Origin of the sequence: Enterococcus casseliflavus (assembly GCF_029215545.1) — a bacterium.
Classification (GTDB): Bacteria; Bacillota; Bacilli; order Lactobacillales; family Enterococcaceae; genus Enterococcus_D; species Enterococcus_D casseliflavus.
In genome coordinates this window covers 1,613,038-2,535,783 of the sequence record NZ_CP119393.1, presented here as the reverse complement: position 1 = coordinate 2,535,783, position 922,746 = coordinate 1,613,038, and the positions used below count along the sequence as shown (strand labels likewise).

The 922,746-nt window shown below is 42.5% G+C and carries 861 protein-coding genes, 1 tRNA gene, 3 rRNA genes, 1 other RNA gene, 6 pseudogenes, 2 riboswitches and 4 other annotated features (2 of these 878 cut by a window edge); of the genes and pseudogenes, 565 read left to right on the top strand and 307 right to left on the bottom strand.

What is annotated here, in order from left to right; all coding sequences use genetic code 11:
* Positions 1 to 250: the beginning of an alcohol dehydrogenase catalytic domain-containing protein gene (locus tag P0G38_RS12195; protein WP_074534994.1), read on the bottom strand. 884 nt of this gene lie to the left of the window's left edge; 250 of the gene's 1,134 nt are visible here — the first part of the coding sequence; the start codon lies at positions 248 to 250; the stop codon falls past the left edge of the window.
* A gap of 286 nt (positions 251 to 536) precedes the next feature.
* On the opposite strand from P0G38_RS12195, the gene P0G38_RS12190 reads away from it, so the two are divergent.
* Positions 537 to 821, top strand: a complete 285-nt coding sequence (locus tag P0G38_RS12190) for a hypothetical protein (RefSeq protein ID WP_005225480.1) — start codon at positions 537 to 539, stop codon at positions 819 to 821.
* A 55-nt stretch (positions 822 to 876) separates the two neighbouring features.
* Here the strand turns inward: P0G38_RS12190 and P0G38_RS12185 are convergent, their stop codons facing one another.
* Positions 877 to 1,395 carry an isochorismatase family protein gene (locus P0G38_RS12185; protein WP_194193090.1) on the bottom strand — a complete coding sequence of 173 codons (519 nt, stop codon included), beginning with the start codon at positions 1,393 to 1,395 and terminating at the stop codon, positions 877 to 879.
* 242 nt (positions 1,396 to 1,637) lie between these two features.
* Here P0G38_RS12185 and P0G38_RS12180 point away from each other — a divergent pair, with 242 nt between their 5' ends.
* From P0G38_RS12180 to P0G38_RS12140, 9 genes are all read left to right on the top strand, one after another.
* Positions 1,638 to 2,954 carry an ABC transporter substrate-binding protein gene (locus P0G38_RS12180; RefSeq protein ID WP_008379010.1) on the top strand — a complete coding sequence of 439 codons (1,317 nt, stop codon included), beginning with the start codon at positions 1,638 to 1,640 and terminating at the stop codon, positions 2,952 to 2,954.
* Between the two features lie 132 nt (positions 2,955 to 3,086).
* Positions 3,087 to 3,998 (top strand): carbohydrate ABC transporter permease, encoded by a 912-nt coding sequence (locus P0G38_RS12175; protein WP_275851373.1) that lies wholly within the window; start codon positions 3,087 to 3,089, stop codon positions 3,996 to 3,998.
* A complete protein-coding gene (locus tag P0G38_RS12170) occupies positions 3,998 to 4,858 on the top strand; it encodes a carbohydrate ABC transporter permease (protein WP_005225484.1) in 861 nt (286 codons plus the stop codon). Before P0G38_RS12175 ends, P0G38_RS12170 begins: the two co-directional genes overlap by 1 nt.
* Positions 4,855 to 5,457, top strand: coding sequence for a hypothetical protein (locus P0G38_RS12165; protein ID WP_074534996.1), 603 nt, complete (start codon positions 4,855 to 4,857; stop codon positions 5,455 to 5,457). Before P0G38_RS12170 ends, P0G38_RS12165 begins: the two co-directional genes overlap by 4 nt.
* Before the next feature lie 141 nt (positions 5,458 to 5,598).
* The gene (locus P0G38_RS12160; protein WP_074534997.1) at positions 5,599 to 6,633 is read left to right on the top strand and encodes a LacI family DNA-binding transcriptional regulator; all 1,035 of its coding nucleotides are present in this window, start codon (positions 5,599 to 5,601) and stop codon (positions 6,631 to 6,633) included.
* 100 nt (positions 6,634 to 6,733) lie between these two features.
* Positions 6,734 to 8,068: a PTS sugar transporter subunit IIC gene (locus P0G38_RS12155; protein WP_008379001.1), complete on the top strand. Its 1,335-nt coding sequence runs from the start codon at positions 6,734 to 6,736 to the stop codon at positions 8,066 to 8,068.
* Positions 8,069 to 8,120: 52 nt separating this feature from the next.
* Positions 8,121 to 8,588 carry a hypothetical protein gene (locus P0G38_RS12150; protein ID WP_074534998.1) on the top strand — a complete coding sequence of 156 codons (468 nt, stop codon included), beginning with the start codon at positions 8,121 to 8,123 and terminating at the stop codon, positions 8,586 to 8,588.
* 8 nt (positions 8,589 to 8,596) lie between these two features.
* Positions 8,597 to 10,834 (top strand): alpha-galactosidase, encoded by a 2,238-nt coding sequence (locus P0G38_RS12145; RefSeq protein WP_074534999.1) that lies wholly within the window; start codon positions 8,597 to 8,599, stop codon positions 10,832 to 10,834.
* Entirely contained in the window at positions 10,831 to 12,885 is a 2,055-nt protein-coding gene (locus tag P0G38_RS12140; protein ID WP_081343843.1) for a beta-galactosidase, read from the top strand. Before P0G38_RS12145 ends, P0G38_RS12140 begins: the two co-directional genes overlap by 4 nt.
* A 74-nt stretch (positions 12,886 to 12,959) precedes the next feature.
* On the opposite strand, the gene P0G38_RS12135 is transcribed toward P0G38_RS12140, so the two are convergent.
* Positions 12,960 to 13,796, bottom strand: a complete 837-nt coding sequence (locus P0G38_RS12135; protein ID WP_074535001.1) for an NAD(P)H-hydrate dehydratase — start codon at positions 13,794 to 13,796, stop codon at positions 12,960 to 12,962.
* Between the two features lie 159 nt (positions 13,797 to 13,955).
* Between P0G38_RS12135 and pepV the strand changes: the two genes are divergently transcribed.
* A complete protein-coding gene (gene pepV / locus P0G38_RS12130; protein WP_005225493.1) occupies positions 13,956 to 15,380 on the top strand; it encodes a dipeptidase PepV in 1,425 nt (474 codons plus the stop codon).
* A gap of 162 nt (positions 15,381 to 15,542) precedes the next feature.
* On the opposite strand, the gene P0G38_RS12125 is transcribed toward pepV, so the two are convergent.
* Positions 15,543 to 15,998, bottom strand: a complete 456-nt coding sequence (locus P0G38_RS12125) for a type II toxin-antitoxin system HicB family antitoxin (RefSeq protein WP_074535002.1) — start codon at positions 15,996 to 15,998, stop codon at positions 15,543 to 15,545.
* 311 nt (positions 15,999 to 16,309) lie between these two features.
* On the opposite strand from P0G38_RS12125, the gene P0G38_RS12120 reads away from it, so the two are divergent.
* Positions 16,310 to 16,603, top strand: a complete 294-nt coding sequence (locus P0G38_RS12120; protein ID WP_005234725.1) for a hypothetical protein — start codon at positions 16,310 to 16,312, stop codon at positions 16,601 to 16,603.
* Between the two features lie 141 nt (positions 16,604 to 16,744).
* Here P0G38_RS12120 and P0G38_RS12115 read toward each other — a convergent pair whose 3' ends face one another.
* Entirely contained in the window at positions 16,745 to 16,951 is a 207-nt protein-coding gene (locus tag P0G38_RS12115; protein ID WP_034857684.1) for a glycine zipper domain-containing protein, read from the bottom strand.
* A 128-nt stretch (positions 16,952 to 17,079) separates the two neighbouring features.
* Entirely contained in the window at positions 17,080 to 17,388 is a 309-nt protein-coding gene (locus tag P0G38_RS12110; RefSeq protein ID WP_240934852.1) for a DUF5960 family protein, read from the bottom strand.
* Between the two features lie 159 nt (positions 17,389 to 17,547).
* Here P0G38_RS12110 and P0G38_RS12105 point away from each other — a divergent pair, with 159 nt between their 5' ends.
* The gene (locus tag P0G38_RS12105) at positions 17,548 to 17,898 is read left to right on the top strand and encodes a hypothetical protein (RefSeq protein WP_074535004.1); all 351 of its coding nucleotides are present in this window, start codon (positions 17,548 to 17,550) and stop codon (positions 17,896 to 17,898) included.
* Between the two features lie 119 nt (positions 17,899 to 18,017).
* Here P0G38_RS12105 and P0G38_RS12100 read toward each other — a convergent pair whose 3' ends face one another.
* On the bottom strand, positions 18,018 to 18,761 hold the full coding sequence (locus P0G38_RS12100; protein WP_074535005.1) for an NADPH-dependent oxidoreductase: 744 nt from the start codon (positions 18,759 to 18,761) through the stop codon (positions 18,018 to 18,020).
* A 349-nt stretch (positions 18,762 to 19,110) separates the two neighbouring features.
* On the opposite strand from P0G38_RS12100, the gene P0G38_RS12095 reads away from it, so the two are divergent.
* Positions 19,111 to 21,762: a cation-translocating P-type ATPase gene (locus tag P0G38_RS12095; RefSeq protein WP_074535117.1), complete on the top strand. Its 2,652-nt coding sequence runs from the start codon at positions 19,111 to 19,113 to the stop codon at positions 21,760 to 21,762.
* A 58-nt stretch (positions 21,763 to 21,820) separates the two neighbouring features.
* On the opposite strand, the gene P0G38_RS12090 is transcribed toward P0G38_RS12095, so the two are convergent.
* From P0G38_RS12090 to P0G38_RS12070, 5 genes are all read right to left on the bottom strand, one after another.
* Positions 21,821 to 23,959 (bottom strand): transglutaminase-like domain-containing protein, encoded by a 2,139-nt coding sequence (locus tag P0G38_RS12090; RefSeq protein ID WP_074535006.1) that lies wholly within the window; start codon positions 23,957 to 23,959, stop codon positions 21,821 to 21,823.
* Positions 23,956 to 24,999, bottom strand: coding sequence for a DUF58 domain-containing protein (locus P0G38_RS12085; protein WP_074535007.1), 1,044 nt, complete (start codon positions 24,997 to 24,999; stop codon positions 23,956 to 23,958). Before P0G38_RS12085 ends, P0G38_RS12090 begins: the two co-directional genes overlap by 4 nt.
* A gap of 2 nt (positions 25,000 to 25,001) precedes the next feature.
* Positions 25,002 to 25,940 carry an AAA family ATPase gene (locus P0G38_RS12080; RefSeq protein ID WP_005225502.1) on the bottom strand — a complete coding sequence of 313 codons (939 nt, stop codon included), beginning with the start codon at positions 25,938 to 25,940 and terminating at the stop codon, positions 25,002 to 25,004.
* A 191-nt stretch (positions 25,941 to 26,131) separates the two neighbouring features.
* Positions 26,132 to 27,973 carry an FAD/NAD(P)-binding protein gene (locus P0G38_RS12075; protein WP_074535008.1) on the bottom strand — a complete coding sequence of 614 codons (1,842 nt, stop codon included), beginning with the start codon at positions 27,971 to 27,973 and terminating at the stop codon, positions 26,132 to 26,134.
* Between the two features lie 37 nt (positions 27,974 to 28,010).
* The gene (locus tag P0G38_RS12070; RefSeq protein WP_005225505.1) at positions 28,011 to 29,006 is read right to left on the bottom strand and encodes an ROK family protein; all 996 of its coding nucleotides are present in this window, start codon (positions 29,004 to 29,006) and stop codon (positions 28,011 to 28,013) included.
* 172 nt (positions 29,007 to 29,178) lie between these two features.
* On the opposite strand from P0G38_RS12070, the gene P0G38_RS12065 reads away from it, so the two are divergent.
* Entirely contained in the window at positions 29,179 to 29,985 is an 807-nt protein-coding gene (locus P0G38_RS12065; protein ID WP_074535009.1) for a Cof-type HAD-IIB family hydrolase, read from the top strand.
* Positions 29,986 to 30,070: 85 nt separating this feature from the next.
* Here the strand turns inward: P0G38_RS12065 and P0G38_RS12060 are convergent, their stop codons facing one another.
* Entirely contained in the window at positions 30,071 to 32,221 is a 2,151-nt protein-coding gene (locus tag P0G38_RS12060) for a GH92 family glycosyl hydrolase (protein WP_074535010.1), read from the bottom strand.
* Positions 32,222 to 32,226: 5 nt separating this feature from the next.
* A complete protein-coding gene (locus tag P0G38_RS12055; RefSeq protein ID WP_074535011.1) occupies positions 32,227 to 33,279 on the bottom strand; it encodes a GntR family transcriptional regulator in 1,053 nt (350 codons plus the stop codon).
* A 155-nt stretch (positions 33,280 to 33,434) separates the two neighbouring features.
* Between P0G38_RS12055 and P0G38_RS12050 the strand changes: the two genes are divergently transcribed.
* From P0G38_RS12050 to P0G38_RS11970, 17 genes are all read left to right on the top strand, one after another.
* The gene (locus P0G38_RS12050) at positions 33,435 to 34,724 is read left to right on the top strand and encodes a glycoside hydrolase family 125 protein (RefSeq protein WP_074535012.1); all 1,290 of its coding nucleotides are present in this window, start codon (positions 33,435 to 33,437) and stop codon (positions 34,722 to 34,724) included.
* Between the two features lie 73 nt (positions 34,725 to 34,797).
* Positions 34,798 to 37,476 (top strand): alpha-mannosidase, encoded by a 2,679-nt coding sequence (locus P0G38_RS12045; protein ID WP_074535013.1) that lies wholly within the window; start codon positions 34,798 to 34,800, stop codon positions 37,474 to 37,476.
* Positions 37,477 to 37,479: 3 nt separating this feature from the next.
* The gene (locus P0G38_RS12040; protein WP_081091708.1) at positions 37,480 to 38,355 is read left to right on the top strand and encodes an ROK family protein; all 876 of its coding nucleotides are present in this window, start codon (positions 37,480 to 37,482) and stop codon (positions 38,353 to 38,355) included.
* A complete protein-coding gene (locus P0G38_RS12035; RefSeq protein ID WP_074535015.1) occupies positions 38,348 to 39,739 on the top strand; it encodes a glycoside hydrolase family 1 protein in 1,392 nt (463 codons plus the stop codon). The genes P0G38_RS12040 and P0G38_RS12035 overlap by 8 nt, the downstream gene beginning before the upstream one ends.
* A 240-nt stretch (positions 39,740 to 39,979) precedes the next feature.
* Positions 39,980 to 40,861, top strand: coding sequence for an ABC transporter permease (locus P0G38_RS12030; RefSeq protein WP_086294872.1), 882 nt, complete (start codon positions 39,980 to 39,982; stop codon positions 40,859 to 40,861).
* A gap of 13 nt (positions 40,862 to 40,874) precedes the next feature.
* Positions 40,875 to 41,795: a carbohydrate ABC transporter permease gene (locus tag P0G38_RS12025; protein WP_005225516.1), complete on the top strand. Its 921-nt coding sequence runs from the start codon at positions 40,875 to 40,877 to the stop codon at positions 41,793 to 41,795.
* A gap of 27 nt (positions 41,796 to 41,822) precedes the next feature.
* Positions 41,823 to 43,292, top strand: a complete 1,470-nt coding sequence (locus P0G38_RS12020; protein WP_005225517.1) for an ABC transporter substrate-binding protein — start codon at positions 41,823 to 41,825, stop codon at positions 43,290 to 43,292.
* Positions 43,293 to 43,571: 279 nt separating this feature from the next.
* Positions 43,572 to 44,192 (top strand): DUF624 domain-containing protein, encoded by a 621-nt coding sequence (locus tag P0G38_RS12015; protein WP_074535016.1) that lies wholly within the window; start codon positions 43,572 to 43,574, stop codon positions 44,190 to 44,192.
* Entirely contained in the window at positions 44,185 to 45,933 is a 1,749-nt protein-coding gene (locus tag P0G38_RS12010) for a sensor histidine kinase (RefSeq protein WP_074535017.1), read from the top strand. The genes P0G38_RS12015 and P0G38_RS12010 overlap by 8 nt, the downstream gene beginning before the upstream one ends.
* Positions 45,926 to 47,410: a response regulator transcription factor gene (locus tag P0G38_RS12005; protein WP_005225520.1), complete on the top strand. Its 1,485-nt coding sequence runs from the start codon at positions 45,926 to 45,928 to the stop codon at positions 47,408 to 47,410. The genes P0G38_RS12010 and P0G38_RS12005 overlap by 8 nt, the downstream gene beginning before the upstream one ends.
* Before the next feature lie 107 nt (positions 47,411 to 47,517).
* Positions 47,518 to 48,117, top strand: coding sequence for a YczE/YyaS/YitT family protein (locus tag P0G38_RS12000; RefSeq protein WP_005225521.1), 600 nt, complete (start codon positions 47,518 to 47,520; stop codon positions 48,115 to 48,117).
* Between the two features lie 188 nt (positions 48,118 to 48,305).
* Positions 48,306 to 49,526 (top strand): MFS transporter, encoded by a 1,221-nt coding sequence (locus P0G38_RS11995; protein ID WP_074535018.1) that lies wholly within the window; start codon positions 48,306 to 48,308, stop codon positions 49,524 to 49,526.
* A gap of 123 nt (positions 49,527 to 49,649) precedes the next feature.
* Positions 49,650 to 50,981, top strand: coding sequence for an APC family permease (locus P0G38_RS11990; protein WP_010747783.1), 1,332 nt, complete (start codon positions 49,650 to 49,652; stop codon positions 50,979 to 50,981).
* A complete protein-coding gene (locus P0G38_RS11985) occupies positions 50,978 to 51,937 on the top strand; it encodes a D-2-hydroxyacid dehydrogenase (RefSeq protein WP_074535019.1) in 960 nt (319 codons plus the stop codon). The genes P0G38_RS11990 and P0G38_RS11985 overlap by 4 nt, the downstream gene beginning before the upstream one ends.
* A 168-nt stretch (positions 51,938 to 52,105) precedes the next feature.
* Positions 52,106 to 53,137, top strand: coding sequence for a YibE/F family protein (locus tag P0G38_RS11980; RefSeq protein ID WP_074535020.1), 1,032 nt, complete (start codon positions 52,106 to 52,108; stop codon positions 53,135 to 53,137).
* Positions 53,134 to 53,895, top strand: coding sequence for a YibE/F family protein (locus tag P0G38_RS11975; RefSeq protein WP_074535021.1), 762 nt, complete (start codon positions 53,134 to 53,136; stop codon positions 53,893 to 53,895). The genes P0G38_RS11980 and P0G38_RS11975 overlap by 4 nt, the downstream gene beginning before the upstream one ends.
* Positions 53,896 to 53,912: 17 nt before the next feature.
* The gene (locus tag P0G38_RS11970) at positions 53,913 to 54,434 is read left to right on the top strand and encodes a GNAT family N-acetyltransferase (RefSeq protein ID WP_074535022.1); all 522 of its coding nucleotides are present in this window, start codon (positions 53,913 to 53,915) and stop codon (positions 54,432 to 54,434) included.
* Between the two features lie 82 nt (positions 54,435 to 54,516).
* Here P0G38_RS11970 and P0G38_RS11965 read toward each other — a convergent pair whose 3' ends face one another.
* On the bottom strand, positions 54,517 to 55,515 hold the full coding sequence (locus P0G38_RS11965) for a LacI family DNA-binding transcriptional regulator (protein WP_016621569.1): 999 nt from the start codon (positions 55,513 to 55,515) through the stop codon (positions 54,517 to 54,519).
* A gap of 255 nt (positions 55,516 to 55,770) precedes the next feature.
* Between P0G38_RS11965 and P0G38_RS11960 the strand changes: the two genes are divergently transcribed.
* From P0G38_RS11960 to P0G38_RS11945, 4 genes are all read left to right on the top strand, one after another.
* The gene (locus P0G38_RS11960; protein WP_081343845.1) at positions 55,771 to 57,042 is read left to right on the top strand and encodes a galactooligosaccharide ABC transporter substrate-binding protein GanS; all 1,272 of its coding nucleotides are present in this window, start codon (positions 55,771 to 55,773) and stop codon (positions 57,040 to 57,042) included.
* 139 nt (positions 57,043 to 57,181) lie between these two features.
* Positions 57,182 to 58,417: a galactooligosaccharide ABC transporter permease GanP gene (locus P0G38_RS11955; RefSeq protein WP_016613570.1), complete on the top strand. Its 1,236-nt coding sequence runs from the start codon at positions 57,182 to 57,184 to the stop codon at positions 58,415 to 58,417.
* 1 nt (position 58,418) lies between these two features.
* A complete protein-coding gene (locus tag P0G38_RS11950) occupies positions 58,419 to 59,273 on the top strand; it encodes a galactooligosaccharide ABC transporter permease GanQ (RefSeq protein ID WP_016621567.1) in 855 nt (284 codons plus the stop codon).
* Between the two features lie 9 nt (positions 59,274 to 59,282).
* On the top strand, positions 59,283 to 61,340 hold the full coding sequence (locus P0G38_RS11945) for a beta-galactosidase (protein WP_074535023.1): 2,058 nt from the start codon (positions 59,283 to 59,285) through the stop codon (positions 61,338 to 61,340).
* A gap of 91 nt (positions 61,341 to 61,431) precedes the next feature.
* On the opposite strand, the gene P0G38_RS11940 is transcribed toward P0G38_RS11945, so the two are convergent.
* Entirely contained in the window at positions 61,432 to 62,946 is a 1,515-nt protein-coding gene (locus P0G38_RS11940; protein WP_074535024.1) for a flavocytochrome c, read from the bottom strand.
* 572 nt (positions 62,947 to 63,518) lie between these two features.
* Between P0G38_RS11940 and P0G38_RS11935 the strand changes: the two genes are divergently transcribed.
* Positions 63,519 to 64,241 (top strand): metal ABC transporter ATP-binding protein, encoded by a 723-nt coding sequence (locus P0G38_RS11935; protein ID WP_010747795.1) that lies wholly within the window; start codon positions 63,519 to 63,521, stop codon positions 64,239 to 64,241.
* A 1-nt stretch (position 64,242) separates the two neighbouring features.
* Positions 64,243 to 66,000, top strand: a complete 1,758-nt coding sequence (locus P0G38_RS11930) for a metal ABC transporter permease subunit (RefSeq protein WP_005225531.1) — start codon at positions 64,243 to 64,245, stop codon at positions 65,998 to 66,000.
* Positions 66,001 to 66,028: 28 nt separating this feature from the next.
* Here the strand turns inward: P0G38_RS11930 and P0G38_RS11925 are convergent, their stop codons facing one another.
* The 3 genes from P0G38_RS11925 to P0G38_RS11915 form a co-directional block, all read right to left on the bottom strand.
* On the bottom strand, positions 66,029 to 66,202 hold the full coding sequence (locus P0G38_RS11925; protein WP_010747796.1) for a hypothetical protein: 174 nt from the start codon (positions 66,200 to 66,202) through the stop codon (positions 66,029 to 66,031).
* Between the two features lie 134 nt (positions 66,203 to 66,336).
* Positions 66,337 to 67,197: a metallophosphoesterase gene (locus tag P0G38_RS11920; RefSeq protein WP_015509322.1), complete on the bottom strand. Its 861-nt coding sequence runs from the start codon at positions 67,195 to 67,197 to the stop codon at positions 66,337 to 66,339.
* Positions 67,198 to 67,370: 173 nt separating this feature from the next.
* Positions 67,371 to 68,087 (bottom strand): hypothetical protein, encoded by a 717-nt coding sequence (locus P0G38_RS11915; protein ID WP_015509323.1) that lies wholly within the window; start codon positions 68,085 to 68,087, stop codon positions 67,371 to 67,373.
* Between the two features lie 185 nt (positions 68,088 to 68,272).
* On the opposite strand from P0G38_RS11915, the gene P0G38_RS11910 reads away from it, so the two are divergent.
* The 15 genes from P0G38_RS11910 to P0G38_RS11840 all read left to right on the top strand — a co-directional run bounded on the left by P0G38_RS11910 (position 68,273) and on the right by P0G38_RS11840 (position 82,509).
* Positions 68,273 to 69,043, top strand: a complete 771-nt coding sequence (locus P0G38_RS11910) for a TatD family hydrolase (protein WP_005225534.1) — start codon at positions 68,273 to 68,275, stop codon at positions 69,041 to 69,043.
* A complete protein-coding gene (rnmV, locus tag P0G38_RS11905; RefSeq protein WP_016608225.1) occupies positions 69,036 to 69,608 on the top strand; it encodes a ribonuclease M5 in 573 nt (190 codons plus the stop codon). Before P0G38_RS11910 ends, rnmV begins: the two co-directional genes overlap by 8 nt.
* A complete protein-coding gene (rsmA, locus tag P0G38_RS11900; protein WP_074535027.1) occupies positions 69,605 to 70,492 on the top strand; it encodes a 16S rRNA (adenine(1518)-N(6)/adenine(1519)-N(6))-dimethyltransferase RsmA in 888 nt (295 codons plus the stop codon). Before rnmV ends, rsmA begins: the two co-directional genes overlap by 4 nt.
* Before the next feature lie 117 nt (positions 70,493 to 70,609).
* Positions 70,610 to 71,221 carry a hypothetical protein gene (locus P0G38_RS11895; RefSeq protein ID WP_167826808.1) on the top strand — a complete coding sequence of 204 codons (612 nt, stop codon included), beginning with the start codon at positions 70,610 to 70,612 and terminating at the stop codon, positions 71,219 to 71,221.
* A gap of 136 nt (positions 71,222 to 71,357) precedes the next feature.
* Positions 71,358 to 72,128, top strand: a complete 771-nt coding sequence (locus P0G38_RS11890) for a C39 family peptidase (RefSeq protein ID WP_074535029.1) — start codon at positions 71,358 to 71,360, stop codon at positions 72,126 to 72,128.
* A 398-nt stretch (positions 72,129 to 72,526) separates the two neighbouring features.
* The gene (locus P0G38_RS11885; RefSeq protein ID WP_074535030.1) at positions 72,527 to 73,495 is read left to right on the top strand and encodes a homoserine O-succinyltransferase; all 969 of its coding nucleotides are present in this window, start codon (positions 72,527 to 72,529) and stop codon (positions 73,493 to 73,495) included.
* Positions 73,485 to 74,684 (top strand): MalY/PatB family protein, encoded by a 1,200-nt coding sequence (locus P0G38_RS11880; RefSeq protein ID WP_074535031.1) that lies wholly within the window; start codon positions 73,485 to 73,487, stop codon positions 74,682 to 74,684. Before P0G38_RS11885 ends, P0G38_RS11880 begins: the two co-directional genes overlap by 11 nt.
* Positions 74,674 to 75,768 (top strand): aminotransferase class I/II-fold pyridoxal phosphate-dependent enzyme, encoded by a 1,095-nt coding sequence (locus tag P0G38_RS11875; protein ID WP_074535032.1) that lies wholly within the window; start codon positions 74,674 to 74,676, stop codon positions 75,766 to 75,768. The genes P0G38_RS11880 and P0G38_RS11875 overlap by 11 nt, the downstream gene beginning before the upstream one ends.
* Before the next feature lie 256 nt (positions 75,769 to 76,024).
* Positions 76,025 to 76,855, top strand: coding sequence for a MetQ/NlpA family ABC transporter substrate-binding protein (locus P0G38_RS11870; protein ID WP_074535033.1), 831 nt, complete (start codon positions 76,025 to 76,027; stop codon positions 76,853 to 76,855).
* Between the two features lie 50 nt (positions 76,856 to 76,905).
* Positions 76,906 to 78,486 (top strand): ABC transporter substrate-binding protein, encoded by a 1,581-nt coding sequence (locus tag P0G38_RS11865; RefSeq protein ID WP_074535034.1) that lies wholly within the window; start codon positions 76,906 to 76,908, stop codon positions 78,484 to 78,486.
* A gap of 72 nt (positions 78,487 to 78,558) precedes the next feature.
* Positions 78,559 to 79,518: an ABC transporter permease gene (locus P0G38_RS11860; RefSeq protein WP_005234830.1), complete on the top strand. Its 960-nt coding sequence runs from the start codon at positions 78,559 to 78,561 to the stop codon at positions 79,516 to 79,518.
* A complete protein-coding gene (locus P0G38_RS11855) occupies positions 79,518 to 80,348 on the top strand; it encodes an ABC transporter permease (protein ID WP_005234832.1) in 831 nt (276 codons plus the stop codon). The genes P0G38_RS11860 and P0G38_RS11855 overlap by 1 nt, the downstream gene beginning before the upstream one ends.
* 3 nt (positions 80,349 to 80,351) lie before the next feature.
* Positions 80,352 to 81,230: an ABC transporter ATP-binding protein gene (locus tag P0G38_RS11850; RefSeq protein WP_074535035.1), complete on the top strand. Its 879-nt coding sequence runs from the start codon at positions 80,352 to 80,354 to the stop codon at positions 81,228 to 81,230.
* A complete protein-coding gene (locus tag P0G38_RS11845) occupies positions 81,230 to 82,120 on the top strand; it encodes an ATP-binding cassette domain-containing protein (protein WP_002316738.1) in 891 nt (296 codons plus the stop codon). Before P0G38_RS11850 ends, P0G38_RS11845 begins: the two co-directional genes overlap by 1 nt.
* Positions 82,117 to 82,509 (top strand): OsmC family protein, encoded by a 393-nt coding sequence (locus P0G38_RS11840; protein ID WP_010747810.1) that lies wholly within the window; start codon positions 82,117 to 82,119, stop codon positions 82,507 to 82,509. Before P0G38_RS11845 ends, P0G38_RS11840 begins: the two co-directional genes overlap by 4 nt.
* A gap of 54 nt (positions 82,510 to 82,563) precedes the next feature.
* Here P0G38_RS11840 and P0G38_RS11835 read toward each other — a convergent pair whose 3' ends face one another.
* Complete coding sequence (locus tag P0G38_RS11835) at positions 82,564 to 83,220, bottom strand: Crp/Fnr family transcriptional regulator (protein ID WP_008378905.1); 657 nt, start codon at positions 83,218 to 83,220, stop codon at positions 82,564 to 82,566.
* A 222-nt stretch (positions 83,221 to 83,442) separates the two neighbouring features.
* On the opposite strand from P0G38_RS11835, the gene P0G38_RS11830 reads away from it, so the two are divergent.
* From P0G38_RS11830 to P0G38_RS11815, 4 genes are all read left to right on the top strand, one after another.
* Entirely contained in the window at positions 83,443 to 84,708 is a 1,266-nt protein-coding gene (locus P0G38_RS11830; RefSeq protein WP_074535036.1) for an MFS transporter, read from the top strand.
* A gap of 31 nt (positions 84,709 to 84,739) precedes the next feature.
* Positions 84,740 to 84,922: a hypothetical protein gene (locus P0G38_RS11825; protein ID WP_005225550.1), complete on the top strand. Its 183-nt coding sequence runs from the start codon at positions 84,740 to 84,742 to the stop codon at positions 84,920 to 84,922.
* Between the two features lie 229 nt (positions 84,923 to 85,151).
* Positions 85,152 to 85,253: riboswitch (THF riboswitch) on the top strand.
* A gap of 26 nt (positions 85,254 to 85,279) precedes the next feature.
* Positions 85,280 to 85,810 (top strand): folate family ECF transporter S component, encoded by a 531-nt coding sequence (locus P0G38_RS11820; RefSeq protein ID WP_005225551.1) that lies wholly within the window; start codon positions 85,280 to 85,282, stop codon positions 85,808 to 85,810.
* 130 nt (positions 85,811 to 85,940) lie between these two features.
* Complete coding sequence (locus tag P0G38_RS11815; RefSeq protein ID WP_074535037.1) at positions 85,941 to 87,167, top strand: glycoside hydrolase family 3 protein; 1,227 nt, start codon at positions 85,941 to 85,943, stop codon at positions 87,165 to 87,167.
* A gap of 72 nt (positions 87,168 to 87,239) precedes the next feature.
* Here the strand turns inward: P0G38_RS11815 and P0G38_RS11810 are convergent, their stop codons facing one another.
* The 9 genes from P0G38_RS11810 to P0G38_RS11770 form a co-directional block, all read right to left on the bottom strand.
* Positions 87,240 to 88,091, bottom strand: a complete 852-nt coding sequence (locus P0G38_RS11810) for an Rgg/GadR/MutR family transcriptional regulator (protein ID WP_074535038.1) — start codon at positions 88,089 to 88,091, stop codon at positions 87,240 to 87,242.
* Between the two features lie 404 nt (positions 88,092 to 88,495).
* Entirely contained in the window at positions 88,496 to 88,684 is a 189-nt protein-coding gene (locus tag P0G38_RS11805) for a hypothetical protein (RefSeq protein WP_005225554.1), read from the bottom strand.
* Positions 88,685 to 88,907: 223 nt separating this feature from the next.
* Positions 88,908 to 89,330, bottom strand: a complete 423-nt coding sequence (locus P0G38_RS11800; protein WP_074535039.1) for a VOC family protein — start codon at positions 89,328 to 89,330, stop codon at positions 88,908 to 88,910.
* Positions 89,331 to 89,433: 103 nt separating this feature from the next.
* Positions 89,434 to 90,018, bottom strand: coding sequence for a P-loop nucleotide/nucleoside kinase family protein (locus tag P0G38_RS11795; RefSeq protein ID WP_074535040.1), 585 nt, complete (start codon positions 90,016 to 90,018; stop codon positions 89,434 to 89,436).
* Positions 90,019 to 90,102: 84 nt separating this feature from the next.
* Entirely contained in the window at positions 90,103 to 90,612 is a 510-nt protein-coding gene (locus P0G38_RS11790; protein WP_231434972.1) for a YybH family protein, read from the bottom strand.
* Entirely contained in the window at positions 90,555 to 90,926 is a 372-nt protein-coding gene (locus tag P0G38_RS11785; RefSeq protein WP_074535041.1) for a hypothetical protein, read from the bottom strand. The genes P0G38_RS11790 and P0G38_RS11785 overlap by 58 nt, the downstream gene beginning before the upstream one ends.
* A gap of 226 nt (positions 90,927 to 91,152) precedes the next feature.
* Positions 91,153 to 91,638 (bottom strand): tetratricopeptide repeat protein, encoded by a 486-nt coding sequence (locus P0G38_RS11780; RefSeq protein ID WP_275851267.1) that lies wholly within the window; start codon positions 91,636 to 91,638, stop codon positions 91,153 to 91,155.
* A 57-nt stretch (positions 91,639 to 91,695) separates the two neighbouring features.
* On the bottom strand, positions 91,696 to 92,223 hold the full coding sequence (locus P0G38_RS11775; protein WP_074535043.1) for a GNAT family N-acetyltransferase: 528 nt from the start codon (positions 92,221 to 92,223) through the stop codon (positions 91,696 to 91,698).
* Positions 92,224 to 92,247: 24 nt separating this feature from the next.
* Positions 92,248 to 92,460, bottom strand: a complete 213-nt coding sequence (locus P0G38_RS11770; RefSeq protein WP_275851261.1) for a hypothetical protein — start codon at positions 92,458 to 92,460, stop codon at positions 92,248 to 92,250.
* A gap of 675 nt (positions 92,461 to 93,135) precedes the next feature.
* Positions 93,136 to 93,189 (top strand) — a sequence feature (sodium ion sensor (DUF1646 type); this cis-regulatory element may regulate processes involved in with the transportation of sodium ions).
* Between the two features lie 109 nt (positions 93,190 to 93,298).
* On the opposite strand from P0G38_RS11770, the gene P0G38_RS11765 reads away from it, so the two are divergent.
* The 10 genes from P0G38_RS11765 (at position 93,299) to P0G38_RS11720 (ending at position 103,172) form a co-directional block, all read left to right on the top strand.
* A complete protein-coding gene (locus tag P0G38_RS11765; RefSeq protein ID WP_015509344.1) occupies positions 93,299 to 93,631 on the top strand; it encodes a hypothetical protein in 333 nt (110 codons plus the stop codon).
* Complete coding sequence (locus P0G38_RS11760) at positions 93,609 to 95,570, top strand: V-type ATP synthase subunit I (protein WP_074535044.1); 1,962 nt, start codon at positions 93,609 to 93,611, stop codon at positions 95,568 to 95,570. The genes P0G38_RS11765 and P0G38_RS11760 overlap by 23 nt, the downstream gene beginning before the upstream one ends.
* Positions 95,567 to 96,037, top strand: a complete 471-nt coding sequence (locus tag P0G38_RS11755; protein WP_005225567.1) for a V-type ATP synthase subunit K — start codon at positions 95,567 to 95,569, stop codon at positions 96,035 to 96,037. The genes P0G38_RS11760 and P0G38_RS11755 overlap by 4 nt, the downstream gene beginning before the upstream one ends.
* A gap of 13 nt (positions 96,038 to 96,050) precedes the next feature.
* Positions 96,051 to 96,635, top strand: coding sequence for a hypothetical protein (locus P0G38_RS11750; protein WP_005225568.1), 585 nt, complete (start codon positions 96,051 to 96,053; stop codon positions 96,633 to 96,635).
* A 3-nt stretch (positions 96,636 to 96,638) separates the two neighbouring features.
* Complete coding sequence (locus P0G38_RS11745) at positions 96,639 to 97,625, top strand: V-type ATPase subunit (protein ID WP_074535045.1); 987 nt, start codon at positions 96,639 to 96,641, stop codon at positions 97,623 to 97,625.
* Positions 97,615 to 97,923, top strand: a complete 309-nt coding sequence (locus P0G38_RS11740; protein ID WP_005225570.1) for a V-type ATP synthase subunit F — start codon at positions 97,615 to 97,617, stop codon at positions 97,921 to 97,923. Before P0G38_RS11745 ends, P0G38_RS11740 begins: the two co-directional genes overlap by 11 nt.
* A 15-nt stretch (positions 97,924 to 97,938) precedes the next feature.
* A complete protein-coding gene (locus P0G38_RS11735) occupies positions 97,939 to 99,726 on the top strand; it encodes a V-type ATP synthase subunit A (protein ID WP_074535046.1) in 1,788 nt (595 codons plus the stop codon).
* Complete coding sequence (locus tag P0G38_RS11730) at positions 99,710 to 101,107, top strand: V-type ATP synthase subunit B (RefSeq protein ID WP_010747828.1); 1,398 nt, start codon at positions 99,710 to 99,712, stop codon at positions 101,105 to 101,107. The genes P0G38_RS11735 and P0G38_RS11730 overlap by 17 nt, the downstream gene beginning before the upstream one ends.
* Positions 101,088 to 101,717 (top strand): V-type ATP synthase subunit D, encoded by a 630-nt coding sequence (locus P0G38_RS11725; RefSeq protein WP_010747829.1) that lies wholly within the window; start codon positions 101,088 to 101,090, stop codon positions 101,715 to 101,717. The genes P0G38_RS11730 and P0G38_RS11725 overlap by 20 nt, the downstream gene beginning before the upstream one ends.
* 78 nt (positions 101,718 to 101,795) lie before the next feature.
* Positions 101,796 to 103,172, top strand: a complete 1,377-nt coding sequence (locus P0G38_RS11720) for a TrkH family potassium uptake protein (RefSeq protein WP_034869953.1) — start codon at positions 101,796 to 101,798, stop codon at positions 103,170 to 103,172.
* A gap of 43 nt (positions 103,173 to 103,215) precedes the next feature.
* On the opposite strand, the gene P0G38_RS11715 is transcribed toward P0G38_RS11720, so the two are convergent.
* Complete coding sequence (locus P0G38_RS11715; RefSeq protein WP_074535047.1) at positions 103,216 to 103,872, bottom strand: hypothetical protein; 657 nt, start codon at positions 103,870 to 103,872, stop codon at positions 103,216 to 103,218.
* Positions 103,873 to 104,180: 308 nt separating this feature from the next.
* On the opposite strand from P0G38_RS11715, the gene P0G38_RS11710 reads away from it, so the two are divergent.
* The 9 genes from P0G38_RS11710 to P0G38_RS11670 all read left to right on the top strand — a co-directional run bounded on the left by P0G38_RS11710 (position 104,181) and on the right by P0G38_RS11670 (position 114,855).
* Entirely contained in the window at positions 104,181 to 104,552 is a 372-nt protein-coding gene (locus P0G38_RS11710; protein ID WP_010747832.1) for a MarR family winged helix-turn-helix transcriptional regulator, read from the top strand.
* A gap of 172 nt (positions 104,553 to 104,724) precedes the next feature.
* Positions 104,725 to 105,837 carry an NADH-dependent flavin oxidoreductase gene (locus P0G38_RS11705; RefSeq protein WP_275851233.1) on the top strand — a complete coding sequence of 371 codons (1,113 nt, stop codon included), beginning with the start codon at positions 104,725 to 104,727 and terminating at the stop codon, positions 105,835 to 105,837.
* 171 nt (positions 105,838 to 106,008) lie between these two features.
* The gene (locus tag P0G38_RS11700; RefSeq protein WP_275851230.1) at positions 106,009 to 107,319 is read left to right on the top strand and encodes an ABC transporter substrate-binding protein; all 1,311 of its coding nucleotides are present in this window, start codon (positions 106,009 to 106,011) and stop codon (positions 107,317 to 107,319) included.
* Between the two features lie 30 nt (positions 107,320 to 107,349).
* A complete protein-coding gene (locus P0G38_RS11695) occupies positions 107,350 to 108,234 on the top strand; it encodes a carbohydrate ABC transporter permease (protein ID WP_074535050.1) in 885 nt (294 codons plus the stop codon).
* A gap of 21 nt (positions 108,235 to 108,255) precedes the next feature.
* A complete protein-coding gene (locus P0G38_RS11690) occupies positions 108,256 to 109,071 on the top strand; it encodes a carbohydrate ABC transporter permease (RefSeq protein ID WP_015509354.1) in 816 nt (271 codons plus the stop codon).
* A gap of 241 nt (positions 109,072 to 109,312) precedes the next feature.
* A complete protein-coding gene (locus tag P0G38_RS11685) occupies positions 109,313 to 110,359 on the top strand; it encodes a DUF2189 domain-containing protein (protein WP_172462567.1) in 1,047 nt (348 codons plus the stop codon).
* Between the two features lie 227 nt (positions 110,360 to 110,586).
* Positions 110,587 to 111,423: a BglG family transcription antiterminator LicT gene (gene licT / locus P0G38_RS11680; protein ID WP_074535051.1), complete on the top strand. Its 837-nt coding sequence runs from the start codon at positions 110,587 to 110,589 to the stop codon at positions 111,421 to 111,423.
* Positions 111,424 to 111,539: 116 nt separating this feature from the next.
* Entirely contained in the window at positions 111,540 to 113,411 is a 1,872-nt protein-coding gene (locus P0G38_RS11675) for a beta-glucoside-specific PTS transporter subunit IIABC (protein ID WP_218212784.1), read from the top strand.
* Positions 113,412 to 113,427: 16 nt separating this feature from the next.
* Positions 113,428 to 114,855 carry a 6-phospho-beta-glucosidase gene (locus P0G38_RS11670; RefSeq protein WP_074535053.1) on the top strand — a complete coding sequence of 476 codons (1,428 nt, stop codon included), beginning with the start codon at positions 113,428 to 113,430 and terminating at the stop codon, positions 114,853 to 114,855.
* Positions 114,856 to 114,936: 81 nt separating this feature from the next.
* On the opposite strand, the gene P0G38_RS11665 is transcribed toward P0G38_RS11670, so the two are convergent.
* Positions 114,937 to 115,884, bottom strand: a complete 948-nt coding sequence (locus P0G38_RS11665; protein ID WP_074535054.1) for an AraC family transcriptional regulator — start codon at positions 115,882 to 115,884, stop codon at positions 114,937 to 114,939.
* A 117-nt stretch (positions 115,885 to 116,001) separates the two neighbouring features.
* Here P0G38_RS11665 and P0G38_RS11660 point away from each other — a divergent pair, with 117 nt between their 5' ends.
* The 4 genes from P0G38_RS11660 (at position 116,002) to yicI (ending at position 121,381) form a co-directional block, all read left to right on the top strand.
* Entirely contained in the window at positions 116,002 to 117,276 is a 1,275-nt protein-coding gene (locus P0G38_RS11660; protein ID WP_275851216.1) for an ABC transporter substrate-binding protein, read from the top strand.
* Between the two features lie 71 nt (positions 117,277 to 117,347).
* Positions 117,348 to 118,214, top strand: a complete 867-nt coding sequence (locus P0G38_RS11655) for a carbohydrate ABC transporter permease (RefSeq protein WP_008378847.1) — start codon at positions 117,348 to 117,350, stop codon at positions 118,212 to 118,214.
* Positions 118,211 to 119,086, top strand: a complete 876-nt coding sequence (locus tag P0G38_RS11650; protein WP_008378845.1) for a carbohydrate ABC transporter permease — start codon at positions 118,211 to 118,213, stop codon at positions 119,084 to 119,086. Before P0G38_RS11655 ends, P0G38_RS11650 begins: the two co-directional genes overlap by 4 nt.
* Positions 119,087 to 119,098: 12 nt before the next feature.
* Positions 119,099 to 121,381, top strand: a complete 2,283-nt coding sequence (gene yicI, locus P0G38_RS11645) for an alpha-xylosidase (RefSeq protein ID WP_074535056.1) — start codon at positions 119,099 to 119,101, stop codon at positions 121,379 to 121,381.
* Positions 121,382 to 121,490: 109 nt separating this feature from the next.
* Here the strand turns inward: yicI and P0G38_RS11640 are convergent, their stop codons facing one another.
* Positions 121,491 to 123,194, bottom strand: a complete 1,704-nt coding sequence (locus tag P0G38_RS11640) for a sensor histidine kinase (protein ID WP_074535057.1) — start codon at positions 123,192 to 123,194, stop codon at positions 121,491 to 121,493.
* Positions 123,191 to 124,714 carry a response regulator transcription factor gene (locus P0G38_RS11635; RefSeq protein ID WP_074535058.1) on the bottom strand — a complete coding sequence of 508 codons (1,524 nt, stop codon included), beginning with the start codon at positions 124,712 to 124,714 and terminating at the stop codon, positions 123,191 to 123,193. Before P0G38_RS11635 ends, P0G38_RS11640 begins: the two co-directional genes overlap by 4 nt.
* A 168-nt stretch (positions 124,715 to 124,882) precedes the next feature.
* Between P0G38_RS11635 and P0G38_RS11630 the strand changes: the two genes are divergently transcribed.
* The 6 genes and pseudogenes from P0G38_RS11630 to P0G38_RS11605 all read left to right on the top strand — a co-directional run bounded on the left by P0G38_RS11630 (position 124,883) and on the right by P0G38_RS11605 (position 130,890).
* Positions 124,883 to 126,172, top strand: coding sequence for an ABC transporter substrate-binding protein (locus tag P0G38_RS11630; protein WP_016608159.1), 1,290 nt, complete (start codon positions 124,883 to 124,885; stop codon positions 126,170 to 126,172).
* A 61-nt stretch (positions 126,173 to 126,233) separates the two neighbouring features.
* The gene (locus tag P0G38_RS11625; RefSeq protein WP_010747841.1) at positions 126,234 to 127,109 is read left to right on the top strand and encodes a carbohydrate ABC transporter permease; all 876 of its coding nucleotides are present in this window, start codon (positions 126,234 to 126,236) and stop codon (positions 127,107 to 127,109) included.
* Positions 127,110 to 127,111: 2 nt separating this feature from the next.
* Positions 127,112 to 127,927, top strand: a pseudogene (locus tag P0G38_RS11620) (carbohydrate ABC transporter permease); the annotation flags it as partial.
* Between the two features lie 40 nt (positions 127,928 to 127,967).
* Positions 127,968 to 130,160, top strand: coding sequence for an alpha-galactosidase (locus tag P0G38_RS11615; RefSeq protein WP_074535059.1), 2,193 nt, complete (start codon positions 127,968 to 127,970; stop codon positions 130,158 to 130,160).
* Positions 130,161 to 130,351: 191 nt separating this feature from the next.
* Positions 130,352 to 130,630, top strand: coding sequence for a (4Fe-4S)-binding protein (locus P0G38_RS11610; protein ID WP_015509363.1), 279 nt, complete (start codon positions 130,352 to 130,354; stop codon positions 130,628 to 130,630).
* Entirely contained in the window at positions 130,618 to 130,890 is a 273-nt protein-coding gene (locus tag P0G38_RS11605; RefSeq protein ID WP_010747845.1) for a GNAT family N-acetyltransferase, read from the top strand. Before P0G38_RS11610 ends, P0G38_RS11605 begins: the two co-directional genes overlap by 13 nt.
* Before the next feature lie 67 nt (positions 130,891 to 130,957).
* Here the strand turns inward: P0G38_RS11605 and P0G38_RS11600 are convergent, their stop codons facing one another.
* From P0G38_RS11600 to P0G38_RS11580, 5 genes are all read right to left on the bottom strand, one after another.
* Complete coding sequence (locus tag P0G38_RS11600) at positions 130,958 to 132,712, bottom strand: ABC transporter ATP-binding protein (RefSeq protein ID WP_074535060.1); 1,755 nt, start codon at positions 132,710 to 132,712, stop codon at positions 130,958 to 130,960.
* The gene (locus P0G38_RS11595) at positions 132,709 to 134,439 is read right to left on the bottom strand and encodes an ABC transporter ATP-binding protein (RefSeq protein WP_074535061.1); all 1,731 of its coding nucleotides are present in this window, start codon (positions 134,437 to 134,439) and stop codon (positions 132,709 to 132,711) included. Before P0G38_RS11595 ends, P0G38_RS11600 begins: the two co-directional genes overlap by 4 nt.
* 15 nt (positions 134,440 to 134,454) lie before the next feature.
* Entirely contained in the window at positions 134,455 to 134,994 is a 540-nt protein-coding gene (locus P0G38_RS11590; protein WP_074535062.1) for a GNAT family N-acetyltransferase, read from the bottom strand.
* 149 nt (positions 134,995 to 135,143) lie between these two features.
* A complete protein-coding gene (locus P0G38_RS11585) occupies positions 135,144 to 135,503 on the bottom strand; it encodes a hypothetical protein (RefSeq protein WP_074535063.1) in 360 nt (119 codons plus the stop codon).
* 74 nt (positions 135,504 to 135,577) lie between these two features.
* Entirely contained in the window at positions 135,578 to 136,510 is a 933-nt protein-coding gene (locus tag P0G38_RS11580) for a helix-turn-helix transcriptional regulator (protein WP_074535064.1), read from the bottom strand.
* A gap of 77 nt (positions 136,511 to 136,587) precedes the next feature.
* Here P0G38_RS11580 and P0G38_RS11575 point away from each other — a divergent pair, with 77 nt between their 5' ends.
* The 8 genes from P0G38_RS11575 (at position 136,588) to P0G38_RS11540 (ending at position 144,854) form a co-directional block, all read left to right on the top strand.
* Positions 136,588 to 137,052 carry a VOC family protein gene (locus tag P0G38_RS11575; protein WP_275851192.1) on the top strand — a complete coding sequence of 155 codons (465 nt, stop codon included), beginning with the start codon at positions 136,588 to 136,590 and terminating at the stop codon, positions 137,050 to 137,052.
* Between the two features lie 193 nt (positions 137,053 to 137,245).
* Positions 137,246 to 138,400, top strand: coding sequence for an LCP family protein (locus tag P0G38_RS11570; protein WP_034868433.1), 1,155 nt, complete (start codon positions 137,246 to 137,248; stop codon positions 138,398 to 138,400).
* Positions 138,401 to 138,575: 175 nt separating this feature from the next.
* Positions 138,576 to 139,490: a cation diffusion facilitator family transporter gene (locus tag P0G38_RS11565; protein WP_074535066.1), complete on the top strand. Its 915-nt coding sequence runs from the start codon at positions 138,576 to 138,578 to the stop codon at positions 139,488 to 139,490.
* Between the two features lie 766 nt (positions 139,491 to 140,256).
* Positions 140,257 to 142,923: a cation-translocating P-type ATPase gene (locus P0G38_RS11560; RefSeq protein WP_074535067.1), complete on the top strand. Its 2,667-nt coding sequence runs from the start codon at positions 140,257 to 140,259 to the stop codon at positions 142,921 to 142,923.
* Between the two features lie 209 nt (positions 142,924 to 143,132).
* On the top strand, positions 143,133 to 143,540 hold the full coding sequence (locus P0G38_RS11555; RefSeq protein ID WP_074535068.1) for a MarR family winged helix-turn-helix transcriptional regulator: 408 nt from the start codon (positions 143,133 to 143,135) through the stop codon (positions 143,538 to 143,540).
* A gap of 14 nt (positions 143,541 to 143,554) precedes the next feature.
* Positions 143,555 to 144,190 (top strand): nitroreductase family protein, encoded by a 636-nt coding sequence (locus P0G38_RS11550; RefSeq protein ID WP_008378805.1) that lies wholly within the window; start codon positions 143,555 to 143,557, stop codon positions 144,188 to 144,190.
* Between the two features lie 14 nt (positions 144,191 to 144,204).
* Entirely contained in the window at positions 144,205 to 144,492 is a 288-nt protein-coding gene (locus tag P0G38_RS11545) for a putative quinol monooxygenase (protein ID WP_005225610.1), read from the top strand.
* 2 nt (positions 144,493 to 144,494) lie between these two features.
* Complete coding sequence (locus P0G38_RS11540; protein WP_016613516.1) at positions 144,495 to 144,854, top strand: DUF1304 domain-containing protein; 360 nt, start codon at positions 144,495 to 144,497, stop codon at positions 144,852 to 144,854.
* Positions 144,855 to 144,986: 132 nt separating this feature from the next.
* Here P0G38_RS11540 and P0G38_RS11535 read toward each other — a convergent pair whose 3' ends face one another.
* Positions 144,987 to 145,589: an ECF transporter S component gene (locus tag P0G38_RS11535; RefSeq protein WP_005225613.1), complete on the bottom strand. Its 603-nt coding sequence runs from the start codon at positions 145,587 to 145,589 to the stop codon at positions 144,987 to 144,989.
* A gap of 110 nt (positions 145,590 to 145,699) precedes the next feature.
* Between P0G38_RS11535 and P0G38_RS11530 the strand changes: the two genes are divergently transcribed.
* The 3 genes from P0G38_RS11530 (at position 145,700) to P0G38_RS11520 (ending at position 150,090) form a co-directional block, all read left to right on the top strand.
* Positions 145,700 to 146,320 (top strand): TetR/AcrR family transcriptional regulator, encoded by a 621-nt coding sequence (locus P0G38_RS11530; RefSeq protein WP_074535069.1) that lies wholly within the window; start codon positions 145,700 to 145,702, stop codon positions 146,318 to 146,320.
* Between the two features lie 368 nt (positions 146,321 to 146,688).
* The gene (locus P0G38_RS11525; protein ID WP_074535070.1) at positions 146,689 to 148,179 is read left to right on the top strand and encodes an NlpC/P60 family protein; all 1,491 of its coding nucleotides are present in this window, start codon (positions 146,689 to 146,691) and stop codon (positions 148,177 to 148,179) included.
* Between the two features lie 33 nt (positions 148,180 to 148,212).
* Positions 148,213 to 150,090 carry a glucosaminidase domain-containing protein gene (locus tag P0G38_RS11520; RefSeq protein WP_074535071.1) on the top strand — a complete coding sequence of 626 codons (1,878 nt, stop codon included), beginning with the start codon at positions 148,213 to 148,215 and terminating at the stop codon, positions 150,088 to 150,090.
* A 61-nt stretch (positions 150,091 to 150,151) separates the two neighbouring features.
* Here the strand turns inward: P0G38_RS11520 and P0G38_RS11515 are convergent, their stop codons facing one another.
* Entirely contained in the window at positions 150,152 to 150,775 is a 624-nt protein-coding gene (locus P0G38_RS11515) for a hypothetical protein (RefSeq protein WP_074535072.1), read from the bottom strand.
* A gap of 487 nt (positions 150,776 to 151,262) precedes the next feature.
* Here P0G38_RS11515 and P0G38_RS11510 point away from each other — a divergent pair, with 487 nt between their 5' ends.
* The 3 genes from P0G38_RS11510 (at position 151,263) to P0G38_RS11500 (ending at position 153,951) form a co-directional block, all read left to right on the top strand.
* On the top strand, positions 151,263 to 151,640 hold the full coding sequence (locus P0G38_RS11510) for a DUF7006 family protein (protein WP_005234961.1): 378 nt from the start codon (positions 151,263 to 151,265) through the stop codon (positions 151,638 to 151,640).
* Positions 151,641 to 151,778: 138 nt separating this feature from the next.
* Positions 151,779 to 152,546 (top strand): putative ABC transporter permease, encoded by a 768-nt coding sequence (locus P0G38_RS11505; RefSeq protein ID WP_034868446.1) that lies wholly within the window; start codon positions 151,779 to 151,781, stop codon positions 152,544 to 152,546.
* Between the two features lie 205 nt (positions 152,547 to 152,751).
* Positions 152,752 to 153,951 (top strand): 3D domain-containing protein, encoded by a 1,200-nt coding sequence (locus tag P0G38_RS11500; protein WP_015509381.1) that lies wholly within the window; start codon positions 152,752 to 152,754, stop codon positions 153,949 to 153,951.
* Positions 153,952 to 154,173: 222 nt separating this feature from the next.
* Here the strand turns inward: P0G38_RS11500 and P0G38_RS11495 are convergent, their stop codons facing one another.
* Positions 154,174 to 155,643 carry an AcpB/EbpR/MafR family transcriptional regulator gene (locus P0G38_RS11495; RefSeq protein WP_074535073.1) on the bottom strand — a complete coding sequence of 490 codons (1,470 nt, stop codon included), beginning with the start codon at positions 155,641 to 155,643 and terminating at the stop codon, positions 154,174 to 154,176.
* A gap of 854 nt (positions 155,644 to 156,497) precedes the next feature.
* On the opposite strand from P0G38_RS11495, the gene P0G38_RS11490 reads away from it, so the two are divergent.
* The 21 genes from P0G38_RS11490 (at position 156,498) to P0G38_RS11390 (ending at position 177,052) form a co-directional block, all read left to right on the top strand.
* A complete protein-coding gene (locus tag P0G38_RS11490; protein ID WP_074535074.1) occupies positions 156,498 to 157,367 on the top strand; it encodes a hypothetical protein in 870 nt (289 codons plus the stop codon).
* Between the two features lie 49 nt (positions 157,368 to 157,416).
* Positions 157,417 to 158,349 carry an LCP family glycopolymer transferase gene (locus P0G38_RS11485; RefSeq protein WP_074535075.1) on the top strand — a complete coding sequence of 311 codons (933 nt, stop codon included), beginning with the start codon at positions 157,417 to 157,419 and terminating at the stop codon, positions 158,347 to 158,349.
* A 15-nt stretch (positions 158,350 to 158,364) separates the two neighbouring features.
* Complete coding sequence (locus P0G38_RS11480; RefSeq protein ID WP_008378786.1) at positions 158,365 to 159,144, top strand: YveK family protein; 780 nt, start codon at positions 158,365 to 158,367, stop codon at positions 159,142 to 159,144.
* Positions 159,145 to 159,153: 9 nt separating this feature from the next.
* Entirely contained in the window at positions 159,154 to 159,861 is a 708-nt protein-coding gene (locus P0G38_RS11475) for a CpsD/CapB family tyrosine-protein kinase (RefSeq protein WP_005234973.1), read from the top strand.
* A 23-nt stretch (positions 159,862 to 159,884) separates the two neighbouring features.
* Positions 159,885 to 160,649: a tyrosine-protein phosphatase gene (locus tag P0G38_RS11470; protein WP_074535076.1), complete on the top strand. Its 765-nt coding sequence runs from the start codon at positions 159,885 to 159,887 to the stop codon at positions 160,647 to 160,649.
* 12 nt (positions 160,650 to 160,661) lie between these two features.
* On the top strand, positions 160,662 to 162,479 hold the full coding sequence (locus P0G38_RS11465) for a polysaccharide biosynthesis protein (protein WP_074535077.1): 1,818 nt from the start codon (positions 160,662 to 160,664) through the stop codon (positions 162,477 to 162,479).
* Positions 162,463 to 163,137, top strand: coding sequence for an acetyltransferase (locus P0G38_RS11460; protein ID WP_074535078.1), 675 nt, complete (start codon positions 162,463 to 162,465; stop codon positions 163,135 to 163,137). The genes P0G38_RS11465 and P0G38_RS11460 overlap by 17 nt, the downstream gene beginning before the upstream one ends.
* A complete protein-coding gene (locus P0G38_RS11455; protein ID WP_074535079.1) occupies positions 163,124 to 163,615 on the top strand; it encodes an LbetaH domain-containing protein in 492 nt (163 codons plus the stop codon). Before P0G38_RS11460 ends, P0G38_RS11455 begins: the two co-directional genes overlap by 14 nt.
* A gap of 2 nt (positions 163,616 to 163,617) precedes the next feature.
* Complete coding sequence (locus tag P0G38_RS11450; RefSeq protein WP_074535080.1) at positions 163,618 to 164,736, top strand: DegT/DnrJ/EryC1/StrS family aminotransferase; 1,119 nt, start codon at positions 163,618 to 163,620, stop codon at positions 164,734 to 164,736.
* Positions 164,729 to 165,355, top strand: coding sequence for a sugar transferase (locus P0G38_RS11445; RefSeq protein WP_074535081.1), 627 nt, complete (start codon positions 164,729 to 164,731; stop codon positions 165,353 to 165,355). The genes P0G38_RS11450 and P0G38_RS11445 overlap by 8 nt, the downstream gene beginning before the upstream one ends.
* Positions 165,356 to 165,367: 12 nt before the next feature.
* Complete coding sequence (locus P0G38_RS11440) at positions 165,368 to 166,519, top strand: glycosyltransferase family 2 protein (protein ID WP_074535082.1); 1,152 nt, start codon at positions 165,368 to 165,370, stop codon at positions 166,517 to 166,519.
* A 10-nt stretch (positions 166,520 to 166,529) separates the two neighbouring features.
* Complete coding sequence (locus P0G38_RS11435; protein ID WP_081343846.1) at positions 166,530 to 167,312, top strand: glycosyltransferase family 2 protein; 783 nt, start codon at positions 166,530 to 166,532, stop codon at positions 167,310 to 167,312.
* A gap of 15 nt (positions 167,313 to 167,327) precedes the next feature.
* Entirely contained in the window at positions 167,328 to 168,527 is a 1,200-nt protein-coding gene (locus tag P0G38_RS11430) for a hypothetical protein (protein ID WP_275851145.1), read from the top strand.
* Between the two features lie 356 nt (positions 168,528 to 168,883).
* Complete coding sequence (locus tag P0G38_RS11425; protein ID WP_137231623.1) at positions 168,884 to 169,993, top strand: glycosyltransferase family 4 protein; 1,110 nt, start codon at positions 168,884 to 168,886, stop codon at positions 169,991 to 169,993.
* 115 nt (positions 169,994 to 170,108) lie between these two features.
* Complete coding sequence (locus tag P0G38_RS11420) at positions 170,109 to 170,969, top strand: glycosyltransferase (RefSeq protein ID WP_016628439.1); 861 nt, start codon at positions 170,109 to 170,111, stop codon at positions 170,967 to 170,969.
* Positions 170,970 to 171,016: 47 nt separating this feature from the next.
* Positions 171,017 to 172,183, top strand: coding sequence for a nucleotide sugar dehydrogenase (locus tag P0G38_RS11415; protein ID WP_074535084.1), 1,167 nt, complete (start codon positions 171,017 to 171,019; stop codon positions 172,181 to 172,183).
* A 36-nt stretch (positions 172,184 to 172,219) separates the two neighbouring features.
* Complete coding sequence (gene rfbA, locus P0G38_RS11410) at positions 172,220 to 173,089, top strand: glucose-1-phosphate thymidylyltransferase RfbA (protein ID WP_275851136.1); 870 nt, start codon at positions 172,220 to 172,222, stop codon at positions 173,087 to 173,089.
* A gap of 11 nt (positions 173,090 to 173,100) precedes the next feature.
* Entirely contained in the window at positions 173,101 to 173,673 is a 573-nt protein-coding gene (gene rfbC, locus P0G38_RS11405) for a dTDP-4-dehydrorhamnose 3,5-epimerase (RefSeq protein WP_308169238.1), read from the top strand.
* 18 nt (positions 173,674 to 173,691) lie between these two features.
* Positions 173,692 to 174,720, top strand: coding sequence for a dTDP-glucose 4,6-dehydratase (rfbB, locus tag P0G38_RS11400; RefSeq protein WP_074535087.1), 1,029 nt, complete (start codon positions 173,692 to 173,694; stop codon positions 174,718 to 174,720).
* Between the two features lie 55 nt (positions 174,721 to 174,775).
* Complete coding sequence (rfbD, locus tag P0G38_RS11395) at positions 174,776 to 175,618, top strand: dTDP-4-dehydrorhamnose reductase (protein ID WP_074535088.1); 843 nt, start codon at positions 174,776 to 174,778, stop codon at positions 175,616 to 175,618.
* Between the two features lie 15 nt (positions 175,619 to 175,633).
* Complete coding sequence (locus P0G38_RS11390) at positions 175,634 to 177,052, top strand: lipopolysaccharide biosynthesis protein (RefSeq protein ID WP_074535089.1); 1,419 nt, start codon at positions 175,634 to 175,636, stop codon at positions 177,050 to 177,052.
* A 320-nt stretch (positions 177,053 to 177,372) separates the two neighbouring features.
* Here the strand turns inward: P0G38_RS11390 and P0G38_RS11385 are convergent.
* Positions 177,373 to 178,535, bottom strand: a protein-coding gene (locus tag P0G38_RS11385; protein WP_139152374.1) for an IS3 family transposase whose coding sequence is annotated in 2 segments (ribosomal slippage) — positions 177,373 to 178,259 and positions 178,259 to 178,535 — 1,164 coding nt in all. Because the reading frame shifts where the segments join, the coding sequence is not laid out codon by codon here.
* Between the two features lie 70 nt (positions 178,536 to 178,605).
* Between P0G38_RS11385 and P0G38_RS17230 the strand changes: the two are divergent.
* Positions 178,606 to 178,890 (top strand): annotated as a pseudogene (locus tag P0G38_RS17230) (MucBP domain-containing protein); the annotation flags it as partial.
* A complete protein-coding gene (locus P0G38_RS17225) occupies positions 178,885 to 179,094 on the top strand; it encodes an LPXTG cell wall anchor domain-containing protein (RefSeq protein ID WP_438844763.1) in 210 nt (69 codons plus the stop codon). The pseudogene P0G38_RS17230 and the gene P0G38_RS17225, both read left to right, overlap by 6 nt.
* 78 nt (positions 179,095 to 179,172) lie before the next feature.
* On the opposite strand, the gene P0G38_RS11370 is transcribed toward P0G38_RS17225, so the two are convergent.
* Positions 179,173 to 179,847, bottom strand: coding sequence for a CPBP family intramembrane glutamic endopeptidase (locus P0G38_RS11370; RefSeq protein WP_074535092.1), 675 nt, complete (start codon positions 179,845 to 179,847; stop codon positions 179,173 to 179,175).
* Between the two features lie 234 nt (positions 179,848 to 180,081).
* Between P0G38_RS11370 and P0G38_RS11365 the strand changes: the two genes are divergently transcribed.
* Positions 180,082 to 181,644, top strand: coding sequence for a polysaccharide deacetylase family protein (locus P0G38_RS11365; protein ID WP_175445270.1), 1,563 nt, complete (start codon positions 180,082 to 180,084; stop codon positions 181,642 to 181,644).
* 69 nt (positions 181,645 to 181,713) lie between these two features.
* Here the strand turns inward: P0G38_RS11365 and P0G38_RS11360 are convergent, their stop codons facing one another.
* Together P0G38_RS11360 and P0G38_RS11355 are read right to left on the bottom strand one after the other, a co-directional pair.
* Positions 181,714 to 182,598: a helix-turn-helix domain-containing protein gene (locus P0G38_RS11360; protein ID WP_074535094.1), complete on the bottom strand. Its 885-nt coding sequence runs from the start codon at positions 182,596 to 182,598 to the stop codon at positions 181,714 to 181,716.
* Between the two features lie 216 nt (positions 182,599 to 182,814).
* Positions 182,815 to 184,833, bottom strand: a complete 2,019-nt coding sequence (locus P0G38_RS11355) for a hypothetical protein (RefSeq protein WP_275851111.1) — start codon at positions 184,831 to 184,833, stop codon at positions 182,815 to 182,817.
* A 986-nt stretch (positions 184,834 to 185,819) separates the two neighbouring features.
* On the opposite strand from P0G38_RS11355, the gene P0G38_RS11350 reads away from it, so the two are divergent.
* From P0G38_RS11350 to melA, 15 genes and pseudogenes are all read left to right on the top strand, one after another.
* Positions 185,820 to 195,221: an Ig-like domain-containing protein gene (locus P0G38_RS11350; RefSeq protein WP_275851108.1), complete on the top strand. Its 9,402-nt coding sequence runs from the start codon at positions 185,820 to 185,822 to the stop codon at positions 195,219 to 195,221.
* Between the two features lie 102 nt (positions 195,222 to 195,323).
* On the top strand, positions 195,324 to 196,793 hold the full coding sequence (locus P0G38_RS11345) for an adhesive domain-containing protein (RefSeq protein ID WP_275851104.1): 1,470 nt from the start codon (positions 195,324 to 195,326) through the stop codon (positions 196,791 to 196,793).
* A 14-nt stretch (positions 196,794 to 196,807) separates the two neighbouring features.
* On the top strand, positions 196,808 to 197,116 hold the full coding sequence (locus tag P0G38_RS11340; RefSeq protein WP_086294950.1) for a hypothetical protein: 309 nt from the start codon (positions 196,808 to 196,810) through the stop codon (positions 197,114 to 197,116).
* Positions 197,113 to 197,760 carry a WxL domain-containing protein gene (locus tag P0G38_RS11335; RefSeq protein ID WP_151196020.1) on the top strand — a complete coding sequence of 216 codons (648 nt, stop codon included), beginning with the start codon at positions 197,113 to 197,115 and terminating at the stop codon, positions 197,758 to 197,760. The genes P0G38_RS11340 and P0G38_RS11335 overlap by 4 nt, the downstream gene beginning before the upstream one ends.
* 111 nt (positions 197,761 to 197,871) lie before the next feature.
* On the top strand, positions 197,872 to 198,906 hold the full coding sequence (locus P0G38_RS11330; protein ID WP_151196019.1) for a WxLIP family cell surface protein: 1,035 nt from the start codon (positions 197,872 to 197,874) through the stop codon (positions 198,904 to 198,906).
* Positions 198,907 to 199,519: 613 nt separating this feature from the next.
* Complete coding sequence (locus P0G38_RS11325; RefSeq protein ID WP_151196018.1) at positions 199,520 to 200,248, top strand: LytTR family transcriptional regulator DNA-binding domain-containing protein; 729 nt, start codon at positions 199,520 to 199,522, stop codon at positions 200,246 to 200,248.
* A 27-nt stretch (positions 200,249 to 200,275) separates the two neighbouring features.
* Positions 200,276 to 206,203, top strand: coding sequence for a bacterial Ig-like domain-containing protein (locus P0G38_RS11320; protein WP_275851091.1), 5,928 nt, complete (start codon positions 200,276 to 200,278; stop codon positions 206,201 to 206,203).
* A gap of 265 nt (positions 206,204 to 206,468) precedes the next feature.
* Positions 206,469 to 208,145 carry a potassium-transporting ATPase subunit KdpA gene (kdpA, locus tag P0G38_RS11315; protein ID WP_275851087.1) on the top strand — a complete coding sequence of 559 codons (1,677 nt, stop codon included), beginning with the start codon at positions 206,469 to 206,471 and terminating at the stop codon, positions 208,143 to 208,145.
* 12 nt (positions 208,146 to 208,157) lie between these two features.
* Positions 208,158 to 210,188, top strand: a complete 2,031-nt coding sequence (kdpB, locus tag P0G38_RS11310) for a potassium-transporting ATPase subunit KdpB (RefSeq protein ID WP_275851084.1) — start codon at positions 208,158 to 208,160, stop codon at positions 210,186 to 210,188.
* A 41-nt stretch (positions 210,189 to 210,229) separates the two neighbouring features.
* Positions 210,230 to 210,766, top strand: a complete 537-nt coding sequence (locus P0G38_RS11305) for a potassium-transporting ATPase subunit C (protein WP_275851081.1) — start codon at positions 210,230 to 210,232, stop codon at positions 210,764 to 210,766.
* A 12-nt stretch (positions 210,767 to 210,778) separates the two neighbouring features.
* The gene (locus P0G38_RS11300; RefSeq protein WP_275851078.1) at positions 210,779 to 213,379 is read left to right on the top strand and encodes a sensor histidine kinase; all 2,601 of its coding nucleotides are present in this window, start codon (positions 210,779 to 210,781) and stop codon (positions 213,377 to 213,379) included.
* Positions 213,380 to 213,390: 11 nt separating this feature from the next.
* The gene (locus P0G38_RS11295) at positions 213,391 to 214,083 is read left to right on the top strand and encodes a response regulator transcription factor (protein ID WP_074535106.1); all 693 of its coding nucleotides are present in this window, start codon (positions 213,391 to 213,393) and stop codon (positions 214,081 to 214,083) included.
* A 219-nt stretch (positions 214,084 to 214,302) separates the two neighbouring features.
* The gene (locus P0G38_RS11290; protein ID WP_194192993.1) at positions 214,303 to 215,325 is read left to right on the top strand and encodes a LacI family DNA-binding transcriptional regulator; all 1,023 of its coding nucleotides are present in this window, start codon (positions 214,303 to 214,305) and stop codon (positions 215,323 to 215,325) included.
* 149 nt (positions 215,326 to 215,474) lie between these two features.
* Positions 215,475 to 215,576 (top strand): annotated as a pseudogene (locus P0G38_RS11285) (carbohydrate ABC transporter permease); the annotation flags it as partial.
* Between the two features lie 19 nt (positions 215,577 to 215,595).
* A complete protein-coding gene (gene melA / locus P0G38_RS11280; RefSeq protein ID WP_275851071.1) occupies positions 215,596 to 216,906 on the top strand; it encodes an alpha-glucosidase/alpha-galactosidase in 1,311 nt (436 codons plus the stop codon).
* Positions 216,907 to 217,159: 253 nt separating this feature from the next.
* Here melA and P0G38_RS11275 read toward each other — a convergent pair whose 3' ends face one another.
* A complete protein-coding gene (locus P0G38_RS11275; RefSeq protein WP_275851068.1) occupies positions 217,160 to 217,591 on the bottom strand; it encodes a GNAT family N-acetyltransferase in 432 nt (143 codons plus the stop codon).
* Between the two features lie 282 nt (positions 217,592 to 217,873).
* Here P0G38_RS11275 and P0G38_RS11270 point away from each other — a divergent pair, with 282 nt between their 5' ends.
* Positions 217,874 to 219,214 carry a peptidoglycan DD-metalloendopeptidase family protein gene (locus P0G38_RS11270; protein WP_275851065.1) on the top strand — a complete coding sequence of 447 codons (1,341 nt, stop codon included), beginning with the start codon at positions 217,874 to 217,876 and terminating at the stop codon, positions 219,212 to 219,214.
* A gap of 77 nt (positions 219,215 to 219,291) precedes the next feature.
* Here P0G38_RS11270 and P0G38_RS11265 read toward each other — a convergent pair whose 3' ends face one another.
* The gene (locus P0G38_RS11265; protein WP_275851062.1) at positions 219,292 to 219,660 is read right to left on the bottom strand and encodes an iron chaperone; all 369 of its coding nucleotides are present in this window, start codon (positions 219,658 to 219,660) and stop codon (positions 219,292 to 219,294) included.
* A 418-nt stretch (positions 219,661 to 220,078) separates the two neighbouring features.
* Between P0G38_RS11265 and P0G38_RS11260 the strand changes: the two genes are divergently transcribed.
* From P0G38_RS11260 to P0G38_RS11150, 23 genes are all read left to right on the top strand, one after another.
* Positions 220,079 to 220,591 carry a hypothetical protein gene (locus tag P0G38_RS11260; RefSeq protein ID WP_275851060.1) on the top strand — a complete coding sequence of 171 codons (513 nt, stop codon included), beginning with the start codon at positions 220,079 to 220,081 and terminating at the stop codon, positions 220,589 to 220,591.
* Positions 220,575 to 221,930 carry a PTS cellobiose transporter subunit IIC gene (gene celB, locus P0G38_RS11255; RefSeq protein WP_275851057.1) on the top strand — a complete coding sequence of 452 codons (1,356 nt, stop codon included), beginning with the start codon at positions 220,575 to 220,577 and terminating at the stop codon, positions 221,928 to 221,930. Before P0G38_RS11260 ends, celB begins: the two co-directional genes overlap by 17 nt.
* A 101-nt stretch (positions 221,931 to 222,031) precedes the next feature.
* The gene (locus P0G38_RS11250; protein WP_074536894.1) at positions 222,032 to 222,760 is read left to right on the top strand and encodes a GntR family transcriptional regulator; all 729 of its coding nucleotides are present in this window, start codon (positions 222,032 to 222,034) and stop codon (positions 222,758 to 222,760) included.
* Positions 222,761 to 223,551: 791 nt separating this feature from the next.
* A complete protein-coding gene (locus tag P0G38_RS11245; protein ID WP_275851053.1) occupies positions 223,552 to 224,637 on the top strand; it encodes a DivIVA domain-containing protein in 1,086 nt (361 codons plus the stop codon).
* 137 nt (positions 224,638 to 224,774) lie between these two features.
* A complete protein-coding gene (locus P0G38_RS11240) occupies positions 224,775 to 226,082 on the top strand; it encodes a hypothetical protein (RefSeq protein ID WP_275851049.1) in 1,308 nt (435 codons plus the stop codon).
* A complete protein-coding gene (locus P0G38_RS11235) occupies positions 226,079 to 226,453 on the top strand; it encodes a hypothetical protein (RefSeq protein ID WP_005235091.1) in 375 nt (124 codons plus the stop codon). The genes P0G38_RS11240 and P0G38_RS11235 overlap by 4 nt, the downstream gene beginning before the upstream one ends.
* Positions 226,386 to 227,765, top strand: coding sequence for a glucosaminidase domain-containing protein (locus P0G38_RS11230; protein ID WP_275851044.1), 1,380 nt, complete (start codon positions 226,386 to 226,388; stop codon positions 227,763 to 227,765). Before P0G38_RS11235 ends, P0G38_RS11230 begins: the two co-directional genes overlap by 68 nt.
* Positions 227,758 to 228,801: a hypothetical protein gene (locus P0G38_RS11225; protein ID WP_275851042.1), complete on the top strand. Its 1,044-nt coding sequence runs from the start codon at positions 227,758 to 227,760 to the stop codon at positions 228,799 to 228,801. Before P0G38_RS11230 ends, P0G38_RS11225 begins: the two co-directional genes overlap by 8 nt.
* Before the next feature lie 13 nt (positions 228,802 to 228,814).
* Positions 228,815 to 230,269: a hypothetical protein gene (locus P0G38_RS11220; RefSeq protein WP_338070803.1), complete on the top strand. Its 1,455-nt coding sequence runs from the start codon at positions 228,815 to 228,817 to the stop codon at positions 230,267 to 230,269.
* A 38-nt stretch (positions 230,270 to 230,307) separates the two neighbouring features.
* Positions 230,308 to 230,631 (top strand): hypothetical protein, encoded by a 324-nt coding sequence (locus P0G38_RS11215; protein ID WP_016610400.1) that lies wholly within the window; start codon positions 230,308 to 230,310, stop codon positions 230,629 to 230,631.
* Between the two features lie 25 nt (positions 230,632 to 230,656).
* The gene (locus P0G38_RS11210) at positions 230,657 to 231,352 is read left to right on the top strand and encodes a type IV pilus modification PilV family protein (protein ID WP_151196023.1); all 696 of its coding nucleotides are present in this window, start codon (positions 230,657 to 230,659) and stop codon (positions 231,350 to 231,352) included.
* 43 nt (positions 231,353 to 231,395) lie between these two features.
* Complete coding sequence (locus tag P0G38_RS11205; protein WP_275851034.1) at positions 231,396 to 232,082, top strand: type II secretion system protein; 687 nt, start codon at positions 231,396 to 231,398, stop codon at positions 232,080 to 232,082.
* On the top strand, positions 232,069 to 234,117 hold the full coding sequence (locus P0G38_RS11200; protein ID WP_275851031.1) for a type II secretion system protein: 2,049 nt from the start codon (positions 232,069 to 232,071) through the stop codon (positions 234,115 to 234,117). Before P0G38_RS11205 ends, P0G38_RS11200 begins: the two co-directional genes overlap by 14 nt.
* A 14-nt stretch (positions 234,118 to 234,131) precedes the next feature.
* Positions 234,132 to 235,706 (top strand): GspE/PulE family protein, encoded by a 1,575-nt coding sequence (locus tag P0G38_RS11195; protein WP_008378687.1) that lies wholly within the window; start codon positions 234,132 to 234,134, stop codon positions 235,704 to 235,706.
* 91 nt (positions 235,707 to 235,797) lie between these two features.
* Positions 235,798 to 237,108, top strand: a complete 1,311-nt coding sequence (locus P0G38_RS11190; RefSeq protein WP_275851026.1) for a type IV pilus twitching motility protein PilT — start codon at positions 235,798 to 235,800, stop codon at positions 237,106 to 237,108.
* Between the two features lie 3 nt (positions 237,109 to 237,111).
* Positions 237,112 to 238,323, top strand: a complete 1,212-nt coding sequence (locus P0G38_RS11185) for a type II secretion system F family protein (protein WP_074536890.1) — start codon at positions 237,112 to 237,114, stop codon at positions 238,321 to 238,323.
* An 80-nt stretch (positions 238,324 to 238,403) separates the two neighbouring features.
* Positions 238,404 to 238,922, top strand: coding sequence for a prepilin-type N-terminal cleavage/methylation domain-containing protein (locus tag P0G38_RS11180; protein ID WP_074536889.1), 519 nt, complete (start codon positions 238,404 to 238,406; stop codon positions 238,920 to 238,922).
* A 71-nt stretch (positions 238,923 to 238,993) separates the two neighbouring features.
* Positions 238,994 to 239,746 (top strand): prepilin peptidase, encoded by a 753-nt coding sequence (locus tag P0G38_RS11175; protein ID WP_275851019.1) that lies wholly within the window; start codon positions 238,994 to 238,996, stop codon positions 239,744 to 239,746.
* 107 nt (positions 239,747 to 239,853) lie between these two features.
* A complete protein-coding gene (gene pilM / locus P0G38_RS11170; protein WP_275851016.1) occupies positions 239,854 to 240,900 on the top strand; it encodes a type IV pilus biogenesis protein PilM in 1,047 nt (348 codons plus the stop codon).
* Between the two features lie 2 nt (positions 240,901 to 240,902).
* On the top strand, positions 240,903 to 241,526 hold the full coding sequence (locus P0G38_RS11165; RefSeq protein WP_275851013.1) for a hypothetical protein: 624 nt from the start codon (positions 240,903 to 240,905) through the stop codon (positions 241,524 to 241,526).
* Positions 241,519 to 242,145 (top strand): hypothetical protein, encoded by a 627-nt coding sequence (locus P0G38_RS11160; RefSeq protein WP_275851010.1) that lies wholly within the window; start codon positions 241,519 to 241,521, stop codon positions 242,143 to 242,145. Before P0G38_RS11165 ends, P0G38_RS11160 begins: the two co-directional genes overlap by 8 nt.
* A 21-nt stretch (positions 242,146 to 242,166) precedes the next feature.
* Positions 242,167 to 246,210 (top strand): pectate lyase-like adhesive domain-containing protein, encoded by a 4,044-nt coding sequence (locus tag P0G38_RS11155; RefSeq protein WP_275851008.1) that lies wholly within the window; start codon positions 242,167 to 242,169, stop codon positions 246,208 to 246,210.
* 248 nt (positions 246,211 to 246,458) lie between these two features.
* Positions 246,459 to 247,166: a demethylmenaquinone methyltransferase gene (locus P0G38_RS11150; RefSeq protein ID WP_194192980.1), complete on the top strand. Its 708-nt coding sequence runs from the start codon at positions 246,459 to 246,461 to the stop codon at positions 247,164 to 247,166.
* A 105-nt stretch (positions 247,167 to 247,271) separates the two neighbouring features.
* On the opposite strand, the gene P0G38_RS11145 is transcribed toward P0G38_RS11150, so the two are convergent.
* The 5 genes from P0G38_RS11145 to P0G38_RS11125 all read right to left on the bottom strand — a co-directional run bounded on the left by P0G38_RS11145 (position 247,272) and on the right by P0G38_RS11125 (position 252,029).
* Positions 247,272 to 249,077: an ABC transporter permease gene (locus P0G38_RS11145; protein WP_275851004.1), complete on the bottom strand. Its 1,806-nt coding sequence runs from the start codon at positions 249,075 to 249,077 to the stop codon at positions 247,272 to 247,274.
* Between the two features lie 13 nt (positions 249,078 to 249,090).
* Positions 249,091 to 249,843, bottom strand: a complete 753-nt coding sequence (locus P0G38_RS11140; protein ID WP_005225671.1) for an ABC transporter ATP-binding protein — start codon at positions 249,841 to 249,843, stop codon at positions 249,091 to 249,093.
* Between the two features lie 7 nt (positions 249,844 to 249,850).
* The gene (locus P0G38_RS11135) at positions 249,851 to 250,213 is read right to left on the bottom strand and encodes a YxeA family protein (protein ID WP_275851001.1); all 363 of its coding nucleotides are present in this window, start codon (positions 250,211 to 250,213) and stop codon (positions 249,851 to 249,853) included.
* A 167-nt stretch (positions 250,214 to 250,380) separates the two neighbouring features.
* The gene (locus P0G38_RS11130; protein ID WP_010747917.1) at positions 250,381 to 250,731 is read right to left on the bottom strand and encodes a hypothetical protein; all 351 of its coding nucleotides are present in this window, start codon (positions 250,729 to 250,731) and stop codon (positions 250,381 to 250,383) included.
* Positions 250,728 to 252,029: a DUF1576 domain-containing protein gene (locus P0G38_RS11125; RefSeq protein ID WP_142967748.1), complete on the bottom strand. Its 1,302-nt coding sequence runs from the start codon at positions 252,027 to 252,029 to the stop codon at positions 250,728 to 250,730. The genes P0G38_RS11130 and P0G38_RS11125 overlap by 4 nt, the downstream gene beginning before the upstream one ends.
* 377 nt (positions 252,030 to 252,406) lie before the next feature.
* Here P0G38_RS11125 and P0G38_RS11120 point away from each other — a divergent pair, with 377 nt between their 5' ends.
* On the top strand, positions 252,407 to 254,200 hold the full coding sequence (locus P0G38_RS11120) for an oligopeptide ABC transporter substrate-binding protein (protein ID WP_115232182.1): 1,794 nt from the start codon (positions 252,407 to 252,409) through the stop codon (positions 254,198 to 254,200).
* Here P0G38_RS11120 and P0G38_RS11115 read toward each other — a convergent pair.
* Both P0G38_RS11115 and P0G38_RS11110 read right to left on the bottom strand, forming a co-directional pair.
* A complete protein-coding gene (locus P0G38_RS11115; protein WP_142967746.1) occupies positions 254,197 to 254,379 on the bottom strand; it encodes a hypothetical protein in 183 nt (60 codons plus the stop codon). The genes P0G38_RS11120 and P0G38_RS11115 overlap by 4 nt on opposite strands.
* 79 nt (positions 254,380 to 254,458) lie before the next feature.
* On the bottom strand, positions 254,459 to 255,322 hold the full coding sequence (locus P0G38_RS11110; RefSeq protein WP_123833838.1) for a helix-turn-helix domain-containing protein: 864 nt from the start codon (positions 255,320 to 255,322) through the stop codon (positions 254,459 to 254,461).
* 1,055 nt (positions 255,323 to 256,377) lie between these two features.
* Here P0G38_RS11110 and P0G38_RS11105 point away from each other — a divergent pair.
* From P0G38_RS11105 to P0G38_RS11095, 3 genes are all read left to right on the top strand, one after another.
* The gene (locus P0G38_RS11105; protein ID WP_005225677.1) at positions 256,378 to 257,220 is read left to right on the top strand and encodes a PRD domain-containing protein; all 843 of its coding nucleotides are present in this window, start codon (positions 256,378 to 256,380) and stop codon (positions 257,218 to 257,220) included.
* 170 nt (positions 257,221 to 257,390) lie between these two features.
* On the top strand, positions 257,391 to 259,292 hold the full coding sequence (locus P0G38_RS11100) for a beta-glucoside-specific PTS transporter subunit IIABC (RefSeq protein ID WP_010747921.1): 1,902 nt from the start codon (positions 257,391 to 257,393) through the stop codon (positions 259,290 to 259,292).
* Positions 259,293 to 259,383: 91 nt separating this feature from the next.
* A complete protein-coding gene (locus P0G38_RS11095; protein WP_015509445.1) occupies positions 259,384 to 260,853 on the top strand; it encodes a glycoside hydrolase family 1 protein in 1,470 nt (489 codons plus the stop codon).
* A 50-nt stretch (positions 260,854 to 260,903) separates the two neighbouring features.
* On the opposite strand, the gene P0G38_RS11090 is transcribed toward P0G38_RS11095, so the two are convergent.
* On the bottom strand, positions 260,904 to 261,089 hold the full coding sequence (locus tag P0G38_RS11090) for a hypothetical protein (RefSeq protein ID WP_010747923.1): 186 nt from the start codon (positions 261,087 to 261,089) through the stop codon (positions 260,904 to 260,906).
* 1,060 nt (positions 261,090 to 262,149) lie between these two features.
* Between P0G38_RS11090 and P0G38_RS11085 the strand changes: the two genes are divergently transcribed.
* Positions 262,150 to 263,037, top strand: a complete 888-nt coding sequence (locus P0G38_RS11085; RefSeq protein ID WP_016610366.1) for an SDR family oxidoreductase — start codon at positions 262,150 to 262,152, stop codon at positions 263,035 to 263,037.
* A gap of 82 nt (positions 263,038 to 263,119) precedes the next feature.
* Here the strand turns inward: P0G38_RS11085 and P0G38_RS11080 are convergent, their stop codons facing one another.
* Positions 263,120 to 264,625, bottom strand: a complete 1,506-nt coding sequence (locus tag P0G38_RS11080; protein ID WP_275850985.1) for a helix-turn-helix domain-containing protein — start codon at positions 264,623 to 264,625, stop codon at positions 263,120 to 263,122.
* A gap of 92 nt (positions 264,626 to 264,717) precedes the next feature.
* On the opposite strand from P0G38_RS11080, the gene P0G38_RS11075 reads away from it, so the two are divergent.
* The 5 genes from P0G38_RS11075 (at position 264,718) to P0G38_RS11055 (ending at position 270,332) form a co-directional block, all read left to right on the top strand.
* Complete coding sequence (locus P0G38_RS11075) at positions 264,718 to 265,386, top strand: WxL domain-containing protein (protein WP_275850981.1); 669 nt, start codon at positions 264,718 to 264,720, stop codon at positions 265,384 to 265,386.
* A gap of 16 nt (positions 265,387 to 265,402) precedes the next feature.
* Positions 265,403 to 266,434, top strand: a complete 1,032-nt coding sequence (locus tag P0G38_RS11070) for a WxLIP family cell surface protein (protein WP_151195991.1) — start codon at positions 265,403 to 265,405, stop codon at positions 266,432 to 266,434.
* Positions 266,435 to 266,479: 45 nt separating this feature from the next.
* A complete protein-coding gene (locus P0G38_RS11065; RefSeq protein WP_275850976.1) occupies positions 266,480 to 268,639 on the top strand; it encodes an L-type lectin-domain containing protein in 2,160 nt (719 codons plus the stop codon).
* Positions 268,640 to 269,323: 684 nt separating this feature from the next.
* Positions 269,324 to 269,692: a DUF7006 family protein gene (locus tag P0G38_RS11060; protein WP_015509452.1), complete on the top strand. Its 369-nt coding sequence runs from the start codon at positions 269,324 to 269,326 to the stop codon at positions 269,690 to 269,692.
* Between the two features lie 277 nt (positions 269,693 to 269,969).
* A complete protein-coding gene (locus tag P0G38_RS11055; RefSeq protein ID WP_005225688.1) occupies positions 269,970 to 270,332 on the top strand; it encodes a hypothetical protein in 363 nt (120 codons plus the stop codon).
* Positions 270,333 to 270,407: 75 nt separating this feature from the next.
* Here P0G38_RS11055 and P0G38_RS11050 read toward each other — a convergent pair whose 3' ends face one another.
* Positions 270,408 to 270,842, bottom strand: coding sequence for a MarR family winged helix-turn-helix transcriptional regulator (locus tag P0G38_RS11050; protein ID WP_015509453.1), 435 nt, complete (start codon positions 270,840 to 270,842; stop codon positions 270,408 to 270,410).
* A 58-nt stretch (positions 270,843 to 270,900) separates the two neighbouring features.
* Entirely contained in the window at positions 270,901 to 271,311 is a 411-nt protein-coding gene (locus P0G38_RS11045; RefSeq protein WP_218213113.1) for an organic hydroperoxide resistance protein, read from the bottom strand.
* 247 nt (positions 271,312 to 271,558) lie between these two features.
* On the opposite strand from P0G38_RS11045, the gene P0G38_RS11040 reads away from it, so the two are divergent.
* A complete protein-coding gene (locus tag P0G38_RS11040) occupies positions 271,559 to 271,771 on the top strand; it encodes a hypothetical protein (RefSeq protein ID WP_005225691.1) in 213 nt (70 codons plus the stop codon).
* Positions 271,768 to 272,727: an SPFH domain-containing protein gene (locus tag P0G38_RS11035; RefSeq protein ID WP_275850968.1), complete on the top strand. Its 960-nt coding sequence runs from the start codon at positions 271,768 to 271,770 to the stop codon at positions 272,725 to 272,727. The genes P0G38_RS11040 and P0G38_RS11035 overlap by 4 nt, the downstream gene beginning before the upstream one ends.
* 66 nt (positions 272,728 to 272,793) lie before the next feature.
* On the opposite strand, the gene mprF is transcribed toward P0G38_RS11035, so the two are convergent.
* Complete coding sequence (gene mprF, locus P0G38_RS11030; RefSeq protein WP_128432313.1) at positions 272,794 to 275,340, bottom strand: bifunctional lysylphosphatidylglycerol flippase/synthetase MprF; 2,547 nt, start codon at positions 275,338 to 275,340, stop codon at positions 272,794 to 272,796.
* 2 nt (positions 275,341 to 275,342) lie between these two features.
* The gene (locus P0G38_RS11025; RefSeq protein ID WP_005225694.1) at positions 275,343 to 276,068 is read right to left on the bottom strand and encodes an alpha/beta fold hydrolase; all 726 of its coding nucleotides are present in this window, start codon (positions 276,066 to 276,068) and stop codon (positions 275,343 to 275,345) included.
* A 266-nt stretch (positions 276,069 to 276,334) separates the two neighbouring features.
* Here P0G38_RS11025 and P0G38_RS11020 point away from each other — a divergent pair, with 266 nt between their 5' ends.
* The 3 genes from P0G38_RS11020 to P0G38_RS11010 all read left to right on the top strand — a co-directional run bounded on the left by P0G38_RS11020 (position 276,335) and on the right by P0G38_RS11010 (position 278,738).
* Positions 276,335 to 277,360, top strand: a complete 1,026-nt coding sequence (locus P0G38_RS11020; RefSeq protein WP_275850960.1) for an NAD(P)/FAD-dependent oxidoreductase — start codon at positions 276,335 to 276,337, stop codon at positions 277,358 to 277,360.
* A gap of 200 nt (positions 277,361 to 277,560) precedes the next feature.
* Positions 277,561 to 278,436: a cation diffusion facilitator family transporter gene (locus tag P0G38_RS11015; RefSeq protein WP_005225697.1), complete on the top strand. Its 876-nt coding sequence runs from the start codon at positions 277,561 to 277,563 to the stop codon at positions 278,434 to 278,436.
* A gap of 131 nt (positions 278,437 to 278,567) precedes the next feature.
* Positions 278,568 to 278,738, top strand: coding sequence for a hypothetical protein (locus tag P0G38_RS11010; protein ID WP_005225698.1), 171 nt, complete (start codon positions 278,568 to 278,570; stop codon positions 278,736 to 278,738).
* 116 nt (positions 278,739 to 278,854) lie between these two features.
* Here P0G38_RS11010 and P0G38_RS11005 read toward each other — a convergent pair whose 3' ends face one another.
* The gene (locus tag P0G38_RS11005; protein WP_123833853.1) at positions 278,855 to 279,118 is read right to left on the bottom strand and encodes a hypothetical protein; all 264 of its coding nucleotides are present in this window, start codon (positions 279,116 to 279,118) and stop codon (positions 278,855 to 278,857) included.
* Between the two features lie 168 nt (positions 279,119 to 279,286).
* Here P0G38_RS11005 and P0G38_RS11000 point away from each other — a divergent pair, with 168 nt between their 5' ends.
* Both P0G38_RS11000 and P0G38_RS10995 read left to right on the top strand, forming a co-directional pair.
* Complete coding sequence (locus P0G38_RS11000) at positions 279,287 to 279,775, top strand: GNAT family N-acetyltransferase (protein ID WP_151195360.1); 489 nt, start codon at positions 279,287 to 279,289, stop codon at positions 279,773 to 279,775.
* A 30-nt stretch (positions 279,776 to 279,805) separates the two neighbouring features.
* Positions 279,806 to 280,543 (top strand): MurR/RpiR family transcriptional regulator, encoded by a 738-nt coding sequence (locus P0G38_RS10995; protein ID WP_151195359.1) that lies wholly within the window; start codon positions 279,806 to 279,808, stop codon positions 280,541 to 280,543.
* A 23-nt stretch (positions 280,544 to 280,566) separates the two neighbouring features.
* Here the strand turns inward: P0G38_RS10995 and P0G38_RS10990 are convergent, their stop codons facing one another.
* A complete protein-coding gene (locus P0G38_RS10990) occupies positions 280,567 to 281,337 on the bottom strand; it encodes a MurR/RpiR family transcriptional regulator (protein WP_015509458.1) in 771 nt (256 codons plus the stop codon).
* 171 nt (positions 281,338 to 281,508) lie between these two features.
* Here P0G38_RS10990 and P0G38_RS10985 point away from each other — a divergent pair, with 171 nt between their 5' ends.
* From P0G38_RS10985 to P0G38_RS10940, 10 genes are all read left to right on the top strand, one after another.
* A complete protein-coding gene (locus P0G38_RS10985; RefSeq protein ID WP_275850952.1) occupies positions 281,509 to 282,900 on the top strand; it encodes a glycoside hydrolase family 1 protein in 1,392 nt (463 codons plus the stop codon).
* Positions 282,901 to 282,912: 12 nt separating this feature from the next.
* Entirely contained in the window at positions 282,913 to 284,217 is a 1,305-nt protein-coding gene (locus P0G38_RS10980) for a PTS sugar transporter subunit IIC (protein WP_275850949.1), read from the top strand.
* Between the two features lies 1 nt (position 284,218).
* On the top strand, positions 284,219 to 284,464 hold the full coding sequence (locus P0G38_RS10975; RefSeq protein ID WP_010747943.1) for a hypothetical protein: 246 nt from the start codon (positions 284,219 to 284,221) through the stop codon (positions 284,462 to 284,464).
* A gap of 140 nt (positions 284,465 to 284,604) precedes the next feature.
* Entirely contained in the window at positions 284,605 to 285,903 is a 1,299-nt protein-coding gene (locus tag P0G38_RS10970) for a PTS sugar transporter subunit IIC (RefSeq protein WP_005225702.1), read from the top strand.
* A gap of 27 nt (positions 285,904 to 285,930) precedes the next feature.
* Positions 285,931 to 286,182 carry a hypothetical protein gene (locus P0G38_RS10965; RefSeq protein WP_005225703.1) on the top strand — a complete coding sequence of 84 codons (252 nt, stop codon included), beginning with the start codon at positions 285,931 to 285,933 and terminating at the stop codon, positions 286,180 to 286,182.
* Between the two features lies 1 nt (position 286,183).
* Entirely contained in the window at positions 286,184 to 287,278 is a 1,095-nt protein-coding gene (locus tag P0G38_RS10960) for a DUF871 domain-containing protein (protein WP_034695473.1), read from the top strand.
* A 4-nt stretch (positions 287,279 to 287,282) separates the two neighbouring features.
* Positions 287,283 to 288,395, top strand: coding sequence for an amidohydrolase/deacetylase family metallohydrolase (locus P0G38_RS10955; protein WP_275850939.1), 1,113 nt, complete (start codon positions 287,283 to 287,285; stop codon positions 288,393 to 288,395).
* On the top strand, positions 288,379 to 289,485 hold the full coding sequence (locus P0G38_RS10950) for a DgaE family pyridoxal phosphate-dependent ammonia lyase (RefSeq protein WP_275850936.1): 1,107 nt from the start codon (positions 288,379 to 288,381) through the stop codon (positions 289,483 to 289,485). Before P0G38_RS10955 ends, P0G38_RS10950 begins: the two co-directional genes overlap by 17 nt.
* A complete protein-coding gene (gene dagF / locus P0G38_RS10945) occupies positions 289,482 to 290,231 on the top strand; it encodes a 2-dehydro-3-deoxy-phosphogluconate aldolase (protein ID WP_275850933.1) in 750 nt (249 codons plus the stop codon). Before P0G38_RS10950 ends, dagF begins: the two co-directional genes overlap by 4 nt.
* A gap of 9 nt (positions 290,232 to 290,240) precedes the next feature.
* Positions 290,241 to 291,245, top strand: coding sequence for a sugar kinase (locus P0G38_RS10940; RefSeq protein WP_275850930.1), 1,005 nt, complete (start codon positions 290,241 to 290,243; stop codon positions 291,243 to 291,245).
* 106 nt (positions 291,246 to 291,351) lie between these two features.
* Here the strand turns inward: P0G38_RS10940 and P0G38_RS10935 are convergent, their stop codons facing one another.
* The 8 genes from P0G38_RS10935 to P0G38_RS10900 form a co-directional block, all read right to left on the bottom strand.
* Positions 291,352 to 291,930 carry a TMEM175 family protein gene (locus P0G38_RS10935; RefSeq protein ID WP_010747949.1) on the bottom strand — a complete coding sequence of 193 codons (579 nt, stop codon included), beginning with the start codon at positions 291,928 to 291,930 and terminating at the stop codon, positions 291,352 to 291,354.
* Positions 291,931 to 292,029: 99 nt separating this feature from the next.
* Entirely contained in the window at positions 292,030 to 292,545 is a 516-nt protein-coding gene (locus P0G38_RS10930) for a TetR/AcrR family transcriptional regulator (protein WP_016610348.1), read from the bottom strand.
* Positions 292,546 to 292,592: 47 nt separating this feature from the next.
* On the bottom strand, positions 292,593 to 293,516 hold the full coding sequence (locus P0G38_RS10925; RefSeq protein WP_275850926.1) for a phytoene/squalene synthase family protein: 924 nt from the start codon (positions 293,514 to 293,516) through the stop codon (positions 292,593 to 292,595).
* Positions 293,506 to 294,993, bottom strand: a complete 1,488-nt coding sequence (locus tag P0G38_RS10920) for a phytoene desaturase family protein (RefSeq protein ID WP_151195355.1) — start codon at positions 294,991 to 294,993, stop codon at positions 293,506 to 293,508. The genes P0G38_RS10925 and P0G38_RS10920 overlap by 11 nt, the downstream gene beginning before the upstream one ends.
* Positions 294,990 to 295,706: an ABC transporter ATP-binding protein gene (locus tag P0G38_RS10915; protein WP_005225713.1), complete on the bottom strand. Its 717-nt coding sequence runs from the start codon at positions 295,704 to 295,706 to the stop codon at positions 294,990 to 294,992. The genes P0G38_RS10920 and P0G38_RS10915 overlap by 4 nt, the downstream gene beginning before the upstream one ends.
* A gap of 11 nt (positions 295,707 to 295,717) precedes the next feature.
* Complete coding sequence (locus P0G38_RS10910; protein WP_275850919.1) at positions 295,718 to 296,782, bottom strand: ABC transporter permease; 1,065 nt, start codon at positions 296,780 to 296,782, stop codon at positions 295,718 to 295,720.
* Between the two features lie 314 nt (positions 296,783 to 297,096).
* Positions 297,097 to 297,756, bottom strand: coding sequence for an HD domain-containing protein (locus tag P0G38_RS10905; RefSeq protein ID WP_194185273.1), 660 nt, complete (start codon positions 297,754 to 297,756; stop codon positions 297,097 to 297,099).
* Positions 297,746 to 298,669, bottom strand: a complete 924-nt coding sequence (locus tag P0G38_RS10900; RefSeq protein ID WP_275850912.1) for a dihydrodipicolinate synthase family protein — start codon at positions 298,667 to 298,669, stop codon at positions 297,746 to 297,748. The genes P0G38_RS10905 and P0G38_RS10900 overlap by 11 nt, the downstream gene beginning before the upstream one ends.
* Before the next feature lie 336 nt (positions 298,670 to 299,005).
* Here P0G38_RS10900 and P0G38_RS10895 point away from each other — a divergent pair, with 336 nt between their 5' ends.
* Genes P0G38_RS10895 through P0G38_RS10885 form a run of 3 tightly spaced genes read left to right on the top strand, consistent with a single transcriptional unit; the run spans position 299,006 to position 303,218 of the window.
* Complete coding sequence (locus P0G38_RS10895; protein WP_275850909.1) at positions 299,006 to 300,838, top strand: beta-glucoside-specific PTS transporter subunit IIABC; 1,833 nt, start codon at positions 299,006 to 299,008, stop codon at positions 300,836 to 300,838.
* A gap of 47 nt (positions 300,839 to 300,885) precedes the next feature.
* Complete coding sequence (locus tag P0G38_RS10890; protein ID WP_275850906.1) at positions 300,886 to 302,349, top strand: glycoside hydrolase family 1 protein; 1,464 nt, start codon at positions 300,886 to 300,888, stop codon at positions 302,347 to 302,349.
* Positions 302,350 to 302,369: 20 nt separating this feature from the next.
* Complete coding sequence (locus P0G38_RS10885; RefSeq protein WP_015509473.1) at positions 302,370 to 303,218, top strand: PRD domain-containing protein; 849 nt, start codon at positions 302,370 to 302,372, stop codon at positions 303,216 to 303,218.
* Positions 303,219 to 303,283: 65 nt separating this feature from the next.
* On the opposite strand, the gene P0G38_RS10880 is transcribed toward P0G38_RS10885, so the two are convergent.
* A complete protein-coding gene (locus P0G38_RS10880) occupies positions 303,284 to 303,649 on the bottom strand; it encodes an HIT family protein (protein ID WP_086292139.1) in 366 nt (121 codons plus the stop codon).
* A 210-nt stretch (positions 303,650 to 303,859) separates the two neighbouring features.
* Between P0G38_RS10880 and P0G38_RS10875 the strand changes: the two genes are divergently transcribed.
* The 4 genes from P0G38_RS10875 to P0G38_RS10860 all read left to right on the top strand — a co-directional run bounded on the left by P0G38_RS10875 (position 303,860) and on the right by P0G38_RS10860 (position 306,732).
* Positions 303,860 to 304,840, top strand: a complete 981-nt coding sequence (locus tag P0G38_RS10875; protein ID WP_086295029.1) for an aldo/keto reductase — start codon at positions 303,860 to 303,862, stop codon at positions 304,838 to 304,840.
* A 75-nt stretch (positions 304,841 to 304,915) separates the two neighbouring features.
* Entirely contained in the window at positions 304,916 to 305,323 is a 408-nt protein-coding gene (locus P0G38_RS10870; protein WP_086295031.1) for a MerR family transcriptional regulator, read from the top strand.
* 60 nt (positions 305,324 to 305,383) lie between these two features.
* Positions 305,384 to 305,944, top strand: a complete 561-nt coding sequence (locus P0G38_RS10865; RefSeq protein WP_275850895.1) for an NAD(P)H-binding protein — start codon at positions 305,384 to 305,386, stop codon at positions 305,942 to 305,944.
* A gap of 164 nt (positions 305,945 to 306,108) precedes the next feature.
* Positions 306,109 to 306,732 (top strand): YitT family protein, encoded by a 624-nt coding sequence (locus P0G38_RS10860; RefSeq protein WP_016610336.1) that lies wholly within the window; start codon positions 306,109 to 306,111, stop codon positions 306,730 to 306,732.
* 102 nt (positions 306,733 to 306,834) lie between these two features.
* Here the strand turns inward: P0G38_RS10860 and P0G38_RS10855 are convergent, their stop codons facing one another.
* The 4 genes from P0G38_RS10855 to P0G38_RS10840 are packed head-to-tail and all read right to left on the bottom strand — an operon-like array spanning position 306,835 to position 309,914.
* The gene (locus P0G38_RS10855; RefSeq protein WP_086295037.1) at positions 306,835 to 307,599 is read right to left on the bottom strand and encodes an ABC transporter permease subunit; all 765 of its coding nucleotides are present in this window, start codon (positions 307,597 to 307,599) and stop codon (positions 306,835 to 306,837) included.
* The gene (locus P0G38_RS10850) at positions 307,596 to 308,507 is read right to left on the bottom strand and encodes an ABC transporter ATP-binding protein (protein ID WP_275850888.1); all 912 of its coding nucleotides are present in this window, start codon (positions 308,505 to 308,507) and stop codon (positions 307,596 to 307,598) included. The genes P0G38_RS10855 and P0G38_RS10850 overlap by 4 nt, the downstream gene beginning before the upstream one ends.
* Complete coding sequence (locus P0G38_RS10845; RefSeq protein ID WP_118214950.1) at positions 308,504 to 308,731, bottom strand: PLDc N-terminal domain-containing protein; 228 nt, start codon at positions 308,729 to 308,731, stop codon at positions 308,504 to 308,506. Before P0G38_RS10845 ends, P0G38_RS10850 begins: the two co-directional genes overlap by 4 nt.
* Positions 308,724 to 309,914, bottom strand: coding sequence for a helix-turn-helix domain-containing protein (locus tag P0G38_RS10840; RefSeq protein WP_275850883.1), 1,191 nt, complete (start codon positions 309,912 to 309,914; stop codon positions 308,724 to 308,726). Before P0G38_RS10840 ends, P0G38_RS10845 begins: the two co-directional genes overlap by 8 nt.
* A 170-nt stretch (positions 309,915 to 310,084) precedes the next feature.
* Here P0G38_RS10840 and P0G38_RS10835 point away from each other — a divergent pair, with 170 nt between their 5' ends.
* Positions 310,085 to 311,236 carry a glycerate kinase family protein gene (locus tag P0G38_RS10835; protein WP_275850880.1) on the top strand — a complete coding sequence of 384 codons (1,152 nt, stop codon included), beginning with the start codon at positions 310,085 to 310,087 and terminating at the stop codon, positions 311,234 to 311,236.
* 75 nt (positions 311,237 to 311,311) lie between these two features.
* Here P0G38_RS10835 and P0G38_RS10830 read toward each other — a convergent pair whose 3' ends face one another.
* Entirely contained in the window at positions 311,312 to 311,650 is a 339-nt protein-coding gene (locus tag P0G38_RS10830; RefSeq protein WP_010747965.1) for a RidA family protein, read from the bottom strand.
* Positions 311,651 to 311,918: 268 nt separating this feature from the next.
* On the opposite strand from P0G38_RS10830, the gene P0G38_RS10825 reads away from it, so the two are divergent.
* Complete coding sequence (locus P0G38_RS10825) at positions 311,919 to 314,483, top strand: HAD-IC family P-type ATPase (protein WP_275850876.1); 2,565 nt, start codon at positions 311,919 to 311,921, stop codon at positions 314,481 to 314,483.
* A gap of 16 nt (positions 314,484 to 314,499) precedes the next feature.
* On the opposite strand, the pseudogene P0G38_RS17205 reads toward P0G38_RS10825, so the two are convergent.
* Positions 314,500 to 315,948 (bottom strand): annotated as a pseudogene (locus P0G38_RS17205) (helix-turn-helix domain-containing protein).
* An 862-nt stretch (positions 315,949 to 316,810) separates the two neighbouring features.
* Positions 316,811 to 317,023 (top strand) — a binding site (T-box leader).
* A 66-nt stretch (positions 317,024 to 317,089) separates the two neighbouring features.
* Positions 317,090 to 317,337 (top strand) — a binding site (T-box leader).
* Positions 317,338 to 317,395: 58 nt separating this feature from the next.
* Here P0G38_RS17205 and trpE point away from each other — a divergent pair.
* Genes trpE through trpA form a run of 7 tightly spaced genes read left to right on the top strand, consistent with a single transcriptional unit; the run spans position 317,396 to position 323,805 of the window.
* Positions 317,396 to 318,802 carry an anthranilate synthase component I gene (gene trpE, locus P0G38_RS10810; protein ID WP_275850867.1) on the top strand — a complete coding sequence of 469 codons (1,407 nt, stop codon included), beginning with the start codon at positions 317,396 to 317,398 and terminating at the stop codon, positions 318,800 to 318,802.
* Complete coding sequence (locus P0G38_RS10805; protein ID WP_275850864.1) at positions 318,783 to 319,361, top strand: aminodeoxychorismate/anthranilate synthase component II; 579 nt, start codon at positions 318,783 to 318,785, stop codon at positions 319,359 to 319,361. The genes trpE and P0G38_RS10805 overlap by 20 nt, the downstream gene beginning before the upstream one ends.
* 17 nt (positions 319,362 to 319,378) lie before the next feature.
* Positions 319,379 to 320,413 carry an anthranilate phosphoribosyltransferase gene (gene trpD, locus P0G38_RS10800; protein WP_275850861.1) on the top strand — a complete coding sequence of 345 codons (1,035 nt, stop codon included), beginning with the start codon at positions 319,379 to 319,381 and terminating at the stop codon, positions 320,411 to 320,413.
* A 26-nt stretch (positions 320,414 to 320,439) separates the two neighbouring features.
* The gene (gene trpC, locus P0G38_RS10795) at positions 320,440 to 321,198 is read left to right on the top strand and encodes an indole-3-glycerol phosphate synthase TrpC (RefSeq protein WP_275850858.1); all 759 of its coding nucleotides are present in this window, start codon (positions 320,440 to 320,442) and stop codon (positions 321,196 to 321,198) included.
* On the top strand, positions 321,195 to 321,842 hold the full coding sequence (locus P0G38_RS10790; protein WP_275850856.1) for a phosphoribosylanthranilate isomerase: 648 nt from the start codon (positions 321,195 to 321,197) through the stop codon (positions 321,840 to 321,842). Before trpC ends, P0G38_RS10790 begins: the two co-directional genes overlap by 4 nt.
* Positions 321,839 to 323,032 carry a tryptophan synthase subunit beta gene (gene trpB, locus P0G38_RS10785; protein ID WP_275850851.1) on the top strand — a complete coding sequence of 398 codons (1,194 nt, stop codon included), beginning with the start codon at positions 321,839 to 321,841 and terminating at the stop codon, positions 323,030 to 323,032. The genes P0G38_RS10790 and trpB overlap by 4 nt, the downstream gene beginning before the upstream one ends.
* A complete protein-coding gene (gene trpA, locus P0G38_RS10780; protein ID WP_275850848.1) occupies positions 323,029 to 323,805 on the top strand; it encodes a tryptophan synthase subunit alpha in 777 nt (258 codons plus the stop codon). Before trpB ends, trpA begins: the two co-directional genes overlap by 4 nt.
* A 148-nt stretch (positions 323,806 to 323,953) precedes the next feature.
* Here trpA and P0G38_RS10775 read toward each other — a convergent pair.
* From P0G38_RS10775 to P0G38_RS10765, 3 genes and pseudogenes are all read right to left on the bottom strand, one after another.
* Positions 323,954 to 324,199, bottom strand: a pseudogene (locus P0G38_RS10775) (PhzF family phenazine biosynthesis protein); the annotation flags it as partial.
* A gap of 212 nt (positions 324,200 to 324,411) precedes the next feature.
* Positions 324,412 to 324,485 (bottom strand) — tRNA-Arg (locus tag P0G38_RS10770).
* Positions 324,486 to 324,630: 145 nt separating this feature from the next.
* Positions 324,631 to 325,329, bottom strand: a complete 699-nt coding sequence (locus tag P0G38_RS10765; protein WP_275850842.1) for an O-methyltransferase — start codon at positions 325,327 to 325,329, stop codon at positions 324,631 to 324,633.
* 574 nt (positions 325,330 to 325,903) lie between these two features.
* Between P0G38_RS10765 and P0G38_RS10760 the strand changes: the two genes are divergently transcribed.
* From P0G38_RS10760 to leuD, 4 genes are read left to right on the top strand one after another with little or no spacing between them, the layout of a single operon-like run.
* Positions 325,904 to 327,424, top strand: coding sequence for a 2-isopropylmalate synthase (locus P0G38_RS10760; protein WP_086338358.1), 1,521 nt, complete (start codon positions 325,904 to 325,906; stop codon positions 327,422 to 327,424).
* Entirely contained in the window at positions 327,421 to 328,485 is a 1,065-nt protein-coding gene (leuB, locus tag P0G38_RS10755; protein ID WP_115232218.1) for a 3-isopropylmalate dehydrogenase, read from the top strand. The genes P0G38_RS10760 and leuB overlap by 4 nt, the downstream gene beginning before the upstream one ends.
* The gene (gene leuC, locus P0G38_RS10750; RefSeq protein ID WP_275850835.1) at positions 328,466 to 329,848 is read left to right on the top strand and encodes a 3-isopropylmalate dehydratase large subunit; all 1,383 of its coding nucleotides are present in this window, start codon (positions 328,466 to 328,468) and stop codon (positions 329,846 to 329,848) included. Before leuB ends, leuC begins: the two co-directional genes overlap by 20 nt.
* On the top strand, positions 329,848 to 330,435 hold the full coding sequence (leuD, locus tag P0G38_RS10745; RefSeq protein ID WP_016610311.1) for a 3-isopropylmalate dehydratase small subunit: 588 nt from the start codon (positions 329,848 to 329,850) through the stop codon (positions 330,433 to 330,435). The genes leuC and leuD overlap by 1 nt, the downstream gene beginning before the upstream one ends.
* A gap of 17 nt (positions 330,436 to 330,452) precedes the next feature.
* Here leuD and P0G38_RS10740 read toward each other — a convergent pair whose 3' ends face one another.
* Entirely contained in the window at positions 330,453 to 331,106 is a 654-nt protein-coding gene (locus tag P0G38_RS10740; protein ID WP_010747984.1) for a uracil-DNA glycosylase, read from the bottom strand.
* A gap of 169 nt (positions 331,107 to 331,275) precedes the next feature.
* Positions 331,276 to 331,346: a sequence feature (ribosomal protein L21 leader region), on the top strand.
* 19 nt (positions 331,347 to 331,365) lie between these two features.
* Between P0G38_RS10740 and rplU the strand changes: the two genes are divergently transcribed.
* From rplU to P0G38_RS10555, 37 genes are all read left to right on the top strand, one after another.
* Positions 331,366 to 331,674, top strand: coding sequence for a 50S ribosomal protein L21 (gene rplU / locus P0G38_RS10735; RefSeq protein ID WP_005225751.1), 309 nt, complete (start codon positions 331,366 to 331,368; stop codon positions 331,672 to 331,674).
* Positions 331,675 to 331,700: 26 nt separating this feature from the next.
* Positions 331,701 to 332,045, top strand: a complete 345-nt coding sequence (locus P0G38_RS10730) for a ribosomal-processing cysteine protease Prp (protein WP_005225752.1) — start codon at positions 331,701 to 331,703, stop codon at positions 332,043 to 332,045.
* Between the two features lie 12 nt (positions 332,046 to 332,057).
* On the top strand, positions 332,058 to 332,351 hold the full coding sequence (gene rpmA / locus P0G38_RS10725) for a 50S ribosomal protein L27 (protein ID WP_003126181.1): 294 nt from the start codon (positions 332,058 to 332,060) through the stop codon (positions 332,349 to 332,351).
* 109 nt (positions 332,352 to 332,460) lie between these two features.
* Positions 332,461 to 332,925 (top strand): GNAT family N-acetyltransferase, encoded by a 465-nt coding sequence (locus P0G38_RS10720; protein WP_016610308.1) that lies wholly within the window; start codon positions 332,461 to 332,463, stop codon positions 332,923 to 332,925.
* Between the two features lie 460 nt (positions 332,926 to 333,385).
* Entirely contained in the window at positions 333,386 to 334,321 is a 936-nt protein-coding gene (locus P0G38_RS10715; protein ID WP_005235326.1) for a phosphate/phosphite/phosphonate ABC transporter substrate-binding protein, read from the top strand.
* A 95-nt stretch (positions 334,322 to 334,416) separates the two neighbouring features.
* Positions 334,417 to 335,205: a phosphonate ABC transporter ATP-binding protein gene (phnC, locus tag P0G38_RS10710; RefSeq protein WP_005225755.1), complete on the top strand. Its 789-nt coding sequence runs from the start codon at positions 334,417 to 334,419 to the stop codon at positions 335,203 to 335,205.
* Complete coding sequence (gene phnE / locus P0G38_RS10705; protein ID WP_005235330.1) at positions 335,202 to 335,984, top strand: phosphonate ABC transporter, permease protein PhnE; 783 nt, start codon at positions 335,202 to 335,204, stop codon at positions 335,982 to 335,984. Before phnC ends, phnE (P0G38_RS10705) begins: the two co-directional genes overlap by 4 nt.
* Positions 335,981 to 336,772, top strand: coding sequence for a phosphonate ABC transporter, permease protein PhnE (phnE, locus tag P0G38_RS10700; RefSeq protein ID WP_275850812.1), 792 nt, complete (start codon positions 335,981 to 335,983; stop codon positions 336,770 to 336,772). The genes phnE (P0G38_RS10705) and phnE (P0G38_RS10700) overlap by 4 nt, the downstream gene beginning before the upstream one ends.
* 147 nt (positions 336,773 to 336,919) lie before the next feature.
* Entirely contained in the window at positions 336,920 to 337,828 is a 909-nt protein-coding gene (locus tag P0G38_RS10695) for a diacylglycerol/lipid kinase family protein (RefSeq protein ID WP_275850808.1), read from the top strand.
* Between the two features lie 96 nt (positions 337,829 to 337,924).
* Positions 337,925 to 338,458, top strand: a complete 534-nt coding sequence (locus tag P0G38_RS10690; protein ID WP_275850805.1) for a GNAT family N-acetyltransferase — start codon at positions 337,925 to 337,927, stop codon at positions 338,456 to 338,458.
* Positions 338,459 to 338,640: 182 nt separating this feature from the next.
* Entirely contained in the window at positions 338,641 to 341,463 is a 2,823-nt protein-coding gene (locus P0G38_RS10685; RefSeq protein WP_476728973.1) for a sigma-54-dependent transcriptional regulator, read from the top strand.
* A gap of 229 nt (positions 341,464 to 341,692) precedes the next feature.
* On the top strand, positions 341,693 to 342,187 hold the full coding sequence (locus tag P0G38_RS10680) for a PTS sugar transporter subunit IIB (protein ID WP_026008065.1): 495 nt from the start codon (positions 341,693 to 341,695) through the stop codon (positions 342,185 to 342,187).
* Between the two features lie 69 nt (positions 342,188 to 342,256).
* A complete protein-coding gene (locus tag P0G38_RS10675) occupies positions 342,257 to 343,249 on the top strand; it encodes a mannose/fructose/sorbose PTS transporter subunit IIA (protein ID WP_275850802.1) in 993 nt (330 codons plus the stop codon).
* A 30-nt stretch (positions 343,250 to 343,279) separates the two neighbouring features.
* Positions 343,280 to 344,083, top strand: coding sequence for a PTS mannose/fructose/sorbose transporter subunit IIC (locus tag P0G38_RS10670; RefSeq protein ID WP_005225764.1), 804 nt, complete (start codon positions 343,280 to 343,282; stop codon positions 344,081 to 344,083).
* A gap of 20 nt (positions 344,084 to 344,103) precedes the next feature.
* The gene (locus P0G38_RS10665; protein WP_128488982.1) at positions 344,104 to 345,015 is read left to right on the top strand and encodes a PTS system mannose/fructose/sorbose family transporter subunit IID; all 912 of its coding nucleotides are present in this window, start codon (positions 344,104 to 344,106) and stop codon (positions 345,013 to 345,015) included.
* A 114-nt stretch (positions 345,016 to 345,129) separates the two neighbouring features.
* Positions 345,130 to 345,495 carry a DUF956 family protein gene (locus P0G38_RS10660; protein ID WP_275850795.1) on the top strand — a complete coding sequence of 122 codons (366 nt, stop codon included), beginning with the start codon at positions 345,130 to 345,132 and terminating at the stop codon, positions 345,493 to 345,495.
* Positions 345,496 to 345,568: 73 nt separating this feature from the next.
* Positions 345,569 to 345,808, top strand: a complete 240-nt coding sequence (locus tag P0G38_RS10655; RefSeq protein ID WP_005225767.1) for a GlsB/YeaQ/YmgE family stress response membrane protein — start codon at positions 345,569 to 345,571, stop codon at positions 345,806 to 345,808.
* A gap of 218 nt (positions 345,809 to 346,026) precedes the next feature.
* Positions 346,027 to 347,091 carry a M24 family metallopeptidase gene (locus P0G38_RS10650; protein WP_275850792.1) on the top strand — a complete coding sequence of 355 codons (1,065 nt, stop codon included), beginning with the start codon at positions 346,027 to 346,029 and terminating at the stop codon, positions 347,089 to 347,091.
* Positions 347,092 to 347,299: 208 nt separating this feature from the next.
* The gene (locus P0G38_RS10645) at positions 347,300 to 347,725 is read left to right on the top strand and encodes an Asp23/Gls24 family envelope stress response protein (RefSeq protein WP_005225770.1); all 426 of its coding nucleotides are present in this window, start codon (positions 347,300 to 347,302) and stop codon (positions 347,723 to 347,725) included.
* Positions 347,718 to 348,182 (top strand): transcription antitermination factor NusB, encoded by a 465-nt coding sequence (gene nusB / locus P0G38_RS10640; RefSeq protein ID WP_034858046.1) that lies wholly within the window; start codon positions 347,718 to 347,720, stop codon positions 348,180 to 348,182. The genes P0G38_RS10645 and nusB overlap by 8 nt, the downstream gene beginning before the upstream one ends.
* A 293-nt stretch (positions 348,183 to 348,475) precedes the next feature.
* Entirely contained in the window at positions 348,476 to 349,327 is an 852-nt protein-coding gene (locus P0G38_RS10635) for a bifunctional methylenetetrahydrofolate dehydrogenase/methenyltetrahydrofolate cyclohydrolase (protein ID WP_005235351.1), read from the top strand.
* Positions 349,328 to 350,680: an exodeoxyribonuclease VII large subunit gene (gene xseA / locus P0G38_RS10630; RefSeq protein WP_010747995.1), complete on the top strand. Its 1,353-nt coding sequence runs from the start codon at positions 349,328 to 349,330 to the stop codon at positions 350,678 to 350,680.
* The gene (locus tag P0G38_RS10625; RefSeq protein ID WP_005235356.1) at positions 350,661 to 350,882 is read left to right on the top strand and encodes an exodeoxyribonuclease VII small subunit; all 222 of its coding nucleotides are present in this window, start codon (positions 350,661 to 350,663) and stop codon (positions 350,880 to 350,882) included. Before xseA ends, P0G38_RS10625 begins: the two co-directional genes overlap by 20 nt.
* Positions 350,879 to 351,775 (top strand): polyprenyl synthetase family protein, encoded by an 897-nt coding sequence (locus tag P0G38_RS10620; RefSeq protein ID WP_275850777.1) that lies wholly within the window; start codon positions 350,879 to 350,881, stop codon positions 351,773 to 351,775. The genes P0G38_RS10625 and P0G38_RS10620 overlap by 4 nt, the downstream gene beginning before the upstream one ends.
* On the top strand, positions 351,772 to 352,593 hold the full coding sequence (locus tag P0G38_RS10615) for a TlyA family RNA methyltransferase (protein WP_005225776.1): 822 nt from the start codon (positions 351,772 to 351,774) through the stop codon (positions 352,591 to 352,593). Before P0G38_RS10620 ends, P0G38_RS10615 begins: the two co-directional genes overlap by 4 nt.
* Before the next feature lie 97 nt (positions 352,594 to 352,690).
* Positions 352,691 to 353,140: an arginine repressor gene (gene argR / locus P0G38_RS10610; RefSeq protein WP_005225777.1), complete on the top strand. Its 450-nt coding sequence runs from the start codon at positions 352,691 to 352,693 to the stop codon at positions 353,138 to 353,140.
* Between the two features lie 15 nt (positions 353,141 to 353,155).
* A complete protein-coding gene (gene recN / locus P0G38_RS10605) occupies positions 353,156 to 354,829 on the top strand; it encodes a DNA repair protein RecN (protein ID WP_016610293.1) in 1,674 nt (557 codons plus the stop codon).
* Positions 354,830 to 354,925: 96 nt separating this feature from the next.
* On the top strand, positions 354,926 to 355,657 hold the full coding sequence (locus P0G38_RS10600) for an alpha/beta family hydrolase (protein ID WP_275850769.1): 732 nt from the start codon (positions 354,926 to 354,928) through the stop codon (positions 355,655 to 355,657).
* Positions 355,658 to 356,058: 401 nt separating this feature from the next.
* Positions 356,059 to 356,913 carry a phosphate ABC transporter substrate-binding protein PstS gene (locus P0G38_RS10595; RefSeq protein WP_010748000.1) on the top strand — a complete coding sequence of 285 codons (855 nt, stop codon included), beginning with the start codon at positions 356,059 to 356,061 and terminating at the stop codon, positions 356,911 to 356,913.
* Positions 356,914 to 357,010: 97 nt separating this feature from the next.
* Complete coding sequence (pstC, locus tag P0G38_RS10590; protein ID WP_005225781.1) at positions 357,011 to 357,931, top strand: phosphate ABC transporter permease subunit PstC; 921 nt, start codon at positions 357,011 to 357,013, stop codon at positions 357,929 to 357,931.
* Positions 357,931 to 358,815 carry a phosphate ABC transporter permease PstA gene (gene pstA, locus P0G38_RS10585; protein WP_005225782.1) on the top strand — a complete coding sequence of 295 codons (885 nt, stop codon included), beginning with the start codon at positions 357,931 to 357,933 and terminating at the stop codon, positions 358,813 to 358,815. The genes pstC and pstA overlap by 1 nt, the downstream gene beginning before the upstream one ends.
* A 13-nt stretch (positions 358,816 to 358,828) precedes the next feature.
* On the top strand, positions 358,829 to 359,635 hold the full coding sequence (pstB, locus tag P0G38_RS10580; RefSeq protein WP_005225783.1) for a phosphate ABC transporter ATP-binding protein PstB: 807 nt from the start codon (positions 358,829 to 358,831) through the stop codon (positions 359,633 to 359,635).
* Positions 359,636 to 359,666: 31 nt separating this feature from the next.
* Positions 359,667 to 360,425, top strand: a complete 759-nt coding sequence (gene pstB / locus P0G38_RS10575) for a phosphate ABC transporter ATP-binding protein PstB (protein ID WP_005225784.1) — start codon at positions 359,667 to 359,669, stop codon at positions 360,423 to 360,425.
* Positions 360,426 to 360,436: 11 nt separating this feature from the next.
* A complete protein-coding gene (gene phoU, locus P0G38_RS10570; RefSeq protein WP_010748004.1) occupies positions 360,437 to 361,114 on the top strand; it encodes a phosphate signaling complex protein PhoU in 678 nt (225 codons plus the stop codon).
* Between the two features lie 528 nt (positions 361,115 to 361,642).
* A complete protein-coding gene (gene liaX, locus P0G38_RS10565) occupies positions 361,643 to 363,205 on the top strand; it encodes a daptomycin-sensing surface protein LiaX (protein WP_074931614.1) in 1,563 nt (520 codons plus the stop codon).
* Between the two features lie 49 nt (positions 363,206 to 363,254).
* Positions 363,255 to 363,563 (top strand): PspC domain-containing protein, encoded by a 309-nt coding sequence (locus P0G38_RS10560; protein WP_005225787.1) that lies wholly within the window; start codon positions 363,255 to 363,257, stop codon positions 363,561 to 363,563.
* Entirely contained in the window at positions 363,563 to 363,922 is a 360-nt protein-coding gene (locus P0G38_RS10555; protein WP_005225788.1) for a phage holin family protein, read from the top strand. Before P0G38_RS10560 ends, P0G38_RS10555 begins: the two co-directional genes overlap by 1 nt.
* 62 nt (positions 363,923 to 363,984) lie before the next feature.
* Here the strand turns inward: P0G38_RS10555 and P0G38_RS10550 are convergent, their stop codons facing one another.
* A complete protein-coding gene (locus tag P0G38_RS10550) occupies positions 363,985 to 365,685 on the bottom strand; it encodes a M3 family oligoendopeptidase (protein ID WP_086295090.1) in 1,701 nt (566 codons plus the stop codon).
* A gap of 157 nt (positions 365,686 to 365,842) precedes the next feature.
* Between P0G38_RS10550 and hprK the strand changes: the two genes are divergently transcribed.
* From hprK to P0G38_RS10520, 6 genes are all read left to right on the top strand, one after another.
* Positions 365,843 to 366,778, top strand: a complete 936-nt coding sequence (gene hprK, locus P0G38_RS10545) for an HPr(Ser) kinase/phosphatase (RefSeq protein WP_005235388.1) — start codon at positions 365,843 to 365,845, stop codon at positions 366,776 to 366,778.
* 14 nt (positions 366,779 to 366,792) lie between these two features.
* A complete protein-coding gene (gene lgt / locus P0G38_RS10540) occupies positions 366,793 to 367,623 on the top strand; it encodes a prolipoprotein diacylglyceryl transferase (RefSeq protein WP_010748008.1) in 831 nt (276 codons plus the stop codon).
* 75 nt (positions 367,624 to 367,698) lie between these two features.
* Entirely contained in the window at positions 367,699 to 368,727 is a 1,029-nt protein-coding gene (locus P0G38_RS10535; protein WP_086295092.1) for an NAD(P)H-dependent glycerol-3-phosphate dehydrogenase, read from the top strand.
* Positions 368,728 to 368,744: 17 nt separating this feature from the next.
* The gene (gene galU, locus P0G38_RS10530) at positions 368,745 to 369,662 is read left to right on the top strand and encodes a UTP--glucose-1-phosphate uridylyltransferase GalU (protein WP_005225793.1); all 918 of its coding nucleotides are present in this window, start codon (positions 368,745 to 368,747) and stop codon (positions 369,660 to 369,662) included.
* A gap of 160 nt (positions 369,663 to 369,822) precedes the next feature.
* Complete coding sequence (locus P0G38_RS10525; RefSeq protein WP_005235398.1) at positions 369,823 to 370,248, top strand: DUF948 domain-containing protein; 426 nt, start codon at positions 369,823 to 369,825, stop codon at positions 370,246 to 370,248.
* Between the two features lie 14 nt (positions 370,249 to 370,262).
* On the top strand, positions 370,263 to 370,943 hold the full coding sequence (locus tag P0G38_RS10520) for a YtxH domain-containing protein (RefSeq protein ID WP_086295094.1): 681 nt from the start codon (positions 370,263 to 370,265) through the stop codon (positions 370,941 to 370,943).
* A gap of 83 nt (positions 370,944 to 371,026) precedes the next feature.
* On the opposite strand, the gene P0G38_RS10515 is transcribed toward P0G38_RS10520, so the two are convergent.
* Entirely contained in the window at positions 371,027 to 371,905 is an 879-nt protein-coding gene (locus tag P0G38_RS10515; RefSeq protein ID WP_086295096.1) for an NAD-dependent epimerase/dehydratase family protein, read from the bottom strand.
* A gap of 54 nt (positions 371,906 to 371,959) precedes the next feature.
* Positions 371,960 to 373,060, bottom strand: coding sequence for a M24 family metallopeptidase (locus tag P0G38_RS10510; RefSeq protein ID WP_005225797.1), 1,101 nt, complete (start codon positions 373,058 to 373,060; stop codon positions 371,960 to 371,962).
* 194 nt (positions 373,061 to 373,254) lie between these two features.
* Between P0G38_RS10510 and ccpA the strand changes: the two genes are divergently transcribed.
* Positions 373,255 to 374,253, top strand: a complete 999-nt coding sequence (gene ccpA, locus P0G38_RS10505) for a catabolite control protein A (RefSeq protein ID WP_008378470.1) — start codon at positions 373,255 to 373,257, stop codon at positions 374,251 to 374,253.
* Positions 374,254 to 374,397: 144 nt separating this feature from the next.
* Here the strand turns inward: ccpA and P0G38_RS10500 are convergent, their stop codons facing one another.
* Positions 374,398 to 376,842, bottom strand: coding sequence for a transglycosylase domain-containing protein (locus tag P0G38_RS10500; protein WP_086295100.1), 2,445 nt, complete (start codon positions 376,840 to 376,842; stop codon positions 374,398 to 374,400).
* A gap of 262 nt (positions 376,843 to 377,104) precedes the next feature.
* Here P0G38_RS10500 and tyrS point away from each other — a divergent pair, with 262 nt between their 5' ends.
* The 4 genes from tyrS (at position 377,105) to P0G38_RS10480 (ending at position 380,762) form a co-directional block, all read left to right on the top strand.
* Complete coding sequence (tyrS, locus tag P0G38_RS10495; protein WP_010748012.1) at positions 377,105 to 378,367, top strand: tyrosine--tRNA ligase; 1,263 nt, start codon at positions 377,105 to 377,107, stop codon at positions 378,365 to 378,367.
* A gap of 69 nt (positions 378,368 to 378,436) precedes the next feature.
* Positions 378,437 to 379,348 (top strand): AEC family transporter, encoded by a 912-nt coding sequence (locus P0G38_RS10490; protein WP_005225801.1) that lies wholly within the window; start codon positions 378,437 to 378,439, stop codon positions 379,346 to 379,348.
* Between the two features lie 88 nt (positions 379,349 to 379,436).
* On the top strand, positions 379,437 to 380,330 hold the full coding sequence (locus P0G38_RS10485; RefSeq protein ID WP_005225802.1) for a deoxyribonuclease IV: 894 nt from the start codon (positions 379,437 to 379,439) through the stop codon (positions 380,328 to 380,330).
* Between the two features lie 45 nt (positions 380,331 to 380,375).
* Entirely contained in the window at positions 380,376 to 380,762 is a 387-nt protein-coding gene (locus P0G38_RS10480) for a cytidine deaminase family protein (protein WP_275850727.1), read from the top strand.
* Between the two features lie 134 nt (positions 380,763 to 380,896).
* Here the strand turns inward: P0G38_RS10480 and P0G38_RS10475 are convergent, their stop codons facing one another.
* The gene (locus P0G38_RS10475; protein WP_275850724.1) at positions 380,897 to 381,514 is read right to left on the bottom strand and encodes an FMN-dependent NADH-azoreductase; all 618 of its coding nucleotides are present in this window, start codon (positions 381,512 to 381,514) and stop codon (positions 380,897 to 380,899) included.
* Positions 381,515 to 381,676: 162 nt separating this feature from the next.
* Here P0G38_RS10475 and P0G38_RS10470 point away from each other — a divergent pair, with 162 nt between their 5' ends.
* From P0G38_RS10470 to P0G38_RS10385, 18 genes are all read left to right on the top strand, one after another.
* Positions 381,677 to 382,372, top strand: a complete 696-nt coding sequence (locus P0G38_RS10470) for a response regulator transcription factor (protein ID WP_081116544.1) — start codon at positions 381,677 to 381,679, stop codon at positions 382,370 to 382,372.
* A complete protein-coding gene (locus tag P0G38_RS10465; protein ID WP_275850721.1) occupies positions 382,369 to 383,316 on the top strand; it encodes a sensor histidine kinase in 948 nt (315 codons plus the stop codon). Before P0G38_RS10470 ends, P0G38_RS10465 begins: the two co-directional genes overlap by 4 nt.
* 89 nt (positions 383,317 to 383,405) lie before the next feature.
* Positions 383,406 to 384,182 (top strand): ABC transporter ATP-binding protein, encoded by a 777-nt coding sequence (locus tag P0G38_RS10460; protein WP_008378452.1) that lies wholly within the window; start codon positions 383,406 to 383,408, stop codon positions 384,180 to 384,182.
* The gene (locus P0G38_RS10455) at positions 384,154 to 386,244 is read left to right on the top strand and encodes an ABC transporter permease (protein ID WP_275850717.1); all 2,091 of its coding nucleotides are present in this window, start codon (positions 384,154 to 384,156) and stop codon (positions 386,242 to 386,244) included. The genes P0G38_RS10460 and P0G38_RS10455 overlap by 29 nt, the downstream gene beginning before the upstream one ends.
* 304 nt (positions 386,245 to 386,548) lie before the next feature.
* Entirely contained in the window at positions 386,549 to 388,063 is a 1,515-nt protein-coding gene (locus tag P0G38_RS10450; RefSeq protein ID WP_275850714.1) for an Ig-like domain-containing protein, read from the top strand.
* A 182-nt stretch (positions 388,064 to 388,245) separates the two neighbouring features.
* Positions 388,246 to 389,298, top strand: coding sequence for an adhesin (locus tag P0G38_RS10445; RefSeq protein WP_275850711.1), 1,053 nt, complete (start codon positions 388,246 to 388,248; stop codon positions 389,296 to 389,298).
* 297 nt (positions 389,299 to 389,595) lie between these two features.
* Positions 389,596 to 391,119, top strand: a complete 1,524-nt coding sequence (locus P0G38_RS10440; protein WP_275850707.1) for a helix-turn-helix domain-containing protein — start codon at positions 389,596 to 389,598, stop codon at positions 391,117 to 391,119.
* Between the two features lie 240 nt (positions 391,120 to 391,359).
* Positions 391,360 to 392,268, top strand: coding sequence for an ABC transporter ATP-binding protein (locus P0G38_RS10435; protein WP_275850704.1), 909 nt, complete (start codon positions 391,360 to 391,362; stop codon positions 392,266 to 392,268).
* Between the two features lie 2 nt (positions 392,269 to 392,270).
* Positions 392,271 to 393,074 carry an ABC transporter permease gene (locus P0G38_RS10430; RefSeq protein ID WP_275850700.1) on the top strand — a complete coding sequence of 268 codons (804 nt, stop codon included), beginning with the start codon at positions 392,271 to 392,273 and terminating at the stop codon, positions 393,072 to 393,074.
* 107 nt (positions 393,075 to 393,181) lie between these two features.
* A complete protein-coding gene (locus P0G38_RS10425; RefSeq protein ID WP_005235432.1) occupies positions 393,182 to 393,400 on the top strand; it encodes a YneF family protein in 219 nt (72 codons plus the stop codon).
* 201 nt (positions 393,401 to 393,601) lie between these two features.
* On the top strand, positions 393,602 to 395,350 hold the full coding sequence (locus P0G38_RS10420; protein ID WP_060792801.1) for an ABC transporter ATP-binding protein: 1,749 nt from the start codon (positions 393,602 to 393,604) through the stop codon (positions 395,348 to 395,350).
* On the top strand, positions 395,350 to 397,125 hold the full coding sequence (locus tag P0G38_RS10415) for an ABC transporter ATP-binding protein (protein WP_010748035.1): 1,776 nt from the start codon (positions 395,350 to 395,352) through the stop codon (positions 397,123 to 397,125). The genes P0G38_RS10420 and P0G38_RS10415 overlap by 1 nt, the downstream gene beginning before the upstream one ends.
* Before the next feature lie 674 nt (positions 397,126 to 397,799).
* A complete protein-coding gene (locus P0G38_RS10410; RefSeq protein WP_167822444.1) occupies positions 397,800 to 399,152 on the top strand; it encodes an SLC13 family permease in 1,353 nt (450 codons plus the stop codon).
* A gap of 62 nt (positions 399,153 to 399,214) precedes the next feature.
* On the top strand, positions 399,215 to 401,344 hold the full coding sequence (locus P0G38_RS10405; protein WP_275850687.1) for a hydantoinase/oxoprolinase family protein: 2,130 nt from the start codon (positions 399,215 to 399,217) through the stop codon (positions 401,342 to 401,344).
* Positions 401,345 to 401,361: 17 nt separating this feature from the next.
* Entirely contained in the window at positions 401,362 to 402,075 is a 714-nt protein-coding gene (locus P0G38_RS10400; RefSeq protein ID WP_275850682.1) for a hypothetical protein, read from the top strand.
* A gap of 148 nt (positions 402,076 to 402,223) precedes the next feature.
* Positions 402,224 to 403,333, top strand: coding sequence for a LacI family DNA-binding transcriptional regulator (locus tag P0G38_RS10395; protein ID WP_060792797.1), 1,110 nt, complete (start codon positions 402,224 to 402,226; stop codon positions 403,331 to 403,333).
* Positions 403,334 to 403,746: 413 nt separating this feature from the next.
* Positions 403,747 to 404,589, top strand: coding sequence for a BglG family transcription antiterminator LicT (licT, locus tag P0G38_RS10390; protein ID WP_005225819.1), 843 nt, complete (start codon positions 403,747 to 403,749; stop codon positions 404,587 to 404,589).
* Positions 404,590 to 404,790: 201 nt separating this feature from the next.
* Complete coding sequence (locus tag P0G38_RS10385) at positions 404,791 to 406,710, top strand: beta-glucoside-specific PTS transporter subunit IIABC (protein ID WP_074535726.1); 1,920 nt, start codon at positions 404,791 to 404,793, stop codon at positions 406,708 to 406,710.
* A gap of 78 nt (positions 406,711 to 406,788) precedes the next feature.
* Here P0G38_RS10385 and P0G38_RS10380 read toward each other — a convergent pair whose 3' ends face one another.
* A complete protein-coding gene (locus P0G38_RS10380; RefSeq protein WP_010748037.1) occupies positions 406,789 to 407,709 on the bottom strand; it encodes a MurR/RpiR family transcriptional regulator in 921 nt (306 codons plus the stop codon).
* A gap of 260 nt (positions 407,710 to 407,969) precedes the next feature.
* Here P0G38_RS10380 and P0G38_RS10375 point away from each other — a divergent pair, with 260 nt between their 5' ends.
* Both P0G38_RS10375 and P0G38_RS10370 read left to right on the top strand, forming a co-directional pair.
* Entirely contained in the window at positions 407,970 to 409,361 is a 1,392-nt protein-coding gene (locus P0G38_RS10375) for a 6-phospho-beta-glucosidase (protein WP_005225822.1), read from the top strand.
* A 20-nt stretch (positions 409,362 to 409,381) separates the two neighbouring features.
* Entirely contained in the window at positions 409,382 to 410,815 is a 1,434-nt protein-coding gene (locus tag P0G38_RS10370; RefSeq protein ID WP_008378424.1) for a 6-phospho-beta-glucosidase, read from the top strand.
* A gap of 235 nt (positions 410,816 to 411,050) precedes the next feature.
* On the opposite strand, the gene P0G38_RS10365 is transcribed toward P0G38_RS10370, so the two are convergent.
* Entirely contained in the window at positions 411,051 to 411,521 is a 471-nt protein-coding gene (locus P0G38_RS10365; protein ID WP_005225824.1) for a glutathione peroxidase, read from the bottom strand.
* Between the two features lie 153 nt (positions 411,522 to 411,674).
* On the bottom strand, positions 411,675 to 413,060 hold the full coding sequence (locus P0G38_RS10360; protein WP_010748039.1) for an MATE family efflux transporter: 1,386 nt from the start codon (positions 413,058 to 413,060) through the stop codon (positions 411,675 to 411,677).
* A gap of 185 nt (positions 413,061 to 413,245) precedes the next feature.
* Between P0G38_RS10360 and trxB the strand changes: the two genes are divergently transcribed.
* The 6 genes from trxB to thrB all read left to right on the top strand — a co-directional run bounded on the left by trxB (position 413,246) and on the right by thrB (position 419,888).
* Positions 413,246 to 414,178 (top strand): thioredoxin-disulfide reductase, encoded by a 933-nt coding sequence (gene trxB, locus P0G38_RS10355; RefSeq protein ID WP_015509534.1) that lies wholly within the window; start codon positions 413,246 to 413,248, stop codon positions 414,176 to 414,178.
* Positions 414,179 to 414,325: 147 nt separating this feature from the next.
* Entirely contained in the window at positions 414,326 to 416,053 is a 1,728-nt protein-coding gene (locus P0G38_RS10350) for a phospho-sugar mutase (RefSeq protein WP_275850661.1), read from the top strand.
* 247 nt (positions 416,054 to 416,300) lie between these two features.
* On the top strand, positions 416,301 to 416,594 hold the full coding sequence (locus P0G38_RS10345; protein ID WP_005225828.1) for an ArsR/SmtB family transcription factor: 294 nt from the start codon (positions 416,301 to 416,303) through the stop codon (positions 416,592 to 416,594).
* Between the two features lie 116 nt (positions 416,595 to 416,710).
* Positions 416,711 to 417,961 carry a homoserine dehydrogenase gene (locus tag P0G38_RS10340; protein ID WP_081116560.1) on the top strand — a complete coding sequence of 417 codons (1,251 nt, stop codon included), beginning with the start codon at positions 416,711 to 416,713 and terminating at the stop codon, positions 417,959 to 417,961.
* A 2-nt stretch (positions 417,962 to 417,963) separates the two neighbouring features.
* Positions 417,964 to 419,022: a threonine synthase gene (gene thrC / locus P0G38_RS10335; protein WP_275850653.1), complete on the top strand. Its 1,059-nt coding sequence runs from the start codon at positions 417,964 to 417,966 to the stop codon at positions 419,020 to 419,022.
* A complete protein-coding gene (thrB, locus tag P0G38_RS10330; protein ID WP_005225831.1) occupies positions 419,019 to 419,888 on the top strand; it encodes a homoserine kinase in 870 nt (289 codons plus the stop codon). The genes thrC and thrB overlap by 4 nt, the downstream gene beginning before the upstream one ends.
* An 81-nt stretch (positions 419,889 to 419,969) precedes the next feature.
* On the opposite strand, the gene P0G38_RS10325 is transcribed toward thrB, so the two are convergent.
* Positions 419,970 to 420,857: a pyruvate, water dikinase regulatory protein gene (locus P0G38_RS10325; RefSeq protein ID WP_010748043.1), complete on the bottom strand. Its 888-nt coding sequence runs from the start codon at positions 420,855 to 420,857 to the stop codon at positions 419,970 to 419,972.
* A gap of 95 nt (positions 420,858 to 420,952) precedes the next feature.
* Between P0G38_RS10325 and P0G38_RS10320 the strand changes: the two genes are divergently transcribed.
* From P0G38_RS10320 to recO, 9 genes are all read left to right on the top strand, one after another.
* Entirely contained in the window at positions 420,953 to 421,384 is a 432-nt protein-coding gene (locus tag P0G38_RS10320; protein ID WP_005225833.1) for a Fur family transcriptional regulator, read from the top strand.
* Positions 421,385 to 421,544: 160 nt separating this feature from the next.
* Positions 421,545 to 421,721 carry a 30S ribosomal protein S21 gene (gene rpsU, locus P0G38_RS10315; RefSeq protein ID WP_002356740.1) on the top strand — a complete coding sequence of 59 codons (177 nt, stop codon included), beginning with the start codon at positions 421,545 to 421,547 and terminating at the stop codon, positions 421,719 to 421,721.
* A 33-nt stretch (positions 421,722 to 421,754) separates the two neighbouring features.
* Positions 421,755 to 422,204: a GatB/YqeY domain-containing protein gene (locus P0G38_RS10310; protein WP_005225841.1), complete on the top strand. Its 450-nt coding sequence runs from the start codon at positions 421,755 to 421,757 to the stop codon at positions 422,202 to 422,204.
* Positions 422,205 to 422,374: 170 nt separating this feature from the next.
* Complete coding sequence (locus P0G38_RS10305; protein ID WP_005225842.1) at positions 422,375 to 423,349, top strand: PhoH family protein; 975 nt, start codon at positions 422,375 to 422,377, stop codon at positions 423,347 to 423,349.
* 21 nt (positions 423,350 to 423,370) lie between these two features.
* Positions 423,371 to 425,572 (top strand): HD family phosphohydrolase, encoded by a 2,202-nt coding sequence (locus P0G38_RS10300; protein WP_005225843.1) that lies wholly within the window; start codon positions 423,371 to 423,373, stop codon positions 425,570 to 425,572.
* A complete protein-coding gene (gene ybeY / locus P0G38_RS10295; protein ID WP_005225844.1) occupies positions 425,572 to 426,048 on the top strand; it encodes an rRNA maturation RNase YbeY in 477 nt (158 codons plus the stop codon). The genes P0G38_RS10300 and ybeY overlap by 1 nt, the downstream gene beginning before the upstream one ends.
* Positions 426,032 to 426,421 (top strand): diacylglycerol kinase family protein, encoded by a 390-nt coding sequence (locus P0G38_RS10290; RefSeq protein WP_016610244.1) that lies wholly within the window; start codon positions 426,032 to 426,034, stop codon positions 426,419 to 426,421. The genes ybeY and P0G38_RS10290 overlap by 17 nt, the downstream gene beginning before the upstream one ends.
* Positions 426,422 to 426,455: 34 nt before the next feature.
* Entirely contained in the window at positions 426,456 to 427,355 is a 900-nt protein-coding gene (era, locus tag P0G38_RS10285; protein WP_005225846.1) for a GTPase Era, read from the top strand.
* Between the two features lie 93 nt (positions 427,356 to 427,448).
* Positions 427,449 to 428,222 (top strand): DNA repair protein RecO, encoded by a 774-nt coding sequence (gene recO / locus P0G38_RS10280; protein WP_074535734.1) that lies wholly within the window; start codon positions 427,449 to 427,451, stop codon positions 428,220 to 428,222.
* Here recO and P0G38_RS10275 read toward each other — a convergent pair.
* Positions 428,216 to 429,022 carry an AraC family transcriptional regulator gene (locus tag P0G38_RS10275; protein ID WP_005225848.1) on the bottom strand — a complete coding sequence of 269 codons (807 nt, stop codon included), beginning with the start codon at positions 429,020 to 429,022 and terminating at the stop codon, positions 428,216 to 428,218. The genes recO and P0G38_RS10275 overlap by 7 nt on opposite strands.
* Positions 429,023 to 429,143: 121 nt before the next feature.
* On the opposite strand from P0G38_RS10275, the gene P0G38_RS10270 reads away from it, so the two are divergent.
* From P0G38_RS10270 to glyS, 5 genes are all read left to right on the top strand, one after another.
* Entirely contained in the window at positions 429,144 to 431,156 is a 2,013-nt protein-coding gene (locus tag P0G38_RS10270) for a beta-galactosidase (protein ID WP_275850633.1), read from the top strand.
* Positions 431,156 to 432,913 carry a glycoside hydrolase family 35 protein gene (locus tag P0G38_RS10265; RefSeq protein WP_275850630.1) on the top strand — a complete coding sequence of 586 codons (1,758 nt, stop codon included), beginning with the start codon at positions 431,156 to 431,158 and terminating at the stop codon, positions 432,911 to 432,913. Before P0G38_RS10270 ends, P0G38_RS10265 begins: the two co-directional genes overlap by 1 nt.
* Before the next feature lie 298 nt (positions 432,914 to 433,211).
* Positions 433,212 to 433,451 (top strand): hypothetical protein, encoded by a 240-nt coding sequence (locus tag P0G38_RS10260; RefSeq protein WP_015509542.1) that lies wholly within the window; start codon positions 433,212 to 433,214, stop codon positions 433,449 to 433,451.
* Between the two features lie 15 nt (positions 433,452 to 433,466).
* Positions 433,467 to 434,378 (top strand): glycine--tRNA ligase subunit alpha, encoded by a 912-nt coding sequence (gene glyQ / locus P0G38_RS10255; protein ID WP_005225852.1) that lies wholly within the window; start codon positions 433,467 to 433,469, stop codon positions 434,376 to 434,378.
* A gap of 1 nt (position 434,379) precedes the next feature.
* Positions 434,380 to 436,452 carry a glycine--tRNA ligase subunit beta gene (gene glyS, locus P0G38_RS10250; RefSeq protein WP_275850625.1) on the top strand — a complete coding sequence of 691 codons (2,073 nt, stop codon included), beginning with the start codon at positions 434,380 to 434,382 and terminating at the stop codon, positions 436,450 to 436,452.
* Between the two features lie 145 nt (positions 436,453 to 436,597).
* Here the strand turns inward: glyS and P0G38_RS10245 are convergent, their stop codons facing one another.
* The gene (locus P0G38_RS10245; RefSeq protein ID WP_275850622.1) at positions 436,598 to 437,275 is read right to left on the bottom strand and encodes a response regulator transcription factor; all 678 of its coding nucleotides are present in this window, start codon (positions 437,273 to 437,275) and stop codon (positions 436,598 to 436,600) included.
* A gap of 18 nt (positions 437,276 to 437,293) precedes the next feature.
* Complete coding sequence (locus P0G38_RS10240; protein WP_123834839.1) at positions 437,294 to 438,439, bottom strand: sensor histidine kinase; 1,146 nt, start codon at positions 438,437 to 438,439, stop codon at positions 437,294 to 437,296.
* 244 nt (positions 438,440 to 438,683) lie between these two features.
* Between P0G38_RS10240 and P0G38_RS10235 the strand changes: the two genes are divergently transcribed.
* The 4 genes from P0G38_RS10235 to P0G38_RS10220 are packed head-to-tail and all read left to right on the top strand — an operon-like array spanning position 438,684 to position 442,344.
* On the top strand, positions 438,684 to 439,913 hold the full coding sequence (locus P0G38_RS10235) for an efflux RND transporter periplasmic adaptor subunit (RefSeq protein ID WP_275850615.1): 1,230 nt from the start codon (positions 438,684 to 438,686) through the stop codon (positions 439,911 to 439,913).
* Positions 439,897 to 440,571: an ABC transporter ATP-binding protein gene (locus P0G38_RS10230; protein WP_118214905.1), complete on the top strand. Its 675-nt coding sequence runs from the start codon at positions 439,897 to 439,899 to the stop codon at positions 440,569 to 440,571. Before P0G38_RS10235 ends, P0G38_RS10230 begins: the two co-directional genes overlap by 17 nt.
* Positions 440,568 to 441,773 (top strand): ABC transporter permease, encoded by a 1,206-nt coding sequence (locus tag P0G38_RS10225; protein ID WP_275850606.1) that lies wholly within the window; start codon positions 440,568 to 440,570, stop codon positions 441,771 to 441,773. The genes P0G38_RS10230 and P0G38_RS10225 overlap by 4 nt, the downstream gene beginning before the upstream one ends.
* A 16-nt stretch (positions 441,774 to 441,789) precedes the next feature.
* Positions 441,790 to 442,344, top strand: a complete 555-nt coding sequence (locus P0G38_RS10220; RefSeq protein ID WP_275850603.1) for a hypothetical protein — start codon at positions 441,790 to 441,792, stop codon at positions 442,342 to 442,344.
* 71 nt (positions 442,345 to 442,415) lie between these two features.
* Here P0G38_RS10220 and rlmD read toward each other — a convergent pair whose 3' ends face one another.
* Entirely contained in the window at positions 442,416 to 443,792 is a 1,377-nt protein-coding gene (gene rlmD / locus P0G38_RS10215) for a 23S rRNA (uracil(1939)-C(5))-methyltransferase RlmD (protein WP_275850599.1), read from the bottom strand.
* A gap of 114 nt (positions 443,793 to 443,906) precedes the next feature.
* Here rlmD and recX point away from each other — a divergent pair, with 114 nt between their 5' ends.
* The 4 genes from recX to P0G38_RS10195 all read left to right on the top strand — a co-directional run bounded on the left by recX (position 443,907) and on the right by P0G38_RS10195 (position 447,595).
* Positions 443,907 to 444,701: a recombination regulator RecX gene (recX, locus tag P0G38_RS10210; RefSeq protein WP_275850596.1), complete on the top strand. Its 795-nt coding sequence runs from the start codon at positions 443,907 to 443,909 to the stop codon at positions 444,699 to 444,701.
* Entirely contained in the window at positions 444,694 to 445,845 is a 1,152-nt protein-coding gene (mutY, locus tag P0G38_RS10205; RefSeq protein ID WP_275850593.1) for an A/G-specific adenine glycosylase, read from the top strand. The genes recX and mutY overlap by 8 nt, the downstream gene beginning before the upstream one ends.
* Before the next feature lie 93 nt (positions 445,846 to 445,938).
* Positions 445,939 to 446,472 (top strand): nucleoside tri-diphosphate phosphatase, encoded by a 534-nt coding sequence (gene ntdP / locus P0G38_RS10200; protein ID WP_005225863.1) that lies wholly within the window; start codon positions 445,939 to 445,941, stop codon positions 446,470 to 446,472.
* A 160-nt stretch (positions 446,473 to 446,632) separates the two neighbouring features.
* Positions 446,633 to 447,595 (top strand): N-acetylmuramoyl-L-alanine amidase, encoded by a 963-nt coding sequence (locus P0G38_RS10195; RefSeq protein ID WP_275850588.1) that lies wholly within the window; start codon positions 446,633 to 446,635, stop codon positions 447,593 to 447,595.
* Positions 447,596 to 447,662: 67 nt separating this feature from the next.
* On the opposite strand, the gene P0G38_RS10190 is transcribed toward P0G38_RS10195, so the two are convergent.
* A complete protein-coding gene (locus P0G38_RS10190) occupies positions 447,663 to 448,097 on the bottom strand; it encodes a GNAT family N-acetyltransferase (RefSeq protein WP_275850585.1) in 435 nt (144 codons plus the stop codon).
* A 145-nt stretch (positions 448,098 to 448,242) separates the two neighbouring features.
* On the opposite strand from P0G38_RS10190, the gene P0G38_RS10185 reads away from it, so the two are divergent.
* The 8 genes from P0G38_RS10185 (at position 448,243) to P0G38_RS10150 (ending at position 457,255) form a co-directional block, all read left to right on the top strand.
* On the top strand, positions 448,243 to 449,358 hold the full coding sequence (locus tag P0G38_RS10185) for an AI-2E family transporter (protein WP_005225866.1): 1,116 nt from the start codon (positions 448,243 to 448,245) through the stop codon (positions 449,356 to 449,358).
* A 112-nt stretch (positions 449,359 to 449,470) separates the two neighbouring features.
* Positions 449,471 to 450,847, top strand: a complete 1,377-nt coding sequence (locus P0G38_RS10180) for a hemolysin family protein (protein WP_005225867.1) — start codon at positions 449,471 to 449,473, stop codon at positions 450,845 to 450,847.
* Between the two features lie 239 nt (positions 450,848 to 451,086).
* Positions 451,087 to 452,103: a lipoate--protein ligase gene (locus tag P0G38_RS10175; protein ID WP_275850581.1), complete on the top strand. Its 1,017-nt coding sequence runs from the start codon at positions 451,087 to 451,089 to the stop codon at positions 452,101 to 452,103.
* A gap of 11 nt (positions 452,104 to 452,114) precedes the next feature.
* Positions 452,115 to 452,840, top strand: a complete 726-nt coding sequence (locus P0G38_RS10170) for a methionine ABC transporter ATP-binding protein (RefSeq protein ID WP_275850579.1) — start codon at positions 452,115 to 452,117, stop codon at positions 452,838 to 452,840.
* The gene (emtB, locus tag P0G38_RS10165) at positions 452,827 to 453,495 is read left to right on the top strand and encodes a metal ABC transporter permease EmtB (protein WP_010748069.1); all 669 of its coding nucleotides are present in this window, start codon (positions 452,827 to 452,829) and stop codon (positions 453,493 to 453,495) included. The genes P0G38_RS10170 and emtB overlap by 14 nt, the downstream gene beginning before the upstream one ends.
* A gap of 5 nt (positions 453,496 to 453,500) precedes the next feature.
* A complete protein-coding gene (locus P0G38_RS10160) occupies positions 453,501 to 454,316 on the top strand; it encodes a MetQ/NlpA family ABC transporter substrate-binding protein (protein WP_275850577.1) in 816 nt (271 codons plus the stop codon).
* Between the two features lie 191 nt (positions 454,317 to 454,507).
* Positions 454,508 to 456,088 (top strand): peptide chain release factor 3, encoded by a 1,581-nt coding sequence (locus tag P0G38_RS10155; RefSeq protein WP_005225872.1) that lies wholly within the window; start codon positions 454,508 to 454,510, stop codon positions 456,086 to 456,088.
* 726 nt (positions 456,089 to 456,814) lie between these two features.
* Complete coding sequence (locus P0G38_RS10150) at positions 456,815 to 457,255, top strand: hypothetical protein (RefSeq protein WP_275850575.1); 441 nt, start codon at positions 456,815 to 456,817, stop codon at positions 457,253 to 457,255.
* A gap of 382 nt (positions 457,256 to 457,637) precedes the next feature.
* Here the strand turns inward: P0G38_RS10150 and P0G38_RS10145 are convergent, their stop codons facing one another.
* Together P0G38_RS10145 and P0G38_RS10140 are read right to left on the bottom strand one after the other, a co-directional pair.
* On the bottom strand, positions 457,638 to 458,651 hold the full coding sequence (locus P0G38_RS10145) for a hypothetical protein (RefSeq protein WP_275855245.1): 1,014 nt from the start codon (positions 458,649 to 458,651) through the stop codon (positions 457,638 to 457,640).
* Between the two features lie 65 nt (positions 458,652 to 458,716).
* Positions 458,717 to 459,226 (bottom strand): hypothetical protein, encoded by a 510-nt coding sequence (locus P0G38_RS10140; RefSeq protein WP_016610200.1) that lies wholly within the window; start codon positions 459,224 to 459,226, stop codon positions 458,717 to 458,719.
* Between the two features lie 1,030 nt (positions 459,227 to 460,256).
* Between P0G38_RS10140 and P0G38_RS10135 the strand changes: the two genes are divergently transcribed.
* Complete coding sequence (locus P0G38_RS10135) at positions 460,257 to 460,724, top strand: hypothetical protein (RefSeq protein ID WP_010748074.1); 468 nt, start codon at positions 460,257 to 460,259, stop codon at positions 460,722 to 460,724.
* A gap of 473 nt (positions 460,725 to 461,197) precedes the next feature.
* Positions 461,198 to 462,517 (top strand): helix-turn-helix domain-containing protein, encoded by a 1,320-nt coding sequence (locus P0G38_RS10130; RefSeq protein ID WP_275855243.1) that lies wholly within the window; start codon positions 461,198 to 461,200, stop codon positions 462,515 to 462,517.
* Between the two features lie 162 nt (positions 462,518 to 462,679).
* Here P0G38_RS10130 and P0G38_RS10125 read toward each other — a convergent pair whose 3' ends face one another.
* Complete coding sequence (locus P0G38_RS10125) at positions 462,680 to 462,991, bottom strand: DUF1827 family protein (protein ID WP_005225878.1); 312 nt, start codon at positions 462,989 to 462,991, stop codon at positions 462,680 to 462,682.
* 148 nt (positions 462,992 to 463,139) lie between these two features.
* Positions 463,140 to 465,404: an ATP-dependent Clp protease ATP-binding subunit gene (locus P0G38_RS10120; RefSeq protein WP_275850571.1), complete on the bottom strand. Its 2,265-nt coding sequence runs from the start codon at positions 465,402 to 465,404 to the stop codon at positions 463,140 to 463,142.
* Positions 465,405 to 465,674: 270 nt separating this feature from the next.
* Here P0G38_RS10120 and P0G38_RS10115 point away from each other — a divergent pair, with 270 nt between their 5' ends.
* The 7 genes from P0G38_RS10115 to P0G38_RS10085 all read left to right on the top strand — a co-directional run bounded on the left by P0G38_RS10115 (position 465,675) and on the right by P0G38_RS10085 (position 471,824).
* A complete protein-coding gene (locus P0G38_RS10115) occupies positions 465,675 to 465,866 on the top strand; it encodes a hypothetical protein (protein WP_005225880.1) in 192 nt (63 codons plus the stop codon).
* Between the two features lie 160 nt (positions 465,867 to 466,026).
* Positions 466,027 to 466,293: a phosphocarrier protein HPr gene (locus P0G38_RS10110; RefSeq protein WP_003126335.1), complete on the top strand. Its 267-nt coding sequence runs from the start codon at positions 466,027 to 466,029 to the stop codon at positions 466,291 to 466,293.
* Complete coding sequence (gene ptsP, locus P0G38_RS10105; protein WP_005225882.1) at positions 466,293 to 468,020, top strand: phosphoenolpyruvate--protein phosphotransferase; 1,728 nt, start codon at positions 466,293 to 466,295, stop codon at positions 468,018 to 468,020. The genes P0G38_RS10110 and ptsP overlap by 1 nt, the downstream gene beginning before the upstream one ends.
* A gap of 265 nt (positions 468,021 to 468,285) precedes the next feature.
* Entirely contained in the window at positions 468,286 to 469,296 is a 1,011-nt protein-coding gene (locus P0G38_RS10100) for an LTA glycolipid anchor biosynthesis glycosyltransferase, IagA/BgsA family (protein WP_275850564.1), read from the top strand.
* 31 nt (positions 469,297 to 469,327) lie between these two features.
* Positions 469,328 to 470,560, top strand: a complete 1,233-nt coding sequence (locus tag P0G38_RS10095; protein ID WP_005225884.1) for a glycosyltransferase family 4 protein — start codon at positions 469,328 to 469,330, stop codon at positions 470,558 to 470,560.
* A gap of 74 nt (positions 470,561 to 470,634) precedes the next feature.
* Positions 470,635 to 471,510 (top strand): NAD(P)-dependent oxidoreductase, encoded by an 876-nt coding sequence (locus P0G38_RS10090; RefSeq protein ID WP_010748078.1) that lies wholly within the window; start codon positions 470,635 to 470,637, stop codon positions 471,508 to 471,510.
* An 83-nt stretch (positions 471,511 to 471,593) separates the two neighbouring features.
* Complete coding sequence (locus P0G38_RS10085; RefSeq protein ID WP_005225886.1) at positions 471,594 to 471,824, top strand: YkuJ family protein; 231 nt, start codon at positions 471,594 to 471,596, stop codon at positions 471,822 to 471,824.
* A gap of 68 nt (positions 471,825 to 471,892) precedes the next feature.
* Here P0G38_RS10085 and P0G38_RS10080 read toward each other — a convergent pair whose 3' ends face one another.
* The gene (locus tag P0G38_RS10080; RefSeq protein ID WP_154694428.1) at positions 471,893 to 472,834 is read right to left on the bottom strand and encodes a GIY-YIG nuclease family protein; all 942 of its coding nucleotides are present in this window, start codon (positions 472,832 to 472,834) and stop codon (positions 471,893 to 471,895) included.
* A 320-nt stretch (positions 472,835 to 473,154) separates the two neighbouring features.
* Here P0G38_RS10080 and fabT point away from each other — a divergent pair, with 320 nt between their 5' ends.
* From fabT to P0G38_RS09960, 24 genes are all read left to right on the top strand, one after another.
* Entirely contained in the window at positions 473,155 to 473,595 is a 441-nt protein-coding gene (fabT, locus tag P0G38_RS10075; protein WP_008378199.1) for a fatty acid biosynthesis transcriptional regulator FabT, read from the top strand.
* Positions 473,596 to 473,604: 9 nt separating this feature from the next.
* A complete protein-coding gene (locus P0G38_RS10070) occupies positions 473,605 to 474,567 on the top strand; it encodes a beta-ketoacyl-ACP synthase III (RefSeq protein WP_005225889.1) in 963 nt (320 codons plus the stop codon).
* Positions 474,568 to 474,619: 52 nt separating this feature from the next.
* Positions 474,620 to 474,844 carry an acyl carrier protein gene (locus tag P0G38_RS10065; protein WP_005225890.1) on the top strand — a complete coding sequence of 75 codons (225 nt, stop codon included), beginning with the start codon at positions 474,620 to 474,622 and terminating at the stop codon, positions 474,842 to 474,844.
* A 123-nt stretch (positions 474,845 to 474,967) separates the two neighbouring features.
* Complete coding sequence (fabD, locus tag P0G38_RS10060) at positions 474,968 to 475,891, top strand: ACP S-malonyltransferase (protein WP_074536437.1); 924 nt, start codon at positions 474,968 to 474,970, stop codon at positions 475,889 to 475,891.
* Between the two features lie 9 nt (positions 475,892 to 475,900).
* Positions 475,901 to 476,638 (top strand): 3-oxoacyl-[acyl-carrier-protein] reductase, encoded by a 738-nt coding sequence (gene fabG / locus P0G38_RS10055; RefSeq protein ID WP_275850558.1) that lies wholly within the window; start codon positions 475,901 to 475,903, stop codon positions 476,636 to 476,638.
* 12 nt (positions 476,639 to 476,650) lie between these two features.
* On the top strand, positions 476,651 to 477,889 hold the full coding sequence (gene fabF, locus P0G38_RS10050; protein WP_016610185.1) for a beta-ketoacyl-ACP synthase II: 1,239 nt from the start codon (positions 476,651 to 476,653) through the stop codon (positions 477,887 to 477,889).
* Complete coding sequence (accB, locus tag P0G38_RS10045) at positions 477,890 to 478,372, top strand: acetyl-CoA carboxylase biotin carboxyl carrier protein (protein ID WP_016610184.1); 483 nt, start codon at positions 477,890 to 477,892, stop codon at positions 478,370 to 478,372.
* A gap of 4 nt (positions 478,373 to 478,376) precedes the next feature.
* Complete coding sequence (gene fabZ / locus P0G38_RS10040; protein ID WP_005225895.1) at positions 478,377 to 478,805, top strand: 3-hydroxyacyl-ACP dehydratase FabZ; 429 nt, start codon at positions 478,377 to 478,379, stop codon at positions 478,803 to 478,805.
* 7 nt (positions 478,806 to 478,812) lie between these two features.
* Complete coding sequence (locus P0G38_RS10035) at positions 478,813 to 480,177, top strand: acetyl-CoA carboxylase biotin carboxylase subunit (protein ID WP_005225896.1); 1,365 nt, start codon at positions 478,813 to 478,815, stop codon at positions 480,175 to 480,177.
* A gap of 12 nt (positions 480,178 to 480,189) precedes the next feature.
* Positions 480,190 to 481,059 carry an acetyl-CoA carboxylase, carboxyltransferase subunit beta gene (accD, locus tag P0G38_RS10030; RefSeq protein ID WP_005225897.1) on the top strand — a complete coding sequence of 290 codons (870 nt, stop codon included), beginning with the start codon at positions 480,190 to 480,192 and terminating at the stop codon, positions 481,057 to 481,059.
* Entirely contained in the window at positions 481,052 to 481,837 is a 786-nt protein-coding gene (locus tag P0G38_RS10025; protein WP_010748087.1) for an acetyl-CoA carboxylase carboxyl transferase subunit alpha, read from the top strand. Before accD ends, P0G38_RS10025 begins: the two co-directional genes overlap by 8 nt.
* A 190-nt stretch (positions 481,838 to 482,027) precedes the next feature.
* Positions 482,028 to 482,873, top strand: coding sequence for a transporter substrate-binding domain-containing protein (locus P0G38_RS10020; RefSeq protein WP_005225899.1), 846 nt, complete (start codon positions 482,028 to 482,030; stop codon positions 482,871 to 482,873).
* A 22-nt stretch (positions 482,874 to 482,895) separates the two neighbouring features.
* Entirely contained in the window at positions 482,896 to 483,585 is a 690-nt protein-coding gene (locus tag P0G38_RS10015; protein WP_005225900.1) for an amino acid ABC transporter permease, read from the top strand.
* Positions 483,586 to 483,601: 16 nt separating this feature from the next.
* On the top strand, positions 483,602 to 484,327 hold the full coding sequence (locus tag P0G38_RS10010) for an amino acid ABC transporter ATP-binding protein (protein WP_142968375.1): 726 nt from the start codon (positions 483,602 to 483,604) through the stop codon (positions 484,325 to 484,327).
* A gap of 359 nt (positions 484,328 to 484,686) precedes the next feature.
* Positions 484,687 to 485,211 carry a YqeG family HAD IIIA-type phosphatase gene (locus P0G38_RS10005; RefSeq protein ID WP_005225903.1) on the top strand — a complete coding sequence of 175 codons (525 nt, stop codon included), beginning with the start codon at positions 484,687 to 484,689 and terminating at the stop codon, positions 485,209 to 485,211.
* A gap of 1 nt (position 485,212) precedes the next feature.
* Positions 485,213 to 486,331, top strand: a complete 1,119-nt coding sequence (gene yqeH, locus P0G38_RS10000; protein WP_010748089.1) for a ribosome biogenesis GTPase YqeH — start codon at positions 485,213 to 485,215, stop codon at positions 486,329 to 486,331.
* Positions 486,332 to 486,346: 15 nt separating this feature from the next.
* On the top strand, positions 486,347 to 486,658 hold the full coding sequence (yhbY, locus tag P0G38_RS09995) for a ribosome assembly RNA-binding protein YhbY (RefSeq protein WP_005225905.1): 312 nt from the start codon (positions 486,347 to 486,349) through the stop codon (positions 486,656 to 486,658).
* A 12-nt stretch (positions 486,659 to 486,670) separates the two neighbouring features.
* Positions 486,671 to 487,312, top strand: a complete 642-nt coding sequence (locus P0G38_RS09990) for a nicotinate-nucleotide adenylyltransferase (RefSeq protein WP_275850531.1) — start codon at positions 486,671 to 486,673, stop codon at positions 487,310 to 487,312.
* Positions 487,302 to 487,901: a bis(5'-nucleosyl)-tetraphosphatase (symmetrical) YqeK gene (gene yqeK, locus P0G38_RS09985; protein WP_142968377.1), complete on the top strand. Its 600-nt coding sequence runs from the start codon at positions 487,302 to 487,304 to the stop codon at positions 487,899 to 487,901. Before P0G38_RS09990 ends, yqeK begins: the two co-directional genes overlap by 11 nt.
* 62 nt (positions 487,902 to 487,963) lie before the next feature.
* Positions 487,964 to 488,254: a ribosome silencing factor gene (gene rsfS, locus P0G38_RS09980; RefSeq protein ID WP_005225908.1), complete on the top strand. Its 291-nt coding sequence runs from the start codon at positions 487,964 to 487,966 to the stop codon at positions 488,252 to 488,254.
* Positions 488,254 to 488,982, top strand: a complete 729-nt coding sequence (locus tag P0G38_RS09975) for a class I SAM-dependent DNA methyltransferase (RefSeq protein ID WP_034695540.1) — start codon at positions 488,254 to 488,256, stop codon at positions 488,980 to 488,982. The genes rsfS and P0G38_RS09975 overlap by 1 nt, the downstream gene beginning before the upstream one ends.
* Before the next feature lie 27 nt (positions 488,983 to 489,009).
* Positions 489,010 to 490,176 carry a nucleotidyltransferase gene (locus P0G38_RS09970; protein ID WP_086295196.1) on the top strand — a complete coding sequence of 389 codons (1,167 nt, stop codon included), beginning with the start codon at positions 489,010 to 489,012 and terminating at the stop codon, positions 490,174 to 490,176.
* Between the two features lie 79 nt (positions 490,177 to 490,255).
* Positions 490,256 to 490,978, top strand: a complete 723-nt coding sequence (locus P0G38_RS09965; RefSeq protein ID WP_005225911.1) for a YebC/PmpR family DNA-binding transcriptional regulator — start codon at positions 490,256 to 490,258, stop codon at positions 490,976 to 490,978.
* Positions 490,979 to 491,193: 215 nt separating this feature from the next.
* Positions 491,194 to 491,853, top strand: coding sequence for a hypothetical protein (locus P0G38_RS09960; protein WP_005225912.1), 660 nt, complete (start codon positions 491,194 to 491,196; stop codon positions 491,851 to 491,853).
* A 57-nt stretch (positions 491,854 to 491,910) separates the two neighbouring features.
* Here the strand turns inward: P0G38_RS09960 and helD are convergent, their stop codons facing one another.
* Positions 491,911 to 494,190, bottom strand: a complete 2,280-nt coding sequence (helD, locus tag P0G38_RS09955) for an RNA polymerase recycling motor HelD (protein WP_086295198.1) — start codon at positions 494,188 to 494,190, stop codon at positions 491,911 to 491,913.
* Positions 494,191 to 494,330: 140 nt separating this feature from the next.
* Between helD and P0G38_RS09950 the strand changes: the two genes are divergently transcribed.
* The 12 genes from P0G38_RS09950 (at position 494,331) to rbfA (ending at position 504,787) form a co-directional block, all read left to right on the top strand.
* Positions 494,331 to 495,203: an aminoglycoside 6-adenylyltransferase gene (locus P0G38_RS09950; RefSeq protein WP_275850526.1), complete on the top strand. Its 873-nt coding sequence runs from the start codon at positions 494,331 to 494,333 to the stop codon at positions 495,201 to 495,203.
* Entirely contained in the window at positions 495,173 to 495,670 is a 498-nt protein-coding gene (locus P0G38_RS09945; protein WP_081116852.1) for an ASCH domain-containing protein, read from the top strand. The genes P0G38_RS09950 and P0G38_RS09945 overlap by 31 nt, the downstream gene beginning before the upstream one ends.
* Before the next feature lie 88 nt (positions 495,671 to 495,758).
* Positions 495,759 to 495,935 carry a 2-hydroxymuconate tautomerase gene (locus P0G38_RS09940; RefSeq protein ID WP_005225916.1) on the top strand — a complete coding sequence of 59 codons (177 nt, stop codon included), beginning with the start codon at positions 495,759 to 495,761 and terminating at the stop codon, positions 495,933 to 495,935.
* A gap of 311 nt (positions 495,936 to 496,246) precedes the next feature.
* Complete coding sequence (gene thrS, locus P0G38_RS09935) at positions 496,247 to 498,187, top strand: threonine--tRNA ligase (protein ID WP_275850522.1); 1,941 nt, start codon at positions 496,247 to 496,249, stop codon at positions 498,185 to 498,187.
* 174 nt (positions 498,188 to 498,361) lie between these two features.
* Positions 498,362 to 498,796: a DUF4234 domain-containing protein gene (locus P0G38_RS09930; RefSeq protein WP_034857985.1), complete on the top strand. Its 435-nt coding sequence runs from the start codon at positions 498,362 to 498,364 to the stop codon at positions 498,794 to 498,796.
* Positions 498,781 to 499,134 carry a DUF2752 domain-containing protein gene (locus P0G38_RS09925; protein ID WP_228094998.1) on the top strand — a complete coding sequence of 118 codons (354 nt, stop codon included), beginning with the start codon at positions 498,781 to 498,783 and terminating at the stop codon, positions 499,132 to 499,134. Before P0G38_RS09930 ends, P0G38_RS09925 begins: the two co-directional genes overlap by 16 nt.
* A gap of 207 nt (positions 499,135 to 499,341) precedes the next feature.
* Entirely contained in the window at positions 499,342 to 499,815 is a 474-nt protein-coding gene (rimP, locus tag P0G38_RS09920) for a ribosome maturation factor RimP (RefSeq protein ID WP_005225920.1), read from the top strand.
* 21 nt (positions 499,816 to 499,836) lie between these two features.
* On the top strand, positions 499,837 to 501,051 hold the full coding sequence (nusA, locus tag P0G38_RS09915; RefSeq protein WP_060792086.1) for a transcription termination factor NusA: 1,215 nt from the start codon (positions 499,837 to 499,839) through the stop codon (positions 501,049 to 501,051).
* A gap of 16 nt (positions 501,052 to 501,067) precedes the next feature.
* A complete protein-coding gene (rnpM, locus tag P0G38_RS09910; protein ID WP_005225922.1) occupies positions 501,068 to 501,364 on the top strand; it encodes an RNase P modulator RnpM in 297 nt (98 codons plus the stop codon).
* A complete protein-coding gene (locus P0G38_RS09905) occupies positions 501,357 to 501,659 on the top strand; it encodes a YlxQ-related RNA-binding protein (protein WP_015509584.1) in 303 nt (100 codons plus the stop codon). The genes rnpM and P0G38_RS09905 overlap by 8 nt, the downstream gene beginning before the upstream one ends.
* Before the next feature lie 12 nt (positions 501,660 to 501,671).
* Complete coding sequence (gene infB, locus P0G38_RS09900) at positions 501,672 to 504,404, top strand: translation initiation factor IF-2 (RefSeq protein WP_086295206.1); 2,733 nt, start codon at positions 501,672 to 501,674, stop codon at positions 504,402 to 504,404.
* 32 nt (positions 504,405 to 504,436) lie between these two features.
* Positions 504,437 to 504,787, top strand: coding sequence for a 30S ribosome-binding factor RbfA (rbfA, locus tag P0G38_RS09895; RefSeq protein ID WP_005225925.1), 351 nt, complete (start codon positions 504,437 to 504,439; stop codon positions 504,785 to 504,787).
* 51 nt (positions 504,788 to 504,838) lie between these two features.
* On the opposite strand, the gene P0G38_RS09890 is transcribed toward rbfA, so the two are convergent.
* Positions 504,839 to 505,417: a phosphatase PAP2 family protein gene (locus P0G38_RS09890; protein ID WP_218212986.1), complete on the bottom strand. Its 579-nt coding sequence runs from the start codon at positions 505,415 to 505,417 to the stop codon at positions 504,839 to 504,841.
* 122 nt (positions 505,418 to 505,539) lie between these two features.
* Here P0G38_RS09890 and truB point away from each other — a divergent pair, with 122 nt between their 5' ends.
* From truB to iadA, 4 genes are all read left to right on the top strand, one after another.
* Positions 505,540 to 506,466 (top strand): tRNA pseudouridine(55) synthase TruB, encoded by a 927-nt coding sequence (gene truB / locus P0G38_RS09885; RefSeq protein ID WP_275850511.1) that lies wholly within the window; start codon positions 505,540 to 505,542, stop codon positions 506,464 to 506,466.
* Between the two features lie 2 nt (positions 506,467 to 506,468).
* Positions 506,469 to 507,422, top strand: coding sequence for a riboflavin biosynthesis protein RibF (ribF, locus tag P0G38_RS09880; protein WP_275850509.1), 954 nt, complete (start codon positions 506,469 to 506,471; stop codon positions 507,420 to 507,422).
* A gap of 239 nt (positions 507,423 to 507,661) precedes the next feature.
* The gene (yfcC, locus tag P0G38_RS09875) at positions 507,662 to 509,353 is read left to right on the top strand and encodes a putative basic amino acid antiporter YfcC (RefSeq protein WP_170927566.1); all 1,692 of its coding nucleotides are present in this window, start codon (positions 507,662 to 507,664) and stop codon (positions 509,351 to 509,353) included.
* A 30-nt stretch (positions 509,354 to 509,383) separates the two neighbouring features.
* Entirely contained in the window at positions 509,384 to 510,568 is a 1,185-nt protein-coding gene (gene iadA, locus P0G38_RS09870) for a beta-aspartyl-peptidase (protein WP_275850507.1), read from the top strand.
* 136 nt (positions 510,569 to 510,704) lie between these two features.
* Here the strand turns inward: iadA and P0G38_RS09865 are convergent, their stop codons facing one another.
* Positions 510,705 to 511,571 (bottom strand): aldo/keto reductase, encoded by an 867-nt coding sequence (locus P0G38_RS09865; protein ID WP_050759602.1) that lies wholly within the window; start codon positions 511,569 to 511,571, stop codon positions 510,705 to 510,707.
* A gap of 117 nt (positions 511,572 to 511,688) precedes the next feature.
* Between P0G38_RS09865 and P0G38_RS09860 the strand changes: the two genes are divergently transcribed.
* The 11 genes from P0G38_RS09860 (at position 511,689) to P0G38_RS09810 (ending at position 523,911) form a co-directional block, all read left to right on the top strand.
* On the top strand, positions 511,689 to 512,336 hold the full coding sequence (locus P0G38_RS09860) for a hypothetical protein (protein WP_087627395.1): 648 nt from the start codon (positions 511,689 to 511,691) through the stop codon (positions 512,334 to 512,336).
* Between the two features lie 441 nt (positions 512,337 to 512,777).
* Complete coding sequence (gene hemW, locus P0G38_RS09855; RefSeq protein ID WP_275850502.1) at positions 512,778 to 513,968, top strand: radical SAM family heme chaperone HemW; 1,191 nt, start codon at positions 512,778 to 512,780, stop codon at positions 513,966 to 513,968.
* A 182-nt stretch (positions 513,969 to 514,150) separates the two neighbouring features.
* Positions 514,151 to 515,194, top strand: coding sequence for a heat-inducible transcriptional repressor HrcA (hrcA, locus tag P0G38_RS09850; protein WP_087627396.1), 1,044 nt, complete (start codon positions 514,151 to 514,153; stop codon positions 515,192 to 515,194).
* 38 nt (positions 515,195 to 515,232) lie between these two features.
* Positions 515,233 to 515,820, top strand: a complete 588-nt coding sequence (gene grpE, locus P0G38_RS09845; RefSeq protein WP_005225935.1) for a nucleotide exchange factor GrpE — start codon at positions 515,233 to 515,235, stop codon at positions 515,818 to 515,820.
* 52 nt (positions 515,821 to 515,872) lie between these two features.
* Positions 515,873 to 517,702 carry a molecular chaperone DnaK gene (gene dnaK, locus P0G38_RS09840; protein ID WP_005235649.1) on the top strand — a complete coding sequence of 610 codons (1,830 nt, stop codon included), beginning with the start codon at positions 515,873 to 515,875 and terminating at the stop codon, positions 517,700 to 517,702.
* Between the two features lie 126 nt (positions 517,703 to 517,828).
* The gene (gene dnaJ / locus P0G38_RS09835) at positions 517,829 to 518,998 is read left to right on the top strand and encodes a molecular chaperone DnaJ (protein ID WP_275850496.1); all 1,170 of its coding nucleotides are present in this window, start codon (positions 517,829 to 517,831) and stop codon (positions 518,996 to 518,998) included.
* Between the two features lie 187 nt (positions 518,999 to 519,185).
* Positions 519,186 to 520,286 (top strand): glycerol dehydrogenase, encoded by a 1,101-nt coding sequence (locus P0G38_RS09830; protein ID WP_275850494.1) that lies wholly within the window; start codon positions 519,186 to 519,188, stop codon positions 520,284 to 520,286.
* Positions 520,287 to 520,695: 409 nt separating this feature from the next.
* A complete protein-coding gene (locus P0G38_RS09825) occupies positions 520,696 to 521,661 on the top strand; it encodes a PLP-dependent cysteine synthase family protein (protein ID WP_275850492.1) in 966 nt (321 codons plus the stop codon).
* Positions 521,651 to 522,796: a cystathionine gamma-synthase gene (locus P0G38_RS09820; RefSeq protein WP_275850490.1), complete on the top strand. Its 1,146-nt coding sequence runs from the start codon at positions 521,651 to 521,653 to the stop codon at positions 522,794 to 522,796. The genes P0G38_RS09825 and P0G38_RS09820 overlap by 11 nt, the downstream gene beginning before the upstream one ends.
* Positions 522,797 to 522,798: 2 nt before the next feature.
* Positions 522,799 to 523,443: a class I SAM-dependent methyltransferase gene (locus tag P0G38_RS09815; RefSeq protein WP_060792075.1), complete on the top strand. Its 645-nt coding sequence runs from the start codon at positions 522,799 to 522,801 to the stop codon at positions 523,441 to 523,443.
* A gap of 12 nt (positions 523,444 to 523,455) precedes the next feature.
* A complete protein-coding gene (locus P0G38_RS09810) occupies positions 523,456 to 523,911 on the top strand; it encodes an S-ribosylhomocysteine lyase (RefSeq protein WP_008382180.1) in 456 nt (151 codons plus the stop codon).
* Positions 523,912 to 524,006: 95 nt separating this feature from the next.
* On the opposite strand, the gene P0G38_RS09805 is transcribed toward P0G38_RS09810, so the two are convergent.
* Both P0G38_RS09805 and P0G38_RS09800 read right to left on the bottom strand, forming a co-directional pair.
* Entirely contained in the window at positions 524,007 to 524,762 is a 756-nt protein-coding gene (locus P0G38_RS09805) for a Tat pathway signal sequence domain protein (RefSeq protein WP_086295230.1), read from the bottom strand.
* Positions 524,763 to 524,867: 105 nt separating this feature from the next.
* On the bottom strand, positions 524,868 to 525,410 hold the full coding sequence (locus tag P0G38_RS09800; protein ID WP_275850487.1) for a hypothetical protein: 543 nt from the start codon (positions 525,408 to 525,410) through the stop codon (positions 524,868 to 524,870).
* Positions 525,411 to 525,808: 398 nt separating this feature from the next.
* Here P0G38_RS09800 and P0G38_RS09795 point away from each other — a divergent pair, with 398 nt between their 5' ends.
* Positions 525,809 to 526,048, top strand: coding sequence for a hypothetical protein (locus P0G38_RS09795; RefSeq protein ID WP_275850485.1), 240 nt, complete (start codon positions 525,809 to 525,811; stop codon positions 526,046 to 526,048).
* A gap of 47 nt (positions 526,049 to 526,095) precedes the next feature.
* Here P0G38_RS09795 and P0G38_RS09790 read toward each other — a convergent pair whose 3' ends face one another.
* Positions 526,096 to 526,833 (bottom strand): amino acid ABC transporter ATP-binding protein, encoded by a 738-nt coding sequence (locus P0G38_RS09790; RefSeq protein ID WP_005225946.1) that lies wholly within the window; start codon positions 526,831 to 526,833, stop codon positions 526,096 to 526,098.
* 1 nt (position 526,834) lies between these two features.
* Positions 526,835 to 528,988 (bottom strand): amino acid ABC transporter substrate-binding protein/permease, encoded by a 2,154-nt coding sequence (locus P0G38_RS09785; protein WP_275850483.1) that lies wholly within the window; start codon positions 528,986 to 528,988, stop codon positions 526,835 to 526,837.
* A 270-nt stretch (positions 528,989 to 529,258) separates the two neighbouring features.
* On the opposite strand from P0G38_RS09785, the gene uvrB reads away from it, so the two are divergent.
* From uvrB to whiA, 7 genes are all read left to right on the top strand, one after another.
* Complete coding sequence (uvrB, locus tag P0G38_RS09780) at positions 529,259 to 531,250, top strand: excinuclease ABC subunit UvrB (protein WP_008382187.1); 1,992 nt, start codon at positions 529,259 to 529,261, stop codon at positions 531,248 to 531,250.
* A gap of 13 nt (positions 531,251 to 531,263) precedes the next feature.
* On the top strand, positions 531,264 to 534,080 hold the full coding sequence (gene uvrA / locus P0G38_RS09775; RefSeq protein WP_275850480.1) for an excinuclease ABC subunit UvrA: 2,817 nt from the start codon (positions 531,264 to 531,266) through the stop codon (positions 534,078 to 534,080).
* Between the two features lie 308 nt (positions 534,081 to 534,388).
* Positions 534,389 to 535,642 (top strand): carboxylate--amine ligase, encoded by a 1,254-nt coding sequence (locus tag P0G38_RS09770; RefSeq protein WP_275850478.1) that lies wholly within the window; start codon positions 534,389 to 534,391, stop codon positions 535,640 to 535,642.
* 3 nt (positions 535,643 to 535,645) lie between these two features.
* Entirely contained in the window at positions 535,646 to 536,356 is a 711-nt protein-coding gene (locus tag P0G38_RS09765; RefSeq protein ID WP_194186086.1) for an amino acid racemase, read from the top strand.
* Positions 536,357 to 536,469: 113 nt separating this feature from the next.
* Entirely contained in the window at positions 536,470 to 537,360 is an 891-nt protein-coding gene (gene rapZ, locus P0G38_RS09760; protein WP_005225952.1) for an RNase adapter RapZ, read from the top strand.
* On the top strand, positions 537,357 to 538,358 hold the full coding sequence (locus P0G38_RS09755; RefSeq protein WP_275850473.1) for a gluconeogenesis factor YvcK family protein: 1,002 nt from the start codon (positions 537,357 to 537,359) through the stop codon (positions 538,356 to 538,358). Before rapZ ends, P0G38_RS09755 begins: the two co-directional genes overlap by 4 nt.
* 18 nt (positions 538,359 to 538,376) lie before the next feature.
* Positions 538,377 to 539,312: a DNA-binding protein WhiA gene (gene whiA / locus P0G38_RS09750; RefSeq protein ID WP_005225954.1), complete on the top strand. Its 936-nt coding sequence runs from the start codon at positions 538,377 to 538,379 to the stop codon at positions 539,310 to 539,312.
* A gap of 86 nt (positions 539,313 to 539,398) precedes the next feature.
* On the opposite strand, the gene P0G38_RS09745 is transcribed toward whiA, so the two are convergent.
* Entirely contained in the window at positions 539,399 to 539,914 is a 516-nt protein-coding gene (locus tag P0G38_RS09745) for a DsbA family protein (RefSeq protein WP_275850470.1), read from the bottom strand.
* Between the two features lie 227 nt (positions 539,915 to 540,141).
* Here P0G38_RS09745 and nifJ point away from each other — a divergent pair, with 227 nt between their 5' ends.
* The 4 genes from nifJ to glmM all read left to right on the top strand — a co-directional run bounded on the left by nifJ (position 540,142) and on the right by glmM (position 547,458).
* Entirely contained in the window at positions 540,142 to 543,825 is a 3,684-nt protein-coding gene (nifJ, locus tag P0G38_RS09740; protein WP_275850468.1) for a pyruvate:ferredoxin (flavodoxin) oxidoreductase, read from the top strand.
* A gap of 268 nt (positions 543,826 to 544,093) precedes the next feature.
* Complete coding sequence (gene cdaA / locus P0G38_RS09735; protein ID WP_005235688.1) at positions 544,094 to 544,975, top strand: diadenylate cyclase CdaA; 882 nt, start codon at positions 544,094 to 544,096, stop codon at positions 544,973 to 544,975.
* On the top strand, positions 544,972 to 546,063 hold the full coding sequence (locus P0G38_RS09730) for a CdaR family protein (RefSeq protein ID WP_016610141.1): 1,092 nt from the start codon (positions 544,972 to 544,974) through the stop codon (positions 546,061 to 546,063). The genes cdaA and P0G38_RS09730 overlap by 4 nt, the downstream gene beginning before the upstream one ends.
* Positions 546,064 to 546,102: 39 nt before the next feature.
* Entirely contained in the window at positions 546,103 to 547,458 is a 1,356-nt protein-coding gene (glmM, locus tag P0G38_RS09725; protein WP_275850464.1) for a phosphoglucosamine mutase, read from the top strand.
* Between the two features lie 291 nt (positions 547,459 to 547,749).
* On the opposite strand, the gene glmS is transcribed toward glmM, so the two are convergent.
* The gene (gene glmS, locus P0G38_RS09720) at positions 547,750 to 549,561 is read right to left on the bottom strand and encodes a glutamine--fructose-6-phosphate transaminase (isomerizing) (RefSeq protein ID WP_159160578.1); all 1,812 of its coding nucleotides are present in this window, start codon (positions 549,559 to 549,561) and stop codon (positions 547,750 to 547,752) included.
* Between the two features lie 445 nt (positions 549,562 to 550,006).
* Between glmS and P0G38_RS09715 the strand changes: the two genes are divergently transcribed.
* From P0G38_RS09715 to P0G38_RS09680, 8 genes are all read left to right on the top strand, one after another.
* Positions 550,007 to 550,297 (top strand): hypothetical protein, encoded by a 291-nt coding sequence (locus P0G38_RS09715; protein WP_005225961.1) that lies wholly within the window; start codon positions 550,007 to 550,009, stop codon positions 550,295 to 550,297.
* Between the two features lie 31 nt (positions 550,298 to 550,328).
* Positions 550,329 to 551,360, top strand: coding sequence for a signal peptide peptidase SppA (gene sppA / locus P0G38_RS09710; protein WP_275850458.1), 1,032 nt, complete (start codon positions 550,329 to 550,331; stop codon positions 551,358 to 551,360).
* 2 nt (positions 551,361 to 551,362) lie between these two features.
* A complete protein-coding gene (locus tag P0G38_RS09705) occupies positions 551,363 to 552,193 on the top strand; it encodes an RDD family protein (RefSeq protein ID WP_275850456.1) in 831 nt (276 codons plus the stop codon).
* Between the two features lie 37 nt (positions 552,194 to 552,230).
* Entirely contained in the window at positions 552,231 to 553,178 is a 948-nt protein-coding gene (locus tag P0G38_RS09700; RefSeq protein WP_015509612.1) for a tetratricopeptide repeat protein, read from the top strand.
* Between the two features lie 119 nt (positions 553,179 to 553,297).
* On the top strand, positions 553,298 to 554,581 hold the full coding sequence (gene tig, locus P0G38_RS09695; protein ID WP_005225965.1) for a trigger factor: 1,284 nt from the start codon (positions 553,298 to 553,300) through the stop codon (positions 554,579 to 554,581).
* A gap of 226 nt (positions 554,582 to 554,807) precedes the next feature.
* The gene (gene clpX, locus P0G38_RS09690; RefSeq protein WP_010748174.1) at positions 554,808 to 556,052 is read left to right on the top strand and encodes an ATP-dependent Clp protease ATP-binding subunit ClpX; all 1,245 of its coding nucleotides are present in this window, start codon (positions 554,808 to 554,810) and stop codon (positions 556,050 to 556,052) included.
* 69 nt (positions 556,053 to 556,121) lie between these two features.
* Positions 556,122 to 556,706: a ribosome biogenesis GTP-binding protein YihA/YsxC gene (gene yihA / locus P0G38_RS09685; protein ID WP_118215737.1), complete on the top strand. Its 585-nt coding sequence runs from the start codon at positions 556,122 to 556,124 to the stop codon at positions 556,704 to 556,706.
* Between the two features lie 171 nt (positions 556,707 to 556,877).
* Entirely contained in the window at positions 556,878 to 557,759 is an 882-nt protein-coding gene (locus P0G38_RS09680; RefSeq protein WP_275850448.1) for a helix-turn-helix transcriptional regulator, read from the top strand.
* A 113-nt stretch (positions 557,760 to 557,872) separates the two neighbouring features.
* Here P0G38_RS09680 and P0G38_RS09675 read toward each other — a convergent pair whose 3' ends face one another.
* On the bottom strand, positions 557,873 to 558,049 hold the full coding sequence (locus tag P0G38_RS09675) for an SPJ_0845 family protein (RefSeq protein WP_275850446.1): 177 nt from the start codon (positions 558,047 to 558,049) through the stop codon (positions 557,873 to 557,875).
* 130 nt (positions 558,050 to 558,179) lie between these two features.
* On the opposite strand from P0G38_RS09675, the gene P0G38_RS09670 reads away from it, so the two are divergent.
* Positions 558,180 to 559,511, top strand: coding sequence for a hypothetical protein (locus tag P0G38_RS09670; RefSeq protein WP_167827373.1), 1,332 nt, complete (start codon positions 558,180 to 558,182; stop codon positions 559,509 to 559,511).
* Positions 559,512 to 559,553: 42 nt separating this feature from the next.
* On the opposite strand, the gene P0G38_RS09665 is transcribed toward P0G38_RS09670, so the two are convergent.
* The 3 genes from P0G38_RS09665 to P0G38_RS09655 are packed head-to-tail and all read right to left on the bottom strand — an operon-like array spanning position 559,554 to position 563,162.
* Complete coding sequence (locus P0G38_RS09665) at positions 559,554 to 561,479, bottom strand: PTS fructose transporter subunit IIABC (RefSeq protein ID WP_275850442.1); 1,926 nt, start codon at positions 561,477 to 561,479, stop codon at positions 559,554 to 559,556.
* Between the two features lie 13 nt (positions 561,480 to 561,492).
* Positions 561,493 to 562,410 (bottom strand): 1-phosphofructokinase, encoded by a 918-nt coding sequence (gene pfkB / locus P0G38_RS09660; protein ID WP_275850440.1) that lies wholly within the window; start codon positions 562,408 to 562,410, stop codon positions 561,493 to 561,495.
* Positions 562,407 to 563,162, bottom strand: a complete 756-nt coding sequence (locus P0G38_RS09655; protein ID WP_275855237.1) for a DeoR/GlpR family DNA-binding transcription regulator — start codon at positions 563,160 to 563,162, stop codon at positions 562,407 to 562,409. Before P0G38_RS09655 ends, pfkB begins: the two co-directional genes overlap by 4 nt.
* Before the next feature lie 205 nt (positions 563,163 to 563,367).
* Here P0G38_RS09655 and P0G38_RS09650 point away from each other — a divergent pair, with 205 nt between their 5' ends.
* The 27 genes from P0G38_RS09650 to coaE all read left to right on the top strand — a co-directional run bounded on the left by P0G38_RS09650 (position 563,368) and on the right by coaE (position 594,724).
* Complete coding sequence (locus P0G38_RS09650) at positions 563,368 to 564,834, top strand: alpha-amylase (RefSeq protein ID WP_015509620.1); 1,467 nt, start codon at positions 563,368 to 563,370, stop codon at positions 564,832 to 564,834.
* A gap of 212 nt (positions 564,835 to 565,046) precedes the next feature.
* Positions 565,047 to 567,290 (top strand): DNA helicase PcrA, encoded by a 2,244-nt coding sequence (gene pcrA, locus P0G38_RS09645; protein ID WP_275850437.1) that lies wholly within the window; start codon positions 565,047 to 565,049, stop codon positions 567,288 to 567,290.
* 13 nt (positions 567,291 to 567,303) lie between these two features.
* On the top strand, positions 567,304 to 569,334 hold the full coding sequence (gene ligA / locus P0G38_RS09640) for an NAD-dependent DNA ligase LigA (RefSeq protein ID WP_074535979.1): 2,031 nt from the start codon (positions 567,304 to 567,306) through the stop codon (positions 569,332 to 569,334).
* Positions 569,335 to 569,549: 215 nt separating this feature from the next.
* Entirely contained in the window at positions 569,550 to 569,855 is a 306-nt protein-coding gene (gene gatC / locus P0G38_RS09635) for an Asp-tRNA(Asn)/Glu-tRNA(Gln) amidotransferase subunit GatC (RefSeq protein WP_005225977.1), read from the top strand.
* Entirely contained in the window at positions 569,855 to 571,327 is a 1,473-nt protein-coding gene (gatA, locus tag P0G38_RS09630; protein ID WP_010748184.1) for an Asp-tRNA(Asn)/Glu-tRNA(Gln) amidotransferase subunit GatA, read from the top strand. The genes gatC and gatA overlap by 1 nt, the downstream gene beginning before the upstream one ends.
* Complete coding sequence (gatB, locus tag P0G38_RS09625) at positions 571,324 to 572,754, top strand: Asp-tRNA(Asn)/Glu-tRNA(Gln) amidotransferase subunit GatB (protein WP_005225979.1); 1,431 nt, start codon at positions 571,324 to 571,326, stop codon at positions 572,752 to 572,754. The genes gatA and gatB overlap by 4 nt, the downstream gene beginning before the upstream one ends.
* 10 nt (positions 572,755 to 572,764) lie before the next feature.
* Complete coding sequence (locus tag P0G38_RS09620) at positions 572,765 to 573,799, top strand: diacylglycerol kinase (protein WP_005225980.1); 1,035 nt, start codon at positions 572,765 to 572,767, stop codon at positions 573,797 to 573,799.
* 370 nt (positions 573,800 to 574,169) lie between these two features.
* Positions 574,170 to 574,469: an Fpa/YlaN family protein gene (locus P0G38_RS09615; RefSeq protein ID WP_010748186.1), complete on the top strand. Its 300-nt coding sequence runs from the start codon at positions 574,170 to 574,172 to the stop codon at positions 574,467 to 574,469.
* A 2-nt stretch (positions 574,470 to 574,471) separates the two neighbouring features.
* The gene (locus tag P0G38_RS09610; protein WP_194192831.1) at positions 574,472 to 575,635 is read left to right on the top strand and encodes an FtsW/RodA/SpoVE family cell cycle protein; all 1,164 of its coding nucleotides are present in this window, start codon (positions 574,472 to 574,474) and stop codon (positions 575,633 to 575,635) included.
* Between the two features lie 22 nt (positions 575,636 to 575,657).
* Entirely contained in the window at positions 575,658 to 579,086 is a 3,429-nt protein-coding gene (locus P0G38_RS09605; RefSeq protein ID WP_275850429.1) for a pyruvate carboxylase, read from the top strand.
* A 15-nt stretch (positions 579,087 to 579,101) separates the two neighbouring features.
* A complete protein-coding gene (locus tag P0G38_RS09600; protein ID WP_275850427.1) occupies positions 579,102 to 580,232 on the top strand; it encodes a CAP-associated domain-containing protein in 1,131 nt (376 codons plus the stop codon).
* The gene (locus P0G38_RS09595; RefSeq protein WP_275850425.1) at positions 580,219 to 580,647 is read left to right on the top strand and encodes a YlbF/YmcA family competence regulator; all 429 of its coding nucleotides are present in this window, start codon (positions 580,219 to 580,221) and stop codon (positions 580,645 to 580,647) included. Before P0G38_RS09600 ends, P0G38_RS09595 begins: the two co-directional genes overlap by 14 nt.
* A complete protein-coding gene (locus tag P0G38_RS09590) occupies positions 580,634 to 580,978 on the top strand; it encodes a YlbG family protein (protein ID WP_005225986.1) in 345 nt (114 codons plus the stop codon). The genes P0G38_RS09595 and P0G38_RS09590 overlap by 14 nt, the downstream gene beginning before the upstream one ends.
* 100 nt (positions 580,979 to 581,078) lie before the next feature.
* Positions 581,079 to 581,633 (top strand): 16S rRNA (guanine(966)-N(2))-methyltransferase RsmD, encoded by a 555-nt coding sequence (gene rsmD / locus P0G38_RS09585; protein ID WP_142968387.1) that lies wholly within the window; start codon positions 581,079 to 581,081, stop codon positions 581,631 to 581,633.
* A 1-nt stretch (position 581,634) separates the two neighbouring features.
* Positions 581,635 to 582,129 (top strand): pantetheine-phosphate adenylyltransferase, encoded by a 495-nt coding sequence (gene coaD, locus P0G38_RS09580; protein ID WP_005231326.1) that lies wholly within the window; start codon positions 581,635 to 581,637, stop codon positions 582,127 to 582,129.
* Positions 582,119 to 583,171 (top strand): SepM family pheromone-processing serine protease, encoded by a 1,053-nt coding sequence (locus P0G38_RS09575; RefSeq protein WP_275850421.1) that lies wholly within the window; start codon positions 582,119 to 582,121, stop codon positions 583,169 to 583,171. The genes coaD and P0G38_RS09575 overlap by 11 nt, the downstream gene beginning before the upstream one ends.
* Positions 583,172 to 583,263: 92 nt before the next feature.
* Positions 583,264 to 583,677 carry a DUF1149 family protein gene (locus P0G38_RS09570; RefSeq protein WP_005225990.1) on the top strand — a complete coding sequence of 138 codons (414 nt, stop codon included), beginning with the start codon at positions 583,264 to 583,266 and terminating at the stop codon, positions 583,675 to 583,677.
* A gap of 22 nt (positions 583,678 to 583,699) precedes the next feature.
* On the top strand, positions 583,700 to 584,071 hold the full coding sequence (locus tag P0G38_RS09565; RefSeq protein WP_015509625.1) for a VOC family protein: 372 nt from the start codon (positions 583,700 to 583,702) through the stop codon (positions 584,069 to 584,071).
* A gap of 165 nt (positions 584,072 to 584,236) precedes the next feature.
* Positions 584,237 to 584,971, top strand: a complete 735-nt coding sequence (locus P0G38_RS09560; protein ID WP_275850417.1) for a metallophosphoesterase family protein — start codon at positions 584,237 to 584,239, stop codon at positions 584,969 to 584,971.
* 137 nt (positions 584,972 to 585,108) lie between these two features.
* Positions 585,109 to 587,295, top strand: a complete 2,187-nt coding sequence (locus P0G38_RS09555; protein WP_275850415.1) for a Tex family protein — start codon at positions 585,109 to 585,111, stop codon at positions 587,293 to 587,295.
* On the top strand, positions 587,292 to 587,756 hold the full coding sequence (locus P0G38_RS09550; protein WP_005225994.1) for a SprT family protein: 465 nt from the start codon (positions 587,292 to 587,294) through the stop codon (positions 587,754 to 587,756). Before P0G38_RS09555 ends, P0G38_RS09550 begins: the two co-directional genes overlap by 4 nt.
* Positions 587,757 to 587,870: 114 nt before the next feature.
* Entirely contained in the window at positions 587,871 to 589,205 is a 1,335-nt protein-coding gene (gene murC, locus P0G38_RS09545) for a UDP-N-acetylmuramate--L-alanine ligase (protein ID WP_005225995.1), read from the top strand.
* A 141-nt stretch (positions 589,206 to 589,346) separates the two neighbouring features.
* Positions 589,347 to 589,820 carry a MaoC family dehydratase gene (locus tag P0G38_RS09540; protein ID WP_005225996.1) on the top strand — a complete coding sequence of 158 codons (474 nt, stop codon included), beginning with the start codon at positions 589,347 to 589,349 and terminating at the stop codon, positions 589,818 to 589,820.
* A complete protein-coding gene (locus P0G38_RS09535) occupies positions 589,813 to 590,505 on the top strand; it encodes a Bax inhibitor-1/YccA family protein (protein WP_016609519.1) in 693 nt (230 codons plus the stop codon). Before P0G38_RS09540 ends, P0G38_RS09535 begins: the two co-directional genes overlap by 8 nt.
* A 125-nt stretch (positions 590,506 to 590,630) precedes the next feature.
* A complete protein-coding gene (gene polA, locus P0G38_RS09530; RefSeq protein ID WP_275850410.1) occupies positions 590,631 to 593,276 on the top strand; it encodes a DNA polymerase I in 2,646 nt (881 codons plus the stop codon).
* Positions 593,277 to 593,291: 15 nt separating this feature from the next.
* Positions 593,292 to 594,134 (top strand): DNA-formamidopyrimidine glycosylase, encoded by an 843-nt coding sequence (gene mutM, locus P0G38_RS09525; protein ID WP_275850407.1) that lies wholly within the window; start codon positions 593,292 to 593,294, stop codon positions 594,132 to 594,134.
* Positions 594,131 to 594,724 carry a dephospho-CoA kinase gene (gene coaE, locus P0G38_RS09520; RefSeq protein ID WP_275850405.1) on the top strand — a complete coding sequence of 198 codons (594 nt, stop codon included), beginning with the start codon at positions 594,131 to 594,133 and terminating at the stop codon, positions 594,722 to 594,724. The genes mutM and coaE overlap by 4 nt, the downstream gene beginning before the upstream one ends.
* A 174-nt stretch (positions 594,725 to 594,898) precedes the next feature.
* Here coaE and P0G38_RS09515 read toward each other — a convergent pair whose 3' ends face one another.
* Positions 594,899 to 595,678 (bottom strand): ABC transporter ATP-binding protein, encoded by a 780-nt coding sequence (locus tag P0G38_RS09515; protein WP_275850403.1) that lies wholly within the window; start codon positions 595,676 to 595,678, stop codon positions 594,899 to 594,901.
* A gap of 168 nt (positions 595,679 to 595,846) precedes the next feature.
* Here P0G38_RS09515 and P0G38_RS09510 point away from each other — a divergent pair, with 168 nt between their 5' ends.
* The 12 genes from P0G38_RS09510 to P0G38_RS09455 all read left to right on the top strand — a co-directional run bounded on the left by P0G38_RS09510 (position 595,847) and on the right by P0G38_RS09455 (position 606,076).
* The gene (locus tag P0G38_RS09510; protein ID WP_016609515.1) at positions 595,847 to 596,185 is read left to right on the top strand and encodes a hypothetical protein; all 339 of its coding nucleotides are present in this window, start codon (positions 595,847 to 595,849) and stop codon (positions 596,183 to 596,185) included.
* Positions 596,186 to 596,432: 247 nt separating this feature from the next.
* A complete protein-coding gene (locus P0G38_RS09505; protein WP_010748200.1) occupies positions 596,433 to 597,074 on the top strand; it encodes a FusB/FusC family EF-G-binding protein in 642 nt (213 codons plus the stop codon).
* 203 nt (positions 597,075 to 597,277) lie between these two features.
* Positions 597,278 to 597,748: a transcriptional regulator NrdR gene (gene nrdR, locus P0G38_RS09500; protein ID WP_005226004.1), complete on the top strand. Its 471-nt coding sequence runs from the start codon at positions 597,278 to 597,280 to the stop codon at positions 597,746 to 597,748.
* A gap of 13 nt (positions 597,749 to 597,761) precedes the next feature.
* Positions 597,762 to 599,138, top strand: a complete 1,377-nt coding sequence (locus P0G38_RS09495) for a replication initiation and membrane attachment family protein (protein ID WP_275850399.1) — start codon at positions 597,762 to 597,764, stop codon at positions 599,136 to 599,138.
* The gene (gene dnaI / locus P0G38_RS09490) at positions 599,138 to 600,067 is read left to right on the top strand and encodes a primosomal protein DnaI (RefSeq protein WP_005226006.1); all 930 of its coding nucleotides are present in this window, start codon (positions 599,138 to 599,140) and stop codon (positions 600,065 to 600,067) included. The genes P0G38_RS09495 and dnaI overlap by 1 nt, the downstream gene beginning before the upstream one ends.
* 24 nt (positions 600,068 to 600,091) lie before the next feature.
* The gene (locus P0G38_RS09485; RefSeq protein WP_275850397.1) at positions 600,092 to 600,553 is read left to right on the top strand and encodes a hypothetical protein; all 462 of its coding nucleotides are present in this window, start codon (positions 600,092 to 600,094) and stop codon (positions 600,551 to 600,553) included.
* A 95-nt stretch (positions 600,554 to 600,648) separates the two neighbouring features.
* Entirely contained in the window at positions 600,649 to 601,344 is a 696-nt protein-coding gene (locus P0G38_RS09480) for a tRNA (adenine(22)-N(1))-methyltransferase (protein WP_275850396.1), read from the top strand.
* Positions 601,341 to 602,459 carry a Nif3-like dinuclear metal center hexameric protein gene (locus tag P0G38_RS09475; RefSeq protein WP_280115273.1) on the top strand — a complete coding sequence of 373 codons (1,119 nt, stop codon included), beginning with the start codon at positions 601,341 to 601,343 and terminating at the stop codon, positions 602,457 to 602,459. Before P0G38_RS09480 ends, P0G38_RS09475 begins: the two co-directional genes overlap by 4 nt.
* A gap of 11 nt (positions 602,460 to 602,470) precedes the next feature.
* Positions 602,471 to 603,703: a peptidase T gene (gene pepT, locus P0G38_RS09470; protein ID WP_005226010.1), complete on the top strand. Its 1,233-nt coding sequence runs from the start codon at positions 602,471 to 602,473 to the stop codon at positions 603,701 to 603,703.
* A gap of 99 nt (positions 603,704 to 603,802) precedes the next feature.
* Entirely contained in the window at positions 603,803 to 604,711 is a 909-nt protein-coding gene (locus tag P0G38_RS09465; RefSeq protein WP_275850392.1) for a diacylglycerol/lipid kinase family protein, read from the top strand.
* Positions 604,712 to 604,744: 33 nt separating this feature from the next.
* The gene (locus P0G38_RS09460; RefSeq protein WP_010748207.1) at positions 604,745 to 605,017 is read left to right on the top strand and encodes a DUF1294 domain-containing protein; all 273 of its coding nucleotides are present in this window, start codon (positions 604,745 to 604,747) and stop codon (positions 605,015 to 605,017) included.
* A 27-nt stretch (positions 605,018 to 605,044) separates the two neighbouring features.
* Positions 605,045 to 606,076, top strand: coding sequence for a lysylphosphatidylglycerol synthase transmembrane domain-containing protein (locus P0G38_RS09455; protein ID WP_275850388.1), 1,032 nt, complete (start codon positions 605,045 to 605,047; stop codon positions 606,074 to 606,076).
* 38 nt (positions 606,077 to 606,114) lie between these two features.
* On the opposite strand, the gene P0G38_RS09450 is transcribed toward P0G38_RS09455, so the two are convergent.
* The gene (locus tag P0G38_RS09450; RefSeq protein WP_081117045.1) at positions 606,115 to 607,641 is read right to left on the bottom strand and encodes an ABC-F family ATP-binding cassette domain-containing protein; all 1,527 of its coding nucleotides are present in this window, start codon (positions 607,639 to 607,641) and stop codon (positions 606,115 to 606,117) included.
* A 309-nt stretch (positions 607,642 to 607,950) separates the two neighbouring features.
* Between P0G38_RS09450 and clpB the strand changes: the two genes are divergently transcribed.
* The 4 genes from clpB (at position 607,951) to lepB (P0G38_RS09430) (ending at position 613,949) form a co-directional block, all read left to right on the top strand.
* A complete protein-coding gene (gene clpB, locus P0G38_RS09445) occupies positions 607,951 to 610,554 on the top strand; it encodes an ATP-dependent chaperone ClpB (RefSeq protein ID WP_086295306.1) in 2,604 nt (867 codons plus the stop codon).
* A gap of 167 nt (positions 610,555 to 610,721) precedes the next feature.
* Positions 610,722 to 612,263, top strand: a complete 1,542-nt coding sequence (locus P0G38_RS09440) for an ABC transporter permease/substrate-binding protein (protein WP_221693052.1) — start codon at positions 610,722 to 610,724, stop codon at positions 612,261 to 612,263.
* The gene (locus P0G38_RS09435) at positions 612,260 to 613,213 is read left to right on the top strand and encodes an ABC transporter ATP-binding protein (RefSeq protein ID WP_086295310.1); all 954 of its coding nucleotides are present in this window, start codon (positions 612,260 to 612,262) and stop codon (positions 613,211 to 613,213) included. The genes P0G38_RS09440 and P0G38_RS09435 overlap by 4 nt, the downstream gene beginning before the upstream one ends.
* Before the next feature lie 166 nt (positions 613,214 to 613,379).
* Positions 613,380 to 613,949 (top strand): signal peptidase I, encoded by a 570-nt coding sequence (lepB, locus tag P0G38_RS09430; protein ID WP_060792036.1) that lies wholly within the window; start codon positions 613,380 to 613,382, stop codon positions 613,947 to 613,949.
* A gap of 61 nt (positions 613,950 to 614,010) precedes the next feature.
* Here lepB (P0G38_RS09430) and P0G38_RS09425 read toward each other — a convergent pair whose 3' ends face one another.
* The 4 genes from P0G38_RS09425 to P0G38_RS09410 form a co-directional block, all read right to left on the bottom strand.
* The gene (locus P0G38_RS09425) at positions 614,011 to 614,196 is read right to left on the bottom strand and encodes a hypothetical protein (protein ID WP_005226019.1); all 186 of its coding nucleotides are present in this window, start codon (positions 614,194 to 614,196) and stop codon (positions 614,011 to 614,013) included.
* 276 nt (positions 614,197 to 614,472) lie between these two features.
* Positions 614,473 to 615,138, bottom strand: coding sequence for a DUF2238 domain-containing protein (locus P0G38_RS09420; protein ID WP_005226020.1), 666 nt, complete (start codon positions 615,136 to 615,138; stop codon positions 614,473 to 614,475).
* Positions 615,139 to 615,624 (bottom strand): nucleoside 2-deoxyribosyltransferase, encoded by a 486-nt coding sequence (locus P0G38_RS09415; RefSeq protein ID WP_010748216.1) that lies wholly within the window; start codon positions 615,622 to 615,624, stop codon positions 615,139 to 615,141.
* Positions 615,625 to 615,675: 51 nt separating this feature from the next.
* A complete protein-coding gene (locus P0G38_RS09410; protein WP_005226022.1) occupies positions 615,676 to 616,890 on the bottom strand; it encodes a GNAT family N-acetyltransferase in 1,215 nt (404 codons plus the stop codon).
* Between the two features lie 145 nt (positions 616,891 to 617,035).
* On the opposite strand from P0G38_RS09410, the gene lepA reads away from it, so the two are divergent.
* On the top strand, positions 617,036 to 618,871 hold the full coding sequence (gene lepA, locus P0G38_RS09405) for a translation elongation factor 4 (RefSeq protein WP_005226023.1): 1,836 nt from the start codon (positions 617,036 to 617,038) through the stop codon (positions 618,869 to 618,871).
* Between the two features lie 109 nt (positions 618,872 to 618,980).
* Here lepA and P0G38_RS09400 read toward each other — a convergent pair whose 3' ends face one another.
* From P0G38_RS09400 to P0G38_RS09380, 5 genes are all read right to left on the bottom strand, one after another.
* Positions 618,981 to 620,132 carry a site-specific integrase gene (locus P0G38_RS09400; protein WP_275850372.1) on the bottom strand — a complete coding sequence of 384 codons (1,152 nt, stop codon included), beginning with the start codon at positions 620,130 to 620,132 and terminating at the stop codon, positions 618,981 to 618,983.
* A 96-nt stretch (positions 620,133 to 620,228) separates the two neighbouring features.
* Entirely contained in the window at positions 620,229 to 620,570 is a 342-nt protein-coding gene (locus P0G38_RS09395) for a hypothetical protein (RefSeq protein WP_010748218.1), read from the bottom strand.
* Positions 620,571 to 620,579: 9 nt separating this feature from the next.
* On the bottom strand, positions 620,580 to 621,647 hold the full coding sequence (locus P0G38_RS09390; protein ID WP_010748219.1) for a type I restriction endonuclease: 1,068 nt from the start codon (positions 621,645 to 621,647) through the stop codon (positions 620,580 to 620,582).
* An 11-nt stretch (positions 621,648 to 621,658) separates the two neighbouring features.
* Complete coding sequence (locus P0G38_RS09385; protein ID WP_010748220.1) at positions 621,659 to 622,132, bottom strand: ImmA/IrrE family metallo-endopeptidase; 474 nt, start codon at positions 622,130 to 622,132, stop codon at positions 621,659 to 621,661.
* Positions 622,133 to 622,140: 8 nt separating this feature from the next.
* Complete coding sequence (locus P0G38_RS09380) at positions 622,141 to 622,470, bottom strand: helix-turn-helix transcriptional regulator (protein ID WP_176333336.1); 330 nt, start codon at positions 622,468 to 622,470, stop codon at positions 622,141 to 622,143.
* A gap of 148 nt (positions 622,471 to 622,618) precedes the next feature.
* On the opposite strand from P0G38_RS09380, the gene P0G38_RS09375 reads away from it, so the two are divergent.
* The 13 genes from P0G38_RS09375 to P0G38_RS09315 all read left to right on the top strand — a co-directional run bounded on the left by P0G38_RS09375 (position 622,619) and on the right by P0G38_RS09315 (position 630,000).
* Positions 622,619 to 622,846: a helix-turn-helix transcriptional regulator gene (locus P0G38_RS09375; RefSeq protein ID WP_010748222.1), complete on the top strand. Its 228-nt coding sequence runs from the start codon at positions 622,619 to 622,621 to the stop codon at positions 622,844 to 622,846.
* On the top strand, positions 622,843 to 623,097 hold the full coding sequence (locus P0G38_RS09370; protein ID WP_275850364.1) for a hypothetical protein: 255 nt from the start codon (positions 622,843 to 622,845) through the stop codon (positions 623,095 to 623,097). Before P0G38_RS09375 ends, P0G38_RS09370 begins: the two co-directional genes overlap by 4 nt.
* A 63-nt stretch (positions 623,098 to 623,160) precedes the next feature.
* Positions 623,161 to 623,688, top strand: a complete 528-nt coding sequence (locus P0G38_RS09365; protein ID WP_142967516.1) for a helix-turn-helix domain-containing protein — start codon at positions 623,161 to 623,163, stop codon at positions 623,686 to 623,688.
* A gap of 2 nt (positions 623,689 to 623,690) precedes the next feature.
* Entirely contained in the window at positions 623,691 to 623,939 is a 249-nt protein-coding gene (locus P0G38_RS09360; RefSeq protein WP_060792029.1) for a hypothetical protein, read from the top strand.
* Positions 623,940 to 623,941: 2 nt separating this feature from the next.
* Positions 623,942 to 624,133 (top strand): hypothetical protein, encoded by a 192-nt coding sequence (locus tag P0G38_RS09355; RefSeq protein ID WP_060792028.1) that lies wholly within the window; start codon positions 623,942 to 623,944, stop codon positions 624,131 to 624,133.
* A gap of 151 nt (positions 624,134 to 624,284) precedes the next feature.
* The gene (locus P0G38_RS09350; RefSeq protein ID WP_275850359.1) at positions 624,285 to 625,226 is read left to right on the top strand and encodes a YqaJ viral recombinase family nuclease; all 942 of its coding nucleotides are present in this window, start codon (positions 624,285 to 624,287) and stop codon (positions 625,224 to 625,226) included.
* 1 nt (position 625,227) lies between these two features.
* On the top strand, positions 625,228 to 626,127 hold the full coding sequence (locus P0G38_RS09345) for a recombinase RecT (RefSeq protein WP_275850358.1): 900 nt from the start codon (positions 625,228 to 625,230) through the stop codon (positions 626,125 to 626,127).
* Between the two features lie 38 nt (positions 626,128 to 626,165).
* A complete protein-coding gene (locus P0G38_RS09340; RefSeq protein WP_275850356.1) occupies positions 626,166 to 627,071 on the top strand; it encodes a Lin1244/Lin1753 domain-containing protein in 906 nt (301 codons plus the stop codon).
* A 14-nt stretch (positions 627,072 to 627,085) separates the two neighbouring features.
* Positions 627,086 to 627,493 (top strand): RusA family crossover junction endodeoxyribonuclease, encoded by a 408-nt coding sequence (locus P0G38_RS09335; protein ID WP_275850355.1) that lies wholly within the window; start codon positions 627,086 to 627,088, stop codon positions 627,491 to 627,493.
* Between the two features lie 12 nt (positions 627,494 to 627,505).
* Positions 627,506 to 627,781: a hypothetical protein gene (locus P0G38_RS09330; RefSeq protein WP_275850353.1), complete on the top strand. Its 276-nt coding sequence runs from the start codon at positions 627,506 to 627,508 to the stop codon at positions 627,779 to 627,781.
* Between the two features lie 17 nt (positions 627,782 to 627,798).
* Complete coding sequence (locus tag P0G38_RS09325) at positions 627,799 to 628,791, top strand: tyrosine-type recombinase/integrase (RefSeq protein ID WP_275850351.1); 993 nt, start codon at positions 627,799 to 627,801, stop codon at positions 628,789 to 628,791.
* 34 nt (positions 628,792 to 628,825) lie between these two features.
* On the top strand, positions 628,826 to 629,344 hold the full coding sequence (locus P0G38_RS09320; protein WP_275850349.1) for a hypothetical protein: 519 nt from the start codon (positions 628,826 to 628,828) through the stop codon (positions 629,342 to 629,344).
* An 83-nt stretch (positions 629,345 to 629,427) separates the two neighbouring features.
* Positions 629,428 to 630,000 carry a 3'-5' exoribonuclease domain-containing protein gene (locus tag P0G38_RS09315; RefSeq protein WP_275850347.1) on the top strand — a complete coding sequence of 191 codons (573 nt, stop codon included), beginning with the start codon at positions 629,428 to 629,430 and terminating at the stop codon, positions 629,998 to 630,000.
* 56 nt (positions 630,001 to 630,056) lie between these two features.
* Here the strand turns inward: P0G38_RS09315 and P0G38_RS09310 are convergent, their stop codons facing one another.
* Positions 630,057 to 630,365 (bottom strand): hypothetical protein, encoded by a 309-nt coding sequence (locus P0G38_RS09310; RefSeq protein WP_275850345.1) that lies wholly within the window; start codon positions 630,363 to 630,365, stop codon positions 630,057 to 630,059.
* 165 nt (positions 630,366 to 630,530) lie between these two features.
* Between P0G38_RS09310 and P0G38_RS09305 the strand changes: the two genes are divergently transcribed.
* The 29 genes from P0G38_RS09305 to P0G38_RS09165 all read left to right on the top strand — a co-directional run bounded on the left by P0G38_RS09305 (position 630,531) and on the right by P0G38_RS09165 (position 654,567).
* Positions 630,531 to 630,746 (top strand): hypothetical protein, encoded by a 216-nt coding sequence (locus P0G38_RS09305; RefSeq protein WP_275850343.1) that lies wholly within the window; start codon positions 630,531 to 630,533, stop codon positions 630,744 to 630,746.
* Between the two features lie 16 nt (positions 630,747 to 630,762).
* Positions 630,763 to 631,320 (top strand): YopX family protein, encoded by a 558-nt coding sequence (locus P0G38_RS09300; protein WP_275850341.1) that lies wholly within the window; start codon positions 630,763 to 630,765, stop codon positions 631,318 to 631,320.
* Positions 631,310 to 631,498: a hypothetical protein gene (locus tag P0G38_RS09295; RefSeq protein WP_275850339.1), complete on the top strand. Its 189-nt coding sequence runs from the start codon at positions 631,310 to 631,312 to the stop codon at positions 631,496 to 631,498. The genes P0G38_RS09300 and P0G38_RS09295 overlap by 11 nt, the downstream gene beginning before the upstream one ends.
* A 2-nt stretch (positions 631,499 to 631,500) precedes the next feature.
* The gene (locus P0G38_RS09290) at positions 631,501 to 631,824 is read left to right on the top strand and encodes a hypothetical protein (RefSeq protein ID WP_275850337.1); all 324 of its coding nucleotides are present in this window, start codon (positions 631,501 to 631,503) and stop codon (positions 631,822 to 631,824) included.
* Positions 631,821 to 632,048 (top strand): hypothetical protein, encoded by a 228-nt coding sequence (locus P0G38_RS09285; protein ID WP_275850335.1) that lies wholly within the window; start codon positions 631,821 to 631,823, stop codon positions 632,046 to 632,048. Before P0G38_RS09290 ends, P0G38_RS09285 begins: the two co-directional genes overlap by 4 nt.
* 108 nt (positions 632,049 to 632,156) lie before the next feature.
* Complete coding sequence (locus tag P0G38_RS09280) at positions 632,157 to 632,573, top strand: ArpU family phage packaging/lysis transcriptional regulator (protein WP_016608639.1); 417 nt, start codon at positions 632,157 to 632,159, stop codon at positions 632,571 to 632,573.
* Positions 632,574 to 633,016: 443 nt separating this feature from the next.
* Complete coding sequence (locus P0G38_RS09275) at positions 633,017 to 633,616, top strand: DUF4145 domain-containing protein (protein WP_275850331.1); 600 nt, start codon at positions 633,017 to 633,019, stop codon at positions 633,614 to 633,616.
* Between the two features lie 65 nt (positions 633,617 to 633,681).
* The gene (locus P0G38_RS09270) at positions 633,682 to 634,269 is read left to right on the top strand and encodes a helix-turn-helix domain-containing protein (RefSeq protein ID WP_275850329.1); all 588 of its coding nucleotides are present in this window, start codon (positions 633,682 to 633,684) and stop codon (positions 634,267 to 634,269) included.
* Positions 634,250 to 635,701, top strand: a complete 1,452-nt coding sequence (terL, locus tag P0G38_RS09265) for a phage terminase large subunit (protein WP_201689995.1) — start codon at positions 634,250 to 634,252, stop codon at positions 635,699 to 635,701. The genes P0G38_RS09270 and terL overlap by 20 nt, the downstream gene beginning before the upstream one ends.
* An 11-nt stretch (positions 635,702 to 635,712) precedes the next feature.
* Positions 635,713 to 637,245, top strand: a complete 1,533-nt coding sequence (locus P0G38_RS09260; RefSeq protein ID WP_275850324.1) for a phage portal protein — start codon at positions 635,713 to 635,715, stop codon at positions 637,243 to 637,245.
* Entirely contained in the window at positions 637,238 to 638,056 is an 819-nt protein-coding gene (locus P0G38_RS09255; RefSeq protein WP_275850322.1) for a phage minor head protein, read from the top strand. The genes P0G38_RS09260 and P0G38_RS09255 overlap by 8 nt, the downstream gene beginning before the upstream one ends.
* Before the next feature lie 19 nt (positions 638,057 to 638,075).
* Positions 638,076 to 639,125, top strand: coding sequence for an XkdF-like putative serine protease domain-containing protein (locus tag P0G38_RS09250; RefSeq protein ID WP_275850320.1), 1,050 nt, complete (start codon positions 638,076 to 638,078; stop codon positions 639,123 to 639,125).
* Between the two features lie 14 nt (positions 639,126 to 639,139).
* Positions 639,140 to 640,078, top strand: coding sequence for a phage capsid protein (locus tag P0G38_RS09245; protein WP_275850318.1), 939 nt, complete (start codon positions 639,140 to 639,142; stop codon positions 640,076 to 640,078).
* Between the two features lie 20 nt (positions 640,079 to 640,098).
* A complete protein-coding gene (locus P0G38_RS09240; RefSeq protein WP_086332162.1) occupies positions 640,099 to 640,305 on the top strand; it encodes a hypothetical protein in 207 nt (68 codons plus the stop codon).
* 9 nt (positions 640,306 to 640,314) lie between these two features.
* A complete protein-coding gene (locus P0G38_RS09235) occupies positions 640,315 to 640,722 on the top strand; it encodes a head-tail connector protein (RefSeq protein WP_275850314.1) in 408 nt (135 codons plus the stop codon).
* Positions 640,712 to 641,056 (top strand): putative minor capsid protein, encoded by a 345-nt coding sequence (locus P0G38_RS09230; RefSeq protein ID WP_010748250.1) that lies wholly within the window; start codon positions 640,712 to 640,714, stop codon positions 641,054 to 641,056. Before P0G38_RS09235 ends, P0G38_RS09230 begins: the two co-directional genes overlap by 11 nt.
* Positions 641,053 to 641,382 (top strand): hypothetical protein, encoded by a 330-nt coding sequence (locus P0G38_RS09225; protein WP_142425074.1) that lies wholly within the window; start codon positions 641,053 to 641,055, stop codon positions 641,380 to 641,382. The genes P0G38_RS09230 and P0G38_RS09225 overlap by 4 nt, the downstream gene beginning before the upstream one ends.
* Entirely contained in the window at positions 641,382 to 641,816 is a 435-nt protein-coding gene (locus P0G38_RS09220) for a phage tail terminator protein (RefSeq protein ID WP_195960926.1), read from the top strand. The genes P0G38_RS09225 and P0G38_RS09220 overlap by 1 nt, the downstream gene beginning before the upstream one ends.
* A gap of 11 nt (positions 641,817 to 641,827) precedes the next feature.
* Positions 641,828 to 642,334: a phage tail tube protein gene (locus tag P0G38_RS09215; protein ID WP_275850307.1), complete on the top strand. Its 507-nt coding sequence runs from the start codon at positions 641,828 to 641,830 to the stop codon at positions 642,332 to 642,334.
* Positions 642,335 to 642,384: 50 nt separating this feature from the next.
* The gene (locus P0G38_RS09210) at positions 642,385 to 642,789 is read left to right on the top strand and encodes a hypothetical protein (protein ID WP_118215310.1); all 405 of its coding nucleotides are present in this window, start codon (positions 642,385 to 642,387) and stop codon (positions 642,787 to 642,789) included.
* Positions 642,790 to 642,801: 12 nt separating this feature from the next.
* Positions 642,802 to 643,497 carry a Gp15 family bacteriophage protein gene (locus P0G38_RS09205; RefSeq protein WP_275850304.1) on the top strand — a complete coding sequence of 232 codons (696 nt, stop codon included), beginning with the start codon at positions 642,802 to 642,804 and terminating at the stop codon, positions 643,495 to 643,497.
* Positions 643,490 to 646,654, top strand: coding sequence for a phage tail protein (locus P0G38_RS09200; protein WP_275850303.1), 3,165 nt, complete (start codon positions 643,490 to 643,492; stop codon positions 646,652 to 646,654). The genes P0G38_RS09205 and P0G38_RS09200 overlap by 8 nt, the downstream gene beginning before the upstream one ends.
* Before the next feature lie 2 nt (positions 646,655 to 646,656).
* Positions 646,657 to 648,123 (top strand): distal tail protein Dit, encoded by a 1,467-nt coding sequence (locus tag P0G38_RS09195; RefSeq protein WP_275850301.1) that lies wholly within the window; start codon positions 646,657 to 646,659, stop codon positions 648,121 to 648,123.
* Entirely contained in the window at positions 648,120 to 652,346 is a 4,227-nt protein-coding gene (locus tag P0G38_RS09190) for a hypothetical protein (protein ID WP_275850299.1), read from the top strand. The genes P0G38_RS09195 and P0G38_RS09190 overlap by 4 nt, the downstream gene beginning before the upstream one ends.
* Before the next feature lie 15 nt (positions 652,347 to 652,361).
* Positions 652,362 to 652,562: a hypothetical protein gene (locus P0G38_RS09185; protein ID WP_142967726.1), complete on the top strand. Its 201-nt coding sequence runs from the start codon at positions 652,362 to 652,364 to the stop codon at positions 652,560 to 652,562.
* Positions 652,563 to 652,598: 36 nt separating this feature from the next.
* Entirely contained in the window at positions 652,599 to 652,892 is a 294-nt protein-coding gene (locus P0G38_RS09180) for a hypothetical protein (RefSeq protein ID WP_010749285.1), read from the top strand.
* A gap of 1 nt (position 652,893) precedes the next feature.
* The gene (locus P0G38_RS09175) at positions 652,894 to 653,139 is read left to right on the top strand and encodes a phage holin (RefSeq protein ID WP_010749286.1); all 246 of its coding nucleotides are present in this window, start codon (positions 652,894 to 652,896) and stop codon (positions 653,137 to 653,139) included.
* A 38-nt stretch (positions 653,140 to 653,177) separates the two neighbouring features.
* A complete protein-coding gene (locus P0G38_RS09170; RefSeq protein ID WP_275850296.1) occupies positions 653,178 to 653,957 on the top strand; it encodes a peptidoglycan recognition protein family protein in 780 nt (259 codons plus the stop codon).
* Positions 653,958 to 654,288: 331 nt separating this feature from the next.
* On the top strand, positions 654,289 to 654,567 hold the full coding sequence (locus P0G38_RS09165) for a hypothetical protein (RefSeq protein ID WP_142967367.1): 279 nt from the start codon (positions 654,289 to 654,291) through the stop codon (positions 654,565 to 654,567).
* 119 nt (positions 654,568 to 654,686) lie between these two features.
* On the opposite strand, the gene P0G38_RS09160 is transcribed toward P0G38_RS09165, so the two are convergent.
* The 4 genes from P0G38_RS09160 to P0G38_RS09145 all read right to left on the bottom strand — a co-directional run bounded on the left by P0G38_RS09160 (position 654,687) and on the right by P0G38_RS09145 (position 656,396).
* Positions 654,687 to 655,100, bottom strand: coding sequence for a hypothetical protein (locus P0G38_RS09160; RefSeq protein ID WP_074536836.1), 414 nt, complete (start codon positions 655,098 to 655,100; stop codon positions 654,687 to 654,689).
* Positions 655,101 to 655,577: 477 nt separating this feature from the next.
* Positions 655,578 to 655,856, bottom strand: a complete 279-nt coding sequence (locus tag P0G38_RS09155; protein ID WP_275850295.1) for a hypothetical protein — start codon at positions 655,854 to 655,856, stop codon at positions 655,578 to 655,580.
* Complete coding sequence (locus P0G38_RS09150) at positions 655,777 to 656,043, bottom strand: hypothetical protein (protein ID WP_121261409.1); 267 nt, start codon at positions 656,041 to 656,043, stop codon at positions 655,777 to 655,779. The genes P0G38_RS09155 and P0G38_RS09150 overlap by 80 nt, the downstream gene beginning before the upstream one ends.
* Complete coding sequence (locus P0G38_RS09145) at positions 656,043 to 656,396, bottom strand: hypothetical protein (protein WP_275850294.1); 354 nt, start codon at positions 656,394 to 656,396, stop codon at positions 656,043 to 656,045. Before P0G38_RS09145 ends, P0G38_RS09150 begins: the two co-directional genes overlap by 1 nt.
* A 487-nt stretch (positions 656,397 to 656,883) precedes the next feature.
* On the opposite strand from P0G38_RS09145, the gene P0G38_RS09140 reads away from it, so the two are divergent.
* Both P0G38_RS09140 and P0G38_RS09135 read left to right on the top strand, forming a co-directional pair.
* The gene (locus tag P0G38_RS09140; protein WP_087627482.1) at positions 656,884 to 657,834 is read left to right on the top strand and encodes a zinc-binding dehydrogenase; all 951 of its coding nucleotides are present in this window, start codon (positions 656,884 to 656,886) and stop codon (positions 657,832 to 657,834) included.
* A gap of 271 nt (positions 657,835 to 658,105) precedes the next feature.
* Positions 658,106 to 658,357, top strand: coding sequence for a hypothetical protein (locus P0G38_RS09135; protein ID WP_015509648.1), 252 nt, complete (start codon positions 658,106 to 658,108; stop codon positions 658,355 to 658,357).
* A 213-nt stretch (positions 658,358 to 658,570) separates the two neighbouring features.
* Here the strand turns inward: P0G38_RS09135 and P0G38_RS09130 are convergent, their stop codons facing one another.
* The 3 genes from P0G38_RS09130 to P0G38_RS09120 form a co-directional block, all read right to left on the bottom strand.
* Positions 658,571 to 658,828 (bottom strand): hypothetical protein, encoded by a 258-nt coding sequence (locus tag P0G38_RS09130; protein ID WP_139152382.1) that lies wholly within the window; start codon positions 658,826 to 658,828, stop codon positions 658,571 to 658,573.
* Positions 658,829 to 658,936: 108 nt separating this feature from the next.
* Complete coding sequence (locus P0G38_RS09125; RefSeq protein ID WP_275850293.1) at positions 658,937 to 659,080, bottom strand: DEAD/DEAH box helicase family protein; 144 nt, start codon at positions 659,078 to 659,080, stop codon at positions 658,937 to 658,939.
* Between the two features lie 39 nt (positions 659,081 to 659,119).
* Positions 659,120 to 659,524, bottom strand: a complete 405-nt coding sequence (locus tag P0G38_RS09120; RefSeq protein WP_275850292.1) for a hypothetical protein — start codon at positions 659,522 to 659,524, stop codon at positions 659,120 to 659,122.
* 436 nt (positions 659,525 to 659,960) lie between these two features.
* Between P0G38_RS09120 and P0G38_RS09115 the strand changes: the two genes are divergently transcribed.
* The 13 genes from P0G38_RS09115 to P0G38_RS09055 all read left to right on the top strand — a co-directional run bounded on the left by P0G38_RS09115 (position 659,961) and on the right by P0G38_RS09055 (position 674,224).
* Positions 659,961 to 661,994, top strand: a complete 2,034-nt coding sequence (locus P0G38_RS09115; RefSeq protein WP_420842490.1) for a glycosyl hydrolase 115 family protein — start codon at positions 659,961 to 659,963, stop codon at positions 661,992 to 661,994.
* Between the two features lie 380 nt (positions 661,995 to 662,374).
* On the top strand, positions 662,375 to 662,737 hold the full coding sequence (locus tag P0G38_RS09110) for a DUF2620 domain-containing protein (RefSeq protein WP_074535920.1): 363 nt from the start codon (positions 662,375 to 662,377) through the stop codon (positions 662,735 to 662,737).
* 24 nt (positions 662,738 to 662,761) lie between these two features.
* Positions 662,762 to 664,078, top strand: coding sequence for a YhfT family protein (locus P0G38_RS09105; protein WP_086292346.1), 1,317 nt, complete (start codon positions 662,762 to 662,764; stop codon positions 664,076 to 664,078).
* 13 nt (positions 664,079 to 664,091) lie between these two features.
* Positions 664,092 to 664,964 carry a phosphotriesterase family protein gene (locus P0G38_RS09100; RefSeq protein ID WP_086295315.1) on the top strand — a complete coding sequence of 291 codons (873 nt, stop codon included), beginning with the start codon at positions 664,092 to 664,094 and terminating at the stop codon, positions 664,962 to 664,964.
* 10 nt (positions 664,965 to 664,974) lie between these two features.
* Complete coding sequence (locus P0G38_RS09095) at positions 664,975 to 666,078, top strand: aminotransferase class V-fold PLP-dependent enzyme (protein ID WP_086295316.1); 1,104 nt, start codon at positions 664,975 to 664,977, stop codon at positions 666,076 to 666,078.
* A 4-nt stretch (positions 666,079 to 666,082) separates the two neighbouring features.
* Positions 666,083 to 667,006 (top strand): GntR family transcriptional regulator YhfZ, encoded by a 924-nt coding sequence (yhfZ, locus tag P0G38_RS09090; protein WP_086295318.1) that lies wholly within the window; start codon positions 666,083 to 666,085, stop codon positions 667,004 to 667,006.
* 105 nt (positions 667,007 to 667,111) lie between these two features.
* A complete protein-coding gene (locus P0G38_RS09085) occupies positions 667,112 to 667,465 on the top strand; it encodes a PRD domain-containing protein (protein ID WP_086295320.1) in 354 nt (117 codons plus the stop codon).
* Between the two features lies 1 nt (position 667,466).
* Positions 667,467 to 668,621: a YhfX family PLP-dependent enzyme gene (locus P0G38_RS09080; RefSeq protein WP_275850290.1), complete on the top strand. Its 1,155-nt coding sequence runs from the start codon at positions 667,467 to 667,469 to the stop codon at positions 668,619 to 668,621.
* 4 nt (positions 668,622 to 668,625) lie between these two features.
* Complete coding sequence (locus P0G38_RS09075; protein WP_074535911.1) at positions 668,626 to 669,840, top strand: phosphopentomutase; 1,215 nt, start codon at positions 668,626 to 668,628, stop codon at positions 669,838 to 669,840.
* 60 nt (positions 669,841 to 669,900) lie between these two features.
* Positions 669,901 to 670,935, top strand: a complete 1,035-nt coding sequence (locus tag P0G38_RS09070; RefSeq protein WP_270276301.1) for an amidase family protein — start codon at positions 669,901 to 669,903, stop codon at positions 670,933 to 670,935.
* Positions 670,936 to 671,229: 294 nt separating this feature from the next.
* Positions 671,230 to 672,333, top strand: a complete 1,104-nt coding sequence (locus tag P0G38_RS09065) for a hypothetical protein (protein WP_275850289.1) — start codon at positions 671,230 to 671,232, stop codon at positions 672,331 to 672,333.
* Positions 672,330 to 673,529, top strand: coding sequence for a Tat pathway signal sequence domain protein (locus tag P0G38_RS09060; RefSeq protein WP_275850288.1), 1,200 nt, complete (start codon positions 672,330 to 672,332; stop codon positions 673,527 to 673,529). Before P0G38_RS09065 ends, P0G38_RS09060 begins: the two co-directional genes overlap by 4 nt.
* Positions 673,523 to 674,224 (top strand): ABC transporter ATP-binding protein, encoded by a 702-nt coding sequence (locus P0G38_RS09055; RefSeq protein WP_015509658.1) that lies wholly within the window; start codon positions 673,523 to 673,525, stop codon positions 674,222 to 674,224. The genes P0G38_RS09060 and P0G38_RS09055 overlap by 7 nt, the downstream gene beginning before the upstream one ends.
* Positions 674,225 to 674,363: 139 nt before the next feature.
* Here P0G38_RS09055 and P0G38_RS09050 read toward each other — a convergent pair whose 3' ends face one another.
* Entirely contained in the window at positions 674,364 to 674,861 is a 498-nt protein-coding gene (locus tag P0G38_RS09050; protein ID WP_015509659.1) for a GNAT family N-acetyltransferase, read from the bottom strand.
* A 137-nt stretch (positions 674,862 to 674,998) separates the two neighbouring features.
* Entirely contained in the window at positions 674,999 to 675,652 is a 654-nt protein-coding gene (locus tag P0G38_RS09045; RefSeq protein WP_086338240.1) for a GntR family transcriptional regulator, read from the bottom strand.
* Between the two features lie 336 nt (positions 675,653 to 675,988).
* Here P0G38_RS09045 and P0G38_RS09040 point away from each other — a divergent pair, with 336 nt between their 5' ends.
* The 11 genes from P0G38_RS09040 (at position 675,989) to P0G38_RS08990 (ending at position 687,122) form a co-directional block, all read left to right on the top strand.
* A complete protein-coding gene (locus P0G38_RS09040) occupies positions 675,989 to 676,942 on the top strand; it encodes a catechol 2,3-dioxygenase (protein WP_275850287.1) in 954 nt (317 codons plus the stop codon).
* 54 nt (positions 676,943 to 676,996) lie between these two features.
* Positions 676,997 to 677,740, top strand: a complete 744-nt coding sequence (locus tag P0G38_RS09035; protein WP_081343875.1) for a PIG-L deacetylase family protein — start codon at positions 676,997 to 676,999, stop codon at positions 677,738 to 677,740.
* Entirely contained in the window at positions 677,740 to 678,441 is a 702-nt protein-coding gene (locus P0G38_RS09030) for a 4-carboxy-4-hydroxy-2-oxoadipate aldolase/oxaloacetate decarboxylase (protein WP_086295335.1), read from the top strand. Before P0G38_RS09035 ends, P0G38_RS09030 begins: the two co-directional genes overlap by 1 nt.
* A 9-nt stretch (positions 678,442 to 678,450) precedes the next feature.
* Positions 678,451 to 678,831 carry a RidA family protein gene (locus P0G38_RS09025; protein WP_015509664.1) on the top strand — a complete coding sequence of 127 codons (381 nt, stop codon included), beginning with the start codon at positions 678,451 to 678,453 and terminating at the stop codon, positions 678,829 to 678,831.
* Positions 678,832 to 678,859: 28 nt separating this feature from the next.
* Positions 678,860 to 679,588 carry a DUF554 domain-containing protein gene (locus P0G38_RS09020; RefSeq protein WP_015509665.1) on the top strand — a complete coding sequence of 243 codons (729 nt, stop codon included), beginning with the start codon at positions 678,860 to 678,862 and terminating at the stop codon, positions 679,586 to 679,588.
* Between the two features lie 679 nt (positions 679,589 to 680,267).
* Positions 680,268 to 681,845: an ABC transporter substrate-binding protein gene (locus tag P0G38_RS09015; RefSeq protein WP_275850284.1), complete on the top strand. Its 1,578-nt coding sequence runs from the start codon at positions 680,268 to 680,270 to the stop codon at positions 681,843 to 681,845.
* Positions 681,846 to 681,906: 61 nt separating this feature from the next.
* On the top strand, positions 681,907 to 682,836 hold the full coding sequence (locus P0G38_RS09010; protein ID WP_275850282.1) for an ABC transporter permease: 930 nt from the start codon (positions 681,907 to 681,909) through the stop codon (positions 682,834 to 682,836).
* A gap of 11 nt (positions 682,837 to 682,847) precedes the next feature.
* Entirely contained in the window at positions 682,848 to 683,744 is an 897-nt protein-coding gene (locus P0G38_RS09005; RefSeq protein ID WP_060791898.1) for an ABC transporter permease, read from the top strand.
* Between the two features lie 90 nt (positions 683,745 to 683,834).
* Entirely contained in the window at positions 683,835 to 685,181 is a 1,347-nt protein-coding gene (locus P0G38_RS09000; protein ID WP_275850279.1) for an ATP-binding cassette domain-containing protein, read from the top strand.
* A gap of 102 nt (positions 685,182 to 685,283) precedes the next feature.
* Positions 685,284 to 686,225 (top strand): ABC transporter ATP-binding protein, encoded by a 942-nt coding sequence (locus P0G38_RS08995; protein WP_275850278.1) that lies wholly within the window; start codon positions 685,284 to 685,286, stop codon positions 686,223 to 686,225.
* Positions 686,226 to 686,417: 192 nt separating this feature from the next.
* Positions 686,418 to 687,122: a flavodoxin gene (locus tag P0G38_RS08990; protein ID WP_275850277.1), complete on the top strand. Its 705-nt coding sequence runs from the start codon at positions 686,418 to 686,420 to the stop codon at positions 687,120 to 687,122.
* Between the two features lie 213 nt (positions 687,123 to 687,335).
* Here P0G38_RS08990 and P0G38_RS08985 read toward each other — a convergent pair whose 3' ends face one another.
* Complete coding sequence (locus tag P0G38_RS08985; RefSeq protein WP_034868570.1) at positions 687,336 to 687,524, bottom strand: hypothetical protein; 189 nt, start codon at positions 687,522 to 687,524, stop codon at positions 687,336 to 687,338.
* A gap of 288 nt (positions 687,525 to 687,812) precedes the next feature.
* Between P0G38_RS08985 and P0G38_RS08980 the strand changes: the two genes are divergently transcribed.
* The 4 genes and pseudogenes from P0G38_RS08980 to P0G38_RS08965 all read left to right on the top strand — a co-directional run bounded on the left by P0G38_RS08980 (position 687,813) and on the right by P0G38_RS08965 (position 690,160).
* Positions 687,813 to 688,694, top strand: a complete 882-nt coding sequence (locus P0G38_RS08980; RefSeq protein WP_213357145.1) for a LysR family transcriptional regulator — start codon at positions 687,813 to 687,815, stop codon at positions 688,692 to 688,694.
* A 166-nt stretch (positions 688,695 to 688,860) separates the two neighbouring features.
* A complete protein-coding gene (locus tag P0G38_RS08975; protein ID WP_275850272.1) occupies positions 688,861 to 689,427 on the top strand; it encodes a flavodoxin in 567 nt (188 codons plus the stop codon).
* Positions 689,396 to 689,740 (top strand): annotated as a pseudogene (locus P0G38_RS08970) (carboxymuconolactone decarboxylase family protein). Before P0G38_RS08975 ends, P0G38_RS08970 begins: the two are co-directional and overlap by 32 nt.
* Complete coding sequence (locus P0G38_RS08965) at positions 689,741 to 690,160, top strand: cupin domain-containing protein (protein WP_015509674.1); 420 nt, start codon at positions 689,741 to 689,743, stop codon at positions 690,158 to 690,160.
* Between the two features lie 213 nt (positions 690,161 to 690,373).
* On the opposite strand, the gene P0G38_RS08960 is transcribed toward P0G38_RS08965, so the two are convergent.
* Positions 690,374 to 691,228: a LysR family transcriptional regulator gene (locus P0G38_RS08960; protein ID WP_275850269.1), complete on the bottom strand. Its 855-nt coding sequence runs from the start codon at positions 691,226 to 691,228 to the stop codon at positions 690,374 to 690,376.
* A 117-nt stretch (positions 691,229 to 691,345) separates the two neighbouring features.
* Between P0G38_RS08960 and P0G38_RS08955 the strand changes: the two genes are divergently transcribed.
* The 8 genes from P0G38_RS08955 (at position 691,346) to P0G38_RS08920 (ending at position 699,702) form a co-directional block, all read left to right on the top strand.
* Positions 691,346 to 692,260 carry an ACP S-malonyltransferase gene (locus P0G38_RS08955; protein ID WP_275850267.1) on the top strand — a complete coding sequence of 305 codons (915 nt, stop codon included), beginning with the start codon at positions 691,346 to 691,348 and terminating at the stop codon, positions 692,258 to 692,260.
* A gap of 5 nt (positions 692,261 to 692,265) precedes the next feature.
* Positions 692,266 to 693,912, top strand: coding sequence for a malonate decarboxylase subunit alpha (gene mdcA, locus P0G38_RS08950; RefSeq protein ID WP_015509676.1), 1,647 nt, complete (start codon positions 692,266 to 692,268; stop codon positions 693,910 to 693,912).
* Positions 693,913 to 693,937: 25 nt separating this feature from the next.
* Complete coding sequence (locus tag P0G38_RS08945) at positions 693,938 to 694,237, top strand: malonate decarboxylase subunit delta (protein WP_275850263.1); 300 nt, start codon at positions 693,938 to 693,940, stop codon at positions 694,235 to 694,237.
* On the top strand, positions 694,227 to 695,909 hold the full coding sequence (gene mdcD / locus P0G38_RS08940) for a biotin-independent malonate decarboxylase subunit beta (RefSeq protein ID WP_275850262.1): 1,683 nt from the start codon (positions 694,227 to 694,229) through the stop codon (positions 695,907 to 695,909). Before P0G38_RS08945 ends, mdcD begins: the two co-directional genes overlap by 11 nt.
* A gap of 3 nt (positions 695,910 to 695,912) precedes the next feature.
* A complete protein-coding gene (locus tag P0G38_RS08935; RefSeq protein WP_275850261.1) occupies positions 695,913 to 696,506 on the top strand; it encodes a malonate decarboxylase holo-ACP synthase in 594 nt (197 codons plus the stop codon).
* A gap of 24 nt (positions 696,507 to 696,530) precedes the next feature.
* Positions 696,531 to 697,616 carry an acyltransferase family protein gene (locus tag P0G38_RS08930; RefSeq protein ID WP_275850259.1) on the top strand — a complete coding sequence of 362 codons (1,086 nt, stop codon included), beginning with the start codon at positions 696,531 to 696,533 and terminating at the stop codon, positions 697,614 to 697,616.
* A gap of 12 nt (positions 697,617 to 697,628) precedes the next feature.
* The gene (locus P0G38_RS08925; RefSeq protein ID WP_275850258.1) at positions 697,629 to 698,486 is read left to right on the top strand and encodes a triphosphoribosyl-dephospho-CoA synthase; all 858 of its coding nucleotides are present in this window, start codon (positions 697,629 to 697,631) and stop codon (positions 698,484 to 698,486) included.
* A 172-nt stretch (positions 698,487 to 698,658) separates the two neighbouring features.
* The gene (locus P0G38_RS08920; RefSeq protein ID WP_275850257.1) at positions 698,659 to 699,702 is read left to right on the top strand and encodes an AI-2E family transporter; all 1,044 of its coding nucleotides are present in this window, start codon (positions 698,659 to 698,661) and stop codon (positions 699,700 to 699,702) included.
* A 71-nt stretch (positions 699,703 to 699,773) separates the two neighbouring features.
* On the opposite strand, the gene P0G38_RS08915 is transcribed toward P0G38_RS08920, so the two are convergent.
* From P0G38_RS08915 to P0G38_RS08900, 4 genes are all read right to left on the bottom strand, one after another.
* Positions 699,774 to 700,250 carry a GNAT family N-acetyltransferase gene (locus tag P0G38_RS08915; RefSeq protein ID WP_275850255.1) on the bottom strand — a complete coding sequence of 159 codons (477 nt, stop codon included), beginning with the start codon at positions 700,248 to 700,250 and terminating at the stop codon, positions 699,774 to 699,776.
* A 177-nt stretch (positions 700,251 to 700,427) separates the two neighbouring features.
* Positions 700,428 to 700,652 carry a hypothetical protein gene (locus P0G38_RS08910; protein ID WP_005226057.1) on the bottom strand — a complete coding sequence of 75 codons (225 nt, stop codon included), beginning with the start codon at positions 700,650 to 700,652 and terminating at the stop codon, positions 700,428 to 700,430.
* Positions 700,653 to 700,810: 158 nt separating this feature from the next.
* Positions 700,811 to 701,776 (bottom strand): Gfo/Idh/MocA family protein, encoded by a 966-nt coding sequence (locus P0G38_RS08905; protein WP_275850250.1) that lies wholly within the window; start codon positions 701,774 to 701,776, stop codon positions 700,811 to 700,813.
* Between the two features lies 1 nt (position 701,777).
* Entirely contained in the window at positions 701,778 to 702,665 is an 888-nt protein-coding gene (locus P0G38_RS08900) for a MurR/RpiR family transcriptional regulator (RefSeq protein WP_275850248.1), read from the bottom strand.
* Positions 702,666 to 702,869: 204 nt separating this feature from the next.
* On the opposite strand from P0G38_RS08900, the gene P0G38_RS08895 reads away from it, so the two are divergent.
* From P0G38_RS08895 to P0G38_RS08885, 3 genes are all read left to right on the top strand, one after another.
* The gene (locus tag P0G38_RS08895) at positions 702,870 to 703,895 is read left to right on the top strand and encodes a Gfo/Idh/MocA family oxidoreductase (protein WP_005226060.1); all 1,026 of its coding nucleotides are present in this window, start codon (positions 702,870 to 702,872) and stop codon (positions 703,893 to 703,895) included.
* 147 nt (positions 703,896 to 704,042) lie between these two features.
* Positions 704,043 to 704,408 carry a heme-binding protein gene (locus P0G38_RS08890; RefSeq protein WP_228766525.1) on the top strand — a complete coding sequence of 122 codons (366 nt, stop codon included), beginning with the start codon at positions 704,043 to 704,045 and terminating at the stop codon, positions 704,406 to 704,408.
* Between the two features lie 23 nt (positions 704,409 to 704,431).
* A complete protein-coding gene (locus P0G38_RS08885) occupies positions 704,432 to 705,409 on the top strand; it encodes a Gfo/Idh/MocA family protein (protein ID WP_275855195.1) in 978 nt (325 codons plus the stop codon).
* Positions 705,410 to 705,471: 62 nt separating this feature from the next.
* Here P0G38_RS08885 and P0G38_RS08880 read toward each other — a convergent pair whose 3' ends face one another.
* Positions 705,472 to 705,660: a hypothetical protein gene (locus P0G38_RS08880; protein WP_005226063.1), complete on the bottom strand. Its 189-nt coding sequence runs from the start codon at positions 705,658 to 705,660 to the stop codon at positions 705,472 to 705,474.
* Positions 705,661 to 705,843: 183 nt separating this feature from the next.
* Here P0G38_RS08880 and P0G38_RS08875 point away from each other — a divergent pair, with 183 nt between their 5' ends.
* A complete protein-coding gene (locus P0G38_RS08875) occupies positions 705,844 to 707,169 on the top strand; it encodes a dihydrolipoyl dehydrogenase family protein (protein WP_275855193.1) in 1,326 nt (441 codons plus the stop codon).
* 243 nt (positions 707,170 to 707,412) lie between these two features.
* Here P0G38_RS08875 and P0G38_RS08870 read toward each other — a convergent pair whose 3' ends face one another.
* From P0G38_RS08870 to P0G38_RS08855, 4 genes are all read right to left on the bottom strand, one after another.
* Positions 707,413 to 707,580: a hypothetical protein gene (locus P0G38_RS08870; protein WP_005235914.1), complete on the bottom strand. Its 168-nt coding sequence runs from the start codon at positions 707,578 to 707,580 to the stop codon at positions 707,413 to 707,415.
* Positions 707,581 to 707,887: 307 nt separating this feature from the next.
* The gene (locus P0G38_RS08865; RefSeq protein WP_275855191.1) at positions 707,888 to 708,682 is read right to left on the bottom strand and encodes a hypothetical protein; all 795 of its coding nucleotides are present in this window, start codon (positions 708,680 to 708,682) and stop codon (positions 707,888 to 707,890) included.
* The gene (locus P0G38_RS08860; protein ID WP_338070819.1) at positions 708,672 to 709,211 is read right to left on the bottom strand and encodes a sigma-70 family RNA polymerase sigma factor; all 540 of its coding nucleotides are present in this window, start codon (positions 709,209 to 709,211) and stop codon (positions 708,672 to 708,674) included. The genes P0G38_RS08865 and P0G38_RS08860 overlap by 11 nt, the downstream gene beginning before the upstream one ends.
* A gap of 61 nt (positions 709,212 to 709,272) precedes the next feature.
* The gene (locus tag P0G38_RS08855) at positions 709,273 to 709,665 is read right to left on the bottom strand and encodes a hypothetical protein (RefSeq protein WP_016609349.1); all 393 of its coding nucleotides are present in this window, start codon (positions 709,663 to 709,665) and stop codon (positions 709,273 to 709,275) included.
* Positions 709,666 to 709,827: 162 nt separating this feature from the next.
* On the opposite strand from P0G38_RS08855, the gene P0G38_RS08850 reads away from it, so the two are divergent.
* On the top strand, positions 709,828 to 711,090 hold the full coding sequence (locus P0G38_RS08850; RefSeq protein WP_275855186.1) for a glycosyltransferase: 1,263 nt from the start codon (positions 709,828 to 709,830) through the stop codon (positions 711,088 to 711,090).
* Positions 711,091 to 711,106: 16 nt separating this feature from the next.
* On the opposite strand, the gene P0G38_RS08845 is transcribed toward P0G38_RS08850, so the two are convergent.
* On the bottom strand, positions 711,107 to 711,592 hold the full coding sequence (locus P0G38_RS08845; RefSeq protein ID WP_275855184.1) for an AmiS/UreI family transporter: 486 nt from the start codon (positions 711,590 to 711,592) through the stop codon (positions 711,107 to 711,109).
* 340 nt (positions 711,593 to 711,932) lie between these two features.
* Here P0G38_RS08845 and P0G38_RS08840 point away from each other — a divergent pair, with 340 nt between their 5' ends.
* Positions 711,933 to 712,211: a LexA family protein gene (locus tag P0G38_RS08840; RefSeq protein ID WP_275855181.1), complete on the top strand. Its 279-nt coding sequence runs from the start codon at positions 711,933 to 711,935 to the stop codon at positions 712,209 to 712,211.
* 34 nt (positions 712,212 to 712,245) lie between these two features.
* Here P0G38_RS08840 and P0G38_RS08835 read toward each other — a convergent pair whose 3' ends face one another.
* Positions 712,246 to 713,232, bottom strand: coding sequence for a DNA/RNA non-specific endonuclease (locus tag P0G38_RS08835; protein WP_275855179.1), 987 nt, complete (start codon positions 713,230 to 713,232; stop codon positions 712,246 to 712,248).
* 409 nt (positions 713,233 to 713,641) lie between these two features.
* Here P0G38_RS08835 and mgtE point away from each other — a divergent pair, with 409 nt between their 5' ends.
* From mgtE to P0G38_RS08820, 3 genes are all read left to right on the top strand, one after another.
* Positions 713,642 to 715,006, top strand: a complete 1,365-nt coding sequence (mgtE, locus tag P0G38_RS08830; protein WP_015509692.1) for a magnesium transporter — start codon at positions 713,642 to 713,644, stop codon at positions 715,004 to 715,006.
* Between the two features lie 152 nt (positions 715,007 to 715,158).
* Entirely contained in the window at positions 715,159 to 716,100 is a 942-nt protein-coding gene (gene rsgA / locus P0G38_RS08825) for a ribosome small subunit-dependent GTPase A (RefSeq protein ID WP_128489699.1), read from the top strand.
* 116 nt (positions 716,101 to 716,216) lie between these two features.
* Positions 716,217 to 717,653, top strand: a complete 1,437-nt coding sequence (locus P0G38_RS08820) for an IS1182 family transposase (protein ID WP_275854126.1) — start codon at positions 716,217 to 716,219, stop codon at positions 717,651 to 717,653.
* A gap of 328 nt (positions 717,654 to 717,981) precedes the next feature.
* Here P0G38_RS08820 and P0G38_RS08815 read toward each other — a convergent pair whose 3' ends face one another.
* From P0G38_RS08815 to P0G38_RS08800, 4 genes are all read right to left on the bottom strand, one after another.
* Positions 717,982 to 718,335, bottom strand: a complete 354-nt coding sequence (locus P0G38_RS08815; protein WP_016609342.1) for a DUF2200 domain-containing protein — start codon at positions 718,333 to 718,335, stop codon at positions 717,982 to 717,984.
* A 95-nt stretch (positions 718,336 to 718,430) separates the two neighbouring features.
* Positions 718,431 to 718,718 (bottom strand): hypothetical protein, encoded by a 288-nt coding sequence (locus P0G38_RS08810; RefSeq protein WP_005226077.1) that lies wholly within the window; start codon positions 718,716 to 718,718, stop codon positions 718,431 to 718,433.
* Positions 718,715 to 718,993 carry a hypothetical protein gene (locus P0G38_RS08805; protein ID WP_275855174.1) on the bottom strand — a complete coding sequence of 93 codons (279 nt, stop codon included), beginning with the start codon at positions 718,991 to 718,993 and terminating at the stop codon, positions 718,715 to 718,717. Before P0G38_RS08805 ends, P0G38_RS08810 begins: the two co-directional genes overlap by 4 nt.
* 36 nt (positions 718,994 to 719,029) lie before the next feature.
* Positions 719,030 to 719,398: a hypothetical protein gene (locus P0G38_RS08800; RefSeq protein ID WP_196044282.1), complete on the bottom strand. Its 369-nt coding sequence runs from the start codon at positions 719,396 to 719,398 to the stop codon at positions 719,030 to 719,032.
* Between the two features lie 213 nt (positions 719,399 to 719,611).
* Here P0G38_RS08800 and P0G38_RS08795 point away from each other — a divergent pair, with 213 nt between their 5' ends.
* Positions 719,612 to 719,998 (top strand): hypothetical protein, encoded by a 387-nt coding sequence (locus tag P0G38_RS08795; RefSeq protein WP_275855171.1) that lies wholly within the window; start codon positions 719,612 to 719,614, stop codon positions 719,996 to 719,998.
* A 158-nt stretch (positions 719,999 to 720,156) separates the two neighbouring features.
* Here the strand turns inward: P0G38_RS08795 and P0G38_RS08790 are convergent, their stop codons facing one another.
* The 24 genes from P0G38_RS08790 to P0G38_RS08675 form a co-directional block, all read right to left on the bottom strand.
* Entirely contained in the window at positions 720,157 to 720,567 is a 411-nt protein-coding gene (locus P0G38_RS08790; protein ID WP_015509699.1) for a hypothetical protein, read from the bottom strand.
* 1,455 nt (positions 720,568 to 722,022) lie between these two features.
* The gene (locus P0G38_RS08785; protein WP_010748347.1) at positions 722,023 to 722,175 is read right to left on the bottom strand and encodes a hypothetical protein; all 153 of its coding nucleotides are present in this window, start codon (positions 722,173 to 722,175) and stop codon (positions 722,023 to 722,025) included.
* A gap of 120 nt (positions 722,176 to 722,295) precedes the next feature.
* Entirely contained in the window at positions 722,296 to 723,144 is an 849-nt protein-coding gene (locus P0G38_RS08780; protein ID WP_275855168.1) for a sce7725 family protein, read from the bottom strand.
* Positions 723,145 to 723,159: 15 nt separating this feature from the next.
* A complete protein-coding gene (locus P0G38_RS08775; RefSeq protein WP_086338209.1) occupies positions 723,160 to 723,828 on the bottom strand; it encodes a hypothetical protein in 669 nt (222 codons plus the stop codon).
* Between the two features lie 87 nt (positions 723,829 to 723,915).
* Positions 723,916 to 724,554 carry a hypothetical protein gene (locus P0G38_RS08770; protein WP_275855166.1) on the bottom strand — a complete coding sequence of 213 codons (639 nt, stop codon included), beginning with the start codon at positions 724,552 to 724,554 and terminating at the stop codon, positions 723,916 to 723,918.
* Positions 724,555 to 724,692: 138 nt separating this feature from the next.
* A complete protein-coding gene (locus tag P0G38_RS08765) occupies positions 724,693 to 726,960 on the bottom strand; it encodes an AAA family ATPase (RefSeq protein WP_275855164.1) in 2,268 nt (755 codons plus the stop codon).
* Positions 726,961 to 726,978: 18 nt separating this feature from the next.
* A complete protein-coding gene (locus P0G38_RS08760; protein ID WP_005235941.1) occupies positions 726,979 to 727,458 on the bottom strand; it encodes a DUF6530 family protein in 480 nt (159 codons plus the stop codon).
* Positions 727,459 to 727,647: 189 nt separating this feature from the next.
* Positions 727,648 to 727,905, bottom strand: coding sequence for a TfoX/Sxy family DNA transformation protein (locus tag P0G38_RS08755; RefSeq protein ID WP_086295395.1), 258 nt, complete (start codon positions 727,903 to 727,905; stop codon positions 727,648 to 727,650).
* Complete coding sequence (locus P0G38_RS08750; protein WP_275855161.1) at positions 727,898 to 728,440, bottom strand: GNAT family N-acetyltransferase; 543 nt, start codon at positions 728,438 to 728,440, stop codon at positions 727,898 to 727,900. The genes P0G38_RS08755 and P0G38_RS08750 overlap by 8 nt, the downstream gene beginning before the upstream one ends.
* Positions 728,441 to 728,617: 177 nt before the next feature.
* Complete coding sequence (locus P0G38_RS08745; protein WP_275855159.1) at positions 728,618 to 729,466, bottom strand: DegV family protein; 849 nt, start codon at positions 729,464 to 729,466, stop codon at positions 728,618 to 728,620.
* Positions 729,467 to 729,559: 93 nt separating this feature from the next.
* On the bottom strand, positions 729,560 to 730,834 hold the full coding sequence (locus tag P0G38_RS08740) for an LCP family protein (RefSeq protein ID WP_275855157.1): 1,275 nt from the start codon (positions 730,832 to 730,834) through the stop codon (positions 729,560 to 729,562).
* 117 nt (positions 730,835 to 730,951) lie between these two features.
* Complete coding sequence (locus P0G38_RS08735; protein ID WP_005226093.1) at positions 730,952 to 731,422, bottom strand: GNAT family N-acetyltransferase; 471 nt, start codon at positions 731,420 to 731,422, stop codon at positions 730,952 to 730,954.
* Positions 731,397 to 732,278: a prephenate dehydratase gene (gene pheA / locus P0G38_RS08730; RefSeq protein WP_275855155.1), complete on the bottom strand. Its 882-nt coding sequence runs from the start codon at positions 732,276 to 732,278 to the stop codon at positions 731,397 to 731,399. The genes P0G38_RS08735 and pheA overlap by 26 nt, the downstream gene beginning before the upstream one ends.
* Position 732,279: 1 nt before the next feature.
* Positions 732,280 to 732,786 carry a shikimate kinase gene (locus P0G38_RS08725; protein ID WP_005226095.1) on the bottom strand — a complete coding sequence of 169 codons (507 nt, stop codon included), beginning with the start codon at positions 732,784 to 732,786 and terminating at the stop codon, positions 732,280 to 732,282.
* Entirely contained in the window at positions 732,783 to 734,072 is a 1,290-nt protein-coding gene (gene aroA / locus P0G38_RS08720; RefSeq protein WP_275855152.1) for a 3-phosphoshikimate 1-carboxyvinyltransferase, read from the bottom strand. The genes P0G38_RS08725 and aroA overlap by 4 nt, the downstream gene beginning before the upstream one ends.
* A 9-nt stretch (positions 734,073 to 734,081) precedes the next feature.
* Complete coding sequence (locus P0G38_RS08715; RefSeq protein WP_275855149.1) at positions 734,082 to 735,164, bottom strand: prephenate dehydrogenase; 1,083 nt, start codon at positions 735,162 to 735,164, stop codon at positions 734,082 to 734,084.
* Positions 735,165 to 735,208: 44 nt separating this feature from the next.
* The gene (aroC, locus tag P0G38_RS08710) at positions 735,209 to 736,375 is read right to left on the bottom strand and encodes a chorismate synthase (RefSeq protein ID WP_005226098.1); all 1,167 of its coding nucleotides are present in this window, start codon (positions 736,373 to 736,375) and stop codon (positions 735,209 to 735,211) included.
* Between the two features lie 19 nt (positions 736,376 to 736,394).
* Positions 736,395 to 737,450, bottom strand: coding sequence for a 3-dehydroquinate synthase (gene aroB / locus P0G38_RS08705; RefSeq protein WP_015509713.1), 1,056 nt, complete (start codon positions 737,448 to 737,450; stop codon positions 736,395 to 736,397).
* A 36-nt stretch (positions 737,451 to 737,486) separates the two neighbouring features.
* The gene (gene aroF / locus P0G38_RS08700) at positions 737,487 to 738,512 is read right to left on the bottom strand and encodes a 3-deoxy-7-phosphoheptulonate synthase (RefSeq protein ID WP_275855146.1); all 1,026 of its coding nucleotides are present in this window, start codon (positions 738,510 to 738,512) and stop codon (positions 737,487 to 737,489) included.
* A gap of 39 nt (positions 738,513 to 738,551) precedes the next feature.
* Positions 738,552 to 739,421 carry a shikimate dehydrogenase gene (locus tag P0G38_RS08695; protein WP_015509715.1) on the bottom strand — a complete coding sequence of 290 codons (870 nt, stop codon included), beginning with the start codon at positions 739,419 to 739,421 and terminating at the stop codon, positions 738,552 to 738,554.
* 413 nt (positions 739,422 to 739,834) lie between these two features.
* The gene (locus tag P0G38_RS08690; protein ID WP_005226102.1) at positions 739,835 to 740,593 is read right to left on the bottom strand and encodes an ABC transporter ATP-binding protein; all 759 of its coding nucleotides are present in this window, start codon (positions 740,591 to 740,593) and stop codon (positions 739,835 to 739,837) included.
* Positions 740,593 to 741,477, bottom strand: coding sequence for an ABC transporter permease (locus tag P0G38_RS08685; protein WP_010748362.1), 885 nt, complete (start codon positions 741,475 to 741,477; stop codon positions 740,593 to 740,595). The genes P0G38_RS08690 and P0G38_RS08685 overlap by 1 nt, the downstream gene beginning before the upstream one ends.
* 78 nt (positions 741,478 to 741,555) lie before the next feature.
* Positions 741,556 to 742,608, bottom strand: a complete 1,053-nt coding sequence (trpX, locus tag P0G38_RS08680; protein ID WP_010748363.1) for a tryptophan ABC transporter substrate-binding protein — start codon at positions 742,606 to 742,608, stop codon at positions 741,556 to 741,558.
* A gap of 374 nt (positions 742,609 to 742,982) precedes the next feature.
* On the bottom strand, positions 742,983 to 743,561 hold the full coding sequence (locus P0G38_RS08675) for a hypothetical protein (RefSeq protein ID WP_010748364.1): 579 nt from the start codon (positions 743,559 to 743,561) through the stop codon (positions 742,983 to 742,985).
* 126 nt (positions 743,562 to 743,687) lie between these two features.
* Here P0G38_RS08675 and P0G38_RS08670 point away from each other — a divergent pair, with 126 nt between their 5' ends.
* Positions 743,688 to 744,086, top strand: coding sequence for a DUF1622 domain-containing protein (locus P0G38_RS08670; RefSeq protein WP_016609320.1), 399 nt, complete (start codon positions 743,688 to 743,690; stop codon positions 744,084 to 744,086).
* A 108-nt stretch (positions 744,087 to 744,194) separates the two neighbouring features.
* Positions 744,195 to 745,895, top strand: coding sequence for a fibronectin-binding protein EfbA (gene efbA / locus P0G38_RS08665; protein ID WP_128488570.1), 1,701 nt, complete (start codon positions 744,195 to 744,197; stop codon positions 745,893 to 745,895).
* 251 nt (positions 745,896 to 746,146) lie between these two features.
* Here efbA and P0G38_RS08660 read toward each other — a convergent pair whose 3' ends face one another.
* The 19 genes from P0G38_RS08660 to P0G38_RS08570 form a co-directional block, all read right to left on the bottom strand.
* Complete coding sequence (locus P0G38_RS08660; protein ID WP_060791939.1) at positions 746,147 to 746,635, bottom strand: pyridoxamine 5'-phosphate oxidase family protein; 489 nt, start codon at positions 746,633 to 746,635, stop codon at positions 746,147 to 746,149.
* 14 nt (positions 746,636 to 746,649) lie between these two features.
* A complete protein-coding gene (locus P0G38_RS08655) occupies positions 746,650 to 747,552 on the bottom strand; it encodes an AraC family transcriptional regulator (protein ID WP_275855139.1) in 903 nt (300 codons plus the stop codon).
* A gap of 307 nt (positions 747,553 to 747,859) precedes the next feature.
* Positions 747,860 to 748,537: a carbonic anhydrase family protein gene (locus tag P0G38_RS08650; RefSeq protein ID WP_074535795.1), complete on the bottom strand. Its 678-nt coding sequence runs from the start codon at positions 748,535 to 748,537 to the stop codon at positions 747,860 to 747,862.
* 157 nt (positions 748,538 to 748,694) lie between these two features.
* Complete coding sequence (gene pyrE, locus P0G38_RS08645) at positions 748,695 to 749,330, bottom strand: orotate phosphoribosyltransferase (RefSeq protein WP_074535794.1); 636 nt, start codon at positions 749,328 to 749,330, stop codon at positions 748,695 to 748,697.
* Entirely contained in the window at positions 749,327 to 750,046 is a 720-nt protein-coding gene (gene pyrF, locus P0G38_RS08640; protein ID WP_275855136.1) for an orotidine-5'-phosphate decarboxylase, read from the bottom strand. The genes pyrE and pyrF overlap by 4 nt, the downstream gene beginning before the upstream one ends.
* Complete coding sequence (locus P0G38_RS08635; RefSeq protein WP_275855134.1) at positions 750,046 to 750,969, bottom strand: dihydroorotate dehydrogenase; 924 nt, start codon at positions 750,967 to 750,969, stop codon at positions 750,046 to 750,048. The genes pyrF and P0G38_RS08635 overlap by 1 nt, the downstream gene beginning before the upstream one ends.
* Positions 750,969 to 751,745, bottom strand: coding sequence for a dihydroorotate dehydrogenase electron transfer subunit (locus P0G38_RS08630; RefSeq protein WP_005226114.1), 777 nt, complete (start codon positions 751,743 to 751,745; stop codon positions 750,969 to 750,971). Before P0G38_RS08630 ends, P0G38_RS08635 begins: the two co-directional genes overlap by 1 nt.
* Before the next feature lie 21 nt (positions 751,746 to 751,766).
* Complete coding sequence (gene carB, locus P0G38_RS08625; protein ID WP_275855132.1) at positions 751,767 to 754,952, bottom strand: carbamoyl-phosphate synthase large subunit; 3,186 nt, start codon at positions 754,950 to 754,952, stop codon at positions 751,767 to 751,769.
* Position 754,953: 1 nt separating this feature from the next.
* A complete protein-coding gene (locus P0G38_RS08620; RefSeq protein WP_010748372.1) occupies positions 754,954 to 756,033 on the bottom strand; it encodes a carbamoyl phosphate synthase small subunit in 1,080 nt (359 codons plus the stop codon).
* A gap of 1 nt (position 756,034) precedes the next feature.
* Complete coding sequence (locus tag P0G38_RS08615) at positions 756,035 to 757,318, bottom strand: dihydroorotase (RefSeq protein WP_275855129.1); 1,284 nt, start codon at positions 757,316 to 757,318, stop codon at positions 756,035 to 756,037.
* Positions 757,319 to 757,354: 36 nt separating this feature from the next.
* On the bottom strand, positions 757,355 to 758,281 hold the full coding sequence (locus P0G38_RS08610; protein ID WP_015509726.1) for an aspartate carbamoyltransferase catalytic subunit: 927 nt from the start codon (positions 758,279 to 758,281) through the stop codon (positions 757,355 to 757,357).
* Positions 758,282 to 758,328: 47 nt separating this feature from the next.
* A complete protein-coding gene (locus P0G38_RS08605) occupies positions 758,329 to 759,609 on the bottom strand; it encodes a solute carrier family 23 protein (RefSeq protein ID WP_005226119.1) in 1,281 nt (426 codons plus the stop codon).
* A 19-nt stretch (positions 759,610 to 759,628) separates the two neighbouring features.
* The gene (gene pyrR / locus P0G38_RS08600; RefSeq protein WP_005231374.1) at positions 759,629 to 760,165 is read right to left on the bottom strand and encodes a bifunctional pyr operon transcriptional regulator/uracil phosphoribosyltransferase PyrR; all 537 of its coding nucleotides are present in this window, start codon (positions 760,163 to 760,165) and stop codon (positions 759,629 to 759,631) included.
* Positions 760,166 to 760,408: 243 nt separating this feature from the next.
* On the bottom strand, positions 760,409 to 761,317 hold the full coding sequence (locus P0G38_RS08595; protein ID WP_005226121.1) for an RluA family pseudouridine synthase: 909 nt from the start codon (positions 761,315 to 761,317) through the stop codon (positions 760,409 to 760,411).
* Positions 761,301 to 761,786: a signal peptidase II gene (gene lspA / locus P0G38_RS08590; RefSeq protein ID WP_005226122.1), complete on the bottom strand. Its 486-nt coding sequence runs from the start codon at positions 761,784 to 761,786 to the stop codon at positions 761,301 to 761,303. The genes P0G38_RS08595 and lspA overlap by 17 nt, the downstream gene beginning before the upstream one ends.
* On the bottom strand, positions 761,783 to 762,490 hold the full coding sequence (locus tag P0G38_RS08585) for a CBS domain-containing protein (RefSeq protein ID WP_005226123.1): 708 nt from the start codon (positions 762,488 to 762,490) through the stop codon (positions 761,783 to 761,785). Before P0G38_RS08585 ends, lspA begins: the two co-directional genes overlap by 4 nt.
* The gene (locus tag P0G38_RS08580; protein WP_074933801.1) at positions 762,483 to 762,890 is read right to left on the bottom strand and encodes a hypothetical protein; all 408 of its coding nucleotides are present in this window, start codon (positions 762,888 to 762,890) and stop codon (positions 762,483 to 762,485) included. The genes P0G38_RS08585 and P0G38_RS08580 overlap by 8 nt, the downstream gene beginning before the upstream one ends.
* Before the next feature lie 228 nt (positions 762,891 to 763,118).
* The gene (locus tag P0G38_RS08575) at positions 763,119 to 764,789 is read right to left on the bottom strand and encodes a formate--tetrahydrofolate ligase (protein ID WP_275855123.1); all 1,671 of its coding nucleotides are present in this window, start codon (positions 764,787 to 764,789) and stop codon (positions 763,119 to 763,121) included.
* A gap of 209 nt (positions 764,790 to 764,998) precedes the next feature.
* Positions 764,999 to 765,409 (bottom strand): EbsA family protein, encoded by a 411-nt coding sequence (locus tag P0G38_RS08570; RefSeq protein WP_275855121.1) that lies wholly within the window; start codon positions 765,407 to 765,409, stop codon positions 764,999 to 765,001.
* A 65-nt stretch (positions 765,410 to 765,474) separates the two neighbouring features.
* On the opposite strand from P0G38_RS08570, the gene P0G38_RS08565 reads away from it, so the two are divergent.
* A complete protein-coding gene (locus tag P0G38_RS08565) occupies positions 765,475 to 765,891 on the top strand; it encodes a ribonuclease HI family protein (RefSeq protein ID WP_005226128.1) in 417 nt (138 codons plus the stop codon).
* On the opposite strand, the gene cls is transcribed toward P0G38_RS08565, so the two are convergent.
* The 4 genes from cls to P0G38_RS08545 all read right to left on the bottom strand — a co-directional run bounded on the left by cls (position 765,871) and on the right by P0G38_RS08545 (position 772,828).
* Entirely contained in the window at positions 765,871 to 767,337 is a 1,467-nt protein-coding gene (gene cls / locus P0G38_RS08560; protein ID WP_015509734.1) for a cardiolipin synthase, read from the bottom strand. The two genes, P0G38_RS08565 and cls, sit on opposite strands and share 21 nt — an antisense overlap.
* Positions 767,338 to 767,361: 24 nt before the next feature.
* Positions 767,362 to 768,504: a cation diffusion facilitator family transporter gene (locus tag P0G38_RS08555; protein WP_060791946.1), complete on the bottom strand. Its 1,143-nt coding sequence runs from the start codon at positions 768,502 to 768,504 to the stop codon at positions 767,362 to 767,364.
* Between the two features lie 277 nt (positions 768,505 to 768,781).
* Complete coding sequence (alaS, locus tag P0G38_RS08550) at positions 768,782 to 771,424, bottom strand: alanine--tRNA ligase (RefSeq protein ID WP_015509736.1); 2,643 nt, start codon at positions 771,422 to 771,424, stop codon at positions 768,782 to 768,784.
* A gap of 351 nt (positions 771,425 to 771,775) precedes the next feature.
* Positions 771,776 to 772,828, bottom strand: a complete 1,053-nt coding sequence (locus P0G38_RS08545; RefSeq protein WP_005226132.1) for a DUF7278 family profilin-like fold-containing protein — start codon at positions 772,826 to 772,828, stop codon at positions 771,776 to 771,778.
* Positions 772,829 to 772,898: 70 nt separating this feature from the next.
* Between P0G38_RS08545 and P0G38_RS08540 the strand changes: the two genes are divergently transcribed.
* Positions 772,899 to 773,342, top strand: a complete 444-nt coding sequence (locus P0G38_RS08540) for a GNAT family N-acetyltransferase (RefSeq protein ID WP_121261304.1) — start codon at positions 772,899 to 772,901, stop codon at positions 773,340 to 773,342.
* Positions 773,343 to 773,373: 31 nt separating this feature from the next.
* Here the strand turns inward: P0G38_RS08540 and P0G38_RS08535 are convergent, their stop codons facing one another.
* Positions 773,374 to 774,720: a DEAD/DEAH box helicase gene (locus P0G38_RS08535; RefSeq protein ID WP_005226134.1), complete on the bottom strand. Its 1,347-nt coding sequence runs from the start codon at positions 774,718 to 774,720 to the stop codon at positions 773,374 to 773,376.
* A 58-nt stretch (positions 774,721 to 774,778) separates the two neighbouring features.
* Complete coding sequence (locus P0G38_RS08530; protein ID WP_275855115.1) at positions 774,779 to 775,942, bottom strand: VanZ family protein; 1,164 nt, start codon at positions 775,940 to 775,942, stop codon at positions 774,779 to 774,781.
* A gap of 93 nt (positions 775,943 to 776,035) precedes the next feature.
* On the opposite strand from P0G38_RS08530, the gene P0G38_RS08525 reads away from it, so the two are divergent.
* Positions 776,036 to 776,362: a hypothetical protein gene (locus P0G38_RS08525; RefSeq protein ID WP_010748384.1), complete on the top strand. Its 327-nt coding sequence runs from the start codon at positions 776,036 to 776,038 to the stop codon at positions 776,360 to 776,362.
* Positions 776,363 to 776,518: 156 nt separating this feature from the next.
* On the opposite strand, the gene P0G38_RS08520 is transcribed toward P0G38_RS08525, so the two are convergent.
* The 8 genes from P0G38_RS08520 to P0G38_RS08485 all read right to left on the bottom strand — a co-directional run bounded on the left by P0G38_RS08520 (position 776,519) and on the right by P0G38_RS08485 (position 782,177).
* Positions 776,519 to 776,752 (bottom strand): hypothetical protein, encoded by a 234-nt coding sequence (locus tag P0G38_RS08520; RefSeq protein WP_275855113.1) that lies wholly within the window; start codon positions 776,750 to 776,752, stop codon positions 776,519 to 776,521.
* Positions 776,749 to 777,129, bottom strand: coding sequence for a hypothetical protein (locus P0G38_RS08515; RefSeq protein WP_005226138.1), 381 nt, complete (start codon positions 777,127 to 777,129; stop codon positions 776,749 to 776,751). Before P0G38_RS08515 ends, P0G38_RS08520 begins: the two co-directional genes overlap by 4 nt.
* Before the next feature lie 83 nt (positions 777,130 to 777,212).
* Complete coding sequence (locus P0G38_RS08510; protein WP_010748387.1) at positions 777,213 to 777,872, bottom strand: HD domain-containing protein; 660 nt, start codon at positions 777,870 to 777,872, stop codon at positions 777,213 to 777,215.
* Positions 777,873 to 778,018: 146 nt separating this feature from the next.
* Positions 778,019 to 779,533, bottom strand: a complete 1,515-nt coding sequence (locus P0G38_RS08505) for a carboxypeptidase M32 (protein ID WP_275855110.1) — start codon at positions 779,531 to 779,533, stop codon at positions 778,019 to 778,021.
* Positions 779,530 to 780,693: a THUMP domain-containing class I SAM-dependent RNA methyltransferase gene (locus tag P0G38_RS08500; RefSeq protein ID WP_275855108.1), complete on the bottom strand. Its 1,164-nt coding sequence runs from the start codon at positions 780,691 to 780,693 to the stop codon at positions 779,530 to 779,532. The genes P0G38_RS08505 and P0G38_RS08500 overlap by 4 nt, the downstream gene beginning before the upstream one ends.
* Positions 780,694 to 780,759: 66 nt before the next feature.
* An RNA gene (gene rnpB / locus P0G38_RS08495) (RNase P RNA component class B) lies at positions 780,760 to 781,125 on the bottom strand.
* A 24-nt stretch (positions 781,126 to 781,149) separates the two neighbouring features.
* Entirely contained in the window at positions 781,150 to 781,560 is a 411-nt protein-coding gene (gpsB, locus tag P0G38_RS08490) for a cell division regulator GpsB (RefSeq protein ID WP_005226142.1), read from the bottom strand.
* Positions 781,561 to 781,631: 71 nt separating this feature from the next.
* A complete protein-coding gene (locus P0G38_RS08485) occupies positions 781,632 to 782,177 on the bottom strand; it encodes an SLOG family protein (protein WP_005226143.1) in 546 nt (181 codons plus the stop codon).
* Between the two features lie 70 nt (positions 782,178 to 782,247).
* Here P0G38_RS08485 and recU point away from each other — a divergent pair, with 70 nt between their 5' ends.
* Complete coding sequence (gene recU, locus P0G38_RS08480) at positions 782,248 to 782,874, top strand: Holliday junction resolvase RecU (RefSeq protein WP_010748391.1); 627 nt, start codon at positions 782,248 to 782,250, stop codon at positions 782,872 to 782,874.
* 1 nt (position 782,875) lies between these two features.
* A complete protein-coding gene (locus P0G38_RS08475; RefSeq protein ID WP_034857413.1) occupies positions 782,876 to 785,197 on the top strand; it encodes a PBP1A family penicillin-binding protein in 2,322 nt (773 codons plus the stop codon).
* Between the two features lie 77 nt (positions 785,198 to 785,274).
* Here P0G38_RS08475 and P0G38_RS08470 read toward each other — a convergent pair whose 3' ends face one another.
* The 17 genes from P0G38_RS08470 to P0G38_RS08390 all read right to left on the bottom strand — a co-directional run bounded on the left by P0G38_RS08470 (position 785,275) and on the right by P0G38_RS08390 (position 804,338).
* Positions 785,275 to 786,474: a hypothetical protein gene (locus P0G38_RS08470; RefSeq protein WP_275855105.1), complete on the bottom strand. Its 1,200-nt coding sequence runs from the start codon at positions 786,472 to 786,474 to the stop codon at positions 785,275 to 785,277.
* Positions 786,474 to 787,325 carry a hypothetical protein gene (locus P0G38_RS08465; RefSeq protein WP_275855103.1) on the bottom strand — a complete coding sequence of 284 codons (852 nt, stop codon included), beginning with the start codon at positions 787,323 to 787,325 and terminating at the stop codon, positions 786,474 to 786,476. Before P0G38_RS08465 ends, P0G38_RS08470 begins: the two co-directional genes overlap by 1 nt.
* 121 nt (positions 787,326 to 787,446) lie before the next feature.
* Positions 787,447 to 787,926 (bottom strand): signal peptidase I, encoded by a 480-nt coding sequence (lepB, locus tag P0G38_RS08460; protein WP_015509748.1) that lies wholly within the window; start codon positions 787,924 to 787,926, stop codon positions 787,447 to 787,449.
* A gap of 18 nt (positions 787,927 to 787,944) precedes the next feature.
* Positions 787,945 to 789,996 (bottom strand): glucosaminidase domain-containing protein, encoded by a 2,052-nt coding sequence (locus tag P0G38_RS08455; protein WP_275855100.1) that lies wholly within the window; start codon positions 789,994 to 789,996, stop codon positions 787,945 to 787,947.
* Between the two features lie 297 nt (positions 789,997 to 790,293).
* Positions 790,294 to 793,347 carry a WxL domain-containing protein gene (locus P0G38_RS08450; protein WP_275855098.1) on the bottom strand — a complete coding sequence of 1,018 codons (3,054 nt, stop codon included), beginning with the start codon at positions 793,345 to 793,347 and terminating at the stop codon, positions 790,294 to 790,296.
* A 1-nt stretch (position 793,348) separates the two neighbouring features.
* On the bottom strand, positions 793,349 to 794,476 hold the full coding sequence (locus P0G38_RS08445) for a WxLIP family cell surface protein (protein ID WP_275855096.1): 1,128 nt from the start codon (positions 794,474 to 794,476) through the stop codon (positions 793,349 to 793,351).
* A 13-nt stretch (positions 794,477 to 794,489) separates the two neighbouring features.
* The gene (locus tag P0G38_RS08440) at positions 794,490 to 795,302 is read right to left on the bottom strand and encodes a WxL domain-containing protein (protein ID WP_074535768.1); all 813 of its coding nucleotides are present in this window, start codon (positions 795,300 to 795,302) and stop codon (positions 794,490 to 794,492) included.
* Between the two features lie 41 nt (positions 795,303 to 795,343).
* On the bottom strand, positions 795,344 to 796,147 hold the full coding sequence (locus P0G38_RS08435) for a WxL domain-containing protein (protein ID WP_008379814.1): 804 nt from the start codon (positions 796,145 to 796,147) through the stop codon (positions 795,344 to 795,346).
* Positions 796,148 to 796,161: 14 nt separating this feature from the next.
* The gene (locus tag P0G38_RS08430) at positions 796,162 to 796,536 is read right to left on the bottom strand and encodes an LPXTG cell wall anchor domain-containing protein (protein ID WP_121261285.1); all 375 of its coding nucleotides are present in this window, start codon (positions 796,534 to 796,536) and stop codon (positions 796,162 to 796,164) included.
* A gap of 595 nt (positions 796,537 to 797,131) precedes the next feature.
* Positions 797,132 to 797,788, bottom strand: a complete 657-nt coding sequence (gene nth / locus P0G38_RS08425; RefSeq protein WP_005226155.1) for an endonuclease III — start codon at positions 797,786 to 797,788, stop codon at positions 797,132 to 797,134.
* A 24-nt stretch (positions 797,789 to 797,812) separates the two neighbouring features.
* Positions 797,813 to 798,514 carry a DnaD domain protein gene (locus P0G38_RS08420; RefSeq protein WP_275855089.1) on the bottom strand — a complete coding sequence of 234 codons (702 nt, stop codon included), beginning with the start codon at positions 798,512 to 798,514 and terminating at the stop codon, positions 797,813 to 797,815.
* 111 nt (positions 798,515 to 798,625) lie between these two features.
* Positions 798,626 to 799,012 carry a RidA family protein gene (locus P0G38_RS08415; protein WP_275855087.1) on the bottom strand — a complete coding sequence of 129 codons (387 nt, stop codon included), beginning with the start codon at positions 799,010 to 799,012 and terminating at the stop codon, positions 798,626 to 798,628.
* Positions 799,009 to 799,449: a Fur family transcriptional regulator gene (locus tag P0G38_RS08410; protein WP_005226158.1), complete on the bottom strand. Its 441-nt coding sequence runs from the start codon at positions 799,447 to 799,449 to the stop codon at positions 799,009 to 799,011. Before P0G38_RS08410 ends, P0G38_RS08415 begins: the two co-directional genes overlap by 4 nt.
* Before the next feature lie 169 nt (positions 799,450 to 799,618).
* Positions 799,619 to 800,548: a cysteine synthase A gene (cysK, locus tag P0G38_RS08405; RefSeq protein ID WP_005226159.1), complete on the bottom strand. Its 930-nt coding sequence runs from the start codon at positions 800,546 to 800,548 to the stop codon at positions 799,619 to 799,621.
* A 198-nt stretch (positions 800,549 to 800,746) separates the two neighbouring features.
* On the bottom strand, positions 800,747 to 801,625 hold the full coding sequence (locus P0G38_RS08400) for a glucosaminidase domain-containing protein (RefSeq protein WP_016609285.1): 879 nt from the start codon (positions 801,623 to 801,625) through the stop codon (positions 800,747 to 800,749).
* 375 nt (positions 801,626 to 802,000) lie between these two features.
* The gene (tkt, locus tag P0G38_RS08395; RefSeq protein WP_275855083.1) at positions 802,001 to 803,998 is read right to left on the bottom strand and encodes a transketolase; all 1,998 of its coding nucleotides are present in this window, start codon (positions 803,996 to 803,998) and stop codon (positions 802,001 to 802,003) included.
* A 100-nt stretch (positions 803,999 to 804,098) separates the two neighbouring features.
* Positions 804,099 to 804,338 carry a DUF896 family protein gene (locus P0G38_RS08390; RefSeq protein ID WP_005226164.1) on the bottom strand — a complete coding sequence of 80 codons (240 nt, stop codon included), beginning with the start codon at positions 804,336 to 804,338 and terminating at the stop codon, positions 804,099 to 804,101.
* Between the two features lie 136 nt (positions 804,339 to 804,474).
* Here P0G38_RS08390 and lexA point away from each other — a divergent pair, with 136 nt between their 5' ends.
* The 3 genes from lexA (at position 804,475) to P0G38_RS08375 (ending at position 807,019) form a co-directional block, all read left to right on the top strand.
* Positions 804,475 to 805,095, top strand: a complete 621-nt coding sequence (lexA, locus tag P0G38_RS08385) for a transcriptional repressor LexA (protein ID WP_005226165.1) — start codon at positions 804,475 to 804,477, stop codon at positions 805,093 to 805,095.
* A gap of 129 nt (positions 805,096 to 805,224) precedes the next feature.
* Entirely contained in the window at positions 805,225 to 805,437 is a 213-nt protein-coding gene (locus P0G38_RS08380) for a hypothetical protein (RefSeq protein WP_005236082.1), read from the top strand.
* A gap of 145 nt (positions 805,438 to 805,582) precedes the next feature.
* Positions 805,583 to 807,019, top strand: coding sequence for an IS1182 family transposase (locus P0G38_RS08375; protein WP_275854126.1), 1,437 nt, complete (start codon positions 805,583 to 805,585; stop codon positions 807,017 to 807,019).
* A gap of 54 nt (positions 807,020 to 807,073) precedes the next feature.
* Here the strand turns inward: P0G38_RS08375 and P0G38_RS08370 are convergent, their stop codons facing one another.
* The 7 genes from P0G38_RS08370 to obgE all read right to left on the bottom strand — a co-directional run bounded on the left by P0G38_RS08370 (position 807,074) and on the right by obgE (position 814,366).
* On the bottom strand, positions 807,074 to 807,586 hold the full coding sequence (locus P0G38_RS08370; RefSeq protein ID WP_005226167.1) for an adenine phosphoribosyltransferase: 513 nt from the start codon (positions 807,584 to 807,586) through the stop codon (positions 807,074 to 807,076).
* Between the two features lie 11 nt (positions 807,587 to 807,597).
* Positions 807,598 to 809,898 carry a single-stranded-DNA-specific exonuclease RecJ gene (gene recJ, locus P0G38_RS08365; protein ID WP_275855078.1) on the bottom strand — a complete coding sequence of 767 codons (2,301 nt, stop codon included), beginning with the start codon at positions 809,896 to 809,898 and terminating at the stop codon, positions 807,598 to 807,600.
* Between the two features lie 147 nt (positions 809,899 to 810,045).
* Positions 810,046 to 810,483: a lipopolysaccharide assembly protein LapA domain-containing protein gene (locus tag P0G38_RS08360; RefSeq protein WP_005226169.1), complete on the bottom strand. Its 438-nt coding sequence runs from the start codon at positions 810,481 to 810,483 to the stop codon at positions 810,046 to 810,048.
* A 12-nt stretch (positions 810,484 to 810,495) separates the two neighbouring features.
* Positions 810,496 to 811,284, bottom strand: coding sequence for an SDR family NAD(P)-dependent oxidoreductase (locus P0G38_RS08355; RefSeq protein WP_015509761.1), 789 nt, complete (start codon positions 811,282 to 811,284; stop codon positions 810,496 to 810,498).
* Complete coding sequence (gene rnz, locus P0G38_RS08350; RefSeq protein ID WP_034857404.1) at positions 811,268 to 812,224, bottom strand: ribonuclease Z; 957 nt, start codon at positions 812,222 to 812,224, stop codon at positions 811,268 to 811,270. The genes P0G38_RS08355 and rnz overlap by 17 nt, the downstream gene beginning before the upstream one ends.
* 72 nt (positions 812,225 to 812,296) lie before the next feature.
* Complete coding sequence (locus tag P0G38_RS08345) at positions 812,297 to 812,872, bottom strand: DUF456 domain-containing protein (RefSeq protein ID WP_010748409.1); 576 nt, start codon at positions 812,870 to 812,872, stop codon at positions 812,297 to 812,299.
* Positions 812,873 to 813,052: 180 nt separating this feature from the next.
* The gene (obgE, locus tag P0G38_RS08340; protein ID WP_005226173.1) at positions 813,053 to 814,366 is read right to left on the bottom strand and encodes a GTPase ObgE; all 1,314 of its coding nucleotides are present in this window, start codon (positions 814,364 to 814,366) and stop codon (positions 813,053 to 813,055) included.
* 248 nt (positions 814,367 to 814,614) lie between these two features.
* Here obgE and gap point away from each other — a divergent pair, with 248 nt between their 5' ends.
* Positions 814,615 to 815,625, top strand: coding sequence for a type I glyceraldehyde-3-phosphate dehydrogenase (gene gap, locus P0G38_RS08335; RefSeq protein WP_005226174.1), 1,011 nt, complete (start codon positions 814,615 to 814,617; stop codon positions 815,623 to 815,625).
* 50 nt (positions 815,626 to 815,675) lie between these two features.
* On the opposite strand, the gene P0G38_RS08330 is transcribed toward gap, so the two are convergent.
* Positions 815,676 to 816,626 (bottom strand): alpha/beta hydrolase, encoded by a 951-nt coding sequence (locus P0G38_RS08330; protein ID WP_034868634.1) that lies wholly within the window; start codon positions 816,624 to 816,626, stop codon positions 815,676 to 815,678.
* Positions 816,627 to 816,804: 178 nt separating this feature from the next.
* Positions 816,805 to 817,896 carry a DUF871 domain-containing protein gene (locus tag P0G38_RS08325; protein WP_060791964.1) on the bottom strand — a complete coding sequence of 364 codons (1,092 nt, stop codon included), beginning with the start codon at positions 817,894 to 817,896 and terminating at the stop codon, positions 816,805 to 816,807.
* Positions 817,897 to 818,078: 182 nt separating this feature from the next.
* Between P0G38_RS08325 and P0G38_RS08320 the strand changes: the two genes are divergently transcribed.
* On the top strand, positions 818,079 to 818,828 hold the full coding sequence (locus P0G38_RS08320; RefSeq protein WP_275855071.1) for a peptidylprolyl isomerase: 750 nt from the start codon (positions 818,079 to 818,081) through the stop codon (positions 818,826 to 818,828).
* A 50-nt stretch (positions 818,829 to 818,878) separates the two neighbouring features.
* On the opposite strand, the gene fabZ (P0G38_RS08315) is transcribed toward P0G38_RS08320, so the two are convergent.
* Entirely contained in the window at positions 818,879 to 819,319 is a 441-nt protein-coding gene (gene fabZ, locus P0G38_RS08315; protein WP_005226178.1) for a 3-hydroxyacyl-ACP dehydratase FabZ, read from the bottom strand.
* Positions 819,320 to 819,525: 206 nt separating this feature from the next.
* Here fabZ (P0G38_RS08315) and fabI point away from each other — a divergent pair, with 206 nt between their 5' ends.
* Positions 819,526 to 820,281, top strand: a complete 756-nt coding sequence (fabI, locus tag P0G38_RS08310; protein WP_005226179.1) for an enoyl-ACP reductase FabI — start codon at positions 819,526 to 819,528, stop codon at positions 820,279 to 820,281.
* A gap of 147 nt (positions 820,282 to 820,428) precedes the next feature.
* On the top strand, positions 820,429 to 821,346 hold the full coding sequence (locus tag P0G38_RS08305) for a mechanosensitive ion channel family protein (protein ID WP_015509767.1): 918 nt from the start codon (positions 820,429 to 820,431) through the stop codon (positions 821,344 to 821,346).
* A 35-nt stretch (positions 821,347 to 821,381) separates the two neighbouring features.
* Here P0G38_RS08305 and cbpB read toward each other — a convergent pair whose 3' ends face one another.
* The 8 genes from cbpB to P0G38_RS08265 all read right to left on the bottom strand — a co-directional run bounded on the left by cbpB (position 821,382) and on the right by P0G38_RS08265 (position 827,801).
* Complete coding sequence (cbpB, locus tag P0G38_RS08300) at positions 821,382 to 821,885, bottom strand: cyclic-di-AMP-binding protein CbpB (RefSeq protein ID WP_005226181.1); 504 nt, start codon at positions 821,883 to 821,885, stop codon at positions 821,382 to 821,384.
* A gap of 109 nt (positions 821,886 to 821,994) precedes the next feature.
* Positions 821,995 to 822,507 carry a metallophosphoesterase gene (locus P0G38_RS08295; RefSeq protein WP_275855066.1) on the bottom strand — a complete coding sequence of 171 codons (513 nt, stop codon included), beginning with the start codon at positions 822,505 to 822,507 and terminating at the stop codon, positions 821,995 to 821,997.
* Positions 822,504 to 823,856 carry a ribonuclease PH gene (gene rph / locus P0G38_RS08290; RefSeq protein ID WP_275855064.1) on the bottom strand — a complete coding sequence of 451 codons (1,353 nt, stop codon included), beginning with the start codon at positions 823,854 to 823,856 and terminating at the stop codon, positions 822,504 to 822,506. Before rph ends, P0G38_RS08295 begins: the two co-directional genes overlap by 4 nt.
* Positions 823,857 to 824,672 (bottom strand): glutamate racemase, encoded by an 816-nt coding sequence (gene racE, locus P0G38_RS08285; RefSeq protein ID WP_015509769.1) that lies wholly within the window; start codon positions 824,670 to 824,672, stop codon positions 823,857 to 823,859.
* Between the two features lie 230 nt (positions 824,673 to 824,902).
* The gene (locus P0G38_RS08280) at positions 824,903 to 825,559 is read right to left on the bottom strand and encodes an amino acid ABC transporter permease (protein ID WP_275855061.1); all 657 of its coding nucleotides are present in this window, start codon (positions 825,557 to 825,559) and stop codon (positions 824,903 to 824,905) included.
* A gap of 17 nt (positions 825,560 to 825,576) precedes the next feature.
* A complete protein-coding gene (locus tag P0G38_RS08275) occupies positions 825,577 to 826,224 on the bottom strand; it encodes an amino acid ABC transporter permease (protein WP_005226186.1) in 648 nt (215 codons plus the stop codon).
* 11 nt (positions 826,225 to 826,235) lie between these two features.
* Complete coding sequence (locus P0G38_RS08270; RefSeq protein ID WP_008381907.1) at positions 826,236 to 827,045, bottom strand: transporter substrate-binding domain-containing protein; 810 nt, start codon at positions 827,043 to 827,045, stop codon at positions 826,236 to 826,238.
* 18 nt (positions 827,046 to 827,063) lie between these two features.
* Positions 827,064 to 827,801 carry an amino acid ABC transporter ATP-binding protein gene (locus tag P0G38_RS08265; RefSeq protein WP_008381909.1) on the bottom strand — a complete coding sequence of 246 codons (738 nt, stop codon included), beginning with the start codon at positions 827,799 to 827,801 and terminating at the stop codon, positions 827,064 to 827,066.
* Positions 827,802 to 828,068: 267 nt separating this feature from the next.
* Between P0G38_RS08265 and trpS the strand changes: the two genes are divergently transcribed.
* Entirely contained in the window at positions 828,069 to 829,076 is a 1,008-nt protein-coding gene (trpS, locus tag P0G38_RS08260; RefSeq protein WP_005236112.1) for a tryptophan--tRNA ligase, read from the top strand.
* Positions 829,077 to 829,477: 401 nt separating this feature from the next.
* Here the strand turns inward: trpS and pheT are convergent, their stop codons facing one another.
* The 6 genes from pheT to lepB (P0G38_RS08230) form a co-directional block, all read right to left on the bottom strand.
* Positions 829,478 to 831,898, bottom strand: coding sequence for a phenylalanine--tRNA ligase subunit beta (pheT, locus tag P0G38_RS08255; protein WP_086317394.1), 2,421 nt, complete (start codon positions 831,896 to 831,898; stop codon positions 829,478 to 829,480).
* On the bottom strand, positions 831,899 to 832,945 hold the full coding sequence (pheS, locus tag P0G38_RS08250; protein ID WP_008381915.1) for a phenylalanine--tRNA ligase subunit alpha: 1,047 nt from the start codon (positions 832,943 to 832,945) through the stop codon (positions 831,899 to 831,901).
* A gap of 358 nt (positions 832,946 to 833,303) precedes the next feature.
* Complete coding sequence (locus P0G38_RS08245; protein ID WP_005226192.1) at positions 833,304 to 833,624, bottom strand: winged helix-turn-helix transcriptional regulator; 321 nt, start codon at positions 833,622 to 833,624, stop codon at positions 833,304 to 833,306.
* A 67-nt stretch (positions 833,625 to 833,691) separates the two neighbouring features.
* Positions 833,692 to 837,369, bottom strand: coding sequence for a helicase-exonuclease AddAB subunit AddA (gene addA, locus P0G38_RS08240; protein WP_142974286.1), 3,678 nt, complete (start codon positions 837,367 to 837,369; stop codon positions 833,692 to 833,694).
* Complete coding sequence (locus P0G38_RS08235) at positions 837,362 to 840,979, bottom strand: PD-(D/E)XK nuclease family protein (RefSeq protein WP_275855053.1); 3,618 nt, start codon at positions 840,977 to 840,979, stop codon at positions 837,362 to 837,364. The genes addA and P0G38_RS08235 overlap by 8 nt, the downstream gene beginning before the upstream one ends.
* A 121-nt stretch (positions 840,980 to 841,100) precedes the next feature.
* Complete coding sequence (gene lepB, locus P0G38_RS08230) at positions 841,101 to 841,649, bottom strand: signal peptidase I (protein WP_005226195.1); 549 nt, start codon at positions 841,647 to 841,649, stop codon at positions 841,101 to 841,103.
* A gap of 214 nt (positions 841,650 to 841,863) precedes the next feature.
* Between lepB (P0G38_RS08230) and P0G38_RS08225 the strand changes: the two genes are divergently transcribed.
* Both P0G38_RS08225 and P0G38_RS08220 read left to right on the top strand, forming a co-directional pair.
* On the top strand, positions 841,864 to 843,315 hold the full coding sequence (locus P0G38_RS08225; protein ID WP_142968473.1) for an NAD-dependent succinate-semialdehyde dehydrogenase: 1,452 nt from the start codon (positions 841,864 to 841,866) through the stop codon (positions 843,313 to 843,315).
* Between the two features lie 112 nt (positions 843,316 to 843,427).
* The gene (locus P0G38_RS08220; protein ID WP_275855048.1) at positions 843,428 to 844,024 is read left to right on the top strand and encodes a nitroreductase family protein; all 597 of its coding nucleotides are present in this window, start codon (positions 843,428 to 843,430) and stop codon (positions 844,022 to 844,024) included.
* 63 nt (positions 844,025 to 844,087) lie between these two features.
* Here P0G38_RS08220 and P0G38_RS08215 read toward each other — a convergent pair whose 3' ends face one another.
* Entirely contained in the window at positions 844,088 to 844,582 is a 495-nt protein-coding gene (locus tag P0G38_RS08215) for a hypothetical protein (protein WP_005226198.1), read from the bottom strand.
* A 137-nt stretch (positions 844,583 to 844,719) separates the two neighbouring features.
* On the opposite strand from P0G38_RS08215, the gene P0G38_RS08210 reads away from it, so the two are divergent.
* Together P0G38_RS08210 and P0G38_RS08205 are read left to right on the top strand one after the other, a co-directional pair.
* Positions 844,720 to 845,247: an HdeD family acid-resistance protein gene (locus P0G38_RS08210; RefSeq protein WP_275855047.1), complete on the top strand. Its 528-nt coding sequence runs from the start codon at positions 844,720 to 844,722 to the stop codon at positions 845,245 to 845,247.
* 120 nt (positions 845,248 to 845,367) lie between these two features.
* A complete protein-coding gene (locus P0G38_RS08205) occupies positions 845,368 to 845,811 on the top strand; it encodes a hypothetical protein (protein WP_005226200.1) in 444 nt (147 codons plus the stop codon).
* A gap of 32 nt (positions 845,812 to 845,843) precedes the next feature.
* Here the strand turns inward: P0G38_RS08205 and P0G38_RS08200 are convergent, their stop codons facing one another.
* A complete protein-coding gene (locus P0G38_RS08200; protein ID WP_420842484.1) occupies positions 845,844 to 847,778 on the bottom strand; it encodes a heavy metal translocating P-type ATPase in 1,935 nt (644 codons plus the stop codon).
* Positions 847,779 to 847,963: 185 nt separating this feature from the next.
* On the opposite strand from P0G38_RS08200, the gene rsxC reads away from it, so the two are divergent.
* Genes rsxC through P0G38_RS08185 form a run of 3 tightly spaced genes read left to right on the top strand, consistent with a single transcriptional unit; the run spans position 847,964 to position 850,961 of the window.
* Positions 847,964 to 849,301 (top strand): electron transport complex subunit RsxC, encoded by a 1,338-nt coding sequence (gene rsxC, locus P0G38_RS08195; protein WP_275855042.1) that lies wholly within the window; start codon positions 847,964 to 847,966, stop codon positions 849,299 to 849,301.
* Positions 849,294 to 850,364 carry an RnfABCDGE type electron transport complex subunit D gene (locus tag P0G38_RS08190; RefSeq protein WP_015509781.1) on the top strand — a complete coding sequence of 357 codons (1,071 nt, stop codon included), beginning with the start codon at positions 849,294 to 849,296 and terminating at the stop codon, positions 850,362 to 850,364. Before rsxC ends, P0G38_RS08190 begins: the two co-directional genes overlap by 8 nt.
* Positions 850,365 to 850,388: 24 nt before the next feature.
* The gene (locus tag P0G38_RS08185; protein WP_275855040.1) at positions 850,389 to 850,961 is read left to right on the top strand and encodes a hypothetical protein; all 573 of its coding nucleotides are present in this window, start codon (positions 850,389 to 850,391) and stop codon (positions 850,959 to 850,961) included.
* A 36-nt stretch (positions 850,962 to 850,997) separates the two neighbouring features.
* On the opposite strand, the gene P0G38_RS08180 is transcribed toward P0G38_RS08185, so the two are convergent.
* The gene (locus tag P0G38_RS08180; RefSeq protein WP_185939950.1) at positions 850,998 to 851,195 is read right to left on the bottom strand and encodes a hypothetical protein; all 198 of its coding nucleotides are present in this window, start codon (positions 851,193 to 851,195) and stop codon (positions 850,998 to 851,000) included.
* 135 nt (positions 851,196 to 851,330) lie between these two features.
* Between P0G38_RS08180 and P0G38_RS08175 the strand changes: the two genes are divergently transcribed.
* Positions 851,331 to 851,603: a hypothetical protein gene (locus P0G38_RS08175; protein ID WP_005226206.1), complete on the top strand. Its 273-nt coding sequence runs from the start codon at positions 851,331 to 851,333 to the stop codon at positions 851,601 to 851,603.
* Positions 851,604 to 851,706: 103 nt separating this feature from the next.
* Here the strand turns inward: P0G38_RS08175 and P0G38_RS08170 are convergent, their stop codons facing one another.
* From P0G38_RS08170 to P0G38_RS08160, 3 genes are all read right to left on the bottom strand, one after another.
* Positions 851,707 to 852,078 carry a hypothetical protein gene (locus tag P0G38_RS08170; RefSeq protein WP_194192741.1) on the bottom strand — a complete coding sequence of 124 codons (372 nt, stop codon included), beginning with the start codon at positions 852,076 to 852,078 and terminating at the stop codon, positions 851,707 to 851,709.
* A gap of 168 nt (positions 852,079 to 852,246) precedes the next feature.
* Entirely contained in the window at positions 852,247 to 852,792 is a 546-nt protein-coding gene (locus P0G38_RS08165; protein WP_275855033.1) for an ECF transporter S component, read from the bottom strand.
* On the bottom strand, positions 852,776 to 853,195 hold the full coding sequence (locus P0G38_RS08160) for a DUF4430 domain-containing protein (RefSeq protein ID WP_005226209.1): 420 nt from the start codon (positions 853,193 to 853,195) through the stop codon (positions 852,776 to 852,778). The genes P0G38_RS08165 and P0G38_RS08160 overlap by 17 nt, the downstream gene beginning before the upstream one ends.
* 165 nt (positions 853,196 to 853,360) lie before the next feature.
* On the opposite strand from P0G38_RS08160, the gene P0G38_RS08155 reads away from it, so the two are divergent.
* Positions 853,361 to 854,761 carry a C69 family dipeptidase gene (locus P0G38_RS08155; RefSeq protein ID WP_275855031.1) on the top strand — a complete coding sequence of 467 codons (1,401 nt, stop codon included), beginning with the start codon at positions 853,361 to 853,363 and terminating at the stop codon, positions 854,759 to 854,761.
* A 185-nt stretch (positions 854,762 to 854,946) separates the two neighbouring features.
* The gene (locus P0G38_RS08150; protein ID WP_275855029.1) at positions 854,947 to 855,117 is read left to right on the top strand and encodes an aldo/keto reductase; all 171 of its coding nucleotides are present in this window, start codon (positions 854,947 to 854,949) and stop codon (positions 855,115 to 855,117) included.
* 59 nt (positions 855,118 to 855,176) lie between these two features.
* Here P0G38_RS08150 and P0G38_RS08145 read toward each other — a convergent pair whose 3' ends face one another.
* The 4 genes from P0G38_RS08145 to P0G38_RS08130 all read right to left on the bottom strand — a co-directional run bounded on the left by P0G38_RS08145 (position 855,177) and on the right by P0G38_RS08130 (position 859,172).
* Positions 855,177 to 856,337 carry a MalY/PatB family protein gene (locus P0G38_RS08145; protein WP_142964963.1) on the bottom strand — a complete coding sequence of 387 codons (1,161 nt, stop codon included), beginning with the start codon at positions 856,335 to 856,337 and terminating at the stop codon, positions 855,177 to 855,179.
* 30 nt (positions 856,338 to 856,367) lie between these two features.
* On the bottom strand, positions 856,368 to 857,930 hold the full coding sequence (gene malX / locus P0G38_RS08140) for a maltose/glucose-specific PTS transporter subunit IIBC (RefSeq protein WP_275855026.1): 1,563 nt from the start codon (positions 857,928 to 857,930) through the stop codon (positions 856,368 to 856,370).
* A 103-nt stretch (positions 857,931 to 858,033) separates the two neighbouring features.
* Positions 858,034 to 858,819, bottom strand: a complete 786-nt coding sequence (locus P0G38_RS08135) for a MurR/RpiR family transcriptional regulator (RefSeq protein WP_151195286.1) — start codon at positions 858,817 to 858,819, stop codon at positions 858,034 to 858,036.
* Between the two features lie 170 nt (positions 858,820 to 858,989).
* On the bottom strand, positions 858,990 to 859,172 hold the full coding sequence (locus tag P0G38_RS08130; RefSeq protein WP_221693109.1) for a hypothetical protein: 183 nt from the start codon (positions 859,170 to 859,172) through the stop codon (positions 858,990 to 858,992).
* Positions 859,173 to 859,337: 165 nt separating this feature from the next.
* Here P0G38_RS08130 and P0G38_RS08125 point away from each other — a divergent pair, with 165 nt between their 5' ends.
* Together P0G38_RS08125 and P0G38_RS08120 are read left to right on the top strand one after the other, a co-directional pair.
* Positions 859,338 to 860,003, top strand: coding sequence for an NAD(P)H-dependent oxidoreductase (locus P0G38_RS08125; RefSeq protein ID WP_201689210.1), 666 nt, complete (start codon positions 859,338 to 859,340; stop codon positions 860,001 to 860,003).
* Complete coding sequence (locus P0G38_RS08120) at positions 860,003 to 860,176, top strand: hypothetical protein (RefSeq protein WP_275855020.1); 174 nt, start codon at positions 860,003 to 860,005, stop codon at positions 860,174 to 860,176. Before P0G38_RS08125 ends, P0G38_RS08120 begins: the two co-directional genes overlap by 1 nt.
* A 96-nt stretch (positions 860,177 to 860,272) precedes the next feature.
* Here the strand turns inward: P0G38_RS08120 and dat are convergent, their stop codons facing one another.
* The 21 genes from dat to P0G38_RS08015 form a co-directional block, all read right to left on the bottom strand.
* A complete protein-coding gene (dat, locus tag P0G38_RS08115) occupies positions 860,273 to 861,130 on the bottom strand; it encodes a D-amino-acid transaminase (RefSeq protein ID WP_074536732.1) in 858 nt (285 codons plus the stop codon).
* A 121-nt stretch (positions 861,131 to 861,251) separates the two neighbouring features.
* Positions 861,252 to 862,352, bottom strand: a complete 1,101-nt coding sequence (locus P0G38_RS08110; RefSeq protein WP_010748435.1) for an AI-2E family transporter — start codon at positions 862,350 to 862,352, stop codon at positions 861,252 to 861,254.
* A gap of 162 nt (positions 862,353 to 862,514) precedes the next feature.
* A complete protein-coding gene (locus P0G38_RS08105) occupies positions 862,515 to 862,943 on the bottom strand; it encodes a hypothetical protein (RefSeq protein ID WP_275855017.1) in 429 nt (142 codons plus the stop codon).
* A 77-nt stretch (positions 862,944 to 863,020) separates the two neighbouring features.
* Positions 863,021 to 863,437: a GNAT family N-acetyltransferase gene (locus P0G38_RS08100; RefSeq protein ID WP_275855015.1), complete on the bottom strand. Its 417-nt coding sequence runs from the start codon at positions 863,435 to 863,437 to the stop codon at positions 863,021 to 863,023.
* Between the two features lie 212 nt (positions 863,438 to 863,649).
* A complete protein-coding gene (locus P0G38_RS08095; RefSeq protein ID WP_005226221.1) occupies positions 863,650 to 864,573 on the bottom strand; it encodes an LCP family glycopolymer transferase in 924 nt (307 codons plus the stop codon).
* A 1-nt stretch (position 864,574) separates the two neighbouring features.
* Positions 864,575 to 865,228 carry a phosphatase PAP2 family protein gene (locus tag P0G38_RS08090; RefSeq protein ID WP_275855012.1) on the bottom strand — a complete coding sequence of 218 codons (654 nt, stop codon included), beginning with the start codon at positions 865,226 to 865,228 and terminating at the stop codon, positions 864,575 to 864,577.
* Entirely contained in the window at positions 865,225 to 866,418 is a 1,194-nt protein-coding gene (locus P0G38_RS08085) for an FtsW/RodA/SpoVE family cell cycle protein (protein ID WP_005226223.1), read from the bottom strand. Before P0G38_RS08085 ends, P0G38_RS08090 begins: the two co-directional genes overlap by 4 nt.
* Positions 866,396 to 867,550: an FtsW/RodA/SpoVE family cell cycle protein gene (locus P0G38_RS08080; RefSeq protein ID WP_074933644.1), complete on the bottom strand. Its 1,155-nt coding sequence runs from the start codon at positions 867,548 to 867,550 to the stop codon at positions 866,396 to 866,398. The genes P0G38_RS08085 and P0G38_RS08080 overlap by 23 nt, the downstream gene beginning before the upstream one ends.
* A gap of 126 nt (positions 867,551 to 867,676) precedes the next feature.
* Positions 867,677 to 867,852: riboswitch (M-box (ykoK) riboswitch) on the bottom strand.
* A 287-nt stretch (positions 867,853 to 868,139) separates the two neighbouring features.
* A complete protein-coding gene (locus P0G38_RS08075) occupies positions 868,140 to 870,035 on the bottom strand; it encodes an endonuclease MutS2 (protein ID WP_275855008.1) in 1,896 nt (631 codons plus the stop codon).
* Between the two features lie 401 nt (positions 870,036 to 870,436).
* A complete protein-coding gene (tnpA, locus tag P0G38_RS08070) occupies positions 870,437 to 870,889 on the bottom strand; it encodes an IS200/IS605 family transposase (protein ID WP_008382269.1) in 453 nt (150 codons plus the stop codon).
* A 222-nt stretch (positions 870,890 to 871,111) separates the two neighbouring features.
* Positions 871,112 to 872,641, bottom strand: coding sequence for an alkyl hydroperoxide reductase subunit F (ahpF, locus tag P0G38_RS08065; protein WP_275855004.1), 1,530 nt, complete (start codon positions 872,639 to 872,641; stop codon positions 871,112 to 871,114).
* A 9-nt stretch (positions 872,642 to 872,650) separates the two neighbouring features.
* Positions 872,651 to 873,214, bottom strand: coding sequence for an alkyl hydroperoxide reductase subunit C (gene ahpC, locus P0G38_RS08060; RefSeq protein ID WP_005226227.1), 564 nt, complete (start codon positions 873,212 to 873,214; stop codon positions 872,651 to 872,653).
* A gap of 306 nt (positions 873,215 to 873,520) precedes the next feature.
* Complete coding sequence (locus P0G38_RS08055) at positions 873,521 to 873,724, bottom strand: hypothetical protein (protein WP_010748444.1); 204 nt, start codon at positions 873,722 to 873,724, stop codon at positions 873,521 to 873,523.
* A 152-nt stretch (positions 873,725 to 873,876) separates the two neighbouring features.
* Entirely contained in the window at positions 873,877 to 874,836 is a 960-nt protein-coding gene (locus P0G38_RS08050) for a permease prefix domain 1-containing protein (RefSeq protein WP_074536724.1), read from the bottom strand.
* A complete protein-coding gene (locus tag P0G38_RS08045) occupies positions 874,833 to 875,165 on the bottom strand; it encodes a PadR family transcriptional regulator (protein ID WP_005226229.1) in 333 nt (110 codons plus the stop codon). Before P0G38_RS08045 ends, P0G38_RS08050 begins: the two co-directional genes overlap by 4 nt.
* Positions 875,166 to 875,354: 189 nt before the next feature.
* Complete coding sequence (locus P0G38_RS08040) at positions 875,355 to 876,326, bottom strand: siderophore ABC transporter substrate-binding protein (RefSeq protein ID WP_005236194.1); 972 nt, start codon at positions 876,324 to 876,326, stop codon at positions 875,355 to 875,357.
* A 24-nt stretch (positions 876,327 to 876,350) separates the two neighbouring features.
* Positions 876,351 to 877,109 (bottom strand): iron ABC transporter ATP-binding protein, encoded by a 759-nt coding sequence (locus P0G38_RS08035; RefSeq protein WP_005226231.1) that lies wholly within the window; start codon positions 877,107 to 877,109, stop codon positions 876,351 to 876,353.
* Complete coding sequence (locus P0G38_RS08030) at positions 877,106 to 878,050, bottom strand: iron chelate uptake ABC transporter family permease subunit (RefSeq protein ID WP_005236195.1); 945 nt, start codon at positions 878,048 to 878,050, stop codon at positions 877,106 to 877,108. The genes P0G38_RS08035 and P0G38_RS08030 overlap by 4 nt, the downstream gene beginning before the upstream one ends.
* Positions 878,047 to 878,997 carry an ABC transporter permease gene (locus tag P0G38_RS08025; RefSeq protein WP_275854994.1) on the bottom strand — a complete coding sequence of 317 codons (951 nt, stop codon included), beginning with the start codon at positions 878,995 to 878,997 and terminating at the stop codon, positions 878,047 to 878,049. The genes P0G38_RS08030 and P0G38_RS08025 overlap by 4 nt, the downstream gene beginning before the upstream one ends.
* Positions 878,998 to 879,637: 640 nt before the next feature.
* A complete protein-coding gene (locus P0G38_RS08020) occupies positions 879,638 to 881,002 on the bottom strand; it encodes an FAD-dependent oxidoreductase (RefSeq protein WP_005226235.1) in 1,365 nt (454 codons plus the stop codon).
* Positions 880,999 to 882,468 carry a helix-turn-helix domain-containing protein gene (locus P0G38_RS08015; protein ID WP_275854991.1) on the bottom strand — a complete coding sequence of 490 codons (1,470 nt, stop codon included), beginning with the start codon at positions 882,466 to 882,468 and terminating at the stop codon, positions 880,999 to 881,001. Before P0G38_RS08015 ends, P0G38_RS08020 begins: the two co-directional genes overlap by 4 nt.
* Positions 882,469 to 882,630: 162 nt before the next feature.
* On the opposite strand from P0G38_RS08015, the gene P0G38_RS08010 reads away from it, so the two are divergent.
* The gene (locus P0G38_RS08010) at positions 882,631 to 883,734 is read left to right on the top strand and encodes an SLC13 family permease (protein WP_275854990.1); all 1,104 of its coding nucleotides are present in this window, start codon (positions 882,631 to 882,633) and stop codon (positions 883,732 to 883,734) included.
* A 132-nt stretch (positions 883,735 to 883,866) separates the two neighbouring features.
* On the opposite strand, the gene P0G38_RS08005 is transcribed toward P0G38_RS08010, so the two are convergent.
* The 13 genes from P0G38_RS08005 to P0G38_RS07945 all read right to left on the bottom strand — a co-directional run bounded on the left by P0G38_RS08005 (position 883,867) and on the right by P0G38_RS07945 (position 897,824).
* A complete protein-coding gene (locus tag P0G38_RS08005) occupies positions 883,867 to 884,580 on the bottom strand; it encodes a class I SAM-dependent methyltransferase (RefSeq protein WP_275854988.1) in 714 nt (237 codons plus the stop codon).
* Complete coding sequence (locus P0G38_RS08000) at positions 884,581 to 885,588, bottom strand: zinc-binding alcohol dehydrogenase family protein (protein WP_275854986.1); 1,008 nt, start codon at positions 885,586 to 885,588, stop codon at positions 884,581 to 884,583.
* A 72-nt stretch (positions 885,589 to 885,660) separates the two neighbouring features.
* Positions 885,661 to 886,722, bottom strand: coding sequence for a hypothetical protein (locus P0G38_RS07995; protein WP_142964972.1), 1,062 nt, complete (start codon positions 886,720 to 886,722; stop codon positions 885,661 to 885,663).
* Complete coding sequence (locus tag P0G38_RS07990; RefSeq protein ID WP_275854983.1) at positions 886,694 to 887,605, bottom strand: hypothetical protein; 912 nt, start codon at positions 887,603 to 887,605, stop codon at positions 886,694 to 886,696. The genes P0G38_RS07995 and P0G38_RS07990 overlap by 29 nt, the downstream gene beginning before the upstream one ends.
* A gap of 139 nt (positions 887,606 to 887,744) precedes the next feature.
* Positions 887,745 to 887,860, bottom strand: a 5S ribosomal RNA gene (gene rrf / locus P0G38_RS07985).
* A gap of 81 nt (positions 887,861 to 887,941) precedes the next feature.
* Positions 887,942 to 890,856 (bottom strand): 23S ribosomal RNA (locus P0G38_RS07980).
* 229 nt (positions 890,857 to 891,085) lie between these two features.
* Positions 891,086 to 892,644, bottom strand: a 16S ribosomal RNA gene (locus P0G38_RS07975).
* The 16S, 23S and 5S rRNA genes sit together here, the layout of an rRNA operon.
* A gap of 539 nt (positions 892,645 to 893,183) precedes the next feature.
* Positions 893,184 to 893,369, bottom strand: a complete 186-nt coding sequence (locus P0G38_RS07970; RefSeq protein ID WP_005230211.1) for a hypothetical protein — start codon at positions 893,367 to 893,369, stop codon at positions 893,184 to 893,186.
* Between the two features lie 139 nt (positions 893,370 to 893,508).
* Positions 893,509 to 894,030 (bottom strand): GNAT family N-acetyltransferase, encoded by a 522-nt coding sequence (locus P0G38_RS07965; RefSeq protein ID WP_016611135.1) that lies wholly within the window; start codon positions 894,028 to 894,030, stop codon positions 893,509 to 893,511.
* 75 nt (positions 894,031 to 894,105) lie between these two features.
* Positions 894,106 to 895,044 (bottom strand): dihydroorotate oxidase, encoded by a 939-nt coding sequence (locus P0G38_RS07960; protein WP_201689250.1) that lies wholly within the window; start codon positions 895,042 to 895,044, stop codon positions 894,106 to 894,108.
* A gap of 182 nt (positions 895,045 to 895,226) precedes the next feature.
* Entirely contained in the window at positions 895,227 to 896,177 is a 951-nt protein-coding gene (locus P0G38_RS07955) for an alpha/beta fold hydrolase (protein ID WP_275854976.1), read from the bottom strand.
* A 307-nt stretch (positions 896,178 to 896,484) separates the two neighbouring features.
* Positions 896,485 to 896,814 carry a metal-sulfur cluster assembly factor gene (locus tag P0G38_RS07950; protein ID WP_005231940.1) on the bottom strand — a complete coding sequence of 110 codons (330 nt, stop codon included), beginning with the start codon at positions 896,812 to 896,814 and terminating at the stop codon, positions 896,485 to 896,487.
* 74 nt (positions 896,815 to 896,888) lie between these two features.
* Positions 896,889 to 897,824, bottom strand: a complete 936-nt coding sequence (locus P0G38_RS07945) for a YitT family protein (protein ID WP_086299485.1) — start codon at positions 897,822 to 897,824, stop codon at positions 896,889 to 896,891.
* 153 nt (positions 897,825 to 897,977) lie between these two features.
* Here P0G38_RS07945 and P0G38_RS07940 point away from each other — a divergent pair, with 153 nt between their 5' ends.
* Positions 897,978 to 898,469, top strand: a complete 492-nt coding sequence (locus tag P0G38_RS07940; protein ID WP_005230187.1) for a YajQ family cyclic di-GMP-binding protein — start codon at positions 897,978 to 897,980, stop codon at positions 898,467 to 898,469.
* 91 nt (positions 898,470 to 898,560) lie between these two features.
* On the opposite strand, the gene P0G38_RS07935 is transcribed toward P0G38_RS07940, so the two are convergent.
* From P0G38_RS07935 to P0G38_RS07925, 3 genes are all read right to left on the bottom strand, one after another.
* The gene (locus P0G38_RS07935) at positions 898,561 to 901,059 is read right to left on the bottom strand and encodes an ATP-dependent DNA helicase (RefSeq protein WP_275854971.1); all 2,499 of its coding nucleotides are present in this window, start codon (positions 901,057 to 901,059) and stop codon (positions 898,561 to 898,563) included.
* A gap of 257 nt (positions 901,060 to 901,316) precedes the next feature.
* The gene (locus P0G38_RS07930) at positions 901,317 to 901,853 is read right to left on the bottom strand and encodes a hypothetical protein (RefSeq protein ID WP_275854969.1); all 537 of its coding nucleotides are present in this window, start codon (positions 901,851 to 901,853) and stop codon (positions 901,317 to 901,319) included.
* Positions 901,854 to 902,133: 280 nt separating this feature from the next.
* Entirely contained in the window at positions 902,134 to 902,547 is a 414-nt protein-coding gene (locus tag P0G38_RS07925) for a GNAT family N-acetyltransferase (RefSeq protein WP_275854967.1), read from the bottom strand.
* A gap of 98 nt (positions 902,548 to 902,645) precedes the next feature.
* On the opposite strand from P0G38_RS07925, the gene P0G38_RS07920 reads away from it, so the two are divergent.
* The 3 genes from P0G38_RS07920 to P0G38_RS07910 all read left to right on the top strand — a co-directional run bounded on the left by P0G38_RS07920 (position 902,646) and on the right by P0G38_RS07910 (position 904,986).
* A complete protein-coding gene (locus tag P0G38_RS07920; protein WP_275854965.1) occupies positions 902,646 to 903,266 on the top strand; it encodes an MBL fold metallo-hydrolase in 621 nt (206 codons plus the stop codon).
* A gap of 33 nt (positions 903,267 to 903,299) precedes the next feature.
* Complete coding sequence (locus P0G38_RS07915) at positions 903,300 to 904,004, top strand: histidine phosphatase family protein (protein ID WP_275854964.1); 705 nt, start codon at positions 903,300 to 903,302, stop codon at positions 904,002 to 904,004.
* Positions 904,005 to 904,152: 148 nt separating this feature from the next.
* Positions 904,153 to 904,986 carry an undecaprenyl-diphosphate phosphatase gene (locus tag P0G38_RS07910; RefSeq protein WP_005230172.1) on the top strand — a complete coding sequence of 278 codons (834 nt, stop codon included), beginning with the start codon at positions 904,153 to 904,155 and terminating at the stop codon, positions 904,984 to 904,986.
* 76 nt (positions 904,987 to 905,062) lie between these two features.
* Here the strand turns inward: P0G38_RS07910 and P0G38_RS07905 are convergent, their stop codons facing one another.
* The gene (locus P0G38_RS07905; RefSeq protein ID WP_005230171.1) at positions 905,063 to 905,686 is read right to left on the bottom strand and encodes a DUF47 domain-containing protein; all 624 of its coding nucleotides are present in this window, start codon (positions 905,684 to 905,686) and stop codon (positions 905,063 to 905,065) included.
* Positions 905,687 to 905,698: 12 nt separating this feature from the next.
* On the bottom strand, positions 905,699 to 906,754 hold the full coding sequence (locus P0G38_RS07900; RefSeq protein WP_275854961.1) for an inorganic phosphate transporter: 1,056 nt from the start codon (positions 906,752 to 906,754) through the stop codon (positions 905,699 to 905,701).
* Positions 906,755 to 906,990: 236 nt separating this feature from the next.
* Here P0G38_RS07900 and rpsT point away from each other — a divergent pair, with 236 nt between their 5' ends.
* Positions 906,991 to 907,245, top strand: a complete 255-nt coding sequence (gene rpsT, locus P0G38_RS07895; protein ID WP_005230162.1) for a 30S ribosomal protein S20 — start codon at positions 906,991 to 906,993, stop codon at positions 907,243 to 907,245.
* Positions 907,246 to 907,297: 52 nt separating this feature from the next.
* Here rpsT and holA read toward each other — a convergent pair whose 3' ends face one another.
* From holA to P0G38_RS07865, 6 genes are all read right to left on the bottom strand, one after another.
* Positions 907,298 to 908,317: a DNA polymerase III subunit delta gene (holA, locus tag P0G38_RS07890; RefSeq protein WP_034869424.1), complete on the bottom strand. Its 1,020-nt coding sequence runs from the start codon at positions 908,315 to 908,317 to the stop codon at positions 907,298 to 907,300.
* A gap of 31 nt (positions 908,318 to 908,348) precedes the next feature.
* Positions 908,349 to 910,592: a DNA internalization-related competence protein ComEC/Rec2 gene (locus tag P0G38_RS07885; RefSeq protein WP_275854958.1), complete on the bottom strand. Its 2,244-nt coding sequence runs from the start codon at positions 910,590 to 910,592 to the stop codon at positions 908,349 to 908,351.
* On the bottom strand, positions 910,564 to 911,061 hold the full coding sequence (locus P0G38_RS07880; RefSeq protein ID WP_275854956.1) for a ComE operon protein 2: 498 nt from the start codon (positions 911,059 to 911,061) through the stop codon (positions 910,564 to 910,566). The genes P0G38_RS07885 and P0G38_RS07880 overlap by 29 nt, the downstream gene beginning before the upstream one ends.
* 93 nt (positions 911,062 to 911,154) lie before the next feature.
* On the bottom strand, positions 911,155 to 911,796 hold the full coding sequence (locus P0G38_RS07875; protein ID WP_275854954.1) for a helix-hairpin-helix domain-containing protein: 642 nt from the start codon (positions 911,794 to 911,796) through the stop codon (positions 911,155 to 911,157).
* 87 nt (positions 911,797 to 911,883) lie between these two features.
* Positions 911,884 to 914,478 (bottom strand): family 78 glycoside hydrolase catalytic domain, encoded by a 2,595-nt coding sequence (locus tag P0G38_RS07870; protein ID WP_275854952.1) that lies wholly within the window; start codon positions 914,476 to 914,478, stop codon positions 911,884 to 911,886.
* 19 nt (positions 914,479 to 914,497) lie between these two features.
* A complete protein-coding gene (locus P0G38_RS07865) occupies positions 914,498 to 915,787 on the bottom strand; it encodes a PTS sugar transporter subunit IIC (RefSeq protein WP_275854949.1) in 1,290 nt (429 codons plus the stop codon).
* Positions 915,788 to 915,954: 167 nt separating this feature from the next.
* Between P0G38_RS07865 and P0G38_RS07860 the strand changes: the two genes are divergently transcribed.
* Entirely contained in the window at positions 915,955 to 916,980 is a 1,026-nt protein-coding gene (locus P0G38_RS07860) for an AraC family transcriptional regulator (RefSeq protein ID WP_275854947.1), read from the top strand.
* 118 nt (positions 916,981 to 917,098) lie between these two features.
* On the opposite strand, the gene P0G38_RS07855 is transcribed toward P0G38_RS07860, so the two are convergent.
* Entirely contained in the window at positions 917,099 to 918,139 is a 1,041-nt protein-coding gene (locus P0G38_RS07855) for a CAP domain-containing protein (RefSeq protein ID WP_275854945.1), read from the bottom strand.
* 196 nt (positions 918,140 to 918,335) lie between these two features.
* Positions 918,336 to 920,135: a penicillin-binding transpeptidase domain-containing protein gene (locus P0G38_RS07850; protein WP_275854943.1), complete on the bottom strand. Its 1,800-nt coding sequence runs from the start codon at positions 920,133 to 920,135 to the stop codon at positions 918,336 to 918,338.
* 170 nt (positions 920,136 to 920,305) lie between these two features.
* Here P0G38_RS07850 and P0G38_RS07845 point away from each other — a divergent pair, with 170 nt between their 5' ends.
* Together P0G38_RS07845 and P0G38_RS07840 are read left to right on the top strand one after the other, a co-directional pair.
* Positions 920,306 to 920,974: a response regulator transcription factor gene (locus tag P0G38_RS07845; protein ID WP_201705005.1), complete on the top strand. Its 669-nt coding sequence runs from the start codon at positions 920,306 to 920,308 to the stop codon at positions 920,972 to 920,974.
* Positions 920,964 to 922,406, top strand: a complete 1,443-nt coding sequence (locus P0G38_RS07840; RefSeq protein WP_275854941.1) for a sensor histidine kinase — start codon at positions 920,964 to 920,966, stop codon at positions 922,404 to 922,406. Before P0G38_RS07845 ends, P0G38_RS07840 begins: the two co-directional genes overlap by 11 nt.
* A gap of 72 nt (positions 922,407 to 922,478) precedes the next feature.
* On the opposite strand, the gene P0G38_RS07835 is transcribed toward P0G38_RS07840, so the two are convergent.
* Positions 922,479 to 922,746, bottom strand: the 3' portion of a protein-coding gene (locus tag P0G38_RS07835) for an HAD-IA family hydrolase (RefSeq protein WP_151195096.1). It continues 350 nt past the right edge of the window; the window shows 268 of its 618 coding nt (coding positions 351-618); the start codon falls outside the window, past its right edge — the gene reads right to left on this strand; its stop codon occupies positions 922,479 to 922,481.

The following is a 922,746-nucleotide window of genomic DNA, read 5'->3' as shown; positions in this document are numbered from 1 at the left end:
TGACGACACGGTCGCCTTTTTTTAGTTTCTGTACTTGACTGCCAACTTCTTCGACAATACCCATTGGTTCGTGACCAACGACATAGCCTTCTTCCAAGACCGAGCCGCCATGGTGGTAAAGGTGGAGATCAGAGCCGCAGATTGCGGTTGCGGTGATTCGGATGATCGCATCCGTCGGTTCTAAAATCGTTGGATCTTCTACACGTCGAACGTCCATTTTTTGATTTCCTTGCCAGGTTACTGCTTGCATCATTTTTCCTCCTTGTTTGTTCAGATAAGTTCGGACAATCACTAATTTTTTCAACAACACGTTTTTACTTTTTAGTAACAGATAATTTAATTCTGCAAGGATTTTAAGGATTTGACAACGAAAACGCTCAAAACGGTTGATTTGTTTTTTCTTCATCAATGGTTTAAAAAAAGAAAAACAGATGATTTGCTAAAAAAGTGAAAGCGTGACACTATTAAAGTGAAGCATGCATGCGTTACGAGTATCTAACGGAACCTGCATCACCAGTGACAAGAAATGAGGAGGGATGATCATGGATCTAACGATTCGAGGAAAAGCTTCCTGCACCAATTGCAATGAAAACTTTGATGGGAAGCTGGTCGTTCATTTACAAGAAGACAGCGAGGGGCAATTAACCATGGTACCACCGTTGGAAACGAATGAATTGGCAGAAGATGAAATCGCTATTCATTATGCTTACGGGGAAGTGAAGGAAGCCATCGAAGGAACCTTCATATGTCCAAACTGTCAGACTGAAAATGAGGTTCGGATTGAAATTCCGACCGAGCTATTAGATGGCTCAATGAATTAAATGAATAATCAAATTGAAAAAGCTCTCTGTTCCTTGAACAGGGAGCTTTCGTTACCTATTGGTCATTGGTTTGTTTTGTGCCATCAATGATTTCGACATTGAAGTCTCGTAAGATGTCGAGTCCTTGTGACTCGTGGTTTTTACCAGCGACTAATGTTTTATTGATAGTAAAATCAGCGTCAGGAAAGGCGCTTTGGATCTCGATGGTATTGGAAAGGACACAGATGTTGGTTTCAACACCAGTGATTTCGATTTTCTTTTCTTCTTCAGGTTCAAATAGATTTTTCTTTATATCGATCAAGACTTCAGGTGGAATACTGTAATAGTATTTTTTAACGACTTTTTCATTTTCGAGAGGCTTAAGTTCTGGGATCAGCTGCAGGGCATCGGCTTCTTCATCAGGCGTTCCTTTGACTTCGATTGGAATGTCGCGGGTGTGTAAAATGTACTCCCCATCCGCCCGCGCTTGTTCTAGGCGCTTGGCGATTCGTTTGACGAGAGCGGCGCCATCTGGCACATACGCTTCGTTCTCTTCATCGAGAATTTGGTTTTGCATATCGACAATGACTAGCATGTGGTTACTCCCTTTCTATAAACATCGTTTTTCAAATGGTCTGACGTGAGGTTGAAAAATAGGTGCTAGTTCTATGATGCCCCACTTTTTTTATATTTTCAAAGAAAACGCTCTTCTTGTCGAGAAACGGTAAAAACGTTATTTTTTTATTCGAATCACGATGCTTTTTGTTTGCTGAAAAGAAGAAGTAGTGATAGCTTTTAAATAGTACATTAAAAATAAATGAAAGTAGGTTAGGTTAAATGAGAAAGTTATTTTATATGGGGACTTTGCTTTTTTCAGTTGGTGTACTGGCGGCAGGATGCGGCAACAGTGAAACCGCTGATTCCTCGGGGAATGAGTCAGCAGATGGCAAAACGACGTTGGACTTTTGGTCCTTCTGGGGGTCTGGTGCAAGACAAGAAGTAATTGAAGAAATTATTGATGATTTTAATGCGTCACAAGATAAAATCGAGGTCAAATACAGCTACCAGCCTTGGGGCGATATTTGGACAAAATCACTGTCGTCGATCACTGCTGGCAATCCGCCTGATGTTATTGTACAAGATATCAATTCTGTTGCTCAGCGGGCAGAAGCGCAGCAAGCAACGAATTTAAGTGAGTATATCGAAGAGGGCTTTTCTGATGAATTTTATCCGCAATTATGGGATACAGTGGAATACGAAGGGGATGCCTATGCCGTTCCTTTCAATACAGATACGCAAGTGATTTTCTACAATAAGACACTCTTTAAAGAGGCTGGTATCAGTGAAGAGCAACTGCCACAAACGTGGGAGGAGTTAGAAACAGTTGCTCGTAAATTAGATGTCAAAAACGGTGATGACTTTGAGCGGATCGGCTTTTACCCATTGTGGAATCTAGGCGCTGACGTGTGGGCGTTGAATGCCGACGATGGCGTCAGCTGGTTTGACAAGGATGAGAACGTCAAAATCGATACAGACAACAAAGTGGAAGCGTTGGAATGGATCTTAGACTGGCAAGAGTATTATGGTCAAGATACCATCAATCGCTTAGAAGCTGAATTTGGTTCAGGGGTTGCCGATCCATTCATTTCTGGATTAGTGGCGATGCGTGCGCAAAACATCAACTACTACTCAAGTTTGGCGGAAAATGCACCAGATGACTTTGAATTTGGGGTCATTCAAATTCCTGAAAAAGAAAGCGGCTCTGGTCACTGGTCATGGGGCGGCGGGTTCGTCCTAGAAGTGCCATACGGTGCCAAAGATCCTGAAGCGTCCTATGAGTTTATCAAATACTTGTCGACACCAGAAGTTCAAGAGAAATTTGGTGAGAAGAGCTTTGATATCATGGCGAATCGGACAGCCAACGAAAACTTGGTCAACAACGACAATCTAGATGAAAACGGCCAAATGATCTACCAAATGGCGGATGAAAACTTTGCCAATACGGTGATCACGCCTGTGCCATTGACAGCGCCTGACTTCAGTAGTCTTGTCAATGAACAGATCGACCAAATCATGCTAGGCAGCAAAACACCGGCTGAAGGGTTGGCAGATGCGCAAAAAGCGGTGGAAGATCTTGTTGAGCAAAACAAATAAACCTCAAAACGAGCGTTTTTAAAAAAGAAGGAAAGTCCAGTCGGTTAGCGGACTGGGCTTTGCTTTCTGCTTTGCGAAGCGGACATGTTTTCTTGAACAAACAATGAGTAAAAATAGAATGGAGTGGAAGGAATGCCAAAGAAGCGTTCAAAAAGTAAACGGCAAGAAGCTCTTTGGGGCTACTTCTTCGTAGCACCATTTTTGCTTGGGTTCGTGGTGTTTATGTTAGGGCCCATGCTGTTTTCCTTCGTAGGAAGCTTTACCGATTACAATCTGACGTCGAAAATGAATTTTATCGGCTTTAAGAACTTTACCCGCATGTTCACGCAAGATACCCTGTTTTGGAAATCTCTCTATAACACGGCGTATTTTGTAGTCTTCAATGTTCCCTTAACCACGTTGTTCAGTGTCTTTCTAGCCACTTTATTGAATCAAAAAATCCGCGGAATCAGTTTTTTCCGAACCACCTTTTACTTGCCAGCGATCCTTTCAGGGGTTGCCGTCTACGTCTTATGGATGCAATTATTATCTCCTTCCGCAGGATTGATCAATACCTTCTTGAGCTGGTTCAATATCAAAGGCCCAGCATGGCTGTTTGATCCCGAATGGACGAAACCAGCGTTGATTTTGATGAAGATTTGGAGTTCGGGGGGCGCGATGCTCTTGTATCTAGCTACCTTGCAAAATATTTCACCGACGCTGTATGAATCGGCTGAGATCGATGGGGCGGGAGTTTGGGCGAAATTCAAAAATATTACGATCCCTTTGATCACGCCAATCATCTTCTATGATGTGATTACTTCAACGATCGGTTCTTTTCAAATTTTCCAAGAAGCATACGTGATGACCAAAAATGGTACCGGCGGTCCTGCAAATTCGCTGCTCTTCTATAATTTGCATATGTGGAACAAAGCCTTCGTCGCCTTTGATATGGGCTATGCGATGGCCATGTCGATGATCTTGTTCTTGATCGTCTTAGTCTTGACCTTTATCAATCTCAAGCTGGCACCACGCTGGGTTCACTATACCGGAGGTGGCAGCTAATGGAAATGACGACAAAAACACGAAGCAAATCAAGCCAACAGCGAGTCAAAAAAATCATCAGCTATGTGGTGATGTCGATCATCGGGATCGTGCTGCTGATTCCGTTGCTGTGGATGGTCTTTACGTCATTGAAACCGATGGAGGAGATCGTGCGCTACCCGCCGACCTTTTTCCCAGAAGAAATCAATCTTGGCAATTATTTGGAGACTATCAACGCCTTTCCATTTTGGCAGTATGCAAAAAATACGTTATTCATTACCGTCTTAGTGGTCTTCGGGAATGTCTTATCAAATTCCTTCATTGCTTATGGGTTTGCAAAATTGGCCTTTCCAGGAAAAAATCTGATCTTTGCCCTCGTCTTGTCTACGATGATGATTCCTGGCTTTGTGACGATGATCCCGCAATATGTTTTGTTTTCCAAAATCGGCTGGGTCGGCACCTATCTGCCGCTGATCGTTCCAGCGTTTTTCGGCAACGCCTTTAACATTTTCTTGATGCGGCAGTTTTACTTGTCCGTCAACAATGAATTGATCGAAGCCGCTAAGATCGATGGCGCCAATCATCTTTATATTTGGAGCCATCTAATGATCCCATTGACGAAACCCGCGCTGATCACGATTGCCATCAACTCCTTCAATGGGGCATGGAATGATTTCTTAGGCCCATTACTGTATATTCAAAACCAAGAAAAGTACACGCTGCAGATTGGCCTGCAAGTTTTCCAAAATCAATCAACCACCCAGTGGAACTACTTGATGGCAGGAGCAACGCTTGTGCTATTGCCGACGATCTTGCTGTTCTTCCTCGCTCAACGCTACTTTATTGAGGGAATGGATCTGACGGGAGGTTCCAAAGGATGAGAACAAAAGTTACCCCGCAACGCTTAAACCAAGCGCTGTTGACTGGCATCAACTGGCTTCCGCATTTACTGGTTTTACAAGGCATGTGGCTGTTGTATTCCTTGCCTTTGATCACGAGTACCACTGCTAGTCGAGCATTGATCGAGACGTTGACGGAACTGCGTAACGATGGCTTGGAGGCAAGCAGCAAAGCTCGTTTTCAGCAGGCATTTCATCAACAGTGGACAACAAGAAAAGGGCAAGACCGTTTGCTCAGTCTATTCTTCCTGCTGCTTTTGGCCGACAGCTTTATCCTTAGCCGTTTGCAGCACCCGCTGTTTCAGATCGCTAGTTACGCGTTAGCGTTCACCTTTGGCTTGTTTTGCTTGGTCTTACTTTATCAAACGAGGCTGCTTCACACCTATCCGCAGCAGCCCAGCTCATTGTTTTATAGTTTTTATCAGTTTGCTCGTTCACCCAAACGAGTACAGGCACATCTTTTAGCAACAGTGACGCTTGTCTTGACCTTTTTCCTGTTTGGTCCTGTCTACTTATTGGTCTTAGGGATCAGCACCTTGTATCTGGTCAATGTCGTGCTCTGTGACCGAGCGCTCAAATAGAAAACAAATGGGTATCCCGAAACTTCCTTAGTGAAAAGCCAAGGAGTTTCGGTTTTTTTGTGAAAAGAAGGTTGACAGGGTCAAAAATTATGCCTATGCTGAATGTAAATTTAGTAAACAGTAAACAGATGAGGTGCAATTATGGCAAGTATGAGAGATATCGCGAAATTAGCCGGGGTGTCGGTAGCAAGTGTTTCTAGAATCCTTAACAATGATGAAACCTTCAGTATCAATGAACACACGCGTCAGCGAGTCATTGAGATCGCCAACCAAATGAACTACTCAAAAGAAAAAAATCAATCCCATTCCCGTGACGTCGGCGACCAAAACACGATTGCCATCATTACCCGCCACGATCGAGAGTCGGAAAGAAACGATCCGTATTTTATGATGATCCGCAATGGGATCGAAAAGGAAGCGGCGAAGTGGCGCTTAAAAACGATTCGGGCCTTTTCCATGCGGGAGCCTCAAAAAGATTTGGCACAATTGGCGAAGTATGGCGCAGTCATTATTATTGGAGAGATGACCAGCGATGCTTTGGCAGAGATCAGTCAGCAAAATGCCAATATTATCCTGGTGGATAATTATAGTGAAGCACCCAGCTACGATTGCATCCAAACCGATTTTGCCCAAAAGACTCACCAGATCCTCACGTTGTTAAAAGAGAAGGGCCATGAGAATATTGCCTTTGTGGGCGGTGTTGCCAGCCGAGTGACGATTTCTGGCGAAGTCGTTTACGATGAACAAGAGATTCGAGCAGAAAATTATCGCCAATGGATGCTGCTCAATAAATTGGAAAAGTTCACAACCGTGCTGCAGGGGAAATGGTCACCAGAGACTGGTTTGCATTTTGGTCAGCAGATCGCGCAAATGAATCCTCGCCCCACAGCGATCGTCGTTGCCAGCGATCCTATGGCTGTCGGGGTTTACAAGGCACTCGCTGAAGCGGGGCTATCAATTCCTAAAGATGTGTCAGTCGTTAGTTTTGATGATATCGAAATGGCGCAATTTATGACGCCCGCACTGTCTTCCGTCAAGATGAAAGCTGAAGAGATGGGGCAGATGAGTGTCGAATTAGCGAAAAATAAAATCCTTGGGGTGCGGACGATGCCTGTTCGCGTCGTTTGTGGCAGTGAATTGATCATTAGAGAATCGATTGCCGAAAAAGATCAGTGACGTCTGATCTTTTTTTATTTTAGGGGTTGTGTAAACATTAACTAAACAACTATACTGATTGTAGTAAACGTTTACAGTTAAAAATAAAGGAGAAAACGAAATGAAGTTTATTGATAAATTAGCCGAAAAGATGGTGCCTTTTGCTCAGATCATTGCCAACAACAAATACTTGTTAAGTCTTCGTGATGGGTTTATGGTCGCTTTTCCTGCAACAATGTTTGCGTCAATTATGATTATTATTCAAAATCTGCCTGCTACTTTCGGACTCTCGGAAAAACTTCCAGAGGGATTCATCACGTTTCTAAACGACTTTTTTGGTCCTATCGGAAATGCGACCATGAGTATCACCGCTATTTTCGTTGTTTTTGGGATCGGCTATCAGTTGGCTGGCAAGTATGGACAAGCCAAATTATTTGCGGGTGCCATCTCACTGTCTTCGTTTTTGATGCTGCTGCCTTTTGGCTCATCCGAAGAGTTAGGTACAGTGATCCCCTTGTCGAAATTAGGGGCTGAGGGAATGTTTGTCGGAATCATCACGGCCATTATCGCTACGCAGATCTATTGCAAAATCAGTGCGGCTGGGCTGACGATCAAAATGCCAGATTCGGTTCCGCCAATGATCGCAGAATCCTTTGTCGCCATCATTCCTGGTGCGGCACCGTTGTTCCTTTTCAATTTGATCCGCTACTTGTTCACCTTTACTTCATGGGGCAATGCCGTTGATTTCGTTTATGAGATTTTGCAAAAACCATTGATGGGCTTAGGCGGTACGTTGCCAGCAGTACTGATCGCCGTCTTGTTCACCCAATTCTTCTGGTGGTTTGGGATTCACGGGACACTAGTGGTCAATGCGGTGATCGATCCAATCATGAATGCGTTAGCGATTGAAAACTATGAAGCTTACAAAGCAGGGGCTGAACAATTGCCCCATATCATTAACACTACGTTTATGGGCGTGTTCGTCAATCAAGGAATGCAGCTGGGGATCTCGATTACAATGGCCTTCTTTATCGCTCGTTCGATTCGGATGAAAAAATTAATGAAGACGGTGATCGCTCCATCTGTTTTCAACGTATCTGAACCGATGACCTTTGGTTTGCCGATCGTCTTGAACCCGATCGCTTTTGTCCCATGGATCTTAGCGCCATTAGCCAGTACGACGATCTCTTACTTTGCGATTGCCGCAGGCTTGGTGCCAAGACCAATTGGAGCAACGGTTGTTTGGACGACCCCGGTCTTCTTATCTGGTTGGTTAGGCACGGGTTCTGTTGCCGGCGCAATCTTACAGTTAGTGACGGTTGCCGTAATGACCTTGATCTGGGTGCCATTCTTGATCGTAATGGATCGCGGGTACTTGAAAGAAGAAAAAGCGGAAGCGGCATTAAATGAACAAGCGGCATCTGAAACGATCAATCAAAGGGTAGAAGAAAGATAAGCCCAGAAACGGAAAGGAATGCAATAGCGCACCCTTTAGAAAGGAATTTGTGATGAGAACCGATACATTGTCTTGCAGTTATCAAATGAATACCACACCTACGGACTTTTCCCGTGTGTTATTGGCGGAACAAGAGAAATTCTTTCTAGCCAAACAAGCCCAAGAACCGTTCGGGGAAGGCTGCCGTATTGAAACGATGATCCAAACCAAAACCGCCCCGCGGTTGGTACCTGCCGTCATGACGGTCAAAAAAATTGCCGTGGATGAGCTGTGGCTTCGTACGATCCATGAAGAAGGAGTGATCGATCAACGGTACAGTTTTGCACCAGGCCGAAAAGGGAAGCTGCAAGTCACGTATTCGGAACAAAGCCGTTTTGCGCAGCAGAAAACAACCTACAGTTTTATGCTGGCGGCGCTGTTTTACAAATTCTTTTTCAATCGCGGCGTCAAAAAACGCTTGCGTTATCTTGAAGCAGCTTGTCAACGAGTAGGGACAAATGAAAAAAATGGGGAAAATTGAGGATAGCAATGATAGAAATTAGGAATGAACAACTCTTTCACTTATACAATGAAAAAATCAGTTATATCATAAATGTGTTACCAAATCAGCAACTGGGTCATGTCTATTTTGGGCCATCTCTAGGCACACTGGCGCCGTTTGATCAAGCGTACCTTGAGAAAAAAGAGAATAAATCGGCAGGAACCGTCAAATTTTTTGAAGCAGACAATCTTTTTACCTTGGCGGACCGTTTTCAAGAATTGCCAACGTATGGGACTTCTGATTTTCGAGAAGGGGCAGTGTCGGTTTTTGAGGAAGAAACCCCTCTTTATGTTGATTTTAAACTTGTGGCTTTTCACTGTTTTGAGGGCAAAGAACGAAAGCTGGCGCAACCAGCCAGCTTTGCTTCTGCTGATGAAAGCCAAAGCATCGTCTTTGAATTAGTAGATCAAGAGCGGCAGCTGGAAATGGCGATCACCTATACGATCTTCAAAGGATCAGGAACCATCACGCGGCAGCAAACACTGACCAATACGGGGAGCAAGCCGAGAACCATCCAGCGCTTTTTAAGTGGTGTCTTGGAGCTGAAAAATCGCGATTTTGAACTGCTGCATCTTTCAGGCGCATGGCTGAAAGAACGGCATATCAAGACGGTCCCTTTGACCCAAGGGACGATCAGTGTCGGCTCGTTAAAAGGAGCGTCTGGTCATCAGCACAATCCTTTTGTCGCCTTAAAAGAACAGCAAGCCACCAATGACACTGGTCACGTCTATTGTGCCAACCTGATTTATTCGGGCAACTTTTTGGCGCAAGCGGAAATGGATGAATGGGACAACGTTCGATTGATGTTGGGGATACATCCTGAGCATTTCAGCTGGCAGCTTTCACAAGGAGAAACTTTTGAAGCCCCAGAATGTCTCTTCACCTTCACCGCTGCTGGTCTGAATGGCTTGAGTCAAGAATCCGCCCAATTTATCGAAAAGCATGTGATTGCCCCTTATTGGCAAAAGCGGCAGCGGCCGATCGTCTTTAATAATTGGGAAGCGACTTATTTTGATTTTAATGAAGAAAAGCTGTTGACCTTAGCCCAAGAAAGCAAGGCGTTAGGGATGGAGTGCTTTGTGCTGGATGATGGTTGGTTTGGAAAACGTAACAACGACCGCAGTTCATTAGGCGATTGGGTGGCGGACTCTGCCAAATTTCCAAATGGAATCGGGTCTTTTGCTGAGAAAATTCATGCCATGCAGCTGCAACTGGGGATTTGGTTTGAACCAGAAATGGTTTCGCCGGATAGTCAGTTGTACCAAGAGCATCCTGAGTGGGTAGTCAAGCATCCTTATGAGCGGATCTCTGTGGGGCGCGGACAATACGTGTTGGATTTTGCCAATCCAGCAGTGGTCGAGGCGATTTTCGAAGCGATGCAAAAAGTGATCCTTGAAACCAAGCTAGATTACATCAAATGGGATATGAACCGCAATATCACTGAAGCTTACTCTCACTATTTAGCAGAACAGGGGATTTCTCAGACGGAGTTTTATCATCGCTACATTTTAGGTCTTTATCGCTTATATGAAAAAATCTTAGCGGCGTTTCCGACCCTTTTGATCGAAGGCTGTGCTGGCGGCGGGGGCAGATACGATTTAGGGATCTTATTTTACAGTCCGCAGATTTGGCCTAGTGATGATAGTGATGCAGTGGAACGTTTAGCCATCCAAAGCGGAACGTTGTTAGGGTATCCTTTGTCCTCCTTCAGCAATCACGTGTCGGCGGCACCAAACCACCAAGTCGGCCGGGCAACGTCTTTAGACTTTCGGCAAACCGTCGCAATGTTTGGGCCTTTGGGGTATGAACTCGATCTCTTTCATTTGTCTGAAACTGAAAAGCAGGCAATCAAATCCCAAATCGTCTTTTATAAAAAACAGCGGCAATTGCTGACCTTTGGCACTTTTTACCAGCTGCAGCAGTTGGACCATGCCAATGAAACGACTTGGGCGGTGTATGATCCGCAAAACGAAGAAGCCTTGATTGCTTTCTTTCGCGTGTTGGCACAAGCCAATCCGACGGCGGAAGACTTTTTGCCCGCAGCCTTTCTTAATGCCCAACAGGTGTACCAGGTCAATGGCGAAACTGTCTCTGGTCAGCTGTTAAAGCAATTAGGGTTGCGTAAACCCTATCAGTTTAATGCCGTCAACCATGGAACAGCGCAAGTCACTGGCGATTTTCAATCATTTGTCTACCAGTTACAAGCCAAAAAAGGAGTAGAATGATGAGCAATCAATTGTTTGATCAGCAGTTTATGCATGGCGGGGATTACAACCCCGATCAATGGCTGGCTTATCCAGAAATCTTGCAAAAGGATCTTGCCTACATGCAGCAAGCCCATGTCAACACCGTCACATTAGGGGTGTTTGCTTGGAGTGCCTTAGAGCCGCAAGAAGGCGTTTATCAGTTTGACTGGTTGGATCGAGTGTTTGATCAGATCCATGGCATCGGCGGCAAAGTCATTTTGGCCACTCCTAGCGGTGGGCGGCCTCAATGGCTAAGCCAAAAGTATCCTGAAGTCAATCGGACCAACGCCCAAGGGCAAAAACATACCCATGGGTTTCGCCACAATCACTGTTACTCTTCACCGATCTATCGGGAAAAGGTGACGCAAATCAATCAGCAGTTGGCAAAACGTTACGGCAAGCATCCGGCATTAGCTATGTGGCATATCTCCAATGAGTACTCTGGGGAATGCTTTTGCTCCTATTGTCAGGAAAACTGGCGCAGCTGGCTGCAAAAAAAATATGGTGATTTAGCCACGTTGAATCATGCCTGGTGGACTTCTTTTTGGGGCGGTACTTACTCCGATTGGTCGCAGGTTTTACCGCCTTCACCTTTAGGGGAACACAAAGTGCATGGCATGGATCTTGATTGGAAACGATTTGTCACAGATAGGACGATCGATTTTTATTTGCATGAATGTGCGCCGATCCGTCAGCTGACACCGGACATTCCTGTGACGACGAATTTTATGGCGGAAGGACATGCTACCCAAGATTTTATTCCTTTAGAAGGCATTGACTACAGCAAGTTCGCTCGTCATGTGGACATCGTTAGCTGGGATAGTTACCCTGATTGGAACAACAACTTTGAATCCTTGGCAGCGACAGCGATGAAATCCGCCTATGTGCATGACCAGTACTGGTCATTGAAGAAACAGCCCTTTTTAGTGATGGAATGCACGCCGAGTTTTGTTAACTGGCATTCCTTTAATAAAGCGAAAAAGCCTGGTGTCCATCAGTTGAGTGCCATGCAGCAGATCGCTCACGGCTCAGATAGTACCTTGTATTTTCAATGGCGCCAATCCCGCGGCAATTCAGAAAAATTCCATGGGGCAGTCGTGGGACATGATGATTCCACGGAGAATCGGGTCTTCAAAGAAGTTGCGGCTTACGGCAAGCGCTTGGAAAAAATCAAAGAGATTCAAGGAACCACAAGAAAAAAAGCAGTGGCGATCCTTTTTGATTGGGAAAGCAACTGGGCATTGAAGCGAGGCGGCGGGTTTGGTCGACCTACCAGACGGTATCCGCAAACGTTGCAGGAGCATTATCGTTATTTCTGGGAACAAGACATCGCTGTCGATATTTTGACGCCAGAGCAAGATTTTTCTGACTATCAGTTGGTGATCGCTCCGATGCTTTACTTGATGACATCGGAGACGATGGCAAAACTTTGCCAGTATACACAAGCCGGTGGTACCTTGATTTCCAGTTACTTTAGCGGCATGGTCAATGAAACCGACTTGTTGTATCTGGGGGGCTTGCCACAGCCGTTGCGAGGGTTATTAGGCATCAACGTGTTGGAGCTGGAAACTCTTTTTGACACTGAACACAATCAAGTGGTTTTTCAAGGACAGTCCTTTGAAACACGGGACTATTCTGCAATCATCGAAGCCGAAACAGCGGAGGTACTAGGGGAGTATCAAGCGGATTTTTACCAAGGAACACCTGCGATCACCAAAAATACCTTTGGTGCCGGCACCGCCTACTATCTGGCGGCTCGCACCAACTATGACTTTTTCGAACAGTTTTATGCCTCTTTGGTCCGTGAGCTGTCCTTGGCAGAGGAAAGGATCGCGCATGCCAATCCTGCAGTCTCGATCCAAGGCAGGTTCAGTCCAGAACGAACGTACTTTTTCATCATGAATTTTTCTGAGAAAGAGCAGACACTACACTTGATCAAAGAAGTCGTTGATTTAGAGACCAATCAAGCAGTCCCTCAAACAGCAACCTTGGCGCCGTATGAAGTGCGAGTGGTTTATTTTAACAATTAGCTGACCATTGGAAAAAACGTCCCTTTCGACAAATGCAGAAAGGGACGTTTTTTTGATGAAAGGTTTATCAGAAATCATTCTGAATCGGCTGCTTGGTGCTTTTTCATCCATTGAGGCAATGCGGCACTGATTTGTGTCGGCAAAACGACATAGTGCTCTTTTGCCAATGCTTCGCCAATCAGGCTATGGAGATAGACAGCCGCTTGGATCGTTTCCTCTGTTTTTTCAAACTGTGCCAAAAAGCTGGTGATCATGCCTGCCAGCGTATCACCCATCCCACCAGTCGCCATAGCGGGTGTTCCGAGGGGATTTTGGGCGATGTTGCTACCGTAAATTTGTGTGCGATGGCTTTTTAAGACTACCAGACTTCCGAGTTTTTGTTGGGCTTGCTGGTTGTTTTCTTCTGTCTGGTCGGCAATTGCCAGTCCGCTGAGCCGTTGCCATTCCATCTGATGCGGCGTGAAGACGACTTGTTCAGGAAAGGGGATGATCAGCGGATATTTGGCAGCCAAATTGATCGCCGAACCATCGATCACCAACCATTGGTGTTCTTTTTGGGCAGAAACGATCCGCTGCAGCAGATCAAAATTGCTTTTTCCTTCGCCTAATCCAGGACCAATCAGTAGGACGTCTGCCGATTCGGTGACCGTATCGATCAGTTCTGTTTGCTGCCAATCGACAAACATCGCTTCAGGCAAGCGGGCGTGCAGGGCGGTTCGGTTGACGCCATCGGAGATCACGGTGGTCAAACCAGTTCCCCCATACACACAGGCTTGCGCAGCCATTAAGATCGCCCCACCGAATTGGCGGTTGCCCCCTACTAAAACGGCTCGGCCAAAAGTGCCTTTGTGGCTTTTTGTCGGGCGCTGTTGGATCACTTTGGATAAAATTGCAGAATCAAGTTGCTCCATGCAATGACTCCTTTCGTTAATCAAAATCGAGTTATATTTATTATACCTGTTTCCTAGAAATTTCATAGAAAAGACCCATGGAAAAAGGCGCAATTTTTTTTCCTTTTTTGGTTTAAGAGTGTTATCATAAATAGCGAGAACAGAAATGGAGGGAACACTATGACAATCGATTGGAAAAAAGAGGTCGAAGCCCGCAAAGACGATTTGCTGAACGACTTGATTGATCTATTGAAAGTGAAAAGTGAAAGAGAAGATGATAAAGCGACTGCGGATGCGCCATTTGGTCCTGGACCTCGTGATGCGTTGCTACACATGCTAGCTTATGGCGAACGTGATGGCTTCACAGTCAAAAACGTCGATAACTACGCTGGTCACATCGAATTTGGTGAAGGAGACGAAACATTAGGGATCTTCGGCCACATGGATGTTGTTCCTGCAGGTGACGGCTGGTCAACCGATCCTTATGATCCAGTCATCAATGACAACAAAATCTATGCTCGTGGTTCTTCTGATGATAAAGGTCCTTCAATGGCTGCCTATTATGGGATGAAGATCATCAAAGAATTGGGCTTGCCATTATCGAAAAAAATCCGTTTTGTCGTTGGTTCTGATGAAGAAAGCGGCTGGGCAGATATGGATTACTACTTTGAGCATGAAGAAAAGCCTGATTTTGGCTTCTCACCAGATGCCAATTTCCCAATCATCAATGGAGAAAAAGGGAATGTGACATTAGGGATCCATTTCCAAGGCAACAATGAAGGAGACTTCACGCTGCAAAGCTTTACTGCTGGCTTGCGAGAAAATATGGTACCAGGAACGGCAACAGCAAGCTTCATTGCTCCATCAACAGAAGAAGCATTAGCGATCGAAAAAGCCTTTTTCGATTACGTTGAAGCCAATCCAGTGACGGGGACGATTGAAACAGAAAATGAACAAGTGACGATCGAATTAGTCGGTAAAGGTGCTCATGGTGCCAGCCCACAATCAGGAATCAATGCGGGGACTTTCTTAGCAGTCTTCTTAGATAACTATGCCTTTGGCGGCGGCGCAAAACAATTCATCCATGCAGCAGCAGCCTATGTCCATGAAGATTTCTACGGTGAAAAATTAGGTGTGGCGTACGAAGACGAAAAAATGGGTAAATTGACAATGAATGCTGGCTTGTTTGCTTTCAAAGCGAACCAAGCAGGAACGCAAGCAGACAACTTTATCGCATTGAACTTCCGTTATCCTAAAGGCGTAACTGCGGAAGGACTTGAAATCGGTGTGGAACGCACCGTCGGTATGGAAGGGGCAACCGTTACCCGCAATGACCGCAACATGGAACCTCACTACGTGCCAGCAGATGATCCATTGGTAGAAACTTTATTGGCGGTTTATGAAGAACATACCGGCGAAAAAGGCTTCGAACAAATCATCGGCGGCGGCACATACGGCCGTCTATTGAAACGCGGCGTTGCTTATGGCGCAATGTTCCCTGGCTATGTCGACACCATGCACCAAGCCAATGAATTCATGAGCTTGGATGACCTATTCAACGCAGCGGTGATCTATGCAGATGCTATCTACCGTTTGGCGAAATAAAGAGAGATTGATTGGGTCTGTTCACTCGCTAAATAAATACAATTGAACGTTTCGTGCGGCATTCTCGTATCTTTTTCATGTGAGAGAATGCCGCACTTTTTTAGTATGGAACAGGGGGATGAGTAGTAAAAAACACCTCATAGTGATGAGGTGTAGAAGCAATCAGTCTTTACATTTTTTCTTTAGGATTGCGTCAGTGAGGATTTCTGAAAAATCTAAATGCATAGTTCGTCCTAGTTTATCCGCCCATTGAGGAATCGCCAGTTTTTTCTCGACGAAGGTTTGATTCTCTAAATATTCTGAAACATCAACAAGGACCATCGATAGAAATGATTTTTCTTTGTCGTAATCGAATTCAAAATCTAAATCGTCTATAAATGGATTGTTCGCTTCCAGTGATAAACAATTAATGGGGGTAGAGAGCGGAATCTCCCGATTATTTTCAATACAATCTGCCAAAACGATTCCGAGCCAATCGGATGCCATGAATAAAGCATCGGCGATGTCTAAGCCTTGAGTGTCGACTTGCTCAGGAAAATCAGGAAAAGAAATAAAATACTTCACTTCGCTTTCGTCTGTATCGGTGTAATAAAACAATGCAGGGTAACTTGTTAACATAGTGTACAACTCCTTTTTCGCGATTCTCTACAGATCTGATTGCAATGGTAGCGCTCTTATTTTTCACTAGTACCTAGTAGTCTTAAGCAAGAGTTGTTGCTTTTTTTATTGTACCAGTGTCATAAATACTGAACAATAGGCAATATTTTTTTAAGAGGAGAGTATCAATTCAGAAATTCTGATGATTGAAAGAACATCATCTTTTGTGGTAATTTAAAAATCTTTGTGTCTATTATTACTGAAAATGTCCCAATTTATTATTGACATCAAATCATCTGAATGATTTACTTTTTGTAAGGAGTTGAAAAGTGATGCCTGATTTGGTGAAATTTATTTTGGTTATTCTGGCGATTTGGGTGGTTTATCAAGTATTTACGACGATTTTATTTACCCTTTCCCAAAAAGCAGTTGCCAAACGAATCAAAAGCGGGAAGATGTCTGATCAGCAGTTGGCGAATTTGTACCACGCTGTAGCACGAGCAAATCAAGGAAGCAATTTCCAAGCGATTTTCTCTTATGGGCTCTTTTACCGCAGCCATGCAAAGCAAAGTGATGCGGTCTATGAACTGTATCGCGCAGAAATGGCGAAAAGAAATCTGCTGTAACCAACTGTGAAGCAGCTGCTTTCGAGAATATTGCTCGAAGTAAAAAAGCCTAGGTCCTGCACAACAAGTGCAGAACCTAGGCTTTTTTTGGTATTTACTGGGCAGCAAGCTATAACAGATAAACACAGATCCTTGCTACAGCTATTTCTTGTCTTTACTGCTTTTTTGATCCATGCCCGCACCGATCGCTACACCTAGTGCGATGCCTAAACCCATGCCTAATGCTAGATTGTCAAAAAACAGCAGTCCAAATGCAGCACCTAATGCCATTCCGACACCGATCCCCAGTCCCATATTGTTAGAAGCGGCTTCCTTTTCTTCAGACGTTTGCGGCGGTTTTTTCGTCATTGTGAAAAACCCCTTTCTTTTTAGTATAGAGGGGTTTCGTTTTGATGACAAATATTCGAACTGCTGCTCGGTGATATGCATCAGGAGAGTGCAACCGCTAAGTATGGCAAACGGGTTGAACCATTGGTCTATCTTCCGCCGGGCAAATAGTTACGCTCGGGGTTGTAGCGGCGAATGATCTTATTTTCAGCGAGTACGTGCTCATAATAATAAACAGGCGCATCCTTAGTCTCTAGTCGAAAAACAAAGACGAGCGGAACCTTTAAGACGGAATAGCGTGCGGGGATCGCAATATACGATTTTTGATTGCGCTCCATCGTCAGTGAGAATTCATCAAACAAAAGCGCCACTGGTGTGGGAAAGTTTACCAATTCATAATAGTGTTTTTCAAATGCATAGGTTTCTTGTTTTGCATAAGCGATTTTTGCAGCTGGCATACGCATTCACCTCACTTGAATTATACGAACGTTTGTTCTGTTTGTAAAGTGGAAAATCACCAAACGAGGAAAAGGAGGCGTTCTCTATGAAAAAGATGTTATGCTAACAAGAAATTTGCTACACTAGAGAAAAGAAGGAATCAAAAAGGAGCAGATACCATGGATTACGAACGTTTCGCACGATTACAGGCACGCTTTGCCGATGAAAAACTGCTGACCAAAGAAGGGGTCTATCGGTTGCGTTTGTCAGGGAAGGCGCAGTTCGAACTAGCCTTTATCAAAACCGGACCCTGTGGCGAGTCTGTCTACCAGCCGCTGATCAAGGGCACTTTTGCTGAAAAAGAAGCAATCCCTACCTATTTGCTGGATCTTGCGGCGCAGCCTATGATGCAAATCAGTCAGCGAACCTCCGAAAATGAAGCAGTGTTAGATAAAGCGTTAGTAGCATTAATAGAAAAATGTGAGCAGGCAGTTGCCGTCAACGAAACCGCACAAGAAGCCGCACGTTAATTAGCGCGACAAAGATACAAGAGCAGCCTGAACCTGATTTTTTACACTAAGCAAAAAACGATCCTGACAAGATTCCTTGCCAAAGATCGTTTTTTATTTTCCCGTGGTAATTAGTGTCCTCATTCACCGAAGTAGTCTGAGAAGCCTTGTTGCTTCATAAAGGCAGCGACATCTGGACGTCGCGGTTCACGGAAAAATTCCGTCATTTTCGTTTGCCAATTGGTTTGCTGTTGATTGCTGCTGCGCTGTGCATAATAGGCTTCTGTCGTTTGGTTGTACTGGGCTGTTTGCTCCTGCGTCAGCGGTTGATACTGATCGACACTTACGATCGCTTCTTGGGGCAAGCGGACTTTCGGCTCATTTCTGTGTTGCGGATAGCCGATCGTTAAACCGAATAACGGAAACGTCAATTTTGGTAAGCCGACGAGTTCTGCGATACGAGGCAAATCATTGCGGATGCCGCCGATGTAGCAAATTCCTAAGTCTTGTGCTTCAGCATATGCTACCATATTTTGGGCAGCGATGGTCGTATCAACGACAGACACAATAAATGGTTCCATCGTGGTTAAGTGGGTATCAGGCACCCCTACTTGGGTCAGCAGCTGCTGGTGTTTATGTAAGTCGGCGACAAAAAGATAGAAGACGCCCGTTCGAGTGATGTAATTTGGGGCACCGGCAATTTCTTCGATGGCAGCCAGTTTTTCAGGATCACTGACCTCAATGATCGAATAGGCTTGAACAAAGTTCGAACTGGAACCGCTCTGGGCAACCGTTACTAATTTTTGCTTGAGTTCCTTTGATAGTGGGCGGGGTTGAAAATCTCGGACAGAGCTATGGCGGGTAAAAGTATCAAAAAGATCCATCGTTTTTCCTCCTGTAACGTACAAATTTCTTTCTTCCTTAGTGTAACAGAAAAAAAGGAATGGGAACAAAAAGAATGTTTTCAAAAAATTTTCAAATTGATGTTTTATAGTTGCCAAGCACAAAAGTTTCCGTTATGATAATGATACATTCTTATTATTATTCCTTAGGGGAGTAACCGGTGGCGCAAGCTGCGATAATATCAACAGTAAGTAAGCTGGCGACAGCTTTCTGGTATTATTTGAAATGGTGAGACCTAAGACAAGCGTATACTTGTCTTAGGTCTCTTTTTTTCTAGCAGAGTGCCTAAGGAAAATAAAATTAAAAGGGGCAAAAAAATTGGCGAAAGAAATGTATCAAAAAGAAATCTCGGAAATTATGGCAGAGGTCCAGAGCAGTCCAGAGGGGTTGACGCAGCAAGAGGCAGCCAAGCGGTTAGAAAATGGCTTGAACCAGCTGAAGGAAGCACCTAAGAAATCTAGCTTTGCCTTATTCTTAGATACCTTCAAAGATGCGATGGTGATCGTCTTGCTGATCGTGGCAATCATCCAAATGGTTATGGGTGCCCACGTTGAGTCGATCGTTATCTTCGCAGTACTCTTGTTGAATTCCGTCGTCAGTGTGATTCAAACGAAAAAAGCCGAAGGGTCGTTAGACGCTTTGAAAAGCCTGTCGGCTCCAGATGCTAACGTCATTCGGGATGGCAAAGAACAAAGTGTGCTGGCGAAAGAATTGGTTGTCGGCGATATCGTTATTTTAGAAGCTGGGGATTATGTACCAGCAGATGGTCGATTGATCGAAGAGGGTTCTTTGAAGGTCGATGAAGGAATGCTGACTGGGGAATCAACGCCAGCGGAAAAAGAATTAGGTGTGATCGATCGTACCGCACCGATCGGCGACCGTGACAACATGGTCTTCAGTGGAACGATCGTCACTTATGGGCGTGGTCGGTTTATCGTAACTGCGACTGGTAATGTGACGGAAATCGGTCAAGTGGCTGGCTTATTGGAAAGTACAGTTGAACACAAAACACCATTGCAAAGAGGATTAGACAGCTTCAGTAAAAAACTGAGCTTGGCGATCTTAGTCCTTTCATTGATTATTTTAGGGGTTCAAGTCGCACGGTTGTTCTTAGGTGACGGAACAGGTGATATGACTGAAGACTTAGTCAACGCCTTTATGTTTGCGGTAGCCGTAGCCGTTGCAGCGATTCCAGAAGCCTTGCAATCGATCGTGACGATCGTTCTTTCGATCGGAACAAAACAAATGGCGAAGCGTCATGCCATCATTCGAAAACTACCAGCGGTTGAAACATTGGGTTCAACGAGTATCGTTTGTACCGATAAGACCGGGACTTTGACTCAAAACAAAATGACCGTTGTTGACTACTATTTACCAAATGGGCAAACGGGCACGTTCTCCGATGAACCAACTACCTGGACATTGCCTGAAAAACGCTTAGTAGAGATCAGTGTCTTGGCCAATGATGCTGCCATCAGTGAAGATGGGGCGAAGCTAGGAGACCCTACTGAAATTGCTTTTCTGGATTACAGTGAGAAACTAAATCAGCCTTATCGGGCAATTCGTCAACAGTTTCCTCGTTTGCAAGAATTGCCTTTCGATTCTGATCGTAAATTGATGTCTACCTTACATGAGATCGATGGCGAACATTTATTGTTGACCAAAGGTGGGCCAGACATCGTCTTTGGCCGCAGTACCAAAGTCTTGATCGATGATCAAGTCGTGCCTTTAACAGATGAAATCAGAAATAAATTGCAGCATCAAAACGAAGAATTCTCAAAACGGGCATTACGGGTCTTGGCGTTTGCTTACCGTCCATTGACCGATGCCCAATCACGAGAATTGACACTTGAAGATGAAAACGAGCTGATTTTGGTTGGTTTGATGGCAATGATCGATCCTCCTCGTAAAGAAGTCAAACAAGCCGTAGCAGATGCCAAATCTGCCGGTATCAAAACAGTGATGATCACAGGGGACCACAAAACGACAGCCGTGGCGATCGCACAAGAGATCGGTATTTCAGCTGAGGGCGACTTAGCCTTGACTGGTACGGAATTGGATGCTCTTTCTGAAACCGAACTAGCGGATCAATTAGACAAAATCACGGTTTATGCTCGTGTTTCGCCGGAAAACAAAATCCGTATCGTGCGGGCTTGGCAAGACAAAGGCAAGATCTCTGCCATGACCGGAGATGGGGTCAATGATGCACCCGCCTTGAAACAAGCGGATATCGGGATCGCAATGGGAACCGGAACGGACGTTGCCAAAGATGCAGCGGCGATGGTCTTGACGGATGATAACTTTGCCTCGATCATTCGTGCCGTAGAAGTTGGCCGAAACGTCTTTGACAACATCAAAAAAGCCATTTCGTATTTGTTTGCTGGAAACTTAGGTGCGATCATTGCGATCGTCTTTGCCTTAGTGATGGGTTGGGACAATCCATTTACTGCCTTGCAGCTACTCTTTATCAACCTAGTCAACGACTCATTACCAGCAATTGCTCTGGGAATGGAAAAAGCCGAACCAACCATCATGCAACGTCAGCCTAGAGATCCAAATGCAGGTATCTTCACTGGAAAAACTTTGATCTCAGTAACGTATCGCGGTATTTTGATTGCCGCTGTCGTGATTTTGGCACAATGGTTAGGGATGAGCCAATCACCTGAGTTAGGTGTAGCGATGGCCTTCTCAACACTTATCTGGAGCCGGACATTGCAAACATTGCCAGCACGCTCAAATACCGAGACTGCTTGGCAAGCTGGCCTTTTTGCCAATAAAATGGTGTGGTTGGCGATCGTCGTTTGTGGTGGACTATACAGCATTACCTTGATTCCTGGCATCCGTGAAGTCTTTGCGATTCCAGCAACCTTCACTTTAGGACATGTCGGTCTATGTATCGCAATGGCTGCTGTGGCAGTTGTTTTGATGGAAATCACAAAACTGATTATTATTGCCGTTCAAAAACGTCAAGGAAACGCCTAAAGCAAAAAACGTATCGATCCTTTGATCGATACGTTTTTTTGTCGTTTCTCCTCACTGCTTAGTTGATTTTTTTCAGCTGACTGATTTGGGCAGCGACTTGCTTCAAAAAGGCTTCTTGACCAGCCGGCTGTTCTTGGCTGTAAAGGTAGGCTTCGTATTGCTGCGTCAAGCGGATAAAATCACCATGAAACAGTGGATAGAATGCTTCGAGTCGTTGGGCATAATCAATCAACGGCTCCGCCTCGTTACGGTACAAAACTTTCGTCGTTTGCCTTAAAAACAAAGGATAGGCAGCAACTAGCGGCTGTTTGTTAAAGCGGCAGATCAACCATAAATGAATACGGAAAAACGAATGGCGGAAATAGAAAAGCAGGCCAAGTCCTAGGAGAGCTAAGCCTCCAAAGAAGCCATTACGCAGCGTTTGTTTCAGCTCCTCAGTCAACCAAACATCATCGGTAACCGCGGCTGTTGCAGAACTGCTGGTCGTGGTTTCACTACTTTCTGTTTCCCTGCTGCTCGTTGGTGTTGTCTCGCTGCTAGCGGTCGGTGTTTCTTCGGAGCTAGTAGATTCTTGAGTCAACACGGGACGATCAGGATTTTGGAAACTAGGTGTCGGTTCAAAAGGCACCCAACCGTATCCGTCAAAGTAGACTTCCACCCACGAGTGGGCATTCAAGTTGCGAACGGTATAGGTAGTGATTCCGTTTTCTGTCACGGGGGATCCAGGAGAAAAGCCTTTTGCCCAGCGAGCAGGGATCTCTAAACTCCGTAGTAGAACGACCATTGCCGTGGAAAAATTGTCGCAGTAGCCGACTTGTGATTCAAATAAAAATTGATCAACGTAATCTTGCTCTTCTGCAGGCACGACGGCATCGGTTTTGGAATAGCGGAATACGAGCGGATCTTTCAAATAGCTTTCAATTGCGGTGACTCGGTCAAACAGACTGTTGCTGTCAGTGGTGATCTCAGCGGCGAGATCTCGTACCCGCTGCGGCAAAGAATCGGGTAATTGGATATAATCGATCGGAGAATCCGGATAGATCAAAGGCAGATTTTGAAGATTTTCTGCGGAAAAATCTGGATGGTCCCAATCGAGGGTCAAGGCCGTGTCTGGTAGCGAATCAATCAAATCGACCCGTTGAATAGCGTCGCTGATTTGAAAGCCACGCGCGCCGCTTTCAAGGGATAACCTACTGCGGCCATAGGGCAATGGCACATAGTCTCCATGGTTTTGGAATTGGATCCGCACTTGTTCATTCTCAGGATAGGTTTGTTGATAGCTCTGGTCAGCGATGGTGACATCGTCTGCTTCCAAGCGAACGTCTTCGCGGCTCGTACTGATCCAGCCTTTACCAGAATAAAAGTCTTTGCTTTCCACCCGCCAGTAATGCGGGGTTTCTTGTTGCGCTTCAAATAAAATCGTCGCATCATCAAGTAGTGGTCCGCCTAATTGACGATCATTTTCACTGAAACCCGTGCGAGAACCAGTGGGGGTGCCATGTTCTTCAATAAATTGATAAAAACCCAGCTGATTCAGATTTGTCCGTATAGGCGTGGAACGGGCTGCCAACTGATCCCGCACGCTCGTCTGCGGCAAGTAGACAGCAGTGACGGCTAAGCCACCAATCAATAGCATCACGCCAAACCAAGGGGCGATCGTTTGACTGGATTGAAAGGCGCTGCGCTGGATCATGGAAGAAGCCAGCGCGCAAAGAAAAATACCGATCAAATGCCACGTCAAATCAAATTGATTAAAAATCACGACTGTCAGCAAGTAGCCGATCATGGTACCGTAAATCAAGAAAAAGCGTTGATAAGCAATCGGTAAGATCGCTAAAAACAAGACCCAACTAACGATCAATGTCACCGCCGCCAGTTCGGTGATATAGCCGACCTCACCACTGAGGATCTCTTGAAAGGCACGGTGCAGGTCTAGCCAAAAACGCAGTAGCCAATCAAAAGAAAAGGCAGTCCCATAAGGAAAGATCCGATACAAGACGATCAGCCAAGCGGCTGCCAGCAAAGGCAAACTGTAACGGACTTTCGGCACGATGGTCAAAATCAAACAGACACTAAAGGCATAAGTTAAAAGGGTGAACTGATTGCCAAGGTCATAAACTGCGATAAACGGCAAGATCACCAGTGATAGACTGAGAAAGGTCAAAAGACCAATCAGTGTTTTCTTAATAAATCTCATCCTACCACCTCCTCAAGTTCATTCAACTGCCTCATTAAATCAGCGTAGGTAAACACTTGGCAGCTGTTTTTTGCTTCCAACTGACTGAGGTAGTTTTCCAGTTGTGGGGTGAAAACCGGGGTAATGAAGATAAGATGGCTGCCAGTCAAGAGCGGTACCCCTTCAGGAACTTTCTCGAAGGGAAGGATCTGGGCATAGGCAGCGGCATCCGTTTGGTAAGGAGAAGTCAATCCGTCACCAATCAAGAGCGGCTGAAAAAGTCGTTGATTTTGTGAGAAATGGTGGATCGAATAAAACAGTGTCAAGGTCTCTTCAAAAGCAGGATGATCTTCTCCCCAAAAGAGCAGAAAGATGTCTTGTTCTTCTTCGTATTCTCGTTCGCGATAGATCAATTCCTGTTGTTTGCTGGATAATTTCCAATCGATATTTTTTAATGAATCCCCTAACTGGTATTGACGGAACTGTCGAATAGAAAAATTGGGTTCCCCATGGGTTTGGCTGCGGACTTGCTGTTTAAAAAATGGCAATAGGGCAACGGCTTCTAGCTTCAATTTCGGCAGGATCAAAATCGATTGTTTCGCAACTGCAGCGTAGCTTTTTTCAAAAAAGCCAAAGAGATCATGGCTGTACAATTGAACGGGCAATTCTTCATAGATGCCTCGCTCCTTTGGGGTCCAAGGCAGCTGCAGCCGAATCAGATTGCCTCGATAAAAGGCGCTGTGATGACTTTCCTTGAAACGATCGTCAAACTGTAAGGTGAAATCGACCAGCGGCAGCAGCGTCGGGCGATACTTGAAGACTTGCAGCGGTAAGGTGATCGCTGTGTGTGTTTCAGCTTGGATCGATTCTTCTAAAATGATTTGAACCTTCTTGAGGGAGGGGAGCAAGAATACTGCATCAAGCAACAATAACAAAGTCAGTAAAAACCAAAGGCTCCAGCCAGCATTATTATTGAAGATCACACAGTAAGCCAGCAGCAGAAAATAGGCAGCGCTAAACAACAGGAGGCGCAGCAGGCGTTCAAGCTTCTTTTTCTTCATCGCTATCTCCTCGTTGGGACAGGCACTCGTTGGATCATCTGTTTCATCAAGTCTGAAAGGGTCTCCGTGCTGGCATGAACGCCACCTTTCAGTAATAAACGATGACCGAAGACTGCTGGTAAAATTCGCTGCAAGTCTTGCGGCGTGACAAAGGTCCGACCTTCCGTCAACGCTAACGCTTTTGCCCCTTTTAAGAAGGCGATCCCACCACGAGGACTGATACCAAGGTCAATGGCATTATGCTGACGGCTCGCTTGAACCAGCTGCAATGCGTAACGGGCGACCCGCTCATCGACATACACGTCATCGACCATCGCTTTTAAAGCGGTCACTTCATCAGCATGTAAAATGGTTTGGATCTGATCCAAGCTTTGCTGTCGTTTTCCAGTCAAGAGGGCGAGCTCATCTTGAAAATCTGGGTAACCGATATGCAGGCGGAACAAAAAACGATCCAATTGGGCTTCAGGCAAAGGATACGTTCCTTCATACTCGATTGGATTTTGCGTGGCTAAAACAAAAAAGTGGGGACTCAATGGGTACGTTTGATTGTCGATGGTGACATGATTTTCTGACATGGCTTCTAAGAGTGAGGCTTGCGTCCTTGGTGTGGTTCGGTTGATCTCATCTGCCAAGAGGACGGAGGTGAAGATCGGGCCAGGACGAAACTCGAACTGGTGGCTTTGGGAATTAAAAATCGACACACCTAACACATCGTTAGGTAAAAGGTCTGGGGTAAACTGTACCCGTTTGTAGTCACTTTGAATGGCTTTGGCTAACGATTTGACCAACATCGTTTTCCCAACACCAGGGATATCTTCGAATAAAACGTGTCCGCCAGCAAGCAGCGCAGCCACGGTAAATTGGATCACATCTCGTTTGCCTAAAATCACTTTTTCCACTTCTGCGATCAAGGCATCTATTTTTTGTAATTCAGCGGTCATCTGATAACCTCCCTACGTTCGTTTCTTCCATTGTAACGGTTTTCTAGGACAGTCGCAATTTTCGTGTAACAATTAAAGAAAATTTCAAGAATATTCAAAAAAGAGAAATCCTTTCTGCGGATTTGCGAAAGAAAAACAAAAAACTTCCGAAGCGTTTCCTCGGAAGTTTGCGTTTGATAGAACAGAAGCGACTAGAAGGTGTGGTGCAAGAGGTCAGCGGCGATCTGGTCTGCCTGCCGTAAATTCCAAGCATCGGTTCCTGGCTGAGCAGTGGCAGCCGTCAGCCAGTGGATGCCTTCTGTGGGAATCCCAAAACAATAGAGGGTAGGGTAAGGGCGGTCATCTGGCCCAAGGATCTGATTGGTCTCAGGATCGATGGCGATCGCACCCGTCTCAAAAGGCACCTCATTGGGGATCGCCAACTGGTGCGGGTGAATAATCCGATCGTTTAGCAGTTGCCGCAACAAGGAATTGTTGGTTCGACGAATCGCTGTCGATGGAATGCGAGCCTCAATTAGTTGCGTCGCGTGATAGCGTGTGTCGTCAAATCGCTTTGAATACGTACAGTAAGCCTCCTCGATCTCAACAGTCATGTCAGGACCTAGTAAGGTCACCACTCCCGCTTCCATCAATGCCACCAGTTCCTGCAGTCGCTGAACCGGCGGACCGATCGATAAAAAGCTGTTCAAGGGAACGAAAGACTGCCAAAAGAGTGTTTTCAAGTCTTGTACTGGCATTAGCTGATGATCGAGAACAAACCGAATCGGGTCCCGCAGGTCTTTGAAGACTTCCAAGGCACTGCTGATAGGTCCTGTTAGATTGCCTTTTTCGGCATCTTGGATTTGGGTACGTAATAGTGCAATGAAAAAGTCTTGCAACGACTGTTGCTTTTTCTGAGCAAAGGGGTCGGCTAGTTGTTGCCATGACCACCACTCCGTCGTAGGAAGCTGCCATTTTTTCAGCAAGTCTTCAGATCCTTCAGAGGCAACAAAGGCGGCGGTAAAAGCGGCAAGCTGATCTTTGTCCAGCAGCTGTGTTTCTAAAAGCAGCGTCTGATAATAGACGAGTTCTGCCTCTTTTTTTAAATAGAAGAGCAGGGTCTTGCCAGCAACCGTTTTGGCTGCTTGCCAAGCAGCGAGGCGTTCAGGGGTCAAAAAAACGGGCTTTCGCTGCTGCGTCGGTGTTTTTTGATTGCGGCCACGAGGATGATACGGGACACCCCGACGAGAACCTGCGATGATTTGTGGTTCTTCACCAGAAGGTTGATAGACGAGGGATCCATTGACTTTGACGAAGGTGCCGCCCCGACCGCTGGTCAAGCGGGTGACGTAATCGTAAAGGGCAAGTCCTAGTCCCCGTAAAATCACAGGTTCGCCAGCTTTCACCGCCGTTAGATCCGTATCTGCCGCATTGGCTGGCGGTGCATAAAACCAGCCATTATTTTCTGCGGCAGCCGCCAATCGTTGTTCTGCTGCTGACAGTTGGGCTTGTGAATGGCCTGTAGCTAAGACGACGGCATCAACAAGAAATGTTTGGTGAGCCGTCGTCAACTGGTAGCGATTTTTGGAAAGAGGGGTCAAGGAGCTGACACTGTCTGACAGATGGTTGACGGTAATGGATTCAGGCAGCTCTTTTAATAGCTGCTGATAAAACCACTGCTGATAGAGGCCATATAACGCCCGCGAGCAATGCCCGTTAGGATCAAGTGAATCAAGTGCTGTGCATTCCGCAACGAGCTCAGGAGCATGCGTGGCTGCGAAATGTTTCCCTTCTGTCACTGCCCATTCGTATAAGGTAGGTCCTTTGACCACGGGACCGCCGGTGCTTAATGTGTCATCCGTGAAAAGGGTGACTTGACTGGTTACAGAATTCAATAGCAGATCCGCCGATTGGTCCGTGCGCCAAACTGCCCCAGGAAGAAAGGGATCAAACAGCAGCAAGTCGATGGCTTGTTTGTTTTGTTTGCTATGAGCGATCAGTCGTTCTGAAAGTGAAAGTCCACGAGGACCAGCACCAATGATAGCTATTTTCATATCACACCGCCTCAATTATTCTATGGTCTTTGTGTCATCAACGGGCTAAGTCAAAAGGTGTCTTGCGGAAAATCAGCCAGTGCATGCCTAGCACCATGGCTTCCTCGATAGCATCGATATAATGGAAAGCAGGCTGATTGGGTTGTTGCTGCAGCAATGGATTTTTTTGGATCGCGTCTAAGAGATCGGTTTTTACTGCATCACTGCTGGCTAAAATAATACAGTGGGGGGCAAAAGCTGCATTGTAAAATGGCAGTAAGCTTGTCAGACGCTGAACCAAAGCCGTGCGGTCTTGCGGTGCCCCTTGATCCAAGTAGCCGGGCAAAAATTTTGCTTCTCCTGCTAGGGCATCTTTTCCTTCTAAAAGTGCACCATTGACCAGGAGCGTGATACCAGGCATGCTTTTTTCGGGATTGTACATGCCGACGATGGTTTGCTGCAAAGAGATCTGTTGGGCGATGCAATAGCCGATCGTTAAAATATGGGCATCGTTTTGACAGTAGAAGGGCAGTGCAGTGACCTCTGCCACGAGAGCTGCCAGCTGCCAGCCATTGAATTTTTCATACCAGCTGGAAGTCACGGTTCCTCCACTGATTTTTCCTGGTAAAAAGAGGGCGATCTGTTCCACAGAGGGAAATAATGCTAGCTCGTTCGTTACACATTCTTGAAAGCGATGAGGGGCAACATCAGGAAACGGCTGGTCGTGTTTTGCCAAAACCTTCCCCTTGCGGTCGATCAGCATGGACCAAAGAGCCAAGGAACCATCGTGATCAATAAAGCTAAGCAAAAGAGAATGGCCTCGGTCTTGGTTGAGCTGATAGGTCACAGCAGGCCGCCCTAGCTCTTTTTGCTCCAGCGGACCTTTAGTGATTTCTTCCTCTGCCAACAATTCTTTTAATAATGAGTTAGTGGTGACCATGCTGATGCCGGTTTTCTTTACTAAATCGGAGGCGAATAATGCCCCGTTTTGAAATAAGGTTTTTAAAACCAGCTGTTTGTTTTGCTGGCGAATGGAATGGGTGGTAGAAGCCATAGGTGTTCTCCTTAATGAAGTGATTTAATTAAGTATACCGACGGGATGAAACGATGTAAAGTTTTTAAAAGACTGACTTGACGGAAAACTTGAAAATAAGTATACTTAATTAACAATGTTAATTAAGTGATTCGCCATAAAGAGGACACGAGGTAGAGGGGAAGAGAAACGTATGATCAAATTAGTCATCACAGATTTAGACGGCACATTTTTGAACAGCCAAGGCAGTTTTGATCGGCCTTATTATGAACAAGTCAGCCAACAAATGAAAGAAGCGGGTGTTGCTTTTGCTGCGTGTACCGGCAAACAGTGTGAACGAGTGGAAGAACTGTTTGGTGAAGCAGCAGCGGATGTTTGGATTCTTGGGGATAGCGCGACCCGCATCAAACATCAAGGCGAATACATCTTTGAATCACTGCTGCCAAACGAATTAGGGCGGCGGATCATTGCGAGGCTCGCTGCGATTGCGCAAGATCATGTGATCATCGCCTGTACACCGACTGCGGCGTACATTGCGGAAACGACCAATGAAGCAGATGCCCAGAAAGTTCGGGGCTCTTATCGGGTGGTCAAAACGGTGGCGGATTATCAAACCATCACAGAAGATTTTGTGAAGCTCACTATTTTTGATCCCAAACTACGTTGCTTTGAGCATGTCCAACAGTTAGGCGAGTTTACAAACGACGCCTACATCGTGGCTTCGGAAGCCGCTTGGATCGATATCACCAATCAAGGCGTCCACAAAGGAACGACTGTGGCACACTTGCAAGAATTGCTGCACGTCACACCAGAAGAGACTATGGTCTTCGGCGATGGCTTGAACGATTTGGAGTTGATGGCAGCTGGCACGTTTAGTTTCGCCATGAGCAATGCCTTTGAGGAAGTCAAGGCAGCGGCAGCGTTTGTGACCAAGTCAAACGATGAAAATGGCGTGCTGAAAACCATCGAACGTCTGTTACCGCTACAAATGAACCAATAAAAAAACCGCTCCCTAGCAGGGATAGCACGTACTTTCATTTGACTGAAAGTAGAGTGCTGCCTGTTGCTAAGGAGCGGTTTTTTCGTTATGCATGTGGTTGACTGACGCTATAAGGATAGGCATCGGCTGACCACTCTTTGCTGCGAGGGACGATACCTAGCTGGAAGTTCAATGTACCACCGGCAGTCAATTCTTGGTGGGTGAAAAACAATCGCTCGAAGGGGTCTTCGTTCAATGTGATTTTATCCACGAAGAGCTGTTGCGGCGCATTGGGCGTGCTCTTGATCACTAAGTCTTTGCCTGAAGCAAGATGTAGTGTTGCTTGATCAAATAATGGCATGCCGATGACATATTCCCCCGTCCCTGGTGTGACTGGATAAAAGCCCAAGGAGTTGAAGATGTACCAACCAGCCATGCTACCGTTGTCTTCATCGCCAGGAAAGCCTTTGGGCGAGTCATTGAAGCATTGTGTCAATAGCTGCTTAATCAAGGGCTGTGCCATTTCTGGTTTGCCCAAATAGCTGAATAGATACGGATAGTGGAAGCTTGGTTGATTGGAGATCGCCAGCTGACCAAAATCGAGTGCGGCCATCTCGCTCATTTCATGGATCTCAAAGCCGTAGCCTTCTGTTGTATAGCGAGGTTCTTGATTGCACAAGTCGATCAGTTTTGCTTCAAAAGCCGCTTTGCCGCCGTGTTCGGCGATCAAACCAGCGAAATCATGGTAAACAGCAAAACTGCTTTGCCACGCACTGCCTTCTGCATAATCCAAGCCCCAGCGTGTGTCACTGAATTCTGGACGAAAGGCACCATCGGGATCTTTTGCCCGCATAAAGCCAGTTTCCTGATCGAAAATGTTGCGGTAGTTTTGCGATTGCTGCTGATAATAGTCTGCTTGCTCGTCACCCAGCTGTTGCGCGACTTGTGAAATACAAAAATCACTGTAACAATAATCAAGGGTGTGATTGACCGATTCATGATGCGTCAATGGCACATACCCGTAAGTCAAATAGTCCGTCGTGCCGCGCCGACCATAATTGGGATTTTCACTTTGGACGGTGGCGCCTTTTTTCATCGCTGCTAAAAATTCGGGCATCAAATCGGGACGAATGCCTTTTACTGCGGCATCAGCGATCACGGCATCGATCAGCGTCCCTGGCATCAATCCACGCTCATCTGGCGATAGCCATTTTGGTAAAAAGCCGCTTTCACGATAACTGTTCAAAAAGCCTTCCAGCATGTCTTCCAATTGTTCGACAGCCAAGAGTGAAAAGAGCGGGTAGACAGTTTTATACGTATCCCAAAAGCCGTTGTTTGTATACAGTGGTCCTGGTTTGATCGCTTTTGCCAAGGTATCCCAATGCATTTTGCGGCCCTCTTGATCGATTTCGAAGAAGGTTTGAGGAAACAAGAATAAGCGATAAAAATTATGATAAAAAGTAGAAACTTGTGTTTGATCGTGATGCTCAATCTCGATTTTTTGCAAAAAATGATTCCATTGCTGTTGGACAGAAGCCAGATAATCGGCAGGAGCCCATTGCTGTTCCCGTTGCAAGTTCAAACAAGCTTGTTCGCGGCTGAGAAACGAGGTCGCAAAACGGATCGTCTGTGTTTGGCAATCATCAAAGCGGAGAACGACGAAGGCTTCTTTGCCTGTCAAGGCACCTTCGATCGCCATGATGGGTGTTTCAAAACGATAGACGAAATGGAAGGTGAAGCGTTCATCTTCGCACCCTGAAAATACGATCAGTTGACCAGCCACTGTCTGTTCATCCAACTGCTCTAAGACATAGTCACCCGGCAGTGACAAGCCAAGACCCGGCTGATCCCCGCAGTTTTCAATAGTCAGCACACCGCCATACATGCTGGGGATCAAAGTCGTTGTTGTTAAATACCGCTGCGTCTTGATTTTAAGAAAGGCTGGATTAAAGGTGCTTTCTTCGGGACGATACGAGCTTTGCGCATGGAAAAGGGTATTTTCAGAAAGCGTGCCGTTTATCGGCAGCATCGTCAGATGGCTGAAATCTCCCATCCATGGGCTAGGCTGATGGGTGATGCGAAAGCCCTGAAAGGTTCGATCTTCTGGATGAAACCACCAACTGCCGCGTTGATCGCTGGTTTGCGGGGCAAAGTAGTTCATGCCAAAAGGAACCCCTGTATAAGGCAGGCAGTTGCCGTGGGAAAAACTATATTGGTTGTCTGTTCCGTGTCGTGTGTCGATCATTGATACGTTCACTTGGTTCACTCCTTTAATTGGGTTGATTCTCTTTTGATCAAAGAAACCGCCACTAGATGGGTGGTCGTCTCCGTTGGTACTGGGGTTGCTGCCTTCGCAGCGTTGATTTTCTCAATCACTTGGTTTCCTGCCAAGCGCCCCATCTCGGCAAAATTCTGCCCGATAGTCGTTAGTGCTGGATCAACGAGGCCAGCGGCTTGGATATTATCGAAACCAACCAGGGAAATGTTGGCAGGGACGTGCAAATCTGCTTGGCGCAAAGCACGCATCAATTCGATGGCGATCAAGTCATTTTCACAGACGGCTGCCGTGACCTGATGTTCTTCCAAGTAGGCAAGCGCATTTGCGATGCTGGCAGCCGTGTCGTCGAGCTTGGTGCGAAAGGTTCTTTGGGCTTTTTTCAGCGCATCGATGTAACCTAGATAACGCTGACGGACGGATTGCGGATGATGGGTATCACCAAAAATATAAGCGATCCGTTGATGCCCCAACGCAAGTAAATGCTCCGTGGCTAGCTGTCCACCTTGAAAGTTATCTGGCATCACCGCTGGAAAATCAAACTCATGCAGCTTTTTATCTAAGGTCACGATAGGAAAGTGCTTTTCAGCACATTCGAACAGCAAGTCATAGTAAGAAAACGTATTGCTGGCGTAATAGATCAGGCCGTCGAATTCTTGCATCAGCTCAGCTGCCGTCGTTTTTTCCAAATAATCCACTGGTGTCATCAAAAGTTCAAAGCCGTGTTCTTGCATCACGGGGTAAATGCCTTCGGTAAAGTTTCCTAAAGAGAGATCATTGGCAAAGGGCAAGACAAACAAAATTCGTCCAGTCGCTTTTTTTTCCTTCAATTCTCGGACAAAGCTACCGCTGCCTTGCACGCGATAGATCAGCTGATTTTGTTCCAGTTCCGTCAAGGCTCTTTTAGAGGTGATCCGACTGACTTGGTATTGTTCAGATAGTTCTTTTTCAGTAGGGACACGACTGCCCGGCGCTAATCGCCCTTCAACGATGGCTTCGTGAAGCTCCGCGTAAATTTTTTTATATAATGGTTGTTTCATAAGAAAACCCCTTTTGATATATCATATTTGTTAGCATACCATAAACCAATAAAAATGAAAACCCTTTAATTATTTTGAAAAAGCTCTAGACATTCAATTAATTCATGATATACTAGGTTCGTAAATTGATATATCAAATCAGGGAAGGTGATGGAATGGTTTATAAAGAAATACCAACTTCAGTAGCAACATTTATGGAAACGATTACGGATCTATGCGGAGAAACGCATGCCGATTGGGCGAAAAATTTTAACGCAGCTTTCGCCAATACACTATTAACGACGGTCAAGCGTCATGAGGATGGCACGACCTTTTTACTGACGGGGGATATTCCAGCGATGTGGCTGCGAGATTCCACTGCACAAGTTCGTCCGTATTTGGTGATCGCCAAAGAAGATGAAGACTTAGCAAGCATGATCAGCGGGTTAGTCAAGAAGCAATTCTACTATATTACGATCGATCCTTACGCAAATGCCTTTAACGAATCAGCCAATGGCGCTGGCCACCAAACAGACGATACAGAAATGAACGATTGGATCTGGGAACGCAAATATGAGATCGACTCTTTGTGTTATCCGATCCAACTGGCCTATCTGCTATATAAAAACACAGGCAGAACCGATCAGTTCAATGATGATTTTGTAACAGGCATCAAAAAAGCCTTAGAGGTGTTTGTGACAGAACAAAACCATGAGGAATCTCCATATCGCTTTGAACGGGATACCTGGCGAAAAGAAGATACCTTGACTCATGACGGCAAAGGCGCACCAGTGAAACCCGTCGGCTTGACTTGGTCAGGCTTTCGACCAAGTGATGATGCCTGCAAATACGGCTATTTGATTCCCTCCAATATGTTTGCGGTGGTGGTCTTAGGCTATATCCAAGAAATCTTTACGACAGTTTTAGAAGACACAGCGGTCGTGGCACAAGCGAAAAAACTACAAGCAGACATCGAAGCAGGGATTAAAGCATATGGGTTGACCACGAACCAAGCTGGCGAAGAAGTCTACGCCTATGAAGTGGATGGATTCGGCAATGGCACCCTGATGGATGACAGCAATGTGCCGAATTTGATCGCCGCCCCTTACTTGGGGTATGGTAGCATGGAAGATCCCCTTTATCTTCAAACCCGTAAAACGTTGTTGAGCAGTGAAAATCCGTATTTCTATGAAGGCAAATACGCCAAAGGCATTGGTAGCTCTCATACGCCAGAAAATTATGTGTGGCCGATCGCCATGGCAATGGAAGGCATGACCACCACTGACAAAGAAGAAAAGAAACGAATTTTGGATCAGTTAGTGGCGACAGATGCGGGTACAAATTTGATGCATGAAGGGTTCGATGTCGATGATCCTTCGCAATACACGAGAGAATGGTTCTCGTGGGCGAATATGATGTTTTGTGAATTGGTCATGGATTATTTCGATATCCGAGTGGAAAAATAAGCAGCACGACCCACCACCATTCGAGTGACACAAAAAGCAGTCCAACGACGCAAACAGCGAGGAGTAAAAATCAATGAAGAAACAAGTTTATATCATCTCACACAGCCACTGGGATCGGGAATGGTACATGCCTTACGAACAGCATCACATGCGGCTAGTTGAATTGATGGATGATCTTTTAGAGTTAATTGAAAATGACCCTGAGTTCCACAGCTTCCATCTAGATGGGCAGACGATCATCTTGGATGACTATTTAGAAGTGCGACCTGAAAAACGCGAAGCGGTCAAAGCGGCCATCAAACAAGGAAAATTACAGATCGGTCCGTTTTATATTTTGCAAGATGACTTTTTGATCAGTGCTGAATCAAACACCCGTAATATGCTGATTGGAATGGCAGAAAGCAAAAAGTGGGGCACCCCTGTTATGTTGGGGTATTTCCCAGATACTTTCGGCAATATGGGGCAAACCCCGCAAATGATGCTGCAAGCCAATCTTGAAAGTGCTGCATTTGGACGTGGCGTCAAACCGATCGGCTTTGACAACGAAGTTTTACCCGATGATCAATTTACTTCCCAATATTCTGAAATGCATTGGGAAGGTCCAGATGGCAGTCAAATCTTTGGTCTACTCTTTGCCAACTGGTACTCCAATGGCAATGAGATTCCAGTGGATAAAGCAGAAGCCAAAGCTTTTTGGACACAAAAACTGCAAGATGTAGAAAAATTTGGTGCCACCAATCATTACTTAATGATGAATGGGGTCGATCATCAACCTGTCCAAAAAGACATTTCGGCAGCGATTCGTACAGCCAACGAGCTTTTCCCAGAGTATGAATTCAAACACGCCAGCTTTACCGAATACCTTGAAGCGGTGCAAGCAGATCTGCCAGATGACCTAGGAACTGTCACAGGTGAATTGACCAGTCAAGAAACCGATGGTTGGTATACTCTAGCCAATACCGCCTCTTCCCGAGTCTATCTGAAACAATGGAATACAAAGGTTTCCCGCCAATTAGAAAATGTCGCTGAACCATTAGCAACTATGGCTTATGAAGCAAGCGGCAGCTATCCTCACGATATGTTGGATCATGCGTGGAAAACCCTGATGCAAAATCATCCTCACGACAGTATCTGCGGCTGTTCAGTGGACGAGGTACACCGAGAAATGATGCCGCGGTTTGAAAAAGCCAATGAAATTGGTAAGTTCGTGGCAGATGAAGCGTTACGCAATTTAGTAGCCGCCATCGACACGAGCCAGTTTCCTGAGGAGAGTCGTCCCTTTGTGGTCTTCAACACCACTGGCAGCACCCGTTCTGGTTTAGTGGAAGTCGTGATCGAACTTGAGCGTAAAACATTCCGTGAAGGATTGCCAAGCAAGCTTTACCACGAATTATTGGCGAAGCCAAAAGGTTCTTATTCGGTGATCGATGAACAGGGGAACCCTGTTGCTGCGATCATCAGTGAAGAAGAGGTCCTTTTTGACTATGAATTGCCTAAAGATGCCTTTCGGATTCCTTTCATGAAACGCTTTGTCACGGTTCAAGTAGAAGCAAACCAGTTGCCAGAATTTTCATGGCAGACCTTTGCCCTAGTGGAAAAAGCCGCTACGCCAGTAGAGAGCGCACCGATCGTTTCAGAAGGAGGGCGTAAACTTGCCAACGCACATTTGGAAGCCGTCATTACTGAAAACGGCAGCTTGGCGATTACAGACAAAGCAACCCAAAAAACGTATCGCAATTTACTGGTTTTCGAGGATGTGGGGGATATCGCCAATGAGTACATCTTCAAACAACCAGAAGGGGATCAAGCAATCTTATCGACGCAATTTCCGCATCACGTGACGATCGAACAAAACGATCCATTGGTTGGAATCGTGCGACTGACGCAAGAATTGCAGATTCCCGTTTCAGCAGACGACCGTTTGTTAGAAGAACAAAAAGCTGTTGTCGATTTCCGTTTCCGTAAGGCACAGCGGAGTCAAGAATTGGTTGCTTTCAAGATCGAGACGGAGATTCGCTTAGAACGAACCAGCAACCACCTGGCATTTAAAACCACCGTCAACAACCAAAGCAAAGATCACCGACTGCGGGTGTTATTCCCAACAGGGATCATCACGGATTTCCATGAAGCGGACAGCATTTATGAAGTCGTAAAACGGCCGAATCAGGTTTCCAGTCATTGGGAAAACCCAACAAATCCGCAGCATCAGCACGCCTTTGTCAACTTGCATGATGAAACTAGCGGCATGACGGTTTCTAATTTTGGTTTGAACGAATATGAAATCGTGAAGGATCAGATCTGCTTGACCTTGTTGCGCTGTACGGGAGAGCTAGGCGATTGGGGCTACTTCCCAACACCAGAAGCGCAATGCTTAGGCAGCCACACCTTTGAATACGGCGTAGCCTGTCATGGGGCTCCTGAAGAACGTTATGAAACGTATCGCCAAGCACAAGCTGCCCAAGTTCCTTGGACGGCAAGTCAGACCGACAAGCATCAAGGCAAGCTAGCTAGCAGCAACCAATACATGGAAGCTCATGGATCGACGGTAGCTATCACCGCCTTAAAACGCAATCGCCAAGACCAGCAGATCGTTTTGCGGGGCTATAATTTGGCGAATCAAGCCACTGCCTTTCACGTGCAAAAAGAGCAGGCGACGCTCTGTCTGTTGAACCTTTTAGAGGAAGAACAAGCATCGACCGTCAATGAGCAATTACACCCATATGAAATTCGTACCATTGGAGTAAAGGAGTGAGTAATGATGGTTTATGGAGGAATTGAAGCCGGCGGCACCAAAATGATTTGTGCCGTTGCCGATGACCAGTTGACGATTATCGCCCAAGAGTCGATCCCAACGACAACACCAGAGGAAACGTTAGCGGCGATCTTTGCCTTTTTCGATCCCTACGATCTCGTGTCATTAGGGGTCGGTTCCTTTGGTCCGATCGGGATCGATCCAACCCAAGCGACCTATGGCCACATATTAGCGACGCCGAAACAGGGCTGGCAGCAGTTCGATTTTCTCGGTGCATTGAAGAAGCGCTACCCAGAGACAGCATTTGCTTGGACAACAGATGTCAATGCTGCCGCTTATGGGGAATTACGCCAAGGAGCGGCGCAAGGCAAAGACAGCTGTGTCTATTTGACAGTAGGAACCGGCATTGGCGCAGGAGTCGTTCGTGAAGGAAAGATTTTCGAGGGGATCGGTCATCCAGAAATCGGTCATACCTATGTCAAACGCCACAGTGAAGATACGTATGCTGGCACCTGCCCGTATCACGGCGACTGTCTGGAAGGATTAGCCGCAGGGCCTTCTTTAGAAGGACGTACGGGGATCAAAGGACAAGACTTGCCGCAAGCGCACGAGATTTGGGGGTTGCAGGCCTTTTATCTAGGGCAAGCGCTGGTCAATATCACGTTGACCTTAGCACCTGAGAAAATCATTTTAGGCGGCGGGGTCATGAATCAGCCGCATCTACTCGCTCAAATCCAACAAGCCTTCCAAAAACAAATGGCAGGCTATATGGAGACACCACCAGTGGAAGACTACATCGTCACTTGGGGCTTGCCGAACAAAAGCGGGATTATCGGCTGTCTCTTGTTAGGCAAAGAGCAGGTGACTGCCCATGACTAACTTGCATTTTCCTAAAGATTTTTGGTGGGGAGCCGCCGCCAGCGGTCCGCAAACTGAAGGACGAACGGCCGATGATGGCAAAGGCGATTCGATTTGGGACTATTGGTACGCAACGGAGCCAGAACGTTTTTATCAAAAACGGGGACCAAAAGATACCGTCCAGCTGCTGCAGCGTTACCCAGAAGATGTGGCGTTGATGAAAGAGATCGGCTTTAATTCTTTTCGAACCTCGATCCAGTGGAGTCGCTTGCTGCCAGAAGGAAGAGGGGCGGTCAATCAACAAGCGGTGACGTTTTATCGCGAGTACTTCGCCACTTTGATCGATCATGGCATCGAGCCCTTCATCAATTTGTATCATTTTGATATGCCGATGGCACTGCAAAAAGAAGGCGGCTGGCTCAATCGCGAGACAGTCACAGCATTTGCAGATTATGCCGCTTTGTGTTTTGAATTGTTCGGTGATCAAGTCCGTCATTGGTTCACGCAAAATGAACCGATCGTGCCAGTGGAGATGGGGTATTTGTATCAACAGCATTACCCAGCAGAAATCAACATGGCACATGCGGTGCAAGTCGGCTACCATGAAGCACTCGCCAGCGCCTTAGCGATCCAACGCTTCCGTCAATCTCAGCAATCAGGCGAAATCGGCATCATCTTGAATTTGACACCGACTTATCCGAAAGATCCGAACGATGAAAAAGATGTCCAAGCGGCGCAACTGGCAGATGCCTTTTTTAACCGATCCTTCTTAGATCCAGCGGTCAAAGGCACCTTTCCTGTAGAATTGATCGCTGTCTTAAACGAGTTGGCGATCATGCCAGAAACCAGGGCAGAAGATTTGCAGATCATTAAAGAAAACACGGTCGATCTCTTGGGGGTCAACTATTATCAGCCACGGCGGGTGCAGCAAAAGCGTTCTGCCAAAACAGCGGACACACCAATGCCAGAAGATTACTTCGATGTGTATGATTGGCCAGAAAAGAAAATCAATCCCCATCGAGGCTGGGAGATCTATGAACGAGGCATCTATGATACCTTGATCAACCTACGAGACAACTACGGCAATATCCCCTGTTATATTTCAGAAAACGGCATGGGGGTCGAAGATGAAACACGCTTTATCGATGCCAGCGGTCAGATCCAAGATGAGTACCGCATCACCTTTATCAAAGATCATTTGCGGTATGTTCACCAAGCGATCCAAGAAGGCAGCCAGTGCCGCGGGTATCACATGTGGACCTGCATGGACAATTGGTCTTGGCTGAATGAATTCAAAAATCGTTACGGGTTTATTGCTGTCGATTTGGCTACCCAAAAACGGACCATCAAAAAGTCTGGTGAGTGGTTCCACGAAGTGATTCAGCAAAACGGCTTTGTCGACTGATCATTCATAAAAAACAAATCAATGAAGCGTCCTATCTTGCAAAAGGTAGGACGTTTTTCAGGTTTTTAGAGAATAAAAACAAAATATAAACAAAGACCTTTAATTTGTTTCATTTTATCTTTAGTTTGTTCCTTATTTTTTAGGGATGAAAGCGTTATTCTAGTAGCATGAAGGAGATGATGAGATGTGAAGAAAAAGGGGTTTTGGAGGAATGTCTGGCAATACAAAGCATTGATATTGATGGCTTTGCCAGGTGTTGTCTGGTTTATCTTTTTTTTCTATATACCTGTATTCGCAAATGTGGTGGCGTTCAAAGATTTCCACATTTCACCAGACGGCTTTTTTGCCAGTTTGAAACAAAGCCCATGGGTCGGCTTTGATAACTTTAAATTTTTATTTGCATCTAATGATGCTTGGCTGATCACTAGAAATACCCTACTCTACAATATCGTATTTTTAGCATTCAACCTATTCTTTGCGATTGCCTTTGCCATTATTATGAGTGAGCTGCGCAATAAGCGCTTGGTAAAAGTGTATCACACGATGTCCCTGTTGCCGTACTTCCTTTCTTGGGTGGTTATTTCGTACTTTGTCTATGCCTTTTTGAGTCCAGACAAAGGGATCATTAACCAATGGATCACGGGTATGGGCGGTGAAGGAATCAACTGGTATGCTGATCCGAAATGGTGGCCGTTTATTTTCGTCTTTATGAATGTCTGGAAGAGCTTAGGCTACAACAGCATCATCTATTATGCGTCAGTGGTCGGGATCGATCAGACGTATTACGAAGCTGCGATGGTCGATGGCGCCAGCAAATGGCAGCAGATCAAAAATGTGACGTTGCCACAACTGATTCCAATGATTTCCGTCTTGTTGATTTTGAACATCGGTGGGATCTTCCGTGCCGACTTCGGACTTTTCTATCAAGTCCCACGAAACTCTGGGGCATTGTACCAAGTCACCTCCGTTTTAGATACGTACATTTATAATGGACTGACTGCCACAGGCGACTTCGGGATGACCGCAGCTGCCGGCCTTTATCAATCAGTGGTTGGGGCATTATTATTACTAACAGCGAATTTGGTTGTTCGTAAACTAGAACCAGATTCAGCATTATTCTAAGGAGGATGGATAAATGAAGAAAAAAGTAACGAAAGTCGAGATCCGCTCCTTTAACCCAACGGTCAACCTGATTTTTAATATCGTGATCGGTCTGTTCGCGATTTCCTGTGTCTTGCCGTTTCTCTTTGTGATCGCGATCTCATTGACCAGTGAAACCTCTTTGGCAGAAAACGGCTATCGCTTTTGGCCACAAGAATTTTCCTTCGCAGCATATACCTACCTGTTTAGCGGACAAATGAGCAGCAAAATTTTCCAAGCATTTGGCGTATCTATTTTTATCACTGTTTTTGGTACCTTCGTCAATGCAACGATGACTTCGCTATATGCCTATGTCATCTCTCGCTCAAATTTTCCATTCCGTCGGTTCTTTACGATCTTCGCTTTGATCACCATGTTGTTTGCGCCAGGGATGGTTGCCAATTACTTAGTGATGGTCAACTTGATCCAATTGAAAGACACGATTTGGGCATTGATTTTACCCCTTGCCTTAGGGCCTTTTAATATCCTTGTTATGCGGACCTTCTTTAAAAAGACGGTACCAGATAGTATTATAGAATCTGCACGCATCGACGGTGCCAGCGAAATGAAGATTTTTCTGTCCATCGTGTTGCCGTTAGCCGTTCCAGGGATCGCAACGATCAGTCTATTTGCCGCTCTTGGCTATTGGAACGACTGGTTCAATGCATTGTTGTATATTCAAAAAGACTCTTTAGTGCCGTTACAAGCACTTTTGATGCGGATTCAAAGCAACTTGGACTATCTAGCCAAAAGCTCCGGCATGGCTGCCCAGATCCAAGGCGGTTTGGCCGCTTTGCCAAGCGAAACTGCTCGCATGGCAATCGTTGTTGTTGCAACTTTACCGATTGCGATCACCTATCCATTCTTCCAACGGTATTTTGTCGGTGGTCTGACAATTGGTGGCGTCAAAGAATAATCAAATAAGTATAGGGAGGAAACAAAAATGAATTTGTGGAAAAAAACAGCTTTTGCTGGGATGGCCGCAGCGGCAACTTTGGGAATGGCTGCCTGTGGGTCGAACGGCGCAACATCTGATTCAGAAAACAATGCAGACGGCGTAACGACTTTATTGATGTATCAAGTCGGGGACAAGCCAGAAAACTTTGATCAATTGATGGAGATCGCCAATAAACGCATTGAAGAAAAAACCAACGCTCGCATCGATCTGCAGTACATCGGCTGGGGAGACTGGGATCAAAAAATGAGCACCATCATTTCATCGGGTGAAAACTACGATATTTCCTTTGCCTCAAATTACGTTGCGAATGCGCAAAAAGGCGCGTATGCAGATTTGACGGAGTTAGCACCAAAATATGCCAAAGAAGCGTATGATCAATTAGACGAATCTTATATCAAAGGCAATACGATCGACGGAAAATTATATGCCTTTCCAGTCAACGGCAATATTTATGCCCAACAAGTCTTGACCTTCAATAAAGAGTATTTAGATAAATATGATTTGGATATTAGCGGGATCGAATCTTATGCAGATGCCGAAGACGTGTTGAAGAAGTTTAAAGAAGAAGAACCAAACATCGCACCGTTTGCGATCGGACAAACCTTTAATGTTTCTGGAAACTATGATTATGTGATCGGGAAAGATTACCCATTTGCTGTTAAATTGGACGGCGATACAACGAAGATCATCAATCAATACGAAGATGATGAACAAATGGAAAACTTGAAATTGATGCACAAATGGTACAACGAAGGCTTGATCCCAACTGATGCAGCCACTAATACGACTGGTTACCCATTAGAAGGCAACACATGGTTCATGCGTGAAGAAACCCAAGGACCAATGGATTACGGCGATACGATCTTAAGCAATGCCGCAGGTCATGAATTGGTTTCACGTCCAATCACGAAACAATTAAAATCAACCGGACAAGCGCAAATGGCAAACTTTGTCGTAGCGAATGTTTCGAAAAACAAAGAAAAAGCAGTAGAAGTGTTGGGCTTGTTGAACAGCGATCCTGAATTGTTGAATGGATTAGTTTGGGGTGTCGAAGGCGAAGCATGGGAAAAAATCGAGGGCGAAGACAACAAAATCCGTCTCCTTGATGGCTACTTGCCAAATACCCGGATGGCTGCTTGGAACACTGGGAACAACATGATCCTTTATACACAAGAATCCATCACAGACGATATGATCAAAGAGCGTGATGAAAATATTGCTAACGCTGAAGCATCACCAATCTTAGGGTTCAACTTCAAGACTGATAATGTGAAAACAGAAATCACGAATATCGCCAATGTCATGAACCGTTACAAAGCAAGTTTAGCAACGGGAACGATCGATCCAGAAGAAAATGTTCCGAAACTAAACGAAGAATTAAAAACCGCTGGCTGGGAGAAGGTCCGCGATGAAATGCAAAAACAATTTGATGAGTATCGTGCAAGCCAAGAATAAGCAACAGGCGCCGCTCACCAATCAATAGATCAAGTAAGCCGGAGGCTAAACGCATCAGGACCAATGGTTCCCACGTCTAGCTTCTGGCTGCTTTTTCTTTAAAGTAAATAGCGAAATTTTTTGATGGAAAAATAACGTTACTTTTGTTTTTTAACCTTCAAGCAGCAAGCATGGAGCATCTAAAACGTACATAGCATTAAAAGATTCTCAGGTAGCTTGAGTAGGAAGCTAAAATCATGCTACATTTTCGATAGGGAACAAATAAGGGAGGAATTTTAAATGGAAGAAACAGCAAATAGTGGGTTGGTCAAGGGCTTTCGCTTGATTTGGGCGATCGTGAAGTTGAATTTGTTTTTCGTTGTATTGACATTGGCAGGTGGCGGAATCTTAGGGATCGGTCCAGCGTTTCATACCATTAGTACCTTGATCCACGAAGACGGTTTAAATTATGAGCATCAAAGCTTTCGCAGCGCATGGCGCATTTGGCGCAGCGTCTTTGTCAAAGCCAATAAACAGTTTTATCTTTTCTTCCTATTGACAGGTTTCTTAGTGTATAACTTGTATTTAGCTACCCAGATCCAAGGCTTGATTTGGCTGATGATCTCTTTTGTTTTAGTTGTCGTCAGCGGATTGAGTATCTTATTGTACTTACTAAGTGTGGTTTTTGACACATCCTATGAGATTTCCTTGTGGAATAACCTGAAATTGTCCTTCGTGTGTCTGTTTCTTCATATGGCGACCTTTCTAAAATTGTTAGTGGGGATTGCCAGTATTTTCGCTTTTACTTGGATGATGAAAGGGCTCTTGCTCTTTGGAACCTTCAGTCTATTGATTTTGTGGTGCCACGTGGCGATCAGTCAGGAAAAAACCGTCATTGATCGGGACTTGGCACATGACTAAGCAGCGCTTTCGTTTGTTTAAACATGACTTTTTGATCAATCAGTTGATGCAGTTGTATAGCGTCCTTTTGGTGATCATCTCGATTATTATCATGCTGGTTCTGACGGCATATACTGGGGCAGACCGCTTCAATAGCAGCGAACGCCTCGTGGAAGCTACCAGTATGCAGCTGGATGCATACGTGCAGGATCAAAACGCGGTCGTTTCAACGGTATTAGGCGAATTTACTAGTTCGGATACTGCTTTTGAATCGCTGCGCAATTATTTACAGCTTTCATTGCCAGACTATTTTTCCTATAGTAATGATATTTTTCGCCAGACGGGACAAAGTGTGTATTTGCCAAACATCCTCTATCGCTTGATCCGTAATCATCCTAGTATCGAAGAGATCATTATTCAACTAGATGAAAGCAATGAGACACTAGTGGCAACCCCAGATACCCCTTATGGAGAAAAACGCAGCGGCAAGCAGATCGATTTGAAAAATCGTCTGTTTTTTGTTCGTTCGATCGCCCAACCAAGTAATTATGCGCAACCGTTAGGGCAAGTCTACGTGATTTTTCACTCAGACGATGTCTTAGCCAATCGACAAGAAGACAACCAAGCGCATGGTATTAACAGTTTTTTGTATACCTCCAATGGTCAGCGGCTATACAAGGATGCCGCGAACCTTAGCAAGCAGACCTTAGCGAAAATTGATCAGGCGGTGGCTCATGGAACGATTCACGACACTCTGTCGAAAGACTTTTATATCAAAAAACAAACGACCGTCAGCGGAGAGTTGTCACTGATCTTGTTGTCAAAAGGCGTGATCTGGCGGGATATTTTTTCCAGCGCCATTTGGATTTTTAGCTTTGGGATTGGGATTCTCTTATTGGTCCTATGGGTGCTCCATCGGACCTTCAAGCGCTATACCTCGCAAGTACAGCAGATCGTCTATGCGACGAAAGAAGTCAGTCAAGGAAATTTTGATAAGCGGATCGATACCGCCAATGTCCAACAAGAGCTGAAAGAAATCGCAGAAGCCATCAATCAAATGACTTACAGTATCAACGAGTATATCAAAGACATCTACACGTTAGAGATCAAGCAGCGAGACGCCGATATGCGGGCGCTGCAAGCACAGATCAATCCGCATTTTCTGTATAACACGTTAGAATACATTCGAATGTATGCCTTGAGTCGCAACCAAGAAGAGCTGGCGGATGTCGTCTATGCCTTTTCGGCACTGCTACGGAACAATACGACGCAAGAAAAGACGAAGACCTTAAAAGAAGAAATCGATTTTTGTGAAAAATATGTCTACTTGTTTCAGATGCGCTACCCAGATAAGATCGCCTATCATGTAACCATCGATTCGGCATTAGAACAGTTGGAATTGCCGAAGTTCACGCTGCAGCCGCTTGTCGAAAACTATTTTGTTCACGGCATCGATTATCAGCGCAATGATAATGCCATCAGTATCAAGGCTTATAAAGAAGTCGATCAGATCGTGATTGAGGTCAAAGACAACGGCAAAGGCGCAGATGCACAGCAGTTGGCGATGATCCAAGAAGAACTGCAAAATCAGGAGATCGGAGCCCAAACCTCGATCGGGATCAAAAATGTTCACGAACGGTTGCGGGGCATGTTCAACAGCGCCTATCAAATGGACGTTACGTCTCAGGCAGGTGCTGGGTTTACGGTCAAGATCCGCTTAGATGAGAAACGTTTGCAAAGGGGGCATGAGACAGATGTATAAAGCAATGTTCGTTGATGATGAATACATGATCTTGCAGGGGCTGCAAATGATCTTGCCTTGGCAAGAACTGGGCTTTGAAGTGGTGCATACAGCGAAAAGTGCTAGTGAAGCCCTCGAGTACTTGCAAGAGCATTCCGTTGATTTGCTGATCACGGATATTCGGATGCCAGAAATGAATGGCATCGATATGATCCGCCAAGCACAAGCGTTTGGGAATCGATTTTTCTCGATCATTCTATCAGGCTATCAGGAGTTTGCCTTTGTCAAACAAGGCATGGCGTTAGGTGTGCGTAATTATCTCGTCAAACCTGTTAACAAAGAAGAACTACGCAGCAGTGTACAAGCAATTGCAGCTGAGTTAGAGGAGCAGCAAAAACTGTTGGCAGAAAAAGAACTGTATCAAGAATCAAGCCTGCTGCTTTGGTTGAATGATGAATTGAACGAAAGCGAGTACCTCCATTTGCTGGCGCAACAGCGGGTGCCACTAGCAGCACCCTTTACCGTTTTGCAGTTCAATGGGACTGCTGAGATCTTACAAAAAATCACGACGTTTTTTCAGCAACACGATCAGCCATTGATCTTACCAGGGCGATTAGATGAAAACCAAGTGATCATTACTGCTGCTGGACCAAGGCAGCAAATCAACGCTGATCTAAAAGCACTGGCACAGCAGCTCAATAGTACTGACTGGCAGTTGATTATGAGCGAGACCATCAACGAGTGGGAGAATTTGTATAAAGCCTATGAAAAAATCAAGCAGGTTCAGTCACTGCAAGCCTTCTACCCAGATCTGTTCTTACAAGAACAGACGATCCACGTGGATATTTTAGAGCGAAACGAAGAACTCCCGTTTCTGTCTTTTAACAAAGCACTGACCATTGGGGATGTCAAAACGATCCAACATGAGCTGGATAAAATGTTCGCTATTTTGGAACAAACCCAAGCAGACCCTGAGCATGTTCGCTATGTTTCGTTCTTGTTGTTCAACGATATTTATCGGCAGCTACCAGTACTTTCCCATGAAAACCATGAACAGATTTTGGCACGGATTCGGGAGTCTAATACACTGGCAGATTTGCGGCAGCTCTTTGATGATGTGCTGGAGCTGGCGAAATCGCAGCCACCGCAAAAACGCTATTCGGAGATCGTTCAAAAGACGATCCAACTGATCGAAGAAGGCTATACCCATGATTTGACGGTCAAATCAGCGGCAGAAGAACTGCATGTCAGCGTCGTTTATTTGGGCCAGCTATTTAAGAAAGAAACGGAAATGAGTTTTAATCAGTACGTCAATCTGGTGCGGATCAAGCAAGCCCAGCAGCTGCTGCTTCATTCGAAAGCCACGATCAGTGAGATAGGCGATCGTATTGGTTACAACAATACCAACTATTTTTCCAAAATGTTTAAGAAATTGAATGGTCTGACCCCCAAAGAGTTTCGCGATACCTATGAACAGCATTATGAATCCCTTGATTGAATTTAGATTTCTTCAAAAAAAATCTGGTTTTTGTGATTAAATGATAGTAATTGTGACGCTTTCACGGTAAACTAAGAGAGGAAAAATAAAGAAGAGAGCGTGATGTTGTGAAAGAAACCAAAAAATTTGCACAAGTTTTGATAGGTACCGGGCTGATTGCGTTGGCCATTTCCTTATTGATCACCGCCCATCAAGGTTATGATACGATCAGTACGTTTTTACTAGGAATTTTGAATTTCGTCGATGTCCCTTTTTGGATTGCCAGTTTGTGTTTTAATATTATTGTTTTGTTGATCGTTGCAGTCTTTGATCGTGCCGAATTAGGCATTGGCAGTTTTATCAATGGGATTGGCTTAGGCCTGTTGATTGGGATCTTTGAACCAGTGATGGACAAAGTATCGATTCATTTGCCTTTTTATCCTTGGATCGCTATTTTCGCAGCACCGATCTTATTTGGGATCGGCGCTGGTATCTACGTTTCTTCCAACAAGGGATCAGCGGCGTTAGAAGCCTTGACTGCCTTGATCTACAAACGAAGCAAATTGACGCAAAAAACGATCCGTATCGGCTTGGATGCAGCCATGGTCTTGATCGGTTTTGCGCTAGGCGCCAGTGTTGGGTTAGGTACTCTCTTGTGTATCGTCTTTATTGGCCCAATCTTTGAAGCGACCATGAAAACCATCGCTGCTCGGAAGAAAAACGCCTAGCCTTGAGAATAAGTCGGAAAAAGCTGTCTGTGAGGACAGCTTTTTTGCTGCTTCCATTTAAGGGAATTATCTGAAGGAAGAAAAATCCTGATTTCCTTAAGATTCTCTGGGTAAAAAAAGTGTTTTCTCCATGGTTACTGTCTTATTGGACTTGGTATACTGATAAGACGAGTAAAGGAGAAGTGAAAATGAAAAGTTATCGTTCGACGATTGCGGCTTGCTTTGTAGGGTACATCGTTCAAGCTGTCATCAATAATTTTGCCCCCTTATTATTTTTGACCTTTCAAAGCCAATACCAGCTACCGATCAGCCAGATTACTTTGCTGGTTAGTTTTAACTTTTTGACCCAGTTAGCCGTCGATTTTGCAGCAATCTTTTTTGTAGACCGCATCGGCTATCGAGTGTCGATCGTAGCCGCGCATTTTTTTGCAGCGATCGGCTTGATTGGTCTAGCCGTTTTTCCCTTATGGTTTTCGACCCCGTTTAGCGGATTGTTAGCAGCGGTTTTGTTGTATGCCATTGGCGGTGGCTTGCTGGAAGTCTTAGTCAGTCCCATCGTTGAAGCCTGTCCAACGGAACATAAGGAAAAAACGATGAGCATGCTGCACTCGTTTTATTGCTGGGGGTACGTGGGGGTCGTTTTGTTCTCAACGGCGTTCTTCATGGTGTTCGGTATTCAACAGTGGCCGATTTTGGCGATCATCTGGGCACTGATCCCGTTGGTCAATTTGTTTTTCTTTACCAAAGTCCCGTTGGCGCCAATCGTTGCCGAAGGAGAACGAGGGTTGACCACTCGGCAGCTCTTTTCCTTGAAAAGCTTTTGGCTGTTTCTGGTGATGATGGTCTGTGCTGGAGCCAGCGAACAAGCAGTCAGCCAATGGGCATCGACCTTTGCCGAACAGGGCTTAGGCGTTAGTAAGACGCTAGGCGATTTAGCAGGGCCAATGGTTTTTGCCTTGATGATGGGGATCTCCCGCTTGCTTTACGGCAAGTTTGGGGAACGCATCGATTTGAAACGCTTTATGTTTTTGAGTGTTTTGCTTTGCCTACTGGCGTATATGATGATCGGCTTTGCTTCATTGCCATTGATCGGGTTCCTTGGCTGCGGCTTAAGCGGTTTTGCCGTAGGGATCATGTGGCCAGGGGTCTTTAGTCTTTCTGCGCAATACATTCGCAACGGCGGAACGGCGCTATTTGCTTATTTGGCATTAGCAGGAGATTTAGGGTGTTCAATCGGACCCGCTGTCGTCGGCAGTATCGTCGAATGGACGGGACAACAGTTGCAGGTTGGGATTCTAGGGGCGATCGTTTTCCCGATCATCTTGCTGGCAGGAATTTATTTGGTTCAACAAATGCACAAAAAACGACAGCTTCCGTTGCTGGTTTTTCAAGAATCCACAAAAGAATAAAAAAATTTTGGAGCAAATGCCGTCTTTTCATGGTATTTGCTTTTTGTTTTCTGAAATTCCTCTAGTCAAGATAGTTTCTATCCGCTATACTTTGACTTATTCATTTAAAAAGGAAGTGATGTTGTGAAAAGTCAATTGAAAAAAGAAATCAGTTTTTTTGGGGCATTATCGACAGTAATGGGAACGGTGATCGGCGCCGGCGTGTTTTTCAAAGCAGCGGCTGTGGTCCAGCAGACCCAATCCACCGGTTTGACCTTGTTGGTCTGGCTGCTTGCCGGCTTTCTAACGATTTGCGGCGGTTTGACGGTGGCGGAGTTAGCGACGGCGATTCCTGAGACTGGCGGACCCATTCGATATATTGAAAGAATTTATGGGAAATTACCCTCCTTTTTATTAGGCTGGGCACAAAGTATCATTTACTTTCCAGCAAACGTGGCGGCTTTAAGTATTATTTTTGCGACCCAGTGTTTGAACTTATTTCATCTACCCAGCAATTATTTGCTTCCTTTATCGATTTTGACCGGAACGAGTGTGACCTTGATCAATCTTTTGGGAACAAAAGCCGCTGCTCAAGTCCAGTCCGTCACGTTAGCAGTCAAGCTGATTCCGATTGCGGTGATCATCGTGGCGGGCCTGTTGACACCAGGGCAAGTATCGGTCTCATTGGTGGATTTTTCTTCCAATACTCAAGGATCGCTTGCAGCTGGCATCAGTAGTGCCCTCTTAGCAACCCTTTTTGCTTATGACGGCTGGATGGGAGTCGGTAATGTCGCTGGGGAAATGAAGCGACCCGAAAAAGATTTACCAAAAGCCATCATCTTTGGGTTGAGTTTTGTTACCTTGGTGTATGTGTTGATCAATGTTGCCTTTTTAAAAACATTGCCGATCGATCAAATCGCTGGTAATTTGAACAGTGCTTCAGAAACTGCGATGGCCTTGTTTGGCAGCTTTGGCGGAAAACTGGTCACGATCGGTATCCTGATCTCTGTGTATGGCGCATTGAACGGCTATACAATGACTGGCTTGCGGGTCCCATATGCCATGGCGTTGGAAGATGAGATTCCTTTCAGCAAGACCTTTGCCACTTTAAGTAAAACCACCAATGCACCCTATGCGGCGGCTTTTTTACAATTAGGGATCGCGTGTATCATGATGCTTTTAGGCACCTTTGATCTCTTGACCGATATGCTGGTTTTTGTTATGTGGTTCTTTAGTGTATTATTATTTGTAGGAGTTTTTCGTTTGCGAAAAACAGAACCGCAGATGAAGCGTCCGTATAAAGTTCCCTTCTATCCAATCATTCCCTTGATTGCGATCTTAGGTGGCTGTTTTATCTTGATTATGACCTTGATCACTGATACGTGGTTAGCAGTCGTGGGAATTGGCGTGACGCTACTAGGAATTCCCGTTTTTTATGGAAAAGCAAAAGGAAAAGCGAGAGGAGCGAAAGAATGAAGATCGTTGTACTTGATGGCTATGCGTTGAATCCAGGAGATTTGTCTTGGCAAGGGTTTGAAGAATTAGGAGAGGTGACGGTGTATGATCGTACCTCGTATACAGATAAACAAGAAATTATTGAGCGAATCGGCGATGCCGAAGCAATTTTGACAAATAAAACGCCGATCACCGCAGATGTGCTCAAAGCATGTCCGCAATTGACCTACATTGGGGTCTTGGCAACTGGATACAATGTCGTTGATTTGGCAGCAGCGAAGGAACAGGGAATCACCGTGACCAATATTCCTAGCTACAGTACCAATGCAGTGGCACAAGCGACCTTTGCTTTGCTGCTGGAAGTGACGAATCAAGTGGGACACCATAATCGTTCCGTGCATCAGGGCGACTGGCAAATCAGCAAAGATTTTTCTTATTGGCAGACACCATTGATGGAATTGGCAGGCAAAACGATTGGGCTGATTGGATATGGTGCGATTGCTCAAGCCGTTGCCACGATCGCTCATGCGTTTCAGTTGAAGGTGATCTACTTTAATCATCGACCAAAACCAGCACAAGCGGATTGGGCAAAACAAGTTTCGCTGGCGGAATTGTATCAAGAAGCAGATATCATCAGCCTTCATGTTCCGCAGTTTCCTGAGACAGAAAAAATGATCGATCGCACCGCATTGGCACAAATGAAATCTTCTGCGATCCTGATCAATACCGCCCGTGGCGGCTTGATCGATGAAGCGGCAGTTGCTGAAGCGCTGAAAACCGGGCAGATCGCAGCCTTGGCGGCAGATGTCGTCTCGAAAGAACCGATTGCAGCGGACAATCCCTTGTTGCAAGCACCAAATTGCTATTTGACGCCGCATATCGCTTGGGCGCCAGTCGAAACCCGACGTCGTTTGATGGGGATCGCTGTGGCGAACTTAAGCGGCTTTAAAGCAGGTACAGCGCAAAATGTCGTGTAAGCAAAACGAGCAATTAAAAGGACTTTGACAAAGCAGGCGACTAGCAAAGCAGTTAGTATCGCCAACACAGTAACCATTTCGACCAGTCAGCCAGCCTCACAAGGTGATTGGTCGTAGGACTGGTGGTTTGTCTAAGTCTTTTTTTGCTGAAAAAGAAAGGAGACGGTCTTGAAAAAGTATTATTATCTAGCGGCCTTTGTTAGCTTGCTGGTCTTGAGCTGGCTGATCCAAACCCAAAGCAGTCGCTTTTATACACAGCCGATCATAGAAGTACAAACGGTTCAAGTCACCGCCGACCAGCAGCAGATTCAAGGGATCCTTCGCAACGGAGAAGAAGCTGGGGCACTGCGGACAGTCACTACGCAATACACCCCCAACGGTGCGATTCATCCGTTGTATCAGAACGGACAACAGCTGCTTTTGCAAAAAGAAGGGGATGGCTGGCAGGTACAAGCACAAAAACGGGATGGGTATCTCTTTTTCTTCCTTGCCTTATTCCTGATGGCAGTAGTCGCAATTGGTGGCAAAAAGGGCTTACGGGCTTTGCTTAGTATCTTTGTGAATACTGGCTTGCTGCTCCTTTTTCTTTGGTTTCACAAAGGCAACAGCTCCTTTTCATTGGTCTTTTTGATGATCGTTTTTACGATCGTCTCGTTGGTTTTGACGATGGGGATTTCCTATGGCTTTCGTACGATCGACAGCCGCAAAATCATTGCCTCCTTAGCCAGCGTTCTCTTGGCGTTTTTTCTCTGTCGGTTCGCCATGGATCTTTTGCAAGATCATGGGTTGCGCTATGAAGAAATGTCGTTTCTGACCCGTCCGTATCGCAGTGTCTATCTAGGGAGTCTGCTGATTGGCGCGATTGGTGCCAGCATGGACAATATCGTCATGCTGATTGCCAGTTTAGATGAGATCCAACGCATCAATCCCCAGACGAGCCGCAAGGAACGATTAGCGATCGGTCGGTCCATCGCGCAAGATACGACTTCTTCGATGATCAATGTCTTGTTGTTTGCCTATTTAAGTGGGAGTATGCCAGCGCTATTGTTTTACCTAGCCAATGGCTGGCTGCTTTCGCAAGCATTGCCGATGCATCTTTCTTTAGAAATAGTGCGTACAGTATGCGGCGGCTTTGCGTTGGTTTTATCGGTACCGTTGACGCTTCTATGTTTTGAAGTGCATAGGAGGAAAGCAAAATGACTGTTTTGTTTGTGTTGATCTTGCTTTTTCTCTTGCTGACTTTCGCTGTTTTTCGGATCGAAGGGCTGTTTCAAGTCACTGGTCTGTTTATGAATGTGGCTGTCTTTCTAGCGCTTCTGGTCCTGATTGACCGAGGGGCACCGATCATACCAGCGGCTTGTGTTGCCTTTTTAGCCGTGGCGGCGATCACCTTGTTTTTCGTGAATGGCGTCAATCAGAAAACCAAAATTGCCTTTGTCTGTGTGTTGGTCTTTCTAGGGCTTTTTCTACTATTATTTCCGCTTGTGCTCGCTGCAATGAATCTGCATGGGTTTTCGGCAGAGGAACTGGATGAGTTGGCGATGTATTCCTTTGATGTAGCCATCGATTTTAAGACATTGATGACTGCGATCATTTTGATGAGTTTTTCGGGGGCGGTGGCAGATGGGAGTATGGCAATCAGCACTGCGACCTATGAACTTTTTCAAGCAAACCCGCAAGTCTCGATCAAGGCATTAAGTAAAAGTAGTATGACAGTAGTATCAGACGTATTGTCCTCGACGATCAATACCTTATTGTTTGCCTTTATGGGAAGTAATCTGGCCTTGATTGCGTGGTTTCAAGATTTGTCGATCTCCTTTGGTGAAATGATCAATTCGAAGGCGTTCGTCTCAGAATTGGTCGTTTGTTTGATCACGGGTCTGGCAGCGGTGATTATTTTACCCATCACCGCATGGGCAGCAAGTTGGTATTTTTTGAAAAGAAACCGAATGGAATAGGAAGGAGCGCAACCACCATGGAACCACTAATTGAAACTAAGCGATTAGTGCTGCGAGAAATGAGTCATGACGATCGACCAGCGATTGAAAAGATTTTGCAAGATCCAGAAGTTATGATTGCCTATGAAGGACCCTTCAGTGAGCAAGAAGTCACTGGTTGGATCGACAAACAGCTGCAACACTATCAAAACGATCACATTGGCTTGTGGCTAGTGATTGAGAAAGCATCCGGGCAAGCGATCGGTCAATGCGGGTTGACATGGCAAGACGTCAAGGGAGAAGCCGTTTTAGAAATTGGGTACTTGTTTCAAAAGAACTTCTGGCATCATGGGTTCGCCACAGAAGCCGCCCAGGCCTGTAAAGACTATGCGTTTGCAACGCTGAATGCCGCCATTGTTTATTCGATCATTCGTGAGACCAATCAAGCCTCCATAAATGTGGCATTGCGCAATGGAATGAAGCTGGTGGATCGCTTTGTTAAACACTATCGACAAGTGGACATGCCGCATCTTGTGTATGCTGTAGCGAAAGAGATGTGAAAAACGAAAGAATGCTTTTTTCGATTTAGACAATGAAATGCCCCTAGGAAGTTAGCTTTTTCTAACTTTCTAGGGGCGTTTTTTAAGCTTGCGTAAAGCTTTTTCGCTCGATGAGTTCAGCCCCTAAAAGGACTGTTTTGGTGATCGCTCGAGGATGAACGATCTGATCCACCAGCAAATCGATCGCGGTTTTGGCGATTTCCTCCACATCGATGTTAAACGTTGTTAGTGGGGGAGCCACAAATTTTGCGATCTCATTGTCATTGATACTGATTAATTCCAAGCGATCAGGAATGATGATAGATCGTTCATTTAACGCTTGGAGCACACCAACTGCGACGGTGTCAGAAGCCACAAAGAGCGCCTCTGGCAAATTGTCACCAAGGGATTCCACCATTTTTTTCGCCAAACGATAGCCGGTTTCAACGGAAAAATTGCCACCACTAAATAAGAACGCCTCATCGAACGCATCTCGACGAGCCAGCGTTTGACGGAAGATGATCTCGCGACTATCCATTTCTGCACGTTGAGTATCAGGATTTAGATAAGCGCCACCAATAAAGCCGATCTTTCGGTATCCTTTTGTTAAAAACAGATCGATCGCCAGTTGCGTCATTCGATCAGTATCGGGTTTGACCGTATCGAACAGCTCTGGACAGGGGTTGATTTCCAAAAGGACACCATAGGGGCAAACGGATTTGAACTGCTGCGTTTCTTTCTCAGTGAAAGAGCCAATCCCAATAAACCCCGCGACCTCTTGCAATGTTTCTAAAACATCATCTTCATGGGTGATCAGTTGAATTTCCAAATTGTTGATTTTCGCATATTTTTCTAAAGAGATTCGCAATTGTCGAAAATAGACATCTTGAAGCTCTTCTTGTTCTGTCAGCCAGAAAAGGACGGCGATTTTTTCTAGTGTTGTTTTTATTTTTGAGCGATCATAACCTAGTGATAAAGCGGTATGAATAATTTTTTGACGCGTATCGGCTGCGATCGACAACGATTCGTCGCCTTTCAATAATCGGGAAACAGTCGCTTGTGAAAAGCCTGATTGCTCGGCAATTTTTTTTATTGTAACCAATCTTCTTCACCTCTTTCTTCTAGTATACGCTAACAACTTTACTAAGTAAATGAATTTACTAAATATATTTACTGAATAGTGGAAGTTTGTAACATAGAGGTATTTCGAAAAAAATATTTGTGTGATAAACCTTGATTTTATCCGTTTATTTACTCCATTGAAGAAATTAATTTAGTAAAACTATTTACATATTAAGTAAAATAATTTATTATAAACGAGAAGATAGCGTTTGCAAAATAAAGAAAAGGTGGAGAAATGATGATGAAAAAAATGTCTCGAGTTCTTTTTTTAAGTGTAGCAGCTTTAGGATTAGGTGCTTGCGGTCCACAAAGCGAAGGGACAGATAGTACTGCAGCAAATAGTGGCAGCGGTAAGGACTATGATCTATTGGTCTGGGAAGACCAAGCAAAATCAACTGGGATTGAAGAGGCAGTCAAACAATTTGAAGAAGAACACGATGTGACGATCAAAGTGGTCGAAAAAGCCTATGGTGGACAGATCGAAGATTTACGATTGGATGGCCCCGCTGGTACAGGTGCGGATGTCATCACGATTCCTGGCGATCAAATCGGTACAGCCGTTACCGAAGGGTTGTTGAAAGAATTAACAGTCGATCAAACGCTACAAGATCTGTATACAGAATCAGCAATGCAATCGCAAATCGTTGACGGCAAAGTTTACGGCTTACCAAAAGCGGTTGAAACACAAATTTTGTATTATAACAAAGAACTAATTTCCGAAGAAGACTTGCCACAGACAACGGATGAGTGGCTGGAGTATTCCAAGTCTGTCTTAGGTGCTGACAGTTATGGGTTACTGGCATTATGGGATCAAATTTATTACGCACAAGGTGTATTGAGCGGTTATGGCGGTTATGTTTTTGGCGAGAATGCCGATGGATCCTATGACCCTGAAGATATTGGATTAGCTAATGAAGGTGCGATCGAAGGAGCGGACTATATCCAACAGTTTTATGATGCAGGTGTTTTTCCATCCGGATTGGTCGGTGAACAAGGAATCAATGTGTTGGACTCTTTATTTACGGAAGGAAAAGCTGCAGCTGTCGTCTCGGGACCATGGAACTTGTCTCCTTATAAAGAAGCGGGCATCGACTATGGTGTGAAAGAATTGCCATTATTAGGGAATGGTGAACATATGGGCTCCTTTATCGGTGTCAAAAGCTACAACGTAAGTAGCTATTCCCAAAACCCTGAATTAGCTGAAGCGTTCGTGAAATTTATCAGCAATGAGGAGAATTCAAAAGTCCGTTATGAAAAAACACAAGAAGTACCAGCGGTTGCTTCTTTGGCAGATGATCCATCAGTTCAAGAAAGTGAAAGTGCTGCAGCCATCGCCGCTCAGTCCCAACACGCAGAACTAACACCAGGGATCACTGAAATGAATTCAGTATGGGAACCAATGGATGCCGCATTGCAAACCATTGCTACTGGAAAGGCTGAACCGAAAACAGCTCTACCACAGGCAGTCGATCAGATCAAATCAGCCATTGCAGCAATTCAAAACTAAAAAGTCGTTACGAGGACAAACGTTTCGGATGGTGATTCAGCACTAGGAATCAAGTAATGCCGAACGAAACGTTTGTCAGCGGCTTTTTCTTACAGGGGGCGAAAATGTGAAAAACACGCAGTCGTATGCAAAACGAGCAATGCTATTCTCGATAATACCAGGATTCGGTCAATTTTATAATCGGCAAAAAATCAAAGGCGCTTTATTTTTCTTCTTTTTTGCTATGTATCTTGTCGTCTTTAAAGATTTATTTAATATGGGACTTTGGGGCATCGTGACATTAGGCGTGGAAGTGCCGAGAGACAATTCCATCTTTTTATTAGCAGAAGGATTAGTTGCCTTGATCGTCATCGGTTTTGGTCTGTTGTTCTATTATTTAAACATCCGTGATGCCTATAAAAACGGCGAATTAAGAGACAATGAGCTACCAGTCAACTCTATCCGTGAAAGCTACCAGGCACTATTAAGAGAAGGCTATCCTTATTTAATGAGTAGCCCAGCATTTTTCTTACTCGTGTTTTCTGTTATTTTTCCGATTCTCTTTAGTATCGCGTTAGCTTTTACGAACTATGATCTGTATCATTCTGCACCTGCCAATTTAGCAGATTGGGTGGGATTAGAGACCTTTAAGAAGATTTTTACTGTCGATATTTGGCGTAGTACCTTCTTCAATGTTCTAGGCTGGACAGTTATCTGGACCTTGATCGCCTCAACGTTACAAGTTTCTATCGGAATATTTTTAGCGGTGCTGGTGCATCAAAAAGAACTACGATTCAAAAAGTTCTTTCGAACGATTTTGATCCTCCCATGGGCAGTTCCGGGATTTGTTACGATCTTGGTATTTTCAGGAATGTTCAATGATTCCTTTGGTGCGATCAATAATACGATTTTGAATTTCTTCCAGATTTCACCGATTCCTTGGCTAACGAGTGCGAATTGGACCCGTTTAGCTTTGTTACTGATTCAAGGCTGGCTAGGCTTTCCGTATATTTTTATCGTGACTACAGGGACGCTGCAATCCATTCCTGATGATTTGTATGAGGCGGCGACCATCGATGGTGCTTCAGCTATGCAAAAATTCCGACGAATCACATTGCCATTACTGCTTTATGCAATGGCACCAATTTTGATTACGCAATATACGTTTAACTTCAACAATTTCAATATCATTTATCTGTTTAATTCTGGTGGGCCGGCAGTTCCTGGTTCGACCGCTGGTGGTACCGATATTTTGGTTTCATGGATCTATAAGCTCACGATGCAAAATAGTCAATATGCACTAGCAGCAGCATTGACGATTCTCTTATCGATCGTCGTAATCGCGATTGCTTTATGGCAATTCCGTCGAACAAATTCATTCAAGGAGGTTGGATAACATGAAGGCAGCAAGTATGAAAAAACAAAAATTTGTCCGCCTATCCTTGACATATCTCGTACTGATTTTTACGGTAGTGGTGATCGTCTACCCTTTACTATGGACGATCGGTGCTAGTTTTAATCCTGGGAACAGTTTAATAAGTACGAGTCTGATTCCGACGAGTCCGACATTAAGTCACTACACGAAATTGTTTGCTGGCGACAACTCGCTATATTATAGTCAATGGTATTTGAATTCATTGAAAATCAGTGTATGCACTATGTTCCTGTCACTGATCTTTGTCTCCATGACGGCTTATTCCTTTTCACGGTTTCGTTTTACAGGCCGTAAAAATGGATTGATGCTGTTCTTACTACTACAAATGATCCCGCAGTTCTCTGCCTTGATCGCAATTTTTGTACTGGCGCAAATGCTCGGCTTGATCAATAGTCATTGGTTGCTGATCTTGATTTACGTTGGGGGTCAGATTCCCATGAACACGTACTTATTGAAAGGATATTTTGACTCGATCCCGTTAGATTTAGACGAGAGTGCCAAGATAGATGGCGCAAGCAATACGCGAATATTCTGGCAAATTTTGATTCCATTATCTCGACCAATGCTGGCAGTGGTTGCCATGAATGGTTTCACCGGACCACTGGGAGACTTTGCCCTGTCTTCAGTGATTTTACGTAATCCTGAGTACTATACATTACCCATCGGGTTATACAAATTAGTCACGGATAAAATGGGTGCCAGCTATACGACTTTTGCGGCAGGGGCCATTTTGATCAGTATTCCGATCGCGCTCGTCTTTATTGCATTACAAAAACATTTTGTCTCCGGTTTGACCGCTGGCGGCACAAAAGGATAGGAAGAGAAGATGACAAGATATAACTTAGAAGAACGCTTTTTACATGGTGGGGATTATAATCCTGACCAGTGGCTAAATTATCCCGAGATCTTAGCCAAAGATTTAGAACTAATGGAAAAAGCTCATGCTAATACATTTTCCCTTGGTATTTTTGCTTGGAGTGCCTTAGAGCCAGCAGAAGGGGTGTTTCAATTTGAATGGTTAGACAAAATCATGGATGAGCTTGCCGAACGAAACAGTAACGTCATTTTAGCGACGCCAAGCGGCGCGCGTCCTGCCTGGTTGTCTAAAGCATACCCTGAAGTTCTCCGGACCAATGAAAAACGGGAAAAAATGTTACACGGTGGGCGACACAATCACTGCTTTTCTTCGCCAATCTATCGTGAGAAAGTGGCGATCATCAATCGGAAATTAGCTGAACGCTACCACGATCACCCAGCACTATTGATGTGGCATATTTCCAATGAGTATTCTGGAGATTGTCATTGTCCTATTTGCCAAGAAAACTTTCGTCAGTGGGTCAAGCAGAAGTACCAAACGCTAGCAGCCTTGAATGAGGCCTGGTGGGGACCGTTCTGGAGCCATACCATCACCGATTGGTCGCAAATCGAATCTCCTTCACCGATCGGCGAAATGCAAGTTCATGGACTAAATCTAGACTGGCATCGTTTTGTAACCGATCAGACTATTGATTTCTATGAACATGAGATCAAAGACATTCGTCGTTTGTCTCCAGATGTGCCGATCACAACGAATTTCATGGCAGATACCCGTGATTTGATTCCCTTTTATAGTCTTGATTATGGAAAATTTGCCCAGCATGTGGATGTCATTAGTTGGGACTGTTATCCTGCTTGGCATAATGATTGGGGAACGACAGCTGATTTGGCAAGTAAGGTTGGGTTTATCAATGATCAATATCGTAGCTTGAAAAAGCAACCATTTTTGATCATGGAATCAACCCCTAGTGGTGTGAATTGGCATCCAGTCAATCGCACGAAACGTCCCGGGATGCATCTTTTGTCTTCTATGCAATTTATTGCTCACGGTTCAGACAGTAATCTTTATTTCCAATGGCGGAAATCTCGAGGCTCGTCTGAGAAGTTCCATGGGGCCGTCGTGGACCATGACAACGACGAGCAAAATCGTGTTTTTCAAGATGTAGCAGAAGTGGGGAAAGCCTTAGAAGAAATCAAAGAAATCAAAGGATTGCACAAAAAAGCCAAAGTGGCGATCATCTATGATTGGGATAACAATTGGGCGCTCAATGATGCGCAAGGTTTTGGTTTGGAGAGCAAACGCTACCCACAAACGTTGCAAGAGCATTATCGCTATTTTTGGGATCATGACATCGCGGTTGATGTCATCACGAAAGACCATGACTTTGATGCTTACCAATTGATCATCGCTCCGATGCTTTACCTCTTACCAAAAGAAACTATGAAAAAATTTCAACAGTATACGAAAAATGGCGGGACACTGGTTTCCACTTATTTGACGGGGATCGTGAATGAAACGGACTTGACCTATTTAGGGGGCTGGCCCCAAGAGTTAGAAGAACTGTTTGGTGTGTCTGTGAAAGAAATCGATACGTTATATCCGAAACAAAAAAATCTGCTTTTAATGAAGGAGCAGCAGTACCAAATTCATGATTATTGTAGTATTGTCCAAACAAACACCGCCCAAACGTTAGGGGTGTACGGTGCAGATTTTTATCAAGGTCAAGCTGCAGTGACCGTAAATGATTATGGTGAAGGAAGTGCCTACTATCTCGGGGGACGGACGGATCAAGCCTTTTTGGAAGACTTCTATCAAGAAGTAACACAACAGCTTCGCTTACAAAATGAGTGGGTCAGCCAAGGTTCAACGAACGTGTCGATTCAAAGTAGAGAAAGTCAGCAAGAGCAGCTCGCTCCGACTACCTATTATTTTGTGATGAATTTTTCCGAAGAAAATCAAGAAGTAGAGGTAGCAACTTCAGGAATCGACTTGCTTACAGGAAAAACGACAAACCAACTTCTTCAGTTGGCGCCTTATGAGGTGCAGATCATCAAAGTGACAGCATAAGATCAATAAAACTATTGTGTCAATTATATGAGAAAAAAGAAGTACTAACGCTGATGAAAAGCGTAAGTACTTCTTTTTTATAGAGAGTGTTTTAATTTTCTTGCGCAAATTCGGCAGCTTTTGTTCCTGCTTGGCGTCCGAAGATGATGATATCGGCAACGGCATTACCGCCAATTCGGTTTTCACCATGCAACCCACCAGTTACTTCACCGGCTGCAAAAAGACCTGGAATGATCTCGTTATCCGTAGCGATCACTTCTGTGTTGGTGTTGATCTTCACGCCGCCCATCGTGTGGTGGATACCAGGAGCGATGGCAATGGCATAGTAAGGTCCTGTTGACAAATCGTTGTCCATTGCTGTGCTGCGTCCAAAGGCTTCGTCTTCACCAGCAGCTACACTGCTGTTCCAGGTAGCGATCGTTTCAGCAAGCGCTGCTTCTGGCATGTCCAATTCTTTTGCCAATTCTTCAATCGTGTCAGCGGATTTGACTAACCCTTGTTGCTCGTAAAAATCAATGGCTGTTACGCGTTCTTTGACACCTGCATCAAAAACTAACGTTGCCGATTTTTCAGGTAGGGCAATAATCGCTTCAGAGACTTTGTCTCGTGTTTCCATTTCATTGAAGAACCGTTCGCCTTCTTGATTGACCAAGATCGCGCCTTCTCCACGGACAGCTTCAGTGATCAACAGTGATTTAGACTGATCCACTGTTGGGTGGATTTGGATTTGCTCTAAATCAACCGTTTGTCCGCCTAACGCTTCGATCATTTTGATTCCATCACCAGTCGAACCCTCTTGGTTCGTTGTCACGTAGTCTGCCAATTCTGGTTTGTACTCGGTGATCATGTCGAAATTGGCACCGAAACCGCCTGTTGTAACGACAACTGCTTTGGCATCAACGGTTTGTTCGTTTCCTTCTACTTCAACGGTCACCCCGTTGACTTGACCATCTTCTTCATTGATTTCTTTGACATCGGCATTTACAAAAATTGGGATTTCCAATTCATGGATGTTGCGCATCAAGCCATCAACTAAGTATTCCCCAACCGCGGAACCATCAGATGGACGGTGCGTTCTTTTTTCACTCATCCCGCCAGTCGTTGTTAAGTTGTCTAAAGTGATACCCATGGAATCTAACCAATCGATCGCTTCTGCTGAATGATCCACAAAGTAGCGCAACAATTCTTCATCATTGGTGTTGTGACCGCCAGCTAATGTTTCTTCATAGAATAGATCGTTTGAATCTTCAATGCCTTCTGCTTCTTGGAATTTGGTTTCTGAAGCGTTCATTCCTGCAGAAGATTTCAATGTATTCCCACCAGAAATTGGCATTTTTTCTAAAATAACTGGGTTTGCGCCAGCTTCCTTTGCTTGGATCGCAGCGGCCATTCCAGCGCCACCCGCACCGACAATCACGACATCGTAGCTGTCTGCAAGTTCGCTAGGGTCTGTGTATTCTTGACCAGATGCAGCTGAAGTTGCATCTGTTTCTTCATTAGCAGATGAACCAGTACTTGTGCTGCTGCTTGTTTGTGAATCAGCGCCACAAGCACTCAAAGTTGCTAACGACGTTAGGACTAATAGTGTTTGGAAAATTTTCTTCATTGTTTTTATTCCTCCTAAAACTTTTTCCAAATCAAAGACTAACATAGTTGTCATGTTATTTTTAGCTTTTGTTCGAAAAATCACATAATAATTAGAAAAGTTTAATTTATAAAGCGTTTTAGTCGAGATGAAAGGGTTTCTTGGTCATCATAAAAGAGAGTGAGTTCGTGAATTTATGGAAATAGAAGAATTGTTGATTCTTTGATTTGTTTGGTATTAATCATAAAGGGAGAAAGCGAAGAGGCTTTGATTCGCCTCTCTTCTGTTATTGAAAAACGTACGTCACTGAGGTGCCGAGGAATGATCTCTTTTATTAAGAATAAATCCAATGCTTTGCGCTCAAAGGATAGAAAGAAATTGATGGCATCCGTGTTTGTGGGCACCAACTTTTACTCAATAAATAAAGATAGAATCTTAGTTTTCAAGAGTCATTGCCAAGAAACTGCGGTGTTTCTTAAAAAAATCAAGAGAACTGTCTTGCAAAACCAATCCTTTCTTGTATAATAAAAATAAGTTAGGTCTACCTAAAAAATAAATAAACTATCCTTAACTATGGAAATGGAGTGAAAATAATGATTACTTTTTCAGAAATATCCGCAGCCTATGATGGCGATCATCAAGTGATCTCGGATTTGTCGTTTCAAGTAGAAAAACCGTCGATCGTAGGGATCATTGGTCCAAATGGGGCAGGGAAGTCGACGCTGATCAAAGCGGCGTTGAAATTGATCCCTTCCAGTGGGAACATGAGTGTCGACAAAAAAGCGTTAAAAGACTTTCAAAAGGAAATTGCCTATGTCGAACAAAAGACCGCGGTTGATTACACGTTTCCGATCACAGTCAAAGAAGTCGTATCTTTAGGCTTGTATCCTAAGATGGGCATGTTCCAAAGGATGTCGGCAAACGATTGGCAGAAAGTGACAGCCGCTCTGGCAGCGGTAGAAATGGAATCCTTTGCGGAACGTCAGATTGGGGAATTGTCCGGCGGGCAGTTTCAGCGGGTCTTGATTGCTCGAACGTTGGTGCAAGATGCCAACTATATTTTCCTCGATGAGCCCTTTGTAGGGATCGATGCCACCAGTGAAGCGATCATCGTCGGCCTGTTGCGTAACTTGCGAGATGCTGGCAAGACGATTTTTATCGTTCACCATGATCTGGGGAAAATCACCGAATACTTTGATTACTTGGTTCTGCTCAATCAAACCCTGATCGCTGCGGGACCAGTCAGTGAAGTCTTTACCGAGAGCAATTTGAAGCAAACATTTGGCGATGCGATTATCGTGAAAGGAGGCGTTTAACATGTTGACAAGCTTTTTTACGAGTTTAAGTAACTATCATTTCTTGCAAAATGCCTTGATCACGGCAGTCGCGATCGGGATCGTGGCAGGGGTGATCGGTTGTTTTATTATCTTACGAGGGATGTCCTTGATGGGGGATGCAATCTCTCATGCGGTCTTACCAGGGGTAGCCTTGTCTTATATCTTCGGCGTTCATTTTTTTGTCGGGGCGATCTTCTTTGGGATCTTGGCTTCCATGATCATTACCTATATCGCCAATAACAGCCTGATCAAAAGCGATACGGCGATCGGTATCACCTTTAGTTCGTTTCTAGCTTTAGGGGTTATCTTGATTGGAGTAGCAAATAGTTCGACTGATTTGTTTCACATTTTGTTTGGGAATGTGCTAGCGGTGCAAGACAGCGACAAATGGCTGACGATCGCTATCGCTATCCTTGTGCTGGCAGTGATCATCCTCTTCTTCCGTCCACTGTTGATCACGTCTTTTGATCCGATGATGGCAAAGGCCTTTGGGATGAAAGTGCAAGCCTATCACTATTTATTGATGTTCTTGTTGACTTTGGTTTCAGTGACAGCGATGCAAAGCGTCGGAACGATCTTGATCGTGGCTCTGTTAGTCACTCCAGCAGCAACGGCTTATCTTTATACAAAACAATTGAAGCATATGATGGTCATCGCAGGGGTTTTAGGTGGTTTCGCCTCATTTATCGGCTTGTTTATCGGGTACAGCTTTAATATTGCCGCAGGATCAAGTATCGTTTTGACCGCAGGAGCCTTTTTCGTGATCGGTTTCTTGTTCTCACCAAAACAAAAGACCAGTCCAGTCAAACGCTGGTCAGCGACGGCGGTTTTAGCAACGGCAGCTGTAGCTGGTGGCTTCTTTTTGGCACAGCAAAACGGACAGATGGCCCAAACAGAAGGGAAACTTTCAGTAGTAGCGACCAATTCGATCATTGCTGATATTACGGAAAACATTGCCGGTGATCGAATCGATCTTCACAGTATCGTACCAGTGGGGCGTGATCCCCATGAATATGAACCTTTAGTGGAAGATGTTCGAAAAGCGACCGATGCCGATCTTATCCTTTACAACGGCTTGAATCTAGAAACTGGCGGCAATGGCTGGTTTACCAAATTGATGAACAATGCCAATAAGGTAGAAAATGAAGATTATTTTGCCGTCAGTGATGGCGTGGATGTGCTTTATCTTTCTGATGATGAAGACCACAGCAAAGCCGATCCTCATGCATGGTTAAATCTAGAAAACGGTATGATCTATGCCCGCAACATTGCTCAACGCTTGAGCGAAAAGGATCCTGACAATCGCTCTTTCTATGAAGAAAACCTTGAACGCTACTTGGCTTCATTAGAAGAACTGGATCAGCAAGCGAAGGAAAACTTCCAATCGATTCCCGAAGAGAAGAAATTGATCGTCACCAGTGAGGGAGCCTTCAAATACTTCTCCAAAGCCTACGGTGTACCGTCTGCCTATATCTGGGAAATCAATACCGAAGAAGAAGGAACCCCTGCGCAAATCAAGAACTTAGTGGATCAGCTGCAAAATTCAGCCGTCGCTTCCTTATTTGTCGAAAGCAGCGTCAATACTCGTCCGATGCAAAGTGTTTCTCGTGATGCAGGTATTCCGATATTCGGAACCGTCTTTACCGATTCGATTGCAGAGCCGGGAGAAGAAGGCGACAGCTACTATAACATGATGAAATGGAATCTCGATACGATTTATCAAGGCTTGAATCAATAATGCAAAAAACATCCTTAGCTCGTTCTGGCTAAGGATGTTTTTTCGTCGTATTTTTGTGCTGGAGAAAAGCAAAGAGATAAAATCCGCAGCCCATCAAAGCAGCAAGAAAAGCGATGACAGGAAAGTACAACCCCTGACCGTATACATAGGCTGTATAAGCGAAGAAGGCGATCAAAAACCAAAGCGTTCCCGAGATGAGCATTTTTTGGTTCCTCCTAATTGTTAAAAAGTGTTTATTTAGTATATTTTAACACGGTAGGCGCAAAAAGAAAATCAGCGAATCGAACGTTTGCTGAAACGAGTCGCTGATTTTTTCCCAATTGCACCGATGAACAGTTAAGAAACGTTCAATTGCTGTTGCGGTTCTAAATGGTAATAAAGGATCTCAGGTGGGACACCGAGTCGGGCGGGAATCTTGGTCATACCAACCCCGCTGGAAACACTTAATAAGGTCTCATTGCCTAAAAGGTAGAGCCCATCGGTATATTTCAACGCGCCCTTTGTTTTCGCGTAATAAAAAGGCAAGCGAATCTGCCCGCCATGGCTATGGCCAGAAAGAATCAAGTCGTAGTTTGGCAGATTGGTGATCCGAGAAACATAATCGGGTTCATGGAGCAAAAGCAGCTGCCACTCTGCTAAGGTTGCTTCATAGGTAAAACTGACTTTCGGACTTTCTATATCGATACCGACAATATTCATCGACGTCTTGTCATCAGAACCAAAAACCGACTCATTATCAAGTAAGGTAAACCCTGCATGCTGGTATATTTCCTTAACAAAGTAATGCCCGTCATTCAAATGGTCATGGTTCCCCATAACTGCGATCTTACCCAGAGGCGCTTGCAATTTTTTCAGCTTTTCGATCAGTCGCTTGGTTGAACGATGCGGCCATTTTTTATAATTATCGATCAGATCCCCCGTAATGATGATCAGATCCGGCTTGTTTTGGATCGTTGATCGAATGATGCGATTCATTCGCCGTGGTTTGTACCAACGAGAAAAATGAAGGTCGCTGATATGGGCGATCACGAGATTGCTTTCTGCTTGATAAAGATCGTAAGCCTTTGAAATATCTAAGACGGTGCGCTTGTCTTTTTTTATGAGGTAGTGCCGTTGTTTGAGAAGATGCGGTTCAATAATAAAGGAGTAAACTAGCAAGCCCGTAAGGAGGAATGCAATAAGAATGAGGGTGTACATGGCGTGGCTCCTTTTTTGATTTGCTAGTTTCTAGCATAGTAGATTCTTACAAAAAAAGCAATCATGCGAAAGCAAAAATAACAAAAAATATCCATCGTATTTCGTTTGTTTCTTCCATGAAAAAAAGATACAAAAGGGGCGGCAATAGCCGACTTTTGTATCCTAGATCGTAATTATTTGATTTTCACCAAACGTTTAAAGCGTGCTTTGTGTTTGACGGGGATCAAAGCCATGACACAATCATAAGGGACGGAGATGATCGCCCATGCGAGACTTTTACTTGAAGCAAAGGGATAGTTTTGCTTTAAGACAAAATGGCCACTGATCAAGGCAAAACCGATACTGCCGACCCACAGCCATTGCGGGTCCCAATTCGTAAAATGTTGGAGGGCAGTGATGACAAAGGGATAGCCGTAAAAGTACAATGCAGTCAAAACGAAAGTGACGTTTTTGGTTAATTGACGCAGGGTCAGTAAGAAAAATAAGCCAGAAAGAACGATACCCAATGGCGGGAACAGACTAACTAAGAAGGAATATACGATGCCCCATACGATCATGCCAGGTCCTTTGACGAGAGCGGCTAAGACAAAGACAAAAAGTAGGAATAAGAGCTGTTGCGAAAAACTTGCTGCTGTCAAAAGTCCGAAGAAACCAACCAATAACCAGTGAGAAAAAGTCGCTGTTTGATTCTTTTGTGGTGTCTGTTGCTGCAATTTTAGCCAGGTAGCAAAATTCGGGAAATCATGCTGGAAATTTCTCTGAAAATCGCTGTTGAATGCTTGATGGGCATTTTGCTGCCGATAGTAATGATATTGATGTTTTAACGTGCCTTTCGTGGCTGCTTTTTGGCCAGAAAAAAAGCGGCCGGGATCAATTTTTGATCGTTCCATATTTCCACCTCCATACGATTTCGTTACCCTCAGTATAGAGAAAATCAACTTCGGCGTCCTCCAACTTTGGGCGGATTTTTTTTGCTTGCTGAAAGTTTTCTTAAACTGATGAAAAAAGCGAAGAGGATTCGTTTCTTAAACCGTCAAAATATGCTAGAGTATAGAAGGACTAAGGAGGAGATTTCATGATTTTTGATTCTCATACACATTTGAATGCAGAACAGTTTAACGAAGACATTCCCGAAACGGTCGCCCGTGCGCAAGAACTAGGAGTAACGGAGATGGCGGTCGTCGGTTTCGATCAGCCAACGATTGAAAAATCGTTAGCATTAAGCAAAGAATATCCTGGCATTTACAGTATTATCGGTTGGCATCCCACCGAAGCTGGTTCTTATACCCCACAAGTGGAAACCTATTTGCAAGAGCGCTTGGAACAACCAAAAGTCGTTGCCCTAGGTGAAATCGGTTTAGACTATCACTGGATGGAAGATCCGAAGGAAGTTCAAGAAAAGGTCTTTCGTCGGCAAATGGCGATCGCCCGTGAACATCAGCTGCCCATCAGTATTCATACCCGTGAAGCCTTAGAAGATACCTATGCGATTTTAAAGGATGAAAAAGTCCAAACGATCGGCGGCATCATGCACAGCTTTAGCGGGGACGGCGAATGGGCGAAAAAGTTCTTGGACCTAGGAATGTATATTTCCTTTAGTGGTGTCGTGACCTTCAAAAAGGCGACGGAGGTACAAGAAGCTGCGCAAGTCGTGCCACAAGATCGGCTGCTCGTTGAGACTGACGCGCCGTATTTAGCCCCTGTTCCTTATCGCGGCAAGCGCAATGAACCGGGCTATACTCATTATGTAGTGGATAAAATCGCGGAGCTGCGGCAAGAAGCGGTGGCTGATGTTGCGGCCTACACGACAAAAAATGCCCATCGCTTGTTTAGGATCAATGACTAATAAACCGAAAATCGAAGAAATCATTGTCGTCGAAGGCAAAGACGACACCCGTCGGCTGCAAGAAGTGTTCGATGTAGATACCATCGAGACGATCGGTTCGGCGATCGATGACACGATCCTTGATCAAATCGAGCACGCCCAAGAGACACGAGGGGTCATCGTGTTTACCGATCCCGATTTTTCGGGAGAAAAGATCCGCAAAATCATTATGGAAGTCGTTCCTGATGCCAAGCATGCCTTTTTACCGCGCAGCCAGGCAGCACCGAAAAGCAAGGGCAGTTTAGGCGTGGAACACGCCAGCCATGAAGCGTTGAAAGAAGCCTTGCGAAAAGTCGTAACCCCGATTGCTTCAAATGAAGTCAGTGAGGGAACCATTGATCGGCAACAGTTGTTAGCGTATGGCTTGATCGCAGGGGCTGGAGCGAAAGAGAAACGAGAGCGGTTGGGGGATCTTTTACGCATCGGCTATACGAACGGCAAACAATTAGAGAAGCGGCTGACAATGTTTCGTATCACCGATGCAGAGTTGGCAGAAGCAATGAAAATAGTGGAGGAAGAATTGTGAAGGAAGAACGGGATATAGCAACCCCCTCAAGAACCAAAGAGATTTTAGCGAAACATGGCTTTACCTTTAAAAAAAGTTTAGGGCAAAACTTCTTAACAGAACCGAATATTTTACGGAAAATCGTAGAGACTGCAGGCATCGACGAGACGACAAACGTCATTGAGGTTGGTCCTGGAATCGGTGCGCTGACCGAACAGTTGGCAAAACATGCCAAGCAAGTGTTGGCGTTTGAAATTGATGATCGGTTGATCCCAGTGTTAGCCGACACAATGCAGCCATATCAAAATGTGAAAATCATTCATCAAGATGTCTTGCAAGCAGATCTGGCAACGACCATTCAGTCAGCATTCAGCGATACGGCTGCTTCATTAAAAGTTGTCGCAAATTTGCCCTACTACATCACTACGCCAATTATGATGCACTTTTTAGAGTCTCAGGTAAAAGTAGATGAAATGGTCGTGATGATGCAAAAAGAAGTGGCAGATCGAATCTCAGCAGTTCCCGGGACTAAAGCCTATGGCTCGTTGTCGATCGCTGTGCAATACTACATGGAAGCAAAACTGGCATTCATCGTCCCGAAAACCGTTTTTGTGCCCCAACCGAATGTTGATTCGGCTATTTTGAAATTGACGCGTCGATCACAACCAGCAGTCGCAGTCACCGATGAAAAAGAGTTTTTCAAATTAACGAAAGCAGCCTTTCAGCTGCGTCGCAAAACCCTTTGGAACAATTTGCAAAATAGCTATGGAAAAGATGAAACAACCAAACAGTGGTTGGCAGACAGTTTAGAAGCAAGTGGGATCGATCCAAAACGTCGTGGAGAAACGCTGTCGTTAGCGGAATTTGCCAAATTAAGCAATGAAATGCAAGCGCGCAAAGAATAACTTCTATCAAAACGGATGTTGAATAAACATTCGTTTTTTGTGTCTTGACACCTCGTGGAAATACCAGTAGAATAAGCAAGACAGAACTGTCATGACACATTGAAGGAGAGAGTATAAATGAAAAATCATTCCATCCGCCATTTAACGATCGCTGCATTGTTGATCGGCATGGGGATCGTCATTCCCATGGTAATGCCCAAAATCGTCATTGGACCAGCATCCTTTACTTTAGCTAGCCACGTTCCCGTATTTGTGGCGATGTTCTTTTCACCAGCGATGGCGATCGCGGTAGCTTTAGGAACAACCTTTGGCTTTTTCTTAACACTGCCACCAATCATTGCTTTACGGGCATTGTCCCATGTTGTTTTTGCAGTCATCGGTGCCTTCTATTTACAGAAGCACCCAGATATTTTACTGAAAAATGGCAAACCCTCTTTATTGAATATCAAATTTCAGAGCTTTAACTTGATTATTGGACTGATTCATTCTGCCGTTGAAATGGCAGTCGTTGCCGCCTTTTACTTCACAGGAAATGTACCAGGAACCTCATTCGACGGCAATTTCTACTATTTTTTGTTCGTTTTGATGGGGATCGGTGGCTTGATCCATAGCTTGATCGATTTCAATTTGGCTTATTTTGTTGCAGGTGCCTTAAGCAAACAATTTGATATTCGTTCTTTTTCAAAAGCAAAAGGACGCTTTATTCAGAAACAGAAGAAAGCGGCATAAGCGCCAGTTTGAATAGACCCGCTGCCTAGACGGGTCTATTTTTTGTGTTTAGATTAAGAAAATACTCCTTCTTAAAAGTTTATTATAGTGAAATAATAAACAGAAATAAGTTATAATATACAAGAGGAGGAAGTAGATGAAGAAGATAAAGTTAAAACGGTTACTTTTAAGTATGTTCGTCTTGATGCTCTTCTTTCTGCTGATATTTTATGACAGTAAGAACGGGCAGTCCCCCTTTAAAGTGATAGAGGATGAATTGACACTAGCACTTTCGGATGAGGAACAAACACCAGAGCCGGAATACAGTGAGGTTATTCAATTAGATGTTCCGTTAGAAAATCAATTCGATGAAGTTGCGTTAGGGAATGGCTGTGAAGTAACAGCTTTATCGATGCTCTTGAATTTTTACGGATTTGATACCAATAAAAATCAATTGGCAGAAGAATTAGCCTATGTCCCGCTTTATGAAGATTACGATCACCATGGAGATCCACGAGAAGGTTTTGTTGGAAACATTTATGGCGGCGATAGCGCGATGGGTGTTGACGTTGAGCCGATCACCGATGTTGCCGAAAGAATTGTGAAAGAGCAATATGAAGTCGTTAGTGGACGAGACAAAAGCTTTGATGAGATCGTCAAAGTATTGCAATCTGGGAAACCAGTTTGGATGATTGCTACGTTAGAATTACAAGTACCTGCTGATACGGATTTCTTTGAATGGGAGACCAAAAGTGGGCAAATCCTTGTGACGGCATTGATCCATTCGGTGGTGATCACCGGCATTGATGGTGATATGATGTATGTCAACGACCCTTATGGATATAAGGATCGTGAAGTCAGCAAAGAAGACTTAGCAACGATTTATGAAAAAATGGGGCAACAATATTTATATTTAGAAGAACTATAAGAAAAAAATAAACTTGCCGTTGACAGTAAATGAAAAAACAATTATAATTTTTTAAAATTAAACAAAGATTTCGATAACGTTGAAGAGAAGAGTAGCAGATCAACAAAGGTACAGAGACTCCGGTTGGTGAAAAAGGAGACATGCGGTGATCAGTGAAGATGAGCTCTGAGTTTTTTTGTTGGTTCACGCCAGCAAAACGGCATGCGCCCGTTACAGCGCCAAGTATCATAGTGTACTGTTGAGGTGTTATTTGTGAGAATAGCACGAATTAGGGTGGTAACGCGCATCAAGTCGTCCCTTTTATCCGTAAGGATAAAAGGGCGGCTTTTTTTGTTTTTCTCAGCCGAAACTGTTCGCCTTCTTTTCAACAAGAAATTTATCTGTAAGGAGTTGAAGCAATGCCCATCATTATTCCCAAAGAACTACCCGCTGCAGCGGTTCTCCAAAAAGAAAATGTCTTTGCCTTACTGCAGCATAAAGCGGCGAAACAAGAGATTCGTCCCTTGAAGATCGCAATCGTCAATTTAATGCCGAAAAAGATCGCCACAGAAAATCAATTGCTGCGCCTGCTTTCTCAAAGTCCGCTGCAAATTGAAGTAACTTTACTGAAAATGAAGTACCACGAAAGTAAAAACACGTCTGTCGATCACATGGAAAAGTTCTATCAAGAATTCTCAGTGATCCAGTCCCAACGATTCGACGGCTTGATCATCACTGGTGCCCCTGTTGAAAAAATGGCCTTTGAAGCCATTGATTATTGGCAAGAACTGCAAGAGATCATGGATTGGAGCCAGACGAATTGTACTTCAGTCCTGCATATTTGTTGGGGGGCACAAGCAGGTCTTTATTACCATTATGGTATCGACAAAGTGTTGTACCCAAGCAAGTTGTTTGGCGTCTTCGAACAAGCAGTCACGCATTTTCATCCGCTCGTTCGCGGTTTTGACGACGTCTTTTATACGCCGCATTCACGCTATACTGGCATCGATGAAGGCCAGCTCGCCCAAGCGCCTTTAGAAATATTGGCAGCGGGTGTTGAAACAGGGCCTTCCATCTTCGTATCAGAAGATCATAAAAATGCCTTCTTGCTAGGGCATTTTGAATACCACACAACGACCTTGAATGAAGAGTACTTGCGAGACATGGAACGGGGCTTAGCTACCGCATTGCCCAAAAATTACTTTGCGTATGACCGTTTAGGCGGAAAGATTACCAACCGTTGGCGGGGACATGCCTCTTTGTTTTTCAGCAATTGGATCAATGAAACCTATTTGCGAACGCCGTATGACCTGTCCGTCAAGCCGACGAAAGAAGGTTACCGAATTGGCAGTGAGCCAGAAGGTCGGGTGAGTATCAATGACGATTGAGCATTTTCTCTCCCACTATGCTAGACAGCGAAAAGGCACTGATTCTTTAAAATGGGATCTTGTGGATCAACGGTTCCAAGGAGAAAAGCTTTTGCCTTTATGGGTAGCTGATATGGATTTTGCTGCGCCAAAGGCAGTGGAAGAAGCCTTGCAGCAACTGGTTGCTCAAGGAACCTTTGGCTATGCGATTCCCCCCTCAGGCTATTTTTTAGCCTATCAGGGCTGGCAAGATCGCCACTGGGGGACGAAATTCGAAGAAAAATGGCTCTCGTTTTCCACAGGGGTCGTCCAATCTTTGTTTGATTTGCTTCATTGTTTCACAGAACCAGACGATGGCATCTTGATCCAGCCGCCCGTCTATTATCCCTTTTTTGACAGCATCAAAGAGACGAAAAGGCGCTTGATAGAAGCACCCTTGCAAAAGGTGGGGAATTCCTATCAAATCGATTTTGCTGCTTTTGAAGCCAAAATCATTGAAGAAAAAGTGAAACTATTTATTCTCTGCTCCCCCCACAATCCAGTAGGGCGGGTCTGGCAAGAGAAAGAATTGTATCAGTTATTAGCCATTTGCCAAAAACATGAGGTTATCGTGATCGCCGACGAGATCCATCGTGAGCTGATACTTGGTGAGCAGCAATTTGTTTCAGCCGTGACAGTGGCACAGGAGTTCGGCTTTGAGAAGCTGATCGTTCTGGATTCGCCCTCAAAAACCTTTAACTTAGCAGGGTTATTGCTGTCTCACGTTTGGATTCCAGATTTAGAGATGCGCACAGCCTATCAGGCGTGGTGCCGACAATACAAGCAGACGGAAGTCAATCGTTTGGGATTGGTGGCTGCGAAAGCCGCGTATGAATCGGGGGATCAATGGCTAGCGAACCTGCTTTTGGTGATTGCTGCCAATGAACAAATGGTCCGCCAGCAACTGCAAGAAGCATTTCCCAAAATTGAGCTCCTGCCATTAGAAGGAACCTATCTTCTCTGGGTGGATCTGCGGCAAGTCATTGCCAAAGAACGAACCAAGCACGTGATCCAAGTTACTGCCGGTCTGGCAGTCGATTATGGGGAATGGTTCGCCAAAGATGGTCAGGGCTTGATTCGTCTGAATCTTGCGACAACACCGACGATCATTCAAGAAGCCCTTGATCGCATGATCGAGGCAATCAAAAAGGAGGAACGACATGACGATTGATACAGCAACTTTTCTGGCACAATTAGGCAATCATTCGGATCAGCAAACTGGGGCGATCAGCCCACCGATCTATCTTTCCACGACCTTTGCTCATCCCGAGTTAGGGCAAAGTACCGGCTATGATTATACCCGTACCAAAAACCCGACCCGTGATATTTTAGAAGCGGGTCTTGCCGAATTAGAAAAAGGAGCTCGGGCAGTAGTGACCAGCTCTGGCATGAGTGCGATCGCTTTGATTTTTGACTTGTTTACCAGCGGCAGCCGCTTTTTGGTTTCTCGTGATTTGTACGGCGGCAGCTTTCGCTATTTTGCGGAATTGGAAAAAAGCCAGCGGGCCTTTTTCGATACCTTCAGTACTGTAACAGAATTAAGTGAAAAATTAACTGACGAGGTAACGGCTGTCTTTTTAGAGACCCCAACGAATCCTTTGATGACCGTGACGGATATTGCTGAAACCGCCAAGCTTGCTCACGAACATGGGGCACTATTGATCGTAGATAATACCTTTTTGACCCCATTACGGCAGTTGCCATTAGAAGAAGGCGCGGATCTGGTGATCCACTCAGGTACCAAATTCTTATCTGGCCACAATGATATTTTGGCAGGCGTCGTGATCGCCAAAGATGCGCCGCTGGGGGAGCGCTTGAACTATTTAGCCAATACTTCTGGCCCTACCTTGAGCAGCTTTGATACGTGGTTATTTATTCGAAGTTTAAAGACGCTGCCGTTGCGCTTTGAACGGCAGGAAGCCAACGCTAAGGAAGTCGGCCGTTTTTTACGAGCCCATCCGGCAATCAAAGAGGTGCTGTACCCGAATGCCGGCGCGATGATCAGTATTCGGGTGCTTGATGAAACCAAAATCAGCGGCTTCTTAGCGACATTAAAGGTTTTTACCTTTGCAGAAAGCCTAGGTGGTGTGGAAAGTCTTATCACGTATCCAACGACACAGACTCACGCCGATATTCCTCAAGAGGTACGAGAATCTTATGGATTGACGCCGGATCTTTTACGGATCTCCATTGGGATCGAAAGTAGTAAAGATTTGATCGATGATTTAGAAAATGCACTGAAGATATTCAAATAACCCAACCACAGATCAGCTAGTGAAAAACTTACTTTTGTAGAGTAATTTTATTGACAGTTTTAGTTGTATAGGATAAAGTTACACTACATATGAATAGTGAGTCCGATGTTTTCGGTTGATGGCAACAGGGATTAACCATTTCTCCTTTGAAAAAGTAGGTTGTTTTGAGAAACTGAGGGGAAATTGGTCTAGTTGGGCCATTCTACAAGGAAATAGGATGATTGATCTGAGGAGGGAACAAAAGGGGAAAAAAGGGATGAAAAGAAATGTAGTAAATGTGTTGACGACAGGAGTGATTGGGCTGCTTGCCTTGTTTAGCTTGGCTGCCTGTGGCAACAACCAAGCGGATGAAGAAACGACCGTCGTCAAATTAGGTGTCGTTGGCGAACAAAATGAAGCCTGGGAACATGTGCAGGAAGAATTGAAGGAAAACGAAAATATCGACTTGCAACTGGTGAAGTTCACCGATTATCGCCAACCAATCGTCGCACTAGAGGATGGGTCAATCGATCTTCACGCAGCATTGACGGAAATTTTTATGGATAATGTCAACGAAGAAAGTGGTTATTCCAACACGACGATTGCGTATACGACATTAAACCCACTTGGTATTTATTCCGATAAAATCAATGATGTCAGCGAATTGGCAGATGGTGCTACGGTGGCTTTACCCAATGATGTGTCAAATGAAAGCCGTGCACTATTACTCTTACAGACCGCCGGTTTGATCACTTTGGATGAATCCAAGGGTCTACTGCCGACAACTAGTGATGTGACTGACAATCCCAAAGCTTTGAAATTTGAGCTGCTTGATTCCAATCAAACGGCTCGGGCAATGACCGATGTCGACATCTCTTTGATCAACAACGGCATGGCAGTTGATGCTGGCTTGGTTCCTACAGAAGATGCGATTTTCTTAGAACCTGTGGCTGATTCCTCCAAGCCTTATTATAATGTGATCGCTGCGCGAGCAGACGAAGCAGACAATGACGTTTACCAAACGGTCGTTCGATATTATCAGACCGATGAAGTAAAAGCAATCATCGAGGAAGTAACAAAGAAATCTAGTATACCTGTATGGGAATAGAAAGGTAAAAACGACTATTACTATATAGGAACAGGAAGTAGGATGGAAAAATGATAAATTGGAAAAAAGGTTTAGCAAGTGTTGCCGTCGTCGGACTAGGATTTGTTCTAGCAGCCTGCGGTGGATCAAATACAGAAGAAACATCAACCAGTAGTGCAGCTGGAGCTGGGGATGATTCAACATTCACTTATGCCATCAGCGGGGACCCATCGTCCACTAACCCGATCAACACCAGTGATCGTTGGGGCTTGACAGTGACAAACATGATCTATTCTCCACTCGTTACAGTGGAAGCAGACGGAACAACACAAAATGCGTTGGCAGAATCAGTGGAACCGGCGGAAGACGGCCTTTCATTGACCGTGCATTTGAAACAAGATGTGAAATGGTCAGATGGCGAAGACTTTACCGCCGATGACGTTGTTTTCACGTATGAACAAAAAGTCAAAAAAGAAAACGGCAATGCCGATTCGCTTTGGGTCGACGACCAGCCGATCGCGATCGAAAAAGTGGATGAATACACCGTGAAATTTGTGTTGCCAACACCGAGTGCAGCAGCGATCAGCAACATCGCAACCGAAACGTACATCATTCCCGAGCACATCTTTAAAGATGTTACCGACTTCTCGGTCAGTGAATTGCCTGAAAAACCAGTCGGCACTGGTCCGTATCAACTGAAAGAATACAAACGTGGTGAGTACTTTACTTTTGAAGCCAACGAAAACTATTATGGCGGCAAGCCTTCGATTCAAAATGTGACGTTGCGGATCATCGAAAGTACCGATACGGCGAAAGTCGCTTTGCAAAAAGGGGAAGTGGATGCAGCCGTTGTCTTGCCTTCAGATATTGAAGACTTAGATGATGAGCAGATTTCTGTTTATCCTTATACTGAAAACCGTGTTGGTTATCTAGGCTTGAACACTCACTCAGATGCTTTGCAAGATGTGAAAGTTCGACAAGCAGTTCTCTATGCGTTGAACAAAGATGAATTAAATCAAGCAGCATATTTAGATGAAGAGTATTATGCAACACCATATTCATTCTTGCCACCGAACAACCCATACGTCACTGATGATGTTGAAAAATACGAGACAAATGTCGAAAAGGCTCAAGAACTTTTACAAGAAGCTGGCGTGACTGATTTGTCATTGAATTTGGCTTTCAACTCAACTGATCCAGCTCAAACGATCCAAGCTACGTTGATCCAACAACAATTGCAACAAGCAGGCATTACAGTTACCCTTGAAGGTGGCGATGGTACAGCGATCTTTACCGAGTTGAAGAAACCAGATTCAACGAAGTACAACTTATTCCTTGGCGGGTATATCATGGGGAATGACCCTGACTTATATGGCAGTTTATTCGAAACTGGCGGTAGTGCCAACTACTTCCAAAGCAATAGCGAAACCATTGACAATTTGTTCGCCCAAGCAGCGGTTGAATTAGACACGGACAAACGTGAAGCATTGTATGATGATTTGCAAAAAGCCATTGCTGACGAAGCGATCATTTACCCAATCGTTGACAACAAGAAAATCCTAGCGGTCAATAACCGAATTGGTAATGTAGAAGATGCAGGTTTGATCCCAATCTATACATTCGAAGATATGTCTAAATTGACAATCAAGTAAATCCATTGGCTGTGATAAAGAGGAATCTTTTTTATCACAGCTTTTTTCTATGAAAAAGAAAGTAGGTCAGTTATGTTTCGATACATTGCAAAACGAGTATTGCAAGCAATTCCTTTGCTGTTTGTGATCTCTTTTATCGTTTTTTCACTTATACATATCGCACCGTATGATGTGATCGACTCCATCACGACACCCAATATGTCGCAAGAGCAAATCGATCTTTTGCGGCAGCGCTATGGCTTGGATCAACCCTTTTTGGTTCAATATTTTCTTTGGATCAGAAATATTCTTACCGGTAATCTTGGCTTTTCTTTGGTGTCTCAAAGTAGTATTTCACAAGAACTTGCGACTCGGATCCCGAATACGATGCGTCTAGTGATCCCTGCATATTTGACAGCTTTATTGCTGGCGATCATTTTGGGTCTGTTAGCTGCTGCCAACAAAGGAAAGATTTGGGATCGGATCATTGACGCTGTGGCATCTCTAGGGATCGCTGTGCCGACCTTCTGGTTTGCGATGATCTTGATTTATGTGTTTGGTTACTTATTAAATATGTTTCCAATCATTGGCATGTATACGGTCGGTAAAGAAGGGGATTTTGGCGATTTTCTGCAGCATTTTATTTTGCCTTATACCACATTGACAGTCGCCTTCTTTCCAGATTTGACGCGGTATATCCGCGCATCAGCGACACAACAAGTTTCAGAAGACTACGTGATGGTGCAACGGGCATTTCATGCCAGCAAATGGCAGATTTTCAGCCGTCATATCAGTCGAAATATTTTGATTCCCGTTGTCACCCAAATCGGCTTGGCGTTGCCGATGTTAGTTACCGGTGCGATCATTACAGAAACGATCTACGGCTGGCCGGGCGTCGGACCTTACTTGATGAGTGCGACGAAAAGCCTCGATTATCCTGTGATCATGGCCATCATGCTGCTGTCAGCAACACTGGTCATCTTAGGGAATTTGTTAGCGGATGTATTATACTCCGTGGTTGATCCACGTATCCGTAAAGGAGGGAGCAAGTAATGAAACGTTTCAAAAAAATCAGTGAAGTCATGCTTGCTTCGCCCATCTATACCTTTTCTGTCGTTTTCCTGACGTTATTGATTATTTTGTCGCTTGTTGCGCCTTTGATCCCCATCGATCCCAATGCAACGGATGTCAGCAACATGTCACAGCCGCCGAGTTGGTCTCATTTATTTGGAACCGATGAAGTGGGGCGAGATTACTTTATTCGGGTCGTCTACGGCGGTCGGGTGTCCTTGTTTGTAGGTGTCTTGGCAATGATCACTGCGACGTTTATTGGGACTCTTGTCGGTCTTGTTTCTGGCTACTTTGGCGGATGGATCGATAACTTGCTGATGCGGCTCGTCGATGTGTTGTCATCGATTCCTTGGCTGGTGTTAGTGATCGTTTTGAGCGTCTTTTTACGTCCCGGACTAACCACGATTATTATTGTGATCGGCGGCTTCTCCTGGATGAACATCGCTCGTTTGATTCGTGGTGAAACGTTAGCAGCGAAAGAACGGGAGTATGTTGCTTACGGGAAATTTATCGGCCGTTCTTCATTCAGTATTATCGTGAAGCATGTTTTCCCAGCAGTACTGCCAACCTTGATCGTTGCGGCATCCGCAAGTATTTCTGGAGCGATCATGACCGAATCAGCGTTGAGCTTCCTCGGATTAGGCATTCAGCAGCCGATGGCTTCGTGGGGCAGTCTGTTGCAAAACGCGCAAAACAGCTTGCAGCGGGCACCATACATGGCGATCCTTCCCGGGCTTTTTGTTATTTTCACCATCTATTCCTTCAACAACATCGGCGACATGATCAAACATGTCTTGCAAAGGGAGGTGTGACCGATGAAGACAGAATTATTAGCGATCGAAGCGTTGAATGTGACGTTTCACAGCAAAACCGGTCCGAAACCGTTAGTCAAAAAGCTGGATCTAGTGATTCCAAAAGGCAAAGTGGTTGGGATCGTCGGCGAATCTGGTAGTGGCAAAAGTATGACCATGAAAAGTGTCATGGATCTTTTGCCTGATAAGGTGACCGATCACTATGCCAGTTATACATTTGAAGGAGCAGCAGTGACCGATCGTCGAACCTTACCGATCGCCATGATTTTTCAAGACCCGATGACTTCGTTGAATCCTTTGCGTACGATTGGCTATCATTTGATCGAAGTGATTCGCCGCACACAAAAAGTATCGAAAAAAGCAGCACAAGAAATCGCCGTCAAAGAGTTAGAAAAAGTCGGCATACCTTTTCCAGCACAACGTATGAAACAATATCCCCACGAGTTATCAGGAGGGATGCGTCAGCGGGTGATGATCGCCATGGCTTTATTGGCGCAACCGAAATTACTGATCGCAGATGAACCGACGACGGCTTTAGATGTGACGATCCAAGCACAGATTTTGGCATTGATCAAAAACCTGCAAAGAGAGAACCAGCTTTCCGTCGTCCTTGTGACCCATGACTTTGGGGTCGTTGCAGGAATGTGCGACTTTATTAAAGTGATGTATCAAGGTCGAGTCGTGGAAGAAGGCACCACAGAAGAAATCTTTTATCAACCTGCGCATCCTTATACGAAACAATTATTGCAGGCGGCCCATTTAGGCGACAAGCATGCCGAATTAAAAGTCTTTGACTATCATGAGACATTGGCAGATGAGTTGCAAGAAACGCAGTTATCTAAGACCCATCGCGTTTGGCGCAATCAGGAGGTGACAGAATAATGGAAGAACTGATTCGCGTAGAACATGCGACGAAAACCTTTCGCAGCAAAAACTGGCGCGGCACTGTCAGTGAAGTCCGAGCGGTCGAAGATGTCAGCCTAACGATCCATCGGGGCGAGACATTGGGGCTAGTAGGGGAATCTGGGAGTGGGAAAACCACTTTAGGACGCAGTATTTTAAATTTAGAGACCTTAACAAGCGGGGAGATTTTCTTTGAAGGCAAAGAGCTAACAGCATTGACGGCAGAAGATCGCAAAGCAGCGTATCAGCAAATGCAGATCATTTTCCAAGATCCGTATTCATCATTGAATCCCCGCATGACGGCACTTGAACTGGTGATGGAGCCGTTGTATCATGAAACGAAAGATGCTGCCCGAGCGAAAGCCAAAGAAATCTTAGCGATCGTCGGGATCACGGGTGATGATGTCCATAAACTGCCCCGCAGTTTCAGCGGCGGACAACGACAACGGATCGGCATCGCTCGTGCGGTGGTCAATCGCCCGGCGTTCGTCTTGTGTGATGAACCGACTTCGGCATTAGATGTCTCCATTCAGGCTCAGATCATCCAATTGCTGCTGCGTCTGCAAAAAGAGTTTTCGTTGTCTTATTTGTTCATTTCCCATGACTTGTCCGTGATTCGTCATATCAGTGACCGAACAGCCGTCATGTATCAAGGGAAATTAGTTGAATTGGCACCCACCGACCGTTTGTTTGACAATCCGCTGCATCCTTACACGAAGAAATTATTAGCAGCAGCGCCGATCGCTGATCCTGTGTTAGCAAGAGGTGCGATGGAACAAACGGAAATTCAAAGCACGATTACTTTGACACCATTGTATGAATGGGTCGAAGTTGAACCAGATCATTTTGTGAGGAGAGAAAAACGATGACAGTAGAAACATTGACGATCCATCAAGGAAGCGACAAATTTGAAATGACGACCCCAACTGGCAATTGGGTGTTAGCACGGGAAAAAGGCTATTCGCCAGTCCAAATGCTGGTGAGTGCGGTCGCTGCTTGCGGCGGCTATGTATACGCATCCGTCCTAGAGAATTCAAAAATCACAGCAGAAATCGAAAAGATCGAAGTCAGCTATGACCGGGACGACAACAAAAAAGCCCAACCAGTCAGTGCCATCCACATTCAGTTTTATGCGAAAATCGCTGAAGCCGACCATGACAAAGCGACCCGTTGCCTAAAACTCGTTTCACCAAATTGCCCCGTGATCCAATCATTAGATCCAGCGATCGAAGTGACGGAAACGGTGACGTTTATTTAATCGAAAAAGACTTTGTGTGCCTGAAACCAATAGGCGTACAAAGTCTTTTTTTGATCAATAAATAATATTCTCCCGAATAAAGTCGATATCTGTCACTAATAGTTTGCGATCGACACTTTTTAGGGCGCCAGATTCTCGTAATTTTTGCATCATTCGATTGACACTGCTGGCAGAGGTAATGCCGCAAAAGCGAGCGATCTCCTCATTGGTGACTTCAAAGTCAATCAAGACACCATCTGTTGTCTGGATTCCGAACGTTTCATACAGCTCATTGATTTGGGTACAGACAGCACCAAATTTGCCGTTCATCAGCATTTGCTGCATCTTTTTCATCGTGTCCATCAAGTTTCTTCGATAATACTCTTTGACATAATCCTGCAGCAGGCGATCACGATTGACATCTGCCCAAAATTGATCCCGCACGATTTTGTATAATTCGGCTTCTTCTGATTCAACCCGCACATTAAAAGGGGCTTCGACTTCTTGAGAGGATTCGTCTTTAAACAAAGAGACGATCTCAAAATCCGTCAAATAGCGCAAGTTGAATTCGCGCCCTTCATGGGTCACTACGCTAGTTTTGATGATACCTTTTTTTAAAATATAGACGTACCGATCCGGGATGCCTTCATATGTCAAGTAACTCTTTTTCTTACGGATAACGACCGGTATTGCTTGTTTTTCTAAATAATCACGTAATATCTGTTTCTCCACCCACGTTACTCCTTCACTTCATGCCAACCCAACATTTTCTGAAAAAAATCTGAAATTTCCTCTATTCATGCTTCATTAAAAGACATTTCTGGTGAAAAAGCAATAACAAATGTTAATGTTTCTTGTTAATGCTCTTTTTTAACAGCAAAAGCGCATTTCAAGCAGAGGAAGTTTCGGTATAGTAAAACGCATCACAGCACAAACAGGAGGAATGGAAGAAACATGTCAGATAGGGAAACCAATCAAGAAGGAGTCGTCAGCTCGTTGCCGTCAACTAAAAATGAAAAACTATGGAACAAAGGGTTTATCACGATTACCTTGATCAATTTTATCGTCTTTCTCGTGTATTATTGTTTTGTCGTCATCACCGCGAAATTTGCCACGCAGGAGTTAGGGGCATCCACTGCACAAGCTGGCTTGGCAGCGGGGATCTACATTATCGGGACCTTGATCGCTCGCTTGTATGTTGGGAAAATTTTAGAATTAGTTGGTCGTAAAGCCGTTTTGCGCTGGGGGATATTGTTTTATGTCATTACCACCGCTGCTTATTTGGTCTCAGTCAACATTTATATTTTAAATGCAGTGCGCTTTTTCAATGGCTTTGCTTATGGTGCCGTCTCGACTGCGGCTAATGCGATCGTCACCGCTTATATCCCAGCTTCCAAACATGGCGAAGGGATCAATTACTATGGATTAAGTACTAGTTTAGCAGCGGCGGTCGGACCTTTTATTGGTATGCTTTTACTACCGACAGTCGGCTTTGATTTCATTATTTGGTTAGCAACTATTTTATCGATCGCAACAGCCATCGCTTGTTTCTGGTTCCCAGTCAAAAACATCCCATTGACGGAAGAACACAAAGCACAACTAAAAAAATGGTCCGTCAAAAGTTTTGTCGAACCAAAAGTCTTTTTCATTTCTGGGATTGCCTTTTTGATCGGGTTGGCTTATTCCAGCGTTCTCGGCTTCTTGTCGATCTACGCCAGTGACCTTGGGTTAGAAACGGCCGGTGCCTTTTTCTTCATCGTCTATGCACTTTCTGTGACCTTCACACGGCCAATGACTGGCAAACTATTTGACCGCCATGGCGCAGATGCGGTCATGTATCCTAGCTTTCTATTCTTGACCCTTGGTCTTTTCTTATTGAGTATTACTGGCAACAGCTGGATGTTGTTGCTTGCGGGTTGCTTTGTCGGCTTGGGCTATGGCACCTTCATGTCTAATGGCCAAGCCGTCTGTCTGAAAGAGGTCGATCCTCACCGTGTCGGCGTAGCGCTCTCCACTTATTTCATCGGGCTGGATCTCGGCTTAGGCGTAGGTCCCTATGCATTAGGAAGCTTGCACGGTTTGTTTGATTACTCGCAGATCTACATCTTATGCGGACTGATCCCAGTCGTCGTTCTTGTTTTATACAAATTGTTTTATAAAACGAAACGCGCAGTTGCCGCCGTTGGTACGATGAAGCAGCCAATCAACGAAGAAGACTAACCTCAACCATTACAAAAAGGAGTGTTTCACCATGGATAACAATCAATTGATTATTGAAGCATTGAACAAATTAGTAACGAATATCAACGAATTGAATGAAGAAATGCATGCCATGAAAGAGGTTACCGCAACGATGACCCATGAACAACTTGCTATCGATCATCAATTACGCGACATCAAATCGGTATTGATCAATGACAATCTGATTGGGTAAATTGTCATAAGGCTTGAAATGAAACAAGAAACAAGCATGAACGCTTTTTTTGAGAATGTTTGCTGCTCACTTACTGGTGGTAGAAAGATTCACATGAGAAAAGCGTTTTTTTGATGCACAAAAACGAAAAGCGAACATTGACAGATTTTGTACAAGAAAATAAGCAAGAAAAATTGTAGCAGTCCGCGCTTGTATGCTATAGTGTGTCTGGGTAGCAATACCTAAAAAAATCAGAGTAGGAAATAAAGCGTCAAGTGCTGAAAGGATGGGATGTTGCCTTTCGGACGAAGAACGATCATTCGTTCGCGGTTTTATTTTCGCATTCGCTGCATGAATTTGTAGCAACTCTAAAAGGAGATGCTCGCTATGAAAAGAAAAGTCGATGCACACATGATTGCGGTCATGGGACTTTTGATTGCCTTAATGGTCGTCTTGTCGCAAATCTTGGGGTTTGAAACCTCCTATATCAAAATCACATTTTCCTTTGTACCCCAGCTGATCATGGGTATGCTGTTTGGTCCATTTTGGACAGCAGTTGGCTCGTCATTAGCTGATATCGCAGGAATGGTGATTTTTCCAAAATCAGCCTACTTTTTTGGCTTTACCATCAATGCCTTCGTTGGTGGACTGATTTATGGCTACTTCTTTTATCGGAAAGAAGTCACATTAAAACGAGCGGCGATGGTCGTCTTGTTAAATACACTTTTAATAACCTTGATCTTAACACCGATCTGGTTAGCTATGATGCTGAATATTCCTTTGACAAGCTGGGCGATTTGGTCGGTCCGCTTGCTAAAAGCAGTCATCATGTTCCCGATACAAACTGCGTTGATTTACATCGTAGGGCGTGCGGTACCATACAAACGGCTGATCCGACGGTTCGTTTAACGAGTAAAAAAGAACGATAACATCCATTGAAGTGAATCATCTGCGAATATTTCGTCAGTGGTTCACTTTTTTCTTTCTAAGGATTGGCTTAATCATTCTCAATAACTTGTTTAGAGGGGAAGGGGAATCTATGAATAAAAAAGGACTCGCTATGGGACTGTTTCTTTTCTTGGTCTTAGCAGCAATGGGAGGGATGAAGTGGATGATAGAACAGCAAAAACAGCAAACCGAAGAGCCAGCCATGATCCAGCAAAGCAGCTTGAGGGACGAAACACAGGAAGAAAGCAGGGAAAGCCAGGAAACTACCTCAGTTTCCACGTCAACTTCTGTTTCAACTTCCACGCAAGAACAGCCAGAAGAGGCAATAGCAGAAAAAATCGCCACGATGAGTTTGGAGGAAAAGGTCGGGCAATTGTTTTTTGTGCGTGTGCCAGAAAGCAATCAAATCGAAGAGCTTCAAAAGTATCATTTCGGTGGCTATCTGTTATTCGGCCGTGATACCGAAAATGAGACGGCGGAGAGCTTGAAACAGAAAATTTCAGATTACCAAGCAGCCAGCGCCATTCCGCTGTTGATCGGTATGGATGAAGAAGGGGGCACAGTGACTCGCATCAGCCGCAATCCGAACCTTACGGATCAGCGTTTTCTCTCACCACAACAGCTGTATGCCCAAGGTGGATGGTCGGCGATCGAAGAAGATACAGCAAAGAAAGCGGAAATTTTAAAAGCTTACGGCATCAATGCTGGGCTGTTTCCCGTTGCCGATGTTTCCACTGATCCGCAGTCCTTTATCTACGACCGAACCATTGGCATGGATGCGCAGGGCACGAGTACGTTTGTAGAACGTGTGGTTCATGTTTTACAGAAACACCACGTTGGGTCTACCTTGAAGCATTTTCCTGGCTATGGCAACAATCGTGACTCGCATGTCGAAATCGTCACCGATGACCGCCCGCTATCTGCACTGCGGGAAACGGATTTTCTGCCTTTTGCCGCAGGGATCAAAGCTGGTGCCGATAGTATTTTGGTGGCGCATACGATCGTCAATAGTATCGATAAGACCGTACCCGCCTCTATTTCAAAACCCGTGCATGAGCTGCTGCGAAATGAATTGCATTTTGAAGGGGTCATCATGACGGATGACTTGGATATGGCAGGACTTTCTGAGTTCATTCCGCAAAAAGAAGCCGCATTACAGGCGTTGCAGGCGGGAAATGATCTAGTGATCTCCTCTACCTATCAAGAACAGATCCCTTTTGTGGTACAAGCGGTTGAAGATGGCCGCTATTTAGAAGCTGATTTGAATGCTTCCGTGAAACGAGTCTTGCTCTGGAAAGAAGCATTGCATTTACTTTAAGAAAAAAATAAACCTGCTGTTTCCTCCGTGTAAGAGAGTTGTTCTCTTACTGAGAGGAAGCAGCAGGTTTTTTTAGATACTCTGAGCCAGTGCCTCTAATTCTTTGGCAAAGGCTTCTTGACCAATAAATCGCAAATAGTCCAATGCTTTTTCAATCGTGGCCATTCCCAACGTACGATCGCCTTGGAACAAGGCGTAAATGCCTTCGAAATAACGAATCATCAAGCGGATACGATCATTGTCCGGCGGCAGGTGATCGGCTAGATACGTCAGCACATGCGCCAACTCGGCAGGTTTTTTGCGATCGATAAACAAGAAAGCCGCATTTGTCAGCAATTTTGTGTAGATTTGATAATTGATACTTAATGCATTGCTGTAAAAAATTTTTTTATTCAGGTGTTTCATTTGATACAAGATGTACTCGTCAGAAAAAAGGAAAAGCAGATTGGTAAATAAGGAGATTTCAAACTTTCCCCACGTGTCGATTCGTTCCAAGTATTTCTTGATGGTCGCTTCGATGATGCAACGTTCTTCCTCGTCGGTAACCACGCCTTTTTTCTCTAAAATCAAAAAGAATTGACTATACAGGACATAATAGAAGAAATCCTTCGTGGTTTTATACAGCGCTTGGGCTTTGTTAATCAAAGAGAGGACTTCAGAATACTTGCTTTCATAGTAAGCGGTGGTCAACTGTTTGGATAGCTGCTTTTTCTCGCTGACTTGATTGTCATCCAAGCGATACTCAAATTCCTCCAAAGTGACATTTAAGCGGTCCAAATACTGGTGCAAAATATCAAAGGCGATGCGGTGCCCTTTTTGTTCAAAGGTTGCCAGTGTACTGCGTTCTGAAATGTTCTCAACCAATTTTCGCTGTGAGATATTTCGTTCCGTTCGTAACTCTTTTAACAAGTCATTGGCCTTCAAAAAATCCCTCCTAAAAAAAGTGGACGGAAAAATAGTCCAAATATGTTACAGCTTTATTTTGCGGGTAAACTTGAAGAAAGTCAATTAAAGGAGGAGAAATGGATGTTTGATTTTTTTAGTTTTCCCTGGGAAGTTGTAGAACTAATGGCTAACGTTTTTTCTTTCTTCAAATAATCGATCCTTTGTGATTGGTTAGCAATTGATTTTTTAACAGGAAAAAAGTATAAGTGGTTTCACGTAATAAGTTACTGTTCATTCGCGCATTCAAACGCCCTCTCCCCAAACAGCTTACCCTGTCCAGGTGCGTAGGTCTGCCGAATCCCTTTTAAAAAAGGAGCAAACACAACAGCGAGTGATTGCTCTTTTTTTGTTGGTCAAAAAACCTGCATACGGCATCCCAACAGTCAGTTTTGTTTTTTCTTGAACATTGGTTCATTCGGATCAGAATAGTAATCAGGATTGAATTCATCATCGATCGAGACCCCGAAAAGAGAGACGAGACTGGGAAGAACCCCAATCACGCCGAGGACGACGGCAACTGGAAGGTAGAACTTTTTGCGCTTGTACCACGGAAGCTGCGATTTTTTTTCCATAGGAACTCCTCCTTTTTAAATAGTGTAGCATGTTCTGAGTTAAGTGTGTTAATAATTACCTTCAATATTTAAAAATATACTAAAAAGGTATATTGGTATATCTGATGGGGAAAAGGCTTCCTAGTAAAATTTAGGGAGCGTTCGTTTTTGTCATTGTTGCCAGAATCAAGTTTTATAAAAAAGGAACCGAGTAAGAAAGCCATCCTTCTTACTCGGTTCCTTTTTATTGTAAGTAATCCTTGGTTTGGTCCATCAAGGTTTGAAAGTCTGATTCGTTTTTTCTTATCGCCTCTGTTAGGGTAAACAAATAACCGTTGGGGTCTTTGATGGTCATTTCAAGGGCATTCCAAGGCTTTTCCATCAAAGGTTCCACTATCCACTTTTCGGGAATTTTTTGAGCGATATTCTTAAGATCAATCATCGCTACATTCAAAATTGCCCCATCGCCAACAGTGAACGAGTCTGCGGCAATCAGCATCAAATCTTGGTAGTCAGCAAGACGCAGATGGTCCATCGTCACTTGATTTTCTTGATTGCGAAACTGATACAATGACTGGAAACCCAAGATTTCTGCAAACCATTTTGATGATTGTTCAATATCTTTTGTCTTCAATTGATAAAACATTGGCATAACATATACTTTCATTTTGACACCTCCTCTTAATTAGAGGATACCGCTTGACGCAGCGTCAAAGTCAATAGACAATTTCGTATTGAAGCAAAGCTTGAGAATGGCGTTTCTTTGGCACTTAAGTCAAGGAAAAATGGGCAATAATTGTTTGACTCACTTCATCAGGTGATAAGTGGGTATTGTTGATTTTCAGCGAAGGAATCGTTGGAAAAAGGGTAGTTAATTCCTGTGGCAGGCTTTCTAAGCGATAGTTTTCAAACGAAGACAAAAGCTCGTTTCTAGAAAAATCCAGCGCTCTTTTTGACGGCTTTGCGGCTAAACGGTCCTCATGGCAATTGCGCTTTAAGCGTTCCTCAATATCAGCCACTAGTTCGATAAAATAGACCTTTTGCTGGGCATCGGTAAATAGTTGGGCGATCTCTTGTAAAAAAGCTAAATCTCCCGCTTGATCGAAATCAATCAAGACCGTAAAAATGATTGATTTTGTCGTATTATTGGCTTCATTTTGAACAAAGGCTTTGAAGAGTTCGATCCGTGTTTGATTAGACAAAGCGAATGCTGCGGGACTATAGCTAAGAAAGTTCGCAAAAAGATCAATGGTCTGGTGATTGAATAAAAGCTTTGCATCCAATCGTTTTTCCAGTTCTTTGCCCACAGTCATTTTCCCTGCGGCTTGTGCGCCAATCAAGACGATCAATGACATCACAACACATCCTTTTTATCAATCGTAACAAAGGTGGTTTGCAATGTAAATCAGTTCTTGTGATCATTTAAATCATGACGTAGGCTAGGGGGTAACTGAGGAGCTTAAGTGTTCGTGGACCAAAACCCAGTTTCCTTCGATCTTTTCAAAAATATTCGTGGCTCTACCCGAGCCTTCAATAAATTCTTCATTCAGAAAACCTTCATAGTGATACGTATAAAGACAGACTGCGGATTGAGCAGATTTGTGGAGCCATTGTACATCTGAAATATGATAATGTTCGTCTTTGATTAAGTCCCAAGCATTCTCAAAATATTGGCAAATTTCCATAGGTGTTCGACAGGTTGCATCAGAAAAGTAATAGATCGCCTGTTTTCCAAGGAATGGCTGAACTTGACGAAAATCGTGGGTATTGGTTGCTTGAATATAACCTTCAAGAGCTTGTTCCGGTGTGTGGATACGCGCACTTCCTTTCGCAAATAGATAAGGATAGTGTATCAAGGAAACCGAAAACTGTGAACCCTTCTTCTCACTGACTATGTAAATAAGAAACGTCGGAACTTCTCCGACAAAGGGAAGAAAACCATGCAGCACAAAAGCACAGTCTGGAACAACAAAATGACTAGTAGATTGATCGTTTCAAATCGTGAATAAAGATAGAAGTGGATCAGCCACTCGAAGACATTGACAAAGACTAAATAAAGGTAGTGCGCTTTTTTGACCTTGCAGTTTTTTAACCAATAATAGCTTAAGTAATAATCTAGCAAGATCATCAATAATAGAAAAAGTTTACTGAAAGCCGTCAGATTGTCATGCTGCGAGGCGAGTTTTTGAAAAAACAACAAAAGGGTTGGTGTCGGAATATAAATGATCAATAAGGATAGGAAAAAATAGACAATAAAGGGCATAGTCATTCCTCCAATCTGTTATTAAAAAAACATAGATAAACTAACAGATTTATTGAGAGCCGTCAACTGGTTTTTCATCGAAAAATTCGATAATGATGGGTAGCGTTGCTTGGAGGAAAAGGTTCAAAGGACAGTCGGTGGTAGCAAAGGATGATCGCGAGATATCCAAAAGAAAGACTCCCTTTTACGAGAAAAGGGAGCGGAGGAGTTGCTTCATGGGGTATATTTATGCCCATGTCTCATTGAGTTTATCCGCATAAAACAAAAGTGCCTGTCGGTAAGACTGGATGTCTGGATCGCTAGAGGTTTCGGCAAGCAGGGTCAATAATCGTTTAGTGGCTTGCTCATACTCGGCGAGATTAAACAGTGTCATGGCATAGAAGGTTTGCAAAGCATGATTTTTTGGAAACTGCTTCATCGCTTGTAAAAGCACGTCTTCGGCTTTTTGATAATTGCCGAGGGCACGATAGGTGCTGCCTAGACCTAGGTAGGCATCTGGCAAGTCGTTTTCTGATAACCCTAACGCGATTGCTTGTTCATAATAAGGAATTGCCTGTTGTTCTTCCCCTAAAAGATCATAGCTCCAAGCCGTTTGGTACTGCACAAAGGCATCTTGGGGATTTTCGGCAGCTAATTGAATCAATTGTTCATTTGATTGTTGGAGTTTTTTTTCAGTCCGCAGTTGGATCGCAGCAGCTAGTCGTTCATTCATTGGTTGGAAGCTCCTTTTCAAATAGTAGAAAATGACTTAGATAACTTGCAAGCTTAGCTAAGGAGAAAGATCAGCCCAGCTTTCACCTGCAAAAGAAAAACCGCATGCTTCATACAGCTTGTAGGCTGGCTGGTTTTCAACTGTCACTACCAAGTAAAGGTGAATGAGTCCCATGCCTTTTGCTCGTTGGATCACTTCCTTCATCAGCAGCTTGGATAAGCCGTTGCCTTTAAAGGCTGCGTCCATAACGACAAATAATAGCAGGGGAAGCTCTTGAAACGTGCTGGTTACTACGGCACCGATAGGATGATCATCCTTTTGTAACTGAAAAGAAAGCTCTGGAATCAAGGGACCGTATTTTCCGTCAGCGGTCTCTCTCAGCTCTCTTTGCCAGTCAGCAAGCGATTCCCCTTCGTCATCTGACGTTTCATGATAGGCGGAATAAAAAAGCTCTGCGACACTTCGAGAATTCGGGAGAAAAGGCTCAAAAGAAAGGGCGGATTCTTGTAAAGCTTTGGGGGCATGTTGTAAGTCACAAGCCATAATGATTCGTTTCATAGAAGCACTCCTCTCTGCTCGTTTCATTTATTATAGCAGAGCCAAGCTTTTTCACGTTCGTTTTTTTCTAATAAAAGCCCAGATCCAACGAATTCCTTCGTAGATTGCAGTGAAGACAGCTACCAGAAACAAAAACGACATGTAGTGGATCAAAAAAGCGAGCTGAAACCATAAGCCATAGACCATCGGCAGGACGACAAGCAAACAAAGAACCAATTCGATGTTTCGCTTTCTTCTAATTTGAAACCAACGTTCATCTGACATCCTTTTTTCCTCCTGTTCATTCTTTACACACACATTTCGTTAAATATCCATCTTTATATAAAACAATCGATATAGTTGCGATATTTTGATTAAAAAACTAGGAAATTGATTTAATTTTTGGTAATCTTGAAGATAAGATTAGAAATAGCTGTTGTTTTTTATTTTGACTGATTTTCCCACGAAAGACAAGGTGAGCACAATGGAAAGAAAACCGATGTATTTAAAAAATGGGCTTCCTTTAACAATGGAACTAGGTAAAATTTACACATGCCTTTATCGAGGCGGTTATTTCATTTGTGAAGAAAAGGGCCAACCGCTGCCACCGATAAAAAGAGAAGCGAAATAAGCGAACTTCTCACTTAAGATTTGTCAGGGATCGAATGGGTTGTTGGAACTGTTATCTCCTTTTGGGTACCAATTAAATGATGTCTAGCATTTTCAAAAAATCTCAACGTTCTTCATTCATACCATTCTAAGTCTTAAATTGATTTTGACCGATTTCAATTTAGTAAGAACAATCCGATCACTGGCAAATGTTAGGTGGAAAGTTGGGCAGGTAGCAAGTGAATCAGTAATAGGTGAAAAACACTTTTTTCTCACAAAAGATGATTTCACTTGAATAGAACGCCGTTTTTTGCTATAATAGTTCAGGAATTGAAAAATAAAATAGACAAAGGTTGAGCATTTTTTATGCTTCAAGGATCAGGTTTGCCAAGGGGTGAGGCAAACATTCTTGGAGGAATGCTGGCCTTTTTTCATATCAGCATACTTCTTCGTGAGGTATGCTTTTTTGTTTATTTTTCAGTTGAGAATACAAATCATTATAGGAGGGGAATCGATGAGAGAAGCTTTGACTCGTTTACGAGAAGCAGAAGAAGCCAATGAACAGCAATTGCGCGCTTTGAAAAAAGAATTGCAGTCGGAAGAAGCGCAGCAGCAACAAGCATTGCAAGAGCGATCAGCCGCTTTAGAAGAGGCGCTTGCTCAAGAACAAGCAACAATCGAAGAGCAGTTGCAACAGTCACTAGCAGCACAAAAGCAGCAGCTGGCAAAAGAGAATCAGCAAGTGTTAGATCGTTACCAAAAAAATATGCAAAGCTTCCAAGAGCAAGCGGTTCAACAGATCGTTGAAGGAGTGATCGGGACTTATGGCAGTAACCAAACTAAATAAACTAACGTTGATCACCCCGAAGCACTACCAAGAAAGGTTATTGACGAAGCTGCAAACGATGCAGTTTGTTGAAATCGAGAACGTATTTGAGCAGGAAGCGAACGAAACTTGGCTGCGGGAATTTTTTGCAGGAGCCACCCCAGAAGGTGCTTCTCATCAACCAATGATTCGTCGATTGCAAGAAGCGATCCGCTTTATTCGCCAAAATGGTGATGCGAAAAAAGGCACGGAATGGCAACGAGATGCCTTGCGGCTGTCGGACTTTGAAACAAGCTTCGATGAAGCAGCAGCATTAACGGAGCTGGTTGAAGTCGAGAATTTGCAGGAGCGCTGGGTAGAGACGATCGAAGCGATCGAAGCAGCGACGCAGTCGGAAGAATGGGCGACACAATGGCAAAATCTTGACGTACCCTTGGAGATCGAAGCGCCTGCACATACAAGTTTTTTTGCTGGGAGTGTCGAAGGTCCACGCTGGGAAGATCTAGCTGAAGCCTTGCGTCAATTGGAAGAGGTTCATATCGAAGTGATCTATTCTGAACCCAAAAAAGTCAATTTCAGCTGCCTGTTTTTAACAGCGATCGAAGAGCAAGTGTTCCAATTGTTTCACCGATATGGGGTGAAGAAAGAAACTGGCCTGACATCCGAATCACCAAAAGTGGTTTTACAAAATACGAAACAAGCCTTGTCTTCCTTGACGCAGCAGCGCAAAGAACTGATTACAGAAATGAGTCAGCACAAACAACGGCTGATCCTGCTGCAGCAAGCGGAAGAACTGTTTTTGACTCGTGAGAATCGGGCAATGATGCAACAGCGCTTAGCAGCTGGTCAGACCTTTGCCCTCTTGCGCGGCTGGATCGAAGAAAAGGATCAGCCGTTAGTGGCGGAAATGGTCCAAGAATCCTTTGCCAACGAGATTTACTATTCATTTGAAGAACCCACTGCAGAGGAGATCGCTGCCAATCAAGTGCCAACGAAACTAAAAAACGCCTCGTTTATTCAACCCTTTGAAATGTTGACGGAAATGTACAGCTTGCCAAAATACGATGAGATCGATCCAACCCCATGGATGACGCCTTTTTACTATGTTTTCTTTGGTATGATGGTGGCTGACTTAGGTTATGGTGCATTAATGGCTGTCGCGACCACGATTGGGCTACACGCCTTGCGTTTGCCCAAAGGGACCAAACGGTTTCTGAAATTGTTCCAGATTTTGTCTGTGCCAACTATGATTTGGGGCGCAATCTACGGCTCCTTCTTTGGTGCTACATTGCCCTTCCAACTTTTATCGCCCTCCGAAGATTTTATGGCGATCTTTGGTCTATCCATGATTTTTGGTGGGATCCAACTGTTTACAGGCCTTTATTTAGCAGCCAAAGAAAATATCCGCAAAAAGGATCTTTTAAGTGCAGTCAACGAAGGCTTTGCGTGGCTAGGACTTTTGAGTGGTCTTTTAGTGGCAGCCGCAGGCAATCTTTTGATCGATGTCCCAGCACTAACAACCGTCGGCTTGATTTTAGCAGGCTTTAGTGCCTTATTGATCATCGTGGTACCGATTCTGAAAGGGAAAACCAAAGTGGGCGGCTTCTTTTTAGGCTTGTATGACTTATACGGTGTGACCAGTTACATCGGCGACTTTGTCAGCTATAGCCGCTTGATGGCATTAGGGATCTCTGGTGGGAGTATCGCAGCAGCCTTCAACTTATTGGTGGGCTATTTGCCGCCAGCCGCTCGTTTTTCTGTAGGCATTCTCTTATTGGTTGTCCTACAAGCTTTAAACATCTTTTTATCGTTACTGAGTGCGTATGTGCATGCCGCTCGTTTACAATATGTAGAGTTTTTCGGAAAATTTTTCACTGGTGGGGGGCGCCAATTTGAAACCTTTAAGCCAAGTGAGAAATACGTTGATTTTGATAAAGAAAATGGAGGAGACAATAAATGATTGATTACTTAATTAATAATAATGGTGGTATGGTGTTTGCAATTATCGGAATGGGGATCGCTACGATCTTTTCTGGGATCGGTTCAGCCAAAGGGGTGGGCCAAACTGGTGAAGCAGCGGCAGCCTTAACGACGAATCAGCCGGAGAAGTTTGGACAAGCCTTGATTTTACAATTGCTTCCCGGAACGCAAGGACTATACGGATTCGTTATTGCGTTTATGATCTATGGTAGCTTAAGTGGTGAAATGTCGACAGTGACTGGTATGGCGTACTTGATGGCATCACTGCCAGTTGCCTTTACTGGCTTATTCTCAGGAATGGCCCAAGGGAAGGTCGCTGCAGCTGGGATTCAAATTTTAGCGAAGAAACCAGAGCATTTCTTTAAAGGGGTTATGTTCTCAGTAATGGTTGAGATGTATGCCATCTTAGGCTTTGTTATTTCTTTCTTACTTTTAGGAACGATTTAAAGGGGGCGAAGGTATGGATGCAATCGACAAAATGATTGCTGAACTAGACCAAGAAGCGCAGACAAAACGGGAACGTTTGGCTGCCGCTGAACGTGCTAGGATCAGTGAAACGATGGCACGTGACTGGGCGAAAAAAGAGTCGGACTTGCAGCTTCGTGCCCAGCAAGCAAAAAAGCAAGCCGAAAAAAATTATCAGCAAGCGCTGAATCGCCAAGCAAGTGCCGCTAAGCAGCAGCAAATGGTGAAACAAAACGAATACCTGACACAACTTTTTGAGCAAGCGTATCAACAAATGGTTGCCTGGACGCCAGAAGAGCTGCAGTCATTTGCTGAAAATGTGCTGCAACAGCTGCCGATCAGCGGGACGGTGACCTTCCACGCTGGTCCTGAGCAAGCAGCCCATCTAGATGCCGCTTGGCTTACGTCTTGTCAATCAAAACTACCGTATCAAATCAAAGCAGGCGCACCATTGACAGAAGCAGGCTTTTTGGTGGATGACAACGGCATTCAATACAATTTTACCTATCAGGTACTGCTTGATGAATACAAGAAAGAAACCCGAGAACGGTGGTTGCAGATCATACAACAAGGAGGTTGATCCATGAGGAACTATCATCAATTGAATCCAATCATTCGGCTGAAAGAGATGACGTTGCTAAAGCCGCAAGAAGTCGAACAAATGATTGCGGCAGAAGGGTTTGCTGAAGTCGAGGCTGTCTTGCAGCAGACCCATTATCAACGCTATTTGAAGCCAGATTTTCATGAACGATTCGAAACCTATCTCGATGAAGAATTGTTAAAGACGATCAAAGAATTGGCCGAGCTGGTTCCTGATCAAGAGATCCTCCGACTGTATATGATGCCTTTTACTTTCCATAATCTAAAAGTCTTGACCAAAGAGTCAGTCACTGGAAAAGATTATGATCATCTACTGATCGAAGATGGTTTTTACACGATCGATGAGTGTCGGACCGCCATCAAAACGGGAACCTCAGAGGTATTGCCTGAGAAAATCGTGACTACGATCCAAGAAGTGCGGGAGTACTTAGAAGGCGGCGCCGTGCTGCAAGGCATCGATATCATTTACGATCGCCGGTATTTACATGAACAACGGCGACTGGCAGATGAAATCAAGATCCCTGAGCTACAAGAAGCTGTCATCAAGATGATCGATTTGACCAATATAACGATTGCCGCACGTTGTGTACTTCAAAAACGATCGCGCAGTTTTATGGAGGCAGTCTTAGTGAGTGTCGGCAGTATCCCGAAAGAAGAATTTTTAGCGTTTGCGGATGCGTCCTATAGTGACTTTTTAGCCTTCTTATTAGAAAGTGATTATCAGGAAGTGTTGCGGCCTTTGATTCATGAACAGGTGATCGACTTTGCTGGCTTGGCACTTTTGCAAGACAATTTGATCACAGAAAGCTATGGCCAAGCCCAAACGGATGCTTTAGGACCACTGCCTTTACTCGCATTTTTGAATGCTAAGGTTTTGGAACTACAAAATCTGCGTATCTTGCTAGTAGGCAAACGCAGTGGCTTTACGGAAGAACAACTCAGAGAAAGGATGCGGCACTATGACTCATAAAATCGGCGTAATCGGCGAGAAAGAATCCGTCATTCCTTTTCAACTATTTGGCTTTCAGGTCTGCTATGCCTCGGAAGAAAAAGAAGTGAAGCAGGCGCTGGCAAAATTAATGAAGAACAGTACGATCATCTACCTGACTGAAAAATGTGCCGAGCTGATTCCCGATGAATTAGCAAAAGTCCAACAAAAAATGACACCTGCAGTCATCTTGATTCCTGATTATGATGGTTCCCGAGGAATCGGCAAGCGAATGATTCAAGAAAATGTCGAAAAAGCAGTTGGACAAAACATACTATAGAGAGGAGCCGATGTTGTGGAAAAAGGAACAATTATTAAAGTATCTGGTCCATTGGTGTTAGCCAAAAATATGGGCCATGCAAGTTTAGAAGATATCTGTTATGTAGGAGATTTAGGCGTGGTCGGTGAGATCATCGAAATGCGCGGCGACGTCGCTTCGATCCAAGTCTATGAAGAAACGTCTGGGATCGGACCTGGTGAACCAGTCGAAACCACCGGTGAACCGCTATCCGTCGAATTGGCGCCTGGGATCATGTCACAAATGTTTGATGGCATCCAACGTCCCTTAGAAACCTTCATGTCTATCACCCAAAGCAACTTCTTGACGCGTGGGGTGCAATTGCCTGCGTTGGATCATGAGAAAAAGTGGCCCTTTGTACCGACAGTCGAAGTCGGTGCAGTAGTCAGTACCGGGATGGTCATCGGCACCGTGCAAGAAACACCGTTGATCAATCACAAGATCATGGTTCCTCATGGCGTTTCAGGAACAGTCAAGGCTGTTTATGCGGGGGAATTTACCATCGATGAAACGATTTATGTTTTAGATACACCCAAAGGAGAACGGTCTTTCACGATGCTGCAAAAATGGCCCGTGCGTCATAGCCGTCCAGTAAAGCAAAAACTGAATCCAGTCGAACCAATGATTACTGGCCAGCGAGTGATCGACACCTTCTTTCCAATCGCTAAAGGCGGGGCGTCAGCCGTTCCAGGACCATTTGGTGCAGGGAAGACTGTCGTTCAGCACCAAATCGCCAAATGGGCGGATGTCGATCTGGTCGTCTATGTCGGCTGCGGCGAACGCGGCAATGAAATGACCGATGTAATGAACGAGTTTCCAGAGTTGATCGACCCTCGTAGTGGTGAATCTTTAATGGCGAGAACCGTGTTGATCGCTAACACCTCCAATATGCCGGTAGCCGCTCGGGAAGCGTCGATTTATACTGGGATCACGATTGCGGAATACTTCCGAGACATGGGGTATTCAGTGGCGATCATGGCGGATTCCACCTCACGTTGGGCAGAAGCACTGCGAGAAATGTCTGGTCGTCTGGAAGAAATGCCTGGTGATGAAGGGTATCCAGCTTACTTAGGCAGCCGCTTGGCAGAGTATTATGAGCGTTCTGGAAAAGCGATTTGCTTAGGTTCTGATCAAGAAGGCAGTATCACTGCCATCAGCGCCGTTTCACCATCAGGCGGCGATATTTCAGAACCAGTTACCCAAAATACGTTGCGGGTCGTAAAAGTCTTTTGGGGCTTAGATGCCACCTTAGCGCAAAAGCGTCATTTTCCATCGATCGATTGGTTGAAGAGCTATTCTTTATACGAAAACGAATTGGGTGCCTTTTTGGACCAACAAATGCAAGTGGATTGGTCCAAACAAGTAACAGAAGCCATGCGGATGCTGCAAAAAGAATCTGAGTTGTCAGAGATCGTTCGACTTGTCGGTATCGACGCTTTATCCGAAAAAGATCAGTTATTGCTGGAAACCACCAAATCATTGCGAGAAGATTTCTTGCAGCAAAACGCTTTTGACGACGTCGATACGTTTACCTCTCGTGAAAAGCAGTTCAAAATGCTGGAAACGATCTTGCTGCTCCACAAAGAAGCGGAAGATGCGTTGACGCTAGGTGCGTATCTTTCAGAAATCTATGCAGGAACCGAAGAATTGCGAGACAAAGTGGCACGTATGAAGTACCTGCCTGAAACGGAATTAGCAAAAATTCCTGCTTTGCATCAAGAGATCAAAGCAACGATGAAAGAAATTTTACAGAAAGGAGACCGCACCGATGATCAAGGAATATAAAACGATTGGAGAAGTAGTCGGACCATTGATGGCCGTCGATCGCGTCTCCGGTGTCAAATACGAAGAGTTGATCGAAGTCCGCATGCAAAACGGCGAAACGCGGCAAGGACAAGTACTGGAGATCCAAGAAGACAAAGCGTTGGTCCAAATTTTTGAAGGAACCGGCGGGATCAATTTGCGGGAATCTGCGGTGCGTTTCTTAGGACATCCTTTGGAATTAGGCGTTTCCGAGCAAATGATCGGGCGAGTCTTTGACGGTTTAGGTCGGGTCAAAGATGGCGGAGTAGAGATCGTCCCAGAAAAATTTATGGACATCAACGGCGAAGTAATCAATCCAGCAGCGCGGGATTATCCTGATGAGTTTATTCAAACGGGGATCTCATCGATCGACCACTTGAATACGCTTGTTCGGGGACAAAAGCTGCCGATTTTTTCTGGTTCTGGTCTGCCTCATAAAGAATTGGCTTCGCAAATTGCGCGTCAAGCACAAGTGTTGAACTCGGAAGACGATTTCGCTGTTGTGTTTGCTGGCATCGGGATCACCTTTGAAGAAGCAGAATATTTCATGGAAGATTTTCGTCAAACTGGCGCCATCGACCATTCTGTCGTCTTTATGAATCTAGCCAATGACCCAGCGATCGAGCGGATCGCTACTCCCCGAATGGCACTGACGGCAGCCGAATACTTGGCTTATGAAAAGGGCATGCATGTCTTGGTGATCATGACTGATATGACCAACTACTGTGAAGCTTTGCGGGAGATCTCCTCTGCTCGTCGTGAAGTGCCAGGACGTCGGGGTTATCCTGGGTATCTTTATACCAATTTATCCACGTTATATGAACGTGCGGGACGGATTCGCGGCTTGAAAGGTTCAGTGACCCAGCTACCGATTTTGACCATGCCAGAAGATGACAAAACCCATCCGATTCCCGATTTGACCGGCTATATCACCGAAGGACAAATCATCTTGTCTCGTGATTTGTATAAAAACGGCATCCAGCCACCCATCGATGTCTTGCCGTCATTGTCACGGTTAAAAGATAAAGGGACCGGTGAAGGAAAAACCCGTAAAGACCATGCCGCAACGATGAACCAGTTGTTTTCTGCCTATGCTCAAGGAAAGCAAGCCAAGGAATTGGCAGTCGTTTTAGGAGAATCGGCATTGTCGGAAGTAGATAAAACCTATGCCAAATTTGCGGAACGCTTCGAAAATGAATACTTGAACCAAGGGTATCGCACCAACCGTTCGATTATCGAAACCTTGGAATTAGGCTGGGAATTATTGGCGATGCTGCCAAAAGTCGAGCTGAAGCGGATCAGCGATGCCCTACTGGCGGAATACTTACCGGGAGAGGAGAACAATGGCGCAAAAAACCGTTAATCCAACCCGCATGGAGCTGTCGCGCCTCAGCAAACAATTGGCGACAGCCAAACGCGGACACAAATTATTAAAAGACAAACAAGACGAACTCATGCGTCAATTTATTGAATTGATCAAAAAGAATGACCGCTTGCGTAAAGAAGTCGAAGAACAATTGCAGCGTGCCATGAAGGCATTTCGCTTAGCCAATGCCACAATCAATGAAAAATACATTGAAGAAATGTTTATTTTACCAGCAACTGAAGTCTCCCTTGAATTGTCCACGAAAAACATCATGAGTGTGGAAGTGCCAGTGATGCATTTTGATTACGACGATACGGTGATGCAAGCGCCGATCGAGTACGGCTTTTTGAATTCCAATGTTCCGTTAGATAATGCTGTCGCCCGTTTTACTGACGTCATGCCGAAGCTGTTGGAGCTAACGGAAATCGAAAAGACCTGTCAATTGATGGCAGGGGAAATCGAACGGACGCGCCGACGCGTCAATGCCCTAGAATATTTGACGATTCCCGAGCTGGAAGAAGCCATTTATGGAATCAAAATGCGGCTGGAAGAAAATGAACGAGCAAACGTAACAAGAATGATCAAAGTGAAGAATAAATCAAAATAAAATGGTATGATAATAGAAAAAACAAATGCAATAAACTTGGATTACTAAGACATTGGTTTTTGCAAAAGGTCAAAGGAAATGAAAATGAAAAAAAGAAATCGTTTGAAAAAAAAGCTGGCATCGCAACGCTTTTTGATTCCGCAGATCGTCACACTGGTCTTCGTTTTGCTGATATTGGCAGGAACTGGCTTGCTGATGCTGCCGGCTGTCACCCAAAGTGGTGAAGGCACCAACTTTTTAGATGCGCTGTTTACTGCCACATCGGCTGTTTGCGTGACGGGTCTTTCGACCTTGACCGTAGCCGATCATTACAACCTGTGGGGCCAAGGGATCTTGCTGATGCTGATTGAGATCGGTGGGATCGGCTTCATGTCGATTCCCGTCTTCTTTTACATCTTGGCGAGAAAAAGAGTCCATCTTAGTACTCGGATGATTTTGCGGGAATCATTGAATCTGGACCGAATGTCTGGAGAAATCCATTTGGCATGGTACCTGATTCGGATCGCCTTTTTGATCCAAGTCAGTGGGATCATCTTGCTGGCTTTTGCATTCGTGCCCCGTTTTGGTTGGGAGCAAGGCCTTTGGTACAGTGTTTTTCATGCGATCTCGGCCTTTTGTAATGCTGGGTTTGATTTGTTCGGCAACAGCATGGTAGGGTTTCAAAACGACCCATTTGTGCTGGGGGTCATCAGTTTCTTGATCATCGCCGGTGGTCTGGGGTTTCTCGTTTGGTTCGATCTCCTGCATACGGCGTCCAAAAAAAGGTCTCTGCATAGCCGCTTGGCATGGATCGCTATGATCGTTTTGGTGGTTTTTGGAACGGCAGGGTTCTTTTTGACCGAAGCCAATTCACAGTTGATCACGGGTGACTCGGTCATCGAACGTTTTTTCCAATACCTCTTCTTAGCGGTCACCCCAAGAACCGCTGGATTTTTCAGTATTGATTACGGACAAATGAGTCAAGCAGGCCTGATGCTGACGATGATTTTAATGTATATCGGCGGCACCTCTGGATCAACTGCTGGGGGATTGAAGACAACGACATTTGCGGTCTTGATCATCAAGATCCGCAGCTTATTGAAAGGGCGCAGTCGAGCGGAAGTTTTTGGTCGCACGATCAAAGAATCTGCTGTATCGCGTGCCTTTACGTTGTTCTTCCTTACCTTGACGTTATGCTTCGTAGCGATTTTCTTGTTGTCGATCACTGAGAGTATGCCGCAAACCCCAAACTTTGGGTTGCCAACCATTGCCTTTGAAGTTTTTTCCGCTTTTGGAACGGTGGGGTTGACCATGGGGTTGACGCCTTACTTGTCGGTTTTTGGCAAACTTTTGATCATTTTTTTGATGTTCATTGGTCGAGTCGGCATCATGACCGTTGCTTTTTCATTGATGAAAAAAGCCAACAAACAAGAAGCTGGCTACAAATATCCTGATGAAACCGTGATGATCGGGTAACGAAACAGGGAAACGAAGCACGCTTCGTTTCCCTGTTTTTCGTTTATTGAAGTACTTCTAACATCACATCTCGTTGGTCATCGCTGACATTTCCCGCATAGTTCGGCGTGATCAAAGATAGACCACCCTCCTTATTTGTAAATAGGTACAGGTTTTGGTTAAAATCAGGATTGCTATTGGGTGTGATCTCTTTTGCAAAGGTCAACTGGGTATTCACTTTTACTGTACGAATCCCATTGTCATTTGCTGAAAAGATGCGAATCTCCTTTGTCGCGATCGTATCGACTTGTGCTTCATAACTAATTCTGTCGGGAATCGAAATGATCATTGGAGTCGTATTTTGAATCGTGACAGTATCTGGTACATTGAAACCGTTGAAGTGAAAAGTCAGTGTAGGGCCATATTGGGAAAGATCAACGGCATATGGAAACTCGTTGGAAGCTGAGCTTGCTGTCGTTTGCATTGTGTCAGAGTGGCCCGTCGATTGCTGGCTTGTGGTCGAAGTTTTTGAAGTAGAGGTTGACGCTAAGGAGCTGCTTTCAGTCGTTTGCGTCGACGTACTTTGTTTGCTTTCAGTAGACACACGACTCTGGCTTAGCTCGCTGGTTGACTGAGCAGTATCTTTTTCGTTGTTACAACCTGTCAAAAGCCCCAAACTGACGAGTGTTAGTGCCCCAATCAAAGAAAATGTTTTTTTCATCGTTTGCTTCATCCTTTCCTTAGAATATTAGAACATCTAAAACAAGCAAATTATTGTGTCGGAATGCACAATTTTGCTGATATAGTGCTTAAATATTCTTTGGTGTTAAAGCTATTGTAGTATAGAATATTGAGAAAGAACAGGAAGTTTTTGCTGAATTTTTCGTCAATTCTATCATAAAACATTCATGAACGCCCGCAGTAGCTGGCTAATTTTGTATAATAAAGTGTTAGCCTTTTCTGGCGACTTGCGTAACGCAGGGATCTAGATTAAAATACCTTGGTATAGAAGAATGGGTGGTGAAGAGGATGGAAAAAGAACGGATGGGGCAATGGTTAGCCTTTACGAATCAGCATCAAGCGATCGAGGCTCGTTTGGAGCAAGCCCTCAAAGCAGAAAGCAATCTGTCTTTGAATGAGTATTACGTGCTTTATTACTTAGAAAAGACCCCCAATCATAGCATGCGCCTCAATGATTTGATCGCCCATTTTGATCTTAGTCAAAGTGCGATGTCACGTATGATCATGCGCATGGAAGACAAGCTGTGCGGTGTGATCGAACGGCATTCTTGTCAAGATGATAAGCGGGGAATCTATATTGATTTGACCCAATCAGGTGAAAAGAAACTGCAGCGTTCAAAAGTCGTTTTTGAAAAAGTCTTGGAGGAAATGCTGGACTAATGATGTTTTTCACTTGTTTTCTCCTTGATTCTTTTGTAATATAGATGCATGTGCATGTATATTTTGATAAAAAGAAAAAAGATACACCGATTTGTTTTAAGGATCTCCTTGGGCAACTAAGCCAGTCAGATCTACAAAGCGAAATGAATCCAATGGAAAAGGTGGGAAACCCATGCGAAATGTAACAGACAAAGCAACATTTAAGCGCGGATTGCAGTTGAAAAATCGAATCATTATGGCACCAATGACGACCAAGATGTCCTTCTTTGATGGGGTGATTACGAAAGATGAGTTGGCTTACTATGGCTTACGCTCTGGGGAAGTCGGAGCAGTCATCACAGCGGCAGCCAATGTCCAAGAAGATGGCAAGGGCTGGGAAGGGGAATTAGGCGCTTACGACGATGCCTTTTTACCTGGATTAAGTAAATTAGCCAGCACCATCAAAACCAATGGGACCAAAGCTATTTTACAGATTTTTCATGCCGGTCGGATGACGGATGACTCGGTCCTACGAGGAACACAACCGATTTCTGCCAGCGCAGTTGCTGCCGAACGATCAAATGCCCAGGTTCCCCGAGAAGTCACAGTAGATGAGATTTTAACGATTATTGAAAACTTTAAAAAAGCTACCGAACGGGCGATCAAGGCGGGGTTTGATGGCGTAGAACTCCACGGAGCCAATACGTATTTGATCCAACAATTCTTTTCTCCTCACTCAAATCGTCGGTCCGATGAATGGGGTGGCTCACTAGAGAACCGTTATCGTTTTATTGAGAAGCTCGTCGATGAAGTATTGGAAACAGTGGACCAATCAGGTGTGAAGGAGTTTATCGTCGGTTATCGTTTTTCACCGGAAGAATTCGAAGAACCAGGGATTCGCTTTGAAGATACGTTGTTCTTAGTGGACCAACTGGCAGAAAAAGGATTAGACTATCTGCACATCTCCCTTGCGGATTATACCCGCAAATCGATTTCAAAAGCGTACCAAGAAAAATCGATGTTGGCGTATGTCTATGAAAAAATCGCTCAGCGGGTTCCTTTGATTGGTGTAGGGGATGTCCGAACATCGAAAGATGCCGCGGGCTTGCTAAAACATGCAGACTTTGTAGCAGTGGGCCGGGCATTGTTGATCGATCCTCATTGGGGACAAAAAGTCTTAGACGGTCAAGATGAATTGATCCGCACCACGGTTTCTACTTACGAACGTGAGGAACTCGTATTACAAAACGGCGTTTGGGGTTTTATGGAAAACATGATGCCAGATCGCCTAAATGAAGAAAAATAAGCAGATAACCACCTTTGCCTTGGGCGAAGGTGGTTTTTTGGTAAAACGAGAGGAACGATCCAATTATTTTCAATTATGAACATCATTCTTTATAATTGGTGTAATGGTAAGCGCTTACTTTATTTTTATGCTATCGGGGGATGAGGAGAGAATCATATTGGAGGGAGAAAAATGAAAAAAAGTAGCTTGTTCTTGCTAGTAATTGTCACAGGGTTGTTGTTCGCTGGTTGTGGAGGAAATCAAGAAACAGCAGATTCACAAGATTTTGCCAGTACAGATGAGAATACGCTAACTGTTTGGGCTTGGGACACAAATTTTAATATTCCAATTATGGAAAAAGCCGGGGAATATTACAATGCGGACAATGACGCAATCGACCTTAATGTCGTCGAGATGTCCAACGAGGATACCAAGCAAAAAATGGTTTCATCCTTTACTTCAGGGGTCTCCGAAGGTTTGCCTGACATCGTTTTGATGGATGACTATGACGTGCAGAACTATTTGCTGAACTACGAAGGAAAATTTGCAGAATTATCGGAAGACATTGACTTTGACCAATTTGCTCCTTACAAAGTAACGAATGCGACCTATCAAGACGGCGTTTATGCGGTTCCCTTTGATTCAGGTTCTGCTGGACTCTACTACCGCAAAGAGTATTTAAGTGAAGCGGGGATCGATGAAAGTGAACTCACCAATCTAACCTGGTCCAAATTTGTGGAGATTGGTGAGACAGTCAAAGAAAAAACGGGGAAATGGTTCGTCGCGTTTATTCCAAATCGCGGCACTCATTATATCCAGATGGCGATGCAGTCAGCCGGATTATGGTATTTTGATGAAGACGGAAACATATTCTTGAAAGACAATCCTGCTATTCGTGAAATGCTGCCGATCCTGAAGACGATCGAAGAAAAAGAGTTGGCAAAACCAGTAGATTATTTTGCGCCAGAAGGGATCGGTGCAGTGACGAGTGGAGAAGTGGCAGCAGTCAATTCAGCCATCTGGTTTTCTGCGACAATCCGATCCGCAGAAGATCAAAAAGGAAAATGGGGCTATACGAATCTTCCCCAATTAGAGACAGTGTCTGGAGCGACACCTTACTCGAACTTGGGTGGTTCTAGCTGGTTGGTGCTCAATGACTCACCAAATAAAGCGTTGGCCATTGATTTTCTCAAACAAGAATTTGCTGGGAATGATGAATTCTATCAAGAGATTTTAGTAGAAAATGGGGCAGTGGGGACTTACCTACCCTCACAAGAAGGAGAAGCTTATCAATATGAAGATCCTTTCTTTAATGACGCCCCAATCTATAAAGATTTCTCTAGTTGGATGGCGGACATCCCCGCCGTTGATTACGGGGTAAATACCCAAGCGGCAGTGGATGCCTTGCGTGGGGGAATGCAAAGCTATTTTGATGGTGCCATGTCCTTAGATGATATGTTGACAGAAGCAGAAAACACCTACAAGATGCAAGTCGGCGAATAGCCGACTTGTGTTGCTTAAGGAGTGATGAATATGCAAAATACGATCAGAAAAAAGCGCCCCAAAAACCAACAAGTCTGGGGATTTATTGGCCTTTCTTTAGTATTCAGTAGTGTCTTTTTGCTGTATCCCATCGTCTATTCCTTATATCTTTCCCTGCATCGTATGCAGGGACTGCAATCGGTTTTTGTCGGCTTCGGCAATTACCTGCGTATGCTGCAGGATACGATTTTTCAAAAAGCTTTACTCAATAATTTTATCTTTCTGATCTTTCAAGTACCGATCATGGTGTTGTTGGGTCTTCTGCTGGCGTTTGTTTTGAACACGCCGAAGCTTGTAGGACGCTCCTTCTTTAAATTGGCGTTGTTTCTACCCTGTGTCACCTCGCTGGTTTCCTATGCAGTTTTATTTAAAATGATGTTTCAAATTGGCGGGATCGTTAATCAAGGGCTGCTGAACATTGGCTTGATCACGCAACCGCTAGATTGGCTAAATAATCCGTTTTTAGCAAAACTGACCGTTATTATTGCCCTGTGCTGGCGTTGGACAGGCTATAACATGATTTTTTATTTGGCAGGATTGCAAAATATCTCGGATGACACTTTAGAAGCTGCTGCGATCGATGGGGCGAATGGGTTTCAAAAGTTCTTTTTCGTAGTGATCCCGCAGCTGAAGCCGGTGATCGTTTTTACAACCATCACCTCCACCATTGGGACGATCCAACTCTTTGATGAAGTGGTTAATCTAACAGGTGGTGGCCCATCCAATGAGACGTTGACTGTCGCCCAACTGATCTATAATCACTCCTTTGTCTATACGTCAAATTTTGGGTATTCGGCTACGCTGTCGTGGGTCTTAGTGATCATCATCGCTCTTTTATCTGTGATCCAGTTGAAACTCTCGAAAACGAATCAATAAAAGCGATAGAAAGGAGCAGCTATGAAAGTTACTTTAAGTGGATGCATAAAATATGGTTTTTTACTGATCGTCTCGTTTTTTTCGATTTTTCCGTTTTACTGGATGATGGTGGGCTCTACCAATACCGCCAATCAAGTTGCCGAAGGGAAGCTGACTTTTGGGAATCAGCTAGCAAGCAATTTTCAGGTGCTGTTCAGCAATTACGACATCCCATTGATCATGTGGAATTCCATCAAGATTTCATTGATCACCGTCCTTGTCAGTCTACTGGTCACTTCTTTGGCTGCCTTTGGATTTGAGAAGTTTCGAACGCGGGCGAGTGAAGGGATTTATGCGGTTTTTCTGCTATGTATGATGGTGCCACTGGCAACTTTGGTGATCCCATTGTTTAAAATGATGGCAGGAATGCAGCTAGTCAATCAGCACGTGGCGGTCATTTTGCCATTGGTCAATAACCTGTTTCTGATTTTCTTTTTTCGCCAGAACTTCAAGTCTTTTCCTGACGGTATTTTAGATGCGAGTCGCATCGAGGGGGCAACAGAGTACACGATATTTTTCCGGATCGTTTTCCCTATGATGCGCTCGACCTATGCTGCCGCTGCCATCTATGCCTTTATGAACGCATGGAACAGCTATTTGCTACCACTGGTCTTTTTGCAAACGGAAAGTCGTCAAACCATGACATTGCTGATTTCCAATTTATCGTCAGCCAGTTACGTACCAAATTATGGCGTTCAAATGCTGGCAATCGTGATTGCAACGATCCCAACGTTGGTATTGTTTTTGTTTATGCAAAAAGGCTTTGTGAAAGGCATGACAGGTTCTTTGAAACTATAAGTAGCAATAACCAGCTTGGCTACTTTTCCATAAGGTTGGGGAAGGCTTGACGCAGGGGGTGAAATAGCTTTCCTCAGATAAAAAACAATTGCCTTGAGAGGCATTATTTTAATAAATAGTCAAACAATTCAGATTCATTCATTTTTCTTACAAAAAGATAGCGCAAGTCGAGTTGATTGATAAAAAAACAATCAATTGTTAGACTTAATTCAGGTTAAAAAAACAAAAAGGGGATGTAATGATGAAAAGAGGATTTAGAAATTATTTAGGTTCAGATGAGCGGGAGGCAGGCTATAATTTGTCTTGGGGGTCTATCTTTGCAGGGGTCGTAACATTTATCGCATTGTTCATGACACTGTCAATGATTGGCTCAGCAATCGGTTTTGGTATGGTGGAACCAACCTCTAATAACCCATTAGATGGTGTTGGGACAGGATTATTGATTTGGACAGTGATTACCTTCGTCTTGGCATTATTCGGTGCTGGTTTTGTTTCTGGTGTTGCTGCTCGACGTGTCGGATTGGTTCATGGTTTCTTAACATGGGCAACAAGTATGATCGTGATGATGGTTATGCTTTCTTACTTAACGATCGGTGCTTTTTCTGTAGTCGGGTCACTTTTAGGAAACGTTGCTTCTGCTGTCGGTAGTGGTGTTGAAACAGTGGCCTCTGGTGCTGGCGATGTCGCTTCAAAAGCCTTCGATGAAATAACAGGAAACATGGAAGACGTCAATACAGATGAATTACAAGCGAACGTCAATGATGTTTTACAAGATACCGATGTTCCTGAATTGCAACCAGACTACTTGCAAAACCAATTGTCTGACGCGACAAATGATATCAAAGATGCTGGCAAAGACATTGCAACCAATCCAAATGATGCTGATAAAATCATTGATGATTTAGCAAGCAAATTACAAGATCGTGCTACAACGATCGGTGATTCAGTCGATAAAGAAGCAATCTCAAATGCAGTGGCTCAAAACACAGATCTAAGCCAACAAGAAGCAGAAGAAGCAACGAACAATATCGTGAACGGCTTACAAGATGCTTCTGATGAAGCGCAAAAACAAATCGAAAATGCGCAACAAAATCTTGAACAAGCCAAACAAGACATTGACCAAGCAGTGGAAGACGCTCGTCAAAAAGCGGAAGAAGCAAGTGATGCAACAGCCAAAGCATCCATTTGGGGCTTTGTGGCAATGGTCTTAGGACTCGTTCTTACGTCAATCGGTGGGTTGGTGGGTGCAAACTTAGTCAAAACTGCTGACCACGAAAATCGTATCTAATTCATCTCTCACAAAGAGAGTTAGTGAGCCATAAACCAGTGAACAGCGTTCTGCCAAAGACTCAAATGGCAGCAGCGCTGTTTTCTGCTTTTAAACAAGCGGTTAAAAATCCCCATTGACGAGTGATTTTTCTCATGCTACACTGGCTCTGAGGATTGTTACCGCTTTAGGCGGGCTATACCTATTTTTTTGTGTGAAGAAATCTAAAGAAGAATAGGGTCGTTAAAATGAACGTAACAAAAGTGATCAATAACAACATTGTGATTTCTGAGAATGAGGAAAAACAAGAATTGGTCGTCATGGGCAAAGGCTTAGGCTTTAAGAAAAAGCCAGGCGATGTGATCGACGATACCAAGATTGAAAAAGTCTATCTCAGTACACAAGAGTGGAATGTCACAAAACTAACCCAATTACTTTCTTCTATCCCTATCGAACATATTCAAGTAGCGAATGAGATCATCAGTTTTGCAAAAGTTTCCCTTGGGAAAAAATTGAGCGAAAAATTATTTCTGACGCTGACCGATCATATCAATTATGCTATCGAGCGCTATCAAAATGGCATGGAAATCAAAAATGCCTTGCTATGGGAAATCAAGCGGTTTTATAACCATGAATACCTCATTGGCAAAGAAGCGTTATCGATCATCAAAAATCGCTTGGCGATCGAGCTGCCAGAAGATGAAGCCGGCTTCATAGCATTGCACATCGTCAATGCGGAGTTGGATATGGCGCAGGTCAGTCAAGTATCGGAAATGGCGAAGATCATTCAGCATATCCTAAACATCGTTAAATATCATTTTTCAATGGAGCTTGATGAGTATTCATTGAACTACGAACGCTTTGTGACCCATTTGAAATTTTTTGTCCAGCGCTTATTCAGCGGAACAAAGCTCGATGATGCAGGAACCGGCAGTTTTATTTTTATGTTGAAAGACCGCTATATGAAGGAATATGCGTGTGCGCTGAAAATCAGCGACTACATCAACAAAGAATTCGGTAGACCGTTAGAAGAAGACGAATTGATCTATTTAACTATACACATCAAACGAATAACAAGTGCTTAGGATTGTTACTGGATTGGCAGGCTATACCTAAATGAACTCCCAAGGGGTTCGTTTAGGTATTTTTTTATGTTTTGACACACGAAAAGCAAACGAAGGACCAAAATAGGAGGAACGACATGAATTACAAAGAGTTAGCAAAAACGATCATCACCAATGTTGGTGGGGAAGAAAATATCCAAAGCTTGACCCATTGTGCGACCCGCTTGCGCTTCAACTTGAAAGATGACAGCAAACCACAAGAAAGCACTTTAAAACACACACCAGGCATCATGGGTGTGGTCAACAAGGGCGGACAGTACCAAGTGATCATCGGCAGTGATGTTGGCAATGTCTACAACGAAATCACTGCCCAAACCAATTTGACTAGTGATCAAGAAACAGAAGAAGACGATCGGGGACGTGTAGCGAAAATTATCGATACGATCACAGGGATCTTCACCCCGATCTTGCCAGCCATCACGGCAGCTGGGATGTTAAAAGCGGTCCTTTCGTTGTTGGTGGTCTTCAATGTCTTGACGGCAGAAAGTCAAAGTTACCAAATCCTAAACTTTATGGCAGATGCTGCGTTCTACTTCTTACCGATTCTACTGGCTGCTTCTTCTGCGCAAAAGTTCAAAGCCAACATGTATCTGGCGATGATGGTGGGTGGAATTTTACTGCATCCCAACTTCATCGGTATGGTGACAGCAGTCAATGAGTCAGGTGGCGGCATCCATTTGTTCGGTTTGCCGATTTCACCAGTGACCTATTCATCATCGGTGATCCCCATCATCTTAAGTGTCTGGTTCATGTCTTACGTTGAACCGATTGCTGATAAGGTCTCACCAAAAGCAATCAAATTCTTTAGCAAACCGTTGCTGACGATCTTCGTCGTAGGGACGGTAGCATTAGTTGCTTTAGGTCCTCTAGGCTATATGATCAGTGAAGCGATTTCCGCAGGGATCCAAGCCTTAGAAACGGTCAGCCCATGGATCGTTCCGTTATTGATCGGTGCCTTCACCCCATTGTTCGTGGCAACGGGTACCCACTATGGATTGGTTCCTATCGGTATCAACAACCGAATGACCACAGGTTATGATACAGTGATCTATCCTGGCATGCTGGCTTCAAACGTCAGTCAGGGAGCTGCAGCTATCGGCGTTGGTTTCAAATCAAAAGATTCTACGATCAAACAATTGGCATTTTCTGCAGGTCTGACAGGTCTATTCGGCATCACTGAACCAGCGTTGTATGGGGTCAACTTACGATTTAAAACACCTTTGTATGCAGCAATGATCGGTGGCGGATTTGGGGGTCTGTTTATGGGAATCATGCGTGTCCGTAATTTCTCAGGCGGCTCACCAGGCCTATTGACTTTGCCAAGCTATATCGGCGATGACACCTTACGTCATTTGACCAATGCCTGTATCGGTGCGGCAATCAGTATCGTGGTCACATTTATTGCGACATTATTCTTATACAAAGACCCTGTTACAGAAGAAGCACCTGAAGCAACACCAGCTGACAAAGAACAAGAACCAACCCATCAAATCAGCGGCGCGGAGATCAAAGCACCTTTAAAAGGGGAACTAAAAAGCCTACAAGCAGTCAATGACGGCATGTTTTCAGAAGAAATTCTTGGACAAGGGGTAGCGATCGAGCCAACCGTTGGAGAAGTGCTAGCACCAGTCAACGGGATTGTCACAGCAGTCTTTGATTCCAAGCATGCCATTGGCTTGACCAGTGAGGAAGGCATTGAGCTGTTGATTCATGTCGGGATCGATACAGTGCAATTGAATGGCGAAGGCTATGCCTATCAAGCAGAAAAAGGGCAAAAAGTATCAGTTGGTGATCCATTGATTACATTTGATATCGAGTTTATCAAAGAAAAAGGCTATCCAGTGATCACGCCAATCGTTATCACTAACAGTGCAGAAGTGGGCGACATTTTGACGGCAAACAGTGGTCCGATTACGTTTGGCGATCAAATCATCAAAGTGATCGGCTAAAAAAGGAGAATAAGACATGGGATTTCCAGAAAATTTTTTATGGGGCGGCGCAACAGCCGCCAATCAATGTGAAGGCGGTTTTGATCAAGGGGGGCGTGGACTTGCCAATGTCGATGTGATTCCGACTGGCAAGGACCGACGAGCAGTCATTACCGGCAATCGTGAGATGCTTGCCTTTGAAGAAGGGTATTTCTATCCAGCAAAAGAAGCGATTGATATGTACCATCATTTCAAAGAAGATATCGCCTTATTTGCGGAGATGGGCTTTAAAACCTATCGTTTATCGATTGCTTGGTCAAGAATTTTTCCGAAGGGCGACGAAGAAACCCCTAATGAAGAAGGCTTGCGCTTTTATGAAGAACTGTTTTTGGAGTGCCGTAAATACCAAATCGAACCCTTGGTGACGATCACGCATTTTGACTGTCCGATCCATTTGATCAAAGAATATGGCGGTTGGCGCAACCGTAAGATGATCACCTTTTATGAAAATCTTTGTCGGGCGATCTTCACTCGCTACAAAGGATTGGTGAAGTACTGGCTGACCTTTAATGAAATCAATATGATCTTGCATGCCCCGTTTCTCGGTGCAGGGCTGACCTTTGCTGAAGGCGAAAATGAAGAACAAATCAAATACCAAGCTGCTCATCATGAATTAGTCGCTAGTGCGTTGGCAACGAAAATCGCCCACGAGATCGATCCAGAAAACAAAGTAGGCTGTATGCTGGCAGCGGCTAGTTATTATCCTTACAGCTGCAATCCGAAAGATGTCTGGGAAAGCAAAAAAAGCGATCGCGGCAACTATTTCTTTATCGATGTGCAATCGCGAGGAGAATATCCAAATTATGGTTTGAAGATGCTAGCGGAAAAAGGAATCACTTTGGAACAAACCGCCGAAGATGCGGCTTTATTAAAAGCCCATACCGTCGATTTTATTTCCTTTTCTTACTATGCCTCTCGGGTCGCAGCTTCAGAAGATTCTGGTGTTGAGAAAACGGAAGGCAACTTGTTCCCGACCATTAAAAACCCGTATTTAGAAGCGTCGGAATGGGGCTGGCAGATTGATCCGCTTGGCTTACGGATCACAATGAATGATCTTTATGATCGTTACCAAAAACCGCTTTTCATCGTCGAAAATGGTCTAGGAGCGGTGGATACACCAAACGAAGATGGAAAAATTAATGATGTGTATCGCATCGACTATTTACGTGCGCATATCGCTGCGATGAAAGAAGCCATTGACCAAGACGGTGTGGAACTGTTGGGCTATACTTCATGGGGCTGTATCGATTTGGTTTCTGCAGGAACCGGAGAAATGAAGAAACGCTATGGCTATATCTATGTCGATCGCGACAATGAAGGCAATGGCACATTAGCCCGCAGCAAAAAGCAATCCTTTTATTGGTACAAAAAAGTGATTGCCTCAAATGGGGAAGATTTGGCTTAAGCCAGTTCATTTATAAAAAGTAAACAAGGGTGTTCCGCTTTTTCAACTAGCGGGATACCCTTGTTTTATTGATTTTCAGAATTATAAACTCGTGGTGTTGCTCGGTCGTTTGCGATAGTTGGAAGGGGTCAAAGTGGTCTCCCTTTTGAAAAGTGTCGTAAAGTAATTCGGATCATCAAACCCAGTTTCCAATGCGATTTCGATGATTTTTAAATCCGTATGGAGTAAGAGATACTCCGCTTTTTTGATGCGGAACTTATTTAGATAGGTAAAAAAGCTCATCTGGAAATTTCTTTTAAAAAAACGGCAGAAATGTTCTTTGCTATAGCCAATATATTGACTGATTTCCTCAAGTGCCACTGGACGTTGATAATTTTCTTCAATAAAAAGTAGGATTTTCTTGCATTTGTACGTATTGAGTTTGCTTTTACTGTCGATAGGTTTCTTATTGCGGTTAATGTATTGGGTATTTTGACAAAGATATTTAATAAATAAAAAGAGTTCCGCTTTGATCGCCAGCTCATACAATGGTTCCTTTAATGCAAATAAATCTATAATATGAGTCAATGCCTGTTGAATGTTCATATGAGAAACGAAATCACTTGTGATATGAATCGCTTGCTGATCCGCGGAATGAAGCAACGGGTCCAGATAGGACTGCTGGATCAAATCAGAGACGCGGCTCTCAATAAAGGTCGAGTCAAAGACGATAGCAAAGAAGGTACAAGCTGTTTGCTGATAATTTAATGCCTCATGTAGCTGATTGGCAGGGATAAATACAAGCTCGCCTTCTTTAGCGATATAAGAAACACCTTCGACCTTTATTTCCATCTTTCCTCGAAAAATATACAGGATTTCGAGCTCGCGATGCCAATGGGTGTGAATCATATTTGCTTGATCAGCAGGATGATTTGTCAAATAAACACTGACTGGAAACAAGCTGTCACCATGTTCCGTGATCTCTTTTAAAGAAGTATCAATATCATATTCACTAGGGTTTGGCGTAAAAATATAGGGTTGGGTTACCATCTGTCTCCTCCATTTTCATCAATATTACAAGGTATTTCGGTTAAGATAACGATTACAGAAGGGCCGAAATATCAATATAATCAATTTGTGATCGAATTGATTGAGGAGGGAACAATGATGAAAAAGAGAATTTTGTTGACGGCTGCTACTATGTTAAGTGTGATCGGAATTGCTGGTTGCGGAAATTCTGGAAGCGGTACCTCAGATGATGGTAGTGTAACACTAGAAGTTTTTAACATCAAGACAGAGACTGCAGAACAGATGGATCGATTGGTTGCGGCTTTTGAAGAAAGCCATGAGGATATAAAAATCAATATGACTACTGTAGGTGGAGGAACGGACGCCACAGCGGCTCTCCAATCAAAATTTTCATCTGGTGATGAACCGGACATTTTTATGCTGGGGGAACTAGCAGATACGCAAACATGGGAACACAAGTTATATGACCTTGGGGAAACAGAATTAGCCCAAAAAGCAATTGAGGGAACGTTGGAAGGGGCAACACTGAATGAGACAGTCTATGGCTTGCCGATGAATATCGAAGGCTACGGTTGGCTGATCAATAAAGAGCTGTTTCAGCAAGCGGGAATCGATAGTGAAGCGATTGAAACATTTGCCGATTTTAAGGAGGCAGTAGAAACGTTAGATAGCAAGAAAGAAGAGTTAGGATTAGACGGTGTATTCGGCTTCAGCGGCGGTGAAACATGGGTTTCCAGTCAATTCAGTTCGAACTTTTTTGCACCTGAATTTAATGATAGCTTGAAAGAAACACTGGAAGCCAAAGAGCTTCATTTAACTTATGAGGCACAACTGAAAGATTACGCTGATCTGGCGATCCAATACAATGCTCAACCGTTGGAATCAATGGATTACAGCACTTCAGTCGAAGAATTATTTGCCAGTGAGAAGGTTGCCATCATTCATCAAGGCAATTGGATCGTTCCTACATTAAACAGCTTGGATGATACATTTGCAAAAGAAAAATTAGCGATCGTCCCAATGCAAGTGGGAGACGGCAGCAAAATCGTAGCCGGACCAGCTTGGTATTGGGGTGTCAACAAAGATAAGGAACAAGAAGTGATCAATGCCTCCATACAATTTTTGACATGGATGTATACCGATGAAGAGGCGATGACCGCGATCATCGATGATTTTGAGTTTATTCCAGCTTATACGAACTTCTCCAGTGACGATATTTCTGATCCGTTGTCCAATGACATTTATACGTATTTAACGAATGGCCAAACGGTTCCTTGGGTCCATAACTCTTATCCAGATGGATACGGACAAAATATTTTTGGGGTTCAGTTCCAGGCTTATGCAGCCGATCAAATCTCATGGAATGAGTTTACTGATCAGCTGAAAAGCAGCTGGGCGCAAGAACGTCAATAACCAAAGTGATGCCTATCCTGCAGTGATGCGCGCAGGATAGGCAAAATCAAGGAAATCATAGGAGGAGCTGTATGTTAACAAATCGTTCAAAATCATTTTGGCTGCTGCTAGCACCGGCATTCGTCGCATTATTGGTCGTTCTGTTTATTCCTTTATTTACAGGGGGATATTACTCACTGACCAACTGGAACGGCAATACGATCAGCGACTTTATCGGATTGGAAAACTACTTGCGCGCTTTTAAAGATCAGGCGTTCATTAACAGCTTGTTGTTCACGGCGAAATTTTCTGTTTACAGTGTGATCTTGATCAATGTCATCGCGCTGTTGTTAGCAACTTTAGTCACGCAAAAACTGGGACGCTGGACCACTCTATTTCGGACCGTCTTTTTCATGCCGAACTTAATTGGTGGGATCATACTAGGATTTATATGGCAATTTATTTTTAACAAAGCATTCGAGAGTATCGCCGATTTGACTGGGATCAATTTTTTTAATGGCTGGTTGAATACACCAGAAACAGGTTTTTGGGGTTTGGTTATCTTGTTCGTCTGGCAGATGAGCGGGTATATGATGTTGATCTATATTTCGTTTCTAAATAATATTCCAGAAGAAATTTTAGAAGCAGCAGATATGGACGGCGCCAATCCGCTACAAGTCTTTTTCCGAATCAAACTACCCATGCTGATGCCCGCGTTTACCGTAACATTGTTTTTGACGCTGTCAAATGCCTTTAAAATCTATGATCAAAACTTGGCGTTGACACAGGGCGGACCGTTCAATTCGACTCAGATGGCAGCCATGAATATTTACAATGAAGCTTTTTCAATGAGAAAAATGGGCTTTGCTCAGTCAAAAGCGATGATATTTCTGGTGATCATTGTCATTATTTCTATTATTCAAATCTCAATTACCCGCAGAAAGGAGATCAGCGCATGATCGAGACTCGTCACTCCTCTACTAAAAAGGGGAATACAAAAAGTAGACGGCAGAAGAAAAAAAAGCTGCAGCACAGTCTGCTGATCGTAAGTGGTCTTTTACTTGCGTGCTTATGGTTTTATCCGTTTTTCTTGATCGTGATCAATTCATTTAAAACAAAAGCAGAGATCTTTCAGAGTACGTTGTCGCTGCCTGGCGGATTGTCCTTTGAGAATTATCAAGAGGCGTTAGAAAAACTGGATTTCATCAGAAGTTTAATGAATTCATTGTTGATTACTGTCGGTTCTTTGATCTTGGTGGTCTTTGTTTCTTCAATGGCAGCATACGCTTTATCGAGAAATACCAGCCGCTTAAGTTCAGTCCTCTATTTTGTTGTTGCCATCGGCTTGCTGATCCCTTTTCAAGGGATCATGATTCCACTGATTTCTCTTTTTGGACGAATGAATTTGTTAAATCAGCCGGGTCTAATGATAATGTACTTGGGATTGGCTGTCAGTATGTCGACTTTTTTGTATTATGGTGCGTTAAGAGGCATTCCACGTTCGCTGGATGAAGCAGCGATCATTGATGGGGCGAATACCTTTCAGATTTATTGGAAAGTAATATTGCCTTTGTTGAAACCAACGACGGTAACGGTGATTGTTTTGAATACATTGTGGTTTTGGAATGACTATTTATTGCCTTCATTAAGTATTAATAAAGCCGGAATGTATACGATTCCCTTGCGGATGTTTTATTTCTTCGGCGAATTTAACAAGCAATGGCATTTAGCGCTAGCCGCTCTGGTGATCGTTGTTCTGCCAATCATTCTCTTGTTTATTGCCTTGCAAAAACATGTAGTGAAAGGCATCTCAGATGGTGCAGTAAAGTAGGAGGAAAAGAAGATGAAATTTACAAATGGCTATTGGCTGGCAAAAGAAGGCGTCCAACTCGAACATCCCCGAATTGCTTATGATCATAAGGTAGAAAAGGAGCAATTGACCCTTTATCTGCCCTATCAAGAGATTCAGCGGCGTGGCGATACCTTGAACCTTGGTTTAACCACACTCACGTTTTCGACTCCGCAAAACGATGTGATCAAAGTCAGCTTGGTGCATCATGACCAGACGATGCAGGCCCCGTCGTTTGCACTAGATACTCAACCGGCAGACGTGAAGATCGATACCGATAACGAAGACATGTATATCTTCAAATCTGGATCATTGGAAGCGAAAGTCCCTAAACAAGCGGCTTTTAAAATCGACTTTTTCGGAGAAGGTAGCTTGTTGACTTCTTCCATGCCTAAAGCACAGGCTAAAATTTCGGGAAATGATGGCAAGCAGTATATGCGAGAACAGCTTTCGCTAGATCCTTATGAACTTGTTTACGGATTAGGGGAACGGTTCACTCCTTTTATCAAGAACGGTCAAACCGTTGATATTTGGAATCAAGACGGTGGTACGGGTAGCGAGCAGGCATACAAAAATATTCCGTTTTATTTAACGAATAAAGGCTACGGTATTTTTGTTGATCATCCCGAAGCGGTTTCCTTTGAAGTGGCTTCTGAGAACGTTTCCCGCACGCAATTCAGTGTCGAGGGGCAGCGTCTGGACTATTACATCATCTATGGACCAGATATGAAAGCCATTCTAGAAAAGTACACCGACATGACAGGAAAACCCGCCTTACCGCCAGCATGGTCTTTTGGCTTATGGCTATCCACTTCATTTACGACTGATTATAGTGAAGAAACAGTGATGCACTTTATCGATGAAATGCAAGCTCGTGATATTCCTTTTGATGTCTTTCATTTTGATTGTTTCTGGATGAAGGAATTTGAATGGTGTGGGTTTGAATGGAATGACGAATTGTTTCCTGATCCGAAAGGATTACTAAAGAAAATCCATGAGAAAGGATTAAAAGTCAGTTTATGGATCAACCCTTACATTGGGCAAAAAGCCTCTGTATATCAAGAATGCAAAGAGAAAGGGTACTTTATTAAGAACCAAGCAGGTGAAGTCTGGCAGTGGGATCTTTGGCAAGCTGGACAAGGGATCATTGATTTTACCAACCCAGAGGCTCGTCAATGGTATAAAGATCGCTTAAAGAAATTGATTGAATTAGGTGTTGATTCCTTTAAGACGGATTTCGGTGAGCGGATCCCTGAAGATGCCGTCTATTATGACGGATCAGATCCGAAAAAAATGCACAATTATTACGCCTATCTATACAATGAAACCGTCTTTGAACTGCTGGCGGAAATGCGGGAAAATCAAGCCGTTCTTTTTGCCCGTTCTGCTTCTGTCGGTTCCCAAAAATTTCCTGTCCATTGGGGAGGCGACAATTTATCTGAATATTCTTCGATGGCAGAGTCTCTGCGTGGGGGCTTATCCTTTGTCTTATCTGGTTTTGGATTTTGGAGCCATGATATCGGCGGGTTTGAAGAACAAGCGACCCCCGACTTGTATAAACGTTGGACGCAATTTGGTTTATTGTCGACCCACAGTCGTTACCATGGCAATGTTGAATATCGGGTACCATGGAATTTTGGCGAAGAAGCAGCAAAAGTCAGTCAATCTTTTTCAAAATTGAAAAACCGCCTAATGCCTTATATTTATCGTCAAGCAGCAGCCACTGCAAAAACGGGCATTCCCCTGATGCGTCCATTGATGCTAGAGTTTCCAGAGGATCCGACAGTTTATGCCATTGATAAGCAGTATATGCTGGGGGATCGCTTACTAGTTGCGCCGATTTTTAATGAGCAAGGAAAGGTTCCGTTCTATCTGCCAGCTGGAACTTGGACAAATTATTTAGACAACAAACGCTATGAAGGCCAAAAATGGTGGGAAGAACGCTATGACTATTTCAATCTACCGTTGATGGTACGACCGAATTCACTGATCATTGAAGGAAGCGTTGAACAGACCGCCGCCTATGACTACACCAAAAACCTGATCGTTCATGCCTTTGAAATAACGGAAGCAGTTTCTGCTGAAGTCTGTGATCAGCAGGGCGTGCCAGCTGGAACAATTTCTATTGAACCAGAAGGAAGCGGTTATCGAATTTGTATGGAAGGGTTGGAAAAGGTTCAGGTGCTGTTTCGCAATCGAAGCTTTGCAAATGCGCAACGATATCCTTTTGGCAGCTTGATCACTATTGACGGACAAGAAATGACCGTCTTTGAATAAGGAAACAAAACCTACCGTTCTTGATGGGTATCTATCAAGGACGGTAGGTTTTTTGTAGTGAACGAAGCATTGAAGAACTAACGGCAAAGTGCAGAACCAGTTCTTTGGCTCAGTTTTGTTCCTCCCGCTGGATCGGCAGCAGCAAGCGAACGGTGGTTCCTTCGTTGATGCGTGATTCTACAGTCAATCCGTATTTTTCCCCATAGAGCAGCTTGATACGCTGATCAATATTGTCCAAGCCAATACCCGAATAGTGTTCAAAATGGTTGGCGGTGCTGGTTGGGTGCTCTTCATTGAACCCGATGCCCGTATCGATGATCTCAATTTTCAGACCTTCCTTACTGACGCGAGAAAAAATCTGGATCAAACCTGAATCCTCTTCGGGAAAGGCATGCAGGTAGGCATTTTCGATAATCGGTTGCAAAATCATCTTCGGTACGAGAATATCTTCGCAGCCATCTTCTGAAAAAATCGTTGATTGGATGCGATTGCCGTAACGTACGTTCATTAACACGAGGTATTCTTCTACGATCGCTAGCTCATCCTTTAAGGGGACGATCTCTTTGCGGTTAAAGGTGTGCCGCAACAATTGGACAAAGCTTTCAATCGCTTGTGTGGCGGCTTCTTGTTCGTTTTGCCAGATCAAAAACTTGATGGCAGTCAATGTGTTGTAGACAAAATGCGGTTGGATCTGCATTTGCAACGAGCGGATCTCGAACTTGCGTTTTTCGGCTTCTGTAACCATTAAATGGTCGACATAAGATTCCAAGTCCTCTAGCATCAAGTTATACGCACGCCCTAATTCTCGCGTTTCGTACGTCCCGTTGATGGTAACCTTGTCGCTGAAATCGCCTTGTGTGACCGCAGGCAGCTTGGCGATCAGCTGATAAATCGGTTGGGTGATGTTGCGGATGATCCAAAATGCCAGCAGACTAAAGAGTAAAATACTGACGACAGAAATCAAAAGAGCTGGCTTGATCAGATTCATATTGCGTACTAGATGCGATTCATCCAAAACATCGTAAAAAGTAAAATGATACGAATAAAGGGGCAGCTGATTGATGCTAGTATCTCTTTTGACCGTGACGAGGCGATCTTCAAACGGCTTGCCTAAAAGGCTCGGATCAGAAGTGGAAAGAATTTGATTTTGTTCATTGACGATATAGATCGAGTGGAGACTGGTATCTAAGAGTTGACGATAGATCGAAGAAAAATCGGATTCTTTTAAGAAAATCAGGGCATAGCCGAAAATCGTTTCTTCTTTCATTAATTTGCGCACGTACATCAAGCCAGGGGAGTCGCTGGTGGAGGTACTTAATCCTTGGTCCAAGAAATAATATTGACTGATGGCGTCATTGTTATTGATCTGCTGGATAAAGGCACTGGCGAGAAAATCATCTACTGATTGATTGCGAACCGCATCGTTTTGAAAGAAAGTGCCCCCGTTGACCCCAATCAACACTAAATTCGAGGGGATGTCTTGAAACAAAGAGCGAGTGTCTTTTAATTGCTCGTTTAATTCTAAAATCGTACGGCCTTGATTCATGTCGCCTTCTAAGTAAGTTTCAACGGCTTTGCTTTCATCGACGATATCAAAAATTCGATGGATATTCTCGTTCAGACGCTCATAATCTTCTTGGATTTTTTCCAGTAGCAGCTGATTGGAACTCTGGTACGAAGCAACATAGGCATCTTTCGAGCGACCATAGATCACGACGACAGTTAGCAGACAAACACTAATGACCCCGACGACAACAAAGAGGAAGATCCGACTGAATAATTCATTTTTCTGAATCCATTGGTTGATTTTCATAATTGATTCAACCGCCGATACTTCGATGGGGTGACCTGACATTCTTTCTTAAAGATGCGAGAGAAATAGCTGATATCCGAATACCCGACCGCTTCACTGATTTCAGATAGATTCAGATCAGATTGTGTCAGTAGTTCTTTGGCTTTATCCAAGCGGGTTTTCTTTACATACTCAGAAAAGCTCATTTTCAGTTTCGCAGAAAGAAAAGCCGAAAGATAGGTGTAACTAAAATGAAAGGTTTCAGCTAGTTCAGACAAAGACAGACTTTTGGTGTAGTTGTCTTGAATAAAGCGCTGAATCGCAACGAGTAGATCATCTTCATCCAGCGGTGATAAGGTCGTCAACTGTTGACGAATATCATCAATGGTCGCCAACAACAAATCAGAAAAATCTTCCAAATACTGCACGTGACCGATGGCATGCAAAAATTCGGCTTTTAAGCGGCTAAAGCGTGGAGCAGTGGGAAATTCTTCTTCCAAGCGGGACAGTAACGTGTAAAAAATACTGCTGGCCTGTTGTTTTAAGAATGTCGGATCGACATTGGATAAAATCATGTCATTAAAATATTCCTCGATTCTGGTGATTCCTAACAAAAAGTTGTTGTCTAACAAAGCCCGCAAGAACTTCTTCGTATCAAAGCGATCACTTTCGATGTACAAAAAGAGTTCTTGTTCTGGCACCAACCGTTGTCGTTTATAAAAAAACGATTGTCCTTGGCTTTTGGCTTTAAGGGTCACAAAATGGTCCCGCAACTGTTCAATCTTTTGAAAGGGCACACTGAGAGTAAAGAAGGCGTCTGGCTCGGTAAAACGCAATTGTTCCAACGTTTCTTTCAAAGAAGAATAAAAATTCGTTCCTTCTGGATAACTGATCACTAAGCCGGCATCTTTGTTACTGGTTTGAAAAAAGAGCGTCTTTACCTGCGGTTGTGATTGAGTAAATTCCGTCAATGCATGTAGCAGCTGATCATTGGCACGAAAGCCGCTAAAATTGGTGGTCAAAATTTGGGCTTGCTGTTGCGACTGATCTAATGCAAGGTAGTCCGCCAAAGGAGCCAACGGTTCTTCATACCCTGCTAAATAGCGATTCAACGATTCTTGCAGCTGCGTCTCCTCAGTCACGGAGCCTTTCGTATGTGACAGCTTTTGTGAGATGTTGTGCAGCGTCTTCAACAAGAGTGTCGGTGTCAGTGTCGGTTTTAAAAGATAATCTACGGCACCATTTCTAAAAGACTGACTGACGTATTGGAAATCATCGTAGCTGCTCAAGACCAAAAAATGGACTTCAGGATATTGTTGTTGAATGATCGTTGTGAGTTGAAGACCATCCATTTGTGGCATTTTCAAATCTGTGATCACGATGTCGGGATTCAGTTCATGGATCAGCGCCAATGCTTCTTGCCCGTTCGCTGCATCGCCTAAGAGACGGAACCCTTCTTGCTCCCAACGTATCATATGTTTCAACCCATCTCGGATCGTTGCCTCATCATCAACGACTAAGACCGTGCGTAAAATCGTCATGGTATCCCCCCTATATCTCTTCTTTATTATAAACGCTTTCAAAAAAGAAAGGTATTGTAACTTTTTTCTATTTTTGGACAAATTTAGTAAGCTCTTTCATAATCATTGAATACGGTTACAAAATCAGTGTATAGTTAGCCATGTAAATAAAAGGAAAGAGGGATAAAAATGAAAAAACTACTTGCATCGATGGTAACGGCGGCTGCAGTGCTGACTTTGGCGGCTTGCGGAAACAGCAACACAAGCTCAGGGGATTCTGGCGAGTCCTCAAACAAAGTCACGGTCTGGGCATGGGATGAGACCTTCAACATCAAGGCAGTCAATGAAGCCAAAAAAGTATATGAAAATCAAGATGTCGATGTGGAAGTCGTGACGATGTCACAAGATGACATCGTTCAAAAATTAAATACGAGTCTGGCATCTGGAAATACGGACGGACTACCAAATATCGTTTTGATCGAAGACTACCGCATCCAAGGATACCTTTCTTCTTATCCAGATGCGTTTAGTGATCTAACGGATATCGTGAATGAGGAGGATTTCTCCAGCTATAAATTTGCGGTCAATAAAGTCGACGATGTCATTTATGGGGTGCCATTTGACAGTGGCGTCGCAGGACTATTTTACCGCACAGATTATTTGACCGATGCAGGCTATGAGCAGGCTGATCTCCAAGATATTACTTGGGATGATTTTATCAGCATCGCCAAAGACGTCAAAGAAAAAACGGGTCACGCTATGATGTCGTTAGACCCAAGCGATCTTGGCTTGGCACGAATCATTATGCAATCGGCAGGCGAATGGTATACCGGTGAAGATGGCTCCACCGTAACCATCAAAGACAATGAATCCTTCAAAGCTGGTCTAACTGTCTTAGCAACATTGTTGAATGAAGGCTTAGTTGAACAAGTTTCTGATTGGGATGGCGGAGTCAATGCCGTTCAATCGGGGAATGTCGCTTCTGCGCCAACTGGTGCGTGGTATTCCAGCACGATTCAAGGCGCGGAAGACCAAAGCGGCAAATGGGCGATCGCTCCAATCCCATCTATCGCTGGCAACAGCAATTCAGTCAATGCTTCCAGCATCGGCGGAGCAGGCTGGTACGTGATCAAAGGGGTTGACGGCGAAGAAAATGCCAAAGACTTTTTAGCCAATACCTTTGCTTCAAATAAAGAATTGATGGGTACATTAGCTACCGAGATCGGTTTGGTTTCAACCATGAATGCTGCAGAAGAAACGGAAGAATATACGTCGGGGCTTGATTTCTATGGCGGTCAAAAAGTCTTCCAAGATTTCTCTCAATGGTCACAAGAAATTCCAGCCGTGAACTACGGCAATCACACCTATGCCATTGAATCTGTCTTGACTGAAAGCTTGCAACGAGTGATCAACGGCGAAGACATCGATAAAGTATTAGAAGAAGCACAATCACAAGTGGAAGCACAAATTGCAAACTAATCGAACAACTTTGCAGAAACTCGTGAGCGATCGCGAGTTTCTGTGTTAAGGGGGAATTACAATGAAAAACAAAACAAAAAATTGGTTTGCAAACGGCAATGCCTTTATTACCTTACCCGTCATTTTGATCACGATGCTGGTCTTTATTCCGATGGTCTCGGCATTGTTCACGTCATTCCAATCAGGACCACCGACAGCGATGACCTTTAACGGTCTTGGCAACTATCAGCGGATGTTGAGCGACTCAACCTTTAAAAAAGCCTTTGGCAATACGTTTTTATACTTATTAGTCCAAGTTCCGATCATGCTCTTTTTGGCGCTGATCGTATCGAACATATTGAATGACAAAAAATTGAAATTTAAAGGGCTGTTCCGCACCGCCTTGTTTTTACCCTGTATCACATCCTTGGTTTCTTATTCCTTGATTATGAAAAGTCTCTTTTCGGCAAATGGGTTAGTCAATAACTTTTTGACACAGCTACACCTGATCGATGCACCGATCCAATGGTTGACGGACCCCTTCTGGGCAAAAGTACTGATCATTTTTGCCATCACGTGGCGTTGGACTGGCTACAATATGATCTTTTTCATCTCAGGCATGCAAAATATCGATCCAAGTATTTACGAAGCGGCAGAGATCGATGGTGCCACGAAATGGGATCAATTCTTCAAAATCACGATTCCCAACTTGCGTCCCATCATCTTATTTACCACGATCACCTCAACGATCGGTACGCTGCAATTATTCGATGAAGTTCAAAATATCACTGGCGGTGGACCAGCCAATGCCACGACGACCTTGTCACAATACATCTACAATTTAAGTTACAAATTCACGCCAAACTTTGGGTATGCCGCTGCGGTTTCCTTTGTCATTGTGATCGCGATCGTGATCCTATCGATCATCCAAACGAAAATAGGAGGAAAAGAAAATTGAAAACAATCTCACTCACTTTAAAATACGTCTTTCTGGCGATTTTGGCTTTCATCTCTATTTTTCCATTTGTTTGGATGATCCTAGGGATGACCAATCAAACCTTTGATATCGTTGCCGGGAAAATCATGATTGGGGATCAGTTGGTCATCAACTTCCAAAATCTTTTTTCTTCCGATTTGAATTTTACTCGAGCATTAGGCAATTCCGCAGTGATTGCCGTGATTACGACCGTCTTTGCGCTGTTGTTCTCCTCCATGGCAGGGTATGGCTTTGAGATTTATCGGACGAAAACCAAAGACCGCATCTTTAATATTCTCCTGCTGTCGATGATGGTGCCTTTTGCCGCGCTAATGATCCCGCTCTATCGGATGTTTAGCAAACTTAGCGGCACACCGATCGGGATCAATACCTTCGCTGTCGTGATTTTGCCCTCAGTCTGTACCGCCTTTTTGATTTTCTTTTTCCGCCAAAACATCAAGGCATTCCCTAGAGAATTAGTCGAAGCTGCTCGGATCGATGGCTTGAATGAACTGAGTATTTTCTTTAGAGTCTACATGCCTACGGCTAAAAATACTTATGCAGCTGCTGCGATCATTACGTTTATGGGCAGCTGGAACAATTATTTGTGGCCATTAGTTGCCCTACAATCACCAGACAAACGGACCGTTCCACTGGTTCTTTCGGCTATGGGTGCTTCTTATACCCCTGATTATGGCATGATGATGTGCGGCATCGTGATCGCCACACTGCCAACGGCCATCATTTTCTTCGTTTTACAAAAACAATTCGTCCAAGGGATGCTGGGCTCCGTGAAATAAGCGGGACATCAGCAAGCAAATACAAAGTAGAGGGTACGATATGATTCTTTTTGACAAACAACTAAACGTCTTTCATTTAAGCAACGATCAAATCAGCTATCTCTTACAGATAGAGGAAGGGGGCAATGTGGCGCACCTTTATTTTGGGAAGAAAATCGCCCATTATTCTGGTGGCTATCGCTACCCACGCCTTGATCGGTCCTTTTCACCTAATCCCCCAGACAGTAGCGATCGGCTTTTCTCATTAGACACCTTGATGCTAGAGTTTCCTGGTAATGGCTTCGGGGACTTTCGAGAAGCTGCCTATACGATTCGCCAGTCTGACGGCAGCCGAGTCAGCCATTTTGTCTTTAGTGATTACCAGATTCAACAAGGCAAACCAGCCTTAGCAGGATTGCCTCAGACCCATGGGGCTGACGACGGCATCGAAACACTGATTCTGTCCTTAAAAGATGATGTGGCGGGACTCGAACTGCAGCTGTTTTACACGATTTTTGAGGATGCGGCAGTGATCGTCCGCTCAAGCAAAGTGATCAACCACGGTAACCAGCCTGTTACGATCGAGCAGCTGGCGAGTCAAGCGCTGGATTTTCCTAACCGGCCCTTTGATTTGATCCACTTGCCGGGGGCGTGGGCGAAGGAACGCCAAATTACCCGAGAACCCATCCATCGCGGCATCAAGCGTTTAGACAGCAAGCGGGGTTCCAGCAGCCATCAGCAAAATCCCTTTGCCGTCTTGCTGGAACCTAATGCTACGGAGTTTGCTGGGGAGTGTTTTGGTTTTAGCTTGCTATATAGCGGCAATCATGAAACCATCATCGAAAAAGATCCTTACCAACAAACCCGTGTGATCATGGGGATCAACAGCCATCAATTTGCCTGGCAATTGGCGCCAACTGAAAGCTTTCAAGCCCCAGAAGCCGTGATCGCTTATAGTGAGGCTGGCTTGAATCAGCTGTCAGCCACCTATCATGATTTTTATGACGAGCATTTGATTCGGGGTAAATACAAAAAGCAAGAACGGCCGATCTTGATCAATAACTGGGAAGCAACGTACTTTGATTTCAATGAAGAAAAACTGGATGCCCTTGTTGATGAAGCTAAGGAGCTGGGAATCGAACTGTTTGTTTTGGATGACGGCTGGTTTGGTCAGCGAGAAGATGACCAAACCTCATTAGGCGATTGGTTTGAAAACGAAGGCAAGCTAGCTTCTGGCTTGGCAGGATTTGCCCAAAAAGTCCATGACAAAGGGCTGCAATTCGGGCTTTGGCTGGAACCAGAAATGATTTCTGGTGACAGTGAACTAAACCGACAGCACCCCGATTGGCTGTTACAAGTACCCAATCGCAAGCCAGCGCTTAGCCGCAGTCAGTATGTGTTGGACTTTTCTCGACAAGATGTCAGAGACCATCTCTATCACCAGTTAACCCAACTGTTTGATACGGTTGCCATCGACTATATCAAATGGGACATGAACCGCAGTCTGTCGGATGTCTATTCCTTGCTCCTCGATCCTGCCCAGCAAGGGGAGGTCGCGCACCGCTATCTGCTGGGCTTGTATGAGTTCCTAGAGAAACTGACCACTGCCTATCCGACGATCCTGTTTGAAGGTTGTTCTGGTGGCGGTGGGCGCTTTGATGCTGGCTTCTTGTATTATATGCCGCAGATTTGGACCAGCGACAACACCGATGCCATCGCCCGCCTGAAGATCCAATACGGAACCAGTCTGGTCTATCCGCCATCCACCATGGGTGCCCATGTCTCAGCGATCCCGAACCATCAGACCCAACGGGCAACGGACCTAGCGATTCGCGGCAATGCTGCGATGTCTGGCTTGCTGGGCTATGAGCTTGACTTGACACAGCTGACACAAAAGGAAAAAGTGCAGATCAAAGAACAAATCGCTTTTTATAAAAAACATCGGCGCCTGCTGCAGTTGGGTCGCTTTGTTCGATTGCTCAGCCCTTATGAAGGCAATGACACCGCCTGGCTGTATGTTTCCCCAGATAAAAAAGAAGCGATCGTCTTTTACTTCCGAGTCTTAGCCGAAGCCTCTGCACCATTGGTTACTTTAAAACTGGCTGGCTTAGATCCTGACCTTACCTATCAAAGTGGGGGAGAGACCTTCGGTGGCGATGAATTGATGCAGCTCGGGTTGTATATCGATCCTCATTTAGCAGGGGATTACGCCACGCAGCGGTTTCATTTTTTTGCAAAAGCGCCTCACGAATGAAAATCAGCGTCCCGTCAAAGCAACATGTTTTGACGGGACGCTTTATTGTGCTGCCGTAAACGTTTGGCTAATGATCGGCAACTGAGAGGTTATTTTTGAACAAATGATTTATTTTTTTCTCGAGAAGTCGTATGATGAAGGAGGAGGCAGGCAGTTTGCTTCTGACAATCAATAAGAGGAGGGTGTTCAACATGGACGAACAGCCACTAGGCAAGGAAACAGAAGCAGGGTTGATTGCTGCAGGATATCGGAAGTATCGTGGCGAAGCGATCGATATTTATTACAATAAAGAAATTTGCACTCACAGCGGCAATTGTGTGCGGGGCAATCCCGCTATTTTTGAAGTTGGACGGCGCCCATGGGTGATTCCTGATAACGGGGAAGCAGCGCAAGCGGCACAAGTGATCCACACTTGCCCCAGCGGTGCATTAAAGTACATATTAAAGGAGGAAGAACCATGGAAATCTTAGAAGAAAACACTCGATTTGTGTTAAAAGACGGCGACAAAGAAATCGGTGAAATGACCTGGTCGGAAGCGGGCGAAACACGCTTGATCATTGACCATACCTTTGTCGATCCCGCATATCGGGGCCAAGGTCTGGCCGAAAAACTAGTGGCAAAAGGGGTGGAAAAAGCCCGCAAAGAACAAAAGAAAATCATTCCTTTGTGTCCCTTTGCCAAAAAAGAATTTGAACGCAAACCAGAATATGCCGATGTTTGGAACCAATAAATAAAAGAAGACCCCCGTCAGCTCAAGCAGGTACCTTTGAGCTGATGGGGGTTTGTGGTATGGCTGATCAATGTTGGAATTGAGCATGGTACAGGCGATAGTAATAGCCTTGTTCTGCCAGTAATTCTTCATGGGTTCCTTGCTCCACGATTTGACCGGCATCCATCACCAGGATCTTGTCTGCTGCTCGAATCGTTGATAAGCGATGGGCGATCACAAAGCTGGTTTTGCCTTCCATCATTTTCAAGAAAGCATCTTGGATTTTTTTCTCAGTCAGAGTATCAACCGAACTGGTTGCTTCATCCAAAATCAGCATTGGTGGGTTGCTGATCATCGTGCGGGCGATCGTCAAGAGCTGCCGTTGCCCGTCAGAGATCTTGATCCCTTGATGACCGATCGGTGTATCTAGTGTTTCTGGTAGGCGCATCACATACTCAAACATATAGGCATGCTTTAAGGCATCATAGATTTCTTCATCTGTGGCAGTGTCATTGCCGTATTGCAGGTTTTCTCGTAAAGAGGCATCAAAGAGCCACGTATCCTGCAAGACCATTCCGAAGCTTTGCCGTAATTCTTCTCGTTTCAACTGACGAATATCGGTGCCATCGATCTTGATTGCCCCTTTATCGACATCATAGAAACGCATCAGTAAATTGACCAACGTCGATTTACCAGCACCAGTTTTTCCGACGATCGCGACGGTTTCTCCAGGTTTTGCGGTAAAAGTGAAATCTTCAATCAATTTTTGACCAGGATCATAAGCAAAAGAAACCTCCTCAAAGGCAATCTCGCCTTTGATCTCACCCAGTGATTGAGATTCTTGGTCATCGGCTGTTTCTGGCTCTTGATCCAATAGCTCAAAGGTTCTTGAAAGTCCAGCTAATGCCGTTTGGATCTGGGTGGTAATTCCCGACAATTCAATGAATGGCTTCGAAAACTGACTGGAGTAGATCGTAAAGCTGGAGATCACCCCAACCGTGACGGCACCTGAACCAGAAAAGTAAAGCAGACCGCCGACAAAGCCGACTGACAGATACGCCAAGTGATCGACGAATCGTGAAAGGGGATTGGTCAAAGAAGAAGAAAACTGTGCTTTTTGCCCCCGGACATTCAATTCTTGGTTGATCGTTTCAAAACGGTTTTGGTTGATGGTTTCTCGATCAAAGGCTTTGACGATTTTTTGATTGCCGATCATTTCCGTAACAAAGCCAGAAATTTCGCCGACGATTTCTTGTTGGCGAGCAAAATGCGATTGAGACGTTCGTGCCACGATCCAGTTGACCAAAAAGATGATCGGGGTCGAAACCAATACGACCAACGTTAAGGGCACACTCATTTGCAGCATGACGACTAAGGCGATCAAGACGACCGAAATACCAGAGAACAACTGGTTAAAGACTGCAGCGACGGCAATGGAAATATTGTCCATGTCGTTGGTAAAGCGACTGACGATGTTGCCGTGGGAGTTTTGGTCATAATAGCGCAACGGCAATGTATTGAGATGGGCAAAGCCTTTTTTACGTAAGTCGGCGACGGATAAATACGCCACGCGGTTGCCTAGTCGCTGGATCAGCCATTGACTGACCACAGTCACTAAAACCACTCCGGCAAACAAAAGCAAAATGCGATAGAGGGCGCTGAACTGCACTTGATCGGCACCTATCAGCTGATCGACGGCTTGACCGATCTGATACGTCATATAAACCGAGGAAACACCAGCTGCGATCCCGAGGACAACTGCCGCCCAAGTTTCCTTCGCGTAGGCGGTCAAATAAGGGAGGTAGCGACGAAAGGCCGACCAATCGAATGATTTCTTTTTCATGCTTCTTCCTCCTCTGCCTGTGATGCCACGATTTCTTGGTATTCTTTTGACGTTGCCAGTAGCTCTTCATGGGTCCCTTTGCCTACCAAATTCCCTTGGTCTAAGACTAAGATCTGCTGCGCATCTTGGATGGAGCGAACCCGTTGGGAGATGATGATGACCGTACCACGAATGCTTTCTTTTAAAGCTATCCGCAAATCAAGATCGGTTTGATAGTCAAGGGCACTTAAAGAATCATCCAAAATCAAGATATCTGGTTTAGCGATCAATGCTCTGGCAATCGTTAACCGTTGTTTTTGTCCTCCAGAAAAGTTCTTGCCCCCTTCAAAAATCGGGGTATCCAATTGCTGCGGCAAGGCTTCAACGAAGTCGCGGCTTTGAGCGATTTCGAGTGCTCGCCAACACTCTTCATCGGTGGCATCTTTTTTGCCCCATTGCAAGTTTTCTCGAATCGTTCCCGTAAACAGCACAGCGGTTTGAGGCACCATGGCGATTTTTTGGCGTAATTGCTGTAAAGGCCATTTCCGCACATCGTGCCCGTCAACGATCACTTTGCCATCAGCCACATCGTAGAAGCGGGGGATCAATTGGGTCAAGGCAGATTTCCCACTCCCGGTTGGTCCAGTGATACCTAAAATAGACCCCGGTGCGACTTGGAAATCAATGTTTTTCAAGGCTAATCCGTATTCTTTTGAAAAGCGGAAATCAACGTGCTCAAAGCGAATCGCTCCCACATTGTTTTTCGGCTGATCCATAAAGACTTCTGAAAGCTCATCGCCGATCGACGGCTCAGTGGCTAACACTTCAGTGATCCGTGAACCAGATGCTGCGGCACGGGTAAAGATGATCACTAAGTTGGAAACCACGATCAATGCTAAGAGCATTTGATTCATGTAATTGACCAGTGCCAACACTTGTCCTTGCTGCAAATTGCCAATATTGACCTTGAATCCACCGATATAAAACAACGCGATAATGCCGACATTCATGATCAAGGTGGTGGCAGGCGTTAATAAGGCGGAGAGATTTGTGACCCGTAAATAGACATCACTTAAATCATCAGTTGCTTTATCAAAACGTTTCGTTTCCGTCTTTGTGCGGGCAAAGGCACGAATCACCCGAATCCCGCTTAAATTTTGACTCACTAGTTCGTTCAATTCGTCGAGATGAATTTGAACTTTCTTATATAATGGTACGGTTTTGGCGATGATCCAGAATAAGACGATACAAAAGAGCGGTAAGACGAGTAGGAAAATCAAGCCAGCTTGCCAATCAATGACAAAGGCCATAATCACCGAACCGATACTTAAGAAGGGCGCACGGACCACCAGCCGAATCAGCATCGCCAAAGCAATCTGCATCTGATTGATGTCGTTGGTCATTCGGGTGATCAAGGTATCCGTCCCGAATAAGTTCAGTTCGCTATGGGAAAGGGTGTTGATTTTTTTCATCAAGCGATTGCGTAATTCCGTCCCGAAGCCTTGAGAAGCGACGGAAGCATAATATTGACAGATGACGGCACAGATCATGCCTACCACGGACATCACGATCATCCAGATCGTCATTTCAACGACCTTCGACCAATTGTTTTGCCGCAGCCCCTCATCGACTAAAGCGGCCATCTGCAAAGGCAGGACCAATTCAAACACCGCTTCTAAAAATTTGAAAAACGGACCAAGAATAATCTGTTTGCGATAATCCTTGGCATAGCGTAACAAGCTAATCATAAAAAACCTCCTAAATTATTTCGGATGAGCAGGATGTTCACTGGCCAAACAGGCAAAAACCAAACTATCGGTCCATTCCCCCTTGTTCCACCAGTCTTGGATAAAATGTGCTTCTTGGCGTAATCCAATGCGTTGGCAAAGCTTAGCTGAGGCCTGATTGCGGGCGTCTAGCGTCGCTTGGACCCGATGGATCTTCTGACTGGCAAACAACCAGTCCAACAATTCTTTCAATGCTTCTTGAGCAAACCCTTGTCCGCCAAATGACGGATGGAAGGCATAGCCGATTTCAACGGAAGACGGCTGACCAGTAAACCACACCGACAAATCGCCGATGACCGTTTGATCGTGTAGTACCGCCAAAGAAAGGCCTGCTTGGTCCGTCAAGGCGTGCTGTTGGCATTTTTTGGCAAAAGCCGCAGCTGCCGTTTCTGTCTGCCAAGGCTCATGAAGTAAGAATCGGCAGACTTCCGCTTGCCGATAAATAGCAAAGGTATCGGCAAAATCACTTTCTTGAAACGGACGGAGCAGTAAACGTTCACTTTCAATAAAACCCATAACAGCCTCCATTTCTTTAGGGACATCTTACCATAGAACGAAATAGCCGAAAACATCCCCTGAAAAATCTATTCATTTTCTTGCAAAAAAAATGTAAATCACTTGAAAAGTCTTTTTCTAGGAAACGAACCTTGCCAGTTGCTGCTCATTTACCACGACTGCCAGCGGGCAAGAAAGTTTTTTTGCCAATCTCCCAAGGGCAAGATCACTCGCTGCATTTGAAAACGGTAGGTTTCCCCTTTATAAGTAAAGCGAATCGGGACGAGCATCCCTACAACAGGATCTTTGTGCTGTTTTTTCAGCTCAGCAAGCGGTATGCTTTTGTGCTGCACGACCTTTGTCGAGAAAAGATTCAATGCCAAAATCGTCAATTGCTGATTATCCAAGACGAGCAGGCTACGGCTGGTGATGGCGTTGAAGGACTGCCATTTGGCATAGCCGATGGCAGCCCCTTCTGTCCTATAGGGGGCAGCCAATGCTTGGAAGGTTTTTTTATTTAAAAGAAACATAGGTAGAAAACTCCTTATCAATTAGTATCAGTTTCGGCGCAAGCAAGCAATCAGTAATCAATGCAGGAAAGCGGTCAGTCCGTTGCAAATGGCTGCAGCATTTGCCGAACTTTTTCAGTATACGCTTGTTTGAGGACTAACGGGTGGATTTCTTTAATAGTTGGACCAAATTGTAAGAGAAAATCAGCCAGAAAACCCAGCTCATTGTCGGCAATGTGCCCCTCTAAGCAAAGCTCGCTAGGACGTTCCACCACTGCCATGTCAGGATATTTTTCTTGCCACAAGCGTTCCTTTGCCGATAGATCAAAGCGGATGTGATAGCCCAGTGTTTGTGTCAACACTTGTTGCTGCAGCTGTTTTTCAGCTAACTGCTGCAAGGTATAGCCTGTTTTTTCAGTCGGAGCAAGTCCCTGCATTGCATCACAGCGATAGCGGCGAAAAGCCTGCTTTTGACAGTCATAGGCCAAACAGTACCAGTAGCCAGCACGAAAATCCAGCTGATAGGGTTGTACGATCTTGTTCGTTTTTTGATAACGCTGATAGGTAAATTGGATGACCTGTTCTTGTACGATTGCTGAAAAAAGTGCTGAGAGGATCGGCGCACTCGTCAATTGAGGAACCCCTTGAAACGAAACCGCCGTCTCCATTTTTTCTAACCACACGGTGTCTCCTTGATAAAAAGACTGCAACAGTTTTCGCCGTAGCCCTTGGTAGCTCCGATCAAAAGGAGAATCGGTTAATTTTTGTAAGAGCTGCAAAGCAAAGAAAAGGGTATACCGTTCATTTTTGTCAAAGTACAAGGGGGTCAGTTGATTTTTCAAAATCTGATAGCCGCCATAACGACCGGTTTCTACCACGAGAGGCAAGCCCAGCTCTTCCAAAGATTGGACATCACGGACGGCTGTACGTTTTGAGATTGCGAAGGTTTCCATCAAATCGGCTAGATGAAAAGTGGTTTTTCCTTGTAAATACAATAGTTCCTGTGTTAAGCGTTCTGATTTTTTCATTTCTTTCTCCAATGGTGCCAAGTTTTGGCAATATTCACAGTTACACTTATGGTAACAAGAAAAGGAGGAACCAACAAATGATCGAACCAAAAATCGCTTTGTTTTTAACGTTAGACGGCAAAGCCCAAGAAGCCATTCAATTTTATCAAGAAACACTAGACGCAACCCTCTTATTTGCGATCACCAACCAGGAGTATCGTGAGAGACTTGATCCAACGCTGGAGATTCTTGCGGGACAAGAACAGTATCTTTCTCACTCCATCCTACGGATCGGAGATTTCCAGTTGCAGCTGGCAGACAATCCACTAGTTGAAGGAGAGACGATTCAGCGAGGCAATCACTTGTCACTGAGTTTGACGCTAGCGGAGAGCCAAATAGCTCAGAAGCTTTATCAACGATTGATGCAAAAAGGCAGTCAGACGATCCAAGCACCAAGTGAGAATGCTTTTGCGTTTTTTTATGCAAGTGTTCGCGATCCATTTGGTGTAATTATTCAGCTGACTGTCGAAAAAGAAGTTGATCCATCCAAAAAGGGTGAATGAAAAAACTCGTTTTTTAATAAAATATCCATAGAAGTTGACTAATTATCCAAGTTTCTTTCAATTCCAGAATTATTTTTAAGGAATGTTTAAAGGACTTCACAGAAAAAGAATAAAACTTCTTAAAAAAATAGGCGGATCGTAAAAATTCTGGTACAATCGGGGAGAGCAATTCAGGAGAAATGAAGGAGGCACTATGGATAGAAAGACGAGATATAAACAGCAAAGAGCCCACAAAGCGCGCAACAAACGCGTGATTATTGGAGGAATCTTTCTTTTCGCCATTGCAGGCATCGTTTTATTTGCCGGCTATACGTATTATGCAGCAAAAAATTCAGTGGATAAAATGTTTAAAGAATCCGCTGTGATAACCTCTAACAAAGAAAAAGAGGATGGATCACTCAAAACATCCGATGTAAGTTCCAAATTCGGTGTTTTATTGATGGGTGTCGATAATGATGAGGAACGTGAACAAACAGATCATTTAGACAGTGCACGTACAGACAGCTTGATTTACATGGTTTATGATGGCGAAAACAAAAAAATCGATATGGTGAGCATCCCGCGGGATATTTGGACGAATATCTATGATGGAACTGGAACGGGTACAATTTATACGACAGCAAAAATCAATAGTGCCTATACAGTCGGTGAAGAGGATGCAACAATCGAAACCGTTCAAAATTATTTGCAGCTCCCAATCGATTACTACGTAAACGTGAATTTTATTAGTTTTAAAAAAATTATTGATGCAATTGGTGGTGTAACTGTAAATGTCCCTTACGACATAAATCAAGATTATGCCGCAGATAACTCTGGGGAAACATTGATTCCGGAAGGTCGTCAGTTGTTGAACGGTGAGCAAGCTTTGATTTTTGCGCGTATTCGAAAAATGGATACCGATGTTGATCGGGGAAATCGTCAGCAAGAAGTCATTGAAGCAGCAATTCATCAGGCTTTAAAAATTAATAACGTGACGAAATATCAAGAAATTTTAGATTCTGTAAGTAATGACGTAAATACAAACTTTAAATTTGAAGATTTAGTTTCCCTTGCTGGAAATATGATTTCGGGATTTGAAATCAATAGTCATACCTTTGAATGGTATGATGGGGAGTCTTACGATGGTCAGTCCATTGTGTACATCCAAGACTACTCTTACAATGAAATCCGAAACGACATGCTTAAGGCATTAGGCAAGCAGACAGAAGAACAGAGTACCCAAAATCAAAATACAGATGCTCAGACAGGATACGACGATGGGTCTCAAGGCACAGGCTATGGCAGCGAGTACGGTACTGACAACGGAACGGGCTATGGCACGGAGTATGGATCAGATTCAAATTATTAATGAAGTATTATTGTCAGAAGCAAGCCAGGAGAAATCCTGGTTTTTTTGCGTTCAAGAGGGGAGTAAATGGTAAATCTATATCACGAGCCACTTTCGTTTTCATCTAGGAAGTGCAGTGCTATGCTTAAGAAAAGAGACAGCTTGTTACAGCGAGTCCGACACCGAAGGAGGAAGTATGATGGAAAAACAGCAAGAGCAAAAAGCCCGTAGAATCGTTTTGCTGACCCATGTCTTAGGGTTGATCATGAAAGCCATCGGCTACTTCTTTAGCGGCAGTGCAGTCTTGATGAATGAAAGTATCCATAGTCTGATCGATTGCATCAATCAAGGACTTCTAGCCATCGGTGAAAACCGAGCACAGCGAGGACGCAGCGAACTGCATCAGTTTGGTGAAGGACGAGCGACCTATTTTTTTAGTACTGTAGTTGCCATGACAGTTTTTTTAGGTGGTGGAATTTTAGCGGTGGTTGAAGCCAGCCGTGACCTGCTAGACCCCACCCACGAAGTGGAACAGCTCCAGCTGGTGGCAGCGATCTTATTTGTCAGTTTGTTCATTGAAGTGACCGCTGTTCAAGAGGGGTGGCAAGAAGTCAAAGAACAAAACAAGCAAAACCAGCCCCTCGTTCGTTTCTTAAAAGAAAGCCGCGATTCCGATCTGCTTTTAGGCTTCACGGAAAATTTGTTTGCCTTAGGTAGTGTGACGATCGCCATCGCAGGAATCTTATTGACCGCATTGACGGATAATCCGATATTTGATTCCCTCGGCGGCATTTTAGGTGGATTGTTGCTGATTGCTGCTGCTGTCTTTTTAGCCAAAGAATTTTATAGCCTCTTGATTGGAGAAGGCGCCTCTGCTTCTGATTTAATGGCGATCAAACAAATTTTAGCCGATCCTGCCATCATTCAAATCAAAGATTTGCGAACCCTCCATCTAAGTCCAGAAGAACTTTTGATCGTCGCCGACCTTACCTTGAAGCTAGGACCCGAAGAACCAAGCGTATTTATCGATACCATCGAACAGCGGATCAAACAGGCTTTGCCTAATCTGCGAGTCTATTGCTACATCGAGAGTGAGGAAGTTCCCTCTTAAATTAGAATAGATACGAAGTATTCCTCGGTTGGTGATTTATCATTCAAACGAGGAATGCTTTTTTGGGGTATTGGCGTGCTTGTTTTATATGAACACAATGGATCAATGGCTTGTTTTGCTTCAATCTTTTCTGGCGATCAGGAAGGAGAATGTCAGCGAGAGGTCGCAATTTAATTGTTTTTTTAGCAATAAACGTTTTTTTTGTTCAAAAGTTTGTTGTTTTTTGTTAAAATAAAGTAAAGACAGCAAGCGTTCTCTTTTTAAAGTTATTTTTTTGCTAGAGTTGTAACATTGTAAATCACAACATAGCAAAAGTTTAGTTTATTAAGAAAACACCGAAACGAGTACCTGTTTGGCATTACTGACATGCTGCCCAATCGTCACCAAAAGCGGTGGTGCTAATTTTGTTACGACTGTTTTTTTACACCACTTGTGAAGCAAAATCCTTTGCGAACATCTTCATCCATGATAGGTTAGAAGTAGGCCGGATGGTTTTTTCACAAAGTACGTACATAGAAAGATCACTTGCGACGATTAAAAGAAGCGACTTCATTGCTCGCAAAATGATCGATGCTCAACACACATACCTTTTCCCTCAGCCAGTCAACCTGCGCTTGCTTTTCTTATTGGTTATATTCCCTTCACTCAGCAATTGCCTGAACCGATTCAAATCAAAAAATGACTGTGCAAGGTATCTGTACCGATTTATCCCTTCAGAAACGTGGAAACCCTCGGCAAGAAGTTTATAATTTAAAGGAGGAATTTGATGGAAAAATTTTACCAGCAAAAGACTGAAGAGACCTTGAAACATTTTGAAAGTGACCGCAAGCAAGGCCTAAGTGGCAAAGAAGCCGACAAACGCTTAGAAAAATACGGAGAAAACACGATCCAGCAACAAGAATCCCTTTCTGTATGGGAATTGCTGTGGCATAACTTGAACAACTTGATTGTTTATTTATTGCTAGCAGCTGCGTTACTCTCTTTTGCGATGGGGGAAACGATTGAAGGAATTGCAGTATTGATTGCCGTGGTGATTGCTGTAATGACAGGTTTTATCACAGAATTACGAGCACAAAAATCAATTGATTCTCTTCAAAGCATGATTTACACTACCGCAAAAGTGATTCGTGATGGAGAAGTAATGGAGATCGAGTCGGCAAAAATCGTTCCAGGCGATATTCTCGTTCTGGAAGAAGGGGATGCCATTGCGGCAGATGCTCGCTTACTTGAAACGAGCAACTTTGCCTGCATCGAATCAGCGCTGACCGGTGAGTCAGAAGCTGTTGAAAAAGATGCACGAGAAACCTATGAAGAAGATGTTCCACTAGGCGATCGCCGCAATGTCGTTTTCGCAGGAACTGCCGCAACTCGGGGAAATGCCTATGCGGTAGTGACAGAAACCGGTATGAAGACCGAGGTCGGAAAAATCAGTGACATGCTGACGGGTGACAAAAAGCGTCAAACGCCGTTAGATATCGAATTGGACAAGCTAGGAAAAGCAATCATTATTGCCGCGCTTTTTGCTGCGGTGGCAGTTTTGATCGCTGGGGTCTTGACGAATCAACCATTTGTCGAAATGATCCATATCTCGATTATTTTGGCGGTCGCAGCGATACCTGAGGCAATGCCAGCCGTTTCGACGATCACATTGTCCCGAGGCATGCGGACGATGGCCGAGCACAAAGCACTGGTCAAATCGTTATCAGCTGTTGAGACCCTGGGCGCCACCAGTATCATTGCCAGTGACAAAACGGGGACGCTGACAGAAAACCAAATGACGGTTGCTGAGATCATTTTAGGTTCAGGAGAAATGTTCAAAGTGACAGGAAATGGGTATGAACCCAACGGAAAATTTTACAAGGCCGACTCGGAGGATGAAACCGAGATCGATGCAGCCAATCATGAGGCGCTGCAAGGGATGATCGAAAACGGTGCTTTATGTACCACCGCCACTTTACGTGAAAACGAAGGGCAATACGAGATCCTCGGTGATCCAACAGATGGGGCGTTCGTCGTTTTAGGTCAAAAAATCGGCATCGATCGCCAAAAAGAGCAGGACAGCGGGCTGAAGAAAATCGCAGAAATGCCCTTTGATTCCGACAACAAATACATGGTGACCGTGTATGAAGGAAAGCAACGGACATTGATCATCAAAGGGGCACCAGATGTCTTGATTGATTTAGCCGATGCGGATGCCCAAGAAAAAGAACAGCTTCATGAATACAATGACACGTTAGCCAGTCATGGGCAGCGGGTGATCGCTGTCGGTTGCATCAAGGATTATCAAGGTGGAACGGACGAAGCAGAGCTGAAAGCAGCACTGCAGGAAATCAAGATTCAAGGCTTTGCGGGCATCGTCGACCCGCCGCGAACAGATGTCAAAGAAGCAGTGAAGGTCGCACAAGAAGCGGGGATCCGAGTGAAAATGATCACCGGGGACCATCCGAAGACGGCATCCATGATCGCCAAAGAAATTGGCTTAAAAGACCATGAAAAAACCATGACGGGTCGTGAGATCGATGAATTGGCAGGGCAAGAAGGCTTTAACGAAAAAATCGAAGAAGTCGCTGTCTTTGCTCGAGTTTCACCAAAAAATAAATTACAGCTTGTGGAAGCGTTGCGTGAAGAAGGCGATATCGTTTCAATGACTGGCGATGGGGTCAACGATGCGCCAGCACTCAACGGCGCCGATATCGGGATCGCCATGGGGATTCGTGGGACAGAAGTAGCCAAAGAATCTTCCGATATGATTTTGACGGATGACCGTTTTGGAACGATCGTCGATGCCATCAAAGAAGGACGCATCATTTTTGACAACATAAAAAAATATGTTTCCTTCCTGTTCTCTTGTAATATGGTTGAGATCGTGACGATCTTTTTAAGTGTCATCTTCTTGATGCCCATGCCGATCCAACCGCTGCATATCCTTTTCTTGAATCTAGTCATCGATATTGCTCCAGCCATGGCGTTAGCCTTTGAACCAGCTGAAGACGACATTATGAAGCGCCAGCCACGGTCGAAAGCTGATGGCCTCGTTAACAAGCGCTTCTTAGGACGCATTATTTTAAGTGGGGTCGTGATTGGTTTGGTGGCGTTTGGCTTCTTCAACTTCCTGATGCTGACGGATCACGAGTTGCTTTATGCACAAACAGCAACCTTTACCTTTATGGCAGTGGCGCAATTGATGCATATTTTCAACGTTCGTAAGAGCAGCGGTTTTGGTTTAGACAAAACCCTCTTGAAAAACAAACCGTTGATGGGGGCATTGCTCCTTTCCGTCGGCTTACAGCTTTCAGCGGTCTATGTACCGTTTATGAATGAGCTATTGGATACGATGCCGATTCAAGCTGGCACGTGGGGCATTATCTTCGCTGCTGCTGCGATCTCTACACTGATCGTGATGGGCTTGAAGAAACTCTTCCAATTAAAATAAAATAAATTCTACCGTATTTTCTCAATACTGGAGTAACGAAGACCCGCAGCCTGATGGTGTACCTTCATCAAAGAATTTCTGATTCGATTCTTGAGGAGGTTCGCCTAGCTGCGGGTCTTTTTTGCTTACTCTTTACAAGCAAAAGAAAATGGTTTATACTTGACTAGTCAACAATTGATAAGTCAATTATGAAAGGAGCGGTTGATGCAATGAATTTACGTGAGCTAAGCGGATTGCTGTATCGGATGAAAATCGTGAATCAAGAATTAACGGCGATCTTTGAAAAAGAGACTGGCTTTAGTCTGACGCGTTATCAGTTGCTGCAGTTTTTGAATGAACAAGGACGCTGTACCCAAAATCAAGTACAGAATGAATTGAAGATCGATAGTGCAGCGGTCACTCGGCATTTGAAGATTCTCGAAGAAAAACAATTTGTGACACGGGAACGAAACAAAGACAATAACCGCGAGATTTTTGTTTCTTTGACACCGAAAGCACAAGCCGATTTGGCTAGTTGTGCTTCAAAGCATGCCAGCTCTGAGGAGTCGTTAGGCATCAATTTGACCGAAGAAGAAGAAGCACAGCTTCTAACATTACTTATGAAATTAGTTCTATGAAAGAAGGCAAACCCATGACAGAATACAGCAATAACAATTTTTCAGAGATCACCTTTGGCCGAAAATCGGTTCGTGTCTATGATGAAACCTACAAAATCCCCCATGAAGAAATGTTGACCATGATCCAAGAGTCAACGACAGCACCTTCCTCAGTCAATATGCAGCCTTGGCGCTTTGTCGTTGTGGAAAGCGATGAGCAAAAAGCAAAATTGAAACCATTGATTCGTTTCAACGTCCGTCAAAATGATACCTCTTCTGCAATGGTCTTGATTTTTGGCGATATGCTTTGTCATGAACTAGGAGAAGAAATTTATAACAAAGCAGTAGCAGAAGGCAAAATGCCAGCGGAAGTACGTGACCAACAATTAGCAGCGATCATTCCGCATTACGAAAATCTTACAAAAGAACAAATGAATGATGTGGTGAAGATCGACGCTAGTTTAGCAGCGATGCAATTTATGTTAGTTGCGCGGGCGCATGGCTATGAAACCAACCCAATCGGCGGCTTTGAAGCAGATCAATTAGCCGAAGCTTTTGGCTTAGACAAAGAACGTTATGTTCCTGTCATGATCCTTTCAGTCGGAAAAGCCAAAGAATTAGGCTATGAATCCGTTCGTTTAGACGCAGAACAAATTACGACATTTCTATAAGAGGAGGGAAAACGATGGAAATCATCAATGCAACGTTTTACATCAAAGAAGAAAAGCGGGCAGATTTTTTAGCCGCTGTTACGCCATTATTAGCATCGGCGAGAGCTGAGGAAGGCTGCCACGGCTATCATCTCTATGAATCATTGGAAGAGAACAATCGGTTTGTCATGGTCGAAAAATGGGCGAACCAAGAAGCGATCAGCGCGCACAATCAAAACCCGCTGCTGCAACAATTATTCCAACAAATGCCTGACTTTGCAGCCAAACCGAGCGAGATCGTTGTCGCTCATCAAGGAGAATAAGGATGACGATTTTATCGACGATTTTGATTGTACTGGTTGCCTTAGAGTTTTTCTATATTCTCTATTTAGAAACATTTGCCACTACGTCCAAAGCAACAGCGCGGGTCTTCAACGTGACGAAAGCTGAACTTGAACGGCCGATCGTCGTGACCTTGTTCAAAAACCAAGGGGTTTACAATGGGCTGATCGGTTTGGGGTTACTGTATAGTATTACCTTTGCTTCAGCGCCATTGGAAATCAGTCGCTTGCTGTTGATCTACATTATCTTAGTGGCTGCATATGGCAGTGTAACTAGCGACAAGAAAATTATTTTGACCCAAGGCGGTCTAGCGATCCTTGCCTTGCTGTCCACCTTTTTTTAACCAATAAAAGAAGAAGCCCCCTAATCTAAGAAAGCCTTTCTATACAATAGAAGCTTTCTTCGATCGGGGGCTTTTAATGTTTGGGCAAAGAGTACTCAGAACGTGAAAAAAATGATAGGATAAGAGAAGGGACTAACGATTTTCTGGACGTAAGCTAGTTGCTGCAAATAAGGCTTTTACTAGAATGGGTGTTAAGATCGCAGCTGTGATCACCTCAGAAATTCCATTCGTTACAGCAATTCCACCGAGGGTCACGAATAAAGCCGAAGCATCGACACCATAGGTAGTGGCAACTAAGCCAGTATACAAGGTTCCCATTAGGGTTAAGACCAAAACTGTATTGGTGATGGTCCCAAAGATTGCTGCAACAATCGAAGCAGCGACGACTTTTTTGGTCTTTTTGTAAATGATCGTAAATAAGAGACCAGCCACTAAGCCAACCAACACACGGGGGACCACCGAGATGATTGGGTTGGTGAAAACGGCAATGTCCAAGGGCGTTGTCGGGGAGGTAAACGCACGGATCATGGTAAAAATGCCCCAGACTAAGCCAATGAACATCCCGTCTTTTGTCCCTAAAACGATGGCAGCGACGATTACCGTGATATGGATGATCGTCAAACTAGTGATACCGATCGGAATAAATCCAAGAAAAGGCACCATCGTCTGTAAAATAATAATAGCAGTCAAAATGGCACGAATGACAAGGCGATAGGTTTTGCTTTTTGTATTCATTGTAAAAACTCCTTTTTTTATAATGACACACGTGTCATTTTTAAGTTAGGTTGATTATACAACAAAATGACACGAGTGTCATTAATAATGTGATGAAAGGAGCCAAAAAAATGGCGAAGAAGCAGCAGAGCGAATTGACTACAGCGGAAAAGAAAAAACAACAAAAGCGTGATTTGATTCTTGAAAGTGCCAAAGTCGTCTTTAGTAAGAAAGGTTTGATTGATGCGACAATGAAGGACATTATCGAAGAGTGCGGCATTAGTCGCGGCGGCATTTATTTGTATTTTCGTTCGGTGGATGAGATTTTTTTGGCAGTGTTAGAGCAGCGCTCCAAACGAAAATTTGATGATGTACGAGAGATGATCATGGAGCAAGTGCCCTTTGAAACGATTTTAAACAAATATTTTTCCGACCATCGCAAGCGTCTACTCCACAGCATTTCTGACGGTATGCTGCGAGCCGTCTACGAGTATTACTATACGCATAAAACCGAAGCCTCCAGTTCACTGCAGCAAGCACAACTTTCTGAGACGAAACGGACGATCCATGAGATCTTTCAAGTCGGCGTTCAGCAAGGTGTGTTAAAAGATGAAAACTTGGCAGTGATTGCAGAAAACTATATGTTCGTGATTGAAGGATTAGGGATTTTGGCTCTGACCGGTCACATCACAGAACAGACCATTGATGACCAAATCGCCGTAATGAGACAACTACTCCCCTATCGCGCATAATACAGACAAAAAAAGCACGCTCTTTTCTAGAAAACACTAGGAAGGAGCTTTTTTCGTCTGTTTAAAATTTTGTGAATCAAGCATATTTTGCAGAAAATTAATGTAATAAAAGTGAAATCTACAACATTATTTATTTTTTCTTAAGAAAAAGGACTTTTTCTATGAAATTTTCTTGAACACTTGATACATAGGGATTCACTCTGCGTGTTGGTGGGATAGTAGTGGGGAACATGTAATAAAAAAACAGATCTTATTTATGTAACTAAAATGTAAATCGCTTACGGATTGGGTTTGCTGCTGAACTATGGTAAAATGAAAATGGTCAAATAAATGAAAAAAAAGTTTTAAAATTGAATTTGGAGGATCAGATGAAGAAGAAAATCTTTGCAACAGTGTGTATGTGCGGCATTGTATTGTCATCATTCGGCGGACCTGTGACCGTTTTTGCTACGAATCACGATCAATTGATCGAACAAAAAAATAACGAAATTGATCAGTTGAGACAGCAACGTCAAAGCGTACAAGGGGAAATTGATGGATTGTCTGCAGAAATTGATTCATTAAATCAAGAAGCAGCAATCATTTTAGCGCAGCAAAGTGATTTGTTGCAAGCGATCGAAGGATTGGATCAGGAAATCAGTCAGTTAGAAGAGCGCATCGCCAAACGCTCAGAAAACATTGAAAAACAAGCCAGAGAAACACAAGTCAATGGGAAAGGCGACAATTTTTTAACAGCCGTACTAGAAGCTGATTCTGTCAGTGATCTAGTGGGTCGGGTACATGCCATGACGACGATCATTCGAGCAAATAATGAAGTGATCGAACAGCAAAAAGCCGACCAACAAGCAGTTGAACAAAAGCGTGCGGAATCACAAGAAAAAGTGGCAGAATTGCAAGCAGCACAGAGCCATCTGGAAGCACAAAAAGGTGTCTTGGAAGCAAGCCAAGCAGAATTAAATGTCTTAGTTAGTAATTTAGCCTACGAAGAAGCAACGAAAGAAGAAGAAAAAGAACAGCTGCGTGCAGAAAAAGAAGCCTATGAAGCGGAGCAAGCAAGAATTCGTGAAGAAGCTGCCCGTGTTGCTGCTTTACAAGCCCAAGCGGAACAAGCGGCGCAACAGCAGGCAGAACAAGCTGCAGCAGAAGCAGCAGCCTTGAATGAAGCGGCTGTTCAAGCAGAGGGCACCGAATCTGACGCAGAAGCAGAGAGCCCAACGCCAGTGGAAGAGCCAGAAGCACCAGCAGAAACGCAGCCAGAGGAAACGCAAGAATCTGAACCAGTTGAAACACCAGAGGCTCCAGAAGAAGCACCAGTAGATACACCAGAAATTCAAGAGCCAGAAACACCAGTGACACCTGCAGCACCAGAGACGCCAGCAGACAGTGCACCTGCAGTTCCTGCACCAACGCCAGCACCGACGCCAGTTACACCCACACCGGCGCCAACGCCTGCTCCGTCACCTGCACCGATCGTGACGCCGCCAGCACCTTCTGCACCAGCATCAACAAATGGAGCTGCAATCGTGGCAGAAGCTTATAAGCATATCGGAAAACCCTATGTTTGGGGTGCCAAAGGACCGGACAGCTTTGACTGTTCTGGTTTTACTCGCTATGTCTTTTTACAAGTAACAGGGAGAGATATTGGTGGATGGACGGTACCACAAGAAACAGCAGGTACAGTGATTTCCGTGAGCCAAGCACAACCAGGAGATCTATTATTCTGGGGTTCATCAGGCAGCACCTATCATGTAGCCATTGCTTTAGGTGGCGGACAATACATTCATGCACCACGCCCAGGACAAAATGTTTCTGTTGGCAGTACCGCTCATTTTACACCTAGCTTTGCAGTAAGAATGTAAGAAATAGCTAGCTGTAGTTTTAAGGAGAGACAAATGGAAGAAAGAAAACAGCTTCGTTATCGTGCGAAGAAACAAAAAAGAGGGCTTCTTTACCGTAAAAGTGCGGCGGCAACCGCTGCACTTGTTAGTACGGTGAATATTTTGCCGATGAATGTCTTAGCAGATACACTTGAGTCAGCAGAAACCCAAAATGGTGTTCAAGTAGTTGAAACAGCAGAGTCAACCCAAGACACATCGACGCAAGATTCCGTGAGCATTGTAGAAGATCAAGAAGTGAACGAGGGATCACCAGCAACGCAAGATAGTACCGAACCATCAGAAGCTGAAAGTTCGGATGTAGTAGAAATTCAAGACGTACCCGAAAATGAACCAGCAGATGATGCTTCTGAACAGAATGAAGCAGAAATCGATCGTGACATTCCTGTTCTGTCAGAAGAAGAGCGGATCGCCATTGAAACGAAGGTCATGCCCAACTACAACAATCCAATGGCACGTTCTAATAATCAGCAAGCATTTATTCAGCAAGTAGGACCAATGGCACAAGAAGTGGCGGGGGCAAATGACCTCTACGCTTCAGTCATGATTGCGCAAGCGATCTTAGAATCAGGTTGGGGGCAATCCACGCTGACTACTCTTGCCAATAATATGTTTGGTATCAAGGGATCTTACAATGGACAATTTGTAGAGATGCAAACCTTGGAAGATGACGGGAATGGCAACCTCTATCCGATTATTGCGAAGTTTCGTAAATACCCTTCATTAAAAGAATCTTTTCAAGACAATGCGCACGTTTTGAGAACCACCTCATTTTCGCCGGGTGTTTTCTTCTACCATGGGGCATGGAAGTCTAATACGAATTCTTATCGTGACGCGACACAATGGCTGCAAGGACGCTATGCCACCGACACGGCTTATGCAAGTAAGCTAAACAACTTGATTGAAACGTACAATTTGACCCAATACGATACATCAAGTGGTGGCGGTTCAAATGATAACAATGATAACAACAATAACAATTCTGAACAGGCGATCAATAAGCAATTCAGAACAAATGCAGCACTCAATATCCGTTCAGATGCTTCCACCAGCGCCTCGATCGTGGGTTCATTGGCTGCCAACGCAACATTTGAAGCAGTAGCGCAAAAAAGCGGCACCAGTGTGAACGGCAATACGACGTGGTATCGAATTCAAGGACGTGGTTGGGTAAGTGCCGCTCACGTGACGGAGATCTCATCGAATACGGGTGGGAATGATAACAACAATAATAATGATAATAACAACGATAATAATAACAATAACAACAATGCCGAACAAAGCATCAACAAAGAGTTTCGCACCACCACCGCCTTGAACATCCGTTCCGACGCATCGACTAGCGCTTCTGTTGTCGGCTCCTTGGCAAGCAATGCAACATTTCGAGCAGTCGCTCAAAAGACGGGAACGAGTGTCAACGGCAACAATGTGTGGTATCGAATCCAAGGACGCGGCTGGGTGAGCGCTGCGTACGTGACAGAAGTGACCGCTGGAAGTAATAGCTCTGAACAAAGCATCAATAAAGAGTTTCGCACCACCGCAACATTGAATATTCGCTCTGATGCGTCTACCAGTGCTAGAATTGTTGGTTCTTTGTTAAACAACTCCTCTTTTCGCGCAGTTGCGCAAAAGACCGGAACTAGCGTCAATGGTAACAATGTCTGGTATCGAATTGAAGGGCGTGGCTGGGTAAGTGCAGCGTATGTTCAAGAAACGAACGCTTCCTCATCAAACAGCACCACCTATACCGTGCGTTCGGGAGACACTCTATGGGGGATTTCGCAACGCTATGGTGTGACTGTCAATCAGTTGATGCAGTGGAATAATCTTTCTGGCCCATTGATTCTTGTAGGGCAACGACTTGTAGTCCGTAGATAAAAAGAAAAAACATCTGCAACCATTTTTGCGGCTATTTGCCAAAATGGTTACAGATGTTTGTTTATTCTTCTTTGAAGCTGTTCATGATCGCTGTTAGTTCCTCTTTTGAAGAGTCGTACAAGCTTTCTAACGTCCAACCATACAACTGAACGTAATTATTTTCGGTTTCAAGTACATAATAAATATAGTGGATATTTAGCCCTTCAACTGTCGCTGGGAAATCAACGAAATAGGCCTTCGTGTCAGGAATTGGTAAAAAGGTGGCAGTCGTATCGAAGCTCGTTGCCAAATTTTCTTGAACCAATCCGAGATAAGTTTCTAAATCGGCAAAATCTTGTTTCGATTCAACGACTGCAGCTAAGTATTTCGTTTCTAACGCATCGGACAACATGAAATCATTGTCAGGATTCAATGAAGTGAAATCAGGTACCTCTTGCCAATTGCTAGGTAAATCGATGGTATAGTTTGTTCCGCTCACGCCTGTGATAGTTTGTTCCGAACTCGGTAAAGCCGCTTCGCTGGAAGAGACCGTTGATTCTTGGGCGACTTCTGTTGACGAAGTCATAGATAAGCTTGTAGCGCTTGCATTTTCCGTACTTTCTGAAGCTGGTTTCTCCTCTTTTGGCGTGCAGCCAGCAAAAAGAAGTGTGAACCCCAATAAACTAAAAACAACACTTTTTCTCATTATTCTCACGTTCCCCTTTGTTTTTTATTTTCAAATAACCAACATTATTTAGTTAATCGTATAATAGGAAAGGAAATAACGCAATAAAATATTCTCAGTTATTGCATGAATCGAAAAAAATAAAGGAATGTTAAATAGTAAATTTAAAAAAATGAAGCGGAAATAACTGACTATTACCGCTTATTTTCACTTTTTTCTTAGATTGATGCAAAAGTTGATTATAAATACGGGGCGACTTTTGCTATGCTTTAGAAAAGAAAGGAAGCATTAAAAGAATAGTGAAGTTAAAAATTGTGTCGGTTATATCTATAAAATAATAGTGTGTTTTTTATGTATCTATTTGTTTTGAATAATTGTCAGAATTTTGTTGCGAAATACTATGGCTTCTTTCGATACAAAAAAGGCGACATCAGCAACAGTCGGATAGAGAAAGATAGCTCAAAGCGGCGAGGAAATAGAAGAAACATAGGATCAACGTTTAAAAATAATGGAACTAGGGGGAAGGAAATTGTTTTATCAATCAGTAAATGAGTATCTAGTAAAAATGAGAGAAGGATTATCTGCTGAAACCATTAAAGGTGAAATGCCATCAGTCTATGCATACTGGTTAGCACAGGAAGCAGAATTGAAAAAAATATTGAAAAACAAAGACATGGCTTTTTGGATGGACATCCAACGAGTTCTCTTGATTGATGCAAAATTAGTATTACTTCGCAGTTACATCAATGACTACGATTTTCACGGATTTTCCGAAGATGAGATCATTGCCAATGTGGAACAAGATCATTTTACCTTTAACAAAGAACTGTGTGGCTATAGTTTGAAAGAACAAGTGCACCCATCAATTATCTTTGGTGATCAGTAAGCAACGAAAAAAGAACGTTCAAACGAGGAATAAGCTCCTACACTGATTCAAAATAAGAGCGATTGATTTGTGGTATGATTGTGATGACAAGTACGATTGCACAGATCATTGCAAAAGTTTGAAAAGGAGCGGATAGGTATGGTTCAATTTGAACGGATCATTTTATTGTTTTTCTTGTATTCATTTATCGGTTGGCTTTGGGAAACTATTTATTGCTCACTAAAAGCTAAGCACTTTGTGTATCGGGGCTTCCTTATTGGTCCAATCACACCCATCTACGGCTTTGGGATTCTTGGCGTTGTCTATTTTTTACGGCCATTGCATGAGCAAGTGATTCCACTGTTCTTTGCGGCAGCGTTGTTGGTTACCGTGCTTGAATATGTGACAAGTTATTTACTTGAGCGTTTTTTTCATGCCTCATGGTGGGATTATAAAGAAGTCCCATTGAATATCAATGGACGGGTGGCATTGCCGATTTCTCTTTTTTGGGGCGTGTGCTGTGTGCTGATTGTTCGATTTGTTCATCCGCAAATGCTGGAGATTGTTCAAACATTGAGTGCTCGAGTAGGATTCTTATTGCCAGTTTTCTTATTAATGGTTCTCTCTTTTGATATGGGCTATACCCTAGCTAACTTGGTTGCCTTTCAGAAAGCGGTGCAACAAGTCAATCAAGCCTTTGAACAGCACAAAAAAGAATTGGCTGAAAATATTGAGCAATATAAAAACGATTGGCAAGGGCGCTTCGCAGCGTTTCCAGAAGAATGGCGCGTTTTAAAACAAAATCTACCGAGATTGAATTTCCATCAAAGAAGACTCTTAAAAAACTTTCAAAAGTTAGAAATCAATCAGATAAAAAGCAGTCAGGAATTGTCTCGATTTATTGAAGCCATTCGTAGGAAAAAATAGGTTTGTTACGGTTAGATTACAAATAATAAACCCTTATCAATGCTGATTCTTCCCGCTTCTGACTAATTTCAGTCGGAAAAGACGATGAAAACACCCACTTTTACGATAATTTGTAATAAATTGTAAAGGTCCTGCAATAAAATTCTTCTTAAGAATTTGTATAATAGGATATGTTGGAAACCATAGTGAGAAGTGAGGGAATTTTTTGAAGGCAAAGAAACTACGAACAATCGTTGTCGCTGTCTTTGCGGCAGGAATCGTTTCTCCAATCTTTGCGCAGGCTGAGTCACTTGAATCATTGCAAGAGCAAGAAAGTGCCGTCATGCAGCAAAGTCAGGAAATCAGTACGGAAGTACAGATTGCATTGACTGATGTGAATGCGAAATACAGTGAGGTAGAAGAGCTAAAAGCTCAAATCGCTGAAAATGAAGAATCATTAGCAACAACCAAAGCAGAAATCAAAACTGCACAAGAAACAATTGAAAAGCGTGAAGCAGTCGTTGCGGAACGTATGAAAGACATCCAAGTCAATGGCGGGGCAACCAGAGACTGGACGGTACTGTTAGAATCATCCAACATCCAAGATTTTATCAATCGTGCCTATGCAATGACGATGTTACAAAACTTGGAAAAAGAAAAGATCGATTCATTGACAGCAGAAAAAGAAAAGCTGGAAGCTTTAGAAGAAAAAGCACAGTCAACACAGCAATCATTGAAAGAAAATCAAACCGCATTAGAATCAGAAGCCAAAACACTGGATTCAAAAATTGCGAATCTACAAGCCCAATTGAAAGAAAACGAAGCAACTTTGGCACAAATTGCTTCCAGCAAAGAAGCTGAAACAGCTCGCTTAGCTGCTGAAAAAGCAGCAGAAGAACGAGCAGCCAAAGAAGCGGCGGAACAAGCAGCGAAAGAAAAAGCTGAAAAAGAAGCAGCCCAGGCTGCCGAACGTTCAAGCGCTTCTGAATCACAAGCGTCTGCTTCATCGAGCAGCAATACGACTGAAAGCAGCAGCTCATCATCGAGCAGTTCTTCAAGCAACAACAATAGCTCGAACAGCAGCTCAAGCAATACAACTAACAACAGTAATAACAATAGCAACAACAGCAATACTAGTAGTGGTCGAACATTGATGATGGAATCAACTGCTTACTCGTATAAAGAAGCTGGCTCTAGTTTCTTTACAGCAAGTGGTACAGACTTACGTAAAAATCCAATGGCAGTTGCCGTTGATCCAAGCGTGATTCCATTAGGCACCTTAGTCAATGTTGAAGGCTATGGCGTAGCACTAGCGCTTGATACTGGTGGCGCGATCAAAGGAAACATCATTGATGTTCACTTTGATAATGTCGCACAATGTATCCAATGGGGCCGTCGTCAAGTAAAAGTAACGATCCTCGATTAATCAATCAACTAGCAAGAAGCAGCTCACTGAATGAAGTGGCTGCTTCTTTTTTTACTTATAATGTAGGAAGGCATAAGAAGAGAGCCTATCGCTGCGTCAGTGACGACATAAGCGATAGGCTCTGGATTTATTGTTAAACTGCTCACAAGCTCTTACACTCATTCTCAGGAGCATTTTTTGAATAGCTTGGTCAGATCGAGGGAAACGGCGGGTGTTCGCTAATCAAGGATTGAAATTAGCGTTTAGCGTTTCCTCTAAAGCTTCCCAGTCGTGCTCATCGGGAAAGGTTTTGAATAGCAAATAATCAATGTCTTGGGCATATTCGGTAATGTATTCCGTATAGTTGGTAACGATCAAATCAATCTGATTTTTTTCCAAATAGCCTGCCGACAATTCATTGGAGTCTGGGAAATAAAAGGTCCGAGAACTGCGCAAATAACGAACAGATTTGCATTTTAATAATTGGCATAAATAAAAGGGGCCTTCGAACAAAAAAGCGATATTCTTCTTGGCTTGCCAGTACAACGATTTAATAGAAGTAACGTACATCGTAAGACTCGTTCCTAAGTGCTCCAGTGTGTTACTGTCCCAAATTTCTCTAGCTAATGGTTGCGTCAACAGATAGTTTTTAAATAGATGGTAATCGTCCGTATACGCCTCTTCGACAAATTGAACGGTATCAGAAATCATATGATTTAATAAGGGGGATAATAATTGCTTGATTTTTGCTACCGTAAAAAAGGACTCCACTAAGAGTCGATCGCGAGCGCTATCTTGTGTATCCGGCAAACAATCTTTGACAAAGGCTGCCGCAAGCTGCTTAATTTCAGGCCAATGATTATACTCTCTGCAAAAGGTTTGTTCGATCGCCAAGTTGCTGATTGAGCGACGGGTTTTCACTAGTAAGAACAAATAAAGGACTTCCTCATAGGGAAGTTCTTTTTGGTATTGTTCACTCATTGCCTCGTTGATTTCAGAAAATAGCCGAAAATCATTATACTGCTCGAATATTTTTTTTATTTGCTTAGGCAACTCGATACGTTGACCTGCACAATGGCGCTCAAAGGTGATATACAAGTAATAATTGAATTCACCAAATGAACAAGCATGTTGGTCGAGTTGATAACATCTTGAAAAAGCACTAGCAGTGATATTTTGGATGGCGATCGGCGGAAAGATCGTATGGGCAGTAATTTCTGATTCATAATAGAAATCATGGAAAAACTTGCGAATATTGATCTCCTCACCGAGGAAGCAAATAGGATTGGTTTGAATCTCTAAACGATAGAAAGAAAAAATCGGTTGCACTTTCCGTAAATAGCGAAGAACAGTGCTTTCTGATATATGGTATTTCTCTGCCCATTCCGATGAGCTATAAAGATCATTGTGGAAAATACTTTCGATGATATGGAACAGAATCTCATTGGCAATCAGCGCACGTTTTTTCGTTAAATACACAGCGGAGTGTTTGATTGAAAAAATATACCCCTTGTGAGAAGAGTCGATCGATAAACAGTCGCCAAAATACTCTTTTAGATCCGTTACATCCGTCACGATCGTTCGCGTGGTACTTCCTGAAATCTTTGCCAAACCTTGAGTCGAACATTGATAATTTTTCTCGAATGCCATCAAAATTTTCAGCCATCGAATCGTTGCAGTGTTGGTAATAAAATTTATTTGAAAATTTCTCAAGACGTGGCTCCTTTCATGAACAAAATCGTAAATCTTACTTATTCATCTTAAAGAAGATAGGGAAGAAAAAACAAATCACGTATTTCATCGATTGGTGAAATCTATACCTGAGTATGCGCAAGATTTTTTGCATTTTCTATAAATCAACTGAAAATCGGCATATATATAGGTAGAAACACGTTTTTACAGTGCAAAGAAGGAAATTAATTGGCATTGAATAGTAAGATAGGAGGGATAATTTTATTACGATAAAATAAAAATTAATTGATTAACTATATTTGAAATAAACCGATAGAAGTTGGTGAGGTGAAATTGAGGGGGAAAGTCAGTTTTCTGAAGATAACTTATAATTTTAACAGGAACGATTGGCGTAAAGAAATAGTAACCGCGAAAGAAACCCTTAGTGCACCAAGAAAAATATTCAGTTTTGCCAAACCGATTTATAATAACAAGAAAAGTATTTAACTTTTCTTTCTGAAAATCTTATCTTTTCTATTTATAATGAAAAGATGTTGAGAAAATGAACGAATGTAATCGCTCGAGGTTATTTTTCTATGATATAACAACTCTCAAAGACGATGAGAACAACGATTATCACTGAATTATTTATTATTTAAAATGAGGGTTTAAAAAAACTGTCAAGTATGCTTCACGTTATTTATGTATATTTAAAATAACTGATGTTTGCCACTGTATAAGTCTTTTATTGACGAAAAATATACCTTTAAAAAGAAAAAACAGGAATTTCCTTTATTTAATGATACATTTCTCTTATAATAAACTAGAATTGCCTTTATTATGTGAGACGAAGGCAGCATGCTTAAACAAGCACAATTGAATTAGGGAGTGTGTTCATGGGAAAGCCGTTAATAAAGACTTTGACTGTGTTAGCTGTGGGAATCGGAGCCATCTTAATATGTTTGATAGGTTACCGACAAAATAACCAAAGACAATATCAGCAACGAGTCGAATACGCACAGACAGCGATTGCAAGCGAGCGAGAGCGCTTAAATGAACTGTCCGGAGAAATTGCTGGTATGTACAGCAACGAAGAGCAAACGTTTTTACGAAGTGATCTTAGCGAAGAAGAGGTTTTGAAAACTGTCGCGAAACTATCAGCAGTAAAAGTATCTGCAGATGATTACGGAATCGAAGAGAGCGCATTGCCGGGCGAATCTGTTGAGATTCAAGAAAAGAAACAAGCGCTGGATGATCAACTAAAAGTGATTGAGGCAAAAGTGAAAGTACAAGCTAAGACAGCAGCGTTGTTTACTGAAGGTATTTCGAATTGGCAAGCTGCTGAGAACAATGTCACTATTAAAGAGGATTTAAAAGAAGCGGACTTAGGGAATGTCCGTGAGGATTTAAATTTTCTTGAAGATGGTCCATGGAAAGACCTTGTTTCTGCTTATTTAGAGTTTGCGACCGCTCAATTGGATCGCATTACTCAAATTCAAGCCAGCTTGAATGCTATGCTGCAAGAAAATGTTGTAACTAGCGAAGTGACTTTGGATGGCTATTTAGCTCTGATTGATAGCATCAATCAAGTGCGAAATCAAGTACTCAAAGATTCTTTTACAGAGTCCGCTAATTCAATTGCGGCACAAATGGGGTATACAGGCTATACCAGTTATATTCCCTCAGCTTCAACTGAAAGTTATTCTGACGAGACATCAACAGGAGACGGTACTGGAACAGACATGAGTTCAGCGTCTTACTATTAAATAAGTTGAATTGTGCTGAAGGAAATTTAAGATAACTGGAGGAAAGCAAATGTCAAAAGGAAAAAAAATCTTTTTAATTATCTTTTCAATCGTTGCAGTGTTAGTCATCGGATTGATCGGTGTCGCTGCCAAACTATATTTTGATGTGTCAAACTCAATTAACGAAACTTATCAATCAGTCGAGCGTGATCGAGAAGTTCGCCTACGTGAAAATGATGTCGATCTATCCCAACAAGAGTCCTTCTCGGTTTTACTGATGGGGATCGATACTGGTGATTTAGGCAGAGTGGAACAAGGCCGTTCTGATACCATGATGGTTGCGACCATCAGCCCACAAGACAATCAGACGACGGTGGTGAGTATTGGACGAGATTCCTATGTTGATATCGTTGGACATGGGACGACAGATAAAATTAATCATGCCTATGCTTTTGGTGGACCAGCGATGGCAATGAATACCGTAGAAAAATTCTTGGATATTCCGATCGATCATTATGTATCAATCAATATGGCTGGTTTGAAAGAATTGGTCGATGCGGTTGGCGGCATTGAAGTTGACAATGAAATCACCTTTTCGCAAGATGGCTTTGATTTTGCCATCGGACGTACGTCACTAAATGGCGAACAAGCCCTTGCCTATTCAAGAATGCGTTATGAAGATCCAAACGGCGATTATGGACGTCAAGAACGCCAACGGAAAATCGTTGAAGGGATCGTTAAGAAAGTCTTGAGTCTTGATGGAATCACCCAATATCAAACGATCTTAAATGCTGTTGAGCAAAACATGAAAACAGATATGAGTTTCGATGACATGCGAACCTTAGCATTTAATTATCGCAGTGCCTTTCAAACGATCAAACAAGATCAGTTGCAAGGGGAAGGATTCATGCAAGATGGCATCTCATATCAGCGTGTGAGTGACGAAGAACTAGCAAGAGTTCAAAAAGAGTTGAAAGCTCAATTAAATCTAGAGAATGAATAGGAAAGTGGAGAAAAGATGGAAGAAACAATTAGCTTAAAAGAAATATTCGCAATTCTACGGAAACACTTAGCTGCTATTTTTATTTCAATGTTTGCTGGCTTAGCTTTAGCAGGGATATTCACCTTCTTTGTCATTACACCCAAATACAGTTCCCAAGCTCAGTTGATTGTGACATTGCCTCAATCCGAAACTACCAATGCCAACGATGTGAATACAAACTTGCAAATGATCAATACGTATAAAGATATGATCGTCAGTGACTTAGTTATGACACAAGTAAAGGATCGTTTGGAATCTGAAAATAACCTTGACTTGACTGTCGGACAATTGAAAGAATCCATTTCAATCAACCAGTCACAGAACTCACAAATGTTTTCCATTCAGGCAACTAGTACCAATGCAGTGTCAGCGCAAAATATTGCCAACACGACTGCATTAGTCTTTCAAGAAAATGCCCAAGATGTTATGAATGTTGATAAAATCTCAATCATTTCAAGTGCGGTAGCTAGTACCACTCCAGTTTCACCTAACAACAAACTAAACTTAGCCATTGGTCTAGTACTAGGCATCATGGTCGGTGTTGGCTTAGCCTTCTTATTGGAGCTGCTAGATCGAACTGTCAAAGATGATAAATTTGTAACTGAAACATTAGGCTTTACCGTATTAGGTACTGTACCCCAAATGTCACCAAAAGAATTGGCTGCGACCATTCAGAAAAAGCCAAGCGCACCATTTATTAAGAAACCGCAAGGCGACAAAACGGCAGAATCACGCCGTAGTCGTAGCCGGGTCTAGGAGGGAACAATGATGGCAAAAAAACAAGAACGTACTGGGACACAGACACATGCAGTAAGTTTGATCACGCTAATTGATCCTTCTTCACCAATCTCAGAGCAATATCGTACGATCCGTACAAATATTCAATTTGCGTCTTCAGCAGATAAACAAATCAAGACCATTGTTGTTACTTCTTCTGGTCCAGGTGAAGGGAAATCGACAACTTCAGCCAATTTAGCGGTTGTTTTTGCAAAATCAGGACAACGAGTATTGTTAGTTGATGCCGATATGCGAAAGCCTACTGTATACAAAACATTCAGCTTAAACAATGCGAGTGGATTGAGTACCGTATTAAGTACCTCAACGAGCGTCCTTGAAGCAGCTCAAAAAACGGTGATTGATAATTTATCTGTCTTAACTAGCGGACCAAAACCACCAAATCCATCTGAGCTACTTGGGTCAGCACGAATGAACCAAGTGATGGAAGAAGCGAAAAACCTTTACGATGTGGTTATCTTTGATATGCCACCAGTTGTAGCAGTCACCGATGCACAAATCATGGCATCTAAAGCAGATGGGACGATCTTAGTGGTTCGAGAAAATGTTGCACGTAAAGAATCCTTAACAAAAGCGAGAGATCTTTTGAATATGGTTCAAGCAAGAATCATTGGGGTGGTCTATAACGGTGCCGAACACTCGAAAGATTCAGGTTACTACTATTATTATGGAAATTAATTAATTTGAAGGAGACGAGAGAAATGATTGATTTACATTGCCACATTTTACCAGGAATTGATGATGGTGCAGAAGACATCAATGCGAGCATTGCTATGGCTGAAAAAGCGATTAGCCAAGGAATTACGCATATCCTTTGTACCCCACATCATAACAATGGAAAATACCGCAATCCGAAGTCAGAGGTCATTTCTCTCGTTACCTCTTTACAAGAAGAATTAGACGCACGGAACCTGCCCTTGACAGTTCTTGAGGGGCAAGAGGTGAGGATAACAGGAGATTTAATTGAGGATATACAGAAAAATGACATCCTTTTTACAGATCTTGATGATACGTATATCTTGATAGAATTTCCTACGATTGAAGTGCCTACGTATACAGAACAAATATTCTTCGATTTACTACAGCTGGGAAAGATTCCAGTCATTGTCCACCCCGAGCGGAATGCTCATTTTAGAAAAGACCCTAACAATCTCATCCCTTTTTTAGATATGGGCTGTTTGGCACAGTTAACTGCGCCAAGTTATGTCGGCGTATTTGGAAAAGAAATCCAAAAAACAGCAAAAACAATGGTTGAACATAATCTTGTTCAGATGGTCGCTTCGGATGCGCATGGCGTTACAAAACGCACCTTTAATTTAAAAGAAGCTTATGAGGAAATTGAGCAAGATTTTGGCATGCTCAAAGTAACATTGATGAAACAAGTAGCAAAAGATTTGATTAACGGGGATCAGATCAATTTTCCAGCTTTTACAGAAGTGAAAAAAAAGAAATTCGGGTTATTTTAGGGGGCAACTGGGTTGTTTGAATTAACGAGAAGAAGAAAAATTGTAACTTTGATAGTTTTAGATAGTTTATTGATCATAGCAGCGAATATTGCAGCAGTTTATTTTATGAGACCCTTTGTGGAGATTCCAAGGGAATTTACAATGATCTCTGTGAGTCTGTCTGTCGGCTTCTACCTGTTTTATGGTTCCGTGTTCCGTGTTTTTTCTCGGATCAATCGTTACACGAACTTGAAAGAAATGATTGCTATCTTCCTGGCTATATCATGCAGCGCTTTTACATGTAATGTGATCTTATTTTTCGGTGATGAAACCTATAGCGTGCGGTTAGTGATCTTTACGTACTTTCTTTCGCTCTTTTTGATCATAGCTAGTCGATTGATTTGGCGGATCTTTATTGAAAGAAAAAACATGAGGGGGACGTCCAATGAGGTTGTCAAGAATACCCTGATCGTCGGCGCAGGGGAAGGCGGTCGTATTCTTTACAATAGCTTTGTAGGTTCGAAAACGGCAAGTGACATTAATATCATTGGCTTTGTCGATGATGATCCGAATAAACGAAACACGTATCTTTCTGGAAAAAAAGTCTTGGGTTGTATTAGTGATTTACCAGAATTGATTCAAAAATATGAGATCAATATGGTTACGATCGCTATTCCATCCTTGTCACGGAAAAAATTGCGGAGCATTTTTAGCTTAATTGAACCTTTGCATGTCAAAGTCAACACGATGCCATCAATGGAAGAAATCGCCTCTGGAAAAATCAGTACATCACGTTTGAAGAAAATCGATGTCGTTGATTTGCTAGGCAGAGATGAAGTCAAATTGGATATCGACTCCATCAAAGATCAAATTACTGGAAAGACGATATTAGTGACTGGCGCTGGCGGATCGATCGGTTCCGAAATTTGTCGCCAAGTGATTCAATTCAATCCTAAAAAACTAGTTTTATTAGGACATGGCGAAAACTCGATTTACTTAATTGACCGTGAGTTGAAAATCAATTTTAAAGACAATATTACCGAAATCGTTCCCGTTATAGCCGATATACAAGATCGAGAAAAGATGTTTGAAATCATGAACGAAGTCAAACCGGATATCGTTTATCATGCGGCAGCCCATAAACACGTACCGTTGATGGAATACAATCCAAAAGAGGCAGTCAAAAATAATATTTACGGAACCAAGAATACTGCTGAAGCTGCCAAAGCCGCGAAAGTTAAGAACTTCGTAATGGTCTCTACAGATAAAGCCAACAATCCACCAAACGTCATGGGAGCGACAAAACGGATCTCTGAGATGATTGTTACCGGCTTAAATGAAAAAGGTTGCACGAAATTTTCTGCTGTTCGTTTTGGCAATGTCTTAGGTTCAAGAGGCAGTGTAATTCCAGTATTCCGTGAGCAAATAGCAAAAGGCGGACCAATCACATTGACTGATTTTCGCATGACCCGCTATTTCATGACGATTCCAGAAGCTAGCCGCTTGGTTATTCAATCAGGGGCACTTGCTAAAGGTGGCGAAATCTTTATTTTAGATATGGGCGAACCGGTGAAAATCGTCGATCTTGCGAAGAATATGATTCGTCTAAGTGGTTATAGCGAAGAAGAGATTGAGATTATTGAGACTGGGATTCGACCTGGTGAAAAATTATACGAAGAACTATTATTGGATAAAGAACGGAATGATGAAGCAGTCTTTGAGAAAATTTTTGTTGGAAATATCAAAGGATATTCATTGGAAGAGGTACTTTATTTTGTAGAAGCACTTCCTAAAGAGAGTGCTACATTGGCTAATGAAATCGTGAAATTTGCAAATGAATCAAATAAATGAGGTGATTCAAACGGAATTGATTATAGTTGGTGCTGGTGGATTTGCAAAAGAAATCTTATTTTTGTTAGATAGAGTTGGAACTTTTACAGTTTTGGGTTTTGTTGATGATAATTATCAATCTCTCCCAAAAAAAATGCTTGGCTATCCCATTCTTGGAAATTTAAATTATTTAAACAGGATAAGTAAAGGTACTGCAATTGCTATTGGAATTGCAAATCCTAGAATCAAAGAAAACATTTATAATCAACATAAAAGCAATGAAAATTTGTTTTTTCCGAATATCATCGATTCTACAGCATTAATTGGGAAAGATGTTAAGTTTGGAATTGGAAATATAATTTCACCTTATACCACATTTACTGCAGGAATTCGTATTGGGGATTTTAATATGATCAATATTCATTCTACAATAGGACATGATTGTGAGATCCAAAACTATAATTCTATTTATCCAAATGTTAATATATCAGGCAATGTTAAAATAGGATCATATAACGAAATTGGTGTTGGAACAAAGGTCATTCAAAACATTAAAATAGGAGATGAAAATATTTTAGGGGCAGGTAGTGTAGTAATAAAAAAAGTAAATGATAAAAAAAAATTAGTGGGAGTGCCTGCGAGAGTTATAGAAAGTTGGGATTATAATGGGCGCAATTGATAAATTAGTAAATTGGAAAGAACCCATTGGTGTAGCTATTGGAGTCGCCTCACCTAAAATTAAAGGGATAATTCTAGAGAAATTAAAGAAAAACAAAAATTTAAAGTTTCCAAATTTAATCGATCCTACAGCATTAATAGGATTCAATATCAAGTTTGGTGAAGGTAATGTAGTAATGGCTAATACAACTTTTGTTGCTGATATTAATATTGGAAATTTTAATATGATTAATATCGGTTCTACTATTGGACATGATTCAACAATTGGTGATTTTAATTCTATATATCCAACAGTAAGTATTTCCGGACACACACTTATTCAAAATAATATAGAAATTGGAGTCGGAGCAAAACTTATTCAAAATATTTCTATTGGTGACAGTTCTATTGTTGGTGCGGGTAGTGTTGTTATTAGAAATATTGATAAAAATACAAAAAATGTAGGAAATCCTACACGTGTAATAGAAAGTTGGGAGTAAGAATGGAAAAAGAAAGAATTTTATTAGCATCACCTCATATGAGTGATAAAGGATATGAACAAGAATTTGTAAAGGAAGCATTTGACACTAACTGGATTGCTCCACTAGGCGCAAATGTAAATGGGTTCGAGCAGGAATTAGCTTCGTTTGTAAAAATTGGACATGCAGCTGCATTAGCTTCAGGTACTTCTGCTATCCACATGGCTCTGAAAGCGGCGGGGGTTGGACAAGGTGATATTGTTGTTTGTCAATCATTGACTTTTTCTGCGACTGCAAATCCAATTATTTATCAAGGTGCTACTCCTGTCTTTGTAGATAGTGATTTAGAAACTTGGAATATGGATCCTGTAGCGTTGAGAAAAGCATTAGAAAAGTATCCAGAAACAAAAGCTGTCATTGTTGTGCATTTATATGGATTAGCTGCACAGTTGGATGAGATTCTTTCTATCTGTCAAGAATTTGATGTGACATTGATTGAAGATGCGGCAGAATCTTTGGGAACCACTTATAAAGGGAAATATACAGGTACTTTTGGTAAATATGGTATCTATTCATTTAATGGAAATAAAATTATCACTACCTCTGGTGGTGGGATGCTTGTTTCTGAGGATGCGGAACGAATTGAGAAAGTTAGATTTTGGTCAACTCAAGCAAGAGATAAAGCACGTCATTATCAACATAGTGAAATAGGCTATAATTATCGGATGAGTAATATCGTGGCTGGAATTGGAAGAGGACAGTTAAAGGTTCTTAATGACCGTGTTGCTAAGAAAAGATACATTCATGACTTTTATAAAGAAGAATTAAAAAATCTGACACAAATAAACTTTATGCCGGAAAATGATTATAGTGTTTCTAACTTTTGGCTATCCGCAATCACTCTTGATGGAATAGATCCAAACTATTTAATGGATGAATTAGAGAAAGAGAATATTGAGTCTCGTCCTATTTGGAAACCAATGCATCTACAACCTGTATTTGAAAAATATGACTATATTGGAAATAATGTAGGACAAAAATTATTTGAGACAGGTGTTTGCCTGCCTTCAGATACAAAGATGACAGATGAAGATTTACAACGAGTAATTACAACAATTAAGCGAGCGATTAAAAATGCATAATTCTTTAGGAGTATATGAAAAATATTTTAAAAGAGGTTTGGATGTACTTTTATCGGGGATAGGGTTAATAGTATTGAGTCCTGTTATGCTGATAGTTGCTATATTAGTTCGAATAAAGTTAGGATCACCGGTTATCTTTAAACAGCAGCGTCCAGGATTAAATGAAAAAATATTTTCAATGTATAAATTTCGAACAATGACTGATGAAAGAGATTCTGCGGGAAATTTATTATCAGATGAAATCCGCCTAACTAAATTTGGAAAACTTCTGCGGGCAACTAGTTTGGATGAACTTCCAGAATTGATAAACATTTTAAAAGGTGATATGAGCATTATTGGACCGCGTCCGTTGCTTGTGGAGTATTTAGAGCTTTATAATGCAGAACAAAAAAGAAGACATCTAGTACGTCCGGGGTTAACTGGGCTTGCACAAATTAATGGCAGAAATGCAATTAGCTGGACAGAAAAGTTTCAGTTAGACTGTGAGTATGTCGATAGCGTGACTTTCAAACAAGATATTATTATTTTCTTTTTAACTATTAAAAAGGTGCTAGTTAAAGAAGGTATTTCTTCGACAACCAGTTCTACCAAAGAAAGGTTTACTGGTAACGAAGAGTAAAGTGGGAGAATTATGAAAAGCTTATTTTATCTATTTCTAATATTAATTGTATATACCATGATAGGTTATCCTATATTGCTTGAACTTTTGAATAAATTTATCCATAAAAAGCAAGTCAAATTTGATGATAGTTATCGTCCAAGTGTATCTATAATAGTTCCAGCCCACAATGAAGAATCTGTCATTGAAAAAAAAATATTAAATTTGTTGAGCTTGGATTATGAAGCTAATAAACTAGAAATAATCGTTGCTTCTGATAATAGCACAGATACAACGAATGAAATAGTTAACCAATATGTAGCAAGATTTCCAGAAATAGTTAAGTTACATGTTGTGAAAGAACGAAAAGGAAAAACAAATGCACAGGATGAAGCAGTAGAAGTAGCTCAGGGGGAAATTATAGTTTTTACTGATGCTAATTCTATGTTAGAAAAAAATTCAGTTACCGAGCTTGTGTTATCATTATCAAATTCAGAGATAGGATATGTAGCAGGTAAACTAGTTTACACTAATAATAGTGTAAATTCAACAAGTGAATCAGAATCCACCTATTGGGATCTGGATCTTAGGATGAGAAAAATCGAATCAGATTTAGCCTCTATAACAGCTGGTAATGGAAGTATATATGCTGTTAGAAAAAAAGAATATATGAAAATCAATCCAATTTATAGTCATGATAGTATATTTCCACCTAAATTTGTTAATTTAGGAAAAAAAGCTTTTTACAATGAAAAAGCAATAGCATTTGAAAAAGCAGGAGAAACAGATAATGATGAGTTTAATCGGAAAATTAGAATGTCACGTAAAATAATAATGATTAATTTTATTGATCTCAATAAATATAATTTCTTTGACCATGGATTATTTACTCTTTTTTATATCTCACATAGAACACTTAGAAATAATCTATATCTAATGCATGTAATTGTTTTTATAACAAATCTGTTTTTAGCAATTGACAGTTTTAACTCAATATATGTTTTTTTGTTTATTCTACAGCTCATGGCATATTTACTAGCATTAGTTGGTCGAAATTCAAGTAATAAATATTTAAAATTTCTTTCTTACTATGTAATGACAATATTGGCTCAGCTAATTGGTGGCTACAGAGAGATTACTGGAAAATCCAAACCATTTTGGGAAAAAGCAGAAAGTACAAGGTAGAGTAATTATTATGGAAGTTTTAGTATCAAGTATGAATAAAGATATGTCTTTATTAGAAAAAATGAATATTCAAACAAATGCAGTTGTCATTAATCAAACCCCAAATATATCAGAAAATTTTTCATATAAACAACAAGTTATAAATGACAGGACTTGGAAATTCTATTCTATGTCTGAAAAAGGAGTAGGTCGTAGTCGAAATAATGCCTTGATGAGGGCTTCTGATGATATCATTGTAATGGCTGATGAGGATGAAGTTTTTGTGGATGGATATGAAAAAATAATTAACGAAGCCTATTCAAAATATCCAGATGCAGATATGATTATATTTAATGTTAGAGTTCATCAAGGAAATAAAATCCGAGAAACTACAAAAAAAGAAGGAAAAGTAAAGTTTTATAATTCACTGAAATATGGAACTGTCACTTTTACATTTAAAAGAAATAGCATACTAAAAAAGAACCTATCTTTCTCACTATTATTTGGTGGAGGAACACGATACGGTTCTGGAGAAGACACACTATTTTTATGGAGTGCTCTAAAAACTAAATTAAAAATTTATTCAATCCCTATAACAATTTCTGATGTTTATAATGACACGTCTTCGTGGTTTGAGGGATTCAATAAAAAATATTATGTAGATAAAGGAGCATTATACCAAGCTCTTGGTGGAAAGTTATCTTTTTTCCTTATTTTACAATTTTGGCTGAGAAGATACGATAGTAGTAATAACGTAAAGAGAATAGAAGCATTAAAATATATGTTGCAAGGAGCGAAAAACTTTAAAGAGTAAAGGAGGTAAGAGCTAGTGAATTATCCTAATGTGACCATAGATAAATCCATAAAAAGGGATATACCCGTGCTGAATAAATTTTCTGAAACTATGGCCCATCTTTCTATACATTTATTATGTCTTTCATTTTTTCTAAATGATTTGATGCTTTCTCCTACATTTGGAGGAACTTTCTCAGATATTTTTTTGATCTCGGGATTGATTTGCTCAAGCGTATTTTTCCATAAAATTAAAATTTCTCAAATATTTATTTTTATTTTATGTATTTCAATTGTTATTACTAACATATTTTATGGAATAAATATATCTACTACTAATTATGATTTAAATAGTTCTTTGATTTATTTGATAAAAATACCTGTCTTTTTACTTTTTACATTTAATGTATATAATTTTGTAACCGAATTTAATTTACAAAAAAAAGTAATTGAGATATTTATTAACTATACATTGCTAATGTGTATTCTCTCTCTCTATATATACGTAGCTCAATTAATTGGGTTGCCTTATAGGGCTCTCTGGTATTTTTCTAGACAGGATGCTGAAAGTTATACTTATCGTGGAAGTTCAATTATAAGATTGCGTGGATTATCAAATGAGCCGCAAGGTTTAGGGATGATGTTGACGGTTTCATTAGCTCTTTCATATTTTAATCAGGTAGGCTTTAGAATTAGTAATAAAAAAAATTGGTTTATAATTTTTTGTTCATTACTTACGTTTTCGTTCTCTACGATACTAACTGTAGCAATTCTTCCCATAATACAAATGATAAAATCAAAATCATTTAAGAAATTATTCAATAGAAAAATTATTTTATTTTTTATTGGTATTGTTGTGTTAATTTTAATATTCAGAGAAGAGTTAACTCAAACGATAATTATTAGATTTAATGAAATTATAAATGGTAACGATGGTTCTGGAACGGCTAGGATAGTGGGTAGTTGGCAATATGTTTCTGATTATATTGGAGGGATTGGTATTGGCAATTCCCCACCTATTTTTAATATATTTGCATATTTATTAACAGAATTAGGACTGATTCCACTTATTCTTTTTTGTTTGTTGATTTTTTATATGGGGAAGACAAACTTTTGGTTAGCCTGTATGCTTACAATCTTTTCATTTCAAAGAGGTGGCTATCTTTCAGCAGGGTATTGGTGTACTATCTTACTGCTCTTTATTGCTAGGAAAAATGTAAATAATCAATTAAAATAGGTGGTTATATAAATTTTTCATGTATAAGAATTTAATAACGTTGTTGTATAATAATTAATCTAAAAAATCGTTACTATTAAAAATTCAAAAATAGCTATCTTGAAGATAAGCCACTCAAAATAAATGTAAGGTAAGTATTTTCATCAAACGAAAGAATGATAAAAATTTAAGTAAGTTCATTTTTGAACAGTGCTTTTTGTAATAGTTGAATTATTTCTTAGGATTCTTAGAAGAATTAAAATTAAGAAAGTACAAATATTTTTTTGAATGCTAAAAAATAAATAAAGTCTTTTCAAAACATAAAGCAAAGTATTGTAATAATTCTGTATTAAAAATAAAAGGAATGATTATTAACTATGATATTTGTAGCAAATTGGGATAAAAACAAAAAAAAAACTTGGTCAGGGACGACATATTCTTTAAAGGAATCGTTAGAAAAAACTAACCAAATTAAAAATATCGAAGTACATCAAAGTTCAAAGTTAAATAAAATTATATTTGGAGCTTATTCTTTTATTAAATATGGAGAATTTGAGAAAAATATGAATTTTAACTGGCCTTTTTTAAATAAGGTCTCCAAAAATATAAATAGAGAAATAAAAGATAATAAAGCAGAGGAATTTATTTTACAAATTGGTGATCTAGCAGAAATTGAAGATTCTTACATTTATCAAGACTTATCTGTAGGATTTTTACTTCATGTTAGAAAAAATGATCCTGAAGCTTTTAAATATAGTAATTTTCAAGATATCCCAATTGCTAAATTAGAAAAAAGAGATCAAATACAAAAAAAAAGGTATGAAAAAGCTAAAGGAATCTTAACAATGTCTAAAACACTTGAAGATTTTTTGGTTAACGTTGAACAAATTCCTGCTGAAAAAGTTTTTCATGTTGGAGGGGGAATTAATTTACCTTTGCCTCTAACTGTCAGAAAAAAGAATAGACGTAGAATTTTATTCGTTGGTCGTGATTTTGAGAGAAAAGGCGGACCCGTCTTAGTCCAAGCCTTTAAAAAATTAAAAAATGATATATTTGATGAACTAGAACTTTATATAGCAGGACCTAAACATTTAAATGGTTATGAATTGGATTCAAATATCATTTTTTTGGGAGATTTAAGTCAAGAAGATTTAAAATACTATTTTGAAATATGCGATATATTTTGTATGCCTTCAAAGTTTGAAGCGTATGGTTTAGTTTTTATAGAAGCATTAAGCTTTGGCTTGCCTTGTATCGGTACGAATAAATTTGAAATGAGACATTTTATTCAAAATGGAGAAAATGGATATTTACTGGAAGAACCTGACTCAGCTGAAGAATTGTCAAATAAAATTCAACAATTGCTAACAAATGAAGAAATTTTTTCTAAGGTTAGACAAGAAGCCGTAAAATATCATGAAGAATATTCATGGGAAAATGTTTCAAAAAAAATTAATCAAATTAGTATGTTTAATAATAAACCATAATTTTTATTTTTAAGCTCATATTTCTGAAATTTTATGAGATTAACGGTTCATAGGGATTCCAATAGAAATAAAAAACCCTAAATATAAAATATAAGGTGGATTTCCCTTGAATATAATGATTATTTTGAACTACAATGATTGGTTGATGACCAAAGAATATGTAAAGAATATAGAGAAGTACAAAATTTTAGATAAGATTATTATCGTCGATAATAAGTCTACTGATAATTCGTATGAATTTTTGACTAGCATGTCTAATGATAGAATAGAGGTTCTTTCAACTCAAGAAAATAGAGGGTATGCAGCAGGAAATAATTTTGGATTGAATTATGCTTTAAAAAATTACGAGGTTAATAATTTTATTATAAGTAATCCAGATATAGAAGTTGATGAGAATACAATTAGGAAAATTTGTGAGTGTTTAGATACTAACAAATTTGTTGCTGTAAGTGGATTGATAAAGAATAAAAGTGGGGAAATTGCTAAAAATTTTGCATGGAGGCTTCCAAAATACTACCATATATTATCTGAAACTTTCGCTTTTTCAACATTTCTTATGAATAAATTGAATCTCTCAAGATTTTACGATTCAGATTTTAATTCAGATATCAAAGAAGTTGACGTAATCTCAGGGTGTTTTTTTGGGATTAAGGCTTCTGTTTTTCAAAGTATCGGATTGTTTGATGAAAGAACTTTTTTATATGGTGAGGAGAATAATCTTTTTTTTAAACTTAAAAAAAAGGACTATAAAGCTGCTATTATAGTTAAACAGCAAGTAACACACTTTGGTGGGAATACTGTTAAAAAAAATATAAAAAGCTTTTTTAAACGACAAAAAATTATTAAATATTCTGAAATAGTCTATTTAAAAGAATATCTGGGAATAAGTGTTTGGAAACTAAGCGTTTATAAAGTTCTTTTTTCAATGGGTACTTTAGAAAAGTATATTATATTCAAACTAACTAATAGAATTTAGATGATAATAGTAGATAACTAAACTACTATTAATAGGAGTGAACATTTATGAAAATTTCGGTTTTTGGACTAGGTTATGTTGGTTTAGCAAATGCACTTTTAATGAGTCAAAAAGAAGAAGTAAAGGCATACGATATCGTTGAAACAAAAATCGATATGCTGCAAAAAAGACAATCACCTCTGGAAGATAAAGAAGTTCATGAATTTCTTGAACGAGATGATTTGAACGTAGAATTCACTAAAGATTTTGAAGAGGCTGTTTTATTTGGAGATTACTTAATTGTCGCAACACCAACGGATTACGACGAAAAGAAAAACTATTTTAATACATCTACAGTAGAAGATGTCATTGAAAAAGCTTTATTGATTCGTCCAGATGCAACATTTATCATAAAATCTACTGTACCGGTAGGATATACATTGGAATTGAAAGCAAAATTCCAAACTGAAAATATTATTTTTTCTCCGGAATTCTTACGGGAAGGTAAAGCATTGTATGACAATTTGCATCCTTCACGGATTGTTGTTGGAGAGTATTCTGATCGTGGACAAGAAGTTGCGAATATGTTTAAAGAGAATGCATTAGACGAGGATATTTCTGTTTTGTTGACACATTCAACAGAAGCAGAAGCCATCAAACTATTTTCAAATACGTATTTAGCTTTGCGTGTAGCTTATTTTAACGAATTAGATACCTATGCAGAGTCTCGTGGTTTAGACAGCCGACAAATCATTGAAGGAGTGGGATTAGATCCACGTATTGGATCACATTACAATAATCCTTCATTTGGTTACGGCGGTTATTGCCTACCTAAAGATACGAAACAGCTTCGAGCAAATTATGAAGATGTACCAAGCAACATTATCGGAGCCATTGTGGAAGCAAATACAACTCGTAAAGATTTCATAGCAGAACAAATTATTGCTAAAAATCCTAAAGTGGTCGGAATTTATCGATTAACAATGAAGGCCAATTCTGATAATTTCCGTTACTCATCAATTCAAGGTGTTATGAAACGGATCAAAGCAAAAGGAATCGAAGTGGTTGTTTATGAACCAACACTAGATGCGGAAGATTTCTTTAATTCTAAAGTGGTTAAAGACTTTGAAGAATTTAAAGCTATTTCAGATGTGATTGTATCAAACCGTGTTGAACCTTTTCTTAAAGACGTAGAGGACAAAGTTTATACGAGAGATATTTTTAGAAGAGACTAATCATAATAGCTTGATTTTTAGGAAGAGGAAATAATAATGAAAGGTATAATCCTAGCAGGTGGTTCAGGCACTCGTCTGTACCCATTAACTAAAGCGACATCGAAACAACTAATGCCCATCTACGACAAACCAATGATCTATTATCCGATGTCCGTCTTGATGTTGGCAGGGATCCATGAGATCTTGATCATTTCAACACCGCAAGATACACCAAGATTTCAAGAATTATTTGGTGATGGGAATGAATTAGGAATCCATATTGAATACGCAGTACAACCAAGTCCGGATGGTCTAGCCCAAGCTTTTATCATTGGAGAAGAATTTATCGGCAACGACAGTGTTTGTCGGGTATTAGGTGATAATATTTATTATGGTGGTGGCTTGTCACAAATGCTGCAACGTGCAGCGCAAAAAGAAACGGGTGCCACAGTGTTTGGCTACCATGTAAATGATCCGGAACGGTTTGGAGTTGTTGAATTTGATGACCAAAGGCAAGCCATCTCGATCGAAGAAAAACCGGAAGAGCCCAAATCAAATTATGCGGTGACAGGTCTTTACTTCTATGATAACGACGTGGTAGAGATCGCGAAAAAAATCAAACCATCGCCTCGTGGAGAATTAGAAATTACAGATATCAACCAAGCTTATTTGGAAAAAGGTAAACTGTCTGTTGAAGTAATGGGACGCGGCTTTGCTTGGCTAGATACCGGAACCCACGAATCATTGTTGGAGGCTTCGACGTTTATTGAAACGATTGAGAAACGACAAAATCTAAAAGTCGCTTGTTTAGAAGAAATCGCGTATCGGATGGGCTATATCACTAAAGAAAAACTGGTAGAATTAGCACAGCCATTGAAAAAAAATCAATACGGACGCTACCTGCTCCGTTTAGCAAATGAGGCGTAATCATGGGGAAAATCAAAGTAACCACTACCAAACTAACCGATGTGAAAATCATCGAACCTGCTGTTTTTGGCGATCACCGCGGCTTTTTTACAGAAAGTTATTCAGCGGTCGATTTTGAAGAAGCAGGTATTGCCTATGACTTTATTCAAGATAACCATTCTTTATCGACACAACCAGGCGTTTTACGTGGGCTTCATTTTCAAAAGGGTGAAGCGGCTCAAACAAAATTGATTCGTGTAGTGACTGGTGTGGTCTGGGATGTGATCGTTGATATCCGCAAAGGCAGTCCTACCTATGGGCAATGGGAAGGGTATCTTCTTTCGGAATACAATCACCGTCAATTACTGGTACCAAAGGGCTATGCGCATGGTTTTGTGACACTGACTCCAGATGTGAACTTCCTTTACAAATGCGATAATTATTACAATGCTGAAGCGGATGGTGGAATTGCCTTTGATGATCCAGATCTAGACATTAATTGGCCGATTGGTCGTGAACAAGCGATTATGTCGGAAAAAGATCATCATCACCCAACATTAAAAGTGTTCGAAGCAGAAAATCCATTTGTATATGGTGAGATCTAGAGTGAGGAGCAAGCTGAAATGAAAAAAATTATTGTTACTGGAGGAGCTGGGTTTATCGGTTCTAACTTTGTTCATTATGTCGTTAACAATCATCCGGACGTTCATGTGACGGTTTTGGATAAGTTGACCTATGCCGGCAATAAAGAAAATCTAGCCGGATTACCAGAAGACCGGGTAGAATTGGTGGTTGGTGATATCACTGATGCACCATTGGTAGATAAACTTGTTCAAGATACAGATGCTGTAGTGCATTATGCGGCAGAATCTCACAATGATAACTCATTGAAAGATCCGTTTCCATTTGTACAAACAAATCTGATCGGTACGTATACTTTGTTGGAAGCTTGTCGTAAGTATAATGTGCGTTACCATCATGTATCGACGGATGAAGTTTATGGCGATCTCCCACTGCGAGAAGATCTTCCAGGTCATGGAGAAGGAGCAGGAGAAAAATTCACCGCGGAAACAGCGTATAATCCTTCAAGTCCTTATTCTTCTACGAAGGCAGGTTCAGATCTTTTGGTTCGTGCGTGGGTTCGTTCATTTGGCTTACAGGCGACGATCTCTAATTGTTCCAATAATTATGGTCCATATCAGCATATTGAAAAATTTATCCCTCGTCAGATTACGAATATCTTAAGCGGTATTCGCCCTAAATTGTATGGTGAAGGAAAGAATGTCCGAGATTGGATTCATACAAACGATCATTCTTCCGCTGTTTGGTTAATCCTAACAAAAGGAAAAATCGGGGAAACTTATTTGATCGGTGCTGATGGTGAACAAGACAACAAGACTGTCTTAGAAATGATTTTAGAGGCTATGGGACAGCCGAAAGATGCTTATGATCAAGTCAAGGATCGCGCAGGACACGATCTCCGTTATGCCATTGATTCCACAAGACTCCGTGAAGAGTTAGGCTGGCAGCCAGAGTTTACTGATTTCCGAGAAGGCTTGGATGCTACCATCCAATGGTATACTGAAAATCAAGCATGGTGGCATGCGGGAAAAGCAGCTGTAGAAGCGGCTTATGCCAAGAACGATCAATAAAGAGCAACAGCAAATAAAGCAGGAGTGATCCTGCTTTTTTGAAAGGATGGGAAAAATGTTTTTAATCACTGGCAGTAATGGACAACTAGGGACAGAATTACGTCATCTGTTAAATGAACAGATGCCTCAACAAGAAGTAGTGGCGACGGATCGAGATGAATTGGATATCACCGATGCCCAACAGACAAAGACATTTATTAAAGAATTGAAGCCTTCAGTCATTTTTCACTGTGCCGCTTACACCGCAGTAGACAAAGCTGAGGACGAAGGCAAAGAGATAGATGAACGAATCAATGTCGAAGGAACGAAAAATGTTGCTTTGGCCGCAAAAGAAGTCGGAGCAACATTGGTGTACATCAGTACCGATTATGTGTTTGACGGCACGAAAAAAGACGGCGAGTATCAGGTCGATGATCCGACACATCCATTGAATGAATATGGCCGTACCAAGTTGTTAGGAGAACAAGCTGTTCAAGAAACCTTGGAGGATTATTATATCATTCGAACATCATGGGTATTTGGTCAGTACGGACATAATTTTGTATTTACCATGCAAAAACTAGCGGAGTCACGGGATACATTAACTGTGGTCAATGACCAATTTGGGCGACCAACATGGACCAGAACTTTAGCGGAATTCATGCTTTTTGTCATTGAAAAGAAAGCGCCATATGGTGTGTATCATTTGTCAAACGACGGGGTGTGTTCATGGTACGAATTTGCTAAAGAAATCCTCAAAGACAATCAGAAAGTTACTGTTTTGCCTGTCACCTCTGAAGAATTCCCACAAAAAGCAGAACGTCCACAATATTCAGTGATGGATCTGAGCAAAGCAAAGAACATAGGTTTTGAGATACCTAGTTGGCAAGAAGCTTTGGCGAAGATGCTTCACCATTGAGGATGATAAATATAAATGAATAATAAAGCAAAAAATTTATTTAGAAATCTTAGATATACAATATCGGCTAATTTATCGATATTAATAATATCAGTAGTTTTAAATTTATTTGTTCCTCGGATTTTGGGAATCAAGGAATATAGCTACTGGCAATTGTATGTATTTTATTCAAGCTATGTAGGTTTTTTGCATTTTGGTTGGCTTGATGGAATATACCTAAAAATAGGTGGGGAAGAGTATGACAATTTAGATAAGGTTAGTTTAAATGTCCAGTTTTGGTATTTATTTGTATCGCAAATATTTATTGCTTTCGGAATCGTCCTATATGTATTATTAAGACATGACTCTGGAGAAAAGAGTCTAATCTTACTCTGTACAGCTGTAGTTACCATCATTACGAATTTAAGAATGTTCATCTTATATATTTTTCAATCAACGAATAGAATTAAAGAGTATGCTAACCTTTCTCGCTTCGATAGATATATATATATAGTCTTTATTTTTATATACTTGTTTCTAGGGGGAAGAAGTTTTGTTGTTTTAGCAGTAAGTGACATATTTTCAAGATTAATAGTAACCTTATGGGGAATATATCAGATTAATGATATTGTTTTTAATAAGGTGAAAAGGGGGAAAAAATATTTTTCTGAAATACTTGAAAATATAAAAATTGGTAGTAACCTAATGATTAGTAATATTGCAAGTATGCTGATTATTGGGATTACAAGGTTACTTGTGGAAAATAAATGGGATATAGAAACTTTTGGTAAACTGTCATTTACTTTAAGTATTTCGAATATGTTTATGACTTTTATAAACGCTGTTGGTATTGTGATTTTTCCTTTATTACGACGTACGAATCGTAGTAATTTAAAAATTCTTTATGAGCAAATCAGAACAGTATTTGTTCCACTTACTTTTTCGTTGTTACTCTTTTTTAATCCTATACGAATAATTTTAGAAAACTGGCTCCCAGCATATAAAGACAGTCTAAGATTTATGGGCGTTTTATTTCCAATGGTTATTTATGAAGGAAGAATGTCTCTGTTAATAAATACCTATTTAAAAACAATCCGAAAAGAGAAATATATATTGCTGGCCAATATGGCTTCTTTATTGTTAACTATAGTTCTTTCAGTGATTACTATTTTTTATTTTAACAATATTGATTTAGTAGTTTTAGGAATAATGATCTGCTTAGCTTTCCGATGTATTTTAGCTGAATTATTGTTAAGCAAAGTACTAGAGATAAATATTGTGGGTAATCTTATTCAGGAAATAATTATAACAATTATTTTTATAGTATCAAATATGTTACTTTCTAATTTAGTAAGTTTTATTTTATTTTTGATTTGCTTCTCTATTTATATTGCCATTAATACTAATAAAATCAAAGTTAGTTTCAAGCAGTTAGTATCGGCAATACGTGGATAATATAAGGAATTTATTGATGTAACGCTACATTTTTATGTGAGAGATATGTTTTAAACTAGTTGAAAAAAGACCACGTTGAATACTCGATGATATGCTCCCCCTATATAGGACACTGAAATATAAAAGTCCTGTATAGGGGGTATTTTGTATGCCAAAAAGAAAGATGAAACTCACTCCAGAAAAACGAGTAGATGGAATGGCAACAGTTTTTTTGACAAATTTTATAAGGTGCAGAACTTCTTTCCGTATGCTATTCCGATTGTCCTTGACAATGAGCCTCCTCGGATGTGACGATCTTCGGCAGGAGCTAACAGTTAAAGTTAGACTGCCTCGCTAGCGTTAGCACATCCGAGCTCATTATCAAGGATTCGCTGCGCCAATCTCTGGTTACGGTAACCAACCGGTGTCTCGTAGCCAAGTGTACCGTGCAACCGAAGGTGGTTCCACCAATTGACATAGTCAAATAACTCCAAATCCAATTGTTGTAAGGTTTCAAATGTGTATTGATAGACAAATTCTACTTTCAACGACTTATAAGTTGGTTCAGCTACGGCATTATCAAAAGGACAGCCTTTATGACTTAATGATCGATTGATATCAAAAGTTGTTAATAATTCATCAATAGCTTGGTTATCAAACTCTTTTCCACGATCAGTATGAAAAATCTCAACCTCTGTCAGAGGTTGTTTGATACGGCTAAATGCTTTTTTTACTAGAACGGCATCTTTATGTTCTCCACAAGAATAGCCGAGAATTTCTCGATTGAACAGATCCAAAATGAAACAGACATAATTCCATTTTTTCCCGACTCGTACATAAGTCAAGTCTGTTACGATCGCTTCTAATGGGTTGTCTCTTAAGAATTTACGATTCAATACGTTTGTCGTTTTGGCTTCATTGCAAGTAGAATGATGTACTTTAAAATAAGCAACAGTATAGCTCGATTTTAATCCTCTATTTTTCATGATTCTACTAATTTTTCGTCGGCTGATCTGAATGCCTCGTTTTGATAAGGCTTTTTTTATTTTTCTTGAGCCGTAGGCCTTTCGGCTGCGGATAAATTCTTCAGCGACTACTTCTTCAAGTTCTGATTCATCTTTCTTTGGTTTTGATTGATAATAATAGGACTGACGTGATAGACCTAATATTCTGCACATCGCTGATATAGGGTAAAGATGCTTATTCGCATCGATTACTTGTCTCTTCGTCCGAATATCAGCGCTGCTTGCTTTAAAATATCATTTTCCATTTCTAATTGCTGGTTTCTTTTACGTAGTTCTAACAATTCTTTTTGTTCAGGCGTAAGATTATCTTTTTCTTTGAATGAACCACTCGTTTTAGATTGCTTTACCCATTTGTCAAATGCTGAAGCCGTTAGTTCATATTCTCGAATGATTTCTACACGTGGCTTTCCAGCTAAGTAAAGATTGACGATTTGTTGCTTGAATTCTTGTGAAAAAGTTCTTCGTGTTCTCTTAGACATAAAAATTCCTCCTGGTATGTTTTCTTCTAGTCTACACACCTTAATTTTTCTGTCTAGTTAATTGTAGCCTATCCAATTACCAAAAAACAGTAAAGGTGTGTTTAGCGAAACAGCGCAAACAGTCACCTACATCTACACAAAAAGTCCGGTACCAGCAGCGGATGTAACGGTGGAGTATGTAGACACAGAAGGTAACGAAATTCATGCTTCCCAAATCCTATCAGGAAATGTAGGCGAACCTTACGATGCTAGCACAGAAAAATACTAAATATCAATCAACGACTACGTCTTAGATCGAAGTCGTTTGCCACAAAATGCGAAAGGAACATTCGGCAAGCTGGGGGCAACTGTGACGTACGTTTATACAAAAGAACAAGCTGCAACAGTTGATAGTTCTGATAATAGAGAAAAAGCTCCTGTGCAAACTGTTGTTTCGAAAAAAAGCGCTTCTGCACAAAGATTGCCGCAAACCGATGAGCAGGGGACGTTGTTCCCGTTTGTAGTTGGTTTGTTCTTTATCGCCACGGCAAGCTGGCTTTATTTCAGAAAGCGAAAATAGTGATTAAGTAAGCCATTGGGGAAAGTCGTTACCAACTATCAAAAAGGACAGCTAGGCTTCAGCTGTCCTTTTTGATGCTTATTTACCTAAAAATGAAATGAATCCCAGAGAGTCATAGAGAAAATGGCAGATCCCGCTGACCCATACGCTATTGGATTTTTTCCAAACGTAGTTGAGTGCCAATCTGGCAGGCATCAAGGTGATCAATAATTGAGCTGGATGAAAGCCGTACGCTGGGATGTGCCATAAAGCGAATAGCACACTGCAAATGATGGATGACCAGGCAAAAGAAAAGCCTCTTTTCTGCAACGCCAACAAGAGGTTGGTGCTAAGCAATTCTTCTCCCATCAGCATAAAGGGGACTTGCAAAAAGACCATTTGGACAGTGATGGTTTCGCTGATCGAGTTGGTTGTTGGTTGTCCAAAAATAGCGGCATAAATAAAGGAAAAGAACACGCCAGTCAAAATGACGAAAGGGACACCCCACAATAAAACGGTGAAACGAAAATGTTTGAACTGCTCCAAAAAGGTCGTTCGTAAGAGAAAATACCCTGCACTAAATGCGAAGACCAGATTCCAGATGGTACCGACGATCGATAACACGGAATCGTTTAGTGGGGTATAAGGAAGTAATTGATAGGTTAATCCTATGATTAAGGTAAGAAAGAATAAATAAACTGCTGATTTGTGTTTCATTTTGAACACCTCCTTCATAGTAATTGCCACATGCTGAATTATAAACAGAAAAAACATCAAAGTACAAAAAGATATCTCTCATTATTTTTAAACAAAAAGAAAAAGCAGTGAACACGATATCATACTTGGCAGAATTGGTTTTCTTAAAAGCAGAATAAAGGATTTCTAAGAACAATTCTCAAAATTTGTGAACAAAAAGAGAAGTTTATAAGAATCTCTGTAACACTGTTGAAATATTATTACGCTTATGTTACATTTTGTTTACGTTATTATGTTTGAGGGAGAATGTTTATGAAGAAATCAAGCAATGATTCAAATAATTCACAACATAGAGAAGCGACTTCTGAAAAACAAGCACCTATTTCGAGGGTCGAATCACATCAAAAGCAAACAACGGGAACGACAAGACGCACGCCAACTGCCAATCGTCAAGTTTCTAAAAAGAAGCCAACCCATCGCAAATATCTCTTTTCATTGATGACGCTGCTGACAATTGTCATTATCGCCACTGGGGGCTATATCGCTTTTACTTTGAAGCAGCAAGAAGCATTGGCACGCGAAAAATATGAAGCTGCCGCGCAAAAGCTATTAGCATCGATCCAAGAAGAACAAGCCAAAGAGGGAATTCCCGCAAAACTTGAAACATTGTCTGATGGCGACAAAAAAGAATTGATTTTCCGACCAAAAGAAGAAAATGCCATCCCTGTAAAGGATGCAAGTAAGAAATTATCGACCATGGCGAACAAGCTATGCAAAAAACACGCCGACAAAGAGACCGTTACGATCGCTCGGATTCAAGCACAAGCAGTTGCATCAAAAGTATCAACCTATTCCTTAAAAGCGGACAGCTATGTTTGGAATCGGGAGACTGGGCGGTTTGAAGATGCGGATAGCGTGGTTGCCGATCCAATTTTTATTTCCGAGAAAACCGGCAATGAATTATCCTTGGAAGACTTGGTTCCAGATGAAGGCAGCTTGCTAGGGATCCAGCAAGTGATTCAACAAAAGCTTTTGGATCAAGCCAAAGAACCGGCTAAAATCATTGATGCGGTCTTGGGGATGGACCGAATCACCTATGATTCAAAGTTTACTTATGATCCTGAAAAAATAACGCTCCAGTTGCCGCAAAATCAAACAGGCGTATCCGAGATCACTTTGGCTTACAAAGAGATTGCGCCCTTTATTGATCCAGAGCTGGTCAATGCGGATCAATTGAAAGAGCAACAAGCGATGTTAGACGAAAACAAAAAATATGTTGCGTTGACTTTCGATGATGGACCAAATGATACCTCGACACTGGATCTCTTAAAAATCTTGAAAGACAATGATGTGAAGGCAACGTTCTTTGAATTAGGCCAAATGGTGGATCGATATCCTGAAGTCGCGAAAAAAGTCCATGAGGAAGGGCATGAAATTGCCAGTCACTCCTATTCACATCCCCAATTAAATACGTTGTCGCCAGAGGAGGTCAAAGCGGAAATAACCAAAACGGACAAAGCCATCTATCAGGCGACAGGGGTCTTGCCTAAAAATTTGCGCCCGCCATATGGAGCGATCGATCAACAAAGCGCCCAAGCGGCAGGAAAATCGATCATTCAATGGAGTGTCGATACCGAGGATTGGAAGCTAAAAGAACCAAACAAAATTTTGAAGGTCGTCCAAAATAATGTCTACGATGGTTCAATAATTCTGCTCCATGATATTCATCCGAAATCCGTTCAAGCCGTACCTGGTATTATTCAAACGCTGAAAGCGCAAGGCTATGAATTTGTGACGGTGGATCAATTGCTCAATGGCAACCAAAAACCAATGTATCAATACTTTGGAGCGACAGACGAACGTAGTGTTAGCTAATAGCTGAAAAAGGAAGTGATGGCAATCATCACTTCCTTTTTATTAACGAACGCTGCAGTTGCCGCTTTATCACTCGGAGGAGGCAAATGCTCGGAGATAATCTTCATCCAATAGCAAAGCAAAATCATCGGCAAGGGCACCTTGATCCAATTCTCGCATGATAGCCAACATCTTTTGCGTGATCGTTTCACCAGCTTTTTGATCGCCGGTTCTTATGAGCAACACGCCTTGGAAAAACTTGCAGACGGTTTGGTGGAAAAATTCTTTGTAGTCTGTCGCCAAAAGTTTCAATTGGACGACGAGAACTTCCGTCGCATCGTATTGCTGGTGTTTTAGTGTATATTCGATCAAATTGATCAATAGCGCGCAATAAATTTCCCGACCTTTTTCCATATCGATGTAGTACTCGAGCATCTTGGATACTTTTTTGAAAAAGAGGAAATTATGGTCGTTGTCCAAAAGATCGATGGTGTTGCCAAATAGTTGGATTTCTTGTAACGTCCAGCTCTCAACATCAACGAGATAGGAAATAATCGTTTGACGATCACATTCCAAAACCGCACGTTTCCGATAGACCCCATGCTCTGCCAAGCATTGCAGCATGCGGATCCGTGAGCGAACCTCTGCGATGCGGACATTGTTAAGTCGGCTAGAGGTTTGCTGCAGTTCCTGTAACAGAATTTGTAACTGGTTGATATCGTGCTTGTTTGAATATTGCGTGTACCGATGGTTGTAGCTGTTTTGCTCATCCAGCCGATAGCCATTCGCGATATAGAGAAATTCATCGATATCCATTGATAGATTTTCTAAGATTTGCAACAGCAGGTTGGCAGCAATCTGATGCTTGCCTTTTTCAAATTCGATGGCATAAGACTTTGAAATAATCGTGCCATAGACTTCTTTTTGGGTGAAGCCTTTTTTCAATCGGATTTGTCTGATCGTTTCGCCATACATAAGAAAGCCTCCGCTCTCGTTGAATTAATGAAATCATGTATCCCTATTATAGTAAAACAAGCCCGGTGTAGGAATTAAAAAGGTCTTATATTTCAGACCTCTTCTGATTTCATGAGAAAACAGTTGGCAATTTTTGTGATGATGGTTGGTTAGACAGATACAAAAATAAACTAAGCCAATTTAAAAACGTGAGAACGCTGGGTTCTCACGTTTTTTTTATTTCTCATGGCGACCTTTCTTTCGAAAGAAAAGTAGACCAGCAATTCCAATGACCATTATCCCGACAGCTTGCATCAAAAAGGATAAAAGTCTATTTTCGCCTGTTTTGGGTAAATAGCGATTGTCAGCTGCAGTGTATGAATTGATCTGTTGCTTATGATTTAGTCGGGTTTTTTCGCGCTCTTCATTATTGTCAAAGCTTTTCTTAGATGGTTCTTTAGGTTTTTGTTGAACAAGTTTTTTTCTGATCGATTTGACTCTAGAAGGAGTGTTGCTTTTCTGTTGTCTATGAATGCCGTTATCCAAATTTTTCGTTTTCATTGCTTCAGATGACGGAAGGGCTGCAATCTGTTCTTTTCCGTTAGGGTGAACAATCGTCAATGCTTTAGGTTCAGCATTGACAGGAATTCCAGGTTGCGGGAATTCCGTTTGGCTTAAAGGTGTCGGTATCTTACTAGGTCCAGCCATCGGAATTTTCGTCGGAACCAGAAATTCCTGCTTCTGGTTGATCGCAGTTGGTGTAGCGCCAGGTTCTGCATAAGGTATTTGATTCGGCACTAAAGAATCAAAGGTTACTAAAGGAGCGGGAATTTTCTCAGGTACAGCCATCGGAATTTTCGTCGGAACCAGAAATTCCTGCTTCTGGTCAATCACAGTTGGCGTAGCGCTAGGTACAGCATAAGGCACTTTATTCGGCACCAAAGAATCAGTGATTACTAAAGGAACGGGAATTTTCTCAGGTACAGCAATTGGAGCTTTTGTCGGTACAAGAAATTCCTGCTTCTGGTCAATCAAAGTTGGCGTAGCGCTAGGTACTGCATAAGGTATTTTATTTGGCACCAAGGAATCAAAGGTTACTAAAGGAGCAGGAATTTTCTCAGGTACAGCCATCGGAATTTTCGTCGGAACCAGAAATTCCTGCTTTTGGTTAATCACAGTTGGCGTAGCGCCAGGTACTGCATAAGGTATTTTATTCGGCACCAAGGAATCAAAGGTTACTAAAGGAGTCGGACTTTTCTCTGGTACGGTCATAGGAGCTTTTGTCGGTACAAGAAATTCCTGCTTCTGGTTAATCAAAGTTGGCGTAGCGCTAGGTACAGCATAAGGCACTTTATTCGGCACCAAAGGATCAGGGATTACTAAAGGAACGGGAATTTTCTCAGGTACAGCAATTGGAGTTTTCGTCGGTACAAGAAATTCCTGCTTCTGGTTAATCACAGTTGGCGTAGCGCTAGGTACAGCATAAGGCACTTTATTCGGCACTAAAGAATCAAAGGTTACTAAAGGAGCAGGAATTTTCTCAGGTACAGCCATCGGAATTTTCGTCGGAACCAGAAATTCCTGATTCTGGTTGATCGCAGTTGGTGTAGCACCAGGTACAGCATAAGGCACTTTATTCGACACTAAGGAATCAAAGGTTACTAAAGGAACAGGAATTTTCTCAGGTACGGCTATCGGAGCTTTTGTCGGGACAGAATCGTCTTTCTTTTTTATTGAAGATACCGCTGGTTCATCAGGTACAGCATAGGGAGCGCTCGTAGGTACTACCTCTTGCTCTACTTTTCCTGAGGGTTTTGGAACAGCAGGAGGTACGGCTTGTGGTGTTCTTCTGGGTTCTTCAGTCGATCCTTGTTGCTCTGGTTTGTCAGGTTTCATTTCTGGAACGGCGAATGGTTCTTTTGAAAGGGGAACTGTTTGCTCGTTTTGTTTTTTCAGCGCTGGTATCTGTTGCGGTTCACATGCTGGTTGTCTTTGCGAAGGAACTTGCAAAGTCGGATGAGGATCGGGCGCCTGTGCAGGTTTGCTTAATTGCTCGTTTGCAATCAATTGCTCCGCGTATTCCTTAGGAACGGCTTTGCCTTCGTCATACCAATAGTCACCATCTTTTAATAAGACGTGATGGGTGGTTGGATCGGTCAAATAGGATGGATCTTTTTCCTGTGCGAAGCAGGTTTCAACAGTGAAGGTTCCTAAAATTGCAGTGGTCATTAAACTTGTTACTATTTCTTTTTTCATAATCTTCTCCCTTACATTTCTTTCTCAGACAAAGCTAAGACATATCAATACAAGAATCATTACTAGCCAATCCATCTTCTTATGCTCCTTATGTGGTATTAGAAGAAGACGATTGGGCAGCTGCGTTTCCTTCTTACCAGCAAGTATAATCAAAAAGAATCTAATAAATGCTTAGGTCCAAAATGTAAGACCAAATAGCTACTGAAAAATTTAGCACAGATAAACAAGAAGCAAATGATATCTGAAGAAATTCTATTTCATGATGGCGCATGCTCAATTTTAATTGGGGATTTTCATTCCTTTTTTCACAGAACTTTTTACGAGCGTTTCGATTCCTTTTTATCATTAGTATGAGTTATTTTAGGGGATATCGTGAAAAATGGCTTAAATATTTTTGTTTTTTTATTTGCAGAGGTAAAAAACGAGGTTGAAGACAAGAAAAAACAACATCATCGTTTTTCTCGTTTTTAATGCATAAGTATACAAATGTAATCGTATTCATTATGTTGATTAAATATAAAAAATGAAATGATTTTATGATAAAAAATGATAGTTTTTTATCGTTATGCACTTATTTATCAGAGAAATATAAATAATTTTTGCTCGTTTATAAAATAAATGTTTTATGTTATGTAAGGTTAATTCCAGTGTTTTTTTAATTATTTATCGTGTTTATAATTTGTTGGAAAGAAATAAATTTGCTAGAATTTTGGTACACAGTGTGTTCGACTAGTTATTTTATTTCTCGGTTTTCACAAGTGCATTTTAATGTGCTTCGAAACTATTTGAACAAAAATCACTGGGTTTTTCAGAAAGCATGCGAAAAAATCTTCGCTTTGCGATCGGTAACTTTTGTTTTCTCTCTATGCCTTTGGGTGTTGGGTTGAAATAGATTTTCATCTGGTTTTAAAGGGGGCAGGAAACATTCCAGAGATCATCAGTTTTATCTTTTGTCGGTTAAATTATTTCGAACAGGAGGAGAATGAATGAAAGGCATAAATTACAAAAAGCTCATGGATTCAAAGAAAAACACACGCGTTCGAACAAAGAAAAATATTATTGCGAATTTAACTGTCAGTGGGATGTTGTTGACGAGTACGGTGGTCGTGCCAGCAAGTTTGTTATGGGCACCAACGACGGTTGAAGCTGCTTTGGTTTCAGCTGAACTTTTCTCAGATATCACAGCGTCTAATAACTCAGGCACGAGTGCGTCTGCACCTTACGCAACTCCTGGTGCAACGAACCAAGTCAATTTCTCGATTTCTGGATCAAATGCAGTAACGTTTGATGTCTTGAATGGGGATAAAGTCGCAGTTGTTGGGGTTCCTCAAGGGCTTACTGGTTTGGTTCAACCGGCAGGAAATGCCTCGATTTCCACCAATGTGACACTACAATTGGGAAATTTCCCAGCCTTGCAAACATTGATCGGGACAGTCACACCAGCAGTCAATACCTTGATCAGCACGGTGGATGGGATCGTCAATCAAAACTTAGCTGACGCATTGGATATTCCGCCAACAATCCTACCCGGCGTACCAAATCCGTTGTATACGGCGGCTTCAATCGTGGATGTTAGCCAAGTGATTTCCGTCAACTTAGCTGAAATTACGACCCAGTTAGACTTATTAAATCAACTTGGACAATTTGGCCAAGCGAATTTTGAAGTTCCAGCTGGACTAACCGAAAATGAACGTGCCCTGATTGCCAATGTGGATGATGGTTTATTTATCGTTGTCAATCAGCGCATCAATCAAATTCTTGATAATTTACAAGCGGCACAGATCCAAGTCAGTATTCTAGATGGTGCCAGCGGCATCCCAGGAATTGGTACCTTGATCAGCGGGATCAATACACTGGTTCAAACCACGGTCAATACCGCCAAAGCAACGCTAAATGGTACTGTTGAAACTGCTCAAAATGTCTTAAATGCTACGACCAATCTAGCAGATCAGGTTGCTTCTGCTTCTGTTTTAGGTCAAACCAACGTGGTGATTCCAACGAATGTTACCAGTCCGACCTATGCGCAATTGGTTGAAAATGGTGTGGCGAATCCTTCCACTCCTTACGAAGCTCGCTTCGAAGCAACGATGTCTCAGCTTGACCTCATCACCATTGATTTATTTACGGATGCTGACGGCAATAACTCGATTTGGTTTGCACCAGACACACCAGAAGATCAAACCGATACACCAACGATCAATCCATTGACAGCAGGGGAAACGACGATCAGCGGAACAGCTGAGCCAGGCGCAGCCATAACATTGGCGATCAACGGCGGTGCACCTATTACCACAACCGCAGATGGTGACGGCAATTGGACGACCGATGTCCCTGAATTGGTAGAAGGTGATACAGTCACAGCAGTAGCGGAAGCGGATGGGGAATCAGCGAGTGAACCTGCGACGGCAACGGTAGCAGCACCAGTGGTCAATGCCCCAACGGCTTCGATTACAGGAAACAGCACCGATGGGTATCCTGTGACGGGGACAGCCGCAGCAAATGCAGCCATTGAAATCACCAATGCCGAGGGTGAAGTCGTTGGCACTGGGACGGCAAATGAGAACGGCAACTACAGTATCACGTTGAACCCAGCAGATGTAGCAGAAAATGAAAACTTGAATGTTGCTGCAATCGTTACTGCTGGCGGTCAAACTTACCGCAGTGGCAATACGCCAATCGTCGTTCCAGCAGACGATGCCGAGCAACAAACGGGAACACCAACGATCCAACCAGTGACTGCTGGGGATACAAGCGTTAGCGGAACGGCTGAGCCTGGTGCCTCGATTACTGTGACCGTCAACGGGGCAGATCCGATCGTGACAGAAGCCGATGAAGAGGGCAATTGGCGTGTTGATGTGGACGAGGTGTCAGAAGGCGATACGGTTTCAGCTGTCGCCGAACTAGAAGGACAAACACCGAGTCAGCCAGCAAGCACCACCGTGTCCGCCTTAACGGTCAATGCCCCGACGGCTTCAATCACAGGAAATAGTCAAGAAGGCTATCCAGTGACTGGAACAGCTGCACCAAATGCGGCCATTGAGATCACCAATGCGGATGGCGAAATTGTCGGAACAGGTACTGCCAATGAGAATGGCGTTTATACGGTGACGTTAGATCCAGCAGATGTTGCCGCGGAAGAAACCTTGAATGTGACGGCAGTTGTGACCGCTGGCGGCGAAACCTATCGAAGCAACCCGACACCTGTTGTGGTGCCTGCAGATATCCTGCAGACGGAAACACCAACGATCGATCCAGTCAGTGCTGGAGATACGACCGTTAGTGGGACAGCCGAACCGGGGGCAACGGTAACGATCACGCTTCCTGAAGGCGATCCAATCACGGCGGAAGCCGATGATGAAGGCAACTGGGAAGCAACGGTTCCTGAATTGTCAGAAGGCGATTCCGTGACGGTCGTAGCTGAGTCTGAAGGCAAAGATCCGAGTGCCCCAATCACCGTGAGTGTAAACGGTTTAACCGTGGCGGCGCCAACAGCTACGATCACTGGAAATAGCACAGATGGGTATCCAGTAACGGGAATAGCGACTGCCAATGCAGCGATTGAAATTTTGAATGAAGCAGGCGATGTCGTTGGTAGTGGAACAGCCGATGATGAAGGCAACTTCACGATCACCCTTGATCCTCAAGAGGTGGCAGCTGGCGACAACTTGCGGGTGGAAGCGATCGTGACGGCTGGTGGTGAAGACTATCGCAGTACAGGCACACCGCTTGTAGTTCCTGCAGATGATGTAGAAAACTTGACGGAAACACCAACGATCAACCCAGTAACAGCTGGGGATACGACTGTCAGCGGAACGGCTGAACCAGGGGCAACAGTGACGATCACGCTGCCTGAAGGCGATCCGATCACGGCTGAAGCCGATGACGAAGGCAACTGGGAAGCGACGGTTCCTGAATTATCAGAAGGCGATACGGTAACAGTCGTTGCCGAGGCCGAAGGCAAAGATCCAAGTGCACCGATTACCGTGACCGTTGATGGTGTTACGGTCAGTGCACCGAGCGCTTCCATCACAGGCAATAGCACGGATGGCTATCCAGTCAGCGGAACAACGACACCGAATGCGGCAATTGAGATTTTGAATGAAGCAGGCGATGTTGTTGGTAGCACGACGGCGGATGACACGGGTGCTTATACCGTGACCTTAGATCCAGCCGATGTGGCGCCAGAAGAAGCCTTGCAGGTGGTGGCAGTTGTGACAGCAGGCGGTCAAGACTACCGCAGTAATGCCACACCAATCACCGTACCAGCAGACATTGAACAAACAGGGACACCAACGATCGATCCGGTCACAGCAGGTGATACCACGATTAGCGGAACGGCAGAACCAGGGTCGACGGTTACTGTGACGATCACCGATCAAGAACCAGTAACGGCTGAAACGGATGACGAAGGAAACTGGCTTGCAGAAGTGCCAGCAGTCTCTGGTGGCGATACAGTCACGGTCGTTGCGGAAGCCGAAGGCAAAGAGCCAAGCGCGCCAATCAGCGTTGGAGTCAATGGAGTGACGGTGGCAGCACCGACAGCGATCATCAGCGGCAATAGTACCGATGGTTATCCAATCACGGGGACTGCACCAGCGAATGCAGCGATCGAAGTACTGAATGAAGCAGGCGATGTGATTGGTACTGGCACAGCCGAGGGGGATGGAAACTATACGGTAACCATCGCACCAGCCGATGCAGCACCAGAAGAAACCTTGTCTGTCGTTGCGATCGTAACAGCTGGCGGGGATGAGTACCGCAGTCCTGCCACACCAGTGACGGTCCCAGCAGATGAGCTTGAACAAACAGCATTACCAACCATCGACCCAATCAATGCAGGGGACACGACGATCAGTGGGACTGCCGAACCAGGCGCTACGGTGACGGTAACGATCCCAGGTGAAGAACCTGTGACTGGTGAAGCCGATGACGAGGGCAACTGGACGGTTGAAGTTCCTGAAGTTTCTGAAGGAGAAACCGTCACAGTGGTCGCACAAGCACCAGACAAAGATCCAAGTGCACCAATCAGTGTTGGGGTCAATGGATTGACGATTGCTACGCCAACCGCGACGATCAGTGGCAATAGTACCGATGGGTACCCAGTAACGGGAACGGCACCAGCCAATGCAGCCATCGAAATCTTGAATGCCGATGACGAAGTAGTAGGTACTGGCACTGCCAATGACGAAGGCCAATATACGATCACGTTGACGAGTGATGATGCGTCTCCAGCTGAAACCTTACGGGTGGTGGCGGTAGTCACAGCCGGTGGTCAAGATTACCGCAGTGCGGCTGCACCAATCACAGTACCTTTGGATCAAACTGCAGTGCCAACCATTGAAGCGGTGACAGCCGGCGACACTACGATCAGTGGAACCGCTGAACCTGGGGCGACAGTTTCGGTAACGATTGGTGACGCAGAGCCAGTCACTGCCGAAGCAGATGACGAAGGCAATTGGACGGCAACGGTGCCCGAGGTTTCTCAAGGTGAAACAGTTTCCGTGGTAGCGACCCTTGATGGGGAAACTCCAAGTGACGCAGCAACGGTCATCGTAAATCCACTTAGTGTGGCAACACCGACAGCAGCGATCAGCGGCAATAGTACAGAGGGGTATCCAGTTACAGGAACGGCAACGCCGAATGCAGCGATTGAGATCTTAAATGCAGCCGGTGAGGTTGTCGGCAGTGGCGAAGCAAATGAGGAAGGTGCCTACAACATCACATTGAGCAGCGACGATGTTGATCCTTCAGAAACGCTTCAGGTGGTGGCAGTGGTAACCGCTGGGGGCGATGAATACCGCAGTGCACCGCTTTCCATCGTGGTACCAGCAGACCAGACGACCACACCAACGATCGAGCCAGTGCAAGCAGGGGATACATCCGTCGGAGGAACGGCCGAACCTGGTTCAACGGTGACGGTGGAGATTCCTGGAGAAGATCCAGTGACTGCCGAAACGGATGAGGAAGGCAATTGGACGGTCACCGTACCAGAGCTTTCAGAAGGCGACACGGTCACAGTGGTTGCTGAAGCTGAAGGCAAAGACCCAAGTGAACCAATCAGTGTCGGTGTCGGTGCCTTGAACGTGGCAGCACCAACGGCAACGATCACTGGCAACAGTACTGACGGCTATCCAGTCACAGGGACAGCACCAGCCAACGCAGCCATTGAAATCTTAAATGATGACAATGAAGTGGTGGGCAGTGGGACTGCCAATGGAGACGGTGAGTATACGATCACCTTGACAGAAGGTGTTTCTCCAGCAGAAAACTTGCGAGTGGTAGCAGTGGTAACTGCTGGCGGTCAAGAATACCGCAGTCCAGCAACTACTATCGTGGTGCCAGAAGATAACGCAGAAGACCAAACAGCAGCACCGACTGTCGCACCCGTGGTTGCTGGGGCTACAACCGTTAGCGGAACGGCTGAACCAGGAGCAGAGGTAACCGTTGAACTGCCAAGCGGTGATACTGTTACAGTGGCAGCGAATGACGAAGGTGAGTGGACGGCAACTGTGCCGACGGTTTCTCTGGATGATGTCTTGACAGTTACTGCCTTGGCAGACGGCAAAACAGAAAGTTTACCAGTAACAGTGACGGTGCAAGGGCTGATCGTGGCAGCACCAACGGCAACGATTTCTGGCAATAGTGCAGATGGCTATCCAGTAACTGGTACAGCACCAGCCAATGCGGCAATCGAAATCTTAAATGCTGATGATCAAGTGATTGGCACAGGGACGGCCAATGAGAATGGTGTTTACACCGTTACCTTGACCAGTGAAGAGGCATCAGCAGGAGAAACGGTCCGTGTCATTGCCATCGTTTCAGCAGGTGGGGATGACTTCCGTAGTCAACCAACGGCTGTCGTGGTACCTGCGGATCAAACGGCGACACCAACGATCAATCCAGCAGTGGCTGGCGCAACAGAAATCAGCGGGACAGCCGAACCAGGAGCAACAGTCAGCGTGACGGTCGGTGAGCAAGACCCAATCACCGCTGAAGTTGACGATGAGGGCAATTGGCAAGCTGAGGTACCAGCGCTTTCTGAAGGAACGACTGTTACGGCAGTGGCAGAAATAGAAAATGAAACACCAAGTACACCAGCAACGATCACGGTCGGGGCATTAACGGTGGCGGCTCCTAGTGCGTCTATCAGCGGCAATGCAGCCGATGGCTATCCAGTGACCGGAACAGGACCAGCGAATGCGACCATCGAAATCTTGAATGAAGCTGGCGAGACAGTTGGAACGGGTACAACCGATGATGCAGGGCTTTACACGATCAATTTGACCAGTGAAGATGTCTCTCCTGAAGAAAACTTGACGGTGGTTGCGGTGGTCACAGCTGGTGGCAAGGATTATCGCAGTCCAGCGACACCGATCATGGTGCCAGCTGAACCGGGTGAAAATCAAACAACGGCACCAACGGTTGATCCAATCAAAGCAGGCGATGAAACCGTTAGCGGAACGGCCGAACCAGGCTCAACTGTGACTGTAACACTACCGGATGGCACAGAAGAAACCGCCGAAACAGATGACGAAGGCAACTGGAGTGTCGATGTGCCAGAATTGTCTGAAGGGGATACCATCACAGTCGTCGCAGACAGTGACGGCAAAGACCCAAGTGATCCAATCACTGTCATCGTTGAAGGAGTGACTGTCGCAGCACCAACAGCTTCCATCAGCGGCAACAGCACGGATGGCTACCCAGTGACTGGTACAGCACCAGCCAATGCAGCGATCGAGATCTTGAACGCAGCCAATGAAGTCGTTGGAAGAGGCACTGCCGATGGAGACGGCAACTATACAGTGGCCTTAACTGCTGAAACTGTCGATCCAGAAGAAACCTTAAACGTCGTTGCCATCGTTACAGCTGGTGGGAAAGAGTATCGCAGTAATCCAACAGCGGTCATCGTACCAGCAGATACGGTAGTGGATCAGACAGCTGCACCAACGATCGATCCAATCACGGCGGGGGATACCAGCATCAGCGGAACGGCTGAACCAGGTTCAACCGTGACGATTACCGTACCAGATGCGGAACCAATCACGGCTGAAACGGATGACGAAGGCAATTGGACGGCAGAAGTACCAGAAGTTTCTGAAGGCGATGCAGTCACTGTTGTGGCACAATCACCTGACAAAGAGCCAAGCGCTCCAGTCACAGTTGGCGTGGGTGCGTTGACGGTCACTGCTCCTAGTGCAACTATCACAGGCAATAGCACGGACGGCTATCCAGTAACTGGAACGGCACCAGCCAATGCCACGGTACAAATCTTGAATAGCGATGGACAAATCGTCGGTTCAGGAACTGCAGACGCAGAAGGAAACTACAGTATCACTCTTGAACCAACAGCTGTTGCACCAGCGGAAAGCTTAACCGTCGTTGCAGTTCTGACAGCTGGCGGCAAAGAATACCGCAGTAATGCGACACCGATCGTGGTACCTTTGGATCAAGAAGAGCAACAAACTGCAACACCAACGATCGATCCAGTCAAAGCTGGCGATACGACGATCAGCGGGACTGCCGAACCAGGTTCAACGGTGACGGTAACGATTGGTGAAAATGAACCAATCACGACCGAAACGGACGAAGAGGGCAATTGGACAGTCGAGGTACCTGAAGTTGCGGAGGGTGATACCGTCACTGTTGTGGCACAATCACCTGAAAAAGATCCTAGTGCACCAATCACAGTGAGTGTGGATGGCATCACGGTTTCAGCACCGACCGCGTCCATCACTGGCAATCCAGAGGATGGTTACCCAGTGACAGGGATGGCAGCACCAAATGCGGCGATTGAAATCTTGAATGAAGCGGGAGACGTCGTTGGATCAGGCACTACCGATGAAAATGGCAACTACACGATCACGCTCTCTGGTGAAGCAGTGTCTCCTGAAGAATCACTGAACGTCGTTGCGATCATCACCGCTGGTGGCAAAGACTATCGGAGTAATGCGACACCAATCGTAGTGCCCGTTGAGAATACGATCGATCAAACCGCTACACCAATCATCGAACCAGTCACAGCTGGTGACACGACTATCACTGGTACTGCTGTACCGGGAGCGATGGTCACCGTGACGGTAACGGGCGAAGAAGCGGTTGAAACCGAAGCAGATGAAGCAGGAAATTGGTCAGTGGACGTTGCCGAAGTTTCTCGAGATGAAATCGTAACAGCAGTGGCGCAAAGCGAAGGAGAAACCGCCAGTGAACCAGCAACGACCGTTGTTAATGGCATCACAGTCAACGCACCTTCAGCATCCATTACTGGGAATTCCCAAGAAGGCTATCCAGTAACCGGGAACGGTCCTGCCAATGCAGCGATTGAAATTTTGAATGAAGCGGGTGATGTCGTAGGAACAGGCACTACCGATGAAAATGGTGACTATACGATCACATTGAGTAGTGAGGATGTCGCACCAGAAGAAAACTTATCGGTTGTGGCGATCGTCACTGCTGGCGGGGATGACTACCGCAGTAATGCGACACCAATCGTCGTACCTGTCGATGATGAAATCATCAAGACAGATACTCCAACTATTGACCCAGTCACGGCAGGTGATACAACGATCAGCGGAACGAGTGAGCCAGGTGCTACGATCACCGTTACCATCAGCGATCCGTTAACAAGTAGATTCCTGACCATCTTCGCGGCTGAAGGACCAATCACAACGATCGCCGATCAAAATGGCGACTGGCGTGTTGAGCTATCCGCGGAAGCAACGGAAGGTGAAACTGTTACGGTTCTTGCTTTAGCAGATGGCGAAACCCTGAGTGATCCGACGACGACCGTAGTCGATGCTTTGACGGTTGATGCACCGGTTGCTACAATCACTGGCAATCCTACCGATGGCTATCCAGTTTTCGGGAATGGACCAGCCAATGCGGCGATCGAAATCTTGAATGAAGCAGGTGATGTTGTCGGAACTGGAACGACCAATGGAAATGGTGCGTTTAGCATCACATTAGATCCAGAGGATGTTTCACCAGAAGAAACCCTTAACGTTGTGGCGATCGTTACAGCAGGTGGCAGAGAATACCGCAGTGCTACAACACCAATCGTGGTACCAACGGGTGACAATGGCACGGATGGTTCAGATGGTACTGACGGCACGGACGGTACCGATGGAACTGATGGCACAAATGGCACCAATGGTTCTGATGGTACGAATGGTACCGACGGAAGCAACGGCGCTTGGGGCAACTGGGGCAATTGGGGAAACAATAACTGGAACAGCAACAATAACAACCAAAGCTGGTGGGGAAGTAAATTCTTACCGAAAACGGGATCAGAAGGAACCTGGTACGCTTCAGTAATCGGAGCAGCAGTCTTCGTTGTCGGAGGAATCGGCTTGTTCTTCAAAGCAAGAAAGAAAAAAGATCAGCAAAAATAGCATGACTTTACCAGCGGAGTGGACATCCTCCGCTGGTATATCTAGTGAATCAAAACTTTGAAGCATTGATCATCGTTTCGTAAAGAAAGGGTTAGAAATGGTATGGAAAGCAGAAGGAGGGAAAAACGTTTTTACAAATGGACGATTGCTCAGGTGATTTTCTTGTTGACCAGCATCAGTTTCGTCAATTTGTATTTTTTAACAACGACCAAAGAAGCCGAGGCGGCAGTGAACGTATTAGATGTGGAAATTTTAAGCAATTTAACGAGTGCCAATACAAGTGGTACTTCAGCAAGTGCACCGTGGCCAGGCAGTGTGACAAATCGACCAGTGACTTTTTCGATCAAAGGGAACGGTGGCTTGAACGCTTCTGTGAATGTCAACGGTGAGGATAAATTTGCTTTGTTGGCGATCCCCACAGAGTTGAGAACTAGCATCAGTGCCAATGGGCCAGCAGCTATCAAAACGTCGACCACAGTCAATATTGCCAATGTCCCGCTTTTGAATGCGATTTTAACAGCGCTTGATTCCTTGACCAGCTCCTTAAATCTCAATCTCGGGATCGTGCAAATCGATTTAACGGCTGTCAATCAGCAAATTTCCTTGCTAAAAACCGTTGGTAATTTAGGAAATGTAGAAATGACTAGCCCGTTGCAGTTCACCACCCAAAGAGAAGCGTTGTATGCCAATATGAGTTCGAACCTCGGTGTCGTTTTAGGAACCAATGTCCCGCAAATTTTACGGAATTTAAGCACGGCGATTCAAAATACCCAGATCCGAGTGATCGGCATCGATATTGGCGGCGTCGTTCGCGCATTGCTGCAAGGATTGCTGAATACCCTGCTTAGCACCGTAACGTCAGCGTTGAACAATTTGGCAACCGTCCAAGAACAAATGGCGGATGCAGCCGTTTTAGGAGCAACGGATGTTCAAATTCCTACGCTACTTTCGGGTCCAGGACAGTTGTCCGCAAATTGGACCGCCAATTTTTCGGCTTCTGTGTTGAAGGCAAAGCCGACGGACATCAATCTCTTGAACTTTAGTGCGCTAAATATCAGCAGTCGCCAAACCATGATTTATTTCATGGTCGAAGCACTGACGATGGATCGGACGAATCTGCCGACTCAGCTGAATTTTGGCCGACATGCCATTCAAACGAAAAAGAGTGAGACATGGCGGGCAACCGCCAACGGCGACCAAAGCGCAGCAGCTACAACTGGGATTTTACGGATCAATGATACCCGCAATCGTCAGAAAAAATGGCAAGTCAAGGTCAGACAATCCACCAATTGGGTCAATGGCACGCGAACATTGCCAGCTGCCGAATTAAGGGTTCAGCTTGGAACTGTCAATTCGACATTTACAGACGGTCGAGTGGTTTTACCTGATAATGCAACGATTGCTCTGCAGCAAAATGTCGAAAAAAATGTGGTGACGTTGGAAAATGCGGCATCGACTGGTGGACTGACTGTTAATTTTTCCCAGTTCAATTTATTTGTACCTGAGAAAACACCGAAATTTCAAGGTCAGTATCGCGCCACAGTCGTGTGGACCGTTTCCGATACACCTTGAAAAGGAAGAGCCGAATGAAAAAAAATTCCCTTGTGCTACTTCTGGTTTTGATGATCGGCAGTTTCTACAGTATCGTTCCATCAGCAGTAGCCAATACGACGACCGGCAACATTGAGTTTTATGAAGGACCATCGGAAACAGCTAGCAGTGATTCCATTGATGAAGAAATTGAACCACCGACCAGTCAAGAAACGGTCACTAACTCAGAAGAACCGCTGCCACAGCTTGCAGAAACCAATCACTTTTGGCTGCCCGTAATAGGCGGATTCTTCACTAGTCTGACATTGATCATTTGCATCAAAAAAAGGAGGATGGCAAAATGATTTCAAAGAAATTGATAATAGGCGCATTGGGCGTATTGACTGCACTTAGCATTGGTGCGACAGTGCAAGCAGATGACACGACCGGTGTCGTAGAATATACCTCTGGGGGCATCGTGTTTGACCCGGATAAAGGCGGGAGTGATCCCAATACGCAGCTACCAACGAATTTAGATTTTGGTGCCCATGAAATCCAAACAGAAAATGCCGAAACATGGGTGGCTACTACGGATGGAACTGGACTACCTGGGGATGGGTCAACGCTGCAAAGAGGGGCAGTTGCGGTCAGCGATAACCGAGGACAGGCGAACTCTTCTTGGGCGATCAAAGTACGGCAAGCAACCCAATTTACGGCAGGAGACAGCACGTTGGACGGTGCGGTATTAACGGTAGATACGGGGACGTTGACCAATAACTTGAGTTCACCGCCAACAGGAACCAGTGATATTGCCAATGGCGAGCTTGATTTTGCGGCGATCAACAATGAGTATGCGTTCTTGACCGCCAATGCTGGCGAAGGGATTGGTGAAACGTCGATGCCTTTAGAACAATTTACCCTTTCGATCCCAGCCAATACGGAAAAACAATCAGCAACCTACCAAACGACCCTCGTTTGGACGATCAGCAGTGCGCCGACGACCCCATAGGGCAGTAGTCATTGCGTAACAGTTAGCAGAAAAAAAGCAGCTTGCCTGAGCGGCTGCTTTTTATGCTAGCTGATTTTTCTTTCCTATTTTGTGTAGAAAGGATCTGACAGGATGCATCAGAAGAAAGTTCGAGGCAAAGGATTTCAGTATTGGGTAGTAAGTATTCTAACGGTCTTATTTTTCATTGGTACGAGCAGTACGGGGGCAGCAGATTCACTTGATACCTTCGATGTTCAAATCAAATTGCCAGAGTCACAGCAAGACAAAGAGCTGATGTACTATGATTTGTTGCTGGAGCCCAAGGCAGAAGAAAAACTAGCGGTCATGGTTTCCAATAAAAGCGAGCAACCAATCAATCTACAGCTATCCTTTAATCGAGCGGTCACGAATATGACGGGCGTCGTTGAGTATTCAGGGGCAAATGAGGAAACAACGCCTTCTGCTCCATACGCGATCGAAGAACTCGTCACTTTAAGTGATGAAACCCTTTCGTTAGCCCCTAATGAGCAAAAAGAAATCACCTTGACAGTCCAGATGCCATCTAAATCCTTTGATGGGATTTTGGCAGGGGGACTATACGTCCAGCAAACTGGCAGTGAAGAATTTCAAGGAAATGTCCAAAACCTACTAGCCAGAGAAGTGGCGGTGTTGCTCCGTAACAAAGAGACCGACATCCCACCAGCGGTTCGAATTGAGAAAGCCCATCTGGAAGAAATCAATCGCCGCAATGTCATCATCGTAGCGGTGGAAAATACAGCGGCAAATTATCTTAGTAAGGCTACGCTTGCTTATGAAGTGTTTCATGATGGACAAGCAACAGCGATCAAAGGAGAAAAAGAGGTCCAATTAGCGCCCAATGCGTTAATGAATTACGCACTGCCATTAGATGGAAACGAACTGCAATCAGGAGAGTATGAAATAAAAACGACCCTCAAAGCAGCTGATCAACAATGGCAAGGAGAGCCTACCTTCCAAGTTGCAAGGCAAGAAGCGCAAGAAAGAAACGAGCAAGATGTCAGTATTGAAGAAACCTCTTCGCCGATCCTTCTCTATTTATTGATCGGAGGTGTTTTATGTCTGATCATCGCCTATTTGATTTGGCATAATCGTAAGCTGAAGCGAGCATTGAATAAAAGTGATGATTAGCAGGTAGTGGAAATCAACGGTGGTTGCAGGAAAAGTCTACTATTATAGTAAAAAATGTTTTCAAATAGCTAAAAGCAGCACCACTCATAAAAAGAATCAGGAAAGAAAACCATTTATCATTGAGAATAAATGGTTTTTTCGTGTTCCGCACATTTTGTTGAGAACAGTGAAGGGGAAATTTTGACATTCACCAATAGGAGGTCATGTCATCACTGATGAATAATTGTTCTTCAATCGTTGAAAGGAAAGAAGCATCCAGTGGAAAATAAATAACGTTTGTGATGTTGGGTTCTGATCGTTTTTATCACATGGAATTATCATAAAACTTTACATAAAAGTGTTTCCGCTTCCCTTAAAGTCTTTCGTAGATATTGTTAAAAAACATAATATTTTTCTGTTGGCTACGCTTACTCCCTTATAAAAGCTTTAAGAAAACTCTTTAGCGTGTCTTTTTATCTATAATAGGTTTAGACCAATTACAGCGTCTTTTCTTACTTTGTTTTTAATTTAAACTACCTTTTTTGCATGAATGTTTCTTTAATTCGTTTGAAAGTGCAAGCAGGCATTTTTGATTAAGAATACAATTAGAAATGATGCAAAAAGGAGAATTAAGATGTCTGCAAATTTGAGCAATTTCGCTGTTTATATAGTAGATGACAACTTTTTTAATGGGAATTTGATGAAGAAAATGATTACGGAAAGTCGTGTTCCGCATTCTTTAGTGCAGATTCTTTCGCCTGAAGAACTAGCCCCTTTTCTTGACGGATACCTAACAGATGTGAACGATCTCTTCTTATTTTCCATTGAAATGAAAGGATTTGATCGAAGTTTTCACTTAGCAGGAAGCTTGAGGGAACAATGCAAAAAGTGTCAAATCGCTTTTTATGGTGCCTATGCCTCCAAAATCGAAATCAAGAAGCTGAATCTTATCTGTCCTTTAGGGATCATCGATACAAAAGAAAAGGAGGTGGCAATGCAGCTAAAAAATTTATTAACGGAAGCGATCGAAGTCAAACGATCCTTACTGGGAAAAAAGCACTTATTAAAAATCGTCAGTAAAAGAGAGTTGATGGTGGTTGATGCAGAAGCAATCAACTATATTACAACGATCAAAGGAGAGCGAAACCGAATCGCTTTTCACCAAAAAAAGTCGATCGAATTCCTCGAAACTTCCTTGAAGGTGATCAAACAATTAGAGCTGCCAGAGTATTATAACGTCTTCAAATCCTACATTATCAATGCGCGACAAATCAAAATGATCGATCGAACAAACAATGTTTTGTGCTTTTTTAATGGAGAAGAGTTAGAAGTCGGGAAAAAAATCCGTAAGGCAATCAGTTAAAACTACATACATTTACTGGAGGAGAAAATGAATAAGAGAAGCAAAAGAATTCGTCATGGGATCGTTGTTACCGCACTAGGAATCACTCAAGTGATCACTCCGATCATGGCGATAGCGGAAACAACCGAACAAGAACAGACCGTCAACATGCTAGACAAATCCGATCAACTACTAGAAACGATGACTGAATCGACAAATGAAACTAACGGAAACGAAGCACAAGCAGCTGAGGATGCTCAAACTGATTATTCTTCCGAAGCGAGCAAAGAGGAATCATCAGCTGGTTCAGAAAACACGGAACCAAGTGAAACGAGCACATCCGCTTCCTCAAATAGAACGGAAGATTCTAGCCATGCGAGACAAGAAAGTTCTTCAACATCCGATTCAAAAGAAACCAAAGAAGAGCAACACACACCTCGTGTCAGCACACGCATCAATGACCAAGAACTTTTGGAAAAAGGCACCCTGCTGACCATTGCTGGCGAAGAATTCAGCCGAACGGAAGAAACACGAATCTTAAACAATAGTCCAGTGAAACTGAAATTGGATTTTGAAATCAATAACAAAGATTATTTCGCTGGCACCACTGCTGTTTTTGACTTGCCGCAAGGCCTTGGCTTTAGTGATGTGCAAGGAACCAATGAAGCGATCAATGCATCGTGGGCTGTAGATAGTGCAGCTCATCAACTGATGATCACGTTTAATCAATCGGTTCATGATGCCTCTTTTTCGATCGAGTTGACTAGTTATCTATATTCAGAAGATAAGCCTCAGCTAACGATTGAGATCGGCGATCAAAACCAGACAAGCTACGCCATTGATTTGTATGAAGAAGTTGACCCGATTCAATATGTGTCAGAAAAAAATGTCTTTGGGATGCAAGGAATGGTTTACTACAATACTGATCGGACATTATCTGGAACGGAAACTCTTTCACTGCATTTGGTTGATACGCCGGGTGCGTCCTTCAAAAAGATTGAGACCCAACCGTTAAAAGTCTTCAGCTATGAAGTGGATATCAAAGGAAAGATCAAGCCAGAAACACAGACAGCATTAGTCGAAGGGACAGACTATACGATCACTTCAAATAGTCTTTACAATACTGCTGTTGAAATCAAACAGATGGACAAACAAAAGGCTTATGGGGTTTCTTATCAATTCACCATGAGTTTGACCGAGCTGACGGATTATACGCCTTCTTTTTCAAAAGGGTATCCAACGACCGGATTTGGTTCGGTACAGCTAAAACAAACAACTGCCCAAAACAGAGGGTTTTCCTTTACCGCAAAAACCAGCAAAGATGAAAAAGAAGTCGATTCTAGGTATTATATGGGGGTTGCTTCTGCCAGTTTTATGAATGGCCTTTCTAAAGGAAACTACTATGTATCAATTCATCAAATGCCGACGGAGATGAAAGCAGGTCAACAAATCATCCTTTCGAGTCAAAACGGACAGCCGATCACGGCGAAACAGTTAACAGCAAGAGATGCCTTCTATCAAAATGTGACTTTTTCGGATTATTTTTCTGTCGAAAATAACGGGGACAAACTGATTGTGACCGCTACAAAAGACAGCAATCTCACTCTTGGTTCCACGAACGTAACCGTACCCTTTGATCAGAAAGATATCATTCTCAATGTCTCGACACCGTTGATCGCCAATAGAGAATTCAAAATCGTTGAAGACAACTATGTCGAACCAATCAGTGTCCTTAATCCCAACAATGCTGAAACAGCTTGGGGAAATTATGACCAAAATGGAGCTTACATGAGTGATACCTCCATCAACATCGAAGGCAGTAACTCACAACCAATCGAAAATTTACAAATGTTTATAGAACATCCAGAGTATCTTTCTTTGAGAAAGGTACCAAAAGTCAGTTTTTACTACACATTAGGAAAAGATTATACGATTGAAGAAGTAGCAGGAGGAACGATGGTCACTTTTACGTCGCCCATTACCTATTCCGTTCAATTTGATATCGGCTTCAATTATGTGCCAGACAGTTTAGCACCGACAAAATCGATTCCTAACGATACAATTCCAATCACGATTTCCGCAACGGGACTTGACACGGTTCATACCTCCGTCTATACCGGAAGAAAACTGTATTCTGAACGCACGCTCCAAAGTAGTAAAAATCAGTTTTTAGTCAACGCGCGTCAAGATACCATCAGTGATTTGACTGTTGAAACTCATGTACCGAAAAATACCGATGTCGTGTTTTCGATCATCGATGTTTCCAATGAACAAGTCAGTGGCATTTATCCACAGTATTGGGATCGCGGTTATTATGATAACCAAGCCATGAAGGAAAGCGATCCGAATTATCCAACGATCACCCATGATGAAGAAACCAACTATTATACCTTTGATTTTGGGACGACCAATCGGCGCTACATTATTTCCTATCAATACGCCAATGGATGGCAGGAAATGAGTACGATTTATGTACCTGGTTATGCAAAAGAACCGTTATCAAATAATCAGCAAGGCACAGCCACAGTTTCAGTATCCAATACGGCGACAGATATTATTGGCATTACGCAAAATACCGTCAATAATACGAAAAACATGACGCAGGTCAAGGTCACGACAAAAAATATTGATGATGGCTCGAAAAAAGTAGCAAATCCAACGATCCTTCTAAAATCGTTAGGGAACACCAATGGCGAAATCGATTTAGGATCGATCACTGTTTCGAATGTGCCAGATGACAGCTATGAAGTCAAAGAAGTTGATGGGAACATACAGCTTGTCTTTTCAAACTATGTTCTAACGAAAAATATCGAAATCAGTTACAACGTCCTTTCACAAAATGCCGGCCAAATCTCAGCCTCAGCAACGATCGTTTCTGATACGATCGATACCTTGTCGGAAGCCAAACGGACGGCTACCTCGACGGTGACCAATCTGCAATTTTCGGCAGGCGATTCCAGCGGGATCATATACAAAACCAATGCGACGCTTGATGTTTATAATACCGAAGAGCCGACTGAGAAGATTGCGGGGGTTACTTTGACGCTTTGGAATCAATTGACAGGAGATATCGTTTCTGTCGTAACGGATGAAAATGGAGAATACCAATTAACTGATATTTATACGGGGAACTATACGCTTTATGTTTCCTACGTCCCAGAAGGTTACGTCATACCACAGGAACTTCAGCTTGGTAAAGAGGTGCAAGTGAATCGGACGGGCAATCATCTTTCTGTCGGTATCACACCAGAAGAAGACTTGTCGACGATCGACGCCAAAGATAGCACGATCTACGTGGGAGATGAATGGCATGCTGAAGACAACTTTGTTTCAGCGACAGACAAACACGGCAATGCGTTGACTTTCTCGGAAATCACAGTCAATGGCGAGGTCGACACGACAAACGTTGGCACCTATGAAGTCAAATACATCAATGGCAGTGTTAGTCAAACAGCGACGATCACCGTGGTTGCCAACCAAGAAACGGTAGCAACCAAAGACAGCACGTTATATGTAGGCGATGCATGGACAGCAGCTGATAATTTTCTATCGGCAACGGATAAAGACGGCAACGCAGTGACAATCGCAGAAGTGACCATCAACGGTGAAGTTGATACGGACACACCAGGAGAATACCAAGTCATTTATCACAATGGCAAAGCCGAAGCGACAGCAACGATCACCGTGTTAGCTGATCAAACATCGGTCAAAGTAAAAGATAGCACCTTATACGTCGGGGACGACTGGCATGCGGTTGATAACTTTGTTTCGGCAACGGACAAAACAGGAGTGAATGTACCATTTTCAGGAGTGACAGTTAGTGGAGCCGTGGATACTTCCAAAGAAGGTCAATATCCAGTGGTTTATCAAAACGGCAATCAAAAAGCAGTCGCCACGATCACCGTGGTTGCCAATCAAGAAACAGTCGTTGCCAAGGATAGTACACTTTATGTTGGAGATGCATGGGAGCTTGCGGACAACTTTGTTTCAGCAACGGATAAGAAGGGGCAACCGTTAAGCTTGGCAGAAGTCACCACCAGTGGTGAAGTGGATACGAAAGTACCAGGAGAATACCAAGTAACCTATCGCAATGGCAAAGCCGAAGCAACTGCCACGATTACCGTGTTAGCGGATCAAACGAGCGTTCAAGCTAAAGACAGTACTTTATATGTCGGTGATGAATGGGAAGCCGCCGACAACTTTGTTTCCGCAACGGACAAAACCGGATCAAACCTACCATTTTCAGGAGTGACGGTTAGTGGGTCAGTCGATACCTCCAAAGCAGGCGAATATCCAGTGGTTTACCAGAATGGCCATGTTAAAGCAACGGCGACGATTACGGTCGTTGCCAACCAAGAAACGGTAGTCGCCAAAGATAGTACGATTTATGAAGGCGATGACTGGCAAGTCGCCGATAACTTTGTGTCGGCAACAGATAAAGACGGCAACGAAGTAAAACTGGCTGATATCACAACGATAGGTACAGTCGACAGCGCCATACCAGGGAAATATGAAGTAATTTATCGCAATGGCAAAGCTGAGGCGAAAGCGACGATCACCGTGTTAGCTGAGCAAACATCAGTTAAAGCCAAAGATAGCACCTTATATGTCGGGGATGACTGGCAAGCAATCGACAACTTTGTCTCAGCCACAGACAAAACCGGAGCAAACCTACCATTTTCAGGAGTGATTGTTAGCGGATCAGTTGATACGAGCAAAGAAGGTCAGTATAAAGTTACTTATAGCAATGAGAAAATGGAAGCTATTGCTACGATTACGGTCGTTGCCAACCAAGAAACGGTAGTCGCCAAAGATAGTATGATTTATGAAGGTGATGACTGGCAAGCTGCTGATAACTTTGTGTCGGCAACAGACAAAGACGGCAACGCAGTAAAACTGACTGATATCACAACAGTAGGTACAGTCGACAGCGCCACACCAGGGAAATATGAAGTGATTTATCGCAATGGCAAAGCCGAAGCAAAAGCGACGATCACCGTGTTAGCTGATCAAACAAGCATTAAAGCTAAAGACAGTACCCTATACGTCGGCGACGATTGGGAAGCTGCCGACAACTTTGTCTCAGCCACAGACAAAACGGGAGCAAGTCTACCGTTTTCAGGAGTGACGGTTAGTGGCACAGTCGATACCTCCAAAGCAGACGAGTACCCAGTGGTTTATCAAAATGGCAATGTAAAAGCAACTGCGATGATTACCGTGGTGGCTGACCAAGAAACGGTAGTTGCCAAAGACAGTACGATTTATGAGGGTGAAGACTGGCAAGCTGCCGATAACTTTGTGTCTGCAACAGATAAAGACGGCAAAGAAGTGCAACTGACTGATATCACAACAGTAGGTACAGTTGACAGCACCACACCAGGCAGATACCAAGTAACCTATCGCAATGGCAAAGCCGAAGCCACTGCCACAATTACCGTTTTGGCAGACCAAACCTCTGTGACTGTGAAAGATAGCGTGATTTATGTTGGTGACAACTGGACAGCTGCCGACAATTTTGTCTCCGCTACAGATCGTGACGGTAAGTCACTCGCATTGGAGCAACTGCTGGTGGACGGTTCGGTGGATACGAAGAAAACGGGCACCTATCAAGTCACTTATTCAATCGTCACTGATGAAGCAGCAACTCCTAACTTTTTCGCACGTTTATTTGGTACTCGCTCACAAGAAGCAGTCACCGCCACAGCGACGATCAAAGTCGTTGAAAAAGCAGAAGAACCAGAGGAGGACGATCAGCAGCCTACGAAAGATGATTCTAACAAAGGGCAAGAAAAACCAACGAATGAAGGGCAGACTGACAAACAAACCAAAGCGACCGCAAAGGACAAACGGGTGCTACCAAAGACTGGTACAGCCATCACTCAAGGCTATTCGATTGCAGGAGTGAGCCTTGTTGCACTAGCGGGGATCGTCTTCTTTCGTAAGAAACACACGAACAAAAGCAGAAAAACGAAATAAGTCTCAATGACTCTAACAGCGGATATCGTGAAGGATATCCGCTATTTTTGTTTTTTAAAATACCTGCTGTATTGCGGTTTTCTTGTCCGATAAGCAGCCGTATAAAGAAGATATAAAGATGCTAGCAGAAGATTTACACTATTTTTATTTCTTTTTGCGTATGCTTACGTCATGAAGGAGTGAAGAATATGAATCTTGTTTTAGGAATAATCGGAGTGATCGTAATGATCTATCTCTTTTGGTACTTGTTTGAGGGGGGAGAACGATGAGTAGCTATTTTGTGCAAGGCTTTTTATTTTTACTGATCTTACTAGCAGCAGCGGTTCCTTTGGGCTGGTATATCAAAGAAATCATGCAAGGAAAAACACCGCGGTTTGTCCGCTTTATTCAACCCATTGAACGGTTGACCTATCGAGTGATTGGTTCGGTCAGCAAAAAAGAAATGACCGCCAAAACCTATCTCTTTTCCGTCTTGGCCGTCAGTGTCTTTTCCATCATCGGCTTGACCGGATTATTGATGGTTCAGCACTGGTTACCGCAAGAGGCAGCCGTTGAGAATATGTCCTTTGACTTAGCATTGAACACAGCCGTCAGTTTTGTGACGAACACGAACTGGCAAGCTTACGCTGGGGAAGAAGCACTGACCAATCTTTCCCAAGCATTAGGATTAACAGTGCAAAATTTCTTATCTGCGGCAGTAGGATTAGCTGTACTGTGTGCCTTGATTCGTGGGCTGCAGCAAAAACAAAAACGTACGGTAGGGAATTTTTGGCAAGACATCACCCGTTCCTTGCTCTATATCCTTTTGCCACTTTCATTGATTTTAGCGATCTTGCTCCTGTCTCAAGGCGTTGTCCAAACGTTGAGCAGCGGCGTGGAAGTCAATGGATTTGAGGGGGGATCCTTTTGGATGGCGCTCGGACCAGTAGCGAGTCAAATCGCCATCAAGCAATTAGGGACCAACGGCGGCGGTTTCTTTGGCGCCAACTCTGCCCATCCATTTGAAAACCCAACGATGTTCAGTAACTTTTTAGAAAACTTAGCGATCTTGTTGCTACCAGCTGCTTTGATTTTTGCCTTTGGCTTTTGGATCAAAGAGTGGAAACAAGGACGTACGATCTTGATCACCGCAACCGTCTTTTTGATCCTAGCTTTTATTGGCGTAGTGATCAGTGAAGCTTATGGACCGCAATTCAGTCAAGTGCTTGGGAATGCCAATCTAGAAGGCAAAGAAGTACGTTTCGGTGTCGGTTGGTCGAGTCTCTGGGCAGTGAGTACCACCGCTGCTTCCAGTGGATCAGTCAATGCCATGCTGGATAGTTTCACACCACTTGGGGGTGCGATCCCGATGTTCTTGATGCAGCTGGGGGAAATCATCTTTGGTGGTGTCGGCAGTGGGCTTTATGGCATGATCGCTTTTCTATTATTGACGGTCTTTATCGCTGGTTTATTAGTCGGACGAACACCTGAATATATCGGCAAAAAAATCGAAGCTTTTGACATTAAAATGACGAGTATCGTTATTTTGACGCCATTGCTACTGACGCTTTTCGGGGCTATGTTGATGACCTTGCATCCTGATATCATGAGCTGGCTAACCAACCAAGGCGCCCATGGCTTTAGCGAACTGCTGTATGCAGCAACTTCCTTTAGCAACAACAATGGGAGTGCCTTTGGCGGCTTGACCGCAGATACTGTTTTCCTAAATAGTTTGGGGAGTATCTTGATGTTCGTTTCACGTTTCGTTCCCATCGCAGCCATCTTGTATCTGGCAGAAAACATGGGGGCCAAAAAGAAAACCGTTCGTAATGAAGGAACCTTGTCAACCACGAGTCCAGTCTTTGTCACGATGCTGATCATTGTGATCATCGTGATCGGTGCACTGAGCTTTTTACCAGCGATGGCTTTAGGCCCAATCGCAGACTTCTTTACAACGAAATAGGAGAGAGAAAAAATGAAAAAAATCTATCAATGGGCGATCGGCGAATCCTTTAAGAAATTGGACCCTCGCCAACAAATCAAAAACCCCGTGATGTTTGTGGTTTATTTAGGGGCGATCTTGACAACCGTTTTATGTTTTCAAGAACAAACAGTCCCGTTGTGGTTTAGCATCAGTGTGACCGTCTTCTTATGGTTGACCTTGTTGTTTGCCAATTTTGCCGAAGCAGTGGCAGAAGGGCGCGGCAAAGCACAAGCGGATAGTTTGAAGCAAGCTAAAAAAGAAATCATGACTTACAAAGTCATGTCCTTGGAAGATGTTGCCAAAGAGGCTTTTATCGAAGTCCGTTCCTCCGATTTGAAAAAAGGCGACTTGGTGTACGTTCCTTCTGGCGAACAAATTCCTGCCGATGGGGATGTCGTGGAAGGTGCTGCTTCGGTGGACGAAAGTGCCATCACAGGAGAATCAGCACCTGTCATTCGTGAATCTGGTGGCGACCGCAGTGCAGTCACGGGAGGAACCTTAGTCGTTTCGGATTACTTGGTCATCAAAGTGACCGCTGAAAATGGTCATTCTTTTTTGGATAAAATGATTGCGATGGTGGAAGGGACGCAGCGGAAAAAAACACCCAATGAGATTGGCTTGCAGCTGTTCTTAGTGACACTGACCATCATCTTCTTGGCAGTTTCCATCACATTGATTCCTTTTACCGATTTTAGCAGTCAGTTATCTGGTAGAGGAACGGCGATTTCCAGTGTGATCGTGATCGCGTTATTGATTTGTCTCGCACCAACTACGATCGGTGCCTTGATTTCCTCGATTGGGATCGCTGGAATGAGTCGTTTGACCAAAGAAAACGTCATCGCCATGAGTGGGCGTGCGATTGAAGCTGCAGGAGATGTGGATGTTTTGCTGCTGGATAAAACAGGAACCATTACTCTGGGAAACCGCCGTGCCAGCGAGTTCTTGCCGGTACCGGGGGTCACCGCTAAAGAGTTAGCAGATGCAGCGCAGTTGGCATCTTTTGCCGATGAAACGGCAGAAGGACGCAGTATCGTGATTTTAGCCAAAGAAGCCTTCAATATTCGTGAGCGGGAGTTTCAGCAAGCCGATGTCCATTGGATCGATTTTAGTGCCAAAACACGAATGTCTGGGATCGACTATCGTGGTGATGAGATCCGTAAAGGAGCTGCGGATACGATCAAGCAATATGTGACGGTAAAAGGGCGGACCTATCCCACTGCGTGTGACGAGATCGTAGAAAAAGTCGCTAAAGCTGGTGGAACCCCATTGGTCGTAGTGAAAAATGGTCAGGTACTCGGAGTCGTTTATTTAAAAGACATCGTGAAAAACGGCGTCAAAGAAAAATTTGCCGACATGCGCAAGATGGGTATCAAAACGATCATGATCACTGGGGACAACCCTTTGACGGCAGCTGCTATTGCCGCCGAAGCGGGCGTCGATGATTTCTTAGCCGAAGCAACACCAGAAAACAAAATGAACCTGATTCGCGAATATCAGGAAAAAGGGCATTTGGTGGCGATGACGGGGGATGGAACCAACGATGCACCCGCACTCGCCCAAGCCGATGTGGCAATGGCGATGAACACTGGTACGCAAGCAGCCAAAGAAGCGGGCAATATGATCGATCTTGATTCCAGCCCTACCAAATTACTGCAAGTAGTCCAAATTGGTAAACAGCTGCTGATGACCCGTGGGGCTTTGACGACCTTTAGTATCGCAAATGATATCGCCAAATATTTCGCAGTGATCCCTGTTCTGTTTTATGCGATTTATCCAGAACTCGCAGCGCTGAATATCATGAATCTTGGTAGTCCCTTAACTGCGATTTTGTCTGCAGTCATTTACAATGCAGTCGTGATCATCGCCTTGATCCCTTTGGCGTTAAAAGGGGTCAAATACCAAGAAAAACCAGCCAGCCAAATGCTGCGACACAATCTTGTCGTCTACGGCCTAGGCGGCATCATCGCACCATTCATTTGCATCAAGCTAGTAGATTTGCTTTTGTCAGCTGTTCTGCTATAAGAAAAATCCATCAGAGTCAAGGAGTCATTTAGGAGGAAAACATGATGAAGAACACCCTCTTTGCTAGTATCAAATTTTTACTAGTTAGTACCGTGTTATTTGGCGGTCTCTATACATTGTTGGTCACTGGTGTCGGACAAGTCTTTTTTGCCCATCAAGCCAACGGCAGTCAAATCGTGGAAGATGGAGCGGTCAAAGGATCTGAGCTGCTTGCGCAACCCTTTGACCAAGCAGGTTACTTCCAAGGGCGTGATCAAACCGTTTCACAATTATCGCCCTATGATACGACCCAAAAAAAGACTGTAGCTGAGCGGACAGCGACGTTGCTGGTAGAAAACCCAACCCAAACCAGTGTGCCGATCGATCTCGTGACCGCTTCTGGTAGTGGCGTCGATCCTGATATCAGTGTCGAAGCGGCACTTTTTCAACTGCCACGAATCGCTGACACAAGAGGCATCGATGAACAAATAATTCATGATATAATAAACAGGAATAAAGTAGCTGATTTGTTCTCCACGAGAGAATACGTCAATATCATGACCTTGAATCAGCAGCTCGATCAATTACCCGAGGAATAGGGGGAAGCATCTATGAGTGAAAACAACCAGCAGACAATCCCAGAAGAGATGCTGCTGCAAGCAGGGTTTGGACCTAAACGTGGCAAACTACGGGTGTTTTTCGGTTTTGCTGCCGGCGTCGGAAAAACCTATACGATGTTAACCGAAGCCCATGAGTGTTTGCTCATGGGCAAAAATGTGGTGATCGGCTATATCGAACCCCACAAACGTCCCGATACCAATCGATTGCTTGAAGGGTTACCACAAGTACCATTAAAGCAATACCAGCACAAGCAATTGACCCTTTATGAGCCAGATATCGATCGACTGATCCAACTAAAACCAGATATCGTCTTGATCGATGAGTTGGCACATACCAATCCCATTGGTGCGCGAAACAAAAAACGTTACCAAGATGTCGATGAACTATTGAATGCAGGAATCACCGTCTACACGACCATCAATGTCCAGCATATCGAAAGTCTGAATGACATCGTGGAAAAGGTCACGGAAGTGGAAGTCAGAGAAACGGTGCCTGACACCTTTTTCCAACACGCCAGTTTGCGGGTAGTGGATGTTGAACCAGACGAACTGATCGATCGATTGGAACAAGGAAAAATCTATGCTGATGAAAATGCCAAACGAGCGCTAAAAAATTTTTTTACGCCAGAAAAACTTGATCATCTGCGGGGATTAGCGATCCAAAAAGCTTCCAATCATATCAATCAAATGAACGGCGGTCGAAAACGAGTTCAAAGCAAGCTTTTGACGATTATTGATGATCGCTTGCCGAAAATGGCAGAAAAATGCATTCGTTGGACCGCTCGCTTAGCCCAAGGAGTCGGTGCCGAATGGACGGTCATCCAAGTTCGATCGTTAGATGATACACCTACCGAAGTGCCGTTGGCAGAGCGTTTGGGTGCAGAAGTCATCAACATTGAAGCGGATGACAGTTTTGAAACCATCGTAGAGTATGCCAAAATGACGGGTGCCAGTGACATTATCATGGGGAAACAGGTTTCTCAAAAGTGGTTCCAAAAATTGTTTGTCGAGGATTTAGAAGACCGCTTGATTCGGCGCCTTGATGACATTGAGATCCATTTGATTCCTTTTAAAGAAAAAATGCAGCGACCACGGCTGACGTTTTCGCAATTATTTGAAGGCGGCGGTCGAGATTTCACCTTGACCTTTGGGCTGATCATGCTCGCCACCTTAGTGACAGAAGGCATGCAGTATCTGCATTTCGGCGAGCAGAACTTGATGCTGGTCTACATCTTTTTTGTTCTCTTAGTGGCCCGTTACACGAGTGGCTATCTATGGAGTGCCATGGCATCAATTATTAGTGTCCTTTCTTATAACTGGTTCTTTGTCGAACCCTTGTATTCCTTGACGGTCTATAAAGCAGGCTATCCAATCACATTAGTGATCATGCTGATCGTTGCCTTGATGATCAGTAACTTGATGGTTCGATTGAAGACCCAAGCAGAAAATGCCAAGGAAAAAGAGCACCAAATGGAGATATTGTATGAACTGAACAAACAATACATGGAAACGCGGAATGAGCAAGAAATCTATGAAAGTACGACCATCTATTTGGCACGCTTACTCCAGCGAGAAGTGGCGTTATATGACAGAGAGGGCCACTTGAGAAGTCTGCATTCTTCAAGAGAAACACTGTCTCAACTGACTGGCAAGGATGAGAAAGCCGTCGCTTTTTGGGTCGTGAAAAATCAAAAAGAAGCTGGTCGCGGCACAGATACTCTGATTGGTGCCAATGGATTTTACTTGCCGATCGTTTTAAACGGCAAACCACTAGGCGCCCTTGGGGTAGAACGCAACGAGGAGCATCAGTTGGCCAATAGTCAATTGAATTACTTGCGCCTTGTGATCACCCAAATCGCGACCGTGTTGGAGCAAGTCTCATTGGCGAGTGAGAAAGAACAGATCCAATTAGAAAACGAACGGGAAAAAGTCCGCAGCAATCTACTGCGTGCGGTCTCCCATGACTTGCGGACTCCCTTGACGACAATTTCTGGCATTGCCGAAACATTGAGTGAAACCGAAGGCGTGATTAAAAAGGAAACGAAACAAAAGCTGCTAGGAGACATCCAAAGTGAATCCCAGTGGTTGATCCGCATGGTCGAAAACTTACTGTCGGTGACCCGCATCAACTTGACTAATATGGCGGTCAAGCGCAGTGAAGAGCCGATCGAAGAAATTATCGAAGCGGTTTTGACGCACCTGAAAAAAGTCTATCCGCAACAAAAAATCATCGTGAAGATGCCCAATCAGCTGATTTTTGTCCAAGTCGATCCAATCTTGGTCGAACAAGCCTTGTTTAATCTGATTGAAAATGGGGTTCGCCATGGAACCGCCGATACACCGATTTTCTTGCGAGTTTCTCAAGAGCAGGATGTGGTCATTGAAATCGAAAACCAAGGGGAGATCCCCTTAGGACAATACCAAAAAATCCAAGCAAATTTGACCAATGACACCGAAGTGCCGGTGGATTCAAAAAATGGATTAGGTATCGGACTGAGTATCGTTAAAACCATCATCCATGCCCATGAAGGCAAATTAGCGATCGAAACGAAAGCAGGCAGTACGATCTTTCGTATTTATTTAAAGCAGTAAGGAGGGAAAACATGCAGCGACATTTTTTATTGATTGAAGATGATTCGAATATCGTTGATTTTATGGAGGTCGTCTTGCAAAGAGAGCATTACAACTTTACGTCAGTTGGCACGGGCATGGAGGCATTGATGCTCTTGCAGGAAGAAACCATCGACTTCATCTTGCTGGATCTGGGCTTACCGGACATTGACGGCATGGAGCTGTTGAAAATCATTCGTAAGCGCATGAACACACCGATCATCGTGATCTCTGCCCGCAAAGATGAACAAGACAAAGTGCAAGCGTTAGACCTCGGTGCCGATGATTATGTAACAAAGCCCTTCAGTACCAATGAATTATTTGCCCGTATCCGCACGGCATTGCGGCACAAGGAGTCAGCTGCCTTTAGCAGCAGCCCGATTCTCGTAAACAAGGAGTTAACGATCAATTTTGAGAAGAAAATCCTGTACAAGAATCAAAATGAGATCCATTTGACCAAAAACGAATACCGTATTATGGCAGTAATGTTCAAGAATTTAGGCAAAGTCGTCACTTACGATACGCTGACCAGTGAAGTCTGGGGACCTTTTGCAGCGGATGCACAAACCTTACGAGTCAATATCTCAAACATTCGCAAAAAAATCGAAACCAATACGCTGCAACCAGAATATTTGATCACTGAAATCGGCGTCGGGTATCGCTTGCGGGAGTATCCAGCAGAATAGCGGTCGTCAAAGGAAATAAGGAGGAAAAACGTGCAGCGGCTCTTTGGTCGCTGCACGTTTCTATTTTTTGTTAATTGCGAAGAGACGTTGAACTGATTGCTTCTCCATAGATGATTTGAAACTGTAGGTAAACAAGTAGGTAGGTTGTTAACTAAAATTTCTTTTCATTCTGATCATTTTGTGTTTATATCATAGTATAAAGTAAAAAAGGAGAGTATTATGGCAGGAATTAGAGACGTCGCAAAACGAGCGGGTGTATCGATCGCAACTGTATCGAGGGTGCTCAATGAAGATCCTACGTTATCTGTCACGCAAGAAACAAAAAATAAGATCAATGAAGCCGTGGAATTTTTTCACTATAGTAAGAAGAAAGTACCTGTGAAAAAGGCAATGAATATTGCAGTGGTATCCACTGTTTCGGAAGAAGCTGAACTAGAAGATCCCTATTTTCGGGCGATTCGTCGTGGCATTCAAGCACAAGCAGAGCAAAATAAGTTTCGCATAAAAAAAACGTATTATATGTCTGAACGCCCAGTTGCCATTGAGGAGCTAAGAGAGTATCAGGGAGTCCTTGTTATTGGTCAAGTCTTGCCAACTTTTTTAGCAAAGATCGCAGCAGTCAATCCTCATATCGTCGTGATCGATGATCCTTCTTTGTCTTCAGAATGGGATGCGGTATATACGGATTTCTCTATAGCAGCAACCGAGCACTTAGAGCGTTTGTATAAAAAAGGGCATCGAAATATCGCTTTTATTGGGGGATATCGGGTACGTCTGGATGCATCCAGTGAGAAACATCAATCGCCAGATGATATGCGGATGAACACTTATGTGTATTGGATGAAAGAAAAAGGATTGGAAGAATACATCAATGTCTACCTAGAAGGATGGAACACATTAGACGGTATCAAAGCCACTGAGCAATTGCTTGAACAATGCAAAGAGAGCCTTCCTTCAGCTATTATGGTCGCCAATGATTCGATTGCAGTTGGTACATATCGCTCCTTGCAAAAACGTGGGTATCGGATACCAGAAGATATCTCAGTAGTCAGTTTCAACAATATCGAAGTTGCAGAATTTTTGACCCCATCTTTAAGTACCGTTGCCATCGATATGGAAGAACTGGGAAAAATTGCTTTACGGATGGTAGAAGAGCGGATCAAAGGCATTCGTCAAGTACCTGTTAAAATCATGGTGGCCAGTAAGATGATCGTCAGAGAAAGTGAAAAAGAAAGAGATTAATGCTAAGAGTAAACACTGTAAAGTGTTTACTCTTTTTATTTTAGTTAAAAGTAATTGACAATCTGATTAGTAAACAGTATATTTGTTTTGTAAAAAGAAAACGGATACATAAAAACAGTGGATGAATTGTTTCAAGAAAGTGGCTCTAAATGGCAGGCTCGCTACTAGCGATTTGGCCCATGGTTGCTGTCTTTATCATTTTTCAACGTAAATTTATTGAAGGAATTGCCACTACTGGCGGTAAATTATAAAAGAATGGAGCAATAGAAAATGACAAAAATCACCTTTATCGGAGCAGGAAGCACTATTTTCGCTAAAAATGTTCTAGGAGATGCAATGTTGACCCCGAGCTTAGCAGATTCCCACATCGCCCTTTACGACATCGATGAGAAACGACTTCGTGAATCCGAGGCAATGTTAAAGACGATCAATAAAAATGCCAATCAAAACCGAGCAGAAATACAGGTCTATCATGATCGCAAAGAAGCACTAAGAGATGCCGACTTTGTAGTAAACGCCATTCAAGTTGGTGGCTACAAACCTTCCACCGTCATTGACTTTGAGATACCGAAGAAATATGGCTTACGCCAAACAATAGGTGACACGATGGGCATTGGCGGAATATTTCGGACGTTGCGTACGTTACCAGTCATGTTGGAATTTGCTCGAGAAATGGAGGAAGTTTGTCCAAATGCATGGTTGCTGAATTATACGAACCCGATGGCGATGCTGACGATGGGGGTATTGAAAGCAACATCCATCAAAACGGTTGGGCTTTGTCATAGTGTGCAAGTATGTGTTCCAGAATTATTCGAGCATTTAGGGATCAAAGAACAATATGATCTGGCTGACTTCCAGTGGAAAATTGCTGGGATCAATCATATGGCATTTTTATTGGAAATTACCAAAGATGGGGAAGATTTCTATCCAACGATCCGTCAGTTGGCTGAAGAGAAAGAAAATCCCCACCGTGATTCAGTCCGCTTTGAATTGATGAAACGTTTTGGCTATTATATTACCGAATCTAGTGAGCACAATGCCGAGTATCACCCTTATTTCATTAAATCAAAATACCCAGAATTGATCGACGATTTGGGGATTCCGTTGGATGAATATTTAACCCGTTGCGAAAATCAGATTCGCGATTGGGAAACGATGCGGGAGGATATCGTCGATAATGGCGATTTGACCCATAAGAGAAGTCGAGAATACGCCTCTTATATCATGGATGCCATCAAGACCGGCAATTCAACCGTTATTGCTGGAAATGTTTTGAATAAAGGCTTGATCACCAATTTACCAGAGGATGTCTGTGTGGAAGTTCCATGTTTGGTGGATAAGAACGGCATCCAACCAACCTACGTCGGCGCTTTACCAACGCAGCTTGCTGCATTGAACCGAACCAACATCAATGTGCAAGAATTGACTGTCGAAGCAGCGTTGACCCTTGAGAAAGACAAGATTTATCAAGCAGCTTACCTCGATCCTCATTTATCATCAGAACTATCATTGGCAGACATTACCCAATTAGTCGACGATTTGATCGAAGCCCATGGGGATTATTTACCAGATTATCACTGATAAAGAAGGAAACTGGTTCACTTAAACGGTATCGAAAAAAATCCTTTAATTGCTATCGCGAAGTGATTGTCACCAATGGTGGAACCATTGGTTGAAATACCGCTAGTAAATAAAGAAAGCATTGCCGATCCAGCAAATGGAAGGCAATGCTTTTTGTCGTTTATTGTATCCCTTGATTCGACGGGTAAGCCGATCAGCGGTTATGGTCGTACGATTGATCAAAAGGGGAAAAAGAAGGTGAAAAAAAGCAGCATCAACGATGCCACTCCATGGTGTTTTCGATTTCATTGGTATCAGAGTCCAGTTGTTCAGAAACGATGGTAAAGCCATGTTTGAGATAAAACGCAATAGCAGCTGTATTTTTTTGGTAGACATTCAGAGTCAACTTCTCGTGTTCTGCTTGTACTTTTTGTAATAGCTGCTTGCCAATGCCGTGGGCACGATAGTCTTTCAAAACGAAAATACCAGCGATATAATCACCCAACATCCCGATGAAGCCGACGGGCTGATCATCCACCGAATAGGTGTAAATAAGGGCATCAGAAAAGGCTTTTTTCACAAAATCATAGTTATCTTGCCAATGGGCAGCCGAAATAAAGTCATGGGCATCCAAATTACTTTGCAGCCAAATCTGGGCGATGGTTTCTAATTCAGAATCAGTAAATTGGGTCACTTGTTGTATCATGAGAACCTCCGTTTTTATTCAGTATAGCATAGGTTCACTGCTGATTACTCCAAATCGCGGCATTTTCATAGGCAATCGGACAGGAGATGAACCGATTGATAAGTAACGAAGGTTAAATGGCGAAGAAAAGCAATCTTTTTCGTTGAAATATTCTAACAACTTTGTTTCAGCTAGATGTCAATTTCTTGCAGCCAGATGTTATTTGTGTGAAAACAGCCCCAAGAGTGAAATCTTTCGGTATGCTAGAGAAAGCGATATGACACATCTAGTTAAGGAGAAAAAATGAAAAAGACACTTTTGGTTGCAAGTTCACTTGTTTTGCTGACGCTGCCTATCGTGACGGTATCCGCAGACAGCTTTGATCAGAAGATCCAGCAGCAAAATGAAAAAATCAATGACATAAAAAATGAATCCACCTCATTAGAATCACTGAAACGATCTACAGAGGCAGAGATTCAATCGATTGAAGGAGAAATCCAAGCAATCCTACAAAAGAAAACGACGACGGAAGAAGAAGTCAATGCCTTGGCACAAGAAATCCAAGTCCTTGAAGAGAAAATCATCAAGCGCACAGAAGTACTGGCGAATCAAGCGCGTGACATTCAAACGTCGGAACCTTCCAATCGTTTGTTCCAAAAAATCGTTGATGCGGAGTCCATCGGAGAAGCTATTCAACGGGCGATAGCTTCAGTAACGATCATGAATGCCAGCAATAGCATTGTCGAACAACAGCAAGAAGATATTGCAACAAGCCAGAAATTGGAAAAAGAGTTGCAGGAACAATTGGTTGCAATCGAAGAGCAGTCAAACGCATTGCAAGGAAAACAAGCGGAATTAGCTGATGTCAAGTTGAATCAAGAAGTTGCACTAGCCGACCTTGCCTTGGCGTTGAACACCGAAGAAGAGAAAAAAGACCAATTGGAAGCAGACAAAGCAGAAGCACAACGGCAAAAAGAAGCAGCGTTGAAGCAACTGGCTGAGCAAGAAGCACAAGAAGCAAAAGCGCGCAAAGAAGCAGAAGAAGCAGCAAAACGTCAGCAAGCAGCAGAAGCCAAGTCAGCTGAAACCGCCGAAAGTCCTGCCGTTCAACAAGCAGCAGTGGCAGCAGCCCAGCCGAAGACGGAAGCCGCAGTGGCGCCAGAAACATCGGTGTCGTCAGAAAAAACTGCAGCTACGCCTGCACCTGTGCAGCAAGCAGCTGAGCCAAAGGAACAAGCAAGCAGAGGTGGATGGCAAATGCCAGTCGATTCGGTTCATATTTCGAGTCGTTTTGGGTATCGAACAGATCCAACAGGTGCATCAGGAAATCAACATAATGGCATCGACTTTACTGGGGGGACAGGAACGCCGATCTATGCGATCCAAGCAGGCGAAGTCGTTGAAGCGGGCTATGGTCCGTCAACTGGTAACTATGTGATCATCAAACATGCCAATGGCGTTTACAGCTACTACATGCACTTTAGTACGCTGCCAGCTGTCTCGGTCGGACAAAGCGTCTCAGCTAGACAATATGTTGGCGGTATGGGAACGACTGGGAATTCAACTGGCGTCCATCTACATTTAGGGATGTCAACAAGCTTATGGTCAGGATTCTTTGACCCAGCACCAGAATTAGGCTTATAACAGTCAGAAAAACCGCAGAAGCGAACAGGCTTCTGCGGTTTTTTGGGTTGCTCTTCTTTTACGAAGTCTCGATTGGCTCAGCGCCAAAAGCGGGTCATCTCCGCTTTGTCTTTCAGGTTGAAAGCGATCATGTCCTCAATCAATCCTCGATCGATCGGCTCAGTCCACTTGATGCGAAAAATGTTATCCGTATGGCTGTAACCAGCTTTTTCGATGGCATCGGCAAACTGTTCAAGACACTTGGTTTCAGGGGAGACAGAAAAATGCGGTTTTGAAACGCTGAAACCGATAATAAAGGTCTCATGGGCGGTGAACATCGGCTGATTCCACTTGATGACTGGAACGAGGTCAGGAAATTTCTTGGTAATAGCGGCAAATAAGGCACGCAGTTTTTCTTGCTTTACTGGATCTTCAATGCTGGTTAAGTAAGTTTCTAATACATCCATTGGGAGGATCTCCTTTCGTTTTAAGGAACGAGTACAGGGAATGTCGATCACTAAAAATAACGCGTGTTCGAAATCAAATATTTTGTTACTTAGAGTGTACTGTAAAGTTAGCAAGTTTACAAACCTGTTGCCTTGTTTGGGGGATAAAGCCTTCAGGAACAAACACTGTTTGCAAAAACGAATGCTAAAAATAACTTTTTTCTACTCGAACAAAAGCCAAGAGTCAGGAACATTCCCTCGTTATCCTGCAAGGTTCCTTGAGATTCGCTTAACTTTTCAGAAATAACGAATGAAAAAGCAGATTATTTTCAGAGAACACTTTCAAAAAGAAATCGGTTGCATTCAACAAGAATTCTGCTAGAATATAACTTGTTCGAACAAGTTGTTGAGCGAAAGCAAAACGAAAGGAGGAGGACTTGTGACCAAAAGGAAACCGGTAACCCAAGCAACCAAGAAAGAATATGCAAACAAAAGTATGCGGTTTAATCGTTTTTTACTTTTTCGTTATATGACTGCGATCTTTTTCTTTGTCAATCTTTATTGGACCCTATTGAGTCTGTCTCAATGGACATGGGCTGGTTTGATTCCCATTGCCTTATTGATCGTTGATGGACTTATACTTATTGAACAAACTCAAAAATATTGGCAGCAATCGAATCGTTTACTGGTGACAAAGATCGGTTATTGGCTCCAATTCGGCGTCAATCTCATTGCAATTTTTGGTATTTTGATCGGGCAGCAAGCAACGTTGATTCCTTTTATGAATCAATCGGGTAGAGGGATCTTACTTGCCTTGTTTACTGTCGGCATGATGGCGTGTTTGTTCATTCAGCGTAAAGCGTGGTTGATCGAGCATGACCGCGACAAATATTTCACGTATTTGACTACATTTGAAACTCAAGGAGGAACAGTCAATGGATTCAGAAAATAACAAAATGTTTACCTTCTTGGACCGCTACTTAATGGGTCCAATGGGGAAAATCTCACAATTACGGATCGTTCGTGGGGTCATGGCAGCCGGGATGGCGTCGATTCCTTTCACTATCGTAGGATCAATGTTCTTGATCATCAGCGTTTTACCACAAAGTTTTCCTGTATTAGAGGGCATTTGGAGTACATCATTTGATAAAGTAGTTAATCTCTATATGCTGGGTAATACTGCAACAATGGGAATTTTAGCACTATATTTTTGTATTGTTTTTGGATATGAGTATACCAAGATTCAAGCACAAGAAGAAAAACTTGTTTTAAGCCCAGTCAATGGAGCATTACTTTCTATGATGGCGTTCTTTATGTGCTTACCGCAACTAGTCTTTGAAGGCGGAGTAGCCACGCTAGTTGAAGTGATTTCTGACGATCAGAAAATTATTAATGGTTGGGAAATCGGTGGAGGCGTTACTCGTTTAGGAACAACTGGGATCTTTACAGCGATCATCATGGCGATCATTGCCGTAAAAATCTACGCATTCTGTGTGAAACGCAATATTGTCATCAAAATGCCTGATACAGTACCTACAGGTGTTTCTTCCTCATTTACTGCTTTGATTCCTACAGCCCTAATCGCACTCACTGTAATCGTCATCAATGGTGCATTAGTCGCAATGGGCACAGATATTTTCAAAGTCATTGCGATTCCGTTTAGTTTCGTGACGCAATTGACCAGTACTTGGATCGGACTACTTGTTATCTACTTCTTCATGCATGCGCTCTGGATCGTGGGTATTCATGGGGCAACGATCGTGACCTCATTCTTGACGCCAATCGTATTGTCGAATATGGTGGAAAACCAAAATGGTGCCAACATTGCCTTTGCGGGTGAGTTTAACAATAGTTTCGTAACGATCGGTGGTTCAGGAGCGACGTTAGGAATGGTGATTTTCATCGCCTTCTTTGCAAAATCAGCGCAGTTAAGTGCTTTAGGAAAAGCAGCGATCGTGCCATCCTTCTTCAATATCAATGAACCGATTTTGTTCGGGATGCCAGTGGTATACAACCCATACACAGCGATCCCATTCTTCTTAGCACCGATGGTTTCAATGTCCGTTGCTTATTTTGGCATCAACTTAGGCTTTGTTAACCCACCGATTGCCCAAGTAGCGTGGCCGACCCCAATTGGTTTATCCGGCTTTATTGGTTCAGGTGGTGACTGGCGTGCCTTTGTCTTAGCAATCATCTGTGCAGTCGTTGCTTTCTTGATTTGGTTCCCATTCATCAAAATGTATGATGGCAAACTATACAAGGACGAACAAGCAAACGCAACGAAGGCATAATCAATCCGTTTTTTTGATAAGCCGGCTATGAAAAATAGCTGGCTTTTTTTACGCCAAAGATGATAATAGTAGTAGAGAATCCGAAGGAAAGGAGTAGGCAAATGACGAAACTCAGTATTGAAGACTTAGCAGCAGAATTGATCAGAAAGATCGAAGCGGGTGACATTGGAAATGAGCAGGGGAAGATGCCTAGTGAACGAGAGCTTTTGGCGATTTATCCAGTTTCTCGTTATACGTTACGTCAAGCCCTCAATAAATTGAGCAAGATGGGCTGGATCTACCAGATGCAAGGCCGCGGCTCGTATATTCGCTTTCAAAACAACCAAAAACCGACCATTGAACAAGGAGATCTTGGCTTCAATGAAGACTTGACACGGGGCGAGAAAAACATTCGAACGGTCAAAGCCTCAAAGCGGCTGGTCAAAGTATCAGAGGCGCTGTTTCTTCCAAGTCAAAAACAATTTGCGAAAGATCAACACTTTATCGAAGTCCAACGGTTTCGCACGCTAGATGACAAACCCTATTTGATTGAACGCTCCTATTATATACCTGAAATCGTAGGGGAGATCTCCGAAACGATGATGGAGGGGTCAATGTTCCAAGCTTTGGCAGAAGAAAAACAACTGTCAGTCGCCTTCATCGACAAGTTCATCCAAAGCAAACCGCTAACACAGGAACAAGCTGCGTTCTTTCATCTAGAAGAAGGCATGCCCGCACTGATCGTACGAGACGACAGCTATCTGAGAAATGGGGAGCTATTAGCCTTTTCGATGATCCATTATGATTATCGGATGGCGACATTATACATGCATAAAAAGTTGTTCGTTTAAAGAAAACGGATTTTCAAGAAACGGTTCTTTCTTTTTTTGAAGGCAAGAGAAAAGCAGCCCATTAGGGAGAAAAAAACTTACAGTTGCGGAGCAGCGGACTGGAACTTGCTTTCAAACTGAGAAAAAAGGGATCGCTTCCAATGGATGAAAGATGACTGAGCAAGAAAACTATATAATAGGTAAAGAATCGATCAGCGACCTTGGCTTATAAGGACGCTGATTTTTTTTTGTGGGGATTGATCAGCGGTTAAGAAGGCGTGATTGTTGATTCAAGATAAAGATCGTTTAAAGAAGACCATTCGTTTCCTTAATACGAGGATATTTTGCTCATTTTTTAACAATATCATGTGGATAATCGGCTTGCTCTGACAAATATTTCATCAAGTGAAGAAATATCTGATTTTTCAATCTGTTTTTGCTTTGATACTATCAAATAGACAACAGATGTTCTGCGAACGGAAGCCGTCTTTTCGTTTAATGGCTATTTTATTGAGAAACAGGCCGATTCACTTACTTGATTTCTATCTTCCAAAATAATTGGAGATCGTGGAAATGATGGGATGTGGTGGTTTTTGCTTTCTTTTTTGAGCGAATGACGGCAAGAAGGAAACGGACATCACTGCTCAAAAGGTCACAGCAGAAACGTCAGCTCGTTTGAAAGAACGACCGCGGATAGAACAGCCAAAGTGCAAACTTTCACGAAAGTAGACGTTCAAGCAGACCCATTTGTAGACACACTAAATTGTTCAACGAATCAAATCATCGATGAGTGAGGAATCAGGAGGGGTAACATGGCATTATTTCGCAAAAAGAAAGATGAAGAAACTTACGAAGGCGTTCATGTCTACGACGAGGAATATGATGAAGAAGAGTACGACGAAGACGAGTACGATGATGAAGAATATGATGACGATGAGTACGACGATGAAGAATATGATGACGACGAGTACGAGGATGATGAGTACGAGGAAGAGGAATATGAGGAAGATGAGTATGAAGATGATGCCCAAGAAGAGCTACTGGCATTAGAAAATACCGTTTCACAACTGACCAAAACCGTCGAACATTTGACCAAGCAATTGGAAAACAAACAAGAATCCATCAATCGGATGGCTTCACAAGCGACGCAACAAGAAAGTATCATTTATGAAAACAAGCAACTGCAAATGCGTTACAACGAGTTACAGCAGCAGTTAAAAGAAGCAGAACGTCAACAAGAAGCCCTCAAAACCAATTATGAGCAGGAAATTGAGCAGTTGACAAGTCAAGAAGACGAATTGATCGAAGTAGAAGAAGAACTCGAACAATTGCGTCAAAGAGAAGATGAACTGCTAAAAGAATTAGAAGCGAAAAGCAAGCAAGTTCAAGCGTTTGAAGAAAAAGCGATTCATTTAGAAGAAAAAGCAGCGATTATCGAAAACTACAAATTAAAAGAAGTCGAAAGCATGCGGCGGATCACTTCGCTTGAAAATGAAAATCAACAGTTGAACTTGCGCTTGCAAGAAGCGGAAGCGAAATATCGGGATCTTGAACGTTCAAGAGTCGAACAACTGGCAGATAAGAATGTTTTACAGCGTGACTTGGAACGTGAACTGGCTAAGGTCGAACAAATGAAGGACGAGCTGGCGACGATTTTGATCGAAGCAAAAGAAAAAGCACGGGAAACCGCTGCTGAAGCAGAACTGGAAGCTGACAGAAGACGTCAAATGGCGGAAAATGAAGCCCACAAGATCATTTCAGAAGCATCGATGGAAGTGATGAAGATCCGTCAAGAGATCAAGCAATACCAAGAACGACTTACGGCATTTCATCATGAGTCGAAAGGGCTGTTTGAGCAGTTGATCCAGCATAGCAAAGTATTGAATCTGCCAGACTAAAACGAAGGTTATAAGTCGGAATAGACGAAAAGGTCTGCTGAATAATTTCTGAGAGCGACACGACAAAGGAGGGAAACCCACTAGGACCATATGTGCTGTTTAAGAAATCACGGGCAACAACTACGAGTTGATTTCTTATGAGAATGTTGGTTATTGGGACGAATGTGACGAATGATATTTTAAAAATTGCCATCTATCCAACCTTGAGTCCAAATCTTGAGGAATTATTTTATAAACAAGAGGCACTTCCATCAGTAATCACTGCCTGCGACAACCTCTATCAAAAAAAGTGGCCGCTCAAATCCTCGATCCGCAAACAAGTGACGCATTACTTTGAGCAATTTTATTCCATCGAAGCCTTCACCCATCATATCGAGATGGAGATCTTACGGGAAAAAATCGATTACTCAAAATTACGCATTCCTTTGGAACAGCAATTCCCACAGTTTGTGTGGACGCAAATCGGCATCAATCATGTGTCCGATGAAAAAAGCAATCTGTTTTTGGAGTTTGTACCAATCGCTTACACAGAAGAAGAGTTTCCCTTTACGATTCAGTTGGCTGCCAGCTTGCAGCAGCAAGCCTCGGCTGGTGTAAGTGATGCGAACGACTTTAAAGAGCAACTGGCAAAAATCGTTCAAAGCGTGATCGATGAACAAAATGTCACGTTTGTGAGTCGCCCGAAAGCGCAAGTCCATGAAGAAAAACGGCAAGGCAAAACCGATGCAGTGAAAAAAGAGCTGGAAGACACAGTCGAGTTCCAAAAGGTCAGTGCGGATGAGCCACCAAAGTTCAAAAAGAAAGTTCGCAAAAAAAGCAGCAAAAAAAAACAGTCAAAAAAAGCCAAGCAATTACCCAAAGTCAACGCCAATGAATTAGCGTTGGAGGAAGAAGCGAAACGAGAACGAGCAAGCAAAGAGCGTTTGCGCTTGGCCAATCAAAAGCTTGAGATCTACATCGAAAACTTAGAAGCCTCTTTGATCAAAAATAGTATCCACTATTTAAACAGCTTGACCGATGAAGAAGACGAGAACTGGCATACGCAATTGAAGATCAGCTTACGAGAATATACCTATCTTTTTCAAAAAGCCAAATACCTGGAACAGGTTTGGCGCATCAATGACAATCTCGTACAAAAGATCGAAAAGATGACCTTGAACGAAAAAGAGTTGACCTATGAGAGAGGGCAAGTGCAGCAAGTGGTCGACAACAACCTTTCTGCTAAAGATATCAGCTTGGTTTTTTATGAATGCAGCGTGATTGAATCACGGGTCAAATTGTATGAGCGACCATGGTTTAGAAAACCTTACGCACGCATTATGAAGATGGACTATGACAATCTTTTACGAAAAGCCGCGTACTTTGATCTTCTCCAAAGCGAAAGTTATCTGTTAGAAAAAAAAGCATTGATCGAAGGCAATACAGACGTTAGGAGCAGCCTATGAGAACCCAAAAGCAAAAACAACGATTCTTATTCTTATACCGCATCTACTTTATTGCTTCTTTGATCCCATTAGCGGTATTTTTGCAGCTGACCGCCTATTTTTATCTCTCTGCCTTTCGAGAATATGTCACTATCAGTCACTTGTTTTTACTCGCTCTTTTGCTAGGTTTTACGATGTATTTGCGGAACAATGCCTTTCATTATCAATTGCTACTTGTGCAGCTCGAGAAAAATGAAAGCAAAGACCATGAACGACCAAAAAAAGGCACCAGCAAGAACAGCCCCAAGGAGGAGGATCAAGAAGATGAAAAAGCCCAGAAGAAACGTAAAAAGTCTGTTAGCGATCGGAGCATTTATCGGAATCATCAATAATCAAACGATTTCTGAAGCCATGGTTCGATCGATCTTAGGTGTAGAACCATCTACTTATATGGAAACCATCGATGCACAACGAGAAAGTCGTGGACAATCGATAACGGATGCCCTCCGACCGGTCTCTTACGAAGGAGCTGACAGGATAACGGAGCCACTTGATACTCCTCCAGAACAAACAAATGAAAGCCTCCCAGAAGAATCGGAGCAGGCCGAAAAAGGAACGGAAGTCCAAGTCGTAAATGATGTTGAACGACCGGCAGATGATGGGCAGACAGACGAGGAAGAAACAGAGAGCGGCACCGATGAAACAGAAGATCAAGAGGCCGAAGACGTTCCGTCGACGCCAGAGCCTTCAGAAGGCGATCAACAGCCGAATCAGCCTGCTGGACCAGAAACGAATGAGGAAGAAACCAACGATACCAACAGCAACAACAATAGCGGAAACAACCAATCAAATGGGAATCAAACCAATCAGGACAAAGAAAAAGATCCCGATCCAATCACTGAAGAACCCGAATCGCCGATTGATGAAGAAGAGCGGGAAAGCAACTTTCAGTTTTCGGTTTCTCGTAATCTAACGACACAGCAATTCATCAATGAGATTGGTTCTGACGCGCAAGATGTTGCCTATAACAATGATCTTTATGCCTCAGTGATGATCGCACAAGCTATCTTGGAGACCGGCTCAGGAAACAGCGCCTTATCCAGTCCGCCAAACCATAATCTTTTCGGCATCAAGGGCAGCTTTCGTGGGCAAAAAGTGACCTTCAATACGCAAGAAGATGATGGAAGTGGTGCGTGGTATACGATTTCTTCCAATTTCCGTAAATACCCAAGTTACCGTGAATCCATCGAAGATTACGCTCGCTTACTAAGAGGAGGCATCACAGGCAATACGCGCTTTTATGCCCCGGTTTGGAAAGAAAATGCCCCAACCTATCGGGAAGCAACTGCGTGGTTGACCGGGCGCTATGCTACGGACATCCATTATGACCAAAAGCTGAATGCGTTGATCGAAGCCTATGATCTAACCATCTATGACAACGAGCCGACCGAAGAGGTCTTGGAAGAGATTGAACGCACACGTGCACAAGCAATTGAAGCAGCCCGCAAGGAAGAAGCGGAGACGACCCGTTCGTTGTTTGAAGACTTGCAAAGAAGCTCGGCAAATCGTCGAGGCTCAGGGAATTTGCCAGCGTCCATTCGTACCGTCAAGGATCGCTTGCAGGAAAATGCCAATGCCAATACTTATGCAAACCAATTAAGAGGGATGGAACGAGCGGGCAGCGAGGTAGATGCCGATGAGTAATCAGTCGCAAGTACCTAGAAGGAAAAAACGCCCGTCACAGCCTGCCAATCGGGAAAAAAAACGAGAACAATCAGAGGAGGCACCAAGAAAACCCAGAATCGAAAAGTTTCAGGCGGAAGGAAAAAAAGCCAGCCCTTCAAGTGGCAAGAAACGACCAAAAAAGCCGACCCAAAAAGAACCGACAGGACAGGCGCCTGCGAAAAAGAAACGAAAAAAAGCGGCTAGCACAGCGAATCGCCCCAAATTACCGACCGAAAAGCAGCATCCTAGCAAGCAAAAAGAAAGAGCAGCTGCCAGTACAACCAGTGAAGCACCACGCAAAAAGAAAAAGCGTTCACCGCAGCAAGCACGTCCAAGCCAGCGCAACGAGCAGGGGAAAACTAAGAAATCAAGTAATCCGAATGCCAAATCAAAAGGCACCCACAAGCAAGGCAAAAAACCAGCGGAGGTTTCCCAGAAACGACCAACCCCGCAAAAAGGCAAAGCTGCGACGAAGAAACCAACAGCTAAAAAGAAATCTGGTGATCTTGTACTGAAAATCATTTATCTGATTTTCTTGGTTTGTAGCATGACTGTCCTATTTACGTTTATCGGCTTATATGTAGCTGATCAAAACGAGATGACGGTTTTCAATCATCGGGTGGTGCGTTTATCAGATAATGGCATGGCGAATCTTGACAGCTCCGCATTACGCACACAAGATTTGATCATTTTAAGAGAACAAGCCTTCACTCAAGTACAGCCAAACGGGATCGGAGTCTTTACAAATAGCTCAGGAACAGGCTATATTGCCCGCCGAGTGCTATCGATCGAGGCTGACGAAGAGCAAGGCTATCATTTATCCGTCATTGGTGATGGACAGGCATTTGGGGAAGAAGCCATCGAAGCAGACCGTTTCGTTGGGGAAGTCTCAATGAGTATCAACCATGTAGCAGATGTGTTTCGTTTTATTGATCAAAACTTGATATTATCTATCATCTTCTGTGTATCATTGATCGCCTTATTCATTCTATTAGGCATTTATCTCTTTACTTGAGAGCCGTCATTACTTGAGAAAAGAGGAAACAAGGTTGCAAAAAAAAATAGTGTTAAGAAATAGTATCGCGGGTCTGCTTTTCTTTCTTTTGTTGCTTAGCATCTTGATTTGGCAGAATAATCAGTCTATTCATATTCGTCGTTTAGCGGATGAAAATGAAGTGTTCGAAAAAATCGAGATTTTGGAAGAATGGCAGGAACGAATGACCCTTACAGGGACGACGATCCAACGATCCGTTCGGGTAATGAACGCCAGTGAAGTGCCAGTCTTTGTTCGAGCAAGCTTTGAAGAAGTGCTGCGCTATATCGCGCCAGACAGTGAGGAAGCAGCCTTTGAGCAGGCGGCTGATGCGAGTGATGCGCCAGACTTATTACCAGTACTGTCTCGCTTTGATGAAAACGAAATTTTAGCAAGAGGGTATCAGAACGTGACCCAGCAGATCCCAGAACTCATTGGAAATGCTCTTGATGGTCAAGTGATGGTTTGGATCAGCGATGAGACGATCGAAGAGTTGGCACCCACGCCTGCCTTGGATGCCTTCGATAGCGAAGAGATGCAGGAGTTATTGGGGGGATTAGACGCTGAAGGACAGGATAATCCTGAGAGCTTCTACGATCACACCGAAGGCAATGAAGAAATGGAGGAGCAACCGGCATCAGACTTGATCGATGGTCCGCCAGATCTCTGGCAAGAACCGGTCCTTGTCGAAGCGCACTTCAGCTATTCCTTTCGACGAAACCAACAACCGGTCATGCAGAAAATGAGTGGGGAACTGCTGCTGCTCAATCCTGCTGATCCGGTTGCTGAGTGGACCTTTGAAGCAGCCAACTTGACCTATAGTTATTATCTTGAAGGGTATCGTTATTTTGTTCGAAACTGGGCGGAGTCGCAGCTAGCCAGCCCCTTTTCCACCAATGAAGAACCTACGGGATTCACGTATCTCGGAGAACAAGGAATGATTGACCAGTCGTCATTTGATTACACGACGACAGAATCTGGGTTAGGCAGTGCCTTTCAATTGCCAGAGATGATCAGTGCGTTTCCCGATGCTGCTGGGTTGTATCCGACCCAAACGGTGAAAACGCTAAGCAGCTTTGTCTCTGAAAGTTCCGCCCAGATCGACTCAGAAGCCATCATGATCGAATTCGGCTCTTTGAGCGATTACCGTCAGATCGATCGAAATACTTGGATCTATAATCCCGATGATGGCTGGTTTTATTATAGTTTCCCTTTGGACCGATCCTATCAAAGTGAAGACGGTTATGGCGTCACCCGTTCACTGATCGAACAAGTGATGATCGATACAAGTGTCGCAGACGATAGCCATCTTGCCTACGAACTTTTACCGAAAGTCGAAGTCATTCAGGCTTCTGATCGACAATCATTAAAGGAGGTCTTTCAGTTAGACAATGATCGGCCAGAGAGTGCCACTGCGATCATCTATCGGCATTTGCACTCACTTCAATAAGTTGCTAGAAAATAAGTCAAGGAGAGATTCACGTGAAAATGGTCATTGAAGAAATTGAATACCGTTATTTTCTTCAATACGGGAAGTATTTGGATTATTTCTACCAACAATACATGCAAGCGAATGTCGAAGATCCTGATGTTGAAAAAGGGATCGCCGAGATTCAGCGACTGGTTGAAGAAGAAAGGTATCATTATATCAGGGAACGAATCCGCATCACACGCAAAGCCAAAAAAAGTATTCCATTAGCTGACTACCCTGATTTCAATAAACTGATTCACTGGGGATTCACCCTTAGCAAATTATCTTTTCTTGACCCAGATACAAGTATCAACCAGCTAGAAGAAAAGGATTCTCCTTGATCGGGGGCTAGGCAAAAAGCAGGTGATGAAACTGAAAAACGGCAGACAAGCACATAGAGTACTTGATGAATCAGGGTTCAGCCTTGTTGAGATCCTTGGAGCGATCGTCATTCTCGGGATCGCGATGGTCATGATCGCCATGCTGATCATCCAAAACAACCTGATCCTTAGCTACAATACCCGAATGGAAGAGGCCATCGCAGCACGAGATGACGTCAAGGAATGGCTAATCTACCGAGCGCAGACCCAAGATTTGGCGGATTTGAATATCGGGATCTTTACTGCTCGACCATCTTGGATGATGGTCGATCCAGATGACCCCTCAGAAATTCGCCGACACCATTTGGTCCTCGATAATTCAGGAATTCAATACAATGCGCAAGGGCAACCGATGTATGAAGAAATCCCGATTGCTGTAGATGATCTCAATCGGGGAAAATTTATTCGCAAAGTGGTATACGATCATTCTGGCGCTCATTTGCCGCAGCCCTTGGCAAATTCGGAAGAAAATCGCCTCTATATGGGAACGTACTTGTCGGAGAATGAAGAAACCACCAACTATTTGGTCAAGGTCTCCATTCGCGAAGACCCCAGACATGGACTGCGAGAAGACAGTTACGACCGCCGTCAGCTCGGGCTCGGACTTATTATTCAGGTCTTCGATAAACAAACAGGCGCATTTTTGACAGAAACGTATCTGCATTGGGTAGTTGACTATTGAAAGGGCTGGCTGTTCTTGCGGAAGTTGCAAAGGAGGGGCGCAGATGAAGCATCGGTTACAGGATGAGCAAGGAGTCACGCTTGTCGAATTGTTAGGGGCGATCGTGATATTCGGCATCATCATTGCTCTCTTTTCTGGGACACTCTTTCTGATCGTCCAAGCCTCTGTCCGTCAAGGTCGAATTGCTGCCTTTCAAGGGATCGCGAATGAAATCATGGCGCAAGCAGACCAAATCGCCAAAATTGACGGCATCTATGAACATGCGGGGTATTTAGGAAAATATGATAGTCTTCTTTTCCACGAGGAACATATTGTCAAATCAATGCCCGAAGGAACCTTAGGGGCAGCAATTACGGAAGAGGGCAGTCCGCGAATGGTTGTGACGGATATCACAGATACCAACAATATCCGTGCCAGAGTCTATGATACGAAAGACCCTACCATTAAGTTAAAGATCATTCAACAAAAAAATGAGAATGAAGCGACGCTGACTCATCACTATACGCCAAATTATCGCGATACGTTCAGTATCCAGACCAAATTTTTCGTTTTATTTTACACGGAAACGATCAATTTTGTGGATTATTATGATGATTTGACTGGCTGGTGGCAGATGGAGGATCTGGTCACTGATTACCACGAGCAGATTATCTATAGACGAGAATTTACGATCAATTATCGGGACAATGAGAAAGCAAGAGGGGGGGTACCGGGGAATGGACGATGGTAGACAAAATGAAGCGGGTTTTGCACTGATTTATGCCCTCGCGGCGATCATTCTTTCCTCTTTGATGATTGGCTTGGTTTTCCTAGTTGCTCGAAATGTCAATTCACAAATTCGAACGGTAGATAGCTTCCGTCGCGTGGAAGATGTACACGAATATTCCTTTCAACTCGCTTCTCAAGACCTAAAACTGAGAATAGATGATTTCATCACTCGAACCATGCAGAATGGCGGCTTCTATTCTAATAATAATGACTGGCAAGACAATTTGGATAACGAATTGAGATCTGTGCTGGACGAAGTCGATGTGAATGAGACCATCGATAATAAATTTTCTTTTACCTCCTCTATCGTTGACTATGAATATAATGAGATCGCCCCTTATGTAATGACGAAATCTGGTGGGGAGCAAGGATGGATCCAAGCAGCCTCGATGCTGCCAGATAAAACCAATCTTCAAATCATTATTCAAATTCAATCGCAAGTCACGGATCAGACGCAACTGGCTGAGGGACAGCCGCGAGTACATACAGCTTCTGCCGAATATATCTATGAAATGCAGCTTGAAGAAGAAGACCTCGAACAAAGACAAACACAGCTGGATATTTGGCGAAACATTTTTTATCCCTATTACTTACCCTCTACAGTAGGACAAGCGGTATCCGCCGATACTTGGGTTCGAAAATTATTCGAAGTCGCCGATTTCCAGCGCGTACGCCCATCATTTGATTATCTCGCCTTTGAATCGGATGACTTCTTGCAATTCGGGTTTGCTAACAATGTCCTGCAAGATTTTCAAGACGGCAGATTTTTAGATTTTCGAACAAAGCCGATTCTTAACTGGCTGCATTTCGATGGTTCCTTTTTCTTTAATCATGGGATCCAGATGGAAGGACAGGGAAGCGGGCAGTTTTCGGCAAAAAGTCTGCTTGCGATCCAGAATGACGGCGGGCAGCCTAGCAACGGGTTGAACTTGATCAAAGACATCTTCTTGCAAGCGGGTCTAGGAATGTATATCGATTTGGGCAGTCGAGCTGGTAGCCGCTTGGTCTTGTCACAAGCCTATACGGATATTTTTGCTGGAAACGTATGGATCAACAATACCAATAGTTCGGCTTCGAGAGTTGAGCAAGAGGGGGTTCTCTTTGCTGAAGGGCATCTGAATGTTTCTGCAAATTCACCAGATGCGGGCTCTGGATTAGGCGAATTAAATAGCAATTATTTTAATTTCTATCATCGAGAAGCCACGAAACAAAACCCTGCAGCAGATGGTAGTTTGACGTTTATGAAGCCGTCGATGGTTCTGACGAGCAGCAATTTTTATGCGGGACCTGTCACGGAAGGCTCGATCGTGCATAGTACCGAAGATACGGAACGAAGGATTACTGTTTATGGTGATTTTATGCTGACGAATACGATGATGCCTAGTGGTGGAACGATCGATGATTTCTCGTATTTTCAGAATCAAAATCAATTCACAGTGCCTCATGACCCGTCAAGAATCACATTGGATGGCAGCAATACCATGATGGAGGTTCACGGACTTTCATTTATCGATGCGCCGAAGACTGCTCGAAGACTGGCATTAGCAGAAGCAGGCAGCACAGCGGTTTTTGATTCTTACTATGAAGATCCAGCGTATTGGAATCAAATCACCTTAAAAAATGGTGCCCAGCTGATCTTGGGTCATACAGGCGTTGAACCCTTTCATTTAGCTGTGGATAGAGAGTCGACCTTTGTCATGGAAATCCTGCCAGATTTGGCATTATTTGACCCGACTTTTTTAGCAACAGGGGCTCATAACCGTCGTCTTGAAGGAACGGTCGTTCTCGTACCTTACTATATGGATGACCAAGTGGAACTGGAAAATCAACTGCAACAATTAGGCGTCAATTATCGCGTCCGCGACTTTGAAAGTCAGGCGCAACCGGGGGAGGTAACGATCCTCAGAAGTTTTTTGGATCGAAACATGTGGTCTGATGATGAAGCATATTTAACCGTTACACGAATGTTTGACTATATCAACAAACTCGATTATTGAAAGGAGGGCGCCAGTTGCCGCAATCAAGTGAAAGAACGCCACGTAGAAAACCTAGAAGGCCTCTCAAAAAGTCAGAGAGTAGTCCAAGTTCAACCACCGCTGAGAAAACACAAACAGGCAACCTGTTTGACTTAGAGATCAGCTCAGAGGTTTTGTCCCTGATCCCCCGCTCGTTTGCCAAACAGCACAGCGTCTTTCCGTTAGAGAAAAAAGGCAATCGTTTGACCGTTGCGATGGCAAACCCTGGAGATTATGCGGCGATCAATGAAATGCGTTTGATCACTGGGTTATTGATTCGTCCGCAAAAAGCCCACAATGCCGATATCCAACAACTGATCGTTCGCGATTACCCTTCTGAGATCAGTTTGGATGGCTTGAGCGACTCTCTCGTTGAAACCATCGACCCAGAAGGCGACTCAAAATTAGATGATTCGCCGATCGTCAAATTGGTCAATACCCTGCTGCAAGATGCAGTGGATCGGGGCGCCAGTGATATCCATTTCGATCCCCAAGAAAAAGGATTAGTTGTCCGTTTACGGGTTGATGGGGAGCTTCGCACCCATGAAAACTTGCCTAAGAGTATTCAGACTGGGGTTACTTCACGACTGAAAATAATTTCCTCCTTGGATATCACCGAAACACGTGTGCCACAAGATGGTCGGGCAATGATTCGTAACGGGGGCAACGTGGTTGATTTGCGGGTCTCGGTTTTGCCTGTCATTCATGGGGAGAAAGTCGTGATTCGGGTGTTGGATCGCTCCAGTGGCATTCGGCGCCTAGATGAGTTTCGCTTTGAACCGAAGGTATTGGCAACCTTTAAAGCGATTTTGCATAAACCCCACGGGATCATTCTGGTCACTGGACCGACAGGATCAGGGAAATCATCTTCCTTGTATGCGGCGTTGCAAGAGTTGAACACGCCTGAGATCAATATTATCACCGTCGAAGACCCTGTGGAGTTTCAGCTGCAAGGTATCAACCAAGTGGCAGTCAACAGCAACGTCGGTTTGACTTTTTCCGCTGGGTTACGGTCGATCTTGCGGCAAGACCCCAATGTCGTGATGGTGGGAGAGATTCGAGATGGCGAAACGGCGGAGATTGCGATTCGGGCTTCCATGACTGGGCACTTGGTATTATCCACCCTTCATACCAACGATTCCGTCAGTACCATCAATCGCTTAGTCGATATGGGGGTAGAACCGTTTCTGGTCGCCAATGCGTTAGAAGGCATCTTAGCTCAACGGCTCGTCCGAACCCTTTGTTCTTCTTGTAAGACAGTAGGACCAGCCAGCGACAAGGACAAGCAGTTATTTGAATCCTATGGCATCACGGTTACGGAACTGGCACAACCTGTGGGCTGTCCAAAGTGTGGCAATACGGGATTCAAAGGGCGAATGGCCGTCCAAGAGCTGTTGACGATCGATGCCAAGCTGCGCCGTATGATCACGAACAAAGCGACCAACGACCAGCTGATGGATTATGTTCAGGAACGAAAGATGCGCTTTTTGTTGGATGATGGGTTAGACAAAGTGCAACAAGGCTTTTCCACCATCGAAGAAGTCTTGAAGGTGGTCGCCGCAGAAGAGTGAGGCACGGATTGATTTATCGGTGATCTAGGGATCACCGAAGAACTACATACATTGTTTTAAAAGGAAATGCACATAGAAAGGGGCTGGTTTAATGGATCAAACGAGAGTGGCAACACAAGAGCGAGCAACCAAAAGGGCGACGAGAGAAAAAACAGCTCCGACCCGTACCCGCATCCGTGAAAATCGTGAACTGAGAGAAAAAAAACGTGCCCGTAATCGCCAGAGCGATCAAGACCGATCTGTCTCGACGCGGGAGATCATTCAAAAAGCAGAACGGCAAGCAGCGACAAAAACGACGACTGCCAGCAGTGCACAAGGCGTCAATCGCAACGAAGCGGCGCAGTTTGATGCCATGTCACCTAAAGAGCGGATCGATCATTGGCTGATGATCGCTGTGGAACAAAAAGCATCGGATATCCATTTAGTCGAAGGCGTCCCACCGATTTTTCGTCGCCACGGCGACTTGCTACCGATTGAAGGGGTGCCGACCATCGACACCAAGGACATCGAAGCCATTGCCGAAATCCTTTGCAACCAACGGCAATGGGAGGAATTCAAGGAAAAAGGCGAAACCGATTTGGCCTACGAATTAGGCGACATCTGCCGCTTTCGGGTCAATATTTTCCGTCAAAAAGATACCGTTTCGATCGCCTTGCGGCAGATCCCCATCGAGATCCCGAAATTAAGCAAACTCGGTATGCCGACCGTCCTGCGGACCCTGATCCATAAAAGCCAGGGCTTGTTCTTAGTTACAGGGCCGACCGGTTCAGGGAAATCAACGACACTGGCTGCGATGCTGGACTATTTGAATGACACCAAAAAGACGCATATTTTGACGTTGGAAGATCCGATCGAGTACATCCATAACCACAAGAAAAGCATCGTTGCCCAGCGGGAAGTCGGCAGCGACACCATGTCCTTTGGCAATGGCTTACGAGCTGCCCTGCGGCAAGATCCAGATGTCATTTTAGTAGGGGAGCTGCGGGATTTTGAAACGATCTCGATTGCCTTGACGGCAGCGGAAACGGGACACTTGGTATTAGGAACCTTGCATACGTCAAGTGCCCCAGCGACCATTGAACGGATCGTCGATGTCTTTCCTGCCGATCAGCAGACTCAGATTCGTACACAGCTTGCTGGCGCATTACTAGGGATCTTGTCCCAGCGCTTGCTGCCAACGATCGATGGCAATGGACGGGTAGCAGCAACCGAAATGATGCTCAATACCCGAGGGATCGCCAGTTTGATCCGTCAAGGGAAAACCCACCAGATCCATAATATGCTGCAGATGGGGAAAAACGAAGGCATGCATACCATGAGCGCCTCTTTAGAAGAACTGGTTGCTGCGGAACGGGTCGATGCTGATGTGGCAGATAACTTAATGGAGGAAGGGGGCGAATAGCCGATGGCACTCTTTGCCTATCAAGGCACCAATGTCCGAGGCGAAACGTTTTCTGGCAGCTTGCGTGCCAATTCCTCCGTCGAAGCCCGCCAAAAACTGCGCCAAAAGCACATCAAAGTCAGCAGCTTGATCGAACAGCCAGAAACCTTGGCGAATAAAGAGATTCAATTATTCAACAAAGTATCTCTAAAATTATTAGTTGCATACTTACGCCAGTTTTCGACATTGATCGCTTCGGGGATTACGATTGTTGATGCTTCACGAATGCTGGAAGAACAGCAAAAAAATCCGAATTTCAAGAAAATTCTTGGTGAAGTTCGGGATGAGATTGATGGCGGACGACCACTTTCAGAAGCCTATAAAGCCCATCCTAATGCTTTTCCAGTTTTGTTGACAAGTGTTATTGCCGTATCGGAAATGTCAGGGTCTTTGGAAAAAAACTTAAAGGATATGGCGGATTATTATGAAAAAAGTGCTGAGAATCGAAGTGGTCTTATCACAGCGATGGTCTACCCAATCATTTTGATCTTGATGACGTTTGTCGTAGGTATCATTTTACTAGTCATGATCGTCCCGATGTTTGTCGAAGTATTTGAAAGTTTTGATACAGATTTGCCAGCTATTACCGTGGCTACCATGGCAATCAGCGACTTTCTTCAAACTAAAGGATGGGTTTTAGCAGTCTTTATTGTAGGCATTATGATCGGCTTTTGGCTCATTCGTCGAAATGAAAAAATCGATTTTGCTGTTCATCGTTTCATTTTAAAAATACCGTTGTTCGGTGAATTAGCGATAAAAAATAATTATTCACTGTTTATGACAACTTTGTCGACTTTACTTGGTAGTTCGGTTGGTATGGTCACGGCATTGAATATGAGTCGGGATGTTGTGTCCAATAAATCAATCAAGCGAGTCATTGACGATTGCGCCTTTCAAATAGAAGAAGGGGGCAAAATGAGTGATGTTTTTCGTGGGAACCTAACCGTTCCTTTATTAGTCACTCAGATGGTAGAAATCGGTGAAAGTACTGGATCCCTTGAAGATATGCTAAAAAGACTAAGCATTATCTTTCAAAAAGAAGTGGACGAATCCAGTAAACGAATCAAAACAGTCCTTGAACCGACAGTGATATTAGTTATTTGTGTCATTGTTGGATTGATCGTCGCTGCGATCATGGTACCAATGTTTGATCTTTTTGGTGCCGTACAGGGGTAATCATTTGTGATATTAACAGAATTCCTAGACGTTCTGTTTGATATATATTTTTTAGGAAAAGTAGGAGGAGTAAATAACATATGCTTGATGCAATTTTAGTAGAAGAAAAAACAGAAAATCGTTTTAACAAATTAATGAAAGATGAGACAGGTTTGTCGCTGGTTGAGTTACTTGCTGTTGTTGTTATCATTGCAATCATTGCAGGTATCGGGGTAATTGCTATTGGAAATATCATCCAAAATGCGCGTGAAGATGCGGCTATTTCAGATGTTCAAACAGCATACTCTGCAGCGGTACTGTATCAGTCGACGGAAGTAACACCTAACAGCGGTTCTGGAGCTAACCCGAATCCGAATGAATTCACACTGCAGGATGTTATAGGTGCTAATCTTTATAGTGGTGGAGGTTTTGCTGATGTAGACGAAGTTGAGTTTGAAATTCAGGATGATGGAACTCTGCTCATTACATTAGAAGACGGTGCTTTGACTGCCGGAACAAAACGCTCCGTAGGAATGACGTTAACACAAACACAAGTTAGTGATCTAGGTCGTAAAACATTATTCCCAGATCCGCCAGCTGGCGGTGGCGGCGGAAACTAAAAACACCTTAAGTCACTAACCTGACCTAAGGTGTACGGCAACTCAACCCCCCAGGAAAAAAGGAGTTTTTTATGAACGAAATTTTGCAACAGATCCCAATGGGCCTAATCATTGGTTATCTTTTCATCATAGGAATGTGTCTAGGTTCTTTTTTCCTAGTGGTTGGTTGGCGGGTTCCCAAAAAGGAATCCCTGCTGACTCGCTCGCACTGTGATGACTGCCAACAGACATTGGGTGCAAGGGACCTCATTCCAGTTTTATCATACCTTATTTTAAAAGGCAAGTGCCGCAAGTGTCAAAAAAAGATCCCGCTGATTGCTTTTCTTTATGAAGTGTTGATCGGCATGTTATTTACGGGTACGACCTTGCTGTTTTGGGGCACTGCTGAAGTGATTGCCGCTTGGTGTTTATTAGCCTTATTAGCCATTATTTCTGCCAGCGACATCTTTTATCAGCTGATTCCCAATAAAGTGTTAGCCCCTTTTTTCGTCGGAGGGATCGGTTTACGGTTGATCCAACCGCAAAATGAATTTTGGTGGTATTGGCTCGTTGGCTTTTTTGCTGGTTTCTTGCCATTGTATCTCTTAGCGGAGCTCAGTAAAAAAGGCATGGGTGGCGGCGATATCAAATTATTTGCCGTCTTAGGCGTGTATATCGGCCCAGTGCAAGTCTTGACCGTTTTATTTGTCGCTTCTTGCTTGGCAGTGATCTTTTACGTGATCCAAATGCTACGGGGCAAAGTCAAAAGCCGCTACATTGCTTTTGGTCCCTTTATCGCTATTGCTACTGGCATGGTTTATCTTGGCAGCGGCTGGTTCCTTTGAATCGGGTTGCTGACCTTGGCGTTTGCTTGATTTGCTAAGCAAGCGTTGTACATAGAAATAACGTTGGTTCCTTCATAAAAACCAACAAGAAGAAAGCAGGTCCTCGTATGTTTGGCAAAAAAACAATTCCCCGCTTAGTTGGGATCGACATCCAAAAAAACTGCATCCGTTACTGTACCAAAAAAGGTGACCGTCTCAAATACGGCGAGCTGGTCGTGAATGGTACGATTTTTAAAGATGATAAGCTGCGCAATCCTGATAGTCTTGAAGCCGCCTTCAATGAGATTGCCAAACGTTTGGGATTACGCACGATGAGTGTGGTGATCACGGCGCTGAATTCTCGTCTGCTGATCAAACAGATCCCTATCGGCAAGATGAACTCGGAAAAAGAGATTCGCGAGTACTTGTATTTTGAATTGGGGGAGTCCATCTCCTTGCCTTTTGAAAACCCGATTTTTGATTTGCTGATCCTAGGCAAAGGCAACAAGCAAAAAGCACCAAAAGCACAAAAGAGAAAAGCCAGCAAGAAGGAAGAAAAAGCAGAGCCGCAAGCTGTGGTCATCCAGCGGAATCGGTTTACCATCAATGGCAATGTGCCAGTCGTGGTCACATCAGAGCCGATTTTGATTCAACTCGGCGACACATTGAAAAAAGGCGGCCATCAGCTGATGGGCGTCGATTGCAGTTTTCTGGCGTATAGTCGCATGTTTCAGCGACAGATCAACTGGAGTGAAAATTTCGTGCTGGTCGAGTTAGATGCCGGCATCGCCAATATCACCTTTTTTGAAGAATTGGTGCCGACCTACTTGCAGTATGAAGATTATAATCAAGCCAACTGGAAATATATTGAAAAAGCCCAATCTGTGCAAGTGAACTTTAGGGAAAGTGCGGAGATCCAAGCACTGGAAGGGTTGGCAGAAACCCTGAATTCGGTGATTGATTACTATTATCAGGAAATCTCGCCTGATTGTGAATTGAAAAAAATCTACTTAGTCGGCGGTCATCCAATGCTGCGCAAAGAAGTCCAAGAAATTTTTCACGACGTATCTTCTTTGCCAGTCAAAACGATTTCTGCAAAAGTAAGTGAAACCAGCAAGAAAAAAATTCCCGACCGCTATGTCTTGGCTGCGGGATTAGCGACGAAAGAGGTGTAACCATGAACATCAATCTATTGCCTAATAAATTTATTCGTAATCGGGCGTTTGAAGTCATTCTTTCGGTTTCGCTTCTCCTTTCGTTAGTTATCGTTGGGGTTTGCGGGTTAGGCTTTTGGTATTATCAGCGTTTGGTGACCAATAATCAAAGCAATATCATGTCTAGTCAAGCAGAGCGTATCGTCTTTCAGCGCCAGTTAGAAGAGATGCTAGCTTCAAAATCTCAAGACCTACAAGAATTCATCGCCCTGCAAAAGCAAGAGAAATATTTCACAGCGCCTATTATGGAAACCTTTGAGGAAGTGGCATCAGGGATCGATGTGACCATCAATTCGTATAATTTGCTGCTAAATGGCGAGGGGACAATGTCCGAAACAGCCCAAGACGGCACACCATTGTTTCCTTCGGTGAACTTGGCGGTCCAAGGGGATGTTTATGAAAGTCTGATTCGACTTAAATCAGCTTTTGAAGCAATCGATTGGGTACATCATGTGACCTATCAATCCTTTTCCCATAGTTCCATCCCGCAAGATGGGCGCATCACTGTCTATCTCTCACGAATCGATGCACCACAAGTGATCAGTGAAGACAGCGAAGAAGAAAGCGAGGTGGAAGCGGATGACTAGAGTCTTTTTCTCCAAAAAACACATCATCATCTCCGCGGTGATTGCACTAGTTCTCGCTACCTCCGTATTCATTTTCTGGCTATTTTTGCTGAATCCCAAACGTGCCGAAGGGATCGAATTGGCTCAGGAATTAGCTGGGATCGAAGCTGAGATCCGCGACATTCAAGAACAGCTGGTCTACCTGCAAGGGGAACCAGACCTTCTTTCATCAGAGACGGTCAATGAGGTGCCGATCATTCCCAATGGCATGGCGATCGAGTCTTATTTTACTGATCTCGCTGCTCTTGAAACGGAATTGCCGATCACGATTTTGCAATCGACCTTTAATGAGGAGATGCTTTACCCTACACCAGAACAAATGGCAGATCAGACTGGTGACAATCCTTTGGCGACGCAATTTCGGGTCACAAGGATCGGCTTTGACCTCTTGAGTGAGACGAATGAAGGAATCGTGCGTTTTATTGATCGGATGGAAAACCTGAATCGCTTTTTAAAAGTGGAATCAGTCGAATATCGGCAAGGAAGCAATACGTCAGGAGCAGATGCGTTTTCGGCAAGTGTCGTTATCAAGCTGTATTATCTATCAAGATTTGAAACGGGACAAGAACTGTTGGAGTAATCAAAGGAAAGGGGTGCCTAGATGAAATCATTTACTGTTCTAGCGACTGTCTCGAAAATCAAACTGGCTGCCGCTGCATTAGGGGGCTTTATCATTATTTCTATCTTGTATGCGGTCTTTGCTATCAATGGTGGTAATTCTTATGAAGTGTCCGGTCACTTTGACCCAGAAACGGGACAATATGTAGTGACGATCGAATCGGAACAAGCCGCGGGCGAGACGCTTTTCTTGATGGCGAATCATGAAGCGCTGGTGTCATTAGAAATGTTTGAAATGCTTGAGCTTGAGGAAGCGACCTTGCATCCAGCTGAACAAGAGGGTGTTTATGGTGTGGAAATCGAAGTGGCGCCTACGGAAGAAACGTTGTCCTTGGCATTACCAGTCTCTTTAGGAGAAGAAGACGCCATCGAATTTGTTCTTAAGCGGGGAAACCGGACGCTGCAAAAAATCGCTCCGCCTTCTCTCGAGGAACGACAAGCCTTGCGAGTTGAAGCCGACAAGGCTGCAGAAGCAGCAGCCTTGCTTGACATTCAGCAGCAGGAAACCAATGAGTCAGCGGCAGTCGAACTGCTTTCAGAACGGGCGACGCAAGGAGAGCGTGCCGAAGTTTCGGACTATCAAGAGCTGCGGGCTGCTTTTAGTGATTCATCGATCTCTGAAATCGTGTTTCTCGCTGACATTACCGCTGATTATACGAATGAGGCCAACAATCGTTTAACGGCGTTGAATCGGTCAGTGTCCATCGATGGGAATGGTTTTACCTTAACCACACCGAAGCGTTTCAACACGAACGGGACACCAAACTATAGCACGAATCCTACTGGACGTTTCTTTGAACTGACGACTACCCATGATCGTCAGCCAGCGGTCTTTGAGTTAAAAAATATGACGATCGATTTTCAGGGGAACAATCTAGGATCAAACGCGTTGATCTATCAACAATCGTTGGCAGCTTCAGCTTTTTGGACGGTCAAAATAGAAAATATCGAGGCAAAAAGTGGTGTGCTAGAGGGAAGTACGGGCAATAATTTCCTTTATTTGCAGCAAGGAAATCTCGAGATTCGCGGAACGTTCCATTGGGTGGCTCACAGGAACGCAGCCGCGGGCAACAGTTCAGATACTGGCAGCTTTAATGTCAAAAGTGTCTTGATTACGGATGAGGCGGATGTCAAGATCTCAAATACTCGGCCAATTTTTCGACTTCATCCAAATAACAACAATATTTCAACCTCGTTTCGAGTCAATAAGGGTTCCAAGGTAGACCTCTACAGCGTTCAGCGACAAGTAATTTGGGCGAATATGGAAAATCGCACAAATGAGGTGATTTTTGAAGTCGATGGTGAAGGCACGGTTTTAAATGCCTCATCACAAATGGACTTAGCGGGAGCTGACGGTGCAATCATTTCCTTGATTGGACAACGGGATGAGGGGAATAACAAGTTTTCTCGTACGATTATATCTGGTGGTGCGGTCGTAAACTCGTATTCTAGAGCGCCTGCTCCCACGAATGGTGTACCGAGAGGAACCGCTGCTTTTGTCAATCAAATTTCCAAAGCGTCAAGAGACACCGAGCTCGGTGGCAATGTGACGGTAACTGGGGAAGGGTCGCAGTTTAATCTATTTGGCGATGGTCAAAATCATGACTATGCTTCTGTCATGCGGTTTCGCTTAGTCGGGGAACAGACCTTTGTGCTTGCCGACCAAGGGAGGATGAATATCGTCAAATACCATGGGAATTCGGCTGCTGTGCGGATGTATGGTCGAGATAACGAGTTCTATGTGGAGTCAGCCGGTCAGTTGAATATCTTTAACCATGCAGGCACCAGGACTGCGGCAGATGATGGCATCTATATTGATGAAACAGGTTTTGCCGTATTTGATCAGTACAATGATGAAGATCGAGAATTTGACCCATCTGCTGATTCCACCATTACTGCCAGTAATGGTGAAGATAGGTCTGGTCGACAAGGGATTCAATTTCCCCTTGATGGCAGTGGAACCTCGGTCTTTAGTGCACAAGGTGAAAACAGTCGAATCCACATCTATGCACATCGTGGACCTGCTGTTTGGATGCAAGGCGGAGAAGCCGAGTTCTTAGCTGGAAAAGACGCGACCTTTCGAATGGAAGGTCGGACCCTAGGTGCAAATAATGGAATAATCAGTTCGGTTGCAAGAAGCAATTTTGTGATTGATGAACCACTGTTTTATGACTTCCGAAATAACCGTCCGAATGGCGGACAAGCGTTCTCAAACACAAATCGCAACAGTACCTTTACGTCTAATCGTGTCGGACTAGCGGTATGGGAAAAGCGCAACGACGTGAATCTAGATGGTGATCCGGACAATTTCTGGAATCCATTGAGCTATCAACTAGGCAATGTCAATTTTGCACAAATCGTTAGTCCGCAGCCGGGAGAGCCTTTTTCAAATGAATTCAACAGTACGACTTTTAGGGGCGGGAATGCCTACACGCGATTTTCTGCCAATAATTATCCGCCAATGATCCAGCACTTAGTGACCCCGACCAATGCCGACAAAACCTTTTATGCCAAAGCGGTCGTTCCGTATGAATACACGGGGGCGATTCGCGATGCCTGGGATGATGAGGTCTGGGTGGAAGTTGCTTTGAAGGACGAAGCAGGCAACCAGCTTGAAACACAATGGCTTTCCTCCAAATCAACTGTCGATGTTTTTGGTGAGGTGCATAATGGTGTGATCGCATGGACGCGGGACGACTTTTTCAAGACAGGTCAACGTTTTGAAGTGCTGCGTGCCCATCGGGGATTAGACCCCACGATGGAGGGTGTTGACGATTCGATTTTTATTCATGCAACAGAAGAGAGTATTGCCGCTTTGCCTGATGCGGTCGTCGTGGATGTACGACCACCGACTGGTCTGCAAGTGGCAGAGGATCAGGTCTTTAATGAACGGACGACAACAGTATCGGGGATCATGGATTTTCATTCTCCGCAAGACGATCAGCCAAAAGAGCGGGTCGCCATTTATGCGAGTACCGCGCAAGGATTGATCCGTGATGCTTCAGGTGACCCATATGTCATTACGCTTGATGCCGAACAAGGCAATTCCGTACCATGGCAGTATCAATTACCTCGTCGCCTTGTTCCTGAAGAGGATGTGTATATCGAATTTTACGCAAAAGATTTTGCCAATGATCGTTACGACGATTTCGTAGGAACCTTACCAGATACGACCACGACGGAACCCAATGGTCAGTTGGGGAGCACGAATCCGTCCGCCAGCGATTACGAGGACTATTTAGGGTATCGTGATGCCATTGGCGATGATCGTTTCCCACCAGCACTATCCTTTGAAGTCACCAGTATTCGACCTTCTGACCCATCGATTACGTTGCGAGTACCGCAAAGCTTTGATCGTGATGAAGAAGGCAATCCGATTATCACAGTGGGTAATCAATTGATCTTGCGGACGATCGTAGAAAGCAACGATGCGCGAAATTCTGGGAAAGACGATATTGAGAATGCTGTCGTGACGTTAGATATCTCGCCGAATTTATTGACGTTCTTAAATGTCGATGCGCTCGTGTACCAAGACAATATAGCCTCGGCTAGTCTTTCTGGCGATCGTATCACGATCCACTTAGAACGACCAATCGCACCGGGGGATCGCATGGAATGGAACTTGACTGCTCGAGTGGATGAACAGGCAGCTGCTGGTAATGTTCTGACCCCGGTAACGATCAACGGAAGAGTTTCGGGGAATCAACCAGAGACGGAAAACATCCTGATAGGGGAAGACAGTCTCACGCTTCAGACCGGTACACGCGCTGTCACTGGTGAGTTGATCAACCTTGCTGTTCATAACAATCAGCTGCAGATTTTTTACTCCAATCTTAGTACCTTTGACGTCTATATGGATGGAACCTTTTATCGAACATACAACGTGCAGCAAAGACCTGTCACGGATTCTGTCACCCTTGATATTCCTGTCCATGACATCCGTAATTTGATTTCTGTGCGCTACAAAGATGAAAATGGCGCAGACCGTGTTTCTTATTGGAACAATATCTGGGACTTCATCGATTAAACCTGAATAACCTGCTTTAAAAGCTAGAAGAACAGTCTTTCACTGCTGGATCCGCTTGTTGCTGACCGAATTGCCTCGGTCAACAACGCGGGGATCTATGTAGGAACGGCTGTTTTTTGGTGGGAAAATGACTGGAGGAAAAGGAGAAAGCAGAGTTTTTGTTCCGCAGGTTTTTTCGTGCTAGACTAAAAAGCAGAAGCACGTGAAGCAACAGCAAATCGAAGGGAACAAAGAAAGGACGTGCCGCAATGGCAACAACAGCCAAAGAAACCAAAGTACATGATGTATTTGAATCGATCGCTTCCCGTTATGATCGAATGAACGGTATTATCTCTTTTCAGCTGCACAAACGGTGGCGCAAGGACACCATGAAACGAATGGCAGTACCAATGGGTGCTGAGATATTAGATTTATGCTGCGGGACCGGGGATTGGGCGTTTGCGTTGAATGAAGCGGTCGGTCCGACGGGGCAAGTGACCGGCGTTGATTTTAGCGAAGAAATGTTAACGGTTGCCAAAGAAAAGGCACAGAAAAAGCAACAAACGCAGATCCAGTGGCAGACGGGCAATGCGATGGCATTAAGCTTTCCAGACGAGCACTTTGATTATGTGACGATCGGGTTCGGGTTGAGAAATGTCGCAGATCGCCAACAAGTCTTGGCGGAGATCCATCGGGTGTTGCGCCCAGGCGGGAAAATCGTTTGTCTCGAAACATCACAGCCCACACTGATCGGCTGGCGGCAGCTGTTTACTTTTTATTTTCACCATGTCATGCCGTTATTTGGCAAACTGTTCGCCAAAAGCTATCAAGAATATTCCTGGCTGCAGGAGTCGGCACGGGATTTTCCTGACAAAGAGGCATTGAAACGTGAGTTTCAGGCAGCTGGCTTTGATGTGTTGCAAGTCAAAAGCTATGCAGGAGGTGCGGCGGCGATGCATCTAGGGTTCAAACCCTAAGATTGCCTTCCCTTTGTCCGAGAAAAAACAAGAAAAATGAAAGAGACCATCATGCCCTTCATGGCTTGATGGTCTCTTTGCGTTGAGCAATTCAGAGAGTGATTGTTATTTTTTCTTTGGGTTTAAAACAATGTTGGTGTATAACCAGATGGTCACCACGTAATAAATGGCGTAGAGGGCGATAAAGATGCCAAAAGGTAGCCATAGGTCATGGTACGGATCGATCATCAAGGTGGTGAACATTTTTAGACCGAACAAGACATGGATCATTCCTAAGATGCCAGGAACTAGGAAGAGCACGCCAATCTCTTTACGGATCGAGCTTTTCAGTAAACGCGTGCGGGTACCGATTTTTTTCAGCATCGTGTAACGTTGAATGTCGCTGTTTGCCCCTGAAAGAATTTTGAACATCAGGCAGCTAGCTAACATCGTCAAGAAGGCGATACCCAGGAAGAAGCCCATAAATTCAAAACCAGAGAAAATCCCGTTATAGCTGTCGTAAGCGAAGACCCGTTGGGAAAAATTCATATCGGCGGTTTCTGAAGAATTTGCGTCTTGATTTGCTTGCGCCAAATCACGCAGCCCATCGTAGCTTGCTTGGAAGTCTTTGACTTGTACCATTCGCAAGCTGGTTTCCGATGCATTGACCGCACCAAAAGCGGTTTGATCGACGACTTGGATCTCCTTACCTCGTTGTTCTGGTAAGAGGTAGCTACGCAATTGGTCTTGGGCGGTCACATCAGAAGCTAATTGATCGCCAGTCAGCTTGTTGTAAGTGACATCGACACTCAACTGATCCATACTGGAGCTGAGCAAGTTGTTTTCGTTGAATTGTTCCTTCACGTAATAAATGGTGTCATCCGTTTCTTTCATGCTGTAGGTCACATCAAGGGTCGGGTTTAACGCATTGACTTTTTCGTCAGAGGCGTTTTGGGCATTGTTCAAATACAAGTCATAAGGGGCAACAGTTTTTGCCAAGATAGGGATCTCGTTTTTAAAGCCAAGACCAACCGTCAAGGCACCTAATGCTAGAGCAAAAAGCATCGCCACCATCGAAAGCATCTGGGTATACTCACGAATCCGAAAGCTTAATTGCGACAAGGTGAAATTGTTTAACTTTTTCAACGCGATCGTATCGTTCTTCTTTAATAGGGATAAAAGAGCGATGATCACCGAACGAAAGACTAGGTATGTGCCAAGAACGATCGTGACAAGGGCGATGCCGATGCCGATCAATTGGAAGGTCATCAAATCGCTCATCATATAATAGCCGATGGCTAAGGAACAAAGACCTAAAATGGTTTGCAAGAAGAGCAAGAATGGCCGTTGTTTGACTTGTGCGGGCGTGCTTGTTTCCCGTAATAATGCTAAAATCGATTTTTTGGCAATTGCCCGTGCATTGAAGATGGCAGCAATCAAAAAGAGAACCGAGAAGAAGACGACGGTTACGATCAATGCTTCTGGACTAAATGCTGCATAATGGGTGATCTGCAAGTTTAATTGATTGACTAGCAAAGTATTGACACCACTTGCTAAGCCGATCCCTAAGATAGAGCCGACAGCGGTGGCAACGATACCTACCATAAAGGTTTCGATAAAAATCATTTGGGCGATCTTTCGTCCTTTGGCTCCTAACATCATAAACATGGCATAGTCCTTTTGGCGCATCGCCATCAAGAAAGAATTGGCGTATAAGATGTAGGCAAAGGTAATGATCCCTAAGAGGACCGAGCCAAAACGAAAGACGAAGACCACCATACTGATGATCGAGTTGCTTTTTAAAAAGGCTTCATTGCTCGCCATTGATTCGAACATATAAAAGATGGCTGAAGCCATGACTAAACCAGAAAAGAGGACGATATAATCCTTCAACCGAGCTTTGATCCCGGTAAGTGATAGTTTCCAAAGCATGTGTTCTTCCTCCTTATTGTTCCAAGTTTCCTAGAATGACAAGGATCTGGCGGTAAAACGCTTCGCGGCTTTGATCCTCACGTTTGACTTCTTGATGGATCTTTCCGTCCTTGATAAATAAAATACGTTGGCAATAGCTGGCAGAAAGGGGATCATGAGTGACCAATAAAATCGATACCTGGTCATTGGTATTCAAGTCGTCCATCATATTCAATAAATCTTTCGCACTTTTTGAATCCAAGGCACCTGTCGGTTCATCCGCAAAAAGGATCGTTGGTTCTGTGATCAATGCTCGAGCGGCTGCCACCCGTTGCTTTTGTCCACCAGAGATCGCTGCTGGATATTTGTCGAGAATATGTGTGATGGACAAGCGTTCTGCGACTCGTTTGATCCGTTGTTGGATGATCTTTGGTTTGACTCCTTGTAAAGACAACGGCACAGCGATGTTTTCTGAAGCTGTTAAGTTTTCTAATAGATTGAAGTCTTGGAAAATAAAGCCGATTTCACGGCTGCGGAAATCTGCCAAGGCATCGCCTTTTAGTTTGGTGATATCGCTATTGTTGATGCGAATGGCACCTTTTGTCGGATGATCCAAAGTTGAAAGAATGTTTAGTAGGGTGGATTTTCCTGAACCAGAAGCCCCCATGATCCCAATGAATTCGCCTTTTTCAATATCAAAGCTGATACCTTTTAAGGCTTCGGTTTGTTTTTCGTTAGCTTTTCCATACACTTTGGTCAGTTCATTTGCTTGAATAATTTTTTCCATCGTTGCGTTACGCTCCTTTTAATTGGGTTAATGCTTTGGTTGGGATGTCTTTTTCTTTGACTTCTTCATAGCCAGTCACCCCTTTTTTTTCGTTCCAAGTAAGCTTTAAATAGGCTTCTTTGCGCAATGGTCGTTCTTGGAAACCGTTGAAATCAAGGGTTTTGCTTTTGCCGTTCTCATCATACCCTGGCAATTCGTAATGGTATTGCGTATAGACATTCCCATTGTCATCCTTAGAAGTCGTCTTTTCACCATCTGTGGTGATTTGGACATAGTAGCTGTCGCCGCCCATGATGACGGTTTGTGCGACCTGCAATGCGCCGAACCCTATGAGGAGGAGCGCTGCAAGTCCAATCAGAAGTTTTTTCATCTATCGGTCACCTCGTTTTTTATTATGATGAAAGTATAACGCTGGTTTTCTGAAAAGTAGTGTGAAAAATCTATCAATAAACTTTCATTTTTGTCACGACAAACGAACAAAAAACGTTTCTAAAGGGTGAAGGTCACCGCTTAGAAACGTTTTTTGCGTAGGGCTTTTCAGTTGTATTTTTTGCGATACAATTCAACGATCAATTGCTCATCCTCGTACATGATGGATGCTTCGTCGATCATTAATCCTAATAGATAGTAATCTTTTTCTTCATGGATCGTTTGATGACCGCCTAACAGCTCCACATAATAATTTTCTAACGTGCTATCTCTTGGTGTGTTGAGCATGTCGATAAAATGTTCTAAATCAGAGGGCTGCTCTGGAAATTGACCTTGCACAACTGCTTTAAACCCCTCTGCTTCAAAGGCCATCTCACTTATTATCTTTTGACAGTCATGGGACAAAAAGTAGGTGACCACTTCATCGACGATTCGCCGTGCCCGTTCTTTTTCAATCATTTTCTTCTCCGCCTTCTGATTTGCTGGTATTCATCTAACAATGGTACCATTGCTGCCGCGACAAATCCACTGGAAAAGCCATTATTGTATAAGTTCAATCCTCCATGTAAATAGGTGATATTTGTGACCAAGGCTGCATGGACCACCCCAGCGATTACGCCAGCAACTGGACCATAATACCCACTGATGGGGGCTAGACTGGTGCCGAAGATCGCTGTCAGCAATAAGCTGAAGGTCGAGACATCAGAGGTCAAACCGACCTTGGTTGCTAAAACCACCCCAATCATGACAGGCAAACTATTTCTCCAGTGATTCCCGAATGCACTGAAGCCAATCACGGTCAGTATTGCGCCTAAAAGGGGACCAGATAGTTCCCCTTGTAAGAAGAAGACAAAGAACAGCATCAACATCCCCATCATCGCCATGTTCATCATCGTGACCCCAAGGGAAAAAATCGTGACATAGTCCGTCATTAGTTTCCCTGATGTTTGAAAAAGCTCAGGCAAGCCTTTGAGGGATCGCTGGTTTAGAAGATACCCAATAAGAAACATAGCAAGACAAAGAAGAAGCAAGAACGCTGTCAGGTAATAGTGATACTCCGTTGTCAACTGTTTGTTTGAATAGACTTCTAAGTCGAACAGGCGTAAAAAACTCGTGAAAAACATAGTGATGATGCCAGCAGCAAACCCGATATTATACAAAGAAAAACCTTGGTGGAATTGTAAAAATTGAGCTGCTAGAGGAGGAAGCGCCAAACCGATCAATAGACCGATGCCATAACCAAAAGCGATCCCGACGGGTAAAGGCAACCCTAAACCGAATGCTAAGTAACTGATAACCGGCGAGGCGGCACTGCCAAATAAGGCAACCAGTGAATATTGTGTAGCGGGGCGTTGCTGTATGTAAGAGTATAAATAGACACCAAGTGGAATGGGAATCGAGTTAAAGATGTTTTTTCCAAAAAAAGAAAAGCCAGATATGGTAAAAAAAGCAGCGATCATTGGTCCACTAATAATCGTTCCTTGCTTTTTCGCAAGGAGGATACTGATCAATGTCAATAAGCCACTGTTTAAAAAGGCGCTTCCAAGATTGCCGATCGCAAAATAATCAGAAATCAAATTGCTGGGGGCATTTAAGATTGCCAGCGAGCCTTGCCACAAAGCTTGAGGAGGGGAAGCAACCAAGCCAATGAGGATCAAGACGATGCTATACGCCAAAAGCAAGCGCTGGGTTAAGAGCTGTGAGATAGGTGCAAAGGGTTTCGATTTTGTTTGTAAGAAAACTCGTTTATCTGCCATAGTTTCATTGAACGCTCCTTTTTTTCATAGTATCACACCTTTTAGCGACAAAAAAGTATTTTTTGACAGTTTTAAGTAGCGGGAGAACAAGGTAAATGAGAACCAAAAAAGGGAGAAAAAGAAAAATTTAAGAAAATGCGAATAATAATAACGGCGATGTATCAAGGAGAATCGCCGTTTTTTCAATAATTTCATCAATCGGTGAAATTATTGACAGAAAGAATTTTACGAAAATTGTTATAATTTAGTTAATCTCGTTCAGATTTTCTAATAAAAAAGCCATTTTAAGATAAAAAAAACTGTTTGCTTGGTTTTTTTATTCGAAGATCGAGTGATCACTGAATCACGAGGAAGGGATTTAAATAAGGAGGAAGAGTATGAAGAAAACGAAGTTTGGCATGATTACTTTATTGGCAGCGCTTGTTTTAGGGGCTTGCGGACAAAGTAACGGAGGTGGAACAGGTTCGACAGATACACAAGAATCATCAACTGAGGCAGCTGGATTTGATATCAATGATTTGCAGCTTGCAGTTGAAAATAACGATGAAGTGATCGATGGGGGCGTCTTAGATGTTGCGGTAGTAACAGATACGCAATTCCAAGGGTTGTTTCAATGGGAGTTTTATCAAGATGCTTATGACCGTGACTTCATGTTACCAAGCCATGAATATTTGTTCCTACAAGATGAAGATTTCCGAATTGTGAATGGTGGACCAGCTGATTTAGAATTAGATGTCGATAACAACAAAGCAACGATCACTTTGCGTGAAGATTTGAAATGGTCTGACGGGGTCGATGTAACGGCTGAAGACGTGATCTTCTCTTATGAAGTCATCGGACATCAAGACTATGATGGCGTTCGTTACAACAATGATTTTACGAATATTGTTGGTATGGAAGAATACCACAGCGGCGATGCCGATACGATTTCAGGGATCACAGCAGTCAGCGATAAAGTCGTTGAAATCGAGTTTAAAGAAATGCATCCAGGTATGCAGCAATCCGGTGGAGCGATCTGGCATTCTGCATTAGCGAAACATGCCTTTGAAGGCATTGAAGTGGCAGATATGCCTTCAAGTGATCCCGTTCGAACCAATCCAATCGGTTTTGGTCCATACAAAATGAGTAATATCGTACCAGGTGAAACGGTGGAATATGTACCGAATGAACATTACTATGGCGATACACCAAACTTAGAAAAAATCGTGATGCGTAACGTCCCTTCGGCTTCAATCAATGAAGCGTTAAACGCCAAGCAATACGATTTAGTCTTAAAAATGCCAACAGATACCTTTGATACGTATCAAAACATGGATGGCTACCAAATGTTAGGTCGTCCAGAACAATCTTACACGTATCTTGGCTTTAATTTAGGTTCATGGAATGATGAAACAAACAGTGTTGATTTTGATCCAAATGCAAAAATGGCGAACAAAGCATTGCGTCAAGCAATGGGCTATGCCATCGACAATGATGCGATCGGTGAGCGTTTCTACCACGGCTTGCGTTCAAATGCTTCAACATTGATCCCACCTGTTTATGGTACGTTGCACAATAGCGATGCCGAAGGATACCACTTAGATATGGAGAAAGCAAACCAACTTCTAGATGACGCTGGCTTTATCGATGTGGATGGCGATGGCTTCCGAGAAGATCCAGATGGCAACAAATTGACCATCAACTTTGCGTCAATGTCTGGTGGGGAAGTTGCCCAACCATTGGCGGATTACTATGTTCAACAATGGCAAGAAATCGGTTTAGATGTTCAATATTCAACAGGTCGTTTGATCGATTTCCAAGCCTTCTACGACAAGCTGAAAAACGATGATCCAGATATCGATGTCTTTCAAGCTGCTTGGTCTACTGGTTCAGATCCATCACCAACCAGCTTATGGGGACCAAATTCAGCATTTAACTACACTCGTTTTGAGTCAGATGAAAATACTGAATTGTTAGCTGCGATCGATTCAATCGATTCCTTTGATGAAGCAACACGGAAGGCTGCTTTTGATGCATGGCAAGAATATGCGATTGAAGAAGCTTTTGCGATCCCAACGTTGTATCGAAATCAAATCTTACCGATCTCTGATCGTGTCGCAAACTTTACCTGGGCATTTGATGCCGATCATAACCCATGGGCAACCATCGGTGTGACTTCAGAATCTCGTTAATCGGTTAGTAAATTGCACAAATGAATCGGCAGCAGCATGCTCGTTGCTTTTGCCAAACAAAACCAGTTAGGTCTAAAACCTAACTGGTTTTTTTCTTGGTCCATGCAGACGGAAGAAGCAAGTCGAATGTTGAACCCTTCATTTTGAGCGGCTGTTTCGTGGGCGGGTTGGAGTGACATTGACGAAAAAGCTGAGCTCCGTTGGAAGATCAGCTTTTTTTGTTAGATAACATTACATAAATGTCCATTTAATAAGCGGCTAAATCGCACGATTGGTAACAGCAGCAAGCAACTGTTGGAGATCGTTTTTATGGTTCTGGTAACCGGCTTGTTCAATAACGACTAAGGTGTTTTTTAGAATCTCTTTGTTCAACTGAGCGGATTGCAAATACGAGTATATTTCCTGATACAGCACTTGATGGATTTTTAAATAAAAATAGAGAGGAGTATTGGGTAGCGGTTCAGACAAAAGCAGAAACTTGTTAAGTAGATAGGCATCTTTATTTTCGCTGGCAAAGGCACAGCCGTTTAAGATCACGACACTTAACAGATTTGCATAAAATGGATCATTGGCGTAGTGAAGGATTTTTTTGATCCCATGATCTAAGTAATAACTGATCGTTTCTTGGTCAAAAATAAATAACAAATTTGAGAATAAATTTAACTCAAAGCGCCCCCAGGTTTCGATATCAAACAAGTATTGCTTTACCAGTTCGACTTCTTGGGTGTAAGCTCCTTGATTCATCAGAAATGATTCACGGTTGAGCAGCAGCAATCCTTGGACATACAAAGAATAATAGAAAAAATTTTGTGTCTCAAAGTAGCGTTTTTCCAGGCTAGTCAAGTAGTCGAGAGTCAGTGTTCGCTCATAGTAACGGGTATAGAAATCTTGCACCAGCTGACGTTTCTGATCCGTGGCTTCGCTGTCGATCAACAGACTGAACTCATGAACCGTAATATTCATTTTGTCTAAGTAGTCAAACAGGGTTTGTGAAGAGAGGTTTGTTTTACGATTTTCGAATGAAGAAAGGGTGGTACGTGAGGAAATACCTTCGGCAAGCTTGGCTTGCGAGATTTTGCGATCTGTGCGCAGTTTTTTGATTAAAGAGCCTTGCTGTTTCATGGGGGACCTCCTTAATTGTGACGCATTTCTGAACAATGTGATTTTAATAACATGTTATCAAATATAATAAGGTATAGCAAATAATAAAGGAGGTAGTTTTTCATGGAATTTGAACCATTCGGCCCTTGGGAAATCAACCCATTTAAAAACTAGTACTGCCTTTTCTGCGAAACCTTATCGTTGACCTTTCAATGATAAGTCTTGTGACTGTTTCCTTTATGATAGGAACAGCATTTTCCTCGCTCTCTGCGGTTTTTATCGCAGGATCGAGCAACATCTTGAAGAATCGAAAGGTTATTTGATTGCTTCCCCCTCTCAAAGACACCTTTTCGTTTGTGGAAGTCATGAAGCGCATGAATCGCTAAAAGCGGTCAGTCACATTGAATGTCTGTCATGCACCAGACCTTCCCCAATTCTTTGTGATTGATCGTTTTTTGTAAAGCATCATCCTTCTAGCTATGACCGTAATGTACGAAGATTACGGTTTTTTGTGTTGTGTGCTGTTGGATAAAAAATGCCCAAGCTGTTACAGAGGATTTATACAGAAAAACCCCTCACTATCAGTAAAAAATCCACTTCAAATAAGAGTGAAACAAAGCCGAAAAGGAAAAAAGAAAAACGTTTGCAAAAAAAGTGTTGACATTTTTTCTCAGAATGAGTACTATTATCTCAACGGAACATGAGAGTGTTCTCATTACTGGATTCGTTACTGTTCGGCAGGCAAGACCAGAGGAAAAAAGTGCGTTGATTACCCAAAGTTTCTTGGGTTGTACACTTTTTTGCTTTGGTCTTCTTTTTTTGCTCCATTATTTCTAATAGCTAAAAAAAGAACCGGTTCCAAGGTAAGGTCCAGTCATTGATCAGCAAAGGAGGGGAGAAGTAAAACACAACGAACTGCCAGTTAGGTTTGACGATAGCCTGCAGCACTGTCTGGAGCAGTCAATCACCTCGTCACTTAACGGCACGTCAGAGAAAGAAAAAAATACAAGACCTTCTGCATAGACGTCAAAGGATGCAACGTTTTTACGGGCTATGCTGATCAAGGAGGATCGTTCGTGAAGATTATCAAGAGGATCAACAACAATGTTGTACTTTCAAAAGAAGATGAAGTTGAAGTGATCCTAATGGGAAAAGGGATCGGCTTTCAAACGAAACCGGGTGACCCGATTCCAGCTGAGCGAATCGAAAAAAAATACTATCCAGAAGATGATTTGACAGTGGAACATATGTCGAAAGTCATGACGAAGGCTGACGAAAAACAAATGGCCGTCATTTATGAAATCGTGCGTCTTTTTCGGGATAGTGTTGGAACCGATTTCAATCCAAATGTTTATTTCACACTGATGGATCATATCTTGTTTGCCATCAGTCGTCAAAAGCAAGAAATTGTTTTGACCAATCCCATGCATTGGGAAATCAAGAAAATCTATGCCAAGGAATATGCGGTCAGTGTCCAAGCGGTCGAGTTGATCCGCAAAGAGCTGTATCCCGATTTTTCACAAGAAGAAGCTGCGTTTATCACTTTGCATTTCGTCAATGCGCAAATTGAAAAAAGCGCCAATCAAAGTGCTTATGAGCACACCGAGTTGACGAACAATATTTTACGGATCGTTAAGTACAGCATGAACATCGAGTTTGATGAGAATTCTTCCTACTTCCAACGGTTCGTGACCCACATTCGCTATTATTTAATTCGACAAAGTCAAGAAAAAGAAGAGCCAGTATTGGCAAATCCAATGATTGCCTTGGCCTTCAGCAGCTATCCAAAAGAAAAAGAAACCGCAGATTCGATCAAAGAATACTTATTTGAACAAAAGGGCTGGCATGTCAACGATATGGAATTGATGTATTTGATTCTGCATATCGGTAACTTAGCCGCTCACTCAAAATTAACCTAAGAATGGAAATGGATTCGTTACAGTTCGGCTGGCAAGACCTGCACTTTCTTACAATACTCGATGAGGAAACCCGTCGCTCTTTTTTTAGGGGATCTCTCATGCTTGTTTATTGTAGAAATGGCTGGTCTTTTTATTTTTATTAAATGACCAATAAAAAAGGAGCAATCAAAATGGCAAAATATACTGAATTAGCGCAAGACATTTTGGCCCACGTTGGTGGCAAAGAAAATGTCTCATCTGTAAAACACTGTGTGACTCGCTTACGGTTCCACTTAAAAGACGAAAGCAAAGCGGACACTGATTATTTGCAAAAACGTGACGGTGTCGTGACCGTCGTCAAAGCAGGCGGACAATACCAAGTCGTTATCGGCAATCATGTGCCAGATGTTTATGATGAAGTGTTGAAAGTCGGCGGATTAGCCGATGGTGGCAGTCTTGATATCGATGAAGGCGACGGGCAAAAAGGCAGCTTGTTTGACCGCTTTATCGATGTTATCTCAAGCCTGTTCCAACCGTTCTTAGGTCCATTAGCGGCAGCCGGTATCTTAAAAGGGATCACGGCGTTGCTGGCAGCAACTGGGATGGAAGCGACCAATGGTATCTATGTAGTAATGAATACTTTAGGCGATGGTTTGTTCCAATACTTACCAATGATCTTAGCCGTCACTGCTGCGAAGAAATTCAAGATGAATACCTATACGGCATTAGCGATCGCAGGGGCGATGGTTTATCCGGGCTTAGCAGAAAGTGTGGCTGAAGCGAGCAAAGTCTTTGGTCTAACCTTGACCTTACCAGCAGGTGGCTACTTTAACAGCGTACTGCCAATCATTTTAGCGATTTTTGTCGCTTCGAAAATTGAACAGTTTATGCGCAAAGTTACACCTGATGTAGTCAAAATGTTTGTGGTTCCTTTTGTAACGATTTTGATCACTGTGCCGTTGACCTTCTTTGTGGTAGGTCCAGTCGCAAATACAGCCTCTAGCTGGATCGGTGTTGCTTTCCAAGCGGTGTACGATTTCAGCCCAATTATTTACGGATTTGCTTTAGGGGCATTATGGCAAGTATTAGTTATGTTTGGTCTTCACTGGGGTCTTGTGCCATTGGCGATCATGGATATGGCGCAAAACGGCTCTTCGATTATTTTGACCGCAGCAGTGCTACCATGTTTCACGCAAACGGGTGTGTTAGCAGCAATTTGGTTGAAAACGAAAGAACCAAAAGTCAAACAAGGCGCAATGCCAGCATTGATCTCATCGATCTTCGGTGTGACTGAACCTGCGATCTACGGGTACACGTTGCCAATGAAAACACCATTTATCGTTTCTTGTTTAGTTTCAGGTTTCGTCGGTATCTACTTGTCAATCTTTAACGTCACTGGTTATGCAATGGGTGGTATGGGGATCTTCTTGTATCCTGCATATATCGATCCAGCAACAGGCAGCTTCCATAGCGTGATCCACTTGGCGATCGGTACAGTGATTGCGATCGTGGCGTCATTTATCATCATGATGTTGTTGAAAGTACCAACATTGTATACAACTGTTGATTCACCAGTCGACGGTCAAGCAACACCAGCAGCGCCAGCGCCAGAAGCAAAAACTGTTTCTGCCAGCGTCAAAGATGAAACAGTCAAAAGCCCAGTAACTGGTCAAGTGGTTGCTTTAGCAGATGTGGAAGACAAAGTCTTTTCTTCAGGTGCTATGGGAAAAGGGATCGCCGTTGAACCAGCGATCGGTGAAATCACTGCGCCAGCAGATGCAGAAGTCAAAATCTTGTTTCCAACAAAACATGCCATCGGTTTAGTGACAGAAGATGGAACAGAACTATTGATCCACATCGGCATGAATACGGTAGAACTTGAAGGCAATCACTTTACTGCCTACATCAACCAAGGAGACAAAGTCAAAGCCGGTCAAAAACTGATCTCTTTTGATACAGAGGCGATTCGTGCGGAAGGCTATTCTTTACTGACACCAGTCATCGTCACGAACTCTAACGACTACAGTGACATCCAAACGACACAGTCAAAAGAAGTAACAGCGCAGGACGATTTGATCGAAGTCGTAAAATAAATGCATTTAACGGCACGTCGTCGGATCAGTAAGAATGCTTTCTTGCTGATCTGCTGTGTCGATTATTAAAGAAAAAGAAAGTAGGCTAATCATGACAGAAAAACAATTTCCAAAAGGCTTTTTATGGGGCGGCGCCACTGCAGCCAACCAATTTGAAGGAGCATGGAACGAAGGCGGACGTGGTCCAGCCACATCTGATACAGCGATCGCTGTCAAACCAGAAGACCGCAAAAACATGGCAGAATTTGCTGCACCAATGACACGGGAAAAAGTTTTGTTTGCCTTAAATGACAAAGAAGGCTTGTATCCAAAACGTTGGGGGTCAGACTTCTACCATCGCTACAAAGAAGATATCGCCTTGTACGCAGAGATGGGCTTCAAAACCTTCCGTCTGTCCATCGCTTGGTCAAGAATTTTTCCAAATGGTGACGATGCTCAGCCAAATGAAGAAGGCTTGCAATTTTATGACAACGTGTTTGATGAGTGTGCGAAATACGGGATCGAACCCTTAGTGACCCTCTCTCACTACGAAACACCTATCGGGATCGCGTTGAACTATGGCGGCTGGAAAAATCGCCAAGTGATCGATTTGTTCGTCAAATACGCAGAAACTGTGTTGACCCGCTACAAAGACAAAGTCAAATACTGGTTGACCTTCAATGAAATCAATATCATGGGGATCTCTGGCTATGTTGGCGGTGCCTTATTATCCGAAGACGGCACACAAAACCTTTCTGACATGTATCAAGCTGTGCATCATCAATTTGTGGCTTCTAGTTTAGCAACAAAATTTGCCCACGAAATCAATCCTGACATCAAAGTAGGGATGATGTTGGCACGAATGCAAGCTTACCCAGCTACACCAAATCCAGCAGATGTGATGGAAGAAATCAAGCGTGACCACGAGAATCTCTTCTTCTCTGATGTCCAAGTTCGTGGGAAGTATCCCGCATATACGAAGCGCTTCTTTAAAGAAAACGGCATCGAAGTGACCTTCGAAGACGGCGATTTAGACATTCTTGCGCAATACCCTGTCGACTTCATGTCCTTTTCTTACTACATGAGTTCTATTGCTCGCCACAATCCTGAAGAAGGCGGCGAAGCAACTGCTGGCAACTTTTCTTTAGGCGAATCAAACCCTTACTTGGAAGCCTCTGACTGGGGGTGGCAAATCGATCCAATCGGCTTGCGTGTGACTTTGAATAACTTGTACGACCGCTACCAAGTACCGTTGTTTATCGTTGAAAACGGCTTAGGTGCCTTGGATACGGTGGAAGAGGATGGTTCGATCCATGACAGCTATCGCATCGATTATTTGAAGGCGCATATCGAACAAATGTATGAAGCGATCGAAGATGGTGTGGAATTGATGGGCTATACGCCTTGGGGTTGTACCGACTTAGTATCGGCTTCCACGTCAGAAATGTCGAAACGCTACGGCTTTGTCTATGTAGACGCGGATGATGAAGGAAACGGCAGCTTTGACCGTTCCCGCAAAGATAGTTTCTACTGGTACAAAGAAGTCATTGCCACCAATGGCGGTAGTTTGTTACAGGATTAAAAATAAACCAAAGCGGCTCTCTTTTATGAGAGCCGCTTTTTTTGCTGTGTTTAGAGAACAAAGAAGAAAAAGGGAATCAGCAGCTGCCATGCCAGATAAATCAAAGAAACAGTCAACGCCCACTTCTTCATTTTTGGCTTAGGCACAACGGATTCAGGCATCAAATACACAAGGGAAAAAACCGTGAGAAAAAATAGCAGGGTCAGTGGTTGGACGACAAAGGTCAGCCAGCTCATAGGAAACGCTCCTTTCAAGAGGTTTGATGATTCTTTGTTACGATGTGGTAATTTACCATTTCATTATATATTTAATTATTTAGGAAGGCAATGTGTTCTTGGGGATCGCAAGTGTCACAACGAAAGGAATCAGAGAGCAAGGCTTGGCACGCATTGATCGGCGAAAAGTGATTTTTTCATCAAAGCAGACTGAATAAGAATGAGTGAGGATGAAGAATAAAAAATCCCCTCGAAAGGGGATGAAAGGAGCTACTTCATAGGTATAGATCGTCTTTGTTGTAGTCAAAAGGCATTAAGAGGGCGTTTTGGCGCGAGTCAGGCGCAGCTGCAGTCAACGTTTTCTACTACGCAAATAAAAAATATACCCAAGCAGACTAGCAGAAATCAAGAAACCCATGTGAAACGCGGCAGTCGTTTGGTTAGGAAGACCAAACCTAACGAAAAAAAGATGACTGGTACCCAAAAGATCAAGCGAGCAAGTTGGATCATTTTATCTCTCCTCATTCTTTCTTATTTGAGTAAAAGGATAACGTAAATATTCATTTTTTTAAAATAATATCCATTGGTTGTGAAAAAAATAGTTAATAATCAGAAGGATATGTGAAGGCATGCTAATGTTTTTAGTACCGCGAATAAACAGCGTATTTTTTAGAAAACGAGCATGCATTTTACTACTTTAGAAAGTTTCAGCACATATTACAGACACCAAACCCTGGATGATCGACAGCCACCACAGTCATCCCGATGTTTTTCTACAGACCGCAAAGGAGATGGAGGCCTTTCGTCGGGCACTGCTCGAACTGCTAGAAAAGTAGCAAAATCAACCACTGCACACAGAAACTTCACTACGATTTCCCAGCAGAATGATGAGATGCCTGGGGGCGTTCTCACTACTGAGTCATGCAGCATTTTCGTTTTACTAAGCATCTGTTTTCTTACGGATGCTTTTTTTCTGGTGAGCGTTTCGTTTCTCATTCACTCCATCTTCCTTTACACTTTTAAGTAAGGTCATAACAAACGATGACAAATAGAAGTAGAAATAATCAAGGAGGAAACGAGCATGTCAGAAAAAATCAACAATCCGTTAACGAAGTATTATGATGGCAAATTTGAAAAACAGGTGCAAGAAGCACCGGCGATTCAAGGAAAGATGCAGCCAGTACCTGATTGTGGGGAAGAAAGCTACGCAGGTTCAGACAAATTAGCTGGACGCAAAGCATTAGTGACCGGTGGTGATTCTGGTATTGGTCGAGCAGCAGCGATCGCTTTTGCCAAAGAAGGCGCCGATGTTGCAATCAACTATCTTCCTTTTGAAGAAGAAGACGCGCAAGAAGTCAAAGCAGTCATTGAAAAAGCTGGACGCAAAGCAGTCTTGATTCCAGGAGACTTGAAAGATGAAACCTTCGCTCGTCAATTGGTTCATGAAGCAGCCAAAGAATTAGGCGGGTTAGATACATTGGTTCTAAATGCTGGGATGCAACAAGCGGTGAAGGACATCAAAGAGTTGACTACGCAACAAATTCAAGACACCTTTACAACGAATATCATCTCGATGTATTGGACAGTCCAAGAAGCATTGGATTACTTACCAGCTGGTGGAAGCATCATCACGACCACATCGATTCAAAGTGCGGAACCAAGCGCCCATCTTTTAGACTATGCAGCCACGAAAGGTGCCATTACTTCCTTTAGTAAAGGGCTAGCTGCGCAATTAAGTGAAAAAGGCATTCGGGTCAATACCGTTGCGCCCGGTCCAATTTGGACGCCACTTCAAATTTCTGGTGGACAACCACAATCTGCGATCCCAGAATTTGGTCAAAAAGAATTGATGAAACGTGCTGGACAACCAGTCGAATTAGCGCCAGTCTATGTTTTCCTAGCCTCTGATGAAGCAAGCTATGTAACTGGACAAGTGTACAGTGTAACGGGTGGTAGCTTCTTCGCTTAACAATCCCTGGATAAATTTGTAGGAAAAAAGCTCGAGCAAAGATGCTCGGGCTTTTTTTTGGGATGAAAATGGAATCGGTAGCTTACTTTCCTTGTTTGGCAAACATCTTGGACATCATCAGTTGATTGATCTTTGCAAAAACGGCTGCCCACTCTTGTTCGGCTTGCAGGTTAGACAGTAAGACTAATTTTTCGGAAAAAATCACTTCTTCATAACTATCGGTGATCAATAGATCGGCTGCTTCCATCTGGTTAATAAAAGTCACTGAAGCTTTGGAATAAATCGAATGGATCCTTGTCTCGATCATTTGCTTCGTGCGGTATTGGATCGTCGTTTGAATATAGACCGACACGGTCGGGGGCGTATTCATCTGTGTTTCCAAATACAAGAGATGCGCAAGATAAGGCAACTGTGTCTGTTCAAAATACTCTTTATCCAAGTCAGCAAATGGATACCTTTCAACATGGGTCAGTAAAAGCTTGCAGATTGCTTCATAGGTTTTGTCTTTCGAAGGAGTGTTTTCGGTCAACAGTTGGTGTTCGAGCTGCCACACTTCCAGAAGATCGATACCGATAATGATCGATAGGTTGAAGACCAGCAGACAGCTGCTTAATAATTTTTCAAATTCGGCGACTTCCTGACTTGGAGCAAAGGTATCGTGCCAATCTTTGATCATTGCAGTGAAAAAGCGCACAAGATCGGTATCAGAATGTTTGATCTCTTGGATGATCGCTTGATTCTTCGCTTGGGGAATCTCTCCTGGCAAAAACACATGCAAAAAGAAATTTAAGTAAAGATATTCTGACTGAAGCGTCTTTTCTGAGGCATAATCGGCACTCAAAAAAAGCGATTCGAGGATTTCCTCTGGTAAAAAACAATAGAAATTCATCAATCCCATGTATTTTTCAGGGATCGCTGGCAAATATTTTTTCTGGATCGTTCGGCTGACCACTGCTTGCCAAAAAGCAGCGAGTTTATTTTTCGTCAACGGATCAAAGTGAGAAACAGCAAAGAACGCTGTAAACTCTTCGACATTTTTATGGGAAACGCTCGGCAATAGCCACAAATCAGCAGGCGCACTTTGGGTCAAGAAACTGTAGGTGAAAATACGGATATCAAGCTCTTTTCCAGCAAGAACGATGCGGTTATTCAGGTCTGTTCGAATTTGGATTTGAAATTTTTCCAATAGTTGGTTGATTTTCTTGATCAACCGATACATATGCGATTGGCTGACATGCAAATCCAAACATAATTGCGTCAAGGTCATTTGCGGGCGCCCAATCAAGTAGTGAATCAAGGTATATTGTGTGGAGTTGAGCAAATAATGATACATCAATTTTGCATAGAAAGGTTCATCATCCTCTGCTCGATCAACAAAATACTGATTGTAATGATTTTTTGATAGAAGCAGGTGAGGGGAAAGCAGCTGCAAATCTTCATTTAAAAAATAAATATATTTTTGCAGACTTTTTTGTGGGATGTTCAAAACTTCTGACAGTTGGACCAATGTCACGCCATTGGAATTACAGACAACTTTGAAAATCTCTAATTTCTTTTCTTCTGCGGGAGAAATGAATTCTCGATACATAAGGGATTCTCCTTTTTGGCGTTTTTTTTACGCTAAATCTGTGAACCGTATGATAACCATGATGGATTATACTTATGATAGATGAGAATAGAATGAAAAAACGCCAATTAATTTATTATTTTTCAAGGCTGTTTTTTTCGATTAACCTCGGTTTCTCATTAAAAAAAGTGAAGGAAGAGATGAAAATGAACAAAAAGGCAGTAATGTTAGGTTTGGTCGGAATGGGTTTAGGAATGGCGCCGACTGCGGCAGCTGCAGCAGAAGCGAATCCAACGGCTTCAATGACGAGTCAAGCAACACTAACGATCGAACAAGGAATCTTGTCACTGGATCAGGTGAGCAATTTTAACTTCGGTACAAGCAGTATCCAAGAGATCGCTACTGATGAACAAGTGATTCAAACAACGTCGAATGAAGTGACTTCGATCACGGATTACCGGGGGCCGAATCAAGCTGGCTGGCAGTTGACGGCGCAATTATCGAAAATGACGAATGCTAGCGATAACGAGCTGGCAAATGCCAAAGTCACTTTAAATGGTACAACGGCTTCTGGCGATGCAGCGCTAGTCTCGGGCACCGAATTGATAGTAGAGGCAACAGACCCAACGCTGATTGCTTCTGCTAATGGCACAACTGGCTTAGCAACCAATGACTTTAACTTTTCCAATGCTTCATTAACCGTACCGAAGCAAAATGTGAACAGCGGCACTTATAGCGGCACGATCACTTGGACATTAGCGAACACGTATCAAGCAGAGTAGGAAAGAAAGGGCGACAATGAAAAAACAAATCAAGTGCTTCGTACTCATTAGTTTCTTTATCAGTTTGTGTTGCGTTACGAAAGTCACCGGTCATGCACAGACCACACGGTTCACTGTAACACCTGAACTTCCCCAAAATCAAGTCAGTGACGTCACTTATTTCGACTTACTGGTAAATCATGAGACCGAACAGAATTTGACCGTTGCCCTTCATAACACGAGTTCGGAAACCCTTACGATACAAGCATCCGCACTGAATAGTTACACAGCTGCTACTGGAATCATCGCTTATCAGGCAGCCGAAACAGCAGAGGATTTTGGCGGTGTGTCTTTCACGACCTTGATAAAGAAACCAAATCAAATGATTCAGCTTGCACCAGGGGAAACACGCCAAGTGGTATTTCCTCTTTCAATGAATGACAAGCGTTTTACAGGTGAAATCTTAGGTGCCTTTTCTTTTGAAGAAGAACAAAAGGAGGGGCAAGAGGCGGAGGAAACAAGTCTTACGTCAACCTATAAAATCGTCCAAGGTGTCCGCCTTCGCCAGCAGTTAGATGCGCTACCTGATCCTGAACTTTCCTTGATCAAAAGTGAGGCGGTAGAAAAAGACGGCATCGCATCCCTAAAAAGCCGCATTAAAAATGATCAGCCAGTGGCTTTTGGGAAGATTGCTGTTAAGACAGTGATTCGTGAGCAAGACAGTGACAGCGTTGTGGGGGGATTTACAGCAGAAAGTTTTCAATTTGGCCCAAACTCTACACTGGATCTTTATAGCGCGTTTGATGAAGAAATCGTAGAGCCAGGAACCTATCACATTCAAATAGAGCTGAGCGCCCCACGTGGAACGTGGGTTTTTGAGGATAGCGTCACTGTTTCTCGCCCAGAAGCTGAAACGATCAATCGAAAAACGATCGTGGGATCAGGCTCTCTTCACAGCAACCGTTGGGTATATATTGTTGCAGTGGTCATTCTCCTGCTTATTTCCAGTCTATTGTTCCTGATGTATTTGCGACGAAAAAAATCAAAGGAAACAACAGAGCAGGAATGAGAAGGCTTCATTTAAGCACTTGATCAAACAAAGCGGAGGATGACGATGAAAAAATTTCTTACGACACGTTTTTTACTTTTCTTCTTGTTGGGTATCGGCTTATTTCATACAGGAAACGCATCTGTTGCAGCGACCGTCGTTGAGCCAGATTTTGCGACGTTGCCGATCGATGAGACCTTGATCACCACGGTAGGTCAAGCCGGTTCTCCGCAAGGGTCTGATGGTTATAACTATGTTCAGATCAATGATGGGGTGACATCAAATGTCAGTGGGGGTGTTTGGTTCAACAAAGCGGTTTCTTTTACCCGATCTTTTCGATTAGAAATGGCTTTTTGCATCGAAAATACAGCAACTGATAGCGATGGCTTAGCTTTTGTTATGCAAAGCAGTGGTGTAGATGCACTCGCTCAACAAGCAGGTCCAACGATTGGTGTTTGGTCGAATGTAGGGGGAACCGACCCACTGAATACCGGAGCGATTCCGCAAAGCTTTGCCATCGAATTCGATACTTACTACAATTCTGGTAGTCTGGGTGTCCATGGTGCCATGGATCGCGATGCACCGAATAGCCATCATATCGCATGGAATTTTCCAGGTTCAAACGACGCCTATACGACAGAAGGCTGGCTGCCGTCGTACAAGGTCGTCAACCATAAGGACCTTGTTGCGGTCACCGATATTTCTGATAGCCAATGGCATACATTTTCTGTTGAATTCAATCAGACGAATCAAACATTACACTATTCTGTCCCTGATTTTGGGGTCGATGTTACTGTACCGGTGGACGATACTTTTAGAACCAATTTGAATTTGACAAACAATGCGCCCGTATACTTTGGCTTTACCGGTGCAAATGGTGGAAACGTCCAAGAAAAAGCAGTTGCTTTTATTGACGTAGAAGGACTAGTCGCTATTGATATGCGAACCGGTGTCTTCGAACGCGACCCCAACAAGTTGTTACTGGATACCGAGACAGCTCTTAGTCAGACAGCAATAGTTGATGCAGAAAAAACAATTACCTATGCAACGTATCTCTCGTACAAAGACTCCAGTGATTTATCAGATTTAGAAGCAGGTATCAAGCTGAGTTCGATATTTCCAGAAGGGTTTTCTTTAGTCGATGAGACAGTGTATTTTGGTGGTCCTGATTTGATGGTAAATGGTATGCCAGAAGGCGGCACGCCGATTGATTTTAGCGTTGAAGCTGGTGAGTTGGTCGCGACCCTACCTGCATTAGCCAAAGGGAATGACTATCTGATCCACTATTCGATTACCTATACGGGGGCGCCGCTCAATGAGAACTTGAATCAAACGGTGCCTGTGCAAACGACCTTCCAAGGGAATGCCTTTGTATCGAGTCTCGTATCTGGCAGCCCCGAGACGCATTCCTACACAATGACCGGTGTGTTTCCGCCCACGCTGACAACGGGTGTACCTACCTTAGCAGAAGCGAAAGAAACCCAGCAGCTCGTGCGGGAAAACCGTTTGTGCTTTACCCCGATTACCATCGATGACCGCAATTCAACGCAAGCACGCTTGTATGTTACGGATTTTTTTACGGAAGAAGAGACGGTGACGGAGGCAGATTTCTTAGAAACAGCTCAGATAGAGCGTGCCACATTGGCAGATCCCTTTACATACACGTTGGAACGAGATACCGCGAATCTGGAGCCGGGAACCACTTATTATCTTGCTGCTTTTGTGATCGATGCAGAGGGAAATCAATCAGAAACCCATTATTATGGCATTGATTTTCGAGGCAGTGTACAATTTCTCAGTGCGCCGGAGTCGATCAACGGACCGACAATCAATGTAAATGAGCTCGCACGATCGCTCCGAAGTGATGGCTTTGCCTATCTTCCCGTTTCTTTTGATCAAACCTCGGCACTACTGTCTATCAGCAACAGCAGTGAAGGGACTTGGCAGCTTAGTGGGCAAATGACTGATTTCTTGCAAGACCAGCAGCAGTTGGCAGAAGACGTCCAATTCGTAATCTATGATCCTGTCGACGATCCCTTGGTGGCAACAGTTACGAAAGATGAAACGATCCTTTTTCAGCAGCTTCCCGACGGCGAGGCTGATTTAACCCTTGCTTTAAATGAATACAACTGCTATTTACGATTTGTTCCTGATTTTGATTTGATTCAACCGGGGACGTATATTGGTACGGTCAATTGGCAGTTGGAGAGTACGATTGTAGACTAATAAAAAAAACGCCATTACGGCGTTTTTTTTATTAAAGTTCTCAGTCGATCACTGCTAACTTTGTCGACTTTTCGCAATTTTTAAAACTAATGATAGGCCTGCTAAAGCAAAACTGCCGTATTTAACGAATTTTTCCAAGGAATCTAAAGTTTGCTGTTTTTTGCGTTTGCAGTCCGGACAGCTTTTTTCATTGCCAGTTAACTTCTTGCCACATTTACAATGGTTCTTCATCTTTGCTCCACTCCTCGTCTCGTTTATTTTGATGATTTTCTCTACTTTAATTATACATGTTGCTGAAGGTTCTGTCTGAAATTATGCTGTCTCCGTTTTTTGTGAAGGGCAATAAGGGCTGCTGGTTGTTTGTTTCAAATCGATCGCTGATAAGGGATGCGATCCTTGGCGGTTGATTTTTCGTATAGAAGAGAGGCAATCTATCTAAAAAAGGAGGGAAATCTGACAAATTTCTCATTTTCAGATGTTGCTGATTCGCTTTGCTTATCAGTTCAGCAAAATTTTGCTATTGTGGAGTAAGATTGAGGAATCAAAAAACGACTTCTCCTTTTTTTCTTGATTCTATCCTTAATCTGAGAACGAAAATCACCGATAGTATGCTATATATAGGAACAGGGAGCCATCCTTGACGATGTCGAATATGGCATTTGAATGAAAGGATTGATGAAATAAGTGATTTCTTCAATAATCTATACGGACACAAAGGCTTATTTGGATAAGGTGGTCGATCAAGCACTGTTGGATTTGTTAAAATCTGATTATCCCAAAGTCTATGATCATGTACAACAATTGATTGCTAACTTTGAAGAAACGATCCAACAAATTGATCACTCAAATTTTTGGCAATTGATGCCAGAGATTTTAGGCTATGATTCACGCTTTGTCTTGTTGAACTCGTTGCAATTGTCAGAAGACAAATTTTTGACGGAAATCGAGGTTATTCAGATGATCGAACGCGATTATCCGAATTTGAATAAAGAGTTTTGTGGCTATTCCTTAAAAGAAAAAGAGCACGAAAGCCTGATCTTCAACATCCAATAAGCGGTTCTTCTTAGGATCACTTGATAGAAAAGAAAGCGACTAGCGCATCTAGTCGCTTTTTTTTTATGGAGAAGAAGGAGAATTAAACGTGTTATTTATCATTAAAATAAAAATTATTTTGAAATTATGAATAAAATAGATTATTATTGGTATATAATCCTTTTAGTGAAAGAAAAAACAATCGTAAAATGAAGAGGATAGATAGCTTATGTCAATAGCTGCGATTGTTTTGATTAGAAAATAAGAACCAGCCTGATTGGCATGGAAAGGAGCAGTTATGGATTACTTGAGTTTTTCAAAAAAAGAGTGGGAAGTCTTAGTTTGTTTTTGGGCTGTGGATGAGCCGCTATGCTGTACCGAATTTAGTGAACGCTTCGGCTTGAATCGCAACACGTCATTGTCAGTGATTCGTAAGTTAGTCAATAAAGGGATACTTGAGATCGCAAGTATCAAGATGAGTGGGTCAGTTTTGGCTCGTCGTTTCCAACCAGCTGTCACCGAATTGGAGATTTTGCAAAGTGGTTTGACGGAGGAACAAATTTTTGAATTGGTAAAAATTGCGATCAAAAAAATTGAAGACCCAGAACAATTAACTCAGTTGCGAAATGTTATTGGCGAATTGAAAACCAAAGCTTCGTAGGTCATCCCGTTTTCTTCGCTGTTTGTTAGTGAAGGTTTAAAAGATAAAAAAATGATCCGCTGTGAAAACAGCGGATCATTTTTCTTGTTCTTGAAATTTTTGGACCATTTTGGTCGTCAATTCGTGGAGGACTGACAGTTCTTCCGGTTCAAGAGGCAAGAATTCAGTTACTTTGTAGGGGATCTCTAGTGCTTGTTCATGGAGTCTTTTGCCTGAATCAGTCAATGTGACCCGCAAGGAACGTTCATCGTCTTGATTTCGATTTCTTACTAGGTATCCTTTTGCTTCAAGCTTTTTTAAAACCGGTGTCAGTGTGCCAGAATCTAGACATAATTGCTTCCCCAATTCTTTGACACTGATCGCTTCATCTTCCCATAACACCAACATCACTAAATATTGGGTATAGGTCAAATTCAACGGGTCCAGTAAGTCTTTGTACTGTTTGATAATTTCTTTTGAAGCGGCGTATAGAGGAAAACACAATTGGTTTTCTAACGCTAAGACATTCATGTTTTCACCCCTTTTTCTAACATCCGCCTCTTATCATAGCTGTTTTTTCAACGAAAGTCTACTCGTTAACGGCTTTGACAGTCACTTCAATGTTGCCAGCTGTAGCTTTTGAGTAAGGACATACGGTATGAGCGATTTCAAGCAATTCTTGTGTTTCTTCTGTTGATAAACCTTCGATTTGACCTTCGATCTCAACGCCTAAAACAAAGCTTGATTCACTTTCTGCGTATAAAGTCACTTGTGCACTGACAGTTGAAGCACCGTCGATTCCTTTGTTGCTTTTCACTAATTCAAGGGCACTATTGAAACAAGCACTAAACCCAGCCGCAAAAAGTTGTTCTGGATTGGTGGCATTTTCAACACGTTTGCCAGGTGCAGTAATATTTAGTTCAAATGAATGATCGGGACTATGAACTTCTCCTGAACGGCCACCAGTGTTAATCATTTTAGTAGAATACATTTTTTTCATCATTTCTTCACTCCTGTTTTTTATATTTTGTACAATTAGATTGTATGCAATTTAATTGGTAAATGCAAGGGATTTGTTTTCAGCTCGTCTTTTTTTCTAAAAAGGAGGGAATTATGAAATGTATACTGTCCTCTTGGGTGAAACGTGCTATTATAGTTAGTAACACTTGTCATAGAATGAACGAATCAATTGAAACGAAAAATAACCTGCACGAAGGCAAAGAGGGTGGAAAATCATCGTAGACTACATGGAACAACGAGCGGTTGGACGTTATTTTCGATCGCTGACGGATCATTATTCAGGCTATATCCGTCTTTATGGCACCTACACAGAATATCGAGTGATTGCAGGGATTCCTGCTGAAAATGTCATGTTAGAGATTATCGGGGTTGAAAACGGTGTCTTATTGACCCGTGTTAACAATACATTATTTGAAAATGGAAGAGGGTTTTTACAATGATCATTATCCAAATTATTTTAGTTATCTTCGTATTAGTGGTTCTGATTTGGCTGATCGCAAGCACTGCTGTGATCGTTCGTCAAGGGGAAGTCAAAGTTGTGGAAAGTTTTGGGAAATATGTTCGAACGTTGGAACCAGGTCTTCATTTTCTTGTTCCGATTTTATATACCGTAAGAGAAAGAGTGTCCTTGAAACAGATTCCTCTGGAGATCGAACCGCAAAGTGCAATTACAAAAGACAACGTAATCGTGCAGATCGATGAAGCAATCAAATACCACGTCACAGATGTTCGTGCCTTTGTTTACGAAAATGAAAACTCCGTTATCTCAATGATTCAAGATGCCCAATCAAACTTACGGGGGATCATCGGGAAAATGGATCTGAATGAGGTTCTAAATGGAACTGAAGAAATCAACGTGGCTCTATTTACTTCAATCAAAGACATCACTGCTGGCTATGGGTTAGCGATCGACCGGATCAATATCGGGGAAATCAAAGTTTCCCAAGAAATCATTGAATCAATGAATAAATTGATCACAGCTTCAAGAGACAAAGAATCCATGATCACAAGAGCCCAAGGGGAGAAATCTTCTTCAGTCTTAAGTGCCGAAGCCAAAGCTTCTCAAATGACGATCGACGCCGAAGCTCGGGCAGAACAAACCCAAATCGATGCAGAGGCGCGGGCAAAACGTGTACGGATCGATGCTGAGGCAGAAGCGGAACGAATCGCGAAAATCACTGAAGCTGAACGCAAACGGATTTTAGCTATCAATGAAGCAATCAAAGAAAGCCAGCTAGACGAGCGCTCCTTATCTTATCTAGGGATCGAAGCCTTTAAAGACGTGGTCAACAGCAATACCAACACGGTCATTCTGCCATCCAATATGACGGAACTAGGAAATATTCCAGTCGTCAAACAACTTTGGGAAAACGCACCATCTAAATCAGCAGAATAACTTCGAAGCGCAACAAATGAAAAAAGCTCAAATGCACCGAGAACAAACCGGCGCATTTGAGCTTTTTTACTTCGTTTTGTCCGCCGCTTGATTATCGACGATCAACAGAGCAATCATGACATAACCGATCCAACTGTCTCGAGAATACAAAATGTAGCGAGGGGACCAAGAAGCGGCATATTTCTGTTTGTACTCCCGCAATCCTTCAAAAGAATAGAAGCGAGACCCGAAGGTGTAAACGAGATAGGCGATCCGCTCTTGTAAGAAACTACTGCGGAAAGTACCAACATTGGCTAATGGTGCCATACCTAAATCGAATTGTTGGTAGCCTTGTTCTTTAAAATAGTCAAACAGCTGAATAAACAAGAAATCCATCGTTCCGTTCGGGGCTTTTTCAGGATCGTGACGCATCAGATCAATGGAAGCTAAGCCTGTCTGATAGGTTGGCATAAAGGAGGCAAACGCGACGATTTCTTGTTGCTGATTACGGACGACTGCAATTGGTGCGGTACTCAGATAGGATTCTGAAAAGAATCCAAGGGAGAACCCTTTTTCTTTCCGTCCATCTAGCCAGTTGTCAGAAATTTCCTTAAGTGTTGCAAAGGTTTCGGCTGAAAAGGGTGGGGTGAGCACATCAAAGGTAAAGCCTTCTTTGGTGATCTTGTTGTTCAAAGCCCGCTGTCCCTTCATTTTCTTTCCTGAGAGGGTGAAACTAGGCAGATCCACATAGGCTTTCTCACCGAATTTGATAAAGTCATACCCGAATTCATGCAGCAGCATCACCATTTCTTCACTACTTTCATAAAAGACTGGCAAGTAATTCCACTGATCCATCTCTGTTAGGAAGGTTTCCAGTGCCTGGGGAAAGTCTGCTTGCTTCCCAGAAGGATCACCCATGACTAAGCATTTATTATTAAAGGTCGTAAATTGAAAAAAGACCGTCGGCTCGCCGATTTCTGGATAAACGTACACTTGCTTGTCTTTTAAATAGACAAGATGGCTGTCGCTATTGCCGCCATAAGTGTTCAAAACATGCTTCACTTTATCGGTGGCGGCACTGACGCCGAGTTGGTGCTTTGGTCCCATCAAGTAGCGTGCAAACAACAGCATCGCAACGGCGACGAATAAAATCGCAACGAAGCCTTGGAGCCATAATTTTTCAGAAGGGAAAAGCAAAAAATCCATCGAATGGTGATGTGTCGGATGCCGATTGATATGGGGCATATTGTAGACCCCGATAATGACATAGAGGATCGTCAACGAACCAATCAGCAAACCATCGATCGTCAGCCATTCCCAAGCGAAAACCAGTTGCTTTCGGAATAACTCGCTTTTTGAAAAAATCATGATCGCCAGTAATAATAGAAGAAACAGCATGGTCGAAAAGCGGAAACCCGCAAAAATAGCATAGCCGATCGTTGCTGCAATCAACAAAAGCGTCGGCACGTACGCACGACTGACACGGGCAGAGATGCCGCGACCGGCAATCAAAAAGAGATAGCCGAGAAAGATACTCGGGTACTGCATCACAAAATTCAAGCGAATCGGATTGAGGTGGGCTAACCATTTGATTTGATCAAAGGCTTCTGGGATCGTGGCGGAAAGCACCAACATCGTTCCAGTCAGATAAAGCAACAACACTTCGATCTTGTGGAATACTTCCAACAACAAGCTTTTTGGAATACCAGAAAAGCGCTGGTTGAGGGAGACACCGACATTTTTTGAGAAAAAAAGCAAACCGATCAAAAAGGGAATGATGTAATAAAACAGACGGAACAGCAAGAGCCAGGCAATGACACTTTCACGGGGAATCTGTAGTGAACCCATTCCCATAATCATCATGACATCAAAGGTTCCCAGTTCCCCGGGAATCATCGAGACGATCCCAATCACGGAAGCAGCGATGAAAAGCGGCAACAGTTGAAACACATCGACCGAGAGACCCATCAACAGACCCGTCGTAAAGAAGGCGGCAAAAACACCTAGCCATTCCAATAAGGAAGCGGCGATCAGCTGCAGACGATCGCGTCGTTGCAGCCCACCTAAGTAGGCATTTTTTTTGGAAAAACTAAGCGCATAGACGATTGGAAAATAAAGACTGCCGCCTAAAAGCCAGATCCAATACTGTTGGAGATAATCGGTCGTGGGACCGAAGAGGACGAATGCCAGCGCAGCAAGCGATAAAATCGAAAGACCAGACATCAAATAGATAAAAATCTTCGAAATGGCTTGGGCAACGTCTTTGCCTTTTTTTCCTTTGCCATAAAATTCCGACCGTAACCCGATACTGATGAAACCGCCAAAGCCGATCAAATTGTTCATGGTATTGATGATCCAGCTGGTTTCTAGTAAATAACGGCGATCAGGTTTGTCCCCTAGCAAGCGATTCAAGACGATATCATATAAGACCATGGGAAAGACACACAGTAAGCCAATGACAGCCATTAAAGCCACTCGCCAAAGGGATAGCTGCGCAAACAATTGTTTTAGTTGATCAATCGAGATCGTCTTGCTTAACGAAAGCAGCTCGCCGAACACGATCACGGCGACTGCAATTAAGAAGAGGGTTTTAAACAGTGAGCGGTGGTCGCGGAGCCAAGTAAAGATTCTCATAGTTATTCACCGACCTTTTCTAAAAAAGATAAAACTTTCGTATTAAATACTTCTGGATTTTTTCGTGCAAAACTATGTCCTTGTCCTTTGACGACGATAAAATTGGACTGAGGAATACTGTTTGCAATATAAAAAGAATGGGAAAGCTTGATCGAATCACGTTTGCCGACCAAAATCAATGTCGGCACACTGAGGTGATTCAAATCGGCTGTAGATAAACCGATTGGACGAAACAACAATCCCAAAATAGGCAGAAAGCCCCGCATGCCTTTGGAGAATGGGGAACAAAGCCAAACGATCAGATATTGCAAGACACTGCCGATTCGAGAAAAGAGCCTCACACCTCGCGGTTCCGTGTTGCCAGAGTTTAAAATCATGCAGCTGACATGCTCTGGGTAGAGATGGCAAAAGACCATCGCCAGATTGGCACCATCGCTAAATCCTAGTAAGGCGATTTTCGTTAGCTTTTCTTGCTGAATAATTGCTAAGAGATCTGTTGCCATTTTAAAAAAATCGATTTTCTTCTGCGTATTGGTGGATTTGCCATGTCCTCGACTATCGATTAAATACAGTTGATGTTTTTGACGCAAAGCGTCGACCTGCTTTGAGAAATAGGCACTGCTGCCGCCATTTCCGTGCAATAAAAAAAGAGGGCGTCCTGAACCGGTTTTCTCGTAATAGAGGACAGACCCGTCCGGTAAGGGCGCGTAACATTTTTCAACTTCCATTTTTTCACCTACTTTCTAAGAGTATACCTTGAAGTCAGGGACGATCACAAATATATCACTAGATAAAATGAGAAAAAATAACAATCTGCTCATCTTTTTTTTACCAGAAGTTCAGGAAAAGGCTTTTTTCTTTACAATGTAAAGAAAAATAATTGGAAAACATAATTAATTTGTTTTCAGAAAATTCTTTACAAATGGACGATCGTTGTCTATAATCGAACTAACTAATTGAGAATGATTTTCATTTACGAAAGAGAGGCTAGCCAATGACCACTATAGCAGATGTTCTGATTATCGGCGGAGGACCCACTGGACTCTATGCGAGTTTTTATGCTGGATTACGTGATCTATCGGTCGTATTGTTTGAAGCACAAGCCGAATTAGGCGGGAAGATCAATTTCTATCCTGAAAAAATGGTCTGGGATGTGGGTGCATTGCCGCCCACCAAGGGAAAGAAAGTCAAAGAACACTTGATTGAACAGGCCAAGTTGTTTGATCCAACGATCTATCTGAAAACGAAAATCATTTCATTGACCAAGGAAGACGACCTTTTTTATGCAGTGGATGACCAAGGGAGGACCCATGTTGGACGCACCGTTTTAGTCTGTATCGGCGGCGGTGTCGTTTCTCCGCAAAAATTGCCATGTTTCATCCATAATAATGTCGACAACTATATCCACTATCAGTTTCCTGACCAGCAAGCGATCCAAGGCAAGCATCTAGTGATCTCTGGCGGCGGTGATGCGGCAGTGGATTATGCGATCGAAGCAGTGTCTTATGGTGCCAAAGTCACCCTGTGTTACCGAGGAGAAAAATTGAAAGCTCATGAAGCACAAGTAAAGAAGATGAAAGCAGAAGGGATTCAAGTGCTGATGAATCACACCATCGATGGGGTGAATCAAGCAGAAACATTCAATATGGTTCTACGACTAAAAAACAGTGCCAACCATGAAACGATCGATTTTTTATGCGATCATCTACTGATCCAACACGGGTATGACCGTGACAGTGGCTTGTTAGATAAAGTCTCCTTTGATCTTGCACGCCATGAAGACTTTTACCTCAATTGCGAGATTCCTACAAAAACTAGCCATCCTGGTGTTTTTGCGGCGGGCGACATTCATTATTTCAAAGGCAAAGTGAATCTTTTGGCAGGCGCCTTTCAAGATGCTGCGCAAGCAGTTAACCAGATCAAACAGTATTTAGAGCCCGCTAGTGTCCCACAAGCGATGGTTTCCTCCCACAATGAGAAATTCAGTGAAAGAAATCGCCAGTTGTTGGTGAATGAGTAGCCATGCTTCTTTGTGAAAGAAAAAGTAGAAAAAGCAGGAGTCCCTTATGGGTCCTGCTTTTTTGGTGTCCTCAGAACAGAAATTCGTTTCACTAGAAGTGAATGTTTGCCGCTCCTAAAAAATAAAATCTCTCAAATAAATGATGCAAACTGTGAAAATTTCAGCTATTATTTTCAAGTTGACTATTTGGAGGGGATGACATGAATCAAACAAGATACGCAGAATTAAAACAAGCAGAAAGAGGCGCCATCTTAAGTATCGTTGCTTATATTTTGGTTTCGATCGCCAAACTTGCCATCGGTCGTTTGGCAAACTCTGAAGGACTATGGGCAGATGGGTTGAACAATGCGACGGATATCGTAGCGTCGATCGCTGTCTTGATTGGTTTGCGTCTGGCTCAAAAGCCAGCAGATGAAGACCATAAATATGGTCATTGGAAAGCAGAAAATGTGGCGAGTCTCGTAACGTCCTTGATTATGCTGGCAGTCGGTCTGCAGGTTTTATGGTCCTCCATTCAAACGATTCTACTCGGTGAAACGCAAAGTCCCGATATGATTGCGGCAGTCGTCGGTATCATTTCAGCTATTTTGATGTATGGTATGTATTACTACAATAAGCGATTATCCGCTCGCGTAAAAAGCTCCGCTCTGCTAGCAGCTGCTAAAGACAACCGCAGCGATGCGTGGACGAGTATTGGAACGGCGATCGCTATTTTTGCCGCCTCATTTGGTATCGGTTGGCTGGACAGTTTGACTGCGATCGTGGTAGCTCTTTTGATTATCAAAACCGCCGTCGATATTTTTCGTGAGAGTGCCTTTTCACTTTCTGATGGGTTTGATGAATCGCTAGTCGTGGAGTATGAAGCGGCAATCGCTGGTTTTTCTGAAGTGAAATCTGTCAAATCGATTCGAGGAAGAATGTATGGCGCCAATGTTTTTCTCGATGTCGTCGTGACGATGGACAAATCTTTGACGGTTGAAAAGAGTCATAACGTAGCAGATGCTATTGAAGATCTCTTAGCTGATCGTTTTCAGGTGTTTGATACTGACATCCACATCGAGCCTGCTACCGAATAAATTTTCTGGAAAAACCTTGATAGGACAAGGATGTAAACCACCCGTTTCCTGTTTGTAAACTGAAAAGTTCTTACGGAACCTGCTCATTCATGGCAAACTAGAGGTAACAAAGGAAGAAAGTAGGGAGCCCTATGAATAATAAGCAGGTAGTAGAAAATGAGTTAGTTATTTCTTTAGATAAAATGGATGAAACAGAAATGATGGCACTTTGCCAACAATATATTGCGGCTATTGATGATAGCCAAGTCCTCTTCGCTTTACTGAAAAAAGTTCAAGCCTCTAAAGCAGCAGTAAGCAAATAAAAAACAAACCGGCATCTTATGCATTGATGTTCCCCTCAGCGAAAGCGAAAGGCGCATTGATCAACAGGAAAAGATGCCGGTTGTTTTTTGATTTGTTTGAGTCTTTTTAAAAACTTTTAAAGGACGTTTAATAGTGCGATTAACCCATAGACGAACAAAGAGGCTATTCCTAGAGGAACAATGCGTCGAAATATAATCTCTTTCAAGCGCTTGCCTGCTTGTCGTTCTTTTTCATAGTTAGGATCATGGGCATGCGCTTTAAATTGCTGAGGAGAACGAGAGAAGATCAAGCCATTGGTCATCGATAAAACCCAGCCAATCAACGCCATGAAGAACGAAACAAAAATGATTGCCAGTAAAAGTAGTTGCAAGAGCTGCATCGTGTTGCTACCTCCTTTTCGTCACCATTTTTTCACTTCTAGTTTACCATCTTTTGAGACATTTTGGGGTCTTTGTTCCACGTGCCCTTTCTTTTTTTTCCTTATCCCTTATAATAGAGATATTTATAAACGAGTTTTTGTTTCGTGCAGCAGAAAGAAGGGGTTCTTATGGCAATCACAAAAAAAATCGTTCAATCACCTGAAGATTTCCAAACGTTGGATCGTTTGATCAAAGAAATCTGGCCAGAAGTGTTTACACCAATCATTGGTTCGGATCAAGTCGCGTATATGCTGGCTCATTATCAATCACCAGCAGCGATTCAAAACGAAGTCCAGCAAGGAGCCGTCTATCTTTTACTAATGGAAGGTGACCAAGCAGTGGGGTATACAGCGTATGAAGAAACGCCGCAGCAGATTTATTTAAGTAAATTGTATCTCCACCAATCCACTAGAGGCAAAGGCTATGCCAGCCAAGTCTTTGATTGGTATGAGGAAATCGCCTCAGGCAAAACGTTGCATTTAAACGTCAACAAACAAAATCAGCAAGCGATCGCTGTTTATGAACATCGCGGCTTTGAACGCGTTTCTGAACGCACCGTTACGATTGGTTCGGGATTTGTTATGGATGATTTTATTTATGAGAAGAAGATGGTTTGAAGGCGAAGGTGCGCAGCAAGGAGAAAACTGATGGAACTCACTGCCGAGAATAAGTCATTTAGTAAGAAAGAATGGCAACTATTTCAGTACGTATTAAATCAGCAAGCAGAAGTCTGTTCGATGTCTATTCGTGAGTTGGCGGATGCAACAAAAACTAGCTCAACGACTGTTCTGCGGTTTTGTCGAAAATTTGATTGCGAAGGTTTTTCAGAATTTAAAATCAAATTGAAAAGGACGTTACAGAAACAAGGAAAGACTGATCGATTATTCAAACAAGATAAAAAAGCCCTGCACTATTTTTTTGAACGTATGGATGAATCCTTCTATCGAGAAACATTATTAACGATTGCTAAACGAATAAGCAAAACAAAACTTTTGATCTTAGCCAGTGACAGGGAATCGACACTTGCTTTGACCTATGCCCAACAAAAGTTTGCACGTTTAGATAAGATCGTGTGCGTAGAGGAAGAAACAACATCGATTAAATCCGTTTGGAGAACCTTAAGTAGCGAAGCCACGTTGCTGGTTTTTTCTAATAAAGGCGCCGATCCATTCCTTGAATCCTTGATTACTGAATGTACCACCGCTGGAATTTCGACCATTTCACTAACAAATCGTTCAACAACGTCAATTGCCAGACTTTCTGAGCGAAACTTTGCTTACTATTTTTCCGATAATCAAGCAGCTGATTCATTGTCCTCACAAATTCCAGCCATTTATTTGGTGGAACTTTTATTTGATTTAGTTACAGATTGTGAAGATCGCTGAATAAATGAAACTACCTGCGCCTATCAGAGAAGTTCTTCTGATAGGCGTATTCTTTTGGCAATTTTTTCAATTAAATAAATTGCTGGTAGTTGAGAAGTCAGTTCAATGGTTTTCTCTTTTTTTTGACTGGCTTTAAAAATGGTCTCTCTTTCGATGTAATAGGGCACCGTTAAGTCGGATAACTGGCTGATAGTTGAATCTTCGGTATTCGTGATGGCAATAATCTGACAATCTTTTTGATTTAACTTTTGTAAGTATCGAATCATTTCTTGTGTTTCCCCAGAAATCGACAAAACAATGATACCGGTTTTGCACAATATGTCTTCAGGAAACCAGTCGATAGGATAATTTGAGGGATCGTCAACTTTTAATGCCGTTTTTCCCAAGTCAGTAAAATAGAGTGCGCCATATTCCGCAATCGTTTCAGATAAGCCTGATCCAATAAATAGCACGAAGCTTTTGTTCTTAAGAATCTCTGTTGCTCGATCGATTCTTTCAGATAAAAAGGGCTGGTTTACTCGCTTCAAGAAATCAATTGTTTGGGACTCATCACTATCGGATATTTTAGATTTTACGAGAGAATCTAAGTAAAAGCGCAAATTGATCTTAAATTCGGTAAACGTATCACATTCAAATTTCTTGCAAAAACGGCTAATACTAGCAGTACTGGTATGGGTCTCTTTGGCAAGTTCTTTCATCTTCATTTTAGACACTGAAGCCAAGTTTTTTGATACAAATCGGTAAACCTCGTATTCTAGTGCAGTAAGTTCAGGATTGTAGTCAAGAAAAAGCATGATGCACCTCCGTAACAAAGTGTTTTTTTTGTGGAACAAATGACAAGGGATGAAAACGTTCTCTATTTGGGATTATAACATTATATTGATTTTACTTCATGCTATACTTTCGTTGTTCAATAATGTAAGCGGATGCTTCGCTTAGTAAAAAAGGAATTGTAGGAGGGCGACATGGAGTATAATTTTTCGAAGGACTTTTTCTGGGGTGCAGCAACAAGTGCGACACAATCAGAAGGAACGATTGCTGGAGACAATAAAGGAGAAAACATTTGGGATTATGCCTCAAAAAACTATAACCATCGGTTTTTTGAAGGAGTTACAACAGAACGTACATCAAGGTTTTATCAGGAAATGGAAGCGGATTTGGATCGAATGGCGGCACTTTCTTTTAATTCTTTTCGGACTTCGATCTCTTGGTCACGTCTTATTCCCGAAGGTACAGGGGAAGTTAATTCAGAAGCTGTTGACTTTTATACCAGAATGCTTGATGGGTTAAATCAAAGAGGCATCAAACCGTTTATCAATCTTTATCACTTTGACATGCCAATGAAATTACAAGAAATCGGCGGATTTGAAAATCGTGAGGTCATCGAAGCGTATCGGGCGTATGCAAAAATTTGTTTTGATCTATTTCATGAGAAAGTTGCGTACTGGTTTACCTTTAATGAGCCGATGATTCCAGCAGAAGCCGGCTATTTGCATGACCGACACTATCCTTATGTAGTTGATTTTAAACGAGCGGCGCAAGTACTTCACCATATCATCCTTGCTCACTGTGAGGCAGTTAAGGTCTTTCGACAAGGAACATATCAAGGGAAAATTGGTATCATTATGGATGTGATTCCAGTTTACCCAAGAAGCCAGCATCCTGCCGACTTAAAAGCAGCGGAAATGGCAGATCTCTTCTATACTCGCTCGCTTAATGAAGCGATTTTAAAGGGTCGTTACCCCCAGGAGTTAAAGGCTATTTTAACGCGCTACGACCAAATGCCACGAGTGGAAGAACAAGATCTTGCTTTGATTGCTGAAACAACGATTGATCTGTTAGGAATCAATTATTACCGTCCACGGCGAGTGAAAGCCAAAGAATCTTTGCCTAATCCCGAGGGAGTTTTCTCGCCAGAATGGTTTTACGATGATTACGAGATGCCCGGCAGAAGGATGAATACTTCAAGGGGGATTGAGATTTATCCTCATGGCTTGTATGATATCGCTAAAAAAATCCAGTTAGAATATGGGAATATTGATTGGTTTGTTTCAGAAAATGGCATCGGGATTCAGGGAGAAGAAACATTTATCGAAGGGGAGCAAGTGCAGGACAACTACCGAATTGCTTTTTTAAAAGAGCATTTAATTGAGCTTCATCAAGCAATGATGGAGGGGAGTAACTGTCTGGGGTATCACATGTGGACATTTGTGGACTGTTGGAGTTGGCAGAATGCGTTCAAAAATCGCTATGGCTTTTATCGTCTGGATTTAGAAACGGGAGAAAAAACGATGAAAAAGTCTGGTCTATGGTTTAAAGAAGTGATTCAAAGAAATGGTTTTTCAAACGAATTTTAGGAGGATTTTATAATGAAAGTTTTAGACTCGGTTGCAATGAAGTTATTACCGATTGCCAATGCTATTGGACAGCAGCGGCACTTGCAGGCAATTCGAAATGGGTTGATTTCTATTTTGCCGCTCACGATCGTTGGCTCTTTTTTCACCATTATTTTAAATTTGCCGATTCCTGGTTATACCGAATGGGTCGCTCCTTATTTACCGGCACTTGACATTCCTTTTCGATTTACGGTGGGGTTAATGTCTCTCTATGCCTCATTTACGATCGGCTCCAATTTAGGTGCTAGTTACAAACTCGATCGGATAACAAGTGGGTTTTTATCCATGTTAGCGACGATTTTAATGGTCGTTCCGATCAATTTGGCGGAAGGCATCAGCACGACAGGAGATGCCGTACTTGCAGGAAGGTATTTACCCATCGCTTCACTTGGATCACAAGGATTATTCGGTGCGATCATTGCGGCGCTAGTTTCAGTAGAGATTTATCATTTTACGAAAGCAAAAAACTTGGAAATCAAGATGCCAGAAGGTGTACCACCTGTGGTAGGCGAATCCTTTGCGGCACTCCTACCAACCTTGCTGGTTATCTTAGTCTTTTGGATTCCGCGCCACTTTTTCGGCTTTGATTTAAATGGATTACTGACGATCGCCATCTCTCCTTTAAAAGGTTTCTTAACAGGCAATAATTTGGTTGGAGGAATCATCACACAATTTGTTATCTGCGTTTTCTGGGTATTGGGTATTCATGGCCATGCCGTTTTAGGACCCATCATTCGTCCATTTTGGGATCAAGCAATTTTAGAAAATGCGGAATTATTCCAAAACGGTATGTCTGCCTTTGATCTACCAAATCTTTTTACCGAACAATTTTATCAATGGTATGCGCAAATGGGTGGTACTGGATCAACGCTTGCATTGGTTGTTTTGTTTATGTTCTCTCGTTCAAACTATTTAAAACAATTGGGTCGTCTTTCCATTTTACCAGGGATTTTTAATATTAATGAACCGATGATCTTTGGGACGCCAATTGTGATGAATCCACTGTTGGCAATTCCGTTTATTCTTGTGCCAATCGCTAATACTATCTTAGTCTATATCGTTACCGCTTTAGATTGGATGCCTAAGATGATGGTCAAACCACCATTTTCGATTCCCGCACCTCTTGGCGCATTGATTACCTCAAATTGGAATTGGGTTGCTTGTTTGATGGTCTTCGTCTGTTTCTTCGTTTCATTAGCGATTTACTATCCATTCTTTAAAGCATTTGAGAAACTTCAAGTGGCGCAAGAGCTAGAAACAGCTAAAGAAGATGAGTAGAATGGTTCTAGTAGTGAGTTGTTTGCTCTTGATTTTTCTGACCCATCTTCTTTTAGAAAAAAATAATGCCAAAATCACGCTGGCTTTTTGGAAACTATTACTTGTTTCCTTACTTTTCTTACTCAGTTTGTTTTTCTTGTTGATCCGCACTCCTTTGGCACCAGTTTTCATTTTGTTACTTATTATCAATTGTACCGTCATCCAAAATCGTTTTATGTATCAGTATCGACCGAAAGGACAACGATAGGACGCTTGATGGTTACTGTAGGAAATGTTATTGCGAAAAGATTATTCTATCTACTGTTTAAAAAACTATTTACGAACCCAGATCCTCTGTGCTATTATCCTTGTATAAACATTATAATGTTATAAACTAAGGAGGCAATTATGAAAGGGTTTGTAGAATTTATTGAACAGAAGTTGATGCCGATTGCAAATAAAGTGGGGATGCAACGGCACATGGTAGCGATTCGTAAGGGGATCATCGCTACGTTACCGTTAACGATCGTTGGGTCTTTCTTCACGATCTTGCTGAATTTTCCCATCGAATCAGTCGCTGCGGTGATCGAACCGTATCGGGAAGTTTTGGATATTCCCTTTCGTTATACAGTCGGATTATTGGCATTGTATGCAACGTATGGGATTGCTTCATCGCTAGCCAAAAGCTACAAGCTAGATTCATTGACTGCGGGTATCTTAGCAACGATGTCCTTTCTTGTAACCGCTGCACCACCGTTGCGCGTCTTTGATTCTGTGGAAGGCATCATTGATGCGGGACGCTATATCAATGTGGCAAACTTAGGCTCAGGCTCTTTGTTTGGCGCGATCGTCACGGCGATCTTGTCCGTTGAAATCTATCGTTTCTTTATCGTAAAAAACATTACCATCAAAATGCCAGATGGTGTGCCACCAGAAGTAACGAATTCATTTATGGCGTTGATTCCTGGAGGAGCGATCCTGATTTTGTTCTGGGTGATCCGTCATATGTTAGGCTTTGATATCAATGGCTTTTTAAGTAACTTGTTGATGCCGTTAAAAGACGTGCTAGCTGGTAACAGCTTGTTTGGTGGTTTGCTGACTGTCTTCTTGATCTGTTTCTTCTGGGTACTGGGGATTCATGGACCAGCCATCATGGGTCCTGTCATTCGTCCATTCTGGGATATTTCCATTGCCGAAAACATGGAAGCGTTCCAAGCATCTGGCAATGCGCATGAATTGCCTAATATTTTTACGGAACAATTTTTACAATGGTTCGTCTGGATCGGTGGAGCCGGTACGACCTTAGCGTTGGTCGTTTTGTTCTTCTTCTCCAAATCAAAATACTTGAAACAATTGGGCCGTTTATCCATCTTGCCAGGCTTATTCAATATCAATGAACCAGTGATTTTCGGTGCACCGATCGTAATGAACCCAATCTTAGGCATTCCGTTCTTGGTGGCACCATTGATTACGACAACGATTTCTTACTTCGCGACCATTACGGGTGTCGTACCGATGATGGCTGCCAGACTTGGTTTTGCCATTCCAGCACCAATCGCCGCCTGGATGAGTACGGACTGGAGTATCGCAGCAGCGATTTTAGTGATCGTCAACTTCTTTATTACACTCGCAATCTACTACCCATTCTTTAAAGTCTTTGAGAAACAGCAGATTGCCCGCGAACAAGAAGAAGAAACAGCCGCTTAATCAAGAAAAAAAGAGTGAGGTGCAAACATGGGGATTTATGCCATTTGTTTATTTTTTGGTTGTCAAATTTGGTTAACAAAATCAGCACAAGGGAAAAAAATTCAAGAAGTGCCGTTTTGGCGAATGCTTTTGTTTGGGATTCTTGGCGTTGCTGCAGCGATCCTACTGAGCCGTCAGTTTCCGTGGGGACCATTTTTGACGATAACGGCGACGATTGTTTGCAGTTCGCTTTTACTGACACGTTTTACTGCTTTTTATGAAGAAATGAGGATGAGATAAGTTGAAAAGACAACTAGGAGTATCGGTGTATCCCGATCACAGTGATTTTGAAACAGACAAAGCCTATCTGCAATTAGCCCATGATTATGGCTTTAGCCGCATTTTTATGAGTATGCTGGAAGTGAGTGACGGCAAAGAAAACGTGCAGAAAAAATTTAAAGCGTTGATTGATTTTGCCAAAGGATTAGGCTATGAAACGATTTTAGACGTGGCACCAGCCATCTTTTCTGAACTAGGCATCTCCTATGATGATTTGACCTTTTTCCATGAACTAGGTGCCGATGGAATTCGTTTAGATTTAGGCTTTGACGGCAATAAAGAAGCGATGTTGACCTACAATCCCTTTGGCTTAGCTGTTGAATTGAATATGAGCAATGATGTGGCGTATTTAGACAATATATTGACCTATCAAGCCAACATTCCTTACTTATACGGCTGCCACAATTTCTATCCGCAAGAAGGGACTGCCTTGCCCTATGATTTCTTTGAAAAATGCAGTCGTCGTTTCAAGGAAAAAGGCATTCGAACCGCCGCATTTATCTCTTCTCAAACGGGAACGATCGGACCTTGGGATATCAATGATGGCTTACCGACCTTAGAAATGCACCGGAAAATGCCTGTAGAAACTGCCGCAAAACATTTGTTTGCCACAGGGTTGATCGATGATGTCATTATCGGCAATGCTTATGCTTCGGAAGCAGAATTGGCGGCACTAGGAGCGATTGATCGCTACCAGACGGCATTTGCTATTGAATTTGTGCCTGAAATCAATGAAGTTGAACGCCAAATCGCCCTGGACGAGCAGCATTACCGTCGAGGCGACATCACCGATCGGATGATCCGTTCCACAGAAGTTCGTAAAAAGTATAAGAACCATGACAATCCTGTCCATGACCACGAAGGCGTCTTTCAACGAGGGGACGTTGTGATCGGCAACGATCGTTTTGGCAAGTACAAAAACGAGCTGCAAGTCGTGCTAGAGCCTCACTCAGACCCACGAAAAAATAAAATCGGTTCGATCGTCGAACAAGAGTTAGTTCTGCTGCCCTTTATCCATCCTTGGTCGAAATTCACTTTCACAGAGAGGAAGGTGTAACGAAATGTTTGATTTGATTATTCGTCAAGCCCGCACGATCGATGAAGAAGTATTTGATATTGGGATTCAAGACGGCAAAATCACTGCTCTGGCACCAACGTTGCAGGAGCAGGCGAAACAAGAGCTGACCTTAGCAGAAGGGGAGTTCTTGTCAGCTGGTTGGATCGATGACCATGTCCATTGTTTCGAGGAAATGACGCTCTATTATGATTATCCAGACGAGATCGGTGTCAAACAAGGCGTCACGACCGTTATCGATGCGGGGACGACGGGCGCTGAAAATATCCATCGGTTTTATGATTTAGCCAAAGAAGCCAAAACCAATGTCTTTGCTTTAGTCAACATTTCCAAATGGGGGATCGTAGAGCAGGATGAACTTGCGGATCTGTCAAAAGTCAAAAAAGAATTGGTCAAAGAAGCACTGCAGAAGTTTCCTGACTTTATCGTCGGGATCAAAGCCCGAATGAGCAAAACGGTGATCGGCGAAAATGGCATCACGCCGTTGAAATTAGCGAAAACGATCCAAGCTGAAAATCAACCGCTGCCTTTGATGGTCCATATTGGTTCAGCACCACCGAATTTAGCAGAGATTCTCGCTGAATTGGAAACAGGCGATGTGGTAACCCATTGCTTTAACGGCAAAGCCAATGGGATTTTGGATCAGACAAACCAAACCATCAAGCCTTTCGTCTTTGCTGCCTATGAAAAAGGCTTGGTCTTCGATATTGGTCATGGGACAGACAGTTTCAATTTTGATGTAGCGGAGACGGCCTTTGCCAATCAGCTAAAGGCTTCTTCCATTAGTACGGATATCTACATCCGCAATCGTACCAATGGACCAGTCTTTGATTTAGCGACGACTATGGAAAAATTAGCGGCCGTAGGGTATGATTGGCGTGAGATCATCGAGAAGGTGACCAGTGCCCCTGCGAAGCAATTTCATTTACAGAATAAAGGCGAGATCGCATTGGGATATGATGCTGATTTTACGATTTTCCGCTTTGAAGCGGGCGAAAAGGAATTGACGGATTCTAACGGCAATCGCCGAATCACGACACAACAGATCGTGCCGCAAAAAGCGGTGATAGGAGGGGAACTTTTTGACACTGAATATTGACGAACTAGGCTTGAAAGAAGTCATCAATGCTTCTGGCAAAATGACGATTCTAGGTGTCTCGAAAGTCAGCGAAAGCGTGCTTGCAGCCCAGCGCTATGGCGGGGAGCATTTCTTTGAAATGGCAGATCTAGCAGAAAAAACCGGTGCCTATTTAGCAAAATTGTTGAAAACGGAAGATGCGCAAATCGTTTCTTCCGCTTCGGCGGGAATCGCCCAATCAGTGGCGGCACTCATCGGTCAAGGAGACAGCTATCATTTGTACCACCCATACAGTGAGAAAATCAGCAAGCGGGAGATCATTTTGCCCAAAGGCCACAACGTAGATTATGGCACACCAGTGGAAGTGATGGTGACACAAGGTGGTGGGAAGGTAGTGGAAGCAGGCTATGCCAATATGTGTACACCCGAGCACATTGAACAGATGATCACACCCGAAACGGCGGCGATCCTCTACATAAAGAGTCATCACACCGTTCAAAAAAGTATGCTGACGGTAGCAGAAACGGCCCAAGTTGCCAAGGCACACGATCTTCCATTGATCGTTGATGCGGCTGCTGAGGAAGATTTGTTTGCCTATACCCAAGCCGGTGCTGATTTAGTGATCTATTCAGGTGCGAAAGCACTGTCAGGACCAAGTGCTGGCTTAGTGATCGGCAAGCAGCCCTATGTCTCTTGGGTACGCCTGCAATCCAAAGGGATAGGTCGAGCAATGAAAATCGGTAAAGACAATATTCTCGGATTTACCCAAGCCGTGACGGATTATCTAGCGGAGGGAACAGAATCTGGGGCTTCGATGCAAGAGCGTCTGCAACCATTTATTGCGGCAATCAATGAAATCACTGGTTTCGAAGCAAAAATCGTTCAGGACAGCGCTGGCAGAGACATTTATCGGGCGAGTGTTAAAGTGAAAGAACCAAGTGCCAAAGCAGTGATCGACGCGCTAAAAGCAGGAGAACCAGCGATTTATACCCGTGAGTACCAAGCCAATAACGGCATTATTGAATTTGATATCCGAGCAGTCAATGAACAAGAAATGGCAGTGATCACTGATCGCTTACAAGAAATTATGTTAGGAGCAACCCAAAAATGAAAACTTCACCCAATTATTTCGCTGACCGTGTCTGTCTAAATGTGTTAGCAAACTCCATCGAAAATGCGAAAGCTTGTTACGAAGCAGCAGAGGGAAACATCGTCCTAGGTGTTTTATCAAAAAACTATGATAGTGACGAGGCGGCTATCGCTGACATGAAGAACTATCAAGCGGCAACAAATAATGCCCTTTCTGTAGGGCTTGGTGCTGGCGACCCCAATCAAAGTGAAATGGTCTCCCGAATTTCCGCTGTTCTTCAACCACAGCATGTTAACCAAGTGTTCACGGGAGCGGGGACCTCACGAGCTTTGCTAGGACAATCTGAAACGATCGTCAATGCCCTGGTTTCACCAACGGGAAAAGTCGGCTATGTCAATATTGCGACTGGTCCATTGAGTTCACAAACTCCAGCTGCAGAAGTCCCAGTCGAAACAGCGATCGCTTTATTAAAAGACATGGGCGCTAGTTCTATCAAGTATTTTCCAATGAAAGGGTTGGCTCATAAAGCAGAATATCAAGCGGTAGCCGAGGCTTGTGCTGCGAATGATTTTTATTTGGAACCGACCGGCGGTATCGATTTAGAAAACTTTGAAGAAATCTTGCAGATCGCTGTTGATGCAGGCGTGAAAAAAATCATTCCCCATATTTACAGCTCGATCATCGATGGAGAAACAGGGGACACACGCCCTGAAGATGTACAGACATTAGCAGAAATGACGAAAAAGGTGTTGGCAGCAGCCAAATAGGGGGGATCAATGATGCGGATCGGTGCTTACGGTGAGGTGATGATGCGGTTGACGCCACCAGAATATCGAACATTGGAACAGACCCACTCTTTGCGGATGGATTTTACGGGAACAGGGGTCAATCTGTTAGGCAATTTGGCGCATTTTGGCTTGACAACGTCGATGCTGACACAGGTGCCAGCCAACCGATTAGGAGATACGGCAAAAGCCAGCTTGCGTTCCTATGGGATTCAAACGGCATTTGTTGGCAAAAAATATAGTCATATCGGCAGTTATTTCGCCGAGATCGGCTACGGCGCTCGTCCGACCTATGTGACGTATCAAAATCGCCATCATAGTTCCTTTGGCGTTTCAGGCCCAGAAGAATATGCTATCGATGGATTTTTAGAAACGGTCGATCTCATTCATATTTGCGGGATCTCTCTTAGTTTGACTGAGAAAACCTGGCAAACAGCTTTGACTTTGGCGAAACAGGCCCATGCCAAGCAGATTCGCGTCTGCTTTGATTTCAACTTCCGTCCAAGCTTGAATGAAGAATTAAATCGGGAGGTACTGAAACAACGGTATGAAACGATCCTACCCTATTGTGACCTAGTTTTCGGCTCTGTCCGTGACTTGGAGGAGCTATTGGCTTATCCCTTAGAGGAAACAGAAGGCGCAGAGCTTGCGTTGATCCAATCCTTTATTGACCAGTATCAACTCGAATGGTTCTGCGGGACACGGCGTCTAGCCGTGGAAGACAAGCAGTTTATCAGCGGAAGGATCATTACGGCACAAGATGCCTATGAAACGGCACCGCAGCTGCTGCAAGTATTGGATCGGATCGGGGCAGGGGATGCCTATGCTGCTGGCGTATTATTAGGCTACGCCGAAAAATGGTCACTCCAACGCACCGCTGATTTTGCTATCACGAATGCAGTATTGGCTCATACGATGCTGGGAGATGTCCCCTTAACCACCAAAGAACAAGTGGAACAAGTCTTACAGGCACCTGGGAAAGACTTGATTCGCTAGAAAAAACACTTGCGTCCTTCTCTTGATGGATGACTGCGCAAAAGTAGACCAATCGGCTGCTTTTGCGCAATCATTCACCGCTTTTAGGAGAAGGACGCAAGTGTTTTTATTGTTTTAAAAAGGTTTCTACTTTTTTCTCAGGGATCACCCACAATAATAGCACGAGACTATCCAGTGTGATGATAAATAGGGGATGGATCAGCCAGCCCAGGAGCAATGCCAGCACGTTGATAAACAACGTAAAGTAGAGTTTCTTGTATCCGCGAAACAGTTCTACGATGGCTTGATTGTCAGGATTGGCACGAACCAAGGATTTTCCAACTAGGAAATAGCTGAAATCCGTCAATAAAATGACAGCCCCATATAACAGCTGTGGGGCAAGAGCGACTGGATAACGACTGACCCATGACGTTACAAAAGGAAAGAGGGTCAGTGCCAGGATCAATAAATGATTCGCCCACAAGGTCCAACCGTCGATTTTAGACACTACTTGAAATAGATGATGGTGATTGTTCCAGTAGATCGCTAACATCACAAAGCTGATCAAATAAATAATAAATTGCTGTTCCACTCCTAAAAAAGAAGCAAAGGTATCGCCTTCGGGCTGGTGCAATTCCAATACTAATAAGGTCATTACGATCGCAATGACCGCATCGGTAAAGGCTTCGATTCGATTTTTTGACATGTACATCCATCCTTTTAATTTTCTGTTTACTGGATCAGTGTACGCGATTGTCAGAAATTCGTCGAATGATTATTCTCGGGACAAAAGCCAACGTTCCAGCTATTTCGCAATTGGCCCATTGCCTAGTGCACCGAATAAAAACAAATCGATCGCTTCTGGCATCTTGTCTTCTTTTTCTGGTGAGTCCAAATGAGCCGCCATCAGTACTAACAATTGACTGGTGACAAATTCTGGGTCGACATCCGAACGGAGATTGGAATCACTGCGACGAAACAAGTCAAGAAACGGTTCTTTATAATTTTTCCGCCAAAGCAAGTACAGTTTTTTAGAAGTGTCCTCGGAAACGGTATGCTGAATGTCGTGCATCATCATATAAAAATTGATGCGATGCCGACTTCTTAAAAAAAGAAACATGTTTAAGATTTTTTCAGAGATCGTCAAGGAAGTATCTTCAACAGTCTGATTTAATTTTCCAGAAACCTCTTGTGCCAAAGAGACCATCACTTCATAATATATGGCTTCTTTGCCTTTGAAGTGATAATAAAGATTGGGTTGGGTGATGCCGACGGCTTCTGCGATCTGTCTAGTTGAAGTTGCTTGATACCCCTGCTGCATAAACAGGTTTTCTGCGACTCGTAATATTTTTTCTCGCAAGTTCAAAGTCAGCCCTCCCAACGTTCCTGACGAAGCATTTTTTTCGCGGTAAACAAAAGTTGGATTTTCCGTTGTTTCGGTACCGCTGTTTTTTCAGCAAATACTTGATAGTTGTTTTTGCGAATCACAGTCAAGATTTCCCGATAGATCAAAGCAGCTGCTAATAGAGCTTCACGGCAATCTTCATCGATTTGCGGCATCATGACAAAAGATTCCTGATAAAGCGTCTCAGCAAGTTGCGCCTCGTGTTCCCACATCTCGATAAACTGTGGGTTTTGATTGCCAGCTGCTAAAGCCTCTCGCGAAAGGTTGTATCGCGCCAAGACCGTTTGCGGCAAATAGATGCGGCCCATCCGCAGATCCTCGCCAATATCACGTAAAATATTGGTGCGCTGCATTGCTTCACCCAATTTGATGGCGGGCTCTTGAATCGCAGCGGCTGCTTGCGAGAGAATCGGCAAGAGCATCAGACCTACACTGCCAGCTACGTAGTAACTATAGTCAGAAAGCTCTTTTTCAGAGGTGGGCTGCTGGAAGTCAAGGTCTTGTTTTTGCCCCACCAATAGGTCGAAAAAGGGTTGAAATTGCAGATCAAACTGTTGGAAAGAAAGGGTCAATGCCCGCCAAATGGCTTCATCAGGATCTTCTTCCTGGATGGCTTGCGGCAAGTCGATCGCATCGTCTGATACTTGTTTTTGCATTTCTTCCAAGCGTTTTTTCATGGCTTCGATCAACAATGGGTCTTGCTTTTCATCGACGGCATCATCGGCACGTCGACAAAAGGCGTAGACGGCATAGACGGCGCGGGCTTTGTCTTTTGGCAATTGAGAAAAGGCGGTATGAAAATTTTTCGAATGCTTTTTTATGATGGCCTCACAGTATAAAAAATCGTTGTCGTATTCATCAAAGACGCTTAATGATTTAACGGTCATCTTTTAACAACTCCTCCACAGCTAACTTGGCACTTTGCATCACGATTGGCACACCCGCTCCCGGATGCGTACTGCTGCCGCAAAAGTATAAACCTTCTGCATAATCAAATTTATTATGGGGACGATAGTAATTGCTTTGTGCCAAGGTCGGTTTCAAGCCAAACGTCGCACCGTTGTAAGCATTGAACCGATCATTGAACGTATTTGGCGTATACATTTTTTCATACACGATGTGTTCATCAATATCCGTAAAGATCGTTTTTTCTTTTAATAATCCAATGATCTGCTGGCGGTAGCTTTGGATCGTTTCATCCGTCCATTGATCAAATTTAGATAATTCAGGCACTGGGACTAAAACATAAAGACCTTCTTGACCATCAGGTGCTAAGGAAGCATCTTTCAGGGTTGGACGATACAAGTAGAAGGAAGGATCTTCTGGCAGTTTGCCAGCCTCGAAAAGATCGTCTACATTGCGTTTGAAATCATTGGCAAAATAAATGCTGTGGAGTGCGCTATCCTCATATTTTTTGTCCAGACCTAAATAAAGCAAGAAACAAGAACAAGAATAATCCATCGAAGCGATTTTTTGATTGGTGTATTTGCCGCGTTTTGATTCATCAGGAATCAAGCTTTCCATGGCATAAGGAAAATCAGCCGCACAAATCACGGCATCTGCGGTGATCGTTTCTCCATTGACACGAACGCCTTTGGTTTGCTTGTTTTCGATCAATAATTCATCGATCGGCGTATTGTAATGGATCGTACCGCCTAATTCTTGGAACAAACGTGCCATACCAGTGGCTAACGTATACATGCCGCCTTTGATGAAATAGACCCCATACATCAACTCGATCATAGGGATGATCGTATAAAGGGACGGCCCTTGGTAAGGGGAGACACCGATATACAAGGTTTGAAACGCCAATGATTTACGCAGGCGATCATCTTTGACAAATTTAGAAATGGAAGAGTAGGCGTCACTAAACGTTCGCAGCTTTAACCCTGCCCATAATGATTTGGGATTGTAAAAATCTCGCCATGTCCGAAACGACTTGGTGATGAAGGACTCTTTGGCGATCACATAGCGTTTGTAAATATCTGCTAAAAAGGCAAAATAGCCTTGAGCATCTTCTTCTGAGATCGCTTCTAGCGTTTTGGTCAATTCTACTAAGTCATTTGAGAAGGTCAGCGGTTCGTCTTGGGCAAAATACAGCTGCAGCATCGGATCGACTTTCTCCATAGGAATATAGTCATTCGGATCAACGCCAGCAAATTCAAACACTTCACGATAAATTTCAGGCATCATCACGATGGTGGGACCCACATCAAAGGTAAAGCCGTTTTCCTTGATCTGATTCATTTTGCCCCCAGGTTGCCCTTCTTTTTCGTAGAGCGTGACGTCATAGCCAAGTTTTTGCAAACGGACAGCAGCAGCTAATCCTGACACGCCCGCACCGACAACAATAATTTTTTTCATGCTTGCTCCTTCTGCGAATCATCTGATTCGGCTTCTTTTTTCGTGTGTTCTTTTTCTTCTAAAACGCCATCTTTCATGACGAGAACCCGATCACAATAATCTGTTAAACGGGTATCGTGGGTCACCATAATGGTGGCTTTTTGTTTTTCTTTGGTTTCTTTTGCTAAGATTTTGACGACTTCGACGGCTTTTTTTGAATCAAGACTCGCCGTTGGTTCATCTGCCAATATGATGGTGGGATCATGATAGAGTGCTCGGGCAATAGCCACACGCTGTCTTTCACCACCAGAAAGTTCATCGGGGTATTTGTTCTGCAGCTTTTCGATCCCAAGTTGTTCAAACAATTCAGTTGCTGATTGCTCTTGGGTTTCTTTGCTGACCTTATCCACTAATTGGAGTTGCTTTTTGACCGTCAAAAAAGGGACAAGGTTGGAAGCTTGTAAAATAAAGCCGATCTTTTTGAAACGAGTTTTTGCCCGTTGCTTTTCTTTTTGTTTACTGAAGGGTTCGTCATTGATAAACACTTCGCCTTCAGAGGGGGCTTGCAGACCACCGGCGATCGTTAGAAAGGTACTTTTCCCAGAGCCAGAAGGACCGATGATGGCGACAAATTCGCCTTTTTCTACCGAAAAGTTGGTTTCTTTCAAGGCTTCGATTGTCGCGTCCCCATCTTTAAATGATTTTTTGACTTGTTTGAATTCAATGGCACTCATGTTTTTTCCTCCTATCCGATTGCTTTCAATGGGTCGATTTTTACAATCGTTCGCACCGAGAAGAAAGCACCTAGCATCGCAATCAGAATCATCATGACACTAATACTAGCAAAGAATAATAGATTGATTTGGAATGGCACTGCCGCAGGTAACACGAGGGCGGTACCGATCGTTGCCAAACCACCGATCAAAACACCCGAGGTTGCCAATAAGAACGTTTGGGCGATCACCGAAAAAGCAATGTAGCGGCTAGAAATCCCTTGAGCTTTCATGACACCAAAAATTTCTGATTTTTGCATCGTTAGCACATAGATGAAAATTCCGATAACGATGGCAGCGATCACGATCAAGAACCCGATCATAAAGCCAAAAGTCAGCACTTGCGCGTTGTAACCAGGCAATTCATTAATAAATTTGCTGATATCCGTAGCGACCAGATCATCTGGCACTTCTTTGATTTTGCCGCGAGTCACGATCGCGTTGATACGGGCATTTTTAGAATCATCTTCTTTTTCAAAACGAATTTCTTGATAAGCACCGATCGAGGTGTAGAGGACCGGAGCGACACTGAAGCGGGCGTTATCTGTAAAACCGACGATTTTCAATTTTTTGTCACTGCCTGCTAATTTGATGGTGTCACCAATGGAAATCCCGTATTCTTCCTCAATACTGCTGTCGGCGACCGCTTCATCATCTGAAGCAAACATCTCGCCATCGGTAATATTGGGTGCTAAAAATTGATCTGGATCAATGCCGAAAAAGGTGACATCGACTTTTTCACCGTTGTCTTCTTTGGTCACAACTCCAGCGGTTTGCGCCAAAACTGCTTTTTCTGGTGCATCGACTTCATCATAAAGACTGCGAGGAAGCATCGACATGTTTAAATTATCATTTGCTTCTTCGGTCAACAAAATTTGATCTGCCTCCCATTTGTCGACCGCCATCCGATTATCTTGAGCCAACCCATAAGCTAACCCAGTTAAAAAAAAGACCAAATAGGCGATTAAAAACATGACCCCTGTGACTAGGGCGTAACGCAATTTGGAATGGCGTATTTCATTGATTGCCAAAAACATAACGATTCCTCCTAATATTTTATCACTTGATAAAATAAAAATACCATTTTTTTTATTTTCAGCAAACTATCTTGCTTACAAAGAGTAAATTCGGTGAAAAAAGGAAGGTTATTTAGAAGGGGCGTCTGTTGATTGAAGAAAACCACTTGCTGCCCTTTGATTTGAATAGACGCGTAGGAGCAGCGAAGGGGCGGGGGATTTTAGTGGAGAAAGAACGTTTAGAATAACAGTAAAAGCCCTCTGATTCAGTGCAGACACAACTGCGGCGCTGAATCAGAGGGTTCCTATTTGAAGTCTGGTGCTGGATCAAAGTGTCAATCGTCAGTTTCTTTGCTTGTAGCGATAACTAACGGCACGATTTTTTCAAAGGAGTGACGGAAGCTTTCAGGTTGTGCTAATTTTTGATAGATGATCGCCAAACCGTCTTGGTTTTTGCGATAATCCAACCAAACCTTCAGCTCACTTTGAGGACCGTATTTCTTTGAAATGTACTGATACGCTTCATGATGCAATTGTTCTAAATCTGTCAGCTGCTTTTTCTCATAAGCAAAAAGCAAGGTACGCTTGAGGATTCGCTCAAAATTTAAGTCGCGATCGGCTTCGGAAATAATTTTGCCATAAAGCGAGCGAGGCTCATAGGGCAGCGAGGCGCGATGATCTTCTACAGCTTCGCCGATCATTGAAATGACTGGAGGAGAGAAAAAGCGTGGCAACACAGCATCTTGTTCAACGATCTTGCGGGAATTGCTTTCGTGGTTTTTGCGGCCATAGAGCAAGCCGATATCATGGTAGGCAGCTACCGTATAGACGATATTCAGGTCAACGGGCAATGTTTCAGCAATTTCAAAACTATTTTGGATCACTTGGTGGACGTGCGCTGGGGAGTGACTGCTATCCAATTGGTTGTATTGCGGGATGATGGAGCTTTCAATATAGTGCTTTAGTTGTGGATCAATCGGTGCATCAATCTTCATTTGTCTGGTTCTCCTGCCTTTCATGTGCTAAATGAGGGGGAATTGAGCCAGTGCCAAACCGATCAATTGTTTCTAGACCTAGCGGCTGACGACAAAAGCCAAAGGGCTGTCCATCAATGGTGATTTGCTGCTTGAGCCACGGAAGGTAACTGATGGTATTGGTTGGATCGCCAGCAGCTGCTTGTTCCATTTTCTGCCATTCATTCGACGTAGAAATCGTTGCATCACCTTTCAATAAGCCCTGCCAAATCACCTGGATCTCCTTGGGACAAAGGTTTCCTGCCATTGATGACAGCCCGTTAAACCCTAGTGCGACCTTTTCCGCCAAGTCCGCTTCACCACCAGCATAAAAGCGAAAATCGGCAGCCGTCTTTGTTTTTAGTTGAGGCACTCGCTCCTTCCTGCCAGCTTCTTTTAAGCCGATCACCCGAGGGTTAGCGATCAGGGTCAAGAGACTTTCTGCAGATAAATCAAAGCCCGTGCGGCGGGGATTGTTGTATAAAATAACTGGTTTTTCGCAAGTATGGATCAATCCCTGAGCATAGAGGACGGCTTCCTTTTGCGTCAGGCAAAGATAAGGGGGAAAGCCTAAAACCACACCATCGATTCGGGGATTTTTGCTGATTGCTTCTGCCAACGCGAGCGTTTCATGAAATACGATGCCAGCTAAACCGAAGAGGACTTCGAAATCGGCTGCCCAGCTGGTTTCTTGCGCTAAGTCATGTAGAAGCTGTTTTTTTTCTGTTAAGGTCAATGAGTGCTGTTCACCGGTGGAGCCGCACATCAAAACCGATTTGATCCCTTGCTTTTGCAGTTGCAAGATATGAGCGATCGTCCTTTTCGTGTCAAGTCTTTCTGCATGATCAAATGCTGTTGGGACGGCAACATGCAGTGAGTGATTCAATGGAGTCATCCGATTCATCCTTTCTTGTGATACGTTTAGCCAGCGATGTTCTTCTTGCTTCTGGTGCAAGCCAAGGAAGACGAAACAACTGATTATCCACTAAGTGTAGCAAAATTCTCGTTTCAGCAAAAGGCTTAGCAAAATATTTTTAAAACGGTGGTTGCGTTTTCAAATAAAGCATGGTATTATGCAAGTAATAAAACAGGCATGTGACTGGTAATGCAGGCAGGACCTATAAAAAACATGGAAGGGATCGTTGGATTCCGTTCAATGTTTTTGTAGGTGCTGCCTGCTTTTTTCTTTGTTTGGCCAACAAAGGAAAACTAATTAAAGGAGAAGAAAATTATGAATGTAAAAGAAACGGCAACTGCCATCGTTGAGTTGATTGGCGGAAAAGAAAATATCGCACATTTGGAACATTGCTCCACACGCTTGCGCTTTACCTTAAAAGACAATAGCCTCGTACAAAAAGATGCCCTGGAAAAAGTCGATGGCGTGATTGGGGTGCGACAAAATGTTCAATGCCAAGTCATCATCGGCAATGATGTCGTTGAAGTGTATGATGAGGTTATGAACGTGTTAGGTCATGAGCTAACAGCGGATGGAGGAAGTGAAGCGAAACAAAAACAATCGTGGGGTGCGGTCCTGCTTGATTTTATTATCTCGATTTTTCAACCGTTGATTCCAGCGGTCGCCGGTGGGGGCGTCTTGAAATCCTTACTGTTACTTGCTTCTGTCACTGGATTGATGGACAATACGAGCCAGACGTATCAAATTTTGAATCTGATCGGTGGCGCACCATTGTATTTCTTACCGATTTTAGTGGCGATCACCACGGCAAATAAATTAAAGGTCAACCAATTGGTGGCGGTTTCCGCTGTCGGTGCCTTGATTTTGCCTGAACTAACGACACTATTGACAGATGGCGCAGCGTTCATGGGCTTCGGTTTACAAAATATCGCCTATGCGTCACAAGTATTTCCAGCAATTTTAACGGTTTTATTTTACGCTCAAATTGAAAAGCTGTTTACCCGAATTTCACCAAAACCGATCCGTATCTTCTTTGTTCCGATGATGAGCTTAGTTATTACGGTTCCAGTTGCTTTATTGATTTTAGGCCCATTAGGCTTTGAAGTCGGGACGATTTTTTCAGCAGCGATCATTTGGCTGTATGCCCATTTAGGTTGGGTGGCAACAGGGATCTTAGCCGCTGTTTTACCATTGATGGTGGTTACTGGTATGCACAAAGCCATGATTCCCTATGCTGTTTCGTCCATGAGTGAGATGGGGGCAGAGCTGTTATACTTGCCTGCCTCATTGGCACATAACATTGCAGAAGCTGGTGCTTGTTTTGCGGTGAGTGTTCGGACCAAAGACCAAAAACTTCGTTCAACCGCTGTTTCTGCAGGCATCTCCGCCCTTTTTGGCATCACCGAGCCTGCTTTGTATGGGGTGACGATCCTGCATAAACGAGTGCTTTACGGCGTGATGGCTTCCAGCCTAGTTGGTGGAGCGGTGGCTGGTTTGTTTGCCATCAAGGCCTTCGCATTAGTTGGCCCTGGTCTAGCAAGTATCACTATGTTCGTGGATGAAGCCAACCCGATGAATCTTGTGTGGGCATTGGTCACGTTAGGGGTATCCTTTGCTGTTTCTTTTGTCCTTGTCCTTTTCTTATTCAAAGACAAAGTGGTAGAAAACAAGACGACGGTTGCCGATCCCAAAGCCGAAGTATTGAGCAAACCAGTAGATGGGCAAGTGGTAGCTTTATCTGAAGTCAACGATGAAGTCTTTTCAAGCGGCATGATCGGAGAAGGGTTCGGGATCATTCCGACGTCTGGCGAATTGATCGCACCTGAAGATGGCGAGATCACGATGTTGTTTGAAACCAACCATGCGATCGGGTTAAAAACCCGTAATGGCGCAGAACTGCTCTTTCATATCGGCTTGGATACCGTCCAATTAGAAGGCAAACACTTTACCCCTTACGTAAAAGCGGGGGATCAAGTGAAACAAGGGCAACCGCTGATCCAATTCGATCTAGATGCCATCAAAGCAGCTGGTTTTGATCCAATCGTGATCTGTGTGGTCACCAATCAAGAAAGCTTTACGGTCAAAACGATCGAATCAACCGATGAGCAAAGCGGCCAAGGTGTCCTATCGATCGCACCGCTCGTCTAAACAAATGAGTAATGCAACAAAAACAATGTAAAAAGGGGATTGAAAAAATGACTGAAACAACTTTTCCAAAGGACTTCTTATGGGGTGGCGCTATCGCCGCAAATCAAGTAGAAGGAGGTTGGAATCTTGGCGGCAAAGGCTTGTCGGTGGCGGATGTGGCGACCTACAAACCTCATGTCGATAACAAAGATTATGCGGCGCACATGAGCGTGACCGTAGAAGCCGTCAAAGAAGCGATGGCAGATCCAACAGATACCATCTATCCAAAACGGCGAGGAATCGATTTCTATCACCGCTATCCAGAAGATTTGGCTTTGTTTGCGGAGATGGGCTTTAAAGTGTTGCGATTGTCGATTGCGTGGACCCGTTTGTTCCCAACCGGGGAAGAAACGACACCCAATCAAGAAGGGATCGCTTTTTACCGCAATGTCTTTCAAGAAATGCAGCGCTTGGGGATTAAACCGATCGTAACGTTGTCTCACTATGAAATGCCGCTAGCGCTTAGCTTGAAGTACAATGGCTGGGTGGAACGCAAAGTGATCGATGACTTTGTCCGCTTTGCAACCGTCTGTTTCGAAGAATTTGGGGAGTATGTGGAGTATTGGCTGACCTTTAACGAAATCGACAGTATCCATCGTCATCCCTTTACAACAGCAGGCATCATTCCAGAACAATCAGAAGCAGGCAAAGAAGAGCAAGACGTATATCAAGCGCTCCATCACCAATTTGTTGCCAGCTCATTAGTGACCAAAATCGCTCATGAGAAAAACCAAAACAATAAAGTTGGCTGTATGTTAACGAAACTAATGACGTATCCATTGACTTGTGACCCATTGGATGTTGAATTGACCTTAAAGAAAAACTTGGAAAATGATTTTTATGCGGACGTTCAAGTCAAAGGGGCTTATCCGCGAATGATTGAAAAAGATCTGGAAAAACGCGGCATCAAGATTGAAATGGCACCAGAAGACCGCCAAATCTTAAAAGATCACACCGTTGATTTTCTTTCCTTTAGTTATTATATGTCTATGGCCGAATCAGGTGATCCAAATGCCGAACGGACACCGGGCAATACGGTTTTAGGAGTAAAAAATCCCAAGCTGCCATCAACTGAATGGGGCTGGCAGATCGATCCTAAAGGCTTGAAAATCTCCTTGCTTTCATTGTATGATCGGTATCAAGTGCCATTAATGATCGTTGAAAATGGTATGGGCGCCGTGGATGTCCTTGAAGACGGCCAAGTGCATGATCCGTATCGGGTCGATTATTTCAAGGCACACTTCAAACAAATGAAGGAAGCCATCGATGAAGGGGTCGATTTGATTGGTTATACTTCTTGGGCACCGATCGATCTGGTCAGTGCTGGGACGTCACAAGTGACGAAACGCTATGGCTTCATTTATGTGGATGCCGATGATGAAGGAAACGGCAGTTATGACCGTTTGAAAAAAGATTCCTTCGACTGGTACAAAGAAGTGATCGCCACCAATGGCGCAAGTTTGGCAGAATAAACAGTGAGGAGCGAGAGTGCATGATTTACATCAAGAAAGTCTTAAATTCAAGTGTCGTACTTGTTGATAAGGAAGGCCAAGAAATGATTGCACTTGGGAAAGGCATCGGCTATGGAAAGAAAGTCGGCGACAGCATAGCCGATACCCAGATCGATCAAGTTTTTCTGCCAATCGATGAAAAAAAATCAGGTCAGTTTGCCGATTTAGTGGATGAGATTCCGTTGTACTATTTTGAAATGACCAAAGAAATCGTCCAGCTGGCGCAAAAAATGCTGCCATATCCGCTAAATTCAACGATTTACCTCACCTTATCGGATCACTTGCACTTTGCTGTAGAACGTCAGCAAAAAGGCTTGAGTGTGACGAATCGGCTCTATTGGGAAATCAAAAATTACTATACAGATGAATTTCGAGCCGCCGAACAGGCACTACGCTTGTTGAAAGAGAAGTATCAAATTGAGCTGCCAGAAGAAGAAGCCTCCAATATCGCGTTTCATTTGATCAATGCCCAGTCGAACACCGAGGAAAATCAAGATGGGTTGAAAAAGGCCAAATTGATCGGGTTGATCGTCAATATGGTGCGCTACTCGATCCAGCAAGACGTCAACACCAATTCGATCCATTACAATCGCTTTATCACCCACGTGCGTTTCTTCGTTGACCGATTCTTTTTGGATGGGCTGCTGCAAGAAGAAGATGAAGGACTATACCGTCAAATGTGGGCTCTTTATCCGAATGCTATGGAGATTGCGACAAAAGTCAAAGCCTATATCGATAAAGAATACCAAACGAAGATCCCTGTCAATGAAATCGTCTATCTAGGCGTTCATATCAATCGATTGATGAATCATTCAGCAATCAATTCCTAAGCGTCCTCATTTTAACAAACATAAACAAGCCGTTTCCCTTTGCTGGAGAAACGGCTTGTTTGTGTTTAGTAGGCTTGCTTGTTAGGAATCACGCCTCGAACGCCGCCGTTTGGCTGCTCCACGTCGCCTTGGTAGCGTGGGATCAAATGACAATGGCAATGAAAGATCGTCTGTCCAGCAGCCTCCCCGCAATTGAAGCCGATGTTGAAGCCGTCTGGTCGATAGGTTTCCAATAAATAAGCTTTGCCTTCCTGCAACAAAGCCTGCAAGTCTTGTAATTCCTCTTGGGTGAGAGCAAAATAATCCCTGCGATGCGCTTTGGGGATCAATAGCAAGTGTCCAGGGGTGACGGGGTACTTATCAGCGATCGCATAAAAGCGTTCGTTTTCAATGATCGCATGTTTTGAGGCAGTACAAAAAATACAAGTCAAAATCTTTCGCTCCTTTTTCTCGGCTAGATAGCGTATCAATACTTATCTTTAGTGTACCAAAAGCTGATTTGAAATGAAACGCACGACAAAAAGCATGTCCTTTTGAGTCAATTGACAGTAAAATAAAAAAAAGTTTATAGATTCGCTTGACTTAGAGTGCACTTCAACCTGTATGCTTAGTGTAACTTAAAAAAACAGGAGGACGTACAAATGGACTATGTAAAATTTGGCAATACAGGACTTGATGTGTCACCTTTGTGTTTAGGGACAATGGGATTTGGCGATCCCAACAGCGGGTTTCATGAGTGGGTGTTAGAAGAAGACGACAGTCGTGAAGTCATCAAAAAAGCCTTGGATCTGGGCATCAACTTTTTTGATACGGCAAATGTCTATTCTTATGGAGCGAGCGAAGAAATCGTCGGTCGAGCATTGAATGATTTTGCACCCCGGGATGAGATCGTGGTTGCCACAAAACTATATTCTAAAATGAAACAGCGACCTAACAGTGGAGGCTTATCCCGAAAAGCGATTTTTTATCAAGTCGAACAAAGCTTAAAACGCCTGCAAATGGACTACATTGATCTGTATATCATCCATCGTTGGGATTACCACACGCCAATTGAAGAAACCATGAAGGCATTACATGATTTGGTAGTTTCTGGAAAAGTACGCTATATCGGCGCATCTGCGATGTACGCTTGGCAATTTGCCAAAGCACAAGCAGTCGCCGAAAAAAATGGCTGGACCAAATTTGTTTCGATGCAAAATCACTTGAACTTGCTTTATCGAGAAGAAGAGCGGGAAATGATGCCCTTGTGTGCCGATCAAAAAATTGCCGTGACGCCATATAGCCCATTGGCTGCTGGACGGTTAACAAGAGATTGGGGTGCAGAGACCAAACGGTACTTAACGGATAAAACCGCCAATCAAAAGTACGACAAAACGATGGAACAAGACCGAGAGATCGTGGCGCGGGTCGCACAGATCGCTGACAAACACCAAAGCAAACGGGCGCAAATCGCCTTGGCATGGTTATTACAAAAAGAACAAGTGGTCGCACCAATTATCGGCGCAACAAAAGAAAGCTATTTATTAGATGCATTACCTGCCCTTGATCTAAAGCTGACTGCCGAAGAGATTGCGTATTTGGAAGAGCCATACTTGCCTCATGCAGTGGTAGGAGCGGAATAACGAGTAACAAAAGGGCTTCTGGCTCGTAGCATACAAAACGATCTAGGAAAAAATGCAAAACAAGGAAGTGAAGCCATGAATATCAAAAAAGTCAGTGAACTGAGCGGTGTCTCAGCTGATACCATCCGTTACTATGAAAAAATTGGGCTGATCCCGGCGGTCAAACGCAATAAAAACGGCGTTCGTGAATTTGATGATGACGACTTAAAATGGATCACCTTTACTAGGCAAATGCGCAACGCTGGACTATCGATTGATGGCCTGAGTCATTACCTAGCTTTATTTGAAGAAGGGCGTGGGACGGTTCCTGAGCGCAAGCAGCTGTTAGCCGAACAAATTGCAGTTTTGCGGGAGAAAATCTCAGATATGACGGAAGCTGTTGAACGTTTAGAATACAAATTGGAACATTACGACGAGCATGTTCTGCCGACTGAAGAACGACTGCGTCAACGCAAAGCCAATCTCATCAACCAGACTTTATGACAAGCCATTTTTTCTACTCAAAGAACGAGGCTTGAATTTTTCAAAAATGAAAGGGAGCTTATGAAACGACTTGCGATTTTAGGTGCTGCTGGCACGATCGGTCAGCGATCACGGCAAAAACTTTTGGAAAGAACCAATCGACCACTCGTACTCTATGCCCGCCGTGCAACGGAGCGTTTGCATGAGATCGATGCTGCGCGTGAGACGATCATTGATGGTGACTTTCTCGATTTAGGACGACTCGTTCGGGCATTGCAAGGCTGCCAGTCGGTTTTTTTGACGGATATCCATGATCCTCGAGCAACGCTGCGGGTGATCGAGGCAATGAAATTAGCAGAGGTCAACCAATTGATCAGTGTCGCACCCGAAAAAAGACTTTGTACATCGGAGGCATTGAAGCAATTGGCAAACTTAACAGCGCCTTTTCTTGCCCCTGAAAAGCATCAGCTGCTCTTGCAGCAAAAAAATCGCTTGATGTCCTACCAATTGATTGTAGGCTCAGAGTTGGCTGTTCGCTTTGTTCATTTGCCATCAATGGAAGAATGTATGTTACAGCCAGGGGGATGGCAAGAAGCAGTCGCAGAAGAAATGCTTGCGATGTATCACTGCTATACAGCCTAAAGCCTGTGCATTTGTGATGAAAACCAACATGCTTTCTTGAAGTTCAGAATCATTTTTTTCATGTTTTCATGAAAAAAATGGTTCTTTCTTTTGAGCTTTTTTTGATAGAATAGACAGAAGCTTTTATCCATAAAATTAGTTGCCAGATTGAAAGGAGAACGTTGATGGAATCACTTATCAAAAAAAATCTTGCTTTATTGCTTGGGGTGCTGTGGATCTGCATCGCATTAAACTTTTTCCTTTTGCCTCACAGTATTGCTTCTGCTGGTGTCGGGTCGATCGGCTACCTGATCGAAACCGGCTGGTCGATCAATCGTCATATCGTTGTCTGGGGGATTAATTTATTGATGCTGGCGTTGGCATTTTTGCTTTTAAAGCGAGAGGTCTTTGTCAATACGGTTATCGGCAGTCTGGCATTTCCCGTTCTTCTGGCGCTTTTACCAGAGATCATGCTCTTGCGTTTTTATTCTGTTTCCTTGATTTTAGGTAGTTTCTTCTTTAGCTTCGGTATTTTTTCACTTTATAAAATCGGTGCTTCCAATGGTGGGGTCACGATTCCGCCGCTGATTTTGGAAAAATACTATGGCATTCGAAAGTCTAGTGGTGTCTTCTTAACCAATCTGATCATCATCTTGTTGAATCTCCTGATTTTTTCTTGGCAAGAAGCCCTCATTTCCGCTTTCTCTATCTATTTGATTGCCTTTTTCATGCGCTTCTTTATGCGGATCGAGCAAAAAACACAGGCAAAAAAAGCAGTGAACGTTCAAGAAACAGCAGAACTAGAATAAACTAGCAGAAGCAAACCATCGGTGCAACAGGTAGTGACCCCCAAGAGTTAGACGAAACGTCTACCTATAGGAGGTCAGTACAACATTTGCACCGATGGTTTTTTAATAGTTTCTTTTTCTCAAAACAGCAATAGCCCCCGCTAGGCAGCTGATGATCAATAAGCAACTCAGCAGCAGCGCTGGCAGCAGTTCCCCTAGTTTGATTTGGTCGGTTAAGTAGTTAGGAAATTGGCTGGAAAGGGAATAAGGATTCCAGTTTGTTACTTGACTCCATAGGTTGCCTAACATGCCCATCAGATAACAGACGCCAATAAACAACAAACCTTGATAGATACTTTTAGCAAAGCTGGAACCTAGCAGCAGGATGCTGATTGCTAGTAAACCAAACAGCCAATAGCTGAACAATGCGCTAGGGACTTGAGCAGCGCTGGAATCATCGAAATAAATCATCGTATAAAAAGCACTGACACTGGCACTTAGGAGGTAACTCAAAGACCACAGAATCGTTAAATAGCCAGCTTTGGCACAGACGATCGTCGTTTTCGGTAATCCTTTCGTAATCAGCTGAATAAAGGTACCCTGATTTATTTCGGCTGACAGCGTATCGGTAAAAAGAATCACAAATACTAGCAGACCAATCGTGCCGATGTTGCTGTAAAACTGAAGCCACGCATCGATCGATGTCGGATCAGCAATCGTGATTTCAATCGATTCTGGCATCATGCTGGCCATCAAATCGGGCATGATTTTCGCGGTAAAGGGAGAGAGCATACCAATCAGCGCAAACAGAATCAAACAAATCAGCAGTTTTTTGCTGCGAAGACCACCGAGAAATTCTTTCTTTAAGAAAACAAGAAACACCTTCATTTGATCATCTCCAAATAAATCGCCTCTAAAGTCGGTTCGATCCGTTGAAAGGATTCAGGTACTATCTGTTGTTCATTGAGCAATCGCAGCAACTGCTTTCCAACATCTGTGTCGGCAGTTTCGTCGATCAGTAATTGATTGTTCTTTCTTTCTGCCGCAATGCCGTGGGATGCTAACAGATTGGCAAATATCGAATGGTCACCTTCGTTGGTAAAGACAATCCCAAAGGCGGTTTTTCGATAACGTTTTTTTAAGGAATCCATCGGTTCAAACGCCTGGATCTGGCCTTTGTGCAAAATCGCAATGTAATCTGACAGCTGTTCGACATCTGCGAGAATATGGGATGAAAAAAGAACTGTCGTTTCTTCTTTGATTTTAGCCAATACATCAAGAAAGGCCTTGCGACCTAAAGGATCGAGTGCAGAGGTCGGCTCATCACAAATCAAGATAGCTGGTCGGTTGATCAATGCTTGAGCTAATCCAAGACGCTGCTTCATGCCTCGAGAAAAGCCAGCGATTTTTTGTTTCGAAGCTTCCAGGCCTACCAACGCTAAAACTTCCATCACCCGCTGAGGCTGAAAAGGTTCTTGATTGGGCTGGATCTTTCCGCAAAAAGTCAAATATTCTACAGCTGTCATAAACGAGTAAAACTGCGGTACATCTGGTAAATAGCCGATCCAGCGATTGGTCTTGGCTGAGCCGAATTGCACCACTTCGCCGCAAACGGTGATTTCGCCTTCATCAATGGGGAGCAATCCTAAAATCGCCTTCATGGTCGTTGTTTTGCCAGCGCCGTTTTCCCCGACAAACCCCACGACGCTGCCCTTTGGAACCGAAAAGGTTAGGTCTTGCAGCACTTGTTTGCGCCCAAAACGCTTGGATAAATGGTTGATCTCGATCATCTTCATTGTTGGCCCTCTTTTCCGAAAGCAAAATAAAGGATAGGACCGATCAGGCTAACAAAACAGGCAATGAAAAGCCAAAGAATGCGGGAGCCGAATTTAAACTGTTCTTGTTTTAAAATATCGCGAACCGCCAAGACGATCAAGACCAATTGCAAAACAATCAAGGGGATCAGTACGGGCAAATAATCAGACATATTTTCTGGTATATTTAGTGAAACACTATTCATGTGAAGCCCTCCTTTGTGGCTCATTTTCTTGTTCGGACAGTTTTTGCAGCTGCTGAAATAATTCTTTAAATGGCGGTTTTTCTTGATACGGTTCGAAAAATGGTGTCAACTGTGCTAACTCAAGAAATTGTTTTTTGACACTGCTGGAGTCTCGAGGGAGCTGACTGCCTAATTCTAATTCGCTGATCCACTCATCGATATCGTGAAAATAATCATCCCCTTTTAAAACGATTTCTTCAGGTGTTGTTGCTATTGTTTTGACGTACTTTGCTAATGCATCTGCTAGTAAGTCCTCTTTTCCTAAAGCTGCAAACGAAACCATTCCAGCGGCTAAAAAGTTCAGTAAAGAAATAGGATGCAGCTGGGCCAGTTGGAAGCTCTCGCTGAGTGCCAGTCCACGTGCAAAGGTTTTTTCCAGTTGCTCCTCGTCTTGTGTGAGCATTGCCAAATAATTTGTCAGTAAGCTCATAAAAAGAATCAAGTATTGGTAAATCGCACTTTGCGTCACGATCTCAGCTTGTTGCAACTGATTTTTTTGCTGAAATGCGGCAGCAATCAGTGGTTCGCTAGGTAATAAAGTCGGCGTTTTCGTGCCAAGGATCGCCAAGACCTCATCGGGCTTGTTTCTCATCAACAGACAATAAGCTTCGATTTGTTGCGCTTGTTGTGCCAACGCATTGTCACCATGCGCAATGATCCGTTGATAAAGGATTTCTGCTTCTTTCAAATAGGTAGTTTTCTTCGCTTCCATCAAGGCTTCTTCAGTGGGGTGCCCTTCTGTGCTATCTGCTACGGGGACATCCGGCAGCAGATCCCAATGATTCAAGTAAAAGGCCCCCATTTGTAATAAGAACGGGTAACAAGAGTAATAGCGTTTGATAAAACTTTGTGCCAGCGCGAGGACTTCGCTTGGTGTTTTTGTTTGAAAGGCGTCTTTTAGTAATTGGTAGATTCGCTGGATCTCTTTAGGGGATAGCTGCGAGTCCAAAATCAATAATTCATCGACGCTGCAATCAAAATACGCTGCTAATAAGGGTAGCGAGGTGATATCTGGATAAGACTGTCCCGTTTCCCATTTCGAAACGGATGCTTTGGACACATTCATAAACACTGCTAATTCTTGCTGGGTAATACCTCGTTGTTTTCTTCTCCGAGCGATTTCCTCGCCAATTGGTAAGTCCATAGTGCACCTCCGATAGGTTTGTTTGGTATACTTCTATCATAAGAGGAGAAGAGATGACTTACAATGGATTGCTAGTTAATTTTTGGTTGATTTAATTAACTACAAGTTGATTATAAGGCGAAGTATTCCAACTTTTGGGAAAGAGATGATCGTAAATGAGAGGTAGAAAAATGAAAGTTGTAGCAGCGATCGATTCCTTCAAAGGAAGTGCCACTTCCGCAGAACTAAATCAAGCGGTCTTAAGCGGGTTTTCAGACCAGTGGGAAACACGCAGTATCCCAATCGCTGATGGGGGAGAAGGGTCAATGGCAGCAGTCATTGCTGCGCTGGGAGGCAATTACGAAACGGTTTCAGTGACCGCTCCATTAGGCGGTAAGTTGCAAGCCCGTATGTTGGTCACAAAAATCAAGGAAGAAAAAATTGCCCTGATTGAATCTGCAGAAGTGATTGGGTTGCAACTCGTGGAACCTAGTGACGAGACCACCCGCAATAGCTCTTCTTTTGGTTTAGGCCAAATGGTCTTAGCAGCTTGCAGGCAAGGTGTGAAAAAAATTTACCTGACCCTTGGCGGTAGCGGCACTTCTGATGGGGGCGTAGGCTTTTTACTTGCGCTAGGAGCAACCATTCAAAGAAACGAGCGAATGGAAAACAATCCTTTGCTGCAGGCAGAATCTCTGGCGCTCAGCCAGTTGAACCCTCTGCTGGCACAAATTGACCTGTTTGCTTTAGCCGATGTAACAAATCCCTATTTTGGCAATCAGGGATTTGCGCCAGTTTTTGGTCCGCAAAAAGGGGCATCAAAAGAAACGATCCAGCAGTTGGATCAGCAGGCAAAGCGCTTGGCTGAGCACATCAAGCGGACCACGGGGATCGATCTGGAAGTCCCTGGTGCTGGTGCGGCAGGTGGGCTTGGTGGTGCTGTTCGTTTGGCAGGTGGTCAATTGGTTCCTGGCTTTGCGACGATCGCTTCATTGGTTGGATTTGAGGAAAAAATCAAAGAAGCAGATTTGTTGATCACGGGTGAAGGACGCATCGATGGGCAAACCGCTGGGGGAAAAGTACCCTATGGCGTCGCGTTGCTCGCCCACAAACATCAGGTCCCGGTTGTTGCCATCTGCGGCTCCCGAAGCGACAATCTAGGAAAACTGCCGCAACTACTATCTGCCGTCTTTTGTATCCAGCAAGGTCCGATTTCGTTGACAGAAGCGATGGAGAAAAAGCGAACCTTAGTGAATGCTCAACAGACTGCTCAAGCCATCGCTAGTTTTGTGGAGCAGTGGCAAAAAAAGACTGAATCAGACACTTCAGATAGGACTGAATAAGAAGATAACACCAAAAAAACTTCGTATTGGCTACTGCCTTTTGTACGAAGTTTTTTTGGGTGTTTTTCTCTGTGCTTAAGCCATGGTAGCTTGTGCTTCAATCTCTACTTTAAATTCAGGGGCAACCAAGCCGGCAACGATGACGAGACTCATGGCTGGTTTGTTTTCTGCCAAAATAGTTGTAAACGCCGTACGGACAGCAGCTAAGTAGGCAGCATCTGTTAAAAAGACGGTCATTTTGACCACTGATGACCAGGACAGTTGATTGGCTGATAGAAGCTGTTCGATCTTTTTCAAAACGATGGTTGTTTGCTCTTGCGGGTCCTCAGGTGTGGCTCCGTCTTGCGACGGCGTTTGACCAGAAATGAAAAGAAAAGGTCCTTGAGCGATTTTTGTATCGGTATAGATTGCCATTTGTTTGGCTCCTTTCGTCTATCTTGCCTTTGGATGATGGGACAGATAGCAATTGATTGGGTGTGTCCTAGTTTACTTGATTCCACCTGCAAAAACAATCAACGGACGTTTTCAGTTGGTTGTGTGAACCCACGCGAGCAAGCCGCTCTTCCCCTTTAATCAAAGCACTCATTTTTTTCAGGCTCCGCTGAAATTATCGCCAGAATTTTATGGTTTCAATGTCTTATACTATGTTCAGATCAAATAAATAAACAAGGAGGAAAAAAATATGAATTGGTACAAAAACACAACAGAAGAACTATTACACACGTTGCAAACAACACGGCAGGGCCTTTCCTCCGAAGAACGCAACCAGCGTTTAGCAAAGCAAGGTGAAAATAAAATTACTGAGGCAGCGCAGATCCCCACATGGAAGAAAGTCGGCAAGCACTTTACCGACTTACTGATGTTGGTCTTGATCGTCGCAGCCGTCTTAAAAGGGATTTCTGGTGATTATATCGAAAGCGGCATTATTATGGCGGTCGTCGTCATCAATGGATTCGTCGGCTACTGGCAAGAGCGCAAAGCCCAAGAATCACTGGATGGATTGAAGCAGTTCATGGGGCAAGAAGCAACGATTTATGTTCACGGCCGCAAGAAGAAAATTGCTGTTTCTTCCTTAGTAAATGGAGATTTAGTCGTTTTAGGACCAGGAGATGTTGTACCAGCAGATATGCGCTTGATCGAAACCCATGATCTTGTGATTGAAGAGTCGATTTTAACTGGCGAATCTGAGCCTGTTCAAAAAATGACCGAGCCTATTACTCAAGAAAGTACGATTGGTGACCAGCGGAACATGGCTTTTTCTGGTACCCATGTAGAAAGCGGAACTGCCAGCGGGATCGTCGTTGAAACAGGCGACGATACACAAATCGGCCAGATCAATCAAGCAATTCAGTCTGTGAAAGCGCAAGAAACCCCGTTGATCAAAAAAATGAAGCAATTGAATCACCAAATCTTTAAAGGCATTATCGGATTAGTGATTTTCTTGATCTTCTTTACTACCTTCCGCTACGGCTTTGATCTTGATCTCTTGTTCTCATCAGGTATCGCCTTAGTGGTAGCGATGATTCCTGAGGGTTTGCCAGCCGTGCTGACCATGATTTTATCGATGGGTGTCAAGGAAATGTCTGAGGAGCAAGCAATCATCAAAACGATGCCATCAGTGGAGACACTAGGTGCCATGACGGTGATTTGTTCAGACAAAACAGGAACCTTGACCAAAAATGAAATGACGGTCGTCGATGTTTTAGTTGAGTCAAACGTGGATAAAGCAACGGTGCTTGATATCATGGCAAATTGTCAAGACTTGAAGCAAGATGAAGGACAAAAGGCTGCGGATCTCGTTGGGAACCCAACCGAAAAAGCCTTGTTACAATACGCAGAATCAGCGCAGCAACCATTGCGTAAAACAGTCGATAAGATTCCTTTTAGTTCCTCTTACAAGTACATGGCAACACGCCATCAAAATCAAGAAGAGCCGAATGCCTCGGTAGTGTTTGTCAAAGGTGCGCCCGAAGTGTTGCTTGAGAAAAGCCAACTGACTTCAGATCAAAAGCAATGGTGGTTAGATGAAAGTGCAAAATTAGCAGCGAAAGGGCAGCGGCTGATCGGCTTTGCGCATCTGACGCTGTCGGCACAGGAGTCCTTGTCCCACGAAGGGCTAACCAATTTAACCTTTGTCGGGATCGCTGGTATCATTGATCCTCCGAAAGACAGTGCCATCAAAGCGGTAAAAGAGTGCTTGCAAGCGGGCATCCAAGTCAAAATGATCACAGGAGACCATGGCAAGACTGCTCAAGCCATCGGCAAGCAAATTGGCTTGAAGCACACGAATCACGTGTTGGAAGGGTTAGAAATCGATCTGCTGTCGGAGGAAGAATTGCAGCAAGCAGTCCAAAAGACAGACATCTTTGCTCGAACGACCCCTGAGCATAAATTACGGATCGTTAGTGCTTTGCAGGCGAATGAAGAGATCGTCGGAATGACCGGTGATGGCGTAAACGATGCACCAGCGCTGAAAAAAGCCGATATTGGGATCGCTATGGGGATCAAAGGCAGTGAAGTAACCAAGCAAGCAGCCGATATGGTTTTGGCAGACGATAATTTTCATACGATCGCCAATGCCGTCCGAGTGGGTCGTCGAATCTACGATAATTTGAAGAAAACAATCAACTTCTTCTTACCAACTGCGGTTGCCCAAGGATTGATCGTTATTGCGGCACTCTTGTTGAACCGACCACTGCCACTGACACCTGTCCAAATTTTATGGGTAAATATGGTGACAACCATCACGCTTTCTTACGCACTCGGTTTTGAAAAGGCAAGTGCGGATGTCATGAATCGACCACCACGGCCAATCAAAGAAGGCATCTTATCTTGGTACAGCTTGTTCCGCATCTTCTACGTCTCGCTGTTGATCATGATTCCTTCTTACGTCTTAGCGGTTCAATTTGAGGGAACTGTCCTTCAGCAAAGTATGCTGCTGCAAAGTATCGTCTTTGCCCAAGCGGTCTACTTGTTGAACTGTCGGGAGCTGGTCAAGCCAGCCTTGAATCGCCAACTGTTTGCCAACCGAGCGCTATTAGTTTCTCTTTCACTGCTGATCGTATTACAGGCAGCGATTTTCCTAACCCCTCTAGGACACCATCTTTTAGGGATCGGTTCTTTGACCTTGATGCAGCAGTTGAGTATCGCTGCTAACGGCGCACTCCTTTTCGCAGTCGTTGAGGGTGAGAAATTTATTACGAATAAGCTGCAAGGACGGCAAAAAGCCGCTCCAGTGAAGCAGTAGCGGCAGCTTGATGATTCTAGCGATAGCTTAAATAATAGGTTTGGATGAGCTCAGTCACTTGATTGAGCTCATTTTTCGTTGGTACCATCGATAAGTAAAAAACTGGAACAGATACTTCCTCTAAAGGGAAATTTGAGAGAATAAAATCAACCTCGATTTCCGCCAACGCTTCTAGTTGACCAGGCTCGATCGCCGATAAAAGGATGCGGGCACCGAGGAAGTCATTCAATTCTTGCAGGAGATAAGCTTTCCAGGCAGGCTCACCTTGGAAAACAAAATACCCTTTTGCGCGAATGGGATTGATCTGTAAAATCGCTTGTTGGATCAGTAAGGTGGTGGTTGACCATAATGGAAAACTCATTTCCGATTGACTGGCTGTTTGCTCTTCTAAAAAGTCATGGATCGTCGCTTCGATCGATAGCGAATAGGGTTGATTTAACCGTTGGATCTCGTGAAATTCGAGCCCGAACAGTTCTGAGAGCTTGGCTGACTCTTGCGATTTGATCAAAAGCAACAGTAGATTCTCAATCAGTTGTGTATCACTAGCTAAAGACAACTGCAACAAGCGGTCTAGTTTTCCAACAAAATGGGTCGTTTTCTGATAAATGGTTTGGTAGGATTCAAGGGTTGCTTGGATCGTTGCGGACCAGTCGTTATTGTAGTTCCAACTTTCTAAGAAGCAGTAGAAGCTAAAGAAGTGTTCGCTGCGTTCTAAATAAACGCCTTCTTTTTGATACAGCTGTTAATGGCTGTTGGAAAAGGCTATAAAGGGGATCGTTCCCCTGAAACTCAAAGGAATCGATACGGCAATTGGCTTTGATGCGAATCGTATTGATAAAAAACCAGCAGGTACCGTAGATTTGTTCCACTTCGATCTGCAACTTGGCTTTTGCTAAGCGATCCAAGAAATGATAATAGTGGGACTCATGAATCGTATATTCCTCAAAAAGTAATTGTTATGGGTGTATGGCAGTAACAGGCGATGAAAAAAAACACGGATGTTGATCTCACTTCCTTCAAAGCGGATCATGCGATTGGTGATCCGAATCCGCAACGAAAAATCAGTGAGACTTTTGTTTAATTTTGTCACATGTCGTCGCAAGGTCTCATAGGATGTCCCTGTTTGGCTAAGAATATCTTGCGTACGGAGTTCGCTGGAAAAAAGCAATGCTTTCATCAAAGAAACACCGATCGATTGAGGGAAAAACGTTTCCCAGAGCTGACTCATCAACAATGGCCCATCATGGGTCAGAGCAAAGCCACTACTGGCAGCTTCGATCTGCCAACCATCAGGCAATTGTTGGCGAATATAGGTTAGATCGGAAAAAACGGTTCGCTCCGTCGTATCGATCAATTTTGCTAGTTGCTTGGCAGTGATCATTTTGTGATTCGCCAGTTGTTCCAAGAGAAGGATCTGACGTAATAAATCCTTCTCCGTAATGATTTTTTTCATCATCCCATCCATGACAAAAACTTCCTTTCCGAGTCTTGAAGGTCAAAAGAGTCACATTGACTGTTTTGATGAAAGACAACTCTTTCGTGTTCTTTTTGATTTTATACGAAAAAGGCAAGTTTTGCTATTTCCAATTCACTGGATGATGTTTTTTTTATTAAAAAAGATGGGATCGACAACCTTCTGAGTAACTGTCTAAAGGAATGCGTTTGTTCTATGTGTTTTAACGGTTAGAGGTCTATCATATGTTCGTATTTCTTCATTCGCAAATACATAGAATAACTTTCTTTCGACAATTTTATTTTTGAGGAAAAAAGACTCTTTTTGCGAGAGGCGTAGAGTTTTCGATGGAGCGCAGAATTGATGATCCATTCAATTTCTGCTTGTTCTTCCTCGGATAATTCGACTTTTTTCTCATTGGATTGAATGAGAGAGTAAGTAAATTCTAAGCAGCTCATTTTATAAATAAAGGTGGAAAAATATAATTTGTCTATGTGCATTTAATCACCCTTTCTTACATTCGGTTCAATCATATAGAAGAATATTTCAAATAACAATTTTGTTTTTTCATGATGTTATGAAAATTTTGGATAAATGTCGTTTTTTTGGCAAAATTATAGCAAAGTTTTCACTCTTTGATCTTCACGCAAGGGTTATAAAAAAACAAATATTATTTAAATAGAGTGGCAGCTATAATAAAGTACGCTGAAAGAAGTGAAGGAGATTTTTGTCCTAAAGAATGTCTTTTTATTTTGGTTAAGGCAACCCATTGTAGGTTGTTTTCTTGTATTGTCAAAAGGAGACAAAAAAATAAAATTCGCTTTTTTCTGTTGACAGATCAGCAAAAGCCACGTAATATAGCTACCAATAACTAGTAAAGACCAAACAAAAGAGAAGTATGAGGACGTTCGTCTTGCAGAGAGCTGATGGTGGTGTAAATCAGTAGATTGACGCTTCAGAAATGGACTTTTGTGTCGAAAGGCTGAAATCAGTAGGCTTTTTTCGGGATCTCCCGTTACAGAGAACGATCGTTGATAGACGATCTAGAGAACCAATTGAGGTGGCACCGTGAGTAATCGCCCTCATGCAGACGAGTTTGTTTGCATGAGGGCTTTTTTGTTTTTCTTGCCCTTCAACCAATAAAAAAATAAACGTAAAATCAAACTAAGAGAAGTACTTGAGTCTTTTTTTGTTACAGAAAGTCGGCGGTGATGAGAGTCCGATACCAAGAAATCAAGGAAATGGCCTTAGCCGATCATTTTTTGAACCCTTTTTTTGGCAGTAGGAAAATGCGGGAACTCCCGTTATAGAGGAAGACCGTTGTTAGACGGTTGATAGAGAAGAAGTTGTTTTTTTAGGCAACTTTCAATTGAGGTGGTACCGCGGTCATTCGCCCTCAAGCAGACGTTTTTATGATGTTTGCTTGAGGGCTTTTTGTTTACAAAGAAAGGAGCAGCTTATGTATCGAATGGAACGAATCAACAGCGATTGTTTGACACCTGTCTCAGTGTTTTTACGGATTCAAGGGGCGCATAAATGTTTACTGGAAAGTATTCCCAGAGAAGAAGATACGGGACGCTATTCGATCCTCACCTTTGATCCTGTTCAGAAACTGACCTTTAAGGATGGTGTTTTTCAAGTGGAGGATCTTTTGGAAAAAACGGTCAACAAGTATCCCTGTCAGGACCCTTTAAAAGAAATGGAACGGTATGTAGTCAAAAAAGAAACCACCGCTTTACCGAATCTGCCGTTGCAAAGTGGGGCGATCGGGTATGCGGGCTATGATATCGCAGCTTGCTATGAAGATATTGGACAACTGCCCGCAGATGAATTGCAAGTGCCTGATATGGCCTTTTGGCTTTTCGAAACTTTTCTCGTTTTGGACCATCAGACAGAAACTTTAACGATCATTCTTGAAAATTGCTATAGCCAAAGAGGAACCGTCGAGATGGAGCAGGTAATGCAAGCAGTGAAGCAGCAGTTAAGGACACCAGTCGCCGCTGAGACCCGTGGGTTATCGAATGAAAAGCTGCATTTTACAAGTAATGTTACCCAACATGCCTATGAAACGATCGTTCGTGAGGCAAAAGCCCGAATTACGGCAGGGGATATGTTTCAAGTGGTTCCTTCCCAACGTCTGCAAGCAGCATTTACACAAGATCCTTTTGACTATTACCGAAAACTGCGAGTGACGAATCCGTCTGCCTACCTCTATTATCTTGATTTCGATCACGGATTCAAAGTGATCGGCAGTTCACCTGAAAGCTTGATCCGGGTTCAAGGAACAACGATCACCACAAATCCAATCGCTGGTACCCGCAAACGAGGGGCAACCAAAGCAGAAGACGAAGCTTTGGCGGCGGAACTATTAGCAGATGAAAAAGAACGTGCAGAGCACCAAATGCTGATCGATCTGGGGCGCAATGATTTGGGACGAATCGCTGAACATGGCACGGTTCATGTTCCTTTATACATGGTGATCGAGAAATACCGCTATGTCATGCATATCGTTTCGGTGGTGGCTGCCAAGCGCAGAGCAGGTGTGACGGCAATGGATGCCTTGAAAGCAACCCTGCCAGCAGGCACGGTCAGCGGGGCACCAAAGATTCGTGCCATGACTCGCATCTATCAATGGGAAGCTGTTCGAAGAGGGGTCTATGCGGGAGCCGTTGGGTATTTTTCTCGAAACGATCAAGCGGATTTTGCCATCGGGATTCGGACAATGGTTTTGAAAGACGCGATCGCTTATGTCCAGGCAGGGGCGGGTGTCGTTTATGATTCTGATCCCTCATCTGAATACCACGAAACCTTACACAAAGCCAAAGCACTATTGGAGGTGTCAGCCAATGATCTTACTCGTCGATAACTATGATTCGTTTACTTACAATCTTCTCCAGCTCTGTCCAGAAGAAACAGTCGTCTTGCGAAATGACGATCCAGAGCTTTTTATTGTTGCTAAAGAAGCAGATGCCATCATTTTTTCCCCGGGACCAGGCCGTCCCGAAGAGGCAGGATTTATGATTTCTTTGATCAAAACATACCATGATAGCAAGCCGCTTTTAGGGATCTGCTTAGGTCATCAAGCCATTGGGGAAGCGTTTGGTGCCAAAGTGGTCCAAGCACCAGCCATTATGCACGGCAAGCAATCGAGCCTTACGTATCAGAAAAAAGGCGTATTCAAAACCTACCTAGGAGACATGACTGTCATGCGCTATCACTCGCTGGTCATTAAGCCAGCGACCCTGCCTGCACAATTTGAGGTGTTTGCTGAAACAAAAGGGATCATCATGGCGATCCAGCATCGACAAAAGCCGATCGTAGGACTCCAATTCCACCCTGAATCAATGGGGACAAACGAAGGGGCATTTTTTATCCAACGGTTTCTTGAACTCATTCCAGAAAACTCAGCAAAAAGCAGCAAATGAAAAAGGAGGAACTTTTTATGGAAGCAGTCAAAATACAGCAGCCGCAGCAAATCACCCAGCAGCTTTTTAATGGCAGTCATTTAAGTTATCAGGAGATGCGCCACTTTGCTCAAGGAATTTTAAGCGGGATGTTTTCAGAAAGTCAATTGGGGGCAGCGTTAGTTGCGATGAAGATCAACGGCATCACAGCCACCGAATTGACCGCTTTAGCGGAAATCATGTTAGAGCATGCCGTGACCATTCCTTATGAAGGAGGAGACGCCATGGACAATTGCGGTACTGGCGGCGACCACTCCAATAGTTTTAATGTCTCCACTACGGCTGCCTTCGTGTTAGCAGCCGGGGGAATCACGATGGCAAAACACGGCAATCGCAGTATTTCTAGTCGTTCAGGCAGTGCCGATGTCTTAGCCTGCTTGGGGGTATCGATCCAAGCATCACCAGAAAAAATCGCTGAGTTATTAGCGACTGTCGGCATCGCGTTTCTCTTCGCTCCCTCGTTGCATCCCGGCATGAAAGCAGTGATGAAGATACGGCAAGAATTAGCAACACCAACGATTTTTAACCTATTAGGCCCCTTGATCAATCCTGTTCCGTTGACTACGCAACTGATCGGTACTTACGCTGGCGAGAGCTTGGTAGACACCGCTCAGGCGTTAGGCAGTCTTGGTCGGGAACGAGCAATGGTGATCCATGGATGTAATGGGATGGATGAAGCCAATTTGGCTGGTGAAACGGCGATCAGTTTTTATCACGAAGGAAAGGTGACGAATTTTTCTTTGGATCCGCAAGCGTATGGCTTTACGCCAGCACCGATCGAGGCGATCGTCGGCGGAGATGCGGCTCAAAACGCCGCGATCTTAACTGCGGTGATGAAAAATCACCCTTCCGTTTATCTAGAGACAGTGGTCTTAAATGCAGGGTTAGGCTTTTACGCTAACGGCAAAGCCGCCACCCTAGCGGAAGGCTTTGCGATGGCACGGGCGTGTATCGCTTCGGGCGCCGCCTATGACAAACTGCAGGAGTTGATCCGCCAGTCAAATAGCCAATAACTACGAAAGCTGTAAGGAGGAGAATCATGGATTTTTTAGAAACGATCATCCAGAAAAAAGTTGAAGAAGTTGCCGCGATGCCACAAGAAATCGAAAAGGTCGTAGCGAAACGTCCATCATTTTATCAGCAAGTCAAGGAACGACCACAAAAGATGCACCTCATTGCTGAAATCAAGCGAGCTTCACCTTCAAAAGGAGACATTAATCAAGCGATCGACCCAGTCACGCAAGCGCAAGCTTATGAAGCCGCGGGTGTCAGCGGGATTTCCGTTTTGACCGACCAACAATTTTTCAAAGGCTCGCTGGCAGATCTTGAAGCAGTCAGTAAGGCTGTTTCGGTGCCTATACTATGCAAAGACTTCATTATCGACAAAAAACAATTGATTCGCGCCAAGAATGCAGGTGCCAGTATCGTTTTATTGATCGTGGCTGCGTTAGAGCCAGCCCGTTTCGTCGCGCTGTATCAAGAAGCCGAAGCACTAGGGTTGGAAGTACTCGTTGAGACTCATAATGCGGCTGAATTTCAACAAGCCCAAGCATTAGGTGCCAAAATCATCGGCGTCAACAATCGTGACCTAAAAACTTTTGACGTTTCCTTGGATGTCAGTATTGCTTTAGCACCTCAGCCATCAGAGGCGGTTTATATCAGTGAATCTGGTATTCGAACTGCCGCAGATGTGCTGCAGCTTGCACCGTTTTATCATGGAGTCCTCGTTGGAGAAACGTTGATGAGAAGCAATCGAATTGCTGAAACAGCGGCAGATTTGCAGGTGAGCCGCCGATGACCAAAGTGAAAATTTGCGGACTCACCGAACGCCTGCATGTCGAAACTGCCGTCAATGCAGGAGCAGATTACCTTGGCTTTGTTTTTGCCGAAAGCCGTCGGAGAATCGATCCGACCCAAGTCCGCAAGATAACGGAGCAAGTACCCGAAAATGTAGGGAAAGTCGGGGTTTTCGTTTCTCCAAGTGTTGAAGAAGTGCAAGCGGCAATTCAAGCCGCCCAACTGACAGCGATTCAGCTCCATGGAAAGGTTCTGCCATCTTTGCAAACAGCCATTCAGAAGGGCGTTTTTGCTCATCAAAAGATCGCAGTGATCCAAGCCTTTGATGGAGAAGCAGAAACTTTAAAGCAAGATTTCCTGAGCTGCGATGCAGATTTTGGTTTATTGGACGCTCCAGTAAGAGATCACCCTTATGCTGGCGGCAACGGCCAGTCCTTTGATTGGCAAAAAGCGGCGAGAGAACCGTTGCCGTTGTCTGAGCGATTTTTTATTGCTGGCGGGTTGCACGCGGAAAATGTAGAAGAGGCGATCCAACTTTTTGGGCCTTATGCTGTCGATGTTTCTTCAGGCGTTGAAACCCAGGGCAAGAAAGACAGTCGGAAAATCGAACAATTTATTCATTTAGTAAAGGAGAAAAAAAGATGACTCAGTATCCCACAAAAGCAGGATTTTATGGTTCTTTTGGCGGACAGTTTGTGCCAGAGACATTGATGTATGCAGTCAAGCAATTGGAAACTGTCTATCGTGAAGCACAAACGGACGCAAGTTTTCAAGCTGAATTACAGGAATATTTGCAAGAGTATGTAGGAAGAGAGACCCCCCTTTATCATGCACAGCGCTTGTCACAACACTTAGGCGGTGCCAAAATTTATCTGAAGCGAGAAGATTTGAATCATACGGGTGCCCATAAAATCAATAATGCACTTGGCCAAGTCTTATTAGCAAAACGGATGGGGAAAAAGAAAGTGGTAGCAGAGACCGGTGCTGGGCAGCATGGCGTCGCCACAGCAACTGCGGCCGCGTTGTTCGGTATGGAATGCACGATTTTTATGGGCGCGGTAGATGTTCAGCGGCAAGCACTAAACGTCTTTCGAATGGAATTGTTGGGAGCAAAAGTGGTTTCAGTCACATCAGGCAATCAGACATTGAAAGATGCTGTCAATGAAGCGCTGCGCTACTGGGTCGCAACCGTCGAGGACACTCATTACGTGATGGGTTCGGTACTCGGTCCGCATCCTTTTCCAGAGATCGTTCGAGATTTTCAAAGTGTGATTGGGAGTGAGACACGGCGGCAACTTTTAGAAAAAGAAGGACAACTACCAACGACAGTCGTTGCTTGTGTTGGCGGCGGCAGCAATGCGATGGGAATGTTTTATCCTTTCATCAACGATCAAACCGTTCGTTTGATTGGCGTTGAAGCAGCTGGAAAAGGCGTGGATACTACCGAGCATGCGGCGACTTTAACGAAAGGCAGTATCGGTATTTTACATGGTACCAAAATGCATTTGCTGCAAGACGATGATGGGCAAGTGATCGAACCTTATTCGATTTCAGCCGGCTTGGATTATCCTGGTGTCGGTCCCGAGCATTCATATTTGAAGGAAATTGCGCGAGCGGAGTATTTCGCGGTCACTGATGAAGAAGCCGTTGACGCCTTTTATCTCTTGTCTCAAATCGAAGGCATTATTCCTGCTTTGGAAAGTGCTCATGCCGTTGCCTATGCTTTAAAGTTAGCGCCAACGATGACAGCAGAAGAACGCTTAGTGATCTGTTTGTCTGGGCGAGGGGACAAAGATGTTCAACAAATCAAAGATCGGAAAGGAGCAGCGAAATGACCAGCAAAACATTGACGATGAAACTAAAAGAGCGCCAAAAACAAGGCAAGCCTTTGTTTGTACCTTATATTATGGCGGGTGCCAACGGACTGGAACGCCTGCCGGCAGAAATCGAGCTATTGACGACACATGGCGCAGCCGCCATTGAAATCGGCGTGCCCTTTTCAGACCCAGTCGCAGATGGAGCGGTCATCCAAGCAGCTGGAATGCAGGCATTAGCCAATGGGACCACTTTAAAAAAGATCATTGCTTTGCTGCAAACGATCCATTCTGAGGTTCCACTGGTATTGATGGGGTATGCCAATTCATTCTTTCATTATGGGATTGAACAGTTAGCAAATGAGTTAAAAACGACAAATGTGAAAGGGTTGATTATTCCAGATTTGCCTTTTGAACATCGATCGCTAGTAACGCCTACGTTTGATGCGGCGGATCTCGCGCTGATCACACTGGTCTCTTTGACCAGTCCGCCAGACAGAATTCAGACACTGATCGAAGAAGCGGAAGGATTCGTTTATGCTGTGACAGTGAACGGTGTCACTGGAGAAGATCGTCAATACAACGAACAGCTGGATCAGCATTTGCAAGCCATTTCGGAAAAAAGTCCGATTCCAGTACTAGCTGGTTTCGGGGTCTCGACCCACGCAGACGTGCAGCGCTTTGCCCGAGTGTGCGATGGGGTAGTGATCGGTTCAAAAATCGTAGCAGCCTTACAGAACGAGCCACTGCCTAAAGTCAGTGAGCTGTTAGCAGAACTTGTCGGTATTTCATAGAAAATCAAGGTGAAGGAAAGAACCCGAGTTGGGTTCTTTTTTTTATGAGAAAACTAGTATTCGAGATACTGATGGGCTGCTATGGAAAAAGAACACGATGTGTGAAGAGGAAAAAAGGCTGATGGAAGATCAGCCTAAATTGTTGTGATTATGCCAGTGTATCGGTGTCGATGGTGACTGTCTCGCAAAAATGCCCTCTGCCCCCAACATAAACACGTTGGATTTCCTTTCGCGAGGACGTAGCTAGTTTGACAAAGATTTCAGAAGGTTCACCTAAATTGCTGCCTTGTTCAAAGCGATACACTTCTTTTTCAAGGGAACATTTTTGATGCAAGAAGCAAGCCAAAGCGGCATTGGAAGTACCTGTGGCAGATTCTTCATTGATGTCAAACAGCTGACAATTAGAATAAACACGGAAACGATGATGCCAATGAAAGAAATTTGCTGAAGATTGAAGCGGATGGGAATCGATCGTTTGATTGCTTTTGATGAGGAAGGAAACAGGCTGTTGATTATTCACCAAATTGCTATGGCAAAAATCTAAATCAATTTGGCACAAGAACAAACAAAAACCGCCAAGAACAAGGGTTCTCGACGGTTAAATAACGTTCCAGGAGGGATTCGAACCCCCGACCGTTCGCTTAGAAGGCGAATGCTCTATCCGGCTGAGCTACTGGAACAAATAAATTTCAGCGAATGCTCACTTCGCCTAAGCTGTTGAAATCAATCAGCAACAAATAACATTATAGAAAAAGGGCGCAGCAATGTCAATCTCTTTTCGCCCTTTTCTTATTTTTTCTTTGAAAAAAGGAAGCGCAGCTGCCCTCAACCTTTCTCAGGTTCCTCAAGGATCACGCTATCTGCTTCTTTCGTAATGAGAATCACGCCATCTCCTAAAGGGACGAGGGTGGAGGTCAGCTGAGGATGGTTCATCACGGTATCCAAGAAAAGATTCAACTTGCGATAGATCGCTCGCTGGTTGCGAGGGATGTCTTCGATGGGTTGTAAAATCGTTCCAGCTTGGAACACGTCATCCACCATCAACACGCCACCTTTGCGTAACAGGCGTAGACATTCTGGCAAAAATTCAATGTATTTCGATTTGGCACTGTCCATGAAGATAAAATCATAAGGCCCACTCAATGTAGGCAGGACATCTGCCGCTTGTCCTTCTAAAAGCGTGATTTTGTCTTCATTTCCTAAGCGAGCATAGGTTTCTTTGGCTTTGCGGATCATGACGTCAAAGCGATCGATCGTTGTGACATGCCCCTCTTTCACACATTGCGCCATCAAGCTTGAAGAAAAACCGATCGCTGTGCCGATCTCAAGGATTTCTTTTGGCTGAAGCTGTCCCAATAAAAACTGCAAAAAGACCACAGTTTCATGTGGGATGATTGGCACTTCTTTTTCATGAGCGGCTTGCTCGATTTCACCAAGTTCGCCGGGTAATTGTTTTTGTTTTTCACGCATAAACGCCACTAGTTCTGGTTTGACTACTGGACGATGCATCATTTCGTTGCGCATCTTCATCCTCCTCATTTATCGCTGCCCCTTATTATACGAATAACTCACCTTAAGTTCAATCTTTTCGAGTCTTTGGAACAACAAAAAAACCAGTCATACGACTGGCAGGATAAAGGGGTGAAAAATATTTTTGGGATATTTCTATCATAACGGTGTTATGTGGAGGTTTGGTTAAAATCCTGTGAAGATCTCGTCAGGTTCTGCTTAAATTTTCATCAAGGAAGAAAAGCAACCCATCATCAGGGTGAAAACGAACTTTTTATCGAAATATTCAGAAAATTCAGGGGAAAGTGTTGACAGAGGAACCTGCTGTTTGGTATCTTCATAACAAGATAAAAAAAGTGATAGGTGACGACGATGGATAAACGATTGAAACAAACAGCTGCATTTTTATTATTATTATCGTAAGGACTCTTTTTCTATGACCCGCCTTTTTAAGGCATCATTTGAAGAGTCCTATTCGCATTGCATGAAGGAAACCCTTTATGGAGTGCTTTTTTTATACCATTTTTTCAATTTGTTTGAATGAGGTCGCGCCAAGCGTGCCCCTACCACTGCCAAGGAGGAAATAGTGATGAGAAAAATCCAGTTTTTTGACACCACATTGAGAGACGGTGAACAGACACCGGGAGTCAACTTCAATACAAAAGAGAAGGTTCAACTGGCGCTGCAATTAGAAAAATGGGGGATCGATACGATCGAAGCAGGCTTTCCGATTGCATCAGAAGGAGACTTTCAAGCAGTCCAAGCGATTGCTGGGGCGGTGACGAAAATGACCGTTGCAGGACTTGCCCGTTGTCAGAAAAAAGACATTGATCGTGCCTATGAAGCTCTTCATCAAGCCATCGATCCCCAGATCCATGTCTTTTTAGCAACGAGTGAGGTGCATCGCCAGTACAAGCTGAATATGACGAAAGCAGAAGTACTCGCTTCCATCAAAGAACATGTGGCTTATGCCCGTGAACGCTTTGAAAAAGTTCAATTTTCGCCAGAAGATGCCACCCGCACCGATAAGGCCTTCTTGCTTGAGGCGGTTCAAACAGCGATTGATGCCGGCGCGACGATCATCAATGTGCCCGATACAGTAGGGTTTACCAATCCTACGGAATATGGTGCGCTTTTTGCTTATTTGATCGCCAATATCAAGAGTGAGCAGCCGATCATTTTTTCTTCCCATTGTCATGATGACTTGGGAATGGCGACAGCCAATGCGCTGGCAGCTATCGAAAATGGTGCTGATCGGGTGGAAGGAACGATCAACGGGATCGGCGAACGAGCGGGCAATACCGCATTAGAAGAAGTGGCGCTGGCGTTGCATATTCGCAATGATTTCTATCAGGCTACCTCCAACATCAAGTTAAACGAAACAAAACGCACCAGCGATCTGGTGGCACGTTTGTCTGGGATCACGGTACCGAAAAACAAAGCGATCGTCGGCGGCAATGCCTATGCTCATGAATCTGGGATTCATCAAGATGGCGTCTTGAAAAATCCTGAAACTTACGAAATCATTACCCCGCAATTGGTAGGCGTACAAACCAACTCACTGCCTCTTGGCAAACTTTCTGGCCGCCATGCGTTTGTCGATAAAATGCAGCAGCTGGGCTACCAGTTTGACCAAGAAGAAACCAATGAATTGTTTAAACGCTTCAAAGAGTTGGCAGATAAGAAAAAGCAAGTGACCGAACAAGATTTGTTAGCGTTGGTGGCTGACCAGGGCCGCAGCCAAGAAGATGGCTGCGAGTTGGAGTCAGTTCAGCTGCAATACGTGTCCAATGGCCATCAAGGAGCGGTGGTTTCTATCATCAAAGACGAGGAAAAACAAGTGGCATCAGCTATCGGTGCCGGCAGTATTCAAGCTATCTACAACTCGATCGATCAGATTTTCCAGCAACAGCCGAAGTTGTTGAACTATGAGATCACTGCCTTGACCAGTGGGGAAGATGCGCAAGCGGAAGTGCACGTGGTTATTGAATGCCAGGAAACCAATGAAAAAATCAGCGGGATCGGCTTAGACTTTGATGTCTTGCAGGCGTCAGCCAAAGCCTATGTACAGGCTAGCGCAGCTCTAAAGAATCGAGGTGTCCTTGTTTGAAAAAGATCGTGGTTTTAGCAGGAGATGGCATCGGACCAGAAATTATGGCCAGTGCGCTTGCGGTATTGAAAGCGGCTTGTCCAGACCATCTCCAACGCTTTCATTTTGACCAGCGGCCATTTGGTGGTGCGGCGCTGGCACTTACTGGAGAGCCATTGCCGCAAGAAACACTACAAGCTTGCCAGCAGGCGGATGCGATCCTTTTAGGAGCCATTGGTGATCCAGTTTGGGAAAACGCACCGATAACACCCGAGAAAGGACTTTTGGATTTGCGTCAAGCGTTAGGGCTATACGCCAATATTCGGCCCATCAAAGTAGTTGATGCGGTGATTGCTTTGTCTCCCATTAAAGAAGCGATCCTTCGGGGGACAGATTTTGTCATCGTTCGTGAGTTGACTGGCGGTATCTATTTTGGCGAAAAAGCAGAAAAATCTGAAGAAGCCTACGACATCAATCATTATCATCAAGCAGAGATTCGACGGATTTTGCGTAAAGCTTTTGAGATCGCCCGCACGCGGAAGAAGCGGGTTCTCTCTGTCGATAAAGCAAATGTGTTGGCGACTAGCCGACTTTGGCGCCGATTAGCGGAAGAAACGGCACAGGAATTCCCAGATTGTCAGTTGACTCATCAATATGTTGATTCCGCCGCTATGAAAATCATCCAAAATCCCAAAGACTTTGATGTAATCGTGACAGAAAATCTCTTTGGCGACATTTTAAGTGATGAAGCCTCGGTTTTGCCAGGGTCATTAGGGGTGCTGCCCAGCGCAAGTCATGGCGCAGAAGGGGTTTCTTTATATGAACCGATTCATGGCTCTGCACCTGATATCGCTGGGCAAAATTGCGCCAATCCGGTTTCCATGATTTTATCTGTCGTCATGATGCTAAGAGAGTCCTTTCAAGAGGAAGAGCTGGCGGATACCATCGAAAGTGCTTGTTACGAGGTAATGAATGCGGGGATCTTGACCCGTGATCTAGGTGGTACAGCAACAACAACTGCCTTTACAGAAGCGGTTATTGCACAGTTAGGAGTGAGCAATTATGGGGAAAACGCTGTTTGATAAACTATGGGATCGGCATGTCATCACAGGAGAAGAAGGGCAAGCGCAGCTGCTTTATGTCGATCTGCATATGATCCATGAAGTGACGACACCGCAAGCCTTCGAAGGATTACGGCAAGCGGGACGGACAGTCCGTTGTCCCGAAAAAACCTTCGCAACGATGGATCACAACGTGCCTACCAAAGATATTTTTACCATCACTGATCTGGTTGCAAAAAAGCAAATGGACACGTTACGTAAAAACTGTCGTGATTTTGGGATCGAATTGTGTGACAATGGCTCTGCCAACCAAGGAATCGTCCACATGGTTGGCCCAGAAGTTGGCTTGACCCAACCAGGGAAAACGATCGTTTGCGGTGATTCCCACACTGCCACCCATGGTGCTTTCGGTGCGATCGCGTTTGGGATCGGTACGAGTGAAGTGGAGCATGTCTTTGCGACACAGACGATTTGGCAGACAAAACCGAAACGCATGGGAGTTGAGATCACCGGTCAGCTGCAGCCGGGAGTGTACGCCAAAGATATTATTTTGGCATTGATCGCGACCCATGGCACTGATTTTGGTGGTGGCTATGCCGTAGAATTCTTTGGCGAAACAATCCGTAGTCTGACGATGGAAGAACGCATGACCATTTGCAATATGTCGATCGAAGGTGGGGCGAAAATGGGCTTGATCGCACCTGATGAAACGACCTTTGCTTATGTGAAGGATCGACGCTTTGCGCCACAAGCGTTTGCCAGTGCGGTGGCTGATTGGCAAATCCTTTATACCGATGAAGATGCCAACTATGATGCCCTGATCACCCTAGACGCAACAACCTTAGAACCCTATATCACTTGGGGAACCAATCCAGAAATGGGGGTACCAGTCAGCGAAGCGTTTCCTGAAGTGCGGGATCACAATGATCAGCAAGCCTATGAATATATGGCGCTGCAACCTGGACAGACAGCTGCTGATATCCCCATTGAATACATTTTTATTGGATCGTGTACCAATGGTCGTTTGTCTGATTTGCAAGAGGCAGCGGCGATTTTGAAAGGGCAAACTATCAAAGCAGGGGTCACTGGTATTATCGTTCCTGGTTCACGCCCTGTTCGTAAAGCAGCGGAAGCGATCGGTTTAGACAAAGTCTTTATTGACGCTGGTTTTGAATGGCGGGAGCCTGGCTGTTCCATGTGCTTAGGAATGAATCCTGATAAAGTACCAGAAGGCGTCCACTGTGCCTCCACATCAAACCGCAATTTTGTTGGACGGCAAGGGAAAAACGCGCGGACGCACCTCTGTAGCCCAGCGATGGCGGCAGCAGCTGCGATTCATGGGCGCTTTGTCGATGTACGAGAAGTGGTTGGAGGTGTTGGTTAATGGAAGCTTTTACGCAATTTGAAGGTACGACGCTGCCTTTGATGAATGACAATATCGATACCGATCAAATCCTACCGAAAAATTATTTGAAGCGCGTTGAAAAAACGGGCTTTGGCGAATTTTTATTTGATGATTGGCGCTATTTGCCGCAACGCAAGCCTAATCCAGCATTTATCTTGAATGATCCAGCATATCAGACCGCTCAAGTCCTCGTCACTGGTGATAATTTTGGTTCTGGCTCTTCTCGAGAGCACGCGGCATGGGCGCTGTTGGATTACGGCTTTAAAGCCGTGATTGCTGGCAGCTTCGGTGATATTTTCTATATGAATGCCACCAAAAACGGGCTGCTGCCCATCGAGCTGCCATTGGATGTTCGCCAAAGGATCGCCTCGCTGCCTGCTTCTGAAAAAATCAGCATCGACTTGCCGAGGCAATGTGTGATCGTTGCTGGGGAGGAGCATTTCTTTGCAATCGATGCTACCTGGAAACATAAATTGATCCACGGTCTCGATGAGATCAGTATCACGTTGCAGGAAGAGGCGAAAATCACCGCCTATGAGCAGACGATTCCAGCGTATTGGCAGTAGGGCTAGGGGACTGGTCGTTATTCGTCGGCTGGTATTTGTGAGAGGATGTTTCTTAACCCTCGCCAATCGGCTTCGATTTGCGGAGTCAACGTTCGATTGTAAAAGATCGCAGCGGGATGATACATCGGCACGATCAAATATTCTTTTTCCGACCATTGATAGCCATCTTTTGTTGGATTGCTTTCTTGTATTTTGGAACGGATCACTTCGCCATGGTGATCTTTGATATAATAGGCGTTGCCTAATAATCGCTGCAGTCCGATATTGCCAACAGTTGCAATGACAGGCGGATCTACAACGGACAACTCGTAGTCAAGCAGCGGTGCGTGTAGCAAGACTTCTTTTTTGGTAGGTGTCCGATTGGGATGGACGATCTCATGGGCACCGCTGCGCTTGTTGATCCGTTCTTTGACGGAGTATGGGCGGCTGCGAACAGCGCTGGTGATGTAGACATCCTCACGGGTCAAACCGGCTAAAGCCAACGATTTCATCAATTCTTTTCCTGCTTGTCCGCTAAAAGGAATAAAATTCTCGATTTCGGTTCGACCAGGGGCTTCCCCAACGATCATCAATTTGGGCTGCAGCGGTCCTTGACCGGGAACAAATCCTTCCAACGGATAACTGCGGGACGCCTGTTGAACGGCAGTGGCTAATTCTTTGGGGTATTGCATGAAAACTCCTCCAATTCTGTTTCACTTGTGCTCTGTCTTCTATAGTAATAGAAAACAAAAAATGCACAAAAGGAAATGACTAGTAGCAAAAGAATTCTGTCTTTTCCTTAATTAGTGATTGACTTTAGGAAAACATTTTGATAAAGTTAATCTGTTGTAATTGTGGACTCCACAGCTACAACCGCACAGAACAAGTAGTAAGTACGAAAGTCACTTGGGATGGCGAGTCTAAGTATATTATAAGGAGGTGCTGTAGAGCATGTACGCAATTATCAAAACTGGTGGGAAACAAGTAAAAGTTGAAGTGGGTCAAGCAATCTACGTTGAAAAATTAGACGTTGAAGCTGGACAAAAGGTTACTTTTGATGAAGTTATCTTAGTAGGTGGCGAATCAACAAAAGTGGGTGCCCCAATCGTTGCAGGAGCAACTGTTGAAGGGACTGTTGAAAAACACGGCAAACAAAAGAAAGTCGTAACTTTCAAATACAAACCTAAAAAACATTCACACCGTAAACAAGGTCACCGTCAACCTTACACAAAAGTTGTTATTGACGCGATCAACGCTTAATTCTTACGAAAAGCAGGGTAACGAATATGATCAAAGGGACATTCAAACGAAATGACTCTGGTCGGATTGTTTCTTTTGAACTAGCTGGACACGCACAAGCAGGAGAATACGGCAAAGACATCGTCTGTGCTGCAGCATCCGCTTTAGCGATCAGTGCAGTCAATGGGATCGATGCTTTGGCTGGCGTTGCGCCAAAAGTTGAAGCAGATAACGAAAATGGTGGGTACTTATTAGTCACACTGCCTTCTCGTTTAACCCAAGAGCAGTCGAATATCGCACAAATTCTTTTAGAAAATTTGTTGATCGGCTTGCAATCAGTTCAAGAAGAGTACAACGATTATATCCAAATCAAAACTACTAAAGAAAACTAGGAGGTGCATCTCATGTTGATGAAAATGAATTTGCAATTCTTCGCTCACAAAAAAGGTGGGGGTTCTACTTCTAACGGACGTGACTCTCAATCAAAACGTTTAGGTGCGAAACGTGCTGACGGTCAAACCGTTTCAGGCGGATCAATCCTTTATCGCCAACGCGGTACTAAAATTTACCCAGGGGTAAACGTAGGTATCGGTGGAGATGATACATTGTTTGCAAAAGTTGATGGCGTTGTTCGTTTCGAACGTAAAGGCCGCGACAAAAAACAAGTATCTGTTTATCCAGTAGCGCAAGAAGCATAAGAAAATGACATCCAGATTACGTAAAAGTAACCTGGGTGTTTTTTTATACACCGATGAAACCGTTTTAACGAAATAGTTATTTATAATGGCTTAGATAAGGAGCGAAGCAATGATTCAATTAAAAGAAATCACGAAAGAAAACTATCGTGCGTGCATGAATTTGAAGACAACGAAGGAGCAAGAAGACTTTGTTGCGCCCAATTGGTACTCAATGTTAGAGGCGATCTATGAGGAACCTCGTCAGGCATTTGCCCTATACAATGGTGAGGAAATGGTTGGCTTTATCCTATTTAGTTTTTACGAGGCAGATGAGGATTATCCAAAAGCTTCGTGGTGGATCGAGCGGTTTATGATCGCAGAAAATTTCCAAAATCAAGGGTTAGGCACTCAGGCGTTTCTTGCTGGGTTAGATTGGTTCAAAACCCATATCCAAGCGCAAGAATTAAGGATCTCCGCTGTGGATGGCAACGAGATCGCAACGAAGCTTTACGAACGCAATGGCTTTGTTTTGACGGGTGAAATGATTGAGAACGAGCATGTACTCTTGTTGCAGCTGCCAACGGATCAAGGGTAAATGACTCTTTTTACAGTAAGAGAATGAGGTCAAAAGCAGAGGTTCTTAAGGGAATCCTCTGCTTTTTTTGTATTGTTTCGTAAAAAAAAGTGTGCGGTCATCTTCTGGTTAGACGTTTCAAGAAAATTTGTGCACTCGGGGTAAGAATGACGAGTATGTCCATGCTTTGTTGTTCACAAAGTTCCTTTTGCTGTTAACAGAATCTTTACACGTTGACAACACAAACCTTATATTCATTTGATACTCTGAGGAAGTAGAACAAATGGAAAGAAACTTTCGAAAAACGTTGATTATTGAGAATGTACTCACGAATGATTTCGGTCAAAACACGAACATTGTCAAAAAAGAAAACGTTCGTAATTCGAAAAAGATTGTTTTTAATTCGGTGGTTTTTTATAATCAAAAAGGAAAGTTCGGAATTCCATGAGTTCGATTTTTTATATGAAAAGGAGAAAAAGTGATGAAAGTTTGGAAGAAAACGGCAATGTTTGGTTTAGGTTTGGTGGCAGCAGTTACGCTGGCGGCATGTGGCTCAGGTGGAGCAAGTACTGACTCGGCGGCTGAGGAAGCAGGATATGTACCAGAAAAGTTGACCGTTCAATTTGTCCCATCACAAGCAGCAGAAACATTAGAAGCAAAAGCAAAACCACTTGAGCAATTGTTAAGTGATGAATTGGGGATTCCAGTTACAGTGAGTGTTTCCACTGACTACAATACAATCGTCGAAGCAATGGCTTCGAAACAAGTAGATGTCGGCTTTTTACCGCCGAATGCCTATGTTTTAGCAAATGAGCAAAGCAATGTAAAGGTGTTATTGCAAGCACAGCGTTATGGCATCAAGCAGCCTGGTGGCGAATCAACGGATGAATTGGTTGATAGCTATCGTTCAATGATCGTCGTAAAAAGCGGCAGCGACATCAAAGAGTTGGAAGATTTAAAAGGCAAAACGATTGCCACGCAAGATGTTACTTCTTCTGCCGGTTATGTTTGGCCAGTAGCAGAAATGAAAAAAGCAGGCATCGATATCAATACGGATGTGACGACTGTTCAAGTCAAAGGCCATGACCAAGCGGTCTTATCAGTCTTGAATGGCGACGTTGATGCGGCGTTCGTTTTTGAAGATGCCCGTAACACGGTCAAAAATGATTACCCAGAAATCATGGATGAGGTAGAACCAATGTACTTTACCGAACCGATTCCGAACGATACGATCAGTGTTCGCAGCGATATGAGTGAAGAGTGGGACAAAAAAATCCAAGATGCCTTTATCGCGATCGGAAAAGATGAAGAAGGGAAACAAATCATCTCTGATATTTACTCTCATGAAGGATACGTTGTTTCACAAGACAGCAATTTCGACATCGTAAGAGAGTATGCGGAACAAGTCGGACAATAATTAATAGATGAATAGATCGGGAGGGTACCGGTAGTTGAGGTACCCTTTTCGAATGGACAGCAATTTTTACCTAATGGAAAGAAAGTAGGAGAATCATGGCTCTAGAGAACGAAACGATTATTTCATTTCAGAATGTGACCAAGCAATACCCAAATGGGGTGTTGGGGTTGAAGGACTTGAACATCGATATCAAAAAAGGGGAATTTGTCATCGTAGTGGGCTTATCCGGTGCAGGTAAATCGACGATGCTGCGCTCCATCAATCGACTGCACGAGATTACAAGCGGCGAGATTTTAATCGATAACAAGTCGATCACAAAAGCAAAAGGAAGAGAGCTGCGCTTGATTCGTCGAGACATTGGCATGATTTTCCAAAGCTTCAATTTGGTGAAACGTTCGAGTGTCTTGCGAAACGTCTTAACGGGGCGAGTGGCTTATCATCCCACGCTCAAAATGCTGCTGGGTCTGTTTCCGCAAGCGGACAAAGAGTTGGCGTATCAATCACTGCAGCGGGTCAATTTAGCAGAAAAAGTCTATACCCGAGCCGATGAATTGTCTGGCGGTCAGCAGCAGCGGGTTTCGATTGCCCGGGCGTTGACGCAAGAGCCGAAGATTATTTTAGCGGATGAACCAGTTGCTTCATTGGATCCGTTAACCACTGAAAAAGTCATGAATGACTTAAAACGGATCAATCAAGATCTGGGGATCACCATCGTAGTCAATTTACATTCTGTCCAATTGGCAAGAGAATACGGCACGCGGATCATCGGGTTGCGAGACGGAGGCTTGGTTTTTGATGGCCCTGTCAGTGAAGCGACCGATCAGCGATTGAAACAGATTTATGGCAGCGAGATCATGGAAGAGCAGGAAGGGGCGGGACAATGACGACAAATACGTTGCCGAAACGCAGCGGACTATGGAAAAATGTTCTTTGGCTCGTCATTTTTTTAGTGGTATTGTTCGTTAGCGGCTCTATTTCAGGTGTTGATTTGGCACGGTTCTTTAGCAATAGCAGTCAAATGAATGTCATCTTACAAAAGATGGCTCATCCTGATTGGGCGTATGCCAAAATCATTGTTGAGCCGATTTTGCAAACCATACAAATGGCGATCATCGGCACAACCTTTGGTGCACTGGCGGCCTTTCCGTTTTCACTTTTAGCAGCACGAAATATCATGACCAATCATTGGATCAGTGGTTGTTTCCGTTTTGTTTTGAATATCATTCGGACGGTACCTGATTTGATGCTGGCGGCTTTATTTGTCGCCATTGTCGGAATTGGTCCGGTTGCAGGGGTGATCTCCATCTCTGTGTTTTCTTTTGGGATGATCACCAAATTGTTTTATGAATCGATTGAAACGATTGATGAAGGTCCGATCGAAGCGATCACGGCTTCTGGAGGATCGAAGTTTGATATCATCCGCTATGCAGTCGTACCGCAAGTCATGAGTCATTTTCTTAGTTACTTGCTTTATGCCTTTGAGATCAATGTGCGGGCATCGACGATTCTTGGGTATATCGGCGCAGGCGGAATCGGTGTTTTCTTACAACGATCTTTAAGCCAATTTCGATATGACCAGACGTCGATCATCGTCTTAGTGATTTTTGCAGTTGTTTTGGTGATTGATACCATTAGTAATAGATTAAGGGAGCGATTATTATGATGTTGCCAGCAGAACCGAAAAAGAAAAAAATACGGAATTGGCTGATCGCTGTAGTCGTTATCCTCCTTTATATCTGGGCTTTTGCTGGCGTGCCTTTTGCTGCTGTTAAAGAAAATGTCGGTCAAATTGTCGGCTCGATCTTTTATGGCCTGATCCATCCTGATTGGGGCTATGTTTATACCGGTGATGGCGAAGATTTGATCAGTCTGATGATCGAAACCGTCGCGATTGCCTTTGTTGGAACCTTTTTGTCATCGATTTTAAGTATTCCTTTTGCCTTTTGGGCGGCGCGCAGCAAAAACAGCCCTCGCTGGTTATCGGGATTTGGGAAAATCGTGCTGACGGCGATTCGAACGTTTCCAGAAATCGTCTTAGCCATCATGTTTATCAAAACGGTAGGTCCGGGCTCCTTTGCTGGAGTCTTGGCGGTCAGTGTCCATTCCATTGGGATGCTAGCAAAGCTTTACAGCGAAGCGATCGAAAACATGGACCATGGTCCCTCGGAATCCGTCATTAGTGCGGGAGGAAGCCGCTGGGATGTATTAGGCTTTGCGACATTGCCGCAACTGATCCCAGAATTTCTTTCTTTTACCTTGTATCGATTTGAACTGGCTGTCCGTTCAGCTTCGATCTTAGGGATCGTAGGGGCAGGTGGGATCGGTACACCGATGATCTTTGCCATCAATGCGCGTTCATGGAGCCGTGTAGGGATCATTTTATTAGGGATCGTGGTGACGGTCACGATCATTGATTTTATTTCTGGGCGTTTGCGTAAACGATTGGTTTAATAAAATGAAGTGAGTACTCGAAAAAACACAGTCTGATTAGGCTGTGTTTTTTTTGTAGGGGGATAGGCGGAGGTCGTTTAAGACAGGTTTCGTGAAACTTGTTATACTGGATTCATAGAAAATGAACCCAAACAAGGAGGCTGTTTTATGAAAGCATTATTGATCGTCAATCCAAGCTCTGGTGGGGAACAGGCCCAAGAATATGAGCAGCTGGCAGAAGAAAAGTTGCGGGAAGCTTTTTCAGAAGTCGTGGTCAAACATACCGAAAAAGAAGGAGATGCCACACGTTTTGCCTCTGAAGCGGCAGCAGATTTTGACAGTATCTTTGCAATGGGCGGTGATGGTACCGTCAATGAAGCGGTCAATGGCTTAGCCCCTCATGACAAACGACCAAATTTTGGTTTCTTCCCGCTGGGAACAGTAAATGATTTAGCCAGAGCATTAGCGATTCCACTAGATCCTAAGGAAGCCATCGAATCATTTGCAGTGGATCACACCCGAAAAATCGATATTGGTCAGGTCAATCAAGACTATTTTACCAATGTGGTGGCGATCGGTATGATTCCAGCAGCGATCAACAACGTAGAGGTCGAAGAAAAAACCAAGCTGGGAAAAATGGCCTATTTTGTTTCTGGTCTGCGGGAAGTGCGGAAAAATGAAAGTCATCCGTTTGAAGTGACCGCCGAAAATAATGGCGAAAAAACGACGATCGCTGTGGAAAGCAGTACGATGATCGTTGGGTCATCCAATACGATCGGCGGTTTCGAATCTCTTTTGCCTAAAGCGAGTACCGATGACGGCAAATTACATCTGATCTACTTGAAGGATACGAATCTTTGGGAGACCGTCAAAAGTGTCCCAGAGCTTCTCAAAGGGGTGACAGAATCAAATGATGTTCTTGGCTATCAAACCTTTGATAAAGCTGCGATTCGTTTGGCGGATGGGGCAACGATCGAAACAAATGTCGATGGTGATCCAGGACCTGAATTGCCAATCACAGTAGCGGTACTGCCACAGCATCTTACCGTGTATTGCGGAGCTGAAAAAGCCCGCTAAATCATTTATCACTAGGAAACGATCCGTCAAAAGCGGATTGTTTTTTTTGTTCAGAAAGAGTATACTGGGAAAAAATTTACTGAAAGAAGGGATTCTATGACGATACGTTCTGCCACGATTGCAGATGCCCAAGCCTTGACAGCGATCTATGCTTATTATGTAGAAAATACGCCGATTACCTTTGAAACGGAGGTGCCATCGGTTCAAGAATTCGCGGAACGCATCGCCAAGACCTTGAAACGTTACCCGTATCTCGTTGCAGAAGAGGCTGGTGAAATCGTCGGTTATGCCTATGCGTCAGCCTATAAAGAACGGGCTGCGTACGATTGGACCGTTGAAGTAACCGTTTATTTAGCACCGGATGCCAAAGCAAAAGGGCTCGGCACCGCTCTTTATCAAGCGCTTGAAGAAAAATTAAAAGCGCAAAACGTGGTCAATCTGACTGCATGCATTACAGGAGGCAATCAACAAAGCGAGGCTTTTCATGAGAAGTTTGGGTATCGGAAAGTTGCTGATTTTGCGCAGGTCGGCTATAAGTTCAATCGATGGCACGATGTGATTTGGATGCAAAAAGAACTGCAATGGTTTCCTGAGAAGGTACCAGCGTTCATTCCCAATGAAAAAGCCTAACGCATCCTGACTTTTGAATATCTTTTTTTGGCAAAATGCTTTATGCTGAGAGTAGCATGTGATAGGACGTTCTATTGCTCTTTCGAACAAAGTATTTTGCTTTTTCTGTGCGGAAAAAAAGTTGCTTTTTTATAGAAAAATGAGTAAAGTATTCAAGTGGAAAAAACAAGGAGGCGAAGCTGTTGGGCAAGCGAATCGAACGGATTTATCAATATATCGTCGAAAATACGATGAGCGGCTTAGGGGAAAAGAAAGGGTTGTCTACTTCAGAAGTTGCCGATCATTTAGCCATTCAGCGCAGTAATGCCAGTAAGGATTTAAATAAGCTTGTCAAAGAAGGGCGCGTCGAAAAAAGCGACTCGCGGCCTGTTCGCTACTGGGCGGCAGGGGTCGATCCCAGCAGTAGGGAAAAGTATGTGCCAAGCTACAAAGAAAGTCGCCCGCAAAGAGAAAAAGCCTTCCCTCAACGGGTACAAGGAAAACCCTCTGACCGAGATATTTTTGCGACGATCATCGGTGCCAACGGAAGTATGAAAAATGCCGTTGAGCAGGCGAAAGCAGCCATCTTGTATCCGCCAAAAGGGCTAAACTGCTTGATCACAGGGCCTACTGGTTCTGGGAAAACCTACTTTGCCCATGCAATGTTCCAGTTTGCCAAAAGCAATCAAGTAATTGCCGATGACAAAGAATTGATCGTCTTTAACTGTGCCGACTATGCAAATAACCCAGAGCTTTTGATGAGCCATTTGTTTGGTTATGTACGGGGGGCCTTTACGGGTGCCGATCAAGAGAAGATCGGTATTATTGATCAAGCGGATGAGAGTATGTTGTTTCTCGATGAGATCCATCGATTACCGCCAGAAGGGCAAGAAATGATTTTTTACTTTATGGACCATGGAACGTTTAGTCGTTTAGGGGAAACGGGCAAAAATCATCAAGCGAATGTCCGAATCGTTGGAGCCACTACCGAAGACCCCAACTCAACGCTATTAGATACCTTTACCCGACGCATTCCTATCAATATTCAACTGCCCTTCTTTGAGAAACGACCCGCATCAGAAAAAGTCGATCTCGTTCGGGTGTTAGTCGGGCAAGAGGCGTCCCGTATTCAGCGGACGATCACCTTGACAGAAGATGTAGTCAAAGCGTTGATCGGCAGTGTCAGTTTTGGGAATATCGGTCAATTGAAATCCAATGTCCAGCTCGTCTGTGCACGGGGCTTTTTGAATCATATGCAACAAGATGAGATTGAGATCGATTTGATCGATTTGCCAGAAGGGATTCGTTCAGGATTGATCGTTTTGGGGAATCGCCGCAATGAGCTGGCGGAGCTTTCTAAAATCCTTGAACCGAAGATCAGCATTCAACCGAATCAAAACTTAAACAATATTCAATCAGATTCCTATGAATTGCCTTACAATCTCTACGACATCATCGGGGATAAAGCAGCCTTATTAAAAGCAGATGGTTTGGATCAAGAAGCAATCAATCATTTTATTTCAACTGATATCAATGTTCATTTGAAATCTTTTTATAAAGATCACGGCTTCTCTTTTAATTCTGTCAATAAACTAAGTGAATTTGTCGATCAGAAAGTGATCAGTGTAACAAATCAAATTTATGAGATGGTTCGGAAACGGTTAAATTACGATTTCCAGCAAAACTTTATTTACGCGATGAGTTTGCATATCAGTTCTTTTTTGAAAAAGATCCATTTGGGAGAAGAACGGCAAACCAACGACAACATTCGTCAAATGGTGGCGGATTACCCCCAAGAGTTCGAAGTTGCCAAAGAAGTCCGCGACTTCATCGGCGACAGCTTTCACGTGGCGATTCCTGAAAGTGAATCCTATTACTTGGCAGTTCTATTGGTTTCACTGCGTACGACACATTCCTCTGGGAAAATTGGTGTCGTTGTGGCAGCTCACGGCAACAGTACGGCTAGTAGTATGGTACAAGTAGTCAAGCAGCTGTTGGAAGTCGATCAAGTGACAGCGGTGGACATGCCATTAGATATGCCACCGGCTGTGGCGTTGAAAAAAATCGTGGATAGTGTACGAGCAGTCAATGACGGCAGTGGGGTGATCCTCTTAGTCGATATGGGGTCCTTAGCGACCTTTAATAATGAAATCCAGCGAGAAACGGGTGTGGCTGTTCGAACAGTCGATATGGTGACTACCTCCATCGTCCTTGAGACGGTCCGTAAAGCATCAGTGATCGGCACGGACCTCGATCAGCTCTATGATTCATTACGGAAGTTCCGCGGATACGGAGCGGTCACTGTGGAAGAACCAGTGACACAAAACCACCAGCCTAAAGCGATTCTAGCGGTCTGCGCTTCGGGAAAAGGGACAGCGCAGCGCATCAAAGAATTGATCCAAAGCTCATTGTCAAAACGCCAAAATCAAAATGTTGACGTAGTGACCTTATCGGTGGCGGATCTGAGAACGGACTTGGATCAGATTCAACAGCGCTACCGGCTGATTGCCGCAACGGGGATCATTGATCCGCATATCGATGCACCGTTTATTTCATTAGAACGTTTTATCGACCAAGATGTTGATCTTTTGTTGGATGATATCTTATTGGAAAACGATTTGAGTTTTGAAGATGAAGTGCAGCTAGATGATCGGCAGGCAAAGGAAATCTGTGTTCGGTATTTAGAGGAAAATTTTACCTATATCAATGCGAAAAAAGTGGTAGAGCCGTTGTGGAAATTTGGCGAAGAGATCATTCACGATTTGGATTTGGTAGGGGCGCAGCAAGGCTTTCAGATCAATTTTGTGATGCATGGCGCAGGTATGCTGGAGCGGATCTTATTGCGTCAACCATTGACTGTTTCTGAAATTGATTTAGCAGCGATGGAGGAGAATCCTCTTTACGGCCAATTGCATGTGCATGTCCAATCATTTTCGCGCTTGATGAATATCGAAGTGCCGAAGACAGAAGAGTATTACCTGCTGGAGTTGATCAAAAACCATCACGAAAAAGAAATGTATTTTTAAATCCTGCAAATAATACAGATACACTAAAAAAGATACAGTATTTTTTAGTGTATCTTTTTTAGTGTATTGTCCGAATGCTGATTCTTAAGGTTTTTTCAAGAATAGTGTATCGAAAAAACTTGGCACGCTTCTTGCTTCTATATAAGTGGATACAGGAGGTGATTGAAAAAAGAACAGATCCTCAATATGAAAAGCGGATCGATGGATGTAGGAGGCTTGCACAATGGGAATGGATATACGTCTTGCCCGAATCGACGATCGGTTGATTCATGGTCAGGTCGCCACAGCTTGGTCGAAAATGACTGGTATCAATCGAATCATCGTGGTCAGTGATGAGGTCGCAAATGACCAATTACGGAAGTTTCTCTTGAAAGAAGCTGCTCCACCAGGAATCAAATCCAATGTGGTGACAGTAGCAAAAATGCTTGAGGTGGCGCATAACACATTATTTAATACGCAAAAAGTCATGTTATTATTTACCAACCCTCAAGATGTCGTGACTCTGGTCAAAGGAGGCATTGACATTCGTTCCGTCAATATCGGCGGCATGAGCTTTTCAATGGGAAAACGGATGATCACTAATTTCGTGTCAGTCAATGATCAAGATCTTGCTTCGCTGCTTTATTTGCAAAATCAAGGCATAGAAGTAGAGATACGCAAAGTTCCAGCTGATCGTAAAATCTTTTTGAAGGATATTTTGGAAAAAGAAGGTAGTCACCCTTAATTTTTTCGATGTTGTTTTTTCTTTCGTATTCGTGTCACATTTTTCAATTTTGATATAGGAGGTAAAAAGATGGTAGGAATTATCCTAGCAAGTCATGGAGAATTTGCTAACGGCATTTTGCAATCTGGTTCAATGATCTTCGGCGAACAAGAAAATGTTAAAGCTGTTACATTGATGCCAAGTGAAGGTCCAGATGACATCAAGGCAAAAATGCAAGAAGCAATTGCTACATTTGACGATCAAGAAGAAGTATTATTCTTAGTTGATCTTTGGGGTGGTACTCCTTTCAACCAAGCAAACAGCTTGTTTGAAGATCACAAAGACAAATGGGCAATCGTTGCTGGTATGAATTTACCAATGGTGATCGAAGCCTATGCTTCACGTTTTTCAATGAACACTGCGCATGAAATCGCTGCGCACATCGTTGAAACAGCTAAAGAAGGGGTTAAGGTCAAACCAGAAGAGCTTGAACCAGAAGAAGCGACAGCACCAAAAGCTGTGCAAGACGATCAACCTAAAGGATCACTTCCTCCGGGAACTGTTCTAGGCGATGGCAAAATCAAAATCGTGCTTGCGCGTGTGGATTCTCGTTTGCTACATGGTCAAGTCGCTACAGCTTGGACAAAATCAGTTAATCCATCTCGGATCATCGTTGTTTCTGATGCAGTGGCAAAAGATGATTTGCGTAAAAAACTGATCGAACAAGCAGCTCCTCCAGGAGTAAAAGCGAACGTCATTCCAGTGGATAAAATGATCGAAGTTTCTAAAGACCCTCGTTTCGGGAATACGAAAGCTTTACTATTATTTGAAAACCCACAAGATGTGTTGCGTGCAGTTGAAGGTGGCGTTGACATCACTGAGGTGAACGTTGGTTCAATGGCTCACTCTGTTGGGAAAGTTGTTGTAAGTAAAGTATTGTCGATGGGTACGGACGATGTGAATACATTTGAAGATCTAAAAGGACGCGGCATCAAATTCGATGTGCGTAAAGTGCCAAATGACTCTCGAGACAACATGGACGAAATCTTACGCAAAGCCAAAAATGAATTGGCGAATAAATAGAAACGTATTCAACTAAATAGGAGGTCTATCATGACTATTATATCTATGGTATTAGTAGTACTCGTTGCCTTTTTAGCTGGTATGGAAGGAATCTTGGATGAATTCCAATTCCATCAACCGCTAGTCGCGTGTACTTTGATCGGTTTAGTGACCGGTAATTTGGAAGCATGTATCATTTTGGGCGGATCATTACAAATGATCGCACTTGGATGGGCAAATATCGGTGCCGCTGTTGCACCTGATGCTGCATTGGCGTCTGTTGCATCTGCAATTATTTTAGTTTTAGGTGGACAAGGAACTGCTGGTGTTGATACAGCGATTGCCGTTGCGATCCCTCTAGCTGTTGCTGGTTTGTTCTTGACAATGATCGTTCGTACATTGGCTGTGCCAATCGTTCACTTTATGGATGCTGCTGCTGAAGAAGGCAACATTCGTAAAATCGAAATGTGGCATGTGATCGCTGTATGTATGCAAGGGGTTCGTATTGCGATTCCTGCAGCTGCATTGTTGGCAATTCCTGCTGCAACTGTTCAAAACTTCTTAGAATCAATGCCTGCATGGTTAACTGATGGTATGGCTATCGGTGGTGGTATGGTCGTTGCCGTTGGTTATGCAATGGTTATCAACATGATGGCAACTCGTGAAGTATGGCCATTCTTCATTATCGGTTTCGTTATCGCAGCTATTTCTCAATTGACATTGATCGCTATCGGTGCTTTGGCAGTAGCAATCGCATTGATCTACTTGAACCTAACTAAAATGGGCGGATCATCAAATGGAGGCGGCGGCAGCAACACTGGCGACCCTCTAGGCGATATCTTGAATGACTATTAGAATCGAAGGAGGAGAAAAAAATGGCAGAAAAAATTGAATTAAATAAAAAAGATCGTTTAGCCGTAGCATGGCGCTCTACCTTCATTCAAGGTTCATGGAACTATGAACGTATGCAAAATGGTGGTTGGGCATTCTCAATGATTCCAGCAATCAAAAAATTATACAAAACAAAAGAAGACCGTGCCGCTGCATTGAAGCGTCACTTAGAATTCTTTAACACTCACCCATATATCGCATCGCCAATCTTAGGGGTAACATTAGCCTTAGAAGAAGAACGTGCCAATGGCGCGCCTGTTGATGACGTAGCGATCCAAGGGGTAAAAGTTGGGATGATGGGTCCTTTAGCCGGTGTCGGTGACCCTGTGTTCTGGTTTACTGTACGTCCGATGTTAGGTGCTCTAGGTGCTTCTCTTGCTTTAGCTGGAAACATCTTAGGTCCAATCATCTTCTTCGTTGCATGGAACATCATCCGTTGGGCATTTATGTGGTACACACAAGAATTCGGCTATCGTGCTGGTTCAAAAATCACTGATGACCTTTCAGGCGGATTGTTGCAAGATGTAACAAAAGGTGCTTCAATTTTAGGGATGTTCGTATTAGGGTCACTCGTTCAGCGTTGGGTATCGATCTCATTTGCGCCAGTTGTCTCAAGCGTACCGCTTGATGAAGGTGCTTATGTCGATTGGGCGAACTTGCCTTCTGGCTCTGCTGGTTTGCAACAAGCCTTCCAACAAGTTGCTGAAGGCCGTGCGTTGACTGATACAAAAGTAACAACATTGCAAAACAACTTGGATCAATTGATTCCTGGTCTAGCTGCACTATTGCTTACTTTATTATGTATGTGGTTATTGAAGAAAAAAGTTTCTCCAATCATCATTATTATCGGTCTATTCTTAGTCGGTATCGGTGGACACTTGATCGGATTGTTATAATCTTTTCAATGAAAGGTGCTTGGGGCAACCCAAGTACCTTTTTATTTATTCGCCAAACCTGCTGCAAACACGTATAATAAGATAATAAGACGATATAGAATGGAGTAAGCGCAAATGGTACAATCTCTTAATACAAAAGTGGATTTGACGATCGATGCTACGTCTTTTTTAGGGATCAATGAGTACGGCAAAATCATGATCGGCGATAAAGCCTTTGAGTTTTACAATGACCGTGACAAACGCAAGTTTATTCAGATCCCATGGGAAGATGTCGACTATGTGATCGCTTCGGTCATGTTCAAAGGCCATTGGATACCACGCTATGCGATCCGCACCAAAAAGAATGGCACGTATACCTTCTCCTCAAAAGAACCAAAAAAAGTCTTGCGAGCGATTCGTGAATACGTCGATCCAGACCATATGGTGCACTCATTAGGCTTTTTTGATGTATTGAAACGAGCCTTCACTCGCAGAAAATAACAAGAGAGCATATATTTTTCCAATTGATTCTCAATATGGTACCCTTTTTTAAGAAAGTTTAGGAGGGGTTAGTATGCACTTTTTATGGACATTGATCGTAGGAGCGGTCATCGGTTCAATCGGTGGTGCCATTGCAGGCGAAAAACGCGGTTGTATTTTTGATATCGTTGCGGGACTTGTAGGCGCATCGATTGGTCAAGGCCTTTTTGGCACTTGGGGACCGCAAGTAGCAGGAATGGCTATCGTGCCTGCGATTATCGGCGCGGTCATTTTCGTGGCAGTCGTATCGTTCTTTTTGGGACGTAAAAGATAATTATCAAAAAAGCAATTCATTGATTGAATTGCTTTTTTTTGTGCACGGAAGCCATCATTTAGAAGAGAACAACGAAAGATCACACGGCAATCTTTTTAAAGTACTCTATCGTTTATTCATATTGCTTGATTTTTTAGAAAACTTTTCGCTTGCTTTCCGCTTTTTCTGGAAGTTTGTTATAATACTATCGTATAGAACAAGAAAGTAGGGAACGATACATGTTAAGAGTTGAAAAATTACGTGAAGCAATGAGAAAAGATTCGATTGATGGGTTCTTGATCACCAGCCCATACAATTTGCGTTACTTGACAAACTTTACTGGGACAACTGGTTTAGCAGTCATTACGTTGGACAAAGCTTTTTTTGTAACAGATTTCCGCTATACAGAGCAAGCAGCTGCCCAAGCCCAAGGATTTGAGATCGTAAAAAATAGCGGACCGATTTTTGAAGAAGTTGCAACCATCTGCCAAAGTGAAGAAATCAATGTCTTAGCATTTGAAGAAAGTTTCGTCAGCTTTGCTGAATACTCCGTCTTAGAAGACTTGATCGAGGAATCATCACTAGCCCCTGTATCGGGGATGATCGAGGCTTTGCGGGAAGTCAAAGATGAGGAAGAGATCGCATTGATCCAACAAGCCTGCCATATCGCCGATCAAGGATTTGAACATATTTTGAAAATGATCCGCCCAGGAATGACCGAAATCGAAGTGGCGAATCAGTTGGATTTCTTTATGCGTTCATTAGGTGCCACAAGCGTATCTTTTGAAACGATCGTGGCTAGTGGTCTGCGTTCAGCAATGCCCCATGGAGTTGCCAGTGAAAAAGTGATCGAACAAGGTGATCTGATCACGTTAGACTTTGGCTGTTATTATCAAGGCTATGTGTCTGATATGACTAGAACCTTTGCAGTAGGCGATCCTGGCGATAAATTGAAGGAAATCTATCAAATTGTACTTGAAGCACAAGAAAAAGTCTTGGCAGCAGCAAAACCTGGAATGACCGGAATTGAACTAGATGCGATCGCTCGGGATCACATTGCTTCCTTTGGCTACGGAGATGCCTTTGGACATTCAACAGGTCATGGGATTGGTTTAGAGATCCACGAAGGACCAAATGTATCTTTCCGCGCTGATAAAGCATTTGTTGTCGGAAACGTCATTACAGATGAACCAGGAATCTATCTTCCAGGAATTGGCGGCGTTCGAATCGAAGATGATCTTTTGATCACCGAAACTGGTAATAAAGTGTTGACACATTCACCGAAAGAATTGATCATTCTCTGATTCATCGACCTTGTTTTTCAGAAAATTCATTGAGAATAGTGGGTTATTATAGATTCTCAGTGCAGAAAATGATAAACTTAGAGCGAGAAGAAACACTGTGCCATGGATGTTATTGATTGAATCAAGCGTTGGTTTGCTTCAAACGGAAAAAACGAGCGGTTTTTTACAAACAATACGGTACAGCTGTTTAGAATGGAGGCAAAAACGTATGAATGAAGATAAAAACCTTGTATTAAATGCAAGTCCTGAATTAGGCGAGATCGTCATCGCGCCAGAAGTGATCGAGATCATTATTGGGATCGCTGCTTCTAAAGTGGAAGGTGTCTATGGGATGCGAGGAACACTGGCAAACAGTGTCACTGAATTATTAGGTCGCGCAGCTCATGGCAAAGGGGTCTACTTAACGATCGATGAAACAGGGATCAAAGTGGACATCTATTGCTATATCACTTATGGGATGTCAGTGCCTAAAGTGGCAATGGAGATCCAAGAACGGGTCAAACAGCAAGTCTTATTTATGACAGATGTACAACTGGCTGAAGTAAATGTTCATGTTGTGGCAGTCGTGCCAGAAAAAGTAGATTTACCAGACATCGAAGAATTATTTGGAAACGATGAGGAAGAAAATGAGTAAAGAATTATCACGGCATGAAATACGGAAAATGGCGTTACAAGCTTTATTTCCACTAGACTTTAATAAAGATTTAACGAAACAAGATGCCATCATGCATGCCATCGAGTTGGAACACCATGAATTGATCGATGAAGAACAAGAGCATTTTGTGCCTGTTTATTTAGATCAATTAGTGGCAGGTGTCTGTCATTACAAAGAAGCCTTGGATGAAGTCATTCAAAATCATTTAAAAGCTGGTTGGAAAATCCAGCGTTTATCAAAAATGGACGTGACGATTTTACGAATTGCTTTGTATGAAATGATCTATGTGGATAATGTGCCGAATCGTGTGGCTTTGAATGAAGCGATCGAGTTAGCGAAAACTTTTAGTGATGATCAGTCCAGAAAGTTTGTCAACGGTATTTTATCGACAGTCAATCAAGAGCTAGAAACAAAAACCAACCAAGTAAGTGAGTAATTTTCAGCCCTAACACGATCGATCAAAAGAGATCAGCTTTTTTTCGATCGAGTCAGAAACCGAACGATTTATGAGCAGCCGCCTTGTTTTGACGGTCCTGCTTGATCGTTCGGTTTTTTTGCACGCACTTTGTCGGTTTACCCTCGTTTTTTCCGAAAAAAGGGAGCCTTAGACGGTGTTTTTCTTTTCAGAAAATGCTATGATAGAAAACATGAAGAAGCATATCGACAAACGATTGGTGCGTTTCTTTTTACAAACTAAGTCAGTATAATCAGGTTGGAGGAGTTGTCAGAATGGGTACATTGATCAATGGAAAAGAATTGGCTGAAAAAATGCAAGCAGCGTTTCTTTCAGAGACAGCAACACTAAAAGAGCAGGGTGTGACACCGGGATTAGTTGTTTTGCTTGTTGGGGAAGACAAAGCGAGTCAGACTTATGTAAAAAATAAAGAACTAGCTGCGGCGAAAATCGGTATCAATTCCCGTGTTGCCCGCTACCCTGAATCCATTACTGAGGCAGAATTATTAGCAGAAATCGAACAGTTCAATAACGATGATGCCTTTCATGGCATTTTGGTTCAACTTCCTTTGCCAAAACATATCAATGAAGAAAAAGTACTGTTAGCCATCAAACCAGAAAAAGATGTCGACGGCTTTCATCCAATCAATTTAGGAAAATTATTCGCAGGTGTACCTGACCGAATTCCTTGTACCCCTTATGGCATCATGAAAATGTTTGCTGCGTATGGGATTGAATTGGAAGGGAAAAATGCCTTAGTGATCGGGCGCAGCAACATTGTCGGAAAACCAATGGCGCACTTGCTCTTGGGGGCAAATGCCACCGTGACTATTGCTCATTCAAAAACCAAAAATCTGCCCGAGTTGGCAAAACAAGCGGACATTTTAGTCGTGGCGATCGGCCGCGGTCATTTTGTCACAAAAGACTTCGTAAAAGAAGGGGCTGTGGTGATAGATGTCGGAATGAATCGTGATGCCAACGGCAAGTTGATCGGCGATGTGAAATTTGATGAAGTCGAACCGATCGCTAGCTATATCACACCGGTACCTAGAGGTGTAGGTCCAATGACGATCACGATGTTGATGGCCCAAACGATCGAGGCAGCAAAGGAGACAATGAAAAACTAAATGGCGCAAGAATATTTAACGGTGACCGCATTAACAAAATATATCAAGCGTAAGTTTGACGTCGATCCATATCTAGAGCGGGTTTATTTGACAGGGGAGATCTCCAATTTTCGTCGGCGCCCCAATCACCAATACTTTAGTTTGAAGGATGATGGTGCAAAAATTTCGACCGTCATGTTCAAAGGCGCTTTTGACAAGCTGCGCTTTCAACCAGAAGAGGGCATGAAAGTCATGGCGGTTGGGCGTATCACTCTGTATGAGGCAAGCGGAAATTACCAGATGGTGATCGATCACATGGAACCAGACGGTGTCGGCGCTCTTTATCAAGCCTATGAACAATTAAAGCAGAAATTGGCAGCGGAAGGATTATTTTCTGCACCGAAGCAGTCCTTGCCGAAATACCCGAAACGCATCGCAGTTTTGACCAGTCCTAGTGGGGCGGTGATCAGAGATATCATCACGACGACACAGCGGCGTTACCCCATTGCTCAGATCGTTTTGTATCCAACCGTGGTACAAGGTAATAAAGCTGCGGATGATGTGGTGAAAAATATCCAACGAGTCGAAGCCGATGGGACCTTTGATACTATGATCATCGGACGTGGGGGTGGATCGATCGAGGACCTCTGGCCTTTCAATGAAGAACGAGTGGCAAGAGCCATTTTTGATGCAAAAACCCCCATTATTTCTTCAGTGGGGCATGAAACCGATACGACGATTGCCGATTTAGTGGCGGATGTGCGGGCGGCAACTCCGACCGCCGCTGCCGAATTAGCGGTGCCAGTGCTGTCGGAGGAGATTTTGCGGATCGAAGAAAGACAAGCCCGATTAGAGCAAGCATTTATGCACCAGATCCAGTACAAACAAGAACGCTATCAGCGAGTGATTGGATCGTATGTTTTTCGACAACCAGAGCGCTTGTATGAGGCACAGTCCATCAAACTCGATCAGTTGCAGCAGCGGATGCAGCAAGGCTTGCAAACCTTGCTTTATGACAAGGATCGCCAGGCACAGCAATTGATTTCACGGTTGGCACAACAACAACCAAAAGCGCGATTACAAGCCAGCAATCAAGAGGTCAGCTATCTTTCTCAACGCTTAACGAAAGCCATGAAAGATATCTATGCAGCAAAAGAAAATCAATTTGCAAATGCAGTCCAATCCCTTGATTTGCTAAGCCCACTAAAAATCATGGGACGCGGCTACAGCTATACCACGAAAAATGAGCAGGTGATCAAATCGATTGATGCGATCGAGCCAGAAGATCAGCTGACGATCCATTACCAAGATGGCCAAGCACTTGTCGAAGTTATTAGTACAGAAGGAGTTAATCATGGCAAATCCAACATTTGAAGAATCATTACAAGAATTAGAACAAATCGTAACCCGTTTGGAACAAGGCGATGTTCCATTGGAAGAAGCGTTAGATGCTTTTCAAAAAGGCATGGTTTTGAGCAAGCAATGCAAGGACACTTTGAGTAAAGCGGAAAAGTCCTTAACAAAAATGATGACAGAATCTAACGAAGAAGTGCCTTTTGAAGAGGAAAACCAATGAGTGCTTTAACAGAATTCACAAAAGAACACGCCCCATTGATCGAAGAAGTCATGGAACGCTTTGTCAAAGAACACACTTCTGATCAACGATTATTTGAAAGCATGCAGTATTCGATCCAAGCCGGCGGCAAACGTATTCGCCCGCTTTTATTGGCAGCAACAGTCGCCGCTTTTCACAAACCCATCAATACCGCGGTGTACCAGTGTGCAGCAGCCCTAGAAATGGTGCATACGTATTCGCTGATCCATGATGATCTGCCAGCAATGGACAACGATGATCTGCGTCGAGGCAAACCCACCAACCATAAGGTTTTTGGTGAAGCTTTAGCGATTTTAGCTGGAGATGGTCTTTTGACGGCTGCGTTTCAATTAGTCGCTATGGCGGAAATCGAAGCCAATCAAAAAGTCTTGCTGCTGCAGCAGTTGAGTAAAGCAGCGGGCACGCAAGGGATGGTTGCCGGCCAAGCAGCCGATATTCAAGGGGAGAACCAAGCGCTTCGTCTTGAGGAATTGATGTCTGTTCATGAACGGAAAACCGGCGAATTGATTCGCTTTGCGGTGATTGCCGGAGGTGTTTTAGCCGACCAGACGGAAGAGGTTCTGCATGAATTGGATCGCTTTGCCCAGCATATTGGGTTAGCCTTTCAAATTCGCGACGATCTGTTAGATGCCACTAGTACGACCGAAGAGCTAGGCAAAGTTGTCCGCCGAGATGACGAGTTGGCGAAAAGTACCTATCCTGCTTTACTTGGCTTAGCAGGCGCGCAGCAAGCCTTGACTGAAGAATTGGGCAAAGCCAAAGAAATTCTGGCACAATTAAGCCAATACGGTCAATTTACGCCGGATGTTTTATTGGCATTTGTGGAACGATTTGAGATTCGAGGGAACGCATGAAGAAAGAACGAGTAGATGTTTTAGCTGTCCAGCAAGGCCTCTTTGAGACCCGCGAGCAAGCCAAACGAGGAGTGATGGCTGGATTGGTGTACAAAGAAAAAAACAATGAGCGCCTAGATAAGCCTGGAGAAAAAATTGCCGCAGATACACTGCTGCAGATCAAAGGGAAGAAGCTGCCTTATGTTTCTCGTGGTGGTCTCAAGTTAGAAAAAGCACTCAAAGTTTTTGATTTTGACGTAACCGATAAAATCATGTTAGATATCGGCGCTTCCACCGGTGGCTTTACTGATGCGGCGCTGCAAAATGGCGCCAAAAAAAGCTATGCACTGGATGTCGGTTACAATCAGTTAGCATGGAAGCTGCGGCAAGATGAGCGAGTGATTGTAATGGAACGGGTCAACTTCCGTTATGCAAAACCAACAGACTTCCTGGATGGTCTTCCTGAAGCCGCTACGATCGATGTTTCTTTTATTTCACTTAAACTGATCTTACCTCCCCTTTACGATATTTTGGTAGCGGATGGCGAAGTGATGGCGCTGATCAAACCACAATTTGAAGCGGGCAAAGAAGCGGTCGGAAAAAATGGGATCGTTCGTGACCCCAAAACCCATGAACGAGTGTTGGAGGAAGTACTGGCATTCGCTAAGAAAACAAAATTCGATGTATTAAACCTAAGTTTTTCACCAATCACTGGTGGCGAAGGGAATATCGAGTTTATCGTACATTTAAAGAAAAGCCTGCAAGAAGGCACCGCAGCAGGGATCGACATCCCGAAAGTTGTTGCATCAGCACATGAGACCTTTCATCAACCAAAATAAAGAATGGAAGAGAGTGGACATTTTACTTGTCGGCTCTCTTTCTTTCTTGCGCAAAATAGGATAAAATTAGTAGGAATTCATTCAGGAGGAACAAGAGATGAGAAAAAAAGAACGGCATCGCTTGATTACACGATTGTTAAGTGAACAAGATATTCAGAAACAAGAAGATTTTGTCGAGTTGTTAAAAGATCGCGGCGTCTCAGTCACACAAGCAACCATATCAAGGGATATCAAGGAATTGAAGTTAGTGAAAGTTCCTTCCCAAAAAGGCGGCTATCGCTATAGTATTCCACAAGAGACAACGGAAGACGTGAGTGGTAAACTAGATAAAATCCTAAAAACGGCGTTTGTTTCTGTCGATCGAATGGACAAATTTGTGATCCTGCGCACACTGCCTGGCAATGCTTCGGCTTTGGCGAATTTGATCGATAAGCGTTATGCCAAAGAATTATTTGGCACGCTAAACGATGATGACAACGTCTTGATGATCACCAGAACAGAAGCAGATACCGAGAACCTATTCAAGGATTTCCAACGTTACGTATAAAAGAGGAGGCAAGGGATGCTTTTAGAATTGTCGATCCAAAATTTTGCGATTATCTCCAACTTGCACCTGTCTTTTCATGAGGGGATGACGGCTCTAACAGGTGAAACAGGTGCTGGAAAATCAATCATTATCGATGCGATGGGCTTACTAGCAGGTGGCAGAGGATCCAGTGACTATTTGCGTCAAGGCGCAGAAAAATGCCGTTTGGAAGGGATTTTTGAATGGCCGAATCAGCAGGAGTTCAAAGAATTGACTGCCGATCTGGGTATTGATGAAGAAGAAGTTCTGATCGTACAACGGGATATCTCTCAATCGGGTAAAACTATTTGTCGTGTGAATGGTCGAACCGTTACCTTGTCGGTTTTGCGCCAAATCGGCTTGTTTTTAGTTGATATCCAAGGACAAAATGAGCATCAAGAGCTACTGCAGCCAGAAAAACATTTGGCGTTGATGGATGGTTTTGGAGATGATGCCTTTAAAGCGGAACTTGCAAGTTACCGTCAAGCCTATCAAGCCTATCGCTCCTTAGAAAAACATGTGCGGACCATTCAAGAAAATGAGCAGCTCTATGTGCAGCGAATGGACATGCTGCGTTTTCAACAAGAAGAGATTGCCCAAGCGGAATTGATGGAAAATGAAGAAGAGCAGCTGATCGATGAACGAGAAAAACTGACCAATTATCAAAAAATCGTGGATGCTCTAGGGCAAAGCTATGGCGCTCTATCCGCCGAAGAAGTTAATAGCCTAGATGGGGTCAGTGTAGCTCTATCAGAAATCCAGTCGATCGCCCATCTTGATCCCGCGTATGAAAAAATCAGTGAAGCGATTCAAAGTGCGTATTACTTGTTGCAAGATGCAGCCACTGATATTTCGCGGCAAGTCGACAACCTTGAATTAGATGAAGGCCGACTGGAAGAAGTCATTTCACGGCTGGAAACGATTCGTCAATTGAAGCGCAAATACGGGGAGTCGATTCCTGTGATCCTTGCTTATTATGATGAGATCAGTAAAGAAATCAGCGAATCAGCCTATACGGAAGGTCAGTTGGAGCAATTAGAAGAAGAGCTTGCTCAAAAAGCTGAAGCAGTTTGGCAGCTGGCGGAAGCCTTGCACGTCAAACGACGTGAATTGGCTCATCGTTTAGAAAAAGAAATCGTTCAAGAGTTAAAAGAGCTGTATATGGAGCACGCGCAATTTGAAGTACGGTTTGCATCTGGCTCAAAACAATTAAGCAGCAGCGGCTTTGATACCGTGGAGTTTTATTTGACCACCAACCCCGGTGAAGGCATGAAACCGTTAGTGCGAGTTGCTTCTGGAGGAGAGCTTTCCCGGATCTTATTAGCGCTTAAATCGATTTTCTCCCGCAAGCAAGGAATCACTAGTATTGTCTTTGATGAGGTGGATACTGGGGTCAGTGGCCGAGTAGCTCAGGCGATCGCCGAAAAAATCGCCAAGATCGCTGCGAATTCGCAAGTCTTGTGTATCACCCACTTGCCGCAAGTAGCGGCTGTGGCGGACAATCAATATTTTATCGAAAAAGCAATTCAAGAAGGTCGGACAGAAACCCATGTCCGTAAATTATCAGAAGAAGAACGAGTGGCTGAGATCGCCCGTATGCTCTCAGGTGCAGAAATCACCGATTTAACGATCGAACATGCACGAGAACTATTGGCGCTGGCTCACCGATAAAAATTGGAAACACTTATAGAAAGATTCAGGAGATGATGGACCCGCAACTTTCGTCTGCCATCCTTTCCTGATCTTCTTTTTTTGCAGGAGGATATGATGAGAAAAAGAACAAAAGTTTTGATCGGTGTATTGATCACCGTTGTTATTTTAACTATTGCCGGTTGGGTCGGTTGGCAACAACTGCATTACCCAGCAGTGGATGCTGCAGTTACAGCAGCGAAAGAGGCAGATGATGAGAGAAATGTCCTCTATTTTGCTGGAGATGAAGAAAAGCCTTTGGTTATTTTCTATCCTGGTGCTCTTGTCGATGCCGAAAGCTATAGTGTATGGGCAGCAGGTTTAGCGGAAAAAGGCTATCCTGTCGCGATCGTTAAAATGCCCTTTAACATGGCTGTTTTAGCAGGCAATCGAGCAGAAGAGGTCTTGAAAGAAATTCCTCATAGCTCTTATGTCATTGGCGGTCATTCATTAGGTGGCGTCATGGCAAGCCGTTTTGCAGCGAATCAGTTGGCTGAAAACGACAACGAGTTAAAAGGCGTCTTTTTCTTTGCTAGTTACCCAGATGAAAAAGGATCCTTAGCTGATCAATCGATTGCTGTGTTGTCACTCTCAGGCAGTCAAGACCAAGTAGTGAATCAAGAAAATTGGCAGGCTGCCCGCAGCCTCCTTCCAGAAACTACGACGTTCCAAACGATCGAAGGCGGCAATCATGCTGGCTTTGGTACCTATGGGTTACAAAAAGGAGAAGCAGCAGCGGATCTACCAAATGAAGCACAGCAAGAAGCCATTATTGAGCAGATGGCAGCATGGTTAAGTGAATTAGAATAAAAAAAAGACGGCAGAAGATGCATAGGAATGCTTCTTTCTGCCGTTTCGATTCAACAGACATTTTGGGGAAATGTTGATGAAATCGTGAAAACGCTGAACATAACAACATATTGTACTTGATTGGGGAAGCAAGATTAATAATTATGTTCTTTTTAAAATACGTTTCCTCTCACAGTATAGCACAGCATACCTTCTGGATGCACGTAATTTAATTAAGAAATCTTGTCATTTTATTTACAAAATAGTTATTTTGTAAAAGAAAAAAAGCGTTTTAAATAAAGGGACAGACTCAGCTTAAGAAAAAAAAGCAAATAATAATTTTCATTGATTTCAACTAATGGTAAAATGAAAATAATTGATTTTTATAATCAATGACTTTCGAAAGTACAAGGAGCGTTATGATGAAAAAATTAAAACTTCTAAGTCCTATCATCGGATTGGTTATTTTACTCTCAGGATGTGCAAGCTGGGCAGATCGAGGAGAATCGATCACAGCAGTCGGGTCTTCTGCCTTGCAGCCACTCGTAGAAACCGTTGCAGAAGAATTTCAAAACTCAAATCCTGGGCGATTTATCAATGTCCAAGGAGGCGGGAGCGGCACTGGGTTAAGTCAAGTCCAAGCAGGTGCAGTCGATATTGGGAATTCTGATTTGTTTGCAGAAGAAAAGCCAGGGATCGATGCGGATGCACTCGTTGACCACCGAGTGGCAACGGTGGGTATCACACCGATCGTCAACAAAGGCGTTGGGATCACGGATATTTCAACAGAGGACTTAAAAAATATCTTCTTAGGAAATATTACAAATTGGCGTGAAGTTGGCGGAAATGATCTGCCCATCGTTTTGTTGAATCGAGCGACAGGTAGTGGTACGAGAAGCACGTTTGAAAAATGGATCATGGATGGTGAAACAGCGATTCCTTCCCAAGAGCAAGATTCTAGTGGGATGGTCCGTTCGATCGTTTCAGATACACCAGGTGCCATCAGTTATGTTGCATTTTCTTATGTAACGGATGAAGTCAACGTCCTTTCGATCGATGGGGTTCAACCAACGATTGAAAATGTAACGACCAATGATTGGAAAGTTTGGGCTTACGAGCATATGTATACAAAAGGAGAACCAACGGGATTAACCGCTGAATTTCTCGAATATATGCTTTCTGATGAAGTACAAGAGCATATCGTCGGGGATCTGGGTTATATTCCAATTTCCATCATGCAGGTGGAAAGAGATTGGGAAGGCAACATCGTCGAGTAATCTTTACACAAAATTTACACAAGCTTTAACAGAAATTGATGTTGAACCGATAAACTAATGGTTATGAGTTTAGTTTGATTTTTGAGGAGGAACCCTCGTGGAAAATGTAAAAGAAGTGTTAACAAAAAAATCCAAGCGCGCAAGAATGGAACAAAGAGGAAAGCTGGTTAGCTTTCTATGTATTGCGTTGATTGTATTGGTTGTGATCTCCATTTTTTATTTCGTTGCTAGCCGTGGATTAGCGACATTCTTTGTAGACAAAGTCAATGTTTTCGACTTTTTGTTTGGTACGCAATGGAATCCAAGTGCTGTTGGTCCTGATGGCCAACCATTAGTAGGTGCTTTACCGATGATCCTTGGTTCGTTCTTCGTAACCTTCCTATCAGCGATCGTCGCAACACCATTTGCGATCGGTGCAGCAGTCTTTATGGTGGAGATCTCCCCTCGTAACGGAGAGAAGATTTTGCAGCCCGTTATCGAACTATTAGTCGGTATTCCTTCTGTAGTTTATGGTTTTATCGGTTTGTCTGTCATTGTACCTGCAGTCCGTTCGGTTTTTGGCGGTACAGGGTTTGGGATCTTGGCGGGGACCTTTGTCCTATTTATCATGATTTTGCCGACAGTGACTACGATGACTGTCGATGCGTTACGGGCAGTCCCTCGGCACTACCGTGAGGCATCCTTAGCTTTAGGTGCAACACGCTGGCAAACGATCTATAAAGTTGTTTTACGAGCAGCTGTCCCTGGGATTTTAACGGCAGTTGTTTTCGGAATGGCTCGCGCATTTGGGGAAGCATTGGCGATCCAAATGGTTATCGGTAATGCGGCATTGATGCCGACGAGCTTAGTGACACCTGCATCAACATTGACATCGATCTTAACCATGGGTATTGGGAATACGATCATGGGAACAGTCCAAAACAACGTTCTATGGTCATTAGCCTTGATTCTCTTATTGATGTCCTTACTATTTAACATTGTCATTCGCTTTATTGGGAAGAAAGGAGCATTGAAATAATGAATGCAAAACGTTCAGATAAAATTGCTACCGGCGTCTTGTATGCTGTTGCTGGAGTCATTGTTTTGATTTTGGCTTCCTTACTATTGTACATTTTGGTACGTGGTATTCCCCATATCAATTGGGAGTTTCTGACTTCTTCTTCAAAAGCATATCAAGAAGGTGGCGGGATCGGCATCCAATTGTTCAATTCCCTATACTTGCTTTTAGTGACAATGATCATTAGTTTTCCGATTTCTTTAGGAGCGGGGATCTACTTATCAGAATATGCGAAGAAAAACTGGTTGACGGATATCATTCGGACATCGATCGAAATCTTGAGTTCACTGCCTTCTGTGGTTGTCGGTCTTTTTGGTTTCTTGGTCTTTGTTATCCAGTTTGGTTATGGCTTTTCGATCATTTCAGGTGCCTTGGCATTGACTTTCTTCAATTTGCCACTATTGACTAGAAATGTGGAAGAATCTCTACAAGCGATTCATTATACGCAGCGTGAAGCGGGCTTGTCGTTAGGCTTATCCCGTTGGGAAACTGTCACACGCATCATTGTTCCAGAAGCAACACCAGGGATTTTGACTGGGGTCATTCTAAGTTCTGGTCGGATTTTTGGTGAAGCGGCAGCGCTGATCTACACTGCAGGACAAAGTGCACCGGCCCTTGATTTTACAAACTGGAATCCATTGAGTGTTTCCAGCCCGATCGGTCTTTTCCGACAAGCGGAGACGCTGGCAGTCCATATTTGGAAAATCAATACAGAAGGTACGATGCCTGATGGCGCTCAAGTTTCAGCCGGGGCTTCCGCGGTATTGATCATTGCCGTCTTGCTATTTAACTTTGGCGCCCGTGCAGCTGGCAAACGGTTGTACAAGAAAATGACGTCAGCATAAGGAGAATGACAGTATGAACGATTACAATTGGGACGATCGAAATATCATTACCTTCGATAAACCAGAAGATGTGGCGCTTTATACCACTGACTTGCATGTATGGTATGGATCAAATGAAGCCATCAAAGGCATTGATCTACAATTTGAAAAAAATAAAATCACCGCATTGATCGGACCTTCCGGTTGCGGTAAATCAACGTATCTGCGTTCTTTGAATCGAATGAATGATGGGATCGCAAACACGAGAGTCACAGGAAACATCATGTATAAAGGAGTCGACGTCAATACAAAAGAAGTCGATGTCTTCGAAATGCGCAAGCGTATCGGCATGGTTTTCCAACGACCAAACCCTTTCAGTAAATCGATCTATGACAATATCGCCTTTGCTTTGCGACGTCATGGAGAAAGAAACAAAAAGAAATTGGATGAAGCAGTCGAAACCAGCTTGAAACAAGCCGCACTTTGGGATCAAGTAAAGGACAGCTTAGACAAAAGTGCTTTGGCATTGTCCGGTGGACAGCAGCAACGTCTGTGTATCGCTCGAGCAATTGCGATGAAACCAGATATTTTGCTTCTAGATGAACCAGCTAGTGCCCTTGATCCAATCTCAACAGGGACAGTGGAAGAAACTCTTATCAACTTGAAAAACGACTATTCAATCATCATCGTGACCCATAATATGCAGCAAGCTGCTCGGATCAGCGATTATACTGCCTTTTTCTACTTAGGAAATGCGATCGAGTACGATGAGACCCGTAAGATATTTACTCGTCCAAAAATTAAAGCAACAGAAGATTACGTATCCGGTCATTTTGGCTGAGCCGATTCGATCAGTAAACGGAGGCAAAACAATGGCAGAAGAAATTATTACATCGAAAGATCTGCATTTATACTATGGAAAAAAAGAAGCATTGAAAGGAATCGACCTTTCCATCAAAAAAGGCGAGATCACGGCAATGATCGGACCTTCAGGTTGTGGGAAATCGACCTACTTGCGTTCTCTTAATCGAATGAATGATTTGATCCCTGGTGTGACAATTACAGGAAGTGTTGTCTATAAAGGGAAAGACATTTATAGTCCAAAGCAAGACATCGTTGATTTGCGCAAAGAAATCGGGATGGTTTTTCAACAACCGAATCCTTTTCCCTTTTCAATTTACGAAAATGTGATTTATGGGTTAAAATTAAAAGGAGTCACGGACAAGGAGATTCTTGATAAGACGGTAGAAGAAAGCCTGAAAGCAGCTTCTGTCTGGGAAGATGTCAAAGACAAACTTCACCAAAGTGCGCTTTCTTTATCAGGTGGACAACAGCAGCGGGTTTGTATCGCTCGGGTATTGGCTGTCGATCCAGAAATCATTTTGCTGGATGAACCAACCAGTGCGTTAGACCCCATTTCATCAGGGAAAATCGAGAATACCCTTCTAGCGCTGAAAGAACGCTACACCATGATCATCGTGACTCACAACATGTCACAAGCTTCAAGAATCTCAGATAAAACCGCGTTCTTTTTGGACGGCAACTTGATCGAGTTCAATGACACGAAAAAAGTGTTCCTAAGTCCAAGCAAAAAAGAAACAGAAGATTATATCTCAGGAAGATTTGGTTAGGAGGAAAAGGGATGTTGCGTACACAATTTGAAGAAGAGTTATTAAATTTACACAATCAATTTTATGAAATGGGGATGCTAGTCAGCAGTGCCATTCATAAATCTGTGCGAGCATATGTCAGACATGACAAAGAAATTGCGCAGGAAGTAATTGAAAATGATTTGGCGATCAACAATATGGAGGTTCGTTTAGAAAAAAAGAGCTTTGAGATGATTGCTTTGCAACAACCAGTAACGACCGATCTACGAATGATCATTACCGTTATGAAAGCCAGCTCTGACTTGGAGCGGATGGGGGACCATGCGGTATCCATCGCGAAGTCAACGATACGGGTCAAAGGCGAAACGCGGATCGCCGAAATCGAAAAAGAAATCTCAGATATGTCGGATTACGTCAAAAAAATGGTTGATAATGTTTTAGTGGCGTATGTAAAGACCGACCAAGAAGATGCCCGTATGATCGCTCAAATGGACGATCGGGTCAATGAATATTACAAAGACATTTATTACAAAACGATCGAGAGTATGAAAGAAAATCCAGAAACAGTTGTCAGTGGGACCGATTATTTATCCGTTGCTCAATACTTGGAACGAATCGGTGACTACGTAACGAATATTTGTGAATGGATCGTGTATCTTGCTACTGGGAAAATCAGTGAATTGAATACAAACCGTACGGAAATGATTTAAGAAACCAGCTTGGGTTCTTGATCACATATCTCTTTTAAAAGAGATGGGACGGACCGTCGAAAGAAGTTGTCCTTTAAGGAGTAACTTCTCTCGGCGGTCTTTTTGATTTGGAAGAATCGCTTCAATCGATGACGTGAACAGGATAGGCAAATTAGAAAATGGCTCCACCATAAAGATGGCCAATGGAAATCGATTCTATCGTCCCTGAAATTTACTAGTTGAGCCGTCTATGCTTTTCGTCGCCGACCTGCAGTGAAAGGAGCAATCGCTCATTTGCTCTAGCAGGCCTATTCCTCAAGGCTGCTACTAGCTGAAACTTTTGTTTCTATTGGTTTTTCGTGGTACTGTTAATAATAGGAAGATCGTTTTGAGCCTAGTGTAATGAAGAAAAAGTGTCGGTTTTGCTTGCCAATCTGCAGATTGAGAAAAACTTGGTACTTAAGACCTATGACACTTTTGCAAAAACAAGGCATAATAGGTTCGTAAGCTAAACTTGCAATCACACATTTGCTGAAGGAGGCAATTTCCATGAACGAAAGAGAACGTATATTGGATCTAGTAAAAAAAGGTGTGCTTTCTACAGAAGAAGCCTTAGATTTACTAGAAGGTATGGCAAAAGCCAAAGACGAAAAACAAATTAACAAAGCTGCTGCTGAGGTAACCGCGGATAAGAATGCGACAAGCCCTTTTGATGATACTGAAAACGACGATGAGATGTTCACGTTTGACGGCGAAGAAAAACTTCGTCAAAACGAAGCGCAAGACAAAGAAAATCTTGAAAAGATTCTCGATGGTTTAGCAACGGAAGCCAACCAAGCATCTGCTGAGTTGGACGAAATCAATGCTGAAATTCTTGGCGTCAAAGAAGAATTAAAAGAAGCACAAGAAACACTGATGCAATTGAACACCAAAGAAGAGTTGGATCAATTGTCAGAAGATGAATTGGCTACGCGTCACGAAACAGAAGCGACCATTACTGCCTTGGAAGAAACCTTAGATGGTTTATCTGAAGAAAAAGCAGAATTGGAAGCAAAATTAAAAAATATTCGCAAAGACCAATGGTCTCAAACAAAAGAAAAAATTTCTCAAAAATTAGATATTCCAGAGGATTGGAAAGAGCAAGCGACTGACACCTTCAACCAAGTAAGTGAAAAAATGGTCGATGCCAGCACACACTTCGGACACTTCTTGAAGAAAACGGTTCGGGCAGTGACAGAGTCAGTCAATGACAACATGGAATGGAAAGACATCAACTTGAAAGTTCCTGGTGTTGCAGCGACAAAATTTGAGCACACATTCAGCTATGATGAAACGGCAGCGACATTAATCGATGTGAAATTGGCAAACGGCAATGTTTCCTTCCAATTATGGGATGAACCAGGTGTCAAAGTAGATGCCAAAATCAAACTATATGGTAAAATGGATGCGGCGGAGCCTTTCGATGCTTTTGAAGCAAGAAGCCAAATCAATGTCGATGATGAACGCATCTCTTTCCAAATTCCCAACAAACGCATTCGTGCCGATCTCGTTTTCTACTTGCCAAAACGGACCTATGATCATGTGGCAGTGAAATTGTTGAACGGCAATGTTACATTCAATGAATTGGATGCGAAAGATGTCTATACAAAATCAACAAACGGCAATATCGATTTCCGCAAAGTAAACGCATCGATGTTAGAGATTGAAGGCGTGAATGGAACGATCACTGTTCAAGAGGGTGAGATTTTAGATGCCATTATCGAAACGGTGAACGGCGACGTTACGTTGACAGCAACGCCACAAAATACCGGCATTTCTTTAGTTAACGGCAATATCCGTGTGACCTACAAAGAAGAAACGGTCCAAAAATTAAACGCCAGCTCTGTAAATGGGAATGTCAAAGTAGCATTACCGACAGGAATCGGTTTTGAAGGGATCGCAAAAACAAGTTTAGGTAGCATCAACAATCGTTTAAGCGAGATGGAAGTTGTGCGTGAGAAAAAAGAACGCCTAAACCAACTATTGCAATTCCGTCGGGTTGCCGATAAAGTCGCTCAAATCGATCTATCCACAACAACAGGAAATGTCTTTATCAAAGATACAGACAAATAAGAATCGCTGGGTTTACACTCATTAAAGAAAAGAAGGAAGGTGTAGATAAATGAACAAAAAATTAACAAAATCAGCCAATAACGTTGTCATTACAGGTACTCTAGGGGGTCTGGCAGAATACTTGCGAATCGATCCAACCATCGTTCGCGTGATCTATGTCTTTCTATCTTTAGTGACTGCTGGGTTCCCTGGAATCACTTTATATATCATCATGGCGGTCTTGATTCCTTCAGGACGCAAGAGCACCTCAGGATATGGTCACGACAATCACTACTACAAACAAAACAAATACAATGAAGCAAATCGTCCCCGTAAAGAAGCGGAAAAGGTGGAGGATGAGGACTGGAGTGACTTCTAGTGTCTTATTTTCAACGGCTTATCATGAATACACTGACGTTTGTCACATTGGCGGTTCTATTACCAAATATGATCCACGTTCAAAGCATTATGACTGCAGTGATCGCCAGTTTCGTACTGTCGATCCTGAATGCTTTGATTAAACCAATTTTGATCGTCATTTCATTTCCATTGACTTTACTGACGCTTGGGTTTTTCACCTTTGTGATCAATGCGCTCATGCTGAATTTGACTTCATATTTTGTTGGGTCAGCCAACTTCGGCTTTTCCTCGTTTGGGGCTGCTTTATTAGTGGCACTGATCATGTCAGTGATCAATATGATCGTGACCGAACACCATATCGAAAAATATTCACGTTAAAAAGACGTTTCACGTTTTCTCCCACTAGCTATCAAGCTAGTGGAGAAACGGAAACGTCTTTTTTAGTTTAACTGTTCTTCTTTGATAGCAGCAAGGTACGTATCTACTGCCTGTAACGTCTCATCAAGCGCCCCTTTTTCAAAAGGTGAACGCAAATGAGCAAGAGACAGGATCTCAAGGAATGTTTTCGTGCCGCCGACTTCGCAGATGGCCAAATAATCTTGCCAAGCGGTTTCGTCTTTTGCCACGATGAATCGATACCAAAATTGGAACGCACACACTTGCGCCAATGTATAATCGATATAATAGAAAGGTGATTCAAAAATATGCCCTTGTCTAAACCAATACAAGCCACGATCAAGGTCTGGATATTCTGAATAATCCCGTTCTGGGCAATATTGGCGCTCTAATTCCCGCCAACGGGCTTTGCGCTGTGCTGGTGACCATTCGGGATGCTCATAAACATCTTGTTGGAAGTGATCCACTAAAACGCCATAAGGCAGAAATTGCAGGCTACTAGCAAGATGCGCAAATTTGTATTTTTCTGTTTCTTCTTCAAAAAAAGCATCCATCCATGGCCAGGCGATAAACTCCATCGACATTGAATGGATCTCGCAAGACTCATAATTGGGAAAGAGAATTTCCGGTTCTTTGATCCAACGAGAGCGAAAGGCTTGAAACGCGTGGCCAGCTTCGTGGGTCAAAACATCGACATCGCCAGAAGTGCCGTTAAAGTTGGCAAAGATAAATGGCGATTGATAGTCTTGGATAAACGTACAATAGCCGCCAGATTGTTTGCCTTTTTTGCTTAGTAGATCAAGTAGGTCATGCTCGACCATAAAATCAAAAAATTCGCCAGTTTCAGGGGATAGTTCCTGATACATCACACGGGCTTTTTCTACTAGTTCTTCAGGAGTTCCTTTAGGCTCTGCGTTACCACTAGGATAAACAAGCGGCAGGTCGGTAAAGGTTGCCTGAGTTAATTGATTACGCTGCGCCTGTCTTTGGTACAGTTTTTGGGTAATTGGGACGACTTTTTCTAAAATTTCCCGACGATAGGTCTCGATCATTGAACGATCATAGTCCCAACGATTCATTTGGGTATCCGCAAAGGCAACATAATTTTCAAAGCCGAGCTTGTGGGCGATCTCGGTACGAACCTTGACCATCTCGTCATAAATTTGATCAAAACGGTCTTCATTTTCCGTGAAGAAAGCCGTTTGTTTTTCAAACGCTTCTTTTCGAACACCGCGATCTTTGTTTTCGGTAAATGGTCGCAGTTGTGCGAGGGTATAGGTTTCTCCTTGGAAGTCGATTTGGGCAGAAGCGACCAATTTGCTGTAATCGGAAGCCAATTGGTTTTCTTTTTGAAATAATTCGATCAAGGCCTTATCAAAAAGCTTCACACGGCTTTCGGCAAATAAAAAAAGTGTTTCTGGATATTCGGCTTTTAATTCATCTAAGACAGGTGAAGCCAGGAGCGCTTGATAGAATTGAAAATCCAGAGCTTCAAAATGAGGCTGGTATTCATTCCAAAAGGTGTCTTCTGCTTCATAAAAGGCATCGTTGGTATCGATCGAATAGCGGATCGAAGCCAAGTTCATTGCGGTATCGATCGTTCCTCTTAGTTCGTTCAAAGCATCAAGGGCTTGCTTCGCCTCCGAGAAGGTATTGGCTGACTGAAGGTTTGCTAATGCTTTTTTGAATGTTTCTTGATAAACTGGAAAATCAGGGCGTTGATACTTGTATGCTGAAAATTTCATTAAAAATCCCTCCTTAGTAAAATAATAACACAAACGAAAAAGAATGAGGACTTCTATTGGCGAAGGTAGTAACTTTACTGATAGAATGATAAAATAGAACCAGAGTGTCGTTTACAAGAAGCAACGGCAAGAATCATTGAGAAAAGAGGGAAAACCTATGGCAGAAACCGTCAAAGTCAGCGAGCTGGCGGAGGCTTTAAATTTAGAGATAGTGGAAGGAACTGAAAACAGTTTAGAAAGAGAAATCATTACCGGCGATATTTCCCGACCTGGTTTGGAATTGACGGGTTATTTTAATTACTATTCCCATGATCGTCTGCAATTATTCGGCAGCAAAGAGATCACCTTTGCGGAACGAATGATGCCAGAAGAACGCTTGATGGTGATGCGCAAAATGTGTGCCGATGATACACCGGGATTTATTGTTTCTCGCGGCTTGGAAGTACCAGCAGAAATGATTCAAGCCTGCAAAGAACACGAGATTACGATTCTACGTTCGCCCATCTCAACGTCACGTCTGCAAGGAGAGCTTTCTAGTTTTCTCGATGGGCGTTTAGCAACAAGAACCAGTGTCCATGGAGTATTAGTGGATGTCTATGGTTTGGGCGTTTTGATCCAAGGCGATAGTGGAATTGGTAAAAGCGAAACAGCCTTAGAGTTGATCAAACGTGGGCATCGGTTGATCGCTGACGACCGTGTGGATGTGTATAAGCAAGATGAATTGACTTTGGTAGGGGAACCGCCGAAAATCTTGCAGCACTTGATCGAGATCCGCGGGATCGGGATCATCGATGTCATGAATCTTTTTGGTGCCAGTGCCGTACGCGGATATATGCAGGTTCAAGTAGCAGTGTATTTAGAAGCTTGGGCGAAAGACAAAAAGTATGACCGACTAGGAACCGATGATACGACGGTTGAAATTGGTGGCGTCGATGTACCACAAATCAAGATCCCCGTAAAAACTGGACGAAATGTTGCGATCATTATCGAAGTCGCTGCCATGAATTTCCGAGCGAAAACGATGGGCTACGATGCAACGAAGACCTTTGAAAATCGATTGACGCAATTGATCGAAGAAAATTCTGGAAACTAGAGAGGATAAGATAGATGTTAGGTTTAGTAAATCGAGTCGCATTTGAACTATTTGGTTTGCCGATTTATTGGTATGCGATCATTATCGTATCAGGCGTGATCATTGCTATGTGGTTAAGCACGAGAGAGGCGGTTCGTGTCGGGCTCAAGCCAGATGATGTGACTGATTTTATGTTGATTGGATTGCCAGTAGCGATCATTGGTGCGCGGCTTTATTATATTCTGTTTGACTTGCAATACTACATTGATGACCCAAGTCAAATTTTCAATATTCGCTCTGGTGGGATCGCGATCTACGGCGCACTGATCGCCGGGGGGATCTGGCTATACTTTTTCTGCCAACGAAATTTTATTTCTCCCTGGACCTTCTTAGACATCGCCGCACCAAGTGTCTTATTGGCACAAGGCATCGGGCGTTGGGGCAACTTTATGAACCATGAAGCATTTGGCGCTGAAGTCAGCCGCTCCTTCTTAGAAAGTTTGTATATACCGAAATTTATTATCGATAATATGTATATTGATGAAGCGTATCGGCAGCCGACCTTTCTTTATGAATCGGTTTGGAACGTGATTGGATTTATCGTTTTGATCTTCTTGCGTAAGAAAACTGGGTTATTAAAAGAAGGCGAAGTCTTCTTGAGCTACTTGATTTGGTATGGATTCGGGCGCTTCTTTATTGAAGGAATGCGTACCGATAGTTTATACTTATTTGGTGGAATCCGTGTGTCACAGGCACTTTCCGCTTTATTGTTCTTCGGAGCGATCGCTTTAATGATCTGGCGCAGGAAAAAACAAGCGTTAAAGGATTACAACCGCAGCTTTGGTAAGAACCAAGCGATTATCTAAACAGTTATTTTATCGAAATTATGGTAAAATGATGAAGTGCATGAATTTGCGAAAAGGATAGAGGAGGTTTCCATAGTGAAACAGAAAATCGCCGTCTTAGGTCCCGGATCATGGGGGACTGCTTTGGCACAAGTCTTGTCTGAAAATGGACATGAAGTGACTATTTGGGGGAACAATCCCGCCCAAATCGATGAAATCAATACGTATCATACGAATCGGCATTATTTGCCAGATTTAAAATTACCTGAAAATATCTTAGGCTGTAAAGATTTAGAAGAGGCGATCCAAGATGCCGATGCCGTTTTGTTTGTCGTACCAACCAAAGCGATTCGTGCCGTGGCACAAGAATTCACTAAGAAAACAACTGGCAAGCCAGTCATTATCCATGCCTCAAAAGGGTTAGAACAAGGCAGTCATAAACGAATCTCAGAAGTACTTGCCGAAGAGATCCCAGCTGATAAACGGCAAGAAATCGTTGTCTTGTCAGGACCATCTCATGCGGAAGAAGTCGCTGTCCATGATATCACCACGATTACGGCAGCTTCAGAAAATGAAGCGGCTGCTAAGTATGTACAAGAGCTATTTATGAATGATTACTTTAGAATCTACACGAATAACGATGTGATCGGTGTCGAAACTGGCGCCGCTTTGAAAAACATCATCGCCATTGGTGCCGGTGCTATCGCAGGACTTGGCTTTGGGGATGATGCGAAGGCAGCGATCATGACCCGTGGGTTAGCAGAAATCAGTCGTCTTGGTGTGGCAATGGGTGCCAATCCTTTAACCTTTATCGGATTGAGTGGGGTTGGCGATTTGATCGTCACTTGTACCAGTGTCCATTCACGGAATTGGCGTGCAGGAAACCTATTAGGAAAAGGCCATAGCTTAGATGAAGTATTAGACAATATGGGGATGATCGTTGAAGGAGTTTCAACCACAAAAGCTGCCCGCGAATTAGCAGAAGCTTTGTCGGTGGAAATGCCAATCACAGAAACGATTTATTCGGTCTTGTATGAAGGCAAAGACATCAAGCAAGCAGCGAAAGATATTATGCTGCGAGACGGCAAAGAAGAAAACGAATTTTCGGTAGATCAATCATTATGATTAAAGGAGCGAGTCACATGAATGTTAAAAAAGCAGTTATCCCAGCAGCTGGTCTAGGTACCCGATTTTTACCAGCTACAAAGGCAATGGCAAAAGAAATGTTGCCGATCGTTGACAAACCAACGATCCAGTTTATCGTGGAAGAAGCTTTACAATCAGGGATCGAAGATATTTTGATCGTCACAGGGAAAGCAAAGCGTCCGATCGAAGACCATTTCGATGCCAATTTAGAATTAGAGATGAATCTAAAAGAAAAAGGCAAAACGGAGCTTTTGAAATTAGTGGAAGAAACAACTGACGTAAATCTTCACTTCATTCGCCAATCTCATCCGAAAGGATTAGGCCATGCCGTATTACAGGCTCGGGCATTTGTCGGAAATGAACCGTTCGTAGTTATGCTAGGTGATGACTTGATGGAAGATCAAGTACCGTTGACCAAACAGCTGATCGATAATTATGAAAAAACGCATGCATCAACGATCGCTGTCATGGATGTTCCTCATGAAGATACATCAAAATACGGGATCATTGATCCTGGTATGGAAGTTGAAAAAGGCTTGTTCAATGTCAAAAACTTTGTTGAAAAACCAGCGCCAGAAAATGCGCCAAGTGATTTAGCAATTATTGGCCGCTACTTGCTGACCCCTGAAATTTTTGATATTTTAGCCAATCAAGAACCAGGTGCTGGTGGCGAGATCCAATTGACGGATGCCATCGACACATTAAATAAAACCCAACGCGTGTTTGCTCATCAATTTACCGGCAAGCGTTACGATGTTGGAGACAAATTCGGTTTCTTAAAAACAAGTATCGAGTATGGTCTAGTGCACCCTGAAGTCAAAGACAGCTTGAAAGAGTATTTGATCGAGTTAGGAAAAGAACTAGCTCCGGCTCAAAAAGAAGTCAAAGAAGCACCGAAAGCGTCAAAAAAATAACAAAAACTCCTAAACAAGGCGATTTCTGATGAAATTGCTTTGTTTTTTTATTATTTCTCGTTGAAAGCGGATAATTTTCTTAAAAATGCAGTCTTTTATTTGTAGAAAGTGCAGTGAAATGCTATTCTTAATATAAGTAAATGGGGAAAGGAGCCATTCTATGTCAGGAGGAGAACTAGCTGCATTGATTGCTGCGATTGCATTTGTCGTATTGGTCATTTTCGTCGTTCGTTTGTTGATGCAAGTCAGCAAGACAATGACCAAAGTAGACAAAACGGTCGAAGAAGCAAACACAACCATCCGTGTCATTACCAAAGACGTTGATATTCTCTCAAAAGAGGTTGAAGGTCTATTGGTAAAAACGAATGAGCTTTTACAAGATGTGAACGGAAAAGTCGCAACCATCGATCCTTTGTTCACAGCAGTTGCAGATCTAAGTACCAGTGTTTCAGAACTAAATGTTTCTGGAAAAAATTTAATTACGCGCGTGGGTAGTCTTGGCCGGACCACTGCCAAAGCAACGGTAGCTGGAAAAGTCGGTCAAACAGCCATGAAATTTTTCAAAGACAAAAATAACCAAAAATAAAAGGAGGACTTTCAATGAGTAAAAAAGGCGGATTTTTATTAGGAGCAATCATCGGAGGAACAGCGGCAGCAGCAGCAGCACTTTTGTTGGCGCCAGAATCTGGTAAAACATTAAGAAATAAATTAGCAAAACAAGCAGACGATTTATTAGATAAAGCATCTGATTATGGTGATTTAGCCAAAGAAAGAAGTACGGATCTTGTCGATATCGCTAAAGATAAAGCGGCAAAACTAAGCGAGCAAGCATCTGACTTCACCGGTTCTTTAACAGCGAAAGTCGATGACTTAAAAGAAACAGCAGCTGGTTCATCAGAAGAAACCGTTGAAGAGTTAAAGAAACAAGCAGGTGATCTATCAGAACGCTTCAAAAAATCAGCGAACGAGGTCAAAGAATCAGCGAAAGATGCCAAAGTAGACGCTGATGACACGATGCAAGATATCATCATTGATGCAAAATCTTCTGCAGCGGATATGAAACAAACCGTCAAAGAAGGAGCACAAGAAGCAAAACCTGTAGTTGAAGAAGCCAAAAAAGACGGTCAAGCAGCCGCAGCTGATTTGAAAAAAGAAGCTGGAAAAGCAGCAGATGATGCCAAAAAAACAGCGAAAGCAGAAACAAAAGATGCCAAAGCTGACTTAGAAGATGCGAAAGAAGAATTAAAAGATACATTAGAAAAAAACAATCCTGAAGCATAAGTAAGGATACCAAAATTTGATTACTTCAAAAGATAAAAACGTTCGCCAGTTAAATCGGCGAACGTTTTTTGTGATTTTGGTAGTTATTCGTTTGATGCTTGGGTGATTTCCCAATCGCAAAGTTGATAGAGCCAATCCTGCAGGTGACTGAATGGAAAGCCAATTTCCTCAGCGAGACCAACATTGATCGAATAAGCAGGTGTACCATTATAAGGGCCTTGATCGCCTGTTTCTGAAAAGAGCGGGGAAAGACCGGTTTTTTTCGTTACGTATTGCAGCACTTCTTCTAAGGAAACTGTACCTTTTGACGCACCATTGATGGGGCCTGTGAACGAGCTAGTGCCTAGAAACGCTAAAAATTTACCAGCTTCTTGGGCATCCACAAAGCCCATTTGATGCGTTAGATTATCGACAGCCATTGGCTTTTGCTTTATCAGATGGTCAATGTAAAAGGTAAAACGTTTTGTGTAATCATCTGCACCGATCACATAAGGAAAGCGGACAAAAACGGACGGGATCTGACTGTATTTTTGGGTCAGGATCTCTTCCACGGTTCGCTTGCCTTGTGCATAATCGACCTCCTCAGAGCTGACCAGTCTGAAGGGTTCTTTAGCAGGGTCAAAATCCGCTTCAATCAAATCGAAGTGTAATTCATGATACGCAGACATTGAGCTAGTAACGATGTAGCGCTTGGGTGTGACATGACGCAGTAGAATCTCAATGTCGTTAGAAGTATAAGCAATATTGTCGTAAATGACCTCATAGGTTTCTTTTGTCAATGCCGTTTTGATACTTTCTTCGTCCGTACGATCGAAGATGATTCTGTTGACTTGATCGCCAAAGGAATCTTTCGTGTTCCCTCGGGTAGCGATCGTCACGTCCAATCCTTGATCAATTAGTGATTGGACCAAATATTTACCGAAAAAACGTGTGCCGCCTAAAACCAACACTTTTTTACTCATAAGAACACTCCTTTTCATGTAATGCCAACATGTTGCGCCGTTTCATTAGGAAAATCAAGATAAGATCAATAATTCTTTTGCTGTTTTGGTAAAAGGTACACAGCCATCTGCTGTGACATACACACAGTCTTCAATGCGGACACCGACCTGATCTGGTAAATAAATGCCCGGTTCGATAGAGAAGCACATGCCTTCTTCGATCACTAAATCATTGCCAGTGATCAAAGAGGGGAACTCATGAACCGTGGTCCCGATGCCGTGACCTAGACGATGGTTAAAGTAATCGCCGTAGCCATAGCCAGTAATCACATCACGAGCGATCTTGTCTAATTCTCCAGCAGTGATCCCAGGTTTGACCGCAGCTTGCGCTGCTAATTCTGCTTCAAGAACGATGTCATAAATTTTTCTTTGTAATGCAGTCGGTTCTTTATAGGCGACCGTTCTGGTTGCATCACTGCAATATCCCTTCCAAACGACCCCTAGGTCAAACAAGACAAGTTCATTGGCAGTAACTTTGCGGTCACCAGGTACGCCATGAGGACTTGCTGCATTGGCACCAGCTAACACCGTCGTATCGAAGGACATATGGGAAACCCCACGCTTTTTCAACTCGTACTCAATTTCCGCCACGATTGCCATTTCGCTGACGCCTTCTTTGATGGCAGCAAACCCAATCTCAAAAGCAACATCTGCCCAGTTGCCAGCTTCTAGCAAGGTGTCAATTTCAGCAGCCGTTTTGGTTAACTGCATTTTTTGAATGACCGGAGTCACATCTAAAGAAAAATCGGTCTGTGGCAAAAACCGTTTCAATGCTTCATAGCGCTCGACGGAAAGGTCATTTTTTTCTAGTGCCAAGGAAGAAACTTGGTAACGAGAGGTCAGTTCCTGACAGATTTTCGCCCAAGGGTCTTCGCTATCGAGATAACCGATAATGTCAAAGGGCCAGCCACTATTTTTTGCTTCTTCTACTTCCAGAGCTGGTGTGAAAAGAAAGGGATCTTTTCCAGGTGCGACAAACAAAGCAAGGACCCGTTCATGAGGTTCACTTTTAAAACCTGAAAAATAAGCGATTGTTGCTGGATTAGAAATATAGGCAACATCTGCGCCATTGGTTTTCAACCAGCCATTTAACTCATTGATTTTTTTATCATTCATTTGAAAAAACCTTCTTTCAAGTATTCTTTTTCTATTTTATCATGCTTTAGAAGAGAATAGGGGCGGGGAAAGTAGGAAATTGCTAAGTTTTCATGAAAACAAAATTAAAACGGTTGCAAATACGGAAAAAATTTGCTATCCTAACAAAGAAATGTAAATAAGATTTTCTGAAAATAGAATAAGGGAGATATATCATGGAAAAACAAACAATTACGATTTATGATGTTGCACGGGAAGCGAATGTATCGATGGCAACTGTTTCACGGGTAGTCAACGGAAATCCAAATGTAAAACCAGCAACTCGTAAGAAAGTGCTGGAAGTGATCGACCGCTTGGATTATCGTCCAAACGCAGTTGCTCGAGGGTTGGCAAGTAAAAAGACCACGACTGTTGGTGTCATCATTCCTGATGTCAGCAATATGTTCTTCTCATCACTTGCTCGTGGGATCGATGATGTAGCGACCATGTATAAATACAATATCATCTTAGCCAACTCTGATGGCGATACAATGAAAGAAGTCAACGTTTTGAACAACTTGTTAGCAAAACAAGTGGACGGCGTTATCTTCATGGGTCATCGCATCACGGATGAAATTCGCGGAGAATTCTCTCGCTCAAAAACACCAGTCGTTTTAGCTGGTTCGATCGATCCTGATGAACAAGTAGGAAGCGTCAATATCGATTACACAGCAGCTGCCAAAGATGCTGTTTCATTATTGGCGAAAAACAATCAAAAAATCGCTTTTGTCAGCGGTGCTTTGATCGATCCAATCAATGGCCAAAACCGCTTGAAAGGCTATAAAGAAGCCTTGAAAGAAAACAACCTTGACTATTCTGAAGGGTTGATCTTCGAATCACCATACAGCTTTAAAGAAGGCTTAGCCTTAGTTGATCGCATCATCAACAGTGGTGCAACAGCAGCTTATGTCACAGACGATGAGTTAGCCATCGGCGTCTTAGATGGTTTGTTAGACAAAGGTGTTAAAGTTCCTGAAGATTTCGAGATCATCACCAGCAACAATTCATTATTGGCTGAAGCAGCTCGTCCACGCTTATCAAGTGTGACGCAACCATTGTATGATATGGGTGCCGTTGCGATGCGTCTATTGACAAAAATGATGAACAAAGAAGATGTAGAACAAAAAACGATCGTCTTGCCTTACGGTATTTCAGAAAAAAGCTCTACGAAATAAGCAACGATTTGATCAAACGATAAGTGGAACAACGCCTTGTTGTTCCACTTTTTGCTTCAACGATCGTTCGTGTGAGGAGAAAATCTATGGATTTTCTCCTCACACTTTTTTTTTGCATAAAAAAACTGATCAGCACAAGGCTGATCAGTCATCATCATTGTTAGTATTTTGTTGATTATTGTCTTGCTGTTCCTCATCGTCATCCTCATCATTTGCCGTAGGTGTAACATTGTTGGATCCGTTATTCGATGATGTATTCGACGAACGATTGGTTGAACGGCTAGAAGATGCTTTTTTCCAATAGTCAGCATAGTTTGCATCTGAACCACCGAGCCCAAATTTGAAATCGACCGTATCAGGTCCACCAGTGGCCCAATACGAAGTAACGGTACTGCTTGGATTGGTATAGGTTCGATTATCGACTCGCACGGTTCCTCCTGGTTGGGTACCAGTAAACTTGGAAACTTGAGCTTTTTTGACATCACTAGAAAGTTCAAACTTCTGATTCACACCAAAGACTTCTTGGTTTGTTTGATAAATACGATTGATCAAGTAAGCCATATAGTTGGCTGTCCGAGTTCCTGCAGCGCTATCGGTCCCTTTATTGTCATCTCGACCTGACCAGCTGCTGATGGTGATCGATGGGGTGGAGACGACTAGCCAAGAGTCCGACCAGTTGTTGGTGGAACCAGTTTTTCCGACCCAATCGGCATTTCCGAGGTTCCAATCCAATCCGCTGATAACCGATTTAAAGGAACTGGTTTTTTGCTCATCGATGACACTACGCATCATGTCGGTCATGATGGAAGCCGTCGCTTCTGAAAAGACTTGGACAGGTTTGGCTTCATGCTGGTAAAGCACTTCGCCTTCATTGTCTTTGATTGATTCGATGATGTAGCCTTGCTGATAAACACCATTATTGGCAAATGTTTGGAAGCCATTCGTTTGATTCAAGACTGTGACATCGGTAACCCCTAATGGCGCTGATTCATACGCCCAGCTATTATCTTCGGGATAGCCCATTTTGCTTAAATAATTTGTGTAGGCATAAAAATGATCGCCTTCTTTTTCCCAAAGATCTTGGAAAATATTTGTCGCTGCGATATTACTGGAAACCTCCAATGATTCACGAATCGACATGAAGGTATTGGTTCCACGGTTTGTGGCATTGACGATCGGCTCACCGGCGTTTTCTCCTGTCCGCCATTTTGCGGCATAGTCAGAAACCATCGATTCAGAGCCCATTAAGCCACTTTCGATCGCCGGTCCGTAAACCAGCATGGGTTTGATACTTGAACCTGCTTGGCGTTTGGCATCAAAGGCATGGTTGAATTGATTGTCAGCATAGTTACGACCGCCAATAAAGCCTAGTACTTTCCCAGTGGCGTTGTCCATCATGACATTGCCGACTTCGATGGTGGAGTCACCCCAGTTGTCTAGCATATAGCCGTATTTGTCGACGGCATCTTGCATCGCATTATAAATATCTTTATCGATCGTTGATGTGACGGTATAGCCGCCATTAACAAGTTTTTGCTGCGCCAATTCGAAGTATTTTTGATAGGTTTCATCTTTGGCATATTCTTCGTCACTGACATCATCTTCATCTGCCAGCTGTTTGGCAATAATGTCTTTTGCTTCATTTAACACAGTGTAATAAAGGAAACTTTGATCCGTTTGTTCAATGGCTTCTTGTTTTTTGAAGTCTTGCTTCAAGTCATAATTAAGCGCCTCTTCGTATTCCTCTTTCGTAATATCGTGGTTACGATACATACTGAAGAGCACGAAGTCTTTCCGTTCTAAGCCAGCGGTCAAGTTTTCCTTGATCTCACCCGTATTTGTATATGGGCTGTAGACGATCGGGCTTTGTGGCAGACCCGCAATAAAGGCTGCTTGTGGTAAAGATAGGTCAGCTGCGTTGACGCCAAAAATTCCTTGCGCCGCTTCTTGCACACCTGCGATATTTTGCCCTTTATTGTTCCGACCGAAAGGGGAGATGTTTAGATACATGGTGACGATCTCATCTTTATCGAAAAATTTCTCCACTTCCATGGCTAATAAAATCTCATTGGCTTTGCGTTTGAAGGTCGTTTCACTGGAAAGGATTTGTTGTTTTACCAGCTGCTGGGTCAAAGTGGAACCCCCGCTGCCGCCAAAGCCTGTCGCTTCTGATAATAATGCCCGCACGACTGCTTTTGGTACGACCCCATTATGAATATTAAAATATTCGTCCTCTGTTGCGATGATCGCTTTTTTCAAATAATCTGAAATTTGATCGGAATTAACCGACGTTCGCATTAGATCCGAGCGAATCGTTGCGATTTTGCTGCCATCAGCGTATGCGAGTTGAGAAGTCTCTGTGATGTCGGTCAATTCTTTTTGTAACTCATCTTTAGAAGGAGCTGCGGTATCTTCCACAAGAAAAGCAAAGTAGCCGGCACCGATCCCTAAGGCTAAAGAACCGCCTAGAACCAGCAAAGAAATAGCAACTAAGAACAAGGCATGTAAAACCCTAAGACTGATGTTGAAATAGAACCAGCCTCTATTTTTGTTTTCTGTATTCTTTTGATTTTTCGTTTTCTGGGACAAAAAGAGTCACCTCAATAAATTAGAATAGATTCCGTGTAATTATAGCAAAAAACAAGGCGCTTGGGTAGCACCCTATCTGTTATCGAAAGAAGTGTGCGAGAAAATGCCAGTTGGTGTTTGTATTGAACCAGCGATAATAAAGGAAAATGAACGGATTTACCTAAAAGTTTCTTTTTTGGTAAAGGACTTTGAGAGAAAGACTTTTCATTGACCTCTTTTTCAGTTAAGATGAACAATGAAGCAATTATTAGGAGGAGAAAGAATGAGTACAGACTTTTTTGAAGAGCTAAAGCAACGCGGATTAGTTCATCAGACCACAGACGAAGCAGCCTTGACCAAACAATTAAATGAAGAGTCTGTGAAACTATATATCGGCTTTGATCCTACCGCAGATAGCCTGCATATTGGTCATTTATTGCCTATTTTGATGTTGCGTCGTTTCCAACAAAACGGACATGTGCCGATCGCATTAGTAGGCGGTGGTACCGGAATGATCGGTGACCCATCCTTTAAAGATCAAGAACGTCAATTAAACACACTAGATACCGTTCTAGAATGGTCACAAAGTATCAAGAGCCAATTATCTCGCTTCATTGATTTTGATGACCAAGAAAATCCTGCCATCATTGCCAATAACTATGAGTGGCTAGGGGAATTGAAACTGATTGATTTCTTGCGCGACACTGGGAAAAACTTTACCATCAATTACATGATGAGCAAAGAAAGTGTCAAACGTCGGATCGAAACTGGGATCTCCTACACGGAATTTGCATACCAGCTATTACAAGCCTATGACTTTTTGAATCTTTACGACAACCACGGTTGCTTGTTGCAATTAGGCGGTAGCGATCAATGGGGGAATATCACCTCTGGGATCGAATTATTACGTCGTGAGCGTGAAGTCCAAGGGTTCGGTTTGACTATGCCATTGATCACAAAAGCAGATGGAACGAAATTTGGGAAAACAGAAGGCAATGCGGTTTGGCTAGATGCCAAGAAAACGACGCCTTACGAGTTCTACCAATTCTGGATCAATACGGATGATCGTGATGCAGTCAAATTCTTGAAATATTTCACCTTCTTATCATTAGAAGAAATCGCTGCGATCGAAGCAGAATTTAACGCTGCACCAGAATCTCGAGCAGCACAAAAAGCTTTGGCAAAAGAAGTCACTACTTTGGTTCATGGGGCAGAGGCTTATGAACAAGCCGTACGCATCTCAGCAAGTTTATTCAGTGGCAATATCAAAGAATTGAACGCTGAAGAGATCGAACAAGGCTTCAAAGGGGTGCCAAGCCATCAGGTAACAGCAGATGATTCTTTGAACATCGTTGAAGTGTTGACGACTGCTAAAATCGAACCATCAAAACGTCAAGCAAGAGAAGACGTTCAAAATGGTGCCATCTACATCAATGGGGAACGCGTCCAAGACCTAACGTACGAGCTCCAAGCAAGTGATCGGATCGGTGGAAAATACGTCGTGATTCGTCGTGGCAAGAAAAAATATTTCTTATTAACATTTTAATCGCAAAAAGCGAACCGCCTTGTTGGTTCGCTTTTTTCAAATTTTTGTAGAGGAAGGGTTTTTGTTGGAATGGGAAATATAGTGTTGAATGCCGCCGGTTTATTTGCCATGATCTTCTTAGGGTATTTTCTTAAGCGGCTAAATGTCCTTTCAAAAGCGGATGGCTCGATCTTATCCAAAATTATTTTGAATGTGACGTTACCGGCAGCAATCATTTTGAATTTAGCTTCAATGCAAGTACAAGTCAGTGCGCTTAGTTTGATTGTGATCGCGTTGATCATTACGATCGTTCAGATCCTCTTCGCATTTTTCTTGACCAAAAAAGAATCGAACACGCTGCAGCAGTTTGCTATGTACTGCGGGTCAGGCTTTAATATCGGCAATTTTGCGATTCCTTTTGCCCAAAGCTTTTATCCTTTAGGGATTCCGCTGATTTCGCTGTTTGATATGGGGAACAGTATCATGTTGGCAGGGGGAACGACGATTTTCATCGAATTCTTGATTGGAAAGCGGACGACGTTTGAACCAGGGAAAATCTTTTTGAATCTCCTGCGTTCGCCAACGTTTACTATTTATCTAGTGATGCTGATTATCCGCAGTGCGGATTGGAGGATTCCCGAAGCGGCATTGGCGCTTGTCCAACCAATCGGGATCGCAAATACGTTTTTGTCCATGTTTATGATTGGCTTATTTTTGGATTTCCGCTTACCGAAGCACACCACCCAAACCGTGATCAAAATTTTAAGCTTGCGGTACGGACTGGCATTCGTGCTGTTCGCAGCTTTCTATGTTTTACCAATCCCAGTTTTATTAAAGCCAGTTCTTTGTTTGTTAGTGTTTGCTCCAATTCCTTTATTCGGTGTCATTAATTCCGTGATTGCTGGAATGGAGGAAGAAGCGGTGGGGTTCGTTTCTTCCATTAGCTTTTTGATAAGTATGCCGCTAATGACGGGTGTTCTGATGTTATTTGGACTCGCTTGATAAAAAAATACGGCAATGAGCAAAATAATCGCTTTACAAGGCGCTTTTATCGATAATAGAGAAGACTAGATTTAGGAGGAAAAGAAAAATGTTGATTGGTTCACACGTTTCAATGAGCGGCAAAAAAATGCTTTTAGGAGCAGCAGAAGAGGCAGCTAGCTATCAAGCTACTACGTTTATGATCTATACCGGAGCTCCGCAAAACACGCGGCGCAAACCGATCGAAGAAATGCAGATCGCAGCTGGACAAGATTTTATGACGGAAAAAGGAATTTCGAATATCGTCGTCCATGCCCCTTACATCATTAATTTAGGCAATACCATCAAACCAGAAAACTTTGGCTTTGCTGTTTCGTTCTTACAAGAAGAAATCCAACGAGCCCAAGCTTTAGGTGCAACTCAAATCACATTGCACCCCGGTGCCCATGTTGGTGCAGGACCAGAAGCTGGGATCAAGCAGATCATTAAAGGTTTAAACGAGGTCCTTGAAAAAAATCAAACTGCTCAGATCGCATTAGAAACAATGGCAGGTAAAGGCACCGAGATTGGTCGCAGCTTTGAAGAATTGGCAGCAATTATCGATGGTGTCACCTTAAATGAAAAATTATCCGTTACACTAGATACTTGTCACACGAATGATGCTGGCTACAATGTCAAAGAAGACTTTGACGGCGTGTTAAACGAGTTTGACAAAATCATCGGGTTGGATCGCTTGAAGGTCATCCATGTCAATGATTCAAAAAATCCACAGGGCAGCCACAAAGACCGACATGCGAATATTGGTTTTGGCACGATCGGCTTTGAAGCCTTGAATAAGATCGTTCATCATGAGCAATTATCAGCGTTACCGAAAATTTTGGAAACACCCTATGTTGGCGAAGACAAAAAGAATAAAAAAGCCCCTTATGGCTATGAAATCGCGATGCTGCGGGAAAAGACCTTTGATCCTGAGCTATTGACGAAAATTATGGCGGGTGCTTAAACGGTTCATTTAACCATGAGCCAGCTTATTATTGGAGGAAGAAAAATGGACTTTCAGTTGCTGATCGATGCCGCGAAACAAAAACTGGGATTCAGACAGCTCTCTCAATTTGCAGAAGCAGGGAGTGTTGCGGCAGCTCTGGCTACTGCAGATGGACAGATTTATACAGGGATTTGTATCGATACCAGCTGTTCTATGGGTTTTTGCGCCGAACAGGCTGCGGCTGCGCAAATGATCACCGATGGTCAGCAGCGGGTGTTACAGATGGTTGCAATCAATTCGTCAGGTGAGCCGATCCCACCTTGTGGTCGTTGCCGTGAATTTATCAGCCAGCTGGATCCTGCCAACCATAACACGCAGGTCATGATCGCAGCAGGAAAAATCATGACGCTAGAAGAGCTGTTGCCTGTTGATTGGAAAGCATCAAAATAAAAAGAGTCCCCTTAGACCGCTGTGTTCTAAGGGGCTTCTTTATTTTATCGATCCATGGACGAGCTACGTTTTTGGATAAAAAAACTCCTCAACAAGCAATAGCGCTTTGTTGAGGAGTTGATCAATAGCAATGATTAGAATTTTTTCGCAGCAGCTGCTACGCGTTCTAAACCTTCAGCAATGATTTCTGCTGTTTTAGAAGGATCTGCATTGTGGCCTTCAATGATTACTTCTTCTGTGATGTTCATGCCGAACATACCACCGAAAACTTTTTCCATAAAGGTTACAGCGTTTTCCATTGCGCTCATTTCGCCTGAGTAAACACCACCACGGGCATTCAATAGAACGATTTCTTTGTCTTTCAATAATTGGTTCATTGAACCATCTTCGTTATAAGAGAAAGTAAAGCCAGCTTGGAAGATGTAGTCGATGAATGTGTGCAAGGCAGCAGGAATCGTTAAGTTCCACATTGGGAAAGCGAAAACGATGGTATCCGCTGCTGCGAATTTGTTCATCACGTCTTGACGGACAGTCATCAATTCTTGTTCTTCTTGGTTTAATTCTTGTTCTTGTGAAAGTTTGCCAAATGCTTCAAATAACGTTTGACCGATATAAGGCATTGGTTGTGCGTACACATCAAAGGTTACAACGTCCACATTGTTGGTATCAAGATTTGCAACGAAGGTATCAAACATTTTTGCAGATACTCCATCAGGACGATTATTGGCTTTAACAACTAAAATATTTTTCATTTTTTTCCACCTTTACTTTAAGTAAGTTTTAATCACAAAACGTAGTATACTATAAAATAATTTTGCTTACAATAAATAAGTACACTTTTTTTAAAAAAGCTGGAATTTTGCAGTTTTTTTCACACAGTTTTGGTAAACTTTAGAGAAAACAGGAGGGTTCCTATGAAAATATTCGTGGTCGAAGATGACAAATCGTTAGTCAAAATGATGGAAAATCAATTATCCCGCTATGCTTATCAAACCTTTGTTCCAGAAAATTTCGCTGCGGTTTTAGATGAATTCTTGATGATCCAACCTGATTTGGTTTTGTTGGATGTCAATCTACCTTATTATGATGGGTTTTATTGGTGCCAAAAAATCAGGGAACGTTCGTTGGTTCCAATTCTCTTCATCTCCGCCCGTGACGGCAATATGGACCAAGTGATGGCTCTAGAATATGGTGCGGATGATTATCTAGTCAAACCTTTTTCTTATGACTTGCTGCTGGCAAAAGTAAAAAGCCACATTCGCAGAGTCTACGGGGATTATTCACAGTCTGATCGGGCGAGAAGTTTGAAAGCCGGCGAATTGATCTACTATCCCGAAGCATTGAAGATGGTCTATCGTGAAGCCAGTGAATGGCTGACTGTTCGAGAAGGAGAATTATTGACCCTGTTAATGTCGGCACACCCAGAGATGGTCAAACGGGAACGGATTTTAAATCTATTATGGGATGATGAGCGCTTCGTTGATGACAATACGCTTTCTGTCAATGTCGGCCGTTTGCGAAAAAAATTGGCGGCAATGGGCATCAATGATCCGATCCAAACGATTCGCGGCAAGGGTTACGCCTTATCGGTAGTAGGTACAGAAGAATGAGAGCATATGTAAGTGTTCATTTACCTAAACTACTCGTTACCTTCCTAGCCATTTCATTTTTCGTTTTAGTGATTTGGTTGGATGGCTATCGAAATAACCTCGTGATTGGTTATGGTCTGCTTCTATTCGGGCTATTCATTGTTCTTGTTTATTTGGCAGATTACCTTTCCAATACTGCGTTTTATCAGTATATCAAGCATGGAAGAGCGACACACCGAAGCAATGGCTACCTTTCCAGGCAATGGCGCAAGCAGTTCGATGCACAAGAGCAGCATGAGCAAGAGCGGCTGACAGAATTAGATCAGCACCATCAAAATCATATTCGTTTCATGAATATCTGGGTTCATCAAATGAAAACACCTGTCTCAGTGTTGGCGCTAATGGCTGAAAGTGAAGAAGTCGATAGCTATGATCTTTTGGCTGAAACAGATCGCTTAAAAAGTGGCTTGGCGACTGCGCTGAATTTTGTGCGCTTGGAAGATTTCACGGAGGACTTCGTTATCGAGTCAGCCTCACTGTTGGAATTGTTAAAACACAGTATCGGTGACCAGAAGCGGAATTTCATTCGCAGTGAAGTCTATCCGAAGCTGATGAGTGAAGCAGATATCACGGTGACAACAGACAAAAAATGGCTAGGTATTCTGCTCTTTCAACTCATTAGCAACGCCATTAAGTACTCAACAGCAGAGAGCAAAGTCTATTTTGAAATTGATCCGTTTTCTAGAAGCTTGACGATCGCAGATGAAGGATGCGGGATTGCAGCAGCGGATCTCCCGCGGGTTTTTCGCCCCTTTTATACAGGGCAGAATGGGCGGCAAACAGGAGAGGCAACTGGGATCGGTCTTTATTTAGTTGAAACGATCAGTACGCAATTAGATATCGATGTGTCGCTTGCCTCTATGGAGAATCAAGGCACGACGGTTACCCTAACATTTCGGAGGTGAAGGCTTTCTTACAATTTTGTAAGCTTTCTATCATGAAATCGATAACTGATTGCGGTGCCGCCTGCTAAACTGGTAGCAAAGGAGTGAAGATGATGGCTTTACTAGAATTGAAAAATGTATCGAAAACCTATACAGGGGAAGTGTCTGTTGAGGTTTTACAGCAAATCGATCTCAAAGTGCCAGAAGGAGAATTTATCAGCATTATGGGTCCATCTGGCAGTGGCAAGACCACCATGCTGAATTTGGTGGCAACATTGGATAAACCGACTTCAGGTTCGGTGATCATCAAGGGCGAGCAGCCCCTAGAATTATCTAAGCAAAAACTCGCGGAGTTTCGTCGTCGGCAACTAGGTTTTGTTTTTCAAAACTACAATTTACTTTCGCCATTGAGCGTGCTTGAGAATGTGATTTTACCACTGACATTGGATCGGGTGCCGGTTCTTGAGATGAAAGAACGTTCGGAACAGCTATTACGTGAGCTTGGGATCTATGAGAAAAAAGACAAACGCATCTATCAGCTTTCCGGTGGAGAGCAGCAGAGAGTTGCGATTGCTAGAGCTTTGATCCATCAACCGGAATTGCTTTTAGCAGATGAACCGACGGGCAATCTTGATTCAAAGGCAGCACGAGATGTCATGGAAATACTAAGTCAGATGAACAAGCAACTTAAGGTCACCACCATGATGGTCACCCATGATCCTTATTCTGCCAGCTTTTCTGATCGGGTCGTTTTCATCAAAGATGGAAAGCTGTATAACGAAGTCTATCGCGGGGCTGATCAACAGCAATTTTATCAAAAAATTCTTGAAGTCCTAGCACATTTAGGAGGTCGCCGTCATGAATTTCAGACAGTTGATCATTCGTAATCTGCGGGGGAATTTTCGAACCTATGCGGCCTACTTCGTCAGTAGCGCCTTTGCGGCGATGGTGTTTTATATCTTTAGTCTTTTGCTCTTTCATCCGCAATTGGAAGAAAATTTGTCCAATAGCGGTACACTTTCAGAATTGGCGAAGGTCGGTCTATCCGTCGCACTTGTGGTGATCGCTTTACTGTCGCTGTTGTTTTTATGGTATACATTTGTGGTCTTTTTAAAACGACGCAAACGTGATCTGGCAATCTACTTGATTTTGGGGATCGAAGAAAAAGATCTGCGAAAGATTTTGTTTGTCGAAAATGCCCTTTTAGGAACCTGTGCCACAGTGACCGGTATTGGGTTAGGGATTTTATTGACGAAATTATTGCTGCTGATTGCGCAAAATGTCATGTATCTAACAGAAGGACTGAAATTTATGGTTCCTATGGAAGGTTTAGGATTGACCTTTGGGATTTATGTTTTTATTTTTCTCTTGATCTCCTTTTTCAGTACTCGGGCTTTGCAAGGAGAGCAGATCATCTCCTTGATCAAGGAAAATGAAAAACCGCGTCCTGAGCCAAAAAGTCATTGGGCATTGGCATTTTCAGGAATTGTGCTGTTGCTAGTTGGCTATGGATTGGTCTTTTATTTTAGCTACCAAACCTACTCAATGCTGCCACTTATGCTAGGAGTCTTGTTGACTGTTGCAGGCACGATTTTGTCATTCCATCAGTTCAGCGTATTTCTGTTGAAACGATTAAAAAAACGCCCGACCTTCTTACGAGGGACTCGGATGCTGACTATCAGCGAATGGATCTTTCGCATGCGAGACAATGCGGCGATGTATAGTCTGATCGCTATTAGTACCTCCGTGGCATTCGTTGGGATTTCCGTGATGCTGGCGATCGGCAGTTCTTCTTTTTCTTCGATCCAAGGAATCAGTGTAGCCTATGTGTTTCCGTGGTCTGGGCCAGAAGACCTCGATCATTCTGAGGGGAAAATGAATGAAATTAAAACTGCCATAGAAGAAAAAGGGTACTCACCTGTAACGGATAGTGTTTCCTTACTATGGGCCTATGCGAATCTTGATGAATCTGCAGTTATGAATGATTCATTTTATACGACGAATGGCTTTTCAATTATGCGAGAAAGCGACTATCAGAAAATGATGAAACAAATCGGTGAGGAAGCTGATTCCGTTGCAGATAATCAAATAATGACACTTAGTGCTAATTATTCACGTCGAAAACAGCTTCTAGAAGTCCCTGAGAACGAACGCACAAGTATCTATCCACTTGAATTGGGTTCAGAAACCGGTATAAAAAAGGATATTACGATTGTCCACAGCCCCTCAATGCTTTCTCTGGATTACTTTGGATTGTCAGTTGTGACAGATAAGACCTTTGAGGAATGGCAAGCTCTCTTACAAGAATCTAACGATGATATAGAATCTGGTTTTATTTGGTTTGACTATCCAGAATGGGCTGAAACACCTGAATTGGTATCTGATTTCAATGGAAAGTTAGATAAAGAAAATGCCTTGATCGATCAGCAATATGAAGAAATTAGTCAGGAGCTGGAGGCCAAAGGTGAGTATACAGATGAAGAGTGGACCGAAGCAACAAAAGACATACCCGTCCGCATATTTTATACCTCAAAATACCAAGTTTTCCAAGAAAATCGTCAAGGAAATGGCATCATTTTAATGATCACGGTATTACTAGGTTCGGTTTTCTTTATTTTCTCCGCTTCGATTATCTATTTCCGTTTATTTGCAGATTTAGATAAAGATGGAGCGTATCATCGTTCCTTGCATATTTTAGGTGTGTCGCCCAAGGAGCGTCACAACGTTCTGAGACGCCAGCTGCAAGTGATGTACTTCTTGCCAACAGTCGTGGCAATGATCCATTTTGCGGTGGCAATGACCGCTTTGCGTATTTTAGTAGAATTGCCTGTTTGGCAATACTATGGCGTGATCGTTAGTCTCTTTTTGATTTTCCAAATCGTTTTTTACTTTGTTTGTCAGTACCGGTACTTCCAGCAAATTGATCGAATCGCCGATCCGACAGAGTGATTTATTTTTTGGCCAAATCCCTTTCAATCAACACAGATTGGGATTTGGTTTTTTGCTTGCTGCATTGTTATTTTCTTTCACCAATGAAGCGTTTTAATTGTGTAAATCACCGAAAAGCAGATAAAATTAGTTAACACTGATTCTATTAGGCAGTCGCGGATACGCGGCAAGAATGTGGCAACTGGAAGTCTATTTTTCTTACCGTGAAACGAAAAGACAACTGTTAATGAAAATATTCATGTCGAGTACAGTAATTGCTGTGACCGATGGGTTTAGCTAAGCGATCACTTAAGGGAGGAAACCAATGATCAAACGTTTAGGAAAAGCATTTGCTGTCTTGCTGCTGTTGATTCCTGTTTTTGCTGGTATGCGGGTTGTTTATGGGGAAACCGATGTGGGTGCCAAGCTGATCACCAATGTATCGATCGTTAATAGCCACAACGAGGTCATCACAAGTATTGAAAAGGATGATTCCTTTAAAATAGATATGACCTGGAGTTTGGAGGACTTAGGTGATTTAAAAGCAGGTGACAAAGCGACCGTCACCTTGCCAGCTGAGATTGAAGGCGTCAATAATACGTATGCTTTATACGATGAAAATAACAACTTAGTGGTCAATGTTACCCAAGTTGGCAATCAGCTGACCTTTGTTTTCACGGAATTTGTCGAACAAAATACCAATGTACATGGGGACTTTTATTTTTGGACAAAGTTCAGTGATGACGTGATAGAAAACCAGATCAACAACATCAACTTTGAAACGGCAAATGGGACGCAATCGGTGCCTATTTTTATTCAAGCAGTGGATGATTCAGGGGAGGGTGCCTTACTCACCAAACAAGGACTGTATTTAGGTACGCAAGAACCCAAACGGATCATTGATTGGCGAGTGTATATCAACTCGTTTGACACGGACCAAGTGACGATCAAAGATGGAACGTTTATTGACATTTTAGGTCCTCATCAGACACTAGTCAGTACGAGTGCTCGAGTGGTCTATGGACCCAGCGTTTCCAACCCAACGTATGTCGAGCAAGTACCGATCGTTTTAAATAGTGACGGCTCCTTTGAAATTCCTTTGCGGGATACAGAGAAACGGATCTACATTACCTACAAAACAGAAACGGATGGTTCATTGGAACAATATACCAATCGGGGCATCCTTGATGCTTTGGTCAATGATGTGCCAAGAACAAGCAGTATTACTGGCTATACGCCACGCTATGGTGGCGGTGGTGGCGGAACCGGTGAACCAGGAGAGTCCAGCAGCACGGAACCAAGTAGCGAAAGTAGTACAAGTAGCAGCACGGAACCAAATAGTGAAAGTAGTACAAGTAGCAGCACGGAACCAAGTAGCGAAAGCAGCACAAGTAGCAGCACGGAACCAAGTAGTGAAAGCAGCACCAGCAGTAGCACGGAACCAAGTAGCGAAAGCAGCACTAGTAGTACTACGGAACCAAGTAGTGAAAGCAGCACTAGTAGCAGCACGGAACCAAGTAGTGAGAGCAGCACAAGTAGCAGCACGGAACCAAGTAGCGAAAGCAGCACAAGTAGCAGCACGGAACCAAGTAGCGAAAGCAGTATGATTAGTAGTTCAGAATCAAATAACGGGAGTAGTTCTAGTAATAATGGAGCGATTACACATCAAAGTTCAACCCCTGGGAACATGCAGGTATCCCAATCAAATAATTTGCATAATCAATCAGAAAAACAGCAGTTCCCTCAAACGAATGAATCGTCTAATCATTTATGGATTGCAATAGGAATGGTTTTAGCAGGATGCGCATTGAAGTTAAGTTGGAGTAAATTTATCAGGTAGATAGAAACTGAAATTTTGGAGGCAGTTTTTTTACTTGGAAGAATAATTAATAAAGACTTATTTAAAGGGAAGATGCCATTTTATTGGGTCTTTCCTTTTTTTTTCGGCGCATGTTTTCTCTGAGAATTTATTATAATTTCCTTATCAAGTTATCTTGAAATATTCATTTAGGAAGTGAGGAAATGAGAAAACTGGTTGGAATTGTGTTGATTTTGCTGTTAGCGGGCTTATTGCTGCTGGTGTTTGGTTTCGATCATACTTCAGCAAAAGAACGAGCCGGAGGGAATTTATCGTTTTCTGTTCAAACGAATCGAGTGATCTATGATGAAGCCTTGAAAGTCATTACGATCCCGGTACGTCCGAACAAAACGCTGACTTCACAAAACGTTTGTATCCGTTTAACTTATGGTTGGGATGGCAATGGACACAGTGAAAAGGTGATTGGTGAAACGTATCTAACAAATGTCGATTGGTTTTCAGGTGTTGAAAACTACTTAAGGATCTATGCTGAGATGGCCATCGATGAGATCAAAAGTGTGGATAAAGTAGATTTAGTTGTGATTTATGACGGTGAAACAACGATTACTGAAAACTTGAAGCCTAGTCAATGGCAGGTAATAACACCCCCGAGCTCTAGTGAGCGCACGAACTCTGAGATAAGCGCAAGCTCTAAGGTGTCTGAAGAGACAGGCTCTTCCTTTAGTAGTATCGAACCGAAATTTAGCGACTCTCAATCGACGGATCCAAGGACTTCTACTACGGAAAACACAAGTCAGGATTCTCAAAGTATCGAAAGTAGTCACAATGCAAGTGAGTCAGAAAACTTCAACACCCAACCAGTTAGTGAGAGTGAATCGAGTCAGACAATTAGGAGTCAAGAAACCACCGCAACAACAGGAACAATGACCGTTAGTGAAACGGCATCTGAGGATCTTTCAGATTCAGAAACGAAACCAAACAAATTAGCGCCTAACCAAAGTCAGTCAAGCAAGCGAAGTGTTTCCTCCGATGATCCCGTGGGCAAACAACTCGCTAAAGCATCGTCTTCAGTGAAAATGGAACAGGAACAACGTACGGAGACAAGCAGTGCTAAGGAGGTCAATGGAGCCTTACTACCGAAAACCGGCAGCAAAATTACGAGTATTCGCTATTTACTCTTTGGTCTAGGCGTAGTTATCCTTACTGTCTTCCTTTTCTGGCTGAATCGAAAGTTATTTTCTGATGAGAGACAGTAAAGAAAAAAGCTGAGGATAATGAGAGAATTTATAACCCACGATTGGAATTTTCTTCCCCAGAAAGCACAATCACGTTTTGTTTTACCGTTTTTAACAAAAAGTCTGACGATCCTTTTGAGGCGTCAGACTTTTTTTATGAAAATATACAGATAACGAAAGGAAAATTTGTTAAAAGTGATTTGACAGAAAAGAGCGCACGGTGGTACGATCACCAAACACTGCCAGCTTACAATTTTGTAAGATGGCAAATTTAGGATAAAAACAGCGTTTGCTGATTATACGAGCGAGGGAAATTTCATGTTACAGGCACTTTTGGATACGACAGAAAAACAAATTTATGCGTTTCTAAGTTATTGTTACGAAACGAACAAGAAAGACTATACAATTAAAGAGCTCTCAGGTGTTTTCGATAGGAAAACCAACAAAATGCAGTCGATCGTTCAGCAAGTAGAGGTGTTTCGTGCACGCTATCCTCAGTTTACTTTGACCTATGCTCGGTTGGAAAAAGAAGTGTCGATTGCTTTTTCTCCACGATTTCTATTGAGCCAAGCCTATAGTGTATTGTTGCAGGGTACCGTTGGGTTTATCTTGCTGGATGCACTCTTTCAGGGGGATTATCATTCCCTTGAACAACTCAGCCACAAAACCTTTAGCAGTCCCCGCACGATTCAACGAAAATTGCAGGAGTTAAATCATGTTTTGGCGAATTATCATTTGTCCTATAGTTTAAAAAAAGGTGATCCTTTAGCAGGTGCTGAATATGCGATCCGCTATTTTTATCATCTTACCTATTGGCAAATTTTTGATGAGAAGGACTCACAAGTCTTGGCATCGATCAAGGAGAAAGAGCAGGCTGAAGCGTTGTTTGAAACCCATGCTTCTTATATGAGAAAAATCGATATCGATAAATTTCTTCATCTATTCGCTATCTCCGTGCAAAGAATCAATCAAAAGCATCCACTTTCGTTTTTACCAAACGAAGTACTGACGTTTGAGCACCCATTAATTGAAAAAAATCAGTTTGATCAGGTCTTTTTGAACCCATTGTTTAACAGGAATCATCTGCCGTTTTCTGAAATTTCGGAGGTTGAACGCAGCTTCTTGTATTATATGTTTGGCGTAATGAACACCTATCTTGAGGAGGATCTCGATGCTGCTAACATCTCGTGGCTGACTCAGCCAAAGTACCAGCAAGAAGCACAGCTCGTTGAAAAACTAGCCGTGTATTTTCAGTTGACGTTTACAGAAGCCGAAAAAAACTATTTACTGGTTAATCTGGTCATGATCCATTCCGCCTCTGGCTGTTTTGGTACGCGACAAAAAAGCGATAGTTTTGGCAAAACAACCGACGAGCAAGAGCTGCAAGCCGCTTTTCCAGTACTCTATCCAACCATGAAACGGTTTTTTTTGGAAGCGACTGTTTCTTTACCAGAGTTGCGTAGATTACTGCAAATGAATGATCGCTTGATTTTCCAATACTGTATGTTACTGAGAGTTATTTTTATCAAATATGAACAGCCGGTCACGTTCTCGATCCATTCGAAATACGGAAAAACGCAAGAGCTTTGGATCAAGAACCGCTTGATGAATGCCACGCATCGAGCGATGGCCCATTATTCGCTGTCTCAAAAACCAGATTTGGTGATCAGCGATTATCCAATCCATCAGGAATTTTCTGAGGAAGAACAGCCTTACCTCTTTTATTGGAATGGTCACCCAAGCGCAAAGGAGTGGAAACAGCTCAAGCAAGTGATCAAACAGATCAGAAGTGCCAAGAACAAGGCAGCGTTCGCCCAACTGGCGTTCACCCAAACGGAGTGACCCCGCTATAAGATCGAGCAAATAGAACTTATAATTTTGCCAAGCTTTTGACCAGCAGCAATAGGGCAAACGTGAAAAGCATCAGTGATAAACGAAGTTGTCAAGAAGCAAAAACAGGAGCATCGATGTTCCTTTTTCGCTTCTTGACTTTTTTTTACAGAGATGGCATGGTATACATATTATCACAACGTTTTTTATTTAAAATCGTTGCAGAAATGGTGTTAGGAAGAAGAGGTAACTTTGACAGAAGTATTAGCACTGCAAAATGTTTCCAAATTGATTGGGACCAAACGAATCATTGATGATGTTTCCTTTGTGGTGGACCAAGGACAAGTCGTTGGTTTATTAGGGCCCAATGGGGCTGGGAAGACGACGATCATCCGAATGATCGTTGGCTTGATGAAGCACAACACAGGATCGATTGCCATTATGGGAAATTTATTGGATTCTTCTTTTAAAACAGCGATTGCCTCAGTCGGAGCGATCGTTGAGAATCCTGAGTTTTATAATTATATGACCGGTTATGAGAATTTGATGCAGTATCAGCCTATGGCGAAGAAAAAAGGCACAGCCTCTGAGCTAGAAGCCCTGATCCGTCAGGTGCATTTAGAAGGACATATCCATCAAAAAGTCAAAACCTATTCATTAGGGATGCGTCAGCGTTTAGGTGTTGCCCAGGCATTGGTCCATCAACCAGACTTATTAGTTTTAGATGAACCGATGAATGGCCTGGATCCTAAAGGCATGCGGGAGTTTCGAGAAATGATTCTTTCTTTGAGAGAAAAAGGAGTTTCTGTCTTAGTTTCCAGTCATCAATTAAGCGATATCGAACAAATTGCCGATCATTTGATCGTGGTGCAAAAAGGAAAAGTCACTCATCAAGTAGCAATGGCAGAGTTGAAAGCAGAGAAAAATGTGTTGATCATCAAAACCGATGATCACTTGCAAACAGAAGCACTGTTAAAAGCTTCCTTTGACGTCGAGGTCTTGCACGTAGAAGACGAATTGCAAGTCACGTTGCAAACAGATCAGCGTTCTGAAATCGCTGCAGCGATCGTGACGGCGGGTATCGGCTTAAAAGAACTACGGGCAAAGCAATCTTCTTTAGAAGATACATTCTTGGCTTGGACCGAAGAAGGAGGTTTGTAAGCATGCTGACATTGATTAAAAATGAATGGATCAAATTAACCAAAAAGCGTTCTACTTGGATCATGCTGCTTTTATTGGTTTTAATGACGTTTGGCTTGACATATGTTGTACGCTTAGGTAGTCCAGAAATTGGTGCCAATGATTTATTTGCTTCTTTAAGCGATATGACGTCGTTCTTAAACTTATTTGTAGTGATTGTGGCAGCTTCTTCAGTGGCGGAAGAGTTTAGTCGAGGAACGATCAAGTTCTTATTGATTCGGCCTTTTTCCAGAAGCCAAATCTTAGCAGCAAAAGCGATCAACACGTTTTTATTTGCGCTGTTAGGGACCGCTGTTTTACTAATCAGTAGTTTAGCAGCCGCCAATTTATTTTTAGCAGCTGAATCACCTTTTGCTGCTACTGGCTACAACGGGCTAGCGGCGATTCTCGTTGCCCTTGTTTTTGCGGGAACCAACTTACTATTGATTGTCTTTTATACTGCATTGACCATCTTTATCTCAGCCGTCATTCGCTCCCAAAGCTTGGCGGTAGGCTTAGGCTTGGGTATGTTGTTTGGAAGCAGCATCATCAACTCGATCATGCTTTTTGCGCAAGAAAAATACCCATGGCTGAAGTGGAATCCATTTAATTTTATGAATATTAAAGAGCAAATACCGAGTTTATTAAATAGTCCTGACATGCAGATGACTGCCCTTGATCCGGGATTGGGCTATTGGGAAATGGCGATCGGGATCCTTGTTTACAGTGTTTTAATCTACCTTTTAACAAATTGGTTATTCAACAAAAGAGATGTCGCATTAAGTTGAGGAAACGAGTGAAAGTTTTTGGATAAATCCAGCTTTCACTCTTTCTTTTTGTGTTTTTTTCTAGTAAAATGATTCATTGAGAGTACAAGAGAAAGGAGAGTTTTCGAATGGTTAGTGTAGGAATCGTAATCGTGATCGCTGTTGTTGCAGCATTACTAGGCGCTGTCGGCGGCTTCTTTTTGGCGCGTAAATATATGCAAGATTATCTAAAGAAAAATCCTCCCGTTAATGAGGATATGCTTCGCTCGATGATGATGTCAATGGGTCAAAAACCTTCTGAGAAAAAAATTCGTCAGATGATGCAGCAAATGAAAAACCAAAAGTAGGGTTTTTTCTAAAAAGCGGGCTGATTTTATCAGCTCGCTTTTTATTGCGGCAAAACGCAGGAGCCAATAAAAAAATGTCCCCAGGGTACTTTTTCTATTTATGTTCTGTAAATAGCGGGGAAGCAATCGAATCTGAATCCAATGAATATTCGGAAAAATCGCAAAATTTAGGCAACAGGTCATAAAGAAATGGAGAGTGTTATGTCAATATTTAGGAAGTTAGGTTGGTTTTTTAAACAAGAAAAGAAACATTATTTGTTAGGCGTAGGCTCTTTAGTCTTGGTCGCCTTGGTACAGTTGGCCCCTCCCAAAGTTATCGGGATCATCATCGATGAGATTGCGGAAAAAGAGATCTCGATGCAGACGATCTTTTTTTGGGTCATGATCTTGATTGCTTCAGCCATCGCTCAATACGTGTTTCGTTTTGTCTGGCGAACGCATATCTGGGGCAGTGCCGCTCGGCTAGAAAAAACGTTACGCAGACAGCTATTTGCACATTTTACAAGGATGGATCAGTTGTTTTATCAAAAGCATCGGACAGGTGATTTGATGGCCCATGCCACCAATGACTTGAATGCCATCCAAAATGTGGCAGGGGCAGGGATCTTGACCTTTGCCGATTCCTTCATCTCGGGAGGGGCAACCATCATTGCGATGGTTCTCTTTATCGACTGGCGGTTAACGATCATTGCTCTATTGCCGCTGCCTTTCTTAGCAGTCATGGCACGGGTTCTTGGTAGCAAACTGCATGATGCGTTTCGTGACTCGCAAGAAGCATTTTCTTCCATCAACGACAAAGCCCAAGAAAGTATTACTGGGATGAAAGTCATCAAAACCTTTGGACAGGAAAAAGAGGACATCGCTGATTTTCAAACCAAAATCGACCATGCCATCATCAAAAACCGCAAAGTCAATTTTCTGGATGCCTTGTTTGATCCGTTTATTACGATCATCATCGGAATCTCCTATGTGCTAACGATCATCGTCGGCGGCAATTATGTTATGGACGGTACCATCTCGATCGGTCAATTGGTATCCTTCATCAGTTATATCGGTATGTTAGTTTGGCCGATGTTTGCCATCGGACGTCTGTTTAATGTGCTGGAACGAGGCAATGCTAGTTATGATCGGGTTGCCGAATTGTTGGCGGCCAAGACCCATATCATTGAAGCCAAAGATGCGGTCGATGCCCCAGCCCAAGGAACGGTTGACGTTCAAATCAATGATTTTCACTATCAAGGAGATGATTTTGCCCTGCAAGACATCCACTTTACTTTGCCTGCCGGGCAAACACTTGGTGTCGTCGGGAAAACTGGTGCTGGAAAAACCTCTTTGATGAAGCTTTTGTTGCGAGAGTATGATTCATTTGATGGAGCGATCACCTTCGGGGGCATCGACAGCAAGCAATACTCCTTGAATGCTCTTTTGGGTTCGATCGGTTATGTTCCGCAAGATCATTTCTTATTTTCTATGACGATTCGAGACAATATCCGCTTTGCGCAACCACGGGCTTCTCAAGCAGAAGTGGAAGCAGCTGCTGGATTGGCAGTGATCCACGAGGATATCAGTCAGTTTCCTGAAGGGTACGAAACGATGGTGGGGGAACGTGGTGTTTCTCTTTCTGGTGGACAAAAACAGCGTTTATCCATTGCCCGTGCTTTGATCACTGATCCAGAATTATTGATTTTAGATGACGCCCTTTCAGCAGTAGATGCCAAAACAGAAGAAGCTATTTTACAACAGTTGCGGACGTTCCGTCAGAATAAAACAACGATCATTGCTGCCCACCGCCTAAGCAGTGTCAAGCACGCAGAAGAAATTCTCGTGATCGACAATGGGAAAATCAGTGAACGCGGGACCCATGAACAATTATTGGCTGCAAATGGCTGGTATAAAAAAATGTGGGACAAACAGCAACTAGAAGCCAAAATCGAAGGGAGTGAAGCCTAATGCAAGAATCAGAATGGAGCAAATCGATTCCCTTTAAAGAGCAAAAAAACATCATCAAACGAATGTTTCTTTTTGCCAAGCCATTTCGAAAAACCTTCTATGCAGCGATCTTTTTTGCTTTTGTGCTATCGATCGTCAATATCCTGTTGCCTTTGATCATTCAAACCTTTATGGATAATTATTTGACCAATCAAACGGCGACCCAGCAAGTCATTTATTTCTTTGCTGCATTGTATTTCTTTGGGGTGTTGGTAAAAGCTGTGATTTGGTTTTTCCAATGGTTCCTTTATTCGATGGGTTCTTTAAAAACCTATCAGTATATTCGAGCAAAATTATTTGAAAAATTGCATAGTCTTGGGATGCGCTATTTCGATCAGACGCCAGCGGGTTCGATCGTTTCACGGGTCAGCAACGACACAGAAACGTTGTATGAATTTTGGTATGTCTTCTTGATGGTATTGACAGGAATTTTTGCGGTGGTTTCTTCTTTTGCCGCCATGTTCCGCATCAACGTCAAAATTGCCTTACTGAACTTGATTTTTCTGCCGATCCTAATGGTAGTCATCTGGTATTATCAAAAATTCAGCTCTCGTATCTATCGTCAAATGCGGGAAAAACTGAGTCAGCTGAATACGAAATTGAATGAATCGATTTCTGGTATGCAGATCATTCAGCAATTCCGTCAAGAGGCGCGGCTGAATGAAGAATTCGAAGCGACTAACGATGATTATTTGAAAACCAGATACGCTATGATCCGCACGAATGCGCTGCTATTATCACCAATCATTAGTTTGTTGTATGCCTTAGCGATCGCCTTGTCATTGACGGTCTTTGGGTTTGATGCCTTAGAATCGCCCATTGAAGTCGGGTTGATTTTCGCCTTTACGACCTATATTCAAGGATTTTTTAATCCCATGACACAGATGATGGATTTTCTCAGCGTCTTTACTGATGGGATGGTCGCCGGCAGCCGTATTCTAAAGATTATGGATAACGAAGAATACACGCCGCAGCAAAACCCCGATGCTAGTCAAACCATTACCAAAGGAAAAATCGAATTTCGCGATGTCAGTTTTTCCTATGATGGGAAAAACAACGTATTGAATCATATTTCTTTCATCGCCTATCCAGGTGAGACCGTGGCTTTAGTCGGTCACACAGGAAGTGGCAAGAGCTCGATCATCAATGTGTTGATGCGTTTTTATGAATTCGGGGAAGGGCAAATTTTGATCGATGATCAAGATATCCGCGACTTCACGATGGAAGAGCTTCGGAAAAAAGTTGGACTCGTATTGCAAGATGCTTTCATGTTTTATGGGGACATCGCTGACAATATCCGCTTATTGAATCAGGACATTCGTGAAGAACAGATCGAAGCAGCAGCAAAATTTGTTCAAGCAGATGCCTTTATTCAAAAACTACCTGGTAAATACCACGCCAAAGTGATTGAACGGGGCGCCAGCTATTCAAGTGGGCAGCGGCAATTGATTTCCTTTGCCCGCACCATGGTGACCGATCCGAAAGTACTGGTCTTGGATGAGGCGACTGCCAATATCGATACTGAAACAGAAGGACTGATCCAAGAAGGGTTGGCAAATATGCGTCAAGGGCGAACCACGATCGCGATCGCCCATCGATTGTCTACCATCCGCGATGCCGAGTTGATTTTGGTGCTTGATAAAGGCTCGATCGTCGAACGAGGCACCCATGATGAACTTTTGGCTCAAAAAGGGTTGTATGCCGATATGTACCGTTTGCAGGCAAGTGAAGTTTAAACGACCAATAGACCTTAAAATACCACCTAGGTATTTTAAGGTCTATTTTGTATAAATTGAACAAATGGAGGAAAAAATTTCTATTTGTGATTGACAGCGTTTTCACCCTTTGCTATCATGTAGACATTAAAGCAACTAGCTCCTAGACATACAAACGGATCAAACGGTCGCGAGACCTTTCGGTTAAGATTAGGAATCACGCGCAGTCAAGCGAGTGGCAGAGGAGCTCTATGTGAAAAGTTGCGCAAATAGGAGGATCAAATTATAGATTAGATATATGAGGGAAGCTGCTCTAAGCAAAAGGCAAGTATCCTGAGCCTATTTTTTACGAAGTACCCAACCAACGAGAGAGGATTGTGGAGGGTGATTGGAATAAAGGCAGTCCCATCGAGAAGGGGGCGAAAAGGAATGTATTGAGAGCTCAAAGATAGTCGAGTGGATAAACACGAGAAATCATTCGTTGTTTTATTTTTTTAAATTCTTTGTTAACCGGTTAACTAAAACGGTTAACAAAAAAGAGGAGGAAAGCAAACGTGGGGAATGGTCACAAGTTTAGCCGTTTTTTTCATGACAAAGGTCGCATTCAGCGAGAATAGGGAAAGTAGCAAACGTAGAAACTTGCAGCACGATCTATGAACAAAAAATAGTTCAAATGGAAAGATGAGGGAAAATTTATGGTAGAAATTATAATTGGTATTTTAATGATCGTTTCTTTCTTAGGAATGGTTTGGTACTGCGTCAAAGGGTTCAACCTGATGGTAGGTTTCTTCGTTATGGCAACACTTTGGACCGTTTTAGCTTTTATTGGCAATGCGTTGAGTCCGGATTTAACAGCTTTGAATTTTGTCGATACGATCACGAACATTTATCAAACAGGACCCGCCGGTTTTGCTAGTTCGATTCTGGTCAATATTTTCTTCGGTTCCTTCTTTGGTCGGATTTTGATGGATACAGGGATTGCAGCAACGCTGATTCGGAAGGTTGTTGAGCTTGGTGGAGATAAACCACGGATCACCATGACCCTTTTATGTACTGTCACTGCCTTATGTTTCACTTCCATGACAGGCATTGGTCCTGTAATCTCTATCGCAGTGATCGTTATGCCGATTTTGCAAGCGTTGGGTATTCCAACAGCGATTGCTTTATTCGCTTTTATGGGTTCCATCATGGCGGGAATTTTTGCCAATGTAACAAATTTTGTGCAATACCAAGGTATTTTAGCAGCATTACAACCTGAAGGAAGTCAATCCATGATGGAATATGGGTTTTCCGACTATTTCACATTCGGCATGATCGCACTAGTCGTTTCCTTACTTGTGACATTGATTTTTGCCAATATTGCTTTAAGTCGTGCGAAATCATCAAAAGTCAAAGCGTGGGCTTCCACACCTGGTGCAACTTCAGGCGATGCTCCTTGGTATTCTTGGGTGGCTGTGATCGCACCAGTCTTACTCGTTGTGTTTGCTGAGTTTCCTATTATTCCTGCTTTTATTCTGGCAGCTTTGTACGCCTTACTGACTTGCGGAAAATTAAAAGGTGGCTTCGTAAATATTTGCCGCATGTTAGCTAAACAATTTGCAGATGGTGCTGTCGATGTTGCGCCCCTGGTAGGTTTCTTATTAGTACTGGCTATGTTTAATTCAGCTGCAAGTCTCGCGGTTCCTTTCTTTGAACCAATCGTTGGCGGTCTAGTTCCTCATAGTACCGTGGCTCTTGCGATCTTATTTGCCATCTTAGCACCCCTTGGTTTCTTCCGTGGTCCTTTGAACTTAGTCGGATCAGGAGGCGCAGTAGCGGCAGTGATCTTAGCTGCCACAAATTGGGATCTGGCATTCATTTTTCCACTTTTCGCTGTGGTCACGATCGCTCCTCAGCATTTGGATATTACTCAGTCATGGGTAGCATGGGGGCTAGGACATCATAAAGTTGGTTCGAAAGATTTCATGAAGTTTTCGATACCAGCTGGGTGGCTTTCTAGTGCGATCCTGTGTATCATTGCGCTCATTTTGTTCGGTTTGAATAACTAGTCGATGAAAGAACGTAGCTAATCAATAAATCATGCAACTATGGATGTAGGAGGAAAGTGGAAATGAGTGAACTAAGAAAAGTTAGAATGGGGATCGATGTAGGCGGTACCCATACAAAAGCTGTCGCTATCGATAATCTGACTCACGAGATCATAGGAAAATCTAGCGTGAAGACTACCCATGATCATGAACGGGGGGTAGCTGCTGGCGTTGTCGAGAGTTTTCAAAATTGTATGAAAGAAAATGATATTGACCCAAAAAGTGTGATTTTTGTTGCTCATTCAACCACCCAAGCCACGAACGCTTTGATTGAAGGGGATGTGGCTGACATTGGTGTTTTCGGTATGGCTCGGGGTGGTTTCGAAGGGTTTCTGGCAAAGCGTCAATTAAAAATTGCCGATATCGTCCTAGGGAATCAGCGATCCATTAAGATCATCAATGCCTTCTCAAAACTCAAAGGAATGAATAAAGCGAGTGTGGAAGAGATGATCGATGATCTAGTGAGGCAAGGATCAGAAGTGATCGTCGCTAGTATGGCTTTTGGAGTAGATAATAATGATGCTGAGAATCTAGTGATGGAAGTTTGTACAGAAAAAGGAATTCCCTGTACCGTTGCTTCGGATATTACGAAACTTTACGGATTGACCAGAAGAACACGAACGGCCACTATCAATGCAAGTATTTTACCTAAAATGTTATCTGTCGCAAATTCAACAGAAGTCTCTGTGAAGGAGTCGGGAGTAGATGTACCCTTAATGATCATGCGCGGCGATGGTGGGGTTATGGAAATTGCTGAGATGAAAAAGCGACCAGTTCTGACTATGCTCTCGGGTCCAGCAGCTTCAGTAATGGGTTCACTGATGTATTTACGAGCATCAAATGGTGTGTATTTTGAAGTAGGCGGCACAACCACCAATATCGGTGTCATTAAAAACGGACGGCCAGCGATCGACTATTCTGTCGTTGGCGGACATGAAACATACATTTCCAGTTTGGATGTTCGGATCACGGGCTGTGCAGGGGGTTCCATGATTCGTGCAACTGCTAATGGAGTGGTAGATGTAGGACCTCGTTCTGCTCATATTGCCGGTCTGGACTACGCAGTCTACTCTGATCCAACCAATTGGACAGGAGGAAAGGTGGAATTCTTTAGTCCGAAAGAAGGAGATCCTGCGGATTATGTTGCAATCAAATTTGATAATGGTGAGCGGGTAACTATCACCAATTCGTGTGCAGCGAATGTGTTGGGCTTAATCAAACCGGAACATTTTTCTTATGGGAATATCGAAGCGGCTCGAAAAGCGATGGGCGTATTAGCGGATTATTGTGGCACGACGATCGAAGATATCGCGACACAAATCATGGAGCGTTCTTATGCAAAATTAGAGCCAGTCATTTTGGCTTTAGCAGAAAAATACAAATTAGAAAAAAGCCAAATTTCATTAGTAGGAGTTGGTGGCGGCGCTTCGTCATTAATTATCTACTTGTCAGAAAAAATGGGCGTAAAATATTCGATTCCGGAGAACGCTGAGGTGATTTCCTCAATTGGCGTCGCCCTAGCGATGGTGCGAGATGTCGTTGAACGGATCATTCCTTCCCCTTCGAAAGAAGACTTGCGATCAATCAAAACAGAGGCTATCAATAAAGCCATTGAGAGTGGGGCTACCCCAGAAAGTGTGGAAGTCTTTATCGAAATCGATCCTCAAACGTCTAAAGTCACAGCCATTGCGACTGGTTCCACCGAAGTCAAGACGACGGATCTTTTAGCAGAGGCAACCGTCGAGGAAGCCCAAGAATTAGCTGCAGGCGATTTGGGGCTAGCTACCAACGAAATTGATCTTTTAGAGAAAAGCTCGCATTTTTATGTGTTTGGAACCCGTGTTTCTTCAGGAGACAATCCGGCAATTCGAATCCTTGATAAAAAAGGCTTTATTAAAGTACAACGAGCTTCAGGGAAGGTCATCAAAACCACCGCGGAGAATTATGTGCAAGCAGTCGAGCAACTGTGGGATGACTTGGCGATCTATCAGACAGAAGTGATTTTGCGTCCAGATTTCTATATTTGTGCCGGACCACGGGTGATGGATTTTTCAGTAAACGATTTGGAGGCATTGATGTTGTTGATCGATATCGAAATGTCGACTTTAGATCCAAATGAAGAAGTGATGGTTCTGGCGGCGAATTCCCTATGATCAAGCAGAGGTTTTTCTTGAAACAGCAACATACGGTTGATCTGGCATTATTAGAAACGTGGTATGAACAGCTCATGCCCATCAACGAATTCAGTTGGGGAGTATTTGAGTTTACCCGCGAGATGCTGCGTAATAAAGTGAGTGAAGAGGAAAAAAACGAAATCATTGAAGAAGCCATTCTATGTGGTAGAACATGGGCGCAAAAAATGCTCGACCAGTTTGATTTAAAAAAACAGGAAAAGGCAGATCGTGCCTGGTACTTGGCGAATAAGCTTGGTTTATCGATTACGGAAAGATCTGGAAAACCGACGAAGTTTCGTATGGTCTTTGCGCAGTTTATCATGGAGCGCTCCATTGAATTGATCACTGAACCCATTGCTGCTTACACCGAGCTGACTCGATCTTCGGAAATATTGCCTAAACCAGAAGTTATCCGAGGAGTCTTGATCGCTCATGAAATTTTTCACTATTTAGAAGAGCAACATGGGGCAACGATGTACCATATCACCAAAACGATTCCACTGTGGCGCTTTTTTTCCTACGAGCATCGTTCAACGGTTGTTTGTGCTTCGGAAATTGCGGCGATGGCCTTTGCAAAAGAACTGTGTGAGACAGACTTTGTGCCTCAAATGTTAGATATTTTGCTTTCTTATCCGTTGGAAGTCGACTTTTCAAAAAGTATATATGAAGTCGTGCAGCAAGAAATGCGCCACATTGAAGCAATGGGCTAGTTCTTTGAAAATCGCTCACTTAGCGGCTTCTTTACGATCCGTCACTATTGAGATAGGACAGTCCATGTCGAACGAAATCGGTCCTTGTTCATTTTTCAAGGGTTCCATGATATAATTGACCAACAGCAAAAAGCAAGGCGTGGATTGAATGGCAAATGAGAAAATCACCATTAAGATGGTGTCAGAAAAAGCAAATGTTTCAAAAACCACCGTTTCTAGATATTTGAATGGCAAATATGAATTTATGTCAGCAGAGACAAAAAAGCGCATCGAAGAAGTGATCGAAGAGCTTGAATACCGTCCAAATGCGCTAGCACAGGGGTTGAAAAACAATAAAACGGGATTGATCGGCATCGTTGTCAGCAATATCATGATCCCGGAAGTAGCAGCTTTAGTTCGAGGCGTCAATGATTATTGTATACGAAAATCTTTTCAGGTGATTCTTGTTGAAACCGATCACAAAAATATTTCTCAGCAGGATCAAATTCAAGCGTTGATCGACCGTCAAGTGGAAGGGCTGATTCTGTCGTCGAATCAGGACGAAGCATTCGTGAAAAGCTTGACTGAGCAAAAGGTCAAGATCGTGCTGGCTGATTGCACGATCGAAGAAGTGATGATTGATACAGTCATCGTTGATAATGAAAAAGCGACGGCCGAGATGATTCAACGTATTTATTCAGAAGGCTTTGATCGAGTCGCTTACTTTACACCACCGCTCACAACGCCTAGTCGGAAGAAAAAGCTCGCTCTTTTTCTGGAAAGTTCTAAAATCGCAGTTAGAAATCCTGAACAACTAGCATTTGAGATCGAAGAAACACAAGCGGCATTTGACGCGTGTAAGGAATCACTAAACGAATTGTTGAAAAAAAATCAAGGCTATCGTTTAGCAATACTAGCTGAAAACAGTGAGTTGATGTTTGCGTTGATCCATGTGATCTATAGCTTGGGCTTACGGATTCCAGAAGATGTTGCGATCGGGGGCTATGATGATTTAGGCTGGAACAAACTTTATCATCATGAAATGTCTGTAATTGAAAAACCGTCGTATGAGATTGGTTCGCAAGCTGCTGAACTCTTAGTCAAGCGGATCTCAAAAGGGAAAATGCAGTATAAACCAAAGGTGATCGAAGTACAGCCAAAAATCAAAATGAATGGTTCGACACAAGTGAGTGACAATAGTTTTGATAAGATCGTTATCCGTATGAACCAAGAAAACCAGCCCTACATCAAAAAAAATTATCGTAAACAAGATGATTAGGTTTTTTTGAAAAACAAGAAACAAATGACACCATAGCCGGCTCCCCAAAGATTAGACTGATCAGTCAAGTCTTTGGGGAGCGTTTTTTTCGTTCGCTAAGGGTTTTGTCTTTATCTAAGATAAGAACGAATAAAAATTGATCGCTCGTGTATTTAAGAAACGATCAATAGATTCGTATTAGGTGTCAGTAAAAATAACGAACAACGATTGACAGCGCTTTCTACCTTTGCTATGATAAAGATAATAAAACTGGTTCTAATGGATAGTGATTGTTGATTTTTAACAAGCTAAACCTGATGAAGCTGCGGTATTTGCGCTGCTTTCATGAGGTTTTTTCTGTGTTGACTGTTGGCTCAGCAATAAAGACAAGCAATGAACCATATCCGCAATGATAAAGTAAGTGGGGGTAGGACATGAAAATCAGTAAAGTGTTAAACAATAATGTTGTGATCACTACCGATCAAAGTCAAAACGAGATTATTGTTATGGGGCGGGGGATTGCATTTAAGAAAAAAGTGGGAGATGAAATTTCTTCAGAAACGGTCGATAAAGTGTATCGCTTAGAAAATCAGACGATCTTATCTCAATTTCAAGAGCTGCTTGCTGACTTACCACTGGAATATCTTGAATTATCCAATGAGATCATTGAGTATGCTCGGCGAGAATTGTCATCCCCAATCAATGATTCCATTTACATCTCGTTGACGGATCACATGCACTGTGCCATTGAACGATCGAAAAAAGGAATGACGGTCAAAAATGTCTTATTGTGGGATATCAAGCGTTTTTTCCCCGATGAGTACCAAATAGGCTGCAAAACAGTAGAAAAAATCAAAGAACATTACGGGATTCAGCTGCCAGATGACGAAGCTGGCTTTATTGCTCTGCATCTCGTCAATGCGCAAACTGAGAATGGTGACCAAGGCAATATTGCTGAACTAACCCAAACGATGCAAGACATCATAAACATTGTTAAATATTTTTTCAAAACAACCTTTGATGAAGAGTCCGTTTATTTTTATCGCTTCACTACGCATTTGAAATTTTTTGTTTCAAGAATGCAAAACCATACTACTCATGTGGATGAAACCGATGAAGATCTTTTGGCTATGGTCAAAGTGAAGTACCGAAATGCGTATCAATGCGTACAAAAAATCGCTGAGCTATTAGAAAATCAGTATCAGTATCAAATGTCCAGTGACGAAAGTTTGTATTTAACGATTCATATTGCCAGACTTGTGCAAAAAAATCGTTGATTGAAAAAAAACAAGAAAGGAGAAGGATTTCTTGATTCATGAGAAGGTGTCGAAAAAGAAGAATTTCTTCGCAATGATTCTTATCAAACGTCAGCTTCAAGGCATCTGACCATGTAGCAAGAAATCAAAAAAAGAAAACATTTTGGATAGTGACATTCAGTTGGCTAAACCTTCAATACAAAAAAATTGGAGGAATCAAAAATGGGAAAATATCGTGAATTAGCAGAAAAAATCGTAGCAAATGTCGGTGGAAAAGAGAACATCAATAGCTTGACGCATTGTATCACACGCCTGCGTTTTAAATTAAAGGATGAAGGCGTCGCAAATGATGAAGTCTTAAAGAACATGGATGGGGTCGTGACGGTCATGAAGAGTGGCGGTCAATACCAGGTGGTTATCGGAAACCATGTGCCAGATGTCTATGCAGAAGTGATCGATGTTGCAGGAATCAGTGGTGATGCTGAAGAAACAGCTTCAGGTGGCAACTTGTTTGATCGTTTGATCGATATTTTGAGCGGCTGCTTCCAACCCTTCTTAGGGGCTTTGTGTGCGGCGGGGATGATCAAAGGACTAAATGCACTGTTGCTTTTTATTGGTACAACAGGCTTGATCGATTATACAACAACGACTGGTACCTATGTGATGTTCAATGCGATCGGCGATTCGATCTTCATGTTTATGCCAGTGATTTTAGGGTATACGTCAGCGAAAAAGTTTCGCTTAAATCCAATGGTGGGAATCGTGATCGGGTCAGCGCTTTGTTACCCAACGATTCAAGGATCTGCTTTGCAAGCCGCATTTCTTGCAGGCGCAGGCGAGGGAGCTGCTGCACCGTATAGCTTGTTAGGCTTGCCTGCGTACGAAACGTTTTTAGGAATTCCGTGGGTTGGCGCAACGTATACTAGCAGTGTGGTGCCGGTCATCTTTATCATTGCCTTTGCTGCGCAAGTTCAAAAATTTGCGAAAAAAATCATTCCTTCTGTTGTCCAAACGTTCTTAGTGCCGTTCTTGGTTCTCTTGATTGCATTGCCAATTGGGTTTTTGGTGATTGGACCTGTAATCAGTATGTTGACGGACCTTTTGAGCTCAGGATTTGAAGCGTTGATGGACTTCTCACCAGTTGCCTATGGCTTGTTGCTAGGTTTTTTCTGGCAAGTATTGGTTATTTTCGGTCTTCACTGGTCAGTTGTTCCGCTACACATCATGCAAATCACGCAACTTGGTTATAGTCAGATTTTGGTAGCTACGTTTGGTGCCAGCTTTGCTCAAACAGCCGTAGTGATGGCGATGTACTTTAAACTGAAAGATAAAAAACTGAAAGCACTATGTCCACCAGCTATTATCTCAGGGCTTTTCGGTGTAACGGAGCCAGCGATTTATGGGATCACGTTACCGAAAAAAATGCCGTTCTTCTACTCAATGATCGGTGGTGCGGTCGCAGGTGCCTTCTTGATGATCAATGGAACAACGAGCTACACCTCTGGTGGGTTAGGGGTCTTTGGCATTTTCAACTACATCACTCCAGAAGGCGACGCTAGTGGCATGTGGTTCTCTGTCTTCGGAATCTTGATCGCTGCAGCGATTGGCTTTGGTTTGACCATGGCTTTCTGGAAAGATGATGCAGTGGAAGAAGAAATCGCAGAAGGACAACCAGCGATGACTGTTCGAAAAGAAGTGATCACTTCTCCAGTGGAAGGAACGATCGCGCCACTAAGCAGTGCCAAAGATGAAGCTTTTGCTCAAGGAGTGCTAGGAAAAGGCATCCTGATCCATCCATCAAAAGGCGAAGTCGTGGCTCCTTTTGATGGTACAGTGATGACATTGTTCCCAACCAAACATGCCATCGGGTTGATTTCTGAGAATGGTTTAGAACTTTTGATCCATATTGGTTTGGATACTGTTCAATTGAATGGTGAGTTCTTTGAAGCGCATGTGAAGCAAGGCGATAAAGTCACTCGTGGGCAAAAATTGATCAGCTTTGATAAAGATGCATTGATCAAAGCAGGATTCAATATTGAGACCCCAGTGCTAGTGACCAACTCAGCGGATTATTTGGATATCATCGAGTCTGACAAACGAGAAGTTGGTTGTTCCGATGATTTGATCACGGCTTTAGTTTAGGAAACATTTTCCTGCAAAACAGCTATATAAGGACAAAAGCGATCGGTCGTGAAGGCGCGATCGCTTTTTGACAGTCATTTAATTGGGAAACAGTGAGTCCTTATAATGAAGGTTTTTATCATAGGTTGGTTCAGCGATTATCGTTGATGAAGTGGGGCGCTTATCATACGCCATCCCAATATCGATCAAATGCTGCAGATTTTTCTCATAGTGCTCCGAAAAGACGACTGCATACAACAAATCTAGCAAGTAGCAAACTGAGGTATTGATCGTAAAATTCGCGATCTTTGAATAAAGCCTTTCTCTTGTTGTGATATTTAAGACACAATCGCTTAATTTCGCTAACGCATTCTCGCCAATACTAGTCATCCCAATGATGGAGACCTGCCGTTCGGCGAGGATCTTACCGATTTCTTTAACCATTTTGTTTTCACCTGTGTAAGAAATCAAAATCGCGGTCGTATCGGAGGTACAGTTGGATGCCTCATAGGCACTTTCGCCGAAGGTATCGCAGACGTGGATACTTTTTCCTAAACGCCGCATCTTCAAAACAAAGTCTTGAGAAATCAAGGTGTTGGCATTGCTGGCGAAAATCCTGATATGATTGGCATTGAGCAACGATTGTTTCGCTTTTTGTAATTCATCATGATGGATCAAGGAAAGCGTATCTTCGATCGTTGTTTGTTCAAGCTTTGCCAACTTTTTGGCGATGGTCATAATACCGTCATGGGAAGAGAAGGGAAAGTTCGCATCCACATCGGTAAAATGGCTGCTCATATATGTTTGCTCTTCCACAAAAGCCGTTTTTAAGTCGAGCCAACCATTGAAGCCTAATTTTTTTGCGATCCGAATAAAAGTAGAAGGATGAACATAGGTTTTTTCAGATAATTCCTTGATGGTTTGATCCGCCATCGCGGTCGGATTGGCTAATAAATAATCAATCAACGATCGTTCGGCGGGTGCTAGTTTGATTTGGCGCATTTTTTCTTGTAACAACATGGTATATATGCTCCTTTTTACATTTTTTTATGATTATTTGTAAATGGTTTTTACAGAAATTCGTTTTTATTCAGTACCTAGCGAATCGTTTACATCCTAATTATTCCTTATTTGATGCTCTTTGTAAATCTTTTTTACAAAACATCTGCAAGAAGAAGCGAGATTTGCAAACGCTTTTTCTAAATATGCTATTTACATTGAATCAAATGTTTTTATGAATGATAATAAGAATGTAAATAAAATAGCAAAGGAGCAATACAATGACAAAAGGAATTAAAATTGCAACCATTGGTGGCGGCAGCAGCTATACCCCGGAGTTAATGGAAGGCTTTATCAAACGCTATGAAGAATTGCCGATTCGTGAGATTTGGCTAGTAGATATCGAAGCAGGAAAAGAAAAATTAGCAATCGTTGGTGCGATGGCACAACGGATGTGGGATGCGTCACCCTACGATGTAAAAATCCACATGACATTGGATCGAGAAGAAGCGTTAAAAGATGCTGATTTCGTTACGACTCAATTCCGAGTAGGATTGCTGAATGCCCGTATCAAAGATGAACGAATTCCTGCCTATTACGGCATGATTGGTCAAGAAACCAACGGCCCTGGTGGTATGTTCAAAGCGTTTCGTACGGTTCCAATCATTCTTGAAATCGTTGAAGACATGAAACGCTTGTGTCCCGATGCCTGGTTGATCAACTTTGCGAATCCAAGCGGTATGGTGACTGAAGCAATCGTGCGTTACGGAAAATGGGACAAAGTCATCGGGTTGTGTAACGTGCCTGTCATGGCAACGATGGTTGAACCTGCGTTGCTTGGCAAAGAACCTGACGAATTGATTTACAAATTTGCAGGATTGAACCACTTCCACTGGCACAAAGTTACCGACTCACACGGCAATGACGTTACGATGGACATTATTGATAAAATGTATGAAGAAGACAATGGCTTACCGAAGAATATCTTTGATGTACCATTTTACAAAGAACAGCTGGAACAAATGAAGATGATTCCTTGCGGGTATCACCGTTATTACTATCGTCAAGAAGAAATGTTGAATCATGCGATCGAAGAGTACAAGACTGTCGGTACACGCGCACAGCAAGTGAAACAAACCGAAGCCGAATTGTTTGAGTTGTACAAAGATCCTGAATTGGATCATAAACCAGAACAGCTGCAAAAACGTGGTGGTGCTTACTACTCAGATGCAGCGTGTGAAACGATTGCTTCCATTTATGCTAATAAAAATACCCAAATCGTCGTTTCAACCAAAAATGAAGGCGCCGTTCCAGATCTTCCTGCCGATTGCGTAGTCGAAGTAACAGCTTACGTTGGCGGACAAGGGGCTAGAAATGTTGCCTTTGGTGAGTTACCGACAGCTGAAAAAGGTTGGTTACAGGTAATGAAAGCAATGGAATTATTAACGATCGAAGCAGCTGTGACGGGGGATTACAATATCGCATTACAAGCCTTCACCATCAACCCATTGGTTCCATCAGGTGATACGGCAAAACGTGTCATGGACGAACTGTTTATTGCCCACAAAGATCACTTGCCTAAATTTAAGGAAACGATCGCACGTCTTGAAAAAGAAGGCGTAGAAGTACAAGATGAAGTAGCCCGCGAACTTGATCGCGAACTAGTTAAATAAAGAGAAAGTAGGAAAGAAACATGGCATTTAGAAAAGACTTTTTATGGGGCGGCGCAACAGCTGCCAATCAATGTGAAGGAGGCTACCAAGAAGGCGGACGCGGCTTGGCAAACGTTGACGTGGTACCGATCGGCAAAGATCGTTTTCCAGTCATTACTGGTCAAATGAAAATGTTCGATTTTGATGACGAACATTTCTACCCAGCAAAAGAAGCGATCGATATGTATCATCGCTACAAAGAAGACATCGCGCTATTTGGCGAAATGGGCTTTAAAACCTACCGTTTGTCGATCGCTTGGAGTCGGATTTTCCCTAAAGGGGATGAAACAGAACCAAATGAAGACGGCTTGAAGTTCTATGAAGATCTTTTCAAAGAATGCCACAAATATGGGATCGAACCATTAGTAACGATCACTCACTTTGATTGCCCAATGCATTTAGTTGAAAAATACGGGGCATGGCGTTCTCGTGAATTAGTCGGATTCTATGAAAACTTGTGTAACGTGATTTTCAACCGTTACAAAGGATTAGTAAAATACTGGTTGACCTTCAACGAAATCAACATGATTCTCCATGCGCCATTTATGGGAGCAGGTCTTTACTTTGAAGAAGGCGATAACGTTGAGCAAGTGAAATACCAAGCGGCTCACCATGAGCTATTGGCCTCTGCGATCGCAACGAAAATCGCTCATGAAGTCGATCCTGAGAACAAAGTAGGCTGTATGTTAGCTGCTGGCGCATACTATCCATATACAAGCAAACCAGAAGATGTCTGGGAATCACGCAAAGCAGATCGCGAAAACTATTTCTTTATTGATGTTCAATCACGTGGGGAATATCCACAATATGCGCTGAAAGAAATGGAACGCAATGGGATCGAAATCAAAATGGAAGAAGGCGACCTTGAGCTGTTGAAAGCTCACACCGTAGACTTTATTTCCTTCTCTTACTATTCTTCACGCGTATCGACCACGGACGCTGAGTTATTAGAACAAACGGCTGGCAATATTTTTGCCTCTGTGAAAAACCCATACTTGGAAGCAAGTGAGTGGGGGTGGCAGATTGATCCACTTGGTTTGCGGATCACGATGAATGACATTTATGATCGCTACCAAAAACCATTGTTCATCGTTGAAAATGGCTTAGGAGCTGTGGATACACCAGATGCAGATGGCTATGTGGAAGATGACTACCGGATTCAATACTTGGCAGAGCATATTCAAGCAATGAAAGATGCGGTTGAACAAGATGGTGTCGACTTATTGGGTTACACTACTTGGGGTTGTATCGATTTAGTTTCAGCTGGAACAGGTGAAATGAAAAAACGCTATGGTTTCATTTATGTGGACCGTGACAATGAAGGAAACGGCACCTTGAAACGAACAAAGAAAAAATCATTTGATTGGTACAAACAAGTGATTGCTTCAAACGGTGAAGATTTATCGAATAACTAATTATAAGAAGCTGCAGTTGATCCCTTAGAGAAATCTAAGCAGATCGACTGCAGTTTTTTTAAAGTCTTTTTAAAAACTATTGAAACGAATGATTTGTATAAGTAGAAATGGCTGTTCAGAGATTATTGATAACCGACAATGAGAGTGCTGTAAAAGGCTTGCGTTGCAGCAATTACAAAAAAAGGCGACCTTAAGCATGACATGTTTTGTCCTTAAGGTCGCCTTTATCCATTTTTTAAAGAACTTTTTCAATTTCTGGAATCATTTTTTGAGGATTGGTTTGTGGAGCAAAACGCTCCACGACTTTACCTTGGCGGTCCACCAAGAATTTCGTGAAATTCCATTTAATGGCTTTGCCTAATGTACCCGGTGCTTCTGCTTCCAAATAGCGAAACAAGGGATCTGCGTCTTTGCCATTGATCACCGTTAACTTGTGCATCGGAAAATCAACACCATAGGTGGTTCGGCAAGCGGCTGCGGCTTCTTCGGCTGAGCCGACTTCTTGTTTGAACTGGTCAGAAGGAAACCCTAGAACGACCAACCCTTGGTCTTTATAGGTTTCATAAAGACTTTGTAATTCTTTGAACTGCGGGCTCAACCCGCACTTTGTAGCTGTATTGACGATCACCAGCGGTTGACCTTCGTAGTTTGCTAGCGAATAAGTTTCGCCGTTTTCTAATGTTGCTTGGTAGTCATAGATTGACATAGCAAACGCTCCTTTTAATGTAAATCGTAGTCGATAGCTTCTGAGACAAGTATAGAGCAAAGTCTTCAAAAAAACCAAGCAAACTTCTTGGCGCATTTTATTTTTTATGGAAAACAAAAAAGTCCAGCAGTCACCGAGACCGCTGGACTCTTATTATGCTTCTGGTAAGACTTCTGGTTCTGCTTCTTGTGGATGAACGACAGATTTAGTTTTCCATACCCCAGAATGCCAGCGATAGATCATTAAGACGCTGCGCAATGCTTCGTCAATGGCATAAGCGATCCAAACGCCGATCAAGCCAAATTTAAAGACGATAGCCAGTGAGTAGGAAAACGGTAAGCTGATGACCCATAGAACAATTAGGCTGCAGATCAATGGGAACTTCACGTCACCACTTGCATTTAATGAACCAACTAGGATCATATTGACTGCACGCGCTGTTTCTAAGACGATCTCTACTAAAAAGACACCTTTAGCAATCTCGATTACTTCGGTATTGGAAGTAAAGATCCCCATGATCGGTTCAATAAATAGATAGGTCAATAAGCAGATCGTTACCGAGGCGATGATCCCGATCACCATCGTGCGCATGCCTCGCTGATGCGCACGATCGAATTCACCCGCACCGACATTGCGGCCAATCATGATTTGGTTTCCTTGACTTAATGCGGAGGCGATCAAATAAACAAATTGGGTGATAGCTGTTACGTAAGATTTTGCAATCAAGACACTTGCGCCAAGTTGAGCCACGATCATCGTCACCACGACTTGCGCTCCTTGATAGGAAAGAGACTCGCCAGAAGAAGGCAATCCGTAAGTCAAAATGTTTTTCATCACGCCCCAAGAGACATTCGAGAAACGGGCAGATAAAACAGAAAAATTCACATGTTTCTTCAGCAACATGGCGGCAATTAGTAAACCGATCGAATTACCAAAGACGCTAGAAAATGCCAATCCAGTCACACCGAAATTCGGTAAACCAAAGGGGCTGTATAAGACAAAGTAATTGCCAATGACGGCTAGGATGCTAGCAAACATCGGTACCAATAACGCTGGTTTTGTGAAACTGTGGCTACGCATGACAGCAATTATGACCGCCGTGATCGATGAAAGGAACAGACTTCCGCCATACACTTGTAAGTATCCATGACCTAAAGCAACTAATTCAGCATCTAAGCCCATGAATCGCAAAAGGTAGGTTGAGCCGAAAAGAAACATCAAGCTGATCAAAATCCCGATGAACAATGACCCAAAAAGAGCGGTATTGATGACTTTCGGTATCTGGTCGCGTTTTTTCGCACCAATCAATTGTGCGATAATGATCTGAGTACCCACGGTGATGAAACCGTAAATAAAGACCGTTAAATTCAATAGTTGATTGGCAGCACTGACGGCCGCTACTGCTGGCTCGGAATAATGAGAAATCATCCAAACGTTGACATTCCCAATAACGACCCGCAAAAATAGCTCAACAAAAATCGGCCAGCTGAGAAAAATCAGTTCACGGTCTGATTTTCCTAAAAGTTTTTTCTTATTCAATTGTAAGGACTCCTTATTTTCTATATAATAGACGTATCGTGAAAATTTTACAAAAATTGAAAAGAAAGTCAATGTAATTTTCAAAAGTAAAAGCAGGAATATCTTATTATTTTTTGTAAGCAGATGAGTTGAAAGAATTTGCTTTTGAAAGTAAAGTATGGGTAGTCCAAATTGGAGGGAAATATATGTATGATGTAATTATCATCGGCGCAGGCCCTGCGGGGATGACAGCAGCGCTTTATGCGTCAAGATCGAATTTATCAGTACTAATGATTGAACGAGGAGCACCTGGCGGACAAATGAACAATACGGCTGAGGTTGAAAACTATCCTGGCTTCGAATCAATCTTAGGCCCTGAATTAGCATTTAAAATGTATGAAGGTGCCATTAAATTTGGTGTTGAAAATGCCTATGGGATCGTTCAAAGCATCACGGATCAAGGTGAGTTCAAAGAAGTTGCCACCGAAGACAAAACCTATCAAGGGAAAACAGTCATCATTGCCACAGGATGTGTACATAGAAAGTTAGGCGTCAAAGGCGAAGAAGAATTCGCAGGACGCGGTGTTTCATACTGTGCGGTTTGTGACGGTGCCTTTTTCCGTAACAAACGCTTGATCGTTGTTGGTGGAGGCGACTCAGCAGTCGAAGAAGCGATCTACTTAACGCAATTTGCTTCTGAAGTAACGATCGTTCACCGTCGTGACGAATTACGAGCACAAAAAATCATCCAAGACCGCGCATTTGCTAACGAGAAAATCTCTTTTATTTGGGATTCTGTTGTAGAAGAAATTAAAGGCAATGAGATGGTCGTAACTGGCGTGCAAATCAGAAACGTAAAAACGGATGAAGTGACAGAAGAAGCTGCTGGCGGTGTCTTTATCTATGTTGGTTTAGATCCGTTGACAGAACCATTCAAAGCTAGCGGTATCACGAATGATGCTGGCTGGATCTTAACAAATGATCAGATGGAAACTTCAATTCCTGGTGTTTACGCGATTGGCGATGTTCGTGAAAAAGGCTTGCGTCAAATCACAACGGCAGTCGGCGATGGCAGTATTGCTGGTCAACAAGTGTTTGATTTTATTGAAACACAAAAGGATGCTCAATTAACAAAATAATTTAATGGAATAAGCTGTTATTTTTAAAGTGTCAATCACTTTTGATAGCAGCTTTTTTTATTTTTCGTTTGGTTATTCTTTGAGAAATCTGTAAGTAGTGTTATACTAATTTTAGAGCATTTTAACGGAAAAAGGAGAGGTTATTTTATGGCATGGGAACAAACATTTAATCAATGGAAAAACAGTGAACACTTAGATCCACAATTAAAAGAACAATTGACCGCATTAGAAGCAGATCCTGCGATGTTAGAAGACGCTTTTTATATGCCTTTGGAATTTGGGACTGCTGGCATGCGAGGGATTTTAGGACCTGGTATCAATCGGATGAACATTTATACGATTCGTCAAGCAACCGAAGGCTTGGCTCGCTTTATGGATACACAAGATCCCGAAACAAGACGTCGTGGCGTAGCGATTGCCTATGATTCCCGTCATTTTTCACCTGAGTTCGCGATGGAAGCAGCAAAAACATTGGCAAAACATGATATTCCAGCCTTTGTCTTTGAAAGCTTACGTCCGACGCCAGAATTATCTTTTGCTGTGCGTTACTTAAAAACCTTTACTGGAATCATGATCACTGCTTCTCACAATCCAGCCGAATACAATGGCTACAAAGTATATGGGGAAGATGGTGGGCAAATGCCACCAGCAGATGCGGATGCATTGACAAAATTTGTTCGGGAAATTGAAAATCCGTTGGAGATCCCTGTATTAAGTGAAGAAGAAGCCAAAAACAGCGGCTTGATCTCTATTATTGGCGAAGCAATCGATACTGCCTATCTGAAAGAAATCAAAGAAGTCACGATCGATCAAGAATTGATCAATACGGTGGGCAAAGATTTGAAACTTGTCTATACACCACTTCACGGAACAGGGCGGATGCTTGGCGAGAAAGCGTTGAAACAAGCTGGTTTCCAACAATTCATTATTGAACCCTCTCAAGCGGTTGCTGATCCAAACTTCAGCACAGTAAAATCACCGAATCCAGAAGAGCACTCTGCCTTTGAATATGCGATTGCTTTAGGAGAAAAAGAAGGTGCTGACCTATTGATCGCAACAGATCCAGATGCCGATCGCTTAGGGGCTGCAGTAAGAATGCCAGATGGCAACTACCAAGTCTTGACAGGTAACCAGTTAGGTGCATTGATGATCCGTTACATTTTAGAAGCCCATAAAACAGCTGGAACATTGCCAGAAAATGCAGCAGTCTTAAAATCGATCGTTTCTAGTGAATTGCCAACAGCGATCGCTAAATCCTACGATGTTGATATGATCAATGTTTTAACTGGCTTTAAATTTATTGCCGAAAAAATCCAACAATTTGAAAAAGACCATTCTCAAACTTTCATGTTTGGCTTTGAAGAAAGCTATGGCTACTTAGTTAAACCATTCGTACGGGACAAGGACGCGATCCAAGCGCTCGTTTTATTAGCAGAAGTGGCTGCTTTTTACAAACAATCAGACAAAACATTGTATGATGGTCTGCAAGATATTTTTGAAGAGTACGGCTACTATGCAGAAAAAACGATTTCTGTAACGATGAGCGGTATGGAAGGGGCAACTAAGATTGCTGCCTTGATGAAGACTTTCCGTGAAAAAGCACCTTCTGTCTTCGCAGGAACCCCTGTCGTGCAAACAGAAGACTTTAAATTGTTGACTCGTGTGGGCTTAGATGGTCACCAACAAAAAATGACCACACCGCCTTCTGATGTTTTGAAATACACCTTGGAAGATGAAAGCTGGATTGCTGTTCGTCCTTCTGGGACCGAACCAAAAATCAAGTTTTATATTGGTGTAAAAGGCGAAACGGCAGAAGCAGCAGAACAAAAAATTGCTGATCTGCAAGCAGCGATCGAAGAAATCACAGGTGAATAAAGTCATCTGATGTCTTCATAATCAAAAAAATTGCAATTGACTGAATGATCCGAGTGGTAGAAAAAGAAGCGTTCGCTTCCCTCAGCAAACAGGTGTTGAGGGACCGAAGCTTCTAAAGGGAATTTTCTGACGCTTGGATCTATTCTTGTCTTTTAGCTCGTTTCTTCTCCTTGATCGTCGAGCATTGATTGACAAGCTGTCTATCAAGGGCTAAAATGCAAAAGGAAATAAGAGAGGATGTGGCGCGATGACTACGCCGAAACTAGAAGAAATTCAGCAAGTAACACAGATTTTTAAAATGCTTAGTGATCCCACTAGACTAAAAATTTTGTTGTCTCTTCAAGAAGGAGAGCGCAATGTCACTTCGATTGCAGAACAAGTACATATGGAACAATCAGCAGTTTCTCATCAGCTGAAACTTTTGAAAGATAATCGGATCGTTAAGTCGGAAAGACAAGGAAAAACCATCCTTTATAGTCTTGATGACAAACATGTTGTGGATATTTTGCAAAAAACATTCGAACATATCCATCACCGTTAAAACTAGGGCGAGAATTTCTCAAAAGTCCTAGTTTTTTCTTATTGTTTTTGGTATGCTAGTGGAAATATTAAAATTAGATGAACGGTTTTTAATAACGTTTTCAGTTAGGGGGCATTATGGGTAAGCAATTGAACATTGGATTATTAGGAATGGGTGTTGTCGGCAGCGGGGTATGCCAAGTGTTGGCAGAGCAAAAAGAAGCCATTCTGGCACGCACAGGAGTCAGTGTGCAAATCACGAAAGCATTAGCTTCGCCTTACGAGGATAAGTCTGCGTTAGCGGCTAAGTACGGGTTTGCGTTGACGAATGAGGCAAATGAGTTGTTTGAAGATGAGACCATCGACGTAATTGTGGAATTGATCGGGAAGATCGATCCGGCAAAAGCGTTTATTTCAGCTGCTTTAGAAAATAAGAAGCACGTTGTGACGGCAAATAAAGACTTGATTGCCACCCATGGACCTGAACTGCTGGCAATCGCTGAAAAAGCCGGGGTGTCTCTTTATTATGAAGCCAGCGTGGGTGGTGGCATTCCGATCTTGCGTACATTGAGCACCCACTATCTGCCTGATACCATCACAGGGATTTTTGGTATCGTCAATGGGACGACCAATTATATGCTGACAAAAATGACGGAAGATGGCATGACCTATGAAGATGCTTTGTCACAAGCCCAAGCAAAAGGTTTTGCCGAATCAGATCCTACTAATGATGTTGACGGTATCGATGCGGCCTATAAAATGGTGATCCTGACCAAATTTGCTTTTGGGAAAACGATCCATGTTGCTGATGTGGCAACAAAAGGCATCCGCGGCTTAGCTGTGGCAGATATTAAGCAGGCACAAGCCTTTGGTTATGAAGTGAAGTTGATCGGTGCAGCACAAAAGACAGTTGACGGTTCCCTTACTGTGTCAGTTGGACCTGTATTAGTGCCGAAAAACCATGCGTTAGCGACGATCCAAAACGAGTTTAATGGCATTTTTATCGAGAGTGAAGGCATCGATCAATCAATGGTTTATGGACCAGGAGCAGGATCACGACCGACGGCCACCAGCGTGGTAGCGGATTTGACCGTTTTAGCAAAAAATAAAAGCTTTGGGATCGTTGAACCTTTTCTAACTTTTGAAAAAGAAACAGCATTAGCATCTGTAGAAGAAGTCCCTAGCCAGCATTATGTGTCTTTTTCAAGTCAAGAGATCAAAGGGAACGCTCTTCCAGAATGGTTTGCGTTTGAGCAAACGGTGTTCAACGAAGCAGACCAACGAATAGCTGGAATCACCAATCCAATGAGCGAAAAAGAGCTAACAGAAAAACTCGCAACTTATACCGATGCACAAGACATACAAATAATGAAAGTGATGGAGGAATAAACATGTATCAAGGATTATTGCATCAATACAAGGAATATCTGCCAGTCAACGAAAATACACCAGCATTGTCGCTGGCTGAAGGCAACACGCCGTTGATTCCCTTACCAAGCCTTTCCAAGGAATTAGGGATTAAATTGTATGGAAAATACGAAGGGCTGAATCCGACAGGCTCTTTTAAAGACCGAGGGATGGTCATGGCGGTGGCAAAAGCGGTGGAAGAAGGTGCGAAAGCAATCGTCTGTGCATCGACAGGAAATACCAGTGCGGCAGCAGCAGCTTATGCGACCAGAGCGGGGATCAAAGCTTACGTTGTTATTCCAGATGGCAAGATCGCTATGGGGAAATTGGCGCAAGCGATCGTTTATGGAGCCGACATCATTTCGATCCCAGGAAACTTTGATGAAGCGTTAAAAGCAGTACGAGATATTGCAGAAACCGAAGCCGTGGCACTAGTAAACTCAGTCAATCCTTATCGTTTAGAAGGACAAAAAACAGCTGCCTTTGAAGTATGCGAACAATTAGGACAAGCGCCAGATGTTCTTGCGATTCCTGTCGGTAATGCAGGAAATATCTCGGCATATTGGAAAGGGTTCAAAGAATGGCATGAGAAAAAAGGCACCGCGTTGCCAAGAATGCATGGGTTTGAAGCTGAAGGTGCTGCTGCGATCGTCCGTGGTGAAGTCATCGAACAGCCAGAAACGATCGCTACAGCGATTCGGATCGGCAATCCAGCCAGCTGGCAGTTGGCAGAAGCCGCTCGTGATGAATCAAATGGACACATCGATGCAGTAACCGATGAGGAAATTTTGAATGCTTACCGTAAAATTGCTGCGCAAGATGGTGTGTTTATTGAACCAGGCTCAGCTGCCTCGCTGGCTGGTGTCATCCAGCACGTGAAAGCAGGGAAAATCAAACCAGGTGAGACTGTCGTTGCCGTCTTTACTGGAAATGGTCTGAAGGATCCTGATACAGCTATCAAAGCGACAGAAGTAACCATCAATAAGATGAGTGATTTAGAAGAAATGCGTCAGCATCTTCGTGAAGGAGTTGCCAATCTATGAAGATCCGCGTTCCTGCAACCAGTGCGAACTTAGGGCCTGGTTTTGATTCCTGCGGGATTGCCCTGTCAAAGTATTTGTTCATTGAAGTTTTAAAAGAAAACGATACGTGGGAAATCATCCATGAGCTAGGTTCAGAGATCCCAACGGATGAAACCAACTTGCTTTTGCGTGTGGCATTGAAATTAGCACCAAACATGAAGCCTTTGAAAATCCGAATGAGTTCGGACATTCCTTTGGCACGAGGCTTAGGCAGCAGTTCCTCAGTGATCGTCGCCGGGATTGAACTAGCCAACCGCATGGCCCACATGAATCTGAGTGCAGCACAAAAGCTTGAGATCGCAACTGCCATCGAAGGGCATCCTGACAACGTTGGACCAGCAATTTATGGAGATTTTGCGGTTGCTGCTTACGACCATCAGCACAAGCATACGTATTTAGTCAAGCATCATTTTCCAGAGTGCGAGATCATTGCCTATATTCCTCATGAAGAACTGTTGACTGAAGCAAGTCGTCAAGTCTTGCCGCAGACCCTTTCTCACGAGCAAGCTGTCGAAGCCAGTGCGATCGCCAACGTGATGATCGCAGCGGTCATCAATGGCAATCTGCCTCTTGCAGGAAAATTGATGCAGCAGGATCGTTTTCATGAAGCCTATCGGGAAAAGCTTGTACCGCACTTGTCGACCATTCGCCAAATCTGCGAAGAAGAAGGCGGCTATGGCTGTTTCTTAAGCGGCGCAGGTCCTACGGTCTTAGCGATCGTCCCAGAGGAACGGGCAGAACGAATCTCAAAACTTTTGCACGCCTTGGAGAGCAATGCGTATATTGAACAATTGCAAATCGATCGTGAAGGGCTGCAAGTGTTCTAAAAGAGAATAATAAATGAGCCACAGACCAAAAACGGTGAGCAGAAGATTTTCTGCTCACCGTTTTTCATTGCTTCATCGAGGTTAGTCTTTCGTTTCTGACGTGTAATAACTATGATCTTCTAAGTTTAATGCATTTAAAATCATAGAGGCGGTTTCTTCGATGGAAAGAGAAGCGACATTGATCACGACACAGCCTAGTTTCTCGTAAAGATCATTGGCAAACGTCAGCTCCGCTTTGATTTTTTCTATATCGGAATACGCAGAATCTGGGTTCAAGCCGTAGGAGCGCATCCGTTCTTTGCGAATACTGTTTAACACATTCGGATCGTTTGTTAGCCCGACGATTTTTTTCGGATCGATTTCCCAGAGCTGTTTTGGGATGTGGGCTTGCGGTACTAAAGGCAGGTTAGCCACTTTTAAATTTTTGTTTGCTAGAAATAGACTCAAAGGCGTTTTTGACGTCCGAGAAACCCCTAGTAACACGACATCTGCTTCCAAGAAGCCACGAGGGTCTTTCCCATCATCGTACATAACCGCAAATTCCATGGCTTTGATGCGTTTGAAATAATTTTCGTTTAAGTGGTGCAAAGCCCCTGGCTCTCGTGAAGGTGCTACGCCAGTTCGTCGTTCTACTTCACTTACTGGAGGGGTCAATACGTCGAAATGGTAAAGGTCAGCTTCTTCACAAAAATGATTCGTCAAATCCACAAGTTCTTCTTTGATCAAGGTATGAAGAATAATGGCGTTGTGTTTTTTTGCATCAGACAAAGCTTTGATCAAATGCTCTTTTGTGTGGATAAACGTGCGTCTAAAAAGGTTAAATTCGACGCTGGGGTATTGGGCCATTGTCGCTTGTGCAAGCTTCGATGCCGTTTCGCCGGCAGAGTCCGACAACACGAACATCGTCACTGCGGCACTGGTTTGCAATTTTTCTTGCAAGTCTGGTTGTTCAGGTTCAGTTGGCTTCATAAGAAAAATCCTCTCTTGCTTTTTTATTGATTTCATTATACCATACTTAAGATCGATAGAATCGGAATGATTTTGATTTATCAGGAGGGCCTACGATGAAAAATCAAACACTTATTGAGCATGCCATGACTACATTGAAAGAAAATGGCTTTAAATACACCAAAAAAAGAGAAGCGATCATCACCTATTTAGTGAAACGCAATCGCTATTTGCCAGCCAAGGAAATTCATGAATACATGTCAGAAAAGTATCCTGGCTTGAGTTATGATACGATCTACCGTAATCTGCATGATTTTTCTGAGATCGGTATTTTAGAAGAAACAGAGCTGAACGGGGAGATGAAGTTTCGCTATAACTGCTGTGCAGAATTGGAGGACCATCATCACCATCACTTTATTTGCACGGTTTGTGGCAAAACAAAAGAACTGCATATTTGCCCGATGGACTTCTTCCAAGAACAGCTTCCTGGCTGCTTGATCGAGGGACATCGCTTCGAGATTTTGGGCCGTTGTGAAGAATGTCAATGAAAACCCAAACAAACTTGATGGGATCGAAGACTTTTTTAACAGAATGCCTTGACACTTTTTCAGGGGTTAGCTATAATTTTTAAAGGACAGTCGTGTTTTTTGGGATTTTATTTCAATAACAACTACGGTTACTTTTTAAGCTCGGAGGGAGGGAATTTACATGTCAAAAACAGTCGTTCGCAAAAACGAATCACTTGACGATGCTCTTCGTCGCTTCAAACGTTCCGTGTCAAAAGCGGGTACTTTACAGGAATCTCGTAAACGTGAATTTTACGAAAAACCTAGCGTAAAGCGTAAGAAAAAATCTGAAGCAGCTAGAAAACGCAAAAAATTCTAATTTTCTACTGTTTTGAGAATTGGAGCTGGTAGTGTGACACTACTAAGTACACTGAATGATGACATGAAGACAGCGATGAAAGCCAAAGACAAGGAAACCTTGCAGGTGATCCGCATGTTGAAAGCATCAATTCAAAATGAGCAGATCAAAAAAGGTTCTGACTTGAATGAAGAAGAAGAGTTGACCGTTTTGTCTCGTGAGATGAAACAGCGTCGTGATTCTTTAAATGAGTTTGAGAAAGCTGACCGAAATGATCTAGCAGAGAAAGTCAAAGTTGAAATTGCAGTTGTTGAAAAATATTTGCCAGCACAACTCGATGAAGCGGAAATCCGCCAAATCGTCGCTGGAGCGATTGAAAAGACTGGTGCTTCTTCTTCCAAAGAATTTGGAAAAGTGATGGGTGCTGTAATGCCACAAGTTAAAGGCAAAGCAGACGGCAATCAAGTCAATGCGATCGTTAAAGAATTATTGGATCAAATGTAAGCTCACGCCGCAAGTATGGATGACATGCTTGCGGCTTTTTTTCTGATTTCGAAAACTTAAAAAAAGCATAAGGACAAGGGGAAACGACTGTTGTGCTTGATAAGTAATTTTTCTTTTTTCCATCTTATGTTATTATTAATAAGAACGCCAAAAAAGGAGCTGTAACATATTTGACAGACAAAACAATAACGATCGAGATAACACTTAGTGAAAACGATGACGTTCGTTTATTATTAGGTGCCCACGATAAGAACATCAAAATTATTGAAGACTCCACAGGAACGGTCATTCACACTCGTGGTGAGCTGATCCAAATCGTAGGAGAAACCGAAGCCGCTGAAAAGGCACAATCCGTGATTCGGGCTTTGCAAGAGTTGATCAAACGAGGCATCAATATCAGTACCCCCGATGTGATCACCGCGTTGAATATGGTGAATAAGGGCAGTCTTGATTATTTCAAAGATATGTATGAAGAAGAGATCATCAAAGACCGTAACGGCAAACCGATCCGAGCGAAAAATGCTGGGCAAAAAAAATATATCGAAGCCGTCCGTAAACATGATGTAGTCTTTGGTGTCGGCCCCGCTGGAACCGGAAAGACCTTCTTAGCAGTCGTAATGGCAATTGCAGCTTTAAAGAAAGGCCAAGTGCAAAAAATCATTTTGACACGGCCCGCGGTTGAAGCAGGAGAAAATCTTGGTTTCCTACCAGGAGACTTGAAAGAAAAAGTCGATCCTTACTTACGCCCCGTTTATGATGCGTTGTATCAAATTTTTGGGATGGATCATACGAACCGTCTCATGGAACGAGGCGTCATTGAGATCGCACCATTGGCATATATGCGTGGACGTACGCTAGAAGATGCCTTTGTCATTTTAGATGAAGCGCAAAATACGACGATCGCTCAAATGAAAATGTTTTTGACCCGTTTAGGATTCAACTCTAAAATGATCGTCAATGGCGATACCAGCCAGATCGATTTGCCAAAAGGGACTTTAAGCGGCCTGATCCACGCCGAACGGACGTTACAAGAGATCCCTAAAATTGCTTTTGCTAATTTTGAAGCAGGTGATGTCGTGCGGCATCCAGTTGTTGCCGAGATCATTCGCGCATATGAAGAAGCAGATCTTAAAGACAAGCGCTGATCGTCTTTTAGGAGGAGAACTATGATCATTCAACCACTACGGAAATTTAGAGAAAGACTTGGGAAATTCTATCTACCAGTTTTGATGTTCCTTTTCTTTCTTTTTTCGATTGGTATCATGTACACCAGCGTCAAACAAAACAATGTCGATTATAGCGAAGGTCAAGTGGCGGAAGAAAATATCCGTGCCAATAAAACGATCGAAAATACCGCTGCGACGGAACAAAAACGTAAACTGGCTGCCGAAGCTGTACCACCAGAGTACACGTATCAGGATACACTGGCGCAAACGCAGCATGATCGTATCGATCATTTATTTGACTTAGTTGCTTCAGTCAAAAAATCAGTGGATGAAGCTCATGAAAAAAAAGTGGCTGAAGCCGATGAGGATGAAAATATCCCTAAACCTAGTACAGATGAATATATCGCAGCCTTAAAACAAGAATTTGAAAAAATGAGTGATGATGAACTAGATTTTTATCAGTCATTTACCAATAATTTTTTGACGACGATGTTCTCATTAAGTGATGATGAATTAAATACAGTGCGTACCTATGCGCTACAATTAATAGATGAACAAATGGCGAAACAGATCCGCCAAACGGAATTAAGTACGTTCCGTTCTGAGGCGGAAGATAAGATCCAGTTCTTAGATGTTAGCTCAGATATGGCTTCTGTCTTACGTTTCTTAGTCAATCAAGGAATCGTCGTGAACGATATCCCAAATGAAAAACGGACAGAAGAAGCACGGCAAACCGCCATGGATGCTGTTCCTCCAGTGATGATTTATCAAGGAGAGATCATTGTCCGTGAGGGCTCGCAGATCGATGCCAATGCCCTAGAGAAGCTGCAGCTTTTAGGAATGACTAATCAGACCTTTTCTGTTTTTCCATTGATCGCTTTAGTGTTAGCAACAGTCTTACAGATGCTTATGGTGTTTTATTACACGAAACAGACGAAAGACGTGGAAAAACGGATGAATGCGGTCACGTTTTATATTTTGGCAATGGCATTCAGTATTTTGATCATGAAGTTTTTCCAACTTTTCCAATCTGAATTAGTGACCTTTATCCCGCTGTTTTTCCCAGCTGCGTTTACACCGTTGATCCTGAGTATTTTCTCCAGCCGTCGTTTGGGGATTTTGTCTGCGATTTTCCAAGTAATCAGTGCACTCTTTATTTACTTTGATTCTAGCGGAACCAACTTGTTGACGACCGTCTTAGTCACCTATTTGTTCTCTGGCTTGATGGGAACGATGATCAAGCGCGCCCGCATCGCTAGTCAAGGGAAAACGGCAGTAGCGTGGGTGATCGTCTTTCCGCTCTTACTGAGTTTTGTGCTGGTGATTTTCCAAGGAATGGATTTTGCTCGCGGGAACACTTGGACCACGATCATTTGTGGTTTAGCAGGCTCTCTCTTAAGCTATTTGCTAACGATGGGACTACATCCTTACATCGAATTGTTGGTGACGGATGAGAGTATGATCGTGTTAAATGAATTGAGTAACCCGAATCATCCATTGTTAAAACAGTTGCTGGAAGAAGCGCCAGGAACGTATCATCACAGTATGATGGTTGCCAATCTTAGTGCCAATGCCGTTGCCGAAATCGGCGGGCAAAGCTTACTGACTCGTGTGGCTTGTTATTACCATGATATCGGCAAGGTCAAACATGCCAATTTCTTCGTAGAAAATTTACCTGCTGGTGCCGAAAACCCGCATAATTTCTTGTTGCCTGAAGACAGCAAACAAATTATCTTCGGTCACGTGATCGATGGGGCGGAAATTCTCGAAGAAGCCAAAATGCCCCGCATGGTGATCGACATTTGTCGTCAACACCATGGCACGACCTTGATGCGGTATTTCTACGTGAAAGCCAAAGAGCGTAATCCCGAGGTAACGGAAGAAGATTTCCGTTATCCTGGTCCAAAACCGCAAACACGAGAAGCTGGCGTTGTGAGTATCGCGGATAGTTGTGAAGCAGCTGTTCGAGCGATGGAAAATCCAACAAATCAAAAGATTCAAGAATTTGTTGCAAATCTCATCAATGATCGGATCTTAGACGGTCAACTGGATGAAACAGGCCTGACTTTGAAAGAAATCCGAATGATTGAAAAATCACTGGTCAACGGACTTTGCAGTACCTTCCATTCACGGATCAAATATCCAAAAATGAAGTCGGAAGCAGAGAAAATGAAAGAAGAACAAGAAAGAAGAGAGCGCTAATGGAGATTACCTTTTTAGATGAGACAAATTCAGTGGGGGAAACCAAGATCAAAGAGATCGAAGGACTGTTGCAATTTGCTGCAGGACATTTAGAACTTCCAGAGGATACAGAAATGTCCGTCACATTTATGGACAATGCGGCGATCCAAGAAATCAATCGGGAGTACCGCGGCAAAGATATGCCAACAGATGTCATTAGTTTTGCCTTTGAAGAAGAAACAGACGAAGAGCTGTCGATCATTTTTGACGAAGCCCTTGAAGAGCTGCCGCGTGATCTTGGAGATATTATGATCTCCATTGAACGAGCGAAAGAACAAGCTGCTGAATACGGGCACACCTATGATCGGGAGCTGGGTTTCTTGGCGTTACATGGTTTCTTGCATATCAATGGCTATGATCATATGACACCTGAAGATGAAAAGGAAATGTTTGGATTGCAAAAGGAAATACTGGATGCCTATGGACTCAAAAGATAAGAATATTGGGAAAAACAAACAATTTATTTCGTCGATCGAATTTGCTTTCACTGGTATAAAAACCGTCTTTAAAGAGGAACGCAATATGCGTAAACATGTTGCACTAGGAATCGTTGCGATCATTGCAGGCTTTATTTTCCGTTTGAGTCAAATGGAATGGCTCTGGTTGCTGCTAGCTGTTTTCTTAGTCTGGATCGTTGAGATCATCAACACCGTCTTTGAAAACGTCGTAGATATGTTTACAGATTTCCATTTCCATCCTATCGGAAAAAAAATCAAAGATATGGCTGCTGGTGCCGTGCTGATGACTGCAGTTTTTGCGTTAGTCGTCGCAGCGATCATCTTCTTGCCAAAATTGCTGCAGCTCTTCTGATGCGCACCAAAACACAAGATAAAGGGGAACAACAATGACAACACACAAATCAGGCTTCGTTGCGATCGTCGGGCGGCCAAATGTTGGGAAATCAACACTACTAAATCGAGTCGTAGGACAAAAAATCGCGATCATGAGTGACAAAGCGCAAACGACCCGTAACAAAATCCAAGGGGTCTACACGACGGATGACGCACAGCTGATCTTTATCGATACACCAGGGATCCACAAACCCAAACACCGTTTAGGCGATTTTATGGTTGAAACCGCCTATAGTGCACTGCGAGAAGTTGACGTGACGCTATTTATGATCAGTGCGGACCAAAAGCGTGGGAAGGGCGATGATTTTATTATCGAACGATTGCGCCAAAGTCAGACACCGGTTTTCCTCGTGATCAATAAAATTGATAAAGTCCATCCAGATGCCTTATTGGCAATTATTGAAGACTACTCCTCACAAATGGACTTTGCTGAGATCGTACCGATTTCCGCAACAGAAGGCAATAATTTCGAAACGTTAATGAAGCTACTGATCGATGAAATGCCAGAAGGGCCTCAGTACTTCCCAGAGGATCAAATCACGGATCATCCAGAATACTTTATCGTTTCTGAATTGGTGCGGGAAAAAGTCTTGCTACTGACCAGAGATGAAGTACCTCACTCAGTAGCGGTCGTGGTTGACTCCATGAAACGAGACCACAATGACAAGGTGCATATTCAAGCGACGATCATTGTCGAACGTGACAGTCAAAAAGGCATTATCATCGGCAAAGGCGGAAAAATGCTGAAACAGATCGGTACGAAAGCTCGTTTAGACATTGAACACTTGTTAGATGACAAAGTCTTCTTGGAATTATGGGTAAAAGTTCAAAAAGATTGGCGCGACAAGCAAACATTCTTAACAGATTATGGCTATCGCAAAGATGAGTATTGATGACATGCAGATCAAACATGATCTGTTTTAATGAAGAAAAACTGATGCAGTTAGCGAACTGGATCAGTTTTTTTAAAGAAATGGGGTGCGACGATGAATCTTGTTGAAACAAAAGGAATCTTGCTTTTTTCAAAAGATCATAAAGAAAAAGACAAGCTAGTCAAAATCTTTACGGAATCTGCTGGGAAGCAAATGTTTTATGTCAAGGGTGCCCATAGGAAAAATAACCCCTTGGCACCAGCGCTGCTCTCCTATACTGAAGCCACCTACATGGGAACCATCAAAACGGAAGGCTTGTCCTTTTTAAACAATGCCAAAGACATCCATCCTTTTCGTACGATCCAAAGTGATATTTTTATTGCTGGTTATGCAACCTACTTATTGAATTTGGCTGATTCTGCTATTGATGATCGAGTCTATGACCCACATCTATACCAATTTTTACATGAGGCCTTGCAATTAATGGATCAAGAAAACGACGCAGAGATCATCACCAATATCTTTGAGATCCAGATTTTGCACCGTTTCGGGATCACCCCGAATTGGACCCATTGTGCGATCTGCGGAAAAACCGACGGTCGGTTTGACTATTCCTCAAAATATAGCGGTATTTTATGTGAACAGCACTGGGGGATGGACGAACGTCGTTATCATGCTGATTCTCGGGCGATCCATTTTATTCGCTTATTTTCGCAAATATCCTATGAGCAGATTGCTTCAATCAAATTAAAGCCAGAAACGAAAGCCGCGATCCGACGAGTGATTGATTTATTATATGATGAATATGTGGGCATTTATTTAAAAAGTAAGAAGTTTATCGATCAGATGGGGCAATGGCAAGACGTCTTAAAACCGAAAAATCAATGATAGAGTTGGCGAAACTTCAATGGAGTTAAGCCGACTCTTTTTTTGAATAATGCTGTAAAGTGACTTGCATCTTGAAACCCCACTGCGAAGGCAGCTTGTTGAATGGGCAGATCTGGCTGTGCCACCAAAAGCTCTTTGGCTCGGGTCATGCGGTAGTTCAATAAATATTGTGCAGTAGATTGCCCCAAAAAACGTTGGAACAAACGTGAGAGATACTGTGGTGACACATAGACGAGCCCTGCTAGTTCTTTGATCGTGATCGCCTGATCGTAATTCGTTTCGATTTCTTGTATAACGGGAACCAGATATTGTTGGAACAGCGGGTGTTTTTCTGTTGGATTCCCTGAGCGTTCTTGCATGATCGCCAATAAAAAGCGGTAACATTCGCTAGAAGCCCGTAGCGGGTCCCAACTGATTTGTTGGTCTTCTTTGATCCGTTGATTGATCCAGGTGACATAAGAAAAGGTTTCTGACTCTTCAGCTAATATATAGGGCTGATTCGTGTACTGCTTTAACACCTCAGCTGCCAAAGGGCCTTGGAATGTGGCGAAGGATGTTTTCCAGTTAGTCAATGGATAATAGCGATGGGGCGTAAAAGGAAAAATCAAAATGCCTTCATTCGGACGTAAGATAAACGATTCCTGACCAAATGTGATTCGGCCTTCCCCTTGCTCGGTTTGCAGCCAATGGAAGTAGGGATAACCATCAGGACGAGCGACATCATCTTGCGCCCAATCGTTGCCGATGCTTTCCAGAGATAAAGGCAGCTGCTGATTGGTTTGATAAAAGTAGATAGGCATAGTGTACCTCCGTGTTTCGAAAAGTTATAAAATAGTGTTTCATGTATTATACTACAACAGAATGAAAAGCCTTACAATAAGAGAGTAGAAATCATTTTATTTTAAAGGAGCGTTCACTTACATGACAAAATTTTTTGATAGAATTCTATTTGGCGGCGATTATAATCCAAATCAGTGGCCGAAAGAGATTTGGGAAGAAGACATTCGGATCTTTAAAAAAGCAAGTATCAATAGCGCGACCGTCAATGTTTTTTCATGGGCAAAGATCCAACCCTCTGAAAATTGTTATGATTTTGAGGAATTGGATCAAATCATCGAAAAATTAAGTACGGAAGGTTTCGACATCGTCTTAGCCACTTCCACAGCTGCTTTGCCAGCTTGGATGTTTAAGAAGTATCCAGAAGTCGCTCGCACCGATTATGATGGACGCCATCATAAGTTTGGGCAACGGCACAATGCCTGTCCCAACAGTTTGGTTTATCAAAAATACGCAGAACGCTTGGCAACGAAATTAGCCGAACGTTACGGCGAAAATCCACAAGTGACTTGTTGGCACATCAATAATGAATACGGCGGCGAATGTTATTGCGACAACTGTGAAAAAGCGTTTCGTGTCTGGTTAAAGGATAAATATCATACGATCGAAGCACTGAATAAAGCCTGGAATATGGAATTTTGGGGTCATACCGTGTATGAATGGGATGAAATCGTGCTGCCAAATGCGCTGTCAGAAGGAATCGGCTATGACAAGACGGCATTTGCAGGAATTTCTATTGACTACCGGCGGTTCAACTCGGATAGTCTTTTAAAAAACTACATGATGGAGCGGGACGCTATTCGGAAAATCGATCCCACAACACCGATTACAACGAATTTGATGGGAACCTTTAAAGGACTGGATTATTTCAAGTGGGCAAAGGAAATGGACCTTGTTTCGTGGGATAATTATCCATCGTACAATACGCCATGGAGCTTAGTAGCCATGACCCATGATTTGATGCGCGGGTTAAAACAGCAACCCTTTATGCTGATGGAACAAACACCTTCCCAACAAAACTGGCAGCCTTATAATTCATTAAAAAAACCAGGACAGATGCGGGCGCAAAGCTATCAAACGATTGCTCATGGGGCAGATACGATCCAATACTTCCAATTGCGACGTTCCATTGGTGCTTGTGAGAAATTCCATGGTGCGGTCATCGAACATGTCGGTCATGAAGACACGCGGGTTTTCCGAGAAACAGCAGCTCTTGGGGCTGAATTAGCGCAGCTCTCAGACATCATTGGCACGCAAACCCAAGCACAGGTTGCTGTGATTTTCGATTGGGACAATTATTGGGCTTTAGAATATACGAGTGGTCCGACCGTTGACCTGAAATATGTGGAACAGATCCATCGCTACTATCGCTATTTTTACGAACAAAATATTGCGGTCGATTTGGTTCCCGTGGATGCTGACTTATCAAAATACAAGCTAGTCGCAGCTCCGGTTCTGTACATGATCAAAGAAGGGATGCAAGAGCGGCTAACTGATTTCGTTATGCAAGGCGGTGCTTTACTTACAACGTATATGAGCGGCATCGTTGATCAATCAGACAATGTTCACTTAGGCGGTTACCCTGGCCCCTTGCGGGAGTTAGCTGGCATCTGGGTGGAAGAAATCGATGCATTAGCGCCAGAACAATCAAACGGGGTTTCGTTAGTCAATGAAGACCTTACAGGAACAAGTAATTTAGTCAGCGATTTGATCCATTTAGAAAACGCCGAAGCGCTAGCGCATTACACGAGCAATTTCTATGCAGGAATGCCGGCAGTGACCAAAAATACATTTGGCGATGGAACCGTCTATTACTTTGGTGGACAGTTGGAAGATCAGCTGCAAGATCAGCTTTTTAAAACGATCGTCGAAGAGTCCGATATTACCCCAGTGATCGAGGAGGCAACAAAACTAGAAATTGCCTGTCGTGAAAATGCAGAGGCGAAATTTTTCGTCATCATCAATTTCCACGAAGAAGCACAACCGCTGCCAGAAATGTTTGTTGGAAAAACGGATCTTCTGACGGGCGAGGTTCTTTCTTCAGAAATGATGCTGACGCAATACACCACCTATATCGTCAAAGAGGAGCGTAACTGATGCGAACTTTTGCTATTGAAGATGACTTTTATTTAGACAACAAGCCTTTGAAAGTGATCTCTGGAGCGATCCATTATTTTCGTGTTGTTCCTGAATATTGGCAAGATCGTTTAGAGAAACTACGCTTGATGGGCTGTAATACGGTTGAAACCTATGTTCCTTGGAATCTTCATGAAGCACAGGAAGGTGTCTATCAATTTGATGGGATCCTTGATTTGCGGCGATTTATCCAAACGGCACAAGAAGTAGGGCTTTATGTCATTTTGCGACCAGCACCTTATATTTGTGCGGAGTGGGAATTTGGGGGACTGCCTTATTGGCTATTGCAAGATCCTATGATGAAGCTTCGGTTTGATTATCCCCCATTTATGGAAAAAATCACTCGTTATTTCGCCCATTTGTTTCCACAAGTGCGGGATCTGCAGATCACCCAAGGCGGTCCGATTATAATGATGCAAGTAGAAAATGAATACGGCAGCTATGCCAATGATAAAGAGTATTTGCGGAAAATGGTGGCTGCGATGCGGCAGCATGGTGTAGAAACGCCGTTAGTGACCTCCGACGGACCTTGGCACGATATGCTAGAAAACGGCAGTATCAAAGACTTGGCATTGCCTACGATCAACTGCGGCTCCAACATCAAGGAAAACTTTGAAAAACTTCGAAGATTTCACGGAGAAAAACGGCCACTGATGGTCATGGAATTTTGGATCGGCTGGTTTGATGCCTGGGGTGACGATCAGCACCATACGACCTCAACACAAGATGCAGTAAAGGAATTGCAGGATTGTTTAGCATTAGGTTCTGTCAATATCTATATGTTTCATGGCGGGACCAACTTTGGCTTTATGAACGGGTCAAACTATTATGAACGCTTAGCGCCGGATGTCACTAGCTATGATTACGATGCCTTGTTGACAGAATGGGGAGAACCTACTGCCAAATACCAAGCCTTCAAAAAGGTGATCGCTGACTATGCGGAAATTCCTGAGTTTCCCTTGAGTATGAAAATTGAGCGAAAAGCTTATGGAACATTCTCAGTGAAAGAACGAGTCTCCTTGTTTTCGACGATCGACACAATCAGTCAACCGATCATAAGTAATTACCCGTTATCGATGGAAGCCTGCAATCAAGCGACAGGCTATATCTATTATCGCTCACTGATTGGGCCTGCTCGGAAGATTGCCGACTACCGTCTGATCAATACGATGGATCGTGCCCATACGTTTATCAACCAGGAACTTTTGCGCATCGATTACGATCAAGAAATCGGTCAAACCTACAGTTTCGATTTATCAGAATCAGAAAACGAGTTGGGGATCTTGGTGGAGAATATGGGGCGGGTCAATTATTCTGTAAAAATGAACCATCAGCACAAAGGCATCAAAGACGGTGTGATCATCAATGGCGCCTTCCAAAGCAACTGGGAAATCTATCCCTTACCGATGGATAATTTGCATGCCATTGATTTCCAAGGAAAATGGCAAAAAGGACAACCAAGTTTCTCACGCTTTGAATGTGTGTTTGATGAATGTGCAGATACCTTTATCGAATTGCCAGGCTGGGGTAAAGGATTTGTCCAAGTCAATGGTCATACGATCGGCCGTTTTTGGGAAAAAGGACCGCAGCAGCGCTTGTACGTCCCAGCACCGTTTTTAAAAATCGGAATGAATGAGATCATTGTTTTTGAAAGTGATGGGAAAATCGCTGATGAGATCGTCTTTCATGATCAGGCGGATTTAGGCCCAGAAGCATAAAAGTTCAAATTAATCATTGACAAACCCTAGCTTCAACTACTATCATAAGGGTAATCGAATCCGTGCTATGATCGGAAGAAAGAAAGAAGACCATTCCATGAAGCGAACTTGGGAGAGTGAAAGCCAAGTTGGAACCTTATTTCGCAGGCGTCCGTGAGCATGATCAATGAAGCTGCCGACTTGTCGGAAGTAGGGTGGAACCGCGAATTTATCGTCCCTATATCTATACAAAGTGTATAGATATAGGGACTTTTTTATGTTTCACACCAAGAATAGTCAAAAACAAAGGAGGGGTTTTATGTTATTTGATATGACGATTCCAGCAAGTGCGTTTACCGAAAAAAAGCTCAAAGTATTAGCAAGTATTCCACTGCAAGTTCGCCTTTTAAAGGATGAACAGCTTTTACATGAATTTACAACGAGTCCAGACCAAATGCTTTACGACTTATCGGATGTTTTAGAAGCAGATGTCGTGGTCGAAGTGAAATTGATCCCTGGATCAGTTGTCGAATTTTATCCTGTCGTCAATGCGTTATAAGAAAGGAAGAAAAAGATGAGTAAACTAACTGTGCAAGAGATGATTTTGACCCTGCAAAAATTCTGGTCCGAAAACGGCTGTATGCTGATGCAGGCCTATGATACAGAAAAAGGGGCTGGAACCATGAGCCCATACACATTTTTACGTGCAATCGGTCCAGAACCATGGAACGCCGCTTACGTAGAACCTTCTCGCCGTCCAGCTGATGGCCGCTACGGGGAAAACCCAAATCGTTTGTATCAGCACCACCAGTTCCAAGTCGTGATGAAGCCTTCTCCTGAAAATATCCAAGAGCTTTATTTAGAAAGTCTGCGTCTTTTAGGGATCGATCCATTAGAACATGATATTCGTTTTGTCGAAGATAACTGGGAAAATCCTTCAATGGGTTGTGCAGGTCTTGGTTGGGAAGTTTGGTTAGACGGGATGGAGATCACTCAGTTTACTTACTTCCAACAAGTCGGCGGCTTAGCATGTAAGCCAGTGACATCAGAGATCACTTACGGCTTAGAACGTCTAGCATCTTATATTCAAGAAGTTGAAAGTGTCTACGATCTTGAATGGTCTGCAGGTGTCAAATATGGTGAGATTTTCCGCCAACCTGAGTATGAACATTCAAAATATTCCTTTGAAGTCAGTGACCAAGACTTGCTTTTAGGGAACTTCGATCGTTTTGAAAAAGAAGCAAAACGCTGTATCGATGAACGCTTAGTTCATCCAGCTTACGACTATATCTTAAAATGCAGCCATACCTTCAATTTGTTGGATGCACGTGGCGCAGTCTCCGTCACTGAACGTGCTGGGTACCTCGCACGTATCCGTAACATGGCACGTCAAGTAGCAAAACTATTTGTAGCAGAACGGGAAAACCTCGGTTATCCATTGCTTGATCCAGAAGTGGCGCAAAAACTGATTGAGGAGGGAAAATAAGATGGCACAAAACCTATTATTAGAAATCGGCTTAGAGGAATTACCTGCGCATGTCGTAACCCCAAGTATGAAACAATTACAAGAAAAAACGGCAGCTTTCTTAGATGCTCATGCGTTGCCTTATACAACGATCGAAGCCTATTCCACACCTCGCCGTTTGGCTGTCTATGTCACCGGTATTCCTGAAAAACAAGCGGATACGCAAGAAGAGGTCAAAGGACCAGCGAAAAAAATCGCATTAGATGATGCAGGCAATTGGTCGAAAGCAGCTCAAGGGTTTGTTCGTGGACAAGGATTGACGACTGATGACATCACCTTCCGTGAATTAAAAGGGGTTGAGTATGTCTATGTAACGAAACATACCCAAGGTCAACCAACCGTTGAGGTATTGAAAGGATTGCAGGAAGTAATCACGAGTTTGACGTTCCCAGTAACGATGCACTGGGCAGACTACGATTTTGAATATATCCGACCAATTCATTGGATCGTCGCACTCTTTGGTGAGCAAGTCATTCCTTTCCAAATCCTTGATATTGTTACCGGACGCGAGTCAAAAGGTCATCGTTTCTTAGGTGAGGCAGTCACGTTTGATCATGCGGACGACTATTTGGAAAAAATGAAGCATCAGTTTGTCATCGCTGATCCAAGCGAACGTCAACAAATGATCACCGCACAAATCAATGCGATCGCTCAAGAAAACAACTGGCGGATCGATTTAGATGAAGACTTGCTAGAAGAAGTGACAAATCTGGTTGAATACCCAACAGCCTTTGTAGGGGACTTTGAAGAAAAATACCTTTCTGTCCCTGAAGAAGTGTTAGTTACTTCTATGAAAGAACATCAACGCTACTTCGATGTCCGCACCCTTGACGGAGAATTGCTACCGCACTTCATCTCTGCCCGCAACGGAGATGCTGTGAAAATCGATAATGTCATCAAAGGAAACCAAAAAGTCCTGACCGCCCGTCTAGAAGATGCTGAGTTTTTCTACAATGAAGACAAAAAACTGACCATTGACCATTGCGTGGAAAAACTTAAGCAAGTCACCTTCCACGAAAAAATCGGCAGCTTATATGAAAAAATGCAACGTGTCGGACTAGCAGCGCAAATCATCGGGAAGACCGTTGGTTTAACACAAGAAGAACTGACCGACCTTCAACGGGCAGCTCAAATCTATAAATTTGATTTAGTGACCAATATGGTAGGGGAATTCCCTGAATTGCAAGGAATCATGGGGGAAAAATATGCCCTGATCCAAGGAGAAAAACCAACAGTTGCCCAAGCGATTCGTGAACACTACATGCCGATCTCAGCCGAAGGAGAATTGCCACAATCAAAAATCGGGGCTGTTTTAGCGATTGCGGATAAATTAGACAGCTTACTTGCTTTCTTCGCTGTTGATATGGTTCCAAGCGGTTCAAACGATCCTTATGCTTTACGCCGCCAAACGTACGGGATTATCCGCATCTTAGCTGAAAAGCGCTGGTACTTCCCATTTGCTCAGTTGCAAGAAGAAATTCGTGAAGCCATTAATGCCCAACCAGAAGTTTTTGGGATTCAACTTGCCGCTGGTCAAGAACAAGTGACCGATTTTGTGAAAGGTCGTCTGCGTCAATTCTTACTAAGCAAAAATACGCGTCATGATGTCATCGAAGCTGTCTTAGGCGCACGTCAAGCAGACATCAGTACGTTGTTTGAAACGGCTCAAATGTTAAGGGAGCATCTGCAAGACACCGACTTCAAACCTTCGATGGAAGCTTTGACACGGGTGATCAATTTAGCGAAGAAAGCTGAATTGGATCAAGCAGCAATTGATCCTGCCTTGTTTGAAAACGACTCTGAAACTGCCTTGTATGAAGCGGTCTTAACAGTAGAGGACAAGTTCCCACATCAAACGATGGAAGAAAACTACCAAAGCTTAGTGGCATTGCGCCCATTGATCGAAGCTTATTTTGATCAAACCATGGTCATGGTGGAAGATGAACAGATTCGCCGCAACCGTTTTGCCTTGTTGGATAAAATCGCGAAGATGAGTCTGGCAGTGGCTAGTTTAGATGCTTTGATTACGAAATAAAAGAAGCTTGCAGTTGCAGGTTTCTAAATAAAAAAAGCTGGAACTGAAAGAATCAGTTCCAGCTTTTTTCTATGTTTCTCGATTTACTTGTGTTCAGTCCCAAGAAAACCGTCCTTTTCGTACAATGAAAGGACGGTTTTTGGTGTTAAATTTTATAGCCGATCCCCCAAACGGTTTTGATATAAGAGGACTTCTTGTGGGTATCGTGCATTTTTTCCCGAAGGTTTCGAACGTGGACCATGATGGTATTATTGGAAGACGTGTAATATTTTTCGTCCCAAACCTCTTGAAACATTTCCTCAGAGCTTACCACTTGGCCTTTTCGCTCCATCAATAATTTTAAAATGGAAAATTCGATGGGCGTCAGGGAAAGTTCTTCTTCTTGCAAGAAACATTTTCGCTTATTGACATCTAATTCCAACTCCCTCACGATCAATTTGTTTTGATCTGAGCCGTTGTATTGGGTCGAGCGGCGTATCTGAGCTTTCACCCGAGCGATCACTTCCAACGGACGAAAGGGCTTGGTGATGTAATCATCGGCACCAATTGTCAAACCAGTGATCTTATCGATTTCCTCAGATTTAGCTGTCAACATAATAATTGGGTAATGATGCTTTTTGCGGATGATTTTACACAGGTCAAAGCCTGTGATATCTGGCAGCATGACATCAAGAATCGCCAAAGAAAAGCTGTTTTGCTCGATCTGTACCTGAGCTTCATTCCCATCTGCACAAGTGATGACAGAAAAATTTTCGTTTCGTAAATAAAAGGCAATCAAATCTGAAATTTCTTTTTCATCTTCAACTAAAAGTATCTTTTCCACTCGTATTGACCTTCCTTTTCAGTTAACTGACTTTCTCGTTTTTTCGTGTTGGTTTGTCGCTAAAGGCAATGTGACGATCATTTGAATCTCATTGTTCTTGCTAGCAGCTCGGATCGTTCCCTGATGCGCCAAAATAATTTCTTTGGCGATCGCCAATCCGAGACCTGCTCCACCTGTCTTGGTTGAACGAGCTTGATCCAGACGATAAAATTTTTCAAATAATGCCTCCAATTGTTCTTGTTCGATCGGCTCACTTTGATTCGCTAGGATAAAAGTTGCTGCTTGTTCGTCCACGGTTAGCTGCATTATGATCGTGGTTTGATCAGGCGCATAGGCAATGGCATTTTTTAACAGATTGTTTAACACTCGCGCCAACTGTTCACTATCGGCTTTTAATTTCAAGCTCTCTGGTCCAGAGTAGCAGATGGTTTGTTCTTTTTCTTTTAGCAGCGGATAGAATTCTTCTTGGATTTGCTTCAGTAAGAAGACGAAATCAAGTTCCCGTTGATACAATTGGATGTCTTGCAGATTAAAACGGGTGATGTCGAAAAATTCATTCATCAGCGTTTCCAAACGCTCAGACTTTTCTAAAGCAATCGTCAAGGATTGCGTCATTTGTTCATTGGTCAAGTTTTTCGTATCCAACAATAGGTTGAGATAGCCGATCACTGAAGCTAAGGGAGTCTTTAAGTCATGCGCCAAATAGGTGATCAAGTCCTTGGTGCGCTGTGTTTCTTCCTTTAAAAGAGCCTCATTGCGGTTCATCGTATCTTTTATTTTTAATAATTCATGATCGATCGCTAGGCTGCCCGTGGAACTTGCTTCCGATTGAGAGAAAAAGAGCTGAATTCCTTCGGCGATCCTTGCAATTTTTTTTCTTGAAACATAACGATAACTAAAATAGCAAATCAAGGTAACGGCAAAAACGAGAAAGAAGGAGAATGCCAAGAACAATTGTTTAATAGGGCGCCAGTCGACAAAGGTACCAACGATCATCCCGCCTTCGCCATCACTTGTTTCCACAACGCCATCTGTAACAAGGTTTGACAAAAAATTATCTAGCACCATTTGAATGAGTCTCGTTTCCTTTAATAGCCATAAGGCACCTACCAATAAACAAAGACCAAACAATGAAAAAATTAATAAAGAGGTTTTCGTACGCATGAAACAGTCCTTTCTAACTCGTTCTTGATTCTTTCTTGATTATAGCAAAGAGGAGTAAGAGCGAATAGCTAATTCTTCTTAAGAATTCTTCATATTAATAAAAAAAGAATGGAAAAATTCTATTTTCTTAAGAAATCTTCAGCAGATATTAAGAGAAACGTTTAAAACAGAAATTGATTCAATGGTTAAATAAAGGTGGTCATTCGATTAACCAATCAGGAAGGTGAGATGTTTGAGAAAGCATATGAACAAATCAAAAAAGAGTTTCATGATCATCAGTAGTTTACTGATCATCGGCAGTTTAGGCTGGACGAGTGCCTGGGGGATTGCTCGTCGTGAAGAACCTTCCATCACTCAAATAACTTTGCAAGATCTGCAACCGAGAGCAGATTTTTACTTAGTAGGAGTCGTTGAACCAGCAAGAACGGTTAAAGTCAAGGTGGATAGCTCAAGAGGATCAGTTGTTGAGAAAAAAGTAGAGGCAGGGGATCAAGTCAAAGCAGGGCAAGCTCTTTTTGTTTACTCTAACCCTGAGGGGGCTTTGGCCATTAAAGAAGCAGAACAGGCGACGGCAAATCGCTCGAGAGCTGTGGAACAAGCAAGACGGCAAACGAATCAAAAATGGGAACAATACAATAAGGTCACGAATCAGCTGGAGGAGACGAAACAAAAAATTGCCAGTGCGGAAGAAGAGGACAAAGAAGGGCTGGAAGATCGTAAAACCGATTTGGAAATGCAGCAAAGTCAATTACTGCTAGAAGCGCAAAACTTGGAAAGCAGCATTGGCGATGCCGAATTAGAGCTGGAACGGGCAGAATTAGAACTACGTTCAGTCAAAGAGCAACATGGCTCAGACGTCGTGGAAGCCGAAATTGATGGAATCGTTAAAGACGTGGACGAGCGACAAATGAATCGAAGCGCAAGTGAAGCGGCTCCAGAGAATCCTTTTATGACGATCGTTGATACCAGTCGGCTCTTTTTAAAAGGGACTGTGGATGAATTTCGCCGCAATCAACTTGAGCCTGGTCAAAAAGTTGAACTTAGAGACCGTAATGGCGGCAGTCAGCGATGGACTGGAAAGATCACCCGAGTTGGGGATATGAAAGAGCCTTCGGTAGTGGTTGAAGAACAAGGCGCAAACCCTAATTTGTCGCAATTTAGTTTTGAGGTCGTTTTAGATGAAAGTGAAGAGCCACCTAGTATTGGCATCCATTGTTTTGTAGAACGCATTGAGGAAGAGCAAACCGCGATCAAGCTGCCCAAATCTTTCGTGTTTTATGAAGAAGATAGGCCCTTCATCTACGTCGTTGAGGACTATAAAATCAGTAAACTATCCGTGGAAATCATGGAAGATGAAACGGATGAAGCCATGTATCTGTTAGAAAGTGAACTGGATATGCAAGTGGTGCTCGTCTTCCCAACAGTTCGGATCCAAGAAGGAATGGATGTGAAACCAAATGATCCAACTGATTGATGTCTGCAAAACGTTCCCACAGGGCACTAGCGAAATTCACGTTTTGAAAAAAATCAACTTAACAATCAATGCTGGCGAGTTTGTTTCCATCATGGGCCGATCAGGATCAGGCAAGTCGACCTTGATGAATATTATTGGCTGTTTAGACACGCCAACAATGGGCAGCTATCTACTCGATGATAAAAATACCAGTCAATTGAGTGAAGATGAACTGTCCGAGATCCGCAATCAAAAAATCGGCTTCGTGTTTCAAAATTTTGAACTGTTGCCCAAACTATCCGTTTTACAAAATGCTGCCTTACCGCTCTTGTATGCTGGTGTCAATCAGGAAGAACGAACGACTCGAGCAATTCACGCCTTAGAAAGTGTCGGATTAAGGGATCGGATCGATTTTAGGATCAATCAGTTGTCAGGGGGGCAAAAACAACGAGTAGCGATCGCTCGGGCATTAGCAGGAGAAGCAAATGTGATTTTAGCAGATGAGCCGACGGGTTCTTTAGATACCGCTAATAGTCATGAGATCATGGCGCTATTTACTAAGCTGAACCATCTAGGAAAAACAGTGGTTTTGATTACCCACGAACAAGAAGTCGCGGACTATGCAAAGCGGCAAATCGTCATTAAAGATGGTGAAGTTGTTGAGGAGGGCGCAAGATGACCGAAAATATTCGCTTGGCCATTCACGCAATCTACCAGAATCGTTTGCGTTCCTTGTTGACGATGCTAGGAATCATTGTCGGGATTGCCTCTATCATTTCCATTGTGAGTATCATCAACGGAAATACTGAGAACATGAAAAAGCAGCTGATTGGTGGTGATACTAACTCGATGCGGATTGAATATGACGCCAGAAGTGCTTTTTTAGCGGGCGAAAGCGGCAGAAATGATCGTTTGCCTGATTACTCCCCGCAACTATCAGAAGGAGAGCTGCAAAAGTTGCTGACCATTGATCACGCCAAGAACGTTAGCTTGTTCTATGAAGCCAATCTGACAGTTTTCCAAAGAGACCAGCAAACCGATACGACAGTGCTAGGCATGGATCGCGGATTCTTTGAAATTTTGCCCCATACGATCCTTGCTGGCAGAGCAATGACTGAAACCGAATTGCAGACACAAAAGCAAGTTGCGGTGATTACGAAAGATTTGGCGGAAATTTTTTTCTCGTATCGTGATCCTATCAATCAACTGATCGAAATCAATGGGACGCCCTTTCGCATCGTTGGCGTAGCTGTTTCTGACACGGAGCAACTGTCAGGGAAATATGTCTTCATCCCTCGAGGCAGCCAAAGTTTCGTCGAAGGAAAGCTCAACCAAAGGCCAACAGTGCTGTTTCAGGCAACGAATGCGGACGTCTTAGAATCAGCAGTCGTTCAAGCCAGCCATGAATTGACCAAGAGTATTCCGCCTTCAGATTTTGTTTTTTCCATCCGCAACTATGATGAAGTGCAGAAAATGACCGATGATATCAATAGATCGAATATGATTTTACTGGGGGGAATTGCTAGCATTTCCTTACTCGTTGGTGGGATCGGAGTAATGAATACGATGCTGGTCAGTGTGACAGAGCGTACCAGAGAGATCGGTTTGAAGAAAGCATTGGGTGCCAAACGTAAAGTGATTTTGCAGCAATTTTTGACAGAAGCAATCGTTTTATCGGTGATCGGCGGGCTGATTGGCATCATCGTCGGTCTGTTGATCAGTCTGATCGCTTTGCGTCTGTTAGAGTATCCGATGACGATCTCATTGTTATCCATTTTGATCAGTGTGTCATTTTCAATGCTGATCGGTACTATTTTTGGTTACTTACCCGCTTATAAAGCGTCGAAATTAAAACCGATCGAAGCATTACGCTATGAATAAAAGGAAGGTGTTTTTTATGATAAAAAAACAAACAGTAATTATCTTGTTTGTGGCATTACTTAGTGGTTGTGGTGTTGCTGCGAATGATCCACAGACAAACAACGACAACGTACCCATCAACAACCAAGTCAATACGCCGCAAACGCAAACAAGTCAAAGTGGAGACGAGACCCAAAATAATCACGATCAAACCGATCAGACAAAAGTGCAACAAGTGACTCAGACTGATGCAGAGCGAGCGAATGAGGAATTGGCACAAGCAGATGAAACGGGCACACTCATTCTTATTGATGGTGATCGTTTTGAGATGGAATTGACGAACATTTCTCAAGGAACAGGGGAAGACGGCGAAGTCTTTGATATGGCGATCGCATCTGAGGAAAGATTATCTTTTACGATTACTAGCGAGACTGAGATAAAAGTAATTCTATATGATGCACAATCGCATAATTCTCGAATCGTGGAGGGGTCACGTGCGGATCTGCAGCTTGAACGATCGGTAAGTCTTTATGGGCAGCGAGTAGGGGACACCTTTATTGCCACGAAAGTCCTCGTCTTACAAATCAATTAATCGTTATGCTTAAAAGACAACGAAAACAATATTCGCCTGACAAATCACAAGATGATTTGTCAGGCAAATGATTATTTGCGAGTCAATTTTACCACTACTTCGCAGCGGGCGGTTTGTGGAAACATATCTACTGATTGCAGATATTCTACGTGAAACACTTTGGCTAATTGGACCAAGTCTCTTGCTAAAGTAGAAACATTACAAGATATATAGACCATCTTCTTCGGTGGTTGTTTCAGCAAAGCTTGCAATAATCGTTCATCCAAGCCTGTCCTTGGCGGATCAACAATGATGCTATCAGGTTTGAAGCCTTCATTAAACCATTTTGGTAAGAGCTCCTCAGCAGTTCCCGTTTCATAATGGGTATTTTGGGCACCAATGCGGCGTGCATTTTCTTGGGCATTTTCAATTGCTTGAGGAATAATGTCCATGCCGCGGACTTCTTTGGCATATGGAGCCACGCTCAACCCAATCGTTCCCACACCGCAATAGGCATCAACGACTGTTTCATTTTTGCTCAAGCCAAGGGCTTTTAACCCTTCTTGATACAAGATGCTGGTTTGCTGTGGATTCAGCTGGAAGAATGCGCGGGCGGACAAGTCGAAGGTCAGTTCATTCAACCGTTCTTCGATCGCTTCTTTGCCCCAAAGATGAATCGTTTCCTCTCCCATGACGACGGACGTTTTTTTGTTTTGCACATTTTGCATGATGGAAACGACTTGCGGCAAGCGCTGATTGATCTCGCGAATCAGCGCATTTTTTTGCGGCAGTTTGACAGAGTTGGTAATAAACACGACTTGAACTTCGCCAGTCGCGATCCCGATACGAACCATCAATGTCCGTAGAATCCCGCTGTTTTTGCGTTCATCGTAAATCGGGATCTGGTATTTATTCAACAATTGGACGATGCCGTTGATCACTTTTTGCGTATCTTGTTCTTGTACGAGGCAATCATCAATGGCGACTAAGCGATGAGACTCCATTTCGTATAAACCCGCTTCGATTCGTTTGGTTTGACTGTTGTAACGCAATTGAAATTGTGCTTTGTTGCGGTAATGCCAAGGAACATCCATGCCTAAAGTATCCCTTAGTTCAAACTGTTGGTAGCCTTTTGGCTTAAATTTTTCAAGTGCTTGTTTCAATAGGTCTTTTTTGAAGTCTAATTGTTTGTCGTAGACTAAGTGCTGCAATTGGCAGCCGCCGCACCGGTCGTAAAACTTGCAGGGTGGTTGGATGCGATCGCTGCTTGGCTTGATGATTTTGGTCATCTTAGCTTCAGCAAAGCGGGGAGATGCTTTGGTGACTTCGGCAATGACCTGTTCCCCCGGTAGAACACGGGGAACAAAGATGATCAGCTTTTTGTAATACCCGATGCCTTCTCCGTTGATCCCCAAGCGTTTGATCGTTAGTTGTAGTTTTTGTCCAAGCTGGACTTGTGTATTTGCCATGTGAACTCCTTAAATAAAATAGTCAGTTCATTTTACCACATTTTTTCAGCTTGATTAGAAGGAATTTCATCGTAGTTGTGGTAAAATAGAATGTACGTTCGCGAGGTGAAGAAGATGAATACAATTATTCGTATCAATAAAGGAAAAGGACCATTTTATGAAGTGGCGACATCAGAAGGTGAATCACTGCGGGTCTCAGAAGATCTTTTGGTCCGTTTTCGGCTATTAAAAGGCAAGGAACTGAGTGAAGAAGAATTAAAAGAAATCAAAAAAAGTGCGGGGTTTGATTTAGGATTGCAGCAAGCAATGAACTATATCAGCTATCAGCTGCGTTCTGAAATGGAAGTCCGTACCTATTTGAAAGACAAAGAAATCGAAAAACAAGACCGAGACTTAGTCGTTGAACGTCTGAAAGAGTTGAATTTGATTGATGACAAAAACTACGGAGAAAGCTACATTCGCACCCAAGTCCGCATGAGTGATAAAGGACCCGTGGTCATCAGTCAGCAATTGAGAAAAAAAGGATTAAAAGATTCCGTGATTCAGGAAGTATTGCCTTTGTATACCGAGGAAATGCAGTTTGAAGTCGGTTATCATACGGCTGAAAAAGCGATGCGTCGTTTTCACAACAAAAGCCATAAAGAAATGATCCAAAAGATAAAAATGCATTTGATGCAAAAAGGTTTTCATCAGGAAGTCATTCAGATGATTTTGGATGAATTACCGATGGAAAAAGATGAGGACCAAGAAAATGAAGCGCTCCAAAGAGAAGGGGCCCGACTTATGCGGCGGCATCAGCGGTTACCGTTGATGAAACGAAAAATGAAAATCAAGCAAGGCCTTTATCAAAAAGGGTTTGCCATCGATGATATACAACGATTCTTAGATGAGGAAGTAATGGATGAGTAAGCAATGGGAAACTTGGGATGAAGAAAAAATCAAGACGTTCCAAGAAATATTTTTAACTTGGTATCATAAAGAAAAACGCAATCTGCCTTGGCGGGCGACCAACGATCCGTATGCAATCTGGATCTCAGAGATCATGCTTCAACAAACACGAGTGGAGACAGTGATTGGCTATTTCTATCGTTTTATGGAACAATTCCCGACGATCCAAGACTTGGCGGCAGCCGAAGAACAAAAGCTTTTAAAGGTTTGGGAAGGTTTAGGTTATTACTCTCGTGCCCGTAACCTTAAGGCTGCCGCCCAGCAAATCGTTGCCGAATTCGACGGAGAAATGCCCCAATCAATTGAAGAGATTCGCTCATTAAAAGGAATTGGTCCCTACACAGCTGGAGCGATTGGCAGTATTGCTTTTGGCTTGCCAGAACCGGCAATCGATGGAAATGTGATGCGGGTCGTCAGTCGGTTATTTTGTATCGAAGCAGATATTGCGAAAGCCAGCAGCCGAAGACCATTCGACGAGGCGATGAGAACGATCATTTCCCCCGATGAACCTGGTGAGTTTAATCAAGCCTTGATGGATCTTGGCTCACGAATCTGTACACCCACCACACCGAAATGTGAAGAGTGTCCCATCAGTCAGTATTGTCTTGCTTATGCGGAGAATCGACAAACAGACTTTCCAGTGAAATCGAAAAAAGCAAAGCCAAAAGATGTCTATTACATCGCAGGCGCCATCGAAGATCAAGGCTCGTTTCTACTCGTACAGCGACCTGAAACAGGCTTATTGGCCTCTATGTGGCATTTTCCGTTGGTAGAAGTGACGAAAGAACAGTACGAGGCTCTGCAGCGAACATGGGCAAAAGAGGAGCAGCTACAGTTGGATTTGATTGCCGAAGATGATGCGCTCGAGATTTTTCCTGATCTGCCTGTTGTTTGGCAAAAACGACATTTTGGTGAGATCACTCATATCTTTAGTCATTTGAAATGGCACGTCCTTTTATTTTACGGCAGAAAACGGGGAGAAATCCCGTTACAAGACAGCGAATGGGCTACCAAAGAATCCTTTGAAAACTATGTTTTCCCAAAACCCCAGCAGAAATTGGTGGATCAATTAAAGAAATATCAGAAACTCGATAAAGATTTCTAGGCAAAGCTTTCTTTTATTGCTATAATATTAACGATGTCGGTGTAATGAACACCCAAACAAAACGCAAGTTTTCTTGCTGAGGGAAGGGTTGCTATGCGAGTTCCAAAAGAAGGAGAGTTTGTCAGCATTCAAAGCTACAAACATGACGGCAATTTGCATCGAACGTGGCGGGATACGATGGTCTTAAAGACCAGTGAATTCTCAGTGATAGGGGTCAACGATCATACATTAGTGACCGAATCAGATGGAAGACGCTGGGTTACCCGTGAACCAGCAATTGTATATTTTCATAAAAAATACTGGTTTAATGTTATTGCAATGATTCGAGAAAAGGGGGTTTCCTATTATTGTAATCTTGCTTCACCGTATTTACTTGATGAAGAGGCATTGAAATATATCGATTATGACCTTGATATCAAAGTATTTCCTGATGGCGAGAAACGTTTACTAGATGTGGATGAGTATGAATTGCACAGTAAGATTATGCAATATCCGCAAGACATTGATTTTATCCTGAAAGAAAATGTCAAAATTTTAGTAGATTGGATCAATAATGGCAAAGGACCCTTTTCGCAAGGGTATGTGGACATTTGGTATGATCGCTACAAGCAGTTGTCTCAAAAATAAGTGAAATGGGTCGGATCGCTCATTTTTCCCAAAAAACTTCAACCATTTCGGTTGAAGTTTTTTTGTGCTGTGAGAGGGTTGCTTCTAGCAGTTGCCTTTAAGTTCTGTTTAAGCTGCTAGTCCCATGATAGAAAGACCAAGAAAAAAGTGGGGGAAGCAAATGAAGAAAAAAGGGAAGCTTGTTATCGGTACTACCATGATTCTACTTTTTGCGGCAGGTTTTGCTGTGTTGAGAAATGATCATTTTGTTCAAGAAGAGACCCAAAAAAGCACGGCTCAAACCGAGTCGGACGCTCAAGCAGAAGAGGTCGCACAAACGGCAAGCATGGTCCAAATTTACGTGGATCCCTCAGAATACGATGCAGCGATTGAAAGTGAGAACGATTATGTATCGATTTATCAGACAACAAGTCAAGAAACCGTCATCGGGAAGATCCACCGTGGAAGTTGGGCAACCGTACTTAGTCAAACAGAAGAGATGGTTGAAATCCAAACTGACGATGGAATAACGGGTTACATTGAAAAGCATTCTGCATCCATCCAAGAAGTTCCACTTTCGGAGACTCCAAAAAAATTGTCAGACTTTAAAGTCGTTCTTGATGCGGGGCACGGCGGCGAAGATTCTGGGGCACTGTCAACGGATCAAACGATCATGGAAAAAGATTTGACGTTAGCCACCGTCCAAACCATCGGCGAAGTACTGACCCAAGCGGGCATTCAAGTCAGATATACACGCACCGAAGATCGCTATTTAGCGCTGTCTGAAATTACTGCAGCTTCACTCTCGGAGGAACCAGATCTATTTATCAGCATTCATTTCGACAATTCAGAGCTACCAAACAGCAATCAAGGACTGACAACTTACTATTACTATACTGGGGCAAAAGAGATGGCAGAAACGATCACTTCCAGTTTGAGTAGTTCAGTGGCATTGAGTTCCAACGGCACTCGTTTTGGTAACTATTATGTTTTACGAGAGCAATATATTCCAGCAGTTTTGTTGGAGTTAGGCTATTTGAACAGTGACACTGATTTAGCGGTGATTACAAGTGAAGGCTATGATCAAAGGGTGGCGCAAGCGTTGCTGACAGCGATTGAAGAGATCGTTGAAGCAGAGGAATAAAAAGCAGCGACCCCAAAACAGAGGAAGAATCTGTTTTGGGGTCGCTGCTTTAAGTAATCACTGCTCGTTAAAAGGTTTTGCTCATTTTGATATGGGGCATATCCGCGTCTAAAAAGACATCGCCTTCAGGCTGATAGCCTAACTTCAAGTAAAATTCTTTGGCAGTTAACTGTGCCCCTAACGTGACTTTTTTGATTCCTTGTTTTTGAATGAAAGCTTCCGCTCCCTTGATCAACTGTCTGCCGTAGCCTGAACCTCGATGAGCAGCTGGCACCGCCATTCGCTGTAATTTCACCTCATGATCAGAGATCGGTAAAAAACGTAAGGTTGCGACTGCTTCATTGTCATCGTCATATAAGACGAAATGAACAGCCAATGCCTCATTTTCATCTACTTCTAATGCTAATGGAACCCCTTGCTCTTTTACGAACACTTGATTTCGTATTTTCAATGACGCCAAATAGATCTCACTTAGCGTATCTTTTGTTTGTGCGATATGCATAAAAAAAACTCACCTCAGCTATGATTTCTCCGTTATTTTTATTAGTATACCACTTTTTTTACAAATTTCTTTTTTTTTGCGGCTAAAGTCGCAAGCTTTTTTTTACAAAATCAACTATAATGTTATAAAAAAGGGAGGGAATCTTTTGTTCGACAAATTCAAACAATCAAAACTGTTCTTTTGGTCATTGGAAGCATTGGTTTTAGTGACACTCGTGTTTGTGTTAAGTAAAGTCAATTTTCTATTTGCACCGATCGGCACGTTTTTTTCTACTTTATTTGCACCAGTATTGATTGCTGGCTTTCTGTATTATCTGCTAAATCCAATCGTCCTATTTTTGATGAAAACCACAAAAATAAAACGACTGTTTGCTGTCATATTGGTTCTATTGTTATTAGTAGCAGCAATCATCTTGATTTTCGTCAGCGTTATTCCTAATCTGGTGAGTCAGATTACTTCATTGGCGGAAAATATTCCAACATTTGCCAAAAATATGGAAAGCTGGATCTCAAGAATCGCAGATGATCCATTTTTCAAACAAATCGATATCGCGCAGCAGTTAGAAAACCTAAATCTTTCTTATGGTTCTTTGCTGCAGCAGTTTCTTAGTGGGTTATCCACTAGCTTAGGATCGATCGTCAGTACGATTGCTTCCGCGACGATGATCATCGTTACAGTCCCATTCATCCTTTTCTACATGTTGAAGGATGGAGAAAAGCTAGTTCCTAATCTGAAAACAGTCTTTCCAGAAAGAAGACGCGAGCAGATTGTTGGGTTGCTAGGTGATTTAAACAAGACACTATCCAATTACATCAGTGGGCAAGCGATCGAATGTATTTTTGTCGCTACCTTCACGTTTATTGGGTACTGGATGATCGGCGTCAACTATGCCTTTCTTTTTGGGGTGATCGCAGGGGTCACAAACTTGATTCCTTATTTAGGTCCGTATCTTGGCTTGATTCCAGCAGTCTTAGTAACGGTCTTTGATGAACCGTTCCGCGCATTGCTGTGCTGTGTCGTGGTACTAGTCGTCCAACAATTAGATGGAAATGTTATCTACCCGAATGTGATCGGAAAATCATTAGCGATCCATCCATTAACGATCATCTTGGTTTTATTGGTCGCTGGAAATCTGGCAGGTTTGCTGGGAATTTTCTTAGGAGTACCGTTTTACGCAATTTGTCGGACGATCGTGGTCTTTATTGTTCGTCTGATCAAAGATGACAAAATCAAGAAAAATCAAGAACGGTTGATCGAGTAATCAATGACTGGTGTTTTTTATTGCAAAGAAAAAAACTTTGTGATAGGATTTTATCGTGGGCTAAGCCCACGATTTTTTTTAGAATATGAAAAAATAAGGAGAGAATGCTATTATGAATGCTGACCCCGAGAGTCAGTCGCTTCTAGCGCAAATTTTATTATTGATCGTTTTGACATTGATCAACGCTTTTCTAGCGGCCTCTGAGATCGCAGTCGTCTCAGTCAACAAAAACCGTGTGGAGCAAAAAGCGGAAGAAGGAAATGTCAAATCACAAAAATTATTGAAAATCATTGATAATCCAACAAATTTCTTGTCAACGATCCAAGTTGGGATTACCTTGGTGAATATCTTATCTGGGGCATCTCTGGCAGATACCTTGTCGACCCGTCTGGCACCTTTATTAGGTGGAGGAACGGCGGCTAAAAGCTTAGCGAACATTATCGTTTTAGCGATCTTGACCTATGTGTCGATCGTTTTCGGTGAGTTGTATCCAAAACGTATCGCCATGAACAAATCAGAAGAAGTTGCCCAGTTCACTTCTGGTGTGATTCGAACGATCGGGATTATTGCAAAGCCCTTCGTCTGGTTCTTATCTGCTTCAACAAGCTTATTGGCGCGGATCACTCCAATGGAATTTGACGATGAAGACACAAAGATGACCCGTGATGAAATGCGGTATATGTTGGAAACAGAAGGGGTCTTTGAAGAAGATGAATTAGAGATGCTGCAAGGGATCTTTTCATTAGATACGAAAGTCGCCCGTGAAGTCATGGTTCCTCGAACTTCTGCCTTTATGGTGGATATCAATGACTCAGTAGAAGAAATTTTGACTGAAATTTTAGCAGAAAATTATTCTCGTATTCCTGTATATAATGAAGATAAAGACAAAGTCGTTGGGATTTTGCATACCAAAAATCTTTTGAAATGTGCCTACAAATACGGCTTTGAAACAATGGACATCAAGCAGATCTTGCAAGAACCACTGTTTGTTCCAGAAACAGTCTTTATCGATGATTTGCTTTATGAATTAAAGAAAACCCAAAACCAAATGGCGATCTTGCTTGATGAATACGGCGGAGTCGTTGGGTTAGTTACATTAGAAGACTTGCTTGAAGAAATCGTCGGTGAGATCGATGATGAATCCGATGAGGTCGAAGAGCTTTATGAAAAAATCTCTGATAAAGAATACGTGATTCAAGGTCGGATGCTGATCGATGATTTCAATGAAGCTTTCAATATGAGCTTGCATATGAGCGACGTCGATACGATGGCAGGCTACTTGATCACTGCTTTAGGAATGATTCCAGATGAAGGAGAAAAACTTTCCTTTGAAGTCGATAACGTGAAATTGATCTCTGAAGAAATGGAAGGATCACGTGTCTTGAAGATCCGTGTAATCTTCCATGATCCAGAAGAAGGCGAAGTGGAACCAGAAGAAGAACGCCGCTATTTCCGCAAAGATTTTGAGGAAGATGAGCCTCGCCGTTAAAGTTCCGCATGAATGAAATGAGAAAGACCAAGGCAACTGCTTTGGTCTTTTTTGTTCCTTTTTTTTACTTATTCCCCTTGATTTGTTTGTAAGAAACGGTTACGATAAATCTAATCAATAATACAGTTTAAAAACAGATAAAAAAACACGTGTATCTTATCGTTAAGCACTTTGATTGCAATTTTCCGTAAGAAAAGCGAGAATATCCATAGAAATCTAATAAGAACGAGGGGCTTGAAATGAAATTTTACCGTATGCTTAGTGATGATATCCGTTACAATTTGGCAACTGAAGAGTATTTAATGAATAACGTAGATGTTTCAGAACCTTGTCTTCTGTTATACATACAAAAACCATGTGTTATAATCGGCAGAAATCAAAATGCGTATCAAGAGATTGATTTTGACTATTTAAGGAGTCGCAATATCGTGTTGACTCGCAGGACATCTGGCGGTGGAGCAGTTTATGACGATCTAGGCAACATGAGCTTTAGTTTTGTCACCAAAAAAGATGCCACGAGTTTTGGTGACTACCAAAGTGCAACACAACCGATCATGAAAGGCTTAGCGGCAATGGGAGCCAAGGAGGTAGAAGTGCATGGCCGCAATGATCTGTTCATTGATGGGAAAAAGTTTTCTGGCAATGCGATGTATACAAAAAAAGGTCGAACGTATTCTCATGGCACATTGATGTATGATGTGGATCTAGAAGAATTAACAAAAGTCCTACACGTTGCCCAAGAAAAAATTGCCTCTAAAGCAACGAAATCCGTACGGAAAAGTGTGACGAATATTAAACCGTATTTGGAAGAGCAATACCAATCAATGGATACCAAGGCATTTCGAGATACACTCCTTTGCCGAATCTATGAAGTAGAATCGATTGATGAAATCAGTGAGCAAGAGATCGTCTTAACGGAAACCGATCGACAAGCGATCCAAACACTGTTTGAAGAACGATATGCCAATAATGAGTGGATTTTTAATGAAGCGCCTGCTTTTGAATGGCAAAAAAGAAATCGGTTTGCGCAGGTTGGGATCGTTGAAGTCGATTTTACTGTCAACAAAGGCAAGATTGCAGCGATTCAAATTACCGGTGATTTTTTTGGACAAAAAGAGATCAGTGAACTTGAAGCGATGCTGCAAGGTATTGATTTTGAACAAAACACCATCAGCCGCTTGCTAAAGGATATTGCCATCGAGCAATTTATCCATCAGATGACTAACGCTGAATTTCTTGCGTTGCTGTTTGATTAGGAGGAAAAAAGATGTTACAAGCGATCAACATCACAAAGCGTTACGATCGAAGCGTCCTAGATGGTCTTTCTTTTGCTGTTCAGCCGGGGGAAATTGTTGGGGTCGTCGGCAAAAGCGGCTCGGGGAAATCAACTTTGCTTCGGCTTTTGAACTTAATTGAGACACCTGACAGTGGGGAGCTGCTCTTTGATGGGAAACGAATCGATCCCTTAAACAAAAAGCAACTGCTACATGCGCAGCAGGAAATCGGCATGATTTTTCAAAATTACAATCTGTTACACAATCGAACCGTTTTTGAAAATGTCTATTTGCCCTTGAAGTTAATGGGGAAATCATCGAAGAAGGTGTTGGAGATGCTTTCATTTGTTGGGATGGAAGACAAAGTCGACATTTATCCAGCCAAGTTGAGCGGTGGGGAGAAACAACGAGTAGCTATCGCACGGGCGTTGATCCGTGAGCCGAAAATCTTGCTGTGTGACGAACCCACTAGTGCGCTGGATGAAGATACGAAAGCCGATGTACTTGCTTTACTGCAAAAAGTTCAACAGACGTTTCAGCCAGCAGTCATTTTCGTTAGTCATGAGCTAACCGCAGTCAGACAAATTTGTCAACGTGTGTTTGTATTGGAAGATGCCGTCTTTGCAGCGGAATTTGTCAATCATCCGCAGCCAATTGTCCGCAAAGAAAGCTCTTATGTGGACAAAGTGGAGAGGAGTTTGCTGCATGACGATCAGTGAGAGTATTTTGTATTATCTGCCTGAATTACTTCAGTCTTTGAAAGAAACAGCGATCATGATGGGGATTTCGATGCTCGCAGCCATTGTCTTAGGACTACCGCTAGGTGTCTGGCTCTTTCTTAGCCGCAGTCGTGGAAAAAAAATCTCATTTCTTTATGAGGGTTTGAATCTCGTTGTGACGATCATCCGCTCGTTTCCGTTTCTATTATTTGTTGTAGCGTTGATCCCACTGACGCGAATGCTTTTAGGTAGCTCATTTGGACCGATTCCCGCCAGTTTCCCTTTGAGCATCGTTGCTATGAGTATTTTTGCTCGCTTGACGGAGCAAGTGCTGCTGGATGTCCCCGAAGAAGTTTCTTATTTGGCGAAATCCCTTGGTGTCAGTCAATGGCAATACGTTTGGTCGTTTTTACTGGTGGAAGCTAGAAGCGGCTTGATTTTATCTTTAACGACGACAGCAGTCAGCATGGTTTCTTATTCAACAGTGATGGGGATCGTCGGCGGTGGTGGTATCGGCGATTTTGCGATCCGCTATGGCTATCAACGCTATGAATATGGCGTCATGTATTTTGCAATTATCATCATGATTCTTTTGGTCTTTATCCTGCAAGGGATTGGCAATCAAGCAGCAAGAAAACTTGATAAACGAAAATAGGAGGAATGAAAGTGAAAAAAGGATTTGTTTTAGGATTGAGTGTATTGGCATTAGGTATATTGGGGGCTTGCGGTTCCAGCTCTGATGAGGCGAGCGAAGAGAAAATCATCAAGGTCGCTTCGCAAACGACACCAATGACCGATGTCGTAAAAGTTGCAGCGGAAGCAGTGGAAGATGGCTGGGAAATCCAGTTGGTCCAAGTCAATGACAATATCCAGTACAATGAGCTGCTGAATAATGACGAGGTCGATGCCAACTTTGCGCAACATGAACCATATATGCAAATGTATAATGAAGAAAAAGATGCAAACCTAGTGGCATTAGATAAAATCTACAACGCAAAAGTCGGTTTTTATTCCAAAGAGTATACGGATATCAATGATATTCCAGAAGGAACAAAAGTTGCATTGCCGAATGATGTGTCTAACGAAGGTCGAGCGTTAGCGATTTTAGCAGAAGAAGGATTGATCACCCTTAAAGATGGCGTTGGTGTTAATGGAACACTTAAAGACGTTACCGAAAATCCCAAAAACTTTGAATGGTTATCTGTTGATTTACTGAATCTTGCGGAAGCCTATGATGAGCCGAATGTATCCTTGGTATACAACTACCCAACCTATATCGCGAAAATCGGTTTGAAACCAGCCGATGCCCTTTTCTTAGAAAAAACGATCGATGATCGCTTTGCTATCTCATTGGTTGCTCGAGAAGACAATCAAGATTCTGAAAAAATCGCCGTTTTGCGCCGTGCCATGACTAGCGATAAAGTTCGCGAATTTTTAGAAAACGACCATAGCGATACCTTACTGCCAGCATTTTAATTTATTTCTATCAAATGGAAAGAACGCCCTTTGCCTAACTCTGTAAAAGAGAGTAGTCGAAGGGGGTTCTTGTCTTTTTTTGCTTTTTTATCACCCTTATCCATGATATACTGATTTGGTCAGAAAACTAGCGACAGTCTAAAATGGACACTGTTCGCATTGTAAATACAAGAAATGGAGCAATAAAATCAATGGATAATCCAAAATTAAAACAACAAGTAGATAGTCGCCGTACCTTTGCGATTATTTCCCACCCGGATGCGGGGAAAACAACCATTACAGAACAATTATTATTATTCGGTGGCGCGATTCGCCAAGCTGGTACGGTCAAAGGGAAAAAGACTGGGAATTTCGCAAAGTCCGACTGGATGGAAATTGAAAAACAACGGGGGATCTCCGTTACCAGTTCTGTTATGCAGTTTGATTACCAAGGCAAACGGGTCAATATTTTAGATACCCCTGGGCATGAGGACTTTTCTGAAGATACCTACCGTACCTTGATGGCGGTGGATAGTGCGGTCATGGTGATCGATAGCGCAAAAGGGATCGAAGCGCAAACGAAAAAACTCTTCCAGGTCGTTAAAAAACGCGGTATTCCGATTTTTACCTTTATCAATAAACTCGACCGTGATGGCCGCGAACCATTAGAATTATTAGAAGAACTAGAAGATCTTTTAGAGATCGAATCATTTCCAATGAATTGGCCGATCGGCATGGGGAAAGGCTTGGAAGGACTGTATGATATCCATAACCAACGGGTCGAATTTTACCGTCCAGACAATCACGGTGGGGAACGTTTAGTTGCCCTAGATGAAAATGGACAATTTCCTGCAGATCATCCATTTGCCGAAGATGGGCTGTTCCAACAAGTTTTAGAAGAAGTAGAATTACTGCAAGAAGCTGGTGATGCCTTTGATACAGAAAAAATCGCACGAGGCGATCAAACACCCGTGTTCTTTGGTTCCGCCCTTACGAATTTCGGCGTGCAGACCTTTTTGGAAACCTTCTTGTCCTTTGCACCAGCGCCTTACGGTCACAAAACTTTGGCTGGTGATGAAGTCAGTCCTTATGAACCAGAAATGTCTGGGTTTGTGTTCAAGATCCAAGCAAATATGAACCCTGCCCATCGTGACCGGATCGCCTTTGTCCGTATTTGTTCAGGAACCTTTGAACGAGGCATGGACGTGACACTTGAGCGTACTGGCAAAAAAATGAAACTCAGCAATGTGACACAATTTATGGCAGATACCCGAGAAAATATTGAAGAAGCAGTCGCTGGGGATATTATCGGGGTTTATGACACGGGAAATTATCAAATTGGCGATACGATCTATGAAGGAAAACTAAAAGTTGCATACGAAGAGCTACCATCGTTTACTCCGGAACTCTTTATGAAAGTCACTGCAAAAAATGTGATGAAACAAAAATCTTTCCACAAAGGAATCTATCAGTTGGTCCAAGAAGGAGCCATCCAGTTGTACAAGACGTATCTTAGTGATGAGTATATCATTGGTGCTGTCGGGCAGCTGCAATTTGAAGTTTTCCAATACCGCATGATGAATGAGTACAATGCAGAAGTCATTATGACCCCAATGGGCCACAAGATCGCCCGTTGGATCGATCCGAAAGACTTGGATGAGCGTATGAGCTCAAGCCGTAACATTTTAGCGAAAGACCGTTTCGACCAGCCATTGTTCTTGTTTGAGAACCAATTTGCGATGCGCTGGTTCGCAGATAAGTACCCAGACGTCGAATTGAAGAGTTTGATGTAAGAGTCGTTTCCCGCCAGACTATCTACGTAGGTGCAAGTTTGTACGTTAGGCTAATCATTTTTAATTGAACGATCGTAGAAAGTTCTTTCTTATCCAAATGGATAAGAAGGGGCTTTTTTTGCTGAAAACGTGCTTTTGATACAGAAGGAAGGTTGCATGATTGGGGGCAATCGTCCAATGATTAGACAATTATCCTAATTTATAACCATTCTTTTAAAAGAAGATAAAATGAGTCGGAAAAAGAGCGTAGTATTAAAGGTGACCACAAGGAAATACACTTGAAATGAATAGAAAAATATCATAGGCACATTTGATGGTTCAGGAAATTTTCTCCTTGTTTGAAAGTAGGGGGAAAGCACAGAATAGATTGCCAGTGATAGAGGTCGTTTATTCATTTGATCGAGGGACATGTTCTTTTTGTCAGATGCTACTAGTGAAGCCTAAGCTTTCTTTATCTGAGCATGAATCGGTGATTGCCCTTGAAACTTCATTTGAAGCACTTCTAACAGATGGTTTAAGTTTTCAGTTGGTGTACCATGGCTTCGCGACTCAAAAAATGAATTAGTCTTATTGCTAGTTTACAGTTATCTATCTATCGCTTTTGCTAAAGCAAATGATTATTTATTAAATAAAAGTGATTTCTGAAACCAGAAAGGGGACCATGTAGTGCTAAAAAGTTTGTTATTCATATTTTCGGCGATATTTTTCTTTCCAACAGTAGAGGCTATGGCTGATGACGTTTCCGAAACGTTGATTTTTGAATTGAACACGATTGATTTTAAGGACGAACACTATTATTTATTGAAAACCACACAAGATCTTCAGCTGACCGTCAATAGCAACGGCAGTGAAGGTGCTTTTGGCGTAACAATCACGGCTGTCGGGGAAGCATTTTCAGCAGAACTAAACAGCGTGAACGGTTCGGAAGAGATGATCATTCAGATTGAGGATACTGATGAAGCATCAATGATTCTTAATGTAGCTGCAACATTGAACATAAAGGAATACCTTGATGCCAACTCTGAGTACTACCTATCAGTCACGTTTACAGCAATTAATGATTCAGAGACCTTTACGAAAGATATAAAAATGAATCAGACGGATGAGGAAAAAGAAGAGATTCCAGATGAAAACTTGACAAATGAAGACCAAGAGGATGAAAAGTAAGAAGACGATGGCCTCGAGGAAGAATCCGAGAGCCAAAAGGAAGAAGCAGAATCTATTTACGACGAACAAGCAAACTTGGAAGAAGACTCACTTGATAATGATTCTACCAAACTAGAAGATTCAATCAGTGATGTCGAGGATGAGGCTAGTACTGAGTTTTTTTTAGGGAAGAAAAGCCAGTGCGAGACAGCAACCTTTTTTTCAAAAGAAATGATCATTGAAGAAAAAATATTTAGGCATATATCAGGAAAAACCGCTTATTTGATATGAGCGGTTTTTCTTGTCCCACTTCGGAGAGGAGATACGCAACATTATTTTAAAAAGAAAACTATCAATAATTGATGACCAGTGGAATAAGCAGAAACAGCACAAAAGAGAGGAACTAGCCCTCTCTTTTTCTTTTCGATTTTAAGATGTAAATGATTGCAGCTGCCAACGCTGCAACGAGAACAAAGATGATCCAGATAAGGATTTGATTATTTGTCTGAACATCGGCAGTGTTCGTTGGAGGGTTCTCTTTTTTGAAGTTATCCATGTCTTCTTTCTCATAAGAAAAAGTAGTCGTGATCGCTTTTCTAGTTGTTTCTATTGTCAAACGGTATTCGCCTTCAATAAGTTCACTATTGTCTAGTAAAGGGATCTGCATTCTTGATTTGGTTAACGGCGTTAAAAGAACGGAATCTGCTAACTCCCCAGAGGCAATTGTTTCTCCATTTGGATTTATTAGTTCGTAAAGAGCATTGTTCAAGTTGCCTAAAATAGGATTATAGTTGAGTGCGTAAAATTGTAGGTTTACCGTGTCCTGAAGAGCAACAAAGGAGAAGTCTTCATAAACGACGTCTTTGAGCTCTTCTACATCACTAAAAAGTAAGTTGATAAAAATAAGTGACTCATACACAGATTTGATACCAACTGAATCTTCTGCTGTTTCAAGACCCATGATCTGACTAAAATTGATTGCTCCCATCACGGTTCCTTCACGTGCAGGCTCCTCTGGAAGAGTAATCGTTACAGTCACAAGAACGGATTCATTTGGGAGAATCTCGATTTGATCATCGTCATCTAATGCTTCTGATTCGATCAATGCATAATTGGAAAAGTTATACTTGTCATCTAGCAGTAAGTTTAGGTCATCGCTATAGATGATAGCTGATTCTCGTGAGAGAGCAGTAGAGGTGTAAGGCGTGACAACAATGGATGAATCACCGGATCCAACATTTTCTAGTGTAATTTCAACAATATACGTCGTCTCCATCTCAGGAGAAATACTCAAGGTATTATCAGAAGTTTTGTATTCTGTTTCTCTCAGAGTAAGTTTCAGTGAGTTCGTCGTCTCATCGGCATTTGCATTACGGATGTTTGTATTGCTGATCAGTGTTAGTAAGAGAAGCAACACAGAAATCCTTAGAAAAGAATTTCTGTGTTTGAATGTATGATTCATGAAATTATTCCTTTTAAAATTTATAGTGATAGATTGTCACCGTTATCAGGATTATCTTCTTGTGCTCTTATTGTAATTATAGGTTTCTCATCACCTTCTTCTAATGCAGCAAAAGCTTGTGCAAATTCTTGTTTGATTGTAAAAGTTATTTCTGTTCCTTCAGGAATGGAAGCAGTATCAACGGGGGCAGCAGTTAAAGGGTTAAGATTAGTAGCGTCGACAACGATTCCATCAACGATTCCATCAAAGTCATCAGGCGCGTTAACATCAAAATTAACTCTTACTTGAGAAGCAGTTAAATTGGTCAAAGTACCACCTACATTTATAGTCCCTTCAACAGGTCCTTCAAATATACTTTCACTAATAACTGGTGCTGTCAAAGAGATCTCATTAAACTCGAATGTTGCATCTCCATAAACAATGTCAATCTGAATCTCTTCTGAGGCGGGTATGGTATTGGCAAACGCGTTGACTCCTCCGGCTAACAACAAAGATGCAATGAATGTAGTACCCAAAATAACTTTTTTCATAATAAAACCTCACTTTAATTTTTGCAGATGATTTACTGCTTAAATAAAGTATACAATGATGGTGTATTATGTTATTATCCGTTTTTTCGCTATTTTTAATGAAAAAGTAGAAAGTATTTAATTAATCTGATTTTTTTATAAAATAATTTAATAAAATATTCTAGTGGTCAAATGATGTTGATTATCAAGTCGACCGATCTTTCTGTCTATGAATTATCAATTCGGTAATAATCACTATGAAAGTAAATTTGTTGCAGGGTTATATTTTGGCTTTTATTTTATGTCAAAGTCTTCTCAGAGTTGAAAGAATTGTCGTTCCAACTAGGATTGGACCTAAAAAACGAAAAAAATGTTATTCGTAGTCCCTGAGAATTTGCTCTGAATCAGTCGCTGTCAGAGAAACCAGTTCTGAAAATTCATGTTTAATATTTCTTTATTGAACCCCTGCAATTCAATAGAAATCAACTTTCTATCATTTTTAAGAAACTATTTTGGCAGTAGCTTTACGCGTATGAACAGTTGCGTAGGGTGGGGATTGAAAAGTATGATTCTATTTATGCGTTCCTATTGGATAGGTATATCAAAGTTACTTATGAAAAAATATCAATTAACGTTTTCATTCAATTAGTAATCTGCACCTACAATTCTTCTAGCTTCACGCGACAGAGACATCAAGGTTACTCCTTTGTTAATAAACGTTCATGTTTGTTTCATTATAAAGATATCTCAAAAAACTAACTGTGTGGGATGGCTATCTCATGAACCCTAGATTTTAATAGAAAGCATCATTTTTTAGGAATATACAATCAGACTCTTTGAAGAAAGCTTTGAAAGAGTTTTTTTGTCTTTCTCAATTTTATGAAGTTGCCACTTGTTTCTAATCGTCAGGTCTTTTAGTCAGTAGAAAGAAAAAGAGTGACAATGATTATTTTATTTGTAGTTTTTTTGAAAAAAAGACGATAAAAATCAGCTGGTTCTTACTATATCCTTAATAGCAGAGGATCAAAGTTCTTTTAAGGAGTGAATCAAAATGCTGCAAACCAGAATAAATTTCAGTGGACAAAAGAATGCTACCATGTTGACTGTGCGCTTTTTCAGCAACAAGACGAACACGATTTTAGAGAGAAATTTAATTGTGGATCAAGAGGATGATCGTCAATCGGTTCTTGACTACTTAGCAGAATCACTAGGGGAAATCAACATCTTGCAATACTCTTCGAAAAACGTTTTGTGTATCGCTGAACGTTCAAGGCTAGAAAAAGCAGGAGGCACGCATCGATTGGAACATTTTTGGGGAGATGTCATCAGTTATATCGTTGAGTGCGTGGATAAATCTGGTATTCATTATGATTTGCATGTGATTGGCAATGTTGATTCGGATGATGAAGAAATTATGCGGTCAATTAATGAGATCAGTGATGAATTGTCGATCATCAACATTTATGAATACAAAGATTGCTGGCTAAAAAGAGAAGATATTTTATTACAAGCTCTTTGAAATGAACTTGATTCCTCAAAGAAGTTTGTCCAGCTAGAAAATGATTTTACTCTCCAAGTCACTTACCAATCAATGAAAGAATACGAATTTTTTCTTAGTCTATGGAAACAGCTAATTCACAGGATCTTTTTAATGGTTTCCAACGCTTTTTTGTTACAAAAGGTAAGAATCGTTTCACAAGTTTTTCTCACCCGTTCTGTTTTAAAGAAGCGGGGATTTTTCTGAAGTTTTTATTAAAATTGTCCGTTTAATGAAAAAAGAGGCTCAAATTTAAGTTTATTTTACTATAATTGGAAACTAGGATACTTTTTAAATAAGGCGGGTAAAAAATTTTGGAGTATATAGAAAAGTTGTATAGGTTTTATTTAACCAAAAAACAGGTAGATAAATTAACTATTATTAGAAATATCATTTTGGAGAAGCAGCTGTCTCTTGATAAAATATGTGAAACGATAAACAAATCTTTGTATCAGGTGAAAATATTGATCAATGAAATCGCCGAAGATATGAGAGAGTTTACGACCTTTGACGAGTCTATTTTTTTGTTGAAAAAGAGAACCGTTTATTTGTCACGAGAATTAAACGAAGAACAAAGCCTGCATATTTTTGTGAATCTAAAGAAGAAGTATTTCTTAGAATCTCCTTATTATCGTCTATTATCCTATTTGTTAAGAAAAAGAAAGACCCGTATGGTGGACATCTCAGAAGAATTGATTTTTAGTATTTCTTATTGTTATAAATTGATCAGCTATCTGAAAAAAATGCTGGTTATCCAAAATGTCCCGATTACTATCAATAACAACACAGATTCCATTGATCTGACAGGGGCCGAGCCTTGTGTGCGGATGTACCATTATTTAGTTGAGATCATGGCTTGCAATGTTTACATCAATCAGCGCACCCGTGCAAGCGTTGAATTAGCTGCGAAAGAATATGAGCCGTTGAAAACTACAAAAGTGAAGCACGACATTATGTTTTCAATCATTGAGAATGCGGTGTTGAGGGGCTATATCGTCAATGAATTAGACGAAGCTTCCATCGCTATTTATGAGCAAATCAAGCAACTCAATGGGGAAAAGCAAGTGATCAAGCTGCTGCCGATCAGAAGTCAGCAAGATATCGAGAAAGAACAGATTTTTTATCATTTCTGGGTTTTTCTCTTCATACCTGAAACGATCTCGGATCAAGAGAAACTTCTTTTGGGGAAACAGCTGCGAAACCTCTCGGGGAATCCATTGGTCGAATTTTCTGCCGATGTTGTGGCTGTTTTGTCGCAAAAGTATCATCTTTCCAAAGCGATCGAAGCGTTTCTTACCTATGAATTAGTGATGAATACATGGGGCTGTCTTCATCTCTTTTTGGATAGTTTTGTGTCTACTGAAGATTTGTCCTCTACGAACGAACGCGTATTAGAGGTGGAGGAGCTGATTGCGACCGTCTTGCAGCGCCATTCGTTTGTAATAGAAAAAGAAGCCCTTTTCTTAAGGAAAATCGCTCAGATTACAGCATCTTATTTACCTATCCAAAAAGAGGAACCGATTCGCATTGGTATTTCTCTTTTGAACCACCCTGAATATATTCCGGTCATTAAGAACAAACTATTGAAAATTTACAATGAAAATGTGATTCACTTTAGTTCGAACTTAGGAGACTCAGACATACTGGTTTCTGATGGCGTGCTGATCCATAATGAGTCGCAGAAATTTACATTTTTTGGCAATGTTCATAGTACCAAGGATTGGCACAATCTACATGTGATGATCCAGTCGATGATTTCTAATAAATATACTTGAAAAAGAGAGCGTAACGCTCTCTTTTTTTGCTTGACTATCAGGTAGCGTTGGTCGAAGTACTAGGCGAAAGAAGGAGGAGAGAAGACAAAAAAAGATATCTATAAAAGAGGGCTGCGACAGTCACCTTTTATAGATATTTTTTAAACACGTGATTAGGCAAAGCTAACGTGAGGAAGACAACGTTTTTTTGATGGAGATTTCTACCACTTCGGGCATTTGGATCACAGAGATCGTAGCAGGATCATAGGAGCCATCAGGTAATTTTTTCAAGAAGTAATTTTTGATTTCTTCTACTTCCGTCGGGCGAATATTCCGTTTTTTATTGATCAGCAAAATTTCATTGTGGTTCGGCGCTGAGGTAAAGATCACGGTCGTGTCTCCGGCAGTGTAAACCTTTACAAGTTCTGCGTCGGTATTTTCAAGTTGATTCAATACTAGTCGAGAATGGCTGTTTGTAACGTTGATTAATTTCACCAGACTCACCTCACATTCTATGTATTTATTAATAACATTATAGGTCGTTTTTTTTCAAAAGAAAAGCCAGACAACTCGGAATTACCCAATTTTTTGGCAAAACATGGTTGTCTGGCAAAACGAACGGTTTGGTCACCGTTTTGACACGTTATTGCTCATCTGTTTCCGATGGTTTTTCGTCTTCAGCAGAAGGTGTTTCTTCAGGAAGTGCAGAGGATTCAGCTGAAGTTACAACGATTTTATCGGAATCCTCCAATTGTGCTTTTAACTGACGGACTTGAGGATGCTCAAGATAATATTCAGCAATCCCGTCTTCGATTTGATCTTGGATGGTCCTGCGCAATGGGCGAGCACCCATCGTTGCGCTGTAACCTAGATCGACCAGTTTTTCTTGCACGTCTTGTGGAACATCGATATGCAATTTTTGATGACTAAGTGTTTGATTGACATCATGCAGCATAAGGGACACGATCGATAACAAGTTGTCCTTGCTAAGTGCCTTGAATTCAATGATCCCGTCAAAGCGATTGAGAAATTCTGGCGTAAAGTAATTGTTTAATTGATTTAACACGGAACGAGTGATGCCTTCACGCGCTGCGCCAAAGCCGACGTTGGCTTCAACTTTGCCAGTTCCAGCATTACTTGTCATGATGATCAAGGTATCTTTAAAGCTGACTGTACGTCCTTGGGCATCCGTCAAACGACCATCATCGAGAATTTGCAAGAACATATGCAATACATCAGGATGGGCTTTTTCCACTTCGTCTAATAAAATCAGGCTATATGGATTCCGACGAACTTTTTCAGTCAATTGACCCGCTTCTTCATAGCCAACGTAACCAGGAGGAGAGCCAATCAGTTTGGATACACTGTGTTTTTCCATGTATTCTGACATATCGAAACGAATCATCGATTCTTCAGAACCAAACATCTCATAGGCTAATTGTTTTGCTAATTCGGTTTTCCCGACACCGGTTGGACCGACGAATAAGAAAGAGCCGATCGGACGATTTTGTTTGCCTAAACCGACCCGATTTCTGCGGATCGCTTTGGCTACTTTATCGATCGCTTCATCTTGTCCGATAACTTTAGCTTTCAAGTCATCCGCAAGATTTTTCAATTGCGTTTGTTCTTTTTCTTTCAATTCACCAACTGGAATATTTGTCCGTTCTTCAACGATTTGTTCCATGTCTTTTTCGGTAATGACTGGCGTTTCTTCTTCGCTGATTTGGCGTTCCTTCATTTTTTGCAATTTATTGATTTGATCGCGATAGTAAGCAGCTTTTTCGAAATCTTCTTCTCGAGAGGCAGCTTGTTTTTGTTCTTCTGCTTCTTGTAATTTCTTTTCGATCGTTTTTGGATCAACGATTTGGATCGTCAAGTTTTTCTTAGAACCTGTTTCATCTAGTAGATCGATTGCTTTATCAGGCAAGAATCGGTCTTGGATGTATCGGTTAGAAAGGGTAGCGGCAGCTGCGATCGCTTCATCAGTATATTTCACATGATGATAATCTTCATAACGTGGTTGCAAACCTTTTAAGATGCGGATCGTTTCTTCCACAGAAGGTTCATCCACACGTACTGGTTGCAAACGGCGTTCTAAAGCAGCGTCTTTTTCGATGATGCGGTATTCATTTAACGTCGTTGCTCCGACCATTTGTAGTTCTCCACGAGCAAGAGCTGGTTTTAAGATGTTTCCAGCATCCATATTTCCGTCGCCAGCTGCACCAGCGCCAACGATTTCATGGACTTCATCAATGAACAAAATCACGTTTTCTGCTTGCTTGATTTCTTCAATCAATTTTTGGATGCGTTCTTCAAATTGTCCACGAATACCTGTGCCTTGAACAAGAGACGCAACGTCCAAACGAATGACTTCTTTGTCCATCAGTTTTTGTGGCACATCGCCATCGACGATTTTTTGGGCTAACCCTTCAACGACGGCAGTTTTCCCAACCCCAGGTTCACCAATAAGCACAGGGTTGTTTTTTGTTCGACGATTAAGGATCTCAATCACTCGTTTGATCTCTGAATCACGACCAACGACTGGATCGACTTCGCCATCACGAGCCATTTGGGTAATATTGATACCGTATTCTCCTAACAGACCTGCAGGTGCTTGGTTATTGCGTGGAGGCTGTCCACCGACAAAACCGTTACCGCCGGTTTGCGTCGATGGGGTTTGTTCATAAGGGGTATTTCCTTGCTGCATCTGGCGAGACATTTGACGAAATAGATCATCAATATTGCCGAATCCAAAAGGATCTTGCGCCATTGCAGCTGCAGCATTCCCAGATTGAGCTTTTAATTTTTGGTAACAACTTTGACAATAATCGAGTTGTTTTCTTTGACCATTGACACTGGCATATAAATGAATAGACGCTTCATTTTTGCCGCAATTTTGACAAAGCATAGATTCACGACCTTTCATATTTGTTCCAACACCCTTATTTTACGGCGCTTTTTTACACTTGTAAAAGAAAAGGGGCTGTGTGCATAGAAACGGTCATCTTCGAGGTAATGTGTTATTGACCTTTACTGACCATAATTCTATTATACTAACTTTTTGTCAGACTGCAAGAATTTTACTCGTAAAAATTTTTGCCGCTCTTTCATTAGCAGAAGCGTCTTTTAAATAAAAAGTAATTCCATTATAATAGAAAGAAAGAGGTGAGAATTTAGGATGGAGAACAGAGATTTTGCTTCAGAAATAACGCGTTTGCGCAATGGAGAGATCCAAGAATTGATTGTCCAACAGCCAGAATTCCTGGCGTTTAGAGATGTCTGGCTCCAGTTGGAAGATCGGTCTTCTTTTGTCGGAGAAGCGGGCTTAAATGGGAAGATCATCTACCGTTATGTGCAAGAAAATAAATAGGACATTTATTTCAATCGTTTATTTAAGAGAAAACGGTTGTCTATCGAGGAAAAAAATGGTAATCTTAACAGTTGAAAGGGCGATTTTTTTCGGGTGTCATTGCATGCATGGAAATTTTGCCTTCACACAAAAAAACGTATCATAAAGGAGATTGATCAATATGGAAAAGAAAGATTTTCACGTAGTTGCTGAGACAGGGATTCACGCACGTCCAGCTACATTATTGGTTCAAACAGCAAGCAAATTCAACTCTGATATCAACTTAGAGTACAAAGGTAAATCAGTAAACCTTAAATCAATCATGGGCGTAATGTCATTAGGCGTTGGCCAAGGTTCTGATGTAACTATCACTGCTGAAGGTGCTGACGAAGCAGATGCAATCGCTGCAATCGTAGAAACAATGAAAAAAGAAGGTTTGTCTGAATAATGGTTGAGATGCTAAAAGGAATTGCTGCTAGTGATGGTGTAGCCGTTGCGAAAGCCTACCTGTTAGTACAACCTGATTTATCTTTTTCAAAAGTATCAGTTGAAGATACTGCAGCAGAGGAAGCACGCTTAGATGATGCGTTAGCGAAGTCAACAGCGGAATTACAACAAATCCGTGACAAAGCAGCGCAAACTTTAGGTGAAGCAGAAGCACAAGTATTTGATGCTCATTTAATGGTTCTTTCAGATCCTGAGATGATTGGTCAAATCAAACAAAACGTGACAGATAACAAAGTCAATGCAGAAGCTGCGTTGAAAGAAGTTACTGACATGTATATTGGTATGTTTGAAGCAATGGATGACAATGCTTACATGCAAGAACGGGCAGCTGACATTAAAGATGTCGCAAAACGTATCTTGGCGCATTTGCTGAATGTGACTTTGCCTAATCCTTCAATGATCAACGAAGAAGTAGTCGTTGTTGCGCATGACTTGACACCAAGTGATACTGCACAATTAGACCGCAACTTTGTAAAAGCTTTTGTAACAGATATCGGTGGACGTACTTCTCATTCCGCTATCATGGCACGTTCTCTTGAAATCCCAGCAATCGTTGGAACAATGGAGATCACTGCAAAAGTGAAAGCGGGCGACATCTTAGCTGTTAACGGTATTATCGGTGACGTTATCGTCAACCCGACAGATGACCAAGCAGCTGAATTTGTTGAAGCTGGGAAAGCCTACGCAGAACAAAAAGCAGAATGGGAAAAATTGAAAGATGCTGAAACAGTTACCGCTGATGGTAAGCACTTTGAATTAGCTGCGAACATTGGAACGCCTAAAGATTTAGAAGGTGTCCACAACAATGGTGCAGAAGCAGTCGGTTTATACCGTACTGAATTCTTGTACATGGATTCTCCTGATTTCCCAACAGAAGAAGACCAATACAAAGCATACAAAGCAGTTTTAGAAGGAATGGCTGGCAAACCAGTGGTTGTCCGTACAATGGATATCGGTGGCGATAAAGAACTTCCTTACCTAAAATTGCCTCATGAAATGAATCCTTTCTTAGGCTATCGTGCATTGCGTATCAGCTTATCTGAACTTGGGGATGACATGTTCCGTACCCAACTTCGTGCGTTGTTACGTGCTTCTGCTCACGGCAACTTACGTATCATGTTCCCAATGGTGGCAACATTGAAAGAGTTCCGTACTGCGAAGAAAATGTATGAAGAAGAGCGTCAAAAATTGATTGACGAAGGCGTTGAGGTTTCTAACGAGATCCAAGTCGGAATCATGATCGAAATTCCAGCAGCTGCTGTCTTAGCAGACAAGTTTGCGAAGGAAGTTGACTTCTTCAGTATTGGTACCAATGACTTGATCCAATACACAATGGCTGCAGACCGCATGAACGAGCGCGTGTCTTACTTGTACCAACCATACAACCCATCAATTTTACGTTTGATCAAAAACGTGATCGATTCAGCGCATGCTGAAGGCAAATGGGCTGGTATGTGTGGAGAAATGGCGGGCGATCAAACTGCTGTGCCACTTCTTGTAGGTATGGGCTTAGATGAGTTCTCAATGAGTGCAACATCTGTTCTGAAAACACGTAGCTTAATGAAACGCTTGTCAACGACTGACATGCAAGAATTAGCAAAACGTGCTTTAGAAGATTGCGATACAATGGAAGAAGTTGTTGAGCTAATCGAACAGTATGTAAACTAATCATTTCTAGGCAACAAGCAATTTTGCTTGTTGCCTTTTTTTTGTTATAAGAAGCCTTCTTGTTCGATTTGACTTGCAATAGCCTGCTCGTTTTTTCAGAAAACGAACAATTTTGTCATATCTTTGTATAAAGCTATGATTCCGTAAGTTTTTCACGTATCATGATTAAATGGGGAACAAAATCTAGGACCATGGTAGGAGTATGTCTCCGATTGCCTATGGTATACTAATATCAGATATAAGCATTTCCAAGGAGGAATCATCTTTGAAAGTACTTCTTTATTTTGAAGGAGAAAAATTATTAGCTAAATCAGGTATCGGTCGAGCGTTGGCCCATCAGCAACGAGCACTGACATCTGTCGGGATTCCTTTTACTCTTGATAAAAATGATGAGTACTATGATATCCTTCATATCAACACGTATGGGATCAATAGTATGCACATGGTCAACAAAGCCAAAAGACAAGGGAAAAAAGTGATTTACCATGCCCATTCTACAGAAGAGGATTTTCGGAATTCATTTATCGGCTCAAACCAGCTTTCGCCATTATATAAAAAATATTTGATCAATCTTTATTCTAGAGCCGATCAGTTGATCACCCCGACTCCTTATTCGAAAGAACTTTTGGAAGGGTATGGTATCCAAGTACCGATCGAAGCGATCTCAAACGGCATCGATCTTGACAAATATCAGCCGGATCAAGAGAAAGAAAAAGCCTTTCGCGAGTATTTCAATCTCTTACCAGATCAAAAAGTCATTATATCCGTCGGTTTATTTTTTGAACGAAAAGGCATTCTTGATTTTGTAGAGATAGCTAGACAGTTGCCTGAGTATACGTTTATCTGGTTTGGTCATACACCAATGATGACGATTCCTAAACAGATCCGCGACCTCGTCAATGAAGACCATCCAGAAAATGTGTTGTTTCCAGGTTATATCAAAGGAGACATTATCGAAGGCGCATATTCCGCTGCCGATTTATTCTTCTTTCCTTCTTATGAAGAAACAGAAGGGATCGTAGTCCTTGAGGCGTTAGCCAGCCGCCAAAATGTGCTCGTTCGGGATATTCCTGTTTATAAAGGGTGGCTAAGTAATGGGCACAATGCATACATGGAAAAAACCAATGAAGGATTTATTGAGAAAATCAAAGGAATCGTGGAGGGCACGTTGCCACCGTTGAGTGAAGCGGGTTATGAAACAGCAAAGCAAAAGAGTATTGATGAAATTGGGTTTAAATTACAAGAGGTTTATACAAAAGTGATGAATACGGAATGAAGAAACTAATGTAAAGTTTGGAGGTACCGTTTTGAAAATCGGATTTTTTACAGACACCTACTTCCCCCAGGTAAGTGGTGTGGCGACATCGATCAAGACATTGAAAGAAGAGCTTGAGAAAAAAGGCCATAAAGTGTATATCTTTACAACGACCGATCCAAATGCTGATCTGGATGAAGAAGATATCATTCGCATGCCAAGTGTCCCGTTTGTGTCCTTCAAAGATCGGCGAATCGTGGTTCGCGGCATGTTGTATGCCTATTTGATCGCCAAAGAATTAGAATTGGAATTGATCCATACCCATACAGAGTTTGGTTCTGGGATGTTGGGGAAAATGGTGGGGCGTAAATTGCAGATTCCTGTGATCCATACCTACCATACAATGTATGAAGATTACTTGCACTACATCGCAAACGGGAAAGTCTTACGACCATCTCACGTGAAATATCTTTCACGGCTATTTGCCAACCACTCGACAGGTGTTGTTTGTCCAAGTGAACGGGTCATCGATACGCTGAGAGGGTATGGTGTGGTTTCACCAATGCGGATCATCCCCACAGGGATCGAAGTTGAGAAGTTTCGCCGACCGGATATTACAACTGACATGAAAAAAGAATTGCGGGAGAAATTGGGCATCACTGAGAATCAACCCATGCTGCTTTCCCTCAGTCGTATTTCTTATGAAAAGAATATCCAAGCAATCATCGACGGCATGCCAGAAATTTTAACGAAGATTCCTGATGCGCAATTAGTGATCGTTGGGAAAGGTCCGCATAAAGAAAAATTAGAAGAAAAAGTGGTGGATATGGCTTTATCTGACCATGTTCAATTTGTCGGTGAAGTGGCAAATGATAAAGTGGCGATCTATTACCATGCTGCCGATTACTTCGTCAGTGCCTCCACATCAGAAACACAAGGACTGACTTACACGGAAGCAATGGCTGCTGGAACACCGTTAGTCGTTGAAGGCAATGACTACTTAAACACCTTGATCGATGATCCGTCTTTAGGCGTCACCTATGAGAGTGATCGGGATTTCGCAAAAGCATTTATTGATTATTATGAACGAAAGATTCCTGCTGATCCCGAAGTTCTTGCTAGAAAAATGTACGAGATCTCGGCATTGCGCTTCGGTGAGTCGATGCTATCTTTCTACCATGACATGGTCGCTTATTATGAAACAGAACGCATCGAAAAAGAAACCGAGCAGACGCTAGAAAAATTCAAAGTAAAATTAAAGGCCTTTCGCCGAACGATCGATTAAACAGAAAATTTTCGCAAGTTCATGTTTTTAGCGTATACTAAAGACATGAACTTTTTTATTTTGGAGGGATCTGCATGGAATTAGGATTTATCGGTACTGGGGTCATGGGTCAAGCGATGGTTGGTCATCTCTTAGCTGCAGGACATACAGTGAATGTTTACAATCGGACGAAAGAAAAAACTGATGAACTCGTTGCGAATGGAGCAATTTGGTGTGACACCCCAACAGAAGTTGCATCAGAAAGTGAAATCATCTTTACAATGGTTGGTTATCCATCCGACGTTGAAGAGGTTTACTATGGGCCTCAAGGGATTTTTCAAACGGCTGTGACGGGCAAAACATTGGTGGATTTTACCACCAGTACGCCTGATTTGGCAGAACGAATCTACCAGACAGCGAAGGAAAAAGGAGCAGCGAGTATCGATGCGCCAGTTTCTGGTGGGGATCTTGGTGCGAGAAACGCCACGCTAACGATTATGGTTGGTGGCGATGAAGAAGCTTACCAACAAGTAAAACCACTTTTTGAAGTATTAGGAAAGACGTTTCAACTTCAAGGAGGGGCAGGGAAGGGTCAGCATACGAAAATGGCCAATCAGATCATGATTGCCGGAACCATGACGGGGATGACAGAAATGCTGGTCTATGCGAACCAAGCGGGTCTTGATTTACCACGAGTGATTGACACGCTTTCTGGCGGTGGGGCAGCCAATTGGTCCATGACGAATTACAGTCCTCGTATCCTAAAAGAGGATTATTCACCAGGCTTTTTTGTCAAACATTTCATCAAAGATTTGGGGATCGCTTTGGATGAGGCCAAGAAGATGGGATTGGATTTGCCAAGCACCGCTTTAGCTAAAAAATTGTATGATCAGTTGGCTGAAAAAGGCTTCGAAAATGACGGAACGCAGGCGCTGATTAAACTTTGGTGGCAAGATGGAAAAAAATCTTAAAATGACAAAAAAAATACGAAAAATCAATGCAAGATAGAGGATGTTTTGATACAATATAACGGACAGAAAAAGGAGGCTTACGAATGAAAAGTTCGCAATTAGTCGCTATCATCAAACGTTTAGAAGCGATGGTCGAAGCGCAAGACAATGAAGTTCAAGTACGTCGTTTTGAAAAAGAAGGCGTCGAAAAATGTACCGTTACTTATGACAATTCGACAGAAACGTTTGAATTAACGGAAGCAGAATCAAGTCAATCTTATCAATTTGATAATGTTGATATTGTAGCCATGGAAATCTATGATTTGATCCAATAAGAATGAGTGGGACGTTCGTCGTCGCTTTCTCATTTCTAAACAGCAAGCCTACTTGGGCTTGCTGTTTTTTATTTATCTGCTGCTTTTTCTTGGCGATACAAGTGATTAAGGATGATCCCTAATGGATCGAGATCTTCCGGGGCTAAAGGAAGCGCAGCGCTTGCTGGCGGGAGTGGCTGGAATGTTTCCTCGGGAGAAAGAACTTTTGTTTGGATCAACTTGCCAAAGCTAACTTGATAGTATTTGATTTGAGTCGTCTGTGATCCTGGCTCCTCTAAGTCAAGGGGAATAGAAAAAATCACTTCTGGTTCTTGAATAAACTGATTGACCCTCACGATTTCTTGGTAAAAGCTTTTTGCTAAATGGATCTCGCGCTGCAGTACACTAGCTTGCTCAAACAATAAGTGATCAATCAGGTATGCCAAGCGTTTTTTAAGGAGTGAAAAACAGTCGGTCTTCTTTCCTGCAAAAAAACAGCCGATCTCCCGCCACTTCTCTTCCAAGGGATACGCATCCATTTGAGGGAGCTGCTTACGTAAGGTTAATAGCGTCAGTTCGTTGACAGTCGGCAATTGAAAGGTTTCTGACAATAATTGAAACAATGCTGGCAATTTTTTTGTTTGCCGAAAGGGGCCATAACTGCCAATTTGTGGTGTTTGAGTGATCGTGAAGGTATGATTCGTCAAGTCAACAAAGCAATAGTTGGCTGAATGGTTCATTTGTCGGTTGTAGATAGGATGAAAAGCTTGGATCAAACGACATTCAAGTAATAGTGCATCCAATTCTGTATCTGTTTCGATCGTTTCAAAATCAACGACATTATAAACAAGTCGAAGCACCTTATTGGCATGCTGCTGATTTTTTCGGAAGTAAGAAACGACACGCTGTTTCAATGATTTGGCTTTTCCTACATACAAGACTTCGTTGTGCTGATCTTTCATTAAATAAACACCAGGCTTTTCAGGCAGTGCATTTGCTTTGTTTTTTAGAAACTCTTTGTTCGGATTCATCGATCGTTCCTCTCCTTCCATCAAAGAGTAGCAGATGAAGCGTAAGAGAGCAACGTTTGTTGGCTATCGACAAGAAAAAATTAGAAATAGAGTGGAGGCAACAAAATGATAAGCTTTGACATTCAAAGGAAATTTCTCTATAACGGAAACGGATTATTTTGTCAACTCGCAGCTTTTAAAATCTTAGAAAATCAATTCTTAAATAAAAATGCGCTTAAAAATAAAAAAAGTTCGAAAAAATTCTTGCATTTCTCAATAACTTCCGATATAGTTTGACTATCAAATGATTTGATTATCAAAGTATTCGGATGGTGAAGGTTATGGAACCCAATTTAGAAACAGTTAATGACTACTTAGTCAGCGTCTTTAATGACATCTTAGTGATTGAAGAATCTGAATTGAAAAAATCTCAATTCAAAGACCTTTCAATTACCGAAATGCATACCATCGAAGCCATCGGGATGTACAAAAAAAAGACCACGACTGAAGTTGCCAAAGAGCTTTCGATCACTGTTGGGACTTTGACCATCGCGATCAATCGTTTGGTGAAAAAAGAATATGTAGAACGGATTCGCAGTGAAGATGATCGGCGAGTCGTCAAACTAGGTTTGACGAAAAAAGGAAAACTCCTTTATCGTGTTCATCAGCATTTTCATCGTGAGATGGTGAAGGGTGTCTTGAGTCAGATGTCTCCTGAAGAGGAACAGGCACTGTTGAAAGCACTGAAAAATCTGCATGACTTTTTACAAGATTATAAGTGAGAATAATGGATGAATATGTTTGGAAAAATTACCGCGACTGCAAGTTATGTTCCAGAAAAAATCGTAACAAATGATGATCTATCAAATTTGATGGATACTTCAGATGAATGGATCCATTCTCGCACGGGAATCAAACGAAGAAGAGTCGCTGTTGGCGAAAACACTTCAGACCTTTGTATTCGCGTCGCTCAAACGCTCTTGCAAGATGCTCAGCTTTCAGCAGAAAGTCTAGATTTCATCTTGGTAGCGACGATCACACCGGATTTCAATACACCGGCGGTTGCTTGCCAAGTCCAAGGGGCGATTGGGGCAGTCAATGCCTTTGCTTTTGATATCAGTGCAGCATGTGCTGGTTTCGTGTATGCATTGTCTATGGCTGAAAAACTGATTCGAACGGGCGCTAAAAAAGGATTGGTCATCGGTGGAGAAGTACTTTCAAAAGTCTTGGATTGGAACGACCGTTCGACGGCTGTTTTATTCGGAGATGGTGCCGGCGGTCTATTGCTGGAAGCATCTTCAGAGCAGCATTTGCTCAAAGAGTCTTTAAAAGCAGATGGGACGCGAGGCATGTCCTTAACATCTGGTTTTCGCACGAATGAGAATCCTTTTTCACAAAACGCTCCGGCGTATAGTGCTTGTATGCAAATGATTGGACGAGAAATCTTTGATTTTGCGACGCGTGATGTGGTCGCCTCGATCAATGATCTGACACAAGATGAAGCAATCGATTATTTTTTGCTTCACCAAGCAAATTCACGTATTTTAGACAAAGTTGCTCGCAAGCTGAAGCAGCCCCGTGAGAAATTTTTGCAAAATATGCAAGATTATGGCAATACTTCGGCAGCCTCGATTCCGTTATTGCTAGATGAAGAAATCAAACGAGGTACACTGTCACTTGGCAGTGGTCAAAAAGTGGTGTTCTCAGGTTTTGGCGGCGGATTGACATGGGGAACTATGTTAGCCACCTTATAACTTGTTCACGAAACAAAATTACTATTGAAAAACACATTGGAGGAATATACACATGGTATTCGAAAAAATTCAAGAAATCGTAGCAGAAGAATTAGGAAAAGAAAAAGAAGAAATCAAATTGAACACAAACATCCAAGAAGATTTAGAAGCAGACAGCTTGGATCTTTTCCAAATCATTAACGAGATCGAAGATGAATTCGATGTGAAGATCGAAACAGAAGATGGTATCACAACCGTTGAAGATCTAGTTAAATATGTAGAAAAACAACAAGCATAAAACAAAGGCTAGGCAGACAGCCTAGCCTTTCCTTTTTAAGAACGTGTTTTTGCTGATTCATAGACGAACTGCAAGAAGCCATGTTCTCCAACGACAACGATCAAAGTAATGAAGGAGTGCAAGATGAAGACAGCCTTTTTATTTAGCGGTCAAGGCGCACAGTACCCCCAAATGGGAGAAGAGCTCTATCACCAAGAAGCAATCGTTCGTGAGACGTTTGAACAAGCCAGCACCATTCTAGGATATGATATGGCCGAGCTATGCTTTACTGAAAACGAACGTTTAAACCAGACGGAATATACGCAGCCTGCCATCTTAACGGTAAGTACGGCTTTTTGGCGACTTTTGGATGCGCAAGGAATCAAAGCAGATGCTGTTGCTGGCTTGAGTTTAGGCGAATATACAGCCTTAGTCGCTAGTGGTGCGCTTGATTTCCAGACAGCAGTCGCATTGGTGCAAAAGCGCGGTCGGTATATGGCAAGTGCGGCGCCAGCAGGTATTGGGAAAATGGTCGCTGTGATGAACACACCCGCTGAAACGATTGAAGAAATCTGTAAAGAAGCAAGTCAAGTGGGGATCGTGACACCAGCGAATTACAATACGCCACAGCAGATCGTCATTGGCGGTGAAGCGCCGGCAGTGGATAAAGCGGTGGAATTGTTACAAGCTGCTGGAACCAAACGGGTGATTCCTTTAAATGTCAGCGGTCCTTTCCATACTGCTTTGTTGGAACCCGCATCGCAGCAATTAGCACAGGAATTAGCTCAAATCACCTTTGATGAGTTACAAGTACCTGTCATCAGCAATACGACCGCGCAGCCAATGCAGCAAGACCAAATCAAGGAACTGTTGACGCTGCAAGTGAAATCGCCAGTGCGTTTTTACGAAAGCATTGCGACACTGAAGCAGCTTGGCATCCAACAAGTCATCGAGATCGGACCAGGAAAAGTATTGAGCGGTTTTATGAAGAAAATAGACAAAGAAATACAGACTGCGCGTGTAGAAGATAGCCAAACGTTGGCAGATACACTAGCCCGATTCAACTAGGAGGAATTTATGGATCTGCAAAATAGAAACGTCTTTGTAACTGGTAGCTCGCGAGGGATCGGTTTTACCATCGCGGAAGCCTTTGCCAAAGAAGGAGCGAATATCGTTTTAAATGGACGAAAAGAAATTCCCCAGTCACTGATCGCTCGCATCACCAGCTACGGCGTGAAATGTGTAGCGATCAATGGGGACATTTCTGATTTTGATCAAGCGGCAGCCATGCTTTTAGAAGCAGAAGCGGCAGTCGGACCGATCCACATTTTAGTCAATAATGCCGGGATCACGAATGACAAATTATTGTTGAGAATGAAACCCGAAGATTTTGATTCAGTGATCAAAATCAATTTGACTGGTACCTTCAATATGACGCAGCACGCGTTGAAAAAAATGATGAAGCTGCGAGAAGGCCGCATCATCAATTTGACGAGTGTGGTCGGCTTGACGGGAAATATCGGGCAAGCCAACTATGCAGCAAGTAAAGCTGGCGTGATCGGTTTTACGAAATCTGCCGCTCGTGAAGGTGCCGCTCGGGGGATCACCTGCAATGCGATCGCCCCAGGATTTATCGAAACAGAGATGACTGAAGTGCTGTCGGATAAAGTCAAAGAACAATCATTGGCAAATATTCCATTACAGCGTTTTGGTTCCACACAGGATGTTGCGCAAACAGCAGTCTTTTTAGCAAAAAGCCCCTACATCACTGGTCAGGTGATCAGTGTAGACGGCGGGATGGCAATGCAAGGGTAGGAGGAAGAATAGATGAATCGAGTAGTAGTTACAGGATACGGCGTCACTTCTCCAATCGGAAATGACCCAGAAACATTTTTAGCAAGTTTACAAAACGGGACCAACGGCATCGGCCCGATTACAAAATTTGACGCAGAAGCAACAGGGATCTCAGTTGCCGCTGAGGTCAAAGATTTTCCGTTAGAAAAGTACTTCGTTAAAAAAGATACGAAGCGGATGGATCTTTTTTCCATTTATGGAATTTATGCGGCGTTAGAAGCGATGGAAATGGCGAAGTTAGATACAGAAACCATTGATGTGGATCGTTTTGGCGTGATGGTTGGTTCAGGGATCGGCGGCTTGCCAACGATTCAAGACCAAGTAATTCGGATGCATGACAAAGGAGCAAATCGGGTATCACCAATGTTCGTACCGATGTCGATCGTAAATATGGTTGCCGGCAACATTGCATTACGGGTAGGTGCGAAAGGCATTTGTACGACGACTGTTTCCGCCTGTGCTTCTGGTACCCATTCAATCGGTGAAGCTTTTCGGAACATCAAGCATGGCTACGCAGATGTCATGATCGCTGGTGGTTCAGAAGCGACGATCTGTGAAATCGGTATCGCTGGTTTTGCGTCTCTGACGGCGTTAACCACTGAATCAGACCCTGACAAAGCTTCCGTTCCGTTTGATAAAAATCGTAGTGGGTTTGTCATGGGTGAAGGCGCTGGTGTCTTCATTTTAGAATCATTGGCGCATGCGCAAAAACGTGGGGCAACGATTTTAGGTGAAGTCGTAGGGTATGGTGCGAACTGTGATGCCTACCATATGACTGCGCCAAATCCTGATGGATCAGGTGCCGGAAAAGCAATGAAATTGGCGATGCAAGAAGCAGCGATCACCCCGGCTGAAGTTGGCTACATCAATGCCCACGGTACAAGCACGCCTGCCAATGACAGTGCAGAAGCGACATCGATCCAATACGGATTGGGCGAAGACTATAAAAAACCATATGTCAGCAGTACAAAGTCAATGACTGGTCATTTGCTTGGAGCGGCTGGTGGAATCGAAGCCATTGCTTCACTATTAGCATTACAACATCAATTTATTCCACCAACCATCAACGTGACAGAACAAGATCCTGAGATCGACTTGAACGTTGTTATCAATCAAAGCCAACCAGCAGAATTGACCTATGCCATGAGTAATTCACTTGGGTTTGGCGGTCATAATGCAGTGATCTTGCTGAAACGTTGGGAGGAAGCGTAATTGGAAACACATGAGGTAAAAGAGCTGCTCAGCCAATTCGATCAATCGACGTTAACTGAGCTTCAATTAAAAAAAGAGACATTTGAACTTTATTTTAATAAAAATACGACAAGTGGGCTACAAAGTGCATCCTCTGCACCTGCATCTGCTCCTGCAGCGAATGCTGCGCCAACTCCTGTTGCACCAACGCCTGCTGTCTCAGCAACACCGGACACAGTAGAAACGGCAAAACCTGTTTTAGAGGGCAAAGAAGTTGTCTCTCCATTAGTGGGTGTCGTTTATTTGAAACCAAGTCCTGATAAAGACAACTTCAAACAAATCGGCGATCACGTGAAAAAAGGTGATATTCTCTGTATCGTTGAAGCGATGAAAGTCATGAATGAAATCGTCAGCGACGTCGATGGCGAATTAGTTGAAGTCTTGGTTGAAAGCGAACAAATCGTTGAATACAATCAACCATTATTCCGTGTGAAAGAAGGGTAAAGCAATGAGCGCATTAACGATTCAAGAAATCAAAGAAATCATCCCTCATCGTTATCCGATGCTTTTAGTGGATCGGGTAGAGGAGTTAGAAGAAGGCAAACGGGTCGTTGCGAAGAAAAACGTTACTATCAATGAGCCGTTTTTCCAAGGTCATTTTCCCCATGAACCAGTGATGCCCGGAGTATTGATCGTGGAAGCAATGGCACAAGCAGGTGCTGTGGCATTGCTATCATTGGAAGATTTTCGTGGGAAAACTGCCTACTTTGGCGGTTTAGACAAAGCAAAATTCAGAAAAAAAGTAACACCAGGCGATACCTTGATCTTAGAAGTAGAAATAATCAAAGTGAAATCTGCAGCTGGCATCGGCAAAGGAATTGCCTATGTTGATGGGAAAAAAGTGGCGGAAGCAGAATTGACTTTCATGATTGGATAGGTGAGACATGTTTTCTAAAGTATTGATCGCAAACCGTGGCGAAATCGCCGTACGTATCATTCGCGCTTGTCGCGAATTAGGTATTCAAACGGTCGCCGTTTATTCAGAAGCAGATAAAGAGGCGTTGCATACAGAGCTTGCCGATGAAGCGATTTGTATCGGACCTGCCAAAGCAGCCGACTCTTATTTGAATGTACAGCAGATCCTAAGCGCTGCGATCGTCACAAAGGCTGAGGCGATCCATCCTGGATTTGGCTTTCTTTCAGAGAATAGCCGCTTTGCTGCGATGTGCGAGGAATGCAATATCGTCTTTATTGGGCCAAAGAGTGAGACTATCGATGCAATGGGAAACAAAATCAATGCAAGACGCTTGATGATCGAAGCAGAAGTACCGGTCATTCCCGGAAGCAAAGGCGCGATTTCTGATGTGGAAGAAGCTTTAACGATCGCTGAAGAGATTGGTTACCCAGTCATGCTCAAAGCTGCGGCCGGCGGTGGCGGTAAAGGGATACGGAAAGTCGCAGATAAAGAAGCATTGCCTCATCATTTTGCTTCGGCGCAACAAGAAGCGAAAGCGGCATTTGGCAACGATGAAATGTACATTGAAAAAATCATTTATCCTGCTCGACACATAGAAGTGCAAGTGTTAGGTGATTCTTTTGGTAATATTATCCACCTTGGTGAACGCGATTGCTCGCTACAACGCAACAACCAAAAAGTGTTGGAAGAATCCCCTTCTGTGGTGATTTCTGAAAGCAAGCGAGCAGAACTAGGAGAAGCAGCGGTGCGTGCCGCACAAGCGGTAGGGTATCGTAATGCTGGCACGATCGAGTTTTTAATGGCGGACACTGGGGAGTTTTATTTCATGGAAATGAACACTCGAATCCAAGTGGAACACCCGATCACCGAAATGGTGACAAACATTGATTTAGTCAAAAAACAACTTGAAGTCGCTAGTGGTGAACCGCTAGGTTTGACGCAAGCAGACATCAAGATGACGGGCGCGGCGATCGAATGTCGGATCAATGCAGAAAATCCAGCCTTCAATTTTGCACCGTCACCAGGCAAGATCAACAATTTGTTTTTACCAAGTGGCGGCCTAGGCGTTCGTGTAGACAGTGCCATGTATTCTGGCTACACGATTCCACCTTATTATGATTCTATGATCGCTAAAGTGATCGTTCACGGCGAGAACCGTTTCGAAGCGTTGATGAAGATGCAGCGGGCGTTAGCCGAATTAGTGACCGATGGTGTCATTACGAATGCAGAATTCCAAATGGACTTGATCAGTCACCCGAAAGTGATTGCGGGAGACTATACAACCGCCTTTTTACAAGAGGAATTTCTGCCAAATTGGACACCTGAACAATAGGAGGGAAGATGAGTGGCTTTATTTAAGAAGAAAAACTACATTCGCATCAATCCTAATCGAGGTCAGCTGCCAACGAACGAACCAGTCGTACCAGATAATCTTTGGGCGAAATGTCCTAGTTGCAAACGAACGCTTTATACGAAGGAGATGGGGGCAGAGAAAGTCTGTCCTCACTGCGGGTATAATTTCCGAATCAGTGCCTGGGAACGGATCGCTATCACGATTGATGAGAAAAGTTTTGAAGAATGGGACACAGATGTAACCACAAAAGATCCTCTTGATTTTCCTGGATATTTGGATAAAGTCGCACAAATGCAAGAAAAAACTGGGTTGCATGAGGCTGTCCTCACAGGAGAAGCAAAAGTTCAAGGATTGCCGTTAGCGATCGGGATCATGGATGCGAATTTCATCATGGGCAGTATGGGAACGGTCGTGGGGGAGAAGATCACCCGTTTGTTTGAACGTGCGATCGAAAAACAGCTACCAGTTGTTCTTTTTACCGCTTCAGGTGGTGCGCGGATGCAAGAAGGAATTTTGTCGCTGATGCAAATGGCAAAAATCTCTGCCGCGGTAAAACGCCACAGTAAAGCTGGCTTGTTTTATCTAACGGTTTTAACGGACCCGACAACCGGTGGCGTCACCGCTAGTTTTGCGATGGAAGGGGATATCATCCTGGCAGAACCGCAAGCCTTGATCGGTTTTGCTGGACGACGTGTGATTGAACAAACCATTCGTCAGGAACTACCTGAAGACTTTCAAAAGGCAGAGTTTCTGTTAGATCATGGCTTTGTCGATCAAATCGTTCCACGGACGAACTTGCGGGAGAAAATCCACCATTTGATTTCTTTGCATACGCGGAAAGGATGGGATCGCAATGACTAGAGCAGCCCACGAGATCGTTGAACTCGCTCGCAGCAAAGACCGTTTGACGGCACTGGATTACTTTGACGGCATTTTTTCTGAGTTTGAAGAGTTTCATGGAGACCGTCTGTTTGGCGAAGATGAAGCCGTTGTTGGCGGCATTGCTTGTTTAGATGGCAAGCCAGTGACCGTGATCGGTATTCAAAAAGGCCGTAATCTGCCTGAAAATTTACGCAGAAACTTTGGCTCACCACATCCTGAAGGTTATCGCAAAGCGTTACGCTTAATGAAGCAAGCAGAAAAATTTCAGCGACCTGTGGTCACATTGATCAATACAGCAGGGGCGTTTTGCGGTATTGGCGCGGAAGAGCGCGGAGAAGGCGAAGCGATTGCCCGTAACTTGATGGAAATGTCCGATTTAACGGTGCCGATCTTGGCAATCATCATTGGTGAAGGCGGCAGCGGCGGTGCCTTAGCACTAGCATTAGGCGATGAGGTTTGGATGATGGAACATTCGATCTATGCCATTTTATCTCCCGAAGGCTTTGCTTCGATCCTATGGAAAGATGGCAGCCGTGCCAAAGAAGCTGCTGGCTTGATGAAGATCACAGCTCAAGAACTATATGAACTCGGTGTTATTGAAAAAGTGATTGCTGAAACCCATGAAGAGGCCTTTTTACCGAAAGAGCAATTGATGGAACAGATGAAAGCGGCAATTTCAACGAAACTTGCCGAACTTTCTACCTTGCAAACAGATGAATTGCTTGAGGCAAGGTATCAACGTTTTCGCCGATTTTAAAAACTAGGATATCCACTCTGATTAGAGGATGGGTATCCTAGTATTTTTTTATTAAAAGTGTTATTGAATAAATCGTACAAATGGCGAAGTTTTTAGTTTAAAATTTAATTATTCTGTGCTATTATGTATATATTCTGAATATAAGAAGATTATATTGCATAAATATTTGTTTTGAAGAGGAGCGTTTTTAATGAAAAAATTATTTGGAGCACTTGTTGTATTGACGGGGATTTTGGTTTTAGGAGCTTGTGGGAATGGCGGCTCATCGAGTACTGGAAGTTCTAGTGCCAGCGGTTCGGCGGATAATCAATTGGAAGCCATCAAAGCAGCTGGTGTGTTAAATGTGGCAACTTCTGCTGACTTTGCCCCGTTTGAATTTCATGCCTTGATCGATGGCAAAGATACGATCGTGGGCGCAGATATCGATATGGTCAATGAGATCGCTGATCGTCTTGGTGTCGAAGTGAATATTTTGGACCTTGATTTCAATGCTGTTTTGACTGCTTTGCAACAAGGGAAAGCCGATATCGCTGTTTCAGGCATCTCAGCAACTGACGAACGTAAACAGACTTTTGATTTCACCGATAACTATTTTACACCAGAACAAAAATTAGTTGTTAATAAAAACAATGAATCGGCATTTGATTCAATCGAAAGCTTGTCTGGCAAAAAAGTAGGCGCTCAAAAAGGCTCGATCCAAGAAATGATCGTTCAAGATCAATTAGCTGATTCGCAATTGGTTTCCATCGCCAAAGTTCCGAATCTAGTCAATGAATTGAAGCAAGGCTCGATCGACGGTTTGGTCCTTGAAAGTGCGGTTGCTGAATCGTATGTTGCACAAAATGATGACCTCGTGATCACTGATGTAGCATTAGAAGCATCTGAAGGCGATTCTTATGCAATTGCTTTACCTAAAGGGAGTACCGAATTACAAGAAGAACTAAACAGTATTTTGAAAGAATTGATTGAAGATGGTACAATCGATGAGTATGTACAAAAGAACACAGATCTAGCCAACGAAAATGCGGCGCAATAGATAGAACGGAGTAGACACAATTATGGATTTATCCTTTTTAGCGATATATTACCCTTATTTTCTTTCTGGTGTGGTGATCACCATCGTGATCTCTATCATCACCGTGATCTTTGGAACGATTCTAGGGGTGATTTTTGCCCTAATGAAATTATCAAAAGTGACGCCTTTGCGCTGGTTTGCTAATGCGTATATTGAAGTCATCCGCGGCACACCGATGCTGGTGCAGATATTGATCGCTTTTGGTCTTTTGCAAGGAATGTTTGCCTTGCCGACGGTCTCGATCGGCGTGTTGAGTCTTGATTTTGGGCGGCTATTTCCTGGGATCATTGCGCTCTCGCTTAATTCTGGGGCATATGTTGCTGAGATCGTCCGAGGGGGAATCAATGCCGTTGATTACGGTCAAACAGAAGCGGCTGGTTCTTTAGGGTTGCGGCCTTTTCAAACGATGCGTTATGTCGTATTGCCACAAGCACTACGCAACATTTTGCCGCCACTAGGCAATGAATTTATCGTTTTGATTAAGGATTCCTCTTTGCTTTCAACGATCGGCATCTACGAGCTGATGAACAGTGCGCAGATCGTTGTCACCAGTTCTTTCCAACCATTAACGCCTTTCTATGTGGCGGCGGTCATTTACTTCATCTTGACGTTTACGACTTCGCGACTATTGAGTTTATGGGAAAAGAAACTAGGCAAAGGCTATCGTCGTTAAAAGGAGAAGACAAGCTATGATGTTAGATATTCAAGATTTACACAAAACCTTTGGCAGCAATCAAGTGCTAAAAGGGATCACAACGACGATCGATCAAGGAGAAGTCGTAGTGGTGATTGGGCCATCTGGGTCAGGAAAAAGCACGTTTTTACGCTGTTTGAACCTATTAGAAGTACCGACAAGCGGAAAAATCTTTTTTGAAGGAACCGATATTATCGATCCAAAGAATGATTTGTATAAGATGCGTGAAAAAATGGGTATGGTATTTCAAAATTTTAATCTTTTTCCGAATATGACGGTTTTAGAAAACATTACTTTGTCCCCGACGAAAGTCAAGAAGGTAGCAAAATCGGCGGCTGATCAGTTGGCAAAACAACTACTAAATGATGTTGGCTTACCAGACAAAGCAAAAGCCTATCCTCAAAGTCTTTCTGGTGGACAAATGCAACGAATCGCTATCGCACGTGCCTTGGCGATGGAACCAGACGTGATGCTCTTTGATGAACCGACTTCAGCGTTAGACCCAGAAATGGTTGGCGAAGTATTGTCCGTCATGCAGCGTTTGGCTCAGCAAGGAATGACGATGGTCATCGTCACTCATGAAATGGGCTTTGCGAAAGAAGTCGCGGATCGGATTTTATTTATGGATCAGGGAATCATTATGGAGGAAGGAACGCCAGAACAGATCTTTGATCATCCGAAAAATCCACGAACCATTGATTTTTTGAGTAAAGTATTGTAAACTGCGAGAAGTTCGCAGTTGTTAGTGATAAATTTGGACCTTTCCTAAGCATCCTTTCAGTAAAAGGATGCTTTTTTGACGGAAAAAAGACTACTTTAAAGAAGTGATAGGACAAACGGTTGTCTTGGCAGGTTCCTTTTTCAGTTCTTTTACAAGAAACCTGCAGAAACTGGCGCACTTGCTAGTATTCAAAAAGATTCTATTGTATAATTACAGGTTGAAGAGGTCTGATCTTGATAGAAACCATCTGCGTGATTGTAGGCAGATCGGACTGTTTCTTTTTAAGGATCGACAATTTGGATCGATGACTAGTCGCCGATTTTTAATACGTAAAGAAATCATGCAGCAAAGGAGATTTTATGTTTTCAAATTATAAACCGACTTGGATGGTCGATGCGATTTATAAAATCACCCCTAGCCAACTAAAGGCACAGGGGATCAAAGGGATTTTGACCGATCTTGATAATACCTTGATTGCTTGGAACAATCCTGACGGAACCGAAGAACTAAAAAACTGGCTACTGGAAATGAAAAATGCTGGGATACCGGTAGTTGTCGTTTCCAACAACAATAGTGAACGAGTGGCACGGGCAGTTGCGCCCTTTGGCTTAAAGTACGTACACCGCGCATTAAAACCTTTTTCAAGAGGGATCAAACAAGGCTATCAGCAATTAGGCTTGAAAAAAGAAGAGGTCGTGATGATCGGCGATCAAATCATGACGGATGTACGAGGTGCCAATCGTGCCGGTGTTCGCAGTATTTTAGTGAAACCAGTGATCCCAACGGATTCTTGGAAAACCCAATTTAATCGAGCCGCAGAAAGAAAAATCATGAACTATTTATTGAAGCACAACCCAGAGTTAAAATGGCGTGGAGGAATTTAATATGACAGAAGGAATCGAAGAAATTCACTGTATCGGCTGCGGGGCAGTGATTCAGACAACGAACCCCAATGAATTGGGCTACACCCCGCAATCCGCATTAGAAAAAGGACTTGAATCAGGAGAAGTCTATTGTCAACGCTGCTTCCGTTTGCGCCATTACAATGAGATCCAAGATGTTTCCCTTACCGACGATGATTTTCTGCGTCTACTGAATGAAATCGGGGAAAAAGAAGCCTTGATCGTTAATGTCGTTGATATTTTCGATTTTAATGGTTCATTGATCCCAGGACTGCACCGCTTTGTCGGCAATAATCCTGTTTTATTAGTGGGCAACAAGGTGGATATTTTGCCAAAATCTTTGAAAAAATCGAAGATGACCCAATGGATGAAGGAACGTGCTCATGAAGCTGGTTTAAGACCAGTGGATGTATTATTGACGAGTGCCAAGAAGCCAGGTGAAACGGAAGCTTTACTGCAAGCGATCGAAACGTATCGTGAAGGACGCGATGTCTATGTGGTGGGTGTGACGAATGTTGGAAAATCAACATTGATCAATCAAATCATCAAACAAACAGCGGGGATCAACGAATTGATCACGACTTCGCGTTTCCCAGGCACCACATTGGATAAAATCGAGATTCCATTGGATGACGGACACTTCTTGATCGACACACCAGGAATCATTCATCGTCATCAAATGGCGCATTATTTAGGTAAAAAAGATCTAAAAATCGTGGCACCAGCCAAAGAGATCAAACCAAAGGTGTATCAGTTGAATCCAGAACAAACTTTGTTCTTAGGAGGACTTGCCCGATTTGATTTCATTCAAGGAGAACGCAGTTCATTTATTGCTTATGTAGCAAATGATGTGGCGATCCATCGGACCAAATTAACGAAAGCCGATGAGTTTTATGAGAAACATGTTGGTGGGCTGCTGCAGCCGCCGCGAGCAGATGAAGTGGCGGATTTTCCTGAACTCGTCCGTTTCGAATTTTCAATCAAAGAAAAAACCGATATCGTTTTTGCTGGACTTGGCTGGATCACGATCACCAAACCGTGTGTCATCGCTGGGTGGGCGCCAAAGGGTGTCGATGTGCTTAGACGTAAAGCATTAGTATAAGGAAGAAGGAAGAATATGGACTTAAGAGGAAAACAAAAAAGATTTTTACGAAGTGAAGCGCACCATTTAAACCCGATTTTTCAAATCGGCAAAGGCGGCTTGAATGACGCGATGATGGCGCAAATTGAAGAAGCGCTAGAAAAACGAGAATTGATCAAAGTCTCATTGCTCCAAAATACCGATGAGGTTGCTGACGAAGCAGCTGAAACGATCCGTGAGAAAGTCGGCTGTGAAGTGGTACAGATCATCGGACGAGTGATCGTTTTATTCAAACCGTCAAGCAAAGAAAAATACCAAACGATTTCAAGCAAAGTTCGTTCAATTTAGGAGGGAGAAGGCATGCAAGGACAAACATTTGGAAAGGTACAAACGGTTTTAGAGACACAAACACAAGAACATGTACCGAAAAAGCAAGTGGGCATTCTTGGTGGGAATTTTAATCCAGTACACTACGCACATCTGGTCATGGGTGAGCAAGTAGGGCAAGCATTAGGGCTGGATAAAGTTTATTTCATGCCTGAGTATTTACCGCCTCATGTTGATGAGAAAAAGACGATCCCAGCTGAGCACCGCTTGGCGATGTTGGAGTTGGCGATCGCCGATAATCCGCGATTTGCTGTAGAGACCATTGAGTTGGAACGAAAAGGTAAGAGTTATACGGTTGATACGATGCGGGAATTGACAGCTAAGAATCCAGATACCAATTATTATTTTATCATTGGCGGGGATATGGTGAACTATTTACCAAAATGGCATCAAATCGATGAGCTGATGGAATTGGTGACTTTTGTGGGGGTTCGTCGTCCAGAAGTGCCGATCGATAGCCCATACCCGATTATTTGGATCGATATCCCGCTAATGGATGTCAGCTCAACAACAATTCGTAAAAAAGTGCAACAAGGTTGTTCGGTTCGCTACTTATTGCCAGATAATGTGTTACACTATATTCAAGAAAAGGGGTTGTACTTGGATGAAGAGTGAACACTACACACAAGCAGAACGGGAACTTTTGATGCAAAAGGTCCAAATGCAGATGAGTCAAAAGCGCTTTGAGCATGTGTTAGGTGTCGAAAAAACGGCCGTTGCCCTTGCGGAAAAATATGGTGCTTCACCGGTCAAAGCCAGCATCGCCGCCTTGACGCATGATTATGCGAAAGAACGCAGCGATGAAGAATTTCAATTAGTCATTCGTAGAGACGGATTCGACTTGGATCTCTTGAACTGGAACAATGCTATCTGGCATGGACTTGTCGGTGCTGATTTCGTTCAACGAGAACTAGAAATCGATGATGAAGAAATCTTACAAGCGATCCGTTTGCACACAACCGGAGCAGCCAAGATGAGCCTGCTAGATAAAATCGTCTATGTGGCAGATTATATCGAACCCGGACGTACGTTTCCTGGAGTCGTTGAAGCCAGAGAGATCGCAATGATCGACTTAGATGCCGCTGTTGCTTACGAAACGAAACATACCTTGCTTCATTTGATCGAAACAGAAGCAGTTATCTACCCAAAAACGATCGAAACCTACAATTTTTGGGTAGCCAAATATAGGAGGGAATTACCATAGATAGTCAGAAAATATTAGAAATTGCTGTAAAAGCCGCGGATTCAAAACATGCCGAAGATATTATGGCATTAGATGTGCGGGAAATCTCTTTGCTAGCAGATTACTTTGTGATCTGTTCAGGAAATAGCGAACGTCAAATCAATGCGATCATTGATGAAGTCATCGATAAAGAAGAAGAAAATCAAGTATCTGTTCGCCGTGTCGAAGGAAAAGATGGTGGAAAATGGGTCTTGATCGACTTAGGTGACGTGATCGTTCACGTATTCAGTGCCTCAGAACGTGCTTTTTACAACCTAGAAAAATTATGGTCTGATGCGCCGCTTGTGGATCTTAATGAATGGGTCGTGGCGTAATGGCTTACGAAACCTTCGCATTTGTCTATGACGAAGTAATGGATTCCAGTCTCTATAAAAAGTGGCTGGATTTTTCTTGTCGTCATTTAGGAAAAAGAAAACAGCTGTTAGAATTGGCTTGTGGAACTGGTGCGTTAGCCGTTGAGTTTGCCAAGGCTGGTTTTGACGTGACTGGGTTAGATCTTTCAGAAGAGATGCTGATGATCGCTAGTCAACGGGCTGAAAAAGAAGAGGCGGCTGTGCAATTTGTTGCGGGTGACATGCTGGATCTCGTAGATGTTGGCACCTATCAAGCAATTACCTGCTATTCTGACTCCCTTTGCTACATGGAAGACGAGCAGAGTGTGCAGCAAGTGTTTGATGGTGTTTACAGTTGTTTAGAAGAAGATGGCGTCTTTTTATTTGATGTGCATTCCGTATATCAAATCGATGAAGTCTTTCCTGATTATAGCTATCATTACCAAACCGATGAATTTGCCTTTCTTTGGGAAAGCTATCAAGGCGAAAAAGACCATAGCATTGAACACTTCTTGACCTTTTTTGTTGCACAAGAGAATGGGTTGTTTGAACGCTTAGATGAGCTTCATCAAGAAAGAACCTATCCTCTTGAAAGCTATTTAAGAATGTTAGAAAATGCTGGTTTTGCTAATGTTGAATGCTACGCTGATTTTATCGATACAAAACCAAATGAAAAAAGCCGTCGCTGGTTTTTTGTCTGCCATAAGTAACCGTTATGTAAAACAGGAGGGATGTCGATGAAGGCTTGCGGACTAGTCGTAGAATATAACCCTTTTCACCATGGCCACCAATACCATGTGGACAAAGCCAGGCAAGAAACCAACGCTGATGTCATTGTAGCTGTGATGAGTGGGAATTTTTTACAGCGTGGCGAACCAGCAATCATCGATAAATGGCAACGAGCCCAAGCGGCATTGCAAAATGGCGTCGATTTGGTCGTTGAACTGCCATCCGCTTGGGCCGTCCAGTCTGCTGATTTTTTTGCAGCGGGAGCGATTAGGATCTTACAAAATCTGCAATGTGATTCTTTGTGTTTTGGAACAGATGCGAAACAACCCTTTGACTATGCAAAGTTCGCTCAGTTTGAAAAAGAAAATCAGCGGATGATCGATGACGCATTTCAACGCATAGCTAGGCAAAATGCTACCTATAGTAAAAAAATGAGTATGGTCCTCAGTGAGCTTTATCCTGAGTACCATGCAGAAAAAGACCAGCCGAATCATCTGTTGGGTATGGCGTATGCACGGGAAGTGCTGCATTATGAAAAACCAATGCGTTTGGTCCCCATCCAACGCGTTGCGGCGTCTTATCATTCAGAACAATTCGATCATCCAACAATCGCCAGTGCAACAGCCATTCGCCAAGCAATCAAACAAGGTGCAGCTGTTGTGGATTTTGTTCCTGAAGCCACACAAAACTTTCTTTCACAAGCAACAGTCGACTGGGAAGCCTTTTGGCCGTATCTTCAATACCAGATCATTTCTGCCCCAATCGAAAAATTAGCTGCTATTTACCAGATGGAAGAAGGACTAGAATATCGACTAAAACAATATGTGACGGCGGCGGATTCTTTTGCAGATTTTATCAAGTTGTTAAAGACAAAACGCTATACCCAAACGAGACTGCAGCGTCTTGCTTGTTATGTATTGTTCCAAGTGACAAAAGCTGAAATGAAGGAAGCTCAAGAACATTCCTTTATTCGAGTCTTAGGGTATACGAAGCAAGGGCAGCACTATTTAAAAGAGGTCAAAAAAGAGCTGACCCTGCCGCTGATCGCTAAATTTGGTAAGCAAGAAGCACAGCGCTATGGCTTGTCATTGCGGATCGACCAGATTTATCAGCAAGGGAATCCTCAAATCACAGAACAAAATTTTCGAAGAATTCCGCTTTTTATTGATAAATAAGTGAAAATTACTTCACAGAACGCCATTTGACAAGTATAATGAATAAGGATTTTTAAAAACAAGAAAGCGAAGTGAAATCATGGGTCGTAAATGGGCAAATATCGTAGCGAAAAAAACTGCTAAAGATGCAAACAATAGCCGAGTTTATGCAAAATTTGGAATCGAAATCTACGCAGCAGCAAAATCGGGTGATCCTGATCCTCACGCGAACCAAAAATTACGCTTTGTTATCGAACGTGCGAAAACCTACAATGTGCCAAAACACATTATTGACCGTGCGATTGAAAAAGCCAAAGGTTCTGGCGATGAACAATACTCAGAACTTCGATACGAAGGATTTGGACCAAATGGATCAATGGTGATCGTCGATACGTTGACAAATAACGTCAACCGTACCGCAGCCGATGTTCGGGCCGCTTTTGGTAAAAACGGCGGGAATATGGGTGTTTCAGGGGCCGTTGCTTATATGTTTGATAACACGGCACTCTTTGGCTTTGCCGGTGACGATGCGGATGAAATCTTAGAATACTTGATGGACAAAGAGATCGATGTTCGTGATGTCGTTGAAGAAGATGGACAAATCATCGTTCACGGTGAACCAAGTGACTTCCATGCCATTCAAGAAGCCTTGAAAGAAAAAGGAATCACTGAATTCTCAATTGCAGAAATGCAAATGATTCCTCAAAATGAAGTAACCTTGACGGGTGACGATCTAGAAAAATTCGAAAAAATGATCGATGTGTTAGAAGATCTTGAAGACGTACAAAACGTCTATCACAATGTGGCAGATGCGGAAGAATAAGTGTCACTTGGCAGCCTAGAGACAATCTGGCTGCCATTTTTTTAGTATGTTTTTTTATGTAGAGGCTTTGTCGCTTATGCAAGAGAAATAATGAAGCGGTAGCGTTGCTCATTTACTGAAAATTCTTCTGTGTTGATCATCTTTTCAGTTGGTTTCTATACATTTTATGTGTTATGATTTACTACATAAGCAAACAAATCGTTAGGGGGGCAGACATGGAAGAAAAAATCGTTTTAGAGCCATTTAATCGAATCTTAAGTGGTTTTGAAAAGCTAGCAGAAGTGTCTGTATCGATTTCTGACTGCTCGGCTCTTTGTCGGAAATATCAAAAGTATGGGGTAGAAGGGTATCGTCTAGGTGATTATCGTGGTTCTTCTTATTTGAATCGTTATTTAAATGTCGTCGTTGATCGCGCACCCTTATTAATTTATAAAGAGCGATTCTTGATTCCATTAGTCTTTCGCATGTCGGAATACTCTGAACGGCTCTTTATCGATGAGTATCGAATGGAAGGGTTCTTCTTGCTGTTGGATTGGCTTTTAGAGCACCGACCAGAAAAAGCAATTATTGATTATAAACGAACGCGTGCTTTGCCTCATAGAAAAGAATTTGTCATCGACAGTTCCTATGTACTTTTTCGATTGACAGAAATTCTGGATGGCGCTGGCTTTCCTCTTAGTCGCTTTACGACGATTGAAGAATTTAGTGAGTGGAATCGTACCCATCGCTTGATCGATAACGGCAGCATTGGACGACATACAAAATTATTCGTTCCAGAAGATCCCGAACACGTTTCTGAGCTGCAAATGATTTTAACCATCGTAGGGATGCGCTATCCAGAAACCCGTTTATTTATTGGCGAGTTAAAAGGCTAAAAAAACATCACGATCGGCTTGTTTCCTTTGGGAACTCGCCGATCGTGATGTTTTTTGTTATCCGATCGTTGATGCTTCTTGGAACTGATAAGTGGTAGGATCAGCTTTTGCTAGCAGCGGCAATTCCTCTTGGGTGAGGACGGTCAACTGATGCATCGCCCGTGTCGCCATTGTATAAAAAATCAATTGGTCTTGTTCAGTCACGAAAGTGGCACCTGGTGTCCAGACAAATACTTGGTCAAACTCTAGCCCTTTTGCTAAAAAGGCCGGGAAGATCATCACATTGCGTTTCATGAAGTCTTCTTCAGAGGTGATCAGCTGCACTTGTTCCTGCATTGTTTCTGCCAGCTGGGCATATAACTGCTGGCAATCCTTTGCGGTTTTACAAATGATCGCGGTGCGCCAACGCTGATTCTCAGCGGCGTCACGAATACTGGTTTCTAGGAAAGCCAGATTTTCAGTTGCAGTTCCTTTAACAATTGTTGGTACCGCCCCTTTACGAGCCGTCAATTCCACTTGATCACTGCCAACTAAAAATTGATTGGCGAAATCTGTGATTTCCTTAGTCGAACGATAGCTGGTTTTCAATTGATAACGTTTCACACTTTCGCGGGGGAATAATTCTGCTAATGCCCCGACGATCGTTTCATTGCCATACACTTTTTGATTCAAATCGCCGCACAGGGTGATGCCAGCCTTTGGATAAAGCTGACGCAGTAGGGCCACTTGTGCTGGTGGAAAATCCTGCATTTCATCGATAAAGATAAACCGAGCTTTTTCTTCGACATGAACAGGATAAAGCTGTTTGATCAGTAAGAAAAACAAAACGGCGTCTTCTTGTTTGATCTGTCTTTGGCGCATGCCTTGTCGAATATCGGCAATACTTTGCTGCCAAGTCGCAGCCTCGATGCCAGTTTCTTTGACTGCAGCAGACTCAACCGATTGTAAAAAGTGTAAGTATTGCTTGGCTTGGTTGATAAACTGAAAGTTTTTCACTCCTCGCGTCAAGGAACGGAACTTCTTGCGGACGATCTGCTGTCTAAGTTTCTTCCGCAAACGGCGTTCGTTTTCTTCGCTGTATTCCTGATGAGGATCATTGGCAAATACTTGTTGCAATTGTTCTTCGGTCGCTTCTTTGACCCAGTCTTTTTTGGCTTCATCTTTTTCCAAGCCGCCGATTTTTTTTAATAATTTCGTTTGAAGCAGTTGGGTTCTTTGGTAAATCGGCAGTTCGTTATTGGTTTCTTGATACCAGCGGCGAATCTGTTCTTTTGTCAAATAGGTTTGCCCTTGGATTTTTAGATCACGGAACAAGGGACCGATCGGTGCAATCGAACGGACATAACGGTTGATTTTTTCCACCAAGAAAAGACTACTTTTGATTTTTTCAATGGCATCATCATCGCCACTTAAAAAGGTTTCTTCTTGTTGGGTTTCTTTCGTCACTTCATAGCCAGTCAGAATCAATTGGATAAAGTGGTGGAAGGTTCTTGTGGGCACTTCACTTTCACCTAAAGAAGGCAGGACCATGGAAATATAGTCAGAAAACAAATGATTGGGTGAAAACAGCAAGACTTGTTTTTCGTCCAACCATTTGCGATTCCGATAAAGTAAAAAGGCGACCCGCTGCAACAAAGCAGAGGTTTTCCCACTTCCAGCAATTCCTTCGATCAGTAAGAATTTATTGGTGGTATCACGAATGATTTGATTCTGTGCTTTTTGGATCGTCGAAACGATGTTACGCATTTGAGAAGAAGAGGCTTCATCCAATATTTCCAACAAAAATTCGTCATTGATGATCTCCGAAGTATCGACCATCGACAAGATTTCACCATTTTGAATTTTAAATTGGCGTTTCAAAAGCAATTCTACCGTAAACCGATCAGTGTCTGTTTCGTAGAAGGTCTCACCAAGCTCTCCTTCATAATAAAGATTGGCGATCGGTGCGCGCCAGTCGATGACGATCGTTTCTTCATCTTTGTCTCGCAATGAAGCGATCCCCAAATAGAGGGTCTCGGTTTCTTGTTCTTCTTTGAAATCGATTCGAGCAAAATACGGATTGCCCGCCATCGTTGTTAAGGTTTTGACGCGTTTTTCTTGTGATTCTGCGGTTTGGTATTTTATCAGCAATTCTTGTTCATGCTGCTGGTACTCGATAACTGATTCATAAAAGGCTTCACTGTCGCCCCCGCGAATTTTCTTATCGGCGATTTCTTTTAATTGATCATCCATTTTAGCGGCTAACTCTTGTTTTTGCTGCGAAAGGATCGCTTGTTCTCTGTGGATCAGAGCAATGGTTTCATTGACATGTTGTTGTTCTTTTTGACGTTCGTTCACGAAGGATCCTCCTTAAAAAAATTGCGACATAAAATTATAGCATATTTTCCCTGCGAATGTCGTGGAAAAAAAGAAACTATGCTAATATTTATAAAAAGAGCTTAGGTGTTCAAAAACGAAACGAAAAAGAGGTGGAGACGGTGAGGGAAGAAGCAGAATTGCACCAATTGATCCTGTCTGTGGGGCAACGTGTTGGGGCACGTGCCATCGGTTTATCTGGTTCACGGACCGATCCACAGGCGCCAAAAGATTTTTTACAAGACTTTGATGTGGTTTACGTAATGAATGATATTCAGCCCTTGGTCGATGATCCTTCATGGTTAGAAGCCTTTGGACCGATCATGATCAGGCAAACACCGGAAGCTAGCACCATCTATCCGCCAAGTTTGGGCGGGTGTTTTACGTACTTGATGCATTTTTTAGACGGAGTAAGAATCGATCTCATGCTATGTCCTCTTGCACTGGTCGATCGTCTGGCTAACGAACCAGGCTTGCATCCGCTGCTTGATCCAGACCAAATACTAAGTTTTGCTAATCAAGCAAATCATTCGCATTACTGGATCAAGCGCCCGACCCAAGCCGCTTTTCAGGAACACTGCAACGAATTTTGGTGGGTAAGCACGTATGTCGTGAAAGGGCTGCTTCGAAAGCAGCTGATTTATGCTGCGGATCATTTATACACTATTTGTTGGCAAGAATTGTTATGGATTGAAGATTTGTTCGTTGCCCAAGCTCAGCAATTTCAGGTGAGTACAGGGAAAAATCATAAATACCTACAGTCGTTTCTAACGGAAAAGGAGTGGCGGGAATTGACCTCATTGCTTGATTTTTCCACGATCACTGCCTGCGGTCAGTCCCTCTTGAAGATGCAAAAACGTTTTGATGGCCAAGCAAAGAACATCAGCGAGAAATTAGGGCTGGCCTATGATTGGCAAGAAGCTGAGAATGTCCAAACATATACGAAGTATTGGAGTGAAAAAAATTGGCAGATGAAACCAGAGAATCAAAAATAAAAGACTGTCAGATTCAGGCGTTTTGGCAGCGGTTTTTAAAAGCAAATCCAAGAAATCAATCTCCTTTGACCTATGAAGATGCTTGGTCCTTTGGTGATACACCACAAATGGCCGATGAACTGGCAGCACTGGTTTTAGCTGGCAAAAAGACGGCAACGACATCTGCCGCTGCGCTCTATGAAATCGAGCAAGAAGCATTGCCGCAATCAGGAACCTATAGTGTCCTTTTAAATGGGTCGGATGTACCAAAAGCTGTTCTTTACTTAGAGTCAGTGTCGATCGTGCCTTTTGATGAGGTGACAGCAGACTTTGCCTTTTTAGAAGGGGAAGGAGATCGCACTTTGGCTTATTGGCGCCGTGTTCATGAAGCTTTTTTTCGACGAGCTTATGCCTCAGCGGGGTTGTCTTTTCACGATCAAATGCTGTGTGTTTGCGAAAAGTTTTGTGTCGTTTATCAGGAAGAATAAAGTCATGGTTTTCCTTGGAAACCAAGGTAATAGTTTTTGTCTTTTTGAAAAAGGTGTATAATCAAAAGCAAACAAAGGAGGAAATCGTATGCCATTTATCCATGTCGAACTAGTTGAAGGACGTTCGCAAGAGCAACTGACGAATATGATGAAAGAAATCACTGAGGCGGTCCATAAAAATACAGGCGCCCCTAAAGAGCATATCCATGTTATCATCAATGAAATGAAGCAAGGAACCTATGCTGTGAATGGCGATTGGAAATAATTCTCTTGCTTTTTTATCAAGAGAGTGGTTTAATTGAGCCATAATCGATCAATAAAAAAGACACCTGAATTTGAGAGTCTTCGATAAGAGAGGGAAATCTTGGCTGAAAATTTCCTAGAAGAAAACCAAAGGATGACCACTTTTTTAAGACCTCTGTTGAAACGGAGGCGGTTGAACCGTTATCTCATGAAGAGGAAAACAGACTTTTTCTGTTTTTGAAGAATAGGTGGAACCACGAGTGATCGTCCTAGTATCGTAACCGATACTAGGACTTTTTTTATTGATTGAAATCATCAAAGGAGGACATTCATATGTCATTATTTATTACATTTCCTGATGGCGCAAAAAAAGAATTTGCTGTTGGGGTAACAACCAAAGAGATTGCTGAAAGTATCTCGAAAAGTCTTGCAAAGAAAGCCTTAGCTGGAAAAGTCAATGGACAACTGATCGATCTTTCACGTCCGATCGAAGAAGATGCAACGATTGAGATCGTGACACCCGATCATGAAGACGCCTTAGGCTTACTTCGTCATTCGACAGCTCATTTAATGGCTCAAGCTATGCGCAGACTCTATCCATCGATCCATTTTGGGGTAGGACCTGCAATTGATTCTGGTTTTTACTATGACACAGACAATGGGGAAAACCCAGTAACTGCAGAAGATCTACCAGCAATCGAAGCAGAGATGATGAAGATCATCAAAGAAAATCTGCCAATCGAACGCCGCGTGTTAACAAAAGAAGAAGCGTTGACCCTTTTTGCCGAAGATCCATACAAAGTAGAGTTGATCACTGAATTACCAGATGATGAAACGATTACTGCCTATCAGCAAGGTGAATTTGTCGATCTTTGCCGCGGTCCTCACGTCCCATCAACTGGTCGTATCCAAGTGTACAAATTGTTATCAGTGGCAGGTGCTTACTGGCGTGGAAGCTCTGACAACCAGATGATGCAACGGGTATACGGAACAGCCTTTTTCGATAAAAAAGACTTGAAGGAATTTATCCGTTTACGAGAAGAAGCAAAAGAACGCGATCATCGCAAATTAGGAAAAGAATTAGAATTGTTCATGTTATCACCTGAAGTCGGCGCTGGTTTGCCTTTCTGGCTGCCAAAAGGAGCTACGATCCGTCGTACGATCGAACGGTATATCGTGGACAAAGAAATCAGCTTAGGGTACCAACATGTGTATACACCAATCATGGCAAACGTGGATCTATACAAAACCTCAGGGCACTGGGATCATTACCATGAAGACATGTTCCCGCCAATGGATATGGGGGATGGGGAAATGTTAGTATTGCGACCAATGAACTGTCCGCATCATATGATGGTTTATAAAAATGACATTCATTCGTATCGTGAGCTACCGATTCGGATCGCTGAATTAGGGATGATGCACCGCTATGAAAAATCAGGGGCATTATCTGGATTGCAACGGGTTCGGGAAATGACTTTAAACGATGGGCATACATTCGTCCGTCCGGATCAAATCAAAGAAGAATTCAAACGGACACTTGATTTAATGATCGGTGTTTATGAAGACTTTAATATCACCGATTATCGTTTCCGTCTAAGTTATCGTGATCCACAAAACAAAGACAAATATTTTGATGACGATGCAATGTGGGAAAATGCGCAAACGATGCTAAAAGCCGCTATGGATGAATTAGAATTGGATTATTTTGAAGCAGAAGGCGAAGCAGCTTTCTATGGACCAAAACTAGATGTCCAAGTGAAAACAGCTTTAGGCATGGAGGAAACCTTGTCAACGATCCAATTAGATTTCTTGTTGCCTGAACGGTTTGACCTAACGTATGTTGGTGAAGATGGTGAAAACAACCACCGTCCAGTGGTGATCCACCGCGGCATCGTTTCAACGATGGAACGCTTTGTGGCTTATCTAACGGAAGTCTATAAAGGCGCATTCCCAACTTGGTTGGCGCCGATCCAGGCATCGATCATTCCAGTTTCAGTCGAAGCTCACAGTGACTATGCTTACGAAATCAAAGAACGCTTGCAGGCACAAGGACTGCGGGTAGAAGTGGATGACCGCAACGAAAAAATGGGGTATAAGATCCGCGCATCACAAACCCAAAAAATTCCTTACCAAATCGTTGTTGGGGATCAAGAAGTCAATGACGCGACAGTCAATATCCGTCGCTACGGCAGCAAGGAGACCCAAGTCGAAGAATTGAGTTTGTTTGTTGATGCAATGGCTGCTGAAGTGAAAAATTATAGTCGAGCATAGCTTTTGGTTCAAAGAAAACGAATGATTTTATAGTATAGGCACCTGCTTTCAGTAGGTGCTATTTACCTTTTTTAATCTATATAAAATAAAATAATTAGATTTTTTTTGTTTTTGTGAATAAAATCGTGTATAATTAGTAAGTGATAAAAAGGAATAAACTAGAAGGAGTTTGTGATGAATTATAATTACGGAGTTAGAAAGAAATCGGTTGTATCGGTCATTTTATTAACATTTATTACTTGTGGCATTTATACATTCTTTTGGATGTACCAAACAACCAAAGAGCTAGCAGAGTACAGCGGGGATAATCGTCTTTCGCCAGAAACGTCGATTTTACTCACGATCCTTACTTGCGGATTGTACCAAATTTATTGGTGGTACCGAATTGCGGATATCTTTATGAGTGCACAACAACGAGCGAATATGCCTCGTCTGAGTGACAACAAAATCCTTTTTGTCGTCTTGAGCCTTTTTGCTTTTGATTTCATCAACATGGCGATTTTACAAGGTGATATGAATCAAATGTGGGAAGCAGCTGATCAAAATGCCATGATGTCATCTGCTACATCAAACGATTCGTCTGATTCAGATGATTGGGTCGATTATTGATTTGTCCGTTTAAATGGTTAACGGGGTTTCCTTGTCCAGGTTGTGGCATGACGCGCGCCTACTTGCACTTATTTCAGGGTGATCTTGAAGGTGCGCTGCATTTTCATCCCTTGTTTTGGTTAGTGCCGATCGTATTCGGAATCGTTTTGTTCAAAAAAAATCCGAAAATCAGCAAACTTTACCACAGTCACAACCTGTGGCTGACCTTGATACTTTTGGTACTAGTGGTTTATGGTGGTCGGCTCTGGCTTCATTTCCCACATGACGCGCCAATGGACTTTGATCCAGAGAGCATTTTCCCACAACTACTACGTCGGATTGGTCAAGTGATTCACTAACAGCCATTCACCCAGGCATTAAAAATCTTTAAGAAAATGCTTTGTTTTTTTCTGAAAGCGAAGGGAACATGCGACAGTAGTTGAATCTTTATGAAAATTGTGTTATATTTACAATGTAATGATACTTAGAGTGAGTGAGCGGTTTTTTCGCTCACTCTTTTTAATGGAATGAAGTTCGTTTCGTTGAGAAATAAAGGAGGCGATGTTGTGAGTACGGTAGTGGAAACTGTTACAGATATAGTGACCCCTATTCTGGATGCGCAAAAATTTGAATTAGTTGAAGTAGAATTCGTGAAGGAAGGGAAAAATTGGTTTCTTCGTGTGTTCATCGATAAAGAAGGCGGAATCGATATCGAGGAATGTGCCTTTGTCAGTGAACAACTTAGTGAACAATTAGACCAATGCGAACCTGATCCTATTCCACAGGCCTATTTCTTGGAAGTTTCTTCCCCTGGCGCCGAGCGTCCATTGAAGAAAGAAGCAGATTATCAACGGGCAGTCGGCGAGTACATTCATGTTTCTTTATATCAACCGATTGATGGAGAAAAACAGTTCGAAGGCTTTTTACAGTCATTCGACGAAAATCAGCTAGTTATTAAGACCCGAATCAAAACCAGAGAAAAAGAACGAACGATCGACCGGAAAAATATTGCCAAAGCTCGTTTAGCCATTCAATTTTAAACACGGAGGAATGAAAGAATCATGAGTAAAGAAATGTTGAATGCATTGGATGCATTAGAAGCAGAGAAAGGCATTTCAAAAGAGATTGTCATCGATGCCTTGGAAGCGGCATTGGTTTCAGCGTACAAACGTCATTACGGGCAAGCGCAAAATGTGGAAGTTGAATTTGATCAGAAAAAAGGCAACATCCACGTCTATGCAGTCAAAGAAGTGACAGAAGAAGTCATGGACTCGCAACTAGAGGTTTCATTAAAAGAAGCGATGACAATCAATCCCGCTTATGAAATCGGCGACAAAATCCGTTTTGAAGTAACGCCTAAAGACTTTGGTCGTATTGCGGCGCAAACGGCAAAACAAGTCATTTTGCAACGGGTCCGTGAAGCAGAAAGAAACATTATCTATAACGAATTTAGTGCGTACGAAAAAGACATTCTGCAAGGAATCGTTGAACGCCAAGACAATCGTTATATCTATGTAAACTTAGGCAAAATTGAAGCCGTGCTTTCAAAACAAGACCAAATGCCAAATGAGTTTTATCAACCCCATGATCGGATCAAAGTATTCGTTTCTCGTGTTGAAAATACTTCGAAAGGCCCTCAAGTATTCGTTAGCCGTAGCCATCCAGATTTGCTACGCCGATTATTTGAACAAGAAGTGCCAGAAGTATATGATGGTACTGTAGAGATCGTAAGTATTGCTCGTGAAGCAGGGGATCGTGCCAAAGTTGCTGTTCGTTCCTTTGATGCCAACGTCGATCCAGTCGGCACTTGTGTTGGTCCTAAAGGTCAACGGGTTCAAGCGATCGTCAATGAACTAAAAGGCGAAAACATGGACATCGTGGAATGGAATGAAGATCCAGCGATCTTCATCGCCAATGCGTTGAATCCAGCAGAAGTCAGCGACGTTATTTTCGACGTTGATAATCCGAAGGCATGTACTGTTGTCGTGCCTGATTACCAATTATCATTGGCGATCGGTAAACGCGGACAAAATGCTCGTCTAGCAGCCAAATTGACTGGCTTCAAAATCGATATCAAATCAGAAACAGATATGGAAGAGTTTTATGCGAAGCTGGATGAAGGCGACTATATCGATGAGTATGATGCAACTGCTTCAGAAGCTGCTGAAGAAAGCAGCACAGAAGCAACAGAATCTGCAGAAACAGTTGATGAAGCGATCCTTTCATCAGACATGACTGCAGATGATTATGAAAATGTTGAGTTTGACGAAAAATAGTTGAGGTGAGATCGTGATGAAAAAACGAAAAATTCCTTTACGAAAATCAGTGATTTCAGGCGAAATGCTGCCTAAGAAAGAAATGCTTCGTATCACTCGTTCAAAAGAAGGCGTTGTTTCCATCGATCCAACAGGAAAAATGCCAGGTCGAGGAGCTTATATAGCGATCGAACCGGCTGAAGCCCAGAAAGCATGGGATAAGCGGATCTTGGATCGGGTGCTGGAAACGAAATTAACAGATGAATTTTACCAAGAACTATTGGACTATGTAACGCACCAAAAAGCGCGAAAAGAGTTATTTGCAAATGAATAAAACCAAAGCATTAAATATGTTAGGACTAGCCATGCGTGCTGGGAAATTAGTGACTGGTGAAGAAATGACCTTAAAAGAGATTCGCAATGAGAAAGCTGCTTTGGTCATTGTCGCCAGTGATGCTGGTAAAAATACACAAAAGAAAATTAAGGACAAAAGTTCTTATTACGAAATTCCGCTCCTAGATGCATTTTCTGCTGATGAAATCAGTGCGGCCATTGGGAAACCAAGAATGGTCATTGGCATCTTAGATCAAGGATTTGCAAGGAAGGTGCAGGAATTAATATTAGGTTAGGAAGGTGATTGCATGGGGAAAAAAAGAATTTATGAACTTGCAAAAGAATGGAACAAATCGAGCAAAGAGGTTGTTGAAAAAGCACAATCTTTAGGCTTTGATGTCAAAAATCATATGGGCGCGATCTCAGATGGAGAGGCGCAGAAATTGCAGCAGTCATTAGGCGGCAATCCAAATGGTAAAACATCTGCAAACTCAAATCCCGCAAATCAGAAACCAGCCAACCAGCCGGAAAAACAAGAACAAAAGAAATTTAAAACGCAAAGAAATAATCCTAACTTCCAAAACCGTCATAACAATCAAAGTCAACAGCGAACTACGCAAAGCAATAACCGTCCTGCTGGTCAAGGACAAGTAGAGCGCACGAACAGTCAAGGAAGTAACAGACCAAATAACCAAGGAAGTCATAATCGAGTGAATAACCAAGAGAATCGTAACAATCAAGGGCAACAAAACCGCCCAACAAACCAAGGACAACAAAACCGTCCGAATAATCAAGGGCAACAAAACCGCCCAAACAACCAAGGACAACAAAATCGTCCGAACAATCAAGGACAGCAAAACCGTCCGAATAACCAAGGGCAACAAAATCGCCCAAACAACCAAGGGCAACAAAACCGTCCAAACAATCAAGGACAGCAAAACCGTCCAAACAACCAAGGGCAACAAAATCGTCCGAATAACCAAGGACAGCAAAACCGTCCAAACAACCAAGGACAACAAAATCGTCCGAACAATCAAGGGCAACAAAACCGTCCAGCCGCTCAATCTTCTGGAAATACGCAAGGGGCAGACCGTAACAACAACCGTACGCAAGGCTCGAATGATTCCCGTGGAGGAAATCAAAACCGCGGCAAGTCAAATTACGGTGGACGCAATAACAATTTCAACAACAACAATCGCAATAAATTTAACAAAAAAGGGAAAAAAGGCCGTCAGCAGACGGAAAAGAAACCGCCAGTTCCAGCACGTAAATTCCGTGAACTGCCAGAAGTATTGGAATATACAGAAGGCATGAACGTAGCGGATATCGCGAAAAAAATCTACCGTGAACCAGCAGAGATCATCAAGAAGCTCTTTATGATGGGGGTTATGGTCAATCAAAACCAACCTTTAGATAAAGATACGATTGAACTGCTTGCTACCGATTACGGAATCGAACCACAAGAAAAAGTTCAAGTGGATATCGCAGACATCGATAAATTCTTCGAAGCAGAAGAACAAATTGAAGAGAATTTAGTATCACGACCACCTGTTGTTACCATCATGGGTCACGTTGACCACGGGAAAACAACATTGCTTGATACGTTACGTCATTCACGCGTAACAAGTGGTGAAGCTGGAGGAATCACCCAGCATATCGGGGCTTACCAAATCGACATCAATGGCAAACCAATCACTTTCTTAGATACTCCTGGACACGCGGCGTTCACCAGTATGCGTGCACGGGGAGCAAGTATCACTGATATTACGATTTTAGTTGTCGCAGCTGATGATGGTGTCATGCCGCAAACGGTGGAAGCGATCAACCATGCGAAAGCAGCAAAAGTGCCAATCATCGTTGCAGTTAACAAAATCGATAAACCAGGTGCTAACCCTCAACATGTGATGCAAGAATTAAGTGAACATGAGTTGATCCCAGAAGCTTGGGGTGGGGATACGATCTTCGTTGAAATCTCAGCGAAATTTGGGCAAAACATTGAAGAATTGCTTGAAATGATCCTCTTAGTAGCAGAAGTCGAAGATTTGAAAGCTGATCCTACCCAACGAGCGATCGGTACCGTTATTGAAGCGCGCCTTGATAAAGGCAAAGGTCCTGTAGCAACACTATTGGTACAACAAGGAACTCTTCATGTTGGTGATCCAATCGTTGTAGGGAACACTTTCGGTCGTGTCCGCGTGATGACGAATGATTTAGGTCGTCGTGATAAAGCAGCTGGACCTGCAACGCCAGTCGAAATCACAGGATTGAACGATGTCCCTCAAGCAGGTGACCGTTTCGTTACCTTTGAAGATGAAAAAACGGCTCGGGCAGCAGGTGAAGAACGTGCAAAACGTGCCTTGATGGAGCAACGCGCATCAAGCAGTCGTGTGACATTGGATAACTTGTTTGAAAGTCTAAAAGAAGGCGAACTGAAAGAAGTAAATGTCATCATCAAAGCAGACGTACAAGGTTCAGCTGAAGCATTAGCTGCTTCATTGAAGAAAATCGATGTTGAAGGTGTGCGAGTGAACATCGTCCATTCAGCCGTTGGTGCAATCAATGAAAGTGATGTAACGCTAGCAGCAGCAAGTAATGCCATCATCATCGGATTTAACGTCCGTCCAACACCGCAAGCCAAACAGCAAGCGGAAGCGGAAAAAGTCGATATTCGTTTGCATCGCATCATCTACAAAGCGATCGAAGAAATCGAAACCGCGATGAAAGGGATGCTTGATCCTGAATTCGAAGAAAAAATCACTGGTCAAATGATCGTTCGTGAAACATACAAAGTATCTAAAGTGGGCACGATCGCAGGTTGCTACGTAACGGAAGGCAGTATTCGCCGTGACAGTGGCGTCCGCGTGATCCGTGACGGCATCGTTATCTATGAAGGAAAACTTGCCAGCTTGAAACGCTTCAAAGATGATGTCAAAGAAGTGAAGCTAGGGTTTGAATGTGGCGCGATGATCGAGAAATTCAACGATCTTAAAGTTGATGACGTGATCGAAGGCTATGTCATGGAAGAAGTACCGACAAAATAACGGAATGACAACTATACAAGGAGGCTTTTTGAATGGCTAACTATCGAGATCGCCGAGTGGCGCAAGAAATCTTAAAAGAAGTCAATCAAATTCTTCGTAAAAAAGTTCGTGATCCTCGCGTGCAAGATGTGACGATCACAGATGTACGAGTAACTGGAGATTTACAGCAAGCAACGATCTTTTACAGCACCCTAACGGACTTAGCTTCAGATAAGCAAAAAGCCCAAGCAGGACTGGAAAAAGCAACTGGCTTGGTTCGTCGTGAATTAGGTCAAGCGTTAACGCTCTATAAAGTTCCAGAAATCCAATTCGAATTGGATGAATCAGTACAATACGGGAATAAAATTGATGAAATGATTCGCGCATTGCACTCAGAAGAATAAAAAAAAGAGCAGCTTCCAATCGAAGCTGTTCTTTTTTATTTGAAAAGAGCATCAGGTATTCATCAGTAAAGTAACCAGTCCAGCAACACCTGCCCCTAAGAGCCAACCACCGATCACATCTGTTAAAAAATGGATTCCTAAGTAGACTCTGCTAAAGCCAATCATAAAGCTAAGCAAAATTGCCAGTAAGGTCATCGGGATGACAGCTGAGGGAACCAATTGTCCAAGATTCAAGGCGATCGTTCCATACATGGCAGCGGATGTGGCAGCATGAGCACTAGGAAAGCTGTGATCTTTTTCTTCAACTAAACGATGATCAATAGGACGATCTCGTCGGACGATTCGTTTGATCAAGTAAGCAGCTGCTGATACTATGAAGATACTGACTGCTGTTTTTGGTGCAAGATCCGCCCGCGATGATGGAAAGGCAAACAACAGTAAAGCAATCGCAACTGTCGGAAAGGCTTTTCCTAAATTGGTAAAAAAGTGCATCATGCGCGTCAAAGAGGGCGTACGGCTTTGGATGATCTGCAAAGCAAACGCTTCTTCCCAACGCTGCATCGTGCCGAGCTGAATCATGATCAAAAAAATGGCAAATCCAATAAATGACCCTATCGTTAAAACAACCATTTTAGGACCTCCTTATATGCTTAGTTTATCATGTAATGAGAAAGAGCGAAAAGGATTTTGTCGTGCAATGAATTTTTTTTATATGTTATAATAAGCAAGTTGAAGTGAAATGGAGGAATACGATGGACGGGATTTTACCATTATGGAAAGAGCGTGGACAAACAAGTCACGACTGCGTGTTTAAATTACGAAAAATATTAAAGACAAAAAAAATCGGACACAGCGGCACACTAGATCCTGACGTGGATGGTGTCTTGCCCATTTGTATCGGAAAAGGAACGAAGATCGTCGAATACTTGGTTGATTCTGGAAAAGTCTATACCGGGGAAATCACTTTGGGCTTCAGTACCACTACAGAAGATCGGTCGGGGGATATCGTTGAACAACAAGCACTAACTCGTCCGTTTACGAAGGAAGAGATCGATCAGGCAATGAAACAGTTGACGGGGACGATTACCCAGATCCCGCCGATGTATTCGGCGGTCAAAGTCAGTGGCAAACGACTTTACGAATATGCTCGTAACAATGAAACTGTCGAGCGGCCACAGCGCAAAGCAGAAATTTATTCCTTTGAACGAATTTCAGAGCCGATTATTCATGAGGACAATACGCAAAGCTGGCGTTTTGAAGTTGCTTGTGGAAAAGGGACCTATGTTCGCACATTAGCGGTCGACACAGGGAAATTGCTGGGTGTACCCGCGCATATGTCTGATTTGACTCGCCTAAAAAGCGGTGGTTTTTCAAAAGAACAATCCTACACGATTGCAGAGGTGCAAAAGGCAGTCGATGAACAACGTGTTTCGGAACTACTACTACCTTTAGAATACGGGGTATCAGAATTTCTTCAAGTGACGATCGATGCAGACCTCTGGCAGAAAGTAAAAAATGGCATGTGTTTGCCCTTCAGCGCGTTTGGATTACCAAAGCGCCCAGAGGAATTAGTGGCGATTTTTTATCGAGAACAATTGATCAGTATCTATAAAGCTCATGACAAATACCATGATATGATGAAACCGGTAAAAGTCATCCGTACAGAAATAGGAGAATGAATATGGAAATCATTGAAATAAGACACCCTTATGATCACGCAGCGATTCCTGATGAGGAGATCGTCTTAGTTTTAGGCTTTTTCGATGGCGTGCATTTAGGTCATCAAAAAGTCATTGAAACAGGACGAAAGATTGCAGAGGAGAAAGGGTTAAAATTGGCGTTGATGACCTTTAATCAGCATCCCTCGATCGTTTTTCAAAAGGTTGATCCTGAAAAAATGCATTACCTGACCAGTTTGCCGCAAAAAGAAGCGCACATGGAACAACTTGGGGTAGATATTCTTTATATCATTGAATTTACTTCTGCTTTTGCAAATTTGGCACCGCAAGTATTTGTAGATGAATACATGATCGGACTGCATGCAAAAGTTGTTGTTGCAGGTTTTGACTATACCTATGGCAAGAAAGAGATAGCCAACATGGCGCTTTTGCCAACCTATGCAGAAGGACGTTTTGAAGTCGTGACTGTCGCGCAAGAATCGTTTCATGAGGAAAAGGTCAGCTCCACACGCATTCGCTCTGCACTACAAAATGGTGATATGGTGCAAGTCAATCGCTTGTTAGGGTATATTTATGAATTTGAAGGAACCGTCGTTCACGGTGATGCTAGAGGACGAGAACTTGGGTTTCCAACCGCAAATATCAAAGTGAAGAGCACCGTTCGGTTGCCAAAAGAAGGCGTCTATGTGACGGAAATCAAAGTTGGTGACAAGTGGTATCCATCGATGGGATCGATTGGTCACAATGATACGTTTGGTCAAGGTCGCCAGTTAACAGTAGAGATTTATATTCTCGATTTTCACCAAGATATCTATGGTGAAACCGTGACGATCCGTTGGCATCATTTCTTACGTGATCAAGTCGCTTTCAATGGCGCACAAGCGTTGATCGAGCAATTAAAGCAAGATGAACGAGACACTGAAGCTTATTTTGATGGGCTTTCTGAAGAAAACTAGTCGTTCGTAGTGAAAAGAAGCGTTTCTGGCTTCTTTTCACTTTTTCTTTTTCTCTCTTTTTATAACGTAGTTTATTTGAATTCTAATGCTTTCCCCATGAGGAAAAAACGTTTTTTCGATATACTAAAAAATAGGCTAAAATGATAATTTATGCAGTACGCTGCAAAGGGAAAGGGAGAGAAAAAGTGACAATTGGAAAAAAAGCGAAAAAGGGGAAAGAAAAGAAAGATTTAACCAAAATGAAAACGCCGCATACGTATGTCATCATTTTTGGGGTCGTGCTGTTGGCATGGTTGCTGACTTTCTTAGTTCCTGCTGGGAAATTTAGTACACAAGAAATCGAGTATACCGATGCAAATGGGGACATAAGTACCAGAACGGTCTTGATGCAAGATTCGTTTCGTTATGCCTACCCGTTAGATAACGAATACGTCTATCAACAGTTGAATCAATTGGAAGACGATCCACAAGAGCTGGAAGAATTAGATGTCGATCCTGAGGCTTTAGCAGCTGTTCTAGCTGAAGGGCCTAAAGAGTTGTCCCAGAGTCAATTAGATGAGGTCGGGCTAACGGATGACACCCTTTACAGCCTTTATGGCGAAAAGATTTATGATACTTCAGAAAAACTGCATAAAACAGCCAAGGTTTGGGGAACCGATGACTTTGGCGGTTTCGGCTTTTTAAATTTTGTTTTTGAAGGGTTGGTTTCTGGCGACAAATACGGCTCAGCAGTAGGGATTGCAGCACTGATTTTAGTGGTCGGTGGTGCATTTGGTATTATCATGCAAACGGGAGCGATCGATGCGGGGATCTTTGCATTTATCAGCAAAACCCGTGGATTAGAACGTTTGGCATTGCCACTGTTGTTCTTTGCTTTTTCATTTGGTGGTGCTACTTTTGGGATGGCAGAAGAAGTCATTCCGTTTTCGATGGTCATGGTGCCTTTCGTGATCGCATTAGGGTATGACTCGATCGTGGCGGTCACTGTCACCTATGTCGCCTCCCAGATTGGGAATGCCACCTCGTGGATGAGTCCATTTAGTGTGGCAGTGGCTCAAGGGATCGCAGGTATTCCCGTTCTTTCAGGCGCAACGTTCCGAATCATCATGTGGGTCGTGGTTACCGCATTATCCGCAGGATACCTCATGATCTATGCCGAAAGAATTCGCAAGAATCCTGAGAAATCGCTCACGTATCAATCAGATGCGTATTTTCGAAATCATCTTGAAAAAACCTCCAGTGAGCAAAAACCATTTTTATTAGGTCATAAATTGATCTTGGTTGAAATGCTGGCGGTCTTGATCTGGATCGTATGGGGTGTGACACAAAAAGGCTATTATATTCCCGAGATCGCTTCTCAATTCTTTGTTATGGGCTTAGGGGCAGGAATCATAGCGGTTCTTTTCAAATTAGAAAATATGGGCTTGAATGATGTGGCGAGTGCCTTTCAATCAGGGGCCTCAGAATTAGCGGGAACTGCAATCGTTGTAGGGATGGCCAAAGGGATTCTTCTGGTTCTCGGCGGTTCTGATGCCAACGTGCCGTCAGCCTTGAATACGATTTTGCACAGCATCGGTGGTTTGTTAAGCAATGTTCCAGCATTTATTGGGGCATGGTTCATGTACATTTTCCAAAGCTTCTTCAATTTGATCGTGACCTCCAATTCAGGTCAGGCTGCATTGACCATGCCGATCATGGCGCCATTAGCTGATCTTTTAGGTGTTTCAAGACAGATCGCTGTATTGGCTTATCAATTAGGCTCAGGCTTCATGGATGCCTTCACTCCAGTATCGGCAAGTCTGATCGGTGTGCTAGGTGTCGCAAGAATCGAATGGGTGAAATGGGCGAAATTCCAGATCAAAATGCAAGGGTTCTTATTTGTATTAGGAACGATCTTCATCTTTATTGCAGTCGCGATCGGCTTGCAATAAGAAGCAATCAGACACGAGGAGGAAGCACTCATGAAGGTGATACGACAAGCGGAGGTTTATGCGCCTGACTATTTAGGAAAAAAAGATATTCTTTTAAGCGAAGACAAGATCATTGCTATTGAAGATTCGATCGAAGGAGGATTCTCAGGGGTTCCTCTTGAAGAAATCGATGGCACAGGGTTACTTGCTGTTCCCGGCTTTATTGACTGCCACTTTCATATCTTAGGAGGTGGCGGGGAAGGCGGCTTTCAGAACCGGACACCAGAAGTGAAATTGTCTCAGCTGACCTCAGCGGGGGTAACGACAGTGGTTGGGTGTTTGGGTACTGACGGAGTAGGCAGAGATATGACTGCCTTGATCAGTAAGGCCCGTGGACTAGAGGCAGAAGGCATCACGACGTACTTGTATGACGGTTCTTATCGATTGCCATTGACTCCGGTCACCGATTCTATCATTCAAGATTTTTTGACTATTGACAAAATCATTGGTATCGGTGAAATTGCCGTTTCTGACCATCGTTCTTCACAACCGAGTTTCGAAGAATTTACCCGCGCGGTGGCGGATGCCCGTGTTGGTGGGATGCTTTCTGGAAAAGCAGGCATCGTAAACGTCCACTTAGGTGGAGGAAAGAGAAAATATGAGCTACTTTTACGAACCATCGAAGAAACAGAGATTCCAATCAGCCAATTTTTACCGACACATGCCAATCGGACCAGCGAGCTTTTCGAAGCAAGTATTGCTTTTGCAAAAATGGGTGGAACGATTGATTTTACGGCGAGTGAGGATCCTGATTTCTGGGAAAAAGAAGACGATGAGGTTCGCTTCAGTAAAGGATTGAAGCGTTTGTTAGCAGAAGGGATCGGGCTGGATCAATTTACCATGACCTCTGATGGGCAAGGTAGCCTCCCGTACTTTGATGAAAACAATCAATTCATAGGTCTGGGTGTCGGTAGTTCGCGAGCCTTGATGGTAGGCATTAAAGAAGCAGTCCAAAAAGAGCAGATTCCATTGGAGATCGCCATTCGAGCAATCACTTCTAATCCAGCGAAAGTATTGAAGCTTGATCAAAAGGGACGTCTTGCAGCAGGGATGGATGCTGATATTTGTTTGCTGAACAAAGAAACATTAATAGTAGAAACGGTTCTAGCGAAAGGCAGAACGATGGTAGAAAAACAAGAAGTAAAAGTGTGGGGTACCTTTGAGCAACTAACATAAGAAGATTCCAGCTTTGACAAACTAAGAAACGGTTGTTTTTCTAAACAGAGTTTTAGAACAAAATAAGCAGCCCGATCCATGACCAGCATTTACTGGACTTGATCGGACTGCTTTTTTCAATTAAACGCAAGCATTCTTAAGCTTGCAACGCATCCAATTTCTTCATATCTTCTTCAGAAATTTCAAAGTCAACTTTGGCATTGTCAGAAATGTATTCTTCATGAACGGATTTTGGCAATGGCAGAATGTCTTTTTGTAGCAAGTAACGAATTGAAAGTTGTGGAATAGATTTTCCATAAGCTTCCGCAATCGTCTTCACTGCATCGTTATCGAGTAAACGACCGGTGGCGATTGGAGAATAGCCTTCCACTAAAATTTCGTGGTCTTTACAAAATGCCAATAACTCTTCATTTGTACGTCCAATATGGTAAACAAACTGGTTGACCATCGGTTTCACATCGCAATGATCAAAAATATTCTGTAAATCTTTTTGATCGAAGTTGGAAACACCAATTGATTTTACTTTCCCACTTAAGTAGGCTTCTTCTAGTGCTTTCCAAACATCGATGTTTTCAAGATAAAAATCTTTGTTTTCTGGATTGTTTCCCATGATTTTCCAAGGACGAGGAGCGTGGATCAAAATCAAATCGATATACCCTAAGTCAAGTTTTTTTAGAGAAGCATCAATGCTATCAACCGCTTCTTGATAGGTCTTCAACTCAGCAGGTACTTTCGTGGTAACAAAAATTTCTTCGCGGGCAACGCCTGAATCGCGCACAGCTTTCCCAACCGCTTCTTCGTTTTTGTAAGCTGCCGCTGTATCGACATGTCGATAACCGTTTTGAATGGCAAATTTTGTGGCGTTGTAAGCATCTTCTGGAGAAGATTGCCAGGTTCCAAGGCCAATCTTAGGAATTGTCAGTTTGTTCTGCAAGGTAAATGTTTCTTGTAATATCACGTATCTCAACCTACTTTCATCGCTTTTTTTTGTTACATCTTCCATTATAAAACGTTTTCTTGTTTGAAACAAATCAGACGCTGAAACTTTTTCGGTAAATTGACTTTCAAAAGGATCTTTGATACATTATCAGCAACCTAAACGCAGAAAGATGTGGAAAAAATGGATTTTGTAAAAGAAGATTTTGCCTATTATCGGCGCTCTTTTGAGTTGATGTATCGCAGTTATTTCCGTAGAAGAATGATTGCCCTTGGTGTGGCGATTTTGATTATCTTAGGTTATTTATTTTTGTTACAAGAAAGTTTGCTTTTAAATATCATCTTGTTAGGTATTTTGCTAGGGATGATGGCGTGGCTAGTTTCACTTTATCAGAAGGCGAGTGAGGTCGTACGTGCTTTTGAAGAAGAAAATCAGGTGCCGCAAATTCATCAACTGACAGAATTCGAGGATCATTATGCGTTCCCAATGAACGATGGAACAACGATGCGCGTGAAGAAAAACGGCAATCGCAACTTCCCTTCCAATAATAAGCAGTACACGTTGATGGCAGGCTATAAAAAAGTTTTCTTTGTGCAACAACCCTTGATGATTTTTTACTATGACCTCTTGGAAATGAAGTATGATGAAGCGTATCGTTTGAAACGAAATCGCCAAAACGGGTTCAATCGTTGGTCGCGTTATTTCAGCTTTCGCTCCTTTAAAGGATCGATCGGCAATGTTTTTCAATTCTTGCTGGGAAATATTTTCTTCTTATTTATTGCGTATCGGTTGATCCGCTATCTGATCGATATTTTGCTACACATTCTATAACGGTCGCCAAGGGGATGATTCTCATCGTTTTCATAGACTGGTGAAAAAGATGATAGGACTTAATTTTTTAAAAAAGGTATACTTAAGTCAGATAAGACAAGCAATTGTCTTTCAAGAATAAGAGTCCTGCTCTTGTTAAGTAAGCCGTCAGCAACAGCTTATCTATTGTGGCGCTAACAGTTTGGGGGAAGTGTTAGTTCTTGTAACAAACAGATTTTTTTCTGGGTGGGATAAGAACAAAAGCGGTATTTTACCGTACTTAATAAGAGTAGTGCTCTTAATTTTTGCTATGACTATTTGAAGACATCACTTCTTGGAAGTGGTGTTTTTTCTTGCCCAAAATAGTCCAAGTGATAGGAGAATTCTAAGAACTATGCTACAATGAGTGCCGATGCTCTCAGCGATGGGAGTAAAAAGAAGGTAGAGGAGAATCACTTAGGAATGCCTGAAGGTCAAACAATAAACGATCCATCTACAAAAAGCGCGCAAAATATTTCTGCGTATATACATATACCATTCTGTGAACATATCTGCTATTACTGTGACTTCAACAAAGTGTTTTTAGAAGGGCAGCCAGTGGATGAGTACATCGAAGCGTTACTAAAAGAAATTGAGCTGACCCTCTTGCGTCAGCCTATCAATGAGGCGGAAACAATTTATATCGGCGGCGGGACGCCAACGTCGCTTTCGGCGAACCAGCTGGATCGATTGCTTTCAGGTGTGCATGAATTGCTGCCGACCCACACAACCAAAGAGTTTACCGTGGAAGCAAATCCTGGTGATTTGAGTGAAGAAAAAATGCTGGTTTTGAAAAACCATCAAGTCACTCGCTTGTCGATGGGGGTCCAAACCTTTGATAATCGCTTGCTTAAAAAAATTGGCCGCAAGCATACCGCTGAAGATGTTTATTCAACCATTCAGCTGCTGGAAAAACATGATTTTCAGAATGTGACGATCGATTTGATTTATGCACTTCCGGGACAAAGCATAGAAAGCTTCCGTGATACACTGACGCGAGCGATTAATCTCGGGTTGCCTCACTATGCGATGTATTCCTTGATTTTAGAAAACAAAACCATGTTTATGAACTGGGTTCGCCAAGGGAGAATGGCGCTGCCTTCTCAAGAAGCTGAAACGCAGATGTTTGATGAGGCGATCGCCGCGATGACAAAAGCTGGCTTGAATCAATATGAAATCAGTAATTTTGCACGACCAGGGTATGAGTCCTTGCATAATCTAGTGTATTGGAACAATGAACATTATTTTGGATTTGGGGCAGGCGCCAGCGGGTATCTTGGACAGACCCGCTACAAGAATAAAGGTCCAATCCAGCATTATTTGAAACCATTACAGGAAAATCAATTGCCAATCCATGAAACCGAAGAATTGACAACCAGTAATCAAATGGAAGAGGAACTGTTTTTAGGCCTTCGTAAAAAGGCTGGCATTTCAAAAATACGCTTTGCAGAAAAATTCGGGAAGTCTTTTCAGGAAATCTATGGTTCAACTAGCGAACAGTTGATTCAAAAAGGCTGGTTGGCTAGTCAAGGTGATCGTGTCTTTTTAACGAAAGCTGGGATGTTCATTGGCAACGAAGTGTTTGAAGCATTTCTCTTGGATGGAGAAAAATAAGAAAGAACAAGGAAGAGAAGTAGCCATTTCGCGCTGCTTCTTTTTTTGATTTCTTTTTTAGCACTCTCTTAGAAAGAGTGCTAAAAAAGTGATGCAAATACTTGACATTCCTAGCAAATATGGTATATTTATAATCGTGTTAGCACTTAATAGGAATGAGTGCTAACGGAGGAGTGGATAAAATGTTGACACCTAGACAACAAATGATTTTACACCTCATCATCCAAAACTATACGAATACTGGTCAGCCCACGGGCTCGAAACGATTGATGGAAGATGGGGTTGAAGCTAGCTCTGCCACCATTCGTAATGAGATGAAGGCGCTGGAAGAAGCTGGACTTCTGCTAAAAACACATTCATCTTCAGGGCGTGTGCCATCAATAAAAGGGTATCGCTATTACGTTGATCACTTATTGAAGCCATCTGAAGTTGACCAAAACGAAATTCAAACCATTCGTCATTCTTTTGGAAAAGATTTTCATGAAATCAATGAAATCATCCAGCAGTCTGCCACGATCTTGTCCAACTTGACTAGCTATACAGCGTTGTCTCTCGGACCAGATATGAAGGAAAGGAAATTGACGGGCTTTCGAATCGTCCCTTTGAATGCACGACAGATCATCGCGATCATCGTGACGGATAAAGGAAATGTCGAAAATCAAGTCTTTGCTCTTCCTGAATCGATGAGCAGCGAAGATTTGGAAAAAATGGTAAGGATCATCAACGACAAATTGATCGGTGAACCTCTAATGACGGTCTACCATCGATTAAGAACCGAGATTCCTATGATTCTGCATAAGTATTTTCAAACGACTGACGGAATCGTTGATCTCTTTGATACGATGCTGAGCCATATTTTTGAAGAAAAAATCTTCGTCGGCGGGCGAATGAATCTTCTGGATTTTGAACCGACGCAAGATGTTAGTCAGTTCAAATCGATGTATTCATTTATGAAAAACGCAGATCAGCTGACACAGCTGCTGGCGCCAAGAGATTCTGCGATTCAAATCAGAATCGGCTCTGAGCTTGGCAACGACTTGTTACAAAATATGAGTTTGATCCAAGCCAGCTATGAAATCGAAGGTCATGGACAAGGAACGATCGCTTTATTAGGTCCATCAAGTATGCCGTATTCACGGATGTTTGGATTGATGGAAGTTTTTCGAGGCGAGTTAGCAAAAAAATTGGCCGATTATTATCGCGCATTAGACGCTGCCAATGAATAAGCGGCAATGAAACAAATCGTAGAAGGGATGGTTGAAACGTGACGGAAAAAGAAGAGCGTTTAGATGAAGAATTAGATAAAACTGCTGAAGAAACCGCAGAAACAACTGAATCTTCAAATGAATCAACTGAAACTGAAGCACAGACTCCTCAACCAGAGGAAGAAGCAGTGGAAAAAAGCGAATTGGAACTTTTGCAAGAAAAGAATAACGAATTGGAAGATCAATTCCTGCGTGCTCGTGCAGAGATCGCAAATATCACTTCACGTAACCGCAACGAGCGGGAACTTTTACAAAAATACCGCTCGCAAGATCTTGGCAAAAAACTGTTGCCAGCAATCGACAATTTGGAACGAGCGATGGCAGCAGATGTCGATCAAGACCAAGCTGCGAATTTGAAAAAAGGCGTTGAAATGGTTCTTGAAAGTCTGCGTCAAGCCTTAAAAGAAGAGGGAATCGAAGAGATTCCTGCTGAAGGTGCAATGTTCGATCCGAACTTGCATCAAGCGGTGCAGACTGTACCTGCCTCTGATGAAACACCGGCAGACACAATCGTTACTGTCTTGCAAAAAGGGTATAAATTGCATGATCGTGTCTTGCGTGCAAGCATGGTCATCGTTGCACAATAGTTCTTTCTATCTATAAGTAGATGTTTAAATTAAAAAAGGGAGTGTATTACTTATGAGTAAAATTATCGGTATCGACTTAGGAACAACAAACTCAGCTGTTGCTGTCCTTGAAGGTGGCGAAGCAAAAATCATTACGAATCCAGAAGGGAACCGTACCACACCTTCTGTTGTCTCATTCAAAAACGGTGAGATCCAAGTAGGGGAAGTTGCAAAACGCCAAGCAGTAACAAACCCGAATACGATTTCTTCTATTAAACGCCATATGGGTGAAGCTGGATACAAAGTAGAAGTTGAAGGCAAATCTTACACACCACAAGAAGTTTCCGCAATGGTTCTTCAATACATCAAAGGATTTGCCGAAGACTATTTAGGTGAAAAAGTTGAAAAAGCAGTCATTACTGTTCCTGCATACTTCAACGATGCGCAACGTCAAGCAACCAAAGATGCTGGTAAAATTGCCGGTCTTGAAGTAGAACGGATCGTCAACGAACCAACTGCTGCAGCTTTAGCTTATGGATTAGATAAAACAGATAAAGATGAAAAAATCCTAGTCTTTGACTTAGGTGGCGGTACTTTCGACGTATCGATCCTTGAATTAGGGGATGGCGTCTTTGACGTATTATCAACTGCTGGGGACAACAACCTAGGTGGGGATGACTTTGATAACAAAATCATCGATCACATGGTAGCAGAATTCAAAAAAGAAAACGGCATTGATCTTGGAAAAGATAAAATGGCCTTGCAACGTTTGAAAGATGCTGCTGAAAAAGCGAAAAAAGACTTGTCAGGTGTAACAAGTACTCAAATCAGCTTGCCATTTATCACAGCTGGTGATGCTGGTCCATTGCACTTGGAAATGACCTTGACTCGTGCGAAATTCGATGAATTGACCGCAGACCTAGTCGAACGGACAAAAATTCCAGTACGTCAAGCTTTGAAAGATGCTGGCTTATCACAATCAGAAATCGATGAAGTCATCTTAGTTGGTGGTTCAACACGTATTCCAGCAGTAGTTGATGCTGTTCGTAAAGAAACCAATAAAGAACCAAACAAATCAGTAAACCCAGATGAAGTGGTAGCGATGGGTGCTGCGATCCAAGGTGGCGTGATCACAGGTGATGTGAAAGATGTCGTCTTACTAGACGTTACACCATTATCATTAGGTATCGAAACAATGGGTGCCGTCTTCACAAAACTGATCGATCGTAACACAACGATCCCTACAAGTAAATCACAAGTCTTCTCAACTGCAGCAGACAATCAACCAGCCGTTGATATCCATGTCTTGCAAGGAGAACGCCCAATGGCAGCTGACAACAAAACATTAGGTAGATTCCAATTGACGGATATTCCACCAGCACCTCGTGGCATCCCTCAAATCGAAGTAACATTTGATATTGATAAAAATGGGATCGTCAATGTTTCTGCAAAAGATTTAGGTACACAAAAAGAACAAAAAATCACGATCAAATCATCTTCAGGTTTATCAGATGAAGAAATCGAACGCATGGTAAAAGATGCTGAAGCAAACGCTGAAGCCGACAAACAACGCAAAGAAGAAGTTGATCTACGCAATGACGTCGATGCTTTGTTGTTCACTGTTGATAAAACATTGAAAGAGCTTGAAGGCAAAGTGGATGCAGACGAAGTCAAAAAAGCGGAAGAAGCTCGTGATGAGTTGAAAGCTGCGGTTGAAGCAAACAACTTAGAAGAAATGAAAACGAAACGTGATGCTTTGAATGAAATCGTACAAAACTTAACCGTTAAATTATACGAACAAGCAGCACAACAACAAGCACAAGAAAATCCAGAAGCTGCACAAGGCGGCGCAGACGATGTGGTTGACGCCGACTTTGAAGAAGTAGACGGTGACGATAAATAATCGCTGTTTGTGAAAAAGCCAAAGTCACCGCTTTGGCTTTTTCTTATGAATTTGCGAAACGTATTTTTCTAGAGCGAATTATATGCTAAAATACGAGAGACGCAAGAATAGAGTGGAGGGAAGCCAATGGCAGACAAAAGAGATTATTATGAGGTCTTAGGTCTACAAAAAGGGGCTTCGGATGACGAAATCAAAAAAGCTTATCGTAAGCTTTCAAAACAATATCATCCAGACATCAATAAAGAACCTGATGCAGAAGCAAAGTTTAAAGAGATTTCTGAGGCCTATGAAATATTAAGTGATTCCCAAAAAAGAGCTGCTTATGACCAGTATGGTCATGCTGGTACCGATCCGAACTACGGAGGCGGTTATGGCGGTGGATTCGGCGGCTTTAACAGTGGCGGTTTCTCCGGTGGCGGTTTTGGTGGATTTGAAGACATTTTCGAATCGTTTTTTGGTGGTGGAGGCGGCAGAGCAGCCAATCCTAATGCACCTCGACAAGGAGCAGACTTGCAATATGCGGTTGATCTTTCCTTTGAAGAAGCGATTTTCGGAGTGGAAAAAACTGTTCAATACAATCGTGAAGAAACCTGTCATACCTGCGGCGGGAACGGGGCAAAACCAGGTACTTCACCAGAAGCCTGTCATAAATGTCATGGTGCAGGTACTATCAATGTTGAACGTCAAACACCGCTTGGTCGTGTAATGAGCCGTCAAACCTGTGATGTTTGTCATGGAACTGGGAAAGAAATCAAAGAACCATGTACAACCTGTCATGGTACTGGCCATGAAAAGAAAAAACATAATGTAAAAGTCAACGTGCCTGCAGGTGTCGAAGATGGACAACAAATGCGTTTATCTGGCCAAGGGGAAGCTGGAACCAATGGTGGTCCTTATGGGGACCTATACGTTGTTTTCCGTGTGGAAGAAAGTGATATTTTTGATCGTGACGGTTCAGAGATTTATTACGAGTTGCCGTTGAACTTTGTCCAAGCAGCTTTAGGAGATGAGGTCAATGTGCCAACCGTTCACGGGAATGTGAAGTTAAAAATCCCAGCTGGGACCCAAACAGGTACGAACTTCCGCTTACGCGGTAAAGGAGCACCTCGCTTACGGGGAGGCGGCAATGGCGATCAACAAGTCAAAGTGAAGCTGATCACACCTAAGAACTTAAATGAGGAACAAAAAGAAGCATTGCGGGCTTATGCAAAAGCTAGTGGTCATGAAACCACCGAACAACAACCAGAAGGATTTTTTGATAAAATGAAAGATGCTTTTGGTGGGAAAAAGAAATAACAAGTAAATAATCCAATTCATGCCCTTATAAAACCATCAGTTTTATAAGGGCATGAGTGTTTGTATGGCTATAAATGTGCAGTATGGGCGAGAATCGAATCTTCTTGGCCATCTTTTTTTCTTTTCCTTTGAAATCGCTTGCTTAGTGTGTCACAATAAAAGTAGACCAATTGAAGGAGGAGATACAATGGAAAGAATATTTGCGAGTCCGTCACGATACGTTCAAGGAAAAGGAGTATTGAAGGATGGTTTATCTCACATTAAAGATCTAGGAAAGAAAGTGCTGCTTTTGACCGATGAAACAGTTTGGAAAATTGCCGGGGAAGATTTATTTGAAAATCTCAAAGCGGCTGATTTAGGTCCGGTAAAAGAAATTTTTGGTGGAGAAGCTTCTGCAAATGAAATCGATCGTATCGTCTCTAAAGCCAAAAGCGAATCCATTGAAGTAATTGCTGCATTAGGTGGCGGGAAAGCCATCGATACTGGGAAAGCTGTTGCGGATGAATTAAACATACCGATTGCTGTTTTGCCAACGATCGCTTCTACTGATGCACCAACTTCGGCACTTTCTGTTATTTATACAGATGAAGGTCGCTTTGAAAAATATCGTTTTTACAACAAAAACCCTGAACTTGTCTTAGTGGATACAGCCGTTATTGCGAAAGCGCCTGCCAAATTACTTGCAGCGGGTATTGCGGATGCACTAGCAACCTATGTCGAAGCACGCGCCGTTGCCCGAAGCCATAGTAAGAATATGGTGGGTGGTATTCAACCAATTGCCAGCATGGCAATCGCTGAAAAATGCGAAGAGATTCTTTTTGAGAATGCACTGAAAGCCTATCAAGCAAATAAAAAACAAGTCGTTACCGAAGCTTTTGAACAAATCGTGGAAGCCAACACTCTGTTAAGTGGTTTAGGCTTTGAAAGTGCTGGATTGGCAGCAGCTCATGCGATTCATAATGGCTTGACAGCCCTTGAAGGAGACGTTCATGATCTGACCCATGGTGAGAAGGTTGCTTACGGAACACTCACTCAATTAATGCTGGAAAATGCAGATCCTGAAGAGCTCGACCAATATATAGAATTGTATCAGGCATTAGAATTACCGACGACATTATCCGACATGCATCTTGCGGAAGCCAGCGATGCAGACCTATTAAAAATTGGCGAGCAAGCAACCATCGAAGGGGAAACGATCCACAATATGCCATTCCCAGTTTCTGCAGAAGATGTTGCAGCAGCGATCAAAGCCGTGGATGCCTATGTGAGTGCTTACTATCCTCTATGATGTTATTTTATTAAAGATCATCAATGTGTGCTCGGTGATTTCAAAAAACGTTTGACAATAAAAAAGAGTCGTGCTATTTTGATAACAAGCAAATTAAAGGAGGGAACAAGACATGACAAACGTCAACACACAAACTACCTGTTGTTGTTGTATGGTGCAAAAAGCAGCATACCGATTTGTCATGCCTATTATTAGTTCCTTTGTCGCAGAAGATCGCTGAAGTTTCTTTAGTGATTCACTTCTATCCGGATAAGACGACATTTTTTTGGGGTACTGATGTAATAGTCAGTACCCCTTTTTGTTTGCTGTTTTTTACCGCTTTCATTGGCGACGGCTGATGATTGCAAATGAAAATGAGTACATGAAGCATACGAGTTGTGACAAACAAAGTTGAGCGAGGAGTCGAGCGATGATCGTTAATAATATAAAAGCATTGATTGGGCACACCCCATTCTTTGAATTTGATGCCGCAGCATTTGGCGGCAAAAAGGGAAGTACCATCTATGCGAAACTTGAGTATTTAAATCCTGGTGGAAGTATCAAGGACCGCTTAGGAAAGTATTTGATCGATGAAGCGTTTCGCGAGCATGTGATCGATTATGAGACAACCGTTATCGAACCGACAGCGGGAAATACTGGAATTGGTTTAGCTTTAGCTGGAATCGAGTATGGCTTAAAAATGATTTTTGTCATTCCTGAAAAATTTAGCCTTGAAAAGCAGCAACTGATTGAAGCGTTGGGCGGGACCATCGTTCATACGCCCACTGAAGCAGGCATTCAAGGGGCGATTGAAAAAGCAAAGGAAATAGCAAAACAGCTACCAAATAGTTATATGCCAATGCAATTTCACAATCAAAACAATCCTGCAGCCTACCAAGCAACCTTAGGCCCAGAGATCTTTCAGGAGTTATCTGGAAAAATTGACAGCTTTGTTGCTGGAGCTGGCAGCGGGGGGACCTTCGCGGGTGTCGCAACATACTTAAAAAAGCAAAAATCAAGCACTCGACTTGCTGTCGTTGAACCAGAAGGATCGATCTTAAATGGCGGGCCTGCCCATGGACATGAGATTGAAGGGATCGGTGTTGAGTTCATTCCACAATTTTTTGACGATTTGCTTATTGATCAAATTTATACGATCAGTGATGCGGAAGGCTTTGCTTTTACTCGTTACTTGGCAAGAAACTATGGTTTGCTTGTTGGAAGTTCAAGTGGAGCGGCGATGGCAGCAGCAGTAAAAGAAAGCCTCGAATTACCAACTGGAAGCTCGATCGTTACCGTCTTTCCAGATGGAGGCGATCGCTATCTATCAAAACAGATTTATGCGGGTGAATCAGCAATCACCCCATTCATAGGAGGAGTAAACCATGCATTTTAATACAAAAGTAATCCACGGCGGTATCAGCGAAGACGAAATGACTGGTGCTGTTAGTGTGCCAATTTACCAAACATCAACCTATCGGCAAAATGCTCTTGGTCAGCCAAAGCAATATGAATACAGTCGTTCAGGCAATCCAACTCGATTTGCCTTAGAAGAATTGATTGCGGATCTGGAAGAAGGCGCCCATGGGTTTGCTTTTGCCTCTGGATTAGCAGCCACCCATGCGGTCTTCTCGCTGTTTCAGACTGGAGACCATATCATTTTAGGGGATGATGTATATGGCGGGACGTTTCGTTTGCTCCATCAAGTATTAGAAAAAAGCGGATTGTCTTATACACTTGTCAAAACAAATGAGCTAGCTGCCATTGAAGCAGCCATCCTTCCAGAAACCAAAGCGATCTTTCTGGAAACGCCGACTAATCCATTATTGAAGATCACGGACATCGCAATCGTTGCCCAACTAGCTAAAAAACAGGACATTTTGACGATCGTGGATAATACCTTTGCGACCCCTTACTTTCAAAAGCCGCTACAATTAGGCGCAGATATTGTGATTCACAGTGCTACCAAGTATCTCGGTGGACACAGTGATGTAGTAGCTGGGTTAGCGGTTGCCAAAGAGCCGCAAATCGCCAAAAGAATTGCTTTTTTACAAAACGCCATTGGTGGTGTATTGGGGCCTCATGATAGCTGGTTGATCCAACGAAGCATCAAAACACTTGCTTTGCGGATGGAAGCACATCAAAACAACGCGATGAGAATTGCCCACTACTTACAAGCACATCCAGCTGTCGCAAAGGTTTATTATCCAGGATTGATTGCCCATGAAGGACATGAGATCGCCAAATCACAGATGTCTGGGTATAGCGGTATGATATCTTTTGAACTAAACGATGAATCGAAAACAGCAGAATTTGTTGAATCATTAAAGATTTTTACTTTAGCAGAAAGCTTAGGTGGCGTGGAAAGCTTGGTAGAAGTGCCAGCCGTGATGACCCATGCCTCGATCCCTAAAGAAATTCGTGAGCAATCTGGGATCAAAGATGGCTTGATTCGGTTGTCGGTGGGCATCGAAGACGGTGAGGATCTGCAGGCAGATTTAGAGCAAGCGTTTGAAAAGGCAGGTAGCTAGTGATGGGGAGAGAGTTTATTCCAATTTTTTCTGACTGGGCAGCTGAGTACGATGAAACAGTTGCAGGTAAGGATGAAGAGTATCGAGCGGTTTTTTTCAAATATGAACAGTTACTCGCTGAAATTGCTGAAAAAGCAGGGCAGTCTGTGGTAGAATTTGGTAGTGGAACTGGAAATCTAACACAAGCTCTGCTTGATCAAGGAAAAAACGTGCTGGCAATCGAGCCATCGCCAGAGATGCGGCGAATCGCCAAGTCAAAACCCAGTCTTTCTAAAGTGACTTTTGTAGATGGTGATATGGAGGTTTTTCCTGAGATCACGGATGTGATTGATACGATCGTTTCTACCTATGTTTTTCATCATCTTACGGAGGACGAAAAACAACGGGCAATCGGCAAATATGCTGCGATGCTGCCCAAAGGCGGGAAAGTGCTTTTCGGGGATACGATGTTTCTTTCTCTAGCCCACAAAATGGAACGAATCGATGAAGCACGGCAAGCTGGTCACCAGCGACTAGCCGCTGATCTGCAAAGAGAGTACTATCCAGTTATAGCGGATATCGAACGATACTTTCGTCAGCATGGGTTTACCAGTCGTTTTAAGCAGATCAATGAGTATGTTTGGCTTGTGGAAGCACAAAAAGAGTAGGAGAGAAGTACAATGAAAATGAATGTTGAAAGTTTTAATTTGGATCATACGAAAGTCAAAGCACCTTATGTACGGGTTGCCGATAAAAAACAAGGAACGAATGATACCATCATCAAATATGATGTCCGTTTGAAGCAGCCGAACCAAGCGCATATGGATATGGCAAGTCTGCACTCGCTAGAACATTTGACGGCAGAATTGATTCGTAATCATGCGGACTATATCGTGGACTGGTCACCAATGGGCTGCCAAACCGGCTTTTATTTGACTGTCTTGAATCATGACGATTATGAAGAGATTTTGACCGTCCTAGAAAAAACCATGAAGGACGTTTTGCAAGCAACTGAAGTACCTGCCAGCAATGAAGTGCAATGCGGTTGGGCGGCGAACCATACCTTAGAGGGTGCGCAAAAATTAGCGCAAGAATTTCTTGATGAACGTGACAATTGGTCGACCGTTTTTGCCTAAATAAAAATAGAAGTAGAAAAAAGGTGCCTGCGTTTGGATTCGCAGACGCCTTTTTTGTTAAACCCGCAAAGAGATGGGGGTTCGATAGTTTTTGTTTATGGTTCTACTGCTTGGACAGTGATGCCGACTCCGTTTGGATTATAGGTTTGACTAATGTAAAACTCAAATCCTTCATGAAAAAAGAAAAGTCTCCGAATGGCGCTAACGTCTCTGATGTGAGCATCTAAACCATACTTTTCGATCAATGTCTCTTTGATCTCCTCAATATCATCCTCTTTCCCGAATTGTGAGAAATCAATACCGAAAAATTCTGGGACATCAACCAATGTGATTCTAGATAAATGTTCATTTCCCGCGTTATCGGAGTCAAAATCAAAGCTGATTTTGGACAGTTTGTCCCTTGAACCTAAAGGAACTCTTTTTGTCTCGAGAGCGCTGCTGTCAGCCATCGTTGATAACAAATCAATGGCTGAATCAGGCAAACGAGTGGTTACTTTTCTTACTTCATCAACCATTGCTCCTTGATCGGGAGAAAAAACTTTTCTAGTCTCTTCCGTGACGATCACATTTTCGCGGCGCCGCTTTCGGTTAATGGCACTGCGCTCTTGATTTACCCGATCACTACGTTTGATGAGAGCGAGGCCGAGATCGCTGATGGATTCAGGGGAAGGTCTTTCTTCCAGTAAAGCAGTTAAGTAATCGATCTCTAAAAACTGCTCGTAGGCAGCTGCTGGCTGATTTTCGCTGTAGAAGAGGACAGCTCCGAGTAAAAAACAACTAATGCCCAAACAAAGAAAAAGACTTCTTCTGCGATGCTCCCGGATTTTTTTCATAGGACGATTCAGTTTCATTTTATCCTTCAACTCCTAAGTTTTTTAGGCGACTCATGATAATAGAGGTGTTTGAATTTCATGACGCATTTTGCCAATCTTAGTTACGAGAAATCGCTTAATGGATTACTCAATTTCTGATTCAGAAAACTGATCATGCCAGGCCACATCAGAAACGGTTCGGTTAATAAGAGTGACAATGATTGCCTCACCATCGGAATTGATCCATGCATTAGATTCCACACCTACAACCGCTAGTCGCCAAGAAGGCAGTCCACCCATGATCTCAAGAACTTGATCGCAGGACATTCCTTCTTGCAATTGGTGGAGTAAGTCTTTGTTGACTGTTCGATTCCACCGTCGCGGCAGCCCGATCTGCAATTGTTCACAATACGAAAATTGAGGGGCAGCTGTTTCGGTACTGCTCTGAGCTTGTGCAAAGTCATCAGAAGAACGAGCTGTTTCAGATGCGGGTTCTGATGTGTGGTTCTCAGTTCTGGAAGAAGAAGCTATGGTTTCTGAATCAGCTGACAAAGATTGAGAAGACGACGTTGCTTCTGGTGAAAAACTGCTCTTGGGGGTGTCATCCATGATTTCGTCAATTAAGGTACAGCCAGTGAGAAAGAGGGAGAGTAACATTAATAAGGGAAATAAAAAGATGGTTTTCATAAGATAGGTTCCTCCAAAATGATTTCGTTAATTTTCTTTGTTATTTTAATGTTGGTTTTTTATTAGAAAAATCCCGTCAGTTGCTATAAAATAAAAAAAGAAAAATGTTTGTATACCTATTTAGATTTGGAGGGAGTGTTGTTTAATAAGTGTAACATGTTGCTTCCGATCTGGCTACTTGATTTCCAATATCCTTTCGTGGTTTTAGTAAAACTGGTATCTGCAGCTTACGATGTTGAAAAGTAAATGTTATAATAGATTTAACTACTCAATAAAAATTTGCTATTTTAAAGGTGAATCCTGTTTACTCTTACCAGATCAACAGGAACCAGCATACCTTTTGCTAAGAATTTATGTAAGGAATGATTTTTTTCATAAAACGGAGAGGAGGAAAGAATATGAGCATCTTAAAGCAATGGCAAGCAAAACATCAAGCGAAAAAAGAAACAAAAAAGCAGGCATTACGGTTAAAAAATGCCAAGCTTCGTGCAGCAGGGAAAGAGCCATTGAAGGGCTGGGGGAAAATGGTTGATACTGGCATCGGCGGGGCGAACAAAGCAAACCCCATCGATACAAAAGTGTTTCTGGGGGAAAATCAAAAGCGGATCGCAGATGAAACGAAACGGAACAAGCCATAAAGAAAACCTCTGCAACAGTTCATTAGTCAAACTGTTGCAGAGGTTTTTTAAATATTCAATACTTTGTCTAAGAAGTCTTTGGTACGCTCATGCTTAGGATTGGTAAAGATTTGCTCAGGTGTACCGTCTTCCAAGAAGTTCCCGCCGTCAATAAACATCACACGGTTTGCTACTTCTTTGGCAAACCCCATCTCGTGAGTTACGATCACCATGGTCATTCCTTGTTTTGCCAAATCCTTCATAACATTCAGTACATCGCCAACCATTTCTGGATCGAGTGCGGAGGTTGGTTCATCGAACAACATAACATCGGGATTCATTGCTAAAGCTCTAGCGATCGCCACCCGTTGTTTTTGTCCTCCAGACAGATTGTCAGGGTACATGTCTTTTTTATCTGCCAAACCGACCGTTTCTAATAAACGAATTGCGTTCTTTTCCGCTTCTTGCCGAGAAGCATTTTTTAGATCCATCGGGGCTAAAATGATATTTTCTAAAACCGACAAGTGAGGGAAGAGATTGAAATGCTGAAACACCATGCCGATATGTTGACGAACAGCATTGATATTGGTGTTTTTATCCATCAGATGTGCGCCGTCAACGATAATATCGCCGCTGGTTGGTTCTTCTAAGCGGTTCAAACAGCGTAAGAACGTCGATTTACCAGATCCTGAAGGACCGATCACACAAACGACTTCTCCTTCAGCGATTGAAACATTGATATTGTTCAATACGGTATTGTCGCCGTATTTTTTCACAAGATTTTCAACTAAGATTTTTTCTTTCATGCTATTTCACCTTCTTTTCTAAAACTTTTGCAAGTTTCGTTAAAGCTGTGATCACGACTAAGTAAATAATCGCGATGATCAAGTAAACATAGGTACTTTGCGTAGTCCGTGCAACGATGATTTTCCCAGTTTGCAATAATTCTACGACTCCGATAACCGAGATGATCGTTGTATCTTTCAATGAGATAACGAATTGGTTAACGAAAGATGGAATCATGATTTTGATCGCTTGCGGTAAAATGATTTTCTGCATTGTCCGAGTGTAGGTCATCCCCAAACTTCGAGAGGCTTCCATCTGACCTTTTGGCACCGCATTGATCCCGCCACGGACGATCTCAGCGATATAGGCACTGGCATTTAAAGTCAATGTAATGACCCCGGCTGCAAAGTCGGGAATCGTGATACCAATGGCATCGGAAAGGCCGAAGAAGATGAAGAAAGCCAATACCATCATAGGAATACCACGAATGATATCAACATAGATCCCTGCAAAAACCCGCAATGCTTTGATTGGAGCAACACTAAATAGTCCAAAAATGATGCCGATCACTAATGCTAAGGCAAAAGAAATCAATGCTAGTAAAAGGGTATTCCATAAACCTTTTAATAAGACGTTATAGTTGTTGCTGATCAAACCAGTGATCGTTGATTCATCCACTCGTTTTTCTGTGGCAGAGCCATCTTCAATGTATTTATTGATGATTTGATCGTACTCGCCAGTCCGTTTCATTTCTTTCAATGCTTCATTGAACATTTGGATCAGTTCAGGATTTTGGCCTTTTTTCACCGCAAAACCGTACTGACCGCCAGATTCTTTTTCAATCGGTGTCACTAGTTTTTGACCTTGGCTGATGGCATAACCGATCACTGGATAATCATCCATCATGGCATCGATTTGTCCGCCGTTAACAGCTGCATATAATTGATCGGCTGCATCATAATATTTGATCGAATAGCCATATTTTTCTTCGTTGGCGATCAAGAAGTCTGCACTTTCTGTTCCCACTTTCGCACCAACGGTTTTTCCATCTAGATCTTCATAGGAATTGATGGAATCATTGCCTTCTTTTACAGCGATCTGAATGCCGCTTTCAAAGTAAGAGTCTGAGAAGTCGTAGGATTGGCGACGCTCATCAGTGATCGTCATCCCAGCGATCATCCCATCTGCTTGGTTACCATCCAAGGCTTGCAAAGCTCCTGAAAAACCGATGAAATTGAATTCAATGTTGAACCCTTGCAATTCTGCCGCCCGATTCATTAAATCAACATCGATCCCTACATACTCATTGTCTTCATTTTGGAATTCAAATGGAGCGAAGGCGGAGTCACTGGCAATTCGGTAAACATCTTTCTTTGGTTCGACTTTCACCATTTCACTGGTGTCTGCATCTGAATCAGACGTTGTGATGTAAGTATTGACGATTTCGTCGTATTTGCCAGAAGCTTTCATGTTGGCTAAACCAGCATTGAATTTTTCAAGTAGTTCTTGATTTTGGTCTTTTCTGACAGCGAATCCGTAAGAAGCACCTTTTTCAGGTTCGCCGACAAGTTTCATGGGTTCGCCGTTGTTAATGGCATAGCCAAGCACTGGATAATCATCAAAAGCGGCTGCCACAGTACCATTGCGTACAGCGCCATACAACCCAGTAGCGTCATCATAAAGTTTGATGTCGTAGCCATACTGATCTTTGTTTTCTTCTAAAAAGCGGGCACTTTCGGTACCAACCTTTGCACCGACCGTTTCGCCCTCAAGATCTTCGTAGCTAGTAATGCTGTCATTGTCAGCAGCTACCGCCATTTGAATCCCACTATCAAAATAAGGATCTGAGAAATCAAACGTTTCTTTGCGTTCATCAGTGATGCTCATTCCAGCAATCATGCCATCTAACTGATTTGATTGCACGCCTTGAATGGAAGCGTCAAAGCCTAAAGGACGTAAATCAACTGCAAAACCTTGATCTTCAGCGATCGCGTTTAATAAATCTATATCGATCCCAACGTATTCATTATTTTCATTTTGGAATTCGAAAGGAGCAAATGTTAAATCTGTTCCTATCTTATACGTAGTTTCCTCCGCACTTGCTGACTTTACTGATAGCGTAAAAATGCTGATAATCAGCGCGATTAAAGCGAAGGACATGTGTTTTCTTTTCAAGAAAATTCCCCCTTTAGATATAACGTATTTATAGATTATATGGATTTTTTCTTCAACACACAAGTCTTTCTCTTTAAAAATATGACAAAATTGCTTAAACCTCACATCAGATGTTAGAAAATCAAACATGTTAAGTTATGCTTAATCGCATGAAACTTTCATAGCAAATGATGGCGAAAGTATGTTCGCTATGATATACTTATTTATGGAAAAGCGGCAGCGAGTTTTTCTTTTTTTGTTGTCGTTTAGAATAATCGAGGGGGAATGAAGATGATCGAAAGAACAACTTCCCATGAATTTGACTTAGTATCAAAATATCAACCAGCTGGGGATCAACCAGAAGCGATCCATCAATTGGTTGACGGGGTGGTCGGTGGAAAAAAAGCACAGATTTTGTTGGGAGCCACTGGGACCGGTAAGACTTATACGATTTCTAATCTAATCAAGGAAGTCAATAAACCGACATTGATCATTGCCCATAATAAAACATTGGCTGGACAATTATATGGCGAGTTTAAGGACTTCTTTCCAAATAATGCAGTCGAGTATTTTGTCAGTTACTATGATTACTATCAACCAGAAGCGTATGTTCCTTCCAGTGATACATACATCGAAAAAGACTCCAGTGTCAACGATGAAATCGATAAGCTGCGTCACTCGGCGACAAGTTCTTTATTAGAGAGAAACGATGTGATCGTTGTAGCTTCTGTCTCCTGTATTTTCGGTTTAGGTTCGCCGATCGAGTATGCCAGACAGGTTGTTTCTTTACGAGTAGGGATGGAAAAGTCTCGGGATCAACTATTAAAAGAATTGATCGAGATCCAATTTGAACGAAACGACATCGATTTTCAACGGGGACGTTTTCGCGTGCGCGGCGATGTTGTGGAGATTTTCCCAGCTTCTCGTGATGAGCGAGCGTTACGCATTGAGTTTTTTGGCGATGAAATCGATCGGATTCGTGAAGTCGATGCCTTGACGGGCGAGATCATGAGTGACACCGAACATGTGTCGATCTTTCCGGCAACGCACTTTGTGACCAATGAAGACCATATGGAACATGCGATCGCTTCGATCCAAAGTGAACTCGATGAACGACTGAAAGTTTTGCGAGCAGAAAATAAGCTGCTGGAAGCACAGCGTTTAGAGCAGCGAACCAACTATGATATTGAAATGATGCGAGAAATGGGGTATACCTCAGGAATCGAAAACTACTCTCGCCATATGGATGGACGAAAAGAAGGCGAACCGCCTTATACGTTATTGGATTTCTTCCCAGATGATTTTCTATTAGTAATCGACGAATCACACGTAACGATGCCCCAAGTTCGTGGGATGTATAATGGTGACCGTGCTAGAAAACAAATGTTAGTGGATTATGGCTTCCGTTTGCCTTCTGCACTGGACAACCGTCCGTTACGCTTGGAAGAATTTGAGAAGCATGTCAATCAAATCGTCTATGTGTCAGCAACACCTGGCCCCTATGAATACGATCAAACCGATACCGTCGTTCAACAAATCATTCGTCCGACTGGTCTGTTAGATCCGGTGATCGAAGTACGACCGATCATGGGTCAAATTGACGACCTCGTAGGAGAAATCAATGAGCGAGTCGAGCGAAATGAACGGGTCTTTGTCACGACCTTGACGAAAAAAATGTCTGAAGATTTGACGGATTACTTTAAAGAATTAGGGATCAAAGTCAAATACTTGCACAGTGACATCAAAACATTGGAACGAACAGAGATCATTCGCGACCTGCGTCTCGGTGAATTTGATGTACTGGTCGGAATCAACTTACTGCGAGAAGGGTTAGACGTCCCAGAAGTTTCCCTGGTTGCGATCCTTGATGCCGATAAGGAAGGATTCTTGCGCAGTGAGCGTTCATTAGTCCAAACCATCGGACGAGCAGCTCGAAACTCAGAAGGAAAAGTAATCATGTACGCCGATAAAATGACCGATTCGATGCAGCGAGCGATCGACGAAACAGCGCGACGCCGAAGTATTCAAGAAGCCTATAACGAAGAACATGGAATCGTACCGAAAACCATCATCAAAGAGATTCGCGATCTGATCGCGATCACGAAAGTGGCGGAAGAAACTGGCGAATACACCACGACTTCTTATGAAGAACTGAGTCGTGAAGAGAAAGCAACCTTGTTGTTGAAATTAGAAAAAGAAATGAAAGATGCTGCGAAAGCACTGGATTTTGAAACGGCTGCTACCTTGAGAGATACTATTCTTGAGCTAAAAGCTGCTGATTAGAAGGAGAAACAATATGGCAAATGATAAAATCGTGATCCATGGGGCACGGGCCCATAATTTAAAAAATATCGATGTGACGATTCCCAGAGACCAGCTCGTTGTTGTAACTGGTCTTTCGGGTTCAGGGAAAAGCTCCTTAGCATTTGATACGTTGTATGCCGAAGGACAGCGCCGATATGTCGAAAGTCTATCGGCATATGCCCGTCAGTTTTTAGGGCAAATGGATAAACCCGACGTAGATAGCATTGATGGACTTAGTCCAGCGATTTCTATCGATCAAAAAACCACCAGTAAGAACCCGCGATCAACAGTGGGGACGGTTACTGAAATCAATGATTATCTGCGGCTTCTTTACGCCAGAATCGGTCACCCAATCTGTCCCAATGATCATATCGAGATTACTAGTCAGTCGGTTGAGCAGATGGTGGATGAAGTTTTGGCATTACCAGAACGCACCAAGATCCAATTGTTGGCACCTATCGTTTATCAAAAGAAAGGGCAGCACAAAAAAGTCTTCGAACGTATCCAAAGAGAAGGTTATGTTCGGATGCGGGTGGATGGCGAAGTCTATGATGTCTCTGAAGCGCCTGAATTAGAAAAAAATAAAAAGCATGATATTGCCATCATCATTGACCGAATCGTTGTAAAGGAAGGCATCCGTTCTCGTCTGTTTGATTCCTTTGAAGCGGCATTACGTTTAGCTGATGGCTATGCGGTAGTCGATGTGATTGGTCAAGAAGAGATGCTTTTCAGTGAACATTATTCTTGTCCGTATTGTGGCTTTACAGTTGGTGAATTAGAACCACGGCTCTTTTCATTCAATGCGCCTTTTGGTGCTTGTCCAGACTGTGATGGTCTTGGTGTGAAGCTAGAAGTCGATGTCGACCTAGTGATTCCCGATCAAAGCAAAACGTTGCGTGAAGGTGCACTATTACCTTGGAACCCAATCAGTTCACAGTATTATCCGCAAATGCTGGAACAAGCCTGCCAAGAGTTCAATATCGATATGGATACACCCTTTGAAGAACTGCCAGAAGAACACAAAGACATTATTTTGAATGGTTCGAATGGAGAAATTTTCCATTTCCATTATGAGAATGATTTCGGTGGCGTGCGTGATGTTGAGGTAGCTTTTGAAGGGATATTATCAAATATCAAACGCCGTTATCATGAAACCAACTCTGATTTCACCCGTGATCAAATGCGTTTGTATATGACGGAATTGACTTGTAAAACTTGTCATGGCTATCGTTTGAACCCTCAAGCGCTGTGCGTGCAAGTCAACGGAAAACACATTGGTGAAATGAGCGAGATGGCAATCAACAATGCGTTGAACTTTGTCGAAGAATTGAAACTATCGGAACAAGAGCAAATGATCGCACGTCCGATCGTGAAAGAAGTCGATGATCGTCTAAGCTTCTTGAAAAATGTCGGATTGGACTATTTGACCTTGAGTCGTGCATCAGGCACACTCTCTGGTGGGGAAGCGCAACGGATTCGTTTGGCAACACAAATCGGCTCCAATTTGTCTGGGGTGCTTTACATTCTTGATGAGCCATCGATCGGTCTTCACCAACGGGATAACGATCGCTTGCTAGATTCATTGCGGAAAATGCGCGATCTTGGGAATACGCTGATCGTCGTTGAGCATGACGAAGACACGATGCGGGCAGCGGACTACTTGATCGATGTCGGTCCAGGTGCAGGACACGCAGGTGGCGAGATCGTCGCTGCAGGCACTCCTGATGAAGTCGCAGCCAATGCGTCTTCCTTAACAGGTCAGTACTTATCAGGAAAACGACAAATCCCGACACCAACGGAACGCCGCAAAGGCAATGGTGAAAAGATTCGTGTGACCGGTGCTTCTGAGAATAACTTGAAAAACATTTCGGTCGATTTTCCATTAGGAAAGTTCGTCGCCGTTACTGGGGTCTCTGGCTCTGGTAAATCGACATTAGTCAATGAAATTTTGAAAAAAGCCTTGGCGCAAAAAATCAATCGGAATTCGAACAAACCTGGTCGCTTTAAAACCATTACTGGTTATGAAGCGATTGAGAAATTGATAGATATCGATCAAAGCCCTATCGGTCGGACGCCTCGAAGCAATCCAGCAACGTATACCAGTGTCTTTGATGACATTCGCGATTTATTTGCTAAAACCAATGAGGCGAAAGTCCGTGGTTACAAAAAAGGCCGCTTTAGTTTTAATGTAAAAGGTGGACGTTGTGAAGCATGTAAAGGGGACGGAATCATCAAGATCGAGATGCACTTCTTACCTGATGTCTACGTACCTTGTGAGGTTTGTCATGGCAAACGTTATAACTCAGAAACGTTAGAAGTTCATTACAAAGGAAAAAATATTTCGGAAATCTTAGATATGACCGTGGAAGATGCAGTGGAATTTTTCCAACATATTCCTAAAATCCATCGAAAATTGCAAACGATCGTCGATGTCGGTCTAGGTTATGTCACGATGGGACAACCAGCGACTACTTTGTCTGGTGGGGAAGCGCAACGGATGAAGCTTGCCAGTGAACTGCACAAAAATTCCAATGGCAAGAGTTTTTATATCTTAGATGAACCGACGACTGGTCTGCATACGGATGATATTGCCCGTTTGTTGAAAGTTTTGGAACGATTTGTCGACGCTGGCAATACCGTTTTAGTGATCGAACACAACTTGGATGTCATCAAATCAGCGGACCATGTGATTGATCTAGGTCCAGAAGGTGGCGAAGGCGGTGGAACGATCATTGCAACTGGTACACCAGAAGAGATTGCTGCGGTTTCTGAAAGCTACACCGGTCATTATTTGAAAAAAGTCCTTTAAGCAAGGAAAAGAGCACTCACTTTTTTACTTGTCTGTCAATAGGTTTCGCTAAAGTTTAAGGAAGCGTGAAATATCTGCAAATTTCATGATAAGGGCTTGAAATCAAAATTTTATTTGATAGAATAGCAATAGGTATACGTATATTCGCATTGAATAAACTGCCTATAAGTTCTATCCGTTCAAAGTGGGAGAAAGCAATCAAAGATAGATACTTTGATTGCTTTTTTCTTTGTGGTATTATAATTCTATTGTAATTAAACGAAACGAGAGAGGTCGTTTTTCGTATTCAAAAGAGAGAGTGATTTTTGATGAGTCAGGAAAATTTTCTTCCCATATTATTAGGAAGCGATATGAATGTTTATGGTATGGCCAGAGCATTCCACGAAGCATATGGCATTCAATCAGTTGCTTATGCTGGTGCGGAACTTGCGCCAACCCGCTTTAGTAAAATTGTTACAATCAATCAAGTGGAAGGTTTTGACCATGATCCAGGATTCACTGAGACGTTGATCAAGTTAGGTAAAAATACTTACAACGATCCTGCCATGAAATATTTATTGATTCCCTGCGGCGATGGCTATGCAGAACTGTTAGCGAAGCATAAAGAAGAATTGAAGCCTTATTATACCTTTATTGCCAATGACTATTCCTTATTAAAACGGTTGATCAATAAAGTCAGTTTTTACGAAGTTTGCGAGGAATATGGCTTGCCTTATCCTAAGACCTTCATTTTAACACCTGAACTGTTGACGGAAGGAACATTCAAAGGAGAGCTGCCTTTTGATTTTCCTGTGGCTTTGAAACCAGCAAATAGTGTCGCGTGGCTGTCAGTTGATTTTGAAGGACGCAAAAAAGCCTTCATTATTGACAATCGAACAGAATTTGAAGAAATTGTTTCTCGCATTTATCAAGCGGGCTATCAATATGAAATGATCGTCCAAGATTTTATTCCTGGGGATGACAGCAACATGCGGGTCTTAAATGCCTATGTTGATGAGAATCACGAAGTTCGCGTGATGGGCTTAGGTCATCCTTTATTAGAGGATCCAACGCCTGGAGCTGTTGGGAATTATGTCGTGATCATTCCAGATGAAAATGATCAAATCTATCAAATGATCCGTAAGTTTTTAAAAGAGATCGAATATGTTGGATTTGCCAATTTTGATTTGAAATATGATGCGCGAGACGGTCAATATAAATTATTTGAAATCAACTTGCGTCAAGGAAGAAGCAGTTTCTTTATTACCTTAAGCGGATTGAATCTGGCGAAGTTCATCACAGAGGATTTAGTTTTCGAAAAACCTTACACAGAAACGGTTTATGGCAAAGCTGACGCGCCTGAAGCGAAATTATGGCTAGGGGTACCAAAAAACATTTTCTTGACTTATGCAAAAGAAAATCCTGCGAAAGAACGCGCAAAAAAATTATTAGCAGAAAATCGCTGGGGAACGACTGTCTTTTACAAAAAAGACTTATCTCTAAAGCGTTGGATTCTATTAAAGAGAATGTTCCATCTGTACAACAAACGATTCAAAACGTATTTCCATACGAAAGAAGGCTAGAAGATGGAGAATTTTTTTAGTATTTTAGGCGGCATGGGAACGTTAGCGACGGAAAGTTTTGTCCGCATTTTAAACCGACGGACACAGACCCATAAAGACCAAGATTACTTGAACTATGTTTTATTCAATCATGCGACAGTCCCAGATCGGACGGCATATATTTTAGACAACACGTTAGAAAACCCTGTTCCATATTTAATGGACGACATCGAAAAACAAAATTTGTTAAAGCCAAATTTTATTGTGTTGACTTGTAATACTGCCCATTATTTTTTTGATGAGCTGCAAGCTGCCACTGAGATCGAGATTTTGCATATGCCTCGTGAGGCGGCGAAAGTCGTTTTTGAAAAAGGCGTCACTGGAAAAGTGGCCTTTCTTGGGACAGAAGGCAGTGTCAAAGCTGGCATCTATGAAAAAGAATTGCGGAAGTTCGGACTTGACGTCTATCTTCCAGAGCCGACGATCCAAAAAAAGGTCAATACATTGATCTATGATCGAATCAAAGAAAATGATCATTTGGATCAAGAACTTTACTTTGAGATACTGGAAGAAGTCACCGAACGTATCGGCTGTGAAAGCGTAGTGCTCGGATGTACCGAGTTGTCCTTGATGGATGAATTTGTGACTGATAATCCGTATCCAGTCGTCGATGCCCAATCGATTTTAGTTGATCGGACGATCGAAAAAGCATTGGCAAATCGCCAATCAATCTAAAGCTGATAGCGACGTTAGCGGCATTTTTTGAGCTAACGTCTTTTTTTATGCCGGTGTTCCAATGATACGCCCGGCATGATATAATAGAGTTGTTTCAGAAAGGAGTTTTACCTATGACTGAAGTGGATCATTTAGAATTGGTCATTATTACTGGGATGAGCGGAGCCGGCAAAACGGTCGCGATCCAGAGTTTTGAAGATATGGGGTACTTTTGTATCGATAATATGCCCCCAAGCTTGATCCCTAAATTTTGGGAACTGATCAAAGAATCAGGAAAAGTGACGAAAATTGCCTTAGTTGTCGATCTGCGTTCAAGATCGTTTTTTGAAGAAATCCAAAGTATGCTGATCGATATTGAAAACACGAATTTTATCGACACACGGATGCTCTTTTTAGATGCATCGGACAATGAATTGGTGTCAAGATACAAAGAAACGAGAAGAGCACATCCATTAGCGATGGATGGCTTAGTTACGGAAGGGATTCGGAAAGAGCGAGCGATCTTAAACGATTTGAAGACGCGTGCCAGTATTGTTATCGACACAACGACGCTGACCCCACGGCAATTGAGAGAAAAAATCAATCAAGAATTTCGTGCTTCTCATGAGACAGGGTTTCGTATTGAAATACTTTCGTTTGGCTTCAAGTATGGCTTGCCGATCGATGCTGATATTGTGATGGATGTTCGTTTCTTACCGAATCCCCATTACATTCCAGAGTTGCGTCCTTTAACGGGTAAAGATGAACCCGTGTATGAGTACGTCATGTCTTTTCCAGAAACGGAAGAATTCTATCAGCAATTTAGTACACTGTTGCAAACGATCATGCCAGGCTATGTCAAGGAAGGCAAAAGCAGCTTGACGGTGGCTATCGGCTGTACTGGGGGCCAACACCGTTCAGTTGCATTATCTGAGCGCATCGGTGCGGTTTTGGCAGAAGACTATCGCGTCAATATTACTCATCGCGACAAAGATAAGCGTAAAGAGACGGTGAATCGTTCATGAAAATGAAAACGTACCGGATCAGAAAGCCGAAGATCGTTGTGGTAGGTGGCGGAACTGGGTTACCAGTCATCCTGAAGAGCTTGCGGAATCAGGGTGTCGACATCACAGCGATCGTTACGGTCGCTGATGATGGCGGTAGCAGCGGCGAGATTCGCAATTTGGTTTCCTCTATCTCGCCACCGGGGGATCTGCGCAATGTTTTGGCGGCTCTATCTGATATGCCGCAACTGTATAATGATATTTTTCAATACCGTTTTAAAGCCGAAGACAAATTTTTAGCCAATCATGCCCTGGGGAACTTGATTATTGCGGCGATTGCTGAAATGCGCAGCAGTACCTATGAAGCCATTCAAATTTTGTCAAAAATCATGCATATCGATGGACGAGTTTATCCTTCGTCAGATCTGCCATTGGTGTTGCACGCTGTTTTTAAAGACGGCACCGAAGCGGTAGGAGAGTCCAAGATTGCGGTTGATCGCAAAACGATCGATCGGGTCTTTGTTCGTAATCAAGAAAATAATGATGAGCCGAAAGCAGCTCGTAAAGTTGTTTCTTCAATTATGGAGGCAGATATGATCGTCTTGGGTCCTGGTAGTCTCTTTACTAGTATTTTGCCCAATCTCATGATTAGCGAGATCGGCCAAGCAATGTTGGAAACACAAGCTGAAACGGTTTATATTTGTAATATCATGACCCAAAAAGGTGAAACTGAACACTTTAGTGATGCCGACCATGTGCGGGTCCTGCATAAGCATTTAGGCAAACCCTTTATTGATACGGTGTTAGTCAACACCGAGAAAGTTCCAGCAGGGTATATGGACCCAGAGATTTATGATGAATATCTTGTACAAGTGAAACACGATTTCCAAGGACTGCGAGAAGAAGCCAGCCGTGTCATTTCAGCTGACTTTCTGGAGCTTAGAGATGGCGGAGTTTTTCATGACGGAGATAAAGTGATTGAAGAACTTCTACGTATCGTTTACGGGGCCAAAATCTAAGAAAGGAGGGATTTTTTTATGTCCTTTGCAGCAGAAGTAAAAAAAGAATTGACCGCATTAGAAGTTCATCGCGAACATGCCAAGGCAGAATTGGCCGCTTTGATTCGGATGAATGGGTCATTAAGTATCAACAACCAACAATTTGTTTTAAACGTTCAAACAGAAAACGCGGCGATCGCCAGACGCATCTATTCGTTACTAAAAGATCATTACGACGTGCGCAGCGAATTGCTGGTCCGTCGTAAAATGAAATTAAAAAAGAACAACGTTTACATCGTTCGTTTGAAGCAAGATACACAGCGCGTGCTTTTGGACTTAGATATCATGGACGGGCTGATGTTTCAAAGCCATGTTTCTGATGAGATCATGGGCAATACTCAAAAAATGCGTTCCTATTTACGCGGCGCTTTCATGGCATCTGGGTCCATCAACAATCCAGAAACCAGCCGCTATCATTTAGAGATCTATTCCATCTACGAGGAGCATAACCAAGATATTTGCGATATGCTAAACGCATATGGATTGAATGCCCGTGCATTAGAACGCAGAAATGGGTATATCTCTTACTTGAAAGGCGCTGAGAAAATCGCTGATTTTTTGACACTGATCGGTGCCACCAATTCCATGCTGAAATTCGAGGACGTGCGGATCGTGCGTGATATGCGTAACTCAGTCAACCGTTTGGTGAATTGCGAAACCGCCAATATGAACAAAACGATCGACGCTGCTTCGAAGCAGATCGACAATATCGAATTTATTCAAGATCGAGTTGGCTTGCAAGCTTTACCTGAAAAGCTGCAAGAAATCGCCGAATTACGTTTGGAACATCCCGAGGTCAGCTTGAAAGAGCTAGGAGAAATGATTCCATCAGGAGCGATCTCGAAATCAGGAATTAATCATCGCATTCGAAAAATCAACGAATTTGCCGATCATCTTCGGGAACAAGTCAGCTAGTCGAATGGAATAAAAATGAATCAAAAAACAGGAGCCGATTTGACGTGGAAGTTCGCGTCAAATCGGCTCCTGTTTTTTGTTAGTGGTTATTCATTGATCAATGCAGTTAATTCCTCAGCAGAGATCGATTCATCAAAAATGTGCCCATCTAAGACAATCGTTGGCACAAATTGAATGTTGGCGTTTTTCGCTTCTTCCACAATTTCTCCTGCGATCGCAGGATGGTCTTGTTCAGATAGCCCTAAGGTATTTTTCGCATATTCTGCCACTTCAGGTAAAGATAAATGACCCCATTCGTCTTGTGTTTGATAAATTTTTGTGATCTCAGCGATCGTTGCCTGAGGATCTGTACTGGAAACAAAGCGGTGCATCACATTGCCTCGTTGCAATGATTCTTTTTCTTTGTCGAATAGTTTGATGACACGGCGTAGTTTCCCCGCTGCGACAGCTTCACTTAAGATCGGTAACGACTCCTCAAACCATTGCCGACAATAAGGACAGCGCAAATTCATAAATTCGACGATCGGTTTAGCGGAAGGGTCTCCGATATGTATCCCTGTTACTGCATTTGTTTCTTGTGCTTTGATGATTGAAATATCCATTTAGATTCCTCCTTTTTCTCTTAGTTTACCGAAGTTTCTATTGAAAGAAAAGCCTTAGGTCTTTTGATTTAAGTCTGTGAAAAGAGGAGGAGAATGAGCTAAATACTATGTATTTCGTTTCACGAAATTATGAAAAATCCCCTGACTGTGCTTTTATATTCCTTGATTTTCAGCTATAATGAATTGTGTTTTATTGTGCAAAATGATGATTAAAGGAAGTTATATAGATGAGAAAAAGAAAAACAATGGATGGCAATACGGCAGCAGCCTATATTTCCTATGCCTTTACGGAACTTGCGGCGATCTATCCGATAACCCCTAGTTCAACCATGGCTGAATTAGTGGATCAGTGGTCCGCTCAAGGAAAGCATAATCTTTTTGGGCAGCCGGTGAAAGTGGTTGAAATGCAATCTGAAGCAGGGGCGGCCGGTGTGGTTCACGGCTCATTAAAAACGGGCGCCTTAACGACGACCTATACGGCATCCCAGGGACTTTTATTAATGGTACCAAATATGTACAAGATTGCTGGGGAAATGCTGCCAGGCGTCTTTCATGTCGCCAGCCGAGCAGTGACCACCAATGCTTTGAATATTTTTGGAGATCATACCGATGTAATGGCCACCCGACAAACAGGCTTTGCTATGTTAGCGGAAAGCAGTGTCCAAGAAGTAATGGATTTAGCGCCAGTCGCTCATTTAGCAGCTATCGAAGCCAATATCCCATTTTTAAATTTTTTTGATGGGTTTCGAACCAGTCATGAGATTCAAAAAATAGAGGTCTTAGATTATGAGGAATTGGCACAGTTGGTCAATCATGAAAAATTGACTGCCTTTCGACAAAAAGCCATGAACCCGAATCACCCGACGACGAGTGGAACGAATCAAAATCCTGATATCCATTTTCAACAGCGGGAAACGATCAATCAGCATTATCAAACATTGCCTGAGATCGTTCGTTTTTACATGAAAAAAATCAATGCTTTAAGAGGAACCAACTATGATTTAGTGGATTATTATGGTGCTGCGGACGCCGAAGAAGTGATCGTTTCGATGGGGTCCTCGACGCAAACGATCCAGCAAACGGTGGATCATTTGTGCGCTTCAGGACGCAAGGTGGGGGTCTTGTCGATCCATTTGTATCGACCATTCCCATTAGAAGTCTTCTTAGAAAAACTGCCTGCTACCGTTAAAAGTATCGCTGTATTGGATCGCAGCAAAGAACCTGGTGCCAATGGCGAGTCTTTGCTTTTGGATGTGCAAAGTGCCATGTATGATGCAGCGATTCGGCCGACGATCATTGGTGGACGCTATGGTCTTGGGTCAAAAGATGTGACGCCTGATCAAATCGTTGCCGTTTATGACGAATTGATTAAGCCAAAAGCGAGCCAAAAGAAACGCTTCACCATTGGGATCACGGATGATGTGACGCAATTGTCGTTGCCCTCAAAAGGCACGCTAGATCTAACTGATCCATCCACCTTCCAAGCGAAATTCTGGGGATTCGGCTCTGATGGGACCGTTGGGGCGAATAAGTCAGCAATCAAAATCATCGGTGACCATACCGAAAAATATGTGCAAGGCTATTTCCACTATGATTCGAAAAAATCTGGTGGTCTAACGGTTTCCCATCTGCGATTTGGGGATACCCCCATTCGTTCTACCTATTTGATCGAACACGCGGATTTCGTTGCGTGTCATACGCCTGCGTATTTGCATACGTATGATTTGCTGAAAGGTCTCAAAAAAGGCGGAACCTTTTTATTAAATACGACCTGGTCACAAGAGCAAATCTTAAAAAATCTACCGAAGAAAATGAAACGTTATCTTGCTGAAAACGAGATTCGCTTTTATACCATCAATGCCATGCAGTTGGCAATGGAAGTCGGCTTAGGTGGGCGGATCAATACCGCGATGGAAACAGCCTTCTTTTACTTGGCAAACATCATTCCGACCGGGGAAATCTTGCCGATTTTAAAAGAAGAGGCGCTGAAAAGTTATCGGCACAAATCGATGGCGATCGTTGAAAAGAACCAAGCAGCCATCGATCGCACCATCGAATTATTACAAGAAATCCCTGTTCCAAGCAAGTGGGCAACGATCGAAGTACCGAAGAGGACATCCACTGCTACAACACAATTTGTGCGAGAAATCGTGGAACCCATCAACCGTCAAGAAGGCAACCAACTAAGCGTGGGTACCCTCGTACGAAATCAAATGACCGAAGGGGTGATCCCTGTCGGGACAACAGCGGTTGAGAAGCGGGGCATCGCTGTTGAAGTGCCTGAGTGGCTATCAGATCGCTGTACCATGTGCAATGAGTGTGCCTTTGTCTGTCCTCATGCGGCGATCCGTCCGTTTTTGACAGATGAAGATGAATTAACCGAAGCACCGGAAGGCTTTATCGTCAGAGAGATGCGAGGCGCGAATGGGCAAAAATATCGAATTCAAGTTTCCGTTGAAGATTGTACAGGTTGCGGCCTTTGTGTGGAAGCATGTCCCGCCAAAGGGAAAGCTTTGACGATGCGTCCTTACGAAGAACAAAAAGAACAAGCTTTAAATTGGGCTTTTGCGATGACTTTACGTCAAAAAGAAAATCCAGCAAAACCAGGAACTGTTTTGGGCTCCCAATTCAATAAACCTTTGTTAGAGTTCTCTGGTGCTTGTGCGGGCTGTGGGGAAACCCCCTATGTGAAACTATTGACCCAAATGTTTGGTGATCGCATGATGATCGCCAATGCGACCGGCTGCTCTTCGATTTGGGGTGGAACCTCACCTGTATCCCCTTATACAACCAATCACTTAGGACAGGGGCCAGCTTGGTCAAACTCGTTGTTTGAAGACAATGCCGAATATGGCTATGGCATGTTCTTAGCCAACCAAACCCGACGGGAGAAATTAGCGGCCCAGCTGCAGTCGTTGAAAGCCAATGTATCAGAAGAATTGCAGGCTTTGATTGATGATTGGGACCTTCATCGAGAAGAAAGTGCTGGGACGCAACAGCGAGCAGCAAAATTGATCGCCGCCTTAGAAGCTGAAGCTGCCACAACACCTCAGCTGAACAAAATCTTGCAGGAGAAAGATTTGTTTGTTAAGCCAAGCCAATGGATGATAGGCGGTGACGGCTGGGCATATGATATTGGGTTTGGCGGTATCGATCATGTCCTCGCTTCTGGTGCAGACGTCAATATTCTCGTGTTAGATAATGAAGTCTATTCTAATACAGGGGGGCAAGTCTCTAAAGCGACACCGACTTCGGCCATTGCTAAATTCGCTGCGAGTGGCAAGTTTGTTTCCAAAAAAGATTTAGGAATGATGGCGATGACCTACGGACATGTCTATGTCGCACAAATCGCATCTGGTGCCAATCAAATGCAAACGATCAAAGCCTTTGAAGAAGCCGAGCGGTTCCCAGGACCGTCAATCATCATTGCCTATACGCCATGTATCACCCACGGTCTTGCAGGCGGAATGCGTCAATCCTTGAAAGAAGCACAAGAAGCAGTTGCATCGGGGTATTGGAGTCTCTACCGCTATAACCCGCTGTTGGCAGAAAAAGGGAAACAGCCAATGACACTCGATTTCAAAAAGCCAGCATTTGATCAAATGCCTGCCTTTATGCAGACACAAGTTCGATTTGCATCCTTGCAGTCTGCCAATCCGAATGCGGCGCAAGCATTGTTTGAAAAAACCGTTTCAGATGCGAAAACTCGTTTCTACAACTATGCCCGCTTAGCAGGTCAAGAAGAAAAAATACGAGCAAAGCTTGAAAAAAAGGTAAGTACTGATGCAGAACAACCAACGGCAGTAAAAACGGAGCGTGTACGAAGAGAAAAACAGCCGTTAAGCGAAGAACAGCTCGCTGAAAGAGCAGCACGGCGTGCAGCGCGCGCAAAGCGCCGTCAGCAAGAGTAATCGCTCGCTGAGGAATGACCCTGAAAAACGGTTTGACCCGTTTTTTAGGGTCATTTGTTGTTTTTCCTAAGAAATGAGTGCAAGAAGCTCGTTTAGATGAAATCTTCTAAGACCTTTGACAAACAATGATTTCAGGATAATGGTAAACTAAGTAAAAGAGCTGTTTATTTTTTCAAAACTTTTTCATAAATTTGTTTTTTTTCAAATCTTTGAAGAGGTCCTATGTTATACTATTATCTGAAGTCTTAAGAATAAAGGAAGGCTGTTTATGTTGATAAATTTCAGGGATTTTTTTAATTTAGATTATTGGAGAGAATTGCTCTCATTTGATATATTTTCTTGGTCATTTTTAGTAAATGTTTTAGATGTGATTGTTGTTTGGTACTTGGTTTATAAGCTGATCCAGCTTGTGCGAGGAACAAAAGCGATCCAGTTGTTTAAAGGCGTCGGCCTATTCATTGTTCTAAGGTTTTTGGCAGGTATCGTAGGATTAAAGACGCTATCTTGGTTGATGGATCAAGTCATCACGTATGGGGTGATCGCCGCGATTGTTATTTTCCAACCAGAAATTCGACGAGGGCTGGAGCATCTTGGCCGTAGCTCTTTCTTCAAGACTTCTAAGAATGAAAAACGACGGGATGAAGTGTTGGTCCAAGCGTTGGACAAAGCTGTTCAATATATGGCAAAACGAAAAATTGGTGCATTGATCACGATCGAACGGACGACGGGGTTAGAAGAATATATTGAAACGGGGATTCCTTTAGATGCGGACGTGACGGGCGAATTACTGATCAATATTTTTATTCCCAATACACCGCTACACGATGGTGCAGTCATCTTAAGAGATGATAAGATCGCTGTTGCTAGTGCCTACTTACCACTGTCAGAAAGTCCGTTGATTCCCAAAGAATTTGGGACGCGCCATCGAGCGGCTGTCGGGATTTCAGAAGTTAGTGATGCGTTGACCATTATCGTCTCAGAGGAGACGGGAGACGTCAGTATTACCCTGAATAATCGGATGCTTACTGAGCTTTCGCGACAAGAGTATCTCGACGTGTTGAATCGCGAATTAGTGCCAGAAGAAAAGCCTGGTAAACGCAACTTGCTGCAATCTTTCTTTGAAGGGGTCAACAAAGGAGGAAGAAAATGATCAAGAAAGAACGTCGTCAAAACGTATTTTATGGTATACTAGCGCTGTTCTTTAGTCTGGTTCTGTTTTTCATCGCCAGCGGATCAAGCCTGCAAGTCAACCTTGCAGGAACTTCAAATCCTTATGAGGAAGAGATCGATAATGTACCGATTCAGACCACCTATGACACAGATGAATACTTTATCCAAGGATTTGAAACAACAGTAGACGTGACTTTGTCTAGTCGAAATCGGGTGCAATTGAATGCTGAACGTAGCGAGGAAACGCGGAGCTTTCGAGTAGTTGCTGATTTGACTGGACTTGATGAAGGAACCCATGAGGTCCCTTTAGAAGTGAAAAATCTTAGCTCAAGTGTGACAGCCGAAATCGAACCCAAAACCGTCACTGTGACGATCGAGAAAAAAGTCACCCAAACGTTTACCGTTGAGCCAGTCATCTCGACTGATGGAGCAACGGGTGGTTACGGCGTTGATTCAATGAGTGTTGAACCGCAAGAAGTAGAGATCACTACTGGCGACAAGACACTGGCAGAAATCGACCGAGTGGTAGCGATCGTGAATCCAGATGATATTACTGGCGATTCGATCACGGTGGATGGAACGATCGAGGCTTGGGATAGTGAAAACAATCCTTTAGCGATCATTCCTGAGCCAGATTCGGTCGATGTGGCATTGATGATGGAAGCACCAAGCAAAGAAATTGAATTGTTTGTCACTCAACAGGGGACAACACCAGATGGGATCTCTCATTACATCTACCGGATGAGTAGTATCAGTGCGGTGCTAACAGGACCACAAAGTATTTTGGATGAGACCCAACAGATCGGTGTCCCAGTGGATGTTAGTGAGATCACAACCACGACCGAACGGACAGTAACGATTCCAGTACCAGAGGGAACAACGATCAATCCAACAGTAGTGACGATCCAAATCACTCCGGTTGCAGAAACAACTACTGAGAATCAATCAAACAATGATGGCGATGAAGCAACGAACAGTGCGAATTCTCAAGCCAATTCTTCGACAGTCGACACGACGCAAGAACAAACAGAGAATTCCGCAAGCAGCACGACGACAAGCAGTTCTTAGTCGTTTGACTGTAGAGAATGAATAAGAGAGGTTATTAAAATGGGAAAATATTTTGGTACTGATGGTGTTAGAGGAGAAGCAAACAAGGAGTTGACACCTGAATTAGCATTTAAATTAGGTCGTTACGGCGGCTATGTATTAAGTCAGCATGAAACTGGTGACCGCCGTCCCCGCGTTTTGGTGGGACGGGACACACGGATTTCTGGACAGATGCTAGAAAATGCATTGATCGCTGGACTATTATCTGTCGGGATCGAGGTATTCCAATTGGGTGTTATTTCTACACCGGGTGTTGCGTACTTGACGAAAGTGCAAAAAGCGAGTGCAGGTGTAATGATCTCTGCCTCTCACAATCCTGCACAAGACAATGGCATCAAGTTTTTCGGGAATGATGGCTTTAAATTAGTCGATGAACAAGAAGCTGAAATTGAAGCATTACTTGATGCGCCGGAAGATACACTTCCACGTCCTTCTGCCGATGGCTTAGGAACGGTGGATGAGTTTCCAGAAGGGTTGTTGAAGTACTCTCAATTTCTACGTCAAACGATTCCTGATGATTTGGAAGGGATCACGGTGTGTGTTGATGCAGCAAATGGCGCAACAGCTACAAGTGTCAATCGTTTGTTTGCCGATCTGGAAACAGAATTCTTCACAATGGGGACGTCTCCAGACGGGTTGAACATTAATGATGGTTTGGGATCGACTCACCCTGAAGCGTTAGCCGAATTTGTCGTTGAAAAAGGGGCGGATGCTGGTCTTGCGTTTGATGGAGATGGTGATCGGGTCATCGCAGTTGATGAACTAGGAAACATCGTTGATGGCGATAAAATCATGTATATCTGTGCGAAATATTTAGCGGAGCAAAAGCGCTTGAACCAAGGAACGATCGTGACAACAGTCATGAGCAATTTAGGGTTCCATAAAGCAGTGGAAGCAATTGGACTGAAAGATGTCATCACACAAGTCGGTGACCGTTATGTCGTCGAAGAAATGCGTAAAAACGATTATAATTTTGGTGGCGAGCAATCAGGTCACATGATTTTCTTGGATTTCAATACGACAGGTGACGGTTTGCTATCAGGAATTCAACTATTGAATATCATGAAACAAACGGGCAAGAAACTGTCGGAATTAGCAGGAGAGGTAACGATCTATCCACAAAAACTTGTCAACATTCGAGTGACAGATAAAAATGGCGCGATGGATGTTCCAGCTATCCGTAAAATCGTGGAAGAGACAGAAGCAGAAATGAACGGCGAAGGCCGTATCTTGGTTCGCCCTTCAGGAACAGAACCATTGCTTCGGGTGATGGCAGAAGCGCCGACCATTGAAAAAGTCGATTACTATGTTGAAAAAATCGCAGCGGTCGTTCGAGAGGAAATCGGTGCGGAATAAACGAAGAAGTAAGACGATCAAAGATATCCTTTGGTCGTCTTTTTTGTCTACTTACCAGCAAGAAGCCAACTTGCGAATTAGAGAAACTTGTCAACGATTTTGTCGGCAACGCTTAACAGAGGAGACGCAGTGGGCAAGCCTTGCGAAGGATAGTTGCTTTTAAAAGTCTTTTCGGATTTGTTGTGCAGTAGACAAGAAAAAAAGAACCCCTATGAACGATCGAGTCATCGAACGAGGAGTTCTTTTTATTATACAGAAGATAACCAATTCGGTTTCAATCTTTTAAAAAACTTATTCAACGGTAACGGATTTTGCTAAGTTTCTTGGTTTATCAACGTCGAATCCGCGCTGTAAAGTGGCAAAGTAAGCCAGCAGCTGTGTTGGAACGACTGCCACTAAGCTGGTTACCAATGGATGAACATTTGGTAAAATGATTTGATCAGTCGCTTTTGCTAATTCTTGGCTAACGATCACAAGGGTATGAGCCCCACGAGATTCGACTTCTTTCAAATTGCCTCGCGTATGAGAGCCGGTCACTTCTTCCGTGATCACACCGATCACTGGTGTACCTTCTTCGATCAACGCGATGGTGCCGTGTTTTAATTCACCAGCCGCAAAGCCTTCCGCTTGGATATAAGAAATTTCTTTTAATTTCAATGCCGCTTCCATCGATACATAGTAATCATTTCCACGTCCAATGTAAAACGCATTACGGGTTTCGGAAAGGAAATCCTCAGCAAATTGACTGATAACAGCTTTTTCATCCACTAAAGCCTCCATTGCAGAAGCAACGATGCTTAGTTCATGGAAAACATCAAAGTCCAATGCTTCAGGAACAGCTTTTTCATCACCAATGGCTTTTGCTAATAACGTCATCACTGCGATCTGTGCAGTATACGCCTTTGTAGAGGCAACAGCGATTTCTGGACCAGCATGAAGCAATAAGGTATGGTTCGCTTCTCGAGAAAGAGTAGAACCAGCAACGTTGGTAATCGTCAGACTAGGAAGACCTAACTGGTTGATCGTCACTAATACTTGACGGCTATCTGCCGTTTCACCACTTTGTGATAAGAACAAGAAGAAGGGGTTTGCTGACAACAATGGCATGTTGTAGCCAAACTCACTAGATAAATGAACCTCAACTGGGATCTGTGTTAGTTTTTCTAAAATGGCTTTTGCTGCCCAGCCCGCATGATTGCTAGTACCACAAGCAATGATGTAGATCCGATCGCTAGCTAAAAGTTCGCTTTTTAACGCTGGATCGATCACTACTTCACCAGATTCTCCTTGATATTCTTGGATCAAGCGGCGCATCACAGTTGGTTGATCATCGATTTCTTTTAACATGTAGTAAGGGTATGTTCCTTTTTCGATGTCAGTCAGATCTAGTTGTGCTTCATAAGACTCACGGTACACAAGGTTTCCTTTTGGATCTTCGATTTCGATCGCATCGGCTGTTACGGTCACCATTTCGCCATCTTCGATCTCAACAAAGTGAGTCGTTTGATCGAGCATTGCTAAGGCATCGCTGCAGATGACATTGAACCCATCTCCCAAACCGATCAATAAAGGACTTTTGTTTTTGGCAACATAAATGGTTTCTGGATCATTTTTTTCTACTAAGGCAAAGGCATAAGAGCCGCGAATCAAGGACAAAGCTTTTTTAAAGGCTGCTTTGGTCGTGCTGTTGTCTTGCTCCTTCAATGCTTCAATCAAATGAACAACGATTTCCGTATCTGTTTGACCTTCAAATTGGTGGTTGCTTAAATATTCTTGATGAAGCTCTTCAAAGTTTTCGATCACACCGTTATGAACCAACACGAGTGCTTGGTTTGCTGAAGTGTGAGGATGAGCGTTCATTTCTGATGGCTTGCCGTGGGTCGCCCAACGGGTATGTCCGATACCGATCGTTCCTGTTACTTCAGAAGTCACTTTTTCTTCCAAGTTTTTGATTCTTCCTTGGGCTTTAATTAAGTGATCCGAAGTCCGATCAGCGACATAAAGACCTGCTGAGTCATAGCCGCGATACTCTAAGCGTTCCAATCCGTTCAAAATAATTCGTTCTGCATTTGATTTTCCTACGATTCCTACAATTCCACACATAATGATAATCCTACTTTCAAAAAATTTAGTTTGGCATTATGTATTTCTATCTGCGTAGCAAGTCTTTGTCATCACCTTACGATGAGATTTGTTCTTGCCTGTAGAGTGCAGTCCCTAGAGTCATCCGCCGAATGTTTCGATAAACTCTTTCCTCGTCATCTGTTTCCAGATCAGGCGCTATCCTTATTGGTCTATCTATCCTCCTTGTGAGATATTTTATAGAAATACAAGCAATATCATAATATTTATTCCTGTTTCTGTCAACTCAAAGTTATATAAAAATAATTGGTATAGTTATTGGTAAGGTTGGTTTGAACCTGTTTAAAGGAAATCAAAACAGCTGACATAGCTTTGTCGAATAAGATTCCCAAGAAATTTCCTCATAAAGCTATGCTTTTTTTTTTAAGTTCGCTACAATAAAAAAGTAAGAAAGTGAGGGAATGAAATGCCAGAATTTGTAAATTGTATGACTTTTTCAGAGCTAAAGAAAATGGTAGCTGCGATAGAAAAAGATCCTAATGTCACAGATGAAACAAAGGTCATGTTGGATACGGGCTGGGACAGCTTGCAAGAAATTTTGCCTGGATCAGTCACCGTGGAAACCGCGCAAACATTCGAAGTCCAGGATGAACTGACAAAGGAATTTTTTGGCGGCTACGTCTTAGCTGAAAAAAGTGAGAAATTTGATGCGGTTGGAGACGAAGAAGCAGTGATCGTCATCAAAAATCTATACTAAAAATGGGAAAGGTGAAAAGTTAGGTGGGAAAATGAATAAAAGAAGATGGATCGCAGCGGCGATCGCAGCAGGGTTATTTATCTGCTCGGGGGTTTTTTCAGTAATCACAAATCGTCCAGAGCAAGAGGAAACTCAGACGCTACAAGGGTTAAATGCTTTGTTCTATGGAAGTAATGCGATCGAAGAGACAACGTTAGTTGCCGGAGATCAAGACAATCGCATCGTTCGCTTATCTTTAGAAGGAACCATCGCCAGCAGCTCCAGTGGTAGCTTATTCACAACAGAATCTTATGATCATCAGCGATTTTTAGAAGAACTACGGATGATCCAAGAAGATCCAACTATTGGGGGCATCTTGATGGAAGTCAATACCCCAGGAGGCGGCGTCTATGAAAGTGCGGAGATCGCTCGTGAGTTAGCAAAAATCAAAGAGTTAGGGATTCCGATGTATGTCAGTATGAAAAACATGGCAGCCAGTGGCGGTTATTATATCTCGGCAGGTGCTGATAAAATTTTTGCAACGGATGAAACCATTACTGGTTCAATCGGGGTGATCATGTCAGGGTTAAACTATGCTGGCTTATTCGAAAAGCTAGGGATCGAAGACAATACGTATAAAAGCGGCGCACTAAAAGATGTAGGTTCAGCAACGAGAAAACCCACAGAAGCCGACAAAGAAGTCTTGCAGACCTATGTCGACAATGCCTATGGTCGGTTCGTAAAAATCGTAGCAGAAGGACGCGGCATGACAGAAGAAGCCGTTAGAAAGATCGCTGATGGCCGCATCTATGATGGGCAGCAAGCAGTGTCTGTTGGTTTAGTGGATGAAATCGGTTTTCCTGAAGATACATTAGCAGCAATGCAAGCAGATCTAGGCTTGGAAGATGCCGAGATTTTCAGCTATGATGTTTCCTCTACTGGATTTGCTTCTACTTGGTTAGGTTCAAGTTTAGCCGAACTGCAAGGGTTAAAAGAATCAAACACAGAGCGAGTGATCCAATTGATGGAAAGCCTTGGAACCAGCGATGCTCCAAAACCTCTTTATTATTATGGAGGTGAATGATTATGACAGAGAAAAACAAGTATTCCGCTGGCACATCGTCAACGGATGACAATCACACGAGTACGTCAATCGATCAAAGGGAACAGCGGGAAACCTCGACACCGTCAACCGGTCATACGGATGTGCCAACTGAGGCACAGGTTTCAGAAACAACCGAACCAGTAAGTGCCAACAAAGCGATGAGGAACGCACAAGTAAATCATCCCGATGATTTTTACCAACAAGTCTTAACGTCTTTTAAAGAAGAAGAGTATACCCAAAGCGAGATCGAGGAAAAACAACAAGCCTGGCAACGGTATGAAGAACCTGAAAAACAGGCAGAAGACAAACGGTTCTTCAATGATTTTCCTAGCTACTTTTTTGCTGGGTTTTGGATTCGTTTCTTTGCTTATCTCGTTGATGTGTTGGTGATCCGAGCGATTACCCAAATAACGATCGGTAGTATCTACAATCTAGCGAATTTAACGGCAACCAATCAGCGGTTTGGCCTTTACAACATCTGTGCCTTAGCAATCTATCTAGGCTATTTTGTTCTAATGACAAAGCTAAATCATGGTCAAACGATTGGAAAAATGCTTTTTGGCATTCGAGTGGTTTCTTTTGTAGAGGAAGAACTCAGCTGGCAAACCGTGTTGATTCGCGAGCTATGCGGACGCTACGTATTACAATTCAATCTTTTCTTTTATCTCGGTTATTTACCAATCGTCTTTAATAAAAATAAGCAGCAGGCTGCGGATTATTTTGCAGAAACCAGTGTGGTGACCATTAATCTGATCAAAGCTTTCAATAAACAGGTGGATGCCAATCACGTAATGATTGGCGCACAAAACTAACTAGCAGATCAAGCAAGTAGTAAAGGAGGGATCGAGAATGGGTGAGACGATTGATTTCCCAGGACCAAATGAACGGCTTCGGCTGGCGGCAGAAAAAGCCTACCAGTCAAAGGAGTTTTTGCAAGCTTTTCGCCTGTACAATGAACTCTATCAAAAAAATGCCAGTTTTGAGATCAATCAATGGCTGGTTGAATGTCTGCAGCAGTTGAATGATTTTGCCAAAGCGTTAGATCTGGCGGAAGACTATTTGGATGATTATCTAAAAGAAACCGACGGGTATTTACAAATTGGTCATCTGCTGATCTTGGATGGTCAGTATTTAAAAGCTCGGCGCTGGCTTACATTAGGTAAAAAAACAAAAATTGCAAGCCGCTATCAGGAACAGTTAGCAAGTGAATTAGCAAAGGTAGAAGAAGTGCAGCAAATTTTAGGACTGGAAGATTTTCATGGGAAACGCAAGCATTTACGTGCATTAGATGAAGCCAATCAACCGGTGAGTGCAACAGAATGGCACGTTTTTACCCAAGCCATTACCAAACCACAATTTGTCACGCTGATGCATGAAACGTTAGCTTCCATCAAAAATCCATATTTGCTGCCCAAATTAGTGGATGAGCTCGTGCGTCTTGAAGTGGACGAACCTTTTGAACTGATCGATTACCTTGGGAATATGCAGCAAATCGTTCCGAAAGAGTTAAAACTTTTGCAAGAAGATGCCGCTGTTAAAGCGATCCAGAAAGAGATTGACGAAACGATCGCCCAAGAAGATCCGATTTTAGCAGAAAGCGTCTCAGCAGAGATCAATGATCATTTAGCCATCAGCTACCCATTTTTACCTGCAAAAGAGGAGGCAAAAGCATGGGTGGCAAGCTACATTGAAGATTATCGTGGGTTATTTGAAGAAAAAGAACAGCCAAAAGCAGTGAATGAAATAGAAGAACGCAAACGACACCTACGCAATATCCTACGATTGAGCATTCGCTGAAAGAAAAATTCGCAACTTTCATGGTAAAATGTTTACAATTAAACAACGTTAGTGTACTATTTAAAGGTATGCATGAAGCTATTTCATATGTAAATCAATTAATATTCGGAGGGAAATAAATGACTGCAAAATGGGAAAAAACAGGCACCAATGATGGTGTTTTGACATTTACGATCGCTCAAGCAGAAATCCAAAAAGGCTTGACGACTGCATTCAATAAAGTGAAAGGCAATCTTAACGTACCTGGCTTCCGTAAAGGAAAAGTTTCACGCCAAGTATTTAACCGTATGTACGGCGAAGAAGCATTGTATGAAGATGCATTGAACGCTGTTCTTCCAGAAGCTTATGAAGCTGCTGTAAAAGAAGCAGGGATCGATCCTGTTGCGCAACCAAAAATCGACGTTGACAGCATGGAAAAAGGCCAAGATTGGGTTATCAAAGCAGAAGTTACTGTAAAACCTGAAGTAAAACTTGGTGATTACAAAGAATTAACAGTTGAAAAACAAGACCGTGAAGTAACAGAAGAAGACGTGGATGCACGCATCAAACGTGAACAAGAAGCACAAGCTGAATTAGTTATCAAAGAAGACGAAGCAGCTGAAAATGGCGACACAGTCGTTATCGACTTTGAAGGCTTCTTAGGGGAAGAAACATTTGAAGGCGGCAAAGGTGAAAACTACTCACTTGAACTTGGCTCAAACTCATTCATCCCTGGTTTTGAAGAACAGTTAGTAGGAACAAAAGCTGGTGATAGCAAAGACGTTACCGTTACTTTCCCAGAAGATTATCAAGCAGAAGATTTAGCTGGTAAAGAAGCAGTCTTCAAAGTAACTGTTCACGAAGTAAAAGCAAAAGAACTTCCTGAATTAGATGATGAATTCGCAAAAGACGTTGATGACAGCGTTGAATCATTAGCTGAATTAAAAGAAAAATACCGTGCTGAATTGACTGAAACAAAAGAAAAAGCAGCTGAAGATGCAAAAGATGAAGCTGCGATCCGTCAAGCAGTTGAAAACGCAGAAATCGTTGAATTACCACATTCAATGGTTCATGATGAAGTACACCGTTCAATGGATGAATTCTTGAACAACATGCAACGTCAAGGAATCTCACCAGAAATGTATTATCAATTAACTGGTTCAACTGAAGCAGATCTGCACACACAATTTGAAGGTGAAGCAGAAACCCGCGTGAAAACAAACCTTGTTATTGAAGCAATCGCTAAAGCAGAAGGTTTGGAAGCAACAGAAGAAGATATCGAAAACGAAATCAAAGAACTTTCTGAAGCTTACAACATGCCAGTGGATCAAATCAAACGCGTCTTAACAGAAGACATGTTGAAACATGATATCACGATGAAGAAAGCAGTTGAACTTGTCACAGGTACTGCAAAAGAAGCGTAAGCAAAATGCTTAAAAACGGCGAACATCTAGCGGTGTTTGCCGTTTTTTCTTGGGAGTAAGAGGGGCTAGTTTAACAATTACTAACAAATGATAAGAAAACGTTAGGCAACGTAAAAAGAACTTTTTCTTTCAAAAAAGTTATGATATGATTGTTTAAGACTGCAAAGTTAGTAAACAAAATTCCACTCCTTTAAATAGGTTGGAAAATTTTCAAGGGGTGAACAGTATGTACGATAATACAAACGGTAATGAAGCTGTTCGTTGTTCTTTTTGTGGCAAAACGCAAGAAGAGGTGAAAAAGATCGTTGCAGGTCCTGGGGTCTATATCTGTAATGAATGCATCGATTTGTGCAAAGAAATCATTGATGAAGAGTTTTACGAAGAAGCAATTCGTGAATTTACCGAAGTGCCGAAACCGCAAGAACTACTGAATGTTCTCAATGAATATGTGATTGGACAAGATCGTGCGAAACGGACATTGGCTGTAGCGGTTTACAATCACTACAAACGGGTCAATGTAGAAACGACAGCAGAAGATGTAGAATTACAAAAAAGCAATATTTGCTTGATCGGACCAACAGGTTCTGGGAAAACATTTTTGGCACAAACGTTAGCACGTTCACTAAACGTGCCTTTTGCAATCGCTGATGCAACCAGTTTGACAGAAGCCGGCTATGTCGGTGAAGATGTGGAAAACATTCTTTTGAAACTGTTACAAGCTGCTGATTATAACGTAGAAATGGCAGAAAAAGGAATCATCTATATTGATGAGATCGATAAAATCGCCCGTAAGAGTGAAAATGTATCGATTACTCGTGACGTATCCGGTGAAGGCGTACAGCAAGCATTGCTGAAGATCCTAGAAGGAACGACTGCTAGTGTACCGCCACAAGGTGGACGGAAACATCCACATCAAGAGATGATCCAAATTGATACCACCAATATTCTCTTTATCGTTGGCGGGGCGTTTGACGGAATCGAAACCATCGTTAAAAACCGTTTAGGTGAAAAAACAATTGGTTTTGGCACGAACAATAAGCGTCTTGAAGAAGGCGAAAGTGTGATGCAGCAAATCATTCCTGAAGACTTGCTTAAATTCGGTTTGATTCCTGAATTTATTGGCCGCTTGCCAGTGATGGCTGCCCTAGAGAAATTAACAGTAGATGATTTAGTGCATATTTTGACTGAACCAAAAAATGCGCTGGTCAAACAATACCAAAAGTTAATGGCATTAGATGACACCGAGCTTGAATTTGAGCCAGAGGCTTTGCGTGCCATTGCTGCGCAAGCCATTGAGCGAAATACCGGTGCTCGTGGGTTGCGTTCGATCATCGAGAATATCATGATGGATGTCATGTTCAATGTCCCTTCTGATGAGTCGATCCAAAAAGTCACCATCACGGAAGAAGCGGCAAAAGGACTTGGTGAACCAAAAATCATTTACAATGAAGAGACCAAAAAAGCAGTCTAATCGAGACCAAGTCGGATAGTTTCATTGCTATCCGGCTTTCTTTTTGAAAAAATAGAAAGGAGCGATTCAATGAAAGTACATGATGCTGAAATCGTCATCAGTGCCGTTTCTCCAGCACAATATCCAGCTACACCTTTACCGGAGATTGCCTTAGCAGGACGCTCAAATGTCGGAAAGTCATCCTTCATCAATACATTGATCAATCGTAAAAATTTAGCCCGTACCTCATCAAAACCTGGGAAGACGCAAACGCTGAACTTTTATTTGATTGAAAATACGCTGCATTTTGTCGATGTCCCCGGCTACGGCTATGCAAAAGTATCGAAAACAGAGCGAGCGAAATGGGGGAAAATGATTGAGACATATCTTGAACAAAGAGAGCAGCTGCGTGCAGTCGTATCTCTTGTCGATTTACGTCATGCCCCCTCACAAGAAGATATTCAAATGTATGAGTTTTTGAAATACTACGAGATTCCAGTGATCGTGGTCGCCACCAAAGCAGACAAAATCCCTCGCGGGAAATGGAACAAGCATGAAAGCATGATCAAAAAAGCATTATCCTTTGATCCAGCAGATACGTTTATCCTCTTTTCTTCCGTTACCAAACAAGGAAAAGAAGAAGCGTGGAAAGCGATTGAAGCAGCAATAAAATAATTATCATTTAGGAAACCGAAGCAAGAAAGTCCTTTGCTTCGGTTTTTCTCATTTTACAGTGGAAATTAGCTGATTTAAGCTATTCTACGCAGCGTAGAGTGCTGAATTTGCTCAATTTTAGCGAAAATCTCCTTGTTATTTGTTAAACTTGTAACAAGGAGGTGTGGTCGAATGCATGAATCATTAAGTAAAAAATTAAAAGAGTATCGATCAAGACATAATTTAACACAGAAGGAATTAGCTGCGAGGTTATTTGTTTCTGATAAAGCCATTTCAAAATGGGAACGAGGAAATGGGTTGCCAGACATCGAGACATTGGTCCGTCTAGCCGATTTATTAGGCACACCAGTGGAAGAGCTATTAAAAGAAAAAAAAGAAACCTACTATTATGAATACAAAAGTGAACGGACGGTTCTGCGGCTTCCGTTGATGCACATTTTGATTCCCAATTTATTCTTATTACTGAATCAAGTGACGAGCGTTCGAGAGTTTTTTGTTCTAATGAAAGAGCTACCAACTGCCAGCGGCTGGTTTAGCCTTGGTGTCAAAGCCAAAGGGATTATTGCTTTGGGGGTTGTCAGTTTAGGCTTTTTATCGATTGGCTTATTGTCCTTCGGAATGTTGGTAATTGGGACAGTCAGTATCGGTGTCATTGCAATAGGGAATCTCTGCTTTGGCTTATTAGTTGGGATTGGCAATCTTGCGATCGGTTCGATCGTTGTCGGTAATCTTGGCGTTGGCTGGCTCGCTCTAGCAAACGTCGCAATTGCTTGGATTGGGGTCGCAAATTATGGTGTAGGGAGTTTTATGGCTGTTTTGCCCGCAAATTCATCAACGGAAGATTTTAACCAAGCGATTCAACAACTCTTAGTCTCAGAGATCCCTGACTTGATTAAAACCACTATCTTTGAACCAATGATTCGTTTTACAAGCTCACCGATTTTTGTGGTGATCTTCGTGGTGACGATCTTAGCAACCATCTTTTTTATTCTTTGCTTGTTGATCATTGGCTTGGTGCGATTACGTCAAAGCATGTTGTATGAAGAGCTATAAGAAAACCTCTAGATGATGATTCTGATCGTTGAACTTATGTAGCTTCAGTGGCTCATTTTCTATTTTGGCAAGTAAAAAAAGGCAAGGGACTGACGCGTCCTTTGCCTTTTTTATTAGTCTGCTTTCTTACTATCTTTAGGTTGTGTTTTTTTCTCTTCATCAGATTCGTTTTTCAAGAAACGCTCAATATCCTTTTCCTGCTTTTTATTGTCTTTGTCGTTATCGGGAAGAAAGGCAAAATCATCAAACATTTTATCTAGCGAGTCTTCTCGTTGGAATTTTAAGCCCATAAGGTTCACCTCCAAGCGCCTTTAGTTTACCACGAACGGTCGTAGATTTCACCAAAAAAAAGCGAAATAGTGTTCAATCGTTTCTCCCTTTACTATAATTAAAGAAAGGGGATAGAAAAGAGGGATAGCGATGATCAAAACTGAAAAAATTTATGGATTTCTACAATCGACACAAATGGAAGCAGCACAGTTGCGTTTGTTGATTGAAAATTGGTTCGCTTTGGTTCGTCTTAGCTATCAGCCGACGGAATACTACTACAATCAGCAAGCAAAGAAACCTTACGATTTTGATGAAATCAGTCGGTTGTTGCATAACGCCCCTGAAGAAATCAATACAGAAATTATTGTGACGGACGGCCAAAATGAGTCCAGTATCCATATCATTCAAGAGGCTGTTTTACAACGGCACCTGTTTACGAAAGACGTATTTTCCACGCAAAAACCCGTGATTTTAAGTTACTTCGATGAAACGATGCAAAGAGATGGCTTGTTCGGCTATTTGCGTTCATATGATGAGTACTTGATGCATAACGTCGAGGGAATCGAGAAAAGGCAAAATTTTCAATCGATTGCTGAAATCAACGCGTTACCGAAGCGGAAAAACTTTGAACAAGAAATCGTCATCGACTGCAATCAGTTTTCTGGTTACGACGTCTTTTACAATGGCTATACACTGACTTCTTGCTGGCGCATGTACTTTTCGGCATTCTACGCGCATATCATTCCTCAGGTGATCATTACTGATGCGCAGCAGGTGGAGCAAGTGCAGGTAAGAGACCAAGGGGTTGTGATGGTGGAATTGTATCGAGATCCTTTCCAGTGGGATCACGAATTGAATCTATCCTACCAGCGATTGTTTCGCGATCAAACTGGAATCGATCAATTGACTTGGGATAACGGGGTCGGTATTTTGAGAGAACCATATATTGAATATGCCTTTGGCGATCACTTGATCCAAACCATCCAATACCAAAATGATCGACTGCAGCCAACAACAAAACGAAGCGCGACACATTTTGTCACCAGAAGCTTCGACCTCGTGAACGAAGAGTATCAAGAGCGGAGAGTGAAAGGGTATTTGAATGCCCAAGCGTATTTTCCTTGGGTGGATCAAGAGCGGTTGCGCATGATGGATTATATCGTATTAAAGCCAGAACTAACGATAGACGATGGAGTAGAGGCTTATTCATTCTATATTCGTAGCCATCTTGAGATTGAATATTCAGAGGATCGTTTTAAAGACTATACTGCTTGCCTGCAATTTTATTTGCCGGAGACTGCTTTGAAGCACTTACCGCTAGATGCTTTGAAAGCGGCCATGCCTGATGTTCATTTTGGCTATCTGCACCGCACGCGCAAATATACATGGGTCAATCTAAAGAAGGATGGGAAAAAACTACGAGTGTATTTTATGAACACCCAAAAGCTAGTCGAGCAGCAGCTTTTTACCAATCAAGAATGAAAAAGACCCGCAAGATCACGAGGATCTTGTGGGTCTTTTCAATTAAGCTGTTTGCTCAGGCGCTTTTTTCAACAAACCGAATACGACGCCAGAAACGATCGCACCGATCAAGATGAATAGCAAGAACAAAATTGGTTTAGATAATAATAGGACAACGAAGATCCCACCATGTGGCGCCATCAATTGGATATCAAAGGCACCGACAAGTGCACCAGTCAGGGCAGAACCGACGATAAAGCTTGGGATCGCTCGCAGTGGATCTGCTGCTGCAAATGGAATCGCACCTTCTGTGACGAAGGACAGCCCCATGACGATATTTGTCAAACCTGCTTCTTTTTGGTCTTTTGTAAATTTATTTTTGAACAATAACGTTGCGACAAAGATTGCTAATGGAGGAACCATTCCGCCCGCCATTACAGATGCCATCACGACGCTACCACCTTCAGCAACGGTCGTTGCCAATGTTGCAGTACCAAAAACATAAGCGGCTTTGTTGATTGGGCCGCCTAGATCGGCTGCCATCATCGCTGCTAACAAAGCGCCAAGTAAAGCTGCGTTGGTACCACTTAAGCCAGTCAAGAAGCTGTTCAAGCCGTCATTGATAGCTTTCATTGGCACGTTAATCAGTAACATCAAGAAGCCAGTGATCAATAGGCCGAAAACAGGGTAGAAGAGGATCGTTTTGATTCCTTCTAATGATTTTGGTAAGCCTTTGAATAATGAACGTAAGAACTTGATGACGTAACCAGCTAAGAAACCGCCGATCAAGGCACCTAAGAAACCAGCACCACCTGTATTTGCTAACGCACCTGCTGCAAAACCGACGATCAATCCAGGTCGGTCACTGATACTTGAAGCGATAAATCCAGCTAAGACAGGTAGCATAAAACCAAATGCCGCGCTACCGATTTGATTGAACCAAGAAGCTGCTTGGTTGTAGTTCCCTAATTGACTCAAGGCATCTTGAGGGACACCCATGAACTGGTCCACCATGAAGGAAATAGCGATCATGATTCCACCGGCAATAACAAATGGCAGCATATGAGAAACACCATTCATCAAATCTTTATAGATTCGTTGACCGACTGAACCATCAGCAGAAGCGTCCTCTTTATCAGAAGCTTGGCCGCTGCCATGAAAAACAGGAGCAGTTCCGCTCATTGCTTCATTGATTAATTGCTCGGTTTTACGGATACCATCACTGACAGGACGGTTTACTAAATGTTTGCCGTCAAAGCGATCCATTTCTACTTTTTTATCAGCAGCTACGATTACACCAGTAGCACGGGCGATATCAGCTTCTGTTAGACGATTTTTGATTCCTTCTGAACCGTTTGTTTCGACTTTGATGTCTACACCAAGCTCTTTGGCTTTCTTTTTCAAAGCATCTTCTGCCATGTAGGTGTGAGCAATCCCTGTCGGGCAAGCTGTAACTGCGACGATATAGGGACGTTCGCTAGCAGGTGCTGCTTCTTGGTTTGCCGCTTCTTCTGCTAAAGCATCGGCTTCTTGCTGTGCCTCAGCTTCTGAGAAAAGTTGCTGTACTTGATCAGCAGTCGTCGCTGTTTTTAATTTAGCAACGAAATCTGGATCGATCAACAAGCGAGATAGCGCTGCTAATGCTTGTAAATGAGTATCATTTGCTCCTTCTGGTGCTGCGATCATAAAGAAGAGGTACGTTGGTTGTCCATCTAACGCCTCATAGTCAACACCCGCATTACTTTTTGCGAATAAGACCGTCGCTTCTTTGACCGCACTGTTTTTGGCATGAGGCATTGCGATGCCGTCACCTAGCCCTGTTGATGTTTGAGCTTCTCGCGCAAGAATTCCTTCTTTGTAGACTTCGATATCTGAAATTCGTCCGACAGCATATAATTTTGCGACCATTTCATCAATGGCACCTTTTTTGTCTGTTGCTTTTAAGTCCATGATCATGGCATCTTTCAGCATCAACTCATTGATTTTCATTTTTTCCATCCTCCTATACATTCACTTGTTCAATTATGACTTCCGGTAGTAATTCTTCGATAAATGACGCCTCAGCTAAATCATCTGAAAACGCGGTGGCACTGCCACAAGCGACTCCCCATTTGAATGCTTCAACCACATCTTTGGTCTTTGCATAACGCCCAATGAATCCAGCAATCATGGAATCTCCAGCGCCAACTGAATTTTTCAATGGCCGTTTCAACACATTGGATCGATAGATCTCATTGCCAGTAAAGAGCAGGGCGCCATCGCCGCCTAGAGAGACAATGACATTTTTAGCGCCATCCTTTAGCATTCTTTGACCATAAGGCAAAATATCTTCGATTGTTGAAAAAGAAATTTCATAAAGTTCGGCTAATTCATGATTATTTGGTTTGATCAGCAAAGGCTGATCGGATAAAGCATCAAAAAGTTCCGCGCCGGTCGTATCAATGACAAATTCCGCACCCGCTTCTTTAACGATTTTGATCAATTCTTTATAAAAGTCGGTTGGAAGACCAGCTGGTTTACTTCCTGATAGGATGACGATGTCTTCGGCAGAAAGAGTGGCTAACTGGTGTTTTAATTCAGCAATTTCTTGCTGGCGAATGACTGGACCAAGACCGTTGATTTCTGTTTCTTCGCCGGATTTTAGTTTGATATTGATTCGTGTGTCCGCAGCGACTTGGGTAAAGTTGCTGTTGATTTCCTCTTTGGTCAGCCACTCTTCAATAAAACGACCAGTAAATCCGCCAACGAAACCAAGGGCAGTCGAGGCGATGCCGATGCGTTTCAAAATCCGTGAGACATTGATTCCTTTGCCGCCAGGTAGTTTAAAGTCTTGTTTCATTCGATTAAGGGCGCCGATTTCCAAATGATCGACATGGACGATAAAGTCGATCGATGGATTGAGTGTTACTGTGTAAATCATTGTATTACCTCCATAATGGTTGTTTTTGCTCTGAATTTCGCTAAATAGTTTTTTGGGCAATAATCGGTGATGATCGTCGCACCTTCGATAAAGGCAACTTGAGCAAAAGTCGTTTGCTGAAATTTGGAATGGTCTAGCAAGACATAGGCTTGTTGACTGTGCTCTAAAGCGATCTGCTTGATCAGGGCTTCTTCAGGATCTGGTGTTGTGAATCCAGCCTCAGAATGAGCCCCGTTCATGCCCATAAAGCAACGATTAAAGCGTAGTTTTCGCAGTTGTTCACCAGCATTGATCCCTAACACAGCGTTCGTCGATATCTTTATGGTTCCCCCTAAAATCATGGTGTCGATCCCGTGATCGATCAACAGGGAAGCGTGTTTGACGGAGTTTGTGACCACCTTAAGGCCTGTGATAGCCGATAGGAAAGGAATCATTTCGAGGGTCGTTGTTCCAGCATCTAAGTAAATGACTTCACCATTTTTGATCGTCTGGGCAGCTGCTCTTGCTATCTTTTGCTTTTCCGTTTGAAACTTCGCCGTTTTTTCTGACATGTTTGGTTCGAAGCCTAATTGCTGACTTTTCTTGGCTCCACCGTGAATTCTGACTAAAAATCCTTTGTCTTCCAACTCTTGCAGGTCTCGACGGATCGTTGATTCTGAAGCATCCAACAGTTGAATCAGTTCACTGACCTTGACGATCTCTTCTTGTTCCAATCGTGCCAAAATCGCTTGATAACGCTCCTCTGTAAGCATTTTCATCACCTCTTCACCTGCCATGATACCATATGATTCGTTCAAAATCAATCATAAACAGTAAAAAACATTCAAAATGAAAGCGTGAATAAATGGAATCGGTCATAAACGGTCATGATAACCGTCATTTTGATTTAATAGCTATCCTTATATTTGACAATTTTTACTATTATTTGGCTTAATTGAAGTAAGGGGGGATAAATAAATGAATAACAAAGTCATTTTACAAGGGTTCGAATGGGACCTGCCGGCAGATAGCCAGCACTGGAACAAATTGAAAGAAATGAGTAAAGAAATCAAAGAGTATGGATTTACCGCAATTTGGCTGCCGCCTGCCTATAAAGGGACAGCTGGGTCCGAAGACGTTGGGTATGGTGTCTATGATTATTATGATCTAGGCGAATTCGATCAAAAGGGGTCGGTGCCAACAAAATATGGGACAAAGGATGAATACCTAGAAGCCATCAAAGCACTGCAAGAACAAGGAATAGAGGTTTATGCCGACATCGTTTTCAATCACTTGATTGGTGCCGATGAAAAAGAAGTCGTTCCAGCGGTTAAATACAATACCGAAAACCGTAATGAACCGATCAGTGATGAGGAAGAAATCGAAGCTTGGACCAAGTTCACTTTCCCAGGACGTCAGGGGACGTACAATGACTACGTTTGGACGTGGCATAATTTTTCTGGTGTCGATTATGATGACCGCAACAAAGACCACGGGATTTTTAACTTCGCTGATAAGGGCTGGGAAAACCAAGTGGATGATGAGATGGGTAATTACGACTATTTAATGGGCTGTGATTTGGACATGGAAAATCCCGAAACAGTGGAACAACTCAATAAATGGGGCCAGTGGTACCAAGAACTGACTGGCGTTGACGGGTATCGACTAGATGCGGTCAAACACATTGAGTTCAACTATTACGCGGATTGGATCTTAAACCGACGTGAGGAAAAAGGCAAACCACTATTTGTTGTCGGAGAATATTGGTCAGGGGATCTGCCAAAATTAGAAGAGTATTTAGATTCTTCAGGAAATTTGATTTATTTATTTGATGTGCCATTGCACTACAATTTATATGAAGCATCTCACTCAAATGGCGAATACGATATGAGCCAAATTTTTGCAGGGACGTTGACCGCCGCTCGCGAAGATTACGCAGTGACTTTTGTGGATAATCATGACACGCAGGTTGGGCAAAGTTTACAATCTTGGATAGACGGATGGTTCAAAGTCCATGCCTATTCATTGATCCTTTTACGTAAAGCTGGCGTACCAGTAGTTTTCTGGGGGGATTTATTTGGGATTCCCGCGCAAGAAATCGCCCCTGTCGGGGATGCGCTGGTCCATATGCTGAAACTTCGGGAGAAGCTTGCATTCGGGAATCAAGTCGATTATTTCGATGATCCTAATTGCATTGGCTGGGTATTAACTGGCGATTATGAACATGAGCTTTCTGGATTAGCGGTCGTGATGACCAATGCTCAAGGAGCGGAGAAAGAAATGACTATCAGTGCGATCCATGGTGGAGAGACATTCGTGGATATATTGAGAAACAATGAAGCGAAAGTTGTTTTAGATGATACCGGAAAAGGTGTTTTCCCGGTCAATGATGGGCAAGTCTCGATTTATGTAAATGAAAAACTAGTGGAGAAGTACTTTAGTTAACCAAAATCTTCAAACGAATAAAAAGGCTGGTAGGTTTACAGCCTTTTTATTATGTAAACAAATCAAGCCTACTTTCTCTTGAAAAAATTGCATGAATCGTAAGGGAAAAAATCAAAGCGCTTTTAATTAAAAGTTTTCAAAGCGTTCGGTTTTCCCCTTTCCCGGATAATGCTATAATTGAGAAGATTGAGAAAGAAAGGATGTTTAAAATCATGTCATCCAAAAGTGAATTACTTGAACGCATGAACCCACGGCAAAAAGAAGCCGTTATGCATACGGAAGGACCGTTGCTGCTGATGGCAGGTGCAGGAAGCGGGAAGACCCGTGTCCTAACCCACCGAATCGCCTATTTAATAGAAGAAAAAAATGTGAATCCATGGAATATTTTAGCCATCACATTTACCAATAAAGCGGCACGTGAAATGAAGGAACGGGTCAGTCAACTATTAGGATCGGGTGGAGAAGACGTTTGGGTTTCAACCTTCCACTCGATGTGTGTCAGAATCTTGCGCAGGGACGTTGATCGTATTGGCTATTCGAAGAATTTTACCATCATTGACTCTTCTGAGCAAAATACACTGATGAAACGGGTATTAAAAGAATTGAATATCGATCCCAAAAAATATGATCCTCGTTCTATTTTGGGAACGATCTCTCATGCAAAGAACGAGCTGTTGACACCTGAAGCTTACCAAGCCATGGAAGGTAGTCTATTTGAGCAGATCGTAGGTCGTTGCTATGAAAAATATCAAAAAGAGCTGCGAAACAATCAATGCATGGACTTCGATGATTTAATCATGAATACGATCCGCCTCTTCCAAGACAATGAAGATGCGCTGCAATTTTATCAACGGAAATTCCACTATATCCATGTCGATGAATACCAAGATACCAACCACGCCCAATACACGCTGGTCAATTTATTGGCCGCTCGTTTTCGAAATCTTTGTGTTGTTGGGGATGCGGACCAAAGTATTTACGGTTGGCGTGGTGCCAACATGCAAAATATTTTAGACTTTGAAAAGGACTATCCAGATGCCGCAACGATTTTGTTAGAGCAAAACTATCGTTCAACGCAAACGATTTTAAATGCGGCAAACCAAGTAATCAAAAATAACCGCAACCGTCCAGATAAAAATCTATGGACAGAAAATCATGATGGGGAAAAGATCACTTATTATCGCGGGGATAGTGAACGAGATGAAGCGCGATTTATCGTCAGTGAAATGCAAAAACAAATTGCAGAAAAGAACCGTAAATTCGGTGATTTTGCGATATTGTATCGGACCAATGCCCAGTCACGGATCATTGAAGAAATGCTTTTAAAAGCCAACGTTCCTTATACGATGGTCGGCGGCAGAAAATTCTATGACCGCAAAGAAATCCGTGATATTTTGGCCTATTTATCGGCGATCGCCAATCCGCGAGATTCCATCAGCTTAGAGCGTATCATCAATGTACCAAAACGTGGGATCGGTGCGACATCCGTCGAGAAACTACGAGCGTTTGCGAATCTTCATGAATGGTCATTGTTAGAAGCAGCCATGAACGTCGAGTTAGCGAATATTTCTGGAAAGGCTGGCAAAGAATTAGGGAGCTTTGGGATGATGATGGATGGCTTCGCCCAGATGGTTCCTTACCTATCAGTAACCGAACTGACGAAAGAAATATTAGAAAAAACGGGTTATCGTCAAGAGTTAGTCAACCAGAATAATTTAGAAGCACAAGCTAGACTTGAAAACTTGGAAGAATTTTTATCGGTTACCCAAGAATTCGACAAACGATTTGAGGCGCAAAACGAAGACGATGCAGATGCACCAGATGAGAAGTTGAGTGTTTTCTTAAATGACTTAGCTTTATTGTCTGACGTCGATAGTTATGAAGAAGAAAGTAGTCAAGTGACTTTGATGACCTTGCATGCTGCAAAAGGACTAGAGTTTCCAGTGGTATTTTTGATTGGGTTGGAAGAAAATATCTTCCCGCTTTCTCGTGCCTTAATGGAAGAAAGCGAGCTCGAAGAAGAACGGCGCCTTGCTTACGTGGGAATCACTCGTGCCGAGGAAGAGCTCTTTATGACCAACGCTTTTTCCAGAACATTATACGGTCGGACCCAATACAATCGTCCGTCTCGGTTTATCGAAGAGATCGAACAAGATCTGCTGCAATCATTAGGCGAGCGTTCACAGCCGAAAGCTGCTGCACCGTTTCAACCAAAAGTGTTCAAACCGAGCTATACACAACCGCGTCAAACGACCGTCGCTTCTAAACAACAGACTTCTGCAGTTGGTAATACTTGGCAAGTAGGCGAGAAAGTTCAACATAAAAAATGGGGAATCGGTACGGTCGTTCGGACGACTGGCAGCGCGCAAGATGTTGAATTAGATGTGGCGTTCCCACAACAAGGCGTCAAACGATTGTTGGCGGCCTTTGCGCCGATTGAAAAAGTTGAAAAATAAGGAGGATATTAGGATGGATGTCCCTTCAAAAGAAATCCAATCACGAGCAGAAGAGCTGCGCACACAATTAAATCAGTATGCTTACGAATACTATGTAAAAGATCAGCCTTCCGTGGAAGATTATCTCTATGATCAGCTATATGCAGAACTGGTTGAAATTGAAACCAATTATCCGCAGCTAGTAACCGAAGACTCACCCACCCAACGAGTAGGCGGTATCATTTTACCTGGCTTTGAAAAGGTCACGCATGATATTCCGCTGTATAGCCTGAACGATGTCTTTGACAAAGAAGGAATCGTGGCTTTTGATGCCCGTGTTCAAAAAGCACTGGGGAAAGCGGTAGATTATGTCTGCGAGTTAAAGATCGATGGATTGTCAATTTCCTTGAAATATGAAGAAGGGCGCTTTGTTCGTGGAGCAACTCGAGGAGATGGTACGGTAGGTGAAAACATTACAGAAAACCTAAAGACCGTCAAATCGATTCCACTGAAATTAAAAGAACCGATCTCGTTGGAAGTTCGTGGCGAATGCTATATGCCAAAGGCTTCGTTTTTGAAATTGAATCAACAGCGAGAAGAAGAAGGGGCGGAAGTTTTTGCCAATCCTAGAAACGCAGCGGCTGGAAGCTTGCGACAATTAGACACACGGATCGCAGCCCAAAGAAACTTAAGCACCTTCTTGTACACACTAGCTGACTTTGGACCAATTGAAGCCAATGATCAATTTTCAGCATTGAATGAACTGGATCAATTAGGCTTTCGTACAAATCACGAACGCAGAGTGTGTCACACCATCGATGAGGTTTGGGCATATATCGAAAAGTTTCATGACAAGCGCAGTGAGCTTCCCTATGAGATTGACGGCGTAGTCATCAAAGTCAATAATTTCAAAGATCAAGATGCGCTAGGCTTTACCGTAAAAGCACCCCGATGGGCGGCAGCATATAAGTTTCCACCGGAAGAAGCGGAAACAGTGATCGAAACGATCGAATGGACCGTGGGACGGACGGGTGTTGTGACACCGACCGCTGTTATGACCCCTGTTCGTGTTGCTGGAACGACGGTCAGCCGTGCCAGTCTCCATAATGTAGATTTCATTAAAATGAAAGACATACGCATTGGCGATTCGGTCATCATCTATAAGGCGGGGGACATTATTCCAGAGGTTGCGAAAGTCTTGGAAGAAAAACGAACAGAAGCAAGTCAACCCTTTGAATCGCCTACACATTGTCCCGAATGTGGGAGTGAGCTGATCCATTTAGATGAAGAAGTTGCCTTGCGTTGTATCAATCCAAAGTGTCCAGCACAGATCAAAGAAGGACTCAGCCATTTCGTTTCACGGAATGCTATGAACATTGACGGTTTAGGGCCCCGTGTTTTAGAGCAAATGTTCGATAAATCCTTAGTTAAAGATGTGGCCGACTTGTACTTTTTAACAGAAGAACAATTGTTGACCCTTGATAAAATCAAAGAGAAATCAGCCAATAACCTGTTGCGGGCGATTCATCAAAGTAAAGGAAATTCGGTTGAACGTTTGATTTTTGGGCTAGGCATCCGTCATGTCGGTGCGAAAGCGGCTCGGATTTTAGCAGAACATTTCGGTGATCTGCGGGCGCTCAGCAAAGCCAAGGAAGAAGAAATCATTTCGCTAGAAGCTATCGGCGCAACGATTGCTGAAAGTGTCGTCACGTATTTTGACAATCAAGAAGTTCACGACCTGTTAGATGAACTTGAAAGAGCGGGTGTCAACTTTGCTTATTTGGGGCTTAGAAATGAACAGTTGGAAGACGTCGAATCACCATTTAAAGAGAAAACCGTCGTTTTAACAGGAAAATTAAGTCACTTCACTCGTGAAGAAGCCAAGGAACGAATTGAAAATCTCGGTGGGAAGGTAACAGGGAGTGTATCGAAAAAGACCGATATCGTTGTTGCTGGGGAAGAGGCAGGCAGCAAACTGACCAAAGCACAATCCCTAGGTGTCACCGTTTGGGATGAAGCTCAAATGGTGGCTGCGATCGAAGGCAGTCATTCGGCAGATCAATAACCTTTAAGCATTGTCACAGACGAGAAGCAGTTGTTTTTTCTTGTCTAATTGAAATCATTTCTTCCCTGCACTACGAGGAAAGAAATGATTTCTGCTTTTATTTGCAATTATATTTGATAATTTTCAAATTCTATTTCATGATTTGTTAAAAAAATGATACAATACATTGGAAAAACGTAAACGTAAATTACGGATACGAGAAAGAGGAGGATTTTATGGCGATCAGCGAAGAACAAGTCAAACACGTTGCCAAACTAGCAAAACTTTCATTCTCAGACGATGAATTACATGAGTTTACCTCTCAGCTAGGGAAAATTATTGATATGGTTGAAACACTTGAAGAAGTGGACACCACAGGAGTACCATTCACATCGAATGTCGCAGAAACGATTAACGTGATGCGTGAAGATGTAACGACCGGCGGCTGGGACCGTGATGAATTAATGAAAAATGTTCCAGAATCCGAAGAAGGCTTTATCAAAGTGCCTGCAATCATTGATAATGGGGAGGCGGGTGCCTAATGACTGAATTATATAAAAAAAGCTTAGAAGAATTACACAGCTTATTAGTGTCAAAGGAAATTACTGCAACAGACTTAACGAGCGAAACCTTTGCTCGCATTAAAGAAACAGAGCCGAAAGTCGATGCGTTTCTAGCGTTGAATGAAGAAAAAGCGCAGGAATTGGCACAAGCCATCGATCAAAAAGGCATCACTGAAAGCAATGTGTTGGCGGGAATTCCAATCGGAATCAAAGACAACATCGTTACCAAAGATTTGCGGACAACAGCTGCTTCAAAAATCTTAGGTAATTTTGATCCAATTTACGATGCGACCGTTATGGACAAAGTTTATCAAGCAGACATGATTCCAGTTGGTAAGTTAAATATGGATGAATTTGCCATGGGCGCAAGTACCGAAACATCGTTCTTTAAGAAAACGAAAAACGCTTGGGACGAAACAAAAGTACCTGGTGGTTCATCAGGTGGCTCGGCGGCTGCCGTTGCAGCTGGACAAGTCCCCCTATCATTAGGTAGCGATACGGGTGGTTCGATTCGTCAACCAGCAGCTTTCAATGGAATCGTCGGGATGAAGCCAACCTACGGACGGGTTTCTCGTTTTGGTCTGATCGCGTTTGCATCATCTTTAGATCAAATTGGTCCGATGACGCGTGGTGTGAAAGACAATGCCTTTGCATTAAATGCCATCAGTGGGTTTGATGCGAAAGATAGTACGTCAGCAGGCGCTGCTGTTCCTGATTTTACAGCAGGTTTGACGGGTGATATCAAAGGAATGAAAGTCGCTTTGCCTAAAGAATACTTAGGTGAAGGGATCCAAGCAGGCGTTCGAGAAGCAATCTTAAAAGCAGCGGACACTTTCCGTGCGCTAGGAGCGACTGTGGAAGAAGTCAGCTTGCCACACTCAAAATACGGGGTAGCCGTTTACTATATCATCGCTTCTTCTGAAGCAAGTTCTAATTTGCAACGTTTTGACGGTATTCGTTATGGTTTCCGTTCAGAAAATGTCAGCAATCTAGAAGATGTCTATGTCAATTCTCGCAGTGAAGGATTCGGGGAAGAAGTAAAACGCCGGATCATGTTAGGTACGTTTTCACTAAGTGCTGGCTACTACGATGCCTACTTCAAAAAAGCCGGTCAAGTACGGACGTTGATCAAACAAGATTTCGATAAGGTCTTCAGCCAATACGACTTGATCATTGGCCCAGCTTCCCCAACGGTAGCATTTGGTATTGGAGAAAACATCAATGATCCGATCACCATGTACTTGAATGATATTTTAACCATTCCTGTGAACTTAGCAGGACTGCCAGGGATGTCGATCCCAGCAGGTTTTTCTGAAGGACTGCCAGTCGGCTTGCAGATCATTGGGAAACATTTTGATGAAGCAACCATGTATAAAGCGGCTTATGCCTTTGAACAAGCAACTGATTTCCACACGAAAAAACCAGTGATTTTAGGAGGGGATAAGGCATGAACTTCGAAACAGTCATTGGGCTTGAAGTCCACGTAGAATTAAAAACAGAATCAAAGATTTTTTCTCCAGCACCTGCTCACTTTGGCGCTGAACCAAATAGCAACACGAATGTGATCGACTGGGGCTATCCAGGTGTTTTACCAGTAATGAACAAAGCGGCTATCGAATTTGGGATGAAAGCTGCGCTTGCGCTGAATTGTGAAATCTCAAAAGAAACGCATTTCGACCGCAAAAACTATTTCTATCCCGACAATCCAAAAGCGTATCAAATTTCGCAATTCGATCAACCGATCGGTCATGATGGATGGATCGAGATCGAAGTGGAAGGCAAAAAGAAAAAGATTCGCATCGAGCGAGTTCATTTGGAAGAAGATGCTGGGAAAAACATGCACGGCAAAGGCGGTTATTCTTATGTTGATCTAAATCGTCAAGGAACCCCTTTGATCGAGATCGTTTCCGAAGCGGATATGCGTTCACCAGAAGAAGCATATGCGTATCTAGAAGCGTTGCGTTCAATCATCTTGTTTACAGAAGTATCCGATGTGAAGATGGAAGAAGGTTCCATGCGTTGTGATGCGAATATTTCGTTGCGACCTTACGGCCAAGAACAATTCGGAACAAAAACAGAACTGAAAAACTTAAACTCTATGTCCTTCGTGAAAAAAGGGTTGGCATTTGAAGAAAAACGCCAAGCCAAAGTATTGCTTTCTGGAGGCGAGATCCAACAAGAAACTCGACGTTTTGATGAAGCAACCAGCAAAACCTTATTGATGCGTGTCAAAGAAGGTTCTTCTGATTATCGTTACTTCCCAGAACCAGATATCCCACGGTTTGTGATCGATGATGAATGGATCGAACGTGTACGTCAAAGCTTGCCAGAAATGCCGCAAAAACGTCGTGCCCGTTACATCTCTGAATTGGGCTTACCAGAATATGATGCAATGGTCTTGACTTTATCAAAAGAAATGTCCGATTTCTTTGAAAAAACCATCGATGCTGGTGCTGATCCTAAACAAGCTTCTAACTGGTTGATGGGTGAAGTTTCAGCGTATCTGAACAGCGAGAAATTGGAACTGCCAGAAACGAAATTAACCCCAGACAATTTAGCGGGAATGATTCGTTTGATCGCCGATGGCACGATCAGTTCGAAGATTGCGAAAAAAGTCTTCAAAGAGTTGATCACAAACGGCGGCGACGCTGAAGAAGTCGTAAAAGCCAAAGGATTGATCCAATTATCAGATCCTGCGCAATTACTACCAATGATCAATGAAGTATTAGATAATAACCAACAATCCGTCGATGACTTCAAAAACGGAAAAGACCGCGCAGTCGGTTTCTTAGTTGGTCAGATCATGAAAGCAACCAAAGGACAAGCGAATCCAGGCGTTGTGAACAAGCTGTTGCAAGAAGAACTAGCAAAGCGATAAGAGGCAAGCGATGAAAAGAGCAAGAGTAATCTACAACCCGACATCTGGGAAAGAATTGATTCGAAAAAACTTAGCAGATATTTTAGATGTTTTGGAAACTGGCGGTTATGAGGCGAGTGCATTTGCCACGACCGCTGCGCCATTTTCCGCTCGTGATGAAGCAAGAAGAGCCGGCGAAGCTGGTTTTGATTTGGTGGTAGCTGCCGGTGGGGATGGCACGATCAATGAAGTCGTCAATGGGATCGCTCCTTTAGAAAAGCGACCAAAAATGGCGATCATTCCTGGAGGCACGACCAATGACTACGCACGAGCACTAAAGATTCCCCGTACGGATATCAAAGCAGCTGCGGAAGTTATTTTGAAGCAGCAGACAGTGAAAATGGATGTCGGAAAAACACCCAACATGTATTTTATCAACATTGCTGCTGGTGGGCACTTAACGGAATTGACCTACGATGTTCCTTCTGAACTGAAAAGTGTTTTTGGCTACTTAGCTTATCTAGCAAAAGGAGCGGAATTACTCCCTCGTGTCAAACCAATCAAAATGCATCTAAAGTATGAAGACGGAGAATACATTGGCGGAGCGTCGATGTTCTTTTTAGGGCTGACGAATTCAGTGGGGGGCTTTGAACAGATTGCGCCTGATGCAAAGCTTGACGATGGGAAATTTTCGTTGATCATTGTCAAAACGGCCAATATTTTTGAGATCGTCCACTTAGTTGCTTTAATGATGAATGGTGGAAAACACATCAACGATCGTCGCCTGATTTATACGAAAACATCTTTTCTTGAAGTAGACGCACCAGAACAGGTCAATCGTTTAATGATCAACCTTGATGGCGAATACGGCGGAGATGCTCCTATGCGCTTTGAAAACCTACACAATCATATTGAGTTTTTTGCAAATGTCGATCAAATCCCTGACGATGCGGTCGTTGGTGAGCAAAATTATCAAGAGATGAGCGAAGGTTTTATTAAAGAAGTCGAACGTCTTTCCGATGAGGACATCAATGGGGATGGCAAGATCGGCGACGAAACAAAGTAAACGATTTTTCTTTTCATGCGAGTTGAAAGAACAGGGACTTTTGGACCTGTTCTTTTTTTAAAACGTAATTGTGGAAAAGCAGGCACCGATTTTTTTTCGAATACTTGATAGAATAGCTTTTCTTAAATTTTAGTAAAGGACGTTTTTTATAAAGTGTTTCACGATTTACCTTTGTTTCACAAGATCGGGCGCGGATCATATAAATAAAACGAATAAAATTTCCAAAACACGAATGATAATCATCAAAAAGCGAACTTTTCGAATATATGCTCATTAAAGTTCGTTATTTCCGTATTTCTATCCAATCTATGGATGCAAAAGCGAATAAGAATATGCTATAATGGTGAAACGAAGAAATGGGGGGACCGGAATGGAGCAAATCGATTCTACAAAAGCGCTTGATCTGCTGAGAGATGACGCAGAACGAATCAAAAAGCTGATCCGAAACCAAGAAAATAGTTTATGTATCGCACAATGCAAAGCATTTGAAGAAGTGGTTGATACCCAGATGTATGGTCTATCACGGCAAGTGGCATTTGCGATCCGCTTGGGGATCGTTGATAATCAAACAGGACAGCAATTGATGGCGGATCTTGAAAAAGATTTGAACCAATTGTATAGCGAGGTCTACGAGGACCAGCGGACACCTGACATCGGCAAGGAGGCATAAACTTGCCAGAGAAAGTAAAGAAAAGACATTTATTAGATTATAGTATTTTATTACCATATATTGTTATGTGTGTCACGGGCTTGATGATGGTTTATAGTTCCACATCTTACGTTGCGATGACCGCCACACAACCGACCACAGCTGCTTCTTACGTCATCAATCAAACAATATTTTGGTTGGTGAGCCTAATAGCGATCACTGTCATGTATAAAATGAAAACGGATGTTTTTCGGAACAAAAAATTTGTCCAGATCGCCATGATCGTCATCTTGTTTTTATTGATCGCTGCCTTCTTTTTCCCAAGAAGAAATGGGGCACTCGGTTGGTTATCGATTGCTGGCTTTTCCATTCAACCAGCAGAATATTTAAAGTTTATTGTGATTTGGTTTTTATCGGTGACGCTATCTTATCGTCAAAAAGGTATCCAACAAGAATTTTGGAAAACGGTTTGGCGTCCAATCGGAATCGTTTTTGTCTACACCGGGATCATGGCACTTTATCCCGACTTAGGGAATGCTGTAATCGTTATGTTGCTGGCATTTGTCGTGTTATTGTCTAGCGGATTGAATTACCTGTATACCTTAATATTAGGTGTGGCAGGTATTATCGGTAGTATGTTGATCGTCTTGTTTGTGAATCTAACCGGTGGTAAGCTTTTACCCGACTATGTCTATAGTCGTTTTTCATCTTTTTTGAACCCGTTTGCTGATGAATACAATACAGGTCATCAAATGGTTAATGGGTATTACGCAATGTTCAACGGTGGGCTGTTCGGGCGCGGGCTTGGAAATAGTATCCAAAAACGTGGTTTCTTAAACGAAGCGCACACCGATTATATATTTTCGATCGTTATGGAAGAATTAGGGCTGATTCCATCGATCATCATTTTAGGTGTTTTATTCTATATGGTGGGACGGATCTTTCTTGTCGGTATTCGTTCAAGAGATCCCTTTAATTCCATGATGTGTATAGGTATAGGGACATTATTTATGTCTCAGATTTTTATCAATTTAGGTGGAATCACTGGTTTGATCCCATTGACGGGAATCACGTTCCCATTTCTAAGTCAAGGTGGATCAAGCTTGCTGATGCTATCGATTTGTATCGGTTTTGTGTTAAATATCAGTGCCGAAGAAAAGAGGAAACAGGTTTATTTGAATTATTGATCAATTGAATGGAGTGGATTAGATGAAGAAAATTCTTGTTGCCAATCGTGGAGAAATCGCGATCCGTGTCTTCCGCGCATGTGCGGAACTTGGGATCAAAACTGTCGGAATTTATGCTGCGGAGGATGAATACTCCGTCCATCGCTTTAAAGCAGACGAAGCGTATTTAGTGGGGAAAGGCAAACGTCCGATCGATGCGTATTTAGACATTGAAGATATCATTCGCACGGCGAAAAAGGCCGGTGCCGAAGGAATCCATCCTGGATACGGCTTTTTATCAGAAAATCTGGGATTTGCTCAACGCTGTGAAGAAGAAGGTTTGATTTTCATCGGACCATCCACCCATCATTTAGATATTTTTGGCGACAAGATCAAAGCAAAAGCAGCAGCGATCGAGGCCGGGATTCAATCGATTCCTGGCTCTGACGGTCCAGTTGCATCGATCGATGACGTTTTAGCTTTTGCAAACGAACATGATTATCCAATCATGATCAAAGCAGCCCTTGGGGGCGGTGGGCGAGGCATGCGTGTCGCTCATGATGAAAAAGAAGCAAGAGACGGCTACGAACGTGCCAAAAGTGAAGCCAAAGCGGCATTTGGTAGCGATGAAGTCTACGTTGAAAAATACATTAGTAATCCAAAACATATTGAAGTCCAAATTTTAGGAGATACGCACGGAAACGTCGTTCACTTATTTGAACGTGATTGCTCGGTTCAGCGTCGCCACCAAAAAGTAGTCGAGGTGGCACCTTGTGTGTCAATGACTGATGAACAACGGGAAAAAATATGCCAAGCAGCCGTTCAACTAATGAAGCATGTCGGCTATATCAATGCTGGAACCGTGGAATTTTTAGTAGAGGGCGACAAATTCTACTTTATCGAAGTAAACCCACGGGTCCAAGTGGAACATACGATCACTGAAATGATCACCAATTTAGACATCGTGACGACACAAATTTTGATTGCACAAGGCAAAGACTTGCATAAAGAAATCGGAATTCCTGAACAAAAAGACATTCGCTTTGAGGGTGTAGCGATCCAATGTCGCGTGACGACAGAAGATCCAGCGAATAATTTTATGCCAGATACTGGTAAGATCGATACCTACCGCTCTCCGGGTGGATTTGGGGTTCGTTTAGATGTCGGAAATGCTTATGCCGGTGCAGTGGTAACCCCTTATTTCGACTCGCTACTTGTAAAAGTCTGTACGCATGCTGCTTCGTTCGACCAAGCAATTCAAAAAATGATGCGCTGTCTGAAAGAATTCCGAGTACGTGGTGTGAAAACAAACATTCTCTTTATGCGTAATGTTGTTTCTCATCCAGCCTTTCGTTCAGGGGAAGCCAAAACCACCTTTATCGACAATACGCCAGAACTATTCAATTTCCCTCGGATTCGTGACCGTGGAAATAAAACCATGAAGTATATCGGTGAAATCACGATTAATGGATTCCCGGGAATCGAAAAACAAAAGAAACCTTTCTACAATGAACCACGGATGCCACAACACATCCAAGCAACGCCTGATTTTGTCAGCGCCAAAAATATTTTAGATACGAAAGGTGCCGAGGGTGTCGTTGAATGGATCGGTCAACAAAAGAATGTCTTACTGACGGATACAACCTTCCGAGATGCCCATCAAAGTTTGTTGGCAACTCGTGTAAGAACTCATGACTTTAAGAAAATTGCCGCGATGACGGAAGCTGGCCTACCACAATTGTTCTCAAGTGAAATGTGGGGTGGGGCAACCTTTGACGTTGCGTACCGTTTCTTAACAGAAGATCCATGGGAAAGATTGCGGATGTTCAGGAAAAAAATGCCGAATACACTCTTACAAATGTTGTTTAGAGGCTCCAACGCTGTCGGGTATTCCAATTATCCTGACAATGTTTTGGAAGAATTCATCAAAGAATCTGCGGCACAAGGAATCGATGTATTCCGAATCTTTGATAGTTTGAACTGGGTCCCACAAATGGAGAAAAGTATCCAAGCCGTTCGCGATACGGGGAAAATTGCAGAAGCGACGATTTGTTATACAGGGGATATCAATGATCCATCCCGCCAAAAATATTCGGTACAATATTACAAAGACATGGCAAAAGAACTGCAAAATCTTGGTGCCCATATTATTGCGATCAAGGATATGGCTGGATTATTAAAACCGCAAGCGGCTTATCGTTTGATCAGTGAGTTAAAAGATACGATCGATGTACCGATCCATCTGCACACGCATGATACCAGCGGGAATGGGATTATCACTTACTCAGCAGCTACCAAAGCTGGCGTTGATATCGTGGATGTCGCTATGTCAGCTATCAGTGGCGCAACGAGTCAGCCAAGTATGAGTAGTTTGTATTATGCTCTTTTAAACGGCGAGCGTTGCCCAGAGATCAATGTGGATAATATCCAACAATTGAATCACTATTGGGAAGATGTCCGCATGTACTATCATTCTTTTGAAAATGGCTTGAACGCCCCTCAAACGGAAGTGTACAAGCATGAGATGCCAGGAGGACAATATACCAATCTCCAGCAACAAGCCAAAGCCGTTGGTTTAGGCGAAAAATGGGATGAAATCAAAGAAATGTATCATGAAGTCAATATGATGTTTGGAGACATCGTGAAAGTGACACCTTCTTCGAAAGTCGTGGGCGATATGGCGCTCTTCATGGTACAAAATAGCTTATCAGAAAAAGATATTTTTGAAAAAGGCGATACATTGAGTTTCCCAGAATCAGTGATCACCTTCTTCCAAGGCGAGTTAGGTCAGCCAGTCGGTGGTTTCCCGAAAGAATTGCAACGCATTATCTTAAAAGGACGCCCAGCCTTTACGGAACGTCCAGGAGCCTTTGCCAAACCAGTTGATTTTGCCGAAGTGAAACAAGAACTAGCTGAAAAAATCGGCTATGAACCAAAACACGAAGAAGTATTGAGCTACTTGATGTATCCGCAAGTCTTCCTTGATTATCGAAAAGCGTATGAGCAGTTTGCCGATGTAAAAGTCCTTGATACACCAACCTTCTTTAATGGTATGCGCTTAGGCGAAACGATCAATGTCGAATTAGAAAAAGGCAAAATTTTGATCATTCGTCTCGATGAAATCGGTGAACCAGATATCGAAGGCAATCGGACCCTCTTCTTTAACTTGAACGGTCAACGACGAGAAATCGTTGTGAAAGATAGTTCGATCATCAGTTCTGTTCAAACAAAACGCAAAGCAGAGCCAACGAACAAAGAACAAATCGGTGCCTCCATGAGTGGTTCAGTTTTAGAAGTATTAGTCAAAAAAGGTGATCGAGTGGCACGTGGACAGACGTTGATGGTCACTGAAGCGATGAAGATGGAAACTTCCGTCGAAGCTCGCTTCTCTGGTGTAGTTGAGCATGTTTACGTAACCGATGGGGAACCAATCCAGTCAGGAGACCTTCTGATTGAAGTCAAAGAAAAATAAGGAGTCGATCAGCAGATGAAGCGAAGGGGATTATTATTTTGCGGCTTATTTGTCCTAGCCCTGATAATCGTGTATTTGCAGCCAGTATTCATGCAAAACGCTTCAGATTCAAGAATGACGATCGAGAACCCAATCAAAGCACCAACGACCATGAATTATGAACCAATCGCAGCCCAAGGATTAGCTGAATTGATTGGGGAGCCTGTTTCTGATTTTGAAGAAATCTACGGGCTTCCAGTTCAAACGTATCGCTCGGGCTACGAGTTTGAAATTCGGGTCTACAATCAATTAGACGATCAGCAATATGTTGAGATCAATACGGATGGTGAGAGTGTGCAGGCAATCAAAGTGATCGGCGCCGGGGGATCTTCCCTAGCGCCCTTTGCAATGGGCATGACCTTGACTGACTTGACTGAGCTGACCATGATTTATCCAAATTTTACCTTGACACAAAATGATCGCACCATCAGTTTTGAGTTGATGGAAGAAGATATGAACTACCGACCCTTAGTAGCGTTTGATAATGGGACATTTGCTGTTTTATTCTTTGATCAAGAGACGGCTCAACTGCAGGCGATCACTTATTTGGATCAGACGACCCTGCTTAAGTTAGCGCCCTATCCCTTGACAGAAGGAGAACGACCGCTGTTTCAAGTTTCGCAAACGATTGACCAAACACAAGCTGATCTTGAAAAAGAGACGTTAGCCTTTGTCATTATTGATAAGCTTCGTAATCAAATCGGTTTGGAAAGCTTTGTACAAGATACCCAGACGCATCAAGATGCGGTCGGACTTTTAGCGGATTTGACGAATAATCTATCGGATCATTTGACCTCTCAACGCATCCATTCCTATCAACGTGCTCTTTCTTCGGAAAAAACGAGTAATTTTGTTTTGACGAACGATGAGTGGCAGGAGTTATTAGCAGCGAAGGAGTTAGAGGCTTCTGCTTCGATTTTTGAAGCGCCTGTCTATGATCCAACCTTTACTATTTTATCTTGGTTCAGTAACCCAAGATTTACTGAACGTTTGACCCATGAACAATCACAAAAGATAGGAATTGCTTTTTCTGAAGCAAATATGGTAGTCTTAGTGCAAGAAGATGTAGAAGGGACCGAGGATAGTACATCAGATGATTTACGATGAAGCCTTTTTCGAGATTGAAGATCAAATCGATACACTTGTAACGGCAATCAAAGCGAGTGAAACGTGTAGAAACTATCAAATAGCGAAACAAACTATGCATCAAGATCCTGTTGCTCAGGAATTGATGCGAACGTTTTTAGAAAAAAAGCTGGATTTTGAAAGAATTGAAGCGTACGGCGCATATGCCCCTGATTTCAAAGAGAAAAAGCGTGCGATGCGCACAGCTAAGCGACAGCTGGATCTCAATGAGCAAGTGAGCGAGTACCGCTGGAGTGAAACGCAGCTGCAGCGTTTGCTGGATGAACTGACCGTAGCGATTTCTACGTGTTTTTCACCAACTGTCAAAGTGGATGCTGGAAGTCCTTTTTTTCAATCAAAATCAAGTTGTGGAGGAAATTGTCATGCACGAGGATAAAACGCCTTTTACGATGCAGAAGCGTCGAGGATTGATCGTATGGGTCTACAGCCTACGTCAACTAAAAAATTTGCGTCGTTTTGGCTTCGTTCATTATGTGTCACGCAAAATGAAATACGTGGTCATGTATTTGAACGAAGAAGAATACGAAAGCAAAAAAACAAAAATCGAGCAGTTTCACTTTGTTCGACAAGTTGAAGCTTCCTATCGACCAGATGTCGAAATGGATTTTGCTGAAAAAATTGGTACATCAGCAGCCTATCCAGTGAAAGATGAAGGGTTTGATATCGAAGAAAAAAATACGATGATTCGATTGGCAGAAAACGTGTAATAGAAAAGTGGGGGTGCCTTGAGTCACCGCCATTTTTTTATTGCTATTTATAGAAACAGTGCTATATTTGTATTTACGAAGATCTTGGAGGGAAAAACGCATGCGTGTAGTAGCCGGAGAATATGGTGGCCGCAGATTAAAAAGTCTTGCTGGAGATAACACTCGCCCCACGACAGACAAAGTAAAAGGGGCGATCTTTAACATGTTAGGGCAATATTTAGATGGAGGAGTTGTACTGGATCTGTTTAGTGGGAGCGGGGGCTTAGCGATCGAAGCGGTCTCTCGTGGTGCGGAGCATGCCGTTTGTGTCGACCGTAGTTTTCCAGCTATCAAAGTGATCCGTGAAAATATTGCAATAACCAAAGAACCAGAAAAGTTCACGGTACTAAAAATGGATGCCAATCAAGCTTTACGCCAGTTTGCAGCTGAGGGACAAAGCTTTGACTATCTATTTTTAGATCCACCTTACGCAAAGCAAGAGATCCTGCAACAGCTAGAAGCTATGCTGAAGGATGAATTGATTCGTCCGTTTGCTTATGTAGTTTGCGAAACAGATAAGTCCATCGCCTTGCCAGAAAAGATTGGTTCTTTGCATTTGATGCGCGCCCAAACCTATGGCATATCTGCGGTGACGATCTATAGAAATGAGGGATAACATGAAAAAGATTGCTTTATTTCCAGGAAGTTTTGATCCGCTGACGTCAGGTCATGTGGATCTGATTGAGCGAGGCGCAACGCTTTTTGATGAACTGATCGTGGGTGTTTTTACAAATACCAATAAAAAAAGTTTTTTTACAAGTGAAGAAAAAGTTCATCTAATTGAAGAAGCCCTCGCTCATATTCCAAACGTCAAGATTCTGGCGCAAGAAACGGAGCTGACGGTCACGATCGCGAAAAAACTAGGCGCCCAGTTTCTGCTTAGAGGCATTCGCAGTGTGAAAGATTATGAGTATGAGCGGGACATCATGGAAATGAATCATCACTTAGAACCTTCCCTGGAGACCGTCTTTCTTTTAGCAGATGCAAAGCATAGTTTCATCAGCTCCAGTTTGTTGAAAGAAATCTTAACCTTTAACGGCGATGTTGCGGAATATTTACCACAAAATATCTACGATGCTATAGTAAAGAAGCGTGATACCAATGAATCTTAAATCAACGATCAAATATGTTCTCCTGTTTGTTTTAGCGCTGATCATCGCAGCCTGTGCCTTTTTGCCGATTCCTTATTATATCGAGCAACCCGGTGCAACGATCGATTTAAAAGAATTGATTACCGTCAATCAAAAAGAAGACACCTCAGCTGGCTCCTTTTCTTTAACCAGTGTCGGGATTCGACAGGCTACCGTGTTTACGGCGATTGGAACAAAATTCAATGAATTTCAAGACTTGATCAGTGAGGAAGAACTTTTAGGCGGTGCGACAGATGAGGAGTACAATCGCATCCAGCACTATTATATGGAATCCTCGCAAAATAGTGCGATTGAGCAAGCATTAAAGCTGGCAGACTTGCCTTATGAAATGACCTATAAAGGGGTCTATGTCATGGGGATTGATCCAAATTCCAGCTTTGCGGGGAAAATATCCGTTGGAGATACCGTCACCGCTGTCAATGGCAAAGAATTTAAAAGTAGCCAAGACTTTATCGACTATGTACAAAGTCAAACCATTGGTGATGAGATCACCGTAACTTACTTGCAAGATGGTGAAGAAAAAGAAGCAACAGGCAAATTAATTGAACTGGAAAGCAATCAAAAAGCTGGGATCGGTATCTCACTCGTCGATCATACAGAGATCACTTCTGATGAAGAGATCGTGATCGATTCTGGCAATATCGGTGGGCCTTCAGCTGGGTTGATGTTCACCCTTGAAATCTATGAACAGCTAACTGGAGATAACTTGCGTAAAGGCCATAATATTGCTGGAACCGGAACGATCTCAGCTGATGGGACGGTTGGTCGAATCGGTGGGATTGACAAAAAAGTAGCGAGTGCCAGCGAAAGTGGTGCAGAAATCTTTTTTGCTCCGGACGATGAAATCACTGATGAAGAGCGTGAAATAGATCCTTCCATTAAAACGAATTACGAAGAGGCAGTGGCAGCAGCGAAGAAGTTAGACACAGACATGAAAATCGTTCCGATCGCCAATGTCCAAGATGCATTGGACTACCTAGCAACACTAAAAGAAGCAAATTAAAACGGCACTTGCCGTTTTTTTTATTGTCTAAAGAATACAGTAGGCTCAAAGAAAAGGTTATGCTATACTTTTAGATAAGGAGTGTGAATCTAGTGGAATTAAAAAGACAACAACCGATCGTTGAAGCATATCATTTCGATATGAAACCGAAAGACAAAGAAATGGAAACAAAATTGAATGTCGGCTTTGCGCCGTTAAAAGTCAAAGATGAAGAATATATGGAAAAAAACAGTATTATTGGTGCCCGCTTAGAATTCCAATTGGTGTTCCCTGATTACGTTTTGTCAGGACGTGTCGGACAAGTCAATCATATTTTGAATCGCAAAGTCAATTCTGGAGAGGATTTGACGAAAGCCGAAACTGATCGCTTGGTTGAGCCCTTGTTTGATATCGTCAAACGCTTGACTTATGAAGTGACAGAGATCGTGACCGACAAACCAGGTTTACAATTGAACTTTAATACCAATTCGAACGCTGCGCAAGAAGCGAAGGAAGCAGACGAATAACGAGAAATAGGAGGGATGCCCATTGTTTTCCAATCAAATGCAAGTGATGCTATACGTTGACGATGTGACGAAAGCAGTTGAGTTTTGGCAAGAACTAGGGTTTGTGATCATTGAACAACAAACCGTTGATGGAACATCCGTCGTTGAAATCGCGCCATCAAAAGAGGCGGAGGCACATTTTGTCTTATATGACCGTGAGTTTATCGAAACACATTCACCTGAAGTCGCTTTGAATTCCCCATCGATCATGTTTTTTGCAGAAGATATTACGATACTTTATAAGAAGCTTTTAGAGATGGAAGCAGAAGTGGGTGAATTGATTCAGATGGAAGAACAACTGGTTTTCAATTTTGCCGATCCGGATGGCAATTATTTTGCTGTATCAGGAAAATAGCTTTTGTCGATCGTAACCAATCATTCGTCCTTTTGAACCCGACTTTATGTTGTCGTACTGTTCAGGACAAATGGTTGGTTTTTTCGTTTTATTGCAAGACATTTTACAGGCAAAGGTCTAAAATTGATAACAAGAGAATCAATTGCCTTTAAGGAGGAAATGACTATGCAAAACTATCTATATGCAATCAGTGATATTCATGGAATGGCCGATCTGTTTAAAAAACTTCTTACCGATTATGACCCTAAGCTCCATCAGCTGCTTTTGATTGGAGACTTAAATGATCGGGGGCCGAAGTCAAAAGAGTGTTTTTTTCTGGGAAAAAAGTTAGTCGAAGAATACCAAGCGATTTATTTACGCGGCAATCACGAGGAGTATTTTCTGCAATTTCTAAATGCCCCTGAGGATTGGTTTGCCGCTTACGTACGCAATGGCGGCAAAGAAACGATTGAAAGTCTTTTGCATACAGGCGCTACTGAGGAGTATTCGCCGACGGAAATCGCCTTAATGATCCGCAGTAGCTATCGAGACTTAATAGAGTTTTTGATGGAGCGACCGCTTTATTATGAATGGGGAAAGTATCTCTTTGTTCATGCGGGCGTGGATTTAAGTAAAAAAGAATGGCGTAAGACCGCAGACCATGATTTTATCTGGATTCGCGAGCCGTTTCATAAAGGAAAAAACCGTACAGGAAAAACGATCGTTTTTGGCCATACCATCACGCCCATGCTGCATGGAGATATGCAGACGACGGATCTATGGCAACAAGACGACAAAATCGGCATTGATGGCGGGGCAGTATTTGGTGGATCGGTGCATGGCGTGATTTTTGATGACAAAGGGATCGTTCAGGACATCGAATACCAAAATTTAGCAGGTCCTTGGCAACCAGACTTTTAAAAGTCTTTTTGAGAAAAGACAAAAGCAGCCATAACAAGAGTCGCGAAAGCAACATTGTTTTCGTGCAATCTTGTTCGCTCAATGGCTGTCTTTTTTATGTTAAAATAGCAAAAGCAACAAAGGAAAGGTGAGAACAAATGGCAGAAATGAATCAAGAGGTACTTGATTTAGTAAAACAAGAATTAACCGCTTTTACCCAAAAACAAATCAGTACGGTGTTGCAGTTATTGCAAGAAGGAAATACCGTCCCCTTTATTGCCCGCTACCGTAAAGAAATGACGAATGGACTTGACGAAGTTCAGATTCGAGAAATTGAAGAGCGATACCAGTACTTAGAAAACTTAGAGAAACGCAAGCAAGAGGTTTTGCGTTTGATAGAAGAACAAGAAAAGCTAACGCCTGAACTATCACAGGCGATTTTAGCTGCGACAAAAATGCAGGTCGTCGAAGACCTGTATCGTCCTTATAAACAAAAACGACGCACCAAAGCGACGATCGCCAAAGAGAACGGCTTGGAACCATTTGCTCAGTGGCTGTTAAGCTTCCCAAAAGCAGGTGACGTTCAAGAAAAAGCGGCCGAATTTATCAGTGATGCTGTTCCTACTGTAGAAGATGCCTTAGCAGGCGCGCACGAGATCATTGCAGAAAGCGTTGGTGATACTGCAGAGTTTCGTAGTTGGATCCGCAGCTATTACACAAACAAAGGACTGTATCAAAGCACGGTCAAAAATGCTGAAAAAGATGAAAAAGGCGTTTATGAAATGTATTACGATTTCCAGCATCCTATCAATAAGATGGTATCCCACCGAATTTTAGCCACTAATCGTGGGGAACAAGAAGACATCTTGAAGGTCGCCCTTGTGGCAGATGAAGAAAAAATCATGGATTACCTACGTCGCAAATTGATCACGAATAGGGATTCACCCGCAGCCGGTTTTGTTGAAGCTGCAGCTGCTGATGCGCTGAAACGGTTTATTTCACCAGCCATCGAACGAGAGATCCGCAATGAATTGACAGAAAAAGCTGACGAACAAGCAATTGCGATTTTTGGAGAAAATCTTCGCAATCTGTTGCTGCAGCCGCCATTGAAGGGCAAAGTCGTTTTAGGTTTTGATCCAGCGTATCGTACAGGCTGTAAACTAGCCGTCATTGATGAGACTGGAAAAGTACTAGCGATCGAAGTGATCTATCCTCATAAACCAGCGCCTATGAATAAGCGAGAAGCTGCCGGACCAGCGTTTCGTCGCTTATTACAAACCTATAAAGTCGAGATGGTCGCAATCGGTAATGGGACTGCGAGTCGGGAATCAGAGCAATTCGTCGCTGAACAATTAAAATTGATCGATCAAGAAGTATATTATGTGATCGTGAATGAGGCAGGTGCTTCTGTTTATTCTGCCAGTCCGATCGCTCGTCAAGAATTCCCTGATCTGCAAGTGGAAGAACGCAGCGCCATCAGTATTGGTCGCCGTCTGCAAGATCCCTTGGCAGAATTAGTCAAAATTGATCCACAATCCGTGGGCGTCGGACAATACCAGCATGACGTTTCGCAAAAACGCCTCGCTGAACAATTGGATTTTGTTGTTGAGACTGTTGTCAACCAAGTTGGCGTTGACGTCAATACCGCAAGTGCGGCACTCTTGCAGCATGTAGCTGGTTTAAATAAAACCACTGCTCAAAATATCGTGACTTATCGAGAAGAAAATGGTGTATTTACGCAGCGGAATCAACTGAAAAAAGTCCCTCGCTTAGGACCAAAAGCTTATGAACAGGCGATCGGCTTTATGCGGATACCTGGCGGAAAAGTCATTTTGGACAATACCGGGATCCATCCAGAAAGTTATGACACTGCCAAAGAAATTTTGGCGATCGCGGGTATTTCTTTAGCGGAGCTAGGGAAAGAGCAAATGGAAGAAAATAAAGCGAAACTTGCCCAACTACGCCCAGCGGAGCTTTCCGCAAAATTGTCAGTCGGCAAAGAAACCATCACGGATATCCTAAAGGCGTTAATGCAGCCTGGACGCGATATGCGTGATGAAATGCCAGCCCCATTATTGCGCAAAGATGTGCTGAGTATGGAGGACCTAAAACCGGGAATGGAACTGAAGGGAACGGTTCGAAATGTGATCGACTTTGGTGCTTTCGTCGATATCGGTGTCAAACAAGATGGACTGGTGCATTTGTCGAAGCTGAGCCGTTCGTTTGTAAAGCATCCGAAAGACGTTGTTTCCGTCGGTGATGTCGTAACCGTTTGGATCGAGCAAGTAGATGTCAAAAAAGGCCGTATCAGTTTAACCATGGTCGATCCGGGAAATGCAAAATGACCCAACAAGAATTGCAGCATTTGGTGGAAGAGCTGTCGCTGTCTGTTTTCAACAAACCATTCACGCATCGAGCGGTGTTTAATTCCCGCTTAAAAACAACCGGTGGCCGCTACCATCTAAGTGATCACCACTTGGATTTCAATCCAACCATGCTCACAGAACACGGGATGGAGGTTTTTATCGGCATTATCAAGCATGAATTGTGTCATTATCATTTGCACTTAGCAGGTCTTGGTCACCGTCACCAAGATCCTGCCTTTAAAGCATTGCTGGCAAGAACGGGAGGCTTGCGTTATGCACCTCCTGCCAAAAGGACAGCCAAACATCGCTATCGATGCCAAAATTGCGGCTGCGAGATTCGGCGGCAGCGACGTGTGGATATCAAAAAATATGTTTGTGGAAAATGTCGTGGACGTTTGCTAGAAATAGGAAATGATGAGAAAAGTCAAGTCGAAAAATAAAACTCGTTGCTATTTTTTTCATTTTGTATGATAATGTAGGTCGTGTGACAACCTGATATTTGTCAATACACGCGTTTTTTTACGACGCGGATTTGAGAAAAGAGGATTATAATAATGGAAAATCAAAACAAAATACATCATTTTGTTGGAATCAAAGGTTCCGGTATGAGTTCATTGGCTTTGATTCTGCACGAAAAAGGCTACCAAGTACAAGGCTCTGATGTGGAAGAATATTTCTTCACTCAACGTGATCTAGAAAAAGCAGCGATCAAATTGTTGCCTTTCGATAAAGCAAACATTCAACCAGAAATGGTCATTATCCAAGGGAATGCTTTCCCTGACACCCACGAAGAAATCGTACGGGCAAAAGAACTTGGTTTAGAAGTTACTCGTTATCATGACTTTATTGGCCAATTCATTCAGCCCTATACGAGTATTGCGGTGACCGGTTCTCACGGGAAAACCAGTACGACAGGATTGCTTTCTCATGTCTTAAGCGGCATCCGTCCAACAAGTTTCTTGATTGGCGATGGGACTGGTCATGGGGAACCTGATGCGGAATTCTTTTCATTTGAAGCCTGTGAATACCGTCGTCATTTCTTAGCGTATTCACCGGATTATGCAATCATGACCAACATCGATTTTGATCACCCAGACTACTTCCACTCGATCGAGGATGTCTTCTCAGCCTTTCAATCGATGGCAAGTCAAGTGAAAAAAGGCATCTTTGCTTTTGGTGATGATGAATACTTGCGTAAACTTGAAGCCGATGTCCCAATCTACTATTACGGCGTCAACGATAACGACGATGTCCAAGCAAAAAATATTGAACGCACCACCCAAGGTTCAGAGTTCGACGTCTTTATCCATGGTGAAAATATTGGCCATTTTGTCTTGCCAGCGTTTGGTCAGCACAACATCAACAACGCATTAAGTGTGATCGCTGTGGCTTACAAAGAAGGATTGGATATGAAAGAAGTTGCTGCTGAGATGATTTCATTTCCTGGAGTGAAACGCCGCTTTAGCGAAAAAATCGTGGCGGATATGACGATCGTGGACGACTACGCCCACCATCCTGCAGAAATCAAAGCAACGATCGATGGCGCTCGTCAAAAATATCCAGAGAAAGAAATTATTGCTGTCTTCCAGCCACATACCTTTACCCGCACGATCGCTTTGATGGATGAATTTGCGGAAGCATTGGATCTTGCAGACCATGTCTATCTATGTGACATTTTTGGATCTGCTCGTGAATCACGAGGAGATGTTAAAATTGAAGATCTAGGCAAGAAAATTCAAAAAGGCGGAACTGTGATCAAAGAAGAGAACGTATCTCCGCTATTGGATCATCAAAATGCTGTCGTGATTTTCATGGGAGCAGGCGATGTGCAAAAATTTGAGACAGCCTATGAAAAACTATTAAGCAATACAACTCGTAACGTATTGTAATCAAAGACTCTTGTGGCGTGTTTGCTGCAAGAGTTTTTTACATCTGAAGTTTTTGCAAAAGCAGCACCGCGAACTTGCACTTTTGTCGGCATCTGATAGAATATACTCAGATGAAACTATTCTTTTTGGAGGAATTAAATTTTGAATATAGGGAAACCGCGAAAAATAGGAAAAAGTATTGAAGATATCGAGGAAGGCGATTCGTTATCCTTAACAGAATCGATCGAAGACAATCAACTGTTGTTATATTTAGGGCTGACTAATGATGCCAATCCTTTGTATATACAACATGACTACACGCAAAAAACTGAGTACCAGCGTCCCATCGTACCATCCATTATGTTGATGGGGATCATCACCAGTGCCGTATCGAAACATTTGCCTGGTCCTGGCTCTCATGTAGTCAATTTTTCGGTAAACTTTATTGAACCTGTATATCATTATGAAACGTTGACCTTTGAATTCGAAGTGATCAAAGTGGATAAAATGAAAGACGTGGTAACTATTTCGGTTGAAGCGATCAACACAGAAGATCATCGTATTTTAGATGCTGTGGTCATGGTCCAGCCGCCAAAAGCAGTAGCAGAAAATGAGGAGGAACAACAAGATGAATAATTTAAATAATGAAACCGTCCAAGCCCAAGGCTTAAATCGCTTTTATTCAAAAGTGTATTTATTCTTCGGCGTTGGGCTTGCGATCAGTGCGATCTCAGCCTATATATTTGGGGAAGTCTTTCAAGCGCAAACCCTGCAATTTATTGACAACTTTCCGCTAGGATTTACCGGTCTTTGGATCTTACAGATCATTCTAGTTATTGTATTAGGGGTGAAGGCGCAGAAAAATCCGTCCTTGACCGTTGCTGGCTTTTTAGTCTATTCGCTCTTGAATGGATTGACCTTGTCTGTGACACTGATGATCTATGACTTTGGATCGATCGTGGGAGCATTTGTTTCAGCAGCTGTCACTTTTGGTGTCATGTCAGCATTTGGGATCATGACCAAACGGGATCTAAGTGTAGTTGGTCGTATCGGCTATGGTCTGTTGCTCGGGATCATCATCTCGACGCTCTTGAATGTATTTATTTTACGCAGTCAACCGGTTGACTTTTTCTTATCGATCGTGACCGTCTTTGTCTTTATGGGGATCACCGCCTATGACAATCAGCAAATCCGCAATGTATACTTCGCAACGAATGGTGGCGCAAATACAGGAGTGGCCGTTTTCATGGCATTACAACTGTATTTGGACTTTATCAACTTATTCCTTGCGTTATTGCGAATCTTTGGAAAAAACAACTAAAAAAAGTGCGAGGAAACTCGCCTTTTTTTTTGTATAAAATGAGAGAGAAAACAAAGCAATTCATCGCTTTTGTGCCCGTTCTTTGATAGAATAAAGAGGAACTTTTTGAGAAAAGGAGTAATCAAATGCCAAAAAATAAATTACTACTCGTTGATGGAAATAGTGTAGCTTTTCGCGCGTTTTTTGCGTTGCATAATTCATTAGAACGGTTTAAAAATGCCAATGGGCTGCACACAAATGCCATCTATGCGTTTCATACTATGTTTGAAAATGTGATGGCAAAAGAACAGCCAACACATGTTTTAGTGGCTTTTGATGCTGGAAAAACCACCTTCAGGACAGCGATGTATGAAGACTATAAAGGCGGACGTTCAAAAACCCCTGGGGAATTTAAAGAACAAATGCCTTACATTCGCGAATTGATCAACGCGTTAGGTGTTCAATATTACGAATTAGATAATTACGAAGCCGATGATATCATTGGCACATTGGCAAATAAAGTCGACAAAGAGCTGTTTGATGTCGTCGTTTTATCTGGCGATCGCGATTTGACCCAGCTGGCAACGGAGCACGTGAAAGTTGACATTACGGTCAAAGGAGTTAGCGAAATTGAAAGTTATACGCCCGCTCATGTGGCTGAAAAATATGACGGCCTAACGCCCTTACAAATCATCGACATGAAAGGACTAGCCGGCGATGCTTCCGATAATATTCCTGGTGTCACCAAAATTGGTGAGAAGACAGCCATCAAGCTATTGAAGGAATATGGCTCCGTTGAGGGGATCTATGAACACATCGATGAAATGAAAAAAAGCAAGATGAAAGAAAACCTGATCAATGACCGTGAGATCGCCTTTCTTTCAAAACAATTAGCAACCATCGATGTGGATGCGCCCATTGAGGTCGATGTCGACAAACTGAAATATGAAGGCAAAGATTTAGAGAAGTTGGTGCCATTCTACCAAGAAATGAACTTTAATAGCTTCTTAGAGAAGTTGCAGATTACAGCCGAACCAGTTGAGATGGAAGACATTTTATTTTCGGTCGTTGAAGAAGTAACAGAAGATATGTTCCAAGGAGACACAGCATTGTATGTCGAGATGATGGGGGATAACTATCATTTGGAAGACATCGTCGGTGTTGCTTGGGGCAATCAAGAAAAAATTTATGTCAGCCATCGTGAAGAATTGTTTGAAAGTCCAGTCTTTACCAATTGGTTAAAAGACGAGGAACGTAAAAAATTCGTCTATGATGCCAAACGCACGTACGTGGCATTAAACCGATACACGACAGCACCAAAAGGAATCGCTTTTGATGTTTTATTGGCAGCTTATCTTTTAGACACGAATGATACGAATAATGACATCGCAGGTGTTGCCGCTCACTATGGCTATGATGCGATCCAATCGGATGAAGCGATTTATGGAAAAGGTGCGAAAAAAGGTTTGCCAGCGGATGAGGAAGATTTCTTTGCTCATTTAGCCCGTAAAGTAGCAGCGATTACGAACCTAACACCAAAGCTTACGGAAGAATTGGCAGCGAAGAATCAAACAGCGCTATTTGAAGAAATGGAATTGCCTTTATCAATGATTTTAGCTGATATGGAGATTACTGGAATCAAAGTTGATGCGTCTCGCTTGCATCAGATGAAGGGCGAATTTGCGCAACGGTTGCATGAAATTGAAGAAAAAATCTATGCCGAAGCTGGTGAAACCTTCAATTTAAACTCACCGAAACAATTGGGTGTGATCTTATTTGAAAAAATGGGCTTACCAGTCATCAAAAAAACCAAAACTGGCTATTCGACAGCAGTCGATGTGTTAGAACAACTAAAAGAGCAAGCACCGATCGTTGAAGACATTTTGACTTATCGTCAAATCGCTAAGATCCAATCAACCTATGTAGAAGGTTTATTAAAAGTGATCCAAGGGGATGGCAAAGTCCATACACGATATGTACAAACCTTGACCCAAACTGGTCGATTAAGTTCTGTCGATCCGAACCTGCAAAACATTCCGATTCGTTTAGAAGAAGGTCGAAAGATCCGTGAAGCCTTTGTGCCACGAGAAGCTGATTGGGTGATCTATTCTTCTGACTACTCTCAAATCGAATTACGAGTGTTGGCACATATTTCAGATGATACCCATTTGAAAGAAGCCTTTATCGAAGGTCAAGATATCCACTCAAGCACAGCGATGCGAGTCTTTGGTATCGAAAAAGCAGAAGATGTGACACCAAATATGCGTCGTCAAGCCAAAGCGGTCAACTTCGGTATCGTTTATGGTATTTCCGATTATGGCTTATCCCAGAATCTAGGAATCACCAGAAAAGCCGCCCAACAATACATTGATACGTATTTTGAAAAATATCCTGGTGTGAAAACGTATATGGAGGATGTGGTTCGTGAGGCGAAGGACAAAGGGTACGTTGAAACCTTGTATCATCGCCGTCGTTACCTACCTGATATCAATTCGCGCAATTTCAATATTCGGACTTTTGCGGAAAGAACCGCCATCAATACACCGATCCAAGGCAGTGCGGCGGATATCTTAAAGATTGCCATGATCGATTTGGCGAAACGTTTGAAAGAAGAAAAATTAGCAGCAACGATGCTGCTGCAAGTACACGATGAACTAGTCTTTGAAGTACCTGAATCTGAATTGCCTCGTCTTGACGCTTTAGTGAAAGAAGTGATGGAGCAAGCCGTTGCATTACATGTCCCTTTACTGACAGATAGCAATTGGGGCAAAACATGGTACGATGCAAAATAAATGAGGTGAACAGAGGTGCCTGAATTACCAGAAGTTGAAACGGTCCGCAAAGGACTTGAAAAACTTGTTTTAAATAAAACGATCGAATCGGTCGAGATCCTTTGGCCGCGAATCATCGAAAGTCCTGAAGTGCCGATCTTTTCGGCACTGTTGAAAGGGCAACGTTTTGAAAGATTTGAACGACGTGGAAAATTTTTGATTTTTAAATTGACAGATTATGATCTGATCTCTCATCTACGAATGGAAGGTAAGTACGAGTATTTTGAGTCAGACCCGATTGTCGATAAACATACACATGTCATTTTCCATTTTACGGATGGCAGTCAGTTAAATTACCATGATGTAAGAAAATTTGGTCGTATGACTTTAGTGGATAAAGACCAAAGCGCAGCCTATAAAGGCATCATGCAATTAGGTCCTGAGCCTAAGCCTGAATTGTTTTTATTAGAAGCATTTGAGCAAGGATTGAAGCGGTCTAAAAAAGCCATCAAACCCCTTTTGTTAGATCAAAAACTTGTGACTGGTTTGGGCAATATTTATGTAGATGAGGCGCTATGGCAAGCGAAGATCCATCCTGAACAACCAGCAGATTCGCTCACCCCAGCAGAAGCCAACGTGTTGCATCAAGCGATCATCGATGTCTTGGAACGCGCCGTTGAAGCAGGGGGGACAACCATTCGGACCTATCTCAATGCATTGGGCGAAGCAGGAAAATTCCAAATGTCATTAAATGTCTATGGCCAAACGGGCAATCCTTGCGGGCGATGCGGGACACCAATCGTCAAGACCAAGGTTGCCCAACGGGGGACGCACTTTTGTCCTCAGTGCCAAAAATTGCATGTGAGGTCCAGCAAATGAGTTTTGTCTTAGGGGTCACTGGCGGGATCGCCACTGGGAAAAGTACCGCAGTCGCGCATTTTCGCTCACTGGGCTTACCGATTATTGATGCCGATATCATCGCCAGAGAAGTCGTTGAACCGAATACGGAGGGCTTGCAGGCGGTGACACAAGCCTTTGGTCCGCAGATTTTGAGCGATGACGGACACCTGGATCGGCAAACCCTCGGTGCCCTGATATTTAATGATCCAGAAAAACGTCGCTTGCTGAATCAGACGTTGTCGCCATTTATTCGACAAGAGATTTTGTCTCAGATCGAAGAAAAAAAGCAGCAGGTGCCCTTGTTGATCGTTGACATTCCTTTGCTTTATGAAGCCGACTACAACCAATACATGGATCAAACCGCAGTCGTTTATGTGCCAGAAGCGATTCAAAAAGAGCGGTTGATGGCACGTAATCAATTGAGTGAGCAAGACGCGCAACAACGAATCGACAGTCAGCTTTCCATTGAGAAAAAGAAACAACGGGCCGATATTGTCTTTGATAATCAAGGAACGATCGCCCAACTCAATCAGCAGATCGATGATTGGTTAACATCCTTAAACAAATAGATAAGACAGCAGGTTCCCTTCAGTAAAAGGGAACCTGCTATTTTATCTTTCAATAGCAAACCTAGCCCTATCATTTCCAAAAACAACTGGCGCTGAAACATGTCGGAAACTGTTTGTTTTGGAAAGTAAGACGATCGTTTATGAATGGTTAAATATCAAAGTACCAGCCCTGATTTATTTTGGGGTCACGATCACGCGATTGCTGGAAAAGGGGTGAAGAACGATCGGCTGATCATAAAAAGAGGTGAGAACCTCCTCAGTAAAAATCGTCTCTCGTTGACCAGCGGCGTGGACTTCGCCGTTTTTTAACATCAGCAAATGAGTGAAAATCGGTAGTAGCTCTTCTGTATGATGGGTAACGTAAAGAAGAGTCGGCGTATTCGGCAGCTGTGAAAAAGTCTCCAGACGGGTTAGCAGTTCTTCTCGCGCAAATAAATCAAGGCCCGTACAAGGTTCGTCCAAAATGAGGATCTCTGGTTGTGCCATCATGGCACGTGCGATCATGACAAATTGCTTTTCCCCTTGAGAAAGGACGTGATAGGAACGATGGATCAGATGCGATAAACCTAAGTCAGCCAAAAGCTCTTTTGCTTGGATCAGCTGCTCTTCTTCGTAGGACTCATAAAGACCAATACTGGAATAAAGCCCGGAAAGAACGATCTCTTCGGCAAGATCGCGACCATAAAACTTGCTTTGCAGCGCTGAACTGACCCAACCAATGCGCCGTTGAAGATCGGGCACAGACGTTTTTCCGTAACGCTCCCCTAAGACTGTTCGTTGACCAGAAGAAGGCCATAAACTTCCCGTGATCATTTGGAGTAATAAACTTTTGCCAGCACCATTCAGACCTAAAATCGCCCAATGCTCATTTTTTTTCACTTGCCAATTGATCGCTTTTAATAAATAGTTCTTGTCGCGAACGAAAGAAACCTGTTGGAAATCGAGGATTGTCATCTATTGTCGAACCTTAAACAGGTTCTTCACCTCCAGTTGTATGAATATTCAGAAAATAATCGCTCATATTATAGCATAAAGAAAAACATTTTGCTGACTGTTTGGTATCGCATTCATATCTTTTGTCAGAAATCAGAATGCTTGTTATGATGAAACTATACAGGAGGGATGATAACTATGGGTACTTTTAAAGATGAAAAAGATGTGATCGTTGGCAAAGCCAAAGAAAAAATCGGTGAGTGGACCAACAATGAAGAACTTGCCCACTCTGGAAAAGAACAAGCACAAGAAGGTCAAATCAAGAAAGAGCACGATCAAAAACGAGTCAATGAACTAGATGATCAAAATGATGAGCGTGATGCCCGCAATGATCGAACCACCCCTGAAAATGTCAGCAGCGAAGAACTATTGCGAGCTGAAAATCCCGATGCAAATAAAATTTCTTCGAATGATCGACGGGATGCAGACCAGCTGAAGCATTACACAGGAATTGAAGATAAATTATAAACAAACATGGATGCCTTCGTCTTCTAGACGAGGCATTTTTGGGTTAATGAGACAAGAGAGGTTGAAAGACAACCACCTGCACAGTTGACAATTGCTCAACCTCTCATTATAATCCATTAAGATCGCATGGAAAGCAGCGAAGAAATTGGGAGGTGGTCATCAAATGCTTATTTATGCATTGTGTACGACTGTCAAGAAAGTAGAACAGCCGCAATAGGAAACGGAAAATTAGAAAGAAGGCTTTTTTATGATCGAACCTTACCAATTTCATTCAATTAAACATCAAGTATACCAATTAGTACGAACGTATCAATCGGTCAATGATCCTCGAACGATCAAAACGGTTGAAACGATGACAAAAGATGCCATAGAACAATTTTTTCCTGAAGAAGAAACAGCGCCACGTGAAATTTTAGCTGCTTTCTTTCAACCTGGGATGACAATCAGTCGCAGCAATGAGCTGTTAACAGAACTCAAAGAGTACGTCCGACCCTTTCAGGTACCGACAACAAAACAAATTGAAAAAATGTTTCGGAAAGTAAAAAAACTGAAAATACCTGATTTTGCTTCCGTTGATTTAAAAGAGACCACCTATCTTTCTTGGGATGATATCGGTAGTCAAAGTAAGTTTATGATCATTGCCACTGAGCAGGGCTTTACAGGACTTCACGGTCATGTCTCAACCGAGGTCAAGAAAGGAATCTGTCCCTTGTGCCAGCATGAAGGGAATGTCTCGATGTTTCTTTCTCTGACGAAAAGCAATGGCGATGGAACGTATACCAAACGGGGGAACTATATTTGTCGTGATAGCCAACGGTGCAATCAGCAGATGGAAAAGCCAGCAAATTTGCATGACTTTGTTTCTTTGCTGCAAATGAAAGATAAATAACGAAATGAAACGGCAGAAAGATTTCTGCCGTTTTTTCAAATTCAAAAAAACAGTAGTTATAACATTATTTAAATTTTGTAATAAATGAACAGAATAAACCACTTTGGCTATTGTACCAACGGATTTCATGTTATAATTAATCATAGAAACCGATGACTTTACGTAAATACGTAAGCGCATAAGAGAGAAAATGAGGTGGAACTATGCAATGTCCAAAATGTCATCATAACAATTCTAGGGTAGTTGATAGTCGACAAGCCGATGATGGACGTGTGATTCGCCGCCGTCGTGAATGCGAAAATTGCGGCTATCGCTTTACAACATTTGAACGTATCGAAGAGGCACCCCTACTTGTGATTAAGAAGAATGGTGCCCGTGAAGAATTCAATCGAGAAAAAATCCTAAGGGGTTTGATTCGTTCTGCTGAAAAACGACCAGTGACAATGGATCAGATGGAAACGATCGTCGATCATGTGGAAAGTCGTGTTCGTGCTCTTGGTGAAAATGAAATTTCTACAACACAGATTGGTGAGTATGTGATGGAAGATTTAGTTGATTTAGACGAGATCGCTTATATCCGTTTTGCCAGTGTCTATCGCCAGTTTAAAGACATGTCAGTTTTCTTGAAAGAACTACAAGACATCGTCGAAAAAGCGAAAGAACCACAAGAATAGAGGGGGACAACAAGTGGGCAATAGTTTACCGAATCAATCGTACAAAGTGTTCAAAAGCCGTCCACTTACAACGGAAGGGAAAGACGCCCTCATTTATTTGTATCAACCAATTATTGAAAGTGATGCTTTAGCGTTGTATTTGACACTCGCAAGCGATGTCCAAGCCCAAAGCTTTTCTGGCGAGGAGTCGGTGACGACCGTGCATCTCGATATCTTGAATGCCATGAATGCGGGAATGCCTCGCTTCATAAAAGCCAAGCAAAACTTAGAGGGCATCGGCTTGCTAAAGTCTTATGAGAAAGCAGATGCTCAAAACGGGAGCTCGTATCTGTATTGGTTGCAAGAACCGGTCCATCCAGCAGCGTTTTTTCAAGATGAATTGTATGCTTATCTGTTGTTGGAAAGAGTCGGAGAGCGTAAATTTGATCAGCTGGTCAAGCTGTATCAACCAAAGCAGTGTTCCTTGACCGATTATCAGGAAGTGACTCAATCCTTCTCAGCCGCCTATGGGTTAAATACCGCACGTTTTGCTTCACATGAAGAAACGTTACAGGCAGTCAGTGATTCTTTTCAAGAAACCAAAGCGAACTTGGTGCTTGACGAAAAGCAGTTGGATTGGGACTTTCTTTTATATGAAGCGCAGCGTCGGTATATCCGTGCCGCTAATTTCACGCCAAGTTTTCGACAAAAGTTAGTTCTATACCATTCTTTATATGGCTATGATGTGTTGGAATTGTTGGATTTGATGGCGGACAATGTTTCTTTGACAACAGGCGAGGTCGACCAGAAGAAGCTGGAACAAGCTATCATGAAGAAATCACGACAAACATTCACGAAAACATCAAAAAGAGAAGATCCCCAAGCGGAAAGTCAGTTGCGCCGCTTCAATACATTAAAACAGAATGGTTTTTCAGAAAATGATGTCTTATTGATTCAAGAAAGTGAGAACAATGCACCGATCGCTTTTCTCAAGGCGATCAAAGCGGAGAAGAACAGTTTCATGACGGATTCAGAACAATGGCTGATCAAGAGCCTTGTCGAACGGTCACCATTGCCAAATAGTGTGATCAATGTTCTGGTTCATTATGTCTTGGTGGTCCAAAACAATGCCGCTTTGTCAGGAAATTATGTGAACAATATCGCCGCCCAGTGGTCAGAATTAAAAATTGGTACGGCAGAAGATGCCATCAAACATGTTCGGAGCCTTGTTCGAAGTGCCAAGGAAAAACGCAGCCGACCACAAACCAGCGGCAAAAAAATCATTCGCGAAGAAAAGCTGCCTTCTTGGGCTGAAAAACCAGTGGAAGAGACAGCCTTAACGCCAGAGCGACAAGCAGAATTAGATAAAAAACTGCAAAACTACTTGCATAAGAAAGCTGGTGACAAGTAATGGAAGATGTAGGGAAAAACTTAGGAAAACTATTGGATAAACGCAATTACCGTGATCAGTTTTCAGCAATGATGGCAGAGGTTTTACAAGATCCTGATGTCAAAGCGTTTATTGCCGAAAATGAAGAGGTATTGACCGAAGCAGATATTCAAAAAAGCTATGCGAAACTGTATGAGTTCGTCCAAGAAAAGCGGAAATTCCGCATCAATGATCCATCCATGATCGCACCGGGCTATGAGCCGCGCTTAGCGTTAAATTTTCATTTTATTGACGTCACCTATGTACCAACGAAAGAACTACTGGCATATCAGAAACAAGAAGAGATCCGCAGTCGCATCAAAGCGATGGATATGCCTAAAGATATACAAGAAGCAAGTTTTGCAGATTATCAGCAAACGCCTGGCCGAATGGAGGCCATCGCAGCTGCCGTTGATTTTATTAGTGAGTTGACAGCCAATCCACAGGAATTTCATAAAGGACTTTACTTTGTGGGGAGTTTTGGGATCGGAAAAACCTATCTGCTTGGCGCGATCGCCAGAGATTTAGCGGAGGCAGGCTACACGACGACATTGGTTCACTTCCCGACATTTGCAGTAGAGATGAAACAAGCAATCGGTAAAGATCAGGTGGGGGATAAGCTGAACGCAGTGAAAAAAGCCCCAATCTTAATGATGGACGATATCGGTGCGGATGCGATGAGCAGTTGGATTCGTGATGAAGTCTTCGGTGTGATTCTACAATACCGAATGCAAGAGCAACTCCCGACGTTCTTTACCTCGAATTTTACTATGCATGAGTTGGAGCAGCATCTTTCAGTAACGCAACGCGGCGAATCCGAACCATTGAAAGCCAAACGTATTATGGAGCGTATTCGTTACTTGACACAAGAGATCCAAATGACGGGCAAAAATCGACGAAATGATGCCTAAAAAAACCATTACTGGAGGAAGAAGATGATGAAAAAACAAGTGATTCTAGGCTTGTCCTTAGTAGCAGTGTTGCTGTTAACGGCTTGTGGCAGTCCCGAAAACAACAATGCATCAAGTGGCGATAACACGCCTTCTGAATCAAGTGAGAATGCTAGTTCCGTTGCCAATAGTTCTTCAGAGAGCGAAACAGCGACGGTTTTTACTGGTATTATCCAAGAAGATGCCCGAGCAGGTTCTGATGATACCTTTCAATTATTTTTGAAAGACGTAGCGGCAGTTGAAGATGAGGATCAAGTCGTCCAAAGTTTTCAAAATGATGGGGTCATTCTCCATGTCCCTATCGAGGCCTATTCAGGAGAGATCGAGGAGTTAGTTGAAGGAGACAAAGTCCAAGTGTCGCTGCAAGGCGTCCCGATCATGACGATGTCGATCCCACCGCAAATTCCCGGTAACTCGATTCAAAAGGTTGAATTAGTGAACGATTAATGCAATGTGCGCCTTGGCAATGGCACCACAGTCAAGACGCACATTTTTTTCTATTTATGGAAAGCGTGTTATACTACGAAAGAAGGAGTGACAATATGAACGAACATGCATTATCGGATCGTTTGGCTTGCGTGGGCGAACAAATTCCCGACCAAGCACGTATCGCCGACATCGGCTCCGACCATGCTTATTTACCTGTGGCATTGATGCTGCAGGACAAAATCACTTATGCTGTAGCTGGAGAAGTCGTTCAAGGACCTTATGATTCTGCCAGTAAACAAGTACGTAAAAACGGGCTAACAGAGAAGATCGTGGTGCGCTTAGCAGACGGATTGGACGCTATTCAGCCAGCAGATAAGATCGACACGGTTGTTGTTGCTGGAATGGGGGGGACTTTGATTCGCTCTATTTTAGAAGAAGGCAGCAGAAAAAATCGCTTAGCGGGGGTCAAACGTTTGATCTTACAACCGAATGTTGGCGAAAGAACCTTGCGGGAATGGCTCGTTGATCACAATTTTACGATCATTCATGAAGTGCTGTTAGAAGAAAATGACAAAAATTACGAAATCATCGTTGCGGAAACTGGAAAAGCGACGTACACGCCCCAGCAATTATTTTTTGGTCCCTTTTTATTAAAAGAAAAAAATCCAGTTTTTTATAAAAAATGGCAGCATGAATTGAAGCAGCGTCAACGAGTGGTCAAAGAGTTAGAGAAAGCCAAAGAACCACCTGCTGAGAAAATGAATGAATTGAAAGAACAAATCGAATGGATCAAGGAGGTACTGGCATGATTTCTGGTCAAGAATTTATCAAACGCTTTGAAGCATACTGCCCGTTATGGTTGGCAGAAGAAGGCGATCCTGTTGGTCTGCATGTTGGTACATTAAACAAACCCCTCGAGCGAGTCATGATGACCCTTGATGTACGTCCAGAAGTGGTAACCGAAGCCATCGAGAAAAAGATCGACTTGATCATCGCGAAACATCCACCGATCTTTCGCCCTTTGAACCGCTTGCTGACCGATGATCCGCAACAAAAGATGTTGATGGATCTCGTCAAGCATGATATCGCCGTTTACGCCGCCCACACCAATATGGATATTATTGAAGACGGTTTGAACGATTGGTTTTGTGAACTGCTAGAAGTTGAACCAGATACGTACTTGAAGCAAACCCATCAAGTAAAAATGAAGAAACTAGCTGTATTTACACCTGTTGAATCGGCACCAGCATTGCGAAAGGCATTAGGAAAAGCTGGTGCTGGTCAGCAAGGCAATTACCAAAACACCAGCTATTCATTGATTGGCACCGGTCGCTTTACACCACAGCAAGCGGCACATCCTGCCATCGGTGAGATCGGAAAAGAAGAACAGGTGCAAGAAGCGAAAATCGAAGTCATTTTTCCAGAAACGATCGAGAAAAAGGTCCTTTCGGCAATGATCGCTGCTCATCCTTACGAAGAGCCAGCTTATGATCTGTATGCCTTAGACAATTTGCCGAAGACCTATGGAATCGGACGGGTTGGCAACCTCGCTGAGCCTCTTTCCATTGATCAGTTTGTCGCACGTGTCAAAGAGCGGTTTGGTTTGACTGCTTTACGGGTTGTCAGTTTTCCTAATGCACCTGAAAAAATTCAGCGAATCGCCATTTGTGGCGGCAGTGGTCAATCGTTTTATTCGGATGCCTTACGCCATCAAGCGGATGTGTACATCACTGGCGATATCAGTTACCATTTCGCCCATGACATGCAAGCCAATGGGTTGATCGGGATCGATCCAGGGCACAACATCGAAAAGGAATGTATTCCTCGGTTTATTGAGAAATTCAATCAGTGGAAAGCAGAAGAGAACTGGGCTGTGACCTTTGTTCCTTCCACCACTTCAACAAATCCATTTGACTATAGATAGGAGAATCTTTTATGTACGAAAATTTATTGCCTCGCTTTTTAAAATATGTCAAAACAGAAACTCGCTCAGATGCGACAAGCACCACAACACCTTCCACCCAAACACAAGTCGCGTTTGCTAAAGAACTGCAAAAAGAACTTGAAGAACTAGGGTTAAGCGATGTTCATTACAATGAATCAAATGGTTTCGTGATCGCAACATTACCAAGTAACGTCGATCATGACGTGCGCTCCATCGGTTTTATCGCCCATATGGATACCGCCGATTTTAATGCAGAAAATGTTGATCCGCAGATCATCGAAAATTACGATGGCGAATCGACCATTAAATTAGATAAAGAAGGAAAATACACATTAAACACAAAAGATTTTCCGAATTTAAAAAATTATGCTGGCGAAACCTTGATCACTACTGATGGTACCACTTTATTAGGTTCTGATGATAAGTCAGGTATTGCAGAAATCATGACAGCCATGGAAATTTTACTGAAAAACCCAACGATCAAGCATGGGGAAATCAAAGTCGCATTTGGACCTGATGAAGAAATTGGTGTTGGTGCCGATAAATTCGATGTGGAAGATTTCAATGTTGATTTTGCCTATACAATGGATGGCGGTCCAGTAGGAGAATTGCAATACGAAACCTTCAATGCGGCGCAAGCTGAAATTACGATCCAAGGAAAGAATGTCCACCCTGGAACAGCTAAAGACACCATGATCAACGCCTTGCAACTAGCAGTCGATTTTCAAAATGCGCTACCTGCTGATGAAGTTCCTGAGAAAACCGAAGGGACAGAAGGGTTCTTCCATTTGATGAGCCTTAGTGGTTCAGTAGAAGAAGCGAAAATGGCATACATTATTCGAGATCATGATCGGAGTCGTTTTGAAGAAAGAAAAGCACAATTATTAGCGGTTCAAGAAAGTTTGAATGCCCGCTTTGATGAACCACGAGTGCACGTACATCTATATGATCAATACTACAACATGAAAGAAATCATCGAAAAAGATATGAGCATCATTGATTTAGCGAAAGATGCGATGAAAGCAGTTGGAATCACACCGATGACAGAACCTGTCCGTGGTGGTACGGATGGCTCGAAAATCTCCTATCTAGGGATTCCAACCCCGAATATCTTTGCTGGTGGAGAAAATATGCATGGACGTTATGAGTTCGTCTCACTACAATCAATGATGAAAGCGACCGATGTGATCGTGAAAATCGCCGAACTGAATGCGCAAGCATAGCAGCAGCTTCTTCATTGAAAGAAAAGAATAACTTTAGGGCTGGGAACTCTTCACGCAGGTCTTGCGTAAGGCCCGGCCTTTTATTAGGATGTGAATAGGATGAAAATTCTCGTATTATACAACGATACAGCGGGGAAAAGTGAAGCAAAAGAAACAGCAGAAAAATTCCAAGCCTATGTGAACGAACAAGGCGATGAGCATCAAGTGTTTTTACAAGCGTCAAATCCCGATGTTGACCCTGAGGATGTTAAAGAGGCAGCCAAGAAACATGCGGTCGATACGATTGTTATTATTGGTGGGGATGGAACGATCCATCATGGGCTGCAAACATTCAAAGAAAAGCTGGATGAGCTGAAGATCGGGATCATTCCTGGAGGAACGGTAAATAACTTCGCTCGAATGTTAGGTATTCCAGTCAAGCCAGAAGAAGCGTTTGAGAATATTTTAACAGGGGTTGAACGTCCGATCGATTATGGGATGGTCAATGATCAAGTAATGATCTCGACGATGACCATTGGTCTTTTAGCAGATACTGCAGCATCAACTTCCCAAGAAGAAAAACAACAGTACGGTCCGTTGGCGTTTATGAAACGGTTCATTCATCTGTTGATCAAAAAGAAACAATACAAATTGGAAGTCATCGCTGACGAACGGAAATGGCAGGGGAAAAGTCAATTACTGACGATCGTCATGTCGAATTCAGCAGGTGGGTTTAAGAACTTTGATGAAGAAGCAAAACCTGACGATGGCTTGTTCCATGTTATTCTTTTGCCAAAATTGAACATTTTACGGTTTATTTTGTATTTGCCAAGAATTATTCGTGGTAGAATTGCCAAAGTACCAAGTGTTGAATATTTTACTGCCGCAAAGGTCTCGATCAAGGCGAAAGAAAAAACGGTTCATACTCGGACCGACGGCGATCCAACGGATGATCTGCCAATCGAGATGAAAGTCATTAAGCACGGGTTGACGATGTTGGTACCTGAGGAAGCACAAGAATCAAAATAATGGTCCCTACGATCAATCATATGGAGGAAATGGATGGATGCACTGATTTACAATCCATTGTGGTTTTATTTAATTGCAGTCAATCTTTATCTTTTCTGTCTGATGGGTTATGATAAATATCAGGCAGTAAAACAAGGTTGGCGGGTTCCCGAAGCAAATCTCCTTTTTATGGGGGCGATTGGCGGCGGATTAGGCGGTTTGATCGCGCAACGCGTGTTTCGCCATAAAACAAGAAAGAAGAAGTTTTATTTCTTTTTTGCTTTCGGCACCGTTTTTGCTATCCTGCTGATGGTCTTTTTTGCATAAATTCGGTTTAACAAGCAAGGAGTTAATATGAAAACTAAAGTGAAGTTCGCCCTTAATTTACTTTTACTAGTAGGCATTCTGGGTGTGATGTATTTTTTTGTCCGTAACTCGATGATGGAAATTTTAGCGGGGCTAAGAGAGACCAGCTTTCTCGTCGTCTTACTGGTTATGGGGCTTGGCACATTGTACCTAGTGATTGAAGGACGAACAGTTAAAGAGATCGCAGTGACTTTTCAACCGGAATTCACCACCAAGGCGGGGTTTCTAACCGTCTGTTACAGTGGGTTTTATCGGATCGTGACGTTTGGCGCGGGCACCTTGATCTCAGAGGTGAATTTTTATCGTAAAAATGGCTTGCAGTTGTCACAAGGGGTTGGGGTCACCACCTTACACATGGTGATGTATAAGTTTGCCATATTGACTTATGCGATTGCTGGGTTGATCATTCAATTCTCGCTATTTTATGACAATGCGCCGAATATGATTTGGGTGATATTGGTGGGGATCGTACTCGTTTTTTTGATCATTGCCGCTTTATTGGCACTTTCTGTCAGTATCAACATACAAGTCTTTTTTGTGATCGTCAGCAATAAGCTGTTCAAAAGTGCAACGTTAAGAGGGATCGTTGACAAATGCAACACCCAGATCTATTCTTTGCGAGAAACGGTCAATGCGATTATTACCGATCGGACCGCTTTCTTGCGCATTTATCTTTGGAATCTTTTGAAGATGCTGCCTTGGTACGTGATCCCTTATGTGATTCTTGTCGTGCAGCACCCAGAGATCGATTTCTTGTTGACGTTATCCTTCATCAGCTTTGCTGTCGTCTTGTCCGGGGTGATTCCAACACCGGCGGGGATCGGTTCCTTTGAATTTATTTATATGCTGCTTTTTGGTCCATTAGTCGGCACAGTCGATGCAGCATCTTCTATGCTGCTGTATCGCTTAGCGACATTCATTTGGCCCTTCATTATTGGCTTTGCATATGTAATGAAAGAAAAGCGCAAAGACATTAGCCAAGAGCTGACAGAGCTCAGAAAAGAAAAAGTGGAAAGTTAAAAAAACGCTTATCTTCGAGTAGAGGATAAGCGTTTTTTTTAGTCTTTCAAATCAATGATCCGATCAACAAAGGATTCATAGAATTCAGCTTCATGGGAAACGATCAGAACGGTTCCGGGAAAAGTTGCCAGGGTTTCTTCCAAATTGTTTTTCGTGTCTTGATCTATATGGTTGGTCGGTTCATCAAGAATCAAAAAGTTGCTTTTGATCAGCATCATTTCAGCTAACTTCACTTTTGTCTGCTCGCCACCACTTAATAATTTCAATTCCTCTTGAGCAAGCTGGCTAGGTAATCCCGCACGAGAAAGTTGTCGTCGCAATTCTTTGTTGGTTGCCTTTGGGAAAAGATCCTCGAGGTATTGCAGAGGCGTCTGTAATGGATACTCCCAGTCAAGATCTTGAGAAAAGTAATTAAACTTTGTATGCTGTGGGTAAGAAACGGTTCCTTCAATTGCAGGGATCACACCAAGTATTGTTTTGATCAACGTCGATTTACCGATCCCATTAAATCCCCGAATCGCAATTTTTTCGCCATAGCGGATCGTTAGGTTGATTGGCGATAGTAAAGGCTTTTGGTCATAACCGATCACTAGATTGGTCGTCTCTAATGCCAAGGTCGTAACGATCGGTGCCAAATCAAATCCTAGATGCGGTTTAGGGACATCTTGGGGTGGGGTCAAACGTTCGATTTTTGCCAATTGTTTTTCACGACTCTTTGCCATTGTTGAACGAGAACCAGCTTTGTATTTACGGATATAGCTTTCGGTTTTCTTGATATGCTCTTGTTGTGCTTCGTATTGCTTCATATAACTTTCATTTTGCAGCGTTTTTAGCTTTAATGCTTTGTCTAAATTCCCCGTATACTTAGAAAGCTTGCCAAATTCGATATCAATGATATGGGTCGTGATTTCATTCAAAAATTGACGATCATGAGAAACGACTAAGTAGGTACCAGTAAAGTCCTGTAAAAACTCAACCAGCCATTTGATATGCTCATCATCTAAGTGGTTGGTCGGTTCATCTAAAATCAGCATGTCGGGTTTTTCTAGCAACATTTTTGCTAAGATCAATTTTGAGCGTTGACCACCACTTAAGGAAGCAAGGGGGGTATCCATGCCGAGAACCGAAATACCTAATCCTTCTGCTAAATCATCGATCAATGTATCCATTTGGTAGAAATTTCCTTGATCCAATTGATTTTGCAATTCGCCGGCTTTTTCTAAAAGCTTATCGTCAAGACTTTCGCCATAAGCAGTATAAAGATCTGCGATCTGTTGTTCTTTTTCGAAGTCTTCTGCAAAGGCAGAGCGCAAAAAATCACGGATCGATTGCGTTTCATCAACATTGACATATTGATCCAAATAGCCCATTTTCAAATTTTTCGGAAATTGAACAAAGCCATCGTCTGGGAGAATTTCTCCTGTAATGATTTTGATTAAAGTACTTTTGCCGGCGCCATTCCGTCCAATCAACCCGACTTTTTCCCCACGGTTGATTTGAACGGAAACATCTTCGTAAAGCAATTTGTCGCCAAATTGTTGGCTAATATTCGTTAATGTTAACATCGTTTCCTCCATATAAAAAAGCTGTAAACAGTAGACGTTACAGCTAAGTAGATAATCTTACTGAATAACTATCGCCAAAGAGCGATCAAAAGGATCAGGAAAATCGATTGTTCCTGACCAATCAGGACCTAGCATACCATTGCGGCTTCCTATCTGTCAATTTTCATGAAAGAATACTGAAAAAAATCTTGATCTTCGAGGGAAATCTTTTGACCATTACTGACCAATATTGTATAATAGAAGAGTAGAAAAAAGGATGCTGCTTGCAGTGTACTAATTTTTCTGACTACCATTTTGGGAGGGAAAAGTATGAACCCAGAAAAAATGACGACTACATTACAGAGTGCCATCGCGGAAGCACAGCAGATTGCCATGACGCGTCACCACCAAGAAATCGATATTCCGCATTTATGGAAGATTTTATTGCAAGCCAATCAATTCGGCCGCAATTTTTATACGGATACAGGCCTTGATGTCGATGCATTTGAAAAGGAAGTCGACCAGCTACTAGATGAACTGCCTTCGGTTGAAGGAGGAAATGTTCGTTATGGTCAATCCATGAGTCAAAATCTGTTTCATCTTTTGTCTGAGGCAGATCAATTAAAAAATGAATTTCAAGACGAGTATCTTTCCACAGAAATCGTCCTTTATGCGTTGATGAAATTGAAAAATCATCCATTGACGGTGTATTTAAAGAAACAAGGAATCACCGCAAAAGAAATCAAGCAAACGATCGAAACATTAAGAGGAGGGGATCGTGTGACCTCACAAAATCAAGAAGAACAATACAAAGCATTAGAAAAATACGGCGTTGACTTGGTCCAACAAGTCCGCAGCGGAAAAATGGACCCCATTATCGGACGAGACGAAGAAATTCGCGACGTGATTCGCATCCTTTCTCGGAAAACAAAAAACAATCCCGTTTTGATTGGTGAACCGGGGGTTGGTAAAACAGCCATTGTTGAAGGATTGGCTCAACGGATCGTGCGAAAAGACGTCCCAGAAAACCTAAAAGACAAAACGATCTTTTCTCTGGATATGGGTGCCTTGATCGCAGGTGCCAAGTTCCGAGGTGAATTTGAAGAGCGTTTGAAAGCCGTCTTACAAGAAGTGAAAAAAGCCGATGGACGGATCATTCTCTTTATTGATGAGATCCACAATATTGTAGGTGCTGGTAAGACGGAAGGCAGCATGGATGCTGGAAACTTACTAAAACCAATGCTGGCACGGGGAGAATTGCATACGATTGGCGCAACGACCCTTGATGAATACCGTCAATACATGGAAAAGGACAAAGCCTTGGAACGTCGTTTCCAAAAAGTGCTGGTACAGGAACCAACCGTTCAAGATACGATTTCGATTTTACGTGGCTTGAAAGAACGGTTCGAGATCCATCATGGCGTCAATATCCATGACAATGCGCTTGTTGCTGCTGCGACCTTATCTGATCGGTATATCACGGACCGCTTTTTACCAGACAAAGCCATCGATTTGATCGACGAAGCAAGTGCCACGATTCGGGTAGAAATGAATTCGATGCCTACCGAGCTCGATCAGGTCACTCGACGTTTGATGCAATTGGAGATCGAAGAAGCCGCACTGAAAAAAGAATCTGATGATGCATCGAAAAAACGTTTAGGCATTTTACAAGAAGAATTGGCGGAATTGCGTGAAGAAGTCAATACCATGAAAATGCAGTGGGAAACGGAAAAAGAAGAAGTCAATGCAGTTTCCAATAAACGGGCAGAGATCGATAAAGCCAAGCATGAGTTGGAAGATGCTGAAAATAACTATGATTTGGAACGGGCAGCTGTTCTTCGTCATGGGACGATTCCCCAACTGGAAAAAGAACTCGCTGAATTGGAAGAAAAAAACCAAGACGAAGGCATTCGAATGGTTCAAGAGTCAGTGACAGAAAATGAGATCGCCTTAGTCGTGGGCCGCTTGACAGGAATCCCTGTTGCGAAATTAGTGGAGGGCGAACGAGAAAAACTGTTGAAATTAAACGAGACCTTGCATCAACGAGTGATCGGACAAGATGAGGCAGTCGATGCCGTCAGTGACGCAGTCATTCGTTCCCGAGCTGGTCTGCAAGATCCAAATCGACCATTAGGTTCCTTCTTGTTCTTAGGACCGACCGGCGTCGGTAAGACCGAATTAGCGAAAGCGTTAGCGGTCAACCTCTTTGACTCTGAAGAGCATATGGTTCGGATCGATATGAGCGAATACATGGAAAAACATTCGGTGTCTCGTTTGGTCGGTGCCCCTCCAGGCTATGTTGGATTTGAAGAAGGTGGACAATTGACTGAAGCCGTTCGACGCAATCCATACACGATCGTCTTATTGGATGAGATCGAAAAAGCCCATCCAGATGTCTTCAATATCTTATTGCAAGTGCTTGATGATGGCCGTTTGACAGACTCAAAAGGACGCGTCGTTGATTTCAAAAATACCGTCTTGATCATGACTAGCAATATCGGCTCTCAAGTCTTGCTAGATGGTGTAACGGCAGAAGGAACGATCCCAGAAACTGTCGCAGAAACTGTCCGTAATCTCTTGAGAGGGCATTTCAAACCAGAATTCTTAAATCGGATCGACGATACGATTTTATTCACACCGCTTAGTCTAAACGATGTGACAGGCATCGTCGACAAGATCATCGCACAGCTTTCACAACGACTGGAAGTCCAAGATATACTGTTGACGATCACTGAAGAAGCCAAACGCTGGATCGCTGAAAATGCTTATGAGCCAGCGTATGGTGCGCGTCCTCTCCGTCGGTTTATCACGAGAGAAGTCGAAACCCCATTGGCAAAAGAAATCGTTGCTGGCAGAGTCTTACCAAAGACCCAAGTCACCATCGAATTATTGAACGATCAGCTGGTTTTTGAAAATACGCCAATGACCGAATAATAAAAAGAGAACAAATGAATAAATACAAAACGATGGTTGCCATTTCATTGGCAGCCATCGTTTTTTTGTCGCTCAACATAAGACAAAAAAGTTCTCCTTGCTTGTTGTTTGGAGGAAATTCGCACTTCGATTATACTGTTCTTATGGAGTAGGAGAGGAATGAAAAGATGAATACTTTTTTTGAAACGTTGAATGAGCGAAAAGGGGAATTGCTGACAGCTGTCTTTGAACATTTATCATTGTCGATCATTGCGCTGCTCGTGGCGATCGTTATTGCTGTTCCTTTAGCTATTTGGCTGGTTAATCATAAACGGGCAGCGGAAGTCGGCCTACAAATAACGAGTGTGTTGCAGACGATTCCATCACTGGCACTGTTAGGTTTATTGATTCCATTCGTGGGGATCGGAACGCCACCTGCATTGATCGCATTAGTTATTTATGCATTATTGCCGATCTTTCAAAATACCTATATTGGCCTTTCGGAGATCGATCCATCAATCGAAGAAGCTGCTGCGGCATTTGGTATGTCTCGGATGCGCCGATTGATCAAAGTCGAGTTGCCGATTGCTTTGCCTGTCATAATTTCTGGGATTCGCACGGCGCTGGTCTTGATCATCGGAACAGCGACCTTGGCCGCTTTGATTGGCGCTGGCGGGTTAGGTTCCTTTATTTTGTTAGGGATCGATCGAAATGCGCCTGAGTTAACGTTAATTGGTGCGATCGGGTCTGCCTTGTTGGCGATTGTTTTCAGTACCCTGATCCGTTACCTGCAACATTTAAAACCGCGCTATACCTTGATCACGTTGGCAGCAATCATCTTGCTGATTGGTGGGGTTTCCTTCTCACAAAGCGGATTTTTTGCTCCCAAAACCATTACGATCGCAGGGAAACTAGGGTCTGAACCTGATATCTTGATCAACATGTACAAAGAATTGATTGAACAAGAAGACCCTGATGCCCAAGTTGAACTAGAGCCAAATTTTGGAAAAACCTCTTTCTTATTCAGCGCATTGGACAATGGTCAAGTTGATATATATCCAGAGTTTACTGGTACCGTGTTGGAGAGCTTAGTTGAGGTACCAGAAAAGCTTGCGAGTCAAAACCTTGACTCCGACGAAACCTATACCGAAGCAGTCAATCTATTGAAGGATCAGTTTGAGATGACCTTGCTTCAGCCGATGGCGTATCAAAATACCTATGCGTTGGCTGTCAAAAAAGAATTTGCTGAGGAAAATGGACTAACCACGATCTCTGATTTGAAGAAAATCGAAAATCAAATCAAAGCTGGCTTCACTCTCGAATTCATTGATCGGACGGACGGATATGCGGGGATCCAAGAACTTTATGGGCTAGATTTTCCAAGTGTCCAAAGTATGGAACCAGCATTGCGTTACCAAGCCATCAATAATGGTGATATCAATCTACTGGATGCCTATTCCACGGACAGTGAATTGCGTCAATATGGCTTAGTTATTCTAGAAGACGATCAGGAACTATTTCCACCTTATCAAGGAGCGCCTTTGATGAAAGAAGCCTTTGCCAAGGAACATCCAGAAGTCGTCCGTGCATTGGAAAAGTTGGCAGGGAAAATCACCGAAGAACAAATGAGTGAAATGAATTATCAGGTCAATGTCGAAGGAAAAAATCCAGCAGAAGTCGCACGTACCTTCCTGATAGACGAAGGATTAATTAAGGAGGGACAAGAATGACACCAATTATTGAATTTAAAAACGTCAGTAAAAAGTTTGATCAAAAACTAGTGATCGATCAATTAGATCTGAGTATCAATAAAGGAGAAATCTTTGTTTTGGTCGGTCCTTCTGGGAGTGGGAAAACGACGACTTTGAAGATGATCAACGCCTTGTCAGAACCGACAGATGGTGATATTTACTTCAAAGAAAAACGCATCAAAGAATACAATATTCAAAAGATGCGTTGGCAAATGGGGTATGTTCTCCAACAAATCGCTCTGTTTCCGACGATGGATGTCAAACAAAATATTGAAGTGATCCCAGAGATGTTAGGGTGGTCAAAAAAAGATCGCTCAGAAGCCGTGGATCGTTTGCTGACACAGGTCAAACTTGACCCAGAGCAGTACCGTCATCGAATGCCGAAAGAATTGTCTGGTGGAGAACAGCAACGGATCGGGATCTTGCGCGCGTTAGCTGCCAATCCCGAAATCATTCTGATGGACGAACCCTTTAGTGCCCTTGATCCAATTTCTCGTAATTCTTTACAGGAGCTAGTCCTCGATCTGCACAAAGAGCTTGGGACGACGATTATTTTTGTCACGCATAACATGAAAGAAGCGGTAAAACTAGGGACGCGCATCGCTGTGATGAATCAAGGGAAGATCGTTCAATGCGATACACCAGAAGTCATCGTTTCACAACCGAAGACCGCTTTTGTGAAAAGCTTCTTTGAAGAAACCGGGGAAGATGAAGCAAAACTGGTCACAGCAGGAGATTTGATACGGATGAACTTTTTCAGCAATGATATCAATCAAGCTGACCCGAAAATTGCAGCATCTGCGCCATTAAATGAGTTGTATACTTTATTTGCGAGTCATGAGACGGTGGTGATCGAAGAAAATCACCAACTGATAGGGAGTCTACGTCGAAAAGATGTGTTTGCTTTCTTGAGTCGTGATCGAACGTAAACGATTCTTTTCGCAACGAGAAATATCATAAATTTTTTAAAATCGATGATTTCTCTTGCTCAAAGCAAATATTCCACGTAAGATTGAGGAAGATATCTTTTGTCAAAATGGCAGAACAAGCTTTCGCTGATGACAAAAGATGCAGTAAAGGAGCGAAAGAGCAGCTATGGTAAAAATTCTCAAAGAAAATTGGTTACTGCTTTTCTTTATCGTCGCCGTGGTTCTCATCCGTCTGTTTGTCCTGACCCCTGTTCAAGTCAGTGGCCATTCTATGGACCCGACGTTGGCAGATAAACAGCGTTTGATTGCATCAAAAATCTCCTCCTATGACCGACAAGACATCGTGATATGTGTTGAACCAGATGATCCAAGTAAAATCGCTGTCAAGCGGTTGATTGGTTTACCCGGTGATACCATCGAGATGAAAGATGATGTCCTAACGATCAATGGAGAAGTATACGAAGAACCCTATTTAGATGAGTTTAAAGAGAAATTTGCAGACGATCAATTACAAGACGAATATTCTTATCGCGAAATGTTTCAGCAAATCGCGGCTGGTGCCGAACACTTTACCGATGATTTTACGGTAACGGTTCCTGAAGGCAGCTATTTTGTGATGGGAGACAATCGTTTGATCTCTAGAGACAGTCGCAGTTTCGGGGTTGTAACGGAAGATCAAATGGAAGGGAAAGTGCTGCTGCGCTTTTGGCCATTGAATCAAATCAAACTATTTTAATCAAAAGAAAAAACATTCTTGCCAGTGCAGCGAAAACGATCGCAACTGACAAGAATGTTTTTTAGATGACCCAAGCGACAAATGCAACCATTGAAAAGAACATTGTCCAAACCGCAATAATAGCTGATGCAATAAAAATAATTTTGATTGATAAAGGTTGGACAAATTTTCGAGCATCTTTAGAGAACGCATAGGTGATCGATGAAAAAATCAAGCAGCATAAAATAAAAAACACTGTTAGAACCATAAGCCTCTCCTTTACTGACGCAACGTCAAATGAATAATGTAATTATAACAGACCATGGTTTTTTGGGGAAATAAAAATGATTAAACGAGGGAATTTTTTTGTGGTTGTAATCGTTTTATAGGGAAGTGTAAGAAAGGTCAAACCTTGATAGACAGCGAATCTATAAAAATAAGATGTGTTATTTAAGTATTTTTATAAATTTTTCTTTATGAATAAAAGAACAAAAGAAAAAAGCTTGTTGAAAAACGATGGTTTCAACAAGCTTTTTATGGTCGTTTATGATAATTTTTTAATTCGATAACTTTCAAAGTAATCAGGTTTGCCTCGTCCTTGAACATATGCGATCACGCCCATCAAGGCAGCACCAATCGTGTTGGTTAGTAAATCGCCCATCGTATCCATCAATGCTTCACGACCGATAAACGGGGTGCCATCCAGTGTGGCATAACGTTGGAGATTCATCCCACCAACGGAATCGCAGATAAACTCCCAAAACTCCCAGAAGATACCACACAAGCCAGCAAAAGCAAAGCCCATCAGTAAGAATAACCAGGGAGAGACGTTTGAAACTTTGACTTCTTTCAGTAGCAGACAGATCAATCCATAGCCGACAGCCGTCAAGACCATTGGGCTTACCGCATGTAGAATTTTATCCCAGAAAGCAATGGTTTCGATCAAATGTAAGATCGTCCCCATAAATACAGAGATCAGCAAGAAAAACCAATAAAAGTAGACGGTGGCGTTTGGTAGCTGGATTTTCAAGAACTTTTTACTCATTTCTGGGACGAAGATCAATAAAATCCCAAGCAAGGCTTGGGCGAGGAAAATCAATCCTTGTGTTTGCGGATAGACACCACGGAAAAATTCCCACAAAGAAAAACAAAACACGAGAATACCAAAAATAGTGAATACCTTTTGCAGTCGCTGATAATTTTGCCCCATTTAGTTGTCCTCCGAAAGATAGTCGGCTAAGCCAGCTAAAAGGGCTGCTTCAGAGGAGTAAATCTCCCCGTTTAGCTTGATCAAACCCACCGTATAAAGATTGACATAGTGGAATTGGTTTTCCGCAACGGTTTGTAATGCTGCCAGCTTTTGCTGATTGTCGGCACCTTGTTGGCGACTATCCGTATAAAGCCCTAAAACAGGAATGCCTTTAGCATAAGCGACACCGATCTCAGAGGCAACCCCAGCATCGATGGTCAAACCATCCAGCAATGCGATCATCAAATCACTTTCCAGCACTTTTTCGGTATCTGCCAAAGCGATCATTTTGCTATCCGCATAGGCGGATTTATCATTGATCGCGGCATTTTCTTGAGGTAAATAAATCTCCAGCTGCGGATACTGCTGACGAATCGACGCAACAAGTTCGGCGTTGTAGCGCAGGTCACTAGCAGCAAACAGGGGAGCAGCAAAATATAGTTTCATTCAAAAACACTCCTTAATCATTCATAGTTGTACATTTTGTTGATTCGTTGTTTAGAAATAATCGCTGAAATAGGCTTCCATATCAGGGATGATCGATTCCAGTAATGCCAGTGTTTCTGAATCGGTATTTAGCCGTTCCACACGCTCTAAGTAAGCTGGGCGGCGGTAATTCATCAACAGACAAGACAATGTCTGAATATCCAGCTGGACCGCTTTTCCGATGGCTTCTCTTGAAACCACGATCTCCCCGTGATTGTATTGGACACCGAAGATCCCGTTGTTCCAATCGGCAACTGGGTCGGAAACAACAAAGTGAAAGGGTGTTTGGAAGGCTTCAAATGGGAAGTTTTTCAAAAACTGTTCAACATCGACGATCCGCGCCATGTAATAAGGCTCGATGGTTTCTTTGATTTGGCTGTCATCCAAGTAGAAGGACAGGGGTTCATTTGAATAAATGTCTCCTTTGACCCAATAAACCATTGAGAAATGAGCAGAGATAAAATTCCAAAGACCATTGCGGGCTTCTTGATTCAAGTAGAACATTTCCTTTACATGGAAGACTTCTTCGGCTACCCAATAAAAAAGTACACCAGTCGGATGACCACTGGCATTGTAATAAACAGCCGCGGTGCGCTCTTCTTCATTTTCATAGCGCCAATACTCTTCCCAGTGAAAAGAGGTCCGCTGCAAGGCACCATGATTGTCGCGGGAGAATTGGTTGTAGACAGTAAAGACATCAGGGTCATCCACTTCTTTGCGCTCTACGATCCCAGGGACTTCTTTGGTTTTCGGAAGCTGGGTATCACGAATTTTGAAGGTCAGCTTGTCGGACATGATCTCCCAGCCCTTGCGACGATAGTAGGGCACATTATAAGGGTAAAGGTAGGAGATCCATTGCTGATCTTCCCGCATCGTTTCTAAGGCAAGCTTGATCAAGTCTTTCATCAGGCCATGTCCGGCATATTCTGGGTAGGTCCCAACACCGGTCACTCCGCCCATTTTGATCAATTTGCCGTGTATATTGACTTCACAAGGATAAACGGCGATTTGCGAGATCAACTTGTCTTCATTGAACCAGCCAAAGACCTTGGAAAGCTCTAAGATCGGGCGCTTAGATTTGATCATTTCCCGTTTGCTCTCATAGCCGCTTTCTTCAATATCCGATTCAGTGATCTGAAAAACATAGCTTAACAGTTCATTGAACTGATCAACGTCTTTTTCTTCCACCGCTCGAATATGTAGATTTTGATGAAAATTATTGTCCATTCTTTCAACTCCAATTTATTTGCTAGCTCTAGTATAGCAAAACCTGAATGAATATGTCTAAATAACGGTTAAGAAAAATACTTTATCTATTGGCGTTTCGTTGGTATAATAGAAAAGCTGACTAAAAGAAATGAGGAACGTATCCATGAACATAGAAGAAATGAAAAAACGACAGGAGAAGATTCGTAATTTCTCCATTATCGCCCATATCGACCATGGGAAATCAACACTGGCGGACCGTATTTTGGAACAAACCCATACGGTGACGTCACGGGAAATGCAAAACCAATTATTAGACTCCATGGATCTTGAACGTGAACGAGGAATCACGATCAAATTAAATGCCGTGGAACTTAACTATACCGCCAAAGACGGCGAAACCTACATTTTCCATTTGATCGACACCCCAGGGCACGTCGATTTCACCTATGAAGTTTCCCGCAGTTTGGCTGCTTGTGAAGGCGCCGTGCTCGTCGTTGATGCAGCTCAAGGGATCGAAGCACAGACATTGGCAAACGTCTACTTGGCGTTAGACAATGATTTAGAGATCCTACCAGTCATTAATAAAATAGACTTGCCAGCTGCCGATCCTGAGCGAGTACGAACAGAGATCGAAGATGTGATCGGTATCGATGCCAGTGAAGCTGTTTTAGCAAGTGCCAAAGCAGGTATTGGGATCGAAGACATTTTGGAACAAATCGTTGAGTATGTCCCAGCTCCCGCAGGTGATATTGAAGCACCGCTAAAAGCGTTGATCTTTGACTCCGTGTACGATTCCTATCGTGGGGTGGTCTTAAACGTCCGTATCATGGACGGGATGGTCAAACCTGGAGATAAAATCAAAATGATGAGCAATGGCAAGACCTTTGATGTTACGGAAGTTGGTGTCTTTTCACCAAAAGCCATTCAACGAGATGCGTTGATGGTCGGCGATGTTGGGTATATCACTGCTGCCATCAAGACCGTTAAAGATACCCAAGTCGGGGATACGGTGACATTAGCCAACAATCCAGCAGAAGAAGCCTTAGCTGGTTATCGTCAAATGAATCCGATGGTTTATTGCGGATTGTACCCAATCGATACTTCACGCTACAACGACCTTCGAGAAGCATTGGAAAAATTACAATTGAATGATGCAGCATTGCAATTTGAACCAGAAACCTCTCAAGCATTAGGATTTGGGTTCCGTTGCGGCTTCTTAGGCCTATTACACATGGATGTCGTGCAAGAACGGCTAGAACGTGAATTTAACCTTGAGTTGATTACGACTGCACCATCCGTAATCTATCATGTCAACAAGACAGATGGCTCAATGGTCGTCGTTGATAACCCAGCAGAATTTCCTGAACCAGTCACGATCGAAAACGTACAAGAACCTTACGTCAAAGCACAAATCATGGTGCCTAATGATTACGTCGGTGCTGTAATGGAATTGTCCCAACGCAAACGGGGAGACTTTGTCACGATGGATTACTTGGATGATTATCGAGTGAACGTCGTTTATGAGATCCCATTATCGGAAATCGTCTTTGATTTCTTTGATAAATTGAAATCCAGCACCAAAGGCTACGCATCACTCGATTACGAAATGTCTGGTTACCGAACTAGCAAGCTAGTGAAGATGGACATCTTGCTGAATACTGAAAAAGTCGATGCGTTAAGCTTTATCGTTCACCGTGACTTTGCTTATGAACGCGGTAAAGCCATCGTTGAAAAACTGAAAAAACTGATCCCACGACAACAATTTGAAGTACCGATCCAAGCAGCCATCGGACAAAAAATCGTTGCGCGTTCCGACATCAAAGCCTTGCGTAAAAACGTATTGGCGAAATGTTACGGCGGTGACGTTTCTCGAAAACGCAAACTCCTAGAGAAACAAAAAGAAGGGAAGAAGCGGATGAAACAAATCGGCTCCGTCGAAGTACCGCAAGAAGCCTTCATGGCTGTTCTGAAAATGGATGAGGATGAACCGAAGAAATAGCAAGGGTTTGTTTGAAAATATTTGATAATAAAATCTAATTTTCATTTTTTATTCGCCCATTTGTCGCCCTAATTTATTTTAGGGCGACATTTTTTATGAAAACTAAATTCTAATTTGATGATCTTCTTAGTCTTTGGGCGAATATATCAACAGCTTCTGTTCTCATTTTTTTCGTTACATGGACGTACTTATCCATGGTAGTTGAAATTCTGGAATGGCCAAGTCTTTCTTGTACTATTTTAGGCTTTACACCATCCTCCAAAAGCATAGTGGCATGTGTGTGTCTAAGGGAATGAAAGTTGAAATCGAATCCTAATTCTTTTTTTACTTTTCCACTATGCCATTTGATTGAATTCGGTGTGACAGGTTCACCGTTTTCCTTAGTGCAAACAAATTGACTATCAAAATAGTATTTTCCATGACGAAGTTTATTCTCAGACTGGCGCTTGCGGACTCTCTTTAATTCTTGGAGCAAAATATCATCTATTGCTATTGTTCGAAAACTAGATTGCGTTTTTGGTGTTCCTAACTGTATGCCATGTTTATCTTGAAGCATGATGCGATCCACAGTCAATGTTTGATCCTCAAATGAAATATCGGACCATTGGAGACCGCAAACCTCACCGCGGCGTAATCCAGTATGAAACCCGATCATTAATGGTAGATGAAAGGGGCTAGAAGGTGGATTGCTATCTAAAATAGCCTGATACTGCTCCATAGTGATTATTTTCATATCGTCACGTGTTTGCTTAGGCTTGTTTTCAAAAGATGGCATCTCAACGTAGATCATTGGATTGTTATTGATTGCTTGCCAAGGATAGACTGCTCTTTTGAATGCACCTTTTAAAACAGTAAAGATAATTTCAACTGAATGTTTAGATAGTGGGGTACTAAACCCATCAGGTAATTTATTTACCAACTCTTGCAATCTTGCTGGCCCAATAGAGCTGAGATAGTATTTGCCAATTTCTGGTTTTATGTATTTGTTAACCGCATTTTGATAATTTTTCTGAGTGTTGTATTTTAACTTCTTTTCAACATAGTTTTCCATCCAGTATTCAAAGTAATCAGAAACACTCATTTCCTTAATATCAACTTTTCCTCCATCTTTATAAAGACTTAAGGCCTCTCTTAGTTTTTCTTGTGCCTCTGTTTTTGTATTCCAACCGCCTTTTTGTATACGTTGGCGTTTGCCCCCAACTTTTGCCATTTCGATTACGTAATGCCATTTACCGCCAATTTTCCGCACATGTCCATTCATGACAATCCCTCCTTAAAACCTGTTTTGTATATAAATACGCCAGAAACATACAAACGTATGTTCTTTTGTATTGAAAAAGAAAAGCCCGAAGGCTAATCAAAAAGCGGGTATGAATGTTTTCAAGAACATTCCTGCGTCCTTTGAAACTTGAAACCCGATAACGATTTTTTGACCATTATCTTTATCAGTTAGGTAAAGCAATCCGCTTGAATGTTTTGAATTAGGAATGATGTCTAGATCAACCTTATTTAAAGTATAAATCTTGCCTTTTTCTTCAATGAATTGAACTTCTCCAGGATTCATTTGTATAAGCCTTTTCGAGCTTTGAGTCAGTTTAACCTTACCTCTACTATCAGATTGAATGCTTAGCATTACAGATTGCGTAGCTTTTTGCATTGCAGTAGGAGCGTTTTTATTTTTTTTACTAAAGAGTCTCATATTATCCTCCTACAAGAATTTTTTCGTTACATTGATAATATCATCTGAATAGTTGTAAATATCTATAGGTGAGTCAATTTCAAATACTGTTTTTTCTTCATTGTTGAGTTCAATTTTACTAGTTGCACTTCCAATTCTCACACGTAATATCCATTTTCTAATGTTGTCATCTAGCAAAATGTTAAAGTAACTTTTGTTATCTCTATAAAACAGACGGTCTAGAGAAATCAAATCTTTTAGAACGATTTTAACTATAGTATATGATTCCAATTCTTCTGGTGTGGTAACAATTTCTCCACCATCTTTAATTATGATTTCTTCATCATTGTCTTCGATAATAACTTCATCTGGTGTTGTAGAAGTCTTTAACGCAGCATTAAGTTTGTCGTTAACTTTCTCTTGGATATATTGATTTAAACCTTTCTTGATAATAGGTTGAAATCTATCTACGGTTTGTTTTGTTTTCATTCCATCGTATATTTCACCTAATAAATATTTAACGAAGTCATCACTAGGGTTTTCCCATTCTTTATCAAGATAAGTCTTTAGATTGCTTAAGTATTTAAGTTCTGATGCACTACTTATAATTTTATCTATGTCGAAGTTATCTTTATGGAATTTAACTAATTCAGGTATTTGAGAATCTTTAATTTTCGTTATATCAATGGAAAGAAAAGGGGTTAGATCCATTTTATTTGGTTCGTCTAGATCAGTAAAAAATTTATATTCTTTTCCGTTTGTTAGAATTCCAAATTTTGATTCGGTTGTACCAAAATAGCGGAACAGCTGAGAATCATGTTTTGTTAATACTTCATTAATAGATTTTGCTTCGACAAGTATCATAGGTTTTCCATCTAATACTACTGCGTAATCAACTTTTTCACCTTTTTTTATACCTACATCAGCTGTAAACTCAGGTACAAACTCTGTAGGATTAAATATGTCATATCCTAAACTAGCAAAGAAAGGCATAATTAGAGATGTTTTTGTGGCTTCTTCAGTAGCAATATTATCTTTTAGCGTCGTAACTCTTTTACCCAAATTTTTCAAATCATCTTTAAACTTTTCTAATTCCAACGAAACCCCTCCTAAAAATTATTAAATGATTTTAAAACTGCTACGGTCCCATCCGGTTGGAATAGGAGAGTGTAGTTGTTTTCTGTTTTAATCCCTGTGAACCTACGAGCGTAATACTTAACAGCGTCTTTAAAAGTTTCTTCGCTGACTTCAAGATGAACCGCACAATCTAAAACGGTTCTGCAACCGTCTTCAAAACAGTTTATTATATCGTATGGTGTAACTACCAAAGTAGCGCCAATATCTCTGGCCCGGCGTTCTTGTTTACGTTTCTCATTCGTATCCTGTAATACAATATTCCCGTAAGAGGTGAGGTAATGACCTAGTTCCTCTGCCAAGGTGCTATTCATTTCATATCGTTCTTGGTTGGGATTGAGATAGATCACATCATTAATTAGTAACCCTTTCTGAGAATCAGGCATAGATGGTTCTATATTATAAGTAAGGTCAGGAAACATTGACATTAATTCTTCGGACAATTGCAATCGATCACCTACTTTTTATGGTCCCGATTTTTAACAAATTCAATGAAGTTTAAAATTTCATCCATTTGTTGATCGGTAACATTGTCATCTATATGAGCTGCTATGGTGTCCACTTTGGATGAAATCTTAATGGCAGCTTTCTTATCTTCTATTCCAAGTAAGTAATCCACTGTAGTATCGAAGAGGGTCGCTATCTTTGTTAAAGCTTCAGAACTGGGTTCGGCCCTGCCAACTTCCCAACTACCTACTGTTTGCTGTGACACATTGAGCTTTTTTGCTAATTCAACTTGTGTCATTTTTTTAGATGCTCGTAACTCTTTAAGCCTATCTTTTAACATGGGATCCCTCCTTCATCAAAAATTATATACTACATATTGTGGTAGAGAAAGAAAAATTGAGGTTTTACAAAAAAATGTAGTAAAAGAGTTGACTTACTACTTTTTGTGGTATATTATTACTACATAAGGTAGTAACGGAGGTGATTACATGAAAAACAAGCTAGCTGAAATCAGAGCAAATAAGTCAATGTCACAAGATAAATTAGCCGAGTTACTTCAAGTTTCTCAAAAAACAGTCAGTTCTTGGGAAATCGGACGTACTTCACCAAAACCCTCTCAAATGCAGCACATTGAAGATATTTTCAATGAACCTAAAGAGGAAATTTTTTTTACAGCATTCAACTACAAAAATGAGTTAAAAGAGGTAGAAGTATGAAAGACAAACCACAAATGATTAAAGCAAACATCGATTCTGGGTTTCTTAAACGATATATCGAAATGATCGTTCCAGCGATTAAGCGTAAATTTAATATTTCTATTGGTATTGAAGGCGAACTGTTCATAAACCCTGGCGGTGTCGAAGAAATCATCATTCGTTTTTTAGCTACCGATGAAGTAGCACAGGACATTTATTCCTATATTGACGAAAAATGGCAGTTCGCCTCAACACCAGAACTTGTTGCTTAAGTACATTTTATGGCAGTTCAACTGCTACGAAAATAAATAACTAAATACAAAGGAGATGAAGATATGAGCGTAAATGCCATTGAACAGAACATTGCGGCTATCTATCGAAAGGAGGTAGACAAGCAAGCTCTTAATCAAAGGATGATGGCTCAGGATATAAATATTTCACCACAATTACTGAGTCATGTTTTGAATGGACGTAGATCCATGGGGATTGAGAAGGTTGTAGATATTGCTGAATACTTACAAGATCCAAATGTTGACTTTGAGGTTGCAGCAACGCTATTCCACACACCAAAACCATTAAACAGAAAAAGAAGAGATAATCACCCTTTATCCAAAATGGTTGGGCAAGACAAGGAAGAAATGGAACGAATTGAAGTTGAGAAAAAATATGAAGTTTGGGATTTGCTTACTATCGAACCGGATGAACTTTCAGATATTGAGATCGATCATCTGAAACTATATTGGTTTGAGCTTAGTGATGAAGTTAGATTGGAATTATCTGTTTTATCATCAATGTGCAATAGATTTGGTTGGGATATGCGAGATATGACTAGGCAGTCAGAAACAAGAGAAAGGAATGATTAGAAATGTTGGTTTACACATTGCCAGAACTAGCCGCTGAGTTTAAGACTAGCAAAGATAATATATACGCTTTAGTAAATCTCGGTGCAATTCAAAGTATTCAATTTAGTACAAATAAAGTGGTCAGCATATATGAAGCTGAAAGGTTCTTAAGGGAAAGTGCTGGAAAGCAGTTTGATCAAGTTATTAAGGAAGCCAAGAGACGAAAAAACTTGGAAAAAATTAGCAATGTAGTAAATCTTAAGGAGGCTTAAACATGAAAAGATCAATCAAAAATACATTCATCGTAACAACTTTATTACTATTTGTAGTAGCATTCTCAGCTATTCACATTGCTGCAGGTTTGACATTAGTTTTCTTATGGGGCTTCGCTAATGTTGTTTACGATTTAGCTGCTAAAGATTACCAAGACAAAGAAAAAAGACTTGCTAGCCGACCAAAGCAATAGCAAGTCCATCAAATATTTGGATAAATATCTTTGTCTCCATTTTAAAACAGAAAAGGAGAAATGACAATGAATTCTTTTGAACAAGCGTTAGACGAGTATTTGACAACTCCCGGATGGGGTCAACCAATTTCAATTGAGGAGATGACAGATGATGAGTAAATCAACTCTTGAAATGACTCATGACGAGTGGTTATTAGATCGGCGAAAGGGTATAGGTGGCTCAGATGTCGCTACAATCCTAGGGTTAAACAAATGGAAGTCGCCTTATCAATTATGGCTAGAAAAGACTGGTCAAATCGATTTAGAACACACTGAGAGCGAACCAGCGTATTGGGGAAATGTGTTAGAGGAAGTTGTCGCTAAAGAGTTTCAAGAACGAACAGGAAAAAAAGTTCGTCGACGTAATCAGGTTTTCGAGCATCCGTTACATCCATTTCTACGAGCGAACATCGATCGGGATGTTGTTGGGGAAAATGCTATTTTGGAATGTAAAACAGCAAATGCTTTCCTAGGTAAAGAATGGGAGGGCGAAGAAGTTCCACTGAGTTATTTGTGTCAGGTTCAGCATTACATGAACGTTTTAAATAAAAAATATTGTTACATTGCCGTTTTGGTTGGTGGACAAAAGTTCATTTGGAAACGAGTTGATCGTGATCAAGAACTGATTGACATGATCACCGAACGATTAGTTAGTTTCTGGGAGGAAAATGTTTTAGCTGGCAAAGAACCAGAAATAGATGGTAGCGAAGCAACGTCAGACTTTTTAAAAGATCGGTATTCGGAACTTGATGAAACAGAAACCACATTGCCATCATCATTTGATAATTTAGTTGACCAAAAAAGGGAACTTAAGAAAGCAAAAAAGGAGATCGAAACAGCCATTCGCCAGGTGGATAACGAAATCATAAGCGAACTCGGCAAAAGAAATGCGAGTATCGGTATCGCACAAAAGAACATCGTTTCTTGGAAGATAGTATCCACTAGAAGAATGAACAGCAAGAAACTTGCTGAAAAATATCCAGAAGTAGCTAAAGACGAAGAAATCTATAACGTTACTGAATCACGAAGACTTACAGAAAAGGAGATAAAATAATATGGCCACAAATGATGTATTAAAGAACCAATTAGCTGAAAAGAGTACCCAGGTTGTTGATCCATCTAAATTAGGATTCAAGGCTTTAATGAACACACCAGCAATGAAAAAGAAATTTACAGATATTCTTCACGAGAAGTCGGATTCCTTTATGGGATCCCTTATGACTCTAGTTGGTGGTGATAATTACTTATCTCAAGCCGAGCCAATGACGATCATTGCATCAGCTTTAAAAGCAGCGACAATGGATCTGCCGATTGATAAGAACCTTGGTTATGCTTATGTGGTCCCCTTTAATCGATCAGAAAAGGTTGGGAACAAATGGGTCAAGCATAACGAAGCTCAATTCATTCTAGGATACAAGGGTTATATTCAACTTGCTCAACGAAGTGGTCAATACAAAGCTCTTAACGCTTTGGCAATCTACGATGGGCAATTGATCGATTGGAATCCATTGACCGAAGAATTTACGTTTGACTACAAAGCTAAAGTATCAGATGAAGTGATTGGTTATGTCGGATTCTTCGAACTATTGAACGGCTTTAAGAAAACAGTTTACTGGACCAAACAAGAAATCGAAAGTCACCGCATCAAGAATGCTAAGGGATATGACAAAGGAAAATTAAGTGGCGCTTGGGTCGATAATTACGACTCAATGGCCATTAAAACAGTTCTTAGGAATATGTTATCCAAATGGGGCCTTTTATCTGTAGAAATGCAATCAGCAATTACTTCGGATGAGAAAGTCTTTCGAGTAGACGAAAACAACGATTTGATTGAAGAAACTGATTTATCAGATATGGAGCCATTGAATCAAGATCTTAAAGAAGCTGAACGAGTTGAAGAATCTGAAAACATTGAAACATTGTTCGATACATCAAATCCACCGATAGAAAAATAATGAGGGAGTTAAACTCCCTCTGATTAGGAGGAATAAGCGTGGCAAGACCAACAAAGAAAGGTCTTGATTATTTTCCTCTGGATGTCGATTTTTTATCAGATTTAAAAGTTCGAAGAATTATTAAAGCATGCGGTAAAGAAGCCGTTCATATACTGGTCGCCCTGCTGGCTAATATTTATCGTGATGAGGGGTATTACGTTTTGTGGGATGACGACCTTGCGTTCTTAGTGGCTGACGAAGTTGGTACGAAGGAGGGCACAGTTGAAGAACTGGTTAGAAAAGCCGTGCAAGTAAAATTCTTTGATAAAGATATTTTTGATAAATACTCCGTATTAACTTCTAAAGGAATTCAAAACAGATACATTCTAGCCACTAAGGAACGCAAAAAAGTTGAGCTTGAATTTAAGTATTTGCTGACAAATGAAGTTAATCGGTCGAATATCTCGATTAATGGGCGGAATAATTCAGTTAATCAGGGGAATAATCAACAAAGTAAAGTAAAGGAAAGTAAAGTAAAGGAAATAAAAGAAGATGCTACAGCGGGCGAGAGTGCGTCCCTTAAAACTTTCCAAAAATTATGGCTTTTTCCAAATGTTGTACAGGTTGAAGATCTGCTTAATCTGGTGAATATCTATGGCGATGAACTTGTAGAGGCTGCTATTAAACTTGCTGGTAGTAAAGACGTCCCTAAGAATAGAGCTATTAGCTTTTTAACGGCATCTTTGCAGGAATGGGCAGATGCTAACGTTAAAACAATCGATCAAGCAAGAGATTATCAGCGAAATAGAGGCGCTAAGAAACAAGGCTATAATCAAAAACCACTACGTGAGGAAAAACTACCTGATTGGGCTGTAAACGAACAGGGGGAAGAACAGTTATCACCTGAGCGCCAAGCAGAGCTTGATGCGAAACTAGCAGCATATCTAAACAAAACGAAGCATTGAAAGGAGCAGATGGCTTGAAAATCGTCATACCAATCACACCAAAACCGCAATCAAGGCCGAGGTTCACCAAGCATCGTAAGACCCCCTATGAGGAATCAGTGATGAAAGCATACAAAAATGCAGTCAAATACCATGCTATGTCAACAAGGCCGCGGATGATTGAGAAAGGCCCTGTGATGATCGATATTTGTTTCTACGTATATCCACCAGCCTATATCTTGAAAGTGAAGAAAAACAGGACTTTGCTAGAAGAAGAGACTATGTATTGCGATAAGAAACCAGATATCGATAATTATTTCAAAGCAGTGACGGATGCGGTCAACGGTATTTTGTATAAAGACGATGGCCAAATCGCTGTCAATATCTGCCGGAAAGTATATAGCTTAAATCCAAGAACAGAACTCGAAATTAATCCACTTTAGGAGGGACCATCAATGAGAAGCAGAAGCATTAAAGCGCCATTCGAAGATTTTGGAGAATATGAATCAGCAAATGTTCAAGAAAAAGGATCTGTAAAAGTTGGTGAAAGCTACATCTGCACTCCGGGAAGACCTTTTTCAGGTCAGATAAGAGCGCAAGTAAGTCGAATCTACAAGAATTCAGCACGAGTAAGAATCCTCAGCTGTATTGAAGAAAAAGATGATGAAATACAACAAAATCTTAACGATGTGACTGTAGTAAGTCTTAAGAAAATCCACGAGGTCTGCTAGAAGCGAGGTGGACTTACTTGCAAGAAAAATTGATCAATAGGACATTACTCGAACTTCAGGACCATCTAAGCGGGGATCAACTGAGACGGCTAAAAGATGTTTTAACAATTGAGTGTTCAAAATATCTAATTACTGAACAGAAAAATGAGGTTGCGATATACGATGAAACATCTGATATTGCAGCATACAAGCAATTCTTTGTTTCCAAGAAGATACAGGGGCTTTCGAGCGGTACTTTGAATCTTTATATGCAGACAATCAATCTCTTCATGAGGACGCTTAGAAAACCGTATAAGGATATCACCACAAACGACATTAGATTTTTTATTGCGAACCGGGAAATTCAGGATCGAATATCTAAAGGTACGCTTGCTCGTGAACGCGGCTGCATAGTTAGGTTCTTTCACTGGCTTTATATCGAAGAGTTTATCGATCGAGATCCTAGCGCAAGAGTGGAGAATATCAAAGTGCCAAAACGAAGGAAACAGGAATTCAGCGAGTTAGAAGTTGAAAAGTTGCGGTCAGCAACAGCAAATTCTAAAGAATCACTTGTTATTGAACTGCTGCTGAGTACAGGATGTCGTGTCTCAGAATTAGTATCACTCAATTTTCGGGATTACGATCAGGAAAATGACTCAATCACAGTGATCGGTAAAGGCAATAAGCAGCGAACGCTATATCTAAATGCAAAAGCAAAGATGGCTTTGAATCACTATCTGAAAGACGTGCCACATATCACTGGACCATTATTCTTCGGACAAACAGTAGGCAAGGAAATGACGTCAGCAGGAGTTCAGAAGCTAGTTAAGCGTTTGGGTGATCGAGCAAGTGTGGCAAATGTCCATCCGCATAGATTCAGACGTACTGCAGCCACCATGGCAAGAAGACACGGGATGCCGATCGAGCTGGTGATGAACTTCTTAGGCCATGAAAGCATAGATACAACCTTTAAATATTCGATGATTGGCGACGAGGAACTCAAGTTGTCACATCAAAAATTTGATAGTTAAGAATCGACAGAGATAGCGGAATCGGAGGGAAAAGATGAACAGAAATGATGTCACTAGAAGTCTGAGTGATCTAGTGAGGAAGAAATTGACTAACAAATGTACCTTCTGGGCAGAAGAAGTTGAAATAGATTTCGGTAAAGCAAGAATAGATTTCGTTGGTTTCAAGCCGTTTAACATCATGCAAAATGGAATGAGCCCAGCAGCGATCGATAAAGGAACCTTTAGTTTTTTTGAAGTTAAGTCTTACATGTCTGATTTTAATTCCGGTCACGGAAAAACATTTTTAGGTGATGAAAACTATCTAGTATGCGAAAGAGAGCTAGCCGAAGATTTATTCCGAAAAGAACTGTTGCCCAATGGTGTAAAAGTGTTGGTTCCGAATAAGCCTAGAACAGGATTGATTGTGGCTTTTGACACTTCTAGTAGTTTCGGAACATGGTCGAGGAGAACGAAATCATCGAGTGAATTATTGTGGAATATGATCAACGCTAGGGTTAGCAACAAAGTAGAATTGGTTGCTAGTGAACAACTGGATACAGCCAATGAAATATGAAACCATCCTTGCTTTATTACTAGCAGCGATCATAGCTACAAGTTTGCTATCCACCAAAATAGAAAACTGAAGGAGCAAGAAAGATGAAAGTATTTTTAGATACAGAATTCACAGGGTTACGTCAGAATACAACATTAGTGAGTATCGGTTTAGTTGCCGAAAACGGGGATACATTCTATGCAGAATTGACGGATTACGATAAGTCGCAGGTAGATCATTGGCTACAAAAAAACGTGATCAATAATCTTTACTTAGCAGATATTATTCAAGGTATTGGAAGTAATTGGAATCCGACAACAAAAGAAAACATTGTACGAGGAGATCGACAATTCGTGGCACAAGGACTGAGAGAATGGTTTAAAGAGTTAGATGGTTGGGCAAACCCAAATCCTCCTGTTGAAATATGGTCAGACTGTTTAGCTTATGATTGGGTATTGTTTAACGAGTTGTTTGGTGGTGCCTTTGGTATTCCAGAAAATGTTTATTATATCCCATTTGATATTTGCACATTGTTTAAAATGAAGAACATTGATCCAGATGTCTCACGAGAAGAGTTTATCGGTGAAGAAGTAGCTGGTGTAAAACATAATGCGCTTTATGATGCAAAACTCATTAAAGCGTGTTACGAAAAGTTAGTCAGCTATCCGACGAAATAAAAAACTGATTGATAATGGCATCAATCAGTAAGGGATATAAACGATCGAGGATAATATTACTTATCACCGTTTTCTTTAAAGTAGTCATCAATATACTCTTTAATTTTTTCAAAATCTTTAGTCAGAAAAAATTTAGAAGGAACTTTTATGATAGGAAGGTTATTTTCATTATCAAAAGGAGCGAATGGCTCAGGAAGAACCAAGTAGTCAACATTATCTTTGTCCCGGAGATAATTTACTGAAACATCGTAAAATTGAGAGAAATAATCTTTAAGGCTTGTATCTTTTTTAGAAAGAAGTCCTGGAGATAATGGCGTATACGACAACACATTATTGAGCACTAAGACAAAACAAATTTTTTTCATAGATAAACCACCTTTCAATTAGATTATATACCAGTTAATTGAATTAGTGTAAATGAATTGAAAATATTGGTATTTGATTATTTGATAATTAAAAATCTTTAAATTATAAAAAAGCAAATAAATCCGCAATCGTCAGCGATAAAGGAATGGAGGGATAAGGTAACTATGGAAAAATGTAAAGCATGTTCCGACTATTTCAAATGGGATGATGAAGTAATAGAAGTGGATGATGAGTATTATCACAAAGACTGTGTGACTCTCTATCCAACAGGATATGTTGCTTTTTTAGATTATGACTGCCTCGGAGAAACTGAAAATGCCGATGGAACTACGGCGTATAGTATTTTTGAAGAAGGTCAATATATAGATGATATTGATTAGGAACAGGAGGGATAAGATGGTACCAAAATTTAGAGGTAAAAGAAAAGACAATGGAGAGTGGGTTGTAGGAGTTCCGATTCCAAATAGCTTTTGCAACGTGGTCCACATGATTCCTATTCTTTTGACAGACAAAGTAGCCTATCCGCCAGAAAGACTACATGAATATTTAATTGAAATAGTGCCTGAAACGCTTGGGCAATCCACTGGTTTGAAAGGTTATATGTCAGATTCACACGAAGACGATGAAGAAAAGGACGTTTATAGAGGTGACATCATTGATATCTTTTGGGAAGAGTGGCCCATGGGCTATTACCAAGAAAATCATATGATCGGTGTGGTTGATAAAGACGAAACAGGAACAGCATGGATAATCAAAGATGCCAAGTATGATTTCGACACTCCCAAACCTATACCTAGTGAAATTGATGGTATTTCTGTTTCCATGAGTTTACCTGATGCGGAAGATTTAGAAGAAATATTCTTGCACAATTTTAACTTAACATCAAGCGATATAACTATTTTAGGCAACATCTGCGAGAACCCAGAACTGTTGGAGCAAGCTAATGAAAACTAGCCACTCAATCATCATAATACTGTTAACGATCGCTGGATTGAGTTGGCTATCCTATACAATAATTGACCAGCAGAAGCAGATTGAGCAGTTAGAACAGCAGTTACAAGAAGTGCATAGGAAGTACAAGATTATTATCAATGATCCGCTAGTGCGAGATACGATGGAAGCAGGAGGATGAAAATGAAAAATCAAAAACCAATGTGGCAAGTAATGAGGGAAGCCGCCTTAGAACGTGAAGAAAACAAAATTCTAAAAATGGAAGAGGAAAAACGAACTGTACAGCGTAATGCAAAACAAATTGTAGCGAATGCAAAGAATGGGCATAAATACTATTTCCATGCTGATAATGGTTCAAAACTACTTATCCGTGGAGTTGAAGAAAGCCCAGTAAAATCAAATGAAGTGATGGGCAGGTTTATAGTTGAAAATCAAATATTCATTCTCACGCTGCCAGTAGATAAAATCGAAAGATGGGAACTGATCTGTAAGGATGATTGCTTATGACGGTTGCATTGTCAATTTTTCTGGCAGTTGTATGTACAATTTTTGCAAGTGTGATTTTCGGTAAAGAATTAGATGAAAAGGAGAAGCAAGCCATTGCCAAAGAAAAAGTTAGATTGAACAAAACGTCTGAAGTAAAGGAGCGAAACTATGAAGGAGGCTATTTTATGGAACAAGATGGCTTTGATAGTGGAAATTATACTGATGGAACAAATAAAAGAAATTGAAAAAGAAACAAAATAAAAAGCATTAAGCAATCGCCCAATGCCCCCAAAATAATGATTTTGTCCCCGCCAAGGTAACTTCATTATACCAAATAAAGGGGCGATTGAGCAATGATGCTATTACTAAGAGAAGTTGATTTCTCTCAAACGAGAAAGAATGCACGATATGTCTTGAAGAACTACCGTCGGTTGGAGCGGATTGCAGGTCGTTCAAAGATCGATGTCCGCTCACCGATTATTACTGATATGCCTAGAACACCTAGTAATGGAAACAAGTCCGAGGATGCTTTTATTCAAAGATTGGATGCAGAAACAGAAAGAGATGCAATAATCGTTGCGCTTATGGCTTTGAAGCTAACAAGCAGACAGATACTTCATTATAGCTTCTGTTTACAAGATCAGTATTCTAATTTAAGGATCGCAGATGAGATGGGCTATTCAGTTCGGCAAATTGAGCGAATGAAATCAGATGCATTGGTTGAATTTGCTGAAAGTTATCGTCGTGGCAAGCTTGTTGCTTATCGCTGAAAAATGGCGGTTTTTTGGCGGTATAATGGCGGTTTAGTGTCAATAATCCATAGTAAGATAGTATTATCAATTATTGTAAATAACAGGGCGCACTCCTTTAAGATACGTTGGCAGACCTCCTTTCTGAAAATTATTCCCAGCGCCCTGTATTTAATTAAGACGGCGACAAAAAATCTATTATGAATGGAGTTGAACACACTCCTTATCTTCATTCGCTAGCCGTCTTTATATTATGTCACTGTGGCAGAGTGGTATTACCTATCTCAGAATGAGGTACGACTTGTGAGGTTCAAATCCTCACCAGTGACGTTGGGAGTTGTCAATTAGATTACTCACATGATCTTTGATACTTCCTACTAAACAGTCCTTCGGGGGCTGTTTTTTAAATTTAAATAGTAGTTCCTTTTCATTCTTGGTATTATTAAAAGAAAAGGAGTGATTTTATGGAACACCCAATTATTGATCCCAGAAGTTGGGAAACACATGGGATGGGTATAAGAGATGCGGGACTTTCTCAAACTATTGATTATCAATGTGGATATTGTGAAACCTTGGTAGGATCACAAAGAGGTATGGTAGCAACGGGCCATGGCGTATTTGCTGTGATTTGTCCTTCGTGTGGTTGTATTTCCATGGTTGGGATGAACGGATATCAGAGTCCTGGTGAAGCATACGGAAATCACGTAGAAAACCTTCCGGATGATGTCAAATATTTATATGATGAAACTAGAGATTGTTATAAAACTGAGGCATATACTGGAGCTATTTTGATTGCGCGTAAATGCTTAGCCAATGTTGCTGTAGACCTCGGTGCAGAAGATGGTAAGAGTTTCGTTAGCTACGTTGATTATTTGTCCGAAAATGGGTACATTGCACCAAAAAGCCGAAATTGGGTAGATGAAATTAGAAAAGAAGGCAATTCGGCGACACACAACAGGGCATCAAAGAATAAAGATGATGCAACTAAAATACTTAGGTTTCTTGAAATGCTTCTTTTGATTAATTATGAATTTAACGATTTGAAAACCCCAAAAAAAGATTAGACCTCAACTGAGGTCTTTTTTTATACATAGAATTACAAAACAAACACAGATTGTGAGGTGAGATCATGGCAAAAGGAAAATACTTGGAATGGCTGACTAAAGAAGGCCTTCTGAAAATTGAAGGATGGGCCAGAGATGGTCTTACCGATGAACAAATTGCGGAAAATATTGGTATCCAACGTCCGACGCTTTACGATTGGAAAAAGAAGTATTCTGACATTTCTGACGCCCTAAAAAAGGGAAAAGAGGTTATTGATAGGCAAGTTGAAAATGCACTGCTTAAAAGGGCCCTAGGTTATGCGTATACAGAAGATGAATACGCTGTTTATGAGATGGATGAAGATGAATATTTTAATGCGCTTCAAAACTATCTCGTATTTTTCAAACAATCTAATCCAGAAGCTACTGACGAAGACATCGATATAGCGCGTGAGAACTTTCCACGTACAAAAAGAGTTTTAGTTAAGCAAAAAACAAAGGAAGTTATTCCTGATACTACTGCACAAATTTTCTGGTTGAAAAATAGAAAACCTGATGAATGGCGTGACAAGCAAGTTGTGCAGCATGATGGAGAATTTAAAGTTTCCAATCCTTATGCAGGGCTAACCACCGAGGAATTGAGGCGATTAGCTCATGGCAAAGACACAACTTGATTCTGAGACAGTAAGAAAAGAAGCGCAAAAGGAACTCGCAAGGAGAGATTACGGCGAGTTTTTTTATTATTCTCACGGATCTACATTCAGGCCATTGCCACATCAAAATTACGTAGCTCCTTATTTACAACGAATTGCCGAGGGAGAACGACTATTTATTATTGTTGAATTACCACCACAACATGGTAAATCAACTTTTATTACAGAAACATTTCCAGCTTATTATTTGATGAAAAATCCTGATAAGTTAGCAATGGTTGTTTCTTATTCGGAAGAGTTGTTTAAAAAGTTTGGTAGAAAGAATCGAGAAAAATTCCGTTTGTACAGTGATGAATTGTTTAATCTTAATATCAGTTCGGAGACTGCCAGTGTTTCAGAATGGGGGATACAAGATCATTTAGGTCAACTATATAGCACATCAATTCTTGGTGGTGCTACAGGTCGTGGTGCTAATTTAATCATAATAGATGACCCAATCAAAAACAGAGCAGAAGCGGAATCGAAAACTATAAGAGATAAAATTTACGCTGAATGGCAAGATACTTTCTATTCTCGTTTATCTGCTGATGGATCAGTTATTGTAATAATGACTAGGTGGCATGAAGACGACCTTGCGGGTAGATTACTTAAAGAAATGAAGCTTCCTTGGATTGAAATAAAAATTCCTGCTATTGCTGAAGAAAATGATCTTTTAGGAAGAAAGCCAGGACAGGCATTGGCACCTGAAATTGGTAAAGATGAAGAGTGGGCTGAGCAAACAAAAGCTGTAACCGGTTCTCGTGGTTGGGCTGCACTATATCAACAAAGACCAACACCTGCGGGAGGGGACATTTTTAAAAGGTCATGGGCTAAATTTTATGTACCTACAATAGACATGAAAGTTAAGCTTGGATTGGGTGATGATGTTGCAATATTGCCTAGTTCATTCGACATTCAATTGCAATCATGGGACTGTACTTTTAAAGATAAAGACACATCAGATTACGTTTCTGGACAAGTTTGGGGGCGGTCAGGTGTGGATAACTATTTGCTAGATCGTCATCACGAGAGAATGGGGATTGTTGACACAATGAAAGCCATTCAGGTTATGACATCTAAATGGCCAAATGCTATTGCGAAACTGATTGAAGACAAGGCAAATGGATCGGCGGTTATTGAGATGCTGCAAAAGAAAATAAAAGGCATCGTTGCAATTAATCCGCAAGGTGGTAAAGAAGTAAGAGCTCAAGCTGTAGCGCCTTTGTGGGAAGCAGGGAATGTGTATCTTCCACATCCTCTTTGGAAGTCGTATACAGATGAAATACTTGATGAACTTACGGCGTTCCCTAACGCAGACCATGATGATGATGTCGACAGCATGTCCCAAGCGTTAGTACGGATGGACCATAAACCAATACGAACAAGAAGAACAGAAAGAAAAACAGCATTTTAGGAGGTGGTTTCTTGACATCGAAAATTATTAGTGGCGGATCGTCAGGATCTGTTCCTAAAGAATATATCAAAAAGAACGTGAGCATTGAGAAGAAAAGAACTCTAAAGTTTAAGTCTGCAGGTGGTTTTGATCAAAGAAGAGATTTGACCCAATTATCTCCACCATATGATATTGCTACTTTACGATCAATCACCGATATATCTGACATTCTGAATCAATCAATTGAAGCTTATGTAACGAACGTGGCTGGATTTGGTTTTGGTATACGTTACAAGGTTGACGACACCGAAGAAACGGCAGAAATGAAGGCAGAGTGGAATCAATTGGATATCCTTCTGAAAGAATTATCCTTTGAACGTCCGCCAAAAGAAGTGATTGAAGAAGTCATTCGACATGTTGAAGAATGCGGGAATGGCTATATTGAGGTTATTCGTAATCTTAAAGGTGATGTTGTAGGAATTGATTCTGTAAAGCCTGAGTACATGACTGTTACCAAACTAAATAGAGTTATAAATGCGGACGGATCAGAGATTAAGGTCCGCTATTTTGTTTTTCGTGATTCTATGGACGATTCTGTTAAAGAATCTGGAACGTGGTATAAAACCTATGGTGACCCTACTCCGTTGAATTCAAATGGAAGCGTGGGTTCTGAGGGGCAAGGAACAGCTACTGAAATCATTCACCTTAAAAATGGTGATTTTCAAGATCCTTATGGCAAGCCTCGCTGGGTAGGTCCATTGATTAAAATACTCGGAAATCGCAAAGCTGACGAATTGAACTATCGATATTTTACTCAGGGAAGACATATTCCTCTTGCTATCACACTAGAGAATGCGCAGCTGACTGAACAATCCGAATCCACGTTACAAGCATATGCTAATGCAATTGGTGGGGAAGAAAATCAGCATAAGTTTTTATTGCTAGAAGCTGAAAAAGTAAGTCCTGCAGAAGAAGGGTTAGGATATGGGGAAGATAAATACAAGCCAGCCATTAACATTGAGAAGCTAGCTGACATCTTACAAAAAGATGCTCTATTTCTTGAGTATGATGAGAACGTCATTGAATCAGTCCTCGGAGCATTCCGTTTGCCCCCAATTTATGTAGCAAGATCAAGCGACTATACAAGAGCTACTGCTGAGACTGCTAAAGAACTGACGGAAGAACAAGTGTTTCAACCTATGCGAGAATCTTACGACTGGCGTATTAATTCGCTTTTTAGGGAATATGAATTCAAGTATGTTGAAGTATTTCTGAAATCATCCAATCTTGTAAACATGGAGGATGTGAAAGCAATCCTCACACCAGCTATCCAAGCAAATGCTGTCGCTCCTAATGATTTGAGGGACATCCTTTCAAAAGCCCTTAACAAGCCTCTAGAAGCTTTTGATGGAGAAGAGTACAATTATCCGCTTAATAGACAATCATCGTTATCAGCGTTTAATCTTGGTGAATTGGACGTGGCTAAGGCATATGGTGAAGGAGAAGTAAGTGAAGTTGCAGCAGGTATTCGTCGTATGATCCGGAGTGTGAAGGTTAATGAATGATGAAGAGTTAATCAAAGCCGCTTTACAGCTAAAAAAAGAAGAAGATGATGAACTGGCTAAGCTTTTAGAAAAAGCAGGCTTTTTATTTGTCCCAATATTGCTTACGTTCATCTTAAATTCAGAGGATAAGATGGATGATACCTTGCAGATTGATTACGAGGAAGTATGGGAAAAGGTAAAGAAATTCGTAGAGAATCGAAAAAAGAAACCGACCAAATTATCTATAAAAATTATGCTCCGTGGACGATCATTCAAATCAAACATGGAAGAAAGTGTTATTCCAGAACTGAGAAAAGCTTTTTTTGGCTTGTTTGATGAGTTTAATGCCAAGTATGACGGATCTGAAGACTTTGATTATCAGACCAAACACTACAGAGACATCGAAAAATGGCTTAGGAAACTGCCAAAGTTAATGGATGTCACTACAGAGAACGCTCTTGTAGGAGTGATTCAAGAATCCTTCGATGAAGGCAAAGGATTCCGATGGTTAGAAAGTAAGCTGTCTTCACTCCCTGAATTTTCTCGCAATCGTGCCAGGACAACTGCAATCACTGAGGGATTGAGGATGTACTCTGGCAGCCAGTATGAAGCGTTCATGCAAAATGATGCTGTTATTGGTATGACTTGGCGCCACACTCATGGCATCAAAGAACCGAGAAAGGGCCACGAGGCGATGGACGGTCAAACAATTGCTAAAGGCGAGTACTTCATCGTTAATGGTGAAAGTTGCCGCTATCCTCGTGATCCGATGCTATCTGCTAAAGAGTCGATTCATTGTCACTGTTTCGTGGTGCCAGAAATAAAAAAATAATTTGAAAGGTGGTGAGAAAATGCGAAAACTAGAAAACGTTCTTGTAACACATGTTTCATATGTGGATAAGGCAGCCAATAAGAAATCATTCTTTCTTACTAAGTCTGCCGAAGACCTAAAACCAAATTTTGAAACCGAAGTTAAGTTGGTTACTAAATCAGATGATCCACAAAAACTTGTATATGGTGTTGTTTATGAGCCTGATGTTGAAGATGTTCATGGAGATTTCATGGATGCTGACACAATCGAGAAGGCTGCACATGGATTCATGGCGGATTATCAACAGATTGACAAACAGCACGATTTCACTACGAATGCTGGAAAAGTAGTAGAGAGTTACGTTGCCCCTGTTGATATGACTATCGGCGAAACCACAATCACAAAAGGAACGTGGGTACTTGTCACTAAAGCTACTGATGAAATGTGGGAGTCAATACAGAAAGGTGATTTTACAGGATATTCATTGGCCGGTACAGCTCAGGTCGAAGAAGTTCAGAAGCAGACTGCCGATAACTTTGAAAGAGGTAAAACCTATCGGGATGTTAATGCGGCGATCGATGCTTTCAGATCGGCCACTTGGTCAATCTTGGACAACTACACAGACAGCGATGCGGATAAAGTCGCCAGCATTCAGTCGGAAATCGGCGAGTTATCCACACTTATCGGCACAATAAATACAACTAAATCAATTACCAAACAAGGACTAATCGAAACGGTTAAGTCCTTTTTTAGTACAAACAAATCCGAGGAGGATGAGGAAATGACAGAAGAACAGTTAAAAAAAGCACTCGGCGAAGCGCTGAAACCAGTAAGCGATCGTTTGTCAGCTTTGGAAAAAGGCGATAAATCAGATGAAAAACCAGAAACAGCGAATTCAGAAGCCAGCGTTGAATTAGATGCTGATGCTATTGCTAAGGCTGTTTCAGAAGCTGTAGCACCTTTGAATGCGAAGATCGAGAATCTAGAAAAATCTCGAATCAGCAACAATGCAGAACAAAATTATACAGAAACAGTTGAGAAATCGGTTGTACCATCTTATGTGGACGCTGCTTTCCCAATTTCTGAATAAAGGGGGAAACACAAATGACAAACGTTTTATCGAACGAAACATTGATCAAACAAATGAACGCAATCTTGAAAGCTGGTAACAACGTTACCTTACGTGAAGACAATGCTCGAGCGTTCTTCTTAGATGCAGTTGCAACTGCAGGAACTATCGGGAAATTATTTGTCCATTTTGCCAAATCAGGTACAGGATCTTTGGATAAATTAGGTGTTAAAAAGCGTACATTGAAAAAACATCTAGGTATTAACACTGAAGATACTGGCACGGATATCAAAGAAGAAGACACAGTACCATTCTCTCTTGTTCCGGTTTACTTGGATACATGGATCGAGAACAGCAATACATTTTATACCGCTCGTACTCGTGGGCAAGATGTCCGTCAAGCGTTACTTTCACTAATGCAAGCTCAGTATGCAGCGGATTTGCAAGATCTAGCATTTAATGGGGATGAATCTTCATCTGATGCATTCGTGAAGTTAAATGATGGTTACATCAAAATGGCTAAAGCATCTGCTGAAGTTAAAGTAGAAGGTGCAAAATTGCCAACGATTCAAGAGCTAACAGCTGCAACTGCTAGAATTGACCCAAAATATTTGCGTCAAGGAACATTTAAGTTCTTTATGTCTCAAGCGACAGCAACAAACTATGTTGTTGAATTACAAAATCGAAATACTGCTTTGGGTGATGCAGTGCTCGTGGATGGTGCTCTACGCAATATCGGCGGATTTGGCGTCGAAGTTGTCGAGTCTATGGAAAACAATGTAATTCTGTTTACTCCATATGAAAACCTAGCTGTAGTTTCTGGTTTAACTGTTACATTGACAACTGCTGCTCAAGACAGTCGTGCCGTTGCAAAACAGGCAACATATCACTTCATGCTTGATGATATTGACTTCATCATTCGTGAACCTAAAGCACTAGCTTACTTCGGTATTGACGCTACTCCAGAAGGATAAGAAAGGGAACGGTGAAAAACATGGCAAAATACAACGTTTTAAAAAAATTCCGTGATAAAGAAACTAAAGAAGTTTATGAAGCAGGGACGGTCATTGATATGACCGTTAAACGTGCTGAAGAAGTTGCTGTAAATCTAGATGATTCTTTCTTAGAACGTGCTGAAGAAAAGAAAGATGACAAGAAAGCCGGCAAAGACGACCAGAAGGAAGACAAAAAAGAAAAGTAGGTGAAGATCATGTCTGAACCTTATGTTGATGAAGTCTTTTATAAGGATGATTACGAGGGAACCCCTGTTGATGATAAGGACTTTTCTCGTCTATCGAAAAGGGCTTCGGACATTATTGATTCTTTGACAAGCTATCAAGTGCCTAAAATTGGTTTGGATAAATTTTCAGAACATGTACAGCTGCTGATTAAAAAAGCATGTTGTGCTCAAATTGAATACTATCAAGTTGAAGGTATAGATCTTGATGTTACAGGAAATACTTTGAGCGGCCAAAGCGCTTCTATTGGTGGGTTTAGCTATTCTAGCGCAACAACGTCAACGAGTAAGCAAGCCAATCGGGTCGCTCCAAATTGTCTTTCATATCTAGAGGGAACCGGTCTTTTGAGAAAAAGGAGTGTGAGGATCGGTGTCATTTAAGCCAATACCTAAACACTTGTTGATTCATGAGGTTATCTATCAGGCTCCAAAGCCTGATGATGATGGCTCAATGGGAAGTGGTGAACTACCTAACCCACAAAAGATTGAACATGTGAGGTTTACTCCTAAGCGAAAAAGAATTATAAAAACGGATAATACAGAGGTTTTGACTAACGGCATTTTGTACGTCGATGCTGTTAATTCAAAACCTTTTGTAAATCCTAGCGAGGATGGAACAATTACATTTCAAAACCGCAAACTAAAAATCGTTGAATGCTATGAGGTTTTCACGGACCAGTTAGATCCACATCATATTGAGGTGATGTTGCAATGAGCGGAAGATTTGAAGGTAATTTCGATCGTATTGAGAGAGCTATCGAATCCGCTCTGAATCCGACCGCAATCGCATTTGCTAAAGCGGCTAATCAGTATGTTAAGAAAGACACTGGGGCAACCGAAGCTAGTGTTTGGGTTGATAGTGATTTCCCAAAAGGAAAACTGGTATGGGGTACAGAGTATGCTGGGTACGCATATTATAGGGGAACCCCATCTAAAAACCACAATCCTCAAGCATCCATACGATGGGCTGAGGTTGCGAAAGCTCAAGATATGGATGAAGTGCTGGATGTGGCAGAAAAAGCAATTAAGGAGGCTCTGTGATGGATTTATTTGCACGAATTGCTGATCACTTACGATTATTAGAACTTGAAACACCAAGATTAACAAGCACTGGGAAGCAAATCATTCAAGAAGACAAACCTCCTCAGGACAATGAACGAGATTTATCTATACAAGGGATCGCATCCGGACAAGGACAGCAGGACTTGGCTAGAAACAGGCAAATTCCGTTCATGGTTCAAATCATTATCAAAAACACAAACCAATCACAAGCTTTTAACGATGCTTGGAAGATTGCAGATAGCTTTGATAAATTGCCAAGAAAAGAAAATGGTGAATGGGTCACACTTCGCTCGAATGATGGCTCATTTTTGTTTGATTCGAGCGAAGTTTACACACAACCTAGAAATTTAGGAATTCAAGAACATGATGCATATCTTTATGTACTAACTGTTCGATTAAATATAAGTAAATAGGAGGAAATTTCATGAAAATGAATTTACAGTATTTTGCAGCTGGTGAAGGCTATTCACCTAACTGGATGAACAAATATGAAATCGGTGTAGCTGCAACGGTTGGTGAAAACGGAAAACTTGTGCCACCTACGACCGTTCACGAGCTAGCAGATGGTATTCAGGAAGCAACACCTTCCCAAGATGAATCATCTGAAACATATGAATATTACGGTGATAAAGGTGGATCAAACACCGATATCACACGTGTTACTGGTGTTTATGCTTTTACAGGTCATCGAAAATATGCCACTGATGCAGCGCAAGAATTTGTACGCGATCGCTTAAACAAAGCTGGACAAGATCGAATTGTTTTCTTCCGTCATACTGAGCCAGATGGTCGTGTAATTCAAGGTAATGTTACCTTGTCAGGTATCGTTCATACCGGCGGGGGACCAAACAACCGTGGTAACTTTGAAATGCAAGTATCTTTCAATGGTGTTCCAGAAGATACCAAACCAGATACAACCCCAGAAGGCTAGTCATTGTACTAGCCTTTTTATTTTACATAAAAAAATAGGAGGAATTACAAATGTCAAAAAACAATTTAATCGAGGTAGGTTTTAAGAAGCAGGTTCAACCAGTAAGAATTGCGGGTTTAGATTTCGGTATAAAAACAGGTAAGAAATATCGTGATCAGTATTTGTCAGAATTACCCAAAATGCTTGAAGTTATTCAAGAGCAAGAAAAGGTTATTAAAACAGCTTCTGAATCAGGTGATTACGAAGCAATCGTTGAAGCTAATAAGAAGGTTGAGTCCGTTGTCAAAGACGTTATTGATCTAGTGTTAGGTGAGGGGGCTTTCGATAAGCTGATGGATGCTGCAGATGATGAAATTGATTTAGTTGTCGGGGCATTCCTTGAAGTTGCCGATCAATACAAAAAGCTTCAAACGAAACAAAAAGCACAATCCTATATCGACGGTAAAAAGAAATAGAGGTGATGCTTTATGGCATTATCTCTTGCTTGGGGTATTGATGATTCGGTCGTAATCAATGAAAACACTTATGAATTAAATCTAGAATTTTCTCGTGTTCTCCGATGGTACGAAATGTGGAAAGATCCCGAATTATCTAAAGAAGGAAAAGTACTATATTCCATTATCCTAATTTTATCCCATGATTGGGCAGAAGCAATTCCCGAAACGATCGAAGAACTAGCAGACATTATTCCACAGGATGATTTAATTCCATTATCAAACGCTATTATCAAAAGGATTGCTGGGGATCAATTTGAAAGCACAACAGTCAAACGTGACTTAAAAGGAAATATTTTAGAGGACGAGGAAAAGAAGTGGTATGAATTCGAACAGGATTCTGGCTACATCTATTCCTCTTTTTTGATGGATTATGGGATGGATTTGATGGTGGAAAGAAGCAAGGGAACACTGCATTGGGATAAGTTCAACCATTTATTAGCTGGTTTGTCTGAGAATACCAAGTTTAAAAATGTCATCAAGATTCGCATGATGGAGTACCCAGAAAAAGCCACACCAGATGAAATTGAAGAAATAAGAAAAGCAAAATTAGCGGTGGCTTTGAAAGAATATCGAGCAAACTTGGAATTTGAAATGATGGACCTTAAGCAAAAACGAGAATACATGTTGAAAAAACAAGAAGAAAGAGGTGAGGTGAAGGATGAATGATGGTTCCGTAATCATTGATGTCGAATTTAATACCGACAAAGCACGAAAGCAGTATCAAGATTTTGGTAATGAAGCGGCTCAACAGTTAGACAACAAGATTGGAAAGTCCAAAGCCTTCAACTCACTTTCTGAACAATCTGTTGAGTTTGCCAAAAAAGCTAGCTTGAGCATTTTAGCTGTCGGTACTGCTGTTGCCGGTTTTTCAATCAAATCAGCAGCTGATATGCAAGCTATGGATGCGCAATTCTCACAAGTATTCGGCAATTTGGAAAAGAATGCTCAAAGTAGCATTGATTCAATCTCTAAAGAAACAAATATTCTGCCTAATCGTTTGAAACCCGCCTTCACTTCTATGGCAGCATTTGCAAAAACCACTGGGATGGATACAGCAGATGCATTAGATTTAACTAGCCGAGCAACTAAAGCGGCAGCCGACAGCGCTGCTTTTTATGATAAATCAATTGGCGAAGTCTCTGAGAGTTTACAGTCGTATTTAAAAGGAAACTACGAAAACGATGCAGCACTTGGGATTTCATCTACTGAAACAACACGAAATGCAGCTGCAAATAAGCTTTACGGCAAATCATTTAACGACTTATCCGAAGCCCAGAAACAGTTAACACTTTTACAAATGGTGGAGGATGGTAACAAATTATCAGGAGCATTAGGACAAGCTGCACGTGAAGGTGGCGGTCTAGAGAACGTTATCGGAAATATGAAACAAGCCATCACGGATTTAGGGGCAGCTTTTGGTGCGCCGTTGCTTGATCCATTTCTTGCAATTGTTCAAAAAATTAGTGGAGCGATGGCAAAACTAGCAGAAGTGTTTAGGGAAAATCCTGCGCTTGTATATGTTGTTGTAGGTGCAGTAACTACTTTAGCCGCAGCATTAGGAGCAGCATATCTCGCAGCAAACAATTTTGCGAAATTGAAGGCAATCATGTCTGGTGTAAAAGTTGGCTTTATGGCACTCACAAGTCCGGTTTCTCTAGTTGTTCTAGCAATAGGAGCATTGGTAACTGCTTTTATCTATTTTTACAACACGAGTGATACCTTTAGAGAGAAGGTTAATGGGGCGGTCAAGACCTTACAATCTTTTATGGCTCCTGTTGGAGATGTTATCGAAGGCATTAAGTTGCTCGCACAAGCTTTTAAAGCGATTGTTTTCAACGACTTCAGTGTAAGTCTTTCTGATTTACATGATCAGTTCGTCAAACTATTCCCTGAATCTCTATGGAACGGCATGACATCATTCGCACAAAGCACTAAAGGAATAGTACAAGGAATTTCAACTCTTGCTAAAGCTTTCAAAGCAATAGCGCTTGATGATTTCTCGGTAAGTGTAACCAATTTAAAAGCAGATTTTTTGGAGGTATTTCCTGAAAGCTTGTGGAACGGAATGACCAAAATCGCTTTAGGAATCCGCTCATTGATAAACGGATTCAAAAGTGGTGAAAAATCAATAGATCCATTTGGAATTGCTCTTAAAATCCTGCAGTCAGTTTTTCTTGGACTACTTGGACCTATTGGATTGTTTATCAAAGCGTTTGAACTAATTGCAAAGGCTCTAGGAGGCGGAGATGTTTCTAAAGGAATCGGTAAAATAATCGATGCTTTTGATTCTCTTGCATCGGGTCTAGAAAGCAATGGACCAAAAGTGGGAAGTTCTGCTGGCAAAGCAATTGAGGGCATTCTCGCTGCTATTGCTTCTGCATTACCTGGTATTATCTCAGGAGGATTGCAAATAGTTGCTGCTATTGTATCTGGAATTGCACAAGGTCTACCTTCACTAGCAATGTCTGCCAGTCAACTAATTATGGCGTTCACCGCAGCTATGCTTATTCTAGTACCGCAAATCGCTTTATCAGCAACAGCAATCATTGTGGCTTTATTAGCAGCTTTAACAGCAGGGCTACCACAAATCATTGTTGCTGGTGGAGCATTGATTCTGGCCTTACTAGATGGCATCACTGAGCAACTACCAGCTTTGATAGAATCGGCAGCGACTTTGATAGTAACATGGTTAACTGCATTGACAGAGCACGTTCCAGAAATAGTTGTAGCTGGGATGTCTCTAATAATTGCTATTCTTGATGGTATTGCCCAAAAGCTTCCTGATCTAGTAGCTGCTGTTGGCACACTGATCGTGACGTTCCTTACGGCATTATCAGGACAGTTGCCAAGTATAGTAGCTGCAGGAGCGGACCTTTTAATTAATTTCTTGAGTGGTCTAGCTTCCAAGATGCCTGATATCGTTTCTGCAGCTCTTAATTTAATTGTTCAGTTTATAAATGGATTGGCTTCAAAAGCAGGAGATGTTGTTACTGCAGGGGTTAATCTTATTGTTCAAATTTTAAAAGGTATCGCTAATAACATTGACCGAATCGTTAGTGCAGGCATGGATATTGTAGATGCCACTGTTAGAGGGATCCTAAGAGCACAGGATCGATTATTTAAAGCCGGTATTACATTGGTAAATGGGCTAGCTAATAATATTCGTAATAACCAATCAGCTATGAGAGAGGCAGGCGCCAATCTATTAAACGCTTTAATTGGCGCATTACCAGGTGGTGCATTGATTAACAATGGTATTGCGTTGGTTGATGGTTTACTAAGTGGATTGATGTCTGGATTTGAGAATGTAAAAAGAACTGTATCCGGATGGGCGGATACGATAGCAAGTTTAAAAGGACCTATTCCATACGACAAAAAAGTTCTTATTGAAAATGGGTTAGCCTTAGTTAGTGGCTTAAAAGAAGGACTTATAAACGGTTTTTCTGAAGTTAAGTCAGATGTCTCTACATGGGCTAATGAGTTGCAAAAGGGTATAGAATCCGAGTTTGATTCAAACTATTTTAACGATTTAGTAGCAAATATACCTAGTAAAATACCAGCAATGGATGCATTGATTAATGGAAGACTGGCACCAGAACTTGCTTCAGGCGTTTCAAAAGCCAATGCAATTGATCCTGCAAACCAAATCATTAAAAATATATTTAATAAACAAGACACACAAAATTCAACACCCGATTACATTGTATTAAAAAATACTATCGAAACAGATGGAAAAGCTTGGGCAGAACAAACTGCTGTTTTCACCAAGGAAGAATTAGATCAGCAATCCTATATTCAGAGAGTCGCAAGGAGGTATGAGTAATTATGCTACAAGTTTTTTTTGATGGTTATGATATCACCGAGTATTTATCAGTTTTGAGCGATTTTCAAAGAAATCTAGGTGCTGAGAGAGAAGTCAAACTCGCAAAAACTGGAGATGGTGTGAAGGGAAAAGAATATTTAACTACTTCATACAATGAAAATACTATACCAATGCCGTTTATTTTAAGATATGACTTAATCTCAAAAAGACGAGCACTTGCGGGAATCCTTAACGTAAAAGAACCCAAAAAGCTTGTTTTCATGGATGAACCAAACAAATATTATTGGGCTTTACCTTCAGGGGACACAAAAGTATCTGAAAAATCTTTTATCGGTAAGGGGACAATTAACTGGATTGTCCCCGATGGTATTTCCCACTCATCAACAATTAAGCCTATTAATGCAGAATTGAATGATGAGGGAGTTTGGGAATTTGAAATCAATAATGAAGGAACAGAAGAAGTAGCTGTTGACTATCACATCAAACTCAAAAAAGAGAGTGGTTTCATTGGCCTAATCTCTGAACATGGGGTGATGCAGTTCGGAAAGATTGAGGAGATAGACGGTTATGACGATACTAAAACGAAGGAAATTTTAAGTTCTGCTCCTTCATTTTCAAATTGGACGCGAACGATACAAAAAAATCTGGAAAACCCATTCAATGCGATCAATGGATCTCTAAGATTCAGTACTTATAACGGAAAACAGATAATCACACTTGATAAAGTCGGATCTGGATTAAATTGGCACGGAGGAGTGTTAGACGTTCGCTTTGCAGCTGATTCTAATGGTGAACTTGGGTCAGACAATTGGTATCTGTACTCAGAAATCGGGTTTGAAGCTTTCTTGTACGATCAATCAGGAGCAATCACACTTTGCTTTTTTGATGAAAATGAAGAAGCAGTTTTTTCTTTCGTGGTTTGGAAAAATACAGTCACGAGTTACACTTCTATTGCGAGTTGGGGAGTACCTGGCAAAGCAATGGGATCAACATCATTCATAGCAAGCAGTGATGCAGTCAACCCTTTTCGTCAAGATAAAGGGTATTTTTCGATCACCAAAATTGGAAGTTCTATTGAGGTATTTTTACTAGGGAAAAAATTTAGATCTGAAAACACCGACCTGCTTAACAAAAAAGTGGTGGGGTGCCAAGTTTTTATTGGCCAACATGGCAATCGAATTATTAATGAGAAATACGTATCGATGCTATTTCTCAAGAAATTTGTTTTTCAGAAACTAAATATCGTTAAATGGATTGATCTTGTCAATCGTTATGCAGCCAACTCAGATATTTATATTAACGGTACTGAAACGAAACTTTATGTAGATAATCTCCCGCAAGGGAAAGATGAAGTAAAAGGCACGAAATGGTTCAAAGTTCCGCCTGGCAAAACAAAAGTTCAACTCGCATTATCCAGTTTTGCCGAATTGGAATCCGCAACAGCAGAAATAAGGGAGGCTTGGGTATGACAACTGAAAACGTACGTATTGCAGTAAGAGATTCCCATGACAGTGAAACCCTAACCTATATGGACAATTCTGCTGTCGGAGCCATTCACTTTGATAAAGCTGACCTGACAAGATTTTTCGAGGGAGATACGACAGCGTTAGTCATGCGTATAAACAACAAACATCCTGAAGCCTCGTTTGTTACCGTTGGAAATAAACTCTCCTTTGTATATAAAAACCGTGATTATTGGCTGAATATCAGCCAAACAGGCAGAGATGGTTATTATAAAGAACTTGTCGCTTTTTCACTTACATGGGAGCTATACAAAGAAAAAATGCCTGCTTATACTTCGCCAAAAGCGATGACGATTGAGGAAATAATCAAAGTAATTGATTCCGAAGGAACTCTTGAAATCGGGATTAACGAAATGCCAGATAAAAAGATGGTTTTTAGCTGGGATGGCATTCAGAATAAAAAAGATCGCTTATATTCAGCTGCTAATCAGATTGGCGCAGAACTTGGTTTAGTTACAGAGACAAACGATGATTATTCTCTAAAATGTCATGTGATCAATATTTATAAAGAACACACTGATACCCATCAAGGATTAGGTCAAGATAAACGTGATACAACTCTTCGAGTAGGAAAAGAGTTAAAAGTAATCAATCAAAAAGATTCTGCTGACGAGTTTTATACAGCCATTCGTGCTACTGGAAAAGATGGGCTTTCAATCGTAAATCTCGAATTTGAAGAACGTGATGCTGATGGAAACATTCTGTATTTCAGTAAAAAAGGCGATAACGGTATCCGAGCTTTGCAGGCAAGAAATAAAATTCCGTCAAACACTAACAAAAAAGATGATGGGTATTTATTTGATGATCGAGGAGAAACAGAATATACCACCGTTGAAGCTTTAAAAGGGTACATGCTTTCTGAGTTAAAAAAAATAAGTCAGATCAAGGTTGATTATGAAACACAAGGATATTTTGACAGTGATCCAGGAGATACGTTCTCATTAGAAGATTCAGTTTATTATAATCCCCCCCTTTATCTTGAAGCCAGGGTTTATGAGCAGACCGAGTCTCTTGTATTAGGTGTGACATCTAGTGATCGGACAACGTTTACTAACTTTGTTCAAAAAGAATCCGAAATCAGTAATGATTTGCTTGCTCGAATGCGAAAACTAATCGAAGCAAATAAAGTCTTTACGAATGAAATCATTACTAGTGATGGGGTGACTTTTAAGAATGGATTCGGCAGTACCACATTAACTGCTCGTGTTAGAGATGGTATCAAGGATGTAACAGATACCTTTAGTCTGAAATGGTATAAAGATGGCACTTTTTTTTCAAATACCAAGACAGTGACGATCAATGCTGCAGATATCGAAGAAAAAGCAGTCTTTCGTTTTGAAGTAGCAGACGATTCGGGGAACGTGCGTGGTGGTGCTGAGGTGACGGTTACCAATATTGATGATGGTAAAAAAGGGGAACCCGGTGAAACATACTACCCACATCGTGGATATTTGATGGCAGACGGAACGTTTACAAAGGTTTATCCAAGTGAAAATTTGCTGACCAATAGTGAACTGAAAGAAGGATTAGATGGCTGGGCAGTAGGTACAGGTGTTGTAGCAACTTATTCTCCGGAATATATAACTCTTAAGAAGGCAGCTGTCCAAAGCTCCAGAGGTACTTTCAATCATAGTCTTGATGTAGCTGGTTTTAAGCCAAACACTGCCTACTCAATATCAATGGAGGTGTATGTTGAGTCTGCTAGTGGTGCGAACACTGGGCGAACAAATATTTTCTTTAGGTCTAACAATGGAACAACATATAAAGATGACCCAGCGGTTGACATCGACTTAACAAAGGTAGGTCAGTGGCAAACTATAACCGCTACAGGAACATCGTTAGGGGGGGCTCTTACTACAGTACAGTTCACACTAGCTATCTCGCAAGATGTTATAGCGACTATCAGAGTCAGAAGGCCTAAACTTTCCGAGGGTAATTCAGCACTTCCTTATACGCCTAAACCCTCTGAAAACTATGAGAACGCCTATCCAAAGTGGGAAGGTTTTTACTCAAGCATTGATGATATTGCATCAGACAACCCTGACGATTACAGACCGTGGACGCCTTTCATGGGGCCACAAGGAAAAGACGGTTATACACCGGTAAAAAATGTTGATTATTTTGACGGACAACCCGGTCAAAATGGGAAGAGTGCTTATCTATGGATAAGATACTCTCAGAATGCCGATGGATCAGGAATGACTACAGATCCAGCAAATGCTAAATATACTGGTTATGCTACAACGGAAACGAACGTTGCACCTACCAGTCCAAGCGTTTATAAGTGGCAACAAACGAAAGGCGATCCTGGTATTGGTATTCCTGGAGAACCAGGACCAGACGGAAAGACATCGTATCTGCATATCAAATACTCGAATGATGGTGGATTGACGTTTACTGGAAATGGCGGGGAAGACGGTGGGGATTATATTGGGCAGTATGTTGATTTTACGGAAGCAGATAGTAAAAAGCCAAGTGATTATACGTGGTCATTGACGAAAGGTTCCAAAGGTGATAAAGGTGATCCTGCACCACTCATTTCTTTATCAGGAACAACACAAGCGATCACAGTTGATAAAGATGGAAAGATCACTCCAGCTTCTAGTTTTACTGTGACCGGAACTGCAGTGAACACCGCTATCTCAAATTGGACGTATAGTCTAAACGGTGGGAATTTTGGTTCAGCTGTGCCGACTGGTGTTACTCGATCAGGTAATACGGTTACGATTAATCCAGTTACTGCGACATTTGATACATTCACCATCAAGGCGGCTGATTCGACTGTGAGCGATGTATTCACCATTTCTAGAATCAAAGACGGTGGAGAAGGACCTCCTGGATCAGATGCTTATACTGTGTTTCTTACGAACGAATCCTACACCTTTGCGGGATCAACAACTGCAGCATTGGCTGGATCAACAACAACAGAAGTGATCGTATATAAAGGCATCAATAAAATTACGCCTACTAGCATTACTGTAGGAACTAAGCCGACAGGACTCTCCTCTAGTGTGAGTGGATCAATAATCACATTAACAGCTACAACCGCATTAGTATCAAAAAGCGGTACCGTGCCAATCACAATCACAGCTGATGGCAAAACATTTACGAAGCAGTTTTCTTACGCTCTATCTTTACAAGGGGCAACAGGGAACCCCGGCAAAGGGGTTACTGCAGAGGAAATCAGCTATGCTATTTCTCAAGATGGAACAACTCCGCCAACGTCTGGATGGTCAGGGACAAGACCCACACCTAAAGCGGGCTGGTATATGTGGACAAGAACAAGGTTCAAATATACGGATAATACCTACAGTGCTTATTTCTATCTTGTCGCTCAGCAAGGGAAAGATGCGATCATCATTTCTGCCACAGCACCAACTAATCCAGCAAAAGAAGACTTGTGGCAAGATCCGAATGACACAACAAGTACAGTGTACAAATGGGACGGCACAAAATGGATACATTGGGGGATTTCAATTGATAACTTGATTGCAAGTAATGTGCAAATTGAAAACGGCGTGTTTAAACGTGTTGAAGGCGCGCTGATTGTTGGTTCAGAGTTTTCGAATCCCTACACACGGAGATACGATGATGGAACAATAAAAATTGGTGAACTAACGATTAAAGACGCAGAAACTAGAAATGCTGGAGTCATTCGTAATTCATCCGGCGTAATCATTCAATCCTACGAACAAGTGATCAGTGATCAATTTATCCATATGTCCAGATATGAAGGAAATTCAATTGGAGACCAAACAAAACTTATCGCATCAGCTTCCATGACTTTTGATTTGATTCAATTGAACAATCGAGAGGCAGGGTTTGCTGGATCTCTGTCTGCTGAAATGCTTTATGATACTGGATGGCTTAAAGTGACCAGATTAAAAGGGACTGCTGGTGATATCTATTTAAAACGTTACATGAACAGGATTCTAATTCGATTTGATCAATTTGTTTGGAATGGTTCAGCCAATGGAGCAAGTACCAGCAACGCTGTTGCAATTCTTCCAGACAAGGTAAGAGAAGGGTTTCCACAAATGTTTACCGTTCCAGTCTGGATTGAAGGGAATGCGACTGAAAAATTCCAAGTTGAAAACGGTCGTTTGTATAAGCTATCGAATAACAGCGGAAACAGTCGGATCACAGCAGTAGGTGAGGTATATATCTAGGAAGGAGGGAAACAGATGGTTATTTCATCAATCTCGTTTATTTATGACAATGCGGGCAATGTTTCTGGTTATTCGGTTTCAGTGTCGAGTAAGAAGAAAGACATGTCTTTTCAGTCTGAAGTGACGTTAGGGAAAGAGGATTTAGATCTCAGCTTCGTAAATGAAGCAGTCAAAGCAAAAATGTTACAAATGATAGAACAAGAGCAACCAGAATAGGTTGCTCTTTTAATTTTATTGGAAAGCAGGTGGATTATGTTAAATGTAGGAGAGCTAGCAACTTGGGCAGGTTGGATTATGACGATCGTGGGAATGCTGGCATTTGTAATCAAACCAGTAATGTCTAACTTTACAAAGATTGCAGATAATCTGACCAAACTCGCTCATAATCTTGATTTATTAACCAGAGATTTAGAAGCAAGTAAATCAGATCGTGTAGCAATTCATGATGAATTAAAGCGACATGATGAGCGCTTGGATAAACACAATGATCGATTGATTGAGCATGGGGAACAATTAAAGTCTTTATGGAAAGAAAGAGGGAAATAATATGAAATTGACGAACAAGCAATATGATTTAGCAAAAAAAGTTTTAACCGTTGGGGTGCCAGGTATCACGGCGTTTATCGTAACTCTAGGTGGTTTATATGGCTTCTCGACAGAAATTATTGTTGGAACGATCACTGCTGCTGCAACTTTAGCTGGTGTGTTCTTAAATATCGCTAGCAGCCAGTATCAAGATGAACAAAAATCAGATTATGGTGACGGACAAGAGTTTACCGACAAGAAGGAGTAGCCGATCGGCTGCTTCTTTTTTTAGAGAGGATGATCGATATGAGTTTCATCAAATACGAGTATATCAATATTAATGAGTACTCAAGACCAGGTATCAGGAATAACGGTATTGATGGTATCGTTATGCACTACACCGCCAACAATGGTGGCACCGCACGCAATCACAAGAACTATTTTAATAATCTAAAAGGAATCTATGCTTCTGCTCAACTGTTTATAGATGATATTGAAGCACTCTGTATCATTCCCTTGAATGAAGTTGCATATCACGCTAACGAAATCAGCAAATACAATGCAGATGGTTCACGCTATCGTCCGCTGTATTCTAAGATAGGCAACGCCAACTATTCAACGATCGGTGTTGAAATGTGCCTAGACAAGAATGGAAACATTACGGAAAAGACATTCCAAAATGCTGTGAAGGCAGTCAAAGAATTGATTGCCATTTATCCACATATTACGAGAGAGAAGATATGGCGCCACTTTGATGTAACAGGCAAAAACTGTCCAGCTCCTTGGGTGGCAAAAACAAGCGAATTCGAACGATTCAAGAACGCAGTTTTCAGCAATACAAGCAACAACACACAAGCAAACACACCACAAATTCAACCAAAGAAAGTAGGAGAAACCATGTTACTATTTAGAAATCAAAATGATCCGAAAGTTTACTTTTTGACAGGAAACAAATTTACTCATGTGAAAACAGAAGACGACTTGAAGAAAATCCAAGCGATGATGGAAAAAGCAGGCTATAACACTTGGATTCACACAGATCCAGTTCAAGTTGCGTATCTCCGCAAAGTAGCAACAGAAGCATAAAAAATAGCCCGCTTCGGCGGGCTTGTACATAGATCATATTCATTTTACTTGCAGTAAATAAGTTTATACTATAAATTAGTAGGTGCGTGCAATACTTTATGAAGAGTAGTTAGGCGGTGAAAACTTGGGGAAGTGCGCCTAACACTCTTCTTTTTTATTTTATCATTATTTCAACGTAATAGATATTATTGATTAGAAATCTCTTATATATACTCTAAGCTCTAAAAATTTGACCACTTATATTAATTATTGTATTAAAATTAGTATTTTATTAATTAAACATATTGATAGAAAGTTAAGAATGATGTAGATTTGTATTAGAGGTGATTCTATGAAAGTTGATAAACTACATTATAGAAAAGTAATTAACAGCGCAAGACACCTAGAATACAATTCGATACGCTATTTTCAATCTTCGTCTGATCAAAGCAACCTCGAGACAATTAATGAAGAATTAGACTATTTAATAAAAAATGATGTTTATCACAAGATAGCACGTACATCTCGTAAGTCATTTTTAAGAGATAAGATAATAATTAGAAAAAATCTTGAGCAGGATTTTAAACTTTTGGAGAAGTATACAGCTTTTTTTGACCAGCATGAAATGTGAAAAACAATATTCATTAAAAAAATTTTTTTATTTAATTATGTTACTCCTCTATGGAGATGGTTGGTTTATATAAATACATAGCCCGCTTCGGCGGGCTTGTAAAAATACTTAGTTAACCGCTAGATCTTTTGTAAAAAATTAATAAGATTTTCTGCATCTTTCATATTATCCAACTCATAGATGCTTTCTGCATCATCGGTTTTTACTGTGACAAAATTTCCATAAAAAGTATAGCTAGTAATTATCTTGTCATTTTCAGATAAATCTAGCGCATAAGTATTAGCTCCAACAAGTCCATCATAATCTTTTACTTTGTTCTTATCTGTAAGCTCTAGTTCGGATATCATATCTTGAACCTTTGAAATTATTTCTTGATCCAAACTTTTCTTATTTATATCTTCAAATTGATAGATACTTCCGTTCATAACTTTAAAATGAACTTCATCGATATTATTCGAATCAGAGTTTTTACTGGCTGATGCACAGCCACTTAAAACTAATATTAGCAATAGTCCACCTAAAATTTTTCTCATGACGGTCCTCTTTTCTTTTTTTCAGTATATCAGAAATTTATTTAAAAAAGTCTGAAAAAAGAAAATCTTAAAAAAGGGTAATTGTATCCAAATAAGGCTATAGTATGTAAATAACTAACCAATTTAATTTTTCATTGTTTTACTTATTTTGATCCACTCTATCATAACTAGGGAGGCTTTTTTGTTGAAATAAAAAATATTACTTTGTAAAATGGAATCATAGCCTTGACCGGGGCTATTTCATTTTATATCTTTTTTCAGGCCCACTCTCCTTGAGGGTGGGTTATTTTTGAGCAGAAGGTTTGAATAAATTTTAGATCGCTCATATAATTAATTTACCATATAAAAAAACTTTTTTATCTAATTGTGCCACTCCTCCCCGGGAGTGGTTTTTTTGCAAAAAAAGCACAGCATATTCTCATATGCCGTGCAAGTGGAACTATGTTCCGTCATCATAATAATCATATAGTAATTTACTTAATAGGAAAAGTAATACGCGTATCGAACATTGATATTTTCAAATTCAATCATGATCTTCGTTTTGCCAATGACAGTATACTTCTTCACAACAAACTGTTTGCGATCATTATACTCACCAACAACCACAATTTGCATTCCCTCATCCACATCGGCTAGGAAGTTTAAACTATGCGCTGCAATCAAACAATTCACTCCATCAAGCGAGAACAGCATCAAAGGGGTCTTGCTCATCTTCAACACACGTATCTTCGATACATAGCCTTTCATCGTTTTCATAACAATCGCCTCCGTAAGCTTGTAAATAATAGCGACAATCCGTTTTACCTAAAGTGACAGCAACATAAAACGCGACACATTTTGCGCCGAATAAAGCTTCCTGTGATTCAGAAATAGAGTCAGGAAATTCATTTATAAACTCGGAATAGGATAAATAGCCTTGCTCGTATTGGCTGATGATATTCATCACACATCAAACCACTTTTTCTCAGAATAGAAATCTATATTTCGAATTTCACCATATTCTATGAGGGTGGATCCGATATAGATTCCCAAATTATTATGACCAGACAGAAATCCAGTTATATCAGGCATGAATTTCCCTAACTGAGTGTAATTTAGTTGTATCGCTAACTTTTTGTGTTTCATAAGCGCATCCTGAAGAAACTTTCCTACTTCTTCTTCATCCATTTCTGGTTTAGGTGGGCATACATAAGCTAACTCTTTGTCAACTCTATCAATATCGGTTGTATGTTCAGACAAGAAGAATCCTATCCACTTTAATTTTTTTCGATCCTCATAAGGTTTAATCATTCCCATAATTATCACTCCTTACGAAAAAGAATACGAACGTTTGTTCTCTTTGTAAAGCGAACAGAATTATAAAATTTAGATATTTGAATGCATTTTTCATTTTCTTCGCCAATATTCCGCCCATCTGACAAGTATTGATAAACATTCTTAATGCAGTATAGGCATTGTTTAGAATATAGGGGATTGATGAATATAATTATATCAAGGACGAACAGGGAATAAGGAGGACGTATAAATACTATTAAATACCAGAATGATATAAGAAGCCTTCATGGCAGTTCTGAAGATGGATGAGGACGAACCGAAGAAATAATCTGTTTTGACGGATGTCAGTAAGAGGAATAAAATGAAAGTACCTTCGAGAGAAGGTGCTTTTTTTAATAAAAGGAAAAATATAAAATGACCGAAGGGACATTCGTCGGTTGTTTAGTAGATAGTTTCAATCGATTGATGCGTGGCTTTTGATAGATTGAAGATCGGAGATGATTTGCGCATGAAGGCGTTGTATTTTAATGAATTCGGTGATTCAACTGTTTTAACATATGGGGATTTGCCGGATCCCATCATTCATGAAAATGAGCTATTGGTAGAAATGGTGTATATTGGGTTGAATTATGCTGATATTTATCGGAGAAAGGGCACCTATCATATTGAATCCCGAGAGCCTCTTATTAATGGCTATGAAGGGGTAGGGAGGATTATTCAAAAAGGAACATCTGTCTCCAAGTTTCAGCTAGGGGAAACGATTCTTTTTGTGGATGTTCCTTTTGCTAATGCAGAATTGGTGGCTGTTCCTGAGGAAAATGCCATCCGTATCCCATCAGGTATACCACCTAAATTAGCAGCCAGTATTGGTCTGCAAGGGTTGACAGCTGATTTTTTAGCTCATGATCTTGGCAATAATGTGAATCATAGTAAGGTCTTCGTCCATGGGATAAGTGGTGGCGTCGGACAAATTTTATCGCAATTATTAACCGCAGATGGTCTAGAAGTTTATGGCGTCACTTCTACGGAAGAAAAGCGGCAACTGGCTTTAGACCAAGGCGCAAAACAAGTTTTTTTAAGAAATACAGAATGGCAAGATACCTACACTTCTTTCTTTGATACCGTTTATGATGGCATTGGGCATACATTAGCCGAAAGTGTCGACTTGCTCAAAAATAGAGGGAAGGTTGTCTTTTTTGGCATGGCCGGCGGAAATCCGCCAGCGATCGACTTTATTCCCTTGCTATCTAAATCAAAAAGTATTTTGACAGGAGATCTCTGGGATTACTTGACAAGTTTTCAAGAGCGGGAGAGAAGAAGCTCTCGATTGTTTGACTACTTTAGCAAGGATCAAATGAAAATCAGTCAACCAACCATTTTTTCATTAGCTGACGGAAAAGCTGCCCATGATTATTTAGAATCTGGAAAAAGTATCGGTAAAATTCTGCTGCAACCATAAGAAGGTAAAAAACTAGATGTTTTTATTGCAAACGATACACCGAATGTTTGATGTTTCACTAAGGCATTTTTTATATAATCGATATTTCTCTTATGATACATCTTTAAGGATAAAAATAAATGTAAAATGAATAGAATATTGCAAAAAAAATATAGCTTTTATCTATTCAGTGAGAATAAGATAAAACTTTGTGATACACAGTACATTTAATTTGAAAATATTTAATTACAGCAGTAAGATAAATATATCAAATACTTAAGGAGTGATATCTATGACAAACTATGAAGAAAAGGAAGCAAAAGCATTGGTAAAGATTGCAGAGGTTCTTGATAAGTTAGATGAAAATTTAGCTGAATTAGACACACTAGATGCAGACGCAAAAAAACATAGTATGAAGAAGTGGATCGTTGAGAAAAAAGCGATTCATGAAATCAAAAAGATCGCACACGAAGCCGGTAAGTATGAAAAGTACGATGAAAAAGCACTACAAAAAGAAATTGATGAAGTTGAGAAGTATATGTAATTGAAGAATAATAAGAAATTGTCACCATTATTCAGCAATTGAAATCTGAACTGATAAAAGCCAGATTTCAATTGAAGATTTAGAATTGACAATGATCTCAATAAGCCCATGCTCTTATGAGTGTGGGCTTATTTGTGTCAGTCACAAGAAGTAGCTCTCTGATAATAGTTGCGTTAAAAAACATGGGCCAAAATTTACTAATTGAAGGAATATTTAAGAAGATGCTAAAATTATTTTTCTTATTTTTGAAACGGTCTCCGCAACAGAGTAATGGGAAATATCAATTTTTCTTGAACGCAATTCAGTATATTTTGGTAACCTATCCAGTGAACGCTGTAAATCAGATAGTGTTCGTTTCCCGGTGGTTATATCTCCTTCAAAGTTTTTCTGCAATTTTTCTGGCGAGGCAATTAATGAGAAGTGTTGCACGTCAATATCTTCCAATGCGATGCCGTTCAAGACTCGATCCACAATTTTTTGCTCATCCATAACCCAGCAAAAATAAATGACGTTGATCATAGAGTTATTGATAAAAGAGTTTAACAGAAAATGGCTATTGTTGATCACCATATCCTTAGTTTATTCATTGACGATAAACGGATTCATCATCCAGCACCAATCCCCGTCAAGGTAAACAGACTGCTTTGTTTGTTTGGATAGTTCTTCAGTTATAGTTGATTTACCAATTCCCATCGTACCACTGATCAATATAAGCTTTTTCATCAGACTACCTCCAGCTTTCATATAAAAAGTATTTTTTTCTCAATCCAAAAACGTGTTTAGATTTTTAACTGTGATCCAACCATTCTCTTTCCACAGCCCAATCTCTTCAGAACAAGCTACTTTTTCACTCGGTTCCTCATGCAAAAACAATTGGATCTTCTGTCCGTAAAGTAGTTTTCGAGTCAAAGCAAAGGTTGCTTCCGCAAAACCAGCTGCACCGATATAACCACAGATGCCATTTTTTTCTTTGTTATACAAATAAAAAATCTTCGCTTTTTCTATGTCTTTATAAAAGTCTACGAATAAGGTTGGAAACTGAGTAGAAAGATCGTCCGTGGCTTTTGGATAATTGATCACCTGATGACCATTTTCAGTAAGTGTATTCGTCAGTTCTTCAAAATCCTTTTGAAAAGCGATACTTCCAGAAATAATTATTTTTGACATGCTATGGCTCCTTGTCGTTGATTTACTTCATTATATCAGGATGAAGGTGCTAAGCGAGGGAAATTTTAGCTAACTTGTATCGCCAATCTAGTAATGGGAAGGACGAAATTATTGATTGAATTAAAGTAATCTATCTATGAGAGACGTGTTTACTTAAAAGAAGACGATTAAAACCACAATACGAAAATAGTCTGTTTTTTTAATTTTTTCATCGATTTTCTCTATTTTTTTGGGGAAAGGTTTCGTTTATTCTATACTTGTAAACGATCTCAAAGTGTTTAAATGGGGATTATTAGAATGATTTTTAGAATGTGGTCCTATTTTTTCTAAGAGCGAATTGACTATCAAGTTATAGATAGAATATTAGTTACAGTACAGTAGTTGGATTCTCATTAGAGTTAAAATAATGAAAGAAAAAGATGAAACGGGGGATTACATGGAAACAACATTTTTCATTTCGAAAAATACTTCTGCCACGTCAAAACAGTTGAAAAATGAAGTGATTGGACATGCTTGCAAGATCTTGCAGCGTGACATTTTAACCGTTGTGACAGACACGAGGAAGGCAAATGAAATTGAATTGGTTTTACTTGATGGAAAAAATGAAACGGATGCTTTTCATATACTTTTCGTATCGCCAGATAAAGTAAAAGTGTGTGCTGAAACACCGTTAGGATTAATGTATGGGGTTCTTGAAATCTCTCAAAAAATTTTAGGTGTTCAACCCTTTTGGTATTTCATGGAGATTCCCCAAATAAAAAAGCCATTTATTGAATGGACAGGTTTTGACTTAACATTGCCTGATTTTGCAACGGACTATCGGGGCTGGTTCGTCAATGATGAGTTGCTGCTGGATCAATGGGAAGATAATGGTTCGAATGAATATGTATGGGAACGTCTTTATGAAACATTGTTACGTTTAGGCGGAAATGTCATCATTCCTGGAACAGATAAGAACAGTCATAGACATCGAGAAAGTGCGCAAGCGATGGGGTTGATCTATACACATCATCATGCCGAGCCACTAGGCGCTGAGATGTTTGCTAGAAGGTATCCTGGTTTGAAGGCTTCATACGAGGAACATTTTGCGTTGTTTCAGGAATTATGGAAAAAAGCCATACACGAGCAAAAAGGTACCAAGGTTATCTACACACTTGGTTTTCGCGGACAAGGAGATTGTCCTTTTTGGGCAGAAGATCTTGATCGACAGTGGTCAGCAGCGGAAAAAGCAGCAGTGATCAACGAAATCGTCCATCTGCAATATCATATGGTTAAAGAAGTCGATCCTCATGCAGTATGTTCAATGAACATTTATGGGGAGATGACGGAATTATTTAATCTTGGCTTACTTGAGCTTCCAGATGATGTGATTGAGATTTGGGCGGATAATGGTTATGGCAAAATGGTTTCTCGTAGACAAGAAAATCACGATCCACGAGATGAGGTGCTAACAAACACATCAAAACCAAATCAATCAAGAGGAATCTATTATCACGTTGCCTTTCATGATTTACAAGCATCTAATTTCTTGACGATCTTGCCTAATAGCCCAGAATTTGTTTCTAGAGAGTTAATGGCGGTTAGAGAAGTCAAGATGGATAAGTTTGTCTTAGTCAATACAGGCAACATAAAACCGCATATTTTGTTCTTACAAGAAATAGCGAATTTCTGGCGAGCAGATTATCAGTTACGAACCAATCAAGAGATAATTTCAGAGCATGTAACACAATATTATCAAAATCAGCAAGAAGAGATCCAAGCTGTCTATGAAGCTTACTTTGAAGCGATTATTCGCTATGGAACACATGAGGATCAAACCGCTGGGGACGAGTTTGCCTGTTATTTGATTCGAAAAATTATTCAATCCTGGCTCAAGCAAGAAACAAAAATTCCGAGGATAGAATGGTTGACGGGTGATCGGAAAAACAAGGAGCAAGTCACAGAAATTTTCTCTATGGTAGGAGAAAAGATAGCAGCCTGGGAGAATCTATTGCTGAGATGCCAGCAGATTACATTATCCCTTCAGGATAAACATGCACAAAATGCTCGCTTTTTTAATGATATTTACCTCTCAGTAGCCGTTCAATGCAAAACATTAAAAGCACTGCTCCATTTGTTAGACGCTTATCAGATGATTGATCGGGAAGAAATGGTCTTTGTATTTGTAAAAGTTTTCGATGCGTTAGAAGAAATCCATCAACTAATTCAAATACTGAAGGAAAATCCTAGTGATACATGGTATGATTTTTATGAAAATGATGGCTATACCAACCTAACATTGACAAAAGAGATGATCAAAAGTCTGTTGTCTTACATTCGCATCATTGGCGATGATCCAGATCAAGATCAGTGGGAGAGAAAATATATTATGGATCCCACTGAATCAAGAGTTATGTTGCTTTCAAATACTAAAAAAGCGCTGACGGATGAAAAGTTAGCAAGAAAAATCAGAGCAGCCTTAAGCTATTGAAATAAGTACTTTTAAAGATGCGAATAGACCTCTTTACATTTTTTTATTTATAAAGTTGCATTTTGTTTCTAGTTGCAAATAAAAACTACGACAACACAATAGTCAAAATTATACTGCCCCAAAAAATTCGAGAATAGAAATATAGGAATAAGTGACTAAGAGGAACAAAGAAACCTACTTTTTTTGGTGTGAATATACGCTAAGCGAAGTAGGTTTTTCATAAAACAGTTTTAAAAAAGGGCAGAGTTGAAACAAACTTTCATTCAAATGATTTTTAGAAAGGGCTTGCAATTGATTGTGTCTCCGGTTACAATCAATTTGTAATTATTGATTATTTATCAATATACAAAAAAATGTACATTCATAAGGAGGAAATTTTGATGAAAAAAATAGTTATCGGCGGTCAAATCGATAAGGACGAGGTGAAAGCATTAGTCGAAACGTTTGGTGATGATCAGTTCGAGATTGTTATCAAAAGTGATTTAGATGCTGCGATGGCAGTCAAAAATAAACAAGCTGACTATTACATTGGGGCATGTAATACTGGTGGTGGGGGTGCTCTGGCAATGGCATTAGCTTTATTAGGCCATGATAACTGTGTAACTGTTTCTATGCCTGGAAAAGTGATGCCGGAATCTGAAATAAGAGAACATGTCAGTTCAGGAAAAAAAGCTTTTGGATTTACCGCTCAGCATAAAGAAGCAGTAGTACCTATCATTATGGACGAACTAAAAAAACAATAGATTATATAATTTGGGGGAAAAGAGATGGAATCGTCGAAAATTGTTGAATTAATTGCTATTGCACTTTTAGGGGGACTTTGTGCAGTGTTAGCAAATAAGGGAATCGCTGTTTTTAATGACGGATTAAGGCCAATCATTCCGGAATTTTTAGAAGGAAAAATTGGTAAGAAAGAAATTGCAGCGACAAGTTTTGCTTTAAGTTTTGGATTAGTCATTGGATTTGGCATTCCTGTTTCAATAGGTGCATCTATTCTATTAGTCCATAGTGTATTATTAATGACAGATATTATCGGATCTTGGGCACCGGAAGGCAAAATCGGAGTTATTGTTGCTGCTAGTGTAGGAGCTATTTATGGTGTTGGATTAGTTATTGGGCTCCAAGCGGTTGTTGATCTCTTTGCAATGATGCCGGTGAACTTTATGGACTCACTTTCGCAAGTAGGTGCTCCTGTAGTTATTGGTTTTAGTATTTTTCCAGCGATTGCAATCGCTAGTCAACATGGATTCAAAAAAGGTGCGATTTCATTCAGCGCTACGCTTTTAACATTGTTTGTTGTAAAACGTTTTGGTACATTTGATTTAGGAAATGGCGCGACATTAACACTTAGTGCAGAAGGAATGTCCTTACTTGTTGGGATGCTCTTCATGATTGTTTATGCCATTCAAGTGAAAAGCGATGGTAGTAACTCAAATGAGAGCCTTGTAAGTGTATTTTTAGAACGTGTGAATCGTATTAAGAAGAACTGGTTATGGTTATCCGTTACAGGGGGCTTAGTGGCGGCATCAACAAGTTTGATGATTATTGCAGGTGATCCTATTTCATTAAATTTGCTTTCAGAAGGAAAAATGAGTGAAGCTGCATTAGCTGCTTTTGCTCGCGGAATTGGCTTCATTCCCTTAGTTTTTTCAACTGCAATCGTTACAGGTGTGTATAGCCCAGCTGGCACGACTTTTGTATTTGTCGCAGGAATCTTATTGAATGGTAATCCTCTTGTTGCTTTTCTAGTGGGTGCACTGCTAATGTTTGTTGAAGTACAATTGTTGACCTTAATGGCAAAAGCCCTTGACAAATTTCCAGGCATACGCGAAATGGGTGAACATATTCGTACAGCTATGAATAAAGTATTAGAAGTTGCTCTTTTAATTGGGGGAGCGATGGCATCTGAGCAAATTGCACCAGGAATAGGTTTTTTCTGGGTCATCGGTTTGATGCTTTTGAATAGAAAAGCGAAAAAGCCAGTCGTAGAATTAGCCGTGGGTCCTATTGCTGCAATCAGTTTAGGCGTTATTGTCAACATTTTGTATTTATTGGGATTATTCGCACCAATAGTTGCAAACTAGGAGGATTGAAGTGATGTTGTTAGACGGTATAACTTATATGCACGAACATACTACGATCGATCTTTCACGTTTGAAGAAAGATGATGATACGAACTTAAATTGTTTTGATGAGACTGTTTCAGAATACAAAAAATTGTATACTAAGGGAGTTCGTAATATAGTAGACCTGACAAATATGGACATGAGAAGAAATCCCAAATATGTTCAGCAAGTATCTGAGCTATCTAAAATCAATATTGTCCAAGCAACAGGATTTTACCAAGATAAATTTTTACCCGAATTTGTGACGTCAGCTACGATTGAAGAGTTGACTGATTTTATGGTAAATGAGATAGAAAATGGAATTGCGGAAACCAGTATCAAAGCACAACTTATCGGTGAAATAGGGACAAGTAAAAACCATATGACTGAACGAGAAAGAAAAATATTTATCGCTGCTGTCCTCACTCAAAAACATTGTAATGTTCCTATATCGACTCACACAACATTGGGAACCTTTGGCCATGAACAAGTAAACTTTTTTAAAGAGCATGGGGCTGATTTAAATAAAGTGGTGATTGGACACGTGGATTTGACCGGTAATAGTGATTATATTTTAAGAATGTTAGATCAAGGGGTATATGTAGAATTTGACACGATTGGAAAAGAGAACTATCAACCAGATCTGCTAAGAATAGAGATGCTAAAAGAGATTGAAAAACGTGGTTATCAAGACAAAGTATTTCTTTCAATGGATATTACTCGAAAGTCAAATTTAGCATATCGAGGTGGAATAGGGTATTCTTATTTATTGGATACATTTGTTCCACTTGCACTTGAAAATGGTTTATCTGAGAATTTTATCGATAAAATGCTACGAGATAATCCAAGAATATTTATGAATTAGGAGCGAAATTATGGAGACATTCCCTTTAGAAAGTTTGTCGATAGAAGAAGCGACTCAAATGCAGTTTCGCTTTGTAGATGCTATAACCAGAAACTTCTCAGGTGAAGAAATTCTAACACGAGGGGATCTTGGTGTTGTAAAAGGGTTAAATCAGCCGAGGACTACTCAAAAAGTTGAAAAGGTTTTGGCAGATTTTTTTAATGCTGAGGCTGCGATGCTTGTACGCGGTTCTGGTACGAATGCCATCAGGTTAGCATTATATTCTCTTTTAGGAACTAACAAAACTTTAATGGTTCATGATGCACCAATCTATCCTACGTCAAAAGTATCGATTGAGATGTTAGGATTAAAAACAATTTTTGCTGATTATAATCATCTCGAGGAAGTCAAAGAAAAACTTTTAAATAATAAAGTAGACGGAATATTGATTCAAGTAACAAGACAAAAATTTGATGATTCCTATGATTTAAAATCATTGATTGCCTTTATCCGAGCGTTTGATAAAACTATCCAGATCATTACTGATGATAATTATTCGGCTCTAAAAACTAAGGGGTTAGGTTCCGAATTCGGTGCCAATCTATCTTGTTTCTCTACGTTCAAATTGCTTGGTCCTGAAGGTATTGGTTGTATTGTTGGTGAAAAAAAAGCGATTCAACGCCTGAAGAATGACAACTATTCTGGTGGTGGGCAGGTTCAAGGTCATGAAGCAATAGACGTTTTAAAAGGATTGATCTATGCACCGGTCTCATTGGCTATATCAGCAAAAGTAAGTGAAGAGGTTTGTGGTCGAATCAATCAACAAGAAATTGGAGGGATTGAAAAAGCATTTCTAATCAATGCTCAGTCGAAGGTAATTGTCGTCAAATTAAAAAAGCCAATTGCAAAAAAAGTCATTGAACAAGCTACAAGTTTTGGTGCCTTACCCAATCCAGTAGGAGCAGAATCAAAATATGAGTTCTCTCCACTTGTCTATCGGGTTTCTGGCACATTTAGAGCAGCTGATCCAGATGCTGAACAATTCATGATTCGTATAAATCCCAATCGATCAGGTGCAGACACGATCATGCGGATTTTAAAACAGGCAATGGATGTTGTTGAAAAAGAGGTGTGAGTCTATGGGAGAAGAATTTTTAAAGAAAAAAGGAATCATAGTTAACTACTTAGCATCAGATCTTTTACAAAAGAAAAAGGGCGATCGAGTTCAGAGTGTTACGGAATATCAAAAGAAATATAAAGTAGCCAGAGGGACTGTTCAAAATGCTTGGAGTTTTTTAAAAGAGATTGATGCAATAAAAGTTAAAAGTCACGGTCACATGGGTACATTTATAGAAGAAATTAATTATAATATTTTGCAAGAATATGCGTTATCAGATACGATTCTCGGTACAATGACCTTACCATATTCACGTCTATATGAGGGATTAGCAACAGGAATATATGAAGCCTTCAAAGAAAATAAAATTAAATTAAATCTTGCATATATTCGAGGATCAAAAGAGCGTGTTCGATCAATCTTGAATAAAACGTATCGTTTTGCAATTGTTTCAAAATTTGCGGCAAATCAAGCAATAAAAAATGGAGAACCGATTGAAATCACATTGGACTTTGGACAACATACTTATCTTAGTGAGCATGTGTTGCTATTTAGGGACAAGAAAAAAAAGTCAATTGAAAAAGGGATGAAGATTGCTATTGACTATAGTTCCATTGACCAACAATTATTAACGAAAGCAGTCGTTAATGAGACACAAGTTGAATTTGTTGAAATGCAAGGGCATCAAATCGTATCTTCTTTACAAAATGGTAGTATTGATGCTGGGATCTGGAATTTTGATGAAATTAGAGATAAAAACCATCAAGGGCTCTATGCTGTTCCATTAGAAGGAAGTGAAATGGAGCAAGAAATGAGTACTTCCGTTATCATTACCCATACGGAAGAAACGTCTATGAAAGCATTCTTCCAAAAAAGCGTAGATAAAGAAAAAATTCTTGCTATTCAAAAAGAGGTTTGTGAAGGGCGTTTAATTCCTCAGTATTGATTTCATTTATAGCTGTATACCAAGGCAGGCAATCAGGAAACCTAGTTTCTTATCCATTGCTTGATAGAATATGTTTTTGTGTTTTGAGTGAAATAGGGGGATTAGATGATTAGAGAAAAATTAGCAATATTACTAAGTTCAAAAGTAATCGATGAAAATACTTATGAGTATGTTTTGCACGTATTAGATTATTTATTACAGCAAAAAATTATTGATAATGATAAAAAAGCGGATGTCTTTTTGACTCATCTAGCGATGGCAGACCAACGACGAAAGCAAAATGAGACGATAAATGACCTCGAATCTTTTATCAGTCAGGAAATCCAATCTGATCCAAAATTTCTTCACTCGAAAGAATTATGGCAGGATCTTCAAAGAATGACAAAAGGAAAGCAATTTGCTGAAGCTGAGCTTGATTACTTTTATCTTCATATCATCAATATGTTGAGGGAGGAATAACATGTTTTTGAATGTTACCATCCAAAGAAATCAAAAATTGGTTGACGCTGCAATCTCTCTCCATAAAGAAGGAAAAATACTTCCAGATACCTATGTCTTGGACCTTGATATGATTGAAAAAAATGCTGCAAGCTTAGCAGAAGATGCCAAGACACATGGAATAAACTTGTTTTATATGACCAAGCAATTTGGTCGCAACCCATTAGTTGCACAAAAGATACATGATTCGGGAATCAAAAAAGCGGTGGTCGTGGATTATAAAGAAGCATTGATTCTTATGGAACAAAATCTACCATTAGGAAATGTGGGTCATTTAGTTCAAATACCACGGAATCTTTTAACTAGAATCATGAATTACGGAACTGATTATATCACGGTTTATTCTTTGGAGGCGTTACAACAAATCATTCAAGCAGCTGAAGAGCTTACTATAAAACAAAAGATTCTAGTAAAAATCATTGAATCTGATGATCAGATTTACGAGGGGCAATTTGGTGGATTTCATTTAAACGAGTTATCTTCTATTGTTGAATTGGTCAGACAAACAGACCATGTGACCATTGAAGGTGTGACCTCTTTTCCTTGTTTCTTATTTGATGGCGAATCGAAGTTATTACCTACCAATAATGTGAAAACGATCCAGCATGCGAAAAAAATTTTTGAAGAGTTAGGGATCGTAATAAAAGAAGTGAATATTCCGTCAGCAACTTGTCACGAAACTATTCCTTTCATAAAAAAAATTGGGGGAACACAAGGCGAACCCGGACATGCACTTACTGGAACTACACCATTACATTCAAAGATGATGTTACCGGAACATCCAGCTATGGTTTATGTGAGCGAAATATCGCATAACTTAGATAATCATGCTTATTTTTATGGTGGTGGATATTATCGACGTGGACATCTTGACTCGGCCCTGATTGTAAGTTCGGAATCAGTTAAAAAAGACCGAGTTCGACCTTTTAGCAATGAAAATATTGATTATTATCTTTCAACAGAATCCACCCACCCTGTGGGAGCTACCGTTATCGCTGCATTTCGAACACAAATTTTTGTTACTAGAAGTGATGTAGCAGTTGTTTCAGGTATTCAAAATGGCTCGCCAAAAGTCGAAGGTATATATGATAGCCTTGGAAATATAGTTAGAAGGTGAAAAAATGGGGAAATTTGTTGTTATCGTTTTAGATAGTTTTGGCGTTGGCGCAATGGATGATGTTAAGGAGGTTCGACCTAGAGATCTAGGAAGCAACACTGCTGCACATATCATTGCCTCCAATCCGTCAATTAATATACCAACGTTGGAAAGCTTAGGTTTGATGAATGCTCTTGGTTTTGAGATAAAAAATCATAAATTTTCACCGACAGCAAATTATGGCACAGCTGACCTAGCACACTATGGAGCCGACTCATTCTTAGGACATCAAGAAATTATGGGCACAACACCTAAGATTCCATTGATTCAACCATTCAATCAAAAAATCGATGAAGTCGAAGCTAATCTGATAAAGTATGGTCATCAAGTTCGAAGAGTGGGTGAAAGCGGGACACAGATTTTAGTTGTAGATGAACTTGCAACGGTCGGTGATAACTTGGAAACAGATTATGGACAAGTTTATAATGTTTCAGCTTGTCTGGATTTGATCTCCTTTAATGACTTGGCAAAAATTGGGCATGTTGTAAGGGAAGTGGTTGAGGTTTCTAGAGTCATTACTTTTGGTGGTGAAAACATAACATTAAAAGACTTACTCGGAGCAAGAAAAACAAGGAATGGAGAAATTGCAGGAGTAGATGCTCCACAATCTGGCGTATATAATACTGGTTATCAAGTCGTTCATCTTGGATATGGTATTAATAAAAATGTTCAAACTCCCACAATCTTAGATCATGCAAATATCCCAGTTTCTTTTTTGGGCAAAGTCGCTGATATTATCCAGACGGATAGTAAACGCTTATTTCCAGGAGTTGATACAAATCGTCTTTTTGATGATTTGATCAATGAAGTGAAAACGCTTGATCATGGTTTTTTTGCGCTGAATATTCAAGAAACTGATTTGGCTGGTCATGCGGAAGATGTAAATCGTTATTCTGATCGTTTAGAAATTAGTGATAAACGAATCAAAGAATTGCTTCCATCCTTAAAAAGGGGGGATATCCTAATTGTTATGGCAGACCATGGGAACGATCCCACGATAGGGCACAGCAATCACACTCGAGAAAAGGTTCCTATATTGCTTTATAGTCCAGGTATCCATAATAAATATTTAGGAAATAGACAAACCCTTGCAGATGTTGGCGCAACTGTAGCAGATTACTTTAACGTTTCGCCTCCTCAAAATGGTCAGTCATTTTTGCCAGAATTATTTATTAATTAAATGTAATGGCTCGATTAATGGTAGTAAAACCAAAATCGAGCCTTTTAAGGAGTTTATAACATGGAGCAGAATAAAGTTCAAGAGTATTCCAAGCGAACAAGTTTAGCAATGGCAAATTTTTACAACTCCGTCATTAAAGTATTTCCCAATTGCATAGAGAAAATCAGTTCCTCTTCTGGATATTATATTGGACTGAAAGATTCTATAGTTTTCACATCTTTCTTTATAGATTTTTTGGAGAAAAATGGCTTCCATCTTCACACGATTGACAAAGCAAGTCATAAAGGAAGAGGGATAGATATAGATTTAAGAAATCCAATTACTGGTGGTGTAATGACTGGTTCATCGAGTGGAACAGCTGTGAACGTTTTTTTAGGTATTAATGATGTTGGAATCGGTACGGACGGAGGTGGTTCAGTTTTAGCTCCAGCAGCAGCTTTAAACTTAGTTGGTTATATCCATCCGGAAGTGGGGAAGAAAATGCTCAGTTTAGAAAAAATGGTAAAATCTTCAACAGATGGCATATCTTTCACACCATCCATCGGACTTATTAGTCGTGAGATAGATCTCATAAAGCAATTAGCACAAATCTTTACTGATCATAAGGACCAAGAAAAGACAGTAATTGTTGCTGTAGACTCAGAAATAAATAAGGATCTTTTATCAGTAGACATGGAGACTATGAAAATAATTACGAAGGATTTTTCCTATAAGTATCAAGAAAGTCGTAAAAAATTAATTGATGAAGTAGAACGATTGTTTTTAGATGTAGATATAATTATTTCGAAAGAAGGACCAATTGACATTTACGGTATTGGTGAAACACTCATCGGACATTTTGATGATCAGACGCGAGAAAATCAAATTGCTGGTAAAAAAGGATTTATCAGAGTTGTCAATATGTGTAATGCTATCGGGTTGATCGTTCCAACTACAAGTCTAGCTACTGGGTACTTAATAATCGGAAAGCCTCAATCAGGAATTGAGCAACAAATGTTTCATTTAGCAAAAAAACTTATCGCCAAAGAAGATAGATTGTTGAAGAATTATTTTCTCGATCATCATTCTTATTTTGACGATGGATATAATTTGTAAAACGAATATCTTTGAAATTATAGCAACGAGTCGAAATCCAATAAGATTTAGTCAAACCATTGACATTTATTTGTCTTTGGTTTTTTTCGTTCAAAATGTGTTGACTGATTAAATAGAAAATATTAAGGTTAAACTAGCTTTTTATATAAAATATAAATATGAAAGTTTTGAAATGTGATGAAAATGCTTTGGTTTATCTTTAACTTTAACTAAAAAATGGACTTAAATACATCAAACTTTTTGTAGAAAGTAGTGATGTTGAAGTTTATCTATGAAAATCATAAGGAGCGTCTTTTGAAAAACACCTTACTCTTTTACCTAAAATTAGAAACAAACAGCCTAAAGCATCGCTTTATAGTAGTATTTTTGCTGTTATTGCCGCTATTTTTTGTTTTCATTCAAAAAAATGTGACAGAAACAGTCGCAGCTATTGCTCAGGCACGACTATCATCTATCGATATCGCCTTGCAAAGTTATCAAAAAATTGATTTGACCGATGTAGAGAATACCGATGAGCGTTACCTTAGTCTTATCGATCAATCCAACGCTTTAGCAACCATGACACAATCTGCTATGTTAGAAAATCGCCAACGGTATCTATCTGCCAGCATAGATTATGGTGAAAAAATGGAAACGTTCTATGAGCAGTATGCCGCTGAAACTGACCAATCCCTGTTTCCAAAACAGGCAAAAGTGGTTCAAGAAACAAGTGAGTTCACACAAGTACTTGCCAAAAGCAAAGAATTTCATTGGAATCAGCAAGGATTCAGTGACTACTGGAAAACCGTCTTTTTACTCTATGGCGCACTACTTTTTTATTTGACTGTTTTCTGGTCAGCAGATCTTTTTCTTTCAGAAGTGAAACGACCGCAGTTTTCCAACAGCTTACCTTTTAGAAAACGAGACCGAATTTTTATTCCTATCATCATTCGACTGGCAATTTGCACCATAGGGACCAGCTTGTTTTTGATCAGTGCTGTTTTTTGTTCTTTCTTTTTTGATCATGTTGATTTTTCATATCCTTTTGCCTATTGGTTGCGGGAAATTCAAGCAGTTGAATTTCTTCTCTTTTTGCTCTTGTATTTTCTGATGACGATTGTCATCACTGGCTTTGTCATTTGTTTGACCTCGTTCATTTTTACTGTAACGAAAGACGTCTTACAAACCTGCTTACTTGCTAGTTTACTTGGGGCATTACCGCTGATTGTTCCTAGTCGGATCTGGCTGCTTACACCGTTTCAATTTCTGAATGTCTTCCAGCTGCTTCAAGGAGACTATGCTTTTGCCAGTGATTGGTCATTCTATTCTTTCTATTTCGCTCTGATCCTCTTGCTCATCTATACGGTCGCTCTTTTTTGGTTGACCACACAACGATTGAAAGGGGGATTAAGGAAATGACTATCTGGATGTTCGAATTAAAGCGACAGTTTCGCCAAAAAAGAACGTATGTCTCTTTTTTCCTGCTTTTCTTCTTAGGTGTCTACTATACGTTGCAGGTCGCATCCACTTTCGAGCCGATCGATAAAATCAATCGACCTGTTATCAGTACTAGAGTTGGGGAAAGGCAGACATTTCTAGAAAATACTACTGTGGATGAAAACACTCACTTTTATGTTCATTATGCGCTGAGTGTATTTCCGATTTGGAACAAATGGGATCAAATGCGATTAGCAGCGATCGATAATCATGATTGGCGGCAATACGCTGAAGCCACGAGTGAATGGTATCGGTTTTCTGACGAGCAGCTATTCGCAAACGATATTGGGGTTCTACGTTACGACATTCCTTATTATTTAAACAATAATCCGAATGCAAAAATCGATGGACATTACGACTATCAAAAAAATATCTTGAAATATCAGGAATTTGCCCGCTATGAGGGGGAGGTGACAGCACAAGCCTTGGAGGAAAAAACGGCTTTGCAGGCCTTGCTCAGAAGCAGTGAAACGATCTTGCCAATGGCTTTGCTTTTCTTTTTCATTTTAGGAATTAGTGATAGTTTTACACGGGACCAAAAACATGAGACACTGCTTGCGACATTTCCATTGCGCAAGTCTCGCAGATTTTTAGCCAAAGCTGCAGCTGGGTTAGCGTATGGGCTCAGCTTGCTTTTACCAGTCATGGCTTGCGTTTTTCTCTATAGCTTTACCCATGAAGTTGGGCGCTTAGATTATCCAGTGGCGGTTTATTGGACGAGTGGTATCGAAGTGAATTTTGGTTTATCGACGTTGGGAAATGTGTTGCTTCGTTGCCTTGCTCTCTATGTGTTGTTCCTGATTCTTGGTTTTCTATTTGCGTTTTTACTAAATAAGTGGTTTTCTTCCCAGATTATTAGTGCGATGTTTTCATTGCTGCTGCTTGTTTCCAGTAATTTTTATCTGGTTCGAGGTGGCGGAGCATACAATAGCTGGCATTTTTTCCCCACTTCTTTTGTTAGTATTGGGAAGGTCGTATTGGGGAGAAGCTGGTTTGATTATTATGATCCTCGGATGCGTTTTGATTTCGGAGTCAGGGTCTTATTAGCCTGGATCGTTAGTTTAACGGGTTTGCTTCTGCTTACCTATCTGATTGAAGGGAGACGAAAAAAATGTTGAGCATTCAGAATTTATCCGTCAATTTTGGAGATAAGCAGATCCTAAAAAATATTTCCTTTGAATTGCCAGAAAAGGCGATTATTGGTTTAGTAGCGCCAAATGGTACTGGCAAGACCACAATGATGAAAGCAATCCTGGGACAAGTACCGCGCTTTTCTGGCGAGATAACATTAAACGGCGAAGATTTCACTTCGCTAAAGAAAAAAAGCCGTTTATTAGAAAATGTATCTCTATTACCAGATCAAAGTGAATTGTTCGAGGAATTTACCGGTATTGAACATCTTGAGCTATACAAAAGTATTTGGAAGTCATCAAAGAAGGTTGAAACGATCATTGCTCTGCTACAAATGGAAGATTATGCAAAAAACCGCGTAGCGACCTATTCATTAGGCATGCGTCAGCGGCTCTGTTTTGCGATGCAAGTAATCGGGGATACGTCATATATGTTCATGGACGAAGTGATGAACGGACTGGATCCTACCAATGTTTTATTGGTTTCGACTATTTTGCAGCAGCTGGCTGCAGAAGGAAAAGCGATCATGGTTTCTTCTCATATTTTGTATAATTTGGAGGAGATCTCTCAGCAGATCTTATTTCTGAAAGATGGGGTTATGTTTGAATACAATGATCCTAAAAAATCATTGATGGAAAAATATCAGGAGATTTATGTGAAGGGCCAATTTTCTATCAACTAGCTCGTTATTGCCTGTAATAGCAGCGCACCAACCTTAAAGCATTCAAAAGAATCAGCTAGACAGCTGTTTGATGAGAGGCTTTAGAGTTGGTGCGCGTTTTTTTATTTGTTGTGAAAAAATTCCTGTGACTAGATAACAGCTACTCTACCAGATCGAATACCATATTAAACCATGGAACCCCGGCATGTTGCGAATCAGATTGGCCTTCTAGCTGAAAACCGTGTTTTTTATAATATGGGATCAATGACTCAAGACAGGTTAGAGTCACGCCTAACCTTTGCTGTCTTTTGCATTGGCGGACTAGTTCCTTAAGTAATCTTCCGCCAACCTTCAACTGTCGGTACTCGGGTGCAACAGCTAAACTAAGAATGCTTTGATAACCGCCAGAAGGAGGATTTAGACTGGTTTTTTCGAATAGTTCATCATATAAATACCGCTCTTGGATAATTGGTCCAACAACATAGCCAATCGGTTGATCGTCGTTATTGACTGCAACCAAAAAACTATCTTTAATGATTGAGATACGCTCTTTCATCGCTTTTTCTGATGCTGCCTCATCTACCGTAAAACTAGCTCGCTCAATTTCCATTATAGACTCAAGGTCTTGTAATAGCGGGGGACGAAAAGAAATGTTCATGTGTGCTTCTCCTTAATTATCCTAATAGGCGGACTGATTGCTTATCGAAAAACCTATATTCAAACATATAGCCGAAACGAAAGCGATGGTTCATCTTGTCTAGTCGCTATAGTTTATCAGAAGAGACGTTTTCCTACTTAAATCAGCTGTTGATAATTCGCATCGATTGTTTCTCTTAAATGGGTGATATGGGCAACGACCGCTTTTTGAGCAGCACTGCCATCATTTGCTTTCAGCGCTGCCAATATCTGCTGATGTTCTTGGATCGATTGCTCAATTCGTCCGGGAACGAGATTCGTTCGAAGCTGCAATCGCTGCAATTGTGTTTTGATTTGTTTGACTAAGGCAACTGCCTCCTGATTCTCTGAGGCACGATAAATAATTTCATGAAACTGCTGATTGCATTGTGAATACCCATTCAGATTATTGGAGGCAGCAAATTCCTTCATTTGCTCAATCAGATCTTCAAGTGCTTTGATATCGGAGGTAGAAATCGTCTTGGCGGTCCGACGCAAAATCGCACCTTCTAGAACCTCCCGAATTTCCAAATAATTTTTGATTTCCTGCAATTCAAAGGCTTTAATTTTTGCTCCTTTGTTTGGTTCCAAAATAACTAGATTTTCTTGTTCAAGCTTAAGCAACGCTTTTTTTATGGTATTACGGCTGGCACCAATACTTTGTGCTAAATCGTTCTCAATTAATTTTTGAGAAGGATGAAAACGTCCATCCATGATGCGCGTTTTTATATATTCATAGGCTTTATCAACGGGTAATGCTGCTTTTTGTTCCATATCTTCACCTGCTTTTTTTATTGTTGAAAAATGTTGTTCAACAATCTTCTAGACTTACTATACAGGGATTTTCCGTTGTATGTCAATGATTTCCTCTAGGGGGAACAAAAATGGATCAAAAAAAGAATCACCAAAAGCTGTTGACAAAGAAAAGAGTGAATTGTAGAATGAAATTGTTCAACAATAATGATTAACGTTATTCGTTGTTGGATCGTTGCTAGCAAGAAGAAAAACCGTTGTTTTATTTTTTAGACTTTTGTAATCGCTTACTGTCCGGAGGTAAGAAGGTTGGTACTAGAAATAGAACACAAAACTATTAAATAATGAGGTGGAAAAATGAAACAGAAAATGAGTCATGAAATTGCACACTTAAGTCATGTAGAACTGTTGACACCGAAGTTATCCGAAAGCACCAAATTCTTTATTGATGTATTAGGAATGGAAGAAGTCCATCAAAAAGACAACTCTGTCTATTTACGTTGTTGGGGTGACTATGAGCTTTATTCTGTCATTTTGACTGCTTCAAATACTGCTGGAATCAAGCACACAGCGTATCGAACGACTAGTCCAGAAGCGTTAGAAAGACGAGCGAATGCCTTAGAAAAAGCTGGTTTTGGTGTTGGCTGGATCGAAGGGGATTATGGTCATGGTCGAGCATACCGTTTTAAAGGTCCCGATGGACATCTCCACGAGCTCTACTACGAAACAGTAAAATATGTTGCGCCACCTGAACTTAAGCCTTGTTTGAAAAATCAACCGCAGAAATTTACTGGTCGGGGAGCAGCTGTAAAACACTTAGACCACATCAATTTCTTGTCCTCAAACCCACCGGCTGATGGCGACATGATGGAAGAGTTACTTGGAATGCGTCTCACGGAACAGATCAAATTTAAAGACGGATCACGTCAAGCTGTCTGGTACAGTCCAAATAACAAGTCTTATGAGGTTGTTTTCACAAAAGATGCTACCGCTTCAAAAGGACGTTTCCATCATATTGCAATGGCGGTCGATTCGTTTGCTGAGATCGCACGTGCGGCTGATATTTTCTGTGAGAATGACATTCACATCGAATTTGCACCAAGTAAGCATGCGATCAATCAAACGTATTTTGTTTATTGTTATGAACCAGGTGGAAATCGCATCGAGATCGCCGCAGGAGGATATTTAGTATTGCAACCGGACTGGGAAGTCATCTCATGGGACGAAGAGGAACGCGCTCGTGGACAGGCTTGGGGCAATAAAACTGTTTCGACCTTCCACACGTACGGCACACCTCATGTTGAGGAATAATCCTTATAAATAAAAGCAGCATTTCCACAGAGAACATAGAAAAGAGGAATAAAATTGGAAGCATCATTGATCAATGAAAAGACACGCTTATTAGTTGTTAGTGCCCATGCCGGAGACTTTATTTGGCGCAGTGGCGGAACGATCGCCAAATACATCAAGTATGGCGCGCACGTCTCACTGGTTGTTTTGAGCTATGGCGCTCGAGGTGAGTCAAACGACTTATGGAATGAACCAGGTCAAACGCTGGAGCAGGTCAAATCTGTTCGGCGTTCAGAAATTATGAAAGCGGCAAAACATTTAGGGGTTACGGATTATGAGCTATGGGATTTGCAAGACTATCATATGTCGGTAGGCGAAGCCGAAATGGATCGAATGGTTCGTAAGATGCGCGACGTTCAACCACATATCATTTTGACCCATGGACCAAAAGATGCGTTTAATCCTGATCATGAACTTGTTTCTAACTTTGTTTTTGAGGCGAGCGTTTTGTCCACCTCAAACGGTGTCCAGATCGATGACACAAAACGATGCAAGCAAAGTCAGCTTTTCGGGTTTGAACCACACCAATCAGAGATCAGTGGCTTTCAACCAGAAGTAATCATTGATATTACTGAAACCTATGAGCAAAAACAAGCAGCAATGAACTGCTTCAAAGCACAAGAACATTTGATCAACTATTACAGTGCCAAAGCTTTGCTGCGGGGCAATCAGGCAAGACGTTGTTCAGGAAATAACGACTATCAATATGCAGAAGCATTCACACGTTTCTTTCCATATGTAGGAGGTGCCTTTAACTAATGAATAAATATATTTTAAAAAATATCTACCGCCCATCAGAAGATACGTTAAAGGACTATCGGAAATATGATGTTTCCACTGTCTATGAAGCACAGGACAAAACTGGCCTGATGTTGCCTTATATGCGACCATTGATCGAAGGTCAGCAAATCGTCGGGCCTGCGGTGACAGTCATCTGTCCACCAGGGGATAATCTTATGGTTCATGCAGCGATCGAGGTTTGTCAGCCAGGAGATATTTTAGTGATCACGACGACCAGCGGCGAATATGTCGGCGGTATGATCGGCGAATTGATCGTTACTGCTTTGATGAAACGCGGTATACAAGGAGTGGTGATCGATTCTGCTGCTCGGGATGTTGCGCAAATTCGTAAACTAGGTTTTCCAGTATGGACAAGAGCGATTTACTCCAAAGGAACGTTCAAAAATAAAGGTGGTTGGGTCAATGCACCGTCAGCTTGTGCTGGACAAGTCGTGCGGGGCGGTGATTTGATCATGGCTGACGATGATGGGGTAGTCGTCGTTCAAAAAGAAAACCTAGCGGCAACTTTAGCAAGCGCAGAAAAAAGAATGCGAAAAGAAGCAACGGTCAAAGAGCAAATTGCGGCAGGTATCTTAAGTATGGATTTCCATAATTTGCGTGGGCGTTTATCAGAGCAAGGGGTCGTTTATCTTGACCAAGTCGATGATGAAATCAAGTAGGTGATAACCATGACAAAAAGACAAGTGATTCAAATCAACGGTTCTGCGCATGAAAATCCAATACCAACAGCAGTTAAAATTGGAAATATGGTCTATACTTCTGCACTTATGGGTACCGATCCTTCTTCGGGACAAATGCCAGAAACTGTAGAAGAAGAAGTCGCACAACTATTTACCTATATCCTTGAGATTATGGAAAAAGCAGGTGGGAGTAGCGAAAATATTGCCCATCTCAGCGTATCAGTGACAGATCGATCATACAAAGAAATTGTAAACAAAGAATGGCTAAAACTATTCCCTGACCCTGATAATCGACCTGCAAGGCATACCACCGTTCATTCATTGAAACCGGGGGTTCACGTTCAAGTGGAGATGGTCGCTGTTCTTTGATATTAAGTGAAAGTAGGGGAAACCAAGCATGCCCACAGGAGTACTAATTAATGTTTCATCTGTTATCGTTGGAGGAATCGTCGGCGGGATAGCAGGAAAAAAGCTAAGTGCAGAATTTAAGACCCAGATTACCTTGATCTTTGGGGTTTGTTCAATGTCGATGGGGATTTTTACTTTAGGTTTAATGCAGAATATGCCAGCCGTGGTCTTTGCGGTGGTGATTGGAACAGGGTTAGGATTGGTTTTGAAATTAGGTAAGTGGATCAATCATGGTGCCTCTTTGATGGAGAAACCAATTGCTGCTATGGCAAAGAGCAAAGAAAGCACACTATCACAAGAAGAGTTTGTCTCCGCGTTAACTACAGCGATCGTTTTATTTTGTGCCAGTGGAACCGGCATATATGGTTCTTTAGATGCTGGGATGACAGGGGATAACACTATATTGATCTCAAAATCGATTCTGGATCTTTTCACTGCTGCGATTTTTGCCGCAAATTTAGGTTATGTGGTTTCGATCATCGCTCTACCGCAATTTATTATCTTTTTCCTGTTGTTTTTGGGGGCGAAACAGATTTTGCCTTTGACAACGCCAGAAATGATCAACGATTTTCGAGCGGCGGGGGCATTTCTTATGATCGCTACTGGATTTCGGATGATGAAAGTCAAAGAATTCCCAGTAGCAGATATGATCCCAGCAATGATTTTAGCGATGCCTATCAGTCATCTTTGGACCAACTTCATTGTTCCACTGATCTAATGGTCCTTGTTAGAAATAACTGATTCGGGTGATCGTTTTTACTAAAAAGTACAGTGAGGCATATTTTTGCCCATTGTACTTTTTTCTACTTAAAAGGATCGTTTGGACAATTAAAGGAGCGTTAGTTAAATGTAACTGAAGAAAGTTTGCATAACGCTTCTTTCGTTCAGTTCTTGTCAAATGAATAGCGATTTCAGCTTTTCCAAATAGTCTAGAGGGATCGGGGTTCTGGTGAGATGAAAAAAAACTCGCAAAGCTTCCTGTCTTGCTAAAGACACTGATTCTCTGTACGAATCAGCGTTCGCTCTATTTTAAAGAAGGGAATTAGGAATAAAACGGCATCTAAAAAAGAGGAAGCTTATAAGAAAAAGTCAAATTAATGATAATAAATCGCAATTCTTCATTTTATTCTAACAAAATGACAATTTCCTTAGGTATTCATCACAAATCTATCACATTTCCAAGCTAAAGTTTGTTATTATCTGAAAATTTTCATCATTCAGACAAAAGCTTCTTCATTATGAGCAAATTTTTTATAGTTAGTTGATAGAAAACAGGACGAGCGTATGTGTTTTCGATCCAAGTTACACGCCAATGCGTCTAATTTCTATATTTGCTGGTATGAAGAAGAGCGCAAAAAAAAAATCCTTAAGTTACAGGGGACGAAATGGAGGATAACATGAAAAAAAGGAAAACAAGCTGGGCTCTCGTATTGTTAACAAGTCTGATGGTATTAGGTGCTTGTGGTAGTGGAGGCCAAGACCCAACAGATAGTTCGGGAGGGAATGTGTCAGGGGGAGCTAGTTCTGATCCTAATGTATTAGTGGTCGCATCAGGTGCGGATCCAGTGACATTAGATATCCATCAAACGAACGACCAAGCAACTACCAGGGTAGCAAGACAGATTTATGAAACACTGATCAAACAGACGAACGATCTTGAGTTAGTGCCAGGGTTAGCAACAGAGTGGGAAGAAATTGAAGAGAACCTTTATGAGTTCAAGTTGCGAGAAGATGTTGTCTTTCATAATGGGGAAGCGATGACAGCTTCTGATGTTGCCTACACCCTTCGACGGGCGGTTGACTCACCTTCGATCAGTCATATCATTGGTTCGATCGATCCTGATACGATCGAAGTGATCGATGATCATACGATCCTTATCGGGACAAATGGTGCCTTCGGGCCTTTCTTGACTCATTTAGCACATCCTGCGGTTGGAATTTTGAGTGAGAAAGCTGTGGAAGAAGCTGGTGAAGATTATGGTATCAGCAGCGTTGTGGGAACGGGTCCCTTTGAATTTGTTGAATGGGCAACCGGTAGTCACGTGACGTTAGATCGATTTGACGATCACTGGGATGAGCCAGCGGGAATGGAAAGAATTGAGTTTCGGACAATTACAGATTCAAGTGTTCGTTTGATTGAACTAGAGTCAGGAACCGTCGATATTGTTTATGATATCGCTCCTTCTGATAATGAAAAGGTTGAAGAAAACGATGAATTGACTTTATTAGCGACAGAAAATTTAGGAACGGAATACTTAGGTTTCAACGTTCGAAATGATACACCGTTGCAAGAAGTAGGGGTACGTCGCGCGATTGCCCATGCTATCGATGTCGAATCGATTATCCAAACGGTTCATATGGGGATCGGGACTCAAATGAGTGGACCGATCAACGAATTGGTTTTTGGATATAATGAAAACTTGGAAGCTACTCCTTATGACGTTGAATTAGCAAAAGAACTATTAGCAGAAGCTGGTTATCCAGATGGCGGGTTCTCCCTTTCGGTGTACGTCGGTGATAACAATCAAGAACGAATCCGTGTCTCGCAGGTTGTTTCCGCTGCTTTAGAAGAATTAGGTATCACTGTTGAGGTCAACCAAATGGAGTGGGGAGCATTTTTAGATGCTGCAGCAGCTGGTGAACCAGATATGTTCTTACTAGGTTGGACAACGATCACAACAGATGCTGACTATGGATTGTATCCACTGTTCCATTCAAGTAGCTTTGGCGAAGCTGGAAATCGTACGTTCTATCATAATGAACGGGTAGATGAATTACTTGATGCAGCTCGTAGCACTTCTGACCAAGAGGAACGCTTGGCCTATTATCACGAGGCGCAAGAGATTATCAATGATGAGATGCCTTGGGTTTACTTACAAACCAGAGAAAATGTTTCAGGTATCCGCAACTGGGTGCAAGGGTTCGAACATCATCCAACTGGAAGTTACTTCTTAGATACGGTGTCAAAAAACTAAATTGGATTGAGAGTATAAAATAAAGAGCCGCAATGGCTCTTTATTTTGAGGAGATGAATAGATGTTCCAATATATTGTAAAACGAATTCTGTGGTTGTTTCCTATCCTGCTAGGCGTCTCTTTTATTGTATTTACGATTATGTATCTATCACCTGGAGACCCTGTAACGATGGTGTTGGGGGAAGGAGTGACTCCTGAACAATATGAGGCCATGCGTGTGCAAATGGGGCTTGACCGTAGTTTTATCGAACAATTTTTTCATTATATAAAAAATGTTGTTGTCGAATTTGATCTTGGGAGATCGTATGTTTCTGGCCGGGTGGTCATGGATGAAATCCTAGTCCGTTTGCCCAACACAATCAAATTATCAGTATGGAGTGTGTTATTTGCCTCGCTGATTGGTATTCCACTGGGAGTGATCTCTGCTTCGAGACCTTATTCCAAGGTTGATAATTTCGTGATGTTTCTTTCACTAGTTGGGGTTTCTATGCCAACCTTTTGGCAGGCACTCCTTTTAATTATTCTTTTTACTTCTACCCTGGGCTGGTTGCCAGCATCTGGTTTTGATACTTGGCAGCAAATGATCATGCCAGTATTTGCATTGGCTTCCTCATCAATTGGCACGATCGCCCGGACCACAAGGTCGAGTATGATGGACGTTTTAGACCAAGATTATATTCGTACGGCAAAAGCCAAAGGAGTAAATGGTTCAAAGGTGACGTTCCATCATGCCTTAAGAAATGCCTTGATTCCCGTAGTGACAGTCATTGGTTTGCAGTTTGGGGCTTTATTAGGTGGGGCTGTATTGACCGAGACTGTTTTTAGTATCAATGGGATCGGGACATTGATGGTGAATGCGATCCGTACAAGAGACACAATGATCGTCCAAGGCGGCGTTTTATTTATTGCATTTATTTTTACGATGGTTAATCTATGTGTCGATATTCTCTATGCATATATCGATCCGCGAATTAAAACCTCATATGATTAAGGGAGGAACTCATGTTTTCTAGAAAAAAGGCCATAGCGAAAACGCAAGCACTTGCAGGCGTACCAGAAGGATCGAAACAAGAGATTTGGCTTTCCTTAAAAGCAAATCGCCGAGCAATGTTTGGGTTACTATTTATCACGTTACTGACGATTACTGCGATTTTTGCAGACTTTATAGCTCCCTATGGTATGAGGGAGCAAAATCTAGCCAATGCATTGCAATTTCCAAGTCGTTCTCATTGGTTTGGGACAGATGACTTGGGACGTGACGTATTGTCTCGTTTGATTTACGGCACGAGAATATCGCTGACTGTAGGCGTTTGTGCGGTGTTACTGGCACTCTTTTTTGGTGGCATCTTAGGTGTCTTATCCGGTTATTTCAGAGGGTGGATCGATACGCTGATTATGCGTTTTTGTGACATTTTACTATCCATCCCTTCCATTTTGTTGGCAATCGCCATCGTGGCTTCTTTGGGATCCAGTCTGCCGAACATGATCTTGGCGATCGGGTTGGCGAATATCCCCATTTTTGCTCGTATTATTCGGGCAAGTGTGATGGCGGTCAAAGAGAAGCAATTTATTGAAGCTGGAAAAGCGCTGGGCGCAAATAATGGATTGCTGATTTTTAAACACATCTTGCCAAATATCCTTTCACCAGTCATCGTGCATTCATCAATGGGCGTTGCCACAGCAATTTTATCTGCTGTTGGCTTAGGATTTATTGGCTTAGGTATGGAGGCTTCCGTTGCGGAATGGGGAACGATGTTAAATTTTGGACGAGGCTATATCCGAACACATCCCTACCTGACGATTTATCCAGGGATCGCGATCATGTTGACCATTTTATCCTTCAATTTGATCGGTGACGGAATCCGAGATGCCATCGATCCGAAGATGAGAGAGAGGTAAGCAGTTATGGACACGATCATGCGCGTCAAGAATCTACAAAAGTATTTTCCTGTGAAGAAGAAAAACTTTTTTAGGGTGGGAAAAGACTATGTGAAAGCAAATAAAGATCTTACGATCGATATATATGAAGGAGAAACATTAGGCATCGTCGGTGAAAGTGGCTGTGGAAAATCGACCTTTGGACGCACGATTATTCAGCTCCAACGACAAACCGGAGGCTCGACCCTTTACTATGGAGAGACGATCGAAGATTTCATGCCTCGTTACGTAAAAAAAGTCTATCAACAACTGCCACAAAAGATGAAACAGTTTACTGATTCTGTCAATGAGCTCCAGTCGATCGAATCAAAACTCGCTACCGATTCAGCTGCTGATGTAGAAGCAACAACGGAACGGTTGCGTCTAAAGAAAATCGCTTTTGAAAATGAATATGGCAATACCCTACGATTAGTCGGAGGCTTGATTTTGCATGATGATCTACAAAAGGTCAGTAAGCTTCTTTCGTCTCGTTACGAAGCTGCAGCAAAAGTTGCCGCTAGCAAGCGAGCGTTAACATTTAATCAGCAAAAACAAGCGATGAATGGGGCAGTGGATCAATCAGAGCTCATAAATTTGGAAAAAACGATCGCTGAACAACAAAATGACTTAGCAGCTATTGATAAGCAAGTCGCACAACTAAAAAAAGATGTCATGAACAAAAAAGATTTTTCATACTATGAAGAGCAGCTTGATTCTGGCATCGATCTAGCTGCTTTGACTCAAAAGGAATCAAGAGTTTTACGAAAAGACCTGCAAATTATCTTTCAGGACCCTTACTCCTCACTAGATCCACGGTTAACAGTGGGTGATATTATTGGAGAAGGTTTGTTGATACACAAATTTTTTGCTAGTAAAAAGGACCCAAACTATGAAACCTATATTCTTGATATCATGGAAAAATGCGGGTTAAAGAAAGAATTTATTCATCGCTATCCGCATCAATTTTCTGGTGGACAACGACAACGAATCGGGATTGCTCGTGCCTTAGCTTTAAAGCCCAAATTCATTGTTTGCGATGAAGCTGTTTCAGCGTTAGATGTTTCGATTCAGTCACAGATCATCAATTTGCTTCATGATTTGCGGGAAGAACTCAATTTGACTTACTTGTTTATCACCCATGATCTTGGAGTCGTAAAATTTATTTCTGATCGGATCGGTGTGATGTATTTTGGGCATCTTGTAGAATTAGCTTCAGCTGAGACGATTTTTTCTAACCCGATCCATCCGTACACACGGCAATTATTAAATGCCATTCCAACGCTAGACGAAGAGTATCGCCCATGGGCTCTTGATGAAACCCATCCTGATTTGGTATTCAACTATTCAAAAGAAACTGATGCTGATCCAGATTGGGTAGAAGTCGAGCCGAATCATTTTGTGAAGTGTACGCGAAAATAGTTTTTTTAGAACATAGAAATTGAAACATGGTTGATGAGTCAATCAATCGAACCATAAGCATGATACGATTGGTTTAATGGGAAAAATCAAAAGGAGGTCCAGATGGATTTACTAGAAGTTGATAATCTGCATACGTATTTTGATACGAAACGGGGCACTGTCAAAGCTGTCAAAGGCGTTACTTTTTCATTAAAAAGAGGGAAGACATTAGGAATCGTTGGAGAAAGTGGGAGTGGCAAAAGTCAAACAGCCATGTCGATCCTTCAACTTTTTCAGCGAAATCAATATATAGCGGAAGGGCAGATCCGTTTTGATGGAAAAAATATCCTCGCATTAAGCAAAAAAGAGCTTTTAAAAATTCGTGGAAATGATATTTCAATGATCTTTCAAGAGCCTATGACAAGTTTGAATCCGGTATTTACAATCAAAGCACAACTGACAGAAGCCTTGAAACTTCATCAGCACGTCGACAATAAGACGGCGACTTTACGGGCATATGAGCTGTTAGAAGCTGTCAAGATCACAGATCCTAAACGAGTAGCCAAGCAATATCCTCATCAGTTATCTGGAGGAATGAGTCAGCGGGTAATGATCGCAATGGCATTAGCCTGCAATCCGAAGCTATTGATTGCCGATGAACCGACTACCGCACTCGATGTGATCATCCAAGCAGAAATCCTTAAGTTAATGAATGAGTTAAAAGACAAGCTGGATACAAGTATTTTATTTATTACCCATGATTTGGGTGTCATTAGTAAAATGGCCGATGATGTGATCGTGATGCATGGGGGAAAAATCGTCGAGAGTGCCCCAATCAATGAGATATTCAAAAATGCTTACCATCCGTACACAAGGCGCTTACTTGCTGCGTTTTTAAGAACCGACATTCGAAACAAGAAAACAGCGCCTGATGATTTTTACAGTAAGGAAAACAATGTCTTTGATTTCACCACATTTAAAACAGAAGAAACAGCGGACCCGGATTGGGTTCAGGTAGGAACAAATCATTTTGTCGCTGCCAGTTTGAGAAAAATCGATAACTAAATGAAAAAGTCGTAAAACAAAGCTTTGTTTACGGCTTTTTTCAGTATGCTGGAAAGGAAGACTTTTTGTGAGGAAGTTGTGAGAAAGATGTAAAAAATAGGGGAAGGTTTGCTCAAGAGCCTTGCCTTAAAGTCCACTTCAAGAATTATACTGGAACTACCATTTTTGATGGTAAAAGAAAGGAGCAATTCAATGAACAAATGGACAAAAGGACTTTTTCTGACAATGCTTTTTCTAGCAGGATGCAGCAGTGATTCAATGAATGACGAGCCAGACATTGGTACAACAGAAACAAGTATTAGTGACACCATTACGCAACAAATGAGAGAAACAGGGATTGATGGGGATGCCGATATTTTGATCGCCTACTTCACAAGACCAGAAAATTTAGAGCATGAACCAGCAGTCGAAGCAGTTTCTGGAAGTAGTTTTAATGTAATCGATGACACCTTAGTAGGAGATGTCCAGGTGATAGCAGAAATGATTGCTGAACAGACCGGCGGTGCGTTGTTCTCGATTCAAACAGAAGTAGGTTACCCTAACGTTTACGATGAACATACAGCTTTTGCGACTAGAGAGGTGGAAGAAGATGCCCGACCAACGTTGAAGGCTGACGTTGCCGAAATGACTGAAGTGGATGTTCTCTTTATCGGCTTTCCCGTTTGGTGGAACCGTGCCCCAAGAGCCGTTTTAACATTTCTTGAAACCTATGATCTTACGGATAAACAAATCATTCCTTTTGCAACCCATGGGGGAAGTGGACTGACCAATAGTCAAAACGAACTTCAAACGTTGTATCCAGCATATGACTTTCTTGAAGGCTTTGCAGCAAGAGCGGGAAGTGTTGAAGACGCTGAACCGAATCTGTTGAATTGGCTCGATGAACTAGGATATTAGCAAAATTCAAGTTTAGTATAGCCGTTTCTCAATCGGCTACATGTTCATGATGTACCACAAATCGAAATAACCATAATATAATTATGGTAAACTAGTGCGGTTGATTTATGAATCATTTGGGATGAGTTGATGGATTAGAAGCAAGAGCTTCCACTTATTCCCGAGAAGAGTCAATTTTTCCAATTTATTCGTTCTAGGTTGACTACAATCGTGTTATTTAGGATAAGAAAGGTAGATCATGACCAAAGAGACGATTAATAGAATCACACCAATAACCGACAATGGCAATACAGGACCATTCCACGGACGTTTATTCAGCAACGCACGCACTCTAAAGATGAATCCTGCAAGTCCGAGTAAAGCGATCGCTACACAAAATAAAAGAATTGATAAATTTAACATTGTATTCCTCCAAATCATTGTATGAGAACTCATACCAAGATACTCATATATCCTACGCCAAAAGCCGTAAAAAGCAAGCAGCTGACAAAACTGTTCGTTTATGCGAACAGTTTTTACATGTTGTTGACGAATCTTTTTACAATTCTGCAATTTCCTACGCTTTTTTAGCTAGATTCGCTGGAACAGTGATTCTTTGTTATCATAAGAATTGATAAGGAGACTGGAGAGGGAGGTTCTCTTTTGTTTCGAACACCTTGAATGCACAAGAAAAAATGAGGAGGAGATTTTGTGGAAATTCGGTTATTAAAATATTTCTACACGATTGCGGAGGAAGGGACGATTTCTCAAGCTGCAGAAGTGCTCCACATCACACAACCGACATTGAGTCGACAATTAAAAGAATTAGAAGACGAGTTAGGGACGGCACTATTCACTCGTGATAATCGTAAAATGGTTTTAACGGAAGCGGGGCGTTTTTTTAAAAGCCGTGCGGAAGAGATTTTGAGTTTGACAGACCAGACAATGCAAGCGTTTGAAGATCGTAAAAAACATTTATTTAGCGGTCACTTCACGATTGGTTGTGTGGAAGCAGATAATTCCGATACGCTTTCCTTGATGTTGGAAGAATTTATCAATGATTATCCTGATGTTCGCTTTCATATTCATAGTGGTACAGGAGATGACATCAGCGATCGTCTGGAAAAAGGCTTGTTGGATCTAGCGATCTTGATCGAACCGATTGAAATCGAGAAGTATGAAAAAATCGTTCTACCACGAAAAGAAACATGGGGCTTTTTGACTTCGGCTGATTCTTTTCTTGCGCATAAAGAAGAAATTACACCCGAAGACATCAAAGGTGTGCCTTTATTGATCTCCAAGCGTCCAGAAGTACAACAAATGTTCAGTCAATGGTCGAAGACACCAGTGGAAGAGTTGCCAATCGTGGGCACCTACAATTTAATATTCAATGTCTTTTCCTTAGTAGAAAACCATGTTGGTTCGGCATTGACCATCAGCGGAGCAGTCGGAGAACGAAGGAATGAGGCAATCAAGTTTCTACCTTTAGTACCACAAATCGAGACCAGCTGTGTATTGGTTTGGAAAAAGAATCGTGTACTGTCTCCAGTCGTTATCGAGTTTATTCGACGATTTCGCGATTCCTTTCAATAGTCTCAGTGTAAACATCAAAAGAAGCGGTGATATCCGCTTCTTTTTTGTATATCGAAACCAGCTATGCTTTGTAAGCATAAGGTCTTGTGTGAAAAAGCATTAGCCAATCCAACTCGATTGGCTTACCATTAAATCTATCAGGAAACAAAGAGTAGGAGGTGACACAATGGCGGCAATACTTGTTTGTTCACGAGCTGGTGAAAATCTGATTGAGGGACAGCTCAAAAAACTGGGCATAGGAAATACGCAGATTCTAGCAGAGAAGCTGTCAGAGCAGCTGCAATGCCCCCTTTATACTCTTGACCCTGTGGAACCTTATCCTGAAAGTTATCGGGCGATGGTCGAACATGCAAAAAAAGAAAAAGCTGCTAATGATTTTCCCTGCTATCAAACAGTACCGTCTGCGTTTTTTAAAGAACGGATACTATTTGTTGGATTTCCCAACTGGTGGGGGAGCTATCCGATGATCGTGGCGAGTTTTTTAAAAGACCATCATTTCGATGGGAAGATTATTTTTCCCTTTTGTACTCATGAAGGCTCAGGATTCGGCAATAGCCTAGAAGACTTTAAAAAAACTTGTCCTGAAGCCCTCATTTATCCTGGATTAGCCATCCGTGGTTCACGAGTGAATAAGGCGGATACTGCCATTCAAAATTGGCTGAACCCGCATTTTATCACAATAGAAGAAGGAGTCGATCGATATGGTAAAGAAACAAACTGCAGGAAGAGATAATCTAGGGACATTTGCGCCGAAATTTGCGCAATTAAATGATGATGTGTTATTTGGTGAAGTTTGATCACGTGAGGAAGAATTGGCTCCTCATACAAGAAGTTTATTAACGATATCTGCCTTGATTTCGAGTGGCAATTTTGAACAATTGACTGCCCATCTGACGATTGGCAAGGAAAACGGGATCACTGTAGAGGAAATTGCAGAAGTAATCACTCATCTGGCTTTCTATGTTGGCTGGCCCAAAGCTTGGTCTGCTTTTAACATCGCCAAAACGGTTTATCAAGAAGAGCTAGCTGAATTGGAGGAAAAATAAATGTCAGAACTCGATGCAGCAAAAGAAGCTGGAATCTTTTCATTAGGGAACACAAATGACGCCTATGCACAATATTTTAGCGGTCAGAGTTACTTGAATCCTTTAGTAGCTGATCCAGCGATTCCAGTCAACGTTGGCAATGTGACTTTTGAACCAGGTTGCCGCAACAATTGGCATCGGCATATTGATGGTGGGTATCAATTGTTGTTGGTGACTTCAGGAGAAGGCTGGTACCAAGAAGCAGGCAAGAAACCGCAAAAACTTACTGTTGGTGATGTCGTAGTCATCAAGGAAGGGGTCAAACATTGGCATGGTGCATCAAAAAATAGTTGGTTTGCCCATGTAGCGATTACTGCTGGTGCTTCAGAATGGTTAGAAGCAGTCAGTGATGAAGAATACGATCAATTGCTCGATGCATAAGCGATGATAAGGCAGCCGTACTGGAAGGCGTGTAACAAATCTTATGGGGTCTCACCTGACTGGGGCAGCCAATAGTGTGGCGAGTCAAAAGAGATCGGAGTGATCAATGTGAATGAATGTACGGTCGAGCCGATGATTCAACCTTTGTAAATAGGAGAGAAAAAAGAAGCGTCCACTTGCACAGCTAACGTGCGAATGGACGCTTCTTTTTGTTTAGCCAAGATAAAATTCAATCAACGTTTTTGCAATTAGTTTTGTCATGGGATGACCTTTAGTAAAGCTTGATGCTAAATAGATCGTCCTTGATAAGGGGAAATCTGCTAGTTCACGTAAAACGAAAGGTGCCTCTTCTTCATAGCCCCAAGTAATTTTAGGAAAGAACGTGATTCCTAGTCCTTGATTGATAAGGGAGCGCAACGTCGCCGGATCGTCCGTCGTTGAACCGATAGCCAAACTGATTTTTTTTGCTTCAAAAGCTTCGTCGATGGTTCTACGCAGCGGGCTGTTTTCAACCAGCATCAGCAAAGGCACGTGTTGGATATCGGCAACTTGCAAGTCTTTTTTTTCTGCCAAGGGATGCTTTTTCGGGATCGCCAGTAAGATTGGTTCCGTGAATATTGGCAGATTGGTCAAGCCGTTCTTTGGCTCAGAGGTAATGTAGAAGGCTTGTTCTTTGTTGGTCTCCTTACTGCCGTGCTGCTTGATCGAAAGTTGGATCTCAGGGTGCTTTTCAACGAATGTCGCCACCAAGTTGGGCAAGGAAACAGAAGCGACTTCAGAGTAGATCGTCACTGCAGGGACCATTTCTCCATTTAATGCTTGGATCGCACTCATTCCTTCGTCGAAACGTGCTAACGTCTCAACGACATAGGGATAAAATTCTTCAGCATACATCGTCAACTCGATATGCCGACCGGCATGATAGAACAAAGGAACGCCTAGTTCATTTTCTAGGTGTTTCATGGCACGGCTCAAGGCAGGTTGTGAGATGTATAATTCTTGTGCAGATTGGGTAATATTTTTCGATTCGGCTACTTTTTTAAAGTAGCGTAAATGATCAAGGTTCATCAGATACTCCTCTTTCCATACCTTTTGGTTATGGATATTCACGAAACTGGTATTTTTTATTATAACAAACTTCCGTTATTATGACACAGGAAAGAGAAATTGTTTAGGAGGTGTTTCATGAGTACAGGTTTCTTATACACAGGACAAGGCAGTCAGACCAGCAAGATGCTTGAGGACGTGCCTGCCAGTTATTTCCATCGGCTAGAACAGGCGACAGGCTTTGATTTACACCCTGTATCGGGGGATCTCAAACAAGATACCGTCTCTATTCAGTTGGCCCTTTTAGTAAAAGCGGCTTTTTACACGGACCAGATGAAAGCATCTGGTGTGCAACCTCAGCTTGTGGCGGGGCATTCGATTGGCGCTTTTTCCGCTGCGTTAGCTTGTGAAAGCTTGAGTTTCGAAAATGCCGCTAGCTTGGTCTATCATCGGGCGACATTGATGAAAGAAGCCTATCCGACTGATTATGCCATGGGGGTACTGGTTGGTGTAACGAGAAGTGAAGCAGAAGCGCTCGTGGCAAAAACATTTGATCCTGCTGCTCCCGTCTATTTATCAAATGAAAATTGCCCCATGCAGCATACGATCTCTGGTCATATCAAAGGCTTGCGCAAGACGCTAGCTCAAGCGAAAGATTATCATGCGCAAACCGCCAAACTTTTAGCAGTGCCTGTCCCGTCCCATTGTGTGTTGATGGCAGAACCCGTGAAACGGTTTGCGCCATTTATGAACACGGTATTCCTTGATGTGCCTATCTGTCCCTACCTCAAAAATACGGATGGTCGGATGACCATGAACCCTGAAGAGATCCGTCGAGATTTGCTGCAAAATATTGCTTATCCGGTGCAGTGGAACAAGATCATGGATGTTGCCTACGAAGCAGGACTTGATTTGGCTCTTGAATTTCCTCCTGGCAATACCCTAACAAAACTGATCCAAGCAAAATTTGGTAAAAACAAAGCGATCCGTGTGATCAATTTGGATCAACATGGCTTGGATGATGCTTTATTCCTATATCAAAAATGGAGATGAATAGAATGGAAAAACCTGCAAGAAACTGGGCAAGTAAACGTGAAAAGAAGGCCCAAACCATGAAAAAAATCGAGCATCTTCTCGATGGAAAATATGTCCCAACGGAAGCGATCATTGAAGTCTTAGAACAGTTGATCCGTCCGGGAGACAAAGTGGTCCTTGAAGGCGACAATCAAAAACAAGCAAGCTTCCTATCAAAAAGCTTAGAACAAGTCGATGCTCAAAAAGTCAATAATTTGCATATGATCATGTCGAGTATCTCCCGTCCAGAACATTTGACGATATTTGAAAAAGGCATTGCAGCGAAAATCGATTTTTCTTATGCAGGCGCACAAAGTACGCGCGTTGCCCAAATGATTGAAGACAAAACTATGAAATTAGGGGACATTCATACGTATTTGGAATTATATGGTCGCTTATTTATCGACTTGATTCCGAATGTGGTCCTTGTGGCGGCGGACAAAGCCGATCGCCAAGGAAATCTTTATACAGGTTACAATACGGAAGAAACGCCAACGATCGTCGAAGCAGCAGCCTTTAAAGATGGGATTGTGATCGTCCAAGTTAATGAAGTGGTCGATCGTTTGCCGCGGGTCGACATTCCCAGCGATTGGATCGATGTCGTCGTGGTAGCAGACCAACCGTATCAATTAGAAGCCCTCTTTACGAGAGATCCGCAAAACATTACGGAATTACAAATTTTGATGGCGATGATGGCATTAAAAGGAATCTATGCAGAACATGAAGTACAATCGTTGAATCATGGGATCGGTTTTAACACCGCTGCGATCGAGTTACTTTTACCAACCTATGGAGAAACGCTTGGAATCAAAGGGAAAGTAGCGAAAAACTGGGTCTTGAATCCTCATCCAACGATGATTCCAGCTATCGAATCTGGTTGGGTCGAAAGCATCCACAGTTTTGGTGGGGAAGTTGGTATGGAAAAATATATTGCCGCTCGACCCGATGTATTCTTTGTCGGAAAAGACGGCACGATGCGCAGCAATCGAGCATTATCACAAACTGCAGGTCAATATGCCATCGATATGTTTATCGGTTCGACCTTACAACTAGATTATCAAGGAAATTCTTCTACAGTGACGAAAGGCCGCTTATCTGGGTTTGGTGGTGCACCAAATATGGGGCATAATCCGGGGGGCCGTCGGCATTCGACTCCAGCTTGGCAATCCTTGCGGGATGAAACAGATCCTTTAGCAAAAGGACAAAAATTAGTCGTTCAAATGGTTGAAACGTATGGGTCCAATAAAAAACCTGTTTTTGTAGAAACGTTAGATGCGTTGGCTGTCCAAAAGCAAGCTGGTTTAGCCAATGCCCCAATTATGATCTATAGCGAAGATACGACGCATATCGTGACAGAAGAAGGCATCGCTTATCTTTATAAAGCAAATTCAAAAGAGGAAAAACAAGCAGCCATCGCAGCCATCGGTGGTGTAACTCCACTAGGAATGACCAGCACAAAAGCTTCTCTGGATGCCCTTCGCAAAGCGGGGATCGTGAAATTACCAGAAGACTTAGGGATCAAACGCAGTGATGCCAAACGATCATTGCTAGCAGCTCAAACCGTTGATGATTTGATCGAATGGTCCGATGGGTTGTACGAACCGCCAATGAAATTCAGAACGTGGTCTTAATAAGAGCAAGAGGAGAGAAGAAGAGATGGAAAAATTAGCTTATACGTATCAAACAACGAAACCAGTCACCAAAAAAGTCCATGTTGGCGTGGTGGGTTCTGGTGACTTGGAAATTCTGCTTTTTCCAACAGACAAACAAGAAACCACCGTTTCAGTTTGTACAGGAAGTGACGGCTTTGGCGATGTGTGGCAAAATGTCTTGACGCGTTTTTTTGAGCGCTATCCAATCAGTGCGCAAATAGTGCTCAACGACTTTGGCGCCACTCCCGGTGTGGTTTACCTACGATTAACCCAAGCAATGGAGGAACTAGCAGATGAAGAATAGTTTTGTAGAATTAAATGCTCGAGAACGGGTGCACGCCTTATTGGATGCCAAGAGCGGTCGTGAATTGATCGATCCATTCGACCAAATGATCGCACCCAATCTGGTGGCTCAAGACATCGTGCCACAAAGCGATGATGGGATCGTTGTGTGTCGTGGAGCGATTTCTGGAGAAAACGTGGTCGTGATCGCTATGGAAGGGAAATTCCAAGGTGGCGGGATCGGTGAAGTTTCTGGTGCTAAAATCATCGCTGCATTGACGCATGTGTTGGAAGAAAACCAAAAGGGCAATCCGATCACACCGATCATCATCCTCGATACTGGTGGGGTACGCCTCCAAGAAGCGAATTACGGCTTATTGTCGATCGCAGAAATCGGCAATTTGATCGTTGCAATAAAATCGTATGTGCCAGTGATTGGCTTAGTGCCAGGTCGGGTGGGTTCTTTTGGCGGTATGTCGATTACCTCAGCACTTATGAGCTACTTGATAGCGACGAAGAAAGCCCGTATCGGTTTGAACGGTCCTGAAGTCATCGAACAAGAAGCTGGCGTGAGAGAATTTGATTCCAGTGATAAAGATTTGATTTGGAATACCATTGGCGCCAAACAACGCTTGGAAGCACAAATGATCGATGAACTAGTGACTGACAGTGTCGAATCGATCCAAGAAGCTGTGATTGCGGCGATGGTTGAAAAGAAAGACAGTCATCGCAGCGAAAAAAGTGGTTTTTATCTTTCTCTTTTAAACGAACTTGATCTATCAAAGCCGCTGACTATCGAGGCATACAATAAGGCTCTTGCAGCGCATAAAGCAACTGAAGTGGCACCTATTACTGTAACAGAAGGCCAAGAAGCTGCTGCTGACAGTATCGGTTATCATTGGTTTTCAGCATTGACGAATCTGCAGTTCCCAACCTCAACTAGTGCAACAGTCTATGCAGCTGCATCTGACCTTTTTACTGAAGAAGTCGTTGTTACAGCAATCGTGCCAAACCCAAATAATCCGATGTATCGGGTACGCAATGGAGAAGTTGGTTTAGTCGAAGGGTACGAGATGGGCCATCTGTTAGAAACTGTTTATCACGAAGACAAAGAGAAAGCAATCAAACGGCCAATCGTTGCGGTCATCGATGTTCCTAGCCAAGCGTATGGCTATAATGAAGAATTGATTGGTATTCATGCAGCTTTAGCAAATAGTGCGGCAGCTTATGCCAAACTACGCCAAGCGGGTCATCCAGTGATCGGTTTTATCGCTGGTAATGCGATCTCTGGGGCTTTCTTAGCGCATGGCTTGCAATCAAGTCGTCTGATCGCATTAAATAGTGAAAAGATCACTGTTCAAGCAATGTCAAAAGAAAGTGCAAGTCGAGTCACCAAACGGTCGATTGCCGCGATTGAAGCCGCGGCGGAAAAAGTACCAAGTATTGCTTATGATATCAAAAATTATACGAAACTTGGGGCAATCTTCACTTTCTTATCCTCCATTACGGATCAGTCTGTCACCTCTGAAAGCAAAGCGACTGTAATTGAAGCGATCAATGAGGCGATTGATGATGTGCGTAAAACGAATGACACGATGTTGACCAGTCGCTACACCAATCCGATCGCTAAAAAGAGCGGCCGGCTGGAAACGAATAACGTATTTGAAAAAATGAATGCAGAATGGAATGAGTAACGAATGAACCGTGCCCACGATATCGTTCAATTAGATAAAGAAGTTCTTGATATGATTGATATTCCCAAATGGTTTTCTGAAAAAGAACAGCTTTTTGCGACCGTCCGTCGTGGGAAACCCCGTAACCCCAGCTATTTACCAGTGGGGTTGCGCGGGGAAAAGCGGCAAGAACGGTTTGCCTTTGAGGCACCCTGCAACATGATCAAACGAACGATCCATCCTTGGGAATTGATCACTCGTGAGAGCTTTCGATTCAATGAAGTAGCCAATTATCCAGTTTACCGCAACTATCAACAAGCACGACTTTTATTGAAGCACTATTCTTGGGGAATCGGTGGCAGCTTGGGGTTTGAATTGGCTGCAAAACAGGCAACAATCAAGCCGACAAGTGATTTAGATCTGTTGCTTTATGCCGACACGAAAGAAAAGCTGCCACTGGAACTATTGGAAAAGCAGGCAGCCTTTTTTCAACAGATCGATGTTCAAGTTATCACAAAACAAGGCGGGTTTGCCTTAAAGGAGTATTTGGAACATCCATCAAAAAAAATCTTAGTAAAAACAGACGAAGGGCCAAAACTCACCACTGAGATTTGGTAATTATTAGAAAAGTGAGCGAAAAACATGTTTGAGAACAACGATTTAAAAATCAACATCAGTGATTTCCAAAAAGTATTTGCCGTGACAGCAGTAATGATGCAAACGATTTTGTCTTTTGCCTTATCCAATACCCAAGATGAAAAGACTGCAGCATTCATCGGTACCTTTTATGTCTTGGTGAAATTTACCGCACCCCTGTTTATTTTTGCTATTGTTTATAACATGGTTAAGACTAGTCAACATCTGTCTTATCTAGAATTTTTGAAAGAAAAGTTTTTTGAACTTGTCGTGCCATATGTGCTTTGGACGACGGCTTATTTATGGCTGTTTCCCGCTGTCCAACAAGGAAAACCTTATACTGACACAGCAACGTTTTTACTGAAATATGTGACGGGGGATGCGGCGCCACACTTGTGGTATACGATCATGATGCTGCAGATCCAATTGTTGATGCCGTTTTTTGTCTGGTTAGGCTACAAAGTGTTGACGAAGAAAAAAGCTGTTTGGCCAGTATTGATCGTCGCAACTGCTTTGTATGTCGTTTGGTATGTATTTTATGATCGCCAAGTTTTTGAAGGACCGCATCATGAAAGCTGGTATTTATTGGATCGGTTTGTCTTTAGCTTTGTGATCTACGGGATCTATGGCGAAGCCGCTTTGATTTATCACGAAACCGTCTATCGCTTCCTATACAAGATTCGCTACGCTTTCTTGCCAGTGGGCTTAGCATTAGGGCTATTATCTGCCAATCATCTGCTACATTATGCAGGTGATCTAAGTTTCGCTCATGCACCGTATTTAAATACATTGCAAAGCTTATATAGCTTAGTATTGATTTTTGCAGTCTTTATGTTTGGATCAACCATGATCAAAAACAATGCCCCACAGTTAGGGACGTTTAAGTGGCTGTCTACTTATGCGTATCGAACGTATCTTGCCAATGTTTTTGTCTTTCAAGTCTTGTTGCTATGCTTCAAAGATTTGTTGCTGCAACTGCCAATTGGCATCATGATCATCGTCGCTTATTTGGCAACTGCCAGCTGTGGTTTTTTAACAAGCTATGTTTTGCATGTTTTATGGGTAACGATCAAAGGTCAAATCAAAAACTAGAGGAGGAGTTGGATGTTTGCATTAGCTGTAGAAGAAAATTGTCGACGACTCGCCCAATTGGTAGAAGAAGCCTTGATTGCAGAAGTGACATTGTCCCCAAAACCTGGGTTAGTGGATGCCATTGATTCAGGTGCCCATCACGATATGGATCAAGCACTCTTTCTGCGATCAGCTCGAGCATTGACGCCATACTTTGAAGAAATGGCCTTGGTGTCTTGGGGAAGCAGCATGTCTCAAGAGTTGCGGGAAGCAATCGCTGCAATCGGTCGGAAGGCAGAACAGGCGATGTTGGCAGCCACTGGTGGCATCAACACTCATAAAGGAGCCATCTGGGCACTAGGCTTGCTCATCAGCGCCGTCAGTAGCCAACTTAGTCGCAAAAAGCGGATTTTTTTACCAGAAGTCTTTTCTGACATCCAGCTTCTCACTGCATTTCCTGATCGTGCGCTGATTCAACAAACAGAAAGTCATGGCAAAACTGTTCAAGCCAAATATGGACATCTCGGTGCGTATGGGGAAGCTGCTGCTGGGTTCCCTCATGTTCAAATCGCTCTAGCAGATTATTTTTCTCGGGATTGTTCCAATGAGACCAAAAAAAGGCTCCACATGCTGTTGGCGATCATCGCTACGCTGGACGATACGTGTATTTTATACCGCAGCAATCAAGAGGTACTGGCACTGGTTCAGCAACTCGCACAAAAAGCCAATCAGCAAGCGTTACCGAACCCAGCATTTCATGCACTAGCAGCCTTCTGCCAGTCAGAAAATGTGTCTCCAGGCGGCAGTGCTGATCTGTTGGCTGCCAGCTTCTTTTTATTGTCCATCAACTCGGTTTTACCCGTAAACGAAGGAAAGACCGTTTACCAATAACTCTTTTCCTTAGAAGAAAGGCAACGATTCTTCTAAGGATTTTTTGTTTCATTTTTTCGCTCGATTAAGAAAAATAAAATCTCTTGCTATTTGCATAGTTTAATGATTAGATAATTCTTAGGCACTACTGAAATGCTTCGTTGCTCCATTGCAACGAATAAAGGAGTTACAGATGAAATACTATAATGCTTTTCTTCAAAATCTTGTGTTGCGGCGCTGGACTGTCCTGTTTATGCTTGCGGGCATTCTTTTTTTGTTTCGCAGTCTGATGACCATTCTTTTGCTGACCTTTATCTTTACGTATCTGATTAATCGGCTGGTTCTTTTGCTCCATCGAAAAAGCCATCTGCCCATCAAGCTTACGAGCATCCTGACCTACAGCTTGATTGTTTTTATTCTTTATTTAGTAGCAACAAATTATGTACCCATCATCATCAAACAATCCGTCCAATTAGTCAATTCCGTTGCTGATTTCTACCAACGGACAGACTCCAATAATGAATTGATCGAATATGTCTTGAATTTATTGCAGACCAGCGAATACATCCAGAAATTACAAAGCGGCGTTCTAGTCGTGATCAATTATCTGTATAATTTCGGTGAGTTGGCGTTGACTGTGCTGATCTCCTTTCTGCTTAGCTTCTTCTTTATGATCGATAACAAAAAGACCGTTGCGTTTTCTCGGCTGTTTTTGCAAGGGCGAGGGGCGTGGTTCTTTGAAGATGTTTACTATTTAGGAGCTAAGTTTACGCGGGCTTTCGGAAATGTGATCGAGACGCAGTTGGTGATCGCCTTAGTCAATACAGCGATCACTGTTTTCGCCTTAGCGGTGATGGGCTTTCCGCAGCTGTTGAGTTTGGCGTTGATGATTTTCTTTCTCAGCTTGATTCCTGTTGCTGGTGTGATCATCTCGTGTATTCCATTGACGTTTATTGCCTATTCTATCGGCGGATTTAATGACGTGATCTACATTCTATTGATCATAGTGTTTGTTCATGCGTTGGAATCCTATATCTTAAATCCGCGCTTGATGGCTAATAAAACAGAGATCCCGATGTTTTACACGTTTATTCTCCTGTATCTTAGCGAACATCTCTTTGGCTTGTGGGGCTTGATCATCGGGATCCCATTGTTCACTTTCTTTTTAGATTTAATGAATGTGAAAGAGATTCCGCGATTGCGTAAAAAATCCGATGACACCTTGCAGGACCAATAAAAATGATTGCTGTAAAGGATGGCAATTGATAGAAAAAACCATCTCTGCCGATGAAAGGCGAGATGGCTTTTTTATTTCGCAGCAATTTTTTTCGTAAAGGAGACAAAGCAGATTGCTGAAGAGGGGCTTTGAAACATCCCTGTTGCTGAATACCCTAACGAATGATAAAAGTGAACCAGTTTGGATTCTTGCAGGATCGTATTCAAACGAATCGTATCTGTTTGTACGTTCCTTTCAATCAAGATCATTGCTTGTCTACCAATCCCGCGGTTCTCGTAGGAGGGAAGAAGGGCGATGGAAGATAGCTTCGTCGTATGTTCCTGCTCAACCGTCAGTTTTATAAAGCCCACGGTTTTCTGAGCGGTCATGATTAAATAATAAGTGGTATTCGACGCAGAAAACTTTGCGTTTAGCTTCTCGAAACTTTGTAAATAGGGAGAAGTTTCTTTGTCTTGATAACGGAGAAAGAGGGATTTGAAGGCCGCTTTTTGTATCAAGTAGATTGAAAGCAGATCGGAAAGCTTCGCTTCTTTAAGCTGAATGAGCATGCACACCTCCATAAAAAATCAGACATCATTTATTGAAAGACATTGATTCGGCTTAGCAAATCCTGATGGAAAAGCCATCGATTAGCAGTCTTTCATTGGCTCGTTTCTGTTTTGATCCTTCCCTCAACCACAGGTTCACAAACGAAGAGATCCGCTGGGGTTCGTGCCGTCGTTGTTTTATTGAAAAAGATCATTTATCGATGTCACTAAGTCGTCATAGGTTTGACCGGTAGCGATTGCATAAACGGAAAGCAAAAAGACGAGTGCTGCTGCCAACACGTAAAAAATACGGAGGCGATAGCCGTCACCTGTCCGACGATTTTTTACAAAAGTAAAAACCGTCACAGCTAGATAAGCGAAGGTCAATAAACAAATAAGGTACGTTATAATTTCTGGAGTCATAAGCGTTTTCCTTTCTTTTTTTATTTGTATAAAAATATACTCAATAAATATAATATAACCATTTCAATAGCGTCAAAGAAAGCGCTCAATTTTTGACAAAAAAACTGACCGAGTGGCAACCACTGGTCAGTTCTATTCAAAAACGATGGGGCATGATCTTAATTGTCTTTTTTTTCCGCATCTAGTAAGCTTCTTAGTTCATCAGCTAAAGCGATACAGGCAATACTATCCGTTAAGGACATCAGGGGATTCTCGAGTTGTCCTTGTGCAAGAGCGGTATGAACTGCTTGAATCTCCGAATGGAAATCATCGATCTCGTACCCAATATCATAGACCGTGTCTTCTTGGTCAATCGTCACGGTAAAAGAAGCGGGGCGATGGAAGTTGGGGATCGTGATTTTCCCTTTTGTTCCTTGTAACTCCGCCACCGTCTCTTTTGTTTGGTCAAATCCAGTCTCAATCACTGCAACAAAGTCTTCACTGACAAAGCGTGCTTCAACGTAGGTATCAACCCCAGTTTCATAAAGGCTGTAACCGATCAATTCGGCAGTTAAATTTTCTGGTGAAAAATCTTGGATAAAGGCTAAGTTATAGATCCCCATATCCAGTAAAGCGCCCCCTTGTTTTGGCAGATAATGGTAAGAACTGCCTTCGACTGGTAAATGGCGGCGAAAAGTAGTCGTGACACTTGTTAGCTCACCGATATGACCACCATCCACAAGTTCTTTTAGTTTGCGATACGCTGGGGTGAAGCGTGGCTTCATGGCTTCCATAAAGAAGACTTCGTGTGCTTGAGCTTGTTTTTGTACATCGCGCATTTCTTGTGCAGTCAAGGTTGCTGGTTTTTCACATAATACAGCTTTTTTCGCTTGAAAGGCTTTGATGATCCATTCATAATGATACAAATGTGGCAAAGCAATATAAACGACATCGATAGTTGGATCATCTAATAGGTTTTGGTAGTCATCAAAGACGACGTCACACGGAAATTTTGCTTGAAACGCTTGCGCTTTTTCCATCGTACGACAAGCAACCCCATAAAGCTGGGCGTCTTGAAAATTTTCTAAACTTGCAGCAAAGCGATTGGCGATATTTCCGGCACCAATAATTCCCCAATTGATCATTTCATTTCCTCTTTTCTTCAGTTGACGGGTATTCTGAGAGAATCCCTGATTCCAAAACAGTTTGTTTTTTTCTTAACTCGACAATATTTTTTTGGTATTCTTTGGCATACAACAATGCAAACAGTGAATCTAAAATATACTCAAAGGCGACCTGTGAAGAAAAGGTGCCGACTTTGAGAAAATCACGTTCATCATGAGAAGCGATGATCGCATGGGTCGCTAATGGGATGATTTTCGCATGGGCGTTTCCAGAAATCACGATCACTGGTACCCCGACATCACGAAAGTGCTGCAGGATTTTTTCGTATTGCGTATTTTTCCCACGGTAGGTAATAAACACGGCACAATCATTTTGCGTGACGTTCGATGCATTCCACGCATCATCCCCATATTCATCAGCTAGGATCAGATACTTATTGATTTTGACCAACTTATTTTGAAAACTTCTTGCCCGGATCTGAGAATCGCCGCGAGCAAATAAGAAAATCCGTTGCGCAGCTTCCAACGATTGCACCACTGCTTCCATCATTTCTGGAGCGACCTGAGCATGGGTTTTGTGGATCGAGTTGATCGTTAGATCGGCCATTTTTTTCAAAATGTCAGGTGTTTGATCCTTAGGCGAAAAGGGAAAATTCGCGTCAACAAAGGTTGGGTTGAACATCTGATTATGGGCAATTTCAGCCAGACCTAAGCGAAAACTTTTAAATCCTTCATACCCCATCTTTTTGGCTAGACGAATGACGGAAGAGTGGGATGTGTATGTATGCTTGGCGATGACTTCAATCGTCAACGAAGGCACATCATTGATATTTTGCAAAATATAATCGGCAATCCGTTTCTCCGTATTGGTCAATCCTTCTTGAAGCCGTAATTTATCTCCTAATAACATCAAACCACCTCTTTCTAATCATAGCCTAGGACAAAGAAAACCAAAAGCGAAAACTGTACCTTTTTGGCAATTTGGTAAAAATGTTCAGAACCACTGAGTAGTTTGCGAAAAAGTCTGGTCAAAAGAACCTGTTTTTGGCAAAAGACTTCTCATTCCGAAGGATATCAGCAATAATCAAGCTATCAATTCATAGGAGGCGTCATAATGTTAACTATCGCATATCTCGGAAACGGAAAAAGCACCAATCGCTACCATCTGCCTTTTTCAACCAAGCTGCAGGATAAGATCAAAGTAAAGACGATCTATTCACCAAGCGGCAAGCTGACCTGGCCAACACTAGAAGGTGTTCATTACACCTCTGACTTAGAGGATATCTACCGTGATCCTGAAATTCAATTAGTTGTGGTCACGACCCCCAGTCATTTGCATTATGAATTAGGCAAGGATGTCTTGCTTCATGGGAAAAATGTCTTGATCGAAAAACCTTTTACGGAAACTTCGGCACAAGCAAAGGAATTGTTCGCACTGGCGCAGGAGAAAGGCTTGTTTGTGCAATGCTATCAAAATCGCCGCTTTGATTCCGATTTTTTGACCACGCAAAAAGTGATCGAAAGCGGCGTGCTCGGAGATCTCTTAGAAGTAGAGATGCATTATGATTATTTTCGTCCAGAGATTCCACGGTCAGTGACCGAATTTTCATTGAATACTAGCTACTTGTACGGACACGCTTGTCATACACTGGACCAAGTGATCTCCTATTTTGGACAACCAGACGATGTCCATTATGAGGTTCGGCAATTGCTTGGAAAAAATCGCATGAATGATTACTTCGATTTGGATCTGTTTTATGGTCGAATGAAAGTCTCAGTCAAATCTAGTTACTTCCGATTAAAAGAGCGGCCTAGTTTTGTCGTTTATGGCGAAAACGGCGTTTTTGTAAAACAAACCAAGGATCGACAAGAAGAGCATCTAAAACAGTTTTATCTCCCAGATCATGCCGATTTTGGGATCGATTTGCCAGAGCACTATGGCACACTAACTTATATGGATGCTAACGGGAACTACCATGAAGAAAAAGTCATCTCTGAAATTGGTGATTATAGCCGTGTGTATGAGGGCGTCTATGAAACGATCATCCATGGCAAAGAGAAAATCGTGAAAGACGAAGAAACGATTTTACAAATCGAAATGCTAGAAACAGGCATCAATCAAGTGATTACTGAGTCATAAGGCAGGGTGATTATGGGGCTTTTGACAAACAAAGCGCCTGAAGGCATCAACTGACTCAACGTAAAGGAGTAGATCCGAATCGAACCTTCAGAAATCCTGCAAGAAGAACAGCAGCTGCAGTTTGCTCATTTTGACAATGACCTCGCATTGCGGTTGGTTATTGCCATCGATCAGTACGTTAAAAGGAACTACCCGAAGCCGGTAGGGATCAAAGTTGTTCATCAGGGCTTGCCGATCATTCGATTTTTAATGGCAGGGCGAAAAGAAAGCCCTTGGCTTGAAAGAAAAGAACGAACGGTACTAGAAAGCGGGCATAGTTCACTATACGTCTATGCGCAAAAAGATAGAGATATACAATTTGCTAAATGGGCACAAGACGAACGTTATGCAATTTGTGGTGGTGGTTTTCCAATTATCGAAGACAGGAAAGTCACTGGTGCTATCTGTGTGTCAGGTTTGGCCCATTTAGAGGATCATAAAGTGATCACCGAAGTATTGAAACAAATGATTTAAGAAGATAGAAAAGGGGAAGCAAGATGAACTTAGCGATTTTAGGGGCAGGCATGATCGTCCATGATTTTTTGACGGTGGCAGGGGATGTCCCGCAGCTTGAACTGTCCGCTATTTTTGGGACAGAAAATGATTTAGAAAAAATGAATCACTTAAAACAGCAATACGGGATTCAAACCGTCTACACAGAGTTAGGGGCATGTTTGGCGGATCCATCCGTTGACACCGTGTATGTCGCACTGCCCAATCATTTGCATTATCCCTTTGCCAAAGAAGCAATCCTCGCTGGCAAACACGTCATTTGTGAAAAGCCATTTACGTTGCAGACACGAGAATTAGTAGAATTAGCAGAATTGGCTGCTGCCCACAAGGTGCTTTTGATCGAAGCCATCACAAATCAGTACTTAGCCAACTATCAAGGAATAAAAGCGCAGCTTGAAACATTGGGAGAGCTGAAAGTGATTGAATGCAACTATTCGCAGTATTCTTCTCGTTATGATTTATTCAAAGAGGGAACCGTTTTACCTGCATTTAACCCGAAAATGGGTGGTGGGGCATTGATGGATATCAATATCTATAATATTCATTTTGTCGTCGGGCTTTTAGGAAAACCAAAAAGTGTCCGCTATTTTGCTAATGTCGAACAGGGGATCGATACTTCTGGCATGCTGTTTTTAGACTATGAACAAACAAAAGTCGTTTGTATCGGCGCCAAAGATTCGACAGCGACGATTCGTTCAACGATCCAAGGGACGAAAGGATCGATCATCGTCAATGGGCCGACGAATATGCTTGCCAGTTATGACGTTGAACCGGTCCATGGGGCAAAAAGCCATCAGGATCGCAGCGTTCACGGACATCGTATGTTTGAAGAATTTGTCCGCTTTGCACAAGCCATTCACGAAAATGATCAGGCCTTTGTCAAGGAACGCCTTGCCCATAGCAAGCTGGTGATGGAAGTCGTGGAAAAAGCATTGGCAGATGCCCAGATCGTATTAGGATAATCGCATCAATGAGGAAAGACACCAGCTTCTTAGAAAAGTTGCTGGTGTCTTTGTCTGTTGTCTTATTTTTTCTTCTTTAAACTCAATAAGGTTAGTGGGATACCCAAGGTGAGGTAGCCGACAATCGTCATCAAACAGACCACCAGCCAAAAGTTATCTACTGCTAGAAATGCAATCAGGCCATATGCCACCAGAATCGAGAGAAAATAAAAAAGAAAGAGCTGAAAAAAACGTTTAAAACTCACAGTCATTCATTCTCCTTTGTCGTTAAACTGACAAGAAAAGTATACCACATCAAACGCAACTTCAAGGTCTGATTGTGATCATTCGCAGGAGCCGCAAAAGGCGAATTATTTTGTTGGCTGACCGTGATTCGCTATACTTGAAGGGAAGAGCAAGCGCAGGAATATTTTTTTAGGAGAAGGAGGAGACAGATGAAAAAGGTGGATGTACTGATTATCGGAGCGGGTCCAGCTGGAACGGTTGCTGCCTACGGGTTAAAAGCCAAAGGTAAGACAGTCGCGATCGTTGAAGCCGATTTATGGGGTGGCACTTGCCCCAATCGCGGGTGCGATCCGAAAAAACTACTGATGCGAGGCGTAGAAGTCAAAACAGAGGCGAAACGTATGCAAGGCAATGGTGTTCAAGGACAGGTAGCCATTGATTGGCCGGCACTGATGGCGTTTAAGCGCTCGTATACCGATCGGGTGCCAGAGTCAACCAAACAAGGGTTACTAGCAGAAGGGATCACTACTTACTACGGACAAGCCGCTTTTCGTGATGCCCATACGGTCGTCGCGGACGCAGAAGAGATTCAAGCAGAAAAAATAATTATTGCGACAGGACAGCGTCCAGCCGTACTGCCCATCGTCGGCAAGGAGCATTTACAAAGCAGTACTGATTTTCTTTCCTTTGAAAAGATGCCAGCAACGATTGCTTTCATAGGTGCTGGGTATATTACCTTCGAATTGGCGATGATCGCTCAAGCAGCAGGTGCTGAAGTTCATGTGATCCATCATAATGACCAGCCGCTAAAAGGATTTGATGCTGAATTGACCGCAGAAATGGTTCGTTCAATGCAGGACCAAGGCGTTTCGTTCCACTTTAATCAGAACACGCAGCGAATCACGAAAGAACAAAACCACTATACGATCCAGACACAAGCATTGTCTCTAACCGTAGAAGCAGTGATTGGTGCCACGGGACGCAGACCCAATAGCGATCAGCTGCAACTGGAAAAGGCAGGGGTAGAAACGTCAAAACAAGGGATCGTAGTAAATGAGTTTTTGCAGACTAGTCAAAGACACATCTATGCAATTGGGGATGTGCTAGCGAAAAAGCAGCCCAAACTGACGCCTGTTGCCAGCTTTGAAGCCGCCTATCTTGTCGAGCATATAGATGACCAGAAAATGCCTATCCGTTATCCGCTGATCCCTACGCTGGTATTTGGTGCGGAAAAACTGGCAAGAATCGGGATCAGTGAGCAAGAGATTGCCGATCATGCCTCAGAATATCATAGCGAGGTGATGGATCTCTCTTCTTGGTACACTTATCGACGAATCAATGATCAAGAGGCAAAAATCAAATTGGTTTATGACACATCTGATACCATCGTTGCGGTCACGATTGTTTCTGCATTAGCCGATGAGTTGATCAACCACTTCGTTTTTGTGTTGGAGAATCAGCTATCGAAAGAAGCGCTGGCACAAATGATTTTTGCCTACCCAACACCTGCTAGCGATTTGTCCTATTTTCTATAAATAATCAAACAAGCCTGCGCTAGTTTCCGCTAGCACAGGCTCTAAATTATTATGTCCGTATTGACTATAGTCCGTGAACCTTAAATGAACCTTAAAGTTAGGCTGGGTTTCATTTTAGGCAATGTCTTTGTTTTCTAGTAACCCTAGGTTTAGGCTTTTTTTGACAGCCGGCGGACAGCAGCAATCAGTAAGATCGCCGACAAGAAGAGCCCGACCAAATAGATGATGAAAATAGAATCTGGCTCATAGTGCCGATAATTGAATATTTTTACCATAAAAAAGAGAAACGGGATCGCTGCAATAAGGGTTGAAACGAAACGTTTCCGCCATTGTATGAAAAACGATCCAATCACTAGAAAAAGACAAAACGGGATCCAAAAGACCAAATGTCCGATAAGTTCGATTTTTCACACCTCCTAGCAAGTAAAATCATCATAACGTTTCTTCCTAAAAAGCAAGCGTGAAGGAAAAAATAATCCCATTAGGCGTGTATGAAATTATGAGTGGAGTCTTCTGAAAAGTTCACAAGAAATCTGAGAATTTCAAAAGGAAATGAAAAAATGAACGGTTAGGAATATCCCAATAGTCCGAGACGAAAAATACCTCTTGCAGCATTCATTTTGACTTGAATCCTGCAAGGGGTACTCTTTTGTAGAAAATCTGGTGCTTTATTCAATTGATATAAAAGAAATGCTTAGGAAGGAGCAGCAGTCCTTTTTTATGGCAAGATGTTCTTACTATAAAAAAGGGAAATGACCATACCTATGTCCAACAGATCCTTATAATAAAATCCTTTCAGTGGACCAATGTGTAAGAAAAAACCGAGAATCATTAATACAAACAGCAGCAGGAAAACCAGGTTGAAAGCGGTCATCAAGCGAATACTGAAATGCCAATTACTCAGGAAATACTGATATTTCGCTGCTCGGTAAACTTTGTTTTGAATCGGAATTTTCTTGAGTGCAGGGATCGATTCATGATAGAACGTAAATAATTCGTAGTCTTTTTTCGTCAGTACTTCTGAGAAAATGTGCGTCCCTGCCTGAAAGTCGAAATAGCCCCAATGGAATTGTTCTTTATCCTCTGGTGATTCGTGCTTCATCAGCTTTCTTGGCTTGATCGTGAACGCCTTGATGGTCTCATAGGGGTAACTGAAATAGGTGTTACTTTCTAAATAGTCGATGATGACCAGAAAAAGCATTCGGGTTTCTGTGAAAACTAACAAACGATTGCCGCGGGTATCATGAAAGATGTCACGGTATGCTTTTGCTTTCTCGGTTGTTGCATAGGCATAGGCGCCAAGCCCTTGATTGGCGAAGGCGAGGTTTCCATCTGGCGTCAAAGGCAGATAGCCAAGAATCGTTTCGTCTTTTACTAAAAGCGTCCGAAGCTCCTCTAATAGATCTTGCAAGAAAACATATTGTTTGGACAGCTCGAAGGTTGTTGCTTTTTCTTGTTCAGATATTTTTGTCAGTGAATTGTTTTCATTTAAGACTAACTGTTTAAAATCCATCGATAGTCATCCTTTCTTTTAAGCGTTTTCGGCCACGGGAAAGACGATTGTAGATCGCTGAGACATTTAAGTCCGTCTGCTCTGCGATGGTTTCGGGTGACTCTTGGTAAAAATAGTAGAGCAGAAAAATCCTTTGATCGAGGGCTTCAAGGTCTTCAATAAAGCCCAAAAAGGTTTCCTTTGTCAAAGGTGAGTCTTCAATAGCTAGTTCCTGCTCATCAACAGGTTTTTCTTCCAGTGAGCGCTTGTTCAACTTCCGCTTGTGGTCAATCGCACGACTACGACTGATCAAAAGCAGCCAAGTAATCAAGCGGCTTCTTTCTGGTTGGTACGCAGTAATCTTTTGCCAAACCTCGTAAAAAACTTCGTTCGCTACATCTTGGCGCTCGCTCACTTCATGCGGTTGGGAGAGGACACTATGAATCGTCCTCAGCATGCTATCACCATAAACAGCTAACAGTTCTTCTAAGCCGGCATAGTCTTTCTTTTTGATTCGTTCAATGATTTCTTCATCCTGCACCTTTTTCACCCCTTCACACTATATACGAAGAATGTTTGCCTTTTCTATCAGAAAAAGAAAAAAACCTCTGTTAACGAGGTTCATGTTCTTTGGCCAGAAGATCTGTTGCCAAGCGCTGGGCCAAATATTCCCAAAGAATGCCGCCAAAAAAAGCGCCTATCATATAAAGAATGACTGCTTGCAGCTCCAATGGATTATTTGCTAGCCAGAAAGAAAATAGCGAGCCGATGATGAATAGGTAGCTGCCAAAAAGCACTTGCCGCCACGAGCGTTTTTTTACAAGCTTGCTAATGAGAAAGGTTGAAAGGATCATCAAGAGAATTTGGATGAATGCCAGCGAAGGCAAAAGTGCAAAGTCAGAAACAACCATTTCCCAAAATTGTTGAATCAAGAAAAAGAAAGCAAAGAGAATGAGCCCGCTTGATAATGTACTAAGCCGCAAGGAAGATATTTTTTTTCGCATTGGTTTACTCCTTGAAAGGTTTTCTTTATTATAGCAAATTTTTAATTAAATAATGTAAAAAGATGAACGAGAAGATCTGCAAAAAAACTTCTCCTACATGTGCCTACTTTTAGTATACTTGAAAGAAACGAGTGGATGGACTCGATACATAAGGAGGATTTCATGCCAACGATTCTTTTTGCGCCTGCGGTATTCAACTTGGCTGAAACGACAAGGATGATCGAAGTCGCTAAACAAATGCAAGGAAATCACCACTGCGAGTTCTTTGGTTTTTCAAAAACCTTTGCTTCACTTATCACTGAAAGTGGCTTTACGTACCATTTGCTGACGCCGACTCTGACAGAAAAACAAGAGGAACAGATCATAAAATTAGATCAACTACGCTCAATCAAAAATCCCTTCACCAAAGAGATGGTTGCCGCGCGTATTCTGAGCGAACAAAAGCTGATCGATAAACTTGCTCCTCAGGTCATTGTAACTGGATCGAATGTCACGATCTTTCTATCAGCTCGCAGCAAACAGATTCCCTTAGTCTACGTAAAACCCTATGCGATGAGCGATCCCTTTTTTCGATCAGATAGCGCATTTATCCCTTCTAGTTTGCGTTTCTTCGGACCGCTAAGGAAACCACTTTGGTATTGGATAAGAAAACAATTGGTAAAATCCCGCTGGATGCCCCGAGCATTCAAACACGCTGCTCAAACAGAAAAACTTTTTATGCCTGAAACGAGCTTACGAATGATGGACGCTGATTTAAATCTCATCACCACTCCTGATTTATTTTTAACGAAAGAGCAGCTGCCAGAAAATTATCAAATCGTTGGGCCGATTTTTGCGAAGCTCGGGTCTTCTTTACCAGACGAAGTGTTGACTTTTATTCAACAAAAGCGGCGGGAAAGAAAACGAATCGTTTATTTTGCGATGGGCAGTTCGGGGAATCCGCGCATGGTGCGAAAAATCTTAGCTTTCTTGCGAAACCGTTCGGAACTAGCGATCATTGCTCCGGTTACACATCTACTCAAGGGGAAACACAACGACTCAGAGAATCTGTTCTTGACCGAATATCTGCCAAGTCATCTATTGCATGAGCATATCGATTTTTCTTTTATCCATGGTGGGGAAGGGACTGTTCAAACAGCTTGTGCATCTGGGAAGCCGTTTATCGGAATTGGGATGCACTATGAGCAAAGCTGCAATATTCAGTACTGCGTGGCGTATGGCAATGCAATCGCACTGACAAAACCTGTAACTGAGAAAAAGCTAGAATCTGCCCTAACTGAGGTTTGTTTACCGAAAATCCGACAACAAGCCTGCCAGCTAAAGAAGCATTTCCCAACAAATGGTCCTCAGAAAGCGATGCAGGAGATTGAACACTTTTTAGAAAAAAACAGTTTTCCTACTAAAAAAAAGAGCGATTATCATTGAGATAATCACTCTTTTTTTAATAGAGATCTAATAGCATCAGCAAGCCTGGGACCCACGTAGTGAAGATACCACAAGCGATCGCAAAATAATGAATCTTACGACCAAAGTTTACCTTCACGATCGTATCCAAAAAGCCGCAAAACCATAACGCTCCCCATGTTAACCAAATCAATGCAAAGAGGGGATCTTGCTCCCATTGCCAAGAGACCCAAGCAAAAGGTAAGGTATTGATGGCTACGAATAGTGCGAAAATCCCATAAATACGTAGATCTAAATCAAAAAGGTAAATGATCCCTACCAACAAATACGTGAAGGCAAAGAGAAAGCCAGTGCCTGCTTCATAATAAGCGCCTTGAAGCATATAGATTAGATTGATAATAAAAGATAACGTACCTGTAAAAAGATTGATCAAAGCAAGTGAGCGGTAGTCAATGTGAAGTAAGCTGCCCCAGCCGTTGATTATCAAAGTAATTCCTACAAAAAATAAACCGATCCCTAACATAAAATCCTCCTTTACTTAAATTTAGAATAACAAATTCTAAGAAAAAATAATAGCTCTATTTATTTTTAGGTCAATAAAAAGGAAAATAATTTTGAAATTTACTATTTTTTGCTGCTAAATTTGATAAAATCAATACCAAAGAGCGCTGCTAGCCGATGCTTTTCTCGTTAAGGGGAAAATTTCAGCGTATAAAAAGAACTTTTACTCGTTGGAAGAAGGGGAAAAGAGACAGATCAATAGATTTTCAGTGTATTGATCGGACAAAAAGCAGACGAGGCAGCAGTTTATCGGTTTTTACGAATTTGCAGCAGTGAAGACTGTTTTGCAGAAAGGAGGACTTATGCCTAGAAAAGATCGAATCTTAATTTTCATTGACGAATATATGCAAGCTCAAGGTTGCGCACCTACCATACGAGAAATCTGTGCCAATGAAGAAATAAAAACGACCTCTTTGGTTTATCGTCATTTGCTGCGTCTCGAAAAAAGAGGCCTAATTTACCGAGCTTATCGCTTTAAGTCACGTTCGGTTCGTTTTACAGACGAAGGGAAGGCCTATGTCAAAGCGTTGCGACAAGCACTTTTAGCAGACGAAAAACAAACGCATGGCAATGAAGCATAACTTAACACCAAAATAAAAAAGCCTCTAGGCTTTTTTATTTTGGTGCACGGTAGCCAGCAGCTTCCGCTTCAGCGATCGTTTTGAACCATTCTTTCGGATTCGTCGTATCATCATAGTATTTAGATCCTGGCAAATGATAGATGCCGCTTCTTGATCCTTTGATCAAACCATTTCCTTGTTGATCGACATATTCTTTCTGTTTCTCCTCTGTTTCACTGCTTTGAGAAGTGGCTGTTGTGGTGTTGCTTTCACTACTTGTAGCATTCTCCTGTTGCGTCATATCTTCGTTTGAAATCTCGCTGCTGCCATCCGCATAGTTGATCGTGACACCATCTTGGATGTTGAAGATATAATAGTTGAATTGGATCGTATCGTCGCCAATAGATTGGGCTTGCATCTGTACCCCACGGGCAACCAGCTCGTCATCACGATAGATTGGAGTGACAGAATAGCGAACATAATGGTTTTTGTCTTGTTTGAGATAGTAGTTGATATCCATTTCTAAGCGCAACATCTCTGGATTGTTCAATTGACTAGTTCCCGTGATCAAGTTCTTCCAGTTTGCATTTTCGCCAGCTAAAGCAAACCCAATCAAATGCGTTCGATTGTATAAATATTTCCCATTGGGGAGCTGTTTATTACGCCAGCCTGTCGGTTTCACACTAGAGATATCGCCACGTTTTTCCGTAGGCATCAAGGATTGATTCAACATTGCTTCAGCCGAAGTCGCTCGATTGAGGTGGTCAAGGTCGCCGTATGCTTCCCAGGCACCATTTTCAAGTGAAAGGTCGTCTTCTGAAAACTCAGGGATGTTCTGATTGACTTCAATTGTTTGGGTGCCTTGGTAGGTTAGCTGTGCCAATTCGTCTGCGCGAATATCTTTAGCAGAAGGGGTGCTTACCTCTGATTGTTGCGTTTCCTGCTTTGGAAATAGGTCATTGTTTTGTAGGAAACCAAAGCCAACTGCTGCGAGTGCGAGAAGCGCAGTGACCGATCCAATCAAATTTTTTTTCTTTGCCATCTCTTTATTGCCTCTCTTTTCATTGATATAGGTTTAGAATAAACGGTGAGTAAAAAAATCACAACTAGTTTATCATACCATTTGCGGGGGATGTTTTACAGCGTCTGCTAGCTTCTTTTGCCTTTTGTTCTTGACGAACTTCAGTCAATTTTCTTTACAAGCGACGTCCTTTAAAAGATTTTTTTTGTCTGCGAGTGATATTTTTCATATTTTAAAAAAACTATGTGATATAATGAATAAAGTTGCTGCTCTATCCCTTTGATGCTTGTTTTAATAACAGTCATCTCCAGCTGCGGAACAAATTTTCAGCTGTCTAGCAGACAACGTTCAAACGAAAGAAAACTGGACAATTTTCTGAACGATTGCCTTTCTTTCTTTGACCAAAATTATAGGAGAAGGAGTGTATCCCATGAACCAGCAAGAAACCATCTTACATTATTTAAATAAGAAAGACTCTGAAAAGTTAAAAGAACTCGTATCAGGAATGGAAGAGCTGCCGCTATTACAATTATTCAGCAACTTATCCGCGGATGAAAAAGTGATCGTTTTCCGACTGTTACCGAAAGACAAAGCCCTTATCCTGTTTGAAGATTTGACACCAGCTACCCAACAACACTTATTACGCTCTTTCACCGATGAACGAGCAACCGAATTTGTGAATGAGATGGCGCCAGATGTTCGTGTACGGCTTCTGGATGAGTTGCCAGCGACCGTGACACAAAAACTTTTACAATCGTTGGCGCCTGATGAACGAGCTGCAACAAACCTCTTACTAGGGTATGAAGCCGAAACTGCGGGTCGTTTGATGACACCGGAATTCATCACATTGAAAAAAGATATGACGGTCAATCAAGCGTTAGAAAAAGTGCGAATGCAAGCCAAAGAAAAAGAAACGATCTATACGCTTTATGTTACTGATCAAACGAAAACGTTAGAAGGTGTTTTGTCGCTGAAAGATCTCTTAATGGCGCAAGGGGATCAACGCATCAGTGAGATCATGTCCCAAAAAGTTATTTATGTGACCACTGACACCGACCAAGAAGAAGCAGCCCGTTTGCTAAATGAACTAGATATCATTGCGCTGCCAGTCGTAGACAAGGAATCAAGAATCGTTGGGATCATCACTGTCGATGACGCGATCGATGTCATCGAGTTGGAAACAACGGAAGACATGTTTAATGCCGCTGGTTTGGTCGATGTCGCCTCCAACGAAGCAGACCGTAGTAATGTTTTGATCAATGGCAGCCTGTGGCAAATCTGGAAAGTCCGCTTGCCATTCTTAGTGATCACTTTAGTTGCTGGACTTTTAGCTGGGGTCGTCATTGATGAATTTGAACAAACGTTAGAGTCGGTGGCAGCCGTTGCGATTTTTATTCCTTTGATCATGGATATGGGTGGAAACGTTGGTACACAATCCTCTACTGTATTTGTTCGGGGGATGTCGTTAGGGCATATTGATCTTTCAACCTTCACCAGACATTTCTTTAAAGAAGTTTGGATCGGTTTGAGTCTAGGCTTGATCGTCGGGATCATCTCTGGAACCGCTGCTTCACTTTGGCAAGGGATCCCGATGTTAGGGGTCGCTGTTGGGATTTCCTTAGTTTTTGCTATGACCTTAGCCGCAGCACTTGGCTTTTTAGTCCCGTTTGTACTTATTAAACTAAACATCGACCAAGCAGCCGGTTCGGCACCGATCATCACCTCGATCAAAGATATTGCTGGCTTGTTTATCTACTTCGTTTCAGTAAATGTTCTTTTGGGTCATTTGCTTTAGCATACTGTCCGTTCCAGTGGTATAATAAAGCGACATCACATGATGAGCACAACATAGAAAGGGGAAATGTCCTATGACAAATCAAATGAAGCAACATCAACCCGGAGGTTTCTCTTTTTAAGTGCGGCCTCCTAATTAACTGGAGGGAAATCATGGAAAAACAAGGAATCGTAGTCTTTCAGGCTAAGGATATCGCAAAAGTCCGCCTGACCACAGGAGAAGAATGCTTAGCAACTGTTTCAGGAAAATTTCGTCAACAGGCACGAGTGCCAAAGGATTATCCTATTGTTGGTGATTTTGTCCAAGGGCAGGTGTATGATCAAGATCATTTCTTGATTGATGCTTTGCTCCCACGAAAGAGTTTTTTACAACGAAAAGTAGCTGGAAATCGGACGGATGAACAAGGGATCGCTGCGAACATCGACACGGTTTTTATTGCAACCAGCGCCAATGAAGAATTCAATTTCGCTCGGTTAGAGCGCTTTGTCACGATCGCTTGGGACAGTGGCGCTAACCCAGTGATTCTCTTGACCAAAGCCGATCAAGTCACAGCTGATGAAAAAGCAGAGCTGCTGCAAGCATTAAACGATGCTTTTGGTGTGAAAGCATTCGCTACTTCTATTTATGAACCGAACGAATTGCTGACAGAAGCCTACTTTTCAGACGGAAAAATCAGTGCATTTATCGGTTCGTCAGGCGTTGGGAAGTCCAGCTTATTAAATCAGCTCATGGAGCAAGCCGTTCAAAAAACCAATGACATACGAGAGGATAGTCGAGGACGACACACGACGACGAGTCGCCAGTTGTTCACACTGCCCTCTGGCGCAATGATCATCGATACTCCTGGCATGCGGGAAGTTGGCATCAGTACCGTTCGGTCAGCTTCGATCGAGCAATCCTTTGAAGCGATCAGTCAATATGCTGAAGGTTGTTTCTTCAGAGACTGTCAGCATGAAACAGAACCGAAATGTGCGGTAAAAGCAGCTATTGCTGCCGGTGAGCTTTCAGAAGCAGCCTTCGCTCGCTATCGCAAAATGGAAAAAGAGTTGGCGTATTTGAAACGAAAAGAACAGATCAAAGAAATGAAAAAGTAATAGTTAGCACTCCTTTCTATAAGAGGAGTGCTCAGACTGTAGACAAAGTACTAGTTTTTAGTGCTTTGTCTTTTTTTATCCGTTAAAATAAGAGTATCAATTGGAGGTGTATCCAGATGCTCTCAAAACAAGATATGAGTAAACGCGCACAAATCGGTTTCTTTTCTCTTGAAGACTTGGTCCCACAGGACCATTTATTTCGGCAAATAGATCAATGTATTGATTTCTCCTTTATTTATGAATTGGTTAAAGAGAAATACGATGAAATCCAAGGACGTCCTAGCTTGGATCCTATTCTTCTAATTAAATTACCAATGATTCAATATCTATTTGGTATTAAAAGTATGAGACAAACAATAAAAGAAATAGAAGTGAATATCGCTTATCGCTGGTTTTTAGGTTTGAGTTTAGAAGATCCTGTTCCTCATTTTTCAACATTTGGTAAAAACTATACGCGACGGTTCAAAGGAACAGATCTCTTTGAAAAAATTTTTTATGAAATTCTAGAACAATGTATCGCTGAAGGTATCGTAGATACTTCCGAAGTATTTATTGATAGTACGCATATTAAAGCACATGCGAATCGTAACAAAAAAGAATCTGTCGAAGTAATGGAACAAGCTGTTTTTTATACAGATAAGCTGACAAAAGAAATCACCAAGAATCGAGAAAAACATTTAAAAAAGCCCTTAAAAGAAACAAACGCAGAAAGTAAAACTTCCTTGAAAAAAAGAAGTACGACTGATCCTGAAAGTGGTTGGTTTCATAAAGGTGAACACAAAGAAGTTTTTGCCTATAGCTCACAAGTGGCGTGTGATAAACATGGATGGATATTAGGTTATACTACACACCCAGGGAACTTTCATGACAGTCGTACGTTTGTTTCTTTATTTAACAAGCTCAAAGGAGCTTTTCCCCTAGAAAAATTAATTATGGATGCTGGGTATAAGACACCAGCAATTGCACATTTACTACTCGAACATAAATTGACCCCAATTTTCCCATACAAACGTCCTATGACTAAAAAAGGCTATTTCAAGAAACATGAATATGTTTATGACGATTACTATAATTGTTATATCTGTCCCAATAATAAAATACTCTCTTATGCCACTACCAATCGCAAAGGATATATCGAATACAAAAGCAATCCAAAGGATTGTAAAAATTGTCCTTTCTTGTCTAAGTGTACCAACTCAAAAAATCATACCAAAGTAATCACTAGACACATTTGGGCTGAAGCTATAGAGACCTGTGAAGAGATACGCCATCAAAGTTGGTTCAAAGAACTTTATAAAAAGAGAAAAGAAACCATTGAACGAATTTTTGGGACAGCAAAAGAATTTCATGGGTTACGTTATACCAATCAAATAGGAATTGAAAAAATGCACATGAAAATTGGGCTTACTTTTGCGTGTCTTAATATGAAAAAGCTGGCAAAAATAAAAAGGATCAGAGCGCAAAAGAGACGTTTTCCTAAAGGAAAACTGCCTAATCTATCGATTATCCATAGAATATTACATAGAAAAAAGACAAACCTCATGTTTGTATAAGGTTTGTCTACAGTCTGAGCACTCCTTTCTATAAGAGGAGTGCTTTTTTGTACGTGCCAAGAGAGTCTTGTTGAGTAAAGAAGAGGAGAGCCGCAGCCAACGTTCTTGTGTTTTCACGAAAAGGTGGCCAATTCCAAAGGGCACTACATGCTAAGTGGTTGAACTAAACTAAGATCGCCTGCCTGGTTACAAGCTGTCGTCAAGAAAAGCAGGATAAAAAAACACAGTGGGGTGTTGTCCCACTGTGTTTTGAGCAATGATTTGCCCCTGCCAAGGTATTTCTAGTATAAAGCGTTGATTCTTAAATAGCAACTCGAAAAAAAACGCCTCATTCAGCAGAGCGCAGAATTTTCGTCATGGCTTTTCCTTTCGCCAATTCATCGATCAGTTTATCTAGGTAACGAATTTCTTGAACTATTGGCTCTTCGATCTCTTCTACCCGAATCCCGCAAATCACACCAGTAATCTGTTTTCGTGCAGGATTGAGCTGAGGGGCTTGCTTAAAAAAGCGTTCAAAAGAAACATCATCATCCATCTGTTGGAGTGTTTCTTGGTCATACCCAGTCAGCCAGGTAATAATCTGATCTACTTCTTCTTTTGTCCGATTTTTCCGTTCTGCTTTGGCAATATACAGAGGATAGACTTTCGCAAAACTCATTTGGGTAATCTTTTGATTTTTCATGATAAACTCCTTTAGTCTTTACACAAAGTATACTTCATTTTTGTCTTTTTGCCGAGATTTTCAACGTTTGTTGTGTGCCAAAATAGGCGAGGGGACTAAAGGATGATTTTTTCTTCTTGTTCACGAAACCCCAATACCTTTTGTCGTGACTCGCCATCCCAATAGAGCAAGTCCAAATTCTTATGCAGCATTAGCTGTGTATATAATTCTTTCAGAGTCAGAGCAGGCTTTTTGGGTTCGAAAAATAAAATCAATTGGTTATGACTATCTTGTGCGATCGTCGTAAAAGGAATCAGGTTTTCTTTGTAAGTTAAATAAATTCCTTGGTAATCTGCTGCACTCGACGACGTTGTCAGTGCTGTCAAGAGGTCTCTTGCTCTCATAGCGAACCCGCCTTTACTGTTTTTTGTCGATAGGTATCGATATCCAACATGATTTTTATTTTGCCGTACACCGTATACTTTTGCACCACGAATTGGTGGCGCTTATTCCAATAGCCACCCACAGTTAGAAACATGCCCTCATCAACATCCCCTAAAAAATTCAAACTGTGCTTCGCAATCAAACAGTTGGTGGTGCCTAGTGTAAAGCGGACCAAAGGGGAGGGGGCAAAGGAGACGATCCTTATTTTTGAGACAGCGCCTTTTTGTGTTTGCATCAGGTATTCCTCCTTTAGTAAGTAGTAAAAAGCGGATCATTCGTTGAGATCAAACCATTTTTTCTCTTCATAAAAAGCAACATGACGAATCTCATCATAATGGATTTTTTCTGTGGTTTCTCTCGTCAAATAAATGCCCAATGTGTCGTATCCGCTGATTTTTCCGACAATATCTGGGGGATAGCCGCCTTCTTCATTGACTTCTTCTCGTTGGATCGCCACAGTTACGTTCTTTTTCATCGCTTCGAATAAGCATTGATTGATTTCTTCCGTTGTGAGTGACGGCTTAGGCGGACAATCAAACGTGCGTGTCGGCTCTTCTTCAATTTCAGTTGTATGCTCAGATAAAAAGAATCCTTGCCACTTTAGCTTTTTCCGATCTTCATATGGTTGCAGCATACCCATAGCAATCACCTCTTATCTATATAATACAAACATACGTTCTCTTTTGTAAAGCGAACAGATTTTTAAATTTCTGATTCTTCTATGAAACATCTAAAAAGTGCATCAAACAAGGGGATAGTGGCGGGTATCGTTTTTTTATACTATATATGTTATAATTTATTCTGAAGGAATCATGAACGTTTTAGAAAATAGCTGGCGAAAAAGGAGAATAGTATGTCTGGATTAATCGTGGTCCTGCATACGATCTACTTTGCAAGTAGGAAAGATAAAGAACAGTGGCTTTTTGATCGCAAACGATTGACTATTCTGGCGCTTATGTTTGTGATCGTCGGCATAAGTTGGGGCTTAAATGACAAAATAATGAAGGATCCTCTGAACCAAAATATTAGAAGTGATTTACTGTTTAATTATTCGTTCCCCTTATTGATATGTATGCTAGGTCTATTTATCAAAGAAATACCACGGTGGGGACGGATCGTGACTTTGTCATTTGGCTTTATGATTTTCGGGTATTTAGCCATGCACTATTTGATAGGGTTTCACAACCCGTATTGGGAAAATCTACAGCTAAGTCCATTGTATTGGCTACCAAGTGACTAGCCATACGAAAGTATCACCAATGGAAACGAAAAAAAGCACTCCCTTTATTGAGTGCTTTTTTCGGCTAAATCACTGCAGCAAGATGTTTCTTTTCCCAAAAAATGGGTTGAACCTAAGTAGCGAAGGGATCATATAAGGAGAAGTCACGACTGTTTGAATCAAACCGATTGATTCTTGACTAAACCGTGTCTTTTGATCATTGCCAAAGTAAAATATGCGACGAGCGTTCCTGCAATCCCAAAAAGTAAATCGATTCGATCAGGGGTGTTCATAAAGCCCAAGACAGTCTCGCTCAATAGATTGGCAATGAGTAAGAGCAGGGTCAATAGCGTGACGGCTTTAAATGGCGCACCTACGAGAAGCCAAAAGTACCCCAGTAAGCCAATAATCAAACTAATCGAAAAATTGGAGATATGAAGATAAAAGTCAGGATACATCGAAGTAAAGAAAGAAATGTCCAAGTACTTTGATAAGTAGAGGAAGAGGGCTGTGAACACGAAAAGCAAGTAGAGGAGTGACGCCCAGATTTTTGGTAAAAAGACTAGCTTTAATTGCTTCTTCTTTTTCATTTTTATTCTCCTTTTAGAATTGTCAGCTTATACGGATGGAATTGCTTTTATCGGGTGTTAATTACACAAATGGAAAAAACAAGCTGCAAACCAGGCAAATCAGTAGTCTGCAACTCATTAATGGTAAAATGAGTTGAGGTGATAAAATGACAATAATAAACAATCAGCGATTATGGTTAGGTATAGGGATAGAAATTATTTTGCTCATATCATTCAGCATGATTATGTATTTCATCCTGACGAGTGGCAATTTGAAGCAAAACCCGTTCAACAGTCGACGAAAAGGAAAAATAAGCTTATGGATAGCTGCTGGTTTGATTTTACTTGCCATGGTTCTAGTATTCCAAGGAATGATCAACGGCGCTTTATTCAGACTTTTTTAGCAAAATATGGACGTTTATGGCGACCTATGAACATTACAATTATATTAAATAACGAAATACCCTAAGTCATCTACATGATTTTAGGGTTCTTTTTAATCGAATCATGTAGTAGATATTTGTTGGCATTTGCAACGTTTAAGTACTTGTGTCAGAATTTTAAAACGGATTGGCTATATATGAATAAAGTTCTAGGTAAAAGCTCAAAGATTTTCAAAATGATTATAGCATACAATCAAACCGATTGGTTCGTGAATCAAGGCTGATAGCTTGAATCTGTATTTGCTGAGATAAAAAAGACGAATCCGCAAGTAACTTGCTACCAGAAAGTTATCAAACTGTTGATCAGCAAATCAAAAAAGAATCTGAAGAAACTTGTAAAAAAAGAAATCTGAGTTTTAGTTGAATTTTAAGTGAATTAGTGACAATTTCCTGATAAAAGTCATTCGGAGGGAGGTAAAATGATGCAAAATTGACTTGAACTGTCTAAAATATCACGAACTCTTTTTCGAATACAACTTTGTATAATATATATTATGTAAACTAAAATATAAAATTTTTCGAACACCGTATTTAGCGGATAATTTTACGGCTCTCCTCCCTCTTATTTAGGATTATTTCCTTCAAATTCACCTAATTGGCAGCATAATCCAAAAAAATGGTCATTTGAGCGATAGTTTTAGATTTTGTTTGTTCTACAACTGATAAGAAAATCAACTGGCAAATTGTATCTGTACCTTTATCTGTATTTGATTTTGTTGATTCTTGAATCTTTGAATTCAAGCTTTGGTTTGCAGCTGCTGGCCAAACTCAATGAATCAGTCAAGTATCGTTGTTCACGATCTTATCAGTAATGATTCGCACTTAACCCAGCAAATTTGTGCTAACTAATAGCCTAATGGGAATCTTGATCACAGGCAAACCAGCAACGATAAACAAGAAACGTTTCGTTGCGTTCAGTTTTCACCTAAACGGATCAGATTCCCATAGCGAGTCCTAATCAAGGGTGCACAGTCATCTAAGTACAAGTTTCGTTTTGTTGCTGCCAATAAAGCAATGACAGCTACGGAAAGTTTCAAACTATGTAATACAGGATCGCCGAAAAGACAATGATCAAAATGACCAAGACAACGATTAGTTGATTTAAACGTCGAATAAGCAGGTTTTTCTTGTTTTTTTCAAATTCTTTTCCTTCATTTCGATAATATTCTCTATCTTTTGTTCCCACGAGCGCCAACTCCTTTTCCCTGATTTTATCACTATCCTGAAAACAATGGGTGCAATCAAGGTGTTTTGTACAATAAATGGCAGTATTTTGTTAGAGCCTACAATCGTATGCGTATAGCGACTAAATAAGACGACTGACGAGTTCCAAGTGATTCATAACGGCAGCTTTCCGAATAACGCCCATACCTGGAAACGCCCCTTGCTGATAGGCAACAACTAATAGCTGCAGCCCAGCTGTTTGCGTAGGATACTCTTCCTCATGCTGTAACAAAGCTTCCATGACTTCGAAAAACTTTTCTTTCTGACTTGGTAATTCTTCCTCAGAAAATAAGTGAACGATTCGCAAGTCTTGCTCTGCTGTTGGATAGATCCAATGCAAAACCAACCGTTTTGAGGGATAACTGTGCTCATAATAAATTTTGCTATCGACAGAAAAATCACTAAATCCCGCATAGCCCAATTTATGATAAAGATGATGGGTTTTTGAAAATCCTTCGTCTGGACATTCTGTATAAAAACTATTTTTAGGTAAACGGGTAAACGGATCTTCCATCAGTAGTTTCGGGCCGTTGATTTTATTTAACAAACGAAACTCTTTGCTTACCAGTACCGGCAGTGTATTTTCCCGCCAATCACTAGCGAGTGCTTGGTCCGCTTGATGAATGATCCAAAGATCAGGCTTTTCTTCCACTGTCTCAATGGGGCGATCTACGATCATTGCTTTAGGGGCAGTAACATTTTGCAACTCTGCTAACCCCTCTGCCGTCAGAAAAGCCCCCGCCTGTGGATTGCGAACCAGATAAAAAGGATGCTGCTTCCTTTGAAACAGGTCAATGGTCGTCCAAAACGTTTTTGATTGCTTGACTGGTTCAATGATCGGCTGGATCGCGTCTGACAAACAATCTTGTTCCAACAGTGCTTTCAACGCCAATAAATCAAATTGTTTTCCACGAATATACGGGAAGTACATCTTCTTCTCTCCTTCTTACTCGCCTGATAAAAAACGTTTTTCCAGCGCTTCATAGGCTGATCTCGTAGCGGCCAATTCTTCTTTCAAGGCTTCGATCGCTTGCAGCTGAGTATCTTCAATAAATCGATCATAGTAATTGACTCCACCACCGAACAAGTCATACTCAGGCTGACGTTTCTTCAGTTCTTGGTACAAACGTTCTGTTGAAAATACCCGCAATCCTCGAGCAGTCTGTTTTGCTTTGCCGACTTCTCGCGCTTGTGCCGAAATCAACCGAAACAATAAGGCATTTTCTGGAACCTGCAGCTCTTGCCGTTGGGGCTTCTTTTCGACACTGAAATACCCTTTGCTGCCCGTTTCTTTTTCAAGAAATGCATGATAGACCAGAACACCAATTGTAGGTCCAATCTGATCTTTGACTTTTTCATACAATGCCTTAGGTAAGACAAAATAATTATAATTCCCAATAAAGGATAGTTTTGCTTTTGAGCGAAAATCTGCCAAACTAACTTTGAGTTCGTAGCAACGCCATTCAAAGGTATTTTCAGTCGTCAAGCGACAACTCAAAGTATCCACGATGCCGTGATCATCTGGCATGACTACCTCTTCTACCACAATATCACTGTTTTCCCGACAATAATAATAAAGTGCCTCTTCCATTTCTAAAGTTAAGGATGTCTTCACAAATTCACGACCTTTGTCTTGTTTCACCTATTATAAAACATATGTTCGCATTTTGGAAGAGGGAAATAAAAGCAGCCTATCATCCCCTCACCCATTCGGGCATCCGTTAACGAGAATCTCTTCAACCGTCCTCTTTGTACCGCGGAATCGTAACAAAAAAAGCAACAAGAGCACACCAAGTTGAGCGATTAATAGACCTTTAAAGGGAAATTCGAAAGTAAAGCCTGTGGGAAGATGAAAGAAATGGAAGAAATCCTGCAGTGCTTTTTGACTAAGCCACAAACCGCTGACAAGCCCTATCAAACTAATAGCAGTGCTTTGAATGCCTACAAAGAAAAGCTCTTCAAAGGTGACCAACAACGGAGACTGTCCTAACAACAACCGAATACTCAGAGATTGCTGCTCCTCCCCCATCAAATGAAAACGATACATGTGATTGCAGTGCCATAAAAAGGCGGCGATCAAGCCTACAGTTAGAACGCCTAGTACGAAGCGTAGCAACTGCAAAAAGAAAAGCCAACTGGCATACGTGAGATCCATCTGATTCTCATTGCTATTTGTTTCATATTGTAGCCATTGATGAAAAAACACTAGCCAATGCTCTGCAAAGATGGCGATGATCAGTAGAAGAATCGCCAATACACCACTCATCAGCAAACTGCGCCTACGAAGAGCCGCGTGCCAGCCGAATTGGCAAGGATAGTAGAAGTACCGCCATTTGTTCATGATATCTCTCCTTTTGGCGTCTATTTTACAGAACTTTCCAAATTTAGACAAATATCATCTTGTTTACATAATATAATTATGATCAAAAAAAAGAGTGCGGCATGCAGTCCACACTCTTTTCCCTTTCGCTATCGACGTTTACAGATACCTTGTCAGTAGCTGCAACAAACGCTGCGGAAATTCTGTTAGATTAGAAAGATCAATAAAGCGTTCTTCCCCATAAATCGCTTTGATCACCTCTTTGTCTTGCCCAATAGCAGCTGCAAGAAACAGCACCCCTTGTCGTTCATAGTCAGCGATCACCTGCTGAATATCTTCTTTGGCTTTTACCCCTGTATAATCAGGAAGAGCTTTTGGCTGGCCATCACTGATATTCAAGAGTAATTTAGTGGTTGCCAGCTGATGAGCAAGCTTTTCAGCTAGCACACGCAAGACAGCTCCATCACGGTTATTTTGCCGAGGCTTCATTGTCATGAGTTTCTCTGGCACAAATTCAAAGCCTTCATTAAATTCTTTGTATGCAAAAAGCGAGGTTTTTTCACGAGCGGTCACGTCTGCTGTATCGCCATAGATCATCAATGGCAAAGACAAACGTTCGGCAAAAGCATTCACCGCTAAGACCGCCTGTTGGGCATACAATATCCGATCTTCTCGAATCATCGAACCAGATTCATCGATGCGCAAAGCAAGAGCTAAGGAAGGCTGTTCGTGAGGTGGATTCTTCTTGTCAAAGGTCCGAAAATCCTGATACGCAACCTTGCTGGCATCAAAGCGTGTACCGCTGTACTTACCTTTACTGTATGCCGAAGCTTGTTCGTTTTCCAATACTTCTTGGGTTTGCTTGATCAATGACTCTACGATCGGCAGCAACGGCTGCAAACGCTGTTGGGCTTCAGTCGCTTTTTCTAAATCGACGGGTGGTCGATGAACGATCAGCCCTTCTTTGGCATGGATCGATTCTTTCAATGCTTGTCGTGCTGCCTTTGATGCCGTGGTTTTCTTTTCTTTCTCCTGGGCTTCATACGCTTCTATGGACAAAGAATGAGAAGCAGGAGCTGCCTCTTGTGTCTCACTCCCAGCTTTTGCTTGGCCATCATGACTATTGCGTTCTAGTTCTTCTGAAAACGTCGCCTCAGTTGCTGCGCTTTTCGCTTCTTGTTTGTCAGAATCACTGGTTTCCATCGTTTCCGCCTCAGTTTCTTGATTGGCGGTCTCAAGGACTTGCTCATTTTTTAGGATGGGCGTGCCTTCTTCCACTACATTGCGTTGGTCAGCCTCTTCGCTGCTGACTCTGCGTCCTTTGATTTGTTCTTTAAAGGCATTTAGCGGTTGTCCAGAAAACAAAAGCCGCAATTGCGCCAATAACCCGGAAGCTTCTAGCGCCTGTTGTAACAGAGAAAGTTCATTTGGATCGGTAGTGATTTTGTAGAGCACTTTGCTATCAATTGCTGTAAAAGGATCTTGTCCTTGTTTAACTGCATTTAACCAATAAAAATAGGAACGCATGCCCGCCACCCCTTTGATGGCGTTGGCTTTGGCGGTCACGTCCAGTAAGCGTATGATTTCAGCCATTTTCTCTGCAGTCGTTTTGTCCGGATAATTGGTTTTGGCAATGCCTCGCTGCACCATGACTGCTAGCTCAGGTAAATCCATTTTTTCAGCATGCTGCATCCGATCTCGCAAGGATTCGTTCAAGGGGCGGTTGCCTTGGTAATTCCGATTCGTTGTGATGATCACCACACAGTCAGGGTGTCGTCGAACAAAGCCAGTCGGGATATTTAGCATCCCGTTTTGTTCAAGGGCCGAGTTTAGTGCCACTAGTACCGAAGCATCACGAATGACCGTTGGCTCTTGAATCTCAAGCAAATAGCCTTTTTCCAGCGCCCGTACGATTTCGGAGGGATAAAATTTGTATTGAATCGTCGGTTGCTGATCACTGGTTTCAATCCGTTCGATCAGTTCCGCAAATTTCGCCCGTGCCCGCTCACGAGTCAAGGAAAAATGCCGCTGGATCAATGCTAAGACATCTTCAAAACAATCACTTTGATAAATCGCATCCAGCAAGTCCTTGTCCTCTTCTTGGTCGGTGTTGATCACTGGCAATAAAGCACCAAACACATCTGACTTATCCATATCCGCAAAGCAGGTGATTTTGGTGTAGGGCAGTTGCAGGTCGGCAGAAAGTGCCTTTGCCAGCTGGGTCTTACCCGACCCAGCATCGCCTTCCAGCAACACATTGAAGATCTTCATCTCTGGATCCGCCCAATTCAACGCGATCTCTGAAGCAATTCGTAGTTCTTCAGCACTGGTCTGATGACTTTGTGGTTTTTTCCAAATCATGGTTTGTTCTAATTTGCTAAAAGCGCGTCCTTTCGTTACGACAAAAGACGGTTGATTTTGTGTCATGGCACTCTGCTCCTTTTCTTAATAACCTAGCTCATCTAAAAGCCGTTTCAGGATTTTGAAGCGTTCGCCGTAAAGCTCGCCATCTTTTTGCAAGGAATCATAAAAAAGCAGAATGTCTTCATCGATTTTAGGATTTTCGGTGTCTACTTCAACCGTCATTCGATTTCCTTGTAGACCAATGATCTCGATCAACGGATTTTCAGGATCGTAAAACTTTTCATGGCGATAGGCTTCTTGAAAATACAAACTTGATTGCGCCACTAAGATTGCTAGATCTAAGATTCTAGTGAGGGGTAGTTCTTCTGACTGACGAGACCATTTTTCACCTGTATGGCGCCAAACCTTGCCTGAGATATCGACTTTTCCGCGATCATTCCATTGTGCTAATCCGAGGGAAAGGCCTTTTGCATCTGTATGTAACGCATTTTTTCCGTCAACAGTATCATAGTCTTCCACTTTAATGACGGGCTTATGTTTCAAGTTTTCTGGTATTTTCATTATTCTCACTCCTTGTTTAGTAAATTAGTAATTTACTAGATAGAGTAAGTATAATGAGGAAGCTGGTTTGTAACAAGCAAAAGGTCTTTTCAAGTAGCTAGGGACAGATGTCTATAGAAAAAGCACTTGATAAGAAGCATCTAAAAACAAACGCTCTTAAAAAGTGCTTTTTTACGGCGCATTACTTCACTAACTCAATTGATTGAAAAAATGGCGCAACGCTTGTTTTCTCTGATGTGTAAGCTGCGCTTTAGGAATGCCTTGGATCGCCCCTTCAATGCCGTAGAGCATATGCAAGCAAGCGCCCGCATCGCATTGTTGGCGGATAGCTAGAAAAACCTCTTCGACCGTTTTTGTGCGTAGTTGTTCAGGAGTATTGATGCCGATACGTACCAGGTGATCCGCTAAAACCTGACCTACATTTGGTAACTTTTGCAGTTCATTCATAGGTTTCTCCTTTTTGATTGTTGTCATCCTGCCCGTCTTCCTCTTGACGAACCAATGCATAGAGCTTCATATCGAACAGCTGCTGGTTTTTCTCCGCATGCTTTCGCAAGACGCCTTCTAACGTAAAACCTGCCTTTTCCAACACACGACAAGAGGAATAATTCTTAGCAAAAGATTCTGCAGACATACGAACAATAGTTGATGTAGTAAATACATAGTCACATAGTTGCTGAACAGCTTGGGTCATCAAGCCTTTTCCCCAATACTCTTGTGCAATAGAGTAGCCAATCTCAGCCGTTCTATAATGGATATTTTCTTTGCGAACAGCACGGATACTGCCGACTGCTCGGTCATCCACAGTGATCGCAAAGGCAAATTCTGCTTCCTCCACAGATCGAATATAGGCTTGTGCATCTGCGACCGTATAGGGGAATGGCAACCCATCTCGTAAATAATCGTGGATGTTTTGATTATTTAACGCATGGGCTAAATCTTGCGCATCGCTCATTTGCCACCTTCTTAAGGAACACTTCATAGCAATTCCTCCTTTGTCAGTCCTTCATTTTGATCCTATTGTACGAGTTTGTGTGATTTTTTACAAGCGAATCTCAAAAAAGCAGAAAAAAGGACCAGCTAGACAAACGTCTAACTGGTTCTTACATACAATGTCTTGAAAAGATAAAGGCGTGAATGAACATAGAAAAAATAATAATTATTGCGCTGAAATAGCGATCCCAATGGCTTTTTCTCCTAAATGCGTGCCGATAACTGGTCCGAAGTGACCAATCTCAATTTCTGCATTTGGGTATTTCGCTTGTAGCTTCGCTTTTTCTTCTTTCGCTACTTCTAAATTATTGGCGTGGATTACATAAAATTTAACAGGCAATGCGATTTCTTGCTCCCGTTGACCAATGATATCTTCTGCGCGATTGAATGCTTTTTTACTGGAACGAATGCGCTCGTAAAGCACAATTTTTCCTTGATCAAAGGTCAAGATCGGTTTGATTTTTAATAATCCGCCAATCAAGGCTGCCCCATTGGTTAAGCGACCGCCGCGAACCAAGTTATTCAAGTCGTCCACGATTAGATAGGCATAGGTATTGTCTCTGATAGTGTCCAGATGGGAAATGATCTCTTCTACGGTTTTGCCTTGACTTGATAGATCAAGAGCGGTTTCTACCATGTGGCCCATCGGCATACTTGTGATCTTCGAATCGTAAGGAATGATTTGAACGCCTTCGGTTTCATCGGTGATTCCATAAAGCGTTCCGATAAATCCAGAGATCCCGCTTGATAAGTGAATACTAATGATCGTGTCGTAACCGCGATCTTTCAATGACTCATATAAGGCTAACACTTCCCCTAATACCGGTTGAGAAGTGGTTGGGAATTCTTTGCTGTTTTTCAGCAAAGCGTAATACTCATCAGCTTCAATGTCGATACCTTCATTGTAGACTTTTCCATCTAAAATAACAGGAATCGGTATGATAAACAAATCTTCATGGTTTTTGATCCGTTCCGGCAGATAAGCTGTACTGTCAGTAACAACGGCTAATTTCATTCTTTTTCCTCGTTTCAACAAATTTCAAACGTCATTAATAATATAGCATAAATTTACTTACTTTCAAATGGTTTTCAGAACTTTTCATTCTGCTTACTCATTAAGAAAATTCCTGATCGCTTGTTGATTGGTTTCAAGATTGACGACTAACACACTTCCAGCACTCGCACTTGAACCGTATTGCCAAGAGTCAGCGACTGGGACAGTCAAGCTGTCGACTCCTCCCGCCCCTCGAGCAATCGAGAAGGTATTTTTTAATAGGAAAGACATTGGCAGGTTGGTGGAAGCATAGCCTAAGACTTTTCCTGCTGCATAAGGCAATTTTAAAATAGCTAAAGGATTTTTCATTTCGCTAAAGATCGCATCCATTACTTGCTGCTGTCGTCTTACACGACCGAAGTCACCTTCTTCGTCCATCCGAAAGCGTGCGTATTGCAACAGCTCAAGCCCATTCATTTGTTGTTGCCCTTGTTTGATGGCAACTTCAAGATTTTTACTCATATCTTTTTCCGCGTTGATAGCAACACCTGAGGGAAACAGTGTGTCGATCACTTTTTCAAAGGAACGAAAGTCAACTTTTGCATAATAGTTGGTTTCTAGCCCGAAGTTCTCCGCTAATGTTTGTCTGACTAAATCAGCACCACCAAAGGCATACGCCGCATTGATCTTGTTTTCGCCATAACCGGGAATCGTAACTAAAGTATCCCGCATAAAGGAAAGCAGCTTCGGTTGCTTACTGGGACCATCTAATTGCAAAACCATAATAGTGTCTGCGCGTCCAGCTTCTCCTTCACGACTATCACTACCGATGAGCAATATATTACGAGCACCATTTGCAGCGGCCGTACCATTAAAGGTCTCTTCATCAGTCGTAGCAAAAGCAGCGTCACTTCTTGCGACTTGCTGACCGACAAGAAAAGCAATCAATGAATAGGCAAAAAGCACCAATAGTACCCGAACCACAATACGCAGAACTGGGTGCTTCCGCTTTTTCTTTTGTTTGGGTTGCTTGCTCTTCTTAAGCTTTTGCGGTTTTTGTTTGCTTTGTTCCTGACCTTGATGCATCGCAGGTCCCTGAGCAGATAGCGGGGGGATTGCGCTTTTTCGTCCATCAGATTTTTTTATTCCTACTTGTGACTGTTTTCGGGAACTTTGAGCCGCACGAGGGTCGCTTGCCCTAGGATGCTCGGTGTTTTGAGACAAAATGTCTCTTACTGGCTCATCAGCAGACGAAGTAGAATCACTCGGTCTGACGCGCTGGTTTCTTCTTTTGGCTTCTCGGCGGGCAAAGATACTTTCTTTGGCTGCCTGACTGGATTCCTTTTCTAGCCGTTCATGCAGTTTTTTATTTTTTTCCATCCTGCTCATTGCTTCTGATCCTCCAACTAAAAAATAGCTCTCTGTCTATAAGGATACCCTAGACCTTATAGAAAGAAAGCTATTTTCTGAAATTTTAACCTTTTTCTAGGAAATTTCTTCATTTTTCTACCTTAGATGCTTTGATGCTCCTTGTCGTGTGCTCACAAATCCTGCTTGCTCATAAAATGATTTCACTTGATTTGCCGACCAAAAGTTTAGTGAGAGATCATCGAAGCCTTTTTCCAGCGCAACGTTTTCAGCAAATGCCAACAATTGTTTTCCAATATGCATCCCTTGGTACCGAGGGTCAACAGCGATCGCTGCAATTTCCAGCCACTTTCGTTCATGCATCATCGCATTTTGTGGCAAACGGACCTCTTGAAGATGCACAAAGCCACAAGGCTGTTCCGCCAACCAAGCGATAAAAAAGTGGTGGCTTGGCTCTTGCAGCTGCTGTGTGATTGCTTGTTCAAATCTTGACTGATCAAAGGGCTTAAAAATCGTTGGGTACCATTGATGGTGCTGCGTTTGGATCTCTTTATGAAACGTTGCTAAAAGTGTTTCATCTTGGCTAATTTTTATTTTGACTTGAGTCATATTTTGTCACTTCCTCAACAACATTTACCGAGTACACGCCGAGAAGATGGACGTGTCCACCCAACAACTGAATCTCTTCAAAGGCATTTACAATCAGTTGCCACGGTTTGTCCATCACCAGATCGATCACGAAAAAGTATTCCCCTAAGGTGGTTTTTGACGGTCGCGATTCAATTTTGCTTAAATCAATTTCTCGCCAGCCAAAGGTTGCTAAGATTTTGTGCAAGATTCCCGGGCGATTTGCTGGCAGCGTCACAAAAATCGTTGCTTTCTCGACGGTCTGCTCTGGTAATTGGGTGTTTGCTGCTTTCTTCGTCAAAACCCAAAAACGGGTTTGATTAAAGGCAACATCTTGAATATTGGTTTCTTTGATCGTTAACTGATAAGCCAAAGCGGCTTCTTTGGAAGCAATCGCCGCAACTGCTTCTTCTGGATGTTTTGCTACGTACGCTGCTGCAGTCGTTGTGGAAGCAACCGCCTCAACAGTAGCTCCAGCAAATCGGGCTTCGATGAAGTCGGCACATTGAGCCAAGGCTTGCGGATGAGAAATTATCTTAGTGATGGGACGGTAGTCTTTTGCTGTTTGCTGAGAAACTAACAATTGATGATTGATCGGTAAAATAATTTCCTGTTCGATGCTCAATTGATTTTGACGAAACAGTGTATCAATAGTGGCATGAACGGACCCTTCTAATGAGTTCTCGTTCGGAACGACCGCACGATCGATCACACCGTTAGCTAGCGCTTGAATACAAAGTGGAATCGATCCATAAGGGATACAGGCATTTTCTGGATACGCTTCTTGCGCAGCTAAATGCGTAAAGGAACTTTTCGGTCCTAAATAACCAATCTTCATTTTATGCACCTGCTTTGATCAAAATTTCCTGTACGATTTCTTCTGGTGTTTTGTTCGTCGTTTCAACGATCAATGAAGCAGTTTCTTCATAAAGAGGAATCCGAGGACGGTAAACAGCCAATATTTCTTCTGGTGATTTTGAGACGACTAAGGGACGAATGCTGCCAGTATCCGCCTTTAAGCGATGGATCAGTTCCTCGGGATCTGTTTTTAAATACACGACGAGCGGCATCTCTTTTAAAAGCTGACGATTTTCTTCTTTTAATACGATGCCCCCACCAGTGGAAATAATTTGTTCCTTTGCCAAAGTTTTAGCTAAAATATCCGTTTCGATTTTGCGAAAGGCTTCCTCACCGTGTTGATCGAAAAAGTCTTGAATGGTCATGCCGATCTCAGCAACGATCAAGTCATCAAAATCCACATGAGACTGTTTCGTTTCTTCAGCCAAAAGACGACCAATCGTGGTTTTTCCAGCACCCATAAAGCCAATTAATATCACTTTTTTCACTCGCTGTTTCCTCCTTTAGCCAAACGTGCGACATCCTCAAAAAAATCAGGATAAGAAACTGCTACGGCTTCGGCTTTTTCTAATTCTACCTCTTCATCTGTCAATAAGGCGGCAATTTGCAGCATCATGCCGATGCGATGGTCCCCCCGACTTGACACACGTCCGCCATGCAAAGGGGTTGGACCGTTGATGATCAACCCGTCCTCGGTGGGAGTGATGTCCGCTCCTAGTTTTGTCAACTCTTCGGCAGTTGCATCGATTCGGTTGGTTTCTTTTACTTTTAGTTCTTCCGCATCTTTGATCACCGTTTTGCCATGCGCCTGCGTGGCTAACAACGCAATGATCGGCAATTCATCGATCAAGCGTGGGATAATATCGCCAGCGATGGTTACTGCCTGCAAGGTAGAACTTTGAACGGTAAGGTCAGCTGATTGATTCTGATCGTCTTGATTAGAAAAAGCAATCGAAGCACCCATCTCCTCTAGCACGTCAAGAATTCCTGTACGAGTGGGGTTGATCCCGACATTTTTTAAAACGATCTCACTTTCTGGCATAATCGCGCCAGCTGTTAAGAAAAAGGCAGCGGAGGAAATATCACCGGGAACAACTACTTCTTGTCCTTGGAGTGTTTGAGGTCCCGTCACAGTGATCGTTTTGCCTTGTGTTGTGATGACACCACCGAATTGACGGATCATTTCTTCGGTGTGGTTGCGGCTTGTTTCTTTTTCAATGATCGTAGATGTACCTTGTGCTTGTAGTGCCGCAAAAATCAGCGCTGATTTTACTTGAGCACTTGCTACGGGCATCTGATAATTGATGGGATGTAATGAAGCCGTGCCATTGATGGTGATCGGTGGGAACTCCGTCTGTTCATGCCCTCTCACATTGGCACCCATTTCTCTTAATGGCAGCATCACGCGATTCATTGGTCGTCTATTCAATGAGTCATCACCGAATAAGGTAGTTGTAAATGGCTGTCCAGCCAAAATCCCCATCATTAGACGAATCGTTGTACCAGAATTACCGATATCGATTGGTTCGTGGGCAGGCTTAAGGCTATTGAAGCCCTGTCCTTCAATCGTGATCGTCTGACCGTCATCATGGATCGGAACCCCTAATGATTGAAATGCATGAAGGGTGCTATAGCAGTCTTCTCCACGTAAGAAATTTCGGACAGTCGTTGTTCCTTCAGCTAACGCCCCGAACATGATACTGCGATGCGAGATCGATTTGTCAGCAGGGACCGCTATCGTCCCTTTTAAATGTGTTGCTTTTTTTAGTTTCATCCCAGCCTCCTATTTTTTTCGACACGAATAGGTCGTCTTGTTTTGGATCAGCTGCTCTGCTTGCAGCAAATCATTTTGCGTTTTGAATGAAATCTGTAAAACACCAATGATGTCTTCTCGAGTTTCAAGAATTTTTAAGTTGATCAAAGAGAGCTGATGTTCGCTCAATAGCCCCGTCACTTCAGCGACAACACCGGGATGATCCGGTACATCGATGAATAGATCATAGAATGCCGGAATCGCGCCATTTTGATGAACCGGCAATTGATCCCGTGTTTCCTTCGCGGATTCAAAGAACCGAAAGATCGCCCGTTCGTCTTTTTCCTGCAACCAGTGAGCCATGGTCGTCATTTGTTTTTGCCACTCATCGATCAGCTGCAGTAGTTCCTGTCGATTACTCAATAAGATATCGGTCCACATGCGAGGATCTGAAGAAGCGATGCGAGTGATATCGCGAAAACCGCCTGCTGCAAGTTGTTGCGCTCTGGGGTGGGCTTGGTTGAAAGCGTCTGCCTGATTGACTAATCCAGAAGCAATAATATGGGGCAAATGGCTCAACATCCCTGTGATTTGATCATGCTCTTTTGGCGCAAGCGCCACATATTTGGCTCTGGTGCCGCGAAAAAGCTCTTGCAGCTCTTCCATCCGCTGACTTTTCGTCGGTGTGAAGATATAGTAAGCATTCTCGAAAAGGTTCTCATCGGCTGCTGTGATCCCTGATTTATGAGAGCCAGCCATCGGATGGCCCCCAATAAAATCAAAGGAAAAGGACTCGGCGAATTGGGTGATTTCCGCTTTGGTACTGCCGGTGTCTGTTACTAGCACCGAAGGCTTTAATGAAAGTACCCCCAGTTCGGCAAGATATTTTTTGGTGATCTCTACCGGCAATGCCAACAAAATCACGTCGGCACGGACAGCACCTTCAGAAAATGAAGGGGGCACTTCGTCTACTAAACTTGTTGCTAATGCGATCTCATTGGTTTCCTGACAATCCCAGCCCATCAAATACACTTGCGGATGTGCCTTTTTGATACATTTTGCTAAGGAAGCGCCGATCAATCCTAGACCGGCGACAAAGATATTTTGGTTCATGAAAAGAATCCTCATTTCTACTGGAATTTTTGCTGGTTCTTTAATCAGTAGGTTAACAAGTATTCTCGATACGCTTGAACAGATGCAGTCAATTCTGCGAATGAATCACTTGGGAACTTTTCTAATAGTTCATTGGCCACCACTGTCGCCACCACACTCTCACAAACAACACTGGCTGCTGGTACAGCGGTGCTATCTGAGCGTTCGACGCTTGCTTTATACGGTTCTTTGCTGTCGATATCCACACTTTGCAACGGCTTGTACAAGGTCGGGATCGGCTTCATAACACCACGAACCACGATTGGTTCACCGTTCGTCATGCCGCCTTCAAACCCGCCAAGGTTGTTGCTGCGACGGGTATAGCCTCGTTGTTCGTCCCATAAAATCTCATCCATGACTTTGGAACCTGGCAAAACACCAGCCTCAAAGCCAACGCCGAACTCAGCACCTTTAAAGGCATTGATGCTGACCACGGCTTGGGCGATTTTCGCATCAAGTTTTTTGTCCCATTGCACGTAACTGCCTAAACCAGCAGGAACGCCGCCAACAAGTACTTCCACTACACCGCCGATCGTATCGCCATTTTTCTTCGTTTGATCGATCAGCTGCTTGATTTCTTCTTCGACTGACGGATCTAACACCCTTACTTCTGAAGCTTCAGAGCGTTCTGCGATTTCTTTGACGGTCAACCCTTCAGGAATTTCCGCTTTGATGCCGCCTAACATTGTTACATGACCCGCCACATCGATGCCAAGCTCCTTTAAAATTTTCTTCGCGATTGCTCCGATGGCTACCCGCATGGTCGTTTCACGAGCAGATGAGCGTTCCAAAACGTTTCGTAAATCTTGATGATGGTATTTCATGCCACCGACTAAGTCAGCATGACCAGGTCTTGGTCGTGCCACTCGTCGTAGTTTGCGGTCTTTTTCTGGTACCTCTTCGATCGCCATGACCTTGGTCCAGTTTTTCCAATCTTTGTTCTCAACCACTAAAGTCACAGGAGAGCCTAGTGTTTTTCCATGACGGATACCCGAAGTGATACGGACTTGGTCTTTTTCAATCAGCATCCGTCCCCCACGGCCATAGCCGGTTTGTCGTCTCGCTAATTCAAAATTAATGTCTTCTGCTGTTAATGGCAATCCTGCCGGTAAACCTTCGATAATGGCGGTCAACTCTGGTCCATGTGATTCGCCTGCTGTAATATAACGCATGATCCGTTACCTTCCTTTCTTATAATAGGTAGTCTTTGATTTTTTCAGTCGGGATCGTCACGATTTTCGCCTGTCCGATCGCTTCTAATAGAATAATCTTCAATTGTTGCCCGCGGGCTTTTTTATCATGAGTAATTGCTTGGTATAATTGCTCTTTATCTATTTCACTTGGTGTGATCGGCAAATGAAACTTCTCAACCATTTCTGTAAGCTGCTGGGTCGTACCTTTTGGTGTTAATCCGATGGCTTCTGCATGACGGGTGATCATGATCATCCCCATTGCAACCCCTTCGCCATGACTGGTGTCAAATGCGGCTGTTCTTTCTAAGCCATGCCCGATCGTATGACCGAAGTTCAGTGTCAGACGACTGCCATGATCAAAAGGATCTTCTTCTACTACTTTTTGTTTTACCTTTAAAGAAGCAGTGATTACTTTCTCAGCATGTGCCAAAAGATCGACTTCATCTTTCAAACCTGCTAACGTTTGCCAAAGCTCAGGATCTGCAATAGCGGCTGACTTGATGATTTCAGCAATGCCTTCTTGGACGCGTTTGAGGGGCAAACTTGTAAGTAAATCTGGATCGATCATCACACCGGCTGGTTGTGCAAATGTCCCGACGAGATTCTTGGCACTGCCAGTATTTACAGCTGTTTTTCCGCCGATACTTGAATCGACCTGTGCCAATAACGTCGTTGGAATCTGCAAGAAATCAATGCCGCGCATATAAGTAGAAGCAACAAATCCTCCAAGATCACCAATCACACCGCCACCAAGGGCAATGATCCCATCGCTTCTGGTCATTCCGAGTTGGGCAAGACCATCATATAAATTAGCTGCTTGCTCTAGTGATTTGCTTTTTTCGCCAGCTGGTACGACTAACAGTGTTGCCTCAAACCCTGCAGCGGTTAAGGAATCGACGATTTGTCCGCCATACAGGGGTGCGACGTTGCTGTCTGTAATGACGGCAATACGCTGTTTGTCCCACAACTGTTGCACCCAGGTTCCGACTTTTTGAAACGCCCCTCGTTTGATGAGGATATCATAGGAATGTTCTTCTAAATGAATGTGTAACATTGATTTTTGCACCTCTTTTATTGGTTGTCTTGACGCTTAGTCTTGCAACGCTTTGATTTCTTTCATCGCTTTTTCCATGATATGGACTTCTTTCATCATGTTCATGTACGTTTTTTCATTAAGTGATTGAGGACCATCAGACCAAGCATTGGCTGGATCTGGATGGATCTCAACGATCATCCCATCGGCGCCAGCAGCAACACCCGCTCTAGCCATAGGCGGTACGAGATCCCAGATACCTGTTCCATGACTAGGATCAACGATGATTGGGAAGTGGCTCAGTTTTTTGATGATTGGTACCGCACTTAGATCAAAGGTATTACGGGTTGCTGTTTCGTAAGTTCGGATCCCACGTTCAATGAAAATCACTTCACTTTTATCTTGAACGGCGATGTATTCCGCTGCATTCAACCATTCGTCGATCGTGCCAGAGATGCCTCGTTTAAGGCCAATTGGTTTCCCAGTTTTCCCAACGGAAGCTAGCAATTTGAAGTTTTGCATGTTCCGAGCACCAATCTGCAAAATATCACTGTATTCCGCAACCATATCGATATGTCCTTCGTCCATGACTTCTGTGATGACTTTCATGCCCGTTTCATCCGCTGCTTGACGAATGTATTTTAGCCCTTCTTCTTCCAGCCCTTGGAATGCGTATGGCGACGTGCGTGGTTTGAAGGCACCACCACGTAAGATTTGTGCACCACCAGCTTTAGCGATTCGGGCACATTCACGAATTTGGTCTAAGCCTTCAATCGAACATGGACCAGCCATCGTAACAAAGTTGCCGTCACCGATTTTCACGCCATCTACATCCACAACCGTATCTTGCGGATGGAACTCACGAGAGGTCAATTTGTAGGTGTTTGAGATCCGAATGGCATCTTCGACACCCTCATAGCTGCGAAAAGCAACATCTTGGATGCGGCGGGTATCCCCTTTTAAGCCGATAACGACCTGTTCTTTTCCTTGGTTGACTTGAACATCTAAGCCTTCTTTTTTGATTCTTGTTACAACAACTTCAACTTGTTCTGGCGTAGCGCCTGGTTTCATAATTACGATCATTTTTTCTTCCTACTTTCGTTTTTTTCTGTTTTTTATTTTTTACATGGATTCGATGAGTGCTTTGACTTTTTCAACAGGCATCGCTTTGCCAGTCCAAAGTTCAAATGCGGCTGCACCTTGATAGAGTAGCATGCTTAAGCCGTTTGCAGTTTTGGCGCCGACTGCTTTCGCATCTTTCAAAAGCTGCGTTTCTCTTGGATTATAGATGACATCATAGACAGCTAATGATTCCCGCAGGAGTGTTTTATCTTTCAGAGGACTTACGGTATCATTTGGTTTCATTCCCACGCCCGTGGCATTTACCAATAAGCTGCTTTGATCGATGGCTGTTTTTAAAGCCATCTGATCTTCTAAGTCGGTTAAGGTAATTTCACAAGCTGTTTTTTGTGCAATCTGTGTTAATTTTTCTTGGATGATTGGATAAAACTCATCCTTGCGGTTAAAGACATGGATCGTTTTGACGCCGTCTAGTGCGGCTTGGCTAATGATCGCTGTCGCCGCTCCACCAGCTCCAATCACCGTCATGGTGTCGCCAATGATGGATACTTGAATGTCCTCAAGAGCTCGCATAAAGCCGATGCCGTCTGTATTGTGCCCAATCAAGCGACCTTCTTGATTGACGATCGTATTGATTGCGCCGATCAACTCGGCTGCTGGTGAACATTCATCCATCAGCGCTACAGCCGCCATTTTATGAGGCATCGATAAATTGACACCTAAGAGGTCCAACTGACGGATGCTTTGGATACTAGCGGCTAAATCATCCGGCTCAACATCAAAGGCCAGATACACGGCGTCGATCCCTTGTTCTTCAAAAGAAAGATTGTGCATCGCTGGAGAGATGCTGTGTTTGGCTGGTTTGGCAAATAGTGCCGCCAACCGTGTGTGTCCGGTTATCATTTGTTTCATCTGGTTCATTCCTTTCAACAAAAAAAGATGTCCACCGTAAATTTAAGAATCTACAGTGAACACCTTCAAACATTACATAACGACAGAGCCGATATGTGAATATAAAAAATAGCCACTATAGATTTTACGATCTACGTGGCTGCGAATTCATTACGAAATGCTCTAGCCATCATAGATACAAACTTAGCGTTTGTACCCATGCCTTCATGAATACAAACCTATCTAAAATAGCTAAAGTAATATTTATTCAGTTGTGTGGGGTTCGTTAGCAATAATTTTTGCATAGTCGTTCGCTCCAAACTGATGTAAGATTGACCTAAGTATAGGTTTAACTTTGAAAGATGTCAATGATTTTTTCTTATTTTTTTCATTTATTTGATTGTTTTTTTTGAAAACACTGTTCTATCAAGGGTTTATAAGTCATCCTCAAAGAACAATAATAGTTCAGGTAAGCTTAATTGCGCTTTTTCCTCTGCTGAAAGATCTTTGACGATCTCCCCTTTTCTGAGCAGGATCAAGCGGTCTCCGTATTTTAATGCATCTTCCATCCGATGGGTGATCATTAGACAGGTCAGGTTTTGTTCTTCCACGCGTTTTGCAGTGATTTGCATCAGCTGTTTGGAGGTCTTTGGATCTAACGCAGCCGTATGTTCATCTAGCAACAACAGTTTTGGAGTTTGGATCGTTGCCATCAATAAACTTAGTGCCTGTCGTTGACCACCAGATAAACTGCCCGTTGGCGTATCCAAATGATTTTCCAACCCGTTGCCGATTTCTTTACAAAGTGCAAAGAACATTTCCCTTTGTCCTTGGAGTTGTCGAAGACCAAGTGACCGTTTTTGCCCTCTTTTTTGGGCTAACAGCAGATTTTCTGCCACTGTCATACGGGGAGCAGTGCCCATTTTCGGATCTTGGAAAACCCGCGCCAAAAAGCGTGCGCGTTTTTCTTCCGAAAGTGTAGTCACATTTTGATCATCGATCATCACTTGCCCACTCGTCAAGGGCATGGTGCCTGAGATGCAGTTGAATAACGTGCTTTTGCCGGCGCCGTTTCCTCCAACGACCGTGACAAATTCTCCTGGCTTTAAAGAAAGATCGATTTTATTCAAGAGTACTTTTTTCTCATTTGGTCCGTTGCCGACAACTTTAAAGGCTTTTTTTAAGGCTAACATTATTCGTCCTCCGTTTCAAAACCAGTGCGTAGATGCAAGGCTTGTTTAAATTGAGGGATCAACAAGCAGATCGTCAAGACGATTGCAGAGAAGATCTTCAAGTAGGTCGTATCAAATCCAGCTTTGATCACAAATAGGATCAATAATTGGTAAATAATGCTGCCGATCACAATAGCGATCAAACGTTCCAGCAAGGTCAGTTCCCCGTATAACACTTCACCAATGATGATTGACGCCAGTCCGATAACGATCACACCGATACCTTTGCTTATGTCGGCATAGCCGTCATTTTGCGCAATCAATGCGCCTGAGAGTGCGATCACGCCATTGGAGACGATCAATCCAATGATTTTCATTCGATCGGTATTGATCCCCATCGATTTTGCCATATGCTCATTATCACCTGTAGCGATGTAAGCTTGACCCAAATTTGTATGGAAAAAGTAAACCAAGACGCCCCCGATCAACAAGACCATGATCAATCCAATGATCACCGTATCATAATAATTCGGTAAATTCATTCTAGTAAAAAAATCTTGAATTTTCGGTTGGTTTAATAAAGAGAGGTTGGGTGAGCGCATCACAAACAGCATGACCGAGTTCAATGAAGACATCACCAAGATTCCAGCTAAAATCACGGGAATTTTGCCTTTTGTATAAAGAAGTCCTGTCACACAGCCCGCACACATCCCAGCCAATACTCCTAAACAAGTCGCTAAGACGGGCGACACCCCATGGGTGATCGCTGTCACACAGACAGCACCGCCTAACGGAAAGGACCCTTCCGTCGTCATATCCGGGAAATTTAAAATTCGATAGGTCATAAAAATCCCTAATCCCAGGATTCCCCAAAGTAGTCCTTGCCCTATTGCTGAAACAATCATCATTCTTCCTCCATATTCTTACAAGTTTTCTCTTTCAAGACCCTCTCGATGATCGCAGGTGGTCGCTGTTCTTGGTTATTACTCGTCACTTGCTTCGCTTTCTGGCGTCGTTGTAATCAGTTTCGCCTCGTCTTTGAGGTTTTCTGGGATAGTGATGCCCAATAACTGAGCCTGAGTTTCATTGATGATCGTTTCGCCATCGCTGAATGTATAGATCGGTGTTGTCGCAGGTTCTGCTGTCCCATCAAGAATTGCTGCCACCATCTTCCCAGTTTCCACGCCTATCGTAAATTGATCTTGTCCGACCGTTGCCAAACCGCCTTGTTCCACCATCGTGTCTACGGAAGTAATGATTGGTGTTTTTGATTTATTGGCTTCTTGAACTACGGTCTGCATAGCATTTGCGATCGTATTGTCTAACGGAATATAGATAAAATCGACTTCCCGTGCCATCACTTGCACCATTTGCGCAATTTCATTACTTGAAGGAACGGCATACGATTTGCTGGTCAAGCCATTTTCTTCGGCAGCAGCTTCTGCTTCTGCCACTTGGTATTTCGAATTGTCTTCGGTCGAAGAATACAAAATACCGACTGTTTTTGCCTCTGGCAGCAAATCTTTTGCTAGTTTGATTTGTGCAGCAACTGGTGCTTTATCGGAAACACCAGTGATATTGCCGCCGGGTTGATCCATATCTGCCACCAGATTTGCCCCAACTGGATCAGTGACCGCTCCTAAAACGATCGGTACATCCTGAGTGACATTCGCCAACGCTTGTGCTGCGGGTGTTGCTACCCCAACCAAAACGTCGGCATCTTTATTTAGCAGCTGCTGGCTCATCGTTGCCAATTTGCTTTGATCCGCTTGACCGTTCTGGAATTCGATCGTCAAGTTGTCCCCTTCGGTATAGCCTGATTCTTTAAGGCCTTCTTTGATCCCCTCGGTGATCGCATCCAGTGCTTCATGACTGACAAATTGTAGGATCCCGACTGTTTTTTCAGCTTTTTCTACTGGTTCCGAAGTCTCACTAGCTTGATTGGTCCCACTTCTCATTCCTAACTGATAGACAAATGTCGCTCCTAAAAATAATAAAATAACGGCAACCGATGCAATCAATCCCTTGTTTTTCATTTTTCATTCTCCTTTTTCTGCTTACGTTTTTCGTGTTTTTCATTTTATGGTTTTTGAGAACAAAAAAAGCAACTGCCTATGTGACGGCAATTGCAAGTAAGCAAAAGCCGCATAGAAGCTTGTCCTATGCGGCGATAAATTCAACTACCAGCATAGATACAGCACTTTAGAAGGTTCTCTAAAAAGTTGTATCTATGGAATGAGGTCCCATCAATACAACTATCTACGCCAGTTTTGCCATGATTTCACTTGCAATGGAATAAATAGTTTCATGATTGTTCCTCCTTCTCAACTTGTTTTCTTTCTTGATTGAATTCAGTTTAGCTTATTGATAAAAAAACGTCAACAATTTTCTGTCAAATTGTCAGATTTTTTTATCGATCATTGGCAGAAGAACGAATCGTCCACATCGGTAAACGATTCAATTCTGGGATGAATTCCGTCGTTGGCTGCTCAAATGAATCAAAGGTAAAGCGATTTTTCTCAACCCCTTCTTCATAAAAAACAAACGTCACTTTATCAGGATCAACGCTGTATTCATTGGAGAAAAAAGCCGCATCATAGACGATTGGATAATAAAAAAATGTCCGATTCAGCTCATCTTCTTGCGCTTGGATCAGATCAAATACTTGATCGAGTTGAGGTCCGTTGGGCTTACTAAACATCACCGAGATCGCTCGTGTTTCACGAATCGTCTTATCTGCAGTCAGATAAGGCAATGGCTGTACTTTTTCTGACGGCAGCTTGTCAAAAGCGATCCGATCCACTAAAGAAGCATTGATACGATTTTGAGAAAAGACGATCAAACCTGCGAAGACCAGTGCGAAAAGAATTCCCCCGATCAGCGTGAAAATCGTTTTTTTCTGATCTCGATAAAGATCATCTAAAAAAGCTTGCCAGCTTTCAACTATTTTTTCTTTCGTGTAATGAACAAAGTTCCTAACTTGTTCCATAATTTGCCCACCTTTTTTAAAAATCCTACTATTAATTCATACTATCAATTCCCTCCTAGAACGTCAAGAAACTTCACATTTCTTCGATAATTCGGTAAGATAAAAGAAAACGGTAAAGGAGTCATTATGCATAATCTAGCTGATTCATTGATGACTGGAGCCAATCCAATCTTCGATTTCATCGTTGTCTGTTTGAACTTTCTCTCCATTTTTGTCATCGTTTGGGGTGTATTGATCGCAGGCATTGATTTTGTGCGCTACGAATTAACAGAAAAGGATCGATTGGTGGCAGCCAGAGAGAATAATTTTATCCGCAATTATTTAGGGAGCTATGTCTTATTAGGTCTGGAGATCTTGATTGCAGCAGATATTATTGAGACGATCATCCACCCTACTTTCGAAGACATCGTACGTCTAGCTGCCGTCGTTATTATTCGGACAGTCATCTCTTATTTCTTGAATAAGGAAATCGAGCGTGCACTGCAAACCACCGATCACCAACCTACCAAGAAAAAGGAAAGCTAGCTGCCATGGCTTTTCTTCGGATTCTTCGGTATAATAGATAGGAATATTTGACATTGGAAGGATCAATCCCTCAGTCAAACTATCCTTAAAAGAAAAGAGGGAAACAATATGTCTTTTGATGGTGTCTTTACCCATTTAATGGTCCAAGAATTACAAAATCAATTAACCAGTGGACGTGTAAACAAAATTCATCAACCTTATGAAAATGAGGTCGTATTTGTGATTCGTTCCCAAGGGAAAAATCACAAACTTTTGCTATCCGCACACCCCACCTATGCTCGTGTACAATGCACAACGATCGCCTATAGCAATCCAGAAACCCCACCGAATTTCTTGATGATGCTACGGAAATATTTAGAAGGGGCGATCTTAGAATCAATCGAACAAATCGACAATGACCGTGTGATCCATTTTCATTTCACGCGACGAGATGAATTAGGTGATTTGCAAGCCCTCGTCTTGATCGTCGAACTAATGGGCCGTCACAGTACGATTTTATTAATGAATAAGACGAGCGGAAAAATCGTCGATACGATCAAACACATTGGTCATTCACAAAATACGTATCGTACCTTATTGCCTGGTGCTGTCTATGTTGCACCACCAAAGCAATCGACGCTTAATCCTTTCACAGCCTCTCGCACCAAAATTTTTGAAGAATTATCTACTCTTGATCCATTGACGGCAAAAGAACTTCAACAACGATTCCAAGGCTTAGGCCGCGATACAGCAGAAGAATTGATCGCTCGAATCAATGCCAATCCCAATGAAAAACTGCGTCAGTGGGAAGCTTTCTTTACAGAGCTTACCCAGGAGCTAGTACCAAGTTATCTCCAGTCAGAGAAAAAGGAATATTTTACACCAATTCCCTATCCATCATTGATCGATGCGACCACCACTGTCACCCATTATCAGAGTCTGAGTGAGCTTTTAGATGCGTTTTATCACGACAAGGCGGAAAGAGATCGGGTCAAACAACAAGGTGGCGAATTACTGAAAAAAATTGAGAATGAACTGAAACGGAACCAGTTGAAGTTAAAGAAACGCCAACAAACGTTGATCGATTCAGAAAACGCCGAAGAATTCCGTCAAAAAGGTGAGCTTTTGACGACCTTTATGAATCAAGTCCCCCGTGGTGCTGCTTCAGTTGATTTGGAAAATTATTATGATGAGAATCGGCTTTTGACGATCAAACTCGATCCTGCTCTTTCTCCCAATCAAAATGCTCAGAAATATTTTCAACGTTATCAGAAATTAAAAAATGCAGTCAAACTGATCCATCAGCAGATTGCCGAAACGAAAGAAGAAATCGCGTATCTCGAATCCGTGTTAGCCCAATTAGAAATCGCCTCTCCCATGGATCTGGCGGTTATTCGGGAAGAACTGATCGCACAAGGCTATGTCAAAAATCGGGCGAAACAGCGTAAAAAAGCTGCTCCTTCGCAACCAGAACGATTTCTTTCTTCAGACGGAACTGAAATTTTCGTCGGAAAAAACAATTTACAAAATGACCAACTGACCTTAAAAACAGCTCGTAAGAGTGATATCTGGCTGCATACCAAAAATATTCCTGGCTCTCATGTCATCATTCGTTCGGATGATCCTAGTGAGACAACCTTAATGGAAGCTGCAGAGCTTGCCGCATATTTCTCAAAATATCGTCAATCTGCCCAAGTACCAGTGGACTACGTGCAAGTCAAACATATTCGGAAACCGAATGGTGCCAAGCCTGGATTCGTCATTTATGAGAATCAAAAAACACTTTTTGTGACACCTGATGAGGGAATTTTGAGATTAAAACAGTCCTAGCTGTTTCTAAGTTTATTCGGATCAAAAATCATAAAGTAATCAATCAAAAAACCGATCACAAGCGCGTGCCTCTTCGCAGCGCTTGTGATCGGTTTTTATGCTTTTTCGTTTTCTCTACTGCTCTTTCAGCAACAATTTTGCTTAGCTTGTATCACAAAAGGCAAGCCTTCTCAGAATTCAGCCATCAACATATCTGCTAGATCCGCTAGAATGGCAATTGAACATCACCTGCGGCTAATAGGCTCTGCTGGCTAATAAATCCCGCCATCCTCCATAGTGACTTTCTTCTCAAAATCAAAATGATACAGCTTTTCCCAGTGATTGATATTCAACGTTCCTTTGGTCAAACGGATCGCTAGAAAACAACAGCCTTTATCATCCTCATTGTTAACTTCGTCGTACCAGACAAAGGCTTTGCGAATTTTGCTTCTTAATTCTGCATTTTTAGGGTCTAGCACCCACCCTAAATTCTCTCCTTGACCGATCGCAGTAAACCATTCACCACTGACAGCAATCGCAACTGCTGAATTCTTACTGATTTGCTTCATTTTGTTTGATTGCTCATGAGTTGACACGTAAAAAACGCCGTCTTCATAAAAAGCATCTACTTCTCGGACGACTGGCTGTGTTTCTCCCTTGTCATTCTCGTTACAAGCAGTCGTGGCAAGGGCGATTACATTGTCTTTAAAATGTCCGAATTTTTCTTCAAGTAGTTTTACTCCTTCTTCAAACTGAGTCATTGTACTGTTCCTCCTTACATCTCACTTCTTTTTTTAAAAGGAATCCATAATTCAACATGAACGACATGATTTTCTCTTTCTTGATAAAGCTCAGGGAAAAAATCCTCAGCAATCCACCCCTTCTTCTTTAACCAGAAACGGGTATAGCGCATCGCCTTCCCCATATTGATGATCAGTTGCTCTGAAATCGTATCAAAACTGCAAACAACGTAATCCCGAGCCGGTAGCGTCCATTCACTGAAGGTCGATCCCTGTGAGTCATCACCTACTTGGCCAACAAAGTAACTCGAATAGCCTTCTGGCGCATCTCCTGGAAACGAAACACCGATCTGGTAGTTGGCTTTTCCCGGTTGATGGGCAATCTTTTGAAGAAATTCATGCCAAATTTCTTCAATCGGGTCGATCCCTGTTCGTTGCCCTAGCATTTTCCCATAGTTGAATGGGTAGTAACCGACGATCCCATAGAAGACCAGCGGATGCGGATTGCTTTTTTTCTGGATTTCTAAAACAACCCCTTCACTGATCAATGGGATACCCTCTTCCGTCACAATATAGCCTAATGAAAGATCTGGCTTATCAAAGTTTTGTAAGCCAATGGGCTTTCTCTGGTAAAGCGAGGGTGAAATTCTATAGACCGTTTTAAACGTTCTTGAAAAAACGGCATGACTGCTAAAGCCGACTTCAAAAGCGACATCAATGACTCGCTTCTTTTGGTTTTTCAATAAAAGCGCACCTCTTGCCAAACGACGCAGTTTTATATATTCCCTAACAGAAATTTTAACCAAACGAGTGAATAAGCGCTGATAATAAAAAACGGACAATGATGCAACTTGCGCCAACGTATCGATCTCTAATGGCTCGGTAAGATTGTCTTCAATATAATCGATTGATTTTTGGATTGCCTCCCATGCATGCATATGAATTTCCTTTCTTTTACTATAAAATAATTCGCTAAAAAAGCTTTACCGTGTCTGCTCTTTTTCAATTGATTTAATTGTGTTTTATTTCACAAGAAAACGAATGCTTAGAACCTGCTTATTGATTAGTTTAGCATAGCCTTTGTGCTCGATGGCTATGAAAATAAAAAAAGACGAGGATTTTCGTCTTTTTTTCGTTCGTTTTTAAACGATTGTATTGTTAGAAGGTTCCCACTACGTCGGGTTTTATAGGATAATCAGAAGAGAAGTCCGAGAAAAACTACGCAAAAGGGACCATTTTTATAAATCAATAGAAATAAATAGGCCGATCTTTGCGGTCTTGTAATGGGCGATTATTATTTTCTAATACTTCTTCGCGGAATTCTAAAATGAAGCGACGACTCATCTCACCAATCCAGTCAAAGACAAACCAGTTGATTGGCCCTTTCGTTGGCGGGGTCGTCAAGGAACCCACATAATGAAAATGATGAGTGCGCTCTGGCAAGAACATGCTCGGATCAAACCATTGGGTATGGTTCTCAAAGTCCCAGATGCTGTCGTCTTGCTGATTGCAGATCCAGTTGAGTTTATCCGTCAGTTTGAATAAGATACCCACCACCAAGTTTTCTCCGTCCTCATTCATATGAACGAGGTGAAACTCTAACTCTTGCTGCTCGTCATCGATAATGTGTTCAGACGGCATGTGAAAATGAATATCCGTCAAATAGTAGTTGATCCCTTTAAATGTGACATAGCTTTCTTTGTTATAAGGAACGAAGTGAATCGTATTTTTGAATTCTTTTTCCGTGAACCGCTCTCGTTTATAGTGAAAAGCCAAGTCCTGATCGATGGGTTCTTCGGTCTCATCGTGGACTAAAGCGATTGGGGATTGGTAAGGAAATTCGGCACCTTGTGCATACCAGTCGCACAAAGTGTGCCAATGTTCAGGTCCATTGTCTCCAGAATAACTCCAGGGAACGTCCATATTTCTTTTCAAAAAAAACAGCCTCCTAATTCAAGTTGACAGCAAGGTATAGCCCTTCCTATCAAAAAACTTTCTCCCAATGCTATCAGAAAATAGGTAAAAATAAAACGAATATGCTTGGTCATTCCCTCACATATCCGTTTCTTATTTCAATTCCTTATTCACTCAACCAGGCAGCAGGATCTTTACGCCACTCTTGTAACAGGGCAACATCAGACTCTTGAATAGCACCCGTTTCTAAAGCCGACTCGATCAACGCTGTATAGTTTGTCAAAGTCACATAGGATAAACCTGCTTGATCAAAATTTTCTTGGACTTGAGGCAGCTCGTAAGTAAAGATCGCAGCGACGCCTAATACATCGGCTCCTTCTCTTTTGGCTGCTTCACAAGCTTCTAAGACACTGCCACCTGTTGACAATAAATCTTCAATGACGACCATTTTTTGATTTGGTTTAATACGCCCTTCAATTTGATTGCCTTTACCGTGTTCTTTTGCTTTGCTGCGAATATAAACCATTGGCAAATCTAACAATTCAGCGACCCATGCAGCATGGGGAATCCCAGCTGTTGCGGTCCCTGCAATCACTTCTGCTTCTGGGTAAGTCGTTTTGATGACTGCAGCTAAGCCTTTCGCAATGGCGCGACGTACATGTGGATAACTCATAGTGATTCGATTGTCGCAGTAAATAGGGCTTTTGATGCCGCTTGCCCAAGTAAATGGTTCATTCGGTCGTAAGAAAATCGCCTCGATGTCTAAAAGATCTTTGGCAATTTGATTGGATTGTTCTTTCATTGGCTAGCTTCCTTCCATTCTTGTTTTATTTGCAGATAACTTTCATACGGTGCCTTAGATTGGGTGATTGGACGTCCCACAACGATCATGGTAGCCCCTGCTTTACGAGCTTGTGCAGGTGTCATGATCCGTTTTTGATCACCAACTTCACTGCCAGCTGGTCGGATACCAGGCGTCAAGCGGATGAAGGCATCCGTTGTCCTTTGTTTGATCTGCTTTGCTTCGTGAGCGGAGCAAACAACACCGTCTAACCCAGCTTTTTGGGCACAAGTGGCGTAATGGATGACACTTTCTTGCAGTGACGTCATGATCTGCTGATCATGATGCATTTGTGCCTCACTAGTGGAGGTCAATTGGGTAACTGCAATCAAATCAGGAACTTTGTGTCCTGCGGGGGTTCCTTTTTGTAGGCCTATTTTTGCAGCAGTCATCATTTCGATCCCGCCGACTGCATGAACATTCGTCAAAGCAACTCCTAACGAAGCTAAGCGTTCCATTGCTCGTCCTACTGTATTGGGAATATCATGTAGTTTTAAATCTAAAAAGATATCATGGCCACAGTCTTTTAACCAAGTAACGATCGCTGGTCCTTCTTGGTAGAAAATCTCCATTCCCACTTTCACAAACAACTTTTCCTCTATAGGAAATTGCGCTAAAAAAGTTTCAATAGCCTGTTTGTTAGGAAAATCTAAGGCAATAATTGGCCGTTCACTCATCACATGTGCTCCTCTCTCACTTCTTTTATCAGCTGTTCCAAAGAAGGGATCCCTAATTCTGCCATTCGGATAGGCAATTCTTCAATCAACTTTGGGCAAATGTAAGGATCGGTAAAGTTTGCGGTTCCGACTGCAACAGCACTAGCACCTGCCAGATACATTTCAAGGACATCATCCACTGACATCACGCCCCCCATGCCAATAATTGGTAATTGAGAAACTTGCGCCACTTGTTTGATCAGGCGAATCGCCACTGGTTTGATTGACGGACCAGACAAGCCCCCTGTTTGGTTAGCTAAAATTGGTTTCCGTGTTTTTAGATCGATCCGCATGCCTAAAAGTGTATTGATCATCGTAAACCCGTCGGCGCCGCCTGCTTCGATCGCTTGCGCAATTGGGACGATATCCGTCACATTTGGCGAAAGTTTGACATAGATCGGCACTCGCGAGACTTTTTTGACCGCTTCAGTCAATGCACCAGCAACCGCAGGATCGGTGCCGAACGTGATGCCGCCATGCTTGACATTAGGACAAGAGATATTCAGTTCGATCGCTTTGACATTTTCTGCCTGACTGATTTCCTGACACACAAGAACGTAATCTTCGACGGTAGAACCAGCAACGTTTGCAATGATCGGTAACTCTGGGTGTTTTTGAGCTAAGTCAGGCAATATTTGATTCATGACCGTTTCTAACCCAGGATTTTGCAACCCGATGGCATTCAACATACCGCTAGGCGTTTCTGCTACCCTTGGGGTCGGATTGCCGAAACGTGGTTCAGGTGTGGTCGCTTTGATCATCACCGCACCTAATTGACTGATGTCATAATATTTATCATATTCTGCACCAAACCCAAAACAGCCGCTGGCAGGCATGATCGGATTTTTCAGGCTCAATCCGGGTAGCTCGACATTGATCGACATTAAATGACCACCTTTCTCGCCTGAAATACAGGCCCTTCGTCACAAACTTTGACACTTTTTGTGCCTTGTTCATCATCTTTCGTATGGCAAACACAGGCATAACAGGCACCCATCCCGCAAGCCATTCGCGCCTCCATTGATAATTGAACATCTGGAAGGTCTTCGAAAAGCTGGGCGGTGGTTTTTAAAAGACCGTTATTTCCGCAAGCAAAGACCGCCGCAGGTGTTTGCTCTGCAGCTAATAACAGGTTGCCAACATTTCCTTGTAAACCCGCGCTGCCATCATCGGTAGCGATCCTCGTATCTCCCAGTGCGCGAAATTCCTCTTCATAATACATAACGTCTTTGCTGGCAAAGCCCAAAAAGTGAATGACGTGGACGCCTTGTTGCGTCAGGCGTTTCGATAATTCATAGAGCGGCGGCACACCGATACCGCCCCCTACGATAAATGCAGTGTCCCCTTGGTTTAAATGATGATAGCGAAACCCATTTCCTAACGGCCCCATCACATCGATTGGATCACCAACAGTCATTTCTGAAAAAATTCTTGTGCCATCTCCTTCAACCCGATAAATGATTCGGCATTCTTTTTTCTCAGCATCGATATGATTGATACTGATCGGTCGGCGAAGAAGAAAGGCATTTTGAGGAACCCGCAGGTGTAGAAATTGCCCTGGGGTCCTCATCTCATTGACTAATTCACCCGTCAATGTCATTTCAAAAATCCGCGGTGCCAGTTGACGCTGTTTGCTGATGGTCATGATTTCTTGCTTCATCAAAAAACTCCTTTATCTGCGTTAAATTGCTTTCGTTGAAAAACTGCGGGATTCCATCACTTTTAGAATCGCATCCGCTGTATCAAGAGAAGTAAAGGTCGGTACACCATGTTCCACCGCTTCTCGGCGGATGATAAATCCGTCTTCCGTTGCATTTTGGCGATCTTTGTCCATGGTATTGACTACTACTTGGGTCGTTCCTTTACGGATCAAATCAACAACCGTTTCTTCTGCTTGCTGTTCAGAAATCTTGGCAACCCGAGTCACTTGTAGTCCTTTTTCTTCAAAGTAATCGGCGGTTCCATTGGTAGCCAATAAGGTGAAGCCGACCTCTACGAAACGCGCTGCCAGTGCTGCTGCCTCTTCTTTGCTTTCGTCTGCAACGGTGAAAAGTGCTTTTCCAAATTCAGGAATATGCAGGCCTGATGCCTCAAAAGCTTTATAAAGTGCTTTTGCCAAATCTTTGTCTGATCCCATTACTTCACCCGTTGATTTCATTTCAGGGCCTAAGTAAGTATCGACTTTTAAAAGTTTTGTAAAGGAGAAGACAGGTGCTTTGATGTGTACTTCATTTGGCGTTGGCGCAAGTCCGTCTTGATAACCTAACGCTGTGATCTCTTCCCCGAGAATCGCCTTCGTGGCAATTTGGGCCATTGGGATCTCTGTTACCTTGCTTAAAAATGGTACGGTTCGGCTAGCACGAGGATTTACTTCAATTACATACACTTTGTTCTCATGGATGACAAATTGGATATTCATCATACCGATACAATTTAAACCTAATGCCAAGCGTTTGGTATATTCTTCGATCGTAGCAATTAGTTCATCCGAAAGATTTTGTGGTGGATAGACCGCCATTGAATCTCCTGAATGGACCCCTGCACGCTCGATATGTTCCATGATTCCAGGAATCAAAACAGTTTTGCCGTCACAGATAGCATCGACTTCACATTCTTTACCGACCAAGTAACGATCGACCAAAACAGGATGTTCTGGTGATGCTTTCACTGCATGACGCATATAATCTTCTAAATCGGCTTGGTTTTCCACGATTTCCATCGCACGTCCCCCTAAGACATAACTTGGGCGGACTAAAACAGGATAGCCGATTTCTTGAGCGATGGCGATCGCTTCTTGTTCATTCGTCGCTGTATCCCCTGGTGGTTGCGGAATATCTAGCACTTGTAATGCTTGCTCAAAGAGATCACGATTTTCGGCACGATCAAGATCTTCAATGCTGGTGCCTAAGATTTTGACCCCAGCTTTTACTAAAGGCTCTGCTAAGTTGATCGCCGTTTGCCCGCCAAATTGGACGATGACCCCAATGGGTTGTTCCAAATCGATGACGTGTAAGACATCCTCTAAGGTCAATGGTTCAAAGTACAGCTTGTCGGAGATAGAAAAGTCAGTCGAAACCGTTTCAGGATTACTGTTCATGATGATCGCTTCATAGCCAGCAGCTTGGATCGCTTTCACCGAGTGCACTGTTGCATAGTCGAACTCCACTCCTTGTCCGATTCGGATCGGTCCAGAACCTAGGACAAGAACAGATTCTTTTTCACTGCGCTTGCTTTCATTCTCAAACTCATAGGTGCTGTAGAAATAAGGTGTTGCTGATTCAAATTCTGCGGCACATGTATCTACCATTTTGTAGACGGGCAAAATCTTTTGCTCATGACGCAGCGTGCGGATCTCAGCTTCCGTGGTTTCCCACAGCTCAGCAATCTTTTTATCCGTAAAGCCGTTTTGCTTGGCTTTTTTCAACACATCAAGGGATTGTGGTTCGTTTGCTAATGCTTGTTCGATCTCAAAGATGTGAAGCATCTTATCCAAGAAGAACAAGTCGATTTTCGTCATTTCGTTCAAATCTTCGATGGTGTACCCTCTTCGGATGGCTTCCATGACGTAGAATAGGCGATCATCTTGCGCCTTGATGACTTTTTCCATCAGATCATTGTCAGAAAGAGCTTCTAATTCTTTCATTTCGATATGGTGTGTGCCGATCTCCAATGAACGAACGGCTTTTAATAATGACTCTTCAATATTACGACCGATCGCCATCACTTCACCAGTCGCTTTCATTTGTGTTCCTAATCGACGTTCCCCAGTTTCAAACTTGTCAAACGGCCAGCGAGGAATTTTTGCGACGACATAGTCAAGGGCGGGTTCAAATTCTGCATACGTCGTTTCTGTGACTGGATTTTTCATTTCATCCAATGTTAAACCGACGGCAATTTTCGCTGCCAGTTTGGCAATCGGATACCCTGTAGCTTTACTTGCTAACGCAGAGGAACGTGAGACCCGTGGATTTACTTCAATGACATAGTAGTTGAAGCTATGAGGATCAAGCGCCAATTGAACGTTACAGCCACCTTCGATTTTTAACGCGCGGATGATTTTTAATGAGGCATCCCGTAACATTTGGTATTCATGGTCTGACAAAGTTTGGCTCGGCGCAAAGACGATGGAATCGCCGGTGTGGATACCGACTGGATCGAAGTTTTCCATATTACAAACGACGATCGCGTTGTCAGCAGAATCTCGCATCACTTCATATTCGATCTCTTTATATCCAGCAATACTCCGTTCAATCAAGCATTGGGTCACTGGCGAGAGCTTCAAGCCATTTTCAGCAATTTGGCGAAGTTCTTCTTCATTGTTACACATGCCGCCGCCCGTTCCCCCTAGCGTAAATGCTGGACGAACAATGATTGGAAAGCCGATTTTTTTCGCAAATTCAACTGCTGCTTCCACCGTTGACACGATTTCTGATTCTGGGATCGGTTGATCCAATTCTTCCATTAATTGTTTGAATAGATCTCTGTCTTCTGCCTGGTCGATTGCTGCTAATTTGGTTCCTAGCAACTCAATTCCTAATTCATCCAAAATACCTGAGTTGGCTAATTCCATCGCCATATTCAAGCCCGTTTGTCCGCCTAATGTCGGTAAAATTGCATCAGGCTGTTCTTTACGTAAAATCCGTGAGACGAACTCAAATGTGATTGGTTCAATGTAGACTTTGTCAGCAATTTCTTTGTCCGTCATGATCGTTGCGGGATTCGAATTGACTAACACCACTTCGTAGCCTTCTTCTCGTAAAGCTAAACAAGCTTGGGTACCGGCATAATCAAACTCTGCCGCTTGTCCTATAATAATCGGTCCAGAACCGATAACCATGATTTTCTTGATATCTGTACGTTTTGGCATATTAGTTCTGCTCCTTCCATGCATCGATCATCTCTAAAAATTCGTCAAATAAGTGGACTGCATCATGCGGGCCCGGTGCCGCATCTGGGTGGTACTGGACACTGAATGCTGGGTAACGGCGATGACGAACCCCTTCGATCGTGCCATCGTTCACTTCGACGTGGGTTACCATTAGTTTTTCTGGATCGATGGATGCTTCATCCACAGCAAAGCCATGGTTTTGTGAGGTAAAATCGATCCGACCAGTGGCGATCTCTCTTACCGGATGGTTTAATCCGCGGTGACCGAACTTCATTTTATAGGTATCTGCTCCATTCGCTAATGAGAAGAGCTGATGGCCTAAACAAATCCCGAAGATTGGTACCTTGCCTTGAATCCCTTGTATCATTTTAATTGCTTCTGGCAAGCTTTTGGGATCGCCTGGTCCATTCGTCAGCATTACACCATCTGGTGCGAGGTCTAAAATTTCTTGGGCTGTCGTATTGTATGGCAAAATCGTTAAATTGCAGTTGCGGCGTGACAACTCCCGTAAAATACTGTGCTTCAAGCCGAAGTCGATGACCACGATATTGCGACCCGTTCCAGGACTTGGATAAGGTTTTGAGGTAGAAACTTGTGCCACTTGATTGGTTGGTAAAACCGCCGCTTTTAATTGATCAAAGGCATGATCAAAGACATCGCCTGCATCAACGATACTCGCTTTCATGGTTCCGTGTTGACGAATCTTTCTCGTCAGCGCTCGTGTATCGATTCCTGCGATCCCTGGAATATTTTTGCGTTTTAAAAATTCGTCTAACGTCAGCTGCTTCCGCCAATTGCTCGCAAGACGCGCGTGTTCTTTCACAACAACCCCTTTACAAGTTGGTGAAATTGATTCGTAATCGTCTCGGTTGACGCCGTAATTGCCAACCATCGGATACGTAAACGTAATGATTTGTCCGTTAAAGCTTTGATCCGTAATGGCTTCTTGATACCCTGTCATGCTTGTGGTAAAAACGATCTCACCAAAAACATTGACACTGGCACCAAACCCTTCGCCTTCAAAGTATGTTCCATCTTCTAAAATAAGCCAACGCTTCATATTATTGCCCACCTTTTTGCCATACTGTTTTACCATTTACAAATGTATAACTCGTATCCCCATATAACGTCCATCCACCGAAAGGCGTATTGACTCCTTTTGATAGGAATTGCTTAGGATCCACGTTATAAGCTGATTCTAAGTCAAAAATTGCCAGGTCGGCTTTGTCTCCGACCATCATCGTTCCAGCACTTAGACCAAAGAGCGACGCTGGTTTCACGGTCATCCAATCCACTAGCTGCTGCAAAGTAAAGCGTCCTGTTTTCACAAAATGAGTGTACAACAATTGGAAGGCATATTCTGATCCGACGATGCCAAAGGGTGCTTTTAAAAAGCTTTGCATTTTTTCTTCATAGCCATGTGGGGCATGATCCGTCGCGATACAATCGATCGTGCCATCCAACAGACCTTCGATCAACGCTTCACGGTCTTCTTGCCCACGTAACGGTGGGTTCATTTTCCAAAAGCCTTCATCGGCAGGAATATCTTCATCGATGAGAAGCAAATGGTGGGGAGAAACTTCAGCTGTCACATGGATACCAGCTTTTTTGGCATCTCGGATCACTCGAACACTTTCTTTGGTCGAGACATGGCAGACATGGTAATGAGCACCCGTTGCTTCCGCCAAAAGTACATCACGAGCGATTTGAGAAGCTTCCGTTACACTCAAGATCCCCGGTAGTCCAAGTTCTTCTGCTTTTTTACCAGCATGCATCACGCCGCCAAAGAGTAAGGAATCATCTTCTGTATGGGCAACCAATGCCAAGTCATTTTCGGCGGCTTGCTTCATTGCCAAATACATTGTGCCAGCAGTCTGAACCCCGACACCGTCATTTGTTAAGGCAAATGCCCCCGCGGCTTTCATTCCAGCTGCATCCGTCAACGTTTCGCTGCGCAAGTTTTCGGTGATCGGGGCGTATTGTAAGACCTTGATTGATGCATCTGCGTTGATTTTTTCGTAAACAGCTGCTAATTTTTCTTGTGTATCAGGAACTGGGTCAAGGTTTGGCATTGCGCAAACTGTCGTAAACCCGCCACGAGCTGCTGCCATGCTGCCCGTTTCGATTGTTTCTTTGTATTCAAAGCCCGGTTCTCTGAAGTGTACATGAACATCCACTAAACCTGGTGTGATCAATTGCTCTTTGGCATCGATGACTTCGTCAAAATCTGTTTCGGAAAATGCTGTACCGATCCCGCGAATGATTCCGTCTTCGATCCAAATTGCTGCAGGAACACAGTGATTGTCTTTTTTGATGATTTTACCGTTTTTAATGAGTGTTTTCATGTAAACTTCCTCCTCTAATTCATTCCTTTTTGCCTGTTAGGCCTTACCGTTCAACACCGCTTCAAGAATTGCCATTCGAACAAAGACGCCATTGGACATCTGGGTGATGATGCGCGAGCGTAAGCTTTCAACTAAGGCATCAGCTAACTCCACATCGCGATTGACTGGTGCTGGGTGCATAATGATCGCATGCTCTTTCATTCTTGCGGCGCGTTCGACGGTCAACCCGTGATTTTTTAAGTATTCTTCTTTTGAAAAGCTTTCCGTTCCATCATGGCGCTCGTGCTGGACACGAAGCATCATCATGACATCGACTTCTTCGACCAATTCGTCGAGTGGCATCCAGTGACCGTATACTTCAAATTCTTCGTCATACCATTCCTTTGGACCTGAGAAGAAGACTTTCGCGCCGAGACGCTTCAACATTTGCATGTTTGATTTTGCGACCCGTGAGTGGGTGATGTCGCCTACGATTGCGACTTTCAAGTCGTCAAAGTGCCCGAACTCTTCATAGATTGTCATCAGATCTAGCAAACATTGCGTTGGGTGTTGGCCGCTGCCGTCCCCGCCATTGATGATACTGCACTGGATCGTTTTGCTTTGGATCAAAGAGTCGTAGTAGTTTTCATCGCCGTGGCGAATGACCGCAACGTCTACACCTAAAGCCGACATCGTCAAGACCGTGTCATACAAGGTCTCGCCTTTTTGAACAGAGCTGGTGGAGGCTTCAAATTCGATTACTTCGATCCCTAGTTTTTTCTCAGCAACATCGAAGCTTTTGTGGGTTCTGGTACTGTTCTCAAAAAAGAGATTTGTTGCGAAATATTGTTCTTTTTGGGGCATCCATTTCGCCCCTCTTTTGAATTCTTGTCCTCTGCGGATGAGTCCCATCACTTCACGGTCTGTCAATGCTTCGACCGTCAAAAGATGCTTTAAGCTGATTCTTTCGGATTGAATAATCATGAATGAATTCCTCCTTTGATTCTGTTTAAACGATGAGTTGTCACAAGTTATTTTTCTTCGCTGCGAGAGCTGTCAGGTAAAATAAGATTCAAGAAGATTCCTAGGACAGTTGCTAACGCCATTGCGGATAAGGTGAAGGTCCCGACCGTGAAGACAAGCCCGCCGATTCCTACCACAAGGATCACTGACGCAATGATCAAATTCTTTTTACGATCAAAATCGATTTTATTGTCGATCAAAATTTTTAACCCGCTGGCAGCGATGACGCCAAAGAGCAGGAAGCTGATCCCTGAGATGACTGGACCAGGAATACTTAAGATCAATGCGCTTAGTTTTCCAACGAAGCCTAGTACGATGGCTAGAATTGCCGCACCACCGATGACGAACACGCTGTGGACGCGTGTAATGGCTAAAACCCCGATGTTTTCTCCGTAACTTGTCACTGGGGGTCCCCCAACGAGACCGGCTGCGATTTGAGCAAAACCATCGCCCAAAAGTGTTCGGTTCAAGCCTGGCTCTTCAAAAAAGTTCCGCTTGGTTAATTTGTTCAAGACCATCAGATGACCGATGTGTTCGGTCATGGTAACAAAAGCGATCGGCGCCATCGTCGTGATCGCATTCAGATACAGTTTTGGTTCATAGTTAATGAAGGGAATCTCGAAGCTCGGCATGCCAAACCAGTTGGCGTCAATGATGGGCTGTACATCGACGATTCCCGCTGCTAAGGCGATCAAGTATCCGCCCACGATCCCCAGAAGGATCGGAATCAGTCCTAAGAACCCTCGCAGAAACATATTGAAGAAAATCGTTAATCCTAAGGTAGCCAACGCTACCAGAATGTACTTGAAATCGTAGACTGAGTCATTGTACATCGCATTCTGAGCTGCGTTAGCGGCTAACCCTAATCCAATCACCATAATCACAGGACCGACAATGATCGGTGGTAAGATCTTATCCAACCAAGCAGCACCTGCACGTTTAATGATCATCGAAACGATCACGTAGACCAACCCAGTCGTGATGGCGCCTTGTGCGATAGCTGGGTAGCCGTCAGATTTCATCAGCATCTGCATCGCTGCGATAAACGCAAAGCTGCTGCCTAGATACGCTGGAATCTTCCCTTTCGTCGTAACCAAGTAAACCAATGTTCCAATACCTGAACTAACTAATGCGATGCTGGGGTTGATCCCAACGAGGATCGGAACTAAAACGGTTGCCCCAAACATCGTGAAAAGATGTTGTAAGCTTAGGCCTAACCAAGGCAGTGCTTTGGGCCGATCTTTGATGTCTAAAACTGCGTCTGGATTACGAAATTCTTGCTTCTGCATGTTGCTGTCACTCTTCTTCCTAGTCGTTTTCTTTATTGATCATGATCCGGTCAGAACCATCTGATTCTTCCATCTCCACGATAATTTCTTCACTTAAAGCAGTTGGAATATTTTTTCCAACAAAATCTGCCCGAATCGGCAGTTCACGATGACCGCGGTCAACTAAAACGGCGAGTGAGATTCTTTTTGGTCGACCAATATCCATGATTGCATCCAAAGCTGCCCGAATCGTCCGTCCTGTAAACAAGACATCATCGATCAAGATGACTTCTTTGCCATCAATGGCAGTCGGGATGTCTGATGAATGGATCTCTGGATCATCTTCTGTCTTTTTGTCATCTCGGTACAAGGTGATGTCCAATTCACCGACAGGTACTTCTACGCCTTCTAGTTGTTTTAAACGTTCTGCTATTCGTTGCGCGATATAGATGCCGCGGGTTTTGATCCCTACCAGCACCAAGTTATCAATGCCGCGATTTCTTTCAATAATTTCATAGGTGATCCGCGTTAACGCTCGTTTCATTGTTACTGCATCTACTACTTCTTTCGCTGCCATATGTTATTCCCTCCTAATTTTGAACATAAAAAAACTCCTACCTGCTTGAGGTAGGAGTCATGTTTTCCGATCGTTGCCTAAAATCCCATTCTGTGGATTTTGGGTACACGTTATCATCTAGTAAGGGTTCGAATCTCCAACGCGGGAGTCGTCTGCTTACTCATTCCTTCTTAGCCTCACGGGACTACATTTAAAGGAGCTATTTAGTTGTTACAATTACTATACAGTTCTCACACAAAAAAATCAATCATTTTTTCGCAATTTTTTTAACGTGTCGGCGAACAGCTCTGGTAATGGCGCTTCAAAGACTAGCGACTCGCCTGTTGTTGGGTGGGTGAAGCCTAGAAGCTTGGCATGTAAAAACTGCCCATTGCCTTTTAGCGTGCGTTTAGGTCCATATAGCGGATCGCCAGCTAGCGGAAAACCGATGTACTGCATGTGGACTCTTATTTGATGGGTTCTTCCTGTTTCCAGCTGTAGTTCTACTAAGGTGAACTGCTCGAAGCGCTCCAACACGGTGAAGTGAGTGACAGCGGGTTTGCCATTTTCGATCACGGCTTGCATTTTGCGATTGACTTTTGATCGACCGATTGGTGCATTGATGGTGCCTTTTTCGTGGCTGATCGTACCATGAACCAATGCTACGTACTTGCGTAACGATGTTTTGTCTTTCAATTGTTTCGCTAACGACTCATGTGCCTGATCATTTTTGGCGATCATTAACAGACCCGACGTATCTTTGTCGATTCGATGAACGATTCCTGGCCGAACAACATCATTGATCGTGGATAAATCATCCATATGGTACAATAACGCATTAACCAAGGTGCCATTTGGATGCCCAGCGGATGGATGAACCACCATCCCTTGCGGTTTGTTGATGACTGCCACATCAGCATCTTGATAGACGATCGTCAAAGGAATATTTTCTGGTTGTAAGTCTACAACTTCAGGTTCTGGTACTTGGATGATCAAGTGATCACCTGCTTTTACCTTATAATTTGCCCGAACCGTTTCGCCCTTCAATGTGACCGCATCTTCTTTTAGCCACTGCTGGATTTGTGACCGACTATGATTTGGCAAGCGTTCAGCCAACACTTTGTCGACCCGCCCTTTTTCTTCTTTAATGATTACTTCAATTTGCTTTTCCATTTGATTCTCCTTGTTTCCCTTTTGCTTCGTCATCTACCAGTGCATAAATAAAAATCAAGATCACCCCGAACACTAATGACATATCAGCGATATTGAAAATTGGGAAATTGATAAAATCAAGCTGGAACATATCGACCACAAAGCCATGCTGCAACCGATCGATAAAATTACCGATCGCCCCACCTAGAACAAACGCAAGTCCGAAACGAAACCATAGACTGCTTTTTTGGTAGCGAAACAATAGGTAAACAACAACAGCAACCGCGATAACCGTGATGATCGCAAAAAAGGTGATTTTTCCTTCTAGAATACTCCAAGCTGCGCCCGTATTCTGAAGATAGGTCAGGGACAACACATTGTCGATCAGAGAATGTGTTTCACCCAGTTGATAATTGGCAACGATCCAAATTTTCAGCCATTGATCCAAGCCAATGACAACAGCACTTAACAAAAAAAACAACGCGATCATAAATTTTCCACTCTTTCTTCTTTAAAAATATCTCGCGGACGGATGATGCCCAAGAGATTTCCATTCGGATTTTTATCCTTGGTGATCAAAACCGCCTCAAGCAGGGCATTTTTTTGAAACAATTCTTCCACTTCTACGATGGTCGTTTCAGCCGACACGAAACAATAATTCGATCGTTTCCCATCTCCTGCTAATAATTCATCTGCCGTTCTGCCTGCCAACTTGATTTCACCATGGAGGCTTTCTTTCGCTAACCAGTATCCCAGCATCCGCAAGGTGATCAAGCCCAAAAATCGACCATTATCATAGATCGGAAATTGTGAATAGCGCTTTTGGGCAACGATTTTCAATAACTCTGGTAATGGCAGGTGCTTTTCAAAACCAGTCACTCGTTTCGCAAAACGCGGCATGACTTTTTCAGGTGCCAGCAAGGAGCGTTCAATTTCTTGGATGCGATTGACAACCCATTCATTCGGTTCCGCAATGACAAAGTTTTCTCCGATTTTTTCATGTACGATGGCATTGCGCAGCTGAGCCATTTGTAATAGATCATCTTCTGCTCTTCTGACATTGATATTTTTGCTTTTTGACAAGCGACGAACCATTTCAGAAAAACCCATATTCCGCGGATTATCCAATTCGTCACGAAGCCGCTTTTCAATTCGATTGAAACTGCTCAAAAATTGATCTGCACCACTAGCCATGAGGAACCTCCTTGATAAGATACGCTTTTTTTAAATAAATCAAAATAAAGACAAAATATGCCACTAAATACACACCGACAAAAAGCAACGAGTAAAGGGAGATGGATAATAAGCCCAATACCCCCATCATGAGAAAAAGGCTTAAATAAAAGCCGATATATATTCTTTTAAGCGCAGGATTCATCACGACCTCCAGCTTGAGCGCTGATTGGCCTTTTGGTAACTGAAAAGGCTGACTTTCTAAAAAAAACATGCGCACACGAATCGGCGTCTGCTCAGCTAGCCCCAAAAAAATCGTTTGCTGATGATTGATGGCAGCGATTCTTTTTTTTCCTTGCATGACCTCCAAGGGACTGCCCATTCCATAAAAACCAGTCCTCCTAGTTAGTTGTAGCTCCATTGACAAAGATCACCTCAATTGGTTAAGTATACTTGATTATCAAAAGAAAGAAAATAGACATTTGCTTGCTTCCTTGATTATTATAACAAGAAACCCTACTTTTATCTTCCATCACGTCTAATGAACGAGAAAAAGACGAATGCCGCTTGCACCCGTCCTTTCAAATCATCTCTTTCCGTTTTTCCGTTTCAAATGCCGCGAATGCCTTCTTTGTTTGTGATAGCTCTTTTAGAAAAGACCGATCGCTTGGCCATCAGAAGTCACGTCCATATTGATGGCGGCAGGTTTCTTCGGTAATCCTGGCATCGTCATCACGGCACCTGTCAAGGCTACGATAAAGCCAGCCCCTAATTTTGGCACGAATTCGCGAATCGTTACTGTAAAGTCATCTGGTGCGCCCAATCGCTTTGGATCATCACTGAAGGAATACTGGGTTTTTGCCATACAGATCGGCAGCTGATCCCAGCCTTGTTCTTTGAAGCTTTGCAACTGTGCCTTGGCTTTCGGCGCAAACTCAACCTCTGCCCCGCCATAGATTTCCCGCACGATCAAAGAAGCTTTATCCGCTAAAGGCAAATCGTCGGTATACAAGCGTTGATAGTTGGCAGGTTTTTCCTCGATTACTTGAACCACTGCTTTTGCTAGATCCGTTCCACCTGCACCACCGTCTGCCCAAACGGCTGTCCGTGCGATGGGGACGTCGATTTGCTGGCACATGGTTTCGACTAATGTTCGCTCCGCTTCGGTGTCTTGTGAGAACTCATTAAGCGCAACGACAACTGGAATCCCGTATTTACGCATGTTTTCAACATGTCGCTTTAAATTACTGAAGCCTAACTCTAATGCTTTTAAGTTTTCTGTCCCTAAATCAGCCACAGCGACCCCACCATGCATCTTCAGTGCTCTGATCGTCGCTACTACTACGATCGCATCTGGTGCCTTTGATAAGTTCGGTGTTTTGATATCAAGAAATTTCTCTGCCCCTAAGTCAGCACCAAACCCAGCTTCGGTCACCGTGTATTCGCCTAAGTGCAAAGCCGTCTCGGTTGCGATGACACTATTACACCCATGAGCGATATTTGCAAAAGGTCCGCCATGGATCAGCGCAGGGGTTCCTTCAATCGTTTGAACAAGATTCGGTTTGAGGGCATCTTTTAAAAGTAAGGCTAAAGCACCTTGGACCGCCAGATCTTTTACGTAAATCGGTTGTTTCTCAAAAGAATAACCAATTAAAATCTTTCCTAATCGCTCTTTTAAATTATCAATGCTTGTTGCCAAGCACAAAATCGCCATGATTTCACTAGCAACGGTGATGTCAAAACCGTCTTCTCGGGGAACGCCTTGTAACGGTCCCCCTAGACCGACGATCACTTGTCGTAACGCTCGATCATTCAAATCGACAACCCGTTTCCATGTGACCCGACGTCCGTCGATCCCCAACTCATTGCCTTGCTGGATATGGTTATCGATCAATGCAGACAAGGCATTGTTTGCTGCTGTGATCGCATGCATATCGCCAGTGAAGTGTAAGTTGATGTCCTCCATCGGCAACACTTGTGCTTTGCCGCCGCCGGTGGCGCCGCCTTTGATGCCCATTACTGGTCCTAAAGATGGCTCACGTAAGGCGATGACGGTTTGCTTGCCGATTTGATTTAACGCATCTGCAAGTCCAATGGTCACGGTTGACTTGCCTTCTCCAGCGGGTGTCGGACTGATCGCTGTGACTAAAATGAGTTTACCCAGCGGATTGTTTGCTTTTTCGTTGATTGCCGACCATTCGATTTTTGCTTTATATTTGCCATAAAGTTCCAGGTCATCGCCTGTCAAACCAAGTGGTTCAGCAATTTCAATAATCGGTTTAGGCATTGATTCTTGTGCAATTTCGATATCTGATTTCATTTTTACCCTCAATTCACGAACTATTTAGCACTTTAAAATGTATTTTGTTTGCTATGCTCTTATTATACTTGATTTTATTCAGAAAGAAAGAGAGATTTTTCACACTTTTACAAGAAGTTTCACGAATCCTTTATGTAAACAAAAAACAACGTCCCTCCTAAGGCTGTAACGCCAAAAGGAGTGACCGTTGCTTTCTAGATTCCTATGAATTACTCGTTGGTTTTGACCTGCACCCTTTTTTCAGGAATTTTTTCTTGAAAAAAAGTTTCTAACCATGCCACATCTTTTTTACGCAACGTGAAGGTATACGTTTTTTGATGATCGGTAATGCTTATTAAACGGTTTATAATTTGCCATTTTTCTATCTCAGGTAAAGAAATAAGGCTTTTCTTCCATAAGCGCGCATAGCGAATCAGGAGCAAATCATTCCTGATGAGCATGATTCGGTGAATCCCTAACCATACAAAAAAGAAAAAGACGGCTAAAACGAGGTTGCTTTTCCAATAAGGTCTGGTATTTTCTAACGAAAGAATCAAACTGATAAATAATATCATCATAGTAAACGACCAATAAATGATCGCTGTAGCAGCTTCCGGTTGCCAATACAATTTACGCTTCATAAAAGTTCCTCACAACATAAAATTTCTAGTATACTATCTTTATCATATCAAAAAAGGGTGAGACAATGTTAAAAGTTTATCTTGATGCTTCCACGAAAGGCAACCCCGGCCCTAGTGGCGGTGGAATCGTCATTGTCGGTACTGATCTGCATGAACAAATTGCGTTTCCGCTACCTGATTCAACCAACCACCAAGCAGAGTTCGCTGTGATGGTCAACGCGTTGCAGCTGCTGATTGACAAAGGTTTACAGGAACAGACAATTATGCTCTATACCGACAGCAAAGTCGTTGCGCAGACCATCGACAAGAATTATACCAAAAACCCTGCTTTTTCTGATTATTTAACAGAAATTCAATACTTGTTGAAACAGTTCGCTTTAGCAATCATCCAATGGGTCCCTGAGAGTCAAAACAAAGGTGCCGACCATTTGGCACGCCAAGGATTAGCAAAAGCGATGAAATTAAAGGATCGGAGACAATAACCGAGAGAAGTTTTGTTTGAAGCGCAACCAGTAAGATTGCTTCGCCAAAATTTCATCCGTCAGTAATGTTGATTGTGCCATATCTTCTTCAAAGAAGCCTTTCAACGTTTGCGTGACATCGTGATCGTAGGCGAAGGCATTGACTTCAAAATTCAAGGCATAACTCCGAATGTCTTGATTCGTCGTCCCAAAGGAACTAATGGTATCATCCATCATGACCGTCTTCGCATGGAGGAAACCATTGTTATAGATGTAGATTTTTGCACCACGGCGATGCAAGTAATTGGCATAATGCTGTGTTGCCCGATAAATGAATGGGTGATCAGGCATACATGGAATCATGATTCGGACGTCTACACCTGAGTGGATGGCAATTTCCAATGCGTTCATCATACTGTCATCAGGAATCAAATAAGGCGTTTGAATCCAAATCGATTCTTTGGCAGCTAAAATCATTTTTACAAAACCGCCTTTGAGAATTTGGGTCTCACTTTCCGGCCCATCAGCAACGATCTGCAAATCAACATTTCCAGAGCGCTCTTTCGGCGGTAGAATAAAGTAGCGATCCTCGTATTCCAGCTGATCCTCTTCTCTTTTTACAGATGCGTTCCAGTCACGAATAAAAATCTCTTGTAGTGTAAAACTGGCAGTACCTACGATTCTCGCATGGGTGTCTCGCCAATAGCCAAATTTGGCCTTTTTCCCTAAATACTGATCGCCGACATTAAAGCCGCCAGTCCATCCGATTTGACCGTCGATCACAACGATTTTTCGATGTAGATGGTAGTTCAATCGTGTGTTGCGGATTAGGTTCTTCGAAGTGATGAAAGGCACGACTTTTCCACCGGCATCAATCAACGGTTGAAAGAATTTCCGATTGGCCTTCGGTGACCCCCATGGATCATAGACCAAACGCACTTCAACACCTTCACGGGCTTTATCGATCAAGATTGACAAGAATTGGCCACCGATCTCATCATTAAAAAACGAATAATACTCCACATGCAGATTATCTTCTGCTTGCTTCATGTCCTCAAACAATGCTGCAAATTTTTCTTTTCCATCTGTATAAAATTCTACTTTGTTTCCTTTCGTCAAGGGCGATTCATCAAGGTTCTTAAAATAGCGCTCTAATAGATGATTGTCATCTGAGTAAGGATGTTCAGGAAAAGAATAATTGTGCACTTTGATGATTTGATTCAACTCATTGATCCTACTTTGGTGGTGCTCACTAAATTTATAAATAATTTCTCCGTCGATCCCCCGACCACAAAACAAGTACAACAAGAACCCGATGCCGGGGATGAATACCAACGTCATCATCCAAGCAAAGACACTTGCAATCGAGCGTGGTTTCCGAAAAACAGTAATAAAGGCAGCGATCGTATTAATAAACAAAAGTGCCAATAATACTGTGGAAATCATGCTCATATCCATTTTTATCATAGTTTCCTCCTATATCCTGTAACCCTATAATAGGTAACTGTGATCGAAAGCAAGCTTCAATTCATAGTCCCCTAGTGTTTCTTTGATTTTTTGTTTCAGCATTTCTTCGATTTCTTGATCACTATACGCCGATTTTGCGGGAATCACTAAATCAAAAGCCAACAGATCTCCTTTGACCTGAAAATCATGCATCCGTAACTGTGGGTCAACGAAGCGAATGATCTTTGACACTTCTTTTTTTAAATGCCGATACTGCTGATCTTGAATTGGTACGGGATCAAGATGACAGACCAGGTCGACCTTTAAAGATTGGCGAAAATCTTGTTCAATCGCATCAATCACCTCATGCGCTTCTCGTAAAGACCACGTTTCATCCACTTCGATATGCACACTGGCAAAGCGATTTTTCGGTCCATAATTATGAACCAGTAAATCATGGTAACCGAGAATCGTCGGATAGTGATCCAAGCGTTGCTCCATGGCAGCTACTTCTTCTTGGGTTGGGCGTGCCCCTAATAATTCGTTGATAAAGGAACGAATCATTTTGATTCCGCTAATCAAAATATACAAGGCAATCAGACAGCCGACAAAGCCATCGATACGTAGGCCAGTCAGCCACTCGATCGTCGCTGAAAACAAAACTGCCCCCGTTGTATACACATCGTTGAGACTGTCTTGTCCGCTGGCTTTAAGTGTTTGAGAGCCGATCAGGTTCGCCAGTTTACGGTACATCGCTCCCTGCCAGATTTTGATCAAAATCGATAAGACCAAAACGATAAACAATAGTGGGGAAAGACGGATACTCGTCGGTTCCATGATGCGTTGCACAGAGCTGATGAGAAATTGGCCGCCAACAAACGTGATGATCAAAGATACGACAAACCCACTGATGGCTTCAAATCGCTCATGACCATATGGATGTTCACTGTCGGCTGGTTTCGCAGAGATCCGAAAACCGATCAATGTTAAAATAGACGAAGCGGTATCTGAAAGACTGTTGATGGCATCTGCCATAATCGAAACAGACTGGGCAGATAAACCAATGATAAATTTCCCAGCAAATAATAGTAGGTTGGAAAGCAACCCGAGGCTACCTGCTAACTTCCCGATGGCTGTACGTTCGTAGACACCATTTTTTTTGCTGCGATTTAAAAAAAAGTTTAGCAAATCATCACCCTCTCAAAAAACCATCTTTCTTATTTTACCCCGAAGGAATTCAATTAAACAACTATTCGTATCGTTTTTTCGAAAAAAAAGCGAATTCCCTTCAATTATCAAACGCATTTTCAGATAACACGTAGGAAAAAAGGAAAAAGATAACGGAAGGGTCTCCCCCTCCGTCATCTTCGTTCAAAAAAGGAATGTGTTAAAGACCTACGCTCCTCTTTCACCTATCTTCTTAGAAGGAAAGGAACTCGCGGGTACAGATTCAACCATAGTGTGCTTACTTGGCAGCTAACCACGCTGCTGCTGTCTCAAGTGCTGCTGCGATTCCTTCTGGATTCTTCCCGCCGGCTTGTGCCATATCAGGACGGCCGCCACCGCCGCCGCCAACTTTAGGTGCGATCTCTTTGATCAAATCGCCTGCTTTCAATCCTTTTTCGTTGGCTGCTTTGTTCATGGCAGCTAAAAGATTCACTTTGCCATCATTCGCGGTAGCTAACACTAAAATATCAGAATGGTCTTTTTGTTTCCATTGGTCAGCTAGTTGACGTAATTGGTTCATGTCCTTTACAGTCACTTTTGCTGTGATCAGACGCAGACCATTTACTTCTTTGACATCCTTGAAAACATCCCCTGCTTGCTGGTTTGCTAACTTGCTGGCAAGAGCTTCGTTTTCTTTTTGCAATTCACGCAGCTGCGCTTGCAGTTGTTCTGTTTTCGCAACGACTTCTTTTAATTGGGCGGATTTAACGATCCCTGCAATTGCTTTTAATTGCGCTTCTTCTTCATGCAATAACGTATAAGCTTCTTGACTAGTCACTGCTTCGATCCGACGAACACCAGCACCGATCCCTGATTCAGAAACGATTTTGAAAATACCGATATCCTCCGTATTTGCTACATGGGTTCCCCCGCATAATTCGATCGACCAATCGGCAACATTGACGACGCGAACGTCATGCCCATATTTTTCACCAAAGAGTGCCATCGCTCCCATGCCTTTTGCGGTATCGATATCCGTTTCGATCGTCACAACAGGAAGAGCTTCCCAAATTTTCTGGTTGACGATTTGTTCCATTTGGCTCAGCTCTTCGCTGGTCACTTGCCCAAAATGACTAAAGTCAAAGCGCAAATGTCCTGGAGCAACTAATGAACCTGCTTGGTTCGCATGGCTGCCTAATACTTCTTTTAAGGCTTTATGCAATAAGTGAGTCGCCGTATGATTTTTAATGATCTTATTGCGACGATGCTGATCCACTTGTAAGAAATAGTTCACGCCTTCTTTTAGTGGCGCTTTGATTGTAGCAGTATGCAAGAACTGACCGTTCGGTGCTTTTTTGACATCCGTCACTTCCGCTACAATCGTACCATCTTCTGCTACGATCGTGCCTGTATCCGCAACTTGTCCACCCATTTCTGCGTAAAATGGTGTTTCGGCAAAAATCAGTTTTGCTTCACCTGTCGAAACAGAATCATGTAACGCTTCGTCTTGGATGATCACTAATAATTCGCTGTTTGCTTCAAGTGAATCATAGCCAACGAAACGGCTGTCTACTTTGATATCTGTCAATAAAGCGGATTGTACGCCCATTGAAAGCTCCGTTTGTCGAGCCGCACGAGCGCGGGCACGTTGTGCATCCATTTCTTGTTCAAACCCTTGGTGGTCCACTTTCAACCCTTCGTCTTCCGCCACTTCTTCTGTCAATTCAACTGGGAAGCCGTAAGTGTCATACAATTTGAAAATATCTTGACCAGCTAACGTATCTTGACCGTCTGCTTTTACTTGGGCGATCACTTGATTTAAAATATCTAACCCTTCATTGATCGTTTCATGGAAACGTTCTTCCTCGTTGCGGATCACTTTCTCAATAAATTCTTGCTGTTCTAGTACTTCAGGATAGTAGCTTTCCATGATCTCGCCAACGATCGGTACTAATTTGTATAAGAAGGCAGTATCGATCCCTAATTTTTTCCCATGCATGACAGCACGACGTAATAAACGACGTAAAACATAGCCACGGCCTTCATTTGAAGGAAGTGCCCCATCGCCGATCGCAAAAGAAAGCGCGCGGATATGGTCTGCAATCACTTTAAAGGAGATATCTGTCGTTTTGCTGTCGCCGTAGTTCACACGACCGCTTAAATCTGCCACTGCATTAATGATCGGCAGAAACAAGTCTGTTTCAAAATTGGTTGGTGCATTTTGAACGATGGAAACCATTCGTTCCAGCCCCATCCCCGTATCAATGTTTTTATGTGGTAGTGGTTCATAGGAGCCATCTGGTTGATGATTGAATTCTGAAAAGACCAGATTCCAGATTTCCAAATAGCGTTCATTTTCGCCACCAGGGTAGTTTTCGGGATCATCTTCCGCTACGTCATTAAACTCAGGACCACGGTCATAGAAAATCTCTGAATCCGGTCCACAAGGTCCTGCACCGATGTCCCAAAAGTTGTCTTCAATCTCAACGATATGCTCTGGTGGTAAGCCGACTTCTTCTGCCCAAATCCGTTTTGCTTCTGTGTCTTTTGGATAAACCGTGACATATAATTTGTCTGGATCAAAAGCCATCCATTCTGGTGAGGTCAAAAACTCCCATGCCCAATGGATCGCCTCATTTTTGAAGTAATCGCCGATTGAAAAGTTGCCTAGCATTTCAAACATCGTATGATGTCTTGCTGTTTTCCCAACGTTTTCAATGTCGTTAGTCCGAATCGATTTTTGCGCATTGGTAATTCTTGGGTTTTCAGGAACAACACTGCCATCAAAATATTTTTTTAGCGTTGCCACCCCTGAATTGATCCATAACAGGGTTGGATCGTTGACTGGAACAAGGGACGCACTCGGCTCGATGGAATGTCCTTTTGATTGAAAGAAGTCCAAAAACATTTGGCGTACTTCTGCACTGGATAATTGTTTCACGTTATTCTCCTACTTTCTTCTGTGTTCGCTTAAGATACAGGGGCTGACAAAATTGCTGGTAAGGCGCTCTTATTCCTGTAGAGTCATTTTGACGATAAAAAAACACCATTGCAGAGCAAGGACGTCGATACGCGGTACCACCTTGCTTGCAATGATGTGACTCATTACCTCTTAGACTCGTTAACGCGGAGTGGACGGCAACATTTCTGCTGCAGTTGAGCACCAAAGGGAGCAATCCGTCCGAATTCATGTTTTTCTCTCAGCAATGAAAAACTTTCTGTAATGAATCATCAAACCGACCATATCCTTCGTCATTCAAAGTATAAGGAAATGTTTCGAAAAAGTCAATCCTCAAATCCGTTCTTTGTTGATCAGAATCGCTTTGCGGTAACGATAGCTCTGGGGAGAAAGCTTTTGATCTGGCTGCAGCATTTTCCGTGAACGGTAATAACTGGCATATGGCAAGGCATCGAATAAAGGATGCCCACAAATCTGCCAGTTCTCCATTTTTAAAGACAAGCCATCTGTCAGCTCCCACGCATCCGCAAGCCCATAGGTGCAGCCAAATAAATTCGGTTCAAGCAATTCAGCGGTTGACAAAGAGACACCATCGTCGCAGGACTTTTCATTGCCCCAGCGAAAAAGTCGCCGAGTCGCAGCACCGCAAACGTATTCCCATTGATCCTCTGATAGCAGCTGAAAGCCTTGTTTGTCTAACTGCTGTTTCAATTCTGTTTGACTGACGGATTCGTGGGTAAATAACTGATAGGTTTCCGATAACGGCTCGAGTGCAGCAAAATAGCGATTCTCTTCGTGGTAAAAAGCGGGTAATTCCCAACGCAAGCTTTCCTCAAAGGACGCTGGTGCTGTGAATTGTGCCTTTAGCTCTTTTTCGAAAACACTGAATTGATCGACTAACCCGTGAAACTCCCCAGTGATTGTATTTAACTGCCCGATATACCTTGCGCCAGCAGGCAGAGAACTTTTTTGGACTAGCATAGGATCAATCACAGCTTTGCGCAAAGGGCTCGTAGACTCATTGACAAAAATCCCCCAATCCTGGCTGGTTTCTAACTCATAGATTGTTTCCAGCTGGCGAATGATCTCGTTGGGTGGTGACTGCCAATTTTTACTCCAGCAAGTAGCTGGTAATCCTTGCACACCGAGATCCCAACCTAAGATCGCCTCAGAGTTCCCTGGTATAAAGACAAAGTCTTCGCCATCGATCGTTAATTCAAAGGTAGCACATTTCAACCCTGCATACGTCAACTGACTAAAATGGACATCGGTGATCTCCTTTAAAGGACTGACAAAATACATTAAAATTTGCTGGATCAGCTGTTCTTTGATTTCAAAGGACAGTGTCTTCCAATTTGACCATTGTAACGCCTCAAAAAAATCCACGTCATTTCTCCTCTCATCTGCTACAATTACTCTATAACGAGTATACCACGAAAAAGGAGGAAAACGACTGATGCTTTATTTTGGACGCAGTCCGTGGATGCTACAAGCGGTTTTCGCCCTGCGGCAAGCCGTTTTTGTGGAAGAACAGCACATCCCTATAGAATGGGAATTTGATGAAAAAGACCAAACCTGCCCATACTTTCTTTGGTTAGATGGACGCATCCCGATCGCGACCATTCGCTATCAATTCTCTTCACCGAACACTCTGCAACCTGATCGCTTTTGCGTATCTAGGGCCTATCGGCACCAAGGATACGGCACCAAATTATTGCATTATCTCGAAATGCGTGGTGTCCAAGAGGGTGCCCTCCAATCAGTGTTATCCGCAGAGATCGACGCTTGTGCGTTTTATGAATCCTGTGGGTATCAAAAAACATCTGAACCCTATGCTGAAGATGGCGTATTGTGTGTAGAAATGACCAAACAATTAAAAACAGCAGTCAAGGAAGAGTAGTTCTCTTCCTTGACTGCTGTTTTGGTAAGCATTAGCTATTCGAATTTTTCTTGTTTTTGCGGGCGGTTCGAGTCGTTTGACGACGTTCGATCTTCCGTTTTTCTTTGTTCTTCTTATCAACGGCCCATTGAATTTTTTTCTTGTAGCCAGGCTTGATTTTTTTCTTCTTTTTCTTGACTAAGCCAATCAAGGTTGGGTCTAATTCGTCACGAGATTTTTCCCGCTTTTGCCGACGATTCCGATCGTAAGTCGCAACGATCTCGCCATTTTTGATTTCCTTCGGTTGGAAAACAACCCCTAGATCTTCGATGGCTTGGATTGCCCCTTCATCGCTTGGATCATATAAAGTGATCGCGGTCCCATCCATTTGGTTTCGACCGGTCCGACCAACACGGTGGATAAAGAAATCCAAATCAGCTGGAATCTCAGCATTGATGACATGAGAAACCCCTTCAATATCAATTCCTCGCGCAGCTAAATCTGTTGCGACAACATATTGGTAGTCCAAATTTTGCACTTGGCGCATGATCCGTTTTCTTTCACGAGGACTGATGTCGCCGTGGATCTTCGCTACTTTTAAGCCTTGTTCCTTTAAGTAATCCGTAATTTCATCCACACGGCTCTTCGTGTTGGCAAAAACGATGGCAAGATAGGGATGGCCTGTAGTCAATAATTGATAGATCAATTTATTGGTATTTTTCCCTTTGGTAGAAATCAACCAATTCTCGATCGTATCAGAGATGACTGCTTTCGATTTGATTTCTTCGATCAATGGATTGGCCATGTATTTTTTCAAGAATGGGCGCAATTTCTCTGGAATCGTTGCGGAGAAAACCAGCATTTGTAGTTTCTCAGGCAAACGCCCCGCAATTTGATCGACTTCTTCCAAAAAGCCCATATCCAAGGTCATGTCTGCTTCATCCACGACAAATACATTGGCAGTGTGAACCCCTAACGCTTGTTCGTTGATCATATCCAAGATACGACCAGGTGTCCCAATCACGACATGGGGCTGTTGATTTTGCAGACGGCTTAATTGACGTTGCTTATCCGTTCCTCCGACGAAATTTGACACTCGAATTTCAGGATCATGAAATCCGCCGATTTGTTTTGCGGCGTGATAGATTTGCGTGGCTAATTCACGACTCGGTGCAGTGATCACTACTTGCACTTCATCTTTTTCGGCATCGATTTTATCCATCAACGGCAGTAAAAATGTGTGGGTCTTACCACTTCCGGTCTGTGATTGCCCTACAACACTGCGTCCTTTTTGGATAACAGGTATCAGTTTTTCTTGCACTTCTGTTGGTTTAGAGAACTTTTTATCAGCAAGTGCTTCATAAATAAATGGTTGAAATTTAAATGACTCAAAAGACATTCAAACACCTTCTTTCTTTTAGCATCCTTTGGATTATAGCATATGTTGCCTTGTTTTCCTAACTTTCTTTTGTAATCGATTGAGGATCGATCGTACTGATAGTATACGTTGCACTGCGGCGTTCATAGAAAAAGCGGCTTTCTTTTTTTATTGCTGCCCACAAGAGATTCAAGTAAAAACCAAACTGGATCAACCCAAAAATAACTACCATCAACAAACTAACGACTAAAAGCAGCAGATTGTTGGACTCAAGAAACGGTGCGAAAAAGATATTGACCCGACTGATGCTGGCATAAATCAGATAAAACAAACCATAGCGTTTCAATAAAGCCACCAAGCTGACACGCTCACGGCCTTCTTGCATGATTTTGATTCGTACGAGTTTTTTTCCAATCGTTTGTCCTTTGGCAAGGTAAGCCAACAACACAAAGTACAGCAACACTTCAAGAGCAAAGTACCAATAGTCCCCACTAAAGTCCCGTACCGTCTGTTGAGTGAGCAAACGAACAGCGATCACCACAATAAAACTGACCACATTCAGTATTCCCCAGTCGATCAACCAAGCAAACACCCTTCGTGTCACAGTCACCCGAGTGCCTTTGGCGTAAGAATCGGCATCCATCTCTGCCCTTGATGGCAATAAGAACGTAAAAAGTGGAGCGATAGTCCAGCCTACAAGCCCTCCGACTGTATTGACAAAGAGATCATTGACATCGAATAAACGATACGGACGGGGATAAATAAAATAAAGTCCCGTCAACTGCGTTAATTCAAAAAACAATGTCAGGCAAAAGGTAATAATCAGTGTTTTTAAAAAGGAACATTTGAAGTAATAACGCAAATAGACCCCAAACGGTAAGGTCAACAATAAATTAAAGAGTGGCTCAAGAAAGACCCCCTGCTTCATAGCGGGAAGATAGGTTTGCGGATCGTGAATGTTTAAGACGGTCTGTTGGACAAAATGTTGCCACGATGCCCCTAACTGCAATTCCATCTTAGGACCAGTCATCTGTGCTACCTCTTCGATCGAGGGCAATGGCAGGATAACTAAGAAATAGGCGCACAATAAATAGAAGACAAATGAATACAGAACCAGTGCGCGTGACAAGATAAAACGACCGTATTTTCGATATTGGATAACAAAAAAAATCATTGATATCGCCAATGCTAGGAAAGGAAAAACCAGCAAGGCAACCTTTATTGGGGTAATATAAGCGGACATAAAGAACTCCTTCACGTTTTCTTTTTATCTTACACGCTATTTCCCAAAACGTAAATTTTGGAGTATCATAAAAGAAAAGGAGGTTAAAAAACCATGTTAAATCCCTATTTTGCCTTTGGCGTACCGGCATTCCTTTTGGTTTTATATGCAGCTTTTGCTCTTTTTCGCCGGTCTTCCGATATTCCCTATTTAGGCTTCGTCCTTTTCATCATTGCTGGTTTTCTGACAGGATTTAGTTTACAAGTCATTCAACAAGCCATCAATGAAGTGGAGAAAACATCTCTTGAACACGTGCAAGAAACCCACCTTTACTCGCCTTACTTATTAGCGATTCCATTGATTGTGGGCATTCTTTTACTGATTGTCAACTTGATTCGCGGCTATTTAAAAGTCAAAAACGTTCGTCTGCGGACAAAATAAAAGCAACCTACCTAGAAATACGAATTGATCCTGCTCCTCTTGACGGGAAATGAGATCGCTTCGTATTTTTTTGGTAAGCTGCCTAGATTGCTAGACCCCTTCTAAAGATCCATCCGCCACTTTCGTAGTAAAACAGTTTATCAACTAAAAAAAGGTTTATTCGTCGGCTAGTTCTTCATTTAGGTCCGTCTCTGACGTATCAGCAAAAGACTCTTTCACATCATCATTGACTTGCTCCAATAAATATTGCCAATCACTATTCGACACAACCACCACATCGATATTCTTTTCTTCATCGATCAGCTCGAGATTCGAAATATCCTCTCCTAACTGCTGGAATAGGTCGATCAATGTTTGGTCTTGTAGCGTTACGTATTCAGTCCGTTTCATCCTTCTTCCCCCCATGAGTCAAAAAATTCATAAAACAAGATATCGAAACTAGTAAGATCGGTCATCTTTTGTAAAGTAGATAGATCTAAACGAATAAACGCTTTTTCCACTAATAAATAATGGTTTTCTTCCAGCGCTTCTTCGATAAATGGTAAAATCTCTTCTTCATCCCCTAATGTTTCACTAGAGATTTGGTCGATTTGATCAAACAAGCGATCATCTTGCAACAAAAAGAATTGATCGTCGTAAAGATAGACTGCGATTTGATATTGCCGGATGGGTAGCTCAGCCCGAATGACAAAAAAGCATTCCCCTGAATTGGAAATCGCTGGCAATAGTTCATTCGGTTGTAATGCCTGTTGGTAGTACATTTCCATCCCTCCTTTGTACTTATTATTATAAAGAACAATGGAGGAAAAAGGAAATAATCGAATTTCAGTTTAAAAAACTCTAAACAAAGTTAAACATCCCACTCTGCATAGAATTCTTCTAAAAAATCCTTCATGAAAGCCACACGTCGTTGGGCTTCTTTTTTGCCATACGCCGTGGTCATCTTTTCAGGAAGCAAAAATAGTTTCTCATAAAAATGATTGATCACCGTCGTTCCTTTTCGGTAATCTTCATGATTTTGAAACGTCTTTGGGGCTAAGTCACTGACATGGATCGGGTGTTGATGACTGCCACCAAAATAACTCGTCCGTAAAATACCGATCGCACCTAAAGCATCGAGACGATCTGCATCACGAACGACGCGGCCTTCTACTGAGACAACTTGCGCGCCTTGCAAAAGTTCTTTTGAAAAAGACAGATTCTCGATAATAGAAAAAATTTCTTTCGTTTGTGCTTCACTGGCTCCCGCTGTGGTCAAACAAGCTCGCACTTCATTAGACGCCGCTGTGACATCCGCCACAACTTTGTCATCCACCGTATCATGGAGATAGGCTGCCGCCTGTACGACAAAGCAATCAACTGCCAATTCGTCGGCATCAATGATGGCTTGACTTAACCCAGCCACTCGTTTGACATGATCAAACCCATGTCCTGTGTAATCATTCCCCAGAATACTTTCGGCATAAGCAATTACTTTGCTAAGATCGGCAACATTGTTTTCTTCCTTCATTTTTTTCCTTCTTTCGATATGAAAGCAGCTAGCCTTCTTTTTTCGATGGTGATTGATACAAAAGGAAAAGAAGTTCAACAAGACGAGCACCCCATGAAATAATTGGGGCGGCAACGTCTTGCGAAGCTTCTTTCCACTCGTTACTTTTAAGCGAAATCTTGCGTCTCGCTGATTTTATAGACGCTAAAATAGATCTTACGTAAATAGTCTAATAGATATTGAGGATTCAATAATTCATCCGTTGCATCTAAAATCAATCCATTTGGTTTCTTGGATGCGCCATATTGATGAATATTTTCAGTCAGCCATTTACGAATCGGTGAATAATCATCCGAAGCCAACACTTCATCGACATTGATTTCTTTTTCCATGGCGTGGAGTAATTGTGCTGCATACATATATCCTAGAGCATAGGATGGGAAATACCCGAAGCTTGAACCAGACCAATGAACGTCTTGTAAGATCCCTTCCAGATCATTTTCTGGACGAATCCCTAAATATTCCTCGTATTTGTCATTCCAGATTTTTGGCAGTTCATCGATCGATACGGTTTCGTTAAAGATCATTTTTTCGATCTCGTAACGAATAATGATATGGATGACATATGTCAGACTATCGGCTTCAATACGGATCAAGCTAGCTTTTGAATGCTTCAAGGAGTCATAGAAAGTGTCAAAAGACACATCATCAAACGTGCCTTCCGCACATTCTTGGAAAAATGGGTATTGCTTTGCCCAGAAATTGCGGTTGCTGCCGATAATGATTTCATTAAACAGCGATTGGGATTCGTGGATTCCCATGGACGCCCCTTCATGAACAGACGTGCCTTCGTATTTCTCATCGATGTTTTGCTCGTACATCCCGTGACCAGCTTCATGAATCACACCGAACAGTCCCATCGAAAAGTCAGTTTCGCTCCAGCGTGTGGTCAACCGTACATCATTGTGGTTGATCCCCGTAGCAAATGGGTGGACCGTATTATCCAGACGGCCGCGAGAAAAGTCATAGCCTAAGTCGGCGATCACTTTTGAGATAAATTTACGTTGTTGCGCTTCGGTCATCTTACGTGAAAGGATCGAAGTATCTGGCGCTGTTCCTTTTTCAGCCAATTGACGACGAATATCCATGATACCATCTCTCACTTGTGAGAATACGTTATCCAAGATCTCAACCGTCATATTCGGTTCGTATTGATTTAATAAGACGTCATAGTTCGTCAGCTCATTTTTCTTCCAATAAGGAATCAATTCTTTCGTTAAGCGAATGTTTTCAGAAAGAGCATCTTTAAATAAAGAAAAATCTTTTTCTTTACGGGCTTTGAGCCAAGCAGTATGTGCTTTTGACGTAGCTGCGGAAGCCGCCATCGCCAACTCATTGGGCACATCTTTTTGCAATTCATATTCTTCTTTGACTAATTGATACGCCGCTTTCCCTACTTCTGATAATTCATCTGGGTGTTTCCCGAAATAGCTGATTGCTTCTTGGATTGGTTCCCCCACTTTTTTGTCAAAGTATAGACCATATAAATAGCTGTCAACTTCCGCCCGGTAATCACTGGCTTTTTCTGGCATCCCTGTTTGATTATCCCAGCCTAAGATCCCCATTGCTTGTTGCAATAGATCGATTTCTTTTAATTCTTTCAGAAATTCTTGTTCTTTCATTCAGCAGACTCCTTTTTGCGTGGCGGACGTTGTCCCCAGTATTGGAAGAGATCAGTACGAATCGCACCGTTATATAATTTGCGTTTTTTTGTCGCTTTTTCGCCGTAATGGGTCTCAAAAGTCAAGTCACTGGTCAAAAAGTACTTGCTCCAGGTTTTAAGCGGTCGAAACACTTGGCCCATTTCTTGATACAGTCGCTGAACAGTCTCTTCTTCTCCTAAGCGTTCGCCATAAGGAGGGTTAGCCACAACGACACCATACTCTTTTTCTGTTTTAAAGTCTTTAACAGCTTGTTGTTTGAAGGTGATCGAGTCTCCTAGACCGATTTCTTCCGCATTCCGGCGGGCGATCTCAATCATTCGACCATTGATATCCGAACCGGTAATATCTAATTCGACATCATAATCTGCTGCTTCATCTGCTTCTTTCCGTACTTTTTCAAATACTTCTGCTGGGAACCAATCCCACGTTTCGCAAACAAATTCCCGATTAAAGCCAGGGGCGATATTGTGACCGATCAACGCTGCTTCAATGCACAACGTGCCTGATCCACAAACGGGATCGACAAACGGCTTGTCTTTGTACCAATTTGTCAGCATCACTAAAGCCGCAGCCATGTTTTCTTTCAGCGGCGCGCCTCCTTTTTCTAAACGATAGCCACGTTTAAACAAACTAGGGCCAGTCGTATCCAATGTGATCATCGCATGGTCTTTCAATAAAGCGACTTCTAATTGGAAAAAAGCGCCCGTTTCAGTCAGCGGCACACTTGCTGGACGATGGTATACTTCTCTTAAACGATTGACGATTGCTTTTTTGGTAATCGCTTGACAATCAGGTACACTATACAATTTTGATTTGATTGATTTTCCAGCTACTGGAAATTCAGCGTCTAACGGTAAAAAGTCTTCCCACGGTAACGCTTTAACTTCTTCAAACAGCTGATCGAAAGTCAATACGTCAAATTCCCCAACGACGATTTTGATACGGTCCGCTGTACGGAGCCACAAGTTCGCGGTAGCAATGGTCTCCATTGTCCCTTTAAAGCGCGCTCGGCCGTTTTCAACCTCACACTCGATCCCTAAATCCCGTAATTCTTTGCCCACTAGTGCTTCTAAACCGCTCGCAGCGGTGGCAATACAATTAAATGTTTTTTCAGTCATAACGCTCTCCTTCTTGGTATAAAAAAACCTTCCGTTGCTGGAAGGATTCCCTGATAGGTTGTGATTTTCTATAAGCCATGTTTTGTCCGTATTTTCCTCAGGGAGAAGAAAACACTGGGTAATTATCTATCTGCAATTACTTGCCTTCTTGCTCCGTTCATTTCCGTGCAAAAAGTGCCCCTACCATTGTTTGGGTTGCTCGCTCGAGGGGTTTACCGCGTTCCACCAAGACGGTTTCCCGGCTTGCTTCGTCACTGTGGCACTTTCAAGGATACTTTGGCATAGCTTACACCTTAGCCATTTTTCCTGCCGTTACTTTCTCAAGTACCCTAGCTTATGGTTTCGCTAGGCACGAACACTACAAGCATCTCAGCTTGTGCGAGCATGGACTTTCCTCAGCATAATCGAGTTATGCCGCAATTACCCGAAAACCACAACTATCTTTTCTAAAATAGATTAGAATTGACGGGTTTTTTCGTTGTCATCTTCAAAATCAGCATTTGTATAGTTGCTGTTGTAGGAAGAAGAACGAGTGACAGGTTCTGATTCACGATCAAGCTTTTTGCCAAACACTTCTTTTTCAAGATTAGACAAACGTTTCAAAATATCAAAGTTTGTAACGGTTTGGCTTTTCGGCGCTTCTTGTTGAACACGAGAAGCGATCGCTTGGTTTTTCGACAATTGATCGATTTTCGCTGTCAGACGATCATTTTCTTCTTGCAGGGCTAAGATCTCTTTATTGTAGCTTTCGTAGTCTTTAATAATATTATCTAAAAACTCATCCACTTCAACTGGATCATACCCGCGCATTTTTGTTTTGAATTCTTGTTGCAGAATATCTTTTGGACTATAAATTAAATTTGCCATTATTTACACCTCATTGTTTATTCCAAATGGTTTTCACTTTCTAGACCATTCTATCAAAAAATATACGAAAATCAAAGTAAATTACTATCAAATGTTGCGTTTTGTAAGTCATCCATTGTTATTTGATGAATAAAGTAGGGATTTTGCTCACTATAAGCTTTGGCATCTCTTAAGAAATAATTAGGTTTTCCTGGAAATTCGTCATCATATAACACAAGTGCGCCTTCGGTATGCTCCAGTAAAAATGCCGTGTGATTTCTTAATTGACTGGGGTCTTGGTAAGGCTTATGGCTGGTGGCATTGACATAATCAGCAAATGATTTCGCTGTTTGCAGTGCCTGCTGATTTGTTTCGTTCCAATTTTCACCAAATCCTTCAAAAGGAAAAATAATTCCTAGTTTCAGTTCTGGGTATGTCTGTTTTAACTGTTCAACGGCTTCGGCACACCACAGCTCCGCTCCAAGATTCCCGCTGATCAAGAGCCATTCTAGCCCTTCTTCGACATAGTTGGTCAAAGTCGACATTATTACTTTCTTAATAACTGCAATCTTGGGATCTTTTGCTTGAAAGACACCTAATTCATAATTACGATAGCCAGTAAAGTATAAGGTTTTCATTGTTTCTCTGGTCATCTCTTTTCTTTCCAAACGACTTTTTGGTATAATGTTGCCTAGGAGTGTGAACAACATGGTTATTCGTTACCCGAATGGACAATCTACTACCTATGATGACGGCAAAAAACAAAAAATGCAAGAGAAACTAATAAAGCCAAAAACGTATGCCAATCGTGGGATGCGTTTTGAAGAAGCGATCAATGAAAGCAACCTTTATTATTTGAATCGGAAACTTGCTGTCATTCATAAGAAACCGACACCAATTCAAATCGTGAAAGTAGATTATCCAAGAAGAAGCGCCGCCGTAATCAAAGAAGCCTATTTCCGTGAGGCATCCACCACTGATTACAATGGGGTTTATCAAGGGCAATATATCGACTTTGAAGCGAAAGAGACTCAAAACAAAACGTCATTTCCCTTTAAAAATTTTCATCCACACCAAATCAAGCATATGGAAGACTGTTTGGAACAAGCGGGTTTATGTTTCGTTCTTTTATGGTTTTCTAGTCTACAACGCTGCTTTTTTCTCGATAGCAAGTGCTTAATTTCTCAATGGCACCTGCAAAAAGAAACGGGAAAAAAATCAATGACACTGGCCTATATTGAAACGAATGGGATTGAAATCATCCCTTCAATTGCGCCGCGTATTCCCTATTTAAAAGCAGTTGATCAATTTTTAACGATGAAGGAGAATGATTAGTATGGCAAATGGATCACAATCGAGGACCTCTCGGCATGATTCTAAAAAAGGTACAGCTAAAAAAGCACCAAAGCCTCCTAAGGCAAAAGGAAAACGAAGCATTGGGAGTATTCTTTTAAAAGTATTTATGGGGCTGTTTTTCTTAGGCTGTATCGGGATTCTATCCGGGATGGGGCTATTCTGGTGGTATGCCAAAGATGCGCCTGCACTTGATGAAACACGTTTGGATTCAACGGTTTCTTCTCGTTTCTATGCGTCAAATGGCGAATTGATCACTGAATTCGGTAGTGAAACCAGAGAAAAAATTACAGCAAGTGAGATTCCTCAACTGCTGGAAGACGCGATCGTCTCTGTCGAAGATCGCCGCTTCTACCAGCATATCGGAGTCGATCCGATTCGGATCGTCGGTTCCGCATTATCCAATGCCACAACCGGCGGTATGCAAGGCGGAAGTACGTTGACACAGCAATTGATCAAGCTGTCCTTCTTTTCTACCAGCGCTGAAGACCAAACATTACGTCGAAAAGCACAAGAAGCATGGATGGCGGTTCGTCTTGAACAAATGAAATCAAAACAAGAGATCCTCACTTACTACATCAATAAAGTATATATGTCCAATGGTGTATATGGGATGCAAACCGCCGCAATGAAGTTTTACGGCAAGCCGTTAGCTGAACTAGACCTTGCGCAAACCGCTTTGATTGCCGGTTTACCAAATGCCCCTTCAGCTTTTGACCCATTTGCGCATCCTGATAATGCGAAAAGTCGGCGAGATGTTGTTTTAGGTGCGATGCTGGAAAATGAAAAAATCACGCAAGCGGAATATGATGCGGCCGTTGCCGAAGATATTCAAGAAGGCTTGCAAGACAATCCCCGTGAAAACCAAGAGTGGAAATACTTTGACAACTACTTTAACGAAGTGATCGCTGAAGTCAAAGAAAAAACTGGGAAAGATGTGTATACTGACGGCTTAGATATTTATACTAATGTCGATATCGATGCACAAAAACGATTATATGACATCGTCAACAGTGACGACTACGTTGATTACCCAGATGACAAGATGCAAGTTGCCGCTACCTTAGTTGATGTTAACACAGGCAAGGTGACCGCTCAGATCGGTGCCCGTAATGTTGATGATGTTCTAGCAAATAACCTGGCTGTCAATGTCGCACGAGACTTTGGTTCGACCGTCAAACCAATCACAGACTATGGCCCTGCCTTTCAATTTCTACAAGATTCCACGGGTAGAATGATTTTAGATGAACCTTACACGTATAAAGGGACGAATATTCCTGTTTACAACTGGGATCGCCAATATATGGGCAATATCACCTTGCGGACCGCTCTAGCAGAGTCTAGAAATGTGCCGGCAGTGAAGCTGTTTGATGAAGTCGGCGCGGACAATATCGCAGACTTTCTCAGTGGTTTAGGAATCGAATATGATACGATCACCCAATCCAATGCGATTTCCAGCAATACGGATAAATTGGATGGCACAAAGTATGGGATCTCCAGTCTGAAAATGGCCGCTGCTTATGCTGCGTTTTCAAATGGTGGCACCTATTATGAACCACAGTACGTCAATAAAATCGTCATGCAAGATGGTACAGAAGACGAAGAATCCTTTAAAGTTTCTGGTCAAGAAGCAATGGATGATACGACAGCTTACATGGTGACCGATATCTTGAAAGATGTTATTTCAGTCGGAACTGGAACCAACGCGCAAATCGATGGTTTGTACCAAGCAGGGAAAACGGGAACGTCCAACTACACCGATGACCAGTTAGCACAACTGGATACATCGAATGGTGCCTACCCTGATATTACCTTTGCCGGCTATACTCCCTCCTACTCATTGGCGGTTTGGACAGGCTACAACGACAAAATGACACCGATCACTGATAGTAGTACCCATGTGGCTTCAGATGTCTATCGTGAATTGATGCGCTATGTTTCTGCTTCTGTAGAAAACACGGACTGGACAATGCCTGACGGATTGACACGGATCGGAAGAGAGCTTTATCTTGAAGGGACGTACACCCAACCAAGCTATTCAGCACCAAGTTCGTCCAGCAGCAGTTCCTACGTTGAACCAACGACACCTTCTACAGAAAGTAGCGAATCAACACCATCAAGTACAACAGAATCATCAAGCGAAGTAACACCACCAGTGACAACACCTGATGAGGATGATTCATCATCGGTCGTTACGCCTCCTGCTTCTAGTCAGGATCCCGGTTCAACAACACCTTCCAGCAGTGAGGATAATCCATCCTCACCACCGGACCCGCCGGAACCAAACGATGGTAGTGTCGAATAATGGAGAATCGCAAAAAAACAGTAGATCAAAATCTGATCTACTGTTTTTTTTAATTCCTGCCATATAAATGTAGAAGCTTACTTTTCAAGCTCTTCAAACAGCAATTTTTTATCGGAAAGCTGATAAACTTGATTATGCAGATCGTCAAATAAATGAATCACATTTTCTTTCGTCTCGTTCACTTCAAAAAGAATCTCTTTGGCACGATCATGAATCCCATCGATCCGCATTTCTGTTGTACGGATCATTCGTTCAGATTCGATTTTCGCTTCCTGAATTGTGCGATTCGCTTTTCTTCTAGCAAAGACTAAGACCTCACTGATTTCTGTTTGGAACTGCTCGTTTTCGATTTGTAGGGCTGCATTTTCTTCCCTTAATGCTTCGATTTTCGCCTGAAGCTCTGCGACTTCTTCATTTGATTCGCTAGCTGATACATTTGCAGCAAGCTCTTCTTTTTCTGCCAATTGCTGTTTCAAATCAGCAATTACCTCTTGCAGCTGCTGGATTTCTTGCCGCTTCAAGGTCCATTCAGCGCGTTCCTTTTCGTAAGTTTGTTTCTCTTGTTGCTCTTTTTCTTGCTGAACAGCTAACTTGGCCTCTAATTGCTGGATTTTTGCTTCAAGTTTTTCTGTATCTACTTTTGCAAACTGTTCTTCTAGGTCTTTGACTTTCTTATTTGCTTCTACTAGCGAAGCTTTTAATTCTTTTGCCTCTGCTTCTTGTTGAACCATTATCTTCTGCTGTTTTTTCAACTGATTTTTTTCTTCCTGTAGTTGCTCATTTTCTAAAATCAATTCTTTGATTTCAAAAGATAAATTTTCAATCATATGATCCTTTTCTTGTTCTTTTGATTCTTGCTTATTTGTTTGGTTTGTACTCAATTCTTTCTCCATACGTTCTCCTTTATCTTCAACGAGTTGACTATCCTTGGCGTAGCTATCACGGTTGCCAGAGGACTTTTGCTGCACTGCTATCTTTTTGACACTTTGCTCTTTCTGCTGATCTCCAGCCACTCTTTGGTGAGAAATCGGTTTTGCGAAAGTTTGTGCGACAGGTTTTACTGCTTCTTTCTGGGTTTTAGGGGGTTCATTGTCCGCTGGTCGATTGGTCTCGTCCTCTTTTTTTTCAGGCGTAGCCTTTGCGGACCCTTGATCCTCAACGATTCCCTCTTCTTGATTTGTCTCCTCAAATTCATTCAGCTCTTCTATGGATAATTGATTCACTTCATCCATTAGCTTTTGGGCAGAAAACCAACCTTTGTTTTTCTTTTTCATCATTAATTTTTCACACTGCCTTTTTGTTCATTTGTATTGATCGTTTCACTTTGATCCGTTTGAGGAGTAGACGATATGCTCTCGCTCCTCTCGTTGTTGGCTACTTCTTGAGCATCAGTGTTTGGGAATCTGCGTTCTAAAAGGGTCCAGACCCCATTCTCGTCACGAATGATCGTCTGCTCAAAGGACTGATCAGAATCCTTGGAAAATTGGACAGAGAAGGTTCCTTGTGTGATCAGGGGAACGTTCTGCATATCATGGAGTAGACGAGAAAAATTCTCTTCCCATCCGTTTAAGTCATCAATTGATGGTAATTTGCTAGATAGAACAATCGAGATTTCTTGCAAAGGCTGATCAACAAAAATCATCGCTACAGTGCGACCTAGATATGGTGATAACTGATAGGCCAACTCATATTCAGCTGCAAACTGTGCTTCACGATCATTGGAGACGAGTAAATGCTCCCAATCAATCGCTTCAAAAGAAAAGCCGTTCTCAGGATATGCAAAAATCGGCATACGCATCCATTCCGTTTGCTCAGTTCTAAGCGCGAAGACTTCCTCTTTTAATTGACTGGTTTCTTCTTGCAGCTTTTGCACATGAATGCCGCCTGTCAGCTGAAAAACTGTTAGTAGCAAGACACTTACGATTATGGCACTACTGCAGCCCAATACAATTAGCAGGTGCCCACTGCGCAGGTTGTGCTTAAATAAACGCAGTTTCCTTTTGGCTAAAGCATCTGACGACAGCTGCTTTTCAACTTTTCTTAATAAATATTCTCGATACAATCGCCAACCGATGATACTACCTGCTCCAATGGCAAGCAGTATCATCCCAATATAGATAAAAATCACAGTCTCTTCCTTCCATCAAAACTAAAATTCGTTTTATTCATCCATTTTGATACAAACTTAGTCTCGTTGATATGTTGCAAGAAATGAATCATCGCAAACTTCCTTTCAAAAAGCTGATGTGTCAGAAGAACGTGGTCACCACACCATAAAAGGTTTTACTTGAAATGATTCCAAATTCTCTACTATCACTTGAAGTGAGCAGTGCATCGCCAACGACAAAGTACTCATCTTCTTTGAGGTACCCCCGAATCGGCAACGCCTCAACGGCTTCATCCTTCACAGTGATCATAAATGAAAAATCAAAGTCAGTATCCTCCGCCCCAATCAACAACCGCTCCTGTGTACGAACGAAGGAATCCCCTGGCACACCAATCACTCTCTTGATCAAAAATTTTCCTTCCTGTTCGAAAGCGATCAGCTGATAGCGATTTGGCTGGCGCTTTTTATGAATCAGCACAACTTGTCGATCCTCGATCGTCGGCAGCATGGACGTTCCTCTGACTAACGCCAGTCGATACGGCTGAAGAAACGCAATAAGCAAAAGGACCATCAAAAAGATACCGCTGATAGGAAGACCTATTTGTCTATGCCTTTTACTCATATTGCCAGCCCTCCATCCTTATTTTGGCATAATATATGAAACACTTGATGAGTGCGCCAATTCATTGCTGATCACGCGATAAGAGATTGTGGTTCCACCATAGACATTTCCTTCTGAAACCAAAATACCATTTGGACCAACGGCTTCAACAAAAGCGACATGACCATAACGAGGATCAGATCCAGCTGTTCCAGGTGCAAAAGAGATCATACTGCCTGCTTTAGGCGTTTGACTGACGTTGTAACCTAAACGTCGTCCGGTATTGCCCCATTGACCACCATTTCCCATGTAGTCATCTACTTGACCGCCTAATTGACTCACGCGATTGAACACATACCAAGTACATTGTCCAACAGGATACGAACCAGAAAGATTGTAGTCACGACCGTTGTATTCTGGGAATGTCATGAGGGAGCGATACTCTTCTGGAATTTGTTCTTTTCCTTGGATAAACAACCCTGTTTCTGTTGCGATCACTTGGTCATATTGCGTCAATCCATAGACCGCAATCAGTGAATTGATTTTTTTACTATAATTAACATCAGTCGCATAAGTGCCAGTCAAAGCATCTGCTGCCCGAAGATAGTTTTTTGATTCAGAGCGCCACACGTCTTGATAAAAGGTTGGATTTCCAGTGATTCCTCCGCGAATCAATTTGACATAATCTGCCATGGAATCTCGATAACTTGAATAGGAACGAAAGGCGGCTTGAATTTGGAATAGTTCTCCGTTGCCTTTATCTTCCATTGTTGGTAAAGTCACGCTGTTTCCTTGAAAACTGCCTTTGATCCCAAAAAGGTTATAATGGGGACTGCTGGAAAGCCCGCTGTCGCCACTGCCGCTTTCAAGGATCGCTTGCGCGATCAATACGGAAGCAAAGACATCGTATTCTTGCCCTAAGCTTTGGGCTTCTTGTGCCAATGTTTCAATAAACGTCTGGGTCTTTTGATTCACTGTAAATTCGTAAGGGGCTGGATATTCAGTAACTAGCTTTTCGCCATATGTAGCCAATTCAGGATTTGATAGCCGTCTGATCGATAGCGGCTCTTCGATAGAAACCCGCTGAACTTCGATGGCAGTTTTCGTTGGCTCTTCTTGATTTGTCACTAAACTTGCTTGGTAACCATCTGCGAGATAGATACCGATTAACTGATTTGCGTCATATAAAAGATCCCCCGGTTGTAATTGTTCAACCTGCTGTTCTTTTTCTATCCAGCTAGCTTCTCCTTTTATAACCGCTTTGATCCGTTCATTGATCCATTCGTCCATCGTCAATGGTTCTTCTAGTTCACCAATTTGCCCGATGATCTCGTAGACGAATGCCGCTTGCCATTGCGCATCATAATCAGCTAATATCGGCAAGGTGAAATCTAACAGATTCGAATCTGCGATCTTTACTGCCCGAAAACTCTCTGGTAAATCAATGGTTCGTCCATCATAAAAAGAATTTTTCAAGTGAGAAGTAGCATCTGGTGTTTGAACGACAGGGTTTATTACTTGCTCAGGTGCAATAATCGGAGGTGTTTTCGGCTCCTCTTTTTTTGCATTTTCAGTATTTTCGTTGCTCTCAGTTGAAATTTCATTTTCTTTTGGTGCCAATGACTCATCAATCAAGTCGGTCTCTTTTGGCTTGTTCTCTGTTTCTACTTCTAGATCGTCCGTTTCAGCATCTATTTTTTCCTCTTCCTCGGAAGGTTCCGTGGACTCTGATTCCTCTAGTTCAGTCGTTTCCGCTGACTCGGTCGTTTGCGTTGAGTCTGCTTCTTCAGACGAATCAAGAGATTCTACAACGGTATCTGCTGTTTCTGAATCCATAAGCGGCTCATTTGATTCCGAGGATAACTCGGTCGAGTCCTCCGTTTGCTCTTTGCTGACGTCTTCTTGACTCTCTTGGTCTTCTGCTGCCGATGAATCTTGATCATCAAGTTCCTGTTCGACATTTGTATTTTCTGAATAGCTATCAGGCTGAGGGCTTTCTTTCGCCAGTAATACGGGAGAAACAAAAAGTTGGCTTGCTAAAATCCCAGTACTGAATACTGTCAAATATGACTTCTTTTTTCTTCGTTTCATATAGTTTCCTTTCTTTTGTTTCAGCCGGCATCATTGGTTTCGAATAAAACCTGACGAACTGATTCAAAGTTGCTGAATATTTTTTGCACGAGTTTAGGTGAACTCTGTCTCTTCGCGATTATTTTGAAGCAAACGATTGATTTAGCTAGCTCAAGCGGATTTTGCTCAGCAGCGTGATCTACCACAAAAAAGCGTTATAATCCACTACTTTCCAAGTGATTTACTCACTGTCTTCCTATCAAGAATGGAAGCTGTCAAAGGCGCTAACAGCTTCCATTTGATAAGATTGAGTATCGATCATTCGACAGATGGAACAAAACTTAACTCCCATTCAATCGTTGCTTGGTAAGTCATGTTACGAGGATTTGATCCAATGGGTACTTCAAGTTTGACACTATTCCCCATCGTCTCCATATCCCCGTAGCGTTGAATCCAAGTACCGCTTCCTTCGTTTGCATCCGCTTCAGCGATCATAGCAGGTACCCCAGGATCAAGGAACATTGTTTCACTATAAGTAGGAGGAACCGCTGAGTTGGCGGCATTCGTCAGCATAACTGCATTTTCTAAAATAATTCGTGCACCCCGAAGTTCTTCTCCTTGATCGTTACGAAATCCTGCAGCGGATAATGTCGCGTTTAGTTCCCAGCCTGTAAAATGAGCGCGACGGTCAGAAATCTGCACGTAATTTGGTCGTTCCTCAGTTACTGAGCCATCGGCACTGCTAAGTCGTTGCGGCAATGCATTGTACTGTTTGGTATCTGCACTTATTGATACATCTCCAAAGCTATACTGGGAGATGAAATCGATACTGATAAACCCTAAATGGTCTGGTATATCCGGTTTATTTTCTGGGTTCACTTCAATATCTGGCGCGATCGGATCTCGTGGATTCATTGTGGCAATCTCTTGAACAACTGTTTCATCTGTATCGAATTTTCCATTTAAGAAAGCGTAAGCCGTCACCGTATTATGTTTTGTAAACCGATCCCCCTCGGCTAAGGTCAAGCTGAAATCACCATTGGCATCTGCTTGAAGATGAAACAAGCTGTTATCATCAAAAGAGGGTGATTGCAGTTGCGGTGCGGGAATAACTGGATCTCCGTCAAAACGAATCACACTATAAGGTGTGGCTTTTCCTCTAATGATTCTTGATCCATCTAGTGCCGGGTCTTCCGTTAATGGTTCTAAATGAACTTCGACATCTGGAATATATTCAAATAGGATACGTTGTGCTCTTGTGGTAAAATTCGCGCGAAAATGATCAACGATCTCTTGTGAGATGGAAGAAACATTCGAAATCGATGACAAGGTAGAGGAAAAATTCACTTTTAAATTGAAGATTGGACTCCAACTGAAGTCTGGTTCCTCCGTCAAGTTTCCATGCCGCCATTGCTTCGCTGCTTGAATATCCACATCTAATAGCCCGCCGCTGCCGGAAATCGAAATAAGGCTACTATTTGCTGCATTTCCGGTAACCGCCCTTGTTTTCTCTAAATTGATGCGTTGTGCATCCGCAAAAGTGAAGGTTGAGGCCGAGCTCAAAAATGTCATCAAGGAATGAGAGGGATTGGTTCCGTCTGACTTAATATCCAAGATTCCTTCTTTAGCAACAATAAATGTGGCGGCACCGGCTACATGGATCACTCCGGATGTGGTGGTCCCTTGATTCACTGCATCAATTTCGACACTGCTTTTATTTCCAATAAGCATCGTGCTTCCAGCACCCATGTAGATAATGTTATAGGACCATCCATTGAGGCTTGTGGTACGGCCGTCAGCTTTGATTACCACTTTGCTATCCTCAGACATTTCAAAGTGGGCGCCGCTTGCATACATACTGATTGCGGGGGAGTTGGCTCGGGCATTCAAATGCAGCTCTGATCGATTACCGATATTGATCCGTCCATTCGCAATATAAATATTTGCTCCAAAAGCCTCACCGGCTGTTCCAGCTGCACGCAGGGACATCTTTGCATCATTGCCAATAGTCATACGCCCCGTTGCATAATATAAATAGATATTGCCGGAATTTATTGTCGACATGTCAACTGTTGCGTTATCAAGAATTTCCAATTGTGTTACTTCCATATTCGCTTGGTTGGTTGCATTGATCGTTTGCACACGTCCAGATCTGGAAGTATATGTCGGAGTTTGATGCGATATTACTTCGCCAGACATAATAACAGGTGTCGCTAACGAGTGGATCAACTGATTGCCCGCGTTGGTTAAATTGTGGTAACGCATTCTGGATAGATTTTGCTGAGGAATACTCATATTCGTAAAGTTCATAAACCCATACCAGTTGCCATGAACGACATCGATATTTTGATACGTAATGTCCCACGGCGTTGCACTATTGACGGTACTATCATAAAATCCGACAGCAACAGCTCTAAAGTCGATTTGATACCCATTGCCTTCGATCACAAGCGTTCTTGAAATTCCAGAAGCATTGGTCCAAATATAGGCTAATCCATTTGTTGGGTTGGAAGTTGCACTTCCCACAGCCACTCCAGAAACTCCTTGAGTAGGATTATCCGAAGATTCAAAGTCGTTTACGATATTGATATAATTTACATCTTTGTTCACGATTGCCGCCATAAATTCTTGCCAATTGGAAACATCTCGGTGACTGATTTCGTTTAACGGTGTGACCGGTTCTGTCAATTGGGCAATCGCTTCTGCTTGATCAGCTTCTGTGTCTTGCTGATTCTCGTTTAGGTTCGCGTCATTGGAAGGTTGCGTGGTTCGTTCCCCTTCCTGCGGCGTCTCTGATGGTGAGACTTCTGTCTCGATCGTTTCATTATCTGCATCATCATCCGAGTCCTCTTCCCCGTCATCTTCTGCCTGTACTTCGATCGTTAGTTCCGCTTCACCTATAATCAGTTGATAATCTCCTATTTTATTAAAGACGATAGGAATCTCGAACTCCATGAGCTCTTCATCAAAGGTAAGCTTCCATTCCTGTTCTTCTTCAGACAGCTTTTTACTCTTCACTTCTGCAGCAAATTCTTCTTCCACGATCAATGCTTCTTTCGCTACAACCAGTGTAATCTCATCTAACGGTTGGCTTGATACGACGAAAACATCGATCGGTTGATCCACGATACCTTCAATCACACTAACTGGAAACTGAAAAAAAGGATTATGGATGTCAAATTCTTTTGTTTGGATCGGTTGTGTTGCTTTATCAAGCAAGGACATGTTCTGCGTTTCGTCCAATGGTTCAATCGTGTGATCGATGGCGTGGATTTCTGGCAATAGTAAACTACTCAGACTTGGAAAAAAAGTTTGCATACTTAGTAATCCAATAATGATCGCAATTATTACCTTGTGTGGGGTATTCTTCATTTCAACTATTCCCACCTTCCTTTGCCTTTTTTTTCTTATGAACAATTAGGATGATCACAAGCAATAAAAACAAGATGATTAGACCAGCCGTGGCGATCATCCACCAATTGAGCGACGTATCTACATTGACATCGAGTTCATTTAAGCGGCGAGCATCTTCTGCCTCCACGCTAAATGTCTGTTCCCAAGACCACTCTTCCTCTCCTGACCGTGCAGTAAGATTTAATACATACTCCCCATTACGAAAACGATCGCCATTCAAGGGAATTGGGAAATGCATATGTGAATTAGGAGCCATTTGCATCGCTGCTTGACTTGCTTCATATAAGATCGTCTCACTGCCAACAGATCGAATTTCAGCTGTTACTTCCAATTGATTGACAAATGTCGATGTATAATTTTGGATAACAGCACTAAATACGTTTCGGTAATTTACTTGATCGGCAAAAACATCAAGCAGTTCCAATCCCGGATCCGTTGCGGACCGATTGTTGCTTACTACCACACCAATGACATAGGAAAATGCATTCCGTATGCCTAATCCTTCTTCAGCAGATTGTGTTTGCTCCTCTTTAGAAATAACTTCTTTGATTCGAATGCCACCTGCCAAAACCCCTTTGAATTCCTCTTCTGGCATCGCAATCGGTAAAGAAATGATTCGTTTTTCTAATGGATCTAACGATATGGTTTCCGGCACCTCTACCAGTTCATCAATTGATGCAGGTAAAGTCGGATCAGGGGATTCTGCATCCCGGCCATATTCCACAACACCATTCACATTCGTAAATGCCGTATGGGCAGAAATTTCTATTTCGATCGCTTGATCAGAACCATTTTCGATCTCTAAAGCCAATTCATCACGTTCTCCTGCCCCAAGATTTAAATCGAAATACCCCAACGCCCCTCCTTCCAGCTGACTTTCTGGTAAGATAGGCGTCACATAGAAGTTTAATTCTGATTCTGTCTGAGCATAGCTCAATCTTGGCGAAAAAAAGAATGATAGCAGGATGACCGCACAGGTAACCGTTTTTATCCATTTCATTCTTATACGTTGTTCAGTCAAAAGTGGTTCTCCTTCCAAAAAAGGCAGGAATAATTTACTATTCCTGCCAGTTGTTTCTTGTTGCAAGCTATGATCCTTCTTACGGATTTACTGTTTCGCCGCCACTATCAACAGAAGCAGTTAGCGTCCATGTCATTTCCGCAGTATAGTTGGTTGCTAGCTGCGTGGTAGAGCCTGGTACAAATAGTTGAATATCATCATTTCTGATAATTTCGTCTTCTTGTTTATTAAGATTTTGTTCCGTCAATTTTTCTTGATCTCCCCAGTAAATCGATGAAGCGCCCGCGCCTTGACCGACCGAAGCACGCATGACAGGAATGTCTTGATCGTTGACATCTAGGATCAACGCATTTTGTTCTTCACTATTGATAACGGCACTTGGCTGTAAGTCTCGATCACCTTCGCCTTTGTTGAACACGATCTCAGGGTTTGCCAACTTGATTTTTGCCCCAGTCAAGACATCCCCTGATTCAGAAGTAAAATCAGTTAGACTAACATTTAATGTCCAACCAGCATGCGTTCCTCGGGTATCTTGCACTTGGGCAAATGATACATACGGTGTCGTACCTGATTGATCAGCCAAATTACGCTCATCTGCAACCATTGAATACCAACGATCACTGGTAGAGATAGCATTCTGACCAAAATCAAAAGTTTTTGGTGCATAAGCAATGGTAAACGGACCCGTTTGCCCTGGCGGTGTTGGTTCGATTGTTTCTACTTCTGGGTTTACGACTGGTGGCTGTACCTCTGTTAGATCGCTTCCGTCTGAGGTAAATCCTATAACGTTATCGGTAGTCGTTTCTAATGAAGATTGGGCAAAGGCTTGAACGCCTCCGGCTAGTAAAGTGGTGGATAATACAGCGACCGTAGCTAAACGAATCTTTTGCATTTCTAGTTCCTTCTTTCTTTTTTATTCAGTACAAAACCAAGTTATTGAACCGTTTCTCCGTCCGGTCCGGCTGTTGCAGCCAATGTCCAAGTAAGGGTTGCTTCATAAAGAGCAGCGTCTTTTGCTGTTGATCCAGGAACAAGTAATTCGATTCCGGCATTTTCAACAACCTCTGCGCCTGCTTCCACTTGTCGATTGATTTCTTCCTGATCGCCCCAAACGACTGACGAAACGCCGGCACCTTTTGTTTGAGCGGCGGTCAGAACCGAACGCTCACTATTTGTAGCATCTAAAATCAATCCATCCGCATGAATTTGTGGTTCATTTTCTTGGTTGCTTCCGTTATATTCCAATTTCGGCGAATTAAAACGAATTCTTGCTCCAGTCAGTTCATTATTTTGTGTTCCTGATTCAAAAGCACTTAATGAAACTTTTAAATCCCAACCAGCATTTGTCCCGCGCGTATCTTGGACTTGGGCAAATGAAACATACGGAACTCTTTCTTCACTATCTTCCGCGTCTTTTAGCTTGTGTAATTCAGCCACTAGCTTATATTCTTGATCGGTATTAGAAATCACTTGCTCACCGAAATTAAGCGTAGGTGCGTAAGCAATCGTCAATGGTCCTGTTTGTCCTTCAGGGCCGACTGGATTGATCTCTACATCTGGACCATTAGGACCAGGATTTGGTGGTTGAACCACTGTCGCTTCGCTATCGTTTGGTACAAAGAGAACTTTCCCTTCTGTATCATGGTTTGTTACACTTTCAGTAGCGAAGGCTTCCGCGCTAATAGTAAATAAAGTTGCAGCTAAAACAGCTGCCGATGCAAATCGTACGAATTTCAAATTCATCCCTGCTTTCAAATTATTTGTCTTTTCTTTTTAACCATCATAAATTTTGATCGATGTTTGGTATATTGCGCATACAATGCAACCAGTACGAGCAGTAATCCAAGCAAGATTACGCCGTAAGTTTTTGTCTCGTTGGTCTTTGGTAAAATACCACCTGGTTTTGCTACCTCTTTTGGTGGCGAGATATTCTCTGTAGGGCCTGCTGGCGGTGCTGGTTTGGGTTGGCCAATAGGCTCATAAACACCGGTAAAAAGCACAGAGCTTTCTGTTTCAACCGACTGCACTTCCTGAGCATTCACCGCTGCCGTAGAAATAGTTATCCCATAAAAAAGAGTGCAAAACAGAACCATACGAACTAATTTCCATACCTTTTCTCCTTTCATTCTCCCTCCTCCTCTATACTTGCCACATCTTATAAGTGATCTTTTCAAAACTGCGTTTGTCTAGTATCCGTAACAAAAATGATTATGAGATTGTTAAAGAATCATTTCGAAATTTGCAACGCTTTTTCTGTCATTAGTAAAATAGCAGAGAAAGACTTATAACCTTTGACAAAGTTCACTATACTGATGATTTCCACAGATTTGAAATACTATTTTTCACCAATAGGTGAATTTCCTTATTAATATTACGTTATATTGACCAAAAATAAGCGGTTTTATAAAAAGAAAGGGTAGAAATTGTACGAAAAAAGCCATCATACTAAGCTCACAAATAGTTTTAAAAAAAAGGCGTATCGGAAGGTTCATTTCGCATCGAGCATCATCCCTCACACGATCTCTTTGTGAAAAAACACCTGATTTTGAGTGGTGTAATCAAAAAAATTCAGTAAGCTTATGTTTTTCCAGTTACTTGAAAAGGCTTTAATAAAGGGTATTACGTTAATTACCTGTTTTTTTATCAATTTGTGCAAAAAAAAAACGCTAAGCGATTTCGCTTAGCGTCTTGATCCTAGTTACTTTTGGTTTATGTTCACCATTAAATGGTTTTCTTCCCCTTCATCCGAAGTTTTCCTTCTTGGCACATTGTCAACAATGGACAAACCTCACACTTAGGTGCCCGGGCTGTGCAATGATAACGACCAAAGAAAATTAACGTGTGATGCGTTTTGACCCACAACGTATCTGGAATCTTTTTCATCAATGTTTGTTCGACTTCTAATACGTTGGCGTCTAGTTTACAGATGCGCAGCCTTTTTGATACCCGTTCGACATGCGTATCGACAGCGATTGCTGGAATGCCAAATGCATCGCCAAGAACGACGTTCGCTGTTTTTCTGCCGACACCTGGCAAAGAAATTAAGTCTTCTCTGGTTTGAGGCACTTCGCCTCCAAAACGCAGCAACAATTCAGAGGCACAAGCTTTGATATTTTTCGCTTTGTTTCGATAGAGACCAATCGATTTGATTTTTTCAATAATGTCTTCTAACGGCGCCTCGCTGAGAGCCTGCGGCGTTGGATATGCTTCAAAAAGTGCCGGTGTCACTTTATTGACTGACACATCCGTTGCCTGTGCGCTTAGAATGACAGCAATCAGCAATTCAAAGGCATTTTTTGACACTAGTTCTCCATGTGCTTCAGGAAACATCTCATACATTATTTCTATCGCAGTCATTGTTTTTTCTTTACTGATCATTGGACGAATTAAACTCCTTGTATCTTACTCTCCTTCTAACCAATTATGCATAGGGATTTTGGGCATTGGGCCATCTTCTTGTGTCGTAGTTTCATTTTGAAGAAACTGTTTTTTTCTTCTTTTTTGCTCTTCTTCTACTTGCGCTTTTGAGGTAATATTCTTGCGTTCCCACGAAAGCAAAATACGATCGATATAGTTTAAACTATACGCTTGATTCAAGACCGCTTCTCGCAAAGCAAACTGGACCAGCTCGGGATCATAGTGGTCCTCATCCAACCACTGCCCGATCCGTTGGTATTCGATCGCCGATAAGGGGCGACCAAATTCTCCTTCAAATAAGCGATACAACTCGCGTATCTTCTCTTCATTTGTTTTAGCGACTTCCTTTTTGGATTGCTGCTGCAAAAGAAACTCGAGTCGCTCATAAATGCCAGTGAAATCATAATAATCAATCATTTTTCCTGCGTCGTCTTTTTTTGAACCCATTCGCAGCACATCTTTTTTCAGCAATTGATTCAACCAATGATAGATCTCTTTTTGGTCGCTGCCCATCACCGAGGCGATCTCACGTAAATCTGGAAAATCATTGCCTTGCTCATGGCTGCGATACAGTTGCAGCCATAACAAAAATTCATCATTCGTCAAACCAAGATGATGGTAATTCTCTAAAAGCAAATTTGAAATCGTCGTTTGTCCTTTTGCCAAATATTCCTTTAACGAAACCATACTACATCCTCTTCTCCTTGGCTCACTTGAAACATTAAGATTCTTCCTATCAGGATCGAATCAATAAAAAGGGGACGACGCAAATGCGGACGTCCCACGATTCTTTGTTGGTTACGCTTTTTCTTTGACTGCTGCGATGATCTCAACTTCAACCAAAACATCTTTTGGTAAGCGAGCAACTTCGACAGCAGAACGTGCAGGTAACGCTTCATTGAACAATGTGCTATACGTATTATTGAAAGGAACGAAATCATTCATATTTTTTAAAAAACATGTCGTCTTAACGATATCATCTGGCGTAAGTTCCGCCGCTTCAAGAATCGCGTTGATATTTTTCAATACTTGCTGTGTCTGTACTTCAATCGTCGTACCGACAACTTCCCCCGTAACAGGATCTAATGGCACTTGACCAGAAGCAAACAAAAAGCCGTTTGCGATTTTTGCTTGAACATAAGGACCGATTGCTTGTGGTGCTTGATCTGTAGAAATTATCTTCATTTTGTTTCCTCCTCTTTCACTTGGCATTCGGGACATAGACCATAAACTTCTAGTCGATGGTTATTTATTTGATACCCAGTTAATTTCGAAGCCGCCATTTCGACATCTTCCAATCCTGGATAGTAAAAATCAGCGATCTTTCCACACTTTTGGCAGATAGCATGATAATGAGGCTCTGTTGTAAAATCAAAACGACTGGAGGCATCTCCATAATTCATTTCTTTTACAAAGCCAATTTCTGTGAACAAACGTAAGTTATTGTATACCGTTGCGACACTTATACCAGGAAAATGAACTTCAATCGCCCGATAAATCTCTTCAGCGGTTGGATGGGCATCGTGACTGGCTAAAAATTCTAATATCGCTACTCGCTGCGGTGTAATACGAATATTTTCATGTTTTAATCGTTTGATCGCTTCATCGTAGATCGTACTCACAGGAGTTCCTCCATTTCTCTTATCTTACCTATCATACTATGTAAAACCTAAAAATTCAAACAGCTTTCCTTGTTTTTTTCAAAGGAATAGCGCATTTTTCCAGCCCGTCTTCCCTCAGTTTTTCGAGAAAGAAAAGCAGACAAACGAATGCCTGCTTTCTCCCTCTTTGCTAGTCTTCAAACTGATACAGTGCCGTAGACAAATAGCGTTCACCATTATCTGGTACGATCGCTAAGACTTTTTTGCCTTTTCCTAAGTCCTTAGCAACCTCTAATGCCGCTTTGATCGCTGCACCAGAAGAAATCCCTACTAAGATTCCTTCTTTCATCCCAACTTGACGCGCAGTTTCCATGGCATCCTCACTAGCGATGGCAATCACCTGATCATAAATCTCAGTGTCTAGTACTTTAGGAACAAATCCCGTGCCGATCCCTTGGATCTTATGGGGACCAGGTTTGCCACCTCCTAAAATAGCTGATTCTGCAGGCTCAACGCCCACGATCTTCAAATTAGGATAGACGCGCTTCAATTCCTTCCCCGCACCAGTGATCGTGCCACCTGTGCCGATCCCAGCAACAAAAGCGTCTAACCCTTTAGATTCAAACGCATCCTCAATTTCTTTCCCTGTCGTTTTTTCATGGACTTCTGGATTGGCTGGGTTTTCAAATTGTAATGGCATATAATAGCCGTCTTGTTCTGCTAATTCTTTTGCTTTATTGATAGAACCAGTGATTCCTTCAGACCCAGGGGTCAAAATCAACTCTGCGCCATAAGCTTGAACAATTTTACGTCTTTCAATACTCATGGTTTCTGGCATAACCAGCACGACACGATAGCCTTTTGCCGTACCGATCATGGCTAAGCCGATCCCAGTATTCCCAGATGTTGGTTCGATGATGGTATCACCAGCTTTTAACAAGCCATTTTTTTCTGCTTTTTCAATCATGGCTAAAGCAATTCTGTCCTTGACACTTCCCCCAGGATTGAAGAACTCTAATTTCAGATACACATCCGCAGAACCTTCTTCTACGATGTGATTTAATTTGACGATTGGCGTATGCCCAACTAACTCATTGACCGATTGATAGATTTTTGTCATTGAAAATCCCTCCCGTTCTTATTCTTCCATTCTACCTAAAATAACCCCGAGTTGCGAATAAAAAGTAAGCAATTTCAAGTTTTTTCTTATTTTTTTATATTTGTTTGTATTCACTTTCTTGATTTTGTTTTTCCATTACAAAAAAACCTTAAGAATGATGCCATTTAGAGCAATCATTCTTAAGGCGGTATCAGATAATTAAACGATTAATTCTTGGCCAACAACAATGACCTCACTAGATAACCCATTTGTTGCCATTAGAGCGTCGACCGTTGTGCCAAATTTATTGGCGATATCCCAAAGTGTATCGCCTGAAGCAACGTGATAGCTCTGCGCTGTAGATCCGCTGTTTACCTGGGTCGTCGTTGTAGTTTGCGTAGTACTCGTGCTAGTCGTGCTCGTTGTACTTGTCCATGCGGTACTTTGCGTTGTCCCAGTATCAAAGCGTGTGAGCTGATACGTTTCAATTAACCAGTTCAGTTTTTGTGCATACCCTGGATCGGTAGCATAGCGCCCCGTCAAGTAATTCGTTGCATCATAAAATGAGGTTGTTTGGCTTTTCCAAACACCACTGTAATGAGCAGTTCCTGTCGCGAAACTCGTGCTGCGCAAGACATTCGCATGATCCTGAAACGATTCCCAGTAAGAGTTATATTGACGAAACGGTTCATTCATCTCTACCCACTGACCATTCAAATACTCTTGTGTAGGCATATAGACACTTTGTCCGTTGTAACTGCCTTTGACCCCAAACAAATTGTAATAGGGTGCATTGGATAACGCGGAAGAACCATAGCCGCTTTCCAAAATCGCTTGAGCAATCATCACAGAAGCATAGAGGTCATTGTTGGCAGCAACATCTTGTGCTGACCAGCCAATTTGCTCAATAAAACCTGAGATGTCCTGCGTCGCGTATTGATTCTCAGCAGCTTGTACCTGTTGAGGAACGAAAGTGACCGTCATTGGCGCTAACATCATTCCTGCCCCCATCAAAGAGACCACCGCCTTTTTAGTAGGTCTTTTTATCGTCTTCTTTGGTTGATGATGTCTTTCACTTCTTGTTTGATAACTTCCCATTTTTTTCCTCCAGTAACTGTACGTTTTTTCAAATAAATCAATACAGCTATTATACGGAAAAACGTCTAACAGTGCAAACAATGTTGATTTCACACACGAAAAAAGACTTTTAAAAAACTTCATGGATATCCTTCTCGGTTTACTAACTACCTAGAAGTTTTTAAAAAAACTATCGGAATGGTATTGCCTTACTTCCCTCTTGCTATTCAAAAAAGCTTGTGTCTTGCGGTACAACCATTTTTTGGAAATCTTAGCCACTATTACTTTAAATAAGTCACTCTAACACGTTTAAAGTGGCAAGGATCCAGACAAAAAAACACGCTCGAAAATCGAAAAGATTCTCGAACGTGCTATTTTTGATTGATTGTCGATCAATTAATCGATTGATTTGAAAGTATTCACGACATTCTCAACACTGAAGCCGAATTCCGCTAAGACTTTGTCACCAGGTGCGGATGCACCGAAATGATCGATCGCGATCACTTTTCCATGGCAACCGGTGTAACGTTCCCAACCAAATGGGGAAGCCGCTTCGATTGCTACCCGTTTTTTCACTGCTTTTGGCAAGACGCTTTCTTTGTATTCTGTGCTTTGTGCTTCAAACAGATCAAAGCTTGGTAAGGAGACTACCGATACATCGATGCCTTCTTCTGCCAATTTAGCTTGTGCTTGGACCGCAAGATTCACTTCAGAACCTGTGGCGATCAAAATACCCGCTGGTGTTTCACCGGCTTGTTTTGAAATCACATAGCCACCTTTTGCGACATTTTCATCCGCACCGGTTTGCGTGCCTTCGATCACTGGTAGATTTTGTCGGCTTAAGACTAAGACCGTTGGCTTATCGGTTGTTGTCATGGCCAGTTTCCAAGCAGCACGGGTTTCATTGCCGTCTGCTGGACGAATCACTTGGACATTTGGCATGCAACGGACGCTGGCTAATTGCTCGATTGGCTCATGCGTCGGTCCATCTTCTCCAACCGCCACGGAGTCATGCGTCAAGACATAGATCACAGGTGCATGCTGGATCGCAGACAAGCGCACCGCTGGACGCAAGTAATCAACGAAGACGAAGAAGGTTCCGCCATAGATTCGCGTACCGCCATGCAATTGAATGCCGTTCATGGCTGCTGCCATCGCAAATTCTCGGACACCAAACCAAATGTTGCGGCCTTCGTATTGGCCAGGTTCAAAGTCTTTTTCTGCTGCCACCATCGTGTTGTTGGATCCAGAAAGGTCAGCCGATCCACCCCAGAGACTAGGGACGGCTTTGGATAAGGCTTGGATCATCTCTTTGCTGGATACTCGACTAGCTTGTGAGCTGCCAACTTCGTAGCTTGGTAATGCTGCATCCCAATCTGCTGGCAATTCACCCGCAAAGGCTTGTTTGAATTGCGCCGCAAGTTCTGGGTAGTCTGCTTCATAGGCACGGAAGGTTTCGTTCCAAGCTGCTTCAGCTTTTTGCCCTTCATCGATCATGGTTTCTTTGAAGCGCGCGGCAACTTCTTCAGGTACGGTAAATTCTGGGTATTCCCAGCCATAAATCGCTTTGGCTGCAGAAATGCCTTCGGCACCGATCGGCGCACCATGAACGGCAGAGGTGCCTTGATTTGGCGCACCGTAGCCGATTACAGTCTTGATTTCGATCAAGGTTGGTTTGTCGCTTTCAGCTTTTGCTTCGTCGATCGCTTTCGAGATCGCTTCTAAATCATTGCCGTCTTCAACGAGAATGTGTTGCCAGCCATACGCTTCAAAACGCGCACCGACATTTTCTGTAAAGGCTTTTGAAGTTGGGCCATCTAGGGAGATGTCATTTGAATCGTACAAGACGATCAGTTTGTCTAATTTCATGTGACCAGCCATGGATGCAGCTTCTTGCGAAACACCTTCCATCAAGTCCCCATCGCCACATAAAGCGTAGGTATAGTGATCAATGACTTGATACTTGTCGCGATTGTAGGTTGCAGCCAAGTGGGCTTCGGCCATTGCCATACCGACTGCCATGGCGATCCCTTGTCCTAAAGGTCCAGTGGTTGCTTCCACGCCGTCTGTGTGATCGACTTCTGGATGTCCTGGCGTGCGGCTATCCCATTGACGGAAGCTTTTTAGATCCTCAATGGTCACATCGTAACCAGACACGTGCAACAAGCTGTACAATAACGCCGAACCGTGTCCAGCAGACAAAACAAAACGGTCACGATCCACCCAGTTGCGAGAAGTCGTTGGATTGACTTTCAAGTGTTTCGTCCACAAGGCATAGGCCATGGGTGCTGCCCCCATCGGTAATCCTGGATGTCCTGAATTGGCTTTTTGTACGGCTTCGATACTTAATGTACGAAGGGTGTTCACTCCTAATTGATCGATTTTATCAAACAATGGTAGTTCCTCCTAATTTAGGTTTTTTTTACCTTTATTACATCTTTCATTATACGTGATTCAGAAGCTTATTTCAATAGCAATGAAAAGGAATTCACAATTATCTGCCGTGGAGACCTTTTTTCTTTTGAATCTCTTTTAACTTCTCTGGTGTCACATCAGCACCTTCAGGGTCAACGATTTTCATTCCTTCGATATGGTGTCGCATCCCTCCACGAAAGGCGGTTAAATACTCTTCACGCAGAACTTTTTGTTCGTGGGTCTCAGCCTCAGTCAATCCTTCTGTTTTTTTCTTGTTGGCAAGTTCATTGATTCGAGCTAATTTTTCTTGAGATAGCATAGTTGTTCCTCCTTTTCCCTCTTGATTTTACTACAAACTAGCGAGCAAAAACAATAGCACAAAAAGCGAACATTTGTTTGAACAATCGATATAGCTATGGTACACTAAGGTTATCAAATGAAAGAAGGTGTCAGTTTTGGCAAAACGAACAGAAAATCGACAAATCGAAATTCTTAAGTTCATTCATACACGTGTCACTGAAAAAGGCTATCCGCCGACTGTTCGCGAAATTGGCGAAGCCGTTCAGTTATCTTCTACCTCAACTGTTCATGGCCATTTGTCCCGACTTGAAAAAAAAGGGCTGATCTTACGAGATCCTACAAAACCCAGAGCCATTGAATTAACTGCTTCCGGTCTTGAAAAAATCGATGTTCAACCAGCATCCATTCCGATGCTTGGTGTCGTAACTGCTGGAGAACCGATTTTAGCCGTGGAAGATGCATCCGATTTCTTTCCGATTCCGCCAGATTTAGCAAATAGTACCGGAAGTTTATTTATGTTGACGATCCGAGGAGAAAGTATGATCAATGCTGGCATTCTCGACGGTGATCAAGTAATCGTTCGTAAACAACAAAGTGCTCAAAATGGCGATATCGTGATTGCTATGACAGATGAAGACGAAGCTACGTGCAAACGATTCTATAAAGAAAAGAATTACATTCGCTTACAACCAGAAAATGATTATTTAGAACCAATCATTTTGCCTGACGTAACGATTTTAGGATTGGTTGTTGGATTGTATCGCCATCTGCTTTGATGCTCAACGAGCTGACTAGGAAATCTTCGTTTTTACGAAGATTTTTTTTCTTTCCTCTTTACAAAGCGAACAAACATTCGTATAATAGGTATACAAACATAAGTTCGTATTATTTAAGGAGTGAATGAGATGAAAGCAGTTCGTCGATTTGGTTTTATGTTGTGGGTATTATTGATGGGAATTGTTATTGGCTATTTTGGCGTTTTAAGTGCTGTTCTGATTTTTTGCCCTCTAATGATGCTTTGGTTCATGCTTTGGGATGAAAAGAAATTCCGCCAAGCAGAGCGCAAACGTAACCGCCATTATTATCACGATCATGATTTTTATCGTTATGAACCATGATCCTTCCCCTACATACGCCCATAAGGCAGCAGAAACAAAAAAGGACTCCAGCGAGTCCTTTCAGACTGTAGACAAAGTACTAGTTTTTAGTGCTTTGTCTTTTTTTATCCGTTAAAATAAGAGTATCAATTGGAGGTGTATCCAGATGCTCTCAAAACAAGATATGAGTAAACGCGCACAAATCGGTTTCTTTTCTCTTGAAGACTTGGTCCCACAGGACCATTTATTTCGGCAAATAGATCAATGTATTGATTTCTCCTTTATTTATGAATTGGTTAAAGAGAAATACGATGAAATCCAAGGACGTCCTAGCTTGGATCCTATTCTTCTAATTAAATTACCAATGATTCAATATCTATTTGGTATTAAAAGTATGAGACAAACAATAAAAGAAATAGAAGTGAATATCGCTTATCGCTGGTTTTTAGGTTTGAGTTTAGAAGATCCTGTTCCTCATTTTTCAACATTTGGTAAAAACTATACGCGACGGTTCAAAGGAACAGATCTCTTTGAAAAAATTTTTTATGAAATTCTAGAACAATGTATCGCTGAAGGTATCGTAGATACTTCCGAAGTATTTATTGATAGTACGCATATTAAAGCACATGCGAATCGTAACAAAAAAGAATCTGTCGAAGTAATGGAACAAGCTGTTTTTTATACAGATAAGCTGACAAAAGAAATCACCAAGAATCGAGAAAAACATTTAAAAAAGCCCTTAAAAGAAACAAACGCAGAAAGTAAAACTTCCTTGAAAAAAAGAAGTACGACTGATCCTGAAAGTGGTTGGTTTCATAAAGGTGAACACAAAGAAGTTTTTGCCTATAGCTCACAAGTGGCGTGTGATAAACATGGATGGATATTAGGTTATACTACACACCCAGGGAACTTTCATGACAGTCGTACGTTTGTTTCTTTATTTAACAAGCTCAAAGGAGCTTTTCCCCTAGAAAAATTAATTATGGATGCTGGGTATAAGACACCAGCAATTGCACATTTACTACTCGAACATAAATTGACCCCAATTTTCCCATACAAACGTCCTATGACTAAAAAAGGCTATTTCAAGAAACATGAATATGTTTATGACGATTACTATAATTGTTATATCTGTCCCAATAATAAAATACTCTCTTATGCCACTACCAATCGCAAAGGATATATCGAATACAAAAGCAATCCAAAGGATTGTAAAAATTGTCCTTTCTTGTCTAAGTGTACCAACTCAAAAAATCATACCAAAGTAATCACTAGACACATTTGGGCTGAAGCTATAGAGACCTGTGAAGAGATACGCCATCAAAGTTGGTTCAAAGAACTTTATAAAAAGAGAAAAGAAACCATTGAACGAATTTTTGGAACAGCAAAAGAATTTCATGGGTTACGTTATACCAATCAAATAGGAATTGAAAAAATGCACATGAAAATTGGGCTTACTTTTGCGTGTCTTAATATGAAAAAGCTGGCAAAAATAAAAAGGATCAGAGCGCAAAAGAGACGTTTTCCTAAAGGAAAACTGCCTAATCTATCGATTATCCATAGAATATTACATAGAAAAAAGACAAACCTCATGTTTGTATAAGGTTTGTCTACAGTCTGAAAGGACTCCAGCGAGTCCTTTTTTGTTTCTGCTTTTTTAGTATTCCATTAACGTCTTGATTTCGACACCTTGGATCTTGTCTCTTCCATGTAGATCCATCAGTTCGATCAAGAAGGCACAGCCAACAACGATACCACCTAGTTTTTCTACGAGTTCGATCGTCGCTTTGATCGTTCCGCCAGTTGCTAGTAGATCATCACAGATCAAGACACGTTGACCTGGTTTGATGGCATCGGCGTGCAGCGTCAAGACATCCACACCGTACTCTTTTTCATATTCTGCTTCAATCGTTTCCCGTGGCAATTTGCCTTTTTTACGTACTGGGGCAAAGCCGACACCTAATTGATAGGCAACTGGACAACCAACGATAAAGCCGCGGGCTTCAGGTCCTACCACCATATCGATGCCTTTTTCTTGTGCATACTCAACGATTTGTTGTGTCGCATACCGATACGCTTCTCCATCTGCCATCAATGGCGAGATGTCCCGAAAAATAATTCCCTCTTGGGGATAATCCGGAATACTAGCAATATACTCTTTTAAATCCATTTTCTTTCCTCCTAGACTGTCAACCACTGACGAAGGGTTGATAAATCACTCATTAATAAAAATTCTTCTGTTTTGATCAGTTTTTGTCGTTGCTGATACAAATGACTCTCCGTCAATGGACGGGAAACAGGATCAGCAGTTTTATTCAAAACACCATCTTGTATTGTAACAAATTCCAGCTCAGAAAACACCTGAATCATGAAAATAAGTAATTTTTGTGGAATTTTTAGATAGTCAGCGACCATCTTTAGTTTGTAACGAATGTCCAAACGAGGCTGCTGTTTGATCAGTTGAAAGAGACGACTGTATTGCTCTCTTGTCCCTACCCCATCTAAATAAGCATCTTCTGTCGAGTAGAAAACAAAAGCAACTCTTGACGCCTGGAGTGCTTGAACGATCTCTTTGATCACTGCAAGGTCAGCAGGACAATCTAAAAATGCAATCTCTTGGAACTGACCAGCACGAAAAGTATCTTCCAAGGCTGTAACTGAGTCAAATATGGTGGTTTGCCCACAAAAGCCTTGCAATTCCCGAGGAAGTTTCTGCTTGAAAAGAACGCCTAATGTTTGACTGTCCAGAGAGACACCTTGGCGGCTTCTTTTCGAACGATAATCAAATAGCTGAATCCCTTCCACTGCAAAATCATCCAACATGAGCTGCGGTTTTTTGTTGCCATTCCATTCATTGATGGAAAGCTGACCAACGATCGATAAGCGGTCGTTTTCAAACGCTACTAAATCTTTTCCAAAACCAAACCCAATGACATCCAGCTGCGTGTTAGACTCATCGCTCATCACTAACTTCAAATGCTGATTTTCTGAACCAATCTGGCGAGCATTTTGAGTCATCAGATTAGAAAATAAAAATTTCGGTAAGGGGTTGTCCGTTCCAAAAGGCGCTAAGACTTTTAATGATTCAATAAAACTGATCGAAACTTCTGTTAACGGTAGCTCCTCATCGATCGCTAAGGGGATGCCCTGACTGAGGTCAATGCCATTTTCTTCAACGTAACGATTCATTTGGGCTTGCAGCATATCTAAATGATCGATGGGGATACTTAATCCAACTGCTGCATGATGGCCGCCAAAGCTAGTAAACATGTCTTTCATCGTCGACAGCATTTCAAACAGATTCAACGCTGCAATGCTTCTTCCCGACCCTTTGGCTAAGCCATTTTCTTTTTTGGTCAAAACGATCACTGGTTGTCCTGTACTTTGCATGATTCGCCCTGCCACGATCCCTAAAACGCCTTCGTGCCAATGATCTCCCACCACCAAATGAACATGGTTCGCAGGATCGATTTTTTCTTGTGCTTCTTTCATGATTTCTTCAACAAAGGTTTTTCGCTGCTGATTGATTGTATCTAAGGTTTTGGCTAAGCTTACTGCCTCTTCTTCATCGAAGGTAGTCAACAAGCGAACAGCCGGATTGGGGTCCTCCAAACGACCGATCGCATTTAACCGTGGTCCAACGGCGAAGCCAATATCTGTTTCGTTGACTGTTTGTTTTTTTAAACCGCTGACTGACAGCAACTCATTCAGTCCGATGCGATCCGATTGCTGAATCATTTTCAACCCGTTGCTGACTAATAGCCGATTCTCATCGGTTAAAGAAACCATATCAGCGATCGTCCCAATCGCAACAAGATCAAGCAATTCCACTGGCACTTCTTCTAACAAAGCGCAAGCCACTTTAAATGCAACGCCGACTCCAGCCAAATCACCAAAAGGATAGTTTCCTTGAGGGTGACGGGGATGGACAATAGCAAACGCCTCCGGTAGTTCTGCAGGTAGTTCATGGTGATCTGTGACGATCACGTCAACTCCTTGTCCTTGAGCATAAGCAATCGCCTCATGACCAGACACCCCATTGTCGACGGTGATGATCAATTGCGTCCCTGCTGCAATTTTATCTTGATAGACAGTTAGATTGGGACCATATCCATCTGTAAAACGATTAGGCAAATAATACTCAGCTTCCGCCCCTAGCAATTCCAACGTTTCCTTTAACACGGTAGTGCTCGTAATCCCATCCGCATCGTAATCACCATAAATCAAGATTCGTTCGCCATTTAAAATCGCTTCATGGATTCGTTCCACGGCTTTAGCCATATCATGAAATAAAAACGGATCATGAAGATATTGCAGGTCCGTTGATAAAAAAGCATCGAGCGCCTCTGCTGTTCGAATATTTCGCTGCCATAGCAACGCGCCGATCCGCTCAGGGATCTTTCTTTCTTGGATCAGCTCTTTAAATACTGGGGTCGTTTCGCTTTCTTGCGGACGCACCCAATGAAAATTTGCACGTTTCACCAAATCACTCCTAACTAGGATATTATAGCAAAGTTTATGCAAAAAAGAAAAACAACGAGAGAAACAGCACTCGTTTTACAACACAAAAAAAAGAGCTTGCAGCAAATCTTGCACTAGCAAACTCTTTTTTTGTGAAACGTCGTTCTTTTAGGCTTGCGATTCAAAAGACTTCATTTCCTCATCGATCGTTGGCGGCGTGGATGCGCCCGCAGCACGTGAGGAAAGCTGGGCTTCTTGATCATCGAGCTGCTGCTGTCTTGCCGCTAACTCCGCCTGCTTGTTCGTGTATTCCCGTTCCAAAGCTTCTCGTTGTTCTTGGAGAACCTTCTCGTTATTCGAACGATAATCTGAGAGCTCTTTTCTCAATTGCTTTAGTTCTTTTTTTTGGCGGAACATTGCGCTTGTGGAAACCAGCAGCAAAATCAATGCGCCTAACAAAGCAGAACCAATAATGACTAAGATCAGTGGCGATTGAATCGTTGTGAAGCCAAAGTTGATCGGGACAGTCATATTGTTTGCAACGGCAAATAAAACGATCACTAAAATCAGTAAAATACCAACGATAACACGCCATTGATTTTTCATGGGCTTCAACTCCTATTTTTTGTTGAACATCGTTCCCGCCATATAATCGCCGATTGAAGGAAACAGGGTATATAGTTTCGCAGCAGCGCCTAAAATATGTGGGCGATTGATTTCTCGTTTTGGATGGATCATCGCTTTGACGATCGTTTGCGCTAATTTGTTCGGTTCGAGCACTAGGCTGCCCACCGACGATAAGTAACTACCGCTTGGGTCTGCTTGGTCAAAAAATGCCGTTTCGATCGGTCCAGGATTGACCGTTGTTACGTTGATCCCTAATGGTTTTAGTTCTAAACGTAATGCGTTAGAAAAACCAAGCACAGCAAATTTTGTTGCAGAGTAGACGGCCGTTTTTGGCGTAGCGATCTTACCTGCGATCGAAGCAACATTTATGATATGACCATGCTTTTGTTCAGCCATTTGGATCGCTACTTGCTGGGTCAAAACCATCATGCCAAGCACATTGACTTCGAACATATTTCGGATGACCGCCGGGTCCATCTCTGTAAATTCTTGAAAGATCCCGTAGCCAGCATTATTGACGAAGACATCGATCTTACCAACTTTCTCATTGATTTTTTCTAGTAAGCGCTCCACACTTTCAGGATTTGCTACATCCAATTGAAACGCATACGCTTCTTTGCCGCTTAATTCCATACATTGTTCTTTGACTTTTCCAATCAGATTCGTTCTTCGGGCACAAGTCACGACGATCGCACCACGTTTTGCGGCTTCATAACAGATTTGTTCTCCAAGTCCAGCAGAGCCACCTGTTACAACGACAACTTTATTCTCTAAATTCATCTGTTTCTTCCTCTCCGGCAAAAGGGATCTCGACAATATCAAAATCTTTGACGATCAACGTATTCGGAAATACTTCTTTTGCTTCATTTACTAAATTTGTAATATCTTTGCCAACGTAACGCGCACTGATATGGGTCAACAGCAAACGCTTAGCTTGAGCTTCTTGTGCCACTTCGGCAGCTTGCCGCGTCGTCGAGTGAAAATAAGCGCGAGCCAACTTGGCTTCTTCTTTGTTAAAGGTACTTTCATGCACCAATACATCCGCATCTTCTGCTAGCAGTACGGCGTTTTGACATTTACGCGTATCACCTAATATCGCCACGATCCGACCTTTTTTCGCTTGGCCCAAGAAATCAGCCCCATTGATTTGACGTCCATCGTCAAGGGTAACTACTTCACCTTTTTTCAAACGACCGAAGAGCGGCCCAGGTTTCAACCCAAGTTCCAGTAAAGCCTGCACTTGCAATTCCCCTTGATGGCTTGCTTCAACAATCCGATAACCAAAACTGTCAATGCCATGATCAAGGCGCAGACACGATACTTCAAATTGCTGATCTTTAAAAAGAATCCCTTCTTCTTCAATCTCGAAAAAATGTAAGGGGTAGCTGACTTTGGTCTGAGAAATCCGCAAAACGGTTTGAACGTATGCTTTGATCCCCTTGGGTCCATAAATCTCTAGAGGCGTGTCGCCTCCTTGAAAGGAGCGGCTGCTGATCAATCCTGGCAACCCATAGATATGGTCACCATGAAGATGAGTGATAAAGATTTTTTCAATCTTTCGTGGACGAATCGTAGAATGCAAAATCTGCATTTGCGTCCCTTCGCCACAATCAAAAAGCCAAACGGCATTCCGTTCATCTAAGAGTCGTAACGCAATGCTGGTCACGTTTCGATGTTTCGCAGGCACACCCGCGCCTGTTCCTAAAAATTCTAATTCCATAAGCTTCTTTCCTTTCATCTCTTTCCAATTTTAGCGGAAAAGAAATCAAGTTGCAATTGAAGCTTGTGGATTTTATTTCTCAGATTGGCGATCTTCTGCGTCGTTATGAGAGTTTTTCCAGTCTTCTTGAACGCGTGCTTTGGTGGATTCTTCGACTTTCTTAGCCGTTTCAATCTCTGCTTCCACTTCATCGTAGTCAAAGCGCGTGATGTCACCGCCTAATTCATTCATGATCAATTGATTCAAAGGACGATTGTCTTCTTCATCTGCGATCAATAATAACCCCGTATCACCAACACCAATTTGGTTTCCGACATGTTCAAAAAGCATTTGCGCATTTTGGATCTCTTTTGCATCACGAGTAGCACCGATCATACTGCCACCAAACCAGCCCAGCATGATTCCTAAAGGTCCGCCTAGCACACCAACGAGCATCCCGATCAATCCACCCGTTGATGTCTTATTGTTCCCAGTAAAATCGAGAAAGTCCTCGACTTTAAATTGATGCACGCCTTCATTGGTGTGGGTAAGAACCGCCATTTGTTCCCCTTTGATCTTCCGTTCCATATGCATCCGTTTCACTTCCGAAAAGGCTTGGTACGCTTTGGCACTGGCATCAAAATTCATTACAATGACACGTTTTGACATAAAAATCGCTCCCTTTGGTTTATTTGTTCTCTTCTTTATTTTAACAGTAAATCATTTAAATGAAAAAAGAAACCAAAAAGACTACCAATCATTGATTTCTTAGTGAAAATCAATGATCGGTAGTCAAATCCACTGCAGCTAAAAAGGTATTTTTTAGGCAAATGATGTTCTTTTAAACGATTATTCGACAAACTCGAACTCGAAGTTGCCGATCCGAACGATATCGCCGTCTTTGGCACCGCGCGCCCGTAATGCTTCATCGACACCTAAACCACGCAGCTGACGAGCAAAACGCATCACGGTCTCATCATGATCAAAATTCGTCATCTGGAATAGTTTTTCGATTTTTTCACCGCTCAAGATCCAAGTTGCATCAGGATCGCGATCAATTGAGAACTCTGGTTCATCCGATTGGAAGCCATAATGAACAACATCTTCTTCCATTTCTTCATCGTATAAAAGAAACTCAGGGGTGACTTCCAATAGATCCGCTGTCGCATTCAACAAGGCATCGATTCCCTTACGAGTGACACCAGAGATTGGGAAAATCATTGGTTCATCCGCGAACTCATCCGTTTTTTCTTTTGCCAGCTGCTCTTTGAAAAGGGCTAGGTTTTCTTCAGCATCCGGCATATCCATCTTATTGGCAACGATGATCTGTGGGCGTTCTAGTAAGCGCAAGTTATGGGTCGACAATTCATTGTTGATGGATAAATAGTCTTCATATGGATCGCGCCCTTCCATGCCGCTCATATCGATCACATGTAAAATAACCCGCGTCCGTTCGATATGACGTAAAAACTGAGTCCCTAAACCAACACCTTGCGAAGCACCTTCGATCAAGCCAGGCAGATCGGCTACTGCAAAACTACGACCATCAGTGGTCGTTACCATGCCTAAATTTGGTACCAGTGTTGTAAAATGATACGCGCCGATTTTTGGACGAGCAGACGAAATCACAGAGAGTAATGTTGACTTCCCAACTGAAGGGAAACCAACTAAACCAACATCTGCTAAGACTTTTAGTTCGAGCTCGATCTTTCTTTCTTGACCGGGTTCTCCGTTCTCTGCTAATTCTGGGGCTGGATTTTTTGGAGAAGCAAACCGAATGTTCCCACGGCCGCCCCGCCCGCCTTTTGCGATTACTAATGTTTGACCTTGCTCAATCAAATCACCTAATAAGGCACCTGTTTCAGCATCACGAACGGTGGTGCCTTGGGGTACTTTGATGTAAGTATCATCTGAGCCACGGCCGTGCATTCCTTTACTCATGCCATTTTCCCCGGGTTGCGCTTTAAAATGACGATTAAAGCGGAAATCCATTAATGTACGCAAACCTTCGTCTACGACTAAAATGACATCACCGCCACGTCCCCCGTCCCCACCTGCGGGTCCGCCGTCTGGGACATATTTCTCTCGGCGAAAAGCAACCATCCCGTCGCCGCCTTTTCCTGCTTTGACATCGATTGTCACTTGATCTAAAAACATGGACATTATTTGTCCTCCATTCTTTTTTTACTACCTTCTATACTTTTTGATTATCAGTTATCTCACTTTAAGTGGTTACTATTTCTCTAATAAGAAAGTCTATTTTATTGTAACGACCGAAACGCCTTTTGTCTATCTTTTCTCATGGGTTTCCGTAAGAAATCGCGAATTCTTAAGGGTTATTCTTTGACAGTCACAGGAAATCGTAGCAAACTTTTAAGTGTACCAGACACAATCAAAGGAGGAAACAAGAAATGACAGTAAAAGTTGGAATCAATGGTTTTGGACGAATTGGACGTTTGGCTTTTCGTAGGATCAAAGAAGTTTCTGCCGATATTGAAGTTGTGGCAATCAATGATTTAACGAGTCCAGTCATGTTAGCACACTTATTGCAATTTGACTCGACCCACGGCACGTACCCTGGAACTGTTACTGCAACGGATAATGCTATTGTTGTCGATGGCAAAGAGACCCGTGTGTACGCTGAACCAGACGCAAGCAAAATCCCTTGGGCAAAAGAAAATGGCGTCGATATCGTTTTAGAATGCACGGGTTTTTACACTTCCGCAGAAAAAGCACAAGCCCATCTTGATGCGGGTGTCAAACGAGTCGTTATCTCCGCACCAGCTGGTAATATGAAAACGATCGTTTACAATGTCAACTCCGACACGTTAACACCAGAGGATACTATCATATCCGCAGGTTCTTGTACGACCAACTGCTTAGCTCCGATGGCCTACTTTTTAAATGAGGAATTCGGGATCGAAGTTGGTACGATGACGACGGTACATGCCTATACTTCTACACAAATGCTATTGGATGGTCCGGTAAAAGGCGGAAACTTAAGAGCCGCTCGGTCCGCTGCAGATAACACGATCCCTCACTCGACGGGTGCTGCTAAAGCGATCGGTCTAGTTATCCCAGAATTAAATGGCAAATTACAAGGACACGCCCAACGGGTTCCTGTCGTCGATGGTTCTTTAACAGAATTAGTCTCAATTTTGAAAACCAAAGTAACCGCCGATGAAGTCAATGAAGCGATCAGAAAACACACCGTCGATAATCCGTCATTCGGTTACGATGACCGTGAGATCGTCTCTGGAGATGTGATTGGTACCACCCAAGGTTCTATCTTTGATCCGACACAAACAGAAGTAACCACGGCTGGCGATTTCCAACTGGTGAAAACCGTCGCTTGGTATGATAATGAATATGGCTTTACTTGCCAAATGATTCGTTTGCTAGAAGAATTTGCTCGTTTATAAGCCAAGGGTCAAGCAAAAAGTGCCGGTTCTTTTTTTGAACCGGCACTTTTTTATTCACTTGCTGGGTGATCGTATTTGTCCAAAAAAGCTGCAATTTTTTCTTTGTAAAGCGCTGGATCTGTTTTGTAGCTTTTCGCATGCTCGGCACCTGAAACAACCCACTTTTCTTTTGGTGCATCGGTCGCGTTATACAAAATTTCCAGCATCGAATAAGGAACAAACGTATCCGCATCGCCATGGATAAAAAAGATTGGACGCGTATTCTTTTGCAGTTGTTTGACTGCATCTGCTTCACCAAAGAAATACCCCGCTCGGATTTTTGTGACAAGGCTAGTGACATTCATCAATGGAAAGGCAGGTAGACCAAACAACTGATCGAGTTGATACCCCAATTCTTCATTGACGTTGGTATACCCACAATCTTCAATGATAGAAGTGACATTTTTCGGCAAGTCTTCCCCACTGGTCATCATTACCGTGGCAGCCCCCATACTGATGCCATACAAAGTGATCGTTTCTTCAGGACCATTTTTTGCGAGTACTTCATCGATCCATTGCAGATAATCCTTACGTTCGTGCCACCCAAAACCAATATAATCTCCTTCGCTTTGACCATGCCCTCGAGCGTCTGGAACCAAGACATTATAGCCTAAATCATGATACATCTTAGCATAGTCCGCCATCGTTTCTGCATTCCCCATGTAGCCATGCGCGATGATCGCCGTTTTTCCTCGATTCTTCTCCTCCGCCGGTAGATAAATGGCGGATAATTTTAAATCATCTTCAGAAGTCAGCTGCCACATCTCACGATTTGCGGGATCTGTAAACCAATTTTGCGATTCATTTCCTGTCTGATTTTCATCCGTACCAGGGGTATCTCCTTCCAAAAAATCTTTTTCTGAAGGAACCACCGCATAATCGTAAAAATAATTTCCTGCATACCCTAACCCCGCAATTGCTAATACAGCCACTCCGATGGCAATCTTCCAGCGCAATTTCACACTTGTCACGTCCTCTTGTTATATAGTTTACATAATATTATTATGGTTTCATCATTCCTCATGGAAAGAACCCACTACATAAATTACCGTTTTTTGCTCGTGTTTGTCAATCGCAAGCGCCCAAAAAGAAAACCATTGCCAACACGCTTTGTTGGCAATGGTTGATTTCTCGTGATAATTAGTTATTTTCGACCAATTTAAAACTTGACCAAGGTTTCAAAAATTCTAATAAGAATAGTTCCTCATCAGCGATCTTACCAACGACATTGACGCGACCATCATTTTTCATTGCTTTCAAGGCGATTTGCGTCTCACCTTTGTATTGTCCATAGCCAGCATTATCGATCAAGACATCCCCTCTTACCATATCACGGGTATCATGAGGGGGAAATTCCTTGTCTTTATAGTAGATCCGCGTCATCGTTGAACGCAAGATGTACTCTGAGCGATCTCCTCGATAGCTGTGCAGATTATCGAAGAGACAAATTCGTTCATCTTCAGTGATTCCGTCAACGACATCGACTCTTAATGTCGGATAATCAGCATGAAACGCTTCAGCCATTGCTGCCAATTCTGCTTCTGAAGCATAGGCATTTCCAATAGAGATATCATCGATCAAACCAGTCAACACTAAATGTTTGACTTGTGTAGCTAGTGGCAGATCACGATGGTCTTCCAAAGAGCATAAACCATCCTGTGTTGGCCATGGACCGAAATCAGCTTCGTGAGAATTCACGAAAGCCATCGTATTTAAATTGTATTTGCGGAATTTTTCCGAACAAAAAACAAAATGGTCATAGCCTAACCCTGAATAGCGATGAGGATAGAAGTTATGCGAACCGAGTAAATTTTCAGTATTAGGTGAATAACTCATGATGTTATCCACGTAGCTCGTGCCGCTGCTCATATTGATTTCGATTTTGATCCCGTAAGGATTACGGGTCATTTTGGCTTCTTCTGAACCAGTGAAACCAATATCTAACCGAACACCGTAAGCCCCCATCTCATCAAAGAAGGATAAATCATCATAAGAAATACCTAACTGTTCGAATAAACCAGGATTGATATCTACCATGACTTCCATTCCTAACTGATTGGCATAATCTACGACTTGCTTAAAGTCTGCCAAGACTTTTTCTTTGTCATCGTTGATTTGCAGCAAACTGGTAAATACCCGTTTAAAGCCGTATTTGTGTGCCAAGTCTAGATACGCTTTGTCCTTTTCAAACGTTGAGCGCTCTGGATAAATCGATATCCCTAATTTTCCCATCAAAAAAACCTCCTGTAAATTCTATCCGTTTATTATAATGAATCCTCTTTCATTATAGCAAACATCTAAAAAGTGGTCTACACCTTTCCGTCTGTTTCTTTCTCATTCCACAAAATCTGCGCTTTCTTCTATGTCTCTTTTTTGTTATGATTATCATTAAGAAAACTGGAAGGAATGAAAGAATGAAAAAAATCCTATTCACACTAACAGCAGCTGCTAGCCTTTTATTATTAGCTGCTTGTACAGGTTCAAGTACCACCGTTCCCTCATCAAGCAATTCAGCAGAAAGCACGTCAATCTCAGAATCCGTTGACTTGAATGCCCTGGAATTGCCGCAATTATCAACGGATGTGCAAGAGAATGAAGCTTTAGTTGAAATGGTGACGGAAGAAGGCTCGATCAAAATCAAACTTTTCCCAGAGATCGCGCCCAAAGCAGTCGAAAACTTTTTGACCCATGCCAAAGATGGGTATTATGACGGCTTGACTTTCCATCGTGTCGTAGAAGAGTTTATGATCCAAGGGGGCGACCCTAATGGTGATGGCACTGGCGGAGAAAGCATTTGGGGCGAAGGATTCGGCGAAGAATACTCCAACCAGCTTTATCACTTGCGAGGCGCATTAGCAATGGCAAAATCAAGTGCGCCAAACAGCCAAGGCAGTCAGTTCTACATCGTTCAAAATGATCAAGATGTATCCGACGGTCTAGCGATCCAACACTATCCTGAAAAAATCATCGAAGCCTACAAAAATGGTGGAACACCACGATTGGACGGCAGCTATACTGTATTTGGTCAAGTGATCGAAGGCATGGATGTCGTAGATAAAATTGCGCAAGCAGAAACCCAAGACTCTGGCAATGGTGAGAATTCTCAACCGGTTGAGCCAGTGAAGATCGAAACGATCAAGGTCTTACAAGAAGCCAAAGAATAAATAAAAAACCGCTGAAGTCTCCGATATTCGGGAATTTCAGCGGTTTTCTTTTATTTTTGGTCGCCAACGATAAAGGTGAATTCGCATTCCGCAGCTTTTTTGCCGTCCACTGTAGCGACCGCATCAGCAGTTCCTACAGAGCCTTTGATTTTAGTGATCTCGAAAACAAGTTTCATGGTATCTCCCGGAACAACTTTTTGACGGAATTTGGCTTTGTTAATGCCGCCGATATACGCCGTTCTACCTTGGAATTCCTCGGATTTCAAGATCAGGATCGATCCTGCTTGTGCCAATGTTTCTAAAATCAAGGCACCTGGCATTACTGGATTTCCTGGGAAATGTCCTTGGAAAAAGTCTTCGTTGATGGTGACATTTTTCGTTGCGATAATCTTTTTGCCAGACTCGATTTCATCGACGTAATCAATATATATAATTGGGTAGCGATTTGGAATCAAATCCATGACTTCTGTTTCAGTCAATAGTTTTTTCATGGTTTCCCTTCCTTGCTTAAGAATTTATTATAGTTTGATTATCAAAGTATCATAGTTCAGCGAAATTCGCAACTAAATATTTATTAAGAAAAAAATAGTTTGACAATCAAACAATTATGCTTAATAATTAGAAATCAAGATAGTTTGATTTACTATTTGTCATTATACGTATTTTATTATTGTTGAATTTATTAAGGAGTGGAATTATGAGTTTTTTAACTGGTAAAAAAGTTGTCGTCATGGGCGTTGCTAACAAACGCAGTATCGCTTGGGGCTGTGCACAAGCATTAAAAGCACAAGGAGCCGAAGTGATCTACACGTATCAAAACGACCGCATGAAAAAGCCTTTAGAGCGCTTATTGGAATCTGATGAATTTGTAGTGGAATGTGACGTCGCCAATGACGAAAGCATTGCTTCCGCCTTTGAAACGATCAAAGAATATGCAGGTGAGATCCACGGTGTTGTCCATGCCGTTGCTTATGCCAATAAAGAAGATCTATCTGGCGATATTTTGAATATTTCTCGTGACGGTTATGCTTTGGCGCAAGACATCAGCAGTTATTCATTGATTGCCGTCACCAAATATGCCAAACCAATCTTAGCTGAAAATGCTGGAATCGTTACCCTTTCCTACTTAGGTGCCGAACGGGCAGTACCGAACTACAATATGATGGGGATTGCAAAAGCCGCTTTAGAATCAAGCGTTCGCTATTTAGCTGCCGAACTTTCACCGCAAAAAATCCGCGTCAATGCGATTTCAGCTGGTGCCATCAAGACGCTGGCAGTAACTGGTGTAAAAGACTATCAAAAACTGATCCAATTGTCAGAGGATCGAACACCTGATCATATTGGTGTGACGATTGAAGAAGTGGGCAATACTTGTGCCTTCTTGATCAGTCCATTATCAAGCGGGATTATCGGCGAAGTGATTTTTGTTGATAAAGGCGTTCATTTATCTTAATCAATAATTGTCATAGAAAAGTCTGCTATTTGCCTCTCCGTTGGCTGAGCAGGCTTTTTCTGAAAAAAACAGGTATTTCAGAAAACCTCCTTTGCATTTCTATTTTATCTTCGTTAAAATAGATGCAGTAAGACTTGGAGGGATTTTATGAAACAACTGCTACTTGCAGCTAGCACGACCGATTCAAGTGGTTCCAGCATTACCGAACCAGCAGCTGCTCAGCTCAATGCATTACAAAAATGGTGGGCATCGATCGACTGGGAATCGATCATTGGCCTACTGATCCAAAAAGCACTGATGCTGCTTTTTTTGTGTATCTTATTCGGAATTTTATTAAAAATAAGCAACATGATCATTGACCGGATCTATCGGTCCTATGAAAAAAAAGCCACCTTCAATGTGAGTCGAATCAACACGATCCATACCCTGATCCGCAATACGGTTCATTACACATTAGGCTTCTTTTTTGTCTATGCTCTCCTTTCAACCATCGGCGTACCTGTAGGCTCGCTACTAGCCGGTGCCGGAGTTGTCGGTGTCGCCCTCGGTCTCGGCGCCCAAGGCTTTATGAATGACTTGATTACTGGCTTCTTTATAATTACCGAACAACAAATCAACGTTGGTGATTACGTCCGCTTGACCAATCTGACGCTTGAAGGTACAGTGACGGCCGTCGGTATTCGGACTGTTCAATTAAAATCCGTTGATGGAACCGTTCATTATATCCCAAATCGTAACATCACAACCATCAGTAATACATCAAGAGCCAATATGCAAGTCGTGGTAGACGTACGTATCTTACCATCTGAAGGCTTAGATGAAATACGTGCCATCATTGAAGAAGTCAATGAACAGATTGCTCAGCAGCACGAAGAAGAGATTCAAACGGCCCCTACGGTCTTCGGTCTGGTGGATCTAGGAAACAACAACTTTGCAATTCGCACGACCATGTATGTGACCAACGGTACGCAATGGAAAATCAAAGAGGAATTTTTGGCCGCATCGATCGATGCATTAACTGCCAAAGGCTATACGATCCCCAATGCGCCGATCGTCGGTATTTAAAAAAAGGTTATCCCGAAACTGGGATAACCTTTTTTCTATACCACATGCAGTTCATCTGTCATCTTTGGGGCATCTTCTTTCGAAATCAGCAAATAGCGTCTTTCGATTTCATGCGCCAAATGATTGACGGATTTTAAAATCTCTTTGCGGGTGATAATCCCAACAAAGACATTGTCATCATCAACGATCGGCAAGAATGCTTGATCCACTAACAGATGCAGCATACTTTCCAACTCATCGTTTTCTTTGATGCAATTCACATTGACTTCCATGACATCTGCCACAGTCAGCCCTTCAATATTTTCCATACTGAAGCCAGTGAGATCCATCATTCGTTCTACGATGTTTGAGAGGCTGATTAAGCCGACTAAATGGTCCTCACTATCTAGTACTGGGATCTTTGAATAGCCCACTTTTGATAAAACAAGCAATGCGTGACTCAAAGGGTGGTTATAAAATACCGATGCCACATTCTCTGCCGGCACCAAGAAATTTTCTTGATTCTCGAGTAATATTTTTTCTACGGTCTGTCCTATCAATCTAATTGCCTCCATTTCACAGCTACTCTTCTATTTTACTTGAAAATGAGAATAGAAAGTAGAAACCTGCAAAATTATAATGAAATTTTTACTTTTTGATTCCGCTTACTTAACGTGTAAAAACGAAAGCTAGCTCTGGGACTTTATGAAAGGAACGATCATAGTATTGGATTGCCCATTGTTCTGGCGTACTTTCAATAATCGCAAAACTTTTGATTTGAATTTGCCCTCGCGGTTGGGAAATACTGCCGGGATTCAAGAAAAGTCGATTCCCGACTTTCTCACAAGCAATTTGATGCGTATGACCAAACAAAGCGATCGTGGCATCTGCTTGTTGCGCTTTTAAGCCTAATTTGGTTACGCCAAAACGAACATCCGCCAAATGGCCATGGGTCATATAGATGGTATCCAGCGGCGTTTTAACGATACGCTCATTCGGAAAACCACCACCGTAATCGCAATTGCCACAAACGACTTGGAATGTTTCCCGTAAAGGATCCGTTTCAGGAAGTTCTGAATCCCCACAATGAAGGAACAAATCGACTTGATTTTCGAATTCATTTTTAAGATCAACAAGAATCTCACGATCTGAATGATTGTCACTGACAACTAAGTATTTCATACATTTTCTCCTTCTAACCACTCCCGCCACTGTTCCTGCAGTTTTTTGATTGCTAGACCACGGTGGCTCACTCGGTTCTTTTCTTCTTGACTCATTTGGGCTGCGCTTTGCTCTGAACCATCAGGAATAAACAATGGATCGTAGCCGAACCCATTTTCTCCACGAGGGATGCGGCCGATTCTCCCCGGCCATTGAGCTTCAACCACCAAACTCTCTTTTCCTGGCGCTGCGAAAACTAACGTACAGTGAAATTGGGCACTGCGTTTGTCATCTTCGACATCCGTCAATTCATAGAGCAATTTTGCATTATTGGCAGCGTCACTTTTTTGCTCACCAGCAAATCGAGCAGAGTACACCCCTGGTCGTCCCCCTAGTGCATCGACTTTCAGTCCTGAGTCATCAGCTAACACCGGTCTTCCCAAAATTCTGGCGATGGTTTCGGCTTTAAGGCGGGCATTTTCTTCAAAGGTGGTGCCGGTTTCTTCAACATCTGGCAAGGAAGGATAGTCTTTTAAGGTACGGACATCGTAACCTGCTGCGCCAAATACGGCTTTAAATTCCTTGGCTTTTCCTGGATTGCCTGTAGCAATGACGATCGTTTTTTCGGGAATCTCATAAGGGGGTTCATCTGGTAAAAACAGTGCCTCTTTTTGATAGGCAATCAATTCTTCGATAGCCGTTTTTCCGTAGATCAGCATCTCATTCAACTGCTGACCATCAAAGGTCGCTTCTTCCCCAGTTCCTTGCAATTCGACAAATCGACCGGATTCCGTCATCACCAAATTCATGTCGACAGCAGCTGAAGAATCTTCTTGATAATCGAGATCAGTCACACAGGTGCCATCTGGTAAGATCCCGACACTAATTGCTGCCAAATGATCCTTGATTGGATCTTCCGTCAATGCTTTGTCACGCAACAAGGTATCGATAGCTAAACGCAACGCGACAAATGCGCCGGTAATACTAGCTGTTCGGGTACCGCCATCTGCTTGAACGACATCACAATCGACCACGATACTGCGCTCCCCTAATTTTTCTAAATCGACTACTGCGCGCAAGGAACGAGCGATCAGCCGTTGGATCTCCATCGTCCGACCAGAAAGCTTGCCTTTGGCACTTTCTCGACGATTACGAGTGTTGGTCGCTCGTGGGAGCATACTGTATTCGGCTGTGACCCAGCCTTTTCCCGTATCTCGTAAAAACGGAGGGACCCGATCTTCAATCGTTGCCGAACAGATCACGGTTGTGTCACCAAAAGAGATCACAACCGATCCTTCGGGGTGTTTGTAGACGTTGGTTTGAATGTTGACTGGTCTTAACATTGTTTCTTTTCTGCCATCATGTCGCATTTAAAAGCCTCCTAAATCAGTGTGAATCGATGAGATCGTGTCTAAATCAAGCCAATCATTGGCGATCTCATCAAACATTTTCGGTGAACCAGTAGTAAAAAATGCATGTTGCGGATGCGGATCGTCCTGACTCGTTGCTGCAATGGAAAAATAGTCCAACAAGGTACTGACTTCCCCCACCGTTTCTGCCCCTGAATCAATCAGCTGGATATGAGCGCCCAATTCATTTTGAATCAAAGGACGCAATAAAGGGTAATGGGTACAACCCAAAATCACTGTATCTAACCGTTTGTTTTTCAATGGTCGCAACGTTTCTGCCACGATTTTCTTGGCGACCGAGCTATGGTATTGTTTACTTTCTACGATCGGCACAAACTTTGGGCAAGCCAAACTGACGACGGACGCATGAGGCGCTTTGCCATGAAGCGCGCGCTTGTAAGAGTCACTTTTGATCGTCCCGTTTGTCCCGATGACACCGATTCGTTGGTTTTTGCTTGCTTTGACTGCTGCTCGACTGCCAGGCAGGATCACGCCGATCACTGGGATCGCTAGTTGTTCTTTGATTTCTTCAAGGGCGACCGCTGTCGCTGTATTACAAGCGATCACCAACATTTTAATGTTTTTTTCTAATAAAAAACGGGTCATTTGCCACGTATACTCGATGACTTGCTCAGCAGGTCTCGGACCATACGGGCATCTGGCTGTATCTCCCAGATAAAGAATCGATTCGTTGGGTAATTGCTTGATTGCTTCTTTGACGACCGTCAACCCACCAACACCAGAATCGATAAAACCAATTGGTCTGTTGTTTGTCATAGTTTCCATCCTTTACATGAAAGAAAGAGTTTGGTGCATTTTTCTCTCTTATTCATTTTGGACTTTTTTTGTCTATTTTTCAAGTATTCCTTTCGTTTGCTAAAAAGCTTTCCAAAAAAACCACGAAACGGTCAAAAAGAAAAAAGCCCCCACGATTGGCTTACACCCCACAAGTTGCACTTGCGTGGGTGAAAGACCGATCGTGGGGATGTTTTTGACGATTATTCTTTTTAGTAATCGTACTGATGTTTTTCCAAAAAGCCAGAAAGCAATGACAAGGCATAACAAACCAAAAAGTATAAAACAGTCATTGCCAAAAACATAGGCAAAACATAGTTTGTGTTTTGACCATAAATGATTCGAGCATGATGAGTCAGCTCTGGTAAAGAAATAATCACAGCTAATGACGTATCTTTGATCAAAGAGATCAACTGACTGACGATCGCTGGCAGCATCGCTTTAAATGCCTGCGGCACGACGATGCTCCGCAATACTTCGACATAGCTTAGCCCTGTAGACAAACCAGCTTCCATCTGCCCTTTTGGCACAGAATTCAAACCAGCACGGAAGATTTCAGAAAGCATCGCTGATTCAAAAATCGTCAACGCCACAACCGCTGACCAAAAAATATTAAAGCGGATACCGATCTGCGGCAATGCAAAGTAAGTGAAAAAGATGATCAAGAGCAAAGGCAAGTTACGAATAACATCGATCACGACACCTAATACTTTAGAAAAGACTGGGATCGAGCTGAAGCGCAAAATGCCGGCGATCCCTCCGATAATAAAGCTAAATAAAATCGATAGGATCGACACTTCAACTGTTACCCGCAAGCCATCGATCAAGAAGCGAATGTTAATCGCTGAAAAAGCTTCAAAAAAGTCCATAGTTCGTTAGCTCCTTTCTATGAGCGGACAGCCCAACGCCGTTCCAAGTAAACCATCAAATAAGACAATGGTAGGGTAATGATCAAATAGAAAAGACCAACAATGATATACGTATCAAATGTATTGAAGGTCTCACTTGCGATCAAATCGCCTTGATACATAATATCTAATCCTGCGACCATCGCCAAAATTGATGAATTTTTGACAAGATTGATAAATTGATTGCCTAACGGCGGTACGACGATCTTAAATGCTTGAGGCAAAATAATGTAGCGCATCGCTTGACTATAAGTAAAGCCAGAAGACAAGGAAGCTTCCATCTGTCCTTTAGGAACCGTTTGGATCCCTGAACGGATCGTCTCGGCGATAAATGCCGATGTATAGATCGTTAAACCAATCGTTCCAGCTTGAAATCCGTCAAAAGAGACCCAATACATTGGCACAACAACATAAAAGAACATCACGATGATCAATAAGGGAATATTTCTAAAAAACTCAACATACGCTTTGGCAATCCCTTTGATGAGGCGATTGTCTGACAACTGAAAAATTGCCATTAAGGTTCCGATCAAAAGACTAAAAAACAGTGCGATCAAACTCGCCATGACTGTGTATTTAAAGCCTTCAATAAACTGACCGGTATACGTTTGAAATAATTCAACCATTCAGTTTCCTCCTACTCTACTTTTCCTGATTCGTCTTCAGGGAACCACTTGTTGTATATCTCATCATAGGTTCCATCTTCACGCATTTCCCGCAAGGCTTGATTCACTGCATCAAGAAACGGCTTTTGTCCTTTATTGATGGCAATCCCATAAGGTTCTTCTGTAAAAGTTTCGCCAACTAAATGGTAATTGGGATTTTCACTCGCCATCCCTAATAAGATCGCATTATCCGTGGTCATAGCATCCCCTTGACCAGATTGTAAAGCAGTAAAGGCTTCCGCATAATTCTCAAGTTCTAAAATTTGCGCTTCTGGTGCTGCTTCACGGATGTTCACAGCTGAGGTAGAGCCTTTCACGACCAATACAGTGGTGTCTGCGGTCAAATCTTCGATCCCTTGAATAGGACTGTCTTTGGCAACTAATAAAGATTGACCTGCATCAAAGTAGACATCGGAAAAATCGACCTGTTTTTTACGTTCTTCCGTGATAGTCATCGTGGCGATGATTGCATCGATGTTGCCGTTTTTCAAAAGAGGAATCCGGGTTTTTGAGGTAACTTCAACAAAGATGGCATTGCCATCACGACCTAAAATTTTCTCAGTGATTGCACGAGCGATATCAATATCGAATCCCCGTACTTCTCTAGTCGCGATATCCATCAATCCAAAAAGACGGGTATCGTTTTTTACGCCCCAAACGATCTGATTCGTCTCTTTGCTGTTTTCTAAAATATCGATATCTGCGGCACTTTGTCCTTTACAACCTGAGAAAGTCACAAGGGCAAAGGCTAAGACTAGAAAGGAAAATATTTTCTTTCTCATAAGGGTTCCTCCTATTGCTTAATGATTTGTGACTTTACTCAAGAATTGTTTTGCACGTTCGTCTCTTGGTGCATCAAAGAATCCATCGACATCGCGCCGGTCTTCTAAGACTTGTCCTTCCGCCATAAAGACGATTCGATCTGCTACTTCACGGGCAAAGCTCATTTCATGGGTAACAACGATCATGGACATACCTTCACTGGCAATTTTTTTCATGACATCCAATACATCACCAATCATTTCTGGATCCAATGCTGACGTTGGCTCATCAAAAAGCAGCATCTCTGGTTTCATCGCAAGCCCTCTGGCAATTGCGACCCGCTGCTGTTGTCCGCCGGATAACATGGAAGGATAGGAATCTTTTTTATCTAACATCCCTACCCGATCAAGAAGTTTTTCCGCCAAATTGATGGCTTCTTGCTCATTTTGTTTTAATACTTTAATCGGTGCCAACGTAATATTTTCTAACACGGTTTTATTTGGATACAAGTTGAAATGTTGAAACACCATGCCGATGTTTTTTCTAATTTCTGTCATTTTGACATCTTTGTCAAACAAGTTCTTACCATTGACCAATAATTGACCACCTGAAATGGTTTCTAGACCATTAATCGTACGGAGCATTGTACTTTTACCAGATCCTGAAGGCCCGATAACAACAACGACCTCACCTTTTTCAAATTCAAGGTTGATGTTTTTTAATGCATGGAACTTTCCGTAATATTTCTCTACGTTCTTAAATTCGATCATTGCCATTGATTCACACTCCTAGCTTTTTTTAAAATTAAATGAGTAATTGGAAAGATTTGATTCATATTATAGCTCAATCTTTTTTCATTTGTAAAGGTTCTTTTCCAATGTTCCCCCCTTATTTCTGAAAAGACAAGTGCTATTTTACTTTGATGTGAGGTTTTTGTCCATGAAAATTTTTCTCACCCCATCAGATCACAAGGAGAACCGGTTGTTTCTTTTGCTAAAAAAAGGTAAGATAAACCATATAACAAAGGAAAAGGTGGAAAAAAAGTGAATACGATTTTAACTGGCGACCGCCCAACTGGCAAATTGCATCTTGGCCATTATGTGGGGTCTTTAAAAAAACGGGTCGAAATGCAAGCTGACCCTGAAAATCAGCTTTATATCATGGTCGCTGACATGCAGGCACTAACAGATAATGCGAAAACACCTGAGAAGGTCTCAGCGAATATTTTAGAAGTTGCTTTGGATTATTTAGCCGTTGGATTGGATCCAGCAAAAACAACGATGTTTATTCAATCGCAAATCCCTCAGCTCTCTGAATTGACGATGTATTATCTCAATCTAGTCAGTGTTGCTCGAGTACGACGCAATCCAACCGTTAAAGCCGAAATTGAACAAAAAAAATTTGGTGAAGGCGTTCCTTCTGGTTTCTTCATCTATCCTGTCTCTCAAGCAGCGGATATCACCGCTTTTAAAGCAAATTTAGTCCCAGTCGGCGAAGATCAAAAACCAATGCTGGAACAAACGCAAGAAATCGTGCATAGTTTTAATTCTACGTATAGTGAAGTATTAGTCGAACCAAAAGCGGTTTTACCGCCAAAAGGCATGGGACGTTTAGCGGGGATCGATGGGAACGGGAAAATGAGCAAATCATTGAACAACGGCATTTACTTAGCTGATCCAGCCGATGTATTACAAAAGAAAGTGATGAGCATGTACACGGACCCAAATCACATTCATGTCAACGACCCCGGACAAGTTGAAGGCAATATGGTCTTCACTTATCTTGATGTATTTGGTACCGAAAAAGAAAAAATTGCTGAATTAAAAGAACATTACACCCGTGGTGGATTAGGCGATGTCAAAATCAAACGCTATTTGATCGATGTTCTAGAAGCCGAATTTGCACCGATTCGTGAACGCCGTGAAGCTTTTGCAAAAGATCCCGGTGAAGTGATGAACTTACTAAAACTTGGTAGTGAAAAAGCTGAACAAGTTGCCGCTCAGACGTTAGCTGAAGTCAAAAATGCAATGGGCATCAATTACTTTGCCTAAAAAAACAAGCCTTTACGGCTTGTTTTTTTGTTTACAAATCGGAATGAATTCTTTCATGCAAAACCTATGTACAAACTCTGTGTTAGATTTCACGAGAACACTTCCTCCCCAGACTGACACTTTGTGTATTTTGATTTGATGCTGTTTCTTGCGCAAAAATCGAGGAGCTGTCCTAAAAAATAACTTCATAAAACGCTGATTAGAAAATGCATTTTTTCAGCCTAGCCAGTGTTTAAAAAAGGTTGTACCAAAAAAGCTGGAATGCCTTCTATAGAGAAATCTTTTAAGGCTTTCACTCAACTCCTAACATTCTTGTGTCATCTGAGCATCTATTATAATAGTAGAAAACGTTCCCCACCCAACTTCTTTGTATGGTGGAGAACGTTTTTCTACTTATTTGATTAGCGGATTTCTGCTTGAACGTTTTCTTCTAAGTTACGAGTAATTTTCGCTATTGCTTGATTGATCTCTTCATCCGTCAGGGTAGCTTCCGGATTGCTAAAGGTCAGACTGTACCCTAGAGATTTTTTACCTGATTCAATGTTTTTCCCTTGATAAACATCGAATAAACGAATATCACTTAAGAAGCGACCTGCACTTTCACGAATGATTTCCATCACGGATTGGTTATCGATCGTTTCATCGAGCAAGAGTGCCATATCTCGGGTCACTGATGGGAACTTAGAAACTGGTTGATAGACCAATTGTTCTGTTTTAGCTGCTAACAACTGATCTAAGTTCAATTCAGCAACATAGGTTTCACTCACTTCGTAGGCTTTGGCGATCGATGGGTGGACTTGTCCCAAGAAGCCGATTTCTAGGTCATCTAGCAAGATCATTGCCGTACGCCCAGGATGCATCTCTTTGATATCTGCCGTTTTTTGATAACGAATACGGTCGGTTAATGCCAACGAATCAAAAAGATTTTCTAAAATGCCTTTCAAATGGAAGAAATCAACTTTTTGAGCTTGAGTTTGCCAGTCTTTCTCATGGATATTTCCTGTCAATGCTAGCCCTAAGTGATTGACTTCTGTTGGCAGTTCGTGTTTACTGTCGCCCGTTTGATAGAAGACGCGACCAATTTCATATAAAGCAACACGATTGTTTTTACGTGCCAAATTGTACGCAACGTCGTCTAACAAACCTGAAATCAGATTCAAGCGCAAGACGGCACGCTCTTCGGTCATTGGCCAATCCAATCGAGTCACTTGGCTCGATTTATCCGTAAATTGTTGTGCCTTCTCTTCCGTTGTCAAAGCATAGCTGATGGCTTCACTGACCCCGTTGCCTTCCAAAAGAGTCCGAACTTCTCTAGTCAGACGTTGCGCTTTGGTTAAATGACCGGCAACCGTTTCTCCTTGCGGTAAAGTCGATGGCAAACGATCATAACCGTAAATACGCGCCACTTCTTCAATGATATCTGCTTCGATCGTAATATCCCAACGACGAGGTGGGACTGAAACAATATAGCTGTCTGCTTCTTGACGATGACCAAAGCCTAATGCATCAAAGATTTCTTGCACTTCTTCATCAGTGATTTCTGTGCCTAAATAGCTATTGATCCGTGCTAAAGTAATCGCAACCTCCACAGGTTCTACTGCTACTTGGGAACCTATTACTGCCTCTTTTAAGACCGTTCCGCCAGCAAGTTCCGCAATCAGTGCTGCTGCTGCATCACAAGCTTTTGCAACCGTTGCTTGGTTGATCCCTTTTTCAAAACGAGCGGATGATTCGCTTCTTAAATTGAATTTTTTCGAAGTCAAACGAATCGCTAATGGATCGAACAAGGCCGCTTCTAAAGCGACTGTGGTCGTCGTTTCCGTGATTTCAGAATCAAGACCTCCCATGACGCCTGCGAGCGCAACTGGTGTCGTTCCGTTGGTGATAACGATGTCTTCTGGGGAAAGCTGACGAGTTTCTCCATCTAAGGTAACCAGGCTTTCATTTTCTTTGCCGCGACGTACCAGTATTTCCTTGCTGTCTAGCTTTTGATAATCAAAAGCATGCAATGGTTGACCAAATAACAGTAAGATATAATTCGTCACGTCCACGACATTATTGATTGGACGAATGCCTTCATTCATCAAGCGATTTTGCAGCCATTGTGGACTTGGGGCGATCGTTACGCCATCAATGATTCGAATTTGGTAGGCGGGTGCATCCGTTACTTCAGTGACCTTCACCTGAATTTTATCGGCAGCAGCTACTTCACTTTCGGTAAGCGCAATTTCAGGAAACTTCGGTGTTTGCCGATAGATTGCACCGACTTCATAAGCAACCCCCCGCATGCTCAACGCATCCGCACGATTCGGAGTGATCGATAATTCGATAATGTGATCATCCATATCAAGATAAGGAAAAACCGGTGATCCTGGTTCTGCTTCTGCTGGTAAATAATAAATTCCTTCTGCGTATTCTTTGGGAATCACGCTATCGGCATATCCCAACTCTTGCAACGAACAAATCATGCCGTTGGAAACTTCTCCCCGCATCTTGCCCTTTTTGATTTTTACGTTGCCCGCGATTCGAGAGCCTGGTAATGCCACGATGACTTTGATGCCGCTTTTGACATTCGGCGCACCACAAACGATCTGTGAGTCTTCATCCTCGCCAATATTTACTTGGCAAATTGATAGATGATCAGAATCTGGATGTGGTCGGCAGTCGGTCACTTCTCCGACAACGATTTTTTTTAAACCCTCTTCAGGCACGTCAATACCTTCGACTTCGATCCCCGTCACTGACATTTTATCCGCCAGCTCTTTGGGTGTGATCTCAGACAGATCAAGGTATTCATTTAACCATTTGTATGATACTAACATTTATTGTTCCCCCTTGAACTGGCGAATGAAACGCACATCATTTTGATAGAATTGGCGAATGTCGTTCACGCCGTAGCGCAGCATTGCCACTCGATCAGGACCTAAACCAAAAGCAAATCCTGAATATTGGGTTGGATCGATCCCTGACATTTCTAAGACGTTAGGATGCACCATTCCAGCACCGAGGATCTCGATCCAGCCAGTTTGTTTACAAACATTACAACCGGCACCACCGCACTTGAAGCAGCTGACATCGACTTCGACCGATGGTTCTGTGAAAGGGAAATAGCTTGGTCGCAAGCGAATTTGGCGATCTTCCCCAAACATTTTTTGCATCATGACTTCTAAGGTTCCTTTTAAGTCACCCATCGTAATATTCTTATCGATTACCAAACCTTCAATTTGATGGAATTGGTGGCTATGGGTCGCATCATCTGTGTCACGACGGAAAACTTTCCCGGGTGAGATCATCCGCAGCGGCCCTTTAGAAAAATCATGAGTCTCCATTGTTCTCGCTTGCACTGGTGACGTATGGGTTCGAATCAGCACTTCCTCTGAAATATAAAAAGTATCTTGCATGTCTCTGGCTGGATGATCCTTTGGCAGATTCATCCGTTCGAAGTTGTAATGATCTTTTTCCACTTCGTAACCTTCGACTACTTGGTAGCCCATACCAACAAAGATATCTTCGATTTCTTCCATGATTTGCGTTAGCACATGGCGTGTTCCTCGGTTCATCTTTTTACCAGGCAACGTCACGTCGATGGATTCTTCAGCAAGAGCTTTTTCCAAGTTTGCTGCTTCGATAGACGTCTTGGCTTCTTCGATCGCTTCTGTCAAGATATCACGAATCTCGTTGGCATAGCTCCCCACCTTCGGCCGTTCTTCCGCAGAAAGATCTTTCATTCCCCGCAGAACTTCTGTGATAGGGCCTTTTTTCCCAAGCACTTCCACTCGAATTTGATTCAAGTCATTCATGGTTGGACTTTCTTTGATTTTAAGCAATGTCGTTTCCTTCAATGCTTCTAATTTCTCTTGTAAAGACATGTGTTTCCTCCTTCTATGCTGTGAATAGTGTAAGAATAAAAAGACTGGATTGACTGAAAAAAGTGAGTATCATTCATATAAAGACAAAAAAAGACATCATCCCTTAAAAAAGGAACGACGTCTCGTGTTACCATCCTCATTCGCGAAAAAAACCGCGCACTCACTTCGGCTAACGACAGCAAAACTGCCGACTGACTGTAATCAGCAAGCTCCAGAAGTGAAATTCATTTTTCGAATACAGGACTTGCTTTCAGTCTGTGACAAGTCTCCCTTTTTCTGATTCAGCCAAATTACTAGTTTCTATCAACGCTTTTTATCTATTCATTTAAGCTTAGTTTACCTAATTTCCGGTGAGAAATCAACTGCATTCTTCCTCACGCACCCAGGTTTCTGCCCAACGCTTCACACTCATCATACTCTTTTCAAGAGCAATACCTCTTGGCGTCAAGCAGTAAAGATTGTTTTCTTTGCAGACAATTTCTTCCCGCTCTAATTCTTTCAAGCGTTCGACTAACACCCGATCACTCACTTGAGGAATCTTGTTTGCTAACTCAACAAATCTTTGTTTGCCGTCTTCAAGAAGGACATCAATGATCAAGCCGTTCCACTTTTTGCCTAAAATAGAAAAAGCTTTTTCAAATTTAGGACAAAGGGCATAATCCGATTCTACTTTTATCATTCTCCATCACCTCTTTTACCTATTATAGCATATGACTTACGAATTGTAAGAAACTAGGATCGATCAGCTAGAATGCCACGATCATTTTAGGTTTTAACAGCACTAAATAGGTCTGTTTCACTGGTTTGTTCAATGCTTTCTCCAATGCTTGGCAATAGAGTTTTAATTGACCATAATATCGTTCGCGCATTTTCTGTTCAATCTGAGCCTGACTGCCGAACACATCATCCGTTTTAAAGTCATACAAAATGATTTCATCCGCCAATTCAATATAGCCGTCAATAATACCATGGATCAAAAGCGGCGCATCTGGTTCGTCAAACCCTTCAAAGATCGTATCGGCCTCTTTTAGCATCGAAAACGGCTGCTCCCGCTTCACCACATCAGAGAATTGGTTCAGCAGTTCACCTAGTTCAGTTTGATAAAACCACAAAATACTCGATCGGTCAATTTTTTTGGCGATTTCTTCAGAAAAAAATTGCTTTTTCACGAGTTCAGCAATCAGGAGCGCCAAAGTATCTTGTGTTGGCTTCATTCCTAAGGGGATCATTTGCAAAACCGTATGTGTTGCGGTTCCGATACTGCTGGCGAGAGGCTTCGTTTCTTGCAGAAATTTGGGTTTCGCCAATTCATCTTGTACGTAGCGATATTGCTGAGGATTCGTCTTCTCGGAAACCGACCGCCATTCCAACAAAGTGGTCTGTTGATCATCAGGATCGTTATAGAGTCTTTTCAATTCTGAAACAGATTGATAACTAGTCGTTTGGGTCGCTTTTTGATAAGGATAGCGATAGGCTAGGCGTTTCAAAAGATCATCGATATTGCTATCTGGCGCAATCAATCGTTTAGGCTCCTCGACTGGCGCAAGCGTCTCTTGGACTTCTTGCGTGATCGTTTCTTGATTCCACCATGACAGACGAAAATGAGCAGGATGATCGATCGTTCGCTTGCGCTCTGACGCTTCGGAGAATACTGCTTCCATATCTGGATGGCGCATCAGGGTCCGTCCGACCCAATCCATCAAGCTCCCCCGTGCCACTAAGCGCAACGCTGGATCAAGAACCATCTCGGATTGTGTCAAGCCAGATTGCCATGTCTTGAAGGCATCCGCTTGATTTTTATAGGAGCCTACTAAGAAAAGCTTCTGCTCTGCTCGTGTCAATGCTACATATAATTTTCGCATCTCTTCTGACAAGGCTTTTTTCAAACGAACTTGCTTGATGGCTTGAAACGGTAGTGTTTCAAATTTAAGGTTTTCTGCGGGTTCCACATATTGGATCCCAGCCCCCAGCTGTTCTTCAAAGATATAGCGTTTTTGAAAATCTTGGTAATTAAAGAATTTTGTTGTATCCAATAAGAAGACTACAGGAAATTCCAAACCTTTACTTGCATGGACGGTCATCACACGAACTGCATCTTCTACTGGTGTAGCTAATGGCTCTGCCAAGTCCTTGTTTTTTTCTTGCATCTTTTCGATGAAGCGAATGAATTGGTACAACCCACGGAAACTGCTCTTTTCGTATTTCTCCGCTCTGTGGACCAATGCCGCTAAATTGGCATAGCGCTGCTGACCTGCAGGCAGTCCCACGACATAATCCAAATAGGCAGTATCTTCATAGATTTGCCAAAGCAAGGTTGGGATTGGTAATCGTCGTGCTTCCTCTCGCCATTGTTCCAGTTTTGTTAAAAATCCATCCACCGTTTGCCACAAGGGTGACGCTTCTTGTTGCCCATGGTAATCCAATACTGCATCGTAGTAGTCGCTGGAACGATTCGCTAAACGGATCTCAGCCAATTGATCTTCTGTTAGGCCGACGATTGGCGAACGCAAAACGGCCACAAGTGGGATATCTTGGTACGGGTTATCAATGATCTGCAGCAAAGAAACGACGGTTTGGATCTCCGTTGCCTGAAAATAGTTTTGAGCATCATTGACCGCCATCGGAATCCCAAACTGCTTAAAGACATCTAAAATGACAAGATTGTTTTTACGTGTGGGGGTCAATAAGACGATGTCATTGTAAGTGATTGGTCGATTTGTTTTGGCTTTTTTGTCATAGATCATGAAGTTTGATTCAATCAACTCTCGAATCTTCAAGGCAGTGATCTGCATTTCACCTTCTGTTTTGTCATCGATCAATTGTTCTTCGGATTCATGCTCTTTTTCATATAACAAGAGCTCTGTGGCAAAGGCCTCGCTTTCTGGAAAATCAGGAAAACCGGTAATCAAGGCTGCCGCCTCATCGTAAGGGATTTGTCCAACCCTTTCATCCATCAGTTGTTGAAAAACTAGATTCGTAAAATCCAATACATCGGAACGAGAACGGAAATTTTCTGCTAAGACGATTCTTCGCCCACCATTCTCTGTTTCAAATGCCAAGTATTTTTCGATAAATAGCGTCGGATCTGCTAGTCGAAACGAATAGATCGACTGCTTCACATCCCCCACCATAAACATATTGCCAGGGTTATGATCGACTTGTCTGACCCAATATAAAATTGCCTCTTGCAGCCGATTGACGTCTTGGTATTCATCGACTAAAACTTCTTCAAAGCGATCACGATAATAGGTCGACGCCTCACTTCCACTGCCATCTCCTTGTAAAATCTGCAAGGTGAAATGTTCCAAATCATTAAAGTCTAAACGGCCTTTTGAAAGCTTTCTTTCTTGAAATGCTTTCATAAATGCTTCGGTCATCGCTGCCATTTTTTCAACGACAGGTGCTGATCGATGAAGCAGCTCCATCATTTCAGCTGGTGGATACGGGAAGGTGGCTTTCAATTGCTCGACCAATTTTTTCGCATCATCGCGTAAGGGCTTGATTTCTTGGGACAATTCCTTTTGTTCTGGTTTGCGAAAAGCTGGGTAACGACCAAAACGCAATGTTTGGATCTGCTCATAGAAGCCATCGACATCGTCTGCATCCAGCAGAGCCTTTAAGGTTTCCACCATGCCCAATTCGGTATCGATCAACTGTGCCGCTTTTTCCATCGCTTCATCAGAACGGGCATAGTCTTGCGCCGCCTGCAGCAAATGCGCCGCTGTCTTCAAATTTTCTTGCAAAGTCGGTTTGATTTGCGATTGGTACAGGATATTTTCAGCAAAGGTTTCTTTGCCGATATAGTGATCACTTAGATGAGCTAGCCAGTTGACTGGATCTGGATTGGCTCGGGCAAAGTCATAAAGAGACAGGATCAGATCCCCGACGCCTTCATCAGAACGATCACTTGAAAAATTTTCCGTCAAACGAAAGAAGGCTTCATCATTGGCTTCATATTGTTGATCTCTCAGCTGTGTCCAGATTTCTTCTTTCATCAATAAAATTTCGGTTTCATCGGTCATCATGCGGAAATTGGGATCTAAATCGATCAAATAATAAAAACGCCGAATCACAGTTAAACAAAACGCATGCAAGGTAGAAATGTTAGCTGTCGGCAACAGCTGCAGCTGACGAACGAAGTGCTGGCGCTTTTGCTCGTCACTTTCTTGATTGATGGCCTGTTGCAATGCCACTTGAATCCGTTCTTTCATTTCTCGAGCAGCTGCTTCGGTAAAGGTTACGATCAGTAAAGAATCGATCGTCGTTCCTGCTTTTAGCTTTTCGATCACTCGCCGAACCAAAACGGTGGTTTTGCCTGAACCCGCTGAAGCGGAAACGAGGATATTATCCCCTTTATCAAAAATGGCTTGCCATTGGGTATCCGTAAAGGTTTCATTTTGCGGTTTTAAAGGGATCTTACTCATCTTCTTCCTCCCTTAAGCGATGGATAATCTCATCTTTAGATAAGTTTTCTAAACGGTGGTACTCATTTTCTTTCAACAATACATCAAAGTCACAGATGCTGCGAAACGGACAAAATTCACACGCCCGTTTTTTGTCTTTTATTTTATAAGACGGGTTTAAGGCGATTTCACCGCTCAACAGCTTCTCACCGCTTTGCTGCATGTTTTTACGATTGTGTTTTCTTAACAGTTCAAGCTCTTCTTCTGTATAAAACTTGTTTTTCGCCTGCGTTGTTTTTTGATAATTGCCGTTTTTGTCTTTTCGAACAGGAAATATCGGTGAATTTTTGCTGGCTTCAACATCCTCATCTAGCAACGGGAAAACAGCCGGTTCGTCAATAAACAACCCGTCATACTTGAAACGTTTTAAACGTTCTTCTTCACTGGCTTCTTGTCCGTCCAAAAGCGGATTATGCACATGCAGATAATAAGCCCCCGCTGGTCGCACATTTGGCGAACCAACCAGTTGGACAGCATCCGTCAATGCGACATCGAGATAGGTGATCAACTGCATCGCAAGTCCGTAGTATGCTTCAGAAAGGTCAAAATCTCGGCTGCTAGATTTATAGTCAACAACAGAAAGCCATTGTTCTTCTTCCGTTTTCGCCGTATCGACACGATCGATCTTCCCCCGCACATGCAGTTTCCCGCCAGAACTTAATGGCAATTCGATCCCATTGATCCCATTTGAGCCAGCGATCTGACCGAATAGCACCTCCGTCTTTTCAGGACTAAAATGCATTTTTTGTCCTTGTTTCGCTAATGCCCACGCTACTCGCTGAATCGTCTTGCCTAATTGATACCGAATAAAATTCATCCGAGCAGAACTCGTCAGTAAGCGATAACGGCTTTCGCCAAAAATTTCCTGCAAAACGACTTCCACAAATTGCACGCGTTGGTCAGCAGTTAACTGGGTCAAGGAAATATTTTCAGCAATCAGGACTTTGACAAAGCGGTCCAACGCATCATGGAAAAACTCACCGGTCATTGCTGGATTTAAGCCATAAACTTCCCGTTCTTTTAACCGTAATCCGTAGCTGACGAAATACTTGTATTCACACTGATAGAACGTCTCCATCTGAGAAATGGAACTGTAGATCGATGGTCCATATAGTGCCGCAGCTTGTGCTTGAGACAAAGGAATCGGAATATTTTGATGAGTTTGGCTTTCAAATACTTGGGCAGCTAAATCTGTCCATTCCGAACACAGCAGCGCTTGTTTCAGCTGCTCCCAAACCCTAGGCAAATTCTCTTTGTTTTTTTGCGCTTGCTGACTGAGGTTATTGATTTGATAGATCAGGCCACGGTAACTGCCGACATAGTTTCTTGGATCGCTGACTAGCGTCAAAATCCCTCGCTCTTGCAGTGGGACATCCAAACGTTTGACCACGCGATCTAAATAAGGCGACATTTTGATGTTTTGCTGGGTATCAAAATTAACGGCATAGGACAGTGATAAGTGTTCCGTTGCTGAAAGCAAGACAGAATAAAAGGCAAATGGCTCCTTGACACTGCCTTCCACCACTGTATCTCTAAGGTATTTTTCACCATTGAACAACTGATTGAAATGCTGACGTTCTTCATTCGTCAACAACGTTTTGTTCTCTATTTTTCTTGGCAACGCCGTTTCATTCAATCCCGGTGCAAATGTGATCTTTGCTTGCTTTGGACGTGCCAGATCAAGGCGATTGATGTTGACTTGGTCGATCGCTGTTGGGATCTTCCCGAATGTGACATTTTCTAAGCCAGTCAATAAGACATCCTCAAAGAGCGCAAAATCAAAGGACTCTTCCCCATAGATCGCAGCATATTCATCCAGCAAATCCATCAAGGCTTGCCATGCTTGTTCATGATTACGGGCTTGATCCAACTTCCCTTGCTGGATCGCTTGATCTCGCCAATGCCGCAGTTGTTCTTCAACACCGGCATTCAGTAAAAAGCGATACAGCAGTTCGACCGCATCGCGGTTCGTTCTAGCAGCCGTCAGCCAGTCTAGAGTATCAGCAACATCTTGTTTAAAGGCCCTGCGCAACTGGTTGGTATACGCTGTCAGATCCACTTTATCCGTCTGCTCTTCTTCCGATTGTAAATACTCGATCAGTTCCCAATCTTCGTTTCTCGTCCAACTCGCTCCTTGGAAATCATGAGCCAACGCTTTGTTCTCGGTAATATCCACCAACTTACGAAACTGGTCACGCCCAACGAGCCAATCTGCTTCGGAGCGATAGGCTGCCGGTAAGTAAAGTTCCGTTCTAAGCAACCGTAAAATATCATTTAAGCGAAAGCCATAGGATTGACAAGCAAAAAAAGCATTCAAAAACTCAACCAATGGATGTTGCGCCATCATCTGCTCTTCATCGATATAAAAAGGAATCTCAAACTCAGTAAAAATTTTAGGGATATATTGATGATAGACTTCTGGTTCGGCGATCAATAATTGGATCTCTCGGTATCGTAATGCTGGGTACCGTTTCTTATCGCTCATCATCCCACGGATCGACGCTGCAATCTGACGGATCTCTTCTTCTGGATTCCCAACTTTCCAAATTGCCAGAAAGTCCTTCACAGAGGACTGTTGCTGATAGTTGACTTGTGACTGAGTCTGCCGCCAAAATGTTTCAATTTCATTATACGCCTGTTGCATCGATCCCTTCGCTTCCTTGTCTACCTCTTGGTTGACCGAAAGTTTCTGATCCAAATAAATCGGCACTTGATTTTCTCGGGCAAAACTGATCAATTGATAATAGGTTCGCCCTGCTTCATAAAACAAATTTAACGGTGAAGGCAGCTCTTGTGGATACCCACGATCCAGAAAAAGATCAATAATGACATGACTTTTTTTCATCAACACTTGAATCAGCTGCTGTTCCTGTGTTGAAAAAGCGGAAAACCCACTGATAATAAATAAGGCATGGGAAAGATCTGGTGCTTTGTTCATTGACACCGCGTTAGGCATTGCTTGCTCCACTGGAGAATCATCCAGCAAGGAACCTTCAAGAAAGCGTGTCAACAAGGTGATCGGTTGTTCGACTTGTAATGCACGCTCCAGAAGTTCTTGTTCAAATCGTTGAAATATTTTCGCTAATTCACTGTATTTTTTCTCCTCGTCTTGGGTTGCGCTTGGTGCAGCACCACCTGCCAATAAATCTTCGATCCCCAATCGACTTGTATGCATTTCTAGATAGAACGCCAACAATTGCTGGATAAAACCCGCTTTGTTGATCTCACCACGGTATAAGACGAGTTCTTCTTCTAGTTCCAAAAGCAGCTTACGCATGATCATGGAGGCACCATTTTCAGTGATGGCATTTTGAGAAAGCAAGCCGGTTTGCTGCAGATAAAACCAAGCCAAACGGTGAAAACTATACACTTGCGCGCGAATAGAAGCAAAATCTTCTACGCGATCCTCTCTCAGTAATTGAAGGATCTCGCGTTCTCGTTCAAATTTGTTGTAGTTAGGTACCAGAAAAAATACTTCTTGATGGTCTTTTTCTAACCAGCTTTTTGCATTTTCTATCACTGCTTGATCATGACGACAACGGCCATCGCCAAGGATAAATCGTAAACTCATGAAAGGACTCCTTCTCTCCATCGTCTTTTAAAAAAACACTAAAAATCAGCGGCACGTTTTTTCAAATGCGTCTTTGTTTTTAAAAGAATCTCCTTAAAAACAAAAAAACGGTCGCAGAATTTCACTCTTTGCCTAGCATACCAAAATCGGCAATTGGCCAGAATACAAATTTTACATCACCCAAAATCGTTGCTTCATCGATCAGACCTAATTGACGACTATCTTTGGAAATTCGGCGGTTATCCCCTAACACTAAAATTTGACCTTCAGGAATGACTTCAACACCAAATAACCCCATATCAAAATCACTGGTCAATGGAAAGCCATCTGTGACAGCTGCTTTGAATTCATCCAAGTAGGGTTCATCATATGCTTGTCCATTGATATAAAGGGTATCGTTTTGATAGGAAACCTGGTCGCCAGGCAAACCGATCACGCGTTTGATATAATTTTTGCCTGCTTCATCCGGTGCTTCAAACGTTATGATATCGAAACGTTCGATCTCGGTATTTTTCAAAGCAATTACCCGCTCACCATCATGTAATGTGGGGTCCATCGAATCTCCTTTTACGATCACAGGAGTAAAGACATACTGTCTTAATAACAAGAGGAATAAAGTGAAGATCACGACAAATCCTACTGTTTTTAAAAGCTCTTTTACTTGTTGCACGCGTCCCTCACTCCTTGAATATTTTACTATATTTTCCAAGAATCGAACAAACATTCTTATTTTTCTATTCTACCATAAAATGATAGGAGCAGGACATTTCCCCTTTGGTTCTTTACAAAAATTTGGAGAATCAAGAGACTTGCATATGAATTGTCATCCTTTCTGATCCGTGCTAGGGTTTAATAAGAACCCATTATTGAAAGGAAGTGCCAAGATGAACCAACAGTTACCACAAGTACCAACAAAGTTATTGATTAACGGAAAATGGCTTGAAGGAACAAAAGAGTCGGTTTCGGTTACCAATCCTGCCACTAATGAAGAACTCGTAAAAGTCAGTCAAGGAGGGATCGAGGAAACCAAGCAAGCAATCGATGCCGCAGCGATTGCTTTTCCCGAATGGTCAAAACGCTCCCCTCGAGAACGTGCCGATTTGATGAACGCCATTGCTGATTTGATGGAAGAAGAAAGCGATCGTTTAGCAAAAATCATGAGTATGGAACAAGGAAAACCATTAAAAGAAGCGGAGGCGGAAATCCAATCCAATGTTGACAATTTCCGTTGGAATGCAGCTGAAGCGCAACGGGTCTATGGCGAAGTGATTCCAGCCCCTGAACACAATCATTGGCTGGTACGCAAAGAAGCGATCGGAGTTGTTGGCGCGATCACGCCTTGGAACTTTCCTTCTAACATGATTGCAAGAAAAATTGCGCCTGCTATGGCCGTTGGCTGTACCCTTGTTATGAAACCATCTAAAGAAACACCCCTATCAGCATTGGCTTTAGGTGAACTTTTTCAACAAGCGGGCCTTCCTGACGGGGTCGTCAATATCGTCTTAGGAGATTCTTCTGAAATTGGGAAAGAATTGACCGAAAATGAACAAGTCAAAAAAATCACCTTTACTGGCTCCACGAAAGTTGGGATGAAATTATACGAACAAGCTGCACCAACTCTGAAAAAAGTTTCATTGGAGTTAGGTGGTCATGCCCCGTTTCTTGTTTTTGCTGATGCTGATTTAGATTTAGCTGCTGAAAAATTAATTGCAGCAAAATTCCGTAACAACGGTCAGGTCTGTACATCCCCCAATCGAATTTTTGTCGAAGAGTCCGTCAAAGACGCCTTTACCAAAACATTACTAGCGAAAATGGAATCCGTAACGGTCGGCAATGGTCTGGAAAACCCTACTGTTGGTCCTTTGATCAACCAAGCAGGCGTTGAAAAAGTCATCGAGCAGTTGGAAGATGCAGTAAATAAAGGAGCTAAAGTTTTACTCGGTGGTAAGAAGCTTACTGAAGGTGAATACGAAAAAGGCAACTTCTTCGCACCAACGGTCATCGATGGGATTACTTCTGAGATGGCTATCTACTATGAAGAAACCTTTGGACCCGTGATCCCATTGATCTCATTTACGGATCGACAAGCAGTCATCGCTGCGGCAAATGATACGGAATTTGGACTAGCTTCCTACTTCTTTTCAACGAATTTGCAAACGATCTCGGATGTAGCCCAAAACCTCCAATATGGGATGGTTGGGGTCAATGACATTGCGATCTCAAATCCGGCGGCTCCCTTCGGTGGCGTCAAGCATTCCGGTTTTGGTCGTGAAAACGGCAAATATGGCCCTGAAGAATACGTGACCGTTAAATTCATTGCTATCGATGCCCAATAAGAAAAAGTCAGGTGCGTTTGCCTGACTTTTTGACGTGCCAAGCATTTTCTTTTACTAACATTAAGTAAGAATGTATACTTCACTCTATGACAATAGAAAAGGTGGGAATACGATGACAAAATTTCTTGATACGATCAAACAGCGCCGCACAATCTATGGGCTAGGTAAAAATGTGGCTCTTTCCGACACTGAAATCGAAGACATTGTGAAAGAAGCAGTGAAAAATAGTCCAACTGCGTTTAACGCACAATCACCAAGAGCCGTGATTTTATTTGGCGAAGCCCACGAAAAATTGTGGACATTAACAGAGGCTGCGTTAGAACCATTGACACCACCCGAAGCGTTTGAAGCGACAAAACAAAAGCTTGCTGGTTTTAAAGCGGGTTACGGAACCGTTCTATTCTTTATTCACACGGATACCGTGAAAAATTTGCAAGAGCAATTTGCTCTATATGCAGAGAACTTTCCCGTTTGGGCAGAACAATCGAATGGGATCGCTCAAGCGAACGCTTGGACCGCTTTAGAAGAAGCTGGATTAGGTGCCAACTTACAGCATTACAACCCTGTCATCGATGACGCTGTTGCAGCTGAATGGTCAATTCCTGAAAATTGGCAACTGCGGGCGCAACTAGTCTTTGGTTCAAAAGAAAGCGAACCGAACGAAAAAGAATTTCTAAGTGACGATGAGCGCTTCCGCGTGTTCCATTAATCAATTTTCGACCTAAAAAAAGACCCTTGATTACGCCTTAAACTGGCAGTAATCGAGGGTCTTTTAGTCCTTTGTTCCTTGATCATGATCGACTAAAATATCGATCGGTGTCCCTTCATTCAAGTGTTCTGACAAGAAAACAACCAATTCTGCTAATGGCTGCTTGAATTTCATTAATGGGCCTCTCATCCCTCTTCGAAAATAGTTCATCTTGATGGGCTGCCCTTCCTTTTCTTGAAATAAAACGACTCGATCGATCTCTTGGTAGAGTACCCCTTTGATACTCATTGGATGGACAATGATTCGATCAAGTGCTAGGCCGCGGCTATCTAAAACAAAGCTCAAAAAGACCAAACCCGAAACGATCCCTCGCACCCGATTATCAAGTGCCTCTTCCATCATCACCATAGATAGGATAATCATTACTGAAAAAATCGTAATGGCGACCTTGCTTAGTTTGCGCTCCACAGCAAGAAATTGAATGTCTTTCCTTACCACGAATAAATAAAGGTATAAAACGATCGTAAAGGCACACATCACTAGCGTTAACCCACTCATAATACTCTCCGTTCTGTTTTCTTTTCCTTATTCTACCAAAAAACCATCTGATACAAAAGGCTTAGCCTATTTCGTAGGTTTTTTGATATCTATTTTAACAAGAATTCGGTACAATAGGAAAAAAAGGAGGAATTATCATGAATGCATTTTTTGATAAATTACAACGCTATGATTTACTTCGTGCCGTCGTATATATCGTCTTTGGCTTCATCATCTTGATTGCACCACGATCTGTCTTCAACACGATCGTTTATCTTGTTGCCGGGTATATTGCATGTTTAGGGATCATTAGCTTGTATACGAGCTACAAAGAAAAACAAAAGGGCTATCGCAATGTGCAATCCGTCTCTGGTATCTTACTGTTGATTGCGGCAGCTGCGATTTTAGTTTTTGCCAAAGGATTACTTGCCATCGTGCCATTTTTCTTAGGAATCATGATCACCATCAGCGGTTGCACCCGATTGATGGCAAGCTTTAACCAAAAACGCATTGGTTTACCTTATATCACTAGCTTGATCATCAGTCTATTGATCATTGCTGCAGGGATCATCCTAGTATTGAATCCCTTCGCCACTTGGTTGTTATTCTTTCAAATTTTTGGCGGGATCTTGATTTTCATGGGTGCCTCCGATGCGGTCAGCCATTTTCAACGAAAAAGAGCCTAATAAATGAGAATGTTTTAAAATTTCCTACGAATCTAACATCTACATGTAGACTTTTCCCGCTATTCCTTTTAAAATAGGAGATATCAAACAGTCAGTCCATTGACACGCGGGAGGTGCGACATGAAGAAAATCAAGCAAGAAGCAAAACATCCAAACGATGTACCGGTAATTTTTTTGACCGATGCAACTGGCAAAGTCGTACGAAAAATCTCGATCAATGAGTGGCGTGCGCTTAAAGCAACCCCTGACCAGATCGAAGAACTTGATATCAAATTGTATCGTGAAGCAATCAGTTTTTATCTTCAAGAAGACTACGCAAAAGCAAAAGATCTCTTGCATTTCTTGATCAACAAAACAGACTATAGTCATTATGAATACGTGGAACGACTAGCAAATATCTACCGCATCGAAAACCGTCCCGCTAAAGAAAAAGACTTGTTACTGACTGCTTATCATGCAATCAAACCGTTGGATTCCTCTGAAGGGATTTTAAGAAGGATCGAAAATCGATTGCAAAAAATCGATGCCTTTGATTTTCCAACTTCGACACAATTCAGTCATTAAAAAAGCAGCTATCCTTCGATAGCCGCTTTTTTTTATGCATCTGGCAGTTTGCGCAAAAGGCGCAACCCGTTAAACAATACAATCAACGTACTTCCTTCATGGGCAAATACCCCCAGTCCAATATTCATTTTTCCAAATAGATTCAACCCGACTAGTAATGCGACGATAAACATGGAGAAGAAAATATTTTGCCAAATGATTCGATCCATTTTCTTCGCTAAGCGATAGGCATACGCGAAGCGTGAAAGATCATTTTTCATGATCACGGCGTCCCCCACTTCGATAGCAACATCTGACCCTTCCCCCATCGCAAAACCGATGTCTGCCTGAACAAGTGCGGGCGCATCATTGATGCCATCCCCCACCATGGCGGTTTGTCCGTAGGCTTCTTGGAGTGCTCGAACCGCTTCCGCTTTGTTCTCAGGCAACACATTAGCCGCCACTTGATCAACGTTTAGCCGCTTTCCGATGGCTTCCCCAGCAGACGCACTATCTCCGGTGATCATAACGGTATGGATCCCTTCATTTTTTAAATAACGAATCACAGAAGCTGCCTGTTCGTTCGGCTCATCCATCAAAGCGATGATTGCAACAACCTCTTCATTAATGGAAAAAACGACCATCGTTTTTCCTTGCGCCTCCAGGTGACGGTACTGTTGCTCCAACGAACCTGTTAACTGGGAGTTTTCGGTTCTTTTTCCTAATCGATAGGTTTTTGTTCCTGAGACGGCTACTAAACCGGAACCAATCTCATTCGTAACCGTCAGCTGTTCGTTTTGCTGCCCTTTATTGTTCTTCTCAAAATAAGTAACGATCGCATCTGCTAATGGATGATTGGCTTGTTTTTCCAGCGAAACGATGATGGAAGCGGCCTCTGCTTGATCGATGGCTTCAGCGAAAATGACATCCGTGACCGTTGGTTTTCCGACGGTCAACGTGCCCGTTTTGTCAAATGCCACCGCTTTGATCTGAGCAAAATTCGTTAAGTAGTTACTGCCTTTAAAAAGAATCCCTTTTTTCGCTAGATTTGAAATCGCAGATAAACTAGCAGGTACCGCACTTGCCGCTAACGCACAAGGAGACGCTGCAATCATCATCACGATCCCGCGATAAAAACTGGTATACCAATCCCAACCAAGTAGAAACGGTGCTGTTAAGATGAACAAAGGGACTGCAATGAAAACAATGGTTACATAGATTGGTTCGATTTTTTTGATTCGTGTTTCTGTTGGTGACTGATTCGACTGTGCCGCTTCAACGACTGAAAGAATTTTGGCAAAGACCGTTTCCGAGCTGTCTTTTGTGACTTCCATCAAAAATGTTCCATTGCCATTGATGGTACTGCCATAAACTTCGTCTCCCGCTGTTTTTTCTCGCGGTATACTCTCGCCATTGATGGAAGCTTCGTTGATGGCACTCGTGCCAGAAAGAATCACCCCATCTGTTGCTAACTGATCACCAGGCAAAACTTGTAAAATATCCCCTTTTTTTATCTCTGAAGCAGCAATTTTTTTGGCTTTCCCATCTGGGCCCATCAAACGTGCTTCCGTTGGATTCAATTTGAGAAGATTGGTGATTTCTCGTCGGCTTTGCCCTTCCGCGTATTCTTCTAAAAAGTGAGCACCAGCAAAAATCAAAATCAGTAAGGCTGCCTCATTAAAATTGCCTATGATCATTGACCCTATCGCTGCTAATAACATCAATAGATGTACATTTGGCGTAAAGCGCCGATTGATTCTTGTGCTTTTTACGGTATCCTCGATCCCTTCCCACGAAATGTGGTAGCCCGCTAATAAAACTGCAGCAAAATAAACCCCGTCTTTTACCCATTGATTCGAAATAAACAGCGCCACTATAAAGAAGATTACCCCCGCGAAGTAAACTTTACGAGGAAACGTCCCATGATCATGGGTATGCGTATGTCCCTTCGTTTTTGTGTGCTCGTGTTGACAAGTATGTTCAGCCATCATCAAAACCTCCTCTATTCCATCGAACATATGAACGATCAATCATGTTTATACCCTGATTATATATGAACAAACAATCATATGTCAACCGAAATAAGTTTTTCTTGTGAAATGTAAGCGTTTATGGTTTTGAGAATGCGGATGGCATGCTAGAATAAAGTTAGGAGAAAAAAGGAGTGTTGGCTATGAGAACATTTACTGGTGGAATTTCACTAAGTCCCCCGTTACAAATGTTAAAAGAAAAATTAATGATCGAACAAGATGAAATCCTTACCTTTTCACCCACGATGGTCTTTATCCCTTTGGCACAACATATTGGTGCCCCTGTCGAACCGACGGTTTCCGTTGGTGAGTACGTCAAGCAAGGGCAAGTGATCGCTGAAGCAGAAGCCTTTGTATCTGCGAAAGTCCATGCATCTGTTTCGGGCAAAATCGTCGATATTGTCGATTGGCCAAATCAAAACAATGAAGAAGGAAAAACCATCATCATTGAAAACGATTATGCCTTCGATAATGATTTTTTGTCCACCCCATTCAACTGGCAATCTGCTGCTAACGAAACGATCCTCAAAAAAATCCGTCAAGGCGGTATCGCCGGCAAAGGCGGTGCAACGTTTCCCACCCATGTCAAATTCAGTATTGATGAAAATAAAAAAATCCATACCTTGATCTTAAACGGATCTGAATGTGAGCCCTTTTTGCGCAGTGATGCCTTCTTAATGCAAAAAGAAGCCCAAAAAATCATCCAAGGGGCAAAAATTGCCCAAAAATTGTTAGCTGATCCAAAAATCATCATTGGCATCGAGGATGATAAACCGCTAGCCATTTCAGCGATGCAAGCCGCAAGTGCAGAGGATGACACGATAGAAGTCGTTACTGTCCCAACTGTTTATCCAACCGGTGGTGAAAAGCAGTTAGTAGAGTTATTGACCGATCAGGAGGTACCTTTAGGCGGCTTGACTGCCGATATTGGGATCGTATTGATCAATGTTGCCACCAGCTTTGCCATCGCTGAAGCGGTCTGTTATGACAAACCGCTGATTGAACGCTATACAACCGTGACTGGTGATGTTCAACATCCACTCATCGTCAAAAATCCTTTAGGAACACTCGCAGGAGAGTTGATCGATTTTGCTGGCGGCTTTCAAGGTGCGCCCAGCAAGCTGATTCTTGGCGGCCCCATGATGGGGAAATCCGTCAAAACATTAAAGGTTCCGGTCACCAAAGGCAGCAACGGGATCGTTGTTTTTAATGAAGAAACCGATTGGCTATATGCCGAAAACCCCTGCATTCGCTGCAATAAATGTGTCGAAGCTTGTCCGATGCGCCTGATGCCGATGGAGATCGATCAATTCTATCGAGCAGGCGATTATCAAAAATGTGAAGAATTGCTGGCAGAAGCGTGTATCAATTGTGGTGCTTGCACCTTTGTCTGTCCAGCCAAACGTTCCTTAGCTGCCAACATCACTGCCGCAAAAGGCAAGGTTGCACAGCTGCAGAAGGAGGCGAAGGAAAGTGCCTGATTACTACAAGGATTCCGATAGCGAGCGCCTCTTTCAGCAACGAAAAAACCAAGAAACACCACCAAGCCCACATATTCGCAGCAATGACGAAACAGTCAAAATCATGGGCTGTGTAGTACTAGCCTTACTACCAGCAGTTTTATTCTCTGGCTACCTTTTCGGGCTCAAGGTATATGGGTTGTTTTTCATTGCGCTAGCCACGGCGTTTGCCGCCGACGGAATTTGGTCCTACCTCATCAAACGGCCATTTCGTTTCGATCTAAGCATCGTTGTGACGGCATTGCTTTTAACGATGAATCTTCCACCGACCGCACCTTGGTATTTCCCAGTGATCGGGGTGGCGTTTGCCGTGATCATCGTCAAAGAATTTTTTGGCGGTATCGGCTATAACTTTTTAAATCCAGCCCTTGGCGGTCGCGCCTTGTTGATTGGCTTGTTTTATAACCAGATGTTTTTGATCAGTTGGCCAGATCCACCTTTTGGCAGCATCGCTCCTGATGTGGTTTCGCAAGCTACGGCGAACGATGTCGTTTCTGGTGCTACGCCGTTAGCTGTCATGAAGGCCGGGGACACCTTAAGCGGTTCTGATCTGTTGGATGCTTTTTTAGGATTTACTGGGGGACGAATCGGTGAAACCAGTGCCTTACTTTTACTGCTGGGTGGAATTTTTCTGGTTTACAAGAAAATCATCTCCCCTCGTATCCCATTGATTATCTTTGCAACGATCGGGCTCTTTGCTTTTATCCTTGGTCCAGAAGGACTTTTTACTGGCAGTTGGCAAACGGTGATCGGGCATATCATCAGCGGTGGTGCCATGTTGGGTGCGATCTATATGGCGACTGATTATTCTTCGACTCCAGGAACAAAAGCAGGAGAAAATCTTTTTGCCTTAGGCGTGGGGCTTCTCGTTGTCCTCTTCCGTTTCTTTGGTTTCACAAACGAAGGCATGAGCTATGCCATCTTGATCATGAATTGTTTTACTCCACTCATCGATCGCTTCTTACGCCTTCGCATTTTAGGGGAAGGAAAAAAGACCCCGTTCAACCTTAAAATCATGAGCTAAAACGCAAGAAAGGAGCGTTCTCATATGATGATCGCCAATCGACTAGTGGTCTTCCTAGTCATTCTACTCACAAATTACGCCTGCCAAAATTTGGCGCCGACCGTCAAAGAGAAAAAACCGAACGTGACGACGCGGGTGGTTTTCCTCTCAGGGATCATTGCAGTTGCTTACTTGTTGAGCGGTTTAAGCTTTTATCTTTTACTTCAAAATCGCTTTGTCTATGGCAATAAAGTGGTCACCAATTTAGTAAGTGCTGCCATCATCGCCTTGATTGCTGCCAGTCTATGCTTACTGATCGTTCCAGCAAAAAACCGTTTCTTGACGAATGATCTAAAAAAGACGATCCTAGTCAGTGTCATCTTGCTGACGATCGCCACCGTGACCCAATTTCCCTATACCGATTATTTAACCAATTTACTTGTTGCTGTAGGCATGTATTTTCTCTTTTCCTGTGCTTTGTCAGGGGTTCATACACGAAATCAAATTGCCACGATTCCGCCAATTCTAAAAGGCTTACCCCTGGACATCGTGACACTTTTTCTATTTTATCTGAGCTTTTCCTTTCTCAACGGTGTCTTCTTCAACTATTTATTCTAAACAAAAAGCAAGTCCCGCTTTGGCAGCGGAACTTGCTTATTTCTTGCGGAACATTTCTCTGAAGGAACCGATCAAAAAACCAGTCGAAAAAGCATTTTGTGCTTTTTGTTCTTTTTCAGCAGCGATTTTTTGTCGTGTTCGCAGCCCTTTATTGGCATTTTTGGACTTCTTCCCTTCACGGAGTTCTTTTGAAGCCTTTTGAAACTCTTTTGAGAAACGGTTATACCCAACCATTCCTTTTGCCTCCTTTCTTTTTACCTGGCACATAATAACGAGGATTTATTATAGGAATTGCCTTTCTGATGCAAATCAGGTAACATAACAGACAGAAAGATGATTTATCCCAGGTTTATCAGAAAGGAAGATCCCATGAACGAAACCCACACTGGATTGTTAGTCAATAGCCGTGTTTTTCAAGAAACGCCAATGATGCTGACAGGTATCCAACTTTTAGAAGACCACAAAATCGTGAATTGCATTATTAAGGATCGCTACTTAGCCAGTTATGTCTTACGCCTTCCTTTAAATAAATACCAATTAGAAGTCGAAGGAAAATGGAACAAGCGGGAACAGTTAGTGATCAAGCATATGAAAATCAAGAATATCGATGAGTTTATTAAAATCGTCGGTACGCCAGAATAACAGGACTCACGAAAAGCAAGTGCAGGCAACTGCCCTTGCTTTTTTTTTGAAAAAATCCAGCTAATTTTTCCCGCGTGTTCCTTCAATCGTGTTCCTCCGATGTTTATCGCGACATTCTAGTAAACCGATCGATCAAGGCTTTTTGCTCCTCTTTGATACCGATCGCCAACGGTTTGATCATTAGTTTGACAGTGGTCGAAGGTGTCTGAATCTGGACTTTTTTATTTACCACACCGCCTAGTTGTAATTTTGTGATCTCATGGATCATAATTGTCTGCATCCCTTTTTCATGAAATTGCAGATCTAACTGAATCAAGTGGATTTTTTCTTCGTCAACCACCACGATAAAATACTTTGGTGTTGGCAGGGCAATCAGTTTGGCTTCCTCGGCATAACCAGCCAGTTTTCCATGGAACTTCGCACGGTAGCTTTCTAAATCATCTTTTTTCACGATCCATTTCATCAAAAGCCACATCCTTCCTTAGATACCTTAAGGATACCTGCAGAAACCGCTTTTGCACAACAATATGCCTGCTTGTTTCCTCACATAGCCCCTTTCACCTCGATTGATCGTCAAAGACTTTTCCTCTAGTCATGGACGTTTTGCCCGACACTAGCTAACTCAACAAAAAAAGCGAAGCGCTTAGTGCCCTTCGCTGTTGTTCTTTAGATAGTAGTGTTGGAAAAGCCGCAGAAAGATCGGTGCTAGTAACAGATAAAAAATGCCATTGCCTATTGCGTGCAGGGCATCAAAGCTCAATCCTTGAAAATAATAAGCCCAAAAGCTAGGAAACCCATAAAGTTTGACACTGATCCAAGATATCACAAAGCCATAAGCAAACCCTGCAAATACACTGTAGCTGACTTGTAAAAGCAACCGTTTCATAAACAGCTTGCTTTTTGACAACAGATACATCCCAAAAATAATGATTGCATAGCTAACTAATTGAGCAATCGTCCATATTCCCATTCCCATGTAAAAATTGGTAATCAGCATCGAGAGCAGACAAACGATCAATCCACGACTAAGACCTAAATGGATGGTTACTAATAAAAAGATCACCGTCATTGGTTGAACATTGGGTAAGGGTTGAAAAAGTGACCTGCCGACGACGGCCGCTGCCACAAGCAACCCTAAATAAGCAATTTCTTTTCCAGCAAATGCAAGTGGTTTATTCGAATTTTTCATAGGTGAAAACCACTTTATCGTTGTTTCCTAAAAAGGTATCATCTGCCCCAGTTGTAATCATTTCATCATTGATCGTATATGTCCAATAATAGCCAGCTTTTTCATCTTGCGCTAAACCGTCAATGCTGGTGATCATCCCTTGATTTTCTTCCAAGTCAAAGTTCTCTTTCATGATAGTCATCAAAGAAACCCCTTCTTTAAAAGTGACCGTTTTGGTTTCGATCTCCTGGTCTTGCTCTTCACTTTTATTATTGAAGCTGATTTGGGCAGTGCGCTCTTCGGCGTTTTGTTGGACTGACGAAGATTCACTGGAGGAGTTTCCCGCATCCATCGATGGTTTGGCACAGCCGGCAAAAACCAGACTTAGTAAAAAAATATAACTAAAAACAACTGTTTTCTTCATAATAATGGCTCCTTTGATTTTTTTTACAACACCTTATTCTACTAAAAATAAATAAAAAAGGCGAAATTTTTTTGTTCCTCTCTATAGAAAGCATTGTAAAACCATGAGACTATGGGTATACTAGCTTCAATCATTCGTAAGAAGAAATGAAGGAGTGTTGGAAAGATGGATAGAAAAAAAGCGTCCTGTACCACTTTACTAGTAGGAAAAAAAGCATCGATTGACGGCTCGACCATGATTGCCCGCAATGAAGATTCTGGAAGCGGTTCGGAACCGCAAAAATTCGTCGTCATCACTCCAGAACAGCAAGGAAATGAATTTTACGCCGTTTTAAGCGACTGTCGAATCAGTTTGCCAGCAAAATCATTACGCTATACTTCAACCCCTGAAGCAGATGAATCGCAAGGAGTTTGGGCAGCTTCAGGAATCAATGAAGAAAATATCGCCATGACTGCAACAGAAACGATCACAACCAATTCACGCGTTTTGGCTATTGATCCATATGTGGAAGATGGTATCGGGGAAGCTGATTTCGTCAGCATCGTACTGCCTTACATCCATTCCGCTAAAGAAGGTGTTTTACGCTTAGGGGAACTCTTAGAAACCTATGGGACCTATGAAGCCAACGGGATCGCTTTTTCTGATGCCGAGGAAATCTGGTATATGGAAACCATCGGTGGACATCACTGGGCAGCTGTTCGCATACCAGATGATGCCTATGTCGTGGCACCAAATCGCTTAAACATTGATCACTTCGATTTCGCCTCAGAAATGACGTTGTGTTCGCAGGATCTCGAACAGTTGATTGAAGACTATCAATTAAATCCTGATTTTGAAGGCATTAATCTACGCCATATTTTTGGCAGCTCCTCAGAAAAAGATACCCGTTACAATAACCCGCGGGCATGGTACATTCAAAAACACTTTAGCGGAACAGCCGCTGAACCGATCGATCAAGAGCTCCCGTTTGTATGCTACTCAAAACAAAAGCTATCCGTGGAAGATGTAAAATGGGCATTGAGCTCCCACTTCCAAAATACGCCTTTTGACCCTTACGGTACAGGGAGCGAGACACAAAAAACACAATTCCGATCGATTGCTCTCAATCGCAACCAGCAAGTCCATATTTTACAGATCCGCAACCACGTGCCCGCAGCAATCGCTGGCATTCATTGGCTTGCCTTTGGCCCCAATACCTTCAATGGCGTTGTGCCCTTTTATGCAGCTATCACTAAGACCCCACTTGGCTATTGTGATACGACAAAGACCTACGATCCATCAAATAGCTATTGGTTAGGACGCACTTTGGCGTTGATTGGAGACAGCGACTACGATCGCTATAGTGATCTTGCCAACCGTTTTGAAATGGAAACGATGGCGGCTTGTCGCCGCATCCAACAAGAAACTGATCGTAAAGCTTCCGTTGACAAGCAGCCTACTCGTCTGCTTGAAGAAGCCAACGCTGAGATGGCCGAACTGTATTTAAAAAATGCAACAACGTTACTAGGAAAAATGGTGGAGTCTGGCAGTAATAAAATGGCCTTGCGTTTTTCTTTAGCCGATTAGTCAATCGCTGAAAATAAAAGGATTAACAAAAACTTTACATGGAATTGCAGCAATCTAAACATTGCTCTCCTATACTAAAGATACCAATTCGTTTTCTTTTTCCTTGCTGGTACAAATCAAGCAATTGATTTGTACTAGTCCCCCTATTGAAGATCAATTGGTAAAAACCGTTGGGAGGAATGAACATGACTGCAAGTATTTATCGGACTGTCACCAACGAAATTGTTAAAGGTGAGATCATCAAGAGCAAGAGTCAGCAAGATATGCTGATCATTCAAGACAAAGAAGGTTATTTCCATGTCGTTGAACCAATCCCCGTTACTACTGCAATGACTCCCCACAGGACGAAAGACTAAAAAACCACTGGCGATCAGAAAGAATACAGGATCTTTCTGATCGCTCAGTGGGTTCTTTTTTATGTCAAACTCAATGTGAATCGCTTCAAGCCATCAATGAGTTTTTCTCGCGAACAGCCAATGTTTAGGCGCAAAAAATTTCTCCCCTCTTTCCCATAGATCTCTCCTGACATAATCGCGACTTTCCCCTTTCGAATCATTCGTTGCTGCAATTCCGCCATCGTTAAACCCAGTGCTGTACAATCAATCCACATAAGATACGTGGCTTCGCTTTTCGTGACCACGAGTTCTGGGTGATGTTCCTGTAAATAAGCGATCACATAAGCAATGTTACCATCAAGATAGTCATTGAGCTGATCCACCCACTTACTTTCATTATCGTAGGCAGCAATCGTTGCGGTCATGCCAAAAATACTGGTGGAGCTCAACCCATCGGCTTCTTTTAACTGAGTTAAGAAGCGCTCACGCAACTTGGGATCAGGAATGATTCCATAAGAATAAATCAACCCTGGGAAATTAAATGTTTTACTTCCCGAAGTAACAAGGGCTACATTTTCTTGCAACAAATCAATGATCGGTTGATGCCTTTGTCCTTTTCTTACAATGTCCATATGGATCTCATCAGAGATGATAAATACATCATGGGTTTTCGCCAATTCGATGATTCGTTGCAACTCATCCTTTTGCCAGACTCTCCCAGTTGGGTTATGAGGACTACAGAGGAGAAGAACTTTATTTTCAGGCTGTGCCATCAATCTTGTTAGCTCTTCGAAATCAATGCGATACGACTTAGCATCATAGATGAGTGTATTAGGTACGATTTTTCTTTTGTTCTCTTTGATCATTTTATAAAACGCATCATACGCTGGCGTCTGAATAATGATCCCATCTCCTGGTTCACTGAGTAGGGTGACGAGCTGTTTAACGCTATACATAACGGAAGGACTGTAGACCAGCCAATCGCTTTTGATCATGCTGTTAAAACGTTCAGAATACCATTTGCAGACCGCTTGCTTGAATTCATTATGATTCCAACGTGTATACCCAAAAACCGGGTGCTGCATCCGCTTGATAAGTGCCGCTTCAACTGCAGCTGGCACCTTGAAATCCGTATCGGAAATCGTAAATGGCAACAAGTTTTTTTCACCAAAACGGTCTTCAACATAATCCCATTGAGTACACTGGGTTCCTTTACGATTGATTGGTTCATCAAAAAACATTTTCTTCACTCCTACTACTTGACAATTTTGCTAAAGAATCGCATCAAGTTGATTTCTGACTGTTGTTACTTTCGTTCCAATGATTACTTGCACGTTAGTATCATCTAAGTGAACGACCCCAAGCGCACCTAGTTTTTTCAGCCGTTCATCATCAACCAATGTACCATCGTTTAGAACGAGGCGTAGCCGTGTAATGCAATTGTCTAAAGAATCAATATTGCTTGCTCCCCCTAAAGCTGCCAAAATACCATGGGCATCATAGCCACTCTTTCCAGAATAGGTCATTTCCTCTTCCAACTCATTCGTTTGATCACTGTTCTCTTCTCTACCAGGTGTCTTCAAGTTCTTGCGAAGGATTACTGTTTTAAAAACAAAGTAATAAAGGGCAAACCAGCAAGCTCCTACAATCAGAACGAGCCACCATTTTGTATATGCGCCTTGCATCACGCCAAAGATAAGAAAATCAAGCACGCCCCCATCGGTATTTCCAATCGTGACACCTAATAGACTCATTACCATAAATCCAGCACCTGTCATGATGACATGAAAAATCCATAATAAAGGGCTGATGAATAAGAATAAAAATTCGATTGGTTCAGTAATTCCTGTCACAAAAGTTGCAATGACGCCTGAAATCAACAAACCTTTTATTTTTGAACGATTCTCAGGTTTTGCCGTGTGGTACATAGCTAATGCTGCTGCCGGTAAGCCAAACATAAAGGTTGGCATCTTCCCTTGAGACAAGAACGCAGTTGCACTTGGTGAGATGCTCAAGCCGTTTTGTAATTCCGCATAAAAAATATTCAACGCCCCAAAGACTTGCTGACCATCGATCAGCTGACTTCCCCCGGCTTCGGTAAAGCGAATCATGGAAACCAAAATATGGTGTAATCCAAATGGCAGTAACAAGCGCTCACCTGAACCAAATAAGAACGGACCGAAAGGACCAGCTTGTTGGATCAAATGTCCGATTCCTGTGATGATCATAGCAAACAACGGCCAAATCATCGGAATGATCACCCCGACCACAGCTAAAGTAAGCGAGGTGATGATTGGAACAAAACGTGCTCCTGAAAAGAATGCAAAACTATCTGGCAATTGAAAATGGTAGAAGCGCATATGCAATTTATAAACGATCAATCCTGCGATAATACCTCCTAGAACACCCATTGATAATGTTTGAATGCCAAAAACGATCTCTTGCCCTGCTTCTCGTAGTTGATCTGCAGCAGCTAATTGATTCGTTTCTTGTAAATAAAAATTGATGGATAAATGCATCACGACATAGCCCACAAAGCCTGAGAATGCCGCAACTCCCTTCTCTTTTCTTGCTAGACCTAAAGGAATCGCCATCGCAAACATGACGGGTAAATAACTAAAGGCAAACCCACCGATCGTTGACATGAAACGAAAAACCACTTGGAGCCAAGGGGCACTTAAAAATGGGAAAACGTCGATCGTTGAAGACGATGAAAATGAACTACCAATCCCTAAAAATAAACCCATGAATGCGAGTAAAGCGACTGGCAACATAAATGTTTTCCCAAGTCCTTGAAAAATTTCCATCCAGCTTGCTTTCTTTCCTTTTTGCATATCATTTCCTCCTAACACTTTTATCTCTTAAAATGTAAACGATATCAAGAAGGCTTACAATACAGTTCCCCAAAGAAGAATGACCATTCACAAAATGGAATGGTCATTCAGGATCAAGTCCTGCTTCGATTTGATTGGCGTATTGAATAATTAAAATATCCAGTAACGCCGCTAAGGAGATCCGCGGGCTCAGATCGACTTCATGATGATAAATCGCTGACATTTCAACAGGAAAAGAGAAGGTGGCAAGCTTTTCTAACGTGCTTTTTGGTTGACCAATACAGGCTAAAATCGGCACGCCTCTTTGTTTCAAGCGAGTAGCATAATTTAGCATCCCGATCGTTTCTCCACTATGACTAATAAAAAGAGCTAAATCATTTTTTGATAGTTGGTTCGCGATGGTTGTCAATTCATCCCAATCCGTTGATGCACCCACTGTTTTACCTAAAAAGCGCAATTTTCGACTTGCAGATAATGCGACCGGCGCACTTTGCCCTAATGCGAAAAATTCGATTCGTTGTGCTTGCTGCAGCATTTCCACGGCACGCTGAAAGTCAGCTTCTTCAATCATTGATAAGGATGTCGTCAGCTGGTCAATCATTTGCTTGATCAGTGGGGATAAGCCAAGAGAGGCTTGGGTAGCAGACTCGTTTCTTTCAAGGCTTTGATAACTTTTCAATGAAAATTTAAATTCTTGAAAACCCGTAAAGCCAAGCTTTTTCGCCATTCGACTGATCGTTGCTTGACTAGTATAGGTTTGAGAAGCTAACTCATCGGCCGTCATTTCCGAAACTTTCTCAGGCGCCCTCAAACAATAGTTAAGGACGGTTCGTTCTACTCGGTTTAGCTCAGGGATTTTGTATTGGATTCGTTTGTATAAATGGTTCATCACCTGCTTCTCCTCTCTACTGTTACTTCATTCTTCCCTCTCCGCTATGCTTCATTTACTCATTATACCTTCCCTCAAGAAAAGTACCAACTGATGATGAAGAACTTGACAGCAAAAAAGTGACTCACCAGGTAAAAGGTGAGCCACTTCTTCTATTTTCTCTCTATCTATCATTTTTGCGCAGTCAAATCTGTAAACTCTTGCCCATTACCATAGTCACTTTCTTTTGAGGGTTGCTTTCCAGATATTCGTTGTCGGCAACTGACAAGTTTATTTTCGACATATTCCACTGTATTGGCGGCGAACATTACTACATTTGCTAGACCTTTGATCAAGGGATCATTTGATTCCATCCTCTATTCCCCCATTTCCTTCACGTGTAAGTTGTTACTGACACTTCCTTATCAATAAATATAGACGAGGTACCTTAAATCAAACTAAAAGAGGACGAACACTACGAAAAGCAAAGCAGACTAGTTTCCCTTTCTGGTAAAATATGGTACATGTAGTAGGAAAGGATGATCAATCTCATGATAAAAACCTTAGTGGTGGCTAGCCACCCGGATTTCCGCAACTCACTTTCCCAACGTTTTTTCAGTGAAAGTGCCAAACTTCCTAATGTCACCATTCATTTTCTTGATGATCTTTCTGACTTTTCTCTTGCCGATGAACAGGCGCTGCTGCAAAACTGTGACCGTTTGGTTTTACAATTCCCCTTATATTGGTACAGTGTTCCAGCAAAAATGAAAGCTTGGATCGATACAGTTTGGGAAAATTGTGCGCCTGCATTGGTGGGAAAAGAAATCAGTTTTGCCGTTTCTACTGGTGTTGCTGCCAAAGAATTTCAGTTAGGTGGTCGAGAAAATACGACCTTTAACGAAATTTTGCATCCACTCGTACTGATGGCAAAAAAACACCAAATGACCGTGTTACCCATCGTTGTCCTTGACCAAATGATGTATAAAACGGAAAAAGAAAAGCGTGCCTTTGTCATTGCCTATCAGCAATTATTATCGATGCCCGCTCCCTTTACGTTTGATCAAAAGCAACAATGGTTTGCTGAGAAGCTGGCGCATTTGGTTTCTGAAAAACCACAGCTTTCTCCTTTGCTATCCCTGTTGCAGGAAAACCATGAAACATTGATCGAATTAGAAGATGCTTTAGCTGAATTGGAGGTGCTTTGATGGGTCATGATTGGCTAACACCGCTGATAGAACAATCCATTCAAGAAACCATTGATTACCACGAAAAAGCATTTTTGCAAGAGCTGGGACAGTTGTTGCAGCAGCAAGAAACCCGCATCGAATTGAAACAAGGAGAACTTGATGGGAAGTTGTGGAACCCTAGTGAATGGTAAGAAATAATTTTCAACGCAAGAAAAAGCTTTGGTCCCACCCAGCCTTAAAAATACTGGGTGTTGCCAAAGCTTTTTTAGGTGGTTTCTATTACATAATCACAATGAATCGCTTTTATTCTTTGTGGCAGCGATATACGCTGCTTGCAATTGCTTCGTGATTGAACCCAATACGCCAGTGCCAACTGGTTTCCCATCAATGGCAACGATCGGAACGATTTCCCAAACCGAGTTGGTCAAGAAACACTCTTGCGTGTTGCGTAGTGCCTCAATCGGGACGGGTTCTTCTCGATAGGGAATTTCTAATTGCCGACACAACTGAAGCACCTTCATTTTCGTGATCCCCGGTAACACCAAGCGCCCGTCCGGATGAGTACAGACGATTCCATCAATGACAAACCAGAGATTGGATGCAGATGCTTCTGTAAAAAAGCCATCTCGTTGCAGTAACGCATCATCGAAACCAGCTTCGATCGCTTGATCCAGCGCCAAAAGGTTCCCTAACAAACTCAATGATTTGATATCACAATGCAACCAGCGTTCATCAGGAAGGATGGTTGCCGAAAGCCCTGCTTGCTGCATTTCATCTGGTCGTTCAAAGGGGATCACATTTGCCGTCACCACCCCTTTGACCGATCCAGCTGGTGGAAACTCGTGATTTCTCGGAGAAGCGATTCCTCGGGTGATCTGAAGATAGATTTCTCCTTCTGTGATTCCTTCAGTCTTTATGAGTAACTTTAGATTTTCAGTCAATTGGGGAATCGAATAGGGTAACGTTAGCTTAATTTTTTGTGCACTGCTTTCCAATCGAGCCATATGCTCCGCTAACATAAAACAGTGGCCATTATATATTCGGATAACTTCATAGATCCCATCACCATACTGATAGCCACGGTCTTCGATATCAATTCTCACTGCCTCTCGATCAACGATCTGATCATTCCACAAAACCTTCATTTCCTCACTCCTATCGTCGTTTTCGTTTCAATCAGTATAGCATGAGTCTTTGTACCGTGCTATGTGTCATCTAAAACAAAAAACTTGCTGATGAAGATTTCTTCAACAGCAAGTTTTATTGTTACAATGACTCCTTATCGATCACAGAACGTTCTAGTTTGCGTTCCTGGAAAAAACGGAGTAGCGTGCCAGACATCGCCATAATGATCGAATACACTGGAAGTGCAACGATCATACCAACAAATCCCAGCAAGTTGCCGGCGATCAATAATAAGAACACCGCAATAATCGGATGGATATGCAACACTTTATTCATTACTAGAGGTGAAACTAGATACGATTCACCCAATTGAATGATCGTGATGCCCACTACCAATAAAATGGCGGTACGGATATCTAAACTTAAAGCAAATAGAAATGCGGGTGCCGCTCCGATAAATGGTCCGAAGTATGGGATGATATCCAAGACACCGCAAATCAGGCCTAAAAGCAACGCATTCTGCAAACCTAGCAAAGAAAAAATCAAATAACTGGAAACGGCAACGTACGAACATACAAGCAATTTCCCGCCAATATAAGCAGACGCTGCTTGGTGGAAATCACTGCATAATTGACGCATCAATCCTTGGTACTTTTTCGGTGTTTTGTTTGCTAAAAAGTCTGGCACTTTCTCGCCGTCTTTAAACATATAGACTAAGAGCAGTGGGATCGTAAACAAAACGATCGCTGAGTGAGAAACGATGGAGATCAAACTCGTCAGACTATTCGTTGCCCCTGTAATAAACTGCAAAGCGAAATTACTCGCTTGCGAAATATCGATCGAATCAATGAAAGGACCGAAAAGTTCCTCTAAATAGGAATGATCGATGTTATCGATCACCAAATTGATGATAACGGGTATTTGATTGATAAAGCGTCCCATCTCATAGGCTAATGCGGGTCCAATCACCTGAATGATCAAATAAGCTGCAAAAACGATCAACAACAGTGTCGCATACAGCGCGATGCTTTTCTTTTTCGTCCTTCTTTTTACCCAATTAAAGAAAGGCAAAAAGATATAAAAAATAAAAATTGATATCAGTACAGGTAAAAAGACACTAGAAAAGATTGCTTCTAATGGTCGAAAAACAAACAGTATATTTGAATAGATCCAGACGGCGATCCCTAAAAGGCAGACGATCACCAGACCTGCAAAAATTTTTGATTTTTTAAGAAACTCCAATAATTGATCCTCCTGATTCTAGAAAATACGTTCACTTCTTTCAGTTTATCATAATTTTTTAAGCGAATGATCCTTTTGCGAATATTTTTTCAAAAATCCACGTTTTTCACAGGAAACTTTTGATTAATTTAATTATTTTACCCATAAAATCCTTCTGCAAAATCAATTTTGATGAGCAGAAAAAGGAACCGAGAGTTGCAAGTGTTTGATACAGTAAGCTGCCACACCGAGCTGGAGTAAACCTAACATTAAGAAAATCAGATGCAAAACATTCCCGCCCCTTAATAAAATCACTTGAACAATGATCCAGATAACTAAACAGATGCCTAAAAGCAATTCGCCATGATATCCTTGGTTGCGCCACAATCGGATAGCTGCCAATAAATTGCCCAGTCCTAACACAATTAGCAAAAACACCCCGGGAATCAGAAATGTTGTAAATGGCGTTCCTTGGAGCATGGACGATTCCAATCCAGCAAATGACTGTCCTTTCCTTAATGGCTCAATACTCATAAACGCCAGTGTGCTTCCTCCACAGGCGCCAACACCAATCACTAAACTTAACACAAATAACGCAAATCGCAGCTTCATCTCTTCCTCTCCTTTATCAAACATAAAAACCGTTAATAGATTGAGCATTCTCAACTAACGATCGGATTCCTGACTGTCTACTCGTTTTTAGGTGAATAAATAAATGCTGCAATTTGCTGCGTTTCTACAGAGGAAAAGCCGCAAGACTCATAAAATCGGCGCGTTTTCTCTGTGTTGTCCGTGATCAAAACCTTTTGTCGAATCGATGGATAATTCGCCAGCATTTTTTTGAGCAATCGCTGGCCAATTTTTTGACGTTGGAATGCTGGCGCTACTAACAGATCCTGAATATAAAGAATGGTTTGTCCATCGGTTATACATCGAATAAGTCCGACTAGCTGCTCTTCAACAAAGGCAGTGATCACCTGCGACTGAGCTAGGCCATTTAATAGTCGCTCTGGCTCTTTCGTATAGGCGACCCAGCCAACACATTTATACAAAGCGAGTATCTGATTTGAATCCGCTGGTAATTGATCATTAAAGATGATAGTCATTCTTTTCCCCCCTTGTAACTTTTAACCAAACGATATAGCAACAAATAAAGAGTTAACAGTCCTTTTCCGAACAGGCTCTTGCTACCCTTCAAGCCGAATTGCTTTGCTTGACTAAAGAGTATCCTGAGGAAAAGCAGCTGTCAACTCTAATCACGATTTACTAGAGGAACAAAGAGGAAGTGGTGTTATTACTAATTAAACCCAAGGCTTACTTAATCAAGCATTAGTTCGCTTTTTAAACGCTGACTCGTCGCTTGTTGTTCTTCAGGCGACACTTCTTGATAAGAGATGCCGTATTCACCTCTAAAGCCATCGCCAGTGAACCCAGTACCCGCCATTTGGTAAGATTCGACAGTAACGAGTGCCGATTGATATTGGGTGAATAGTTGACTCATCTGAGAAAACGTTAAATCTGTTTCACCATTTTCCCCAATAATCGTTAACAGATCCTGAATCCGCATCACGCTTGATAGAGAAACTAATTCATTGGCCAAAATCTCTGTCACTTCTCGCTGACGACGTTGGCGTCCATAGTCACCTTCAGGGTCTTCTTTGCGCATACGGGTATATTGAAGTGCTTCCCAGCCATCCAAATCAAGGATACCTTCTTCAAAATAGATATCCTCAGCAGTAAATGCAAAATCGTTTTCAACGGTAATACCGCCAATCGCATCAACTAGATCTGCCATACCATCCATATTTAAAGAAAAATAATGATGAATCGGAACATTAAGGTATTGTTCCACTGTTTCAATCATCATCTTTGCTCCGCCAAAGGAATGTGCGTGGTTGATTTTATCTTCATATCCTTGACCAACAATTTCAACATACGCATCCCTGGGAATACTCGTAAGTGTCGTTTTTTTCGTAACTGGATTCAACGTTGCAATCATGATCGTATTGGCACGATAATCTGTTTGCCGGCGAGCATCATTGGCAATTCCTAGCAAAAGCAGACTTAAAGGCTCTGTGTTTTCTATCACCTCTGCTTCTTGTCTTCCTTCTATCGGCCGATGAATCGAGTGCGCAACATTTTCAACTTGAAAATATACTTTGATTCCGTACGCAGTCCCCGATGCCACAACCACTGTAAGCAAAGCCAAAAATACAATAATTATTTTTTTTACCAAACTCAATTTATTCCCCCCTAAGCACCCTTTTTTTTATTGAAAAAACTATTGAACACGTAATCGAGCTGATTCCACTTGCCAACAAGATACTCGCTAACAAGTCACTAGGATAGTGAACCCCAAATAGCAAGCGGCTCATCATAATAAGCAGTAAATAAACCAATCCCAAAAACATAGCTAGTTTTTGGCTAATAGGACGTTTGCCTCTTTTGCCAGGCACTGTTTGTGCGAAGAAAAAGAGGAGAGAAATAGTTAGCGTGGTCGCTAATAGCGTATGCCCACTTGGAAAACTGGCGGACGCCCGTTCCATACTGTCAGCAAACTCCGGTCTTGGGCGATCAACGAATTTCTTGATCACTTGGCCAACACCACTGATTATGATCATATTTCCCATCAACCAAAAACTCTCGATCCGTTTCTTCCGAAGAAACAAAATTGCTGCCAATAGAAAATGAATAGCCGCTATCGGGACGATCGTTGCCGTGCTAGCAAGCGGAACAAAAATCGCTTCTACTGTAGCCGTCCGCCATTGAGGCACGTGGGAAAACAGGGTATCAAGCGTTTGGAACCAATGCGGCTCTAATGCTACAAGGAAAAACAACCATGCGAAACAGCTACAAAGCAGTCCACCTATCACCCCTTGTTTTGCTGTCTTGCTCATGTTAATCCCCTACTTTCTTTTAATGCGTACGATCGTTTCTTCGCTTTAGTCGGGAATTTTTCTAACCCGAAAATAATTCCCATCGCAATACTGATCGCAATCAACGAGGTTCCTCCTTGGCTTAAGAATGGTAGAGGAATTCCCGTTAATGGCAGCAACCCAATCGCCGCTCCGATATTTTCAAAGATCTGAAAGACTAAGCCAAAAACGTACGTGATGGCGATATAGACCGACGCCTTGTTATTCGTTTTTAACGCGGCGAAGATGATTTGATAGATGAGATAAAAATACAAGAAGATCACTAAGGTACTTCCTAAAAAGCCATAGGTTTCACCAATAACTGTAAAAATCATATCTGATTCACGAACCGGCACGTACACTGTCGTATGGGTGTCAGGCGCTCCCAATAAGCCTCCTGAGCCAATCGCCCACATACTGCGAACTTGTTGGAACGCGATAGAGTCTTGGTACGCTAGGGGATCTGCCCAAGCTCGCACTCGGTCTAATTGATACTGCGAGAAATGAAGTCGAAACAAGACACGATTGCCCCATTCCGTAAACACGAGCAGCAATAAAATAGCGCCGAGGGCTGCGATCAAACCGATCACTACGGTCAAAATTTTCCAATGAACACCCGAGATAATAAATAAAGCCCCTAACATCACAATAAACACTAAACTCGTACCAAAGTCCCGTTGCATAAACATCAATAGAAATGTCGGTATACTATAAAGCAAGATCTTAGTGACGTAGATCAAATCAGATTTAATGGTCCGTTCGGCTTTTCGTTTTTCATATACTAAGGTGAGATAGACCATAAAAAGCATAAAGGCCACTTTCATAAACTCTGAGGGCTGAATGGTAAAGTCGCCGATTCTGATCCAGCGTTTGGTATGCGTCTGCTCAAACATCGTTTGATCGTAGAACCAATGAAGAGAAGCCATCAAACCTAGCGCCAATACATACAAAAGACCCGAAAAGCGTAAGAGCAAATTGGTTGGGATCAAACTCGTAACGAAGAGCGCGATGGCGGATAGAACACAAAAAACGATCTGTCGAAAAACGATTCCAGAAGGATCATTGCCATCCATTACAGAAGCTTGATGTTGTACCCAAATGCTTAGCAAAAAAAGTAGAAAAACGGGTAGCAGCAAGGCATAGTTTGCATCATGTCGTTTGAGGAACTTCATTTCGTTTGCCCTCCTCTCGCTCTAATTTCAGGCACATACTAAAGGCAAATGAAAGAATAAAGTAACTGGAGCCACCATAGCTGATAAATGGTAACGGTACCCCCGTCATCGGCATCAACCCTAAAATACTGGCTATATTGATACTTGTTTGCAACAAAAGTAATGTACTTGTTCCTAGCAATATCAATCCAATCTGAGGGTTTTCAATAGCTGCGGAACGAATAAATAAACGTAAGATGATTACGAATAATAAGCCAATAACAAAAATCCCGAAAAGCAAGCCAAGCTCTTCTACTAAAACGGAAAAAATAAAATCGGTTTCCGCAACTGGTAAAAAGCCTTTTTTCGTAATACTGTTTCCTAAACCGAGACCAGTAAGCCCTCCATTAAATAAAGCATAGTAAGAATGGATCATTTGGAACCCCTGATTGTAAGGGTCGGAGAATGGATCGCCTACTAAGCGAATTCGGTTATATACGTGCATAAACATGTGGGGCAATAAATCATTGTCGCCTAAAAACATGATCAACAGGGCAACCAGGAATAGACTGATCACTAAGCCACCAAATAAAAGAGCCGTCAGCTTCACGGGGACTTGTACCGTAGTTATCATGACAAATGCTAGAAAGAGTAAAATCATCACACCGGCTACTTTCGGTTGAATCAGGATCAACACACAGCACAAAAACAAAACGAAAAGCGGACGTTTCATTTCCTGCAAGGTGGTTTTTGCAGTTTGAAAGTAATGAGCAAGGTACAAGACCATCCCTACATTCACAATCTCTGATGGTTGAAATTGAATCCCTGCGATCGAGACCCAGCGTTGTGCCCCATTAACAGAGACACCGAAAAAGGGCAAACGAGCTAAGAGCAAGGTAAAGATCCCAAATGCTAGCAGACCGATCGCTAAGTATTTGCTAAGCAAAATCTCTCTTCGCGTCCGCTGAATAATGAATAAAAGAACCCAGCTAAGTAACAAAAAGACCAATTGACGGATAAATAGCGACGCTGGTGGTTGATCTCTCGTTAATAAACGGTATGAACTTGCACTATAAATCATTAAAAGACCGATAAGGCTCAATAGCAAATAAGCTATGATCAGCAGCCAATCGATCTTCTTTTTTTCTATCATTGCTTCCACTCCTCTTGCCTTGGAGTAGGTGTTCAGACGGTACCAGTTATTTTGCTCTATGAGCTTCGTCATCCATCAGAAAGAAAAGCAAAAAAGTCTCACTTCTCTTAGGACGTCAGACTTTAGCAGCAATCTCATCGTCCGAGTTTTAGCACTATACAACGTAAAGAAAGTCATTTGCTCTCTTAGCTATTTTATGAAAAGCCTTAATCCGACAATTCCTGTTTTACACATTGGCGTCTTTCGACGTTTCTGCGCAATAGCTTGTGTTTGTATAGGAGCCTCACCTAACAAGGTTATATGTTATTTTTCAATCCAATATGAATGGTACCCTTCCTCGAATAAAGATACAACCAATTCTCTGTTATTTTTATTTTTCTTTAACTTTTCTTAAAGAATTTAGATATTTCGAATATTTTCTGCTCTATAAAGAAAAAAAAACCAAAATAATCATCCAAACAAAGGAACGGCATCGATAAAGGACGTTATTAAAAAAACGAACATTTAAAAAAAGCAGTCCTTTTTCTAGGTGCTGAAAAAGGACTGCTTGCTTGATTTTGGTCTATCGATTGAAAGTTTTCTTAATCTATCAATCCACGGGTCGATTGGTTTGCCGTTCTTGCGCTGCTTTTCGTAACTGCTTCTGCGCTTTTTTTGATCCCCGTTCAATATCTCGAGTAAACTTGCGCTGCGCAAACTCAACGAATAGCTGATCAAGATCATAACCTGCGGGATAGAGCACCTCTCGCTTTGTGAGGAGTTGCAAGCGACGTGCGGCAACAACAAAAAATTGTTTCTCAATTGAAATTTTCGCTTGTCCTTGTTCCAAATACTCATAAAAAAGCCCGCGCTGGTTATGTTCTGTTGAAAAGACCAAGTCTCCTTTTTGAAAAATAAGATCTATCTTGGCTTCTTGTTGAGGGGGTTGTTTCTTCCCCTTTTCAAAAGGCTGCTTCTCAAAAGAATAGGTTTTATGCTTTAAATATTCCTTTGCTTTTTGGACTACGTCAACGGGGATTGCCATCTTTTCGGCAATCCAAAACGCATTACTATCACCGACTGCATTCGTCAGCAAACGATATTTTGGTGTCAAGGTTTTGGCATCAAAAGCCATTGCCGCTGTTTCGAAATCTTGATGATCGACGGCAAACTGCTTGATTTCACCATAATGCGTTGTTGCGATCATTAAAGCTCCTGAGCGATAGATGGATTCCATGATGGCGATCGCCAAAGCAGCCCCTTCATTGGGCTCAGTGCCGCTGCCGATTTCATCCAATAAAACAATACTGTGTCGGGTAGCATTCTTCATAATCTGAGCAATGTTCGACATGTGTCCAGAGAAGGTACTTAAAGAATTTTCCAGACTTTGTTGATCGCCAATATCCATCCAAAGACTTTTTAAAAACGGAACAGTGCTTTTGCCATTGTGTGCTGGAAATAAGCCATAATGAGCCATGGCGCAAACAAGTCCAACGGTTTTTAAGACGACGGTCTTGCCTCCAGCATTTGGACCCGTGATGACCATGCAGCGGTTTTCTTCGCCAAGTTTTAAAGAAAGAGGAACCGCATCACTCCCCAGCAAAGGATGACGGACTTGATCAAAAAGCAAAACTTCTTCCTCAGTCATAGTTATCGCCTGCCCATTGATTTCTCGACAATATTTTCCCCGAGCAAAAATAATATCCAGCACAACTAAAATGTCAAGACAGGCAAACACGGCGTTCATTTGTTCGGCGATCGCTCCTGTCAACTCTGACAACACTTGGTATTGAGCGGCTGTTTCTTCTGCTTGCGCCAAGATCAATCGATCATTTAAACGGGCAGCTGCCTCCGGCTCAATAAAGACAGTCGCTCGTTTATTGGAACGTTCGATGATCGTTCCGTTAAATTGCTGTTGAAATTCAGCACGCACAGGTAACGTATATCGGTCGTTCTTTTTGATGACACGATTTTCTTGTAAATAGCGACTTTCCTTAAAAAACTTTGCAAAAACTTTTTTCAGATCAGCTTCATATTTTTCGATCGTACCGCGAATTTTCCGCAATTCTCGGCTGGCATTACTATCAACCTGACCATTGCGAATCTTTTGGAAAATCATTTCGGCGATTTCAGAAAAGTCTTCTAACCCTTGTGCATATTGATGTAATCTTGGGGCAATCGATTGATTCTTTTCGAACAATTGACGGATAATTCGAAAAGACCGTAAAAAGTCTCCATATTCGATAAGCTCCTGTGGTTCTAAAACAAACCCTTTTTCAATTTTCTCCGTATGGTGTAAGACATGCTGCAGCCCCATAAAAGGCACTTGACGACCAGCAGCTAATAGTGCCATCGCTTCAGTGGTCTCTGTCACTCGTTTTTGGGCAGAGTGGATCGTCGCTGCTGGTTTTTCATTCGCAAAGCGCGCTTTGCCGTAATCGCTGATTATTTTTTTACTTACTTGTTCTTTAATTTGTTCAAATTCAGTTGCTTGAGGTATCTTCATGAGTTATCCTTTCTTGTGCCTGAGGATTCCGATCAGATCCCCGTCCAAAAAAGTGTACAAAAAAAGCGATAGTCTCCCATCACCTGATTCATCAATAACGATTTTTATCGGTATCTACAGGCACAACAAATAAACAGTCTGTTTTTGCTTATTTGTTTTAATTGGCTGATTAGATACCTACGACACTCATCAATATACCTCTTTCTTTTTTGAACGAGTTTTTTTCATTGTAATATAGAAGCTGTCCTTCTGTCAACTGCACCCAAACTGCCCTTACAGTAAATATCCACCCGTGAAACGGGTGGCTTTTTAACAGCCCTAGAAGGGCTCACCACTCGCTAGCCCCTTAAAAGGGGCTTTTTAAATGACCACCAACCGCTCACAGCCCTATCTCTCTTTAACTATTTAAATGGATCTACATACTCTTGTTTACTTATACTATCTCTTATTCGATCATCTGCTTCTTGTTCTCGAATATATTTTTCAATTGTTTTTTGATTTAATCCAACCGTACTCACGTAGTATCCTTTGGACCAAAAGCTTTTATTCCCATACTTATATTTCAAATTCGCATGTTTTTCATGGATTAAGGTTGCACTTCGTCCTTTTAAGTAGCCCATAAAACTAGAAATACTAATCTTTGGTGGTATTCTTACTAACATATGAATATGGTCAGGCATGGCATGAGCTTCAATGATTTCAACATCTTTCATCTCACACAATTTTCTTAATATCTGACCAATACTTACTCTTAACTTTCCATAAATCACTTTTCGTCGATACTTCGGGGTGAAGACTATGTGATACTTACAATTCCATCTGGTATGTGCTAAACTTTTATCGTCGTTAGACATAAAAAAACTCCTTTCGATCTGATATGCGGTTGGTAGCCACTATTAGTATATCGAAAGGAGTTTTTTATCGCTAAAGCTATTTCGTCCACGCGTAGAAACGCGCGGTTTTTTTGTTTCGTACGCTACGCGAACGAAACTGACTAAAGTCATTAAAAAGAAAAAACGCTCAGCAGCTCCTAGAAGCCCCTGAGACGTTTTTTGATTTTAAATGATGCAAGGCGCTTACGAGCGAATCAGGTGATCAAAGGCACCTAATGCCGCAGTGGCACCTGAACCCATTGAAGTGATGATCTGTTTGTATACACTATCGGTACAATCCCCTGCTGCAAAGACCCCTTCAATATTGGTTGCACCGTGTTTGTCTACCACGATCTCATTACGCTCGTTTAAAACGATACGGTCTTTTAACCATTCAGTATTCGGCATTAAGCCAATCAAAATGAAGACACCTTCAACAGCTAATGTGAATTCGCCATTCGTTTCTCGATCAACGTAGGTCAATTGTTCGACATGATCGGATCCAGCAATTTCCTTCGTTGCCGCATTCGTAATAACAGTCACATTTTCTAACGTGTTCAAACGGTTTTGTAGCACAAGGTCCGCTTTTAGTTCCGGTAAAAATTCAAGAACATAGACGTGTTTTGCCATGCCAGCTAAATCGATCGCTGCTTCGATCCCAGAGTTTCCGCCGCCAATGACAGCAACCTCTTTCCCAGCAAATAACGGACCGTCACAATGTGGGCAATAGGCAACACCTTTATTTTTGAATTCTTTTTCTCCTGGAACATTGATGTTACGCCAGCGAGCGCCAGTTGCTAAAATGGCCGTTTTGGTTTTTAATACTGCACCATTTTCTAATTCAACTTCGATGACATCATTGCGACGAATATCTTTCGCACGCTGCCCTTTCATCACGTCTACATTGTATTCGTTGATGTGCTCTTCTACCTGACGCATTAATTTTGGTCCTTCGGTATAAGGAGTACCGATCATGTTTTCGATCCCCAGGGTTTCCATTACTTGTCCACCCATTGTTTCGACGACCATCCCAGTATTGATGCCTTTACGCGCTGCATAAATCGCTGCGCTTCCGCCTGCAGGTCCGCCACCGACAACTAACACATCGAAAAGCTCTTTTTCAGCAAAGTCATCTTTACTCGTCGGACCAGCTGCTTTTTCCAACAACTGTTCGATCGTTTGGCGGCCGCTTGCAAATTCTTCACCGTCTAAAAAGACGGTTGGCACAGCCATAATTTTTTTCTTGTCAATTTCTTCTTTGAACATCCCACCTTCGATCATGGTGTGACTGATGGAAGGATTTAGCACTGCCATGATATTTAACGCTTGAACAACATCAGGACAGTTATGGCAGGTCAAACTGACATAGGTTTCAAAATGTAATGGCTTATCGATCGCTTTGATGCGCTTTTGAAGTGCTTCGTCAATTTTCGGCGGACGACCGCTTACTTGAAGCAACGCTAAAATAAACGAAGTGAACTCATGTCCTAACGGTAAACCAGCAAAAGCGATGCCGCTTTCTTCACCGGGACGATTGATCGAAAAGCTTGGTGTCCGTTCACTTGCTACAGCTTGGATAGTGATTTTTGGCGACATTTCTGCGATTTCTTCTAAGAATTCACGTACTTTTGTGGAAGAATCATCCTCACCAAAAGTTGCCGCAAAAACAACCTCTGATTCTAGCATCGCGAGATACTGCGTCAGTTGGTCTTTGATTGCCTTATCTAATGCCATGAGAGCCTCCTAAATCTTGCCTACAAGGTCTAAGCTTGGCGTTAAAGTTTCTTCGCCTTCTTTCCATTTTGCAGGACATACTTCACCTGGATGAGTACGGACATATTGGGCAGCACGGATTTTATCGATCAAGCCACTAGCATCACGACCGATACCGTCCGCATTGATCTCAACTGTTTGGACTACGCCATCTGGATCGATGATGAATGTTCCACGTTGAGACAACCCAGAAGCTTCATCTAGTACATCAAAGATCTCTGAGATCACATGAGAAGGATCTGCAATCATGATATATTCGATTTTATTGATGGCATCAGAATGATCATGCCATGCTTTATGAGTGTAATGAGTATCTGTTGATACAGAATAAACTTCTGCGCCTAATTCTTTTAATGATGCATATTGATCTTGCAAATCTTCAAGCTCTGTCGGACAAACAAATGAGAAATCTGCAGGGTAAAAACAAACAACGTTCCATTTTCCTTTAAAATCTTCTGATGAAACATCGATAAATTTTCCATTGTGGTAAGCTTTCGCTTCGAATGAACCAATCTCTTTTCCAATTAATGACATATCATTTCCTCCAATTAGAATAATTATTTGAGAATAATCTCTATTAATTATTAGTATATCTAACTATAAAAAGCAATAGTTTATTCAGAAATAGTCAAAAAAAATGTTATCCTCCTCAGAAATGAGCATATTTATTTCCTATCCAATACAAATAGAGTATAGTTGTAAGTTTGACTAATCGTTTCCATTTCAATTCCCTACTTGTTAGATTCTCAATTACACCTCTCATTCTCAATTAAATAAAAAAGATTGCCTCTTCCTATGATTCCTCACCAAGTAAAGTGAGCCATAGAAAAAGGCAATTTTTTATTTAGTATTTAAATAGTTGAACAATCCACTGATCGTTCGATCCCTCAATGTAATCCGCTTACCGTCTAAAAAAACTTCTTCGACTGGGTAATGGTCTTGAAAAGGTGGAACTTCCAAGTATTGACTTGCGAGAAAGCGCTCCGGAGATTCGACTGTTGCTATTTCTTTGCTGCCATTTTTCAGATAATGAATTTCTAACATATTCATTGCCTCTTTTCTTGTATTCTGAACTTAAAAAAAGCATTGAGAGAACCATATTTCTCGCTGTTCTTTTTTGATTGGTTCAGTTACAAGGTGTATTATAATCTTCCTTTTTTTAAAAGTAAAGAAAGCACTCTCGATTGAAGTGTCTTCTATTTTTTAGCTTTCGTATGTCCGATAAAGTAGTCCTCTAAGACACCACCAATAACAAAAATGACCCAAGAGTAAGCCCATGCATGAAACATGAAGGACCAAAGCATGTAAACGACCAAAATCACTGGCCAGTAGACTGTTCGAAAAAAGGTAACTCTACCAGCGGATTCGCCATATTTATGACGTGTTGCTCGATCCCCCGGATGGTCTTCGTCGCGAATAAAATACGTCTCAGTTGCCAGCTTCGCAAAGCCTGTACGGATAATACTTACATAAATAATAAAGAACACACCTGCTGCAACCGTCAAGAAAAACAAGGAAATCCCAAACTCAACAGAATAATAAAACACTTCACTTAAAAGTACAGGCGCAATTGATAAAATACAGGCACCAATTCCTAAAACAAGACCAATACGAAAACTTTTTTCATAATTTGCGAGTTGCTGAGCGGCTTCTCGTTTGGCATCCCTTTTTATTGGACGATCATCCAACTGTTTACGAGCACCGGAAAAGTGCAAACTGCTAGAGATAATAAAACCGACCCCGATGGCGATAAAAAGAAACATCACCATTATTCCAAAGGTCTCAGCATATATACTAACAAAGAGCATCAAGGCTGCTAGGGATGCGATACAAAAACCGATTCCTATAGATAACGAGAAAGCAAAGTGTCGCACAGTTCCCCAATAATCAAACGCATCGTCTTCTGTGATGGCATCGGACCAATCATCAATCGGCGCTTCTTCTTTTGAAACATTTAACTCTTGCAACAGCTCATCTACGGAACCAAACTCACTGATTACTGCACCGATGGCTTCATGCTCGCTTTTCCCTTGGTGAATCAGTTCTAAGTAGTGGTCTTCCATAATCGCTAAGAGGTCTTCTTTCGCCTTTTTGGTTTCCGGTGTGATGGGTACTGATAAAAATAAGCTGTCTAGATAGTCATGAATGGTTTTCATTTGTCTCCTCCTTGTAAGAACTGGTCAACGACGATCTTTGTCTGCTGCCACTCCAATAGTTTCTCCGTAAGGCTTGCTCTTCCGTCTGCAGTTATCTGGTAATACGTCCGCTTTTTGCCATGCGTCACTTCTCCAGGATATGAGCGGATCAATCCTTGTTTTTCTAACCGAGTAAAAGCGGAATACAACGTCGTTTCTTTGATCACATATAAAGCATCTGTTCCTTCGCGAATACGCTTGGATATTTCATATCCATAAGAATCTTCATTGGAAAGAATGGATAAAATGATTGCGTCGTTATAGCCGCGAATTCCGTCACTCGAGATCACGCAATCGCCTCCTAAATTACTTCATCTGTCGTACTAATTATAAAACAATTACTACGACAGGTAAAGTAAAGCAGGGAAAGTTATCAAAAATCAGTCGTAGGTCTTAGAAAATAGGAAAATAAAAAGGGACACGCATTCTCAGTAAACTGATACGCGTGTCCTAATTACTTGATTGCTTTTCTCACCTATTTATTCAACGGCTGGTTTGACATCGTCCATCATTAGTTGGATCGACTCCAAGCCTGAACCTGCTAAATACCAAACCGCAGCATCCAATTCAATGACTTGATCGTTTTGCCCAGCATTTGTTTCTTGGACGATTTCATTTGCAACAAATTCACTTTCACTTTCATTGCCGCCGATCGCTTTTGTCCGGTCGATCACGAAAATGATATCAGGATTTTTTTCAAGCAAGTACTCATAAGAAATACTTTGTCCATGTGTCGACGCCTCTAATTCCTCATCTACTGCAGGGAAACCAAATGTATCATACAAGATACTGTAACGAGAACCTGGACCGAAAGCAGAAAGATTGCCTTCATTTACCATAACAACCAAGGCTTTCTCGTCAGCATTTTGCGCTTGCTCCTTCAAGGTATCGATCTGACCTTGTAACGATGCTAGTTGTTCTTGCGCTTCCTCTTCCTTACCAAAAATTTGACCAATGGTCGTAATGTTGGCTTCGATCGATGCCCAAGTATCACTATTGTCAACGCTTAAGAAAACGGTTGGCGCGATTGCAGACAATTCCTCTTGGAAATCACGTTGTCGCCCAGAAATAATGATTAGGTCTGGCTGCAGTTGATTGATTTTTTCTAAATCAGGCTCTTTGATTCCCCCTGCTGATTCAACATCTGCATACGCTGATAAATAATCTGGTAAATTGCTGGTCGCAGCAGCAACGATTCGATCCCCAAGGCCAAGCGCATCCATCGTGTCTAAGGCACTATTGTCAAAAACCACCACTTTTTCTGGTGCATAAGGAACAGTAACAGTTCCATTGCTATCAGTGATTTCAACCTCTGTCGGTGTCTGTTCACTCTGAGCAGTTTGGCTTTGCTGTGTCCCTGTCGATTCGATTGTACCAGTATTATTTGATCCGCATGCGGTCAACCCCGCTAATACGAAAATACTCATAAAGCTTACTACAATTTTTTTCATTTTTATCCTCCTTAGAAATACATTTTATTGGAAGGTATAGCAAAATTGCCGACCATCCACTTGTACCAGTTTGATTGGAATCTCATATAATGATGCCAACACTTGCTCCTGGATCACAGCCTCAGTGTCGGCCGCTTTAAAAATCTGACCGTCTTTCATGGCAACGATGTGATCGGCGTAGCGAGCGGCAAAATTAATGTCGTGCAAAACGATCACAACGGTTTTCTGATAGTCTTCCACCAAGGTGGTCAATAGCTTCATCAGCTGGTTGGCGTGCTTCAAATCTAGATTGTTTAACGGTTCGTCCAACAGCAGATAATCTGTATCTTGAGCCAAGATCATCGCCAAGTAAACTCGTTGTAGCTGACCACCAGAAAGCTCATGAATCGATTGATCGGCGTATTCGGTAAGGGATAGCTTAGCTAAAGAATCATCAATGATCCTATCATCCGCTGCCGATTGTCGCCCGCGGTTATACGGATAGCGACCAAATGCCACCAGTTCTCTTACAGTCAGATTGACTGCATAGCGATTGCTTTGTTGCAAAAAAGCCATTTTTTTGGCTAGCTCTTTGGATTTCCATTGGCGAATCTCAGTTCCATCTAAATAAATATCACCAGTTCTCTGGTCCAGCATCCGACTGACCAAGGAGAGTAAGGTGCTTTTTCCCGCACCATTTGGCCCGATAAAGGCAATCATTTTCTGCTCAGGTAATGCTAAAGAACACTCGGTCAACACCTGTGTTTTCGCATAATTTTTGGATACGTTTTTTGTTTCGATCATGATTTTTTCCTTTCCAGCAGCAATTTGCTTATAAAGAAGACGCCACCCAATAATTGAATCACTGTACCAATGGTCGTTTGCCATTGAAACACTTGTTCCACTAAGAACTGCCCTCCTACTAACAGGAGAAAACCAATCAGGCTGCCACCAGCAAACAACCACCCATGGCGATAGGTGGGAAAAAGCTGATAGGTGATCGTTGCCACTACAAAGCCGAGAAAAACAGCTGGACCTACGAGTGCCGTAGCGGTACCTGTCAGAAGCGCAATCAAAAATAAAATACCTCTATGTAGCCATTGAACAGGAACGCCTAGACTTTTGGCTTGCCCGCTTCCTAAATGTAATAGATTCAATTCCGGAATCAATAGAATCAGGCAGCTACTACCGATCAAAATGATCACAGCAGCAATTAAGAGATGTTGCGTATTGATATTGCCAAAGCTAGCGAATAAGCGTCCTTGCAGTAAATCATATTCATTCGGGTCCATCAAGACTTGCAAAAACGTGCTCAGACTACTGAACATCGTGCCGCAGACCATTCCAGCCATCAACAACAAAAACAATCCGTTAACGGCTTTTTGATAGAAAAAACCGATCAGTAAACTTCCTAGAATGGCAGTCAGACTGACAGAGAATAAAAACATCGCTGCTGTTTCTTGGCTTAGCATCTGGATCCCGCCAATAAAAAAGAAACACAGGGTCTGAACCAGGACATATAGTTGATCCAAGCCTAAGATTCCTGGTGTTAAATAGCGATTGCTCGTAACAGTCTGTAAAGTGATCGTACTAAAGGAAATTGCGATCGCCACCAGAGCAAAGGCGAAGATCCGACGGCCCCGCAATGCAAAAGCAAATGACCAATTACCATAGGTATTATAGGTCAGATAGGCAGTAGCGGCACAAAGGATCAGAAAGAACAAAAGAAAAAGTTTTTTCTTCATTGAAACTTCCTCCCCAGCAGCAAAATCAAGAAGCAGCAGCCACCTAGTACACCGGCAACCACACTTACGGGCATCTCATACGGAGCAATCACGATGCGTGCCAATACATCACATAAAAGTAAAAATGCACTTCCAGCAAAGCTGATCAGCAGTAGATTATTCTTCAAATGATCCCCAAACACCATGCCGATCATATTTGGGATAACGATCCCCAGAAAAGGGATTTGTCCAACGGTCAATAAAACGACACTACTGGCAAACGCCACCAGAGCGAACACAGCAAAGCTTAAATACAGATAATTGATCCCCAGACTCTTGGCGGCACTTTCTCCTAAACCAGCAATCGTGATCTCATAAGCTAGGAAATACAACAGACCGAATACTGGAATCGTCAAATACAAAAGTTCATACTGGCCAGCCATAATGGTAGCGAAATTTCCTTGTAGCCAAGAAGAGACATTTTGAACCAATTGGAAGCGATAGGCCAAGAAGCTGCTAATGGCACCGATGATATTACCGAACATCACCCCGGTCAAAGGGAGCATCATTGGATCTTTCTTTGGTAGAAATTGGCTTAAAAATAAAAAGAACAAAACACCTGCATAAGCAAACACAAATGCTGCGGTTGTCCGAATCAAGTTTGAAGCATTTGGCAGAAAAAGCATGACTAGCAAAATTCCTAAACGAGCACTATCAGATAATCCGATCGACTCAGATGCCACAAATTTATTTTGCATCATATGCTGCATGATTTTCCCACATAAACTAATGATTCCACCTGCAATGATCAAACTGATCGTCCGTGGGAGCCTAACTTTTACCAAAACAAGCCAATGATTCGGATCACCCTGCTGTAGACCACTTAATGATAATTCATGGGTACCTACCAGTAAAGAACAGCCCACAAGAAGAATCAAGATCAGCAGTAATCCGATTTTTTTCAACATGCCCCGCCCCTTCCTTATTGAGAATGATTCTCACTCTCTTTAATAGGGTAACGTATTTCACTTAAAATCACAAGAAGTTTTTTAAAAAAATCCCTTTACCAAAGCAATTTAAGTGAAAACGAATCTGCGTAGGTAAGGGATTATGTGATATTTTTCTCTAATAAAAGACTGCGAGCACGTCTTTTTTTATCAACGAAGTCTATTTAATCGCTTTAATCAAATAAATACTTGAGAAGGCTAGATTCAACTTCTGAGTTTCATTTAATAACAATTCATTTACACGTTCCATCGTTTCAATCTGTTGAACCCCCTGTTTAGTTCACACATGCTCATCCCAAGCTGGGGGTAACTTTTCAGATAAAGGGTACTGATGAGCTAACATGTCCATACAAGGAACATTCGTCTACCGATAACAATCCTTTACCGGAAATCGTTCAGTCATAAAACGTTGGTCGTCATATTTTTTACGAGTTTCTTCATCAAAAAGATAGCGATACCAGTTGGCATCGAAGTTCAGCACAACCCCACCTGGTTTTAATACGCGATACCTTTCATGGGCGCAATCGCTATTTTCTCCCGATTAACGTCAATTCACAAAAATAAACCTGCGATCATCGCAGGTTTATCAAGACTTACTATTTTACTTTAACAAGCCATCAAGGGCCAATTGATTCAAAAAGTGCAGTGGAAATGAGATGGTTGGATTGAAAAAGTAATCCATTGTTGCTAATTGGTGCAAGGTCGTCTTGCTATTGATCAAGGTTGAGATCGTATTGATGATCTCCAAACTTCCACGATCACTCGTAATGATTTGTCCCCCCATGATCACTTTCGTTTGCTGATCAAAAATCAGTTTTAACGTTACTTCAAAATCCTCATCTGTCGCGAAAAATGTCCGAGAATGAAATGTTTGCGTCACTGAATCTACTTCAAAGCCGTAATACGGTGCCTCGGTCTCATTAATACCTGAACTGCTGACGAAATAGCCAAACAATTTACTGACGACGGTCCGTTGCATTTTTGGAAAAGGAATTTTCGTTGTTCCCCGTTCATTTGCCAATAAATTGGTGGCAGCAACGATCCCGGTGCGGTAAGCATTTGTTACTAAAGGAATATACAAGGAGCTATCCGAATGATTAAATGGGATCGAAACAAGATCCCCAATTGCATAAATCGCTGGGTCAGACGTTTGCAAATACTCATTTGTCGATACCGTGCCATCCAGATTTAATTTCAGAAAATCTTCTACTAGCGCAACATTTGGACGTGGATTGACAGCATAAACGACCACGTCAGCTTGAATTTTCGTTCCATTTGACAGCTCAATTCCTTGATAATCGCCTTTCTCATTTTTGATCGTATGAGCGACATTGCTGTTAAGATAGATCTGCAAATTTTTGGGAAAACGTTCCATCAAAATTTTGGCAATTTCATGATCAAAATAACGGAACAACAGCGTATCCATGCGATCGATCAAATGAACGGCTTTTTGTTGTCCGCTTAAAGATTCCGCTAATTCGAACCCGATCAGACCAGCGCCGACGATCGCAACGGTTTGGGCATTCTCGATTTTTTCTAATGCTTGCTTTGATTGACCAATGGTTTTGTAGGTCGTTATATGTGCTTCGACATCTGAGGCAAACTCCGAACGGAAAGTACTCGATCCCATCGCCAAAATCAAGCCATCATAACTCACTTCATCTTCTTGCTGATAAGATTCCGTTGATGTGACAAAATGAACCGTTTGTTCTTGCGGAAAGATTTTTGTGACTTCACTGTTTAGCATCACATTGATTCCTTCTGAAAGAAGTTCACTGGCAGTTGCCGTTTTGGAATCTTCCAAACGCTGAATGTAACCTTCCAGTACTAAATTCAAACTGCTGGCAACATAACCAAGAACGCTTGATTTTTCTATAATTATCACATCGACTTTTGGGTCAACTTTTTTTAAATGACGGGCAGCAGCAATTCCTGCATGAGAGCCTCCAATAATCACTATTCTCATATCTTTTCCAACTCGCTTTCAAGGTTCTCATTTCGTATTTCATCCACGATTTGATGAAGCCGCTCTTCTTCAAATGGGGTTGCACCACCTGTTAAAATCAATCGTTTTTTATAACGATAGCCTTCCGAGATCTCAGAATGATCAACGATCAATAGATCATAGTCCTTCTCCTTCGTCCCATCGAAGTGAATATTCGGATAGCCAGCCAATTCTTTGATCAAAAAGCGCCGTAAAAAGCCACTGCGTAATCGTGATTGAGTCAGTAAAATCCCTACCGTAAATGCTTTTTCCTGTTTTACTTGAATCCATTGACGGATCAAAAGCAATTCATTGGTCAAATGCTGCTTTTTCTCAAGAGAAAAGGACTGGTTTACGTTTTTCTCCAACTGTTCGATTGCTTGCTGTGCCACTTCGATCAAGTTCTCATTCGCAACACTTTGCGGCTGAAATTCAGCAAAGGCAATAATGCCGCCATGAATATACAACGCTTGGATCGTCACACTCGTCAAGAAGACGCGCAATTCCGTAGAAGTTTCTGTAGTCTTTCTTTCACTATCACCAATGGCCTGCAGCAGCTCCCCATTTAACGCATCGATCTCTTGAAAGAAAAGTGATTTTTGCAAGGAGTCATCCAGTGAAGGGCGAATCAAGCCTTCAGCTAATAAAAATAAATAGAAATATACCGTTTCATAATCGCTCCAGGATACGGCAAAACGACTGAGATAGCGCCCTAATATATTCCGCAAAAGCTGGAACATCGCTTCATTTTCCAATGACTTCAACAATGGATACGAGGCTTCATGCTGTTGCGAGCCGCGATAATCAAAACGGGCTTCCATAATGCCTAACCAAAGCCCGACTTTCCAACGCTCTGCTTGACTAAACGTTGTCTGCAACTGTTTTTCAATGACTCGAATCAAATTGTTGATGGCTGGTGCATTCAAGCGAGCGATCAATTCTTCATTGGGATAACTTTGTGAAAAAAACTGATAATAGAAAAAGCGAATCTGTTTTTCATCCCCAATCAATTTTTTATTTTTTAATTGGATGTCGAATTCTTTCAATAACTGATTGATCGCTTTGAATCGACGAAACAATGAAGCTTCACTCAACATCAGTTCTAACATCATTTTCGTCGTTGACTCATCTCGATGAAAAAACAAATACGACAATATCTGAAAATCGATTGCTTCTGAAAGATACGCATAAAAAAATTGCTTCAGGGAAAAATCAAGAGGCAATACCAATTGCACTTGATCATTTTCTGAATAGATCAAAGCTGCGTCTTCATGGAAAGCAGCTAAATTTTGATGAAGATTTTGAAGTTCTTTTTGCAAAGTGGGCGCGGAAATGGATAACGTTTTTGCAAGTTTTTTATAAGAGACTTCTGAGCCATTCTGAAAAAAAACAGCCAAAATTTGAAAATGTACCTGCTGATTTTTTTCAAGCAGCTGCATCACATTCATTCTTGAACCTCCTTCACCTTTCACATACTAATTTCCCAATTAATGAGTCGTTTGTCAACTATAAAAATTGCCTGAATGTCTTTGAGTTCGATGGAAAAAGCGTTATTTATTGTTCCTAAAGCATAGGAATGGTAAAATTCTTGAGAAGAAAGGTGGTGAACTATGGGAAAACGAATGTTAGCATTTTTTCGAACGGATCGATTATTTTCGATTTCCCTGCTACTAGCATTTATTGCGTGTTTTTTCGGCACCTTCCGTTGGTCGTTTATTGACTTTAAAGTGATTTTATCACTGTTTGGATTAATGTTAGTAATCAATGGGTTAGAAGAAGCTGGTCTTTTACGAGCATTTGGACAAAAATTAGTGGAAAAAAGTCGCAATCTGCGTGACTTGATCCGCGCAATCGTCTTGCTAAGCTTCTTCAGTTCGATGTTTTTAACAAATGACGTGGCTATCTTAACTTTATTGCCCATCTATTTACTCTTAACGAGGAAAGAACAACAGCACACCAGTGTCTTATTAGGCGCTGTCTATTTGATCGTAGCAGCCAATTTAGGAAGCAGCCTGTTTCCATTTGGAAATCCGCAAAATCTATTTTTATTTTCTTACTATCAGATTTCGCTGCCACAATTCATGTGGACTACCGGCACCTTTGTGGGACTTTCATTACTATTACTCCTTGTTTCGATCCAGCTCATCCCAAAGACTCCATTGGAAATCGCCCTGCAAGAAGAACCCTTTGAAAAAAAGCCAGCGCTGCTTAATGCAGGATTATTTGTCCTTATGATTCTTGGTATTTTTAGTGTTCTCCCTATTTCAATCGTCGTGCTTGTCGTCGCAGCCGTGGTTTGGTTTAGCAATAAACGATTATTTGCAAAAGTTGATTATCGGTTACTACTTACCTTTCTCTGTTTCTTCTTGATCGTCGGGAATATTCAAGACCTATCTCTGGTCACCGATCACATTCGACCGTATTTTCAAGAAACGCATCGCGCTTTTTTAGGTAGTATTTTACTCTCCCAAGGAATATCTAACGTTCCAGCAGCAATTTTGATTGCTCCTTTCACCGATTTAGAAAAAGCCGTTCTTTTGGGCGTCAATGTTGGTGGTTTGGGTACATTGATTGCTTCTTTGGCGAATTTGATTGGGTACAAATTATTGAAACAAGCCAGACCAAAAGAAGCGAGAACGTTCCAAAAGCTGTTTTTTATCGTCAACATCGTTTTTTTACTGTTATTAGGCAGCATCGTATACCTTCTATTGTAGCAAATTCACTGTAAAACGAGATTCCAGCATAAGATGTTTCCAGTCAGCAGCCAAAAGAAGCCTAGCTCCTGTACCTGTTTCTTGATCTTATGTCAGAATCTCGTTTTTTTGATACCCATTGTGTGATTTTACTTAAGCTAAAAGAAGCTCAAAAGTGATTTTCGTTTGGCTTTCGACAGTCAATGCCTCACCAAAGACATGTTGAACCATTTGTTGCCGTTGTTCCAATGAATACTCCTCCTCAAAATAAAGATGAAATATTTCTTGATCGATCTCTTCCTTCAAAATATACTCGAATTGCCGACTCTGCCAATCGATCGCTTCTTCTGAAAACCACTTCTTGTACCAAGTGTTTAGGTTCAGGTCATTCTTCGCTGAAAGATTTTTTTCATAAGGCTGAAACACGTTTTCTTCTTCTGCGATCATTCTTAGAATAATCAATTGATGGGCCTTTTTTTGAAACTGAAGCAATGCTTCTTTGTCTCTGACTGCTGGATTCATTGCCATAAAAATACAGGGCCAGTGCTGGTCTGCAGATAAAAAGTCTTTTTGGCTCTGCTGAACCAGATGGAGCTTGTTCATCGGATCTTCCATCGTTTCTTCAATGATTTTTAACATTTCTTTTGAAAAATCAATTGCGTAATACTCATCTACATAAGGATAAAATGCTGAAATGTAGCGGCCAGTCCCCGCAGCAAAGTCAACGAAGGCCGATATCGGGAACACTTTTTGCTCCACCAAAAAAGCTGCTACCTCTTCGGCAATTTTCAATTGGGATTCTCTTTGAATCTGTGCATATTCTTGGGCAAATTCATCCCAAAACAGCATCGCTTCCTCTTCTTCCATCTAGCGGACGCCTCCAGTGATCACTGTCTTTCCTTTCGTTCCTTGCTCAACCGCTTTTGTAGCGAGCTTTAAGGTCTCGATGGTAATTCCTCCATCAAACGTTTGGACCGCAGTCGTATGAATCTTTTTGTCAGCAAGCAACGAGGCGATCCGTTGCAAAATGCTCCCTTGTGTTTCAACCATCAACTGAGCATCTGTTTTTGCGAACATATACTCCCAATAAAAATCGATGCCGAGATTTTTAAATGGATTTAAATCTAGCGCTTCTTTCGTATTCACGATCATTCCGACTTTGCCAAACGGCAAGATTGCTTTCGTTAATTGTGGCAAATAGGCCGAGGCGTCATAAAAAATTGCAACGGCTGAAAAAGGCTCAGTGATTTGTTCAGCCAACGGCAAGCGATGATTAAGTACTTGATCCACTTGATTGTTTTTAAGCCACTGATCGTTCTTAGGACTCGCAGTGCCATAGACTGTCAATCCTGCCCATTTTGCTAGTTGCGCCGCAATTGAGCCAACACCACCGCTGGCATTGACCAATAAAATCGATCCTTCATTCGCGTTTTCTTCAGGCACGTACCCAAATTTTTCAAAAAGTAATTCCCACGCTGTAATACTCGTTAATGGCATAGCTGCAAGATCGCCATCAGAAAAGCCGGCTGGTGCCTTTGCTGCGATCCGAGAATCAACCGTTTGGAACCTTTGATTCGCACCAGGTCGTTGTGTGGTTCCAGCATAAAACACCCGATCACCAACGGCAAAGCCATTAACTGCTGAGCCGATTTCTTTAACGATCCCAACGGCGTCATACCCTTGGATCTGGAACGCTTCACTTAAAGCAGTCATTTGCCGTCTTTTTGTATCGATTGGATTGACCGAAACTGCCTGTACTTCCACCAACAAATCATTTGCTTGGCAATTGGGTATCGGAATTTCCTTTTCAATAAATACATTTGACTCATCTAAAGATCGTCCTTCATAAAAACCTAGTGCTTTGTTTTTCATCATACTGCTCCTTCCAAAAAAAAGTGCTGAATAGTTATAAAAACCATTCTAGCACTTTTAATGAATTTAGAACATTTATTCTTCACCTTCCACGACAAGCGGAACCAAAAATGGATAGCTTGTGAAGAAATCTAATAAGGATCGCTTCCATTGATCTGAATCAATCGTTAGTAAAGTGGACTCTGTATACAAATGGATCGTCAATCGTTGATTTTTATCAAGTAAAACAAGAATTTCGCCTTTGTTTTCTGTGATAAAATCATATTGCTGATTCTCCATTGTAATAATGAAAATTTGATCGAGAACTTCTGCTGCAACAGCAAAGTCCGTCTCCATATCGACAGCCAATGTTTGGGTATTGTCGATCAAGCTTGGTGAAACCGTAAAGCCTAATTCTTTTAAATGCGCCAATACCAAGTTGACATCATAATTAAAGAGCGAAAGCTGATTGACCGAGAAAATATTCTCCGCATGCCATTGACTGATTAAATGCAAAATCTGTTCATCATTGACAACCACCGACTGGGAGTTAGAATTGATAGTCAACAATGGCAAATAATTAGATTGATACGTAGAATTGACTGGATTTAGTTTAAAACTAAACTCGAGCTCCTTTGTTTCTGTTAACCGAAAACGGACATTGAAATGCTTTGTCTTCCATGTGTCATAGTTATCAGTAGCAGTTAAATGAATCGTTTTTAATGGTTTCAAGAATTCATAGGCATAGTATTCAAGCAATGTCTTTTTGGCGATCACCGAAATATCTTGATCTGTTAAAATCAACTGGCGGTAATGAGCAAGCAATCCAGAAAAATCAGCTTCCATAATTGATTTTCTCAATTTTAAATCAGCTAGTTCGTTTTCGGCTTGCTCAATAAGCGATTCGATTCGTTGGTGATCTTGCGCTTTTACAGCATAATAATCATCTTCGTAGTCAGTTTCTTCTTTCGCTGAATCAAAAGAATCATCCACTACATTTCCACTATCTTCTACTAAAGGACCATCATTCACTAAGTCCGTCGCATTTGTTGGTACGTTTTCCTCGACTTCATTAGCTCCTTCTGTTTGGACCTCTAGAGTCGGTTCCTGCTCCAGCAGCTGTGATTCCTCAGGATTCGTCTGCGTTTCTTTCGTCAACTTCAGTCAGCTCCTTTCCAGTATAGTGAGCTAAGAAAGCCATTATTTTTGCCGTAAATTCATCAAATGATCCAAAAAAGGTATCAATTTGACGGAATTCTTTTTCCACGATTGCTTTCTTTAAGCGCAATGTTTGGTATTGCTGTTGCAGACGCTCTTTTTCAGCAAAAACCTCTTCGTCATTATTTGAATATCTTTCCCATTCCCGACGTTTGGCTTCTAATGCTTTTCGCTCAGAAGTCAACTGCTCTAGTTCTTCATCGATTTTTGTCCGATTGAAAAAGCCCTTTGACTCACTCAATTCATTTACAGATGCCGTAAGCTTATCGATCTGATTTTGGATTTCCTTTACTTCTGATAGGGCAGTGATCCGTTTGGCTTCCAGCTTATCCATTTGTTGTTCGATGGCTGTCAGCATCTCACGATCGCCTCGTTGAAACTTCTCCCATTCTTCGTCTATCTCAGGGATAACAAAAATTTCTGGAATGCTCGCATCGATACCAATCGTCGCTCGCTCATGATAATAGGTCCCTATCTTATAGTAATGCACGGTAGGAGATATTTTGGCACAATGCATCATGAAAGGAAATGTTTGGGTGAAGTTATCATGGAACTTTCTTGATAGTAATTCGTCAATCTCATGATTTTGATTTGATGTTTCTTTTAGCTGTTTATGCAATCGACCATTATATATACGATAAATTTCAGGAATATCCTCTTTTTCGATCGCTACTTCAAAATCTTGCAGGTCTTGCAGCATCTGACCGATATTTTTTGAGGCGACTTGTTTGATATCGCCAAAGGATACTTCTTCATTCGTTGAAACTGAAACAACGTCTTGATCTTGAACAAATTTTTGTTCTTTTTTGGCATCGTCAGTCATATGATCCCTCCTAAAAATACTTCACTACTAGTGTATCATTTTTTTCCATAAAAAGTTATTTTAAGTGATTGTTTTTAGAAAAATGATACATCATTGTAATAACAAAAAAACACATGTCAGTGAAGACATGTGTTTGACTGCGTGGCGACGTCCTACTCTCACAAAGGGAAACCCTTCACTACAATCGGCGCTAAGAAGCTTAACTTCTGTGTTCGGCATGGTTACAGGTGTATCCTTCTTGCTATCGCCACCACACTATTCAATTGAGTAAGTTTTGCTCACTCAAAACTGGATCGAAGAAATCAAAACTCTACGAGTTTACGTGCTTTTTTCTTTTTGGTTAAGTCCTCGATCGATTAGTATCAGTCCGCTCCAACCATCACTGGCCTTCCACTTCTGACCTATCTACCTGATCATCTCTCAGGGATCTTACTTTCTTAAAGAAATGGGAAATCTCATCTTGAGGTGGGCTTCACACTTAGATGCTTTCAGCGTTTATCCCTTCCCTACATAGCTACCCAGCGATGCCTCTGGCGAGACAACTGGTACACCAGCGGTAAGTCCATCCCGGTCCTCTCGTACTAAGGACAGCTCCTCTCAAATTTCCAACGCCCGCGACGGATAGGGACCGAACTGTCTCACGACGTTCTGAACCCAGCTCGCGTGCCGCTTTAATGGGCGAACAGCCCAACCCTTGGGACCGACTACAGCCCCAGGATGCGACGAGCCGACATCGAGGTGCCAAACCTCCCCGTCGATGTGGACTCTTGGGGGAGATAAGCCTGTTATCCCCAGGGTAGCTTTTATCCGTTGAGCGATGGCCCTTCCATGCGGAACCACCGGATCACTAAGCCCGACTTTCGTCCCTGCTCGAGTTGTAGCTCTCGCAGTCAAGCTCCCTTCTGCCTTTACACTCTTCGAATGATTTCCAACCATTCTGAGGGAACCTTTGGGCGCCTCCGTTACCTTTTAGGAGGCGACCGCCCCAGTCAAACTGCCCATCTGACACTGTCTCCCAGCCCGATAAGGGCTGCGGGTTAGAGTGGCCATAACGCAAGGGTAGTATCCCACCATTGCCTCCATCGAAACTGGCGTCCCGATCTCTACGGCTCCTACCTATCCTGTACATGCGGTACAGACACTCAATATCAAACTACAGTAAAGCTCCATGGGGTCTTTCCGTCCTGTCGCGGGTAACCTGCATCTTCACAGGTACTAAAATTTCACCGAGTCTCTCGTTGAGACAGTGCCCAAATCGTTACGCCTTTCGTGCGGGTCGGAACTTACCCGACAAGGAATTTCGCTACCTTAGGACCGTTATAGTTACGGCCGCCGTTTACTGGGGCTTCAATTCGTACCTTCGCTTACGCTAAGCACTCCTCTTAACCTTCCAGCACCGGGCAGGCGTCAGCCCCTATACGTCATCTTTCGATTTTGCAGAGACCTGTGTTTTTGATAAACAGTCGCTTGGGCCTATTCACTGCGGCTGCTCGTTAGAGCAGCACCCCTTCTCCCGAAGTTACGGGGTCATTTTGCCGAGTTCCTTAACGAGAGTTCTCTCGCTCACCTTAGGATTCTCTCCTCGACTACCTGTGTCGGTTTGCGGTACGGGCCGTTGTTTTCTCACTAGAAGCTTTTCTTGGCAGTGTGACATCAGAAGCTTCGGTACTATTATTTCCCTCCTCATCACAGCTTGTCCGTATAGGTAGAAGCATTTGACTCCTACCAAGACTTACTGCTTGAACAGACATATCCATCAGTCTGCACTTCTTAGCCTCCTGCGTCCCTCCATTGCTCAAACAAAAACAACGGGTACAGGAATATCAACCTGTTGTCCATCGCCTACGCCTGTCGGCCTCGGCTTAGGTCCCGACTAACCCTGGGCGGACGAGCCTTCCCCAGGAAACCTTAGTCATTCGGTGGACAGGATTCTCACCTGTCTTTCGCTACTCATACCGGCATTCTCACTTCTAAGCGCTCCAGCAGTCCTCACGATCTGCCTTCAACGCCCTTAGAACGCTCTCCTACCAATGCACCTAATGGTGCACTCCACAGCTTCGGTAAACTATTTAGCCCCGGTACATTTTCGGCGCAGGGTCACTCGACTAGTGAGCTATTACGCACTCTTTAAATGGTGGCTGCTTCTAAGCCAACATCCTAGTTGTCTGTGCAACCCCACATCCTTTTCCACTTAATAGTTATTTGGGGACCTTAGCTGGTGGTCTGGGCTGTTTCCCTTTCGACTATGGATCTTATCACTCACAGTCTGACTCCCGGATATGAATGAATGGCATTCGGAGTTTATCTGAATTCGGTAACCCGAGATGGGCCCCTAGTCCAAACAGTGCTCTACCTCCATCATTCTCAATTCCGAGGCTAGCCCTAAAGCTATTTCGGAGAGAACCAGCTATCTCCAAGTTCGTTTGGAATTTCTCCGCTACCCACACCTCATCCCCGCACTTTTCAACGTACGTGGGTTCGGTCCTCCAGTGCGTTTTACCGCACCTTCAACCTGGACATGGGTAGATCACATGGTTTCGGGTCTACGACAACATACTCATTCGCCCTATTCAGACTCGCTTTCGCTACGGCTCCGTCTCTTCAACTTAACCTCGCATGCTATCGTAACTCGCCGGTTCATTCTACAAAAGGCACGCTATCACCCATTAACGGGCTCTAACTTGTTGTAGGCACACGGTTTCAGGATCTATTTCACTCCCCTTCCGGGGTGCTTTTCACCTTTCCCTCACGGTACTGGTTCACTATCGGTCACTAGGGAGTATTTAGCCTTGGGAGATGGTCCTCCCGGATTCCGACGGAATTCCTCGTGTTCCGCCGTACTCAGGATCCTCCTAGGTGTTATCCAAATTTCGTCTACGGGGTTTTTACCCTCTTTGACATACTTTTCCAAGTATTTCGACTATCTGAATAGACTACCATATCGGAGTCCTACAACCCCAACAAGCAAGCTTGTTGGTTTGGGCTTTTCCCGTTTCGCTCGCCGCTACTCAGGGAATCGAATTTTCTTTCTCTTCCTGCAGGTACTTAGATGTTTCAGTTCTCTGCGTCTACCTCGACTGCGCTATGTATTCACGCAGACGTAACATCCTATAAAAGATGCTGGGTTCCCCCATTCGGAAATCTCTGGATCATAGCTTACTTACAGCTCCCCAAAGCATATCGGTGTTAGTCCCGTCCTTCATCGGCTCCTAGTGCCAAGGCATCCACCGTGCGCCCTTATTCACTTAACCTTTGACCTTACGGTCGGTTTTGAGTACTTCTTCTAGCGATAGAAGGTTGCTCAAGAAAATAAGCGTTGAACTTATTAAAAAACTCTTTTAACATTTCAACTCGGTGTGTGTTACTTGTTTTGATTATTTCTTCGATATCCAGTTTTCAATGAACAAATTTTGTTTGAGAGTAAACCTCTCAAAACTGAACAAAGGCAAACGATGTGTAGTCTTCCGAAATATTCCTTAGAAAGGAGGTGATCCAGCCGCACCTTCCGATACGGCTACCTTGTTACGACTTCACCCCAATCATCTATCCCACCTTAGGCGGCTGGCTCCAAAAGGTTACCTCACCGACTTCGGGTGTTACAAACTCTCGTGGTGTGACGGGCGGTGTGTACAAGGCCCGGGAACGTATTCACCGCGGCGTGCTGATCCGCGATTACTAGCGATTCCGGCTTCATGTAGGCGAGTTGCAGCCTACAATCCGAACTGAGAGAAGCTTTAAGAGATTAGCTTAGCCTCGCGACTTCGCAACTCGTTGTACTTCCCATTGTAGCACGTGTGTAGCCCAGGTCATAAGGGGCATGATGATTTGACGTCATCCCCACCTTCCTCCGGTTTGTCACCGGCAGTCTCGCTAGAGTGCCCAACTAAATGATGGCAACTAACAATAAGGGTTGCGCTCGTTGCGGGACTTAACCCAACATCTCACGACACGAGCTGACGACAACCATGCACCACCTGTCACTTTGCCCCCGAAGGGGAAGCTCTATCTCTAGAGTGGTCAAAGGATGTCAAGACCTGGTAAGGTTCTTCGCGTTGCTTCGAATTAAACCACATGCTCCACCGCTTGTGCGGGCCCCCGTCAATTCCTTTGAGTTTCAACCTTGCGGTCGTACTCCCCAGGCGGAGTGCTTAATGCGTTTGCTGCAGCACTGAAGGGCGGAAACCCTCCAACACTTAGCACTCATCGTTTACGGCGTGGACTACCAGGGTATCTAATCCTGTTCGCTCCCCACGCTTTCGAGCCTCAGCGTCAGTTACAGACCAGAGAGCCGCCTTCGCCACTGGTGTTCCTCCATATATCTACGCATTTCACCGCTACACATGGAATTCCACTCTCCTCTTCTGCACTCAAGTCTCCCAGTTTCCAATGACCCTCCCCGGTTGAGCCGGGGGCTTTCACATCAGACTTAAGAAACCGCCTGCGCTCGCTTTACGCCCAATAAATCCGGACAACGCTTGCCACCTACGTATTACCGCGGCTGCTGGCACGTAGTTAGCCGTGGCTTTCTGGTTAGATACCGTCAAGGGATGAACATTTTACTCTCATCCTTGTTCTTCTCTAACAACAGAGTTTTACGATCCGAAAACCTTCTTCACTCACGCGGCGTTGCTCGGTCAGACTTTCGTCCATTGCCGAAGATTCCCTACTGCTGCCTCCCGTAGGAGTCTGGGCCGTGTCTCAGTCCCAGTGTGGCCGATCACCCTCTCAGGTCGGCTATGCATCGTTGCCTTGGTGAGCCGTTACCTCACCAACTAGCTAATGCACCGCGGGTCCATCCATCAGTGACGCAAAAGCGCCTTTCAACTTTCTTCCATGCGGAAAATAGTGTTATACGGTATTAGCACCTGTTTCCAAGTGTTATCCCCTTCTGATGGGCAGGTTACCCACGTGTTACTCACCCGTTCGCCACTCTTTTTCTTTCGGTGGAGCAAGCTCCGGTGAAAGAAAAAGCGTTCGACTTGCATGTATTAGGCACGCCGCCAGCGTTCGTCCTGAGCCAGGATCAAACTCTCATAATGATTTGTTTGAATGACCATACGGTCATTAAGCTCATAAAAATTAACTTTGCTAGCTATTGCTTGCATGTATTTGTTTCAATAAATTGAAACGTCCTACACATTGGTTCGTTTGCTTGCTTTGTTCAGTTTTCAAAGGTCTACCGTGCTGTGTTAGCAACTTTTACATCATATCAGAGTGACATTTGATTGTCAACTCTTTTTAAAAGTTTTTTTCGCTCGTTGTTTTTCAACTTCGTAGCGGCTGTCTCAGCGACTTAATTAGAATAACAAATGATTTGTTATTTGTCAACAACTTTTTTTAATTAATTTTGTTGATTTATCAACATCAATTAACTGTTTTATTATTGCGACTTCGTTATAATATCATCTGTTTTATTTTTGGTCAAGTCTTTTTTTGAAGATTTTTCAACTGTTGTTTTGACCCGCTGGCTCAATTGCCAACGTTGAATACTTTATCATTCTATGAATGAAAGAGCAAGCTTTTTTTCTGAAATTTTTCCAATTAACAAAAATAAAGAAAAAAACTACCAAAAGGTAGTTTAATCAATATCGATCGTACGGAAACGGATTTGATTTTGATCGTCTCGTTTTAAGGTTGTTTCTTCTTTCAAATAAGAGAACTTCTTCTCATCGATCGCTGGATTTTCAAGCATTTCTTCATACCCTGCAAAAATATCATGGATGTATTTTTTATAAGCTTTTTTCTTTTTGATTCTTTTCTTCATTTGGCACCGTCCTTTACGTGCTTATCTTAGCAAGCCGAAAGGATTCTGACAACCATTATCCACATTTTCATACCAAAAATTCACTTTGACACACTTTTTCCATTCTTTCGGCCAAGTGACAAGAATAGAAAAAGAATGTTTAGTTTGTGATCAAACGTTTTTGAAAAGCCAATCGCTCTCCATTCGGAAAAGGAAATGTTACCTCTCCTTTATATTGATAGCCAGCTGCTTGGATATTCTTTTGCATCCCAATATTGGCTTTATACGTATCGATACGCAAATCAACGATTCCTTGCTCTAATGCAACCACTTCAAGAGCTTGCAGCAATTTGGCACTTAACTTTTGCCCTTTAAAATGAGAACTGACAACGACGCGATGAATGGATAGATACGGACCATTTCCATCCCACCCTGCGCCGGTAATTGCGTTGTAGACAGGATCATCACCAGAAACCAGTGCCGCAGACGCTGCGATTTTCCCATCTTTCACTAACACATAGCTTTCGCCTTTTGCAATATCTTCTTTGATTTGAGTTTCTTTTGGGCCATAGCCATTTTGCCATTGTGGTGATCCTTGAGCTTTTAAAAAAGCAATTCCTTCCTCAATCAGCGCCATTAACTCCGTTAAATCGTCCTCAGTTGTTTTACGAAATTTCTCCATTTAACCCCACCTTTCTTCTATCACTTTCTTCTATAAAAAGAAACAGATGATGATAGAAAGTCGTCAATAGTCGCTTTAATCAATCGTTTTTAGTTTGCCTTGAAATTCACTGATTGATTGATATCCTTTTTCTTTCATGATCGTTTCTAATTCTTTCGTCAATCGTTCAAAGATCGCCGGCCCTTCTTTTTGCAACTCTGTGCCGATCTGCAATATAGAGGCACCACACAACAAATGCTCATACGCATCTTGACCATTACGAATCCCACCTGTACCAATAATTTTGATTTCTGGCTTGAGACGTGTATAGAAAGCCCGCACATTGGCTAATGCCGTTGGTTTCACATATTCGCCTCCGAGACCACCAAAACCACCTTTTGGTTTGATGACTACCGAGTCAGTAGCAGGATCGATGAATAAAGCATTCCCAATACTATTGATTGAATTGATGTAGGTTAACGGATACTTGTTTAATATCTTAGCCATCTCATCAAAGTGAGCCAAATCAAAGTATGGCGGCAATTTGACACCTAAAGGTTTTGTGAAAAAACCAAAGACTGTTTCAAGAATTTGATCGGTCAAAGGAAAATCATAGGCAACTTGTGGTTTTCCTGGCACGTTTGGACAAGAAAGATTCAACTCAGTGATTCCTTCAAAATCACTTTCTTGGATCTTCTTCAATAACTCAATGTTTTCAGCCACACTCATACCAGCGACAGAGAAAAAGAAAGGCGCTTGCTGAGTCATTTCCTGCTGTTTTTTGATGGCATAATCTAAGTAGTAGTCCACCCCTAGATTTGGTAATCCCATTGAATTGATGCTTCCTAACGGTAAATCGGTATAACGTGGTTCTGGATTTCCGGCACGTGCTTCTAGCGTTGCACTCTTTGTGACAAATGATCCAGCTGCTGATGCCGCTAATTCATCTAATTCCTCGATCGTCATACAATGGACTCCTGAGGCGTTCATAAACGGATTTTCGTATGTATATTTCCCAAAATTCGTAGCTAACATTGATTCATTCCTCCAATCTTTTCAACTAGTTTACCGTTTCATTTCTGAAAATGCAACGGTCCTTTTACAAAGCTCCTCTTTCAATATAATTGTTCATTTTTCGGGATGCTCAGATTGAATGCCTATTTGCAATTCTATTAGTTACACGAGTCGGGTACAGTATCAAACTGTCCGTTAAAAAATTAAAAACACTTTACTTTTGAGAGTACTTCCATAAATTTGTCTGGTTCATCAATAAATGGCATATGAGCGGAATGAGAAAATGTATAAAATTTTTTTTCATTTGCATCGACACTGTGAAAGAATCGTTTTGCCTCTTTATACGATGTTGAACTATCCAATTCTCCATGAATGATATGAATCGGGATTTCAATATTTCTAACTACCTCTTGAAGTGGTGTATCTAGGATTTGACTGATGAGTTTTTCAGAAGCTTGAAACATTCCTTTAAAGAAGCAAATTTTTTCATTAACAGTATAATACGGAAATAGAAAGACCGCTTTTAATAGCTTACTATTTTGATAGCCTTCACGTGTCACTCCAAATCCATACTTTTCTGTATATTTCATACTGGCACTTCCATAAGGCATACTTTCTTTATTGATTTTATATGTATCGAAAAAGTTGTCTGGCAGATCGAGTTTTTCAAATCGGCGTAACGCTATTTTGTCATTTCTTCTATAAGCCTCTTTTAAAATTGCCTGATATTTTTCTTTTTCTGAATTCCTCATACAATTTATTTGTCCCACACCAATATATGCATAATAATAGTCTGGTTTTTCTTGAACCGCGAGACTCGCTAAGTAAGATCCCCAAGAATGGCCCAAGACATAAATTTTGTCTTGATTAAACATATACCTCAACTGCTCTGTCACTTTGAGGACATCTGCTGTGAGTGTTTCAATATTAAAAGCCTCTTCATCAGGCAAACTACAAGACATCCCTACCCATCTCTGATCCCAATAGCAAGTATGGAAATCTTGATTGAATTTTACTTGCCGCTTCCATATAAAGGGTAAAATTGGTGCAGTTCCATGAACGAATAATAAAACTGGAGCATTCTTGTTCATATTTCTTTCTACAATTAAGCCTTGCTTCACTCCGTTTATTTCTAAATATATTTTTTCAATCATTGTGAACCCCATTTCTCTTTTTCATTTATGAGTACGCTATTTTCGTTTTGACTTTTTCCACGCCTTGGAATTAAAGTTCTATAAGAACTTATTATAACTGCCTTAGTTCCTACTTTATCATAATTCTAACTATAATATCATTACTTTTTATAAAGTTTAAACACCATAAAATAACTACTAAATTTTCCGATATCCAACTATTCTCTTTTTCATTTTCGTTTATTTACCTTTTTCTGAATAAAAAAAGACACTCAATTTCTTGAGCATCTTCAATGGTTCTTTATTATTTCTATCATTATCATGCTTATTAACGAATCCCCAAAGCAATCCGTGCATAACGACTCATTTTATCGGTCGTCCAAGCGGGATACCAGACTAGTTTTACTTCTGGATTTTTGACTTCTGGAATATCGCTTAATGCTTCGTGTATCGATTCAGTCAATACGTCGGCTAAGGGACAGCCCATTGTTGTTAAGGTCATTTTGATTACGGTGTTGCCTGTTTCTGCATCAAATTCGACTTCATAAACTAAGCCTAGATTCACTATATCAATCCCCAACTCAGGGTCAATCACGGTTTCCAAGGCAGCCAAGACACGCTCTTTGATTGCTTCTGCTTCTACTTCAGTATATGCCACGGTTGAAGACCTCCTTTAATTCTTGTTTCAAATAATACCTTCTTTTGCAAGATTTGTAAATGGACGATCCTTGATTATGGACGGCTTTTCTTGTGTATTTTCAGTTCTGGGAAGACCCCTGTCGTTTTAAAGGTCCGTTGTTCATCATCTGTCGCAAAACGGCCTGTAATCGATTGGGTCGGCACAAAATTAATAAACGCATTGCCGTCAGCTTCTAAAACGGCTTGTTCTAAATCGTAGATCTCGTAGCGCGTCACGACCATCATGATCATATTGCCAGGTACGCCTGAATACCCTCCGACTGAGGGGAACAAAGTCATGCCGCGAAACACATGCTTAGAAATATTTTTCCCAACAGCTTCCGCATTGGTCGTAATAATCATTGCCGTTACCTTTTGATGACTTGTGTGCAGCATGTCCACAACGTAGCTCATCGCGAAAATCGAAATGATCGTGTACAAGGCACTTTCCCAAGAAAAGACGAAACCTGAGACCATGACAATGATGCCGTTTAAAATAAACATATATTTACCGACTGTTTTTCCAGTCGTTTTTGATAATATCAACGAAAGGATATCCATTCCGCCGGTGGTAAAACCCATTTTCAGTGAAAACGCAACGCCGACGCCCAACAGTACGCCACCTAGCAAAGCATTAACCAAAATATTGTCGGTGATCGCTCCTTGCGGAAGGACAATTGTTAATACGGAAACGACAACGACATTGATAAAGCTCAACAGTGTCGATGATTTCCCGAGTTTGATGAACCCGAGAACAAAGATAGGCAAGTTTAAGAGGAAAATAAACAGCCCTGTACTAAGGTGAACGCCAAAATGTTCCAAGGCAAGTGCCACGATCAATTGGGCGACCCCGTTCATCCCAGCGGAAAGAACGTTTGCGGGAATCAAAAAGAAATTTAAAGCAATGGCTGCAGTGATACCTGACAGCAAAATAACCCCTATTTTTTTCAATCGTTCTGATTGTTCGTGCTTCGTTAATAACTTACTCACAATGATCTAGCTCCTTCACTAAAAATATCCTTCCAAAGAATAGCAGTTTGTGTGAAAAAATGAAACAATTATTTGCAAAAATTTACTTTTCATTCCCGCATCGTTCGCCTCCATGTTAAAATCATAGGTAAGAGATGAGAGGAGTGATTGATTTTGGCAAAAGAAGCAAGTTTTGATGTCGTATCTGAGATCAACACAGAAGAAGTGAAAAACGCCATTCAACAGGCGGAAAAAGAATTGAAAAACCGATTTGATTTTAAAGGCTCCACGGTAGAAATCAAGATGACTGAGGGCAAACTGACGATCGTTGGAGATGACGAATTTAAGTTGGAGCAAATCAAAGATGTGCTCTTTGCGAAGCTGATCAAACGGAATGTACCAACGAAAAATATTCAATTTGGCGAAACGGAGCATGCCTTGGGGGCAAAAGCTCGTCAAACGGCAGAATTGATCAATGGCATCGATAAAGAAAACGCCAAAAAAATAACGACAGCGATCAAAAACGCCAAGCTAAAAGTTAAAACCCAAATTCAAGACAATCAAATTCGGGTAACAGGCAAAAGTCGTGACGATCTCCAAGAGGTGATCCAATTGTTGCGTAAACTGCCCTTGACGATCGACTTACAGTTTACAAATTATCGCTAATCAAAAAAACTAGAACAGAGTCTAACGTGATGGTTAGGCAAAATCAGCTTTATCTACTGATTTTGCGCAACCGCTCCTGAAAGCTCTGCTTCTAGTTTTTTTCTTGCCAAAAATGAGTCAATGCCTTTGATAACTCTTGCGGCCGACGAATCTGCAAGGCATGCTGCCAATGCAGTGGGAAAAGTTCTTGGTAACGCGGTGTCCGAAAGCGCTGATCCAGCAATAACACCACGCCGCGATCGCTGACATCCCGAATCACTCGACCGGCTGCTTGCAGGACTTTATTCATCCCTGGCAGCTGATAGGCATACGCAAAGCCAGCTGCCTTTTTCTCATCGTAATATTCCCGAATCAATTCTTGCTCGTGATTGATTTGCGGTAGTCCGACTCCTACCACTGCGGCACCGATCAAGCGATCGCCTTTTAGGTCGATCCCTTCAGAAAAAATTCCTCCAAGGACACAAAATGCCACCAATGTTTTTGATTGACTCTTTGGTTCATCTTGACTTTTATCCAGCAAGGATGATTTTTGCGAGTCAAAAGATTGAAACTGCGCAAGAAATGCCTCGCGCTCTGCTTCGTTCATAGCAGTCCCCTGAATCAAGACCTCCACCTCTGGCGCCTGCTGAGAAAATGCTGCCGCCACATCATCCAAGTAACGATAAGAGGGGAAAAAGACCATATAGTTTCCCGCTTTCGCTACGGTCATTTGCTGGATTGCATCAACGATTGCAGGAATGCTGGCTTCACGTTGGCGATACGTCGTTTGGATATAGTCCGCAATAAAAATCCCCTGATTTTTCGGATCAAAAGGACTTGGCAAGCGATAACGCAAAGCTTCATCGCCGCCCCCTAATACTTCTTGATAATACGACAAAGGGGTAAAGCTCGCAGAAAACAACAGGCTGGCCTTGCCCTTATCTAACACGGATTCCAAAAACGGCGCTGGTTCGATGCAAAATTGCCTTAGTTTGATATCATAGCGGTCGATCTCCACCGTCGTTTCGTAGTGATCATCATAAAATTCACTGATCTTCAAATAATGGTTAGCTTCAAAATACACTTGCAGCACTTCTTCTTGCAATTCATGCTCAGGATTCGCTGGCAACCATTCCTTCATCAATTCAGCTAATTTGTATAGCTGATTGACCATTGTTTCATGGGGAGCTGCTTGATGGTGGTATGACCATCCTTCCTCTTTTGCTAATTGGGCTAAAGCCGCAAATTCTTTATCAACTCTGTTTAGTGCGCGTTTTAATTTCTGTTGATCCTTCGGCAGCTTCTTCTTTAATTCCTTAAATGGCTGTCGGGAGATCGTTGCAGAATACATTTCTTTAGAACGATTAACTAAGTTATGGGCTTCATCCACTAAAAAGAAATACTCTTCGTCTGGCTCTTCAAAAAATCTCCGTAAATAAACGGTTGGATCAAACAAATAATTATAATCACCAATAATGACATCGCAAAAGACACTGACATCCAGTGAAAGCTCAAAGGGACAAACCGTATGCTTCATTCCATAAGTCTCGATCACTTCTCGGGTTATTTGGTTTTCGTGATGCAACAGATCCCACAAAGCTTCGTTGATTCGATTGTAATAACCTTGTGCATAAGGACAATGCTCTGGCGTACAATTTCGTTCATCCAGAAAGCAAATTTTATCTTTGGCAGTGATCGTGACACTCTTGGTTTCACTACCGTTGTCTGCTAACTTGCTCAGCGCATCTTCAGCCACTTGTCTGGTGATCGTCTTCGCCGTCAGATAAAAGACCCGATCTGCCCCTTCTTCCCCGAGAACTTTTAATGCGGGAAACAGCGTTGACATGGTTTTTCCAGTTCCCGTTGGCGCTTCCGCAAAAAGTCGCTTGCCATTTTTAAGTGTTTTATACGCCGCTGCTGCTAACTCTCGCTGCCCTTTGCGAAAGGTTTCAAAGGGAAAAGACAGCAGCTGCAAAGACGTATTGCGGACACGGCGCCAATTCTCTTGAAAAACTAACCATTTATGATATTCCTGAAGTAATTCTTCATAAAAAACAGCTAATTCTGACAACTGAAATGTTCTTCTCGTACGGGTGGTCAGCTTTTCAGTGGTTTGATAATAAGTCAATTGCACGGCGATCCGATCGATGGGTCTCCTCGGATCATTTTCTCCTTCAGCAGTAGCTTCTGCTTCTGCTTCTGGTTTCTCTTGTTTTCCACTGTCATTAAGCGCTGCTTGTTCATTTTCTTGTAGTAAAAACAAATAAGCATAAACCATTCCCTGGGCAAAAAACAAATCGATTTGATCTTCAGGGATATCTTCGAAAGCTGGTTCTGAAGTTTTGATCTCATCGATCACCCAAGAATTAACAGCTGCATCAAAAAAGAGACCATCGGCACGTCCTTCGACAGTGATCGAATCTTTCCCAATTTGGCTTTCTCGTTTGAAAAAGACTTCTTTTTGATACGCATCCCCAGCCTCTTTTTGTAGTTGGCGATGGATACGGGCGCCTTCTTGTGCGGTATGATTACTGACTTTGCGGCTATCAATATCGCCTCTGCGCAAAATAAATTCTACGATTTTTCTAACCGCAACTTTTCCTTTATACACGTGTTCACCTTCTCGTTTGCCATTATAGCGGATAGATCACTTTTGGAAAAGCGAACAGAAACAGCTTTTCATCCTCTGCGGAGAGTATCCTATCCAAACAGATTTGATCTCTAAAAAAATCACTTGTGGCAAAATGCCTTCTCATCAGGTAATCAACGCCATTTCCACTTCCAGAAAATAGGTTTGACGAAAGGTTACCAAAAAAACCTACTCTACTCACCTAAGCAAGTAAAGCAGGAATATGTTTTTAAGAAAATTTATTGATCGACCTGAATGTCATAGCTAACGCCATTTTGATCATAGGCCTTCTGATTATTAGGATCTAAGGTGAACTCAAAGGTTCGCCCATCTGCCATGATCGTCAAACGTTTTCCTTCGACGATGTATGAGGCATCTTGATAGGTGATCTCATAAATTTGATAAGGATCGTTGGACAACTGTACCTCTGAATGGGAAAAATGACGCTGAAAATCACTTTCGATTTGTCCTTCATACAAGGCAACATCACTAGCGCTGGCTGAACTATCTTCTAAGTCTGCCATCGGCAAATACTGCTTAACGATCGTCAACTCATTCTCATGGAAATCATAAACCCCTTGACTTTGCGGAAAGATGACACTCTCATCTTGGATCAACATCAAATCAAGGTCGCCATTTTCAACTGCTTTGGAGGCGGAAGTACCGGTTTCAGAAACTTCTTTCGAATCATCGACGGATAGCTCTTCCTCACCACAGCTCGCTAAAAGAAGCACAGCAAAGCATACAGTGAAAAAGAATTGGAGCGATTTTTTCATAAAAAACACCTTCTTACAAAAAGTTGATGTATACCAATCAAAACGAACACAAGGTCCTGAACACTTACTTTCACCGAACTTAGTCACGACGAAGCTTTCTGCTGCAGGAAAAAATTAGACCAGTTTCAAACGAAACACGTGCTTTCTTATTTTAATTAGTATAACAGCAGTTTTTTGCTAATGCGGTTTCTTAGAAAAATTTTCGAATTCCCACAATAATTCTGAGCTTTTCTCTCATCAAACTATTGGTTAGCCTTATCACCTGCCTGCCAAAGGGTGGTCACAGTATCTTCACGAAATAAAGCCTATCCGTGCCAAGTACAGGTGTGTCAGAAAGCACAGCAAATTGTTCGAAGCCGACTGCTTGATAGAACTGTGGCGCTTGGTAGTCTTGGGTGGTAACTGTCACGGAACGACACCCCGCTTTTTTACCGTGATCGAAAAGTGCTTCCATCAATTGTTTCCCCACCCCTTGATTCTGATGGTTTGGATCAACTGCGAACAATTGAATATGAATCGTATTACCTGTCCGTTTCCCAATCAACCCACCAAGTTGATCGTGATTGTCAAAAAACGCAAATGAAAGCTGCTCTTGATCGGAAAAGGCACTCACTGCCTCTGTTTTTTTCGTTGAATGATTCAGCCATTGACAGATCGCCTGACGATTGTCTTCTGTGTTCATCGTTTCTATCATTAATTTTTCACTCCTAAAAACCTTTCTTTGTTTCCTCTTATACTTTAAGCTATACTTATAGTCAGACACAAGTATTTGTGATCCTAGGAGGTTTTAGCATGAAAATCATTGGTTTAGTGACAGGACCCGTTCAAGAAAATTGTTACCTTATTTGGAAAGAAGATTATTTGTTGATTATTGATCCTGGAGCAGAAGCAGCGAGATTGATCGCTGAGATCGAAAAAACAGGCGCAAAACCAGCAGCGATTTTATTGACCCACACTCATTATGACCATATCGGCGCAGTTGACCATTTGCGGGATTATTATCAGATCCCCGTTTACGTTAGTCCACTTGAGAAAGAATGGCTAAGTGATCCTATGAAAAACCTTTCTGGTCGTCATCCTGAATTAGGAACCATCACCGCACGTCCAGCAGAATTCGAGCTTGAATTGAAAGAGTACGAGATAGCTGGCATGTCCTTTAAGGTTGTTGCAACCCCAGGTCATTCCATCGGCAGCGTCAGTTTTATTTTTGACAAGTTTGTCGTTTCTGGAGACGCCTTATTTAAAGGCAGCATCGGTCGGACCGATCTACCAACTGGCAACCTTGAGCAACTGCTGACCAGCATCCAAACGCAACTTTTTGTTTTACCGAATCAGATGGCCGTTTATCCTGGCCACGGGGAACCAACAACGATCGAGATTGAGAAACGGACCAATCCGTTTTTTAACGCATAAACGAATTACGAACCAAAGGAGGAATTACTACTTATGGCAAAAACGGAATTGTATGTCGTGCGTCACGGGAAAACCATGTTCAACACATTGCAGCGTGTGCAAGGCTGGTGCGACACCCCATTGACTCGTACTGGTGAACAAGGCATCCATTATTTAGGACTCGGGTTACGAGATGTGGATTTTGTGGAAGCAGTATCCAGTGACAGCGGCCGCGCGATCGAAACGATGCGTCTGATACTGGGTGAACATGTCAGAGGACCAGAGATCCCTTATCATATCGACAAACGGATTCGTGAATGGTGCTTTGGCTCACTTGAAGGTGCCTATGATGCAGAAATGTGGGGCGTTCTGCCACGGGTTCTTGATTTTCCTGATTACGATGAGATGATTGCCAATCATGTCTCGTTTGAGGCGATCGCCAATGCGATCTATCACGCAGATACAGCCAATTGGGCGGAAACCTTTGATGTGTTGACCGAACGTGTCAAAACAGGGTTTGAAGATATCGCCTACCGCGTTGAGAAAAAAGGCGGCGGCAATGCGCTAGTTGTGTCTCATGGCTTAACGATCGCTTTTCTTTTGCATCTGATCAATGATGAGAACAATGTTCGCATGGATATTGAAAATGGCTCAGTCACTCGACTGATCTACGAAGATGGCAGCTTTACGATTGCTGAAGTGGGCAATACCGATTACATCAAAAAAGGCTTAGCACTCTCTCAAGAACTTTTATCCTAAGAGAAACCTTTGGCAGTTGATCAATTTCTTTAAGAAAGGAGCAGTTTTTGTTTTAAAAACTGCCCCCTTTTTTTAGGAAAAAGATTGGTATTCGAATCAGGAAACGGTATACTAAGAGTTGTATTTTGTCATAGAAAGGACTGAACCAATGTTTTTTACAAATTTCATAAAAGCGATTTTATTTGGGATCATTGAAGGGATCACGGAATGGCTGCCAATCAGCAGCACGGGTCACTTGATTCTAGCCGACGAATTTATCGGATTGAATGTAACTCCCGAGTTTATGACGATGTTCAATGTTGTCATACAACTGGGTGCGATTTTAGCAGTCGTCTACTTATATTTCCATAAACTAAACCCTTTTTCACCGCAGAAAAATGAGTTAGAGAAAAAAGATACATGGACGTTATGGTTTAAAGTCGTCGTGGCGGTCTTGCCATCGGTTATTATCGGATTACCGTTAGATGATTGGTTAGATGCGCACTTCTACAACTTTTTCTCCGTTTCGATCGTCTTGATCGTTTATGGGATCGGCTTTATCGTGGTGGAAAAACGCAACAAAAATAAAGCACCAAAATGTACCGATTTGAACAAGTTCACCTACAAAGCGGCATTGATCGTAGGAATGTTCCAAGTATTGGCATTGATCCCAGGAACTTCTCGTTCTGGTGCTACTATCTTAGGTGCTATCATGATCGGCGCTTCTCGTTATGTTGCTGCTGAATTTTCATTTTTCTTAGGTATTCCCACCATGTTTGGTGCCAGTGCCTTGAAAATCTTCAAGTTTTTGAAAGATGGCAATGCCTTTGATTTCCAAGGAACCGTCATCTTATTGACAGGAACCATCGTGTCATTCATCGTTTCGATCATCGCGATCCGTTTCTTGATGAACTACATCAAACGGAATGATTTTACCGTATTTGGATGGTATCGCATCGTTTTAGGAATCATTTTGATCGGCTATTGGCTGATCCAATTATAAGCAAAAAGAGCAACTCTTGGGCAGGTAACTGCCGCAATAGTTGCTCTTTTTTTTCGTTTGAATGCTCTCTAGTTCCTCACGTGTTTTTGATCACCATACCATCGATAATATCAACCGCACTTTCGGTGTCGTTGATAATCGATTCAAAGCGATCATAAATATCTTTCCATTTAATGATTTCCAGCACTTCTTTTTCATCCGTAAACAACGCTTTTTTCATTTTTGAATACAAAAGATCTGCTTCTGATTCAATCGTATTTACATCGTTGATCATTTGACGCAATGTTTTTGAATTTTTGAACTTCGGAAACTCTTTTAATGCTGTTTCGACCCCCTGTGTCGCTTGAACGATCATTTCAGCAAATAAGTTCGTCTCAGGGCGGATCTTCGTAATGACCAAATTCTCAAATAAATAAGTCAGTCCCATAATGCCATCCAAAATATCATCTAAGCGCTCAGAGATGACCAGGATGTCTTCGCGATCGATCGGTGTGATAAATGAGTCGTACAACTCATTCGTTAACTCAGCGATCACCTGATCGCCTTCCTTTTCTAATCCATGAATCTCAGCTGCCGCTTCACTTAACGCTGTTTCAGAGTAATCATTGATCAACAGCGAAAAACGTTTCGCAGCTAGATGCCCATTTGTTGCCAACTGCTCCATTGCCGCAAAATAATCAAATCCTTTTTTTCGTGCCATTACTTTCTCTCCTCACAAAATTAGCAATAAAATTTTCACCATTAGAAATGCTATCAACCCACAACCAGGAAACGTTAAAATCCAAGCATAGATCATTTCTTTAACGATGCGCCAATCAACGCTAGAAAAACGTCGAGAAGCACCTACCCCCATGATGGCAGTCGTTTTTGTATGGGTCGTTGAAACTGGGATACCAAATACGGAAGACAAGAACAAACAGATCGCAGCGGTAACATCTGCAGAAAAGCCTTGGTATTTTTCCAGTTTTACCATATCCATCCCTACTGATTTGATGATTTTCATCCCACCGACAGAAGTACCGATCCCCATGGTCAAGGAACAAAGAACCATCACCCAGAGTGGGATCGAAAAGCCATTGCCGGTCTTTTCAGCAAGATTGTTGTAGAAAAGCCCTAACATGAAGACACCCATAAATTTTTGGCCATCTTGTGCACCATGTAAGAACGCATTGGCACCAGCCGCAATGGCTTGACCAACTGTAAAAATTTTGTTGGCTTTTCGCCGTTGGGTATCACGAAAGAGCAATACGATCAGTTTCGTGATCAGAAAGCCGCCAATGAAGCCCATCAACGTAGAAACGACAAGACCGATCAAAACTTTCATCCATTCCTCGCCATTGACTGCATGTAACCCACCAAGGGCCATGGCTGCACCAGTCAGTCCTGCGATCAACGCGTGGGATTCACTGGTTGGGATCCCAAAATACCAAGCTGCGACCGTCCAAACAACAATTGAAAACAAGGCAGCGGCTAATGCGATCTGTGAGACCCGAAAACTCCCGCCTGAATCAAAAGTCACAATGTTGCTGATGGTTTCTGCAACTTGCGCATTAAAATACGTCATCACTAGCACACCTAAGAAATTCATGACGACTGCCATGCCAATGGCGATATTCGGGCGTAAGACTCTCGTGGAGACAGCGGTTGCAATAGCATTCGGCGCATCCGTCCAGCCGTTGACGAAAATCACCCCTAATGACAACACAATCGTTAGAAACAAAGCGATATTCACATAGATTCCCCCATTTAAAAATTCCGAAGTAATCATAGCATAGAAAGCTGTTTCTGTGTAAACTTTTTATAACTATTCAGTAAAAAATGTGTAAAGAAGCATTTTTAAAATCCATAAAGCAAAAATTAGCACGGCCAAAAAACAAATTTTTGTGTTAAGTAAAATTTCTTTACAACTTTTATTGCAATCACTCTTGGCATTAGGTATAATGACTAGTGTTGATTTATACGTTTTCTAAACGTAATTGAACTTTTTTTTCGGAGGTGAAATACATGCCAAACATTGAATCTGCAATCAAACGTGTTCGCACAAGCGAAGCGGCTAATGCTAAGAATTCATCTCAAGTAAGCACAATGCGTACAGCAATCAAAAAATTTGATCAAGCTGTTGAAGCTGGTGCTGATAACGTAGATGCGTTATATAAAGATGCTGTTAAAGCAATCGATATGGCTGAGACTAAAGGATTGATCCACAAGAACAAAGCTAGTCGCGACAAATCTCGTTTAAGTAAAAAAATTGCAAAATAAGCAAATTAAGAAAGGCGCAGCAATCATCGATTGCTGCGCCTTTCTTTTTGACTTACTGTTTGCCATGTTTTAAAACAAATAGCTGGAACAAATACTCTTTGTCCATCTGACCACTTTTCACTAAGTAATCATTTTCGATCAATTCACTATATAGTGCCGCTAATTGCTTTTCTCCAAACCCCCGAGCTTGCTGCATCGCTAACTTCACTCGGTACGGATGAATCCCCAACGTTTCTGCGATATTGGCTTGCTGGTAGCCAATTTTCATCAAAATCGCCGCCTGTAACAGCAGACGGACTTGGCTGATCAAGATAGCATTGATCTTGATCGTCTCTTCCCCTTGCAATAATAGATCGTCATACAAGCGCAACGCATCCGATACGTTCCCCTTTAAGACATCGCTGGTTAATTCAAAGACATTGTGTTCCAACGTCTTAGGGATCAACTGCAAGACGATCTCTTTCGTAATTTTATTGCCATTTCCTGCATACAGCCGTAGTTTCTGTAACTCCTGCATCGCTTTTGATAGGTGCAGATCCGTTAACCGTAAAAACAAATCAAACGCCTCTCGGCTCATTTCGATGCCATCATTTGCCAACGACTGTTGGAGATACTGACGCACGTCGGCTTCTTTCATAGGTGCGACATCAATCACAACTGCGGCTTTCTTCAACTGCTTAGTAATTTTTTTCCGTTCATCTAATTTATCGACATCTGCAAAAATCACCATTACCGATGATTCCAATGGGTCTTTGATATAATTCAAAAAATCATCTAGGTCATGCTCAGGTGCATTGCTCTTTTTTTCAGCCGTTAAGAAAAATGGCCGCTCAACGAACAGTAATCGCTGATCGCCAAAAAAAGGCAACGATTGGGCTTCTTGGATCACCATATCAAGGGGATCTTTCTCCATGTCAAAGGAAGCAAAATTCAGATCATCTTTCCCAACGGAAAAACGCTCCAAAAAGGCCGTGCGAACTTGCTCTTGTAAAAACATTTCACTGCCGATGACCAGATAAATCGATTGCAACTCCTTGGTTCGAATTGCTTGCAACGCTTTTTGTAATTCCATCGTTCCCCCCGCTTTCATTCTTATCCTACCATTAGTCAATCGGATAGTCTAGCAGCGTTTTTATCAAAAATGATTGTTGTTTTTCAGACCAAATAAATTGGATCATGCCTTGCTGATCGGTTCGCAAAACGGTCTGATTTACCAACGTTTCAAGCACCTCTTCATGAGGATGCCCGTACCGATTGTTCCGTCCACTTGAAACGATCCCGAATTGGGGATCGATTGCCGCAACAAACTCAGGTGCCGTCGAGGTTCGACTGCCATGATGCCCTAGTTTCAATACATCAACCTTTAAATTCGGATAATCATGAATCAACTTTTTTTCCCCTGCCTGTTCGAGATCGCCAGTAAACAAAAATGTTTTATCCCCTACCTTGGTTTTAATCACCATCGAATCTTCGTTTTGTCCTGCACCTGATTCTGGTGCCAATACTTGCAACTGAAGGGAATCCCCCACCACTTGGCCAACCGTCGTCCAAACAACGCTTGTCTGCTTAGGCAGTTCGTTTAAAAGCTTGGCGATGCGGTGATCTTGTTCACTTCCTGGTACAAGATATAACGTTTCAACAGGGATCGCCTTCATCAATGCTAGCGCATCTCCCATATGGTCCGTGTCGCCATGAGTTAGAAACAAACCAGTAATCTTCCTGACTCCCTCCCCTTTTAAAAAAGGAATCAATGTAGATTCCGCGGCAGCTTGTCGTTTGCGCTCTTGCCAGTTTTCTTTCGGAAAAGATAGAGAACCTCCAGTATCGATCACATAAACTTCGCGATTTTTTTCTGCCTGTAAAACGATACTATCGCCTTGACCAACGTCGACATAACTAATGGTGGGTAAAACGCGATTCTGTTGAAAGACGATTGGTACAACAAGCGAAAAACAGATCACCAGCAGCCACCGTTTCTTTTGGTAACAGAGCAGGCCAAGCAAACAACAACTAGCTGCCAATCCTGCAGGAAGGGCACCCACCGTTATCGATACGCCTCCTACAGCGCCCACGGCAACTTCCATAAGTAATAAAAGCTCTTCAAAAAGGGCAATCAGCCCACTGATGGTTGGGAAAAGCGTCCCAGCAATGAACATTAAGAAACAGGCTGGCAGCAAAACCAATTGAAAAAACGGTAAAAAGACAAACGTCAAAAAGCCCCCAAATAATGGAAATTCATAAAAGAGCGAGACAATGACAGGCGCAGCCAGCACCGTGAGGAACTGACTGCGCCAAAACCACGTCAATTTGATTGGTCGCTGCATCATTATCAGGAAGGTCATCAAAAGACTTAGTTGCCCCGATGTTTGAAGCAATACTTTGGGATCAACGAATAAAAGAGCCGTTAAGACGAGCCCATAATGATCACTTGCCGATAGCCGTTGTTGATAAAGAGTGGTCACTTGAGTAACCGACAATGCCAAGACAGCACGCCAGACACTAATGCCGCCGCCACAAATCCCAATTACGACCAAGAAAAAGACCCCCATTGGCAACAGCATTTCTTTTTGTGTAAACCCCAATCGGCAGAAGCATCCGCGAAACCACTTGAAAAATAAGACGACATGCATTCCTGAGATCGTAAAGAAATGCAATAAGCCACTAGCACGATACATTTGACGTACTTCTTGAAAGTCATGGTCTTTAAAACCAAAGAGCAACGCATTGATATAGGCTGCTGAGCGTTCAGGAAAGATTCGTTGCACAGAAGAAATAACCTCTGCTCGAACTTTTGCAAGCGAAAAGCCTGAGTCTGCTGCTTCCATTCCTACCATTTGCTCGATATGGACTGTGCCAATAATTGATCGACTGGCTAGATAGGCAGAATAGTCAAACCCGTGGCGGTTTCGTGGTTTTTCAGGAAGAGAAAAAAATCCTTTCACCAGCAGCTTTCTTCCCCAATCGGATCGATCCTGCCATTGCTGTTTTTCAGTCTCTGAAGAAATCGTGTAACGGCCAATCACTTTACCTGCGGAAGATTTTGCTTCAAACGTAAGCAGATCGCCATTGATTTTGATCGTGTCTGGCAACACATTGACTACCCCTTGATACTCACCTTCTTGTATGTTTCCAGTCCGAGAAAGAGAAACGCGGACACTTAACAGCAACAGTCCGACAAAACAAATCATGCACAAAAATGCTTGTCGTTTTAAGACAAGCATCCCGAAATAATAAAGTGCAATGAGTCCCAGTAAGATGGACTGCCGGTAGTAAGCAGTCACCGAACAAGCAAAAATAATACTAAGAAATAAAAATGAATCAGTTCTTTTTTGTTGGTTGTGCATCATTCAGCACACCAAACGAAAGTTTTTCAAAATACACCGGATCGAGTTCAACTTGGTGGACGGAAGCACCTACTTGTTGAATCAGTTCCATTGCATACTGATTGTTGCGATAGTCATTCAAATAATGGATCGTTTTGACGCCTGCTTGCAAAATTGCTTTCGTACAGGGAAGACAGGGAAAATGCGTCACATAGATTTCCGCATTGTCTGTTGACACCCCTAATTTTGCACATTGCAATAAGGCATTCATTTCTGCATGAATCGTCCGAATACAATGGTCATCGACAACATAACAGCCATCGTCAATGCAGTGTACATCGCCACTGACGGACCCGTTGTAGCCTCCAGCGATGATTCGGCGATCTTTGACTAATGTAGCGCCGACTTCAAGTCGGGAACACGTACTGCGTAAAGACAGTAATACAGCTTGTGCCATAAAATACTGGTCCCATGGAATTCTCGTATTGCTCATTCGTTTGCTCCTTTGTCATTGATTAGTTCTATTCTAATCGAATTTCTTGAATTTTCAACCGTCATTTCTTAGTATTTCTTACATTTATTTGGTTCAGTCCGCCACTGTAATCATCTCTTTCAAGGACTCAAAGGTCTTCTCTCCGATGCCTGTGATCTTTTTTAGGTCATCAATCTGTTTAAAAAAGCCATATTCTTCTCGGTAAGCGATGATTGCTTCTGCTTTTTTGGCACCCACACCTGGCAGTTCTTGCAGTTGCTGCGCATTGGCTTGATTCAGATTGATTTGTGTCACTGCTGTTTGGCTGCCACCTACTCCTGAAGCATTCATCTCCATAAACGCTTGATCCTCTTTATGAGGGACGATCACCATCTGTTGATCTTGCAGCACTTGTGCTAAGTTTATGGCTGTTTCTAACGCCTCTTCTGTCAGACCACCTGCTTGTTCGATCAATTCATACATCCGAGCACCTGATTTCAAGCGATAAATGCCCGGTTGGTGCACTTCCCCTTTGACATCGATAACGATCTCATACTCTTCATCGTGAAGACTATCTTCTTGAAGGGATCCACCTTCCCCCATTTCAGACGATTGACCTGCTGCATCTGCCATTGAATGCCAGTTTGTTTCTTTTTTTTGCGAGAACGGTACAAACCAGATGATCAGCAACACCATCAAAACAGCACCACCGACTGCAAATCGCCAATAGTCTTTGAGCAGCTTCCATTGATCCATTTTCACCACCTCATAGATGAAATACGCAAAAAGTAATCAAGGACAGAAAAAAAGTCAACACTTTCCACGTGTCGACTTTTTCACCAGCTAAGAAGTAATCGTATAGTGACAGGTAACTTTCTTTTGACTCCTCACATCCTCTATTTTCTCGCTGACTATTCTAAAACCTTTCATCTGACTGATTTCATAGCCACATGTTCGTGGCAACTCCACCGTTAAGCGAACGGTACGATCAGTCTTTTCCCAGCTTAAAGTTACTAATCCAAACGTACTTTGTAAGGAGCCTTTGACATGGGCTACAGGTACATCGAAGGCTGGTTGTATCAGTATCCCAGCGCTTGTCATCTGAATGCCTAATAAATGACGGACAAACCAATACCCATAAGAAGCAAACATGGCATGATTCAATGAACCCTCGTAAGTGGCTGAATGTTGCGGCGTTGGAAAATGTTCCATCAAAGTGCCGTTTCCGCTTGCCAGCATTGCTGCATAACTAGGTGCAGATTTCCTCGTTAACCAATCAAAAATAATATCATTATAGCCAGCTTCAGCCAGCAACTGATAACTCCATGCCATCCCGAAGATGCCGAAAGAGAAAATCCCCTCTTGCTGCTTGATCCGTTGTACTAATTTTGGCAAGATTTGTTTTTTTTCACTGAGTCCTGTTTTCATTGCAAAGATCATGCTAGACAAGGTGCCCGCACCGTATTGCTCATTTCCTTTAGAAAACTGCTGTTTGATTTGCTGTGTCGTGTACTGGATCGCTGCTGTCACTCGCTGACAATAGTCCTCGTTACCAATGATCCTCAAGTCGATCAATTCTTGGTAACGCTGTAGTAAAAGCAGATACATGCAGGCAGAGCAAAAGGACTGATCTGGCGAAGTAATGACCCCGTTTTGCTGAGTTTCATCAATTGCTCCCCAATCACCGAGGCAACACTGGGCGATATAATCAAAATCAAAAGCGAGTAAATAGTTGAGATGCCGTTCCAACTGTGGACGCAGCTTGGCAACCGCTGCTTGTTTCCCATAGGTCTTCACCAATGCCAAAGCAAGCTCTGGAACTACCAATTGCCACCCTAACGCACCACCACCATTTGATGGACCATTTGTCATGATTCCTACAAATGGCGCAGTTGCAGTCATTGCACCATCCGGTCGTTGGTCGTTGGCAAAATCCCACAACACTTTTTCCAACAACGGCGCAATCGCCAGATCTGCCATCTGTGTTGGCAATAAAGCGACGATGTCTCCGCCATATCCGAACCGCTCACGGGTGCAGTCCTCAAAATACGAGTGGATGTTGTTCAACCGCGTGGCTTGGCCAACCGCCCATAACTGATTCAAGAAGGGATCGGAGGTTTCAAGGGTTACCAACGATTTCACATCCGTATGCAGGCGATAGGCTTTGATTGCGCCCACAATCGCTTGAAGCTTGTTAGCAGGTTTCGTCTCGATCAACGCATAGCGAAAGGAATGATACGTGTAGCGATTTTCAAAAACGAACGTCCTCGCTGCCGTTTTCTCAATGATGTCTCGTTGAACGATGGGATCATCTGGCTGCTTCCCTTCATAGGGATCGTATATGCCATAAGTTCCACTGATCGTAGACGTATAATCTGGGTTGCCTTGCTCATCTAATGTTTCTGCATAGCTGATTCTGATCTGACCAATGAAATCTTTCTCAAGTGTACAAGCAAATTGACCGCTGATGATTTGACCGAAGTCAATGAGCAGTCCCGCTGCAGTTTCGGTCATTTTTTGGGGAACGATCGATTGTGTGCGCTTGATTTTAGGAATAAAGCTTGGCTTAAAACGTCCCGCGGGACCAGCAATTTGTACCGTTTTTCCTTCTGGTCGAGGATCAGGTACATCGGTAACGATTTCTCCTATATAAAGATTGTTTTGCAAATAAGGCCCAAAACTACTTTGCCACTGATTGTCTGAGTAAATGTAGCGATTCTCTCCTCCGTCATTTAACTGAAGCTCCCCCCAGAAACAAGGTTTACCAATCGCTAGTTGTTTGCGGATGTTATACCGACCTAAAATCTCAATTGGAGCAGGGTTGTACCAGCCATTCGCAAGTTCAACTTCGATCCGATTGTCTCCCTCCTGTAAAAAATCAGTTAACTCATAAGTATCATAGTAGACGACTCGATCATAGTTCGTTACATCACTGTTTAAATAAACATCTGATACGGTTTTACCATTAACAGACAAGCGATAAAAACCAAGCCCGCAGCAATCGATCACTGCATAGGAAGGACACTTTTCCAGTGTGAAGGAGCGGGACAAGCAGCTATTTTTCTCTTCTGAAAAGTAAAACCGTTCTTTTTTAATTGGATCATCTAAGCGAGTGATCCACTTGCCCATGGTTTCTTTAGGTTGCTCACGCTTTTCTATCGTGAAAAACACACTGCTGTAAACGGTGACATCGTTTCCTGCTCCTGCTGTCAATTTGACTTGATATTTTTTTCGCTGCGGATGCTGTGGTAAGTGGACCGCCATTTTATTCTCAGAAGCGGCTATGTTGGAAACGTCATACACTGCTTGCTGCTGTTCATTGAAAAGTTGCAATCGATAGCCTTGGTGATTGGTCATCGACCACTCAATAAGGACCGGATCATTTAAATCCACTGTTAATGGCTTTGTCTTCCCGTTGATGGTTATCGTTTCTTTCATACGCTGCTCCTTTCGTGGGTTATTGTGCTTCTTCAATACAGATCTGCTTATCAGCAACTTTGATAAATGGCAACCAAATCAGCGTTGCGATCACGATCAAGACGATTTGTAGCAATGCGCCCATGATACTACCAGTGACAAAATAGCCGCTAATGATCGGCGGAGTCGTCCAAGGAATTTGTGCAAGCCCTGTTGGGATCGGGACTAACCCGAAATAAAAGGCAAAGTAAGCGACGATCGTTGTGACGGCATTCGCAAAAACAAAGGGAATGAGAAAACTGAAATTCAACATTAACGGTATCCCGAACAACGCTGGTTCACCGATATTGAAAATATAAGGAACACTAGCAATTTTTCCAACCTCTTTGTACTGTTTGCTTTTTGCTACGATCAAAATAGCAATGATCGCACCGACGACCCCAATCGAGGCAAAATGATTCCGAAAGCTCATACTGATAATATTCGTTGGAATCTCTCCCGCCACTGATGCCACACGATTTTGATCTTCAAGGACTTGATGGATTGGGTCCATCACTGCTTGAATGATCGAAGTTCCATGAAGGCCAAAAAACCACAAGAATTGCTCGAAAATTTTCACAACGACCATTCCAACTAGGGAGCCACCTAACATAGTTAATGGAATCCCAACGGTCCCATTGATCAACGTCATGGCATCACTGTTAAATAAGGCTTCGATGATGAGTCGGATGACCCAAATCGTCGTGATCACAAGAAAAGATGGAATCACCGATTCGAATGGACCAGAAACAGCTGGTGGTACCGCTGCTGGCATTTTGATTTTGATTCCTTTGCCCTCAATTTTTTTATAAAGAACTGTACTAAAAATACCGACAATAATCGCTAAAAACATCGATTGCGCGCTAACGCGGGTGATATCTAAAAAAGTTCCTGCTTCCATTGCATCCAACGGTGTTAATAGTAAAAAGGAAACAAAAGCAGTTAAGACACATTGCAAAACATTTGTTTCAAGTTTTTCTGCCAGTGATTTTGCGAGGGAAATGACAACTAGCAAACCACCGATTGCGAGTGTGGCATTGTTGACATAGAGCAATTTCTCTTGCCAGACACTAGCATCTTCTGTTCGCAACACCATAGTAATAAAATCGGTCACTTGTTGGATCGGAAAAAAAGCAATAATTAAAAAGATCGACGCAATAAAGGTGAATGGCATGTAAGCTAACATTGCATCCCTAACTGAAGTAATATAAATATTCCCATTGACTTTACTTGCAAATGGACCAAGGGTACTTTGGATCTTATCCCCTAATGATGGTTTGTCGTGGTTCATGGTGATTCCCCATTTCTTTCGAATTTGCTGGTACTATTGACTATTATTATCATCCGGATTATGATAATTGATAACGCTACCATACAAGTATTATATACTATCTCTACCTGTCTTCAATGACGATACTCTACTAGTTCATTGACTATTTTTTACCTAAGGAGAAAGCGATGGATAAACAAAACATTCTGCAGCAGTTACAACAATTGACGACTACTGAAGAAATAGCCCTTAAAAAGACGCAAACCCTTCCATACAATTATGAGGATTTCAAGAAAGTCTACACTGAGAAAAATGAGCCAATTTACCAATATACCTTCGACAAACACCTTTCTCGTCTCATACGAAAACGACCGCAGGATAGCGGATTTCTTAAGACAAGCCAGCTCTTGATTTTAAAACATGCACGCTTTTCTTCTACACCTCTACATCAGCATGATTTTATCGAAATGAATTATGTTTTTTCTGGAACAGTCACGATCATGATCAATGAAAAAAAAGTGATCCTAAAGGCAGGTGACTTTTGCTTACTAGATACTGGGGTGATCCACCAAATTATCGAAACAAATCAAGACGACATTGTTATTAACTTTTTGATCAGCAAAGAGTACTTTTCCACGCAGATGCTCAGCCGGTTAGCATCCAATAGCATGATCGCCGATTTTGCCATCAATGCATTATCTGAAAGCCAAAAGCACAATCAATATCTAGTGTTTGAAACGAGTAACAACGACTATTTGATTGATGCGATTTTCGGGGTCTTGGCCCAGTTCTTCAATCCCTCCTTCGGTTCTCATGAAGTCATCCATTCCTATATGATCATTATTTTTTCCGAACTCGTTCGTAACTTCCAGGAAAAACAACGGATCGAGTCGCAAAAAAGTGACCAACTGTACCTCGGAGAAGTGTTGGACTATCTGGAGAAACATTTCGCTACTTGCACACTAGCTTCGGTTGCGGATGCATTTGGATACAACCCGAGCTATTTGAGTCGCCGTATCAGTCAGCAGCTTGGTCGATCCTTTGTGACGATCCTTCAAGAATTAAAACTCAATCAAGCCAGTTTATTGTTGAGAAACTCTTCCCTACCTGTGGAACAAATCGCACACCAAGTCGGCTATAAAAATGTCTCATTCTTCTATAAGCTGTTTCAAAAGAAGTATCAGTGCTCTCCTCATGCCTACCGTCAAAACTAAATAATACTGATGCACACCATTTTATCGACAAAAAAACACTGCTCACTTGATGCTGCTAACGCAGCAATCTCAAATGAGCAGTGTTTTTTAACTAATCAGTTTCAAGCAATTCAGGAATTTACGACGCCGATCCTCGGTGATACAACGTTGTATAATATGGCTGTTCGCTGGTATCGATCGCAATACCGATCCCGAGAAATTGATACTCATCGTTTAGAATCGTTGCCCGATGTCCCTCTGAATTCATTAAACCTTGATGGGCGTAAATACTGCTGGCCTGGCCAAATGCCAAATTCTCCCCTGCAGCAGTGAAACTGATCCCGTCTTCTTGCATCCGATCAAATGGAGTCGATCCATCTAACCCGATATGGTCAAAGTATCGATGTTCTGCCATGTCTTGGCTATGCTTCACGGCAGTCTCACTGGTTGCTTCGCTGAAACCAAGGGGTGACAAACCAAATTTCACTCGGGTGGCATTTGTTAATTCAAATAACTGTGTTCGTAAGCCGCTTAAAATGGCGGCTTGATTTTGGCGAAAATCATTCGCATGGCGTGTTTCTAGGGAGCGATTGATGATTTGGATCGCAGTCACTGTATCTTCGGCATGAACATCATAGAAAAAAGTAATCAATTGATCGTCTTGCAAGAACAGATCATAGTCGGCATCCGAATCGATGCGATACCGTCGTGATCCTCGTTGTAGACTTTCTTGACGCGTCCCCATCTGATTACGAACGCTTGCTTTTGAAGACCCGATACCTAGCGTGTCATCGATAAGAATCGTGTCTTGATTCGTATAGATCCCTTGCGAAATATCATGTTCATCATACATCACCATCATGAAGTTACGAAAATCATCGTGATAGGAAGTCCAGTTCAGTCCATACCTATTCGCTGATTCATTGATCGCTTCTCCAAAGGTTTCTTCGATCACTTGTCGTGATTCATTATATAAATATGTCTGGGCAGGTGTTTCTGCCGCTGGCCTGGCTGAAGTGTCTTGTGAAGGAGAAAATTGGGACGAGAGAGATTGAGTGATCTCGTTGAGTCGGGCATCCCGAAATGCCAAGCGCCCGTCTTGCCATGTAATCATCTGGCTTACAAAATAAAGAAGCCCGATGAGAAAAATGCTTTTGATTAAGAATTTTATTTTTTTCATATGACACCTCCGTCAATGAATCATTATGTGTTAGCTGTAGCGCGATCGTTTATCCACTCATTCATCCCTAGATTGGATCGCTGATAACCCGTCCTGCCTTTTCTAAAGACTATCATTCCTGTGGAAAATTGACCAGCTGCAGCATGAAACTTCTTAGATGGTCTATGTCTTTTTAAGCTCCTGTTAAGAAACTTTTTTACTCACGAAAACTTTGCAGCGCCATCGAACGCTCCATCAAAGGATTGGCGATTTTAGCTAAGGTATGACGATCGTATTCTTCTGGTCGCTTGATAGTGAGGTAAAGAATAAACTGTGGATCATCCGTTGGATAGATCGAGACCGCCGAATAAATATAATCAAACTCTCCTGTCATGTAACCTTGACCATTCTCATTGGCGATCTGAGCAGTCCCAGTTTTGACAGAAATCTCATGGTTCGTCAGTTGGTATACATCATAAGCGGTTCCATAGCGTTCATCCGTCACTACATCGGTCATGTATTCCAATACAGCATCAGCCGCTGTTTGTGAAATAGGCTGAGAAACGACTTCTGGAAAAACTTGGGTCTCTTCTCCCACTTGCCGAATCAATTGTGGACGAATCATCTCGCCACCATTGGCAAATGCGCTAAATAACTGCATCATCTGCATCTGATTGACCCCAATCGCATGGCCATAAGAACTCATGGCATAATCCACCCGATTTCTTGAAGGTAAGATACCAGGCACCTCACCGGGAAGCTCACTTCCTGTAACTTTCCCTAGTCCAAAATCAGTTAAATACTGCGCCCATGCATCAAAACCGATCCGTTGCTGAAGTCGAACCATCCCAGTGTTGCTTGACCAAGCTAACGCTTGCCGCATCGTCAACTCACCATTTCCTCCTGAGTCGTGGTCGTTGATGACTCGATCTTCAATCTGCATACTCACAGGATTGTAGCGTTCCGTCGGATCAAAAACACCTTCATCAATCGCTGCCGCAACGGTTGCCAGCTTCAAGGTCGAACCTGGTTCATACATTTCTTCCGTAAAAAGATTACGCCAAATAAAGTGCTCATCCGCAATTCCTTCTTGGGTCTCTGGATGAAAACTAGGTCTTTGAGCCATCGTTAAAATCTCTCCAGTTTTCGCATCCATTAATAAAGCCGTCAGATTCTCTGGTCGTGTTTGTTCCATAACTTCATCCATCACTGATTCAGTGAATAACTGCAGATGAGCATCTAATGTCGTCCAAACATCGTTCCCATCTACGCCTTCTTCTACCATTTGATTGGTTGCAGGAACAGGATTCCCTGAAGCATTGACTTGAAAAGACTCTCGCCCATTTTGATTCTTCAAAAAGTCGTTCAGTACATATTCTAATCCAGAAACTCCGACTCGAATCTCTTCATCATCTGACGTTGTCCCTATCAAATGTGAAGAAAAGATGCCATTCGGATAGCTGCGACTTGAACGAGCATCGAAATAGATACCGTTGATTCCAGCTGCATCAAACGCCGCTTCGATTTGATTTCGAGTAGTCACACTTAGACCACTGCCAACATTGCCAAATTCCACTTGAAAGACAGGCGGATCTGTTTGATTCGCACCATCTGACAAGATTGACAAAACTTGCTCGTTAGAAATAGGTAAATACTCCGAAAGAATCGCTGCGGTCTCCTCAAAGCGCGCTCTGTCTAGATACATGGGTCGTCCATTATCAATGTAATCTTCAGAAAGAACCGCTCGAACAGTATAGGAAAGAATATCCTGTGCGATCACTGTCCCCTGCCGATCAAAAATCGCCCCTCGACTTGTTTCGATCGATCGTGAACTATAATACAAATTTTCTATTCTTTCAGACAAAGAGACGCCTGCGATCACGCCGACTTGAACAATGTAAATCAAACGTGCAGAAAACCCCATAAAAAGCGCAAGACTGATTATGTATAACCAATGACCGACTAGCTTACGATTTTTCTTCGCTTTTTTCTTTTTGACTATATGATAGTCATACATCGCCAAAGCGCCCCTTTCGATCGAATATACCTCTATAGTATTGGGTATTTGTGATGATCTTGTGAGGGAAAGAACAATTATTTTTCAAAGAGTCATTTTCCTATTAATTCAGCGATTATGCTGTGATATACTTTAAAAAATATAAATTATTTTTAAGGATGTGAATAAAATTGCAAAAAATATTGATTGTCGATGATGACACCCATATGCGTGCCCTGGTGAAAACTTATGCGGAGATCGAAGGTTATCTATGTTTTGAGGCAGCGGATGGAAAAGAAACATTGGAAAAATTAACCAATCATTCATTCGATTTGATCCTCCTAGATGTCATGATGCCGGGAAAAGATGGCTTTCAGACGCTTTCGGAAATCAGAGGTAGCTGTAACACGCCAGTCATCATGATTACCGCTCGAAAGGAAGAGTATGACAAACTCTTTGGCTTCAATCTTGGTGCCGATGATTATATTGCCAAGCCATTTAGCCCTAAAGAGCTGATGGCTCGCATCAAAGCTGTGTTGAAACGAAGCAATCAGTTTCAGTTCGAAAAGATCGTTTTTGGCGATCTCGAAGTCAATGTTTTTTCTCATACTGTAACGATCAAAGGGAATCCTCTGCCGCTTACGCCAAAAGAATTCGATCTGCTGGTCTATTTGACAAAAAATAATCATATTGCTTTGAGCCGAGAATCAATTTTAGAAGGTGTCTGGGGCTTCGATTATTTCGGTGATACCAGAACAGTGGATACACACATCAAGTCCTTGCGAGAGCGTCTAGGGGATTACCGAGAGTTGATCCAAACGGTTTGGGGCGTTGGGTATAAATTTGATTATGAAGACTAGTCGGTTAGGTTTTACTTACATCAAAAGTAAATTACTCGTGCGGCTTTGGTCCGCCAATATGCTGCTGGTCATCATTGGCATCGCTTTTTTGTGGACTGTTCAAATCTTGCTCTTTGAACCAAATTATATCAATGTAACGAAAGAATCACTTTTAGAAACAGTTCAGGAAACAGCTGCCGCTATTGAAGAAATGGCAGTAGATCCAGATGATTTACCAAAAGAGCCATTACTTTTCCTCAGTAAAACGATCGTTGGGACTCTTTTCTTAGTCGACGAGGATGGCGAAATTCTGGCAGCATTTAACAATGGACAACAATTAAACATAGATGGGTTGAGCAACGAATACAACTGGTTGTTATCTCATGCACCCACTGTCCTTGATGGTGAGAGTCTGAGTGCTGTAGAATACTTTGAAAAGTCTTCTGCCATTCTTATTGGCGTTCCTACCACTCTTTTCCAACGCCCAGCTGCCCTTTTGCTCTCCAATACGATCACTCAAATCGAAGCGCTTCAAAGCTTGAATCGACAGCAACTCTTTCTATTCACCATCATATTAACTATTTTTGCGTCAACGATCTCCTTTTTTTTAGCACAGCATTTTATTCGCCCGATCAAAACCATCAAAGAAGCCATCATCCGCTTAACCAACGGCGAGCTTTATTCCGTACCCAAACTTAACCGTAGTGATGAATTAGGTACACTTTCTGAATCGGTTGCGGACTTAAGCACAGAACTTCAGCGAGTAGACGTCTTGCGCAAAGAAGTGATTGCCAATGTTTCTCATGAACTACGCTCCCCCCTCGCGTTGATCACTGGCTATGGGGAGATGGTACGTGATGTATCTGGAAGCGACGAACGCCTTCGAAAAGAACATATGGACCTAATTATCAGCGAAGCCCACCGCATGAGTGCTATGGTCGATGACATCATGGATTTCTCTATCATGCAAGCAGGCTACACACAACTTAAAAATGAAATCTGGAATACATACGAGGTCGTTTCCTCCGTCGTTGCTTACGCAAGAGGGATCGCCAATCAATATGACATCACTGTCGATTTTGAAGCAGATCGTACGAATGGAAATGCTCTCTTTGATCGCATCAAAATGGAACAAGTTTTGCGTAATTTAATAAACAATGGCATCAACCATACACCTAAAAATGAACGACTCTTAATCAAATTAACGAATACATCTGCAGGAACAAAAGTTGCTGTCATCAATCCTGGAAAAGATATCCCTCCAGAACAACTCGAACTTATTTGGGAAAGATACCAACGCGTCCAACATCAAGCAGGACATAAAGAAGGAACCGGCATCGGCTTAGCGATCGTGAAAACCATTTTGACTTCTCATGCCTTCGAATATGGTGCTGAGTCGAAAAATGGTGTGACCTGTTTTTGGTTTGTTGTGCCGAGACTAGAAGATCAATGAGAACTACGTTTATACCGTTCATCATGAGTACTGAATGACTTACTTTCTATGCACAAAAAAAGCCTTGATTTCTCAAGACTTAATGATTTCTTGTATTTCAGCCATTGATTGGACGGTATGGTCGGCAGATACATCTTTTAAGAGACCTTCTATATCATAAAATATCGTCTTGACACCTGCTCCTTGTCCTGCAAAAACATCCATCGTGCGATCGCCGATCATGACAGTCTGATCTTTGTCTAGTTGATACTTTTCAACAAGATAAATCAATGAAGTTGGATCCGGTTTGCGGGGGAAGTTGTTTTCTGGGCCAACGATCTCAACGATCAGGTCTGCCATC

Coding starts and splice junctions, on each gene's coding strand:
- P0G38_RS12190 (WP_005225480.1), top strand. CDS start 537: ATGATCATGGATCTAACGATTCGAGGAAAAGCTTCCTGCACCAATTGC.
- P0G38_RS12185 (WP_194193090.1), bottom strand. CDS start 1,395: ATGCTAGTCATTGTCGATATGCAAAACCAAATTCTCGATGAAGAGAAC.
- P0G38_RS12180 (WP_008379010.1), top strand. CDS start 1,638: ATGAGAAAGTTATTTTATATGGGGACTTTGCTTTTTTCAGTTGGTGTA.
- P0G38_RS12175 (WP_275851373.1), top strand. CDS start 3,087: ATGCCAAAGAAGCGTTCAAAAAGTAAACGGCAAGAAGCTCTTTGGGGC.
- P0G38_RS12170 (WP_005225484.1), top strand. CDS start 3,998: ATGGAAATGACGACAAAAACACGAAGCAAATCAAGCCAACAGCGAGTC.
- P0G38_RS12165 (WP_074534996.1), top strand. CDS start 4,855: ATGAGAACAAAAGTTACCCCGCAACGCTTAAACCAAGCGCTGTTGACT.
- P0G38_RS12160 (WP_074534997.1), top strand. CDS start 5,599: ATGGCAAGTATGAGAGATATCGCGAAATTAGCCGGGGTGTCGGTAGCA.
- P0G38_RS12155 (WP_008379001.1), top strand. CDS start 6,734: ATGAAGTTTATTGATAAATTAGCCGAAAAGATGGTGCCTTTTGCTCAG.
- P0G38_RS12150 (WP_074534998.1), top strand. CDS start 8,121: ATGAGAACCGATACATTGTCTTGCAGTTATCAAATGAATACCACACCT.
- P0G38_RS12145 (WP_074534999.1), top strand. CDS start 8,597: ATGATAGAAATTAGGAATGAACAACTCTTTCACTTATACAATGAAAAA.
- P0G38_RS12140 (WP_081343843.1), top strand. CDS start 10,831: ATGATGAGCAATCAATTGTTTGATCAGCAGTTTATGCATGGCGGGGAT.
- P0G38_RS12135 (WP_074535001.1), bottom strand. CDS start 13,796: ATGGAGCAACTTGATTCTGCAATTTTATCCAAAGTGATCCAACAGCGC.
- pepV (WP_005225493.1), top strand. CDS start 13,956: ATGACAATCGATTGGAAAAAAGAGGTCGAAGCCCGCAAAGACGATTTG.
- P0G38_RS12125 (WP_074535002.1), bottom strand. CDS start 15,998: ATGTTAACAAGTTACCCTGCATTGTTTTATTACACCGATACAGACGAA.
- P0G38_RS12120 (WP_005234725.1), top strand. CDS start 16,310: ATGCCTGATTTGGTGAAATTTATTTTGGTTATTCTGGCGATTTGGGTG.
- P0G38_RS12115 (WP_034857684.1), bottom strand. CDS start 16,951: ATGACGAAAAAACCGCCGCAAACGTCTGAAGAAAAGGAAGCCGCTTCT.
- P0G38_RS12110 (WP_240934852.1), bottom strand. CDS start 17,388: ATGCCAGCTGCAAAAATCGCTTATGCAAAACAAGAAACCTATGCATTT.
- P0G38_RS12105 (WP_074535004.1), top strand. CDS start 17,548: ATGGATTACGAACGTTTCGCACGATTACAGGCACGCTTTGCCGATGAA.
- P0G38_RS12100 (WP_074535005.1), bottom strand. CDS start 18,761: ATGGATCTTTTTGATACTTTTACCCGCCATAGCTCTGTCCGAGATTTT.
- P0G38_RS12095 (WP_074535117.1), top strand. CDS start 19,111: ATGTATCAAAAAGAAATCTCGGAAATTATGGCAGAGGTCCAGAGCAGT.
- P0G38_RS12090 (WP_074535006.1), bottom strand. CDS start 23,959: ATGAGATTTATTAAGAAAACACTGATTGGTCTTTTGACCTTTCTCAGT.
- P0G38_RS12085 (WP_074535007.1), bottom strand. CDS start 24,999: ATGAAGAAAAAGAAGCTTGAACGCCTGCTGCGCCTCCTGTTGTTTAGC.
- P0G38_RS12080 (WP_005225502.1), bottom strand. CDS start 25,940: ATGACCGCTGAATTACAAAAAATAGATGCCTTGATCGCAGAAGTGGAA.
- P0G38_RS12075 (WP_074535008.1), bottom strand. CDS start 27,973: ATGAAAATAGCTATCATTGGTGCTGGTCCTCGTGGACTTTCACTTTCA.
- P0G38_RS12070 (WP_005225505.1), bottom strand. CDS start 29,006: ATGGCTTCTACCACCCATTCCATTCGCCAGCAAAACAAACAGCTGGTT.
- P0G38_RS12065 (WP_074535009.1), top strand. CDS start 29,179: ATGATCAAATTAGTCATCACAGATTTAGACGGCACATTTTTGAACAGC.
- P0G38_RS12055 (WP_074535011.1), bottom strand. CDS start 33,279: ATGAAACAACCATTATATAAAAAAATTTACGCGGAGCTTCACGAAGCC.
- P0G38_RS12050 (WP_074535012.1), top strand. CDS start 33,435: ATGGTTTATAAAGAAATACCAACTTCAGTAGCAACATTTATGGAAACG.
- P0G38_RS12045 (WP_074535013.1), top strand. CDS start 34,798: ATGAAGAAACAAGTTTATATCATCTCACACAGCCACTGGGATCGGGAA.
- P0G38_RS12040 (WP_081091708.1), top strand. CDS start 37,480: ATGATGGTTTATGGAGGAATTGAAGCCGGCGGCACCAAAATGATTTGT.
- P0G38_RS12035 (WP_074535015.1), top strand. CDS start 38,348: ATGACTAACTTGCATTTTCCTAAAGATTTTTGGTGGGGAGCCGCCGCC.
- P0G38_RS12030 (WP_086294872.1), top strand. CDS start 39,980: ATGGCTTTGCCAGGTGTTGTCTGGTTTATCTTTTTTTTCTATATACCT.
- P0G38_RS12025 (WP_005225516.1), top strand. CDS start 40,875: ATGAAGAAAAAAGTAACGAAAGTCGAGATCCGCTCCTTTAACCCAACG.
- P0G38_RS12020 (WP_005225517.1), top strand. CDS start 41,823: ATGAATTTGTGGAAAAAAACAGCTTTTGCTGGGATGGCCGCAGCGGCA.
- P0G38_RS12015 (WP_074535016.1), top strand. CDS start 43,572: ATGGAAGAAACAGCAAATAGTGGGTTGGTCAAGGGCTTTCGCTTGATT.
- P0G38_RS12010 (WP_074535017.1), top strand. CDS start 44,185: ATGACTAAGCAGCGCTTTCGTTTGTTTAAACATGACTTTTTGATCAAT.
- P0G38_RS12005 (WP_005225520.1), top strand. CDS start 45,926: ATGTATAAAGCAATGTTCGTTGATGATGAATACATGATCTTGCAGGGG.
- P0G38_RS11995 (WP_074535018.1), top strand. CDS start 48,306: ATGAAAAGTTATCGTTCGACGATTGCGGCTTGCTTTGTAGGGTACATC.
- P0G38_RS11985 (WP_074535019.1), top strand. CDS start 50,978: ATGAAGATCGTTGTACTTGATGGCTATGCGTTGAATCCAGGAGATTTG.
- P0G38_RS11975 (WP_074535021.1), top strand. CDS start 53,134: ATGACTGTTTTGTTTGTGTTGATCTTGCTTTTTCTCTTGCTGACTTTC.
- P0G38_RS11970 (WP_074535022.1), top strand. CDS start 53,913: ATGGAACCACTAATTGAAACTAAGCGATTAGTGCTGCGAGAAATGAGT.
- P0G38_RS11960 (WP_081343845.1), top strand. CDS start 55,771: ATGATGATGAAAAAAATGTCTCGAGTTCTTTTTTTAAGTGTAGCAGCT.
- P0G38_RS11955 (WP_016613570.1), top strand. CDS start 57,182: ATGCTATTCTCGATAATACCAGGATTCGGTCAATTTTATAATCGGCAA.
- P0G38_RS11950 (WP_016621567.1), top strand. CDS start 58,419: ATGAAGGCAGCAAGTATGAAAAAACAAAAATTTGTCCGCCTATCCTTG.
- P0G38_RS11945 (WP_074535023.1), top strand. CDS start 59,283: ATGACAAGATATAACTTAGAAGAACGCTTTTTACATGGTGGGGATTAT.
- P0G38_RS11940 (WP_074535024.1), bottom strand. CDS start 62,946: ATGAAGAAAATTTTCCAAACACTATTAGTCCTAACGTCGTTAGCAACT.
- P0G38_RS11935 (WP_010747795.1), top strand. CDS start 63,519: ATGATTACTTTTTCAGAAATATCCGCAGCCTATGATGGCGATCATCAA.
- P0G38_RS11930 (WP_005225531.1), top strand. CDS start 64,243: ATGTTGACAAGCTTTTTTACGAGTTTAAGTAACTATCATTTCTTGCAA.
- P0G38_RS11925 (WP_010747796.1), bottom strand. CDS start 66,202: ATGCTCATCTCGGGAACGCTTTGGTTTTTGATCGCCTTCTTCGCTTAT.
- P0G38_RS11920 (WP_015509322.1), bottom strand. CDS start 67,197: ATGTACACCCTCATTCTTATTGCATTCCTCCTTACGGGCTTGCTAGTT.
- P0G38_RS11915 (WP_015509323.1), bottom strand. CDS start 68,087: ATGGAACGATCAAAAATTGATCCCGGCCGCTTTTTTTCTGGCCAAAAA.
- P0G38_RS11910 (WP_005225534.1), top strand. CDS start 68,273: ATGATTTTTGATTCTCATACACATTTGAATGCAGAACAGTTTAACGAA.
- rnmV (WP_016608225.1), top strand. CDS start 69,036: ATGACTAATAAACCGAAAATCGAAGAAATCATTGTCGTCGAAGGCAAA.
- P0G38_RS11895 (WP_167826808.1), top strand. CDS start 70,610: ATGAAAAATCATTCCATCCGCCATTTAACGATCGCTGCATTGTTGATC.
- P0G38_RS11890 (WP_074535029.1), top strand. CDS start 71,358: ATGAAGAAGATAAAGTTAAAACGGTTACTTTTAAGTATGTTCGTCTTG.
- P0G38_RS11885 (WP_074535030.1), top strand. CDS start 72,527: ATGCCCATCATTATTCCCAAAGAACTACCCGCTGCAGCGGTTCTCCAA.
- P0G38_RS11880 (WP_074535031.1), top strand. CDS start 73,485: ATGACGATTGAGCATTTTCTCTCCCACTATGCTAGACAGCGAAAAGGC.
- P0G38_RS11875 (WP_074535032.1), top strand. CDS start 74,674: ATGACGATTGATACAGCAACTTTTCTGGCACAATTAGGCAATCATTCG.
- P0G38_RS11870 (WP_074535033.1), top strand. CDS start 76,025: ATGAAAAGAAATGTAGTAAATGTGTTGACGACAGGAGTGATTGGGCTG.
- P0G38_RS11865 (WP_074535034.1), top strand. CDS start 76,906: ATGATAAATTGGAAAAAAGGTTTAGCAAGTGTTGCCGTCGTCGGACTA.
- P0G38_RS11860 (WP_005234830.1), top strand. CDS start 78,559: ATGTTTCGATACATTGCAAAACGAGTATTGCAAGCAATTCCTTTGCTG.
- P0G38_RS11855 (WP_005234832.1), top strand. CDS start 79,518: ATGAAACGTTTCAAAAAAATCAGTGAAGTCATGCTTGCTTCGCCCATC.
- P0G38_RS11850 (WP_074535035.1), top strand. CDS start 80,352: ATGAAGACAGAATTATTAGCGATCGAAGCGTTGAATGTGACGTTTCAC.
- P0G38_RS11845 (WP_002316738.1), top strand. CDS start 81,230: ATGGAAGAACTGATTCGCGTAGAACATGCGACGAAAACCTTTCGCAGC.
- P0G38_RS11840 (WP_010747810.1), top strand. CDS start 82,117: ATGACAGTAGAAACATTGACGATCCATCAAGGAAGCGACAAATTTGAA.
- P0G38_RS11830 (WP_074535036.1), top strand. CDS start 83,443: ATGTCAGATAGGGAAACCAATCAAGAAGGAGTCGTCAGCTCGTTGCCG.
- P0G38_RS11825 (WP_005225550.1), top strand. CDS start 84,740: ATGGATAACAATCAATTGATTATTGAAGCATTGAACAAATTAGTAACG.
- P0G38_RS11820 (WP_005225551.1), top strand. CDS start 85,280: ATGCTCGCTATGAAAAGAAAAGTCGATGCACACATGATTGCGGTCATG.
- P0G38_RS11815 (WP_074535037.1), top strand. CDS start 85,941: ATGAATAAAAAAGGACTCGCTATGGGACTGTTTCTTTTCTTGGTCTTA.
- P0G38_RS11805 (WP_005225554.1), bottom strand. CDS start 88,684: ATGGAAAAAAAATCGCAGCTTCCGTGGTACAAGCGCAAAAAGTTCTAC.
- P0G38_RS11800 (WP_074535039.1), bottom strand. CDS start 89,330: ATGAAAGTATATGTTATGCCAATGTTTTATCAATTGAAGACAAAAGAT.
- P0G38_RS11795 (WP_074535040.1), bottom strand. CDS start 90,018: ATGTCATTGATCGTCTTGATTGGCGCACAAGCCGCAGGGAAAATGACT.
- P0G38_RS11785 (WP_074535041.1), bottom strand. CDS start 90,926: ATGCCCTTTATTGTCTATTTTTTCCTATCCTTATTGATCATTTATATT.
- P0G38_RS11780 (WP_275851267.1), bottom strand. CDS start 91,638: ATGAATGAACGACTAGCTGCTGCGATCCAACTGCGGACTGAAAAAAAA.
- P0G38_RS11775 (WP_074535043.1), bottom strand. CDS start 92,223: ATGAAACGAGCAGAGAGGAGTGCTTCTATGAAACGAATCATTATGGCT.
- P0G38_RS11770 (WP_275851261.1), bottom strand. CDS start 92,460: ATGTCAGATGAACGTTGGTTTCAAATTAGAAGAAAGCGAAACATCGAA.
- P0G38_RS11765 (WP_015509344.1), top strand. CDS start 93,299: ATGAGAGAAGCTTTGACTCGTTTACGAGAAGCAGAAGAAGCCAATGAA.
- P0G38_RS11760 (WP_074535044.1), top strand. CDS start 93,609: ATGGCAGTAACCAAACTAAATAAACTAACGTTGATCACCCCGAAGCAC.
- P0G38_RS11755 (WP_005225567.1), top strand. CDS start 95,567: ATGATTGATTACTTAATTAATAATAATGGTGGTATGGTGTTTGCAATT.
- P0G38_RS11750 (WP_005225568.1), top strand. CDS start 96,051: ATGGATGCAATCGACAAAATGATTGCTGAACTAGACCAAGAAGCGCAG.
- P0G38_RS11745 (WP_074535045.1), top strand. CDS start 96,639: ATGAGGAACTATCATCAATTGAATCCAATCATTCGGCTGAAAGAGATG.
- P0G38_RS11740 (WP_005225570.1), top strand. CDS start 97,615: ATGACTCATAAAATCGGCGTAATCGGCGAGAAAGAATCCGTCATTCCT.
- P0G38_RS11730 (WP_010747828.1), top strand. CDS start 99,710: ATGATCAAGGAATATAAAACGATTGGAGAAGTAGTCGGACCATTGATG.
- P0G38_RS11725 (WP_010747829.1), top strand. CDS start 101,088: ATGGCGCAAAAAACCGTTAATCCAACCCGCATGGAGCTGTCGCGCCTC.
- P0G38_RS11720 (WP_034869953.1), top strand. CDS start 101,796: ATGAAAATGAAAAAAAGAAATCGTTTGAAAAAAAAGCTGGCATCGCAA.
- P0G38_RS11715 (WP_074535047.1), bottom strand. CDS start 103,872: ATGAAAAAAACATTTTCTTTGATTGGGGCACTAACACTCGTCAGTTTG.
- P0G38_RS11710 (WP_010747832.1), top strand. CDS start 104,181: ATGGAAAAAGAACGGATGGGGCAATGGTTAGCCTTTACGAATCAGCAT.
- P0G38_RS11705 (WP_275851233.1), top strand. CDS start 104,725: ATGCGAAATGTAACAGACAAAGCAACATTTAAGCGCGGATTGCAGTTG.
- P0G38_RS11700 (WP_275851230.1), top strand. CDS start 106,009: ATGAAAAAAAGTAGCTTGTTCTTGCTAGTAATTGTCACAGGGTTGTTG.
- P0G38_RS11695 (WP_074535050.1), top strand. CDS start 107,350: ATGCAAAATACGATCAGAAAAAAGCGCCCCAAAAACCAACAAGTCTGG.
- P0G38_RS11690 (WP_015509354.1), top strand. CDS start 108,256: ATGAAAGTTACTTTAAGTGGATGCATAAAATATGGTTTTTTACTGATC.
- P0G38_RS11685 (WP_172462567.1), top strand. CDS start 109,313: ATGAAAAGAGGATTTAGAAATTATTTAGGTTCAGATGAGCGGGAGGCA.
- licT (WP_074535051.1), top strand. CDS start 110,587: ATGAACGTAACAAAAGTGATCAATAACAACATTGTGATTTCTGAGAAT.
- P0G38_RS11675 (WP_218212784.1), top strand. CDS start 111,540: ATGAATTACAAAGAGTTAGCAAAAACGATCATCACCAATGTTGGTGGG.
- P0G38_RS11670 (WP_074535053.1), top strand. CDS start 113,428: ATGGGATTTCCAGAAAATTTTTTATGGGGCGGCGCAACAGCCGCCAAT.
- P0G38_RS11665 (WP_074535054.1), bottom strand. CDS start 115,884: ATGGTAACCCAACCCTATATTTTTACGCCAAACCCTAGTGAATATGAT.
- P0G38_RS11660 (WP_275851216.1), top strand. CDS start 116,002: ATGAAAAAGAGAATTTTGTTGACGGCTGCTACTATGTTAAGTGTGATC.
- P0G38_RS11655 (WP_008378847.1), top strand. CDS start 117,348: ATGTTAACAAATCGTTCAAAATCATTTTGGCTGCTGCTAGCACCGGCA.
- P0G38_RS11650 (WP_008378845.1), top strand. CDS start 118,211: ATGATCGAGACTCGTCACTCCTCTACTAAAAAGGGGAATACAAAAAGT.
- yicI (WP_074535056.1), top strand. CDS start 119,099: ATGAAATTTACAAATGGCTATTGGCTGGCAAAAGAAGGCGTCCAACTC.
- P0G38_RS11640 (WP_074535057.1), bottom strand. CDS start 123,194: ATGAAAATCAACCAATGGATTCAGAAAAATGAATTATTCAGTCGGATC.
- P0G38_RS11635 (WP_074535058.1), bottom strand. CDS start 124,714: ATGACGATTTTACGCACGGTCTTAGTCGTTGATGATGAGGCAACGATC.
- P0G38_RS11630 (WP_016608159.1), top strand. CDS start 124,883: ATGAAAAAACTACTTGCATCGATGGTAACGGCGGCTGCAGTGCTGACT.
- P0G38_RS11625 (WP_010747841.1), top strand. CDS start 126,234: ATGAAAAACAAAACAAAAAATTGGTTTGCAAACGGCAATGCCTTTATT.
- P0G38_RS11615 (WP_074535059.1), top strand. CDS start 127,968: ATGATTCTTTTTGACAAACAACTAAACGTCTTTCATTTAAGCAACGAT.
- P0G38_RS11610 (WP_015509363.1), top strand. CDS start 130,352: ATGGACGAACAGCCACTAGGCAAGGAAACAGAAGCAGGGTTGATTGCT.
- P0G38_RS11605 (WP_010747845.1), top strand. CDS start 130,618: ATGGAAATCTTAGAAGAAAACACTCGATTTGTGTTAAAAGACGGCGAC.
- P0G38_RS11600 (WP_074535060.1), bottom strand. CDS start 132,712: ATGAAAAAGAAATCATTCGATTGGTCGGCCTTTCGTCGCTACCTCCCT.
- P0G38_RS11595 (WP_074535061.1), bottom strand. CDS start 134,439: ATGATTAGCTTGTTACGCTATGCCAAGGATTATCGCAAACAGATTATT.
- P0G38_RS11590 (WP_074535062.1), bottom strand. CDS start 134,994: ATGGGTTTTATTGAAAGTGAACGTTTACTGCTCCGTCCGTTTCAAGAA.
- P0G38_RS11585 (WP_074535063.1), bottom strand. CDS start 135,503: ATGTTTCTTTTAAATAAAAAAACCTTCCAAGCATTGGCTGCCCCCTAT.
- P0G38_RS11580 (WP_074535064.1), bottom strand. CDS start 136,510: ATGAAAAAATCAGAACGCTTAACACAGGAACTATTGTATTTACAAGGA.
- P0G38_RS11575 (WP_275851192.1), top strand. CDS start 136,588: ATGATCGAACCAAAAATCGCTTTGTTTTTAACGTTAGACGGCAAAGCC.
- P0G38_RS11570 (WP_034868433.1), top strand. CDS start 137,246: ATGGATAGAAAGACGAGATATAAACAGCAAAGAGCCCACAAAGCGCGC.
- P0G38_RS11565 (WP_074535066.1), top strand. CDS start 138,576: ATGATGGAAAAACAGCAAGAGCAAAAAGCCCGTAGAATCGTTTTGCTG.
- P0G38_RS11560 (WP_074535067.1), top strand. CDS start 140,257: ATGGAAAAATTTTACCAGCAAAAGACTGAAGAGACCTTGAAACATTTT.
- P0G38_RS11555 (WP_074535068.1), top strand. CDS start 143,133: ATGAATTTACGTGAGCTAAGCGGATTGCTGTATCGGATGAAAATCGTG.
- P0G38_RS11550 (WP_008378805.1), top strand. CDS start 143,555: ATGACAGAATACAGCAATAACAATTTTTCAGAGATCACCTTTGGCCGA.
- P0G38_RS11545 (WP_005225610.1), top strand. CDS start 144,205: ATGGAAATCATCAATGCAACGTTTTACATCAAAGAAGAAAAGCGGGCA.
- P0G38_RS11540 (WP_016613516.1), top strand. CDS start 144,495: ATGACGATTTTATCGACGATTTTGATTGTACTGGTTGCCTTAGAGTTT.
- P0G38_RS11535 (WP_005225613.1), bottom strand. CDS start 145,589: ATGAATACAAAAAGCAAAACCTATCGCCTTGTCATTCGTGCCATTTTG.
- P0G38_RS11530 (WP_074535069.1), top strand. CDS start 145,700: ATGGCGAAGAAGCAGCAGAGCGAATTGACTACAGCGGAAAAGAAAAAA.
- P0G38_RS11525 (WP_074535070.1), top strand. CDS start 146,689: ATGAAGAAGAAAATCTTTGCAACAGTGTGTATGTGCGGCATTGTATTG.
- P0G38_RS11520 (WP_074535071.1), top strand. CDS start 148,213: ATGGAAGAAAGAAAACAGCTTCGTTATCGTGCGAAGAAACAAAAAAGA.
- P0G38_RS11515 (WP_074535072.1), bottom strand. CDS start 150,775: ATGAGAAAAAGTGTTGTTTTTAGTTTATTGGGGTTCACACTTCTTTTT.
- P0G38_RS11510 (WP_005234961.1), top strand. CDS start 151,263: ATGGAACTAGGGGGAAGGAAATTGTTTTATCAATCAGTAAATGAGTAT.
- P0G38_RS11505 (WP_034868446.1), top strand. CDS start 151,779: ATGGTTCAATTTGAACGGATCATTTTATTGTTTTTCTTGTATTCATTT.
- P0G38_RS11490 (WP_074535074.1), top strand. CDS start 156,498: ATGGGAAAGCCGTTAATAAAGACTTTGACTGTGTTAGCTGTGGGAATC.
- P0G38_RS11485 (WP_074535075.1), top strand. CDS start 157,417: ATGTCAAAAGGAAAAAAAATCTTTTTAATTATCTTTTCAATCGTTGCA.
- P0G38_RS11480 (WP_008378786.1), top strand. CDS start 158,365: ATGGAAGAAACAATTAGCTTAAAAGAAATATTCGCAATTCTACGGAAA.
- P0G38_RS11475 (WP_005234973.1), top strand. CDS start 159,154: ATGATGGCAAAAAAACAAGAACGTACTGGGACACAGACACATGCAGTA.
- P0G38_RS11470 (WP_074535076.1), top strand. CDS start 159,885: ATGATTGATTTACATTGCCACATTTTACCAGGAATTGATGATGGTGCA.
- P0G38_RS11460 (WP_074535078.1), top strand. CDS start 162,463: ATGAATCAAATAAATGAGGTGATTCAAACGGAATTGATTATAGTTGGT.
- P0G38_RS11455 (WP_074535079.1), top strand. CDS start 163,124: ATGGGCGCAATTGATAAATTAGTAAATTGGAAAGAACCCATTGGTGTA.
- P0G38_RS11450 (WP_074535080.1), top strand. CDS start 163,618: ATGGAAAAAGAAAGAATTTTATTAGCATCACCTCATATGAGTGATAAA.
- P0G38_RS11445 (WP_074535081.1), top strand. CDS start 164,729: ATGCATAATTCTTTAGGAGTATATGAAAAATATTTTAAAAGAGGTTTG.
- P0G38_RS11440 (WP_074535082.1), top strand. CDS start 165,368: ATGAAAAGCTTATTTTATCTATTTCTAATATTAATTGTATATACCATG.
- P0G38_RS11435 (WP_081343846.1), top strand. CDS start 166,530: ATGGAAGTTTTAGTATCAAGTATGAATAAAGATATGTCTTTATTAGAA.
- P0G38_RS11425 (WP_137231623.1), top strand. CDS start 168,884: ATGATATTTGTAGCAAATTGGGATAAAAACAAAAAAAAAACTTGGTCA.
- P0G38_RS11420 (WP_016628439.1), top strand. CDS start 170,109: ATGATTATTTTGAACTACAATGATTGGTTGATGACCAAAGAATATGTA.
- P0G38_RS11415 (WP_074535084.1), top strand. CDS start 171,017: ATGAAAATTTCGGTTTTTGGACTAGGTTATGTTGGTTTAGCAAATGCA.
- rfbA (WP_275851136.1), top strand. CDS start 172,220: ATGAAAGGTATAATCCTAGCAGGTGGTTCAGGCACTCGTCTGTACCCA.
- rfbB (WP_074535087.1), top strand. CDS start 173,692: ATGAAAAAAATTATTGTTACTGGAGGAGCTGGGTTTATCGGTTCTAAC.
- rfbD (WP_074535088.1), top strand. CDS start 174,776: ATGTTTTTAATCACTGGCAGTAATGGACAACTAGGGACAGAATTACGT.
- P0G38_RS11390 (WP_074535089.1), top strand. CDS start 175,634: ATGAATAATAAAGCAAAAAATTTATTTAGAAATCTTAGATATACAATA.
- P0G38_RS11370 (WP_074535092.1), bottom strand. CDS start 179,847: ATGTTTTTTCTGTTTATAATTCAGCATGTGGCAATTACTATGAAGGAG.
- P0G38_RS11365 (WP_175445270.1), top strand. CDS start 180,082: ATGAAGAAATCAAGCAATGATTCAAATAATTCACAACATAGAGAAGCG.
- P0G38_RS11360 (WP_074535094.1), bottom strand. CDS start 182,598: ATGTATGGCGAAACGATCAGACAAATCCGATTGAAAAAAGGCTTCACC.
- P0G38_RS11355 (WP_275851111.1), bottom strand. CDS start 184,833: ATGAAAAAAGAAATAGTAACAAGTTTAATGACCACTGCAATTTTAGGA.
- P0G38_RS11350 (WP_275851108.1), top strand. CDS start 185,820: ATGAAAGGCATAAATTACAAAAAGCTCATGGATTCAAAGAAAAACACA.
- P0G38_RS11345 (WP_275851104.1), top strand. CDS start 195,324: ATGGAAAGCAGAAGGAGGGAAAAACGTTTTTACAAATGGACGATTGCT.
- P0G38_RS11340 (WP_086294950.1), top strand. CDS start 196,808: ATGAAAAAAAATTCCCTTGTGCTACTTCTGGTTTTGATGATCGGCAGT.
- P0G38_RS11335 (WP_151196020.1), top strand. CDS start 197,113: ATGATTTCAAAGAAATTGATAATAGGCGCATTGGGCGTATTGACTGCA.
- P0G38_RS11330 (WP_151196019.1), top strand. CDS start 197,872: ATGCATCAGAAGAAAGTTCGAGGCAAAGGATTTCAGTATTGGGTAGTA.
- P0G38_RS11325 (WP_151196018.1), top strand. CDS start 199,520: ATGTCTGCAAATTTGAGCAATTTCGCTGTTTATATAGTAGATGACAAC.
- P0G38_RS11320 (WP_275851091.1), top strand. CDS start 200,276: ATGAATAAGAGAAGCAAAAGAATTCGTCATGGGATCGTTGTTACCGCA.
- kdpA (WP_275851087.1), top strand. CDS start 206,469: ATGAGTAGCTATTTTGTGCAAGGCTTTTTATTTTTACTGATCTTACTA.
- kdpB (WP_275851084.1), top strand. CDS start 208,158: ATGAAAAAAATCTATCAATGGGCGATCGGCGAATCCTTTAAGAAATTG.
- P0G38_RS11305 (WP_275851081.1), top strand. CDS start 210,230: ATGATGAAGAACACCCTCTTTGCTAGTATCAAATTTTTACTAGTTAGT.
- P0G38_RS11300 (WP_275851078.1), top strand. CDS start 210,779: ATGAGTGAAAACAACCAGCAGACAATCCCAGAAGAGATGCTGCTGCAA.
- P0G38_RS11295 (WP_074535106.1), top strand. CDS start 213,391: ATGCAGCGACATTTTTTATTGATTGAAGATGATTCGAATATCGTTGAT.
- P0G38_RS11290 (WP_194192993.1), top strand. CDS start 214,303: ATGGCAGGAATTAGAGACGTCGCAAAACGAGCGGGTGTATCGATCGCA.
- melA (WP_275851071.1), top strand. CDS start 215,596: ATGACAAAAATCACCTTTATCGGAGCAGGAAGCACTATTTTCGCTAAA.
- P0G38_RS11275 (WP_275851068.1), bottom strand. CDS start 217,591: ATGATACAACAAGTGACCCAATTTACTGATTCTGAATTAGAAACCATC.
- P0G38_RS11270 (WP_275851065.1), top strand. CDS start 217,874: ATGAAAAAGACACTTTTGGTTGCAAGTTCACTTGTTTTGCTGACGCTG.
- P0G38_RS11265 (WP_275851062.1), bottom strand. CDS start 219,660: ATGGATGTATTAGAAACTTACTTAACCAGCATTGAAGATCCAGTAAAG.
- celB (WP_275851057.1), top strand. CDS start 220,575: ATGGATTCAGAAAATAACAAAATGTTTACCTTCTTGGACCGCTACTTA.
- P0G38_RS11250 (WP_074536894.1), top strand. CDS start 222,032: ATGACGAAACTCAGTATTGAAGACTTAGCAGCAGAATTGATCAGAAAG.
- P0G38_RS11245 (WP_275851053.1), top strand. CDS start 223,552: ATGGCATTATTTCGCAAAAAGAAAGATGAAGAAACTTACGAAGGCGTT.
- P0G38_RS11240 (WP_275851049.1), top strand. CDS start 224,775: ATGAGAATGTTGGTTATTGGGACGAATGTGACGAATGATATTTTAAAA.
- P0G38_RS11235 (WP_005235091.1), top strand. CDS start 226,079: ATGAGAACCCAAAAGCAAAAACAACGATTCTTATTCTTATACCGCATC.
- P0G38_RS11230 (WP_275851044.1), top strand. CDS start 226,386: ATGAAAAAGCCCAGAAGAAACGTAAAAAGTCTGTTAGCGATCGGAGCA.
- P0G38_RS11225 (WP_275851042.1), top strand. CDS start 227,758: ATGAGTAATCAGTCGCAAGTACCTAGAAGGAAAAAACGCCCGTCACAG.
- P0G38_RS11215 (WP_016610400.1), top strand. CDS start 230,308: ATGGTCATTGAAGAAATTGAATACCGTTATTTTCTTCAATACGGGAAG.
- P0G38_RS11210 (WP_151196023.1), top strand. CDS start 230,657: ATGAAACTGAAAAACGGCAGACAAGCACATAGAGTACTTGATGAATCA.
- P0G38_RS11205 (WP_275851034.1), top strand. CDS start 231,396: ATGAAGCATCGGTTACAGGATGAGCAAGGAGTCACGCTTGTCGAATTG.
- P0G38_RS11200 (WP_275851031.1), top strand. CDS start 232,069: ATGGACGATGGTAGACAAAATGAAGCGGGTTTTGCACTGATTTATGCC.
- P0G38_RS11190 (WP_275851026.1), top strand. CDS start 235,798: ATGGATCAAACGAGAGTGGCAACACAAGAGCGAGCAACCAAAAGGGCG.
- P0G38_RS11185 (WP_074536890.1), top strand. CDS start 237,112: ATGGCACTCTTTGCCTATCAAGGCACCAATGTCCGAGGCGAAACGTTT.
- P0G38_RS11180 (WP_074536889.1), top strand. CDS start 238,404: ATGCTTGATGCAATTTTAGTAGAAGAAAAAACAGAAAATCGTTTTAAC.
- P0G38_RS11175 (WP_275851019.1), top strand. CDS start 238,994: ATGAACGAAATTTTGCAACAGATCCCAATGGGCCTAATCATTGGTTAT.
- pilM (WP_275851016.1), top strand. CDS start 239,854: ATGTTTGGCAAAAAAACAATTCCCCGCTTAGTTGGGATCGACATCCAA.
- P0G38_RS11165 (WP_275851013.1), top strand. CDS start 240,903: ATGAACATCAATCTATTGCCTAATAAATTTATTCGTAATCGGGCGTTT.
- P0G38_RS11160 (WP_275851010.1), top strand. CDS start 241,519: ATGACTAGAGTCTTTTTCTCCAAAAAACACATCATCATCTCCGCGGTG.
- P0G38_RS11155 (WP_275851008.1), top strand. CDS start 242,167: ATGAAATCATTTACTGTTCTAGCGACTGTCTCGAAAATCAAACTGGCT.
- P0G38_RS11150 (WP_194192980.1), top strand. CDS start 246,459: ATGGCAACAACAGCCAAAGAAACCAAAGTACATGATGTATTTGAATCG.
- P0G38_RS11145 (WP_275851004.1), bottom strand. CDS start 249,077: ATGCTTTGGAAACTATCACTTACCGGGATCAAAGCTCGGTTGAAGGAT.
- P0G38_RS11140 (WP_005225671.1), bottom strand. CDS start 249,843: ATGGAAAAAATTATTCAAGCAAATGAACTGACCAAAGTGTATGGAAAA.
- P0G38_RS11135 (WP_275851001.1), bottom strand. CDS start 250,213: ATGAAAAAACTTCTGATTGGACTTGCAGCGCTCCTCCTCATAGGGTTC.
- P0G38_RS11130 (WP_010747917.1), bottom strand. CDS start 250,731: ATGATTGAAAAAGAACGGGCACGGCGAATCGTCGATGAAGTGGTCACC.
- P0G38_RS11125 (WP_142967748.1), bottom strand. CDS start 252,029: ATGGCAGATAAACGAGTTTTCTTACAAACAAAATCGAAACCCTTTGCA.
- P0G38_RS11120 (WP_115232182.1), top strand. CDS start 252,407: ATGAAGAAAACGAAGTTTGGCATGATTACTTTATTGGCAGCGCTTGTT.
- P0G38_RS11115 (WP_142967746.1), bottom strand. CDS start 254,379: ATGTCACTCCAACCCGCCCACGAAACAGCCGCTCAAAATGAAGGGTTC.
- P0G38_RS11110 (WP_123833838.1), bottom strand. CDS start 255,322: ATGAAACAGCAAGGCTCTTTAATCAAAAAACTGCGCACAGATCGCAAA.
- P0G38_RS11100 (WP_010747921.1), top strand. CDS start 257,391: ATGGCAAAATATACTGAATTAGCGCAAGACATTTTGGCCCACGTTGGT.
- P0G38_RS11095 (WP_015509445.1), top strand. CDS start 259,384: ATGACAGAAAAACAATTTCCAAAAGGCTTTTTATGGGGCGGCGCCACT.
- P0G38_RS11090 (WP_010747923.1), bottom strand. CDS start 261,089: ATGAGCTGGCTGACCTTTGTCGTCCAACCACTGACCCTGCTATTTTTT.
- P0G38_RS11085 (WP_016610366.1), top strand. CDS start 262,150: ATGTCAGAAAAAATCAACAATCCGTTAACGAAGTATTATGATGGCAAA.
- P0G38_RS11080 (WP_275850985.1), bottom strand. CDS start 264,625: ATGTATCGAGAATTCATTTCTCCCGCAGAAGAAAAGAAATTAGAGATT.
- P0G38_RS11075 (WP_275850981.1), top strand. CDS start 264,718: ATGAAAAAACGCCAATTAATTTATTATTTTTCAAGGCTGTTTTTTTCG.
- P0G38_RS11070 (WP_151195991.1), top strand. CDS start 265,403: ATGAAAAAACAAATCAAGTGCTTCGTACTCATTAGTTTCTTTATCAGT.
- P0G38_RS11065 (WP_275850976.1), top strand. CDS start 266,480: ATGAAAAAATTTCTTACGACACGTTTTTTACTTTTCTTCTTGTTGGGT.
- P0G38_RS11055 (WP_005225688.1), top strand. CDS start 269,970: ATGGATTACTTGAGTTTTTCAAAAAAAGAGTGGGAAGTCTTAGTTTGT.
- P0G38_RS11050 (WP_015509453.1), bottom strand. CDS start 270,842: ATGAATGTCTTAGCGTTAGAAAACCAATTGTGTTTTCCTCTATACGCC.
- P0G38_RS11045 (WP_218213113.1), bottom strand. CDS start 271,311: ATGAAAAAAATGTATTCTACTAAAATGATTAACACTGGTGGCCGTTCA.
- P0G38_RS11040 (WP_005225691.1), top strand. CDS start 271,559: ATGGAACAACGAGCGGTTGGACGTTATTTTCGATCGCTGACGGATCAT.
- P0G38_RS11035 (WP_275850968.1), top strand. CDS start 271,768: ATGATCATTATCCAAATTATTTTAGTTATCTTCGTATTAGTGGTTCTG.
- mprF (WP_128432313.1), bottom strand. CDS start 275,340: ATGAGAATCTTTACTTGGCTCCGCGACCACCGCTCACTGTTTAAAACC.
- P0G38_RS11025 (WP_005225694.1), bottom strand. CDS start 276,068: ATGGAAGTTGAAAAATGTTACGCGCCCTTACCGGACGGGTCTGTCCTC.
- P0G38_RS11020 (WP_275850960.1), top strand. CDS start 276,335: ATGACCACTATAGCAGATGTTCTGATTATCGGCGGAGGACCCACTGGA.
- P0G38_RS11015 (WP_005225697.1), top strand. CDS start 277,561: ATGAATCAAACAAGATACGCAGAATTAAAACAAGCAGAAAGAGGCGCC.
- P0G38_RS11010 (WP_005225698.1), top strand. CDS start 278,568: ATGAATAATAAGCAGGTAGTAGAAAATGAGTTAGTTATTTCTTTAGAT.
- P0G38_RS11005 (WP_123833853.1), bottom strand. CDS start 279,118: ATGCAGCTCTTGCAACTACTTTTACTGGCAATCATTTTTGTTTCGTTC.
- P0G38_RS11000 (WP_151195360.1), top strand. CDS start 279,287: ATGGCAATCACAAAAAAAATCGTTCAATCACCTGAAGATTTCCAAACG.
- P0G38_RS10995 (WP_151195359.1), top strand. CDS start 279,806: ATGGAACTCACTGCCGAGAATAAGTCATTTAGTAAGAAAGAATGGCAA.
- P0G38_RS10990 (WP_015509458.1), bottom strand. CDS start 281,337: ATGCTTTTTCTTGACTACAATCCTGAACTTACTGCACTAGAATACGAG.
- P0G38_RS10985 (WP_275850952.1), top strand. CDS start 281,509: ATGGAGTATAATTTTTCGAAGGACTTTTTCTGGGGTGCAGCAACAAGT.
- P0G38_RS10980 (WP_275850949.1), top strand. CDS start 282,913: ATGAAAGTTTTAGACTCGGTTGCAATGAAGTTATTACCGATTGCCAAT.
- P0G38_RS10975 (WP_010747943.1), top strand. CDS start 284,219: ATGGTTCTAGTAGTGAGTTGTTTGCTCTTGATTTTTCTGACCCATCTT.
- P0G38_RS10970 (WP_005225702.1), top strand. CDS start 284,605: ATGAAAGGGTTTGTAGAATTTATTGAACAGAAGTTGATGCCGATTGCA.
- P0G38_RS10965 (WP_005225703.1), top strand. CDS start 285,931: ATGGGGATTTATGCCATTTGTTTATTTTTTGGTTGTCAAATTTGGTTA.
- P0G38_RS10955 (WP_275850939.1), top strand. CDS start 287,283: ATGTTTGATTTGATTATTCGTCAAGCCCGCACGATCGATGAAGAAGTA.
- dagF (WP_275850933.1), top strand. CDS start 289,482: ATGAAAACTTCACCCAATTATTTCGCTGACCGTGTCTGTCTAAATGTG.
- P0G38_RS10940 (WP_275850930.1), top strand. CDS start 290,241: ATGATGCGGATCGGTGCTTACGGTGAGGTGATGATGCGGTTGACGCCA.
- P0G38_RS10935 (WP_010747949.1), bottom strand. CDS start 291,930: ATGTCAAAAAATCGAATCGAAGCCTTTACCGATGCGGTCATTGCGATC.
- P0G38_RS10930 (WP_016610348.1), bottom strand. CDS start 292,545: ATGCAGCAGGGGTATCAAGCAACTTCAACTAGACAGATCGCAGAAGCC.
- P0G38_RS10925 (WP_275850926.1), bottom strand. CDS start 293,516: ATGACCGTTAAATCATTAAGCGTCTTTGATGAATACGACAACGATTTT.
- P0G38_RS10920 (WP_151195355.1), bottom strand. CDS start 294,993: ATGAAAAAAATTATTGTTGTCGGTGCGGGCGTGTCAGGATTAGCTGCT.
- P0G38_RS10915 (WP_005225713.1), bottom strand. CDS start 295,706: ATGAGTGCCATTGAATTCAAACAAGTCAAAAAATCATTTAAAGATGGG.
- P0G38_RS10910 (WP_275850919.1), bottom strand. CDS start 296,782: ATGTTTTTGGCAATCAATGAAATACGCCATTCCAAATTGCGTTACGCC.
- P0G38_RS10905 (WP_194185273.1), bottom strand. CDS start 297,756: ATGAAGATTGATGCACCGATTGATCCACAACTAAAGCACTATATTGAA.
- P0G38_RS10900 (WP_275850912.1), bottom strand. CDS start 298,669: ATGACTCCATTGAATCACTCACTGCATGTTGCCGTCCCAACAGCATTT.
- P0G38_RS10895 (WP_275850909.1), top strand. CDS start 299,006: ATGAATGTAAAAGAAACGGCAACTGCCATCGTTGAGTTGATTGGCGGA.
- P0G38_RS10890 (WP_275850906.1), top strand. CDS start 300,886: ATGACTGAAACAACTTTTCCAAAGGACTTCTTATGGGGTGGCGCTATC.
- P0G38_RS10885 (WP_015509473.1), top strand. CDS start 302,370: ATGATTTACATCAAGAAAGTCTTAAATTCAAGTGTCGTACTTGTTGAT.
- P0G38_RS10875 (WP_086295029.1), top strand. CDS start 303,860: ATGGACTATGTAAAATTTGGCAATACAGGACTTGATGTGTCACCTTTG.
- P0G38_RS10870 (WP_086295031.1), top strand. CDS start 304,916: ATGAATATCAAAAAAGTCAGTGAACTGAGCGGTGTCTCAGCTGATACC.
- P0G38_RS10865 (WP_275850895.1), top strand. CDS start 305,384: ATGAAACGACTTGCGATTTTAGGTGCTGCTGGCACGATCGGTCAGCGA.
- P0G38_RS10860 (WP_016610336.1), top strand. CDS start 306,109: ATGGAATCACTTATCAAAAAAAATCTTGCTTTATTGCTTGGGGTGCTG.
- P0G38_RS10855 (WP_086295037.1), bottom strand. CDS start 307,599: ATGAAGGTGTTTCTTGTTTTCTTAAAGAAAGAATTTCTCGGTGGTCTT.
- P0G38_RS10850 (WP_275850888.1), bottom strand. CDS start 308,507: ATGAAGATGATCGAGATCAACCATTTATCCAAGCGTTTTGGGCGCAAA.
- P0G38_RS10845 (WP_118214950.1), bottom strand. CDS start 308,731: ATGAATAGTGTTTCACTAAATATACCAGAAAATATGTCTGATTATTTG.
- P0G38_RS10840 (WP_275850883.1), bottom strand. CDS start 309,914: ATGGACTTACCAATTGGCGAGGAAATCGCTCGGAGAAGAAAACAACGA.
- P0G38_RS10835 (WP_275850880.1), top strand. CDS start 310,085: ATGAAAGTTGTAGCAGCGATCGATTCCTTCAAAGGAAGTGCCACTTCC.
- P0G38_RS10830 (WP_010747965.1), bottom strand. CDS start 311,650: ATGGCAATCTATACCGATACAAAAATCGCTCAAGGACCTTTTCTTTTC.
- P0G38_RS10825 (WP_275850876.1), top strand. CDS start 311,919: ATGAATTGGTACAAAAACACAACAGAAGAACTATTACACACGTTGCAA.
- trpE (WP_275850867.1), top strand. CDS start 317,396: ATGTATCGAATGGAACGAATCAACAGCGATTGTTTGACACCTGTCTCA.
- P0G38_RS10805 (WP_275850864.1), top strand. CDS start 318,783: ATGATCTTACTCGTCGATAACTATGATTCGTTTACTTACAATCTTCTC.
- trpD (WP_275850861.1), top strand. CDS start 319,379: ATGGAAGCAGTCAAAATACAGCAGCCGCAGCAAATCACCCAGCAGCTT.
- trpC (WP_275850858.1), top strand. CDS start 320,440: ATGGATTTTTTAGAAACGATCATCCAGAAAAAAGTTGAAGAAGTTGCC.
- P0G38_RS10790 (WP_275850856.1), top strand. CDS start 321,195: ATGACCAAAGTGAAAATTTGCGGACTCACCGAACGCCTGCATGTCGAA.
- trpB (WP_275850851.1), top strand. CDS start 321,839: ATGACTCAGTATCCCACAAAAGCAGGATTTTATGGTTCTTTTGGCGGA.
- trpA (WP_275850848.1), top strand. CDS start 323,029: ATGACCAGCAAAACATTGACGATGAAACTAAAAGAGCGCCAAAAACAA.
- P0G38_RS10765 (WP_275850842.1), bottom strand. CDS start 325,329: ATGCGCAACGAAATGATGCATCGTCCAGTAGTCAAACCAGAACTAGTG.
- P0G38_RS10760 (WP_086338358.1), top strand. CDS start 325,904: ATGAGAAAAATCCAGTTTTTTGACACCACATTGAGAGACGGTGAACAG.
- leuC (WP_275850835.1), top strand. CDS start 328,466: ATGGGGAAAACGCTGTTTGATAAACTATGGGATCGGCATGTCATCACA.
- leuD (WP_016610311.1), top strand. CDS start 329,848: ATGGAAGCTTTTACGCAATTTGAAGGTACGACGCTGCCTTTGATGAAT.
- P0G38_RS10740 (WP_010747984.1), bottom strand. CDS start 331,106: ATGCAATACCCCAAAGAATTAGCCACTGCCGTTCAACAGGCGTCCCGC.
- rplU (WP_005225751.1), top strand. CDS start 331,366: ATGTACGCAATTATCAAAACTGGTGGGAAACAAGTAAAAGTTGAAGTG.
- P0G38_RS10730 (WP_005225752.1), top strand. CDS start 331,701: ATGATCAAAGGGACATTCAAACGAAATGACTCTGGTCGGATTGTTTCT.
- rpmA (WP_003126181.1), top strand. CDS start 332,058: ATGTTGATGAAAATGAATTTGCAATTCTTCGCTCACAAAAAAGGTGGG.
- P0G38_RS10720 (WP_016610308.1), top strand. CDS start 332,461: ATGATTCAATTAAAAGAAATCACGAAAGAAAACTATCGTGCGTGCATG.
- P0G38_RS10715 (WP_005235326.1), top strand. CDS start 333,386: ATGAAAGTTTGGAAGAAAACGGCAATGTTTGGTTTAGGTTTGGTGGCA.
- phnC (WP_005225755.1), top strand. CDS start 334,417: ATGGCTCTAGAGAACGAAACGATTATTTCATTTCAGAATGTGACCAAG.
- phnE (WP_005235330.1), top strand. CDS start 335,202: ATGACGACAAATACGTTGCCGAAACGCAGCGGACTATGGAAAAATGTT.
- phnE (WP_275850812.1), top strand. CDS start 335,981: ATGATGTTGCCAGCAGAACCGAAAAAGAAAAAAATACGGAATTGGCTG.
- P0G38_RS10695 (WP_275850808.1), top strand. CDS start 336,920: ATGAAAGCATTATTGATCGTCAATCCAAGCTCTGGTGGGGAACAGGCC.
- P0G38_RS10690 (WP_275850805.1), top strand. CDS start 337,925: ATGACGATACGTTCTGCCACGATTGCAGATGCCCAAGCCTTGACAGCG.
- P0G38_RS10680 (WP_026008065.1), top strand. CDS start 341,693: ATGGATATACGTCTTGCCCGAATCGACGATCGGTTGATTCATGGTCAG.
- P0G38_RS10675 (WP_275850802.1), top strand. CDS start 342,257: ATGGTAGGAATTATCCTAGCAAGTCATGGAGAATTTGCTAACGGCATT.
- P0G38_RS10670 (WP_005225764.1), top strand. CDS start 343,280: ATGACTATTATATCTATGGTATTAGTAGTACTCGTTGCCTTTTTAGCT.
- P0G38_RS10665 (WP_128488982.1), top strand. CDS start 344,104: ATGGCAGAAAAAATTGAATTAAATAAAAAAGATCGTTTAGCCGTAGCA.
- P0G38_RS10660 (WP_275850795.1), top strand. CDS start 345,130: ATGGTACAATCTCTTAATACAAAAGTGGATTTGACGATCGATGCTACG.
- P0G38_RS10655 (WP_005225767.1), top strand. CDS start 345,569: ATGCACTTTTTATGGACATTGATCGTAGGAGCGGTCATCGGTTCAATC.
- P0G38_RS10650 (WP_275850792.1), top strand. CDS start 346,027: ATGTTAAGAGTTGAAAAATTACGTGAAGCAATGAGAAAAGATTCGATT.
- P0G38_RS10645 (WP_005225770.1), top strand. CDS start 347,300: ATGAATGAAGATAAAAACCTTGTATTAAATGCAAGTCCTGAATTAGGC.
- nusB (WP_034858046.1), top strand. CDS start 347,718: ATGAGTAAAGAATTATCACGGCATGAAATACGGAAAATGGCGTTACAA.
- P0G38_RS10635 (WP_005235351.1), top strand. CDS start 348,476: ATGGGTACATTGATCAATGGAAAAGAATTGGCTGAAAAAATGCAAGCA.
- xseA (WP_010747995.1), top strand. CDS start 349,328: ATGGCGCAAGAATATTTAACGGTGACCGCATTAACAAAATATATCAAG.
- P0G38_RS10625 (WP_005235356.1), top strand. CDS start 350,661: ATGGCAAATCCAACATTTGAAGAATCATTACAAGAATTAGAACAAATC.
- P0G38_RS10620 (WP_275850777.1), top strand. CDS start 350,879: ATGAGTGCTTTAACAGAATTCACAAAAGAACACGCCCCATTGATCGAA.
- P0G38_RS10615 (WP_005225776.1), top strand. CDS start 351,772: ATGAAGAAAGAACGAGTAGATGTTTTAGCTGTCCAGCAAGGCCTCTTT.
- argR (WP_005225777.1), top strand. CDS start 352,691: ATGAGAAAAAAAGAACGGCATCGCTTGATTACACGATTGTTAAGTGAA.
- recN (WP_016610293.1), top strand. CDS start 353,156: ATGCTTTTAGAATTGTCGATCCAAAATTTTGCGATTATCTCCAACTTG.
- P0G38_RS10600 (WP_275850769.1), top strand. CDS start 354,926: ATGAGAAAAAGAACAAAAGTTTTGATCGGTGTATTGATCACCGTTGTT.
- P0G38_RS10595 (WP_010748000.1), top strand. CDS start 356,059: ATGAAAAAATTAAAACTTCTAAGTCCTATCATCGGATTGGTTATTTTA.
- pstA (WP_005225782.1), top strand. CDS start 357,931: ATGAATGCAAAACGTTCAGATAAAATTGCTACCGGCGTCTTGTATGCT.
- pstB (WP_005225783.1), top strand. CDS start 358,829: ATGAACGATTACAATTGGGACGATCGAAATATCATTACCTTCGATAAA.
- pstB (WP_005225784.1), top strand. CDS start 359,667: ATGGCAGAAGAAATTATTACATCGAAAGATCTGCATTTATACTATGGA.
- phoU (WP_010748004.1), top strand. CDS start 360,437: ATGTTGCGTACACAATTTGAAGAAGAGTTATTAAATTTACACAATCAA.
- liaX (WP_074931614.1), top strand. CDS start 361,643: ATGAACGAAAGAGAACGTATATTGGATCTAGTAAAAAAAGGTGTGCTT.
- P0G38_RS10560 (WP_005225787.1), top strand. CDS start 363,255: ATGAACAAAAAATTAACAAAATCAGCCAATAACGTTGTCATTACAGGT.
- P0G38_RS10550 (WP_086295090.1), bottom strand. CDS start 365,685: ATGAAATTTTCAGCATACAAGTATCAACGCCCTGATTTTCCAGTTTAT.
- hprK (WP_005235388.1), top strand. CDS start 365,843: ATGGCAGAAACCGTCAAAGTCAGCGAGCTGGCGGAGGCTTTAAATTTA.
- lgt (WP_010748008.1), top strand. CDS start 366,793: ATGTTAGGTTTAGTAAATCGAGTCGCATTTGAACTATTTGGTTTGCCG.
- galU (WP_005225793.1), top strand. CDS start 368,745: ATGAATGTTAAAAAAGCAGTTATCCCAGCAGCTGGTCTAGGTACCCGA.
- P0G38_RS10525 (WP_005235398.1), top strand. CDS start 369,823: ATGTCAGGAGGAGAACTAGCTGCATTGATTGCTGCGATTGCATTTGTC.
- P0G38_RS10520 (WP_086295094.1), top strand. CDS start 370,263: ATGAGTAAAAAAGGCGGATTTTTATTAGGAGCAATCATCGGAGGAACA.
- P0G38_RS10515 (WP_086295096.1), bottom strand. CDS start 371,905: ATGAGTAAAAAAGTGTTGGTTTTAGGCGGCACACGTTTTTTCGGTAAA.
- P0G38_RS10510 (WP_005225797.1), bottom strand. CDS start 373,060: ATGAATGATAAAAAAATCAATGAGTTAAATGGCTGGTTGAAAACCAAT.
- ccpA (WP_008378470.1), top strand. CDS start 373,255: ATGGAAAAACAAACAATTACGATTTATGATGTTGCACGGGAAGCGAAT.
- tyrS (WP_010748012.1), top strand. CDS start 377,105: ATGAGTACAGACTTTTTTGAAGAGCTAAAGCAACGCGGATTAGTTCAT.
- P0G38_RS10490 (WP_005225801.1), top strand. CDS start 378,437: ATGGGAAATATAGTGTTGAATGCCGCCGGTTTATTTGCCATGATCTTC.
- P0G38_RS10485 (WP_005225802.1), top strand. CDS start 379,437: ATGTTGATTGGTTCACACGTTTCAATGAGCGGCAAAAAAATGCTTTTA.
- P0G38_RS10480 (WP_275850727.1), top strand. CDS start 380,376: ATGGACTTTCAGTTGCTGATCGATGCCGCGAAACAAAAACTGGGATTC.
- P0G38_RS10475 (WP_275850724.1), bottom strand. CDS start 381,514: ATGAAAAATATTTTAGTTGTTAAAGCCAATAATCGTCCTGATGGAGTA.
- P0G38_RS10470 (WP_081116544.1), top strand. CDS start 381,677: ATGAAAATATTCGTGGTCGAAGATGACAAATCGTTAGTCAAAATGATG.
- P0G38_RS10465 (WP_275850721.1), top strand. CDS start 382,369: ATGAGAGCATATGTAAGTGTTCATTTACCTAAACTACTCGTTACCTTC.
- P0G38_RS10460 (WP_008378452.1), top strand. CDS start 383,406: ATGATGGCTTTACTAGAATTGAAAAATGTATCGAAAACCTATACAGGG.
- P0G38_RS10455 (WP_275850717.1), top strand. CDS start 384,154: ATGAATTTCAGACAGTTGATCATTCGTAATCTGCGGGGGAATTTTCGA.
- P0G38_RS10450 (WP_275850714.1), top strand. CDS start 386,549: ATGATCAAACGTTTAGGAAAAGCATTTGCTGTCTTGCTGCTGTTGATT.
- P0G38_RS10445 (WP_275850711.1), top strand. CDS start 388,246: ATGAGAAAACTGGTTGGAATTGTGTTGATTTTGCTGTTAGCGGGCTTA.
- P0G38_RS10440 (WP_275850707.1), top strand. CDS start 389,596: ATGTTACAGGCACTTTTGGATACGACAGAAAAACAAATTTATGCGTTT.
- P0G38_RS10430 (WP_275850700.1), top strand. CDS start 392,271: ATGCTGACATTGATTAAAAATGAATGGATCAAATTAACCAAAAAGCGT.
- P0G38_RS10425 (WP_005235432.1), top strand. CDS start 393,182: ATGGTTAGTGTAGGAATCGTAATCGTGATCGCTGTTGTTGCAGCATTA.
- P0G38_RS10420 (WP_060792801.1), top strand. CDS start 393,602: ATGTCAATATTTAGGAAGTTAGGTTGGTTTTTTAAACAAGAAAAGAAA.
- P0G38_RS10415 (WP_010748035.1), top strand. CDS start 395,350: ATGCAAGAATCAGAATGGAGCAAATCGATTCCCTTTAAAGAGCAAAAA.
- P0G38_RS10410 (WP_167822444.1), top strand. CDS start 397,800: ATGGTAGAAATTATAATTGGTATTTTAATGATCGTTTCTTTCTTAGGA.
- P0G38_RS10405 (WP_275850687.1), top strand. CDS start 399,215: ATGAGTGAACTAAGAAAAGTTAGAATGGGGATCGATGTAGGCGGTACC.
- P0G38_RS10395 (WP_060792797.1), top strand. CDS start 402,224: ATGGCAAATGAGAAAATCACCATTAAGATGGTGTCAGAAAAAGCAAAT.
- licT (WP_005225819.1), top strand. CDS start 403,747: ATGAAAATCAGTAAAGTGTTAAACAATAATGTTGTGATCACTACCGAT.
- P0G38_RS10385 (WP_074535726.1), top strand. CDS start 404,791: ATGGGAAAATATCGTGAATTAGCAGAAAAAATCGTAGCAAATGTCGGT.
- P0G38_RS10380 (WP_010748037.1), bottom strand. CDS start 407,709: ATGTTGTTACAAGAAAAAATGCGCCAAATCAAACTAGCACCCGCCGAA.
- P0G38_RS10375 (WP_005225822.1), top strand. CDS start 407,970: ATGACAAAAGGAATTAAAATTGCAACCATTGGTGGCGGCAGCAGCTAT.
- P0G38_RS10370 (WP_008378424.1), top strand. CDS start 409,382: ATGGCATTTAGAAAAGACTTTTTATGGGGCGGCGCAACAGCTGCCAAT.
- P0G38_RS10365 (WP_005225824.1), bottom strand. CDS start 411,521: ATGTCAATCTATGACTACCAAGCAACATTAGAAAACGGCGAAACTTAT.
- trxB (WP_015509534.1), top strand. CDS start 413,246: ATGTATGATGTAATTATCATCGGCGCAGGCCCTGCGGGGATGACAGCA.
- P0G38_RS10350 (WP_275850661.1), top strand. CDS start 414,326: ATGGCATGGGAACAAACATTTAATCAATGGAAAAACAGTGAACACTTA.
- P0G38_RS10345 (WP_005225828.1), top strand. CDS start 416,301: ATGACTACGCCGAAACTAGAAGAAATTCAGCAAGTAACACAGATTTTT.
- P0G38_RS10340 (WP_081116560.1), top strand. CDS start 416,711: ATGGGTAAGCAATTGAACATTGGATTATTAGGAATGGGTGTTGTCGGC.
- thrC (WP_275850653.1), top strand. CDS start 417,964: ATGTATCAAGGATTATTGCATCAATACAAGGAATATCTGCCAGTCAAC.
- thrB (WP_005225831.1), top strand. CDS start 419,019: ATGAAGATCCGCGTTCCTGCAACCAGTGCGAACTTAGGGCCTGGTTTT.
- P0G38_RS10325 (WP_010748043.1), bottom strand. CDS start 420,857: ATGAAGCCAACTGAACCTGAACAACCAGACTTGCAAGAAAAATTGCAA.
- P0G38_RS10320 (WP_005225833.1), top strand. CDS start 420,953: ATGAAAAATCAAACACTTATTGAGCATGCCATGACTACATTGAAAGAA.
- rpsU (WP_002356740.1), top strand. CDS start 421,545: ATGTCAAAAACAGTCGTTCGCAAAAACGAATCACTTGACGATGCTCTT.
- P0G38_RS10300 (WP_005225843.1), top strand. CDS start 423,371: ATGATCATTCAACCACTACGGAAATTTAGAGAAAGACTTGGGAAATTC.
- ybeY (WP_005225844.1), top strand. CDS start 425,572: ATGGAGATTACCTTTTTAGATGAGACAAATTCAGTGGGGGAAACCAAG.
- P0G38_RS10290 (WP_016610244.1), top strand. CDS start 426,032: ATGGACTCAAAAGATAAGAATATTGGGAAAAACAAACAATTTATTTCG.
- era (WP_005225846.1), top strand. CDS start 426,456: ATGACAACACACAAATCAGGCTTCGTTGCGATCGTCGGGCGGCCAAAT.
- recO (WP_074535734.1), top strand. CDS start 427,449: ATGAATCTTGTTGAAACAAAAGGAATCTTGCTTTTTTCAAAAGATCAT.
- P0G38_RS10275 (WP_005225848.1), bottom strand. CDS start 429,022: ATGCCTATCTACTTTTATCAAACCAATCAGCAGCTGCCTTTATCTCTG.
- P0G38_RS10270 (WP_275850633.1), top strand. CDS start 429,144: ATGACAAAATTTTTTGATAGAATTCTATTTGGCGGCGATTATAATCCA.
- P0G38_RS10265 (WP_275850630.1), top strand. CDS start 431,156: ATGCGAACTTTTGCTATTGAAGATGACTTTTATTTAGACAACAAGCCT.
- P0G38_RS10260 (WP_015509542.1), top strand. CDS start 433,212: ATGTTATTTGATATGACGATTCCAGCAAGTGCGTTTACCGAAAAAAAG.
- glyQ (WP_005225852.1), top strand. CDS start 433,467: ATGAGTAAACTAACTGTGCAAGAGATGATTTTGACCCTGCAAAAATTC.
- glyS (WP_275850625.1), top strand. CDS start 434,380: ATGGCACAAAACCTATTATTAGAAATCGGCTTAGAGGAATTACCTGCG.
- P0G38_RS10240 (WP_123834839.1), bottom strand. CDS start 438,439: ATGCGTACGAAAACCTCTTTATTAATTTTTTCATTGTTTGGTCTTTGT.
- P0G38_RS10235 (WP_275850615.1), top strand. CDS start 438,684: ATGAACAAATCAAAAAAGAGTTTCATGATCATCAGTAGTTTACTGATC.
- P0G38_RS10230 (WP_118214905.1), top strand. CDS start 439,897: ATGATCCAACTGATTGATGTCTGCAAAACGTTCCCACAGGGCACTAGC.
- P0G38_RS10225 (WP_275850606.1), top strand. CDS start 440,568: ATGACCGAAAATATTCGCTTGGCCATTCACGCAATCTACCAGAATCGT.
- P0G38_RS10220 (WP_275850603.1), top strand. CDS start 441,790: ATGATAAAAAAACAAACAGTAATTATCTTGTTTGTGGCATTACTTAGT.
- rlmD (WP_275850599.1), bottom strand. CDS start 443,792: ATGGCAAATACACAAGTCCAGCTTGGACAAAAACTACAACTAACGATC.
- recX (WP_275850596.1), top strand. CDS start 443,907: ATGAATACAATTATTCGTATCAATAAAGGAAAAGGACCATTTTATGAA.
- mutY (WP_275850593.1), top strand. CDS start 444,694: ATGAGTAAGCAATGGGAAACTTGGGATGAAGAAAAAATCAAGACGTTC.
- ntdP (WP_005225863.1), top strand. CDS start 445,939: ATGCGAGTTCCAAAAGAAGGAGAGTTTGTCAGCATTCAAAGCTACAAA.
- P0G38_RS10195 (WP_275850588.1), top strand. CDS start 446,633: ATGAAGAAAAAAGGGAAGCTTGTTATCGGTACTACCATGATTCTACTT.
- P0G38_RS10190 (WP_275850585.1), bottom strand. CDS start 448,097: ATGCATATCGCACAAACAAAAGATACGCTAAGTGAGATCTATTTGGCG.
- P0G38_RS10180 (WP_005225867.1), top strand. CDS start 449,471: ATGAATGCTGACCCCGAGAGTCAGTCGCTTCTAGCGCAAATTTTATTA.
- P0G38_RS10175 (WP_275850581.1), top strand. CDS start 451,087: ATGAAATTTTACCGTATGCTTAGTGATGATATCCGTTACAATTTGGCA.
- P0G38_RS10170 (WP_275850579.1), top strand. CDS start 452,115: ATGTTACAAGCGATCAACATCACAAAGCGTTACGATCGAAGCGTCCTA.
- emtB (WP_010748069.1), top strand. CDS start 452,827: ATGACGATCAGTGAGAGTATTTTGTATTATCTGCCTGAATTACTTCAG.
- P0G38_RS10160 (WP_275850577.1), top strand. CDS start 453,501: ATGAAAGTGAAAAAAGGATTTGTTTTAGGATTGAGTGTATTGGCATTA.
- P0G38_RS10155 (WP_005225872.1), top strand. CDS start 454,508: ATGGATAATCCAAAATTAAAACAACAAGTAGATAGTCGCCGTACCTTT.
- P0G38_RS10150 (WP_275850575.1), top strand. CDS start 456,815: ATGGCTGATGACGTTTCCGAAACGTTGATTTTTGAATTGAACACGATT.
- P0G38_RS10140 (WP_016610200.1), bottom strand. CDS start 459,226: ATGAAAAAAGTTATTTTGGGTACTACATTCATTGCATCTTTGTTGTTA.
- P0G38_RS10135 (WP_010748074.1), top strand. CDS start 460,257: ATGCTGCAAACCAGAATAAATTTCAGTGGACAAAAGAATGCTACCATG.
- P0G38_RS10120 (WP_275850571.1), bottom strand. CDS start 465,404: ATGCTTTGTCAAAATTGCGGCAAAAATGAAGCGTCTATTCATTTATAT.
- P0G38_RS10115 (WP_005225880.1), top strand. CDS start 465,675: ATGGAGAACAGAGATTTTGCTTCAGAAATAACGCGTTTGCGCAATGGA.
- P0G38_RS10110 (WP_003126335.1), top strand. CDS start 466,027: ATGGAAAAGAAAGATTTTCACGTAGTTGCTGAGACAGGGATTCACGCA.
- ptsP (WP_005225882.1), top strand. CDS start 466,293: ATGGTTGAGATGCTAAAAGGAATTGCTGCTAGTGATGGTGTAGCCGTT.
- P0G38_RS10090 (WP_010748078.1), top strand. CDS start 470,635: ATGGAATTAGGATTTATCGGTACTGGGGTCATGGGTCAAGCGATGGTT.
- P0G38_RS10085 (WP_005225886.1), top strand. CDS start 471,594: ATGAAAAGTTCGCAATTAGTCGCTATCATCAAACGTTTAGAAGCGATG.
- P0G38_RS10080 (WP_154694428.1), bottom strand. CDS start 472,834: ATGAATCCGAACAAAGAGTTTCTAAAAAACAAAGCAAATGCACTGCCT.
- fabT (WP_008378199.1), top strand. CDS start 473,155: ATGGAACCCAATTTAGAAACAGTTAATGACTACTTAGTCAGCGTCTTT.
- P0G38_RS10070 (WP_005225889.1), top strand. CDS start 473,605: ATGAATATGTTTGGAAAAATTACCGCGACTGCAAGTTATGTTCCAGAA.
- P0G38_RS10065 (WP_005225890.1), top strand. CDS start 474,620: ATGGTATTCGAAAAAATTCAAGAAATCGTAGCAGAAGAATTAGGAAAA.
- fabD (WP_074536437.1), top strand. CDS start 474,968: ATGAAGACAGCCTTTTTATTTAGCGGTCAAGGCGCACAGTACCCCCAA.
- fabG (WP_275850558.1), top strand. CDS start 475,901: ATGGATCTGCAAAATAGAAACGTCTTTGTAACTGGTAGCTCGCGAGGG.
- fabF (WP_016610185.1), top strand. CDS start 476,651: ATGAATCGAGTAGTAGTTACAGGATACGGCGTCACTTCTCCAATCGGA.
- fabZ (WP_005225895.1), top strand. CDS start 478,377: ATGAGCGCATTAACGATTCAAGAAATCAAAGAAATCATCCCTCATCGT.
- P0G38_RS10035 (WP_005225896.1), top strand. CDS start 478,813: ATGTTTTCTAAAGTATTGATCGCAAACCGTGGCGAAATCGCCGTACGT.
- P0G38_RS10025 (WP_010748087.1), top strand. CDS start 481,052: ATGACTAGAGCAGCCCACGAGATCGTTGAACTCGCTCGCAGCAAAGAC.
- P0G38_RS10020 (WP_005225899.1), top strand. CDS start 482,028: ATGAAAAAATTATTTGGAGCACTTGTTGTATTGACGGGGATTTTGGTT.
- P0G38_RS10015 (WP_005225900.1), top strand. CDS start 482,896: ATGGATTTATCCTTTTTAGCGATATATTACCCTTATTTTCTTTCTGGT.
- P0G38_RS10010 (WP_142968375.1), top strand. CDS start 483,602: ATGATGTTAGATATTCAAGATTTACACAAAACCTTTGGCAGCAATCAA.
- P0G38_RS10005 (WP_005225903.1), top strand. CDS start 484,687: ATGTTTTCAAATTATAAACCGACTTGGATGGTCGATGCGATTTATAAA.
- yqeH (WP_010748089.1), top strand. CDS start 485,213: ATGACAGAAGGAATCGAAGAAATTCACTGTATCGGCTGCGGGGCAGTG.
- yhbY (WP_005225905.1), top strand. CDS start 486,347: ATGGACTTAAGAGGAAAACAAAAAAGATTTTTACGAAGTGAAGCGCAC.
- P0G38_RS09990 (WP_275850531.1), top strand. CDS start 486,671: ATGCAAGGACAAACATTTGGAAAGGTACAAACGGTTTTAGAGACACAA.
- yqeK (WP_142968377.1), top strand. CDS start 487,302: ATGAAGAGTGAACACTACACACAAGCAGAACGGGAACTTTTGATGCAA.
- rsfS (WP_005225908.1), top strand. CDS start 487,964: ATGGCATTAGATGTGCGGGAAATCTCTTTGCTAGCAGATTACTTTGTG.
- P0G38_RS09975 (WP_034695540.1), top strand. CDS start 488,254: ATGGCTTACGAAACCTTCGCATTTGTCTATGACGAAGTAATGGATTCC.
- P0G38_RS09970 (WP_086295196.1), top strand. CDS start 489,010: ATGAAGGCTTGCGGACTAGTCGTAGAATATAACCCTTTTCACCATGGC.
- P0G38_RS09965 (WP_005225911.1), top strand. CDS start 490,256: ATGGGTCGTAAATGGGCAAATATCGTAGCGAAAAAAACTGCTAAAGAT.
- P0G38_RS09960 (WP_005225912.1), top strand. CDS start 491,194: ATGGAAGAAAAAATCGTTTTAGAGCCATTTAATCGAATCTTAAGTGGT.
- P0G38_RS09940 (WP_005225916.1), top strand. CDS start 495,759: ATGCCATTTATCCATGTCGAACTAGTTGAAGGACGTTCGCAAGAGCAA.
- thrS (WP_275850522.1), top strand. CDS start 496,247: ATGTCATTATTTATTACATTTCCTGATGGCGCAAAAAAAGAATTTGCT.
- P0G38_RS09930 (WP_034857985.1), top strand. CDS start 498,362: ATGAATTATAATTACGGAGTTAGAAAGAAATCGGTTGTATCGGTCATT.
- nusA (WP_060792086.1), top strand. CDS start 499,837: ATGAGTAAAGAAATGTTGAATGCATTGGATGCATTAGAAGCAGAGAAA.
- rnpM (WP_005225922.1), top strand. CDS start 501,068: ATGAAAAAACGAAAAATTCCTTTACGAAAATCAGTGATTTCAGGCGAA.
- P0G38_RS09905 (WP_015509584.1), top strand. CDS start 501,357: ATGAATAAAACCAAAGCATTAAATATGTTAGGACTAGCCATGCGTGCT.
- infB (WP_086295206.1), top strand. CDS start 501,672: ATGGGGAAAAAAAGAATTTATGAACTTGCAAAAGAATGGAACAAATCG.
- rbfA (WP_005225925.1), top strand. CDS start 504,437: ATGGCTAACTATCGAGATCGCCGAGTGGCGCAAGAAATCTTAAAAGAA.
- P0G38_RS09890 (WP_218212986.1), bottom strand. CDS start 505,417: ATGGTTGTTTTAACGATAGGGTCATTTATTGGATTTGCCATTTTTTTG.
- truB (WP_275850511.1), top strand. CDS start 505,540: ATGGACGGGATTTTACCATTATGGAAAGAGCGTGGACAAACAAGTCAC.
- ribF (WP_275850509.1), top strand. CDS start 506,469: ATGGAAATCATTGAAATAAGACACCCTTATGATCACGCAGCGATTCCT.
- yfcC (WP_170927566.1), top strand. CDS start 507,662: ATGAAAACGCCGCATACGTATGTCATCATTTTTGGGGTCGTGCTGTTG.
- iadA (WP_275850507.1), top strand. CDS start 509,384: ATGAAGGTGATACGACAAGCGGAGGTTTATGCGCCTGACTATTTAGGA.
- P0G38_RS09865 (WP_050759602.1), bottom strand. CDS start 511,571: ATGGAAGATGTAACAAAAAAAAGCGATGAAAGTAGGTTGAGATACGTG.
- P0G38_RS09860 (WP_087627395.1), top strand. CDS start 511,689: ATGGATTTTGTAAAAGAAGATTTTGCCTATTATCGGCGCTCTTTTGAG.
- hemW (WP_275850502.1), top strand. CDS start 512,778: ATGCCTGAAGGTCAAACAATAAACGATCCATCTACAAAAAGCGCGCAA.
- hrcA (WP_087627396.1), top strand. CDS start 514,151: ATGTTGACACCTAGACAACAAATGATTTTACACCTCATCATCCAAAAC.
- dnaK (WP_005235649.1), top strand. CDS start 515,873: ATGAGTAAAATTATCGGTATCGACTTAGGAACAACAAACTCAGCTGTT.
- dnaJ (WP_275850496.1), top strand. CDS start 517,829: ATGGCAGACAAAAGAGATTATTATGAGGTCTTAGGTCTACAAAAAGGG.
- P0G38_RS09830 (WP_275850494.1), top strand. CDS start 519,186: ATGGAAAGAATATTTGCGAGTCCGTCACGATACGTTCAAGGAAAAGGA.
- P0G38_RS09825 (WP_275850492.1), top strand. CDS start 520,696: ATGATCGTTAATAATATAAAAGCATTGATTGGGCACACCCCATTCTTT.
- P0G38_RS09820 (WP_275850490.1), top strand. CDS start 521,651: ATGCATTTTAATACAAAAGTAATCCACGGCGGTATCAGCGAAGACGAA.
- P0G38_RS09815 (WP_060792075.1), top strand. CDS start 522,799: ATGGGGAGAGAGTTTATTCCAATTTTTTCTGACTGGGCAGCTGAGTAC.
- P0G38_RS09810 (WP_008382180.1), top strand. CDS start 523,456: ATGAAAATGAATGTTGAAAGTTTTAATTTGGATCATACGAAAGTCAAA.
- P0G38_RS09805 (WP_086295230.1), bottom strand. CDS start 524,762: ATGAAACTGAATCGTCCTATGAAAAAAATCCGGGAGCATCGCAGAAGA.
- P0G38_RS09800 (WP_275850487.1), bottom strand. CDS start 525,410: ATGAAAACCATCTTTTTATTTCCCTTATTAATGTTACTCTCCCTCTTT.
- P0G38_RS09795 (WP_275850485.1), top strand. CDS start 525,809: ATGAGCATCTTAAAGCAATGGCAAGCAAAACATCAAGCGAAAAAAGAA.
- P0G38_RS09790 (WP_005225946.1), bottom strand. CDS start 526,833: ATGAAAGAAAAAATCTTAGTTGAAAATCTTGTGAAAAAATACGGCGAC.
- uvrB (WP_008382187.1), top strand. CDS start 529,259: ATGATCGAAAGAACAACTTCCCATGAATTTGACTTAGTATCAAAATAT.
- uvrA (WP_275850480.1), top strand. CDS start 531,264: ATGGCAAATGATAAAATCGTGATCCATGGGGCACGGGCCCATAATTTA.
- P0G38_RS09770 (WP_275850478.1), top strand. CDS start 534,389: ATGAGTCAGGAAAATTTTCTTCCCATATTATTAGGAAGCGATATGAAT.
- P0G38_RS09765 (WP_194186086.1), top strand. CDS start 535,646: ATGGAGAATTTTTTTAGTATTTTAGGCGGCATGGGAACGTTAGCGACG.
- rapZ (WP_005225952.1), top strand. CDS start 536,470: ATGACTGAAGTGGATCATTTAGAATTGGTCATTATTACTGGGATGAGC.
- P0G38_RS09755 (WP_275850473.1), top strand. CDS start 537,357: ATGAAAATGAAAACGTACCGGATCAGAAAGCCGAAGATCGTTGTGGTA.
- whiA (WP_005225954.1), top strand. CDS start 538,377: ATGTCCTTTGCAGCAGAAGTAAAAAAAGAATTGACCGCATTAGAAGTT.
- P0G38_RS09745 (WP_275850470.1), bottom strand. CDS start 539,914: ATGGATATTTCAATCATCAAAGCACAAGAAACAAATGCAGTAACAGGG.
- nifJ (WP_275850468.1), top strand. CDS start 540,142: ATGAGAAAAAGAAAAACAATGGATGGCAATACGGCAGCAGCCTATATT.
- cdaA (WP_005235688.1), top strand. CDS start 544,094: ATGTTGATAAATTTCAGGGATTTTTTTAATTTAGATTATTGGAGAGAA.
- P0G38_RS09730 (WP_016610141.1), top strand. CDS start 544,972: ATGATCAAGAAAGAACGTCGTCAAAACGTATTTTATGGTATACTAGCG.
- glmM (WP_275850464.1), top strand. CDS start 546,103: ATGGGAAAATATTTTGGTACTGATGGTGTTAGAGGAGAAGCAAACAAG.
- glmS (WP_159160578.1), bottom strand. CDS start 549,561: ATGTGTGGAATTGTAGGAATCGTAGGAAAATCAAATGCAGAACGAATT.
- P0G38_RS09715 (WP_005225961.1), top strand. CDS start 550,007: ATGCCAGAATTTGTAAATTGTATGACTTTTTCAGAGCTAAAGAAAATG.
- sppA (WP_275850458.1), top strand. CDS start 550,329: ATGAATAAAAGAAGATGGATCGCAGCGGCGATCGCAGCAGGGTTATTT.
- P0G38_RS09705 (WP_275850456.1), top strand. CDS start 551,363: ATGACAGAGAAAAACAAGTATTCCGCTGGCACATCGTCAACGGATGAC.
- P0G38_RS09700 (WP_015509612.1), top strand. CDS start 552,231: ATGGGTGAGACGATTGATTTCCCAGGACCAAATGAACGGCTTCGGCTG.
- tig (WP_005225965.1), top strand. CDS start 553,298: ATGACTGCAAAATGGGAAAAAACAGGCACCAATGATGGTGTTTTGACA.
- clpX (WP_010748174.1), top strand. CDS start 554,808: ATGTACGATAATACAAACGGTAATGAAGCTGTTCGTTGTTCTTTTTGT.
- yihA (WP_118215737.1), top strand. CDS start 556,122: ATGAAAGTACATGATGCTGAAATCGTCATCAGTGCCGTTTCTCCAGCA.
- P0G38_RS09680 (WP_275850448.1), top strand. CDS start 556,878: ATGCATGAATCATTAAGTAAAAAATTAAAAGAGTATCGATCAAGACAT.
- P0G38_RS09675 (WP_275850446.1), bottom strand. CDS start 558,049: ATGGGCTTAAAATTCCAACGAGAAGACTCGCTAGATAAAATGTTTGAT.
- P0G38_RS09670 (WP_167827373.1), top strand. CDS start 558,180: ATGATCAAAACTGAAAAAATTTATGGATTTCTACAATCGACACAAATG.
- P0G38_RS09665 (WP_275850442.1), bottom strand. CDS start 561,479: ATGAAAATCAATGAGTTGATGCTGAAAGATGCCATGATCATGGACTTA.
- pfkB (WP_275850440.1), bottom strand. CDS start 562,410: ATGATTTACACAGTAACACTCAATCCATCGATCGACTTTATCGTCCAT.
- P0G38_RS09655 (WP_275855237.1), bottom strand. CDS start 563,162: ATGCTTACAGAGGAGCGTTATCAAGCGATTTTGGCACGATTGGAACAA.
- P0G38_RS09650 (WP_015509620.1), top strand. CDS start 563,368: ATGAATAACAAAGTCATTTTACAAGGGTTCGAATGGGACCTGCCGGCA.
- pcrA (WP_275850437.1), top strand. CDS start 565,047: ATGTCATCCAAAAGTGAATTACTTGAACGCATGAACCCACGGCAAAAA.
- ligA (WP_074535979.1), top strand. CDS start 567,304: ATGGATGTCCCTTCAAAAGAAATCCAATCACGAGCAGAAGAGCTGCGC.
- gatC (WP_005225977.1), top strand. CDS start 569,550: ATGGCGATCAGCGAAGAACAAGTCAAACACGTTGCCAAACTAGCAAAA.
- gatA (WP_010748184.1), top strand. CDS start 569,855: ATGACTGAATTATATAAAAAAAGCTTAGAAGAATTACACAGCTTATTA.
- gatB (WP_005225979.1), top strand. CDS start 571,324: ATGAACTTCGAAACAGTCATTGGGCTTGAAGTCCACGTAGAATTAAAA.
- P0G38_RS09620 (WP_005225980.1), top strand. CDS start 572,765: ATGAAAAGAGCAAGAGTAATCTACAACCCGACATCTGGGAAAGAATTG.
- P0G38_RS09615 (WP_010748186.1), top strand. CDS start 574,170: ATGGAGCAAATCGATTCTACAAAAGCGCTTGATCTGCTGAGAGATGAC.
- P0G38_RS09605 (WP_275850429.1), top strand. CDS start 575,658: ATGAAGAAAATTCTTGTTGCCAATCGTGGAGAAATCGCGATCCGTGTC.
- P0G38_RS09600 (WP_275850427.1), top strand. CDS start 579,102: ATGAAGCGAAGGGGATTATTATTTTGCGGCTTATTTGTCCTAGCCCTG.
- P0G38_RS09595 (WP_275850425.1), top strand. CDS start 580,219: ATGATTTACGATGAAGCCTTTTTCGAGATTGAAGATCAAATCGATACA.
- P0G38_RS09590 (WP_005225986.1), top strand. CDS start 580,634: ATGCACGAGGATAAAACGCCTTTTACGATGCAGAAGCGTCGAGGATTG.
- rsmD (WP_142968387.1), top strand. CDS start 581,079: ATGCGTGTAGTAGCCGGAGAATATGGTGGCCGCAGATTAAAAAGTCTT.
- coaD (WP_005231326.1), top strand. CDS start 581,635: ATGAAAAAGATTGCTTTATTTCCAGGAAGTTTTGATCCGCTGACGTCA.
- P0G38_RS09575 (WP_275850421.1), top strand. CDS start 582,119: ATGAATCTTAAATCAACGATCAAATATGTTCTCCTGTTTGTTTTAGCG.
- P0G38_RS09560 (WP_275850417.1), top strand. CDS start 584,237: ATGCAAAACTATCTATATGCAATCAGTGATATTCATGGAATGGCCGAT.
- P0G38_RS09555 (WP_275850415.1), top strand. CDS start 585,109: ATGGCAGAAATGAATCAAGAGGTACTTGATTTAGTAAAACAAGAATTA.
- P0G38_RS09550 (WP_005225994.1), top strand. CDS start 587,292: ATGACCCAACAAGAATTGCAGCATTTGGTGGAAGAGCTGTCGCTGTCT.
- murC (WP_005225995.1), top strand. CDS start 587,871: ATGGAAAATCAAAACAAAATACATCATTTTGTTGGAATCAAAGGTTCC.
- P0G38_RS09535 (WP_016609519.1), top strand. CDS start 589,813: ATGAATAATTTAAATAATGAAACCGTCCAAGCCCAAGGCTTAAATCGC.
- polA (WP_275850410.1), top strand. CDS start 590,631: ATGCCAAAAAATAAATTACTACTCGTTGATGGAAATAGTGTAGCTTTT.
- coaE (WP_275850405.1), top strand. CDS start 594,131: ATGAGTTTTGTCTTAGGGGTCACTGGCGGGATCGCCACTGGGAAAAGT.
- P0G38_RS09515 (WP_275850403.1), bottom strand. CDS start 595,678: ATGACAATCCTCGATTTCCAACAGGTTTCTTTCGTTCGCGACAAGAAC.
- P0G38_RS09510 (WP_016609515.1), top strand. CDS start 595,847: ATGATAACTATGGGTACTTTTAAAGATGAAAAAGATGTGATCGTTGGC.
- P0G38_RS09505 (WP_010748200.1), top strand. CDS start 596,433: ATGATCGAACCTTACCAATTTCATTCAATTAAACATCAAGTATACCAA.
- nrdR (WP_005226004.1), top strand. CDS start 597,278: ATGCAATGTCCAAAATGTCATCATAACAATTCTAGGGTAGTTGATAGT.
- dnaI (WP_005226006.1), top strand. CDS start 599,138: ATGGAAGATGTAGGGAAAAACTTAGGAAAACTATTGGATAAACGCAAT.
- P0G38_RS09485 (WP_275850397.1), top strand. CDS start 600,092: ATGATGAAAAAACAAGTGATTCTAGGCTTGTCCTTAGTAGCAGTGTTG.
- P0G38_RS09480 (WP_275850396.1), top strand. CDS start 600,649: ATGAACGAACATGCATTATCGGATCGTTTGGCTTGCGTGGGCGAACAA.
- P0G38_RS09475 (WP_280115273.1), top strand. CDS start 601,341: ATGATTTCTGGTCAAGAATTTATCAAACGCTTTGAAGCATACTGCCCG.
- pepT (WP_005226010.1), top strand. CDS start 602,471: ATGTACGAAAATTTATTGCCTCGCTTTTTAAAATATGTCAAAACAGAA.
- P0G38_RS09465 (WP_275850392.1), top strand. CDS start 603,803: ATGAAAATTCTCGTATTATACAACGATACAGCGGGGAAAAGTGAAGCA.
- P0G38_RS09460 (WP_010748207.1), top strand. CDS start 604,745: ATGGATGCACTGATTTACAATCCATTGTGGTTTTATTTAATTGCAGTC.
- P0G38_RS09455 (WP_275850388.1), top strand. CDS start 605,045: ATGAAAACTAAAGTGAAGTTCGCCCTTAATTTACTTTTACTAGTAGGC.
- P0G38_RS09450 (WP_081117045.1), bottom strand. CDS start 607,641: ATGTTAACATTAACGAATATTAGCCAACAATTTGGCGACAAATTGCTT.
- clpB (WP_086295306.1), top strand. CDS start 607,951: ATGAACCCAGAAAAAATGACGACTACATTACAGAGTGCCATCGCGGAA.
- P0G38_RS09440 (WP_221693052.1), top strand. CDS start 610,722: ATGAATACTTTTTTTGAAACGTTGAATGAGCGAAAAGGGGAATTGCTG.
- P0G38_RS09435 (WP_086295310.1), top strand. CDS start 612,260: ATGACACCAATTATTGAATTTAAAAACGTCAGTAAAAAGTTTGATCAA.
- lepB (WP_060792036.1), top strand. CDS start 613,380: ATGGTAAAAATTCTCAAAGAAAATTGGTTACTGCTTTTCTTTATCGTC.
- P0G38_RS09425 (WP_005226019.1), bottom strand. CDS start 614,196: ATGGTTCTAACAGTGTTTTTTATTTTATGCTGCTTGATTTTTTCATCG.
- P0G38_RS09420 (WP_005226020.1), bottom strand. CDS start 615,138: ATGGGGCAAAATTATCAGCGACTGCAAAAGGTATTCACTATTTTTGGT.
- P0G38_RS09415 (WP_010748216.1), bottom strand. CDS start 615,624: ATGAAACTATATTTTGCTGCTCCCCTGTTTGCTGCTAGTGACCTGCGC.
- P0G38_RS09410 (WP_005226022.1), bottom strand. CDS start 616,890: ATGGACAATAATTTTCATCAAAATCTACATATTCGAGCGGTGGAAGAA.
- lepA (WP_005226023.1), top strand. CDS start 617,036: ATGAACATAGAAGAAATGAAAAAACGACAGGAGAAGATTCGTAATTTC.
- P0G38_RS09400 (WP_275850372.1), bottom strand. CDS start 620,132: ATGAATGGACATGTGCGGAAAATTGGCGGTAAATGGCATTACGTAATC.
- P0G38_RS09395 (WP_010748218.1), bottom strand. CDS start 620,570: ATGAGACTCTTTAGTAAAAAAAATAAAAACGCTCCTACTGCAATGCAA.
- P0G38_RS09380 (WP_176333336.1), bottom strand. CDS start 622,470: ATGTTAAAAGATAGGCTTAAAGAGTTACGAGCATCTAAAAAAATGACA.
- P0G38_RS09375 (WP_010748222.1), top strand. CDS start 622,619: ATGAAAAACAAGCTAGCTGAAATCAGAGCAAATAAGTCAATGTCACAA.
- P0G38_RS09370 (WP_275850364.1), top strand. CDS start 622,843: ATGAAAGACAAACCACAAATGATTAAAGCAAACATCGATTCTGGGTTT.
- P0G38_RS09365 (WP_142967516.1), top strand. CDS start 623,161: ATGAGCGTAAATGCCATTGAACAGAACATTGCGGCTATCTATCGAAAG.
- P0G38_RS09360 (WP_060792029.1), top strand. CDS start 623,691: ATGTTGGTTTACACATTGCCAGAACTAGCCGCTGAGTTTAAGACTAGC.
- P0G38_RS09355 (WP_060792028.1), top strand. CDS start 623,942: ATGAAAAGATCAATCAAAAATACATTCATCGTAACAACTTTATTACTA.
- P0G38_RS09350 (WP_275850359.1), top strand. CDS start 624,285: ATGAGTAAATCAACTCTTGAAATGACTCATGACGAGTGGTTATTAGAT.
- P0G38_RS09345 (WP_275850358.1), top strand. CDS start 625,228: ATGGCCACAAATGATGTATTAAAGAACCAATTAGCTGAAAAGAGTACC.
- P0G38_RS09330 (WP_275850353.1), top strand. CDS start 627,506: ATGAGAAGCAGAAGCATTAAAGCGCCATTCGAAGATTTTGGAGAATAT.
- P0G38_RS09320 (WP_275850349.1), top strand. CDS start 628,826: ATGAACAGAAATGATGTCACTAGAAGTCTGAGTGATCTAGTGAGGAAG.
- P0G38_RS09315 (WP_275850347.1), top strand. CDS start 629,428: ATGAAAGTATTTTTAGATACAGAATTCACAGGGTTACGTCAGAATACA.
- P0G38_RS09310 (WP_275850345.1), bottom strand. CDS start 630,365: ATGAAAAAAATTTGTTTTGTCTTAGTGCTCAATAATGTGTTGTCGTAT.
- P0G38_RS09305 (WP_275850343.1), top strand. CDS start 630,531: ATGGAAAAATGTAAAGCATGTTCCGACTATTTCAAATGGGATGATGAA.
- P0G38_RS09300 (WP_275850341.1), top strand. CDS start 630,763: ATGGTACCAAAATTTAGAGGTAAAAGAAAAGACAATGGAGAGTGGGTT.
- P0G38_RS09295 (WP_275850339.1), top strand. CDS start 631,310: ATGAAAACTAGCCACTCAATCATCATAATACTGTTAACGATCGCTGGA.
- P0G38_RS09290 (WP_275850337.1), top strand. CDS start 631,501: ATGAAAAATCAAAAACCAATGTGGCAAGTAATGAGGGAAGCCGCCTTA.
- P0G38_RS09285 (WP_275850335.1), top strand. CDS start 631,821: ATGACGGTTGCATTGTCAATTTTTCTGGCAGTTGTATGTACAATTTTT.
- P0G38_RS09280 (WP_016608639.1), top strand. CDS start 632,157: ATGATGCTATTACTAAGAGAAGTTGATTTCTCTCAAACGAGAAAGAAT.
- P0G38_RS09275 (WP_275850331.1), top strand. CDS start 633,017: ATGGAACACCCAATTATTGATCCCAGAAGTTGGGAAACACATGGGATG.
- P0G38_RS09270 (WP_275850329.1), top strand. CDS start 633,682: ATGGCAAAAGGAAAATACTTGGAATGGCTGACTAAAGAAGGCCTTCTG.
- terL (WP_201689995.1), top strand. CDS start 634,250: ATGGCAAAGACACAACTTGATTCTGAGACAGTAAGAAAAGAAGCGCAA.
- P0G38_RS09255 (WP_275850322.1), top strand. CDS start 637,238: ATGAATGATGAAGAGTTAATCAAAGCCGCTTTACAGCTAAAAAAAGAA.
- P0G38_RS09250 (WP_275850320.1), top strand. CDS start 638,076: ATGCGAAAACTAGAAAACGTTCTTGTAACACATGTTTCATATGTGGAT.
- P0G38_RS09245 (WP_275850318.1), top strand. CDS start 639,140: ATGACAAACGTTTTATCGAACGAAACATTGATCAAACAAATGAACGCA.
- P0G38_RS09240 (WP_086332162.1), top strand. CDS start 640,099: ATGGCAAAATACAACGTTTTAAAAAAATTCCGTGATAAAGAAACTAAA.
- P0G38_RS09235 (WP_275850314.1), top strand. CDS start 640,315: ATGTCTGAACCTTATGTTGATGAAGTCTTTTATAAGGATGATTACGAG.
- P0G38_RS09225 (WP_142425074.1), top strand. CDS start 641,053: ATGAGCGGAAGATTTGAAGGTAATTTCGATCGTATTGAGAGAGCTATC.
- P0G38_RS09220 (WP_195960926.1), top strand. CDS start 641,382: ATGGATTTATTTGCACGAATTGCTGATCACTTACGATTATTAGAACTT.
- P0G38_RS09215 (WP_275850307.1), top strand. CDS start 641,828: ATGAAAATGAATTTACAGTATTTTGCAGCTGGTGAAGGCTATTCACCT.
- P0G38_RS09210 (WP_118215310.1), top strand. CDS start 642,385: ATGTCAAAAAACAATTTAATCGAGGTAGGTTTTAAGAAGCAGGTTCAA.
- P0G38_RS09205 (WP_275850304.1), top strand. CDS start 642,802: ATGGCATTATCTCTTGCTTGGGGTATTGATGATTCGGTCGTAATCAAT.
- P0G38_RS09200 (WP_275850303.1), top strand. CDS start 643,490: ATGAATGATGGTTCCGTAATCATTGATGTCGAATTTAATACCGACAAA.
- P0G38_RS09195 (WP_275850301.1), top strand. CDS start 646,657: ATGCTACAAGTTTTTTTTGATGGTTATGATATCACCGAGTATTTATCA.
- P0G38_RS09190 (WP_275850299.1), top strand. CDS start 648,120: ATGACAACTGAAAACGTACGTATTGCAGTAAGAGATTCCCATGACAGT.
- P0G38_RS09185 (WP_142967726.1), top strand. CDS start 652,362: ATGGTTATTTCATCAATCTCGTTTATTTATGACAATGCGGGCAATGTT.
- P0G38_RS09180 (WP_010749285.1), top strand. CDS start 652,599: ATGTTAAATGTAGGAGAGCTAGCAACTTGGGCAGGTTGGATTATGACG.
- P0G38_RS09175 (WP_010749286.1), top strand. CDS start 652,894: ATGAAATTGACGAACAAGCAATATGATTTAGCAAAAAAAGTTTTAACC.
- P0G38_RS09170 (WP_275850296.1), top strand. CDS start 653,178: ATGAGTTTCATCAAATACGAGTATATCAATATTAATGAGTACTCAAGA.
- P0G38_RS09165 (WP_142967367.1), top strand. CDS start 654,289: ATGAAAGTTGATAAACTACATTATAGAAAAGTAATTAACAGCGCAAGA.
- P0G38_RS09160 (WP_074536836.1), bottom strand. CDS start 655,100: ATGAGAAAAATTTTAGGTGGACTATTGCTAATATTAGTTTTAAGTGGC.
- P0G38_RS09155 (WP_275850295.1), bottom strand. CDS start 655,856: ATGAAAACGATGAAAGGCTATGTATCGAAGATACGTGTGTTGAAGATG.
- P0G38_RS09150 (WP_121261409.1), bottom strand. CDS start 656,043: ATGAATATCATCAGCCAATACGAGCAAGGCTATTTATCCTATTCCGAG.
- P0G38_RS09145 (WP_275850294.1), bottom strand. CDS start 656,396: ATGGGAATGATTAAACCTTATGAGGATCGAAAAAAATTAAAGTGGATA.
- P0G38_RS09140 (WP_087627482.1), top strand. CDS start 656,884: ATGAAGGCGTTGTATTTTAATGAATTCGGTGATTCAACTGTTTTAACA.
- P0G38_RS09135 (WP_015509648.1), top strand. CDS start 658,106: ATGACAAACTATGAAGAAAAGGAAGCAAAAGCATTGGTAAAGATTGCA.
- P0G38_RS09125 (WP_275850293.1), bottom strand. CDS start 659,080: ATGAAAAAGCTTATATTGATCAGTGGTACGATGGGAATTGGTAAATCA.
- P0G38_RS09120 (WP_275850292.1), bottom strand. CDS start 659,524: ATGTCAAAAATAATTATTTCTGGAAGTATCGCTTTTCAAAAGGATTTT.
- P0G38_RS09115 (WP_420842490.1), top strand. CDS start 659,961: ATGGAAACAACATTTTTCATTTCGAAAAATACTTCTGCCACGTCAAAA.
- P0G38_RS09110 (WP_074535920.1), top strand. CDS start 662,375: ATGAAAAAAATAGTTATCGGCGGTCAAATCGATAAGGACGAGGTGAAA.
- P0G38_RS09105 (WP_086292346.1), top strand. CDS start 662,762: ATGGAATCGTCGAAAATTGTTGAATTAATTGCTATTGCACTTTTAGGG.
- P0G38_RS09100 (WP_086295315.1), top strand. CDS start 664,092: ATGTTGTTAGACGGTATAACTTATATGCACGAACATACTACGATCGAT.
- P0G38_RS09095 (WP_086295316.1), top strand. CDS start 664,975: ATGGAGACATTCCCTTTAGAAAGTTTGTCGATAGAAGAAGCGACTCAA.
- yhfZ (WP_086295318.1), top strand. CDS start 666,083: ATGGGAGAAGAATTTTTAAAGAAAAAAGGAATCATAGTTAACTACTTA.
- P0G38_RS09085 (WP_086295320.1), top strand. CDS start 667,112: ATGATTAGAGAAAAATTAGCAATATTACTAAGTTCAAAAGTAATCGAT.
- P0G38_RS09080 (WP_275850290.1), top strand. CDS start 667,467: ATGTTTTTGAATGTTACCATCCAAAGAAATCAAAAATTGGTTGACGCT.
- P0G38_RS09075 (WP_074535911.1), top strand. CDS start 668,626: ATGGGGAAATTTGTTGTTATCGTTTTAGATAGTTTTGGCGTTGGCGCA.
- P0G38_RS09070 (WP_270276301.1), top strand. CDS start 669,901: ATGGAGCAGAATAAAGTTCAAGAGTATTCCAAGCGAACAAGTTTAGCA.
- P0G38_RS09060 (WP_275850288.1), top strand. CDS start 672,330: ATGACTATCTGGATGTTCGAATTAAAGCGACAGTTTCGCCAAAAAAGA.
- P0G38_RS09055 (WP_015509658.1), top strand. CDS start 673,523: ATGTTGAGCATTCAGAATTTATCCGTCAATTTTGGAGATAAGCAGATC.
- P0G38_RS09050 (WP_015509659.1), bottom strand. CDS start 674,861: ATGAACATTTCTTTTCGTCCCCCGCTATTACAAGACCTTGAGTCTATA.
- P0G38_RS09045 (WP_086338240.1), bottom strand. CDS start 675,652: ATGGAACAAAAAGCAGCATTACCCGTTGATAAAGCCTATGAATATATA.
- P0G38_RS09040 (WP_275850287.1), top strand. CDS start 675,989: ATGAAACAGAAAATGAGTCATGAAATTGCACACTTAAGTCATGTAGAA.
- P0G38_RS09030 (WP_086295335.1), top strand. CDS start 677,740: ATGAATAAATATATTTTAAAAAATATCTACCGCCCATCAGAAGATACG.
- P0G38_RS09025 (WP_015509664.1), top strand. CDS start 678,451: ATGACAAAAAGACAAGTGATTCAAATCAACGGTTCTGCGCATGAAAAT.
- P0G38_RS09020 (WP_015509665.1), top strand. CDS start 678,860: ATGCCCACAGGAGTACTAATTAATGTTTCATCTGTTATCGTTGGAGGA.
- P0G38_RS09015 (WP_275850284.1), top strand. CDS start 680,268: ATGAAAAAAAGGAAAACAAGCTGGGCTCTCGTATTGTTAACAAGTCTG.
- P0G38_RS09010 (WP_275850282.1), top strand. CDS start 681,907: ATGTTCCAATATATTGTAAAACGAATTCTGTGGTTGTTTCCTATCCTG.
- P0G38_RS09005 (WP_060791898.1), top strand. CDS start 682,848: ATGTTTTCTAGAAAAAAGGCCATAGCGAAAACGCAAGCACTTGCAGGC.
- P0G38_RS08995 (WP_275850278.1), top strand. CDS start 685,284: ATGGATTTACTAGAAGTTGATAATCTGCATACGTATTTTGATACGAAA.
- P0G38_RS08990 (WP_275850277.1), top strand. CDS start 686,418: ATGAACAAATGGACAAAAGGACTTTTTCTGACAATGCTTTTTCTAGCA.
- P0G38_RS08985 (WP_034868570.1), bottom strand. CDS start 687,524: ATGTTAAATTTATCAATTCTTTTATTTTGTGTAGCGATCGCTTTACTC.
- P0G38_RS08975 (WP_275850272.1), top strand. CDS start 688,861: ATGGCGGCAATACTTGTTTGTTCACGAGCTGGTGAAAATCTGATTGAG.
- P0G38_RS08965 (WP_015509674.1), top strand. CDS start 689,741: ATGTCAGAACTCGATGCAGCAAAAGAAGCTGGAATCTTTTCATTAGGG.
- P0G38_RS08960 (WP_275850269.1), bottom strand. CDS start 691,228: ATGAACCTTGATCATTTACGCTACTTTAAAAAAGTAGCCGAATCGAAA.
- P0G38_RS08955 (WP_275850267.1), top strand. CDS start 691,346: ATGAGTACAGGTTTCTTATACACAGGACAAGGCAGTCAGACCAGCAAG.
- mdcA (WP_015509676.1), top strand. CDS start 692,266: ATGGAAAAACCTGCAAGAAACTGGGCAAGTAAACGTGAAAAGAAGGCC.
- P0G38_RS08945 (WP_275850263.1), top strand. CDS start 693,938: ATGGAAAAATTAGCTTATACGTATCAAACAACGAAACCAGTCACCAAA.
- mdcD (WP_275850262.1), top strand. CDS start 694,227: ATGAAGAATAGTTTTGTAGAATTAAATGCTCGAGAACGGGTGCACGCC.
- P0G38_RS08935 (WP_275850261.1), top strand. CDS start 695,913: ATGAACCGTGCCCACGATATCGTTCAATTAGATAAAGAAGTTCTTGAT.
- P0G38_RS08930 (WP_275850259.1), top strand. CDS start 696,531: ATGTTTGAGAACAACGATTTAAAAATCAACATCAGTGATTTCCAAAAA.
- P0G38_RS08925 (WP_275850258.1), top strand. CDS start 697,629: ATGTTTGCATTAGCTGTAGAAGAAAATTGTCGACGACTCGCCCAATTG.
- P0G38_RS08920 (WP_275850257.1), top strand. CDS start 698,659: ATGAAATACTATAATGCTTTTCTTCAAAATCTTGTGTTGCGGCGCTGG.
- P0G38_RS08915 (WP_275850255.1), bottom strand. CDS start 700,250: ATGCTCATTCAGCTTAAAGAAGCGAAGCTTTCCGATCTGCTTTCAATC.
- P0G38_RS08910 (WP_005226057.1), bottom strand. CDS start 700,652: ATGACTCCAGAAATTATAACGTACCTTATTTGTTTATTGACCTTCGCT.
- P0G38_RS08905 (WP_275850250.1), bottom strand. CDS start 701,776: ATGATCAATTGGGGAATTATTGGTGCCGGAAATATCGCCAATCGCTTT.
- P0G38_RS08900 (WP_275850248.1), bottom strand. CDS start 702,665: ATGTTATTAGGAGATAAATTACGGCTTCAAGAAGGATTGACCAATACG.
- P0G38_RS08895 (WP_005226060.1), top strand. CDS start 702,870: ATGTTAACTATCGCATATCTCGGAAACGGAAAAAGCACCAATCGCTAC.
- P0G38_RS08885 (WP_275855195.1), top strand. CDS start 704,432: ATGAACTTAGCGATTTTAGGGGCAGGCATGATCGTCCATGATTTTTTG.
- P0G38_RS08880 (WP_005226063.1), bottom strand. CDS start 705,660: ATGACTGTGAGTTTTAAACGTTTTTTTCAGCTCTTTCTTTTTTATTTT.
- P0G38_RS08875 (WP_275855193.1), top strand. CDS start 705,844: ATGAAAAAGGTGGATGTACTGATTATCGGAGCGGGTCCAGCTGGAACG.
- P0G38_RS08865 (WP_275855191.1), bottom strand. CDS start 708,682: ATGGATTTTAAACAGTTAGTCTTAAATGAAAACAATTCACTGACAAAA.
- P0G38_RS08855 (WP_016609349.1), bottom strand. CDS start 709,665: ATGCGAAAAAAAATATCTTCCTTGCGGCTTAGTACATTATCAAGCGGG.
- P0G38_RS08850 (WP_275855186.1), top strand. CDS start 709,828: ATGCCAACGATTCTTTTTGCGCCTGCGGTATTCAACTTGGCTGAAACG.
- P0G38_RS08845 (WP_275855184.1), bottom strand. CDS start 711,592: ATGTTAGGGATCGGTTTATTTTTTGTAGGAATTACTTTGATAATCAAC.
- P0G38_RS08840 (WP_275855181.1), top strand. CDS start 711,933: ATGCCTAGAAAAGATCGAATCTTAATTTTCATTGACGAATATATGCAA.
- P0G38_RS08835 (WP_275855179.1), bottom strand. CDS start 713,232: ATGGCAAAGAAAAAAAATTTGATTGGATCGGTCACTGCGCTTCTCGCA.
- mgtE (WP_015509692.1), top strand. CDS start 713,642: ATGAACCAGCAAGAAACCATCTTACATTATTTAAATAAGAAAGACTCT.
- rsgA (WP_128489699.1), top strand. CDS start 715,159: ATGGAAAAACAAGGAATCGTAGTCTTTCAGGCTAAGGATATCGCAAAA.
- P0G38_RS08820 (WP_275854126.1), top strand. CDS start 716,217: ATGCTCTCAAAACAAGATATGAGTAAACGCGCACAAATCGGTTTCTTT.
- P0G38_RS08815 (WP_016609342.1), bottom strand. CDS start 718,335: ATGAAAAATCAAAAGATTACCCAAATGAGTTTTGCGAAAGTCTATCCT.
- P0G38_RS08810 (WP_005226077.1), bottom strand. CDS start 718,718: ATGAGAGCAAGAGACCTCTTGACAGCACTGACAACGTCGTCGAGTGCA.
- P0G38_RS08805 (WP_275855174.1), bottom strand. CDS start 718,993: ATGCAAACACAAAAAGGCGCTGTCTCAAAAATAAGGATCGTCTCCTTT.
- P0G38_RS08800 (WP_196044282.1), bottom strand. CDS start 719,398: ATGGGTATGCTGCAACCATATGAAGATCGGAAAAAGCTAAAGTGGCAA.
- P0G38_RS08795 (WP_275855171.1), top strand. CDS start 719,612: ATGTCTGGATTAATCGTGGTCCTGCATACGATCTACTTTGCAAGTAGG.
- P0G38_RS08790 (WP_015509699.1), bottom strand. CDS start 720,567: ATGAAAAAGAAGAAGCAATTAAAGCTAGTCTTTTTACCAAAAATCTGG.
- P0G38_RS08780 (WP_275855168.1), bottom strand. CDS start 723,144: ATGTACTTCCCGTATATTCGTGGAAAACAATTTGATTTATTGGCGTTG.
- P0G38_RS08770 (WP_275855166.1), bottom strand. CDS start 724,554: ATGAACAAATGGCGGTACTTCTACTATCCTTGCCAATTCGGCTGGCAC.
- P0G38_RS08765 (WP_275855164.1), bottom strand. CDS start 726,960: ATGACACAAAATCAACCGTCTTTTGTCGTAACGAAAGGACGCGCTTTT.
- P0G38_RS08760 (WP_005235941.1), bottom strand. CDS start 727,458: ATGAAAATACCAGAAAACTTGAAACATAAGCCCGTCATTAAAGTGGAA.
- P0G38_RS08755 (WP_086295395.1), bottom strand. CDS start 727,905: ATGAATGAACTGCAAAAGTTACCAAATGTAGGTCAGGTTTTAGCGGAT.
- P0G38_RS08750 (WP_275855161.1), bottom strand. CDS start 728,440: ATGAAGTGTTCCTTAAGAAGGTGGCAAATGAGCGATGCGCAAGATTTA.
- P0G38_RS08745 (WP_275855159.1), bottom strand. CDS start 729,466: ATGAAATTAGCCGTTGTTACTGACAGTACAGCTTATCTGCCGGAACGG.
- P0G38_RS08740 (WP_275855157.1), bottom strand. CDS start 730,834: ATGAGCAGGATGGAAAAAAATAAAAAACTGCATGAACGGCTAGAAAAG.
- P0G38_RS08735 (WP_005226093.1), bottom strand. CDS start 731,422: ATGACTCAAGTCAAAATAAAAATTAGCCAAGATGAAACACTTTTAGCA.
- pheA (WP_275855155.1), bottom strand. CDS start 732,278: ATGAAGATTGGTTATTTAGGACCGAAAAGTTCCTTTACGCATTTAGCT.
- aroA (WP_275855152.1), bottom strand. CDS start 734,072: ATGAAACTAAAAAAAGCAACACATTTAAAAGGGACGATAGCGGTCCCT.
- P0G38_RS08715 (WP_275855149.1), bottom strand. CDS start 735,164: ATGAACCAAAATATCTTTGTCGCCGGTCTAGGATTGATCGGCGCTTCC.
- aroC (WP_005226098.1), bottom strand. CDS start 736,375: ATGCGTTATATTACAGCAGGCGAATCACATGGACCAGAGTTGACCGCC.
- aroB (WP_015509713.1), bottom strand. CDS start 737,450: ATGTTACACATTCATTTAGAAGAACATTCCTATGATATCCTCATCAAA.
- aroF (WP_275855146.1), bottom strand. CDS start 738,512: ATGATCGTAATTATGAAACCAGGCGCTACGCCAGAACAAGTTGAAGTT.
- P0G38_RS08695 (WP_015509715.1), bottom strand. CDS start 739,421: ATGAAACAAATGATAACCGGACACACACGGTTGGCGGCACTATTTGCC.
- P0G38_RS08690 (WP_005226102.1), bottom strand. CDS start 740,593: ATGTTAGCCTTAAAAAAAGCCTTTAAAGTTGTCGGCAACGGACCAAAT.
- P0G38_RS08685 (WP_010748362.1), bottom strand. CDS start 741,477: ATGATTGTTTCAGCAATAGGGCAAGGACTACTTTGGGGAATCCTGGGA.
- trpX (WP_010748363.1), bottom strand. CDS start 742,608: ATGAAAAACAAGGGATTGATTGCATCGGTTGCCGTTATTTTATTATTT.
- P0G38_RS08675 (WP_010748364.1), bottom strand. CDS start 743,561: ATGGAACAAGTTAGGAACTTTGTTCATTACACGAAAGAAAAAATAGTT.
- P0G38_RS08670 (WP_016609320.1), top strand. CDS start 743,688: ATGCATAATCTAGCTGATTCATTGATGACTGGAGCCAATCCAATCTTC.
- efbA (WP_128488570.1), top strand. CDS start 744,195: ATGTCTTTTGATGGTGTCTTTACCCATTTAATGGTCCAAGAATTACAA.
- P0G38_RS08660 (WP_060791939.1), bottom strand. CDS start 746,635: ATGACTCAGTTTGAAGAAGGAGTAAAACTACTTGAAGAAAAATTCGGA.
- P0G38_RS08655 (WP_275855139.1), bottom strand. CDS start 747,552: ATGCATGCATGGGAGGCAATCCAAAAATCAATCGATTATATTGAAGAC.
- P0G38_RS08650 (WP_074535795.1), bottom strand. CDS start 748,537: ATGGACGTTCCCTGGAGTTATTCTGGAGACAATGGACCTGAACATTGG.
- pyrE (WP_074535794.1), bottom strand. CDS start 749,330: ATGAAAGAACAATCCAATCAAATTGCCAAAGATCTTTTAGACATCGAG.
- pyrF (WP_275855136.1), bottom strand. CDS start 750,046: ATGAGTGAACGGCCAATTATTGCCTTAGATTTTCCTAACAAACAGGCT.
- P0G38_RS08635 (WP_275855134.1), bottom strand. CDS start 750,969: ATGTCGATCAATGTCGAGCTACCCGGATTGAGCCTGAAAAATCCGATC.
- P0G38_RS08630 (WP_005226114.1), bottom strand. CDS start 751,745: ATGAAGCAAGAAATCATGACCATCAGCAAACAGCGTCAACTGGCACCG.
- carB (WP_275855132.1), bottom strand. CDS start 754,952: ATGCCAAAACGTACAGATATCAAGAAAATCATGGTTATCGGTTCTGGA.
- P0G38_RS08620 (WP_010748372.1), bottom strand. CDS start 756,033: ATGAAGCGTTGGCTTATTTTAGAAGATGGAACATACTTTGAAGGCGAA.
- P0G38_RS08615 (WP_275855129.1), bottom strand. CDS start 757,318: ATGAAAACACTCATTAAAAACGGTAAAATCATCAAAAAAGACAATCAC.
- P0G38_RS08610 (WP_015509726.1), bottom strand. CDS start 758,281: ATGATTATTCAATCCGAAAGAATCAGCTTAAAGCATCTTTTGACGGTC.
- P0G38_RS08605 (WP_005226119.1), bottom strand. CDS start 759,609: ATGCAGAAGCAAGAATTTCGTAATCCAGACGCAGTTTTAGACATCAAA.
- pyrR (WP_005231374.1), bottom strand. CDS start 760,165: ATGGCAGCGAAAGAAGTAGTAGATGCAGTAACAATGAAACGAGCGTTA.
- P0G38_RS08595 (WP_005226121.1), bottom strand. CDS start 761,317: ATGGAAAAGCAAATTGAAGTAATCATTAAAGAAGAAAAAGGGCGGGTC.
- lspA (WP_005226122.1), bottom strand. CDS start 761,786: ATGATCGCGTTGTTTTTTTTGTTAAGTGCTGTTGTCATTGGCTTGGAT.
- P0G38_RS08585 (WP_005226123.1), bottom strand. CDS start 762,490: ATGGCTAGTGGTGCAGATCAATTTTTGAGCAGTTTCAATCGAATTGAA.
- P0G38_RS08580 (WP_074933801.1), bottom strand. CDS start 762,890: ATGGAGCTACAACTAACTAGGAGGACTGGTTTTTATGGAATGGGCAGT.
- P0G38_RS08575 (WP_275855123.1), bottom strand. CDS start 764,789: ATGAAATCAGATATCGAAATTGCACAAGAATCAATGCCTAAACCGATT.
- P0G38_RS08570 (WP_275855121.1), bottom strand. CDS start 765,409: ATGAAGCGTAAATTGTATTGGCAACCGGAAGCTGCTACAGCGATCATT.
- P0G38_RS08565 (WP_005226128.1), top strand. CDS start 765,475: ATGTTAAAAGTTTATCTTGATGCTTCCACGAAAGGCAACCCCGGCCCT.
- cls (WP_015509734.1), bottom strand. CDS start 767,337: ATGATAAAAATGGATATGAGCATGATTTCCACAGTATTATTGGCACTT.
- P0G38_RS08540 (WP_121261304.1), top strand. CDS start 772,899: ATGCTTTATTTTGGACGCAGTCCGTGGATGCTACAAGCGGTTTTCGCC.
- P0G38_RS08535 (WP_005226134.1), bottom strand. CDS start 774,720: ATGTCTTTTGAGTCATTTAAATTTCAACCATTTATTTATGAAGCACTT.
- P0G38_RS08530 (WP_275855115.1), bottom strand. CDS start 775,942: ATGTCCGCTTATATTACCCCAATAAAGGTTGCCTTGCTGGTTTTTCCT.
- P0G38_RS08525 (WP_010748384.1), top strand. CDS start 776,036: ATGTTAAATCCCTATTTTGCCTTTGGCGTACCGGCATTCCTTTTGGTT.
- P0G38_RS08520 (WP_275855113.1), bottom strand. CDS start 776,752: ATGAAACGGACTGAATACGTAACGCTACAAGACCAAACATTGATCGAC.
- P0G38_RS08515 (WP_005226138.1), bottom strand. CDS start 777,129: ATGGAAATGTACTACCAACAGGCATTACAACCGAATGAACTATTGCCA.
- P0G38_RS08510 (WP_010748387.1), bottom strand. CDS start 777,872: ATGAAGGAAGAAAACAATGTTGCCGATCTTAGCAAAGTAATTGCTTAT.
- P0G38_RS08505 (WP_275855110.1), bottom strand. CDS start 779,533: ATGAAAGAACAAGAATTTCTGAAAGAATTAAAAGAAATCGATCTATTG.
- P0G38_RS08500 (WP_275855108.1), bottom strand. CDS start 780,693: ATGACTGAAAAAACATTTAATTGTATTGCCACCGCTGCGAGCGGTTTA.
- gpsB (WP_005226142.1), bottom strand. CDS start 781,560: ATGGCAAATTTAATTTATAGTCCAAAAGATATTCTGCAACAAGAATTC.
- P0G38_RS08485 (WP_005226143.1), bottom strand. CDS start 782,177: ATGAAAACCTTATACTTTACTGGCTATCGTAATTATGAATTAGGTGTC.
- recU (WP_010748391.1), top strand. CDS start 782,248: ATGGTTATTCGTTACCCGAATGGACAATCTACTACCTATGATGACGGC.
- P0G38_RS08475 (WP_034857413.1), top strand. CDS start 782,876: ATGGCAAATGGATCACAATCGAGGACCTCTCGGCATGATTCTAAAAAA.
- P0G38_RS08470 (WP_275855105.1), bottom strand. CDS start 786,474: ATGATGAAAAAGAAAAACAAAGGTTGGTTTTCTGCCCAAAAGCTAATG.
- lepB (WP_015509748.1), bottom strand. CDS start 787,926: ATGAGTAAAAGGCATAGACAAATAGGTCTTCCTATCAGCGGTATCTTT.
- P0G38_RS08455 (WP_275855100.1), bottom strand. CDS start 789,996: ATGAAACGAAGAAAAAAGAAGTCATATTTGACAGTATTCAGTACTGGG.
- P0G38_RS08450 (WP_275855098.1), bottom strand. CDS start 793,347: ATGAAGAATACCCCACACAAGGTAATAATTGCGATCATTATTGGATTA.
- P0G38_RS08440 (WP_074535768.1), bottom strand. CDS start 795,302: ATGCAAAAGATTCGTTTAGCTACGGTCGCTGTATTATCCACCACTTTA.
- P0G38_RS08430 (WP_121261285.1), bottom strand. CDS start 796,536: ATGAAAGGAGAAAAGGTATGGAAATTAGTTCGTATGGTTCTGTTTTGC.
- nth (WP_005226155.1), bottom strand. CDS start 797,788: ATGATCAGTAAAGAAAAAACAATGACTGCGATAGAAATAATGTATGAG.
- P0G38_RS08420 (WP_275855089.1), bottom strand. CDS start 798,514: ATGGTTTCGTTAAAGGAATATTTGGCAAAAGGACAAACGACGATTTCA.
- P0G38_RS08415 (WP_275855087.1), bottom strand. CDS start 799,012: ATGAAGATAATTTCTACAGATCAAGCACCACAAGCAATCGGTCCTTAT.
- cysK (WP_005226159.1), bottom strand. CDS start 800,548: ATGACAAAAATCTATCAATCGGTCAATGAGTTAGTTGGGCATACGCCA.
- P0G38_RS08400 (WP_016609285.1), bottom strand. CDS start 801,625: ATGGGAAGTTATCAAACAAGAAGTGAAAGACATCATCAACCAAAGAAG.
- P0G38_RS08390 (WP_005226164.1), bottom strand. CDS start 804,338: ATGCTATCTCAAGAAAAATTAGCTCGAATCAATGAACTTGCCAACAAG.
- P0G38_RS08380 (WP_005236082.1), top strand. CDS start 805,225: ATGAAAGCAGTTCGTCGATTTGGTTTTATGTTGTGGGTATTATTGATG.
- P0G38_RS08375 (WP_275854126.1), top strand. CDS start 805,583: ATGCTCTCAAAACAAGATATGAGTAAACGCGCACAAATCGGTTTCTTT.
- P0G38_RS08370 (WP_005226167.1), bottom strand. CDS start 807,586: ATGGATTTAAAAGAGTATATTGCTAGTATTCCGGATTATCCCCAAGAG.
- P0G38_RS08360 (WP_005226169.1), bottom strand. CDS start 810,483: ATGAAAAATCAATGGCGTGTTATCGTTGGTATTTTACTGATTTTAGTG.
- P0G38_RS08355 (WP_015509761.1), bottom strand. CDS start 811,284: ATGAATTTAGAGAATAAAGTTGTCGTTGTAACAGGTGGCTCTGCTGGA.
- rnz (WP_034857404.1), bottom strand. CDS start 812,224: ATGGAATTAGAATTTTTAGGAACAGGCGCGGGTGTGCCTGCGAAACAT.
- P0G38_RS08345 (WP_010748409.1), bottom strand. CDS start 812,872: ATGTCAAAACGTGTCATTGTAATGAATTTTGATGCCAGTGCCAAAGCG.
- obgE (WP_005226173.1), bottom strand. CDS start 814,366: ATGTCCATGTTTTTAGATCAAGTGACAATCGATGTCAAAGCAGGAAAA.
- gap (WP_005226174.1), top strand. CDS start 814,615: ATGACAGTAAAAGTTGGAATCAATGGTTTTGGACGAATTGGACGTTTG.
- P0G38_RS08325 (WP_060791964.1), bottom strand. CDS start 817,896: ATGGGAAAATTAGGGATATCGATTTATCCAGAGCGCTCAACGTTTGAA.
- P0G38_RS08320 (WP_275855071.1), top strand. CDS start 818,079: ATGAAAAAAATCCTATTCACACTAACAGCAGCTGCTAGCCTTTTATTA.
- fabZ (WP_005226178.1), bottom strand. CDS start 819,319: ATGAAAAAACTATTGACTGAAACAGAAGTCATGGATTTGATTCCAAAT.
- fabI (WP_005226179.1), top strand. CDS start 819,526: ATGAGTTTTTTAACTGGTAAAAAAGTTGTCGTCATGGGCGTTGCTAAC.
- P0G38_RS08305 (WP_015509767.1), top strand. CDS start 820,429: ATGAAACAACTGCTACTTGCAGCTAGCACGACCGATTCAAGTGGTTCC.
- P0G38_RS08295 (WP_275855066.1), bottom strand. CDS start 822,507: ATGAAATACTTAGTTGTCAGTGACAATCATTCAGATCGTGAGATTCTT.
- rph (WP_275855064.1), bottom strand. CDS start 823,856: ATGCGACATGATGGCAGAAAAGAAACAATGTTAAGACCAGTCAACATT.
- racE (WP_015509769.1), bottom strand. CDS start 824,672: ATGACAAACAACAGACCAATTGGTTTTATCGATTCTGGTGTTGGTGGG.
- P0G38_RS08280 (WP_275855061.1), bottom strand. CDS start 825,559: ATGGACTTTTTTGAAGCTTTTTCAGCGATTAACATTCGCTTCTTGATC.
- P0G38_RS08275 (WP_005226186.1), bottom strand. CDS start 826,224: ATGGTTGAATTATTTCAAACGTATACCGGTCAGTTTATTGAAGGCTTT.
- P0G38_RS08270 (WP_008381907.1), bottom strand. CDS start 827,045: ATGAGAAAGAAAATATTTTCCTTTCTAGTCTTAGCCTTTGCCCTTGTG.
- P0G38_RS08265 (WP_008381909.1), bottom strand. CDS start 827,801: ATGGCAATGATCGAATTTAAGAACGTAGAGAAATATTACGGAAAGTTC.
- pheT (WP_086317394.1), bottom strand. CDS start 831,898: ATGTTAGTATCATACAAATGGTTAAATGAATACCTTGATCTGTCTGAG.
- pheS (WP_008381915.1), bottom strand. CDS start 832,945: ATGTCTTTACAAGAGAAATTAGAAGCATTGAAGGAAACGACATTGCTT.
- P0G38_RS08245 (WP_005226192.1), bottom strand. CDS start 833,624: ATGATAAAAGTAGAATCGGATTATGCCCTTTGTCCTAAATTTGAAAAA.
- addA (WP_142974286.1), bottom strand. CDS start 837,369: ATGAGTAAGATCCCTTTAAAACCGCAAAATGAAACCTTTACGGATACC.
- P0G38_RS08235 (WP_275855053.1), bottom strand. CDS start 840,979: ATGAGTTTACGATTTATCCTTGGCGATGGCCGTTGTCGTCATGATCAA.
- P0G38_RS08225 (WP_142968473.1), top strand. CDS start 841,864: ATGAACCAACAGTTACCACAAGTACCAACAAAGTTATTGATTAACGGA.
- P0G38_RS08220 (WP_275855048.1), top strand. CDS start 843,428: ATGACAAAATTTCTTGATACGATCAAACAGCGCCGCACAATCTATGGG.
- P0G38_RS08215 (WP_005226198.1), bottom strand. CDS start 844,582: ATGAGTGGGTTAACGCTAGTGATGTGTGCCTTTACGATCGTTTTATAC.
- P0G38_RS08210 (WP_275855047.1), top strand. CDS start 844,720: ATGAATGCATTTTTTGATAAATTACAACGCTATGATTTACTTCGTGCC.
- P0G38_RS08205 (WP_005226200.1), top strand. CDS start 845,368: ATGAAGAAAATCAAGCAAGAAGCAAAACATCCAAACGATGTACCGGTA.
- P0G38_RS08200 (WP_420842484.1), bottom strand. CDS start 847,778: ATGGCTGAACATACTTGTCAACACGAGCACACAAAAACGAAGGGACAT.
- rsxC (WP_275855042.1), top strand. CDS start 847,964: ATGAGAACATTTACTGGTGGAATTTCACTAAGTCCCCCGTTACAAATG.
- P0G38_RS08185 (WP_275855040.1), top strand. CDS start 850,389: ATGATGATCGCCAATCGACTAGTGGTCTTCCTAGTCATTCTACTCACA.
- P0G38_RS08180 (WP_185939950.1), bottom strand. CDS start 851,195: ATGGTTGGGTATAACCGTTTCTCAAAAGAGTTTCAAAAGGCTTCAAAA.
- P0G38_RS08175 (WP_005226206.1), top strand. CDS start 851,331: ATGAACGAAACCCACACTGGATTGTTAGTCAATAGCCGTGTTTTTCAA.
- P0G38_RS08170 (WP_194192741.1), bottom strand. CDS start 852,078: ATGTGGCTTTTGATGAAATGGATCGTGAAAAAAGATGATTTAGAAAGC.
- P0G38_RS08165 (WP_275855033.1), bottom strand. CDS start 852,792: ATGAAAAATTCGAATAAACCACTTGCATTTGCTGGAAAAGAAATTGCT.
- P0G38_RS08160 (WP_005226209.1), bottom strand. CDS start 853,195: ATGAAGAAAACAGTTGTTTTTAGTTATATTTTTTTACTAAGTCTGGTT.
- P0G38_RS08155 (WP_275855031.1), top strand. CDS start 853,361: ATGGATAGAAAAAAAGCGTCCTGTACCACTTTACTAGTAGGAAAAAAA.
- P0G38_RS08150 (WP_275855029.1), top strand. CDS start 854,947: ATGACTGCAAGTATTTATCGGACTGTCACCAACGAAATTGTTAAAGGT.
- P0G38_RS08145 (WP_142964963.1), bottom strand. CDS start 856,337: ATGTTTTTTGATGAACCAATCAATCGTAAAGGAACCCAGTGTACTCAA.
- malX (WP_275855026.1), bottom strand. CDS start 857,930: ATGCAAAAAGGAAAGAAAGCAAGCTGGATGGAAATTTTTCAAGGACTT.
- P0G38_RS08135 (WP_151195286.1), bottom strand. CDS start 858,819: ATGAACCATTTATACAAACGAATCCAATACAAAATCCCTGAGCTAAAC.
- P0G38_RS08130 (WP_221693109.1), bottom strand. CDS start 859,172: ATGGAATCAAATGATCCCTTGATCAAAGGTCTAGCAAATGTAGTAATG.
- P0G38_RS08125 (WP_201689210.1), top strand. CDS start 859,338: ATGATCAATCTCATGATAAAAACCTTAGTGGTGGCTAGCCACCCGGAT.
- P0G38_RS08120 (WP_275855020.1), top strand. CDS start 860,003: ATGGGTCATGATTGGCTAACACCGCTGATAGAACAATCCATTCAAGAA.
- dat (WP_074536732.1), bottom strand. CDS start 861,130: ATGAAGGTTTTGTGGAATGATCAGATCGTTGATCGAGAGGCAGTGAGA.
- P0G38_RS08105 (WP_275855017.1), bottom strand. CDS start 862,943: ATGAAGCTGCGATTTGCGTTATTTGTGTTAAGTTTAGTGATTGGTGTT.
- P0G38_RS08100 (WP_275855015.1), bottom strand. CDS start 863,437: ATGACTATCATCTTTAATGATCAATTACCAGCGGATTCAAATCAGATA.
- P0G38_RS08090 (WP_275855012.1), bottom strand. CDS start 865,228: ATGAGCAAGACAGCAAAACAAGGGGTGATAGGTGGACTGCTTTGTAGC.
- P0G38_RS08085 (WP_005226223.1), bottom strand. CDS start 866,418: ATGAAGTTCCTCAAACGACATGATGCAAACTATGCCTTGCTGCTACCC.
- P0G38_RS08080 (WP_074933644.1), bottom strand. CDS start 867,550: ATGATAGAAAAAAAGAAGATCGATTGGCTGCTGATCATAGCTTATTTG.
- P0G38_RS08075 (WP_275855008.1), bottom strand. CDS start 870,035: ATGAAGATACCTCAAGCAACTGAATTTGAACAAATTAAAGAACAAGTA.
- tnpA (WP_008382269.1), bottom strand. CDS start 870,889: ATGTCTAACGACGATAAAAGTTTAGCACATACCAGATGGAATTGTAAG.
- ahpF (WP_275855004.1), bottom strand. CDS start 872,641: ATGGCATTAGATAAGGCAATCAAAGACCAACTGACGCAGTATCTCGCG.
- ahpC (WP_005226227.1), bottom strand. CDS start 873,214: ATGTCATTAATTGGAAAAGAGATTGGTTCATTCGAAGCGAAAGCTTAC.
- P0G38_RS08055 (WP_010748444.1), bottom strand. CDS start 873,724: ATGTTAGAAATTCATTATCTGAAAAATGGCAGCAAAGAAATAGCAACA.
- P0G38_RS08050 (WP_074536724.1), bottom strand. CDS start 874,836: ATGAAAACCATTCATGACTATCTAGACAGCTTATTTTTATCAGTACCC.
- P0G38_RS08040 (WP_005236194.1), bottom strand. CDS start 876,326: ATGAAAAAAATTGTAGTAAGCTTTATGAGTATTTTCGTATTAGCGGGG.
- P0G38_RS08035 (WP_005226231.1), bottom strand. CDS start 877,109: ATGATCGAAACAAAAAACGTATCCAAAAATTATGCGAAAACACAGGTG.
- P0G38_RS08030 (WP_005236195.1), bottom strand. CDS start 878,050: ATGAAGAAAAAACTTTTTCTTTTGTTCTTTCTGATCCTTTGTGCCGCT.
- P0G38_RS08025 (WP_275854994.1), bottom strand. CDS start 878,997: ATGTTGAAAAAAATCGGATTACTGCTGATCTTGATTCTTCTTGTGGGC.
- P0G38_RS08020 (WP_005226235.1), bottom strand. CDS start 881,002: ATGAGAATAGTGATTATTGGAGGCTCTCATGCAGGAATTGCTGCTGCC.
- P0G38_RS08015 (WP_275854991.1), bottom strand. CDS start 882,468: ATGAATGTGATGCAGCTGCTTGAAAAAAATCAGCAGGTACATTTTCAA.
- P0G38_RS08010 (WP_275854990.1), top strand. CDS start 882,631: ATGGGAAAACGAATGTTAGCATTTTTTCGAACGGATCGATTATTTTCG.
- P0G38_RS08005 (WP_275854988.1), bottom strand. CDS start 884,580: ATGGAAGAAGAGGAAGCGATGCTGTTTTGGGATGAATTTGCCCAAGAA.
- P0G38_RS08000 (WP_275854986.1), bottom strand. CDS start 885,588: ATGATGAAAAACAAAGCACTAGGTTTTTATGAAGGACGATCTTTAGAT.
- P0G38_RS07990 (WP_275854983.1), bottom strand. CDS start 887,605: ATGACTGACGATGCCAAAAAAGAACAAAAATTTGTTCAAGATCAAGAC.
- P0G38_RS07970 (WP_005230211.1), bottom strand. CDS start 893,369: ATGAAGAAAAGAATCAAAAAGAAAAAAGCTTATAAAAAATACATCCAT.
- P0G38_RS07965 (WP_016611135.1), bottom strand. CDS start 894,030: ATGGAGAAATTTCGTAAAACAACTGAGGACGATTTAACGGAGTTAATG.
- P0G38_RS07960 (WP_201689250.1), bottom strand. CDS start 895,044: ATGTTAGCTACGAATTTTGGGAAATATACATACGAAAATCCGTTTATG.
- P0G38_RS07955 (WP_275854976.1), bottom strand. CDS start 896,177: ATGATTGAAAAAATATATTTAGAAATAAACGGAGTGAAGCAAGGCTTA.
- P0G38_RS07930 (WP_275854969.1), bottom strand. CDS start 901,853: ATGAAAAAATCGCTCCAATTCTTTTTCACTGTATGCTTTGCTGTGCTT.
- P0G38_RS07925 (WP_275854967.1), bottom strand. CDS start 902,547: ATGATAGAAACGATGAACACAGAAGACAATCGTCAGGCGATCTGTCAA.
- P0G38_RS07920 (WP_275854965.1), top strand. CDS start 902,646: ATGAAAATCATTGGTTTAGTGACAGGACCCGTTCAAGAAAATTGTTAC.
- P0G38_RS07915 (WP_275854964.1), top strand. CDS start 903,300: ATGGCAAAAACGGAATTGTATGTCGTGCGTCACGGGAAAACCATGTTC.
- P0G38_RS07910 (WP_005230172.1), top strand. CDS start 904,153: ATGTTTTTTACAAATTTCATAAAAGCGATTTTATTTGGGATCATTGAA.
- P0G38_RS07905 (WP_005230171.1), bottom strand. CDS start 905,686: ATGGCACGAAAAAAAGGATTTGATTATTTTGCGGCAATGGAGCAGTTG.
- P0G38_RS07900 (WP_275854961.1), bottom strand. CDS start 906,754: ATGATTACTTCGGAATTTTTAAATGGGGGAATCTATGTGAATATCGCT.
- rpsT (WP_005230162.1), top strand. CDS start 906,991: ATGCCAAACATTGAATCTGCAATCAAACGTGTTCGCACAAGCGAAGCG.
- holA (WP_034869424.1), bottom strand. CDS start 908,317: ATGGAATTACAAAAAGCGTTGCAAGCAATTCGAACCAAGGAGTTGCAA.
- P0G38_RS07885 (WP_275854958.1), bottom strand. CDS start 910,592: ATGATGCACAACCAACAAAAAAGAACTGATTCATTTTTATTTCTTAGT.
- P0G38_RS07880 (WP_275854956.1), bottom strand. CDS start 911,061: ATGAGCAATACGAGAATTCCATGGGACCAGTATTTTATGGCACAAGCT.
- P0G38_RS07875 (WP_275854954.1), bottom strand. CDS start 911,796: ATGGATCAATGGAAGCTGCTCAAAGACTATTGGCGATTTGCAGTCGGT.
- P0G38_RS07870 (WP_275854952.1), bottom strand. CDS start 914,478: ATGAAAGAAACGATAACCATCAACGGGAAGACAAAGCCATTAACAGTG.
- P0G38_RS07865 (WP_275854949.1), bottom strand. CDS start 915,787: ATGAACCACGACAAACCATCATTAGGGGATAAGATCCAAAGTACCCTT.
- P0G38_RS07860 (WP_275854947.1), top strand. CDS start 915,955: ATGGATAAACAAAACATTCTGCAGCAGTTACAACAATTGACGACTACT.
- P0G38_RS07855 (WP_275854945.1), bottom strand. CDS start 918,139: ATGAAAAAAATAAAATTCTTAATCAAAAGCATTTTTCTCATCGGGCTT.
- P0G38_RS07850 (WP_275854943.1), bottom strand. CDS start 920,135: ATGTATGACTATCATATAGTCAAAAAGAAAAAAGCGAAGAAAAATCGT.
- P0G38_RS07840 (WP_275854941.1), top strand. CDS start 920,964: ATGAAGACTAGTCGGTTAGGTTTTACTTACATCAAAAGTAAATTACTC.